The following is a 922,746-nucleotide window of genomic DNA, read 5'->3' as shown; positions in this document are numbered from 1 at the left end:
ATATGTACAAGTTCCTTCTCAATTTCTTGACCTGGTTTTCCGCAAGTTAAAGCACCTTTTTCAGCTACAAAATCATATGTATAATCGATATTAATAAGAGCTCGTTTCATAACTACTATCTCTCCTTCTCCTGTTTCACAATAAACAATAGAAAATTTGTTATTACGACATCGTATGTACTATTCGACATTTCAAATGAAATACCTACATTTTTCTTGCAAAACTTAACTTAATCTAAGTTTATCATAAAACAGATATACTATGACAAAACATACTGTTCCTATTAGCATGTCATGGATTTGATAATTGAGCGTAACTTCAACCACCTCGTGTAAAGTAAACCAGATTATCGAAATCATCATACTAAGCAAGATGATACGAACAAATCACTGCACACCTTCAACCTCTTTCTCTTTCTTAGTAGTAAAGAGTAATTTCTTACTATTCATACGTACTAGAAAGTGAAACAAATTATTCTCAACAACCCATTTATATCCAAATTAAAAAGTACACTACTACTTTAAGTAATGTACTTTTTATCCATAATTAAGATGCTGGCTTCGTTTCAAACGTCGCTTGATTAAAGCTAATGACTTTTCCTTTTGGGTCATTATTTTCAAACTGAGCTGCAGTAATCGTATGACTACCTGTCTCAAGTGTCTTTTCTTTTAATTGTACTGTTGTCTGTGTTGTACTAGTTACTTGATGTTTATCAGCAAATATTTGATCTACAAATACGAATGTTTCTTTATCGTTTTGAAAATTAGAAAGTTCTAATTCAACTTGCTGAATTAAAGTATCTTTTTTGATAAATACAGTCGGTGTATTGCCGTTTTCAGAAGTACCATCTGGTGTAATGACTTTTACTATCCCTTCTCCAATTGGTACTGCCCCTTCAGGAAATACAACCACACTCTCCTCACTCGCATTTACAACTTGTTCTTCCTGATTTGACTGTGCATCCTCTTTTTCCTTTGGAGCACCACAGCCTACTAATAACAATACAGACAATCCAGCGATTATGAATTTCTTCAAAATTCATCCCCCCTGTAATTTCATTATAATTTATTATACAAAAATAACTTTGTAATTTTAAAACTATTTTTAACACTTTCATGAACAAATACTAGTAGCTTGCTCACGATTACTGTACCATACTTTCCTTAATAGAACATTAATTTTTTTAATGAAATAAATAGTAATTTTATCTTATTTATCATTTTAGCCCAACAAATTAATAACATACCTATCCAAAATAAAAAGACATTGTTATTTCAATGTCTTTTCTATATGGTGATTAAAAAATAAACGTTGTAATCTCATCTACTTCTTTTCTTGGAAGTTTCTTCGGTTTATCTTTCGGATAACCGAGTGAAATAACCATATTTATTTGTTTTTCGGTCTCAATTTGAAAATATTGTCTTAGTTCTTTTTGAGCTAACAATACAGGCCCTGTCATTGGACACGTACCAAGACCCTTCGCATGTGCAGCCAGCATTAAGTTTTGTGCCGCTAAACAGCTACTCTTAATTCCTTCCTCTTCCCACACTGCATCCGGAACGAAGGCAATTGGATCAAATATCTTTTCACGAAACTTTGATTCATAAGGTGTTGCCAAACATACGATTAATACTGGTGCCTCAGAGAAAGCTGTTGCATATGGCCCGAAAGAACGTGTAAGTAATTTCCCTGCTTTCTCTTCTCCATTTTCTGCTGCTTTTGCCGCAAGTTTATGTAATGCATCCCAAGTCATTTGTTCAATTTCTTTAATTTTCTCTCGATTCATAATGACTAAGAACTCCCACGTTTGCGAGTTCGTATCACTCGGTGCATAACGAGCGCAATCAATAATTTCTTTTATATCACTAGTAGATACTTCTTGTTCTGTAAACTTTCTAACACTTCTTCTTCCGTGGATTACCTCTTTAAAAGCTTCATAATTCATACATTAAATCCCCTTTTACAGCGTTTTCAAAACCTGTCCTATGTTTGAATTATATCATGAAAAAAAGCTGGGGGAATACCAGCTTTTTTCTTCATTATTAATTTGTCACTTTAAACAAACTAATACTTTCTTCATATGCAGATTGTAGTTTTTTCGTAATTGGTCCTCTTTCGCCGCTAGCAAACTGTTCATCGCCAATTTGAACAACCGGGAATATTTCGAGTGGTGTCGCTGTAAAAAAGCATTCATCCGCCTCATATACCTCTTGTAATGAAAATTCTCGTTCTTCTACTTTGATATGTAACTCTTTCGCTAATGTTATAACATAATGGCGAGTAATACCATGCAAAATAAAGTGATCAGCTGGATGTGTAATCAGTTTATCATTTTTTACTATGAAAAAATTAGAATGACATCCCTCTGTTACAACTCCATCTCGCACTAAAATCGCTTCTTGATATCCTTGTTCATTTATTTTATTTTTAATCATGATATTAGGAAGTAGATTTAATGATTTTATATGACAAAATTTCCATCTTATATCCTCCTCTACCGTTACTTTTATACCGACTTCCATCGTAGCGACTGGTCTTGGGAACGAAACAATATTTGCAAAATACGTTGGTTGAAGGTCTTTTTCATATACATGGTTTCTTGCTTGAGCACCTCTTGATATTTGTAAATATACATTACCATCTTCTTGAAATTGATTTTTTTCAATCATTTGATGTAGCTCTTCTACTAACTCTTCCTTTGTAAATGGTGCAATGAGTTTAATTTCTTCCATTGATTTAAAAAAACGCTCCAAATGTAAATCTAATAAATGTGGCTTCCCATCGTATATTCTGAATACCTCATATATACCATCACCAAATTGGAAACCTCGCTCTTCTAATGCAACCATCGGCTGTTCTTCCTTCGTATTTACAATTCTCCCATTAAACAAAATCCAATCTTTATGAGTAGCTTTCATTCCTTCCCACTCCTTTATTACGTGATTGATTTTATTGTACAACTTAAAACGACTGAAAAAAAGGAATTTTCTGTATTTATATAAATAAAAAATGCATCACCTATTTAAAGTGATGCACTCAGCCATTCATTTATCCCGCTATTGACGGGCAGTAAAACTCTCACCTCAAGGTTAGGTGGGAGATAACGGCCCGTAATCGCCTGATTGGTTCAACTTTATTTCAGAAAATATTTTTCAATATCATCTAGCATTAGGTTTGCTGCTTTAATACCGCCTGCTGTATTCCAAATTACTTCATCTACTTGGAATACTTTATTATTTTTAGAGGCTTGTAGCTGCTTAAAGAGTGGGTCTTCTGTCCATTCTTTTGCTAACGTGTTTCCTTCATTCTTCTTATCGCCATCTTTATCAGATGTGAAATAGAATAAGTAGTCCCCGTCCATATTTGGAATTTGTTCTTTTGTAATTCCTTTTATCGCAAATTCATCTTTATCTTGTAATGGTGGTCGTTTAAATCCAATATCGTTTAAAACAACACCTGAGAATGAGTTCTTTTGATATATACGAACATCACCTGGAACGAAGCGAATAATAGAAACTTTAGAGCTTAATTTATCTCCTAGCTTCTCTTTCATTCCTTCAATACGCTTTTTATAATCTTCAATTGCCTTTTGACCTTCTTTTTCTTTATTTACAGCCTTTGTATAGAGCGTAAAGTTTTCCTTCCAATCTCCACGCAATGTTTCAGCGTATACAGTTGGCGCGATTTCTTTCAATTGTTCATATATTTTTTCATGACGCATTTTATTCCCGATAATTAAATCCGGCTTAAGCTTCATTACTGCCTCTAAATTAATATCACGCTCAGTTCCTACAACTTTCGTATCTTTTAACTCTTTCGCTAAATGAGGGTACCATTCATCACCCGCACGCGGTTTCGTAGTTCCAACTGGCGTTACTCCCACAGCTAGAAGAGCCTCTGCACCTTCATTTGTTAAAACAACAACTTTTTTAGGTGTACCATTTACTGTTGTTTCCCCCATTGCATGCTTTACAGTATAAGAATCTTTCGCTTTAGCTGATGGATCATTTTCTTTTTTTTCTTCTTTACTACACCCTGCGATTATAACCATAAGTATCATAATGCAGAACATAAACATTTTTTTAGTATGTAACATATGTCCTCCCTAGATGAAATCGATTATCATTAACAACTAAAGGTTAATGTATATTACATACATTGTCAATGTATATCAGAGAACTTTTTTAATATATACTATTTAGATTCTATCCGTTATTCAAATGTTTCTTTTTGAAACTATCTGTATAAGTATGTAAATAATGGCCGTTCTTAAAATGCGTATCTATGTTATATATAGATACGCATTCATATTACATTATAAATTTATTTCCTAATATTGATTATATTTAATATATGATGAATCATTATACACCCACTGATTTCCACCAAGGTTCAACCAACTGTTTTGATTAATAAATACTAAATAAGATTCTGGTTTATTTAATTTACGAATTACTGAAGAAGATGTTGATGGACCACTTCTTAAATTCACATTCGTTCCTTGTATATATGCGACACCGATTGCGCTACCATCACTATTGCTCGTCTTTACAAAATTAATGTAAGACGGGTCATAATACACCCACTGTCCGTTACCTAAGTCTAACCATCCGTTACTTTCTTGATATACGACATACGATTCTGGAGAGTTTAATTGGCGAATTACTGAAGATGATGTTGATGGGCCACTTCTTAAATTTACATTTTTCCCAAGTATATAAGCAATTCCCTTCGTTTGTGGTGTTGGCTGAGGGTTTGGAGGTTGTGGATTTGGAGGATTTGGATTCGGAGCTACTCCAAAAATAGCTGCTATTCCGTTTACATATGCTTGACATAGATCTTCAATAAATTGTGGGTTTTTCAATAAATTTGCATCAAACGTTGTATCAATAAAAGCAGTCTCAGTTAAAATTGCATCCATTGCAGTCTCTCTTAGTACTGCATAATTTGCTTTTTTTGCCCCTCGGTCACGAAGGCCGTATTTTGTTAATACAGGATTGACTGCTGCATGAATTTTTTGTTGCTTTGCATATGCGGAGCTACTGTTAGATAACCCATTATAAATATAACTTTCAAATCCAGTTCCACCGCCACTATTTATATGAAATGAGATAAAGTAATCTGCTCCAAAAGAATTAGCGATATTAGCACGTTCTGATAAAGAGATAAATACATCACTATCACGTGTCATTTTAATAGTAATTGGGTAGTTTGCAGATAGAATGTCTCGCACACGTCTCGCTATTTGAAGTGTTAAGTTTTTTTCTACTAAACCATTACCAACAGCACCAGAATCATATCCACCGTGACCTGCGTCTATTACAAGTTTCATATCACTGTCTCGTTCCTTTCTTTCGTGTAATAGGTTTACATTGCTACTCGTCCTATTTTATGTAAAATGTACAAGTTCCGTTACAATTACAAATAAAAAACCACCTTATGTAAGGCGGTTTCTATCATCTTGCTTTAACCAATTTAAAATAAATATATACGATTGATAGTGAATATAACGTATGCAAAATAAAATAAATAAAAGACCCATTCCAACACCGCTGTATAACAAACCGAACTTTAAAAAAATGTTCAAAAGTGGCGGGAAATTAGTAATATTTTGTACTGTAACAAGCATGCAAAACAAAATAAAAAACACAGGTACATATTGTAATTCGTACGGCTTTCTTTTCTTACTAGCTCTTTTCCGAATGAACTTATGGCTTAGTTCTGCCAAAATAAAACATCCTCCAATTAATACAAGACCAGAAGTCATTATCATGTATCCACCTGCCTTATATTTATTTTAGCACATTACTAATCATCGTTATATTTTCTTCACGTATGTTCCATCTTCTTCATTAAAGCCAAAGCTCTCTATGAAAGTTTTTGCTTGTTCTGTTAATTCCTTTTGTAACACTTTTATCTCTTTCACACCTCTTTGTTTCATCATCTCTTCAAATGTAAAATACGTATTTGTTCCATATCCGTAACTTTGATAATCAAAATGAATTATTAATTGAGATAAAACTACACTCTCTTCTTGAACACTGTAATCTATTACACCAATATATGTATCATCAACTTTTACGCAATACTGCACCTGTTTCTCACTTACATTATGCGAGCGGAACATTTCTTTAACAACGCTTTCATTTTCTACTGTTACTTTTTCAAACGCAATCATATGTTGTCCATCCTTTTACTATTATTGTATCAATAATACGTTCTATTTATGAAAAAAAACCTTAAGACCATATGCGGTCTTAAGGTTTTTCTTATTAAACTAAGCTATACGCACGTTTTGTTTCTTCGTGGAACTTATTCGTATCGTATTTATGCTCAACATAAATTTGGTGCCAAACCATAAACGCAAGTACAGTCCAAATTTTACGGCTATAATCGCCTTTATCTGCACAATGTGCTTCCAGTAAGTTTAATACATACTGTTTGTCGATTAAATGATCTGTTTTACTTTCGTTTATAATATTTATAGCCCAGTCATGCATTTCATCTTTTAACCAGTGACGAATTGGTACCGGGAATCCAAGTTTTTTACGATCTAACACGTGATCTGGAACGATTCCGCGTGCTGCTTCACGTAAAATAGCTTTCGTAGTTCCGTTAGCAATCTTTAATTCAGTTGGAATTTTAGATGCAACATCGAATACTTCTTTATCTAAGAACGGTACACGAAGTTCTAATGAGTTTGCCATTGTCATTTTATCAGCTTTTAATAAAATGTCACCACGTAACCACGTGAACATGTCAATGTACTGCATTTTACTTACATCATCATAATCTTTAATCTCGTTATACAATGGTTTCGTGATATCCATATAGTTAACACTTTCATTGTAGAACTTCATTAATTCCGCTTTCTCTTCTTCACGGAAGATTTTCGCGTTTCCATAGTAGCGCTCCTCAATTGGCGTACATCCACGCTCTAGGAAGCTCTTTCCTTTAAATCCTTCTTTAAGAGCACCGCTTAATGCTTTTAGAACGCTCTTACCTGGGCTAGGAATGTACGAGAACATTTTTAGTGAGTTTGGCTCACGGTAAATGTTATAACCACCAAATAGCTCGTCTGCGCCTTCCCCTGAAAGAACAACTGTTACATGTTTACGTGCTTCTTTTGCAACGAAGTACAATGGTACAGCTGCTGGATCTGCTAAAGGATCATCCATATGCCAAATAATTTTTGGGAACTCATCCATAAATTCTTTCGCTGAAATAAATACGTTATGGTTTTTAACGCCTAATTTCTCAGCAGTTTCTTTCGCAACATCAACTTCACTGAAACCACGTTGTTCAAAACCAACAGAGAACGTTAAAAGGTTCGGATTCATTTCTCTTGCGATAGAAGCGATAATAGATGAATCGATACCACCAGATAAGAATGAACCTACTGGTACATCACTTCGCATATGTACTTTTACTGAATCGTATAATACATCACGAATTGCTTGGATATGCTCTTCTTTCGTTGCGCTTGAAGCATTGAAATAAGGCTTCCAGTAGCGATGGATTTCCATCTCTTTACCGATTTCCTTTACGAAATAATGACCAGGCTCAATTTTATTAACATCAATTGTTAATGTTTCTGGTTCTGGACCATATTGGTACGTAAAGTAATGTTGTAGTGACGTTGGGTTTACCCCTTTGTCTTCCATTACATGCATAATACTTTTCTTCTCAGATGCGAAGAATGTAGTATCACCTTGTTGCGCGATATATAATGGTTTAATACCAAAGTGGTCACGTGCACCGAAAAGTTTCTTTTCTTCACGATCCCAAATCATAAATGCAAACATACCACGAAGATAGTCTACACATTTTTCTTTCATATGTGCATACAATGCAATGATAACTTCTGTATCAGATTGCGTTGCGAAAGTCGCACCTTTTTCAAGTAACATTTCGCGTAATTCTACATAATTGTAAATTTCACCATTAAAAATAATTACATATCGATCATTTTCATAAGTTAGCGGCTGATGTCCTGCCTCTAAGTCAATGATACTTAAACGGCGGAAGCCAAATTGTACATGTTCATCACGAAAATATCCTTCGTCATCTGGACCGCGGTGGAAAATCATCGTGTTCATATTTTCAAATTGATGTTTTTCTGTTTCTGAAAACTCTCTAGGGTTTTCACATAAACATCCTACAAAACCACACATACTTCTTACCCTCTTTCGGTTTTCATTCTGTTTCTATACTACTATATCAACCCTATTTATACTAGCATAATCAACTCAATATGGCGACCAAAAACTATAAAAAAATCACTCCATTTCACATTTTTAACATTTTTTTATGAAAACATGAAAATTAGGCAATCACCTTTCTCCGCTTTTGTCATATGATATTGCAAATTGATTTCTAGGAGGGAATACCATGAGTGAAGAAAAAAAAGATTCTTCTCGTCCACCGGTTCGCAATTATTTAAAGCAAATTGATGATTTTTTTGAGCAAACACCTCTTCGCAATGTAATCGCTGATTTGAATCATTTTTTCCAAAAAGGAAATCGTTTATTAACATTCCCTGTAGATTTATATGAAGTTGATGAAGAACTCGTTGTTACCGCTGAACTACCGGGTATACAAAAAGAGCAAATTCAAATTGAAATACAAACCGAATACTTAAAAGTCTCTGTAAAAGAAGAAATACTTGAAGAGGCAGAAGAACAAACATCTCATAACTATTATCGCCGAGAACGGTCTATTTCAGAAGCCGCAAGAATGATTAAATTGCCTTATTCCATTAATAAAAAAGCAGCGAAAGCTTCCTATCAAAATGGTGTGTTAGAAATTCGTGCACCGAAACTTCCACAACAGCATGACATTTTATCTATAGACTAATGTAAAAAAATAAGGGTGCTACGCACCCTTATTTTTAATCCACTAATCGCTTCATATCACGTATTATATCTTCGTACGGTGTATTACTAATACCGCTATACTTTTTCATTACTTTTCCATTTTGATCAATTAAATAAAATGATGTACCATGTATTACTTGACCGTTCTCTGGCTTATCTACAAGTGATTGGAAATTATCTTTTGAAAACTTTGTAATATCTTCTAACGAATAACCCGTCAATAAATTCCAATTACTAGTATCTTCTGTAAACTTTTGAATGAAAGCTTTCAGATTTTCTGGTTTATCAAGATCTGGATCTACACTAAACGAGACAAACTGAACGTCTAACTTCTCTTCCTTTGCCATCTTCTGTAATTTTGCCATATTAGCAGTCATTGGCGGACAAACTGTTTGACAGTTTGTGAACATAAAATCTGCAACCCATACTTTCCCTTTTAAATCTTTTGTACCAAATTGTTTTCCATCTTGATTTGTGAATTGGAAAGTTTCTAAATCCCAATTTAATGGTTTACGAAGCTTTGAGCCTGATCCACTACATCCAGCGAGTACAAATAGACAAAATACAACCATAAGACCAATTAGTTTTTGATAACGCTTCATTTATAAACCTCTTTTCTCTATCCTAAATTTAAATAGGTTATGCTCATCATAACAAAAGTTAACACTACGAGAAAATTGTTTACTGCATTTGTTCACGAAATCGTACGAATTTACGTATGATACTTCTTAATTTCAAGCGAATTACTAGACAAAATATGTTTTTTCACTATTATTTCTCTAAATCGTATTCGCAAAACAAAGCTCAATGTTAAAATTGTAAATACCTCTCCCTATTTTTTAACAATTAATTAAACATTAATCCATGTTATACACTGTATTCCTTAACAACATTTCGGTACAATACAACTACAACGATTTTAAATGAGGTGATGTTCATGGCAAAGCGCTATGAAAATATGGATAATGTCAGTACAAAAAAATCAATTCGTTCTTTTTTAAGATGGCGTAAAGAACGAAAGCTGAACAAAAAAGACTTTTCTTTTTTAGTAGAACAATCACCTGTTAAACAAAATGCATTTTTGCAAAGCAATGTTGAAAAAACGACAGTCACATGGGTGGGCCATTCTACTTTTCTTATCCAAACGAATGGACTTAATATATTAACAGATCCAGTATGGGCAAATAAATTAAAGTTAGTTCCGAGGCTTACTGAACCAGGTCTTACTATACAAGAACTACCTAAAATTGATATAGTCCTTATTTCACACGGTCATTATGATCATTTAGATTTTTCAACTCTTCGTCAGTTAAATGATGATGTTCTATATCTTGTACCTATCGGATTAAAAAAATTATTTACTCGTAAGAAATTTACGCATGTAGAAGAATATAAATTGTGGGAAAGTACGACGATTAATGAAGTTTCTTTTCACTTCGTACCTGCTCAGCACTGGACGAGAAGATCCTTATTTGACATGAATACATCTCACTGGGGTGGATGGATTATTGATAATGAAACGACTTTGGAAACCATTTATTTTTGTGGCGACAGCGGCTATTTCCAGGGTTTCAAAGAGATTGGAAAGCGCTTTTTAATTGATATTGCTCTTATGCCAATTGGCGCTTATGAACCAGAATGGTTTATGAAAGTATCTCATGTTTCCCCTGAAGAAGCAGTGCAAGCTTATTTAGATTTAAACGCGACACATTTTATTCCAATGCATTACGGAGCTTTTGCACTTGCTGATGAAACACCTCGCGAGGCAATAACAAAACTTCGAAGTAATTGGAATTTACGTATGTTACCGTGGGAACAACTGCATGTACTCTTTTTAGGCCAAACTTTTACTTATAATAGCGACACAAATAAAAAACAAGTACAAGAAAAAATCGAAACTTTACAAGTGTAATGTAACTACTTATTTTCTATATCCATCATATAATATAGAAAATCATAAAGGGTGTTTTCTATGAATGAATATTTACAGACTCGCTACATCATTAGCGGGAGCGCCTGTATAGCCCTTCTCATTTCTTACTTTCTATTCACATAAAGTGAAACTTTAATCAGTGGGGGTTGTTCATCATCCCCACTGATTATTAGCCTTCACCAATCGGGCATTTACGGACCGTTGATCTCACACCTAACTTCTTTGCTTTCGCTGAATTTTGAGGTGAGGGTCTTACTGTCCGTTAATGCGGGATAAAAAAGCTACTTGAAATATATTTTCAAGTAGCTTTTTTATTACTCTGCTAAATACATAAATCCAATTGCACCCGGACCTGTATGAGTACTAATAATAGGCGTTGTATAGAAAATTTCTGATTGAGTAAATCCACTCACTTTTTCCACAGCTGCTTTCATACTTTCAGCTAAAGGAATTGCTTTTGCATGCGGAATCGCAACAGCTTTTACAACTTTTCCTGCTGTATCTTGCTCAAATAACTTAGCTAACGTTTTTACAATTTGGCCTTGACTGCGCACTTTCGTTACAGGGTTATAAACACCGTCTTCAAGGCTAGCAATTGGCTTTATATTAAGTAGCGAACCGATAAACGCTTTTCCTTTACCGATACGTCCACCCTTCACTAAGTTTTCTAATGTATCTACCACTACATATAAACGAGTATTCTTTCTCACTTCATCTACACGTTTTAAAATTTCTTCTAGTGAGCGTCCTTCATTTGCCATTTTTGCAGCTTCTATTACTTGATATGCTAAAGCATGTGTAATAAATTGTGAATCAACAACTGTTACCTTTGTATCAGTCATCGATGCAGCACTATTTGCAGTCGCAACAGTACCACTCATTCCACTTGTCATATGGATAGAAAGTACTTCACTTCCATCTTCACCTAGCTTGTCATACATTTCTACAAATGTACCCATAGCTGGTTGTGATGTTTTTGGTAGTTCCTCTGATTTAATCATTTCTTCAATAAACTCATCAGGTTGTAAATCAACGCGATCTAAATATGTTTGTCCATTTACAGAGATTGATAATGGTAGAACATGAATGTCATACTTCTCGATTACATCTTGTGATAAATCTGCCGTTGAATCTGTTACAATTTTAATTTTTTGCATACTATCCTTCTTCCCTTTCCAATACGCTCTCCTTGTTATTATACTAGCATTCCTAATGCTTTCAACAATTTCGAACGAAATTTCATCAAATTAATTATATTTTTATACCTAAAATAAAAAGACAGAGTATTCCTGACTCTGTCCTGCTCTAATTTATGCGTTTTTTTCAAGGGTATTTGTTTTATATACATTTAAATAATCATTCCACTTCAAACATTTTTGTAAATATTCACGGAAAGAATACGAAAATCTTGGGTGCTTTTGTTTTTGAATTTTTGCAATAAATAATTGAAGACGAGACTGAATTAGAAACGATAATGGATGCTGCGCCTGTAGGACAGGGATTTCGAATATTTTAATACAATCCCCTGTTGAATGAGTGAAATAAAAACTTTTCGTAATCACAATATCAATCCTCTTTTTCATTGGATTTTGAACTTCCTCTACTTTACGCTGTAACACGTTGTTTAAAGTGGAGACTCCTTTGAATACAAAAGTATCCTTAGATGATCCCTTTAGTCCTTATGGTTAGTAGATTTATTCTCTATTCATCTCCACCTAATCCATCCCCCGTCCTAATTATCACGTGAGACGGGAATCTCGTTATCCGTAAATTGCTTAATACATTCAGTATAAACTTATAAAGGTGCAAAGTTTGTCTAAATTTTGGAGATTCTATTATTTTTTTCTTCTTTATATTGTATACGTTTATAGCCATAGTATAACAAATAATTAAAAAAGTGCCTTTATAACGAGGCACTTTTCGACTGTATTTCTTCTTCCCTTTTCTTTTTTCGCTTACTAACAATCTTTGATAAGGCAATACTAATTTCATAAATACAAATAAGCGGTACCGCAACTAAACTATGAGATAAAAAATCTGGCGGTGATATACACGAGGCAATGATAATCAATGCTACGTAAGCATACCTTCTTATTTTTATTAGAAACTCCGCCGTAAGTATGCCAATACTCGTTAAAAACATTACCACTACAGGTAATTCAAAAATCACAGCAAATGGAACTGTTAAATTAAGTACAAAATGAAAATACTTTTCTGTCGTAAACATCGTATTAAACATTTCATTACCTATCGTAGTTAAAAAATGAAATAAAAACGGCATTACAATAAAATATCCAAAACTTAAACCTGCAATAAATAATATAGACAATACCGGTATATACATTACAGTCATCTTTTGTTCATTTGGATGTAAACCTGGTTTTACAAATAACCAAATTTGTATAGCAGCAAAAGGAATTGTACAAACGATAGCAAATACTGTAGCAATCGAGAAAAAAATCCACAATACATCACTTGGACCGAGAACAGTTAATTTCATTGGTAAATCTTTTACAAGCCAAAAATAAATATCCTTCGTAAAAGTAAATCCAATAATTAAAAATAATACAAAGGATAACACTGTATAAATTACTCGTTTTCGAAGCTCAACGATATGTTCTACTACACTCATTTCCCGATCTTCCATCTCGTTCACCACACTTTACTTATCCATTACGAGGAAAATCCATTACATTTTTTCTTTCTTTTCCTTCTCTTGAAATGCGTCATCAGTCAATTCTTTCGTTGATTTTTTGAATTCTTTTAACGTTTCCCCTAAAGCCTTTCCGATTTCCGGCAATTTTTTAGGCCCAAATAATATTAGTACAGCTACTAAGATTAAAATTAACCCTGGAAAGCCAATATTTGAAAACATTTCCCCATCCCCTTTATTAGTAGATTTCTTGTCCTACTATTGCATAATTTTATTTTGTCAAAAAAGTTTGAAAACGTCAACAAATCCATCGTCTTTTGTCAAAAAAATTCAAAAATATAATCAATTATACAAATTTCATTTTCTATTGCTCTTGTGTATGATATGGTAAGGGAAATGACATATTATTTTATGATAGTAGAAAGGATTTGCATTATGACTGAAAAAATGACACGAATGACACATTTTGTGAAAGAAGAAATTGCAAATGCAATAACACATGGTATCGGTGCCATTTTAAGCATCCCTGCCTTAATTATATTAATTATTCATGCGTCTAAACATGGTACTGCATCTGCTGTTGTTGCATTTACCGTTTATGGTGTAAGCATGTTCTTACTGTACTTGTTTTCAACGTTGCTACATAGCATTCACCATCCAAAAGTAGAAAAATTATTTACTATTTTAGATCACTCAGCCATCTATTTATTAATCGCTGGCACATATACTCCTTTTCTACTCATTACACTTCGTGGACCTTTAGGTTGGACGTTACTCGCAATTATATGGACACTTGCAATTGGCGGTATTGTCTTCAAAATTTTCTTTGTACGCCGTTTTATAAAAGCATCAACTTTATGTTACATCATTATGGGCTGGCTCATAATCGTTGCTATTAAACCACTTTACGAAAATCTAACTGGACATGGTTTTTCACTACTTTTAGCAGGTGGCATTTTATATTCAGTCGGGGCAATCTTCTTCCTTTGGGAAAAGCTACCTTTCAACCATGCCATTTGGCACCTCTTCGTTTTAGGCGGTAGTGCAATGATGTTCTTCTGTGTACTCTTTTACGTCTTACCTGCAGCGTAATAAAAAAGGTTTCAGCTTGATGAAAGCTGAAACCTTTTTTATTACTTATGTAATTGTGATGCGATAACATCTTGTGTATGCTTCGTTAATTCTTTAATATCCATATTCGCATACTCTTCAGGTGTAATCGGCTTAGAAATCGTTACTGTTGCATGAGCTCGTTTCATACGATTTCCATTCGCTTCAAACATTTTATATGTACCATCTAACGTTACAGGTAAGATTGCTACACCAGATTTTACTGCTAGGTGAAAACTACCAGCTTTAAACTCTCCAATTTCGCCACCCTTACTTCTCGTTCCTTCAGGGAAAATTACGATAGAATGTCCATTCTTTAATAGTTCAATTCCATCTTTAATCGCTTGAAGAGATTGACGACGATCATTACGAACCATAAATACACAATTCATAAGTTCCATCCAAGTTGGTACAACTGGAAACTTCTTAATCTCTGCCTTTGAAACGAATCCAATTGGTTTATTTAAGTAACCTAGTAAAACAGGAATATCCATATTACTTTGATGATTACTTACAACTAGTACCGGCTTGTCTTTCGGAACATTTTCAAGCCCTTTTACTTCTACTGCCCCACCAGCAACACGTACCATTTTTTTACCAAACCAATTTGTCGTTTTATACACAGCATTATCTTTTTCTTGCGGTGACATCGTATTTACTTGTTTTTTAAGACGCCACATTCTCGGTGTAATCGCAATTACAATTAAAATTAAATAAAAGATTTTAAAAAACGTTTGAATCATACAGAACCCCCACCTATTATCATTCCGACCTTCATTATACTAGACAAACGAAGGAAAAAGAAGAAAAAATGTCCAAACAACAAGTGTTTGGACATTTTTAAGTATTCTATATTAGAAACGTTTTGCTAATTCACGTGCGTTAGCAATTGCTGCTTCTTTAATTTCTTGTGCTTTTTCAGGATTAGCATTCATACCTTCAACTGCAATATATTCAGTTTCATTTACACCGATGAATCCTAATACTGTTTTCAAGTGATTACGACCGAAGTCTACAGCTGCGTATGCTCCTTCAGAATAAACGCCACCTGTTGCTTGAATGTGAAGTGCTTTTTTGCCTTCTAATAAGCCAACTGGACCATTTTCAGTATATTTGAATGTTTTACCTGCGATTGCTAAGTTATCTAAGTATGCTTTTACTACTGGTGGATAGCTAAAGTTCCACATTGGAGTTACGAATACATAACGATCTGCATGCATAAATGTTTCTAAGTTTGTGTTCATTGCTGCAACTTTTTGTTGTTGAACTTCTGTTAAAGTTTCAAAGCCTTCACCTGCTGCAAATTTACCCCAAGCAGCAAATACATCTGCATCAATTGCTGGTACAGTCGTATTGAATAAATCAACTGTTACAACTTCGTCTTGTGGATGCTCGTTTTTATAAGCTTCGATGAAAGCTTCTCCTACTGCCATTCCGAAAGAACCTTCTGCTGAATTTGGATTTGCTGTGATAAATAGTACTTTTGTCATTGTATTCTCTCCCTTTAATTTTATCTTTAATTTGAGATTTATAATTCGAAAGTAAATAACTTACCTTATGTAAGTATAATACAAAATCTCTCGCTTCATGTCAATAAAAAATAGCTACTTTTTTTTCGTAAGTTAATAAGTTGTTTTGTAATCTATAAATTATATATTTCCATTTAAAATGTTAACTAAATAAAAAACTACCTCCATATTTCATGGAGATAGTCCTTCATCAACCTTTATTTTTGAAAAATATGTTTCACTTTTTCAGCTGGAATGTTACTTCCACCTCTACCTTTTACATCTTCAATCATCATTGTAATGACCATATCAGGTGCATTTAAATCAAATGCACCGAACCAGCCTAGTTCTTTTCCTTCGGCCTCTTTAGATACTTTTAATTCCGCTGTACCTGTTTTTCCAGCAAGGGTCATACCATCAATTTTAGCAATTTTCCCTGTACCATCCGGATCATTAATTACTTTAGTCATAGCAGTTTTTAATATATCCTGATTTCCTTTTGAAATGACATTTTCTTTCCAAGCTTTTGGTTGTTTATCTGTTTTAATGATATATGGTGACGGAATTGTTCCATCATTTACAATTGGCGTATATGTTAAAGCTAGATGAAGAGGAGTCATTAACACTTGTCCTTGACCATATCCTGTATCTGCCATTTGAATATCATTTTTAATACCATCATTTGCGATTTTAGAAGCTGGGAATCCATATTCAATTGGTAATTTCTCATCGAATCCGAATTTTTTCGCTTCACTCATAAATTTATCTTTTCCGATTTTCAAAGCTTCTTGTGCGAAGTAAATATTATCCGAATATTTCATTGCCTTATCCAAATCAATCGGATTTGCATCTTTCACACGTGTTACGTAATAATTGCCCCAAGAAGAATCTTTTGTCCATTTCAATCCTTCAATTTTCAATTCTTCTTTTGGATCAATCGTTTTCGTTTCAAGACCGATTGCAGCTGTAATTGGCTTAAATACAGAACCTGGTACCGATAATTGTGTAAATCGGTTCGTCATCGGTTTTTTCGGATCATTATTCCAAGCTTCACGTTGTGCTTTCGATGTTCCTCGTGCAATTAAATTAGGATCATATGCTGGACTACTTACGAGTGCAATTGTTTCTCCACTTTTCGGATTAATTGCCGCACTTGAACCAGCTTCGCCCTTCATTTCATTATACGTTTTTTCTTGAACAGCACTATCGATAGTTAAAGTTACATTTTCTCCATCAACAGCTTCTGTTTTTGCTAAATTTTTAATTTCTTTTCCTTGTGCATCTTCTACAAAGACACGGCCACCTTTTTTACCGCGTAGCTTTTCTTCCAATACTTGCTCTAATCCAGCTTTACCAACTGGCTCATCAGCTTGGTAGCCTTTCTTTTGTAGCGTTTTTAAATCTTCAGCATTTATCTTTCCGATATAACCAGTTAGATGAGCTGCCGCTTCCCCTAACGGATATGTACGAACATTTACAGGTTTTGTTGCAACACCAGGTAAATCAATATACGTATTTTGCGTTGCCCCTTCAGGTAAAATTCCAATTGGTACAAGATACCCTGGTTTTACCCATTTAGCAGTTAGTTTTTGATCAATTTCTTCTACAGACATATTTAACAACTTAGCTACTGCTTCTTTCGTTTGCGGAGCAGTTTCATCTAATTTTTCTGGAACGATTCCGATCTCAGAAGCTTTCCCATTCGTCGCAAGACCTTTTCCATTACGATCGTATATTTCACCACGTTTTGGCTCTGTCGTTTGCATACGCACTTTACTATCTTTTGTCATGCCAGGGAAAATGAAATCAGGTGTCCAATCTATTTTCCAAGATTCTTTATCTCCATCTTTTTCTTTCACCATTTTTGCTTCATGACCAAAAGTGATTTTACCACCAACTGTATCCATGCTTACTTTAAAAGGAACAGGGCCTTCATCTTTTTTATCTTCTTTTACTTCCCCTGTTTCTACCTTTAAGTCTTTCACTTCAATACCAGAATAAATTTTTTCATATTTCTCAGTAAACTCTTTCTTGGAAATATCTTTTTTTGCATTTTCTGATAATTGATCGTACATATCTGCAAATTTTTGTTTATTCCATGATTTCACATATGTATCAAACGCTTCTTGTGGTTTTTCTTCTTTACCACATCCAACTAACATGAATGTTAAGCAAAGAAAAAGAATCCCCCATATTTTTCTCAACTGATTCTCCTCCTCTTTCTATATTAATACTTTTGAAAATTTTAGCATTTTTCACATGCTACCTTTCATTATAGCACTATTGAATACCATCTATAAACTTACATTTATAAATACAAATAAAAAAAATTGATGCGAATACTCACATCAATTTTTATTATTATTGTTGTTTCTCGTATACATGGTAATAATACGTATACGGATTTTTTTCATCCGTTAAACCTTTTTCTACAAAAATCTCTTTCCAATTTGTCATATCCATTTCTGGGAAGAATGTGTCTCCTTCAAATGCGTGGTGGATTTTTGTTATATATAACTTGTCTACATACGGTAAAAAGAGATCATAAATTTGCGCTCCGCCAAAAATAAAAATCTCTTCTTCATTTTTACATAGTTCAAACACTTCTTCTACAGTATGAGCTACTTCGCAGCCTTCTACATGATACCCTTCATTACGAGTTACAATAATATTACGTCTTCCAGGCAATGGTCTACCAATTGCTTCATAGTTCTTTCTCCCCATAATAAGTGGGTGACCCATCGTTGTTTTCTTTACATACTGTAATTCACTCGGTAAACGCCAAGGTAAGTTATTATCTTTACCAATTACTCTATTCTCGTCCATTGCGACCATAAATGAAACAATCATCTTGTCATCTCCTCTACAATTACACTGCAACCGGTGCTTTAATCGCTGGGTGTGGATCATATCCTTCAATCGTTAAATCTTCCATCTCAAAATCAAACACAGATTTCACATCTGGATTTAATGTAAGTTTCGGGAACGGACGTGGTTCACGTGCCAATTGTTTTTCTACTTGTTCAAAATGATTCGTATAAATATGCGCATCTCCAATTGTATGAACAAATTCTCCTACTTCAAGACCACATTCATGTGCAATTAAATGTGTTAGTAGTGAATAACTTGCGATGTTAAATGGAATTCCAAGGAAGATGTCGCCACTTCTTTGATATAGTTGACAAGAAAGTTTTCCGTCCGCTACATAAAATTGGAATAGCGTATGACAAGGCGGTAATGCCATACTCGGTACGTCTTCAGGATTCCAAGCAGAAACGATTAGGCGACGTGAATCTGGCGTTTTTTTAATCATTTCAATTACATCTTTTAGTTGATCCAGTGTTTCACCAGCCGTCGTTTTCCAAGCACGCCATTGCTTGCCATATACGTCTCCTAAGTAGCCATATTTATTCGAAAAATCATCATCTTCTAAAACATTCTTTTTAAATAGGTCCATTTGCTCATCATATTGCACTTTAAATTCCTCATCTTGTTGTGAGCGAAGACCGAAATCTGTCATATCAGGCCCAGTATACTCGTCACTTTCTACCCAGCTCTTAAATGCCCATTCATTCCAAATGTTATTATTATGCTGCAATAAATAGCGAATGTTTGTATCACCTTTCATAAACCAAAGTAGTTCACTTGCTACAAGGCGAAATGGTACTCTCTTTGTCGTTAATAAAGGAAATCCTTTACTCAGATCAAAACGCATTTGATATCCAAATACAGATACAGTTCCTGTCCCTGTACGATCTTCTTTCTTCGTACCGTGCTCCATTACATGGCGGCATAAATTTAAGTATTCATATTCAGCATGTTTCATATGTAGAAAAACCTTCTTTCAATCTTATATGAAATTTATCATAACATGAAAAACAACAAATTTAATAATCTTGATAAATAAAAATTATTTTCAGTAATTCTTACAAAATTATTAACTTTCCATATTTAAAAAGGTTTTCATTTTCTATTACCGAAAGTATAGTGCGGTAGGACAAAATTTAAATTTGGAGGTTAGAAGTATGTCTAAAATTGAAACTCCTGTTATGACTTCGTTACAAACTACGGTTGAAAAAATGATGAAGGATTTAAAAGTTCCTGGTGCTGCTGTAGCTGTTATAAAAGACGGTGAAGTTATTCTTTCAGAAGGTTTCGGCTATCGAAATATAGAAACAAAAGAGGCTGTTACACCGAGCACCCGGTTCGCAATCGGTTCCTCAACGAAAGCTTTTGGCACACTTTCATTAAGCTTGTTAGCACAGCAAAAAAAGTTTAATTGGGATACTCCTGTCCAGTCTTATATACCTAACTTCTCTTTATGTGAACTACTTGCTACCTCACAAGTTACAGGACGGGATTTAGCCTCTCACCGCACTGGAGTGAGTCGTCATGATGCTCTTTGGTACAGCTCTTCCTTATCTCGAAAAGATCTCGTTGAAAAAATAAAACATTTACCACTTGATGCACCGTTCCGAACAGCATTTTTATATAACAACTTAATGTATGCGACAATTAGCTGCATTGTTGAAAACATTACAAATCAAACGTGGGAGCAATACGCTACAGAACATATTTTAGAACCTTTAAATATGAGGCATACAAACTTCTCTGTTACAGATTCACAAATTACAGAGGATTATGCTTTACCTTACATTGAAAAAGACGGTGAAATAAAAGAAGTTCCATTCCGTAACATCGATACAGTTGGCGCTGCTGGGTGTATTAATTCTACAATTGAAGATATGGTAAATTGGGTACTTCTTCACTTAAACAAAGGAAAGTTTGGAGATCATGAATTAATCTCCTCTGAATTATTACAACAAATGTATACACCACACAATTCAATTCCAGATCAACCAGTTCTATCACTCCCTGAATCTCCATTAAATAGTTACGGCCTCGGTTGGTTTATTAGCGCTTATCGTGGTAACAAAGTGATTCATCATGGCGGTAATATTGATGGATTTTCGGCACTTGTTTCATTCATGCCAAAAGAAAATGTAGGTCTTGTCATTTTAACGAATGCTGGAGGCACATTACTTCCTACTTATCTTGCTAACCAAATTTATGACGAGCTACTTGAATTAGAAGGCATCGATTGGCATAAACGTGCTGTAGAAGATACTGAAAAAATGAAGGAAATGATGAAAGAAGCAACTGAATCCCTTCCTGAGCAAATTAAAGGGACTACACCTTCTCACAAATTAGAGGATTATACTGGTACTTTCGAACATCCTGCATACGGAACATTACAAGTATACAAGCGAGATGATTCATTATTTGTGCAATTCATGGAAATGGACATTCAATTAACACATCATCATTACGACGTCTTCTCTGCAAAAGTTGACTTATTCCGAATGAAAATGAGTTTATTATTCGCTTATGAAATGAGTGTGAGTGGTGAATTTCCATCCCTTCAGTTACATGTGCCAGCTACGTTAAGTACTCAGTCGCTTATATTTAAGAAAATTAAATAAGTATTTTGATGGTAAAAAATAAAGATAGGTGCGAATTACACTTATCTTTTCTATTTCATAACAATCTTATCTGATTGAAACCAAATCGGCTTCGATAACTCAAAGTTATTATGATCCTCTAAAACTATAGTAAGACGCTCTAACATATCATCTAACATATGCGGTGCTGCTCGTAATGTCCAGACAACTGATGAGAAAACTGTCATGCCGACGTACACCGCATATAATTTCCAGAACTCCTCTGGTATTCTCCTATTAAAGTATCCTTCTATTTGTCCGATTGAATACGGAATACTAATGTCTCTTGCAAATAGTGCAATTTTTACAAAATCATGAAGTGGGTCGCCCCAGTCATAACCATTAAAATCAACAACACCTACATATTTCCCATCCCGCACAATTATATTTTCTAAATGAAAATCATCGTGTTGAAATCGATTTGGGCGGTTTTGTACATACATTTCATTTTCATCTATAAACTTAATGATTTTATCATCATTTTTTATTTTTATTCCGCATGTTTTGTATGCCTCTAAATATTTTCGATGTTTTTTCATGGCTCTTTCATACCATGGAAGTATACCCTTAGGAGCTTCATATGTATGCATTTTTGCTAAATCTTTTCCTGCTTCTATACCAATATCATATTGTTCTTTTAGTGTATATGTAGGCAACAATTTTTTCGCATCTTCTCCTTCTATATACGAAAAAACACCGTAGCATAAACCTTCTTCTTCCAACAAACCCATTTCAATTGGCCTTTGTGCTTGCACACTACGTTTTTGCATTTCATTTAAAATTTGAAACTCTATTTTCTTTCTTTCAAACTCTTTTATATCGCCTGTCCGTAACAAATACTTTTCATCTTTAATAGTCGTAATGATATATTTTTTATCAGGTGAGAAACCTTTAGAAATTTCTTCAATATTTGCTGCATCCTTTACTATTTGTATATTGTTTTGCCGTGCTGCAATTGTCTTCATGTTTATTCCCCTTACATTTCTACATTTGGTGTATACGCTACTTCTATAATAAATCCATTCGGATCGTAAAAATCAACCGTATAGTATCCGTCCGAATAATGATTCATTTCTATCGGACCACGTATTACCTTCACTTTTGTACTAGCAAGAAAATCTGCTACTTCATCAACTATTTCTCTACGAGTAGCTTGATAACAAATATGTCTAGGCCCTAAAGTCCTTACAATTTCCCCGCCCACCTCTTTAAAATATATTTCACTTTCTCCCGTACTATATGCTACTTCATTTAACTTTCTCCATCCAATTATCGAAAACAATTTATCATAAAAAGAAATAGACTCCTCTAAATTCGCGACCCAAAATTCAATATGATGAATACCTGCTCGAAGTGTATTCATATTAAGAATGTGCCCCTTGTACGACTTGTACAATTTCCATAGGCGTATGAACCATATAATCTGGTGCATCTTTTTTCACTGTTTCAATGATATCATATCCCCAAGATACCCAAATTACGTTCACACCAGCCTTTTTACACGCTGCTACATCTCGCTGTTCATCACCGACATATAACATTTCTTGCTCTGTTATTTTTTTTGATTTTAAAAACCTTTTTATCATTTTGTCTTTACCGAACAAATTTTTAGAACAATACACTTCTTGAATATTTTCGATACCATTATTATGTAAAAACGCCCGAATATGCTCTTCTGAGTTAGAGGATATGACGGCAATCCCGTAGCCTTTTTTATGTAATTCATCTAATACATCCTTCATCCCATGGAACAAAACGAGATCTTTTATAGCTGGTTGATATAATTTATAAAACTCTAACGCTAATATCGGTAGTTTATACAGTGGTACATCGAGTTGCTTACATCTCTCGGGCATCGTTAATTTACGTAAATGCTCAATTTCTTCTTCCCTTACTGTTTTATAACCATGCTTTTCAGCTATTTGATTATAGATCGGTACAAATATATTTTGTGAATCTACTAATGTGCCATCAAAGTCAAAAACAATATATTTTTGCATTTCCATACTCCCTTTTCTTCTTTTTTCCTAAACATATGTTATTCAACAACATAGTTGTCTTACCCTTTTATCAACAAAAAAAGAACAAGATTTTCTCTTGTTCTTTTTAAGAAAGCCATTTTGGCGGTACATTCGTATTCCAATAAATATTTCCTAGTTCATGATGTCCAGAGTATCCATCATCAAAACGATGATAATGGAAATTGAAATAATAACCATCTTGCGGTGGATGATCTCTTCTTACATGAAATCGTAGTAAGTCATTTCCAGATTTCGTATCGTAAACGTGAAAAATCTTTTCATTATTTCCACCAGCGGGTTTCTGAGAAATCGATAATGATTGCAACGACTCCTCTGGAACATCATTTGCAAGCTCAGCAATTGCCTCTTCAATTTTCGGTAATATTACATCTTTAAACTCATCTTCAATTACTGGACCAATTTTAGTTCCAAACTTTTGCATCGACTGCTTCTCTGCTTCTTGCATTGCATAAGTAATAAAAGTATCGGTGGTTAACCTGTCATTCGTTTCTTCATATGTATAGGACGTACTCTCCAAATTTTGTTGCCCAGCTGTACTCGTAGGCTTGTCCGCAGCTTTGGCATTATCAAGCAATATGGAAGGAGGCGTCACTAAACCAAATGTAAATACGGTAATTAATGCGACTAAGGTTTTTCTAAACCAATTTGGCATTTATGTTCCCTCCCCTTTCACTCATTATATTTTATCCCGCATTAACGGGTAAGCAAGACCCCCACCACCTCAAAATTCAGTGAAGGCAAAAAAGTTAGGCAGGGGATCAACTGCCCGTAAAAGCCCGATTGGTGAAGGCTAATAATCAGTGGGGGATGAAGAAAACCCCCCACTGATTAAAGTTTCACTTTATATAACGGTTGTTTCTTCTATTATACAAAATGATTGTAATTTTTGCACTTTACAATTTTGTTAACGTTCACATATTTTTCACTTGAATATGAAATTGTAAGATTTCATACAATAAAATACAACAACAATAAGGAGGCGACCAAATGACTTTAGATGTCATGTATTCCGCCGCAAGCATACTCGTTTTAGTATATTTTATTTATCAATGTGTGACAGATTAGAAAAAGAGCCATTTTCGGCTCTTTTTCTATGGTAAAAATACAATCCAACCAATCCATACTATAAAAATAATCCCGGCAATTACAGCTGGTAATAAATAAAAATGAAGAAGTATAACTATTTATATATCATTATAAAATATTTATTTTCATAGCAGGAAAAAACATTTTTTAACAGAATATTAAATGTTTGATTACATTTTATTGGAGTGAATAATATGTCTTTTCAAATTCGTGAAGCGACGATAGATGATATAGATGCACTTTGTTCTTTAACGAAAGAATTAAAAGGTTCCTCTATTTCCTATGAAGATATGAACAACCGCTTGCAATTCGTACAAATGAGTCCTTTTGATTTTTTATATGTTTATGTGGAAGAAGAAACTATATTTGGATTACTCGGGTTTCGTATACGCGAAAATTTAGAAGATGTAACTCGTTATGGAGAAATTTCAATTATTAGCGTCGATTCTACAATACGGCGGAAAGGCATTGGACAAGTGTTAATGGATTATGCAGAACAATTAGCAAAGAAGCATCATTGCATTGGAACATGGCTAGTTAGTGGAACAAAAAGAGTAGAAGCACATCCTTTTTACAAAAAATTAGGTTATGAAGTAAATGGATATCGATTTGTAAAACATTTTTAAACTACTTTTTACTTGAAGGGACTATAAATATGACAAACATTAAAGCAATTTTCATTGATCGTGACGGTACAATTGGCGGCGACACTACAATACATTACCCTGGTTCTTTTACATTATTCCCCTTTACAAAAGCAGCTCTGCAAAAAATAAAAGCTCAAAATATAAAAATTTTCTCTTTCACAAATCAACCAGGTATCGCGGATGGAATAGCGACTGTAGCTGATTTTGTACAAGAATTAAAAGATTTCGGTTTTGATGATATTTACGTTTGTCCTCACAAACATGGTGATGGTTGTGAATGCCGTAAACCAAGTACAGGCATGCTTCTAAAAGCAGCGGAAAAACATGGGCTTGATTTAACACAATGTGCTGTAGTTGGTGATCGTTGGACTGATATTGTGGCAGGTGAAAAAGTGAATGCGACAACAATATTAGTACGAACAGGCGCTGGATACGATGCTTTACATACGTACCGAGACAGGTGGGCACATATTGAGCCAAACTACATTGCAGAAAACTTTGAAGATGCAACAAACTGGATATTAAATCAACTATAATACAATTTAAAAGAGACGTTTTCATTTTGAAAACGTCTCTTTTAATCTTACATTTTTTAAAATGTTAATTCATAATGGAAATAACGATTATCTCTTAAATAACCATTTTCAGCGTATAATCGCTGTGCTGATAAATTATCAATCTCTGTTTGTAATTTTACACCTTTTGCGCCATTTTCTAATGCGAATTTTTTAGCAGCTTCTAATAATTTTTTACCTGTTCCAGTTCCGCGCTTCGCGGCTTGTACAAACAGATCATTTAAAATCCATAATTCTTTCATTGAAATGGAAGAAAATGATGGATATAGTTGCGTGAATCCAATATATTCACCGTCTTCAACTGCTACGAAAATAACGGATTCTTTTCTCTCGATACGATTTTGTAAAAATACTTTTGCACCATCTAAATCGGAATCTTGTCGGTAAAACATACGATAGTTATTAAAAACTGATGCTAGTCCATCTAAATCTGCAATTGTTGCCTCATATATTCTCATTTTACTCCATTCCCCTTCCAATACTGTCTCATTATATCCGTTACCCATTTAGGCTGTAGAATTTCTTCTTTCGGCATAAATTCTTTCATTACCGGCTTTATATCCAATATAGGGGTGCCATCAATAGCATCTAATCCCTCAACAATAATTGATTTACCGTCTCTTTTTATCACTTTTACAATTGTTACACCTAAGCGATTCGGGCGATTTTTCCCGCGCTGTGCAAAAATGCCTACTTTAGGATAATCATTATTATTTCTAGGATGTCTAGCAACATATTGAATTTGTTCATCCGTTACTTTATGAAAATAAAAAACAACTTCAATATGAGAAAATTCTTCAATCCCTTGTATACTTTCCTCTGTATACAATTCAGTTAAAGTAATACAGGATCTTACTTCTCCCCATTCGTCATCTTTTATTTCCTTTCTTTCATTATGTACAAATGCGATTGGTTGAACTGAAAACATACGCATCCCCCTTAAATGTAACCACTTACATTATAAAATATTTTCTGAATGTTTTCCACATACACGAAATAAGTTTACATAATATAATTATAATCTATTTTCTAAAGCCACATTTACTGCTTCCATTGCATGTATAAAAGTTGTATCAAATATCGGAACTAATACATCTTCCTGCTTTATTAATAATCCTATTTCTGTACAACCTAAAATTATTCCCTGTGCTCCTTTTTGCACTAGCTCTTCTATGACTCTTTTATAATATTCTCTAGATTGCGATGTTATTTTTCCTAAACATAATTCTGTATAAATTATTTCATTTAATTTTTCTCTATTTTTTTCTACTGGCACTATTACTTTTATATTATTCTCTTCTATACGTGACTTATAGAAATCTTGCTCCATTGTATATTTCGTTCCAAGTAGACCAATCGTTTGAATACCTTTTCTTTTAATTTCTTTTGCAGTAGTATCAGCAATATGTAATACGGGGATGTTAATATTCTCTTTTATTTTCTCCACTACTTTATGCATTGTATTTGTGCAAATGATTATAAAATCTGCTCCTCCCTTCTGCAATGAATACGCCGCATTCCCTAATACTTCTCCTGCTCCATCCCAATCCCCGTTAGACTGGAATCGTTCAATCTCTTCAAAATCCACACTATTAATCAAACATTTTGCTGAGTGTAATCCCCCTAATCTACTTTTTATCTCTTCATTTAAAATTCGATAATATTCCGAAGTCGATTCCCAACTCATACCACCTATAAGCCCTATCGTTTTCATATATAACACACCTACCTAAACTTTTTTCTAAACTAATAACAATGTTTTATTATGTATATTATACACAATAAAACAAGACTTTAAGTTTATAATATAAAGTCTTGTTTTAACTATTTCCAAGGAAATTTTATGTGAATATTCTGAAATTAATCCCCTAATGTTTTTATAGAATCTTCATATTGATAATTAAAACATTGTCGATACAACTGTTTAATTTCATTATAAGAAGGAACTCGCGGATTATTTCCTGGGCTACCACTTTCAATTGCATCCGAGGCCATTTTTGAAATAGCATTTTCAAATTCAACCTCACCGATTCCGTATTCTTTTAAATTTGGAATACGAAGATCAAAACAAAGTTTTTTTATTTCCCTCAGCGTATAATCGGCTACTTCTTCATCACAATAGGAATACATATCTTTATTTAAACAACATCCAATTTCCGCTAGTCTTTTTGTTGCACTCACTTTTGTATATTCTAAAACTGTAGGTAATAGTATTGCATTTGATATACCATGTGGTACATGAAATAACGCCCCTACTGGTCTTGACATTCCATGAACTAATGTAACTGATGCATTTGAGAATGCAATTCCAGCTTGTAATGAAGCGATCATCATTGCTTCCCTTGCTTCCATATTACCTCCATCTTCATATGCAATACGTAAATATTTCATAATACTTTCAATAGCCGAAAGAGCAAGTACATCTGTAAGTGGTTGAGAAAATTTAGAAATATATGCTTCAATTGCATGGCATAATGCATCTATACCTGTCGCTGCCGTAATATGAGGTGGTACCGAACTTGTTAATATCGGGTCAATAATCGCTACTTGCGGGGTAAAACTCGGATGCTTCATCATCATTTTTACATCTGTTTTTTTATTCGTAATTACTGCTACACTTGTTACTTCTGACCCAGTACCTGAAGTTGTTGGAATTGCAATGAGTGGTAGTGGATCATTTTCTATTTCAACATCTTTTTGGACGTAATATTCAATTGCTCCACCATTAGTATATAACACCGCTACTGCTTTCGCAGCATCAATACAACTTCCACCACCAATACCGATAATAAAATCACACTTTCCTTCTTTACAAATCGTTAACGCTTCTAATACGTGTAAATTTGTAGGCTCAGCATTCACTTTATTATATGTAATAACAGTAATCCCTTTCTTATTTAGCTGTTTTATGCACCTTTCAACATACCCTAATTTCTCCATAATTGTATCAGTAACTATAAAAGCTCTTTTCCCAAACTTCTTTGATTGTTCCCCCAGTTTTTCAATCGAATTTCTTCCATATAGTACAGACTTCGGCATACGAAACTCAGCAACTTCTTGCAAATACTCCACCCCTTCTTACCCTTATTAATGTTTAGTTTATAAAATATCAACTAAATAAACCTTTACAATTCATATAGTATCTATTTTTAATAAATTCCTGTAATAGTATAGAATGCGATAACTAAAAACACAGCAAGCGTTTTCAAAACTGTAATAGCAAATATATCTTTATATGACTGTTTATGTGTTAAACCTGTTACTGTAAGAATAGTAATAATAGCCCCGTTATGTGGTAATGTATCCATTCCTCCTGATGCCATTGATACGATACGGTGCATAACTTCTAATGGGATATCAAATTGATTGGCTGCTGCAATAAATTTATCCCCCATCGCACTTAAAACAATCCCCATTCCTCCTGATGCAGAACCTGTAATACCGGCTAAAATATTCGTCGTTACCGCTCCATTCACTAAAGGATTTGTGAACGTTGCAGAAATGCCATCTCTCATAATTGCAAAACCTGGAAGTGCTGCAATGACACCACCGAAACCAAATTCCGCTCCAGTGTTCATTGTTGCAAGTAGTGCTCCACCTATACTTGTATTCAATCCAGCTTGAAATCCTGTTACTACCCGTTTCCAGTATAATAAAAGAGTTGTTAAAATTCCTATTATAAGTGCCAATTCTACAGACCATATTCCAACTACCGCACTCAATTCTACTTTTCCAAATGCTTTCATACCAATTGCTGAAAAGTCAAAACCGTTCGGATACCACTTCGGTATCATAATAGTAAACACTTTATTCATTACACCTACTAAAATAAGTGGTATAAAAGCAATAAGTTGTTGTACCTTCGTAATTTCTAAACTATTTAACAGCGGTATTTCTTTCTGCTCTAATTCCAAAGATGCTGCCATTTCAGTATTCCCATCGTTAAAACCAAAATACCCCTCACCTGCCGCTTTTGCCTTCTTACGCCTACTCTCTAAATATAATAAACCTAACGTGAGAACAAAAATTGCCCCTACAATACCAAGTATCGGTGCAGCATAAATATCCGTTTTAAAAAATGTTGTAGGTATTACATTTTGAATTTGTGGTGATCCAGGGAGCGCATCCATTGTAAATGTTACTGCTCCAAGGACAATTGTTCCAGGTATTAAGCGCTTTGGAATATTAGCTTGTCGAAAAAGCTTAGCTGCAAACGGAAATATAGCAAATACCACTACATATACACTAACACCACTATATGTTAAAATAGCACCCATTAAAACAATCGCTAAAATTGTACGTTTTTCTCCAACCAACTCTACAATCGTCTTTGCAATAGAATCAGCAATTCCTGACATTTCTACTACTTTCCCAAAAATTGCTCCAAGTAAAAACACCGGGAAATATAGTTTAATAAACCCTACCATTTTCTCCATAAAAATATTAGAAAAGAAAGGTAATACAAAACTAGGTTCTGTCAAAAATACCGCAAATAATGCAAAAATTGGGGCAAATAAAATAACAGAAAACCCTCTATAGGCTACAAACATAAGTAAGCTAAGTGCTAATAATATAATAACTAGCTCCAATTATACCCCTCCTTTAAACTGAAAATTCAATCTTTTATTGATAAACTTCTACTAATCTTTCATTTCTGACATCCCTCCTCTAATTCATACAAATTTTTCATACTAAAATGTCTAATTATACATATTCGATTACATATGAAAAATCCCTTTAAACAGAAACGATTTCATCGTCATACGTTATAAAGGGATTGTTAGTCTCTATTTTTATTTTTTTATTAAACTATTTTCTATACAAAAATGGTGTAGTTCTTCTATATCCTTCGCTATATGGGTCGAACTAACTTCAATCAACTCATTTTCACTACCATAGCCATATAAAACGCCAATTGAAGCAATTCCATTATGATTTGCACCTATTATATCGTGCTTTCTATCTCCAATCATAACAACTTCCTCTTTATTAAGTCCTTCATTCTGAAGTAAAATATGTGCAATTATTTCTTCTTTTTTTATTCTTGTTCCATTTAAATTACTTCCAATGATATCTTCAAAATAATTCGTTAGTTGAAAATGCTCTATTACTTGTCTAGCAAAAATAGTAGGCTTTGAAGTAGCTATAAATAAACGATTTCCGTTATCTTTTAATTGTTTTAGGAGATTTGGAATACCCTCGTATACACTATTCTCCAACAACCCACGTTGCTTTAAATATTCCCTGAAATAAAAAACAGCTCGTTCAACTTCTCCTTCATTCATATTATATCTCTCTACGAATGATTGCTGAATAGGAGGACCAATAAATGAATCTAACTCACTTACATGTAATTCTTCAATTCCAACCTTTTCTAACGCGTACAAAACTGAATTTACAATCCCCTTTTTAGGATCCGTTACTGTTCCATCTAAATCAAATAAAAATGTTGTATACATATTTAATCCCCCACTCATCCTACTTTACATGTAATACTAAAGGTTTTTTTACTACTCTACCTCTACTATACTACCATTATTTGTTTTTTCAAAAAAATCACTTTTTCTATGTTACATAGTTTCGGTTACATTAGACGGATAGATATGATAAAGTAAGAAAGTTACAATTAATTCAATAGAAACTGGTGAAACAAATGTCAATTACGTTAATTTTTATAATGGCTTTCACAATTGTCATCCACGCAGTCGAAACTAGTTCTTATAGTATTCGATTAGCTGGTGTTCGTTTAAAAAAGATTGTCGTTGCCTTATCTGTCGTAGGAATGGTATTACTTATTTCAAGAACTTCAAATTTACTACAAGCCTTTTTAATTGGCGGGATTGTCGATGAAGCAAAACGAGATGCTTCTATTAATTTAGAGCATACTATACGACTTGTACTATTATCTGCTTCCATAGGTACATTACTTGCGATTATTCTTTATCCAACTTTGACAAAACTATTTGGATATGTCATTCAAAACTTTGAAACAGATGGTTCTTTCATTCGAATGATGAAAACAAATAACATTCAAAAATTAAAGTACACAAAAAAATATGTGCGCTTTCCAAGATTTGAAATGATTCATAGATTGCGTATCGGTGGTATTCCAAAGCGTATTATGCTTATTAACATGTTTGCTACTGCAATTTATACAGCAGGTGTTCTTTCTGCCCTTTATGCTTCTTTTCTAAATCCAGATTACGCAACAAATGCAAGTACAGCTTCTGGCCTTGTGAATGGTTTTGCTACTATTTTATTAACAGTATTGCTCGATCCACGCATTGCTCTATTAACCGAGCGTGCTTTACAATCAGAAAATGGTGCTGAATCTATGAGTAAAATGTATGGTTGGTTAATGATATCTAGACTTCTCGGTACTTTACTCGCACAACTGTTGTTCGTACCAGGTGCTTACTGGATTTTATGGATTATTGAACTGATGCATTAATTTACTAGGAAGGTGAATTTATCAATGAAGATACAAACAGAACAAGATGTAATTCGCTTAATAGAAAACGACAAATGGATGATGAACGTATTACACATAGCAAAATCACTAGAGCTACCTGATTGGTGGATTTGCGCCGGTTTTGTTCGTTCTAAACTTTGGGATACTTTGCATAACTACGAAGTAAGAACTGCTACACCGGACGTTGATGTCATCTATTTTGATCCATTACATAAAGACGAGACATATGAACAATCCGTAGAGAAAACACTAACAAATATGGATGCTTCTATACCTTGGTCGGTTAAAAATCAAGCTCGTATGCATGTGGTGAACAACATGCCACCATATTCTTCTTCTGTTGATGCTATTTCTAAATTCCCTGAAACAGCAACGGCTTTAGGGGTTACATTAGACGAAAAAAACAATGTTATATTAACAGCTCCGTGCGGTATTGAAGATGTTCTTTCATTACAAGTGAGACCAACAGCTCATTTTCTCGAATCAAAAGGACGTATACATATGTACAAAAACAGAGTTATTAAAAAGAATTGGCAAAGTAAATGGCCTAACATAACAATCACATATCCAGAAATTTAGAAAGGGTGCTTCTCATTAATAGAAGCACCCTTTTCTTCATTTCAAAAAATACATGACTGTTTCTGCGAATCTATCTGCTTCCTCATAATGAGGTGAATGACCGCTCTCTTCAAATGCAATATACTTGCCGTTTCGAGCATCTTTATTAAATATTTCAATTTGTTTTTCACACGTTACTACATCATGTTTTCCTACAAGTAATAACATTGGATTTTGTACATCTTTTATTTTGGATAATAATGATGTATGACATGCGCCTTCTAATTTTAATCTATCAAAATGAATCTTGGAGCGTTTTGAAAATATTTCCCACTCTTGATCACTGTATAAACTCTCATCTGTCCTATCTTCCTTATTATTGTAAATCTCCATTCTTTTTTCTTCTAATTCATCGCTTAATCTTATATAAGCTTCAAGCAACTCTTCGGAACTAGCATTGCTAGATGAATAAGCGATGGACTCTTCTGCTACTTCTTCTTTTCCATACTTTTTTAATAAATCCCCTGTCTTTTGTAACAAAGCTCTACTTGTTAATGCAAAATCGAAAGTTGGTCCTTCAAATATTATTTTCTCTATTGAACTTGGATATATCGATGCATATAACAATGCTACATATCCACCGAAAGAATGTCCAATTACAGACCACTTCTCAATTTGCAATACTTTTTTTAGTTCTTCACAATCTTCAATCAAATCATTTAATCCAAAAGCTTCGTCCTCAAGAATTTCTTCTGAGCGACAAACACCTCTTTGATCTATCATAATTACATATAAAGAATCTTTTAAACGTTCCGCTTGATGAAATGAAAAATCATAACTGCTCTCTCCTGGACCGCCGTGCAAGTATAATACAGGCTTACTTTTAGGGTTTCCATGTGCTTCAACATATAAATTCTTCCCTCTAATGTCCATGTATTTCCCTGCTTCTATCAAATTCGCCTTTATAATCATCACCTTCTTTTTTACTGTATATTATAACATTTAATGTTAAATAATTCCTATTACATTTAAAAAGACGATGATGATGGCAAGTGGCGCTACAAACCGAAGTAAAAATGCCCAACAAGTAAATACTTTCTTTCCGTAATTTCCACCTACAAAAAATTCTGCTTCTAGTACCTTCTTTTCCATTTTGAATGATACGAAAATACTAATAAATAGTGCTCCTAGTGGCATTAATATATTACTAGATAAAAAGTCTACCGCATCAAAAATATTCTTACCAAAAATCGTAATATCACTCCATACTCCAAATGATAACGCAGATGGTATACCTACTAAGAAAATACAGAAACCAATGATCCATGATAGTTTCGTTCTTCTTTCTTGTTCACCATTTGCTAATGCTGAAACAACCGTCTCTAGTAGAGAAAACGCCGATGTTAATGTGGCAAATGTAAATAGCGCAAGAAATACCGTTAAGAACAATCCGCCAAATGGAATTTGACTAAATACAGATGGTAATACGATAAATAGCAATCCAGGCCCTTCCGTCGGCTCCATTCCTAATGAAAATACTGCTGGAAAAATTGCAAGACCTGCAAATAAAGAAACAAATAAATTCAATCCAACAATTGTTATTGCTGATTTTGGTAAACTTTCTTTTTTATTTAAATAGGAACTATACGTAACCATGATTGATATTCCGATACTAATCGCAAAGAACGATTGGCCCATTGCGAACAAAATACTTTCTGAAGTAATCTTTGAGAAATCTGGTTGTAAGAAAAACTTCACACCTTGCATTGCATTATCCAATGTTAATGAACGAATAATAAGGGCGACAAATAAAACGAACAATGCTGGTAACATATATTTACTTGCTTTTTCAATTCCGTTTTGTACACCTTTTGATACAACCCATATCGTAATGAACATAAAAGCGAAATGTCCAGTAATAGCCCAAGCGGGATTTCCAATTGTTTCAGTAAATAATGCACCGTAATTTTGTCCCGGAGTAATAAGTTGTCCAGTTACTCCTCTAAATAAATAAATCAATACCCATCCACCTACAACACTATAAAACGAAAGTAATATAAAACACGTTCCAACGCCAAGGCGTCCAATCCAGTGCCACCCTGTATTTGGTGCAATACTTTTAAATGCGCCAACTGCTTGTTTCTGTGTACTGCGTCCAATCATAAATTCAGCTATTAATAGTGGTAGTCCAATTAACACAGTAAATAATATAAAGATTAAAAAGAATGCTCCTCCCCCGCTCTTCCCAGCGATATAAGGAAACTTCCATATTGCGCCTAATCCAATTGCTGATCCTGCTGCAGCCATTATAAATCCTAATTTCGAAGTCCATTGCTCCGTCTGTTTCATCTTATTTTCCTCCTAATTAAATCTTTTTATACAAATAATTAAATTTTATATACCTATCCGAATAAACCCTCCATTTCTTTTTCTATAAAATAAAAAATGGCTCAGCATCTCTTTATAAAAAGAGACGCTAAGCCATTTACTTAACGCGGTACCACCCTTATTGATTCCATTATGAATCCACCTTAGTAGTAATCGTTTGATTACAAACCTAATATCGAAGGTTAACCGTTAAGATTTACTAAGAATGTAATTCCGTTCCACCTTACTGCTCCTAGGCGAGTTCAGGATGTCATTTGACTATGTCGCACCAACCCATAGCTCTCTGCACAAATACATGACCTTACTACTCCTATTCAACACATTTTAATATTTAGAATATATTTTCTTTTGAAATTAATATGAAGTATATCGGTTATATTTATAACTGTCAAGGTATATATTAATTTTTTTGTCGAAAAGATTTTTTATAAACTTTCAATGTAAAAATAAAAGAACATTAAAAAAGAATCTTCGCGATAATCGCGAAGGTTCTTTTTTATGGTGTAAGACGTGTACAATCTCTCGGAAAAGCACTCGCCTCTCGTACGTTCGTTAATTCTAAAAGTTTATATACAATCCTTTCTAGCCCAATGCCGAAACCGCCATGCGGTGGACAACCGTATCGGAATGTATTTAAATAAGATTGAAATTTCTCTGGGTGTAATCCTTTTTCTTTAAAAGATGCGAGTAATAGATCATAATTATGAATTCGCTGTGCTCCTGATGTTATTTCTAATCCTTTATATAGTAAGTCGAACGAATCAGTAATAGATGGATTCTCGTTATTCGGCATCGTATACATCGGTCTCGCTTCTTTCGGATAATGTGTAATGAAAACAAATTCACTATTATATGTTTCTTTCACATATTTCCCTAGTAACTTTTCACCTTCTGTATCTAAATCTCCAATCGGTGATTCTTTCCGGTACTTACTTTTCAAAATCTCTTGTGCTTCTGACAATGTAATTTTCGGTATTTCAGTAATGACAGGTACTTCTATTTGTAATTGTTGTAGTTCTTTCTCACATGTTTCTCCTACTTGCTGAAACATATATCGTAAAACATCCGTTTCTAATTGCATCACTTCATGAAAATCATCGATAAATCCAAGCTCTACGTCTAACGATATATATTCATTCAAATGACGGGAAGAGTTGTGATGTTCCGCTCTGTAAACAGGTGCAATTTCAAAAACACGTTCCAATCCTCCCGCTACCATCATTTGTTTATAAAACTGTGGTGATTGAGCTAAATAAGCTTCTTTTTGGAAATATGGAAGCTTAAAAACATTCGCTCCTCCTTCTGCCCCTTGCGAAACAATTTTCGGCGTAAATATACGTATGAAATCGTTCTCTGTTAAATAGTCACTAAAACTTTGAGCGAGTGTAGCTTTCACTTTAAATATCGCCGCGGTTCGCTCATGTCTTAACGATAATACTCGTTCATTCAATAGTTGATCTAAACCAACTTGTAATTTCTTTTTATTTAATTCAAATGGAAGTTGTTCTGCACCATTTAATACTTTCACTTCATGAGCAAGTACTTCAACCCCTAATTCTGTTTTCGAAGTCTCTACAATTTCACCAACTATTTGAACGACACTTTCTACATCAACCTTGTATCCAGCTAACTCGTTTTCTAATACACATTGAATAACTCCCTTTCGGTCCCGTAATAATAAAAAACTAACATTACCTAGATGACGGATCTTTTTTACCCACCCTTGTAAGAGTACCACTTTTCCAACATGCTCTGTACTCGCTTGAGTGAGTGAACGCTTCATTATTTGCCCCATTATATTTCCCTCCAATAGTTTTCATTTTATTTACGTTATTGTTGTCATCGTCGTCATCCACGTTCACTCACCTCCTTTCAAAGAATACAAAAATCCGCCCCTAGAAATAGGGACGGATTTTTTCCGCGGTACCACCCAAATTGTCACAATGACCATCTTAGCCCTGATAACGGTAGGTACCGTTTGCTTTTACTAATAATCACGTTCAAAGCAACACTCACAGGTGTCTTTCCATCATGCGGTATCGCAATCTTCCCAGCAACCGATTGCTCTCTGTAGACCTTTGCATCATGTACTTTTCCTGATCATCACTTTTTATATTTACAGAGTATTCTATCTCTTTATTTTATAAAACGCAAGCCTTTTTATTTAAGATTCTTCATCTACCGTTATATATGCGTATTTTTCATGTTCTATTATTATTTTCCCATTTAGATTTACACTAGTCTTTTTCACGCTCTATATACATTTCCATTTTATTACATAATTTACATGTTTCCCACGCATATTAATAGCAAAATTGTAGCGGAGGTGTACATATGAAAAAAGCAATTAGTTTCTTTCTCCTTTTGTTATGCCTAATTGTAGTAAATGAAACGTACGCATATTCACCAAAATCTTTACCAATCTCTCAACATTCTAATCAATGGCAAGTGAATATTGATGAAGTGAAAAAAACGAGTAAAAAATTGTTGCAACCTAAAAAAGGTGTATTTCAAACATATTATTTCTCTGTAAAAAATCTCGGAAAAAGCGAAGTGTATAACGTACAAGTTGAAGTCTTCCGCAACGAGCCAAATACAAAAACGAAATATGAACTCTTTTCCCTAAAGGAAAGTCGTTTAGCAAGCAACAAAACTGGATTTGAACATGCTAACTTACCTATTTCTACAAAAACAGATGAGGTTGACGTGATTATTACGTGGCAAGAACACCCTTTCCGCTCGATGCGAAACGGTCAAAAAGTTGAGTCTAGAAAATTTAAAGAGCATTTTGTTTTTAAAGAATCTAAAAAGTAAATGAGGCTACGGATGTATTCACATTATCATTGATATTAATTTATTTACTAGTACCAGTTCTTATGTAAATTAAAAAGTCGTGGCTTATAAACGCCACGACTTTTTATATTAATTCGTACTAATTCCTCTTGCTGCCCAAATACGATCGATATCAGCAGCATGTTGTCCGCCATATAGAAGAGCATCCGCTTGCTTAATTGCTTTTGCTCCATCACGGAATTTAGCATTTGGCGTTAATGACCAATGTGATTGTAAAATAATTTTTGTTGCTACATCACGGCCAAAAGCTTGTGCCATTTCGTATTGTCCTTGAGCCCAAATTTCCCCATCATCATGTACTTCATTCGTAATATCTTTCGGATATACTTTATTCGTATCTAATCGGCGTAAGCATGTTGGATCCGAACTAGAATAAGCTGTCGCATCCCATTCTCCAACACATGCTTTTCCGTACCCTGTAGTCGACACTGCATCTTCATAAGTAGCACCTAAGAAATCACCAAATCCTTCTCCCATTGCTCCACCTTCTGGTGAGCTACCGAATCCAGGCACTTGATTGTCTTGAATTGAATGGCCGTATTCATGCGCGATAATACCAGCATCTTCTGCATCATCAACTCCGCCAGTACCGAAAGTTAAAGCTTTCGTTGATGGAGAATAGAATGAGTTATCATCCGTTGTACCATTAACATTTACTTTAATCGAACGATTATTAATATTTTTAAAGCCTAGTCCTTGAATATAGCGCTGCAATGTATCGATATGATAATACGACATAACATCTTCAAAGCTATCATTTGCACGTGTATAGTTAAATTGTAAGTTTGTAGATTTCGTCATCACTTTTGAAGAAATCGTTACATACTCTCCAATTAAAAATCCTGTTCCATCTAAACCTTTTAACGTAACAGTCTTCAATTGGTTCGTTAGAGCTGTTGAATCTGCATCATTATTATCTTTTAATCCTACTTTACTACCACTAGATACGACCGGGTTAGGTAAAAATACTTTTCCTGACCCTTCAGCTTTTCGGTTTATATCAACCTTTTTAATTAACTTTCCATTTTCTGCATCAATGAATGTTTCCCATGCACCGAATGGATTATTAGAATGGACTACCACTTTATATACTGGAAGAGCGACACCTTCTTCTACAATATATCCGAATTCTTTTTCTGTAGGAGCCCATAAGTTTTGCTCACTCGCTTCTCCAACATACGCCATTGATTTTTGTATTGCATCTTTTTCACTAATTTTTGTCGTTACTTCTTTCACACCTGTAACAGGTTGATAATCAGAAACAGCAAGTACTCCTTTTCCCTCTCCGTTAAGAGTAACCGTAATTTGTTTTGAAAATACAGGCGCGCCATTTACTACTTGTTGGAACCTAACATATGAAGCTACTGACGTTTCTGTTGTAGAAATATATTGCAAGTCTGAAAGATCGGGCTTTAATCCATACTGATTGGCATTCCCTTTTAAATATTCAACTGCTTTTTTCTGTGGTGAATAAGCTTCTACCTTTACTTGCTTCTTTTCCAATGCGGAAACTGTAGAAATCGTCCCCATTACTAATGGTACAGTCATTGCCATTGCCACCATTTTTTTGTTTAACATAAAACCACTCCCCCTAATAAATTGAAACCTTTACCCCATTCCTATAAGGCTATTACTGTCGACAAGTAACGAAATAAAGTGAATCTACGAGTAATTCTATACGAGCAATTCTATTACCTTTACATTTTGGGTAAGTGAAATTTTCTCAATATTTATGTGTAAAACGAAAACAATACTTTAGAAATATATTTCTTTATCAATTCTTTCAACCTTATACTTTTAAAATATGAAGAAAGAAATGTTCCAGTGTCCCTATCGAGTGGATTATGAGGAAATCATCCGGTTAATCTCCCTTCATACAAAAAAGGAAGTTGGAATGATTCCAACTTCCTTTTTTCATTAATTAGCCTCGCTTAACTTAATTCGGAGTTTTGTCTCCCCTAAAGAAAGCTCGTCGTCTTCATTCGTTAAGTGGCCAAATGTAAATTGCTTGACGAGTAAGTTTTCTTCCACTAGATGTTTATGATTCATTAACGTTTGCTGTAGTTCTTCCTCTGCATCAAGAATCACATCAACTCGTAAGTTAACTGGTAAATTCAACTGCTTACGATATTCTTGAACCGCACGAATGAATTCACGAGCTACTCCTTCTTGTAACAATTCTTCCGTTACATTCGTATCTAACATAACCGTATATTGTCCGTTAGTCGTATTAGAGAATCCTGATTTTGCAACTTTCTCAACTAACACATCTTCAGCGGTTACAACCACTTCTTCTCCTGATGTTGCTTCGTAAACTGCTCTTTCTGTTGATACAAATTTTTGTACTTCTTCTTGTGATAATTGTTTTAACCAGCCGTTTACTGCATTCACATTTTTACCGAACTTCGGCCCTGCTGTTTTAAAATTGAGCTTCAATTGATATGATGTATACTTCGTTTCATCCAGTTCAACATGGAATGCTTTCACATTTAGCTCATCCATTACAATATCGCGATAAGATTCCCAATCGATATCATTCTCTTTATGCTCAAGTAATACAAGCTCAGCTAACGGCTGTTTTACTTTTAAAGAATGCTGATTACGGTTACTTCTTCCAAGTTCGACAACTTGTAAAACAGCATCCATTTCCGCTTCTAATTTCGGCTGAAGTAGTGATTCATTTACAACTGGATAATCCGCTAAATGAACGCTACTTCCTTCTAAATTCAGATGAATGTCTTCCGCGACAAACGGTGTAAATGGTGCAATTAATTTACTAATTGTTACAAGCACTTCATGAAGTGTCTCATAGGCAGATGCTTTTTCAGCGTTCATACCAGATTCCCAGAAACGATTACGTGAGCGTCTTACATACCAGTTACTCACTTCATCTACAAGTGCTGCAATTTCACGAGCTGCATTCGTAAATTGATACTCATCAAGTGCTGTTCTCACTTTTTTCGTTGTACTATGCAATCTTGATAATACCCATTCGTCTAATTTCGTAAGCTTTACGTCATACGTTTCTTTCGGATTATACTCATCTAAATTTGCATATAAAACGTAGAAGCTATACACATTGACTAATGTATCTACAAATTTAGATTTCGCTTCCAGTACTGTTCTTTCAGAAAAACGCTTCGCATTCCACGGGGCACTATCAACGAGTAAAGCCCATCTTAGCGCATCTGCACCAAACTTCTCTACTAAATCAACTGGATCTAGTGCATTGCCTTTACTTTTAGACATTTTTTGTCCTTCTTCATCTAAAACATGCCCTAGTGATAACACTCGTTTATACGGCACTTTGCCTGTATATAGTGCTGATACTGCTAATAAACTATAAAACCAGCCGCGTGTTTGATCAATTCCTTCTGCAATAACATCCGCTGGAAACTGCTCTTCAAATAAATCTTTATTTTCAAATGGGTAATGATATTGTGCAAATGGCATAGAACCACTATCAAACCAAACATCGATTACTTCTGGTGTGCGATTCATTGTGCCTCCGCATTTCCCGCAGCAGACTTGCACTTCATCTACATACGGCTTATGCAATTCTAAATCTTCAGGTGTTTCTTTCTTACTATGCTTTCTTAATTCAGCAATGCTTTTCGGTGCGAACTGATGATCGCAACTTTCGCATTCCCATACGTTTAATGGTGTTCCCCAATATCTATTTCGGCTAATATTCCAGTCAACCATATTTTCTAAAAACTTACCAAAACGTCCATGTTTCATATGATCCGGATACCAAGTAACAGAATCATTATTTTTTAAAAATGTATCTTTAATTGCAGTTGTTCGGATTAACCAACTTTCTCCTGCATAATAAAGAAGTGGTGAATCACAACGCCAGCAATGCGGATAACTATGTTCATATTTTTCTTTATGATATAGCAAACCTTCCTTCGCCAAATAACGAACGATATCAACGTCACAATCTTTTACAAATTTACCTTTCAAAAATGGTACTGCATCTGTATACTCACCTTTTCCATCTACAACATGTAGGAACGACAATCCTTCACTTTGAACAACTCTATAATCATCTTCCCCATATGCTGGAGCAATATGAACGAGTCCAGTACCACTATCTGCCGTTACAAAATCCGCTGCAATAACACGGTAACCATTTGTCACTTCTTTCATTGGAAATGGTGCTGTGTAAAATGTATTTACTAATTCTTCACCTTTATGAACAGATAATACTTCATAGTTTTCTTTTAATACTTCTTGTACACGTTCTTTCGCAACAATGTATACATGACCTTCTTGTTTCGCTTTAACGTATTCCATATTTGAATGTACAGCAAGTGCAACATTTGCTGGAAGTGTCCATGGTGTTGTCGTCCAACCTAAGAAATACTCATTTTCACTATTTTCCACTTTAAACTTAACTGTTGCACTTAAATCTTTTACTGTTTTATACCCTTGTGCAACTTCATGTGAACTGAGAGAGGTTTGACAGCTTGGGCAGTACGGTGAAACTCTATGCCCTTTATATAACAAGCCTTTTTCATGAATCGTCCCTAAAATATGCCATACACTTTCGATATATGGATTTTCTAAAGTAACGTATGGATCATCCATATCTACCCAATAACCGATACTTTCAGTGAACTCACGCCACTGCTTTTCATATGTGAATACACTCTCTTTACACTTCTTAATAAATGGCTCAATTCCGTACTCTTCGATTTCATGTTTACCAGAAATACCAAGTTGCTTCTCAACACCTAATTCTACAGGTAAACCGTGTGTATCCCATCCTGCTTTTCTTACTACTTTAAAACCGGCCATCGTTTTATATCTTGCTACTACATCTTTAATTGCTCGACCAAGTGCATGGCCGACGTGTGGTAAACCGTTCGCCGTTGGTGGTCCTTCATAAAACACAAACGATTGCGCGCCTTCTCGATTCTGAATTGATTGTTCAAAAATGCTCTGTTCGTTCCACTGCTTACGAATACGTGTTTCTCTCCCTACAGCTGACTCTTTTACATCTACTTTCTTCATCTACAATCACTCCTTTGAATGTTTTAAAAGCACACAAAAAACCCGCCCCTATGAAGTAGGGACGGGTTTACCCGCGTTACCACCCTAATTCTATTAGCTTTTCACTAATAGCGCTTAGCAACGTACTAACATACGCGTTCTTTGTAACGGTAGACATCCGTCCGGGCCTACTTACTTTCAGCCTCGGCTCCTCGGAGATGATTTTCAAATAACGTCTGAACACCGGCTTTCAGCACTTTACCGGCTCTCTGGGGAACAGTTCATTATTTTACTCTTTCTCGTCTTCAGATTTGTATACTTTGTTAAAAGCTATTTTATGCCATTTAACAATAAATTGTCAACTAATTCAAAATATATTTTTATTTATATCCTTTTTTCACTACTTATATACATATACAATTACTTTTCAAACTCTCTCAGTCTTGCTAGATCTTCATCTTCTTCGATAAGTTCAGCAAAAAATCCAGATTCATCCTCACGAAGTACATGTTCAAGCTCTTCTTTCGCCTCTGCATTTCTATTTAATAACGCTAAATAACAAGCATGATCATATCTTGCTAACAGATCACTCGTATCCATTGTTACTACTTCACTTGTTATTTTTTCTGCCTTTATCGTTTGGCCGGCACTATGATATGAAGATGCTAATGAGAGAAGAATTGCCGTATCATTTGGATGATGTATAGAAGCATCTTCTAATAACTGAATTGCCTCTTCATATCTCTCTTGACTTTGGTATATTTCTCCTAAAGCAAGGAATCCTCTACTTACAAACGGTGTTTTCTCCGTTAATTGTAAGCATATTTTTTCTGCTTTTCCTTCTTCCCCAACTTTCAAGAATACTTGCGCTTGTATAAGAAGCGTATCATAATCATCCGGTAGCTCTCGAACTAATTGCTTCATTAACTCTACAGCATCTTGTAACAAATCTTCGTCCTCACACTCAATGAAAAGATTTACAAGTTGCTTCGCTACCTCATAATCCCATTTATTTTCTAACGATGTTTGCAGAACATCTATCGCTTCTTTATTCATCGATACATTTTCGTAAAATAATCCAAATCGTTGTGCTGCCATACTATTTTTTGGATTTAACTTTAATGAGATTTCATATAACTCAATAATTGTTGTAACCATTGAAATTTCTTTTGCCCGGTTTTTCATACGATAAAAAGCTCTCGTAAATATAGATTTTTTCGGTTGTTCATTTTGTTGACGTTCAATCCATCTTTCCGTAACCGCAGCTGCTGCACACATGAATGCTGTACTTCTTTCTGCTTTTTTCACTTTTAATGTATGAAGAAAATCCCGGATGTTAGACAATTTCTTATGTTGTTCTACCGCTTTTACATAAACATCAAATATACGTTCATTATTTACATCTTTTTGTATTACTTTCATTGCAACTTCAATCGCTTTTGCATCTCTTTTTTTCACTAATACTTTTGCATAATGATATAGAACTTCTGCATGCTCACTATCTAATTGTAGCGCTTCTTCAATCTGTGCTTGTTCTTTATCTATTTCATCCATCGCTCCATACACATACGCAATCGCATCTAAGCGCCATATTTCGGGTACTTCGCCTGCTAGATGTTCTAATTCCTTTAGCAACTCTTCTTGAAGATTTATTTCTACTGAAAGCTGTGCCAAATATTCCATATTTATATACAAAGGCTCTTCTTTCATCGCATGAACCATATGAATTTGTTCTTTGAAACGGTCTTCTTCTTTTTCGTATATTTCTGCTAGTTGTAAATGTACACCTAAAAAGTTTTCATCAAGCTCTAAACATGTTTCATACGCTTGTTTTGCTTCTGTCAATTGTCCTAATGCCATAAGTGTTTCACCAATTCGGTAATATGGCAATGCCGTTTTCTTTTGTTCTATTGCTTTATTATATCTTTTCATCGCTTGGCCATACTGTCCAATAGATTCATGTAAAATACCTGCATAACAACTGTATTCACTTACTTCATTTCTTTCTTTTTGTAACGTTCTTAAGAATGCTATACCTCGTTGTACAAATACAGTTCCTTTAATTCGATTCACATATTCATCTAACGCACTTGCTACATTATATTCACTCTGCTTTATACCACTCTCTAACTTAGACAATGCTACTTTAAACCCATCTTCATTTCCACCAAGTTCAACCTCTGCATCCCATAAAACCATTCCTGCATTCATAAGGAAATCTTGGCTCTTTTCAATTTGTGTTTCGAGACCAAGAATATATTCTTTCGCTTCATCATATCGCTCTTTTGCCATATAAACTTGCGTAAGTCCGAAATGAGAATAAACATCTTCATTATCTTCTTCTAAAGCACGCTTATATAATGTTTCTGCTTCTTCCAGACTATCATTTTGAAAATGATAATCACCTAATCTTACATATAGAGACGCCTTATCATCACAATTCTCAATACCTTTTAATAAAATTTCTTTTGTGCTTTTCTCATCCTTCAAATCAGATTCATAGATCTCTGAAAGTTTCGTATAAATGTAAGGCGCATTACTATCTAACTGAATCGCCACTTTAAGTCCTTTTATCGCTAAATGTAATTTCCCTAATTGATGCGCACATCTCGCTCGTTCATACCATACATGCGCCTCATTTTTATATTCTCTTAACAAATTATTAAAGATTTCATATGCTTCTTCATATCTTTCTAAATCTATTAATATTAAACCGTGATTCGTTAAAGTGAACCTTTCTGGACTACGTTCTACAGCTACTTGAGAAAACTGCAACGCATTTTCAGATTGATCGATATACATATAAGATAACGCAAGGAAACTCCAGGCGATCGGCTGATCTGCGTCCAATTGTAATGAGGAACGAAAACTTGTAATCGCTTCTATATAACTTTCCTGTTCAAATGCATATCTTCCATTTATCAAATGATATAAAGCACGATTATTTTTCTTCTCAACACTTGCCAGCATTTGCTCAGCTTTCTCCATTTCTTGAAGACGAATAAAGCACTGTGCACCATGCAATTTAACAAAATCCGAGTTCGGAAACTTTTCCATTAACTTTTCTATACAATATAAAATAAATTCTTTATCTACTTCAACATCTAAATGTTTCATCGTATATAACCACGTATTCGGATTATCACTCGTCTCTTTTAAAAATTGTACTAAGTTATTAATTCCCTCTTTATCTTGTTCATCTAAATGATCTGTAAGAGAGAAAATGGATTTAAAATAATGATTCTCTTCTTCACTTAAAAATGCTAGTTTTTCCTTCTTTTCTTTCGGAACAAACGTGATCGCCAAACAACCTGTATAACGATATTTCTCTTGCAATTTACTATATTCCACAAGAACTGGTTCTATAAAGTTTGGATCTTGAACATAAAAAGCTTGTAACGTATCATCATATCCTGATAGCACTTGCACATGTGAAGCATGTTCGATGTCTATACTTAATAAAACGGGGATCTTTCGGTCGAGTAATATCTTATAAATTTCCTCATTCCCTTTAAAATAACGATATTCATAGCCTAACTCTTCAATATAAGAGACCGTATCGGAAAACTTTGAGCCTGTCATATCAAAAATAAACTCTGCTATTTCATCTTGTGTACGTTTTTCTCCCCATAGCTGCAACATCATTTCTAAACTTGTCGGAACACAATAATTATCCTTTTGTACAATTGGAACTATCGGCAGGTGAACCTTTTTTCCATCTGGATTTTTTTCTAAATTATGATATAAAGAGCCTTTTAAACTTTTTTCTTCTTTTAATAACTGTTGTAAATCTACAAGTTTATTCATTTTGTACAACGCTTCTGCACGTAAATGTACAAAGTAAGTTTCATAAGCATGATAAGGAAGCGTACTATTAATATTATCTATTACCTCTAACATCTCTTCATATTTCGCTAAATCTAATAAATACTTTACCTTTTCAAAATGAAAATATGGTACTTGTGGAAACTTTACAATCGCATCATCAATTAACTGTAATGCATGTTTTTGTTCCCCTTTATTCGCATATAACTGTGATAATAAGTAGGTAGATAGTTCTTCACAATCTTTATGCTGCTTTCCAGCTAAAAATTGTTCTTCTGCTTTCTCCCATTCACCTGTATGCATATAGACGTAGCCCCATTTATCAAAGACCGCACGTGTACTGTACTCCTCTGCTTTTTGCATATAAATGAGCGCTTCTTCATTTCGTTTCATTTCTAATAAACATCGTACTAAAGTAAAATATGTTTTCGCTAAAAAATCGTCATCTATTTCTTCTTTATCTGCCTCTTCTAAAGAGTCTTTTAACAACTGTTCTGCTTCAAGGATTTTTCGCTCATCAATTAACTCATCACAATATAAAGAGAGCGTTCTCATATTTGGGAATTTTTTATAAGCGTAGCGAATGAGGAATGAACTGTATTGGTGCATAAGCCCTTCATCAGTAAGGAGAATTAATATATCAAACTCCTTATGTGAAGGAATATTAGCAAGCCAAGTCTTCACATAGGATAAAGTATTCGTTTCTTTTATATATGAAATTTCATTATTTATTTCCTGTAATCCATCTACAAATCTCTTGTCTTTCAAACAAGCTTCTAACTGCTTAAAATCTAGCATGCATTCACCTCGAATATTTATTTAAACTGCTACTTGCTTAGATTTTACACATCATATTGTAGGTATTCAACTAAAATCTCCTATAATGGATAGTATTATTTAATATTATTCGAATTTATAACAAAATATAGTAAAAATGATTGTTTTTCTTCGTATTTTGTTTAATTATATGGAATAACGTGAATTGAGGATCTTATCTTTTCAAGGCCAAAATCAGTACATGAAATTATATCGGCGATAATTCAAATATATCAGCGCTTCTTTCGTTTTATCGGTGATTTTCAAAATATATCGACCGATTCTTAAAATATATCAGCGATTATACGGTGAATATCGACTTATCGATAAAAAATGTCAATCCTCAATAAATCGCTACCTTTTAACATTCTATGTCACCAAATGTAATTTTCATATTCGGAGCATATACTAAAGATGAATGTATATGGAGCGCTTTAAAAAATCGTAGTTCTGCTTCATATTGAGCTAATGCTTCATCATATGTTAATCCTCTTATCATTAAACGTTCTATAAATTGCTGTTTATCACCCGGGTTGTCCGCAATCCCCTCTTCTCTTAATGAATGATACAAACTGTGTTTATCATTGTGATGCATACTAGAGTCTAAAAAGTTCACTTTATCGCTCACTCTACACTCAATATTTTTCACACCTAATTTACTTAAATACATCGGTATTTTCATGCCAATATTTCCATCTTTACCGTTTCTCTGCGCGTCTTTTTCAAATAACTTCTGCAAAGCACCTAGTTTAATAATTTCCGATTGATTCTCTCCATCTAAGACATATGAAGACATATTTGAAATCCAATGTGGTTCAAAACAGATTATTTTACCACCTTTTTTAATTGCATGTATCATTTTTTCTAACATCATTTTTGGAGTATTCATATGTAATAGGAAAGCATGACAGATTGCTATATCGTATTTATCGTTCAATTCAATTTCTGTAGCATCCCCCTCAATAAATTCTGATTCATATGGAAGTAGATGAAACAACTCTCTCGCTTCAGCAAGTAATGTTTCTCCACTATCAATGCCTGTATACTTTGAACCTTCTGGAAGTAACGGCATTAATACTAAGCCTAAATAACCATATCCACAACCGAAATCAATGATATGTACGGGCTTATTAATCTTCCAAACTGAATTTACTAAAAAACTTACATAATCGTCGTTGTAATATAAATCTCTTGTATTTTTTAAATATGTTAGTTTACTGTTCCAGTCGTATGTTTCCAAACCTAACGCCTCCTTATATAACATTACAATTCTCCATTTAATAAAGACATTCCTATACTTTAAAGAAAAGTTAAGTTTAGTTTTAAAAAAATGAAACTTTTGCTTATACCTTTCCTATAAATATAAAAAAGGTATACATATCTACTATGATACGTACACCTTTTTATGTTACATCTCCTCAGGTGCCTCCACCCCAAGCAAACGTAATCCCTCTTTTAATACAACCGTCACAGCATAAACTAATGCCAGTCTGCTGTCTTTCTCTTTACTCTCTTCCAATATACGCACATTTCCATAATATTTATTGAACGATTGTGCTACATCTAATACGTATTTCGAAATGATTGATGGCTCATTTTTGTTGAAGGCTGCTTCAATTACTTGTCGGAACTTATTCAGTAATTTTACGACGCTCCAGCTATGATCATCTTTTAATGCAAACGTACACGTTTCAAATTCTACACTTTCTTTTCTTAAAATAGAGCAAGCACGCGCATGTGTGTACTGTACATATGGTCCTGTTTCTCCTTCGAATTTCAGCATATTTTCTAATGAGAATTCGATATTATGCATACGCTCATTTTTCAAATCGTGGAAGATGACTGCTCCTACACCGACTTGCTTTGCTACTTCTTCTTTCTGTTTTAAGTTTGGGTTTTTCTCTTCAATATTTTGTTTTGCAAGGTCTATTGCTTCCTCAAGTACTTCTTCAAGTAAAATAACTCTTCCTTTACGTGTCGACATTTTCTTACCGTCTTTTAAAATGAACCCAAACGGTACATGTTCCATGCCGTCAACCCAATTGTAGCCAAGCTTTTTTAATACAGTGAAAAATTGATTGAAGTGTAAACTTTGTTCCAGGCCAACTACATATAGGGCTTTATCAAATGCATAAGTGTTTTGACGATATAACGCTGCCGTTAAGTCACGTGTTGCGTAAATAGTCGCACCATCTGATTTTCTAATTAAGCAAGGCGGCATTCCCTCTTCTTCTAAATTAACGACTAATGCGCCTTCTGACTCTTCAAGCAACTCATGCTCCTCTAAAATCCCAATGAAATCTTCCATTAAGTTATTATAAAAAGCTTCTCCTTGAAAATTAGTAAATTCTACACCGAGAAGTTCATAAATTCGAGAAAATTCTTTTAAGGATTCGTGACGGAACCAATTCCAAAGCTCAACAGCTTCTTCATCACCTTCTTCTAATTTCTTAAACCAAGCACGCCCTTCTTCTTCTAGTTCTTCGTCGTCTTTTACCTCTTCATGGAATTGAACGTATAACTTAAATAATTCACGGATTGGATCCTCTTTAACTACTGCTTCATTTCCCCATTTTTTATAAGCAGTAATTAACTTTCCAAACTGTGTTCCCCAATCCCCAATATAATTAATTCCTACAACTTTATAGCCACATTTTTCAGCGATATGTTTCAGTGAATTTCCAATCATTGTAGAACGTAAATGCCCCATCGAAAAAGGTTTTGCAATATTTGGAGATGAGTAATCAATAACTACTGTTTTTTCACATCCAAAGTAATTTTGACCGTATTCTTCTTTCTTAGCTAAAATCGTTTTTAATACAGCATCACTTACAGTTTCACGATTGAAAAATACATTTACATAAGGACCAACAGCCTCTACTCTCGTAAAGAACGGATCATTTACTTTCTCCGCAATTTCCTTTGCGATAATAGCTGGTGATTTTTTATATTGCTTCGCTAGTGAAAAACATGGGAACGCTGCATCTCCGAATTCATCTTGTTTCGGTGTTTCGATTAAATCTAAAATTTGATTTTGCGTTAATTCATTTACAAAAATATTTGATAAACTTTTCGCAAACTGTGTTTTATATTCCATACTACAACCTCCTTATTTTTTTAAACACAAAAAACTCGTCTCTATATAAGAGACGAGTTTTAACCCGTGGTACCACCCTTGTTGTTCATTACGAACCACTTTCCCGTTTATAACGAGGACAGGGGACCTCGGCTTACTCTACTATTCGTTCAAGAAGCGTCTCCGAAGTGCGCTTCATCTTTTTCTTCTGCACTAGGCTCACACCATCCCTAGCTCGCTTTCCTTCTGAAAAAGACTACTCTCTTCATCACAGACAGTATATTTAATTAATTATTGCTTATTATACATCTTTTCAAACAATTAGCAAGGGTCAATTACGCCAAAATGAAACTTTGCACTTTTTCTTTTGTATACGTGAAAATTGTGTTTTTCAAATCTAGTACTACGGAAATGGTCTTTCAGAACAATACGCTTTCTCGCCACACGCTTCGCTTCCGCAATTGTTTCATCAGTAATATCATGATACAAAGCGAAGTGTTTTAATCCTTTAATTCCATCTGATTCTATGACAGTTTCTTCAAACATCGGATCAAGGTAAACAATGTCATAACTATTATCCTCACATTGCGTTAAAAAAGCGAAATGCTCTGTTTGCTTTACATGGATTCTTTGCATTGCCTTATCGATTTCAGCAACTGATGAAGACCATGTTTGCAAACCTTTTTCCATTATGTAAGCCATATATTCGTTACCTTCAAGTCCTGTTACCTTTCCACTTTCACCAACAATATAGCTAGCTACAATACTATCTGATGCCATGCCGAGCGTACAATCTAGCACTGTCATCCCTCTCTCTAATTGGGCAGCTTGTACAAACGGATCGTGTTCTCCGCGCATTAACCTTTTCACACGAAACATTGCTGAGTTTGGATGAAAGAAAAACGACTCTTCCGTACCTTCAGGGTAAATAGCTAATCGGTTCTTCCCTACAACAAGCACATCTTGTTCATATTTCTCATGCAGTTTGTGCACAGGTATATCATTACGTATAACGAAAGAACTATTTAATTCTGTCGCTACTTTTTTTGCATAAGATGTCATTTCTTTATTTGTTCGTCCTGCTGTTGTTACTATCATTATTTCACCTCTATATAAAGAAAAGAGGGAGATTTACTCTCCCCCTTCTTTAGCAATTCTTTTCGAAAGCTTGTTCTAAGTTCGTAATAATTTCGTCCATTGTTGCACCTTCAATTTCATGACGGTGAATGAAGTGAACAACTTCTTTTCCTTTTAATAATGCCATAGATGGTGAAGATGGAGGGATTTCTCCGAAGTATTCACGCATTTTTGCAGTAGCATCTTTATCTTGACCTGCAAATACAGTTACAAGATGATCAGGTTGTTTTTCAGCACGAACAACTGCTTGACCTGCTGATGGACGCGCTAAACCAGCTGCACATCCACAAACTGAGTTTACAACTACTAATGTTGTACCTGATGCATTCTCCATAAATTCTGTAACAGCTTCTTCTGTAGTTAACTCTTCAAATCCAGAACGCACTAATTCTTGGCGCATTGGAATTACCATTTGACGCATGTATTCTTCATAAGCATTTGACATCTTGTATCTCTCCTTCAACTTTCATTCCAAATTCATCATATCACGCTCTATTAATAGGTGCAAAAGAAAGATAGTGACGTTTTCATTTTTTTGAAGGGATTTCACAAACCCCACCGCGGCAATGTCCAACTGGGACAAGTTTTCTATTGTTAGCGATATAATCGTATACTTTGCTTCCAAATCCAAGTACGATAGATAATTTTATAAAAGGCACTGCAAACCAATAAGATGGAACAGCCTTCGCTAATACGTTTATGCTGTGAATTCCGTCATACCATTTATTATTTTTAAAAATATACATCCTTTGTTCCATCTTACTTTGTAGTTCTTGAGAAAGATCATACTTCTTAACTACATCATCATCTCGAAATGAAACAAATGTCATTTTACCCTTTTTATCTAATTTCTTCGTACGCTCTGCCACTGCTGTACACATCGGACACCAACTATCATAGAAAACAATCATATATTATTCCCCTTTACGAGATTCCGTCATTTGTTTCCATACAGAACCTTTCGCTTCTTCGCCGCCTTCAATACGCTCTAATGCAAGACGAGCTTGCATCGCTACTTCAAACTCTGGATCATCTTGCGCTGCTTTTAATGCCGGAATCGCACTTTCATCTCCAAGTTCAAATAAGAACATAGCTGCACGCCAGCGTACTAATTTACTTGGGTCTTTCAGCGATTTAATCATAACGAACATCGCTGCTGGGTCACCTACGTCTGATAAGCAATCCCCTGCAGTACGACGAACACTTACTGAACGATCTAATAACGCTTTATATAATAACGGTAATACTTCATCACCTTTTACCATACCTAAATAAGCTGTTGCTATGCGGCGGATAGATACTTTTTCATCGTCTAACGCCATTTTCAACACTAGAATATCCTCTTCAGTAGGATCCATTTGCTCTAAAGCTGCAAAACGATTTTTCCAGTCAGAATCTTTCATCATCTCTTCTGTTACTTTATATGGCTCACGCTTTTGAATCGTTACTTCAACTGCCCCAGCCTGATCTAATAATTCTTTAACTGTTTCATTTACACGTTCTTCTGAATAAGCAGCAACAATTTCTTCTACTACTTCTTTCCCGATTTCTTCAAAATTACCGTAACGTGTACTTTGCTCTACCCATTTACGCTCTTTCACAACGTTAGGTGCAGACATTTGCACTTTCATGATTGATTCTTTAAAACGATCAGGTAAACCAACACGCTCTTCCGTCGTTCCATCTGTTAACTTCACTTGCATCGGAATTGTAAAGAACATTTGAATAAATACTTTCACTTCTCCAAAGTGAGAAAGTTGCTGTTCTTCGCTTTCTTCTACTACTTCTTCACCGAAAACGGCACGAACTTGTTGTAATAAAACTTTCCAATCATACTTCGCATTACGCTCGACTGCTAAAAAGTCTGCTACATGATACACACCTTTAATGCCTTCAATTTTCAAAATTTCTTGCACTTGTACTGGTGCTTGTTCTTTATTTTCATTTGTATAATTATTACGCGCTCCTGATGGTAATACTTCATTCAAAATAACTTTCATTGTATTTGGACTTGGCGTCGGTTCAATTGCTTTAATCTTCACGTAAAAAACTCTCCTTTATTGCGTGTTCTTAGCTGTATTGTAACATGTTATCACTCTATACTCCTACTCGGATGCTTAATTTTACTACTTTCTTCCCGCTACCATACTATTTCATTTTTTACATTTCAAATTAGGAACGAATTTTAAAACCGTTCGCTTCCGATAGGTTTTATTTTAAGGAGGGAATTTGTTCTCTTTGCCCTACATAAAAAGAGGTATCTATATCCTAGTTAGATCATTCATTTTAAAGTGAAGTGCAGTTAATAAATAAAGCTCTGGAGGATACTACTAAAAAAGAAGAACGATTTATATATAAAAACGTTCATACGAATGCGCTCTGAGGGACTTGTTGGTGGAGAATTGATTTCTGAAGACATTTTGATTGTGGATATTCCAAAAGATGAATTAATGGAATTGCTTAGAGTGATAAAAAGAAAAAAGGCGAACCCTTTATGAAATTAAGAGGTTCGCCTTTTTTGTTATGACAATTCCATATTATGTCAAATATATTTGTGTATGATATACATCATCATGGTGTTAGCAAGCAAAAGTATATTCTTCATTTCTGAAAACAGTAGATGGAAGATTGTGACCTTCTGAGTCCGCTAAGAAAGAATACACAAGAACATCCTCAACATCATCTTTATTTCCTCTAATGATAACGTCAAGAAAATCTTCTATATGGAATTCTGGAGTAAACAACACAATCTTAGATGTTCTGTTTGGTCCTAAAGAAACAATAGTACGAGAGATTTCAACTAATTCATTTTGCGTTGGGAAAAAAGTGTTTGGACTTCTCTTAACAATTACCGTTACATTACTAGTATGGCAGCGTGAATCATTGTTTAACATAATATTGAGAGCAGTTGGAATAATACCATTCTCAGAAACCGGAACTCGAAAAACCCCAGTAGATTTATGAGCCATATAATCACATCCTTTCAAAATAAAATATTCTTAACAATATAGTAGATGCAAGAAAAGTTCATTTTGATAGGGACAAATTATGTGATTAATATGCACATAATTATCTTCAATATTAATAAATCAATGATTCAAAAGATTAACAAGTACCGTGAAAAATGTGGAATAGAACCAATCTAATAATCCCACTTCAATGAGTAACCATTTCCAGAGGAATCTTTCAATATTCAGTATAAAAAATTTTAAATTTATAATTTTCGTTAGCGTGTTTTTCTTCAAAATTGCTGACAGTACCCCTTCTTTAAATTTATTAAAATACTTTCCACAATTTTTTCCGAAGCTATTACTTAAAATCCCCTTTTATTACGATGCCCCCTTCCTCCTTCTCTCCAAAAAGGTAATACTCTCAATCACAACTTCAGTTCTATATATTTTCTTTCCTTTTTCATCATCGTAATTATTCGTATGAATACGCCCTGTAATTCCAACAAGTGATCCCTTCGTACAATATTCTGTTACATTTTCAGCTGCTCTTCGCCAAACGACACAATTTATAAAATCTGCTTGTTGTTCACCTAAACTATTTCGAAATCCTCTATTCACTGCAACACATATTCGTGCATAAGCGACGCCTTGTTTTGTGTAGTATAATTCTGGATCCTTTGTCAATCTACCGATTAATACAACTCGATTCATCATAAGTTATACCACCTCGCATGTTTTTCTTCATTGTAAAGAAAAATGTGTGAAGGGTAAAAAGGATAAAATTGTATATTTCTAAAGTAAAAAGGATTACTTTGCATATAAAAAAGCAAAAAAGAAACCCTACATATTATGAACATGTAAGGTTTCAAGATATATTATATTTCACTGCAAGAGATGTAATACCCTCCGCGAGCCATCTTTATTTCAGCGCTAAACAATGCATCGTCTAAGTAGAATGTAATCGGTTTAACTTTACTCTCAAATTTTAGTAGTTCATTACATTCAGTTGCATACCCTTCAATGGCTGAAATAATGCATTCTGCTGACGGATATGTTAAAGCATCATCTAGTTCTATGAAAAAACTTTTAGAAAATAGTTTTTTCATAATCCCTTTCTTCTCTTTCATCATATTCCATCCCCTTCCATTCAAACTTCTAACATCCACATTATACCATTCATTCAATTTATCTTTGAAAATAAAAAAATCCTGCACATTTCATGCAGGATTTTTTCATTAGTCATTTTTCGTAAAGTAAGAAACGAAACGAAGAATTTCTAAGTATAACCATACTAGAGTCATCATTAGACCCATTGCACTGTACCATTCCATATATTTTGGAGCTTGGCTACGTGCACCGCTTTCGATTAAATCGAAATCTAGTAATAAATTTAATGCAGCAACTACAATAACAACCGCACTAATGATAATACCGATTGTACCGCCCTGGTGAATATATGGAACAGTTACACCAAACATATTTAATAAGAATACGATTAAATACATAACCATAATTCCCATTGTCGCTGCAATTACACCCGTACGGAATTTATCAGTTACCTTTACAACGCGTGTTGCATATAAAACTAACATTGCAAATAGAATTGAAATTGTAAGTAATACAGCGTTTAAAACGATAGAATCGCCAAACTTCATTGTATAAACTGCTGAAATACTTCCTAATACAACTCCTTCTACCGCCGCATAAATTGGCGCCCCAATTGGTGCCATTCGCGGGAAGAAGATAGATGCAAATGCGATGATTGCCGCAATTACTAATGCACCAATTAACACTGGCATTTTCATCGTACCCTGCATCATCTGTATGTATGAATAGACAGACGTTGCAAGTAGCAAGATAAGCATGATAAACGTTTTGCCTACTGTTCCGCCAATAGTCATCGCAGAAGCGCTTGCTCCCTCTTTACGAAATGCCTCTTTTTTCAACATTGGATTAGATGTTCTCATTTTTTCCCTCCTAAAATAGGTTCTACCAATAGTGTAAAGTTTTTCTCTTTACTTTTCAATATATGCAGCTTGTTTTTATTTTAATCCTTCAACGATATCTGATAGTTCACTCCATCTTTCCATCGTTTTTTCTAGCTCTTCTTCTGATTTCTGCTGTGCTTCAGATAATTCTTGTGCCTTTGTGAAGTCAGATCCAACTTTCGCAAGTTCTTCTCCAATTGACTCAATTTTCTCTTCTAGTTCGGCAATTGTATCTTCAATTGTTTCCCATTCACGCTGCTCATTGTATGAAAGTTTACGTTTACGTTGTTGTTTTGGAGCTGCTTCTACTACTTTTTTCTCTTTTTGAACTTCCGCTTTCTCAATAAGTTCTTTCGTTTTTTCCATTTCTAAATAATCTGTATAACTACCTAGGAACTCACGCACTTCTCCTCCGCCAGTAAAGATGAACAGTTCATCTACTACTTTATCTAAGAAGTAACGGTCATGCGATACAGTTAAAACGACACCTGGGAAATCTTCTAAATAATCTTCTAGTACTGTTAATGTTTGTGTATCTAGATCATTCGTAGGTTCATCAAGTAATAGTACGTTTGGTTCCCCCATTAAAATACGTAATAAATATAAACGTCTTCTTTCACCACCAGATAGTTTACCAAGCGGTGTACCATGTGAATGTGTCGGGAATAAGAAACGTTCTAACATTTGAGATGCACCAATTACTTTTCCATCTGTTGTATGAATAACTTCTGCAATCTCTTTAATGTATTCAATCATACGCTGATTTAAATTCATCTCTTCATTTTCTTGCGTATAATAAGCAACTTTTACAGTTTGTCCTACTTCAACTTCACCACTATCAGGAGATAACTTGCCTGCAAGCATATTTAATAGAGAAGATTTCCCGCTTCCATTCGCCCCAATAATTCCGATACGATCGCCTGGTTTCACAATATGATTAAAATTATGTAATACCGTCTTATCGCCAAATTTTTTCGTTACATCTTTTAACTCAAGTACTTTCTTTCCTAAACGACTTCCACTTAGTGCAATATCAACTGACTGTTTTGCAGCTGGCCCTTCTTGTTCCTTTAACTCATCAAAACGCTGAATACGCGCCTTTTGTTTCGTAGAACGGGCTTTTGCACCACGGCGAATCCAAGCAAGTTCACGACGATATAAATTTTGGCGTTTGGATTCTTGTGCCAATTCTTGCTCTTCACGAAGTGCTTTCGCTTCTAAAAATGTACTATAGTTTCCTTCGTAGCTATATAGTTTACCATTATCTAATTCAAAAATACGATTCGTCACACGATCTAAGAAATAACGATCATGGGTTACAAGTAATACCGCCCCTGTATATCTTGCTAAATATTCTTCTAACCATTCAACTGTCTCATGGTCAAGATGGTTCGTAGGCTCGTCTAAAATTAATAAATCAGGTGTTTCAATAAAACATTGTGCCATTGCGATACGTTTTTTCTGTCCACCAGATAAATTCCCAACAGTTGTAGTGAAATCTGTAATTCCTAATTTCGTTAGAAGAGATTTCGCATTTGCATTTGCTTCCCATGCACTCATTGCATCCATACGTTGCTGCACTGCAAATAATTGTTCCTGTACTTTTTCATTACTTGGATCTTTTTCAATATTTAATAGTGCTTTTTCATAATCACGAAGAAGACGAATTAAAGGTGTATCACCATGGAACACTTGCTCTAATACTGTTAGTTTTTCATCAAACTCTGGTTGCTGTGATAAATAACTAATGGTATATCCACGTGAATGCGTCATTTCACCTGTATCAGGAGTTTCTAACCCTGCAATAATTTTTAATAATGTTGATTTACCAGTACCGTTTACACCAATAATTCCAACACGTTGTCCTTCTGTAATACTACATGATAATCCATCAAATAACGGTTTTTCTCCGTATGATTTCGATAAGTTCTCCACAGTTAACATTTTCATATTTGTGCATTCCACTCTTTCATAAATTGTTCTATAAACTGTTCCATATAACGATGACGAACTTCAGCTTCTTGTTTTGCTGCGTTCGTATTCATTAAGTCTTTTAATTTTAAAAGTTTTTCATAAAAATGATTTAAAGATGGATCGTTATTTTTTCTATACTCTTCTTTCGTCATTACTTCACGCGGCGGAATTTTTGGATCATACATTAATCTCCCTTTCGCTCCGCCATATGCAAAAGTACGTGCAATCCCAATTGCTCCAAGGGCATCTAAACGGTCTGCATCTTGAACAATTTTCCCTTCAACTGACTCAACTGCGCCGCCATGTCCACCCTTATAAGACATATTGGCGATGATATGAAGAATATGTTTACTTTCTTCCTCATCTACATGTAACTCTTCTAACCAATCAGAAACTTTTTTCATTCCTGCTTCTTCACTTTCATTTAACTTTTCATCTGCCACATCGTGAAGTAATGCTGCCATTTCAATTATAAAACGATTTCCTCCTTCTTGCTCGGATAAAGAAATCGCCAGTTTATGTACGCGCTCAATATGATACCAATCATGCCCACTCGCATCTTTTTCTAAAATATTTTTTACAAAAGTAATTGTTTTTTTAATCTTTTCTTGTTTTGTCATTTTATCTTCACCCAGTTTCTTATTGTAACACGCCCGCCTTTTTTCATCACATATTTTCTTGTCCGCCCATACACTAGGTGGTAGGCATCATCATGAAGGAGGAATAAACATGTTCTATAATAATCAACCGCCTTATCCACAACAACCATTTTACCCTCAGCAACCGGAACAAAGATATACAGAACAATATGAGGAACAAGAATTACAACAGCCAGAACAACAATACGAACAAAATCCATACGCTACACCGCAAGCTCAAGAACAACAAAATCCATACGACACACGTCCAAATTATGAATATCCTCAAAATCCATATGCAGCACCGCAAACTCAAGAACAACAAAATCCATATGACACACGTCCAAATTATGAATATCCTCAAAATCCATATGCAGCACCGCAAACTCAAGAACAACAAAATCCATATGTAACTCAGCCACAACAACCACAATACCAACAACAAATGTATCAACCCAACTACGACGCACGTGTCTCACCACCTAAACCACCAACAATTGATCCAATGCAACCACAAATTTTACCACCAGGTCCGACTTTAGATATTACACAACCACAAATTTTACCACCTGGGCCTATTACAGAACCGACTCAACAACAAATTCAACAAGTTGTCGGTACACAATTTTTACCTTTAAAGAAACCTGTATTAGATTTCGTAAAACCTTGGGTAGATTATGGTTTAAATGAAGCGAAACATACTTCACATAAACACGCTTTAACAGAAGTCGCTGCGATTATGTTTTTAGTTGGAAAAGGATATAACCCAACAATTGCTCATTATATCGTAGAATCTTGGGAGAAGAATGAGCAGTTTTAGGGTTGTTTATTTGATAAAATATAAAAAACACAAAAGTGCCAAAACCCTTATACCACAAGGGTTTTGGTGCTTTTTAATATCTAGAACAAATTTTATTGAAATAATTATTTTTATAGATTTTCATATTTTTTTATATAGTACGTGAACAAAATGTGTGCAAAATGTGTGCAAATATATGAATCGCATTTCGCTGTTGTTGCACCGGTTATTTAAACCAATTCTCAATTATGAGATTTATATGAGAAACCAACACTTTTTCCTGTTGGCACCCGGACAGTTTCCTGATATCCAGCCACGACACTCATGCACCGTGGCTGGATATATAAATTCAATTAAGTTTTTCGTCTTTTTCTTCCTTTTTTCTCCGTCCATTCCGACCAAGTAACGTTTTGATAAAGGGGCTACGCTATCCCCACAGCATTCTTTTTTCAAAGAACAATTAACTGTAGAAATGTCGTACCGCCGATTCCAAAGTAAAAAGGCACCTGATTAAGTGCCCTAAATAGTGCCCCGAACAGTACTCCTAAAATTCCATTACTTTTTAAATCATGCCAAGCGCTGTAGCAAAGTTGATGATATCTGATTTACGTTTTCTATAAAACTTACCTCGTTTCATTCCAAGGATAGTATAAATGTAATCATCATTTAATTCTTTGATACTCATATACTTCATTTCAAGAATCCTTTGTTCATCCTCATCAAGAGCTTCTTCAAAAGCTCGTTTTAACTGTCTATATTTCAACTCATGTTTATCCACTTGCTTTAGCTCAGGAAACAATAATTCTACTCCAAGTTCTGTTTTTTCTTGCTGATTTTGAAACCGAATACGTCAAACTCTATATTTCCGTAACTCATTTATAACAAATGGAACAATTATCATTTTTTCATCTACATGTTTGAAAAATGATAATTGTTCCATATATAACCCTCCCACTTCTCAATCCTTACATATGTAAGACTAAAATTTAAAATATTTTAGATATATGCCTTTGTATGTGTATGAAATTAGTTCTGTATCCCAAATAGGTTGGAAACCTTCATTTTCTTATGCCTATTACTGTGTAATTTACTAGCAGTGATCATTTAATTTAACACAATTACACTACATTCTCATAGTATATTTAATCATTTTCACCAGACATAAAGTATAAAAACAATTAAAGAAAAGAGACTGTCTTCAAAAGTTTATCTGTGGATACTTTTTTGACAATCTCTTTTCTTATATCAAAATTTTCAACTACAAAACTTATAACTGATTATACGAATGTTATACCCGCACTTGCGAATCCTGTAATAGCAGTAGCTATATCAAAACCAGGTGTAGTCGATGAAACAACAAGTAATATCTTATCTTGTGGAGCGACCGCAATTGCTTGTGCGCTAATACCACTCGCGGTATTACCGATAGCAATAAGACCACTAAATGCTGGTGTTAATAGTAACGGTGTACCTACTGGAGTGAAAGTATTACTTGCTGCTGGTGCGCTGTACAACTGCATTTGAATTTGTATGCTTCCTAATGCTAAAGCAACCGCTACAGTTACACTAAAGAATCCTGCTAACGAAGTAATTGTACCTGCGCGAGGAGCTACAAATGCGAAATCAAATACTGGAGGTACAGGGCCTATAGTAATCGGGCCACCAGGTGGGACAATTACAGGGAAGAATGAACTTCCAAATCCAAGAAGTGCTCCTGTGTTTGCTAATCCACCTAAAACAGTTGCTAATGCTACTGGCCCACCTGATGCATACGGAATAACTGCTCCAGCTCCCGTTGCCCCTGTTAGGCCTGTTGCTCCTGTTAGGCCTGTTAGACCTGTTGGACCTGTTGGACCTGTTGGACCTGTTGGACCTGTTGGACCTGTTGGACCTGTTGGACCTGTTACTCCTGTTAGGCCTGTTGCTCCTGTTGGACCTGCTCCGGTTCCTGCTGGGCCTGTTGGACCTGTTGGGCCTGTTGGGCCTGTTGGACCTGCTCCAGTTCCTGCTGGACCTGTTGGACCTGTTGGACCTGTTGGGCCTGTTGCCCCTGGAGTAGCATTGATTAATTGAATTAATAAATTAAAAAGAATTTGTAAAGTTGCAGGATCGACATTTGAGTCGCAGGATACAGGGATAAGATCTAAAGCGAAGAAGAATTGTGCAAGTGCGCTATAAAATTGTTGCAATAATGTTGACAATTGACCTAAATTAGGAGCTGGAGATTGTAATAAAACTAAAATACTTTGAGTTAATTGTTTCAAAAAATTAACTTCTGGGGAAGGTAATAAGGAATTTAAGAAAATTAAAAATTGATTAAACAAATTGAATAACGCTAATCTGTTTGCATCACTTGGATTTGCAAAAAATGCTGAAATAGCTGATACTAATGAGTTTAGTAAAGTAATTAATTGACTTAATTGTTCCCTAGTAATAGGAACTGACTGTGGATTTTTACAACAATCTGCTGAAAAAACAATCGGATTGCAGTTATTATGATCAAAACAATCATTATGTTTCATTTATTTCCTCCTTATTTAATAATTTTGAGAGAATATTCTTATACTAAGAAACACTCAATTGTAATGGTGTTGAATATTTTTAAATATCCATTTTTCTTAGAATAAAAATAGTTACTAATAATTAAACTATAAAAATTCAGTTTAATTACATTCACAACTCACATAATATAAGTATACGCATCTATTTATCTAGTGCTTAGATTAATTCCCTAATGAAAAAGCGTATTTTTAAAGGAATACGTTATTACTTCTATCAACGCGTTTATTTTGTCAATAAACGAAAAGGCATATTAATTTATAAGTTCAATAATGCCATTCTAGAGTAATACCAAATGAAGTTTTTTGAAAAACTTTAATCTTCACAACCTAGTTGTTTATATCATGAGTTTCTAATAATGCATTTCATTTTCCATTAAGAGCTAATCATTTTGCTTTTACTGACTAATTTTTATTTCTTTGTAACAATTTATACTCATCTTACATACATTATCTTGAATCCTTACTTTTCGAACCATTTAATTGTTCATGACTCACAAACATTAACAATATATGAATGGTGTACTGATTCATAGAAGAGTACCATATAATGGTGCTCTTCTTTATTTTTGTAACGATTTATACTCATCTTACATACATTATCTTGAATCCTTACTTTTCGAACCATTTAATTGTTCATGACTCACAAACATTAACAATATATGAATGGTGTACTGATTCATAGAAGAGTACCATATAATGCAGTGACCCCTGTCAAGTAGACAGGATTTAAAAAGCGCAACTAAGCAACCTGAGTTCTATATTTATATGGACTCAGGTTGCTTAGTTGCGCACGGCAAATTTAACCTCATCTACTTTGCGGAAGGAATACAAATGAAAGCATTCTGCCTTAAAGTGACTGAAGAAGTTTTCCATACAAGCTTTATCCCAACAGTTACCTCGTCGAGACATACTTGCCTTCAGCTGATTTTTTTTAAGTAATTGATTATATTGACGAGATGTATATTGAGACCCTTGATCACTATGTAAGAGGATTCCCGTTACATTTCTTTTTTCTTTACCTTTTTAAGTGTATCTAACGCAAGCTTTAAGTCGTTTCTACGACTGGTTTCATAGGCAACAATTTCATTGTTGTACAAATCCTAAATAGCTGATAAGTACAGGCGTTGCCCATTGAAAATCAAGTAGGTTATATCCGTTACCCATTTCTCATTTGGTTTTGAAGCTTGAAAATCTCTATTTAGATGGTTATCTGAAATCACATATGCCTCTTTTTATACTAATTACGGCTTTGATGCCTAATTGATTCATCAATCTTTGTATGCGCTTATGATTCAAATGAAGGTTATAGGTAACTTTCAGCCACACTTGCACTCCTCTATTTAATGTTTAACTAAGAATTATAGAAAAAGTCCTTTTCTCTACTTTACATACACATAGGCTTCATTTGCAGTTACATAGTATGTTGTGCCTTTACTGTTGTGTACTTTGTATTGTAGTGAACCATTAACAGATACTTTAGCATCAATAGTAAATCCAAGCCCTTCATCTACCGTTCCTGCTACATCTTTATCAGACCAAGAAGCAGAATCATAGAAGCGAAGGTTGTCCACTTTAGAAACAACACGTTTTCCTACTACAGAACTTGTAGCAGAAGTTTGTTCCCCTTGATATTTAATGTAAGATGGGTTGTTATAAATCCATTGGTTACCACCAAGATTTAACCAATCACCTTGTTTTCCCCATACTTGATATGCTTCTCCTTTATTTAATTGACGAATAACACCATGATTTGTTGATGGTCCACTTCTTAGGTTGACGTTAAGTCCTTCAATATAAGCTACGCCTGTTGCACCTACAACGTTTTGAGATGGCTCTTGTGGTTTTGGTTTAACTGTAACTGTTGCGCCTTCATACGCCTTTTGTACGTCCGCTCTGAATTGTGATTCTGATACACCATGACTGCGAAGATAATCAATCGGATCTTCATGGTCAGTTCCACCTAATTTGTAAGTAATATCTTTATGTGTCCATAAACCTTTGCTTGGATGAATCCCTCTATCTTTTAAAATCTTAGCTAATAGTTTTACATAACGCTCGTAAGAAGATTTAAATTTATCTGGGTTGCTAGTTTCAGAAAGTTCTACGTGAACAAATCTTTTATTTGCAGCTGGTCCAGCGCCATAAGCAACATATTTTGTATCGGCAATTTGGACTGTTTCGTTCCAATCTACAGCATAATGTACAAATGCATTTCTCCATGTTCTAGCTTCATAATTTCGAATGTTAATTGCTGGTGCTTCTGGTGTTGCAGTACTATGTGCTACAACGCCCTCATAAGCGCCCACACCATAGCGATATGCTTGTTTCGGTAAATCTTGAATGATTAGTACTCTATCGGCAAATGAAGCCTTAGCAAACGAAAATAAGAGTAATAGCGTCATAAATAATGAGCTGAATAGTTTAATTGGTTTTTTCATTGTGTATTTTCCCCTTTTTGCCAAACAAAAAGAGCACCGTCTTTTGACAATGCTCTCCTTATGTAAGGCGTGTATTTTTTATTTGGTATTATGTTTTTCTTTTCGTGCATCACTTCTTTGGATTTTTGCTTGAATTTCGGATGCTACACTTTCTAATAACCATGCAGGAATCCATTTTTCCCAGCCAATTCGTGCACAGTTTGCTGCGAAACTATTAAAAATGTGATAACTCAATCCACCGACTACCATGAAGAAAAAGAAATCAGGTAGTTTAAGAGCAATATCAAATAAATGTGCAAGGGCTGGTAATGATAAAAGCACCACGGTTCTCGTGATGCCCTCAATTCCATATTGTGATGAGTATGTCCCATCTAGTTTTGAAGCCTTACTACCAGTAATCCAGTCGAGCATGATAATCCAGCAGTAAATTGAAATCCAAATTAAATTAGCTTTGCCGTAGAGTAAATTAATTATTGTTCCTAATCCACCACCGATAGCACCACCTACTTTAAATTGAGTACTTGTAATAACATCGCTTATATTCAATGCCTTGATGAGTTCGTGAATCCTTTCCAAGTTCTCACCTCCTTTCAAATTTTGACCAAAATAAATAAGCCTGCTGCAGCACGCTCAATTTCGATAAAGTTATATGTTCATTTTCTTCCACGCGTATTCTAGTGGTTCAGTTCGTGGCGGTTTCATTACTTCTTTTTCAGAAGCACCTCCCTTACCTTGAGATAAATTGTGCATAACACCTTGACGGGTAGAAATCTGTCTAATACCTGTTCGAATCCAATCATCGGGATTTAAAATAACCCCTTGATGTTTGAGAAGTTGCCTAACTCCTGTATGTGAAAAATCAATTGGATTCACCTCAATTATGTTTTAGATGAATATTAAAATAAATTGGTTCAAATGCTAGGAAATTTGTATCCTTCACAACCTTTACCCAAAAATCACGCGTGCTTTGTGCAGCTACGGAATCAACTTGTATTTCATTCAAATAGTTAATACCATCTAATGAAATAAGCGCCCCAGTGTAACCGAATTTCTCCATATACTGTTGAATGGATAGTTTTATATTTGTAGCAGCACCGATGTTGTCATTTACAATTGTCATTTTTACAATACGCTCATTATTCACCATGTAACCTAAATTCGTTGGATCCGTTGTATTTAATTCTTCGCTATTCATTTTGATTTGCAGGGATGAACCCATACAATACATATCCCCACCGTAAAAGGTAGCTTGTTTCTTTGCTAGTAGTTCGTTTTCTTCATCATATATTTCTATGATTCCCTCAAACTCTAAAGAAGGAAGTAGAATATCAATGCCTGTATGAGCTGCAGCTACAATGTTAGTAGACAGGATATTATCTGCAGTATCTTTTAATACAACTTTATAATTTTCATATAGTTGGCGCAGACGTAACATATTACTTGTTGTCATAATAATTTTATTGATGTCTAGCGGTATAAATCCCTCTGCAGTTCCTCTTTTTAAAACAACACCAATTCTTTTTGCTGCTACTGAGTCGTTATCCGCATAATCAAAAAATGTATCTGTCTTTGTGTAAAAGTCCCATTGATTTTCCTTACAAATTGCCATCCACTCTTTATTGCTTTGCGAACCATTAGCAGCATAAGATTCAAGGAATTCAACCTTATTCTTTTCATTTTGATAGATCAGTAAGCCGCCTTCATCTCCTTCTTTTGTAGGAGCATAATCCGCAATAACCTGGATTGCAAAGTTACTTTGTGGTTTATCGATTAAAAGCATAACGTCTTTATCTGCAGAATGATTCATACGTAAGAATCCTTTTTGAACAGCATTGTTAAATGCATTTGATGGTGACATAATCCATTTGGGATTTATAGAATCAAAATCATCTACAAATAGTTTTCCACTTTCTTTTTCATACAAGGATACTTTAGGCTTTTTGATTGAATCTGGTGATAGTAATTCTCCACCTAATACGTCAATAGCATCTATAATATTTTCTTGAGCTTCAATTACAACTGTATGAATACCTGCTGAAAGATTTAATTTCTCATATGCTAAACATTGTTGTAATGGAGATTTAGGAGAAATTGTGTAAGTTTCAGAAGAACCGTCTATTGTAATTTGTATTGGATATCGATAACTTGAGTAATTATTGTGTTCTGAAATAACTCGAATTCCAGTTCCCGAAAATGCAAACTCACAGGTGAAAGGTTCGTTACCGTGATCACTATTATGAAAAGATACTGTATTGTTAAAGTAACCCTTAGAGTTTGCTAGATGATTCCAAGTGCCTGTATATTTAATATTACTATCCGTATCATCAAACCGTTTCCACCATGGTTCCGGTTCTTTTAATACATCACCAACTTTAGCGCCTAAATCTGCGTAATCAATAGCAGCTAAAAATGTATAATAAATTCCAGGTGTTCCTGGTGGTAGAGCGGAACCTTTTGCTGTAACAGTAACGATATGCTCACTTTTCACTAAATCTAGTTTTTCAAAACAAACATGGAAAGAACTAGAAGTAGCGGGAACTGAACCAGTAAACTTAGTTCCATCAATACTGACTTCAATGTTAAATTTGTGTTCATGCCACTGTTTAAGCATTATGCGTAAAGATGTTCCGGTAAACTTAAACGAAAATGTGCGGCCCTCTTCTCTCCCTACAAACCAGGCACTTGCATCAATAAGATTTTTATCATCGCCCACTACATCCCATCTTCCAGTTTGTGCAGCAGGAGTTCCGTATAGTGGCATATCGTAAAAAAAATTACCTGGACCTACATTTGCTAAACTGCAATACTTTCGTGTCCAACCGGATTCTGGGTTTAGTAGACTTTTTCCTAATTGATTGGCCATTGTATCCTCTCCTACTTATCTTGTTTTTTTCCAGTTTGAATTTGTCCACCAAGATTGACGGCTATGACGTAGCCATAACTTCGGATCATCATTTTCTTTTTCAATCACTATTAACTCATCTGGTTTTTCTGTATCTAGTACTCTCTCCATTTTGAATCGTTCATTATCCTCTAGAACTGATTCTCGTTCTGGTGTACGTTCAAATCGTTCATATTCCTCTGTAACGATTTCTAATTCATGTTCCCTATCAAATGTATCTACTTCGTTAGCCACGGCTTCTACACTAGCCTGTCGCTCTAATAACTCTTGTTCACTAACGATTGCATATTGTTCAGATTCTCTTGCTGCATGTACAGTTTCAATTACATTTGTATCTGTTGTTATAACTTCTTTATCGGCTGGTGTTATATCAGAGATAATTCCGCCATCAAATTCACGTATACTGGTAAAGGCTTCTTGCTCTGTAATAAGAGCTTGTTGTGTATCCTGTTTATAAGAAATATCTAATGATATATGTTCAGCATCTAAGATAATTGGAACAATGTTAGAAGCGACTTCTTCAATTACTGCAGTTGTATGTTCTTTTATTGCTTTTTCAGATTCAATTGTTTGATCTAGTTTCATCTGCATCAGATTTAATGATTTAGATGAATCATTAAGTAAGGTAATTCGTGTTTCTAGTTCTTTTTGAACACGGCCGAACAAATCGAATTCTGGAAGATATACAGGAATACCAAGGCCCTCAAATAAATCAAACTCTTCTATGTTTGCTTGAAATTCTTTTTCTGTTTTATTGGCAACTTCATCAGTATCTACATGTGTAATAATTAAGCGTTCTTTGAATCCGAATGAAGAAATTTCATCTACATGTGTAAGTATTGCAGTATCTTCCTTATCTGCTTGATCCAGTCCAACTACAGTTGCTTGCAACTCATTTTTCACTTCTGCAAAAGTAACGTCTGGCGATGCACCTTGTAATTCTTTTAAGATACGATGAGAATAATCTGCATCAGTAATATCGGCATGTATTTCATGTAACCTCTCTGCTTCTTCTGCGACAATTGTCTGTATCACGAATATGTTTTGCGATTTATTCGCATCATCAGTTCCGGAAATATCTTTAACAGATAATACCCGTGAAGCATTTTTAACTTCTTGTCCTACCTCTATAGCTGCAGTAAATACATTTTCTTTATGTGCGAATTCTTGTTGATCGGCATAAACAGAATCAAGTGTTTCTACGATACGTTCAAATGCGTGTGTTGTATCTACATTCGCATACCGTGCTTTTGTTCTTGTAAATGATGCAGATTCATTTCTTTCAGTATCAAATACATTTATTTTCTTGCTTACTTCATTACTTGCAATAACATCTGCAGCAAGTTCCTTTGTTCGAATAGAGTGATCCAGGTGAATTCGCTCTACATCTATGTCACGAATTAAATACGCGCTTTCTATATTTTCATAAGGGAGCAGGTTCACGCTTTCTATTTCTTCTAAGCGGTTCGATTCATATTGTGTAGCAACAGAGGTTTCAATGTCTCTTTGCATACGAGCAAATAAATCATAATCCGGAAGATAAACCGGTATACCCATACCATTGAACAAATCAAATTCTTCTATAATCCCTTTAACTTCTCGCTCTTTTGCACCAAATTCGAATTGTGCCGGCGTATGAAGGAGTATTTCTTTTCGCTGTATGTCACCAATTTCTTTTTCTACGATAGATGCAGGGAGTACCTTTGAAACTACATCGGATAAAATAACTTTTTCGTGTGTAGCTTGTAATTCCCTGGTTACAATATCGCTTGCTTCATTATGCATTGATACAGCTTCATAATCCTTTGTAACTCTGTCGGCCATAAGATCATTATAAAAACCTTCACCGTATACAATACGAGCAACATTTACCCATTCCGGTAATACTTCTACACCTGCAGCGAATTCACGTAATTTTCCCTTTAGTAAGTCCTGCTGTATGATCGGTGCAGCTTCATACTCATTTGTTATATGATTCGTTGCATCAGAAGCGTGTACCATTGTTTCCATCTCATTTGGTCTTTCGCTCTCTACCCCTTCGATATGGTTTATATCGAAAATTCGTCCATGTTGTGATGATTCTGCAGCTGAAATAAGTTGAACAGAAACACTGTCAATCCGTTGTGAATGCTGCATTTCAATGTTGGCCACATTTATATTTCGATTTAATTCAAAATCAGTTGTATTTGAAATATAAGCTTCTACCTCTATTTGTCGCAAAGCATTCTCTACAACATCTGTTAAAATCCCTTTTGCTCTTACTTTTGTGGCGGTTACTCCTGTATTATCTTCTTCAACAGCCTTATATCTCGCATAAGGAGCAATGCAAATTGGATAATCAACATCATTTTTATTTTCTGTATTCGCTGGTGTAATAGAAAAAGAATAAACTTTTTCATTCCGATCTGGTCCAGAACCAGCGACAACAACATGACTTTTTTCTTTGGTACATATAGAAGGGGAAGCAATAGAATAAACTTTTTCACTCATTCTTCTGCTACCCCCTTATGCTTAAATATCTTCTTTGTAGATTGCTAAACCAATTGGATTAAATGGTGTTGCTTTTGCTTGTGTCATAGGACAAACCGGCGTTGTTGGTAATGTGTAACGATATAATTGGGCCATTTCATAAGCGCCTGTGATTTCAGAACCAATAACCGGTGCTTTGTTAAATGTAACGGTCTTATCTTCTGCATTGTATACATAATCCGTTTTTTCTACTTCTTTACACGAAATGAACAGTCTTAACGTTTCGCCCTTTGGCTTATGTTCTAAATGAAATACTTTACGGTGGCCATTGCCTTGCCCAAGTACTTCATCTACAACTGTTTTTTCAATTTCTAGCTCATCGGCTTGTTGGATGTTCTTCGGATGTACTGCATATACATCATCCAGCTTTCCAACATAGCCATCATTTGGATGCACAATATAAATTTGAGATAAATGGTATTTACCACTATAAACCGATGGGTTAAAGCGTCCTTGTCCACTATCTACTGACATATCATGTGTGATGAAAGCTAAATAATGGTGTTGGTACATTGCTCCTGTACTTGATTGCGATAATTGAACCGTTTCGTTTCCGTTTGATGTATCAGAACCGTAATCAAGTGGCGCATTACTGATTTTTTTATTTGGTGAATATACAAATTGATCGCCTGGTCTGCAGCCGCTTAAAATAATCATGTTTTTTCTTGGTGCAACATCGAATGTATATAATTTTCCGATATACAACGGAACGAATAAAGCACGAACTGGATTTGGTGTTGGATCTACACGCATAAACATAATCAATCGGTCTTTATTTGCGTTCCCATACAGATAAACAACAGAATCACGATTTAACTCTTTAGAGAAACGCTGCTCCGGTGTAAAACTAATTGATGTATAAGGGGATGGGTTCACAAAATTAATCGTAGAATATACTTCGCCCATAATACTTTCCATCTTTTGTACATCGAAACTTGTTTTTGCCGTTAATGTATCCAGTGTTCCGTCTTCTTTTGGTAATAAGAAATAAATACCGCTAATCTTAATTGTTGTATCTGCTGCAGGTGCAGTTTTAAATACAATTTCTTTTTCCGTGAAAGAATACTCACTTGGGTCAACAATAATATCATTCTTGTAAACTACGGTTCTACTTTCATCAAAGTTAGGGAATGGTAATGCAAAGTTCTTTTTCGTTCCATCGCCTTTTCCTAATTCACCTAATTTATCACCGGAAAGGATCTCTTTTTCAATGAAATATCGATTGAAAGTAAATAGCAGCATGTCATTGTTTGGCTCATATGTGTTGGTAGCTAATCTGTATTCGCATGTTACTTTATCGCCTTTTGCAATAGCAGTAGTGAATGTTACCTTTCCTGTAGTTGCATCCACTTTATATTTACTCTTTTCTTGCTCAAACCCATTTACATATACGATGACAGAAGGGCCAAGAACAGGAGAAACAGGAATAGAGAAGTCTTTCTTCACTCCATCCCCCATGCCTAATTTACCTAGTGGAGAATCTGCAGAAATAAACCGGCTATCAGTGAAATCAGAATCAGCAGTGTCATACGCATTTGCTATACCGAATCTTCTGCGTTCTCCATCACTTCCTAACGATTCAAACAACCTTACATCAATAAATTTTGAAATGCCGCTCTTGATTTGGAAAAATAGCGTTCGTTTCCAACCGTTATTTGCAAATAGTTTTTCTAATTCTTGCGGTAATGTTTGTAAATATACGACTTTATCAAACCACATATATGTACACTCCTTTATACTGTTTTCTCAAAAATACCTAATCCAGCAGGACGATACGCCGTAGCAGGTCTTTTTGTAATTGGTGAAATAGCATCTACATTAAAGAATTTGTAAATGTCGTGTGAATCCGGACAAGTATTCTTTCTAACTTTTAATCTATCGCCATTTAATAGACCTAACGGAGACAATAGGATCATATAAGGTAAATATCCACGTACACCTTCATCTGGATGAACAATATAAGCACGAGAAGTATGTACTTTATTGCTATAAACAGACGGGTTAAATTGATATTTGTATTCGTCATTATCTTGTGATTGCCATGCTAGTGAATATTGACCGCCATCTTTACCAACGCGATCTGGTGGCATTGCATTAGGCGCTACATTCCAAGCAATAAAATGAGCCTGGTACCTTGCCCCCAATCGTGAACGTTTAATAATTACGTTATCAATACCATTACCAGGAGAACGTGGATAAGATTTCATGACAGGCATATAGTTTTCTACGTTTCTATATGGTTTCGTGTCGTTAAAATCAAATTTATGTGATGCTTCTTCATTACCTGTATCAAAAGCTGTTCCCGCCCATAATGCATCACCTAATGTATCATCGTTAGCGTAACTTTCTAATTGGCCCATATAAAGCGGTGTAACTGGAACTACGTTGTTCTCAAAGGCTGGTGTATTATCAGCTTGTATTAATAAAACAACACGGCTTTCATCAACTTGGCCATTAATCCGGACCAATGAATCCGGCCACCAATTTGTTTGAGCGTTGATACCTTGTAAATTCGTATTTCGTAATGTCACTTTCACCCAAGGAGACATCATGACTTGTGTCTCTGCCTCATCATAAGAGTATAATTTGTAACTTCCACCGCCACCTGGACTTATTTTTGTGGTAACTGTTATCTTAGTTAATTCCACATCTAATAATATTTTTTCAAATTTATTAGATTCATAAGGAAGAACAAGTACACCTTCATCAGCAACGCTTGGTTCTTTTTCAATCATATAAACATAAAAACAAGAACGATCCCTACCGCTTTCTAGACGTTTTTTACCGTCTTCGGCAAAAGCTGTCTTTCCTTCTTCATTAGTGAAGTTGTATTTTACTTCTGACTTTTTAAGTGACCATTTTGAAATTTGAGCAATCCCATAAATAGAACCGCTATTGTTTTTTACTAACATGTGCTTACTTATACCAAATTCAAACTTAGTATCATCTTCTGATTTCTGTTCCATATCTGGATAAACAGCTCTGAAAAATGATTTTACTTTCTTCCATCCGTTAGCAATTACCAATTTAACAATTTCATCTTGGAATTCGCCTTCTGTATACATTTTTTCAACGTATGCCATCTATTTCACGCCCCTAATCTCTTAATAGTTGGTAATTAAGCCATATAGCTTTTTTCTCTGCAGATGCATTATGGTATTCAAACTTTAGTTCTGCATTAGCAGGTATAGGTTTTACAATGGAAAAATTAAATCCCTCCGGCACGTCTTTTACATAAACCTCTTTAAATACTTGTTGGCCATTAATAAATAAATTCCAGTAGTCCGAATCACTGTAATGTGAAGCAGCAACAGAAAAGGCAATCATTTCTGTTTCGAATGGTAATGAAAACTTATCTACATGAATTTCATCATGAATACCAACTCTTCGCCCTTGTATAAATGGCTCTGTTTTTGTTGGGAAGTAAGGTGCGTCGAATCTTCCACCAGCCATATAGGTAACAGCAAAACTCATCAATACGCCCCCTTATCTTAAAAAGTGCAATTCAAACCAAACTGTTTTATCAAGAATTCCTTGGTTATGGAATCGAAATACAATTGTGTCTCCTGCTTTAACCGCTTTATAAACCATAAAGTGCATCCCTTCCGGAAGCCGCTTTGTATAAATATCTTGGCAAACGATTTGTCCGTTTACGATTAAATCCCATTTATCATCTAATTCGTAAATGGAAGAACTAACACTAATTGCGTAAATCTCCATATCTGCAGGTAATGTATATTTCTTTTCATAGGTTTTAAACGATGTAGAATCCATAATGAAACCAGGTATGAATGGTTCTGTTTTAGTTGGATGAAAAGGTGGATCTAATCGGCCACCGGCTAAATATGTTGTTTCAAACAAGAGCAATCACCCTTTTTCTTGTATTAAAAAATTCCCGTGCATCATTACGACACATCGGGAATTGGTAAATCAGATAGTATACCGTTACCTTTATTAAGAAGTCGCGGCTGCACACGTTCCAATTGTTTTTGTGCATTATATATTAATTGTATCTCCATCTCTTTTCCGGTTACTTTATGAGAGATAAGAACTTTTTCTAGCATACCTTGTGAATTAAAGGCTAAATCATAGTGTAAATATTTATCTCCATCAACTGCAGACAAACGAGCACCATCACGAATGAGGGTGTAACCTTCTGTCATACCTTCTTTAAATACATCGTTTGGGTCATTACCAGGCATTGGTTTACCACCGGTATATATTTGCCTGTCAATTAATCCTTTCATCAAATACATGATTGGATCATATAAGTTTTTTTGCATTATCATAGAATCACCCCTAGTTCACGCGCGTCACAGACCATGTTTTGGCTGGACGCTGGATATAATAGTGATTTGCATCTTGATTTACCCGAGGAAATGATAAATCTGGTAAAGAACCATAATCAAACAAGATATTATTCTTCGTATCCAGTACTTGCAAACGTCCTGTAAGAATACCTTTTGGGTTTCGTACTGCTTCAAATACGATAATATTCACGCCATATTCAAGTGGAATATCTACATATGTCGGATTGTTTCGGATGAAATAATTCTCTTCGATTAATTTATCATTACAGTAAATATTTAATAAATCGCCATCCTCTAAATCCCAATCCCAAAGTTTTAAACGTAATGTATCTACATTTACTGTAATACCGGTTATATCTGTATAGGGAGCAGGTTCGTACCCATAGTTAACAGTTAAATCTAAAGTTTGATAGAATCCATCATCTGCAGAAATCATTGTATTAATTCCTTTAACAAAGTAATTCCACTGTTGACCAGAATCTCTATTGTAAACAGAAATAACATCAAATAATTGAATCCTTGGATCACCAACTACTGCTACTGTTAATGTTCTGAACTTCTGAATTGCTTTTAAATGATAAGCTGCAGCAACCGCTCTTCTTGCAAAGAATGTTGTTGCCCAGGGAACTTCTATCATTTCCTCTCGTAAATCACCCTGCGATACATTTTTTAATAGAAACGAATTAAGAAATCCGTTTGCGTAATCTCCACATTTAACAACAATACTGTTACTTATATCCTGGTCAGTTAGCTGCATATCTAAAGAGATAAGGTTTTCCCCTTCTCTAAAACTAAACTTTGCAGGTTCATTAATTGCATAGTCTGGCATTTTCATAAATGTGCAACTTCCATCTGGTTCGTGTTTAATATAGTGGAATGTTGTATCTATAATATCGCGTACAATTTCATCCCATTTCTGAAATCTCTTTCCTGTTGCCCCTTCTACAATCCAGCTCTGATTGGTTCCAGGAATATTTACTCTGCTACCGTGCAATTGAACTCCTGCTTTTTCAAAGAAGAACTTCACAACATCATAAACATTACCGGTAGGTGCAACAATTTCATCTGATCCAGGTGTTGGGATTACTGATTTATGTAAAACCTTCTTATAGGATGTAGTGCAGGTAACTGAAATCGTACCGCTTTCGGCATTTACCTTCACATCAGATACAAAACCATGTATATACGGCAAAGCTTCTTCACCATAGCCAATAGACACTTTAAATTCAGTCTGCGGATATAGCTGGTTTGTATTTGTTACCTCACTGTTATAAAACCATTCTGAAATAGAAGAGAACTTACCATACCAGTTATCAGGAGCCATTTGGCCGTATTCATTCGCAAAGGTAATAGTAAATGTACTAGCAAACTGATCTGCGTTCTCCTGCACTTCTAAGCCTATTACACGGTGTTGTATTTGTACGTAAGAAGAAGAGTCCCTTCTTTTCATATAAACAATTAAATTAGGGGAGTTATTCCCCACTTGGAAATAGCTCCCCAACATTCTAATTAAAGAAATAGATCCTTCTCTCACATTCCATCAACTCCTACTCCTGCTTGTGACATGGATATTAATTTGCATTTTGCTATGACTAGCGTTCCTTTTCGTATTGCATCTACTTCATCCGGCGGGATAATACCCCCGTAGGTGCCGTAATCACCTGTAATAATATGAGGGCGATATATTTCCCTCATGAACTCACGCCAATGATCGATATCGTTGAATAGAGCCGTAAATTCTACTTCACAACCTTTATTTCCCGCACTCTGGTAACGAGGATATCCGTGCATGACATTATAAGTTTTTAAGCCATCTAATGATTTCGGTAATTTTGTTTGTTCAATTTTTTCGATATTAGGTACATGTCCAAAAGCATAATAATGTACGTCGCGTATATATGCAATATCAGAGGAACCATAACCGATTGTTGTAAATTCAATCGTTTGTGGACCTGCACCTACAAAGATTTCTCTCGCTTCCCAATCATAAGGACCTCGTGCTCTGAATCTCTCAATCCCATTAACCCGAACAACAAAGTATTTATTCGGTAGCATTCCATCAGAACCAATAGGAACCTGGGACAAAAACGAAAAGTTATATGTCCCTGGCCATGAGAAATCAATAGTATATCTTATTGTGTCTTTTAACTCTGCAGCCTTTCCTAAAAGATGGTATGAACCAGCTCTTCTATGCAATGTTTTTAATATACTCATACATTTCGCACCGCCATTCCCATTAGATCATCAGCAACTACGTTTTGTAGCAGCTTTCTCATTTTTACAAAGTCGTCTGCAGATTGTAGTTTTTCAACAGAGACTTTAAATGTAGCATTTTGAATTGATACGCCATTATTTGTTTTCTTCTCAACGTGGGTTTGTCCCGCAAATGGATGTGCAGTTTTACCGATTAGATCAGCAGAACGTGCGCCCATTTGTCCAATTTGATTAGATACATCGGTTACCAGTTTCATTGGTTTAGGTGGAACGACAGCTTTATTTAATAGTTCAGAAGCTTTGTCTACTGCAGGAATCATTTTTTCCATCCCTACACCAAGACCTTCTGTAATATAGCCCCCGTATTCCATCATTAACCGGGATGGGCTTCGGATACCAAAGAACTTTAATACGGCTTTAGGTATTCCCGAAACTACGCCCTTAGCTTTTTTTATAAGCCAATCTGCCATACCGGACATACCTTCACCGATACCTGCGATAATATCTTTTCCCCAGCTAACTGCATCTTTTGCTACATTTTTTACTATAGAACCAACCTTACTAAATACATCTTTTACAGTATCTACAACCCCTGTAAAAGCACCAGTAATTGCTTTCTTTATAGTTTTAAAGCTACTAACAATAAATTCTTTTATACCGCCAACAACATCGGTTATTGTGTTATATAATTTGTTGAAATTTGTAATTACAAACCCAACAAATTCACGTACTGCACTAATGATTATTAACTTTATAAAATTCCATGCCGCTTGAATAAAGTTTTTAACTGCATTCATCACGGAAGTAATTATGTCTTTAATAAAGTTGAATGCTGTTTGAACAGTATTTTTAATGAAATTCAAAACAGTAACAAATACTGTTTTTATAAAATTCCATGCTGCAGAAATGATAGTTTTAATCACATTCATTACTGTTGAAATCACATTTTTTATGAATTCAAAAGCAGCACGAATAAATGTTTTCAAGAAATTAAGTACAGTGGTAAAAATCGTCTTAATGATATTCCACGCTGTACGGAATATAGTCTGCCATAATTTAACGGCTGTTAGGAATAGAGTCTTATAGAAGTTAAAAGCGCCTACTAAAATAGTTTTGATTAGGTTTAAAGCGAAAGAGAATACAGCTTTAATTGCATTCCAACCAAAGGTAATTATATTTTTCATTAAGCTAAAATAAAATTTAACTACTTTTACATAACCGTCCCAAGCCTTAGAAAATATTTTACCTATGAATGACATTGCAGAACTAAATATCTTTTTTGTACCTTCCCAGAATCCAGAGAAGAACTTAGACAATCCATTCCAAGCTGATTTCGCACCTTTTACAGTTGCATCCCAACCTTTAGAGCAGGCATCACCAAGCCATTTAACTGCTTGTTTGGTATATTTAACGATGTCATCCCAGTTTTTATAAATTAGATATACTAATCCTACAATTGCTAGTATGGCAATTGTCCAAGGATTCATCAGTAATGTCATCATGGATCTGCCCAACAGTGCTAGGGCTTTTCCTATTGCCCCAAACATACCAATAAGTTTAGGGCCAACCTTTAACAATCCTGCAAATGCAGTACTTCCTAGAAAAGCAACGGCTCTTCCTATCATTCCGAACATACCTATTAATCTAGGGCCAAGTTTTAGTATCCCTGTAAATAGCATTGGTACTTTTGTTAATACTGGTACAAGGAATCTAAACGAACCAACAAATGCACCTACTCCACTTGTCATAAAGCCCATCATGGCAATTAATGGCCCTAATACAGCAACCATACCTAAAATTGCTACGATACCAATTTGAATTGGCTTAGGAATAGAACTAAATGCTTTTGCAGCAACTTCTACTGCTTTAATGATTGGAGGGAGTGCCACTTCTGCAATATCTAGAATGGCTTGTCCTAATGGTTCTAATGATGCCATTGTGGTACGAGCAAGTTTCTGCCAACGAACACCAAAAGCTTCTTGCTGCGTTTTCTGCATTTTTTTCATGCTGCCATCAACGTTTTGTAATGCACCATCGGCGTTATTTAGCCCTAATACAGCTTCTGCACCCATGTCTTCCCATTTTGTACCGAATACAGCAACACCAAGCTGGTTTGCTTTTACTTTATCGTCCATCTTACCTAAATCACCTAAGACGGCATTAAATACATCTGCAGAAGTTCCTTTACCTTTATTGAAATTGTCCCAAACCTTTTGAGTTTCTGGGCTCATTTCTGCAAAGGCTTCTGTTACACCTTTTGATCCATCTTGTACACGAATACCGAACTCTTTCACAAGATCGTTTATGTAATCGAGATTATATGAACCATCTTGCGTTCCATTTGCCATAATGGTAAACATCTCTTCTGCAGAAAATCCTGCTTGTTTAAATAAAGGCGCGTATTCAGAAATGTTATCGAACATTTCATTTGAGAAATTTAAGCCTGCTTGTCCACCAGAAGCTAGAAGGTCAAATGTCTCTTTTGCACTTAAACCGAACTGATTCATAAGCTGTCCGGCCCCTCGTGTAACCTCATTAACATCTGTATCAAAAGTTTTCGCAAGAGTCATAGCGTTCTGCGTAGCTCCCTGCATTTCATCGAAAGAAAGATTCTTCATGTTTTGACTTACTTGTATTACAGCTTCATCAACTTCTTGAATACTTTCTCCAAATCCATCTTTCCAGGTATCTTTCGCAACATTACCAAGCTCTTTTGTAGCTTCTTTTGATAATCCGAGTGTAGATTCTAACTTTCTATTAGAAGCATCAAAATCAGACGCTACTTTTACAGCAGCAGCACCAATACCAGCTAAAGGCAATGAAACACCTGCAGTCATATTTGCGCCTGTTTCTTGCATCTTGCTACCTACATGGCTAATTGATTCCCCTGCTTTTTGAAACTTATCATGCATTCCATTTGCAGTTTTTTGTACACGATCTTCGAATTGTTGTAAATCTTTATAAGCGCCTTCTGCTTTAATACCAATCGTTCCGAACAGTTGGAACATTTCAGCTAACATTTACGCACCCCCTTTCACGGGGCCGATAACCATTTTATTCTTCATCGTCTTCTTGGAAGTGAGCCATGATTTGAGCAACATGCGCTTCACACTCTTCTTTCGTCCATACTTCACCCATTTCATAAGATGATTCTTTATCGTCCTGGGTGTCAGTTAGTCCAAAGGCTTGAAGATAATCATTAAAAGTAGTACCTTCTTCAAGTTGACGAGTTTGAAAGCCAATGAACGCCATCTTCTTCCACTCATTTAGTTCTTCTTGCTGCTCTTCTCGTGCAATTAAAGAAAACAGGTCCATTAAACGCGAATACGGTATTGATAAGACATAATCATCTGTCCATCCATACCGTTTTTGGATTTTATCGAAAGCACGTAACATATTTTGTTCGGCTTCCTCTAAATATTCATCTGAATTTTCATTTACGCTAGGTTCGGCGCCGCTGCTGATTGGCTCCATTTCTCGCTCTGAACTTTCACGAGTCCCTTGACCTGGTTGAAAAAAGTCATTAAGTCTTCACTTTCTAATAGGCCCTGTATAACAGCAACCATTGCTTCCGGAGGGAACTGTCTAAACTCTTCTGCTTTCACTTTTAATAAACTAGCAAAGAACTCTGTAAAATCATCCTCACAAGCAGGGATCATCGTTAGAACACGGAAAGCAAATTCTAATCCTTTTTGTTGCTGCTTTTCTTTAAGTGCAACTAATTGTGCTTGTTTTTCTTCTTCTGGAAGAGATTCTGCTGCTTTAGTTAGTTCATCCATTGCTTGCTTATCCTTACCGAAATCAGCAAAGTTAACTATTGCGTTGCGTCCAACCTTCGAAATAATCTTAGCGAATCGCCAAACGTCCGTTACATTTAATCGTCGCATTGTTACTTTTTCACCTAAGATTGTAATTTCTGTACCGATATTCATCATTTTTTCTAATATAGAAGTCATTTTGTCCGCTCCTTTTTTGTATTCAGCTCGTTTTATGCAATAGAAAACCGACTACCATTTATGCGGTAGCCGGTGCTTTTTGTACTGTTACTTTCTTTTTCTTTGGTAAATAGATTTCGTATGGTGGTGTAGTTGGTGCAGATTCACTGTAATGACCGATAAATTTACATTTCAAACCAACCGTTCCTTTACCGTCTTTTAGATCTACTTCAATAGATGAAACTACCATTGCATTACGAATTACAAAAATGACTGGTAGCTCACTACCCGAAATCATACCAATGAGTGCAATATCATGATAGTTTGAATCCGGAATATCATTTGAAGGTTTCATAATATCGTAATCTGTTTCAGTTGTACTATCTACCGTCATCCCTGGTAAAGCTAACTGCAGGTTTTCTTTTGTAAACTCTACTAATGTAAGTTCTACATGTGGTTCATCTTTTAATAACCACTTACCACGCACCATTTTACCTAGTACACCATCAATATCTGCATCATAATACTCACGATCAAAACCCACTTTAGTTCCGCCTGTAGTCGCTCCTACAAGTTCACCTAATTCTTTTACACTTTTAAACCCTTTGTACATGACACCAGGACCGATAACAAAATTATCTGTAGTCCCTTCACGGACACCATTAATTAATTTCCAGCTCATTTGCCCTACCCCCTAATACAAGTCCGTTCGCATGGTTCGGACAAGAAATTTCGCATTTATATGAATGATAGTTGGGTCTTCATCTGGTACCGGCAGTTTACCTGCACGATGTATAGAAAGTATCCCATCATCTTTTAAGCCAACTTCTCTATCTAGTAACTTTTCAATACGTGTAGCAATTAACTTTGCCTTATCATAATCCCCATTATCACAATACACATCGAAATTTAGAATCATACGATCTATAATTTCAACATCATCCGGATTATCTGCTTCAATTCTCATAACTACATAAGGCATTTCCATATCATCTTGTGCAGTCTGGAATGAAAGAGCAGGGCCTTTGTCCTCGCCTTCACCATATTCTGATAGATTAGCTTTTATTATTTCATCGTTCTCTACAAGCATTCTAATAGCTGCAATAGCGTTAGACATCTATTACCCTCCCATCATTCTTTTAAGTTCTCTGCGTTCTTTTTCAAACGCTTTTAATAGGAATGGACGGGCTTCCATATGACTTGTACCAGTTTCAAGCCATATTGCTTTCTGCAAGTCGCTCCCTACTGCACCCAAAACCTCTGATTGTGACCGTTTAACATTGTATTTAATCGAGTTTAACAAGTCACCGGTACGAACAGCAGGAGCTTCACCTGGTTTAGAGGCAGTATATTTACGACTCGTATGAGGTATTTTGTATTGTTTACCGCTACGGCTACCCGTGAGATTCTTCTTCACTTGATTTTGTAAATGAATAGATGCTGCTGTGACCTTTTCAACACACATAGCGTTAATATGCGTCTTGATTTGCTCCATATTGCTTGAATACTCAATTTCTACTGAATTAGCCATATAGAATCATACCTTTTCGCAATAAATTTCAATGTGGTGATTCATAAACGCAGGATTACGCGGTTCGCCTTTTACTTCAAACATATAATCAACGCCTAATTCTTCACTTTTGAAATGAATACGATCATTAGGCTTAATTTTGTAAGAAGCAGGTGCATATATCTTAAAGGTTGTATCAAAATTTTGTTTATCACGCTTAAACCTCTCATTATCAGCAGCAGAATTAGTAGTTACACGACAAGTCATATTCTCATAAATGTCTTCTTCTGTTTCTGCATAATTACCAGAGGATTGTTTCTTTTTCATTTTTCGTTTTACAACTACCTCATGAATATATAAATCATCCATTCCACCATCATCGAAATACATTTCGTTCATGTGGCCATCACCGGCTTAATTCTTGCTCTAAATCCTTTTAAACCATTGAGTATCTTATTGTTTGTAGCTGGTTCATCTAGCGTTTCTGGGCTAATCTGGTACGAATAATCACCAATACTCTCCGATGTCTTCATACCTTTTCGTTGTAAGTTAGCACGAACTACTGCAGAAACAACCAAATCAATAATGCATTTCTTCATAAGTACCTGCAGATCATCATAATCTTGTATCTTATATTCAAATTCATATAACTGATTTTCGGATAAACCATAAACAATACGCCCATTTACAGTAATAGAATCGGTCATATCTTGTTTAGAACTAACATGAGTTACTTTTGCTATAGATTCAGCCGGAAAGGAAAGCCAAGCTAGTTTGCTTGTTTGAATGATTTCTTTCATTGGATTCTCCGGCTTAACTCTTAAATATTTCTTAGCAATAACTGCATAGTAATCTATTAGTTCTTGAATAACCGTATCCGGCATTTTATGCACATTTACGCGGTCTTTAATGTCCTGCACGGTAATATCCATTATGTTTCTTTCTCCTTCTTATCGACTTCTTTTACAAGTTCAAAATGTCCAGTACTTACAAGATAATCAGCTTTATCATTTGCAACTGTTTCTTCTTGGCCATTCTTAAACTTTTGTCCATAAGCGGTGTAAGTGCCACCGAATCGCAGCGTAACTACTTTCATAATTAACACCCCTTTCACGAATGTAAACTTTTGCATGAAAGTTTACATTCGTATTGTTGGTTTTATTGGTTATATCTCGTTTCCTATTAAAAACAAGAAATTATAAAAAAAGTATACATTCAAAACCCTAATAATAAAGAGCTTGCGTCCATAAAAAATACGCCTGGTTATTAAGCACCAAACGTATCAGGAATATTTGTTAGAATTGCTACTGCATCCATTTCTTGAATTACAGCATCATCATCGAAGTGAATTACATAGAATCGTTTATCTTCCATTACTGCAGATTTACCTTCTGTTGTTTTACGAATGCGAGTTTCATATGTGTTAACAGCAATAAAGTTACGTGGATCTGCAAGAATAATAATGTCATCTGATAAAGAAGGAACTGTAACAATTCCGTATCCCATCGGTTTATTAACTTGGTCTCCCGCTCCTAGTAATGCAGCATCACCTGCACCTGTAGGACGGTTTGTTAAATATTCAATCCATTTTTCTCTACGATTTGGTGACATAATCCAACGTAGATTACTATTTTTATATTTATTTGGCATTACACCAGATAGGGCAAAGATTGATCCTTTACCAAATCCATTAGCTTTTGCTTCTTCCCCTGTACCAGTTACTAGTTTAGCGTGGTCAATAATATGAGATTCTTTTGATTTTAAAATCTTCTTCAACCAACCATCGTTAATTGATAAAAATGGATCAGATGATTCAACATCACCATTCCAGTGTAAATCCTCTAAATCAATACCTGTTTGACTTGACATAAGTGTCATTACAGTATCTTCAAAGCCTTCACCTTCAATATTTTCACGCAGAGTTTCTTCTGTAATTTCCCAAGGTAGACGAAGTGCTTTTGTATTGTATGGAATAGTTGATGTAGTAACACCTGCACGGTAATCCTCATCTTTATTCTCTGTTTTCTTACGTAGAATGCGGCCGCCAATACCAACTTTATCAAGTACACCTTGTTTTGCTTTACGCATTTCTTTTCGATGTAATTGAGAGAATGGTGTTGCGTCAAATGCCATTCTAAAGAATTCTTTACTTTGCTCCGGATTTAATAAACCAGAAGAAACTGATCCTGTAGTAATTGTCTTTTCAATTCTAGATACACGTTTTAATAAATCTTGATTGTTCATTGTGCCCATATTAATATTTCCCCCTTATATTACAGGTTAATTCCTGCCCATTTAGACTTTTTAATTTGTTGTTGTCCTGGTGTAAATTCTTCGTCTGGATCTAAACCTTTACGAATAGAGGCCGCGTTTTCGATATTCTCAAGACGTTCAGCAAATGGCTCCAATGCTTTTTGAATAACTGCTGCAACTTTCTCTTCATCCGTTTGTTCTTCTGGTGTCGGTTCTACTTCTTCACCATTCACTTGTTTTTCAATCTTATCTAACTTGGTAGCTAGTGGCTCTACTGCTTGTTTAACAATCTCTGCAATATCTTCTGCTTTCATTTCATCTTCCTCCTGTGGTGCAGCAGCTTCTTTTATTTCACTAATTAAAGCTAATGCTTCATCTAATTTTGCATGATTCTTTTGAGATAATACTTTCCCAGCTTTTTTAATACTTTCTAATACAATGCTTTCTGCTTGTACACTACCTTCTGATTTCGCGATGGTATAACCGCCTTTAATAGAAGAAAGTATGTCCTTCATATCATCAAGAGCAGCTGCCATACGGTCGATATCGGGATTACTTTCCCAAACCTCCCAATAGAACACATCTTCAAATAAATTAAAAACAGCCCGTAAATCACGCTTTTGTTTTTCATCAATAAAGCGGTCTTTTACTTCTCCTTTTGCGATTTTGTGAGTTTCACCTTTAACGAAATCTAGCATTTTTCCAATAAGGCCTTTATCTTCATGAGTAAAATCATCTGCCTTCGCGATTTCCACACGTTCACCAAAGCCACCCATAGAAAAACCGGTAACTTCACCTTTTTTAATTTCTTCCCAGGTGTCTGCATCATCGACACGAACAGTCATAAGCCATGTTCCTGCTTGTACTTCTTGTTCGCCTACTGTCATATCACTTTTAGCAATCCAGTTTTCAACCACAGTTCCTTTACCAGCGATTTCATCATGTTGCTTGTCGATGTGTTGGTAATTTTCCATAAAGGTATAAGCAGCCTTTTCTATTTCTTCTGCGGTCATTATGTCCCCATGTGAATCTTCTACATCCGGTTCATATACAACACCCGTAACAAGCTGCTTCTCTTCTTCTGTTTTAAGGATTGGAACTTGCTTTGATATATTTGGTTGTTTAGCAGATTCACTTTTCATAATGGCAAATTGACGACCGTTTGCGCCCTTTGTAACTAATGAAACATAACTGATATTGGCGTTTTTTAGTTCGTATCTCATTGTTTTACCTCCTTCCCTATAAATATTGGGGTTCCACTGTCAAAACGCATAGCAGCCAAATTAAAGCCGTATACGTTTTGACGATGAAACCCCAATCAAATAGGTGTATTTTATTACTCTTCTGAAATCATAGTACAGCGACAATGTGGATGAGCTGGCGGACACATCTTTCCGTTGCTAAATAGATCATCAATATCTACTGTTTCACCATGTAAACCACCGCATTCTTTACAAACACGTTCATCGTTTCCGGTAAGCCATGTTTTCTTATTTCTATTTGCGCCCTTATAAGCAATTAAATTGCCGTAATTCATTGCATATGTTGTTTCTGTACGTGCAATCATCATTGCTCTGTAGTTGCTTGCTTCTGACATTACATCTGCAATAGAAACACTTAATGCATCGACACCCATTCCCTCACTAAGATTCTTTAACATTGTTTCTCTTAATCTATCTTTAGTAGTTTCATGGATTCCCTTCGCTAATTCAAATGCATAAGCAGCAACCCATTTTGCAGTAACATCACCAATTGGATCTAATACCACCCAGGTTAAACCATTAGACGCTATAGCACTTTGTACAAATTCTGTTACATCATCCTGCAGAGTGTCTGTGACTTCATCGACAAACATTTGTCTTTCTTCATCCCAATCGACACTATCAAGAAATTCATCAACTTCTGATTCATCAATTACAGGAACAAATTCTTCATCTGCTTTATTAATACGAATTACGGGAAGCAGGTTTAAGAGCCGTTTTCCCTGTTCGGAAAAAAATCCGTTACTCTCTTTTGCATAGATTTCTCTACTTCTTCATGCTTTTCCCTAAATGTATTAATAGCAATTATGTTCTCTTGCTCATTATCTGCAGCTTTCGCAATTGGTTCAGGCGGAGAAGACTCAGTTTTACCATCAAAGAATTTATCTCCTTCTGGTACAGGTTCATAACCTACTACTTTACGAGACTCATTCAGTTTTAATATTCCACCCTCATAACTGTCTTTTGCATACTTTAAATCTGCTTCACGGTCACCCGTATCAATTTCATTTAATTTGAAATGCCAATCTAAACTACCTAGTATTTCAGCGAATACACGGAACAATTGATTGTTCAATCGATGCTCTAGGATTTCTTGACCAGGCTCTATAATAGAACGCTTGTACATCTCGTTCATTTCTTTAGCAGTTGTTTGCCCCAATGAACCTGTCATAGCCCAGCCGATACGATAAGGCGGTACACGATGGGCCACACATATCTCCATTGCGCTATCCTGTTTATATAAACGGAAACTACCTTCTTTTACATCTGGACTAATCTTTTCTAACCTTGCTTTCGCACCATCTGGCACAGGTACAACGGCTAATTTATGATGTTCTCCTTTTGTTTCTGCAGAGAAGAATGCTTTCAGTTCATTTTCTGTTCCAGAATCTACTTCATCGACTCCCTCAAGAAATAAAATGGAATCCGGGATGGTTTTACCTGTAAAAAAGTCGATATTGTAATCTCTTGCTGCTTGTGAACCAACTATTGAACCTATGGAACTAACGTAATTAGGTATTCCATAATAAGAAGAACGAGAACCAAATTTACGAATAACAATTACTTCTCCGGCTTTTTCTGTTCCATTTCCTGCAGGATCATCTGCACCTAAAGGCCTACCATCAGCAAGATGATAATCATCTGGATAATTAAACTTTTTAAACCATATTTCTTTATTGTTTACGATTTGAGCAAAGCGTATTTTGTCCTTATGAGCACGTACTGTATGTCCCGGTATATGATAAAGCTCTACCGGACTTTCACCTTTATTATCGCGAACAACTTCAACAATGCCCCAGCCAACTGTTTCATAATCCTCCCATACAGCTCTAAGAATTTCTGAACTTGTCATTTCTGGGTTGCACTTCCGCATGAAATTTTTTAGCATTTCATATTACTCTTGGCTCGCTGCTTCTTTTACTTCTTCAAAAGGCGCGAAGTCAAAACCGACACCCGCAATATCATCCACTTTCGCACTAATACAAGCAGAATGAATAGGATTACTTTCCTTTATATCCATCAGTACCTTCATATCATAAGGAGGTTTAACCAATCCCTTATCGCCATATATTTGCGCGAATGGGTCAACTGCCATTTGTTTGCTGTTATCTTCCTTATTCTTTGGATCATCTGCAGCTTTGCTAATTCCAAATACTTTTACATTCTTCATTGTTTTCTTATCGATCATACCGTTTATGTGTCCTCCTTTCTTCTATTAATAAAGAGCAAAAGAAATAGCCGAACAATAAATGCTCGACTACATTCTTTTAACCTTTCCACCCATAACTACTTTACGTTTACTCATATCGTCCTCACATGCATAACGAGTCATATCGATACTATGATTGTCCTTATCTTGTAATCTGTTTTTCGGATTACCATCTTTATCAACTTCATAATCAATATTTTCAAATTCACCTGCAGTTTTTGGACAACGCTCGGGATCAATTATGATTTCTACTAAATCATCTAACCATTTTTCTCCGTATTCAACAGAACCAGGCCCTTTAATTGCACCTTTTATTTTCTTGATATCATGATCGTTTTTCATTTCATCGATTGATTTTGGTTCAGAAGAATCCGCAATTATTTCAACATCATCCCAGCCGAGTTTTTTAATCTTTTCTGCTAATGAGCGGTTACTGATTTTAACGCCATGTATTTCACCGAATATATAAAGCTTTCTGCGCGTTTTATCATAATGCATACGACCAAAAGACAGCGCGTCATTCCCATAACCCCAGTCAATCCCTTGACGTATATTATCAAATGTTTTAATTTCTTCATCTGTAATACGTCTGAATGTGAGATTACTAAATGGAACAACGCCACTGCCTGTTGGTTTCCCTTCATATTCGTGTTCATATTGCTGTGGTTTAAGCCTTTTTGTTTCTTCTGCTTCTTCCACGAACTGCTTAGAGATATGCGGGTTATCATGATATGTACTATGATGTACAAATGTATTCTTTGGTCTGAATTGTGTTTCAAACTTCTTGTTAACCCAGGATTGTTTCCTTTTAGGTGGGTTATATGAATAGTACATCTTATAACGCAATCCATTCGGTAACTCTTTACGCAAAATAGATTTCTCTATTGTAGAAACATCTTCCTCTAATTTAAATTCAGCCAATTCTTCAAACCATGCAATAGCAACTGGATATTTCGCTATCTTAATAGATTTAATTTTCGCAGGGTCATCAGCACCACGGAATATCATTTTGTTCCCACGTGGCTTATAAATGATTTCCATTGGACTTTCTTTAAAACGAAATAAATGTTCTACACCTAATATTTCTATTGCTTCTTTTATTTGCTCATAGCAGGATTCCCTTATTGTATCCTTTACTTTACGTATGCAAAGAACCGTAATAGGAAACTGAATAAGATCCATAACAATACAAATGGATATATCAGTAGATTTACCTGAACCACGTCCGCCTTTACAAACAATTTTTAATATCGATTCACATTTACGAGCTAACCAAACTTGATGAAATGCCGGTGGAAGTATTTCACCGATTTGCTTTTTAGACATTTAAATCACCACTGATATTGTCTACAATGACAACTGGCTCAATATTGTTATCATCATTATTAGTATTAGATTTAATTTTGTCGATTTGAACCTGGATAAATTCAAGTTTGGCCCTTCGCTCATCATCTATATTTGCTAATCTATCAAAATCTCTAATAAGAGCAGACAAAGTAGAAAGGGCCTTAGATTGAGCATTTAAGAAACTCGCTTGTTTATCCCAAGCAAATTGAATTTCCCACTCTTCTTCAAATCCGCTTTCACTAAGTTTTTTCTTTCTTAGTTCCTTTGTCATGTCCTCTTTATTATTAACGAACATAATACGTTGAGCATGAATGATTTGAGCGTGCTGTAACATTATACTTTCCCATAGAATCGATAAAGGATCATTGTTAATCGCTTCCTCTAGCTCTTCTTTTAAATCATATAATTCTTTTGGTAAATACTTTCTATATAAACCATGAGTAGCAGCATTACCATTACGCAATGGAGCAGAACCTCCGGGATTACCAACAGCATTTTTATTGCCCTTTTTAGCTCCACCGCGATTGTTTACAGCATTCTTATTACCTTTGGGTGCTCCTGGTTTCTTTTTGGAGTACTCCGCATCTTTCTTTGGAGTACTCCGTTCATTTTTAGGAAGTACTCCGTTTAATTTGTCTATCCATTCATCTTTGGATTTCCACCCTCCAACCGTTTTTTCATTTACAGCTTTCTCGGATGTAGACAACAATTCAGCAATTTTACGATTAGTAATATCACCGTTATGTTCTTTAAATATTTCATACGCTTTGTTACGGTCTGGACTTCGTTGTCTGGCCATAATTACATAACACCTGCCCCCTTATCCAATTGTTTGCACTTCCTTCTCTAAACACTCAATGCATATATGAGCATTATCCGTATTTGCTTCACGGAGATATGTTTTATCAAAATGAGTAATAGTTAATGGCATTTTTAATGTCCACATGCAGGGTTCATTACAAACAGAGCATGTAGGAACGTTTATAGTTTCTTCTTCCATTTACACCACCTCACGGTAAACCCTAATTAACTATTGAAATTCCTAATATTAAGATGTAAAATAACGTTATCTTATATGCGCTTAAGATAGATCGGAATAAGAAAAGGAATCCTTAGGGGTTCCTTTTTCTATGCAAAATAAAAAAGTAGCAAATTCGCTACTTTTAATTAATTAACAATGATACAGTTGACCACGAATTTCGCCATTAGGATGTTGTACTGTATGAACATTAATATAAATGTTTCCAGCGATGATTTCATTTACAAGAGCATCTAATGTTTGGCCAGCCAACGGCCCAACCAAATCCTCTTGAGTGATCATTCCTGTAAAAGTTGCACACTCTATTGAAACTGGATTTGTTATAGGTCCGAATAAAAAAGCTACAACAGGACCGTTCGTTCCTTTTGCTCCTAGATGCAGATGGGCAACTACTACATTCTCTATATCGAATAACTCCAACTTAAATTTTAAACTAAGCTCGTCCCGGCTCAATTTAAAGAAAGCTTGTCCTCGAGCATCTGTTTCTACTGGTGGAACTTCATTTCTGCCACGTAACTTTGCGAAGAACATATTTATCACTCCTATGCTTTTTATTTACTCCTAATATATTCATGTCCTTCTGAAATGGTGACAAAATAAAAAAGCAGCTGTTAAGCTACTGTAATTGTTCAACTATCTCATTAAATAACTGTTGTCCTTTTTCTGGATATCTTTCTAATCCACCATCAGCAAAGTATTCACCTTCGTCACTTATCATCTCAATCAATACTTCTCCTTTTTCCCAAACCTGCAAAGAGAATGCAATGCATGATTCAAATTCTTTTAACGCTTCTTCTCTGTCTGCGGTAGCTAACATAATATCCGTATCAGCATGGTCCCACATCATAACTGTATAGACCCGCACGAAATCACCTCAAAAGAATCTTATTTTTAAAAATCCATAACAAAATTTGATGTATGCATGGGAAATGAATAGATATTCAAATTGACTACCGATAAGGTTACTTATGTAAACAAGGTTTTCGGGGAATATGCCGTCATACCAACGTTTTTGGCACTTTTGAGAACTACCACTTACAACATCTTTTATACATTGTTGATTTTACGCTGTTTTTACCCTAAAACATCTGCTTTTCCTTGCATAAACTTCACTTAGTTAACTATCTCTATTTTTATCGAAATTTACGTAACAAAATATATGATGTGTTACATTAGATGGTTTTTAAATCACCTTTACAATATTTGGTTTGTGTTGAGTTTGTTTTGTTAGAACAAGGTAAATCTATCAATTCTATTAAATCCATCAATTTAACTATTACATATTAATATTCAACTCATATACTGTAGTAGTTTACTAGAAGGGAGGCGTAACCATGGAAAGTTGCGTTGTGTTTGTAAATGGCCAACCTTTTTTAGTTCTTACAGTAGCTGGTATCGAGATTGCTAGATTAGAGATTTCTCTTCAAGTAGCATTAGCTCTAAGAGTGCTTGGAATACCGATTTGTGATTAATTGGCATATCAAAAGAAAAAGAGGGATTCAGCCCTCTTTTTTTATTTTTCTTATCTTTCATTTGCACCAATTTGATTCATCATTGACCCATTACGTTTATGGCATTTACAACCATCACGTATCGTATGAGAAGCCTCTTTAAATCCACAACTTTTATTCAAGCACCATTTTTTTAATGGTATTTTCAAAGTACAATCTCCTCCAAAATAAAAAGAACCCGAATGGATGCTCTGATATCAATTATTTATTTGTACTTTAATTACGGTAAATGAAGTTTTACCCTTCTTCCAATCACCTAATGTTGCTGCACCAATCTTTTTAAGCATTATTAAGTAACTGGAAGAAGAGCAAAAGCTCTCCTTAATAACGGTATCATTCAATCACTACCATCTGCTGGTTTCGGATTTTATGCGCCGTCATTACGAACCGTTTAGAATTTTAGAAAAAACATAGTGAATAGTGTTTTCCGCCACTTCTCACAATACAAATATAACACGTTTATACCAAAACAACCGGCACATTTCCTGCCAAAAAGCGGTCACGACTCTGCCACTTATTTTAATTCACTAAAAACCTTTATTTTTCTAGACAACCTCACTGCAACAGTCAAAGAATAGATTGAATTTTATTTAGGTATTATGCTTGATCTGATTGTAGGACATGTAATGGAGGCGGAATAATCCAACCTTTTTTCTTATTCAGACGAAGTAATATAACTCCAGCTTGTGCTTTTTTCATATGAAATTGACCAAACATCATTCCTACATCTTCTCGAAGGGATTGTCCCATAGCTTGGCTACATGCTACTAACCCAGCAGCAAGATCCATAGAAACTTTAGCTGCAATTTCTGCATCATTAATACGAGCGCCAGGAGGAATCGTTTCAATAGATGCAACTGGTCTTTCTGGAGGTGCTGGTGGTAATGCAACACCATTCAATTTTAATATATTTTTTAATTCTTCAACTTCTGATTGGATATCATTCTCTACAAGGTTTTCTAAAAATTTCTTTAAATCCTCGTCTCCTGTGTGGTTAATAAGAACTTGATATCCAGCAATTGCACCTTGTGCCGCTGCAAGGTAACTCCAAATTCCAAAGACTTCTCCGTAGTGCATTGGTTCATTTTGTGGATTTCCACTTAAAATACCCATAAAAATATTCCTCCTTAAAGAAATTAGACTTTTAGCAACAATACTTACTATAAAAAAAATTTTCCCAACCATGTTCTGGATTAAAGAAAATAAGTTCTTATAACTCATAAGGAACACCTTACCCAAATATAGTAATTACCCCTTATAGAATGTACCATTACCAAAAATTTATTCTTATAAATAATAAATACATTTCGATTAACTTAATCCATTATTATAAGTACTTTTAATAATAAAAATTAAAGATGTTTATCATAATTTCAATTCAAATGGTTTTATATATTTTCAAACGAATATTGTCTAAAGAAACTGGAGACATTACTGAATATGAAAGGAGGGGAAAACTATGAAGAAAAAATTCTCATCTATTTTAAGTGCTCTATTACTAACTATTATGGTTTTTGGTACCAATGTTCACGCTGAATACGATGGAAATAATATGGATAGAGTTAATAATAATGGCATTACAACTCGAGTTAATGACAATAACATGAATAGAGTGAATAATGATACTAGAACTCGAAATGTGAATACAACAAATGATTTGAACAATGATCGTGATGATAATAATAATTGGGCGTGGCTTGGTTTATTAGGACTAGTAGGTTTATTTGGTCTTAGAAGAAAAGAAAAAGAACCAGAAAGACGTTAATATAGAACATTGTATTTAAAAGATACTTACTTATCAAAAGAATGCAAAATGAATAAACTATGAATCGCCTTTAATGAGGCGATTTTTTATTTTTTCAAAATCAATAATAATTACATAAAAACGGAAACTATTAATAGGAAACAATGAATTTCTTAACTTGATGATAATGTAGCGTTACGTCCATTTGATAAACCACGCTTTTGTTTTATGCCGTTTCTTCACTTACCCATATCTTATATTGTGTGTAACTGCCCCCTTCGCTGAATCCCTTGGTATCATTGATTTCTTTTAACTTCCTCTTTTGAGTTACACAGTACGAAAATTATGAGTAACTGTATAGGGATACCACCAGCATTTTGCAAAATAACCTACGTTATGTGGAAAATAAAATAAGCTGCCCATGTGGACAGCTTATTTACATAATTATCGTTATTGGTAGTTAATTGAATAAATTATGATAGATCCCATCACAATATCACCACCTATAGTTAGGGGACCATATAAAACACGATCAGATATCATTTGTTTTATGGAGTTAGCAGCTTATCGTTATTCATATTTTTCTGATTGTATCCTTTATTTATCAAAGTCTTTTAATATCGCCCTTTCTTTAGGAGGTAAGAATCAAGCTAGCGACAACTCCGGCGTGATCGGACGGCCAAAGAGCGGTTGATGTTCTGTCATGTTGTTCTTCTCCTACCACATCCGCTACAATTGGGTTCCAGCCGTTTTTAAACAAAATAAAATCTATTCTTCTAATTAGAGAGGATACAGCATTCAACAAATCTGGCTCTTGGCAACATGTAAATCCCTGTCCTTTACCAACTTGAGTCCAAACATCTTGAAATCCAGCATTGATTAAATTCCCGTATGTTGGTGTGCCGGTTCCGTCAGCGTTTGAATTCAGATCTCCTAGAAGAATCAGAGGTAGATTTGTATTGGCTGGTCCAGCTAGTAATTCATTTCCTTGGGCGACTTGGACTGGGGGAGAAAGTGGTTCTAAATGGGTATTGATTACCCGGAAGATACGTCCGTTTGAGCTAACGTCGATAGATGACCATCCTCGAGGAATCGTGAATAGTTGTCCTCCAACTAATATTGTCAATTTTGCTGCAAAATTAGCTTCTTGCCGCTGAATAATCTCCAATCCGGATTCCTTTCTGATTAATATAACGTCTCTGTCTAAAAAACCTACTATATTTCCATTGCTACTTGGAAGTTGCACTGAATTATTTTCATTTTGAGCTGCTACTTCATAATGTAATCCCATTTTTCTTAACTCACTTAATAGCAATTCTACAAAATCGTATGTGATTGTTTGTACACCAGGTACAAATAATTGCCACAGTTCTGCTTCTTGCAATCCAATGATATCAGGTTTATTCAAAACGATTTGTCTGGCAATTGCTTTCACACGGACAGGGAAATTGGTCGCAAGAAATTGACGAAACACTTCCGTTACCACCTGTCGTAATTCTGCTGGCGTAGTGGCGATTGTAAATGGTGTAAAATCCGCACCTAAATAAAGATTCCACGTCATAACTGTTGGTGGTTTTTTGGGTTCTGGAATCGGAGGGACAGCAGGTGGAAAAGCAGGATAAAGTCTACGACAGCATTTCTTTTGTTTTGAAAAATATGAGTTCAAAATAGTTCACTTCCTTTTTTTGAAACTAAATATAATTATTTATATTCAAATCGAATAACTTAGCTTGTATGGATATCCTATAAATGATCAGTTAACATAACGCATTATTAGTGGTAGCAAGAAAAAAGCGAATCCCTATTTTCAAAAGGAATTCACCTTTTTCTTTTTCTTTACCCCTATTCATATTTTTATACATCCCTATCCTAGCGCGGTTTTAGGGTTCTTGTTTGTTACTGGAACTGTATAAAATCTTTCATACTCGTAGCGTATTTTTTTCCAAAATGCTGCGATACCCCTAGATAAAAAAAGAAATAAGCAATGATTAGATTTTAAACCTAGTCATTGCTTTATCCATTGCATCTTGGTTTATACCTATATAACGTAACGTGACCTTCTCTGACGAGTGATTGAATATCTCCATAAGTAATGCTATGTTTTTCGTTTGCATGTACATATGATACCCATACGTCTTTCTTAACGTATGGGTTCCTATTTCATCTAACCCAAACTCTGCCGCTGCTCCATTTAATATTTTATATGCCATGCTACGACCAATTGGACGATTCTTCCCTTGTCTACTTTGTAGTAAATACTCATTGTCTTCTCTTTCTTCAATAAACCTTTTAAGTTCTCTTTTCAGTGCTGCAGTAACTTGTATTCGTTTTTGTTTCCCTGTTTTCTTTTCTCTCATAGATATATGACTGCCTTTGACATCACCTACTTTTAGTTTCAAAATATCTGAGATTCTAAGGCCTGTATTAATACCCATAATGAAGAGAATGTAATTACGTAAGCTTTTTTCCTTAAAGTACTCTTTTAGCTGTTGTATTTGCTCTGATTCACGTATTGGCTGAACAAAATTCATTATTTATTACCTCCAGTCTCTTCTGCCTCGTAAACTTCTAATCCAAGTGCAAAAGCGAGCTTATAAAATGCTTTAGACTTCCAACGTCGATAAGTACGCTCTGACATCCCTATTTCGTTATAAACCATGTAATCACATACGTCCTCTTCTTCTAAATAACGTTTATAAATAATATCTCTTTGAATGCTTCCTGCACGTCCGTTCCCTAATCGATTTAGAAACTGATCAATACGTAATGACATTTTCTCAAGCCGCTCTTCTCGCTTGCTTTGTTGAATATTTGCTATAGCAACATCTTCTAATGGTTTTCCAACTGTATGTGTAGGACCGTGCTCACGTATTTCATAAGAAGGAGTGACTTTCATTTCTTTACGCATCACCCCAAATTGTCTATGTATACGTACGCTTTCCAACACACCTTCTAATTCCTCCTGTGTTGCTGTTCTATCAATTTTTGGTAAGAAAGATAATTGTTTAGTCATGTAAGACCACTCCTTTTTATTTTTAAATTACTTTTGTCTTAATGCTCCACGTCTACGCTCATAACAAGGTCTATGCATCCCCATTAAATGCTCAATTTCACGAGTACTTAATTTCTCTTTTTGTTTTTTCTTGTTTTTCTTCTTTCCTTTCTTGGATTGCTTTTTCCACTCGCGTAATGGGTCTTTTAGTGCCTTCATATTTCCCCATCTCCCTTTTCAAAATAAAAAGGACACCTATTCCTAAAACAGCTTTAATGGCTGCTTTAATGAATTGGTGTCCTCTAGTTTTCTAGCCGGACGATATTCATTTCAAAGGATTATTTTGTTCAAATCTAACTTTACTCTCAATTTGCAAATGTAATTATCTCGTAAAAAAATTAATAACATTAACATCTTGAACAGTTAGTTATTGCGTTATAATATAAGTAAATTCCTCTATGCACGAATACCCTGTGACTTACTAGGAGAAATCCTATTGTTTTTCTTTTGAAAAAGACCTTCTACGCCTGAATAAAACTCAACATTACGTCAATACTGTAGACAGCCCATTTCTTAAACACATTCCATGATTCGAGCAGTTAGCTTTTGCTAACTGCTTTTTATTGAGTTCCAACTCTTGCTTCTTGAAATACCCCTTGACTGCCTTTTTCCAATAAGTACCCATTCCTTATTTCCCTTGAATAAATTTTTAAACTTTGTCTATGCTATAGATACATTCAATTATTGAACTTCCTAATTTAAGTTTTAAATGAATAAAATTCTATTTTTTTCCGATACTATGGAAGAATTTAAAAGGTTATTTTAAATTCTTCCCACTCAAGTTCTCTTGGTCGAGAGGTGAGCAGTTAGCTTTTGCTAGCTGCTCTTTTTAATTTATTCGAATAAAATTCTAAATTCTGTCCAATACTATAAATGGGCTGATACAGCTTGAATTCACAGTGACCTCTGTAATGTTCTTTTCCCCTTTCTCTGAGGGCTTAGCAGTTAGCTTTTGCTAACTGCTATTTATATGGATTATATTTAGTAATTCCATGTTTCATTTTCTCGAATAAAATCAAATATTCTGGCAACACTAAATACAAGCTACTTTTTCCCAAAAGTAGTTTCTTTTTGCAGTGCTTGTGAGGGCAGTTAGCTTTTTGCTAACTGCTTTTTTATATTGAACTAATAATAAAATTTTGTTCTTATTTCTTTTTTTACACCATATACTTCTAACCTAGCCTCAGCTCAAAGTGTTACCTCCTATCTTAAAGAGCACTTATGCATGGTGCTCTTTTTTAATTTTCTTATTTCTACAAAATGAAATTTTTGTTGTATTAATCCCCGTATAACATTTCCAGTCCTGCTAACACTATAACTGTAACTCTAAGTTACACATCTTAACTTGTAGGGCCTAATTTTCTTTTGTACAACAAGCAGTTAGCTCATTAGGCTGATTGCTTTGTTGTGCTGAATGAAGTTTTAATTTAGTTTTCTTTCCTGCATATTTTTTCGAATTCTGTTTATACTATAGTTGTAACTTTTCGTTACAACTTATATCTGTATCCAGTGAAACTTCTAAAATTGTACAATAGAGCAGTTAGCTATTTCAGCTAGCTGCTTTGTTGTGCTGAATGAAGTAGCTAGCTGAAGTAGCTATAAAAAGATTTCTCAATATCCACACCATGGAAACTAATTACCTTTTATGGTAATGTATTGGTAATTCTATAAAGGTTATTGTTTCATTAAAAGGACCCGTCCCCCTAATCGGGTCCTTTTAAATGTTCCTTACTAAAATAGCGTTTGTATACTAGTTTACAAGCCGTTTCTTTTCATAGAAATACAACATAGTATAAAATACAGGACCAAGCTTTCTAAAAACTTGTCCGAGTTAATTCTTAAAAAGAGGTGAACATAAATGCCTATCGTTAAGCCATTTATAGCTGGAAGACGATTTGTAAGTACAGCAGCAACAGGAACTGCCGCTGGAGCGGATTTAACTTTTGCTAACACAGACTTCACTGATGACACTGGTGCTGTAACAACATTCCCTGCTTCTTATGCTTTTTTTACGCTTTATATTAATGGCGTTATTCAAACTGGTGATACTATTACTGGTGTGACTACTACAGCTGCTACTATTGTAGGAGGAGCCGTCCTAGATGGGGGTACTCCTATTGCAATTGAATTTACTATAACGTAACTTTAGTTGTCTTTTTAGAGGTTTCATTAAAAGAAACCTCTAATTTTAAAAACTGACATTAACTTTAGTAGCAACTACATAATACAGTGCATATACTAATATAGAATGATAGGAATTTATACTCACTCTCGACAAGAGCACTTATATAGTGCTCTTTTTTAGCTTCCTCTTTTCTACAAAATGAAATTTTTATTAACTTTTCAACACATACATAATATTACAAAAACATCCACATACTATAAATAAGTTGGTAATAGCTATTCCATAATGAATCTCAGATTTTCTTGAATTCTTCCTAAGACAAAACAGTTAGCTACGCTAGCTGTTTTGTTGTATTAAATTTCAACATAGGTACCTACTATTTATGAAACGCTTGATTGATTGTCATTTGAGATGCACTTCAAATTCAGTATTCCCGCTCCTTAGGAGAACAGTCTATGTATCTGTTCTCCTATTTTACATTTAATTTTTACCTTGAAATAAGAAAATCCTAAGTTCTGTTGAGCCAATCTCTTGTAATTATTGATGCTCGTCTTTCAAGAGCATTTACAAATAATGCTCTTTTTTGCTATAAAATAAATTCTTTATCTTCCTTTACATATTTTTCAACTAAACTACACACGATACTTCTAAGCCATTCGAACTAGTGGCTTCACTCTTCTTGTAAAAGGATGGGAAGGCGTTTCATCACAATTGGCTAACTCATTCAACCCACAAGCAGGCAAAGTTTCTTTGCCTGCTATTTTTGTATAACTTTCTTAATTTGAATCATACTATGCAGGAACCTGTTTACCAATACGAGTCAATTTGGTGTTTTGAAATTTCCTCCTTCTAGGACAAGCAAAATTGCTTGTCCTATTTTCGATTAAAGTACTATTTATATCCCTCTCCTCCCTAGTCTTTAAATTTTATTTTTTAGTATCAAAAATAAGAATTTGTACATTATAAAAATGTCCCACACAATGATGTGGTTACATAAGGAGGAGTTAAAAATGGACAAACGTACTGAGAAAAAAGTTGAAGCAGTAGCACGTAAAGCTGCTGATTTAGAAGTTTCACAAGAATTAACTAGCCTTAAAAACCAAATTCAACAGTTACAACAATCTTTATCTCAAACAACTCAAAGTCAACAACAAGGTCAACAACAAGGTCAACAACAAGGATTACAACAAGCTAATCAACTAATGCAACAACTTCAACAATTTAGTCATCAATCTCAACAACAAATGCAACAAGCGGATCAACAATTACAGCAAACTATCCAACAAGCTATTCAAACATTAAATCAAGGATTACAGTACCTACAATCTAATCAAACATTAAGTCAAATTAATCAAGCTATTGCACAGGCCCAAACACAGGTTGATCAAGTGAGCCAGCAAATGGGTGGTCAACAAGGTCAACAAATGGGTAACCAACAAGGTCAGCAAATGGGTGGCCAACAAGGTCAACAAATGGGTAACCAACAAGGTCAACAAATGGGTGGCCAACAAGGTCAACAAATGGGTAACCAACAAGGTCAGCAACAATTTCACTAAGAATATTTACAGTAACCCCAGCCGTAATAAATTTTTCGCAACTTATATAACAGTAAGCAAACTCCAATTTCTTTTTGTTAGTTATTATTAAAATTAAGTAAATAACAATATTTTTTGAAAGAGCACTTTTTATAGTGCTCTTTTTAAAGTGGATAATTTCAGTATCAAATAGTGTTTTTGTTCAAATACTTCACGTCCATAAAAAAATTACATTTGGTATCATGTACTCTTTTACATTAAGAGCTTTGATCCGAAGAGCACTTATATAGTGCTCTTTTTGGTATGGAATGTGAAATAAAGGCTTGCTCTTAAAACCTTTTATGTAATTATTGTAGGGTTTTTCCCTACACCCGTGTGTCTGTTTACTCATAAGTTGTTAAAGTATAAATATAAATTGTTAGTTAATTTATAAGGGAGGTGTAAAAATGAGTAAATTTAAAAAGAATTGTCACATACCCTTTCCATGTGCCTTTCCTTTACCTCAAATCGGGTCTACTGGACCTTCGGGACCTACTGGAGCTACTGGAGCTACCGGACCTTCAGGTGGACCTCGGGGACCTACCGGGCCTACTGGAATTCAAGGTAGCCTGGGACCTACTGGGCCTCAAGGTATTTCTGGACCTCAAGGGATTCCTGGGATTTCTGGATCTATTGGTCCAACTGGACCTTCTGGAATTCAAGGTATCCAAGGTATCCAAGGCATTCCTGGCATTCAAGGTCCTATTGGACCCACTGGAATAACTGGGGTCACTGGAATTCAAGGGATTCCTGGCATTCAAGGGATTCCTGGCATTCAAGGGATTCAAGGGATTCCTGGTCCGACCGGCCCTCAAGGGATTCCTGGCATTCCTGGTTCTGTAGGTCCAACTGGACCTTCTGGAGCTGTTGGACCTACCGGCCCTTCCGGGGGACCGCCAGGACCAACGGGCCCGACTGGACCTTCTGGGGGACCACCAGGACCAACCGGAGTGACTGGCCCCACTGGACCTTCTGGGTCACCAGGACCAACCGGACTTCAAGGTATCCAAGGTATCCAAGGGATTCCTGGCCCCACTGGACCTCAAGGAAGTCAAGGGATTCAGGGGATTCAAGGTAATCCGGGGCCTATTGGTCCTATTGGACCCACTGGAATAACTGGGGCGACTGGAATTCAGGGTATCCAAGGTATTCAAGGTGATCCGGGACTTATTGGACCTATCGGCCCGACTGGCCCAACTGGACTTCAAGGTATCCAAGGCATCCAAGGCATTCCTGGGCCTACTGGATTACCAGGAACCGCTGGAGCTACCGGACCTACTGGGCCTACTGGTCTTACAGTATCTGGGTTATCTCATTATGCTTATGTTTTCAATACAGCAGCTCAAGTTGTTGCCTTAGAAGCACCTATTCTTTTTAATTCACATGGTAGAATGACATCTGGTTTTACTCATACACTGGGAACTTCTCAATTAATGGTTCTTAATGCAGGAGATTATAAGATTTCTTTTTCTGTATCAGGAGTTGAACCTAATCAATTTACGCTCTTTTTAAATGGTGCTCCAGTTACCAACGCAGTTTATGGATCAGGTGCAGGAACTCAGCAAAACAATGGGCAAACAATTCTCTCTTTAGCCGCAGGTGATATTATTACCCTTAATAATCATACTTCCGCTGCTGCAGTTACTTTACAGACTTTGGCAGGTGGAACACAAACAAATATAAATGCTTCGATTGTAATTGAAAAATTAAATTAATTTAATCATTTATTTCTTGAAACTCTGGCAGTAAATAACCTGGTGTAGATTTCTTTTTTCAACAAGCAGTTAGCTTTTGCTAGCTGCTCTTTTGTATTGAGTTGAAAATAAGTTTTAGGTCTTATTTCTTTTCTGCGCCATATAATTTTAACCTAAACATTCAGCTCAAAGTGTTACCTCCTATCTTAAAGAGCACTTATGTATGGTGCTCTTTTTTATTTTGTTTTCTTTCATTTCTGAATAACATTTTTAACCCTGTTCATACTATTTTTGTAACTTAAAGTTACAAACTATTTCTGTAAGCGCAGCGTTTCTTTTGTACAACAAGCAGTTAGTTTTATTAACTAGCTGCTTTGTTGTGTAAAAGAAAGATTTTGTTTTAAAGTTACACATAGCTAAAAAACATACATATAATATCTTGGGTATCCTTTTTCAATATTAGTTTTGGTCAGAGAGCACTTTTAAGAGTACTCTTTTAATGTATTGCAATGTATCACGTTTTACATACAATAAACATAGAATGCAATGGGCACGCAAGACATAATTTTTATATAATCGTGTACATTTTTTGTACACGTTTTTTTATTAAATAAGAATTCTGTTTAAATTTCATCAACCTTATTGATTCCTTTGCATACATTATTATCACAAGGAATTCCATAGGTTTCTCTGGTCCAGTTTCCTTAAATTCCTTGTACACCTCATCGAAATAACCCGTTTTAAATAGCGGATTATTTTATTTTTGGTTATAAAAAGTTCTTGTTTAACTTTCATTCATTTTTTTGCTTATTTTGAATACATTACTATTAAGCCAAGAAATACACAGGTTTCTCTGGACCAGTTTCCTTGTATTTCTTGAACTCCTTGTACAAAGAACCTGTTAGTTATAACAGGTTCTTTAATTTTTTCGTCATACAATAACTATTTTGTTATATTCCTTGCACTTTTAAATGAGACAAGCATATGTTGTAGTATAGTGTTTCATCACTTATATACACTTCCTCTTTTCAAGAGTACATATTCGATATGTACCCTTTTTGCATTACTATAAAATAACGCTTTGATTTAGTTTTCAATGATTAGATTAATAGCTCCAGCTTGATCTAAATTTATTAATAAACTCTCTGCTACTTTCTTTGTAATCGTATTAGTAGCAAATGCAATTCCCTTACCATCTACAGTAATTCTAGCTTTATTTTCGATGTATTCGATTTTCACATCTTTCATATTTCACATCTCCTTTTTATACAAAATTCAAATTTGATTAAAGTAACTGTGTTTTTCGTTCTTCCATACGAATTACTTTTCCACTTTGATATATAAATGATTGTTCACCAAATCCACCTTGGGGTGGTTCTATTAGTTGGACCTGACCATTTTTAACAACATATATTCCGTTTATTTTCAAATCTATTTCAGCTGTCATTTCTACAAGATTTTCTTTAATAATTCCCACTAAGACCACTCCCATATGTTATGATTATTTTGTCGAAGTAAGTCGGGAGCAATCTCGGCTTTTTTGTTTGTCTACAAATATCGCACAACATTTTCTGGAACAAATAATTGCTCAAGTGATAAATAAAGCCGTATTGGAATCGGTTCCTTATTATCTCTCGCATTCTTGCAAAGCTCCTCCGCTTCTTCCCAATCGAACTGCTTATCTTCCACTCGCTTAAATCTCCAAATTCCAATTGTATATTCCTCAAATAATTCATACTGATCATTTGGCTCTGTTGTTGGTTTTAATTCATCAGTAGCTCTTACTTGATTTGGTACTTGAACAACTACATCCGTAAAACGAACTCTAGAATTTAATCGATGAATGTGTGCTTTCTCAGTATCAAATGCTACTACAGGCTCAACATCAAATATTGTTAACTGCTTTGGCATTACAATCCTCCTAAGCCTCTTTTTTATATTTAGATAACACTTGTTCTAAACGTTTACGTTCACCCTCTAAATGCATTTCATCGTGCTTTACAGGCTGGGATTGCACTTCTGTATCTTGTGTATGTAACCAATCAGGGACGATTTCTTTTCGAGCATTACTTCTGCCACCACGAGATTGGTATTTCTTACGGAATTGAGTTTGTGCAGCTTCAACATCATTAATGCTTTTATACCCTTTAGCATGCCAATCTCTTAAAATACCTTGTACATAAGACATATTAGGTGCATTCTTTTCTAAAGCTATTTTCATTGCTTTGATAACAAGCTGTGCATTCAAATCTTCAATCCACGCATTAATCCCTTCAGCCACAAATGGTTTAAGAACTCCAAAGTTTTGCTCATAAAATGCTATTGGATTTTCTTCTGCAACTTTTTTATCTCTTGAGCAGCTTGCTGCTTCTTCTTTTGTTTTTGTTTCTTCTTTTTCTTTTGTTTCTGTTTTTGTTTCTTCTTTTTCCTTCATAGGGTCTTCGAAGCCCCTTATAAGCCACTCAAAACGAGCTTGGAAGTATTCCTTAATACGAGGAATTTTAAAATCTTGCTGCTGTTCTAAATCTAAACATGTCTCATAAAAATCAATTAAAAAATCTTCACACTTAATATTCTGGATTTCTTTTAACACACACTTTTCAATATTCAAATTTGTAATAGCATTGAATTTAAGCCAATTAATCAACATAATTTCTTTCGTCTTTTTGTTGTAATGAATTTTCCCGTAATCAGCAAACCGCTCTAGCAACTTCTCAACCGTCTCACGGTTATACCCTGTATCCATTTCTATCACTCGTAATGGAAGCTCATAGATACCACTCTGAGAAGTTTTGCTATTAGTCATTAAGTATAAGTAGAAGTATTTTTCCTCCGGTGTAAGATCTAAAACGAAAGCATCTTGCCAATATGAAACCTGAACAGGTCTATAAACTGCCATATTATTCATCCTCCATTGTTTTACTTGATTTGCTTTGATATACTTAATCCAATTCTATTTTTAGAAAGACTCTCTATAAGATTCTAAAATCTATCACTCTGCCAAGTGATAGATTTTTTATTTTCTTCGACTAACTACTGATGCATTGATCCCCTGCTCTTGAAGACTTTTAACAACTACACAATAACTCTTTGATACATCGTGATCCTCTTTTTCATTACGAAGGCTCTTGAATTCTTTTGCGCATCTATTTAATTCCTTCTCCCAATGATCTGCTTCATCTAATGAACCAGCATTGAACATGTTATGAATACATGTAACCATGCAATTATGTAATTCATTCGCAAAGGTAAAATCCCCTGGTAGAACTAAGTCGAACAGACGATTACATTCTGATTTCATGACTTATTCCTCATTTCTAGTAATTTGATACTGTACGCATCGTTATGAACAGAAAAAAAGCAGAATCTATTAAAAGATGGGGGCTCAGCCTTTCTGGTCATAACGACAAGCACAATAGCTTGTCGCATTAAATTCTTATATGCTATAATTTATCTACTGTCATGATTGGCTATCGCAGACTACGCGGTGGCCTTTCCTTTTTTCTTTTTGTTCTTCAAAACAAATGCTGCTTCTATAATTCGAATTCTTATCTCCATTAATTTCTTCTCTTGTTTTAGGCCCCTAGCTTTCATATAGTCTCCACAAACTACTGCAATTCGAATATCACCATATAAATTTGCTTCCTTACGAATTAGAGCTTTATATTGATTTAAAGTTGGACTTACATAATCAATTGTCATAACTTAAACCTCCCCAATAAAATAATTAAATTAAACTTTTATATACTTCCTAGCTCGTAATGATACTTTCCAGTACTTAAAGACTTCTTTCATTGAAATACCATATTGATCACATAGGACCGCTACGAGGCTCATCATTGAACCTGTAGCATCCAATATTTCATGCATTACATTTTTCAAATCTTCTTTCTCACTTTCGGACCAAGTTTGTGAAGGTTTAAACCAACATACTGTATCAAGTCGTTCCAAAGCTTTGTTTGTCTCTTGATAAACCATGTATCTCATACTTGCAGGATGAAGATCTATATGCTCTCCGTTGAAGAACGGGATACTTACATGCCCTGTTGCTTCATCCCACATTTTAAAAAATAACTGCGGATCATCAATTCCTTCCGTAATACATTTTCGTAAATCTTCTGGTAAACGTCGTTGTTCAGTTTCATATTTTGCTAGTGACTCACGACTCACGGGGATTTCTAAGGAGAGTTGTTCTTGGGTGATTCCCTTTCGTTTGCGTGCCATAGCAACTTCTTTCCCTATGGACATCTTTTACTTCCCCCATTCGTACCTAAAGCAATATTTATTTGTGACAACTTACTATGGTAATGTACTATTAGACGGATTCTTTAAATGGATTGTAATACTCAGTATTGTTTTCTACCCAATCAGTATGATTTTCCATCCACTTAAAAAGAAGATGTGTAGGAATAAGAACTCCTGCTTCGCGACATACTGGAAAATCAGAACGGTTTAATAACTCAGATGCTTTAGTGCGTTTGATATGTAATAATGCCATTAATTCTGTAATAGTTAAAAATGGTGGTAGTTCTTTCATTGGTTGAAGATGTTCGGTTGCTTTTTGCACTTCTTCCCGGATAATTTGACGGAATGATTCGATGTCGAAGTTAATCATAAATATCACCTCTTAAATCATTTTGTTCCCTTAAGGAACATTGATTCCTAAAAAAACACGTCCAATCAAAATTCAAACATCCACCTATTTTTTTAGCTATTTCTACGGAAGGTGTTTTTGTTCCATTTTCAATTTGAGTGTAATAACTTCTAGATATTTTGCATTTGTTTGCAATATCCTCATGCGTGTAACCTTTTATATACCTAAATTTCTTTAGCCATTCTCTCAAAACTATGACCTCCTTGTCACTGAAAAGAACATCCTAATAGAATTATAAGTTACTAAAGGGAACAAATCAATAAAAAAGTTACTAAAAGGAACATTTTTTTAGTTACTGTTAGTAACACAAGAATTCGTTTATAATTAAAAGGAAGATTTAAATATTATGGTGGTGACTGCTTTGAATACATTTGGGAAAAAACTGAAGTGTTTGCGAGAAGAAAAAAAGAAAGAAAATGTTGAATGGACACAAACATATGTAGCTAATCAGCTAGGTATTGCACGTACTACGTATACCGCATATGAAAATGACACTAAACAACCACCTATGGAGACTATCTTGAAGATAGCTAATCTTTTTTCTGTTTCTACTGATTTTTTATTAGGCAGAGTATCTGATTGTAAGCAAACTAAGTCATTTGATATAGATAACATACTAAATGACCCCGAACTAAGTCTCTGGTTCAAAGATATTAAAGAAGCATCTCCTGAGAAACGTGAAGAGTTAAAACGTTTTTGGGAGTTTATAATGCAAAAAGAGACTAAACAAAAGTAAATAAACCCTAAAATTTATTAGACAACAATCGATACACGCTATAGCGTGTATCGATTGTTGTCTAATATCTCTATTAAATAAAGAAAGGATTAGAAAATGTATATCAGCAAAGTAAACCTTAAAAACTTCGGACCCTTTGATGAATATTCTATAACTTTTAAATCAACAGGAATAAACTTAATAACCGGTTATGCTGGTTCAGGAAAAACACAATTTTTTGGTGCATTTATATACATACTATATGGAAAAAAAGCATTAGGTACATCGGATATTAATGAAGAAAGTAGCGTTATTTTACTTACAGAGCACAAAAAAATAAAACAATCTCACGAATATATATACTCTTCAAATAATATTTCGTATAACTTTCATCAACAAATGCCAATGCTATCTAAATCAATAAACAACCTCAGCCTAACACAGTCCCATTTTCATAATATTAAGCCTAGTTTGATTAAAATTGGTTTGAGAAATGATATAGACCTATCCTTTCAAAAAATTGAATTGATGAATAAGATTATTTCTCAGGATACAGATTTACTCTTCTATTGGAATGAAGTTATAAAAAAATATATTCCCGACTCTAATAAACATTCAGGAAAAATTGTAGTAACATCCCACGGGCATCAAAATTTACTTATACTGCTTGGGTTATTATTATCAGAGATACAAAATAATAGAAATACACCATTAATAATAGACGAGAGCTTCCCTTTTGTTTATGATAATTATATTTTTCATGATGAAAAAGCATTTAAACTTATTTGGAGTTGTTTAAATTACATAGCTAAGACTAGACAAGTTATAATATTTTCTCTTCCCTTTCTTAATAATAATCAAGCAAAAGAAGATAGTTTAAATATTACATTCATGGCAGATTTATCACACGTTTCTAATAATAAATTATCACCTATATATTATAACAATTGGTTTCCATCACAATCTAAATTTAACAGTAAGAAAAAAACTGAGAGTAAACTGGAAGTAATAAAATATATCAAAAATAAATACTTAGAAGAAGATGAACATAGATTTACAGAATTGAAAGAAGTACAGGGAAAAAATCCAATAAATTCGATAATAAGTTTAGTCGATCAATATGTGGTAGCATACTTAAATGAGTTCTCTAAACATTCAGGGATGATTATTTGGGGTGTAACTGATAATGAAAGAAAAATTGTAGGTGTCACCCTAAATTACAAACAACGTGACGAATTACGGAAGCAAGTCTCAGAGAAAATAGCAAAAATCGAACCAAGTATCCCTCCAAGTTCGTTCAAAATTAATTTAGTGAAGGTTTATAACGATAAAGCAGAAGAAATACCTGATTTATATATTATTGAAGTGCTTGTAGAACCTTATATTAATGATACTTACCTTTTCTGTACATCTAAAAGTGAAGTTTATATTAAAACTGATGGAGGTAAAAGAAAATTAACGCCAGTAGAAATACAAAAAGAGGTTTTAAAAAGACAAAGCATGAAAAAAGCACAAACATAGAGATTCTCATGCTTGTGCTTTTTTCATTATATTTAGACCATAAAAAAACCATATCTTCCTTCTGTTTTTTTCTTAGTGAATCTTATATGATTCATATTTTCATCGTTTAGTGGCACCTTATTTTCTAATATGATTATTTGTGAGTTTTCATTAAGAGTCGAGAGACTATGATAAAATGATTCAATTATATTACTAGACATTTTTTCTTCTTGTTTTTTTTCTTTATCTTGAAAGGTTGTTAAAGGCGAATCTAGCACAATCATTCTTGTATGGGGCAATTCATTTTCACATAAATATTTCATTAAACCAATTACAAATGCACTATATAGTATTGCTCTATAGCCTTTTCCATAACTACCTCTAATCTTGTCATTTATTATAAAATCATCTTTAGTTTTATCAAAATAAATATTTACATTCTGTAAAGTTTCACTCTCTTCATTGAAAAAATTCCAGTCAATTAATTCTTCTTTAATAAACTTGCACACCTTTTCAATTTCCATAGCATACTGATCAAAGTCTTCACTTTTAATAGTTTTAATTTTAGTTTTAGTTTTAGTATTTATTTGTGTTTCGATAAGCCCCTTTTGTGTAAGCAGTTCTTCTCTTTTTTCCATGTTTGCTTGATATTCAACTAATTTTTTTTGTTCTTCTAATAAATTATCGAGTTTATTTATCAGTTTTATGGATTTAGGACGTAATTCTAATTCGATTTTATCCTCAACACTTTTAAATTCTATATCTAAATTAGTAATTTGATCATTAATTTCAGCTAACTCTAAATTTAAATCTGCCACAGTTTCTTTTAAGTCATTTAAACTTAATAATATTTTCTTTGCTTCTGCATGGCAGGACTCCTCGATTTGTTTAAAACTTCCTACTTCATGACTATGCCCTTTTTCAGTCAGATTAACATTCATTTCATTTCCGCATACTGAACAATTAACAAAATTCAATTGTGAAAAATAGCTATATCCCTCATTTATAAATTGCAATCGCCTTAAATCAGCTTCATAATACTCTTTTAATAAGTTAAACCTATGTAACAATTCATTTACCACTAATTTTCTAGATTTTTTCTGTTTAATTTCCTCCCAAAGATTTTGTCTATTCTCGGTCAGATTATTAATTTCTTGATTAACTATGGTTAAATCATTTTCAAGTTCTGTAACTATTACTTCAACAGTATTATCTACTAGATATTTTAATCCTACTTTTTCTATAGTTAGTTGTAAATTGGTAATTAAATGTTCTAGAATTTCTAATTTCCCATATAATTTTGCTTTGTGGATTTTTGGATCTACTTTTTTTTCAAGATTACTATCATCTTTACCTGTAATTAAAAACTTAAAAATTGAACGTTCTACAGTCTTGTAAATTGGTATACTGGATAAAAACGGTGATCCTTCTGTTATTATCCTTTCTTCACCTATGCAAATTAGGTTTTTTAAATCTCGAAAACTTATTGTTCTGGTTTCATTTTTATCATTCTTTTTAACTTCTTTCAAATTATTTATCCCACTTAATTTTAATAAAAAGGAAGAAATATTCTCTTCATTTTTAGCATCATGTTTTGGCTTTAACGTAACAGGATCGTATTCCCCTAACTTAACTACATCATAACCTTTTTTAAACAATTTAAAATCTCCACCCGAAAAGTCTCTTTCAAGGGTATACAATGTATTAGAATACGTAGATATTTCCAAATATATCTTTGTATACTGTTTACTTTCTTTGATTCGCTTTGGTGCATCACTACCACCTAACATATAGTTAACACACTGATAAATATAAGACTTACCAGTATCTGAAGGACCTGTAATTACATTCAGCCCTTTTTTAAATTTAACATAGCTCTCTTCTCCAGCATCTCCTGCTACTATTAATCTTTTTATATAAAAACCTGTTTTCATGTCTTTAGACCTCCCTTACAAGGGCTTCATATATAAATTCTCCACCCCATTTATCTATATTATTTTTTATATATTGGTTAAGTGCATCCTCAGAATAATCACGAAACTCCTCTACCACCCATTGTGCATTTTGTTTTAGCTTTTGTACATATGCAGAGGAAAAATGTATTAAGAATAAGTTTGATATTTCAGAAATACCGTATTTAACACCGTCTTCCATAAAGTGTATTTTCACCAAATCCTTGCTATACATTAAATTTAAGCCGTCTAACATCGCTTTTCTTTTCACAATTAATTCACCCGATCTGTGAGGGGTGGCAGGATGTACACTTGAGGGGCCTCCTTCAACATCACTAGTATGTAATACTAAATAATCATATATGATAAGTTTATCGATTCCCAAAAACTCATTTTCTAATGCGTTTAAAATAACCAATGCCCTTATTCCTATCTCTAGTGGCGTATTAAATAGAAATATATCTCTTTGTTTGTTTAACACTTCTTCTCGTTCATTCTTCATTCTTTATCACCCATCTTATCTCATCATTTTCATTAGCCAAATGATGACAAATCCCAGACTTATCATTGCCATCCACAACTGAAGATAGAGCATTTGTATTAATTACTAGCTTTCTTGCTTCTTGAGTAACGGCTACTACTCTAGCATAAGCATCTTTATGATTTTCAGATTCCACTATATCTATTATTCCATCTAGTATCTCATCTTTTAGTTCTTCAAAAGCACTTGTAGTAGGTAATGAATCTCGTTCAAATTTCATTAGAGAATCCGCCTTATAATAATATGTTCTTTGTCTATTAAAATGTCTTTTCATTCTATTATTTTTGTCTAAAACATTGACATTACCTATTTTTTCTCCTAAATGCTCACTATATGCCTCTAGCAATTTTGAAACATAGATCATCTCTTTTTTATCAATATTTTCAGGCGGGGCATCAGCAATAGGTCTTGGTTTATGTAATCCACCTCCAAATCTAAAAGAAAAATAAGGTGTTTGCATATACTGTTCAATAAGGTCATTAGGCTCTATTGAATCAAAAATACTAAAATCAAAACTCTCGATATATTCTTTGAATTCCCCTTCTAATAATACATCTTCTAATTTTGTAATCTTTTTCATACAGTACTTATCCCAATTGGCAACTAAACCTTTTTTCAATCCTTCTGGGCTATCTAATATGTCAGCTAATGCTTGACCCACACCTTTAGTTGTTACAAAATAATACTTTCGAGGTACCGTAAAAGCTTTTCTATAAGAATAATAACAAACTTTTCCAAACTCTACCCAAACATTTGATGGCGATAAAGGATTATCATAATGTTTACATTGATAATTATCCCACACTAATTCTTCTCTATTCTTACTATACTTTGCAAATGCTATAACATCTCTCCCCATGTCTCCTGCACCGCCACATTTTCTAATCCTCTCATATTTTTCAATTAAATATGAGTTTAACCATTCCACTACCATTTCTTCAAACTCATTCGGAGAAATTAGTTTTAATTTATCAATAGGTTTTAGAGGTCTTCCCATTAAAATCTCCAAATTACTTAATTTGCGGGGAGGGATAGGTTTTGGAATTTCCAATAAATCCTGTGTATCCATATTCATAACAAAACCTCCTTTGATGCAATTAATTATTTGATAAGATAAAGAATTCTTTACTTAAACACAAGATTATTATCCTTCTATATTTTTATAAAAATTAACAGAAATTCATCCTCCCTTCGGTACATAAACCGACCTTCATTTGAATTCTTTTAACTATTCTATTGTTCAATATTTAGTAATCAATTCGTGCGTCTTATTTATAACTCCCTTGACCTATTCCTCCAGAAATTTTATTTCTGCTCTTTATACTTTGCTTTGAAAACTGTAACATCATCAAAATAACGTTGAAATTTCTCTTTGAACTCAAGAAATATATCCTCGTAAGTTTTCAGTCCTTTATTCTTTAGCGAGTTATACACTAAATCATTTCCACTCTCAGGAACATCTGAAAATCTATTCATATAAATTTTCAAATCACCTATCTTCTTAAAAGAGTTAATTCTAACCTTAGTATTTGTAACTTTATACTTAATCTCCTTACTTATCCCAGGATGATTAAGTGCTGGTACGTCTACTTCAGATAAAATAAAATCAATTGCTTTTTTAATCACATTCTCACTCCTACGGTAAAAAACGAAAAGTAATGAATAATTTACCATATATATTTTAACTTATTTTCTAAAACATAAACAGATATTATTGTATATATTCGTCAACACTTCCCCATTAAACCTAGGATACTACTATCTCATCGTAGATCTAATAGAAATCAGATTTCTTAATTCATTTGTTTATTTCTCTTCTTGAATACTCTTCCAAGTTTTTAATTTTTGTTATATTATAAGAACGTACGTTCCTAATATACGAATGGAGTGAAAATATGTTTCAGTCGCAACCCTACTATACAACACAACTTGAAGACTATATCCAGCACTTGTACCAATCCTTATCTATTATTGTTCCTGAGCAAATTGATATGATGGAGATTGCGAAAAAGCTAAACATTTGGCTGTACTTTGCTCCGTTTGGAAGTCATGCAATGGAAAGAAATCAAATATCTAACTTAGTTATTGATAATCGTATCTCTCAGCAAGAACAATGGGAGGATTTTGGCCATGAGACTTGTCATATCCTATTTCATTCAGGTAATCAATTATTAATGCATCAAATGTTTCTAAATTATCAAGAAGCAAAGGCTAAAAACTTCGCGCAACAATTTTGCGTACCTACTTTTATGTTACGAAAGCTTCCTCCCCTACAGTTAAAGGCATATATAATCTCAGAAAAATTCAATGTAACAACAAAATTTGCTGAAAAAAGGCTTTTACATTATAAAAATCAATTATTAGCAAGTAAATTACAGAATCAAATATCACAATACTGTAATTTACAGAAATAATGATTCAGGAGGTATTGAATATGAAAGGAAGTTTCCGGAAACGTGGAAATGCGTGGTCTTTTACGATAGATATCGGTATAGATCCAACCACAGGAAAACGACAGCAAAAAAGTAAAAGTGGATTTAGAACAAAAAAAGAAGCCCAAAATGCTGCTGCAACAATGATTACAGAGATAGAGAAAGGAATATATTTTGATGACAAACAATTAACTGTTTTAGATGTATGGGAAAAGTTAAAGCCTCTTCGTAAAGCTGATTTAAAAATTACATCTTATGAAAAAGACATGAGCTTAGTTAGGCTCTATATCCTTCCCCCATTTAGTTATAAAAAGATTAAAAGTATTAAACCCGTAATGATTCAAAGCTACTATGCTGAACTTAAAGAAAAAGGACTATCAAATGGTACAATCAGCAATATCCACCGCTGCCTAAGATGTATTTTCAAACACGCTGTAGAATGGGAAATCATACATGATAATATAATGAATAAGGTTAAAAAACCACGTGAAGAGCAAGGTGAGATGAAGACATGGTCCAGCGAAGAATGTAATCGATTCCTCCAGTATCTAAAAGAAAAAAATATTAAGTACTATATGTTCTTCTTACTTGCAATTTATACAGGGATGAGACGCGGAGAATTACTCGCACTAACATGGAAAGATATTGACTTTGATAATAAACGTATCCTGGTTAATAAATCACTTGTAAAAACAGAAAAAGGACTATTTAAAGCTGCTACAAAAACTAAATCTTCAAATAGAAGCATTAGTATCTCTTCTTTTGTTATAGGGAAGTTACAATCCTACTACTCTTATAAAAAGAAAGAATTTTTCCGCTGGGGTATACACTTGAATGAAGAAGCCTTTATTTTCACCGGCAATACGATACATTCGCCCTTACATATAGATGCTCCTCATCGCTTTTTGAATGATCACTATAAAAAAGCTGGTGTTCCTCGAATTCGTATACACGACTTACGACATACTCACGCTACACTCATGCTTCAGGCTGGAGAACATCCTAAAATCGTACAAGATCGCTTAGGGCATTCATCTATTCAAATGACTTTGGACAAGTATAGTCACATCACCCAGAACATGCAGCAACAAGCAGCAGAAAACTTCGAGAGTATAATAAAATCTAATGAAAACACCTGATAAAAAATGAAAATATTTAATGTGAGCAAAATGTGAGCATCCAGGAAAATCACCACTTAGAAACCTTGATATAATAAGGTTTCTAAGCCTATATCGTTGAATCTTGGGAGAAGAATGAGCAGTTTTAGAATTGTTCATTTTATATTATATAAAACTACAAAAGTGTCACAAGTGCCTGTCATACAAGCATTTGCGACACTTTTTATTAACTACACTAATGCTTATTACTAAAAATTCAACTTTAAAATATAAATAAAAAAAGAAAAGGACGATTTCTATCGCACTTTTCAAATCACATCCTATAAAGGCACTCTATTAGGATCTTCTCTTTCTAGGACCTACAATTAATTTAATTGCTGTTCTTTCTTGATTATTGATAGAAATCTCTTGAAATGCTGGAACAAAAGCCAAATCAACACCACTTGGAGCAACAAATCCTCTTGCAATCGCAATTGCTTTAATTGCTTGATTTAAAGAACCTGCCCCAATTACTTGGATTTCCACATTGCCATTTGCTCTTAGTACACCTGCTATTGCACCTGCAACTGAATTTGGACTTGATTTTGAAGATACCTTTAATATATTTTCCATGTAAGTTGCTCCCTCTATTATTTAATAGCTCTTTCGTTACAGTTTTAAATATTTCAACGTATCTTTAACTATTATTCACACCAAAAGCAAACAATGCTTCCTATGTAAATGAATTCGATACCTTTCGTCTTCTTCCTGCCCAACTGCACAAATAAAAAGTAACGAATAAAGACTCTAATATACAAACGTTTAAATAGGAGCAATTCGTTAAACGACAACATTATCGCACCAAAAAATAACAATGCTACTTTTTCAGGTGCAATTCGTATAATAAGCGTTTCATCAATAATTCAATTTATTTAGAACTTCAGTTCATTTTTCTACCAAATTATTAATTTTTTCGTCTTCAAAAATCGTTATACATATTATTCTAATAAACTATATTTCACCATTTGAGTGCTTTATATTCCAAATCTACCACCTTATACAGGATAGGCATACATGCCAATAGTAGTTCATTTACATATACTACTATGTATCTTACATTTATTAATCATCAGGAGGTAATATATTGGGTTCATACTATCGTTCTTCAAACTCGTATAAAAGATGTTCCTGCCACGATTCACATAAACCATCAAAGCCAGCTTACGGTACTTTCTGGAAAACTGAGTTTATAACTGTTCCTTTTGGTGGTTCTTTCCCATTATAGAACGTAAACCCCTATTTCATTGTTCTGTTAACCTAATAAACATAAAAAATTGCCGTCCCCTTCTAACACAAGGTTTCGGCAATTTTCATATCAAAATCTATTCACTCTTACTTCTCCACATAAACCGACTTAACAATCGTACGATTATAAGGTTTTCCTTCTTTATTTATCCCTTTTATATCCATCGTAACGTTATATACCCCTGGTTGCTTTATGTCCTTCAAAGCACCTGTAAATGTATTTGTATTAACATTTTGTAATTCATTAAATTCAGAGACTAGCTTCCCTTCTTTATTAACAACTCTTACTGTTATGGAAAGATTTCCTTTCATTTCAGGTGCCGCAGGTGATTTTTTCAGTTTATACTCTGATTTGTTAATTTTGACTTTTGTTGGCATTTGAAGAACGAATGGCGCGCCACTTTTGTGATCGCTTACAATTAAGTATGCATCTTTCGACTGCTTCGCCATCATTTTAACTCTCCATTCTCCTACGTCCATTTTGTCAAATTTAAATGTACTAATTGTTGCCCCATTAAAGAAAGATTCACCTTCACCAGTAGTTATCGTACTATCTTTATTTGTATACACTTTTCCTTTTGGAGATATTAGTTGTATTTCTACATCAGAAGCAGCTGTTAATACAGAAACCATTCCTTCTGCCTTTTTATCAACCGCCACAGCTTGCTCTATCCACTGACTTTGTGGCAATTCTCCCCCTAAAATATTTTGATTAGAAGTTGTATTTAATTGCTCTATATTTTCTTCTGAACTATTACTTGGTGCTACTAAAGGTGGCACGCCTACATTTGCAGTACGTAAATATGGTTCAATTCGTGCGAAAACAGCTGATCCTTTTCGTATATTGTCATGATCAAATTTGGAATCTGTAAATAAATGTGTGCCATATGGTAGCTTAGCACTCCATTCATTTACTAATCCATCATTCGAGCCGTACGATGACAAATATAATCCGCCCATAGATAACGCAGAAAATACTGGTCCCCAGCTAGTCCCAGTAGCCGTATAGTAACGGTTTAATTTAACTGCTGGATTATTATCTATCGTTGAACGAAATTTTGCCATTTCCCCTATCTGTAACGCGTACGTACCATCATCTTTTTGACCTAATATAGAAGCAAGCCAACCTGCCCACCAACTATATGATAAATCCGCTAAATTTGAGCCGTGATGTGGTGTCGCAAGTGTAATAACATTCCCAACAAATCGATTCGCACCATATCCAACTAATGCCGCTTGTGTATCTATACCACCTTTACTATGCGCTACAATAGTAACCTTTTTACCGAAATGATTATATATTTCTTCCAGTTTTTGTGCTAACAATTTTCCGTTGTCCCACTGACTAGCCGATCCTTTCCCTGCCGCATCATATAATTGAATAAATACCGTTTGATATCCCGCTTTCAAAGCATAGTCATACATATCATTTATATCGTGATATACAGTCTTTCCATACCAACTATCCGCATTACCATTTCTGCCTTGTACAAAGAGAATTGGAGGCTTATTCTCATCATAATTAGTTGGTTTTTGTCCTAAAAACCAATCGCCAGGTGTAAATACTTCTGTATCAGGAAACCCCTTTCCAAGCTCTTTTACAACTTCTGCCCTTACATTTGTGCTAATCGATGGAGCCATGATAAAAAATATAATTAGTAAGGCAACACATCTTCTCATTAATCGCATGTTACTCCCCCCACTTTTTTTGAAAGAAGGTGCTCTTTGTAATAATTTATATTTTCTCCCTTAATAATAGCTAATCTTTTTATTTGAAAAAGATGTTAGCCCTATATTCAGGTGATTACTCGTACACCCTCTTCCTTAACTCACGTTATTCTCTTCGTTTCCATCTCTTCCTTTTGAGTAAACACGACAAAAAAATTTCTCAATAATTGTTAACTTCACTACATCAAGATGTTTTTCAAATCATGATTGTTTATATAAAGCATACAAATCTTGAAAAAAATTTTAGTAAAAAAACATTTTATTACTAATTAGTTATTTAAAAACATAATGAAGATATGTATTTTCTTTTCATTACATACAAACGAATTTAAAAGGAGCTTGTATTGTAAGACTTTCCTATGACTAAATATTTAACTGAAATTTCAAAATATAAAATCATATTTCCAGAAACATATATTATGATAATTTTCGCAGACTTGAATTAAGTTTTTAGAAGTACTAACCTATCGGTAAGCAGAAGAAAATTCTGTAAAAAGAAAGGAGAATGCTTTATGATGACCAATTTACAAAAGGAGTTTTTTAAACGATTAAAAATTCCCGCAAAAGAACTAACATTTGATGATTTAGATGAAGTCCTCTTAAAAATGGGAATGATTTTCCCCTATGAAAATCTTGATATTATGGCTGGTACTATTAAAAACATTTCAAAAAATAACTTAGTAGAAAAGTTACTTATTCAAAAAAGAGGCGGTCTTTGTTATGAATTAAATTCCTTATTGTATTACTTTTTAATTGATTGTGGGTTTCAAGTATACAAAGTAGCTGGTACTGTATACGATCTTTACGATAATAAATGGAAACCTGATGATGGTCATGTCATTATCATTTTAAGTCATGATCATACAGATTATATTGTGGATGCAGGTTTTGCATCTCATCTCCCTTTACAACCAGTCCCTTTTAATGGCGAAATCATATCTTCTCAAACGGGAGAATATCGAATTTACAAACGAAATACCCGAAAAGGTACACATATTTTAGAAATGCGAAAAGGCGCAAACGGCGAATCTACAAGTTTCTTACAATCTGAACCTTCAAACGAATGGAAAATAGGCTATGCTTTCACTATAGATCCAATAGATGAGAAAAAAGTGAATAACATTCAAAAAGTAATTGTAGAGCATAACGAATCGCCTTTTAATAAAGGGGCTATCACTTGTAAATTAACTGATTATGGTCACATATCATTAACGAAAAAAAATTATACAGAAACCTTTAAAGGCACAAAAAATAAACGACCAATAGGTTCTAAAGAATATGCTCGCATTCTTCGTGAATCTTTTGGAATCACTCAAGAGAAATATGTAGGAAAAATATTAGAAAGAGGCTAGTTGATTAAAAATATTTCATAATAAAGCAGATTCTATATATAGAATCTGCTTTATTTTATAATTTTTTATAGCGTAATTCCTTATCAGTGTTACTCTTTTAAAAGACTAGTATTATTAAGCATTTCTTTTTGTGCCATGTATTACTTACATTTCAATTATATACTCATCATCATATTTATCGTATTGTAGCCCTGCTCCTATTTTTGATTCCGTAACTTGATCCCTTAAAAACGGTGCGACTTCCATTTTGCTAGTTGCAATTTCAATTCCATATTTTTTCGTTAAATGAGCTAACTCTATTAAAAACCACTCTCTTCGCAATGAAACTGGAATATCTAATGTTCTTCTTTTCATATATAATAGCACCTCTTTTATTTTCATAACTTAAAAGAATATCACTTATCAAAACTATCGTTCATCACATACGCCAATGAAACATTATAGTATATGCATGTCCATTTTAAACGTGCTAATATAAAACACCATTATAGTTTACATAAAATAATTATGTAATAGTAGAAAGAGGAGGCTTGTCCTCCTCTTTCTACTATAGAGATTTAAATTAAGAACATCTTGGTACACCAAAAGCTAAAAATAATGCTGCTACTCCTGCTGTAATCGGTACTTTTAACGTAATCACATCGTCTACCTTCGTTACTAAAAAGTACGCATTACCTTCTTGTAATATACAATTCACTAACAATTGAAATTCCATTCAAATCTCCTCCTTTCAATCGATATACTATAATTTATGAAATCTCTTTAAAAAAGTAATAGGAAATACATCTATTTTTCTCTATATTCACATTAATTGTTTATATATATCTATTAAAAATATTAATTTTCGAAATGAATATAAAACGTGTATTATCCAATAAGTTCCTATATAATCAATAGAGAAAATCTTGCAAATGGAAGTATGAAAATGGCTATTTTGAGTAATATTGGTGGCGTATTATTTCTATTTGCTTTTAATCTTTTAATCTTATGTATCCTTTTCATTCTTTAAGAAAAATGGAAAAGCAAAACAATATGGTCGTCCTACCGTTATCTTTTTTATTATTTCTATTGTATTAATAATGACCGGTACAACAAAATCTGAACACCCAGTTATCGAATTTTTTACTTTGGCGTTTTATATCTTCCAACTCATTAAAGATTGGAATAACACTTTCTAATTTCTTTTTATCGATACGTTCATTTACAAAATCCCGTCCTAACATTGAAATGAATGTACCAATTATAACCGCTTGTGCTGGTTTAGTTAATTTGGCTTTATCCATCCTTCATCCCTCCAAAATAAAAAGCACCCGAATGGATGCTTTTTCATTAAGTATTACATTTGCATTTCAATTATGGTAAATGAAGTTTTATTCTTCTTCCAATCACCTAATCTTATTTACATTTATCTGTTTCAGCAATATTAAGTAACTAAAAGAAGAGCAAAACCCCTTCTCCGTTTATACAACGTAAATTGCAATTGAATGTGAAATGAAGAACAACCATTCATCCAGCCTGCAACCATCACCACCAGTTATGAAGATCCATTTTCAGAGGAATTTTATGAGCAATGTTTTCGTCCACTTCTCACAATACAAATATATCACGTTAACTCCAAAACGACCGGCACATTTACTGCAAAAAAGCGATCACGAATCTGCCACCTTTCTTTAATTGATTGTAGCTCTTATTCTATTAAGTAATGAATCTTTTAATTCCCTCTCATCTTTCCAAACAATATGGCTATATTGTCTAGTATCAAAATGCAGATTTGCTAAGTCATTTTCCCTGCAAGTCCATATTACAGGTTTACCAAGTCCCATTGCATAGCCGGCTTCAAAATAGACGTCACCTCTATGTTCAGTAAAATCTGCAATTATAAATTTACTTTGTCTTATTTTAACTATAATCTCATCATCAATTTTGTTATTGTGTTCCACTTTATCAATTCGAATAGGCTCATAACCTGCTTCTTTTACAGCCGTTGCAATTGCATTCTGATATAGACTATCCATTTTTGGACTAAATGACATAGCGACAAACACCTGCTTAGTATCCGCTTCTCTTCCCTTTTCTAATTCTGCAATACGATTCCACCCTTTTGCTGTAACTGTAATATGTGCAGGAAAATCTGCTGCACATAGCTTAGATATCTCAATTAATTCGTCCTGAAATAATTGGTTCGCTATATATTTCATTTCCAACAAATGAACACTCTGTACAAAAAATAGAGATTTATCTGATTCACGAATATATAATGGGTCACCTGGAAATTTTGACAATTTAGCTAAGTTTATTAATGACTCATCCAATCTATCAGAAGCACTATCTGGATATTCACTTAATAGATCCGCTAAAAGATAAATAGGATACGGAAATTCTGAAAGATTTTCATCTGGTCGATTAAGAAAAATCATTATTTTTCCCATCCCTCTAATGTTTCTCTTTCTTAAAATTGCAGAAAGTTTTCTCTTCTGCTCTACATTTAATTCGATTCTCGCTTCTTCAATCATGGAAAATGTGCCACAATTCTCACATTTATATTGCTCTGCACGTCCCCCTCCCACTCCTACTAATTGGGGTTCCTCAATAGAGTTTTGACAAACCGGACATCTTTCCCTCATCACAACCACCACTTTCTTGTTTATAGCATAATATTAACATATAAATAATTGACTTACCCTTATCTTATATTGTGTGTAACTGATCCTATCACTGAATCCCTTGCTATCATTAATTTTATTTAACTTTCTCTTTTGAGTTACACAGTACAAAAATTATGAGTAGCTGTATAGGGAGGGATACCACCAGCATTTTTCAAAATAACCTACGCTATGCGGGAACATAAAATAAAGCTGCCCATATGGACAGCTTATTTACATAATTCTCGAAAGTGGAAGTTAATCAACGAGGGTTTAATCTCAATATTTTCTTGATTTAATGATAATAGAAGATGGTCTCCGTTTTTCATTTATTAATTCTGGCATTTTTTCTAATCCTGTTGGAGTTGACTCTGGCTCAATAATTTTCTCAATTACAAAACCGTTGTCTATAAGAGTATTAATTAATGTTGAAATTGTTCTGTGATATTTAACAACACCATCTATCCACCAATGTTCCTCTCTTTTTCCTTCTTCTTGATAATTATCTAATGCCCAATGCAATCTGTTTCCATTATTATCCTTAAACCAATTATTCATTTCCTTTCGAGCTGTTACTATTGGATGTTCTGTTGAAAAGATAAATTCACCATCATTTTTTAACAGATCTCTTATTTTCTTAATTAGATGTGAGTAATCTTCTATGTAATGTATAACTAAAGAACTTGTTATTAAGTCGAATTTTTGATTTGGCAAATTAAGTTCTTCTATTGGTACACACATATAATCTATTTTTTCGTTTTTGTTATACATTTCAGCTTGTTCAATCATATTTCTTGAGATGTCCACTCCTATAACTTTCGAGGCACCATTTTCTACACAGTACATAGAAAAATGACCAGTTCCACATCCCAAATCTAATACAGACTTATCTGTAAGATTAGCAATTATAGATTTAATTGCTGGCTGTTCAACAAAATCATTAAAGGTAAATCCATTTTCACGTAATGACTTATAATTTTTAAAGAAAAACGGATTATCATAAATGTTTTGTTTCATTATATACCTCCTATAATACAATCTATATTTTTTATATTCTAGGGGGCATCCAAAAATTCCTATATTAACCAAAATACACTTCAACTAACCTGCCATTTAGTTGAATAAGGAACAGTGTATATCCTATACATGTTAGGTTGACATAACGTCTCATTATCGGAAGTGAAATGTGCTTATACATCCAGGCTGTTGATGATAGCTAATATTTGATGATCTGTCCATTTGCCATTAATCTTTACATTTTCTTTAGCTATACCTTCTTTTTTAAATCCTACTTTTTCTAATACACGAATAGATGCTATATTGCTAGGCATAGCTCCTGCTTCAATTCTATGTAGTTTTAATTCTCTAAATGCAAAGTCTACAACAAGTCGAAGAGCCTCTGTTGTATAGCCCCTTGAATTATGCTCCCTATCTAAGGTAAATCCCGTATAACAGCTTTGGGCGGGATCCCTAGCAATTTGAGTTAATGAAATGTCTCCGATAAGTTTATCAGTTGCTTTTAAAAAGATTCCAAAAGCGTAAACTTGATCTTCAGCTTTCTTTTTTAATGCTCGTTCAATGCGCATTTTTTGATGTTCTTCTGTATAAAAGACTTCTGGGAGTAATGGACAAACTCGTTGAAAAAATTCGCGATTTCTAGTGTGTAAGTTAGCTAACTCGCTCGCGTCAGAAATTTTGTAAAGTCGAAGATATATTTGCTGTCCTACGATTTTCATAAAAAACCTCCGATATCCTTTTAATACAATTTTATTCTCGTCAAATCTTATAAATTCCTTTTTTATATTATATTCATGTTAAGCTAACATGACGTCTCATTATCGATAACAAGGAAAGGTGGGCCCATCCTCTGACAAAGGAATTTCCTTTTTTTGTTCTACAGATTTATGCATTATTTTATACATTCCTATCCTGACGCAGGTTTTCGGGTTCTCTTTTGTTACTGAATTATCCAAAAACTGTATAAATTTTTGTATGCTCTTAGCATGGGGGTTTTCAAAAACGGTGACGGTACCCCTAGATTTAAAAAGAAAAAAGCAATGATTCGATTTCAAACCTAGTCATTGCTTTATCTATTGCATCTTGATTTACACCTATATAACGTAACATGACCTTCTCTGAAGAGTGACTGAATATCTCCATGATTAATGTGCTATGTTTTTCGTTTGCATGTACATATGGTACCCGTACGTCTTTCTTAGCGTACGCGTTCTATTTCATCTAAACTAAACTCTGCTGCGGCTATACTTAATATCTTATATTCCATACTACGACCGATAGGACGATTCTTTCATTGTCTACTTTGTAATAGGTATTCATGATCTTCTCTTTCTTCTATAAACCATTTCAGTTCTCTTTTTAATGCTGCAGTATTTTGAATACGTTTTTGTTTTCCTGTTTTCTTTTCCCTCATAGAGATATGACTCGTTTTTACATCTTCTACCTTCAATTTTAAAATGTCAGAGATTCTCAAGCCTGTATTGATTCCCATAATGAATAAAATTTAATTTCGTGCACACTTCTCCTTAAAATACTCTTTTAGCTGCTGTATTTCTTCTGGATCACGTATCTGCTGAACAAAATTCATTATTCATTACCTCCAGTTTCTTCAGTCTCATATACTTCTAATCTAAGAGCAAAAGCTAATTTATAAAAAGCACTAGATCTATTTCGTCTATACGTACGCTCACTCATACCAACATTTGCTAAAGCAATATCTTCTGCTGGCTTCCCTACCATATTTGTTGGACCATGATATCTTACCTCGCTAGATGCTGTAACCTTCATCTCATTTCTAATCATCCCAAATTGTCTATAAATACGAACATTTTCAAGAATCTCTTCTAAACGAGCCTGCGTTGCTTTGCGATCAATTTTAGGTGAAAAAGTTAATTGCGCCATATATAAAAACAACCCTTATATATTTTGTTAATAAAAACAAAAAAGCGGACACCGAACTACAGAGCAATATTACTAATGCTCTTATAGTTCGATGTCCGCTGATTCTGCCAGTAGGACTATATTTATAGATATTGTTATATCATTTTCTCATATTTTAGTGATTTTCTTATTAGAAAAAGATTATTTTGTAACAAATTTATAAAATCCATCTTCATTGAGCACTTTATATCTAAAAGGAGTAATTATGAAAATTTTGGAATACATATTACTTAGATTGGTTGGATTGCATTATTCAGAACATGGTGGGCTATATTCTTTCATTGAGTGTTTTTAAATCTCAACATCCATTATAATTTTTAAAGAAAACTTTTTAGATCAAGTAGCATATTATACTAGATAAGGATATATTCCACAAAATTTTGAAAGGAGGACTCTTTATGAATACAACTTTAATTTCCCATTTCTACAATGAAGAGTATCTACTCCCATGGTGGTTAATGCACCACACAAAATTATTTGATCATGGTATTCTTATTAATCGTGGGTCTACTGATCGCTCGGTTGAAATATGTAAATTATTTGCACCTCATTGGGAAATCCGTGATTCAAAAGTATTAGAGTTTGATGCCGTATTAGTTGATCAAGAAGTAATGAACATAGAAAAAGAAATTACGGGCTGGAAAATGGTGTTGAATACCACTGAATTTCTTTGCTGTTCTAATAAAGAAGAGTTTTTTTCATCACTTACTAAATTAAAAAGAAAGATGTATTCCATTAGAACTATTTTAATGGTAGATGACCCTATGCATGCCTACACTAAACCGAGATATGGAATTCCACTTGTCAAACAACGTTTTCATGGAATAGTAATTCAGCCTAGTCCTCTTACCATTTATAACGGCGGTAGATTAATTCATAATTATTCGCATGGTAACTATTCAGTAGGAAGACATAACTCGTTCTATTCGTTTACTATTTACAAGTATCCTGCTTTCATTTTAAAGTTCTTTTACAGTCCATGGAACAACGCTATGAAGGACCGGAAACTACAGATTGGTCCTACTCTTTCTAAACATAGCGCTCAGAATGGTTTGGGTACTCATCATCTTGTAACACTAGCTAAATTAGAAGAAAATTATCTACACTATGCAAACTTAACTAGCGATCTTCGATTAATGCCAGAATATCAATTGTTATTTCCAGATTTATGTTTTCCAAATTAATTATTGTATCTATAAATCAACACAATCCATAATTATTCAAATAACGCTTTTATGAAAAGTTATTTCTCTTAAATTATTCAGACATTTTCATGGCTTATTTTCATATATTCAGTATTCCCTCCATACACTAAGAAAAGTATACAAAGTGAATGGAGGTTAAATATGCTTATCACAAATATTTATGATTTTATAGCCAAGTATGGGCGTCCCCCTCACTTTCACAAAGATTTCCCTTTAATCTTATTTTGGAGCCAAAAAAGCGGCTGCACTTCACTCGCATATTGGTTCTTTTATCACATTAATTTGTTTAAAGAAGTTGTAAAATATAGCCCATTTGTTCATAACTATGAATTTGAAATTTATAAAAATTCCATACCATATTTCACTGATTTAGCCAACGCATTACAAGCAAAAGAAAAAGACACGTATAAATTGGTAAGAAACCCTTTCAAAAGAGCTGTAAGTTCCTTTATTTCTCTTATACCAGCGCCATATTACGAATCCACTGAATGGAAGCCAATCCGTCGTTATCTTTATGGTGATGAATCTTGCAATAAAAAGATTTCCTTTAAACTGTATTTATATTATTTAAAAGCGCATGCACCAAATTTTGAAGGTGTAAACCCACACTTCACACCTCAATATATACAAGGAGAAGAAGAGTTCGTTACAAATTACATTTACCTTGAAAAATTCTCTACCCATCTGTCTATCTTAGAAGACAAACATTGTTTAAAAAAGTCTCCATTAAACGGATTAATAAACTCGTGGCATCACCAAAGTAATCTAGCAAATTACAAAGGTAACTATGCAGATGGTGATATTACAGATCCCTTATTCCCAAGGCATCCGACCTATGATAGTTTTTATGATGAAGAAACGATTCAATTAGTTGAAGATATCTTCAAAGAAGATTTCACTACTTACAAATATCCCTCAACATTACTTTAAAATATAAACATTTTCCTTATCATAAATTCATAATTATTACAGAGAAACTTAGGCCACCTACTTAAGTTTCCTCATAATACTCCTGCAAATTGAAGTTGGGCACTATTCTAATAGTGCTCTTTTTAATGAATTTCAATTTTCAAAAGATTTCTATTGAGTCCCCCTCCAAAATAACTATTTTGTTCGACTTTCTATTAAGCCCTTTTTTAATAAACCTTACAAATTCGTAATACTATTGTCACCTAAATAGATAGATAGTTAATTGGTTAATTCTGGTTTAATATAACAGACTGTTAGATTGATTAAATAAAACATTATTGGTAGGTGTGACACTTGATGGCAAGAAAATTATTACGCTACGTAATTGTAAGTATGTTTTTTCTAACTATTCCGATTATATTCATACATTTTGTATCGGCTCAAACCATTCCAAAAGAATACAGTGAAGAATGGCCCACAGTAAAAAAAACTGCTGAACTAGTTACAATTGGTTACTTTAAAAAAGAGAAGACTCTTGATATTGTAATAAAAAAAGTTGAGCCTCCGGAAGAATATAGAACACATGAGATTTACCTATTCGGACATGTTGCTGACGATAAAAAACAAAAGATTTCTGCTATTGTAAATTTTAGTGAGAACTATTCAATTAGAGATACATCTGAAGATTTATTTTAAGTCAAAGAGTATTTAACTTATGTTAGATGCTCTTTTAGCTAAAATAACGCTTTTGTTAAGATCCACGCATCCATTTCTTAGGTGAAAAACTTTTATAAAGGCATTTTTTTAGACAAATTTACCAGATGAATTAACAGAAACTTCGTGTTATTCTTAATTTGTTGAATAACCCAATACATTCAACAATGCTCTTGACTGCATACTTAGTATGCAACCACCCATCCAGATACCTTAGCTAATACGTCCCCAAAATCGTTATTATTGCTAAGGTATCTTTTTAGATGCCCTGTGTGCAGGGCTTTTTTATTTCAGTGATAATGCTCTTTTTCCCATATAATTATCGATGCTTGTAGTCCCATTTCTTAACAAATTTCAAATTTGATTATATTAACTTTATTTTTCGCTCTTCCATACGAATTATTTTTCCATTTTGATATACAAATGATTGTTCACCAAATCCACCTTGAGGTGATTCTATTAGTTGGACCTGACCATTTTTAACAACATATATTCCGTTTATTCTCAAAACTGACACATAATAAGTGATTTATATCACCACATTGATTTTAATATATTGCTATTCTTGGTTTAGTTATCACATTAAACTTTATGGAGGCATTCATATGGAACATACATTTACTGAAACTTCTATTGTCGGTGAGATTGTTACACAATTTCCGAAAGCTAGTGATCTTTTTAAATCATATAGAATAGATTTTTGTTGTGGTGGTAATAAACCACTTATTGATGCAATTAATGAAAGAAATTTATCAGCAACAGAAGTACTTACAGAGTTAAATACGCTTTATGATAAAACAAAACTATTAAACGAGTCTGAAATTGATTGGAAAAATGCATCTTATCTCGAATTGATTGATTATGTTATAAATAAGCACCATCGCTATTTAAATGAAGAGTTGCCACAATTAAGTCCGTATGTAACGAAAGTATTACGCGTCCATGGAGCAAGTCAGCCTCATTTAGCTCAAATTCATAAGCTATTTCATGAACTTAAGATGGAATTAGAACAGCATTTAATTAAAGAAGAAACAGAAGATTTCCCATTAATTTTAGAATTCGAACAACATCCAACTGATGAAAACTATGCAAAATTACGTAAAGTAGTGGATGAGTTAGAGAATGAACATAACCACGCTGGCAATATTATTAAAGAACTTCGTAAAGTGACAAATGACTTTACTCCTCCAGAAGGAGCTTGTGGCACTTATCGACTTGTTTACCAACGTCTTGAAGCTCTAGAATCTGATTTATTTGAGCATATACATTTAGAGAATAACATTTTATTTCCACGTGCAATTACGAAAGCATAGATAAAGCACAGGACATGAGTATACATGCTCATGTCCTGCTTTTTCATTGTGTAAGAAATAGTCACACTTCTCCTATCATTTCATTGGGCAGCTTACTATTATTTAATTAGGTGCGGGTCTCTTCACTCCCCCACCTACCCATATAAAAAATTCCCTTTCACTTATCTCTCCACATAAATCCGAATTTTAACAATTTGTGAATCATTATTAAGATGTGATAAATATCACATCTCCCTCTTTTTTTATTTTCTATAATAGAAACATAATATACTTTGTTCAACATTTCACATAAAAAGGGGAAATGAATATGAAAAAACGTTTAGTTATGATCGGAAATGGTATGGCTGGCATACGCTGTATGGAAGAAATATTAAAACATGATAGTGATTCATATGAGATTACTATTTTTGGAGATGAACCACATCCAAACTATAATCGCATTATGCTCTCTCATGTTTTACAAGGCAAAACAAATATGCAAGATATCATTATGAATGACTACAGTTGGTACGAAGAAAATGAAATAACCTTGTATACAAACGAAAGAGTTCAAAGTATTAACCGAGAAGAAAAAATCATTATCACAGAAAAGAATCGTACTCTTACATATGACAAACTCATTATCGCAACAGGTTCTAGTGCTTTTATTTTACCTGTTGAAGGTTCTACCCTTCCTGGTGTGACAGGATTTCGAACAATTGAAGATACACAATTTATGATTGATACTGCTAAAGATAAGAAAAAAGCCGTTGTCATCGGCGGTGGGTTACTTGGCTTAGAAGCCGCAAGAGGTCTTATTGATTTAGGAATGAACGTACATGTTGTTCATTTAATGCCGAGCTTAATGGAGCAACAACTAGATACAAAAGCAGCTTCTCTCCTTCGTGAAGATTTAGAAGCACAAGGCATGAAATTTCTCATGGAAAAGAAAACGGTAAAAATTCTTGGTACAGACCATGTTGAGGGCATTCAATTTGAAGATGGTGAAGTTGTAGATTGTGATTTAATTGTAATGGCAGTCGGGATACGCCCGAATACGCAAATAGCAAAAGATGCTAGTTTAATTGTAAATCGCGGTATTGTAGTCAACGACTATATGCTAACAAATGATGAATCCATTTATGCCGTTGGCGAATGTGCAGAGCATGACGGTATCGCCTATGGCCTTGTTGCTCCTCTTTATGAACAAGGTGCAATATTAGCAAAACATATAACGAATTTACAAACTGATGGATATACGGGCAGTATCGTCGGTACGCAATTAAAAGTTGCAGGTTGTGATTTATTCTCTGCTGGCCAAATCTATGAAGATGATCAAACGAAAGCAATATCCATCTTTGATGAATGTAAACGTTCCTATAAAAAAGTATTAATTCGCGACAATAAAGTCGTCGGTATCGTTTTATATGGTGACACAGCTGATGGTACACGCCTCTTTAGTATGTTAAGGAAAGAAGAAGATATACAACAATATACACCAGCTTCCCTTCTTCACAAGGCTGGTGTAGAAAGTGAACTTAACGTTGCTACAATGAGTGCGGATGACACGATTTGTGGATGTAATGGTGTTACGAAAGGCACAATCGTACATGCCATTTTAGAACATGAATTAACTACTTTTGAAGAAGTAAAAGGCTGCACGAAAGCCGCAGGATCTTGTGGTAAATGTCGTCCGCTTGTAGAACAAGTTTTATCTCATACACTTGGAGATGCTTTTAATGCCTCAGCGCAATCTGCCGGTATGTGTGGATGTACACCTTTATCACGTGATGAAGTCGTAGAAGCGATTCATGAGAAAGGTTTAAAATCGCCAAAAGAAGTACGAAATGTACTCGGTTTTGCACATGAAGACGGATGTTCGAAATGTCGTCCTGCTTTAAATTACTATTTACGTATGGCGATTCCAGAAGAATATGAAGATGATAAATCATCCCGTTACGTTAATGAAAGAATGAATGGTAACATTCAGCATGATGGTACATTCTCTGTTATTCCACGTATGTACGGAGGCGTTACAACTGCAGATGATTTAATGAAAATTGCTGAAGTTGCGAAAAAGTATGATGTTCCTCTTGTGAAAATTACAGGCGCAAGTCGCATCGGTTTATATGGTGTTAAGAAACAAGATTTACCTAACGTATGGGCTGACTTACATATGACTTCTGGATATGCGTATTCAAAATCACTTCGTAATGTAAAATCGTGTGTTGGTTCTCGTTTCTGTCGTTTCGGTACGAAAGATTCATTAGGACTTGGTATGTTACTTGAGCAATCATTAGAAATGGTAGATACACCTCATAAAATGAAGATGGGTGTAACGGGGTGTCCGCGTAACTGTGCGGAAGTATTAACGAAAGATTTTGGCGTTGTTTGTGTCGAAAATGGATACCAACTTTATATTGGCGGAAATGGTGGTACGGAAGTACGCGAAGCTGATTTTGTAATGATTGTCCCTACTGAAGATGATGTCCTTCGCATCGCTACAGCTTACATGCAATATTATCGTGAAACTGGTATTTACGGAGAACGCACTGCCTACTGGACAGAACGATTAGGCTTCGATCATATAAAAGAAATACTGCAAGATACAAATATGGTCACTAAGTTAAATGAGCGTTTCCAAACAGCTCGTAGCACATATACGGAAGCGTGGGGACAAGCACTAGAAACGAAGTCATTAAAAGCGATGTATGAAGTAGAAACTGTAAAATAAGGAGCGTGCACTATATGTTACAAACGAAAGAAAAAATAAAAGTCATGCGTGCGGAAGACCTTCCTATTCAAATCGGTAAAGAGGTACAAATGAAAGATATGTCTATCGCTCTATTTCGCCTTGCAAGTGGTGATATACGAGCTGTAGAAAATCGTTGTCCCCATAAAAACGGACCGTTAGCAGAAGGAATTGTATCTGGAGAATTCGTCTTTTGTCCACTGCATGATTGGAAAATCTCACTAATAACAGGTGAAGTTCAAAAACCTGATGACGGCTGTATTCAAACGTACGAAGTAGAAGTTATTGATGGTGACATTTATATAAACATGTAATTTTCGAAAGGAAGCCTCCTCTGGCTTCCTTTTAAATAAAAATAGATGAGGTGCGATTATGAACGGATATGTATATTTAGTTGGTGCAGGACCAGGTGATGAAGGGCTTATTACAAAAAAAGCGATAGACTGCTTAAAACGTGCAGATATCGTCTTATATGACCGCTTATTAAATCCTAGCTTTCTTCATTATACGAAAGAAACATGCGAACTTATTTATTGCGGAAAAATGCCGAAAAATCATACTATGCGACAAGAAATGATTAACGCCCACCTCCTTCAATTTGCGAAAGAAGGAAAAATCGTTGTACGCTTAAAAGGTGGAGATCCCTCTATTTTTGGTCGTGTTGGTGAAGAAGCAGAAACTTTAGCATCTGCGAACATTCCGTATGAAATTGTACCAGGTATTACATCTAGCATCGCCGCTAGTAGCTATGCAGGTATCCCCCTCACCCACCGTAACTACAGTAATAGCGTCACTTTACTAACTGGACATGCAAAAGGTCCTTTGACCGATTATGGAAAATATAATTCATCCCACAATAGCGACACAATCGCCTACTACATGGGTATAAAAAACTTACCTACCATTTGTGAAAACTTACTACAAGCAGGAAAAAAAGAAGATACACCCGTAGCAGTCATTGAATGGGGTACAACTGGGAAACAGCGCGTTGTCACAGGGACTCTAGCAACCATTGTTCATAACGTCAAAACCGAAAATATTTCTAACCCTTCCATGACGATTGTTGGTGATGTCGTTTCCTTACGTAATCAAATCGCTTGGAAAGAACGTAAACCATTACATGGTAAAAAAGTTTTATTTGCATCTGCAACAAATAAAACAAGTGTAATGAAGCATAGGTTACAAGAAATCGGTGCAGAAATATATCAAATTCCAACTTTCAAAAAGGAAGAATATACATTAACACTTGAACAAATCAATGAAATTTTTAACGTTGATCGCCTTGTTTTTTGTTCAGCTGAAAGTGTAGAAATCTTGATGCAAGCATGTAGTAAATACCAGAAAGATATTCGTTCCTTACAGGCAGAGCTGCAGCACATGAATGTTGCCACTCAAGAAAAACTTATGCAATATGGGCTACTAAGTAAACAAGCAAAGTTCTCTTCCGATACAACTGTTTATTTAGGCAGAAATATTAACCGAATTGCTTTTATTCAAGAGAAAATTGGTGCTGGCTCCTATATGATGACTCATGAGTATACAATTGATCATCGTTTCGATGAAGTTCATTCTCGTATACTTTCTGAATTCTCATGGGATAGCATTGTGTTTGAAGGGCGTGCCTCAATTGATACTTTTTTATCAGACATAAAACGACTTGGTTTTATTGATATTCTTACTCTTCCCTTCTCGTATACCGACGTTCCAACTTTACACTATGCGAATAAAGTCGGATTACATAATGTAGATGAGCAATTACAAGACATTATTATGAAGAAAGATTTGGTGCTACGATGAAAGGAATTGTATATGTTGGACACGGTAGTCGCCTGCAAGAAGGCAATGAACAATTTATTCGCTTTATTCAATCTGTCATGAAAGAACGTAACGAAAGAATTCAAAAAATAGCTTTTCTAGAACTAACAACACCTACCATTTCGGATGCAGTTACAGAAACAATACTAGAGGGAGCAACTGAAATAATGATTGTACCTGTTTTATTATTTGCAGCAGCTCACTATAAACGTGATATTCCTCTTGAAATAGAACAAATACAAAAGAAATACCCACATATAACATTTTCAGTTGTACCACCTTTTAGTACGCATCCACATATGGTTGAACTTGTAGCGAAAAGAATACGTGAAACTATTCCAATGCAAGGTAGTAGTATTTTACTCGTAGGAAGAGGCAGTAGTGACCCCCAGCCGATACATGAGTTACAACAAATCGGAGCAGCTGTCGAACGAAAACTCAGTATGCCAGTATCGTGCTCCTTTTTAACGAAAGGAACTCCCTCTTTTACTGCTGAGCTCAAGACTATAACATCGGCCGCATCCCATGTATATGTCATGCCGTACCTTCTCTTTACCGGATTATTGCTTCAAAAAATCAAATTGCATACAAAAAAATACGATCACGTTACGACTTGTAACTGCCTGAAGTTTGATACATATATGAAGTTGGCATTATTAGAGCGAATGGAGGAATGTGTGTATGTATAGCATGTACCCTCTAATGTTTAATCTACATAATAAAGTGGTCGTTATCATTGGTGGAGGTAAAATCGCATATCGAAAAGCGTCTGGATTAAAAGATACAGGCGCTTTCGTCACCGTTATTAGCCCAGAGATTTGCGAGGAAATGAAAGAACTTCCTTATATTACTTGGAAGCAAAAAACTTTTAGTAATGATGACATTAAAGATGCTCATCTTATTTATGCAGCTACAAATCATCATGCTATAAATATGATGGTCAAACAGGCCGCCCATGATTTTCAGTGGGTTAACGTTGTAAGTGATGGTACAGAATCATCGTTTCACACACCTGGCGTCATTCGAAATGATGAATATGTTATAACGATTTCAACTTCAGGTAAGGATCCATCGTTTACGAAGCGTTTGAAACTAGAGTTAACCTCTGTCCTTCCTAATCTTATAAAAAAACTTTCTCGTACACACAAATTATAATCTATTTCTTAGCTAAAATAGTAATTACCTTTGGACAAACGTTTTTTAGAAGCGTTTGTTCTTTTTGTTTTGGTTTCTTTTTTGAAACTGCACAAGCAATCTGCGAAGAAAATGAATGGTGTCGGCAACTTGTAAACAAGTAAATGTTATGATAACTGCAACATTACGAGCAACTCTTTCAATTCATTTTTTACATTGGATATTCATTCAACCAAATTAGCGCTTGTTCATAATCATCAAAAAATTTCACAGATTCTTTCGTATTGGATTGTTGTAAATAATTCAGTATCTCCCCTTCTTCAAGAAGAAATGCAATTGCCTTACTATGATTCAAAATGGTTTCATTGAAGAACTTATCCTTCCATACTTTTTGAACAGAAAAATGATTTGGCGTGTATCCTTTTCTATCTACCAATAATTTGTATTTCCGCCCCTCAGAAATAAATTGCTGACAAACCTGCTCAAAATCATTAAACCATTCATACACATCCTCTGTTTTAATCTGACCAATTAGATGGGTAACAATCAAATCTCCTGAAACTGTTGTGCTGATATTCTGTTTACTCAACTTGGAATCATCTCCCTTTGTTACAATTATGCGGGAAATTCTTATAAAATCAATAAAGATAAAATTCTTAAGTAATAAAACAACATTATTTACGAAAAGGCCCTTGTTATACATAAGACAATTCATTCTTGTTTGTTTAAGTAGAAAAAAGGATGCCTCTACTAGGCACCCTTTTTCTCTATTAATTATTCTTTAACATTACTAACAGCTTCTCTTGGCTATACATCCACACTGTAATGATTAAACAAGCAAGCGCTACTTCTGATAACGCCATAAATCCGATTGCATAATGACCTGTCAGTTGGAATAGTAATGTTAAAATTAATGGCGGGAAGAACCCTCCTAGTCCGCCTAAAGCTGACACAACACCATTTACAATCCCTGCTTGCTCAGAGAAGTACATTGGCACAAGCTTGAAGATTGTACCATTGCCAATACCTGCACAAAATGCGACTAGTAAGCAACCAAATGTGTATACGTTCATGCTTGGCATAAATGATAGGATAATACCTGAAAGTGTTAAACCGATAAATACGAAGATTAATATTTTAAATGGATTAAATTTATCACCGAGCCAACCACCAATCGGGCGTATAATTGTTGCTAATACGATGAAGCCAGCTGTCCGCATACCTGCATCTACTTTCTCTAATCCGAAGTGAGATACTAAAAAGTTTGGTAAGTATACTGTAAATGCAACAAATGATCCGAATGTTAAAAAGTAAAAGATACATAAAAACCAAAGTTTTTCATTTTTATATACACCTTTTATTTGTTCCATTAATGGTGTATTCACCTTTTTTTCTTTATGATCGCCTAATAAAAAGTTCATAAGTGCAAATGCTGCAAGTAAAATTAAATAACACTGTACTGTCGTTCTCCAGCCAACTGAAGTTGCAATAACAGGTGCTAAAAATGAAGTAATTGCTGTTCCAGCGTTACCCACTCCGTAAATACCATTTACAAAACCGTGGCTCTCTTTTGGAAAGTACTTTGGTAAAGAAGTTACTCCTACAGAGAATACAGCACCACCAATCCCTACAAATAAGCCACCAATAATTAAATCCATCATAGAATTGGCAACACTAATGTAAAAGACAGGGAATAATAAAAGAATAAAACTAATAAAGAATAATTTTCTTGCTCCGTAACGATTCGTCCAATAACCAATTGGAATGCGAAGAATAGAACCTAAAATAACCGGTACTGCTGTTACCATAGAAATTTGTCCCGCAGTTAATGGAATATCTGCTTTAATATAGGGCATTAATGATGATAAAATGACCCATACCATAAAACCGATAACTAGATTAGAAGTTTGTAAACTTAATTGAAAATTAGGACTTTTCATCCTGTTCCCTCCTATGTATGCATAGTTATATTCATTCTCTCGAGCCTAATCACGTCCTAACATGATTAGGCTGAAAAGAATCAACCACCACTTACTGGCGGAATCATTGCTACGACATCGCCAGTTTGAATGATGTCATCCTCATTTGCGTATTCTTCATTTACGGCGACCATTATCTCGTTTGAAATTGCTACATTGTATTTCTTAATCAGAACTTCCTTTAGTTCAGAAACTGAAATATTTTCACAATCTATTTGCAAGACCGACTTACTTGCTTCTTCTTGCAAATGTGCAAATAATAGTACTTCAATCATGTTCTCATCTCCTTTTCAGGCTCGCCATTACCATATGCTATCTTCTCTAACTGATCCCCTATCCACGACTCACCATCTTCCCAAAACTCTTTCTTCCAAATCGGAACAATTTGTTTTATACGCTGCATAATATATTCATTCGCCTCATAGGCCGCTTTCCGGTGTGGTGTAGAAACAGCAACAACAACAGCAAGATCAGAAATTTGTAATGTACCAATGCGATGTGTAATTGCCATATATGTCCCAGGCCACTTCGCTTCTACTTCAGCACCAATTTTCTCAAGCTGTTTTTCCGCCATTGTCTTATAAGCTACATACTCTAAATAAAGCGTGCGACGTCCTTTCGTAAATTCTCTGACAGTACCAATAAAAGTAGTAACCGCACCGCACTCACGGCGAATTACTTTACTTGTAACATCTTCAATTGAAATAGGAGTATCAATTACTTCATAATACGTATGTGTCATCTTGCACCTCTTATCTTTGTATAAATTAGCAATCTATTTTTCTGTTACTTGTATGATCGAAGCGGCTCTTCCCACGGCCACTCACTTCCGGCGTTTGATTCTAATAACAGTACCGAAACGGTTATTCCTGCTTCAAATCCTCTCGTTCCTCCCGGCAGAACGATACATGCATTCGCTTCTGCAAGTGAAGAAATTGCGCTAGATTTATCTAAACCGACTGGTGTAACTTGTAATTGGCCATCTACAAATTCTACATTCCCTCTTACAAAACGAGTAAACGGATTTGCTTTCGGAAAGTCTTTCTGTAAAATTGCTTCTGCTCGATATAAGTGCGAATCTTTCCTGTGCAAGTATGTTCCAATGACTGGTCGAACATATAATTCACATCCGACATAACAAGCAGAAGGATTACCAGATAGACCAAATAATAATTTTCCTTCTAGCTCAGCGACAGTTGTCACACTTCCTGGTCGCATCGCTATTTTATTGAAAAGTACATTTGCTTGTAATCTCTCATAAATAGCAGGTAAATAGTCATAGTCTCCTACTGAAACGCCACCAGTTGTAATTAATATATCAACTTCTTTTATCGCTTTTTTTACAATGTTATAACACGTCTCAAAATCGTCAGCGAATTGTCCATAATACTGTACAACTCCGCCCGCTCGTTCAATTTGAGCAGCGATCATATAGGAGTTACTATTTCGAATCTTCCCTTCTTTCAGTTGTTCATGTACTTCAAGTAGTTCACTCCCTGTCGTTACAATTCCAATAACCGGTTGTCTTACAACATGCACGGAACTATAACCAAACGTAGCAAGCAATGCCGCTACTCCAGGGTTAATAGAAGTCCCTTTTTTCACAAGTATGGCATTTTGTTTTACATCTTCTCCTTGAAAAGAAATGTTATCACCAGAAGTGAAAGAGCGTTTTAATTTCATATAAGTCTTTTTGTTTTCTTCAAACCCTTCCGTTAGTTCTAACATAACAACAGCATTACATCCCGCTGGAATTGCGGCTCCTGTCATAATACGTACAGCTTGAAATGCTTTTACTTCCTCTTTAAAAACAAAACCTGCTCCAATTTCACCTATCACTTCAAACTGAATTGGGTTACTGCTACTTGCTTCTTTTGTATCTTCTGCTCGAATCGCAAATCCGTCGTACGGAGAGCGATCAAAATGCGGAACATCATGATCTGCAACAACATCTTCTCCGAGGATTCTTCCGTAACTTTCGGTAAGAGAAACCTTTTCCATTTCACCTTGATAGGCATATTCCATTACACGTGCAACTGCTTCTGCCACTGAGATTGGTGTACGTTTTTCTAACATTCTTTTTCACCTCGTTTTGATAAGAAGAAACTCTCTTTCTGTTCATCCTATATATTTTGCGTATAACCGTTTTGCCATTTTCATATCATTAGTCCCATGAATAAACGCTCTGCCGTCTGTAAATAACACAAAACGATATTCATCTACTAGAAAGGATAGTAAATATGGAGTTTTTTTGACATTCACACTTTTTTGTAAGCGCTTTTGAATTTCTTCTAAATTAAGAATTATTTTTATTCCTGGACGGATTTGAACTGTATTCCGCCCGCATAGCACTTCCGTTTTCATCTGTGCTTCAAATGTTAAACTTGGATACGTGCGTACATTCCCACAAGATGGACATGTACTTTTTTTCTGCCTATTTACTTTTAATGAGAGATATTGATTGTTCCAAATATCAAATGATAACATTGTTCCTCTTAACGCCTCAAAATCATCCACCAATATTTTCATCGCTTCTGTTACTTGGTGAGCAACAACCATTTGTACCGCTGGCTGAATGATTCCGGCTGTATCGCATGTTGCACCGCCCATAGGATGATCCATTAAGCAGCGAAAACATGGTGTTTCTCCAGGAAGAATCGTATACGTTACGCCGTAACTTCCAATGCATCCACCGTATATCCAAGGTATATTTTCTTTTTGTGAAATATCATTTATAAGTAGGCGCGTATCAAAATTATCAGTCGCATCTACTATAAGATCTGCTTCTTTTGTTAACTCTTCCATTTCTTGCATTGTAACATCCGTTACAACAGGTACAATTTCTACTTCAGAATTAATTTTTCTTAAATGCTCTGCCGCTGCAATTGCTTTCGGTTTACACTGCTGTGCATCTTCTTCTGTATATAACTGTTGTCTTTGTAAATTACTCCATTCAACGTAGTCACGGTCAGCAATTGTCAATTTCCCAATTCCCATCCTAACGAGCGCTTCTGCATTCGCAGCTCCTAGTGCACCCGCACCGATTAGGAGCACATGCTTTTCTTTTATTTTTCTTTGTCCCATTTCACCAATTCCAGAAAACAATACTTGCCTTGAATAACGCTCTTGCATAGGGAACCCTCCTTTCGTTATCCACCAATGTAAGACATTTCTACTTTTGGACGTTTATTTGCACTTTCTGCTGTTCTTTCATCTGAATACCGATCTTTTCTAAACTCCCATGTATGTTGTAGAATTTTTAATAGTGATGCATCAGAAATATTTTCTCGAAGAAGCGTTCGCAAATCCGTTCCTTTCATTCCAAATAGGCATGTAAAAAACTTTCCGTCTGCCGAAATACGAGCTCTCGTACAAGAAGAACAAAATGACTCAGAAACAGAAGTAATAAAGCCAACTTCTGCATCGCTCCCTACATATCGATACACTTTAGCTACTTCTCCAAAGTAACGAGGCTGGGCGGGCTCAATCGGATATACACGATTAATTTTTTCTATTAATTGTTCCTTCGTAATGACTTGTTCAAAGTTCCAGCCGTTCGTACTGCCCACATCCATAAACTCGATAAAACGTAGCTGAATTTCTTGTTCTTTAAAATACTGAGCCATAGGAAGAATTTGACTATCATTCATCCCTTTTTTTACGACCATATTTACTTTCACTTCTAATCCAGCTGCCTTCGCTGCTTCAATCCCTTTCAATACAGGTTTTGTGCTTACATTTCGGCCATTTATTTTTTTGAAAACGTGATCCTCTATCGCATCTAAACTAATATTTACACGTTTTAATCCCGCAACTTTTAGCGCCTTAGCTTGTTTTGCTAAATGAATACCGTTTGTTGTGAGTCCAATATCTGTTAAGCCTTCTAGCTTTGCAAGCCTTGCAATTAACTTTGGTAAATCTTTACGCAATAAAGGTTCACCGCCAGTAAGTCTAATTTTATTGACTCCCATACTTATAAATAATCTAGCTAATCTTTCTATTTCATCGAATGTTAATAAAAACTCTTCCTGTAAAAAAGCATAATCAGATCCGAACACTTCGGCTGGCATACAGTATGTACACCTAAAATTACAACGATCAATAACTGAAATACGTAAATCTTGAAGTGGCCGCTCTAACGAATCCCTCATCTTCTCGTGCATCTATATCCCTTCTTTTCTACTGCAATCCTTAGTAGGTTTCATATTTTTTATTTGCCTTTATTATAAAAAAGAAGCTACATATTCAATGTGACTTTTCTCACATTACTTTCCCCATTCAAAAATTCTTCACAAATCCGTTCGAATTTTGTTCACATCTTTAGTCTCATCTACTTTACATATTGAATTTTTTTTGGTTATCTTTTCAACTAAAAACTTATACTCATTTACCCCTTTACTTCCATTAACTCTTAAAACATATTAATTTATTTTCCCGTACGGTCATTGAAATTTCACTTTTTTTTTAAATAGCTCTTGCATTTTCATCATACTTACACTCAAAATAGGAAATGTATTGCTTATAAGAAGAAAGGTGATCGCTGTGGCAAACAGTATGACATTATCTCAAGATTTAAAGGAATTACTTGCATCTGTTGAATATAAAATGCAGATAAAAAAAGGAAGTTTTATTTTTCAAGAAGGTATGGAAGCAACAGAACTCTATATCATCCACTCAGGAAAAGTACAAATTAGTAAACTAAGTGCTGACGGACAAGAATTAACACTCCGTATTTGTTCGGCATACGACATTATTGGCGAATTAACATTATTCACGGACAATGCGAAGTATTTATTAAATTCAAAATGCCTTGAAGATGTTGAAGTAGGAGTAATAAAGCGTGAAACCTTAGAAAAAGCATTACTCCAAAAACCCGCACTTGTATTTGAATTTATGAAATGGATTAGTGAACATTTAAGAAGAATGCAAACGAAGTTCCGCGATTTAGTATTACACGGCAAAAAAGGTGCCCTGTATTCTACTCTCATACGAATGACAAATAGTTATGGTGTGTTAAAGGAAAATGGTATTCTCATCGATTTACCATTAACGAATCAAGAACTTGCGAACTTCTGTGCAACTTCCCGTGAAAGCGTAAATCGAATGTTAAATGATTTGAAAAAAAAGGGTACGATTTCTATTACTAAAGGAAAGATTACAATTCATGATTTACAATTTTTAAAATGTGAAATTGCTTGTGAAGATTGTTCTACCTCTGTTTGTAGCATTGATTAGCATCTTATTTAGATGCTAATCTTTTTTCATATTACGTTACTTTTTCATTATAACGTACACGGTTATTCCCCTATATTAATAAAAACGAGGCCTTCCATATTAGACCTCGTTTCGTTTTAGCTGCTATTTGTTCAAAGCGTTATTATTTTTTCAATTCATTAGGAATACGTCTTCTGTAAATTACATAACTACGGCTTAAGTATTTAATTGGAGCACTAAATACATGTACAAGTCTAGTGAACGGCCATACTGCGAATAGACCCATCGCTGCAATAATATGAATTTTAAACCATACAGGCACTTCCATCATATATTCAACTTTCGGTTGGAAAATAAAGAGACTTCGGAACCAAGGACCGATCGTTGTACGATAATCAAACCCTTTTGAGTCGATATTTAAAAATGTTGAGGAAAGTCCTGCCAGCATAACGATAAGTAATAAAATAAGCGCAATATAATCTCCCGTTGTACTCGTTGCAATGATGCGTTTTACGGTTACACGGCGATACGTTAATATAATTAAACCGATGATAGAAGCAACACCTGCCGGAAGTCCGAAACTAATTGCTACTACATGATACATATGTTCAGAAATACCTATTGAACGGTATACGGACTCTGGAATTAAAATCCCCATAACATGACCGCCAATTACGAACATGATCCCAAAGTGGAATAATAGACTTCCGGCCCGGAGCATTTTCTTCTCTAATAGTTCACTAGATTTTGATGTCCATCCAAATTGATCATAGTTGTATCTGAAAATATGTCCACCGATAAAGATTGCAAAAATGATATAGGGAAACAACACCCATAGAAATTGATCCATCATTTTGACAACTCTCCTTTCTAATTTGTCTGTACACCCCATGTATCGATAGCGAGGAGAATAGCTGCAAGAATTGGTTCATACATACTATCAGCTTCTTTTAATTGAACGTGCAATGCTTGTATATTTTCCTTGTATTTACTCATAATTGGCTCACTATCTTGCTCATTTGCATTTGCAAAAAACTCAAGCAAAAGCGGTAAATAATCCGGTAGTTCTTTATCTGTTACTTCAAAACCAGATTTTTTATAATGCTGTTTTAACTCTAATAATTCAATACCTCTTTCTCTTTGTTCACCTGTGTTCATATAAGTTAAATACATATTTGTCTTTTTACCAAAATCAAATGTATATACGTAACGATCAATTAATTGATCGTTCGTTTTATCTAGTGCTTGTTTTATAAACGCTGTAAGTGCTGCTTTAACGTCTTCTTGTTCAATTGCTTCAATCTCTTCTTGTACTTCAGTTAAAGCTTCTCCCCACCCAAGTTCCGGATAGGAGAGAAGAAAAGAAGAACAAGAAAAAGCAGTTTGTAAACTTTGTTTCATCATTTTCCGCCCCCTTTATTTAAGAAATTGTCATGCAAGACCCTGGCCCACCTGCGAAGGATAAACCACAGCTTCCTTGTTCACTATATAAATCAGCAACTTGTTCACGGTGAGTGCCCGGAATGACGAAGCGATCTTTATATTTCGCGATAGCAAGAAGACGATACATATCTTCTACATCCTGTTTCGTTAAACCAATTTCTTTTAATACTGCTTCATTTGGTTCTTTATTAATTTGCAATGCTCTCATATGCGTCCGCATGACAGCCATTTTTTTCAACGTAAGACGAATGTGGGATTCATCTCCTGCAGTGAGTAGGTTCGCTAAATATTGAATTGGAATACGCATATTATCGATAGCAGGGAAAATCTCTTCTGCTTGCCAGTTACTTCCTTTCCCTTCCACCATATTCATAATCGGGCTAAGCGGTGGGATATACCAAACCATTGGCATTGTACGGTACTCTGGATGAAGAGGCAGAGCAATTTTCCAATCGATAATCATTTTATAGATCGGTGACTCTTGTGCTGCTTTAATCCATTCTTCAGGAATGCCTTGTTTTTTCGCTTCAGCTGCTACTTCTGGATCATTTGGATCTAGGAAAACAGTAAGCTGAGATTCATATAAATCTTTTTCATCTTCAACAGAAGCTGCTTCTTTCACTTTGTCAGCGTCATATAGCATTACCCCAATATACCTGATACGCCCTACACATGTTTCCGAACAAATCGTTGGCATACCAGCTTCAATACGCGGGAAACACATTGTACATTTTTCTGCTTTATTCGTTTGCCAGTTAAAATACACTTTTTTATATGGACAAGAAGATACGCAGAACCTCCAAGCACGACATGCATTTTGATCCACAAGAACAATCCCATCTTCTTCACGTTTATACATCGCACCAGATGGACAAGAAGATACGCAAGATGGATTCATACAATGTTCGCATATGCGTGGTAAATACATCATAAAGACATTTTCAAAATCTGTTTTAATTTCTTCTTCCATTTTCTTTACGTTCGGATCTTGCAATCCTGTTATATGTCCACCAGCTAAATCATCTTCCCAGTTTGGACCCCATTCAATTTTGTCGATAAATTCGCCTGTAATTGCTGATTTCGGACGAGCAACTGGTTGATGCTTACGCTGCGGGCTATTTGTTAATGTTTCATAATCATAGTTCCAAGGTTCAAAGTAATCGTCGATGGTTGGTTGATCTGGATTGTGGAAAATATTCATAAGGCGTTTCATTTTCGAACCTGATTTCAGCTGAATTTCACCATTTCTCAATTCCCAGCCGCCTTTATATTTCTCTTGATCTTCCCATTGTTTCGGATAACCAATTCCAGGTTTCGTTTCTACGTTATTGAAGTACATATATTCAGCACCTGGACGATTTGTCCAGGTGTTTTTGCATGTTACGCTACAAGTATGGCAGCCGATGCATTTATCTAGGTTCATTACCATTCCGACTTGTGCTTTAATCTTCAAGCCAATCTACCTCCTTCAGTTTACGAATTACAACATTTAAGTCACGCTGATTCCCAGTCGGACCATAGTAGTTAAATCCATAGCTTAATTGGCCATATCCACCAATCATATGTGTTGGTTTAACATGAATACGGGTTGGACTATTATGTGTTCCCCCGCGGGTGCTTGTTAATTTCGTACCAGGCACGTTAATGTGGCGATCTTGTGCATGGTGCATAAATGCCATCCCTCTCGGTATACGGTGCGTTACGACAGCACGTGCTACAACAACACCGTTACGGTTAAAGCACTCGATCCAATCATTATCTGCGACGCCAGCTTCATTCGCATCATCTTTATTCATCCAAACAGTTGGACCACCTCTAAATAGCGTTAACATCGGTAATGAATCGAAGTACATACTATGAATCGACCACTTATTATGCGGTGTTAAATAGTTTAGTGTAATTTCTTTTCCTTCTACTTCGGGACGTGATTTTCGGAACGGTTTATGTTGCAGAATTGGTTTAAATGTTGCCATCGTTTCACCGAATTCTTTCATCATGTCATGATCTAAGTAGAAAGATTGTCGACCCGTTATCGTTCTCCAAGGAATAAGACGTTCCACATTTGTTGTAAATGGTGAATAACGGCGTCCACCTTTTTCAGAACCTGTAAAGGCTGGAGAAGTAATTACTGTTTTCGGCTGTGCTGTAATTTGTTCGAATGTGAAGCATTCTTCTTCACGTTCTTCTGCTAAATCACGCAGTTTTAAATCCGTTTGTTTTTCAAGTGCTTCCCATGCTTTTACAGCCATATGACCGTTTGTTGTCGAAGAAAGCGTTAATACCGCCTCAGCAGCATTGATTGCTTCTTTTATGTCTGGGCAACCTTTCGCAATAGAATCCGTTCGAACAACTCCTAATTTGCTCTTTAATTGCTCATACTCTTTTTCTGCTGACCAAGAAATACCTTTCGTACCAATTGGTTGTTTTCCAGCATTTGGTCCTAGTGCAGTCATCTTGTCATAAATCGTTTTATAATCCCTTTCGACAACATGAATTTGTGGCATCGTTTTACCCGGTATTGGTTCACACTCACCTTTACTCCAGTCTTTAATCTTGCCAAGTGGTTGCGCTAATTCTTGCGGTGTATCGTGAAGAAGTGGTGTTGCAACGACTTCTTTCATTGGTTCAAGGTCGATTTTCTTCGCTAAATCTGACACAGCTTTAGAAAGAGCGGTGAAAATATCCCAATCAGAGCGTGCTTCCCACGGTGAACCGATTGCTGGATTAAATGGATGTACAAATGGATGCATATCCGTACTGCTTAAATCATGCTTTTCATACCAAGTCGAAGCAGGTAAGACGATGTCAGAATAGAGCGCTGTTCCAGCCATACGGAAATCTAAATTAATGAGTAGATCAAGCTTCCCTTCTGGTGCTTCTTCATGCCACTTAATTTCTTCTGGTCGCAACGAATCACTATCGTCATTCATTAATCCATTTGTTGTGCCTAATAAATGTTTTAAGAAATATTCGTGGCCTTTACCAGAACTTGAAATTAAGTTGGCACGCCATACGAATAAGTTGCGCGGGAAGTTGTTTTTATTATCTGGATCTTCAATCGCAAATTTTAGTTCTTTTTCTTTTAGTTTTTGTGCAACGTATTTTCCGATTTCTTCTTGCGTTGTTGCACCAGCAGCAACAGCTTCTTTATATAATTCAATTCCATTTTTCTCGAATGTTGGATAAGAAGGTAACCAGCCAAGTCGTGCCGCTAATACGTTGTAATCACCGTGATGTTGATAACGAGAGTTGCCCTCAATTGGTGATGCTAAATGTCCAACCGGTGTATCTTCATAACGCCATTGATCTGTTACGAAATAGAAGAAAGATGTACCATTTTGTAATTTCGGTGGCCCTTGCCAATCTTTTGCCATCGCGATTGTTTGCCATCCTTCTGCTGGTCGTAATTTTTCTTGACCGACATAATGCGCCCAACCGCCACCGTTTACGCCTTGTGCTCCAACGAGAAGAACAAGGTTTAAAACTGCGCGATAAATCGTATCAGAATTAAACCAATGGTTAATACCGGCCCCTACAATAATCATCGAGCGCCCATCCGTATCAACTGCGTTTTGTGCAAACTCACGAGCAATTTGAATAATAAGCTCTCGTTTCACTCCTGTCATTTTCTCTTGCCATGCAGGTGTAAATGGTACATCATCATTGAAGTCTTTCGGCTCTTGTCCGCCGAGCCCTCGGTTCACACCGTAATTTGCCAACGTTAAGTCGTATACAGTTGTAACGAACACTTCGCCTTCTTCTGTCATAATTTTTTTCACTGGAATTGTACGTTCCAATACTTTATTTCCATCATCTGAGAAGTACGGAATTTGTACCGTTCCCACAGCGTCTTCCATTCCAAGTAAAGAAAGACGTGGATCAATCTTTTCACCTGTTTGTTCATCTTCTAAACGCAAGTTCCATTTCTTTTCATTATCCCAACGTGACCCCATTGTGCCGTGAGGTGTTGCAAAATCTTTCGTGTTCTCGTTCCAAAGAACAGGCTTCCATTCTCCTAACTTTGTTTCTCGTCCAATATCAGTAGCATTTAAGAAACGATCAGCGACGAATTGATCTCCTTTTTGTTTCAATGTGACAAAGAAAGGAAAATCAGTATATTGCTTCGCATACTTTGTGAAGTATTCCACTTGATTATCTACGTAAAATTCTTGTAAAATCACATGCCCCATTGCCATCGCAAGTGCACCGTCTGTACCTTGTTTCACACTAATCCAATCATCCGCAAATTTTGTAGACTCAGCGAAGTCAGGACTGACAGAAACAACTTTCGTTCCTTTATATCGAACTTCGGCTAAAAAGTGTGCATCTGGCGTTCTCGTCATCGGTACATTTGAACCCCATGTCATAATGTAACCAGAGTTATACCAATCGCTACTTTCTGGTACATCTGTTTGATCACCCCAAATTTGTGGAGAAGCTGGTGGTAAATCCGCGTACCAATCATAGAAGCTAAGCATCGGCCCGCCCATAAGTTGCATAAAGCGGCTACCCGCTGCATGACTTAACATCGACATAGCTGGAATTGGTGAAAAACCAACATTTCGGTCTGGGCCGTATTTAATGATTGTGTAAAGTAACGAAGCAGAAACGAGTTGTAATACTTCATCCCAATTCGCACGAATAAATCCACCTTTACCACGCGCCTGCTTATACTTACGTGCTTTTTCAGGGTTTTCCACAATACTTTTCCAAGCATCTAGTGGTGAATCATTATTTTGTAATTCTTCTTGCCACATACTCCAAAGAACACCACGTACATACGGATATTTCACACGAAGTGGACTATAAATGTACCAAGAAAAACTTGCTCCACGCGGACATCCTCGTGGTTCAAAATCCGGCATATCAGGACCTGTCGTTGGATAGTTAAGCTCCTGCCCTTCCCAAGTTACAATTCCATCTTTTACATAAATGTTCCAACTACATGAACCAGTGCAGTTCACGCCGTGTGTAGAACGAATTACTTTATCATGCTGCCAGCGTTTTCTGTACACATTTTCCCATTCACGATCTTCATATGTTTCTTGTGTATGATTATCGTTATAACGATCTATTGGTGAAAAATATTTTAAACGTCTCATTAGTGCTGAAGGTTTTTTCTTCATCATGTTCACTCCTTTAATACGTCTCTCTTACATACCCTTACTATAAAAGAGGTTGTAAAATACAGATGTGACATTTCGCACAGTTCAAGAGATTGTCATAAATTCATTTGGAAACCGGTTTACGGGGAAACATTTATAAATAAAGATTACTTTGTTTTGTTGTGAAGATTTCGGTCAGCCGTGAGCTTATTAGGAAAATAGCATTTTGAGGATTCACCTTTTTTTGCATAAGAAAAAACGCAGGAGAGATTCCTACGTTTTTATATAAAGTGAAACTTTAATCAGTGGAGGTTTTGTTCGTCCCCCACTGATTATCAGCCCACAAATAGCGAGATATAACTATAAATCATTATTTACGGTATTGTTCTTATTTACGGAAACAATTATACTAAATGTTATCCGTACATATAATCTGAATATTCATAAAATTACGAGTAGGATTTCCTTTTTGGACATAGAAATTATAAAGTATCTCACCATGATTTTTTAACATTTACGTTTTTTCCTATTTATATAAGTTCTCACTATGAACTTATATACACCATTCCTACTTGCCTCTTAGATTACTATTATACTGCATTAAAATGAAGGGACTCCTTTTCTTTAACATAAAAATGAATTAGAAAAGATAATAAAATTAGGAGGATTACGATGGCCCGTCTTGATTCATTACATCCCATTATAGAAAAAATAATCAACAATATTGAAAAATTAATGGTCGGAAAACGAAAAGAAACGATTTTAACCATGACAGCTCTTTTAGCTGAAGGTCATGTACTATTAGAAGATGTTCCTGGCGTTGGGAAAACAATGCTAGTACGCACTCTTTCTAAATCCATTGACGCCGATTACAAGCGGATTCAATTCACACCTGATTTACTGCCGTCAGATGTAACAGGTGTTTCTATTTATAATCCAAAAGAACTCCAATTTGAGTTCAAGCCTGGACCAATTATGGGGAATTTTGTACTTGCTGATGAAATTAATCGTACATCCCCAAAGACACAATCTGCCTTACTTGAAAGTATGGAAGAAGGCACTATCACAATAGATGGCATTACAAGATCGTTACCAAAACCTTTCTTTGTCATGGCTACACAAAACCCGGTCGAATATGAAGGAACATATCCTTTACCAGAAGCTCAACTCGATCGTTTCTTGTTGAAGCTAACAATGGGATATCCTACACCAGAAGAAGAATTTGAAATTTTAAACCGGATGGAAAAAACAAACCCACTCTCCCATTTACAAGCTATTACAACAATAAAAGAATTACTTTATTTACAACAAAGCGTAAGGGAAGTAAGTATGGACAAAGCAATCAAGCATTACATTGTAAAGCTTGTTAATCAGACTCGTTCTTATAGTTCTATACAGCTAGGTGCAAGTCCACGTGGCTCAATTGCTTTAATGAAAGCTTCACAAGCTTATGCATTCATCCATGGCAGAAATTATGTTATTCCAGACGATGTTAAATTTTTAGCTCCTTACGTTTTAGCTCACAGACTCATTCTAAAAATGGAAGCAAGATTTGAAGGAATAACAGGAGAACAAGTTATCTCCAAAATCGTTGCACGAACTACCGTGCCGACTCAAAGGACGAAGAACCTTTGATGAAGCGACTACTACGAGCACTATATCACGTTACAAAGTTATCACTAATCCCTTTATGCGTAGTCTTAACATTTGTGTATGCTATGCTTCAAGGAGGATTTGTAAGTTGGTTTTTGTTTTACAGTACGATTCCTATTGGCCTTTATTCACTACTACTCCCCTTCTACGCTTTACGGGACGCTGAAGTAAAACGAATAACAAACCAAAACAAATATGCAGCAGGAGAACAGTTTGTAAGCACGATTACAATAAAAAGAAAACTTCCTTTTCCCTTACTTTATTTAGTTATAGAAGATGAACTGCCACCACCATTTACAAGTTGTAAACAAGCAAAGATGAATAAGGTCATACTCTTTCCAGGATTGAAACGAAATATTTCGTTTCAATATGTTATTGATACAATCCCTAGAGGAGAGCACATTTTTTCAAGCGTACGTGTCAAAACTGGCGATCTATTCGGTATGATAGAGAAAGAAGTAACTTTTTCAGTTCCAGATACATTTTTAGTCTATCCCCAGTATGTAGATATAGCGTATCGACAATTGGAAAATTATTTCGAACAAGGGGCGCTTTCAGCAAATATACATTCAGCAAAAGACTCTACAGTATCTGTCGGCGTCAGAGACTATAAACCTGGTGACCGCTTTTCATGGATTGATTGGAAAGCAACTGCACGAACAAACAATATTATGACGAAAGAGTTTGAACAACAGCGTAGCCATAATATCATGATATTCATGGACAGAACTGAGTCCCCTCTATTCGAATCAGTCGTAACGTTTACTGCCTCTATTGTAAGGGCTGTCTTGAAGCAAAATTCACCAGCGTCATTCGTGTCTGTCGGAAAAGAACGAACTATTTTCCCTTTAGACAATGGAGATACCCAGTTGCAACAAATCTTTTGTCATTTAGCGAAAGTACATGCAGACAGTGTATCCCCCCTCTCTCAGAGTGTAGAAATGGAATTAAGAAAAATGTATCAGCCCGTAACGATTATACTCGTGACAAGCGATCTTTCTCCCGATATTCAAAAGGCGGCTGACTGTGCTGCTATAAAAAATAGAAAATTAATGGTGTTTGTCGTGAAAGAAAAAGCAAATCAACTCTCACATCGAGAGCTAAGTATTCTAGAAACTCTACAAAAACGAAAAACATTTGTAAATGTGGCTTATGGAAACCAGTATACAAACGTGTTTTTTGAGGTGAGCAAATGATAACATTACAGGCAAAAAAACAATTGGATATGACTAAATTTTTCATGCATGCATGCGCATTTCTACTTTTATTAGAATGGCTAAGACCCCTTATAGGTATTACAAACGTAGGTAGATTAGATATTTTTGTAATATTTATAGGGATTTGCTTCACTCTCTCTTTTTTTCAAACAAGGTGGCAAATTCCTATAAAGACCATCACGATTTTATTCATCATTCATTTCCTATATTATAAAAATGCTTTTATAAATCCATCTTGGCTAACGAAATTTTTTACTGATATTTCTCAAAATTCCTCCCTGTTGTTCCAGGGGAATTTGCTAGATATTTCTCCAGTTTTTCCAACAGTTTTATTTTTTCTATCATTTTGGTTTTTGAGTTCTTTCATCTCTTTTTGGATGATTCATAAAAAACGTGGATTGTTATTTCTTGTATTGACTATTATTTATATCACAACTTTTCATAACTTACATTTATACAATGCAAACTACGCTATTATTCGTACTGTTGTCATCGGCTTTTTTATGCTTAGTCTTCTTCGAATAGAACGAATAAAAGAGATGGAACACTTACAAAATTATGCTAGAGAAATCTCAAAATTACTTAGACCTCTTACAATATTTATTGTATTGTCAGCAACCATCGCATACTTTGCTCCAAAATTCGGCCCTCAATGGCCAAACCCAATGAATTTTTTAAAATTCAACACATCCGAAGCGAGTAAAAAACAAGAAGTTTCTACAATTGGGTATGGTTTAGATGACTCGAGATTAGGTGGTCCTTTTCAGGCTGATCCTACAATTGTTTTCACAGCACAAACGCAAAACAAACAATATTGGAGAGTAGAAACGAAAGATTTTTATACAGGAAAAGGCTGGGAAGTTTCTGAAAATCAAAAAAAGATTTCTTTTAAAAGTAAAAACGACGTCGTGAGCTGGTACGAACAAAATACAAAAACGGAGACAACAAAGGCAACAATAAACATGCAAAAAAGTTATCCGCACCTTACCTATCCAGCAGGGTTAATATCAGTTGAGGCTTCCTCAGATGTATCATACAGCGTTGACCCATTTTCCGAAAAAATCTATACGATGCACGGAGACTCCTCTACTACTTTACATTCATATAAAGTAACGTATGAGATCCCGGAAGTTCCCATAGAAAACTTGAAAGCTGTAAACACGAATGAAGGTCAAGAAACAAATCCTTATTTCATGACAAAGTACACACAACTTCCCGAATCATTACCACAGCGAGTAAAAGACTTGGCTGTCAATCTTACAAATGATAAAGACAACCGGTATGATAAAGTATTAGCTATTGAAAATTACTTCGCAGACAACTCTTTTACATACGAATCAACGAATGTCTTGTACCCTGCCAAAAGTCAAGATTATGTAGATCAATTCCTTTTCGATACAAAAAGCGGCTACTGTAATAATTTTTCGACGTCTATGATCGTGTTACTTCGTTCTGCTGGGATTCCTGCTCGCTGGGTAAAAGGTTATACAGAAGGAACTCTTGACAATACACTTGCCTCTGCAGAAGGTCAGGATATTTATAAAATCACGAACGATAACGCACACTCTTGGGTCGAAGTATATTTCCCAGGATACGGATGGATTCCATTCGAACCAACAAAAGGATTTACCAATCCCTATAATTTTATAAATACTACGCCTGCTCCTATTTCACAAAATAGCGAAGCAAATAATTCTAATAACCAGCAAATACATCAACGAAATAATGAAGCAAAACTTAAAAGTTTAATAGAAAATACAGAAGAAACTTCTACTAAAAAGGTCACAAATTCTAAAACTAGTTTTTCTTGGTGGTACGTATTCCTCTCTACGATACCAATTAGTATCATCGGATACATTCTCTTCACTACTAGAATGAAATGGATTACATTTTTTATTATTCTTTTCTATAAATACCGAAAAGATGATGTTGTTTATCAAAAAGCTTACGGCGCACTTTTAAAACAATTTGCGAGAATTGGCATACCACGGGGGGAAAGTCAAACATTCCGAGAATACGCTCTCCGCATCGATACACTTTACAACTCGGCCGATATGCAACAACTTACTTTCAGTTATGAGAACGCTATGTATCAAAACGGACAGACCGCAGCCGAATGGAAGAAATCCGTACACTTATGGGAAGTGCTTATGAAAAAAGCAGCTTCTCTACCTAAATCAAATGAATTCGATACAGTGATTTAATCTTGATCATGTGAGTTTAAAGAAAATACCTCAAAGAGCAACTTTGTTCTTTGAGGTATTTTTTAATAACTATAATAAAAGATAACAAACTCCTAATTATTCCCCAAGTACCTTCTCAATCTCAACCTCTAAATCAACTGGCTTCGTTTGCGGCGCAAAACGCCCTACTACTTTCCCATCTTTTCCAATTAAAAACTTCGTAAAATTCCATTTCACTGCTTTCATACCGAGTAAACCTGGCGCTTGTTCTGTCATGTATGTATACAGAGGATGAGCCTTATCACCTTTCACATCAACCTTTGCAAACATCGGGAAGTTTACACCGTAGTTTAATTCACAAAAACTAGTAATGTCCGCTTCTGTACCTGGTTCTTGTCCTCCAAATTGGTTACAAGGGAAACCGAGTATTTCTAGTCCTTGATCTTTATATTTATCATATACTTCTTGTAATCCTTTATACTGTGGTGTAAATCCACATTTACTAGCTACATTTACAATAAGAAGTGCTTTTCCTTCGTAATCTTTTAACGATTTATCTTCTCCTGTTATTGTTTTAGCTGAAAAATCATAAACTGTCATTGTTCCTACCCCTCTCTATACTATTATTCTATGTTTATACTATACTACATTCGTGAATATACAGCTTCTATTACATACTTACACACCGAAATGATAGCGCTTTATTTATGTTCGAAAATTCGACACAAACTACTAGACTTTTAGAATGGAAAGTTTTACAATTGAATTGTGAACAAAATGTGACAGTTTATATTCTATTATAATAGAAAAGGATGGTGTTCATTATGAAAACTGCACAACCTAAAACGATTTCAAATCGCGAGTTTTATTTCGTACTATATATGATGTTATTGTATGTTACTGGTTGGGTAATCGATGTAAATGGTTTATTCTTAAGCTCCTACTTTAATTTAGCAGGAGAGATTACGCTTCCGATCGTTGGTGGCATTGTTGGACTGTTCGTTATGTCTATCAATAAAGAACAAACGAAATAAAAACACTTTAAAAAGGCAGAAGACGAGCTTTCGTTTTCTGTCTTTTTTCTTTTTAGCGTATAATAGATACATACCGTATATAAGGAGTGATAAGTATGAAAAAAGTAGAACAATTATCTTCTCACCTATATCTTATTGATGATTACGACTTACAACATAATGAACGAACAGGTACGTATGTTTTATTAGGTGACGATATTACTTTAATTGAAACTTGCGCGGCCCCTTCTCTTCCCTATATTTTAGATGGCTTACAACAATTACATATTGATTTAAACGATGTAAAAAACATTATCGTTACACATGTCCATTTAGATCACGCTGGGGCAGCTGGTTTAATGATGGAAAAGTGCCCAAATGCTACTTTATATGTGCATTCTCGCGGTGCTCGTCATATGATTGATCCAACAAAACTCATTTTAGGCGCAAAAGCTGTATACAAGGATGATTTCGATAAACTTTTCGATCCAATTCTTCCTATAGAAGAAGAACGCGTTCATATTGTACAACATGATGATACGTTAAAAATTGCAGAAGACCGCATCCTTACATTTTATGATACACCTGGACATGCAAAGCACCATATTAGCATTCATGATTCATTAACAAACGGCATTTTTACTGGTGATACAATTGGCATTTATTATAGAGAGCTTGCAGACCTTGGTGTAGAGTTATATTTACCATCAACGTCCCCTTCGCAATTTCAGCCCGATGCGATGATTGCTTCTAAAAATCATATTCAAAGTATGAATGTAGATACTATTTATTTCGGTCATTACGGCGCTTCATCCAATGTTACAGAAGTATATAACCAACTAGAACATTGGTTACCTATTTTCGTTCATACTGGTAAAGAGGTCTTTGAAAAGTATAATGATTTCGATGAGGCTACTAAAGCATTACAAACTTTATTAATGGATAAAATCTCTTCTCACCTTACAAAATTAAACGTCCCATCCGATCATTCCGTTTATAACATTTTACATCTAGATATAGAAATTAGTGCGATGGGTATTATTGATTATTTCACGAAGCAAGAAAAAACAAATTCCACTATTTAATAACAGTAAAAGAAGAGATATACAACAGTAGTTATTGTATATCTCTTCTTTGAATATATTTTTAGTAAAGGATGGTGGAATGGAATGCAAAAAGTAATGCTATACCTCTGCTTTACATTATTTATCGTCTTATTATTATTTGTTGGAGTAAAAATTCAATTTTATTTAGATACAGACGCGCAGGTGAACTTTAACGTTTATCCAAGATTATTCTACTTTACACTCTTCCCTCTTATAGTTGGTATTTTATTACGGTTCCTTCAATCTATTAATTACGCAACGAGTAAACAAAACTGGAGCTTTCAGCCGGATAAATTTATTGCTATTACAGTGCCTACACTATTCATTTCCTTTTCCCCTGCATTACTCTTTTCACCACTTGGCGAATACTTACCTTATTTAGCTAATATTATTCTTATAAATACAACTTTTGTTACGATTATTAGTTTAATAGCTGGTTATTCACTATTAGATTGTTTTATACAAAAAGATACTGCAAATATGAAAAAATATAATTGATGACCAATTTTTAAGTGTTGCTGATTAGGACATTTTGTTTATAAGTGCGCTATTTTTTGTAAAAATCGCCATAAATGAAAAGGGGAATTCTGTTAAAATAAAGTTGTTCGTATATTATGTCAAAATGCATTTTAACCAAGGAGATTTATTATGTATAAATTAGGGGCTTTCTCTTTTCTAACGGTTATCGCAAGTATATTTTCTTTCTTTATCCTTAGAGGACCTAATGCGAATTTAACGTTAATTATTGTGACTCTAAGTATACTTTCATTACTCGGTATTATTTTTGCAATTGCATCAAAAAATTGGTTATTCGGAATAGTTGGTACTGCATTAAATGGCGTAATATTATTAGTTGTATATTTCCTATTGCTAGCAAAAGGAATAAGTGGTTAATAAATTTACGTTTCAATAAAAAAGCTCGGAGCTTAGGCTATGAGCTTTTTTACTTATCTCACCTTTTCATCTACATACTCCATAAACTGCTCGGCTTTAATAAATCTTTCTTTGTACGCCTCAGGAACTTCTTCTACTGTTATCCCGCCACTCGATTTCGTTTTTACTAACACAGTTTGATGTGACATTAATGCCTCCATATATTGTTCATATTCTTCAGGAGTTAGTACTTCTTTACTAGATTTTTGGCCATTTAATTTATCAAAATACGGATGAAGCTCCATTACTACCTTTTTCAATTCCTCTTTTTAGCTGGTGATAATTGATCATAATCAATATTACCGTTCGAATCTCCGTACGCAAGCTTTGCATTTGTTAATTTCTTTAGTTCTTTTGTAAACTCTTCATATTCTTTCGCACCCATTTCATCTTTCGCTTCTGATAATTTTGCATTAAAACGTATATACGCTTCTAAAGTCATTGCTCCGGCATGTTTTTTTAAATTCTCAAAAGATCCGTATATACCATCCGCCATAATAGATTGATACGCAAAACCAGTCGTCGGGATTAAAAGAGCTGCTGCAAGCACTCCTGCAATAAGGTGCTTCTTCCTTTTACTCCCCCCGCGATTCATTGTTATTTGCACGATTACTTTTTCTTTTAACTCCGGCGGGGCAACAATACCCTTTGCTTCTTCTTGTATAGTTTCCCTAACTCTACAGTCTAAACTCATTTCACATTCCCTACCTCTCCTAAAAATATTTCTTCTACTTGCTCTTTTTGACGTAGTTTTTTTAATGCCGCGTGAATTCTAGATTTCACAGTACCAATTGGAATATGTAATATTTGTGCTACTTCTTCTTGTGAATAATCGTGTAAATATCTTAAGATAATAACTTGTTTCAATTTATACGGTAATTTATGAATAAGTTCGATTAGTTCTTGGTTTGATATTTTACTTACCAGATCGTTAGAAAAATCAATTTGTACTGGTTTTCTTTGCTCTTCTGCTTTTTTTACAATTCGTAGTCGCATCCACCTCTTTCTTCTATAAGAGTGAATTTGTTTAATCGCGAGTCCAATTAGCCAAGGACGAAATGGCTTCTCGCTATCATACTTACGAAGCGATTCATATAGTTGTATGTATACTTCTTGAACGACATCATCTACATCTGTTTTATCGTCTAGTAAAAAATGTGCTGTCTTATATACTTCTTGAATCGTTACATCATACAACTCGCTATACGCTTCTTTATTTCCTGATAAAGTTAATTGAATTAAATCTGTACACACTGTTTCACCTTTCATATACCATCCCCCCTTTGTCTTACACTTTATATTGGCAAGTAATTCATATTTCGTTCGATTTTTTAAAGTTTTTTATATAAATTAATATAATGATTCACTGAGTTCATAAGCTTCACTTATAACCTTGCATAACTATTATATAATTTTCCAATTTCTAATGACGCTTTAAAATGATTTATATAGTCAAATTTAGGAGGATATATGATGAAAGCTATCGTTGTAACGTCGTTCGGTGGTCCGGAAGTGATGAAATATACTGATGTTGATATGCCGACTATTTCAGACAATCAGGTGTTAATTCGTGTTGTTGCTACTAGTGTTAATTTTGCCGATATTAAATCACGTTATGGCAAAAAAGGAAATAAGACATTCCCTTTTATTCCAGGGATAGATGCCACCGGTATTGTAGAACGAGTCGGTTCTCAAGTTAAAAATATTCATCCTGGACAGCGTGTCATTGCTTTTCCTCAAAATGGATCTTACGCAGAATATATTGTTGCAAATGAAAATCTTACTTTCGTTTTACCTGATGAAGTTAATTTCCAAACTGCAGCCGCTTGCCCTATCATATCTTTTACAAGCTATAATTTACTCGCAAATGTTGCAAGGCTTCAACAAGGTGAATCTGTACTCATTCATGCAGCTGCTGGCGGAATTGGCACTACTGCTATTCAACTTGCAAAACTATTAGGGGCTGAAAAAGTTATCGGTACTGTCGGAAGTGAAGCAAAAAAAGAAATTGCTTTAGACGCTGGAGCTGATTATGTTATATGTCATCAAGATGAAGATTTTGTAGAGAAGGTCAATGAGCTGACAAATGGCCAAGGGGTTGATGTAATTTTAGATTCTATTTCTGGAACGGTTTCGGAAAGTAGTTTAAAATGTCTTGCTTATTACGGACGCCTCGTTCATTTCGGCAATGCGAGCGGTGAAATTGGCAATTTCAAAACGAAAGACTTACACGCAAGTTGCCGTTCTATACTCGGATTCAGCTTCGGCACTACACGGAAAAAACGTCCTGAATTACTCCAAGAAACTGCAAATGAAGTTTTCCGTTATTTACGTGATGGAAGTTTGCAAATTAAGGCTACAAAATCTTTTCCCTTTATAGATGCAGGGAAAGCACATGAATGGGTCGAAAGTAGAAAAAGTACAGGGAAAGTAATACTAAACGTTCAGTCCCCTTCCTGAAATGAATACTTGAAACAGAGGTGGCATTCATGGGATCAAGAATTATGCATGTGATTATCGCTAACGGTATTGCTGAGAAATTATGTATTCAAGATAAAACTTCTTTCTTACTTGGAGCTGTAGCCCCTGATGCTGTTCATTCAAAAAAAGAAAAAGGCACCTCACATTTTTATGCCGGTACAACGAAGAACTATACGAGAAGAATAGATTATGATTCATTTATTCATAAATATGAAGCACATATAGATTCCCCATTTATTTTAGGCTATTACACCCACCTCATTGCCGACGATAATTGGCTACAAGGCTTTTTTCTACCTTGGCTAAAAAATAGAATAGAAAATGACGAAACTATCGCACCTATGTACTATAACGATTTTAAATTGTTAAATGCAAAGTTGCTTCATCATTACGAAAAAGAACAACAGCTATTCTCTCTTCTTAATCAAGAGGCTCACATTGTGGATATCGCAGAAGTTTCTAAAGGAAATGTTTTAGCTTTTCGAACATACCTTTTTGAAGATATGTTGTATCCAGAGCAACATTTGCATGAAGAATTACAGGTGTTCACGTTTAATCAAATTGTCGGTTATATTGAAACCGCTATTGAGAAAGGCGCTTTTTATATCGAACAACTGTCGAATAAAAAGTCCACTTCAAATATTTAATCCCCCTCATTTTATACGAGGGGGATTTTTCCATAACATCATTATTTGTTCTTTTCCATAACCGCAAAATAATTCCCTTCACTATCAGCAAAGTTAAACACTTTACCAGAAGGCATAGTTACCATTTCGCCAACTGTAACATTTTTATTTGTTAAATCTGTATATAATTGATCAAGATTTTCTGAGAAGAACATTAAGGATGGTGTACCAAGATTCAATTCTGGGCTCATTTTCGAAATAACTTCTTTATTATGTAGTATGATACTCGTTTCTGCATCTTGAGTTGGAGCGATTTCAATCCATCTCATCCCTTGCTTGTTATCTTCCTCTGCTACTACATGAAACCCTACCTTTTCCGTCCAAAAATTTACTGCCTCATCTTGATTATTTACATATAACATAATTTGTCCGACTTTATGAATCATTTGTATTCCTCCTAATGGTTTTTATATTCTATGTAGGTTTCTACAAGTGCTATTGTTATTCCTTTTGAGTTGATATGTACTTCTTTACGAAATTTATCGACTTACTCGTTCACTACTTTACCAATGAACAAAATAAGACGTAACTACAAATAGTTACGTCTTTCCCATTATTTATCTAGGCTTTTTCTTCCCAGTAAATGCTGGTTTCTTTTTCTTCGGTGCTTTCGGTTTCGTTTCTACAAATGATCCGTTGAACATTTCTTGCTTCGTAAACACAATACCTAATTTTTTCGCAAATTGAAGTAATTTACGCTCTTCTTGTTCTGTTACAAGAGACACGACCGTTCCTTCTTTGCCCATACGTCCAGTACGTCCTGAGCGGTGAATGTATTGGTCTACAGTGTCAGGTAACTCTAAATGAATTACATGTGTTAAATCATCAATATCTATTCCACGTGCTGCAATATCAGTAGCAAGTAGAATTTCTAATTTTCCGCCGCGGAAAGCACGCATCGTCGCTTCACGTTCTTGCTTACTTGCCTCTGCATGAAGAGCTGCTGCTTTCATTTTACGGAATTTCAATTTCTGAGTAATTTCATCTAAACGGAATGGGTCATTTAAGAAAGCAACCGCTTTTACATCGCCCATATGCATAATTCTTCTTACGTAATCATTTTTTTCGCGTCGCTCACAAATGATATACGTATGCTCAACTAAGCTTTTTGACTCTGCACGTGTTACACGTACTAATTGTGGTTCAACTGCTAAATCACGTGCTGCATCTTCTGCTGCTTTTGTCATTGTCGCTGAGAAGAATACTAATTGACGATCGCGCATCGTTGATTTAATTACATCCTGTGCAGCACCCATCATCTTTTGTTTCACTATTTGATCGAACTCATCAAATACAATCGTTTTCACTTCATGCATCTTTAGCTTTTTCATACGAATTAATTCTAAAATACGTCCTGGTGAACCAACAATTACTTTCGGGTGTTTCTTCAATTTTTCCACTTGGCGCTTAATATCTGCACCACCAATTAAAGATGCACCTGAAATATCAGTTCCTGCTGTAAATTTTTGAACCTCTTCATGAATTTGCATGACAAGTTCACGCGTTGGAGCTAAAATAACAACTTGTGGCTGTTTTACTTCAGGATTAATTTTATGTAAAAGTGGTAATAAGTACGCTAATGTTTTTCCTGTTCCAGTTGGAGATTCAGCTATAACGTCTTGTCCTTCTAAAATAGTTGGAATCGCTTGTTTTTGAATTTCAGTTAATTCTTTAAAACCAGCCTTCTCCCAAGCTTGTTGTAAAAATGGTTGCATATCTTTTATCATTTGTTTTTCTCCTTTATCTCTATTTTTGAAGAAAATGCTGTATTGTTCGCACCGTTTCTATCATGTGTGAAATAACAGCTATTAAATCATCAACATGGTCTTCTGTAATCGCTTTTTGAAATAGAACCTCTACCTTATTATGATATGAAATCGCTTGCTTATTATATTCGTATGAAACTTTTTGCATAATCATTCTTTCTTTTCCCCATATAGAACGCATGAAAGTTTCAATTTCTTCGCATACTCCTTCTGGCTGTTCTATCGGGAATGAAAATGCTAACTTCATTTCACATCCTGGTGTAAACTGAGGCACTTCTAGTATTTCACCAGACAAGTTCTTTGCATCCACAGATAATGAAAATGTCGCTTCTACTAATGGTTCGAACGGTTCTGTTAACTGAAACGAGATATGATATATACGACTTAATGAAGCAAGGTCCATCATATCTTTTCGATCTGTTACAAGAATATCACCATGTAAGTCAAAATCATAAACAGCACCTTCTACGATTACTTTTAAATTGTCAAAAGCAGTTGGATCAAACATAATTTCCTCCAAAAAACAGGCGCCTTTCGATGGAAAGGCGCCACTTGATGTATATATAGTTTACAGATAAACGAGATGAATTACAACCTTTTAGAATAAACCTACTGCTTTTCCATCTTCATTTACATCCATTTGCAGTGCCGCTGGTTGTTTTGGAAGACCTGGCATAGTTAACATTGTTCCTGTTAATGCAACGATAAACCCTGCACCGATAGATGGTTTTAATTCACGAATTGTTACGATAAAGTCAGATGGACGACCTAACTTTGTTGCATCGTCAGAAAGAGAGTATTGTGTTTTCGCCATACAAATTGGTAGGTTACTCCAACCTTCTCCTTCGTATTGAGCTAATTGCTTACGTGCTTTCGGAGCAAAATCAATATCTTTTGCGCCATATACTTTTTGAGCAATTGTACGAATTTTTTCTTCTAATGGTAATTCTAATTCATAAAGTGGCGCGTAGTTATTTTCACCTTTTTCGATCTCTTTTAGTACTTTTTCAGCAAGGTCAACTCCACCTTGGCCACCCTTCTCCCAAACTTCTGTTAAGGATACTGCATAGCCACGCTCATTGCACCATTCTTGTAAGTATGTAACTTCTGCATCTGTATCTGTAATGAATTTATTAATTGCAATTACGAAAGGTACACCGAAGCTTTGAATTGTTTCAACATGCTTCTGTAAGTTCTCCATACCTTTTGCTAATGCATCTACATTTTCTTCTTTTAATCGATCTTTTGCTATGCCGCCATGCATTTTAAGCGCACGAATAGTCGCAACAATAACAACTGCTTCTGGTTTAATGCCAGCTGCACGAGCTTTAATATCTAAAAACTTCTCTGCGCCTAAATCTGCGCCGAATCCAGCTTCTGTAATAACATAATCACCTAATTTTGCTGCCATTGTTGTAGCGATAACACTGTTACAACCGTGAGCGATATTCGCAAATGGTCCGCCATGAATGATAGCTGGTGTATTTTCTAACGTTTGTACTAAGTTTGGTTTTAATGCGTCTTTTAGTAGTAATGTTAACGCACCTTCTACACCTAAATCTTTAACCGTTACAGGTTGATTTGCAAAGTTATAAGCAACTACGATGCGAGATAAACGTGCTTTTAAATCTTGAATATCCGTTGCAAGACAGAATACGGCCATAATTTCAGATGCTACTGTAATATCAAAACCGTCTTCACGTGGTACACCTTGAACTGGTCCACCAAGACCAATTACGACGTTACGAAGGGCACGATCATTTAAGTCAACACAGCGTTTCCAAACGATTTTACGCGTATCAATTCCAAGTGTGTTTCCTTGTTGGATATGATTATCAATAAACGCCGCTAACGCGTTATTCGCAGTTGTAATTGCGTGAATATCTCCAGTAAAGTGAAGGTTAATGTCTTCCATTGGTACAACCTGTGAAAAACCACCACCTGCTGCTCCGCCTTTTAGTCCCATCGTTGGTCCAAGAGATGGTTCGCGAAGTGCAATTACTGTTTTCTTACCAATTTTATTAAAAGCTTGACCTAAACCAACTGTTACTGTTGATTTACCTTCTCCAGCTGGAGTTGGGTTAATCGCTGTTACTAAAACAACTTTACCGTCTTTCTCATCCTGTAAGCGCTTAAAAATATCAAGAGATAACTTACCTTTATAATGCCCGTATGGCTCTAATTCATCTTCTAAAATATTTAAATCAGCTGCAATTTCTTGAATCTTCTTCATACTCGCTTCTTGTGCGATTTCAATATCGGATTTAACTGTTGTAGTAGTTGTCATATACCCTAGTCCCCCTTTAATTGGTTCTGATGATATTGTATCAGTTTTTTGTATTTTCTGCACTTATTTACCTCCTAAAAATTCTTTCATTTCTTTATACGTTTTTTAACATAAATACCCATAAGAATGTTAAGGATTGTTGTAACTCTGTAGGTAGTTGACCTAGCATCTTCTCATTTACTCCGCGCTTATATACACCAATGCCATCTACAACTTCAAAACCTTGTTCTTTCGCTAACTGTTCAAATTCCCAAGGCATCATCGTATTACAAACAACGTCTGTGCCGTATAAACGAGGATAACTGTTCTCTCGAGGCTTTGCTGTCGGTCCTAAAATTGCAATACATGCGTATCCATCTTTCTTTAAAACACGTTTTATTTCATTTAATGCTTGTAATGGATTCTCCGTCCATTCTAAAGAGTTAATGGCCATAATCGCTTTAAATTGTTCATTTTCAAATGGTAAAGCGGAAAGATCTCCTTTCACAAAAGATAAATTTGAATCTTCCCCACGTTCTTTACCTTTTTGAATCATAATTTCCGATAAATCTACTCCAACTGCTTTATAGCCAACGCGACTTAATTTATATGTACCGTATCCATCACCACAGCCAACATCTAACACTTGAGCTTCTTTCTCCACGTACTGTTCAAAAAATGGAATAATTGTACTCCTGCTCCCGCTATCCCACATTTCCTGACTATTTTGATTCCAATATTCCGCACTACTATCCCACTTCTTCTCTGCTGATTCATGCCAATTGAATTTCGTCATACATTCCCCTACCTTCACGTATTATCATTCAATTCATTCTACATCATTTTCCAAAATCCCTGTTTATCTTCATAAGGAGATAGAGTGAAACTTTAATTAGTGGCGGTTTTATTCGTTCCCACTGATTATTAGCCCACACCAATCGAGCTTTTACAGGCAACCCGGCTCCTACATAACTTCTTTACTCTAGTCGAATTTTGAAATAGAAGTTTTACTGCCCGCAAATAGCGGGATAAGTAAGATAACAACGAAATCTATTTTCTCCATTTTTTGCTTTACTTGGGTTTAACTCATACTCATGCTCTTCTCATTTTGAAAGATACTATAGATACACCCAATTGAAAGAGAGGGATGTACATGCGAAGAAAGAGAAATCATCATTTTAAAAGTGGTGAAAAAAATGAAGAGTATGCAGCTGAAATATCTCCAACCGGCATTCCAATTAGACATGAGCGCAAAGAAATTGCAAATGAAATAGAAGGTACAAATACCGGAGCAATGATAGGCTATGTCGCATTATTTCTTTCGTTATTCTCAATTGCTTTTTATCCAGTTACACTTGGTTCTCTTGCGATTTTAGTTGGTTTATTAGCTGTTAATTTCGGAGCAAGAACACTTGGATATACAGCAATTGGTTTTGGTAGTTTTTCTGTTTTATTTACTTTACTCTATCCGCTTGCTTTGTCAGCGTTTTAAAAAAACACACCAAGTTATACTTGGTGTGTTCATTCATGATACAACATAATATGACCGCATCCACAACAGTGCTTTGCTGTAATTTCTTGAAAGACCGGATAATTCTCTTCATCCCTATGTTCAATAAATACTTTTTCAAATCGATACATGTTTGGCGCATATGCCCAATCTTGTTTCGTACGAGCGTACAACGTTGAGGAAAAAAACTCCTCACCACCGCAAACGATGCATGTATTCTTCATCACTACCCCTCCTATGCTTGTCTTACTTCATCTATATGAACATAAGCATAAAAAAAAGACCTTCTATTACTAGAAAGTCTTTTCTGAAACAAAAAGAAATGTACCAAACATCCCTACTCCGCTATATTCTTTCGTAACACCAGCTTCTGTTTTAAACGTTTGCTTTACAGTCATAAAGAATACACCATTTCGTGCATCTGTACTTTCAAATTGTAGCGTTTCTTTTTTACCATCTACATTTTGTGTGCATTCAAAACTACTCTCATCACATTTCAACGCATACTTATCCTCTACATACGAATTAAAATCTGATTCTTTCGGACACGTAATAAGCAATATCGCCACGAGAATAATACTTACAATACCCACAATTGTATAATATTTCTTCATTTGTTCTCCTTTCAAATGACAAGAAAACTTGACTTCATGCGCCAAGTTTTCTTAGTCAACAACCCATTGCCACTCTTGTTCTTTCTTATCAAAAATGAGCCAACCTGTTTCTGTTGCTTCCTCTTTCAATTCATCGATATTATCTAGCACCTCATCCGTACTTTCATACGAACCAACTACATATACCGGAATTTCAAGACCTCTTCTTGACTCAATTTTCCCTGCTAAATCAATATAAAGACCATCTTCCATTAATGGAATAAGCCCCATAATCACTTCTTTTGAAATTGCTGGGAAAATTTTTGATTTTTGGAAGAAAGAAAAACGTTTCTTACCGAAAGCACCGAGTTTATAAGGAATGACTTTACTTAACATTCCTACAAAGTCAGCAATTCTACGGTAATACACTTTGTTGTACCAACCGTCATCATGTGAAAAATAAACAAATCTATTTTTCAATAGCGGAAAGAATGTTCTTGCAAGTGGTTCTTTTTTGTGAGCCAAATATAACAGTTCTGCAATTTCTTTTGGCTCTAATTCATCTAAATCGCTTGCATCATCAAAATCTACCCAACAAAATTCATCAAATTCATCAATCTCTGTTTGAATTAGCTTATGTATATTTTCTTCCTCAACATATTCAAATAAAGTATGATAATGAAAATCCGTCCATTCAAAGTTATGCTTCAAAAGCAACACTTGATGAAGCGGTGAAGGGATGTTACTTGCAAACTCTTTAAACGTAATTCCTGATGTAATAAAACAATGACCTCGACGATTACCATTAATATATATCATATTCTTTACTTGGTCAGATCCTCCAGACAAAGCACCTAGCCACCTTCGTTTTATATGTTTCAATTCTATAGCATATTTTAACATGAAAAATTTTAGAAACATAGAAAAAACTTCAAAAACTATTTACAATTTCATGTGTTTTATTACATAGTGATTACAAGAAAAAACGCCTGCTCATAAGCAGGCGTTTTTAAAGGATTTCATCCGGGTTTTGAGGATGATGATTTCCCTCTTTCTTTTCATCTTTTTGGAACATCGATTGAATTTTATCAATTGTTTGTGGAGCTAATTCAATCATTTTTTCTGCTAAATGTGTCGCATTTTGTAAATGAAGAATATTTACTCCATCTTTATTCACCACAAGAAATGCTACTGGTGTAATAGAAACACCACCCGCGCTACCGCCACCAAATGCAGGGTTACCGTTCGCTCTTTGTCCATCATTCGTTTGGAAATCAGAACCTCCTGCTCCAAAACCGAACGCTACTTTAGAAACCGTTAACACCACACCACCGTCAGCCGTTTGAACAGGCTCTCCAACAATCGTATTCACATCGACCATTTCTTTTAAATTTTCCATTGCCGCTTTCATTAACCCTTGAATTGGATGATCCACCGTTCATAACCTCCTTTGTCATATCTTTCCTAGTTTTTCCGAAAGTTTGTGAACTAAACATAAAATTTTATATTGATTTCAAAAAACTTAAGTTGTAATATTTAGAAAAATAAAAAAAGAGGTAGATTCGTTATGATGCGAAAATTAACAAAGAAAGATCATGAACAAGTATTCGCTTACCTAAAAGAAGAAGCAGCCATTAACTTATTTATTATTGGAGATATTGAAGCTTTCGGTTATGATACAGATTTTCAAGAATTATGGGGAGTATTTGAAGAGAACGGAACATTAAAATCGATTTTACTTCGCTTTCACGATACATTTATACCGTATAGTAAAGAAGAGTTTGTGGTTACTGACTATGAGGCACTTCTTTCCGCATATAAGCCGCTTAAACTCTCTGGCAAGTCAACTATTGTAGAAAGATTTGAAACTGCTCCAAGTGTACAACTAGGCGCCAAAAATGAAATGTATTTTTGCGAATGCCAAGATGACAACAACTTACCTAGCACACCAATTCATAAAACAATTAAACTTGCCTCACTCGATGATATAGAACGAATTATGAAATTACGAAGTGACATCGCTGAATTCCCGACTGCAAATGAATCTGAAAAAATGTTAAGGCAAGCTATCGAAACAAATACAGGACGTACATATTATATTGAAAAAGACGGTGCAATCATCGCATCCGCCTCAACTTCCGCTGAAAATTCATTATCCGCTATGGTAGTTGGCGTATGTACACACCCGAATTATCGCGGAAATGGCTACGCTTCACTCATATTACAAAAAATGATTCAGGACTTTACGAAAGAAGACCGAACACTTTGTTTATTTTATAACAATCCAGCTGCTGGACGAATTTATAAACGACTAGGATTTAAAGACATTGGAATGTGGACGATGTATCGATAATAAGAAGTACTCTATAAGAGGAAATAGTTGTAACTTAGCAATAAAAGCCGCTTACACAAAAACTTCACACCGTTATTATGAAGAAACTACTTGAGGAGCGAGGACTCTAACTAAAAAATGTTATACATTCAAACTAAATTTAAACAGATAAACGCCCCAGTTGCATCTACTCCAGCAATTGGGGCGTTTATCCTCAAATTCTTTCCACTATATTTATGAAACATTTATCACACCTATGTCGCTATTATCTTTACGTGCAAATGCCCTTCTTAATATTACTGCTTCTTATTATACTGTGCTTTAAAATCAATATATTCCTGTTTCGCATCTTGGTTATTACCTTGGTGACTATCAAAATATGTATGTATTTGTGATATGTGTTCTACTAACTTTCCTTCTTCATTTCTCTTTTTATAATTCATTACAATACTTACTTCCAATATCTGCTTTGAATCATTTTTAGAATCAATATGCAATGCGATTGATCCACCACCATATTCATCAAATTGTATTTTCAACTTATCATTAATGATACACTGAAACTCTAATTCAGTTAGTTTGTATCCAACAGTACTAGGCTGATCAAACTTTTTTATATCATCTCCGGGCTTCATCTTTAGTTTCCCTATCCCTTTTAAACGATCTACAATTAAGTTCACATATGAAACATCCAGATTCGATTCCGGACTTTGTACCTGTCCATTTTTATACATAATATTGGTACGATAAACAACTTCTTCTTTATTATCTTTGCTGTCTACTGCTGAAGTAACCTCTTGTGTTGTATTTCCATATAAACTTTTATCTTTCGTATTATATATCCCTTCCGAAGTTTGGTAGATTGTTTTTCTATGCTCTCCATCTTCCTTTTGTTCAAATGTACTATATATACCTCTTTGTTCCACAAAAGCATACCCATCATCACTCGCAGACATAACCTTTTTCATATCACCTTCATCCAAAGCTTTGACAAATGGCTCATACTCTATCTTCGTCTCCCCAAAACCACATCCACTTAATAAACTTGATACTATTAACAGAACTATCATCATCCTAGCTTTCTTCTTTAACTTCATACTGACACCCCGTTGATTTCTCTAGGCATTTTTAGGTTCATTACATTCCCATTTTGATAGTAATATAGTTCACCTTTACTTACCGGTATTTATTAACTCATACAGATTATATTGAAGATACTTTAATTTTTAATAGCATCGATTTTTATACAATCCTTAATTGTTTATATATTCCGTTCGAATTTTCAGAAAGCAAAACTTATTTTATTTCTTTGGCTTGCTTTTTTTCCTTTTCTTCATAAAGCTTTAGTCTTTTCTGACGTTCCTTTTCGTGCTCCTCCCACGAAATATAAAATGACGGAAACTTAAATCTACAATAGGCTAATAATTGGAATTCAGCTGCGCCTATGGCTATCGCGTACATTACAAGAGTTCCTGCTATATACCCTACTAATATCTCTATTTCATAATCATTATGAAAATAAATTAAAATAAGGAGGATTAGTACATATACCGTAACACCAATCATTACGTTGTTTTTTGTTTTACTAAAAAATGAAGCTGCCCTTTCATCCATACTAAATACTCCACTCTCTGCTTGTTTAAAGGTATCAATTGTTGTCACCAGATGAACAAAAACTGCTCCTAGAAACAATAAACCCACATACAATAATATAATTTGATCAATCGAATAATTTAAAATTGCTGGAAGTACAAACAATGTGAATCCTATAGTTCCCAGCTGAAATGTACATAATAATATCACAAGCGCTTGCAACTTTTGACATTTAAAACGAACTTTTGGAAATAGATATAGAATGAAAAAGATTACTTGCAAGGTATATAAAACTAATTCAATACAAACAATTATTTTGTCAAAGAGATTTGGATAATAACCCCATCCAAATTTAACTAATGCTCCCAAAATAAAAAACATGAATAATGAACTATAAACAGTTGCGCCAAGTATAAACACCATGGAACGTTCTGGACTTAAACGATTTCTACATGTTATTTTAAATTCATCTAAATCTTCTTCTTTTATGTTCCACATTTGTTAACGCCATCTTTCCCCGAACTATAGTATATTACCAAAATAAAGATGCAATTTTCTTAGTCACTGATTTTATACCTTTTTATTTTCATCGCAACTCTTAACAATCTCTTTTGTTGTACTGCGCCTTGTATTTTAAATATTCCTGTCTCGCATCTTGGTTATTATCCTGTTTTCTATTAAAATACGTTATTATTTGGAACATATTTTCTACTAATTTTCCATCCTCATTCTTTTCTTTAAAATCTATATCTATCCTCATTTGCAAAATTTGTTTTGGATTATTTGGGGCATCCAGGTGCAATACGATTGTTGCTCCATCAAATTCATCGTATTGTATCTTTAATTTATTATTAATAATATCTTTAAATTCAGATTCAGTTAGTCGATATCCCACTGAATTAGGCTGATCAAACTTTTTTATATCATCCTCGGGCTTCATCTTTAGTTTCCCTATCCCATTTAAACGATCTGCAATTAAGTTTACGTATGAAACATCTAGATTTGAATCCGAACTTTTCACCTGTCCATTTTCATACTTAACATGAGTACTATAAATAGTTTCTTTTTTATAATTTTCATTTGTCCTTTTTCCCTTGTCCTTTTCTATATCAGTCGCAACTGTTTGTATCGCCTCTCCATATAAACTTTTATCTTTTGTATTATATACACCTTCCGTAGTTTGACGAATTGTCTTACTGTGCTCTCCATCTTCTTTTTGCTCAAACGTACTATAAATACCTCTTTGTTCCACAAAAGCATACCCATCATCACTTGCATACATAACCTTTTTCATGTCACCTTCATCCAATGCCTTAATAAATGGCTCATACTCTACCTTTTCTTCAAAAAAACTACATGCTTGTAGTAGGCTGATTGTTATTATGATAGTAATCATTTTAGAAACCTTTTTTGTGTTCATTTCATCATCACACTACACTCTCTACATTTTTGATTAGATTATCTTCTAATCACTTTAATCACCTTACATAAGTAAATTTTCTTTTAGTAGTTCAAATACTCTCCTATAAATTATTACTTTTTCACCACCAAAACTTACAATACACACTTTCTTTATGCCTTACGTTTCGATTTACCTTTTTTATTTTTCTTTCGATATCTTGGAGTCTCTCTTTTATGTTGCTCCCATGAAATATTAAATGACGGAAATTTAAACCTGCAATATACTAATAGCTGAAATTCAGCTGCACCGATGGCTATCGTATACATTAAAACAGTTCCTATTACATATCCAATAAAAGTATCAAATGCATAATCATTATGAAAATAAATCAAAATAAGAAGGATTAATGCGTATATTGAAGCAACTTTCATCATTGTTCCTTTTGTTTTACTAAAAAAGGACACGGATCTTTCATCCATACTAAACGCACCTTCACTTGCCAATTTAAATGTATCTATTGTTGTTACATTATGGAAAATTACCGCTCCTAAATATAGCAAACATACATAATTCAACGTAATACGATCCATTGAATTATTAGCTATTTCAGAAACAACTAAAACTGTAAGTAATATAGTAGCCATTTGAAATGCATATAATAATACGACAAGTGTTTGTAACTTTTGAAATTTAAATTGTGCTTTTGGAAATAAATATAGCACGAAAAAAATTACTTGCAGAGCATATGCCAACACCTCTAGCTTAACAATTCCTATGTTAAGGAGAACCATACAGTACTCCCAACCACCTGATACAATAATAGAAAAAACGGCTATTGAACTATAAAGTATTCCTCCAAACATAAATCCTGTAGCACCTTCTGGACTTAAACGATCTTTACATGTCATCCTAAATTCATCTAAATCTTCTTCTTTTATATTCCACATCCTGACTTTTCACCTCTATACAGTTTAAATAATTTTCATTCAATAAAATCCCATTACATTCCTAACTTTTTAAGTACATTCATCTTTGTGTAACTATATTCGGATAATATTATCTCTACATTAATTACCGTACATAATCAGAATGCTTTTGATAGTTCAAATAGCCTTCTTTCTCCTCAAAAGCTCTAAATATTCTTCTCTCTTTTACTTAAGCATATCCCTCATACTCCCTGAAACTCCACTCACTTAGTAAAAACGTTACTGTCAGCACAATTGTATCGAGATAATAAAGCTCTTTAATTTTATCTTCAGAAAGGTGATAACCTCCAATCAACAATATGCTAGCAGGTTATTACAGTTATTTTAAATTTGTTTTTTATTTTAATGGATTCGACTTTTGCAAATAATAATGTTGTTTAATTTGAGAAGCGAATATTAAAAACATACTACTTAATAACTCGTGATTAAGTCTTCGCCCTCATATCTAGGATCTTTCTCAACTTTACCATCTTTTGTTTTGATGACTTTTAGTCTACCTAACCACTCTGCTCCGTTATATGTCTCTTCACTTACCCATACATTATGCTTTTTACCATCTACCTCAACTACTAATGTGGGGTGTGTAAACATGAATTCCTTCTCTACATGCCTACCTACAATTTCTGCATGTAATGATGTACCTTCTTTAACTAGTTTACTATTCTGATACCCTTCGATAATAGGTAATCCAATAAATACAAAGAATATCAGTCCAAATACGATTACTTTCTTCTTTGTACTCCATTTATTCTTTTCTTTCAATTCCTTCTGTCTCGCTTCTCTTTCTTCGCGTTCCTCCAAACTCTCATTTAAAGCGTCTTCCCATGCCTTAATTTCCTCTTCGATTTCTGCTTCAGCTCTTGCTAGTTTTTCTAGTTGTTCATCGGTTGCTACCATCTCATATGAGTTGTCTCCAACCAAACGAATTTCAGCACCATTTTCTTTTACTTTTCGCAAGTCTTTTTCTGTACAATTAAACTCTCGAATGATTTCCCCTTGTGTGTTTACCAGTCTAACGTAAATGTTTTTTTTCTCCTTCTTCTTAAACATCTGAACTCCCCCTTATTTGTTTCCTATCATAGATAACCTTATTGCAATTAAGATAAAGAAAACGATAATAAGGAAAGTCTTCCCTTTGCTTACTTGTGTTGTAGAACCTTCCAAGACAGCCCATATAAAAATTGGGAAAAGAAGAATACCTAGGAGAATATCAACTAACTTGTTGCTACTCTTCTTTAGTGGTTTTTCTTCTACTATCGGTTTTATCTGAACAGATTCTTTTCTTATTTGTTTCGGTTTATTTTTCTTACGTCTATGATTCACCCAACATACTCCTTTTAGAATAACTTTTTCCTAACTATAAAAATACCGAAATATCCCATTTTCATCGTATAGGATAAAATGATTTATTTCTTCACAAATAGATTTCCACCATAAAAAACAGTCTATGACTATTATTTACAAATGTTATTTCAACTTTTATTTTATTCTTTTTCTATTCGCTATAAATTCTTGACGTTCTTTTTCATGTTGTTCCCACGTAATACTAGATATTTAGATTCTTATTCAATCAAAAATAGACTTTCCTCTTTCCATATTGGAAGAGGAAAGTCTATTTATTTCTAAATATATTATAGCCCTTGTTTTATTAATAATTGTTACTTATTATTTTCAGCCTTGTTCTTTATCGTTTTTACAAATTCATTTCGCCATATTTTAAAATTATGAGCAAATTTTCCTTCAATAGAATTTTTATACCCTTCAAATTTCACTTCTAAAATATCAAAGTCATTGAATAATTTATATGTCTCTGCCGTCAAACCTACTGGGTGTAATACCCCACCATAATCATAGAAAGTGTCTTCATCGAGAAGTATTCCTCTTGTAGTAATTACATACTCTACATCTTTTTCTTCCTCAGTACTCAACCTCACTACACTTCCTAAAGGCAAAACTTTCTCCATATAATCTTTCATATTAATTCACCGATCCTTTTAACACGATAATTTTCTCTTCTATTTTTTGTCGCCTTTTTTCTAATTGGCGGATACGATCAATAAAAGCATCACGTGTTTTACCTTGCAAACTATTATCAATACTACTTTCTAATCTTCTAATATCTCCTGTCAAAGATACAGCTGCTTTTTCAAGTTGCATAACAACGTTAATAATTTGATCTCGCCCACCACTGTCCGGAAATGTACTATGAACCCTCGACATTATCATATGTAAATCCATCCTCATACCCCCTTCCTTAACATTTATCAATAATAAGAAACTGAAGCTAACTCTTCATCTTTTGCTATCATAGAAATTACCGCATCTGTTACATCTTGACTTAACTCTTTTAAATCATTTGAAAGTTCGTTCACATCTCTGGAAATCTCTACTAATAATGAACGATTTAACCCTCTACTACCATCATTCATAAAATAGTTTAATAATGATTGGCGATGGCTTCTTACATAATCTCCAGCAATTGAAGCAATATTTGTATCAATTTCAAAGTCACCTTTAAATACATCTAAAATATCTTGAACAAGAGAAGATGCTACTTCTTTTGCAATTGCTATAATTTCATCACGGGATAAATAAAGAATGATGCATCCTACTAAAAAATCTACAGCTGCGTTAAATACTGATTCTAACACTTCAAGTACCTTTTCCTTACATTTTGCTAATTTATTCTCTATCCAATCCACAGCCGCATTCACCTGATTTCTAACTTCTTGTATAACTTCCTTACTAAATTTCAAAGCTTTTTTTCCTGTTTCTACACCTATACTTGCTATTTTTGTTGCTAGAGCACTAGTATCTCCCACTACTGTTATTGCAACTAGAATTGCACTGACTGGAGTTCCATTTACCACTAAATCCACTACAACTTCTTCTGTTGTACTTAATGTTTTTTTTCCAGTGATTCCTTTATATAAGTCCCCAGCAGATTCTGATATTTCTAAAAAACCAAATTTCCAATCAAATCCTGTTTCGCTAACCTTTTTCAATTTATCTATTGCTACATTCCCATTCCTAGAATAAAATTTTGGATCATATAAAAAAGAATGCCCTTCCCCATTTTCCATTTTATAAACCTGTCCAGGTATTACAAAATCTGCGGCCTTAATGGCGCCATACAAAGGATCATATTCATTTATAAGACTGCGGCAATTTTTCATATTGGTCCCGTATCCGTACTTAACCACATCTTTATTTAGAACAGGCGCAGGATTTAAAGCTAATACGTTTATATTATCTTCTTGATGTCTTAATGCAACTGTATTCGCTGCTCCGCCACCTAAGGAGTGCCCTAGTAAAGTTATCTTCTTTCCTTTATTCTCCGCCTTGACTTTTTCATAAAATTTTTCTGCTTGACTATACTGAAATTCCGCTAATGACCCCAATATAGGTGAATTAGTTAAATTATGTAGCCCAATTGCTCCATCGGTTGCTAAATCGCCTACCTGATTCGGTTGAGTTCCAACGTATACTATGAAAATCTCATCCGTATCTTTACTTCGTAAGGCATATGCTCCAAACCCTGATGTTGGATGGTTATCATCATCAGCTATAAGCTCAGCATTAAAATTTTTCTCTAATTCCCTCTGATTTGTCTTTTCATTTGAATTACTATATATTTTCTCTTTCCCATTATATTGATAAATATCTCTACCAGCTAACCTCAGCTTACCTACATCGCTATCTATTTTAAAGTCCTCTTCATTTTTCATTTCTCTCCCCACATTAAACTCCTCCTAATATAAATTATTGCTGATTTATATACTCTTTTTCATAATCTATATATTCTTTTTTGGAATTTTGATTATTTTCTTCCCTAGCATGATAATATGTCGAAATTTCTTGATTTCGCTTTATAATTTTATTCTCTTGTTTTTCTTCATAATTTACCGAAATAGTAATTTCCATTATTCTCATATTATTTTCTTTTGCATCATTAGGTGTATTAAATTCAATCATTAATACTGCAGAATCAAATTTATCATATTTTAAATTTAACTTATCATTAATTATGCTTTTAAACTGTAATTCCGTTAAATTATAGCTTATTATGCTCGGTTCACTAAATCTTTTTTTATCCTCACTTGGCTTCAATTTACTCAGTCCGTTTAACCCTCCAAATATTAATTTTACATATGAAATATCTATGCCTTGATTCTGGGGTATTAAACGGGATTTTTCATTTTTTAAACTTGTACTATAAACAGTTTCTTTTTTGTAATTTTGATTGTCACCAACGTTTTTGTCATTTTTTATATCAGTAGCAACCTTTTGAGTTGTTTCCCCATATAAATCTTTATCTTTCACATTATATACTCCATGAGTTGTTTGATATATTATCCTACTATGTTCACCGTCTTCTTTTTCTTCATAAGTACTATCGCTAACCTCTTCTTTCACATACGCATACCCATCATCACTAGCAGACATAACAGTCTTCATATCCCCTTCATCCAACGCCTTTACTAATCTCTCATACTCTATCTTTGTCTCTCCAAAACCACACCCACTTAATAAACTTGCCACTATTGACACGACTATCATCACCTTAGCTTTCTTCTTTAATTTCATACTGTCACCTCGTTAGTTACTCTAGGCATTTTTAGTTTCATTATGTTCCCTTTTTGATAGTAATACACTTCATCTTTACCTAATGGCGCTTCGTTGCTTATATATTTTATATTGAAGATACTTTGATCATTTAATGGCATTGCGATAATTGCTGCTGTTAGTTTACTTCTCATTTTCATAGGTAGAGCTTCACGATTTCGGTCCATGTAGTCGTGGTGACCTGCTAATACAAAGTAAATACCTACTGTACGAGATAAATCAATTAAAGTCGCTGCATCCTCCATTTCTAAATAAACAAATTTACTAAACTCTTCAACATTTGTCATGATAATGAGTTGTTTTGTGAATGCAGGAATTTCTCTACCTTCTTGTCTTGCTTGTGCTAATTCAAAAGCTCGTTCGCGAATTACTTCCATCCAATACTTCGCATGCATATTTATTTCATTTTCGTCTACAATGTAGTGCGTCACATTGTCTTTATATTGAACGAAACTATACTCTGCTGTATCCACTAATGTCACACTTTCAAAATAATCTTTATTCAATTGAGATAGGATACTAGATACAATTTGTTTTCCCATACTATCATCTACACTATAAATCATTAAATGATCATTCACCGCAATATCATGAGCTACAACTTCTACATTTGCAAAATCAAGCCCCATTGGAATTCTTCCTGCTTGTAGAGCTTTTGTAACGTCTTTATTTTTACGATACGTAGCAATATCAATCACTTCTGGCATCATTGGAATTGCCTTCGGACGTTCTCCATCCCATTCTCGATCCATATCATTTGCTTCTTGTTGTAATAATTGAATTTGTTGTAGTTCATCTTCTGCTTTCGTAGGTAATGCAGCCTGGAATAATGTAGGAGATTCTAATTTTATTAACGCTCTTCCTGCTGTTTCTTCCACTTTTATATCAGATCTCCCTACAATACTAGCTACTTCACTCTGATCAATCATATATAGACAAGTTTGGATTTTAATATTATTGTACAATTGAATTCTAAGTGCGTTTTGTCGTCCTGCACTTATTAAAGTATGAATTCCTAAACTAGCACCATCTCGGACAATTTGCATAATTAGCATTTCAAAGCTCTCATAGAATTTTGCTTCTTTTACTGCATCATAATTATCGATTGCAATAATAATATGTGGTATTTCTTTCCCACTTGCCTTTTCATACATTTCAATACTCGCAACGTCATATTCACTTAATAATCGTTTACGATTTTTCATTTCTTGAGTTAATCTTTCAACAAACTTTAAACATTTTTCTGATTCGTCAATTGTAATCGTATCCGCTACATGAGGTAATCCTTTTAAAGGTAGAAGACCATTTGTTCCAAGGTCCACTAAATACACATGCAAATGCTCCGGACTATGCTGACGAGCTACATCCATAATGACTGATTGTAAGAATGTTGATTTTCCGTAGCCTGGGCTTGAGAAGACCGCTACGTGTCCGTCTTTACTAATATCTAATGTTAATGGTGTTTGTGATTGTAATTCAGGCTGATCTAGTAGACCAACTGTTGCTTTTAATGGTTTCTTTTCTTTCGTCCATGCTTCTTTGAACTGAATAGCGTGTAAGTCTTGTAAATATACGCTTTCTGGAAGTGGTGGTAACCACGGTCTAGCTAACGCTTCAATTTCATTTACCTCTGCGTAATCGTGAATGTAGTCAATAACAGCATCAAGTTCAGATGGTACGCTTATTACTTCTTTACTACTACCAAGTCCACTTAAATCTTCACTTAATATTTCATATTGTCCTAGATCATTTATTGCATAGATTGTTGCGTCTAAATGTTCTTTATCCTCTTTGTTTTCTACATAGTCTGCTCCGCTCCAAGCCGATTGGAATAGTTCATAAATTTCATTATTCCCAACTTGTAAGTAAGCACGCCCTGGTAATGTAATTTCAGCAGCATCTGGTGTTTTTAAAATTTCATTACTATCCGACGTATTTTGAACTTTCAGTGCTAGTTTGAATTTCGAGTTACTCCAAATTTGATCATCTACAACACCACTCGGTTTTTGCGTAGCTAATATTAAATGGATTCCGAGCGAACGACCGATACGCGCTGTTGAAACTAACTCTTTCATAAACTCTGGTTGTTCTGACTTCAGTTCCGCGAATTCATCACTAATTAAAAATAGATGTGGCATTGGCTCACTTACTAAGCCTTCTTTATACAGTTTTTGATACTGATTAATATGGTTTACATCATTTTCCCCAAATAATCGTTGTCTTTTTTGTAATTCAGCTTTAATTGATGCGAGCGCTCTCATACTTTGTGCTCCATCTAAGTTCGTAATTGTTCCTAATAAATGCGGTAAGTTTTTGAATAAATTCGCCATACCGCCGCCTTTATAGTCAATTAGTAGAAAGGCCACTTCGTAAGGGTGGAAATTAACTGCTAGAGATAAAATATACGATTGTATAATTTCTGACTTACCTGAACCGGTTGTACCTGCTATTAAGCCGTGTGGCCCGTGAGCTTTTTCATGTAAGTTTAAGTTTACGATATCTTCTTTACCACGTAATCCAAGTGGTACAGCTAAAGATTTATGCGCTGCATTTTTCTCCCAGCGCTTTGTGATATTCAGTTCTTTTATTTTTTCAACACCGTACATTTCTAAAAATGTTACGCTTTCTGGAATACTATTTTTTAAGTTTTGCAAATGATTTAACGGCGCTAGCGCTCGTGAAACATCTTCTAAATTGAAACCTTTCGGTACGTGATTTAATTTAAATTGACGGTTAACAAGCTCCCCTTGTTCTAATATGATGTTTCCTTGCTTTGCATCTCTTATATCTATTACCGTTTTCACGTGTTCCGGTAAACTTTGCATAACATCTTGTACGAAAACAAGTGATACACCTAATTGACTCGGATCATCATTAAAGAATTCCATAACAACATGGTCTAGTATTAGCTTTTCATCTGTAATGAGAACGACATAGTGCGGTGCAAAATACATTTTTTCATTAGTTGAACTCTTTTCGTCTAGTTTTAATTTTCGTTCTTTCAGTATTTGATATAAACTATTTAACACTTGATCACGACTACGATCATGGTATACAAATCCACGTACATTTATATCGCGAACACTTCCATGAGGTAACCAGCGCATCCAGTCCCATTTCTCCTTTTCTTCTTCAGGAAAAATAGTAATAAACTGCAAATCATAATAACTATGGAATAACGCCGTTTGTGCAACTAATAATTGTAATTGCTCTAACACTAAAGAGCGTTGACCAATATAACCGACTGGTCCATTCATTAAATCTGTTACAACTGGCACATCTTCCAATGAAAGATAACGTTGTCTTAGTTGACGTGCTATATCAATTAATTCATCTTTCGTCTGACTAAATTCTTCTTCATTAAACTGAATTTCAAAACTCGTATTAGCTTGCCCTGTACCAACGCTAAATGTTAAGAAATCATGATGTTGCATTGTTTTTTCATAAATACGTGGATTTACTTGAACAGCCATATTACGTATAATCTCAACATTTGGATTATGATAATGTAATGCATGACGCTGTTTTTCACTTTCTGCATGTAAATCTTTCGTTTTTTGTTTTATATACTCTCTATAGCTTTTATCACGTTCAACGATGTCGATTTTATATTGCTTTAAATTTTTTATATAAGATGTGACAGAAACAATGATCGTTACTAATGTCATTGCAATGGATGCGATAATAAACATTCCATATTTCATAAAGATAGCAAGTAATACTGTTACGACAATCATGACAAGGGCAGGTGCAATAATTCTCGCCAAATGCTCAGTCGGTTTTGACGGCATGCTTGAAGGTTTTGCAATTGTCATTTTCTCTTCTGGTTCACGGTAAATAATACGTGGTGAACGATGATAGTCTGGATAACCACTTTGATAATTCGTTTCTGATTCTACTAAAATAGGTAACGTAGATTTCACTTTATCTTCTGAAGACAATACTTGAATATCTTCACTGCCTATCTCCACTAAAACGCCATCAAAATATAATTGGTCTCCTGCTTCTAACATAGCGCTATCTTTTAGCCTTGTATAATTATGAAATACTTCCCCGTCGTATACGTTCACTTTAAATGAATCGTACAGCGTTTCACGAGATAGTATTATATCTACACTACTACCGGTAATAGAAATATCATCATAACTGTTTTGACTGAATGTAAGAGAATTTTTTGTTCCTATATCAAACACTTTAGTTGTGCCAATAATAGAGATAAAGATTTTCAAGCTCACATCTTTAGTTTTTACAATCTCAAATTCCTTATTGAACTCTATTAATTGATTTTGTATCATCCAAGCATTTACTTCATTATTCCACTTTAACTCTACTTCTTGTTCTAAACTTGGATTCGTAATATCATTTGTCCACTCTTTTCCAATCGACACTATTGATTGCTCATTTGGATGTAATGTGCACTTATATACTTTGTCTCCATAAGTCAATACTAATAGTTGCTCCATCCGTGTTCACTGCTCCTTTTCAACGGTCTCATCAAGTGCTTACTCTTTTTTCTCTGTGTTCGACGAGTCTTTATCGTTTGATGATTTTCCATATTTCTTTTCATATTCATTTAATTGTTGCTCATATGTTTTTAATTTTTGATCACGCTCTTCGCCTGATAAATCCGGATTATTTTTCAGCGATTCAATTTGTTTAACAAGGCCGTACATAATAAGCTGAGGATCATCAAGTGTCTTAGCTAAATCTAATGATTGATCAAAATTACCTTTTCCGTTATACATCCAATACAGCAAATACTTTTCATCACTTTTCAAACTAATATTTTTCATAATCGATTTCTTTTGATCTTCACCTAGTTTTTCAACTGTAATGTATGCAAATGCTAACTCATATTTAGATGCAATCGGTAATGATTCAAATTCCTCTTCATTTAATTGCGTAATTACTTTGTCATAATCAGTTGCTATGAAACTCGCATTTGCTTCTAACAATTTATTTTGATAAGGAAATTTTATAAAAGTGAAATATATTAAAGGAGCAGCTAAAACAACTGTCGCCGCTATGAAGGAAAAAGCTAAATATTTAAATGATTTGTAGCTCTTTTTATGTACTAACTGCATATTGTTTTCTGTTTTTGTTTGTTCCTTCTCAAAGCTGTCATCAAGAAATTGCAGTAATGCATCTATACTTTCCATTTGAGAAATTGTCTGTTCAAATGTTGTTTCTTTTGCATCTTTTAGTAACCCAGCATACAAATCATCAAAATTGTGCTTTTGGGAGAATAAAGCGATAATTAGACACTTATATTGTGTTAAAAATTGCTCTTCTAACAACGGGGTTGGTGGAACAATATCTCGAATTCCTCTATGTATAATACTTGGCATTAAATTAGCATTAAAAACTATATTGTCTGGATGTAAAAAGAACGTGATTCTTTTATTTAAATATTTACGAAACTGCGCAACATTTCGAAGCAGTCTTAATTTCTCATTTCTTCCCAAACGGCTAAGATCGTCCCACTTATATAACTTTTTATCCACTTGAAATATAAAAGTAAGCATATCATCCGTTTCTTCTATCGTTAATGGTACAAACTCAGATGATGCGCCCGTAATTATATCGAATTGACGGAAGTCTTTTATACGTGTTTGAGATTTTGTCATCTCCAATTTCCAATTTTCCTTTTCTATTTGAAATTGATAGTTTATTGCATCAATTTGAATTGTTTTTTCCGTCATTTTTATCCTCTTCTCCTTTTCTTTATAACCCGTAATAACTTATTTTCAAATAACTATAAGCAAAAAGTATTCTTTATAAAACTTGTAAAATATCTCCATTTGTTATTTGGTGATCGATTAAACGATCATTATCTGTTAAAACAATTGACTTATTCTTTACTTTAATTACAAAATGTGAACCTTCATGATTATCCACATTTAGCGTATCTAATAAATTTTTCAATAAATATTTAATAGATTGATGATTCGGAATACGTAAATCATATGTATTTCCATTCCATTTACTAAAATCTACCGTTACATTAATATGCGTTTGTATCGCCATTACTTTACCTCCAACTTTTGCGAAGAACCGTATAAATACCGATGCAAATAAGTACAATGCCACCACCAAATAATAATATGATTGTTGTACCAATTGGCTTTTCGTTCATTGTTTCATTACTCGCTACTTCATCTGCACTTTTTCTCACAACGTATTCACTGCTAAACAAACTATTTTTCATATCTTTCACACTATTATTTTCTTTTTGTTTTATAAAAAGAGAATCTCGTAAAGCTTCCATATCTTTTTGTTCTTTCTTTTTCTTTTTCTGAATTTCTTCTTCTATGTCTTTGCTAAATAACTCAATTGATGCTTTATCTAATTCTGTTTCCTTATGTTCTTCTTTATTTTTTTCTTGGTCGCTTTCTTCAATTCGATCCACTTTAAACTTAATCTTCCCATCATCACCAAGATAACTGTCCGCCGCGCTCCTTATCGGTAGCGCGACAAACAGTAAAAGGATAGAGAGAAATGATAACTTAGCCACTATGCTCCATTGTTTGATCATTTACTTCTTTTTCCTCCCATTTCTTATGCCATACAAATAGATTACTAACTAACCCTATAATGGCAATTACAAACAATACGATAAAAATAACTTTCCCCGTATCTTTACCGCTAATAAAATCATTTAGAAAACTTTCTATATACTGAAGTGGTGAAAATTGACGTACCTTTCCAACTGATGACATTTGATCTACTTTACTTCCAACTGCTTCAGTTAAAAATAGGTACATACTTAAAAATACTAATAGGATAAACATCCCTACCATTTTTATTTGTCGCAATAAATATGTTGAAACCAATACAAACGCCATCATAATGATTGTGATAAACGCAATCCATAGTAAACTTTGATCCTGACCAAACTGTAAAAGACGTCCAGAAATGATACCTATACTAATTCCTTCCACAATTGATATACCGAATGCTACTACTGTAGTTGGTACATTCATATCAATTAATGAGAATTTCTCTTCAAAATGATCTAATTGCGTTCGTTTCTTTTCTTGATTCGCAATTGCGTATGCTGTAAATAACGCAACAATAAAACAAGTTAATACGATTAAATATGGTGTAAAAGCATTACCAGCTACAATGACTCCATCATTTTGTTTCTGAACTGGACTAGATAAAAATTGATATAACATTTCATTTTGGCGATCACCAATTCGGCTATTAGCCAAAATTTTAGTAAAGTTTTTGGAGAATGTTTTATCATCGTCCATTTTCTTCGTAAAGTCATTTAATAATGAATCAGCTTTTGAAACAATTGTCGTTCCGCTGTCTTGAATTTCTTTTGCTTGTCCATTAATTTGATCAAATGTTTTATAAACATCGTCTGAAGTTGCTAAACTATGCTTCGAACTCTCGACCAATGACTGACTTTGTGACATTAATGATTTAATACCAGAATCTAACGATAAAACAGCTGTTTGCTCACCAGTATTATTTGTTGTTAGCACTTGCTGTTCTTCAACTAGCTTTAAGCTACTCTCACGCCATTTCGCTAAACCTTTTAAATATTCCCCTAAATTTTCATTCATACTAGTTGCTTGTTGCGTCGTTACATTTAATTTCTCTGCTAGTAACATTGAATTTTGATCCGCACTAGTAATGAATTGTTGATAAGAGTCTATTTTTTGCTTTAAACCTGTCATATCTTGCTTAACTTCTGCCGTAATACCTGATGAAACTAGGTTTGAAATTAAATCAATTAAGCTTTGTTTATTTAATACGTAGTACAAAGATTGTTCAGTTGCAATTGCATCTAAACTTCCCTCTTCTAGCTTAGGACCTACATCTTGCGTTCTTAAATCAATCCCATAATACATTTCGTATAAACTAATTAAACTTTGATAACTTTCAACTGTATCTACTGCTTCTTTTATTAATACACTAGATATATTTTTTGTTAATTCTTCTGATTTTTGATGTACAACTTGATTCGTTGTACTTTCAATAACTTTACCGTTATCTGTTCCCGGTTCGCCTCCTGGATTTCCTCCGGTTCCGTTATCTGTCCCCGTTCCGCCTCCTGGGTTTCCTCCGGTTCCGTTGTCTGTCCCCGTTCCGCCTCCTGGATTTCCTCCGGTTCCGTTATCTGTCCCCGTTCCGCCTCCTGGGTTTCCTCCGGTTCCGTTGTCTGTCCCCGTTCCGCCTCCTGGGTTTCCTCCAGTTCCGTTATCTGTTCCCGTTCCGCCTCCTGGGTTTCCTCCAGTTCCGTTATCTGTTCCCGTTCCGCCTCCTGGGTTTCCTCCGGTTCCGTTGTCTGTTCCCGTTCCGCCTCCTGGGTTTCCTCCAGTTCCGTTATCTGTTCCCGTTCCGCCTCCTGGGTTTCCTCCAGTTCCGTTACCTGTTCCCGTTCCGTCTCCTGGGCTTCCTCCGGTTCCGTTATCTTTCCCGGTTCCGTTATCTTTCCCTGTTCCGCCTCCTGGGTTTCCTCCATTATTCCCTGTTGTGTTTTCCATTTTTTTGATAATAGGCTTTTTAGCATTGTGTACTAACGGCATTATGCCATACTGTGATTTATGAACCACATTTTCCACCTTGCTGTTTTCAGTTTGTGTTCCTTTATCTTCTTTTTCAGGACTAGTTTCTTTTTTATGAGTCCCACTCAATTCCCACTGCCACATTACAGGAGAGAAAACATCTATATTGATGTTTGGATCTTTTAACTTTACATGTAAGCTAATCTTTATATCCCCTTCATTACGAGGAGCTATTGTAATTTCTCCTGCTTCGCTTTGAAGAAAGTCACTTGTACGATCCACATCATCAATATGTAAAGCTTCTGTACTTCCATCTAGTTTAAATTCTTCTGGAATATTTATCTTCAAAGTTTGTGAAGATTCCATTTTAATTACTTTCGCCGTATCACTAAATGTAATTCCCTCTGTATAAAGTTTATCCTTTACTTCTTTAATAGCGTTTCCTAAAGAGATTTTATTTACAGGATCATAATTAAAGTTATTTTCTTTATTATATTTATTTGTAAATTGGATTACATTTTGCAATTGTAATTTCGTTGTATCTGGCAAATCACTTTGAACGATTTCTTCCATGTTTAAACTAGGTAATTTCGCAATTAAATTTTCGATTTGGTTCTTTATTCGAACGTCTGGTTGTTTCATTAATGTATTTATAAAAATCTCTTGCTTTCCATCGTTCGACATAGATTGCTTTAACTTTTTAATTACCGTCTCTTGAATATCACTTTCTAACTTTCCTGCAAGTTCTGTATCATATTCTGACACTTGTTTTTTTACATCTGTTAAATGTTTTTGAATTGCTGAAGCATCAGCTAAAATATTTGGTTCTTTCTCTGAAAGCGTAAATTGATTTGTAATCACTTTATTAGCAGATTCCAATGCACCTAACTGCTTTAAAACATCGCCTGTATTCATTTCACTCATGTATTGATTAAATTGACTCGTAAAATTATTCGCTAACAGATTATTATCAGATTGCATTTTTTGGAAGTTATTAAACCCTTCTAAGTAAGTATTGTTAGATTTATTCCCTTCATCTAACACTTGACCGAAACCTTTTAATACATCCTGAAATCCTTTAAAACTATTAACAGAAACCCCAGTATAATCTTGCACTGTTTTAAATTGATTTGTGTAATTTGCTAAAGGACTATGTACATCTTTTTTGTACATAGTTGTTTGAACGTTTCCTTTTTCAATTATTTTCCCTATATTATCTTGTGCACCTTGCAACTTACCGATAATACTTGCAAAATAAACGTCGATGATTTGCTTATTGAAATCTTCTAAAATTGTAGACGCCGTATTCTCAGCCTCAGCTTTCAAATCGTTATTCCCAGTTGCATTTACTTTGTAGTTTAACGTTAATTTCTCTGGTAGTTCTGAATCAATCGCAACTGCTTTCCTAGAAAAATCGTTTGGTATAACAATCATCATGTTGTAATTATTATTTTTCAAACCATTTTCTGCTACTCCGCGACTAACTACGTACCATTCTTGTTTCGTATTTTTATTTACATTTTTAACAAATTGATCTCCAAACGCTATTTTATTGCCCTCAAATACAGTGCCCTGATCTTCATTTACCAACGCAACTGTCATTTTTGGTGTAGTATTCTCATTAGCTTTCTTAACATTTTGATTTAATGCTAAATAGGAGACCCCTGTTGATAGTACAAGAGCTAAAATAATAAACAACAAGATGCTCCATCTGAACTTTTTCACTACTTATCACTCCTGCGACCGCGAGTCTATTAATTGAAAGACTTCGTATCTTACTCTAGTTTTAAAGTAATTTAGCCATACAACGTATGGTTGCATGGCTAAATTATATATTTCTTTTTATCTGTCTTATTGTAGACCGAAATTACGAGAAAGATCTTCGTCATGTCTAGCAACAGCCTCTGCAGTTTTATTAAGCTGCATATTAATTTCTTGTAATAGCTGTGCGAAGTTTTGTACTTTTGGTTTTAATTGATTGAACTGTTGATCAAAGCCTTCAAAAGCACGACCTTCCCATTCTCCTCTTAATTCATTTTGTAAGTTTTGTAGCTGACGTAAAATGTCCTCAATTTGATTTGCACCTTGTCCATATCGAGTCGCTTTTGATTTAAGCTCCTCTGGTGACATACGAATTTGTCCTGCCATTATTAAATCCTCCTTAAAATTTAAAAATAGTAAAATTAACCAATAATCAATTCTACAAATTGATTATATCAATAATTTAAAAATTTCTAAACAAAAAAATGATATTTTTCCAAAATTTCTCTTTTACTATAATAACGATATATTGTATAATATAAATTTTCTATTTTTTTAAGAAACTACTATTACTTGAAAATAAAAATCAATTAAACAAATTCTACAAATGTTATTCTTAACAATAGAAAAAAAGATTACCTAACATGAATGCGTATATTTCCCATTAAAAAGTTTGATTAAAACTCTATTGGAATTCTTTAATTAAAAGAAATACAGCCTCGCAATTTTTCTCACTTCAAAGTCATAATTACCTGTCTTTCAACAAACCCAAGTTCTTCGTACATCTCTTTCGCAAAATTCCCAGCAAATACATTTAATCGAATTTCTGAATATTTCTCCTTCAATTCCTTAATACCGGCCTCCATCAGTTCTCGTGATATCCCTCTCCCTCGATACTCTGGAAAAACGTATAGCTCATATATAAATCCAAGTTTTTCACGAGAAAAATAGTCAGTATTTTCCCCTATTAATATCCACCCTAATATTTTATTTTCTTCTTTAATGACTAAATAACATGCTCCCTTTTCTACTATTGGTTTTGTAATTTCAATGGCTTTCTCTGTACTTAATTGGCAATTCCCTCTCGTCCCTTCAAAAAGCGATTGGGCTGCATATTTTAATATTTTACTTGTATCTTCTTGATTCGCCTTTATTATCATTTTTCACAACCCCCATCCTTAATAGGCATTACTATCGATTGTTCAAGATTCTCCGCTTCCATAATAATTGCCAGTAATCCATGTTCTGTACTCGTCTCATGAAACTCTCCTTTCTCCCAAAACACAGCTTGTCCAGCTCTTATCTTTACTTTTTCTTTATCTGCCCCACACACATATCCTTCTCCGTCCATAATAAGAAGCAGCTGTGATACAACTGCTTCTTGATATCCAATTATTCCATTCTCTTGTAAATGCATAGCACCGATATGTACATTCCCTTGGTGGTTTACTATTTTCGACATTATGAAATTAGATTGAAATACTGATATGCGCTTTCCCGCTTTTTCACTAAAATCAAAAATCTTCACTTCTAGTCCTCCTTATATGTATAAAACCATCCTTACTGTCTGCATCAAATGTCCTTCAAAGTCTTCTTCAAATTGCTCTAATTCAGCAAAACCTTTCGCTTCATAAAAATGTTTACCTTTTTCATTTGCTGCTTCTACATGAATGTATAGTTTCCGAATTCCTTTTAATACCGTTATTCCTTTTTGTAATAAAGCACTTCCTATCCCTTTCCCTTGCTGATCTGGTAACAAATAAATCGCACCTAATTCTGCTTCGTTTTGCAATCTAACTGGTGAAAAATTAGCAAATCCTATTACTTCTCCCTCTTCCTCCGCAACGAATAAATGTGTATTTTTAAGACGATATTTCATTTTTTCATCAGAATATGCCTCGTCTAAAAAACTGTCTTGAATCTTTCTCGGAATAATGCCTTCATATGTATCATGCCAAGCTACTTTCGCTACTGTTTGTACAGCATGAATATCTTCTTGCTTCATTTCTCTAATTACATATGTCATCTCGATGTCTCCATTCTCTTTAAATTATATTCTGCTACTATACTAGAAGAAACGGCAGAACCATTTTCATAATTTACCTTAATTAATTTTAACTTTTCAATCGAAGCTGTTTTAACATCAAAATTCCCATATATATACTCCATTGCGCTTAAAAACTGAGTCGAGTTCAAATGATTCGCTATCGTACAATGCGGAACCCATTTGCCCGGTACATAATATGAATTTGGATTATTATGAAAAGCTTGGAAATGATCATGATAAGAATGATGAAGTGTTAACAATTCATCGGTAATAGTCGGCGCTAGAAAAATCGTTCCGTTTGTAGGAAAAGTTCCAACAGAAGAAAAAGTCACTGCAGCCATTTTCTCTTGAATAGCTACAAACTCCTCTAATTTCTTAGTATATAAATTAACATCTAACTCCTTATAGTCCGCAAGTGTGATATGCGGTTCTACTCCCGCTAATTGATTTGACTCTATTATATTCGTTAGTTCATTTTGCAATTCTATAATCTTATTAATAAACACACTATCAAATGTTGCAATAATAGCGTACATGCTTCCTCACCCCTTCGTTACATATATCGCTTCCCATTCTTCACGAATCATTCCCATTCGAATAGAATCATAGTATGTTCCGTTATAATATCGGCATTTGCGCATTCTACCTTCTAAAGTCATTCCTATTTTCTCAGCTACTTTCATCATTCGTTCATTACCAGACCACGTCGTGAGCCCTACTCTACCAATCTCCATCTTTTCAAATAATAAATCTCGATATAATGTTAATGCTTCTGTACCGTAGCCACCATTCCAGTATGTTGGATCATAAATAACAATTCCCATCTCCAACCAACGCGTCGGTTTATGTTCCCAATAAAATCCGACTGTACCTATAATTTGATCGTTATTTTCTATAATTAAATTTGATAGAGGTTCTTCTTGTAAACGAGTTAACATCTTTTCTTTATAAGGTGCGTATTCTTGCATTGAGAAAGGGAAATATGGCGCGTCCCACTTCTTCCATTCTGGATTTTCTTCTTTAAATACGAGGCTCCATAATGTTTTTATATCTGATTCTTCAATTGTACGAATTGTAACTTTGTTCCCCTTTTTTATAACGTTTTGCATAATTTCCTCCTACATTCCTCTTTATTTCATATATAATTATAATGTTTTTTCAGAAAAATCAAAACAAAACTCTATAATATATTGTTTCATTTTGTTATTTGGCACTTAATATTTATGAAGAAAGTAGTCTTCTAACCTTTAATCTCACCATATTTCAGGAGGAATTTATTTTGGGAAAAGTTCAAGAGATATATCAACGATTCCAAGAAGATATGAAACGGAATCATACCGCTAAACGAAATGACTTTCAGCATTGTAAAGAATTCCTTCTGTTCACTCATATGTTATTAACTACGGAAGTATCCGAAATAAATGAAAAGTTTCGTACAAACATTTACAAAACGGAATGCCAGAAGATAAATCCTCCATAATAGCTAAAGATGATATATGTGACCGTAACGCAGTTAATAAAAAACAGGAGGTTACATCCCTCCTATTTCAGCTCAATATTTTACTTTCCTTCTTATTTATCTCAAGTAGAATCCCTTTCTCTATCCAGCCTTCTACTCCATTTTTTTTAATTAAATCATACCCTGCGCAGCTACCATCAATGAGAGAAACAATATCCCCTTTTCTAACACCTATTTGCGCACAAGAAATATCGGTTTTCACTGTGTATTCACCTGACTCACGTTGCCTAATATATTCATTTTTCACATTGAGTAATTTATTCGTTTCCTTTTGCTTGCATATTGTGTAATCTCGCCTCTTCTCCACCGGCTCTATGTAATAATACGGATATGTAACCCCTCCCTGCATTGTTGCATCAGCATTAAATTCTGCTGTTGCTTCATAAATTGGAAAATAGTCTACATATGTATAAGAAAACGTATCACCTGTTAGTTTCCTCTGAATGATAAATGCGTTTAATTGTCCTGCTTCTTTAATCGCATTCCCGCCGTCAATTGCAATAATTTTTTTCTCCTTATCAATAACTGGATTGTTAGACGGGGCTTCTTCAGAATAGTTCACAACAGGCCAATGCCCAACAACTACATACTTATTAGCTCTATGCGATTTATTAAAAAACTCTGGCATTGCTATCGCATTTTTGCGCGCTGTTTCTTTCCAATCTACTCTATCTTCCAGTCCAGCATGTACAAAAATATAATCTTCTGTTTCAATCGCTGTTGGCAGCTTATTTAGCCAATTTATTTCTTTTGAAAAGTGACTTAACAGTACTTCCTTCACTTCCTGAATTGAAGTATCTTCCTGAATAGAAAAATGTAATTGTTCTAACCATTCATTAAAAATCGAATGCTTTCTCGTACATAAATAATTAATGAGACCTGGATTTTCATTTAGAAGAGCATCAACTAAAACTTCACAATTCCCTTCAACAACGTGAACATTTAAATTACTCTCTACAAGATCCATTACATAGTCTACTACGCCGATGCTATCGCTTCCTTTCTCACAAAGGTCTCCATTAATAATTAAATAATCTTCATTCTTAAAGTTAACTTTATGTAGTAATTCTTTTAAAAGGTTCAATTCTCCATGAATATCAGATATTATGATAACTCTAGCATTATTAGGGATAGATAGTTTCTTTATTTTCTCCAAGTATAAACGCTCCAATCATTTTCTTTATTTATACAAAATAAATTATAAACCTTTCTAAATGAAATAGGTTCTATAATATGTCATATAGAACCTATCTTTCTTTATAATTTTTTATAAAAAGAATAACTTACCTTATCATACCCTTCCCTTTCATAAAAACGATGAGCATCAATTCTAGGAAACGCTGATGTTAAGTCGATAGACTCACATCCATTTTCCTTTCCCCAGTTCTCTATATAAGAAAGTAATACATTCCCATATCCTTTTGAACGATGTGCTTCTGCTGTTACAAGGTCATATACGAAAACGTGCTTCTTATTATAAAAGTTCGTACAAATTGCTACACCGGCAAGGCCAACAACTTCATCATCTTCATTACGTAACGAAAATAGTTTATAATTTTCTTCTTTCATTTTTCTAAATAAAAAGCCTGCTTCCTCTTCGGAAAGCTGTGTTCGTAATTGCTGTAAAACAGGTAATACTTCATGTAATTGTGCTTCTGTTACTACTTCTTTAACATTCATTTGAACTCTCCCCTAACAATTTGTATAATTTTCTAAATGTTATATCATTATTATAGGGAGTATCTGCCCTTCACTTAAGTGACAGTTTAATTATTTTTTATAAGGCCAGTTTTAAAGGAGAGTTCTTACTATGGATTTTACTATCCCATTGCAATTAGAAAGCAATACACCTATTTACTTACAAATTTACGAATTTATAAAATATGAAATTATACAGGGAACTATTTCTGTTGGTACACGTCTTCCCTCACATAGAAACTTAGCGTCACAACTTAATATTAGCCGCATTACTGTTGAATCAGCTTATCAACAATTATTAGCTGAAGGTTATGTAGAAAGTAAACCGAAGCGTGGTATTTTTGTTGCAAATGTCGATATTGACGTTATCCCGAATAAAAAATTAAATATGGCAAAGGAAAAGAGCAATTTAATAGAAGATCCGTTTGAATATGATTGTAGCCAAGGTCTTATTGATCAAACTGCTTTTCCGATTACAAACTGGAAAAGAGCGTTACAAGAAGCAATACTAAAGTACGAAAATGCGTTATTTGCTAAAGAAGACCCACAAGGTGAGTTCGTTCTTCGAGAACATATTTCAACATATTTATATCATGCGCGCGGTGTATATTCTTCACCTGATCAAATTGTGATTGGTGCCGGAACACAGCCACTTCTTTGGCTACTAATTCAACTGCTTGGTCCTACAAAAGAGTACGGCATTGAAAACCCTGGATTTCACCGTATACATGCAATTGTTAAAAGCTGCAATCAACAAATTCATCCCATTCCATTAGACGAAAAAGGGATTCGTATTTCTAACTTATACAATACAAATTCCAATGTCGCATACGTTACGCCATCACATCAATTTCCGCTTGGAATGATTATGCCTTTATCTAGAAGATTGGAATTGTTAAAATGGGCCAATGATCGCGATGGATATATTATTGAAGATGACTATGATGGGGAGTTCCGTTACGCAGGTAAACCAATTCCGTCTTTACAAAGTCTTGACTCAAATGAACGTGTTATTTATATGGGGACTTTCTCAAAATCTTTTTTACCTTCTTTACGAATGGGATATGTTGTTTTACCACCGCATCTTTTAAAAACGTATGAAGCGTTGCAAGGTATTTTTAAACAAACAGTCTCTACTACACAACAACTTGCTTTCGCTAATTTTATACAAAGTGGAAATTGGGAACGTCATATTAACCGCAGTCGTACGTTGTATAAAAGAAAACATCATACATTAGTAAAATTCATTGTGAAAGAAATGGGTACTAATGTTCAAATTCTTGGTGAACAATCAGGTCTTCATATTGTTCTACGTATCCATAACAATATGAATGAACAAGAACTTATTGAATCAGCTAAGAAACAAAGTATTAAGTTATATCCACTTTCTCCCTATGATTTTGTAAATGATTTACGCAAAGAATCTTACGTATTACTCGGTTTCGGTAGTATTCCCGAAAATAAAATTGAAACGGTAGTAAACTTATTGAATGAAGCTTGGTTTCCTAGTTAAAAGAGAATTTGCTAACGCTGAGTTTAACTCGTAATACAATAACAATTCAACAAAACAAAAAAGAAGATTGTCCAAAATAGCTTTTTGGACAATCTTCTTTTAGTTAATCACCTGATCGAGCGGTCCTTCCCGGACGCTTAACACCAGTTGTTTCTGTTGAATAAGAAGCTTCAATTATAGCAGTTGGATCTACAGAGAGAACGAGATCTTTCATTTTCGGATAAATGAAACGGTTTGTAATACAATAAATGATTCTCTTATGCTCTCCTAAAAAACCGCCTTCTCCATGTAGATACGTAACGGATAATTGCAATTCTTTCATAAGTAGATCGCCTATTTCTTTATTCTTACCAGAAATAATCATGACGCTCTTTCCTTGATTAATGCCATCTAATATGAAATCAATCATCTTCGTAACAATATAGAAAATTGCTAATGAGAACATCGCTTGTTCGATTGAAAATAAAATGGCCACAAAAATGAAAATAACTGCATTTACAGCAAGTAAAAATGTGCTAATTGGTACCTTAAAGTGTTTGTTCATCCAAACTGCTAACATTTCTGAGCCATCTATTGCTCCGCCCATTTTCACTACAATCCCTACACCAATTCCAAACAGTACGCCACCATAAAGTACAATTAATAGTTCAGAAGTTGTAATCGCTGGAAATGGTTTTAAATAAATCAATCCGAGTGTTGTAACGACATTCGCATACGATGTACGTATAAAAAATTTCTTCCCCATTACTTTTGCAGTAAATAGTAAAATAGGAATATTAAGTCCTAAAAACACACCATACAGCGGTAATCCTGCAACTTTATTTGCCATAATAGCAATAGCCGTTACCCCGCCATCTACTAGTCCATTAGGCGCTAAAATAAGCTCTAGTGAACCCGCTACAATAATGGAGCCAATTGTTAATAATACGTATTCAAATACTCTCTTCATTAATTACCCCCAAAACTTATATATTTTCTTAGTATTATTTTAACGTAATCTTACTACTAATACAAAGATATCAGTTTATATACACAGAAGTTTCACCTTTACAGTGATTTTTATGTAATTGATTTAAAGCCTAATAGAAGAAACACACTTACATATTACAATAAGTGTGTTTTAAGCGTTTATTCTGCTATTCGCGAGCAGTAGACTCCCGTTTCAAATTTCAAGCTGAAACAAAGAGTCGGCTACCCAAAAACGCCCGATTCGTGTGAGCTAACAATCAGTTGTAGATGAACAAAGTCCACACTGATTAAAGTTTCACTTTATTTAAGCTTTAAATATGAATTCATTTTCATTTTAAATATTTCATCAACTGCTCTCTCATACCCACCACTATTTCGAAGTGACTTTCCAACTTTACGACTATTTTCCTTAAACGTTACATCATCCATTACTTCCTTTACAGTCTCACGTAACAATTCAGAAGTTAATTCTTTACGATTAAGCCTTATTCCAGCCCCTACTTCAGTCACTCGTTTCGCAACTAAAGGCTGATCTCCTGTTACCGGAATTACAACTAACGGGACACCGTAATATAACGCTTCACTCGAGCTGTTCATACCACCATGTGTCACGAATACATCAGCATGTTGTAATACTTCTAATTGCGGCACATAATTATACAACTTAAAGTTATTCGGAATATTTTCAAATTGACTTATATTCATTTTCTTACCAACAACTAATATGACTTTCGCTTCTACATCTTTAAACGCTTCAAAACATTTTTCATACAGGGCAGGTTGTTCATTAAAAACTGTTCCCATAGAAATAAAAATCACTTTTTCATCTTTTAAATCTTTAATAGGAAAACTGTTCTCTTCTTTTCGAGTAGCAATTGATGGACCGACAAATTTATACGATTCATCAAATACATCCGAATGTGGCTGATATTCTTTTGAAGTGTATACAATCGTAATATCGCCAGGATGATTCATAATATCATACAAACTATTACATTTCATTCCATACTGCTCTTTCCATCTTTCCATTCCCACTACACAAGATTGGTATAATGGATTGGTCTCATCTATTGGGCTCGATTCTTGCTCATCATTAAAAGTAATGTACTGATTAAAAGCAAAGGTTGTACAAGAAGAAACGCTTTGCAACTGTAGAATATTCGCTATAATACGTCCAACCGGAAAATGATTATCGTATATTAAGTAATCGTACTTTTCTCCTTTTGTTTCTTCTACAATTTTAGTAACAATACGTTCTGATGCTTCAATCATATGGGACAGCATCGTCAAAGGACTACCACCCTCATTAACTCGTTCCATAATATTAATTTGCGAAAGAAAATTCTCAAATGATCGAAATTCAGCGCCTGTTGCTTCAACCTTGTTTTTGTAATCTTCAATACAATATGATACAACTGTTTCCCCACGTCGAATTAACTCATTAACAACTGCTATCGTCGGATTAATATGACCTTCTCCAGGGAAATTTATTACGAGTACGTTCGCCATACCATTCTCTCCTTTCGATTCAACACACATTAATTAATACTTAATCATGTTAATTAATTTAAATCTATTATATAGGAATCTATTCTCCTTCTTCCTATCTTTCTCTTCATTTTATTATTGAGAAATATTGTCTAAAGCCCGCACTATTACGAGTACAGAACCTTATAAATATGCACTTCATTCCCCTTTTACTTTTCATATCTCGTATCATACGAACTTTACATTCGAGCATTTTTCACGTTTATCATTCGAAAACATTATTTTGATAATTCATACAAAACTAGAAAAATATAATTTCCATGCTGATTTCTCACTATAAATTTATGTATGCTCTATATTGTCCCCTATCATGATCCACGGGGTACATATTCTGTTATATAATGAATTTATAGAATTTACAGAAAAACGAGGGAATTTCATGTTACAACAACTATTCACTTCACCTATTCTATCCATCCGAGCTTTACATCCAGGCTATGAAGATCATGCAAGTGACGTTTTTCTCATTCAAACAGCAGATGCAGAAGTTATCGTTCGTTCTTCTAAAATGAATGAAGAGCCAAATAATGATTTTTGGTGGGGATGCAAAAATCTCTTTGGAATTGATCCAAGGAACGTACATCATTTAGAAACGGTACATGCATTGCTGCAAAAACATACAAATCTTCCTATCCCAACAATTTTAGAAAAACATATTTTAGATGGCCGAGAATTCATTGTGGCTGAAAAATTAGTAGGTAATACAGTTCAATCTTTTATTGGGCAACCAGATTCTATTTTATTCAGCCTAGGAAAAGGACTAGCACAAATACATAAGTATTCAGCCCATTTCGTAGGAAATCCGTCACGTACACTCCAAGTTCCACTAGTGGAATTCCAGCCACACATTTTAAAAGCGAGTAAAGAACTTGTGAATAGGTTTTATTCCGATAACGAGAGCATATATAACGCATTTCATACTTTTGAGTCACAACTTTCTACCTTACCAACACCAAAGGAATCTACACTCGTCTTAATTGATATGGATCCTACTCAGTTTTTATCAGATGGTATAACTATTACTGGTTTAGTAGATACAGAAGCTTATGCAGTTGCCCCGCGAGAGTTTGATTTTATCGGATTAGAATATGTACTTTCAGAAAAAGAGGCTCATGCCTTTAAAAGTGGTTACGAAACAATTATGTCTATTCCTCATCTTGAGGAATGTAGACAGCCTTATCGTTATTTGTACCGACTGTTATCTGTTCAAGGTAGTGTGGAATTAAAGAAATGGTTAAGTTACCCATCCTATTTTTAAAAACGATTGCGAGGGATTATGAAATGAACATTGAAAAAAAGAAATCTTTAACAGCAAACGAAATTCAGCAAATGAAAGATTTAGCTCATATTTGCGGACAATACGATCAAATTGATTACTCATCAGATTTACATGTTAACTTTTTAACTGCTCGTAATAAAAAAGAAATCAATGATTTTCTATTTTTTGATGATACCCAATTAATTGGTGCATTAAGTATGTACGACTTTGAAAGACCGACTAAACTGGAGTTAATAGAATTCGTGCACCCAAACTATAGAAAACAACATATAGGCACTGCCCTTTTACAAACTGCCATGAACGAAATACAAAAAAGAGACACAGACGAAGCTCTTCTCATCATTAACGGAGATTCCTCATCTGGGAAAGCATTCGCAAATCAAATGAAATTACCTTATCTATACAGCGAGTATAATATGACGTGTAAATCAAATAAAAAACGAGAAACAATGAAGAATACTATTAAACTTTCCATCGCATCTTCAGAATTACTTCCTAATCTCATAGAAATCTCTAGTAAAGCTTTCGGGGATTCTGTAGCAAATACATCCACATGGTTGCAAAAAATGATGAAGTCACCTTCTCATCAAGTTTACGTTGCTCTTATGAATGAAAAATCAATTGGAACGATTACAGTTACTCACCAAGAGCGATCTACTACACTTTCAGGCTTCGCAGTCCATCCTTCTTATCAAGGTAAAGGATATGGTAAAGATATTCTAAGTTATATGGTACATACCCTCATTACAGAAGGAGTTTCAACGATTGAATTAGACGTCGAAACGAAAAATAACAATGCTTTACAGTTATATACACATTGTGGCTTTGAAATTATAATGAAGCATAATTATTATGACTTGTTCAAAAAACATCAATAGCCCAATTTTCATTTACGAAAAGTAAAGAAAAAACTGAATCATATCGATTCAGTTTTTTCTTAATATATTTACAACCGCAGTCGTTTCATTATTTTCTTTATAAACACGAGGAATTCTTCTGTCTAACATACATGTAACTTCATAATTAATTGTGCTCAACATATCCGCTACTTCTTCTACAGCAATTTCTTCTTCACCTTGTTTGCCGTAAAATACCACATCGTCCCCTACTTGTACTGGCATCGCTTTTGTAACGTCCAGCATAAGCTGATCCATACAAACACGACCAATAACCGGCACTCGAACTCCATTAATTAATGCATACCCTTTATTAGATAACTGGCGATTATAGCCATCAGCATAACCAATCGGCACAGTCGCAATCCATTCTTCACCCGTTGTTACATACGTATTTCCATAACTAACACCACGATTTTTCGTCGCATGTTTAACATGAGCTACTTTTGATTTTAATGACAATGCAGGCTGTAAGGAAACGACTGTATGATCCACTTCTTTCGAAGGATACATGCCGTAAACTCCAATACCAACGCGAACCATATTTTGAAATGTATTGCTTAGTTCCATTGACCCTGCACTATTTGAACTATGAATGTATGGTATTTGCATCCCTAATTCATTTGCTGTATTTACAGCTTTCTCAAATAAACTTGTTTGCATATTCGTATACGATTTATCAATTTCATCTGCCGTAGAGTAATGTGTAAACATCCCTACTACCTCTACATACTCCATACGGTTTAATTCTTCTAAAAACGGTTTAACTTCTTCTTCTTGCAAACCGATACGGCTCATTCCTGTATCGATTTTCACTTGAATACGTGCTTTATTTTGAAGACGTTGTGCAATTTCATTTATGCCTTGTAAATCTTCTATTCTATAGACTGTCATCATAACGTCATATTGAATTGCGGATTCCGCAGCTGCAACTGATGTATAACCCAATATTAAGATTGGTACAGTGATTCCAGCTTCTCTTAATTCGATCGCTTCATCGACAAATGCAACTGCAAGCTGGTTCACCCCTGCTTCAATCGCAGCTTTCGCAACTTCAACTGCCCCATGGCCATACCCATTCGCTTTTACAGCAGCCATCATTGCAATATTTTCATCGTTTACATGTTTTTTAAATTCTTTTACATTATGTTTTACAGCATTTAAGTCAACTTCAACAATTGTATCTCTTCCATATTTCAAACTCATTGGTCTAACTCCTAACTCAATAATTGCATTCCATTCTATTTCACGTTTCATATGACCTTTTACAATATAATACGTTTCACTATGCTAGTCAAACTACTAGAATTTTCGGAATTTTAAGTATGATATAATACCCTTAAGAATTAATTATATATGGAGATGAGGAGAATTACAATGTTTGTACAATCTGCGTTGCATCAACTAAAAGTTGCTGTTGATACTTCTATCCAAATACTGAATCAATATAATGAAAGTGATTTGAAAATAACACCGATTGAATCAAAGCGGTCATTATTTGAAATGTGTACACATCTTTCCCTTATTTGCCATGCTGATTTACTCATCTTAAATGGTATTTCGGAAAAAGAGTTACATACCTTTTATATAGAACAAACACCCGAAACAATTGCTCAAATGCAACAAATAATGATACAAGGGTACGATTTACTTTCTAAAACTTTTTTATCCTATTCCAATGAAGAATTAGCAGAAATTATGACTGCTTATTGGGATATTGCTTATTCTCGATTCGAATGGTTACTTGAAATCGTCGCTCACTTTTATCATCATCGCAGTCAAATTCACATTTTACTAGTTGAGCATGTTAAAGATCCTTGCATTCCTTTATTTGAATGAAAAGAGTGGAAACAAAGCCAATAAAGAGTATGACTCCTAATAAAATAAACGTCTGAGCATAGTTCCCTATTTTCATAAGATAAATAGAAATAATAGGTCCTATACTAGTTCCTAAAAATAAAACGAAAGTATAAATAGAAACCGCTATTCCCCTTGCTCTCCCTCCTAATTGGCCGACAAGAGAAACTAAAGATGGAACCGATATAGCAATACCTATTACGAAGCAGACGCTCATCATTACAAGTAACGGCAGTGTCGAAATAAATCCCATTGAACTTAGACTAAAAATAGCAACTAACAATCCTCCTTGAAGAACTTTCTTTACTTCGAACCTCTTTGTTAAACGACCTGCAAGTGGTGATAGTAACATACCAAATAACCCCGCTAGGCGAAAATATAGAATTTGTTCTGCTGTTAAATTGTAAGTAGAAGAGCTCAAATAATTCCCTAAAACAGTATACATATTAACAAAAGCCATTAATAAAACAAACGCAACCATATAGCTCCATACTAAGCTTTTATGTGTAAAAACTTTCCCCATCTGTTTCATTGGTCCCAAAATATCCGTATAAGCTTGAGACGTTTCCCCTTTCGGAAGAGAATAATGAACCCATACAGCAGTAATGATATAGACAAAGCTAAGAAGAAAGAACACCATATGCCATCCAAAATGCTGACTAACAGCAGTACTTATTACTTGCCCTGCAATTCCAGCTACTAAAAAACCGGTACTAACAAACCCTATGGTTGTAACTTTTTTCTCTACTGGAAACATTTCTACAACGTAAGCTAACGCCACTGGAGAAAATGTAGCTGCTGCTATTCCCTGTAACCCTCGAAGAATAATAAGCCAAAATAAGCTATCCACAAACCCTAAGAAAAAAGAAACAATCGACAGTGCAAGCAATCCAATAAAAATCACTTTTTTTCGCCCATATTTATCAGAGATTGCCCCAAATAACAAACAACCTATAGCAAAACCTACCGAAAATATACTGCCTGTAGCCGCAGATTGCGCTAATGAAACCTTAAAAATGTCTGAAAATAGAGCGATTAAAGGAATCGTCACATATAGGCTGGACATAACTACCATACCTGCCCAACATAACACCGCTGTCATTACTGTATAATTCCTCCCACTATTTACTTCTTTTGATATTTCCATCATAAAATCTCCCCCTTACATTGATTTTCCTCATCGATTGAAAACTTATAAAGTAAATGACTCAAAATAAAATCCCTTCAACACTCACTTAATTCGTTTACGTTAAAAAATACATTATCGCCCTTTTAAATTAGCTAAACATATAATAAGGCAAACTAATTATATGTTTAAATAAAAAAGTTGACTCTCACAATCAACTTATTTACCTACCTTCCCCTAATTTCATCTGCATAATTACTTGCATTTTATTTAATAGCTTCTCTAACACTTGACGCTCTTCTTGATTAAAGTCATTAACTAACGAAGCGCAAGATGACCAAAAAGTCGGTAAAGAATGTGTAACTAGTTCTTTTCCTTTCGGAGTAATTTTCACCTTTAATCTTCTTCGATCTTCAGAATGATGGAACCTTACGATTAACTCTCGTTTCTCCATCCAATCTAATAAGCCAGTGACAGAAGCACGTGTAATCCCTAATCGACTCGCTATATCCGACGGACTCATGTTCACTTCTTCTCCATTCGATTCCATTTCACGCAAAATAAATAACAATAAAAAATCTAATTTGCTTTCCGTTATACCAAGCGGGGCTAAATCTACGTCAACAGCATCAAGAACATTATCAGACGTCCATAACATTAACAAACCAAGTTTTGCTACGATTGGATCTGTATCCGTTGATGCTGTCTTTTTTATTAACTCTGCATATGGATCAATCCCTAAAGGAAGATCACATTTTTTTGAATCCATTCATTTTCACTCTCCTTCCTCCTATTTAATTAGTTTACCTAACTACTTTTATATTATACTCATTTCTTTCCTTTTATTGCAAGAGTATTGTTAGCAAAAAATCCTATTATGAAAACAGGATTTTTTTCACTGACTAATTATTTTTTCAAATGATCCTAAACTCTTTTAAAGCAAACGAAATGCCACCTTCACTTGATTTCTTTGTAACGAAATCAGCTTTTGTTTTTAACTCTTCTCCACCATTCCCCATTGCAATTCCTAAACCTACATACTGTAACATTTCAATATCATTTCTACCATCTCCGAATGCCATTGCTTCTGACTTACAAATATTTAAATGTTCCAATACCTTTTGGATTGCAGTTAGCTTCGATACTTTATTATCTTCCAACACATTCATAACATAACCATGAAAACGTTCAAACGTAAGCATTGGATATCTTTCAAAAAATTTTTGAGCTTCCATTTCATCAGCATACAGACATATACAATACATCTCTTCTGATAAGTTTCTAACTTTATCAGGATACCGCTCTAAATTTAAAGTTTCGTTTAATGCTCGTATTACACGTTCATCTTTTGGGGCTATACCATTCATAGAAAATTCTTCTGTAAAGTAAGAAACACTATGACCATGTAATTCAGCGAAATTTGAAATATCATGAACAATTTCACTTGAAAGTATCGATTTATGAATAACTTCTTCCTTACACTTTATATGTCCACCATTTGCAGAAATAAATGTGTCTATGCCTAGTTCTTTAAATTGTGAGCATAAACTATATGGTCTCCCTGTTGTAACAACTAAGTGAATTCCTTTATCTATTAACCTTTGTATTGCTTCTTTTGTACTTTCGTGCATACTTCTATCAATTTCACTTAAAAGCGTACCGTCAACATCAAAAAATACGACTTTGTACATAAATTTTTACATCCCGTCCAAATGATTCGTATCATTAATGAAATGTATCGTTTTTTGTTCACCCTCAATTTCAATTAAACTTATTCCCGTATCTCCCATTTTAAAATAATAGTCCATTGAAATTGGCATTTTGAAAAACGCTCGTAACATACTATTTATTACACCGCCGTGTGCAACAATTGCAATTCGATCATATGTATTCTCTGTCACGATTTTAGAAAAGATTCCTTCTATTCTCATTCTAAATTCAATAAATGATTCTCCATTTTCAAAACGGTCATGAAGAAACTTTGGTTCAGGATATTTTTTCGCTTCTTCAAAAGATAAGCCGGCTTGCACCCCATTATTAAACTCCATTAATTCCTCTTCTAGTTGAATTGGACAACCAATTGCTTCCGCTAATGTTTCACCAGTTTCACGGGCACGTTTTAATGTACTTGCCCAAATGAAATCTGGTGGAAAATCAGCCTTCACTTTCTGTACAAGTTTTTGTACTTGCTGTCTTCCCTTTTCTGTTAATTCAAAATCAGCTCGGCCTTCATGTACATGTAATATGTCTGCTTCAGATTCTCCGTGGCGTACTAGTAGTATTTGCATATTTCTCCCGCTCCTTTATTCAACATTCACAAAATTTAATTATATCATATTTTAAGGTTTCCAAAATGAAAAAGGAACGGTCTCCCGTCCCTCATCCATTCACTTTCTCTGCATCATTCCAGTAATACTTACTAAATGCTTCCGTTAATACGTCAATTGTGTTATATAATTCATCTAACGTATTATCAACACCACCAACTTCAATTAACATCGCATTTTTAGATAAATCTTGGTTATAAACGCCATTTCCATCTTTTTTATACTTCGGAAAAATCCCTCTACTTAATCCGTAATAGTTTTCATCTAAATAACTATTGATTGCTCTTGCAATTTTTTCGTTTTCAGTACGTCCTTCATTTTCCATCCCAATTATAAAATATAATCTTGCATACGATTTCCCGTTAATTACTTTTGTAGTTACTTTCTTGCGCTGATCATCACGGTGTATATCTATCGGAAACGCAATTTTATTATTTTGCGCTAATGCTTCTTTTACATATTCATGAGATGCTTTATACGATTGCGGCCATTTCCATTTTTTACTCGCTAATAAATCCCCCATATTCGTTTTATCATGAACAACTGGAATTCCTTGTCCTTCCAGTTGCTCCTTCATACGTTTTCCTAATAAGGACACATTTACATCTGGACTCGATGGATCGGTAGCTCCTGGTAATAAAGGAAAGAAGGATTCCCAACTATGTGTATGGTAAATGTATACTGCATTTTCACCTTTTTTCGTTCCGTTCTTTTTCTGCACCGGATTATTCTTTTCTGCTTCTGTAACTTTATCTTTTGCTACCTCTCGCTCTTTCGTTACTTCTTCAATCGGTACACTAGATTCATTCGGGATATTCGTAAAGTTTGTCCCTTCCCCAGCTACGATAATGTTAGAGTAATACTTTGACATACCAGGTACTTCTTTACCGACAAATGTTCTTAAATCTTTAATTTTCAAATCTGTCGCAATAGAGAACATTAAATTCCCAACAGACTCCCGTTTATTCTGCTTAAAATAATCAAATCCATAATAGTGATTCTCACTTTCTATCATTTGAACAAAACCTTGCATAGACACTTTTCCAAACCATTGATTCGCATAACTTGATTTCATTGTATGTAAAAGCGACGTCAAAATTGACGCGATAATTATTACTATTAGCGCATATAAAAAAAGTAACGAGATTAGTTTTTTCCCATGTATACGAGTTGCATACTTTTTCACTGTATCACCTTCTTTATACATGGATATGTACAAGCCTTTCGTAATATACGCACAAAAAAGAGAAATGGCATCCCATTCCTCTTCCTCACTCTTATTGTTCTTTACCTGTATCATTTGAAGGCAATTTCTTTGCTTGTTTTTCTTTAAAGATTTCTCCGATTGCCCCAAGAGTACCAAGTGTTTCAATTGCATTAGATGGAATAAAGACTTTATTTGCTGGTCCTTTTGCAACCTCAATCAATGATTCAAATGATTTATAAGCAAGTACGCGTTCATCTAAATCTGCTGCACGAAGTAATTCAATTCGGTTTTGTTCTGCTTTTGCGATTTCTTCAATTGCTCTTGCTTCCCCTTGCGCTTCTAATTCTTTCGCTTCTTTTAAACCTTCAGCTTCTCGAATACGTGCTTCTTTATCCCCTTCAGCCATCAAGATTTTACTTTGTTTTTCCCCTTCCGCACGAAGAACTTTATCTTGTTTTGCTGCTTCAGCTTCTAAAATAATCGCACGTTTATTACGTTCTGCTTTCATTTGTTTTTCCATCGATGCTTGCACATCTTTTGGCGGGTTAATGTCTACTACTTCAACACGCTCAATACGAACGCCCCATTTTTCTGTTGCTTCATCAAGCGCTAAGCGAATTTCTGTTGAAATTTTTTCACGACCAGATAACGTTTCATCAAGTTCCATTTTACCGATAATTTGACGCATCGTTGCAGAAGTAATGTTACGAACACCATATTCATAGTTTGAGATACCATATGTCGCAAGTTCAGGTTCGACAATTTGATAGAAAATAATTGTATCAATTTCTACTTGTACGTTATCTTTCGTAATTACCTTTTGTGGTGGTACATTCGTTTGTTGAATACGTAAGTCGTGATATACACGAACGCGATCTACAATTGGGATTAATATATTTAATCCTGGGTGCATAATACGCTGAAACTTACCAAATCTTTCAACAACCCCAACTTTTTGCTGAGGAATAATTTTAATTGTTAATGCGATAAATGTAACTACAATTAGCGCGAATATAATCGTTAACGTTAATGCTATCATATTTATTCACTCTCCTTTTTTACTTGTAATATAGTACTATGCCTCTTTATAACAACGACTTTTTCTCCAGTGTCAATCGAAACATCTGCAATAGCTGTCCAAGTATCTCCATCCACCTTCACAATACCGTTCGTTTCATTTGTAATCGCTTGCACAACAATTCCTTTTTTACCGACAAGCATATCTACTGTATCCGTAAAACCTTTTGCTTCTCGAAAGTTTTTTGAAATTCTTTTCGTAAAGAATGTCAATGTTAAACTTACAATCGCACCAACAGTAACTTGTAACAATAGTGCATCCGGAGCAAATAAAGCAATAAGACCTCCGACAACAGCTCCAATTCCGAGCCAAAGCATATAAAACGTTATCGACAACATTTCCGCGATAAATAAAATACCCGCTATAATAAACCAAATCACCCAACCAGCCATATACAACCCTCACTTTCTTTCTCATTTTCTATATGTATATGAAGAAAAGAATGGTTTATCCGCCCTTTCTCATACTTGGGCGTTTACTGCAAGCTATCGTACATATTCGCTGTTACAATAAGTATTAATAAAATACTATATCAATATATTCTTCATTATACATGAAAATTCCTTTCAAAAAATGACAAAAAATTTAATTCTTTTAAATTTTTTTCAGTTTATAATAATTCTAACTCGAATTTGTATTTTTTTGGAAGGTGATATCCTTAATGTGGAATCATTCAATATCATACTATTTAGGATCAAAAATCTGTATTACTCTTGCTGACATCGTTTACATAATGATTATTACAACTCATATCTATATATCAACTAAATCAGCTACTATTACTGCCCTTTTTCCATTATTACAAGTTATCACAAATTTGATCGCAAACATATCTGCACCACTTATAATGAATCGTTTTTCATCTTATTCAGTACTTTTTATATTACAATGGACAAAAACTGCCCTATTCATTTTATTAACGCTATTATTTCCGGTCCTTTCCACAAACATTGTAACTCTATTAACTTTCATTTTTTTCATTTCTTTATGTAGTGGGTGGAGTGCTCCATTACTGTACAGTATTGTTCCACGCCTAACACCAAAAGAAAGATTAGTAAAAGTAAATAGTATCTTTTCCTTTTCATCACAAATTGTACAAGCGGCAGCTTATTCATTTACAAGTATTATCGTTCTGCTCATTGGCGCTACTTCTACATTCATGATTAATATTATTTTAATGATTTTCGGATGTATTGCATTGCATATTTCATTACATTCCATCCATACCGAACGAGTAACAGAGCCTTCTTCTTCAAAAAACACAGCTTTATTTGAAGGCTGGAAACTATTATTTCATCATCCTTCTTTGCGCACAGTTACATTAATGGACTTAATTGAAACTTTCGCAGGGACGATATGGATTGGCGCTATTACGATGGCATATGTAACGACTGTTCTGCATAAAGGAGAAGAATGGTGGGGATATATTAACACAAGTTATTATGTGGGCACGTTAATTGGTGGTCTATTAGCGTGGAAAATAAGTACATATATTCAAAAAAATTTAATACGCTCCATGGCGATAGGATCACTTATATTTAGTATTCTTACATTTTTATATGGTATAACAAGCAGTGGATTTATTGCGCTTTTCCTATGTGTTCTAATGGGACCATGTTATCAAATTAGAGATATTTCTCAAACGACGGTTTTACAATCTAGTGTCGCCCCTTCTCTATTATCGAAAATGTATACAGCACACGGCGCCCTTCTTTCAACAGCTTCTGGTCTTTCTATGCTTAGCGTTGGCATTATTACTGATATGTTTGGTGTTCGTACGATTTATATGATTACTTCTTTTCTTATTTTATGTTCTGCCTGTTTATCTTTTAGCCTATTAAAATATCATAAGACAGAGCAGAAAGATATTTCACTTTAATCAATAAATCAAAAAGGACAGGAAATTCCTGTCCTTTTGTACATTCTATTCATGACAAGTTGGGAATTTCTCTATGCTTTGTCGCTTGTTCAAAAGCGTACGCTAGTTTAATTAATATTCCTTCACGAAAAGCAGTACTTGCAATCGTAATTCCAAAAGGTCTCCCGTTTTCCATATACCCTGCTGGTATTGCTATAGACGGATAACCTGCTTTCGCACATATAGTAGAGCCTATATAAGACGGAAATAGTATCGCATCAAGATTATATTTTTCCAATGCAAAATCAATACCTTGTTTTTGCGAAAAATATATATCTTCTAATCTTGCATGTAAATATTCTGGATTTCTTAACGTATTAGGATAATCTTTTCTTCCCTCCAACTTAGTTTGTCCATATTTTAAAGCTCTTTCTGCTATGTTTTTATTAAACGCCATTAATTCTGAAATAGAATGTATGGGAATAGTAGAAGGTAATTTTGAAAGATAGTTATCTAAACTATGCTTCAGCTCATAAAGCGGAACTCCCCAGCCCCATTCTCTATGAAAGGAAGGAATATCAATATTTTCTACTACTGTCGCTCCCTTACTACGTAATACTTGGATCGTGTCCTCAAACAAATTTTCATTATACTCACCATTTTCGTAATAATCTTTTGGAGCATTACTATAAACACCAATCTTCGCTCCCTTTAAACCATTAACATCAAGATAAGATGTATAATCTTCATATGCCATACCTTCACTTTTATGAGTAGCTACATCTTTCTCATCCACTCCAGTTAAACTCCCTAGTAAAATAGCGGCATCTGTTACTGTTCTAGCAAATGGTCCCGCTGTATCTTGTGAATAAGTGAACGGAATAATTCCTCTACGACTAATTAGACCGACAGTCGGTTTAATGCCTACTACAGAGCTTTGAACAGCTGGACTCAAAATAGAGGCATCCGTTTCTGTCCCAACAGATAATACTGTAAAATTAGCGGCAACTGCTATTGCGGCCCCTGTACTAGAGCCACCAACAAACATATCATCCGTGCCCGTTCCATATGGATTGATTGTTTGACCACCTCTCGCACTATATCCAGCCCACATTTCAAAAGACATTGCATTTGCTAACTCTGTCATATTCGTTTTACCTATTATCACCGCTCCTGCCTCTCGCAGTTTTGTAACGAGAAATGCATCTTCGCTACTTATATTTTGTTCTAGGGCAATCGTACCTGCACTTGTATGCATGGAATCATTCGTTTCAATATTGTCCTTTAGCAAAACAGGTATACCATGCAATGGTCCCCTTACACCTTTTATCTTCCTTTCATAATCTAACGCTTCTGCAATAAAAATAGCATCCGGGTTTATTTCTAAAATAGAATTAATTTTCGGTCCATCTTGATCATATTGTGCAATTCTATGAAGATAATATATAACTAATTCTTTGGAAGATAACGTCCCTTCTTCCATTGCGGTCTGTATATCATGAATTGTTAATTCTTTTTTTAATACTGGATTAAACTGAATTTCCATTTATATTCTCCTTTATATCCCTTTTAGTTTTTACGAATACTTCTTACTTTTTCATTTTTTCACCTCATCCTATTCCAAATTAATATCCCTTTAAAAAGTTTCAACTTACTTTTTAATACACCTTTAATTTCCCGAAAAATAAAAAGAGTCTGAAACGAATCATCCTTCGCTTCAAACTCTTTTTATTACTGTGCATATACCTCATCTAACAAATGTAAAAACTCTCCCTGTTTTCCTGCTAATTCAGGGCATTTTGCAATATCAATCCATTCGTAGCAAAATACTAAACCTTCATCTTCCTCACCGGCACTTACTATATGTTCCCAAGTATCTTTTACATTCGTTAGTAACGTTACGTGGAAAAAGTGGCGTTTTTGATATTCCTGTTTTTCCTTCACGTGTATGATGTAATCTGCTAGGAAACGCTCTATACATAAAAGACGTAATCCAGATTCTTCTTGTACTTCACGTAAAACTGCTGCTTCTAACGTTTCTCCTTCATCAACTGTTCCCCCTGGCACTTGGATACCAGCTTCAGGTATATCACGATGTTTAAAAACAAGTAATTGCTTCATCCCTTCTTTTTCTCTTGTAATATATGCATGTACTTTTTTCTTATATAACATCGTCATTGTATTTCTCTCCCCTCAATTGTTCACTCTGTTACTTCTTCAAGCGTCAGTTGATTTTCATATAAATATGTAGCTTGTGGATTTCCCACATACCTTACGTGCCATGGTTCAAACCGATAGCCCGTAATTGATTCTTTTTCTTTTGTATATCGAATCACAAAACCAAATTTATGGGCATTTTCAGAAAGCCACTGCCCTTCTTTCGTCTCTCCAAAAACTGTCTCTAACTGAAATTTAGCAGATTGCGATGTAATATCCATAGCTAGTCCAGTTTGATGTTCACTCGTACCAGGAATCGCGCTAGACATCGCAGTTTTCACTTCTCCATCTTGTTTTTTATACATCGTATTTAATGCCTTTTGTCGATCAAAAGATCTAAATCCAGAGACTGCAAAAAGGAAAATACGCTCTTTATCAGCTTGTTGAAACATGTCCTCAAGCGCACTAGCTGCCTCTTTCCTCATTTTTTTCTTTTCTTGATCCCCCTCACTAGAGTAACGTACTTTCGGAATAACTAAATCTGGCGGTCTATACCCATCTGGTAAACGCCTACTTTTATTCACAAGTACAAGCATCGAATTTGGATTACTAATTACCGCAATATCCCCATCCATATTCGCAATCGTTTCTTTCGCTTTCGGAAATATGTTATTTACATTCACTTCCTGTGCCTGCTTATCCTTATACATTTTATAATTGATTCCTGCTACTCCAACAATGAGTATCGCCGCTACGATACCAAGTAGTGTCCATCTTTTTTTCATATAACGACCTCTTATTTTAATAATTTGGCCATTTCATACTCATCAATGTTTTGTCCATCGATAATAAGAGCAGCTTTTTTGACACCCTCTTTCTCAAAGCCTACTTTTCTATATAGTGCCTGAGCTCTTGTATTGTGGGCCATTACCGTTAATTCTAAACGCCATACATCATGTAATCTTGCCCACTTCTCAACCTCTTTAAACAAGCTCGTTCCAATACCACGCCCACTACACTCTTGCAATATACCAATTACAGTGGCTGCAACATGTCTCTTTCTTTGTATGTTATTTCCATTCACTAAAATAAATCCTACTATTTTCTCTTCTTCAATCGCTACAAATATTGTTGCTTTTTCATTCTGTCTAAATCGATGAATCATTTGCTCTTGTTGCTCAACTGTAGTTTTTCTTTCTCCTGGCTCGTATAACATAAATTTCGTTTCTTCATCTAATTGCTTACTTAATTGCAAAAATGAGGCTGCATCTTCTACTTTGATCTCCCTAATCACTTAAATCACCCTACCTATTTCATTGTGAAAAATTTTCCTTGTAAAAAGATTTTCTCCATTATTGCGAAAATCCCTTTCTAATTCCCCTATTATAAATAGACAAATTTCGATATTACTATAGCAATTATAAATTATGTCTATAATGTGACATCTTATCATCCTCGTTTCATGACAAACAAAAAACGTAAGCTTTACACTTACGTTTTCCCCTAATTGATGTAGGCTGATAACCATTGGAAATGCCTACCACTCATTCAAATTTCACTTTATCCATTCACTTTTTCCGCTTGCCAAAAATATTCACCAAATGCCTTAGCAAGTGCATCAATTGATCGATTTAGTTCTTCCTCTGTATTATCTACCCCGCCAACTTCAATTAATATCGCTTGTCCTGATAGGTCTTGATTGTAAACTCCATTCCCTGTTTGGAATCCTTTTTGAATTACACCACGGCTCATTCCCGGATATTTCTTACTAATCGTCTCGTGTAACGCAGTTGCTAATTGTAAGTTTTTTTCATAGTTTTTGTTACCTTTCCCAATTACAAAAGCAAGCTTAGCATACGATTTATCTCCAATTGTTTTTGTTGTTACATTTTTCCGTGCACTATCACGGTGTAAATCGAAGAAGTATTGTAATTCTTTATTACCAGCCATCGCTTCTTGTACAATTTCCCGTGACATTTTGTAAGAACTATTACTATTTAACCCTTTACTAATTAACCTTTGACCAACGTCAGTCTTATCGTTAGTAGATCCGATTCCTTCGCCTTCTAATTGTTCACGAAATCGGTCGCCGACTATGGAAATATTCGTTACAGAACTTGTCGCTTTATTCGGGTTTGGATCATTCGTTAAGTTCAGTAACGGCAAATAAGATTCCCAGCTATGCGAATGATATATAAATGCAACTTGTCTTTTTCCAGTTGTTTGAGCTGGTTGTTTTTTCTCTTTATTCGTATCAGGCTTTGGCGCTTGTCCACCTTCTCCAGTCCGTTCTTTCACTACTTCTTCAAGAGGAACACTCGACTCTATCGGTAAGTTAGAATAATTTGTTCCCTCACCTGCGATAACGATTTCTGTATCGTACTTACCAAAGCCAGGAAGCTCTTTTCCGACAAAACTACGTACATCGTTAAAACGAATATTCGTAGCCATAGAAAAGAGAAACGAAGAGATTGAAAAATCTTGATTCAAATTTCGATACTCTTGTGTAAAATAATGATTTTCTTTTCCAAGAACATACATGTAGCCATTCATCGATAACTCATTTAACCAATTATATAAATACGTTGACTTTGTCTCTTTCATAGAGGTTACCATCATACTAATAAGAAAAAAAGTCGCTAGTACCGTAGTAATAATAAATAAAACTAACTTACGTACACTTGTAAACTTCACATAAAAAAAGCCTCGATTCATACTATCACCCTCTCTATTTCAAGTTATGTACAAGCTCTAGAGAATAGACCGTTTAAATTCCGGCTATATTGTTAATGAGGTGAAATGAATTGAAGCCATTAATAGGAATATTACCAATCGCTCTATCATTCATTTTTTATTTGTCCGCTAAACATCCAAAAGTCTCTATTGTGTTACATATTTCTGCGTACTTAGCACTGTATGTACTCGGTACAATCATTTCCATTAATATATACGATGTTTTAATACAAGATTTAGTTTTCATGACGAGCATTCATGGAATTTTACTGAATCCATTTTTCCTTATTGCAGGAGCGTATATAGGAACATACACTTTGTACCTACTTTTGTCTCACATTATTATGAAAATAAAAAATGGAGCGTAACGAAATGCAGCCACCGTTCATTTGTCATACATGTAGAAAAAGAATTACACGAAAGAAAGACCTTATTACCACTACACGGTACTTCCATTTTTATTTATTTCACAACAGTTGTTTTAAGCAGCAACAACTTTTCATCCCACGTTTTATCCCTATGAATACACTTTTTTGTTTCTTTCTAATTATATACGGCCTTATTGTTGGTAGCATTCTTATGCTTACGGAGCCGTCTATCATTTGGCTTATTTTTTTGCTTCCTCTTTTATATCGATTTCTTTCATATTATTATGTTGAACGTTTTTTCTCTACATAACGAGTGGACTGCCCTCTCGGAATACTTAAACATTCCCACTCATTTTCTTTTAACATTTTACCGATGTAAATAATCTGTCCAATATGCAAAGCATAATGAGAAATTTGCCTTTCAATTGCTTGCAGGACCGTATGTGCTTCACCACGAATGTATACCGTCTTCAATAGATCTTCCGGCATTATAGTATTCATCGTATTAAAAACGTATTCCCATCCTTCTTGCCACGCTGCAAGGGCTTCTTCCTTTGAAGAATAGCCTCCTTCAAATTCACCATCTCGGTCACGATCAACTTTTTCACCATCAGATGTTAAAAAATCCGTCCATCTGGAACGCATATTACCGTGCAAATGTTTCATTATAATCGCTATGCTATTTGTTTCTTCATGAGAAGACCATTGTATTTGTTCGTATGATAATTGAGAAAGTGCCCGTTCTCCTTGCTGCTTTGTTGTTTTGAAATTAGAAATGACACATTGTAAATATTCTCGTCCGATATCCATATTGTCCCCTACCTTCACACTAACTAATTTTCGTTCCATTTGGCAGTTCCATATTAGGCTGAAGCAACACAACATCACCAGCTTCAGGAACTCCCCCTAACACAAGCACTTCCGATTTAAATCCAGCTACACGCTTTGGCGGAAAATTTACAACAGCAACAATTTGCTGACCAATTAAGTCTTCTGGATTATATCTCTTCGTAATTTGAGCACTTGACTGCTTGACCCCAAGCTCCCCAAAATCAATTTCTAGTTTAATCGCTGGTACTCTCGCTTCTTTAAATTCCTCTGCCTGTGTTACTGTTCCAATTCTTACATCAAAAGTTAAAAAATCTTCAAAATTAGCCATTTTATCATTCCTCCCATTTATTACTTAGACAAAATACAAAAATCCCCTTTAAAAAAAGAAAGGCGCCTAAGCACCTTTCTTTTGTAATTCACTTGATTCATTTGATTTATAGAAGAAACCAAGAATTCCGCCAATACATGATGGGATTAACCATCCTATTCCTTCTTTATATAATGGTAACATTTGAAGTACATTAGAAATCGCATCAATTTTAATATTCGCACTTTCTAAACCGTTAAAGAAACTAATTAACAACGCACCTAAAATCGCCCCAATGTAAATTGTATTACGCTTCCCTATCCATTTATGGAAATATGAAAGAACGATTAATACAATTGCAACTGGATAAATGATCATTAACACTGGTAATGTTACTGTGATTAATTGTGTTAACCCTAGGTTAGATACAATTAAACTAAATACACATACCATAGTTACAATCGTTTTATGCGAAAGTCTTGGGAATAAGTTTGTGAAGAAGCCAGCACACGCAGATGTTAATCCAACAGAAGTTGTTAAACAAGCGAGTATAATTACAAGTCCTAATAAAATTTTGCCACTTGTTCCATATAACTCATTTACAACATTCGTCAAAATAAGACCACCGTTCTCCGACACACCAAGTGATGTACTTGTAGATCCGAGATATGCAAGTGATAAATATATTAACGTTAAGCCTAATACAGCAATAATCCCTGATACAACTGTTATTTTTGCGATTTGTCCGCTCTCTTTTATCCCTTTTGAGCGAATAACTTGTACTACAACAATCCCAAACACAAGTGCACTAATCGCATCCATCGTTAAATATCCTTGAATAAATCCACCAAAGAAAGCATTCTCTTTATAAGCAGCTAAAGGTGCAGCCGGTTCTCCAATTGGATCAATAATTGCTTTCCCGACAATAACAGCAACAATTAATACTAATAATGGTGTAAGAAATTTTCCAAACCAATCGACTAATTTAGATGGATTTAATGATAAATACCACGTTATTCCAAAGAAAAATATAGTGAAAAGAAATAGCATGTACCACTCTGAAACCATTGCATCTGATAAAAACGGCTTCATACCCATTTCAAACGAAACGGCTCCCGTACGCGGGATTGCGAAAAATGGTCCAATTGCTAAATAACTAACCAATGGGAAAATAAACGCAAATATAGGGTGAACTCTAGAAGATAGCGCTTTCAAGTCCCCCTCTACAAACGCGACAGCTGTTACAGCTAATAGGGGTAATCCGACTCCCGTTACAAGGAATCCTATCGTAGCAATCCAAACATTCTCTCCTGCTTGTTGACCTAAAACTGGCGGGAAAATTAAATTTCCTGCTCCTAAAAATAATGCAAATAGCATTAAACCAATTGCTACCGTATCACCTGGCCTCAATCGTCCCTTCATACTCTTCATTTGCATAGCACTTTTTCATTGTTTATCTTTATTTTCACAATATGCTATGCATCCTCCTCTCTGCTCAAGATGATAAAATATGCCCCTTACAAAGCAGTGTCTTTCTCCATAATTTCTCCATTCCCCTTATTATTACTCTAATTATTAATCTCGTCATTATTTTTTGTTTTTGATTTTTGATTTTTGATTTTTTTGAATTTTTAAATCATTAGAGTGTTATTACGTGGAGTATAGTTGTCAGACCTCTTTGTTTTTATCACACATATAGTAACATATTTAGTTGAAAAATAAAAACATATTTTCAAATTGATTTTTTTGAAAATCAAAATTATCTACATTTTATATTCTTTCACACAAATGTTATTCGAGCACTAGACTCATTCTATATTATTATTTTAAAATAATTTCAAAAGCCATCTAACATATGTTAGATGGCTTTTGCATGTTACTCTATCGTTTCTACTTCACGTGGATTATTCATCTCTTCTACATACACAACTCTAAATCCATGATCTTCTAAATCTTTTTGAAGTGTTTCTAATTCACCATCTTCAAACTCTTCTCCTAATGTAAACATAATTCTACGAACTAATAGAGCATCATTATCAAAAGTCATTAAACTTTGAATACCAGTGTATTTCTTCAAAACTGTCGATAACTTTTGGATCGCTCCATTATAGTCTTGCGTTCCAATCATGACAGAATATTTACTAGAATGAACGCCCCATGCATCTTCTAATAACTCAAAAACTTTTTTATGCGTTAAAATTCCAAGGAAAATTCCTTTTTCGTCAACTACTGATAAATAAGGTAATTTTTTTATTGTAAAAAATACTTTAAAGAAAGATGAATCTTCTCTCACAAATCCTTCTTTATCGTTCAATAATTGTATTACACTTTCGTCAAGTGATCCTTTATATTCTAAAATATCTACTTTATATATATTCCCTAAAAATTTCTCTTTTTTTTCATCTAAAACTGGTACACAACGATACCCTGTTTTATTTAAATGCTCCAATGCTTCCCCTATCGTAATCGAACTTGAGCACAGTAAAACTTCCCTTTTCGGCACGTAATTCCCTTTAATCCTCATAAAAAGCCTCCTTATGTTAAAATACTTTCTGTGCCATAACTATATTATAATTTCAGAAAAAAATAAATAATTTATTTTATTTTTCTGAAAATTATTCATTTTCTTGTCATAATTTATTCATGAATCCTTCACTTGCATATCTTCACTAGGAAAGCCTCTCTCTGAATGACTTAATGAAAAAGATATTGTAACTTTATTAGAAAAACGCTAAAATAAGAATAAGAATTTTCTGAATATTCAAAGAGTAGGTGGTTATATGTCTTTGTTACGCTCGCATATATGCAAATTTATAATTGGTGTCATTGTTATTTTTGTCATAAGTCCTATTCCAGCTCTTTTTATTACACATAATTATTCTTATCAAAATGGCTTAATAAGTATTTTCCAAAACTTCGATCAACTTTCTTCTATATCAATTCCAAAAATTGATTGGATGCATGAATCTATTTTTTTCTCGGCAAATCAGATGATACATACTTCTACTCATTCAACACCACTATTCCCTTACATATGGGAAATATATTTTTTATCAATTGTTCGTTTCACTTTCACTCTTGCAATTGGCTTCTTTATAAGTTTAGGAATCGGTCATCTATTTTTAAAAGCACCAAATTCAATTAAAAAGATCACTACTTTCCTACACTGGATACCGTACTCTTTTTGCACTGTATTTTTACAATGTTCTATCTTACTACTTCTTCTCTATATTGCAAACTTTATAAAGTTTTCTTATTTCTCATCTTTGATCATCGTATGTAGTACCTCTATGATTATCGTTATGCAAGCAATAAAAAAATGGCTCCCTTTCCTGTATAACACAAGTGAATATGAAATGAAAAATTCTGCTTTCCTTGTTGATACATTATTTTTAGCACTTACTTCGAATCATAAATCTATTTTAAGTTCTATTATTTTTTCCTTTTTAATTATGGAATGTACTTTTCACGCGAGCGGATTATTACAATTTATCGTTCAATTTGGTGGTACTGCACCTGTAATTGTCACAATCGGTTTACTACTATTGTATATCCCATACAGCGTCTTATCTTTTCTCCAAGCACTTTGGACAACAAACTACTCTAAACAACAAACATACACTATAACACGAAGTATCCCAAAACCGTAAAGTTACATAGCCCTCTATATTCTGAAAGTAGAGGGTTATTCCTTTTGTATCGAGGACAAAATAACAACAAACTCTAAAACTACACTATAAACATGCCAATATTTACCCTTTTCCTTTGACTATTCTTTTCATTTGGATTTATTATAAAAGTATAACATAATTGCAGGAGGTGACATCTTTATTTCAAACTTTGGAATAGAGAACACACTTGGACATATTAAATATTTTTCTCATCTTTGTACTTATTCTTATTTCGGGCTTTTTCGTTGCATCAGAATTCGCTGTTGTAAAAGTACGAAAAAGCCGAATTGACCAACTTGCAAATGAAGGTAATAAACAAGCTTTAGCTGCAAGAAGTGTCCTATCTAATTTAGATGTTTATTTATCTGCTTGTCAGCTCGGGATTACGATTACTTCTTTAGGGCTTGGTTGGCTTGGTGAACCGACTGTGGAACATATACTACGACCGCTTTTTGAAAAAATCAACATGACTGGAACAATGGCTAACACGTTATCTTTTATTATTGCTTTTAGCGTTATTACATTTTTCCACGTTGTATTAGGTGAATTAGTTCCAAAGTCTTTCGCAATTCAAAAAGCAGAATCAATCACACTCAAATTTGCCAAACCACTTATTTTATTTGATAAAATTATGTATCCGTTCATTTGGCTACTCAATAGTGCAGCTATATTTTTCACAAAACTACTCGGTTTAGAGCCAGCGAAAGAAAATGAACTTGCTCATTCAGAAGAGGAATTACGACTCATTTTAGGTGAGAGTTTTAAAAGCGGAGAAATAAACCAAACCGAATATAAATATGTAAATAATATTTTTGAATTTGATGACCGGGTTGCAAAAGAAATCATGGTCCCTCGTACTGAAATGGTTTGCTTATCTACCGAAAATACTTTAGAAGAAAATATGGATATCGTCGCAACTGAAAAATATACACGCTATCCTATAATTGAAAAAGATAAAGATGACATCATCGGGATGATAAATACGAAAGAAATATTTCATGATCAAACGAAAGGTATTTATAAACCACTTGAATCTTATATACATCCCGTACTAACTGTATTTGAAACTGTTCCAATCCGTAAAACATTAGTACATCTTCAAAAGAATCGCGTTCAGATGGCAATCATTATGGATGAATATGGTGGTACTGCTGGGCTTTTAACAATGGAAGATATTCTTGAAGAAATTATTGGAGAAATTCAAGATGAATTTGACGCGGATGAATCACCTATGATTGAAAAGCGTACCCCGAAGCTTACTGTTTTAGATGGAAAAGTACTCATTTCTGAAGTAAATGATATGTTTGGCCTACATATTGATGATAGCGATTTAGATACAATTGGAGGCTGGCTCCTCTCTCAAGCGGTTGACTTAAATATTGAAGCTGGTTATTCTATTGAATATGCTGGGTTTCAATTTAAAGCATTAGAACTTGATGGACATCAAATCAAAAAAATTGCTGTACATAAATTAGATATTAAAAAGGAGTTATAAAGTGACTGTTTTCTTAACAATCTGTATCATTGCCTGTTTCATCATTTCATTTCTCGCCTTTATTTACCCTATTATCCCAGGTATCTTAGCTGTATGGGCTGGATATTTGCTTTACCATTTTGGTATAAATGGCGGGGAACTAACAATTACTTTTTGGGTCATTCAAGCCATTTTCACACTATTCATTTTCGTCGCTGATTTTATTGCTAATGGATATTTCCTAAAAAAATATGGAAGTTCAAAATGGGGCGAACGTGTCGGTATGATTTCTATCATTGTTGGATCGTTCTTCTTCCCACCTTTTGGTTTAATAATTATACCGTTCTTATCGGTATTTTTCACAGAGCTCATGCATAAAAAGACGCCAAAAGACGCCTTTCTAGTAGGAGTTGCTACTGTAGTTGGTTTTTTAAGCAGTACTGTAGCGAAAGCTATTCTCCAAATCATTATGATTATCATTTTCGTATGTTATATCATCTTTTAACCATCCCGCTTTTGGGATGGTTTTTTAATATGAAATACCAACTCGACTATTTTCATATATATTTTCATTGCATAAATCCCATGTAAAATGTGCTGTATCACCAACTGTAATTTTCGCTCCATCTTCTGGCAATATATGTTGTTCAGTGCGATATACCCCTGTTATCTCACCGTCTATTAAATGCGTCGGACAAACAATGGTCCAACATAAATCACTATTATGAAGCGCCTTATATGCAGCTAAATGATCCTCTGCTGCTGTTGTCGTTTTCCTTTTTGATTCCGATGATTGGAAACGATATACATTTGGATTTGTTCTCGCTTGTAAAATACCAGCTGTTCCTATCGTAATAATTTTCTTAACGCCTTCTTTTTCCATATACTTTATAATATTTGGCATACTCTTTGCTAATGTCCCATTTCCATCCGTTCCAAGAGCGCTAATTACGATATCACATCCTTCTATCGCTTTCTTTATATCGTTTTCGTTTAATATATTTCCTTCTATAACATGTAACCTGTCATGTTCTATTTCCATTCTATTTAAATCACGAACGAATGCCGTCACTTCGGATGAATCCTTTAATGCTAATTTTATTATTTCCGAACCTACTCTACCTGTCGCTCCCAATACACATACTTTCATTTGTTTACTCCTCTCTCATTCTTTCTCTATTTTTTCAATACTCTCAATCAATATACAACAAAAAAGCTTCCTCATATATAAGAGGAAGCTTTTTTATTACTTTATTTCTTTTCTTTAGAATCAGTAGACTTCTCTGTTCCACTTGTTTCTTTATCCTTTTTCTCATCCTGTTGTGTTGTTGTGTCTTCTTCTTTCTTCTTGTCCTCACCTTTACTACAACCTACCATTAATAAAGAACTTGCAAGTGCCATAGCAGTTAATGATTTAACCCATTTGTTCATTTGCGTTTCCTCCCTTTGATAGAATATGTACAATCCCATATTACTCTCTATTTTTAAAGGAAAGATTGAAAAATAGTAAATATACGGTAAATATTTGTAAATTTTCTAATAATAATTACATTTAGCCCTTTTCTCTGCATGAAAGTAAAAAACTAGGACGACAACTATTCCGCCTTAGTTTTTTATGCAAATTTCTCGTTTTCATATACATGTGAAATTTTATATTCCTTCTTCACAACATATTGCCACACACTATAAGCGTAACGATTCATTTTCAGGAAACAGTTTTCTAAAAACGAACGAAATTCTGGATTTGCAACTTCCACTGCAACTTGAGCAAACTTTAATGCTAATCGTTTCAAATGTGAAATATAACAGATTGCAATTTGGATATCTCCTGTATATGTATTATCTATTTCCTTTTCCATTTCCATTTCAGACAAATGAAACGAAATTGGTTCATATGTTATATGCTGTACATTTTCTCCTTCTTGAAAATTCACTTGTTCATTATATGCTTGTAACATATACGGTAAATGGTGCTGTATTATATCCTTTAATTCTTCATCCCGGATTTTTTCAGTATACTCTCCTACTTTATAAATTAACATGTAACTATACTTCATTAATTCTTTCATACAGTCCATTAAAGTTCCTCCTTTCCTTTTGTCTATATGCTATAAATATGACGCTAAAACATTCGCTATTCTTGCTAAAAACCAATCCCATTTACTAATTTCCTCAAAATCCTGTTCAGAAAATTGTTTTGATTTATGAAAATCCTCCTTTAATCGACTCCATACGTCAGCAACAACTGTTTTGTCATATATGAGACAGTTAGATTCGCAATTTAAATAAAAACTTCTATTATCAAAATTTGCTGTACCGATATCAACAATTTCTCCATCAATGATCGTTACTTTCCCATGAAAAAATCCATTGCGATATTGATAAATTTCCGCTCCAGCATGTAACATGTCTTTCAAATACGGATAAGCAGCTTGTTTTAACAATACGGCATCACTTTTAAATGGCACGAGAATTTTTACATTAACACCGCGATGTAATGCATCTTTTAACTCTTTCATCATTTCTTTACTTGGTACAAAATAAGGTGTAGCGATTATTAAAGACTTTTTAGACTGCTTTATAAGCACCCCATATTTCTGCCATAAACCTTTTCCATTTGAAAACAAATATTGATATTTTACATTTCCTTTTGCAGGTAAACTTTCATGTGCAGGCATTTTTTCCCCGGTATCCTCTTTCCAATCTTTAGCAAATTTTCTTTCCATATCAGTTGCACCATTCCCATTGATACGTACATGATAATCACGCCATGGACCAAATTTCGGATTTTGTCCATGGTATTCCTTTCCGATATTAAAACCACCGACGTATGATACCTTTCCATCTATCGTAACAATGCGTCTATGATTTCGTTGATGCAAAGAATAGAATATACTTTTCAGTTTAGGTTTTTTACTAAATGTAAACTGGACACCTTTTCTTTTTAATTGATTCAGTATCTTTTTCTTCAGCTTATATCCACCTATACGGTCGACTGACAACTTCACTTCTACCCCGCTAGATGCTTTTTTCTCTAATAACTGTAAAAACTCTCGGCTTATCTCATCTTTACCTACAATATAAAAATGAATATATATATACTTTTCCGCATTGTTTATATCCTCAAATAATCTCCTATATAACTCTTCTCCGTTCGTATATAGTTGAAATTCGCCTAATCGAACTTGCCCTAATTCATATTCACTAGCCATTTTTTTCCCCATTTCCACATCGATGTTCATCCATATGAATACACCTATAAAAAAAAGGATTAGAGCGAAAAAGTGCTTCATGGATAATTTTCTTTCTCCACTTACTGTTATTCCTATATCTTCCCTTTTTTTATACATAATCATTCAAGAAAAAATGTCCTTACATGATATATGTCCATATCAAACAACAGCTCATTTGCATATTGTATGTTGTATCTTAAAATAAAAGGAGGAAATAACAATGGGCTTCGCACATGGTAATGGATTTGCGCTTTTAGTCGTATTATTTATCCTCTTAATCATCGTCGGTGCTGCTTGCTTCTGCTAAGTAGTTATTGTCATATGATATGTGGATGAAAAAACTATAAAAGCGGACACCTATTTTTAGGTGTCCGCTTTTTATTTTAAAACCATTATCGTTTGTTATGGTAACCTTAACGGCTATATATTCAATTCAAAAAGTTAACAATGTGGCTACTTTCTTACTCTCTGCCTTACGAATATTACGTTGTTCCGCACGTAATACAGCAATACGATGTAATTCTTTCTCTTCTTCTGTTTCAGGAATAACTCGTGGTACAGGAACTGGATTATTTTCCTTACTAAGTGCAACAAATGTAACAAATGACGTTGCAGCTATACGCTTCTCACCTGAAATTAAGTCTTCAGCCACTACCTTCACAAAAACTTCCATTGAAGTTCTTCCCGTCCAAATTACAAAGGATTCATAACTAACGCAATCAGATGAACGAACAGGATGTAAGAAATCAACCCAATCCATAGACGCTGTGACACATTCTTTTCTTGCATGTCTCGTTGCTGAAATAGAAGCAACCATATCCATCTCCGCTAATATTTTCCCACCAAATAGTGTATTATGATCATTTAAATCCGTTGGAAATACTCGGCTCGTTTTAAACACTCTAGACTCATTAGCTGTTTTTCCCTTTACTTCAGTCATTGTTATCGCCCCCTTGATTAATTATCCTGCTATTTGCGGGTAGTAAGACTCCCAGAAGAAATTAGGTGGAAGTCCGGCTGTCCGTATACTTTCAATGAGTTCAACTAATCATGTACTGTTCACTACACTAAATGAACTACACGTTTAATATTAACAACATTCAGAACTTTCAGTCCATAAAAAAGAACCGATGTTATCAATCGGCTCCTCTAAATACATATTGTTCTTTCGGCTGCTCAACTTTATTCCATTTCGTTACTTCTAAAACGGGAATATTGGCATGGAACGGCTGATAAAACTCCGTTGTTATTTCTCCTTCTACTTGGATCCAGTCATCATTATTCCACTCTACCCCTTCTGGTTTTTTCACTAACATACCATATACACCAGAATCCGCTACACAGTGTATAATACCGAAACGGAATAAGAAGTATTGTTCTTTTTTAGAAGAATCATCTCTGAACACAAACCCTTTAAAAGATAATTTTTTCCCAGTAAACTCGCCAGGATAGTTATAAATCGTCTCCATACCCTTTAAGAAATCTTCATCTTTTAAAGTAATACTGTCTTTCGTAACAAACTCTTTCTTCCCTTTTTCCATTACACCACGGTATCCTTCTTTCCCGTAATAAATGCTCGTATCAGGTCTTAGAAATTGCCTTGTCATAAATGGATCTTTACTTTCTGCTTGCGCTACTGGAAAATGGAATCCCTTCGCCTTAACAATATCGGAATCTAATGTTGCAATTGGGAAAAACAATCCTGTAATGATTGGAAAACAGAATAATGTGTAAGAAAACACTTTTTTCCACCATGTATTCTCATCTTTCGAATGATCATGCCCGCAGTGACTATGATCGCAACCACAATTGTGCTGATCTTTTTCTTTTTGATGTTCTTTTTGGAAAACGATAATAATTTGAACAATCGTTAAAAACCCTAAAATAATGGCTGCTGTTGTTGATAAATAAGCATACTTCATATTGATATATTTCGTAATATTACCTGAAATATGAAGCTGTGCAATTAATATTGTGAAACCTAATAATATATATGCTCGAAACATAACCTACCACCCCATCGCATAAATGAGTAGTGAGCTTGCATAAACAACAAGAGTAACTGTAACTGTAACGACAATTACAAATTTTGTTTTAAATGTCGCAAGCATCATAAACATATTTTTAATATCCACCATCGGTCCATATACGAGAAACGCGACGAGTGATGCTGTTGAAAATGTACTTTGGAATGACGAAGCAATAAATGCATCTGCTTCTGAACAAAGTGATAATATAAAGGCAAGTCCCATCATTACAGCTGATGAAGAAAACGGCCCTTGTCCGATAGCAAGAAGTGTTGAAGTTTGTACAAACGTTTGAACCGCTGCTGCAATTAACGCACCTAGTACTAAGTATTTTCCCATTGAGAAGAATTCCTCAACTGCGTGCGTACATACCTCCCACATTTTTTTACGTAACGGACGCTTATGATTCACTTCTGGGAAGTGATCATCTCTTAATTGATGTTCTTTAAACATAAATGATAATATAATTCCAACGATAATTGCTACGATAATCGCTACAATAGAACGATACCATACCATGTGCATACTACTTCCAAAAGCGACATATGTAGCAAATAGTACAACCGGATTAATAATCGGTCCAGTTAACATAAATGCAATCCCTGCGTATGGCGGAACGCCTTTTCCGATTAATCGTCTTACAATCGGAACAATTCCACATTCACATCCTGGAAACATCATGCCTAAAAAAGTAGCTAATAAAACTGACAGAAATCGGTTCTTCGGCATCCATTTTGCCACCATATCTTCTGTCACAAACATTTGAATGAATCCTGAAATAAATACACCAATTAGCACAAACGGAAGTGCCTCGATTAATATTGAGATAAAAATTGTATTCATTTGCAGGAATGCTTTCGGTAATTGAAACAATTCCATGATGTATTTCCTCCAACTTTTCTTTAACAATATGTAATTTTAACCCCATTTTATTAATTGGACAAGGCTTATACGGAATTCATAACCTTCATACACATTACATTTCACATGTTATATTCTATTCCAAAATTGAGATTTCATAGCAAAAAAGCTGCTCTAGCGTAGTTTTACAACTATGCTAGAGCAGCTTTTTTATTGTTAAAAGTAACGTTTCTTCCAAAAAACAAATGCCAATGTGAACGATAAAGTTACACATATGATGAGTACAATTACAAAACCATACGCTTCACCTTCAAATGGAACCTTTACGTTCATTCCAAAGAAACTAGAAACCATTGTTGGTAAAGATAAAATAATTGTAATAGACGTTAACAGTTTCATAACACTATTTAAATTATTTGATATAACGGAACTAAATGTATTCATCATTCCACTTAAAATGTGACTATATATTTCCGCCATTTCAATAGCCTGTTTATTTTCAATTAATACATCTTCTAATAGATCTTGATCGTCTTCATACATTTTTAAAAATGTACTGTTTCGCATTAATTTTTGAATTACAATTTTATTAGCCTTTAGTGATGTTGTAAAGTAAACTAAACTTTTTTCAAGGCCTAACAATGTAAAAATTTCTTTGTTTTTCATTGATTTATTTAATTGGTGCTCTAAATCGATTGTTTTTCGATTTATTTGCTTTAAGTATCTTAAATAATAAGTAGAAATCGTATATAAGAGCTGCAGTGCAAAGCGTGTCTTTTTAAACGTATAAAATTCTTTAATACGTTGATTAATAAAACGTTCAAAAATTGGATTCTCTTCTAAGCAAATTGTAACGAAACAATCTGGCATTACAATCATACCTATTGGAATCGTGTCATAAATCGAATTCCCCTCTTCATCATGCCTAACTGTCGGAATATCGACGATGATTAAGGTATTATTGTCTTCCTTTTCAATACGAGAGCGTTCTTCATCATCCAAAGGGTCTTTAATGAAATCTAAGTCTACATTTAAAGTTTGTACTAAATACTGAATTTCTTCTTCAGTTGGATGAAGTACATTAATCCAGCAACCCTTTTGCATTTCCTCAATCTCTTGTAGTTTTCCGTTTCGGTCTGTTAAATACATATTTAACATACTATCACCCCGATTCTTTTTACATGTAGGAATCTACCTCTCTTACATAACAGTTTTTGAACCGCCATTCTCAGCATATGAAACATACGTTTAAATTTCAATAGAAAAATTATTTTGAAAACGCTTTTACGTGAAAAATATTATAAACGTAGAAAAAGACAGAGGATTCTCTGCCTTAAAAAGCTTATGTTGCCTTTATAACATATTTAGAAAGCATCCACAAGTTAAAACCAACTGAAATCGTATAGCCAGCGTAAGTTGAAATGATAAAACTTACATAATCGAAATACGGAAGCAATACAATATTTAATATTATCTTTACAATAATTCCGATTACTAAACCTAATACTGTTTTCTGTTGTTGATTAATTCCTTGCAGCATGGCAGCCGTTACAGTAAAGAGTGAAAATAGTATACACGCAGGAGCATAATATTGTAGAATAACACTCCCTATCTCCGGATCATTCCCAGTACTAAACAAAAGCGTATATATTGGTTTTGCTAACACCATCATTCCAATCGCCGCTGGTACCGTAATCCCTACTACTAATAGATTCGTCTTTGTAAAATGTTTATATAGTAACTTCGTATTCCCTGCTGTATAAGCTTTCGTCATCTCTGGAACGAGAGACATACTAAAAGCAGTCGCAACTGAAACTGGGATAAGTACAACCATTTGAACAAGACCAATAATCGCATTGATTTTTTCCGCTTCTCCTTGCATATATCCAATTTGTATAAGTAGTTTATTAATTGTAAATGTATCTATAGTCTGATACAAAGGAATAGCTAAACCAACCACGACGAAAGGAATAGAATATGTAAAGAGCTCCTTATACAACGAGAAGAAAGATTTCGTCGTTTGCGGTATACTTGCCATCTCTTTTTTCTTTAAATGCCTTCTCCTTCTTACATAATACGCAGTTAAAACAGCTAATCCACCTATTGCTCCCATGAAAGCACCAAACGTTGAAATACCAACTGCTAGCGATACAGAAGCTTTTAAAACATATAATACGACAAAACTTCCTATCAATATAGTTAAGACCCGAAAGAATTGCTCTACAACTACACTTAATGCAGAAGGGCCCATCGACTGAAATCCTTGAAAGAAGCCTCTTAATAAACTCATTACTGGTACAAGTATTAACGCAAAACTTACAATTTGAATGTTAGTAGCGACAGCAGTTACACTATTCCCCGTTTGATCACTTCCATCAACTACAAGTTCAGCTAAATGAGGGGCTAATACATACAGTGTGACACACGATACAACTCCCATTATTAACATAAAAACGATACCACTCTTTAGTACTCTTTTAACTGTATGATAATCATTTAGTTGATCATATTTTGATACCATCTTTGAAACAGCGAGCGGTAACCCCATCGTCGCTATACTCAGCATAATCGTATAAGGACGATATGCATACGTGTATAGAACGTACCCACTCGTACCAACCATTGCTGTAAATGGTATAATATATATAAACCCTAACATTTTAGATATCATTGTTGCCATCGTTAAAAATATCGTTCCACGTATAAACGGTGACCCTTTCATCACATTCCTCCGCTACGCTTTATTATTACACATTATGGACAACTCCTTTTGTTTAGAACCGAAACAAATAAAAAAGCCAATGAATCATCATTGACTTTAACGTGTTGTTTTTTTCTTTTTCAAATACTTTAAACCGAAGTATAGTGCAATAAAGAGCACAGCTCCTATAATTATGTAATGTGTATAATCAGATGCATACTCTTTAATATGACGCCAATTCCCACCAAGTTTTTCACCTAAGTATATAAATAGAATTGACCACGGAATAATCGCTACAACCGTATAAAGTGTAAATAGTTTTAATGGCATCTTAGCTAGTCCTGCTGGAATAGAGATCGCATGACGTACTACTGGAATAAAGCGTGCAGAAAATATTACGCCTGCTCCGTAACGTTTAAACCAACCTTCCGCTATGTCTAAATGGTGTTTATTAATAAGTAGATATTTCCCATATTTCTCTACAACCGGACGCCCTCCGTAGTATCCAAGCCAGTATAAAAAGATTTGCGCTAAAGTACCACCAATCGTTCCGGCGATAACTGCCCCCACAAAACTAATTTTACCATCCGCTACTAAAAAGCCAGCATACGAAAGTACAATTTCACTTGGGATTACTTCAATCATTAAAGCAAGAGCTACTCCAAAGTACCCTAAGCTTGCAAAAAATTGCAATAACTGATCTATTATATTTGCTAACATGTTCTTTTCTATCTCCTTTTTTCTTCACATACCATCCCATTATCACATAAAGATTGCAATCTGCCAATATCTTCATTTTAACAATATGTACAATTCAAGCAGCATTAATCTATTATTTTTTCTTTCTGTGGGTCTTTCATATAAGCAAACATTTCTTTAATTTGCTCTTCTGTATTTCTAGCAATTGATAAATCCGGCAATTCATCTTCACCAAAAAACTCTATTTCTTCTGTTTCAATACTAACCTTCTTTTCCCCACCAACAATATTACAACCAATAAAAATCTTATATACATGCGTTACTGAAGGTGATGGTTGATGCTTTTCTTTATCAAATATAGCTAGTAGCTTAAAACGATCTACTTCATATCCTGTCTCTTCGAAAACCTCTTTTGCTGCTACTTCTGTTGGCGTATAACCAACATCAGCCCATCCACCTGGCAATGCCCATTTCCCATCACTTTTTTCCTTCACAAATAATAGCTTTTCATTTTGACAAACAACTGCTCGTATATCAACTTTTGGTGTTTGATAGCCCGTCTCACTTGCAAATAGTTTCGCTACTACTTCCCAATCTGTTTTTGTGTAATGTGACATCATCGAAATCGAAATGTCTCGTAATTGTTGGAAACGTTCTATATCGTACACATCTTTAGAATACGTTAAACCCGCTTGGGCTATAGATTGTATTTGTTTTACCCAATCAATCCATTTAATCGTCATCTCTACACAACCCCATTCTCTATCAAATACATATCATTTCACTTTTTTGGTACACCTTTATTATACAAAAAAAGAGATTGATAATGTTCCAATCTCTTTCAAAATTAATCCAATTCATGTAAGTGGTCTTGTATATACTTCCTTCTTTTATTTATATATTCATAAATCATATCAGCCTCTTGATCAAACGTTTCTAATTTTTCTTTCATATATGGATCTTGTAGTAAATATGGACGAATCAATTCACACAACGCTTCTACTTTCGGCCTCATAAACGAAACTGTAAATTGGTCTTCTAATATTTCTTCTAAAATACTTCGATACTGCTTTCTAAATACAGGTATGTCTAACAATCTTGCACTTAACGTGTTATACCCTTGAATGCGAATATATTCATGATTAAGCGGTCTCCCTTGTACATCTCGCCCCCAAGTTGCATCATAATCCCACGGTATAACTTCAAATAAATTTGTCTCATCGTTATGGTATAGTGCATAGTTATGAACGAAACCGTCAAAGTTTTGCGTGAAAATTACTCCAGCTAACCATCGTAAATATTTATCTACATGTAGAAACTTCCCAATTTCTTTTTCATAATCTTCCCTCGACAAAGTATTCGCTTGAAATACAAATTCACTTAGTTGTTCTTCACTATTTTTATTCGAATATTTAAATTCATAACCCGCAAAGAGCTCTGTCTTAACATCTTTATCTCGCTCACTCATTAATGAAAAATTCGCATCATCATCTATCGCATAATAAATAGAACCACTCGGTAATCCTCTATTTTTCAAAAAGTTTTCATCAACTGATTCTAACTGTAAATATACACCTTGAATTTGACCATTGATTTTTATAAATACATGTTGTGATTTTGGCGAAAGTACACCAATATCATGAAAAAAATCTAAAGATAATTTATTTCGTATGAGTGACGGATCCATAAACTCAGAATTCAAATGAAACTCTTTCGCGCCTTGAAATTTTTTCGGTTTATAAAATACAACATGATAAGACTTTTTCTCAAATTCGCGAATATGAGCACCCCGGTATACGATATCAATGTCATACTTCTTTTTTCCATAAGTTAATTTTGCTGGCACTGGACTATCTGACCAAATATCTTTTTTCAATTCCACTAAGTACATTGGATGAACAAAAAAATCATATGAAGGCAGCATGTTTTCTCATCCCTTCTCAGTTCTCTTCATTCAATGTATGCGCCTTGTCTTGTCCATACATCCGCTATCATCTATTTATATAAAATTACACTCTTGTCCTGTTCAGAACGTCGTCATATCTCATATCATGTTAAGGAAAAAGAATACCTTTTCACTTTAATACATGATAAGGAGGATTTCTATGAAACGTGATATTAGAAAAGCTGTTGAAGAAATCAAAAGTGCTGGGATGGAGGATTTCTTACATCAAGATCCAAGTACTTTTGAGTGCGATGATGATAAATTCTCTCATCATAAATGTACTACAGGATGTAAATGCACTACAGGAGGTAGATGTCCAAGAACAAGATGTACTCGCGTGAAACATTGTACGTTCGTTACAAAATGTACGCACGTAAAAAAATGGACATTTGTTACGAAATGTACTCGTGTTCGTGTTCAAAAATGGACATTCGTTACGAAAGTGACGCGTAGAAAAGAATGCGTTTTAGTTACAAAACGTACTCGTAGAAAACATTGTACTTTCGTTACAAAATGCATACGCTTTGAAAAGAAATTTTACTGGACAAAACGAAGTTTCTGTAAAAAATGCGAATTCTTCCCTCACGGACACGGTCACTCTTGCGATGATTCATGTGATCACGGTAGAGACTGTCACGATGACGGACACAAATGGAATGATTGCAAAGGCGGACATAAATTCCCATCTTGCAAAAATAAGAAATTCGACCACTTCTGGTATAAAAAACGTAATTGTTAGTTTTTATGCCTACAAAAAAAGGCCGTTTTGCGGCCTTTTTTACGTTTATTGAAAATGACTTATATCTGCAAATTGTTTTACTTTTCCATTACCTTCTTCAAATTCTATTACGCTAAGACTAGCGCTATGCATAAATGGATCATCCCACACATTTTCTATTTCACTACCCGCGAAATGCCCAACAAGTAATTTTGCCGCTGCCGCATGGGAAACAATTAATATATTTTCGCCTTTATGCTTTTCTAAAAGAAGCTGCATCCCCTCAATTACTCTTTTATGAACGGCCTCAAAATTTTCTCCTGATGTTGACTGAAAAAGATGTGGCTCATACCAAAACAATTGTATTTCTTCTGGGTATTGCCTTTCTATCTCATCGATTGTTTGTCCTTCCCATATACCCATGTTAATTTCGTAAAAATGCTCATCCGCTATTATCGGTATATCACGTTCGCCCTTTATTAACTTTGCAGTATGAAGTGTTCTTTCACTCGGACTACTATAGATCGCATGGATAGTTAAATCTTTCATTCGGTCACCTAATTGTTTCGCTTGTAACATACCATTTTCAGTTAAAGCTGAATTTTTCCGTCCTTGCATTCGCTTCGCTACATTCCATTCTGTTTCACCGTGCCTTGTTACATATACAGTTGTTTTCATTTCCCATTCCCCCTTATCAATTTGGTCGTAATTCCCATGGTTCTATTTGCCCCACAATCCATTCATTGCAATTACTTTCAATCCCATTAATTACTCCATCTGATATTTCTTGATGAGTAAGCCACCTTCCGAATGTATCTTCTAAAATAAAACCTAATATAATTCTATGATACAGGCAAAGCGTACCACCTATTTTCCCTGCATTCATACGCGATGCTTTACTGCCTAAAATATGAAATAAACTGTATGTCTCAGACGAAAATTCTATCTCCTTACAAATGAGTGATAACGCATACTTTGCACTTGAATGTATCCATGCCACAACTAATGTTATGGGAGCATTTCTCTCAATTGTACCTTTAATAGCTATCTTTACTTCGTCATTATTATGATAATCTAACGGAAGGCATGTGATATTTTCTGGTGCAGAACTTGCTCGCTTCACATATTCTAGTTTCACTTCATCTCGTCCAATAATAGAAACATGGAATCCTTGCTCACAAAGCCACATAGAAACTTTCTTTAACATCCCTGTTCCCCCGATTACAAGTGCATGCAAATGCTCTTCCTCCCTAGTAAAATGTCATATGTGGTTTTTCTTCCCTATAATAATTTAGACGGTCTTGCAGTGTCCCTGAATGAAACTCGAACTTGTGACCGTCAGGATCAACAAAATATATAGACTCACAATCTCTCACATTACGTTCTCTTCCTTGTAAAATATGAACATTATTTTCTTCTAACCGATGTAACAGGCGTTCAAAATCTTTTTGTTCAACAGAAAATGCGAGGTGCGTATAAGATTGATGAATCTCCTTTCTTGGAATATGTGCCTCTTCGTTCAGTGCTATCCATACTCCACATATATTGAAATATGCAAGTTTTCTCCCTTTAACTAATAGTTCTCCTTCTAGCACTCTTTCATAAAACAGAATAGAGTTTTCTAAATTTGATACTGAAAAACAAAGATGATTGATTCCTTTCAACACTCCACGTTCCTCCTTAAACAAACAAAAGATGAGCGAAAATTCACTCATCTTTTATTATACTATTTCTTTGTAATATATGCCCATTTATAACTGAAGTCGCCACCGAACGTATGGTTAGCAATACCATTTACATACGTCTTCTCTAAGTAAGCTGTACTTTGTTGGTACGTAGGAGAGATTGCAACATCTTGACCAATTAAGATTTTTTCAGCTTCTGCAAGTGCTTTCCAGCGTGCTGCGTCATCTTTTAGTAGTTCTCCTTTTGATTTCGCTACTAAATCATCATACTTCGGATTTGAATAATCCATTTCATTAAATGAACTTCCAGTAACGAACATATCAATATATGTCATTGGGTCTGGATAATCTGGACTCCATGCAGATAATGAGAATTCATATTGAAATTTCTTTTCTAAATCTAACTTCTGCTTATATGGTTGTTGCTTCAAATTCACTTTAATACCTGGTAAGTTTTTCTCTAATTCTTCTTTAATAAAGTCGCCCACTTTTTTACGACTACCGTTATCATCATTTAGTAATTCTACTGTAATTGTATCTTGACCAAGTTCTTTCTTCGCTTCTTCCCACAGTTTTTTTGCTTTCGCAGCATTATCTTTACTGTCACGGAAATTTTTATTTACAGTACGGAAGTCTTTTCCATCTGGTCCTGTCGTAAACTTTTCAGGTACTAAGAAATACGCTGGCAATGATCCATCATTCAAAATTACATCCGCAATTCCTTTTTTATCGTACGCTAAATCAATCGCCTCACGAACCTTTTGATTTTTAAACGTTGCATTTTTTTGATTAAAACGTAGGAAATACATACGTGGGTCTAGCTTCGTTTTAAATTCATCTGGTTTATTCTTTTTATATTTGTCTACAAACTCAGAACTTAAAATGACACGGTCTGCTTGATCACTATCATATAAATTTACCCCAGTACTTGTCTCTTTTACTATACCCACATTAATTTCTTGTAATTTTACAGCATCTTTATCCCAATAATTTGGGTTTTTCTTTAACTGGTAACTTTGTTCATGTTTCCATTCACTCATTGTAAATGGTCCATTGTACAATAATTTATCTGCTTCTAATCCGTATTTATCCCCTTGTTCTTTTACATACTTTTCATTTAATGGGAAGAATGTAGGGAACGAAGTAAGCTCAAGGAAATAAGGTGCTGGTTGCTCTAATTCTACTACCAACGTTTTATCATCCTTCGCTTTAACACCTAATTGATCCGACGGTACTTCTCCTTTATTTACTTTCTGTGCATTTTTCACATCAAATAAAATAAATGCATATTCTGCTGCTATTGCTTTATCTAATGTACGTTGCCATGCATATACAAAATCTTGCGCTCGAACTGGATCACCATTTGACCATTTTGCATCACGTAATTCAAATGTATATGTCTTTTTATCTTCACTAATCTTCACATCTTTGGCCATACCTGGAGTTGGTTTATTATCTTTATCTAGACGATATAATCCTTCCATTGCATTTACAAATACACGGAAAGATACAGAATCTGTTGATTTAGATGTATCCATTGAAGGAATTTCAGCTGTTTCTAGCAAATTTAAAACTTGTTTATCTGCCATTCCCTTACTTGATTCTTTCTTCGTTGTCGAAGCCTTCTCCCCATTCCCACATCCCGCAACCAGTACACTAGTCGATAACGCAAGTGCAGCAATTGTTGTTGTCTTTCTCTTCATTCTTCCTTCCCCCAATCTATATGTATAAGTTAAAACTTGTATAATATATTTTATTATACAAAAGATTCTGATTATTTTAAATATTTATTTTCATAAAAAGAAAAAAAGCGGTCAGAAATTGCTTTCCCTCCGCTTTGTTGAATAGCATTTACTTGTAAGCCATCCTCTATATCAAATGGATTTTGAACTTTAAATATTTCCTCCATTATTTTCAAAAACTCTTCTTCATTTTTAGATTCACCGTTAATCGTAAGTGAATATGGTTCCACTTCTCCCAATTTATAATCAACAATAAATTGAATTGTCACCTTTTTCCTTGGCATCTCAGGACTCTCCCCCTGAAATTCTACTAATTCTAATCCTTCCGTTCCACGATAGTATATCCATCCTGAATTTTGAAAATAATTTTCGAACGATTCACCAATTGAAAAGACTGGATATTCATAAAGCGAGCTTGTACGAACTTTTTGAATAATATCCTGATCAGTTGGGAAAAAGAAATGACTGAACAAAATACTAGCAACTGCTAACATTGTAACGATCGTTGCTCCCATTTTACTCGTTCCTCCACTATCACGAATGAGATAATTTTCAACCGATTCATCTTTAATTTCACGTGCCTTTATGCGGTATATACGTCTTTCTGCAAATTGATAATATAATCCATTCGCAAAAATCCCTAGCCCGAATAAGATAAAAACGAGTAATAAAAACGTGAGAGGCACCATATTAATGATTGGCAATGCTACGTTGAAGCCCATATAATATGAAAACGCATCACACACTACTAATAACAGTATAAATAGTGCAGCAGGTAAATAATACTTACGATAGCCAAGCCAACCTACATTAAAAATAGCAGCCCAACCATTCCAGCTCCATTTTGCAATTCGCTTATTTTCAAGCTCCCATTTTTTTTTGTAGTACGGATATTGTCTCCCTACATATTCTTCTAATTCTTTGTCTATTAGCGAGCTTCCTTCACCTTGTTTATTATGCAGTTTTTGCTGACAGTTTGCACAATTTAACTGTTCATTCGCACAAGGTTGCCCACAATTTATACATTCCAAAACAATCCCTCTTTCCATTCATACTTCATTTCAAAATACCTTCGTGTTTTAACAGCCACTCTTTCCTCCATAAACCACCCGCATACCCTACAAGCTTTCCACTCTTTCCTATTACACGGTGACACGGAACGATAATTGAAATGGGATTACGACTGTTTGCTCCTCCTATTGCTCGTACAGCTTTCGTATTACCAACCTTCTCCGCAATATCTAAATATGAAGCACTTACGCCATAAGGAATAGTGTAGAGCGCATCCCATACATTTTTTTGAAATGACGTTCCCTCTGCAGACAGTGGTACAGTAAACTCTTTTCTTGTTCCTTTAAAATATTCATCTAGCTCATTTATACATTGATCTATCATTTCATTTGTATTTTCTTCTTGTCGTTCATCAACAAATATAACAGACGTAATTCCTTCTTCGTTCGCTGTAATTTCTAGCAAACCTAATTCACTTTCATAATAAGCCTGGTACATATGTCATCCTCCAATTCAGTTCATATTAGTCATTGTAACACGAATAGACAAAATTTTTCGTATAAGCGTTTTATTAGAGAAACAAAAAAGAGAATGGTAAAATATAAGAAAATTCGATCAAGGAGGCTATTTGATGCATTCCAAACTTTTTTCACCCCACACAATTAAGGATGTTATACTAAAAAACCGTATCGTCATGTCGCCTATGTGTATGTATTCTTCGGAAAATGAGGATGGAAAAGTAACGAATTTCCACCTCGTTCATTATGGAACTAGGGCTGCCGGTCAAGTCGGTTTAGTTATGATTGAAGCAACAGCTGTGTTACCTGAAGGTCGCATTTCTAACAAAGATTTAGGTATTTGGGACGACAGTCTAATTGAAGGATTACATACAGCGACAACTTTTATACATGATAATGGTGCAAAAGCTGCCATTCAACTCGCTCACGCCGGAAGAAAAGCTGAGTTAGAAACAGATGCGTTAGCACCTTCAGCAATTCCATTTAATGAAACAATGAAAATACCACTGGAAATGAGTAAAGAGCAAATTAAAGACACCGCACTAGCTTTTCAAAAGGCTGCACTGCGTTCAAAACAAGCTGGATTTGACGTTATTGAAATACATGGCGCTCACGGTTATCTAATTAACGAATTTCTTTCTCCACTTTCCAATAAACGAACGGATGAATATGGCGATTCATCTGAAAACCGCTATCGTTTCTTACGTGAAATCATCGAATCTATAAATGAAGTTTGGGACGGACCGTTATTTGTTCGTATTTCAGCAAATGATTATCATCCTGACGGACTAACCGTTCAAGATTACGTTCAGTATTCAAAATGGATGAAAGAACAAGGAGTAGATTTAATCGATTGTAGTTCTGGTGCAGTTGTACCGGCACATATTGATGTTTATCCTGGTTACCAAGTACAATATGCTAAACATATTAAAGAACATGCTAACATTGCAACTGGGGCAGTTGGATTGATTACGACTGGGGCACAGGCAGAGCAAATATTAAATAATAACGAAGCAGATTTAATTTTTATCGGACGTGAGTTACTTCGCAATCCGTACTTCCCAAGAATAGCCGCAAATGAACTTGGTTTTGAATTGCAAGAACCGTATCAATATAAGCGGGCTCCTGGGAAAATCAATATGAATAAATAAAACCGAGAAGCCATTCTTCTCGGTTTTATTTATTCTATCGTTGTAATTTCATTTGAATTATAAATGTGGAGACCAGATTCTTCTCGCAGCGCAGTTATATACATCCCTTTCGCCACATCTTTAGCTGAAATTGGTTTATACTTTTTGAAAGCCCCTTTAAATATAAAAGGAATAATTCGAGTTAACTTTTCAGCCATTCGTTCACCAAAACGAAACTCTTGTCGATTTCCAACTAATAAAGACGGCCTAAAAATATGAATACCACCAATCACTAACTTTTGCAATTCCTCTTCCATTTTCCCTTTTACTTGTGAATAAAAGAAAAATGATTTAGGATTTGCTCCCATCGAAGACACAACAAGGAAGTTTTGCACCCCTTGCTTTTCAGCTAAACAAGCAGCTCGTAACGTATATTCATAATCTACTTTTTTGAAATTCGCCTTTGTTTTTGCTTTTTTTATTGTTGTTCCTAGACAACTAAAAACATCATCTACTGCAAAAAATTCTTTATATTCTTCTAATGCCGAATAATCTACTTTCTTCTGCTGTAACTTCTCATGTTGCCATTGCATTGGTTCTCTTACAAAAATAGTAACCGAATCGTAGTAATCTGATTCAAGTAATAGACGCGTTATCTCTTGTCCAACTAAACCACTTGCACCAAGTACTAACGCTGTTCGCTTATTCATATATGCATATACCTCTTATTTTACTTTTCTCTCCTTCAGTGACATGCAACTTTTAGGAGTTTCCTTCTTTTTATTTTACCATAAGTAAAGCACTATGCGTATGCATAGTGCTTTACTTACTCTTTTTTCTTTTCTTTCTCTGGTAATTTCGTTATCGTTGATGCATTCCCTAAATTACTTATTAAGCGTCTTAAAAAGATTAAAACGAAAGATAATGGCAATACTACCGCTAATATCAATAAGATAGCTTCCATTAAATATCCCAAGCGCTCATCCTCCTCTTCACCTTCCTTTCAAATATATGAAAGCAGCGTTGTCACATATGCATGCATTCACAAAAATAATACATCTATATTTGACAACTTTATAACAAAATCAAATCGTAATGATTATTATTTATTGCAACTTTATGAAAGATGTATTATACTAAGTTCGCAAACTAAAACGTAATTATTCCGTTTTGTATTAAAATGATATTTTTCTTCTATAATTGAAGATATATCCGTAAAAAAAGAAAAGAGGAGAACTTCATGCCTAAAAGATTGACTATATTTTCATTCTTACTTATTTTCACTTTAATTTTTACTGGCTGCTCAAATAAAAAAGAAGGTACTGCCAAGAAAGATGGAAAGCTAACTGTTTATACAACTATCTTCCCTCTTGCAGATTTCGCAAAAAAAATTGGTGGCGACTATGTAACAGTAGAAGCAATTTACCCTCCTGGTGCCGATTCACATACATTTGAACCGAGTCAAAAACAAACAGTACAAGTTGCAAAAGCCGATTTATTCGTTTATAACGGTGCTGAATTAGAACCATTTGCTGAGAAGATGGAAAAAACATTACAAAAAGAAAATGTTAAAATTGTAAATGCATCAAAAGGAATTAAACTTCGTGCTTCTTCTGAAGAAGAACATCACGATCACGGAGATGGTCATAAAGAAGATGATCACCATCATGATAAAGACCCGCATGTTTGGATAGACCCTACTCTTGCGATGAAACAAGCTGAAAAAATCAAAAATGCTCTTGTGGAATTACAACCTGACCATAAACAAGAATTCGAGAAAAACTTTGCAGCACTTCAAACTAAATTTACCGATTTAGACGATCAATTTAAAGCTGCTGTAGCAAATGCGAAAACGAAAGAAATTTTAGTTTCTCATGCTGCTTATGGTTATTGGGAACAACGCTATGGTTTAAAACAGATTCCTATCGCCGGAATTTCAGCTTCTGATGAGCCATCTCAAAAAGAGCTTGCTGACATTACAAAAACAGTAAAAGAACACGGTCTAAAATATATTTTATTTGAAACTTTCTCTACGCCAAAAGTCGCATCAGTTATTCAAAAAGAAACTGGTACAACAGTTTTACGCTTAAATCACCTTGCTACTATTTCTGAAGATGATGCGAAAAACAATAAAGATTACTTTACTTTAATGGAAGAAAACGTAAACACATTGAAAGAAGCAACAAACTAATTTACTATATTTTCTAAGCAGCTGAATCTATTGTTCAGCTGCCTTTTTATGTATGTATCCTTGACTTGACCAAAATAACAAGTAAAATTATCCATATTAGCTTTAAGCTATACTCTTTTAGAAGGTGAGTTGGAATTATGAATCTTCACATTTGTGAAGTAACAGCAAAAAATTGGCGTTCAGTAGCTGCTTTAAACGTCGCAAAAAACCAGCAGCAATTTATTGAAAGTAATGCGTTTTCTTTAGCAGAATCATTATATGAAGGAAACGGGACGTCAGTAGGTTTATATGATGGAGAAACACTTGTTGGATACGCAATGTACGGTTGGTATTCAAAAAAACACGAAAGCATCTGGTTAGATCGTTTTATGATTGACCAACAACATCAAGGAAAAGGATACGCAAAGCGTTTCCTTCGCTTACTCATTCAATTTTTACAACAACAATTTACATGTAAAATAATTTACTTAAGTTTACATCCGGGCAACAAACTTGCCATGGGCCTATATGAATCATTTGGTTTCCATTTAAACGGGGATATTGATGATGAGGGTCCAGTTGTAGGTGTTGTAATGGAGTTACTAATAAACGAAAACACAAGCCTGTGAAAACAGGCTTGTTATTATATATTTATCAATGTTATTTTCTATTTTCCGTTTCTTTCCCTTATGTGTTTCGTTATTGAAATCTAGTACAATCTCAATAGAATGCTCATAAAAAAATAAGCCTGCAGTTGACGCAGACTTATTTCACACACTCCCCAAAATGTTCTTGGAACCATTCTTTATTAATATCTTTACCGATAAATACGACTTCACTTACTCGCTTTTCACCCTCTTGCCACTCTCTATCATACGAAGCAGCAAATAATGTATGTACACCTTGGAACACGATACGTTTATCTACTCCATCGATAGATAAAATCCCTTTATAACGATATAAATACTCCCCTAGCTCTTGCACGACAGCTGACATCCACTCATTTAGTTTTTGTAAATCTAACGGACGCTCTTCACGTAGTACAAATGATTTTACACCTTCTAAATGATTATGCTCTTTATGAGGATAAATTTGTAACGTATCTTTCGTTTTAAACGTTTGAATTTGTAATAATGATGGTATATCTACCTCACAGTTAGTTGCCTCGATTAACTTTGCAGTGGGGTTAATACCTTGCAGTTCATGCAAAAGATTTTCCTTTTCACTTTCTTCAATTAAATCTAATTTATTCACCAACACTACATCAGCAAATGCAATTTGTTCCTTTGCTTCTAGTCCCTTTTCAAAATGTTTATGTATATGGTAACTATCTACTACCGTTACAACGCCATTAATTTGGTATGCAGATTGAATAACAGGATCTAAAAAAAATGTTTGAATAATCGGACCTGGATTTGCAAGACCTGTTGTTTCAATTACTAAGCCTTCAAAGTCCATTTTCCCTTCTGCTTTTACGTCCAGTAATTGTTTTAACGCAACGAGTAAATCTTCACGTACAGTACAGCATAGACAACCGTTAGTCATTTCCATAATTTCTTCTTCAACATTCATAATCAACTGATTATCGATACCAATTTGTCCTATTTCATTTACAATCACCGCTAATTTCTTACCGTGATTTTCTGATAAAATACGATTTAATAAAGTCGTTTTCCCTGATCCAAGAAAACCAGTTAATATTGTTACTGGAATCATCCCTTACATCTCCTTATAGCTATATGTGTCTACATTATAGCATATAGAGAAAATCGTTTTTGTAGCAAAACATATTTATTGTTTGTACGCTCCTCAAACTATATAATAATATGTAGTAAGAAAGCCTTTTCAAAATAATAATCATACATCAAGGGGGTACTTATAATGGAACGAGTTCAAATGGCCGAAACACTAGAATTTTCTCGTATTATTCAAGGATTTTGGCGTTTAGCAGAATGGAATATGACGAAACAAGAGTTACTTTCTTTCATTGAAGAATGCATGGATATGGGGATTACTACTTTCGATCACGCTGATATTTATGGCGGATATACGTGTGAAGGGCTGTTTGGAGAAGCTTTACAACTAAAGCCTTCCTTACGAGAAAACATGCAAATTGTTACCAAGTGTGGAATCGCTCCCCCATCACCGAAATTTCCAGAGCGATATGTTGCTCACTACAATACAAGTACTGAACATATCATAAAGAGCGCGGAGGATTCATTACAAAACTTACATACAGATTATATTGATGTATTACTCATCCATCGTCCTGATCCATTTATGGATCCAAATGAAGTGGCAGAAGCGTTCTCACGCTTAAAACAAGAAGGAACGGTTCGTCACTTCGGTGTATCTAACTTTTTACCTTCACAGTTTCATATGTTAAGTTCATATTTAGATTTCCCGCTCATTACAAATCAAATCGAGGTATCTGCGCTGCAGCTTGAGCACTTTGAAAAAGGTACGATTAATTTATGCCAAGAAAAACGAATCAATCCAATGATTTGGTCACCTCTTGCTGGTGGCGAAATCTTTACCGGTCAAACTGAACGTGCAGTACGTGTACGTGAAACTGTACAAAAAGTTGCTAATGAGCTAGGTGTTACTAGCATCGATACGGTTATGTATGCATGGCTACTTGCTCATCCAGCTAACATGATGCCAATCGTTGGCTCTGGGAAATTAGATCGTGTAAAAACGGCCGCTCTTGCTACAAAAGTTAACTTAGATCGTCAACAATGGTTTACAATTTTTGAAAGCTCTAACGGTCATCCTGTACCATAATATGAAAAAGAAGAGCTGTTTCTTTACAGCTCTTCTTTTTCCAGGCTGTGGAGAAAGTCTTCTCCACAGCCTGTTTATGTGTCTGAACCTCTTTTTATGTGTCAACACTGATAAAAAAGAGGTAAAGGAGAGATTTTTTATGATGGGTGCTTTAAAAAATCATCGTGATGAGCGTGTATCCGTTTCTGTAGAAGAATTAGTTCCGCAAGACCATTTCCTTCGTGCGATTGAAGCGACAATCAGTTTTGATTTTATTGAGGAAAAGTTACGCCCTTATTACTGTGAAAACAATGGTCGTCCGTCAATTCACCCTATCGTTTTATTTAAGATGATGTTTATCGGATATTTTTATGGTATTCGTTCAGAGCGACAATTGGAAAAGGAGATCAAAACGAATATTGCCTACCGTTGGTTTCTAGGTTTTTCTCTATCAGATACAATTCCAGATCATTCTACAATCAGTTGGAATCGCCGTACTCGTTTCATTCATACAAATATTTTCGAAGAAATTTTTGATGAGATTGTGTGTCAAGCGACCGAGCACCGTATGGTGGGAGGACGTGCGTTGATGACAGATTCTACACACATTAAGGCGAATGCCAATAAAAATAAATTTGTACATAAATATAAAAAAGAAAAGGCAAAGTTCTATATAGATGAACTAGAAGCTGCGGTAATCGAAGATCGTGAGGTACATGGAAAAAAGAATTAAGACCTAGAAAGGAAAGTGATACCCCCACTAAAAAAACTCGTATCAGTACAACGGATCCAGATAGTGGATTTTTAATGAGGGATGGAAAACCGAACGGTTTTCATTTCTTAGATCATCGTACGACTGATGCGAAATATAATATTATTACAGATACCTATATAACGGCTGGAAATATGGCGGATTCCGAGCCGTATTTAGCACGTCTACAAGCTCAAACTAATAAATTCGGATTCAAAGTTGAAGCTGTAGCTCTTGATGCAGGCTATTTTACAGGTTATATCTGTAAGAAACTATCAGAACAGAATATATTTATGGTGATGGGGTATCGCCGATTTGGAAAGCGAAATAAAGACGTTCCGAAAAGCCAATTTAAATATGTAAAAGAAATGAATGTATTTGCTTGTCCGATGGGATGTATTTTAGAATATACGACAACGGATCGCGAAGGATATCGTCAATATAAATCAAATCCAGAAGACTGCGCTGTTTGTCCGCTACGTGAGGTATGCTTTTCAAAAAAACAAAAACAAAAAGTTATCACTCATCATATATGGGAAAAATATAAAGATATCGCTAGAAAAAACAAACTAACAGCTACAGGGAAAAGACTGTATAAAGTACGCTGTTCAACTATAGAGCGAAGCTTTGCGGATGCCAAAGAACTACATGGCTATCGATATGCTCGGTTTCGAGGGCTGAAGTCTGTCCAAATGCAAGCTTACCTCACCGCAGCTTGTCAAAACATGAAAAAAATAGCCCTTCACCTAACCAAAAAAGGTCTGGTGGAGGGCTGTTTTTCTAAAATTTATTATTTTATATTGTTTTCATTTACTAAAATTAAAAAGGATTGCAGAATGTTGGGAACCCTAAAGGGTTTCCCAACACTCTGGAAAAAGAAGAGCTGTTTCTTTACAGCTCTTCTTTTTCATATGTATTTCTAGTCATTGCAAATACACACATGTCCCTTAATCCATTTTCATCTACCGCAACACTGGCACTTTCTAAAATACCCTCTAATTTAAAACCTAATTTCTCAGGTATCGCTCTACTCTTTTTATTTAGAGCATCACAACGAATTTCTACGCGGTTTGCTTTCAGTTCAGAAAAAGCATAATCCGTTATACCTTTCGCAGCCTCTACCATATAGCCTTTTCCACTAAATCTCGAATCAATCCAATATCCGATTTCAAATTGAGGTATATCCCAATTAATACGATGTAATCCGGCAGATGCAATAAATTCACCTGTTTCTTTCGAAAATACTAGTAACCTTAAATCCTCACGTTGCAAAAATTGAATATGTGATTTTCTAATACTTTCTTCTACTTCTTGCTCTGTTTGCTCTTTTTGTGCAAACACCATCCAAGGTTTTAGTTCTTGTATTGAAGCTTGAATTGCATCGTATACAACTTTACCATCTCCTGGTTTCGGCATTCGAATAAAAAGCCTGTCAGTATAAAATTCAGAAGGAAAATCGAATAATAACGGTTTCACTGTAAACACTCCCTATTTTTCTTTTATATATAATAATATCCATCTCAAGTTATATAGTAAAGAATTTTCTGAATTAAAAACTTTTTACTCATTCACTTCCACCGCTACACGAACTCCAGACTCAATCGCACCTTGAATCCATCCGTGATATAACGTTGTATGATCTCCAGCAAAGAATATTTTCCCCTCTGGCTTTACAATCGCTGGTTGTAGCTCAGATTCTTGACCGGCTTGAAAAAGAGCAAATCCTCCAAGTGCATATGGATCCAATGTCCAACTTTTTGATATTCCAGACATAAATTCATCATATACTTGACCACCTAATATCGTTGCTAAGTTGTGTAATGTGTAATAAATACGATCACCCTTCGATAACCCATCCCATAGCAACGCATCATAAGACCATGTATAGCTTCCTAACATCATAGCTGGTCCTTTCTGTCCAATTCCATGGCTTGGATAATAGGCGTAACGAATTGGCAAATCTGTTATAATTCTGCCACCTAATTGCCCTTGTTCTTCCCAAAATCGACTTTTAAATTGAATGCCTATTTTCGTCGCAGGCATATAATGCAATTCACGAATTGCTTTCCACTTTTCATGAGATATAGAGTCAAATGGATCTACTTCCACAAAACGCATTGTCGAAAACGGAATTGTAACAATAACTAAATCCCCTGTAATACTACTATATTCAAAAGTTTCCTCGTTTCGATAGAAAGCCGTCACACCGTTATCGTGTTGATGTAGCTTCATTAATTTTTGATTATAAATAATATTTTCTTCTAATTGCGGTAAAAAAGATTTTGGTAATCTATCGTTTCCACCTATTATTTCACAAAATCCGCTCTCCTCTTGCATAATGTATAAAAAACGTAACGTCTCAACGAATGACCTTTCTAAAAAACCTTCTAAATCTAATAAAACACCAATCATCTCAATCGTTATTGGTGAAAAATACGTATTATATTGATAAGGATGGTACTTTAAAAATTGTCCTGTAGAGTATCTTCCAAAATCCTTTACTACAACATCCCAATTTTTCTCTGGGTTCTTTTTTATAAAATTTATAATGGGCTGTACCGCTAACAATAATAGTTCCTCAGACGTTTTCCCAACTTCATTCATTTCCACAGGATATCTTAAAATACTTGGATCTTTTTCATATTGTTTTAATGTCGTTTTCCGACCATTTACGTAGATGATATCTGTCTCATTCCTATTAATAAAAGGACTCACCTGTAACCCAAACTTTCTTATATATGCCATCGTTAACGTGTGCGAATATGGAATTCTCATCGCCCCAACATCTAAATATAATCCGGTATCTTCCATTCTAACTGTCTCTATGCGGCCGCCTACACGATTGTTTGCTTCAAAAATCTTCACTTCATGTCCTGCAGCCTTTAATAAAGATGCCGAAACTAATCCAGCCATGCCTGCCCCTACTACAATAATTTGTTTCGGACGTGTCGTCTTATTCAATCCCTTATTTATAACTTGTAACGTTTCATCCATCTTAGTGTTATACATTAAGTCTTTCTGCATAATTCCACCCCTTACTTCATAAAGTGAAACTATAATCAGTGGGGTGTTCTTCCCCCACTGATTATTAGTTGAACCAATCGGGCTTTTATGGGCAGTTAATCTCCCACCTAACTTCATTGCTCCAGCCCAATTTTGAGGTGGGAGTTTTACTGCCCGTTAATGCGGGATAAAATGCGCATTAGTGGTTTAGTGCATTTTATTCATAAATCCCCATAAACATAACACCATTGCAATTTGAATATTCACTAAAAGTACATAAGAGACAGATCTCACATTTCTTTATGCTTCGTATAATATAGCAACTCAACGAAGGAGTGGTTGAAAATGAAACAGATTTATGATTACGACGCTACAAAAAAACATCTAGAATTAAAGAAACAAAACTTATGTAAAAAACTTAGCAATACGAGACTATCTGAAAAAGAACGTGAACAGCTAAAACATGAAATTGACAACTATGAATATATTTTAAACTTAGTCGAAATGAATCATTATGAACGGGGATTTTCTCGTTGAAAGCGGATATAATATTATCCGCTTTTCATTTTGAGCATTTCATTACGCATTTTTCGTAAGTAAATATATAATAGGATGTACATTAAGATTGAGAGGTATATTCTATGATCAAATTAAGTGTATTAGACCAATCACCTATTTCAGATGGTAGCACAGCAACCCAAGCTATTTCACATACAGTTACGCTTGCACAAGAAGTAGAAAAACTCGGATTCACACGTTTTTGGGTATCCGAGCATCATAATTCCGTAAGCTTAGCTGGTTCAAGTCCAGAAATACTTATTTCTCATATTGCAGCGAAAACGGGACATATTAGAGTTGGTTCGGGTGGTGTTATGTTACCGCATTATAGCCCATATAAAGTTGCCGAGAATTTCCGCGTTTTAGAAGCACTTTATCCAAACCGCATCGACCTTGGTGTTGGTAGAGCACCTGGTGGTATGCCAATAGCAACTCGTGCACTACAAGAAGGAAAAATGGTCTCACTTGATCAATACCCAGAACAAGTTGCAGATGTTGCAATGTATTTACATGATCAAGTACCAGAAGATCATCATTATGCAAATTTAAAGGCTACTCCAGTTATTCCAACATCACCTGAAATGTGGATGCTCGGTTCTAGCGGAGAGAGCGCTAAAATTGCGGCGCACAACGGAGCTTCTTTTGCATTTGCACAATTTATTAATGGCTTCGGAGGCCCAGAAGTTATGAGGGCTTACCAGGAACAATTTCAACCTTCCTATTTAGGAGATAAACCAAAATCAATTGTCGCGATTTTTGTTATTTGCGGAGAAACAAATGAAGAGGCAGAAAAAATTGCTTCTAGTTTAGATTTATCAATCTTATTACTAGAGCAAGGAAAACGAACAACTGGTACACCTTCTATCGAAACTGCTCAAAATTATTCATACAGTGCGTATGATTTATTCCGTATAAAAGAAAATCGTCAACGTATGATCGTAGGTGATCCGACTTCTGTGAAAGAAAAAATAGTAAATTTAAGTAAAGCGTACAATACTGACGAATTTATGGTTGTCACGATTACTCATCAATTTGAACATAAATTAAATTCTTATCGCTTACTAGCAAATGCTTTTAATTTATAATTGTAAAAGGGAGATACATCAACGACGATGTATCTCCCTTTCTTACTACTTATTGTTTTTACTTCCTATATATTCAATAGCTTCTTTTAATAACTCATCAAAATGATTAGGATAATCATGATTTAAGTTAGGCACAATTTTATACTTATGTTCTATATTCTTATCTCTTAATAATCGTACAAATTGCTGCGTGCATTCGAAACAATCTTCATCTTGATCCCCACATACTATATATCCCTTTATATGTTTATCCTGTAGCACTTCCAGCAACTCATTCCATTCTTCAATCTCTGGAAGCCACGGTGCCATAAAAATAAAACCATCTACATCTATATCTTTTTGTAAAATCGTAAGTAAAGCTACTCTTGCTCCAGCAGAAAAACCACCTATTATTACATTTTCTACTGTATGATTCTCTATAAATTTATCGTAATGCTCTTTTAATTCTTCTTTCCCTCTATGTATATCATCCCAAACAAACCCATCTGAAAATTGAATTTGCGAAGACTGTGGTAACGCTAACGTATAATCTTGTGTAATAACTGATTTCCAATATGGTTCTATTATTCCTATATTTTCTTGATCACCATGCATTGTAACTAGTAGATTTCCCTTTTCCTCGCTGTAAATATATTTCACATCTGCTCGTTCTGTTTTCTTTGCTACTTCTTCTCTTTCTTTACATAATTGAACCATTTTATGAAACTCTTCAAACTTATGTAGTGGTTTTAAATCGTCGTCGGAAATTAAATATTCATTTCCATACCAAAATCCATTCTCTATAATAGCTTCCTTCATTACATGCAAAGCTTCTTCTTCAAGTCCTGCTGCACTTGCTAGTGCATATTTAAAATTATATATTTGTGCCTCATTACCTATTACACCTTTAGCATGTTCCATTATATACGTATACGCTTCAAAACTTCCTTTATTTGCATAACAACGTAACGTTTCATTTAATAACTGGATGTAAGTCATACTATTTTTCATATACCAATCCCCCGAAACCGGTTATAATATTTATTTCTCGAACTTGTATACCATCCTTTGATCATGGTATGTACATTGTTATATTCAATAACTCAACCTAACCATACTTGATCCTCAGAATGATATTTAATAATTACCGTATGTATACACATAATACATCACCTCTTCCTATCCAATACGTGTAGTATAAAACTAAATAGACAGAATAGTCAATATATTTTTAAACAAAAAAAGACAACAATATATTATTGTTGTTTTTTACATCTACCCGCTCTTTTGTTTTTTTCTATCTGGTTTACTTGAAACTAAATAATGTTTTTCTGAAATATATAAGTCTCTTTTTAATAGACGATTTAAGTACGGCCCTAGCTTCATTCCGCATATAAGGCGATCTTCACTACCCTCAACAATTGGAAACATTTCTTTTTCTGTTACATATTGATCTACTGCCTTTTGTACGATATCAATTTCTTTAACTAGGTTTAAATTTTCTTCTGTATGTTCAAATACCTCAAGCGTTTCCTTCGTAATAAGAAAAACATTTGTCGGAAATACAGGCAAATACGGCTTTAACAAATCATAATTTACTGTATAATCATCATTTACTAATACTGTATATACGATATTAGCATTTGTTTCTAGAAACTTAGCCATCGCTTGTTCTAATTCATCTTTCGTAATTTCCCGTTCTTCTTTTCCAGTTCTGAAAAAGCGAAACATTGCATCGCCTCCCTTTTACTATATTATAGCATAAAAGAAAACTGAAAAATCACAAAAAAATCCATTGAAAAAATTTTTCAATGGATTTTTCAAAATATATTTATTTTTATTTTAAGAATGCACTTAGCATCCATACATGCTGTTCTAATGTCGTGTGAATCGCTAGTAACATATCAGCTGATGTTTCATCGCCAGCTTCACCAGCAACTTCCATACCTTCTTTTAATTCTTGAATAAGTGCAGAGTAATCATTCACTAAAGTTTGCACCATTTTCTCAGCTGATTCCTTGCTTGTCCCCTCACTGACACTAGATGTTGCAAGATATTCTTTCATTGTCGCTAACGGTTTACCTTCTAACGCCAAAATACGTTCTGCTAACTCATCAATATACGTCCCTGCTTCATTATAAAACTCTTCAAATTTCTCATGTAATGTAAAGAAGTGTGGTCCTGTCACATACCAGTGATAATTATGTAGTTTCACATATAACACATTCCAGTTTGCTACCTGCTTGTTTAATACTTCAACAACATTTGTATTCGTACTCATACAATCCACTCCTCTTATCGTTTTGTAATGCTTATCTTTTAATAACCTAATTACATTTTACCATACATTTCCTACCCTTTCGAATGATTGGCTCATATGTAACAAAGTTTTAACACCTTTAATATTTCCCTAATATCATACAATTCATGTATTTTTTCAACTACTTCATATGTCTAATCGTCCAAGCTGCTACATATGCATTATAGTAAGTCAAGCTCATCATAGAAGAAAGAGGGATAACATGGACAATCAACAATGGCAAATAGCAAAGAAAGTTGCTGCTACTTATATCGGAACTGTCGTTGGAGCTGGATTTGCTACTGGACGAGAAATTGTTGAATTCTTTACAGTGAACGGATTATACGGAACAATTGGTATATGTGTAAGTGGATTTTTTTTTATTTGGCTCGGCACAAAGATGATGTTACTTTCATCACAAATCGGGGCATTTTCAGCGCAAGATTTTAACAAATATTTATTTGGAGATGTATTCGGAAATGTTGTAAATACATTATTACTACTCGTATTATTTGGTGTAACGAGCGTTATGCTATCAGGGGCTGGGGCGGTATTTGAAGAGCAACTTCGTTTACCAAGACAACTCGGTATTCTCATTACAGTTATCGCCTGTCTCATTATAGGTAGCCGCGGATTACAAGGTGTTTTTGAAGTAAATACACTTGTCGTACCTATTATGATGATATTTATTATAGGACTTGCTATTACAACCTTTTTCCACAGTACAACACCTATTAGTAATACTATTCCTGCAGAGAGCTGGAATATGAAGTGGATTACTAGCCCTATTACATATGTCGCTTTAAATCTTTCTCTCGCCCAAAGCGTTCTCGTCCCGTTAGCGGGTGAAGTAAAGGATCGAAAAGCCATTTTGTGGGGTGGAATTTTAGGTGGTGCAGGACTTTCTTTAATTTTATTATGCAGCCATTTAGCTATCTTATCAGTCGACCAATTTTATCAATACAATATCCCAATGGCTGAAGTCATAAGAAGATTTAATGCAACTTTTCACTTTTTCTTTGTTCTTATTATTTTCGGTGAAGTGTTTACAACTTTAGTTGGTAATGTGTTCGGGATGACAAAACAAATGCAATCTATCACTGGGTGGAAAAGTAACAATATTATTTTCTTCATTTTACTAATTAGTTATTGCTTTAGTTACATCGGTTACAGTGAACTACTCCACATTCTATATCCAATCATCGGATGGGTAAGTATCGTTCTACTTCCAATCATTGCTTTTAAACAACTTCAAAAAACATAAAGAAAGCATCCATTTTATTGGATGCTTTCTTTATGTTCATTCACAATCATCACATATTTCCCAGTACGGTCCCATTTCCAATGCCAAATATGGCTTTAATTGCAATCGAATCATTCGACTAGGCATGCGCTCTAAAACGAATTGAATCCCTTCTTCATCCTCGTCTAATTCAACTTTTGAAATAGCAATTCTTTGCATAGTAGAAATAGGAATTCCATCTTTATATAAAGTGATTTTCACCTCATCATATTCATTAAAATACAATTCAATACTCATTTGATTTTTCAACATTTCATCAACAATTTCATATTTATCATTTTGTTCTTGGATTATATATTTCCAGCCACCTCTATCTTTTTTTGGAGCTGCTTGAAATAATGTCATCAAATCCTCGTATAGCATAAGATAACCCCTCTCTTACTAAAAAACGATGAGTATTTTATATACCCTTTATCTCTATCACTATCCATAGTCATTGTACCATATATCACCGTTCTTACCGTATTCATTTGCTTCATTAATACTTACAAAACACTTTATTCTATCTTCATTATTATGTATCTTAGTCCGTTACTTACTATTCTACTGTAAGTTTTATTCAACACCTATTTTTTATTTGCTCATAACAAAAAAGAAGAGTGATATATATCACTCTCCAGGCTGTGGAGAAAGTCTTCTCCACAGCCTGTTTATGTGTCTGAACCTCTTTTTATGTGTCAACACTGATAAAAAAGAGGTAAAGGAGAGATTTTTTATGATGGGTGCTTTAAAAAATCATCGTGATGAGCGTGTATCCGTTTCTGTAGAAGAATTAGTTCCGCAAGACCATTTCCTTCGTGCGATTGAAGCGACAATCAGTTTTGATTTTATTGAGGAAAAGTTACGCCCTTATTACTGTGAAAACAATGGTCGTCCGTCAATTCACCCTATCGTTTTATTTAAGATGATGTTTATCGGATATTTTTATGGTATTCGTTCAGAGCGACAATTGGAAAAGGAGATCAAAACGAATATTGCCTACCGTTGGTTTCTAGGTTTTTCTCTATCAGATACAATTCCAGATCATTCTACAATCAGTTGGAATCGCCGTACTCGTTTCATTCATACAAATATTTTCGAAGAAATTTTTGATGAGATTGTGAGTCAAGCGACCGAGCACCGTATGGTGGGAGGACGTGCGTTGATGACAGATTCTACACACATTAAGGCGAATGCCAATAAAAATAAATTTGTACATAAATATAAAAAAGAAAAGGCAAAGTTCTATATAGATGAACTAGAAGCTGCGGTAATCGAAGATCGTGAGGTACATGGAAAAAAGAATTAAGACCTAGAAAGGAAAGTGATACCCCCACTAAAAAAACTCGTATCAGTACAACGGATCCAGATAGTGGATTTTTAATGAGGGATGGAAAACCGAACGGTTTTCATTTCTTAGATCATCGTACGACTGATGCGAAATATAATATTATTACAGATACCTATATAACGGCTGGAAATATGGCGGATTCCGAGCCGTATTTAGCACGTCTACAAGCTCAAACTAATAAATTCGGATTCAAAGTTGAAGCTGTAGCTCTTGATGCAGGCTATTTTACAGGTTATATCTGTAAGAAACTATCAGAACAGAATATATTTATGGTGATGGGGTATCGCCGATTTGGAAAGCGAAATAAAGACGTTCCGAAAAGCCAATTTAAATATGTAAAAGAAATGAATGTATTTGCTTGTCCGATGGGATGTATTTTAGAATATACGACAACGGATCGCGAAGGATATCGTCAATATAAATCAAATCCAGAAGACTGCGCTGTTTGTCCGCTACGTGAGGTATGCTTTTCAAAAAAACAAAAACAAAAAGTTATCACTCATCATATATGGGAAAAATATAAAGATATCGCTAGAAAAAACAAACTAACAGCTACAGGGAAAAGACTGTATAAAGTACGCTGTTCAACTATAGAGCGAAGCTTTGCGGATGCCAAAGAACTACATGGCTATCGATATGCTCGGTTTCGAGGGCTGAAGTCTGTCCAAATGCAAGCTTACCTCACCGCAGCTTGTCAAAACATGAAAAAAATAGCCCTTCACCTAACCAAAAAGGGTCTGGTGGAGGGTTGTTTTTCTAAAATTTATTATTTTATATTGTTTTCATTTACTAAAATTAAAAAGGATTGCAGAATGTTGGGAACCCTAAAGGGTTTCCCAACACTCTGAAGAGTGATATATATCACTCTCCCTAAATAAATTTCCCTGTAGCTGCTATTGCTAATACTATAATTAAAATTGTAAATAATAATGAGACAATTAAACTAAAAATGGGTAATGCTTTCTTTTCATTCTTCTTAAAAAGTAACTTTAAACTAAGAAGGATGTTTACTGGTACGAGTATGAAATAGAAATATTTAACAATTTTCACCGAGCTATCCGAAAGTGTTTTTAAAATAAACACTTCAATTAGAAACACCACAAAAAATGAAATACTTAGCCAAAATGAGACATAACTAAGCCAAGAATGTCTTTTTGTACCCCAATACACTCCCATAATAATCTCCTTTATTTGTATTCTATATGATTGTAATTATACACAAAGTTAACAAATACCTCTATTTTTCGACAAATAATATGAGAAATTCAGTTTTAAACATCATTAAGCTATTCTCCATCCTCATTCATTATAAGCATTAATTCATCGCAGTTATTGCGTAAAAAAAGACTGCCTCAATAGCATTCTGCTATTGGGGCAGTCTTTCTCTTTTAAACTTTAAATCTTTCAATTAATCCTTGCAACTCTTCAGCCATTTGAGATAATGTACCAGCTGCGGAACCAATTTCCTCCATCGAAGCTAATTGTTCTTCAGCAGACGCTGCGACACTTTGTGTACTCGTCGCATTATTCTGTGCTGTCATTGCAATTTGCCCGACTGAAATAGATACTTCATTGGCACCTTTTGACATCCCATTAGCCGTTTCAACCATCGTTTTAATTTGATTAGCAATTTCATTTGTAGATTGTAAAATCTCAGCAAAATTTTGCTTCGTTTCATTTGCAATAACTAGTCCAGATTGAACTTCTTTATTTACATGACCCATAGATTTTACTGTCTTACTCATATCATCTTGTATTTCACATATTAATTTACTAATTTCACTGGAAGATACGCTAGATTGCTCTGCCAATTTACGTACTTCATCTGCAACGATCGCAAATCCTCTTCCGTGCTCACCAGCTCTTGCAGCTTCAATTGCAGCATTTAAAGCAAGAAGATTTGTTTGATCTGCAATATTTTGGATTACTTCTAATATGTCACCAATTTGCTTTGATTTATTATTTAATAACTGTATAACTGCATCGGATTGTGAAACAGATTCTGCAATAGACTGCATTTGATTAACTGTTTTCCCTACTAACTTTCCACCATCTTCTGCTTTTTCACGAGTATGAGTAGAAGCCGTATTAATAGATGATGAACTATTTGCTACATGCTGAATTCCTTCTGTTACATCAAACAGTAACATTGCACCATTTTCTACACTTGTTGTTTGCGTCGTTGCCCCACTTGATATTTCATCCATTGCCATTGTAATTTGTTCCGTTGCTTCACTCGCTTGTCTTACACTAGCAGTTAGCTCTTCTGATGCCGCTGCAACATGCCCGGCCGAATCATTAATTCTTCCAATTAACGTTCGTAGTGAATCTGTCATCTCATTAAATCCTTTTGCAAGTTGACCAATTTCATCGTTTGAATGAATTTCAATTGTTTGCGTTAAATCTCCTTCACTTATTTCTTTAGAAGTGGCAACTAATCTCTTTAAAGGTTTTGTAATAGAAAGCGTTACGAAATAAATAAGTGCCCCTCCTACAACTAGTGAAATAATCATAACAATTAACATATTATAAAATACAGGCTGAGCAGCTTCGATTATTTCATTTGAGTACATCGTTCCACCGATTTTCCAACCTGTTTTTAAATTTGTAGCAAATACCATTTTCTTTTCACTACCGTCATACGTGTATGAAAAAGCGCCCTGATTATCTTCGTAAATTCTCTTTGCCCAAGAATCAGCTGCTTTATCACCTGATTTTTCTTGCGGGTGAGCAATTATTTTTTGTTTTCCATCTAAAATGAAAGTATATCCTTTTTTACCAATATTGATTAACTTTGTTGTTTTCAATAAACTCTCTAAACTTAAATCTACCGCAACAACACCATTTTTATCTTCTGTTTGTTTCGCAATCGTTACGACAATATGTCCATTTCCTTTTGCCTTATACGGTTCAGTGACCACGATTCCACCTTGTTTACTCACTGCATCTTTATACCAAGAACGAGTTGTTGGATCATAATCTGCTGCCATTTGTATATTTGGTTCTTGCACAAACTTCTTATCATTGCCGGCAACATACACTTGTTCAATATCTTTATTTAAATTAATATACTGAGATAATACCTTTCTTAATTCATCTTGATTATCTCCTTGATACATATCACTATGAACCACTCGTGCAAAGTTATTTATTTCGTTAAACTTCGCCTCAATCATTTGATTGATTAAATTATCTAATATTTTTATATTATCGTGAGCACTACTCGTAATTTGTGATTCAAAATTCTTTTTAGCCGTTTGATAAGACATTCCTCCAATAATAGAGACAGCTGCAATTAAAATTACCAAAAATGAAATTAATAGCTTTTTTGCTACTTTTATATCTCGAAACCACCTTAACAGTTTACTCATTATAAACCTCCTACATTTAAATATTAAGTTTTAAGGATGAATAACTAATTATGAATATATCCCATTCCCTATCCTCTATTTTTACAATTCGTTTTTCATAAACACCTTGTAAAGTTTAAACAAATATTCCCCCTTTGTCTATATATATGAATAATATTATTATAAAATTTACAAATGTAAAAAACCAAAGGAATAGCCCTTTGGTTTTTTACATTTTTTTATGTTGTTTAGAAATCTTCTTCCACTTATCGCGCTCAGCTCTTGCAAGAATAGCATCTTGTTTTCTCATAAAATACGCCAATTCTCTTTGCAACTTTTTATAGCTTTGCAAACGATTTATCGTCATTAGCCCGTTATCAATTGCTTTATGCACTGCGCATCCTGGCTCATTCTCATGTTTACAATCTCGGAAGCGGCATGTTTTTGCAAATTCTTCAATATCAGAAAACGTTGTTTGGATTGCATCGCTTCCATCCCAAAGCTGTAACTCTCTCATGCCAGGAGTATCAATGACTAAGCCCCCACTCGGTAGTTGGAACAGCTCACGATGAGTTGTCGTATGCCGCCCTTTACTATCTTCCTCACGTATATCTCCCGTTTTCGCTATCTCAATTCCTACGAGTGCATTTAACAAAGTAGATTTTCCAACCCCTGATGAGCCGACTAAAGCAATTGTTTTTCCTGAAGCAACAAATTGTTGTAACGAGTCAATACCTCTATGCTCTAAACTATCGACGACGAAGATCGGAACACCAATTGCAACAGCTTCCGTTTCTACAATTTTTTGTTCCACATCTTCACATAAACTACTTTTTGTTAAAACAATAACAGGCATTGCACCACTTTCATACGCTAATAGTAAATAACGCTCCAACCTTCTTACGTTAAAATCATGGTTAAGTGCATTCACTAAAAATAAATAATCAACATTTGCTGCAATAATTTGTTCTTCAGTTCTATTACCAGCTTCTTGTCTTGAAAAAGAACTTCTTCTCGAAAAAATACGATGAATGATTGCCTTTTTCTCATTTTCTATTTTCTTTACATACACCCAATCACCAACTGCTGGGTAATCTCCTTTCGTTACCGCTTCATGTCGAAACTTCCCAGACAGTTCTGCCATATATTCACCGTCATTACAAATAATACGATATATATGCTTATGCTCAAGTAAAATACGCCCTACTTCATAATTCTGCTCTACAGCTTGCTCTTCAAAAAATGAATCCCAGCCGAACGACTCTAAAATATTTTGATTCAAATCAAGATCCTCCCTAGTTTGTACTAAGTGGAAGGATTGCGAACTATCTTATATAATATCGCCCTTTCCATCCACGTTTGTATTTAATTTATTATTCATTACAGTCATATTCGCCATAATACATCACTCCGATCTTATTTTAATTACTCTCATTATATGGAATATCAATTTAAAAAGCTACTTTATTTGACGTAATTTTCAAATAAATATCTCTTTAACATTCTAATTTGTCCACGGTGATTAATTTCATCTTCTATCACATGAAACCAAAGATAGTGCTGGTTATACGCTACACCGTTAGGCCACTTTCTTTCTGACATTAGCCATGTATCATCTACTTTACTCAAATACTTTAGCGACTCTTCTCGAACACTTTGCAAAAGTTGTACATAATACTGTATTTCATGACCATGAATCGTTCTCCCAACTTCCCCTAAATACAGTGCATCTTCCCATATTTCTAATTCTTCTTTTGTAAAGTCACGATTTTGAAATGAAATAAGCTGATGGGCTTTTTCTATAGATGCCATATGTTTTAATAAGGCGCCAATTGAATTCCCACCACTTGGCATAATTAAATCTAATTGCTCAACTGATAGATTTTCTATTTCCTGTAATGTTACCGCCCTCGTATGCTCCAGCATACTTACTAATTCCCCTATATTTTTCGTATAACCATCCACACTTCTTATTCGATACTCTATATTCATATCACACACCTCTTTCTGTATTCATATTATTGTAAATATGATTCATATAATAGACTGAAATATATCGAAATTTTCTGTTATAATTAAATTGAATAAGATTTACCCAAACAAACTTTCTCAATATGCTTATATGAAATATGAAAAGGAATCAATATGAAAAAATCGAATCTTATTCACTAAAAGGAGTGGATTCGATGGAAATGTATCAATGGCTAACCGCAGTTCTCGTTGGTGGCATTACTGGCTTCGTTTCCCATCTAATCAATAACCAAGGTAAGTTATTGCTTCCACGCCGTTTGAAAACTTTTTTTCATTTTGGATTTTTAACTGATATTTTTACTGGTAGCCTAGCCGCACTTCTTGGACTCGTTTTATTCGATGTCACCGCAATAAAGGAAATTATAAAAGTCTCCATTGTGACTGCTATTTCCGGTCAAACCTTTTTACTTCACCAAGCTCTAGGTGGTGAGCAGGCTAAAAATACGCAAATTGGAAAAGCTGATGAGAAGATTCAAGAAATTGACAAATTATTACGACGTTAGTCTATACTTTCTTTAAAAATTATTGTTATAATGAAAAATATATATTTTCTATTGCGTCGTTTGTCAGAAGAAAGGGTGTTTCGTATGACAAAAAAGAAAATAGAAGATTTCTTAACAAACACCGAAAAAGAGGAACTGCTAGAAAACTATAAATGTTTACGAGAAGCCCGCACAAAAAGCGAAGCTAACTATTTTGGCGAAGAAGTAAACCATCTACTAAATAAAGCAAAACAACGAATTATTAAAGATGCAGGCATACATGATGAAAATGCAGCAACTGTTCAATCAAAGAGAAAAGCACTGTTTTAGTTATATTAGCTAAAACAGTGCTTTTTATTTACAAAGATTTTCACCATAAGCATTTTTCACATTACTTTCACATCTATTTCACAAATATAAGTAATCCTATATGTTAAACTAAGTATATCCTTTTCCAAGGAACTATATGCCGATATATAAATCCCTATCTTTATAGGGATTTTTTATTTTTATACTATATGCTGTTTATATAGTATAAAAGAAAAGGAGCTTAGCATGCGATCTTCCCCTTCCTCACTACTCTTCTAATATTAACTCGATTTCTTTCATTGCCCCTTCATTCAATGATACATCCACCGCTTTCACACTTTCTCTTATTTGCTCAGCCCGCTTTCCACCAGGTATAACAGTATCAATTCCTTCTTTATTTAATAACCATGCTAACGCTAAATGAGGCAATTCAATATTATTTTCTTTAGCTACGTCTTTTAACTTTTCAACTTTTTTAAAGTTACCTTTATATATATTTTCTTCAAATAGATTTACACTTTGACGCCAATCCCCTTTATCCAAGTCAAAATCTTCTGTATATTTACCACCTAATATCCCAAAGGCTAGAGGCCCATACGGTATAAATGAAATACCTTCTTTTATACAATACGGCAATAGTTCTTCCTCGGCAGTACGATTTAACATATTGTAAGGCGATTGTACAACATCAATATGACCATGTTGATTCGCTTCTTTTAATTGTTCTATGTTTACATTCGATATTCCAATTGAACGAATTTTCCCTTCTTCTTTTAAACGAGTAAGCTCTCCGATTGAATCTATGTAACATGTTTCAGGATTTGTAAAATGTAAATAATATAAATCAATATAATCAGTCTGTAATCTTCTTAAGCTATTCTCCACAGCATTTCTTAAATAACTTGGTTCATTGTTAATATAAGTTTCTCCATTTAATAACGGCTGAATTCCACCTTTTGTAGCAAGTACAAACTCGTGGCGTTTCTCTTTTAATACCTCTCCTATCAATTCCTCCGATCTACCAAAACCGTATGAATCCGCTGTATCAAAAAATGTAATTCCTTGCAGGATTGCTTCTTCTATTAATCGTTTTCCTTCTCCCTCATCCACATCAACATATAAATTATGCCCCCCTACTGCATTTGTACCTAAACCCAACTTTGAAATATTTAGTCCAGCCTTTTGCAATTTTATATACTTCATTTTTTCTCCCCCTTATATTTCTATTGTTCGAATATAATTGAACAATAGAAATATATCACTTTATATGCTATAGTGCAAATATGTTAACTTATACAAGTAGGTGAAAAAATGCGTACACTCTATCATCCAAATCGAGCAGAAATTCAATTTTCTTCTGTCCTATATGCACTTAGCGACCAAATTCGTTTACAAATTGTAAATATGTTACTAGAGAAAAATGAGCAATCTTGTGGTGCGTTAAACATTCCAATCGCAAAATCAACTTTATCTCACCATTTCAAAGTTTTACGTGAATCAGGTGTCATGTATACACGTCTTGAAGGAACACAACGTTTCATTTCAATTCGTGAAGATGACTTAAATGCTAGATTCCCGGGTTTATTAAACGTTGTATTACATGCGACAGGGCCATACTAAAAAACATCTCACTTACAAATGAGATGTTTTTTAGTATTTGTTATTCTTTTAATAGATCTATTAATCCATTCCCTTCAGATGTACGCTCATATCCTAAAGGTACAGTTCTTTTAATAAGTTGCGCGTAAATTTCTGGCTCTGATAACTTTCTGCCATATTCTCTTTCGCACTGCTTAATGAGAAGTGCTAATGCACCAGCGACATGCGGCGTCGCCATTGAAGTTCCACTTAATACAGCATATTTCCCCTCTGGATACGTAGATAATATTTCATCACCTGGCGCTACTAAATCAATTTCTTGATTTGAATTACTAAAACATGCGATTGTCCGCTCTAAATTGACAGCACCAACTTCAATTACTTCAGCATAAGCACCTGGGAAATCTAGTTCCTCCGTATTATCATCACAATCTCCATCATTTCCTGCAGCACATACAACGAGAACATCTTGATTTACTGCATTTTGAATAGCTTCATGTAATTCCGGAACGTCTTGCGGACCACCAAGTGACATTGAAATAACTCTGACTTCTTCTTTATTAGGTCCTCTCCAATTTACAGCGTAATGAATCGCCTCAATAATTTGCTCATAGCTTCCAGAACCATCTCCCGCTAAAACCTTTAACACTAGCATTTTAGCAAGAGGTGCGACTCCTAAAACACCGACATCATTTTCAGTCGCTGCAATCGTCCCCGCTACATGAGTCCCATGGCCGTTATTATCAAGGTAAATGTTCGGATCTCCTTCATAATCTTTCGTGAAATTTCTCCCACCAATAATACGATCTTTTAAATCTATATGATTAATATCACAACCTGTATCTAATACGGCAACGACAACATCTTTTCCTTTCGCACTCTTCTCCCATACTTGTGGAGCGTTAATCAGTTGTACACCTGGTGGAATTTCATTTACTTGTTCAACCACCTTATTTACGGTAAACGGAATCAATTGTATACCTTTTTGTTTATTCGCTGTACTACTGTTCATCGTAATCCCTCCTGAAAATATATTATTTTCATTTCAGACCACTATTGAATAGGTTTACATTTAACATTCGTTTTAACTGTTCTATTTTCCTTCATTTCAAATGTTTCTCAATATAACTTACCAACATTTATCCCGTGCTTTGCAGGCAATAACAGTTCAAATCATTCAACGAATGTATAAAAATAAAAGGACCATTAAATGGCCCTTTTATAGTTTTTTTAAAGAATCATATATAATCTTTAAAATATTATAAATGAAAACTAAATCTCACTTTTTTTTAAAAACTTCTCTATTTCTTTTATTAAATGTTTCGCTCCATCTATACTAACAGTAATGTTTCCATTTGCTAATGATATGTTCTGATCTGAAACATCACCTGTTATTTGACAAGCATTGTAAGGTTCATATTTTTGTAAAATGACTTTATCTTCATCTACGAAAATTTCAAGTGGTGATTTAATTTGTATACCTAATACATCTCTTAATTCTTTAGGAATAACAATTCGTCCTAATTCGTCTACTTTTCGAATAACTCCTGTTGCTTTCATATTACTCCCCCCTTACTCTCTATTAATTTTCCACCTCGCTTTTTCCATTTTATCACTTTTTGGCAATACTTGTATCTTTTTAGAAAATTTTGTACTCAAGTTAAAAAAACACAGTTAACGAATACGTAATCTCTCTTTCAATTGTTTTAAATAACGAGATCGTATTATTAAGAAGTATACAACTTGAATTCCTACGAAAATACTTAATACAATTGTATTTTCTTTAAACAGTGAGTACTCAAACATCTGTCCTAACGCAGTTAACGCTACTGCCCCATGTAATGTTGCAACACCTATCGGAACGAAGAATAAAAGTGCCAATCGAATTGTAACTACTTTCGATAATTCCCCACTCGTTAAGCCAACTTTTCGAATCATTTCAAATAACCGAGTATCATCCTCCAAATCAGAAAATAAACGGAAGTAAAGGAAGCTTCCTGCACATACGAAAAATACAATACCAATAAAGAAACCTACAAATAAAATTGGTCCTGCGATTTGTAAACTTTGGTTTTGTTCGTACTCTTCTGCACTAAACGTTGCATGTTCTTCATAAGGCTTCATCTGACTCGTAAGTTCTTTACCAACCTCAATTTCATCTTTCATTCCTTCAGTTTTATACATATAATCTTTTGTTTCTATAAATCCACCTTGTAATGAATCATATTGATTATTAGGGATTACATAAACATTTCCTCTTAATATTTTCCCCAATGAAGACGAAGTAACTTTTTTCACTTTTAAATGTTCATTCATATTAGGTAAAGTAATTTCTTTTCTTTCTTTCATCGGTGGTCCTGGTATTTCGGCCGACAAAAATAAAACCTCTTTATTTGCTACAGTATTAAATGGTTCTCCTGTTAACTTTGCATATTCCTTATACTCTGATTCTTTTATAAAAATGGCGCTTCTTAATGACTGCTCCTCCGTTTTCTTCGATGAGATATTAGTTTTTGAAGCTGCTATATTATGTTTTTTTAGTCCCTCATCGATGATCTTCAGATGCTGTGATTCATTACTATTCCCTTGCTTAGAGTGGTAATGAAACGCAATTGGTCTCTCCATAATCCCTTTCGTCATTGATGCAAAGCCAACTAATGTACCTATTGCCGAAAATGCTACAGTTGAAATTATCGTTACAATAAAGAACATTCTTGCGTTATCTCTCATACGGTACGCTAAATCTGACAACGTAATAATATTTGTCTGTGTCCAATAGAAACGTTTACTTTTTTTACATAGCCGAATAATAAAGACACTCAACTGCTTGTACAGCAAATACGTACCAATAATGACTACCGTTGTAACCGGAATCATCATCACAAATACCATAGCACCATGTGACATAAGAGCGCCTGTATAACCAGCACTAAGCAATACTACCGCTAATATAGAAGAAATACTCGATGCTTTCGGTTCTGGCTTCGCCTCTGCTGATCCTCTAAACAATTTCATAATATTATTTTTACGAACCATTCCGGCACTAAATAATGAAATAATCATAAATAATATGAAAAACATAATACTCGTTACAACAACTGCTTTCATTGAAATGTAATAGGATAAGGAAATATCTAGTTTTAATATCATTGGGGCTACAAAAATTAATACTCCTGAAAACAACATACCTGAAAGAATCCCGAAAATAATTGCCCCTATTCCAATCATAATATTTTCAAAGAAGATAAGACGCTTTAATTGATATTTCGTCATACCAAGCATCATTAAAATTCCTAGTTCACGCTTTCTCGTTTTTAAAAACATTCCCATTGAATATAAAATAAAGAAGAATGTAAATACGTAAATAATAGACTGTGCAAACGACATACTTACAAATACATACTGACCTAATTCTCCTGCACTTAATGCCGGATGAAACGCAAAAAACGAATATACAAAAAAGGCCATAATTGCAAATGCACTACTCAAAAAATATGCTGAATATGTCCGTCTATTTCGCGTTACATTCCGATATGCGAGTTCTCTAATGTTCATATTACTTCTCCGCCCTTCTACTAACTATGCTTTTATAGTAGTAAAGTAGGGAAATACCTTCCATCGATTCAAATGACAAAAACCTTACATTTTTGAAAGGTAAAAAAATTGCTTAAACGAAACAGTTTCATTATAATGACTACATTCATATTCATACACACATCCTATTGTATATTCGTTAGTTTTGCGAAATAATAAAGGATAGAAGTATGTACCAATATATACATAAAAATTTTTTATTTACCGCTTTAATATGAATAGGAGGAAAACATAATGACATTACAAGAACAGATTATGAAAGCATTACATGTTCAGCCTGTAATTGATCCGAAAGTAGAAATTCGTAAACGAGTTGATTTCTTAAAAGATTATGTAAAAAAAACAGGTGCGAAAGGATTTGTACTTGGAATTAGCGGCGGCCAAGACTCTACATTAGCAGGACGTTTAGCACAGCTTGCAGTTGAAGAAATTCGTAACGAAGGTGGTAATGCAACGTTTATCGCTGTACGTCTTCCTTACAAAGTGCAAAAGGATGAAGATGACGCACAATTAGCATTACAATTTATTCAAGCTGATCAATCAACTGCATTTGATATCGCTTCAACCGTTGATGCTTTTTCAAATCAATACGAGAACTTATTAGGTGAATCATTAACTGATTTCAATAAAGGTAACGTGAAAGCTCGTATCCGTATGGTTACACAATATGCAATTGGTGGACAAAAAGGTCTACTTGTTATCGGAACAGATCATGCTGCAGAAGCTGTAACAGGATTCTTTACAAAATTCGGAGATGGTGGTGCAGATTTATTACCATTAACGGGGTTAACGAAGCGCCAAGGACGTGCTTTATTACAAGAGTTAGGTGCAGATGAGCGACTTTACTTAAAAATGCCCACAGCTGATTTATTAGATGAAAAGCCAGGTCAAGCTGATGAAACAGAATTAGGCATTACTTACGATCAATTAGATGATTATTTAGAAGGTAAATCAGTTCCAGCTGACGTTGCAGAAAAAATCGAAAAGCGTTACACAGTGAGTGAACATAAAAGACAAGTACCAGCGTCAATGTTTGATGATTGGTGGAAATAGAACATAAAAAAGAAGCTAATCTTTTAGCTTCTTTTTTATATGTTAGCGATATACCCCTACTCTTTTCTCCAATAAATCTTGCAAGCAATCTTCATGTTGTTTACAAAATAACGGAGGCATTTTGTCTAATGGGAAAAATTTTAAATCTAACGTTTCATCACCGTCTATTTTTTTATTCCCTCCAACTATTGAGCATGAAAAGCACATCACAATTGTCTGTGCTTTATCTCCATTTGGATATGTTTGAAAATATTTTGTATACACTCCAATAAGCTCATGTATTTCTACATCATACCCAGTTTCTTCTTTTATTTCTCGAATCGCAGTTTCCGCAGCCGACTCTCCTATCTCCATTGCGCCACCTGGAAAGCCCCAAGCATTAAAGTCTCCTCTTTTTTGCAGTAATACTTCTCCCTCTTTATTAAACACAAAACCACCCGCAAAGTTTAAGAAAACATAATCATGTCCTACTTTTTCACGTAATTCTTTTATATAATCGGCCATTTCCTTTCCCCTTTTCATACGTCTTCCATCGTTATCTCGCTATTTGCCAGGCAGTAAGATCCCCACCTCAAAATGTAGCGGAAGCAAAGAAATTAGGTGGGATATCAACTACTCGTAAAAGCCTTCACTTTATTTCTTATTTATTTCTAGCAATTCAATAATTCGATCTAGCTTCTGATTCATATTGATAACATGTTGTTTTTTTGCAGCGCTACTTTGCAATAATCTTCTAATAAACAAAGTAAATGATAGGAAAAACAAAACGATAAGTCCGATTACTAAACAAGTATATATCAATATAAATATATTACTTTCGAACAAATCCATTTAAATTCCACATCCTTCCTTTTTATTTTATCACACAATTCTGTTTTTTAAAACGATACATAATAAAAAGAGCACCTTTTACAGATGCTCTTCTTCATTACTTAATACGTAAATGTAATTGTCGCTAATGAATAACCTGCCATTGCACTATATGGTGCTACTTGATAAGATACACGCTTTGCACCTTTTGGCCAATTTATTTCATTTAATACTTTCTTTATATCTTGCATTGTTCCATCCATGGACTGCTTATATCGTACTTCTACCTTTTCTGGTTTACTAGCAAATTGTTGCTGCAACTTTTGCTTAAATTCATTATAATTTTCCGCTCCGTATTGTGCAGATAAGTATTGTAAATTTGTTTCTTTTAACATTTGCTCATATACGACGGTTTTTGAACTACCAGCTTTTATTTTGTTTGTTAACTCACCAAAGTAACTTGTAGTTGCCGCTGGATATTTACTACGATCCCAGTCGTGGTCTTTACTTAATTGTTCGTCAGACATATTAAAATATGAATATGTTACACGTCCAGCTTTATCTGGTACTGGATCATCGAATGTAGTATCAAGGTGGTACCATTTGTTTTCAATGTTCACTAAATTCCATGCATGAGCTTGTCCATTTCCTGTACCAGTTACAATATGATTTTGAATACCTGCTTCTTTTAGTAATTCATATGTTAATAATGTATACCCTTGGCAAACAGCAGAACGGTTCGCTAACGCTTCATATGCTGTATACGCTTGATAAGAAGTGTCGTATGATACATGTTTCACAACATAATCATGAATAGCTTTTACTTTTTCATGCGCATCCATTCCTGGCTTTACAATTGAACTTATAATTGCTTTCGCCTGAGATTTTACATATTGTGTTTGCTCTTTTGATTCACGGTATTTCACTTGTAGTGTAAACGAATAGTTCCCTGGCATCCCTTTAATAGAATATCTAGTAGAGGCTACATTATATTTTACATACTCATCAGCATCTACGATTTTATTAAACTCGCCGTACAATTGGTCCATAATCTTTCTAGCATCTCTATCTTTTGTTTTATATGTGATTGTAATATTTTCTTCACGATTATCAATCTGTTTTTTTAGTTCTTTTCTGAAATCATCTAATAACTTTGCATCTGATTGTGTCGTCACTACAGTTGGATTCGTAGCTGCATAAGATACAGTTGACGATTGTAAGCCTCCCATTACAATCGTTGAACAAAGTGCGGCAGCTGTCATATACTTACTTGTCTTTCCCATCTTGTCACTCCTTATATTCTATAACTATACGAAAAAGTATCGTATAGTTTCAGAGTATACAATACTTTTCAAAATAGGTCATATGAGATTATGCATATTAATTAATTCACATAAAAAAGGTTACTCTTTTAAAAAGAGCAACCTTTTTTATTAACAAGTTTGTAACACACAGCATGTATTTTCAAAACGTCGATTTTTCAAATCTTCATTACCAATACAGAAATATAGCATTCCTAACTCTCCCCAAACCATATTACAATTTTTATGATCTGAATCGATTTGGAATAAAAGCGTCATTTGCTGTGGATCTATCCCCATATATTCTCCTGTCTCATGTAGTACTTCCTCTTGTACAGAGAATGGCTCACCAAACATTTGATGGTTATCGTAGTTATCTGGGATTAGTTCTTCAAGTAATTGCAAGAAACGATCTGAATCGGCCTCATCTTCAATGAAAAGTTCTGGTAATTTATACGTCAGTTCAAAAGTAATTGCGCATTGATTATATTTCGCTTGCGTTTCATCCGCTCTTCGTAATTGCTCTACTGGAACATCATAATAAAGTACGCGCCCAGCTTCCATTGGATTCACATCTTCTTCAAAGTAATTTTCAATGCTAAAGAAATATAACATTCCTGCCTTAGGTAGATTGTGATTCATACGAACGTTTTGTAAATCATTTAGATTAAATTGCGCGATAAAATGTAACGGATTTCCTTTATACATTGGATATTCAAATGTATCCGGTAAATCAGGAGCTCCCCCCATTTTTGAACTACCAATCGCAACCGTTTCTTGCTGCTCAGGCACAACTTTTACACAAGGAAATACAGTATTAATAAGTTCCTCTTTTAAATGTGTCAGTCCATATTTATCAATTAACACTTCAATTTTGTTATCCATATATTCTCCTTACATCTCTATACTTATTTGTATCATAGCACAAAGATTATACTCCATTTATCACAAAATCAACAAGCCTTCCAAAAAACGGGCTTATCCCTCATACGCGAACAAGTTTAAAAAAGCATAGTATACATTGTTCCTACAAACACGATAGTTCTTTATTCCTTCCAGTACATTTTCCCTTCGTTCATTTTCATTTTTAATTTAAGGAGGAATTCCACATGGGTTACGGATATAGTTGCGGCGGTTACGGTTACGGCGGTAGTTGTGGTGGATGTGGTTATGGCGGTTTCGCTTTATTAATCGTTTTATTTATCCTTCTAATCATCATCGGAGCTAGCTGTTGGGGCGGCTTTGCAGGCTGCTAGTAAACTTAAAAACTATTGTAAAAAAGCACGTATATTACGTGCTTTTTTTACATTTTCATTTTTAGAAAGGAAGTATGTGCAATGAAAATTGATGGTGTTTTTGAAGGAGGCGGTGTGCGTGGAATTGCACATGTAGGGGCAATTTGCGCGTTAGCTGAAAAAGGGTATGAATGGGAGCGTGTAGCTGGAACATCGGCTGGTGCTATTATTGCAGCTCTTTTAGCTGCTGGCTATTCTTGTTCAGAATTAAAAACAATTATAACTGATATTGATTATAACAAATTTATGAAAAAAACTTTCCTTGATAGAATCCCGTTTATCGGTAAAGGAATAAGTGCATGGTCTACTCTAGGTATTTATTCCAATGTATTTATAGAAGAATGGCTTGAAGAATTACTACGAAAAAAAGGAGTTCACTTATTTACAGATTTACCTGATTTAAACAAACTTAAAATAATTGCTTCTGATATAAGCAACGGTAAAATGGTTGTCTTTCCCGATGACTTGCCAAACTACGGATTTTTAAATTATCGCTTCTCGATTGCTAAGGCAGTAAGAATGAGTAGTACCATTCCTTTCTTCTTTGAACCAGTAAAATGGAGAACACCAAAATGGAAACAACCTTGTTATATGGTTGATGGTGGGATTTTAAGCAATTATCCCATTTGGATTTTTGACTCCCCTACCTCACCTCGCTGGCCAACTTTTGGATTTCATTTTGTAAAAGATGAAATTCAAGCTGATCCCGCCCATTATAAAGAGCCCATTTCCATGTTCAAAGGACTATTTAAAACAATGATGCAAGCTCATGATTTACGGCATTTAGATAAAGAATCAAAAGCAAGAACAATTACAATTCCTACAGGGACGATTACAAGTACAAATTTTGAATTAACGAAAGAGGAAAAAGAATGGCTTTACAATTCTGGTTATAACTCCGCAAATAAGTTTTTACAATCTTGGAACTTCAGACAATATGTTGATGAATATAGAAATGGAAATCAAGATCGCAAAACCAATAGATTTTTCCGTCAGCTTGACTCATAATATTATTATTTTCATACGGGATTTCTTGACGCTTTAATATTAAATAAGCCTAGTAATTTCATATATTACTAGGCTTATTTACCAACTACGTACCCCACACATTGCTTACGGATAAGTTAACCCTTTCGCTTCTTCCGCGGTAATTACTATGTAACGATTTCCCGTTCTTAATCCTAGCAGTTCTGCTTTTTCGACTGCGTCCTGCTTCGTCTCTGCATAAGCAGCTAAATATTTATCTCCATCGATAATTTGGCAAATTACATATTGTTTCATTACTTTCTCCTTTTACATTTTAATTAGTTGTGCAAGTTTTTTTATACCTATTTCAATTTCTTCTAACGTTGCATATGAATACGATAGTCGCAAAAATTGGTTTGCACTTCTATCATACAAAGTACCTGGATTTAATAAAATCTTTTCTTGTAAAGCTTTGTCAAATAAGCTACGATTCGAAACGGGTACATTCATATGTAACCAAATATAAAAACCACCTGTCGGTTCATACCATGTTGCTATTTCACGACAATATTTCTCTAACATATGTAACATAAAATCTCTACGTTTCTTCAATTCATTTCTTACAAACTGTAAATGTTCATCATATAATCCATTTGTAAACCATTCTGCTGCAATTTGCTGGGATATAGAACTCGAACCATAATCTGTTTGCATTTTTATATCTGCCAACCTTTGAATTACTGATTCAGGTCCAACAATCCATCCAATTCTTAAACCTGGACTAATCACTTTAGACATACTCCCGATATGTAGTACAATTCCGTTTTTATCATATGCTTTTAAAGGCTTTGAAACAGGCTCATCAAACCATAAGTCTTGATACACTGCGTCCTCTATAATAGGCAATCCAATTTCATTACATATCTCCATTACTTCTTTCCGCTTCTCTGCATTCATACTAAAGTTCGTCGGATTATGAAAAGACGGAATTGTATATAAAATAGATGCGTTAAATTGCTTCTTATATTTCGCAATATATGATGCATTTAATCCATTCTCATCCATTGGTATTCCAATTAAACGCATTCCTGCTGATTGAAAAACATTAAGCGAATATAAATAGGATGGTTTTTCTAGTAAAATCGATGCCCCTTTCGGAAGAAGCCCCATAGAAATAAGTTGCAACGCTTGAATTGCTCCTGAAACAATTAAAATAGAATCAGGAGATACATATACACCATGCCCTTTTAAGTAGCCCGCAATTTTCTCCCTTAAATAGAGATTTCCTTTCGGCTCTTCATACCCAAGTGGCACGTTTGATTGCAACAGCTTATTCATTATTAGTTTCATCTTTTTTTCAGGTAAGAGACTCGGCGCGAGTTCACCTGTTCCTAAACGAATTACATGCGGATAAAATTCAGCTTGATTAATATCTTGAATAGCAGGAAGGTTCGGATAATGAAGCCCTGTTTCTACATAAGACTGCCAATTAGGAGGCGGAGCATATGTTGAAGTGTTCTCATTATTATTTACAACAATCGTTCCCTTTCGGCCATTTCCCTCAATGTACCCTTTTACTGCTAGTTCATCGAAAGCCATTACAATTGTACTTCGATTCACACCAAATGTATGTGCCAAATCTCTTTGTGAAGGTAACTTTGTTCCAACAGTCCATTCTCCATTAACGATTCTTTCTTTTATATACGTTTCTATTTGTTTATACAAAGGAGACGCTAAAGACATATCAGGCTTCCAAACTAATCTTTCCATCATACATATCACCTTACATTCTTTTTGGTTGGTGACCTCCCCAACCATATGGATGGATACAAATTTTCATTTCTTCTATACAATATACACTATCATAATGAATTAAAGTAGGAGGTAATATAATGAGTGAAGCGATTATTCACGGTATCATCCTTGCATTTGGCCTTATCATTCCATTAGGTGTCCAAAATGTTTTCGTATTTAACCAAGGTGCGAGCCAACCTAATATTTGGAGGGCAGCCCCTGTAGTATTAACTGCTTCTCTATGTGATACGTTACTAATATTAATTGCAGTACAGGGTGTATCCCTTGTACTCCTTACTTTTTCTTGGCTAACGACGACATTATATACGATTGGATTTATCTTTCTCATATATATGGGCTTCGTTATTTGGAGAAGTAAGCCTTCCAAAGATGTAAAACAAGAAAAAAGCATGCCTTTAAAAAAACAAATTATTTTCGCTGTATCGGTTTCGTTATTAAATCCACATGCGATTTTAGATACAATCGGTGTAATTGGGACAAATTCTATTCAATATATAGGAAGTGAAAAATGGGCTTTTACATCTGCAACGATTATCATTTCTTGGATTTGGTTTATTAGCTTAGCTTTAGCTGGAAAGTTTTTAAAGAGGCTAGACTCAACTGGAAAGGCAATCGTATTATTAAACAAAATTTCAGGCCTCGTCATATGGGGAGTCGCACTTTATATGTTAAAACAAGTTATTTTCCCTAACTAAATTAATAGGATTGCACGCTAATTATAGGTCATGCAATCCTATTTCAAATTATGCAGTCGGTTCTGGCTTCTGTTTTATTGCCTTTTCATCTTTTGCTGGTTTAATCCAAATCATTGCTATAACGGCACCAATAACAGCGAAAATACTTGTCAAATAAAACACTTCATGGTCCGACCCTTTCATAAAAAATGAATATAGGGGTGGTCCAGCTGCTACACCGATAAATCGCATCGAACTATAAAATGACGTAACCGTGCCTCTCTGCTCCTTTTCAATCCCTTGTGTAATTAGGGCATCTAAACATGGGAGTGCCATACCAATTCCTACTCCCATAATAACGAGACATAGAAGTAGTAAATAGATCCCTTTTATAAATAAAGGGATTATGACTGATGCCGCAGCCAGTAAAAAGCCAATATAAATACACTTCTTCATAACATTTTGATTATCTCCAATTTTTTTACCAGCCATATATGAACTAATCGATAATACAAGCAAAGGAATAGCAAGTACACACCCTTTCCATATACCATGAATGTCATACTTTGACTCCAGTATAGTAGACAAATAAAAGAGAATTCCGAATAAAATAAGCATTATAATTGCACCTAGTGCAAAAATGGCAATTAACCATCTTCCCTTTTCTCGAAACGTAGAGATAATAGCTTGAATAAACTCTTTTAATGGTGGTACTTCTCCTTCTTGTTTTTTTGCTTTTACTAGTACCAGTAATAAAACAATCGATACTACACATAAAACTGGAATCGCCCAAAATGGTAAGAACCATACAATGGCAGCTAGAGCAGATCCTAAAATAGGGCTGAGCACTTTTCCAAATGTATTTGATGTCTCAATGATTCCTAAACCTGCGCTAACCTGTTTTTCATCTTTGTATAAATCACCAACACACGGTATAACAACTGGCATTGCACCAGCAGCACCAATACCTTGAATCGCTCTACCGATAAGTATCCAAACGTAGGGATTATCAACTTTCCATGATACCCAACCAGTTACCGCTCCTCCGATAGCCGCAATCAGTAAACTCGGAACCATTACCATCTTCCGTCCCCATCTATCTGATAAATAACCAGCAATCGGTATAAGTAAAATTGCAACTATGGAGTAAATTGTAATAATCATGGATACTTGAAACGATGAAATATGTAATTTCTTTTCGATAGTCGGCAGTATTGGAATGAGCATTGAATTCCCTAATGTCATAACAAGTGGAACTGATGCAAGCGCAATTAAACAACAGTTTTCTTTTTTTAACATGTTGACTTCGGAACCTTTCATCATATATTTCTTACCATATAATAGCCCTGGTGGAACATAATTTTTCATTCCACCAGGGCTATTACATCTTTACTACTTCCCATTCATAACGAAAGAAATTGGGTAAAATATAGTATTATTCCTATTGTTTGAATCCAGTTCGCTATATATCCATACCAATTAATTGAAAAAAAAAGAAAGGAAGAATCCTTCCTTTCTCCTATAACCTTCTACATTTAGCGAGTATATCCGCCACCAAGTTGTTGTTCTGCCATCGCTACAAGGCGTTTCGTGATTTCACCACCTACAGAACCGTTTGCACGTGAAGAAGTTTCAGCTCCAAGTTGTACACCAAACTCTTGTGCAATTTCATATTTCATTTGATCTAGAGCCGCTTGTGCTCCATGTGATGCTAATTGATTAGAATTACGATTTCTAGCCATTACCAATCACCTCCTTGATATATATATAAATTGTGCCAAATTCGAATTTAAATACATGGTAATTTTTGGTTATTTTTAACTATAAAAAAAGAGACTCTAAATAGAGACTCTTTTATCATTTTATATTACGAAGTTACTACCTCTAATCTTCTATCTGTTAATACTTTCATTTCTTCTTTTAATATATCTTTCGCGTTGTGTCCAAACCATTCTAGCGAAGCAAAATAGTCCGTATCTCGCACTTCCCGAATGATATCATCATAATTTACAATACCTTCAAATAATGGAACCATACCAATACGACTTCCCGCTGCGGCATATACATTATTAGGTTCAAATACATGTAAATAATCCGCTGACGATATATTCTTAAAATGGTAATGTTGTATCCACGGTCTTAGTCGATGAAAACTGTCTATTGGATCTGCACCAGACTCCCATATATGAAGAAAATCAAGGTTTATTTTCAGATTCGGATGGTCTACTTCTTCTAATAATTCCAAAGTAGACGGCAACGTGTCCGTTAACGTATTTGGATGTGTTTCTAAAAGTACATACATATCATGCTGAGCAAATAAATCACAAATCTTGTGAATTCGCTTTACATACTCTTGTCTCTCTTGTTTCGAGAAGTCTACACTCCCTTTTTGTCCGGCAAACGTACGAATTTTATTCGTATTAAACCAATTTGCTAACATTACGAGTTGTTCACATTTCCCCATCGTTTTTTCAAAATCTGCCGATAATGATATGTCTAAATAATCACTTATCATCGTAATTTCTAAGTTTTTATCCTTTAAAAAATTCAACTCTCGTTCTGTCGTTTCACGCTCTTGCACATACAAATTTTGTGCATGAGTTCCCCACAATTCAATTCCTTCAAAACCGTTTTCATATGCAAATTGAACAATATCAGTAAATGAAATTAATTGATGACGAAATGAAATGGTACATAGCGAATATTTCATAACTTTAAACTCCCCTATCTTAAATTCAGTTAGCTTTTTAAAGAGTTACGACAGACTGATTTGTTTTCATACCTTTCCATGATAGAAACTGTCTCTCTAATTCCTTCTTAATTTGCAGTTCAATTGCATTCATTTCATCCAGTTTTTCAATAATCGATACGAGCATACCCTTATTATTCGTCATTGCCATTTTAATTGCACGATACTGTACATTTGTAAATCCTTGTACAATATCCTCTACCCGATCACACCAATAATCAAACTCCTCTTCCGAGTATTGTAATGTTTCACGGAAGTATGCAAAGGCATGTTCATAACTATATTTACGAATTGCAAGTACTGGTATTTGTTTTACTGCTGCTACAAGCTTAGAGAGCGAATACCCCTCTTCCTCATTTGCCATTTTTATAATTAAATTTTTTAATTCCATAGTCAGTTCATTATCATACTTTTTGAATGTCTCAGTGAAATAATTAGCTACCATTTCTTGCGTCGGCTCCTGAATCGCCTCTACATCAATGAAATAACCACCACCAAATGGATTATCTTGAACAGAGTGAATCACTTTTTCTCTTTCCATATTCCCTTCCCAACGAAAATCAGGATCTAACATGAACCATTCTTCTTCTTTCTCTGTCTTCGATATCATTAAATAATGCGGAAATGGTTTTTGGTGAAACTTATTTTCCCTCTCTGGTAATAAAGACATATCCACCATTACAATTACATAACGATTTTCCGGCTTATTTTCTACTAATTCTAAAAATGTTTCTACATTTCCATCTTTATCTTTTGCATGATCATACCATTCGTTCACTTTAATACCATACAGTTTTTCATACCAAAGTAAATAATTATCATGGTTAATGTTTTCGGAGTGATACGAAATAATTCCGCCTTCTGTTATATCAAAGTCTCCATCCCATAGTCCAAAATAAAATGGACGAAAATCTATATCACCGCGTCTTTTTATAATTTCACAAAAACAGCTCACTAAACAGTGCACTTTAATTGAAGTCATACTCTCATCCACTTTCTCCAAGGTTAGTTATTCACATTTGATTCTTGTAACGGCTGTAACTCTTCCATAAAATCAAGTAAAGATCCTACAGTAAGAAACGCCCTTGGATCTACCTCATCCTCTGGGACACATAACTTCAAATCCATTTCTATGTATACGATAAGCTGCAATATCATTACCGAATCTATATATAAATCTTGATTTAAACGCATTGTTTCTTCTAAATGCGTTACATTTTTCAGTTCCATTTTTTCTGTCATAATTTTCAGCACTGCACTCTTTAACGTTTCACGTCTCATGTTGTAACCTCTCCCATCTCTAGTAACTTTCTACTTACTTTTCCAGTTTTATTTTTCGGAATTTCAGTTACACTTTCAATTTCATGCGGAACTTTATAAGACGGTAAATGCTGAATACACCATTCTCTTATTTGTACTGGGTCAATATGAGAGATTACTTTCGCTTTTACGATTTCTCCCATCACTGGATGTTTCCCTCGGTATACAATGGCTTCTTGAATACCTTCTAATCGAAGCATCGTTTCTTCCACCTCTATAGGAAACACTTTTAACCCTGAAACATTGATTACATCATCCATACGCCCCATAAAGTGAAGGCCGCGCTCAGATTCATACCCTAAATCTTTCGTATAAATTTCCTTTCCAGCAATTTTCACTACGATTTCTTCAGGCTCGTTTTCATCTGATTCTATGTTTATACTTACATGTGGAAGGGGTTTTCCTAAATCTAAATGACTCTCCATATCATGACATATACTAATACAACCAGCTTCAGAACATCCATATTGCTGCATCATGTACGTTGTCATTTCATTTAGTTTATAAAATAATGTTTCGGGCAAAGGTGATCCGGATGTCATAATTTTATGAAACTGGAACGTTCCTAGTGGAAAACTCCCCATAATATGTAGCATCAATGGTACTGCATATATGATATGTTTTTCTGTATTGCGAATAATATTTAATGCAAATTTAGGGTTTTTATTCGTAATAATTATAGGCTTACTTCCTCTTGTAATAGAAGATAACGTACCACATATTAATCCGTATGAATGTGAAACAGGAGCCATAACAATCGGTACTTCATCTTCTTCACAATTTAAAGCTTCATTATAAGCAACGATTTCAGTATCAACTTCCGTCCATGATCTGCAAATCAATTTCGGTTCTCCCGTGGTTCCTGAGCTATATTGCAATAAAGAAGGCTCTTGTAGCAATGAATTCACTACTTCTAATTTTGTAAATTCGCTACATTCTCCATATAAAAGTCCCGTACAATTTGCACGCCTTGCCATTTTAATAGCCGTATCTTTTGGTGTATCTTCATGTATAAGAAGTACAGATGATTTCTTTTCTTTTAAGAAAAACACAAGTGTAATAATATCAAATGGATCTTTCAGACAAAGTGCAAATCTATTTCCTTGTGCTGCTTGAAATTGTTCCATTTCCTCGTAAACTTGTAATCTCGATTCAAAATCATTTTTACTATACTCTTGTTTATTAACGATTAGCATAATTTCCCCCTGTAACAAATGATTTTTGTATGTTAAGTTGCTTTGCACTATACAATGGATTTGGAACTTCATGAACAAGCGATTCTACATCCAAATATAAACGACGCTTCGTTAATTGCTCCGCATAGAAAGTAGCTGTGTATAATTGAATGGATTCAAATCTCTCTTTCAAATGTGGATATTTTCTAAAATGATTTTCAATTTCTTCAACAATCATCATCCAAAAACGTTCTTCTTTCCATTCATATTCATCCGCAAGTATGAAAGCTAACTCTCCTAGATTAAATAAAAAAAGTGCATCTAAAACCATCTCTTGCAAACATTCGATGCGATCCATTTCAAAGAAATCATTCATTTTTCCGTTCACATACGTTTTATGCATTTTTGTAAACTCAGGGCATTTGTCAATTTCTTTCAAGTATGGACGATAAAACTCAAGTCCTTCATGAAAGTCCTTTAATGCAACCCGGACAGGTAGCCCTTCTTTATGGACTAAAATCATATTTTGACCGTGTGATTCTAATGCGATCCCGTGCTCTACAACAAGATGTAAAACCGGTATTATCGCTTTTTGAATAAGTACTTGCAGCCAATTTTCTATTCCATATTTGTTTAACCATGCGTCAATAATTGGTGTACTATCTTTCTTTTTTGCATATAAGCCATTAAAGGGAACTGCATCCTCTTGTTCATCTACATATTTGTGAACGCTTTCACGCCAAATACATCCTAATGAACCATATGTAGCTTTCTTATTCGTATCATACGTTACGCTCGAGAATTCCTTTAATAAAATCAAGCGCGATTCATCCCTTAAATAAGGATCCTGACTTACGACATCACTTAACCAATTTGATATAGCTGGTGCACTCACAACCGAATGTGGTTTCAACGTACGGATAGTTGAAGTATTAAGTAAATTCATCGATAACTTAACATACGGCTTATTTGGATTCGTCATATTTCTTAACGTTCTCATTGACTGTTGGGCGCAGTATTCATCCGATGATTCCCCTAAATAAATCACATATTTCCCCTGTATATGATCAGCATAATTAGGAATAATAAAGTTCTCCCACTGCCAAGGGTGGACTGGGATAAACAAATACTGTTTTGGATTACATCCCATATTTTGAATACGATTTATATATTCTTCTATTCTCTGCACACCAATTTCTTCTGTTAAAGTATTGCTATAAATCATTTCATTTTCATAACCTACAGTCGCATATTTCTTATGTGCTGCAATCCATATGAGTTTTATTGGCTTCATGAATTCATATCCATATTGAAAATTGTCACGATATTGAAATCCAATGCGCGCTTTATAGCTAGGATGATACGGGTGACCGTCTATTAAATGGCTTTCAAACTCATCGTAAGATTTTCGAGTATATTCCTCCCTTTTATTTCTTTCATATTGTGCAATCGTGTCTTTAAATATTGTTTGTTCTAATTCGTGAATAAAAGAATCTAATCTAGTTCGTTCTACGTTAACAACCCGAAAAACTTCTTCTAAAAATTGCGACACAGATTGTATTTCTTTTTGTTCATCTTGCACTCGTATTAGTAACGAGTCTACAGCAATACGTCCAAATGTCATCCTTTCTCTTCCGTGGCATTGATACGAAACATTTTTGTTTTCTTCATCAAGTCCTTGTATAATAAAAAGAATTTGTTCTTCCTTCTCTACACGAACTGGCGTTATAATCCCCTCATAAATTAACGATTCTACTAACTGACGTAACACCCTTCTTCGCACTGAAATGTATTCTTCTGATTCAAGTGCCTTCAATATTTTCGTGTGATACATATCCACTTTCATAAACTCCTCCACTTATGACGAAATACCAAATTCCATTATTTGTATTACGTGAAATTTTAACGCTATTTATGAACGAACAGCCACTTCTCTAACGAGTGGATTATGCACTTGCACATAAATTGCTTGCTCTAATGGATTTGTTAATTCATCGACATCGAAAAATCTCGTTAATAAATTTGCTTTACATGCCAACTTATCCTCTTCCAACAATTCTCTTAAAAATGTAGAAGGTTCACGGTTATATGGAAGGAATGATTCCAATACAGACCTTAATTCAGAAAGTAGAATTTCCTCCTTAATTAATCCTGCCGTACCAAAACCGTTAATAAGTCCAAACATATGATTAAAAATTAAATAGTAACGAAACCTTTCATCTACAATATAATCGTCATATAAATTCCCAGTACGTTCTCCAATACCAGATAACTCATTATTAAGCATCTCTTTCATTGAATTACAGAAATAAAATCCTTGATTATCACGGAAATAATATTTTACTGGATAACCATCCTTCAACTGTACAACACTATTTTGTTGATGAGCTTCTAATGCAACTCCATACTGTAAATACATCCATACCATCGGCTTTAAAGAAATATTTACATACCGTCTAAACCACTCTAAACTTACTTCTTCACAGCTTCTATTTTCTAACTCTGCTATATGATGAATTATATTCGATAAACGAGTGCGCTCTTCAGGAATAGCATCTTGAACTAGTCCAGCAATTAATGTAGCATCATTTGCATGTTCACTATAGAAAGGGTTCTCGCGAATAATTACTTCAAATCCAGATTCTTGTGTTCCATAATTTAATGTAATAAAGGCTGGATCACAAATAAAATCAAAGCCTGGAAATCTTTCTCGTACTTCACCAATAGCCGTATTTAACATTTCCTTCCCTTCAAGGCCACTCTCAAGTTCTTTCAACTTATTAATGCGCATTGAATTTGTTACTTTCACTGGAAAGGAAAACTTAAGCATATATTTCGAATGAGGATGATATAGCGTCCTAAGTGATGATGTTGCCATATAACACTTACCTACTGGACCAATATATTCAAGCACTCCTTGATTTATCCACTCTTGTACATAAGGTTGATGTAATAACCATTCAGCCTGAAGCGGATGAATTGGAATTAATGAATATTCATCTTCCTTACAGTACTTCTCTATAAATTCCTCATTTACCATCTCATCTTTACTTAATTCTTCTTTTATAATCGTTGTTGTAGAATCTAATAATAATGATTTTTCATTTACTATACTTTTATGTGCGCGAAAATAATGAAGCTGGCATTCTCCTTTTAATTCTGGAGAATACATTGCACTTTTCCAATCCAATATACCTTGTCTACTCTTTGGGGTAGGATGAGTTAAATGCCCAAATAATAAAGATTGCTCCGCCTCTATAAAAGTTGTATGGAAACCATATAATGCAGATGTATCTTCTGCTCTCTCTTTTGTAAATTCTTCAATATTTTGACAACTGCGAATAACTCGAAGCATAAGCTCAGCAGGATTAGTTCCTTCTCCATAGTTGATAGACATCTCTTTTATTAAAAATGTAATAACTGTAACATAATCTGCTTTTATAACAGTTTTAGTTTCTCCAATTTGATAATAAAACTGTTCTCCAAACAAATGGCGATCTGTTGCTGATTTATATATAACTTCTCCATACAAAGTAACATTCTGTGCCGATAGCCGACAACATAAATATGTGGGGACTACATTTCTATTCAACGTATTACTGAAGATACTTTCCATTCTTTCATCCTCTGTAATCCATTCTCCACTCCCTGTTTCTCTTAAATAACAGTTTAAAAAACTTTGTATTGTTGCATGTTCTGCGATTTGTTTCGCATGCTGCATACTGGTCCTCCTCTTTATATTAACGCTATCGAAATTTTATAAAACAACCAATGATTGAATATCATTATCAATTATGATTCTAATTGATTGTTATTATCAATTCAAGAGTATATTTCAGAATTTTTTTATCTAACTAAATTTTTTTCCTTTTCTATCATTTATTTCATCTAATTAAAGATACAATAGAAAAATTTTTACTCTCAAGTTAACTATTCATTATTTTTCACATTACTCGTTATTAATCGATTGAACAGAGTTAAACAAAAAGGTATACCAATTAAAGGTATACCTTTTAAAAACATAAAGTTTACATAATAATATTATTTATATTCCTCCAGCAATACGCTGTTTCTTCTACCTGTACTCTCTCTAAAAATTTCGTATCAATTTTTTCAGGGTTATATTTTTCATAAAACTTTTTAGCGGGATTATTAGTAACGACCCAAACTAAAAGAGATTGCATACCATTTTTTATACATTCCGACAGTAACGCTTGAAATAATTTTTGTCCTATTTTCAGTCCTTGATACTGTTGTAACAGATAAATCGCATATAATTCCCCATCACAATTATATGTACCGCTTCTTTCAACTCCCCCATCAATGAATCCGATTATTTTTCCATTTAACGTTTCTGCTACAAATCTGAATTGGTAATTATCTTCTTTTTGAAAAATATCCTCCCACTGCTTTTTTCTTTGTTCAAATGTTACATTTTCTAAAATTTCGTTTTCGAATATCCCGGTATACGTTGTTTTCCAGCTTTCCACATGTACTTTTGCTATTGCTGCAATATCCGATTTTGTCGCCCTTCTAATGTGTATCTCCACCATTCTCATCCCCTTTAGAGAATAATTATAGCAAACTGTTTTTTTATGCGTAAAAAAAAGAGTGAATTTTCATCACCCTTTTTTATCTACTTTCAACTTCAACTGAAACAACTCGATCAATCTCTTTTAGTGAACTATATAACTCAGTTGTATATAAATCTTCTGGAGCTAAAATAACCATCTCCAATTGCTGAAATGCACCACTATCAATATCTTTAATTTTCACTCGTTTTACATGCATGCCTAATTTTTTAATTTGCTTAAATATACCATCTAATTCTTGGTGCTCTTTTACAGTAATTTTTATAGATAAGTCCTTTTGTCTTAATGAATACGGGCCTGCAATTTTCACAATTTGCGGAAGTACGTTAATCGCTAAAATAATTAAAATCATGGCAACGGTCGCTTGCAAATAAAACCCTGCTCCAATTGCTATACCTAAAGCTGAAGCAGCCCACACCATAGAAGCTGTCGTTAATCCAGAAATAACGTCATTACTTCTTCGTAAAATAACACCTGCTCCAAGGAAACCGATTCCGCTCACAATTTGAGCAGCAAGACGCATTGGATCCATATTTGTATGACCTGGAACAGAATATACATGAACTGATTCAATTGAAACCATCGTAATTAAACAACTTGCTACAGAAATAACCATACTTGTTTTCACACCAAGCGGTTTATTCTTTAGCTGCCTATCTATCCCGATGAATAATCCTAAAAAGAGCGCTAAACCTAATTTGAGTAAAAATTCATATGACATGTTTCATTCTCCTTACTTTACAATGTTTCCCTTCGAATAATTCACTATAACTCTTTTATGATATCTATTCCAGTCTTTTCTATTCATTTAACGATAAAAGCCGAAAAAACATTTTTATATGTTTTTTCGGCTTTATATTCCGATTAAGAACTTTCTTTATTTCTGTTCTTTAATCTTAATCTGCGCATCTTTATAAAATGCTAATTTACTGTCATTATACTCTTTTGTATAATTGTTAAACTGCTCTTTCGACTTTTGTGCTTCTCCATTTAACTCATTAAAAGTTTTAACTTTCTCACCAATCTCTTTTAATTTCGTTTCTTTTACCTTTAATTGTTCGTACAATTCTTTTTCAGTCGCTAACGCCTTCGTGTAGTTTTCATTCATCTTTTGGAATGCATCGTAACGTTTTTTATACGACTCTTCAACTGCCTTTGCTTGCTTTTGCACTTTCTTATCTTCAAGTTTTTCTATATTACTTTGAACGGATTTCGTTTCCTTCTGCGCTTTTTCTAGCATTTCTTTTTCGTTTTTCAATACTTTTTCACGGTCAGCTACATTTGCAGTCGCTTGTTCTATCTTTTTCATAACTGCGTCATTATGATCTTTACCTTCTTGTAAAATTTGAGAATATAGTTCTTGACCTTGCTTCTCTAAACCCTCTAATTTTTTCGCTTCATCAACTAAAGACTTTTCTTGTGTCGCTGCTGTTTCAAAAGCTGTATATAAATTTTCTTCTGGCTTTTCACCGAAACAACCTGTTAATACCCCTACTGATAACGCTCCAACTAATGCTACTTTTCCATACTTCAACATTCATTCCTCCATTACATACGGTTATCATGCCAGAAGTTCACTGGGAAGTGACTTTCTTCATGATAAGCTTCAAACTCATAACCCTTTTCTTTTAACCCCTTTAAAATTGCTGGCACAGCAGCGACTGATTGCGGGTGAATATCATGCATTAAAATTACTTCTTGTGGTTTTGTTGCATTTGTTAATACGTTTTGAGCAATTTGCGCTGCAGCTGCATCAACTTGCATTTTATTATATTTCCAATCTAATGAATCAATTGTCCAATCCCAAACTTTAAAACCGCCTTCTACCACTTTATTTCGAAGGCCTTCATTTAATCCAGGCATCGAACCATATGGTGGACGTGTTAATTTAGGTGATTTTCCAATAATATTAGCAATTAAGCTTTGGTCTTCTTTCATCTCATTTACATATTCACCATTTTTATATAACTTTGCAAAATTATGTGTCATACTATGCATACCTACATAATGTCCCTCTGCATTTTCACGTTTCACTAAATCCGGAAACTCTTTTACATTCGCTCCAATTAAAAAGAATGTCGCCTTCGCATCATGCTGTTTTAACGTATTTAATAATTCAGCCGTATATTTGCCTGGTCCATCATCAAATGTAAGATAAGCAACTTTTCTTTCTTTTCCATTAAAACGACTTGGTGCCGTTTTATTCAATTCAACTTTTGATTGTTCACTTGCAAGCTGTACTACATTTTCTTGTTTTGCAACAGCCTTTGCTGGTGAAGTAATTGATTGAAACATAAAATACCCAATAGCTACTGCTGCAACCGCTATTAAAACGACTACTACTCGTTTCATATTAAAAGCTTTTTCCATTCTATCGAATTCCTCTCCCTATTAATCTTATATATAAATCACCCAATGTAATTATACATCTATTTATTTTATTGCACGATATAAAGTGAAACTTTAATCAGTGGGGGGATTCATCCCCCACTGATTATTAACCTTCACCAATCGAGTGTTTACGGGCAGTTAATTTCCCACCTACCTTCTTTGCTCTAGCCGAATTTTGAGGCGGGAATCTCACTACCCACAAATAGCGTGATAAATAGACTGCATATGTATTATAATGGGAGTTTTATCAAAATTGTTGTTCCTATTCCTTCTTTACTCACAATACTAAGTGTACCTCTATGAAGCTCCACCATTTTTTTTACGATAGCTAAGCCAAGGCCTGCACCTGCAGCATGATTATTAATCTGGTAAAAAGACTGCTCTATATATGGTAAATGCTCTTTAGCAATTCCAATCCCTTCATCTTTCACCTTTATCACTGCTTGTCCTTCATTTTTAGTCGCTTCAATGTATACAGTACCATTTTCATGTGAATATTTAATTGCATTTTGAATAATATTCAAGAAAATTTGCTTTAGCCTATTTCGGTCTCCCAACAATTCAATTCGTTCTATAGTATTAATGAATTGAATTTGTTTCTTTTCAGCGTTAGGAGTTAATTGCCAAATCGTCTCCTCTAGTATATCGTACAATTGCACCTTTTGTTTATATAAATTAAAATGATTTGATTGTAATCTTGAAAAATCTAACAATTCTTCTACTAAATGAATCAATCGGTCTGTCTCACCGGAAATAATCCCCATACCTTGCTTGATTTCTTCTTCTGTTAAATGTTCTACTGTTTTAAGCGTCTCACTCCAACCTTTAATTCCTGTTAAAGGTGTTCGTATTTCATGAGAAATAGAAGCGATAAATTCATTTTTCATCTGTTCCGCTTTTTCTATTTTATCAGACATATAGTTTAAACTATGTGCTAATTCACCTAATTCACCAGGATAATCTTCTTTAATTTTATTTTTCAACGTTCCTTCTGCGATTTGTGAAGAAGCTTGAATGATAGATTCAATTGGCTCAACAAAAGAATTTGCCAAGCGTCTACTAATTGAGAAGACAATACATGAAATAACAATACCAACGGCAATAGTAAACATAATAATTTCAATAATCTTTGCATTCACATGTGTTAATACTGTCGTATATTTTAAAACACCGATTGTTTGTCCTTGATGTATAAGTGGGCTTAGCACTTCTAGTTGTTTTTCATTATCTTTCGTAGTAGTAACTTGATTATACATTTCACCTTCCAATAAAGATTGTGGGATATTCACTTTACCTTCTACTTTTTCACCACTTGAAGATTGTATAACCGAACCATGACGATCAATTAACTGTAATTCCGTTCCATCTAATTGAAAACTACTAATTATGTCACCACTATATTCTTGCAAACGAATAAAATATAATGAATTGTATTCTGAGAAAAATCGAGTACTCGTCTTCGCATGAGATTCTATATATTGCACAATACCATTATAATAATATCGATAAATTGAGACCGAAAATACTACCTCAAACAATACAAGCATAAGTGTAATGACCGTCATAAAATATAAAGTCACTTTCCGTTTCATCTTATACTTTCCTTCCACACATATCCTTTTCCCCACACTGTAAGGATAAATTCGGGTTCTGATGGATTACATTCTATCTTTTGGCGTAACCGTCTCATATTTACATCTACGACTTTCGTCTCGCCTACGTAATTCGTTCCCCAAATCATATTTAAAATTTCATCACGTGAAACCGGCTTTGAGGATTCATTCATTAAGTATTGTAAAATCATATACTCTGTAGGTGTTAAATCAACCAATTGTCCATCTCTATATAATCTTTCTTCTATAATATTTAACGAAAACGGACCAGACGTAATTGTATTCGTTTTTTCTTTATGCACTTCTATTCTTCTTAATAGAGATTGTATACGTGCAGTTAACTCTACTGGACTAAACGGTTTTGTAATATAATCATCTGCACCAATTCCTAGTCCTTGCACCACATCTCCATCTTGTACACGTGCGGTTAACATAATAATGCCCATTTTTTTATTTTCTTCCCGAATAGTTTTACAAACTTGAAAACCATCAATTCCTGGTAACATGACATCAAGTAACGCTACATCAACAGTGTGATCACATAAAATCTGTAACGCTTCTTCTCCAGTACTAGCTTCTAATACATAAAATCCAGCACGCTTTAAATTTAAGACAATAAAACTACGGATTGGCATTTCATCTTCTAAAACTAAAATTGTTGACATAATTTCCACCTCCCTACTCTTGTTGATAATCCGCTAGCGGTTTTATATATGCTTTCACTTTTTTAAACTTTGATCGCTTCGGCACTGCATATACGTGAGAAGCCGTTTTCACCGCTGCCTCGAATCCTTTTATTTTGAACCATTCTTTCCGCTTAAAAATTTGGACTTCAAGCCATATTTCATTTGTATTTACGTCCAAAAACTTTTGAGAATTTGATTCCTTCTGCTGATCTGGGATAGTAATTTTCCCAATCAACTCTTCAGGAATTTTCACAAAATACCCTTTTTCTATATCGATGTATCTTTCTTCTATAGGTTTCGTTCCATCTTCACTCCACTGTATGTAACGTTCAAAGAGCGGACTATCTCCATGTGACTTATCTTCCCAACCTTTTGGACGTACAGTACGAACAAATTCAATAATACCGTCTTCATTTACATCTTTACTTTCCACCACATATTCATTGAATAAATCTTCTTTCCCATCTATAGGTAGTACCTCATAATGATCCTTATCAAATTTTGCTACATAAGTTATACCTGAATGAGCCCCAATTCCTGCATCAATTACAATCGCCTTTAATGTTTTAGAAATATGGCCCATTTGTATTCTTTGAATACTATTTATAAATGGATCAAATGTAACTTCTGATATTGTCTTAAACTGCTCAATAAGCTCAACTGTCAACTTCTCATCTTTTTCATAAGTAACAAGGCTTATATCATTAAGACCATTTCTATTTAGATCCTCTATAAATAACTTCGTGTAACGCCGATTATAAATCTCCTTCATATCATCATTTTCTTCTGAAAAAGCATACATAACATGTTCTAACGATTCACGATTTACAGAGATTCCAATTAATAATTCTCGCTTCCCATTCCCTGTAAAATCACCGACTTCAACGATATCTATATCCTCACCATCAAATTTATGCGTGGACTTTATTTTCCACTTATAGCCGATTTCCTCATATACAGCTAAATATACGCTACGATCTTCATTCGGCAATTTATAAAATACGATGGCTTCTTTTTTATTATCTTGTTTAAAATCCATTGACCAAATCATTTGTTTATCTTTATTAGACTTTGGAGTAAGCAACCGATAATTAACAGGCAAATCTTTATCTATTTGCTCTTTTAGTTCATTAATCCACTTTTCATTTGCAGGAGCTCCCATTAAATTGGTTGGAGCTTCAGACATTTTACATCCAGTCAATATAAAGACGATTCCCATAATGCTTATCCATTTTTGCATATGTTATCTTTCCTTATAACAGTATTTATCTTTACTTTTTGCTTATCCAATAATCTCATACATATGAGTATAATTTTTCTAGAATAAAAAATCGTTACAGAAAAGTTACAAATCCATTTCCATAAAAAAAGATTGGCAAAGGCCAATCTTTTTTACTTTTCATTTAGAACTGATTTTGGCGTTACACCTAGATGTTGATTCAGTTTATTTGAAATATCTTTCACATTTTTTTCATTTGGAATGTAATAATAAATACCACCAATACGTTTATCAGTACCTTCAATTTGCATCTTTTCCATTTGTAGATCCGATCCTGCCATGTTTTTCGTAATAGCAAGCATATCATCAAATGTTAAGTTTGTTTTCATGTTTTTATCAACTGCATCAAGTAGAGAGCCCATTTTGCTAATTGATTGAACAGACATTGCTTTTTTCGCAATTGCTTCTATTACAAGTTGTTGTCTCTGTCCGCGCATTGCATCACTATCAATTTTACGTGTTCTTGCAAGTGCAAGTGCCTGTTCTCCATTTAAATGTTGGAAACCTTTTTCTAAATGAATCATACCTGCTTGGTCTTTACTATCTTGCTCTGTGAACGTAACAGGTACATCAATATCAATACCACCTAGTGAATCTACAATTTGAACAAATGACTCAAAGTTAAACTTCACATAATAATCAACTGGAACATTTAAAAATCTTTCCACAGTATCTCGTGTACTTTCAACACCACCAAATACATGTGCATGCGTAATTTTATCTAATTTTTTTCTAGATGGAATATAAACACGTGAATCACGCGGAATACTAACTAATTTAACAGATTTATCATCTTTATTAATTGTTGCTAATAAAAGTGCATCCGTTCGAACCGCTTCACCATATTGACTTTTCCGCATTTCACTACCGTCTACACCCATAATTAAAATTGAGATATTATCCTTTAAAGGTTCCACTTCTTTATCACGTTTTGATGATTTATCAATTTGTGCATATGCATCACTTACAACCGCTTTTGCTTTATTATATATTAACGACCCATATCCTACTCCACCAAAAACAAGCAAGAACAATGGAATTATTATAAACCACTTTATTGACTTTCTTTTAGAACGCTTCTTATTACTTCTCGTATTTTGTTCTAATTCAGAGCTCATACCCATTCGCCTCTCTTTCTCTTTCCCTAGTATAATGTATGTCTAGTAATCTTCATATTGAATTTCCTTTCAATTACCTTACAAATTTGTAAGGTTACATTGTGGATTCAATATATATTCCATTTCACATTATACTCTCGTACTTATTTTTGGCAAGTCACTATTTACTAACTTCAAAAATTTAGCACTTCGTAACATTCGAAATTACAGATTTATCAACCTTTTCATTTCAAATAATCTGACTTTCAACTGAAAGAACGAACAAAATAGTGAGTCAAGTTAGTTATTAACTCTCTATTCATACAGTTATATTTCACATTATTGTTTCGCCAACGGCGTATACATGATTTTCTTCCCATTATTATAAATTAAAGCAGTCTTTGCTTTTAATTTCGTTTTTTCTATTTCCACATCTTCATTTGAGAAATTCACAATAATTTTAATATCTTTTCCATATGAAGTAGATTGTACTAGCTTATCTTCTGACAAGTATGCAAAGTTTGTCATTTCTTCTTTTACTGCCTTTTTATGAACTTCATTCCAAACTTTCAGATGCTCTGTAATTTCTTTTTTATGCTGATTCCACTCTACTTCATCTAAATGGTACAAAGGAGGAACATTATACAATAACTCATATAGCATACGGCTTCCTACCTCATCTTTCACTTTCAAACTTCCCCATTCCCAGTGATGCGTTGTAATGACGGAATCGTTGTATACTAATTTATATAAAGGAAGCGAATATACTGGATTTAAATATACTTGTTTATATTCTTCTTTCAACGGTACTTGTTTTGCATATTTTTCTGGAACATTTTGATTTGGTGAATAATATCCACCGACATAATACGGGCTTGTTTTGTTTTTCCGCATATCTTCATCGTCCCATTTAATAACTGGCGTTTCAATTCCATGAGCAAATGCAATCGTACTACTAGCAAAATCATTTCCGCCCTCAGAGCCAACTACCATACCTTTTTCTTGGGCAATATAATCCATTCGTTGTAATCTTGCTTTTAAATCTTGTTCCTGTGTCGTTACATGTTCTGATGAATAGTCATCGTAAATTTCACCCGTTGCATCACAATCGATAAACCATGAATTATATTTAGGACCATTTTGCAATATATCGTTCATTCGTTCTTTTACACTAGGAAGTGATAATGTTGGATTTAGTTTTCGCCCTCTACCTAAAAACCCTTGCACCTTTTCTCCATTTTTCTTCGTTACAGTTGCCTCTTCATATAACGATGGATCATTAAAGGACGCTGTGTTCCAATTTTTATCACCTTTCTCATGAATGGAATGATAAGAATCATACGGACCAACTAAATATCCCATTTTCTTAGCTTCTGTAACAAAATTAGGTTGCATAAATCCTTGTTCCCAGTTTGGTAGACCAATCCAAGCTTTGTCTATCCCTTCTTCTTTCATTTTCTTTATTATATCCGTTCCATCTGCGTTTCCCCACTTACTTATATCTTCAACTGAACCACCAAGTACTGACTTTAATAAATGCTTATTTAAGCTATACAGTTCTGCTTTCGATAAGTGATCTATACCTTTTTTTAATAACTCACTAGCCTCCTGATCAATTTTCGGGAAAATATCCTCTTTATACAATTCCTTCATTGATAACACTTCGTTTACATAACGCAAAATAACATTTTTTTGATACTTATCAATGAAATCTTGTTTACTTACTTGCTCAAATACATTTAATTCCCCAGGCTCTGAACTATTTTTTTGAATAAGCTCTTTTATATGGCTAAACACTGGGCTATTTATTTGCTCTCTTAACTTCGGCCAATTTACATTACTTGCTGATAAACCATTTTGATTCCAAAAATAAAAATGAGCCGCTCCATAAAGTTTTTCAATTTCTTTATTTCTTCTTGCTTTTTCTTGTAATGTTTTAAATTCACCTTTTTCGATAATGTTATCCTTATACAGCTTAGCAATACTTACTGCATCAGTATTTGTGACATATAATTGAAAACCATATGTTTTATTTTTATTTATACTCGGGAATTCATGTATAAAATCAAACCCTATTTTCGGATCCGAATGAAATTTTACTTCATTATTAAATATATTATTCGCAATATATACAATGGAATATTTCGAACCATTTAATGCAAAAAACTTCATAGAAAATGATTCAGCAAATGAATATTCATCATCCTTTAAAAACTTCTTCCAATTCTCATCATTACTTGGAATTTGTTTACCTTCCCATAACGGAAGTGTATAATTTTCAGCCTGTACTTTCGGCCATGTAAAGCTTTCTGCACCAATCGATTCTACTTCAATATTTAAGTGGTCTTTTTTCTTTTCTAAGTTTACTTTTACTTTTTGATCTGGATATTCCCACGACGTACGATCCTTATCTTTTTTTACATTCGACACCTTCATTTTCGGCAGAGCTTGCGATGCCTGTTCCTTTACACCATCATGTTCTACAGTTAACGTGAAAGTCTCTGGATTTACATCGTAAGTAAAATCTTTATACGTCGCTTTCTTTATTTTAGACTCTTGTACAGCATTATTACCTTTTACATCACACCCGACTAAAGTCGAAAATGACATAGTTGTAAGAAGACATATCGCTATCATTTTTTTCATCTCCTGCACCTCCATCCCTGAATATACAGGGGCTTTGTTACAGGAATATGGCAAAAAATAATAGAGCTAGCATAACGCTAACTCTATTATGAATATAAAAAATTCTCAAATAACTATAATTTATTTTTTAATATGTAATACAGAGGGACTTTAATCCTTGTTTTTTATTCTCACAAATAATGTGATTAAACAAATTAAAGTTTCACTAGGCTTTCCTTACCTGAAAAAGTAAGTGTATATAATATATCCTAAAACTAGCACTAAAATTAATATCCCTGTACCTTTCCAATTCATGCCCCCTGTCATATCAACAGGGCTACCTGATTCCGCTCTATTGAGCCCATCATTCAAAGATCCGGTAGGGTTATTTTTTAACTCGCTTTGTCTTATGCGTTCTCTTTTTTCTTCTGATGACTCTTTTGAACTCATATAATCACCTCCAAAATTAATACGCTCTTTACTAAATCATACAATACTCATTTTCATTTTATATGCTGATTTAAAGTATATGTACAACAAAAAAAGCTAGCGATGCTAGCTCTTTTTATAATCCAATATGTTCTTCCTTATTTACAGTAATCCCTTTATGATCGATTTCAAGCTCACATACTTTCATAGCTGTAAATACTTTCGCTAATTGCTCAGCTATTTCTTGACGCTTCTCATACGGCGTTAATATGAAAATGGATGGCCCCGCACCGCTAAGCGCCGTTCCATATGCTCCGAATTCTTTTGCACATTTACGAATTGATGGCAATAACGGTACGAGTTCTAAACGATATGGCTCGTGAAAATGATCTCTTTCCATCATTTCACCTACAACTTCCCACCGCTTTTGGCATAATGCTGCTACTAATACGTTGCTTATCGCACTAGCTTTAACTGCTTCATGAAACGGAAACATTTCTGGTAATACAGATCGACTTTCATCTGTATTTAGCTCTTCATTTGGAATAAGAGAAATTACGCCTAATTCCTTACTTTCAATCCTTACAACTGAAACATTCTTTCCATCAAGTGCTCCGATTACAGTTCCACCTAATATAGAAGCTGCAACATTATCTGGATGCCCTTCAAAATTTGTAGCAATTTGAACCTTTTGATCAGTCGTTAAGTTCAAATTAGCAAGTTGATTCGCAAGCTCTATTCCTGCTACAATCGCTGAGGCACTACTTCCTAGTCCTCTTGTTAGCGGAATATTACTAGTAACTTCTATTATATGGGGTGATAAAGAAGGACATACTTTACATGCCGTGCTAACGATTAAATTTTTATCATCTGTCGGAATTGAATCTTCAAAGGAATGTATTACTTGCCATTTATCAGCTGTGCCCTTTACAACAACCTCTAAATACAATGACAAAGCTATTCCTACTGAATCAAATCCAGGTCCAACATTTGCTGTACTAGCAGGCACACGTACTCTCAATGGTATCACGACATAATCACCCCTTTTATATGTTCTTTAATTTGTTCTATATCATTTGAAACACTTGCAATATCTAATTTATTAGAAGAAATTGCGATATTAGGATCTTTCAAACCATTTCCAGTTAATACCGCAACTACTGTTTCTCCTTTTTTGATTTTTCCAGATTGAACATGTTTCATTACGCCAGCTAATGAAGCATTTGATCCTGGCTCAGCGAAAACCCCTTCCGTTTTTGCTAACAATCTATACGCATGTAATATTTCCTCATCTGATACCATATCTATCTCGCCTCGAGACTGCTCAGCAGCCTCTACTGCATATGACCAACTCGCTGGGTTACCGATACGTATAGCTGTTGCAATTGTTTCAGGTTCTTCAATTACATGTCCTTTTACAATTGCAGCTGCTCCTTCCGCTTCAAAGCCGTGAATTCTTGGCTTTTTGTAGCCTTTTTCTTTCTCATATTCACAGAACCCTTTCCAGTATGCTGTAATATTCCCTGCATTCCCAACAGGAATAGCGAGAACATCTGGCGCTTTTTGCAACTGGTCACAAATTTCAAACGCTGCTGTTTTTTGCCCTTCAATTCGATAAGGGTTCACTGAGTTTACTAATGTAATTGGCTCTTCTACAGCAATGTTTCTTACAGCCTTAAGTGCATCATCAAAATTTCCTTCTATTGAAATGATTTCAGCTCCATAAGCGACTGCTTGCGCTAACTTTCCATGCGCAATCTTTCCTTCCGGGATTACGATAATACATTTCATTCCGAGGCGTGCCGCATATGCTGCAGCCGCTGCCGATGTATTACCTGTTGATGCACAAATGATTGCCTCAGAACCTTCTTCTTTCGCTTTAGCAACCGCCATTACCATACCACGATCTTTAAAAGAACCTGTTGGATTCGCTCCTTCATACTTACCATATAAGTGAATCCCTAATTGTTTTGATATATTTAATAATGGAATTAGAGGTGTATTCCCTTCCATTAAACTGACATCAGGTGTGTTTTCATTCACTGGTAAATAAGCAGCATACTGTTTTAATAGTCCTTTATACATATTGTTTTTCCTCCTCAATAATGTAATAACTCTTTATTTCACTTGCGACAGCTTCTATTGCTCCTAAAACTTTTTCGAATTGATATTTTGAAGTTTGATGTGTCACAACAACGACTTCTGCAAGCTCACGATTCAAAGGTAATTGAATCACTTCTTTTAAACTTACAGAATAATTAACGAAACATTCTGTTACTTTCTGCAACATCCCTGGCTCATCTTGTAATGAAATACGTAAGAAGTATTTCGAAACAACTTCTTCATCTCCTTGTAATTCATACGGCACTGGTTCTTTTAACGCACTTTTATTTTTCGGAACTTGATTCATATTTTTAACGATCGAAATAATATCACTTACTACAGCAGAGCCAGTCGGTAACTTCCCAGCTCCAGGTCCGTAAAACATCACTTCCCCTACTGCTTGACCGTGAACATACACTGCATTAAATTCATTATTTACATTTGATAACGGATGACGGCTTGGTAAAAGAGTCGGTTCTACACTTAAATGAATAGCTGATCCTTGTTTCTCCGCTTTACCAATTAGTTTCATAGTAAATCCTAACTTTTCAGCCATTTGTAAATCTTCTTTTTCAACCTTTCGAATCCCTCTCACTTGCACATCATCTAATGAAACATTCATCGAAAACCCTAAATTCGCAAGGATCGCTACCTTTCTCGCCGCATCTAGTCCATCTACATCTGCTGTCGGATCTGATTCTGCGAATCCTAATTTTTGTGCTTCCTGTAAAGCCTCTTCATACGACCATCCATTTTGACTCATCTTTGTTAACATGTAATTTGTTGTTCCATTTACAATTCCCATTATTTTTTCAATTTGATCTGAAGCTAATCCGTCTGTTAATCCTCTTAACACTGGAATACCACCCGCTACACTTGCCTCATAACATAGATCACAATCATTTACGTTCGCTAATTGAAGAAGTTCCGCACCGTATACAGCCATTAAATCTTTATTTGCTGTTACGACATGCTTCTTATTTCGTAAAGCCTTCACAATATGCTGTTTTGCTTCTTCAATTCCGCCCATTACCTCTACTACAATATCAATATTTGAATCATTTAGAACTTCATCTGCATGACTTGTTACTGCAATTCCATCAATACAAACATCGCGTTCTTTTTCCAAATCACGTACAACGACTGTTTTTACTTTCACTTCGTATCCTGTATCAAGTGCGATTTTTTTATAATGTTCTTTCAAAATGTGGACAACACCACTTCCGACTGTACCTAATCCTAACACCCCAACATTAATAACGTTATGCATCTTCTAATCTCCTCCTACAATTTTATTTTTTATCTCTATCAATCACCTTGTTCTGCTTTTTAATCATGCAGGTGGTGGTTATTTCCGTACGTACGAATCGTTTCATGTTACAGCACCTCCTTTCAAAGTAATAAAGTGAAACTTTAATCAGTGGAGATTTTGTCCATTCCTCACTGATTATTAGTTGAACCAATCGGGCTTTTACGGACAGTTGATCTCCCATCTAACTCCCTCGCATCTGCCAAATTTTGAGATGGGAGTCTTACTGACCGTTAATGCGGGATAAAAAAACACACTCATCCCTAGGAAAGGGACGAATGTGTTTTCGTGGTTCCACCCTTGTTCCAATCTAGACGTATCTCCTCCTAGATTGCTCAAGTTCAGATAACGGCTGATACCGTCAATAATTACTAGATTACTCGTTCACTATTGAAGTTCAAAGGTGGTAAAATCATTTCTCGTGTTAGGAAGCTCACACCCTTGGCTTCCCTCTCTGTAAACCGTAAAAATGATTTCGTGTCCTTATCGTTACTTTTTCGTTCATGTTTATTTGTTAACTCATTATACTCGCATAAAAAACAAAATCAATACCATTTTTTAATTATTTAAAATTTTCAATCTCTAAGGCCGTAAAAAAACACACTCATCCCTAGGAAAGGGACGAATGTGTTTTCGTGGTTCCACCCTTGTTCCAATCTAGACGTATTTCCTTCTAGATTGCTCAAGTTCAGATAACGGCTGATACCGTCAATAATTACTAGATTACTCGTTCACTATTGAAGTTCAAAGGTGGTAAAATCATTTCTCGTGTTAGGAAGCTCACACCCTTGACTTCCCTCTCTGTAAACCGTAAAAATGATTTCGTGTCCTTGTCATTACTTTTTCGTTCATGTCTATTTGTTAACTTATTATAGTTATCAAATTTTTAAAAAGCAAGCCTATTTTTATTAACTATTTTCAAGATCATTTTTTATTATATTTCACAATAATATTTTATACCGGCCAATCTATTTACCTATTTCGTAATTTCCCAACTTGTAAATTAATGTTTCACATAAAAGTATTCCATTCTAAAACGAGTAGATCTCTTCCTTTTAAAACTATACTAATAAAGGATTTTTAATACAATCTTTTCGTATAACTTTCTTCTAAAGAACGTGCAACATCTTCTTCTGAAGTATTCACTTTCGCATGCTCCAACAACATTTTTGCTGCTGAAGGTAACCCTTTTTTATTTAACCAAGATTCTGGATCCCACATCTTAGAACGAATAAAAGCTTTTGCACAATGAATGTAGCATTCTTCTATTTCAACAACAATTCCAAGTAACGGATTACGTCCATTCGCCTGCATCTCTTTCAAAATTTCTTCATCGTTTGTAATATATGCTTTACCGTTTATTCGGAGTGTTTCCCCAAGACCAGGAATAAGAAAGATTAACCCTACGTGCGAATTTGAAATAATATTTAAAATGGAGTCTATACGACGATTGCCCGGCCTTTCCGGAATGATAATTTTATTTTTATTCAATACATATACAAATCCAGGTGCATCCCCTCTTGGCGAAGCATCACACTCTCCTAATTTATTTGCAGTAGATAATACTAGAAAAGGAGATTTAGACAGAAAATCTACACAATGATGATCAAGTGATGAAATAACTTTTTTCAAAGCTCGCTCACTTGGTTGCCCCAATATTTGTCGTAATTCTTCCTCTGTTGAAATAATCGATTTTATTTCCTTACTTTCTATCCCCATTTACAACCACCCTTTTTTTCTTTATTTTCCCAAAATTCAATACAAATATTGTATAATAAAATTTGCAGAAAGGGGAATTAAAATGACAGAGTGGTTAACGATATTTGATTCTGAAAAAAATACACTTGGAAAGAAATTACGTGATGAAGTGCATCGTGACGGTGATTGGCACGAAACATTCCATTGCTGGTTTATAGAAAAAGATGATGAAGATATGTTCTTATATTTCCAATTACGCTCTAAAAATAAAAAAGAAGCTCCGGGTATATGGGATATTACTTCAGCTGGACATATTATGCATGATGAAGATGTACAAATTGGCGGCCTTCGTGAAATCGAAGAAGAATTGGGGCTTTCCTTTCAAACGACTGATTTAACATACAAAGGAATCTATAAAATAGATTATGAAATTTCAAATCTTACTGATCGTGAGTTTTGTCATATGTATTTTCACAACGTAATAAAGCCTCTTCCATTTGCACCAGGTGATGAAGTAGACGATGTGATGAAAGTACGTGCAACTGCTTTTCTACAACTATTAAAAAGAGAGATTTCATCTTTTTCGGCTATTTCTGTTTTAAACAATAAACCAATTACAATAACATTTGAAGATATTTATCCGTATGATCTTACATACTATGAATTTGTTATAGAGCAAGGAAAAGAATTCTTAAAAAATAATAGTTTATAAATAAAATAGGACTCCTAGCATAATATTGCGCAGAGTCCTATTTTTTTACTATTGTTCAAGTATCTTTAATCTATTCTCTACTTGTATAAATAAACGAATGATTAATAACAGCATAACCACCATAATCGCTATTATTGTATGTGGATATCTAAACAGTATACTAATAACACTTCCAATTAATATCATGATGAATCCGTTTTTCTTCATCACTTCTGCACTATACTTGTTACCTGCATCCCATAACTTCTTATTTTTCATAGACCGTTTCGTACGATAACCATATGCTGCGTTAATATCTGTCGGTGGATTTTTTTGAAGAATACGTGCGGCAAGTATAAATATAATACCGATCAACATGCTTATTCCTATGTTTACTAGTGCATACAACAATTATATCCACCCCCTAATTTATACCTTCATTATACTATATAATCATCCATGTTCCAATTATTAACATTTTCATTTTCTCTCTTTAGATGTCTGGAACATACTTGGAAGTGTTACAAAGCGTGCTCCTTTCGTTTTCAACTGTGGAATGATTTTGTCTAGCGCATCTACAGATCCTTGCAAATGTCCACCTGGAGTTGAATGCTGAAGTATGACACTACCTGGAAATGAATTCCCTAACACATTATTTGTAATTGTATCAGCACTTACCCCTTTCCAATCAACTGTATCGACACTCCACTGTACAATCATAAATTTTTGCTCTGTTGCCCACTTCAATTGATTTTCAAGTATTTCACCGTACGGCGGACGTATAAACTTCGGTGCATAACCAGCTAACCGATTTAATATTTCTTCCGTTTTTATAATTTGATTATGGTACTCAACCTCATTTACTTTCGCTAAATTTGGATGACTATACGTATGATTACCAATTACATGCCCTTCATTTGCAATACGCTTTACTACGTTCGGAAACTTTTCTGCATTTTCACCGAGCAAGAAAAAAGTAGCTTTCACATTATGTTGTTTTAACTTATCTAAAATTTTTGGCGTAAATACTAAATCTGGTCCATCATCAAATGTAAGAGCTACTTCCGCTTTATTGTATGGTCCTGAAAATGCATACGCATATTTTTCGACCCATGAAAATGGTGTCCATGATCCACGATCCGCTTCTTTCATTTGTGTTTCATAATTTTGAGGAACATGTAATGCGTATGGTAGCGCATTTACATAGTCTCCATAATAAAATGAATGATATGGCATATAAGCGTACGAAATATTACGTTCTAGCCCTAAAGGAAATGGAACGAACATTTCTGGTGAATAAAAATAATACATGATAAAAACCTCCCTAAAATTTCATATGTGTTTCATCTGTACTTTGTTAGAGAAATTCTGATTCCTGAACAAAAATAAGACTGTCCGTAATTAGGACAGTCTTACTGATTTATATACTTAATAAATTACTTTACTATCTTTCGGTAATTTTCTTACATGCTTTAAATAACTCGTCACTTTGTCATCATCATCTTGCGGATATTGATATTCATAAGTGTTAGCAATTTCGTTCGCAACTTTCCTAAATAAATCACCCATTATGAAAAATGAATCCCAAATATTTTCATACTCTGCATTTGAAAATGTCCTTTTAAACTGCTCCCAGACATTTTTTTCAACATATTGTTCGAAATACTTCCCAAACTTCCCAGCATTAGCTGTAAACTTTGTTTTCATACCAATATGCCACTCTAGCATTACAACCAACATATCTCGCATTGGGCCTTCAAGCATTCCTTTCGCATAAGAAAGCTCCTCGCGCCATAACCCTTTTCCTACATTTGTACTACACCACCAAAATTCATTACAGCAATCTAAAAACTCTTTTTCCGTAGGCTTTTTTACTAAGTAATCTTTATCGCTTGCTGGTGGGAATTCTCCCAGACAATTATCTTTATCAAGAAGCAGTTTACTTAAACTATCTTTTCCAACGAACTTTTTTATTAACTCAACTGGAACTAGTGTTAAATCAATCCGATTCCCATCCATGAACTTCATTAAATACGGAAACTTCCCGTCTTCATCTGCTGGAATTAATGACATTTCTTCCGGCATTTGTACAATCATTATTTCTCCAAATCTATGAATCCAATTATGATTAGATATAAAAGATTGTATATCATTCACAACATACATAATATCATAATCTTGAAAACAATCTTTTTTCACATTTGGATTTACACGCGATCCATTCATGATGACAGCTCGAATTCTTTCATCCTCTTTTGCTGTATTTATAATTAAGTCTAGCATTTCTTTTTCAGTTCTCATCTACTTATAGCCTCCAATTTTTTAATATATAATATAGCGTTATGTATACTGGAGGTCCACGAGCTAATCTCGTTATACACGATACATGTTATAATTTTTGAAACTTCTTTTTCATCCCTTTTTCCTCCTTACATCACTCTTTTACAACTGCCATCACAAACCCATCGTATCCCTTACTTCCTACAGTTTGAAGCGCTATAGCACTTACATGCGGCTCTGCAGCTATCAATTCATAGAAACGACGTATCCCTTCTGCTAGTATTGTCAATAACTTCTCCTTCACGTACTACGTTATCCCCAATAATTACGGTACCAGGGCGTGATAGTTTCAGTGCCCATTCAAAAATAAGTCGGATTATTTTGTTTATCAGCATCTATGAAAATAAAGTGAAACTTTAATCAGTGGGGGGTGTTCATCCCCACTGATTATTAGTTGAACCAATCGGGCGTTTACGGGCAGTTGATCTCCCACCTAACTTCTTTGCTCTAGCCTACCTTTGAGGTGGGAGTCTTACTACCCGTTAATGCGGGATAAAATCAAAAGGTTCATACTGCTCATTTTTTATTTGTTGTAAAGAATCTAACGCTAATCCTGTTCGTATTTCAATTTTATCATTCAAATTAGCACGTTCAATATTGCTACGTGCAATTTCTGCATGTTTTTCATTTGCTTCCAATGTAACAACTTGTCCTCCAGATGGTAAGCCCCTTGCAATCCATATCGTGCTATATCCGCCTAGAGTACCAATTTCCAAAATGTTTCGAGCTCCTTGAATTTGTACTAATAGTTGCAAAAACTTCCCTTGCGTTGGCGATACATCATGTGCCGGTAAATTAGCTGCAGCGTTTGCTTGAAGGACCCTTTCTAATGTAGAATCTTTCGGTATTAATACATCACTCATATATTGATCAACAGCCGACCATTTCTCAATTGTACTCATGTAAATACCATCCCTTTCAATTTTCCAATGCTTTCTACCATTCACTTTTAATTATACCGAAAATTCTGTCTCGAATACAAAAAATAAAGAAGGGACATCTATCCCATTACAGAATAGATATCCCTTCTTTGTTAATACATGTAGCCCTTACGGATTAGTAGACCAAAGTCCAGCAGATTTAATAAATGTACGTTTATTTAATTTCAGCTGAGCTACGATAAATTCTGCAATATCTTCTGCTTGCATTACTTTATCAGGATTTCCATCAGTTAACCCTAAATCTACAGCCATATCAGTTGCTACTGTACTTGGAGTTAAAGCCGTTACACGAATGTTATGTTTACGAACTTCCATCGCTAACGATTCTGTTAAGCCAAGAACACCAAATTTAGAAGCACTATATGCACTTGTTACAGGCGCGCCTTTTTGTCCTGCTGTAGATGAAATATTAATAATATCACCAGATTGTTGTTCAATCATGCTTGGTAAAGCGGCACGAGTTGCATAGTATACACCCATTAAGTTTACTTGAATGATTTTTTCCCAATCAGCAACGTCTAATTCTAAAAACTTACCAAATTTAGAAATACCAGCGTTATTAATTAAAATATCGATAGACCCTAAACCGTTTTTTAACGTTTCAATTGCAGTCGTTACCTCTTCATACGAAGATACATCAGCAGTCGCAATAACAGCTTTTACGCCTTCTGCTTCCACTTCTTTCGCTACAGCTTTTAAGTTTTCTTCTGAACGAGCTAAAAGACCTACATTTACGCCTTCTTTCGCTAATGCGATCGCTACAGCACGACCAATACCTCTACCTGCTCCTGTAATTAAAGCATTTTTACCTTGTAATAATTCTGCCAAGTATAACACTCCTTAATCTTCTCTGTTGTTTATCATATTAAAAGTGTATCTATGTTTATGTAAAAAGGCAATGATGCACTTTCATGTGCGTAGGTTACTTGTAGGTAACCATAGTAGCTATATATGCCTTTTTAAAGAAAAATAGTGTTAGAAATCTTTCCACCTAACACTACTTTTCTTCATATTTAGGAATACACACAATAAATTCTGTACCATTTCCTTCCTCACTCTCGACTTTTATTTCTCCTTCATGAAGATCAAGTACTTTTTTTACAATAGCTAAACCTAAGCCACTTCCTCCATAGGCACGATTTCGTGAAGAATCCGCTTTATAAAAACGCTCAAAAATATGTTGTTTCTGTTCTTCTGATATACCAATTCCTGAATCACAGATACGCACTTCCACTACTGTCTCATGTTCCTTTAACTGAATAGTGATCGTACCACCGCTTGGAGTAAATTTAATGCTATTATGAATTAAATTAATCCACACTTGACTCATACTTTCTTGGTCTGCAGTTACATGGACTTTCTCTAAATCAAGATCTAATTCAATTTCTTTTTCAGCCCAGAGTGGTTCACTATTTAATACAATTTGCTTTAACTGTTGATCTAATCGATAGCTCACTCTTTCTGGTGTATACTCTTCGGATTCTAAAAGAGTTAGCTTCAATAAGTTTTGACTTAGTTTAGATAATCTCGTTGTTTCAGTTTCAATAATGGTAAGATAATGCTTTCTTTTTTCCTCAGAAAGATTATCATCTTGTAGTGCTCTAGCAAATCCTTTTATAGAAGTTAATGGTGACTGTATTTCATGAGAAACATTTGATACAAACTCTTGTCTCATTTTCTCCATCGTATTCAGTTCATCTGTCATATCATTTATACTTTTTACGAGCACGCCAATTTCTCCATCATACTTTTCTTCATTTCGTATTTTTACGGAGAAGTCTCCTTTTGCAATTTTTTGTATCGGTTCAATAATAGTCCAAATCATTGCCTCTCGTTTTGGCCTCATTAATATTCCAATTAATGTCCAAATAAGAATAATAAATACAAAACCGACCATATCACTAATTAGAAAGGCAACAAACGGCGATACATTTACGTCAAAAGCATTCAATAAACTAGTTGCTACATAAAATGCGATAGACCAAATGATAGTAAGAAAAGTAAAGAGAGCTAATACCGCTCCAAATACTTTCAGCATCTTCAACTTACTCATTCGTTTTCTTTTTCTCATTTACTTACCTCTAAGCGATACCCTAAACCTCTTATTGTTTTAATACTAAATTTCGACTTCTCTTCTTGAAACTTCTCACGTAACCGATTAATATGAACGTCTAGTGTACGTTCATTCCCTTCAAAATCATATCCCCATATTTCTTCAATTAATTGCTCTCTCGAACAAGTTCTTCCCGCCTTAGATCCTAATGTAAAAAGTAACTCGAATTCTTTTAGCGGTAACGTAACCGTTTGTTCCCCCAGTGTCACTTCAAACGTTTTACGGTTTAACAGTACATTTCCAACTTGAATCGATTGCGATACTGTAATTTGGTAACGTTTCAGTAACGCCTTTACTCTCACTACTAATTCTATAGGATCAAATGGTTTTACGAGATAATCATCTGTCCCAAGGTGAAATCCTTTTACTTTTTGTGATGTTTCTCCTTTGGCAGTTAGCATCAGAACCGGGATATCATAGTATTTTCTTAATTCAAAACATACATCAAATCCATCCATATTTGGCATCATGATATCAAGAATAACCATATCGACTTTTACTTCGTCCATTTTCCTAAGTGCATCTATGCCATCAATTGCCTCATATGTTTGAAAGCCTTCCCGCTCTAAAAAAACAGAAACGAGTTCTCTAATATGTGGATCGTCGTCTACTATTAAAATTTTAGGTATCAAAGGAACCATTTCCTTTCTACTAAGCATCTTTTATATTTTTTTAAAATGAATAATCAGCGGAGTACAACCTCCACTGATTATTCATTTTATAATGCACCCTCTTTAATTTTCAATTGTTGCGTTGCAAACTCACGATACATGTCATGTGTACGTAATAATTCATCGTGCGTACCGCTTCCTGTAAGGTTCCCTTTTTCAATAAAGATAATTTTATCCGCATCTACAACCGTAGAAAGCCTATGTGCAATAACTAAAGTTGTTCTGCCTTTCATTAAGTTATTTAATGCCTTTTGAACGACAGACTCGGATTTACTATCTAGACTTGAAGTTGCTTCATCTAACATAAGAATTTGCGGATTTCGAAGTAATGCTCGGGCAATCGCAATTCGCTGTCTTTGTCCTCCAGAAAGCTTCACACCGCGCTCTCCAACTTCTGTTGCATATCCATTTGGTAAATCATGAATAAATGCATCAACATATGCCATAGCTGCTACTTTTTCAATTTCTGCATCCGTCACTTCGCCCTCAACACCGTAACAAATATTATCACGAATCGTTCCATCGATTAACGGACTATCTTGTGATACATAACCAATTTGACGTCGCCATGACTGCAATGAATAGCTCGTAATTGATTCTTTTCCTAATTTAATAGCACCACCAGTTGGCTCATAAAAACGTTCTAATAATGAAAATAAAGTTGTTTTTCCGCTACCACTTGGACCTACAATCGCTGTTACTTTTCCAGATTCAATTGTGAAATCAATATTGTTCAATACTTTCTCATCTTCGTTATACTCAAAATGTACATTTTCAAGAACTATCGACTGCTTAGCATTCGAAACCTTCACACCAGTTTCATGATCTTCTACTTCATATTCTAAAATCGCATTAATTCTTTCCGTTGCACCAATTGCCTTTTGGAATTGTGTAAAGAACATAGATAACTGGCTCATTGGCATAATAATTTGAACTAAATATAAAATAAATGCTACAAGTTCACCTGTTGTTAATGCACCACTAGAAACTCGCATTCCACCATAGCCTACGATAATAACAAGCAGTGCCATTAAAACAAACGACATAACTGGTGAAATTAATGCTTGCACTTTTCCTTCTTTTAAACCAAATTGCAATAACTTTTGTATCCCTGTATTACCTGTCTCATATTCTCTTTTTTCTGTATTTGAAGATTTCACTAAACGAATTTCTGATAACACCTGTGTTAACACACTTGTAAAAGATGCTGTTTCATCTTGAAGCGCTTTTGAAATCTTATACATTTTTCGTCCAAGAGGAACTAAAATTAATACAGACAACGGAATAACCGTTAAGAGTAAAGCTGTCATTTTCCAATCTAAAACAAATAATACAATTAATGATCCAACAATTGAAATACCGCCTGTTAATAAATTTGACAAGTGCTCAGAAATTAATGTTTTCACAACACCTGTATCATTTGTCATACGGCTAATCGTATCGCCTGTTCTATTTTGATCATAATAAGATACTGGTAAAACAAGCACCTTTTTCCACAAACGTTCTCTCAGTCCAGCTACAATCTTCTGCCCAATATAATTTAGTAAATAAATAGACAATCCTGCAGCAATGGTTTGCATGACAAAGAAGGCAACTAGCCCAACAATTTGTCCTGTACTAATTGACGAAAGCGAAAAATTATCTACTAATCCTTTTGTTAACATCGGAATAAATAAACTCGCTCCTGTAGAAAGCAAACTCATTAACAATGCAAAAACAAGAATCCCTTTCGGAGGATTTGTATCTCGAATAAGGCGTAAAAACTGCCTCCAACTTCCTTTTTTCTTCATTTCATTTCTAACTTCCATTCCTGTTCATCTCCTCGTGTTAAGCCAAACTGCTCTTTCTAAAACTAGAATACAGTACAAATGTAAACTGAATGTAAACACACTTTTTCTATTTTTACAAAATATACATAAAAACTCATCTTTACAACAGATATAAACATCTGATATTATTACCTGGTACTTAATATTATTGTATGTGAATTATAGATAACTAATTTAAAATACTATATAAATCTCCAGTTATTGAAAGGAGTATCCTTTTTGCAAACAAATATACATTCTGAAAAGGAAACAATCATTTTTATTCACGGCTTAGTTGGCAATCGTCGTGCCTTCAAAAAAGAGCATAAACGATTTTCTGCCTCCTACAACATTATAACTTATGACTTATTAGGTCACGGCGACGATAAAGGAGAAGCTATTGAATTTTCATTACAGCGCCTCGTAGATCAATTATTGAAATTATATGAAAAAGAAGGTATTACAGAGGCTCATATTTGCGCTTTAAGCTATGGCTGTTATATCTCCACTATTTTTGCACAAATGCACCCGGAAAAGGTATTAAGCATTTGTCATATTGGTGGACATTATAATAATCCATCCCTTTTATATAACGTATTTCAAAAATTTTGGGAGAAGCGAGGAGACGAATACTCTAAATGGCTCTCTCAATACGCAAATACTATTTTTCCAAGCGGCATATTAAAGGCGAATCCGTTCGCAGTCATTTCAAGAAATATTTACTACCGTTTCGGATTACAATTACATTCATCCATAATTGCCCAATCATTACGACACCGGTTAGAATTCGATTTAAAATCTAAATTAAAATCACTTCCCCACCCTATATTATGGGTAATGGGTGAACAAGATCATCTCTATAAATCTTGCCTATTTGATTTAAAATCTATTCTGCCAAACGTTCTATATAAGGAAATACCTTTAGCAGGACATGCTGCAAACTTATTTCGTCCTAACTATTTTCATGACTTATATGATCGATTTTTAAATGGAAAGTTAAAATAAAAACTACTAAACTTCCAATTTATTCAACTATAAAAAGGCTTCCCAAGTTTCCTTGGAAAGCCTTTTCTCTATACGAAAAGTATAAAATACTTTTTCTTAGTATGCTTTTGTGTAACCTAAAATGTGCTTGCTCCAGTAAGAGTTGCTTACAGAACTAATACGTACACCAGTTGCATCAGTTTCTGCACTAATGAACTGACCGTTTCCTAAGTAAACACCCATGTGAGAAGGACCTGATTTATAAGTATTTTGGAAGTATACTAAATCACCTGGTTGTGGATTACTAGTTTTTGTTTTAGAGCTCCAGTATCCAGCAACTGTTTGACGAGCGCCTTTATGACCAGTTTGATTTAATACGTAGTGAATGAATCCACTGCAGTCAAAACCAGCAGGTGTTGTACCAGCAGTTCTGTATGGTGAACCATTTAAAGATCTAGCGAATCCAGCGATTGAAGACGTATCTCCACCTGTAGGTGCTGTTGGTTTTTGTACTTGGTTAGAACCTTGGTTAGAACCTTGGTTAGAACCTTGGTTACCACCAGTCACTCCACCTTTTACAAACTTAACATAGTCTGCACTTACGTAACCTGTGCGGCCATTATGGTTAATCTTGTACCAACCATTTTCTGCGCCAGTAACGTTTAATACTTTACCGTTTGTTACCCCACCAATTACAGCATTGTATGTAGCTGGGCCTGTACGTACTTTTAAAGCACCAGTGTTAACAACATAAGAACCACCAGTTTGAACTGTAGTAGTATTGTTGTTGTTTGTAGTTGGTTTTTGTGTTTCGTTAGATACAGCAGAACCACCTTTTGTTACGAAGTCTTTGCTTACGTATCCAGTTCCACCGTTGAAGTTGATTTTAAACCAATCTTGTACTTCACCTACAACTTGTACTGTTTTCCCTTTATTTACAGAACCTAATACTGTATGAGAAGTACTTGGGCCTGTACGTACGTTAAGTGAAGAAACGTTTACTGTGTAAGTACCTGTTCCTTGTTGAACAGTTGTTCCTTTGTTACCACCAGTTGTTACGAAGTCACCACTTACATAACCTGTTTGGCCGTTTACACTTACTTTGAACCAACCGTTTTCTTGTCCAATTACTTGTAGTACTTGACCTTGTTTTACTTTAGAAATAACGTTATGTCCTGTACCAGCACCTGAACGAACATTTAATACATCAGCAGTTACTGTGTATTTTAATTCAGAAGTTGTTTCTACTTTTTTTGTTTCAGTTACAGTCGTTTGAGTTTGTGTTTGAGTTTGTCCATTAATTTCTTTTAGCGCTTCGTTCGAAACTTGTGCATGAGCAGAATCCATACCTGGAACTGCAACACCTGCTACTGAAGCTGCTGCTAAACCTGCAATTACTTTTTTCATAAGTTGTCTTTACTTCCTTTCCCTACTATCCTCTTAAAAAAACATATAAACTTAATACTTTACAATATTATCAAAGTAAAATATTCATCAAGTTCCATTTTTTAACAAGAGTTTTATTTTTCACACGTATTTCATTTTAAATGCATGAAGTGAATTCCGTGTGAACTTCATGTGAACTTTATCATTAAACATAGTAATTTTGCAACGATTTTCTTCAAATTTCTTATGTATCGCATGAAAATCCGACATTCCATTCATTATCTCAATATAGAATACTTATTTTCTATCCAATAAAAAAATTTATTAACGAATACAAAACAAACTATGTGTTTTCTTGATAAAATGAATTACATGAAGCGTACTCTTATCATGGCAAAAATTACTTAATTAATCAATAGTATAATATTTTCAGAAAACTAATTTCCTATACGATCTATGTTTTTTAAATAATTTGACGAATTGTAAGATTTAGTTCTCAAAACCTCATTCTATGTTAAAGAAAATACACACTCCATTGACTATTTATTTTTTACTAACTATGGAATTTTTGAAATATTTCCGTTATTATTTATATAATCATATAATATGAAACTCTTATCAACAAAGAGATGTGCAATAGGAATTTAAGGACTGCCGACTTCCACCATTCCAAATTGTAGTCTTACTAGTAATGAACAAGGAGGTGCATTTGTGAAAAACATAATAGACGATCACATAAACAAAAATATAGAATTATACTACGCCTCTATTCAGTTCGTTTCATTTATAACATTACAAAAAATATCAACTATTGAAACACGTAAAAAAGAATTGAAAAATCAGATGAAAAATTGCCAACAAAAAAATCCTTACTACTTATAAAGTGAAACTTTATAAGTAGTAAGAATTTTTTGCATCTCCCACTAATTATTATCCTTCACCAATCGGGCGTTTGCGGGCCGTTAATGCGGGATAATAAAAGGTGAACAGGTCGTATCCCTGTTCACCTTTTATTATTTCTACCTTATTTATAAATTTTCACACGATTTTCTAATGGTTGGAACTTTTTTTCGCCAGCAAGTACTACTGGTTTACCAAATGGCATTTGCGCAGTGAGTTTCCAGTTTTCTGGAACATCCCATTCTTTTCTTACTTTTTCATCAATTAATGGATTATAATGTTGCAATGTAGCACCAAATCCTTCAATTTCTAAAGCTGTCCAAATTGCAAATTGTAACATCCCTGAGGATTGCTGTGACCAAGTTGGAAAGTTCTCTTTATATAGTGCAAATTTTTCTTGAAGCCCTTCCACTACTTCACTGTCTTCAAAGTATAAAACCGTTCCATAACCACTTTTAAATGCATTCATTTTTTCTTCTGTAGGTGCAAAGTTATTTTCAGGTACAATTTTCCGTAATGTTTCTTTCGTAAGATCCCATAATTTATCATGTTGTTCTCCTAACAAAACAACAACACGAGCACTTTGAGAATTAAAAGCTGAAGGTGTATGTTTTACAGCATGATAAATCACTTCTTGAATTTTCTCATCAGAAACTACTTGCTCTTTACTAATTGCATAAATAGATCTTCTGTCTTCAATTGCTGAGTAAAAATCTTTTGCCATCATAATTCCCTCCAATTTTCAATTGAGGCTATTTCATATGTATACATCATACAACGCCCCTTCAAACTTATTATTAATAAGTTTATAACTTTATACTATCAACAAACATTGATAAACTCAAATAATAACTCTCACATTTTTTACCTTTTTACTTCCCGTGTTTTAAATAAAAAAGCAGTTTATCGTTACTAAAAATAAGTAACAATAAACTGCCTTCCTCATGTAATGTTCTAACTTAGCATTTTACTTAATTAACTAATCCAAATGTATATGACATTAACTTATTCGTCTCTGTAAAACGTTTTGTTTTACTGGAAGTCCCCATGACTACTGTAATAATTCGAGTATCTCCTTGTTTTGCAGTACCTGTAAAACAGTACCCTGCACTATCTGTAAATCCTGTTTTTAATCCGTCTATTCCTTCTATATATAAACTTTTATTATTTTTGTTTAGCATGTCATTTGTACTGATAACATTAATATTATTAAATGCTAACTGACTTTGACGTAAGTGAGTCACTTCTAATATCTCCGGATAATCTTTTATAAGATGATACGCCAGTTTTGCTACATCGGCAGCTGTCATCTTAGTCTCACTTCCATCAGGCTCTTGTAGCCCTGATGCATTTGCGAATTTAGCATGTTCCGACATTTCTAACTGTTTCGCTTTTGCATTCATAAGTTGAACGAAATCTTTCTCCGTCTTTGCCATATGTTCTGCTAACGCCACCGCCGAATTATTTGCCGATTCAATCATTAATGCATGGTACAAGTCTTTCACAGTCAATGTGTCATTCACTTGGACTGGGATTCTCGCACCCTCTGTTTGCGCTGCTTTCTCACTCATTTTCACCGGATCTTCCCAGCGAACTTTCCCATTATGTACACTCTCTAATAAAAGGTACGCTGTCATCATCTTAGACATACTAGCTGGCGCAAAAGCTTCATTTTCGTTATGTTGATAAATAACATCTCCATTACTCGCATCGATAATCATAGCTGCTTTTGCATCAACTTTTGGTGGGATGTACTTTGACGGAACTACTTTTTCAGTTAACCCAGTTTTAGGTAGCTCTGCCACTTGTAAAGGTGGTCCCTCTACATTTGTTGTACTCTTTTGAGTTCCTTGGAATAAGAACCAACATATCCCTAAAATAATGACTAATAGGATTGTTACTCTTCCCCATTTCAACCGATTCATTTCAAAACTCCTTTAGCAAACCTTTTATACACTCACAGTCAACCATAACAACAATTCCTGCATATCGTCAAGGTAAAAAGTATATTTATTCATATACAACAATTATTATTTCAATCTATTTATGTTACACTATGAATACTGAAATATAAGAATATTCAATGATAAATTCATAAACAAACTATTTAATAGAAAGGATTCATACAAATGATACTTCCAAAACCATTAAAATACGGCGATACTATTGGGATTTATTCGCCCTCTTCACCAGCAACCTACACTTCCCCAAAAAGGTTTGAACGAGCAAAATCTTACTTAAAACAGAAAGGGTTTCATATATTGGAAGGTTCACTTACAAATCAATATGATTATTATCGTTCTGGCAGCATACAAGAGCGTGCTGATGAACTAAATGATTTGATAAGAAATCCAAATATTTCTTGTATCATGTCAACAATTGGTGGGATGAATTCCAATTCATTATTACCTTATATCGATTATGATATTTTTCGAAATAACCCTAAAATAATGATTGGATATTCAGACGTATCAGCTTTATTACTAGGAATTTATGCAAAAACAGGAACTCCTACATTTTACGGTCCTGCACTCGTTCCTTCTTTTGGAGAATTTGAGCCTTTTGTAGATGACACATACAAATATTTTTCAGAAACATTACTAAACGATCAACCTCTTCCTTACAATATAAAGCAACCGTTATTTTGGTCAGATGAATTTATTAATTGGGAAGAAAAAATGAAAGAAAAAGAACTTAGACCAAATAATTGGATTTCTGTAACGAATGGACAAGCTACTGGGCGTATGATTGGCGGGAACTTAAATACAATACAAGGAATTTGGGGTAGTCCTTATATGCCACCTATTCAAGAAGGTGATATTCTATTTATTGAAGATAGCTCAAAAGATGCAGCTACTATTGAAAGAAGCTTTTCCTTACTTAAACTTAACGGAGTATTTGATAAAGTCTCTGGTATCATTCTTGGAAAACATGAGCAATTTGATGATTGCGGTACGAATCGAAAACCTTACGAAATACTATTAGAAGTACTACAAAATCAAAGAATCCCTTTTCTAGCTGACTTTGATTGTTGTCATACGCATCCAATGATCACTATGCCCATAGGTATTCCAATTAAGTTGGATGCGACCAATAAAACGATACATATTTTAGAAAAATGGACGGTCTAAGCACACTTATATTATAGGAAGAAAATATAATGAACTTACCGTTAGAAAACAATGAAAAGCTCCGTTTATGAAAAACGGAGCTTTTCATTATTGACCTAAATTTTGTATCTTATCTTTCAAATCTCGCACTTGATCCATCGTCTGCATAAGCTCAGAGTTTTTAAATTGCTCTACATCAATTTTCCCTTCCTCTACCTTCTTCATAGACGTATCAATTAATGTATTTAACTTTTCATTATATCCGACGATTTGTTGGTGAAGATCCTTCGCAACATCTGGTGGTGTTAATTCATTAAAAGCTGGTATATCTTGTTTAATTTCATTTAGCTTCGCTTCCAATTCTTTTCGGGCTTCTTTATCATTAACAGCCTTTTCCGCTAACGCTGGAGCTTCATTTGCAAATGCGCTTATTTCATTCACATAGTCTGTTGCCTTTTGAGCATAATCTAATGAGTTCTTTCCTTCCTCTACTATCGAACAACCTATTAAACCAATTGAAACTATCAATACTAATAAAATTGATTTTATTTTCATTTTAGACTCCCTTCGTCTTTATAATTGTCTGTAAGCTTCCCTTCATAACTTCTAGCTTAATTGCTTATAACCTTTTTTCAAATAGCAATTTACCCACTTACATGCCCTATTATTGTTACAACATCAATTTCTATATGTACGCTAATAATATCTTCAATTATATCCATATATCCTTGTCCTATAGCTGTTCCATAGTGTAATGACAGCCCCTTCTTTTCATAAACTGACTTTGGCACTGTAAAAATAAATCTCCTCAAGTTTCTTTCATCAGCTGGTTCCATAATTAAAACAATCCCATCCTCATCAAACATATACACTCGCCCTCCAACTTTACATTCACTATGGCTCAGTATTGCCTTGGTCAACTAAATTTAAAACCTAAAAATACGATACACGCTGCTCTATAATTAAAATAAGAAGCATTCATTCTTTTTTTAAAGAATGAACGCTTCTTCAAAACGTTGTTTTAAAGGTCCTTCCCCCCTGTAGATGGGGGATATCACTTCCCCTCAATACACATCTCTTGCCTATCATTTTCGGACAATATAGAGCATATCTGTTTCAGATAACCCAAATTTCTTAGCGCTTTTCATTCCTTGTTTTTCAGCTATGTTATACAGTTCCACCTTAAATCCTGCATTCATTAATCGTTGAATAAATCCTGATTGATTATAAATTCTTACATGATCTTCATGACCAAAAGCTAATTTTCTTAATTTCGGTGTTACAATTAATTCATTCTCTATAATAGAATCTACATTCATTACGATTGGCACTTGAATAATTCCCCATCCATTTGGCTTTAATATTCTATATAACTCTCGCATCGCTTTTTCATCATCGAAAACGCGTTCTAATACATGGTTACATAAAATCACATCAAATGTGTTATTTTCATATACAATTCTTGTAACATCTATTTCTTTCATTAACTGATCCTTCGGTTCAATATCTCCACATACATATGTAATGTTTTTATACTGACTAAACCATCCTCTTACCTTTGCTTCCGGTGCAATATGAAGTACAGTATCATTTCCACTTAATAAATCAGTTTCCATTTCAATATAAACACGATATAACCTTTCACGATCCATCGAATCACATACCGGACAAATCCCCGTATCTTTATTCCACATCTCGAATTTATATTTTGGAAAATCGTAATGTGCTGGCCAAGGGGAAAATTTTGCAAATTGTTGATTGCAATATTGACAATAACATACTTCTTTCTCAAATATACGAGTAACTACCTTATTTAGTGCCTTCTCTATCTTTCCATTATCAATTTCATTTAATTGCCCACCTCTTACTGCATCTTTCATTATGAACACCGCATTTTCCAAACAATAAGTCAAGCACTCTTTATAATCTTGCTCATCATTTAAAAATCCACTATTATATGCATCTATTATTAATTCAATCCATTCCTCAATTGTCATGAATATAAACTGCTTTTCCTTTTGATTTCGTCCACTATACTGTCTAAAATAACTAAGAGGTTCCTGTATATAAACGACTCTACCTTTCTTCATCATATCGAGCCATGTTGCAATGTCATGAATAGCAGAATAAGCTTTCCCCTTAAAACAACCAAACTCCCCTCCAAAAAACTTCCGATTAAACAGAACTGTTGTAGGTTCACCAACTACATTTTTCAAGTTTTTTAACATATAATTCCCTAATTCTTTCCCTTCAAAAAGTGTAGTTTCTTTGGCAATTTTCATATTCAATGTTGATGGTGGTAAAACCTTTCCATTCTCATCAATTAGTTCCCGATATGATGTCACAAACGAAATGTTTTCTATTCTAAAAAAACAATTCATCATTCTTTTAATCTTTTCAGGATGAAATAAGTCATCATCTAATAAAAAGTTTATATACTCTCCAGTTGCAAGTTCTATACATTTATTAAAGTTCTCAGCTTCTAATGGGGTTTCACTTTTAACATATGTAATGCATTCATATTCACGTAAATATGGTTGGATCATCGCGTGAACTTCAACGTTCGTACTGTCGTCAGAAATTATTATTTCAATATTTTCATATGTTTGATTCAAAGCACTTTTGAGAGCTAATTCCAAATAATGAGGTTTATTGTAGGCAGGAATAAGTATGCTAACTTTCGGTAGATGAGAGTTATAATTCATATATTGTTTTTTCTTTTCTATATTAATTTTCTTTAGCTTAATTTGTTGATAAAAATCTAATGTATATAATAGTGATGATGGAACTATTCTTCTTGCATAGTCTAGAAAATTAGTTATTGCTTTGTCTAGCTCTGTTTCATTAGCTAAAAAACCATATTTTTCTCCAACTATAATACTATGTGAAAAATCTTCTAATCCATCCATAAGTTTATTAGATTCATTTAACTGTTGACCTGGATGTAATCGGAAGTAACTAAGTGTCTCCGCTATATATACTGCTTTTCCTTTACTTAATAAGGATAACCATGAGGCGATATCTACGTTGCATAGATACCTCTTTTTATCAAACATACCATACGGTTCTTTCAAATCATTTTTACGAAATAATACCGTTGTAGGTTCTCCTATATAATTCTTTTGATTTACAATTACCCTATTTGCTAATTCCACCCCATCTACTATTGTGTCATTTTCAAATAGACGTACTGTTGAATAAATATGTCTTAATTCGTTCTCTTCATCATCAATTACTTGGCGATGGGATGTTACGAGCTTAATTTCATGATTTAAATCATTGACATAATATTTCATCATTTTTTCAATTTTATTAACATGAAATATATCATCATCCATTAAAAAGTTAATATACTCGCCGTTCGCCTCATTACATAACATAAGTGCATTTTCAAATTGCCCTAGAGTTGAGCTATTTTTTATATAATTAATATTTGAATACTTACACAAATATTTTTGTAATACCTTTTCTGTTTCGTCATTCGTACTATCATCTCCAATAATAATTTCTATGTTAGGATATGTTTGTTCTAACACACTACATAATGCTTTTTCAAAGTAGTGAGGACGATTATAAGTAGGAATTAATACACTCACCAATGGCATTCGATCTATCGCCTCTTTACTTTTTTCAAAATGACCTCTCATCTTATTCCTCCACCTTTTCGCATATTATTTATATACGCGACACAAAATCACCTGACTAAAACCGTATGGAACCTTTATACTTTTATGCAAGCTCGTAACAAAATATCCTACTTTTCACTCCTATATATACACATTCAATAATACAGACATTTGATTTACAGCTTTCCATTCATAATGATTACCATCCTAAAACAGTATTGAGCCAAACAAATCTATACGTTGAAATGAATATATATTTCTTAACAAAAAATAGCTACACCATAAGGTGCAGCTATTTTTACGATAAGTACTTAATCAAATTATATTCCTTTATCTAGCTCATAAAGCATACGATATCTCTCATTTTCTTTAAGTAATTGCTCATGACTTCCTTGCATTACAATTTGACCACGATCAAGGAATATAACTTCATCTACATGTTCAATTCCTACAAGATGATGCGTAATCCAAATGACTGTATTTTCTTCCGTTGCAGAAAACATTGTTTCTATTAAAGATAACTCTGTCTTTGGATCTAACCCGATAGTAGGTTCATCAAGTACAATAATCGGCGCTTCTTGCATAAGCGTTCTAGCAAAAGCAACCCTTTGTCTTTCTCCACCAGAAAATCTCTTCCCCATTTCATGCATTTTTGTTTGTAATCCATCTGGAAGAGAAGCGATATGCAAAGCTAATTGTGCTTTCTCTAAAGCGTTCCATATCTCTTCATCATTAGCCTCTGGTTTACCGATTCGCACATTGTTTCCAATTGTCGTATCGAACAAATGCGGTTTTTGATTTAATACGGAAATATATTTGGATAAAAGATTCGTATGCGCTTGTTCACCATTCAATAAAACTTGTCCATGTACCGGACTTAACGCCCCTGTTAACAATTTTAGTAAAGTAGATTTCCCTGTCCCACTTCTACCTAAAATGGCAATTTTTTTTCCTGCTTTTATTTGTAACGATATATCTTTTAATACAGTCTCGTTACTGTCTGGATAACTATACGATACATGATTCAGTTCAATATCTACATGTTTTGGTGCACCGTAATCCTTATCTTCATGCAAATCCATTTCATCATGTAAAACACTATCACTTTCTACACGATTCAGACGATGAGCAGATTCTACATAAGATGGGATTCGATCGATGGCATCTGAAATCGGAATAAGCGCATTCGTTACAGATAAAGTCATTAATACGAAGGCCGCGATAACTGTAGGTGCAATCTGTTCACTTGCTGCTTCATTCCCAGTCCATATAATCATTGAAATAACTACAATACCTACTACTAAATGAATGAGACTGTCTCGAATATGATACCAGCGTTTCAATCTCTTCTCTGTTTTTAACAATCGATCATTTTGCTCTACATACTCATTAATAAATTCATCTTTTCGACCACTTGCCTGCCAATCCGATAATCCAAAGACTGCGTCTGTTAGTTGTTGATACAAACGGCTTCTTCCCTGCTTTAAAGTAACATGATGTCGCCTCATCAATAGTAATGATACGAATGGAAGAAGAAAAACGATAATAGCTAACATACAACCAGCAATCAGTGCAAATACGAAGTCAAATGTACCGATAACAAGTACGAAAATGCTATATACAACTAGTGCTAATATACTAGGGAATATTGTACGTAAATATAGGTTTTGTAAATGCTCTATATCTTCGGATAGTACACCTAACACATCACCCGTTTGAAATCGGGAACGAAAAAATAACGCCTGTGGTTCTACTATTCTGTATAGTTTCGTTCTCATTCGTTCTAATATGCGTAGTACGACATCATGTCCCACTAAACGCTCTATATAATGGAAAACAGCTTGCCCTATACTAAACGCACGTGTTGCAACAATCGGAACATATACAGCCATTACATTTTCTGGTCTAAGAGCAGATTTAGAGATTAAATAACCTGAAATAAAAAGTAACATCGCACCTGAACTAACTCCAAGAAGCCCAAGGAAAATAGTTAAGGTCATTCTACCTTTATTTTGCTGTATATAAGGTTTAATCCAGTTACTCATTTCTCTCCCCTCTCTTCCCTATGAAAATGTAATGTCTCTTTCTTTAACAGTTCTTCATACGTTCCACTTTCTTTAATTTCCCCTTTATTTAAAATAAAAATATGATCCATTTGTTTCATCCAATGCAGACGATGTGTTGCAAGAAATACTAACTTACCTTCAAACAGACGTAACATCGATTGCTTTATTTCAAATTCAGTTTCAATATCAAGATGCGCCGTAGGTTCATCTAATAAAATGATTGGTTTTTTACTTAAAAGTGCACGCGCCATAGCGACACGTTGTTCTTGTCCGCCACTAAGCATACGTCCACCTTCTCCAATTCTTTCATCCATTCCATTTGGAAGAGATGCAATGAGTGAGCTAAGCCCTACATCATGAATAACTTTCTTCATTTCTTCATCCGTTGTATTTGTCTCGTAGAAACAAATATTATCTTTTAATGAAAGTGGGAAAATATATGGTTGCTGTGGAATATAAGCAATATTTTTTTGCCAATCTTCACGAGTAGATCCGTCAATTCCCACACCATTTACTAACACTTTCCCACCGGACGGAGAGAGAAATCCTGCTAACACATCGATTAACGTTGATTTCCCTGCCCCACTTTCACCAATAATGCCTATAGCACCGTTACCTTGCCAAGCAAAGTCAATTCCCTCTAATATAGCCTTTTTAGATTCATCGTTATTTACTTTTACATCTTGTAATTTCAAGCTACTTGAAGAATTCCATACTATATCTACATTTGAATCTTTCTTTTCTATTTCTTTTTGTTGCTGTAGAATTCCCTCTATTTGTTCCATCGCAAGTTGGCCATCTAATGTAGCATGATAATTCGCTCCAACTTGCTTAATCGGTAGAAAATATTCCGGAGCTAAAATTAATATTGTAAGAGCAGGCAATAAAAGAATCGTTCCGTCTATTAAACGAATTCCTAAACCTACTGCCACAAACGCAATTGATAAACTTGTAAAGAAATCTAATGCAAAAGAAGAAAGAAAAGCAACTCGCAAAGTACGCATCGTTGCTTTTCTATATCTTTTACTAACCTTTTCAATCTTTCCTTCGTGCTGTTTACTTTTCCCTAAATACTTTAATGTTTCTAACCCTTTTAACGTATCTACAAAATGATTAGAAAGTACACGATATGTTTCATATTGACTATCAGCCATTTTCTGCGCTGCTAATCCTAAAAGAATCATAAATATGATTACAATAGGAATCGTTACAACTAAAATGATTCCAGACTTAATATCCAGCGTAAAAACATATAGTACAATTAATCCCGGAACGATACTACTTCTAATCATTTTAGGGATTGTCAATTCAATATATGTTTTAAATTTTTCAATCCCTTCAATCGATAAGGTAACCAGATGACCTGTTCCGACAGTTTGAACATATCTTGGTCCTAACGTGAAATATGCCTCTATTAATTGCTTTCTTAGCAACGATCCTGTTTTTTCAGCGAAACGTTCCACTAAAATTTGTGATATTCGAACCAACATGTGGCGCGCTGCAAACATGACCCCAAAATAAACAGTTTCATTCAACACAGATTGCACTGTTTCTCCATTAAATAAAAACGTAATAGCTCTCGCTAAAAACACTGTTTGCGCAATAATACTAAAAGCTTCTAAAATACTAATAATCGTTAACGCTACATATAACATACGGCTACCGGGATAAGACGGAAGTCCTCTTTTTCTTTTCATTAGTACTCCAAATCGTTGTCTGACTTAACAGGTTGTCTAAATACATAATAACTCCATATTTGACTTCCGATAACGAAAGGCAAAATAGCAATCGCAAAGTAAGTCATAAGTTTTAATGCATAAGCTCCTGATGCTGCGTTGTAAATTGTCAAATCATTCATTGCTCCTAAAGAGCTAATCATAACACGTGGGAACATACCGATAAATACACTCGCACTTAGTAAAATGATTGTTAAACTCGTCATAAAGAAAGCCCAACCATCTCTTCTTCTTTTATTTAATAAAGTGGACGCTAATAGTGCTACAAAAGCTCCAATTGGTACCATAATCCATTCTGTACCATGGGCAGTGAAAATATCGGTTTTCCATAACCCTATACCAGCAAAAATAAGAAGTGTTATTAATGAAAATGGTGCAATTTTTATTGCAGCAATTCGTGCACGTTCTCTCAATTTACCCGTTGTACGTATTGTAAGGAATTGTAGTCCATGAACAATACATAGCAGAAGGAACATTACTCCTCCAAGTAACGCAAATGGATGAAGTAATTGCAAGAATCCACCTACAACATTTTTACTCTCATCGATAGGTACACCTACCATAAAGTTTGCAATCGCAACTCCCCAAAGGATCGGAGGTAGCATACTTCCAATAAACATACCCCAATCCCATGCACTCTTCCATTTATGATTATCTATTTTCGCCCGGAATTTAAAGGAAACACCTCTTAAAATTAAAGCAAGTAGCATAAATACAAAGGGAACATAAAAACCACTAAATAAAGTTGCATACCAGTGCGGAAATGCCGCAAACATAGCGCCACCAGCACAAACAAGCCATACTTCATTCGCGTGCCAGAACGGTCCTATTGTATTCAAGTAAACTCGTTTTTCAAAATCATTCTTTCCTAAAAACCTTGAAACCATTCCTACACCAAAATCGAAACCTTCCAGTACGAAGAATCCAACAAATAAGATTGCAATAACTAAAAACCACAACTCATTAAGAGATAACATACTCTTCCTCCTTATCAAATGGATCATGGCTTTGATAATCCTTTTTCGTTTTCTTATTCGTATGTCCCTTAATAGTACGAACAAATAAGTACACACAAATTCCACCCATAATTAAATACATTGATGTGAATGAAATAAGTGAGAATAATACTTCACCGAATGTTACATTGGGTGATACAGCATCTTCTGTTTTCATTACACCAAATACTACCCAAGGCTGACGACCCATTTCAGTCATAATCCATCCTACTGTATTACCGATGAACGGAAGAGAAATTGCATACACCATTACTTTTAAATACCACGTTTTTTCAGCTAAACGATCTTTTCTTGATAAGAACCATCCGTAAGCTCCTAGAAGTAACATGAATGTTCCACTCATTACCATTGCTCTAAAACTCCAAAACATCGTATGCACTGGAGGAATATAATCTCCAGGTCCGTATTTTTCTTCATATTGTTTTTGAATTTGATTCATCCCTTCAACTTGACCGCTAAACTTATCATACGACAATAGACTTAGCATATAAGGGATTTGAATTTCAAATGAATTTTCTTTCTTCTCTGTATCAATTTTCGCAAATACTGTAAATGGCGCTGGATCCTCACTCGTATTCCATAGCGCTTCAGCTGCAGCCATTTTCATTGGATGTGTCTTAATTAATTGTTGTGCTTGTGCATGACCGAAGAACAATACAAGCGCTGTTGTAATCGTTCCAACAATGATAGAAATTCGGAACGATTTTTTAAATACTACAGTTTCTTGTCCTTTTGTAATTTTCCATGCACTTACACCCGCAATAAAGAATGCACCTGTTGCAATTGCCGCTGTAATTGTATGCGGGAACTGTACCCATAATTGTGGATTTTGAATAATCGCTAAAAAGTCATTCATTTGCGCTCGACCATCTGCTGCCATTTCATACCCTACAGGTGACTGCATAAATGCACTTGCAGTTAAAATCCAAAACGCTGATAACATTGTTCCAATTGAAAGGAGCCAAATACATAGTAAGTGAATTCGCTTCGGTAGTTTATCTTCACCGAATACCCATAAACCTAAAAATGTAGACTCAATGAAAAATGCTAGTAATCCTTCAATTGCAAGTGATGGACCAAATACATCACCTACGAAACGTGAATATGTGGACCAGTTCATACCAAACTGAAATTCTTGTAAAATACCTGTTACTACACCTACTGCAAAGTTAATAAGGAATAATTGCGTCCAAAACTTCGCCATCTTCTTATATACTTCTTGTCCTTTTACCACATACAACGTTTGCATTATTGCAATAATAAAAGCTAAACCAATTGACAGCGGAACAAAAAAGTAATGGAAAATCGTTGTTGATGCGAACTGTATTCGTGCCAATTCGAGCGTTTCCATACTAAAATCACTTCCTTCATAGTTTTTATAATTAAAATTAATTGAGCAATCTTAAAAAACTCAATTATTAAGAAATGCGAAAAGACAAAAACATCTTGTATGTATTGTCGAAAAATGCAAAATTTCAGTTTTTCAAACTATTGCAATGCTATTTTTATCTTTTCACTATTTCTGTAGTGTTTTGATTCGTTAATCGAATTGTATAATATACCTGCATAGTAAATTTAGGTTATTTTTGACGTATTATTGACATCATTTTGTCTGAAATATGTCTTTTGTCATTTTTTTGAATCAGATTTTTCTCATTAGCAGAATGTGTTTTTTCAATATACGGCTTACTTTTATATCTATAAAACAATCGTTTTTTCTTCATACACTTGACTTTTACCCGGAAAAACGTCCTCGAAACCACCCTGGATAAATGCTTATTTTTTGTCAAGAGAAAAATGTATTTTCAAAATTCAAACTCGAAATAATGTTATTCAAAAATAGAAAAATAGCTTCCCTCTCCCTCGACTAAAAGTTCATTTTTTTGTCATTTTTCCAGAACAAATAAAAAACTGAGAGTCAATTAGACTCTCAGTTTTTTTATTTATTTTGCTGTATGTTTTCTAACGGCTGGTAAAATTTCAGTAGCAATTAATTCAATATTTTTCTCAATTTTATCAAATGGTACACCGCCAAAATCAATTTGTGCCATAAAGCGTTGTTGGCCAAACAATTCATATTGGTAAAGCATTTTCTCAATGATTTGTTGTGGGCTACCAACCATTAAAGCATCACGGTAATCTATTGCATTTGTAAATTGCTGTTTCGGATACCCACCACCGCGCAGTGTAAGCATACCAGCATTAATATGAGGGTAATATTCACTAAGTGCATCTTGTGAATTTTTTGCCGTATAAAATAAACTCGTTGTCGCAACTGGTAAACTAGCTGGATCAAATCCACTTTGCTGAGCAGCCTCGCGGTAAGCATCTACTGACACTTTAAAGTTAATTGCTGGACCACCAAGTGTTGTTATCATCATTGGCACACCTGCACGTCCTGCTTTAATTGCACTAGCTGGCGGTCCACCAACCGCACGCCAAATTGGCAGGTTATTGTTTTTAGCTCTAGGAATAACTGAAGCATGCTCAAGTGGTGCTCTGAACTGCCCATTCCATGTGACATGTTCCTCTTTATTAATTTTTAATAAAAGATCCATCTTCTCTTCAAATAACTCTTCATAATCATTTACATCGTAACCAAGTAAACTATATCCTCCAATACGAGATCCACGACCAGCTACGATTTCAGCACGACCATTAGAAATCAAGTCAATGGTAGCGAAATCCTCATATACTCGAACTGGGTCAGATGTACTTAATATCGTTGCGGAACTTGCAATTTTTATATTTTTCGTAGCTTGCGCGGCCGCACCTAAAATAACTGTATGAGCTTGCGTTGTAAAATGTGTTTGATGACTTTCGCCGACAGCAAACACATCAAGCCCTGCCTCATCTGCTAACTTAGCTGTTTCAATTAGTTCGTGAATTCTTTTCTCTGGCGTAATTTTCTCCCCATTATGTGGATTTAAAACATGATCACCGATTGAATATAATCCAAACTCAATTCCTTTTCTTGTATCTATACGGTATTTTTCCATAGTTACTCTCCCCTTTAATAAAGTAGTATTAGTTTTTTTCTAAAAACGTTGGTAAGTCAAGTGTATCTCCGTATTACCTACGCCATCACTTGATTAGTCAATTGATAGTATAAAAAAATTACTCTTGCGGTAATTCTTTTTTTTCACTATGCTTATGAACTTTCGTCATCAGCTCGTATAATATTTTCTGCTCTTCTTCATTTAATACATCATCAAAAAACGAAGATTGAAATGCAAGTTGCTCTGGCAATGCTCTCTCTAAAGCTGCTTCTCCTTGCTCTGTAAGACTAATTGTTTTTGTTTTCCAATCTTGTTTTCGCACAATATATCCTTCTTTTTCAAGACGAGTTAACATTCGAGAAATACCGCCTTGCGTAACAGTAACCTTTTCAGCTAACTCCATTTGTGTCAACGGCTGATATGTCCGTATTTGCAAAAGGACATCAAATTGGGCTGTCGTTAAATCAAACCGTTTTAAAAATTCATTTGACATTTGATTACTTTGATTCGTAAATCGTATTAAACGTAACCATATTAACGATCCTATCGTATTATCACGCATGTTTTATCACTTCCTAGCGTTTATCTTATTATCACTTTACTACGCAAGTGATGTTAATGCAAGTGATAATTACATTTTTTTATATAACTCAACTTACTTGAACTTAACCAAAGGTATTACTCGTGTAGTATTAGGTCTACTTACCATTCTCTACATCTCCATAAAAAAAGGATTAAGCTCCAACGCCTAATCCTTATCATGCATTTATTTTTGTTTTCCAAAACGGTATGTTTGAAATTCACACCATCTAACCTATTATTTTCTTTTATCGTACCGTAAATTCATTCAAGATTACCGTCTTCATGTAAAACTTGTATAGGTTTGCATAAGAGACCCTTGTTTACACCCATCGGGCTTTTACGGGATAAATTACTTAAGTTCCACTTTTACTTCCTCCTTAGACATAACATCAGGTCTATAAATTAATTGAAGATTTGAATCTTTTGACTATACTAATCTTCTATATGTGCCAAAAGATGAATATGGTCATCCATTTACGTATGTTGGATTTGTTACAGGATATTATTTTCAAGCTTATGGTGCAGATCGTATATACTTATTCTTCAATAAAGAATTAAGAAAAGCAGTAATTTGTTTTGAGTATACATAAGATAACCAAGAAAAATCCATTTTGAACCTTTTTACTTGAATCAAAATGGATTTTTTATAAATAATTAATCTATATTTCAATTCCACATCTACTGTGAAATGTGTAGAACTTCATATATTGTAATATCCTTCATTGCTTCAATTTCAGGCTTTTCTTCATAAAAATCAAAATGACTATATCCCCACTTATCTGGGTTATAGACTATTACATTCCCTATACAATTTTCTGTATTCTGGACATTCTGATTCGAAATATTAAATTGAGCCCCAATCAATGAATCCATTTGAGAAATACTCCCTACATATTCAACAACATATCTACTTTTTCTAAAGTCATTACTTACATTAACAACGAATGGAACACCTATATTTATTTGTTGCCACCCGAACGATTGTAAAATATTATCGTAATACCCTTCAAAGATAAATTTGTTCATCCCTTCATAACCATTCCAAATATATAAAGGTGCATAGCAATTATAGAAATTCCCGTCCTTACCTGCCTCAGTAATTAAATAGGCCTTAAAATTCAACTCTTGAAAACCATCTGTTTTATGACCATTCTTTTTTACCCTTTCTCTAATAATCCTTATATCATAATCCTTTGGAAAAATAACCTTATATTGCATTCCAATCATGTTTATCACTCACTTTCAATCTTATATACATAATGATAAACCGATGGCTAACTAACGTAAAATAGGTATAAATTATGTTTGGTATCATTTATAATGATACCGTATAAGGGGCTGAAATGAATGGAAATAAATGATCTTATCATATTTAAAACTGTAGCGAATGAAGGCTCTATTAGTAAAGCTGCTAAAGAGCTAGGTTATGTGCAACCGAATATAACGGAGCGAATAAAAAAATTAGAACAAGAGTTAGAAACACCATTACTACATAGAGATAACAAAGGTGTTTCATTGTTACCTTCTGGTGACATTTTATTAGACTACACGAATAGAATATTAACTCTGTTAGAAGAAGCAAAAAATGAAATTAAAACGAGTGGTTCTTCTTATGTAATTGCGACATCACAATCTATTTTGACAAATTATTTAAGTATGCGCATTAAAGAAAATTTTAGGAGTTACCAACTATACATTGAAAGTAGTAGCCACTTACAAACACTGTTACAGCAACAAAAAGTTGATATGGTCATAACTTATGAGGATTATCCTGACGCAGCGTTTAAAAAAGTATTCACCACTTCAATTTCTGTAGGTTTATTAAAAGCGAAAGAAAAGTGTACCATTGACTATTCAAAAGAACTTTTCTTCGTTAGTAATGACAAGAAGTGCCCTTTTAGAAATAAGACAATACAATTTTTAAAAGAAAACAATCTATCTCAGCGCCAACTTCAACAGTTAGATTCTTATTCGCTTATGGAAGAATTTATCGTTGAGGGAAATGGGATAGCTTTTTTACCGATTAAAAATGATAAGTTAGTAACAATTGAAAATGTTCCAATAGAGAAATTAGCTGTTCATTTTTTTACGAATCGAAACTTTATTAAGCATACCCCTGATGAACTATTTGAGTAATAGAATGACTTTGTTTACAAACTTTTTTCAAAATAAAAACCCCTCTTGAACGTATATAAAAGAGGGGTTTTTTTTATATACAATTGATTTTTCACACGTTCTGCTCCACACCTGCGCTTTTCTCCTTCTTACTCCTTTTAACACTCTTCAACTGCTTAACCGTTCCAACTAATCCTTTCGGAAAAACTAGTAACACGATTATATACAATAACCCTAGAATAATCGTCCATCTTTCAAAAATCGGATACTCCGTCGCTAATTCTGATAAATAATATTTTAGTGATTCAATGATACCAGCTCCTGCAATGGCTCCGATTAACGTTCCAACCCCTCCAATCATTGTCATTAATAATGCATTTAACGTCATTTCAATTGAAAATACAGTGGTATTTACAAAGCGTAATGTGATGACGAATAGACCACCGCTAATCGCTGCAACTATTCCTGCCACTACACTTGCGATAATTTTATAATGAAGAACTTTATAACCAAGTGCTTCAACTCTTTGTTCATTTTGTGAAATTGCCTTTAATACTTTCCCAATTGAAGATTTTGTGAAAAGACGTAGCAAAATGAAAATATTGATTAAACATATAAACGTTACATAATAAAATGTAAAACGATCACGGAACATTTCTGGTACTCCAAATGTAAATCCATCTCCTCCGTGAGTTAGCCCACGCCATTTTTCAGCAAGTACGAAAAACAACTGTGAAATAGCGAGCGTTAACATTGCATAAAAATGACTTTTCAACCGTAAAGAAAGCAAGCCGATTATATAACTAACGATTGCTGAAACGATAATTGCCGCTATTATACCTATGAAAAAGTTTGTTATTGATACACCTTGCCGATCGAATAAAAGTGCTACCCCATATGCTCCTATTCCAAAGAACATACAGTGGCCGAACGATACAATTCCTGTATAACCAAGCAATATATCAAAACTCATTGCAAAAATAGCAAAGATGAAGATTTGAGTGAACAAAATTAACAAGCTCCGTGAATCATTTACGAACGGAAATACACTTAAACAAATGAGCATAAATACTCCGAAGTATACTTTAATTCGATTCGATGTGTTGTTCACCATTTCACCCCTTTTCACCAACAAGTCCAGTTGGCTTCACTATTAAGAAAAACAGTAACATTAACATATTGATTGCAAGTGATAAATCTGGCATGAAATATGCTGTAAAAGCTCCGGCTAATCCGACAATTAAAGAAGCGATAGCTGAACCTTGGACGCTACCTAACCCTCCAATTATTACTACAATGAAAGCTAAAATTGCATATTGCATACCCATTTCGGCGAAAACAACGCCTGAATATGGTGCAAATAAGAATCCACCTAACGCTGCCATTCCTGCTCCTAATAGAAAGACGAACGAAAATATAGCTTTCACGTTAATGCCGAGTGCTTGAACCATCTCCTTATCCATTACACCAGCGCGGATCATAAGACCTATCTTTGTTTTTTTGAGTAGTAATAGTAGAGCAATGTAAATTAGTATCCCAACTAAAATAACGAACAACCGGTATTTTATTAATATAACCCCTCCAAATGTATAGCTACCTTGTAACCATATCGGTAACTTTGCACTAATTGGATTCGGTCCCCAAAATATTTTTATACACTCACTAAGAACGAGCATTCCTCCGAGTGTAACGAGTAGCTGGCGAACATGGTTTCCATACACTGGCCTAATAAGAAATCGTTCTAAAATAAAACCAAGCAACATTCCCATAGCAACCGCTCCAACTAACGCTAACACATAACTACCTGTCATATTAAATAACCAAACGCCTGTAAAAGCTCCCCATGCAAATAAACCACCATGTGCAAAGTTTAAAACGCTCATTAGGCCGAAAATAAGTGAAAGACCTGATGCTAATAAAAAAATAAGCATCCCTGTTGAAACGCCGTTTACAAATAAGTTTATTAACACATCCACGTTCTATCCCCCCGTATCAATGTTAAGAAATACCTAAATATTTATGACATGTTTCTTTATCCTCTCGCAGTTCATTCATAAAACCTTTATGCACAATACGCCCATTATCCATAATGTAAAAATAATCACCGATTTGACTAGCCATCATAAAATTTTGTTCAACAAGTAAAACAGTCGTTTTCTCCTTCATTTTCAAAATTGCTACCATTAATTTTTCTATCATAATTGGTGATAGCCCCTTACTTGGCTCGTCAATAAGCAATAGTCCATCACTATTAATAAACGCTCTTGAAATAGCCAACATTTGTTTTTGTCCCCCGCTTAAAAGCCCACTTTTCTTATTCCAAAACTGCTTTAAATCAGGAAATAGCTCGAGCATCCAATCTATTTTCTCGTCAACTTCTTCTCCTTTTCCACTCGCAAGTGCGAACGTCTCTTCTACTGTTAAATCATGAAAAATCCCTTGATTTTCTGGTACATAGCCTATTCCTTTTCTTGAAATTAAATGTGTAGATAATCCATTGACTTGCGTACTATCATAATAAATCTCACCATTTGCTATCCGATGAAATCCCATAACCGATCGCAACGTTGTTGTTTTTCCCGCCCCGTTTCTTCCAAACAGTACAGTAATCGTCCCTTTCTCAACAGTGAGTGATACCCCTTGTAAAATATGAAACTGATCTAAATACGTCTCTATATTATTCACTTGTAATAGAGCCACTATATAATCCCCCTAAATAAGCACTTTGTACACGCTCATCTTTCATCATTTCTTCTGGTAACCCTTCCGCTAATAACTCGCCATGAAATAAAACGATAAGATGGTCCGACAAACCTAGTACCATATCCATTTTGTGTTCGATGAGTACGATTGTGCTCTCTGGATGTTTTTTAATATTTTCAATCACTTGTAAAATAGCCGGAACTTCCTCAACTGAAATACCCGCAGTTGGCTCATCAAGCAGTAATACATCTGTCTTTAATGCTAATAACATAGCAAGCTCTAACTTTCTTTTTTCCCCGTGAGCTAAATCTTTTGCTAATACCCCCTCTTTCTCATGAAGTAGCACTGTTTTTAAAAGACGTCTCGCCTCTCCAGTTTGCTGCTTTAACTTAGCTACATTCGGGAAAAAACTGTAATAATCTTGAACGAATGATTGAACACTTAAACGTACATTTTCAAGTACCGTTAACTCTGGGAATATATTTGTAAGCTGAAAAGAGCGCCCGATTCCTAATCTTGTTCGGTCTGAAATCGATAATTTTGTAATCTCTTTTCCTTTAAAATACACTTCACCTTTCGTCGGAGAAATTTGTCCACTTAGTAAGTTAAATAACGTTGTCTTGCCGGCACCATTCGGTCCAATAATTGAAATGAGCTTTCCCTTTTGTACCGTTAAATTAACATCTTTAATAACATGATGGTCACCAAAAGATACACAAAGATTTTTCGTCTCTAACAAATGTGTCACGAAATCCCTCCCTTTAAAGCTTTCAGTATGAAAGAAATACGTATAAAGAGGGTATCCCCTCTTTATACAAAAACAACAGAAAATTCAGTCTATTTATTTTGAACTGGTGGTTCTGTCTCTTTCATCGTTAATTCTCGCTCTAACACTGGTACCGGATAATCAACACCATCTTGCTTTTTCAACGTGATAGAATATAGCGTCTGCATCGCTTGGTGGTCTTTCTCTCTAAATTTCATCTTTCCTTTCGGTGTATCAAATTCCATTCCTTCCATTTTCTTAATCAATGTATTTACATCTGTATCACCATTTGTTTTCTTTAATGCTTCCACAATGGAAATTGCCGCTGACATTCCTCCTGCTGTAAATAAATCTGGTACTGCACCATTAAATCTTTTTTTATGTTCTTCAACTAACCAGTCATTCACCTTATTTTTTGGAAGTGCATGATAATAAACAGAAAAACCTTGCATTCCTACTAATGCATCCATCGTTTTTAATGCTGGTATATCCGGTGCACCAGTAGAGACTTTAATACCTTGCGCTTCCACATTCATATCTTTCAACTGTTTCCAAGGTGAATTTGCCCCTGCCCAAACGATAAATAAGTAATCTGGTTTTGAGCTAATGATATTTTGAATATTTGCCGTAAAATCTGTTGAATTCGTGTCAGCGTATTGCTCGTTTACAATGTTTGCTCCTAATTTTTTCGCACCCGCTTTAAATGCCGCAATCCCTTCACGACCAAAAGCGTTATCTGGAGCAAACGTCGCAATCTTTACATCTTTTTTCGCAATTGCTGCTGCTCCTGCAATCGCATCTTGTGAGGAACTTCTTCCAGTTCTAAAAATATATTTATTCCAGTTCTTCCCGGTAATACTATCAGCAACTGCCGGTTCTACAACCATAATTTTTTCATATTCTTCAGCAAGTGGTAAAACCGCTAACGTATCACTTGAACTAGACGATCCGACTAAGAAATCAACTTTCTCTTCTTCTAATAATTTCGTAGCTTTCTTTACCGCTACATCGGCTTTCGTTTCCGTATCTTCTACTACAAACTTAATTTTTTTCCCTTCCACTTTTCCTGTTCCACCAGTTGCATAGTCTAACCCTAATTCAAATCCGTTCACTGTTTGCTTTCCATACGATTCTAATGGACCTGTTAATGATGCAAGAACCCCTACCTTAATCGTTTTTTCATCCTCTGTACTTGTTTTCTTTCCTGAACAAGCTGCCGTTATTAATAACGAACCTAAAACACAACCAGTAAACATCGTTTTTAGCCACTTACGTTTTTTCATCGACATTGTGATCCTCCCCATACTTTACTTTCTGATAGAATCAAACACGCCAAATTCCCCTGCCCGTAATCATGACTTTTAAACTATAAGATAGATAATGGAAAACTCTTGTAGTATCCTCTACATTCGGCACAAATCTATAATCACCTTCCTATTAAATGGAAATGGACATACAATCAATATATATTCCGTTATCCAATTGAAAATACTGTTTCATTACAGTATTCATCACGAAAAAAGCTGCAATAATTAACTTAAGTTAATTATTGCAGCCTACATAAAAAGCACTTAATTATTTTCTACCTTTTCTAACCCTTCAACCAATTGTTTCTTATCTAGCCCTTCCCCGATTACTACCAAGTTTGTCGGGAAACCAAAATCTTGCTCTAGTAAAGTTGGTACGCCAAACGAATATTGGAATAGATGAGGGTATTTATCTCCATGGAATTTCACAAAACCTTTCACTCGATAAATACTATCTGGTAAATTCGAAAGCCATTCATATAATTTGTCTTGATCAATCGATTTCGTAAATTGATACGTCATCGTTTGTATATGTAAATGCTGTTTAACATGAAGTGTCTCGTGTTCCCCAGCACTCACAAATTCAGCTTCTTCTATATCATCTAAAGATATATTACAATATTTTGTTTCAAACAATTTCGCATGATTATTTATTGCTTTCACTTCTTCAAGTACTTTGTTCTTATCTTCTTCTGTTAGTAAATCTGATTTATTAATAAGAAGGTGACTACTAAATTTCATTTGCTCATGCAGTAACTGTTGCACATTTGCACTTAATATACTTCGATTTAACCATCTTACTGCATCTAAAACGACTACAATTGATTTCACTTCTAAGAAAGGTGCTAAAATTGGTGATACACATGCATCTAACACTTCAATTGGATGTGCGACGCCTGTTGTTTCTATGTAAATTACATCTGGTCTTTCTTGCTGATATAATGAATGCAATTGTATTTCAAGTTCTTCCTTTAACGTACAACAAATACATCCTTTTAGTAATTCTCTTAACACATTCTCTTTACCAATAATATCTGTATCTACTGAGTATTCACCAATTTCATTCATTAAAACAGCAACTTTTCTATTCTTCTTCTTCTCCGCTACTAATAAATTTTGTAATAATGTTGATTTTCCACTACCTAAAAAACCACCTAATATATGAATTTCCACTTTATTCATTTGATCAACCATCCATTTCTTTATTTCAAACGTATTCAAAGCGTAATAATTACGATTTATATTTATCATTTTATTAAAAGAATAACAATTTGTAAATATATCTTCTATCTTCACTTTTCATTTACTTCATGAGCAACTCTAATTCCAGACTCAATCGCTCCCTGCATCCACCCATGTGTCAACGTTGTATGTTCTCCTGCAAAGTGTACGTTTCCAGCCGGCGACGCAATATAAGGAAATAATTCTAGCTCTTGGCCTGGTTCAAAAGCTGTAAATGCTCCGCAAGAATACGTATTCTTACTCCAGCTAAAAGATTCCCCTGTTATAAACTCACTATAGACTACATTCCCATATATTTGCGCTAAATTTTTCAATGCGTAACGAATACGCTCTCTATGCGGGAGACTATCCCATGTTAAAGCCTCATCCGCCCACGTATAACTTGCTATAACGATAGCTGCCCCTGGTGACTGAATGCCATAGCTCGGATAATATGTAAAACGTATCGGTAAATCCGTAATAGATTTCCCACCATACTGCCCGACTCTTTCCCAAAATCTACTTTTGAACTCTATCGCAATTTTAGTTGCAGCAATATAATTTAATTCACGAATTGCTCGTCTTTTAAAATAAGTGAATAAATGAAATGGCTGAACTTCTACAAATCGTAACGCCGAAAACGGAATTGTGATAATAGCAATATCACTTGTTATTGTAAATGGATCTAACGTTTGTTCATGTTTTACTTGCAGCATCACTTTATTATCTTCTTGTATTATTTTTTCTACTTTATAGGACATAAAAATATTATCCTTTAGCTGTGGTAAAAATGCATTTGGTAATGCATCCATCCCGCCCGTTATCTCGTAATATTTCGCCGTTGAAGTAAAAAAAATCATTTCCCGTAATACTTCAATTAAAGACATTCCCATATATGCTTCCATATCAAGAAGTACACCAATCATATCTATTGCTCCATCCGAATAATACTCCATTAAAAATAAACCAAGCGAATACGTTTTATACTTTTTTTCAACGATAAACCAGTTTTTATTAGGATCCTTCTTAATATAATTTAGTATTGGTTCTAATACTTCAAGCATTAGCTCTTCTGCCGTTTTTCCTCTTTCTTTATCCAAAACCGGATATTCAAGTATACTTGGATCATTTTCAAACACATTCAATCTCGTTTGAATATGATTCGTATAAATGATATCTGCAAAAGTTTTATTTATAAAAAGGTTTAACGGTAGTTTAAATTTACGAATATACGCTAAAGTTAACTCATGCGTATCAGGAATTCTCATCGGTCCTGCATTAAAGTATAAACCCGCACTAAACGGTTCACGAATCGTATACACCCTGCCACCTATTCTGTTATTTGCTTCTATAATCGTTACTTCATGTCCAGCCTCTTTCAATAAAGAACCTGCAACTAATCCAGAAATCCCTGCACCGGCAACTGTAATTTGTTTGGGGTTATTCGTTTTGGCAAGCCCTTCATGAACAATTTGAAGCATTTGTTCCATCGATAATGGATTCCCCATACCATTTCCCCTTTTAAAAAGGATTTTACTGAATTATATTCAGTTAACTGAATTCCTATGTTTTGTTCGCAAATTTGAACGGATACATTTTCAAATACTTGAATATCTTTTATAAAATGTAATAAACTAGATATGAATTTATAGAAGTAGGACGTATTATCTTACATAATAAAATCAATGAAATTGCGAGGAATTGTGAAATGAAAAAAGGTATTAACCGTGTTGTATTAGTAGGAACAGGTGCAGTTGGATGTAGCTATGCTTACTGCATGATTAACCAAGCTGTAGCTGAAGAATTTGTTTTAGTTGATGTAAATGAAGCAAAAGCCGAAGGAGAAGCAATGGATTTAAGTCACGCTGTTCCATTTGCACCAGCTCCAACTAGAGTATGGAAAGGTAGCTACGAAGATTGTAAAGATGCTGATCTTGTAGTCATTACAGCTGGATTACCACAAAAGCCAGGTGAAACACGTTTAGATTTAGTTGAGAAAAACGCTAAAATCTTTAAACAAATCGTTCGCAGTATTATGGATAGCGGATTTGATGGCATCTTCTTAATCGCAACAAACCCTGTAGATATTTTAACGTACGTTACTTGGAAAGAATCTGGTTTACCAAAAGAACGAGTAATCGGTTCTGGTACAACGCTTGACTCTGCTCGTTTCCGCTATATGTTAGGTGAGTACTTCGACATTGGTCCACACAACATTCATGCTTATATTATCGGAGAACATGGCGATACAGAACTTCCAGTATGGAGTCACGTATCAGTTGGTATTCAAAAACTACAAACGCTTCTTGATAAAGACAACACATACACACAAGAAGATTTAGACAAAATTTTCATAAATGTTCGTGATGCAGCCTACCATATTATTGAGCGCAAAGGTGCAACTTATTATGGTATTGGTATGTCACTTCTACGTGTTACAAAAGCTATTTTAAACGACGAAAATAGCGTATTAACAGTTTCAGCATACTTAGAAGGTCAATACGGTCAAAAAGATGTTTATATCGGCGTACCTGCTGTTTTAAATCGCGGCGGTGTTCGTGAAATTTTAGAAGTAGAATTAAGTGAAGACGAAGAATTAAAATTCGATCACTCTGTTCAAGTGTTGAAAGAAACAATGGCTCCCGTTCTTTAATCATATATTTCATTCAAAAAAGCAATCCAATTCATATTGGATTGCTTTTTTATATTTTTATTGTTCACCCTCAATCTAAACCGTAATATTATCCATAATAGAAAGGAGTGATTTTATGGATGATTCTTGGACAATTGTCATCCTCTTACTAGCTGTAGCGTCATTAATACTTTTTCTCTTTTTAATCATCAGAACGCTATTTCCAACTAAAAAATATGATAAGAATCTCGGGTTGATCCTTATTATTTTAAGCTTATTAGCAATACCGATAAGTATGTTCCTTATAGGAGGATGGGCAGGTATGGGGATTGGCATAATCGCGGTCCTTATTTTTGCTGCTGTTATTATAGCTTTAATTGCAAATAAATTTATAAAACTACCTCCTCCAAAAAAAATAAGAAATAACCGATGTTTTCAAAAAAGACAACATCGGTTATTTCTATCACTTATTGCTTTTAATCAATTTATCATTATTTACGTCAAGTACATCTAATAAAAAGATAAAGATCGGTATCCCGATAATAAGCCCCCATATTCCGAGGAAATGCTCTGAAAAGATGAGAATCATAAATGTATAAAAGACAGGCAAATTCGTTTTTGCAGACATAAATTTTGGATTTAAAAAATAACTTTCAAGAGCGTGAATCACTGTAATGAACACTAGTATGTACAAAACGTACATAACCCCACCTACGTTATAGGCAATGATACAAAGTGGAAACAGTGAAATGATTACGCCGGCAACAGGAATCAACCCTAATAAGAAAATCATAACAGCTAATACGAGAAGCTGTGGAAATCCTAAAACGATTAATGCAATGACAGTCAGGATACAATTTACAACTGCAATTAAAAATTGTGCTTCAATTACTTTACCGAACGACCTTGCAAACCTTTCACCAAAATATGCAATCTCCTCATAAAAAATCTTTAGTTTACTCTCTTTAAACTTAGAAGTAAATGTAATAATACGCTCTTTTTCTAATAAGAAAAATAAGCTTAATATTAGAGACAATAATATTTGTAAACTCACCTTTCCTATATTCGCTATCGATTGATAGATGACATCTACACCTTGTTCTATATATTTTGATACTTCCATTCCATTAATTGTCGAAAGTGCATATTTAATGATCTCATTATCCGGTGGATTTTGAAAAAACAGTTTAAATTGATAAATCAATTGTGAAATTTGTATCGTTAGCACAGGCAAATATTTATACAATGTCGTGCCGATAAAGGAAACTAATATTATATACAAACATGCGATAACAATTTTTCGATTCACTTTCAATTTCTTTGAAATAAAACGTTGAAACCGATCCATTAAAAATGTCAGTATAAACGTAATTAATATTAAATTGATCATACTTTTTAATCCATATAATACAAACGCTAATATTATTAAAACGATAAACCGTTGAAACCCTCTACTTCGAAAAAAATTTTTCACTTCATTCATTAAGATTTAACCTCCCCCTTCTATGGATGTAAATTTGATATATTACAAAACGAACGTATTCATTGTAATACTATTACATTTTATGAACTTCTATAGACAATCTTTCTTACTAATTTGGAAGAATCCTTTTTTTCTTTTTTAATGTCTGATTTTTTATCTAATCCTTTCCTAAAAACTATTTTTAAATTCTATATTTTAGGAGAACGTCTATTTTTAGACTGTTGTTCATACGCATATCCAATATTGAAAAGTTCTTTTTCACCAAACTGCCTCCCGACAAATACAACACCTACTGGCTCTCCATTTTTATCATAGCCTGCTGGTACCGCTAATTCAGGATAACCAGCTACAGCTGATAAAAGAACTTCATCGTTATTAATCATGACTAAAGCGTCCAATCCTTTTTCTACTAAATATCTATCTAGCTCTTTCCTTGCATTTTCTTGACTCGTTTGAACTACTTTTTCAAATTCATCTTTCGTTATAGCAGATTTTTCAGAGCCCTCAATTAATGTTTGTCCATATTTCATTCTTCTTTTACTATCTTTTTTATTAAACGCTATAATCTCTTCTAACGATTTTACAGGCACATTTTTTTGCTTCGAAAGATAGTCGTTAACATTATGTTTGAACTCATATTCTAATGTTTGCAGATTATCTACACCCTCGCTACTTAACTGAATATCATCAGTCAATATCGCACCGGCATCTTGAATGTCTTTTCTAATCTTTTCTGCTACTGCTTTTCTATTTTCATCTTGTTGATCTACAGAAAAAAGAATCCCTATCTTTTTTCCTTTTAATCCATCTATTGATAAATCATTCGTATAATCTATTCTATCTCTATCTTTCATTTTTTCTGTCATAGCATCTTTTTCATCATAACCTACCATTGTATTAAATAACGTTGCCGCGTCTTTTACCGTTCTTGCCATTGGCCCTGCAGTATCAAGTGCTTCAGCTAATGGGATAATGCCAGCTCTGCTAACCATACCTAACGATGGACGTAACCCAACTACAGATTGCTGCGTCGCTGGTGCGACAATAGATCCCGTCGTTTCTGTCCCAATTGCAAGCGGTGCAAAATCTGCCGCAACCACTGTAGCAGACCCCGAACTGGATCCTGATGTATCAAATGTAATTGGACCGTACGGATTTAAATTTTGCCCTTTCTTCCCGCTATATCCACTTGGCATTGTAAAAGATAAATAATTCGCCCATTCAGACATATTTGCTTTACCTAAAACAAATGCCCCCTCTTCTTTCAACTTCTTCACAATCGTGGCATCTTCATCTGCAACCCAATCTTTTAATACAAAAGTGCCTGCGCTTGTCGGCATCACTTTTGCAGTTTGTACATTATCTTTTACGATGACAGGAATGCCGTATAAGTTCGATTTTTTATTTAACGACCTCTCTTTATCTAACTTTCGTGCTTGCTCTATTGCATTTGGATTAATCTCTGTAACAGCATTTAATGATATTCCATTTTGGTCATGTTCTTGTATTCTAAAGAGATAAATACTCGTTAATTCTTCATATGATAATTTTCCATCATCGACCATATTTTGAAGTTCATCCACAGTTGCATTTACAACTGCTTTTTCTTTTATCTTTACATTATCTATGTTGATCCCTTTAAGCTGGTTATGTATCGGCTTTAACACTCTGTCTTTATCATATACAATACGCTCTGGTTCCTTTGGAAAATAATTTTTATACACGTAATATCCACCGGCACATACCAATAGGACAATACCTCCGGCGATAGACAACGTTATCTTTACCCACTTTTTCATGTTGCTTCCTCCACTCTTACAGTTGCTCAGTTATATAAAAAAGAGAGTTACCTTTTACTTAACTCTCTCCAATCAAAATGTTAAATGAAAAAATGAATGATTTCAATCTAATCACTTCTTTTTTTGCATTTGCTTCGCTAACATTTCTTTCACTTGATTATACGTTAATCCTGAATTTTTATTTAAACGTTTTACTTCCTCGACATCAGTACCTACCATTGTATATTTTTTCTCGTCATTCATTTTCCTACTTCCTTTCTCACCTGACTATTTGTTATATTCCTTCCCTAAATGCTTATAAATTAACACTAATACAAAAAAGGAAGCTGTTTCTAAGCACAGCTTCCTTATCGTTACATATTGTATTTCTTAATAAAATTTCACTACATCTTCAGTAGGTAAGAATGTTCTTTCTGCTGGCTGTTCATTTGGTTCACCAAATGGCATTTGACCTACTAAGCTCCACTCTGCTGGAATGTTCCAAGTTTCTTTTACTTCAGCATCTACGATTGGGTTGTAATGTTGCAGTGATGCGCCAATTCCTTCAGCAGATAATAGCATCCACACAGTATGTTGTAACATTGCATTACCTTGATGAGACCAGAATGGGAATTGATCTTTATATAACGGTGCATTTTCTTGCATTTTTTCTACAGTTGCTTGGTCTTCAAAGAATAAAACTGTACCTACACCTGTATGGAAACCTTTTAGTCTTTCTACAGTCGCTTCAAAGTTTTCTGCTGGCACGCGTGACCTAAGCGTTTCTTTTACGATATCCCAAAACTTTTCATGCTCTCCATCCATTAATACAACCATACGGCTACTTTGCATATTAAAAGATGTTGGTGCGTGTAAAGCTGTTTTTAACACTTCTTCAATTCTTTCTTTCGTAATCGCATCGTTTTTTGTTACTTTACGAATTGAACGACGGTTCACGATTGCTTCTTTTAAATTTGTTGTAGTTGCTGACATTTTAATTCCTCCAAATATTTGTTTTATTATTTATTTTGTTATTTCATAACAATCGAATTAGCAATATCCATCGGTATTACATTGCACACCTTCAAATGAATTTGTTTTATCCTTTTCAATTTCTTTATCAATGACCCTTTCTAGTGTTTCTTTACTAGCAAGCCCTTGAATGACTTCATCTCCAATCATGACAGTTGGAACAGCCATAATATTCGCTTCATCATATGCGTGCCGAATTGCTTCTTGATGCTTTTCTTTATATTTACGAGTTACTAAAGCATCTTTAAATTCCGCCTCAGGAAGTCCTACTTCTACCGCTAATTTTTTTAACACATCAATATCTTCAATGTTTTGCTCTTCTTGGAAAAATGCTGTGAATACGCGGTGATGATACTCATTACCTAGTCCACGTTCTTTCGCAAATTGACATCCTTCGAAAGCTAAATGCGTATATGGATGTGGGGAAACACGTGGCAAACGCATATCAATTCCTAACTTCTTCGCTGTCGGAAGAATGAAAGCATCCCATGAACCTAATTTTTCTGGCTCATTCCATGGGTCTATTTTTGAATATGGACTTGGACGTAATTCAAATGGCATCCATTCAATCTCTACATCTTTCTCTTTCACTACCTCATCTAATGGACCTTTTGCTAAAAAACAAAACGGACATATAAAGTCTGAGTATACTTTCATTTTTACAGTCATAATTTTTACACCTTACCTTTATAGTTGTAATCAATATAGTTACATCGATAATAAAAAAATATAGATAATATTTTAATCATTCATTTTCTCTTGTAAAGATTCAAACAACTGCTCCATCGAAATATTTTTCAAAACTTCTTCCATCGCGGATTGTGCTTGAATTAATATAACTTCTAACACCACTTGAATATTCGCTCCAATTGGACAATCTGGATTTGGTTGCTCGTGAATATGAAATAGCTTGTCTTCTTCGACTACGTTCACTGCATGATACACATCTAACAATGTGATTTCATGTAAATCCTTTAATAATCCCGCACCACCTGGCCCGCGATTTACGTAAACAAATCCAGCTTGTTTCAAGTACGACATAATTTTACGGATTACTACCGGATTTGTATTTACACTTTCAGCCATATAGTCTGAAGTACAAAGTGAAGATGGATTGTTTTTCAAAATAGATAAAATATGAACAGCTATAGAAAAGCGGCTACTAATTTTCATCGTCATCACCACCTCGATGTAATCATTATAGTTACAACTAAAAAATAAGTCAATCCTTTTCACAGATTTTTTATAAGTAAATTAAAAAGTGTCCCATTATGATATATGAGACACCTCTTTTTATTCTGCAAATAGCGCTTGAAATTCTTCAATAAATAGCTGCACAGCGATTGAAGAATCCTTTAATGAAGGAGCAGCTAAAGCAATTTCTCTCCATACTTGTGGTTCCAATTCTCTCGTTTGCACATTTTTTGGTAAATTCGTTAAAGATAATTCAGCCAATATTGCAATGCCTAATCCTTCTTGAATCATATTTAAAGCTGTAGTAACTGTCGAAATTACATACTCAGCCCGAAGTGGTACGTTTGCTTGTTTAAACATATCAATAATGGGTGGTTCGTATCCACCCTTACATAATATGATCGATTCATTCTCTAAATCACTAATTGTAATAGCGTCCTTCTTACAGAGAGGATGATCCTCTCTTAAGATAACAACCATTTTCCCCTTCGCTAATGGAACAATCTCCATATCTTTATTAGGCAAAATAACAATTCCTATATCAATAACCCTCGATACTAACCAATCTTCAACTTCTTTAATCGTTCCTTCACAAAGAACTACTTCTAAGTTCGGATACTTCTCCTTAAAAAGATTTATCATTTGGGGTAAGAAATGTGCAGAAGCGCTCGGAAAACTCCCAATTCGAATCGTCCCAACTTCGTGTCCTTTCTCCATCGCAACTTCTTGCTCAATTTTCTCAATTCCATTCAATATTTCTCTAATATGAACAAGAATTCTCTCTCCTACGTCAGTAACAATTAAGCCTTCTCTCTTATCACGTATAAGAATCGTAATATCTAATTCTGACTCAATACTTGAAATGGCATGACTGACAGCAGGCTGTGTCATATTAAGTGCTTTTGCTGCTTTCGTAAAACTACCTAATTCAACCGTTTTAATCAAAACTTGTAGTTGTGTAATGGTCATAACTAATCACTTATACCCCTTATAAAAAAGATTCATTTTATTTATCACAGTCGATATCATATCATAGTGAAATGAAATACAACAAGGAGGTCTTACCGTGACACAGCTTTCTCGAACAAAAACGGCCATCATCCTTACTTTTCTCGTTATTATGTGGGGAATTAATTGGCCTTTATCTAAATTTGCCTTGCATTATACACCACCTGTTTTATTTGCAGGCGTTAGAACTTTAATTGGGGGATTCATTTTACTTATTTTCGCATTACCGAAATACAAAGCGCTACATTTAAAAGAAACTTGGCATTTATACGTTATTTCTTCTTTACTTAACATCATTATCTTTTACGGACTACAAACTGTCGGTCTTCAATACATGCCCGCTGGATTATTTTCCGCAATTGTATTTCTACAGCCTGTTTTACTCGGCATTTTCTCGTGGATATGGCTTGAAGAATCAATGTATGGCTTAAAAATTTTCGGTTTAATTCTAGGATTTATTGGCGTGGGGGTTATTAGCTCTAGTAGCTTAACCGGCCATATTTCTATCATTGGAATCCTTCTCGCATTAGGTTGTGCGATTGGATGGGCACTGGGTACAGTATTTATTAAAAAAACCGGGCACCGCGTTAATGCTATTTGGATGGTAACACTTCAGCTTATTATTGGAGGTCTTTGCTTAGTCGGATTTGGATTAGAGTTTGAAAGCTGGTCTAGTATCGCTTGGAGTATGCCATTTGTTAGTGTGCTACTCTTTATTTCGTTCTTTGTTATTGCAATGGGATGGCTCGCTTACTTCACACTTGTTGGAGCTGGTGAAGCAAGTAAAGTTGGAGCTTATACGTTCCTTATCCCTCTTATCGCTATTATTGTAAGTTCAATTTTCTTACATGAGGCCATTACCATTAGCTTATTCATCGGACTATTATTTATTGTCGTGAGTATTTGCTTTGTAAATATAAAACCGAAAACACTTACTGTAAGGCAGCAGGTTGAAGTGAAATAAATAAACGTGAAAAAGAGCCTACTATTTGTAGGCTCTTTCTTATACCTTACTTTTTACGACGTACTACAAAAACAAACGTACCTACCGAAGATACAATCGCTAAAACTGATAACACAATTGCTATTGCTTGCATATTACTTGTACCTTCATTTTTTACCACACTAGATACTTCTCCATGTTCTCCAGTTAAGGACGTACCTTTTGCAATTGTAGTAACTGAATGCGGTTTTTCAGCTTTCTCATCGCCTGTCCATTCAACAATTTCTCCGTCTTTATATTGTTGATACGCATCCCAGGCTATCTTTTGTTCTTTATCTGGGTTTTTAGCGACGAAAGTAAATCGTTGGAACTGACCAGATAAAATCCCTTCTCCTGTTGCTTCCCATACTACAGTTTTCACTTTTCCAGCATTATCTTTTTGCTCTTCCACTTTCCACCCTGGCACTGGTTCATACTGTTGAAACTCAACGCCGGACGGTATTTTCAATGTAACTTTTGTCGTTGCTACATTCTTTTCAACTGGTACTTTTATCGTGTAAGTCTCCCAAGAGTTAACATCCGAAGTTGCTGGCTTCACAGTGACGTGCGCACTTACAGGTAACGAAAAAATTCCCATTGCAATTATTGTTGCGATCATTGTTGTTCCTAATTTTTTTATACGTTTCATTTTCTATTAGCTCCTTTTTATCTATACCTTCTCTTTATCTGCCACCTACAATAAATTTATAATCCGTATCGAAGCTATCAAGAGATTTTGTTAACCCATGAACTTGTATATTCCAATTTCCTGTCATATTAATATACATACCTTCCGCTTCATATTCTCCCGGTGAAATTGCTGAAACTTTAAATGACCCTTTGCCCATATTCATATCTAACGATTGAGTCGTCAATACAATTTGTTCCATATTAGTAACAGGCTGTCCATTCTCATCCTTCAAAGTAATATGAATTGTATTCTGTCCTACCTTATTAGGGCTTACATGTAAAGTAAGTTCATATCCATTATCTAATTGTTTACTCTCTGTAAAAGGTCCAGTAGGAGGCATCGGCGGTGTTTGTACGTTTGTCATAAAAGCTACGATTATGAAAACGATAATTCCAATGATCAACTCTACTTTCAGCGTAGCGCCTAATCCTTGTCGGGCTCGCATTTTCCCTTTCACATAATGAATAATTCCCAATATCCCCATGAAAACGAATAAAAGTATCTTTGCTAATAATGCTAATCCATACTTCGTATCAAATAGGGAATGAATCGTGGGAATAAAAAATGTACTGTTAAAAAGACCCGTTAATACAATGACTATGACAGCACCTGTTGCCCATGGTGAAAAACGCTTAATTGCATCCCAATACTTCGTCCACTTGTCATCCTCTTTACGTAAAAGAAGAATAATCGATGATAGACCGCCAACCCATAACGAAGCTGCGAATAAATGTAGAAAGTCCATAACGACAGCAATGTCTTTAAACTTCAAACCAAATGCGTGACTATTAAAGGCTTTCATAACGAGTAACCCAATAAAAAGTAATATTGGAATGCTCCATACTTTAAACGATGAAAGTTTCTCACGCTTCACCGCAAAATAAGTAACAATGATAAGCACACTAATAAGAGCCATTTGAGTGATCCATACATAACCAAAAACAGATAGTTGCAATGTTTCTTTTAATAATAGTGGATCAAATGCTTCTAACCACGAAACATCAGCATTTATTTTCGCTTGCAATGGTAGATTGCATAGTAAGCTAATGAATATACCTATTAATGATATCCATATTATTCTCTTACTCCTTGAGTGAACTTCTATTGCATCCCCTTTATATATAATAAGATTAAAGAATAGAACTCCTAAAAATAGTGAGAAACTTGTATATAGAACCCCGCGTTCCATAATCATATCGATTTGCGGGACATACCCCATCTCTTCTACTTGTACATTATCTGCTCCCGCTTCGGCTAACCCAATCTGGAACGGAATAACTCCTTGAATTGGATGTCCATCAGCTGAAATAGCTTTCCATTGAATAGAATAGAGACCGTCTTTAAGATTCTCTTTTACCCCTGCCTCTAATAGTTTTTTGTTTCTTTTATCAATATGAGCATCCTTTAAATCTACTCTTTTACCTGAGGTATCTCTTACAAACAATGTATTAAAATGTGAAACTTGTATATCCTCATCAAATTCGATTTTCACGACAGTTGGTGCTTTCTTCAACGTTTCATTTTCAACAGGATTTGATTTCACAACATATGCATGAGCAGACGCGCTTTTTGGTATCAATATAATAAGCACACATGCTATTACTAGCCATGCCCCTAACCTTCTCATTACTTTCACACTCATTTCACTTCTTTCTTCTTCATCGCTACACTTTCATTACTTTATACTTCCTAGTTTGATTTTCAGGCGAAATATTAACCTTATTAAGTATAAATTTCCATGCTATATAATACTTACTTTCTCCCCGCTTTTAAACTACTAATATAATAGTAACTACCCTAATTAAAACAACTTATATTTTTAAAGTCGATTGTAATTATATCATAAAATATATTTATGTAAGTTCCTTAAGAAGAAAAGTTCTCGTGAATCATTTGTGAAGAAAATGTGAAATACATAAAGTGAAACTTTAATTAGCCCTCACCAATAGAGCTTTTACGGGCAGTAAGACTCCTACAAATAGCGAGATAAATTAAAAGGTGTTACGTAATAACGTAACACCTTTTAAAAAATATCCTTCTTCTATTTCTCTTCCGGATAATCACAATACTCAATAATCGTTCCTTCTGTATCCGCTGGGTTCAGGTAAATTAATCGTCTACCATGTTTATTCACTCGAAGTGTATGCTCTAATGTTCGAATACCTTGTTCTTTTAATTCTTCTAAAGCCACATCTAAATCATCGACACGATACGCAACGTGGTGAACACCTTTCCCTTTTTGTTTTATAAAGCGCGCTATTGGCGACGTCGTATTATTCGTCGGTGCAAGTAGTTCAATTCTATCTCCATCCACTTCTATAATAGCAACTTCACTTTCCACACCTGGTGCTTCACTTACGTAACGATCTATTAATTTCCCTGATAGAACCTGTTCATAAAAACGTATCGTACTATCTATATCACGAACTGCGATTCCGATATGATCAATTGTTTTTTTCATTTTATTTCCCCTACTACTTTATTTTTTACTCCTTATTAATAGTAACAAAAAAAGTTATAGAAACAAGTTCTATAACTTTTTCAATTAACTTATTTTCTTGTCCACTCTAGTTGCAGGTTGAACTTGTTTTTTCACTTTTAAAACGCTAATGCCATATCCGATAAATCCACCGATAATCGCTGGGAAGATCCAGCCTAATCCTACTTCCTGCATCGGAAGGAATTTAGTGAACACTTGGCTTACTACTTCAATGTTAACTCCAGCTGCACTTAATCCATCGAATAAGCTGATGATAAATGTTACGATTAAGCTCACTTGATAAACTTCAGCTCTTCCTTTGAATAATGAATGGAAGAATGTTAAGAAAATCAATACGATTGCTAGTGGATAAATTGCTGTTAATACTGGAACAGAAACTGCGATTAATTGTGTTAATCCTACGTTTGCAACAATTGCACTAAATACACATAGCGTAATTGCAATTGCTTTGTAAGGAACATTTGGGAATAACTTATGGAAGAATGAAGAACATGCTGATACAAGTCCCACACTAGTTGTTAAACAAGCTACTGTAATCATTAATCCTAATAATACTCCGCCATATGATCCGAAATAGTAGTTAGAAACTTTCGCTAATACTTCTCCGCCGTTCTCTAAATGTCCAAGCTTTGCAACACTTGAAGCACCCATATAAGAAAGTGCTGTATAAATAATTGCTAAAATAGATGCTGCAATGATTGTCGCTTTTGCACAAACGACCATAATCTGTGTTTTCGTTTTCGCACCTTTTTCTTTAATTGCATTAATGATGATGATTCCGAATACGAATGATGCAAGCGTGTCCATTGTTAAGTATCCTTCTTGGAATCCTTTAAAGAATGCATGTGATGTATACCCTTCCACTGGTGCTTGCATATCTCCAATTGGATGAATAAAAGCAACGATTACTAAAATACCGATGAATGTCAATTTAATTGGCGTTAATATTTTTCCAACAATATCGACAATTTTCGCAGGATTTAGCGAAAAAAAACAAGTGATGCTAAAGAATATAATTGTGAAAAGAATTAAAGGTGTAGAACCTAATCCTTCTGGCATAAAAGGCTTAAGACCAATTTCATAAGAAACATTACCCGTTCTTGGTATTGCAAATAACGGACCGATTGCTAAGTATAAAACTGTTGTAAACACAATCCCGAATACTGGGTGAGCACGACTTGCTAATGACTGTAAATCATCTTTACCCGAAAAACCAAATGCTAGTACACCTAGTAATGGTAATCCAACACCTGTTACTAAAAATCCAGCGTTAGCAATCCATACATTCTCTCCTGCCGATTGACCTAGCATAGCTGGGAAAATTAAATTTCCGGCTCCAAAAAATAGTGCAAATAACATTAATCCAATAACTACTATGAACGAAAACGGTACTTTATTCGCCATAATATAACCCCCATTCAAATTTCCTTATCTCATTTTCCAATTTTAACTAATTGAATTTTCTGAATATTTAATTTAAGTATCAACTATTCTTGAACTTATTATAATTCTCTATATAATATTTTGCAATACTATTTTCAAACTTTTCTTTTATTTTATGAATATACATTTTTTAACATAGAATATAGACTAAAAAACCAACATGGTCATCCATGTTGGTTTTTCCATTTACTATCAGTAATTAAAATTTCGCAGCTACTTTTTTAACGTTTTCTAAACCTTCTTCAACAATTTGTTGTGAGCGATCTGGATATTGATTGTGTCCTTCAATTACCACTGTTTCTGGATTTGTAATTCCCCAGAATCCAAGTACAGTTGTTACATAATTAACCGCCATTTCCATAGGAGCCATTTGCTCTGAAGAATAATCTGAACCACGAGCACCTAGTACAACTACTTTCTTATCACCAGCTAAACCTTCCGGACCATTTGCTGTATATTTAAACGTTTTTCCAGCTTGAGAAAGGTATGAAATATATGTGATTAATGGTGCGGGTACTGTGAAGTTCCATAATGGGAACGCAAATACAACTTTATCAGCTTCTAAAAACTGATTTAAATATTGCTCTACTGTTGCTACAGCCTTTTCTTCTTCAGCTGTTAACTCCATTCCTTGACTGCGTTTATATCCACCTGAAATTGCGATATTTCCGTAATAAGGAAGATCTAATGCAAATAAATCTAACTCTGTAATTTCTGTATTTGGGTTCGCTTCCTTATAAGTACTTACAAATGTTTCATACATTTTTGAACTAATTGCTTGCTCCGCTGGACGATCGTTCGCTTTTACAAATAATACTTTTGACATAGTTTTATTCTCCTCTACTTTCGTAATTTCTTCTTTTTTACCAAATAATGAGCTAAATAGTCCCATTTGCTTCACCTAATCTTTCTTTTCATATTCATTATTCATCATCATAAAAATTCTTATTCTAAGAAAAAGTTCCAATAGAGACCTTCATTTCAGGAATCTATAACTTTTTGTTATTCAATTACCTTATGTAAGTGATTGTAATATAGTAACTTACTTTAGTCAAGTAACTTTTAATAAAAAATAAAATCTCGAATTAAAAATAATAATTAAACACCAAATACGACTTTATTACTTGTATAATTAACTTAGAGAGGGAAATTCATATTTAGAAAGGATTTATTCATGAGCACTATAGAAAAGATTCAAACTTTTATTATTCTATTTGCTGTTACATGTGGCATTGTACTCGGACAATTTAATATCATACATATGTATTCAGACAAATTTATTGTCCCCTTCTTATTTTTCATGCTATATGGATTATTCCTCAGCATCCCATTGAAAGAGATTAAAAACGGATTTCGCAATTTAAAATTTGCCGGAACAAGCCTTACCATTAATTTTTTATGGACGCCTTTCCTCGCCTGGGGATTAGGTGCATTATTTCTTTCAGATCACCCAGCACTTTGGGTTGGGTTTATAATGTTAATGGTTACTCCATGTACAGATTGGTACTTAATATTCACTGAAATAGCGAAAGGAAACGTAGCACTTTCCACAGCGATTTTGCCTGTAAATTTAATTTTACAAGTATTATTGCTACCCGTTTATTTATTTTTATTTGCCGGTGTAATGAAGACTGTAGCGGTTTCTATTTTAATAGAAAGTATCGTAATCGTTATCGTCTTACCATTCTTATTTGCACATGCTACAAAATTCATTATGAATAAAATGAAAAAAGCTGAAACACTCGAGAATAAAATCATTCCGTTTTTCAGCTCTGCTCAAATTGTATTTTTAAGTTTAGCAATTGTAGCGATGTTTGCATCACAAGGTAAATATTTACTCCAAAATATGAATGTTGTTTTATTATTACTCATTCCTGTTCTATTGTTCTTCATCATTAATTTTTTACTAGGACAATTTATCGGGCGCATCCTGCATTTATCTTATAAAGATACAGTAAGTTTAAGCTTAACAACATTAGCAAGAAACTCGCCTGTTGCGCTCGCTATTGCTGTGACTGCTTTTCCAGACGAGCCTCTTATCGCACTTGCACTCGTTATTGGACCGTTAATTGAGTTACCAGTACTTGCTTGTGTTTCACAAGTGTTGTTACTTATTAAGAAAAAACGGCAATACGCATAATAAAAAGCGTCCCACTTTGGGACGCTTTTTATTGTCGAGAAATTATATAAATGCAAAATTGAATTATCGGCTCTAAAAATTTTATACGTTATAGAAGATTGACTTTTCGTTACATTAACAGATCCTTTTTAATTAAAAAGGATAGGAAAAGTAAATATAACAAACGCTGCCCAAAGTCCGTAGATTGGCAAATACTTCGTAACGGCATCTTGGATAGGTAAAGGTCCGGATTTATTTTGTAGAAAACGCATATAAGAGAGCATAATCCAAATTAGATTTGCCCAAATCAGTATATTTACTCCTAAAACAGCAAGTCTATTAGGCGTAATACCATAGGAAGAAAGTCTGAACACGATAGCTGACAAAGCCACACTGTCAATAATAAGCGCAAGAACAATTAAGACAAAATTTATATAATCTGAAATGTTCTTTTTCTCATCTGAGTCGCTCTCAACAATGGAAAATATAGTAACAGCCAATACAACAAGAAGTATTCCGTTGAAGACCATCAAGAAATTGCGGTCCAAAAATGGATTTTTCCCAACCCATATAACCGTTATAAGATAGATCAACAAGGTGATCAGGACAAGCGGACTAAAAATTTTAGCTATATAGGGGGTAATATTTTTAGCAAACTTAAGATTCATTGATACTAAGTATGCAGCCACAATAGCGAGAGCGGCAGCACCAAATAAAACAACATTACTAAAATAGAACTCTCCTATATCCAAGTCAACAAAACTAAATAACCGCATGGTGAATACTGCTAGTATCATTCCGCTAACTGCCATGCTGGCGTAAAGAATACAATATTCCAAATTAAATTTAATATAAGCTAACCTTGTACTGCCTTTTGAATATTCATTTCCTGTAAACGCAAGCCCTACCAATACCCATAAGAATATAGGAAGGTGTAAATAAGCAAGGATAATACTGTCTTTATCATTTAATGGCAGCATATTAAGATAAAGCCCAGAAATTAGGAACAACGCTGCAAGGGAATAAATAATACTTTTTTTCGGAGTATTATTGTAAACAAAATAGGCAGCAATAAAAGGGATTATACCAAAAGCCAGATTAATCGGAGCAATTGCTTCCTGTTCGACAAAGTGGAAAATGATTCTGGTGCTTAATCCGGCTAGAATAGCTAACATGCCCATGAATAAGAAACCCTTTTGAATCAAGGAGGGCTTTCTTGTATTTCCCTTCTCCTTGAAATGTAATCTTTCATACCAAATACCCAGAACCTGAGAATCCGGATTTTGTTCCCATGCTTGTGAGAATGACTTTTTAAAAGCTTTCGGGTCTTTTCTATACATTCTCTCCAACTCATGAGGGTTATCCATATTTTCAATAATCAAATTGTGACTGTTCATAGTTTTACCTCCTCTATAAAAAACAACGTTGTTACCTTTTCCATAAAAAGCAACTCGCTTTTTTATTCTGATTTTGATTTTAATATAAATTTTATTGTTTTACAATAAATTTTTATTATTTTAGGTGATATTTTTGTTGTATATTTTTATTCCAAGCAAAAACAAAAAGCATTCCTCATTCAAAGAAATGCTCTATAACTTTTTATAAACATCGGTGTAAGCTACAGTCAGTTTTGAAACTTCCTCAAGTAAAGAACTTTTTATCCCGGCTCAATTTTTCGTAAGATGTCTTTATTACTTGATTGAAGACTATTTTTGCTTTGTTCATATCTCCTAATCAACCATTTCCCAAAATTGAGATGCTACTTTGGAAATTCTTTGGTCTTTTAATTTTACTATTACAGGTTCTAAATGAAAATCAAATTGTTTCAATTCAAAAAGCGTTGTATGTTCTAAAAATGATGATGTGTAATCCATTCTTGGAATAACGGATAATCCTAGTCCTCTACTAACAAGTGCTACAACCATCCGTATATCTTTACACTCGATAATGATATTTGGCTTGACTTGATGTTCATCAAACACCTTGAAAAGGTCTTCATTGAAGGAGAGCCCTTCCATTGCTCCTAGCATAACGAATGGGAACTGGGCAATCTGTTCGATCGTCACATGCTGTGATGAAAACGATGTTGCCCAACTTGATGGAATAATCACAGCGGTTGGTTGTTTTTTTAATATTTTCATCTCATATTGTTCACTATTGCCCAATCGTAAAAGTAAGGCAACATCAATTTCTCTTTGTTCTAGTTTTTTTAATAATTCTTCTGAATTTCCAGTTACTATTTTTATTTTGACATTAGGGTATTGTGTTCTAAACGTACTAACATAGTCAATGAGCATATTCGAACATGTAGACGATACACCGATACTTACTGTTCCGCCTATACCTTGTTCAATTTCTTGAATTTGCTGCTTTACATCTTGAATTTGCATTAACATTTGATTGGCATATTGGTATAGTATTTCACCTGTTGCTGTAAGCTCCCATTTTTGACGATATCGATGAATTAAAGTTGTGCCAAGATCAGTTTCAAGCTTTTTTAATAATTGGCTAAGCGGGGGCTGCGCGATATGGAGCACTTCTGCTGCTTTAGAAATGCTTCCTTGTTTCACAATTTCTTTAAAGTAATATAATTGCCTGAAATCCATTGTATCTCTCCGTCATATGTTTTTTGATATGATTAGTTTATCATATATATATTTTTCATATGTCGAATTTGGCGTTATATTTAATTCTATAGCTATAGTCTTTATATTGATAATATTAACTAGAAAGTGAGAGATACTATGAATCATTGGAACAGAACCTTGAAGCGCATCTTCTTATACGTGCTCGGGTTATTTTTTATGTCGATTGGCATTAGCATGTCGATTCAAGCAGGATTTGGTGTATCGCCTGTGTCATCATTAGCATATGCAAGTACGCTAACGATTGGTTTATCGATTGGTGTGACAATGGCGCTTGCAAATGTTTTATACATTATCATTCAAGTGATATTAAGTAAACGAATGGAGTTAAATGAATTTGTGAGTCAATTCATTATTTCGTTTTTATTTGGTTTTTTCATGGATGCAACGCTCTTCCTTGTCCAACTTTTCCCTGCACCTGAAACTCTCCTTGCTCGAAGTGTATATTTGATTGTTAGTTTATTTGTTATAGCAGTCGGTTTAATGGGCTATACAACAGCGAAACTGCCATTAATGCCGTATGATGCATTAACTTATGCAATTAGTGAAAAATTTAATTTAAAATTCGGTAAAGCAAAAATTTTGAGCGATTTAATAAACATTTGTGTAGCTGGTGCACTTTGTATAATTTTTATTCAATCATTAGGCTCAATAGGAATTGGCACACTAATTGCCACCTATTTTATCGGCAAAATTTTAGGGTGGATGATACCGTATTATCAACCACCTCTCCAACAATGGGTATTTAAAACAGAAAAGGCTGCCCAAGGAATCATAATAAAGTATAGGAAAAATAGATGAATCAAATTCCTCAGCCGAAATCAAATAATGAATTTTGCACCTTATCAAGTGCCAGTCCACATTAGGAATGGCACTTCTTTATTACTGCCTTTTCTTTGACCTTCTATCACTTTGGTTAAATGATAAAACAAACATTGTATTAAAACTAAACTGCCGTTTAGTTAAAGAAGAATCTTTAAACTTTTTTATATTTTAAAAGACTTTATTGCTACTTAACACTATTTCATACCACCTTTTCAAACAATTATTTCAAATAAATTTTAGTGCTAGTATACAAAACCCTGTAAATATAAAATAAAAAAGCATGACATAAAATTGTCATGCTTTTTCTTTTCTATCTATATTTTCAAATCGAATACAGAACATTTTACTCGGGAAAGAGCTTTGTCACTTGTTGAAACTACTTAATTCTCAAACACAAAATTAATCTTATTATCTTTCCACTCTAACTTCGCATCAAACGTTTTCTCGCCCTTTTTAAAGCCTTTAATTAAATCGGTCTTCTCACCTTTTAAGAGCTTTGTCATATTCTTTTGCGAAATTGTTTTACTTAATATTTTCTTCGAGATGGTAAAGTCACATTGTGTTGTATTGTAATTGGAACAACCGTAAAACGTAGATTTATCAATTACATCACCATCGCATTTTTTACAACTTCCAACCTTTTTACCTGTCGTAAATTTCGATCCTTTTCGATCAATCGATTCAACATGTAATCCAGTGAAATCCCATTTCTCCGACATTTCTACCGCATCTTCAATAATTTTAGCTGATAGCTTTTTCGTTTGTTCCATAAATGTAGCTGGTGAAGCGGTACCTTCTCCGATCTCTGCAAGACGTTGTTCCCATTTTGCAGTCATTTCCGGTGAAGCTAGTATTTTGTCGCCGATTGCTGTAATTAATACTTTTCCCTTATCAGTCGCATACACTTGGTTTTTCTGCACATCTATATATTTACGGTCTTTCAGCATCGTAATGATGCCGGCACGAGTCGCTTCCGTACCTAAACCTTCTGTTTTCTTTAATACTTTCTCCAGCTCTTCATTCTCTAAATACTTACCTGCCGTTTTCATTAACGTAATAAGTTGTCCTTCTGTATAACGCTTCGGTGGCTGTGTTTTTCCTTCTTTCACTTTCACCTTTACAACTTTTCCTTGGTCACCTTCAGCTACAATTGGAAGAATCGTTTCGTCATCTTTATCGTCTTGGAAAATAACTTTACGCCAACCTTCTTGTATTTGCTGTTTTCCTTTCGAAATGAACGCAGCACGTTCGTCTACAAGAGTTGTAATTGTTGTGTAGTCAAAGATTGCTACTTCATAATGCGCCGCAATAAGTCGTCTTACGATCATATCGTAAATTTTCTTTTCATCGCCTGATAATTTGCTTGGATTGGTAACTTGTTCTGTCGGTATAATTGCGTAGTGATCTGTAACTTTCTTTTCATTCACATAACGCTTATTGTTCATAATCGATTCAACCGGAGCCGGTAATAAACCTTTATATTCATCAAACTGACTTAATTTCTGTAAAATATCAGGGAACGTCGCTGCTTCTCCTTGTGTAACATAGTTAGAATCCGAACGTGGATAAGAAACTATCCCTTTTTGATATAGTGCTTGCGTTATATCAAGCGTCTTTTTCGGCGAAAATTTAAAAGCTTTATTTGCTGTCGCTTGCAGTGCTGATAAATTAAATAAAAGCGGCGGCTGAAACTCTTTACGCTCCGTTTTCATTTCTTTCACTTCTGCCGGTTTCCCTTGACAAAAAGCCGCAATTTTATTCGCCATATCAGGGTCTTTTAAGCGGGATTCATTATCCTTCTCCCATTTCCCATCATATTTCTTCCCTTCAATATTAAAGGTTGCGAACACTTCCCAAAACGGCTCTGACTTAAAGTCTTCAATTTCTTTCTCACGCTTTACGATTAATGCGAGTGTCGGTGTTTGTACACGTCCGGCGGAAAACACATCATTCATTCCCTTTTTCTTTAGCAAAATGCTAAAAACACGCGATGCATTCATACCAACAACCCAGTCGGCGCAAGATCTTGTATATGCTTCGTAATACGTATTAATCGTATCTGCTTCATCTAGTAAGTTTTTAAATCCTTGATAAATGGCTTGCTTCGTTAAAGATGAAATCCAAAGACGTTTCATCGGCTTTTGCACGTTACAAAGATTAATAATGTTTCGTACAATTAATTCCCCTTCGCGCCCAGCATCGCCTGCGTGAATAATTTCTGTTACCCCCGGATTATGTAACAGCTGTTTCACTACATTAAATTGCTTATACTTTGACTTTGTTACTTCAAATTGAAAACGTTCTGGAATCATCGGTAACGTATTAAGTGACCATTTTTTCCACTCTGCATGATAATGTTCTGGATTACATAACTGCGTCAAATGACCAATTGCCCATGTACAGTACGCTCCATTTGGAAATAACTCATTTGCTTCTACTTCTAAATATCCATCTTTTCGGCGATATTTAAACTGTGAAACAAGAGCCAAACCTTGATCTGGTTTCTCGGCTAAGATTAATACGTATCCCATTTATAGGTCAATCTCCTTTATTCTTTATTTTACAAGGTATAAGTCTTGTTCGACCTTTTTAATAAGTCAAACAAGTCAACATTACGAATCCTTTAATCTGTTTTTATGTGGAATTCATTCCATTCTATGCAAAATAATAAAAATTCATTTGCTACCTTTAGAACAATAACAAAGTAAGCTATGCATTGCTCAACTCGATTCTAACTTCTTTTTAAATACCTTGAAATCTATCCATTAATTTCAAGCCAACGTAAGTATTATTCGACATTTATAATAAATCAAACAAGTAAGCGCCAAATAATATCGCACCTAGAAATGCAAACATTATTTGACGCTTTTTAATTTTACTTCGCTTTAAAAGTATAAATCTTTTAGCTTTCAAACTCTACTATTTCTTCTAAATCCGTATAATAATTTTTAATTGTCATTTCCATACAGGCTTTTCTATTTTCAGGTGTACGTTGTGCTAGGTATTTTTCATTGTAATAAAATGTAAAATCATAAATTATTACAAAAACATTTAAATACTTTTACATCCAAATTTGTAAATCAATAGATGCGATGTCTAATTCTGTACTTGCCATGAAAAACTCTTCGATTTTAGAAAGGACTGGCTCTATTTGTTCAACCAAATTCACTTCTGGAATTAATCTGTTAATATATTCGTTATACAGACTAATTACTTCTTCAGCTAGCTTTAACATTATTCTAGATATTTCTTTTACAACTAACATTAATTTTTCTTTGTCACCTTTGTTATCTCCATTAATCATTTTGAAGCTTTCATAATAAGCATACAAATTAAAATGTGTGTCTTTTATCATAAATTCATTTGAACTATCTACATTATACCACCAATCTTTGTTCTGATTATTGTCACAAAAAGTTGTATGGCATATGAAGTTACCTCTTTTCAAATCATTTTCATCAAAGTAAAAATATCTCCAAACTATATTAGATGCTCTTTTTGAAAGCAAGACACAAGATATTAGTAATCATAGTCATCCTCTTCCAATGAGTCAGCTTGTGTCTTAAACTTTACAATATTATCTTTTTTATCATCTATCGTAAGATTAACTATTTCTATACGTTTACTGAACTCTTTAATGTACACCTCAGGATTCCCGAAGGTTTCAGACAGAGCATAATTCACTGTATCTGATTTTGTACTGCCTCTTTTCATCACTTTATCTAACTCTTTTTCAGACCCTATAATAGTATAGAATAGTCCGTCTAGCAAAGCCTATTGATTACTATTTGTTTGTTCTAATACTTGAATTCGTTCATCCTTTTTTCCAATCTGTTCTGATAAGTTTTTGGAATTATTTTGAAGTTTATTAATTTTATTTACAAATCTATCCAGTAAGTCATTATAGGGTAGGAGATATTTAATTAAAGATTCTTTATCTCCGTAATGTTTTTCTATTACATCAAGAATATCAAAAACGTCTAAATCTTCCGTTTCAGACAAGGGGATAATTCTTTTCTTTACTAAATTGTATTCGTCTACTAAATGTTTTCCTTTTGTCTTCCACCATGTATATCCAGGATAAAAATCAACTTTATTATTATTGTATTGCGATTTCACGAATTCGTAGATATCCTTATATGTGATTTTAGATTTGATATTGTGGTTTTCATCATATTCAACAATCAGGTGCCTCAATGCCGTCTCTTTTTCTATATCATCTAAAATCCCTTTAGTACCGATTTTATTCATCATCTAAAACTCCTAACATAGACTTTAATTTTGCGATTCGTTTAATGTCTAATTGAATTTCCTTTGATGCTGAAGATAAATCTTGTTTAGTATAATTGTTTATGTTTTCGAGATTATCTAGTTTCAGTTTAAACAGAGACTGTATGAACTTAATTTTCCCTCTTGTTTCTTCATAAAGTAAATTTAGGTCAGAAGCTATAAGATTTCTTTTCTCTTCAATTTCCTGATTAGCAATGGACCAATTTTCACAAAAATAACAGCCTCGGTGTTTCCAATTAAAGCTAGGACAGGGCATAGTCTTGTCCATACAGGAGCCCAAATCTAATTTTAAATAGCCCTCTTGTTCCTGTTCACTTATATTCTTGTTGATATAATTTTTTTTACTTTGATTCTCAAAAAAGTCTTGGGTATTTGGATGTAAAAATGAAATTTCGTTTTCGTTAAATGTAGAGTTTATTGGTTTATAGTGATTAAATTCTTTCTCCATTTTCTGTATTTCAATATCCATCCAGTTTTCCATATGATTGAAATAGCTATATTGAATATCTTCTGTGATATGCCCTGCTAATCGTTGAATCTCAACCTTGTCATATCCCTGCATCATCATATTAATAATTGCGATGTGCCTTAAATCGCCAAGGTTAATCATTGTATCTATACTTCCGACTGCTGAATTAGAAATAAATGCTTCTTTTGATCCCTTAGAATAAATTGTTCGGTAATGCTTATTTATAGAAACAATATTGATGTTATACTTTTCGTGTATTATTTCTTTGAAAAAACTTGCTATTGTAGTATTGAAATCGTTATAGTTAAACAAAGAATCTTTATCGTATGTTTTTTTATCGTAGCCAAAATAATGGCGATACACATTGTTTGAAATTAAATAATTCGATAGTCCATACTGTTCTGAGAGAATTAGATAGCTTTGAAAAAGGTCATACAACTCTTTTGGAATAGGTAACGTGTCGTATTCAATGTCAGTTCGATGTATACCAATTCGATCATACTTCATTCTTGGAAATGTAATGAAATGATTCCCGTCTTTTAACGAAAAGCAATTTCTTTTAATGTGACAGAACTCATTTATCCTCATAGGAATAATAGTTGTTAGATTCCACCATAAAACTAGAGGGAAATATTTAAGTAATTCTTCACTTTTGTTTTGTTCTGCTTCTTTGTACCAACTGTCTAAGCATTGTTTTATAGTTATAATATCTTTAAAAGAAGGCAACTCTCTGTAGCTTTTTTCCAACTTAATTTTGGCTTTATACTCGCTCAAATCATTTATGAAATATACAAATTTATCACGATTATAGAATTCTAAAAAATCGACAAGATCTATAATAAATTTATACATAACATTATTAGACACTTTTTGGACTTTATATTGATTTTTTGGACTTCTACGGATGAGATTGGATTCCTGTATCATTTCCAATAATTCACTAGTATCTCTAAGACCTTTTGTAGATAGAAAAGCAGCAATAAGATTTGAAAGCTTTGCCCGTGTTACCGTTATAGAATTTTCATTTAGTTTTTTTACTATCCAACATTTTGCTGCAATTATTAATTCCTCTTTATTTTCACTTCCACTAAAACTTAAGGACTCTTCTATTTTCTTATAATTAAAAACTGCATTACTTCGTGTAAATTCTTCATTAAAAATCCATTCATTATCTTTAAAATTGACACGAACTTTTTTTACCCTATTATCATCATAGGCTTCCAATAACCTTTTTGCCTCTTCTACATTCTTGATGACATCAAATCTCGCACTTCTTATATCCTCTGGATTAATACTGCTGAAATCTAGCGTTAACGAACCTAAATTTCTGTTTCGCACCACACATGTCACCCCCTTAGAATTCCCAATGTTCTAAATCTTTTCAAACCTTTTGTTGATAAATCAAGACCTAAGTTCTTTATGCGCTCTGTCTTTCCTTTTACAAATCCATCTACAACTTCTCTACCAAATCTACTTCTTGCTTGGTCTACAACGTTATGCAGAAGGAAGAACTGGTTTGCAAGTTTCTGTTTTTCACCAATAAGTGCACTATCAAACTCTTTTGATATCTTTTCCATCATAAATATATAATTGTCCATTATATTTTCTAGGGCATACACATTAATCATTGATGCCGCACAAGTATCACACAATGGTCTTTCACCGTATTCATTCTCATATTTACATTCAGAATAGATACATTGGTGGTATCTCTGTTTTGAAGGAAGTGAGCCCGTTAGAGATTGGTAAAAAAGATCACGAAGTCCTTCTAAGTCAAACTCTTCAAGATATTTTAATACATGGTTTCTTTCTGTTGCGATTCTGTTGATTAATCCTGCGGTCGCCTCAATTTTAAAAACATCGCCGAAATGCTTATTCACCTCTAACATTCTTTCCGTTTCGATATTTTTATTTGTTTCAGGACCAAAAAGTATATTCGTTAGGGTTTGTGTCACAAATCCAAATTGATTTCTTTCAAATAATTCATCTACAAGATTTTTCACCTGTCCGTCAGAAAGTTTAATATAATGACTGATAGTGGTTTGAGCTTGCAAGTGGCTTCGGGATATTTGGGTTTCTTTTAGGCCTTTTCCCATATGCCTAAGAACTGACCAGATTAAAGTACTTAGCGTTCTATTCATCTTCCTATTTTCAAATTTAAAGTCAGCAATGAAATCTATAAAAAACTCCTTATGTGGATTATACGTTTTCACTAAATGACCTGAAAGTTCTATTAAAGTGGAACTGTTTTCTAATATTGCACTTCTACGAAATTCACAGATGCTTATTGCAGTTGCAAATGCAATTTTAAGTGGCTCCCCAATTGTGAAAATTCCTTCTGCACTAATATCAGTTTTATTTATTTTTGTAACATATCTACCAATCTGATAGATAATATTGTTTACATCCTCTATTGAGGGATCATTTTTCTTTAACCACTCCAAACTTTCAATTGAAGTAGTCGATAGATTGATTCTTGGGATTTGAGTTATTATCGTGCTATGTCTCCAATTATTTGTTAATTGAACTAAGATATATAACCAACAACTGTCATAACGTTTATATTTTATATAATCCCAAGTTCGAAGTAAGTCACTAACGTCTTGAATTGCCTTTTCTTTATGAAATGCTACACGATTGGTATATTTGTATAATTCATGGTATTCCTCTAAAGAATATATATCTGTGGCTACTTCCTTAATCCTTTTAAAGTCTCTTGGATCATTTAATTCATCCACGTTATATGGTAAAGGAAGTCCTTCCATAGCAAAGGCTTCAAGCATTTGTTTTAAGAAATTGTAAAAATCCCTTTGATAACTTCTCCTAATATTAAGAGTGTCGTTAAGAAATTTATTGTTAATTTCTTTTCCAGAATATGAGTATATTTCTTGATTAAAAATAGCGAATATTATTTCCGTACATCGGGCAAATTGATTAGTCTGAAATATAATCCGAGTCTTATCAGACATCCTAGTTCTAAGAAGGAATTTTTCGACATACTGGTACCATAATAATTTCGTATTTCCCTGGCTTTTCGTAAATTTAATATTTAGCACTTGTTCAACTTTATATACAAAATCTTCAAAAGGATCTTCTATGGACACAGTATTCATGTCCAAGTAAAGCTTATAATCCTCCCATAAATCGTCAATTTCATCTTTTTCATATAGTTTCATTTGGACTCCATAATATGAAATCAGTAGTGGAGGGGGAGCAACCTTTGTTACTTTTATTCGAACCTTATCTTCTGATCCCTTAATATAATGTGCAAAAGCGTCACTGTATTTTGTTTGAATTTGCTTTGCTGTATAATAATGGTTGTTATATTTATCAATAAGTCTTTCTTGTTCAAAATGTAATTCGTGTACTTGTTCTTTATTGAAGAGCATTCTATCTCCGTAATGCTCAGAGATTACCAACATCTTTTCTTTTATTAATCTTTTGATAGTCGCATTACTACAATTTAATATCTTCATAGCCTCATCAGAGGAATAATAGCCGTGTTGATTTTTGTATAGCTCAAAGGTATGGGATCTCCACCCCCATACCTTGTTACCTGCTACCATTTTTATTATTTCAGTTAGTTCTATTAAAATATCTTTTAATACAAATATTTCCAAATTACCACCGAGTATTATTTCATCTGGATTTATTTTTTTGTAATATTTGTAAATCGTATGTCGGCTAACAGACTTTTCGAGTTGTCTAAAAAGAAGTTTCTTGGGTATATAGTTTCTGAAAAAACGATCTATATCTTCTTTTGAATACAACTCATTAACAGTTTGACCGTATTTTTCATCAAAGTAATTATTCTCTAAATCAACCTTTGTTATTTTACATTCGATTGGTAACACTTGTATGGACTCTTTTAATTTATTAATAAAATATTCGTTATTTGGATTTTTATTAAACTTCTCCACAGCTATTTCGTATATCGACATATAGTCTTTAAAATTCATTTCTAATTCCTTTCCCAAAATTCTGGACCTCCTTCCACATTTTGTGATTAGTTGGCATGTTTAAATTGGCTATACTTTCTGATTGGTCGGGAGAAAGTAAAGTTAAAGCCTTTCGTATATTAAAGGTAGCAGTTATGATGTCGAAATAGGATTCCATAGATTGGGTAGATCTATCCCCTCGCAATACTGCGGTTTGTTTTTCATTAAATCCAGCGTCCAAACACATATTAGTAAACACCCCTCTACCAATGTGTGATCGCCATTTAGTTTGAGAGAAGTCTAGATAATCCTGATATCTCCCAGGAGTTCCAAGTAACATCCCTAAATAGGAATTCTTCAATTTCAAAAATCTCTTATCATACGTATCTGCCGACATTGGATTCCCTTCGGAATCATAAAACAGTGCAGTGGGGTGCAATGGTTTCTTTACCTTCTTAAGTACGACTTCTATATGATGCTTATATAAGTAATTTAAAATCGGATCAATCAAGCAGGATTGGTCTCTGGGATTCTTTACCTGCATTGTTGAAACGTCATTAAATCGAGTAAACAAATCATTTTGACGGTCTCTTATAAGCAGCACTAAACCTTCCACGCCATACCCTTGCCCGTTCTGCGATTTTAAAGCCGTTCTAGTGAGGTTCACTACCTCTCCTTTACGCAACCCTCCAAACATTTGCAATGCCATTCCAAATGCAATGTCAGGTGTTTCATGCTTTGCTACGTAAAGTATCTCGTGAATATACTGCAAGCGAATAAAGATCCTATTCTTGTTAGATTCATGATTTTGAGGGACTATATCTTTTCTTTTTACTTTTTCGCGTAAAAGCGTTTCATCGGTCTTTTTATAGGTAAAATCAATTTTATATACTTTTCTTATTTCTTTTCGGGTTCTTACAGATACTAGCTTGAATTTTGGCTTATGCTTTAGCACTTTTTCATCCCATAAATACTTATAAAACTTAGATAGGAAATTCTCTTTCATTTCCAACGTCTTATTTTTATTTGATTTCTCATCCACGCAGTACTGTAGATAAGCATTTGCGTGACTCTCTTGTAGATCTTCCAACCCATTAATATCAGTATATTCCATCAACTCTTGATTCACTTTGTCTAATATAAAGTTTAAAAAAGGAACGATAATTTGTGCTACGGTGATTTCAGTATTTACAGAGCCTGAATTTCTATGATAGTGCTTATATAAAAAATGAGTAATTGGATGTGGGTATGTCTCTCCAGTTGTTAAATCTTTTAATACTATGATAAAAGATTTAGTCTTTATAATATTCCCCCCTTGTCTTCGAGGATATTGAACTGCTTTCCAATCAAACTTATAATTATTCTCTATCTCCATTTTCTCCAAATAAACCACCTTTAAATAAAGAATATTCAATCTATTAACCTTAGATTTACCCTTGATAATTATCAAATAAATACAAATACCCCATGTAATTACAATTAAACTTATTACAACATTTTTTTATTTGCACCTTCCAAAATTATAAGACATAGCTAAATTGATAATCTTATTACTGTACTTATTTTATTATTTTTAGAAGTTATAATTATAGATTTTCATAAACTCCTCATCTTGTAAATACCCTTCATTCAATAAACAAAAAATTTCATTATCTTGGAGGGTAAACCATTCTGTAGACTGAAATAGTGAATGCCTTTTATTAATAATTTTTTTCTTTACATACAGTTCCAAGTTAAATGCATTATTATTTGAAATAACTTTCAATTTCTTAAAAGTACCATTAGGAAATTGAAATCTATAAGCTTCTTCTGCTTCTATAAAACGTCTAGATAATTAACTAAATGTAACGCATACTTTATATGTTTGGGTACTCTGATTCCCAAAAACATATAAAATTCTAGCCTTTTTATATGTTTTCATTAAAGTGAAATTATAATCTAAATTTCTGAAATCATTCTCGTAACAAAAAATATCGCCTGGATAAATTCTACTTATAATAAACATATCATTTTCAAATTTTTCGTTTTCGACTAAAAAGTTCGATTTCTTTTCTAAACCTTGATAATCTATAATCAGTAAAAAAACAAACTTGTTAATAAGAAGCTCGTACACATTGTCAATATGCATTATTAAATTTTGACTACTATCAAATACTTTATAACGAGTTAGGTATTTTAAACTACTACTTAATTCGGCTATTTGATAAAGCTCCTGATCCTCAACCGCTTTTGCTGTTTCTTTTCAGCTATATTCTCTATAATAATAAACCCACTCATTAAGAATATTATTAATTTTAATACAAAAACCTTTTACCTCCCTATCTAACAACATATTGTTGATATAAAATAATATTTCATACGCATTCGAAAAATTTTCCATTAAATTTCTTAATGTAGTATCAAGCGTAGAAATTGCTTGATCAATCGATTATTTAGACCATACAGCTCACTTTGCAATTGGATATAGTATACTTCATCTAAGCTCCTCCCTTAAACTATCATAAAATATAATATAGTCATTATTAAATTATTTTTTAATACCTATTATGAAAAAAAATATAAATTTTTCGTAATAGGTATTTTCTATGTATTAAGAAAAAAAACGTTTCTCTAAAATAGAGAAACGTTTTTTATAGTTATTTTAGGGCCTTTCAAATACATCTTTCAAAAATTCTTCATCCATACGCCATTCTGGTGAAGCTGATTTTGGTTGGGGAATTTTTTTCATGACTTTTTCGTGTTCTAGATTAACAAATGCTTTTATATCACTAGCAATTTCGTTGTTTTCAAGTATTACATTTTTATATCTATTCAGAAAGTCCCATGTTCCCATCATCAATATATCAAACCCATTTCCATAGTGTTTAAAAAACAATAAATCACCATCACCTTTTGGATATTCTATTTCAGGAAGCCTATCTATAGACCTTTCAATTGTCTGTATAAACCAAATAGCATCCCAAATATTGTGAGTTAGTCCACCAGAAAATATACGCCATAAACTCTCATAACTTATGGATATTATCGGAATCATATTTGCAGATACGCTTGTATCACGGGTTAGCTTCTCCTCTATCGATAAAGTTTTTCGGTCCTCCTCAACCCTTAAAATTAATTGGTCCATAGAGAACTTTAATGCAGCTTTATATCCTACCCTAATACACACATTATCTAAATGACATAACGCATTAACCAATTCATTTTCTGCACCATAGTTTATATTTGATAACGCTAACTCATTAATGCTTGCAATAAGCCCGTGTTGATAGAATGAAGGTTTAATTTCAACATTTTTCTTTAATAATTCAAGAAGGACCCTTAAAGAGTGTATCTTAAATACATTATGAGACCTTCCTCTCCATCTCATTGCTAATTTATCGATTAAGATTACTCTTTCAACTTCGTCAGCTGCTAAAACCCTTCTTACATATTCATTAGAGGTCTGTATGGTTGAATCTGTTGGGATATCCATTCTCACCAACAATGAATCTATTGGTAATTTTTGAAGTTCGCTTTGATATTTATCTTCTTCTTTCCTCCATGCCTTTCTTTGAAAATCCCGAGCATTATCTTCGATTTGTTTTTTTAAATCGTATTCTTTTCTGTTTAAACTTGTGAAAAAGTGATTTAATTCTGACTGATCAAGTTCTACCGCAAAACTATTTTCAATTTGATGCATAATTTGAGTTCTTAAAAATCGAAGCATATCTTTGCTATTTAATATCTGAAACAGTTTTTTTAAATCTATCAATTCACTATCCTTATTACAAAGAACTATATAATCTTCCCAACTGGTCACATTGAGTGCATCATATACTCTGATTTCCCAGCCGTTCGTTAAAACTATAAATCTAGCTTGAACTTCAGGATGAACTGCATATAAATGGGCTTGTAATAAATCCCCCATATCCATATTCTTCTTATTACCAGGTTTTGCCTCTATAATCCAAAAGCTTTTTAGTCTAATGGTAGGTATATAATCGATTTGTACACGACTTCTACCTACCCTATGATAAGGAGTACTTAATTTAAGGCTTTTCTCTCTAACAACGTTGTTAACAGTTCCCTTACCATAACCTAACTCTTTTAACAATGGTGCAATAAATTCTTCTCTTATATCAGATTCATTCCAATCTAAAAAATCTTGTGATTTCCAATTTTCAAGAAATTTCTGATACATATTTTTCCCCTCACTGTTTCAATTTAATTTCGTAAACTTAGTTCTTGAGTAATAATTCACTCATATTTTATCTAACTGTACTACAGTACACCATAATATTTTAATTACTTTGGCATCCCTATATATACTTTATTATTTACAAATACATAATTTGAAGGGATTAAATTGTACAAAAAAAGCCTACTGTAGGTTTGAAATATAACTTGATTAAAAACTCCTCAAAAATCAGCATTTTACAATAGATAAAAAAGTACATTTTGAAAAACGGTTAATAAAAATTCTAACTGACTTTTGGTATAATGATATTTGATTGATTTTAACACTCTTAAAACAGTTAAACTTTCTTCAAAACGGTTATTCTTTATTTCAAATCCATATTTTGATTTTATTTTATTACTTTAATTCTCTTCAGTAATTCAATTCTTCCAATGTTTTCATACTGTTCATTAACATATTTAATTACATTATTTAAGTATTGAGATAAAACATGAAGATAGTCCTTGAAATTATCAAACATAATATCGGGTACTTGTTTCTTTTCATCAAGTAGCATAAATAGTTTCCACCAGTCAAAATGCATAGGTACTGGAAAACCCAATTCTTTTAAATTTTTTTCCAGGTCATCTAAATATCGTAATTGTGCTATGTTTTCTATATTGTTATCAATACATAAGGCTTCTTTTTTTCTACTTTGCTCAATTCTTCAACAACATTTAATATTCTAGGTAAAAAATCAAATGGATCAAAACATTTAGGGACATTTGTAAACTCGCTCTGCTCAAGCATTTCCCCCATGAATAGTTTCCGTATTTTTGAAACGATTTCTTTGCTTTTAAAAATAACACCGCACTCGTAATTCTTATTACTATTAAAACTAAAGTTAGCCGATCCAATATAAGCGAAATTATCCGCAATAAAAATTTTCGAGTGATTAGTTGTAAGCTTGGCACATAACACAAAATTTTTAAATATTTCTTCGATCTCTAATTTATCTTCATTAGAAAATGACATTTTTGAATATAGCAAGCTAACATCAATCCCTAAATTAGCGAGGTTGGATAGCTCTTTGTAAAAAGTTCTTTCGTATTTATCCCTAAAATTAAAATTGTATGTTGCTATATTAATAGTTCTTGTTTCTTTCTTACACCTCTCTAACAAATCATTCCACAGGTTCGCCTCTTTAAAAAAAATCACTTCGCCTTCTTGAAATGGTATTTCTTTTATCATATATTTGCTCCCGTCCTTTATTTGAACATTTACTTACAAAGTACTCTGTATATTTAATTATACATGATTAGGAAATGACAAGATTGTAAAATGACAATAAAGTTTTTTAAGTTTAAAAGCTCAAACAAGCATAATCCCGTTCTAAATTTAAGACGGGGTTAAAAATATAGTTGTTTAATTTTTGATGTAAGATACTTCACTACACTAAAACATATAACAATAAAGTCGTTTAAAAATCTAATTTATATTCAACAATAGCGCCCGATTTTTGAATATAATGACCCACATTTTTTAACAACTTTATTGTAAACTAAACAACTTTTTTGTCACTTAACAAAGATGAAAGATTTTATATCATCTGGGGTTGGAAGGGGTGTTTTACACCGAAAATATATATAATATTTATATAAAATATAGTTCGGGATGTAACTTTAAAATAAAGCCTGCTCAAAAGCGTTCGTCAAGCTTATATTTTCCGGTAAAAGAAAGATTTCATTTTGAAAAAAGATTAATCAAAATCGAGCCTTATCTTTTTAAATGAACATTCCGTTTAATAAAAAAAGTTTGATTAAAACTCACATAGAATCCTTTAATCGAAAAGGAATAAAGCTGTTTTGCTTTTTTCTAAACAGTTAGTCTTTTTTCAAAACTGTTAATCTTTATTTCAAAGGAGCATAAGCCTTACTACATTTAAAATGTAATAAGGCTTTTAAAAGTTGTTCAATACCTTATTGTTCTTTAGAAATTTCATTCATAAAAAAATAACTTAGAAATTATAAGTCTATTATAGTTAAGTATGCGTAATAATGTTGCAGTAATAAATTGAACAACTATTGTGGATTAATATACTCTATGCGAATCATTCACAATTGACGCAAACTTTGCAACTTTTACGTGAAGATAACCCAGTTATTTAATTATTCTTTTAGCAATAAAGTAGGGATCTATCTAAATCAAAGATAAATATTTACTAAATTGAAACCGCTAAAAATTAGAAATCAAAGTATTGAAATTGAGATCTATTATAATTGTCATCAATTATTTTATCGATTAACACTTTGGATGTTTTTTCTAATAGAGGAATCATTTTTGATGTTTCCTTAATAGCCTCAAGAGTGATATCTTCCCCACCATGGACAATTCCATTCCTTTTATCATACATGGAATCTATCCACCTTTCTGGTAAATCCCAATTTTCTATTTCTCCAAAATAATCTATAAAGCACTGATAAATTTGATTTTTGACTCCACTACTTGTTCGATCTGTAACAGTATGAAATTTCTTCGCCAGTATTTCTATCACATTCCAGAAAGCTAAAAATTGATCAAATGTATTATGCGATAGCTTGCCCTTAGAATACCACCCAATAGCTCTTAATAGTTTAGGTTGTTCTGACTCAAATTTTCTAGCCATATTAAAGGCGGTGATTATATTAGATTTTGTTAATATCCTTCTACTTGTAAAATTTCTTGTCATATTAAACCTACCCTCATTTTTATTTAATTGGATAGGTATATCATTAGTTAAAGATAAAATATCTCTCATTCTTCCAAAATAAACATAAGCAACCGTTTCTGCGATATCTATAGTATCTGCATAAGCCGTAATAGTTGCTTTAAAACCATAAGAGCTTTTTGATAGTTCTATATCACTATAAAATTGAAGTTGATCAAATCCTTTTTCTTGTTTGAAACGTATATTGCTTTTAATTGATATAGGACCAATCACATCAAAATCAATTTCCCATATTTTTCTCTCCAAAATACTTCCCCCTTCATTACGAGCGATCTTTATCGTACCTACGCTTTTCTTCCAGCCTTTCCACCAAAATGAATCTTTCCTTTATCTTCATTAACTGAAGCAAGTTGCCTGCCATACTCTATTTGCAAAATATCAGTTGCAGATCCTTCATCAAAATAAATTACCTTTTGCACATCAACAAAACTCTATTAAAAAATGCGCCGTTTTCAGATTTACCCCTATTACCATGCATTTTATTTTTAAATTTTTTGTTAGTTTAGAATAATTTCTAACCAAGATTTAAGAGATAAACTCCGAATTATTGTTGATCCGATCAATAATTCCAATAATTGCCTTAACATCCCCCATATTATGTTTGAACAAAGAAGTGATACTTCCTAGTGTTCTAAACGGGTCTTGCTGTAATACTTGTTTATCAAGCGTTCCATTCTTCACAACATAATCCACAATTAATTCAACGAATTTTGCTTGTTGAATATTTAGACGTTCTTCAGATAAAAATTCCGAAAATTCCCCCATTGCAGCTTGGCGATCTAGCCCAACAATATTTCGAACAAGTCTTGTGATTGGTGTATCACCAAAGTCTTTTTCATATTGTTCTTTTGAACCTAACTCATGCCACAGTATGGCTTCCAATGTTTCAACATCTTGCTTCGTTAACTCTTTATTATGGCGCAATTTATAAATAGCAAGCTGATCCAGATGCTCATTTAAATAATGCTCTACTTTCTGACGATAGCTTTGTAAATCGTTCACATCTAATATGGATCCATTTTCTGTCTGTTCAATTACTTCATCTTTGAAATCAGTATAATAAATTTTTTGTTGCCCACGTTCAATAAATTTAATCAAATCACGTAATGCTTCACGGACTTCTTCTAGATCTTGCAGGGAAGCTTCTTTCCAAAATGCTCCGTCTTTTACTTTTTGAATAACCTCTTTCTGTCTGACTACTTGTGGAATAGAGCCCAATTTTGACAATGCTTCAGCTGTACTCATTACTCGAACAATTGATTTCGTTGCATTGTTTGAATTTAATTTAGCTAATTCAATTGTATACATTAATAAATCGAAGCGTTTAGCTAACTCATCATCATCATAAGGACTAACTAAAGGAGATACATGCTCTTTTATTTCGTTCGTTTGAATAACAGATAATGAATTCCAATTATTTTTTTCCTTATACTTATGAACATACTGAATGTGTTGACGTACCCGGAAATTTTCATCATTTAGTGATTTCACATCTGTTACTAATTCTTCTACAGTTTCTTGTCTAAATTCCTTATAAGGACTAACCTGATATTCAATATCTTGCAATTCGCGTACTATATCAACTTTTGAGTTGAATAACTTTTCTGTTAATGTTTTTGTTATTTTAGCTTCTGTGCCATGTTGATTTGCACGAAAATACTCAAAATTACCACACCAATCAAATATTAAGAAGTGCTCTTTATCTTGACCTAGACCAAATAAATTCGAACATAGTCGCGTACCTCGTCCAACCATTTGCCAGAACTTTGTTTTCGAACGAACCTTTTTAAAGAATACTAAATTTACCACTTCAGGTACATCAATTCCTGTATCTAACATATCCACAGAAATTGCAATTTGTGGCATTTTTGAAGTTGTTGAGAAATCATCAATTAACGATTGATAGTAATTTACACTATAATCAATGACCTCTGCGAAATTACCACCGTGTTCAGGAAACTTCAAATCAAACCGTTCTTTAATCGCTAGCGCATGACGATGGTTTTTAGCAAAGATAAGGGTCTTTCCAATTTTATCCCCACCTTCTATATGAATCCCATTCGTCATTAAGCTCTCTAAAACCATATCAATTGTATTTGCATTAAATAACCAATTATTTAATGCTCCACTATCGATATCTCGCACATAGGGCTCATCTTCAAAAACATCTTCAAATTCTGCTTTTTCTTCTTCCGATAGGTCATCATAAACGATGCCATCTTCTAGAAATTTTGTTTTCGTTTCCAGTGTTTTATAATCTACCAGATAACCATCTTCAACAGCCTGCGATAACTCATAAGCATACGTTGGAACTCCATTTTCTAAATTAAATATCGAATATGTATTTTTATCGACTTCATCTTTTGGTGTCGCTGTTAAGCCAACTAACATCCCATCAAAATAATCAAAAATACTTCGATACTTTTGATAAATACTTCGATGAGATTCATCAATAATAATCAAATCAAAATGACCAACTGTAAATAAACGATTGCCATCTTTTGTTTTTGTTTCATCAATCGCATTCATCATCGTAGCATATGTTGAAAAAATCATTCGACTCTCTTCTGGATTCCCCTTATTTTCAAGTAAATTACATAAAGATAAATTTGGCATTAAGGCGTTAAAGTTTCGCATTGCTTGTTTTACTAAAGCCGTTCGATCTGCTAAAAACAAAATATTTTTCACCCAATTATGCTTTGTTAAAATGTCAACAAGTGAAATAACCGTACGTGTTTTCCCACTACCTGTTGCCATTACAAGTAGAGCTTTTCTTTGATTACGTTCAAACATATCACAAACAGAAAGAATGGCCTCTTTTTGATAATAACGGTTTGTAATATCATCATTGATTTCTACATCTTTCAATGGCCTACGAAGAATACGACGATCAATGAGTAACTGTACTTCTTCTTTATTATAAAAACCAGATGTTTTACGAGCACCATAATCATCATGCCAAATATATGTTTCATATCCATTTGTATAGAAAATAATTGGACGCAATCCCTGTTCTTTTTCAATACAATCTGCATAAAGCTTTGATTGTTGGCGCCCTTCTTTTGGATCTTTCGAAGTTCGTTTCGCCTCTACAAGCGCAATGACTTTACCGTTGTCACCACGTAATACATAGTCAACAAAACCTTCACCTGTATTATTTGGCATTCCCTTTACTGGATACTCTTCCTCGATATCTTGACTAAACTGCCAACCTGCTAATTTTAGATCTAAATCGATATACATTTTACGTGTGTCAAACTCACTGATTTCATCCACAACAAAGTTTGTTTCTTTTGTATGCTCAACACGTTTAGCTGTAAACTGACTGCGTAGTGCTGCATTCTCTTTACGTAATTCTTCTAAATCTTTATCTTTCGCACTTAAAAACTCATATAAATCTTGTAGCTCTTCGGGGCGCTCACGCTTTTCTACGCTTGTATGTAGAAGTACTTCATTGAAAGTAGATGCTGTATATTCATCAGCATAGCAATAGTCAATCCATGACACAAATTGATGAAGATGATGAAGTACTAGCACCGCTTCATCATGTGTAATATTGGCATTCGTATGAACAGCAGTATTCCCTAGCTTCACCACATATTTCATCATTGGTAATAACTCTTCATCAATGATACCTAAGAAGTTACGATCATGAATCAAACTAGATAAATTATCACGATATGGTACCGCGACATCATCATCAACTTGATATACCCATTTCACAGCAAGTTCAAGCGCGCGACGTGTCAAAATAGCACACGTCGCAGGGCTTACAAGCATTGCATTCTCAGCTTCCATACAAGCTGTCGCAAAACTCTTAAACTGTTCTTTTTCTTTTAGAAACAAAAAGTTCGTCATTAACCCAACCACCTTTATGACTTAATTATTATATTTGTTCTTGGAAAAGTTCACCTTTAAAAGCTTTTTGTAATAACGATTGATGGAGTTCTTGTATACTTTGCAAAGAATTTTGCAATAAATTTTTGTGAGAATTAATTTGTTCTAGGTTATTATCAAATTCATTTTGTAAATCGATTGGGGGTAAAATAATTGGAATGCTTCGGACAGCATCCTTTGTTATAGATTTGGTTACAGCACCTTGTACCCTTTTTTGAATTAAATTTTGTCCTGCCTTTGTATTTAATAAGTAGTATATAAATCTATTATTTGCTTTACTATTAACTCGGATCATAAATTGATTCATACCTAGTGAAACAGGTCTATTTAAATTAGGCATAATATATACTTTCCCAGCACTACCTATCTTATTAATAATAATTTCTCCACCAAATACCTGAGTTTTAGTTAAAAAATTATATGCTTCTTCTGTAATATACTTAACATCTTCTGTATAATTTTGGTGTTCTAAATCAGTAGTTCGTATCATTAATGCATAGTTTTCTTCATCTAATAATTCCACATGATTTTTTAGTACTTGGTAACTCCCATTAGCATGATAATCTGTTAATACGTTTATCACATCACCAAAGCAAACTTTGATCCAATTTCTAGTGTTATAAATTGGATCACCAAACATCTCTAAAAACAAACTTTGTGTTAATTCGTCTAATGCTGCGATTTGGGATTGACGTTTTTTTATTAATACTTCACAATCTTCTAAAATAGCAATGATCTTTTCTTGAGCACCTATAGATGGAATACTCACATTAAGCTTTTTAAAGTCGGCTACAGCAAAACTTGCTTGGTTCACAGACTTTTTAATAATTTTATTTAAACTTTTTTTAAACTCAAGCGTTTGGAATAAGTAAATAATATATTTCGGTAATACTATATTTTGGTCTGCTCTCAAACATAATAAATTCATACCATGAATGATTAACTCATCATTAATTTTTTTATATAAAGCCGACTTTCCAAGGTGAATTTCACTATTAATATGAGAAGTTAAAATATCACCATCCTGAAGAATATATTTCTCATAACCTGTTATATCTTCAATTCCAGCATACCCCATTTTATTACGATTAATCTCACCTTTAGAAATAGTTTCTATACGTGTAATTGGATAACCACCAGGGATACCTTGCTTTATATTCGCACCATTGCGAATAAATTTAAATAAATCCCCTAATTTATAATTCACATAACTCACCCTTTCAACTTCTCTTTTAATTCCTGTAATTCATGAACTATTTCATTTTCTAGGTCAAGAATATGCTGAATTACAATTTCAGGAGCTTCATACTCTATTTCCTCATACTCAATTTCTTTATATTTATTAATCGAAAGGTCCCAATCATTTTCTTTAATTTCTTCAAATGGCACAAAGAATGATTGCTCTGTACGTTTACGTTCTTTTTCGTTTTCTAAATTACTGTAGCGTGCAACAATATCTGGAATATTATTTGCTTCAATCTCATTGCGTTTATCATCTAATGAGAATCCATCCGCTTTCATATCATAGAACCATACGTTTTCCGTACCACCAGCATTTGTTTTTGTAAAAATTATAATTGCTGTCGATACTCCTGCATATGGCTTGAACACACCACTTGGCATCGAAATAATGGCTTCCAATTTGTTATTCCCAATAATCTCCTTTCGGATTTCTTTATGGACTTTTGAACTACCAAATAACACGCCATCTGGTACAATTACTGCTGCTCGACCACCTGGTTTTAAAATACGTAAAAATAGCGTTAAGAATAATAGTTCCGTTTTCTTCGTTTTTGTCACGGCTAGTAAATCATTCGAAACAGCTTCATAATCTAATGAACCTTTGAATGGTGGATTGGCTAATACTAATGTATATTTTTCTTTTTCCTTATTGTCTTCTGAAAGAGCATCACGATACGCGATATTTGGTGCATCTACACCATGTAGCATCATATTCATTGCACCGATACGTAACATTGTTGTATCCATATCATTTCCATGGAACATATCGTGATGGAAGTGTTTTTTTAAGCCCTGTACAAGGAATAAATCACTGTGATTTTTACGTAGGTATTCACTTGCTGCAACTAAGAATCCTGCCGAACCCATTGCCGGGTCAATAATTATATCTTCTGGAGTAGGCTTCATTAACTCTACCATCATTTTAATGATATGACGCGGTGTACGAAATTGACCGTTTGTACCTGAAGTTGCTAGTTTTGATAATAGGTACTCATATACATCACCTTGTGTATCTCGGTCTTCCATTGGGATACCATCAATGGCTGATACAACACGTTGCAAAGTAGATGGTTTGTTAATTTGGAAAATAGCATCTTTCATATAAGTAGAGAATGCAGATTCATCTTGTCCACCAAGCTCTTTGATAAATGGAAAGATTTCTTGTACCATCTTATTGTACATATCTTCTGCATCACCTAAGTTTTTAAATATGTTCCACCGAAGGTATGGCTTATCTTTTGGAAAAATCCCATCATGTTCTAATCCTAAAAGTTCAGCATCTTGTTCTTTTGCTAATTCTACCTCATCTAAACCTTTCATAAATAACAAGTATGTTACTTGCTCAATATTTGTTAAAGGATTGGTACTACCTTCTGTCCAAAGGGTTGTCCAAATCCCATCAATTTTATTTTTTAATTCACCTGTAATCATGTCATTACCGCCTTTTATTTTATAATAATATAGTGCTCTGTACATTTGAAATCCAATTTCTCAAATACTTCAAGCTTTAACTGTTTTTGACGTCTTTTTAGTTTTTCTATCTTCTTATCGATATTGATAGCTTCCTCTTCTTATTTCCTAACAATCTCTTCTTGTTCCTCAATAGATAATATTGGTACAGGAAGGTTATTTACATCTTTTATTGGTAGGTTTGGAACCGTAGACCCTGCCATTTGATTAGCAAAATAAAATTGTGCAATTGGTGATTCCAAATATAACTTTAAAAATGCTGGAAGCAACAAATACCAACAAAGTTTTGAGACATTAATACATTTTCTCTATCTGATTTAAATATTGATATTTTACGATTAATACCACGAATTGATAATAAGACATCATTATTTAAAATAAGGTTATTATCAATTTTAGCATTATTTTGGATATTATATTTACTTAATTTATCAAATTGAATATCGTCGTTTACAATATCAGAAATCTTTAATGCTGCATATTCTCTTTCATCAACTGATGTGATAAGAGAATATTTTTCAATCCATTTATAAACCTTTACTTCTGATACGCCATAATCGCTGCTTAATTCTTTTACTAGTTGTCCCGAACGATTTAATTCGACCACTATTTTTTTAAACTTTTCATTAAATTTCTTGTTTGTCATACGGACTCTAAAATAGTTACTTGCCCTTCCTTTTATACATATGTTCCACCTATACACGACACTTTTGTTTGAACTCATTCATAATAATAGTCAAACAAACATAGCTCCCATAACTCTTTATGTACCAAGCGTTAAGAGAGCTATTAAAAGCATATTTACTATTGTTTGTCCATCCTTATCCATATAAAATAATTAATTTCATTGTATAACTCCCTATCTGTATTCCAGTGTTACTTTCATTGTATATATGTTTAGAAGCGATGATAAAACAACAATCTTATTTATCATTCGCGGGTCGCTCCCAAAAATGGGATAACTATAATATTATACGCTTTTTCTTTATTGCTTCACAATAGGAGAGTTGCATTATCCAAGTATCCTCTCTTAATTCGTCTTTCGTAACATGGTAATTGGTATTTCTAGATTTCATGATTTTATAAATAATTCTAAATCTATTCACATCTAAATTAGCTACTACATTTCAAAAGATGAGACTTCTCTTTTCTATATGTCCTTGAAGTAAAAAAATGTGATTTGATATTACGATTAGTTCTCATATAAGAATCCGTCTTGCTCCAAACATAATTATGTTTGGAGCGAGACGGATTCATTTACTCAAGATTTTAAAATATGGGTTGAGGACTCTCCTAATCTATCCCATGCTGTGAATGCTCAATTAAAAGTAACAAAATTACATTTTTTAAATATCATACTTTTATTTCAAAGTTATACACGTTTAGTAAACCTTATGATCCGATACACAATTATTGCAGTAATCGAAATAATAAGAGCGGTTATCAAGCCAGCTTCTCCAATCCAAATCTCTAATTGATATCCTGTAGTTGCACGTGCAAAAGGCCCTTGAATAATAGCATTCCAAGTGGTGTGGATGATAACCGACGGCCAAACACTACCTGTGATAAGTCGTAAATAAGCTGTAATATAACTGAATGGTACAATACAAAAATAGATGCCAAGTACAGAGAGAAAGACAGATGTTCCCTCTACATATAGACCAGCAATAACAATTGGGACATGCCATGTTGCCCATATTAATCCACTAATAAGGATTGGACGTGAAAATTCCGCATCGACTAGCCTTGTGAGCATATAACCCCGCCAACCCATCTCTTCTCCCATAACTGGGATTAAGTTAAGCAAGCTTCCTAAAATTCCGCTCAATACTACTATAAAAATGAAACGTAATGGTATCGGTAGATATTGAAGTCCAAGTATATTGTAGATAGGTTCTAGCATACCACCTTGTGGGAGCTGAAACCTCGCAAATCCGCTAAACCAGGCAATCGAATATGTAATTCCACATATTATCATAGGTATTATCAGGGCCAAAGTAATCCCCTTCCATATCTTTAAGTTATCTAGACTAAAAGATACATCTTTAAAGCCTTCTCGCAGTATGATACGAGTTAGAATAGAAGAAATTGCAGGAGTAAACATATATACCACAATTAGCGGCATGCTTTTCGTAATCATTATTACTACATTTAAAAGAATAGAAGTAATGAACAAAATACTTAAAAACAGTTGCAGTCCTTTTTTAGCACGTTGGACTTTATCCATATTGTGGAATGATTTTGCATGTAATATCATTGTAATCCGTCCTTCCCCTTTTATTAATTTGTTTATCTAATCAACTTCCTGTCATTTCGAGAAATACAACACAGAATGAAGATGTTTTTTCATATTGATTAATCAATCCCCCCTCTTAAATTCATAATCTAGCCTTACTTACGATTCAATCATGTAATTATTCTTCATAAGTTGTCATAACCGATAGTACGAAACTGTAATGTTTAACCTATGACCTGTGTCAAATAATCTTGTGACAATATGTAACTAGAAAATATGATATGGAATAAATAAAAATTGAATTACGGCAATTGATTCGTGCAAGTACATGAATCAATCTTGCTTTTGAAAATAATTCAATTGAGGTGAAAAAAATGAATAAAAAAAAGAGGTATTGTGGAATGGTTGCAATGGTTAGTACAGCTATATTAGTCGCAGGAGGTGGAGAAGTAGGAAAAGCACAAACAGTTGCAGTTGAAGATTCAGCTCAATCAATCCAAAAAAATATCGTTAAATCAATACAATCACAGGCGCATCCATTAAAAACGACAGAACCGTCAAAACCATTTGAGGATTTAAAACCACTTAAGAAAATGATTGGGAGCGCACAATATGTAGGATTAGGAGAGAATACTCATGGAAGCTCTGAAATTTTCACTATGAAGTTTCGACTTGTGAAATATTTGGTTACTGAGATGGGTTTTACAAATTTCACAATGGAAGAAGATTGGGGAAACGGATTAAAGTTAAATGAATATATACAAACAGGAAAAGGAAACCCTAGGGAGTTTTTGAAATTGTTATATCCTACTGATGAAATTATTGCCATGATTGAGTGGATGAAAGATTATAATGCTGATCCATCCAATAAAAAGAAAATCCAATTTATCGGACTTGACTTAAAAACAATGGACCAAAGTGTCTTTAATAAAGTAATTGATTATGTAAAGCAGCATCGACCAGATTTGCGGGCAGAAGTAGAAGAAAACTATAAAGATCTTTCTTCTTTCACTGGAAGTATACAGGAATATATGAATCTTGCTCCTGAAATGAAAGCAAAGTTCAAGGCAAACGCTGAGAAAGTAGCCCAATTACTAAAAGATGAGAAGGAACAGACAAACAAAGATGTAGGTTCATCCGAGTACATCTGGGTAAAAGCAACAGCGAATGCAATAGAGAAATTTACCACAATGCTGCTTTCTAATGACTACCCAAATGTAATAAAGCTACACGAGCAATACTTGGCCGATCATGCAATGTGGGCACAAGAGACATTTGGTGGTAAAACTATAGTATGGGCACACAATATTCATATGGCTAAAGGAATTATCGATGAGAAATTATACCCTTATGCTGCGGGGCAGTTTTTGAAGGAACGTTTAGACAATAATTATGTCACAATTGGTAGTACAACTACGGAGGGAAATTTCACTTTATACAGCGAATATAATCCTTCTACCGGAGGTAAGATTGCAACAGATACTATTCCACAAAATGTAAAAAGTTTCAATTACACCCTCGGAAAAGTACCATATAAAATGTTTTTATTAGATAACCGTCACCTTAAAGGACACGCAGAGAAATGGGTTAGAGCAAAAAGGCCATTACTAAGTATAGGGGGACAACTCCTCCCAGACGGTTCGTTATACTTTGATACTTCATTGCTTGAGCAATTCGATATTATTTTTCATATCCGAAAAACAAGTCCATCTCATATTAAATAAGAGTACAAAACAATCCCTTCTTGCAGATCTAAGAACGGGATTGTTTTGTAGAGGATTAATAAAATCGTCTTGTTTTTAACTAGGAATAGGCTAATCCCCCCTTTTATCATCATGTAAAAATGTCATATGACATTTTTACACTAGTGAGTTTGACAAAAAAAGCAGTATGATGCGGTTATTACATAGATAGGAGCGATGCACTTTATGAGATTAAGATTTATCCAGAATGGTTATTTTTTATTACTAACTTTCATTACAGGTTTGTTTTATTTTTGTTTTTACTTAATAGCTCTGCTATTCAGTTTCACCCTTTCATTTACGGTAGTTGGGATTCCACTAGTTATACGTGTACTACAAACTACCACACCCTTTATCCAATTCGAGCGCATACAAACGAAAATTTATACTGATATTTCGACAGACTCTTACGATAGAAGTGTAACAACGGATACATCGGACTGGGCTCAAGTGAAATTAGGACTTACGGATCGCCGCACTTGGTCTGCTGTCTTTTGGTTAATGCAGAAATTTGTGATTGGTATTTTCAGTCTCATTAGTGCAATCATTTTTTATGTAATGCCACTTATGTTCCTGTTAGCACCACTATTGTATCGATACATCGATATGAATATTATTTTCATACAGATAGATACTTTTCCAAAGTCACTCCTTGTAATGTTTATGGGTATAATGTTTACCGCCATAAGTCTTAAAATAGTAGATGGTTTAACGAAAAAGTTTGGAGGTTATACACGCAGTATGATTCAACAACTAAATCGATAGAAATTTGTAGTCTACGAATAGTAGGCAGTTTAAACTTAAAAATATAACAATGCAAGAAGGATTATTCTATAATATAGGAAATGAGAAAGAAGGCTACTTAGGGGGTAAATGAATTGTTTGATATGGTTAAATATTGGTTTTGGTATGATTGGATTATGTTAGGAATCCGTCTACTTGTTAGTGTGTCTACCATCCTAGCAACATTAAATTTTCAGGATGGTTTAACATTACCACTTTGGATTATTATTCTTTGGGAAATTATTGCCTTCTCTATTCCATGGGTGGCCTTACTGTTCAATTACAAATATTACTTATTCACAGAAATATTGCTATATGGTGGACTATGTATATATTTAACCTCTTTATTTCCAGAAGCTTACAATATTTTTCTTATATCGGTGTTTCTTATCGCAGCAAATAGTAAGCATTTGTCCTATTATTGGACAGCTCCAACAACAGTTTTTGTAATAACCGGGATTTTCTATGCAGTTGCGCCAAGTAATAGCTATTGGATTATGGTCACCTACTACGGATTCGCTTATGTAATGGGATTCGCTTTCCATTTATTAATCATCAATCATAAACAAAATGAAGTAATTCGTAAACAAAACGCGGTACTTGAGCAATATATGTCTCAGATCGAACGCATCACACTGGCCGAGGAACGAAACAGGCTCTCTAGTGAGCTGCATGATACAGTAGGTCACGCCTATACTTCCATTATTATGGGGATGGAAACGTTGCGAACCGATCTTGCTACCGAAATGGGTGTACAGAGGCTAGATTCCCTGCTTGAAATGGGACGTAAAAGCATCGAGGACGTGAGAGGTTACCTACATCAAATGGATCCTCAGTGTCAATCGCCTTCCTTGATTCAATCTCTACAAAATCTTGGAGCTGAATTTCAGGAGCACGCTCAGGTGGATGTAAGCTTCCGAACATTCGGAGATGAATATCAACTGTCTCGACAAGCGAAGATAGCATTCATTCGTTGTTTACAAGAGTCCCTTACGAATGCGGTACGTCATGGTCAAGGGACTGAAATAATAGTTTCATTGCAGTTTGAACAACAATATACGAGATTAGAAGTGCAAGATAATGGAAAGGGAAATGTAGAATGGCAGGAAGGCTTCGGTATGAATACGATGAAAGAGCGGGCAATGAATTTGCAAGGTCAATTGTCTGTATATACAAAGCCAGAGGAAGGAATGCTTGTTACATGTACCATACCGCGACAAACTGAAATAAAAGATGGACTTATTCGTTTGTTAATTGTCGACGATCAGCCATTTGTTCGGGAAAGTTTGAGTACACTACTCGACAGGTATGAAGATATAAATATAGTCGGTTTGGCTGAAGATGGCGATCAAGCCATCGACTTGTGTGGGCGCCTTCAACCTCACGTTGTACTCATGGATTTAGATATGCAGCAAATGGATGGAGTCGAAGCGACAAAAAAAATTAAGCAACAATGGCCACATATCCGCGTATTGATTTTTACAACGTTTCAGGATACGAAACAGGCGTTAGACTCGCTTCGTAACGGTGCGGATGGTTTTTTACTTAAATCCATTGAAACGTTAGAGCTAGCTAATACGATCCGACTTATTCATGGCGGTGGGACGCTGATTGATCAGGGTATGTCTCACAAAATATTTGAGCAGTTTGATGAGCAAAACGAGACACCACAATCAAAAGCAACTGCTTATGAACTAACAGCCAGAGAGATAGAAATATTGCAACTAGTAGCAAAAGGACTTCGATACAATACGATAGCTTCAAGGCTATATTTATCGAATGGTACGGTCAGAAACTATGCTTCCTCGGCTTACACAAAGTTAGGAGTACGTAACAAGGAAGAAGCTGTCCAGAAGGCTCTAGAAATTGGAATTATCGAATGAGAAAACGGTTTGTTATTTCTTTAGAGCTAGCTAAGCTGTAGTTACAAGATGCAGTAAGAAATAAGACTATAAATCTAATTTTCCATCATTTTTGGTAGGCAATTTTGAATAAGTTTATCCTGTTTTCAAATCTTTAAATAGCCTTACTACATTCAATATGTAGTAAGGCTATTATATTCTATATCAAAATTAAGCATCTTTATTATTACTATATCGAAACTAGTTTCACGTCTTTTCACCAGAAGCCAAACAATACTTCTCATACCTATTAAAGATCTTTATCTGTTTTTATGTTAGAGATTGAAGAGATGAAATAATATCTTTGTTCATTCTTTGGCTTCTTTTTGTAAAGAATAATAAATAAGTAGCAAGTACTCTTTTATGACATAAATCGCTTTATATTCGCTCCATTCTCGTTTCTTCTTTTGGAGGAGTAATTGGCGTATTTGAAACATGGCGGAGGCACAAAGAAGGGTGCTAATTTTATTTCGATCTTCCTTGCACCCAAGTAGCAATATCATTTATTACATACTCAGGGATATTAGCAGGACTATAATATTCATCCGGTTTACTTAATTCTCCATCTCCTTCTGTAAAGAAGTGATTTAACTTTGGATATAGTCGATAATCAACGTTATCTCGTTCTTTTAATTGCTCTTTCCATAGAGGAATTTCGATTTTTGATTGAACTTGATAGTCTCTTTCTCCTTGAATAATTAGAAGCGGTGTCTTTTGTTCTTTTGACATTTCTGCTGCTTTAACTTTACGAATAGAATCCCAAAATACTGCTGATCCTAAATAAAAACCTTTTGGAGGATTCTGACTAGAGAAGTTGGGATCATTTAATAATTCAAATTGCGATTTGTAAAATTTATATTCATCCGGTTTCATTGCTCCAATAGAAAAAAGATACTCAAATTGATCTAAAACAACATCTTGAATCGTACGGGCTGGTCCTCCCATCACAATCGCCCCAGCAATATTTTGATTTTGGTCTTTTTCAATCATTTTCGGAAGCATCATTCCACCTTGACTATGACCAAGAATATAAATTTGATTCTTATCTATCAGAGATTCATTTTTAAGAAAATGAGTCACAAGAAGAGCATCATCTGTTGTCTCTTTATCCACTGTATAAAAAGGACTGGATTGTGTTTTCAATCCATGTTCATAAGTTCGTTTATTATAGCGAAGGACAGCAATTCCTTTCGAGGCAAGACCTTCAGCTAAATCACGAAATGGTTTTAAAGCAAACGCTGTTTCATCCTGATCGGTTGCTCCAGATCCTTGAACAAGAATAACCGAAGGGAAAGGACCCTTCCCCTTCGGAACAGACAATGTTCCTGGTAATGGAAACGCACCACTTCCAACCACTACTTCTTTATCAACAAAGGATTCAGGCTTACTATATGACGGACGCTCTGCAACTGGACTAAACGACATACTAAGTTGAAAATCATCTATTTTTCCAGATGGATCTAGCTTAATTAATAAAGGTACTGTAAATTGTTCAAAAACTAATTTAATCTCTACATTTGTATGAACAGAATTTGTCTCTTTTTGTGTTACCTCTCCAATCTCCTTAAAAGAACCTGCTTGTAATTGCGCAGGGAGTTCCTTCCAATAACTCTTCAGCCATTCTTCGGATATTACTTTCTGTAATGATCGAGAAGTTAAATCAATTGCAGATTTATAGTCTTCTGTATCCATATAACGGATAAATGAAAGGGTAGTAGCTATAACAGGATTTTCACTTTCAGGATTGTCTATTTTTTTTATATTGTTGTTTGTTTCCTTTAATGTCGAAATAAATTGGTGATTGAACGGATTTTTATATGTACCAGGATATAAGCTTGATTTTAATACATCCGTATTCCGTCCCTCATACAAACTTGAATCATTCACAAAATTTTCAGGTGAAATTACTTCCTCCGCATATGAAACTGAAGGAATAGCTATTGTACAAATTGCACTAACAAGTAATAACCTATTCCCTATCCTTCTTTTCGTGCTCATATTTATTGATTCTCCTTTCGAAATTAAATTTTTTTATACAGCTTGCCCTGTACTATAAGAAAAATTAAAATTATCAAAGAGATTAATAGTCTACTTTACAATCCCCCCTAACAAATTAAAAAGCTACTATTAACAAACTTCAATAAAAAATGCCTTCTCCCTCTTTTTTTGACTGGATTTTTGAGTGGCATGGAAGGACCAAGCTGAATCACATGTAGCCGACCAAAGGTATACAGGTAAACCGGCATCCAAATTAAAATTTTTATGATTTATAAAAATAAAAATTCCTACTTTTGAATAATAAACGTAATCATTTGTATTAGAGAAAAGGATAGATAAGGCTAAAATGCCTTTATCTATCCTTTTCTATCACATATAATGTGAAGGTTTTTTGTTTTGGGGTTAATTTGTTTTCTTAGCTTGATAGCGATGGGGTACCACCAAATGTCCATCAAATTAAGAACTTGCTTTACCCCAAAATATTTTTCATAAAAATTGTTTTTTGAACCAGAAAAGTATATTTTCAACTATAAAAACTATGACAAAATTTATCCGTTTTCCTTTTTATCTACTTGCTAAATTCAGCAAACAAAATATTTTTAAAAGGGTCAGGACTATCAGCTTTAAGGCTGTTCAAATTGATGGCCAATGTATGCTTGCCTCCAAGTGTGCCCCCAGCAAAAGTTAAAAATCCAGGAATGCTTCCTCCATGCCCCCATATCGATACACCGTTTGAAAGCTTCATTTTGAAAATTCCAAGCCCGGAATCGCCAAGTTCATCTGTTCCTGTAGGGACTGTTGTAAGCATTTGCTTTAGTTGCTGTTCTTTCAGTAATTTGCCCCCAAGTAAATAAGTGAAGAATTTGTTTAAATCATCAGCTGTAGAAATCATATCTCCGGCCGAGCTCCCCATACTTGGGTTATAATAAGTAACATCTTTTGGCTCACTTGCTCCGTCTAATTGGATATATCCACGGGCATGCTTGGTTCCTGGAATAACGCTTGAATTTCCGGGTAAGAATGTATTCGATAATTCAAGTGGTTCAATAATTCGATTTTCAATTTCTTCCGCATAGCTGTTCCCAGTTACTTTTTCAATAATAATCCCTAGTAATACGTATCCTGTATTTGAATACGACCAGCTCTTTCCTGGAGCAAAATCTGGAGGCATGGATATTCCCATCTTTACTAATTCTTCAGCAGTATAAGATTTTTTTGTATCCATGATATTAAAATCCTTTGACGTTGTGTAATTAGCAATACCACTTGTGTGGTTCAATAATTGCCGGATAGTAATCTGTTTATCATCATATCCATTTCCTTGAATGACACCAGGCAACCATTTTTCAATGGAATCGTCTAGATTCAAGCGGTTTTCTCCCGCTAATTGAAGTATAACTGTTGCAGTGAACGTCTTTGTCACGCTGCCAATTCGAAATCGAAAATCTGTTTTCATTGGTTTCTTGGTACTTAGATCCGCTACCCCAGCTGCATAACTCCATGTTTTTCCGCCCTCAGAAGTTTTAGCAAGTATCCCTGGATATCCAAGTTTCAATGTATCCCGCATTGCCTCTTTGACGGAATTTCGATCTCTTTGGTTGCTTGTTGGTAACGAACTAGATAGATTTTGAGTGAGCTCCGCTTTTACACTTGAGGTTGGAATTGTATAAAACAGGGAACCTCCAGTTATTAAAAGGGCTAAACCTGTAAATGTAATTTGACGATGCTTTTTCATCAAAATATTCCTCTCCCCTATTCATATTGTATAAATGTTTATTTTCTGTTTGGAACTAATCACACAGCTTTCTTCTTAACCAACTGCAAAAGGACGACATTGTATTTGTAATCACTCTTATATCCGTTATTCTACAAACGGCTTTCTGACCTAAAAAATAGTCTATCCTTTGTTTGAGATGTATGTTAACTTTTGTAATGTCTCGTTTCCTCCATACAAGTCTTATTAATTGATTTGTTTCCCTATATAAATATATGGTCTTTCTCCTCTCACTCTTCTTTATATTTTAATCATACACAATGAAAATCTCTTTTTTCTTACCTCTTCCTTACAAATTCCTTACGTTCAAAATCACTTTTATAATTGATTATTTTTTATTTTAATAACATTTAGTTGTATTAATTTGATAGGAATTTGACAGCGCACAAAAGTTTCTTTATTCCAAAAAATAAATTTAAATACATATTACTATTTAATATTCAATATCTTACCTATACATGTTCTAACATTATTCCTTATCATCTATATGTATTATTTTTCATAACAGCTTTCACGCTAAAAATAAGACATTTCATCATGATGACGATTAAGTATTTTTGAATTATGTTAAGTATGAGCATGAAAAATCTTTAACAAAACATCAGTTATTCTATTTCCTAAGAGATGAACATCGTGATGTAGCAATCCTTTCCTTTTTTCTTGGTAGTGGTATTCGTGTAAGTGAATTGGCCGATCTTCGTATGGAAGATATAAACTTAAAAGAAAGGCTAATTGATGTAATACGAAAAGGAAACAAAGAAGACTCTGTATGGATTACCCCAATTGCATTAAATGCCCTTGAAAAGTATATGGAAATTAGAGATAACAAATATGTTCCAGGAAAAGAATTAAAAAATGTGTTTTTATCAAAGTATAAACATACTGCACAGCCTCTTTCCGTTAGGGCTATCCAAGATATAGTAGAAAAATATACTAAGGAATATAGAAAAAAATGTATCCTCATAAATTAAGACACACATTGGCAAATAAATTATATATGGAAGAAAAAAATTCGTTACAAGTGATGCAACAACTTGGGCATACTAGCCAAGATACGGCCTTATTATACACACAGCTTGGAGAAACAACTATTAAAGATAGCTTAGGCAGAATAGGAAAAAATAAATAATAAAAGTTCAGCAATGCAAACTTGCTGAACTTTCATTATTTTCTCTGTTAGAGTAGTGGTTTAAAATGTCATGCATTATTCATTACATATTTAATTTTATTATATAAAAAATACATAGTTAAAATTCTACTTTAATTAGTATATAAAAACGGTCTCTTGTTAGATTAGATAAATGAAAATTTTAGATTCCTACAATTGTTGTTTACGTTAAATGTGAATTTAACGTAAACTCGGGAAAATGGGGATTAACCCCACATCCATCAACTTAAGGATTTAGACTATTCTTGAAGTTAAAAGCACGTTACTATTCTCTTATGTTAATGAGAAAGGGTGACGTGCTTTTTATGAATATTCATCAAAAACAAGAGTTGTCTTTATTTGCTGAAGAGTTATATCGATATATGTCTCCCGCTACACTTAATCAATTAGCTATAGAAGCAGGCGGAATGAAACGAAAACGCAAGTGCCATGGGCACCATTTTTTATCTTTGTGTGTCTGGTTAAATCAACAAATCGCTACTACCTCTCTTACTCAACTTTGTAGTCAATTAGAAACTTCAACAGGAGTTTTATTAAGTCCTGAGGGACTTAATCGGCGATTTAACTCGGCTTCTGTATCCTTCTTTCGAACTGTATTTACTACACTTCTACAAGCGAAAATTGGAGGATTATCTAAGATTTCTCATGCTCTTTCTGCTCACTTTGAGCGTATTCTTATCCTTGACTCTACAACATTTCAAGTGCCGGATCGATTTGCATCTACTTATCCTGGTGCCGGAGGATGTAGTCATAGAGCTGGTGTAAAAATTCAACTAGAGTATGACCTGTTGAGTGGAGAATTTTCTGATGTGAAAATTGAACCAGGGAAACGAAGTGATCAAGCGTATGGTGCGACTCGAACAGATATGGCACAAAAGAATGAACTATATATTCGTGATCTAGGATATTTTCGTTTACAAGACTTTAAGTCTATTCAAGATAGGCAAGGATACTATTTATCACGTCTTAAGTTACCAACTAAGATATATAGAAAAGAGTTCGAAACAGTCGTATTTAAAACAAAACCCGCTCAACTGAGGCCGGTATATATACAAATTCATTTGGAAGAAATCATGAACCAGTTACAACCTGGCCAAGTGTATGAATTACATGATGTATATGTAGGGAGCAAAGACAAATTACCTACTCGCATTGTGGTTTATAAATGTACGGAGGAGCAAAAACAAAAACGCCTACGTGATCGAGCTATTCGTGAAAAGAAAAAAGGAATTACATATACAGAGCGTACGAAACTTCTACAAGGAATTACGGTATATATGACAAACATTCCTACGGAATGGGTACCAAAAGAGAAAATCTATGATTTATACTCACTACGTTGGCAAATAGAACTGTTATTTAAGATATGGAAATCCTGGTTTCAAATTCATCGTTGTAAATCTATTAAACAAGAGCGATTAGAATGTCATCTTTATGGACAACTCATTAGCATCCTATTATGTTCTTCTACAATGTTTAAAATGAGAGAACTCCTGTTGCGTAAGAAACAGAAAGAGCTAAGTGAATATAAAGCGATGTACATAATTAAAGATTATTTTTCACTTTTTCACCAAGCATTACACAAAAACACCCAAGAGCTATCAAAGGTTCTCCTTCGTCTGTTTAACCTCCTACAGCACAACGGACGAAAATCTCATCGATACGAGAAAAAGACAGTCTTTGATATTTTGGGTGTTGTGTATGAGTATACCACTTCTACTCATCAGATAGCATAGTAAAAAAATTGAAGCCCATCAGGGTTTATTTGATATGCCTACTTTTATAAAATCTATAAAAGATAATAAAAAACTATATGGAAAGACCGTATTGTGTATAAAAATATACCTTAAGTTGATGGATGTGGGGATTAACCCCTTCCCCCATCTGTTGTAGAAAGACATGAAACTCCAAACTATTTAAACAAGAAAGTTTAAACTAAAATTTTTTAGATTTACAGAAATAAACTCATCAAAAGTCAGCTCTTTTTTCATTTTTTTGGTGTTCACTCTTTTAAGTTGATAGCGATGTGGTGATACCCGTTTAGAACGATATCTTTGCCCTAAAAAAAATCGAACCATAAATTTGCCGGCAAGCTTATGGTTCGATTTAAATTATTTACTTTTAGTAACTACTCAGCCCCTCTATGAAAAAAGCCAGAAAAGCATCTTTTTAAATGGGCGAGAGGGACTGGCCATGCATAGAGGCAGTCAGTGCCTATTCCTGCCACGCGCAAGCTTTAAAACAAAGAAAGGCAGCGAGGTGTAGGTCCATTTTTATCTTCATCGCTGGAATTATACTCCTTACCAAACTTCTAAATAAAATGTATAGCTGAGTAGTTACCTTATTTTTCAAAAGAACATTCTGACTATTTCTTTTTCACTTCTTCTACAAATTCCCATGTCTCTCCGTTATCTTTTGATTGATAAAGTGCACTACTATCGCCATTGTAGTCTCCATCTGCCCCTTGTCCAACTAACATATTAAAAACCCCATCTTTCTCATATGGCATACTAGGAGAATCAAAAGGACTTATTGCGGACTGTGTATAATCTAATTTCACTTCATGCGGCGGATATTCTACCTTTTTAAAAGATACCCCCCCATCATCTGTGCGATATAACTCTCCCTCATTACCAGAAGGTCTAACTGCTCCTAAAAAACCAAGTTTATCATTTATAAAAGTGATTCCTGATACACTACCAATCCCCCTATTAAATGGGTCTGGATTAATAACCTCCCATGTTTCCCCTTCATCACTAGTCCTGCTTAATGAATAAAAGGCGCTCCCTAATGCTTTATCTGTCATATTTAGTTTATAACCAACTTCTTTCGATAGGAAAAACTGTTCTTTTTCATTCTTTAAATCTTGTTGTTCCTTCTCTTTAAGCCTATCTTCTTTTGGAGGCGTCTTTGATTTACTCCAACTTGCGTCACTTATTAAATTATATCTAGCAGGGACTAGCTCTTTCTCTTTTCCAGGGACAAATATAGATACAGTATATCCAATGATATCAGAAGCTGCTTCTTTAAGACTCTGCCCCTTACCATCCTTAGTAATATTAATAATTCCCTCTGTATTGGATCCCCAATTTCTTTTTCCATAATAAATCAACCCATACTTACTTTCATTCCATTTTTTGACCGTTTGCTTAACTGGAATCGCCTTAACCGTTTTAATTAAAGGTTCTACTAATTTATCATCATTATAATCAGGCTTTGCGTATCCGTCTCGTATTATAGTAATATCTTCTGATTTCTTCTCATTATAAGAGATTAAATAAGTTTCTTCTTTCCCATCAACATTTTTCCCATAAACAAATGTATCAAACGCTGTAATTGTTCCATCTGAATGAAATGTAAGATCAAAATCAGTTGCCATATACAATTTCTTTGGCAAAGGATATTTTTTATTTATATCTTCAAAAATACCTTCTACTCCAGATTTATATATATTATTATGTTTAAGTTTAACTGACCTTTCATGTTTTAACTTTTCTACAAACCATGCCAATTTGCCATTGTAATTTATTGCACTTTTATAAATCTGCATCCCATAAAATGATGTAATTGCAACAATAATGATAATAGAAATGGATCTCCATGCTATTGAATTAGTTAATTTTTTAGTTTCATATTCTCTATTTTTTATTACCCGGATTGTAGTAAATGTAGTCATGGATATAAAAAGTACTATACATAATAACAAAATATAAATATTATAATTCATCCTTCCGTACTTACAGTATAAGGCTAACTCATAACAAAAAATCCCGTATACAATTATTAGTATTGGATTTGTTACTAATGACAGAAGTATCCTTTTTGCATTTTCCTTAAATATAGAAATCACTCCTAATTACATGAATTACTGATATTAAGTATACTTTATTGTAAAGTAACAAAAAAGCTATTTAATCTTGCCGCCAAAAATACAATAGACATCCGTCTATGTAAATGGCAGATGTCTATTAAAGCCGTTTAAAAATTTAGTTGTTTCATAGACAATGGACTTTTGAGTGAATACTAAAGTTGCTTCATTTGAGAGCTAAATATTGAAAATGAACCCTCATATATTAATTCATTCCCCTCAATGATATTTATCTTTCAGATTTTGTTGATGCTTTGTATAAAAAAGATTCTAAAAAGGTAATTATAATTGAATTAGAGAAAACACGCGAAGGTTGGGAAATTAGTAAATCATAGATAAAAACGTCCTATATTTTAATAGGACGTTTTTTCTTCTATAAATAATATAGTTGAGATGTATTGTACTCATAACTATAAATGTTTTTTAATTATGGACATTATACAAGTCGACCAATTCTCCAATATCTAAAAAGGACGGTTTAACTACTTACTTACTTACTTACTTATATCTATCTATAATTCATTAAACCTACTTCTCCTCATACCATGGGTTTAAATGAATTAGTACTTCATATATTTCTGGGTTCTGATTTATAATAGTAGTTTTTATATCCCTACAAATATCATGTCCTTGCTGGATGCTTAAATGTGCCGGAACACTAATTCTAATATCAATTAATACATAGTGACCATGATCACGTGCGCGCATTCTATCAATTCTTTTTACAAAAGGACGGGCCTGAATTACTCTCTTATATTCACTACATTTCTCGGTAGGAATACCACCTTCCATTAATATATATATTGCTTCTTTCCCCATACTAATCGCTAACTTTAATACGAAAAAAGAAACAATAATACCGGCTAAAGGATCCCCATAAGCTGCATATGGAATGGAATAGATATTGTTTATCAAAGCAATACCAATTCCAATTACAGCTGCAATTGAGGCATAAACATCAGCAAGATGATCATAAGCAGTTGCTATAAGCCCGTTGCTTCTTGTTTTTCGACCAATTCGTATTGTGTATACATATAAAATTTGCTTCCATATTAATGAAATAATCGCTGCTATAAAAGCAATTATATGGGGTTCTGTCGCTGGTTCAAATAATGACTTTATCGATTCATAAGCCATAAATAAAGCCGCTAAAATTAAAATCACAGCTACAATTCCTGATGATATAACTTCTGCTTTACCATGTCCATAAGGATGATCTTCATCAGCTGGCTGGTTTGAAATTTTCATTGATCCCAATGAGGCTACGGATGCTACAACATCGGCAGCATTATGAATCCCATCGGCTAATAATACCTGACTTTTGAAAAGTAAACCGACTATAATTTTGATGAGAGTCAGAAATATATTGCTAATTACACTAATCCATGCTGCCAATAAGGACGTTTTTTGGTTAGCATTCATAGTTATCCCCACCTTAACTTTACTCTTGTTTCAAAATATTATTGTTTAATTCAATTGTTTAGTTATAAGTCTATATCTCATCATTTTAATTTCTTTCATACATTACCAAATAATAAGTATGTGGGTCTATACAAACATTTTCTCCTATCAGTAAAGGTTAAAAGCATAACTTACTTTGTTCTTTTATCCTTATTTGTTATGAAGTGTAAAAAAGAGTGACACAAAATGCCATATGCCTTTTATTATTCCTTTTACGTTTAGTATTGGAGTTACTTTAACATCCTTAAAATAGTAATTATGATTGAATAAAAAGACGAGAGTTGGAAATTAGGAAATCATAGAAAAAACGATTTATAAGATGTACTATTGAACCTAAAATAATTAAAGATAAATAAGATATACTACACGATGACGCATGTTGTTTAACAATGTAGTTTTAAGGTGTATTATCCCTTTGCTTGATACACCTATTGTTTATGTTTTTTATCACCCTTTTATCATTACAAACATCAAAGCGACTAATGTGTTGCTTTGATGTTTGATGAAATGTCTTCAGGTATGATTTCTAATTCACTCTGCACATTAATCTTTACTCATCTGATCACAACAATTATTTTTACAGGTTGTCCATTTCACATAGCTGTAGCAAATACTATAAGATTAAAAGCATATAATTGAATATGAGTGTAAGCTGTATACATTATTTATCCTTCTTTTAACTTCTTGGAGATTTTCCATATGATTGAGTATCTCTATACGCTTTTCTTTAATGAATGTTAAATGATAAAACTTTCAATTTTATTACACTCTTTGTATGTTAGTTTTTAAACTTTAATTAAACCTTCATTTATTTAAGAATTTATAAATCAGTTGAAATATTTGCATCAAATTCATCTGATTTTTTAGTATCTATTTTTTCCCCATCTATTGTCACCCTTATTTCTTGTTTTTGGTTTGCTGTTACTATCCAAGCATTCGGTAAATAACGATCTTCATGGGATAATGTAGAAGGTGAATTTATAACCTTTCCTCCTAAATATAGCGTAGCAGAAGAACCTCCATCCATAGCCATTGCATTTATTGCTCCTTTTTCATATAGAATATCTTGACACTCTTTTAACGTAGCTCCTATGCTATGTGTCTGCCTACCGTCAATCACTAGAAACATTATTGTGCCATCTTCTTTTTGCGCCATAATACTTCGGGGAGCAGAGCCCCAACCACCGTCTCCTTCTGTAATCATTTTTTCTCCATTAACAATTAACTGTGGCATAAATCCTGCTGCTGAAACGACTTGTTTATCCAAAAGTTGTTGGGTAGAATAATTCCCTGTTATCATTTGTCCAAACTTTGTTAAGCCCGTAATAATTGTAGGGGTATTTTTATCTATATTTGTATCAATTGCTTTCCCGTTTTCTATTACTATTCCAGTTGCAATATTTCCTCCACCCCTTCCTGTTTCATCGGCAAATCCACTTGCATTCACAGCAACAAGTGCATGATTACGTTTTGCCATTACGCTAATTTTTTCTCCTCTTTTATCGCCCTGTGTTCCTTGATGGCTAACAAGTTTAACATTGAAAGGGTTACTAATAGTGACTAATTTTCCTTCGAAAAGAAAGCGACTATCTTTGTTACTTTTAATCGTTTCTACGTCAATTTTTAATGGCTGATTTTTTAATTCTTCTAATCTTTTTCCTGCTATTTTTTTATAAATATTCTCATCACTATTTAACCATTTTGGATGATTAATTCTATCTTGTAATTTATCTAGTTCCTTTTGGGATAGGAATGTATATTTCGCATATTGTGGATGCTGAGAAGTTAGTATACTCCCAGCAATTGTTACACGAAAATCTCGGCCATAGTTAGTACCAAATAATATTCCTATGCCAATAAGCATGAAAATAGAAAGAAGGAGCAAAATTCGTTTGAAGATTTTTCTTAGATGTTTCATAGTTTTATCCTCCGGCATTAATTACATTCAATGAATCCTTTAAAATATTATTTACCTAAAGACAAAAGTGTTTGTTCTCCTTATTCCCGAGTTCCCCACTATGTCTTAGCAAGCAAGGCAAAATACTTATTCTACATTTCGTATTTATTTCAGTGTATATTTACAAATTTAATAACGTTTTTGCAACCAAGAAATATATTACTAATCCTGTTCCGTCAACAAATGTTGTAATAAATGGACCAGAAACGACTGCAGGATCTAATTTAAATTTTCTCAAAATTAAAGGTAAAACAGCTGCGACAAGCGAAGCCCAAATAACAATAAATAATAAAGTGATTGCTACAACTTGTGCAACTTCTGTTCCAACCCCTAACATATAAGCACGAATGAGCCCAGCTACCCCAAGTGCAAGTCCGAGAAGCATACCAATTGCAAATTCCTTTTTCATTACACGGAAAATGTCTTTAAATTTCACCTCTCCAATACCGATTGCACGAGTAATTGTTGCTACAACCTGTGTTCCTGTATTCCCTCCAGTACCTACTAATAATGGAACAAAGAAAGCAAGGGCAACTACTGTTTCAATTTCGTCTTCAAAATACTTTAGTACTGTACCTGTATATGCCTCAGCAACAAAAAGAAGCAATAACCATGGTAGGCGTTTAAAGAAAATGCTCCAAATACTAGATTCAAAGTAAGATTGATTTAATGGTTCACTTCCACCTAACTTTTGGATATCTTCTGTAGCCTCTGCTTCCATAACATTCATTACGTCATCAAATGTTATAATACCAATCATTTCATTATTTGCTGTTGTTACGGGTATTGCTGCTAAATTATAATTCAGTAGCTTTTTTACAACTTCTTGCTGATCAACCTCAGCGGGTACTGAAATCACCTCTCGAATCATGATATTAGATAATATCTCTTCATCTGCTGCTAGTAATAATTCATGTATGGAAACGATTCCCTTAAGATAACCATGACTATCAAGAACATAAATATAAGAAATTGATTCTACATTTTCAGAATGTTCCCTAATGTACTTCAATGTCATTTTTACTGACCAATTCCCTCTAACTGCAACATAATCACTTGTGACAAGACTTCCTGCCGTTTCAGGTTTGAAAGCCATTAACTTTTTTACATTATGTTTTGTAATTTTATTTAGATACGCCATTAATTGAGCTTGTTTTTCCGGATGAACCGCTAGAAGTAGATCTACTGTTTCATCAATCGGTTGTAAATTTAGTAATTTTTTAGCTTTGTTTTCAGATAAGTGAATTAAGATATTATATTTTTCTTCTATACTCAAATGTTGAAGAATTTTTGAGCTTTTTAATACAGGAATCTTATCTAGTAATATGACTTGATCTTCAATTGAAAACCGTTTTATTTCTTGCGCAACATCATACGACGGATGACGTAAAACTTTATCTGCATCCAAATCATTTTGGGTTACAAGTAATTCATTTAATAATTTCTTCATGTTAACTCCTCCTCATATTGCTAAGGGAGACTCTAGAGTTTCATGAGTGGTTTTGTATTATTTTACCTGTCTAAATTTTGATTAGAGCATTAATAGTTACATTGCAATCAATTTATTATTTAGAACTACCTCCTTTTTGAATATAGACAAGATAAAAATAAATAACATTAAACAAAAAAAACCTTACTCAAAAAGGAGTAAAGGTTTTTTTACAATACAAATAAATGATTATTAAGACAGCTCTGCAAAAATCCCAGAGGTGTCTTTCTATCAAATCGTATACCACTCCCTCGTTGAGTTTTAGCACTGTATAGCATAGGTTTTTATAACCAGCTACATTAAAAAGGGCCTTAATCCGACCGTTCCTGTTGACCCATTGGCGTCTCTCGACATTTTTGGGCAGCAGCGTTTCTCTATACAGGAGCCTCACCTAACAAAGATTATTGAATTACTTCAAAATTTAAACCAGAATTTAATATTTGTCAACTAACTTTCGATTTGATTCATAAAAAATTCTTTTTTAGAGAAATGTAATTAGATTCTATTACAAATTTGAAATTCTGCTTAAAAGATATAAAATTTAAATACAATTAGTTCGAAAAAAAGTTATAAAACATATGAAATTTCGTATAAGAAACTTATTGTTTATAATTAATTTGTAACTTTATAGCAGAAGTTGCATCATTAATCATACCGTACTTCAAAAGAACATTCTTCAAAAAATCTTATTTTATGATTAAAATCTTCTTTACTGTTTATCAAATTTATATGGTTAAACTGCTTAATCAAATTATACATTCCAAATCGCAAATATGTATCTATATGAGACAATTAAATACAATTTCTCATATCATTTCTCAAAGATTTATAAAGCAATAAAGAATATAAAGTTAGCAATACGTTACTTGACAGGCAAAAAAAAAGTATTTATGCTGGCTACACGAAACTAACACATAAAATTTATATTGCTAAACCTGTTAGGTGAGGCTCCTATACAAACACAGGCTATTGCCCAAAAATGTCGAAAGACGCCAATGGGTAGAACAGGAATTGTCGGATTAAGGCTCTTCTTAAGATAGCTAAGTAATGAATTTCCATTACTTTACGTTGTATAGTGCCAAAGCTCTACTAGGGGGAGAAAAGCTTTATTTAGTCATGCCATTTTGAAATCCCCCTAGTATGTAACTAGGGGGATTTTTACGTAAGAAAACAGGGTGTAAGCGATAGGATCTCTCAAAACAAAAATACTATTTATTAATTGGTGAGAACAAGATTCTATTCATTAGCAAATGTAATATTAAGTGTTAATGTAAATCAGGAGGATATAAAAATGAAAAAAATATTAAAACTCGATTATCTATTGCTCCTCCCTCTATTCATAACATGTACTTTAGGTATTATCATGATGTATAGCGCGAGCTCCATTGTAGCTGTTCAACATTACGGTTATAACAGTAGGCACTTTGTCGATTCTCAATTAACAAAGCTATTTTTAGGAACAATTGGGCTAATAGTTTGTGCTATTCTCCCATATGAAATATGGAAAAAACGAATAGTCTCAACCTGTATTATGATTGGGGGAATTTTTTTGTTAATTATGGTTTTATGGAAAGGAAAGGTCGTAAATAATGCTCAATCTTGGATCTTTGGAATACAGCCAGCTGAATTTCTTAAATTAGGAACAATACTTGTAACAGCCCGTTTTTTTGCATTGCGACAAGGACCAGTTAAACAAACTTGGTTTGGGGGCGGAAAACTTTTATTTTTTTTAGCTACAATTTTTTTCCTAATCTATAAACAGCCAAACTTAGGATCTGCTCTTTTAATATTAGGTATAGGTTGTAGCATATTTCTTTGCTCGGGAATAAATATAAATCTATTAATTAAAAGAACTATACTCGGTTCTATTTTTTGGTTACCTATTTTATATTTTTTGATTCAATTTAGTTTGTCAGAAGTTCAAAAGACACGTATTACTACGATTCTCAATCCCTTTGTTGATGCACAAGGGAATGGATATCAGCTTGTAAATTCTTTTATTGCCATTGGCTCAGGAGGAATTATTGGACGTGGATTCGGAAATAGCATTCAAAAAACTGGTTATCTCCCAGAACCACATACTGATTTTATAATGGCAATCGTTTCTGAAGAATTAGGATTTATTGGTGTATTCATTATAATGACCGGAGTATTAGCTATAGTTCTTCGCTCACTAAAAATTGCACAGCTATGTGAAGATCCCTTTGGAAGTTTTATAGCAATTGGTATAGGCTGTATGATTGGTATGCAATCTGTTGTTAATTTAGGCGGTATTACGGGAATACTTCCTCTTACGGGTACCCCATTTCCATTTGTAAGTTTTGGTGGAAGTTCTTTAATGGTTAATTTAATAGCAATAGGAATACTACTTAATATTTCAATTTTCAATAAAATTAAGTTTGATAATCATAATATATAATTATCAATATAAGATTCTATTTTTAATGGATGAATTCTTTCTCGTTTTGGACAGACTGATTCCGTAAATCAATCTGTTGTTTTTTCATTAGAATTATTGCTAAACAATAAAATAAACACAGTAAAAAAAATATAACATTGTAAAAATCCGTGGCAAGGGATGAAGCATTCATAATGGCTGAGAAAATATATATATAATTGGCTGGTCTCAATTCTTAAAATTCTTTTTATTATATAGATAAGCATAAAAATATTAGGAAGTTAATAGTAATATATATCAGATAGAAATTATTAAATCAAAAGAAAAAGCAATCATTGAAAATATAAAGCATTAAAGACAAGGCAAAAGATACACGAAACAAAGAATACGGATGCAAAAAATGAATCAATTTACGTATAGAGTACATTTAAAATACAGTTTTCAAGAGAAAACATTTAAGTAAAGCTTTACTACAGATTGGCGGGCAACCTTTAACAGACGAAACACCTCCTATTGTTAGAATGCCTACAAAAGCAAATAAAACCTGTTGTTTGGATTTATTTTCCTTTCATTTAGTTATTGTACTAGTAATTTATTCCATTTCAAAGATAGTGATGGCTACTATCATTCTTCTAGGAATACAGAATTATTAATGCATTCATTTTTGGATATTTATCAGTTCCAAGTTAACAATTCTAAATAAAATTACCCTTTAGGAAATTAAAGTGGAATGATATTTGCCAACAGGAAATTTTGCTAAGAAAGGACAGGGAATAAGACTATTGGTAGAGCTTTTACTGGAATTAATTGTGAGATTAACGTAAATTGCAAGAGTACGCTCGTAAAATTATGATATATATAAATCAAATCGGAGTGAATACGATATGAGAGCGGTCGCGAAAAAAGTAAAAATAATACGTTTGCAGGATGAATATTGTAAAAATTGTAAATATCAAACGGATGTAGAACAGTATTGTATTGAACAATGCGACATAGGAAAAAAACTTATTACGCTGGGTAAAAAAGAATTTAGAAAGAGATCGACAAAAGTAAAAACGATAGAAGAAAAATGGGATGAAAAGTGCAAACAAGCAATAATTTTATATAATCAAGGAGTAAATTATCCAGATATTGCAAAGGAAATGGGGTGCCACGTGAGTAATTTGTATAAAGAGCTCAAAAAACGTGGATGGTTACAAATGTAAAATCATGAAATAAATCCCCAAACAAGTTATACGATTGGAACATCCTTTGTATTTGATATGAACTGTATACTTGCTTATTTTCAGCAATTACAAAACAAACTATTTCATTTATATGTTCTAATTTTTGATTATCTAAAATTGGTATTTCACACCTTCTCATTTTTGAGGAAGAAGTCTTCTTTCGGAAAACGATAAAATTTTAACATTAAATTTCTGGGTTATAATTTCTAAAAAGAAAAACACCCGTTCTGATTAAGGACGAGTGTTTTTCTTTTTAGGTTATCTGACAGGGATAAACTTCCATGAGCTAGGTTTTTGTTTTTTTTCACCTAGTACAATCCAATTTTTCTTTGCATTTATATTCTCATAATTTAATGGATAGTCATCTGTAAAAATATTATATTCTGTAGGATTATCCAGGTTAATTTTAATTTTAAAATCAGCTAAACTATCAGATTTTTGAGCAAGGTGAATCCAACTAGAATAATTGGACCAATTTAAATATTGGAATTGGTCGTAATTTGAGTGCTTCATGCGAAGATATATACTCTCTCCGTGGTGTAGCTTTGCATCATTTTCTTTGTAGAATTCAAACTCTATAGGTGTACCAAATAAAGCATTGTTTTCTTTATTTGCAAGTGTGACATAATCGTAACGATTTGCTAAATACCATTCAAAAGTTAGACCTTGATAAGGAGATTCACTTGGTACGATATAATAGTTTTTCCCTGCTTCTATGACATTTCCTTCAATATCATAGATTAATGCAGTCTCTATACTTGGAGCTTTCACATTTTTAGTAAAAGTTTTAAACCAAAGATTTAAGAAACCTGCTGTATTACGCTGAGCTTCTCCTAAGCTCCGCTGCACAGCTGGGGTAACCATTTCTTGCCACAATTGTGCCTTACCACTATTATAATACTTAAATGTTTTATCATTAGTAATATTTTGGATTTCAGGTTTAGCTACTCGAGCTGCATAATCAATCCATTCTTCAGGTGTAGATAGAGAATTGTTATAATTCCCTCCAGTATTGACTGCAAATTGATTTTGAATGGTTGTAACATAATTTTCAAAGTAGCTATGATATTTTATAGCTCTCGTATCAATTGCGGTAAAATTTGCTGCATGCATAGGTTGAGTAGCATCTGTAAAGTAGTGCGTGGCTACTCCTAAGTAATAGAAAGCTTTTTCATAGTCCTTATTTCGTAAATGTTCTCCAGATTCATAAAAGTATTTCTTACCTTGTGTAAGAGCCGTTGGATTTGTTTCTCCTCTATAATTTTCTTTAGTATCAGGATCATAAAAATGAGATTTCCATCCGCCTTTAAAAACGCCACCTATTCCTGTACCACCATCGTTAAACTCTGCATTATAATCTGCATCATATAATCCTTTAGAAAATAAATCTTTATATTGTGGATAATTTAAAAAGTCCACAGCCTGCTTATTTGCTTCAATATTAGATTCTGTTTTCATAATTTCAATAGCTTGTTTTGCAATCCATAAATGTGTACTTTTATCAGAATGATACGGAGCTTCTGCAGACCATCTTGCAGTAATAGGATCATTCTCATTTAAATCAATTTGATCGAGATGAGCATAGCTACTTTGAGGACATACTCCTAAAATAGTTAAAGTCACTCCAGCTATACATAGTGTTGATACGATTTTTTTCATTTTATATTCCTTTCTAAATATAAAGATTCTTATGCGGATATTCATCTTAATAACCACAGTTAAATAGCTCTAATAAAAGAACAATGAGCAAAGGCTAACTGCTTAATTTTTGTCTTAAAGGAATACCACCACACATCGATCAAATTAAAAGTTTTAAATTGATCCTAAACAATAATTTTCCTTCTCTACCTCTAGTTATATATAAAAGCACGTCTTATTTAAACATATTTTTTTATGTAATTTTGCATATCCAAATATAGGGGATGAAATAACCTTCCATATATAAATGGATAGCATGTTCCATCCCTTCATGTTTCTTCCCACACTTACGAGGACAACCCCGCTGTCCCCCTTTTTTAACAATGTCTAATCCGACTCTTTGCTTTTCTTTCAATAACTCTCGTTCCCATTCAGCAACACCTTCAATAATATGAAGGAGCATTTTTCCAGTTGCTATTCTTGTATCAAAATTATAATCCAGACTAACTATATGAACATTTCGCTTTTCCAAGTTTTGAGCGAGTTCTAACATGTGTTTTAAATTTTTAGCTAATCAATTCATCCGAGCTTCAACAACTATATCTCCTTCTTGAGTTCCACCACACACCTATCAAGCTAAGAAAATATAACTACTCCCAGAACTAGATTTTGTCCTAATATGTAATAAAAAGCTCTTTTTTCATTTTGGGGTTGATTTGTTTTCTTAAGTTAATGGGCATGGAGTATCGCTACATGCCCATCGACCTAAGATTTTAAAGTACCTCTAGAACGAAAATTTTATGCACCGTTGACTACTAATCTAAAATGTACATCCCTTTTGTTTACTAGTGGTTCACTTATCTAACCTAAAGATAAGTATGTGGTCCTTTTACAATTTGAATTTCTTTTTAAGCTTCTTATATTTTCTATATGAACGTCTAACAATGTTTAACATGAAATACGGTATTTTAACAGGGAGAGGCAATTTATAAATGAAAGGCAAGTAAAATGTAAAATATGCCTTTTCTAGATCTCTCCACTTACTATCTTCTTTTGTTTTTAAGAAATCAGATACATCGACTACATATCCCCTTCCGTTTTCCATCATCACATTTTTCCCGTGAACATCACAAGGAGTTAATCCTTGTTCTCTTGCATACTCTAAAGCTTCATTGATATCGAGGATTACCTGCTTAGGAATTTTAATCCCCTTATGAATAGCATCGTATAAGGTAATTTCTTTTAAACGTTTCAATACTATGAAATTTTCTCCTTTATATATAAGCCTCGAATAAGAAGGATGATTTCCGATTCTTCGGTATACTTCTGACTCTTTTTCAATTCCTTCTCCTTTTCGCGCATAAACTTTCACTACCCAACCTTTGTGTTCTTTGTGCATAAATACTGCAGCATAATTACCTGTCCCTAAACACTTCCAAAGTCTAGGAATATCTTTAACTACTACAGGCTCGAATTCATCCTCACTTCTTATGCTTACCTCTTTTAATAATTCGTCCTTTATCAATCCCACAAAACTATTTATACTCATCATTTCCACTCCGTTTTTGCTAAAAGGGGTCCCACCCCATCGCTATTAAGCTAAGAAAATACAACTACTCCAGAACGAGATTTTGTCCTAACTTGTAATAAAAATAAATCCTATTGCTATAAAAGACAACAATTTTTCGTTCTTGGAACATCATAAATATTAACTTTATAACAGTGGGCTAGTTTAAAATTGCATCAAAAACCTAATTGAAATTAAATCAGGAATGTTATTTTAACCTGCTAATTTGCAGATGAACTATTTTTTATTTCATAACAATCCACCAATATTCCTTATATTTGGAGCGTAGCATTTCCGGAGGAATTATTTTAATTTCTTTATCGAAAGACAAAAAATACTGAACCAGAAAATCCATCTCCTTTTCTCCAAAAGTCACAATAATGTATTTGTTTTGTTATTCTTCTTGAAGAGACATGTTATCGTAAATGCGTTTATAGAATTGTTCAACCCCTTTCTCACTAACTTTAAAAGAAAAAGGTCGTTGTGTATTGAATTGTTTTCTATATAACGAACTAATTGTCTCTTCAGTAAAAGGAATGTTTTCCTCATCTTCATACTTTGTATATTGAATATAGTCACAACGGAAATTTCGAAATTCTTTTTTGTCTAAATCCCAACTAAAGCAATACCAATTTCTATTTGTAATTAATAATCTTAAGTGTTAAATGATTCAATGATTGTTACCATAGCTACAATCATTGATTTCTATTACCTTTTTATTCAGTATTGCAGAGAAGAGTTCTCCTAAAAAGTGCGATTCCTTTTTTTGATTTATTCCTACAAATTGGATAACTTGATCTGCCTCATGAACTATCTCTTTTTGCCTCTTTGGGGTCCCATATCAAAAAAAGAAAATTGTACGTTTGGACACAATTTAGACACAAAACATCCGATTCCTTGTACGGTAGGGGATCGGATGTTTATTTTACTATTTTATATCGTGTACAATTTCTCGCTTACGAGGTCTGTGTAGCAACCGAACCAAATCTTACTTTAAGTATTAGTGGATATCAAAAATAGTAATGACTAATCCAGATTAACATCCATCCGATTCACAATTACATATACCAATATGTTAAATGGCTAAATAATACAAACGGTATGAAGTGAATTTCTACTCTTTTCATACCGTTTTACATTTGTTTATAAGTTTCATACGAAATTCGTGGAAAGATGGCAGCATCCCTTTTATAACCAGGGCTCAAAAGTTACCATACCTGACAAGGGAAATATTAATGTAACGCTAGTTCCTCTATTCACTTCAGATTCAATGCCAATTTTCAATCCTAATTTTGAACACAGTTTTTCGCATAGATACAAGCCCATTCCTGTACTTTTGCTGAATCTTCTTCCATTCTCTCCAGTAAATCCTTTCTCAAAAACTCTATTTATATCTTTAGTTACTATCCCTACTCCATTATCCTCTATAGTTAGTATTACTGAGTTAGTTTTCTTAATTGAGTATATACGTATCATTTGTTCTTTGTTATTTGAGTACTTTATAGAATTTCCTATTATTTGATTAATAATAAATTCAACCCATTTTCCATCACTATATACAATCTCATCAATATCCTGTATATCTAATTTTATTCTCTTATGAATAAAATCTCTATAATTTCTTCTAATTACAGTTTTTACTACATCATCAAGGTTGATACGCACAGATTTTAAATTCGGATGGTTTGCTAGCGTTTCGTTAAAGTGTTGGTCGTACGCTTTATAGGAAAAGCCCTAATTTACTTCTTCATATTCCTTCATAATTTTATAAAAGGTGTTTTTCTTTAGTTCTAACATTTCCATAAATATAACAACAGTTATTTCTCTATTCTTCCATTTTGAATGAGTTTCCTCTATGTATGTATAATTATATGTTTTATATCACTTTAAAGGATATTTCTACATTTCTATTAAAAATCTTTAATGGGCGCCAAACTTTAAAATAAAAGTCATAATTAATTCAAAAATAAAGGAAGACATACAAGAGGTACCGCCCATGCATATCAACTTAAGAAATTGATTGTTCCCCAAAACAAAAAAACACTACATTCTCATAATTCACTGTTGTAGTGATATGAATTTTTCGTTTTGGGATACTTTAAAATATTAGCTTGATAGGTATGGGACAGCAGTCTAATATGCTTGAATTATAATCAGTGTAAGCAGCTAAAAAAGTAATTGCTGGAATAGAAGTTAAGCATATGATCAAAAAAGGACAAACTCTCCAAGGTGAGAAATTTGTCCAAAACCATAATCTATTTGATTTCACAATATAAAATTCAATTCCGCTAGCAATCTTTCTTTTTTCATATCTCACGATTTTCACATGAGAACCCAAAATAGTGGATTAGAATAATGATTTAATACTTGCTAGTACAGTAAGGATACCTATAATAATGACAAATACATTGCTCGCTTTCCCTTTGTATTTAGCTAGTACCGGTACTTTATAGATTGCATACATCGGTAATAGACATAAGATAGCAGCTACTAACGGACCGCTAAGAGCATCAATAAGTCCAAGAATACTTGGATTTGCATAAGCAACATACCAGCATGTTAATACGACAAAAGTAAGGATGATTGTCTTAACTGTTTTTTCTTCTATATCTTTCCCGCGTGTTTGACTGGACTTGATAATCATGTCACGCATTACTTCATATGCTCCTATATAGTGTCCAAGGAAAGACTTTGTTATGGCCGTAAAAGCAATGATAGGAGCTGCAATAGTAATTACAGGCGAATTAAGCTCATTAGCAAGATATGATAGGATTGATAAGTTCTGTTCTTTTGCCATCATGAGATCATTTGGAGTCAAACTTAAGGTACTGCTCCAAACAAAGAACATAACAACAGAGAATGTCATAATATAACAAACCTTTTGTATTTGAGCACACTTGGCATCAGTAGCTTCTATTCCATAGGTAGCTCTTTGTTTCATAACAAATGATGAAATCATTGGAGAATGATTAAACGAGAATACAATGATTGGTAGAATCATCAATATCGTTCCAAAATATCCTGTTCCTGTTGAAGCAGTAGAAACATTTGAAAAACTAAGCATTGACGTATTCCACTGTGGAATCAAAGATATTGCGATAAAAAGTAAAGAAGCTATGAAAGGATATACGAGCATGCTCATTATTTTCACAGTGATATCTTGACCAAAATTTAGTATAGCGATAAGACCAAGTACTAATACGAGCGATAAAATGGCTCTTGGAGGCTCTGGCATATGCAATTGATGCACGATAAAACTACTTGCAGTATTTGTAAGTGCAACCGAATACATCAGCACGATCGTATAAATTGAAACAAAATATACTATGTTAAAAATAATACTTGCCTTATTTCCGAAATACTCTCTTATTGTCCCTGTAATCCCCTCATCAGCAGAATTAGAAGCGTAAATCATTTTAGCAAGCGCCCTGTGTGAGTAATACATTACGGGATATGCCAGTATGGTAATTAGTAGTAATGATAATAAACCACCTGAACCTGCATTAATAGGTAAAAAGAGTACTCCTGCTCCAATTGCTGTTCCAAAAAGGCTCAATGCCCAGGTAGTATCCTGCTTATTCCACTTTTTAGGATCTGGATATTTATCATTTTTTACTGCTACAGTATTATCAGCTTGAAATTCTATGTTTTTTGCAGTATTCCCATTCATATAATACTTCCTCCTTGTGTCCTATTCTTACGTCTCTTTTTAGACTTAGGAATATAGATCGTTCTTGAAAAATGAATTACTTAAAAAGTGCGCCACATCGTTTATCCTTCTTCTCAGTTAATCGAAATCAAAAATTCCACTAGTCATCAACCTGATGGGTTTGTTACCACTTACAAAATGTTTCAATTATATAGTAGTATATTTTAGTGGTAATTCCCCCAATATACAGATATCCTTAGGCAAACAATAGAGAATAAATTTGTTACACTTTTCACAATATATCCGATAACTATTTATTGATTTGATTGTTTCTCTCCAAAGATTTTATTTTTAATGGAAATCCCTGTAGGTGTAGCGGCAATTCCGCCTAAACCTGTCTCTCTTAACTCGCGAGGCATCTGTCTTCCAACTCTATACATCGCTTCAATAACTTCGTCAGCATTGATGATATTGTTTACGCCGGCTAATGCGATATCCGCTGCTGCTAAAGCATTTGCCGTTCCAATGGCGTTTCTCTTTACACAAGGAATTTCTACCAAACCAGCGACCGGATCACACACTAAACCGAGTAAATTTTGTAATGCGGTTGAGAAAGCTTCAGAAGATTGTTGTGGTGTTCCTCCGGCAGCTTCTACCGCTGCTGCAGCCGCCATTGCTGAGGCACTGCCCACTTCAGCTTGACATCCTCCGTACGCTCCTGAAATACAAGCGTTGTTTGCGACTATCGTTCCAAATAACGCTGAAGTGAATAGAAAATGAATCATATCTTCATGACTTAACTGCAACGTATCTTTAATACTAAATAAGACTCCCGGGATTGTCCCACTCGCACCTGCTGTTGGAGTTGCACAAATAGCCCCTAATGCAGCATTTACTTCATTAACACCGATAGCACTTTGAATCCCTAACACCATCAAATCGCCAGAAAGTGTTTTCCTATTTTCTCGATAATTTTTAATCTTAACAGCATCACCTCCGGTTAAACCGGTTGGAGAAAATACCCCGTCGCCCTCGATACTTTTATTTATGGCATTTTCCATAGTCGCTAAATTTCGTTCCATTTTACTCCAAACTTCTTCATAAGAAGTTTTAGTTTGTTTGATTTCCTGTTCCATTGCTAATTCATAAATTGGCTTTTGGCTTTTATTAGCTGTATCCACAATTTCTTTTATGGTCATATACATTTTTTTCACTCCTTAATGGAACTAAAGAATAATAAGGTTAGCTATATTACTTAAATTTCCCAATTCCTTCTGCGCATTACCAGGCAATAGAGAATCCAAAGCGAATGCATATAAATATTTCTTGTTATCTTCTAAACTATGAAAGTTGTTAATTTCCACATCATATTGTTTAAAGATCCTTCGTAAGACAAATTCAAAGTCAGCTCTTTCAGAAATCGCAATAATAACTGGCAATGGCCCCTGCAGATCTAAGCTAAATCCGTCAATTTCAACATGTTTGACTTCAATCAATCCACCACCGACCGAAATACCCATCGTTCTAATACTTCGACTTTCATCCTCTAAATGTACATCTGCCGTATTTGGATGACCAGCAGGACTATCACCCGCTTTTTCAATAAAGGTAATGTCAATTCCTTTAGATTCTGCTATTTTAATAGCATCTGGCACTTTGCTGTCATCGGCAGCAAATCCCAATATCCCAGCAATAATTGCAAAATCAGTTCCGTGACCTTTATGGGTTTCAGCAAATGATTCATAATACTTTACCACAACTTTTTTTGGAAGACCTTGAAATAATTTATTGGCAACTGTTCCAATAGCCAAGGCACCTGCAGTATGTGAACTTGAAGGACCTATCATTATTGGCCCAATCACATCAAAACAACTTTTGTATTTAACAATCTTTTTTTCTTTAATAGATGCTACATTCATATAAACACCCCCATAATTTGTTATTTTTAATTGCAGTTGAATCTAAGTTATTAAAATGACTGATTCAAAACAAGACCTCATTGAATACGTTTTCATTCTCGTGTCAAATACACTTCCTTTTAATCACATACCTTTCTTAGAGTAATCATGTCAGTATGTCCAATTTTAAAAGATTACTTGCAATGTCATTAGAATTTTTGCAAAAAACTAGGTTTGATACTTTCTCTAAAGGTAATAAATTCTCTCTCGACGCCCTCATTATAGCTTGTATATTTATGAGCTCAATATTTTTTTATTTTTAGAAAGATTGAATAAACAGAATCTTGAATGAGTAATAGACTACACTTAGCATGTAGCAATTGTGTCCTTTGTTTGAAGCTGTATTAGTTACTAGAAAAGCAAAAATAACACAGAGTTCCTTTCATTAACACATTGATTATATTGGAAAGTCATTATAATGATACTTATATTGTCCTTTGTTAAAACATCTAATTTTGGAAATGAAAGCTGTTGCAATAAATAATAAATGTAGATGACAATGAATCCATTAATGAAACATAAAACCATTTATTGATATTAATAATTAATTTTGTATTAATATACATTTTCAGAAAAAAGAAACTTCTTTTTATACTCTTAACTTGAAGTACTACTTTGACAATATTCACTAATTTACACCATCGATATCTACAGTTATGGAAACCCTAATTAGATTTAAAAAGAGAGAAGAACATTTGTGAGCTCTTCTCTCTTTTTTATTTACTTAAGATTACTATTCAAATTGCTTATTGCAATTACTTTAGCCTGACTTTTATATTATAAATCTAATTTCCATACTACTTCACAAGCTGATAAAAGGAAAAAAGTATCGATTCCGTCAAAATTAAATTATAAAAGAGCTTTGTTTTCCTGTAACAAATTATTTATCCTGCTATTCATTGGCAATACACTTCCACACTTAATAAATGTTCACTTTATATCCGTTTGCAATATTTGCACATACCACGCCTCCGATAATAATAAGTATTTGTAGCGCCAAACAGAGCTAATCCCCAAATTGGCCATAATAGCTCTGGACCTTCCAATGCCCATCCCCTATGATCTAGCCCCCCTTTATTAATAAACCCCTCGGATGTACATCAAACCAGCTGAAGTAACCATTATGGAAACAAGTGAAGCACACAAAAAACAACTCCAAAATCCACTTTTATTGTATATTTTGGAGTTACTTGACGTTTACCTTACAAACACAAGTAGAACAGTTCAAATCAATTGAACTGTTCTACTAAGGTTATTTCATTTTTTTAACCTAATTCCATTTTGACAAATTAAATTGCAGCTTCAACAGCCACTGCTATCACAAAAACTAAATCACTATATATTTTATGTTTAACTAGTTTTATTGATTATAAGAATATTCATTTTGGTTTTGCAACACCCTCAACGTGAATACATGTACTTTTTCATACGGATATTACTTACCTCTGTAGGTTCATAATCTCTGTATGCCTAAGTAAGTGTTTTAAAGCAGTTACATCAAAACATTAATTTTAATGTTTAATGATTTTTGATATTTCCTGATATTCCCATGTTTTTGAGCTACCCGACTGGATTTTTTTTGCTAATTCATTAGCATAGTTTGTTGTTGCCGGCGCAAATTTATTACGATCCCACTGATGATTTCTAGCGATTTGTTCATCAGACAGATTATAATATGAATAAGTTACTCGTCCTTGCACATCTGGAATTGGATCATCAAAAGTTGTATCAAGATGGTACCATTTCCCTTCAATTTTCACTTGATTCCAAGCATGTGGTTGTCCATTTCCAGTTCCGGTTACAATATGAGTTTCTATTCCAGCCTCTTTTAACAATTGATACGTTAATAATGCATACCCTTGACAAACAGCAGAGCGGTTTGCTAAAGCTTCATATGCTGTATAAGCTTGGAAAGAAGTATCATAAGAAACATGCTTTACGACATAATCATGGATTACTTTTACTTTTTCGTGTTCATCCATACCAGCTTTGATAATGGAATTAATAATTGATTTCGCTTGCGCCTTTACATAGTCCGTTTGTCCTTTGGATTCACGATATGTAATCTTTACTGTAAACGTGTAATTTCCTGGAATACCACGAACGGAATATTGCGTATGCGAAATATTATGATTCAAATATTCGTTAGATTCGACTGCCTTGTCATATTCTTTAACAAGTGTATTTAGAACCTCATTAATATTAGAGTTTTGGGATTTATATGTCATCGTTATATTTTCTTTTTGATTATTAATATGAGTTTTTATTTCATTTTGAAATGCGTCTAATAGTTTCCCGTCAGGTCGTGAATTATTATTTGCAGATGTAGTATTTGGATTCCAAACACCATTACTTTCAAGGTAGTACTGTTTACCATTATCTTGGATCCAGCCTGTTTGCATCGCCCCACTTCCATTGAAGTAGTACCATGCTCCATTTACCTGCTGCCAATTTGTTTGCATCGCTCCGCTTCCATTGAAGTAATACCATACTCCGTTTACCTGCTGCCAATTTGTTTGCATCGCTCCGCTTCCGTTGAAGTAATACCATACTCCGTTTACCTGCTGCCAACCTGTTTGCATCGCTCCGCTTCCGTTGAAGTAATACCATACTCCGTTTACCTGCTGCCAACCTGTTTGCATCGCTCCACTTCCGTTGAAGTAATACCATACTCCGTTTACCTGCTGCCAACCTGTTTGCATCGCTCCGCTTCCGTTGAAGTAATACCATGCTCCGTTTACCTGTTGCCAACCTGTTTGCATCGCTCCGCTTCCGTTAAAGTAATACCATGCTCCGTTTACCTGCTGCCAACCTGTTTGCTTCACACCGTTTACATTATAGTAATTCCATACTGATCCAGTTTGTTTCCAACCTGTATCAGCACTTGTATAAGTAGCTACTGTTGATCCCATCACTGTGAGACCGACTGCCATAGCTAAAACTTTTATATTCTGTTTCATAAATCTAATATTCCCCTTCTCTCGAGCTATTTATCTATCAAACATTAACAATGAGGGCGTTGCAAAACTAAAATAAATACTCAATATTATAAAGTGACACTTTCATTAGTAGATATTACTCTCCTCACTGATTGTTAGTTGATTCAATCGGGATTTTACGAGCAGTTAATGTGGGATAAATTAGACCAACTAGCCAAAAGATGACGATGCAACTCTTTGTCTTTCCGCTTATGAAACACATAATACATAGCCTCTTTGTTATAAGAGTTATCTTAGTCAATATTAGCGATTAAAGCAAGATTTGGCATTTATTTATCTATATAAACATATTAAACATATGGCACGTGAAATTTTTTTAACGGCGCATTATGGGGAAATTCAGGTCAAATGTTATGTTAATTATACGGAATTCAGATTTATTAACCATTTTGTTGTCACTTCTGTATACTGAGTACCTGTTATAATAAGAGGTTCTTTACATTCGGGACGTTTGCTTTTTGCAATATTGACTTGATGATCTATGTCTTTCAAACAGCTTTTAATATTTAGGATTTTTTGAGAATCATATTGTTAGCGATAATAGAATGTATGTAATTACGAACATTTATGTGTTGAAACGAAAATGAACGAATATTCAAAAATTAGCTTTCATATTTATAATAAATAAAGAGCACTTTTTAATGTTTTAAAAGTACTTTTAATTTGATGTTGATGTGACGTAACCTTAAGTATTTAGAAATTAAAAAAAGTCCCTTAATAATGTTAAAGGGACCTTACTCACACAAATAATCTGTAAATCAATTCATTTTTGATATACAGATCATTTGTATGATAATTTTTATAAATAATTGCTAAATAGTGAATTTACATAAATGCTTTTAGAAGTTCTTGAACTAATGGGATTGCTCCACCTATAAATTTTAAAACTGCCATTGCGATTTCCATATTATTCTCTCCTCTTTTTTCGTATTAAGATGTGGTTAATCTTTATACTCTCATTATAGTAAGCGCTTACAATTATAACAATACATTTCTGTATGCAATATTGCATATTTATACGTTTAGACAAAATTAGACCTCTATTAGTCATTCTTTAATGGTACCATAACGAGGTGAGAGTCTTTAAGGGTTCTCCTTAATAGGAGGAAATATGGAAAGAGTGCAAGAGATTGACAGTAATCTAAAATTTAAGGGTTGGGTTAAACAGGTATTAGCTGTAGGAGGAATGTTAGGGTTCTGCTACTTAGTCCTATATGTTTTCTGTTTCTTAGTTACTATGTAAATATTATACAACTAAACTAGTAGAGTCTTACCTAGAGAGGTAAGGCTCTTTTGTTTTGTATGAGATGAGCAAACTACATACAATACCTCTCAGGTTTGTCAGATTACTCTGTATGGCGCCTTTTTTCTCTATGTTCTAGGAACATTAACTCCTATCATTGAAAGGTAAATAAACTTCTATTTAAAATTTTTTTATCTTTGAAAAGGACTTACATCTTATTAATAGATTTGAATCATTTTTGCATATTATATTTATATTACCATATAAATATAATATATTAAAAATAATTTAAATGCAAGAATACTAGTAAGGGTACCGCAAGTATTTTTCAAAATAACGTAAGCTATGCGGAAAAATAAAATAAGCTGCCCATATGGACAGCTCATTTACATAATTATCGTTATCGGAATTTAACCCTCTAATATTCATTCTAGAAAGTATCCTAGCCAAAAACGGATGTTTAGTCGCTTTGTTTGAATTATGATTTTAGTAAGGAGTTTTGCTTTATCGCATACAGACAAAGCATTATCTTTATTTTCAATCGGATTTTCCCTGTCTTTTGATAAATCATATAGGTAGTTTAATGTCTTAATAAATCCTTTTAATGAAGATGCTATTATCCTTGGATTCCATTCACCTTCGCCATGTTCCGCAGTATATATTGGTAAATATCTTCTACTCATATCTACAAAGATAGGGTTTCCATATTCCTCCTCGTGCCCTATGACAAACCAAGACTGTCTCCAATCTCCTTTATTATCTATGCTATACCCCAATTGTTCCTTTTCTAATGCACTATTACTATAAATTATTAATCCACTATATCCAATAGATAGTTCTTTTTCTTTAAATGTGTCTAATAAATTATATAATTCGTTAATTTGTAATTTCATCAGTAGCGAGTACAAGGAAGAATCCTAACCTCGCAAGGGAACCTCCTGTTTTGTTCCGAAATGCTGACGGTATAACATATATATATAAAGACACCCTAAGGTACCTTCCTTCGACTTAAACCATCTTAATTTTAATAATATGTATTGAACTCACACCAAATATTATTGTATCAAGCTGGTGTATAGCGATTATTGGTAAACCGTTTTGAAAATTTGCGTTTTGTTGTTACTATCCCATGCCCATCAAGCTAATATTTTGAAGTATCCCCAAAACGAAAATTTTCTTCGTTTTGGGGAACTACCAATTTCTTAAGTTGATGGGCATGTATGGTGACCCCTATTAGAGAAATTTACTAGGTTATGGCTTTGACTCGGTTTTTCTAAAGAATACATCAGGATTATTCTGTCCGTTCAAAATATTTCGATTGTCACCCCAAGCATGGAGCAATGAATGGCCTGGACCTGTAATAACTTGATTGTATTCACCCATATAACAAGAAAATACTCTTGGATCAAAATTCACGAAAACCCCGCCGCTTGGTATATGATTATTAGGCACTTGAGAAAATGCAGTGCTAACCATACTTTCTTTACCTACTTTACCAACACCCTTATGAAAAGAGAAAGTTTTCATAAACACACCAAACGTTCCATTACCTATGCCGCCAACATTATTAGGATCATTAAAGCGGTTATATTGAACATGAGCTCCCTCTTTATTGACAGCTACTGATGGAAAGAATGAATGGGGCAAATTATTGGAGATATTCACTTGAGTCCAGTTATTTCCTCCGTTTTGACTATAGGCTAAAAAGACATCGATAAAGATTGTACCTCCAATATTTCTACGTTGATTCCATACTACATAAATCGTACCATCTGGTCCTATACCCGCTTGAGGGATCTCAAACATCCTAATCACCCGTTGCTGCTCTGTTAATATAACAGGACGGAGTTCATTGGCTGGTCCGCATGGTACAACATCCGTAGCCGCTGCTGCAAATAGGCCAGCAGAGACTTGTACATTTATTGGGAAGGTATTTCCTCCATCGATTGACTTAGCCATACGAATGGAACGGTTCGCAGTATTTAGCTGAGCAAATGTGCCTGGCAAACGACTTTCATAAAAAACATATATATTCCCCGCTTTATCCACTACCGGAAAGGCTCCAAACACTGCATTAGCCCCAGCGACAATCGTTTGACTTGGAATAATAGGAGTTAATGTTACACCTGTTCCAAATTTTGAAAAACGAATTTTTGTACCTACATTAGGAGGGCCAAAGTCAGTCCATACAACATATAAAGCCTCATTTCCTGGATTATCAGCATCAGGACCTACTGTAATCCACGCTTTATCTTGATTTCCTGGATCACTAGCAGCTGGAGTCTGCCCTCGTCCAACAACTTGAGGAAGGTTCATAGTTATTGTTTTGTTTGGACTGATCGTTCCGGTTGAAACAGTGATTACACCTTCTTGCCTGCCTCCAATCAATTCATCCCCAATTTGTGAATAATAAAATACTCCATTTCTATCAACTGCTAAAGATGGATCACCAAAATTTTGACCTCCAGGATTGGCTGGTATTGACCCACCATCGGTCCAATTTTTACCTAAATCTTTTGAAAAGGAAAACCCTGAATAACTTGATGCCCCAGCTACCCCTGTGGCATTATTGGTATCATTAAATCCACACAAAATAAAATCTTTAAAACGCGCAAGGCTTGTCTCGCTTTGAGTTATATTTGGAAAACTAGCGATATCAACAGCAGGGTTATTCACTTGAACTTCTTTATCATTTGGTTTTGGTTTTGGCGGCATTTGATCACCCTTTCTATTATTTTTTTCAATATATAATATGAAAAAAACGAAAGAGTGCTTAGACTATTTAATAGATTTAAGTTTTTTTTGGAAGAGTCATTTAATCAATTAATTAGTCTTTAAACAAACCGAAAAAACCTTGCTGCTTTTGTTTCTGTACATCTCTAATGTTTTCAAGCAGGAGTGTTGGTCATATAAACATTGGTACCACTAAGTCGTTTACTACGAGGAGAATATTTCATTCCTTTCTTTTTTTCTCGTACAACGTAATTAATGCTGTCAACATACCAAAAAGAGTCCTGATTGATAAGGACTCTTTTTTGAACTTTTACAAAAGTAAACTTTTAAACACCTAATTAAAATTCTATTATCTATTTTACCACTTGGACAGATACTGGCTTCCAACCCTGATTCTCTACCCAATCAATATCAACCTTATATTTTTTATTACTTTGTTTATCTCGTATATTACCGTAAGCTTTATTATTACCATTATTCCCAATAAAATCGAAAATCAATTGGCTCTCTGGAACATCAACAGCATAAGAAATTGCTTCTTTCATCTCACTCCAATCTACTGTTCCTTCTTTAAATTTCATTTCAGGTTTTGTTCCTTGCTTTGTACCAATTGGCTTCCAAGAAGGATTAGTTTGAGAACCCTTTTCTTGAGATACCGATTTTTCTGCTTTTTGTTTCTCTTCTAACAGTGCTGCTTCTTTCTCTTCATTTTTCTTCTCTTCTAACAGTGCTGCTTCTCTCTCTTCACGTTTCTTCTCTTCTAACAGTGCCGCTTCTCTCTCCTCACGTTCCTTCTCTTCTAACTGCGCTGCTTCTTTCTCTTCACGTTTCTTCTCTTCTAACTGCGTTGCTTCTTTCTCTTTACGTTTCTTCTCTTCTATCTTTGTTGCTTTCTTTTCTTGAGCAATTGCTTTCTTTGATGTATCAGAAGGGGAAAACAACTGGTATGTCACTACACCAACTGTCACTAATACCAAAGTAAATGCAATATTAAAAATCACCTTTTTACGACGATTTTGTTGTTTTTCTTGAAACCTGCTTACTTGTCCCATTTTTTAAACCTCCGAGTTTATTTTCTCTTCTAATCTTTATGCATTTCTTATAATTCTTAATATTTTTATTAAACGATGGAAATGAATTACAATTCCCATACAAGATTTCATATCATAATAAAATTTGTGTTTTTTCAAGCATCTGACATATGTTATTCAAAAATATTTTAATACATTAAAAATTGATAAGCATCTGTTCGTAAGAAACCTTCAATTTTATTCAAAGGTGATTCCAATTACGTCCACATTAGATCTCCTGTAGAAATCTTTTTAACAATTAAGCCTCTTCTTCCCTTATTTATAATTTTCAAATTAAACTGCCCTCTATGGTACAATAAAGATGTGTTGTTTTCTACTGGGGTATGTCGTAAAATCAAAAGGGATTTTATCTCTTTTACCTTTCTCTCAGAGTAACTTTCACCACTAGGAAACTCTATTATTCCTAATGTAATCTTTAATTCGCTTTCATCAAAAATCCAATCCTTATTAAGTTCCCTTATCTTTTGTATAAAGCTTCTTTTGGTTTTTCCTATATAGATTAATGTTTCATTCTTAGCATATACTCTAGAGATTGCAAATATTCCCTTCTTAAAAGCTTCTTCTCTATTATAAAAATCATTTAAACTATACAATCCATACCACTTAATATGTACTGTTTCTATTAACCTCACCTCATTTTTAGATAATATTATAATTTCTGAATGTTCAAATTATTATGGATACATAGCCTTGATTACTTGAATTATAAATAGTGCTTTTCAATAATACATTTTATTATTACTAATTTCAATAATGAATATGTATATATCATCATGAATTTCCTATCATTTGTTTCGTCAAGTAGGGGTAGCGTCAGGAAAATGCGCATTTACAACGTTAAGGAAATCCCCATATTAAAAAGCCCCATTTATCAACATTTATATTGAGGAATTAGGTTCTTTTCATTATTCCGTTAAAGCGCTCCTTTAATTGAATAACCAAAATCTCACCTCACTCATAATATCACTTAATTCTTATTAAACTAACGCACCTCGTTAGTTTAAATGTAATTCTTCACAAATTCTTAGCAGGTTTAGTTAAAAATCTTTTTTATATAAACAAAAGAACTGAGCGAAAAATAACGCTCAGTTCTTTTACAAACATCCCATTTCATAAATGTGCGATCATATTATTTTCGTACAGCTTCAAATGTAATGAGTTGGCTATCTGTTGATGGTTGCTTTTTGAAAGTATAATCGGCAGAACAAGTAATATCAGTTTTACATGAATCATTGAATCAGTAGCTTTACATAGAGATTTTTTAGATTCCACTGATGATCCTTGCAGTTATCACACTAAAACAGTTTCTTCAGTATATTCTATAAAATTTTAAATACAACAATTCCTTATGAAGCATCATCTACTAAGATAACCATCATTTTTTGAGAATTATATTGAACTTACCTTTTTAAATTGTGCAGATAATTTGCAGATATATATTAGCATAAGTACTCTCCATTCGAACATATGATGAAGTGAATGATAGGACAGGGAGGTATCATGATGTTTGCTTATACGTTAACTGCCTTAACACTTTGTTGTATCTCAATTATTATTACATCATATATTTCTAAACGTAAGGGTACCCTAATGGAGTATATGGTATTTATTATGTCTTTTAGTATGAGTATCGGTTTAAGTATAGGTTTTTATTTAGGTATTCTCTTTAAAGGGGAATTACTATATTCTACTTTGCTTGCTATTTTGATTAGTGGTTGTATCGGTCTTTTAGTCGGTCTACGTTTTCACCTATATACTGCCTTAGAAGGAATGTTCTCTGGATTAATGGCAAGTATGATGGGAGCAATGATTACAGAAATGCTAAATGCGCAACAAGCTCATAGTATACTATTCATTAGCCTTTTACTTTCTATAACGATAACTATGTCATGTATAATTCAGCTTTTATCAGAAACCTTTACTACTTATATCCATCGTCGGTTTCTATTATTACTCTCCATTGGCGTAGTAATTATCCTGACTGTATTCATAACGTTCCCAGAGCATGTCCCGCCAACCTCTTCCACAGAAGAACAACATAAACATTAGCAGCTATAATCGATTCCCTCTAATATTTCATTATATTAGAGGGGATCGATTTCATTAATTTTATTTCTTAACAGATGAAGATTAAAAACACTTTGAATCGCTAGTCCAAAATTTCTACATCTATATAATTGATAACACATTAATTTCATAGATATTCAATTCTCTTTGCTTGAGAAGGTATACCATTCCATCTTGAAATAATAAATTTTAACTTAACCAATATATGTTTTTGGATCCATAGCATTGCTCTTCTGTGCATTCCATTCACCTTTATGGATTTCAAAATGTAAGTGCTGTCCTTCAGATTGTCCTGTATTCCCCATTATGCCAAGTTGTTGTCCTCGCTTCACTTTTTGACCAGCAGAAACAGAACGACTCTTTAAATGAGCATATACAGTCGTATATGTTTGTCCGTTAATATTGTGAGAAATAAACACAACATTACCATAGCTTGTAGAATAATAAGAGCGAGTGACTACACCTTCTGCGGCGGCAACAACCGGCACTATTCCTGAAGCAGCAATATCTAATCCGTGATGCATTTGCCCACCACGTTTCTCAAATCCAGAAGTATATCTTCCTACAGCTGGTTGAATAAATTCATTTGTTGTATTTATCTCTTGGGATTGTCGCTGCTCCTCTGCATCAGTCTCACTTGTTTTTGATAGGAATTTACTTGATACATAACCGTTTTTACCGTTGTAATTAATTTTTTTCCATCCATTTTGTTCAAATAGAACTTGTACTTTTATTCCTTTTGATAAAGCACCGATTACACCATGATTTGTACCAGCACCGCTTCTTACATTTAACACGCTTACGTTAACATAGTAGTCATCAACTGTTGCTCCAGTAGATGGATTACTTGTTTCAGGTTTTGGTGGTGTACCTCTTTTAACAAATTTTACATATTCACTGCTTACATAACCAGTTCTTCCATTATGATTAATTTTCAACCAGCCATTTTCAACGCCAGTTACTTGCAATGTTCGTCCGTTTAATACACCACCAATTACACTATGGTATGTAGCAGGACCTGTACGCACACGTAAAGATGTAGCGTCTACAATGTATATACCGTCAGCCTGAACCGTAACATTATTTTGTTGTTCATTTGCATTAGAGCCACTCTTTGAAATGTAATCTTTACTAATATAGGCGTCTTGTCCTTTATAGTTAATTTTGAACCAATTTTGTACTTCACCAGTCACTCGAACTACTTGTCCTTTATACATAGAGCCTAAAATCGTATGGGAAGTACTTGGACCTGTACGAACGCGGAGGGAGGATACGTTAACTTTGTAATCCCCACTCGCTACTTGAAATTTCCCATTGTTATTGTCGCTTCCATTTGAGCCACTGTCTTTCACAAATTGACTGCTTACATAACCCACTTTTCCATTATGGTTAATTTTCAACCAGCCGTTATCTTCTCCAATAACTTGTAAAACTTTCCCTTCATACACGCGCCCCATTATTGCACTAGATGTATTTGGCTGTGTGCGAACACGTAATACATTAGCAGTTACAATTTTACTACGACTCTTACCTATATTCGTCTTTGCTAGTACGCCATTTTTCGAAATAAATTCACTACTGACGTAGCCAATTTTTCCGTTATGATTGACTTTCAACCAACTGTTTTCTTCTCCAATAACTTGTAAAACTTCCCCTTCATACACGCGTCCCATAATTGCACTAGACGTATTTGGCTGTGTGCGGACACGTAGAACATTCGTATTTACTGTTACTTGATTTTCATATTTTACTACATCAATAGTTTGCTCATGCTTCGTGTCTTTTTGTATAACAGTATTTTTCGCTTGAGCAGTACTAATAAATACACTTCCTGTAACAGAAGCTACTGCTACACTAGCTAAAATTTTTTTCATAAGTATAAAACACCTTCCTACAAACATATTCAAGTATCATTATGTTTTTATGTTAACTTCCATTTCTTTTCATTCTAACTATTCAGGAAAAGTATCCTTTTATTATCCACCATCTATACCTAGTAATAAAAGAAACTTAAATCCATTACACTTTGAAAATTCTCTCATTGCTTCAATATAACACTACACAATGTAGTTTTAATTTCCAAAAAAAATAGCTACTAATAATCACCTATAATTAATACTACAAAAATAAAAAAATCATAATTTAGGCCTTCTTCATTTAACTTATACTTTTGCTTAAATATACCTGCTCTCCTTTCACACTACGAATTGTAGTATAAAATAAAAGAAAGGTCAAATATAAGTATTTAGCCTTTTGTAACTACAATACATTACATTTATCCATTTCTAATCTAATCATAAATAATTATGTTTTTTAATCTCTAAATAACCAAAAAACATTTTCACCTTGTAAACTCTTCCTACAGGATAGCTCTCTTATTGTCTAAACTTTTATAAAAATAATATTCCCAATTCACAACATGACATATAAAAGCAGCAATCTACTAAGATAACTGCTTTACATTATGATAAACTACATGAATTTCACATTATTCCGGCTTATTAGGAATATTAGGGTTTGGAACATAATCAGATGTGTAATCTGTATATTTTACTTCCGTTACCATCCCTGCTGAAGCATGGTGTAGATCGTGACAGTGGAACATCCACTCACCCGGATTGTCTGCTACAAAGGCTACTTCATATTCTTCTCCTAGTTTCAGATTTAATGTGTCTTTAACAATTGGAGAACCTTCAATCGGTTTTCCATCTTTACTTAATACTTGGAAGAAATGACCGTGCAAATGCATCGGGTGATCGTCTCTTTTAGAGCGATTTACTAATTTCACTTTTACTAAGTCACCCTTTTTCACTAGAATTGGATCAATATCTGGAAATACTTTTCCGTTAATTGTATAAACCATTTCATTTCCATTCATTTTCGTATTCAAGTCCATATTATATGTGGCAGTATACTGCTGCTCTAGTGTGAAATTACCTAATTTTTTCTCACCATATTTCGTCATATCTAATTTCGGTAGTTTTTCTTTTTCATTTGCTCTGTCTTTCATCTCTTTACTACCTTCATATTCAATAATGGTTTTCATTCCTTTTGCACCTTTATTTGCTGAATGGTCTTCAACATACCATTTCCCAGGATTGTTAGCAGTAAATTCAACATCATAACGTTCACCCGGTGCGATTGAAATTACCTTATCCTTTATAGCTTTTGGATCGTTTATTGGTTGACCATCTGTCGCAACTACTTTTATATCATGACCGTGAACGTGTATATCATGTGATAGATAACCAGCATCAACGAGTCGAAGACGAACTTTATCACCCTTTTTCACTTTTAACGGCTCTACTAAATCACCGCTTTTACCATTGATTGTGAATAAGTTATACATACCCATATCATGACCTTCCATCTTCATATTTCCATGGTCCATTCCTGCCATATTACCAGAGTCTTTTTTATCACTACCCATGTTCATACCTGAATGATCCATGCCTTTCATATCATCATTCTTTTTTGCATTTTCATTATCCTTAGATTTATTACCTTTTTGCGCTTTTGTCATTTCTTTTAACTGCTTATTAATTTCTTCTTTATCTGTTATCCATTCATCTAACATTAACGTGTAATCTTTATCATACTTTTCATTTGTATCCTCTACAATAAGAGCACCATATAAGCCTCTATCTAGTTGATTTACAGAATCTTGATGTGAATGATACCAATACGTTCCTGGTACGTTCGCTTCAAATTCATAGGTGAAACTTTTTCCTGATTCAACCGCATCTTGTGTCACGCCTGGAATTCCATCCATGTTATTTGGGACAGGATACCCATGCCAATGAATAGATACTGGTGCAGGTAATTCATTTTTTAATGTCACTTTAACCTTTTCACCTTTTTTCACCCTAATTTCCGGACCCGGGGATGAACCATTAAATGTCCAGACTGGAACAATAACACCGCTACTTAGCTTTTGTTTTTCTTCTTTCGCTACTAAAGTAACTTCTGGCCCTTTTACAACTTTCAATGGCTTTGTAGCCGTTTCAGTCTGTGTTGTTTTTTTATCATTCATATTTTTATGATCATTTGTTTTATTTGTGGTCGCAGAACATGCAGCAATTAAAGATATTACGGAGACTGTAACTGCTGTTAATACAAATCCCTTCATAGAAAATCCCTCCTTTTTCTTTTTCAAGATTATTATAGAAGATAATTTTCAAGAAAATATGGAGATATAAAATGAGCAAAATAAAAAGGCACCCAAAATTGAGCGCCTCTTCTAACTATTATTTTGCAACAACTTCATCTTCTTTTACATTTACATTATTGTTACTCATAAACCCTTCAATCTCTTCAACTGTTCTAATGATATCTTTTGACAAATTTTCATAGCCATCTTTTGTTACAAGGATATCATCTTCAATACGAATACCAATTGATTCTTCTTCAATATATAGACCTGGTTCAATCGTAATAACCATACCTTCTTCTAATACTCTTTCTTTGTATGTTCCAACATCGTGAGTATCTAAACCAAGAAAGTGACTGACACCATGATAATAATATTTAGATAGTTCCTCATCTTCTTGAATTAAACCAATAGCTTTACACTCTTCTGCTAGTACCTTTTTTGTATGCTCATTTAATGCAGCAAAATTTAAGCCTGGCTTAATAATCTCTGTTGTTTCTTTCAATGCTTTTAATACAATATTATAGATTTGTTTTTGGCGACTAGAGAATGTTCCATTTGCCGGGAAAGTATAACTAATATCAGCGTTATAATAGTCTTTTTGAGCGCCTAAATCTAGCAGTACTAAATCACCATTTTGAATTTGTGCATCATTATCTTCATAATGAAGAACTGTTGCATTTTTCCCACTTGCCAAAATTGTATTGAACGCATGATGCTTAATCCCAGATGACTTCAGTGTGAAATCAAACTGAGCTTCTAATTCATATTCCATCATGTCTGCTTTTGCATGCTTTAACACATTGTAAATACCGTCTTTCGTTACAGCAATTGCTTCTTTAATGATTTCAATTTCTTCCTCTGTTTTAAACACTCGTAATTCACAAATTTCCGGGTATACATTACCAATTGTTATGTGTGGGTACTGTTCTCTTACATGTTTAGCAAACGCTAACGTTTTCGTCTCAGTACCCTTCCACTCACGACGCTCTAAATCTAAATACACATGTTGCGCATTTTCTGCGAAAAGTGTATGTGCCATTGTCTTCTCAAAGCTTTCTATATATACAACTTTTTGTATGCCTGAAATTCGTTCTGCATCTTCTTTAGAAACTGTTTTACCGACCCATTTTTCCATTACTGGATCTGATTTTTCAATGAAAAGAGTTTCTTCCACACTATTTCCAAACTTTTTCAACATGAAAATAACATTGGGCTCATCGATTCCCGTTAAATAGTAAAAATTTCGATTCGGCACAAATTTATAATGGGCATCTGCTGACATATGAGGTGCTTGTCCAGCAAATAAAATCGTAATCGATTCATCATGTAATGTTTTCGCTAATCGTTCTCTATTTTGAGCAAAAAATGTTGATTTCATAATAATCCCCCTAGCGTTCTATGTATAATTTTGAAACTGATTATCCAATATAATTCATTCTATTATTGTTATAATTTTTCGTCAATTGATAATGTTTATATAGAAGATAAACTTTCATTACTAGGCATCTAATCACTCCACAATTTCTTGACATTTATTCCATATACTTAATATCTCATATATATAAGAAAGGAGCCTACAAACGTGAAACATTACGTAGGACTAGCCATTACTTCATTATTTATCATTACAGGATGCTCTAATAACGTAGAAACACCACCAGTAAAAAAAGAAACAGTTCAATCTCAGCCCCAAAATAAAGATAACGCAAATACGATTCCGCAAAACTTCTATAAAGAAATTACATCTGGAAAAATAGCGCACATTCACGGAATTGGCTATGCAGGAAATATGCCTGGTATTTCTATCGCAACTCATAGTGGTATAAAAGTTTATCAAAATGGAAAATGGTTTGAAACTGCTACACAGTTACACGATTATATGGGCTTTCAGGCAACTAAAAATGGATTTTTTGCTAGTGGGCACCCAGAACCAGGTGCAAATTTAAAAAATCCTTTAGGATTAATGAAAAGTTCTGATGGCGGCAATAACCTTGAAAAGCTAGCATTCTATGGAGAATCTGATTTTCATAACCTTGCTGTCGGATATAATACAGAAACGATTTATTTATATAACGAGCGTCCAAATTCTAAATTACAACAAGGTTTTTATTTCAGTACAAACAACGGACAAGAATGGAAAAATAGTAAGTTAAAAGGCCTTTCAAGTACAATCCATACATTTTCAGTACATCCGGATCAAGCGAGTGTAGTCGCAGTAAGTGCTAAAGATGGTGTTTATTTATCTACAGATTACGGGAATACATTTGAACTATTCTCTACATCACTTGAATCGACAGCAGTTACATTAAGTAATGAAGATGTTTTTTACGCTCCTATCAATAAGCAAATGATAACGAAGAAATCAATTGCTACAAATGAAGAAACAAACTTACAGATTCCATCTTTAGATTCTAAAGATACAATTATGTATATATCACAAAACCCTCAAAATTCATCTGAAATAGTATTTGCTACAATGCAAGCAAATGTATTCCTTTCCACAGATGACGGTAAAACGTGGAAACAGATTACTAAAAATGGCTTATTACAATTTAATTAGAAAGGTGAATATAACGTGTTTTCAACAATTAGCGAGTGGAGTTATCAACTCATGTCTCCTTTAATGGATGTCACGAATGCTACGAAATCAATTCCTCTTTTATTTGCGTTTTTATTAGGCATAGTAGGTACCTTTGCTCCATGCCAATTAACAGGAAACATTAGCGCCATTACAATCTATGGCAATCAATCTTTACAAAAGGGACATATCTGGAAACATATATTGTTATTCATTTTAGGAAAAATAATAGCTTTTACGACGCTTGGACTATTAGTATGGGTGTTAGGAAAAGAAATTCAGCAAATATTAACTTTGTATTTCCCATGGTTACGTAAACTGATCGGACCTTTATTAATAATAATGGGGTTAATATTATCAGGTATTATAAAAGGTAGAAACTTCTTCTCTACCATCTTCCCTATCACATCTATACGAAAACAAAATGAAGTCAGCTCATTTTTGCTTGGGTTTTTCTTTTCGTTAGCTTTCTGCCCTACTATGTTTGTGCTATTTTTCGGAACATTAATACCACTCTCTTTAACATCTAATTACGGGTATTTATTTCCTACCTTTTTCTCTATAGGAACTGCTCTACCTGTCGTTGTATTACTGTCCATTATCTCCTACCTAGGCTTAAATGGAACACTACTTAAAAAGAGCCGAAAAATAGGGGGAAATATTCAGCGTATAGCTGGTGTACTTCTCGTTTTAATCGGACTTTATGATACCGCCCTATATTGGTAATACATACAAAAGGTAAGCTTCAGTGAAATGAGCTTACCTTTTGTATCATTTTATTCATTTTTCTTTTGTTGTAATTGTGTTAGCAAATTCGTAACAAACGCGAGAAACAATGGATCTTTCTCTTTTTTAGGCGACCACTGCATAATGAGTTGCCGCGGGATTTCAATGTCTATCGGTTGCACGATAAAGTCATGAATAATTTGTTTATGAAGTCCTGATAACGGAACGATCGTTATACCGTTAACTTGTAAAGTAAGTGCTAATGCCGAGCTAATTGACTCTGACTCCATCACTTTATTCACTGTTATTTCGTTTTTCATTAAGTATGGTTCAAGTACTTCTTTACAACCAGAAAGTGGCATAATAAAAGGATAATTTTTCAATTCTTTACTAGTAAGATTAGGTGGAATATTCTTTGAAGAAACGATAACATAAGGATCTTCACCAATAACTTCATAGTGAAATCCTGGTATTAGATTTTCTTTTATAGAAATAGAAAAATCAGCACTTCCAGCAGACAGCCAATTTAAAACTTCTTGATAGCTTCCCTCTCTAACTGCAAGCACGTACTGACTTTGATCAATATTACCTAATTGGATACACTCTGCCAAACAATATACAGTAACGGAAGGATACGTAGCTAATACAATCTTATACAAACTTTTATTCTTCAAGTGTAAAGCTGTTTCTTCAAGATTTTCATACTCCATTAGAAGTCGTTCTACACAAACTAAAAATTCTTTTCCATTTTCAGTTAACATCGTTCCTTGTCTAGAGCGCTCAAATAAAGTTAAAGCATATCGTTTCTCTAGTTTGTTTATAATATGCGTTATTGCTGGCTGTGTCATATGTAATTCCTTAGCTGCTAAACTAATGCTATTCAACCGAGCCACATATTTAAAAACTTTAAAATCAAAGACGTTCATTCTGTTCTCCTTATATAAAAGATATTTATATCATCTATAAATAACCTTCATTATATTTATCAAACTACTTCCTATACACTAAGTATACACCATCAATTTTACAAAAAAATAAAGCATATAAACATTAGAGGAGTGTTGATTAAATGAGTACTTACGTTTTAGTACATGGAGCATGGCAAGGTGAATGGGCATGGGAATTAGTAAAACCTCAACTAGAGGCTTTAGGTCACACTGTTATTACACTAGACTTACTTGGAAGTGGGAAAGATACAACTCCTTCACAAAATATAACGTTAGATTCCTATGTTGATGCAGTAACAGCTACTATAAATCAACAAACTGAAAAAGTTATTGTTGTTGGACATAGTATGGGTGGAATTGTGATCACTCAAACCGCTGAACTTATACCGAATAAAATCGATAAATTAGTATATCTTTGTGCATTCTTACCACAAAACGGAGAAAGCCTTGGCAGTAAATTAGATGGTGAAGCTGGTCCACAATTTTCAATAAATGAGAACGACATGACAGCTGAACTTATACCTAATCTAATTGAAAAAACATTTTTAAATGCTACCGAAAATGAAGAGATTAAAGAAGCATCTTCCAAAAAAATGGTCCTAGTGGCTGAGGACGCATCTTCCAAAAAAATGCGTCCTCAGCCACTAGGACCATTTCAACAACAGCTAAAAATTTCTGAAGAAAACTTCGGAACTGTAGATCGCATTTATATTGAAACAACTCTAGATAGAGCGATTCCAATTGATTTTCAGCGCCGAATGAATACAGAAACTCCATGCTCGAAGATTATTACTTTAGAAGCTGATCATTCTCCCTTCTTTTCAAAAGCAACAGAACTTGTGAATTGTTTACATGCGTTAAGCTAAATTTCATTTAATGAAAATAGACACCCGCGGGTGTCTATTTATTATGCTAACTAAGAATTGTATGTTCTTCTCTACATTTGCATTCCCTTTTGCTTCATCTCCCACTTTTTATACAGTAATACTGCACCAAATAAGAATACCCCCGCAACAAATGAACCTACTGGTAACATCTTTATCATTTCATCTGGAAATACGAGCGGCAGTAATGGAAATGCATATGCTGCTGGAATACGTACACCAACTATTTTTAATAAAATAAGCATTAAAATCATATTTAATAAAGTGACTATAATCCATGAGTCGATTGCAAAGTACAATAAAGTTCCAACAGTTGGAGATGTAGTTAATACTACTATTTGTTTACATGCCATTTTTTCATTGTACATCGGTTTTTGAAGTGATTCATACACAACAACTAATATTGGCGGAATAACCGCTAATTGTTCATGACCAGTGATCCAGCATATACTTATCCAAATGAAATTTAGTATTAGAAATACAGCCATATATTTATATTGGATGTTAACTTTTCTCTCAATACCGCTATTCAATTTAAAAACAAGGACACCAACCATTAAAATAAATGTTAAAACGAAGACTGAGATAACAAATGACCATTCAGTCGCATTTGTCACTAAAGGTAATAAACCTGTCGCAATAGATGGTGCTAAATTTGATTGTATAATACGTAAAAACAGCATCATAAATATAAGTGTTACGCTTACTTTTGCTATATAAGCTAAATCCATTTGATTCACCATAAAACCAATACCAGCTGTTACTGACGGTGCAATAAAGATTTTTTCTGGCTGCCTTAACCAACCTGGCTCACGATACGCCCATAAAGCAATTGCCATCGCTGCTATTTCCGGCAAAATGACTTCCGGATCATTTAATAACACACCCGCTGTTACCATAGCTAAAATAAAGAAAATAGCAATCGTATATGAGATGATTGTTTCTTTTTTTGAAATTACTGCATTCATTATTACATACTCCCTTTACTTACTACTCTCACAATGTAAAACAAAAATTCAATATACCCTACTAAGGTATTGTATATTAATATCTTTTCCATTTCAAGTATTTGTAATTTTTTCATTTTTCATCACCCATTACACTTACAAAAAAAGGATTTTTATAGGCGTTGACACTCATTGAAAGATAGGTTACAATAACTATACATTAGTAAGTAACTAATGTAATTAAATCTAACTTGAGGTGAAAACAAATGAAAAACATTTTATTCCGTATTAACGAATTATCAAAAAAAGAAAAAACATCTGGATTAACAGTTGATGAAAAACAAGAACAACAAATGTTACGTCAAAACTATACAAAAACATTTCGTGGAAGTTTAGATTCCATTTTATTAAACACAAAAATTGTCGATTCAAATGGTTTTAATGTTACACCAGTTGCATTACAAGATGCTCAAATTCGTTTGAAATTAAGCAAATGAAATTAAAGCTAAAGAAACAATTGTATAAAACATAAAAGAGCTGGACTTTTCATAATGAAATTCCAGCTCTTTTTCTACTTAATATTGTTGTTTTTGCAATGTAACATACGAGCGATACATCGCAATTCTCCACGACACAATCATCGCAAATGCGAGTAAGAAAAACATCCCGCTTAATTGCGCCAAATCAAGTGTTTGGCTTAAATATGATTTTAATGCGACTCGTACAGCTAATAAACCAATTAAAATAAATATAAATGCTTTTGACGGTTTCATATATATATGTTCGCCTCTTACTTCGAACTTAGTTGTTTTAATAAGAAATATAGAGAAAATAAGTCCTGCGATAATTGCCTCTACTATTTCTAACGATGTTAATCGGAATTCCGGTAAGAAGAACATCATGGCGCCAGTACTCATAAAAATTGGCGGCAAAATAATTTTCTTTTTCGTAACCGGCTTTTTCGCTGACTTAAAGCGAAGAAACATAACACCAACGGCCATACAAACTGCTACGATACTTGATAAAAGTGCTACACTCATACTCTCCACTCCTATCTATTTAATAGACTTTTTGAGTAAAATCATAAACCAAACGAAACCGATACTTATAATAACATGACCTAATCCAGCCATATGGCTTAAACCGTTAAAGTCAGTTCCATTTACTTGTAGAAGACCTCTACATACCATTGTTACGATAGTAATAATTAATCCTGTATTATATACAACAAACCAGGCATGAAAACTTTTTGTTTCTTGTATTTGAAATACTTTAACTAAAGCAACAGCGACTAAAAAGAATATGAATCCAAGCACTAGTACGTGTGTATGTACTAATTGCAACATAGTGGAACCTTTAATTCCTTGTGCTTTCGTATACTCTCGCGCAAATACTCCTGATAATAAACCAATAATTAAGTAAATGAATGCTGCATTATATAATTTCTTCATTCTATTCCTCCTGCTGTAAACTTTCCATATTCGCTGCAATCATTTTACGCAAAGTTTATGAACGGAATATGAACAAAATATTACATTCTATTTTTAAAGAACAAAAAAGCCATTCCACAATTATTAATTGCGGAATGGCTTTTCAACTTATTTTAAATCATCAATTGTGAAAGCACCAGGCAGTAACTGCTCAACAGTCACTTCTTTTTCGTCACCTTTTACATTCGTTAGTAAAACTCGCATTTTCGGATCACAAAATTCAGCAATCACTTGTCTACAAGCACCACATGGTGAAATAGGTCCGTCAGTTTCTCCTGTAATGACTAAGTAACTAAAGTCGCGCTCCCCTTCTGATACTGCTTTGAATATTGCTGTTCTTTCTGCACAGTTACATAAACCGTAAGAAGCATTTTCTATATTACAACCAGTATAGATTTTACCTTCTTTTGTAACTAATGCAGCACCAACCGGAAATTTTGAATACGGAATATACGCTTTCGATAACATCTTATTTGCTTCTTCAATATATTTTTTCTTATCCATATTATTTCCTCCTCAAAGTAAATGTAATGTTGATTAGTCAGTAATAACAGTATGAACTAATTTAGGAGCCACTGCTGTTTCAGCGATAGAAATATTTTCATAAATTTTTGCTTTTACATCTTCTACATTTTCACGATTTGCGTAGATCGTTACGAATGGCTCGCCTTCTTTTACTGCATCGCCAACTTTTTTACGTAACATTAAACCTACAGCTAAATCGATTTCATCTTCTTTCGTTGCACGGCCTGCACCAAGTAACATTGCAGCGATACCGATTTCATCTGCAACAATGTTTGAAATCACGCCTGAAGTTTTAGCAGGTACATCAATTATATACTTCGCTTGTGGCATTTTTTCTGGATTGTCTACAATTGAGCTATCTCCACCTTGATTGCTTAAGAACTCTTTAAATTTCTCAGTTGCTTTTCCGTTTTTCATAACTTCAATTAACATTTCACGAGCTTCTTCTAACGTATTTGCTTTTTTCGCAAGTACGACCATTTGACTTCCTAATACAAGTACTAATTCTGTTAAATCTTCTGGCCCTTCACCTTTTAACGTATCAATTGCTTCTTTCACTTCTAGGGCATTACCAATCGCAAAGCCAAGAGGTTGTGACATATCTGAAATAACAGCCATCGTTTGACGTCCTACATTATTTCCGATGCGTACCATTGCATGTGCTAATTCTTTTGCATCTTCTTCCGTTTTCATAAATGCACCTGCACCTGTTTTTACATCAAGTACGATTGCGTCAGCACCAGCTGCAATTTTTTTACTCATAATTGAACTTGCGATTAGAGGAATTGAATTTACTGTTCCTGTTACATCACGTAATGCATAAATCTTTTTATCAGCAGGTGTTAAGTTTCCTGTTTGTCCGATAACAGCTACTTTGTCACGGTTTACAATATCAATGAACTGCTCTTTCGTAATTTCAACGTGGAATCCTTCCACTGCTTCTAATTTGTCAATTGTTCCGCCCGTATGTCCTAAACCACGACCTGACATTTTTGCTACTGGTACATCTAAAGCAGCAACTAATGGTCCTAATACTAATGTAGTTGTATCACCAACACCGCCAGTTGAATGCTTATCTACTTTAATGCCTTCAATTGCTGATAAGTCGATCGTTTCTCCAGACTCCACCATTGCCATCGTTAAATCTGCACGTTCACGATCTGTCATATCTTTAAAGAAGATTGCCATTGCAAGTGCACTCACTTGATAATCAGGAATACTTCCGTCTGTATATCCATTAATAAAGAATTTGATTTCTTCAGTCGTTAATTCTTTGCCGTCACGTTTTTTTGCAATAATATCTACCATTCTCATTACAATCACCATTCCTTTTTATATGATATGAATCTATTAAAATAATAAGCCAACGATTGTTGCTGATAAGAAACTTACTAGCGTTGCACCGAAAAGTAATTTCAAACCAAATCTTGCGACTACATTCCCCTGCTTTTCATTTAAGCTCTTAACTGCCCCTGCAATAATTCCAATTGAAGAGAAGTTTGCAAATGAAACTAAGAATACAGATATAATCGCTGTCGTTCTGTCTGAGAAATTAAAGTTCCCTTGCGCTAAATCTGTCATAGCGACAAATTCATTCGATACAAGTTTTGTTGCCATAATATTACCGGCATTAACTGCTTCATGCCATGGAACACCCATAATAAATGCAAATGGTGCAAATACATAACCAAGAATTTCTTGGAATGAAATACCGATTACACCTTTAAATACTGCATTAATGAATGCGATAAGAGCAACGAAACCAACTAACATAGCTGCTACTGTAATCGCAACTTTAAATCCATCGATAATGTATTCCCCTAATACTTCAAAGAAAGTCTTCTTCTCTTCTTCTTGCACTTCTAACATATCTTCTTCTTCAGTAACTTCATACGGGTTAATGATAGAAGCAATGATAAAGCCACCGAATAAGTTAAGCACTAAAGCGGTTACAACATATTGCGGTTTTAATAACACCATGTATGATCCAACGATAGACATAGAAACTGTAGACATTGCAGATGCACATAATGTGTACATTCTTTTCTCTGGCAATAATCCTAGTTGTTTCTTAACTGAAATAAACACTTCAGACTGTCCTAAAATCGCAGAAGCTACCGCGTTATATGATTCTAGTTTACCCATTCCATTTACTTTACTTAATGCTAGACCGATAGATTTCACAATAATAGGTAATACTTTAATATGTTGCAAAATACCTATTAAAGCTGATATAAATACGATTGGCATTAATACACTTAAAAAGAATGAAAACTCTTTTTGATTTACTAATCCACCAAATACGAAATTCACACCATCAGCGGCATATTTTAATAATTCCCCAAAACCATCTGCTATTCCGCTAATTAATATATTCCCTACACTTGTATTTAATAGTAAAAACCCCAAAATGAATTGTAATATAACCATCGTTATGATTGGACGATATTTGACTTTCTTTCTATCATTACTAGCAAGCCAAGCGATACCTAAAATCAATACGAGGCCAAAAACACCGATTAAGTATTTCATAAGCCGTCTCCTCCCATTCGTATCCGCTTACATTCTTTTCAATTGTTAAAGCAATAGATACACTATACTTTGTGTATCTATCGCTTTTCACACTTTATTAATTAGTAGTTATCTGTAGCACCTTTTGCATCGTTTAATACGATTGCAACACTAGCGCTTGCTCCAACACGAGAAGCTCCAGCAGCTACCATTTTATCTGCATCTTCACGTGTACGAACTCCGCCAGATGCTTTTACACCAACGTTTGGTCCTACCGTTTTACGCATTAATGCGATATCTTCAGCAGTTGCTCCGCCAGTTGAGAATCCAGTTGAAGTTTTTACGAAATCAGCGCCAGCTTTTACTGATAATTCACAAGCACGAACTTTTTCTTCGTCTGTTAGAAGGCAAGTTTCAATGATTACTTTTACAAGAGCTTTTCCTTTTGCTGCTTGTACTACTTCATAAATATCTTTTTCAACGAACTCATTGTCGCCATCTTTTAAAGCACCTACGTTGATTACCATATCAACTTCAGTTGCACCTTTTGCGATAGCATCTTTTGTTTCGAATGCTTTTGTTTCAGTAGTGCTTGCTCCTAATGGGAAACCGATTACAGTACAAACGTCTACATCATGTCCAGCTAATTCTTCAGCAGCTAGCTTTACCCATGTAGGATTAATACAAACAGAAGCGAATTTATATTCCTTTGCTTCCTCGATTACTTTCATAACATCTTCTTTTGTAGAATTAGCTTTTAAAATTGTATGGTCAATTAACTTTGCAATATTCATTATTATCACTCCTCATATCTTTTAACAACTTCATTCTAACTCTTAGTTGAACAAATGTAAAGACACTTTTGAAATTTTGTTCATTCTTTTTTAAAAGGAATTTTCTTGTAGTAAATAAAGCGCATTCTAACTAAGAAACAATTCACATTTAAAATCAAAACTTTTATATTAACAATGGTAGTATGTATCTCAATATCCATAATTATTTTTAAAAAGGCAATTTGTATTCAAAAAACACTCCCATAATTCATACATAACAAAATAAAAGGCTTTCTCAAAATTAACATCTTGAGAAAGCCTTTTATTTCTAACCTTTTTGATAATGTAACAGTTCTTTTGCTGTATGCTGATCAATAATTAATACATTTGCATACCCGCCACGTAACGCACCATCAATTGCTTGTATTTTTCTATTACCACCTGCAACTAAAATAGAACGTTTCTTTAATTTAAGTTCCTCTAACTCAATTCCAATGGTACGCTTATTAATTTCTTCACTACTAATATTTCCGTCTCCGTCAAAGAAACGTGAACAAATGTCACCGACAGCTTGTTTTTTCAGAATGTTCGTTTCATCCTTATCTAAATATCCTAATCGGAATAATAACGCTTCATCACGCACTGTTCCGACAGTGAAAACTGCAATATTTGCTTGTTTCCCCATTTCAATAATGTGATGAATATGTCGATCCTGCTCTACTAATTCTTTTGTCACCGCATTATCAAATATAACTGGGAGCGGTAAATTTCTTGGTGTCGTTTGAAAAGCCTCTGCAAATAAAGCAATGGTCTCATTCGCATATGTATTTACACTCGAATGACTAATACCACCTTTTAGCTGGACAACTTCTACACCTTTCACATGTTGTGGTACGATTTTCCTAGCGATTTCATACATCGTCATTCCCCAGCTTACACCGACGATATCACCGTTTTTCACTGTCTTTTCCATGTACTCAGCCGCATATTTACTAATATACTCAGTAATCGTTGCATATTCTGGCACTGGAGAAAATACTACATGCGCCTCTAACAAGTTGTACTTTTCTTTCAATAAATTCCCAACGTTATCTAAATCAGCAAATGGATCGGCTATACTAATTTGAACAAATCCTTTTTCTTTCGCGTACTTTAATAATCTAGAAATCGTCGGTCTTGAAATATTTAATTTGTTAGCAATTTCTTGCTGACTATAATCGGATTGATAATATAATCTTGCAACTTCAACGCTTAATTGTTGTTTATCTTTTTCCATAATAACTTATTACAAACCCTTTCCTGTATTTCCCTTTCGTTACAAGCATTATACAGCTTTATGCAAAAAAATTCGACTACCGAATTTTTACTAACTGAACTTCTACTTCACTTAGTATATACAATGAAACCTTTTTGTGTAGATTTACAAACTCAATATAGATACACTTGAAACATATAAATCGATTTATATGTAATTCATTCTTTTTTCTTTTTCTGTAGTAACGATAACAAAGCCGTTCAATAAGAAACATGAAACATCGTCTAAAAACTATTCAAATACCCTTCATAAACTGAAGATACTGTTTATGAGGGGTATTCATTCAATTTAAGTCTATAAAAATTGGATGGAAACAATGCAAGTTCTCACTTATTTAGAATAAGAGAAAAGATGATGTTTTATTTGTTCAATAAAATAATGATGGTGTATATTATCGTTAGATACTCGACTTGCCATAATAGCTCCCTCCATTGAAGATGCAAGAAAAGAAGCGAGCGATATAATATCTAAACCTTCTTTAAGTTCTTGTTTCTCTATTCCTTCCTTTATGAGAGAGGCCATTAACATTACTGTATCATCATAACCTTTTGCTGCTGCTTTTTGTAATTCTGGAAATACTCCAGTACTTTCAATTGCGCTATTAAGTAATGGACAGCCTCCAGCAATAGGGGGGTTATTAGCTGCATCTTGATATACAAGGAATATTGCAAGGATTTTATCGATTGCTGTCTTTTTATTTTCCATCGCTTTATGAAAATGGTTCCACATAATCTCACCACTTTTGTCGTAGGCAGCAAGGACAATTTCTTCTTTATTTTTGAATCTACGATAAATAGCTCCTTTAGATAGTTCAGTAGCTGTCATTATATCCTGAATGGATGTATAAGTTATTCCATTAGTATTAAATAAATATAAAGATGTTTCAATAATCTTTTCTTTTACCTTATCAACTTTAGTCATGCTTTGTGGTCCTCCTAATAAAACGAACTTAATATTCAAGGTGATTTTTACTATGATTTTTTTGAATTTTTATTGTAAGTATAAATAAGTTTGAAGCAAAAATATCTTATCAATCCCTATCTTATAGGAACCTAAAACAATACAGTTTGAGGTTCATTAAATTATGTTATCTATAACATTCGAATGAATTTTCTGTTAATAACAATGTGAACAATCGGTTAATTCAGTCATATTATACAACTAATTCTATTTAAAACCATAGAAGAAGTAAAAATATATAGTTAATTTTAATGTATAGACATATAACTATTATATATAATTTTTATTAATATGTTTAGCTAAAGGGATGAGCTACTCCCACTTTCATTTCATTCTATAAAAGGGTAATCATTAATGATTGCTGTAATTTGATTGTAAATAAACAACCGATATATAAATATACTCGGTTTTTACTATTTTGATTTTGTTAATAATTTGTAAAAAGGGTTTAAAAAACTAGAAACTTATAGTATCATTAGATTCCGAACCGAACCGTTCGGTTCGGAATCTTGTATAAATTAGAAGGAGAACCTTATGCAGAAAGAAAAATCAAAGATTCTAAGTAATTTAATTATGGAGGTAATAAGGTGAACTTTATTAAAATGAATCAAAAAGAACTTATTATGCTACTAGTTTATCCAATGTTTACACTATTTCAAATTGGCTTGTTCATATTATTTGGCATATCACTTTTAACTAATGTCAATTTAGTTGAATCAGAATTTGCTCTTGGTGCCATGAGCTTGACTATACCTACTATTCTAGGAGTAATGTTCTTTAGGAAAGAAATTATTCAAAGTTTTACTTATTTTAAAGAGAAGACAATTTTGAAAATAGTAAGTATTCCTATAGTGGTTTTATTTATGGTAATTGTGGAAAATTCTATTATGCATTTTCTAAATACAGGTCAGCCAGAGAACCAAGAACAGGTCCTTACACAAGGGGCAGAGATTCCTATTATATTCACATTGCTCCTATTTGGAATTATGGGTCCAGTAATTGAAGAAATTATGTTTCGCCATATATTATTAAATCGTTTTTCGCATTATGTTGGTACTGCTATTGCATCTATCATTTCAATTATAATTTTTACAGTACTTCATACGAACCAGCTTTCGGATATTGCTATTTATTTACCTGGATCGGTAATTCTTACTGCGGCTTATCTTATTTCTAACAGATCCATTGCATATGTTATGGCGATACATGTGTTAAATAATTCTATTGCTTTCATTCAAATGTACATGTCATAGTGAGACATATGTTAAACAATGGCATTACTTTCATTCTAAACTAGACTTGTTTCTGTTGCAGAGTTAAAAAATAGAAATAGATATTAATAAATGGGGAGTGCAATTTAGATAGTGACTAATGATTTGTGTAATTCCTTGCACGTCAAAAAACCACAGTTTGGATGTAAACTGTGGTTTTTTTTATATAGGGGACCCACATCACAATTAAACTAAGAAAAGCAAATATCCTGAGATAAGAAAATTGGTATGAAGGTGTGAAATCAATTATAAAATGGTAGCTTTAGAATAAATGAAACGAGAAATTACCGTCATTGTTTATTTCTCATTTCATTTACATATTTATTTTTGGAAAAATAACCTAACTCCAAATACTAATAATACTGTACCAGTAATACCCTCTATTGTACGGTTCACTTTTTCTTTTCTTAAAAAAGTTCTTAATTGACGTATTAGCGTGATATAAAGCAAATACCATATTACTGTCAAAGTCGTAAATGTGAGTCCTAACAAAAGAAATTGGAAGAAATGACTTTGATTGCTCACAATAAATTGGGGTAAAAAACTTAGGAAAAATACAGCAGTTTTTGGGTTTAAAATTGCCGTAGTAAATCCTTGTCTAAAACTTTTAATTGCTCCAATATCTTTATAGTCCATTTCTACTGAACCTGACATATCTTCTTTTCTAGAAAAAGCACTTTTAATTGACTTCACAGCTAAGTACATTAAATAAAAAGCCCCAGCATATTTTATAAATGTAAATAACATAGCAAATTTCATTAGGATGGCAGAGAGTCCTAGCGTAGCCATTATTGTATGAATCATCATTCCAGATATCGTTCCTAAGACGGTCTTTATCCCACCATTTTTACCATGCGAGATAGTATTTTTTGTAACTAAGGCAAAACCAGGACCAGGCATAATTATGATTAGCATTGCTGTAAGGATAAATAATAAATAATTTTCCATGTTCTAATATTTCCTTTCTAATTTTTAATTTTGCTTACAGTATAGCTTTTTTCATTAAAACATTACATATAAAAGGCTTGATCAGAAGTTTATCTGGGTTATTAGTATCAATTTGGCTAAACATTATCCTAAAGCCATATTGATAAAACACATGGCAAACTTATATATCAAACGACAAGTTCAACTCTCACAAAAAACAGGATAAAAAAATAAACAGCAGAACTAGTCCACTGTTTATTTCGCCACACCTTCATGTAATTTTTCTGTATAATCTTTTACATCTTTCCAGCTATCTTTCGCTGTATGTAAATCTTCTTTTATAAACGTAAACTCTTCCGGACTAATTCCTTTTACGTTTTGTAGTAAATTATTATATTTTGCACCTACTGTATACCATTGATTTGATATGTTTTGTAGTGCTGTAATTGCTGCATCAATTGTTTCTGTCATATTTGTTGTTTTATTTTTCACATCTGTCAAAATTGCGACTTCTGCTTGTGCGCCAGAAATTCTATCTTTTAAATTGGCTATTTCTCTTTCTGCATTTGCGATATCTTTTTTCGCAATCGCAATCATCGGTCCGCCAGCAAGACATGTTATTAACGCTACGCAAAGTACACCACCAGCAATAACCATATCATTACTCTTTTTAATCGAATCATTATATGTATTTATTTGTTGCTCTAATGCTGGAATACCAGCATTCGTACTCGCCAAAATCGAAGTTAATTGATTTGTATCTTCTTTAAAACTGTTTGTATCTTTCGCCATTCTATCGCGAAATGCTTTTAAATTCCCTAATAAAATATCTACTTCATTTTGATTTTTTAAAATGTCCGCATACAACTTTTCTAAATCCGCTTTTAATTTACCGCTATCCTTTTGATCAATCGCTACTAGCATGCTATTATAGTACGCTTGAAAAGTATTATTGTAATTAATAATATTTTGATCCGTTTTCATAATTTGAGGCTTCATATTATTTAACCAATACGCTGCATTAATTTTTGCATCTCTTTGGTGCTGAACCATATTTCCTTTAAACTCACTATTAATTGAACTTATTTTACTCAAATCAGTCTCTTGCTGATTTTGAATTAATTTTGCATATGAATCCATTGCAAATATACTCGATGTCGTTTGCGCCATTACATCTTGGAAACCTGCTGGTCCAAGAGAATAATTTTTCGCATTTTCTTGCAATGTTTTTACGTTTTGTTCCGCTGCAAAAGGATGTAAAGGAAACGCGTTACTTGTTGCGAATCCAGCAATCATTATCGTTAAAAGACATTTTTTATAGAATTTATTACGCATAATTATCACCTATTCTTTTTATGAAGATATGAAACGTTAGAGGTAAAAAAAGCTCCTGCTCACTACTGAACAGGAGCTCTCTATTATTTAAAAATCATTTATCTGTACGTAATGCTGTAACAGTTCAATTACTATTATGCTTTTTTCGTATCTACTACTTTAATATCCTCAGCATAAATCTTTTCTGCATAGTCCTTAATGTTTTTCCAGCTATCTTTCGCAATGTTTAAATCTTCTTTAATGAAAACAAGATCGTTTGGACTAATTGAATCTACATTTTGAAGTAAAGAATTGTATTTTGATCCCATTGTGTACCATTGGTTTGAAATATTTTGTAACGCTGTAATTGCAGTATCAATTGTATTTGTTAAATACTCTGTTTGTGTTTTAATGTTCGTTAATCCTGCTACTTCTAATTGCGCAGTTGTAACTTGTCCTGTTATCTTTTGAATTTCTGCTTGTGCATTATCAAGCTCTTTCTTCGCTAATACGATTCCAGCTGTACCACCGCCTACAGCTGCTGCACCACCTGCAATTAATGCGACTCCTAGCGGTGTTCCTGCGCCCGTAGCAATAACTACTGCACCACCGATAATTGCAATTGGTCCTAGAGCTGTCGCAACAGATGAACCGATAATAATTGCATTATATTTACTAATTGCTTCATTGTACGTTGTAATTTGATTTTGTAATAGCGGAATTCCTGCATCTTGACTAGCTAATATAGATGTAATTTGATTTGCATCACCCTTGAAGTTTTGCGTATCCGAAGTCATTTTATTGCGGAATTTCTTCAAGTCTTCTACTAACTGATCCACTTGCGCTTTATTTTCATTAATACTACTTGATAATCTAGTTAGGCCTTTCGTAAGAGTCGCTTTATCTTTTGCATCTACTGCAGCAACTAAAGTATCATAATAGTTTTGGAATTTCGTATTGTAGTTAATGATATTTTGATTCGTTGAAATAAGCTGTGGTTTTAATACATCTAACCATTGCTTCGCATTTCCTCTAGCTGTATCTTGGTGCTGAATTACTTTTCCTTTTAAAGCCGCATCAACAGACGATACATTTCCAAAGTTAACATTACCTTGTTTAATAATTGTTAAAGCGTACAGATCCATTACTAAAGCGTTTGAACCTGTTCTTTCCATTGCATCTTTTAGGCCTTCTGGTCCTAATGAGTATTCTTCATAGTCATTATAAGCTTTTGCTACAGCATGAACTGGAGCTTGTTTCACTGTACTTTCAGCTGCATACGTATGGGCCGGCATAATATTCCCTGCTGCAAATACTGCCATAAGTGCTGATAGAGCCATTACTTTATAAGGTTTTTTTGTCATTTTTCTTCTCTCCCTATATCGCTAATTATTTTTCTGTTTAATGTACTTCAACGTTTGTAACATAATCTTCAAATTGATTTGTTTGCTTATTCATTTCATCACTTACTTTTTTAAGTTGATTGAAATGTTTTTGAAGTAAACTACTGTCTGTATACGTGCCTTCTTCAATATTTGTTTGAATTTGGATCATATTATTATTGAAAACTTTCCAATCCGCTAATAACGTTTCTAAAGTTGCGATTTGGCGATCAATTAGTTCTGTAAAGCTACTTACTTGATCTTCAACGAATGTAATTTGAGTCGCCTCTGATTCAGTCTGTGATAACTTTTGAATAAGTGGTAATAGCTCTTTTTGCTTTTGTTGAATACGAAGAGCTGCTTCCCTCGTTTGACTATCTGCAGCATTTACAATTTCATTACTTAAAGTACCGATAGAAACAAAGTCGATTGTTTTCGTTTGTGCAGTTTGATTTGTAATTGTAAATACTTGTTTACCGATATTAATAGAACCTTTAATGATTTCTTGCGGTCTATTCAAAATAGTAGTTAGTTCAGCTTGAATTTCCCCTTGAATTCTTTTAATATCTTCTCTTAATTTCACAATATCCCCATTTGATCCTTGCAGTGTTTTTATTGCTTCATCAGCTTTAATCGATAAGTTATTGCTATCTTTGTCTAATACTGTTTTAAATCGATTTAACTCTAATAAATCTTGCTCCATACTCTCTTGGATGCTTTGTACTTGCAGTTGTAATTTTCCATATGCATTTGTAAAATCTGCTTTTGCTTGTTCATCTTCATTTACGTTTCCTGCTAGTTCATAGAGCTTACTATAATAACTATTAAATCTAGTACTATATCTCATCATCTCTTGATTTAAATCGATTAACTTCGGATTATATTCATCAATCCACTCTCTTACATTTGCCTTTGCAAACTTTTGATGATTCGTCAAACTACTCATCGCATTCACCTTAATGTCTGGCTGTTGTAAAATAACTAATCCGTATGCTTGTATAAGCGGTGACTGTGATCCTAACATTCTAATTGAATTGGATAATGTATTTGGAGCAATTACATTTTGTGCATATACTGCTTTCACTTCTGTTTGCCCCTCCTTAGCGTAAGCGCTTACAGGAATGAAGCAACTCGTAGATACTGCTGTAACCAATAACCCTGTAATTAAAGTCTTTTTCACTTTAACTCCTCCTATGTATTAGCAACTATTACTATCGCATTTTATTATTCTATTTTCTTGCAATTAATTTGAGATGGTTAAAATAGAGAACATTCTCACCGTGATTCGTGTACGAACCATCTCTCCTAACTTTTTTCTACAGTACTTACTTATTGTTATAAAACATTTCATACCTTTTCATATGTGCTTAGTATGAATAGATTTGTATAAAATTTCTATTCTATTGCAATTTTCACATTCATACAGTGAATATATTACATAAAAATATTATTCATTTTAAACTAATTCACGTATAAAAGTATGAAATTTCGTTTTGTTTTCAAGTAAGTTTTGTACTGTAAGGTCATTTAAACACAGCTATTTATATAACGTAAAGAAGTATTTTCATTCCCTTTATTTTCAAGCTCTCATGTCCTTATCCCAAAATAAAATTCGTTTCACTTTCCCGATTAAAATATCCATATATCACAACAGAAAACACTACTTACTCACAACGGATAAAATTATATTAATATAATTTTTAGTTAAATATGCAATAATGCATAGCGTATACACAAAAAGGATAGCTTCACTTTCGTGAAACTATCCTTAAAAAATCTTCTTACTTTTTCAAATGATATGGAACTGTCGTAATAACAACATTTCTCTTATAGAGTAAATACGCACGTATGAGTAAACTTGATTGATTATGAAGAATGTTATGCCAGCCTTTTTTCGGAATAAACTGTGGTATAACGACCGTAACTCGATAATTTGATTCACTCGCTTTATATTGCACTGTATCAATGAACTTAGTTAGCGGCTGAATAATACTTCTATAATGAGAATGCAATGTAACAAGCCTTACTTCAGGTTGCCACTTCTTCCATTTCTCTTCAAATTTCTTTTCCTCTTCTCTGTCAAAAGCAACATATACAGCGATAACTTGATCTGCAGAAAGAGCCTTCGCATAGTTCAATGAATTTTCTACTACATGAGTCATACCAGCTACAGGCACGAGAATTACATTCCCCTCAATCGGAATAAGAGGCTCACAAGTTTTTAAACTTAATTGATCACCGACTGCATCATAATGCTTCTTAATTCGATGGAACAAGAAGATAATAGCAGGTAAGAAAATAAGGATCGACCAAACTTGAGCGAATTTAGTTAAAAAGAACATGCTCATAACGATAAAACTAATGACTGCACCAATTAAATTAACCGTTAATCTTAAAGCCCATCCTTCAGGTTTTTCACGAAGCCATTTTAATACCATACCTGTTTGAGAAAGTGTAAATGGAATAAACACACCTACTGCATATAGCGGAATTAAATGTTCTGTTTGACCTTGGAAAGCTACAATTAAAATAATCGAAGCAATTCCAAGTATAATAATACCGTTTGAGTAACCAAGACGGTCTCCTCTAATCGTAAACATTCTCGGTATGAATTTATCTTTTGCAAGGTTAACTGCTAATAATGGAAATGCAGAATACCCTGTGTTAGCAGCAAGAATTAATATTAAAGCTGTTGTGCCTTGTATGAAATAGTACATGAAATTACGTCCAAATGTTTGTTCAGCAATTTGAGAAACAACAGTTACTTCTTTACTCGGTGTAATTCCGTAATAATAAGCTAAAAATACAATTCCTGAAAATAACACAGCAAGTAATGCGCCCATCGCAAGCAAAGTTTTTGCTGCATTGTTTGGTGCAGGATCTTTAAAATTTGGAATTGCGTTTGAAATCGCTTCAACACCTGTTAAAGCCGAACTACCTGATGCAAATGCTCTTAACAGTAAGAACAAACTAATTCCCGCAACCGGCGTTCCAATCGGCGTGTGTAAGGTCGGTGAAACGTGACCAGTTAAAATATTGTATATCCCTACACCAATTAATATAAATAGTGCTAAAACGAATAAATAAACAGGATATGCTAAAACGGAAGCTGACTCTGTTACACCTCTTAAATTTAATATGGTTATAAATATAACAAATATAATCGCAATGATTACATTATGTGCATGTAAGCTAGGAAAAGCAGATGTTAACGCATCTGTACCTGCTGATACACTTACTGCAACAGTTAAAATATAATCCACTAATAAAGACCCTCCAGCTATTAAGCCTGGATTCATCCCTAAGTTTTCTTTTGATACAACATATGCGCCCCCGCCATGTGGGTAGGCAAAAATAATTTGACGATAAGATAAAATAAGAGCTGTCAATAATACTAATACCCCAATAGCGATCGGAATGGAATACCAATACGCAATCGCTCCAAGACCTGCTAAAGCGATTAAAATTTGCTCTGGTCCGTATGCAACTGATGACAATGCGTCAGAAGATAGAATGGCTAGCGCCTTCGTTTTATTAAGCTTTTGCTCTCCTAACTCAGTTGATTTTAACGGCCTTCCAATTAAAAATCTTTTAATAGATGAAACCACAGCTGTCCACTCTCCAATAATTTTGTACGAACGATTCTGCTTGTTACAGCCAGCAAACTATTTCTTCAGAAAACAAAAAATGTCTACAAGCCATAGCGAAATAGACTTGTAGACATTATTTTTTTTGTCGCACAAGCTCCACCTTCCTTCTCAATATAACGCTTACGAGGTTAGCTGTCGGATTCGGGCCTATGAGTAGCCCTACCTTTTTTTAAGGATTCACCCCATCGGATTATGTACTAATCCGTAAGAACGGGTCCCCCGTACCATGCGGTTTCAGCGATTTAGAAAATTGAAACTGTGGATTATAATACTCCTTTATTTTCAAAATGTAAACAAAAATTTTTAAAAAGAAAAAATTTAAAATGATTGCGCATAATCCGCTGATAAATATACATAATGAATACTAAAAAACCCTTAAAGGAGACCCGTATGTCTAAAAAGAAGAAACCGCTTTTTTCCGATTCATATTTAGATGCAGTAGCAAATGAAATTAATCAGTTATATGGTAAACGTGAACAGGAAATAAACTTGACAGAAAGAATTAAAAGAAACAAATAATTTGTCATACGCAAATAAAAAAGATAGCAATACACTTATATATTGCTATCTTTTTTATTATTTCATACATCTAATTCTATTACGGGTTTGTTAAATGTCATTTCTTCATACACCTTCAAATTTTGATATACCACTCCTAGTAATGGTGCTTCTAAAGAAAATTGTTCTGCTACATCTAGTAAGTATCCTTGCAAATGCTTCCCTTCAATAAACGAACCTTTTTCCATATCACGCTGCATAGAGGACTTCATATCATAAGAAATTTTATCAATCGTTTTCATATGTTCCTGGGCAATATTATCTTTAACTGGAGCTCCTAATACCCTCATAATTTGCACAGATTCCTCAAATAAATTTCGGATAAATTCACGTCCACCTTCACTTTCACGAATTGGTCCTATCGGTGCACGCATTAATGTTGTAACGCCTGACATGACTGTAATAAATAAATATTTATGCCACATATCTTGCGTAATATTTTCACTTAAAACAAAGCTAGCTTTCGTACCTATAAATGCTTTCGTAATACGCTTTATTCTCTCTGAATCTTGAGGCTTAATTTCTCCAAATACAAGTCTGTTGGCAGCACTAGTTTGTACAATTTCTCCTTGATCGTTTAACGTCGTCTCAATAAAGCATAAACCGCCCATTACTTTTTCCCCGCCGAATTCTTTTTGTAATAGCGATAAATGAGCGATACCATTTAACAATGGAATGATTACAGTATTTTCGCCAACAAACGGCTTCAAATCTTGAATTGCCTCGTTTAAGTGATACGCCTTTGTTGAAAATAAAATCACATCAAATGGAGAAGTTCTATCTTCTTTCGTTATCAATTTCGGTTGAAAGGAAAAATCTCCATTCACACTACGAATAACAAGTCCTTTTTCCTCTAATTGTTGTTTTCTTTTGCTGCGAACGAGAAATGTAACATCTTCTCCCTTTTCTACTAATCGGCCACCAAAAAATCCACCGACGCCACCAGCTCCTAATACTAAAATGCGCATACAACATCCCCTTTTCCTCACACAATTATACTAGTTTTAGTATACATAACATTATACATGTCCCTTGTTAAATTAGCTGAATTTTCATTCTTAATCTATTGAAAAAACAAGGTTATTTTCAAGAAAAATTGGGCATGTTGTTTCTATAGCTTATACGGAAAGGAAACAATGTAAATGGAGGCAATACAAACAATCGAAGAAAAAGATGTAACAACAGCTATATTTCAATTTATATTCCCGTTTTCGTTTAAAACTGGATATGAACAAAATATGTTCCCTTTCTTACAAAAAAATAATTTCCGTCCTTTTCGACTTGATCATCTTGAAGATGAAAATACATATTACGGGCAGTTTCAAGTTTCACATCAAAATATGGAAGCATACTATCTTTCATTTACGAATAAAATTCTTTTTCCTCATTCAGAACATCAAAAGGGACTACAGCGCTATTCTAAAGACCTTAATTTACATGGACATTTAACAACAAATCTTATTTCCGTTCCATTCAAGATACATTCTATTGATGTAACCCTTTGTCCTTATGAGCTTGGCTTCTTAACAATTCGAACAGAAGTCAAAACCGCTCCAAACATGACATTATCAGAAGCCATCGAATTTGCTTCTCGCTTCCGTGTGCTTGAAACTAGAAATGATACAACCGAGACAATTTGTATTGAATGTGATGGAAAAAAATATTCACAAGTAGAAAAACTTATATTCGGCGATTTATATCATGGCTTAACAGACTTCTTTGAGAATAAGAGGTTGCGGAGTTCATACTTTCAAACATTCCCCTTCTTTGAAGACCAACGAATGTATGTACAAACCTTATTATCTATTAACAAAAAGTCAGACCTTCATGTAGTTGATGTATATCGAGCCTCCAGTCTTTCCGGATTAACAGACGATGGTAAGCCGTATATTAGTGCAAATAATGTTCCTTATATTCACGATTATTTAACAAAGCATTCTTATCAAAGATGGGCTCCTAACCGTTATTTTATTATGGAAGAACATATTTTCACATGTATAACAAATGAAGGTGAACAAGAAGTCACTAAACTTGCTAGTCAAATGTACGGAGAATTTTATTACGCTTTATTATTAAACCTATTTCATAAAGTTGTTTTATTAAAGATGGCGAATGCTTATGCTGAGCTAAATATTGAACAAGATACAAATGAAATAGAGAAATTAATTTATTCAATCAATTCGTTTACAGCGAATTATTTTTCTTTAGAATTAGTATCTCAATCACAAAGTGAAGATATTTTCTTCCGCTTAAGAAAACTTTTTAACATTGAAATTTTATACTCGAACGCGAAACCAAATCTTGATAGTTTGTTTAAATATCAAGAAAATGTCGCCGCTAAAAAAGATAGCCTTTTATTATTAATTTTAACGCTCTACTCTGTAGTAGGCCAAATGTTAGGTTTTACTATGATTGACCTTTTAAGAAATACAGATTCAAACAAAATATCATCTCCTCTTGAATTTTTTGCACTGTTAATAGCAATTAGCGGTATAGTCATTTCCTTTATTTTAGGTGCACAAAGTTTATACCAATGGGGTATACAGCATCGAAGAAGACAAGCGTGGGTAAAACAAACTGTACTTTCTGCTGTGAAAGAAAAAGAGGATAAAAATTAAAGACGATTCTTTTTAAATTACAAATACATGATGCGTTTCAGTAAATGAAATTTTTATCAGCGATTTTTCGAATATATCGGCGCAACTCAAAATATATCGGCGATTTTTCAGATATATCGACTTACCGACAAAAATCGACAAAAGACAGAACCTGACAATATAAAAAGGGTGCACCAAAATAAAGTTTGGAGTACCCTTTTTTATTACACGAATTCAGCTTACTTACCTGCTTCGATTTTCTCTAATGTAGCAGCTACTTGTTCTTCCGTTAATTCATGTTGTATTACGTAGCGGTTACGTGGGCTTACACGACATTCATGAGAACATGCACGTAAATGTTTTGCTTCGTTTTCTTCAGAACATAAAATTTTCTTGTTACATTCTGGATTTGAACAGTTTACATAGCGCTCACAAGGTTCACCTGTAAAGTGGTCTTTACCAACAATAACATGTTCTTTTTGGTTTACTGGTACAGCAATACGCTCATCAAATACGTAACATTGTCCATCCCATAGCTCGCCTTGTACTTCTGGATCTTTTCCGTACGTTACAATTCCGCCGTGAAGCTGACTTACATCTTCATAGCCTTCACGAACTAACCAACCAGAAAACTTCTCACATCGAATTCCGCCTGTACAGTAAGTTAAAATCTTTTTACCCTCAAGTGTTTCTTTGTTTTCTCTAATCCAATCTGGTAATTCACGGAATGATTCAATATCTGGTTTAATTGCACCTTTAAAATGCCCTAAATCGAACTCATAATCATTTCGTGCATCAATAATAACTGTATCTTCTTGTTTCATCGCCTCATAAAAATCTTTTGGCTCTAAATATTTTCCAGTTATTTCTTTTGGATTAATATCGTCTTCTAGACGAAGTGTAACTAATTCTGGACGCGGACGTACGTGCATTTTCTTGAATGCATGGCCTTCTTCTTCATCTATTTTAAACACGATTCCATCAAAACGTGGATCATTGTTCATTGCTTCCATGTATTTCTCTGTTTGTTCTACAGTTCCAGAACAAGTTCCGTTAATACCTTCTTTTGCTACAAGGATTCTACCTTTTAATTCAAGTGAATTACAAAATTCTAAATGCTCTGCAGCGAATTCTTCAGGGTTTTCAATTGTTGTGTACATGTAATAAAGTAATACTCTATATGGTTTTGTAGTTGCCAATGTATTTCTACCACCTATCTAATTTTTAAAATCATGTATAAGTTAACGTTCATATCAAAACATATATAATAAGAAAATGTATCCAAAGTTTTATGCATCCCATTTTCTTCTCTTTATACTATTTTCTATAAGTTAACAAAAATAAAAAACAAGATTACACACCAAAACACTATGGTTATGTTGCAATCCCAATATATTATATATCATACAAATCCATTTCCATCAATTAATATGCTGTATAATAGGCTTTTTGTTCACATAAATTTCAAAAACAGTCCTTTAATTTATTATCTTCTCCTTTATTCAGCGCCCATAAACTTCCAAAATATTTTTGTATTTCCACACCATTAATTGTACAAAGTCATATAATTTGCATTAAGGAAACTTTTATGTTCAAATGAAATCAACACATAACATATATAAATGTATTGAAATAATGAGTAAGAATAAATACAATAATTTCATCAAGTTAAGATTTCAAAGGGGAACACTACTATGAATAAAGATATATCAAAAGACGAACAAATCCCTTCTCAAAGTACAACTGTTCAATCAGCACATTTAGCGCTAAGCGGACAAACGAAAGGCTTAAAAAGACTATTACCATTCTTAGGGCCTGCTTTCATCGCTTCAGTCGCTTATATTGATCCTGGAAATTTCGCAACGAATATTGCTGCTGGTTCACAATATGGTTATTTATTACTTTGGGTAATTCTCGCTTCTAATTTAATGGCTGTATTAATTCAAACTTTATCAGCTAAATTAGGAATTGCTACTGGGAGAAACCTTCCAGAGATAGCTCGTGAAAATTTCCCGAGACCTGTTTCCATCGGTTTATGGATTCAAGGTGAACTTGTTATTATGGCAACTGATTTAGCTGAATTTATTGGAGCAGCACTCGGATTGTACTTGTTATTCGGAATTCCAATGTTACCAGCAGCTTTAATTACAGCAGCTGGATCGTTTATTATTCTTGAATTTCAACGCAGAGGCTTTCGTCCATTAGAAGCAATCATAACAGGGATGATTTTTATCGTTGTTATCGCTTTTGGTGTCCAGGTCTTTTATGCAAAACCGGAATTAAGCCCTCTTCTTTCAGGACTATTTATCCCAAAATTCCAAGGCGTGGATAGTATTCTTTTAGCAGCTGGTATTTTAGGTGCGACAGTTATGCCACACGCAATATATTTACATTCCGCCTTAACACAGCGCCGTGTAGTCGGAACAAATGATGAACAAAAGAAAAAGATTTTCCGTTTCGAATTCATTGATATCATTATTGCAATGGTTATCGCTGGAGCCATTAATGCGAGTATGTTAATTGTAGCAGCTGCTTTATTCTTTAAAAACGGCTTGCACGTTGAAGACCTTGACGTCGCTTTCAACCAATTCAGTAATTTAGTCGGTCCTGCATCCGCTGCTTTATTTGGAATCGGACTTTTATCAGCAGGATTATCTAGCTCGTCTGTCGGTACAATGTCTGGTGACATTATTATGCAAGGATTCATTCGCATGCATATTCCGTTATATTTACGCCGATTTATAACAATGATTCCACCTCTAGTTATAATTGCTCTAGGTGTAAACCCAACTTATGCTCTCGTTATGAGCCAAGTTGTCTTATCGTTTGGTATTGCCTTTGCATTAGTACCGCTTATTATGTTTACAAGTAGTAAAAAGATTATGGGGGCACTCGTTAACCACCGTATAACAACTTTCATCGCTTGGATAATTGCTGCACTCGTTATCGTTTTAAATATTTTCTTACTGTATCAAACATTTATAGGGTAATGAAAAAGGGTATTCCAATCAAAAATGGAATACCCTTTTTAGTAAAATAATTCTCTTCTAATTACCTTTTACGTATGTACCTCTTTCCGGCATCAGCGCACCTTTTTTAGTTCGAAAATAAAGTGGCAAGCCTTCCGTACAAAACATACTCACCTCGGATGGATTCTCTCTTTGATGATGGATGTGTAAATGCGGCTCACTTGAACTTCCAGAGTTACCAACTTGGGCAAGAACGAAACCTTCGTTTACATGTTGTCCTTCTTTAACTTTAATTGACCCTTTCTTTAAGTGAGCGAGAATCAAAAATGTCCCTGTTTCATCTAACCGTAAATAAATATGATTCCCGGCCATTGACTGAAAATCATCTGATCCCAGAACTAAATCTTTTTCATCATTATTAACTGATACAACTGTTCCAGAAGCTGGCGCCATTACTGTCGCTCCATATATTCCATAATCCTCTAACTTACTACTTTTCACTTCAGCAGGTGGAATGAGAATATCATATGCCCATCTTTCATTTGGTTTTATCACATGATAATTCTTCTCTAGGCGATCACCACCCCATCCTACTAACGCCCGCTCATTCAAAGGAAAACGAACGACTATTTTAGGACTCGTAGACTGTACATCTGCTGGGTATGCAATTCTCCCAATGTTAGCGAACCACCCGACAGGCCAAGCTCCAATGATAGAGAACAGAACTATTAAAAGTAGCATTCTATCTATTCGCTTTCTAAAGATGCCTTTCCAAGCAAACATTACTACTGAGCCTATCAAAACAAAAATCGAAACTACGCTAAATGCTTGTATCCACCACCAAACAACGACTGATATAATACCATGAGCTAAATAAACTACACTCCAACTTATAATTAAAAAAGAAACTATAATTGCTAACAAACTTTTCTTCCACATGCTGTATCCCTACTCTCATATCTTTGTTCTCAATGATACGAAGTAAAAATTACGGCATATGAAAGAAATACTTACGACTTTCTTACTTTTTTATACTGTGGTAATTTCACAGTGAAAATTGTTTCTTTATCGTTACTACATACAGTTATATCTCCTTTATGGAGCTGAGCTATACTTCTCGAAATTGCAAGTCCCATTCCTTTCCCACCCGTATGAGAGCTACGTGATTTTTCACCACGATAAAACTTCTCAAAAACGTAAGGAAGACTCTTTGTCGGAATACATTGTCCAAAATTTTTAATTTCTACTTCAACATTCCTTTCTCTTTGGGAAATTTGAATTGAAATTTCTTTTCCATCTTTCCCGTACATAATGCTATTACTAATTATATTTTCAAATAGTCTCACTATAAGCGCTACATCAACTTTTACATATAGCTCTTCATTACTTTTAATATAAAAACTCATATTGGCATCATCTAACTGAGGTAAAAAATCAATCATGACCTGTTCAATTAATGCTTTCATATCTACTACATTTTTATGTAATTCAATCTCTCTATAGTTTATTTGACAGTATTCTAATAAATCTTCAACTTGATTTTTTAATTCATAACTTTTTCGCTTTAATATGCTTACATATTGTCCACATTCTTCTCCATGTGAATGAAGCTTATTTCCTAGTAAGTCCGCATAACCAATTAGAGATGTTACAGGCGTTCGTAAGTCATGTGAAATATTACTAATCATTTCATTTTTCATTTCCTGTGATTTTTTTTCATTTTCAATAGACTCTTTTAAACTTTTGGCCATTCTATTGACATTCGTCGCTAACTCACCAATCTCATCGCTTTTCGAAATAGGTATATGTATTTCCAAATTACCATTGCTTATTTCCTTCACATTCTTATTGATCTCATTCAATCTTTTTATAGTTGTCTTTGTCAGTAATGCAAAATATATAGTGGTTAACAGCAGAAAAAACATAAAATAAAAAAACGAATATTTCTCTTCTAGCGCGACAACGTCACTATATATACTTCCAAATAAAATTTGAACTAATATGATACTTACCGTAGCTAACAGAATGCTACATATAAATGCAAAAAAGAATTTAGCTCTAATTCCTTGTAATGATTTAATCTCCAATTTTATACCCGACTCCCCAAACATTTTGTATAAACCTCGGTTCTTTTGGATTCTCTTCAATTTTATTTCTTAATCTCGCAATATGAACCATTACCGTATTATTACTTTCATAGGCCCTTTCATTCCAAACACTTTCATATATTTCTTCAATCGTAAACACACGGTTCTTTGCAGCTGCCATTAAGTGCAAAATATCATATTCAGTTTTTGTAACATTAATTGTTTGTCCATATATCTTTACTACTCTAGAAATTTCATCTATTTCTAAACCTTTAATGTTTATTTTCTTTTCCATTACTTGGACAGCAATTTGATTAAAATATGTATACCTTCTTAATTGAGCTTTCACTCTTGCTATAAATTCAATTGTACTAAACGGCTTCACAATATAATCATCTGCCCCAGTACTAAATCCAATTACTTTATCTACATCCGATGATTTTGCGCTTAAAAACATAATTGGTAAACTATATTTCTCTCTAATCCTTCTACACAGTTCTATACCATCCATTTGAGGCATCATAATATCAAGAATAGCAAGTTGAATACTGTTATTATTTATTATCTCTAATGCCTCTTCTCCGTTATGAGCACTAAAAACAGTAAAACCTTCTTGCGTTAAATTCACATTAATAAATTGAACAATATCTAGATCATCATCTACAATTAATATTGAGTTTTTCTCCATTTCTAAACCTCTTTTTTGAAATATATTCCACATCCCATTTTAACATAAATCAAACCTACCCTTTCATCTTGAATAATCTTTATTTTCAGTTTAAATTATATAATAACAAATGCATTCTAGTTTCATAAGAAATGGAGTGAAAATATGTTTCCTATATTAAAAACTGACCGACTCATTTTGCGAGAACTTACGGAAAAAGATGCACCGGGTATACTACAATGCTTTTCTAATACTGATGTACTGCGCTATTATGGCCAAAAACCATTACAGAATGTAGATCAAGTAAAGCAAATTATTAATAATTTCAAGTTGAGTTACAATGCAAGAAACGGTATAAAATGGGGCATCGAATTAAAAGATAAAAAAGAACTCATTGGAACAATTGGTTTTCACGATTGGTCTTCTGAGCATAAACGAGCAAATATAAGTTATGCCTTTCTCCCTGAACACTGGGGAAATGGCTATGCTACGGAAGCAGTTTCTGAGGTTATATCATACGGTTTCCACACGCTTCATTTAAAACGTATTGGTGCAATTGTCTTTCTTGAAAATGAAGCTTCAAATAAGGTGCTATTAAAATTAGGTTTTGAAAAAGAAGGCGTTCTAAAAAATTATATGTATCAAGATGATATTCCATATGATACGAATTTTTATGCTTTATTAAAATCGGTTTAATAGAATTTATGTGTGAAGAATTCGTATCCGTACAACGGATCCAAATAGTAGATTTTTAATGAGGGATGGAAAAAAACGATCGGTTTTCATTTCTTAGATTATCGTACGATTGATGCGAAGTACAATACATTATAAAATCTAAAAAAACGGGAAATGAGCAAACTTTTACTCATTTCCCGTTTTTACGTTCTTTTTCTGTTTTCGCAATGCTTTTGGAATGTATACACAGAAAGGTTCGCTTTCCATGTAATCCCCCGTCATCGCATATGCTCTAGAACGAGATCCCCCACAAACATATCGAAACTCACAAACACCGCACTTTCCTTTATACTTGTCCGGATTACGAAGGTTTTGAAAAACAGGAGAGTTTCGATAGATTTCAGCTAGTGCTGTCATTCTAATATTCCCGGTTTTAATAGGCAATAATCCACTTGGATATACATCTCCAATATGAGAAATAAATACAAAACCGTTTCCGTCATTCACCCCTTTTGGAGCACGACCAAGCCCATCAATTCGCCCTGTCGTCCCATTCATCAATACATCCTGATATTGAATGATCTGATTTGTCTTGTTATTTTCTTTCATTTTTTCTTGAAGCACAACCCGTCTATAGTGCTGACCAGCTGTTGTTTTAATATCAAAAGAAACCTTTTTACTAAGCTTATATAGCCAATGGAATACCCTTTCATGTTGGGCTGGTGAAATCATATCTTTTTCCTTACCTCGTCCTGTTGGAACTAAGAAAAATATACTCCAAAGTACACATTTTAATTCTTCTATTAACATTGCCATTTCTTTAAGTACATCCACATTATATTTAGAAACAACAGTATTAATTTGAATAGGAATTTTTAATTCATGCAAATAACGAATGGAATTCATTGTTAATTGAAATGATCCTTCTGTCCCTCTAAAATGATCGTGTATTTCAGCTGTTGGTCCATCTAAACTAAATGCCCATCTAGCAAGTCCCACTTCTTTTGCTTTTTGAATCGTTTCTTTCGTCACGTTTGGAGTGGCACTTGGCGTCATAGAAACTCGAACACCTTTTTTCACTGCATATTCCGCGATATCATATACATCTGGACGCATTAATGGATCTCCACCAGTAAATACAAGCATTGGATTTTCCATTTCATATATATCATCAATTAGCTTTCTTCCTTCTTCGAATGTTAGCTCTAGAGGATGACGATGATACTGTGCTTCTGCACGACAATGCAGACATTTTAATTGACATGCCCTTGTTAACTCCCATATCACAATAAACGGATTTTCATTAAAATCACGATTAATCAAGATTAACCCTCCCATCAATTGATATTCTAATTGTAAAGTTATATATGTATTTATGGTGTGAGATGTATCACAAATAAAAATCTTCAGTCATAATAATGCCCCTATACTGCTATTAATCTAATGTTTCTACCTTCCTCTTCAACAATCACAAAAGCTCTTTGTTAAAAATATAAACACCCCTTTAGACTAAATGATCTAAAAGGGCAAAGCTTCACAACTTTTTATAAACATCGCGGCTTTCTTCAACAGATTTTTTTTAGTTAGAAGACTTAAATTGTAAAAGGTCATAAAAAATAAAGGACGATACATATTATGCATGAATAATATGTATCGCCCTTTTAATTGTTGTTCAACAATCGCTCCCGTTTGTTGAAGATCTTAATTAGTACATGATAATCTACAATTCAAATAGGCACTTCGATTAAAGTCCCTTTATGTCCGGTTGTTTAGACATTTCCTAGATAGCTTCGCGTCATGTTTTGAAGAACAATTTTTCCATTCTTACTATGTTTTTCGAATAACTCTGACAGGAGAAAAACAAACTTTTTATATTCTTCTTCATCCTTTTTCGGAGCATAGGACGCTGATAAATTCCTTCCCAAAAAACCTTCATAATCAAAAAGTAAATCATTTTGATACTCTTTAAACTCATACTTTCCATCCTTAAAAAAGGTGTTAAATACTTCGGGAGTTTCCTCTATTCCACCGCTAAACCCTTTGAAAGTCGGGCAGGTTTTCTGGCAAATTTCTGCATTCTCTTTCATAATCGAACTAGTTAAATCTCTACTATTCCAAACGAGAGCAACATTTGCCTTTTGTTTCAAGATTCGTTGGCATTCCATTTTGAAAGCTGTTTTATCAAACCAATGAAATGCTTGAACAACAGTTACTAAATCCACACTATGCTCTTTTAAAGTGGTATTTTCAGCTGTTGCTTTTATTGATTGAAAACGAGCATATAGTTTTAACGATTGCTCAGCCATCTTTCTCATGTCATCATTTGGCTCAACTCCAATAACCTTTAAACCTCTTTCAAGCAACTGGTGGCTAAATATCCCCGTACCTGAACCAAGATCAGCCACAATTCGGTCCTCTTTCAGTTGGTTAGCCGAAAACAAATAATCAATATATGCATTAGGGTAATCGGGGCGATATTTCGCATATATATCGGCCTTGTCGTTAAAATTTTCTGTTGTTCTCAAAGTACTACCTTCTTCCCCACGATATTATGTACAGAAATAGGAATTAAATAATTAATTCCAGCTTCAATCTCTAAGTCTACAACTTAAGAATACAGCCAAATGGATCTACCTTAGTTCCAATATGAATCCCCGTTAATATACCCTAATTTTTTAATAACTGACCAGTTTCTCAGTATTAAAAGTAAGAAATTGAGCTTTTTTCTTAGCTATTTAATTTCGTTTACTACTAACTTCTTTTTACTTAAATAAACTGCTCAATCTGATTTTTTTGCAACTTTTTGTGAATACGTAACAACAATTACGCATTCATCTTTTTCATGTGCTGGCAACAACCCTAAAGGGTTTCCCAACACTCTGTAAAAAAACCTTACTTTTAAAAGTAAGGTTTTTTTATTTACTTCTTATCAACATAAGTATTCTTATAAGTATAAACGCCACCAAATTGATGTTTTGCAATTCCTTTTACATAATCCTTTTGTACATAAGCTGAACCAAGATGATAAAGCGGTGCCACGGCAGCGTCTTCTAATAAGACTTGCTCAGCCTCTCGCAACGCTTCCCATCGTTTCTCCGGATCAAGTACAAAATCATTTTTCGCTTTCTTTATTAAATCATCGTAATGAGAATTCGAGTAACTCATTTTATTATTCGGATTCCCCGTCGTAAATAACTCTAAATAATTAATTGGGTCTTTATAGTCAGGTCCCCAATTTGCCATCGTTATATCGTAATCACCTGTTTGTTCTAACTGTAACTTTTGCTTAAATGGCTGCTGTTTAATTTGTAACGTTAATCCATTCAAATTCTTTTCTAAATCACCTTTTATATATTCTGCCATACGTTTTGCATTATCTTGTTCAAACGTTAAAAACCCGAGGTTTACTTGCTCTACTCCAAGCTCTTTTTTCGCTTCTTCCCAAATCTTTTGCGCATTTTGCAAATCATATGAAGAAATATTTCCGTTTTCTTTTCTAAAATCTTTGCCAGTCTCTTCATTCATATGACCAACTGGTACAAGTCCATTTGCAGGTTTTGCCCCGTTATTAATAAAGTGAGCAACAAAATCATCTTTATTTAATGCTAATGAGATAGATTGACGTACTTTTTTATTGGCTAACGCATTATTTTTCTCATTAAAACGTAGCATAGCGATTCCAGGATCACTTGACATATGTAATTCCTTATTCCCTTTATACTTGTCTACAACTTGAGAATTAATAGGTACTCGATCCAAATCGCCGGCCTCATATAAATTTACAGCCGTCATTGTATCCTTTACAATATGAAAATTTATTTCGTCTAATTTCACTTTCTTTTGATCCCAATATGTAGCATTCTTCTTTAATTGGAACTCTTGTTCATGTTTCCATTTTTCTAATACAAATGGGCCGTTATATATGAGATTACTAGGTTCCAATCCGTATTTATTTCCTTGTTCTTTCAAAAATGATTCATGCTGTGGTAAGTATATAGGCAGTGCTAACAACTGTAAAAAATACGGAATTGGCTGTTCAAGTTCAACCTCTAACTTATAATCATTTATAACTTTAACCCCAAGTTCATCAAGTGACATTGTTCCCTTATTTATTTCTTTCGCATTTTTCACATGAAAGAACATGTCCGCATATTGAGATGCCGTTTGCGGGTTAACTGCACGTTTCCATGCAAATATAAAGTCATTTGCTGTTACATTGTCTCCATTTGACCATTTTGCATCTTTACGCAAATCAAATGTATATTTTTTACCATCTTCACTTCTTTTAAACGATTTTGCTACTGCTGGAATAGGATGATCTTGATCATCTAGCACATACAACCCTTCAAATATGTTTTGCATAACGTGTGATGATGTCCCATCCATCGTTTTTGCAGTATCAAGTGAAGGAATTTCTTCTGATACTGTTACATTTAACACTTGTTTTTTAGCCTCTGCATCACTTTTATTCGCTTTATTATTACAAGCTGTTAAAAATAAAGATGTAATAATTGCCATTACCATTAAATGGCTCTTTTTTCGCTTCATGAATTGTTCTCCTTAAAAATAAAATATTATAAACGTTATATATTATAACAGAAATATTAACAGAAAGATGCGACATTATATTGAATATTTATTCGCTCAAGAAAAAAGCTGTCCTTTTTAAAAAAGGACAGCTTTTTCAAACAACTTGCACATACCTATCTTTGTAAACCTCGTTTATAACGACTTGCTTCAAATATAATACGCTCTTCATCTAACGTTTTACATTCACCATTCCAAACGACACGTTTTCCGTTAATAATTACATCACTTATATCTTTTCCACTAGCTGCATATACAAGGTGTGATAACACTTCATCAGTTGGTTGTAAATGCGGTTTATTAGACGGATCAATCGTAATAAAATCAGCACACTTTCCAACCTCAAGTGATCCAGTTTGTTTCATACCAATTACTTCTGCAGCTCCTTTTGTCGCTAGAGAAAGAGCAGTTTCTACTGGCAATGCTGTTGCGTCTTGATGAATACCTTTTTGTAATAAAGTTGCAATGCGCATTTCTTCAAACATATCTAAATTATTATTAGACGCAACACTATCTGTTGCAATCCCTACTTTAATTCCTGCTTCTAGCATCGCTTTCACATTCGCTATACCAGAACCTAGTTTTAAATTACTATTCGGATTATGAGCTACTCGAACATCATGTTCTGCTAAAAATGCACGCTCATTTTCATTTAATACTACACCATGCGCAATAACTGTTGGGCGTTTAAACAGTCCGCAACTGGCTGCATATTCTACCGGACGTTTTCCGTACTGCGCTTCAATATCACGTACTTCACGCTCTGTTTCCGAAAGGTGAATATGAACCATAGTTTGATTTTCTACTGCAATACGTGCGCACTCTTCTAACAGTTCTGTGGAACATGTATATGGACTATGCGGTGCAACCATCGTAGTTAACATTCCACTTTCGTTATAATAACGCTTCACATATTTCTCGGCTTCTTCAATTGCTTTCTTTTCATCTTCTTTCGTTCCAAAGCTAAATAAAGTTCTTGAAACAGCAGCGCGCATCCCACTCCTTGATACCGTTTCCATAATTGCATCTTGATCTACTCCAATTGGATTAAACATATCAGAGAATGATGTCGTACCACTTTTCACCATTTCAAGTAATCCTAATTCCGTACTAGCGACCGCAAGCTCTGGAGTAAACTGACTTTCAAGTGGCCAAATTCTCGTCTCAAGCCATGGCTGTAATAACATATCATCGCCAATACCTCTCAAAAGACTCATAACAACATGTGTATGTGTATTTACAAGCCCTGGTAAAACCCACTTCCCTTTCATGTCAATTACTTCATCTACTTCAAAATCGTTAGCGAATTCTCCGCTATTTACTTCTATAATTTGATCATTTTCTACAATGATATATCCATTTTCTAACACTTCATTTTTTTCATTCATCGTTGCAATTGTAGCGTTTACATAAGTTGTTTTCAAAAGTATTTCCCCTTTCAACTCTATGAAGTTCCCTTTAATAAGTTACCACCATTATAGTAACTTATTAAAGATTAAGAGTCAAAAGATAATTTTAATTCTTTCGTTATCTTTTCCTTCAAAATGCCATATTGCTTTTCATCTGTATCTGCAAATGCTTCTTCACGATTTGATTCCACCCCCATATACTTCAATTTTTCATTAAATTGCGTCTCTGTAAAATCAAACACCTTCCCATCTATACAGTTATAAAAGTGCCACACCTCTCCTACTTTCGTCTTTTTAATTTTCCCTCCGTATATTTCTTGAACGACTAGAGCTGTTACACCACATTGTCCCTTTGCCGGATTTTCGCTCGTCCACTTTGAACTTGTTTCAATCGACCACGATTTTTTTAACATTTCATATATTTGTTTTGTCTTCACATTATCCACTCTCATCTTCCCCTGACATTAATAGTTTTACACATCATATTGCAAAAGAGGTAAAAATCGATTCTTACATACTGTTGATGGTGTCTCTCCAATTATCTTTGCTCCCATTTTCAAGTAATAGCCTTTTGCATTCGGATCACTATCAATCGTAAACCTTTTTATTCCTAATTCATTTGCTTTTTCTATTACAAACTTCCAAAGTATTTTCCCGTAACCTTTTCCTTTGTAGCGAGGATGAATGTATAAAAAATCGAGAGCATTTTCATTACGTAAAAATGAGAAAAATCCAATCTTCATATTATTTTTTTCTAAAACATATACAAAATTATATTTTATGTACTCTTCTGTAATTGTTAAATCTGCCTTACAAGAAAGTATGAATTCTTCACTATAATTCCACGTTGCTTTTGAATGTAGTGCGAGTTCACTTAATTCATCTGCTTCTGCTAATGCAGCTTCTCGTATTTGCATAGTTTATTTATCCTCTCTTTTATTACTTGTAGTTCTATTTTCACATTCCATAGTAAAATATGATATTTTACAATTATTCTATAAATATCTTTACTATCCCTCGCTGCAATACTTACATCTCCACGCATTTAGTTCATAAAATAAAAGCGAACACTCAACACAGAGCAGTATTACACGTGCTCCTTATAGTTCAGTGCTCGCTTTTTCTCAAAGTAGAGCTACGTCTTTTACAACGATTCTAGTAACTTTTTAACAAAATGAATGGAATGATGTGAAGCCGAAACACAATTATCTTCAAATGCTTCAATACTAGACGCTTCTTCTGTATCTGTTATAGATCTAACTGCTATAAATGGAATCGTATTGGCATAACAAACGTGAGCTATACTTGCTGTTTCCATATCTACACAAAGTGGGTTGTATGTAGAAATTATTTCTGTACGGCCACTCTCACTTATAAAAGCCTCTCCAGTAACTATCTTTCCGAAATAAACATTTTGAGTAAATTGATTGTTCTCGATTACTGCTCGGCTTAATTCAAGAAGTTTACTATCCGTTTTAAAATATACACTTTCCATCCATGGATGATATTCAGTTAATATTCCTTCATCCACGTCGTGATACGCTATTTCTGTTGAAATGACTGTATCTCCAATTTTCAACACTTTATCGATTGCTCCTGCAACACCTGTTACAATAATATGCGTCACATTAAACTTATCTATTAATATTTGAGCTGCAATAGCTGCATTAACTTTACATACACCACAATATAATGCAACAACTTCTACATTTTCATATGTCCCACTATGAAACGTTAACATCGCAAGATTCGTTATTTTTTTATTAGACATATCTTCAATAAAAGGCATAATTTCATCTTCTGATGGCCCAATAATTCCAAATTTCATATACTCATCTCCTCACTAAATTTATATATAAAACTTATATAGGCATTCAATCGATCTTCAAATATATAAAGCCGCTACGCAAACTCCATTAGCGACTATCCGTACTATCTATAAATATAAGCCCGAACTACAAACAGTTTGGGCTTAGCTTTCATTCTCATTTATTATGCGCATCTAACCAAGAAATTAAATCTTTAAACACTTCATCTCTATTCACTTCATGGAACATTTCATGTCTTCCATTTTCATATAAACGTAGTGTAACATCTTTCACACCACATTTTTTATAGTTTTCATAAACTTCTTTTACACCTTTTCCCATATCTCCAACAGGATCACGATCACCAGAGAATATATGTATTGGAAGATGTTTTGGCGTCTTCTTGTATTCTTCTAGTTTATTTACTTCTAATACACCAGAAAATAGTTCCCTATAAAAACTCGTCGTACAAATGAATCCACATAACGGATCCGCGATATATTTATCAACTTGATTTATATCTGAAGATAACCAATCAAATTTCGTACGATTTGGCTTAAAGTTCGAATTGAAGTTTCCGAAAGATAAAAAGTTTAGCACTGGACTTTTCGTTTTTGCCCCACGCAATTTCATTTCGATTGTTGCTACTTTATGACCAATAGCCCCTAAAAGCCCTGGATTTCCACCTGTTCCTGAAATCAGAAATCCATCATATAGTTCACCCCTAAGTTGTACAGCACGTCTTGATAAAAAAGAACCCATACTATGTCCTAGTAAAAACAAAGGACTTGACTGCTCTTCTTTTATCCTTTCTGAAACAAAGATAACATCCGATACAACTTGATTCCACCCTATATTTGGTTCAAAATGACCATAATCTTCTTCTTTTTTTACTGTTTTCCCATGTCCTTTATGATCATGCGCATAAACACCATACCCTGCTTCCAATAAAGCATCTACAAATTCTATATACACCCCTGCATGCTCTGTCATGCCATGTGCAATTTGAATAATTCCTCTCGGATCTCCTTCTGGTAACCACTTACGCAAATAAATTTCCGATCCATCCAATGCCGTAACGAAACTTTCCTGTACGTTCATTTCGTCAGCCCCCAACTCTATTATGTATCTCAAAATAATGAATATCCGTTCATTATTCTTATTATGTATTATATGCAATTGCTTTCATTATGACAAATACTGTACTTTTCCGATTAGCTATCAAACTATTATGTTGACGAATAACCAATAAAATTATATAGTTACTTACATAAAGTAATTATTATATTTTTAGGAGGTTTCTATTATGCCATCACTATTTTTAGCACATGGTTCACCAATGCTTGCTATTCAAGATACAGACTATACACGATTTTTAAAAACACTTGGAGAAACATATAAACCGAAAGCAATTGTTATTTTCACTGCTCACTGGGAAAGTGAAGTATTAACGATTTCCTCATCAGATAACGAGTACGAAACAATTTATGATTTTGGAGGTTTTCCCCCTGAGTTATACGAAATCAAATATCGTGCGAAAGGCTCTTCTAGCATTGCATCTATGTTAGAAACAAAATTTAAGAACAAAGGTATTTCAGTCCATCATAATATGACGAGAGGTTTAGATCATGGTTCATGGACACTCCTGCACCGCATGTATCCAAAAGCAAATATTCCTGTCGTGCAAATATCAGTAAATCCATTCCTTTCTGCAAAAGAACAATTTGAAATTGGAGAAGCACTTAAAGGACTTGGACAAGAAGATATTTTAGTAATCGGGAGTGGCGTTACCGTTCATAATTTACGAGCACTGAAATGGAATCAAACTACACCTGAAAAATGGGCAATTGAATTTGATGATTGGATTATGAAACATATGCAGAATAACGATAAAGATGCATTGTTTAATTGGGAGAAAAATGCGCCTCATGCACAATTAGCAGTACCAAGAGCAGAACATTTTGTTCCTTTATTTATCGCTATGGGCAGTGGTGAAAGTGACGGAAAAGTCATTCACCGTAGTTACGAGCTTGGTACATTAAGTTATCTTTGCCTTCAATTTTAAAGAAAAAGGATGAAGCATTCATTGCTTCATCCTTTTTTCTATTTCATTCACTTAGTTAACTAACTTCCAAATGTTGTTTCTCTGATACCTCTTCGTTCTTATTATGAAAATAAACCCAAATGCATGCAATAAATAATAGTGATGATGTAGAGAAGAAAACATATTGGAAGCCTGCATGAGCTGCAATTTGCCCCCCAAGCACTGGACCAATCATATTTCCTAAAAACTGAAACGACTGATTATATCCAAATATTCGTCCCGTTACATGGGTTGGCGTATGTTGTTTTAGTAGAGTTTGTACGGAAGGTAATAATCCTGCTTGTGCGATACCTAATAAAAATCGAAGAATTAATAGTTGCCAAGCTGAGGTTACAAATGCTTGCGGGATAAAGATAATCCCTGCAGCAAACAATGCTACTACTAATGTTTTTTGAGGACCGATATGATCTGATAATCTTCCTAATTTAGGCGCTGCCAAAATAACTGCTAATCCTGTCGCAGACATAACTGCCCCTGCAATCATTTCGATATGATCTGTTCCTGGTCCTTCCAAATTCTTTACGTACAATGTAATAATAGGTTGAATTGACATATTGGCAAGTTGAATAATAAATGTTGTTACAAATAAACTAATAATTACATGCTTTGCTGGGACCATCGTCCATACTTTTTTTTGCTGTACCTTTTTTGCTTGAGCAGAGTGATTTTCTTCATGTAGGAAGAAAAAGACGATGAGGAAGGAAAGGAATAAGAAAGCTCCTGTAACAAGAAAGACATGACGCATTCCAATTAACTCAGACAAATAACCGCCTAGTAATGGTCCGAGTAATGAGCCGCTCACGCCCCCGGTTGAAATTGTGGAAATTGCCCAACCTGAATGCTCTTTCGGAGTTTCTGCTGCAATAAATGTCATTGCGGTTGAAAGGAAACCAGATACTGCTCCCATCAAAAATCTAAGTGCGACTAGTTGATACACATCCGTTACAAACCCCATAAGCGTCATAATAACCGCCATACCAAGGCTAGCACGTATAAGCATCAATTTCCGTCCATGTATATCACCAAGCTTTCCCCATATTGGTGATACAATCGCACCCATTAAAAATGTTACACCAAATGCAAGTCCCGACCACTGTGCAATACTCGAAGTGCCAGTCACTCCTAACTCCTCAATATAAAAAGATAAAAAAGGAATTACTAAACTCATACCGGCTGCAGTGGTAAAACAACCTAGCCAACAAATCATTAAATTTCGTTTCCAGCTGGCCATTTTCACACCTTCTTTCATTCGATACCCATTCTACACCTTTTCTTGTAAAAAGTTTAGTAATTTGATTTAGACGTAATATTCATTACAAAAGCCGCCATTTCCTAGCAAAAACCATGTAAATTCCACATTTTTTTCATAATAAAACCAACTCCCCTATATGGAGTTGGTCAATTATCTTCTAGCGGTATTAAACGAGCATTGCAACTTCTCTCATAAAACTCAATCGGACCTGCTTGTCCAATAATTGCATATTCATATCCGTCTTGCTTCATATTATATAAACAATGATGCAACAATTCTTTCCCTACACCTTTCACACGATTTCGTTTCGCTGTCCCCATCGGACCAAATAGTCCTTTCTTTCCCCTGACTACATCATAACAAGCGAAACCTACTATCGCTTCGCCCTACTTTGCAATATAAATAGGTACCTTTTCTTTATATGTCCGAAATCCATAATCTATCGACTGTAACCAGCGTTCACCAAATTCCCCCGTAACAAAACGTACTAATGTTTCAAAATCAGAAGAGCTAGCTCTTCTAACATTACAAAATAATTTATTATAAATGAGATCAAAGTATTTTAAATCAACCGCTAAATCTCTTGGTTCAGCTATAATACGTAACACATCTTTTTGTAATTCTTTGTTTATAACTTTTTCACTCACTGTACCTAAACGAAATAATGCATATATTACATGTCCTTCATTTATTAATACTTGCTGAAAACGTTCCATACGTTTCTTCGCTATTTGCAAAATTTCTAGCGTTTTATTAGCTAATTTATATTGTTCTATTTTTATGTACTCTATTTCATATTGTTCTTGTAAAGAAAGTTCTTCTAAAAAATCCGTGCCAACTTTACGAAACAAATACATATATAACTCTGCGCACACTCCTGTACCTTCTTTACACATGCCGATAAAAAGATGAACTGGTTGAATTATATTATATTTAGTCTCTTTTGCCGCAATCTCCAGTATTTTATGAACACGTTTTGTAAATTGGAATTCCCCCATATGTATCTCCATCCTCAACTACTTTACTAACAAACCGTAACCATAAATAATTGAAACAATTATTCCAACTACCAATATACCTGGAAGTAAATTCGCTACTTTAATTTTAATAAATCCAAGTAAGTTTAATCCAATGGCGAATATCATAATGCCGCCCGTAGCTGTCATTTCCACTATAAATTGATTCATTAATTCTTTCGGGACAAAACTATTAATCTGTGTTGCAAAAATGGCAATAGCACCTTCATATAAAATAACTGGAATCGCTGAAAATACTACGCCGATTCCTAGAGTTGTCGTTAATATAATCGAAATGAATCCATCGATAATCGCCTTTGTGAATAAAATATTATGATTTTCGCGAATTCCACTGTCCAATGCACCAAGTATCCCCATCGCGCCAATTGCAAAAATAAGCGTCGCTGTTACAAACCCTTCTGATATACTCCCTTTCCCCTTCGATCCAACTTTATTTTCTAACCAATCTCCTAACAGTTTTAACTTTTCTTCTAATTGTAACCATTCCCCAATTACAGTACCAATAACTAAACTTAGAATCACAACAAGAAAGTTTTCACTTTTTAATGCCATTTGAAGGCCAAGTACAGTTACCGCTAAACCGATTGCATGCATAATTGTTCCCTTCATACTTTCTGGAATCTTACTAAATAATTTACCAAGTAAAGTACCGAATATAATACAAATGCCATTTACAACTGCCCCTAATATAACCATTTCTCATTCTTCACCTTTCGAATTCTTTATTTCTATATTTTGGTTTACACATTGATTTACAAGTTATCTATATGTTAACTTAATATTGAGAATATTAACAAATGAATTTCACTACTATAACCCGTTTTTTTGTAACTATACATATTTCAATAACTACCTTTAGTGGATTCATTTTAATCTAAATGCGGAAGTTTTCAATAACGGGATAAACTCAAAAGGAAGGTATATATGAAAACTTTACTAAAACGATTTCTGTTAATAGCCTTTTGTATTACACCAATTGTTGTATTAATCAACTACTCTTTTATTTCAAAAGCGAAAGACAAACCCGATTTGCAAAGCAAATCTAGTAAAACAGTTACAAAAAGCAAAAAGAAAATAGAAGACCCGGAAATTACACTCACTTTCTCTGGTGATACAATGTTCGATTGGCAATTACGTCCTATTATCGAAAAAAACGGGGCTGATTATCCATTCCAACATGTAAAAGAAGAAATAACAAAAGCAGATATTTCCTTTGTTAATTTAGAGTCGGCCTTTACAACGAGAGAAAAGAAAGCACCTGGGCAATTGTTTTGGATTAAAAGTGATCCATCTACACTACAAGCCATTAAAAACACTGGATATGACATCGTAAATATTGGGAATAACCATACACTTGATTATGGGCAAGATGGATTATTAGACACTATCTCTCACGTAGAAAAATTAAAGTTCCCTTACATCGGGGCCGGAAAAAATGCAAAAGATGCATATACTGCACGAGAAATGACCGTAAAAGGGAAAAAGTTCAAATTTCTTTCCTTCGTTCGATTTATGCCTGATTCTAATTGGGTAGCTGGTGACAATAAACCTGGCGTTGCGAACGGATATGATTTAAATCTTGTAACTAAAACAATTAAGGAGCAAAAACAAGATGCAGACTATTTAATCGTCTATATGCATTGGGGCGTTGAAAAATCAAATCGTCCAGTAGAATACCAAAAACAATATGTACCTAAAATGGTTGAAGCAGGTGCTGACGCTATTGTCGGAAGTCACCCGCATTGGTTACAAGGGTTTGAGTATTATAATAAAGTTCCTATTGCATACTCATTAGGTAACTTTTTGTTCCCGAGTTATGTGAATGGAAAAAGTGCAGAAACTGGCGTCTTAACTTTAACTTTTAAAGGAAAGGATGTCCAAATGTCATTTAACCCTTACATCATTCGTAATAACCAAGTTTCCCCAGTAAATGAAGAAGAAAAGAAAAAAGCTCTACAATATTTACAAACGGTTTCAACTGATGTAGAAATTGATAGTACTGGAAAAATAATAAACACACGTAACTAAACAGCACGAAATCTATTTCTCTGTAACAAATACTACAGAATAGTTGATAGACATACTGAAAGACTTGTTAGAAAACGTTTTTAGAATATTTATAGCAATCCTGCTTTTATGCTCCTTTTTTCTGTTAGACTACTAAAAAAATAAAGGGAGAAAGAAAACTTTCTCCCTTTGAATTTTCATTGTACATAATCATTCGTATCGCGATATATTTTTGGTTAACTAGCTTTCTCCTTCATGAATTTGGAGAGTATTTCGTTTAACTATAAAAAGATAGAACAAGTAGCATTTTCCTTGCTTGTATCTATCTTTTTTTATTTTTTTTACTAAATAAGCAAATCAAACAAAACAGGATTTTTATTAAGCTCCACAAATTGAATATTATTTTCTTTAAAACGAGTAATTAATTGCTCATAATCTTCTTTATGTTTTAATTCTACCCCGACCAGCGCTGGACCATTTTCTTTATTATGTTTCTTAATATACTCAAAGCGCGTAATGTCATCTTCTGGTCCTAATCCTTTATCAAGAAATTCTCTTAGCGCACCTGAACGCTGCGGAAATTCAATGATGAAATAATGCTTTAACCCTTCGTAAATGAGAGAACGTTCTTTCATTTCTTGCATTCTATCAATATCATTATTTCCACCACTTAGCGTACATACAACTGTTTTACCTTTTATTTCATCCCTGTATAAATCAAGTGCTGCAATAGAGAGTGCACCAGCCGGTTCAGCTACAATTGCATTTTTCTTATACAGTTCTAAAATCGTCGTACAAACCTTTCCCTCTGGTACTAAAACAATGTCATCAATGACATCTTTACAAGTTTCAAATGTTAACTTCCCTACTTTTTTGACAGCTGCTCCATCAACAAAACTATCTATTTTCTCTAATGCTACATTTTCGTTTTGAAGGAAAGCCTCTTTCATAGATGCAGCCCCCATCGGCTCTACACCAATTACCTTTGTAGCTGGACTAACACCTTTCACATATGTACCTACACCCGATGCTAACCCACCGCCGCCAATTGCTGTAAAGAGATAATCAACTGCCTTATCCATATCGTGCATAATTTCAACAGCTACTGTTCCTTGCCCTGCAATTACATACGGATCATCAAACGGATGCACAAATGTCATCCTATTTTCCTCACAATAGCGCTGCGCTTCTTGAAAAGCACCATCAAATGTATCACCAACTAACATGATTTCTGCAAAGCTACCACCAAAAAATTGAACTTGTGATACTTTCTGTTTTGGTGTCGTTGTTGGCATAAAGATTTTCGATGGAATATTTAATAAATTACACGTATACGCAACTCCTTGTGCGTGATTGCCAGCACTTGCACAAACAACACCATTTTGTAATTGTTCTTTCGACAAACTTTGAATTAAATTGTATGCACCGCGAATTTTGAAAGACCGAATTACTTGCAAATCTTCTCGTTTAATATACACCTCACATTCGTATTTTTCAGATAAAACCTTATCACGTTGCAAGGGCGTTTTCATGACGATATCCTTCATACAGTTATGAGCCATAAGGATATCTTCAATCTTCACTCTCTCCTTCACATTTTGCACCATTTTCTATCATCCTTATCTCTTTTATTTTGACTCAATCAAAATTCGGCACCTTTAAAACTGCACCTGTATTCGCCGATGTTACCATCTGAGAATATCGTCCAAGCCAGCCCGTTTTCACTTTCGGTTCTGGTCGTTTCCATTCTTTTTTACGTTTTTCTAATTCCTCATCACTCACTCTTACTTCTAGCAAGCGTTCCTCAACATCAATACATACAATATCCCCTTGTTCAAGTAGTGCGATTGTTCCACCCGCAGCTGCTTCTGGTGAAATATGCCCTACCGAAATGCCACGTGAAGCTCCAGAGAAACGTCCGTCCGTTAATAATGCAACCTCAGCACCTAATCCCATTCCAGCGATTGCTGATGTTGGTGCTAACATTTCAGGCATACCCGGTCCGCCTCTTGGCCCTTCATAACGAATGACAACTACATCTCCTTTTTTCACTTTCCCAAGCATAATGCCAGCCAATGCCTCATCTTGTGAATTAAAAATAACGCAAGGTCCTTCAAATCGTTTTACTTCGGTTGCCCCGCTTTTAATAACCGCTCCATCTTTCGCTAGATTTCCTTTTAAAATACGTAAGCCCCCCTCTTCACTATGAGGGTTTTCAAGAGAATGAATCACTTCCTTATCTTTAATCTCTGCATGAGCAATGTTTTCTCTTAATGTTTGCCCAGTAGCCGTAATACGGTCTAAATGAAGTACCCCTTCTTTTCTGCTCATCTCTTTCAAGATTGCACTAATTCCGCCCGCTCGATCAATATCTTCCATATGCCAGTTAGAAGCTGGACTTACTTTACATAAATGCGGTACACGTCTTGAAACAGCATCAATACGGCTCATATCATAATCTAGCCCTGCCTCTTGTGCGAGTGCTAGCGTGTGTAATACTGTATTCGTTGATCCACCCATCGCCATATCAAGTGCAAAAGCATCGTCAATTGCTTCTTCTGTTACAATATCACGCGGCTTAATATCTCTTTCAATTAAAATTTTCAGTTTCTCTGCTGCTTGTTTAATTAACTCTTCACGTCTTGGATCAATTGCTAAAATACTACCGTTTCCAGGAAGGGCTAAACCTAATACTTCACATAAACAGTTCATAGAGTTCGCTGTAAACATGCCGGAACAAGAGCCACAAGATGGACAGCCATGATCTTCAATATCTTTTAATTCTTCTTCTGAAATTTTCCCAGATTGATAAGCTCCTACCCCTTCAAAAACAGAACTAAGGTCAACAACTTCCCCCTTAGATGTTTTCCCAGCTGCCATCGGTCCACCTGAAACAAACACAGTCGGAATGTTAATACGAAGAGATGCCATCATCATACCTGGTGTAATTTTGTCACAGTTTGGGATACAAATCATGCCGTCAAACCAATGTGCATTTACAACCGTTTCTACTGAATCTGCAATAATTTCACGACTCGGAAGCGAATAACGCATACCGATATGTCCCATCGCAATACCATCGTCTACTCCAATTGTATTGAATTCGAATGGTACCATACCTGCTGCACGAACGGCTTCTTTTACAAGTTTCCCAAACTCGTTCAAGTGCTTATGCCCTGGAATAATTTCAATAAAAGAATTACAAATCGCAATAAACGGCTTATCAAAATCCTCATCTTTCAAACCAGTTGCTTTTAATAAACTACGATGTGGCGCTTTATCAAAACCTTTTTTAATCATGTCGCTTCTCATCTTGTCAAATCCCCTCTTACGTATTTTTCACTTATATTCTCTTAATCTATTTCTTTACTAACGTTTTCTTTTCTGGTTCCTTAATCCAGCTCATCATTTCACGAAGCTCTGTTCCTACTTTTTCTAACTGATGATTTTGTTCTGCTTTTTTCATCGCGTTGTATGTTGGACGACCTGCTTGGTTTTCTAAAATCCATTTTTTCGCGAATTCACCTTGCTGAATTTCTGTAAGTACTCGTTTCATCTCTTTCTTCGTTTCATCTGTAACAATTCTTGATCCTGTTACATAATCTCCAAACTCTGCCGTATCTGAAATAGAATGGCGCATGTTCGTTAATCCACCTTCGTACATTAAATCAACAATTAACTTTAATTCATGCAAACATTCAAAGTATGCAATTTCAGGACGATATCCGCCTTCCGTTAACGTTTCAAAACCAGCTTTTACAAGTGCAGTTACTCCGCCGCAAAGCACAGCTTGCTCACCGAATAAGTCTGTCTCTGTTTCTTCCTGGAATGTCGTTTCAATTACACCTGCACGTGTACAACCTACACCTTTTGCATATGCAAGAGCTACATGTAATGCCGTGCCGGTTGCATCTTGATGCACTGCAACTAATGCCGGAACACCATTTCCTTCTTGGAATACACGGCGAACGAGATGACCTGGGCTTTTTGGTGCGACCATCGCTACGTCTACGTAACTTGGCGGATTAATTTGTCCGAAGTGAATATTAAATCCATGTGAGAAAAGTAACATTTGTCCTTCACGAAGATTCTCTTCTACTTCTGTTTTATAAACATGTGCTTGTTGTTCATCCGGCAATAACATTTGTACAACTTGTGCGGTTCGAACCGCTTCTGAAACGGACATTACTTCAAACCCATCAGCTTTCGCTACTTCATATGACTTACCAGGACGAACACCAACTACAACTTCCACACCAGAATCACGTAAATTTTGTGCTTGGGCATGACCTTGAGATCCATATCCGACTACCGCAACTGTCTTCCCTTGTAATAACTCTACTTTTGCATCTTGCTCATAATACGTTTTCATATTCCATACACTCCTTATAATTTGTTTACTTGTAGTACATTGATTAATTTTTTCAGCTGACTGATGAGTAATGTTGCTTCTTGTTCTGTACAAACTGTTGTTAACTCCATTTCATTTTCATTTAAATTTAATGAAGAAATATAATAACCACGCCGAGCAAAAATTCCACTTATGCGTAATAAGACGTTTGGGTCGTTATGGATAACTAGTGAAAAAGTATGACTCATTCTTCCCACCTCTTCATCATCATTTCATTATTCCCTTTGTTTGGCGGAACCATCGGAAATACGTTTTCACCTTCTTCTACACAAAAATCAACTACGACAGGACCTTCATGAGCAAATGCTTCTAACATCACTTGTTTCGCCTCGGTTGAATTTTTCGCTCTTAATCCTTTCACTCCATAAGCTTCTGCGACTTTCACAAAGTCTGGCGATCCAATTTTTGATTCTGACAAACGATTTTCATAAAACATTTCTTGCCATTGCCTTACCATCCCTAAAAATTTGTTATTTATAATAAATACTTTTACAGGGATGTTATTTTCAGCAATTGTTTGTAATTCTTGAATGTTCATTTGAAAAGAAGCATCGCCTGCAATACAAATGACGAGTTCTTCTTCTTTCGCAAGCTGAGCACCAACTGCCGCCGGGAAACCAAACCCCATCGTTCCTAGTCCGCCAGATGTTAGAAAAGTCCGTGGGTTTTTCGCTTTATAAAAATGTGCAGCCCACATTTGATGCTGTCCTACTTCTGTCGTAACAATCGCTTCACCGTTCGTTAATTCACTTACTAGACTAATAACATGCTGTGGTTTTAACTCACCTTCTTTTTGATTGTAGGAAAGAGGATATTCCTCCTTCCATTCCTCTATTTTCGTAAGCCATTCATTTGTTTGTGTACGAATTGGCATATGCAACAACATGTGTAACGCTTTTTTCACATCTCCAACAATCGGATATTCCACAGTTACATTTTTATGGAACTCCGAAGGATCTATATCAATATGTACCTTTTTCGAATGCGGAGAAAAGAGTTCTAATTTTCCTGTTACACGATCATCAAAGCGAACACCTAAAGCAAGTAGTAGATCACATTCAGTGACTGCCATGTTTGCAGCATACGTTCCATGCATGCCGAGCATTCTTAAAAATAATGAATCTCCCGGCGGATATGCACCAAGTCCCATTAAAGTGGAAACGACAGGAATACGGTTCTCCCTCGCAAACTTGATGAGTTCTTCAGATCCACCTGAATGAATGACGCCTCCTCCAATATATAGAAGTGGGCGTTTAGCTTTTGAAATTTCTTTAGCCACTTCTCTAAGCTTCCTACTGTCTGGCATAGGCTCTATTTTGTATCCTGGAATCTCAATTACTTCATTATAAAAACTTGTTACCTTTTCATTTTGAACATCTTTTGGAATATCAATTAATACTGGTCCTGGTCGCCCGCTTTCGGCGATGTAAAAAGCTTCTTGTACAGTACGTGATAAATGATTCACATCACGAACTTGGTAATTATGCTTCGTAACAGGTACTGTAATCCCGACAACATCTGCTTCTTGAAATCCGTCTTTTCCGATGAGAGATTTTGCAACTTGCCCTGTAATAACAACTAAAGGAATCGAATCCATATAAGCATCTGCTAAGCCCGTAACTAAATTCGTCGCTCCTGGCCCAGAGGTAGCAAAGACTACCCCGACCTTTCCAGAAGCTCTCGCATACCCTTCAGCCGCATGAATGGCAGCTTGCTCATGACGAGTTAAAACGTGCTTCAATCCACTTCCATATAACGCATCGTATACTGGCAAAATCGCTCCGCCCGGATAACCGAAAACAGTCGTTACACCTAATTTTTTCAAGCATTGAATAACGTGTCCGGCACCTGTCACTTCTTCGCACTGTAATTTCTCACATGTTGTATACTGTTCCTCCATTTCGATTAACTCCTCTCCCTTTCTACGCTAAACTTTCCGCCAGTCCTGGAACACGTACTCCTCTTTCTCTCGTCAATTTTTTAAACTCTTCAGTTAATCGTTTCGTTACACTTCCTGGTTTCCCATCTCCAATTTCTCTAGAATCAACTTTTACAACTGGAATTAACTCTGCTGCCGTTCCTGTTAAAAACACTTCATCTGCTACATATACGTCATGGCGAGTAAATGGCCTTTCCTCACACGAGATATTAAGACGCTCACATAACTCGATAACACTATTTCTCGTAATACCTTCTAGCGCCCCTAAATACGAAGGAGGTGTTAGCACTTTTCCATCTTTCACAATGAAAACATTATCTCCAGACCCTTCACAAACATATCCTTGTTGGTTAAGCATAAGCGCCTCGAGTACGCCTGCTTGCGCTGCTTCAATTTTTACAAGTACATTATTTAAATAGTTCATTGACTTAATACGTGGATCTAATGCATCTGGCGTATTACGTCTTGATGCTACAGATACAACGCTTAGTCCATTATCATAAAATTCCTGAGGGAATAACTTTAATTGTTCTGCAATAATAATTACGCTCGGTTTCACGCAACTCCTCGGGTCAAGCCCTAAATCCCCTTTTCCTCTTGAAACAATTAATCTAATGTAGGCATCAGCGTATTCATTTTTTTGAAGTGTCTGTAAAACGGCTTCTTCCATTTCTTCTACCGGCATTGGAATCGTCAGTAAAATAGATTTCGCCGATTCATATAATCGTTTCACATGTTCTTTTAGACAAAATACATTTCCTCCGTAACTACGAATCCCTTCAAATACACCGTCTCCATATAAAAAACCGTGATCATATACTGAAACAACTGCCTTTTCTTTTTCTACAAATTCCCCATTCATATAAATGTACTGGTTACCCATCTCACATCGCTCCTCTTTTTTTCTCTCTATTTTTGCAATCTATTTCTACATCGATTGCTGAGATAAGTATTTTAACAGAATATTCAGTATATAAATCTTAAAAATATACTCATCTCAACAATCGATTACGTACATACTTGTAGCAATCCATTGCTGAGACGAGGGAATCGTGGTACCACTCAGCTTCCTTACACTTCTCACGAAATATAAGCTTTGCAAGTCCAATTAGACTTTTGTTTTTCTATCGGAAACAATTCCGCTACTTTTTACTAGTTTTCAAAAGTAGTGCTCCGAGGTGATCTTCAATGATTCGATTGTTACTACCCTCACAGCCTTGGGGCAGCTCTCTGAAACAATCTATATCATTTACTCTCCTCTTCCACGCATTCTTTTATTCTATTTTTATAAAAGAAAAACTCTCGCCTCAGCAATCAACTACTACAACTTAGTAGCTTTGATTGCTGAGGCGAGAGTTTCGCGTTACCACTCAGCTTCCTTATACTTCTCGCGAAATATAAGCTCTGTAGGTCCAATCAGACCCCCGTCCTTTTACCGGAGACGATGCCGCCGCCCTCTACTCAGTTTCCCTTTCGCAAGCGATGCTCCGAGGTGATCTTCAATGATTCGATTGCTACTACTCTCACAGCCTAGGAGTAGCTCTCTGAAACGATCATAATCATCTACTTTCCTCTTCTTTGCATATACAACATATAAAGTTAGAAAATTCTTAATTAACTTTTATTTGTTACACGTATTATAGGACGCGGTTCTTTTCATTGTCAACATGTTTTTTAGAAAAAAATAAAATTCATTCTATTTACTAGAAATCTATTTATTTTTTCTCAAAACAAAATCGGAATGAACTTCTTACACATACTCATATATTACTTAAGTATGTTCGCATTACTACATAAAGAAAAACTACTGACAAACATATAAAATTTATGGGGAGATGAGAATAATATGTTAAAAGGAAAAGTAGCGTTAGTTACAGGAGCAAGCCGAGGAATTGGACGTGCTATTGCTAAACGTTTAGCAAATGACGGTGCATTGGTTGCTGTTCATTACGGTAATCGAAAAGATGACGCTGAAGAAACTGTTCATGAAATTCGATCAAATGGTGGCCAAGCTTTTTCTATCGGCGCAAATTTAGAATCCTTACACGGTGTAGAAAACCTTTATAACGCTTTAGATACTGAATTACAAAAGTGCACTGGTGAAACACAATTTGATATTTTAATAAACAATGCCGGCATTGGTCCTGGTGCTTTTATTGAAGAAACGACTGAACAATTTTTTGATAGAATTGTTTCAGTAAATGCAAAAGCACCATTCTTTATCATTCAACAAGCACTGCCACGTTTACGTGACAATAGCCGAATTATTAATATTTCATCCGCTGCGACCCGCATTTCTTTACCTGATTTCGTTGCATATAGTATGACGAAAGGCGCTATTAATACAATGACTTTTACACTAGCAAAACAGCTTGGAGCACGAGGAATAACGGTGAATGCAATACTTCCAGGATTTATTAAAACAGATATGAATGCAGAACTCTTGAGCGACCCGATGATGAAGCAGTACGCTACTACTATTTCCGCTTTCAATCGCTTAGGTGAAGTAGAAGACATTGCCGATACTGCTGCATTTCTCGCTTCTCCAGACAGCCGCTGGGTTACTGGACAATTAATTGATGTGAGCGGAGGATCTTGTTTATAAAAAACATATATTTTCAAATCTTTTTTATTGCGCAATAAAACAATTTATATAATACTATATAAAATATATACATTTAGGAGGATTACAGTAATGTCCGAAAAAACATACGAACTCGCAACCTTCGCAGGCGGTTGCTTTTGGTGCATGGTAAAACCATTTGATGAACTTCCAGGTATTCATAAAGTGCTTTCTGGCTATGCAGGAGGTCATATAGAAAATCCAGCATATGAACAAGTAAAAGCTGGAACATCTGGACATTTAGAAGTTGTTCAAATTACATTCGATCCTTCTATTTTTCCTTATCAGAAATTACTAGACTTATATTGGCCACAAATCGATCCAACTGATGATGGCGGACAATTTTTTGACCGTGGTCCATCTTATCGTACCGCTATTTTTTATCATAACGAAACACAAAAAGCGCTTGCTGAAAAATCAAAACAAGCTCTTGCAGAAAACGGTATGTTTAAAGATCCAATCGTGACTGAAATTCGTCCTGCTGCACCTTTTTACGAAGCAGAGGAATACCACCAACATTTCTATAAAAAGAACCCAGAGAAATATGCTACTGAGCAAAAGGAATCTGGTCGTGAAGATTTTATTAAAGAAAATTGGCAAAAAAAATAATAAAAATGCATCGTGCTTTCTTTACAAGTACGATGCATTTTTATCTTTGAAACAGGTACCATACAATTACAAAACCAATCGCTGTTAATGTCCAAATTATTATTTCGTTTTTCACTCTATTCTTTTTATTTGTCATTTCATCTTCTCCTAATAGTTATTAAACATATTCAAGATTTCCTTTGTTTAATTGCCCACTTGATGAACATAAATACATCCGTACAAATTCTTATAACAAGAGTACCAATGATTCCAATTGCAATTGAAATTACTAACATCTGTCCAAAACTAAAGAAGTTGTATATGTTATATAGAGTACGATACATACAAGTAGAAAATTTGGTAAAAAAAGCAAAAATCTTTTAAGCATTTCTTCACCTCTTCTTATGCTTTTAAACTACGTCTCCTACTGTAACTGTGAAATAAAACTTGTTCAAAAATGTCATATAAACCCTCATTTAACAAAAAAAAATAAGAATCCATTTTGAAAAGGATTCTTATCTTATTCAGCAAAATTAAGGTTTATTATATTCCACATATCTTATTCCATACTTACTCCCGAAATAGAATAATATTACTGGATATTTATTAGCATTTTAATATTTTGATTGCCCTACAAATATTAAGACGAATAAAACGGTTGAATCATCCAGTCGTAAAAAACTAATTACCCGGCAGGAGAATACCGCTCCAGCTACCTACATCGCATTGGCCAAATTCATTATTACCTACCGCTACCACCGTTCCGTCTGATTTAAGTCCGACCGTATGTGCACAACCAGCCGCTATTGCTACAATATCTCGCCAATCACTTACATTACATTGGCCATACTCATTCCAACCTACTGCCGCCACCGTTCCGTCTGATTTAAGACCGATTGTATGATTCGTACCAGCTGCTATTGCTACAATACCCCTCCAACCACTCACGTCACACTGGTTATGTTTACCATTCCCCACTGCCGTCACCGTTCCGTCTCGTTTAAGACCAACAGTATGAAGATAACCCGCTGTGACCGATACAATACCTCGCCAGCTGCTTATATTGCATTGGCCATATCGATTATTCCCCACTGCCGTCACTGTACCGTCCAATTTAAGACCGACTGTATGCCAGTCACCCGCCGCAACCGCCACAATATCTCGCCAGCCACTTACATTGCATTCTCCTTCTTTATTTCGGCCCACCGCCACTACCGTACCATCCAATTTAAGGCCAATAGTACGACGCCATCCCGCCGCAACCGAGACAATATTATGCCAATCGTGTACATTACATTGGTCATGCTTATTCCAACCCACAGCTACCACAGTACTGTCACATGCAAGACCGATTGTATGTGCATTACCCGTGTTCGTCGCCATATGAACATTACCCGCTGCGACTGCTTCAATATCACACCAGCTGCTTACATTGCATTCTCCTTCTTTATTTCGCCCCACTGCTACTACCGTGCCATCCAATTTAAGAGCAACGGTATGACCACGACCTGCCGCTATCGTATCTTTAGGCCACCGTTTCGCTTTTAACATTTCTTCTTTCGGTGAAATGTAATTCATGTTTTTCCTCCTTGCATATAAGCAACTGTATCCAAATAGATATTTTTATCTAATTTCATTATAAATGACCCAACTTTTTTTATAAATTTACAGCTACAAAAGAAGTCTATTATTACTTCTTCAAAAAATAAAAACCTCCAGTTTAAATACTAGAGGTTCCTTCTTTATTTCTTCAATCGTTCAATAAAATCGTTCAATTTATCAAGTGATTTCATATTCTGATTACAAGCTACACCATCTTTGCAAATATAGTTTCCCTTTTTAACGAAAGTTCCTGGTACATCACCTTTAATTTCCACTAAAAACATTCCTACTTCTTCATGCCCATGACATAATGAACAAATGCTTTTTTTATTTAAACTTTGAAAAGTTCCTTGCAGACCAACAAACTTATTTTTATCATTTTTCGCTATAATAAATTTCCTACTGGATCCTTTATCAATCCAGCTTAAATAGGATAATTCTTTCATATCCAGTTCTTCCATATCAGGAAGTTTTAACTTTTTCGCCTTAGGAAATAATTTTTTTAATGTTTGCGCTGTAACTTCCTGAAACGGAATGACATACGGATTTATTTTCATTAAAAACGATTCTGCATCTTCTCTATTTTGAACTGTTAATACCGTATCGATTAACTCTTTCTGTTCATCCGTTAAATTCTCAAATACATGTATTATTTTTTCAATCGCAAGTGATTTTAATGCTTGAATTACACCTCTATCATTTGCCGTTGCGTGCCCATTTGCTAAAATATAAGCTTGTGATTTTATAAAATTATATTGATCACTTCTAATAAAAGCTTCCATCTTTATCACTCCATACAAATTGTTGATCTAGTCTTATTGTATACAATGATTCAGTTTTTTGATATGTAAAAGATAACTTAGAAACAAACATTACATACATCGCCTATTCTCTATCGCTGCATTTCCTGACAAAAGAAACCATCGTCTGTTTTCCATTCTGCATATAATACGTCTTCAAATTTAGTAATTCCTTTTTGCTTTATTTGTTTATAAAGCCATCCTTCATCAAAACCTGCTTCCCTCAAATTATCCTTAACTACTTTCCCATCACTAATTAATGAAATCGGTAAGTATACAGGCTTATGTTTTAAACTTAAATCATTTATAGTAGGAGATTCATATTTACTTTTTTTCAATACACTTATGTTTCCGTTAGGTTCCAATATCATATACTCAACTTCTCGAATTGAAAATATATCTTTTTGTTGCCTAAGCATTTGTTGTAATTGGTTTATATCCAAATGATTTACGCTTAATTGTTCACGATCAATCTTTCCATTACGAATAATAATTGAAGGATATCCTTCAAAAAACCTTCTTGTTCCCCTTATTTTTTGTGTTATCACTTCTATAGTATAAATTAAAATTACCCAAACAAATACTGAATACAAAATAGACCATACTTTAATTTTAGGATCATATATTGAATTTCCAACGAGCTCACCTAGGACGATTGCAGAAATAAAATCAAAGGGCGTTAGCTGAGATATTTGTGTTTTCCCTAATATTTTTGTAGCAATTAATAGAACAAAAAAACCAACTAAAAGCTCTATCGTTATTTGTCCAATATGATTCATATATGTTCACCTTTCTACTTTTCAAGTGCTCTGTATACCATTTAATAAAAAAAACGGCACATTTTTTCTATTATCATGCCCGTTCACACCTCATATATCCAATACATATAAAACAAAAAGAGTCTGATTCAAAGTAATATATGAATCAGACTCTTTTCCTCTTATTTAGAATACACAATCTTTTTAATCGTTTCCCCAGAAAGAAAATATTCTTCTGCAAGTTGATGAATAGCAATTCCGCTTTTAAATGCTGCTTTAATCGCGTTATTTCTTTCATCTAATTGTTTTCTTCCTCCAGATCGTGTACCCCATTTATAATGTTTCGTTTCTTGTTTTGGAATGTAAATTGTTTCACCTTGTATATACTTTTGAATTTCAGCAATTAAACTTTCTGGTAAAACTGCCGCAGCCTTTACGTATTTCATTTCTGCTCGCCCCTTATTTTTTATGGTTCATTTCAATAAGGTGCAAAGCCAAATATAAAAAATGATACGAGCTCATTTAGGCGATTGTATATTACTTGTCTACCTCACGCAAAGTATCGCCATTTCCATACTTGGCTTTGCATGAGACGTTGCAGTGTCTGGCAATTGAATTATAATCGCCATATAAACACCTCCTAATATACCTTTTGCATTTTATTATATGATAAATTTCCTCTCCTTGCATCCACACCCTTCTTAAAGCACGAAATTACTTAGTTTGATATAATACTTTTTAATCAAATCAAAAATCATTGTGAGGTTACATTATGAAGAAAAAAATTATCATTACAATCGTTACACTATTCTTTATTATCACAGTATTATTCGGAACATACAAATTGATGAACGCAAGAAACTTTCAATTATTTGGAGATTTAACACAACGCGTAGAAACAAATGAAAAAGTAATCGCTTTAACTTTTGATGATGGCCCTACTAACAATGTAAAACAAATATTACCTTTACTGGATAAATACAACGCTAAAGCTACTTTCTTTTTAATTGGAAATGAACTAGAGAAAAATCTATCATTAGGAGAAGCTATCACGCAATCTGGGCACCAACTTGGAAACCATACATATTCTCATAATAGAATGGTTTTCAAAACACCTTCTTTTATTAAAGATGAAATAGAAAAAACGAATTCATTAATCCGGCAAACAGGATTTACAGATGAAATTGATTTTAGACCCCCTAACGGAAAAAAATTAATTGGGCTACCCTATTATTTAAATAAAAATAATATCGAAACGATTACGTGGGATCTTGAGCCTGATACTTTTTATAAATCTACAGCTGATAAAATTGACTACGTTAATAAAAATGTAAAACCAGGTTCTATCATTTTATTACACCCTATGTATGATAAATCTAATGAAAATTTACAGACCATTGAAGGTATTTTAGACTCTTTATCTAAAGAGGGATATCAATTCGTCACAGTAAATGAACTGCAAAAAAGAGCAAAATAAGGTGAAACTTTAATCAGTGGGGGGTGCCCATCCCCCACTTAACTTCTTCGCTTTCGCTGAGTTTTGAGGTGGGGGTCTTACTGCCCGGCAAATAAAAGGATAAAAAAGGTAGCGTATCATATAACGATACGCTACCTTTTTTGTTAAATAATTCCAAGCGCATTTAGGAATACGATAATAATCGCAATTGGTGCGATATAGCGAAGTAAGAATAACCATAATACGAATAGTTTATAGCCTTTATTTTTACTTACACCAAGCTCTTTCATTAATACATCTTTCTTCATTTTTAAAGGAACAAAGATAGAAACTAATAGAACACCAAGCGGCATTAATACGTTACTAACTGCATAGTCCGATAAATCAAAAATAGTCTTTCCAAAAATCTTCAGATCACTTAATATACCAAATGATAATGCTGATGGTACTCCAACAACGAAGATTAATAATCCAACGATTAAAGCCATTTTTTCACGTTTCCCTTTACCTTTTGCAGTTAAAGATGCAACGCTAATTTCTAACATCGAAATTGCTGATGTAATAGTAGCAAAGAAGAATAGTAATAAGAAAACGATGAAGAATAATTTTCCGAACGCCATTTTACTGAAAATAGCTGGCAATACGATAAACAATAATCCTGGTCCTTGAGATGGTTCCATTCCAAATGCGAATACAACCGGGAATATCGCAAGTCCTGCAAGTAATGTAATAACGAGCGTTAAAGCTACAATAGAAAATGCTGAACGCGGTAAACTTTCTTCTTTCGGTAAGTATGAGCTATACGTTACCATAACGGCTACACCGACAGATAATGAGAAGAACGATTGCCCCATCGCATATAAAATAATTTCTGACGTTACGTTTGAGAAATCAGGTTGTAAGAAGAAGCGAACTCCTTCACCAGCACCGTCTAATGTAAGTGCACGAACAATTAAGACAAAGAATAAAACGAATAGTGCTGGCATGAAATATTTATTTACTTTTTCAACACCATTTTGTACACCTTTACTTACGATGAAAATAGTAATAAGGATGAATAATAGTTGTGATCCGACTGCTAAATACGGATTGGAAATGATTTCACCGAACGTAGCTTCGTACGCCCCATTTCCTTCCCATAGTCTACCTGTAATTGCATTCCATAAATATAATAAAATCCATCCTCCTACAACACTGTAGAAAGAAAGTAATATGAAACATGTTACAATTCCTAATTTACCTAACCACGGCCATAACGTTTTCGGTGCGATTTCTCTATACGCATCAACGGCCTCTTTTTGTGTACTTCTCCCAATAACGAATTCGGCTAATAATAGCGGTAAACCAATTAATAATGTGAAACCGATGAAAATAAGGAAGAATGCGCCGCCTCCTCCGATGCCGGCCATATATGGGAATTTCCAAATCGCCCCAAGACCAATTGCTGAACCTGCTGCAGCTAATACGAAACCTAATTTCGATGTCCATTGCTGTGAATTCATCTGTTAATCTCCTCTCTTTATCTTTTTCTGTTTTATAATTTGGTGTTTATATTGTTCTATCAATACTTTTTTCTAATACGTTCACTTCCTCCCTAATAAAAAAACGTCCCTACGTAAATACGTAGGGACGACAAAAATATCGCGGTACCACCCTAGTTATGAAGATACAACAAAAGTAAGACCTAAATAAAAACGTCCCTACGTAAATACGTAGGGACGATAAAATATCGCGGTACCACCCTAGTTATGAAGCCACAGCAAAGTTAGGACCTAAATAAAAAACGTCCCTACGTAAATACGTAGGGACGATAAATATCGCGGTACCACCCTAGTTGTGAAAAAATCTTCACCACTTTATTTGATAACGGTATAAACTACCGTCTTCCATTTCCTCATAATGTGAGATTTATGAAAGATGCTCCAGGACGAACTTCATGAATAATCTATATACTGATTCACACCAACCATCAGCTCTCTGAAATAGGGAGATTTTCATTACTATACCCTTTCATTGCCCAAATATTATTTTCCGAATTGATTACTATCATTTTTATCACACATTAAAAATAGTGTCAACTTATATTTTAAGTTTTTATGTCTTATATTCTATTTAAAAATTTGAAATATGACTTTTGTATGAATAGTATTTGAACTTATATGGTTTATACTGTATTAACTTCTCTAACAGGTTTATAGTAGTATACGGTAAAGTGAAACTTTAATCAGCGGAGGATGCCCCACTGATTAAAGTTTCACCAATTTTGCGTTTACTCGTAGTAGCAGGGCTTCCACTTAACTTCTTTCTCCAGCCTCATTTTGAGGTAGGAGTCTTACTGCCCTCAAAGAGCGAGATACATGCAAGGCAACATGAGTAGGAGGAACAAATTTTGTCTACTTCAAAAGTTTTAAAAGGTACTGCTTTACTAAGCGGTGCAACAATGATTTCACGTATTTTAGGTTTTATATACTTCTTCCCTTTTCAATTATTAGTTGGAACACAAGGGGTCGCTTTATACGGATATGCATATACTTGGTATGGTATTTTATTAAGCTTTTCAACTGCCGGTATTCCTATTGCCGTCTCCAAATTTGTTGCAAAACATAATGCACTCGGTGATTATAGTACAAGTAAAAAATTGTATAGCTCGAGCATAAAATTAATGCTATTTATGGGCTTTTTAGGATTTTTAATTTTATTTATTGGAGCGCCTTACATATCACAATTTATTATTCGCTCTAAAACGCCAAATCCACAATTTATCGCTGACGTAACACTTACAATGCGGGCATTAAGTTTCGCACTTATTATCGTACCGGCTATGAGTGTTACACGCGGCTATTTCCAAGGTTTTCAACATATGAAACCAAGTGCTGTTTCTCAAGTCGTAGAACAAATCGCACGCGTTGTTTTCATTTTAGTTGGTAGCTTCATCGTTTCCAAAATATTAGGAGGTTCCGTAGCCTCTTCTGTTGCTGTTGCTACATTCGGTGCTGTTATCGGGGCACTTGCCAGCGTCTCTATTTTAATGCTGTACTGGAAAAAGTATAACGGATTAAAGCCTCCTGAAGGTGAATTAAAGTCAAGGGCATCCGATATTCCATTACGAAATATTTATATGGAATTACTTCGATATGCAATCCCAATTGTATTTGTGGGTATTGCAATTCCACTCTATACGTTAGTAGATCAATATACCGTAGCTGATGTCCTTAGAGCGATGGGAGAGCCTTTAGAAACCGCGAATGCAGTTTTCGCTTATATAACGAACTATGCACAAAAGTTAATTATGATTCCGGCTTCACTTGCAACTGGATTCTCATTAACAATTATTCCGGCTATAACGAAATCATTTACAAGCGGAAAACTAGAAGAATTACAAGAACAAATTTCAAAGATATTCCAAGTATTGTTATTCTTCACTATCCCAGCTGCATTTGGTCTTGCTAGCATCGCTTACGATGCATTCCGAATGATTTATGTAGATCCTAAAATTGCACTTGATGGATCACAATATTTAATTTCATTTGCACCTTCTGCTATATTAGGTGCGATTTTCACAGTTTCTGCAGCTATATTACAAGGCATTGATTATCAAAGAAAAACAATGATTGCATTCTCAATCGGTATTCTTGTGAAGATTGTAGTAAACATACCACTTTTACACTTATTCGGTGGACACGGTGCTGTACTTGGAACAATTCTCGGATACCTCGTTTCGAATATTATTATGTTGTATTGCATCATTAAGTTTGCGAAATTTAAAATTGGTGAAACGGTGAAAACAGTATTTCTTATTACGATATACTCCGCAGCAATGTCTGCTGTTGTAATTGCATTAAAAGCAATTATAAGCTGGATTATTCCTGGCCAATCTTATATCGAATCACTGCTCATTGTATTTATATGTGGTGCGGCAGGAGGGCTTGTTTACCTTTTATTCGTATTAACGAGTGGACTCGCTTCACATATTCTTGGTAATCGTATTCAACGTTTACCTGTACTAGGAAAATTAGTAAAATAAAAAAACAAAAGATGTAACTCGTTGTTACATCTTTTGTTTTTACTTTGCATATTGAATGCGTTTTTGTTGCTCCGCAATATTTAATTCTGGAGTATATTGTTTTACTAAATGTAATACCTCTCCCATTAACAATTCTAACTCTTTCACACTATTCTCTGGATGTCCTATTAAAATATTCGCCATACGCTCATATAAATTTTCAGGCTTAATCCCCATTCGTTCCACATTATATGGCATCCATTTAAATGCAGGATGATGCACGTACATGCGGTTCAGACCAAATAAGACTCCAAATATATTACTTTGAACTTCACAAATAACATCATATAGCATAAGCCAATCTTTTCGTTTTAAAAGAGCCTCTCGATTATGCCAACGATTGCTTAACCAAAGGTTTTCTGCAATCATTTTTTGCGCCAATTCTTCTGGATACGCTTCAACTCTATCTTTTAGAGTATGTACTTTCACTTCTCCATACAAACTCACACCATCATGAATGGATGATACAATACATTGTTTCTCATAATTGATATCATACCGCTCTACAACTTCTGAAATAATTTTTTCTACGGTCACTGTTAAAAAATTACTAATCTCTAGTTTAATTCCTTCTTTCGTCAAATACGTCTCCGACCATTCTTCTTCCTCGTAAGGATAATATGATAAAATTTTTCCACCAATATGATTAATAGGCTCTTTACGATCCTCATCCTCTGGTGGTTCCGACCATAAAATATGTAATTCAATATCTGAATGTTCATCCTCTAATTTTCTAGCTACTGAACCTGCTAAAATAATAGCTTCGATTTTCGGGTTTTTTCTATAAATCTCTGACATTTCTATCGCTTTCTCTCTTAATCCCATTTCATTCCCCCCTAAAACTGCAGTACTCCCCTTACTCTTCATTTATCTATTTCGATATTGCATATTATATTACCTTTTCAAATTCACACTTAATCAAATTTCTACCCAATAACGCTGAACAACTTCACCAGTACGAGAAGAAACTACCTCATTTTCTAACACACCGCCAACCTTTTGAATCGTTTTAGCAGAACCGATATTGGATTTATCGCAAGTTATTAATACTTTCTGCAATCCTAATTTTTGCGCTTCAGTTAATGCAAGCTTTAGTTGTTTCGTAGCGTAACCGTGGCGACGTTTATTCGGATGGACACTATATCCAATATGACCGCTTTCCCTTAATAATTCTGGATTTAATCTATGTCTAATATTCACAAAACCTATAAGTTCCCCTTTTTCAAAACTTAAAAACTGACTAGATGGCACTCGATTCGCTTGTAAGTTTTCTCCTACTTCTTGTATACTCACTTTTTCAAACCATTCAGCTAGGGAATCAAAATTTTGTAAAGAGCTACTACCGTGTGGTTGTTCTCCTGCATGTAAAAAAGCCTCCCGATACTCTATAATTTGTTCACTATATTTATGCGTTGGTTTTAATAGTTTCATCGTGCTTTCCCCCTCTTAATCCCCTAAAACAAACCCCTTAATAGCTCTATTTCACCATTAAGGGGTTTCTATCATTTTTATTCAAATAACCCCATACTCAAATAACGTTCACCAGTATCAGGTGCAATACATAAAACTTTTTTACCAGCGCCTAGGCGCTTCGCTATCATAATTGCTGCGTACACAGAAGCTCCTGAAGACGGCCCTACTAATAAGCCTTCTTGTCTAGCTAAGTTTCTCATTGTCGTTAAAGCCTCTTCGTCTGCAATTTGAATAATTTCATTATACACTTCTGTATTTAAGTTTTTCGGAATAAATCCTGGGCTTGTTCCTACTAGTTTATGAGGACCTGGTACACCACCTGATAAAACGGGAGATCCTTTCGGTTCCACTACTGCAATATATAAGTTTGGTAATTTCTCTTTTAACGTTTCACCAGTCCCTGTAATCGTTCCGCCTGTTCCTGCCGTTGCAACAAAAGCATCAAGCTCTCCATCCATTTGTTCGTAAATTTCAAGTGCAGTCGTATAACGGTGAATATTCGGATTAGCTGGATTTTCAAATTGTTGCGGGATAAAACTATTCGGTATTTGTTTTTGCAGTTCTAACGCCTTCGCAATTGCTCCTGGCATTCTTTGTTCTGCTGGTGTTAAAACTACTTCTGCCCCGTATGCTTTCAATAAATTAATACGCTCTTTTGACATATTGTCTGGCATAATTAAAATCGCTTTATACCCTTTAGCAGCTGCGTTCATCGCTAAACCAATTCCTGTATTCCCACTTGTCGGTTCAATAATTGTATCCCCTGGTTTAATGAGACCATTTTCTTCTGCAACATGAAGTAAATTATAAGCAGCACGGTCTTTCACACTACGTGATGGGTTAAACATTTCTAGTTTCACATACACATCCGCTGCGTCTTCCGGAATAAATTTAGATAATCGGACGACAGGTGTATCTCCTATTAATTCTGTTACGTTTTCACATAATTTCATAGTACATCCCCTATTCTATCGTTTTCTTATCACTTGGTAATAACCATGAAGTAAGTCCAATTAACGGTAAACAACTACATAATATCATAATGAACTGAAGGCTATATATATCAGCTAACTTTCCTAGTACTACAGCACCTAGAGCACCAAGGCCGAACGCAAGACCTACAATTAGACCTGATACCATCCCTACTTTTCCCGGAACAAGCTCTTGCGCGTATACAACAATTACACTAAAACTACTTGAACTAATAAAACCGATACATAAAAATAAAGGTACGACCCACACAAGTGAGACATGTGGTAATAACAGTGCAAGTGGCGCTGAACCTAACATTGAAAATACGATGATGTTTTTCTTACCAAATCGATCTGCTAACGGTCCTCCGAAGAAAGTTCCTAACACACCAGCAATCATAAATGCGAATACGAAATACTGGGCATTTTTTATAGATAAATCATAATGCTCAATTAAGTAAAATTGATAGAAATTCCCGATACCGGCACCGTACCAAGAGCGCACAAAAGTAAGAAAAACAAGAAGTATAATAACGAATTTAATGTGTGTACTTACAATTGCATTTTCCGCCTCAAGTGCAGCTCTCTTCTTCCTTCTTACAGCGCCGGTTGCTAATTCATTTTTGTACCAATTCGATACGAAAATTAATAATATAATTCCTACTGCTGCAAATGCTGTAAAACCTAAAGAACCAATTTGACCAAGCGGAACGAAAATTAGCGCTGTAAAAATGGGAGCTAAGGAATTCCCCGTGTTTCCCCCAACTTGATAAATCGCTTGCGCTAACCCTCGTTTTGCACCTGCCGCCATATACGCAACACGAGCGCCTTCTGGATGAAAGACTGCAGAACCTAAGCCAATAAATAAAACAGAAATAATAACAATAATAAAGTTTGGTGCAAACGCGAGTCCAATCATTCCAAGCATACTCGAAAACATGCCGAGTGGTAATAAAAATGGTGACGGCTTCTTATCTGAATACATACCAAACACCGGTTGCATAATCGATGACGTCATATTTAACGCAAACGCAATCCACCCTACTTGCATATAGGATAAATTCATCGTTTTTTCCAAAATAGGAAACAACGCCGGCACAACTGCTTGCATCGAATCATTTAAAAAATGTCCGAAGCTAATCGCAAATAATATTCGGTATATTGTCGGTGTTTCTACAGTTTTTTTTTGTGAAACTGCCTGCATATGTGAATCTCCCCTTTCTGTACAAAATATTTATTAAAGTAGGTGTAATAAATTCTGACTTTTGAAACATTTCCATTCTATACTGCTTTCATTTCTTTTTCCAGAAATATAACTTAACTTCCGTCATTGGCTTGCATCCTTGTAACTTTCAGCGGTAAAACATTACAGAAAAAGGCAACCCAATCACATACTGGGTTGCCTCTCAAATTAAATCGCAAAACGCTTATACTTTTCGTAATCACTCGTCTTACATTCTAGTTCAATTTTTGTACCTTCGTTCTCATAACTCGTAGATAAAACGTGCGCATGATTGTTGAAATACGAAACTACCTGTCCTTGGTCATATGGAATTAACATTTCACACTTCGTATACTCTTTATAAATATACGAGCGAATCATTTCTACAAGCTCTTCAATTCCAACATGCTTCTTCGCAGATAAATACACGCGGTCTTCTTGTACTTTTGGAATTTCAACATCTATCATATCTGATTTGTTATATGCATATATCGTTGGAATATTTTCTACTCCAATTTTCTTTAACGTTTCATTTGTAATATCAATTAATTGTTCATAATTTGGATTTGCGTAATCTACAACGTGAATAAGTAAGTCTGCTTCTGCTACTTCTTCTAACGTTGAACGGAACGCTTTCACAAGATGATGTGGTAATTTACTTACAAATCCAACCGTATCCGTTAATAAAAATGATTTATTATCTGGTAAATCAATATTTCGTACAGATGTTTCTAATGTCGCGAATAACATATCTTTTTCAAATACTTGTTTTTCTTCCGTACCATTATAAATTTCCAGCATTGCATTCATCGTCGTTGATTTTCCTGCGTTCGTATAGCCTACTAATGCTACAACTGGTACTTCATTTTTCTTACGTTGCTTTCGCTGCGTTTGACGCTGAGCAACAAGCGCTTCTAAATCTTTATTTAAAACTGAAATTTGCTCTTCAATTTTACGACGATCTAACTCTAATTTCTTCTCACCGACACCTTTATTTTTCGTACCAACGCCGCCGCTCTGTCTTCCTAATGATTCACGAAGACCGATTAAACGAGGCATCATATACTGAAGATGCGCTACTTCTACTTGCAGCTGCGCTTCTTTCGTTTTCGCACGTTGCGCAAAAATATCTAAAATTAAAATGGTACGATCAATAACTTTACAGTCTAAATCTTCCTCTAAATTTCGAATTTGTGAAGGAGATAATTCGTCATTAAAGATTACCATATTCGCATCTACTTCATTTACATAGGCTGCTACTTCTTCAATCTTTCCTTTTCCAATATAATGTGATGGATTTACTCGTTGTAAATTTTGCGTCACTTGCCCGATTACCTCTACATCACAAGCTTCTGCAAGATTCGTTAACTCTTCCATAGAATATATAAAATCATCTTCATTTCCTAAATTCACTCCAACTAAAACTGCTCTTTGTAATAATTCTTCCATATATTTATTCCTCCATTTCGATTACGTAAAATAAAAAACACAGGTCGCTGCCTGTGTTTTCGTAAACGGATAAGGGTTCACCAAAGAAATAGAAGAAAGTTATACTTTCATCCTATCTCATAGTCAATAAGTCTCAAGATCATATACGAATCCACAACAAGTGTTCACCTATACGATCCCAATCTAATTTTAAAGGCAAAACAAAAAGAGGGCGTATTCGTCCCTCCCTCTTTTTCACATATAAGCTTAATAAAGGGTTCCTTTAAAATAGGCAGACCAATCCCGTTCACTCTGTACACAGACAGAGCCTTTGAGCGCTATTCAATTATCGGCACAAAGTATTGAGACGTAATCTGATTAAGATCAAAGGAAGCCCCTCCGTTCATTTTAAGTTATATAAAGTGTAGCATAAGTAATTCGCTTTCACAAGGTTAACCCCCCTATAGAAACAGAAAGAAAATCTTTATATTTTTACTTTAATCGTCATTTTTTGCGTGTTCTTCTCACAAAAAAACTAACAACAGCAATGATCAATAGCAGACCTATGGATATGATAGCAACTTGCCACCAACTGAAACCACTCACCATTCCACCTTTTAAATTCACTTTCTTCGTCGGAACAGACTCTTTTGCAATATGACTTAAAGCCGCTTTGTCCACCCCTGCCTCATCCAATCTCTTCGTTCCACTACAACTATGTGTGTGTAATTGTTTTTCTGATCCCCTTTGAGAAGAAAACACTAAGTACTCTCCTCCCTCTACAAAGTGAAACACACAATCACCACCATTTGTATATACGATAATTTGCGAAGAAGTTGTCCCTTTCCATATTTTCTTCACTTCAAATAATACTTCAATCCCAATCCCTTCTTTCCTTCCAATCTCAATTACTTTCCCCTCAAACACTACATCATTTTTTTGAAATGCATCTTCTGCTGTTACATTAATACAATCACAGGCATGAGATTTCTCTGGAAAAATAATAAGAATAAAGCTACAAATAATGACAACAGGTAACATGCGCAAAATTCTTTTCAAGGAGCCCCACTCCCTTCATTATCAATTTCAAAAGCTTCTCGTATATTATTTTTACGCTACTCGTCAAATTCCTCTAGAGTAAATTAAACGGTATCGTTTCCATACAATAAAAGTCTTTATTGACATTTTTATAATCTGATATTAGTATCAGGTTATAAAAATAAGTTAGGAGATGTCCCTATGAATTCTAAATCTCGTATTACCGCAATTGGTACTTATGTTCCAAATCAAATATTGTCTAATAACGATTTAGAAAAAATGGTCCATACGAATGATGAATGGATTGTGCAAAGAACAGGCATGAAAGAAAGAAGAATTGCTAACGAAGACGAATACTCCTCACACTTAGCCATTAAAGCAGTCGAAAATTTGTGTACAACATATAAGAAAAACTTAGAAGATATTGACTGTATCATCGTTGCTACAACTACTGCTGACTATGTTTTTCCTAGTGTCGCTTGCCAAATACAACAATACTTCAACATACCTCATACACTAGCTTTTGATTTAAATGCGACTTGCGCTGGTTTCACATACGGACTGCATGTCGGTAATAGCTTAATCACTTCTGGATCACATCAAAAAGTACTCGTCATAGCGACAGAGACATTATCTAAAGTTACTGATTACACCGATAGAACGACCTGTATTTTGTTCGGTGATGGCGCTGGAGCTATTTTATTAGAAAGAGATGAAAACAAACCAAGCTTTATTGCTGCTCACATGGGAACAAACGGTGACGGTGGTATTCATCTATACAGAACAAACTTATCTACTACTATGAATGGCACACCACTACAAACAAATGAAAAAATCGTTCAAAACGGAAGAGAAGTATATAAATGGGCTGTACGAACAGTACCATACGGCATAAAAGAACTATTACATACTGCAAATTTGCAAATAGATGATATAGACTGGTTCATACCACATAGTGCTAACTTAAGAATGATTGAATCTATTTGCGAAAAATCAAAAATATCTATTCAAAAAACATTAACGAGTGTGGAAGATATGGGGAATACATCTTCCGTCTCTATTCCACTCGCTTTAGATTTAGCTAGAAAAAAAGGAAGATTAAATAACGGAGATACACTTTTGCTATACGGATTTGGCGGTGGACTTACGCATTTAGGGCTTATTGTGGAGTGGGATTTAAGTTAAGTATTGAAAAAGAGGTTCTAATTAGTAACTAGAACCTCTTTCTCATTTAATTTCTCGCCCCTTTTCGAGACCATATCACAATAGGAATAAGCAATAATGCTAGCACTCCTCCCGCTAATGATAATGCGGCATAACTGGAATTCGCTACTATCATACCTGACATCGCTCCACCAGAAGCCCCAGCTAACGCAACAAATACATCTATTTTGCCTTGTGTTTTTGCACGTGTAGAAGGTATAGTTGCATCAACAATTTGAGCTGTGCCACTTATTAAACCGAGGTTCCAACCTAACCCAAGTAAAGACAGAGCAACAATTAATAATAGTAAAGAATCACTCGGCGCCATCGCAGCTATGACACCCGCCGCTAATAAAATTATTCCACCAGCTATACTCATCGTAGTTCGTCCGATTTTATCAATTAACATTCCTGTAACGAGAGACGGAAGATACATTGCACCTACATGAAAACCAATTACAAGCCCTACTGCACTTAAACCATGACCATGATGCCCCATATGAACTGGCGTCATCGTCATAATCGCAACCATCACTATTTGAGTAAGTATCATAACGATTGCTCCAACTGTAATACCTCGTTTGTTTTCTTTCACTTCTTCTGTTACTGGTTGCCCTTTATATGTATGTTCTCGTTTATATGTTTCTATTATGTTAGCAATAATTAATGGATCTGGACGAAGCATAATAAAAAGGACAAGACCCGCCAGTATAAATGCCGCTGCTGATAATATAAACGGACCTGCAAGGTTAGGAATTCCGATTGAATGGGCAAAATCTCCCATTACGCCTACTAAGTTCGGTCCTGCAACTGCACCGAAAGTCGTCATAACCATCGTAATACTAATAGCAGTTGCTCGTTGTCTCTTATCTGCTAAATCGGTACCAGCATAACGAGCTTGTAGATTCGTCGCTGTACCTGCACCATATATGAGTAAAGAGACTAGTAATAAAATAATACTATTTGTTAAAGCAGCCAATACAACTCCAATAGCCCCTAGCCCCCCTACTATAAACCCTGTTGCAAGTCCTATTCGGCGACCATATTTTTGCGATAACTTCCCAACAAAGAAAGCCGCTACCGCAGACCCCATTGTAAACATAGCAGCCGGTAATCCTGCATATGCATCTGTCCCAAGCATTTGCTGCGCAAGAAGTGCACCTACTGTAATTCCAGCAGCTAATCCCGCTCCACCGAACATTTGTGAAATACTTACGATTATTAATGTTCGTTTATATAATTTTTGTTGCTCTTCTTCTGTGTACATACGATTACGTATTGAAGCATCTGCTATCTCTATCATTTCCTCACCCTCTCTATAAAACTAATACCTCTTGTTAATGTACTATAGAACAACAAAATCCCAAAATTTAAAATGCTACAGTTTATTTATTAATGTAAAGAACCCCACGGTTTATGTTTCGCTCATTACCGAGGGGCTCCCAAAATCACAGGGTAGATCTTCCTATATTTTACATTAAAACTTTCGACTATTTTACAACTACATCTTGATTATTTTCAAAGCCCTCTGCCTTACCTTCTTTCATTTCATAATAATAAGAAGGTAATTCTATACCATGCTCTAAGAAATAATCCTCAATTAATGAAATAATCACTTTCAATGTTTTCAAACGTGCATATAATTTATCATTACTCGCGATAATTTGCCACTTCGCATTTGGCTTACTTGTTTTTTCAAACATGTCTTCCATTGCTTCAACATACTCATCCCATTTTTCACGATTACGCCAATCTTCGTCTGTAATTTTCCATCTTTTCAAAGGATTTTTCTCTCTATCTTTAAACCTCTTTAACTGCTCCTCTTTACTTATATGGTAGAAGAACTTCCCTATTATGTAATGGTCATCTGTTAGTAGTTTTTCAAAATCATTAATCTCATCATATGCTCTCATCCACTCTTCCTTTGTAGCAAATCCTTCCACACGCTCAACTAACACACGACCATACCATGAGCGATCAAAAATAGTAATTTGCCCGTACTGTGGAATTTTGCGCCAGAAACGTTGCAAATAATGGTAACGTTTTTCATGAGGTGCAGGCGCTCCAATTGGATTTACTTGGAACCCACGCGGGTCAAGATGTTCCGTCACCCGCTTAATTGCCCCACCTTTACCAGCCGCATCCCAACCTTCCATAACGAGCATAACCGCAATTTTTTCTTCTTTTAAAATTTGCTGTAATGCTAATAAGCGCCTTTGATATTTTTCGAGTTTCTTATTGTACTTAGATTTTGATTCAATTTTTTTCGTTAAATCTACTTTAGCAAGATGCCCATTTTCCATAAAACAAATCCCCCTTGTTGTATGATAATATTATTTTAACATATTTTTGGTAAATTTTTCATATTACAAAAAACTGTGCAGGAAAATCTCTACACAGTTTTTCACTCTAACTTTACATCTACCTCGATATTCCCTTTTCTATTGCTCACAGCTTTCATAAAGAATATAGCAATTAAAACAACTGTAATAACCGTGCCTGCAATAGGAGATATGTTTAGTGGAATGTTATAAGCAATTTTCACATTTTACAATCGAATGATTGGGGGCATCCCCCTTCTAGTGAAAAATAAGCAAATACTGTAAAGCCAATGATTACTACTGAAAATTATGTAGTTACAACTCCTATTGGTATTATAAGCAGCGTAACATTTGAACTTTCTCTTACAGAACTGACAATTGAATATATACCTAAAATAAGACTAAGTATCGCAACACTTATATACACAATTACTGCATACCAAGGATTAAAGTCTAATAAGAGTCCAGAAATAACTATATACAAAAATAATAGTTGCAGAAAAACACTGCTCCCCATACTTATTAATATTCTCAACATACACTTCCCCTTATGTTCGCTATTTCATTTTTTCCGATTACATTTGATGTGTATTAGCATATGAATCAAATGTAATAATTCTTAACAATCACCCTTACATTAAATGGTATATCCTCTTATAAAGAGAAGATAATAACAAATAAATCCGTTACAGAATGGGAGTTCTCAAAAAATGAAACGAAAAATATTCTTTCTCTTTGTGCTTATTTGTGTAGTACTACCAATGCAAGCTAGCGCTTACACATTTCAATCGCTACCAATTGTGTTAAAGTCTAAACAATGGTATATCGAAATTGATAAATCTCATAACTCAAATGAACAAGTAATCCGGTCAAAACAAGGTGTATATGATACGTATAGTTTACTCGTAAAAAATATCGGTACTGATGTTTCAAATGTATCTGTAGAAATACTTGATAACACGCCTACATCTAAAGCTACCTTTACACCTACTACATCTGATGAAAACATCTCAAAAAGTCATACAAGCTTTGACCACATGGTATTTCCATTAGACTTTAATAGCCATAATTTTAAAGTCGTTATTACTTGGGAAGAAAAGAATTTCTCTTACAATGGTCATCCGGTAAATGAGGGTAAAAAAATGAAACAAACATTTGTATTTAATGAAGACTAAGCCTTATTTTAAGTATGGCTTAGTCTTTTTTTTATGAAATCCGATTGGATTGCTTATGTCACTTCTTTTGCAATTGCCATTTTCGTTGCTTTCTTGCAAATACATGTTTCCCATATATGTACAGAAGACTCTTCATTAGAAAGATGCTTCAATAATATGAACCGTTCATACTCTATTTTATTATCAACAGGAGTCACAATATATACAGTAAAATTCTTCGTATTAAATACCTGTTATTTTACAACATATTCGCCTTGTAGTTCCGATTCTAAAAATTCGTTGAAGCAATCTACAACCATATAAGATAACTCCTTTCATTATTCATCCAAATTTTTAATCAAACTTACGAATACTTGGGACAGATAGCGCTATTACAATTGTAAAGATTACGAATAATGCTAGCATTAATATAGTTACCTCTCCGCCTATTACATTCGCTAACCAACCAACAACTACATATCCTAATGGCAATAAAGCAAAAGAACCTAACATATCAAGGCTTGCTACTCTTCCGAAAGCTTCTTCCGGTACGAGCTCTTGTAAACTCGTTTCCCAAATGAGTCCAAATATCATCATACCGAATCCTTCAATTGCCATTAAGAATATTAAAGCAGGCGCCCAAGAAATAAAAGGCATAACTAATAGAGCGAAGCCGCTAATTAAAACACCTCCATAGGCCAGTAACCCTCTCTTGCGCCACCGCTCTTTCCCACCAAATATTAATGCGGCAATTACAGCACCGCCACCAGAAGATGCCATTCCCAGTCCGTAAACGTAAGCTTCAAAATGATGATGAATATTAAATAACCATGGAATTAATACGACGATAATTCCGGCATAACAAATATTTACGAAAGAAAAAACGAAGATTGTAATCCAAAGCCACGGATGACTTTTTAAAACTAAAACACCCTCCATAAACTCCTTTTTATAATCGACCTTACTCTTTTCAATCGATTTTATTTTTTTAAACTTAATTTCTTTTAAAAATAATAAACATAAAAATGATAATAAGTACGTTGCTGCATCTAATCCAAATCCTATCCCAGCAGATGCAACTGAAACGATTAATCCACCAAGTGCTGGTCCAATTAACCGTATGCCTTGATTACTCATTTGCGTTAATGCATTAGCTGCATTGCGAATTTCAGGTACGAATACTTTCGCCCTCACGGCAGAATATGCTGGCTGAAATATCCCTTCCATAAGTCCATATACGGCAACGAGGACATATAACAGCCTAATCGTTAACAAATCCGTAAATATAAGTGATGCAAGTAATAGCATTACTATACAGCGGATTATATCCGTAAATAACATTAATTTTACTCGATCAATTCGATCTACAACTAACCCTGCAAACGGTAAAGCAAGAATATTAGGTAGCATATACATTGCCATAGTCATCCCCATTACAACTGTTGAACCAGTTAGTGAGTAAACAACGACTGGCAAAATAACCATTGTTATAGAACTCCCTAAAGTTGAAAGCAATTGTCCAATCCACAAAAACTTAAAATGCCGTGATACTTTGACTGGCAACAGTAATTTTCCGACATATCCTAAACCTTTTTTGGTTTGTATTTCTCCCTGCATTTTCCTCACCTCTTTTCACTTAACTATAAATTCTATAATAAACATCTGAAAAATATTAATATTCTATTTTAAATTATAATATGAAACTACTATATTTATGGTAAAATTATCAAAAAAATACAAAGGAGAAAACATGGTCATGCCTTCCAATTCACATAACATCGAGCACCAGATCTATACAATGTGTATGATCCAGCGTAACAATGAAATTTTACTTTTAAAACGTCCCAATCATCGAGGCTTTCCTGGCTATATAGCTCCTGGCGGAAAAGTAGATTTCCCAGAAAGTATCGTCCAAGCTGCTATACGAGAAGTGAAAGAAGAAACTGGACTATACGTTTCTAATTTAACTTTTAAAGGGGTAGACGAATATGTAAATCCTAAGGAGCATGTTCGATATATGGTATTCAACTATTGGACCGACTCATTTGAAGGCGAGCTTCTTATTAATCCTCCTGAGGGTGAATTAGTATGGGTGCCAATTGATACAGCACTCAATCTTCCTATGCAAGATTGGTTTAAAGAAAGATTCCCATTATTTTTTAAAAAAGGTACGTTTGAAATTCAACGTGTTTGGGACCGAGACTTAGATAAACAAGTCGCTATGACAATTACCCATACGTAAAAAAGCTTGGAATCCCTCCAAGCTTTTCTTACTTCACCTCTATTTTCTTAATCTCATAATCAATTTCTAAAAACTTAACTCCGAATATCCACATTTTATGGTGAGCAGTTAGCATGTGACCCTTTCCCTCTTTAATGATAAAAGTCTCTGTTAACGGTAAACGGATTGTAAAGAAACCAGTATGTAAATAAATCCCCTCGTCTCCCTTACTATTTTCTCTCAACTTACTAGTAATGATTAAATCATTGCTATCATTACATACTTTTAAAATACCTGTTATATTCGAATAAGGTAAAGGCAATGCGATATTCATATATGTCTCGTTCTTATGCGTATGTTTTGAATACAGAGCCAAAAAAATAGACTCTCCTGCTTCATTTTCCCTTAGCCAAGCCCTTACATTCTCTCTTCCATCTTTCTCATCATTTACACCTATGATAGAACCATACATTGTTTCCCACTTATCGCCCATCCCTAAATGTATTTGTCCTACTCGTTTACTCATTTTCGTATAACAAAATGCAAATGGACGGAACCAACGAGCCCATTTAATATTCGATTGTAACTCATACGCTGCTGTATTTTCATAAAAACGAATCATACTTAAAGGAACCTTTGTCACGTCAAATGACTCACTATGGAAATCATTTATTTTATCAACTAAACCGTTGTATTCCTTACTATCTACTAAATTTCCATTCTGTAAAAATGTCCCACCAATTCTCACGCTTCCTCTTAATCTACTCATTGGTTTCCCATAGTACTTATAATTTGGAGCACTCTTTTCAATCATCCAACCTACAAATGCTGGTAATGCTACTCCAATACCATTTACCACACCGTGAATCCAAACCATTTGAGCAATTGTAATCGTCAGTACTTGTTTTAAATTTCCGTATGAATATATGAGTGAGAACATAATTGTAACCATGAGCGTACTAGACGAAATGATTAAGAGAACCTTTGCACGAATAGCATTAAATTTCGCTTTCCAAACGTAAATACAATATCCATAAATAGCACATAAATATATCACAACTGCAAAAAATTCAAATATCCTCGAATATGTAATTCCTATTGCAACTGTCATAGGTGAAATCATGATGATAAACATAATAACATCATACACTTTACTTCTCTTTTCTCTTTTTCTCCCTATTAAACCAGCTGATAATGGCAATAGAAACGCCGAATAATGAAAATGGGCAGCTGTGAGTAAAACAATGTCAGAGCTAAACTGCATAATCGAAAGTTTTGCTACTGAGGCAAAAAACCAAAAACCACCTAAAAACAAATATATAAACGCACTATCTATCGCAGTTTCTTCTAACGGTTTCCAACCTCTTTCTAGTAATCTACTGACACCAAATAATGCAATAATTCCTGTATATACAAACCAAATTAGCGCAAAGAAATAGTGATTTGTTACGAAAGCTAGCATGGCGCTACTTGCTGCGATTGGATATAAAAACAATACGAATTTATAAAATAATAAATACGATCCATTTCTTGTTCTTTTATCAATAATATAAAAAGACATCGGTATAAATAATAAAACAGATAATAATATAATTGCTTCAACAGGATTTAAATTTGACCACCCACATATTAGAAAAATAATATAACAAGCAAGTCCAAATATTATATTTTTCATCTCGTTTATTTCCTTTCCACAAATGTTCCTTTATATGAAAATAGAGGCCCAATTAACGGATTTCGTACTTGTACATGAATTCGAAAACATTTCAGTGCTTCATCATAACTTTCAAAAATTTTTGCTTCTCCGTATAAAAATTTCGGTAACGGAATTTTTCTCCCTAACATATAAAACCATTGTTTTTTTGAAGAAATATGCATTCCACCTGCCTCGTCAATATGAAAATTCAATGTAGAAACAAGTATATGCGGCTCACCAAAATAATCTACGATTTCATGTTTCTCCTCATCCAGCTGCATAACGGCGTTAAAATATCTTTTCTTATTATGAAAATAAAAAGTACGATTCCACCGTACAGATTCATTTCCATGTTCATCCCGCTCAGCGTAATTATGTATCGTAAACGGAACTTCTTGCCCTCGCTCAGAAAAAAACATTCGAAACTTGGCTGCAATTTTTAATATCATTTTAACGAAAAAAGAACCTCCGTAAATTTCATCCATCTTCCCTTCTCCGACGAAGCTATTTTCTTCTGTAACCTCATAGCGTTTCTGTAATTTCGGATGAAGTTTTTTATAAGAATCCCCTAATAGTCTTTCATAAATATTAGTCATACACTTATCCCTTTCTCGTCCTCTTACAATTGTTTGCGCTTGGCAAATCAAAGCTATTCAAATAACCGACAATCGATAATCCGATTAGAAGAAGATTTAATGCGATTGGATTAAACGGCCCTGTAAAGCTTGCGATATTCGTCCATCCTGCTGCTATCGTTAAAGCTATTAACATAACAATATGCATTATAAATATTTTTCGTTTTGGAAGTGGAAGTACCCATATGGCACCAAAAATAATTTCTAATATCCCAATCATTTTAAGTATAAATACACTGCTTTCATTCGACCCAATGAGTGAAAGCATCTTCACTTCTTCTGGATGGCTAAAAATTATTTTCGGGACAATTCCTTGATATATCCATACAAAAGCAAATAAAAAACATACGAGCCAATACGTCATTGTTCTTCTAATTAGTAACCTAGGATGAAGCCCCTTTTCTAACCATAATTTTAAGGCATCAAAACTCCAAGCAGTCGCCCAACCTAATAACGGACGAAAAATATAGGAATCTACCACATTTCCTATACGACCAAATCTTGTATCATAATCATATTGCGTTTCAAAATGAATACATTCTTTATGCGGTGTATACTTCCAATAACCACGCCCTATTCGTATAAGTGATAATGTATTGTCTGTCCAAAATTTCAAAGAAGAAATCCGTTCACCAGTTTCTTTTCTTATTTCACCTATCGATTCCCCTTCTCCGCCTATTTCAAGCCCAAATCCTATCTTTGTTTTATATAAAAACTTCTGTGGTTCTCCCTCTTTTTTCTCTAAATACGAAATTTCAGTAAAACGAGCATCCCACTCTGTATGTAGGTCTGGTTCTTGCGTATATTCCCATAATTTCTCTATTGTCGTTTTCATTTCTGTTGCAACATAAATAGGCCTTTTTCTTTTCATACTCCGACCTCCTACACTCTATATTTTTAATGTACATGTAATATATGTATTTTGCTACATTTTTCACAAACTTTATCTCTAAAAAGAAAGAATTTTGAAAATACATATAAAACACTTGATTCCCTGAATAATTTAAATTATTATAAAACAAATGTTACCAACAACTTCATAAATCAAACACTCTCGCCTAAAACGTGAGATAGAGGTTGCAATACTTATGAGTATTCTAATGGAGACACAGAGATGTCTATGAAATTGGATGAAAGGAAGTGTTGCCGAAATTGATAAATTTCTCTGCATTTATCAATTGGGGCTGTTTTCGAATAGAAACAGAACTGTCATATGTACAGACATGTACGTATGAAGAGCTATCTACAAAAAAGAGATATCATTTTCATGGTATTCCTTTTTTGGCGGTTTTTTTATTAGCTCCGTTTTCTGTTTCCCTTTTCCTGTAACAGCACCATCCTCACTTATTTGAGATGGTGTTTTTTGTTTTTCTCTCTGGTAACTACAGGAATATTGGGATTTATATATGTCCTAATCTATTCTTAAAAATGGACGAAAGAAGGAATTCGTAATGGAAACGATTGTACAAAAATTTGGTGGTACTTCTGTCGGAAGTGTTGAGCGCATTCAACATGTGGCAAATTTAATTATTGAAGAATATGAACGAGGACATAGTATCGTCTCTGTCGTTTCAGCAATGGGGAAAAGCACAGATGAACTTGTAGCACTTGCTAACGCTATTGCGGAAAATCCGAGTAAACGTGAAATGGATATGCTTCTATCTACAGGAGAACAAGTAACTATTTCATTATTAACAATGGTACTACAAGCAAAAGGTTATAACGCAATTTCATTAACAGGATGGCAAGCTGGTATTACGACAGAATCTGTACACAGTAGTGCACGGATTACTGACATTAACGTTGAGCGTATTCAGTCTTATCTTACTGAAGGCACGATTGTTATCGTAGCTGGTTTCCAAGGAATCAGTGAAAAAAATGAAATTACAACGCTTGGACGTGGTGGCTCTGATACGACAGCTGTTGCATTAGCAGCGGCACTAAAAGCGAAAAAATGTGATATTTATACGGATGTAACAGGCGTATACACGACGGATCCACGAGTTGTAAAGACAGCTTACAAATTAGATGAAATTTCTTATGATGAAATGTTAGAACTGGCAAACCTCGGCGCCGGCGTATTACATCCACGTGCTGTTGAATTTGCCAAAAATCATCATGTCGTTTTAGAAGTTCGCTCAAGTATGGAACAAGAAAACGGAACAATTGTAAAAGGAGAATGTAACATGGAACAACAATCAATCGTTAAAGGTATTGCTTTTGAAGATAATATTACACGTGTCACAGTGAAAGGATTGGAACAAGGTTCACTTTCAATAATTTTCTCTACGTTAGCTAACGCACATATTAATGTAGATATTATTATTCAAAGTATTACAAATGAAGGAACTGTTCATCTTTCCTTCTCTATCCATTCTAATGACTTACAAGAAACACTAGAAGTATTGGAACAGAACCAAGAAGATCTTCACTATGAGTCTGTAGAACATGAAAATCATTTAGCAAAAGTATCAATTGTAGGATCTGGTATGGTATCTAATCCAGGTGTTGCTGCGAATATGTTCACTACTTTAAAAGAAGAAGATATTCATATTAAAATGGTAAGTACATCTGAAATTAAAGTGTCTGTCGTTATTGACCGCCTTCATTTAGTAACAGGTGTGGAAGCACTTCATCAATCATTTATGGCGAAAATTGAGCCTTTAGTGCAAATGAGCTAATTTAATATTTTTATTGCAACTTACAAAAACATATTAATCTATTTCTTTCCTATATAAATAAAAAGCTGTTTGCATAGATTTCAAGACTCTACGCAAACAGCTTTTTAATATATTATCGATATCCAAAAATCATTATAAAACAATGAAATTATTCTTTAAACTCTTTCCTAGGAAATATAGTTGACTCTTCTTACTTCTTATCACACATATCGTTTCTCTCTTTCCCTTGAAAAAATGATCTATATTCATTGAAAATAATTTTCTTCACATCCGAGTAAAAGACCATCATGAATAGTGCAATTCCTAATACAACCACCTGTATTTTTTCATACTCAATGAACGCACTCATAATGAGCAAACCACATCCAATATAAAAACCAAACTCATTCTCTTTCTCAAAATCCGCCTCTTCTTCATCAATATGTATTTTCTCTTTAAAGCTTTGATTCCCTTTTATTAACTCATCTAGCGTAACGTTGTACATTTCGCTCAGTAAAATTAAATTATCAATGTCAGGGTAACTTTTATCATTTTCCCACTTATAAACCGCTTGCCTCGTCACACCAATTTTTTTAGCAACATCCTCTTGCGAAAACTCCTTTGATTCTCTTAGTTTTTTTAGCTGTTCTCCTATACTCATAACGTCCCCTCCTTTAGCAAATTATTACATAAAGGGAGATAAAAAAGAAAGAAACTATTAGTAACACGCACTGTAAACCACTAGTTTACACAATAAAAAAAGGGAGAGTAACTCTATTTTCAAGCTACTCTCCCTCTCACTTATATTAATTAAAACAGGTGAATGTTTTCTTTCTTACAAGCTTCACGTAAATCGTCAGGCCATACAGAAGATTGAACTTCACCGATATGTGCTTTGCGTAAAAAGTACATGCACATTCTTGATTGTCCAATACCACCACCAATTGTTAATGGTAGTACATCTTCTAAAATACCTTTATGGAAATCATACTCACGTTTGAAATCATCACCCGTTTTTGTTAACTGTTCATCAAGTGATTTACTATCAACACGAATTCCCATTGATGATAATTCGAATGAAGCTTGTAATACTGGGTGCCAGAATAAAATGTCACCGTTTAATTTCCAATCATCATAATCGGCTGCGCGTCCGTCATGCTTTTCACCTGAACGAAGTGCATCACCAATTCCGATAATGAAGACTGCACCGTGTTCTTTTGCAATTGCATGTTCACGGTCTTTCGGCGTTAATTCTGGATATTTATCTTCTAGCTCTTGGGAAGTAATGAAAACAACTTCTTCTGGTAAATACTTTCCAAGGAACGGATATTTTTCAAATAAGTGATCTTCCAAATCTTTGAATATTCCATAAATTGTCCGTACTGTTTCTTGTAAGTAATCTACAGTGCGCCATTCTTTTTGAACGATTTTTTCCCAATCCCATTGGTCGACGTAAATGGAATGTGTTGCATCAAGTTCTTCATCACGACGAATCGCGTTCATGTTTGTATATAAACCTTCACCAGCTTCATATCCATATTCATGTAGTGCAAATCGTTTCCACTTTGCTAGTGAATGAACAATTTCTAATTCTTCTCCTGAATGTAACATATCAAATTCAATTGGACGTTCTACACCGTTTAGATGATCGTTTAATCCTGATTTTTTTGTTACGAATAATGGTGCAGATACGCGGAATAGTTCAAGACGTTTTGCTAATTGGTCTTCGAAAAATGTTTTAACTTCCTTAATTGCGATTTGAGTCTCTCTTACTGTCATTAATGATTGATACATGGTGGTTTCCCCCTAAAATGTTTGGATGTTGTGAAAAGAAGCCAACAAAAAAAGCCCTTCTTCCCCAAAAAACTGGGACGAAAGGCTTTGGTTCCGCGGTACCACCCAAATTAGCAACAGAGGTTGCTCACTTATACAGTACGGAGATGAAGATCTCGATACTGTTCTTCTTGTAACGGCGAAGTGCCCGGCTAAGTCTACTTTCCTATAAAGGGTTTCGGTTAGCAACTCCAGGAGGTTCTTCATAATAGGCTTCGTATCAGGCTCACACCACCCCTGACTCGCTTAGACTACGTCCTACTACTACTCGTCCTTTCATAGTCGTTTTGTTGTCACATCTCTGAAACATTTTATTAATGATTATTCTATACAAAAAATAAAGAAAGTCAACAAAAAGTTTTAAAATATTTTTCAATTCTATATTTTACGGCTTTATTGATTGTTGTTAATTTAACATCTTTACTTCTTCTGCCTCGTCAATCCAAAAAATGTTTCACTAACCGAAACTAACGTATACACAACAATTAGTGTAATCGTTCGAAATATAGAATCCGCAGTATTTCTTATTATTTTCATTTTCTTTGTAATTCCTTTCAGTTTACTTGCAATTTCATGATATACTATAGCATTCAAGCAGTTTGTTTTTACTTAAAGCAAACATAGTCATTTATCAAGAGTATTTTCTAATTCATTGACTATTATCAAACAAGATTTTTATATAACGGAGTGATCATATGAGCAAAACGAAAGCGAAACCGAAAAAAGGTGTAGGACAAGGTACAGGAAGTAAAGGATGGAACCGTTGGCAATCAAGTGCAAAGAAAAAGAAAGCAGCAAAGCCATATAAAAGTAAAGGCACAAAGAAGTAATTTAAATACCATTTGATTTCTTTACTTTGTTCAAAACAAAATATAATTATTAAAACAAAAAAACTATGCTCTCATAAATTTGAAAGCATAGCTTTTTTTATTTTAAATCATAAGAATTTCTCGAATTTCTTCCTCAGTTATGGAGGATAATTTCCCTTCTCCTGGCTCAATTACTTCAGCAATTAAATTTTTCTTCGTTTCTTGTAGTTCATGCATTTTCTCTTCAATTGTTCCGTGGGCTACTAACTTAATAACTTGCACCGTATTTTTTTGTCCCATTCTATATGCTCTATCTGCTGCTTGTTGTTCAACAGCTGGATTCCACCATAAATCATATAATATCACTGTATCTGCACCAGTTAAGTTAAGACCCGTACCACCAGCTTTTAAAGAAATAAGAAACAAATCGCCTTCACCTTCGTTAAACCGATTGCATAGCTCTACACGTTCCTGCGCTGGTGTACTCCCGTCTAAATAAAAGTATGGAATCGCTTGACTATTTAACTCACGACCAATAATGGAAAGCATCTTCGTAAATTGAGAAAAGATCAAAATTCTCTTCCCAGTACTTCTACATTCTTCTAAAATCTCTAACAGTTGTTCAAATTTAGCTGAACTGCCTTTGTAATCATCAACGAATAAAGCAGGATGATTACAAATTTGTCGTAATCTCGTTAAACCAGCTAATATTCTAATTTTATTTTTACGTAACGTATCTTTGTCTAAATGTTTTAACGTTTCTTCCCTTAATTTCGCTAAATAAGCTGCATACAATCTCTTTTGGTCTGGTAATAACTCCGATGACTGTAAATGCTCTATTTTATCTGGCAACTCATTTAATACGTCCTCTTTTAATCGTCTTAATACGAATGGTTTCACTCGCTTCGCTATATCCTCACGCCTTAAATCACCGAACTCTTTTCTTCCTGGTAATAATTCTGGGAAGACGACATGGAAGATAGACCATAGCTCTTCTAACGAATTTTCTACAGGTGTTCCTGTTAATCCGAAACGATACTCCGCTTGAATCGTTTTCACCGCTTTTGCAGTTTGCGTTGTAGGGTTTTTAAACGCTTGTGCTTCATCAAGAAATAGTGTATGAAACGGCCTTTCATACAACCTTATATCTCTTCTCAGCAATGGATATGACGTAATTATGACATCAAATTCTGCTATATCTTTTAAAATTTTCCGGCGCTCTATTTGATTTCCATCTGCAATAACTGCTCTAATATGCGGGGCGAATTTTTTCAATTCACTCAGCCAATTATAGACGAGGGACGACGGAGAGACTACTAATATAGGCATGTTTTTCTCTCGAATTTCAGGCAAAACAGAGTCTATAAAAGCAATGCTTTGCAGTGTTTTCCCGAGTCCCATATCGTCTGCTAAAATGCCTCCAAAACGGTAATAGGCGAGTGTTTTCATCCACTCGAATCCATACACTTGATACTCTCGCATTTCTGCATGTAAAGTATTTGGCACAGCAAATTTCAATTTTTTCGGGTTTTGAATATTTTCTACTAGCTCTTGAACAGAATCATCCAAACTTAAAACATTACCTTCGTGAAGTCCGTTCATCCATTTTACACTCCGGATAAGCGGAACATTCACTTCTTCCCCATGTAAAAATTCTTTCCGAATACCCGTTTCTTTTACAAATTGATTAATTTCATTAAACTCTTTACTCTCCAGTGATAATAAAGAACCGTTCGCTAATCGGTAATATTTCCGTTTCTCTTCAAGAGCTACTAATACTCCTTTAATTTCCGCCTCCGGTATTCCTTTTATATCAAAACGAAATGACAACCAGTCTATCCTCTCTTTTCGTCTAACTCTAATAAGAGGAGCTGTATCTCCTTTATGAATTCGTAATTTGATTGCTGTCGTCGCATAAATATCAAGTAAACCTTTTAATGTTGGAACGACGTGATATAAAAAATTGTACTCAGCTTCTTCATTATGCATAAAGTAACCGCCTTCCGTTTTCGCAAAGGCACTTTCACTCATAATATCTAAAATCTCTTTTTCCTTTTTCTCATCACGATTAAAAACAGACGGCTGTCCATCCTCTTCTAACGGATTAATTATGACGTTTCCATAGTGAAATTCAAGACCTGCTAACAAGCGATTTTTCACTCTATCTAAATATAATTTCGCTTTTAATACGGGTGTTTCAACACGATCTGATACTACCTCATCTATTCGTACAGTTCCTAGCTTCATTAAACCTGGTACAACTTTTGCTACAAAATATTCCATCTTATCTGCCGGAATGTATAATTGGTTACTACTAGAGCGATTCATCATTTTTTGTAATTCGATAAGCCGCTTGCAATCCTCAGCGTTCAACTGATACAGTTTCCCTCCAAATAGAGCATAACTATACGTATCCATTACCTCAACTCGTTGTAAGCCATCAATATAAAGCGTAAACCCACTGTTACTCCCTTTATTAAACTCAAAATGTAATGGAAGGAGTCCTTTTGAAATTTGTAAACCATGAAAAGATTGTCCATTTTGATTCAGTCTCACACACTCAACTTTAGAAAGTAAAGAAAGCATATCCCCCCAAGACGCTGGCGGTATTAAAATCATGCTATCATCTTGTTTTGCATGTACTTCTAGCGTATCCTCATACATTTTTTCATTATGATGAATTTTAATAAGTTGCTGAATAATCGCATCTGTATCTTGTTTAAAGCTATGTACATCTGGTGTATATGTAAACTCATTGGAACAATTAAAAAGTTCTCTTCTCTCCACCTTAAAAAGAAATTCTCTAATCTGATTTACGAAATACGTTTTGGCAAGTTTCAGCTGCATTCCTAGAAGCGCTCCACCTTGTTTCGTAACTACTGGTGTACAAATAAATTCAACATGAAGTATTTCACGTGTATCAAAACGATGTTGTTTACTTTTCGGTCTCAGTGGCTTGTCTGCAAACAACTGAAACATCCCACTTGTTAATTGATCATTCCCGCTCATGTGTTCACTACTAGCTGGGCGCATTCCACCCGTTTGCTGATTATAATTTATTTGTATCAATACTGCTGCAACATGTTGACAGTACGTTTGAAAAGACGCTAATGACGGACAACTACATTTCGCAACAACATCACCCTTTTTAATTTTTTCGACTGTAACATGAAAATCTTCGTTTCCTTTTACTGTCGCCTCGCAAATTTCTTTATTTTCATCATAATGATTTATTATTACTTTATTTGATTTATAATAAGCTTCGCCTCTTTTATATGAGGTCTCTCCGCACACTTCTTTAATAATCGATTTATTTAACGTAAAACTCATTGCTTTGACACTTCCTTACTGTAAAACCATTTTCTCTTACTTAACATTTTACATGCTTCACGAGAAAATATAAAATGTTGGTTTAACAAAAAAGATACTTATTTATAAACGCCTCAGACTGTAAGCAAATAGAGTTTCAGTACTTGTCCCTAAACTCTTAAAACCGCCTATTATACAGGCGATTCTGAAAGGTTCCAGCATAGTATTTAAATATCTTCTACATTTTTCATGTAAAAGTTTTACTGGCCATCGCATCAATAATTTAAAAGATATGATTTTATGAAAAAGAGTAATAAAAGTTTTTCACACACACCATTGAGATGGATGTGCATATTTTGATGCATGGGGGCTTACTCTCTATAATAAGAGGATAAAGTAGGTAATTTACATATTTTCATGCGTGCCCTTATATAAGACTGTTATTGCGGCTAGTATAAGGATGATCCCCATACAAGCAGGTGCGGCATGCCCAAGTGAAACATAAATTTGACCTCCAATGATCGGCCCAATCATTCTTGCTAAAGCCTGAATAGATTGACTACCTCCTTGAATCCTTCCTTGTTCACTAGAATCGACAGACTTCGAGAGCATCCCATTGAATGAAGGTCCAAAGATGGAATCACCAAAACCAAATATAAACATTCCAGCGATAAGAAACGGATAAAATGAGAACAAAGCTGATGCTGCAATAAGACTATAACCTATAATCTCCGAAACCATTCCGAGAATTGCTATCTGTTTATCAGTAAGTTTTGTCAAAAGTTTTGGCATTATAAAACTTTGTGAAATGATATCTTGGAATCCCATAATTGAAAACATAAGTCCGATTAACGCAGGCTTCCAACTAAAAGTATCCATTGTAAATTGTGAAAAAATTGCCTGTAAAGATCCATTTGGTATCCAAAGTAAGAATGCTGAGACAAGTAGCCATTTTAAATTTTTCATGGAAAGTATATTTGCAAGTTGTGTAAATGGATTCAATCTTACAAAGGTAATCTCTTTCAATCTATTATTTTTGTCAAGGCTCTCAGGCATATATAAGATTCCATAAACAACATTTAATAAAGTTATGATTGCTCCAAAATACATAGGTACAGAATAACCAAACTTGGCAAGATATCCACCTATAGTTGGTCCAATAACAGTGCCTACTCCTACAACCGCACTTACCCATCCGAAGTATTTCGTTCTTTGTTCTGGAGGAATAATATCTGCAAAATATGCGAAGATAGTGCTTATGCTCCCTCCTGTTATACCTTCTATTATGCGCCCAGCAAATAGTATCCATAGAGCTCCTCCTATGCCAAAAACTAAGTACCCGATTGCGGAACCGAAAAGGCATACTAAAAGTAATGGACGACGACCATATTTATCACTCAAAGCTCCAAGTGCGGGAGCCGCAAAAAATACGCAGACTGCATAAACAGAAGTTAATAGCGTAACGAAGACCGCTTGTTCTGCCGAATTACTTGTATACGGCTGCACTAAAAATGGAACGACAGGTATTATAATGCTGAATCCTATTCCACAAAGAAACACAGAGATAAGACCGAATAGTAAGGCGTGTTTATCTATGACTCTTTCCGTATTATGTTCATTATGTGATCTGAATTTGGACATTTACATTCTCACCCCAACAGTTATTTTTGTTTCCTTATCAACAAAACAATAACTCCATTTTGTTTCCCTGTCAACAAAATTACAACAATAAAAAAGGCAATCCATCCTTGGACTGCCTTTCGTTTCATTTTTATTTTTTAAATAGATTACGACTTAATATGTACACCTTGTTTCTTTATTTCTGTATCTAAATGTCTACTATACTTTTCCACAAAGCTAAGTATACTATCAAATTCTTCCTCGGTTACTTGATCAAACACAACTTTATCCCGTTCTTCAAACTCTTTGTGCAGATCCTCATGTATTTTATAAATTACTTTCCCTTGTTCAGTAAGCCTAAAATAGATTTCTTTCTTATTATCCGACTTCTGATAACTTTCGATAAGGCCTTTTTTTATAAGTTTTTTTGTTATTCTACTTATGGCACCGCGAGTCATATAAAAGGACTCCGCAAGTTTTGTCACGTTAGAATCTACATTTTTTTCAATGTATTCGATACAATGTACTTCAGAAGAATTATACCCCTTAAGACTGTCTTCCATCTTATCCTTATTAAGCCAAACAATCTTATTATATAAGTCCCTGAAACCCACTATGATCTTTTCTTCTTTATTCATGCCCTGTCCTCCTCCCCGTTGGTGCATTAACCATATTATATTTATTTTTTGCTTCTATTCCAACTCTAATGAAAAAAGAGAGTCAAAAGCGTGTTGAGCACCAAGAAACTCAATGTCATTTGAACAAGACTTTGTCTACAATCTGAAACACTTATCTCTTTTCATTCTATCTCCATCAACCGTTTTGCCTCAAAATACAACACTTGAATAAACTTCTTCGTGTTAATACGTATATGACCAGAAGCCGCTACTTCATCTTTCGTCATTTCTGTCATCCGTTTTCTAACTATAGTAAAATCAAAAAATTTCGGAGCATAGCTTTCAAATTTCGGATTCGAAAAGTCTGTTAACCCGAGGGAAGCTAAGTGATTTAACGATTGATAAATCGCCCTTCTTACCCTTTGCTCAGATGCTTTCTTCTCTTTATCAATATCCGTATCTAAAGCTACATCCCCTAATTTCCTTATTGTAATATGATGGAAAATATCTTTTAATGCAGGAAATCCAAATTCAAATGTTTGTGCCTTTTCCTGCCCATATAAATATTCCAACATACTAAGCAAGTCTTTGCTTCCGTTCTCTCCCGCAATACCGAGTTCTGATAATAAATAGCGCCCTGAATCCGCTATTTTCTTCCCTTCTTGTATTGGCTCATTTCGAACTTGCGGCTGTTCCCACTTAAAAACGTTATTCAATGATTTTTGAATATCATGTATAGAACGCTCCAAACGAATACGCTCCATTACTTTTCGTACAACAGATACAACTTCAATTTTATTCAGTGGCTTTGTAATATAATATTCTACTCCAAGTGTATACGCCTCACCTATAAGTTGCTTCGATTCAACTTGAGAAATCATAATGATCTTCCCAGTAAAAGCGGACGCAATATGACGAACTGTTTCAATTCCGTCTCGCATTGGCATTAATAAATCAATAAACAAAATATCTACTTTTTTAAAATTCAGTTGGTCCGCTTCAATAAAAGCTCCGTCTTCCGACTCTCCAATTACTTCCCCAAGATCTCCATCTTCAATAATTTGCGAAAGCATAGAACGGAAAACTTCATCATCATCTACGATATAATAAAACAACATTATTCCCCTTCCCGCTTTAAACTGCACTCCGGTAAACAAACGATAAACTTACACCCGCCACCAGTTTCTCGTTCTTCTAATCTCACTTCTCCACCTAGCTCTGTTACCATTTCGTTTATGTAAGAAAGTCCAATACCTGTTGACGGTGTTCCCGTTTGATCATACTTTGAAGTAAACCCTGGCTTAAATACTAATTTCTTATACTTCTGTGCAATACCAGGACCATCGTCAATTACTTCAAAGAATATATGTTTATCTCGTTTATATAGCTTTATACTAATGAGACCTCTATCCTCAATTGCTTCCACTGCATTTGCAACTAAATTATTAAAAATTGATAGAACTGTATACACGTGATATGCAGCGTGCTCACCTTCTATATGTTTAGAAAAACGTATATCTTTTCCTAGCATTTCAGCATACTTCTCATTTATTCTTACAATTATTTCCGCTAATTCATGTCCTTCTACATACTCAGCCACATTTTTATCTAATAACAGTTTAGATAACCCTGCAAAAATCCTTTGATTATCCTTTTTTATTTCATGCACTTCTCCTGCTATTTTTAAAGCTGTTTTGCTATTTAAGTCATCGTTCGCTTGTAAGTTTCGATATAGTTGATATGCTTCCTGTGTAATTAACTCAGCATTTTGTAACGTTTTTTTCAAATGGACAGATTCCACATATAAATTAGAGAGATACATTAACATATTTTCATTTTCTTTTCGAACTTGGGATTCTTTTAATTTCGTTTCATATAAATTCATCATATTTAAAAAACCGAGCGCAAAGAAACTACGGAAAATAGCTATAATGATTAGTTTATTCACTTCAGAAACTGTTATCGTTGTGCCTAGTACGAGCATATGATAAAACGCAAGTTCTGACATACTTGCAATAATTTCAATTGAAATTCCAAGGCACCCAATAATAATTGGCTTCTGATGAAACTTATTTACCCTAGAAAACGAAAAGAGGCTTCCATAAATAAAATAATAAAAGAACACAGGATAGCGCAAATAAAATGATTCTGTCATATGGAATGAACCTTGCAATACCCAGTCAAGACTTACACGGAATAAAACTACAGATATACCGACGAGAACACCTGCAGCTGCTGCTGGTATTCTTCTTAAAAATAATAATAAAAAGAAGAAAAGCGGTGTCCCGAAGCTAACACGAAACATATCATTAAAAGGATGAAAATTAAGCTCTCCAGCAATTGGGACAACTACCATTAATATAATTAAAAGATACATATCTTTCTTCCATAATTGATTCCAATTCAAAGCTGCCACTTCCTATATATTTTTCAAAATGTATAAGTAAAGCCCGTTTATTATTATAAACGGGCTTTTTCTCTATATACTAACCTTTTCTACCGCTTTTATTTGACGATACTCAGGCTTCCACATTGCTTCTTTCACTGCAATCTTAATATCGTTATCACTTAAGTTTTCTCTAGCAACACCTTCTGCAACTGCAACTTTCGCTACTTCAATTGCAACTAGTTCAGAGATATTACGTAACTCTTCAACTTCTGGCAAAATAGGTGCTCCTGGCTGACTTGTATCTACCATACTTGCAACTGCTTCAGCTGCTGCTGCGAACATTCCATCCGTCATGACGCTTGCACGAACAACAATTGTACCAAGACCTAGTCCCGGGAAAATAAGTGCGTTATTTGACTGTCCAATCACATACGTTACACCGTTATATGTAACTGGTTCAAACGGACTTCCTGTTGCAACTAACGCTCTTCCTTCTGTCCACTCGATTAAATCTGCTGGTTTCGCTTCCGCAAGTGGTGTTGGATTCGACATTGGTAAAATAATTGGTCTTTCTACGTGAGAAGCCATTTCTTTAATAATCTCTTCTTTAAATGCGCCCGCAACTGTTGATGTTCCAATTAAAATTGTCGGTTTTACATGTTTCACAACTTCAGCAAGCCCGATCACATCATTTTGTTTCCAATCACTTACTTCCGCTTCTTTTCTTGCATATGGAATTTGGAAATCAAGAAGACCTTCCATATTATCTGTAACTAATCCGTTACGGTCAATACACCAGAAACGATTATGAGATTCTTCATCTGATAAGCCGACGCGAACCATTGCATCTCTTACTTGATCTGCGATACCGATTCCAGCCGTACCAGCACCAAACACAACAACACGGTGCTCACTTAGCGGTACACCAGAAGCTTTTACTGCCGATAATACAGCAGCAAGTGAAACTGCCCCTGTACCTTGAATATCATCATTAAATGTACAAACGTCATGACGATATTTATCTAAAATTTTTCGTGCATTTCGAGAACTGAAGTCTTCCCAATGTAGAAGCGCCTTCGGGAATTGTTTATTTACCGCTTGAACAAACGTATCAATAAATTCATCGTACGCTTCACCTGTTATACGAGGATGACGATTTCCAATATAAAATGGATTGTTTAATAATTCCTCACGATTTGTACCTACATCTAAAATTACCGGTAATACACGGCTAGGATCGATTCCAACTGCGGCCGTATATACAGCTAATTTCCCGATTGCGATGTTAATTCCACCAACACCCCAATCACCAATTCCTAATATACCTTCTCCATCCGTTACAACGACTAAATCAATGTTTTCAGCTGTTGCACCGATATTGGCAAATGCATCTTCAATACCTGATGGATCGTTAATTGATAAATAAATACCACGTGGTTTACGGTATTCATGACTATACCTTTGAATTGCTACACCTACAGTTGGTGTATATACAATCGGTAACATTTCACGTAAATGATCTGTTAATATACGATAAAATAATACTTCATTTCGATCATGTAACGCCGTTAAGTATACATTTTTTAATAAATCATCCGGCTGAGAACTAAATTGTTCATATGCTCGGCGTGCTTGTTCTTCTAATGTTAAAACAGCTGGCGGTAATAACCCTTTTAAACCTAACTCTTCTCTTTCCTCTTGTGTGAAAGCTACCCCTTTATTTAAAAGTGGTGTTGATAATACTTCTGCTCCTCTTAATGTTGTTTCTAATGCACCATTAGAAGCCACTGTAAACTTACTCATAACATCCCTACCTCTATTCATATATAGCATTTCTATATTGTAAACAAAAAAGAGGGGATTGTCCCCCTCTTCTTTTAATTTTTCTTTAAAAGAGTTGCTCCTGCAATCCCTGGATGTGTCATTTCGAATGGATCTAGAATTAACTCTAAATCTTCTTGTGACAATACACCATTTTTTACACAAAGTTCACGAACGGATTGACCTGTTGCAATTGCTTCTTTCGCAACACGAGCTGCTGCTTCATAACCGATATGAGGGTTCACGGCTGTAATAATTCCTACACTTTTCTCAACGTACTCTTTTAAACGATCTTCATTCGCTTCAATTCCTTTTAAGCAATTATCTGTAAAGGCACGGAAACCATTATTCATAATGCTAATAGATTGAAGTAAGTTGAAAACAAGTACTGGTTCCATAACATTTAATTCTAATTGTCCTGCTTCTGAAGCAAGACAAATTGTATGATCGTTACCAATAACTTGGAACGCAATTTGGTTAATAACTTCTGGCATAACAGGGTTTACTTTCCCTGGCATAATAGAAGAACCTGGTTGACGAGCTGGTAACATAATTTCTGCTAAACCAACACGTGGACCTGATGCCATTAAGCGAAGGTCATTCGCAATTTTAGACATATTCATCATACATACTTTTAGTGCTGCAGATACTTCTGTGTACGCATCAGTATTTTGCGTCGCGTCCACTAAATCTTCTGCACCAACAAGCGGTAATTCACTAATTGTAGCAAGATGTTTTACAACTGCTTCAATATACTCTGGATCTGCATTTAAGCCTGTACCAACTGCAGTTGCTCCCATATTTACTTCATATAAATGTTGACGTGATTGCTTAATACGTTTCATATCACGTTCTAGTACGCGAGAATACGCTTTAAACTCTTGTCCAAGACGAATTGGTACAGCATCTTGTAAATGCGTACGACCCATTTTAATAACATGGTCGAATTGTTCTGCTTTTAATTCAAATACATCATGCATATAACCCATCGTTTGTAATAAGCCTTCTAATGCATTTAATGTCGCGATATGAATCGCCGTTGGGAATGCATCGTTTGTTGATTGTGCCATATTTACATGGCTATTTGGACTAATATAATGATAGTCTCCCTTTTCCATTCCTAATAATTCAAGAGCACGATTGGCAATGACTTCATTTGCATTCATGTTCATTGAAGTACCCGCACCGCCCTGAATTGGGTCGACGATGAAATGATCGTGCCATTTTCCATCTAGAATTTCTTGAGCAGCTTCTGCGATCGCGCCGCCTTTATTCAATTCCAATCTACCTACATCTGTATTTGCAAGTGCTGCTGCTTTTTTTACAACTGCGAATGCTTGAATTAAACCTTCATGAATTTTGTAACCTGTAATTGGGAAGTTTTCTACTGCACGCATTGTTTGTACGCCGTAGTATGCATAATTTGGTACTTCTTTTTCACCTAAAAAATCTTTTTCAATTCGCACACCATTTTTAACTTCAGTTAATGTTGCCATGATTATTCACTCCTTAACGATTTCTTATGCTGCTTTTGTTTCTTTGACTGTTTCTACATATTGTTTTGCTTTCTCATTATCGAATTCGCCTTCCCACTTCGACATAACAATGGCCGCTAATGCATTTCCTAATACATTGACAGATGAGCGAATCATATCTAAAATGCGGTCAATTCCCGCAATTAACGCGATACCTTCTAGTGGTAACCCCATTGAACCTAACGTTGCTAATACAACAACGAACGATGCACCTGGAACTCCCGCCATACCTTTGGATGTTAACATGAGAACGAATAATAACGTTATTTGCTCCGTCAGTGACATGTGTACACCATACATTTGTGCAACAAACAATGCCGCTAACGCTTGATAAATAGCCGATCCAGTCAAGTTAAATGTATAACCTGTCGGAATTACGAAAGAGGCAACTGCCTTTGGACAACCGAACTCTTCCATTTTTCTCATTATATTAGGTAAAACAGCTTCTGAACTTGCTGTCGTAAATGAAAGAATAAGTTCTTCTTTTAAAATTTTTATTAATGTAAAAATGTTTACGCCAACCATTCGTGCATTAATACCTAATACAATCACAACGAATAGTATAACAGTTACGTATACAGCTAGCACTAGTTTTCCTAACGGAAGTAGTGTTGCTACACCAAATTTTGCAACCGTAACAGCAATTAATGCGAATACACCGAATGGTGCAAACTTCATAACTTGATTTGTAACCCAAAACATTGCTTCGAGTACACCTTCAAAAAAGTTAAAGACAGGCTTTCCTTTTTCTCCAATTGCTGCAACTCCTAAACCAAATAACACGGAGAAGAATATAATCGGTAATAAGTCACCTTGTGAGATAGATTCAAATACGTTTTTCGGTACAATATGAACAATCGTTTCAGCAAATCCTTTCTTCTCTGTTGCATCTGCAGTTTGTTTATAAGAAGAAATATCACTTTGCTGTAAATTGCTCATATCAACGCCAGTACCTGGTTGGAATATATTCGCTGCAAGTAATCCCATTAAAATAGCAATCGTCGTAATAATTTCGAAATAAAGAATTGTCTTACCGCCCAGTTTCCCAAGCTTTTTCATATCTCCCACGCCAGCTACCGCAACAATTAATGCTGAAATAACAATTGGTACTACAATCATCTTAATTAAATGAATAAATATATCCCCAATTGGTGTGATATAAGAAATCGCCGTTTTATTGCCATAAAAGACTGCCCCTACTACAATCCCTAAAACAAGCGCGACAAAAATTTGTGTTGCCAATCCGAATTTTTTCATTTATGTTCATCCCCTTCATGCGAACGCTTTCAATTTGAATTTATAAAAGCTACTCACACATCATATAAGCGAACCTACAAAATCATACAAAAACCTACAAGTTTGTCACAAAAAATTCAAATATTTTTCTTCTATTTTTCATTGACACCATTTTGTTAAAAAACGATAAAATATACTTGATAAGTAATCAGATTATTTCGTATAATCAAAAAGATATATACTTAAAACAAATCGAAATGAAAAGGAGTGGATAGTATGAAAAACTACACAAAGCAATTCGTCCTATCTTCTTCTTTTCTTTTTCATTTTCTTAAAAAGGAACAAAGGCATTCGCCTTTGTTCCTTTTTTATTGCGATCTATATAGGGGGAATTGTTATGAGGCCATATAAAAGAGTTTTAATAAAACTAAGCGGCGGCGCTCTTGCCGATCAAACTGGAAATAGCTTTAACTCCAAACGATTAGAACATATCGCAAACGAAATTTTATCCATTGTTGATTTAGGTATCGAAGTATCCATCGTTATCGGTGGCGGTAACATTTTCAGAGGTCATCTAGCTGAAGAATGGGGAATTGATCGTGTAGAAGCTGATAATATCGGTACGTTAGGTACGATCATTAATAGCTTAATGCTCCGCGGTGTTTTAACTAGTAAAACAAATAAAGAAGTACGCGTTATGACTTCCATCCCTTTTAACGCAGTAGCTGAACCATATATTCGCTTGCGTGCAGTCCATCATTTAGATAACGGTTATGTCGTTATTTTTGGAGGCGGTAACGGGCAACCTTTCGTTACGACAGATTACCCAAGTGTACAGAGAGCAATCGAAATGAATAGTGACGCCATATTAGTCGCAAAACAAGGAGTAGACGGTGTCTTTACAAGTGACCCAAAACATAACAAATCAGCGAAAATGTATCGAAAGCTGAACTATAACGATGTTGTTAGACAAAACATACAAGTCATGGACCAAGCCGCTTTATTGCTTGCTCGGGACTACAATTTACCAGCACATGTCTTTAACTTCGATGAGCCTGGGGTGATGAAGAAAATATGTTTAGGGGAACATGTGGGGACGTTGATTAATGATGATGTTTCGATGCTTGTGCATGAATAATAGTTATTTCTCATGAAAAGGGTGTCTATTAAAGACACCCTTTTCATTAACCTTTATAAATAAAAATCAGCCAATCCCCCCAACTTCTCCTTACAACGCTCCCAAAATGATAACTTCTCAAAAAATTCTTTCGTCATTTCTTTCGAATCATGAAAATCTTGCGTTAACGCCTCATTCACTTCTGAGACGATAGATCCACCATGAATATACAAATTCATCTCATCATTAATATAGAAGCTACGTGCAGTAAAGTTCGTTGTACCGATAACAGTTAATTCATTATCAATTAACATTAACTTCCCATGAAACATTCCTTTTTTATACCCATATACAGTAATCCCATTATTAACAGCTTGACGTATGTATGGATACGCCACTTCTTTTATAAGAGGTAGATCTGGTTTATATGACCAAAGTATTTTTACTGTAACACCACGCTTTTGTGCTGCGATTAAAGCATTCATGGATTCTTTATTTTTTGCTATAAAATACGGCGTTGCAATTACAATGGAGTGTTGAGCTTGTTTTATGAGCTCTATATATTTTTCAGCAACGTAATGCCCATTGTAACTAGTCATAGTATGTAATGTATTCCCTTTACTAGCTTTATTCGTACTCCTCTTTATATCTTCTTTCGTATCTCGTTTCCAATCTAAAGCGAATTGCTGTTCTAAATCTTTTGCTCCTTCTCCTTTAAGCCGTACATGATAATCACGCCAATATCCAAATCGCTTATCTTTCCCTAAGTACTCATCTCCTATATTAAATCCGCCTGTATAGCCAATCTCCCCATCAATCGTCGTAATACGGCGATGATTACGATGATGAAGAGAATAAAACCCGAATGGTAATTCAGGTTTTCTACTATATGTAAAATGCACACCACTTTCCTGCAATTCATTTTTCATCTTTCTTTCAAATGATAAATCATTAATGCGATCAACCGATAAATAGACGTTTACTCCTTCTTTCGCCTTCTCTTTTAATAAGTTTAAAAAAATATGACTACTTTTATCATCCGACAAAATGAAAAAATAAGTGTAGATGGAGCTTTTCGCTTTTTTAATATCTTCAAATAGCTGCTCATATAATGACTTCCCTTCTACATATAATTGAAAGTCACTATAATGAGGTGTATACTCTGTCGGCATGTTTTTCCCAGCTTCCATTTTCCTACCTAGGGTAACATCGATATGCATCCAAATTAAAATAAAAACGAAAATAGCAATAATAATAGAAGTAACTCGTAATATTTTTTTAATCATTTTGATTTCCTTCCGATCATTTTCTTTCCACCCTTCTATTTTGTCATTCAAGTTTAGATTTCATGCTTCATACAAAAAAGGATGCGACTTAACGTCACACCCATTTCACATTAAACAAAATTCCTCGCATCATTATTTCTTCCAAACTTATAAATTGCAATTAAGAAAAATGCTATTGCAAAGGCGAATAAGATTAAAATATTCAAATACAACTCAGAGAATGGAATACCTTGCTGTAGTTTTGCTATCGTATCTAGTAACCAGCGCTGCGGTAGGAAATCAGCTACTTTTTGTACCGCTTTTGGCATAATGTCATATGGAAAATAACATCCAGCAAGCAAACATGTTGGTACTATCACTAGATTTTGCATTGCATTTGAAGCAGCCGAACTTTTTGAAAAAGACACAATAACTAATGATAAACCAATTGCAATTAAAGCGAATATCATAAGCACACCAATCATTACTATGAAAGGCATATTAATATTTGTATGAAAAACATTCGTCATAAATAATACTGCAATGACAATTTGCAATGTTAGTATCATCATATTTACCGCGACGTTGGACAATATAAATTTCTTTCCATCAATTGGTGTTGATAATAATCTAAAGTACGTTCTATTCTCTTTTTCTTTTAAAATAAATCCTGATAAGTTCACTGCTGAAAACAGCATAAACATAATAAGGTAACCCATCGTTTGGTTTGTCATATCTTTATTTTTCGAAGTATCTTCTAGCGTCTCAGTTTTCATTTTAAATGAACTTTTTTGATACCCTGCGTACATACTATCAAATGTACTTTGATCTGTTCCTGCTACTTTACTAATAGCTGCTACATTATCAATATAGTTATATAAATATGATTTTATAAATGCTGTTACTTGATCACCTTTAATCGATGCAATCTCGATATGATTAGGTTTCCCTTCTCGAACACTTTTTGAAAAACCAGAATGTAATGTAATAACTCCATCAAGTTTTTTGGAAGTGAGTTTATCTTCTACTTCCGACTCCTTAACCTTACTCACTTTCACATGATTTAATCCTTCTAAAAACTTTATCGTATCATTTGCTATCGGCTCATTTTCTTTATTTACAATCCCGATATTTAACGTACCTTGCCCCGCATTTCCGTATATCGAAAAAGAGATGAGCGTTCCGATTATCGGCAAACTAATAATAATGAATAATCCTTTTTTATTTTTCAAAAGGACAGATAGTGTTTTTTGTATGAGCCATAAAATATCTTTCATACTATAGCCCCTCCCGTCTACGTAATGCAATAATTGCAATTAATAAAAAGAGTGCTGAAATCCCAAGATTTAAACATATTACCGGCAGTGCCGCTCCTACATCGTTTGCATAAATAATTTTCATGACAGCTGTGTTTGCCCACGTTAATGGTGATAAGTTCGTAACGAAATTTTCTTCTACTACGAAGTATGCACCACCAAAAATAGAAGCTAACTGTATAACAACAAGAATAATTGCTCTCGATGATTCAGCTGTTTTCGTAATATACCCGATCCCTAAACCGAAGCTAATTGCTAGAAAGACTTGTGTTAACAAAATAATAAATATAATTCCAAGATGGTCGCCCCAATTCGCTTGAAATACAAATTTGCTAAATAACATGACAAGTAATACGCAAAGGGCGTTTGCTACTAGGCTACCAAGTACTTTTCCAATGAATATTTCAGCCTTACTTATAGGCGCAGCAATGAGACGATCTCCTGTTTTACGTATTCGTTCTCCTCGAATTAAAGAACTCGCTCCCATCCCAGCATATAGTGCGATCATCGTCGTCATTACAACCGCATAGTAATCCATAGAACCTGGCTTTTTCGCAGCTTGTAAAGATGTTTCTTTTATATAATCATTATGATTCCCATTTGAAATAACTGCGCTCACCTTACTAGGATCTACTTTTGCCACTTCGGTTGCTACATTGTACTTATCAACAAATGTTGTAAGCATACCTTCCACAATACTTCCCTCAATACTACTTTTGTCACTTCCGTAAAACTTTGCACCATCTTTATTTAATTCTACATAAGCAGCATATTTATTTTGCTTCACTGCCTCTTTCCCATCTATACCTTCAGAAGCTTTTTTAAAATGAATACCCGATTTATCGACTTCTTTCGTAAATGCTTCAAACGATTGAGAAAATGTGCTACTCGCTTCATCTTTATATAGCACTTGTATATCCTTAATCGATTGACTATCACTATTAAATGCATTCGTTAACGCTGTCCCTAGCACAAGCATAAGCACAATAGGAAATGCTAACATAAAAACTAAAGTTCTTACGTCCCTGAAATCTCTTTTAATATGCATAACTGCAATATTGAAGATGTTCAATTGATGAACCTCCCTTTACCTTTTCTTCATTTACCTTTTATTTATCTCGTAAGTTTCTTCCAGTCAACGTAAGGAATACTGTTTCTAAGTTTGGAGCCTGTTCCTCTAACGAACGGATTTCAATGTCATGATTAATGAAATGCTGAATAATTTTATTTAAATTGTTTAATCCTGCATCCGAGTTTACTTTAATTACGTTCTCTTCAATTTGAACAGCTTTCACACCGTTTATCTCTTTTAACTGCTCTACATCTAATTTTTCTACCGACTTTACTTCAATCCAAATATCTTTCGTGTCGGTAATAATTGCTTTTAACTGTTCTTTCGTTCCTTCTGCAATCACTTTACCGTGATCTACAATTGCTATTTTCGTACAAATCTCTTCTACTTCTTCCATGTAGTGGCTCGTGTAAATAATGGTACTTCCCATTTCATTTAATTTTCGAACAGACTGGAGAATATAGTTTCTTGACTGTGGATCAATTCCAACTGTCGGCTCATCCATAATAATTAACTTCGGTCTATGAGCGATCGCACAAGCGATATTCAGTCTTCGTTTCATCCCGCCAGAAAAGTTTTTCGGGTAATTTTTATGTTTATCACTAAGCCCCACAAATTGAAGTGCTTCCTCTACTCTCGCTTTTAATTCAGCTCCTCTTAACCCGTAAAGTCCAGCAAAGAATTTCACATTTTCATAGGCATTTAACTCTTCATAAATTGCAATATCTTGCGGAACGATACCAATATTCATCTTCGCAAACCGATTATGCTTCTTTATATTTTTTCCTAATATGCTAATTTCACCTTCATTACTTCTTAACAACCCAGCAATCATATTTATCGTTGTACTTTTACCAGCACCATTTGATCCTAAAAATCCAAATATCTCTCCTTCTTTAATAGATAAAGACATATTATCAACTGCGATGAAATCACCAAATTTTTTCGTTAAATTTTTAATTTCTAATGTATTCATCATTTCACCCCTATTTCGGTTTCTCTGCTATTTATTATAAACAAAAAAAATGAACCTGCTCAGTGCAGAAGTTCATTCTTTTCACATGAGATTATTCACTTTTTTCATATGAGATGATTCATCTTCGTCCCATTCTTTTATATCGGCAGCAACATTGTTACTGAAAAACCACTTGTCCCATCTACAATAATTTTTCCGTTTACTGATGCCGTTCGCTCCTCCATCCCCATAATTCCGAGACCTTTCTTAACGAGAGCTGCACCTTTTCCGTTATCCTTCACTTGTACTTTCACCATCTTGTTAAGTACATGAATATCTATGGAAATGACTGTCGCATCAGCATATTTCATTGCGTTTGTAAGTGCCTCTGTAACATTTTCACCGATAATTTTCCACTGAATAGGAGAAATCATATCTAAGTTACCTTTATATACGAAAGGAATATTTACATCATGCTTACCGGCAAATTCCTCTATGAATAATTTCATACGATGGATACCAATTTGCTCAGTTGGTGGCTTCATATTTTTTAATGTAATGCGAATACTTTCAATTCCATCTTTTGAAATGTGAATTGCATTTTGTAATAACTCGGCAGATTTTTCTTTATCTATTTCCATTAACCTCTTTGCTGCTTCCATTTGAATTAGTGCACCCGTCATCGAGTGGCCAATTTTATCATGAATTTCTTGTGATAGCCGGTTTCTCTCTTCTAACTTAAATGTGTATTCTGATTGCTTTATGTACTCTTTATTTTCATGTAAGCTTTTCGTCAGCCGCTGCATATCTTTTCGCATCTTATCATTTTGTGATTCAAGCTTTAATACACGCGATATATACCGTTCTGCCATAGTTAATACAATGAAAGAAAATGCAACAATTAATCCATATGTCATTCGAATACTTTCATCTGTAAAGATAATAGGAATCATCATAACGATAAAGAGCTGCCATTTCTTCTCTATATATCGAAATACAAGTTCATATAAATTCAATGGTAAAAACAAAATAAAAAGCGGATGAATCTTCCATGTAAATAACATAACTACGCCAATTGACACAGAAGTTAATATGTTTTTGTACGTATCTTTTTTAAATATAGAAATCAGTACGTTTACAGAAAGATATAAAAGCAAAGTAAATATAATCCATGGTAAGTTCGCGACATTTAAATAAATGTAACTAAACACAATATATATAAAAACAATTAATTTACTTACAATTAACCAAAATTCCATATCATTAATCTACTTTCCCTGTTAAGTAATAAATCGCAATTTGTGTGCGATGTTCTAGTCCAGTTTTCCCTAAAACCGATGTAATATAATTTGCGATTGTTCCCTCTGATATGAAAAGCTGCTTTGAAATTTCTTTATTCGAGAAACCTTTCGCAATTAATGCGATAATACTAAGCTCCCTTTCTGTAAAAAGACTCTTATCTATTTTACATTCTTCCTCTTTACTTTCCATTAAATTAGATTTAATTTTATCAAGTACTACATCTTGCATAACAGTTTGACCGTTATACACTCCTTTTATCGCATCACGAATACGTTCCGGATCATTATTTTTTAATAAATAACCTTTTGCTCCGTTTTTTACTGCGTCCAATATATATTCATCATCATCAAACGTCGTTAAAATAAGCGGCTTCGTTTTCGTCTCTTCACAAATTAACTTTGTCGCCTCTACCCCGTTCATGTTTGGCATGCGGACATCTAAAAGCACAATATCGACTTCATGTTTCTTACAATATGCTACAGCTTCTTTTCCATCATTTACAGTATCTAACACTTCAAACTCTTCGTATGTATTTAAAATAATTTTCATGCCTTCTCTAATAAAAGAATTATCATCTGCTATTAATATTTTAATTTTCATGTTTGTTAGTATGGACGTCCTCCTACTAACATTCACATCCTTTCTCCGCGTAACATTTCCTCTTTGCTCATTATATACTCCTTTTTACCATTTTTTCACACCTTTTTTCATATAGCCTCCTTTCTAAAAATATATTATTCTTTTTTTACAACATGTGTAGGGTGACTTATCATTTCTTACGTCTATATAATAGAATGCGTCAAAAAGGAGGGAGAGACCCATTGAGGAAAAACAATTAATTGAAAAAGCACAGCAAGGAAGCGAACATGCTTTTCGTATCCTTGTACAAACGTATCGTCATTATATTTTTCAAGTTATCTTTTCTATTTTAAGACATGAAGAAGATGCGAAAGATGTTACACAAGAAGTATTCGTAAAAATTCACGCCTCTCTCCCAAATTATCAATTTCGCGGATTAAAAACGTGGATGGCGCGTATTGCCACCAATCACGCTATTGATTATAAAAGGAAGAAAGCTAGAGAACACGAAGAACTCTCCTTATGTAAAGAAACTGAGGAAAATATAAAATCCTCTCATAACATTGAAGCTTTACTATTGACGAAAGAGCAAAAATTACTCATTGCTCAAAAACTAAGAGAACTTCCTGAAAATTACCGTGATGTCGTTCTCTCGCATTATTTAGAAGAAAAAAGTTATCAAGAAATTGCTTTGCAGGAAAACATCGAAGTGAAAACAGTCGAAATGAAACTGTATCGGGCAAGAAAATGGATTAAAAAACATTGGAAGGAGGAAGAGTTTCTATGATGCATTATTCAAAAGAAGATTGGCGCAATTATACATTAGATTTTATAGAAAGCAATGAACGTGAATCTATGGAAGAACATCTTTTTGAATGTGATTATTGTTTAGCACTTTATATGGAAAGTATTGATGAACAACATGAAAACCTTCCAATGATAAATGATGATTCATTTACGAACGAAGTTATGACGCAAATTAATTTTGAAACACTACAGTCTAATGAATATATAAAAACAAACTCACTAAAACGCACAATTATTCACTACATAATTGCGACTGCGGCTACAATTATTTTTATGGTAAGTGGTTTATTCCAATATATTTTTACAGCGACATCAAATTTCGAGAAATCTTCAAAACATAACGAGTCTTCTATCTCACAACAAATTGTAAACAAATCGGTGGACACATCAACAAAGGACGGAGGTTCAAAGCATGAATAAAAACCCCTTTTTAGCACTTGTATTAGGGCTAATTCCTGGGCTTGGACATTTATATTTAAAGAAGTTTGGACGATTTATTTTATATAGCGGAGGGGCTGTATTTCTATTTATCTTTGCAGCATTTTGCACAATAGCATTAGGAGAGCGTGATATTGCTTTTCTTTCTCTATTTTTACTAGTCGTGTTATGGGCGATCAATTTATTAGATTTAGTTATCACTATTATTAATCAATCGAAAAAACAAGCGGCCGGAGAATTTACAGAGTCCTCTAAAGAGAGCGAACGATTTTATATCATTCTTCTATCAATTATCCCTGGACTTGGTCATTTTCAATTAGGACTTATGCAACGTGGACTTACATTTTTAGTAGCTTGTACAGGAATTGGAAGTATGATCATTTTCGTTGCCCTTTTAACATCTCAAGAAAGTTTCCTTATCTTTCTCGTAACGTTACCTGTTTTATGGATTTATAATTTCTTCGATGTTGTTCAGCAACTCCAGAAAAAAGAACGCGGAGAGCAACTAGATGACCGTACTATTTTCGAAGAGTTTGAAGAGCATCGAGAACAAGGAAAGAAAAATAAAACATTCGCTTCCATTTTAGCAATGTTTCCTGGAGCAGGACATATGTATTTAGGCTTACAGCGCCGTGGTCTTCAGCTTATGGCAGCCTTTTTACTTTCCATATATTTACTCGACTTATTAAGACTTTCAGCGTTTTTATTTTTAGTACCCATCATTTGGTTCTATAGCTTTTTTGACGCTTTACAGCAAACTGCAAAATACGGAAAAGAACGTGTAAATGACGAACCTATCATTGATTATTTTATCAATCATCAAAGATGGATCGGTATTGGGTTAATTACACTAGGTGGTTATTATTTATTAGATCAAACAGTCCTTCCTATTTTGAATGATTACTTCGCAACTATATTTAACATTCATCTTAGCGAACTATATTATCGCTATTTCCAAACATCTATCGTTGCACTCCTCTTAATTGGTGGCGGCTTTAAATTGTTACTTGGAAATAAAGAAAACAAAGGTGGTACGAAAGAATGAGAACATGGCGCGTTGGAACATTTTCAATGGGGCTTTCTATTATTGCATTAGGTTGCTTCTTACTATTTTCAGTTATAAAAGGTACTGAGGTATTAGATTCCTTAACAGCATGGTGGCCAGTTTTACTTATCATACTTGGAGCTGAAGTTTTACTATACCTTCTATTCTCTAAAAAAGAGCAATCTTTTATTAAATATGATATTTTTAGTATTTTCTTTATCGGCGTTTTAGGAAGTGTCGGAATTGCTTTTTACTGTTTATTATCAACTGGATTACTAGAAGAAGTTCGTCATTCTATTAACACAACGAGGCAAACGAGTAATATTCCAGACGGACAATTTGATATACCTGAATCTATCAAAAAAATCGTAGTAGATGCAGGACATCAGCCTCTAACGATAGAGGGAAATAATACAAATCAAATTCATCTTTTGGGAACTTATGAAATGACGACGAAAGCAAATGAAAAACTCAATTTAAAACGAGATGATTTCCTTTCCGTTCAAACGGCTGGAGAAACGATGCATATCACATTAAAATCATTACCTGTTCAGCATACGTTATTTAACTCGGCACCACAGGTGAAACCAACGCTTGTTCTTCCGCAAAATAAAAATGTGGAAATCCGTGCTTCAAATAACGAACTATCTCTTTATCCAGGTCAATTACAAAATAATTGGTTTGTACAAGAAAGCTCAAGAGTGTCTGTCCATCTTGCAAAAGAGAGTGATGTATCTTTAACAGCAGTAACAAATCAAAAAGAAACACATGGAAACACACCTTGGGAACAAGTTGAAGATTTAACGAAAAAAGAAAATAATACTTCAGAAGAAAATCCAGAATTAATCGACCGAGAACATTGGTATAAAAATTCGATTAAAACTGGAAATGGAACGTACAAATTAAATATTGAGAAAGCTTATAATTTGAATATGAACGTTATCGAAAAATAAGAAAAACCTTCCACAAATGTGGAAGGTTTTTCTCATATAATCGCTTTAATTCCTTCTAAAATTAAGCCAATCATAAATCCGCAAACAGCCCCGTTCACTCGGATCCACTGCAAATCTTTACCGACGTTATTTTCGATCATTTCAATTAATGTTTTATCGTCTAGTTTATCAAGGTTTTCTTGTACAAGTTTTCCAATTTTCGAATGATTCTTTTCAACAAGTGTGACAACTTGCTTTTGTAACCAATCTTCTATTTTTTGAACCGTCACTTCGTCTTCTTTTATTTTATTCATTTGCGTTTGTAAAAATGGAATAACATATGTATCAGCAAATTCTTCTTTGTTTACAAAGGTAACTGCTCTTTGTTGTACTTGCTCCAGCATCTCTTTTATTTTGTCAGTAGCATCCCAATTCGCAATCCACTTTTCTTTCCAATTTTCTAATTCCTGTAGTAAAGCTTCATTTTCTTTTACATTTATAATTTCTTGGCGAATTTTTGATAAGATAAGTTGTCTTGTGCCATTATCTGCATCTTGTAAGCTGTTAATATTGCTAATAATAAATTTCTGCAAAATGCCGCCAATTTTATCTTCATCTACAATATTCATAAACGATTTCAAAGTAAACTGTAAGAATCCATCTACTTTTATGTTTTCCATCGCCTTCATACCTAAGCTTCCAAGCTGGTAACGAGCTTCATCTTGCGCTGTCCAATCTTTCACTTTTACTAATATGTAATCAAGTGTCTTTTCATCATATTCTTGCACAACTAATTGATCAACAAGCACTTGTAAGATGTTACTCGTATTAATTGTATGCAAATATGTTTTAAGTTCTTTTTCAATAATAACAGCTAACTTTTCTGTATCTATTGAAACAATCGCTTTCTCAGCAATCGTTACAATTCCCTTTTTCACAGCATCAGACTGCATTTCTCTCTCAGCAATTTGTAGCACCATTTGCGCTAACTGCATTTCTTTTACTTTATTCGTAATACTTTCTTTCGTCAGCCACTCATTTTCTAACGTATGAATGAGCCCTTTCGTTACTCGTTTACGGTTTTTAGGTAACAAAGCTGTATGCGGAATTGGGATTCCCATCGGATGACGAAATAATGCTGTAACCGCGAACCAATCCGCAAGTCCGCCAACTAATCCAGCTTCAAATCCCCCTTGTATAATCTCTCCAGCTATCGTTCCTTGAAAAGGGATAGAAGCAGCAAAGCCTACTCCCATAACCCCAAGCGAAATACCCGCTATATATTTAGTCTGTAATGACATCGTATACACACATCCTCTTATTATGTAAAATAAAGCTGTTTTGTTATATTTATTCGATATTAGTAATCCTTCATATCTATACTATAAAGAACTATTGTGAAAATAACAAAGATTTTTATGTACATGAAAAAATGAGGCTACAACTAGCCTCATTTTTCTTATATTGTTAATTCCAAACCTTTCTTATAATACCCATTCATCACATCTTCTGGAACCATGCTCCCACCAGTTCCCCACACAATATGAGTACCTTTTTTCACCGTCTCTGTTAACTGTTGCTTTTGTAAATACTCGTTTTCATTTTTACATACATTCACTGGCCCAACCATACCAGCTAATGCAGAAGGCTCTAAATTAATATTTTCCTTATCAGCCAGTTCTTTTAATAATCTATATAACTCTTCATCACTTACTGTGTAATTTCCGTTCAAAAATGGTTCTATCGTTTTACCGACAAATCCAGACGGTCTTCCTACTGCCAGTCCGTCCGCGTCTGTTATATTATCAATCCCGATATCTTGAACGGCGATTTTATCATGAAGTCCTGTCATTAACCCGAGTAACATACATGGAGAATGTGTTGGCTCTGCAAAGAAACAATGGACGTTGTTTTTATACAATAACTTTAAACCAAATGCTACCCCGCCAGGTCCCCCACCTACTCCACACGGAAGATAAACGAATAAAGGATGTTCTTCATCTACTATAATCTCTAACTCTTCTAATTGCTTTTGTAAACGAGATGCTGCTACTGCGTATCCTAAAAATAAATCATGTGAGTTTTCATCATCTACAAAATAACAGCTAGGATCTGCATCTGCTTGCTGACGCCCCTCTTCTACTGCTTTACTATAATCAGCTTCATATTCAATAACATTTACACCTTTATTTCTTAATAAATCTTTTTTCCATTCTTTTGCGTCTGCTGACATATGGACAGTTACGTTAAAACCTAGTTTCGCACTCATAATCCCAATACTTAGCCCTAAATTACCTGTAGAACCTACCGCAATTGAGTATTTTGCAAAAAACTCTCTACATGTGTCACTATCTAAAATAGAATAATTATCTTCCTCTGTTAACATTCCATGCTGCAGAGCTAATTGTTCAGCATGTTTCAACACTTCATAAATCCCGCCCCTAGCTTTAATTGATCCTGATATCGGAAGATGACTATCACATTTTAATAGTAATTTTCCTAGTATAAGTTGCCCGTAATTTTTCTCTAAAGACTGTTTCATTGAAGGTATTTTTACTAAAGGTGATTCTATAATACCATTCGTTTCTTTCGTTTCAGGAAAAACTTTCGCAATATATGGTGCAAAACGCTTTAATCTCTCTTCCGCGTCTTTGACATCTTCTTCATTAAGTGGTGAAGCTGTTATTGCTGTTTCATATTTTTCTATATTCGGGTTTATCCAAAATATTTCTTCTGTTGCAATAAGCTTGTTAACTAATGGATACTCTGCTTTTAATACCTCTATTTCCTTCATTCCGTTTCCTCCTCATATCCTTGTAGCTTGCTATACAATAAATTATAATTAATTTTAATATAGTTTAACATAAATTATTCATTTTAGTTAATTTTAATTTAATTTATTTAAATATAATTTAATAATCATTAAGGAGAATGTTTTATGGAAAATATAGATATTGGTAAAAAGATTGAAAAGCAAAGAAAAGAAAAAGGTTTAACTAGTAAACAACTAGCAAATATGGCTGAAATTACACCATCTATGTTAAGTCAAATTGAGCGTGGTTCTGCTAACCCTTCCATTCAAACGTTAAAGGTACTCGCAAAGGCACTGGATGTTCCAACATTTAGTTTTCTACTTGAAGAAACAAATACAGACGATTTAATCGTGCGCTCTCATAAACGAAAAAAAATGATTATCGATAATTTATCATATGAAATGCTATCGCCTGATTTCACAGGTAATTTAGCAACAGCAATTATGACTGTTCCCCCAAATACTTCTTCATCAGATAATATTCTAGAACATAAAGGTGAAGAATTAGCATTTGTATTAGACGGAACAATTACATTGTATTTAAATGAAGAAGAGTACACATTAGAAACTGGTGATAGTGTAAAAATACCTGCTTATTTAAAGCATAAATGGGTAAATCAATTCGAGAAAAATGCAATTGTCTTATTTTCTGTTACCCCGCCGATTTTTTAATATATAAAATAAAAATAGCCACGCACGGATACTCTCCGTACATGGCTATTTTTATTTTTTCGGCATGAACAAAATGCCTAAACTAATAACACAAAAACTAAGTATTTGCTGTATTGACAGGCCAAATAGAACCGAGTTTTGTTCACTAATAAGCGAAATAACAATATGAGCAGTCCCCTCACAAATTAGAAAAACACTTATATTTTTTCCAGTTCCTAATCTTTCATTTTTCATCCATAACAAACCAATTACACAAAGGGCGAGGATGATCTCGTATGCGAAAATAGGATGATATAAAAATTTAGATTCATATATTTTCATTCCCCATGGTAGTGTCGTTTGTACACCTACTTCTCGATGGAATAGAAAATAAAAGATACTGCTCACGCACAATGCAAAAGGCAATGCATCAAGTAAAATATGAAGCAAAAATTGCTCCTTTTTACTTTTCCAAACAATGTATGCACTCGCAATTATGCCCCCTATTAAAATGTGCTGCATGCTTCCTACAGCTAGTAATGCTTGCAATGGCGACCTAAAAGCCCATACTGGATTTAAAATTGCCGGTGCAAATTTCCATACAAATACGATAATAAGAAACGCATTTGTTACAGCATCCATCATTTTTTCATACGGTACATTTTGATGCTTCATCTTTCGTTTCATCAGCATAAATCCAAATAGACTTCCAATTATAAGAGATACGGGTTGTAACCTCATGATCCACTCCATCGCTGCAAAATCCCCTCTTAACCCTCAATTAATTTTTGAAATTTCTTTTCTAATTGATCTGGAGGTAATACCCCTCGTACATGATCTACTATAATTCCATCTTTATTAACAAAAAATGTCGTTGGTAAAGAAAATACTTTATAATCTAATCCAGCTACTCCATCCATATCTAGAAGAACTGGAAACTCAAATCCATAGCGATCCGCAAATGCAGTTGCTTCTTGTACTGGGTCACTAACAGTTGCATTTACTGCAAAGATTTCAATATCCTTTTTATATTTGTCATAAAAACGAACTAAGTCAGGTGCCTCCATTTCACATGGTCCACACCACGATGCCCAAAAATTAATAATATATGGTTTTCCCTTCGCATCATTTAGCGAATACAACTTTCCATCTAATCCTTTTAATGTTATATTTGGTGCTTTAAACCCTATTTGTGGTAATACTTCTTTCTCTTTTAACTCCGCTTGTTTCGCTTTTCTTTCCTTTTCTTCTTTCTTTGAATTATAAAAGTTAACACCCGCCCAAACGAGTGCTCCTACTAATATAATAGCAATTAGTTTCTTCACTTTTCTTCCTCCTCATTTTTTAAAATCCTGTAAATCCACCAAATAGGCGAATAAAGAACGCTGTAATTTTCGTCATTTGATTTGTATACAATAAAACACCTGTTACAATCATCATTACGCCGCCAATTTTCATCATGACATTGGCATATGTAACAATCCATTTTACCTTCCCAATAAAGAATGCCATCACGAAAAATGGAACCGCAAACCCAAGAGTATACGCTGTAATATAAAGAAGTGCCCCTTCAGGATTCGTCGCGCCAAGCATGAGTACAGCTGAAAATATCGGCCCAACACATGGCGTCCATCCCGCTGCATATGTCATACCGACTAATATCGAACGAATATATCCAGTCGATTTACTTCTATACTGCACCTTTTTCTCTGCCATAAGCCACTTAGGCTGAAACAATCCAGTCATAAATAACCCCATCAAAACAATAAAAACCCCACCAATTTGTTGAATCAATTTTTGGTTAGATGAGAATGTTATTCCAATCCAGCTTACCGACAAACCTAACGCATAAAATATAACCGAAAATCCAATCATAAAAAATACGGTATGTATAATCGCTGATTTTTGCATAATCCCACGATTCTCTTTTAAATCTTGAATTGAAACACCTGTAATATAAGATAAATAAGATGGATATAGAGGTAAAGAGCATGGCGATATAAATGACAATACTCCCGCCCCAGCTACAAGCCAAATTGTTAAATCTGCTGCGTTCATTTTATTCCCCCTAAAAACACTACACCTAGTAGTGTTAATTGTTAAAAAAAGAGGCTATATGCACTCTCCGACAATAAGTACAATCGACATACAGAATAAACCTAGCGTTACATATACCGAATTTGTATGTAACGGGATAGTAAGCTTCACAACTTTTTCATTTAACACTTGCTCAATTCGTAAATTTATTGCTGTTTTTGCAAATGAAGCTGTCACACATCGATTTTCCATTGTCTTTATTTTAATTAATTTTAATAACGCGCTACCTAACTCGAATGAGGATTTCATTTTTTGCATCGCATATTTATCTGCTGCTAACTCTTGATACGTATGGTATCGCTGTAGCAGCCCTTTTAATATCGGGATGTACAACATTCCTTCTGCTAATAACGTAAAACAAAATAATTTTAGTGGATCCCGATTGTTTTGATGATATTCTTCATGAAAAACAATCGCATCAATTTCTTCCTCTGAAAACGTGTGAATTATCCCTTCTGACATGACAACTTTCGGACGAAATAATCCAATTGTAAATGCTGCAATTTCCTCGGTCGGTAATATATATATTTGTTTTCCTTTTCTAATAAAAGGTACAAGTATTTTTTGTAATTTTTTACTATAGAAAAATTGCCGCCAAACTCTTTTGCACACTATCAGTACAGTAAGTAATAATAATCCAGCTATTATGATACGAATCAACGATAGTTCTTTCATATGTTTTTCTAACTGAAACAAGCAAAACTTTGAAAGAAAGAACGCCTTATTTTGAAAAAGAAATGGATATGTAACGTAATACGTTAACATACAAAAAAAGAGAGTACTAACAATTACTGCTAACAATACGATTTTACGCATTTGCCATTTCATTTTATCGATCCTCTTTTTTTAACTGACTCAATTTATCTTCTAATTTTTTTAGTAAAGTCGGATCAGCCTGCTCTAACTCATCTAACATATGATTTACAACTAAATCTCCAAATTCCCCCATTAATTCCTGCGTCATTTTCTTCGTTTGATTGGATAAGAATTCTTCTTTTGTTTGTACAGCATGATATATGCCACTTCTTCTCACAGTCTGTTTTTCTAAGTGTAGTTTCTCTACTAACCTGTTCATAACTGTCATAACAGTATTAAAGTTCACCGGTGATTCTTCACTTAATTTCTGCTGTACTTCTTTAATGGTAATACCTTCAGTGGACCAAACAATCTCCATTATTTTCGCTTCAAGTGGTCCAAAGAAGTGATTTAACCCTTGCTCATTTAACTTATAATTTTGAGTAAACATAGTATGGCTCCTTTCACACTACAGATTGTAGTACAAATTAAATGAAAGGTCAAACACGAATGATATAAACTGCTATCCACTAATTATGAATATCCATTCATTGTAAACCTAACTTCTCTCCAAATGTATCAAATAGATACTGCTCTAATATTTGTACACTAAACTTCTCATTACGCCCAAGTGCAAATAATTCCCGATTTTTCGCTACGATAGTGTCTAACGGAATAGCTACATTATCCACTATTTTTGTAATTTCAATTATATTACTTTTCACATTGACTTCCGTTTTAAATTCAACATTCTCCAATACTATATGTGAACGTCTTCCTGATGCAAAAAAAGTAAAGTTAGGATTTTTAACGACGCCAATTTCACTCTCTAATGCATATAAATAATGAAAAATTATATCTCTATGTCCATCTTTTATTACTTTTTCATCCTTCTCATCATCTAAGTATTCTTTCAACTTCGTTGTAAATTCAAATCGAAAATCCACTTTTTTCACGCTCCTTTTTTCATTCTATACCGAATAAATATATTAATATAACTTTACCATATTGTAATACAAGTTCCTATAAAAAGTAAAAAATACGTTTGTAAAATCCCTAGTATTTCCGACGCCTTTATAAAATATATACACTCATTCAATATTAATTAATGAGTCGTTATATCCATTTAACCATATTGTTTCCATATTTTGAAACAATAGTATGCAATATTATATATCAATAAACTGTTTCTAATTCATCACTCTATATAATCATCGTTCCCTTTACTATTCCAATATATTTAAACTGTATTTTCTCTTTATTCATTACATTAGAGAAGGAATGTAACTCTCTTCTATCGAATTTTTACATAACAAAAATGATTAGGTGGTGCTTTACTATGAAATTAGCTGTCATTGGTGGTGGTGATTTACAAGATTTAAATCACTTTCATATTAATGAACGACTTATAGAATTAACAAATAAACAGTACCCAAAAATATTATTCATTCCAACAGCTAGTCATGATGATGAAAGCTATATAAAATTATTTTTAGACACGTTTGAAAACCAATTCCATTGTGATGTACAAATTTTACGTACAATAACCGATATGCCTTCTAAATATGAAATAGATGAGATGATTCATTCAGCCGATTTCATTTACCTTGGTGGTGGAAACTATGTTGAAATGCTTACACAATGGAAAGAACATAAACTAGATGAGAAATTACTATTGGCTCTCGAGCAAGGAACACTCATTGCAGGGTATAGTGCTGGTGCTATGTGTTGGTTCACATCTAGTATCCGATCAGATTATGAAGGTTCTGGTTATGTAGAAAGTAACGGCTGGGGGATTGTTAACAAAAGGTTTTGCCCACATTATAATCAATTAAATAGAATGAATGCTTTTCATTCCTTTTTACAAAATCACCAAGGTAATATAGAGGGGATTGCACTAGAAGATGATTGCGCTTTATATATTACAGAAGAATCCTTTGAAATTATCGGTGCACCAGAAAAAGCGTGGGAGTTTTATATGAGTGATAAAAAACTTATTAGACAACATTTTGATATCACTTTAAAAAGCTATTTATAAAGTGAAACTTTAATCAGTGGGGGTTTTCTTCATCCCCACTAATTATTAGCCCTCATCAATCAGGCTTTTGCGAGATAAACATACGCTTCAAAAAAATGTCCCTAAGTATAATAACTTAGGGACATTTTCACTATTTAACTAACTAATCGTGTAATTCGTTTCTTCTGCCATGAAAGCTTATAATATGCATACTGTAATATGAGACTAACAATAAATGCTGCTGGGTATCCAATCCATATCCCTTCAATTCCAAGGCTTGTATGGTAAGAAAGATAATATGCTACTGGTACTTCAACTAGCCAAATTGATACAACACCAATAACAGTTGGCCATAATACTGTACCACTCGCTCGCATTGTCGCACTAATAATTTGTGCATGACCGAAAATTAAATAACTCCATAATGTAATCATAACTAAACTATGAGCAATATCAATTGTAGTTTGACTCGTTAAAAATAGTGATAAAATGTCTCTTGAGAACAAGTAAATAAAAGATATTAACATACCACCGATAACATAGTTCATAATAATTCCAGCCTTTACAACTTTCTGCAATCGATCAAATTGATTTGCACCAATTGATTGTGCCGCAAAAATAGAGACTGTAATGCCAAGGCTAACGGCTGGCATTTGTACATAACTGGCAACTTGATTCACGACGCCATAAGCAGCTGTTGCATCCGAACCATAACGATTTACAAACGCGATTACCGCAATTTCAGATAATGAAACTAATATCATATTAATACTCGCTGGAATACCGAGTCGTAGCAATAGCTTTAACAACTCACCATCCATTCGAAGGTATTTCCTTACCGTTCCATCTAGTTGTAGTGGATGATTTTTCTTCTTTAAATACACTAGCATGACAATAAACGTAATAACTGTCGATATAACAGAAGCATATGCTGCTCCATACACATCTAATTTCGGAGCTCCTAACCAGCCAAAAATAAGAATTGGTAATAAGATCATATTTAGCGCTGTACTTACAATTAAAAAGTAAAATGGCGTTTTAGAATCTCCTGTCCCTCTCATAAATGTTGTGTATGCAAAATATAAAAATAATACTGGCATCGATATAAATAAAATTCTTGCATAATGTACACTTATTTCAATTATATTTTCTGGCGTTCCCATTAGACGCATAATATCCATTGCAAAAATACTGCCTATTATCGCCAATGCAATTCCGATAATAAACGTAAATGTAAGTGTCGTACCAACGATAGCTTTTAAACGATCTTCATTTTTAGCGCCAAACGCCTGACCAATTAAAATAGAACTACCCGACCCAATTCCAATTACGAATGAAACGAGTAGGAAAAATAACGGAAAGAATGCTGATATAGCTGCTAAATCATTGACACCAAGCCATCTCCCTACTACGACCATACCAAATAATTGTCCAACTGATTGAAGTACATTACTTAATAATAGCGGTACTAAAAACATAGACATCGATTTCCAAATCGGTTTACTCTCACTTTCTAACTTATGTGACTCCACACCTTCTTTATTGTTATCTGTAGGTGGTTTCAAATTACATTTCTCCTTTTATTAAAAATCTTTTTTCCATCTCTATCTCTTTGTATAGTTGTTATAATGATTTGCTTCTATTCATTTTCTTTCCGCATTATTATAACTTCACCCAATATTGACTTCCATCTGCTGTTCTATCTAAAAATCCATATTCAATTAAATATCTTCTTAAAGTCACGAAATCTGGATATACATTTTCTAAAATTGTATTCACTTCTTTTTCGGAATACTTTTGATTACTATCAAACTTTTTCACTAAGTGACGTAATATAATTAATTTACGCTTTTGCTTCTTCGGAAATTTAGAAAGCGGCCCATCTAATCCATCTATAAAATGAGTTTTTAATACTTCATCATTTTCTTCTTCCGTAATATTGTATCGATCATCCACCATCGTTGCTGTTCTATGAATTGGTACAAATTTCGTTTGTACCTTCGATTTTTCTTCTGATAATTCCATTAACGCTAAAAATACTTTTGCTTGCTTCATCTTCTCTCGCAATGTAAAACGATGATTACGAATCGTCGATGTGCTACCGCCGTCCATCTCTTTTACAATTTCTTTATCATTCAGTCCCATATGGAAAAACTGAACCATCTTCTTTTGTAAATCGGTTAAACCAGTAAACTTCTTATCAAGATTTAATAAATAATCAAACATAGACGTATGCTCACTATGCATATGCAATTGGACAAACTTCTCTGCTTCATACAAAACTTGATTATGTTGATAAATAACTCCTTTAATAAACGCTTCTCCACATGCTAAACAAATATACTCCTCTGCTTCCTCATCAAACACATACCCTTTTTTCAGTTCCTCTACCGACGCATCCCAAAACTTCTCTGAAATATCGTTCACACTAAACACTCCTTCAAAATGTTTATTTAAAAACAAACAAATTACAATTACGTTTATTATCACTTCATCATCTTAACATACATAAATCAGACATTTCAATGTTTCGTTTACCTATTTTGCAAACTTTTATAAAATCATCTATAAATTTCTCAAATAACCGCTAACTATAATGAAATTATTATTCCATGGAGAAACTGTAATAACTTAATTAAAGTGATATCCGAAATGAAACAAATCCTCTATTTACCCCCTATCAAATATTCCATTTTAACTACAAAAAAGGCGCTTCCTTTTATAGAAGCACCCTTTCATCTTTTATATTTTTTGTAAACAACCTCTACTAAAACTTTACTTGTCTCTATAAATACATGTTTTCGGTTTCCATCCTCAACCATTTTATTTGAACAGCCACTCATAATCATTATACAACTAAATATGACTAGCGCTACATTTCTATTCTTATAAGCCACTTCATGCCACTCCACTATAAAAAAACTTTATTTACATTTATCCTATCAAAAAATTTTACACGAATAACAAACCCCAAAAATATGCAATCTTGCATATTTTTGCGATTCATTAAGATATTGTGATTTAATTTATTTAAAGAACACTTTTATCGAGGTGACTTACTTGAAATTTAAAGCAAAAAAAAATCCATTTCACGTCATTTTCATTATATTATTTATAATTATTTTTTTCATTTCACTATTCTTCCAAAATGAAAATTCTATTTTTTTTACTCTTATGATGCTGTTAAATATCGTGAATCTTTCTTCATTCTATTTTTCACACTATAATATAACGAAATCATCAATTGTTGTAAAACACGGGTTCATACTGCGCACTGAAATTCCATTTGAAGACATTCGTCACATTAAATACTCTGGAAAAAAACTCCGTTCAGAAAAATGGACTCGACAGCAATTAGAAATTGATTACAATTTATTTGATTCCGTGAAAACTTTCGTACCACAAGACGAAGAAAAATTCATTTCACTCTTAAAAGAGAACTGCCCACATATAAAAGTAATCCATTCGACCACTACCAAATAATATTTCAGAACTTACAGTTGTGCAGTTGAAGAAAACATAAAAAGGGATTAAAATTTATATGTGAGAAAGAAGCCCAGATTCGAAATTTCGAATCTGGGCTTCTTCTATTATTCTTTTGGAGCAATCATTTTTTTCGGATCTACAATTTCGTCAAATTGCTCTTCTGTTAATAATCCCGATTGCAATGCTGCCTCTTTTAAAGTTAAACCATCTTTATGAGCATGTTTTGCAATTTTCGCTGCATTTTCATACCCAATATGAGGGTTTAATGCTGTAACAAGCATTAATGAACGATTCACGTTTTCGTTAATTACTTCTTCATCCGCTTCAATACCAACTGCACAATTATCATTAAACGAAACAATTGCATCCGCTAATAAGTGCGCTGATTGTAAGAAGTTATAAGCAATAACTGGTTTAAATACGTTTAACTCAAAATTCCCTTGGCTCGCAGCAAATCCGATTGTTGTATCATTTCCCATCACTTGCGCCACAACCATTGTTAACGCCTCACTTTGTGTTGGGTTTACTTTACCTGGCATAATCGAGCTTCCTGGCTCATTTGCTGGAATAATAATTTCTCCAAGACCACTACGTGGACCACTTGCAAGCCAACGTACATCGTTAGCAATCTTCATTAAATCAGCCGCTAATGCCTTTAATGCACCATGAGTATATACAACTTCATCATGGCTCGTTAATGCATGGAACTTATTTGGTGCAGAAATAAAGTTCTTACCTGTAAATTGGCTAATTTCCTCAGATACCATATCACCAAATTTAGGATGAGCATTAATACCCGTTCCAACTGCAGTACCACCAATTGCTAACTCTTTCATATATGTATTGCTCTCAGCAATCATACGCTCAGTTTTTTCAAGCATACGGTGCCATCCACTAATTTCTTGTCCCAAAGTTAACGGTGTTGCATCTTGTAAATGTGTACGACCGATTTTTATAATATGTTCAAATGCAGTTGCTTTTTCTGCTAAAGTTTCTTTTAACTTCGTAATTGCTGGTAATACGTGATTTTCTACCGCAATTACACATGCTACATGAAGCGCTGTTGGAAATGTATCGTTTGAACTTTGAGACATGTTCACATCATCATTCGGATGAATATGTACGTCAGATCCCTTTTCTTTCAAAATTTGATTCCCGCGGTTTGCAATTACTTCATTCACATTCATGTTAGATTGTGTACCACTACCCGTTTGCCATACGACAAGTGGAAAATGCTCATTCCATTTCCCTTCAATCACTTCATCAGCAGCTTCCACAATTGCTTTTGCTTTCTCTTCTGATAACTTCCCTAGTTTTTGATTGCTAAGGGCCGCACTTTTCTTTAAAATCGCAAATGCTTTTACAATTTCAAGCGGCATTTGCTCTGTTCCAATTGGGAAGTTCTCTTTACTTCTTTGTGTTTGCGCTGCCCATAATTTATCAGCCGGAACTTTTATTTCTCCTAATGTGTCTCTTTCAATTCTGTACTCCATTTTTTCATCCCCTTGAAAATTTAATACCTACATTTCTTATATTAACAGACTTCCCTTCAAATGATAAGGATTCTCACTCATATATATAAATATTTGATATTTATTTTTTAAAATTCCTCTTGACCTAAACTTAAGTTTAGGCTGTATCCTTTCCATTGTGACCTACTAAAAAGATACTGGAGGAATTCAATATGAAAAAATACGCTTTTGTAACAGGTGCAAATAAAGGAATTGGATATGAACTCGTTCGCCAATTAGCAGAGAAAGGCTATCACGTATTTTTAGGTGCTCGCAATGAACAACTTGGTCAAGAAGCTGTGAAATCTTTAAATATTTCCAACGTTTCTTATGTTCAAGTAGATATTTCAAATTCACAATCCATTCAAAAAGCAATGAAAAAAATGTATGAAACGACTGATCACTTAGATTTACTAATCAATAACGCAGGTATAGCACTAGACTTCAATACGCTACCTAGCAAATTAAATATTGAAACTTTACGTCAAGGATTTGAAATTAACTTTTTTGGAACTTTCCAAATGATGCAAGCCTTTTTACCATCATTAAAGAAGTCAAACAACAGCAAAATAATAAATGTAACAACTGACATGGCTTCACAAACAATGTTCGCTAATGGTGAAACACCTCCAATTAATGCTTTAGGATATAATTCTTCAAAAACAGCTATTAACGCTTTAACATTAGCTTTTAGCAAAGAATTTGGTACTAACGGTCCAGCAGTTTTCGGGGTAACACCTGGTTTTACAACTACTGACCTTAATGGAAATGCACCTGGTGGCCATACAACCAATGAAAGTGCTAAGATTATTATTAAATATGCATTAAGTGCAACAAACTATAATGGTAAAATATTAAATAAAAACGGAATTATACCCTGGTAACAAGAGGATGAATCGCATGTATTATACAATTGGTCAAGTCGCCAAAATGCACCACTTAACTATTTCTCAAATACATTATTACGATCGACAAGGACTGTTCCCTTTTCTTCAAAGAAATGAAAAAGGAGATCGAGTTTTTAACGAAGAAGCACTCAAATATTTAGAGATGATTTTATGTTTAAAAGAAACTGGTATGCCTATTCAAAAAATAAAACAATTTATTGACTGGTCCATGGATGGAGAATCTACTATCCTTCAACGATTAGAATTAATGAAACAACAAAAGATAAATGTTTTACAGCACATTCAAGATACTGAAAAGAACTTAAAAAAGATACAACAAAAAATCACTAAATATGAGCATGAAATAACCTCAATAGCTCAAAATACAAAATAAAAAAATCACCTTCTACAATGTGTAGAAGGTGATTTTTCATTTATGATGCTTGCTTTCCTTTATCCGCATCATCTACATACCAAATGAACTTGCCTGTATATCCGTAAATAACTGCTAAAATTAACGATACAAAACTTAACCACATAAATGGAATATATGATAACGTTGCTACCCCTAAAATACCAGCCATAAAAATACCATTATCCGACCATGGAACCATACCTGAAGTTAACGTTCCACCTACTTCTGAGTTACGCGCTAATACACGACGGTCTATTTTTAGTTTATCATAGCTATCTTCCATAATTTTCGGCGTTAAAATAAGTGATACGTACATCGCACAACCAAATACGTTCGCTAAAAATGCAACGATTAATGTAGACAACGTTACATTACCTGCAGAATTTAATTTCTTCTCAAATTTCGATACGATTACTTTAAGAACACCTAGCTTTTCAAGTAATCCACCAAAACCTAAGCCAAATATAATAACGGCTACTGAGCCAAGCATACCGTTAATTCCACCACGGTTTAATAACTTATCGACAAACTCAACACCAGATTGAATTGAGAATCCATTATAAGCTGTTCCAATTGCCTCTCCAAAGTTCATCCCTTGGAAAAGAGTTGCCCAAATTGCACCGATTAAAGCTCCCATTGCAATTGTTGGCATCGACGGTTTCTTCATTGCTAATAGAACGATAACAATGACCGCTGGAACAAGCATCCATATTTTAATATCAAATTGCTTTAATAAAGCTTCTTTTAAAAACTCTACTCGGTTCAAATCTACATTATCCCCGCCGTACATCCAGCCAGCTACAGTAAACATAATACTAGTAATAATATACGCTGGAACGTCTAATACAAGCATAGCTCGAACGTGAGCAATAACATCTACTTTTGCCATAGAAGCTGCAAGAACTGTACTATCAGAAAGTGGTGATAATTTATCTCCGAAATAAGCTCCCGAAAGAACTGCACCAGCAACAAGTGGAAGTGGTAATCCAAGACCTTCACCAATCGCCATCATAGCTATACCAGCTGTTCCAACTGTTCCCCATGATGTTCCGGTCGCAATAGAAGTTATGGAACAAATAATTAAAGTTGCCAGTAAGAATATGCTTGGGTGGATAAATTCTAATCCATAATAAATTAATGTTGGTACAACCCCACCAGCAATCCACGTCCCAATTAAAGCCCCTACTGCAACTAAAATAAGAATTGCTTCTAATCCATTAGAAATTCCTTTTGTAATTGCATCTTGCAATTCTTGATAACGAAATCCTAACCTTAATCCAAGCGCAATAACTAAAAACCATGAAATAAACAGCGCTAATTGAATTGGGAGATCAAAAATCGTTTGGAAGGAAAAGACGACAGCAAGAAATAGCATTAAAAGAACGATAATTTCTGGTATCGATGGTAATCTTACACTTTTCATTTTTTTCTCTCCTTACAAGTCGATAACATGATGTATGTCGTCTTACATGTATGTAGTATACAATTAGCGAAGACAAAACAAAATTTTCATATTATTTCGATTTATTTTTCCAGTATAATATATTGGACACCTTTTCTATTGTAAAAGTAGATGTTACTTTTCGCAATGGAAAATATAAAAAATGTTACATTTTTATTTAGATAGAATAACTTTTTTAATATTTGCCACAATAAGATTTTTTACTATTATCTTCACCTTTTAAGGACTACCATTTTTCTCCAAAAAAAAGCACACATCATTAAAATGATGCATGCTCCACTTTTATTTATACAAATTTTGTATTTCTTCTTTATTTTTAAGTATCTCCGAAAACTTATCACTACACCCTTTTGGCAATAATACTCCGAGTCCGTATGAATGTCCAAACTGAAAATGAGGGTGCTTCGCCTTGATCTCATCCCAAAACTTATACACGCCAAAATCACCACTTCTCACTTCAATATCATGAAATAATACAATACCGTTTTTGGAAACTTTAGGTAACCACGTTTTATAATCATGAGAAACAGCTTCATACGTATGGTAGCCATCAATATGCAAAAGATTTATCGTTTCATCTTGAAACTGATCTATAGCATCATCAAAAGTAGACCGAATTAATTTTCCTATATTAAGGTAGTTAGCGCTCACAACTTTTTCTACTATTTGAAAAACCCCTTCTCCATATGGACCTGTATGCCCATCTCCAGCCCAAGTATCTACAGCAAAACATTTTGTAGTTAACCCACCATCCTTTACTCCCTGACAAAAACTGAAGAAGGAAGCACCTAGATGTGTGCCTAACTCAACTAAAGTTGCTGGTTTTTCAAATCGTACTAAGTCATATGCGAAATTTAAATGCCCACTCCACGCAGATTGTGACCGAATAATAGGACTAAATTTTTCAAAGTCAAACGATGGTTTATGAGTAACCCAGTTCATTGCATATCTCCTTATACACATATTTTTAACAAACCAAATTACTCTTATCTTTATTTTTTTTTCATTGCGATTATGATTATATTTCATAAAAATATGCAGAATTTATTCTTTTGAAATTCAATTAAAGATTCATTGTCTCGCCTTCACTTTAAGCCGGATGATTGTCAAAATGATTCCTAATACAGCACAATTTTCATGGTATATTCCAACCTTAAATCGTAATCATTATGATTTATCATTGATTTTTTCTTTTCTATCCATTATCATAAAACGTAATTATTACGATTTAAAGGAGAGAAATTATTTTATGAAAAAAGTACCTATTACCGTTTTAATTGGTTTTTTAGGAGCCGGAAAAACCACTTTACTGCATCATATTTTGACTAATAAAAACAACTTAAAAGTAGCTGTTATCGTTAATGATATGAGCGAAGTAAACATTGATGCGTCCCTTATAAAAAAAGGTGGTTTTTCACGCACAGAGGAAAAATTAGTAGAAATTCAAAATGGTTGTATTTGTTGTACACTACGAGAAGATTTAATGATAGAAGTGAATCGTCTTGTTGAAAATGGTGATATTGACTATATAGTTATTGAATCTTCTGGTATAAGTGAGCCTATTCCAGTTGCCCAAACCTTTACTTATACAGATGAAGTTCTTAACATTGATTTAACGAAAAATTGTCACCTCGATACGATGGTTACAGTTGTAGATGCACATAGATTTTGGGATGATTTTGCAGATGGAGAAAGTTTGCTAGACCGAAAACAGGCAATCGATGAAACTGATACTCGGGAAGTTATTGATTTATTAATAGATCAAATTGAGTTTGCAAATGTAATTATTCTTAATAAGATAGACCTACTAGAAAAAGAAGATGTGATAGAACTCCATCATTTACTAAAGAAATTAAATCCTAGCGCCAAGGTTATTGAATCTTCATTTAGCAAAGTACCATTGCAAGAAGTTTTAAACACAAATTCATTTAATTATGAAGAGGCCAGTCAATCGGCTGGCTGGATGCAAGAATTAAATAGTGACCATCATACACCTGAAACGGAAGAATACGGTATTCATTCCTTTGTGTACCGTCGTAAATATCCTTTTCATCCTGAACGCCTTATGAATTGGCTAGAAAAATGGCCATTAGATGTTGTAAGAGCGAAAGGATTTTTCTGGCTCGCCTCTCGTAATACTATGATAGGGCTTCTATCACAAGCTGGTTCCTCTATTACAATTCAAGGTGCTGGTGAATGGATAGCGGCATTACCTGAGGCTGAAAAAAATCAAATCATTACAGAAGAACCAGAAGTATTGAAAAACTGGGATGAACAATATGGAGATCGAATAACTGAACTCGTATTTATCGGAATTGACATGGATCGTTCTTTAATTGAACAATCATTAGATAGTTGTCTATTAACAGAAAAAGAAATGAAACAAGATTGGAATAGCTTTGTTGATCCTATTCCAGCTTTTACTTATACTTCATAACAAAGTGAAAAAAGGCTTCCGTAGCATGGAGCCTTTTTTCACTTTGTAGCACTCTTATTTAACATATTTGCTTTCATAAGAAACACCATTGTACCCAAAACAATTAAGGTAGCATATACGACACCAACTACATCACCTATTTTTTCTAAGCCAAACGGTAATAGTATAGTAGCAACTCCGACTATATAGGAAAATACTCCTGAAAGCTTCGCTAATTTATTTTTATCTCCAACAAACGTTTCTTCTTGATATCCTGCCAACAAAAACAATCTCTTTTTCACATGTATTTGATACCCTAAAAAAATGATAAGTAATCCAACAAATAAACAAACCAAAAATCCTGCTAGCATTTCAATACCACCCTCTCTACAATATTTTACCACGTACAAAAAAAAATTCGTCTCCATTATTAATAACTTTTCATTTAATTAGAAGTTTCAGTTTATTGACGCTCTTTTTTGTGATATATTGCATATTGTATCCAATATATATTTTTGGAAGGAGGATTATATGTCTTATGGATCCAAATCGATTAAAAGGAATTATAATGGTCATAATCGGTGCTTGTTTATGGGGCTTGTCCGGAACAGCTGCGCAACAACTTTTTCAATATGAAAATGTTTCAACCGAATGGTTAGTTACGATCCGTTTGCTTATATCTGGGGTTATTCTACTCATTATTTCATCATTCGGAACGAGAAAAAAAGAGATTTTTGCCATCTGGAAGCAAAAATCCGACGCTAGTAAAATGATTTTGTTCGGTCTTTTCGGCATGCTTGCTGTACAGTATACGTACTTCGCCTCTATTAAAGAAGGAAACGCTGCTGTTGCAACTTTGTTACAATATTTAGCCCCTATATTTATCACTGTATACTTACTTTTCAAATGGAACGTTCGTCCATCAAAAATTGATTATATTTCAATTACACTCTCATTAGTAGGGACTTTTCTCTTATTAACAAACGGGTCTATGCATAACTTAGCTGTATCTACACCAGCTATCATTTGGGGCATTTTATCTGGACTATCTCTTGCATTTTATAGTTTGTATTCAAAAAAATTGTTAGAAAAGTGGTCTTCATCTGTTATCGTTGGCTGGGGTATGATTATTGGGGGTATTGGTGTAACGATTTTACACTTTGTTTCCACAAACGAATTCATTTTATTATCCACTATAAAGTATGTAAAACTAAGTACCCTCCCGCTCATTACATTTGTAGTCATTTTCGGGACACTCATAGCATTTTATTTGTACTTAGATAGTATAAGATACCTTACGCCGAAAGAAACAACGTTATTTGGTTGTACAGAGCCGCTCGCAGCTATTATTTCTTCCGTACTTATTTTGCACGTACCGTTTCAATCTTTTCAGTTATTAGGTGCTTTTTGTGTCATTGTAATGGTGCTTATATTAAGCCAAAAGCCGGATGAAGGAAAACCGAAGCTAAAACTTATGAGTAGAAAAAAACAAAACATACAATGAAAGGATTGAATTATTTATGCCTGTCCCTCAAAATTATAAAAAACCTGGAAGAGTTTCCGCAAAGTCACTCGTTTTAACCCAACTACAAGATTGGATTATAGAAGGTGTATTACAACCAGATGAAAAAATTAATGATGGGGAATTGGCGGAAGCACTAGGTGTAAGCAGAACACCAGTTAGAGAAGCTTTACAAATTTTAGAGCTTTCTGGGCTAGTAGAAATGATTCCCGGTCAAAAAACGAAAATTGCTCCTATTAAATTAGAAGACGTATCTATCATTTATGAGACGCTGGCCGGTCTTCACTCAATTATAGGAAAACAAGCACTTCAAAAAGTTACAGATGCTGATATTAAACTACTTTCCGAGATAAATGATACTTTTCAACAATCTATACATGAAAAAGATTCAAAAAAAGCCTTAAAACTAGATATACAATTTCACAATACAATTACTTCTATTGCTAAAAACCGATATATTGAACCTTTTCTAGAAAATATGCAGCTTCACGTTTTACGACTTGAATATTTGTTTTTCCAAAACTTTGTGCCTGCAAGTCAATCTATTAAAGAACATCACTCTATCATTCAAGCACTTCAAAAGCAGGACGAAAAACAAATGGAACAAATGATGGCTCAAAACTGGCTCCGTCCCATGAAAGAAATACAAAAAATGATTTCTATGAAAGAATAAAAAAGCTGGTTACACAAAAGTGTAACCAGCTCCCTCTTTACTAATCTATATGCTATGCCTGAATATTCGCGTAATCTTCAATATCTTCGTACTCTTTTTCCAATTCCTCTAAAGATAGCTCGTATAATTGTCTGTCGCGAATCTTAAACACCCCTGCTCCAATTAACTCATCAATTAAATGCCTCTTACGATTTTCAACAGCAAAACGGAGTTGACTACTCATCTTTTAAAAAACTCCTTTCTACGATCGTTGAAAATGATAATCTTTATCAATTACCACTTTTGATTATAAAAGATGATTCTTAATAAGTAAAGTAATCTTATGAAATATTTACCTTACAAAGTATTTGTGGCCACATTATATATATGTATGCCCTGCGAAAAATGTTATGACACTTTTTCTGATCCTTTTTCTTTCATACTTTGCAAGTTGTCTCGCTATGATAAAACTCACCTTCCATTTCTACTTGGATGGTGACATGTTCTACATGAAACTTCTCCTTTAATACATCCGTAGCCTCTTTTAATACACTTTGCGTTTCATTACCTTTTATAATTAGGTGGCAAGTTAATACTTGAAAATCCGATGTGACAGACCATATGTGCAAATCATGAACTTCTTTTACAATCGCAATCGTTAATAATGTATTTTTCACCTCATCCATATCTATGTGCTGCGGTGCACCTTCCATTAATATATGGACTGTATCACGTGTTACACGCCACCCACTAATAACGACTAAAATAGACACAAGAATACTAGCAATTGCGTCTGCAACATTCCATCCGAAAAATTTAATAAGTAACGCAGCAATAATCGCTCCAACTGACCCTAATAGATCACCTAGTACGTGTAAGAAAGCACTTCTTAAGTTCAAATTACCTTTCACATCTCCGCCTCTCATTAATATCCAAGCTGATAAAATATTAATAAGCAAACCAAGTACAGCAATAATGAGCATCCCATTACTAGCAATCTCAACTGGTTCTTTAAAACGACGAATTGCTTCAATAAAAATGTATATAGAAATGACGATAAGAACGACACCGTTACATAATGCCGCTAACATTTCGACGCGCTTATACCCGTATGTTTTTGCAGTCGTCGCTGCTTTTTCTCCAAGCTTAAACGCAAGTAAACTTAAAGCCAAGGATACTGCATCACTTAACATATGCCCCGCGTCAGATAATAGTGCTAAACTATTTGTTACAAATCCGCCAATAACTTCAGCAACCATAAAGCTTGTTGTTAGTAAGAATGCAAGTAGTAACGCCTTTTTATTTTTAGAATGCCCGTGATCATGTGAATGTCCCATACTTATACTCCTTTAAGTGCCATATCTGTATGTTAGTATGAAACAAACTCCCCATCTTTATCCCGAATTGACCGCCCGTAAACCCCGCTTCCTCTGTATACACACTTCGCTACTTTTTAAACAATCCCTTTTTCTCAAATAAAAACAAGACTACTTCTTTTTTATTTTCATATTGTTTACTATTGAAAGAAATTTTAAGGAGGTTACGAAAATGAAACGTTTATTTCTCTGTATGGAGCGTGAACTTGTTGTAGTGAAAGAACAAGATGGTAACTACGAAACGACTTGTCACTTGCAAAATATGCAACCTACCTGTATTGCCGTTGATCCGTTCCAACAAAATCGTATATATTGCGGAACATTTGGACGAGGTTTATGGTTAAGCGACGATGGCGGAGATTCGTGGAGACCAATTGGGGATTCCTATCGCTACTTTGATTTCCCTAAAGAAGATGGTATTTTACACTCCTCTATCACTTCTATAACGATAAGCCCTAATGAACAAGTTAACAGATATGGAGTCGTTTATGTAGGGACTGAACCGAGCGCTTTATTCCGTTCAGAAAACGGTGGTGAAACGTGGACGGAACTTAAAAATATGAAATCATTATTATCTTCTTATACGTGGGCTTTCCCGCCTAGACCTTTTACCCATCACGTACGCTGGATCACAGTTGATCCAAACAATCCAAATACAATTCACGTTTCAATCGAAGCTGGTGCTGTTATTCAAAGTAACGATAAAGGGCATACATGGATTGATAAAAAATTCGGTGCTCCTATCGACGCCCATCAATTACTCATGCACCCCGAAGCCCCCAATCGCCTTTATGCATCATGTGGTGACGGATTTATGAGCGGACCTGATCGTGCCTATCTTGAAAGTTATAACAGTGGAAACAGCTGGATCTCATGTAGTGAAGGACTTGAGCATCATTATTTATACAGCATGGCTATCGATCCAGCTGATTGCGATACTGTTCTCGTTTCTGCTGCGCCAAGTGCCGATCTCGCTCATCACCGTATTCCTTATGAATCTTATATATATCGAAAAACGAAAGATACTCCTTTTGAGCAAGTACAGCAAGGACTGCCGTCTGCAATCGGTACAGTCATTTCGATGTTTGCGACAAATCCAGCAGAACCACATACGTTTTACACTTTAAATAACAATGGCGTCTTTCAATCCAATGATAGCGGCGAATCGTGGGAACAACTAAACATTCCGTGGAAAGATGAGTATAAAACGCAGCATCCGCATGCTTTACTCGTAACTAGTTTTTAACGAAAAAGAGACTGCCTAATGTTTTTAGGCAGTCTCTCTTTTATTTCTTTAAATCAATTACAATATCATCTAACACAATACCCTTATTGCCTCCCAGTTTTCGAGACACGAAACTCTCCTTTACTTGTCCTCCAACTATTGTTACCGAACCATAATTTTCAGGAGTGTGAATTCTTAAATTAACGTGAGGCGTTATTATTAGCTTGGTTGCATTCTCATTGAGTTGTTGGAATGTTTTACTCCAATTAAAATTATAAGAATCCTCACCTGAGCCTCCATTTCCTTCCCCAGAATACTGATTACCTAAATCATCCCTCACTTCTAAATCGATATCCACTCCATCCCATACACCCCTTATTTCTTGAGATACTTCTTGGTTGTAGTATAAAATAAACGACATTGGTGTTATTTCCATTCTCTCCATATTTACTTTTACACCATCTTTTTCTGTACTACCTCTAATCAATTGCTCCTTATTTTCTATTCCTCTTAGATTAATATTAAAATTCCAATCCCCTTTTATCGTTTCTTCTGTTTCTAAAATGTCTATACTTTTTATACTCCATTCAATGTTCACTGTAGTTTCTTTACTACTAACTAGATCGCTGCTTGTTTTTATTAAACCTGTATATTTTCTATCAGCGACTTTAGTAATTTCATTGCTTCCTGATTGGGCACCTGCTCCTTTAATAGTTAAAAAATCCAATGTACTTGGATTTTCGCCTAAATCTCTGTTACTTTCTATAGAATAGTTTATTGATACTGTCTTCCCATCGAAAATCGCATCATTTACCGTTATCTTAATTCCATTGCTTTCTTTTATCATATTTAGTACTATAGCGTATTGTTTATAATTATTATGAAGCTCCGCCGTCTTCTCTACGTCAGCTTTATAATTTTCATATAACCCTGTTCTACCATTATCTAAAAATCGGAATATGTCCCCTACTATTGGTAGTCCTCCAGCGTATGTAGGAAATCCGATGCCAAGCATGGCAACCGATACGCCGACTAAAATAGATGCTGCAGCAACACCTTTTTTCCAACTTTTCATCTTTTTCTTCGTACGTATCGACTGTTTTAAGTTACGCTTCACTTTTTCTTTTTCAATTTCAGAAGTCCCAATTTCCTCAAGTTCTTTTTCATCTATATCAATATCATTTAATAGTTCATAAATATCTTTCATATTGCACTACCTCCAAAACTAATATTCGTAGCATTTTGTTGTAGTTTCTTTTTCCCACGGTACACGCGATTATCGATCGCTGCCCGAGTTAACCCTAACTTGTCTCCTATTTCTTCTGTCTTCATACCGAGAAGATATTTCATAATGAATACTTTTTGATCTAACGGTTCCAATTGATTAATAAGATTCAATAATTCTTCCCTATCTTCCATAACGATTAATTCGTCTTCTGCCGATTTTTTGGTACTAATATGAAACTCATCTGAAATGATTTCTACTTTTTTATTCGCTTTTCGGTAATAATCAATTGCTTTAAACTTTGCAATCGCCGCAATCCATTTTTTAAAGTCACTCGGCTCTCCATGAAATTTATTTGCGTTATTCCAAATGGAAAGAAATATATCATTTATGCATTCCTCCATCAATCCATCATTTTGAACTGGAAGAAGAACTTTATGCGTGATCCCCTTTATAAGTGGTAAGTATGTATCAACAACAAATTCTAAGGCATCTTCTTTTTGCCGCTGTAATCTTTTTATAAAATTTTTCTCATTTGATTTCATGTAGCGATTCCCCTTATTTTTTTGTAAAAGCTTTTACACCCTATATAACGTCCTGAAAAATGTTTTCTCTCATCTTTTTTATTATTTTTTTATGTAATGGAATACTTTTCCTCAGCCATTGTCTCATATAACTTTGCATTTGAAGAAAATTTTCTCAAGTCTACAGTTTAATTCATGTAGTACACTATTTATGTAGTCATTCTTTAACTTAGTGTACATTTTATTTTGTTAATCTACTTTTAATTATTTTAAATTAGGAGATGAGATGTGTATGTGTGGAATTACAGGCTGGGTAGATTGGAAGAAGGACCTTTCCAATGAACATGTTGTTTTAGAAAAGATGGCGAATAGTATTGAGCATCGTGGTCCGGATGCTGAAGGATTTTGGTTTTCACCTAGAGCGGCTTTTGCACACCGGCGATTAATTGTAATTGATCCAGAAGGCGGGACACAACCAAAAACATTCCGTGCTGGTGATTATACGTATGCTCTTACTTATAATGGAGAAATTTATAATTTCCGTGAGCTGAGAGAGCAACTTCAAAAATGTGGACATGCATTTGAAACTCATTCAGATACAGAAGTGTTACTACATGCTTATTTAGAATGGAAAGAAGACTGCGTACAACATTTAAATGGAATTTTCGCTTTCGCCTTATGGGATGATCAGAAACAACAATTATTTTTAGCACGCGATCATTTAGGTGTAAAACCACTTTTTTATACAGAAAGAAATGACAGTATTATTTTCGGTTCTGAAATTAAAGCATTATTAGCGCATCCATCTGTCCCTGCTGAAATTGATGCGGATGGAATAAATGAAATATTTGGATTAGGGTTATTTCGAACTCCAGGATGTGGTGTGTTTAAGCATATTCAAGAAGTACGTGCTGGACATTCTATAACATTTACACGTGATAAAAAAGTAGTTACGAAGTATTGGAACTTAGAAAGTAAGATCCATACAGACTCTATAGAAGATACATCTTCTCATATTTTATCTATTTTACAAGATACAGTAAAAAGACAATTAATTGCCGATGTTCCACTCGTTTGTATGTTATCAGGCGGATTAGATTCTAGTGGTATTACTGCACTTGCGGGGAAAGAATTTGCAGAGGAACACAAAACACTTCACACATATTCAATCGACTTTTTAAATAGCGCGAAAGATTTCGAACTGACATTTGCTCGAACTGGTCTAGATGCTCCTTGGGTAAAACGTGTTTCTGAACATGTAGGGACGTCGCATCATGACATTATTGTGAATGCTGAAGAATTAGCAAATCACTTATTCGTTCCCCTTCATGCGAAAGACTTACCAAGTGCAGGCGAAATGGAAACTTCACTATATTTACTATTTTGCGAAATGAAAAAAGATGCAACTGTAGCTTTATCCGGGGAATCTGCCGATGAAGTATTCGGTGGGTATCCTTGGTTTCATCAAGAAGAACTATTATATGTAGATAAGTTTCCGTGGTTAACAAACTGGAAAAACACATCTTCTCTATTATTAAACGACGTATCAAAGCAATGTAATCCTGAGCATTATATTCATACACGATTCCATGAAGCTGTTCTTGAAGTACCTACTCTTGAAGGGGAAAGTAAAAAACCCGCGAAACAACGCCAAATGTTTTATTTATTTTTAACGAGATTTCTCCCGTTCTTACTTGATCGTAAAGACCGTATGAGTATGGCTGTAGGATTTGAAGTTCGTGTACCGTTTTGCGATTATAGATTAGTTGAATATTTATGGAACGTTCCTTTCAACATAAAAAGTATTGATAATATTGAAAAAGGCATTTTACGTAGAGCACTAAAACCAGCTTTACCTGACGATATACGAAATAGAAGAAAAAGCGCTTATCCAACTTCACAAGACCCACACTACTTACAAACGATTCGTAATTTAACACTTGATATGTGTAGTAATAAAAACAATCCTATTTTCTCACTCATTAACCATTCCATTCTACTTTCAATTGCTGATCAAAGTAATAAAGAGATTAACACTTTTGAAGCGAGGAGTGCTATGGAGTATATGCTACAAGTAAATGAATGGTTGAAAACGTATCATATTCATATTGCTTAACAAAAAGGAGTTCAAGGACAACAAACCTTGAACTCCTTTTTATTATTAATTAGCGCATTGTTTATTTTCAGTATCGATAGACCATCCGATAATCGTGGCACAATCTCTACCTTTCCACTGCAGTACATTTGTTAATACCGGCTCAATTTGTAAGCTATTTCCGTCGTGTAATATTTCTACTAAAGATTGATCATCATCAAACCTTCGTTTATCACACTCTAAAATACCGTCCGTTGCCATTACAATGTGATTCGTACCTTTTTCTAATCCCCTCACACCTGAAGTAAAACAAGGTGTATTTGCTGCGAAAATATTTTTCCTGCCAATATATTCGTAATTCTTCCGTTTATTTAATCGTCCTTTTCCATTCTTCGTTTGCTCAGAATGGAATAAGTATGCGAAACAATCACCAACTGATAGCCAATATAAGAACTCGCCTTTTCGCAAACAAATTAAACATGCAAGTTCTTCATCATTTTGATCACATTTTTCAATAAATAACTCATCTGTGAATAAGGCTAATAAGTACATATGTGTATGATGAAAAGCTAAATGTATTGGGTATGAAAATAATTCTTTTAGTTTCTCTTTTCTTTCTGAAATTGCTTCTATTATATAATGGATATTTTTCGTTTTATGATGTGTATCAAAAATCATAACAAATTCAAATTCTAATTCAGGATCCCACCAAGCAAGCACCGCATCTCCTCTTTCATATGCATCACTTTCTTGATTTCCACCGTATACGCCAACTGAAAGAGGACCACATTTTTCAACATGTATTTCATCTACATACATCTGTTCATGACTAATCCATTTAAATGTATTCACAGCTATCATCCTCTCTCTTGCTAAATGTATACCTTTACACATAGATTACCTTATATTTCAATAAAAATAAACTTTTTCAATATTTTTTATCCAAATAAAAGGATTTTATTTCTACATTAACGAATATATCTTATTATGCGATATAAAAATAGGGGGATTTATTATTATGAAAGACATCAATCAACATTGGGAGAGCATTTATTATCACTTACGATGTGAATATGAGGACAACCTTTCCCACCAAGCAATTCGTATTTTACAAATCGTTTCCCGTGAGAAAAATATAACAATTGGAAAAGTTGCTTCTGAGCTTAGTCTCTCTCATAACACAGCATCTGAACACGTAAAGCGCCTTATTCAAAAGGATTTCCTCCTTAAAGAGAGAAATAAACAAGATGAAAGGGTCGTAAATCTTACATTAACAACCGAAGGAATGGAAGTATTAGAAAAGCATACTTTACTAGATAAAGAAAAGATAAAAATATTAGAATCACAGTTATCAAAAGAAGAACAACAATTAATTGAAAAAGCCTTTTCTTTATTAGCGAAGGAGGCAAAATATGCATTTCCTCGTTAAAGTTATCGTTTCGGCACTTATTATTGGTATCATTACTGAAGTCGCTAAGCATTATAGTACGATAGGCGGCTTTATCGCTGCCCTTCCTCTTGTAAGTTTACTTAGTCTATTTTGGATTTCTTTCGAAGGTGGTAACAAACAAGAATTGAGTCAATTTGCTTTAGGTGTATTATATGGATTTCCTGCATCAGCACTACTACTATTTATCGTCTATATTAGTTTAAAAAATTCATTTGCACTTAGTACATCTGTCCTACTCGGTATAGGTGCTTGGTGTATCGTTTTTGCTTGCCAAAAATTATTTCAAACTTAGGAGGAATTATTATTCATAAATTTGTAGAGATATTGGGACAAAATATAGAAGTATATATAAAAGGAAGTAGTAAACAAACTATAGTCATTCAAACTGGAATGACTTGCTCCTTTTATGATTGGCTTCCCATTATGAAAAAGCTTTCCGAGCACTTTACAGTCGTTTCATACCATCGCCCAGGTTACGGAAAAAGTGAGTTGGGAATGTATCCGCGTACCACGATACAAGTAACAAAAGAACTACATATGTTACTAGACAAACTATATATTCATGAGCCAATCATTCTAATCGGTCATTCCTATGGAGGATTATGTGCACAACATTTTGCGATGTTACATGAAGATAGGCTACAAGCACTTCTTTTAGTTGATTCTACTTCCATGAACTTACACCGATTAGACGAACTTCATTTACCGATTTCTGATCAAACTGATTCTGATGATATGTGGCTTCAAAAATATAATACGTACTCCAAAATGGATGTCGACACACTTTATAATGAACAAAAACCTATGCTCGTCAACAAACCAAAACATTATATAGAATTCTCTACATCACCCTCATTATATAAAGCGACGGTTTCTGAACTATCCGAGTGGAAAAACTGTGCTCGTTCAATAAAAGAACTAGATATAATATTAGAAATACCATTAATCGTTATCGGTAGAGATCCTCATTATTCTACTACTCAAATGATTGAGGGCGGCATGCCAAAAGAGGAAGCAACACAACTTGAATCGACGTGGCAAAAACTAATTCGTGAACAATTTCACCTCTCTATAAACAGTCAATATATTCTAGCTGAACATGCTAGTCACGGAATAGAAAATGATCGACCAGATATTATCATTGAAGCTATTCACTCATTACACACAAAAAAAGGAAGCAACTAAAGCTGCTTCCTTACTTATCTATTCATAATCTTCTTCATCATCAATTTCTTCGTAATACGAATACCCATTGCTTACATATATAGGACCATTCGCAACATCAATACGTAGTACCCATGCCCATGGCACAGCTAAACGTTTATGTAATGTTCGCCAAAAGTTCATCGATTTTCTTTCATACTCCTGGAACTCCTGAAGTAACTCTTTATAGGAGGAACCGTCTAACTGAATATTTGCTTCTAACAAACGAGAATGGGCACAGTACTGTAACTCTAGCTCAGCAGCAATTTCCATTTCTTCTTCCGTTGCCATACCAATAATTGTTCCATCTGCTGGTGCAATTTCATATACGTTGTGAACTTCAATAAGCCCTTCTTTCTCTTTCTCAAACATGTAAACAGCCTCCTTTAACATATATTTTTTATGTTACAAAGTCATACTTCTACAATAACTTCTCTCTTTCCTCTTTTTTTGATAAACTTTTACAAAATATTTATCCGATGACCTGCTTCCTCTATTCTTTCAGCAGAAATGAAACGATTATTATCAAAAGTTAATTTGTACACGTCAGGCATTTGAATTGTTTTCCAAAACTGAAAATCATATTTCGAATCAAAATAATTCATAAGTAACACCATAATATTCCCATGAGTACCTATTACAATATTCTTCCCTTTATATTTTTCCAATATATTTTGCATGCATAATATAGCGCGTTTTTGTGCTACAACATTTGATTCTCCGCCTTCATATGCAAAAGTCCAATCTTCCCACACATTCTCAATGGCATCATTAAAATCTTCTACTGGCTCTGAACTTAATAACCTTTCCCGTAAATCTTCTTCTATTTGTATCGATACATTATATGTATTCGCAATTCCTTGTACAGTTTGAATTGCTCTTTTGTACGGGCTAGAGATCACAACATCAATATGCCCATCTTTTAATAAGCGTGTTACATTTTCTGCATCACAGTGTCCCTTTTCAGATAAAGGCCGTTCACGTTCTTCTTTTGTATATGTTGAGTGGGCATGGCGAACGAAATATATTGTCGTCATTCTTCAACTTCCTTTCTTATTTTCAATCTATATTCAATGGCATAATTAGAAAATCCTGTATCATTTATAGAAAAGAGCGCTTTTTAAAAAGCACTCTTTTGTTTACATAATAAAATTATTTCATTATAATTTATTTCTAAATTCCTTACTTGTTATACAATCTTGAATAAAATAATCTATGTTATTTCTAAGTTTTTGATATGCAACTTGATCATCTATATCGTTAAACATAATTACAACTTCCACCTTATTGCCGTTTTTATCCGTAGTATACAAACTTTTTGTCAATACGAATGCGGTAGAACCACCCTTTTGTCCAGCATATTCAAACTTACTATTTTTAACTGTTCCGTTAAAAACATTCTCAATTTCATCTTGCATTGATTTTGGAAAATAATTTCTACTATTTATTTTCTCCATTATACTCATATAATCTTTAGCGTTTGCACCCACTAATCGATCTGACCAAATTCGCTGAAATTCCATATCTACCTTTAATGGGATATCCCGTTTTTTCCATTCTTCTTCATCTTTCATCCATTCATGTATTTGTAACACATGTTTATTATACTCATCCTTTGACATGTTACGTATCGTTTCTAAAGATTGATTTTCTGGCTCATGAAGCTCTTTTTCTACATACCCTCTCATATATAGTGAAGCAGTATACGAAGAGAACTTGTCATGACTAGTAAGCTCTAACTCTTTTATACTTTCATTTACTCTTTCTATTCCAAGCTTTTCTAACAAATATGTTGTATTTGCATTCGAACTATAATGAATCATCCCTTTAGCGACTTCTTCCAAAGCGATTTGTCCATTTTTCACTAACTCTCTCGCTTTAGCATCTCCTAACCAGTTAGGATGCGCTCCACCATCAGTGTTTTTAACATAATATTTTTCTAGCTCCTGCAATGAAATTTGTTCATCTCGACTTATTTTCCCTTCTGATACTTGCTTAGCAAATTCAACTGCTATTACGATTTTCGCCGTACTCGCCAATGGTAATTTTTTATTGGCATTTATAGAAGTTAATACTTCTCCATTTCTTTTAATAAATAATGAACATGTTTCATCGTCTTTATGTTCTTTTATGTACTTTAATACGTAATCAGGATCTTCTTTTGACAAATAGTACTTCATAATGACAAAGAAAGCTATAACAGCTACTAGAATCACTCCTGCAACAATTCCTATAATCTTAAATATGTTCACAATATACCCCCTCTAATAAAGTGAAACTATAATCAGTGGGGTTCTTCATCCCCCACTGATTATTAGTTAAACCAATCGGCGTTTACGGGCAGCCCGACTCTCACCTAACATCTTCGCTCCAGCCGAATTTTAAGGTGGGAGTTTTACTGCCCGTTAATGCCAGATACATTCCCTTCTATATAATTATTATAACGAATTTAATTACAAAATTATACAAAACAGAATAACCCTTCCTAAAAAAGAAAGAGTTACTCTATTTCACATGAAGTTATTTGTCCATTTAACGTAACGACTATATTTGAGTCGTCACTTTCTTTAACTTCTTTTAGCCGTTTGGAGTTAGGTGGACCAATTACAACCGACTCCTTAATTGGCGAAAGGTCCTTCTCTAATTTCTCTGCACTTACACCGTATGCAGCTTGAAATACTTCTGGTGGTGTTAATCTAAGTATGTCTGATCCTTCTGCTGTTTCAAACTGATCGTTATTGAAGAACAAATGTAATTGTACTTCTTCTGTTATGGCTGTGATCCAATGCCACCATCCCATTGGAATAAAGACTGTTTGCCCCGCTTTTACATGATAATTTTGCAATTGATTCGTTTCAGGATTTAAAATGGATGTAACTGCTTCTCCTGATACAACAACATCTAATTCCCATGCATTCGGATGCCAATGCGGTTCTCGCATATGTCCCTTCGTCATAAATAAATCAACAAATGCTCCTCCAATCATTGCTGGTAACTGCGTTGAAGTAACTTCATATGCAACGTTTTTCTCATCCCTTTTAAAAAAGACATTTTTTCTTGAATCAAAGAAAAGGTTTGGAGTTCCTGAGCTTTTCTTTAAATTTTTATTATCTGGAACATAACCTGACGTACTCATATCATCCCTCTTTTCCGCTCCTAACATTTTGTACTTAACGATGTATCATATGGAAAAAATAGATGATATGTGCCTATTCAGCACATAATAAAAAAACATGCTTTCATTAGGAAAACATGTTTTGCGATATCCTTCACATTGTTTAGTTAAATAATAACTCTTTTACTTACCATGATGTAACATTAAATCACTAAGTTCTTCTTCAATGTGATTTAATTTCGCAACGCCTTCTTTCCATTTATGAATATACCGTGAAACTCCAACGAAAAATAAAACAATAATTGTAGAAAGAATAATACCATACACGATTGCTACAGTACTCATAGTTACACTTCCTTATAATTAGTAATGTGGTTATTAGTTATATTTTTATTATAAACCTTTTTCTTTTAAAATACTTCGATTTCAACTTTTTGTAACAAAATTGATTTTTCTAATATTTCGTTCGTAAAAATGGCATATTTTTCACAAATTATACAAAACTTCACCATATGTACTATTACCATATGAGTTATATTATTAAATAGAATAAAGGGGATGATATACTATGACGACTTGGTTTATTGTACTGTTAGTTGTATTTGGGGCATTTAAAATTATCGTTTCTAGCCTTCCTAACTCTGTTATTGAATCCATTATTAGCAAGTACGAAACACATCCACAACTTGAAGAAGAGAATGTGACTGTTACTATTAATGGGAAGAGCGTAGAAGACGAAAAAAAGTCTCAAATCATTCATGATTTTAATGAAGGTTTATTTTTAGATCGCTATTATGCACCACCACAAAATGAGAGCACTCCTTTAATTATTAATGCAAAACGTGGCAAAAAAGATTTTACATTTTATATTTATAGTCATGAAGAGCATGTTGATGTTGTAAAACAACATAAAAAGAAGGTAGTTGCTTATAGTTTACGCTCTAAAAATCTTCAAAATAGTGATATGTTCGTGTCAGCTGACTTAGCTTAATACTCATATATTAGAAAAAGGAATCCACGAAATATGGATTCCTTTTTTCTCATTTACTGAAAAATAAGCTCTGTCTTCAAACTATCTTTCGGTAACAACCATCCTTTTTTCTCTATACTCGCCATTAATAATTCTCTTTGTTTTGTCGCAATACTTTCCTCATTTGTTTTAAACGACACTTCTATTACGAAGTCATCTTCTATCTTCCCAGTATTACTTAATGGCCAAATTTCAATATTCGTTTTTATATTTTCAAATTCACCTGTATATCGTTTCATTAATACAGGACCGTAAATGTGAGAATCCCTTAACATTTCTTCTCCCCAATTCGTATACAACCATTTGTTCATTTTCCCTGGTAACTTTTCTATTAACATATTTTGAGAAGCTTGTTCATTTGGTAAATCAAGTACCCCATATCCTTTCGCACTGTAACTTTTCTTATTTGAAATACTTAACGTTTTCTTCCCAAATCCCCAATCTATTTCCGCCTCATAACTATCAGTTTTACTATCAAATCCTTCTTTTTTAGCTACTTCTAGTGCATCTTGAATTACACCATTTTGAATAGGATATCTTTTTTTATATGTTAGCTCAAAATCTTTACTAAATTCTTTCTTTCGAATTCTCGCAAACCAACCTTCGTTACTTAAACTTTTATTCGCCGTATCTAAAAATTGCACTTGTATTCTTTCATCATTTGTACCAGCTTGGAAATGTTCTAGTACCTCTTGCTTCATCTCTTTGTTATAACCTAATACTTGTTCTGGCTTTAATAATAACTTCACTTCAAAACTAGGTTTCATTGGACTAGCAGCAAACCCTTCCATCACGTTATAAAGGAAACAACAAAAGAAAATGCTTACGAATACAAATACTTTTTTCATATACCTATCCCCTTTACATTTTAAATGACTTCTATACGTTCCATTGCAAGTGAATATATATTTTCATATCCTGCTGTACTTAGCTTTTGTTGTAATCGATCCGTATCCTCTTTATGAGCGTGCACTAACAAAGTATGTTCCGGTAATAATATATTTAACATTGCCTTAACATCACCCATACTTTGATGAACTTTATACGGAACTCGATTCACCCTACATGTATTCCTTACATGCTCTTTCATAACTTTTTCTGCAAAACTCTCTTTCGCAATATGTCCTGTGAAAATAATGGAATTCCGTTCTTCATGCCGAAGTTGTTCATAGTATAACTGTGCGCGTTTCGTTTGCATATTCGCATCACTCATTACAACTATTCCGTAACTATTTTGTATACTAATGTCATGATCCATAACGATTATGTTTCTTTTTAAACTCTCCATAACCCATCGAAGTTCTTCATTATTTTTTATCCAATCTTTATATAGGAACATCTCTTCAAATCCAGCCAAAATTTCTTTATCTACTATAAGCGGAAATTCTTTATATCGTTCATATAAATACAATACTATATCTTGCGCCCTACCAAGTTGCGGCAGCGGTAGTAATGCTACTCCTTTATTTTTCATAACTCGTTCAATTTCTGCACATAGATCGTCTAATCTTTCATTTTGCGAAACATCATCAGTGTGGTAAGCGGCATCTACAATTGCAATTTTTATATTGCTTCGCAACTTCTCAGGTAAATTAGCTCGTAGTATATTAGATTCTGCGGAATAATCACCAGAATAAAATACGTATGTATTACACATATCCACTAAAAACCAAACCGCTCCTAATACATGCCCACTATACCCCCATTGAAACCGCAATGTAGGAGTAATCTGTATCCATTCATTTGGATTACTAATCTCATCAATACATACATAGTTTAAATCTTTTACATTTTGATCGTTATAAGGTACATTCCACCCTTGCGAAAGATTGTAGTTTCTCCATTTTTCAAAATAAGCTGGAAGTTGTTCCTTTGTATAACGAGTTGTCCAAATTTTTTTCTTATATCCATACTTCGCTAATAAAGGTAAACCCATCGTATGATCTTCATGAATATGCGATAAAAATACCGCCTCTAAAAATGGAACGACTTCTCTTTCTATTTTTGGATAACTATCTTCATACGATCGATTAATACCACAATCAAATACGATTTTTGTCTCTTTATTTTTTACAAAATAGCAGGAACGACCGTACTCTCCTGCTCCTCCCCATACTTCTACCCTCATCATGCGACCCCTTTTCTTTTTTGCTCCATATGTTGCAGAAGTAATAAGCATAGTGTTGTAAGTCCAACAGAAACAACTGCCATCGCCATTCCTATAGATACTTCCCCCTGTTCAAATTGAGCAAAAATAAACGTTGCTGACGTTTCTACTGATGGAGGTAATACGAGAAGCGATGCTACTAACTCTCGTATTGAAATCGTAAATGTCATCGCCCATCCAGCGAGAATGCCAGGAATAATAAGAGGCAATATTATTTTCCTAAAAATATAAATATAATTCCCGGAAAAAATACTTCCTGCCTGCACAAGAGAGTCATCAATTTGTCCGAGCGATGATTTTACATACTGCACTGTATAAGGTAAAAAAAGAACAACATACGTTACGATAACCATAACAGGTGTATTGTAAATGGACATAGGCATATATGGTGAATTCCAAAATAAAATAAGACCTACAACCATCACTATTCCTGGTACCATATTCGGTAACATACCGCACATATCAAGCCATTTTTCAGAAGACTTCTTCCCCTTTCGAATCATAAGTGCTAAAAAGACTCCAATCATTACAGCAACAACCGCTGTTACGAGCGAAAAAAGAAAACTGTTCCATAAAGCTTCTAATCCTGGAGAACCCATTGTAAACAATGCTTCATAATGACTTATTGTAAAATTATTTACATGTAATCCACCGCCTCTTAATTTCGACAATGAAGCAATCAGTATAGAAAAGTATGGGATACCAATTGATACGATTAGCAAACTAATCACATAAACCCATGCTACAACGCGCGCAAATATAGACAAAGTATACCTTTTAGATTTCACACCTTTTCCACTAACCATTGCATATGAATACTTTCGATTCAATACATTTTGCATATACCAAATGAGCATACATGCACTAAGTAATAAAGAAGATAATGCTGTTGCACTACTAAAATCAATCGGCCAACTCGAAATAAATTTATGGATTTCTGATGTTAACACGTGGAATCCTATTCTACACCCAAATGTAGCTGGTGTTCCAAATTCAGCAATCGTCTTTACGAAAATGAGTAAAGCACCCATGACATAGCTTGATACTAATAACGGCAATATTATTTTTCGTAAACGATAGAAAAAGCTCCCACCATGAACTGCTGCCGCTTCTTCTTTACTACTCCCAATCTGAAGTAACGTGTTTTTCAACATGAAATAAAGGAATGGGAATAAATGCAGACTCATAATTAAGACCATACCTCCTAAACTAAAAAACGATGATGAAATCGTCTTTAGCATCGGAAAAAATTGTTCAAAATAGCCCTTAGGTTGCATGAACAAAATCCATCCCATCGATCCGATATAAGGCGGGGTCATAAATGGAATCATAAAAACAATATCTAACTTACTATACTTTCCTACATCTGTTTTACTCATAATGAACGCCAATGGAAATGCAAATATTGTAGCTCCTATTACAACGAGTACACCTAGCAGCATCGAATTCAGAAAAATCCCAGCTAATCCGCCACTCTGCATGACTTCAAAAGGCTTTAAAAAATTCCAACTGCTATTTTCATATACACTAGAAAATAAAATGAGAAAAAGCGGAATGACGATTAACATCGCCACAAGTAACAACGCTACTGTCATTCCAACTTGTCTTACTGACACGAATCGATTTACCATGTAATCACCATCTTATTGAAATACTTTCTTAAATTGTTTTCCTATTGCATCTTGTTCTTTCTCAACTGTTTTCCAGTCAATATGTAATACTGGAATCTCTTCTACATTCGGTCTATTTTCAGCTTTTATATCTTTTCTACCTGGCAATAAATACGCTTTAGAAACTTGTTTTTGTACATCATCTGATAATAAATAATCAATAAACTCTTTTGCACCTTCTACATTTTTACTACCCTTCATAATGCCTGCTGCACGTGGACTAATAACTGTTCCGCTTTTTGGATATACGATATCAACCGGTTCACCCTTAGCTTTTGCACTGTACGTCATATAATCAACACCCGCAATTACCATATCTTTCGCACCTGTTACAACTGGGTCTAACGCTTCTTGGTTTGCCCCCGCTACTGTACCTTCATTTTTCTTAAGTTGTTCAAATAATTTCCATCCATCTTGTCCATTCTTTTTCACATATCCTGTTACAAAGTCTAAAGCTGAACCTGAAAGTGCTGGATCTGGAAGATTCACTTTTCCTTTCCATTCTCCTTTCGTTATATCGCTCCAATCTTCAGGTGCTGTTTTCACATTTTTTGTGTTGTACACAATTCCTAATGCGGAAGCACTATATCCGAAATAATGTCCTTTATCATCTGACCATTCAGAACGTAGCTTATCAGCTTGTTTCGCTTCTTTATAAGGTAACGTTTGACCATCTTTCTTTAGTCCTTCCATCGCTGGTAAAGAAGCGAGTACGACAACGTCAACGACTGGATTTTTCTTTTCAGCTTCCATTCTCGCTAAAATCTTACCTGTTGTTCCTTGAAACATTTCCACTTTTATACCGGTTTTCTTTTCAAAGTCTTTTTGAATTTTTTCTGCTAATCCTTTCGGTCCTGCACTATATACAACAATTTTCTTTTCATTAGAATTTTTATTTTTTGCATCTGCACTACCTGTCTTTGAACTACAACCTGTTACTACAGCTGAAAATAGTAAAGTACATACAAATAAAGACTTAAGCGAACTGAATTTCTTCATACGACTCTCCCCCTATATGATGAATACATTTTTTGGGTACATATAACGATACCGGTTTACCGACGCTTAGCTTACTATTGTGATAAGCTGTCCATACACCGAGTGTCCCCATGTTTACTTTCACTTCATAACGTTCTCCTACATATGTAACGTGCTGAATTTCACCTGTATACGTATCGCACACTTCATTTTTTGCCCAGTTCACGTGCTCTGGACGAACCATTTGTTTATTCTCTACAAGCCAATTTGCCTTACCAACAAACTTTGCAACAAATTCATGAGACGGCTTCACATAAATATCTTCTGGCGTTCCTTTTTGTAATACTTCTCCTTGTTTCATGACAATAATTTGATCTGACATTGACATAGCTTCCGTTTGATCATGCGTTACATACAATGCCGTTAAGCCAATAGAATGAACGATATCCATAAGCTCTAAGCGCATTTCTTCACGCAAAATTGCATCGAGTGCACTAAGCGGTTCATCAAACAAAATAAAATGAGGTTTTGTTACAATTGCTCTAGCAAATGCAACACGTTGCTGCTGTCCACCAGAAAGTTCGTGTGGATATCTTTTCTCCATACCTTGTAAACGAACTCGTTTTATCGCATCTTCTACCTTTTCTCGTAAATGATTCGTTTGCTTTGTAGCCCTTAATCCAAATGCAACATTTTCAAACACAGTCATATGCGGCCATAAAGCAAAATCTTGAAATACCATACCGATATTCCGTTCATGAGGAGATGTTTTTATTTTTTTCGCACCAGAATACATACACTTATCTCCAAAATATATTTCACCTTTATCCGGCTCTTCAAGCCCTGCAATCATTCTAAGTAAAGTCGTTTTTCCGCATCCAGAAGGTCCTAAAAGTGTGGTAAATTCCCCTTGTTTCATGACAATTTGCAGTGGTTTTAACGCCTGTGTTTGTCCAAATGTCTTTTCTAATCCGTGAATTTTAATATCCATTGTTTCACCTCTCTCCCCTCATTCTTAACCTGCTTTCATTCTATATGGAGGATTTATACTGAATGTTAATGTACTGTAAAGATTAAATTAAAAAACTTCTAATAAACTATTTATTTCTATAGATTTTTTCTATAGTTAAAATAAAAAAGGCGGGCAATTCATAATGAATCTCTTAAAATTAGAAATTGTAGTGCTTATTAAGAAATACAAAAAGCTTACGATTGTTGCAGAAAAACTTGGCGTGAAACAACCTACTATTACATTTCATATAAAAAGCTTAGAAGAGGAACTCGGTGTGTCTTTATTTGAATTACGTTCCGGAAGGTATTTCTTAACAGAGGCTGGCGAGGCATTGCATCATTATGCTTGTAAAATAGATGCACTTATGAAAGAAGCTAGGCGGGTCACACAAGAGTTTAAAGATTTTCATAAAGGTGCTATAACAATCGGTGCTAGTTATGTACCAGCGACTTATCTTTTACCAGAAGTTGTTCACCAATTTCAATGCGAATTTCCTAATATAAAAATAACACTCATGGTAAAACCAGCTCCTGAAATTCGAATCATGCTACAAAATCATGAAATTGATCTCGGAGTAATTTCTGCTGCACCATTTGATGAACCACTTTTAAAACAAACGAATGTAATGCCTGATACACTTGTTCTCGCTTTTTCCAAAGAACATCATTTTGCTAAAAAGACAAATGTATCATTACAAGATATCGAAAAAGAACGTATATTATTGCATCGTAATCCATCTACAACGAGAGATTTACTTACACAATGGACACTAGCACATAACATCACATTCCAATCTGAAATTGAACTAGATTCATTAGAAACGATGAAACAAATTTTAAAATACGGGAATGGCGTCGCTTTTATTTCTAAACTTGCTATTGAACAAGAAATACAGCGAAATGAGCTATGCTATATACCAATTCCAAGATTTGAATTTCAGCGTAACATTTATACGATTCATCATGAGGACAGATGGAATTCTAAAATCATTTCTTTTTTACTACATAGCATCATTTCTTTCGCAGCCAAAAATTAAAAGGCTGTCGTTATACACGACAGCCTCTTAAACTAAAACTCTATTTATTTTTCTTCGCCTCAATTTTTGCTTGTGCCTCTTCAGCCTTATCTAATGCTTCTGAAACTTTTTTCTCTTTTTCTTTCACTTCATCTATACTATCGACAGCTTTAATAAGTTTATCGATTCCTTCTTCTTCTACTTTTCTCCGCTTTGCCACTCTTTCATTTACTTTCTCTTCCACATCTTTTGCTTTTTGAAGCATATTCTCTGCATTTGATTTTACAGCTTTTTCAAGTTCATCATCTTTTTTCTTTTGTAACACTTCATTTGCAATATCTTTCGCTTCTAAATACTTACCGTCTTTTAATGCTGTTGCTCCGTGATCCATTATCTCGGCAATTTCTTTATATGATTTCGCTTCATTTCCTGATTTCTCTTTTTCTGCTTTTTCGAACCACATTGTTGCATCACTATATTTTTCATCTTTCAATGATTGCATACCTGTTTCAATATACGTGTCATAATTGCTACATCCAGCCATTACAACTAACAGAAAAAGCATAACAAAACTTATTTTTTTCATGATGTTTTCTCCTTTTCTTTGCCTGCTCACTTTACTGTAACATACATGAAAAAGAGTTTCAAAAACTAAAATACTAATTTGGTCATTTTTTATCATTAAGTCAAATTTTCTTTTAGGCTGACACATCCACTTGCTTTTTCGCTACATGCTTCTTCACTCCAACTAAAACAACTAACAATAATCCTCCGCCTATTGTCATCATAACAATGCTAGTCGGTAACATATCTAATAATAATCCATATACAATCATACCAAGCGGTGCGATAGCAGTAGCAATTGTTTCAAGCAAACCGAAAACGCGGCCTAAATAACTTGGATCTGTCGTCTTTTGCAAATGTACTTGCATCGGGATATTTACAGCCATCATTGATATACCCGTTAAAATCATAAAAGCAATATAGTACATAAAACTTACTACTTTCGGAATGGTAACTAACAATGGGAAGACTGTACATAAACTTAAACCCGCAAATAAAAACAGCCCAATATAAACAGAGCGAAACGGATTATTCACTTCTTTACGTACTGATAATGCAATCGCACCAATTAGCATCCCGACTGCTAACATGCCCTCTACAACACCGAGTTGCTTCGAGGATAAATGCAGGTTTTGAATAATAATAAATGGTAGTGAAACGAACAGTGCACTTGCAAAAAAGTTTACCCATAGCCCTATTTTCATTAAACCATATATTTCATGCTGTCTTTTTATATATGAAAAACCTTCTTTTATACTCATCAAAAAATGCTCTTTACTTTCAACCATTTCTTTTTTATATAAATCAAATACGATAAATAATTGTACAATTACCGCTAAAAAGAATGTAATACTATTTAACAGAAAGAACGACTTAATTGAAAAGAAACCAAATACAACTCCGCCAATAATTGGGGCTAAAATATTCGATAATGATGCTGCAGTCTGGTTCAAAGCACTCGCTTTTTGAATACGCTCCTCATCTACTAAATTAGGAATAGACGAAGTTAATGCTACAGAATAAAAACTTGCACAAATTGATAATAATGCCGCTGATACATAAATAAACAGTAGTGATGGCCCAAAAGTAGTTGTAAGAATAAACATAATAAGCATCGTTAAACTACTTAATAAATCTGTGCCAATGACAAGCCATTTTCGATTGACGCGGTCAGCTACAGCACCTGCAATTGGGCCACAGATCATTCTTGGTATTGATCCGCAAATAAGGGTAGTTGCAAACCCCATTCCTGAACCAGTTGTCTTTAATACGTATAACCCCATTGCAAACGTATAAATACCCGCCCCTAACAAGGACGTCATTTTTCCAATCATCATTAAAATAATATTTCTCGTTGCAATCTTCATTTTCCAATCATGTTGACCTATACTTACATCCCCCATTATGCCACTCTCCCCGTAAAAGTTAAATTGTGTTAAACTTATTATATAATCAACTTTCCAATTTTTACAATGAAAAGTTTAATTGTATTTAACTTTTAAATTATAAAGGAGCATATGATGGCTACTCTCGGTGCAAAAATTAAAACGTTACGAAAAGAAAAAAAGCTTACTCAAACTGATTTAGCAGGTTCAGAACTGACAAAAAGTATGCTAAGCCAAATTGAAAACGGAAAAGCTACACCTTCCATGAAAACATTACAATATATTGCTGAAAAACTTGGATGCGAAACGAGTTTTTTACTAGAAGATGATGATGTGGAAATGATAGAACTCATTCAACAAATGGAACAACTAATAAAAGCAAATAAGTACGATGAAGTATATGAGGTTTTACTACCTATCGTTCAAAAAGAGCTACCTCCTACTTTGAATACCGCTCGTTTATATAAACAATTTGTAACAGCTGCGGCTAAAATGAAAGATTACAATATTGAACATTACGTGGAAAAGGCTACTTCTATTTTTGAAAAATATACGTTATACCGGGAAAGTACGGAAACAAAATTAAAATTATCCTTTACGATATTCACACGTAAAAAGTATGCTGAATGTTTACAACTCATTGCTAGCATCCGAAATGACTATGAAGAGAAACATTTAGAAATGGATCTCATTATACATATCGAGTTATATTTATATGAGGCGATTATTTTTCTTGCATATGGTAATTACGAACAATGTGAAAGTGTCATTTTAGATGCACTTGCATTTTCAAAAAAACATCAAGTGTATTATAAAACAGATGAATTTTACCGTATTTTATCTTACCAAAAAGTCCTAACGGCTGATAAAGAACAATATTTACATTACATAAAAAAATCAGAGCAATTTGCCATTTTTACAGAAGATACTTTATCTGCAGCGGTTATTAATCTTTTAAAAGCTTACTACTACAACACAATTACTCATGAATATACTATTGCATTAGAACATGTAGAACAATTTCGAGAAAAACTAAAAGATGAGCGAATTTTTCAAGATGATGGATCGTATTATCTTGAAAAAGGAAAAGCTTTGTATGGTTTAAAACAATACGAAGAAGCTTTAAAAACATTACAACGTGCTATCATACCAGATTATATAAACCATCCACTTGATCACGCACGGCTTACAACAGCTGGGGCATATCGTGCTCTTTGTTATGTCAAACTTAATGATAAAAAAAGAGCTCTTGAAGAAGTAACAGAAGCATATGAAATCGTACAGTCCTATCCTGATTCCATCTTCACTTCATTTATTAAAGAAACATTACAAATAATACAAAAACTTTAAGAATGTCTCAAAATGGTATATTATTCCTCTTTTTTAGCAAAGATAATAATGATGGGAGGAATATAAATGAATATTCAACGTGCAAAAGAGCTTTCTGTGTCAGCGGAACATGCTAATGTCAGTTTTCAAGGCATGCCTGTTATGATTCAACACGTCGACGAAAGCAACGAAACCGCCCGCATATATGAAGTAAAAAATCCAGGTCGCGAATTAACTGTTCCAGTTAATAGCTTAGAGGAAATATAAGAAACGCCACTTCAATTTTTTGAAGTGGCGTTTTTCTTTCTTTAGATTATTTATTATAAATTTCTTCAATCTTCTATTTTACATGGGATGAAAAAATTTGAATTTTCCACTTCTTTTCTTTTTGTGACCTGCTAAAATACAAACTATGGATGAATTATTCGTACTATACATTAAGGGGGAAAGACAATGAAATCTGATTTAGAAAAAAACAAGCCTTATTATGCAGTTATATTCACTTCTAATTTATCAAATGATACAACAGATTATAGTACCGTTGCCGAAACAATGGAGGAACTTGCGAAACAGCAACCTGGATTTTTAGGTGTAGAAAGTGCACGCGGTAATTCGGGCCTCGGCATTACAATTTCTTATTGGGAATCACTTGAAGCAATTGAAAATTGGAAAAAGAACACCTTACATAAAGAAGCGAAAAAAAGAGGCCGTGAGCAATGGTATGAAAACTTCCACTTGCGTATTTGCCTTGTAGAGAAAGAATACAAGTTTCAAAGAGAAATTTTGTAATGATGAAGAAAAAATTAGCTCTCGTTGTTTCACATGAAATATATGGTGTAAATGATCATATGCATCATGTAATTGACCACTTCACTTCATCTCAAATAGATGTATTCTGCCCGAATCTTCTACAATTACAACAGGCATTTCATTATAATAATGAAGAAAAAGCATACCAATATTTTATGAACCACATTGGATTTGATGGTGGAAAAAAGCAAATTGAGGAACTCATTCATAGCCTTTCCAATCGTTACGCACATATTGGACTTATCGGCTTTAGCGTTGGAGCTACCATCTCATGGCTATGTAGTAACAATCCAAAACTAGATTTTATTATTGGATGTTACGGCTCTCGTATACGCGATTATGTTCACATGAAGCCTGCATGTGCTACATTACTGATTTTTCCTGAAAAAGAAATTAGTTTTTCAGTACCCTCCTTAACGAAAACATTACAGCAACAAGATAATCCTTTATTAGAAATAAAACAACTACAAGGTGAGCATGGATTTTTAAATCCATACACTGAAAAATATAACGAACACTCTACAAAACAAGTATACAATTTAATAGATTCATTTCTTATGAAAGCACTCTTATAAAGGAGGTTCTAATGCCCCTTACATTACTCTTACTTATTTTCATAATCATTGTCTTTATATCAGCGCTAACTCTCATTTTTATAACAGTTAAAAATGAGAAATTTTTAAAACGTCCCTATTCACAATCCATTATCGTTTGTATTTTATTTTTGACAAATTGGGTACTATATGTAACAACTTTTTATTCGTTACTCCCCAAGAAAATGAGTGAGTTCATATTTTTACCCATTTGGTTTTTCCTTTGCATTTTAGGATTTATCGTCTTCTGGCGCGAATGGAGAAATAATCGTGTGTTCTCGATATGTATCGGTTTTCTTTCTTTTATTAGTTTTCTATTCGGAGTGTTGTTGTTAGTTCTTTCAGGAATGTAAAAGAAAAGGAAGAAAAGCACGACATCAACTTTTCTTCCTTCTATCTTTACCTTTAGACTTCACTGTCACTGATTCACAAGGTGTATAATAAATTTGAGGTGTCGCCTTATCAACAAACATCATAAACGTAATAAAGCCGATAATAAAGAAAATAAACAACGTTAACAATATTGCTCCTATCGTTAAAAGTATCATAACACCACCCCTATATATTTCTTATTATTACACCTTTCGCTATTATATGAGCCGAATCCTTTCTAGAAAAAGAAACGTAACAAAATAATCACAATCACTCCAGTTAATACGGTTCCTAATAGACTACGAGTATAGATTGCGACAAGAAATGTTGGAATTGCGGCGATAAGATAATCCCACTGCATCGTCTCATGCATAAATAATACTTGTGCTAAAAGTGCTGCTAATATCGCAATTGGTATGTAATTTAACCATTTTAAACCCCAGTCTGGAATTTGTATTTTACTAAATACGAGAAGAGGCAAAATACGCGGAACGAGTGTGACAGCTCCTGCCGCTAGTAATAGTAATAATACATCTAATCTCATTTCCATTTTTCAATCAGCACTCCAATCGTCGCAGCTAGTAATGTTGCAATAATAACTGCTATACTATCTGGCATAAATAAGTGTGAAACGTATGCGATAATAATCGCTACAATTGCTACACTGAGATGAATTGCTAGTTTCGGTTTACTACTTATTAGCTGAAGTACAAATAATCCGATAAACATCGCTGGTAATGCATAATCCATCCCGTACGTATGAGGGTCTGGTATCCACTCACCAAAAAGCCCCCCGATAACTGTAGCAAGAATCCAATTTAAATACGCTGTTACATTAAGGCCCATCATCCATTTCTCGCCTAAATATCCTTTTTGCGCTGCTTGTTGCACTGCAACGCCGAAAGTTTCATCTGTAATTTGCGAACCAATTATTACATTTTTAAAAAGAGGTATCTTCGTGAAGTAAGGCGCAAGTGCCGCACTCATTAATAAGTGACGTAAATTAACAAAGAACACGGTAAAAATAATTGCTGAGGCTGGGGCACCTGCTGCATACATCCCCGCTAATATAAACTGAGCAGAACCTGCGTAAATTAACGTGGACATAAAGGCGATTTCTATGACCGAAAAACCTGCTGTTTTCGCAATAACACCAGCTGCTATACCAATGCTCAAATATCCAAATACAGTTGGTAAACAATCCTTTACACCTTGCTGAAATGAATCATCGCTCTGCAGTGTCATATGTGCTTGAGCTTTATTCACCATTATCTCCCTCCATTTCTTCCATCGTGCGTTTGCCTGTTACGACATGAACTAAATCTATGTTTTCACGCCATAATGTATCTAATTTATCAGCTCCAAACTCCTTCGTAATCTCTTCCACCATAATATCGTGCCGAACATACTCTGTAGCGACGAGTACTAAAGCTGGATCATACGTTGTCACCGCCCATGAAGTGCTATCATTTGAAAAGTTAGCAATTAATACTTCTTCCCCATCACGCGCGATAACAGTTAAATGACCTCCCATTCTCTTTTCAACGACGTGAGGTGTCATATAATTATGATGAAATGTCGCTCCTATTTTTGTTTCTGGAGCACCAAATAAAATGGAAAAAATATGTACGCCTTCCTCTTCCTTTTGATGAATGAACGGCTCAATCTCGTGCACTTGATCTTCCCATACTGAAATCCATAGCTCTTCTTTTGCTCTATTAATTATATTGCATATTTCTTTCAAAACACGATCATTTGAGCGAATATGCGAAATTACATCAATTTGCCGCTCTTGTTCTAAACAATTTAATTTCTGGTCTAAAAATGCAAAGGACTTTTCAAAGTCTTTTCGCATTCGATCCATTAATTCCGTAGCTGGCACTGGTACATATTTCACTGGTTCAGAAGGAACGATATGCACCGCTCCTTTATCCATCAACTTGCCAAGTACTTCATAAATCATCGAACGAGGTACCCCTGTTTGTTTACTCACTTCGTATCCTGTTACTGGGGAATGTTTTAATAATCCAATGTACGCTTTGCATTCATATTGGGAAAAACCTAGCTTTTGTAACTCTTTTATTATTTCATCCATCGGTAACCCCTCACAATCTACATAGCTCTCATTTGAAAACGATGCATTCATTTTATATTAGTAGTTATTACTATACCTACTAATATAAAAAAAGAAGACCTATAAAGTCAATTGATAATTCTGAAATTTTAACAAAAAAGAAAAAGCCTTCTTATGAAAGGCATTTTCTACATAGTATTCTACTTATTTTAACAGCAAAGTATTTAATGAAGTCCCCTCTAAATGTTCACGCAAAGTTGAACCTGTATATTCTTCCCTAAATACACCCGCCTTCACAAATAACGGAATAACTTCACTAAAGAATAGATCCAATGATTTCTGAGGCCCACCTGGAATTGCAATAAATCCATCTAGTGCTCCTGCTTCAAACCTTTCCATAATTTGCTGGAATACATCTTGTGGTGTACCAATCGCAACCCAATGAGCAGAACCAACAACTTCTGGTCGTTCTAGTATTTGTTCAACAGTTGGTTCATTTTTAATGATGAAATTCCGTAATAATTCGGCATGTGTTTTACTGCGTACAGTTTGCTCTCTACTTGGCAACATATCTTCCTTTATCTTACTTTCTAGTGGAATTCCTCTAGCATCTAATCCGAGTAGCATTTCAAGTAAAGCCAATCTCTTCTCCATTGTGAGATGTTGATGAGCTTGCCTATGCATCTCTAGCGCTTCTTCATATGTATCACCGATAAAGAAATACAATCCAGGTAATACCCGTACATCACCTTGCTTTCGGCCATGCTTTTCTGCTCTTCTTCTTAAATTTTGACGAAGTTCGATTCCTGATTCTATATCTGGCATCGCGGCGAAAATCGCATCCGCAACAGAAGCAGCGAAATTCCGGCCAGCCTCTGAAGCACCCGCTTGAAATAATGGCATTTCTCCTGAAATATGCTGCGGAATATTAAGTGGTCCTTTCACCTCAAAGTATTCACCACTGTGCTCAATAGGCTTTACCATCTCTCTAATGACTTCAGTGTTATCTACTTTCAAAACTTCATAAGGATGGCTTCTCCAAAGTTTCCTTACTAACTCTGTACATTCTGCAGCTTTCGCATATCGTTCCTCAGATGGCGGCATCCCTGTCTCACCAAAGTTTTCTGCACCATCAATGGATGTGACAATATTCCAACCTACTCGGCCATTACTAATCCAATTTAAAGATTGTAATTGCCTCGCAAGTATGTATGGTGGATAAAACGATGTGGAGGCAGTCGTAACCACTCCAATTTTTTCTGTTGCATACGCAATAGCAGTAAATAATAATGTCGGATCTAACATTACATTCTCCTTATTACGAGCGATTAAATCAGGGTGTGCCACTAAATAATCTGCCTTAAAAACAAAATCTAACTTAGCCTTTTCTGCCTGTAGTGCCAACTCTACTTGTTCATCTATCCCTGAATTAAACATACTCTCTCGTTCTTTCTAGAAATTAAACATAATCCAATACAAAGTTGCTTTTTAGTAGACATAAATACACCTTCCCTTTCGTTTTTAATTCACCTAGTTAAACAAGTGATACGACCATTACAGCTTCCATTCTTATTAAACATCATAAAATGATAATGATTATCAATACCATTTTATGGTGTTACTGAAATAAATGCAATAAAAAAAGACTCCCCTTAACGGGAAGTCTCCTTTATCTCAATATTTCATTCGCTTCTTTTTCATAAATTTTATCAAATGAAGTCATAATACGCTGAGATGCTTGAATCATTTTTTGACTCGACATAAGATCTGCCATCTCTTTCGTCATATCTACATTTGAATTTTCTAGCATATGATTTTTTACTATTCCTGTTCCGTTCGGTAAATTAGCAATATTTCCTTCTGCTAGTGTAAAGCTTTTGTTTTCATGCTGCACGAGACGAGCATTCGTTTCTGCATCTACTGTTTTTGTTTGCAAACGGGCAATATTATTCTGTGTTACTTCATCATATAATGTACCATCTGCTTGTACAGCAACCTTTGCTCCTTCTGGAATACGAATACGCTCATTATTCTCTCCCATTACGAAAGCACCTGAAGATGTTTGCAAATAACGATCACTATTTAATGTGAAGCTTCCGTCTCTCGTTAAAAACGTTTCATCATTTTTAGATGTAACGAAAAATGATGATGTGCCTGCCGCACCGTCATCTAAAAAGAAATCTGTAGCACTATTTGTAATTTGTACATTTCCTTGTACTAAGTTCACATGCGTCGCAGCTGGTACTACAGCGTAATCGACCGAACCGATATTTGTCATAGCCCCATCTCCGCGGCGATATGTGTCTTGTACATCAAATACTTTAGAAGTCATATTTTCTGCTTTAAATCCTGTCGTTTGGGCATTTGCAACGTTATTCGAATGAACATTAATACGCTGCATGTAATTCATCATTCCCATGGAACCTATATAAAGACCGTTCATATTCCTTTGAATAAGGCAACCGCCTTATTCTTCACCTCTTTTCTTACGATGTTTGTAACATTTGTTTCGCTAAATGTTCAGCTGTAGCGATATGTATATGTTGCTTTACGTCTTGTCCGTCTGTCATTAATACAATTGGAGCTGATGAAACTGCTGGAATTTTCAACAATTCGCCACTACTTGCTGTTTCATCAAATTTCGTAAACACGATACCATCTATATGAATATCTTTAAAGTTCGTAATAATTTCAATCATATCTTTACTTTTCATAGAAGCTGATAACGTTAAACAAATATAATCTGGTTCTACTTGTCCCATCGTTTCAATCATTTCTTCTACTGTATCTGACGTACGATAATTTTTTCCGGCTGTATCTATTAAAATATAATCGACGCGTGCTTCTTCTTTAAAATACGTAAGTGCTCTTGTCATTGCCGCTTCATCACGCACAGCGATTACTTCTGATCCAATTGTCTTTACGTAATCTTGCAGTTGCTGTACTGTCCCAATGCGAGAGTGATCCGTCGTAATAAAGCCAACCGTTTTTTTCTTACCATGAAATTGCCATGCCATTTTCGCAAGCGTCGTCGTTTTCCCAACCCCAGTTGGACCGATTAATGCAATTGTTTGTACTTCTTTTTCAAATACATTTTCAGTGTTGAAGTGAGATCTCATATCTTCCAATATATAGCCGATTACTTCTTCTTCTGTAATCATCGTTGCATTTTCAAACTTCACTTTTAACTTTTCAGCATATGCATGAATGAAATATTGTTCTACATCGTTTTGTTCTAGCATCCGAATTACTTTTTGAATAATAAACGGTACAGATTCTTGATTTTCTTTCTTTGCAACTACTTCTTTTTTCTTGGCCGGAACGACTTGTTTCACAACTTTTTGCTTTTTCACTACTTTCGTTTCTTCCGTCTGTTTCACCACGACGATTCCTTTTTCAAACAGCTTTAATAGTTTCTCTTTTTTTCTCGCCCATTCTTCACTATTTCCTGTTTGCATTGCCGCGTATGACATAGAAGTCGTTACATTTTCTAAATTGTGTAGTACTGATTGAATTCCATTTGCCTTCACAATTTGTTCTGAAGAATCATTCACAACATCCATTAATTGTTCATGAAATTGTGCTGTTCCTTCATTCACTTCTTCCTGTTTATCCTCTGGAAAAGCAACTAACATTTCATAATCCTTTTTCCAAAAAAACGGGATATTTCGTTTTACACTTTCATCGACAACGTAATAATAATCTGTACCATATTGGTCAAATAACTTTCGATACAATTCATTTTTCGAAGCTGCTTTTATTCGCATTAACGCTTCTTTCTTTTCTGTACTTTCCATTACTTCACCCCCTACTATTCAATATAGGCAATTTGATCTACAACAATTTCTGGTGCTAATTCGCTAATACAAAGTACTTGTGCTTCCACTTGATAACGTTCTAGCAGTCTTACAATCGCAAATCTAAAATCTTTTCTACGTGTTAATAACACTGGTTCTCTTCCCATTAAACGTGCTTGTTTAAAGACGCGCTGCACTTGCTCAACTACTCGCGATTCTAAATCTAAATCCCAGTTTAATAAGTAACCTTGATAGGAATTGTTCACAACATCCGCATCTAGCTCTATTGAATCAGAGAAAAGCGCCGCATAAATTTTCCCGTCCGGATTTTTTGCATTTTCACAAATAACTTTTGAAATACATTCACGGACGAATGCCGTTACACCATCAACATGATTTTGATACACTTCTTTTCCGTCAATAATACCTTCAATAATCGTTGGTAAATCACGTATTGAAATACCTTCTTTTAGAAGTTGTTTAATAACATTTTGAACGAGTGATAAATCGATTTCTTTCTTCTTAATCTCTTCCAATAAAACGCCATTATCATTTTCAAGCGAGTTAATTAAGTCTTTCACATGTTGACGCTGAATTAACTCGTGAAGATTACGTCTAACGACAACATCTAAATGTGTAATTAATATACTAAGTGGCTCTAACACTTGATAGCCCTTCATTTGTGCATCTTGCACCATATGCTCTAAAATCCAATATCCATCTTCACCGAAGATTGGATCTTTCGCTGGTTCTGCATCTAGATCAGCCATTACGTTCGGTGTTTTTAGTGCTAATAAGTAACCTGATTTTAAAACACCTTCAGCCGCCTTCGCACCTTTAATACGAATAATGTAACGACCACGTGGTCTAAAACTCGTATTATCTTTAAAGTTAATGCCAGGAACGTTAATACCAAGGTCGGTAATAATCGATTTCCTCATAAGAACAACTTTATCACGAGCTGTCTCCCCATTAATTTTTTGCTTTACAAGTGCCGCTAAATCTAAACCAAGTTCTACAATAATCGGATATTTATCTGTAAAGACTCCAAATGAATCTTCCACTTGTTGTAATTGCTCATCCTCGCCTTGAATCATTTCTAATTCTTTTTGGAGCTCGTCTTCTTTCTCTTTCTTTATTCGCTTTTTATTGCGAATTCCTAAGAAGATAATTGTTCCACCAACGAGAGCAAACGGTAGGAATGGTAGCGGAGTAAAAATACCCATTGCGATAAACAAACCACCGAGCGCATATACAACAACTTCATGCGCTAATAACTCTTTAAAGATACCTTCCGTTACCGTATCCGGTGAACCATCAAATACACGCGTTACGATAATACCTGTTGAAATCGCAAGCATTAACGAACCGATTTGGTTTACGATTCCGTCACCGACAGTTAACTGTGTATAATGAAGAGCCGCATCTGCAAAGCTCATTCCTTGCTGCATCATTCCGACAATTAAACCGAAAATGATATTTACGAATAAAATGACAATCCCGAAAATAACGTCCCCTTTAATGAACTTCCCGGCACCATCCATCGCCCCGTAAAACTCTGTTTCCATATTTAATTTTTTTCGTTTTGCTTGTGCATCTTTTTCTGAAATAATACGCTGGTTTAAATCCGCATCGATAGACATTTGTTTCCCTGGTAAAGAATCAAGTGTAAAACGAGCTGCTACTTCAGCTGTACGAGATGCACCGTTTGCAACGATAAACTGGAAAATGATTAAAACGATAAAAATAACGATACCAATTAATAAGTTTCCGCCAATTACGAACTGACCGAACTCTTCAATAACATGACCCGCATTTCCGTCTGTTAAAATCGCTCGCGTCGTCGAAACGTTAATCGATACGCGGAAAATCCCGATTAATAACAACATCGTCGGAAATGACTTTAATTCATCCCACTCGTTAATACTTGTCGCTCGCATATAAATAAGTACTGACATACTTAGTAGAAAAACGATAACGATATCAAGTACAAATGGTGGAAGTGGAATTAGGAGCGCCACAACGAATGACGCTGCTAAAAAGATAGAAAAATAGGTTCTTGCAGAATCCATCTTAAACAAAGAGATCCCCTCCAAACGCGCTATTATACTTCAAGTTCATTCGTTTGAATTAAATAGCGCATAACTTCAATTACAGCTACGTATAAATCTTCTGGAATCGTCTCATCTTCCTCGACTTGATAATATAAAGACCGAGCGAGCGGACGGTTTTCCACCATCGGTATTTCTTGTTCACGGGCAAGCGTCCGTATATATAATGCGAGCTCATCTTCCCCTTTTGCAACGACAATTGGCGCCGCATCAACTTGTTTATTGTAACGAAGTACGACTGAAATATGCGTCGGGTTATTTACAATAAACGTTGCACCATCCATCTTTTTCGCAATAGTCCCTTGCAAGATGGCATGCATAAAGTTTTTTCGTTTCCCCTTTACTTGTGGGTCCCCTTCATTATCTTTATGCTCTTGTTTTACTTCTTCTTTTTTCATCTTAATATCTTGCTCGTACTCCCACTTTTGATAAATGAAATCAATAATAGAAAGAACGATTAAAATAATTAAAATAGCTAAAAAGATAAATTTAATTTGCCTAATAATTTCAGTAAGTGACGCAGTCCAGTTAAATCCAATCATACTCACGATCTTCTCTAAATTCTTTTTAAAAAGAACGTACGCAACGTAACCGATTAATCCCATATAAAACAGTGATTTCAAAATATCTACTAAACTTTTACGACTAAACAGTCTCGTAAAATAGTTTTTCGGATTAATACGTGATGCTTTCGGCTTTATGACTTTAGAAGAAAATAAGAAACCGACTTGAATCATATAATTGAATAAATGAAAAGCATATACGAGTATTAATATAGGAGCTGATACTTTTAGTAGCAAAATCCCCATTAAATAAAAATACTCGGTCGAATCTGTATTTTTTCCGATTTGATCAAACAGCACCGCTACAGAATTGGCAATCTCAAACCCTAGCCAATCTCCGAAAAAATAAACGACAACTGCTAATACGAGAATAGAAAATAAATTATTTAAATCTTTACTCCGGGCGATATTCCCTTCTTCACGCGATTTTTTACGCTTCTGCGGGGTGGCCTTTTCTGTTTTATTATCCTTTGCCATACGCGTCCCCCTACTTCGTTAAGAAAAAGTTAAATAGTGTCGTATACTCTTCCAGTAATACATCTGTCATATTTTTAAACACATAACCGAGCATTGGTACGCTCATTGCAATAAATAAAATACCACATGTAATTTTAATGACGAATGCATTCATAAAAATATTTAATTGCGGTGCATTTTTTGCGATTAAAATTAGGACGAAATTAATAATGAATAAGCTTCCCATAAGCGGTAAAGCAATTTCGACCGCTGATGTAATCGCAAATAATAACGTTGCGAGTAGACTATCTAAAAAACTAGTCGTCAACAATTTTGAAATCGCCTCTGTATATTGAAACGACTTTAAAATCGTGGCAACGAAATAGTTAATGCCGCCAAGTGAAATAAAAATAATGAGAAAAAATATATCGAAAATTGTTGATAGTAAAGTAGACTGCGACCCTGCGTTTACATCAAACAAACTTGCCTGTGATAAACCGATATCAAAGTCTAAAATATGTCCGGCCATTTTCGGAATGTTCCACAGCATTTCTACAATTTTTGCAAGGGATAATCCAATTACAATTTGCGTTGCTGCATAAGCTGCGACGTCCCAAACTGTCTTTATGTGAGAGACATCAACTTGATCGGCCACTGTAATCGAAAGACCAAGTCCAAATGTAACCTTTGCCATTGCAGGAATCGACCGTCCTGAAAAGAAAGGTAAAAAATATAAAAATGAAGTAATACGGCAAAACGCAAAAAACGTCGCCGCCCATAATTCCATATTCATTTCAGTTCACCTATCTTAGTACGAACGCAATAGCGATGGAATTTTATCAAATAAATCTAAAATAAGCGTCGTTAACTCTTGAAACATCCACGGACCTAAAATGATAATAACGAGTACAATACTCGCCATTTTCGGTAAAAACGTCAACGTTTGCTCTTGAATTTGCATCATCGCCATAATGACAGCGATGATAATAACGACAATCATACTTACACCGGCAACCGGCATTAAAATCATAACCCCTTTATAAAAAAAGGTTTGAAAAATATCTATAATTGGTGACGTATTCATTTATATGACTCCTATCACATAGCATCAAACGCTTCAGGCGACCGTTTTAAACATTATATCGACGATTTTTGTATATCCACCTAAATATACGAAAACGAGTATTTTAAACGGTAAACTTAAAATCATCGGCGGTACCATCATCATCCCGAGGTACATTAAAAGTGTACTAATAATCAAATCTATAAATACAAACGCTAAATAAATGAACATCCCCGTTAATAATCCTTTTTGAATTTGCGTTAACGTAAAGGATGGTACGAGCGTAAATAATGAAAGATCTTTCAAATCTTTCGGCAACTCTTCACCGCGTACTTTCAGCATCATTTTTAAATCATGCTTATATGTATGTTTCGCCATATAATCTTTCATAATCGGAGCTGTCGTCTCCGCAGCTTGACTTACTGTTATTTGTTCTTTCGTCATCGGATCCCACACATCACTCTTTAACTGACCTAGCACCGGTTGCATCGTAAATAGTGATAAAAACAAAGCAAGTCCAACAAGCACTTGGTTTGGTGGTAAGTTCATTACCCCAAGTCCTTGACGAGTTATTCCAAGAACGATCATAAAATAAGTAAAATGCGTAAATAAAAGAACGATAGAAGAAGATAATGATAGAAGGGTAACGAGTGCAAATAACTGTACACTTGAATTACTCGTAAACTCTTTTCCATTTTCGAAATTAATAAAACCGTTCGGGGCTGCATACGCTGGATTTACAAAAATAATTGAAAAAACGATAGAAAATACGAAAATAACGGCTAATACTGATAACTGTTTCTTTATTCTCATGATGGATCCTCTACTTTTTTCGTTTCACTCTTCACCGCGTCTTCTAGCGCTTGTTGAAACTGATTTCCTGTTCCTGTTAATTGCACAGACTGCACACCGTTATTACTAATAACAGTGAATACTTGCTTGCCATCCACTTCAAATAAAAAAGCACTCGTTTGATGATTTAAATATACACCGTCTTTTACTTGAATATGGCCATTTTCACCTTGCTTAAAAAACTGCTGTTTGCGCGTCTTTTTCGTCATATAATATGCACCGTAACCGAGTGCACCAAACAGTAAAACGACTTGAAATAAGGTCGTCATATACGACATATGACTCCTCCTCTACTCTTTATCTTGCATTTGACTTTGCGCCTTCATAAGCGCAGCTTGCTTCTTATCAGCTTCAATTTCAGAAATAATAATGCCGAACTTCTCGTCCATTACGATTGCTTCACCGATGCCGACCTTCATATTACTTAAATACACATCTACTTTATGTCCTAAGTTTTTCTCTACTTCAAGAACATCGCCAACTTTTAACTGCTTCACATCACCGAGCGTAATAGATGACTTCCCAAGCTTTACACCAAGTTCAATCGAAATATCTGAAACAGTATCTATATGTGCTTTACTCATTTCATTTCGTTTTCCCGCAAAATCTTCTAATCCCATTAAGGACACAGGAGATACTTCATGCTTCATATGGATCCTCCTACTCTACAAAACTTTTAAATAGGAGCGCCTTACGCGTTCCATCTTTCCCAATAAAACAATTAAATTTATGCTTTCCATCTACATAACCAAGTAATTCATCCGAAACTTTCGTATGAAGCGGAATAATATCGCCTTCTTCAATTTGTTCAATGTCACTCATTGTCATTTTCTGCTCACCAATCGCAACATGAACAGGTTTGTACACTTGATTTACTTTCACTTCCACTTCAGACGTATACTTTTTACGTTTATCTGAAGAATGTTCGACAATATTTTCAGACGTTAATTTATCCATAATTTCTTCAACAGATAAGAACGGAATCCCGATACGCACCGTCGTATTCCAAAAATCTGTTTTCATATTTACGTTCAGTAATGAAATTATATCGCTCGCTGTCGTAATCTTTAATGCATTCGGATCTGTCTCCGTCGTTACAAACTTCGGTTCAATCGCAACAACACTTTCAAATGATTGCTCTAAATTTTTACAAAGAAGCAAGAATATATTATCAAGCGTTAAAAACTCAAACGCCGTTAGCGGTCTGCGCATCGTAAAGTTACGCTTACTATCCCCACCAAGCCAACATTCATGAATATAAATAACAAATGCTAAATCAATCTCAATAACAATTTCTCCAAGCTCTGGTAAACCGAGATCAATTACGCAATATAAATAATAATCTTTCGGCATTTTCTCCACATACTCACTCGTAAATGGAACTTGCTCAACTGTTGAAGGCTCTAGCTCAATCGGAATACGCATACGCGCTGACAACGTCTGTGACGTCTGTTTTCCAAACGTAGAAGCAATCGCTTGCAAACTACGTAAATGCTCCACACCGAACTTCTCTGGTCTATTAAAATCATACTCTTGAAATTTCTCTTGCTTCCCTGCTTCTTGTGCAAAAGCTGGCATTTCCTCGCCTTCATTTACCGCCTTCAGCAGGGCATCAATTTGCTCTTGGCTTAATTTTTCGCCACTCATGACAATCCCCTTCCCTACCTTTTCAATTCAACGATTTCAACGTACATCTTCCCATTCTTCGTCAAAATCTTTCCGGTTCCAATCTCTTCATTCTCAAGCATAAGACGCACCGTATTTTTCGTTGAATTTTCAAGACGATACAATGTACCTTTCGTAATATGAAGCAGATCTTCAATTTTCTTTTTCGTATTTCCGATTTCAAAATAGATTGTTAACGGAATATCATCTTGTAATTTCAAATCTAGCCAACTCCCATATCATGTTCACGAAAATTTCATGTTCTCTCTATATATGAAATTTCTTATTTTGAAACGTCGATATTTAATATTTTTTTAATATATCCTTGCGTTTCTTTAAACGGTGGTACGCCTCCGTACTTTCTCACATTACCAGGACCAGCATTATAAGAAGCAAGCGCCAATACTAAGTCACCGTTATTTTTCTTTAAATAACCGCTTAACTCTTTCACGCCGCCCTCAATACTTTCAGCTGGTGAAAATGGATTTTTTATACCCATCTCTTTCACATTCGCTGGCATAAGCTGCATAAGCCCCATCGCACCTGCATGTGACACCGTTTTCGGATTAAAATCAGATTCTACTTCAATCATTTTTTGAATTAACGTTTTCGGAATTCCGTATGTACGACTTACGCGATCAATAATATCCTCATACTTCCCTTCATTGGAAGAACGTATTTTTTGAATATTATACTTCTTCGTTAATCCCCACGTATCAACAGCCTCATTTTTCGTTTCTGGGAAACGTCGTTCAAACTCTTTTTGCGCGACTTGCACTTCATCTGCTTTCTTCGTTTCAGCCTTTTCCTCAGGCTTACTCGCTTCCTCTACTTTATGAATAGATTGTTCCGGTTTAGTAACAACCGTTTCTATTTTCGTAGATTGTACCGGCTGACTCATCTCTTCTATATTTGCCGGTTGCGTAGTACCCTTCGTCTCCTTCGCAGGTTCACTCTGCAACTTCTCTTGAAAACGACTACTAACGAATGCTTGTGGACTACTTAGCTTTTGCTGAATTTGTCCTTTTTTATATGCAAGCACTTCTTTTACTATATTTCCAATTACCATAATATCACCTTTTCGGTAAACAAAGATAATCTAATATTAGAGTTTTTTTTTAAAGTTTGCAATAATCCTTTTAATAATTATGTAATAAAAAAATGAATATATTGTTAAACTGTTATTTTTTTATATTTATTAATTCGAATTTTTAGTTGACACCCGTTGTAGCAAGGATTACAATAAATCTCGAAATTGATTTTTTCGCATATTACCGTTTTTCAATTTGCAGAAAAGTCAATATAAAAAAATGGGGGTTTCTTAACATGAGAATTAATACAAACATTAACAGCATGCGTACTCAAGAGTACATGCGCCAAAACCAAACAAAAATGAGCAACGCTATGGACCGTTTATCAAGTGGTAAACGTATCAACAACGCTTCTGACGATGCAGCAGGTCTTGCAATCGCAACTCGTATGCGTGCACGTGAAAACGGTTTAGGAGTAGCAGCTAACAACACACAAGACGGCATGTCTTTAATCCGTACAGCTGACTCTGCTTTAAACTCTGTATCTAACATCTTACTTCGTATGCGTGACATCGCTAACCAATCTGCAAACGGTACGAACACTAGTGATAACCAAAAAGCATTAGATAAAGAATTTTCTGCATTAAAAGAACAAATTGATTACATTTCTAAAAACACAGAGTTTAACGATAAGAAATTATTAAATGGCGATAACAAATCTATTGCTATCCAAACTCTAGATAACGCTGATACAACGAAACAAATCAATATTAATCTAGCTGATTCATCTACTTCAGCTTTAAATATTGATAAGTTATCTATTGAAGGAACTGGTAATAAAACAATCACACTTACAGCAGCAGATATTGCTAAAGATAAAACAAATATTGATGCTGTAGGTACTGCTAAAACAGCATTAGCTGGGTTAACTGGTACTCCAGCTGCAGCAGCAATTAATTCAGCAGTTGCTGACTTTAAAACAGCATTTGCTAAAGCTGACAAAAACTTAATGAGTGATGCACAAATTAAATCTGTTACGGATGCAATTACAGCTTTCGAAGCTGATGCTACTCCAGATCTTACAAAAGCTAAGGCAATCGGAACTGCTTATACTGCACCTGCAGCTGGTGATATTACAAAAGCTTCACCAAACGCTTCTGAAGCAATTAAATCAATTGATGCTGCATTAGATACAATCGCTTCAAACCGTGCAACTCTAGGTGCTACATTAAACCGTCTTGACTTTAACGTAAACAACCTGAAGAGCCAATCTTCTTCTATGGCTTCAGCTGCTTCTCAAATCGAAGACGCTGACATGGCGAAAGAAATGTCTGAAATGACTAAGTTCAAAATCTTGAACGAAGCTGGTATCAGCATGCTTTCTCAAGCAAACCAAACGCCACAAATGGTTTCTAAATTATTACAATAAGCCATTTGAGTTAGTTTCCTGAATAAACCTCTCTGCTTGCGGAGAGGTTTATTTTTTCTATATAGATAGATTTTTTATAAAACTTTCTTTTTTATGTGGAAGAGAGTATCCCCGATGCTTAGAAGCGGTCAGTGCTTATCTTGATCCCCTCTTATGTTAAAACACAAACAGTAAGTAAGCATAAGCCCCTCTATCCTTCCATAACTGTTTATTAGATTAAAAGATACCAACTATATCAATCTATAAGGAGTGTCTATTATGCGTATTGGTACGAATGTTTTGAGTATGAATGCTAGGCAGTCGTTGTATGAGAATGAGAAACGTATGAATGTTGCGATGGAGCATTTGACGACTGGTAAGAAGTTGAATAACGCTTCCGATAATCCCGCTAATGTTGCGATTGTGACTCGTATGCATGCGAGAGCAAGTGGTATGCGCGTGGCAATTCGTAATAATGAAAATACGCTATCGATGCTTCGCACAGCAGAAGCTGCCCTTCAAACTGTTACGAATATTTTGCAGCGTATGCGTGATTTAGCTGTTCAATCTGCGAACGGTACAAATTCAAATAAAAACCGTGATTCACTAAATAAAGAGTTTCAATCTTTAACAGAGCAAATTAGCTATATTGGTGAGACAACTGAGTTTAATAATTTGCCCGTATTTGGCGACCAAAACCGTCCTGTTACATTAGACGATATCGGTCATACAGTAAATCTAACGAAACATATTCCCCCTTCCCCTACACAACATGACATCAAGATTTCAACAGAACAAGAAGCAAGAACGGCAATTCGTAAAATTGAAGAAGCCTTGCAAAATGTATCACTTCATCGTGCTGATCTTGGGGCTATGATAAATCGTTTACACTTTAATATTGAAAATTTAAATAGTCAAAGTATGGCCCTAACAGATGCTTCTTCTCGAATTGAAGACGCGGATATGGCGCAGGAAATGAGCGATTTTTTAAAGTTTAAATTATTAACTAAAGTTGCGCTCAGTATGGTTTCACAGGCTAATCAAATTCCGCAAATGGTTTCTAAATTACTACAATCTTAAAAATTTGTCTTCCCTCTTTGAAACGATTCCACACAAAACAAAAGGGAAATACATATAAACTATGTATCTCCCTTTTATTTTGTACCCAAATTTTATTACTGTGTTACAGTCATAACTTGTCCACTACGATCAACCATAATTTTCATTTTCCCGTCTTGTGCGTTATATAACCCTAATTTATGCAAATCTTGTTTACATTCTTTTACGAAGTAAGGCAATGTGCGAATTTGATCGATATCAGAGCTCGTAATGAAATGAATTAAATGATGCGTCATTTCTTTTATATCATGAACAAGCTCTTCCTTTTCTCGCTTTAGTCTTTCATTTTCAGCTCGTAATACATGCAATTCGCTTTCAAGACCACGTACATCCTTTTCATTTTCCGAACGCCCAGCAGCCATGCTTGAAAGCTTATAAATGCCTTCCATAAACTGATGGAGTTCATCTTCTTTTCTTTCACTACATTGACTAATTGTTTCAAAATTATCAACGATACCAGATATAACTGTTACAAGACTTTTTTCATTCTCTGTATTTTGAACTTCTTTTCTTACTTCTTGCTTGTTTTCTTTTTTCATTTCAACGATTTGTTCTTTTACGGGTGTATATTTTCGCTTTCGTCCTGGTTTTTGTTTTTCAATATTTTCAAACGGTATTTCACGTTTTTTCAATTTATAATACGTATTTTGCAATTGACTTTCTGTTTTCGGAAAAAGATTTAGTTCATTTTTACTAACGTATTTTGAAATATTTAAAATGTTTAAACCGTGACGTTGACAAAATTGATACACTTCATACAGTAACTCTAGCTCAGACTTCAGCCATGTAATTGTTGATTTTTCATAAGCTCGCATACCGCCATGTTTTTCTATATCTATTTGGAATAAAACCATTCTATTATATAAATCGACTAACTCTTCATACTCCACTCGGAATTGTTTCTCTATTTTTTTAAATTCCGTTTCTAATTTCATATCATTCATTTTATTATTTGACATGTTTTGTAAAAGTTTTAATACATTGATTGCTGTGTGGTGATACATAATCTGTGCCACTCCCCCTCATCCTTTCACAATTCTCATCTGACTCCCATGTCTTTTAAGAAATAGCAATTTTTACATATCCATATTATAACATTTCGAAATTGTCTGTCAAATAATTAACATACAAAAACGTATGGAAAGTGTAAAAAAGAAAGAGTATTTTTTAATTAATATGCAATTATACATATTAATTACATATAATTATATTATATGGTATTTTTAATATATTTTCACCGAAAAAGTTTGCGCTACCACGAAATATTACTAACATAAACCAAAATATGTTCTCTTATATTTTTAAACAAAAAAACGTTACTTATTAATTAAACCAATTGAAAATCTCGAAATAGAGACGATTCTTACAACCACAAATACTCCTTCTACCTGTACAGCGTATAGAATACTAAAAAGGAACTAGCCAGTACTACTATACATGGCTAGTTCCTTTTTCCCCACTAATAGAAGAAAGTTTCCAACCCTTAGTCGAAAGCTCTCTTCTCCTGCTTACTTGAAACCACTCCATATCTTTGGTCTTACATCGTACAGAGCTCTATTAGGCACTGACCGCTTCCAAACTTCGCTAGAGGTTCTATTCCAGCAAAAAAAACGCTTTTTAAAACTCTTTTACAACACTAACTTATCAACTAAACCAATTAACTCTTGAATATCTGGCTTACTTACTTGAGCATTTGCTCCTACAGCTTCACCTTTATGGAATAATTCATTTGTAATTAATGAAGAGAAAATAATGACCGGTAAACGATTCATTATTTCACCATCCTTAACCACTTTCGTTAAATGATGTCCATCCATTTTTGGCATTTCAATATCAGTAATTAGCAAGTGAATGTGTTCAAACATTTTTTCCCCTTGCTCTTTCGCTAATTTTTCAATTTGTGCTAATGCTTCCGCACCATTGCTGAAGAAGTTCATTTTCGTATATCCAGCTGATGATAAAGTTTCTTCTAGTATTTGGCGAAGCATTGCTGAATCTTCTGCAATATAAATAACTTTTTCAGCACGATCTGTTTTTTGTTCTAAGCCTGAAAGTGATTTATTGTCATAACCAGTACCGCTAATTTCACATACAATTTTTTCATAGTCTAATAGTAAAATAATTTTCCCATCTAGTTTTACAATGCCAGATGTCGTTTCTTCTAGTCCCATTGATAAGGAAGCTGGTTCATCAATTTGTTCCCATGAAATACGTTGAATACGATGTACTTCGTCAACGCGGAAAATAACTTTCATTTGGTTTAATTCTGAGATGATGAATTTCGTTTGATCAAGTGGCTTTGTTGATTTTAAATTAAGAGCCGTTGCTAAGTTAATAACAGGTAAAATTTCACCACGTACTTGAACAACACCTTCAACTGCATGATGAGATTCTGGCACAGTTGTAACAGGGAATGGATTAATGATTTCACGTACTTTCATTACATTGATACTAAATAGATTTTCACCAACAGTATATGTGACAATCTCTAATTCATTTGTTCCACTTTCTAATAAAATACTTTGTGCTTGTGACATAAAGGTGTCGCTCCCCTTCCATTAATTCCGTATATTTAATTATTAATCTTTATAAAAGAGAAAAAGTCAACTACCTATATGAAAAATATAGATAGTCGAACAATTTATTTACGCTTAATCTTGTATAAATGAAGCAAGTGCCTCTAATAACACTTCTTGTGCCCCTACAATTTCTGTCGGCATTGCTTCCCATTTTTTTGAAAGTTCCGTTTCTACTCTCATTCTTAACTCTTGATTCATTTCTTCGAGTACATATTGTTTCGTCGCTATATCAACATCAAGTAACGCGAGTGCATATAGTTCTGGATCGTTTATTTTTTTAAATAATTGTTTTAATATAGCCGGCGCTATATGTTTTAATTTTTCAATATGAATTTCCTTATCCGAAAATAGTAGCTCGTATTGAATAAACGCAACATTTTCTTTAATTACTTTAAAATAGCAATTATTTTTTTTATCATTCACAAAATAACCGTTCGGATCTGCGATAATACTCTCTACTTTACGAATTAAATCTGGCAAACTACTCGCCGCCATTACAGTCCGCTGCTCAACCTCACTTGGCGAAATGAATGTAACGCGATACTTATTCTGCGCCATCCTCCTCACCTCTCCTTTTATAAAAATGTATCCCCACAAACTATCCAAAAGGCACTGGTTTGCTATGAGACAATTATCTTATCTCCAACCAACCATCACAGTACCTCTCCATAGCACTACTCTTACAACTACAAGCCCCTCAGAACCATAGTTGTTATCCATACTATACTACAATTCGCTTATCTCTTATTAAACTACCTTGGTAACACTTCATACCGCTGTTTCCACAACGTTCGAGCACCCTTATAAGCACCTAAACCCTACCACATCTCTCAAACCATTAAAAGGGCTTTTAAGAGCTTTTAAGTAACTCGATATTATTGAACCAAAACGCAATTTGCTGATCCGTTATCCCTGATAACGTAACAAAAAACTCACGGCACTTCATCTCGTCCTTAAACAGTTGATACTTCCAAACTCCATCACTACCAACACTTACGAAATAAAACTCATGAATACGGCCAATGATGGCTTCCTTTTCACCAAATGAATACGGAGGCACTTGCTTAATTTCAAATTGATCCGGTAAATATACATGCTCTTCTCGTTCCATTTTTAGCACTTGCTCGGCAAGTTCACGTTTATTTTCGAAAAAAGGCAATTGTAAAACTCGCTCTTGTCTTGTCATACGAATAAAAAACCCTTTCTACTACATTACAAGTTTTCTTTATAATATATTATCGAATTAAGTTTACAACTTCATTTAATACTTCATCTGACACTTTAATTACTTTCGCATTTCCTTGGAATCCACGTTGATACAGCATTAAGTCAACGAACTCAACAGATAAATCTACGTTGGCCCCTTCTTGCGCGCCACCACGTACTTTACCTGCACCGTTTTGACCAGATGCACCAAGTGCTAAAATACCTGTTGTATTCGTCGCTGTATAGTTACCATTACCTGTTTTCATTAGACCGCCTTCGTTCGGGAACATCGCAACAGCTAATTGGCCAGCAGATTTCATACTTCCATCAGAATATTTTACCATTACATATCCACCGTCAGCAATGAAGCAATCTTTAACCGTCGCTGCTGCTCTACCATCTACGTCTGTTACTGATAATGTTTTATCTGTTGGATGGTTTGTTAAATGACTTAAGTCTAAATTTATAGAGCCGCCATCAAATGGAATATTGGCTCTTTGCTCTTTCGGATTAGGATTTCCAACAGCATCAAATGTCATATTACCACCTGCACCTTGAACATCCTTAAACTCTGTTTCTTTTTTCGAGTCATTACGCATCTGTACTTTATATGTATAATTATGTTCGCTCGTTTGTTTAAACTCTACACGCATTGTCCATGTATTCCCCGCATTATCATATACAGGTAAATCTTGTGTAATTTGTTTTTCACCAGTTGGAATATTCCCTTTAATTGTCCCTTTCGATGTTCGAATACCACCAATTGCTGTTCCCATTGGAATTTGCAACGGTCCTGGGATTCCAGATAAATCAACTTCACCAGTTGCTTCATTTGCAGGATATGCAAATACATATTGACCTTCAGTATTCGTAATATAGTAATCTGAGGATATCCCAAACGTACCTTTACGAGTAAATTCCATATTTCCGCCTTTTGAATCACCTACAACGAAAAAACCATTACCTTCCATTGCTGCTTGTGTTTTACCACCAGTTAACGTAATTGTACCATCACTATAATCTGTAACCGTACCACTCATTTTCACACCGTTACCAATACTTTTCGGATTCGTTCCTGCGTATTTACCGTCACCTTTTGCACCAATCGAATTGTTATATAGTAAATCATCAAACATTGCTTTTTGTTTTTTATAACCAACTGTTTGTGCATTAGCAATATTATTTGAAGTTACACTTAATGCATTTTGTGTTGCATTCATTCCTGTAATACTTGTATATAACGCTTTAATCATAACGTATGGACACTCCTCATGAATTTGTAGTTTTTACTTCTTCAGTTGTTTTTTGCTCTTCTTTCTTGACATCCTCTGGATTCGTTTCTCCAATCGGTTTATCAGACACTCTCTCAACGAAACGAAGAGATACGACTTTATTATTAATAATGAGCTGTACATCATTATTCTCTGCAAGGCGAACCGTCTCTACTTGACCAGTTACTTTGTTTCCGTCGCCGTCAACACCTCTTACGTACTTCCCTAAAAACTTCATACCGCCATCAAGCGCTGTCGAATACATCGTCGTTCTTAAAGAGTCAACTGCTTTTGTCATATTTTGCACTTGCTCCATAAGAGATAACTGCGCTGTCTGGTTCATCATTTGATTCATATCCATTGCATTAAATGGATCTTGATGTTGGAAACTTGATAAAAACAATTTTAGGAAGTCATCTTTCCCCATTACCCCAGGAGTCTTTTGTGCTCCTGCTGAAACTCCGTTTGTTTGTTGAACTGGCGATTGTACACCATTCACAGATGCGTTTTTTGCTTGCGCTCCTGCTTGTAACGGAATATGATTTGTACTCGTTGTATTTAACCCAACTGTTGGCACGCTTTATTCCTCCAATAATCCCGCAAATTCTTTTGATTGTTGTTTCTCATGTTGCGTACTTGCTAATTTCTGCTTTTGTCTTTGTTCTTGTTCTCGCTGTTCTTTACGGTTTTCATCTTTATCCGAATAGCTAATTTGAATATTAATTTCTTTTTCTTTTAGCTTTAGCCTCAATTCATCAAAAATGATTTCAACACGTTTTTTTGCATCGTGTTTTTCCATTTCTACATGCACATCAATTTGGTCGCCATGCTTTTTCATAAATACAGTTAACGTTCCAAATTTTTCTGGATTTAGCTGGAATAAAACACGTTCTTGTTTCACTACAAATTTTTGCAATGCTTCTACTTGCGCTTCCATTTTCTTTCCTAAGTCAGGTAATGTAACCTTCTCAGCGCCACTATTTGATTTTCCGATTTGATCAGTACTCGTCGCTTTATTTAATAACTCCGCACCCGTGGAACTCGAATCACTTAACGAATCGACTTCTGGCAACTCTACCTTCACATCATCGCTCTCTGATTTCAGAAGATCTACATCTTTAGACTCTTCTTGTTTTTTTGCAATATTACAAGTTTCTGTCTCTACAACTTTCAAAGCCTGCATCATTTGCTCTGGCATCTTCACTTTGTCTAACACCATTTGCATTGTATCTTCTAAACATATAGCATTTTTAATATTCATATTTGAAAGGAGCTCTTGTAATTGTTGTAATTCACCTGCGGGTAATTCGTTAAGTTTTATATTTCCATATTCTTTATACAGCTCTTGTATTTTTTGTATGTATTGATATAACAATTCTGGTTGCACACGTAATTGCTCAATTGCAACCATTTGCTCAGATACAGCTAATAACAACTGTTCTGTCTCTTTTTTTTCTTCTTTCTTTACACTTGGTTCTTCTTTCGTTACCGATGGTTTAGAAAGATTATATTCTTTTTTCTCTTCTTTTGGTGCTTCTTCTCGTTTCGTTTTCTCCGTTTTCGGCTGCTGTTTATTTTCCATTCTCAACGTACGATCAAATGAAGAATTTTCATTTTTCGATTGTATTTCTAGCCCTTTTTCTTTTTGCGGAGGTAAACTTTGTTGCACCGGTAATACAGACTGTATCACTACATTCACCTCATCCATTCATACACATTTTTAAATCAAGAAGCATTTTTTCTTCTAGCTTTTCTTGCACTTTTGCAAGCTTCTTACAATCTTCTTGATACATTTCATCAATGACACGTTCTTTTTCTTTTACTTGCTCTAAAAGGCTTTCATTTTTTTGAATAAAACCTTCTGTTTTTTTAATTTTTCGATTCCATTCTTCTATTCTTTCAGGTGAAAACGTATGTGAAGAAAGCATGCCAGCCATAATACGTTGACCAGTTTGTACGACTTTGCTACGTGATTTCACAACGTATAAATCATATTCTTTTTTTTGTTCTATTTTTCTTTTTTCAGCTGTTAGTTCGTACACTTCTTTTAAAATATGTTCTTTTTCTTGATTTATTTGCAATTTTATCGTGTCGTACTGCTGTTTATCCACCTGTTTTCATAGCCCCTTCCTATTATAACGCTCTCTTTTTCTATTATATAGTTTTTTTCCAAAAAAATCTGTGAAATATTAAAAAACAAAAAAATAAGACCCCTTTAGTAGAGGCCTTATACTATATGGTGTATCGCTTGAACGATATCATCAAATTGGAAACTATCCGATCGACCTTGCTTTAAAAACGTATTTATATCTTCTACTTTATTTTTACATTCAAAAATATAAGCATTTTCTTCATTTTCTTGAATCGTCCCTAATTTAAAGTACAATTCATTTTCTTTATAAATAGATAAGATTTTTCTCATTTCATTTGCAAGTTGCCAATGGTTAGGCGACACAATTTCTTCCATAATCCTACTTACTGAATCTAACACTGAAATGGCAGGATAATGACTAAGCGTAGCAAGCTCACGCTTTAATACAATATGTCCATCTAAAATACCACGTGCTAAATCTGGTACAGGACCGTTTAAATCGTCTCCATCAACGAGTACGGTATAAATACCTGTTATAGATCCTTTTTGTGTTTTACCAGATCGCTCTAACAACTTCTTCATATAACTTTCCATTAACAGTGTTTTACCACCAATCGGTAACTCTTTCACTGCAATATCAACACTTCGGCGCGCATCAGCAAAACGAGTAACTGAATCCATCATGAGTAGTACGTTATTGCCTTGATCACGGAAATATTCAGCAATGGATGTGGCAAGCTTTGCCGCGCGAAGTTGCATCAGATGGCTTTCATCTGACGTCGCTACAACAACAACGCTTTTCCTCATACCTTCCTCGCCTAATTCTTTTCGAATAAAGTCTTTTACTTCTCGGCCACGTTCTCCTACTAAACTAATAACGTTAATATCAGCTTTTGCATTTTTTGCAATCATTCCAAGTAAAGTAGATTTACCAACACCTGATCCAGCGAAAATACCAATCTTTTGACCGATACCAATTGTTAGCATAGAATCAATTGATTTTATTCCCGTTTCAAATACATCAGTAATCTCTTCACGCTCAAATGCATGAATAGGGGGGGCATCTAATTTTATTTTCTGTAGTGGAATGTTTTCAGCGTTCTCATTTAACACTTCACCATTCGCACTTAACACCTTTCCAAGTAAATGATCACCACGAGGTACAACAACATCTTCTGCAATTAATGTAACTGAATCCCCGTAACATACTTTTTCTGTCTGTCCAAATGGGAGTAACATATTATTCTCTTTTTCAATCGCAATTACTTCACATAAAACATTATGTTCTCCAACGAAACAAACATCGCCAATTTTTGCTTTCGGTCCTTTCGCTACGAAAAACTGTTCTTGTACACTATGAACTTTACCAATTTTCGTATAAAACGGTGTGTCGATAAACGTATTCCACTTATTCTGTTCATTTATGAGCTTGTTGTTCATACATTTTGCTCCTCAAACAACTTCTCTTCTTCCCATTTCTGACGAAGCTTCGCAAATATAGGTGCAAATTTAAATTCAAAAAACTCTTTCTCTTCCTCCAAAACAAATTCACCGAACTGCAGGGAGAAATCATATTTCCATTCTACTAATTGTAGTAACCAATACTCTTTCGTATTTTCCTTCTCTTCTTGAATACGTTCAAACGTTTCTGGATGTACTGTTATTATTAATTTTTCAAATGAAGTAGGCAACGTTTGAACGATGCCAGTTAAAATTGGTAACACATCAAGTAATCGCGAATCTACCGCTTGGTTTACGATTTTTTCTGCTAGATGAAAAGATTGATCCCACAATAACTCTGTCCATTCGTATGCTGTTTCCTGTTGTTCTTTTTGAAACTGCATACGTGCTACTTCCATCTGTTCCATTTGTTCATGAATATGCATTTGAAATTGTTCTTTATCTTGTACTAGCTGCTGACGCTCTCGTTCTAGCATTTGCTGCCCTTGTCTTAACTGATTCATTTCCATATGTAATGATTCTTGCTGGGCGCGAAGCTCTGCATGATCAGCTTGTAATTCTTCCTCTTCTATTTGGACTGAAGCTGGTTTTGGAAATTGTAATTCATACGTTTCTTCAGAAAAAGAAACAGAATTCTTCGGAATTCTGTTTTTAAATAAGGACATCCCCTTCACCTCTTTGAACGATAATTCTTCCTTCTTTTTCTAGCTTTTTAACTGTACCTGTAATCGTTTGCTGCGCTTTTTCAGCATCCGTCATCTTAAGCGGTCCTAAGCCATCTAATTCTTCTAGAATCATCTCTTTACGGTTTGAAGACATACATGTAAATAATTTCTCTTTAATTTCTTCTTTTGCAATTTTAAGTGCTTTCGCAAGAACACCGTTATCTGAAATTTCTTCCAATACACGGCGAAGCGCAAGATCTTCAAGACCAAGTAAATCTTCAAAGACAAACATATTTTCTTTAATTTTCTCAGATAACTCATAATCGACTTCATCCAGCTTTTGAAAGACTGTTTTTTCAACACCTCGTGAAACATTATTTAAAATGTTCACGATCGTTTTCAAGCCATCTGTTTTATTAATTGCACTAAATGCCATATTATTTAATTTCGCTTTTAACAACTCACCAATTTGATTAATTAATTCACCATCAACTTGTTCTAGTTTTGCAATACCCATTACCGTCTCTACTCGTTTATGATCTGGCAATCTCTCAATTAATTGAGAAGCAAGTTGCGGTTTAATGTAAGAAGCAATTATCGCAATCGTCTGTGGTGATTCATCATTGAGCACTGTAAGAAGTGGTTCTAAATCTGTAAGTGAATTTAAGAACTCAAACGGATTATCTTTGTTATACCAAAGATCTTCCAATAATTTTTCCAGCTCGTCTTCGGGCATGTTTTTAAATATGCGACGAATGTACTCTTTATCTGGAGTGACTAAGTTTAATTCTTTTACATTTAATTCATATAAGAACTCCCCTAGCACATTTTCTAACGTTTCTGGTTTATATACACGAAACTTCGCAATTTCACGAAGTAATACTTCTTTTTCCTCAGCTGTCATATATTCAATGACTTTTGCTGCCACCCCTTCGTCTAATGTACGAATGAGGATGGCAGCTTTTTCTTTGGAGGAGATTTCATCTAACATCGTTGTTCCTCCCTTACTGTCCGTTTAACCATTTTTTAATTACTTTTGCAGTACCTTCTACATGTTCTTTCGTAGCTTCCTGCACTTGATCATCTAACGTTGGTTCTTTCGGTCCTTCTGGTTCCGGTGTTGGCTCTGGCACTATTTTTTCTTCAGGAATTTCCAGAATACTTTCATTACTTGCGGCAATTTCCTCTTCGGCTAAGTATTCTTCATATTCCTCTTCTTCTCTCTTTTTCTTACGTCTTGCTAAGAAGAACCATACTAGACCAATTAGTGCTAACAAGCCAGCTGTAATTCCACCGAATAACCACCAGTTCATACCACTTTTTTCCGGCTCTTTCTCTTTTTCAACTTTCGGCTGGTCGAACTGAACAGTTACAACGTTAACTTGACCGTTTGTAAAGTTTCCATTCGGATCAACTTGAAGCCCAGCTGCTGTGCCAATCGCTTCTTTGAAAGTCGTCATATCAATTTTTCGTTTTACTAACGTATCATTATCTACCCATACAACAACATTTGTTTTCGTTAATTCTGGATGTTTCTTAATTGTTTCAACTGTTTTATCTATTTCATAGTTTTCAATTTTGTTACCATTTTTATTATCATAGACAACTTTACCGTTTTGATTATTGTTCGTACCGTAGTTTGGCACGTCACCGTTCGCTGTAATACCAGCACCTTGCTTCGTATCTGCTCCTTCTTGTGCAGTAGAGCTTTCCTCTTGCTCTTGTTTACTACGAAGCACACCTTTATCACCATATTTTTCTGATTGACGTGTAACCTCATCGTAGTTTACAGAAACTTTCGTATTCACTTTATATTCATTTGACTTAAACATCGTCATTAACGTTGCGTCAATATCTTGCTTTAATTTACCTTCAATTTGATGCTGCATCTCTACTTCTTTTTCATAAGAAGAGGAACTGTTAGAGTGCGCTTCATCTGCTCCTTTTGAGATGATACCTTTTTTACTATCAATAACACTTACTTCTTCTGCTTTCACGCCAGGAACTGCCGCACTAATCATTTGCTGTATACCAGCAACTTGATCAGCTGTTAATAATTGTCCACGCTTCACACCAACAGTAATCGCCGCTGTTCCCTTTGCTTTTTCTTCATCAAAAATTGTTTCTTTTTCAGGTAATGTAATTTGAACATTTGCCGTTTCAACCGTCGCAAAATTTCGTACAATATCTTGCTCCAATTGTTTTTTCGTACCGACAATTTGCTTCATTTTTTTATCTTGCTCACTTGACCCGAGCGAGCTTTCTAATAATATTTCCTCGCCGCTCTTAGAATTAAACGGTAAGCCCATTCCATTCATTTCTTTTCGAACCCATGGAGCATCATTCTTTTGCACACGAATTGAACCATCGGCCGCTAATTGGTAATCGACACCTAACTTCGATAATTCTGCTGTAATCTCTTGCTTATCTGCATCATTTAAATTTTGATATACAACAACATATTTATCTGGCAAGGTGAAGTATAAAAGTGCTCCTGTTACAACCGCTAAAAGCGCAGCACCGATTACTAACTTATGCCACGTTTTTAACGATTGGATAACATTTTTTATCTTTTCCATTTAAACACACCCGTCCACTTTCCTAAATTTGCATATTAATTAGTGACTTATAATTTTCAATAAGATTATCACGTACGAGAGCAGCCGTTTTCATTTGAGATTCAGCTTTTTTTTGCTGAATTAAAACGTCATGTGTTTCTCCTACCCCTTTTGTTAATAAATCATATACTGCTGTTTGCGCATTATTTTGCGTTTGATTCATATCTTCCAATAAATCAATAAACTTTTTTCCCGGAGCTACAGAAGTTTCCGAAGTTTTCGGTGCACCAATTGACTGAATTGCTCCAAATGGCTGTGTATGTAACATTGGTTGAATTTTCATATCCCTATCTTCCCCCTTATCCTCGTCCAATTTCTAAATCTTTATCGAGCATTTTTTTGTTCGCATTTAATACACTTGTATTTGCTTCATACATTTTTTGAGCAACCATAACATTCGTCATTTCAGCAGTTACATCAATATTTGGATAACGTACATATCCTTCTTCATTTGCATGCGGATGCGTCGGATCATACACTAAGTTTTCCGTTTTGTCTGCTTCAATACTTTTTATTTTCACTCCGTTAGTAGGAGCCCCGTCTAACATACTTGCAAAACTATTATTTGATTCTAGCACCACACTACGACGCTCATATAAATCTGCCCCCGGAGCGGCTGTCGTATTCGCATTTACAATATTGTTTGAAGTAACTTCCATCCACTTTCTCGCTGTCGTTAGTCCTGAGCCACTTGCATTCATTGCCTGAAACATCGTTGTCTCTCCTTCTACCTTTAACGTCCACGTGCCGCTTGGTTAATTGCGTATTGTGTATTAATTGCATTAATTGAAATACCGTATAACTGATTTGCTTTCATTAAATCTAGCATTTCTGTCGTTACATCCACACTATTTCCATCTTGATTCTTTTGCATTGATTTCGTTTGAATCTTTGCATACGTATTTTTCATATTTACTGTCGGTAAGTGCATTTCATTCGTTTGATATAAATCTGGATTGCTCTTTAAATCAGCCGCATTGTTCTTATATAACGCACTGCTCTTACTCATCTGCTCAGCAAATGTTACATCTTGTGCTTTATAGCCAGGTGTATTCGCATTTGCAATATTACTAGAAACAGTATTTCGTTTCGTTACTAAATAGTTCATATAATGGCTTACATCACTCACTAAATCTGGCATATTCCACACCCTTCCTTTTCTACCTTAATGATCCACTGATGGAAGTTTCACTTCATTATTTATTTTATTATATGTATTTATTAAAATATTAACTATTATGTACCCTTACATATTTTATTCCATTTTTCCATTGTTGTCTTTAGAAAAATACAAAAATATAAAAAAGAATACAAAAAACTGTATACAGACAGTGATCCGTGAACTATTTTCATATATGAACTACACATTAAAGTTCATTTTTATATTATTTAGATTACTACTATTTTTTCATTACAGTCATAAAATGAAACCTCAATCAGCGGAACTATTTACTTAAACAAAGGAATGGATCCCCTTTAAAAAGGGGAAATCCATTTGTAAACTGTATTATTAATATTTACCGTAAAATGAATTAGCTTTCATTCGTCCATCATTTGTCATAATCATTTCTTCCAAAATCTTTTGCTTATCTCGAATATGCTGCGCTGCCTTAATAATGAATGGACTTACTTCTGCTGCAACTTGCGCACGCGTTTCTTCATCCAATGTCATCATCCAGCGATTTAACATCTCACTCTTCTCAGCAAACTCTCCATCTGACACTTGCAATTCACCGATTTCATTAAAACAGCCGACAAACGTCCGATAAATATCATTGTTCATTTTCAAGTGCTCCGCGGTAACCGTCTATTAAATCTTGTAACACTTTCACAATCGCATCCATGTCTTTTGCTTCACGCGTTACTTTCATCGTCTGAATTTGAATACTAATCCAATCGTATAAACCATAAAGACTATCATATAAGTCTTTCGTAATTTCAGGGTTCAATTGAAGCTTTAATTCTTCAAAAATACGTTCTAACTTTTCAAGAAGCGCGTCTCCTTCTTGTAGTTTAAAAGTATGTAAAAGCTCTTCTAAATTACGAAACTCTACAATACATCTTTCATAGATAAAAATTGTATTTTTAATCGGATTACTCGTCATAATATCATTTTGCATATAACGTTGCCATGCTTGCATACCATCACTTCCTTAACTTTCATTAATCATCACTTTTTTGTTTTGTCATTGCTTTAATTGTTTTTAGCTGGCTATCAAGCGCCGCTAATGTACTTTCTAATTTTTGATACTTCTTCACAATTTCATCTTGCTTTTGCAAGTTTTGCGTCTCGATATCTTTAATCTTTTTATCTAAATCACTTACACGTGAGTCAATATTTTTTACTCTCTCACCGACTACACCTTTATCACCAAATAGTTTATCAAGTGGCTCTTCCATCATTTTTCCTAAACCGTTAGAACTAAAGAAAAATTGCTTCGCTGCATCAGGTTTTTCTTTTAATGCTTGTGTTAATTTTTCATCATTAACTTCCATCGTTCCATCTTGCTTTAATTGAATACCAAATGTGAATAAATAATTACCATCTTGAGAAAATGTTACGACATTGTTCATCGCTTGACGTACACTTTGCATAATGGCTTGACCTTGGAAAGCCCCACCTTTTCCGGCAAAGATATCTACCGTACTAACAGCTTTATTATAATCCGCAACCATCTTCTTAATAACATTCGATGCATCTGTTACGTTTGAGTCATTTACTGTAAATTTTAGGTCTATACCTTTTGTTTTTGGATCTGGTGTTGTGCCAGCATCTGGTGTCCCTTCCACTTTTGGCTCAGTTACCTTTAATAATTCAATTTTCACGCCTGGAAGAGCCTCAATTGTATTGGTAAAGCTTTCAGCTGTGATACCATTAATACTATATTTAGCATTTTGCGCTTCATTGATTACATTAAGCGCTACTCCATCCGCATTAGCTAAACCAATATCTTGAAATAGTGTAGATGTGTTCCCCTCAAACTTAATTACTCCATCTGTTCCTTCTTTTTTCGAGGTCATGAAAATTTTATTTCCAAGTGTATAAGCTGATACGCCATAATCTCCATCATTAATCTTATTAATTAAATCTTTATATGTCATATCAGTTGTTACTTTTAATTCTTTACCGCCTAGTTTTAATGTTTCATCTTTAGGAAGCTTTGCATTTATATCTGTAATGTCATTTGAAGCTATTTGATGACGCTGCGCTAGCTGTGTAATTGTCATATTAAAAGTTCCTGCAATCGCACCACCATCAGCTTTTACATTTATATAACCGTCTTGTGTTGTCGTTACTTTTTTTTCATTCCCTTTAAAAGCCGCTAAGTTTTTAAATGTTTGTGTGAAAGAACTAAATTCTGATTTTAAACTTGTATATAATAATTTATCATTTGTAAGGTCGTTCTTTTCTTTCGTATACGGTGTTTTCCTCATATCTAACGCATTCATTTCTAATTCGACGAAGTTTGAAGTATCGATCATATTATTTCCGAGATTCCAAATTTGTTGTCTACCACCAATACCTGTCATCGTTGTTCCTGCCATTTTTCTCACTCCTTATTAATTACATGTAGTCTAAAATACTCGTTTTACTCATCGTGCTAACTGCTTTAAGCGTCGCTTCATACGTCGCATTTATATACGCTAAGTCAGAAATTGCTACCGCTAAATCGACATCCTCAATTTCTTTACGATTTTCTTGAAGCGCTAAATTTTGCTCGCTTAAAATTGTTTTAAATGTTTCCATTGTGTTCATTGTTGAACCAACTTCAGTTGTACGGTTAATGATGCCATCTAAGTTTTTCTTATTTTCTCCTAATAACGGTTGTAACGCTTTTTGGTCACCTTTTTGCATCGCTTCGCTCATCTGTTTTAACGTTTTTATAACCGGAGATAATAATGCTTCTCCGTTACGAAACGCTTTTAATTCATAACCGTCATTTAGTTGCCAATTTACATCATTTTTTCCACCTTGGTATGTACCATCTTCTGTAAATGGTTGCTTCTCCGCACTATCACCACCGAAAATATAACGACCTTGCTCTTTCGTATTCGCTAAATATACAACTTGTTTTAAAATTTGATCAATCTCTGCACCGATGGCTTTCAATTCTTTTTCACCATTTGGCTCATTTAATGCCTGCACCGTTAATTGATCTGCTCTCGTTAAAGATTTAAAAATACCTTGTAAAGTATTCTCAGTTTGTGTTAATACATTTTTCGAATCGGCTAAATCTTTTTGCATTTGTTCCATATTTGCCAATGAATGTTGAATTGCAAATGATTTACTTGCTGCAAGTGGGTCTTCACTCATAAGAAGGTTTTTCTTCCCCGAAGTTACTTGATTTCGATGATATTGCTGTTGCACGTTCAAATCCATTAACTGATTCTTTGCCCAGCTTGCATTTTGAAATGTAGATACTCTCATCTCTCTCTTCTCCTTTATCTATATTTGAATTGGTGTTAAGAAGAATCCACAGCTTCCTATCGCTATCCTCTTAACTCACTTAACCTACAACCATTTTATATTTCTAGTCTTACATCGATTGGGCCAATGATAGGCATTGAACGCCTCTACCATCCGTAGGTCCTCTTTCTAACCATAAAAAAGAGGGGATTTCTTTTCTAATTCACATTATCTAATAATCGAAAATAGACTATCAAACACTTCATTCATCGTAGTAATCGCTTTAGAGTTCGCCACGAAATATTTTTGGAAGGCCATTAAATTTACCATTTCCTCTTCCATATTTACCCCTTCGACGCTCATCTTCTCTTGCTGAATACCTTCTAATAAGTCTCCATGAATTTTTTGATAAGCATTCACTGCACTTTTATCAGAAGCTACACCTACTATGAATTGGTCTAATGCTTGTTTATTAGAAAGGCCTTCTTTATAATCGCCATCTGTAATTGCTGCTAGTTTATTTGCTGTTTCAGCAGATATTTTCATTTTCGAAATGTCTTTTGCAAATTCTGGATTTAATTTCATATCTTTCGCATAATCGCCAACGAAGAAATCTTTTCCCATCACTGTATTCACTTGATTTTTCACTGAACTCATTAAACCTTCAAGGTTTTTTTTATATTCAACAATCTTCGCTTTCGTATCAATCGCTGATTTTATCGCTCCGCTAGTTACAGAGATTTCTGAACCGTAAATCTCAACTGACATTGGGTCTTTTTCTTTATTTAATTGAAGTGGATATGTATCTTGTCCACTTACTGTTAAAACACCATTCATTCTAACGCTTGCAATATTAGGATTCATAGATTCATAAGATACTTCTATATTGGCATACTTAGACATCTCTGTAACGATGCGATCTCGTTCGTCTAACAGTTGATTCGGTACTTGTGTGCCTGCTTGTCCAATTTTTTTATTCGCTTCTGCTAAACTAGCAGCAAGACGATTAAATTCATTAACATGTGCTTCAATATCTTCTGTAGTCTGTGCTTCCACTGTATCTAAGTTTTTCGCCAGACGATTTACTTGGCTTGTGAACTTCCCAGTTTCAGAAATTAATGTATCGTAGTAATTTGGTTGTTCTGGATTTTTTGCCACTTCACGAAAAGCATTAAAGAAGCCGTCCATTAAACTAGATAATGAATTTTTTCCTGTCGTCCCTACCATAGACTCTACTCGTGATAACGTTGAATTCATGTAATTATAGTAAGAGAGTTGTGATAATTGATCATTAAACTGTTTCGTCTTCACTTCATCAGTAATACGATCGACACCTAACGTTTGTACACCGTAACCAATTCTCTGTTCTGGCGTATGACCATTGCTTGCTCCAACAGATCCGTAATTCACCATTTGACGCACATAACCCGGTGTATGAATGTTAGACAAGTTTTGTTTCGTTGTTTGTAACCCCATTTGAGCCGCTAACATACCCGATAGCGGTGTATTATAATCAGATAATCTCATAAAGCTTCACTTCTCCTTTACAATAGTTCATTCATAAAGATTTGCGAATTATTGTTTCGCTCCAAATTATATTCAGAAACGGAATCCACAATACTTTCTGTAGTTTTTAATAGTACGTTTAAGTAATATTGATTTTTTAAAAGAATCATTTTTACATTCTCTTCTAATTCAACTAAGTTTTTTTGTATTTTTTCCATTTTTTCAATTTCTTCATGGGAAAAATACGAAAATAATGCACTCACGCGAGATGGTTCAACGCCCTTTTCTTTACAAAACTGAACAACCATTTCTTCAAATGCGCTCGATAATCCTTTTAAACCATCAATGTACTGCAATTGCTCTACTTGCAACTTTTGAACTGCATTTACATTTTTATGTTTTAAATTCTCATATATTTGTTCTCCAAGCGTTTGAATGTTTTCATATGCTTTTTGAATAATAACGAGCTTCTCATATAATTGTATGTACATATAGCTCCCTTCCTTTTACAAGACTAAATTTACAATTAAACCGTGGATTTCTCCAATTTGATTTAACATTTCTAAATGTCCAGTTTTTGTATTAATTAAGTTCATCACATCTTCTAATTCATTTAATCCCATTTCTGCTTGTTTCACAATCGTCATTTTCTGTGAATATCCGTAACGCGGATGACGAGACATAACGTCTTTATATTGCAATACATTATCTACGTAAAAATTCAAAAATGATTTCACTGTATTTTTGTATTCCATGACATTATCAAGCGTTAATTCCATTTCAATTTTCTCTTTTATTTCTCCAATATTATCGACAAACGCTTCCATTTGTTCTAGCAATTTATCTTTTTTCGGATCTGCATGCAAATTATCCGAAAATGCAAGTCCTGTCCTGACATTTGCTTCTTTCGGCATTTGAGTAGCAGGCGGTATATGCGATAAAATTGGATTATGCGAGATAGAACGTAGCATATATATCACCTATTTATTTTTTTATTTCTTCCTAAACTTAATCGTAAAATCCAGTTATTTATAATTATACTCTGAACAGTAATATTTTGCAGTTATTTTTTATAAAAGATATGTTACAATTTAGCATGAGGTGGCACAATTCTATGAATATTTTTCTTTGTGGTTCAAATCAATTAACAGCATTAGATCAAGATGAAATTAAAAAATTTCTAACTGACTATGCTCACAAACATAAAATTTACATATTATGTTATAAAACTATCGAAAATGAAGTTCTTCGTTTTTTCATTGAAAACGAAAGACTCGCTCAAAATTTATGCCTTTACACGCTACAACCGTTACAAGCATTAACAGATGAATTTCAAGAAGTCGTTTATTACTTAAAAAAACACGGAGCCGAGTATGTTGCTTTTGATCATCCTTCCGACTCCATTTATCGATCAGATTTTATGTTTTTTGTAAAACAAATTATTGAAGATACCGATTTAGTTCTCTGTTTTTATAACGGGGACAAACATACATCTGTCATTCCCATTGACGTTGCAAAAGAAGCGGGTATTGATGCTGTTATTTATGATTTACCAGGTTTACATGAAAAACAGATGAAAAAAAGCTTTGAACAAAAAATTCGTATGATGTAAAGGGGGAGGCACAATATCGTTATTGTGCCCATTGTAAATATGATACTTGAACAAGATTATGATCATTTTATCGCGAGTTTTAAACAACAATACAATATGGATATCGCTTCGTATAAACAAGATAGAATGCGCCGTAGAATCGATGCTTTCATTTCAAGAAAAGGATTTGACAACTACGTAAATTTCTTAAATCATTTACGTACCGATCAAAATTTATTTTTAAGTTTTATAGACTATATTACAATTAACGTTTCAGAATTTTTCAGAAATAAAGAACGCTGGCAAACGTTAGAGACGAAAGCACTGCCAAAATTACTTGAACAAAATAATGGGAAATTAAAAATATGGAGTGCTGCTTGCGCTGCTGGTGAAGAACCATATACACTCTCTTTAATTTTATCGAAACATCTTTCTCCATTTCGCTATGAAATTCAAGCAACAGATCTTGATTTTCATATTTTAGAAACTGCGAAACGCGGTCAATATACAGAACGTTCTTTAAAAGAATTACCTATCGATTTGAAAGAGCGTCATTTCACAAAAGAGAATGATACATATTCATTGCATCAAAACATTAAGCAAAACGTTTCGTTCAAACAACACGACCTCTTAATGCAGTCATTCGATACAAATTACGATTTAATTATATGTCGTAATGTAATGATATACTTTACAGAAGAAGCAAGAGTAAAGCTTTATGAAAAGTTTAGTCGTTCTTTACGAAAAGGCGGTGTACTATTTGTTGGTAGTACAGAACAAATTTTAACACCCGAACGTTACAACCTTCAGCGGTTCGATACATTCTTCTATGAAAAAATATAAAGTGAAACTTTAATCAGCACATACCAATCGGGCTTTTACGGGATTAAAAAGGTCGTCACAATGAAGTGACGACCTTTTTATATAACTCGAATTAAAATGATACCAACAATCCATATAAAAAGAAAAAGAAACGTCATAGACCATTTATGTTCTTGCATTGTATGTTTCAACGCCTGTGACAATTGTGTCATATTCATTTCTGCGAGCGCTCTCCATACACTGACATCCCGATCTTTTGCCGTGCGGTCTGTAACGCTAATTAAAATGGTTTCGTTAGACAACTTCGTTATATAAGCAGTAATAACCGTTACCATTAAATTTATATTTCCTTCTGAAGAATCACTCTCCACTCTAGAGATAAGTGCACTTACATCTAATAACGGAATATGTACCTTTCTACCAAATGATAGTTGTACTTCAGCGAAATCATATGTTCCATCTAATAAAGGAAGATCTTTTATATGCACCTGCTTAACAAGTCCTTGTAAACTTCTAATTACTTGTTCAAATATTTTTTCTGTTTGCTTACCTTCTCCAGATAACGTATGTAACTTTTTAAAGAGTTGTAACACTGTATCCATCTCTTTAGAAAGTATTTCCTTCATAATCTTTCCATCGCCTAAACTTGCAAGTAAAATGCCTATTTCATTATTTTTCGAAATGATTTTAGACTGCCCACTAAACACTAAATTACTATGCTTTCGTTCTTTCTGAATTTCATGTTCCGAAATAGCTGCAGGCTGTTTTAATGGTTGTAGCGTCTTATTTTCAACTGTCGTACGGTTAATTTCCATTTAAATGCCTCCACTACTACGAAATGATTAGCCCCATTCTTTATTACTCTTTAAAACTAAAAATAGTACAAATAAACCTGACATAATAGTAAACACATTAGAAGCTTGTACTCCTTGTTCACTTCTTTCTTCTTTCTTATCTTCTGGCTCTGTTTTCTTTTTCGAAACGTCTTGCTTGTCATTTTTACCTGTTTTCTCTTTTTGAGCCTTTACATTACTTACTTCCTTATTATCTGCCAATGGGTCTTTTATAACGTGAGGGAATTCCTCTTTCTCTTTCAATGTTTCTTGTATAAACTCATTTACTTTCTCGTCTTGCTTCGGAATTTGAACAACTGGAAGTTTTTCTTCTGGAAGCACGATCTCTACTTTCGAATCTTCTTGCTTACTAATTTCTTTCTTATCTTCTACTTTATTTTCATTCTCTTGCTCTTCTGTTTTTTTATCATCTTCCATTTTTTGTCCCAAAACAGAAACGATATATTCACTTTCCGCAACAAGTTTATTGCCTGCAGCATCCACTATTTCTACAAATAGTTTATACTGTCCATTTGGCAAGGCATCAGTTAGTTCAAATACTTTTTGCCAATCCATGTCACGCTTGTTGTAGTCTAATAAAAAGGGAATTTCTTTATCATCTTTCCCTTTTAATGTAACGCGCACTTCTTTCACAGCAGATTCTACATCGGCAGCTTTCACTCGTATATGTATAGAATCTCCCTGTTTCCGTTCAATTAAGTTCTCTTTTGCTTCATCAATAGTAACTTTATGTAACTTCGGCAATTCTTTATCTATCGTTGGTGTTTCATTTCCAATACGAACGAGCGGGACTTTCACTTCATTTTCTATGAGCTCTTCCTTCTCATTTTCTTTGTAACTTTGAACGAGATGAAGATTCCAATCACCTTGTAAATCAAAACTCTCGACTTTATAGTTAGCAATCCATCGCTTCGTTTCTTCATCATACTCAAAAGATAACATTCTTTCTTGTGCATACTGCTCACCATTTCTTTGTAACTGCAATATACCTTTCATACTTTGAATGTCTTTCTCGTTTGGTTCTACAGTAATCCGCATTTCTTCGCCAACTTTTAGCTCTGGCTTATTTACTGTAATAACACCTTGATCCGTTTCTATCTTTCTTTCGCTCTTTTGTTCATTCGTCACTTCTTTTTGTTCATCTTCACCTTGATTTATTTCTACTTGCTCTGGCTGTTCTTGAAGTTTCTTATTTTCTTCTATTACTTCCAATTTATTTATTTTTTGCTCTGGCTCAATTTGTTCTTCCGCCTGACTTTGCAGGGGGAAGAACAAGCACACATGTATACATAGCCAACTCATTAGAAAAAACTTTACGTTTTTCATCTACTCGTTCAAACTCCTATTTCAACGCCTTATAGCGATTTCGTCACTTTTACTCCGAAAAACCCATCTACATTTACAAGTTCACCATATGCCACTAATACTTCATTCACATAAATTCGAATCGGTTCATCAATATCTTCATCTAGTACAACCGCTTCATTTTCTTGTAAACTTAATATATCTTGAATGGTTTTCACAGTACTTCCAAATACAAATTTTACGTTCATTTCTACATTTTGTAGAATGGATGTATCCATATATACTGGTTCAATCTGTTTTACTTCTTTAAATTCAATAGGTTGTACAACTGGTGCCGCAATTTCTTCCTCTTCAATTTCTTCCGGGGTAATCTCTTCTTGCTCTTCCACCATTGGATACAGAAGTCTTCTTACCATTTCTTTCGCTTCGGAAATGGGTAAAATTTGATACATTTTCGATTGAAGAAGATCGCCAATTTCAAGATTGAACGTAATTTGAACGAGTTCGTCCACTTCCATTGACTCTCCCAAGTATTCCATTTCTTCTTTTAACGTTACAAATTTGACATTTGGCGGCGTCATGTCCATTTTTTCTTGAAACATTTCCGACATCGCTGTTGCAGCATGCCCCATCATTTGGTTCATAATCTCTTTAATACCGCTTAGTTCTAATTCACTAAGCTCTTTTTCCGGATCAACTTCCCCTGTTCCCATCATCATTAAATCTACCATTGTTAAGGCAACATCTTTCGTAAATACGAATACGTTCTCATTCTTTAGCCCTTCAACAAAGTCGACATTTAAAATGACAAATGGCACTGGTACTCCATCATAATGACGAACATCAATCGCCTCTACATTTGGTGTACTAATCGTGACTGGCTGATTTAAAAGCGTTGATAATACCGTTGAAGCTGAACCGATTGAAATGTTCGCAATTTCACCGAGTACATCTTTCTCTTCTTGTGTTAAATGCTCTTTTTCAACATGTTCCTCTACAATCTCAGTTTCAACCAGTTCCGCCGGTTCATCTCTTTCTTCTACTTCACCAGATAATTGTAGTAATTTATTTATCATTCGTTTCGCATGTTCCACCGAAACAATTTGTACAAGTTTAGAGTTTACAAGATTATCTATTTTTAGATCGAACGATACTTTAACTATTGTGTTATTTCCAGTTATTTCAGAGATTTTCTCCATCTCTTCTGATAGCTTTACGACTTTAATTGTCGGCGGAGACATATCTACTGTATCTTGGAAGAATTCCGACATAGATGTAGCTGCGAATCCCATCATTTGATTCATCGCTTCTTGTACAGCACTTAGCTCTAATTCACCAAGTTCTTTTCCTTCTTCCACTTCACCTGTCCCCATCATCATTAAATCAGCAATTGATAATGCAACATCTTGCTTAAGAACAAGAAGGTTTTCCATATCTAATCCTTTTGTAAAATGAATATTTAACACAACATGTGGAACTTCAACATCACTTGTATCATATAAATCTACCAATTCTACACGAGGAGCAGTAATGTTTACTTGCCTATTTAAAATTGTTGATAATACAGTCGAAGCTGAACCAAATGATATATTTGCGATTTCGCCAAGAATATCGCATTCTTGAGGTGTTAAATGCTCATTTTCTTTTTCTAGCACAATTGTGCTCGTTTCCCCATTTGTGTGTTGCTCAGGCATTTTCCCTGCCTCCTCATTTCTGTTTTTCTATCAAATGATATAAAGTGACACTTTAATCAGTGGGACTTCTATCCATTCCTCACTGATTATTAACCCGCAACTAGCAGGATAAACTCTCAATTTATTACACTCATTATATTTTAACAAACTGATTATACAAATCGTTACGCTGTATTTATTTCCAGTTATATAATTATTTTTATACATTCATAATAATTAACCAAAAAGCTCCCCAATTGTATACAAGTGGGGAGCTTTCCTTCATTCCTATTATAAACCTTCTGGGTTTAAAATGAGGACCACTCGTCCATCACCGAGAATCGTCGCACCAGAGAAATAGTTAGAACTCTCTGCAAAGAAGTCACCTAATGACTTTAAGACGATTTCTCTTTGACCGATAATTGTGTTTACAATAAGCCCATAGCTACGATGTGTATTACGAACAATTAACACAGGAACCATTTGACCATCATATGACGCAAACGCCTCATCTACTGTTTTTTCACCAAATACTGTACTTAAATGCTTCACTTCAATAATTTGGTTACGATAATTTAACACATCTTTTCCTTGTAAGGATTGGATGTCTTCTCTCTTAATTCGAATTGCTTCAACAATATTTCCAAGAGGTAAAGCATAACGCTTATCGTTCGTTTGAACAAGCATAGATTGAATAATAGACAAAGTTAACGGAAGTTCAATTCTGAATGTACTTCCCTTTCCTTCCTCAGAATCAATAATTAAATGTCCACCTAAACTATGAATCGTATGTTTTACAACATCTAATCCAACACCACGCCCAGAAAGATCCGATACAACTTCGGCTGTACTAAATCCTGGTTGGAATATAAGATCAAACACTTCACGATCTGTTAATCTATTCGCATCTGCTTCTGTTACAACACCATTTTTAATCGCTTTTTCTAATACTTTCCCTTTATTAATACCGTTTCCATCATCCGTAATTTGAATAACGACATGATTTCCACTATGAAACGCCTCTAATTTAATCGTACCTGTCTCATTTTTACCTGCATCACGTCGTTTTTCAACAGTCTCAACACCGTGATCAATTGCATTTCGAATTAAATGAACAAGCGGATCACCGATTTCATCAATTACAATTTTATCAACTTCAGTAGTTTCTCCTGTAATTTGTAAATCGATTTTTTTACCTAAATCTTTCGCTAACATTCGTACCATACGTGGGAAACGATTGAAGACCGTTTCAATTGGAACCATGCGCATGTTTAAAAGTACATTTTGAATATCTTTTGAAATATCTCCTAATCGATTTAAATGCTCAATTAATTCCTTGTTTTGAATCGTTTGTGCCAATTCATCAATGCGCCCACGCTCAATTACACTTTCTTCAAACATATTCATTAATGTTTCGATTTTCTCTAATTGAACACGAATGGAGCGATTCTCCACTTTAGCATTTTTCGTTTTTACTGTGCTTTTAGCTGGTGTAGTATTAGCTGGTTGTTTCGGTGCTTCTACAGGTGATACAACCTGCGCAACTGCAGAAGATTGTATCATTTTCTCTATTTGCACAGCTTCTTGTGATGTATGTCCTTGCTTCACTTCTACTTTCTCAATTTCAGAAATATGAAGCACTACTTGTTTCAATTCTTCTACATTATAATCAGTATCCATAAATACTGTGAACTCAAACCCAAAAGCATCCGCTTCAATTTCTTCAATACTCGGAACAGTTTTTTGTATATTACCTACATTTTGCAATGCTTCTATACACATAATGGCACGTACTGCTTTTAAAATAGCTTGCTGTTCTACCGTTATATGTACTTCATGCGAAACTCCACCATCGTTACCTATATGATCTTGCTCTATATGTTCTGTAGGAGTTACTACATTACCGTGCAATAATGCTTCTAATTTCTGTTTAGTAGAAACTACATCAATATTACCCATTCCGCCTTGTTGTACATCTGCAACCATCTTCTCTAAATTATCAATGCACTCAAAAATCACATCAATAATATCCGCATTGACCACGATATTCCCATGACGGATTTCATCTAACACGTTTTCCATCTTATGCGTTAAATCCGCCATTTCCGCAAATTCCATACTTGCAGACATACCTTTAAATGTATGGGCTGAGCGGAATATTTCTCCTACAACATCCATATCAGCTGGATTTTGTTCTAAAGTTAGCACATTTTCATTTAGCGATTGTAAATGTTCTTCTGATTCCTCAAAAAATATATTCAATAGATCTGTTTGCATTTTAATCCCCTACCTGTCTAACAAACATTTCATTTATGTATAACAATTTAGTGTTTTAAAACAAGAAAAAAGGGGGCCACACGTGTATCCTCTATCACTGTTTTGATTCCTTGTGGCACCCCTTTTATATTAGCTATTTGCTACTTTTGTTAAAGCTTCGATTACACGATCCGCTTGGAATGGCTTTACAATAAAGTCTTTCGCCCCACCCTTAATTGCATCTAATACCATACCTTGTTGTCCCATTGCCGAACAAATAACAACCTTTGCACTTGAATCAATTTTAATGATTTCTTTTAATGCTTCAAGTCCGTCCATTTCTGGCATAGTAATATCTAATGTTACAATATCAGGTTGAAGTTCTTTATACTTTTGAATTGCTTCTACTCCATTCTCCGCCTCACCGATAATTTCAAATTCAGAATTACTTTTTAATAAGTTTTTAATCATCGTTCGCATGAACATCGCATCGTCTACAACTAAAATTTTATGTGCCATTCTTTTTGATTCTCTCCTTCTATGTATAAATATATCTTAATATTTCACCTTATCATTCTCACTCATTATACAAAATAAAATGATAAAATTTAATATTTTTTTAAAAGAATTTTCGTATTTTTATTATTTTATTATTAAAATAACAATATACTATTCTTTTATATAAATAACAACGCGACGATTTTTCTCCCAGTTTTGCGGTGAATCATTTGGTACAACTGGCTTTGTGTCTGCATATCCTACCGCAGCTAACCTCTTATCGTCCACATTATACACTTCGATTAAGTGGTGAATCATATTAGCTGCTCGTGCTGAAGATAATTCCCAGTTAGAAGGGAATTTCTCATTATGAATAGGTCTACTATCTGTATGTCCTTCCACAACGATTGGATTTGGTACTGATTGGAAAAATCCGACTAATTGACTCATTATCTCTTTTGCTTCTGGTTTAACGTTCGCATCACCCGTATCAAATATTAAATTATCTACGATAACGACACTTACCCCTGTATCTTCTCGATATACATTCACTTGACTAATACCGTTATTATCTACATATGCTTTTAACTTTTTATATAATTCATCCATTCTCTTTTTTGAGATCATTTTTTCATCATTTTTTTCATGTGTTATATCTGGTATTGTATTTTCCATTACTTTTGCATCTACTTGCTCCGCATCGCTAAACTTTTCAAGCATCTTTGACAATTTTACTGCATCCTGCTTTGATGTAGCAACTAGTAATACAAAGAAAGTTAATAATAACATCGTTAAATCTGTAAAAGTCGTCATCCAACGAGGCGATCCCTTTTGCGGTCGTTTTATCATCATACCACTCCTTGCAATATTAGGCTGCTCGTTTTTCTTTTTTTATCTTCGTTTCGTACACATACGTATCAAGTTTCAACTTTAATTTAGAAGGAATTTGCCCACGATACAATTCTGAAATTGCTTCAATTACAAACTTCTTCTCTGTATATAAATCCTCAATACCACGATACACCTTTTCCGCAAGAGGTATTGCAATCATATTCGCAAGTACTGATCCATATAATGTCGTTAGCATCGCCACTGCCATTCCTGTACCAATTTGTGATGTATCTTGCAAATTTTGAAGCATAATGATAAGACCAATTAAAGTCCCTATCATACCCCAAGCTGGAGCGAAATCACCAATTTTATCTAATAATGTTGCCCCTTTTCTTAGCTCATACACTTCTGTTTCTATATCTTTCATTAACACTTCTTTTAATTCATCTTCATCGTAGCCACTTAACATTAAACGAATCCCCTTTTGAATAAAAGGGTTGTCTACTTGTTCTCCATCAACTTCTAAAGAAAGTAAACCGTTCTTTTTAGACTTTTTCGAAAAATTAACGAACAAATCCGTTAACTGTTCTAAATCTTCTTCTCTTCTATGTAAAACAGTAAAAATACTTTTCGTATATTTTTTTATTTCTCCAAATCGATACGCCACAACAATTGTCGCTGCCGTTCCCCCTATGACAATTAAAATAGATGGAATATCTAAGAAGTTTTTAAAAGCTTTTATTCCACCGCCACTAAGTACGATCGCCGCTATTACAATAGCGAAGCCTACTATAATGCCCATTGGACTAGAAATATCAAACTTCCTTTTTTTTCTTTCTGGTCTAGCAAATACTTGTTTTTCGTCTCCCATATTCCTGCCCTTTCCTTTTCATTTTTATAAAACATTTTTTTATTTTAATAATGCGTTTTCACATATAACGTTCATTATACGCTCATCATCTATTTATCGCAATATACTCATAAAATTGACACATTTCATTTCCATATTAGAATTATGGTATGGAAATAAGAGGAGGATCACGATGGAACATAACATTTTACAAGTCATTGCATTAGCAGAAAAACTAAAATACGAAATGCGACATAGCTGGCTTTCTAACGGACGCCAAGAAAGTGTTGCCGAACATACATGGCGCATGTCTCTAATGGCCATTTTAGTTGAGCCTTATTTAGATCAAAAAGTAAATATTGAAAAGTTACTTAAAATGGTTATTATTCACGACCTAGTCGAAGCTGAAGCTGGCGATATCCCTGCTTTTGATACAATGAATAGTCACGAATTACAATTACAAAAACAAAAAAATGAACTTGAAGCAATTTTAAATATTAAACAAACATTAAAAGGTTCTCTCGGTGAGGAATTATATAATTTATGGATGGAGTTTGAAGCGAAAGAAACGTACGAAGCAAAAGTTGCTAATGCGCTTGATAAATTGGAAGTAAAAATTCAGCATAACGAGGCTGACATTAATACGTGGCTACCAATTGAACATAAAATGACATTCCAAGTCGCAAAACATACAAACTTTGACTCTTTCCTATCTAAATTACAAAAAATTATTGAACAAGATGGAGAAAAGAAATTATTAGCTGCTGGCATTGACGTTGAAGCTTGTAAGAAATAATGAAATAAGACACTCTACTAGAGTGTCTTATTTCATTATTGTTGATACTGCCTGCTTGTAAATCAGCTGTTGCTTTCCATCTACTAACATTAAAACTGTAAATTTGTCTACGCCAGCAACTTCTCCGACTATTCTCACACCACTCTTTAAGAAAACTGTAACAGTACCTTTTTCTTCTTTTATTTGCTTATAAAGCTCATCTTGTAAATGTTCCAATAACGTTTCTCCCCTTTCTTCCGTTGAATATCTTAATATAAAAAATTATAAATTATTCATTTATGGACCTTATCTTTTACATTCATAAACTTATTAATTAGTATATCTAAATCTCGGCTAAATAACAAAACTTTATCATGATCCAATCCGTGTCTCGCAACAAGTTGAATTAACTCTTTCTTTTTGTTTTCTATTTTATTTTGTAATCGTCCCATCTCCATCTCTAAACTAAAACTCCCTTTTCCCATAATATTACTTGTAAAATTATAGTACATATTTCCTCATAAAAAAATATAAAAATGGTTTTTTTTACAATTTTTACGTTTTTAACATACTCTTAATCCGTAAACGCTTTATTTAGTAAGATTTCCCGCACATGTAATATAGAAAAACCTGAATCACACAGACATTTGTCTAATTCAAATACAGACTGGCTCCTTTTCCACATGAAAAACATATTGTATATAGTAGTCCATGAATTATATAGATTAATTTACAAAAAGGAGGAAAACACATGAGCTATGGTGGTAGTTGTGCTGGTTTCGGCGGTGGATTTGCTTTGCTTATCGTACTATTCATCCTTCTAATCATTATCGGATGTAGCTGCTGGGGTGGCGGCGGATACGGATATTAATCATCCTATCCTTACTAAATGAACTAAAAACTATACGAAAACAGCTCATATTTGAGCTGTTTTTTCATACTTTCGTATGAATTTATATCCCTCTTATTTCTGATTTGATCTAACAAAATATCGTTTACTATGAAATAAGAAACACTTTTACTAAGGGGGATTACAATGATTAAAGGTCTTTATGAGGCACATTTACCCGTCCGTAACTTAGAAGTATCAATACTTTTTTATGAATCACTAGGGCTAAAATTATATAAAAGAGGTGACGCTATTGCTTTCTTTTGGATTAAAGAAAATGAGAGTTGGCTCGGACTTTGGGAAGGAACAGAATACAAAGTTACTTATCACCCATCTTTGCGACATATTGCCTTCCAAGTAAGCTTGCTTGATTTAGAAAATGCAATACATTGGCTAAGTCAAAAAGGAATTTCAGCAAGAAAAGACTTTGGAATGGAGCCAATTGAACCGATCGTTTTTCCAGAATTGGCACACGCCTCCGTATACTTTAACGATCCTGATGGAAATAGTTTAGAATTGATTGCACAATTACCTGTTGAACTTTCTGCAGCAGAGAACATGTATTTAAGTGAATGGAAAAGACAAGTTCAAGCATCATTAATACATAAGGATTAATCTTTTATGTCAGTTTCTTATTCCACACTGCTTAAAACAAATACAAACTTTAGAAAGCTGTTTTATGGCCAAACATTAAGTGTACTGGGAGATTGGTTTCATACTGTAGCTTTATTAACATTCGTTTATAGCGTAACAGAATCTCCGTTTATTATCGCACTAACTTTTATGAGTAAAGGGTTACCTCAACTTCTTCTTAGTCCTTTTATTGGAGGGTTTGTGGATCGATTTCCAACAAAGAAGATTTTGATTTCCACCGATGTTTTAAGGGGAGTTATTGTACTCACTTACTTATTAGCAACCTATAAGATTGAAATTATTTTCGTAGCTAATATATGTTTGTCGGTCCTCTCTTGCTTATTTGAGCCTGCTAAACAATCAACTTTAAAAATGATTATTAGGCAAAAACATTTAGTAACTGCAAATACACTTTCTAGTACAGTTAATGGCTTTATGTCAATTATGGGCGCCTCATTAGGTGGGATTATCGCCCAGGCTTTAAGTATAGAAATCGCTTTTATCATTAATAGCCTATCATACTTTGTTTCCGCTTTAATCATTTATAAGTTGAATATCCCTTCTCACAAAAAATTTAACATAAAAAAGTCATTTTTTGTGGATATAAAAGATGGATACACGTACATATTACAGAAAAAAATTATATTAGCATTAATTCTTGTCGGAATTTCATGGGGGATTATTGGTGGTGCTTATCAACTTCTTTTAACAATTTATGCCGAAAGGATCTTCCATGCTAATATTGGAATTTTATATAGTGTTCAAGGATTAGGTCTTATTATTGGTAGTCTATTCGTTAATCTATATGTATGTAAAAATAAGGAGACAATGAAAAAGCATTTGGCTTGGCGTACTTACTACAAGGATTTTTCTTTCTCGGATTCGTTCTATCCAATCAGCTTATTATCGGTATTATTACTTTACTCTGCATGCGTATCGCAGGGGGCATTATCGTCCCTTTAGACACAACCTTATTACAAATGTATACCGAAGAAAACATGATTGGTAAAGTTTTTTCATTTCATTATTCCATATATGGTTCTCTCATTCAGCTATCTATGTTTATTATAGGCTGGCTTTTAGAAACCCTTTCTCCGCAAGTAATTGGTTGCCTGTTAGCTATATGTTGTATTTTTGTTAGTTTTATATGGCTTTTCTTATTTTATCGCGGGAAGCTTAGTGAAGATCCTACCGATACTATATAGCTCACTGCTAATTTTTATTTACTCTCATTTGTTATCGTTATATAACAATCAAATTAAATAAAATACAAGTCATTTCATTTCATTAAAAGGCCCTTTACTTGAACACCATTTGAGAGGAAATCAAATATTTATGTTAAAATAAAAGTAAGATTGTGAAAGATTGCACTTATTCTATAGGCTCAAAACAGCTACATTCGATTTTCGTAGTAATAAAATATGTATTGAATTTGATTAAATAGGAGGGCTATTTTGGAGATTACATTAATTTTCATATGTATAATATTGGTGGCTTCTGTTTTGCAAGCCAGTACAGGTTTTGGCTTTTCTATAATGGCAACACCTTTCTTACTCATGTTATTTCTACCGCAAGAAGCTATACAAATAAACATTATTTTATCATTAATTATTTCCATATCACTCATTTGGAAAATAAGAATGGACATTGACTTTATTTTGCTGAAAAGATTTATTTTTGGAAGTATAGTTGGTGTACCTTTTGGTATTTTACTCTTCATTTCCATTAACATAAACACTTTTAAATTAGCAATTAGCATCCTACTCTTACTATTAACATTGTTGCTACTATGTAACTTTAAGGTTAGATCAACACCATTTAGAGATTTCGTAGTTGGTGGATTATCAGGTCTTTTAACGACAAGTATCGGTATGCCAGGACCTCCCTTGTTACTTTACTTTACAGGAACTGATACTGAAAAAGAGAAGTTAAGAGCAACTACTTTGGCTTTTTATCTGTTTATATATTTCATTAGTCTACTAACTCAAATACTCTTTACTGGAACGGACATAACAATTTGGAAATCAAGTTTTTATGCAATTCCAATTGTATTTTTAGGTTTGTTTATAGGTCAAATTATTTTCAAATGGCTTAATCAACAAGTTTTTAAAATATTTACATATATCCTTTTGAGCTGTACAGGTATTTATCTTCTTATTGATAGTTTGCATTTGTTATAGAAAATGCTTTAGATTGCGCAATAACAGCTTGGTTCAAATGAAATTATTGTTGTATTTTTAAGCTACAAAATCATCCGATAAAAAGCGGCTATTATGCCGCCTTTTACATTAAATATTTTATAAAGCAAAGACCTGAACTTACTATCACGAGTATATTAAAGAATAAGAAAAAACCTTTTTCGAAATCTGTATACTTTTCTACTTTTACTCCGCGTTTTTTCAACTCCATAATAATCATCGCAACTTCATGTGCATACGCAATACTTCCAAACTGTATATAATTGTTATTATATTTAATCTCAAAAACGTTTTTCATTTTTTTATGTTGCGAAATAGATTGTATATCTCCTATTGGCATGCTATGTTCATTTGTTTTTTTGAAATAACAATCTAACCCTTTCATTATCACTCTTTTATTCGTTAAAACGATATAATAATAAAAAGTAGCTCCTACGTAATATATATTCGGTATAACTTTGTTATTTGCCATATATCCTTCATCTACTAATAGTTCCTTCTGAATTTCTTCACCAGCTTGTAATTCGTTGCGAATTGATTCTTCTAACATTTGTAAAGTTAATTTTTTTAATAACTCTCCATTTCTCACATAATACTTATCTATATTTATAGACTCATTCGCTTCTTTCTCTAAACGTGTAATTTCTTCTTCTGAATATTGGAGCTCATTTAACATCGATAATAATCTTTTATCCATATTACACACTCCCTTTCCACAGTTTTTGAAGTTTTTTCTTTCCACGAGAGATTCGATTGTATATATAGTCAGCCGTTACTTTTAATTCTTTTGCAATATCGTCAATGGAATATCCATCAATATACCTCTTTAAAAAGATATACCGATCCTTTGTATTTAAATCTTGGACTATTTCCATAATCTCTTCTTCTTGTTCTATTTCATACTTATCATGGGTACCTGCATCTATTTCTACGTCTTTATCAATTTTATTCTCTTTATATACTTTCTTTTTATATTCCAATGCCTTTAATTTAGTAATACCAATCATCCAAGATTTTAAGTTGCCCTTTTCTATATCAAATTGTTCGATTTGAAACCAAATGATAGTAAACACATCATTATAACAATCATCCACATATTGTTTTTCAATAGGGGTACTTAATGATTTATGAATAATGTACAAAATTAATTTTCCATATTGATCAATCACTTCTTTCAAAGCATCTTGATCACGTTTTTTCATTGCTATAATTAAATCCTCTTCAGAATCGAAAATCATAAACATCATCCTTCCTCAGTTCCCCTTTAGCAGCTGCTTTTACTTACTATCGGCATTTCATTCTCATTTTCTATCACTTTTGTAAAAATTTATTAATTTTTATTTTCACTTTATATAATAACAAATAAAAAACCGAAGTTAAAAAGTGAATCCCACTTTCTCAGCTTCGGTTTTACAAGTAATGTTATAACTTAAACTAACGTCTCAGGTTTGTCTTTTCACTCATTTTTTATTTAACCCTTTCTCACTTAAAAACTCTTTCATATGCATTCTTTTCTCTTTGGACATAAATGAGCTCATTGATTCCGTCCATGTTATGTTTTTTTGATTTGATGATCTTTCTTTGTAATATGCGCTCATCGTTTCATCATATTCGTTTAATAATTCATCATATTTCTTTTCATCATATCCATTTTCATGAAGAATTGCTGCTACCGGTAAACGTGGTTTAACTCCATGTTCTTCATCTGGCACACCGACTGTCATTCCAAACACAGGATATACTTTATCCGGTAAATGAAGCAATTCACTCACTTCTTTCGGGTTATTACGAATACCACCAATATAACAAATACCGTATCCTAATGATTCCGCTGCTAGTGCTAAGTTTTGCGCAAAAAGTGAAGCATCTACCGTCGCAACGATAAAATCTTCCACCCCTTCATGCTTTATCTCTGTACCATGCTTTTCACACGCCATTTCAAGTCGCTTTAAGTCTGCACAACAAACAAAGAATGCTGCACACTCTTTCACGTGACGATTTCCGGATAGTTCTGCTAGTTTAGCCTTTAGGTCTTGATCGGTTACATATACAACAGAATAGGCCTGTACAAAATGCGAGGAAGCGGCATGCTGCGCAGCTTGAACCATTCTTTCTACTACATCTTTCGGAATGGATTCTTCTTTATATTTACGAACTGAAACGTGTTGCTCCATTTTATGTATGATCTCATTCATGAAAAACACTCCTTTTTTCTCTTCATAATGAAAAATTAACATATCTTTTTCAATATTCACAACTTATAAGCACAAAAAGAGCAATTCTTTTTGAATTGCTCTTTTTAAAATGTCTATCAATACGGTAAATGAAATTATATCAACGATAATTTAAATATATCAACGATTCCTTGCACTATATCAACGATTTTTCGAATATATCGACGATTCGACAAGAAATATTGATTTACCGACAAATAACGACAGAATTACACCAATTTATTTCTTGTCTTATTACGCTGCTTTCAAAACTTTAATACCTTTTACGATATTCCAAATGAAGTAGTAAATTCCTACAAGAATGAATACTGCATATGTGATAGCCATCCCAATTCCCGCGCCATCAGATTGATCGAAGCCTAAACCGTATACGCCTGATACTGCTAATCCAGCAAATAAGATTGCGTACGGAAAAACATGTGACCAAAATGCTTTTTTCGCGTGATATTTCACTTCATCTTCCGCAACGAAGTACACGATAATTGGCAGTAAAAATGGTGCAAAAAAGATACTAAAGTAACATAGTGAAGATAGAATATTATTTCCTTTCATCCGATTCACCTCTAAATAGTTTTTGTTATCTTTATTATGTCAGGAATCCATTCTAGAAACTATCGCTTTACCTTTCATTAAGATGACAGTTTTGTAAGATTTTCCTCAAAATAAATCCCGCCTCGAATTTCGGGCGGGATTACTTTCACTATATTCGATTCATAAACCAATATTGCGTAATGGCTAAATATTCTCGGACATTCGATGGGATGATAATTGGCTTCGGTGTTTTGGCAGGAAGCCCTTCTAATTGCAAACCTTGTTTTGCTGCTATTTTTTTCGCTCTAAACATATGGAAATCGTTTGTTACGATCATACCTTTTTTCATATTGGCTGGAATTAACGGTTTTGAGAATGTAATATTCTCATCTGTACTCGTTGATTTATCCTCCATTATAATACGGTCTTCTGCAATATTTTGTTTCATTAATCCTTGTTTCATCGCTAATGCTTCTGAAATATCTTCACCTTTTCCTTGTCCGCCAGATACGATAGCGATTGTTTTCTCATGTGATTTTAAATATTCAGCTGCTTTATCAATACGATATTGTAATGAGTACGATGGTTTCGTACCATTTACTTTCGAGCCTAATACAATGATATAATCAACATCGTCGGTAGCTTTCATATGCCCATGCTTATAAATGTTATATTGTAAAAAAACCGCGTACACGGCGCAAACCGTTATAATTGCTATAATATACTTAACTATTTTCTTCTTTCTCATATCCATATACTCCTATGTTCTTTGCTTCTTTCATCATAATATCCATTTATTCGTTTGTATACAGACAAATTCCAAATAACCCTTATTTATCCTCTAAAAGGTAATATTTCTATTGTTTTTGGGAATAGTAAGTACAACTTCGCACGAAGGAGTGTCCCTATTGCTTCTCTTTTTATGTAACGTATCATTCTTTTTTATTTTATTTTTACTATCGCTTAAGTTACTCGGTAAATCCGCATTAGCACAACTAACTCCTCATGATTTTGGGGCTATTATTTTTTTATCTTATTTAGCTTTTCAAGCCATACCAGTCGCTGGTGCTTTACAAGCATTTCTCGGTATGGTCGTTATTACATGTTTGCACTTACTTCTTACAAAATTAAGCTTACTCAACAAACTAAATCGTTTCATTCTCGGACACCCCATTATTTTAATTAAACATGGTAATATTATTTTTGAGAACTTACAAAAAAGTAGATATCCCATACCCGAATTGCTTTCTAACCTTCGCGTCGCCGGATATCCAAGTGTTCATGAAATTGAATACGCTATTTTAGAAGCGAATGGAGCCATTAGCATTTTACCAAAGCGAGAACTTGTACCATTGACTCCAAAGGATATGAATATACATGTTAAGTATGCTGGATTACCAATCGCCCTTATTGTCGATTCTCAAATTCAATACGATAACTTAAAGTTGATCCATAAAGACGAAAAGTGGTTATATAAAGAGTTAAAAGAAAAAGGCATCACCCATATTAAAAATGTGGCTTTTGCGTCTGTTCAAGAAACGGATGGGTCTTTTGCGATTAGTTTAAAAGAATGAAAAATCCCCTTACTTGCTCAAGGGGATTTTCTTCATTATATTGCTTCTTTCTTTCCTGCCATATGTAACGGAACAGGATGTTTCATACGATTCATCGTAAATACGATAATTGCTGTCAATACTTCCGCAACCGGCATAACGAGCCAAATTCCGTTTATTCCAAATAACTTTGGCATAATCCATAACAACGGAATAATAAATAGTAACCCTCGGCTCATTATAATAAGTACTGATTTCTTCGTTTGTCGCACTGATTGGAAGTACTCTCCATACACAATGTTGTAGCCTAAAAATACGTATTGGATAAAGAACAAGCTAATACCTGTTAACGTTAACTCCAATAGTTCTGGCGATTGGACATCAAATAGACCAATGATATATTTCCCGAAGAATAATCCGACAATTATCGCAATGCCTCCGAGTACAACCGCAATCTTCACAGCAAACTGTAATCCTTCACGCAATCTTTCTGATAAATTTGCACCGTAATGAAAACTTGCGATTGGTTGTAATGCTGCTCCAACACCAAAGAATAATAGTAATGCCATCGCATGAATGCTATTCACCATTGCATAGGAAGCGACTCCTACTTCTCCTGCATATTGAACGAATGCGATGTTAAAACCAATCGTTACGATTGCTACTGTACTTTCTGCTGTAAAACTTGGGAAACCAATCACCATTATTTGTTTAACCGTATCCCATTCAAAATGGAATTTCGTCCACTTTAAAATACTACTCTTTCTAAAGAAGTGAGTTAATAATACAAGGAAACCAATTGCTGCCGAAAGAATAGTCGCTGAAGCAGCACCTGTTACACCCCATCCAAAGATGAAAATAAAGATATAGTCAAACACTATGTTTAATACAGCCGTTACAACAAGACCTGCCATTGCTAAATTAGGATTTCCATCATTTCGTATAAATGTACTTAAAATATTTTCTAACACGTATATCATTCCAAATGTTAATAACACGTGTAAATAGTCTAACGCATACGGTAAAATCACTTCATTTGCACCGAATAAGTATGCTAAATCTTCTATTCTCCATACGCAAATAGCCGCTAAAACGCCTACGATAATAACTGCTACAGTCATAGATTGCGTAAAAATAGACCTTGCTCTTTCAAGTTTATTTTCGCCTAGTGCAATCGAATATAATGTTGCTCCGCCCATTCCAATCCATAATGAAATGGAGAAGAAAATCGAAAATGCTGGAATAGCGACGTTTACTCCCGCTAAACCGTTCGCTCCAACTCCCCTACTAATCATGACCGCGTCAATCACAATATTAACTGACATTAATACCATTCCGAGAACTGCTGGTATTAAATATGAAATAAATAAACTTTTTATCGGTTTTTCTCTTAATTTTTCTGTTGCTTCCATACTAATATGCTCCTTTTTTCAACGCTCTGTTCACAGTTTAAACCTTCAAGTAACTTGAAGGTCAAGAGAGAATTTAAAAATAGGTAACTTAATTATCGTCATTGATGCCGATTTGTAATTAGTACGAGTCTTACACCTTATTTCATTGTTTTTTCATTATAGGGATTTGAATTTCCGTTACTTGCTCCTCTGGATTTTCTGTTACAGACCAATCAATTAATGCAATCTCAATCGAATCTCCGCTCACTTCATATCCCTCTTGAGAGATGTATTTCATTAACTCCTTGTATGTTTCATCTGTTTCTTCATATGGTCCATGATGATAAGCACACGCAAATATACCTGCTTTAATTTCATCTGAACTATGTACTTGAAAAGGCATATAATCCAAAAGAATAAAAACACTATTGTATGATTGAAATTCATTTTGAATTAATGCTTTTTTGGCAACCGTTACACCGATATCTCCAGAGAATAAGCTATTATCTATTTGTTTCATATTTTTCTGCAACGAATGGATATAATACTCAAACATATCATCTGTTGTATTTGGTGCAACCGCAATCGCTGTAATCTTTCGCTGCGGGATTTCTTTAACTATGATTTTTTCAGCTTTTACTTTCGTCGCTTCCTTAATTACATAAATTCTATGTTCCATTTTTGCTAAAGCATACTCAATTTCTCTTTGCTTCTTTAACATCATTTCTTGTTGCTTTTCAAGTAAATTAAGCGCATAAGATGGGTTCCGCTCATCAATATATTTCTTAATTTCCTTTAACGGAATATTTAACTGTCGTAAAAATTTAATCGTATCTAACAGTGAAAACTGATCAATTGTGTAATAACGATAATTCGTTTGCGGATCGACAATAGACGGGTGAAAAATTCCTTTTTCATCATAATACCTTAATGTAGATTCTGCGATATTATGCATTTTTGCCATTTCTCCAATTGTAAAGCGTTTGTTTATTAACATATTCCATTCTCCAATTCATTAAAAATGTTTCCTTATTTCTTCTTATTATATATTGATTCCCTCCATACCTAAATCGAATCTCATCATGAAAATCTGCTATTTTTTCATTGATTTTTTATAAATTTTATTATATATTGATTACAGGTTCAAATTACAAGTTCAAAAGAACTTGTAATCAGACCCTTTGTTTAATGGTTTTTACATATTTTCATTAGGCAAATTCCGAGAAATCGTTTAATAAAAATACAAAGTGATAAGGAGAGGATCAAATGGAATTCGAATTTTTCTTTCAAATTGCACTTATTTTATTAAGTACAAAGCTTGCTGGTGACCTTAGTGTTAGATTAGGTCAACCTTCTGTACTCGGTAAATTAATTGTCGGTATCGTTATCGGCCCAGCCGTATTTGGTTGGATTGAAAACTCAGAACTTCTAACACAATTAAGTAATGTTGGTGTTATTCTTTTAATGTTTATGGCTGGACTTGAAACAGACTTAGAAGAATTAAATGCAAATCGTAACTCTTCTTTAGCAGTTGCACTCGGAGGTATCATTCTTCCATTCGTAGGTGGTTATGTTTCCGGTCTTGTTATGGGAATGGAACAAGGGAACGCTGTATTTTTAGGATTACTTCTATGTGCGACAAGTGTTAGTATTTCCGTTCAAACACTTCGCGATTTAGGTAAGATGAAAACACGTGAAAGTACAACGATGCTTGGAGCAGCTGTATTTGATGACATTCTTGTTGTTATTTTATTAGCATTCGCAATGAGCTTCTTAGGTACAGACGATGTTAACTTAACAATGGTTATCTTGAAGAAGGTCGTATTCTTCGCTTCTATTATTTTAATCGGATGGAAAGGTGTTCCAGCGATTATGCGTTGGTTATCACCACTACGCGTATCTGAGTCTATCGTGAGCGCGGCTCTTATTATCTGTTTCTCATTCGCATATTTCGGCGAATTATTAGGAATTGCTGGTATTATCGGTGCTTTCGCAGCTGGTATCGCAATTTCTCAAACGAACTACAAACATGAAGTAGAAAAGAAAGTAGAACCGATTGCTTACGCAATGTTCGTTCCAGTATTCTTTGTTAGTATCGGTATGAATATTACATTTGATGGTATTGGTAATCAAATTTGGTTCATCTTAGCATTAACAGTTATCGCTGTCTTCACAAAACTAATCGGTTGTGGATTTGGTGCACGCATGACTGGATTTGATGCAAAGTCTTCTGCAATTATCGGTGCTGGAATGGTTTCACGTGGTGAAGTTGCACTTATCATCGCAGGAACAGGTCTTTCTTCTGGACTATTAGCACAAGATTACTTTACAGCTATCGTTATTGTCGTTATTTTAACTACAATGATTACACCACCAATGTTAAAATACACTTTTGGTGCCAAAGATAAAGCAATGAAAGCAAGTAAATAAGTTTACTATAATAAAAGGAGATTACTATTTTATAAAATAGTAATCTCCTTTTTCATTTTCTCTTTAAACAATCTCATTCGTCTTTAACCATTTTTCAAAAATAGTCCTTGCTTCTTCATCATCAATATTATCACGAAATGAATATACTTTAATGCCATAGTCATCGATATATTCACCTAGCTTCATTTCCTCCACTTTCTTATAAAAATCGTCTACCTCATAGTGCGGAATATAAGCATCCCAAACTGGTTCCTTTATTCTTTTGTACGCTGTCACTTCTAAATCATATCCATCTTCATAATATCCGATGTGATAATGTTGACTAGGATCATATTTCTCCATTCATATCCCCTCCCTTTAAAAAACTACCATATTTCACGTAATAAACAAAAGCGAGCCTTATATTACAGCTCACTTTTGTTCTTTTATTTGATTAAATACGCTCCATCGCTGTCTTCAACGTACCAACAACGAAAGCAATTTCTTCACTTGAAATAACAAGAGGCGGCGCTAATGTTAAAACATTATTATACCCTGCTGTTGTCATACCGTTTCGTCCTATAATTAAACCTTTTTCTTTACAAGCATTTACAACAGTCGCGATTTTGTCGTTATCAATCGGTTCTTTCGTCTCTTTATCATTTACTAGTTCAATTCCTACTAATAGACCTTTCCCTCTAATATTTCCAACTAGCGGATGTTCCCCGATTTCTTCTTTTAATTGCTCTAATAAAAGTGAGCCCATTTGTGCAGAGCGTCCAATTAAATCTTCTTTTTCCATAATCTCTAAGTTTTTAAGTGCTAATGCACAAGCCGCCGGGTTTCCACCAAATGTATTAATATGGCGGAAAAATTCATATTCCCCAGTTCCTTTAAATGCTTCATAAATTTCTTTTTTCACAGCTGTTGCTGATAATGGTAAGTATGCACTCGTAATACCTTTCGCCATCGTAATGATATCAGGCTTAACATCATAGTTCATAAATCCAAATGCTTTTCCTGTACGCCCGAAACCACAAATCACTTCATCACTAATGAGTAGCGCACCGTGTTTTTGACATGTTTCATGAACAGCTTTCATATAGTCTTGTGGTGGCATTAAAATACCTCCGCCTGTAATGATCGGCTCCATAATAAATGCGGCTATCGTTTCACTTAATTCCCATGTCATAACACGATCTACTTCTTTCACACACTCTACATCATAAATATTTTGTGATTCCATTTCTGGCATACGATAACAATCTGGCGGTGTTACGTGTAAAAATCCTGAGGCAAAAGGCTCATATTGATATCTACGCTGCGCTTGTCCCGTCGCTGCCATTGTCGCCATTGTATTTCCATGATATCCTCGGTAACGTGACATAAATTTATAACGATGTGGTTCACCTTTATGTGCATAGTATTGCCTTGCTATTTTAAAAGCTGTTTCATTCGCTTCTGACCCACTATTTGAGAAGAAAATAACATATTCTCCTCCAAGCCACTCATTTAACTTTTCAGCAAGCTTTATTGCTGGCTCATGTGATTGCGACATCGGAAAGTACGATAATGTTTGTAATTGTTCATAAGCCGCTTCTGCGAGTTCTTTTCTTCCGTACCCACTATTCACACACCAAAGACCACTCATACCATCTAAATATCTTTTTCCATGTATATCTTCAACCCAGCACCCTTCTGCTTTTGCCCCTACCATTGTACTACTTGGACTAAAGGGACGCATGCCGTGCCAAACATATTGCTCATCTTTTGCTAATAATTCGTCAGTTTGTTTCGTTTTCATCATTTCTTCCACCTTCCATAACAACTTATTTTTCACAAAAGCTGCGCTGGTGCCATGATGATTTAAATTTCTCCTTGCTTATTTTCATTCCACAAAATTATGACAAATCCTACTTACAACACAGTAATATTTATCCCGCATTAATGGGTAGTAAAACTCCCACCCCAAAATTCAGCTGGAGCAAAGAAGTTAGGTGGGAGATTAACTGCCCGTAAAAGCCCGATTGGTGCGGGCTAATAATCAGTGAGCATGCCCCCCCCACTGATTAAAGTTTCACTTTATAAGAAAATGACAAAAGAAAAAGAGCTTTTCTTTTAATACGAAAAGCTCCTCTTTTTTAATGTGAAGATGCGTCGCTAATACCATGACCAGTATTCGATTTCACAAGAATTTCATCAAACTTCGCTACATCTTCTTTCTTACTAGAGAAAATAGTTCCTAAATATGCTGCTAGGAAACCAAGCGGAATCGAAATAATGCCAGGTGTCGTATATGGGAATAAGGCTTCTCCAACAAAAATAGCTTTTCCAGCTACAGGGTTCCAGACGTTTGGACTTAACGCTACAAGAACAATTGCTGATACGAGTCCAACGACCATACCAGAAATGGCACCCGTTGTATTAAAACGCTTCCAATAGATTGTAAATAATATAACTGGTAAGTTTGCACTAGCCGCGACTGCAAATGCTAATGAAACTAAAAATGCTACGTTTAAGGTTTGCGCAAATAACGCAAGTATAATAGATACTACAGCTACTCCAATCGAAGCATAACGAGCCATTGACACTTGCTCTTTTTCCGTAGACTTGCCTTTACGGATAATCTCGTTATAAAAATCATGCGCAAATGCTGATGCTGCTGTTAATACAAGTCCTGCTACTACAGCTAAAATGGTTGCAAAGGCAATGGCTGATACGAATGCAAATAAGAAGTCCCCGCCTAATGCTTTAGCTAATAAAGGTGCTGCCATATTACCAGCTGGATTTGCTTTAATAATTGCCTCATTTCCTACAAACGCTGCTGCTCCAAACCCTAAGAAAATTGTCATAATATAAAATGCGCCAATTAACCATGTCGCATACACAACAGATTGACGTGCCGTTTTTGCATCTCGCACTGTAAAAAAGCGCACAAGAATATGTGGTAATCCAGCTGTACCAAGGACTAGTCCTAAATTTAAAGACAGTGTATCAAGACCATCTTTATACTTTACTCCTGGATTTAAAAACGAATCTTTTAATGGTGTAGCTGTTTTCATTTGAGCAAACATTTCAGTCACACTAAAATTAAATTTTGCAAAAACGATAACAGAAATAATAAATGTACCAGCCATTAGTAATACAGCCTTAACAATTTGTACCCAACTCGTAGCAGTCATACCACCAAAAATAACGTACACTGTCATTAATGTGCCAACGATTAAAACTGCTGTCGTATATTCTATTCCTAATAATAATTTAATAAGTGCACCCGCACCGACTAATTGGGCAATCATATAAAAAATTGAAATTGTCATCGTATTCAGGGCAGCAATACCGCGAACTTTTTTCGCATCAAAACGCGCTGCAATCATATCCGCCAATGTGTACTTCCCTAAATTTCTAAGCGGTTCTGCAACTAGGTATAATACAACTAAATACGCAACTAAAAATCCAATACTATAAAAAAATCCATCAAATCCAGTTAACGCTATCGCTCCAGCAATACCGAGGAATGACGCAGCAGACATATAATCCCCAGCAATGGCCAGACCATTTTGCCAACCCGTTAATCCCCCTCCAGCCGTATAAAACTCACTCGCATTTTTCGTTTTTTTCGATGCAAAATAGGTTATGACGAGCGTACCAAGAACAATAATTAAAAATAGTGCAAACGCAGTAGTATTCAAATTCAACTCCTCCCTTTTTGCATATCTTGTAGAATTTTCCGCGAAATTTCATCAAAGGATTGAGCTTTCTTACTATAAATCATACATAATGACCATGTCATAATAAATTGCGCAAAAGCAAATACCCATGCCCATGTCACATCACCGAATGCTGGTGTATTAAGCACTTTCGAATACGATGTTAAAATAGGTAGCGCAATAAAAAAACTGAAAAAGAAAATACTCATTGGAACGATAAACTTCTTCTTCGTATTTAATAACAATTGAAATTCTTCTGACTGAACAACCTCTGTATAATTCACTTCATTTTGCAACTTACGTGCTGACGTATCATCTCGTTTCATCCCCTACTCCCCTCTCCAACTCGAAATACACTTCCCCTTCGTATACACAAAGACTAAATTTTATAAATATTCAGAAACTTATTTTCATTTTAGACAATCCATACATTCCTGCAAAGATTTTTCGGTAGACATTTTTCGTCAATTTTCTCTAAGTTTTTAATATACTTTTTCACAATAAAGTGCAACTTAAATCCGTATGGGTTTCGTACACCCCACACCGATTATTAGCCCGATTCTAACAAATACCCGTACACATTTTTTCCTCGTTAAGAAAGAAGTGGTGCTTAATTCAACGTCTTTTCCATCTTTAAGCGTTCCAAATATAAAATCGAATACTGGATTTGAAACACCAAACCAAAACTTTTCGTTTTTATAATGGTGTAATATATGCTGTTTTTTTAGCCACCTTCCAAACTTAGTGACGGGACGAATCGGCTTATGTGCAATATAACGTTTCCATTCATAAACAAGGAGCATGATAATCATTCCGATTCCAAATGAAAGTGTAACGGTAACACTTTTTGTAATACCATATGATATAAGTAAATATATAGTAAAGCTAGGTACACTAAACCATACAGGCAAAAATAAAAGTTTCAAATCATCTGGGTATACGTGATGATCATAATGTAATCTTCTTAACATTTTTAATAAAAATACGTTTTTAGGCGGCTTTAAATGGAATAAAAAACGATGGGTCATATATTCGTTACGCGTATAAAAAACAATTTCAAACAGACACGCTAACATACCGATCCATGTAAAAAATTGCATTTTTAAAATAATGATGAAAATAAATAAAATACTATACATAATAACAATATCATGCTATAAAAAGAACTCTATCCCTACTCTCTTCATCTTACTTCCCCTTTTTCCAAAAAAACAGCCGCAACGTATCGTTACGACTATTACTTTTCTATTCACTTTACAAATTTGCCCGCTGTTCTATTGTCGAGAAAAAATTGTTTGTTCCAAATATATTTTGCTTCGGAATAATGTGTTCTACTGCAAACACTGTTACTTCTCCCCTTTGTACCTCTCCAATAATGAGTCCAAATACTTCATGATTTACTGCAAACGTTGGTTGTTTCGTTTGTAGCAATCTGGCTACAGTATTAAATACCGCTTCATATAATGGATCCCTATCAGTAATCTCTTTTCGGATTTTTGGTGCTAACGTAATAATAATTTCTTTTCCGTCAATAGTGGTTCGATACATAAAAATCTCCCCTTCAATCTTATGTGAACAACTGTAAAGCTTTGTATGCAAAATGGATAGAATATCCTACTAAAATAATACCTGCTCCGGCTGTTATGTAGCCAAGTGCTTTCTGTTTTAATAAAGTCCTTCCAAAATGTACAGAAAAAGCAATATTTAAATTCCATAAAATAATACCAACAATAATGCATAGACTGTACAAGAAAGCTTCTTGTTTCGTTACCTTCGTAAGCAATGAGCTAAGTGTGCTTCCATATATACCAAACCAAAAAACAAGATTTAATGGATTGGATATAGCAATTAAAAATCCTGCCATAAACGATTGTTTAAGGCCACCTACCTCTTCTTTTTTATATTCCATATTCGAGTGGGAAATTCCTTGTTTTACACTTTGAAATCCTAAATAAAATAATAAGAAAAACCCCGTGCAATACATAAGAGCTTGTACGTATGTATACATAAACACAGAAGATAAACCGAAATAAATGAGAAGCATAAACAAAACATCTGCAGTCATTCCACCAATTCCAACAACCCACGCATGCCAAAACCCGCGTTCAATTCCTCGTTTTAACATTTCAATATTAATTGGACCTACTGGTGCCGCTAATGAAATACCTAATACAATTTGCTGTATAATTGCTCCAGACATCGCTCTATCCTTTCTACTTCCTTTACTATTAAGTAATGATGTAACCTTTAAAAATAGACTAGCTTTCATAATAAAATACCCTTTTTTATCCAAAATATACAAAAGAGCCATCTAGATGATGGCTCTTATTTCTCTACCTTATGATGAAAAGGACATTTCCCTTTTATTGGCTCAATATCGTCTCCAATAAAATATTGTTTCCATTCTCGATGGTCAAGATCACCGTAATGACTAATGTTAGGATGTTTCGGCAGCTGATCCCACTTTTCAACTCGTTCACGAACCATTTGCCTTGAATAGGCCCCTTTAGGACGATCACCTTCTAATCCATCGAAAATGGTACGTGGCTGAAACCCAATAACGAGTGAATTCCCTAAATGCCTAGTCTTTCTCTGTTTATAAGCGGGTGCATTCCCAAATGCAAATATCGGTTCACCACCGAATGAAAATTCCCATAAATAATGATCTGGATCTTCAGGAATTTGCTGCGGCCATGTTTGATTATCATGTTCATGTAAATACTGTAGTACTTTCCAAAAGTAATCACGATAATATTCAAGTGATTGTTCTTCCCATTCTGGTTCCACAAAAAGAAAAAATCCTCTTCTTACAATTGGCCGCTCTTTCATTAATTCTAAAAAAGATAACATTGTATGTGGCAAATGACTCCAATCATTATGAGAAAGAAATGAATAACGAAGTTCATTCTTTTTCAATGCTGTTAAACCGAAATAACATGGGAAAGTTGCTTCTAACACGATGCTTGAAAAATTTTGAAATTCTTTTGCAACCCAATTCGGTATATCCGTTCTCGTTCTCATTCCTTCATTATCTAATAAGTAAGACTTATTCATTCTTTCACCTCATTATGTATAGCATTCAATAGAGAATATTACATAACCGGCCTGTCCTATACCTTTTTAAACATTTGACCAAAAAATTATTTAAAAATACAAAAAAATAAAATCGCTTACTTGACTAATTTCTACCAATTCGTGTATATTTAAATTAATCATTTAGCAGAATATTCAAGATTATAGCATTTTTAGTTTATATTATCTTTTCAAATGAATTTCACTAAATGAAAAAAGCAAATGTTTTTAGGAGGAATTGTAACATGCAAGGAAAAGTAAAATGGTTTAACAACGAAAAAGGTTTTGGATTTATCGAAATGGACGGCGCTGACGATGTATTCGTACATTTCTCTGCTATTCAAGGTGACGGCTACAAAGCTTTAGAAGAAGGTCAAGAAGTATCTTTCGATATCACTGAAGGAAACCGTGGACCTCAGGCTGCTAACGTAGTAAAACTTTAATCCAACATATGACAGGAGGTTACCTTACTTGGTAACCTCCTTTGTTATTCCTTTGTATATTTCCGTTTTACAGAGCGAAAACTATGTGAAATGCGCAATTCACAAAGGAGGCAATTACAATGGGTTCAGAAGTAAATGATTTTGAAGAAGTGAAATTCCGTGTAGAAACAGCACAAAAAATGGTAGGTTCTGCAACAATTTCAATGGATCCAGACACACTGGAGCATGCCACTACTGCAGTAGAAGCAGCTCGCTCTCAACTTGAGATTATGAAATCTGTTGCAACAGATTTAGATGAGCCATTTTTAATGAATGAGGAAAAGAAATTAAGTAAGTGCGAGCATCAATTACATGAAGCGAAGCACTAAAAAAACATCCAGAGAGTTTTCTCTGGATGTTTTTTATGACAACTGTTCTCCATATTTTTTCAACGTTTCTCCAACTGTACATTGCCTAATACAAAATGAATGGGCATAATATTTACTATTCGTTTTCCGATTATGTTCTCGTAAAAAACATCCTTCACAATACGTTTCTAATAAGTCATTTACCTCTGTAATGAGTTGCTTTTTATCCACCTTTGCACCTCTCTATTCGGTTATTTCTTTATGACTATCAATGACTGTCCCTTCTAATGCTTGCGTTGCTAATTGATGTGCTTCTTTATTTTGTTTTCTAGATATTGGCTCACATACAAGCTTTAATTTCATTTGCTTCGCCTTTCGTTCAATTTGATCTAAGTAATGATTTAAATGCTCATCATAGCAAGGCCATTCTCCAGCCAATTGCTGCAGTACAACTTGAGAGTCTCCACGAAGCGTAACTGCTTCATACTTAATCCCTAATTCTTCGAGTATATTTATACCGTATAATAATGATGCATATTCGGCTTCATTATTATCATATATACCTTCTATATATGCGTTGCGGCGAATTCGGTAGTTTGTATTTCCTTTTTTATAATACACACATATACCTACTCCAGCTTCTTTCGTCTGAAGATCATACCCACCATCAAAATAAACATATATTTCTTGAATCTCTTCCTCCACTTGTTTACTCAGCTTCTTCATTTCTTTTAATGACCATTCTGCATCCATTTCATCGTAAAATAAAAGTTCTTTCGCTCTTCCTGTTTTCTCAAAATCCTCCGCAAATTGAAGTACTTCTTCTATGTTCATATAATCTGTCGTTAATTCCGTCTGCAATCCGCGTTTTGTTTTATATAACCAATGAATTTTATATTTCATGCTAAATTCCCCTTATATAAGAATTCTTATTTATATTTTATTATATTTTATCAAGAGTCACAGTATTATATTCAATATAATCACATACAAAAAGAGCTATCCCTATAGGAATAGCTTTTTCATCTATTACATAAATCTTTCAAATTGTACTCGCTTATTAATCCAGTACATTACAGGCATCCCAATCGCCATTACTACGAATTCACCTGCTGCACATGTTAACCAAGTCCACATAAATGGTAAATCAAATGCAAGATGAAGTTCAATTGCAATCATAAACATTGTAATCGTAAAGATAACTGTATTAAAAATCATACGAGCCCAAACACCTTTAATGAATCGCATAGAAATAATCGTTGCAACTAATGCAAGAATAGATTGCCCTACTCCAAATACTAAATCATAAGCGACCATAGGTGAGAAAAAGAGATTCGTTAAAAATACACCTAATACAATTCCGTAACTTGCTTTCTTATTAAATACAACGAGATGATTAAACATCTCTGAAATACGAAACTGTACACCTGTAAAGCCAAATGGCTGAATAAGCATAGAAACAGCAATATATAATGCCGCTATAATACCATTACCGACTATTGTTCTTATATTCATGACAAAATCTCCTTAGTTTTTTTACGTGGGATGGTTTCGAACCACGTTATTCGTTTTTTAAGCAACAAGATTATATTTTACGCATTAGACACTCTTTCGTCAATAGATTCCTATCATCAACTACCTTTTTTCTTTTAGACAACGTATAATGAAACATATGAAAGATTTAGGAGGTTTCACTTCATGACAGCAACAATACAAAATGAAAAAGTAATCGTTTCCATTTCTGACAAAGGTGCAGAATTGCAAAGCGTTCGCTTAAAAGAAGATAACACAGAATATTTATGGCAAGGTGATTCTACTTATTGGGGACGTCGCGCACCAATTTTATTCCCAATTGTCGGCCGATTAGTAGATAATACATACTACGTAGATGGTAAACCATATTCTTTAACTCAACACGGTTTCGCTCGTGATCTTACGTTCTCTGTAAAAGAACAAAGTGAAACAAAAATTACTTATATCGTTACTAGTAATGAAGAAACATTAAAAAAATATCCTTACGAATTTGAACTACTCATTTCTTATGAGGTAGAAGAACAAAATATACATGTTACATATGAAGTAAACAATCCTGCTTCAAAAGAGATGTTCTTCTCAATCGGAGCGCACCCTGGATTCAACTTCCCTCTATTAGACGGCGAATCATTTACAGATTATCATCTATCATTTAACGGTTCTGAACGCTTAGAAACAAGTGTATTAGAAGGACCTTATCTTTCAAGTAAAAAACAATTAATCGCTGAAAATACGAATGAATTGCCACTTACATACGATTTATTCAAAAATGATGCACTTATTTTTGAAAATATGAATACGAATGAAATTTCTATTCGTTCTCATAAACATAATAAATTTGTAAAAGTAGAATTTGCAGGATTTCCATTTGTTGGCGTATGGACACCAGGGGATAACGCACCTTTCTTATGTATTGAACCTTGGTATGGAATCGCTGATGAAATAAATCCAGCAAAAGATTTCAAGGAAAAAAAAGGAATTCAATCTTTACAAGCGAATGAAACATTTACATGTCGTTATAGCATCACAATCGGATAAGTACTCTATCCCCTACTTCAAAAAACATTTAAGTAGGGGATAATCTTATAATTTGGAGGTTTCTCATTTTGATTGAAGTGTATATTGATGGTGCATCAAAAGGAAATCCTGGTCCTTCTGGTGCGGGAGTATTTATTAAAGGCATACAGCCACCTGTACAATTATCATTACCACTTGGAACAATGTCCAATCATGAAGCGGAATATCATGCTTTACTTGCAGCATTAAAGTATTGCACGGAGCATAATTATAACATTGTCTCTTTTCGTACAGATTCGCAACTTGTCGAGCGAGCTGTTGAAAAAGAATACGCAAAAAATAAAATGTTTGCACCACTATTAGAGGAAGCACTACAGTACATAAAAAGTTTCGATCTCTTTTTTATTAAGTGGATTCCAAGTAGTCAAAATAAAGTCGCTGATGAATTAGCTAGAAAAGCTATCTTACAAAATTAACGGGGGTATGAGTGTGAAAAAAGAGTGGCTTGCTCCTCTCGCTTTATTATTTGTCTCTTTTATTTGGGGAGCTACGTTTGTTGTCGTTCAAAATGCTATGTCTTTCGTTGGTCCATTTACTTTTAATGGCCTTCGCTTTTTATTCGCCGGAATTATTTTATTATTTGTTCAAATGATTTTCTCACAAAAAACTTCGAAACAAGATATAAAGCAGAGTAGTTTTGCCGGATTAATTGTTGGATTCTTTTTATGCGTTGGCTATTTATTACAAACATTCGGCTTACTCTATACAACTTCTTCAAAAGCAGGTTTCTTAACAGGACTAAGCATTGTTATGGTTCCAATCTTATCTTTTATCTTTTTAAAACAAAAGGCTACCATTTTCGTCGTACTCGGTATCACTGTGGCAACAGCCGGTTTATATTTATTAACAGCTGCTGATTCTTTTCAATTAAATATAGGAGATATACTTGTTCTCGGTTGCGCAATCGCATTCGCTGCCCATATTCTCATTAACGGTTTCTATTCTAAGAAAATATCACCTTTATTACTAAGCACATCCCAAGTATTAACTGTTGGTATATTTTCTTCTATTTGCGCTTTTTTATTTGAAGATTGGGAAAATTTATTTTCAATATCGCTATGGACGAATCATTCCTTTTTATTCGCCCTATTTCTAACTTCCTTATTTGCGACATCCATTGCTTTTTTCATTCAAACATCGGCTCAGAAACATACTTCTCCAACGAGAGTAGCAATTATTTTCGCAATGGAGCCCGTTTTTGCTGCATTAACAGGTGTTCTCGTTGCTAACGAACAACTTTCTATGTCTGCTATTTTCGGATGTCTATGTATTTTTCTAGGCATGGTTTTTGTTGAACTACCTTCCAAAACAAAAAAAGAAGCGCAGGCCGCGTGAAGTTACGCTTGTAACTTCCGCATAAAAGCCTTAGCGCTTTTTTTATCTGTAATTTCTTCTTCTTTCAATCGTTCTAATAACGCAACAAAATAACTGCCATCAAACTGTAATTGATGTTTAATTGTTGCTTCTATTGCTGCGTTCACAATTCCATCAGATGCACCAGTATATCCTTGCCCGAACATAATAAACCCTTGTGCTTCCTCTGATAATTTAAATCCTTTCGTATGTAAGAATGAAAGATAATCTTCTACTGTTTGCATGATATTCCCACCTACTCAAAAATTCTTCACTTCCTATCATACATGTTTTTACACACTATGAGAATGAAATTTCTTTGACAACTTTGTAAATCAATCGTTTACTTCGCTTGCAATGGAGGATTTCCTAACAATCTGAAGGAATATGTACAGTGGAACTTATTTCATATTAAAGGGGAGACACGATGAAACAAGCACTATTAATTATCGATGCTCAACAAGAATTAATTGATGGAAATGAGCAAGAAAATGAAGTTTTTCGTAAAACTGAGTTATTAGCTACCCTAAATACAGCTGTACAGAAAGCAATTGATTCAAATGCCCTTATTGTTTTCGTAAGAGATATCGATGTTGCTTCTGGTAGCGGCGTGGGATTTGAAGTACATAATCAAATTCAAGTACCTCAGTCTGCAATCCTCATTAATAAAGCAGCAACGAATTCATTCTATGGCACTTCTTTACTTGAACTTTTAAAAGAAGAAAAAATTAATCATATTGTGATAGGTGGATGTAAAACTGAACATTGTATTGACACAGCTGTTAGGACAGCAACTGTACAAGGATTTGACATTACATTAATTAAAAACGGTCATTCCACAACTGATTCTAACGTATTGTCTGCAGAGCAAATTATTGGTCATCACAATAAAATTTTACACGGTCATTATAACGTTGATCATTTTTCTATGGTGAGAGATATCGAGGAAGACCTCTTCCAACCAACTCACGACCAATATCGTGATTAATAAACAAAGAATCCTTCATTCAGAAGGATTCTTTGTTACCCAAAAATTTGTGCTGCAATACTATATAGTTCTCCATTTCTTTTCAAAAATTGAGCACTATTTTTCATCATAATTGGTGGTGTATTCACCTTTTTAAAACCAGTAACCTCTAATTCTTTCACAAAATCTTTCTTTCCTTCTGGTACATCTATTCTTAATTTCCCATTATGCCCTTTTGCTAAATAATGAACAATATTTATTGCCATCTCATCATTTTTAGCAACTACCGGTCCTAATATTTTATTTTCCGGCGTTTGTATACTCAAACCATATCCTATTATATTTTGTTCCTTATCCTTCACAACAGTGCACTGTTCACTTTGCATCATTCTTTTCTTTAAAAACTCTTTTCTATTTGTTCCAAACGCATATTCATCTATTTTTATTATTTCTTCTAAATCACCTTCTTCATAATCCATCATATATTCTTCATTTCTTGCACATTTATGATTCGGATTGTACGAGTTACATATGTATTTAGAAACATAGCTTGCCACCCTAAATCCTAGCTTTTCGTATAAATACTTCCCCTCATCCGTTGCAATAAGCATAATTGGTGTTCGAGCTGATACGCTATTCATGCATGAATGCGTTATCGCCTTTCCAATTCCTCTTCCTTTATAATCTGGATGTACAATTACCATTCCGATAGACGCTACTTTCTCCCCATATAATATTATTGCCGCGCTAGCAATAAGTTTCTTTCTCTCATTCCACACACCATATACAATGCCTGCGTTAAAAATCGTCTCAATTTCTTCTCTGCTATAATCCCAACCAATATAAGAAGATAACGCAACAATATCGTCTATTTTTTCTTTTCTAATACGCTCCACTCTCATTTCCAATTCAATCATACTCCATCCCCTTATCTAGACATTTAAATCATTATTACTAAATCAACTCGTACATGTTTCCCTTTATTTATCACACACATATCCTATTTTGACCAAGACTATATTGTAAATGAGGTGACAACATGCCCATTACGAATCGATTTTCTACCACCACAAACGGCGCACTCGCTATTACAGGAAATACTTTAGGCTTAAGTAAAATTAGTAATCAAAATCGTGCTGGTACAATCGGGGCAATTGGTGCATTCGCAACTACGAATACCGCTTTACAAGTACCTATTTTTCCTGCTGGTACAACGTTAAACTATACACAAAATAGTTCTACCGCTATTTTAAATATCCCTGCTGGTAGTACTATTCTTTACGCAGAACTCGTTTGGGGTGGAAACTATTTATCTCGTGATCAAAACATTACGAGTGTATTAGGAAACCCAGTTTCCTTTACAACACCTGTTTCAACATACTCGATTACTCCTTCAGCTGTTACGGCTTCAAACCAAACATTCGTTTCAAACTCTATTACATTTGGCTTTTACACTCGTTCAGCAGACGTAACAACCCTTATTCAAGTGGGAGGTTCTGGTTCCTATACTACAGGCGCGGTTCCTGGACTTGTAGATCCTATAGATGCTTCTAATGGAACAATTAATTCGGCTGGATGGACGCTTATCGTCGCTTATCAAAACGGGACATTGCCAGCAAGAAACTTAACCATTTATGTAGCGGGTAACCGTGTTTCTGCTGATACTGGTAGTGCAGATGTAGCTGTTTCTGGATTTTTAACACCTTCAGGAGGACCTGTAAGCGGGAGATTATTTTTAAGTTCTATTGAAGGAGATGCAGATTTAATAGGGGATCAAGCATTATTTGGACCAAATTTCAGTTCATTAAATGCATTATCTGGGCCAAATAATGCTGTAAATAATTTCTTCGGTTCTCAAGTTAATAATGCTGCAGGAAACTTAGATACAACTGGGACATTTGGAACGCGAAATCAAAGTGCTTCTACAGGTACAAACATCTCCGCTGGAAGACAGGGCTGGGACATTACTTCCATTGACATTTCCTCTTATTTAACAAACTCACAAGTATCCGCCGCAATCCGTTTAACTACTAACGGAGATGCATATATGTTAAATACAGTCGGCTTACAAATTAATATAAACTCCCCAAATATACAAGCAACGAAAAGCGTAAATAAAAGTGTTGCTGCAATTGGAGATATTCTCACTTATACAGTTACTATCCCTAACACCGGACTTCTTCCCGCCAATAACGTTATTTTTATAGATAGTCTCCCTAATGGTACTTCCTTTATACCTGGCACTGTAACGGTAGATAACGTACCACAAACAAATGCAAATCCTGCCGCTGGTATATCTCTTGGAACAATTAACAATAGTGCCTCTCGTACAATAACTTTCCAAGCGACTGTCGTTTCTCTTCCAAATCAAAACCCGATTTCTAACACTGCGAATATTACATTTCAATATACACCAATTGCCGGGGGAACGACTTTTAACGGTCTTGCAACAAGTAACTCTGCAGGAACACAAATTAACCTCGCAGATATTAATGGCACAAAATCAGTTAACAAACTTTTTACCGATATTGGTGAAACATTAACTTACAGTATTGCCTTAGCTAATGTAGGAAATATCGCTGCAACGAACGTTATATATACGGATCCGATTCCTAACGGGACTACTTTCATTCCAGGGAGCGTAACTGTTAACGGGGTTACTCAAGTGGGAGCAAATCCGGCTAATGGTATATCAATTGGATCGATTGCTGCAAATTCCACTACTACTATTTCATTTCAAGTATTCGTTCCTTCTATCCCTCAAACAACTCCAATATTAAATAGTGGTACAACAACATATCAATACATTCCTGTACCAAATCAACCGGCAGTAAGTGGGACTGATACGACCAATATCGTATCTACTCAAGTGAATAATGCTACTGTAACTATGGCAAAAGCAGTGGATAAAAATTTTGCAGATATTGGTGATACACTGACTTACACTGTTTCCTTTACAGGTACAGGTAATACGAATGCGAACAATGTTATTTTTACAGATGTCATTCCTACAGGAACAACTTTTGTCCTAAACAGTTTAACAATAGATGGCACGACACAAGCGGGAACAAATCCGGCTAACGGTGTGAACATAGGATCCATCCCAACTGGCACAACAAAAAATGTTTCATTTCAAGTAGTAGTAAATGCAATACCCGCATCAAATGTCGTATCTAACGGATCAAGCGCTTCTTATCAGTACACCGTCAATCCTAGCCAATCACCCGTTACGAAAAACATTTCTTCTAACGTCGTTACTACACAAATTAACAACGCGAACTTAACATTAACAAAATCAACTAACAGATCCACTTCCAAATGGAACGATATTAACTCCTGGTACTGTAACACTAAACGGGGTTTTGCAAAATGTAGATTCTCTCGTTGCATTACCTATCGGTACAATTCCTGGCGGAGCTACTTTTACCCTTTCTTTCCAAGTAACAGTCATCAATATTACGACCCAAAATCCTATCATTAATAACGCCTTCGCTTCTTATCTATATACTGTAAATCCAAGTTTGCCACCGACTTCAAAAACAGCAAATTCTAATTCTGTTACATCAACAATTAGATTAGCAAATCTCCATGCTAATAAATCTGTAGATAAAACGTTTGCGGAAGTTGGCGATGTATTAACTTACACCTTTACTCTTACTAACGATGGAAATGTTGCGGCGAACAATGTATTACTATCCGATTCAATTGCGAATGGTACTGCCTTTGTACCGAACAGTGTTATAGTTAACGGTATTTCTCAACCGGGCGCAACACCAGCTAGCATCACTATTGGTAGCATCAATGCTAATGCTACAATTACAGCTTCATTCCAAGTATTAATAACTAGCATTCCAAACCCAAATCCTATTTCGAATAGTGCCTCCATTTCCTATAACTTTATCGTTGATCCAAATGCTTCACCTGTAAGTAAAAATACAACTTCAACCACTACATTTACTCAAGTAAACGATGCAAATGTCATTTCAGCCAAAACAGTGGATAAAGTGTTCGCTACTGTAGGGGATGTATTAACTTATACCGTCGTTTTAACGAATGCAGGAAGTGTTTCTGCTGATAATCCAACTTTCGTAGATACAAATCCAGATGGCACTACCTTTATTCCAAACACTTTCCTTATTAACGGTGTACTTCAAAATAATGCAGATCCAAATATAGGTGTTCCATTACCTGCCATTCCTGCTAACAGCTCACTTACCGTCTCTTATCAAGTAACTGTCATCTCTTTACCAGCACAAAACCCAACAATAAATTCATCTAGTACACAATATAGTTTCATTTTAAATCCGGGTGATCCACCAACTATAGAAACATCTTTAAGTAATACTGTAAGTACACAAATTAATGTAGCAAATGTAGTTATTGTCAAACAGGTAGATTTAACTATTGCTGATGTTGGGCAACCAATCACATATACAATTGCCCTAGCTAATCCTGGGAATACTCCAGCGAATAATGTAGTTGTTACCGATATACTTCCTCCTGGTACGACTCTCGTACCAAATAGTATTTTTATAGGTGGTGCTTTACAGTTAGGTGCGGATCCAAGCGTTGGTCTTCAAGTTGGTACTATTCCAGCAGGTGGTATTACAACAATTGTCTTCCAAATTAGTGCAAATAGTTTACCTTTACCAAATCCAATTCAAAACAGCGCTGCACTTCAATATAGCTTTATCGCCGATCCAAATTTACCTGCTGTTGTGAGAAACGCTACTAGTAATATAGTAACTACACAAATTAATACTGCTAATATTGTTGCTACGAAGCTAACAAGCACAAATTTCGCTGATGTTGGTGATGTCATATTATATGCAACTATTTTAACGAATAACGGGAATATCCCTGCTTCTAATGTAACATTTACAGATATCATTCCAGCGGGTACCCTCTTTATTCCTAATACTGTAACGATTAACAATATTCCTATAGCCAATGCAAATCCTGCTAACGGCATTTTTATCGGTACGATAGGAGCGAATGCATCACGTATCGTTTCATTTCAGATTTTCGTACCAAGTATCCCTGCTGTAAATCCGATTACAAATCAATCAGGCACTACATTCCAATACACGTACGATCCATCCAAACCAGTTGTAATGCAGATGATTGCTTCTAACACTGTACAGACAACTATTAATAATGCAACGATTACCGCTGCAAAATCTGCAGATAAACAGTTTGCGAACGTAAATGATATTATTACGTACACGACTACTTTAACGAATAACGGGAACACACTTGCATCAAATGTAATATTTACAGATGTAATTCCAAACGGAACATCGTTTATTCCTAATAGTGTTACTGTAAACGGGAATACACTGCCTAATGTCAATCCAGCAAGCGGAATTGCAATCGATCCAATAAATCCGAATGCGCATACGATCATCTCGTTCCAAGTACAAGTAAATTCTATCCCGAATCCAAATCCAATCCCGAACCAAAGCAATACAACGTACCAGTATGTCGTAGATCCTAACTTACCTCCAGCATCCGCTAATGCGCTGAGTAATGTAATAACAACCCAAATTAATAACGCTACTATTGTCGCTACGAAGTCTGTGAATACACCGACAGCTGCAATTGGTGATATCGTTACCTATACGATTGCAGTAACAAATACAGGTAATATCCCTGCTAGTGCAACTGTTTTAACGGATGGGCTTGGCGCAGGAGCTTCATTTATCCAAAACTCCGTAACGATCAATAATGTTCCACAACCAGGATTAGATCCATCACTTGGTGTTCACTTGGCAGATATTTCGCCAGGAGATACTGTATTCATTACTTTTCAAGCACAAATTTTAGCGATACCGCCTAGTGGCACATTAACAAATAATGCTCTTGTAAATTATGAATATACCGTGAATCCAAACCAATCTCCTGCTGTTGGTAGCACCGTAACAAATACAACAGTTACACCAATTATTGACGCTACTTTAGTAATAAATAAAAGCGCTAGTACAACTTTCGCTACAATTGGTGATACAATTACATTCACTTCATCTGTTACAAACACCGGAAATACTACTGCGAACAACATTATTTTTACTGATACAATTCCAAACGGTACTACCTTTATCCCAAATAGCTTTAAGATAAATGGTGTAACCGTTCCGAATGCAAATCCACAAAATGGTATCAATATTGGTAACTTGAATTCAAATGTATCTGTTACACTCAGTTTTCAAGTGAACATTACAACACTTCCAAACCCGAATCCAATCCCGAACAAATCATCGCTTCAATATAGCTTTATTGTAGATATAAATGAACCGCCAGTTTCACGAACAGTTCAATCTAATAAAACTTTTACACAAGTAAATACTGCTTCTGTTATCGCAACAAAAACTGCAAGCAGTGCTTTTGCTGCTGTTGGAGATACAATTACGTATACAACTACCCTCACCAATAGCGGAAATACTACCGCAAACACACCTGTTTTTATCGATATATTACCACCTGAACTTTCATTCGTTCCTGATAGCGTACAAATTAATACCATCCCACAACTTGGATTTAGACCAGATAGCGGGATTTCTTTAGACTCAATTCCAGTTGGAGGAACGATAATAATTAGCTTTCAAGCTATCGTTGACTCAATACCAGCTACAAATCCAACTTTGAACCAATCTAGCACGACATACTTGATCATTGTTGATCCTACCCAACCACCGGTGACAGAAACCGCTACAAGTAATCCAACTTTAGTTCAAATTAACGAAGCAATTATTCAAGCAACGAAAAGTGTGGATCGACTATTTTCTGACGTAGCACCTGGAAATTCATTTTTAACGTATACTGTTTTATTGGAGAATATAGGAAACACAACTGCTACGAATATCATTTTTACAGATCCTATTCCAAACAATACAGTATTTATAGAAGATAGCGTTCGAGTAGGCGGGGTTTTATTACCTGGGGTAAATCCAGCGAATGGGATACCAATTGGGGATATTATTGCAGGAGATTTTACAAATGTCACCTTCCGCGTGCAAGTAGTTAGCATTCCAAATCCAATTTTCACAATTGGACCTGGTGGACCAAACTCACCGGTTGTAAATGGTGCCTCCATTGACTATCAGTTTATGACAGGACCTAATTTACCACTCGTTTCAAGAAGTACGACATCCAATCCGGTTTCGACACAAATAAATTCCGGAGAAATTGTGGCAATCAAATCTGTAGATAAAACTTTCGCAACGATTGGCGATACAATTTCTTATACAATTACATTAAGTAACCCTGGAAATGTCACTTCACAAAATATAATTTTCACAGATATTTTACCTGACGGAACGACATTCATATCTGGCACTCTTACAAACGATTCTGGTACACAGCAAATCGGAAATCCAGCTAACGGGATTCAGATTGGAAATATAAACCCAAATGGAACGGCCGTTATTACTCTCAACGTACTTGTTACAAACATTCCAAGTATAAATCCAATTTCTAATTTTAGTTCGGTACAATTTGCACATGTGATTGATCCTAGCCAACCTGCCGTATCACAAACGAATGTATCTAATACGGTTTCGACAACTATTAACAGTGCGATATTAACAACCCAAAAAAGTGTGGATAAATCTATTATTTCCGTCGGGGATACACTTACGTATACAACAACTATTACAAATACAGGAAATACACCAGCTACAAATATAACTTTTACAAGTGCAATTCCTCCTAGTACTACTTTTATACCAGATTCCGTCACAATAAATGGCATCCAACAGCTTGGTGCACAGCCAGCACTCGGAGTAAATATACCAAATATCGCGCCTGGTGAAACAGTAACTGTTACCTTCCAAGTAAATGTTATTTCTGTTCCCCCTTCAAGTTCAATTATGGGTAATGACACAATTTTATATTCTTATACTGTTGATCCAAACAGCACTCCTGCTACTACTTCTACTTCAACGAATATCGTTACAACCCCAGTACTAGATGCTATGATAACGATGATTAAATCAGTCGATCAAACACTTGTAACGCTAGGTGATACCATTACCTATACGACCATTTTAACGAATAACGGAAATACAAATGCAACGAATATTACTTTCACTGACCTTATACCAGATGGTACAACGTTTATTACTGATAGCGTTACAATAGATGGCATCACGCAAATTGGTCTTAATCCTAATACAGGTATTACGATTGGAGCAATTGCTCCTAGCAGCTCAATATCTATAGCATTTCAAGTGACCGTTACTTCTACACCAGTTCAAAATCCTATTGCAAATTCCGCTACTGCTTCGTACACATTCATCGCTGATCCAAATGCACCGATTGTTTCAAGAAATGTTACTTCAAATACAACGTTGACTACAATTAATACAGCTACCATTCTTTCACTAAAACAAGTCGATAAGTCCTTTAGTCGTATTGGAGACACACTCACCTATACTGTCACTTTAACAAACAACGGAAACTCATCCGCACAAAATGTTATTTTCACAGATACAATACCGAGCGGAACTACATTTATTGCAAACACATTTTCTATTAATGGAATTCCTCAAAGTGGTGCGGATCCATCGAACGGTGTAAATATTGGTCCTATAACAGCCGGGACTACAGTAAATGTTTCCTTCCAAGTAAACGTAATCTCATTACCAACCGAAAACCCAATTGTAAATTTCTCATCGACATCGTATCAATTAGTCTCACCACCTGATGCGGAAACTTCAATTAGTAATCCTGTTTCAACGCAAATTAAAGAAGCCATATTATCCATGACGAAAAATGAAAGTGTATCCTTTGCAGATATCGGGCAAACTGCTTTTTATACTACTTCTATTTCGAATGTAGGCAATACGGATGCAACGAATATTGTATTCACAGATGTATTACCAAGTGGACTCACGTTTGTTCCTAACACATTAACTGTCGATGGTATTTTACAACCTGATGCAAACCCAAATACAGGTGTATTACTTGCAACACTTCCACCAAATGAAATATATAGTATTGTTTTTCAAGTTACAGTGAACAGTATTCCACCTAGTAATCCGACACCCAATACAGCATCTACTAATTATGAGTTTACTGTTGATCCAAATAATCCTCCTGTTTCAAGTACAGCTAATTCTAACACTACGCTTCTTCAAATAAACAACGCGACTATTATTAGTACAAAAACAGCGAATCTTACTTTTGCGGATATTGGTAACATAATAACGTTTACACTTAACCTTCCTAATACAGGGAATGTGGCTGCAACTGATGTAACGATTATCGATATTCTTGATAGCAATTTAAGTTTCGTTCCAAACAGTTTCACAGTTAATGGGCAAACCATTCCAAACGCTGATTTATCCACTGGTGTAAATATAGGCTCCATTAATGGTAGTAATGCGGCAATCGTCACATTCCAAGCAACTGTTACTACACTTCCAACACTTAATCCCATTTCTAATTCTGCTTCTACCACATATCATTACGTCGTTGACCCTAGCCAGCCATCTATTACAACTTCCAATCAATCTAATACAACGACAACACAAATTAATAGTGCTATCCTTACTGCACAAAAAAATTCAAATGTATCTACGGTAGATATCGGGCAGGATATTACCTACACCGTTACAATTACAAATAGCGGAAATGTTAGTGCAACGAATGTTATTTTTACCGACCTTATTCCAGACGGAACTTCCTTTGAACCGAATAGTTTTACACTTAACGGAACTAGCATCCCAAATGCGGATATCGTTACAGGCGTTCCAATTGGTGATATCGCGCCAAACGAATCTGCCATTGTAGCATTTCATATTAATGCCAATGAAATTCCGCCTATAAATCCTATTACCAATCAAGCTAGCGTTAGCTTTCAACATATCGTTAATCCAGCCAATCCTCCAGTTTCAAAAAACATTACTTCCAATAGTGTTACAACAAAAATTGAAAGTGCTATTTTAAACACTATGAAAATAGGAGATAAAGCATTTGCAACGATTGGTGATACGATTACGTATACAACGACTATTACGAACACAGGAAATATTCCAGCTAACAACGTTGTTTTCTCAGACCCTTTACCGACATGGACACAATTTGTTGCAGGATCCGTTGTTGTTGATGGCACTCCATTACCATCTGCTTCCATTATTGACGGTGTTGGTATAAATACAATCAATCCAAATCAAACTGTAACAATCATATTCCAAGTGCAAATCGTAAGCAATCCAACAACGTTCACACCTGAACTCCAAAACTTAGGGTTTGTTAACTTCCAATATAACGTAGGCAATGCATTACAGGCTCAGCCTGGCAACGTGGAAACGAACGTCTTCGTTACTTCTATTAACTCAGCAATAATTTCAGCTGTAAAAACTGCTAGTACAGCCTTTGCGAATATCGGAGAAACGATCACTTATACGGTTTTGATTCAAAATAGCGGCAATACAAACGCTACGAATCTAAACTTCTCAGACCTGATTCCAGCAGGAACGATCTTTGTTGAAAATAGTTTTGCTGTAAATGGCAGTATCATTCCAGGGGCAAATCCAAATAATGGAGTTAATATCGGAACCGTTAGCGCGAGTAGTTCCTTAACTGTTACTTTCCAAGTCATAGTTACATCTACTCCACCTTCAAACCCAATTACAAACGTAGCATCTATTCAATACGCATTTATTGTTGACCCGGCAGCCCCTCCTGTTACAGGCACAATAAATTCTAATAGCGCTTCAACACAAATTAATAACGCTACTGTTACAACGGTTTTAGAAGCAAATCGAACAATCGTATCTATCGGAGATGTAATTACGTATACAGCAACATTAACAAACACTGGAAACTTTCCTGCAAATTCTGTATTACTCATTAATGGGATTCCTGAAGGGGCATTATTTGTTCCAAATAGTGTTACGCTTAACGGGATTTCACTCCCAGATGCAAGTCCAACACTCGGTATTCCAGTTGGTATTATCGCACCAGGTGATTCTGCTACTATTACGTTCCAATTTCTTGCAACTTCTATTCCATCTCAAGGGGCAATCATAAATCAAGCCATTACAAGTTACACGTATATCGTCGATCCGAGTCAACCTCCAGTTACAGCAACATCCTCATCTAATACGGTGACTACAGCTGTCGTTGATGCATCGTTATCTGCAACTAAAAATACAGATTCTCTCGTACAATCTACTGACGGTACAATCACTTACACAGTAGTCGTTCAAAATAACGGAAATACAACTGCAAATACAGTTACTTTAACAGATTTAGTCCCAGAAGGAACTGCATTTATCCAGAATAGCGTGACCATTAATAACATCTCAGTTCCAGGTGCCGATCCAAACGTAGGAATACCATTAAACTCCATCGCGCCGTCAGAAATCGTCACCGTCACATTCCAAGTTATCGTCCAATCCATTCCAAGCGTGAATCCAATTTCTAATACAGCCCGTATTGACTATACTTTTATCTCTGATCCGACCGCTCCTATCATCTCTCGAACAATTACGTCTAATCCAGCTTTCACACAAATTTCGGACGCGACTGTTCTTTCTTTAAAAGCAGTCAATGCACAACAAGCAACAACAGGTGATATTTTGACTTATACGATAACACTAGAAAATACCGGAAATATTCCAACTACTAATCTCATATTTTCGGATACTATCCTCCAAGGGACTACATTCGTAGAAAATAGTTTTACACTTAACGGAACAGCTATACTTGGTGCAAATCCAAATGTAGGTGTTACTTTGCCTAACCTAGCAGCAAACGCTACTCACCTTATTTCGTTCCAAATTCTTATTAACGATTCATTCTCGCAAGAATCAATTACAAATCAATCCAATACAACGTATACAATTCAACCAGATCCAGGGCAACCGCCTATTACTGAAACATCTACAAGTAATATCGTCATTACAAATTTCGTGCAAGCACAATTGACAATTACAAAAACATCCAATCCAACAACTGTAGATATTGGTGGAACTATACTTTATATTTCTGAAGTGAAAAACATCGGTAATGTTGATGCAATAAATATTATTTTCACAGATTCTATTCCAGCTGGGACTACATTCGTTCCCGATAGTGTCACAATTAACGGTGTCCTGCAGCCAGGTGTAAATCCAGAAAACGGAATACCGATTGGAACAATTCCAGCAAGCAGTTCCAAAACGATACTATTTCAAGTGCAAACAAATAATCCACCTACTGAAACTGAAATTGTAAATCAATCTTCAGCAACTTACCAATATGTAAGTATTCCTACAGCTCCACCGGTGAATCGCTCTGCAAATTCTAACGTTGTTACAACATCACTTCAAAATGCAAATATTATTTCTGTCAAAAGCGCGGATGTAACTTTCGTAGCAATTGGGCAAACTATTACCTACACAAATACACTACAAAACATAGGAACCGTTCCAGCTAACAATACCGTGTTCATTGATAACATTCCAGAAGGTACTATATTCGTCGAAGATAGCTTATCAATAAATAATGTGATTCAGCCTGGAGCAAATCCTGAAAACGGAGTAATTCTTGGCACGATACAACCAAATGAAACAGTCACTATTTCATTCCAAGTACAACTTACAAATATACCAGAGAACAATACAGTCATTAACATTTCAGACACTTCATATGAATACCAAATTGACCCTAGTTCTCCAATTATTCAGCGTAGATCGTTATCAAATGCAGTAAACACGGAAGTGCGGACGGCTAATGTTCGTGCAATTAAATCCGCCAATAGATCCATTACACGCATCGGTCAAATCATCGCATATACAGTCGCAGTTACAAACGCTGGTACAGTACCTATTACAAATACTCTCCTAATTGACGCGATTGCAGCTGGCACCACATTCGTTCCAAATAGCATCCTTGTAGATGGCATATCAAGGCCTAATGAAAATCCAATTACTGGAATCACCCTTAATATTATCCTTCCAAATAATACGATTATCGTTACATTCCAGGTAAATGTAGTCTCTACACCTTCTCAAAATAACATTAATAATATCGCCGTCATCCACTATGAGTATCAACCAGACCCAAGCTTACCACCAATTTCAGAAACGACCTCCTCCAATACTACAAATATACAATTTATTGATGCTATTCTTATCGCTACAAAATCCGCTAATACAGTATTAGCTAATATTGATGAAACCATTGAATATACAGTACTCATTCAAAATAACGGATCCACTACAACTAACTCCATCTTTTTTACAGATACTATAGAGGATGGAACAGTATTTATTCCAGAAAGTGTCATAGTTAACAATACTGTACTTCCTGCAGCAGACCCGAATATCGGCTTTTCCATTCCTAATATCGCATCAGGTCAAATGGCTACAATAACATTCCAAGTTTCCGTTACGAATTTACCAGCTGTAAATCCAACACCTAATACTGCAAACATCGTCTACGACTTTATTTTCAACCCTGACTTTGCACCAATTCAAAAATCTACTATTTCCAACACTACTTTCGTTCAAATTAATGATGCTGATATCGTTTCACTTAAAACTGTTGATTTGACTTCTGTAACGATTGGTGGCATTTTAACTTATACAACAACTTTAACGAATACAGGAAATACGGATGCTACTGCTGTTGTATTTACAGACAACATTCCTGATGGAACAACCTTTATAGACGGTAGCGTTTTAGTAAATAACATTCCACAGCTTAACGCCAATCCAAGTACCGGTATACTCGTAGGAACGATTGCTCCTAACATTTCTATCCCAGTCACATTTTCTGTTACAGTCGTAGCTCTTCCAGCTAGCGGCCATGTTCAAAATCAATCAACTTCTCGTTATACGATAAACGGGGAAGAACAAATATCGAATAGTAACATTACCTTCACTGAAGTTATTTCTGCTAATGTAATTGCGACAAAAACAACACCTATCCAATATGCTGACCTACAAACTATCATTCCTTATACAATTTCCATCATAAATAACGGAAATATACAAGTGGAAAACATTATCGTTACAGATATCATTCCAGCAAATACGAGCTTTATAGAGAATAGTGTTATTGTGAATGGCAACGCTCGTCCAAATGACAACCCACTTAACGGTATACAAATTGATAGCATTCCGCCTAATACGACAGCAACTATTCTATTCCAAGTACGGGTTACTTCCATTCCGCAAACAAACCCAATCTCTAACACGAGTACAATTCAATATGAATACACAGTACCAGATCAACCACCTATTACCGAAACTATTATTTCATCAGCTGCCGTAACAGAAATTCATCACGCGAATTTAAATAGTAATAAAGCTGTTGACCTTGCATTTGCAACGGTCGGTGATACGTTAACGTATACGATTACCCTAAATCAAACTGGTAATGTTGCAGCAAATGATGTAGTTATTCAAGATATTATTCCTCAAGGTACTACGTTTATTGAAAATAGCGTCATTGTAAACGGAGAAACTCTTCCAGGAGTGAATCCAGTAAGCGGCATACCAATTGGCACTATAATGGTAGGTGGAAATGCTATCGCTTCCTTCCAAGTAACTGTAACTTCTATTCCAACACCAAATGAACTCAACAACGAAGCAATTACTACTTTTAACTATATAGTCAACCCAAATAACGTACCTGTTACAAATACGACTACAACAAATACTGTCACAACAACTGTCCAAAATGATAATGTTATTGCTATAAAATCTGCTGATGTCACGAATGCCTTACCTGATCAAACTTTAACGTATACTATTACGATTACGAATAGCGGTAATGTAACGATTGAAGACCTTCTTGCCAGAGACACCTTACCAATAGATACGACTTTTGTTGCTGGTAGTGTTACGATTAACGGAATCAATCAGCCTAATGAGAATCCTGAAAATGGTATTACATTAGGTAATCTTGCTCCTAATGAATCTGTTATTATTACGTTCCAAGTGACAATATCTTCTTCTACTCTTCAATCTACAATTAATAATAATGCTTCTGTTTCCTATACCGTTATCATCGATCCAACAAAACCACCTATTACAATTACAAAACAAACAAATACCGTTACAACGACAGTCATTGATCCGATGGTTCGCATTGAAAAAACAGCAGACAAATCTATCGCCGTTATAGGAGATATCATTACATTCACATTAGCGGTATTTAATCACTCCCCAATCCCGACAATCAGTACTTCTGTTATAGACAGTATTCCAGCTGGTACAACATTTATAGAAAACAGCGTAACAATTAACGGTGCTCCGGTTCAAAATGTTCGTCCAGACACTGGTATTAATATTGGTTCTTTATCTGCAGATACAGTAGCAACTATAACATTTCAAGTTCTCGTAACTTCTATTCCTTCAAACAGTACAATTATAAATTCTGCAATAGTTACCGCTGCTTTTCAATTAACACCACAGGATCCGATTATTACTTTCATTGTTAATTCGAATATTGTTCGTATACCTGTTCAATTTATTACTGCGACAGTCACGAAAAACGCTTCCGTCAGCTCAGCTTATTTAAATCAATATTTTGATTACACGGTGCGTATTACGAATACTTCCGAGATTTCACTTTCAAATATCTCGTTACAAGACACCATTCCAGCAGGTTTACAATTTATAAACGGCACTGTCTTCATTAATGGGGAACGCTCGCCATTAGCGAACCCGAATATCGGTTTCCTAGTCGCTACTAATTTGGAACCGAACGAAACAATTATCGTGTTATTCACAGTACAAGTGATAAGTCCACCTATTCATAATGAATTTAAAAACACAGCAAACGTTTCTTTACAACTTCAAATCTCGCCTACCGATCCACCAATTACAGTAACCGTTACAAGTAACGAAAACATCGTCACCTTTATTCCAGAAAATCCAGATGAAACACTACCAAATTTTAATTGTTTCTTTGACGGTGAACGTTTCATACGCATTACTCCTCGAAATATACGAAATTACTTTTGGACTTGGATTTGGTGGCGTTAATCAAAAAGAAAAAGCTTGTAGTTCGGATAATATCCAACCTACAAGCTTTTTTCATAAACAAAATTATCAATTGCTAGCAGCACTATATGCTACATGTCGTTTCTCAATCCGTTCTTCAATTTCTTTCATATTCTCTTTATTAGTTAGTAGGGATTGTTTATTTTCTATTAATAATTGTTTAAAGGATTTTCTCACTTTTTTTCGCATGTTTATTTTCCTCCTTGGGGGATGGTTTATATAAAAGATAACTTGAAACTTTAATCAATGAAAGGATGTACCCTCACTAATTATTAGCCTACATCAATCGGGCCTTTACAGGGAGTTACTCTTCCATCATCACTCTTTATTCAGCGATAATATTGATATAGAAGTCCCACCGCCCGTTAATGCGGGATAAGGATTTATCTGTGTAGACTTATAATAATTGATTGTTGTGAAATCCATTTGAACTTCACATGAAAATTCCGTTTATTTTCTGACAACTTTGTGAACAAAAAAAGAAAGACCGATTCATTCTAAATCGGTCTTTCTAGTATTTATAACATGTTTATTAATATTTCAGGTCTTCCCCAATTCATTTCGTTACATACAAAGCGTAGTTTTTCTTCGTCCATTGTGTGTAACCCTTCTTCTAACGAACATGAAATTGGAACTTCACAATGAATTTGCGCTAATTGTAAAGAGATATTTAAATTCTCTAAATCACTTTCAATTTTTGTACGCTGCGCTTTCGTTAATGATGCTATATTTTCTAGTACTGCCGATACTGTGCCGTATTCTTGAATAAGCTTATACGCTGTTTTTTCACCAATACCTTTTACGCCTGGATAGTTATCACTCGTATCTCCCATGAAAGCTTTCGCATGGACAATTTGCCAAGGTTCTACACCTTTCTCTTCCATGATTTTTTCCGGTGTGTAATACTCGTAATTTCCAATTCCTTTACGAAGAAGCATAACTGTAACATTCGTATCAACAAGTTGAAGTAAATCTGTATCACCTGTCAAAACATAAACTTCTGCTTCATTGCAATATTGTTTTGCAAGCGTACCAATACAATCATCCGCTTCATAACCTTTCATGCCTATTACAGGCATAGATAATTTCGCAGTCATTTCTTGCACTAAATCAAATTGCGGAATTAATTCTTCTGGCGGTGCTGCACGATTTGCTTTATAATTCGAGAAAGATTCCGTTCTAAATGTCGTACTTCCCATATCCCAGCACGTTACAATGTGCGTTGGTTCGATTGCTTGTGTTGCTGTTAATAAATGCTTCATATAACCATGAATCCCGTTCGTCGGGGTACCATCTTGTCGTTTCATAAATTGTCCGTAGACACTTGTTGCGTAAAAAGCACGAAATAATAGTGCCATACCATCAACTAATAATACTTTTTTCATAATTCCTCTCCTACTAACAAAAAATAATAACCTCACGTTATCACGTAAGGTTATATAAATAGATTACCATTCTACGTTTTTTCAACTTTGTCTATTATACATTGTTTTTATATATTTAGCATCATTAACACATTAAGACGTTCTACTGCAACAAGTATGAAGTATTCCTGAATACGTATTTTTACCTGTTGAAACAACTACAGCCTTTGCATTTCCACCAATAATATTAGTACCTTTAAAACATACATTTTCAAGTTCAAGTGGATTATAGTCTTTCATCCGTTTTAATGGAATAAATCTTTTACGTTCAAGGTGGTAGCAACTTTCAAATTTCTCAACATTTGCATCGTTCCCTGTCAACACAGATTCATTTACCAATAAATCATTTGCATAAATGATACGTACATCTGCCGGTACTATATCACCTTCTGAAAGAAAAATCATATCTCCTGGTACAAGTTCTTGTACTGGTAACTTCATCATTTTCAGTTCGTTATTTAGCCCTGTACTACTAGCACATTCTACTCTAGACACAGTAATTGTTTCACATTGCAATTGATCACGCACATGTTGTTTTGAAAAACCTGGAATCATTCCACTTAACTTCATTATTACTTCTGCAATACGCGCTCTTTTTGAAGTCAATTCATTTCGACCGTATACTTGAATACGTTTTTGCGCCTCTTTCATAGATAATCCGTCTCTTGTTGTTTTAAAATACGCAAATACAGATTTTACATCTCTTGTTGCAATTTCAATTAATAAATCTTTATTTTTTTGAAGCATTGTTTGTTCTTTCATTGATTTTTTACTTTGTTTATATGACGTGTTACCCACAGTTTTGTTTACATATAACATATTATCGTCTCCTCCTTTACAACATAGGAAGAAACGCTTTGTTTCTCAATTTATCCACTTTACCGTGAAAGTGTCTAGCGCTTAATTATGTATATAAACGCTACATTATGATAAATATAGAGGGAGGAACAAGTCGTTTCCTGCCTACATCATATATTTTTGATTTGAAGTATATGGGTAACGGAACCGAGTCAGAATTTGACATGCTCCTCACCTCCTCGTTTATTTTTATAGTTTATATTATGAAATGACTCATAGATTGGTAACAAAAAAGACCCTTACTCATAAGAGAGCAAAGGTCATTGCATACACAAATAAACGATTCCTAATATAATTAGAAATCTACGGACCTCTCCCTCGCCGAGTTTTAGCACTGTATAGCATAGGTTCATTACCAGCTACGTTAAGAAAAACCTTAATTCGATCATTCCTGTTGACCCATTGGCGTCTCTCGACATTTTTGGGCAGTAGCATTTCTCTATACAGGAGCCTCACCTAACAGAGACTTATTTTAATTACATAGAAAATGTTACTCTTATTTAAAATAGATGTCAACACTTTGTATGGAAACTTTTCCTTATTACAGAAAAGCCCTCTCTGTTGTTAGCCTATTTTCTCATATATAGTACAAGTTAGCGAACGAAAAAAACTTACGTATAAAACGTAAGTTTTTAGTAAGTTACACAACCAGCAATTACAATACCAATTGAAAGTGATAAAAACATAAGAAACAGGCCGACTGCTTGATTATCTTCTTCAAGGCTTTTATTTATATTAAAGCGTGGTGTAAGCCACTCAGCTAAATAATAAACAATAATTTGGGCTAAAATACCAACCGCTCCCCACGAAACCATATCCAAAAGTGAAATGGAATTAGCGGCCGTTGAATATAAAACGATAGCTAGCCCGAGTACCCTTCCTCCAAGTACATAACTGACCGCTTTGTCACCCTGAGCCATTAACTTAAATTCTTTCACTTTCGTTGTCACTTCCATAAGGAACAAACCTATACATAAAAGTGCGAGTGATACTGCTAAATATAGTAAAAAATTAATCATTTATTTTCCCCCTTCTTAATACCTACTGGTAAATAATAAGATTCATTTCCTGTAATCTTTTCCCCAGCACGTATACCGATACTGCTCGCTTTTCCAGCGATTAAAAACGCCCCAAACACATACGATAGTTTCTCCACTCCTTTTTCAGTTTCCAAACATACAACTGGAAGCTCTATATACTTTTGAAATATCGGCAATGACGTTTTATATGTTTCATGTGCATTTCGAATCATAATATTCGTGTCTTTATCGCGAATTGTAATTGTGTCACCTTCCCTACCAAACGAAGGTTTTTGAACGAAAGAACCTTTTCCTAAAAATAAATCTGGTTCTAAATATGTAGGTAGCATATATTCTTTAACCCACTGTTGTTCCTCATTTGTATAAAAAGCCCCTTCTTCTGCTAATCCCCAAATAAGACACTGAATTGATTTTGGCTGAAGTAAAAAGGCAGACAAAGGATTTATAATAAAGAGATTTCCGTCTTTTACAAGTTGCAGCAGTTCCACACCTACCAAATCTCCTGTTTCAGGATCTTGATCCTCAATTAAATCTTCTATCGGATACGTTTGGCGATATAAAACATCAATCTTCGCCCCATCTTTATCAACTAGAGCATCTTTCGTAATTCTAAGTTCTGACATTGGCACTACTTTATTTTCAACATGGCATAACTGACTTAAATACATAGTCGTATTCCAATCCTCAATATGTTCATGATGTGCTGTAAAAACAACATTTGGATTGTCTAATCCCTTTGTCGCTTCCATTACAGCTTTCGTAACACCAGAAGATAGTAATCGTTCTTGATCCGAGTTTGGATCATCATAACCTAGGTTTTCACAAACTTTTCCATTCATTTGAAAGCATTCCATAATAAAAGTTGGTGTATCACTATTAAACTCAAGCATTTTAATTTGGTTATCAACCGTTATAACGAAATCAAATCGTGAAATAACAGATTCAGGATATAATCCTATCATTCTAATGAATGATAAGCTCGCAGGAGGAAAACCAAGCTCAAGAAGCTGTTCGTCACTTAAATTTCGCAAAAGTCTAGCAGTCTTAAAAAATATTTTACCCATTCGTTCAGTCGCTAAGTGTAATTGTTCCAAAGTCTGATTTGTTATAGAAAAAACATGAAACAAACTATATTCACATTCATATAAATCCGACCAAAAATTCGGATATTTTAAATAAAATTCTTTTCGATCCCTTATGTATTGCGACATATTTTAGCCTCCAAATCCTCCCTTTGAACCGCTTCCAATTCCACCTTTAAATTCAGCAGACGATTGATACGATTTAAACGCCGATGAATTTTTAAAAGTGGATTTATTTTGATAGTATCGCCCACCATAGAAATAATGCCCACGATAACCTGAACTACTATCATCACACTGCCATACCCCAAGTTCATCATCCCAATCCCAATCAGAACAACTATTATCATTCGGTTTTGGGGGAAGATCTTGCGCGCAACCAAATAAAGTGCCAGTCATTAAAGACGTTACGACACCACCTACTAGCCATTTCGTTTTTGTCACCTTCGCACTCCCCTTTTTAAATTCTATTCCTATTATATAGGATGGCATGATAAAGTAGAAGAAAAAGGAAGAAGAGGGTAACTAACTGTTACGATTTATTTAACCGATTATAACCAATGTTAATTAAATATATCAGTAAGCCCTGCTAGTCAAGTGATTGGCTAGTAGTGAGGGTTAACTGCGGGCAATCCCTAAAGCTGATTGAACTACAACGTGGCTAGAAATAGCGAGCGTGAATGTCGCGAAAGCAGAAAAAATCAATCAGATGATGCAAGGTTAAATCCTAAACATTAGAACAATGGGTCTTCCGCCTCGAATCATCTAAGTCAAAAGTGATAAGATGAACGTTCAACGACTATCTCGTATAACTGACGAGAGTACATCACAAGCCTATGGTGCTGGAAAAATCCTCTATCCCTAAAGAGATAAACATATAGTCTGCGCTCATGTGAAAACATGAGAAGTTCATAAGAGAACTGGCTAAGGAATTGCGCCCTTAGTTGAACGAGATAAATTTAATTAAATCTATCAAACCTCATTGAATACATCGAACATACGTACTATTGTAGGTTCAATGAGGTAAGAATAATAATGAAATTTTTACGAGTTAGTCAAGTATCAGAATTAACAGGTTTGCATCCGAGTAGTCTTACGAGAATGCTGGTGGAACACGCTACTATTCAGAGGAATCCATCTTTCATTATCTAAAAGGTGAGTGTCCGAATAATCGCACAGTAAAGGAGTAGGCTTCTGATGATATTGGCGAAGAAAGTCAGACTAATTCCAACGCCTGAACAAGAAAAAGTGCTTAGAAACCATGCTGGTGCTGCAAGATTTGCTTATAACTATTGTAAAAGAATGAGTGATAGATACTATAAGCTATTTGGAAAATCTGTTTCACAGTTAGCTTTACAGAAACGATTTACAAAGATCAAGAAGCGAAAGAGATATGAGTGGTTAGAAGACATCAATGCACAAGTTCCCAAACAGGCTTCAAAAGATTTTGATAAGGCGAGAAAAAATTCGTTCAAAAAGTACAAAAATGGTTATCACACTTCTTATAAATCCAAAAAAGATTTAATCCAAGGATTTTATGCCAATTATGAAAGACTGGTTATAGGAAAGAAAGTAGTTCATATTCAGTCTATTGGAGAAGTGAAAACAAGCCAACAACTACCAAGAAATAAAAAACCATCAAATCCAAGAGTTACCTTTGATGGTCGTCACTGGTGGATGAGTGTAGGGTTCCAAGAAGACTTTGAATCACAAGAACTAACCGATGAGTCGATTGGTGTGGATGTTGGTTTAAAAGAGCTTTTTGTAGCTTCTAATGGTATGAAAGAACGAAATATAAACAAAGATGCTAAGGTTAAAAAACTTTTGAAAAGGAAAAAGTCAGCACAAAGAGATATGTCTAGGAGATTTAAAAATGGTGTAAAAATTCAGTCTGCCGGATATGAAAAAGCGAAAGCTGAGCACCTGCGGTTATCTAGGAAAATTACGAATATCCGAAATAACCATATCCATCAAGCAACAGCTACATTGGTGAAAGCCAAACCAATGAGGATTGTTGTGGAAGACTTATCTATCTCAAACCTGTTAAAAAACAAAAAACTATCGAAGGCACTTTCCTTTCAAAAATTAAACTTCTTCTTTCAATGTTTGTCATACAAGTGCGAGAAGTATGGCATTGAGTATGTAAAAGCTGATAAATGGTTCGCTTCAAGCAAGATTTGCTCATGTTGCGGAGTTAAATACGACCATTCAGTTCAACCAGAAGGACAGTGGAGTTTAAAGATTCGTGAGTGGCGTTGTGTTCCATGCAATAGCCATCACGATAGGGATGTAAATGCTTCGATAAATTTATCAAGATGGGTAAAATAAATGCTTGATAATAGGAGGTAACGATACTGCCTCGTGTGGAGTGTTATACCCCTCGTCCCTTCGGGGTTGCGAGAACACGATGAAGCACTAACTTGTGTAAATTTGATTGAATTATATAGATTTAGTTAAGTTTATCGTATCGGATAAAATGCGCTTAGAATATCGACTTAATGATGAAACGAAAGGGTATCCTGCTTTATGGAACTACGCCAATATTTCTAATTCTGAAATTATCGCACGCATGACTTGTGAATATTTTATTAAAGAGAAAAATACTTATGTTGTTACTGCAACTTCGGTTGATCCAGACGGAACAGCAGTTATTTATATTCAAAAAGAAGTTTTCGCCAATGACCCTTCAGACCCTACATACTCCCACATCGGTTTTGAAATTAGAGAACTAAGTGAAACGAGTTCAAGCTTAGTAGATAGTCAAGATGTATGGAACTACGAAGAAATTTTACCATCTCTTCATTCAGATATTATATATATTCAGCGAGACGGCATGTCTATGGAATTCTCCTTGGATTCAAGAGAGATTGATGAAGACAGAAAGTGCTATATTTATTACGGAAACTTCACAGGTGAATCAAGATAATATTGATATATCTATGCAACAAAAAAACCTTACGTATAAAACGTAAGGTTTTTATATAGCCCCACATATGCCGTTCTCTCTAGATGTCCATAAACCTGCTCTCACAGGTGGATGCTCTCACAAATGTTTGTAACTTCCTTCTTAAAAAGATGGCATGTTAGCTACATTTAAATATTGAACTTCCATATTAAACTTATTGGTTTAAGACATGCATAAGCTACGTACACCGTAGGAATTTTATATAAGGTTAGTTGAAATAAGACCCCCGCACGTGCCGCTCCTCGTAAATGTCCAAAAACCCGCTACTCGCAGGTGGATGCCCTCACAGTTACCGTACATCTTCCTCCACAAGGAAGGCTTGATGATGGTCGCTAAATATTGAGCTTCCGTATAACTAACATCGGTTTTAGACATAAATAAGTTACGTACACCGCAGGATGTATTATTTACTTGTCGTTATATTATCACATTGTTTCCAATGTGTAAAATACAAAGTTTTTCGAGCAATCTCTTGCTTGTGACCTTATTTTAATACAAATTATTTTTGCATGCAAGTGATTAATCTTCTTCTTTTGCAATTTGATTTTCTGGATAAGAAATCCAATCACTCCAGCTACCTGCATACAATTTAACATTTTGGAATCCAGCCAATTTTAACGCAATGATATTTGGACATGCCGTAACACCAGAACCACAATATACAATGGTTTCCTTATCTTTCGACAGATTTTGGAATCGTTCTTGTTGCTCAGCTTCATTCTTAAATTGTCCTGATTGCAACATTCCATCCTTCCAAAAATAGTTTGCTGCTGTCGGAATATGTCCTGCTTTATGATCGACAAGTTCCTCTACACCAGCATAACGTTTCGGCTCTCTTGAATCAATTAACGTAACATCTGCACCTGCCTGGATATTCTCTCTTACTGTTTCCATCGATACAAGCATATGATCTTGTATGTTTGTTTTGAATGTTTTTCGTATAACAACAGGAATTTCCGTTGTTGTCAGTAGTCCATTCTCTTTCCAAACCGGGAAACCACCATCTAATATATATACTTTCTCATGTCCTACATAGTTACATAACCACCATAAACGAGCAGCATTTGCACCAGCTTGACTGTCATACGCAATTACTGTCGTATGTTCATCAATACCAACCTCCGAAAGCTTGTCCGCAAACTCTTCAATGCTTGGCAACGGATGGCGGCCACCATGTTCTGCTATAGGACTTGATAAATCTAAATTCAAATCAAAATATAACGCATGAGGAATATGTTCTTCTTCATACTTTTCTCTACCCCAATTAGGATTCGCTAAATCAAAACGACAATCGATTACACGGACGTTCTCATCTTCTATATGCTCACGTAACCATTCGACTGTAACTATCATCTTTAACGACCTTCTTTCTCTTGTAAACGACTTACATACTCCATAACCATTTCTTCTGTAACATATTTACGCTGTAAGGTAACACCATTTTTTGCAAGATCATTAATTTGCTTTGTTACAACATTAATGACATCAACCGAAAATTCTTTCCCATTTGACGCAAGAGATACGGCTGCTTCAATAGCTGCTTCACGCTGCGCATCTAATTGTAAACATGCTTTTACACTTTCATTTTGTTTACGAGAATGTGCTGTAATTGCTTTATGTACTTCCATCTTCTCTTCCCCCTAAATAAGTTATACGTTCTAATTCAATTCCATTGCAAGCCGAATCATATCACGGCATACAATGCCATTTTCAATAATCTCTTCTTCATAATGCTTCGAAAAGTAATCAAAATCAATAGAAAAAATACGAAATCCACATTTTTGATATAAAGCAAGTTGTGAAACACTAGAATTGCCTGTACCAATTTCAAGTTTTGACATACCATATCCTTTAGCAGTTTCTACGGCATGCCTTAATAGCTTCTTCCCAATCCCTTTTCCTTGCAAATGCTCTGCAACCGCAATATTCATGATTTCCATCGTCTTCGGCCTTGTTTCCAAAAGAACATACACACCGATGACGCTGCCCCCTTGCTTTGCTACGTATGTTAACCCTCTTTGTACATATATAGCTATTTGCCGTTCACTTGGATCAGCAAGTAGCAATAAAGACTTCGGTATAGCCTCTTTTAAAATACGTTCTATTACAAAAGACATAAAAAATCCCCCCATCTCTATTGTTCTAAACCCTCCTTGTCTACCATAAATAATAGAAAGGAGGGATTCACCATGGACAACAATGAGAAAAAATGCAACGTCATCTCTATTGATGGAAAGAAGAAGAAAAGCGACACGTATTCCTATCCAAAATTAGTAGTTGAAAATAAAACATACGAATTTTCTTCATTCGTCTTATGCGGTGAAACACCAGATGGCAGACGACTCGTTCTTACTCATATGATTTCTACCGATGAATTTGCTGGATTTGTCAAATCTTTAGATACTGTACTGCAAAAGAAAATTGAACGAATCTTTTTCTCATAACGACTATATAACATAAATTTCTTTTTCAATCTCTACTAACTGCTTGTGCAATTGTTCTTTACTTTGTTCATATAGAAATACATCGATCGTTTCAGCCAATGCAAACAATATACTTTCATAATAGTTCATCACATCTTGTTGCATCACTTTTTGGAATAAGTTCCACTTCATATCCCATTCTTGCTTATAATGATGAACAAATAAATCTTTTTCATCGGCTACATAGTTTGATACAAGCGGTTCTAATACAGATTTAGCGTCTTCTTGCATAAAAGCTTTGTCATTCTTTTCAAAAAAGCTTTTCTCATTTTTAAAATGTGCCAGTGCTTTTTTGAAATCTTTTATTTCAACTGAAGGGAACGGTTCTTTATGTGTAATATCTTTATATTCATACTCCACTGTTCCATTCATAGAAATTGATTGATTTTCTACTTTACAGTTCACTACAATTTCGTCCTTTGCACGCTTCATCGCTTCGTCTATCCATTTTTCAAGACGTAATGATGTCGCACGCATTTCTTGTAATAAATCATGCTGAATAAATGCTACTAATTCCATAACACACTGTTGCAATTGTGTTTTCACATTTCCATCCGTTCGAAGTGACGCCGGATTAATAAATTCAGTAAACACATCGTTATAACGTAGGAATAGACGCTGTTGCACGTAATAAAGCAACTCTTTCACTTCATTTTGCATCGCCTGTTCTTCAGCAAGTACACTATATGATGAAATGATATGAAGTAGTTGATCACGCTCTGCTTCATATTTTTTCGTTTGCTTCTCTTTCTCTTCATTCCCCTGCTTTGCACCATTTATCATGTTTACTAAAAGCTGATCTGCCCCTTTCAACGCACCATATAGAGCATGCACAGAAACAAGCATTAAATCTCTCATCATAAAGGACGTAAATGATTCCTCAAACTTAGTAATTCCAGAGTTTTGTAAAATACCGTACTTCTCTTTTTTAACATTCTTTCCTTGTTTCTCTTCAAGCGCACATAAACTTGAAATTGCAAATAAACGCGGATTTCTAATACCGTATTGCAGTAGCTGGTCTGCGATATAACCTTTTACCATTTCAAGTTCTTCTTCAGACTCTGCTAAATCCGCCGCATTAATTAAGAAGAACATTTTATCAAGAGCAAAAGTATCCTTTACACGACCAAGCTGAATTAAAAATTCACGATCAGCACGAGAGAATACATGGTTATAATATGTTACAAATAAAATAGCATCTGCGTTTTTAATATACTGGAATGCAACATCAGTATGGCGAGCATTAATAGAATCCGCTCCAGGTGTGTCTACAAGCGCTACTCCCTGCCTTGTTAAAGCACAATCATAATAAAGCTCCATATACTCAACGAAGCATGATTTTTCTTCATTCGCTACATAATCAGCGAACTCTTCTAATGTGACTTGTACTTGTTCTCCTAAATAAGTAGAAACTGCATCATACCCTTTTTGTACCGCTCGTAAAAAGCTAAATGTTGTTTTTTGCTTCCCAGTCGGTGAAGGATATTTCATAACTTTATCAATTTGTGCTAACGCCTCATCTAACGTAGTAATCTCATAATGAAACAGCTTATAAACAGCTTTCATATCTTCTAATAGAGCTTGCTTTGATTTGAATTGAACCATTACTGTTCCGTGTGGTTTTTCCTCTGTAACCGGCAAAATTTGATTAATCGTTGCCGTCGTCGGATTTGGTGATACAGGAAGTACCTTCTCACCAAGTAAGGCATTGGCAAATGATGATTTCCCAGCACTAAAAGCTCCGAATAACGCTACTGTAAATTGTTTCGTTTCCACACGACGCCTTTTTTCTATCACCTCTTGCTGTACATGTTTCAGCGCTGGCAATGGCTCTAATATCATTTCAGCTTTCTTCACTTTCTCTAATATACGCTGAATATTTAAAGCTGCCGTTCCTTTTATCTCTTCTTCATGAGCCGCTACATTATCATTTACAATTTCCTGCTCTTGTAGTGTGAATTTCTCACTAACAATTTGTTTTTCACGTTGCAATATCTCCTCTATTTGCAATCCTTCTGGTGTAGCAACACGCTCGTGCCAAACATTTTGTAAATAACTTTCATATGTCTCTAAACTGTTACTGTATTGTAATTCCGTCTCTTTTGCCGTTTGCAACATCGTATATTTTTCAATCTCTTCTTCCATACGAGCAACTGCTTCCTTCACTTTTTGCTTTAAAACGACTGCACTTTTATCAAAAATTTGCTGTGCTTTTGTAAAATAACGTTTCTTCAGTTCATTCGCTACATCCGCTGTATAAAGAAGTAAGTAATCACCTGTGAAACCTGCACCTTGTTTAATGACTTCAGCTAACATTTCTGGTCCAAAAGCAATTTCTAAAGCATATATGTCTTTCCCAATTTCCTCCGTGAACAATCCTTCTTCTTTTAAGAAGGCTACAATAAATTCTTTCACATGAAAATCAAGTTGCGTTTCAACAGTCTTTTGAAGGGCAGAATAAAACGCCTCTACACGTCTTTGTTTTTCTTGCTCCGTCTTTCCTTTCGCAAATAGCAAACCAACTTTAAACTTTGTTAATTTCGTTTCTAAATATGCATTTGCCAATTCTCTCATTTCAAATGGCATTAAATACGCGTTATCTAATATAGCTTGTAAACCTTTTATAAATTCGTTTCTCACATGAGATTCTTTACTAGCCTCGCGATGTTTAGTTTCCGTTAGCTCTTCTTTCTTTTCAACTATTTCTGAAATCGAAAGCGGTGATGCTAACTCTTCCTCATATGTCAAAAGAGCTTTTTCATTTTCAGAAACAATAAACGAGAAATGTTCTCCCATTAAATATTCTGTTTCTCGCTCCATTCCCTCTCTTACATACTGCTCTTTTTCTTTCATAATAGAAGTAATTAATGTTTCTAAACTTCCAATTTCATTATGTTGATGGTTCATCATTCGTAATGACGTATAATAAACTCCATCTACTTCAATATCCCAGTTAGCGAACGATTGTTTCACACTATCTTTATAATCCTCAAATGATAATTCATTTTCTTTATGTTTATCTATTTGATTTACAACGAGATAAACCGTTTTATTACGTTGTTTCAATTCTTTAACAAATTGCAAATTCACTTCCGATTGGACGTGATTATAATCCATCATATAAAAAATTACGTCTGCTAGATGAAGTGTCGATTCTGTCGCTAGTTGATGGGCATCATCTGTCGAATCAATTCCTGGTGTATCAACTAACATAACTCCCTCAGGAATTGGCGCATCATTTCGATAAATATGAACACCAATTACCTCATCGCCATCTTTACAAATCTGTTTTAATTCTTCTGCTGAATATGCACCGTCATATTCGTACTGTTCTCCAGATTTGACCGTTACAACAACACGATCTAATCCCTTTTCAATTTTGACGACGTTAGCGCTTGTCGGAATCGGACTTGTTGGTAACAACTGCGCTTTATATAGATGATTCATCATCGTTGATTTCCCTGCCGAAAAGTGTCCGCAGAATGCTATCATAAGCTGCTCTTGTTTATATTTTTGAATCACTTCAAACAACTTTAAGCTATTCTCTGCATCGCCGTGTTTTTGCCACTCTTCATAAAAACAAACAAGTTTTTTCATACCGTTTGTCTGTACTATGTTTGTCATCCCCTTGTTCCCCTTTATCCAAGATGTATATACTTTTTCCCGCTATTTGCGAGCTCTTAATCAGTGAGAGATGCATCTCCCCATTGATTACAGTTTCACTTTACTATCATACTAAATTTTCAGCATATTCTCATTAAAAATAAAAAATCCCTTTCATTCTTTTTACAAATGAAAGGGATTTTATGTCATTTTATTCATTTTGCTGTTCCTACTCCATTTAAAACATATTTCGCAATAACTGCATATACAGCGACTGTACCTGCTACTAATGCATATACCATACTCGCGCACCAACCTTTTTTTGATAATGATTATCACTTTTGAATACATTTTATCATTAAAGAGAATCATTATCAACAAATTTCTAAAAAAGAAAGCTCCTTCGGGAAAAGGAGCTTTACTGCCTGTTTTAAAGAAGTTTAAAACTTGCTGTGCACTCTTATTATATCTCATAATACACATCTTAACAGTTTTAAAAATTGGAAATCCCCTCTATCCCCTCCCCCTTACATTTTGTATAATAAAAGGGAATTACTTATTAAGGAGGAAAATAATGACACAAAATCTCACGCAAGGCGAGAGGATACACTCAATTGATATCATTAGGGGAATAGCTGTACTAGGTATTTTTCTTGTTAACTGGCCTATTATTGCTGGAATTGACTCACGTGATCTTTCAGGAGTTTATGAGGGACTAGATAGTTATATCCGTCTAATTTACGATATGTTTATTCAAACAAAGTTTTATACTATCTTTTCGTTTTTATTCGGACTAGGCTTTTATATTTTTATGACTCGTGCTGAAGCGAAAACAGATCGACCAAAAACTTTATTTGTTCGTCGCTTACTTATTTTATTATTATTTGGTTTCTTACATTATGTGCTTTTATGGGACGGAGACATTTTACATACTTATGCAATCGCTGGATTTTTCTTATTTTTATTTTATAAGAGAGAACCTCGTACCATTTTAATATGGGCAATTGCTTTATTAAGTATTTTTCAATTTCTTATACTAATTGCTAGTATTAGTGTTGCCTTAATGTCAAAGGCTGAACTTGGATTCTCCTTACCAGTCATGCCACTTGAAGACTGGGTGTCACAAATACAAAATCGTTTCCATGCATTTTATGCTGATGGAATAGTATTAAATATTACAATGCTCCCAGAAACAGTTGGGCTATTTTTACTTGGTTTATACGCCGGTAAAAAGGATATTTTCCGCCGCACGAAAGAGGTAGATACAAAACTTAAAAAATGGCAAATTATTACGTTCATTTTAACATTACCAATGTGGTTCTTCATGGTTCGTTACTTCTTATCAAAACCATTTTATGAACCAATTTATATGCAGGCCTTTACAATGTTCAGTGGAAAAACATTATTCATCTTCTACATTTTCACGCTAATGCGTTTATTACAAAAAGAAAAATGGCAAACATTATTACGCCCATTCCAATACGTTGGACGAATGGCGTTAACAAATTACATCTCACATACAATTGGTACATTACTTGTATTCGGACTATTGTTCAAAAACGATTATCTTGCTCCATTATGGGTAGGACCTCTATTTTGCATCAGTTTTTATACGTTACAAATCTTTATTAGCCGCTGGTGGCTTTCACATTATCAATACGGGCCACTTGAGTACATTTGGCGGCTTGGTACGTATGGGAAAATGATGCCACTTAAAAAGAAAAGCAAGGTCTCATAATGAGACCTTGCTTTTCTATGCTTCTCTTACTGCATTTTGCATCGAAACTGGCTCTTCTTTTACTTTCCCTTTTCGCTGCGGCACCATATTAAATACAATATTTAAAAGTACTGCTGATGCACTTCCTAGCACAATTCCGTTATCTGTTAAAATACGAATATTTTCTGGAAGTTGTGAGAATAATGTAGGAACGACTGTAACCCCAAGCCCAATTCCCACAGAGCATGCAACAATTAATAAGTTTTCTTGCTTTCCAAAATCAACGCTACTTAACATTTTAATACCATATGCCATAACCATACCGAACATCGCTAACATCGCACCACCAAGTACTGATTTCGGAATGATTGTTGTAATAGCTGCGATTTTTGGAATGAACCCAAGAACGATTAACATACCACCACAAGTATAAATAATAACGCGATTTCTTACTCCTGTTAATTGAACAAGTCCTACGTTTTGAGAGTAAGTTGTATATGGAAATGCGTTAAAAATACCACCTAACACCATCGCTAACCCTTCTGCGCGATAGCCTTTTGTTAATTCTTTTTCACCGATCTTTTTATTACAAATATCAGATAACGCAAAGTATACACCTGTTGCTTCTACAATCCCTACACAAGCAACGAGAATCATCGTAATAATTGGCGTTAATTCAAATGTCGGTGTACCGAAGTAAAACGGCTGAATACCGTGGAACCAATCTGCTTCTCCAACAGCTTGCAAGCTTACTTTCCCCATAAACGCTGCAACGATTGTACCGAACAAAAGACCTAATAAAATAGAAATAGAACGGATAAATCCATCAAAGAAACGATACATAATGATGATAAATAATAATACGCCAAATGCTAACGCTAAGTTTTCAAGACTTCCGAAATCTTTGCTTCCTACTCCGCCAGCCATATCATTAATCGCTGCTGGAACAAGTGTAACTCCAATTACAGTAACAACAGACCCTGTTACGACAGGGGGAAATAATTTTACAAGCTTTCCAAATAATTTCGCAAAAATAACAACAAACAAACCGGCAGCAATAATTGCTCCATAAATAGAAGACACGCCGTATTGTTTTCCAATTGCAATCATCGGCCCAACCGCTGTAAATGTACAACCTAGTACAACTGGAAGTCCAATACCGAAAAAGCGATTTGATAATGCTTGTAAAATTGTTGCAACGCCGCACATTAATAAATCAATTGAGACTAAATATGTTAACTCTTTTTGATTTAAGCCAAGTCCCCCTCCCACAATAAGTGGAACGATAATTGCACCGGCATACATAGCAAGCATATGCTGCATACCTAGCGATGCGATTTTAAATGGATGTTGCTTCATCGCTTATTTCACCTCCGCAGTTTCTTGCTGTACAAATGTAACTGTGCCGTTATCAAGTGATGCAATTTCTGCTAGTGACTCAACACGAACGCCTTGTTCACGAAGCTTCTTTCCTCCATCTTGAAATGCTTTTTCAATAACAATTCCAATTCCCGCAATGCTTGCTCCAGCTTGCTCTACTAAACTCATTAAACCCAAAGCAGCCTGACCGTTTGCTAAAAAGTCATCAATGATTAATACACGATCATTTTCATCAATATGAGTGCGAGATAGTGAAATTTCATTTGTTTCTTGTTTTGTAAATGAATATACGTTTGCAACATACATATTATCTTGTAACGTTAACGATTTACGTTTTCTTGCAAAAATTACTTTTACACCCAGCTCTAATGCAGCCATAACTGCTGGTGCAATGCCAGAAGATTCAATCGTCACGATTTTTGTAATGTTCTCTTCTTTAAAACGTTTAGCAAATTCTTTTCCAATCTCTTGCATAAGTACCGGATCAATTTGGTGATTTAAAAATGCATCTACCTTTAATACGTCACCAGATAAAACCTTTCCTTCGTTCAAAATCTTTTCTTGTAATACTTTCATGTTTGTTCCTCCTCTTATGCAATAAAAAAACTCCAAAAGCCGCCACCACTCGTTACAAGTGAGAGACGTGCTTTTGGAGTTTCGCAAAAAAGAATGCTTAACAAGCAAATATATTCGTCCTCACTCATAGTCAAAGTATTTACGGTACTTCGGTAGAAACTTGCAGGCCATATCCCCGCGATTATATGAGTGTAGCTAACTATTTATTTTATAGAAGGATTATAACGCAATTTTTATACTTTGAAAAGTATTTATTAATAAAACACGTACAAATTTTATAAAAACACTATTTTCGTTCGATTTTTGCAAACTCTTACATTCTCTATTACAACTTCGTTAAAATGACTGGCCCATCTTTTGTAATCGCAATTGTATGCTCGTATTGAGCAGATAATTTCCCATCCATCGTTCTTGCAGTCCATCCATTTAAATCAACTTTAGAATAGCGCATACCTACATTTACAATCGGCTCAATTGTAATTACCATGCCTTCTTGCAGCTTAGGTCCTTGTCCCGGTTTACCAAAATGAAAAATTGCTGGTTCTTCATGAATCTCTTTACCAATCCCATGCCCCGTAAAATCTCTTGCAACAGAAAAACCTTCAGCATTTGCATAACTTTCAATTGCAAAACCAATATCCCCTACATGATTACCGATTATCGCCTGATCAATTCCTTTATATAAAGCACTCTCAGCCACTAGCAATAACCTTTTTGTTTCGTCAGAAACATCCCCTACTATATATGTCCATGCAGAATCTGATAGCGCACCATTTAAGTTTACTACCATATCAATTGTGACAACATCTCCCTCATTTAAAGGAACATCGGCCGGAAACCCATGACACATTTCATCGTTTACAGACGCACATATCGCATATGGATACCCGTTATAACCTTTCTGCTCAGATGTTGCGCCATGCTTTTCTAAATACACTTCAACAAATGTCTCAATTTCTTGTGTTGTTATTCCCGGTTTTATCATTTTTCCAATTTCTCTATGACATGAAGCAAGTAATTTCCCAGATTCATGCATCAAATCTATTTCACTTTTCGTTTTAATTGTAATCATTCTACCTCTCCTTGCTAAGCTTGCTATTTGCTACTAAAGTTCAATCATACACACCCTCTAGCAAAAATTCCAATTACAAAAGCAAACATCATTTATTTTTTAATATGCATTTTTTTGGATGTTCATTTAGTGTTTTTTATTGATATTCACTTATAAACAACGTATAGTGTTACTATACTATTAAAAGGAGGGTTTTTAAAAATGATGCATGCAGGAAGACTACGTCAGCAAACTTTGAACACTAAGTAACTTAATATGTTCAAAGGCTCTGTTTTCATAAAGCAGAGTAAACGGGATTAGTCTGCACATTTTTAATAATCTTCAACGGAAAAGTACACTTTCTACATGGAGAAAGGCAGATATACATCTGTCTTTTTGTCGTATGTTTTTTCATACAAAGAGAGACCTCTATTTCTTATATCCTCGTTTACTCTTAACCACAGACAGAAGCCCGTCTGTGGTTTTTTTATGATTACATCTTCTTATATCTCACTAATTTGATCCTATTGGTGTAGTTAGGGGAAAATGGTAACAGAAAACGTACTCAAGCATTAAGATTAAAATAAGCATTTGGAGGAAATAAAAATGAACACACTTAAAATTAAACAATTAGCAACTAAGGAAGGCCTAAATATCTTAGAAGATTCAATAAAAATCAATGAATCTGGTGTTGACTTTCAAGTAGCACACGCTAAAGAACAAAACGGAGATAAATGGATACTAAGAATTCCTCGTAGACCAGAATCTATGAGACATGTCCTACAAGAAAAAAAGGCATTGGAAATCATAAAAAACCATGCAAGATTCCAAGTTCCTGATTGGTCTATATTCACTGAAGACTTAATTGCCTATAAGCAACTAAGTGGCGTTCCTGCCGCCACTATTGATATAGAACAACAAGGATATATATGGAGCTTTAATGAAAAAAACGCACCATCTGAATACCATATTTCATTAGGAAAAGTTCTAGCGAATTTACACTCATTACCTCAACAAGAATTTAATAATATCGGTATTGAAATTCTTACTGCTAATGAATTAAGAGCTTCTATGGAACAAAGGATGAATCGAGTGAAGGAACAATACTATGTCAATCAAAAATTATGGGATCGTTGGCAAGCATGGCTAACTGAAGATTCTTTTTGGCCATCTCATGTAGGAGTAACGCATGGGGATATACATCCAGGTCATATCCTGATTGATAAGAAAAATAATGTAACTGGCTTAATCGATTGGACAGAAGTAGGGATAGCTGATGTTTCTATAGATTTCACATCACATTATCTGCTCTTTGGGAAAGATGGACTAACAAAGTTAATTAGCTCTTATGACAATGCTGGTGGTAAAACTTGGCCAAGAATGGATGAACATATTATCGAACTTCTAACAACAAGTAGTATCACTGTTGCTGAATATGCTCAAGTGTCAGGTTTGAAAGAGATGCATGAAGCAGCTGTACACATGCTAGCAACTGAAAGTTAATGTAGTTACAAAAAAAACTTTAAACTAAAAAACAGAAGAACTCTCTTCTGTTTTTTAGTCATTTTTACATATATAATTCATTTTCAAAAACTCAAAACAACTACCGTTCGTCTCCTGGATAAACGTTCCAACTGCTTCAAATCCTGCCCTTTTATATACTTTAATCGCTCTCTCATTAAATGTCGCTACTGATAGTGTTATATAGTTGCAGCCGTATTTTTCTTCACTAAAATCTAGTCCAGCCTTCACGAACTTTAACCCTAATCCATTGCCAGCTATATCAGGTCTCATTCCAAGTCCTATATCAACCGTTTGATTATTCATTTTAGAAAAACTCAAGTAACCAATGAGAGTACCATTTTCCTTCACAGCAAACGTATCGTCTCCTCTCATTTCAGTACTTAAAAACTCTGCTAAATCTTCTTGATCTGCCTCTATATCATAAAAGGAATATTTCCCTTCATAATGCCAGTTGTATGCAATTTCCTCTGCTTCCTTTTGGTTCATTACTGTAAATGTATAATCCATTCTCCCATCCCCTTTAAAAAAAGAGCTGCAATTAAGCAGCTCTTTTTTATAACTCGTAAATCTCTCTATACTTCGCTTCTAAATAATCAGCTAAGTAGTTTGCATTTAGCCCTTCACCTGTTACATCTTCTAAAATTTCAAGTGGCTTTTTCGTTTTGCCATATTGATGAATGTTTTCTGTTAACCACTCACGAATTGGCGTCACGTTACCTTCTTCTAATAATGCATCAAAGTTTGGAATATCTTTTAGCATTCTTTGCTGAAATTGCGCTGCATACATGTAACCAAGCGCATAAGATGGGAAGTATCCAAATGAGCCACCAGCCCAGTGAACATCTTGTAATACACCTTGTGCATCATTTTCTGGACGAATTCCTAAATATGCTTCCATCTTATCATTCCAAGCCGCTGGTAAGTCCTTCACTTGTAGTGTACCATCAAATAATTCTTTCTCAAGCTCATAACGAACCATAACATGAAGCGGATATGTAAGCTCATCTGCTTCTATACGAATGAATGAAGGCTTCGATTCGTTAATCGCATCATAAAACTCATCGACTGATATATCGTTAAATTGACCGTCACTATACTCTTTTAATAAATCATAATTTTTCTTCCAGAATGATTTATTACGACTGATAAAGTTTTCAAAGAATAATGATTGCGATTCATGAATACCCATAGATGTTCCACTACATAGCGGTGTACCCTCAAACTTTTCTGCAATATTTTGTTCATATACAGCATGACCACATTCATGAATTGTTCCAAACACAGCCATACGGAAATCTTTCTCATCATAGCGTGTTGTAATACGAACATCCCCTCTATTTAATGTAATTTCGAAAGGATGTACCGTTTCATCAAGACGCCCTGCTTCAAAGTCATAATTCAATTGCTTTAATAACTCTAATGTAAAGTTCTTTTGTTTTTCTTTCGAAAAGTGTTCCGATAAAGCACTTGTTTTTAATCCCTTTTTAGACTCTGAGATTTCTTTTACAAGCGGCACGATACGCTCACGAAGTTGACCAAATACGTGATCTAACACTTCTACTGTAATACCAGGCTCATACATGTCTAATAATGTATTATATTTATATGTTTCGTAACCCCAATATGTAATAAATTTCTTTTTGAATTCAACAATTTTTTCTAAGTACGGACGGAACATTTCGAAATCAGATTTTTCGCGTGCTTCTTCCCACACACTTTCCGCTTTCGCTTCTAATTTCACATACGCTTCGTATTCAGCTTGTGGAATTTTCTTATTTCTATCATATTCTTTACGACACTCTTCAACCATTTTCTTCGTCGTTTCAGAAAGTTTATCTTCAGATATTAAAGCTTCAAGCTCAGTTAAGTAGTTCCCCATCTCATCTGAAGTCGACATAGCAAACACTTCTGACGAAAGCATCCCTATGACTTCTGAACGCTGATCCACACCTTTTTTTGGTGCACCCGTTCTTAAATCCCAAAACATTAAGCTTAATGCTTCTCCGTAATTTTCTATCTTCTTCACATATGTTAAAAATTGTTTTTCTACTTCATATGTAGCAACTGTCATCGTATAAAAGACCTCCTTTTTCTACCTCAAACTTATTTCGACACGGAAACATAAATTCCTTTTATAATAGAAAAAAAGCTTGGCAAGCGCCAAGCTTTTCCTTACAATACTTTACCTTCTACCGGAAGTACCTTTTTCACTGCTTCTATCACTTTTTCATCTTCCGTATCTGATAAGAAGATTGATATAGCACCTTTATCGTCGCTCGTACGAATTAAACGTCCAATCCCTTGACGAAGACGTAAAATCATATATGGCACATCTACATCCCAGAATGGATTATTTACGTGCTTACGTTTCGCTTCAAACACAGGATCGTTTGGAGGGAATGGTAATGACCAAATTATTACATGTGATAATGATGAACCCGGAATATCTAAACCTTCCCATAAATGAACGGCACAAAGTACAGTCTCTTCTTCATTTTGGAAACGAGAAACGAGCTGACTAATTTCTTGATCCCCTTCATATAAGAACGGAACTGACATTTGCTCTTTACTTACATATTCTTTGAACGCTGCAAGTTCTTGCGTTGTACGGAATAATACAAGCGTACGTCCATTCGTTTTCTGTATATTTTCAAGTGTATATTGACACTTTCTTTCCCATTCATTTTCTTTCGTATGCGATAGTAAGTTTACTGCCATTTGCTCTTCATAATTAAACGGTGAGGCAACTGAGAATGATAAGTAATCTTTTACCCCTAAGCTATTTGCAGTAAATGCGAACGAATCGTTGTCCGATAATGTCGCAGAAGAGAAAATGTATGGAATTTTCTTCGAGAATACTTTTTCTTGTAACACTTCTTCAACTGCACGCGGCATAATAACTAACGTGAAGGCACCATCACCTTCTTCACCCCACGTAATTACATTTTTCTCATGCATGAAAAGACGAAGTGAATGTTCTAACACATCTAAATGTTCATCAACGATATTTAAATCGTATGTGTTTACTGTATGCATTTCACTTTCAAATACTAGTGCATCACCGACTTCACCGATTTTTGCATAAAGTCTTTTCGCTTCTGCGGTTACTTTTTCTGTCACAGTAATTTCTAAACGATCAGAACCTTCAATTTCCTTTTTATTCTCTTGTAACACATCAAAGAATCGCTCTGTTTGCCAAATTGTTTCTTCTACTAAATGTGCAAACTCTTCACGAATATCGTTCTGTAACAATCTCGTTAAAAGCTGCTCCATCATCGTTTGCTTTAAACGGTACGTTAAAGCTTTTTGAGCTGCATATTCTACAAGATGTCCTTCATCGAATACAACGCAGCTACTTTCAGGTAATAACGGAATTTGTCCTTCACGTTTACGAGCATCGTACGTCCAAATATGATCCATATAAAAATCTTGAGAACAAATGATTAAATCTGCCGCTTTACGATAATGTTCACGAGAAAGAGTTTGTCCACAACGATGACGTGAATCACAAGTGAAGCAATCTTGGAAGTAATCCCAGTTTACTTTTGACCATTCCTCATCATTTAAAAGTGGAAATTCTTTTCTGTCACCATAGTGAGTAAAGTTTTGCATCGTACCATGATCAAATACAAACTGTGGTAATTCATAATATACGTCTTCAATTACTTCTGGAGCTCGTCCACTCATAACATCTTCAAGTTTACGTAAACATAAATAGTTATCCATCGATTTCGCAAGTCTTACGTCAACAGATAGTCCTAATGCTTCTGATAACTTAGCAATGTCCCCTTCTTCTTTCACAAGCTGCTCAATTAATGTTTCATCTGCACAGGCGATAATAGCAGGTTTTCCTGTATAACGCGCATAACAAATTGCATATAAAAGGTATACAATCGTTTTCCCTGTTCCTACACCCGCTTCTGCAAACATAACTTTTTTCTCTTGGAAAGCACGCTCTAATTGAAACGCCATAAAGATTTGTTCATCACGCTCTTCAAAGCCTTTTTCCGGAAGGATGTCGTAAAATACATCTCCAATCCACTCATTCAACTTATCATAAAAATTATCTTGTTTTCCTACTTCAAATGGTAATCTCTTCTCAGTAAACATCCTTAGCCTCCAACCAAAAAGTTTTTCTATAAAACGATATAGTAACTGCTACTCATATGTGTGCAGCCACTTTCCCCTGTTGCAATACTTAGAAATACACGAAAAAAAATTTTCCTTTCGAAAAAGGAAAATTTTCTTCTATATTAATGACTTTAAATACCGTTTATCAATCGCTGTTTCATGTGAAAGAGCTGATAAATATTCTTCTTGCGCTTTTTGTATTTCATCTACAATTACGCCTTGACTATCCACTTCTTTTCCGAGCTCATCATACGTACGGTGAATAGCTTTTTGAATCATCGATAATTGAAAACTATCCATATCACTGCCTCCTTTACGCATTACATAATAGCCAGTATATGCGTGCTGGAGGAGTTTTATACTATGAATTACGCGGTGGACGTTTTCCGAAGTATTGGTAGTAATCTGTCACCACAATAAACTCAAAAACATAGTTATTTAAAGGTTTCCTCTATTTTCTTTTCTCCGAATCATTTATTACTACTTCAATAATAATATGTCTAGGAAAAAAATACAATGGATTTATGTATTAGACACATCATTGAATCTTAACATAATTCATCGGTATCTACAATAATTAAATTTTCGTCATAACACTAATAATCTACAAATAAAATAAGGACATTTAGTTCCCTTTCTTTTTTTCACTTCTTTTTAAACCTTCATAAGTTTTCTTCATAAAAAAGTTCATAAATGCCATAGAATCAGGATTTTTCACACCAAATTCTTTAAGTTTAGAGAATTCACTGATAAACTCTTCATTTACTGTCTTATATGTATTTCCCCTTAACCTCTTTTCTGAAACCTTCATAAACAGAAAATAATCGCTAGCAATTCCAAACATGGCTTCCGCAATTTCCTTAGTAATAACTTCGGATGGTTTCTTAAACTCGTTACCTTGAAATCCACTATATAAACTATTATTTTTTAAATTATTTAATTTTTTTTCAAACGCATCCATTCCTTCGTCCATAGGCATACTAACGACCTTCTCTAAATCCTTTATATTTACAGTAGGCATTATCATAAATAATCTAATTTTAGGGTTGTGATTCACTAACCTTTTATGTAACTCTTTCCAATTGTAATTTTTGTCCATTACACTTTCGGTTAATGCCCTACCAATCATTGGAATCTTAGATAACTCTTCACACAATAAATGAGAAAGGGTGTACGCACGTGTATACCTTTTGTTTTCTAATAGCAACTTCGCATCTTCTAATAATTCACTAGCATTTTCAATAACTTTAATACGCATTTTTTCTACTTCATCCACACTCAATTTTTTAGCCATTTTTATCCCCCATATTTACTTTCTATTTAACAAAAATTATTAAATTTCTTCCTAGTATCAAACACCCTACTAATTATTTTATTAATCTGCCAAAATACCAATAAAAACAAAAACTATAACAATAATTATAATTAAGATCACGCCACAGCCAACCATATCCATGGTTTGTCCTTTATCAAATTGCTCTTTCTTCCTTTTATACTCTTCTACCTCATATTCCATATTAATGAATTCACTGTTTCCAGAACGTTTATTTTCTTCTACTTGTTGCAAAAGTTTGGTGTACAATTTAATATCACATTCTATCAAATCTACATATCCATTATGATATCTAATTATTACATGAAATGTAGAATCATTCTTTGCAGACAGAGCCCCTGCTAACGCTCCTGCACCACCTAATGCAATATTCCCAATAACGCCACGAACTACAGCACTTTGCACATTTTTCACACTATCTTCACTAACAATTTCAACCATTGAAATATTCTGTTTCCATTTTTTTGTATCAATATTTATCAATTCACTTTTTACTTTTTGTCCAATAATTAATTCTTGATTACGCCAATTTAATGTATATCCTTCTTTTAGTATCTGCCCTGTTACCGTCACCCCTGTAAATGGTTCTAATTTCCCCATCCCTACGCCCTCTTTCCTTTAATAAAATTTGCACTTTACTAATAAAAATATCATATTTTTCCATACACATAAACTTCCTATTATGTACTATTTAAAATGATTTTATATTACCTTAATAAAAAACAGAAAATTCAGTTTTTTATTGAAAAACAATTAAGTATAATATCTATTATATTCTATTCTTGCTATCATTATTTATAAGAATCTATAAAAAACAAAGGAGGATATCATGAACGTTCAAACGAAGGGGAATGAACAGATTACAAAGTTATTAGATAATTGGTATATAGAAATTCGAAAAAGAAATTTAGATAATGCAAAGCAACTAAAAAAGGAAATCGATAAAAACATTGCCAGTGTAAAAGACGATGAAAATGTACTTTTATACCACTCTTTATTGAACTTCCGTTATCAATACTTGATGGACAGTTTAAGTATTGGCAAAGATAGTTTTAAAGAAATAGAATCTTTTGATATACCAACGGATGAATCTTTATTATATTATTACCATTTTTTCAAGGCAATGCACTCAAACATAACTGGTGATTATAATTTGGCAAAAGAACATTATGAAAAAGCCGAAATTAAATTAAAACAAATCCCAGATCAACTTGAACAAGCAGAGTTTTATTTTAAACTTTCTACCTTTAGTTGTCATAACCAACAATATGTTTTAGCACTTAAACAGGTTTCTAAGGCAAAAGAACTTTTTTCTAAATACAATGGTTATGAATTAAACATTGGTTACTGTAATAACCTTTATGGATTAGCATGTATACATTTGAAAGAATATGAATTAGCAGAAGAATCTCTTATCTCTGCATTGGATATATTCCAAAAACAAAACGAAGAACAAGCAACCTTATACGTTCGACATAACTTAGGTTTTATGTATGCAAATCAAAACCTTTCAGAATTAGCAATTCGCTATTTATCCGAAGTAACTGAAAAAATGCCGGCAAACTATAGAGCAATTTTAATTGAAGCATGTGAACAAGCAAAAATTAATAATAAAGAAAAAGCATTAGAACTTTTAAAAACAGGTTTAGAAATCAGTTTAAAATTAAAAAATGAGGAATACCAACATCGCTTTAATATCTTACTGGCAATAAACAATGAAGTTACTGGAGAACAATTAGAATCAATAATATTAGCAGGAATGCTTTATTTCGAAAAAGAAAACCTATACGAATACATTAATGAATATAATGAAAAATTAGCAGTGAAATTTTATCATGAAGGCAATCACTTAAAGGCAAGTAAATACTTCTATCTAAGTTCAAATGCAAGAGAAAAAATTCATGATAAGGGGGCATTAAAATGAAAAAAGTAATAATTAGTTTAATGGGAATTATGACTGCACTAACATTAACATTTGGTGTACTGGATTCTAAAGATACACATCAAACTATTTATACTGTAAAACAAATGTCGGATGGTCATACTGGTGGTTAATAGGTTGAATTAAAAGGGTGGTTATAAAATAGATAACCACCCTTTTTTTATTTTCATACTTCTTTAAAATCTTTAATTAAATAATTTATTTCGCTTAAAATACCTTTTAAAGTTCATTTAAAACAATTTTTTTATTATGTAAAAGAAGGGGCAAAGCCCCACCGAACGAAGTGAGGTAATGAGCCGAAGGCGAATCAAAGAGCGTTAGCGAAAGAAGATAGGGGAGCGTTAGCGACCTTCCTTTTATACTATCTATTCTTTTTACTATCTATTCTCTATACCTATCACTTTTTGTCCATTTTTGAGACACTTTTTGATATAAGTTTATCGCTTTTTGTCCTCAAAATGGACATTTTCTGATAAACCAATGTCACCTTATTTCTCATTTTTGGACAAAAAGTGATATCCCATTGCATTTCAAACAGATAATTTAATATTCCAAAATGTCCAAGAGGGTATCCTAAATAATAATTTGGTACTTTTGGGACAATGAATACACCATATGGTTGCTACATTTTAGTTTGTTCGATTATTTGCTAACTTTATATATATTAAAACGAATTACGAAAACGCAAATCAAAAAGATTCATTACTCAAAAAAACGACCTCTCAAATTCGCTTGTACTAGGTTTTAAGAATCAACTTCATACGAAACATCACGAATTAATCAAAACTTCATAGAAAGTAAAAAAAGAGCATATCATCAGATATGCTCCTATTTCTATTACCAAGGTGAAGGTTCATCTGGTAATGCTGTTAATTGCTCACCAGTATATCGTCTTGGTTGTAAATAAACTGTTGTTGTACCGTCTGTATAGATAGATTCAATTATTACAAACCATTCACCTGTATGATCTTTACCAATAATACAAGATTCATCTGCTTCAATATATGTATTTTTAATTACATCAGCACCCCAATCAAGTTTCCCAACTTTTACACGATAGCCACTAAAACCATCCCAATTAGTATTCTTCGATTCCTCCGACCATGTTAAAAGACCATTACCAGAAGATGAATCATTATATGATTTCACTGTTACTTCTGTTGGTTCTGCACCTGTTGGAAGATTGCTTGTTGGTGGCTCTGGTTCTGGTGTAACATTTCCATGCTGATAGAAAGTATCGTCAATTTGATTTTCCCAATCAGGAGGTTTTGTTGTGCTAGATGACCAATAAATATTATTAACATAATCAGATGAAGAATTTCGATTACCTAGACGGCAAGTAATGTTAAGGTATCCTTTCTTTTCAATAGATACACCGATAATGTCATAGTTTCTTTGACCTATAATAATTTCACCGTCACTTTTACCTGCCAGTTCAATAATTCTTCTTGTGCTAGGTGTGTCCTGTACAAATACATGAATCTCTGAATCAATCGTCACTGTAGCAACTGTACTACTGTAGTGCTGTGTATAGTCACTTGTACGCTGAATGATTGCAGGACATTTTAAAAGATATTTAGATGTTACATCTGCATAATACAAGTTAAAGATAACATCATGCTCTGCTTGTCTTATAATACCTTTATAATTTTCTGCACGTGGTACAGTTACTTGATTCCAAATCATCCAATACATGTTGTTATAATAGATGTAATCGCCACGCATCAAAGGAAAGTCAGTAGAGATATATTTGTCATTAAATTCTCTAGTGTCTGTATTTGTAATGATTCCATACTTCTTAGCACCATTTACAAATACTTCTTGACCACTCAAAGACAACATATCGTTGAATGCGTTATATTGTGTCTTAAAAATATTAAACTTATCCATTGTTTACTCTCCTTTCTTATTGGAATAAATTGAAGAAGTTGCTAGGTGCAGAATCTTCATTTGGCATTTGACGAATCTTCTTTTCTAGTTGGTCAATTCTTGCTTGCAGATACTTAGCAAAACTGTCAATTGTCATGTCGTCCTGTCGGTAGTTTTTAATTAAGTGTGGTTGATTTGCAATTGAATTTAAAATTGATAGTGCAGTTGCATAGATCGCTTTCTTGTTTGCTTTTGACGAAGCATTATAAGTTACATCACCGTTAATTCCTTCTTCTTCTAAATACACAAGTAATTCTTCATACGGCAATTCAATACCACCGATTTCCATTTGTAATCTTTCGATATTATCCATATCTATACTCTCCTTTGTAATTGATTTGTTATATATTAAACATTCATGAGAGTTGCAAACTAATCTATTTATGTACCCTTGAATGTGAGTGGGTGTTTCTAATGGCTCATTGTTATAAAGCCAGATTCCTTCATATGTAAATATGAATATATGAGTTTTAGCGTTGTGGTATTCTGCAATGTAGAATCCATTCAATTTGATTCCATTAACCTCATATTCCATGTTCTTATCATTTTCAAAATGAACAAGAGTTGTATCATATGGAGTAAAGGACAATTCTTGATAAAACATGTCTGCAACATATGGATAAATTGCTTCATATTGTTCCGTTGTCATTAGTGGATATTGTTTGATTGGATTTAATGTTAGGTACGTTGATTTGATTTTGTTTTCAAGATATAATAGAGATTGACTAGGTAAATTTAGGATAGAATCAAACATCATGGATTCTCCTTTCTGAAATTTTTTAGGGTGTGTGTTGAGGGATTGGCTATAGGAGTATTGGGCTAACATGGGGTAAACGGTTTGTTCGTTTTACTCACTCAACAGGACGAAAAATGAACAATACACGAATAAATAAGTAGCCCCATAAGATTAATTATAGGGTAGTTTACATAATTAAGGTTATAGGAAGTTGTACTACACGAACATTTATTGACAATCCAGCAATAATGTTCGTTTTTTGTTTTGCTCATATTTCCCTCCAAACGCACTCATTCACCAAACCAAAACCGAACAAAAAGGAGTTAAGCGAACGTTCATTCCTAAAATACCCCTCTCATTTTTTGCTCGTTTATTTTCTGGCTCTGCTCATCCTTGCACATATGCATTACTTAAAAGTGTGTCGCATGAAAGTAATACCTTTACATCACTAAACACTTATATATCAATGTTCTTCCTAACTCCACACACACAATCACAACACTCACATGTGTCACTCTTACTCCTTGATTACATCCTCTTTCTTAGTTGCAACGTCTGCTTTTTCATCCTTTGCCTTTACTTGCACTTGCTCATCTACCTTCTCATTGACTTGCTTCTGCTCACTCACTCGTTGCTCACGTTCAAGTATACGCTTCAACTCTAGGTGTTCATTGCTAACATATGGATTGATTGCAACCAATGACTCAATACTGATTGCACCAACATCATACATCTTAACTAAGTTATCAATGACCTCTGTCTCATTGACTGGTCTTGCATAGTGGAACACCATATCTAATGAGTCAATAGCATCTTCACTGTATGCCTTGCCTTGCTTACTTAATAGACCCACTACCTTGCTGTTGCGTTGTTCGAGTCCCTCTCTTAAGTAACGCTCGTTGAGTCCACCCTTCATGTCAGCAAGTTGATACAGCATTCTCATACTCATCTCTGATAAATTACTTACATCAGAAGCATTCAATGCTACAGCAGGAACACTTGCAATGTTAATCAGTTGTTGCATAAGTGTATTGAAGATTACCTCAAATGCCTTATGATTGATACCGTTACTTACCATCTTAAAATCAGCACCATCATCTAAAGTAATTCCTCCACCAACAATATGAGGATTCAGTCCCTCTCCTTTTAGTTGTTGCCCAATAACAACAGGAATTGGGTTATGATGCTTATAGAAGGAATCGCTAAACTTAGATAGTAAATCCTCCATAGCATCAATGATGTTAATAAAGTCATCTAAGTCGCTCTTTCCAAATGTAGTGCTTAATTCATTATCTGTTTTATAGTGAATTGGTAGACCGCTAACATTTTTATAAGAACCAACAACAAGCAAGGCAGTACCTCCAATTGTTGAATACTTAACTACTTCCTCTGGTGTATAGACAATATAGAAGTCACTCTCTAACGATGTATAATACTCAACGAATGCTATCATGTCGTTCTCATCGTTATAGATAGGATATCCACATTCAGTGGGTATTACTTTGCTACTCACGTTCCCACCATCTTTGATATACACATACTCATATGCGTTACCATACTTCACTAAATTATTTAGCAGGTCGAAATCAACCTTGTCATAATTACCCTTCTTGTAAACCCTTTGCATATCGCCAACAATTTTTTCTTCCCCAGTAAAAGTTACTGGTTTTTTTAATAAGTAAGTAGTTTCTAGATTCACAATTAATTTTGCATATTGTAATAAAATTGATCGTGGTTCATATGGCTTACTATTATAATTTTCTACAACACGATTTGAGATTGCATGTCTACCATCTAAATATTTTTTCTTCTCAATTGTGTCTAAAATTCTTTTCTGGTTTTCAAAATGCTTAACCTCATCTACAAACCAGAATGAGTTACCGTTATGTACGGTTTTAATATAATCTTTTAAATTCATTTCTTTTTCCTTTCCAAAATAAAAAGCACCCTTTAAAAGGATGCTTTTTTATTTATTTAACTTTTTATGAAGTTCACCAAACGATAAATTTAAATCTTCTTGAGGAATTTTTGCAAAATCTTTCTTTACTCTTTCTGATGCTTTCATAAAGTCCTCTATTTCAAACTGTTTTTTTATTGTTGAAGAAAATTTCTTATTAACAACAAACTCCCAAGTGTCTATTTGATGCCTTGCATTATGAGCGTATGAGGGGCTCTTTAACTCTACAAGTTTTCTATCATAGATATCTTTTAATGAACCTTGTCCTTCAAGATTTTCTTTCATTTTTTCTGCTTGAATTATATTTTCACCTAATTCACTAAGCATATTTTTTAAGATCACTGTAACTTGATTTATTAAAGATTCAATTAGAAATCTCTCATCCATTCTTTCTTCAGTAACAAGAAAATTAATTCTATCTTCCAAACCTTCTATCGTACTATTATCTATCAAACCTTGCTGTCCAATCCTATAGCCGATTTGCCCCAATACATCTTCTAATTTAATATTTTTTCCTGTGCATAACTCATTCCAATCTTTTAAAGAATCAATAAATGCATCTGTCCAATTCAACTAAATCATCTCCTTTTAATCAATATAATTCGACAAAAGGATACAAAAACCTTCCTAAACATACCATTTATTTTGTTTAATACCTTGAATCGCTAACGCAATAGCAATTACACAATCATCATGTTTGTCATTGCCTTTTTTATTTCCTGTTTTTCCATCTGTTTCAATAAAGATTTGCATTTGCTCTAATGTTTCTTGACAGTTTATAAGAATCACTTCTAATTCAAATTGTTCTTTTAAATCTGTAATCATGATATTTTTTGTTACTTGTGTAGTTTGGTATCCTAACTGTAATTGTTTTTTACCTAATTGTTGATTGAAAATTTTATGCTTGTACAAATTCATGTACTCATATTCTTTTCTTAAACGTTCTAAGATTGGAGTACCAAAAGAATTTCTTTCCACTGTTAAGAAAGCATAGTTGTAAAACTTGCCAATAGTATCAAGTAACTTGGCAAATTCATAAACAGGAATTTTATTATCATAAAAACTTAGCACCTGTTCACCATCTACATTTAAAATTGAGATAGTAGAATAGTCACCACCGCTACCACTTGCAGTATCTACACCACCATAATAACGGACGCCCTCGACAGGTAATTGATAAATCATTAACGATTTTCCGATGTATTTTGCAATACTATCTGGAATGTTCATTTTTACTTCACGATATTGTAATGGTTTTTGAACATATTTTAAGCGTTCAACAATCTTTCCTTGGTCGAAAACATTTAATCCACTACTAATAAATGATTCCATTGGAGTTGCAGGAAATTCTTGATAGAATTGTTGTAGGGTCATATCAAGTAATTTCCATCTACGCCACATTAATTGTTTCAGCGTTGCCCCTTGCTCATATAAATATAATTCGTCTTGCTCTAAATCATCTTTAGTAAGACGCTTTCCTTTATTATTTTCTTTATACCATGCTTCTGCTTCGTCATAATCATCTTTAAATTGTTTTGCATATGAAGAAGAATAGAAAGGGAAGAAAAATGCTTTGTACTTTGAGTTTTCCTTATATGCGTTATCGAAGAGTTTTTGATAGGTGTTAAAACCGTTTGAGGTTGTTTCAATTACTAATTTTGATGTTTTACTCTTTGCCAATGCTTGTTCTGCTGATAATAAAATTGATTCTTGATTCTCGTAGAATGCAAACTCTGATAGTAAAATATATTCATATGTAGTTCCACGCCCCACGTCTTTACCTCCAGCGATAGAGAGCGTAATAGATGAGCCATTATCCAATCTTAATTGACCTCTGTTGTTCTGGTCGTCTTTAGGAAATTTAAATTTATCATGTGGTAAATCTCTGTACATCATTTTTAGTTTGTCAAATAATGATGTTGCTGAATCCTGCTTATACGATACAATCAAATAATTTGTACGTGGTCTTGTACAAGCCATCCATAAACATAAAGCGACTGATAAAGTAGAAAATCCAATTTGTCGTGCCTTTGCAATAATGTTGAAACGCACCATTTCATCTATGAATAATTTTTGTTGTTCATTGACTATGAAAGGTACATATTCGCCTGTATTGGTAGTGATTTTGATGAAATTCTTTAACCATAATTCTGGATTTTCATTAATTAATTTTAGTTTTTCTTCTCTTGATAATTTCTTTACCATTACACAATCAATCCATCGTCTTCTGGTTCTGCATCTACTTTAGATAATTCTGCCCCTGCTTTAATAATACTGTTGATCTCTTTGTTAAGAGTTAAAAGCAATTTAACTTGTTTTTCATCGCCTGTTAGTGCTTTTTCTCTCACAACTTCGTAAATAGTATGTATATCATCAATCATTTTAGATTGTAAATACAGTGCCACCAAATTTGCATACTCTGGTGTCTTCTCCCAATTTGTAAAACCATTCATAGTTTTTCTGCCAACTGAAATAAGAAATTCTTCTTCATTTTTTGGCTGAATAGTTTGATTGAATCGTGTATCTGGGAATTTATAATTGAAATACATTCGATTCTCTTTTGTAATCTTCTTTAACGCTTCTTTCAATGTCATTTCATTTAACCTCTTTCTTACATATCATCGAAGAAATTATTTTCTTCTATTCTCTTTGGTTTATATGAAGGTTGAAATTCTTCATATCCTTCAAAATCATTTATATGAATTTTCATCATTCTATGTGTTCTTTGTTGATTTTCTAAGTGTTCTTGATACTGGTTTTCAAGTTTTTCTCTAATCCATGCCTGACCTGCTTTTTCAAGAATTTCAAATTTCTTTTCGCCTGCTTTTTTAACATAATCGCAAGTTGTTTCTTTCCACGCTTTGTAACCTTCAAATTCAAAACGCTTTGTTTTGTCAAAGATTTGTCCAAAAACAACATCATTAAGTTTAACCAATAAGTCGGTTACCTTTTCTTTCTCTCTTTCAAGGAAAGATACGTTTTTATTTGTCGCTTCCATTTCTTTCAAATCCGTCTTAACAAACGCTCTTTTTACATATTGATTTGTTTCTTGTTTCCATTGTCCATTCTCATCTTGATACTTCTTACCAGAAATCTTTGTTAGAAATGTACAATCATTAATGATTTCCCTTGTACGCGTCATTCCCAACCCCAACACTTCACGCCATTCTTTATCACAAATAGCATATTCGAATTGTGCGTTACTTCTCCAATTATGGTAAGCCATAACCGTTAAGTGATAATCATTTTTCTCTGCTAGATTGTATTCTTTTGATGTGATTTCTGTATAACCTTTAAAATTAAATGGTTTCTCTTTCCAATCAACTGTACCTTCTGCAACAACCTTCTTCATTTCCTCGTTGATTTCGATCGTCAACGTATCTTTCTTAATGTCCTTTTTAAAATTACATTTGATATATCCTTTATCAATTAAAGTTGTAAGAGCATTTGCCACTTTTGTCTTATCACGACTTTCTTTTGTTGTTTCCCACTCTAAATCTTCTACAATAATTGAAACTGTTGTTCTCACAATCATTGTTCCAACTTGCTTTGCAAATTGAAGATAAGCAAATACCTTCAATTCATCCTTATTTAACTTGTACTCTGTACCAAACCCAAACGCAACGTTTGGAATTTGGATATAACTATCTGTTGTCATTTTCATTTAAATTACCCCTTGGTTTAAATTATCTTTTAGAAATTATTTATTTTTTAACCCTATTCTTTCACCATGATCGCTATATTCATCTAAAGCATTTAATAAAATTTCATCACGTTCAAATAACCAAAATCGTTTATTTGTCTTATCATGAAATGCTGTGCAAATATACTTAATCCCTTTCTCATATCTTAAAAACTCATGTAAATTTGTTGAATAACAAAAAAAGTATTCTTTTTCTTGAAACATTCTAATTTCTCCTTTTTGATTTTCCTTCAAATTACTTGAAGGTTAAACTAATAGTATTCTTTTGTGTAAGAGCCATCGAGAAGATTTCTTTTTTATGCTTCTCTTCAATCATATCTTTTGTACAAGATGAATAGTTTCTTAATTCAATCCGCTCCCTTTGAAAACGCTTTCTAATATTAAAACAACAAATAGGCAACTCAATAGGCAAACCTAATGCCTTTGAGATACCTTCCAAATCCATTCCTGTTTGTAGTTGTTCATCCACAAGTTCTATTTTCATAGAAGAATTGTATTTCTTTTTTATATTAGCGAAATCTTTTAAAGTGTATTTATTTTGAATATCAATTAACTCTTCAAAACCTAACTTTCTTAACCACTCATTTTGAACCGCCTTAAAATCCGTATAATGACCCTTATAAGAAGAATCAATACTAAGTAGTAACATCTTTCCTTCATCACTTTCTGGAAGTGGTAATTCATAAAAAGACCACATTAAAAGTGCTGTACTCATTGCGTACTTCTTTGTGTAGTTACCTCGGTCAATGTTTTCTATCACATTAGGATTAGCAGACAAAGTATTTACTTTCCCATATTTAGATAATCGTACAACATGGTTGTCCCAAGTCATCCCTTTTTCTAATGCAATATCAACACCAATTGCTTTTCTTTTGTCACCATCAACTGAATAGAAGTTGTTAAAATCATAGAAATGTTTGATTTCATATCCTTTAACATGCTTTAAAATAGAAGCACCAACTAAACTATCTAGATCATCTGACAAACAAACCGTATAATCTCCGTTTTCATTAACCCATTGCGGAAATTTTTCTTTAAATTCTTTCAACATAATAAAGCGAAAGTATGTAACTTTCACTCTTGAAACTGCATAATTTTAAAACTAAATAAAACCACAATTTTATATTGTGGCTACCTTTTATCCCTTGTATCCCTTGTATTCCTTGTATCTCTCATGCTTATTGGAATACAAGAGTTTAAGTAACTAACACCTTCACATTGTTCACTCCTTTAATTTATCTCTCATTTACCTAAAACTTAATAAAAATCTATATATTCTTTATACTTTTTCACTTTCTCTTTATCCATCTCACAATCTCCTGTTTCATATCTGGAAAGGAGAGATGGACTACAGCCAATATACTCTGCTAACTGGCGTAAACGTATTTTTTTCTTTCTACGTTCGATAATGTACATATCCTTAATGCTCATTGTATTTAACCTCCTATTCCATTCACTTTTTTTAATATTTGTTAAAATAAATAAGGTGAGAGGAAAACTCCTCTCACCCTATTAGGATTATGTATTTAATTACGCTTGTTTAAGGTTGTAAACTGCAACTGCTTTTTTACTTCCAACTTCAAGTGTCGCTTCTGCAACAACTTGACCTTTATCATTGTCACCAGTTTTACCTAATGCCTGAAATTGTGGTTGACGTAAGAAAGCAACTTTCAGAGCATTTACATCAAATGCAACAATTTTATCTGCTGGCATATGACGGTCTAAGATAAAGTTAATTTTTCCGTATGAAGTATTTACAGAATCAACAGTGATACCGAAATCAGTAGTAACATGTTGGTAAGAATAACGATCTTTGTACAACTCATCAATTTGGTCTTTTAAGTCAGCACCAACTAATGCATAAAACTCACCATTTTCATTTCCTGCTGTCCATAATTTCTTAACAAGTTCCTTAACTTCTTTTTCAGTTAATACATCTTTAGTAACACCGTTTACAACGTTACCTGCATCAACGAATTTTAAAAGTCCATCCATTTGACGTTTACCACTTGTACCATCGTTTTTAACACCATTGATAAGTTTTTTCTCTATACCAATAGCAAGTTCAACTAAGCGGTCATTAATTTCTTGTGCGAATAAATCACCAACTGCCCCTGTTGATTGTGCTGTTCCAGATACGCTAGTTGCTTTATAGAAAATTTCCATAACGTTGTTTAATTCTGCACGTCCAGATTGTACGAATTGTGTAGCATCTACACCTTCATCAACTGTAATGTCAGCAGTACCATCAAGAGTTTTTTCTCTCCATGTGTGAAATTTGCCTTTTGAGTCAACATATAATCCTTTGCTCATAAGTAATGTAAAAAATGGAGTAGCGATAGGTGCTACTAATGCAATTTCATCAGTAAGATGAATATTTTCTTGTGTAGTTAATTTTTTAGAATCTAACATTCTTTCTTCCTCTTTCTTTTATTAAAAATTTAATTTTTGACTAATCATAGATTTAGTATCTTTGTTTTTCTTAGCGATGCTATAACCATCCACCTGTTTATGATTTGTCGGTTGATAACTGTTGGATAATTCCAATGTTCCAACGATTTCTTTTAATTTTGTAATTTGATTATTTAATGCTTCTGTATCATCTACATCTGCTCTAATAAAATCCTTAAATACTTCTAAACCTTGTTCCTTTAGTTCAAGATCAACTTGTTTATGCCATAAAGTTTCTGCTTTTTCTTGTAGTTTAATTTCTACTTCATTTAATCCTTGTGGCTTATATTTACTTAACTCATCAATTTGCGACTGTAAATTATCAATATCTGTTTGTGTGTAAACTCTATCTTGCGATTCAATTTGCATTTCATCTTTGTTTTCAATTGATGTATCAGTATCAACTGCACCTTCAACTTTATCTTGATTTGTTATATTTTCATTCATTTCATTTACCCCCATAAAAAATAAAAAAGAAGGGTGTGGCTATCACCCTTCAAAAAAGAATAAACTAATTGCTATCGTAAGAAAAAAATATAATTAGTTTTCCAAGGAGTTATACTCCCCACTCAATAATCTGAATGGAATAGTAAAAAACATCCCTCATTAATAATGCCTTCAACTAGGGTGTTTTGTTAACCTTTTAGTATTTCATATAAAATACCCCTCACTAATATAGTGTTTGTGAAGACACTTTTGTTGCTGTTTTGATATTTCATATAAAATCCCCTCACTAATATAGTGTTTATGAAGATACTTTTGTTAACCTTTTGACACTTCGAATAAAATCCCCCTCATATATTAGTGCTTTTCAGAGCACTTTTGTATGTATTTTAATAAAAAGTATTGACTTCGGTCGTCTGTCTCTCATCATGGGATGAAGGTACAGGACAACGGCTAGGGCATAGAATGACTACCTTACATTGCAAAAACAAGAAAGTTAATGCAACATAAAGCAGACGTTCATTGTCATTTCTCATGGTCTATCAGGTTAAGGAATCCGTATAGTAACACCTTGTTTGAACGTTAGATTTCCACCTACAACGAACTTTTAACATGCTATGCTTGTCCAACATGCTGAAAGATTTAGGGAAGGAATTGTACTACTGACATCATCCTTAATTATTCGTAACCTAATATTATCTTTCTTATTCGTTGCTACCTGTACCGTAGTACACCAAGCAACCTTTACCAAACCGTTTATGGACGTTCTCTCCTAGACTATACCCAACGTAAACAAGGAAACGCTTTTAAGAGTATACGCTTAATTTTATGACATTGGCTTAGCGAACCTGTTCAAGTGTTTAACGTGGTGTTAGGTCATTCCCACGTTCAGAAATCACCGTACACTTCATCTAAAAAGCATCACTAAAGAAACCTTGCATTCCTCGAATTTTTTCGATAAAATGAAGGGGCTAAATGTACGGTTTGTCCGTTATTTAGTTGGGAACAGTGGAGTTTTTCTCCTCTGTGGCTAGTTTTGAGAGTCGGTTTCTTGGCGGGAGCGACTCTTTTTCTTTTGGTTTAAACTTCAATAAAATTTAAAGGGTTATATTTATCATTTACATCATGCAGTGCATGACCATAAAGTTTTACATATCTTTCAGTCATTTGAAGCGTTTCATGTCGCATAAGTTTTTGTAAATTTAAAGAATCCATTCCCATCTTCAAACACTTAGAAGCAAAATATCTTCTAAAAGCGTGACAAGTTAATCCTTCCATATTTAAATTTCTTTTTAATCGTTTAAATAAAGTTGAAATTGCTTCTGTAGTTAATTGTCTATTCCACTTATCTGGGAACACATATACAACTTCTTTCTCTTCTTCGAAATAAAATTCTAAAAATGTTTTATATTCCGCTAATTCCTTTTGCAATTTCCTTGTGTATGGAATAGTAGCAACGGTTCTTTTCTTCCCATAGGTCATAATTGTCCTATTCCTCATGTCAATATCAGACCACTTTAAATTAACTAATTCTTCCCTTCTAAGCCCTGTAGAAATTAATAAGACAATTACCATTCGGTTTCTCATTAAAGCAAAATTCGTGCCTTTATAATGACCTCTATCAAAGTGTTCAAGAACACTCTTCACTTGCTCATCTGTTAAAACATCTGTTATGGTATCTTCTTTACTGAATTTAATTTTTTTGAATGGATTCTCTTCAACTATCCCTTCTTCTTCTAGGTACTTAAAATACACCTTTAATGTTCGATTCTTTTCATTTATTGTAGATATATTATTTTTCAACTCATGCTTACAATAAATTAAAAACTCTTTTGCAACTTTTGGCGTAACTTTATCAGTGTCAAATATCCCTTTATTTACACAAAAGGACTCAAATCTTTTCAAAATTCCTTTATAAGATTTCAAAGTATGTTTACTTAAATTACGTAATTCCCTGTCATCTAAAAATTCTTGCATTGCAATTTTATACAACAAAAAACCTCACCCTTTCTTCCTTTCGGAAAAAAGAATGAGGTTTATTTATTGGGCTAATATTTAATAATTTGTTCTAAGCGAACCAATTATGTTTTAGCCCTTCAAATGCCTTTATACTATGAATTACGCGGTGGACGTTTTCCGAAGTATTGGTAGTAATCTGTACGGATAAATCCGTTAAATAGTTTACGTTTCTTCGATGCATCTTTTCCATAACACTTCTCAAATGCTTCGTAACTTGTTAATACATACGCTGACCACGTATCTAATGGGCGAAATACTTGTCCCATTTCTTTATACAGTTGTTCAACGAGTGCTTTTTCACTTAAACGTTCTCCGTATGGAGGATTCGTTACGACGTAGCCATAATCCTCTTTTGTTGTGAAATCTTTTACTTGCATTTGCTTAAATGTGATTAAATCACCTAAACCTACTTCTTCTGCGTTTTCTTGTGCAACTCGAATCATACGATGGTCAATATCAGATCCAATGATTTGTAATGGTTGATTATAATTTGCTAAATCTTCAGCTTCTTGACGAGCTTCGCGCCAATTTTGTTTACCAACCCAGCCCCATTCATCCGATGCAAAGCCTCGGTTAAATCCTGGTGCGATATTTTGTCCAATTAATGCAGCTTCAATCGGAATTGTTCCAGATCCACAGAAAGGATCCACGAAAGGACGATCTGGCTTCCAGTTCGTTAACTTAATTAGAGACGCAGCTAATGTTTCTTTTAAAGGAGCTTCCCCTTGATCCATGCGGTACCCACGTTTATGAAGTCCAACACCACTCGCATCGATTGTTAATGTTGCAATGTCTTTCAACATTGCAATCTCAATACGGAATAACGGACCATCTTCTTCAAACCAAGTTGTACGTTTATATGTTGTTTTTAATTTTTCAACGACAGCTTTTTTAACGATACGTTGGCAATCCGAAACACTGAATAACTCAGATTTTAGAGATTTACCGATAACAGGGAATTCTCCGTTCTCTGGAATATAATCTCCCCAGTTTAATGCTTTCGTTTTTTCAAATAGCTCATCAAATGTTGTTGCTTTAAATTCACCAACTTTAATTTTCACACGGTCCGCAGTACGTAACCATAAATTCGTGCGACAAATCGCCTTTTCATCTGCTTCAAATGTTACTTTGCTGTTTTCTACTTGACATTCATAACCAAGATCGCGAACTTCTCGGGCAACTAACGCTTCAATACCCATTGCCGCTGTTGCAATTAAAGTAACTTTTCCCATTTGCATTCACCTCTTATGTATATTCAAACAATAATTAATAGCAATTTGTCCTATTAATCATTACATTTTACGAAAATTTTTCTCATTAACCATTGTAACTCATAATTTATAACTTCATACAAATAAAAAGCCCTCCTCTAACAAAGGAGAGCTGAGTTATTTCATAGTTGGTTCATAACGTTCTGTAAGCCATGTTCTGTTCCTTTGTACTGCAAACGGCCCACGCCTCGTACTCCGGTAGCAATCATCTATCTACAGGTTATGAAAACCTGTCCTTTTCCGTCGTTCATTTCCTTGGAAAAGATTCCCCTACCATTATTTGGGTTTCTCGCTCGTGGGGTTTACCTCGTTCCACTCCTATCATTTCTTCAAGGACTTCGTCACTGTGGCACTTTAAAGGTAGTCAAACCATATCCGAAAGGACTTAGGTTTTTTCCCTGCCGTTAAACCAGCCTTACAGCCAGAATACCCTAGCTTATGAATTGGCTAGGCACGAACACTACAGCCATCTCAGGCCGTGCGAGCATGGACTTTCCTCTACAACGTTGGCGTTGCAGCGATTGCCCAAACGTTATGACATCCATTAGTATAGTGGAAACAAAAAGATTTTGCAATGTTTTTTTCTATGTACAATGCCTCAACCTTGTTTCCACCTTATTTTATTCGTATAACTTACTTCCAAATACAGCTTTTTCTAAGTTGGATAAACGTTTTAAAATATCCGTATTCGTGTTGTTATATACCGGTTGTGCAACTGGTGTTTGTACAGGTTGTTGTGGAGCTTGTGTTGCAGCTAGTTTTTGTTCTTCTAATTCTCGTTTTAAACGAACATTTTGTTGCTTCAATTGATCAAATTCTTTGTGGAAAGCTTCATAGTCTTTAATAATCATATCAAGAAACTTGTCTACTTCTTCTTGTTGATAACCTCTCATACCTGTTTTAAATTCTTTTTCCAAAATATCTTTCGCCGTTAATTTAATTTTATCCGAAATCATTTTCTTCACCTCAAATTTTTGCCAAAACTTTCATTAACTAAATTTTTTCAGAAACAATGCCTTTTGTCAATCATATATACGAGTACAATATTACATATTACTCTGCATTATTCCACTGTTCCTCTTCTATTATATCTTGTAAATCAGAAAAAAGAATGAAATAACTGTGATAATTTTCTATTTCTCCTTTTTTCTTAGCTACTTCTACAATATATTTAGGACTCCCAGGCTTTTCTTCATCATATACAGCTAAAAGAGCATCACTTTTTTCAATAAAAAATTGATTCTTTAATTTAAATTGCTCTGGGCTTTCGTACTTCCGTTTCGTAATACTATCAATGTGATCTGCTTGTGAAAGAATAAATTCGTAATATTCACGGTTATCTTCTTTCCAATTTTCTTCTTGTTCTAAAAAAGGAGTAAATACCGCTAATTTTAAATCTGGATATTCTACTTGAATTTCAAAAACAACTTCAGCAGCCCACAATTCTACACCTAGCTGGCCGCTTATAATAACCCACTCCAAACCATCTTCTACAAAAGCAGTTAATTTACGATGCAGCGCTTTTTTTATGCAGTCTACTCCTGGATGATCCTTTTTAAATATTCCAAGTTCAAATGGCTTATATCCTGTTACAGCAACAACTTTCATATCAACACTCCAATTACAAAAAAAGAACTAGCATTTTGCTAGTTCTAACATATCATTTACTTTTTAAATATTCCACCAACGTTTGGTCCAACATTTGGTCCTACATTCGGTCCTGGTCCAAATGGGGATACATTCGGTCCTGGTCCAAATGGAGATACATTCGGTCCTGGTCCAAATGGAGATACATTCGGCCCTGGTCCAAATGGAGATATTTGATGACCGTGGTGATGGTGACCATGACCACATGGTCCACATCCACCGCCAAATCCTGGATCGATTGGATCTACAACATTTACATTTGAGTTTGTTTGCGGGAAGAAGTTTTGGTTTTTAATTTGTTGATGGTGTACATGTGTCGTATGCGTTGGGAAAATGTGTGGCACCACCGTTGTTGAAAAAGAATGTGTTACACACTGTTTCGTCGGATGAATGACAGGAGCAGTCGTACAAATAGGTCCTACAGGCTTATGCCCTCCAAAACAAGGATGACAATGATGCATAGTTTTTTCTCTCCTCTCTCGTTAAGAAAATCTGATTACACTTTACAATATGAGAAAAGAGGTGAAGCCGTTTGTTATATATACCCATTTGTTTCATGGAAATTTGTCTAGTGCTACACTTCATTCATACTATTTCATTATGGACAACAATCCATCATCACTTACCAAAGAACCCTCCAACCTGCTTAACAATCCCCGTCACTTGATTCATCGCATTCATCATTTGTCCAGCTGTATTCATCATTTTATTCACATCATAGTTACCATCTGAATTTTTAAATTGGGAAACAAAGCTCGAAAACTGACTTGGTTGCTGTTGTTGCTTTTGTTTATTCATCGTCGGATACGGTTGTTTTGGCGGATAAAACATCGCTTGTTGATTTCCATAGGGAGATGATGGTGGTGGCATATAATATTGTGAGTTCATATAAGGTTGCTGCTGATTCATATAGGATTGTTGCTCTTGTTGCGATTGATTCATATAGGGTTGCTGTTGTTGCTGTTGATTCATAAAAGATACTTCAAATGGCTGGTAATAATTTTGATTTCCATAATGAGGCTCGAAAGGATACATATTATACCGTAAATATGTATCCGTATTATATTGGTACATATTTTGCTGTGCATATGGATTTGGTTGCTGATATACGTTAGATTGTTGAAACATGCATTCTCTCCTCCTTCACATAAGTTTCTACATATATAATATGTACTTGTAAAATAATTTGTGTGACGGAGTATCTGTCTATTTTTGTCGGAAGTTTAAATTTTTAAAAAATTAAAAAAGAAAACCCTTCCATGCTATGATAATTAAGAAGAAGATTCTCATGGGGGAGGAATCAACATGGTATTAGGGGATTTAAAACAAGCGTTTTCTCAAAAGAAGGGGTATTACACAGAGAATGTAAATGAATTATTAGACTTTGCGAGACATTGTTATCTCGAAGGAAAAATATGTATATCGGATTACCGAACATTAATAAAAGAATTAGAAATAAACGGTGCAACAAAACCTACAACAATGACAGAAGCTTAAAAAAAACAAGAGGGTTTCCCCTCTTGTTATTTACATTGCTCAACTATATTTTGCAAAGTATACGAAATGGCTTGATGTGTTTCAAAAAAACGTTTACCTTTTCCTTTATTTACAAAACATTGTAACACATTCGTTTGTAAATTATCGTACACTTGATCAATTTGCTGTACATGTATATACTTCGGTTTTTCTTCCTTAATCCACGTATAAGCTAATTCTTTCCACACCTTTAATTCCTCATCTACTATGTCTACAAACGGCTTCATATCCTTATAAAAGTCATATTCAATTATTTCTCTTTTTTTTACATTCGCTTCATTATTATACTGCATGAGTTTTTCTGAAGACTGTATTAATGCTTCATACTCCATTTCATTCCCACCTTATTATGCACTCACTACGATGTTTTGAAACGTCTTCACCCAATTCCCTTTTTCTTCGTGATGCACTAATTTATTTTCCATATGCTCAATATGCATTTCTGTTATTTCTATCTTATTACATATTTTTTCGCTCTTATCCTTCAATGCATGATTTATTCTAATTCCTATATTCATTTCCAGCAAATCGAGAGAACTTAACATTTGATCCATTTTTTTCATTACATCTACTTTCTGAACCATCGCCATATACAAAACGCCCCCTTCTTTGCTTTTCCTTTGTCATGTAATTTCGCCGGATAATTCTTCACTCCTGCACACATGACAAAACTAGTTGTTATTCGTCAAAGAAATCATTTTGAATGTCATTTATAGAAATGGTAACAATACAAAAAGGAGGTGTATGAAGATGGCAAAGAACAAAAACGAAAAAAAGAAAAAACAAAACAAACAACAAAATAAACCCGAGACTGGTAATCCAAAGCTTGATGGCCCAAACTTCCCTGCTACATAAAGTGAAAGTTTAATTAATGGGGCTTTTCCAAACTACTAATTTCTAAATCCCCCTTAATCTTCTACTTTCATTCAGTTTTGAGATTAAAATCTTAACACACTTAGCAGGATTTCTTCACATTAAGAAGTCCCATCTTCATTTATAAAGATGGGACTTCTTTTTTATTATATCATGAACTCGTCTATTCTTTTAACAAAACGATTCACGATAGAAACAGCATAGATCTGCTCCCTCTTTCTTCTATACCATTCCTTTATATTAACTTCATCCTTCGGTTCTTCAAATAAAAACAATGCATTCATTTTCGAATCTTCACAAAACCAATCCCTCATTGTTATTTCCTCATGTGCAACAAGAGAATACACATCTCTTAGTGCAGGTGTATAGGATTTTCTAGTTCCCCTTAAGTAATATTCATAATCTTCTCTAGAGCCAGTATGTGTAGTTTGTAGTGCAAAATTATAAAATAAACGTTTATAAGTCGGATGAAACAATAACCACGCTAATTTTTTCCCAAGCTCTATACGCTTTTGCAACGTTTCAAATTGATAAACTGAAAACCCATACATCCCCCCTTCAATGGTTGGAAAAATAACTGCACTAATATGCAACATGTCTTGAACTTTAAAAAGCGCCGTATGAAATACATGTTTTTTAAAGTAGCTATTCTCAATAACTGGTTTTTGAATTTTATTTTGCTCATTTATAATAAACGCTGTCATAAGCCTATTCATATCTTTTTTCTCCCAGAAAAATGTCCATTCTTTTTCCATGAAAAGTGATACGTTGAAAAATTGCAACAAATGAAAGAGAGGTATACGTCTCCTCTTGCTTTCTTCATATAGTAGTAACTGAGGAAATGCATCTAAGAAAATAATCCAATTAGCCTGTTCATATATGAGAAACAAATGTTTTTTTACTAATCGAGGCAAAACAGTAGCATAATATCTTCCTTCTAAATCAGTCATATTCCAGCCTGCATTTCTCGAAACCATACTCGCTAAAAAAGACCACCTGATTTCACTATTTCTTACATAAAATTTTTGATACGATTGTGTCCGAGAAATGTTGTCCATATTAGCTATTTCTGTTTTCTTTTTAATAGTGTGAATGATTGCTTTTTCTTCCTTTGTACAAACCATATTTTTACGATATTGTTTTATTTTTTCGTAATCATTCCATGTAAACATAAATAAGTCATCATGCCTTTCTTCAAAAAGGTCACATCTTTTTTCATTTTTTGATATAATCACCTTTGTAAGTAATTCTTAACAAGTTGGGAGTGGACACACTATGACCATTCGTTACCCAAATGGAAAAAGGTACAATCAAGCTTCACTACCTCCTAAAACACCAATAAAAAAACATACTTATAGTAATAGAGGTATGTCCCTTGAAGAGGAATTAAATGAAACAAATCAATATTACTTAACCCATAATATTGCATGTGTACATAAAAAACCTACCCCTCTTCAAATTGTAAAAGTAGATTACCCCGCTCGAAGTGCTGCAGTGGTAAAAGAAGCGTATTTTAAACAACCTTCTACAACGGATTACAACGGTGTATACAAAGGGAAATACATCGATTTTGAAGCGAAGGAAACAAAAAACAAAACTAGTTTCCCACTTCAAAACTTCCACCTTCATCAAATTGAACATATGAAGCAAGTAATTGCTCATAATGGAGTTGCATTTGTTATTATTAAATTTACACTTTTTGATGAATTTTATTTACTCGATGCGAAACATATTATTGCATTTTGGAACCGTCAAAATAATGGTGGGCGTAAGTCAATTACTAAAGAAGAAATAGAAGCGCATGGATCATTGTTATCATGCGGTTATCACCCTCGGATTGATTATATCCGTGTACTAGACACGGTTTATTTTTCGTGATAGAGTCATCACTAAGGCTCTTTTTTCGACTTTTGAGGGAGAGAATGAAAGGTAGGAGAAAGTATAATGTCAGATAATTATCGTTCTCGTACAGAACGAAATCATGCGAAAAATCAAACGGAAGAAACAAATAAAGAAAAAAAACCAAAGAAAAAAGGCTCCTTTTTCAAGAAGTTCCTTATAGGTTGTCTACTTCTTGGTATCGTTGGTCTCGTAGCTGGCGTTTCCGCTTTCTTTGTTATGGTAAAGGATGCTCCAAAATTAGACAAATCAAAACTTGTCAATCCTTTATCAACAAAGTTTCTTGATAAGGATGGGAAGTTTTTCTATGAATACGGTGCGGAAAAACGAACCCATGTTACTTACGATCAAATTCCAAAAGTAGTTGAAAATGCATTCCTTGCAACTGAGGATTCACGTTTCTATGACCATAATGGAATTGATTTTAAACGAACCACAAAAGCAGTTATGGAAAATGTCACTGGTGGTTTCGGTTCCCAAGGTGGTAGTACGATTACACAACAAGTAGTAAAAAACTATTTTCTAACGATGGAAAAAACCGCAAAACGAAAAGTGCAAGAATGGTACTTATCTTACAAATTAGAGCAACAATACTCTAAACATGAGATTTTAGAAATGTACTTAAATAAGATTAATCTAGGTAATCGCTCTTACGGTATTGCAACAGCGGCTCAAAAATATTATCAAAAAGATTTAAAGGACTTACAATTACATGAAGCTGCGATGCTCGCTGGCTTACCTCAAGGTCCTAACATTTATGATCCAACAAAACCAGAAAATGTTGAACGAGCAACAAATCGTCGTAATATTGTATTAACATTAATGAATCGACACGGCTATATAACAAAAGAAGAAATGAATAACGCAATAAAGATTCCTGTAACTGAGGGTCTAAAAAAATCAGAACTAACTGAAATGAAGTTTCAAGCATTTTTAGATGCTGTCGTAAAAGAAGTTGAAAAAGAATACCCTGATGTAAATATCGGTTCAGATGGTTTAACGATTCATACAACCCTTGATCGAGATGCTCAAGAGTACGCTGAACAAATTATGGATGGCAACCTCATTAAGTATCCAAACGATCAGTTCCAAGGATCATTTGTATTTATGGATACACAGTCTGGAGAAGTTCGAGCAATTGGTGCTGGGCGTAAAGAAAGTAAGTCTACTTTCAAAGGTCATAATATGGCTGTTGATTTAAAACGCCAAGTTGGTTCAACAATGAAACCAATTTTCGATTATGGTCCTGCAATTGAAAACCTTCAATGGTCTACTTATCATCAATTAAATGACTCTGAATATACTTACTCTGATGGCACAAAGATTAAAAATGCTACCGGTAATTTTAAAGGTGACGTTTCACTTCGTGAAGCATTGAAGAAGTCATTAAACATCCCGGCTTTAAAAACAGCTCAAGCGGTCGGTATTCCTAAGGCAAAAGAGTTTGCTGAAGGTTTAGGCATGACGTTTAAAGATGGGATAGCACATGAATCTACTGCAATCGGTAGTAATGAAAGCTCTCCGTTAGATGTCGCTGGGGCTTATGCAGCATTTGGAAATGACGGTGTATACAATAAACCTCATTTCGTTAAAGAAGTTATTTTCCCAGACGGAAAAAAGAAAAGCTTTAAACCGAAAGAACAACGTGCAATGCACGACCATACAGCTTACATGGTTACTGACGTTCTTCGTGACGTAGTAAAACCTGGTTCCGGCGGTACAGGGCCAACAGCATATGTTTCTGGCTTTGACGTTGCTGGTAAAACAGGAACACAAAACTTTGATGCAAGAGATGTAAAAAAATATGGCATCCCAGCTGATGCTAACAGAGATAGCTGGTTCGCTGGATATACACCACAATATACGATGGCTGTGTGGACTGGTTACGAAAAGAATGGTCCAGAAAATTACATTAGCGATCGTTATACTAAAATTGCGCAACAAATGTTCCAAGTAATGATGAGCAAATTCGCTACAGATAAATCTCGTTTCGAACGCCCTTCTTCTGTACAAGAAATAAACGGCGAGTTATACGTAAAAGGTGCGAAAAAAGATGCAATTAAAGAAATTAAAGTAGATCCACCTAGTGGCCTTAATGTCGCTTTCGATGGCGCTAGTACAGTTACACTAAACTGGTCTGGCCCAACAGCAGTTGATGCTTATGCGGCAACTTATAAAGCTACAGACGGTTCTAGCGGTAGCTTATCAGTTAGCGGTACAACAGCTACTCTTGGTGGTATTAAGCCTGGTGTTACTTACAGCTTCTCTGTAGTAGCGAAAAAAGGTACTGGAACAAGTCCTGCAGTTGGTGCATCCTTCACTGCCCCTGGTGGAACTCCAGACGCTAAGAATGCTGAGGAAGAGGCAGCCAAAAAGAAAGCCGAAGAAGAAGCTAAGAAAAAAGCTGATGAGGAAGCTAAGAAAAAAGCTAATGAAGATAAACTAAAACAAGAAGAAGCTCAGAAAAAGGCTGCTGAAGAACAGCGTAAACAACAAGAGCAACAAGAACAACAACGTAAACAACAAGAAGAGGCTCAAAAGAAAGCTGAAGAAGAAGCTAAGAAAAAAGCTGAAGAAGAAGCTAAGAAAAAAGCCGAAGAAGAAGCTCAGAAAAAAGCTGAAGAAGAGGCTCAAAAGAAAGCTGAAGAAGAGGCTAAGAAACAACAAAATACAGGTGAAGATACACCTCACGCAGACGGAAATGTTGTTACAACAGAGTCTTAATACAAAAAAAGAAGTCCTTTCTCTTAACGAGGAAAGGACTTCTTTTTTGTTATCATTTTCTTTACATATAACTTTTCTATTTCAATATACAACTGTGCTAACTGAATATAAGAATGATAATTATTTGGTTTCTTTATAATGAACGAATATCGCTCCATAAAATTAACTGGTTGTACTTCCAATTCACTCGTGTAATCTTCCATTTCATTCAAACTATGAACAGGTTGCTCATTTAGCCAATATACAATTGATAACAAATGTGCTGCAAAAAGAATCATCGGGCCTTCAGCTTCTTGTTTCTTTCTGTTTCGAAATAATGTGGCAATGTCTTCATGCTTAGTTTTCCATACATTCAACATTACCGGAATACTGTTTTCAATTTCATTCCACGGCTCATATTGTCTTTCTATATCAAATATAAAGTAAGTATTTTGTATGATTTCTTCAAAAGATTGGTCTGTATGATACTTAATCGAATTTGCGTTTTTTTGAAAAAATGGTAAGTACCGAAATTCTTTCGGTACTCCTATAACTCGCTCCATCCTTTATTTCCCCTTCATTCGCTTCTTTCCTTCTCGACACACTTCTAGCAATCGGCACTCTTCACATTGTGGTCGCTGCGCTTTACAGTGATAACGTCCAAAGAAAATCAAACGGTGATGTGTAACGCCCCATTCATCCATCGGAATTTTCTTCATTAATGTTTTTTCGACTTCTAATACAGAGTCTTTCCATCTACAAATCGCTAATCGTTTGCTCACCCGCTCTACATGCGTATCGACAGCAATTGCCGGTATCCCAAATGCTACCGATACTACAACATTTGCTGTCTTCCGTCCTACACCAGGTAACTTCGTAAGCTCATCTCGATCTTTCGGCACTTCTCCATTGTAATCATCTAATAACATTCGGCACAATTTTTGAATATTTTTTGCTTTATTTCTATACAATCCAATAGAACGTATATCTTGTTGTAACTCTTCTAGAGAAACACTTAAATAATCTTCTGGTGTTTTATATTTTTGAAATAAATTTTTCGTCACTTTATTTACAAGTGCATCTGTACATTGTGCAGATAATGCCACTGCAATTACAAGTTCGAATGGATTATCATGAATCAATTCACAATGTGCTTCTGGATACATATCCGCCATTGTGTCTAAACAATAACGAATTTGCGTTTTATTTAACATATACTTCCTCCTACATTACTGCTCCAACCAATTATAAAAAGGCACTTTCCCAGTAAATTTCGTCTCTTGTGTTGTTACTTGTTGCGCTCGTTGCTGATTTGCTCTAAATTTCCGTCCTTGATTTTGAGCTTGATCTACTGTTTTAATTCCATTCTTTTTCCACTCAAATAAAATACGATCAATATATCGGAAGTTCAGCTTACCGCTCATCACAGCTTCTCGTAGAGCCGCTTGAATTAAATTCGGATGATGTTGATCTTGATCCTCCCACATTCCTAATGTTTCACATTCAAATGGAGAAAGTGGTCTTCCGAATTCTTTTTCAAATACTGTATATAAATTTACTTGCAGTTGTTTTTTTTCTTTTTGTTCTTCCTCTATTGATTCATTCATTAAGAAATGCAATATTTTTTCCCATAGCGGTTGTAAAGAATAACTTTCACACATCATCGCTTCTGATCTTTGTCCACCTTCTAGTGATAAAAAACCTTTTTGAATCAATGTTTGAATTACTTCCATACATTTCATTTCCGCTATTGTCATTCGTTCGGAAATCTCCGACGGAGTCGGAAACGAATTTCCCGATTCTAAAAATGTATGCACATGAAGTAAAACCATAAATTCCGTTTCATTTAACCCTAATTTTTTATAATGCATCATAAGTAATTTTGGAATCGCAATGCTTCCCTGTTCAAACCACTGTAACATCATTTTCTTTTTCATCACCAAACACCTCGTTCTCTAGTATAACACACCTTTCGCTATTTCTTTTTGCCACAATTCGTCAAAAAAACCTCCCTATTATATAGAGAGGTTTTTTATTGTATTAACGAAATATACAATTAAGCTTTCACTTTACTTTTCATAAACGTATGAATGCGTTCTAATGCTTTCTCTACTTGTTCAAGAGATGTCGCATATGATAAACGAACGTTATTTGGAGCCCCAAATCCTGTACCTGGCACAAGAGCAACTTTTTCCTCTTCTAATAAAGCTTTCGCCCACTCATCAACAGTATCATATCCTGATAAAGCTACAGCCTCTTTTACATTAGGAAATAAGTAAAAGGCGCCTTGCGGTTTAATACAAGTAAACCCAGGGATTTGAATTAATTTATCATAAATAATGTTTAATCTCTCTTCAAATGCTTGGCGCATTGTTTCTACAGGTTGTTGTGAGCCTGCATATGCCGCGATTGCGCCATATTGAGCGATTGAAGTAGGGTTTGACGTACTATGACTCGCTAAGTTCGTCATCGCTTTAATCAGCTGCTTATTTCCAGCTGCATATCCAATACGCCATCCTGTCATAGAATGAGATTTAGATACACCATTAATAATTAGGGTTTGTTCTTTTAATGCATTAGAAAGCTGGGCAATTGAAGTATATTCCGCATCACCATAAATTAACTTCTCATAAATTTCATCTGAAACGATTAAAATGTTATGTTCTAAACATACTTCTCCAAGCTGTTGTAATTCTTCTTTGCTATAAATCATTCCTGTTGGATTGCTCGGTGAATTAATAATAACTGCTTTCGTTTTCTCTGTAATTGCCTCACGCAACTGCTTTGCTGTAATTTTGTACTCATTGTCTTCTAAACCTTCTACATAAACCGGATTACCGCCAGCAAGCTTTACTTGTTCTGGATAGCTTACCCAATAAGGAGTTGGGATAATAACTTCATCTCCTTCATCAAGCAACACTTGGAATAATGTATATAATGCATGTTTTGCACCATTACATACAATAATTTCAGATGGATCATACTGAATGCCTTGATCGCGCGTAAATTTCTTCACAATTTCTTGTTTTAACGATTGTAATCCACCTGTTGGCGTATATTTCGTATGCCCTTCTAACATCGCTTTATGCGCAGCTTCCATAATATGCTCTGGTGTATTAAAGTCAGGTTCTCCTGCCCCTAATGCAATTACATCATGACCTTCTGCCTTTAACGCTTGTGCCTTTGCTGTAATTTCTAAAGTTGAAGACGGTGTTAAAGCAGCTACTCGCTTTGCTAATTTCATTTGTAGTTCCCCCTACATCTATTTTTCCATGCTGTAAAGTCCGGCATATTCCCCATTTTGAAACTCTAGATAATAATACGTATAACGATCTTCCTGATCAATATATGTAATTTCCCACAACGGAATATCGTTTTCAGCACCTAATTTTACTTTTACAATCTGTTTTGGCTTCGGCTTCGGCTCATCGCCTTTTCCTGTTGCTTGTTCCGCCAACTTTTGTAAAGCTTCTTTCTCAGAAATGCCTTCACTCTTTTTCTTCACAAGGACATTTCCTTTTTTATCAGGTACCCAAACGATAGTTTGTTCTCCTTTTTCATCTACACCTTGTACGACTGTATATGCAGCTTTTCCGTTGTAATAATCAACAGATGTCACTTTTGTAAGCTTTGCTTTTTCTTTAGCAATTTCTACAGATTTCGACTCTTTGGGAATTTTCTTATCCATCGCTTTATTATAAACATACGCCCCATATATTCCGCTAGCAACGATAACGATAATGATTGCAAAGATCCACTTTTTCATTGTATCACTACGTTCTGTAAATCGTAAATACAGCTGTTTCTTTGTCTTTTTCGTCTAATGCTAATCCGAACATGAGGTCCTGCTCTTTTAACGTACGATTCAAACTATCAACAATTTTATACAAATCTGACGAATATTTAATACGCGTCGTTGATAGTACTTCGATTTTCTTCTCCATGAAAAAACTCCTCCGTTACACAAAAATTTCTAATTATAGAAGAACGCAATGCGGTTACAATAAGAGTACATTCTTTACAACCCCTGCTTCATCACCCATCTATTATAGCAGGACATGTACAGCAAAAAAAGGTTTCAAGTCGAAAACCAATACATTTTGTATACAAGAAGTAAGAAAAATAAAATTCCTCCTACCCACATTTTTTACGCCTGAAGTTCATAAGTACTCCAGGCGTATTTTTCTTCCAATTTTTATTCATTTGACGGTTCTTCTAATTGCACCAACAACTCTTCTAACGGTCCTTCATAAAGAGGTACATTAGGAATTGATTGTAAAAATCTTTTTCCATAGGAAGAACTCGTCAATCGACGGTCTAACACTACTACCGTCCCCGTATCAGTATTCGTTCGAATTAAACGCCCAAATCCTTGTTTGAAACGTAATATTGCTTGCGGGAGCGCTAATTTTGCGAATACGTCCTCACCTTGATTTTTTAGCCATTCACCTTTCGCTTCCATCATCGGCTGATGAGGAGGTGTAAAAGGAAGACGGACAATGACAAGGCAACTCAAGGCATCTCCTGGAATATCGATTCCTTCCCAAAAACTGCTCGTGCCTAACAATATTGACTTGTCGAACTCTTGAAACTTTCGAATTAAGCGACTTCGACTCCTATTGTTTACACTTTGTGTTAATAATAGATAGCCTTCTAATTCATCATTGCTTTTCAAATTCGCATACGCTTCTTTCAGCATTTCATACGAAGTGAATAAAACGAGCATTCTCCCTTTTGTAACTTTTGCTATCTTGGCAATATGTTCCGATACAGATTCAATATATTCCTCATTACTTACTCGCTTAATAAACGGTACATCCGTTGAAACCATTAATTTCATTTGTTTCTCATAATGGAATGGCGATTGAACCTGTAAAGTATTTGGAGCAAAATCATGTAAGCCAAGCTCTTCTTTTATATAGTCAAATGTATCGTTAACTGTTAATGTTGCAGATGTAAAGATAACACTCTTTTTTTCTGTTAAAAATTCATCAGCAAACCTTTCTCCAATATGAACTGGTTGCGCGTATAAAATGGTTGAATGAATCGTTCCTTTCGTCTCCGTCTCCATCCAAGTTACATATGCATTTTTTTCCAATATGAGCAACTGTAATGATTCTGCCATCTTTCTCAGTAACCCACTTAAATGCATAAATTCACCCGTAACAACATGCATTTCCCACTCTAACTTACTTTGCAATATATCTACTTGTTTCTCAAATATGGTCACTATTCTTCTTAATTCATATACAAAACGATTTGTTAACTCAACAATACTATCCCACAACTTACCTTGCTCTACTTCCGTGTTATATCGATAAATGAGCGGCATATTGTTTGTTCCTTGTTCTTGCTTTGTTTGTTTAAATATAAAAGTACGTAACATTTGGAATAGTTCATCCGCATCAAATTTAAGTTCCTTCAAACTATGGCTTATCATACGGAAAGTAGAACGAGATGCTTGCTCTGATTTTTTCATCATTTTATATACTTTAGAAAGCACATCATCCGTTTCTAGTGTACCAAGTCGAGATAAAATCAATTGAAAATACATACAAGAGAACTGCTCACCTAGTGTTCTACTCGCAGCTTCTTCAATATGATGAGCTTCATCAAAAATTATATGTTCACATGAAGAAAACAGTGGTTCTTCACTTGAAAAATCTTGAAATAATAATGCATGATTTGTAATAACGATATCTGCAAATAAAGCTTTATTTTTCGCTCGCTGATAAAAGCATCGACTAAACCAATTACTTTGCATACCGCCCGGACTATACGCATCACTACAAATACGATTCCAAAGTAACTTTCCGCCCTCTGGAATATTTAATTCATCTCGGTCACCTGTTTCAGTTTTTAATAACCAAACTAAAATTTTCGCCTTCGTAAGTGCCATATCGTAATTTTTTTCTTCCTCTTGCAAAGCATATTCAAATTTATGTAAGCAAAGATAATGCTTTCTCCCTTTTAGAAGAGCTGTCTCAAATGAAAATGGCATTATTTTTTGCAATAACGGAATTTCTTTTTCAAGTATTTGTTGTTGAAGTTGTACCGTTTGTGTACTGATAACGACAGGTTCTTCTTTTTTATTCGCAAAATAAAGACTAGGAAGTAAATAAGCAAGAGTCTTTCCCGTCCCTGTACCTGCTTCAATAAGAGAAAAACGAGAATCTCTTAACGCCGTATATATCTCTTTCATCATCATTTGCTGACTTTCTCTTCTTTCAAACTTCGGCATATGTAATTCCAGTTTATCCATCGTTTTATTCAAGAAAGCATCAAATTTTAATGAATATGTTTCTCCAAGACTTAAGGAATAGTTCCGTTTTCTCAGTGCAATATTGCGATACACTTCATATTCCGCTTTTATTTCTTTACCATGCATTACTTTCTTTAAAATATTTTCAGAAAGCACATCAGCTATATCACTTTGGAAAACATCACTCAATTCATAAAGTGATTGTAATGTAACAAGTGGTAATTTTTCAATTTCATTTAAAAATTGTAAAAACAACTCTGCTGTCGCAAGAGCATCACTATCCGCACGATGTGGTTGATCGTGTTCGAGTTCATGTTTCTTAGCTAAATCACGTAATTTATAACTATCGGCTGTTGGCAAAAGAATTTGTGCCAATTCAACCGTATCGATTTTAGGACAATGTATTTCTGTATATCCAGCCTGCCTTAATTCTTCGTTTAAAAAATTCCAATCAAAGTGAACATTATGCGCAACGAAAGCGGCACCTTGTAATAGCTCAACAATCATCGGGGCTACATCTTGAAATAACGGGGCTTGTTTTACAAGACTTTCATCAATCCCTGTTAATTCTGTAATAAATACGGGAATCTCTCTCTTTGGGTTAACAAAAGATGAAAAAATTTCCAATATCTCTCCATCTTCTACTACAACAGCTGCAATTTGGGTAATTTTATCTTTCCCGTCTTTCCAGGAGTTTCCTGTCGTCTCTAAATCAACAACGACATAACGTTTACTCATATATGTAACACCTCAATTTCTTACCTTTCAAACAACAATAATTCATATAATGTTACTATACCACGTTTTATCTCATCTTAATGAAAAGATGCACAAAAAAGCTATCTCCTGATATAGAGATAGCTTTCCTCTTTTATAATATTGTACCAGCCTTTTCAGCACCTAACATTTCAACAATTTGATTTTGATCGTCTAACACTGCAATTTTTGGTTCTTGTTTATGAACCTCTTCTTCCGTAACTAAGCCATAACAAATTATAATTACTTTATCTCCCGGTTGTACAAGCCTTGCTGCAGCACCGTTTAAACAAATAACACCGCTACCGCGTTTGCCTTTAATAACATATGTCTCTAAGCGCGCACCGTTATTATTATTTACAATTTGAACTTTTTCGTTCTCTACAATATTTACTGCATCCATTAAATCTTCATCTATTGTAATACTACCTACATAGTTTAAATTTGCCTCCGTTACAGTTGCACGATGTAACTTTGCTCTCATCATTGTGCGAAACATAGATGCTCCCCCTTATTTAACCGTTAATGTTATATTGTCAATTAATCTTACATTTTCAAACTTAACTGCAATAGCTAAAATGATTCTTCCTTCCATTTCCCCTACTATTGCCAATGACGGATATGCATATAAATCCGCATAATCTACAGTACCTTTCGTATACGTCTCAATATGTTCTTTCACAAGATTTGTAATGATTTCTGAATTACGTTCGCCTGCCTCAATTCTTTCTTTCGCTATACATAGACTGCGGTATAAATGAGAAGCCTCTTCACGTTCTTCTTGTGATAAATACACATTACGAGAACTTTTTGCTAATCCATCTTCTTCTCTTACAATATCAACTGGTACGATCGTTACTGGAATATTGAAATCAGTTACAAATCCTTCAATTACAGCAACTTGTTGTGCATCTTTCATACCGAAATAAGCACGATTTGGCATTACAATATTAAATAATTTCATTAGTACAGTCGCAACTCCAGAAAAGTGACCAGGTCTTTGTTTTCCACATAATACGTCAGTACGCTTTACAACTTCTACTGTTGTTGTTTGTTCTGCCGGATACATTTCTTCTACACTCGGATAAAATAAATAATCCACACCGTTTTCTTTTGCTACACTTTCATCTCTCTCAATATCACGAGGGTATCGCTCTAAATCTTCGTTCGGCCCAAACTGTAGTGGGTTTACAAACACACTTAAAACTACAATTTCATTTTCTTCTCTTGCCTTGCGTAATAAAGTAGCATGCCCTTCATGTAAATACCCCATCGTTGGAACAAAACCAATATTCTTTCCACTTGTACGAAGTTCGCTCGTAATTTGCTGCATCTCTTGCACTGTAGTTATGATTTTCATTACTGTTTTCCCCCGTATAACGCTAAGCATTCTTCTTCTTTCATTGTGAACGAATGTTTCTCTTCAGGAAATTGCCCTGTCTTCACTTCAGCAACATATTGAGAAATCCCACGTACAATTTCCTCTTGAACAGACGTATACTGTTTTACGAATTTCGGAACACGATTTACCCCATATGAGATGAGATCATGATATACAAGAACTTGCCCATCTACTTTTTGTCCCGCTCCAATCCCTATTATTGGAATTGTTAATTGCTTCGAAATTAATTCTGCTAACTGCATTGGCACACATTCTAACACAAGTGCTATCGCACCAGCTTCCTCACATTTCTTTGCATCGTCTATTAATTTCTTTGCACTTTCAGCATCTTTTCCTTGCACTTTATATCCACCCAATACTCCCACAGATTGAGGAGTTAAACCTAAATGCGCTACGACAGGAATTCCTGCATTCGTTAAATAATGAATCGTTGATATAACTTCTCCAGCACCTTCTACTTTTAGTGCATGTGCTCCGCTCTCTTGAACGATGCGGCGTGCATTCACCATCGTTTCTTGTAACGATATGTGATAAGACATAAACGGCATATCAGTTACAATAAATGTTTCTTTCGCTCCGCGGCGTACAGCTTTCGTATGATGAATCATATCCTCTACTGTTACAGGTACTGTTGAATCATATCCGAGTACAACCATCCCAAGAGAATCTCCAACTAAAATCATATCGACTTCAGCTTCTTCTGCTAATTTAGCAGAAGGATAATCATACGCCGTTAGCATCGTAATCGGCTCACCTTGCTCTTTCATCTTCAAAAAATCTGTTTTTGTTTTCAAAAACTACTCCTCCTTTATACAGGAGAGAGGCGATGGCCGAAATCATATAAAAAACCCCTCTGGCCATAAAAGGGCAGAAGGGTTGTGTGTTAGTCGGCATTATTCATCCCTCTGTCCCAGTCCGTTATTGGATCAAGGCAGAATCCAAGTTATTATTTTTTGTACTGCTTCGAATCATGGTGCAGTTCGCTCTGATACTGCCCACATTCGAACTAATTATAGCAAAGTACAAAAAGAAATTACTACATTTTTTTGAAAAAATAATTTTTTATTTCCATTACGGTATGTGAAATTTAACTAGATAGTGTATATGCTATATAGTTTTTACAGAGAATTCAGTCCTAAAAAATAAGTGGGTGTGTTTCCCCTACATACCTTACAACTCCAAGTTAATTTCTTTTGTAATCCATTTAAATGCAAAAAATTGATTTAAAGATACTGGTATTTTATTTGACTGTATAGTATAAGCCTAAAACTAATGATGCAGGTTAATTGAAGAAAAGCACTTAGAAAAGGAGAATTGCGAATGTCTATGAACAAGTGGTTATTTCCATTACTCGGTTTGTTTGTAATGATTGTGAGTGTGATAACTTTAGATTCCATCAACGTAGTTGCCTCAGCTAACGTCGTAACACAACCTATTGAGTCAACGAAAGTGATTGAAGTCGAACTGAACGATGATTACTTTAATCCGAATGTCATCACTATTCCGATTGAAGAAACAACAACATTGTTATTAAAAAATAAAGGTAAGAACGAGCACACCTTTACAGTGAAAAAACTCGGAATTGACGTCGTAGTTGAGTCAGGAAAAGAAAAAAACATTACCGTAAAACCTAAAAATACTGGTACATATGAATTAATATGTAGATACCATCTCCTTAAAGGAATGGAAGGAAAAGTAATAATCAAATAATAAGCAGCGCTAATCGAACGTTACTCTACATACAACTTAAGTTGTAAAAAGTGTATTGTTACATTACAAAGCCTACTCAAAAATGTTGAAATAAAAAAGAAGTTCCAAAAAAGGAACTTCTTTTACTTCATTTCGATATCCGCAGAATGAATATGATGTATTTTCCCTTCATGGTCCTCCAGAAGCAATACACCCTCTTCTGTAATCCCTTTTGCTAGCCCCGTAATCGTCTGTCTCATCGTTCGGGCAGTAATTTCTTTCCCGATGCTCACAGCGTAACTTTCCCAAAGAATTTTAATTACAGAGAAACCATTTTGTAAATACTCTTCATATAATTTTTCTAGTTGTAAAAAGATTTGTTGCATAAGTTCCGCACGAACAATTGGCTTACCTGATTCAATCGCTAAAGAAGTGGCAATTTGCTGAATTTCCTCATCAAAATGTTCTTGTTTTTGATTCGCATTAATACCAATTCCCATAATGACAGCATTGATTTTATCAGGATCCGCTTGCATTTCTGTTAATATACCTACAGCCTTTTTACCTTGAATTAAAATATCATTCGGCCATTTAATTCCTACATTTACACCTGTGCATTTTTCAATTGCTTGTGCAACGCTAACAGCCGCTAGCAGAGTGAGCTGCGGGGCATGATGAACCGGGATCGATGGACGCAAAATAATACTCATCCAAATTCCTGTTCCTTTTGGCGAATGCCACTTTCTACTTAAACGGCCTCTACCTGCAGTTTGCTCTTCCGCAACGACAATTGTTCCCTCTTCTACTCCTTCATAAGCAAGTTTTGCTGCAATATGCTGAGTAGATTCAACTGATTCTTCAAAATAAACCGTTCTACCGATACGCTCTGTTTGTAATCCTAACTGAATTTCATTAGCAGTTACTTTGTCTGGCTTCCCCGCAATGCGGTAACCTAATCGACGCACAGCTTCAAGTTCATATCCCTCATTCCGAAGGTCCTCCATATGTTTCCACACAGCGGTTCTTGAACAGCCAAGTTTATCACTAATCGTTTGGCCAGATACAAATTCTCCATCCGCTTCAGAAAAAACTTGCAACAACTGCTTTCTTATAGTAGATTGCATCTTTGCAGCCACTCCCTTATACTCTCTTTCTCATTAACTACATTTCCTTGTACGATCGCTTCTTCGATTTTTCGAAGCATTTCAGCAACCCACGGACCAGGCTTTTTATTCGCCCAGTTTAATAGATCATTCCCACTCACATTCATTTCTTGACGACCCTTGATTGGCAATGCATGAAACATTGATTGTACTCGTTTAACAGATGTAGGGTTATAGTTTTCAATCATCGCTTCATATACTCTCTCTGCCATTTCAGCGATATGAATTCCCGTTTTATAAAGAAGGACTGTATCCCAATCCTTCTCCTTTCTCGTACAAATTGTTAATAAAACTGCGACAATATCTTTTATTTTTTTATTCGAAAACTTCCATTGACGTAAAAATACAGATGGATGCTCTTCTCCGATACAATATAAGAAAAATGCCCATGCCTCAATGTCTGTTTCAAAAGAATCCCATTTATACTGCGTAGCTTTTAACAGTCTCTCTTCTGACATTTGTAAATAGGGCAAATGAGAAAATAACTTCGTCTCTACTAATTCTTTGAGGCCCTTCACACAATAGGTACCAGTTAACAGTTTCTCAAACTCTACTGTGATGCGCTCAATTGCTATATGTTCTAGCAAGTGTCCATACGTTTCAATCGCTTGCTTCGTTTTCGTTTCTAAAGAAAACCCTAACGTACTTACAAACCGAATGCCACGCATCATTCTTAGTGCGTCTTCTTGAAAACGATTCGCTGCATTTCCAACTGTCACAATTTCTCTCTTTTGAATCGCTTCCTGCCCAGCAAATAAATCCACCATTTCGCCTTCTTCTGTCATGGCAATCGCATTCATTGTGAAATCACGACGTTTTAAATCCTCTTCTAATGAACGAACAAATTGAACACTACTAGGTCTTCGAAAATCTTCATATTCGCTTTCTGTTCGAAAAGTGGTTACCTCATAAGGTTCACCATTTTCTACAACAATTACAGTTCCATGCTCAAGACCAACAGGAACATGTCTTGGGAATATATCCATTACTTCTTCTGGTAAAGCAGATGTCGCAATATCAATATCTCCAATCGGCCTATCGATAATAAGATCTCGTACGCTCCCACCAACAAAATAAGCCTCATGTCCTTGTTGTTTTAATATCTCAATAATAGAACTAGCTTTTTTAAATATTTCCATTTTTGTCATCCCTTAGTATGTCATAGTAAATTGCTTCATATTGTGAGACGATTTTTTCTGAGCGGAACTGCTCATAAACACTTTCTCTTGCTCGCTCTCCCATATTACGGTGAAGCTCTTCATTCTTTAATAGCTGAATGGCTTGATTGGCCACACCTGTTGTATCGCCAACTTCACATAAATATCCTGTTTCACCATGTTGAATGACTTCTGGAATACCTCCAACCCTTGTTCCGATACAAGGTACACCACACGCCATCGCTTCTAATAAAACAAGACCAAAACTTTCCTTCTCTGATAGAAGCAACATTAAATCACTCATCGCAAGCAGTTCTGCAACATTATCTTGCTTCCCTAGGAATAAAACGCGATCTTCAATATGTAAATTCTTCACTATCTGTAAAATTGTACAAAATTCTGGTCCGTCTCCAACAAGAAGCAATTTCGCATCAACTTCTTTAGCAACTTTAGCAAATGCCTGAACAACATCCTGCACACGTTTCACTTTACGGAAATTTGAAATGTGAATAAGTACCTTTTCACTCTCACTTATACCGTATTCTTTCTTTAATTGAGACATATTACGCTTGAAATATACACGTTCGTCTATAAAGTTATACACCGTTTGAATGTCTTTATTTGGTTTTACAAGCTCATGCGTTTCGTCAATTAATGAATGCGAGACAGCAGTAACAACATCAGACTGCTCAATACCAAAACGAATTAAATTATTTAACGAAGGGTCGGAACCTAACACAGTAATATCTGTTCCATGCAAGGTTGTAACAATTTTAATACGCTCACCAATCATTTGTTTCGCTAAATAAGCACAAATTGCATGCGGTATTGCGTAATGCACATGTAAAATATCAAGACTTTCTCTTTGTGCAACCTCTGCCATTTTACTCGCTAACGCTAAGTCATATGGTGGATATTGAAATACAGAGTATTGATTCACCGTCACTTCATGAAAATAAATGTTTGGATACACTTTATTTAATCGAAATGGTAAACCCGATGTAATAAAATGAATTTCATGCCCGCGTTCCGCCAATTGCTTTCCTAATTCTGTTCCAACAACTCCAGAACCACCTACAGAAGGATAACATGTAATACCTATTTTTAATTTCATTTACATCCCCCTATTAAATCAGCATGTAATAAAACCGGTTTCTTACTCATAAATCCTTCGGCATACAAGACTCCAACTTCTTTCCCAAACATCTTCTCACGAGCGACCACAGTTTCAACGTAACCTTCTGTTAACGGCGTCTTAACACCATCACTCCCTGTTGAAAACTGACTTTCATACGCTTCTAATGCTTCCACTTTTTGCGATAGGTACTCACTAATATCTATACAAAAATTCGGTTTATGAAAACCATTAATCATATAATTATAAAAAGACTCCACACGATGTGGTGGAAGTTCTGGCATATATTTACGGATTCCTGCTGAAAAAATAGCCTCTTCCACAAGCTTTGCACAATTTGCATGATCTGGATGACGATCTTCATCGTATGGTGCAAAAACGAGTTTTGGTTTATATGTACGGATCACCTTTACAATTTCACGTATAAACTCTTCTTTCATATACAAACCACGATCTGGCATCGCTAAATTCAGTCTCGTTTTTACTCCCATTATACGAGCTGCGATCTTTGCTTCTTCTTTTCTCAACTCTATCGTTCCATTTGAAGAAAGGTCAGCTTCTGTTAAATCACAAATACCTACTTCAAACCCTTGCTTCGTATATTTTGCAATGGTACCCGCCATGCCGATTTCAACATCATCAGCATGAGCACCAAACGCTAATATATGTAATCCACTCATAATTGTTCCCCTCATTTTCTTAACTTGCGATAATCTAAATCCCCTCGTTCTAATGCGTGCATTAACATTTCAGCACTTGCCATGTTCGTTGCAAGTGGAATCGCATATACATCACATAAACGAAGTAATGCATTTACATCTGGCTCATGCGGCTGAGCAGTTAGTGGATCTCGGAAAAAAATCACCATATCCATATCGTTTTTTGCAATCATGGCACCGATTTCTTGATCGCCACCAAGAGGACCCGACTGATATCTTGTTACAACTAAGCCAGTTGCCTCCATAATGCGAAGTCCTGTCGTTCCTGTTGCAAACAATTCATGTTTTTCAAAAATTGGTTTATATGCGTACGCAAACGAAACCATGTCATTTTTCTTTTTGTCATGTGCGATTAAGGCAATTTTCATCCGTTGTCTCCCCTTTAGTCGATAATGTTTTCTAAACCGTACACAAGATGATCAATGTTCATTACTGTTTCAATTGATAGTTTTACACCTGACATAAATGATGCACGATTGAATGAATCATGGCGAACCGTTAACATTTGTCCATCCCCGCCGAACATTACTTCTTGGTGTGCAATAAGTCCCGGTAAACGTACACTATGAATGTGAATACCGTCTACATTTGCACCACGAGCACCTTCTAGTTGCTCTACTTCGTTTGGATGACCTTGCTGCTTTGATTCACGATTTTGACGAATTAATTCTACTGTTTTGACAGCTGTACCAGATGGTGCATCTAATTTTTGATCATGGTGTAATTCAATTACTTCAACATCTTGGAAGTACTTCGCTGCCATTTGTGAAAATTTCATCATAAGAACTGCACCAATTGCAAAGTTTGGAGCGATAATTGTTCCTACTTTATTATCTTTTGCATTTTCTGTTAATTGCTTTAGTTCTTCTTCCGTAAATCCAGTTGTACCAATAACAGATCGAAGTCCACGTTCAACTGCAAGTGTCACATGTTTCTTTCCAACTTCTGGTGTTGTTAAATCTAATAATACATCTGCTTCCACTTCATCTAAACAAGTATGTAAATCTGCGTAAATCGGTGTATCTAACATCGGCATACCAGGTAAGTCTGAAATCTTTTCTCCACCGTGCTTATAGTCTACTGCTGCTACTAAATTGAAATGTTCTGTTCTTTCCATAAGAAGGACTGCTTCATGTCCCATACGTCCTCTTGGTCCAGCGATAATTACTTTAATTTCTTTCATTATTCTTTCTCTCCCTCATCAATGCGTGTCCAGCGATCTTTATCACGTGTATTAAATTTTTCCATTACAATGTTATGCGCTGTTTCTAAATCAATATTTAAACTATTTGCCATACAAATCATAACAAACAATACATCTCCAAGCTCTTCTTCAATACTACGTTCTGTTTCAGTTGTTTTCTTCGGTTTCTCACCGTAGTAATGGTTTACTTCCCTCGCAAGCTCTCCCATTTCTTCCGTTAAACGAGCCATCATTGCAAGCGGACTGAAATAACCTTCTTTAAACTGACCAATATATGCATCTACTTCTTTCTGCATATCTTTCATCGTTTTTGCTTCCATACTAATCACCTCTAATCCTTCCTCTTTCATGTTAGCCAATTCATCGCGATTTGACAAATATTATTCCCCGCCAAACACCTATTTGCGACCCTTTTTTGGATAGACTATAATGAAGTGAAACTTTCTTTTGCGGTTTTGGCAAAAGATCAGCTAAAATCAATTGTTTTTTTATAGCCTTCACTATTTTTATTAACAACTAGAAATTACTTATCATTATGTTTTACCGTTTCAGCGGAGCAATGCAATCTACATAATTAGGGGGATTTCTATATGACATCAAGTTTGAAGATTCGAAATATCATTTTCATTTTAATCGGTTCCGCTATTTTTTCTTTCGGTATTGTGAATATCAATATTGAAAATCACCTTGCAGAAGGTGGATTTACCGGTATTACACTATTATTGTATTTTCTATTTAAGTTTGACCCTTCTTATTCAAACTTAATTTTAAATATCCCTATATTTTTTATTGGTTGGAAGTTACTTGGAAGAACGACATTTATCTATACACTAATCGGCACATTCAGCGTATCTTTATTTCTATGGATTTTTCAGCGTTACGACGTTCTTAACTTACATTTAAACTTACAAAATGATATGACACTCGCGGCTTTATTCGCCGGGGCATTTATCGGTATCGGTCTTGGCATAATATTTAAATATGGGGGGACTACTGGCGGTGTAGATATTATCGCAAGACTCGCTCATAAATATGTTGGCTGGAGTATGGGGAAAACAATGTTTATGTTTGATGCTATCGTCATTATCGTCTCTATTCTTACCTATTTATCATACCGCGAAGGCATGTATACGTTAGTTGCTGTTTTTATCGGAGCGAAAGTCATTGACTTTATGCAAGAAGGAGCCTATGCGGCAAAAGGAGCAACTATTATCTCAGATAAAAACGATGAAATTGCTGCCCAAATTTTATCTGACATGGAGCGCGGAGCAACCTTTTTAAAAGCTGTTGGATCGTATACGAAAGTGGAACGGAACGTATTGTATTGCGTTGTCGCTAAAAATGAAATCGTGAAATTAAAAAATATTATTACTTCTGTAGATCCTCATGCCTTTGTTGCTGTAAGTGACGTACATGATGTAGTTGGTGAAGGTTTTACATTAGATGAAAATAAAAATCCGTTACATAATTAAATTCAACTAGAAAAGCTCTTTAGCTTTTCTAGTTTTTTATTACATATTTTTTCAGCTTCTCCCAATCCTCATAAATAAGCTCCAACAAACTCCGATTATAAAAAATAGAAGCTGGATGAAAGGTCGGAAAAATAGAATATTCTTTTTCTGTCCATACAAATTCTGTACAGCAACTATCTTTCAATTGTTGCACGGGTTGTTTTAACAATTCTCCATGAACATCTGTAATTTTATGATTTTTACTGACTAAACGCTGTAATGCAATATTACCAAGCGTAACGATAACAGGAGGGTCTATATGTTCCAACTCATAATCTAATAAAGGTGCATGAGCAAGTATTTCTCCTTGATTTGGTGTTCTATTATACTTTTTCTGTATTTTTTCGCCATTTCGTTCTTTTTTCTCTCGCCATTTATATGGCCTACTCCGGACCGCACTCGTAATATATACTTCTTCCCTTGTAACATGAATACGTTCTAAAAACTCCATTAAATGTTTTCCAGCTCTACCGCTAAACGGAATCCCATTATGAATTTCTGTTTCACCAGGTGCTTCACCAACGAGCATAATTTTTGGGTTTCCAGGGCCTTGTCCACTTAGAAAACCTTCTAGCTGATACGAAGTACTACGCTCTTTCACTTGCTTTACTATATGGTCTGGATATTCCATTATCTCCCCCCTCATCGTATGCTACTTAATTATGATTTCCCTACAATATTTCTTTCATTTTATCCTGTCCATTTATTACAGATAATAAAAAAAGACTATCAAAATTGATAGTCTTTAGTCGTCGCTACGCTGCATACCAGTATATATTAATACAAGACGTAATAATTCAAATACAGCTACAGCTGCAGCTGCTACATATGTTAATGCTGCCGCATTTAATACTTTACGAGCTTGGCCGTACTCATCTGTCGATACGATACCAAGTGCTTCAATTTGTTGCATTGCGCGTTTTGATGCATCAAACTCAACTGGTAATGTAACAAGTTGAAAAACAACACCTGCTGCCATCAAAATAATTCCTAGCAACAATAAACCAGACATTTGTGCAAACACACCAATTAAGACGAAAACCCAAGACATATTCGAGCCAAAATTAGCAACTGGCACTAATGAATGACGAACACGCATGAAATTATAATCTTTTGCATCTTGAATCGCATGCCCTACTTCGTGTGCTGCTACTGCTGTACCAGCAACTGAATGGCCATAGTAGTTATCTGTTGATAATCGAACTGTTTTGGCAGTTGGATCATAATGGTCTGATAAATGACCTGGCGTTTCTTCTACAGCTACGTTGTATAATCCGTTTTCATCTAAAATTTTCCGAGCCACTTCTGCTCCTGTCATACCTGATGTTGAATAAACTTGTGAATACTTGCTATAGGCACTACGTACTTTTGACTGTGCATACAACGGTATGATCAAAATGATCGCGAAGTAAATTAAATAAAACATCATGAACCTCCATTGAAGTTTTAATTATAGTACTTCTCATTCTATTTTTTTCTGCCACCATTGTCAATGAATAAACCTTACAATCCGTATCTTTATTTATCCCGCTATTTGTAGACAGTTAGACTCCCACCTCAAAATTCTGCTGGAGCAAAGAACTTAAGCGGTATATCCACTGCCCGTAAACGCCCGATTGATGAGGGCTAATAATCAATGAGGTATGAACCTCCCCACTGATTAAAGTTTCACTTTATCGCATTATCTATTTTTAGAATGTACATTACTTTTTCTTTTCTCTCGCTCACCTTTATACTTTCTCCATCCAACATAAGTTAATGTGAATAAAATAAGTCCTCCAGTAATTGTCATAAACCAAATGAGAGAGGGGGCAATTTCATCTTTTTTTACTGTGTGAAATATCTTTTGCAAATCTCCTTTAATGATTCCTAATTGCATTTGCCCACCTTTCGTTTTTAACATAACGTTACGAAATTCATCCAAATAAGATAAATGAGCATTTACACGTTGCACCTCGTTTTCTGGCAAAGCAATCATTAGGCTTGGGTAAATAATATTAAATTCATTTAAGAATGTATTTAACGTTTGCTGAAACTGTCCAGTATCTTCTTTTTTCATCGCTTTTTCCATTTGAGAAAAAGCATCCATTACTTTCCCTTCTCTTTCCATCCAAAGCGGTTGATATTTCGATACTTGCGCATCAACAGCAAGTTGTAATGCTATCACATTATCAATTTTAACTTGCTTACCTAAATCTTCTTCCGAGAGAGATTGTTTCGCTTTGTCGTAAGCTAAAGAAATGACTCTAATTTGATCTGGTGTTACTTCTTGCTTCTTTTCATTCCCCTTCACTAAAAACTGCTCCGAGAAATATTGTAATACTTGTACTGCTTTTTCATCTTCATTACGCTTCACTAACTGTAACGAGTCGTCTAGCAACCCCGTTAGTTCACTCCACTCTTCAGCATATATACGTAACGGAAACATTATAATTAGAAATGCTATCAATCCAATTAATGTTCTCTTCATCCCGGTCCCCCCTATAACTACTAGTACAAAATATGTGGAATTGGACAAGAATAGAACAGAACTGCCCCGAAAAATATATTATCGTTTTACAAACAAAAAAATTCTCTTTAAGCAGAGAATTTTTCCTTTGAAATCCTTTTCTTTTTTACGAAATATCTATACAAGCTGTAACAAAGTATACTACCACCTAAAATGAATAATAAAATAGCACACGCCGCATGCATAAAAAATTCTTCTGGTAGCATTAAAATAATCGGATCCGATTCAATATCAAACATCCAATAATCGTTACTGAATAACAGCTTATGGAATAATACAAAACTCTTTTCAAAATTAATAGCGATTGGCAACACCAGTGCTATCGGAAATATAATTGTTACAATCGATCCATGCAGTAAAAATTTTTCGTTTTTTCTTTTTAATAAATAAACGCCGCCTATCACTACAATCATAATTGTTGCATACATCACATATTGAATCTTTACTATAATATTTTTAACATCTACAAAATGAATACGACCATTTGTAGACATATCTAATGTCGGTAAATGTAATGCTCCGTCATAAAACGGAGATAAATATGTAATTAGCACATCATAATTTCTCTTAATTTCATCTTTTGTCATATCCGCTAAATCTGGAATGTTTAAAAAATCAATTTCAAAATAATACAGCCATTTTCCATATACAACTGCCATTGTTGCAAGTGCAAAAATAGAAAATGCTATGCTATATGAAACAACTAACGTAATCAATCGATCCAATATTTTTCCACTCTTACTTCTCTTCATTTTCTCCCCCTAAATGTTCACACCATCATAAAGAAAACTGTTTTCGGCGCTCACGTAAGCAATAATAGTATGTGATGCACAGTACGACAATACTTAACCAAAATGTAAAATAACCAATTTTCTCTACAAACAAATGCATAATTCCGTATCTCGGCATTTGCCAAAATAAATAATCAATTGCGTCATTATGTAATGTCCATATACCTGCTACTACAAAATGCCATTTTTTTATACGGTAAAACGGAGCATATAACACTCCCTGCACTGCCATTGCAAAATGCGATAGCATTAACATATACCCCATCAAGCCAATAGGACCTTTTACATAAATCATAACCACATTTACAACAACAGCCCATATACCATATTTTATTAAAGTTACAATTGCCAGCGCCTCTATTAATCCCCAGTTTCGCTTTACCAAGAAAGCAATTAAAACAAAGACAAAAAAGAGAGTCGCCATAGGACTATCTGGTACAAACGGCCAAAATATAGGTGACGTTTCTTTTAATTGATTTCCATACCATATAAATCCGTAAATTGTACCTAGTATGTTAACAATCAATAAAAATAATAATACTGAGCGTTGTCTTAACATTGCATACAAGTAAACCAAGCTGTATGTCCAACACCTTTCATTCTTTCCTCAAACTCTACTCTATTATATAGTAAACTTTCTGTCATCAAAATAAAAAGCTGACCACAAAATTTGTAGTCAGCTTTTCTATTACTTTTTATTATACTTTGCAACGAATTCCGAAAGCTTTTTCAGTTCTTCATCCGTACCTTTAAATACACCTTTAGGCATGGAACCTTTTCCATCTTTCGCAATTTTAGCGATTTCTTCAGGTTTTAAAGTTAAGTTCTGCAAAGCTGGTGCTGCCGCCCCGCCTTGTAAATTATCACCATGACACGTTAAACAAGTATTTTTTTGCATTAACTTGTAGCCGTCATCATTTTTATCAACTGGTGCTGTTTTTACAATTGCGCCTTGTTTCTTTGCAGCTTCCCAGTCGTGGTGTGCTACAGATTCCCAAGTTAAAAAGATAATCGATGCAATTGCTAAAAGCATAAATCCAGTGGCTACAGGACGCTTCAACGGGCGTCTTTCTGGACCTCGATCGAGAAATGGAGCTAACAGCAATGCTCCGAACGCAATCCCTGGCATAATAAACGCTCCAATTACAGTAAATGAACCAGAAGCATAAGAATACTTTAGTAACTGATACAAAAATAAGAAATACCAATCTGGAAGTGGTATATATCCGGCATCTGTCGGATCCGCCATTCTCTCAAGCGGTGACGGATGTGCCACTGTTAAACATAAATAACCGATTAAAAAAACTGCACCAACCATCCATTCTTTTAACAAGAAGTTCGGCCAAAATGCTTCTGTTTTTCCTGGGTATTCAGAATAATCTTTTGGAATATTTGGTTTCCGAGCTACTGGTACTCGAGAATCTCCTACAAATTTCATTCCTTTGCCGCGATGCATAATCTCCCTCCTTTAGTTCTTTCCCCTTTAATTTAGCAATCTCTTATAGTGGACCGGAAATACCTTGTTTGCGAATCATGATGAAGTGGAAGGCCATTAAACCTAGAAGTGCTGCTGGTAAGAAGAAGACATGAATAGCAAAGAAGCGAGTTAATGTTTGAGCGCCAACAATTTCGGAATGACCAGCGAGTAATGTTTTAATATAAGGACCAATGAGCGGCGTTTGCTCTGCGATTTGAATCCCTACTTTCGTAGCAAATAACGCTTTCATATCCCACGGTAATAAATATCCGGTAAAACCAAGACCTAACATAACAAAGAAAATAAGAACACCAACAATCCAGTTTAACTCACGAGGTTTTTTATACGCACCTTGGAAGAAAACTCTGAGTGTATGTAAAAACATCATTACAATTACGAGACTAGCACCCCAGTGGTGCATACCACGAACAATTTGCCCGTACGCAACTTCATTTTGTAAATAGTAAACAGATTCCCACGCATTTTTAATATCAGGCACATAATACATCGTCAAAAACATTCCAGATAAAATTTGAATTACAGTAACGAAAAAGGTAAGTCCTCCAAAGCAATAAACGAATGCAGAAAAGTGATGTGCCGGGTTTACATGTTCAGGTACTTCATGATCAGCGATATCGCGCCATATCGGTGTAATATCTAAACGTTCATCTACCCAATCATAAATTTTATTTAGCATCTACTTTGCACCCCCTTTTGGCTTCGCTTTTCCTAAATACAGCGTTCCATCTTTCACTTTAGACTCGTACACATCAAGCGGAGCAAGTGGCGGTGTGCCTTTAATGTTCATACCATCTTTTGTATAACGTCCTCCGTGACACGGGCAAAAGAATTGATTCGGATGTGCTTTGTCCGAATTCCAGTTCACTGTACACCCTAAATGTTTACACACTGGAGAAAATGCAACGATGTCTCCGCTTTCATCTTTATGCACCCAAGCAGATTTTGGCTCTTCAGACTTGTACCATCCGTCAACCTGTTTCACCTTAAAGTCGAAACGCTTCGGCTCTGTTGTAATATCCTTTACTTGCGCAACAGCAACCATATCTGTTCCCGCTTCTTTTCTTAACACCGGATCAAGCGCAAATCGCGTCATCGGCATTAAAATACCCGCTGCCATAAAGCCTCCTACTCCTGTAAGTGTGTAATTTAAAAACTGTCTTCTTGACACACGATGTTCTTTCTCGCTCACGAAAATTTCCCCCCTCTATCAGAAATTGTCCCCTCGTGAAAAATAATATAAAAAATAAATACTAGGACACTATCATGATATAATACCCTCATGCACAGGTCAATATCATACTACTCATAATAATAAGAACTTTCTGTTTATTGCTATTTTCCCCATTTTTCTTCTAACATTACCATTATATTTTTTATATGAGCGTGAATGACTTCTCTCTTCGCTTGATCACTAAATTGTTCTAACGCTAATGAGGGTAACCAAAATAAATCCCCCTGTAACTCTTGCATATCTTCTTTCCATGAAAAATCACTTGTAACATAAGCAATATGTTTAAAGCCTTGACTTTGTAAATGATCTGTCCATTCTTGCAAACGAGCTTTTTCATTCTTTTGACTTTCTACTAAATACGTAAATGCAGGTAGTAAAAGCACTCTTCCTTTATATTCTCTTTCCAACTCCATACTCAACAATTCAATAAATTCACCTTGTTCTACTACCGTTTTCATTTCTTTTGCTGCTGAAATTGACAAAAGAGGTATTACCCCTGTATCTACATACTCCCTTGCTTGCTCAAACTGTTCCACGTCTTTTACAATCCATTTCACATTTCTTCCCTCCCTCCAGCTAAAATGACAGAACTTTCACTTTATATATATTAAACCATACTAAAAGGGGTAAAAAAAGAAAAACTACCCAAGATAGGTAGTTTTTCTTAAAAAAGTCCGAAATTTGTAAAAATTCAATAATTCAAATAAATCCTATAAAGTCTTTAACTCCGCCGTTAACCTATGAAACGCTTCCTTATCTTGCTTATCCAACGCTTCATCAATTTGTTTCAAAAGACGTTCTCTTCTAAATGAAAATACACTCTCTTCTAAAAATCTCTCTGCAAGTAAACGATCTTTTTCATTTACTTCAATATGCTTTGGTAAATATGGATTGTCTTCTAATACAGCTACATAGTTTGCGTTTTGGAACGATGATTTAAAGTTGAGTTGAATATAAATATCCTCATCTCGATTTAAACGAATATCATGAAACGATTTTTCAGCATCTGTTGTCATAACATTTTGTTTAAAAAAGTGAAACGGTGTGTCTTTCACGCAATTTGCTGACATCACTAAGCCACGCGGACAATATTTTGCATGCTCTACGAAGTGGACTTTATGCATTAATTGGTCGTGACTCATTAAATAATTCAAAATCCATACACATTCACGCTGTTTCAGTTGGTAATTATTCAAAAACCATTTCACAAAATCCTTCTTCTCGTTTACAGAAACAGGGGTATTCATAGCAATTAAGTCCCTCCTCTGTCTTTCTCTTTTCTTTTTAGATTCAAGAAGCGGCATTCAGTTTCCTTCCAACTTATGAAAAATCCTCTAAATTATATAACAACTCTTCAATATGAATTTGTGTCGGGTCTAGTTGTAATAACTGAGTAAACACTTCTTTGGCCTCTTTTCGCATTCCTTCTTCCAATAAGAAATAACCGTACTCTTCCAAGAAGTCTGGATGATTCTTAAAAGAAGTATATGCACTTTCATAGTGCTTTAATGCATCCGAATACATTTCTAATTGTTTTTTTGCAAACGCAAGATCCCAAAGTAGTTGTGTATCTGGCTCTCCGCTATCAATAGCACGCTCTACAACTGTGATTAACTCTTCATACTTTTCTTGTCCTTTTAAAATATATGCATATTTTAATATTGCACCTAAATGTCCTGGATCTAACTCAAGCGCTTTTTGAAGCACTTCCTCTGCCTCTGCTACTTTTCCTAATTTAGCTGCAATGCTCGCTAATTCTACATAAAACGGAACAGCAAGCTCATCTACTTTAATTCCTTCTTGAAGTGTTTCATAGCTTTCTTGCAGCATTCCTTCTTTTTCATAGCTTTTCGCTAAATACATGTATAGTGATGCGTACTCAGGATCTAATTCTTTTAGTTCTTGCCAAGCACCAATTGCTCTTTGATATTCTTCTCCTTGATATAATGTGAAAGCATATCCAAATAAGGAGTGAATATCTTTTTGCTCCTCTAAGCCTGCTTCATAGTAAGAGATCGCTTCTTCCCAGTTTCCAATTGCACTTAACGTTTCTGCGAGACGAAGTGCAATGACAACACCCCCCATTACTTTATGTTCCGCTAATAGCGACTCGTAATAAGTAATTGCCTTTTGTTCTTCACCTTTACTACTATATAATTCTGCTAATCCAAACGTAATAACAGGTTCGTCAGGCATCAATTCTTTCGCCTTTAATAGTTTTTGCTCTGCTACATCATCAAAACCTTGCATTTGGAATAAATCTGCAACAAGCAATAACGATTGAACATATAAATCATCATTTTCTGGAATATCATGAAGTACTTCAATCGCTTCATCTTCTTTATCTAAATCAATATATAATTCTGCTAAAAATACCGTAAATTCACTCTCTTCCGGATATAGCAAGCGTAAATCTTCTGTTATTACTAGCGCCTCATCCGTAAACCCAAGTGTATGATAGTAGCGAGCGATATCATACTTCTCTTCATCATTCGCAACTTGTAATTGTTCTTTTAATAATTGTAATCCTTTTTCCGCTTCACCATTTTCAATATATGACACAGCTTGTTCAAACTTTTGCATAAACGTCTCCTTTAATTCTAAAAAATATTCTCTTCTGTTCATTTATCCCGCTATTAACGGGCAGTCAGACCCCCACCTCAAAATTCAGCTAAGGCAAAGAAGTTAGTTTGGGGATCAACTGCCCATAAAAGCCCGATTGGTTCAACTAATAATTAGCGGGGGATAAACATCCCCCACTGATTAAAGTTTCACTTTATCATAAGCAACGCACTGTTATAACGCAACCTTTAGAATGGGCATGCTCCTTCTTGTACTTTTTCTTATAGCGTAGCTACTTGTTCAAAAAGTTCGGATGTGACACCGATCCCTCACTACTTTCTATTGTACCGTTTTCTTTCATGACCGTGCAAATAACTTCCCTTATTAATTATGAAGCAACACCAACCAAGCTTTTAGGAGCTGTTCATGCGGGATAAAAAAGACTCCTATAAAAGGAGCCTTCACAATTTCTTAAGAATAGGTTTCTTCTTTCTTAACTTGCTCATTTACAAGCTCTTTCAGTAATTCTATAATTTCATCATTTTCTTCTTTCAATCCGACGGTAATACGAATGCCATCATGTATTCCAAATGCAGCACCAGAACGAACAATATATCCTTTCTTCATTAATCGTTCGAAAGCTTCATTACCAGAAATACCAAGTTTTAAGAAAATGAAATTTGTTTGAGACGGATAATAGAATACGTTATATTCCTTACAAAATGCATAGTATTGATTTAACCCTTCAGCATTTTTTTGCACACAGTCTTGTAAAAATGTTTGATCTTCTAATGCAGCTATTGCTACAGCTTGGGCTACAGTCGATGTATTGAACGGTAACCTTGCTACTTCCAACTGCCCGATTAACTTCGCATCACCAATCGCATATCCAATTCGAAAAGCAGCTAAGCCATATGCTTTTGAAAATGTACGTAATACCATAAGATTTTCATATTTTTCAAGAAGTGGCAATGTTTGCGGATAGTCTTTTGCTTCCGCATATTCATAATATGCTTCATCCATAATAACGAGCGCTGACTTAGGTACTGATTCTAAAAATGAAAGTAATTTTTGTTTCTCTACATATGTACCTGTCGGGTTATTCGGATTACAAATCCACACAATCTTCGTTTTATCATCTACTTGTTGTAACATTGCATCTAAATCGTGAATGCCATCTTTAAGTGATACTTCACGAACTTCTGCCCCTTCAATAACAGCATGGTGATGGTATTGCGAGAATGTAGGATTCGCCATTACAACATTTGTTCCTTCATGTAGTAAGGCACGGCTAATCATTTGAATAACTTCATCTAACCCACTACCAAATAACAGTTGTTCCGCTTTTACACCTAAATGATCAGCTACTTTTGTCCGAAGTTCAAAAGCATATCCATCTGGATAAAGAGCGTATTGACTCACTAATGATGTTAACGCTTCTGTCACATTTGTAGAACAACCGAATGGATTTTCGTTCGATGCTAATTTCACAATTTTTGATAATCCATATTCTCTTTTTACTTCTTCAATATTTTTCCCAGGTACATATGCTCTCAAAGTTAACAATTGCTCTTTCACTCTCATTTTTCTTCCCCCAGTCATTTTATTGAATTCGATTACAGTAAGGGATTATAATCCCTTACTGTAATCTTTTATCATAACCGTCACTATTACGAAAACACCTCTAAATAAGCACTTCATAACTGTCCCTATATTTTTAAGCCATATCCTTTTGAAATGCTTCTAACGCAATATGAACAGTCTCATCAGGAATAGATACGACGTTCACCACCCCATATTCCTGCATAAGTACCATATGAATTGTTCCAGCATTCGCTTTCTTATCTTGTTTCATCAGTTGAACGAGGCGCTCTACATTCAAATCGCTTGGCATTTTTGGATAGCCGTATTGCAAGAACCACTGCTTTATCTCTTCATAAGCAAGATCAACTTTATACACTTGCTCACTTAAAAATAAAGCAAATAACATCCCAACTGCTACTCCGTCACCGTGAGTAATATTTCCATATCCAATCTCTTTTTCAAGAGCATGCCCTAGCGTATGTCCAAAGTTCAAATGAGCACGTACACCTTTTTCTGTTTCATCTTGCGATACAATATTTGCTTTTACAGGAATCGCCTTCATTAATATGTGAATTAACTTCTCATCACGAAGATCCGCCAATGTTTGCACTTCTTCTTTTAACCAATGATACAGTTCAACATCACCAATCAAAGCATGTTTTATCACTTCTGCAAAACCTGAACGCCATTCTTTTTCAGGAAGAGAGTATAAAAATGGTGTATGATATACAACCGCTTCTGGCTGATGGAATGCACCAATCATATTCTTCCCTAACGGATGGTTAATTGCTACTTTCCCGCCTACTGCACTATCGTGAGCTAATAAAGTCGTTGGAACTTGGACAAAGCGAATGCCACGCATAAACGACGCAGCAACAAAACCAGCCAAATCTCCAATCATTCCGCCTCCAAGTGCGATAATTAAAGAATTTCTATCTAATTTATTTTCAAGAGCTGACGTATGAGCCGCATAGAAATTTTCAAAAGACTTCTCTTTTTCACCACTCGGTACAACGAATGAAAATACTTCTTGCTCTACTTGCAATGCATTCACAACTGTCTGTAAATGTAAAGATGCAACAACTTCATCTGAAATGATCATTACGTTAGATACAACTGGCTGCATATTTTGAACAAATGTTGTCAAATGTAATAATGCCTCTTTCCCAACATGTACATCATATTCTTTTGATTTCGTTTGAATATGTATGTTTTCCATTAAAATCCCCTCGCATATTCATTATGTTTCTCCATATTTTCACGAATAAGATCCATACGATCTAATCCAAATTGTTCCATTAAAGCAGTCGCTAATTCCCAAGCCACAACAGCTTCTGCAACGACACTAGCTGCTGGTACAGCACAACTATCTGAACGTTCAATGCTTGCTGTAAAAGGTTCTTTCGTATCAATATCCACACTTTGAAGAGGTTTATATAGTGTAGGTATCGGTTTCATCACACCGCGCACAACAATTGGCATTCCAGTCGTCATACCGCCTTCTAATCCACCTGCATGATTCGTTCTTCGTGTATATCCACGTGCTTCATTCCACAGAATTTCATCATGAACTTCACTTCCGGGTCTATGCGCTGCTTCAAAACCAATTCCAATCTCAACACCTTTAAAGGCATTAATGCTCATAATCGCGGCTGCTAATTTCGCATCCAGTTTTCGATCATAATGCACGTAACTTCCTACTCCAATTGGCATTCCTTCCACAATTACTTCAACGATGCCACCGATTGAATCACCATTTGCTTTCGCATCATCAATTGCTTTTATCATTTGGTTGCCAGCTTCTTCATCTAAACAACGTACAGGTGATGCTTCTGTAATACTTTTTAATTCTTCAATTGAACGATACGTAATCTCCTTAGCTTGTACACCGCCAATTTCAATTACATGGCCTGCCACTGTAATACCAAGTTCCGCTAACACTTTTTTAGCAACCGCACCAGCAGCAACACGCACTGTCGTTTCGCGTGCTGAAGAACGTTCAAGTACATTTCTCATATCTCTATGACCATATTTAATCGCACCATTTAAATCAGCATGTCCAGGTCTTGGTTTTGTTACTTTCCTCTTCATTTCTTTTTCTTCTTGTTCCGTTAACGACTCTGCACCCATAATTTTTGTCCAGTGTGCAAAATCACGATTTTCAACAACAAGTGCAATTGGAGAACCTAATGTCTCTCCATGTCTAACACCACTTGCAATTTGCACTTGATCTGTTTCAATTTGCATGCGTCTACCACGCCCATATCCCTTTTGCCTTCTAGCTAACTCTTCATTTATATCATCCGCTACTAAAGGCAGTCCTGCTGGAATACCTTCTATAATCGTTGTAAGTTGTGGACCATGAGATTCACCAGCTGTAATATATCGCATACGTTATTCCTCTTTTCGTATATGTATTTATCTCGCTATATTAAGCAATGATATTATCTTTCATTACTCTAAAAATATGAAAGAAATTATATGATTGATCAGCCATTCGCTTATTCTCCGATAGGCCTTTTACTTTACATATCAATATATCATAACCGCTCTAACTTCGTAACTAATCCAAATAAAAAAAGTGCAAGAAGAATACCCCTATTCTCCTTGCACTTTTTACTATTATCACAGTGATTAAAGCGTTTACAAATTATTTCAAAATAATTAGTAAATCCATTCATTCATTAATTTTGAGTAGTCTACCAATTCTTCTTCTTTAAAGAAAATAGCAATCTCGCGCTCTGCGCTTTCTAAAGAATCAGAACCGTGGATAATGTTTTTCGCAACAGTTACACCGAAATCTCCACGAATTGTTCCAGGAGCCGCTTCATGTGGTCTTGTTTTACCCATCATATTACGAGCTGTATCTACTACACCTTCACCTTGCCATACCATTGCAAATACAGGTCCAGATGTAATAAAGTCTACTAATTCACCAAAGAAAGGTTTTTCCTTATGCTCACCGTAGTGTTGTCCAGCAATTTCCGGAGTGACTTGCATTAATTTTGCACCAACTAATTGAAAGCCCTTTTTCTCAAAACGAGCTACAATTTCCCCAATGAAGGCACGTTGTACACCGTCTGGTTTTACCATTAGAAATGTTTTTTCCATAAAAAATCTCTCCACTTCTGAATTATGTATGTAATTGTATATCCCCACACACATATTAACACCCTTATCACAATTGTGCAATAGTTTTGAAATAGAGAGATTATTTTATTTTTTAGAATAAACACTAAAATTTTCGTTTTCCAATATACTTTGCAACATTTTGTAATGCATACTTTGCTTGCCCACGTGGGAGTGGTTTTATTATTTCCAATGCTTTATGTAAATAACGTTCGCTAAACGCAAATGCTTGATCAATAGCTGTACTATTTTTTACAGCATCAATAATTTCTTTCATTTCACTTGCTGTTGTATTTTCATGTACAGAAGTGATTTTCTTGCGGAGTATTGGATCTTCCATCGCATATAAAGCAGGCAGCGTAATATTTCCTTGTAGTAAGTCACCACCAGCAGGTTTTCCAAGTTTCTCTTCTGTTGAAACGAAATCTAAAATGTCATCAATAATTTGATAAGACATTCCTACGAAATACCCATACCAAAACAAACGATTTACCATATCACGATTAGCACCAGCAGCAATCGCCCCTAGCTGACAACTCGCAGCAATTAATAATGCTGTTTTTCGCTTTATCCTTCTTAAATACGTTCGTAAATTTTGGTCATAGTTATATTTATCTTTAATTTGTTCAATTTCACCTTTACATACTTCTAAAATTGTATGCGACAGTGCCTGATGCGCCTCTGGAATTTCGATATTTGTTACACATTCAAGAGACTTAGCAAACAGATAGTCTCCTGTATACATTGCAATACGATCTCCCCATTTCGCATTCACAGTCGCACTACCGCGTCGTAAAAACGCTGCATCAATAACGTCATCGTGAACGAGAGAAGCCATATGAATAAGTTCCAACGCAACAGCGACGTGCTTAATTGCGTCTAACTTATAATCCCCGAATTTCCCTGCAAGCAACACGAATACAGGACGAATTCGCTTCCCACCAGCTTCAATGAGTTGTAATGCCGCCTCTTCTACTAATGGCTGTTCAGAAGCAACTGTCTTTTTTAATTCTTTTTCTATTACATTAATATCCGATCGTAAAAAAGAGTACATAAGTTGTAACTTCATATTGTTCACCTTAACCTAAAACTTCTTTTTTCTATTTTGATTCTGGTTTCATACCTAAATGCATCGCTGCTACTCCAAAAGTAAATGGTTTCACTTGTACACGTTCAAGTCCAGCTTCCTCAAACATTTGAGCCAATTCTTTCATCCCTGGGAATGTACTAGCGGATTCTTGAAGCCATGAATATTCTTTATAGCTTTTCGCAAACATCTTTCCAAATAACGGCATGATATATTTAAAGTATAAAATATACCCTTGTCGAAAACCAATCATTGTTGGTTGCGATGTTTCTAGGCAGATTACTTTACCACCTGGTTTTACTACACGTGTCATTTCTTTTAATACGTGTAAATAATCTGGTACGTTACGCAAACCAAATCCAATCGTTACATAATCAAATGTATGATCTTCAAATGGAAGTTCCATTGCATTTCCATGTAGAAGTTCTACTTGTTTTAATTGTAACGCCTCTACCTTTTGTTTACCGACAGATAACATGTTTTCACTGAAGTCTAGGCCAACAACCTTCCCCTGCTCACCTACAGCTCCTGCTAGCGCAATTGTCCAATCCGCTGTCCCGCAGCACACATCAAGCGCTTTACTGCCAGGTTTTACATCCATAATACGCATCGTCTCTTTACGCCATGCTTTATGTCTTTGAAAACTAATTACAGAATTCATCACATCGTATTTATCTGAAATTTTCTCAAATACATCATGTACTCTTTCTTCTTTTGATTGTTGCATGCTCGTACCTTCTTCCAATGTAAAATTGCTTATGTCTTCGATTTATCTCTTAACACAGAATTTATTTCACTTATGTCTGTGTGATCTTCTAAAAATTGATCTTCTTTCTTTCGTAATTCCATCATCCATTCATTAATAACTGTTTCTGCATCAGCTTTATCCCCTAAAGCCTCTTGCACTGCTTGAAAAACAGGTGAATGTTGTTTATCAGCATACAGTTGACATTCTTTTTGGAGACGATTTTTCCCTAATACATACGTTATAAATGGTTTCCAATGTGATAAATGGAAATGATCACATGTTTTTTGAAGGAGCGCAGATTCAATCGTTACTACACTCTCCATTATGTTATCCATCTTGTCATGCGCTTTTTGGTATAGCATAATTTTATGTTCATTAATCTCTTTAATTCCTTCAGCAAGCGCGCGAATTAAAACAATATCACGATTCATAGACAATAAGTAATAATATAGCCCACTATAGTAATCACCTGCAAGTACTGTTAACTGGCGGCGTTTATGCGATTCAATCGCTTCTTCTCCCGCTTTGTTTGATACTCTTTCATGTGTATCAAGCGCAATTTGCACAAGCATAATCGTTACTACATAATGCTCAATTTGTTCTATATGTAAATTTTCACTTTTTAAAGCTCCATATAACAATGCTATTTTCTCTTCATCAATACATGGTTCTTCAATATAGTTTATAAAATAAGGATGGCGTAATTTCTCCATCAATTTCTCTTTTATACCCGCATACCCTCCGTAGATGTCACACACAAAAAATCACCCTTGTTTTCTAATTCATAAAACTTATTATAACACATACATTCTATTTTCTATAACCAAAACTTGGCTACACCTTCCATTGATGTAAGCAATCTTTCTATTCTCACTCTGCCCAACTAACACTATATCATTTATTTACTTGTAAAAAAAAGAAAAGCAGTTTCCCGCTTTTCTTTACTTCGTTTTAATAAAAGATAAAATTTCACTACGCGCTGCAGCATCATTTTCAAGCACACCACGTACTGCCGTCGTTATCGTTTTCGCACCTGGTTTTTTCACACCACGCATCGTCATACACATATGTTCTGCTTCTACTACTACCATTACACCATGCGGCTCTAGTACTTCCATGATAGAATTAGCCACTGTTGATGTAATACGTTCTTGTAGTTGTGGACGACGTGCAATTGTATCTACAGTACGAGCTAATTTACTTAACCCCGTCACCTTTCCGCCTTGCGGAATATATGCAACGTGAGCAACTCCATAGAATGGAACTAGATGATGCTCACACATCGAATAAAATGGTATATCTTTTACTAGTACAAGCTCTTCGTGATCTTCTCCGAATACTTTATGCAAATGCTCTTTTGGATCTTCATGCATCCCCGAGAACACTTCTGCGTACATTTTTGCAACGCGCTTCGGTGTATCAAGTACTCCCTCACGATTTGGGTCATCTCCGATTGCCTCTAAAATAAGGCGTACTGCGTGTTCAATTTGTTCTAAATTAACTTTTGCCATCCGCTAGCCCTCCCGAAAACCTAAAAGTGATACGAACACATTCTAGCATATTTATGTTTTTAAAAGCAAAAAGAAGAGTTCCCAAAAAGGAAACTCTTCTTCCCTGTTAATATGTAAGGATTATTTAACCGCATCTTTTAACGCTTTACCAGGTTTGAATGCAGGTACTTTACTTGCAGCGATTTCAATCTCCTCACCTGTTTGTGGGTTACGACCTTTACGAGCCGCACGCTCACGAACTTCGAAGTTACCGAATCCGATCAATTGTACTTTATCACCTTGTTTTAAAGCTTCTAAGATAGAATCAAAAACAGCGTCTACTGCTTTTGTTGCGTCCTTTTTAGAAAGGGAACTTGCTTCTGCAACAGCATTGATTAAATCTGTCTTGTTCATGCCATTCACCTCCTCCCAAAGATAAGACTGTATAATGATCATAAAATGAGTCTTACTTTCATTTGTAGGCAATTTTTACAAATTCTATACTACAAAGATGTAGATAAATCATTATCAACGCCTATATTATACGATTCTCCTTTATAATTCAATATTTTTAAGGAAATTGTTACTCTTAAAATGTGAAAATCTGATGAAACTTGACAATTTACAACAATGTATTAGATAATGACTGTTTATTTTTCTATTCCATACGTAAAAAATAAAAAAATCCCTCTACAATGAGAGGGTTTTTTTCTTATAATATAATCGCAATTAATCCGCCAGATCCTTCATTAATAATTCTTTCTAGTGTTTCTTTTAATTTATATCTAGCATTTTCTGGCATTAAAGATAGTTTTGCTTGAATTCCTTCTCGAACAATAGAGCTAAGCGAACGTCCGAATATATCGGAATTCCAAATTGATAATGGATCATCTTCAAAATCTTGCATTAAATAACGAACTAATTCTTCACTTTGCTTTTCAGTACCAATAATCGGCTCAAACGTCGATTCAACATCTACTTTAATCATATGAATAGATGGAGCTACCGCTTTTAATTTCACACCAAACCTTGAACCGTGACGTATGATTTCCGGCTCATCTAAGCTCATATCAGCTAGTGCAGGTGCTGCTACACCATATCCTGTTTGCTTTACCATACGCAGGGCATCCGCCACTTGATCATATTCTATTTTCGCATGAGATAAGTCGAGCATAAGCTTCAGTAAATGATCTTTCCCTCGAATTTCTACCCCTACTACTTCTTTTAAAATTTGATCGTACAATTCATCTGGCGCATATAAATCAATCTCTGCCACACCTTGCCCCATATCAATGCCAGCTAGACTTGCCCGATCAATAAATTCATATTGACTAAACTGCCAAACGACACGGTCCACATCACGAAGACGTTTTATATCCTTCACAGTCTCTTGAACTGCTTCTTGATAACTTTTGCGTAACCAATGCCCTTCATTTAGCACCATTACCCAACTAGGAAGATTTACATTCACCTCTAATACTGGGAACTCAAATAACGCTTCTCGAAGTACATTATATACATCTGTTTCTCTTAAACTCTCTACACTCATCGCAATTACTGGTATATCATATTCTTCAGATAAACTTTGGCGTAATTGCTCTGTATCCGGATGATACGGCTGTACAGTATTGATAATCATAATGAAAGGCTTTCCAACTTCTTTTAACTCATTTACAACGCGTTCTTCTGCCTCTATATAATCTCTTCTTGGTATTTCGCCAATCGTTCCATCCGTTGTAATTACAACACCAATTGTTGAATGTTCTTGAATTACTTTGCGCGTGCCAATTTCTGCAGCTTCATGGAATGGAATAGGCTCTTCATACCAAGGAGTATTAATCATACGCGGGCCATTCTCATCTTCATAGCCTTTTGCTCCTGGAACCGTATATCCAACACAATCTACTAATCGAATATTTACTTCAAGTCCTTCATCTACTTCGATAGAAACCGCTTGGTTTGGAACAAACTTCGGTTCCGTCGTCATGATTGTACGACCAGCAGCACTTTGAGGCAGTTCATCCTGCGCTCTTTGGCGGTCAGATTCATTCTCAATGTTCGGAATAACAACAAGTTCCATAAATTTTTTAATGAATGTTGATTTCCCTGTTCGAACAGCTCCTACAACTCCAAAATAAATATCACCGCCTGTGCGTTCCGCAATATCTTTAAAAATATCTACCTTTTCCAAGTGATTCCCTCCCTCAAAATTTTTGGGAATAATTCCGTGTATATAGTCAACTAATACCTTCTCTAACGTTGCCTATAATATCTGATATAATATAATGGTATTCTAGAAGTTCGGACAATATATCAAATAATTTTGTCCAATTTCATATGACTATTTAAAAAATACTTTTTGTTTGCATCACAAGTTGTATAACATAAAAAACCTTTCTTCTAGAACTTATTCGCTAAAAGAAAGGTTCATGACTTATGATTTAAAAAAAATTGGTTCTCCGTCCTTCACCGTATACGGTAAAGAATATGCGGGAACAAATGGGGAGTCTTTCGATAGTATATTTCGAATATCTTCTCCTTCCTTAAATTGCCCTTCATTTTTTTTCAACACTTCATATAAGTCGATTCTGTAGTCAACAAATACTTCTCCTTTTTCATTGATTACAAAAGGAAGTCCTTTACCAGAATACGGACTTGTCACTTGCGGTACATCTTTATATCCTAGTTTTTTGTAATCCAATTCATATACCCCGTCTGAAATTACTTTTTTAAACGGTGGATATCTATGTTCATCACGGTACATCCTTAGTTTTAATGATAATTCCTGAATTTGTTCAACCATCCTTATATCAATTAACTTTACGGTCGGATTTGTTTCAACATCTATTAATACGTATTGGTATACCCCTCCACTTTCATACGCATTCCCTGGTGCTTCTTGTATGTAGCGCGGAGCAATTTTTTGAAAATCGATTGGATACTTTTGATAAATAGGTGTACTCATATCACGCGTTTTAATTGGCAATATCCCACCATTTTGTTCCTTATATGTCGTAATAGCTTTTTGAACAACTTGTAACTGATCTTCATAAGGAACAGCATTTTGTTTCATATTTTCTTTCGGATACATACACCCTGTTAAAACGCTGATGCAACAAAATATTAAAATAATATGGATTTTTTTCACTAACAATCACCTTTTCACGCTAGTATAACTTACTCCTTATGTAACATTTTGAGATACACTCCTCTTACTGCTCCACAGGTCCACTAAATACAACAAGAAAAATAACAATACCCGACACAATCATGAGGGTGTACGCTACTAACGCTGTAATCCCTTTCAGAAATTTATTTTTCATTTTATGCCTACTTAATAAAATAAAAACTACTGCAACAAACATAAATCCCATTGCCCCTAAGGAAAACCACATTTTTATAAGCCCTTCTGACATATATACACCCCTTTACTTTCAATCTATTTTTATACTATTTTAACAAATTAAAATCTTTAAACAAATACAATTCATCATTTTAATGTAAATTAACAAAATTTATGTACAAAAATAAAACCGAAGCGCATTATTTTGCGCTTCGGTTGACCAAATATGCCCTTACCAGCTCTATTCCCATTCTTTCATGGCTATCATATGCAATCTACAATCTCTTTGTTTCTCATAATTTATTTTTTAAACATTTTGCTTAACGAGCCAAAATCTGCTGGCATATTATTGTTAATAATCGCTTTTACAATTTGATCCTCTTGCTCTTTCGGCACCTCACGTCCTGCCATAAGAGCTACTTGATGAATCAATTGACGAAGCACAGTTTCATCACGTAAATTCGCATTTTGTACAGATGACGCTAATTTAAAAATATCCTCTTTGTTCACTTTCGCTTCCTTCTCAATATTATTAAAAATGTTATTATCCATTCTTTTCACCCTCTCCTCAAGTTACACTTCATCCTATGCAAAAATAAAAAAATGGTGAAAAGACCCAATCAAAAAATAAAAAAGCGACAGGAGTACAAATTGTACTTCTGTCGCTTTTATTTAAAGTAAATCAGGTATAGCTTCCACTTCATGTTTTCGAACGCGTCCCATCAATGAGCCTACTGCATCCTTTACATCATTCCCATTGAACAACACGTCATATAAAGCAGCTGTAATCGGCATTTCAACTTCCATCTTCTCTGCCAATTCATGAGCAGCTTTCGTTGTTCTTACGCCTTCTACAACCATCCCCATACTTTCTAACACTTCTTCTAAAGAGTGCCCTTTTCCGAGCATATTTCCAGCGCGCCAATTTCGGCTATGAACACTTGTACAAGTTACTATCAAGTCTCCCATACCAGTTAGACCAGCGAACGTTAAAGGATTTCCGCCCATTTTTCTTCCTAAACGAGCAATTTCCGTTAAACCACGTGTCATTAATGCCGCTTTCGCATTATCACCTAATCCAAGACCATCCGTTATCCCTGCAGCTAATGCGATAATATTTTTTAAAGCACCACCAAGCTCAACTCCAACAATATCAGGATTTGTGTATACACGGAAGTAGCTATTCATAAACAAATCTTGTACTTCCTCAGCCGCTTCCATACGCTTCGCTGCCGATGTAACAGTTGTCGCTTGACGTAAGCCGACTTCTTCAGCATGACTCGGTCCAGACAGTACAACAACATCTTTAATCAAGTTCTCTGGAATTTCTTCCTCAATCACTTCCGAAATACGTTTTGACGTACCTGGTTCGATCCCTTTACTTGCATGAATCCACGTAACTGGTTCTGTAACAATTTCTTTCATCTCTTGTAATACATCTCTGTACGCTTTCGTCGGTACTACTAACAGTACTGTATTTACATCTACTAATGCTTCTTCTAAAGAAGAGTAGGCTACGATTGTGCTTGGCAATGTAATTCCTGGAAGATATCGACTATTCTCATGTTTCGCATTAATCTCATCCATAAGTTCAGAACGATTTCCCCAAATACATACATCATGTCCATTGTCAGCTAATACCATCGCTAACGCTGTTCCCCAGCTACCTGCTCCTATTACTGTGATTTTTGTCATAAAATCACATCCTCTCCATTAGTCTCTTGCTCTAGCGATAATGTGAATCGGTGTTCCTACAAAACCGAACGCTTCACGTAAACGATTCTTTAAGAAGCGCTCATATGAAAAGTGCATTAATTCTGTATCGTTTACAAACACAACAAATGTCGGTGGTTTTACCGCAACCTGTGTCGCATAGAAGATCTTCAGACGGCTACCATTATGAGTCGGCGTTGGATTCATCGCTACAGCATCCATAATTACATCATTTAATACATTCGTTTGTACACGGATACTATGACTTTCATTTACTTCATTAATAACTGGTAACAATGTTTGTGTACGTTTTTTCGTTTTCGCAGATAAGAATACAATCGGTGCATAGTCCAAGAATTGGAAATGAGCACGAATATTTTCTTCAAATGCTTTCATTGTTTTCTCATCTTTTTTCACTGCATCCCATTTGTTTACAACGATAATAACAGCTCGTCCTGAATCATGAGCATATCCAGCAATTTTTTTATCCTGTTCAATAATTCCTTCTTCTCCGTCTAAAACGACTAAAACAACGTCAGAACGTTCAATCGCTCTAAGCGCACGAAGTACACTATATTTTTCTGTGCTTTCGTATACTTTCCCTTTTTTACGCATACCAGCTGTATCGATAATTACATAATCTTGACCATCTTTGCTATATGGTGTATCAACAGCATCACGTGTCGTTCCTGCTATATTACTTACAATTACACGTTCTTGACCAAGAAGTGCATTTACAAGTGATGATTTCCCTACGTTTGGACGTCCAATTAAAGAGAAACGGATTGTTTCATCGTCATACGCTTCTTCTTCAATCTTCGGAAAATGATTTGCAGCTTCATCTAACAAATCACCAAGTCCTAAACCATGTGTACCTGAAATCGGGAATGGCTCACCGAATCCTAATGCATAGAAATCATAAATGTCACTACGCATTTCTGGATTATCAACCTTATTTACCGCAAGTACAATAGGTTTTTTAGAACGATATAAAATTTTAGCAACTTCTTCATCTGCTGCAGTTACACCATCGCGACCATTCGTCATAAAAATGATAACATCTGCTTCATCAATCGCTACTTCCGCCTGTTGACGAATTTGTGTCAAGAACGGCTCGTCTCCAATATCAATTCCACCTGTATCAATAATGTTAAACTCATGATTTAACCATTCTCCCGCACTATAAATACGGTCTCGCGTTATACCTGGTATATCTTCTACGATTGAAACTCTTTCTCCAACAATTCTATTGAAAATAGTAGATTTTCCTACGTTCGGGCGGCCTACTATTGCTATTACTGGTTTCGGCATATACTTTCATCCTTTCAACTTGCTTCTGTTTATTATGTAAAAAACCCTTCTTTGTGCAAGAAGGGATTTGCATTCCAGAATATTTCTCAACGTATCAAAACACCTCATATTATAACACACGTTGCTAATGTTTCACAATAATATATACATTCTCTTGTAAGCGATGCGCAATACCATCTAATATCGCCTCTAAATTATTTGCAACAAATTCTAGTTCCTCTTTCGTCTCACAAGTAAATAAGGGAGCTCCGCCTGCAAACTTTTCCGGTGTCGTTGTAATTACCGCGAGAATAACACTTTCTAACATCATCTTTTATCTCCCCTTCCTTTCGGGGCTTCCGATGACATATGAACGGCACTTTCTAGCGTTGGCACATTCCCTATGACACCTATCGCTTTCTCGGCATCTTGGTCTTGCGGCAAGACAAAGATGCCAACTCTTCCATCTTCTAAATCACGCTTTGCTAACGGTACAAGTGCTGGTGTACCTGAATCCCTATATATCCCTAGAGCAACAGAGACATCATGTAAAATAGCTTGCCGTTGTCCTAAATTTGCAATTGTAACCATCGCATCAATTGATTTCGGTTTTAAAATAAAACCCATTCCATATTTCATAATTTCTTCTTGCCTTGCCGGCAATCCAATATTCATAATATAAATATTATCAATATAAAGCCCCGCTCCTTCAAAGCGAAGCGGTACATGCTCGATATCAACAAGATCATGTAACCTTTTGCCTGACATTAATTTTTTCGCAATAAAAAATGCTATGATAGCCATAATTACTCCAGCAATCCATGAATGGAACCCTATATACGCAAACGTCGTTGCAAACGACGTTAACATCGCCAAATAGTTGCGACTTTCAAAAACTAATGCAATTCCTTCAATGTATGTATTTCCACGCGGTACGAGCTCATATCCATCTAATTGTTGAAGCGTATTTCTTTCCATATTACGCACATCACGAAATTGCGTCGCTGCTAACGTAAGAAATGTAATGGCAGAAAAATCTTTTTTCAAAATAGACGGGATTGCAATCGCTCCTAAGGCTGCGGCAATTAACCCCATCGCAATATGAATAATTTTCCCATGAAGCCTCGTTGGATATTGCCGCGTATCCGTGCGAAGCATTAACACTCTCGTTACCGTCCCTGCTATTACGCCACATAAAATGGCTGGTGTATATTCAGTCATGTATTACCCTCGCCTTTCTTTTACGTGTTTTCCGCTTAAACTGTTCCATGTATACTGATACTTTTGCAATCCAAAATAAAATTGTCATAAACAATGTAGAAACGGCGATGATATCAAAAAACGCTAAACTACCGTAATCATAAGGGAAGTTTAGTTTTCGAAAAATAAGTGTCACTAACAACTCTCCTTGCAACATCCCTATATATAAAGAACATAATCGCAGGAAACGATCTCCATGCAATAAAACTGATGCATACACAAGGGCACCACTTAACAGAAACAACCTATCCACCACAATCCAAATCGGGTCATATACTTCTAACAAATGAAAACTTGTATATAACATTGCAATAATAAGCGCCGAAAGTAAGGTATATATTTTTTTCCAAATAGAATATAGCGTAATCCCTATAAAAGAAATAATACAAAGTAAAAGAGCATTTATTGATACCGTGAATGAAGCAATCGTTACATGTAACGGAGAGCAAATTATAAAAATCAATATACAAGCACTTAACTTCCATCGAATAGATTCCTTTTTCATAAAGAAAGTTACGATAACCCACCCTATCCAAGCTACAAAATAAAAAGTACTCCCATCCATCATTTCACCTCCTATGTTTTCCATTATGGGAACTTTTTATGAAAGTTAATCCCCCTTTCTTTACGCATAGTTTTTTCATATAACAGCAACACTTTTAATAAGGAGGTGCTATTCACAATGGGTAAAGATCGCCAAGAACGAAAACTAAGAGAATCACGCCGCGTTGAATCGGATCGCGACCAATCACTTCAATATCCTGGTGCAACAAGTCTTGATACACCGGAGCAAGCTCGCAAGCAAAATCAGCACTAAACATACAAAAAGACGGTTTCGATATTGTCCGAAACCGTCTTTTTTCATAATTATTTTAATGATTTTTATTTATATTGAAATAATATTTTATATACTAATCTTCCCATGACTTAATTTCACCTTCACCTATTTCCCATAGGAAATTTAAGCTCTCTCTAATAATTCAGCATCACCTCTTCTATATTTTCTCATTTTTGCAACCTCTTTTTCAATTGCAAATTCCGCCGAATAATATTTTTATATACAATTAATCTTATTAAACGTCTGTTTTTTATAGAATACTAATTCCGTTCCCTACTTTATATTACAAAAAAGAATAGAAAACAAAAAACCAACCGTTCGGTTGGTTTTTTATCTCCTACTATAATGCGTTGTATCAATACCACGCTGCATTAACCAATGATACGTTTCGCCCTTTACAACAAGAGGTACAGATTGCAACTCTTCTATCGTCTTCGCACCAAGAGCTGTCATAATAAATTTTAAATCTGTATGTAAAAGATCAATTTCATCCACTAACTTCTCGATACCATCTTGCATTAAAATACGTAAAAAGTATCCAGCAAATGCGGTTGTATTCGCCCCTAATGCGATTGCCTTCGCCACGTCAAGCGCTGTTTGTATGCCCCCAGATGCAATAAAAGAGAGGTTGTTATTTGTAGAGGTTGCTTCAATAATCGAGGTAGTTGTTTGTATGCCCCAGTTATTAAAATAAGAAAGCATTCGCTGTCTTCTTTCATTTTCAACAGCAGCAAAATTTGTACCACCTTGTCCACCAATATCAATTGCCGTTACACCTATACTCACTAACTGTTGCACTGTTTCCTTACTCATCCCAAATCCAACTTCTTTTACAATGACAGGAATTTTACTCTTTAAAACAATTTGTTCAATCCGCTGAAGTACCCCCGTAAAATCACGATCTCCTTCAGGCATCGTTAACTCTTGTATAACATTTAAATGAATTTGTAGTGCGTTTGCTTCAATCATATCAACGGCACGCTCTGCCTGTTCGACAGTTGCCTCACTACCTAAATTCGCAAAGAAAATCCCATTTGGATTTATCTTTCTAACGACCTTATAAGAAGCCGCCTCACGCTCATCTTTTAACGCTGCCATTTGCGAACCTACAGCCATAGCGAGATTATGATGTTTCGCTACATATGCTAGTTGCTCATTAATATGTAACGTTTGCTCTCCTCCACCACCAGTCATCGCATTGATAAAAATCGGCGAACTTAGTGAAAGTTCGCCGATTTTTGTTTCACATGTTATAGTATCATAACTTGAATTTGGCAAGCTTTGATGCACAAAATCAATATCATGAAAGCCATGCGTACGAGACTGACCAGTAGAAAGAGCATATTCAATATGATCTAATTTACGTTTTGCCCTTACCACTCGTACCCCTCTTTATTTCTTTAATTTTTTCAGTTGTTCACCAATAATATCACTTAATTGGAAAGTAGCAGAATCAGCATTTGGCTCATATTTGCTATAATCTTCTGTTACATTATTTTCTTCAAGTGCTTCTTTTATACTTAAAGAAATACGTTTTTCCGCTACATGTACTTCAAGTACTTTCACTTTTACTTCTTGTCCCATTTCCAATACTTCATTTGGATTTTTCACGTGACGATTTGCAATTTGAGATACGTGCACAAGCCCTTCAACGCCAGGTAAAATTTCAACGAAAGCACCGAATGTAACTAGACGTTTTACTACTCCCTCACGAATATCACCAGCTTTTATTTCACCAGCAACATTTTCCCAAGGTCCCGGCTGAGCTGCTTTAATTGATAAAGAGATACGTTGCGTATCAGCATCAACAGATAGCACCTTTACCTTTACTTTTTGACCTTGCTCTAGCACTTCAGATGGTTGCTCCACACGTTCGTGTGAAATTTGCGAAATGTGAACTAAACCGTCCACACCACCAACGTTAACGAAAGCACCAAAATCCGTTAATCGTTGTACTGTTCCTTCAACAATATCCCCTTCTTTTAACGAAGAGATTGCTTCTTTTTTCTTAGAATCTAGTTCTAATTCTACTACCGCTTTATGCGAAAGGATTACACGATTTTTTTCGCGGTCTAATTCAACAATTTTTACCGCTAATGTTTTTCCTTTATAGTCAGAAAAGTCTTCTACATAATGTACTTCTACAAGTGAAGCTGGGATAAAACCACGAACGCCTAGGTCCACAACTAATCCACCATTCACGATATCTTTTACAGTAACATCAAATACATGACCAGAAGTAAATTTCTCTTGTAATTCTACCCATGCTTTTTCTGCATCAACAGCACGTTTAGATAAAACAAGATCATCTTCTTCTAATTTAATAATTTTCAATTCTAGTGTTTGATCTAATTCTACAACATCGCTTGCTTTTTCAATATGAACGTTAGCTAATTCACTAATTGGAATTACGCCATCTGTTTTGTATCCAACATTTACAAGCACTTGTTTTTCTTCAACCTTCGTTACAGAACCTGTAACAACGTCACCAACTTGTAATTCTTTTGAATCCATAACTTCTTCATTCATTTTCTCTACCATGGAAATACCTCCCTACAGAATTGACAAAGCATTTTTATGTATATACGAAATGAAAACAAATGTTTTCATTTGCATGTTTAAGAATTTATCATCACATACTCTTTTTCAATAGCATTCATAAGAAAATATATTAATCCTATATAAATAGTATACAGCAAAATCATCTTGAAGAAAGTATGTTTTGAAATATAATAGCGAATATATTCTGACAGTTTTATTCCTCTTTAACTAACTTCTTATAAATCGGCTCATTTGTCAAGGAAAGAGACTCACAATTCACGTATCCTTTACATTTCTATACAAACAAAAAAAGAAAGAGGATAATCCCCTTTCTTTATTTCGCAAATACTCCTGAAACAATACCCATAATTTTTTGGACGACTTCTTCAATTGATAAAGAAGTTGTATCTAATTCCAATGCATCATCAGCCTTTTTTAGAGGAGAAACTTCGCGTTCTGAATCCAATTTATCACGCTGAGCAATTTCTTCTTGTAACTGCTCTAAATTAGAATCGAAACCTTTATTTATATTTTCTAAATGTCTTCTTTCCGCTCTTTCTTCTACAGAAGCAAGCATAAAGATTTTCACTTCAGCATCTGGTAACACATGTGTACCAATATCACGGCCATCCATTACAACGCCGCCTTTTTCCGCTAATTCTTGTTGACGACGAACCATTTCTTCACGAACAAGACGATGCTTTGCCACAATAGATACTCGATTCGTCACATCAGGCGTACGAATAACTTCCGAAACATCTTGTCCATTTAAAAATACAAGTTGTGTATTTTCTCCTTGTTGAAATTCAATATTCACATTTTTTACAACTTCCATTAGCTTTTCTTCATTTTCAATATCCACTTTTTGTTCAAGGGCTGCATATGTAATAGCACGGTACATTGCGCCTGTATCAATATAAACGTAAGAAAGCTTCTTTGCCACAACTTTTGCAACTGTACTTTTCCCAGCAGCTGCTGGACCATCTATAGCAATTGAAATTCGTTTATCCATTGTAACACCTCATTTTTTCACTTATAAAACAAAACGAAAAGCAGGTATTCATCCCTGCTTCTTCTCATTTGCTTCACGTCATTAAATCCTCAATTATTGTAGCATAATCCTTCCTAGAAGAAAACGAAAACTACCTACTCACCTGTAAGATTTCTTCTTTATTTTTCGCGACGACACCTTCATAATAAACAATTTTAGATAGATATTTTATTGATGACTTATGTATAAATAACAATTGCACAACACAAAGACAAATAAATTGAATTATTAATATACGAATGATAATTTTCTCCACCTTCTTCAAGATATCCACTCCTTCCCACCATATACTTACACATTACATTTCATGATTTTATACAACGTACATAGCGCAATTAAATTTATTGTCATATTCCAAGCATGCTTTTATACATTTTCATTGTCGAATTTACTCAAAACATGTTATGTTCTAAATGTATTTTTCAACTTGAAAGGGGTATAAGCATTGAAAAGAATCCTAGTTTTACACACAGGTGGAACAATTGCAATGGAGGAAGATAAAGAAACTGGGGTCGTACAACCAGGAGAAAAAAATCCTCTTTTAAAATTCATTCCTGATTTAGAAGGCGATGTTGATTTAATCGTTGAAGATGTGTTCCATCTACCATCTCCTCATATGACACCAAGCGAGATGTTACAATTACAAGTCATCATTGATGAAAGAGTAAAACAAGACAACATTCATGGCGTAGTCATTACGCATGGTACGGATACATTAGAAGAAACCGCATATTTCCTAGATTTAACAGTCAAAGCAACTATTCCAATCGTAGTAACAGGCGCAATGCGTTCTAGTAATGAATTAGGTGCTGATGGTCTATATAACTTCTTATCAGCTGTAAAAGTAGCTAGCAGTAATGAAGCTGCAGAAAAAGGTGTTCTAGTCGTATTAAACGACGAAATTCATTGCGCTACAAATGTAACGAAAACACATACAAGTAATGTTGCAACATTCCAAAGTCCACAATATGGACCAATTGGAATGGTAACAAAACGTGGTGTTGTCTTCCATCACGCTTTAGTACATCATGAAACGTATACAGTAAATAACATCTCTAAAAACGTAGTTGTTCTAAAAGCATATGCTGGTATGGATGATACATTGTTAGCAGCAATTGAAAACCTTCCAGTTGACGGAATTGTCATTGAAGCGCTTGGACAAGGTAATTTGCCTCCACGTACACTCCCTAGTTTAGAACGATTAATAAGCAAAGGAATTCCAGTCGTATTAGTTTCACGTTGCTTCAATGGTATCGTTCAAGACGTATATTCATATGAAGGTGGCGGCAAACAATTAAAAGATATGGGCGTTATATTCACATACGGCTTAAACGCTCAAAAAGCACGTATTAAATTACTAGTCGCATTAGAGAATACAAAATCACATGAAACAATCCAAAATATGTTTATGCACGAATAAAAAAAGCTGTCGAATTTTTCGACAGCTTCTTTTTATTTTTCTCTCGACGCAATGGTTTGCGCAATCGCATCTCCATGAAATCTACCGTTCTCGATAAATATTTCATTTGCATTATTCCCAGCGGCAATTACACCTGCAATGAAAATATTTTCAGTGTTTGTTTCCATTCTATCCTCTGTATAAATCGGACGCCCAGTTTCTTCATCAATTCGAACGCCCATCTCCGTTAAGAAACTATGATCAGGATGGTAACCCGTCATCGCAAATACAAAATCATTTTGGATTGTAAATGCTCCGTCATCAACGGTATACGTTAATGTATGTTCAGTAATTTCTTTCACATGAGCCCCAAAATGCATTTGAATTGTACCGTTTCGTACTAACGCCTCAAATTCCGGTAAAATCCACGGCTTAATGCTCGGCGAGTACTCACTTCCACGATACAGTACCGTTACACGCGCTCCTGCTTTAACAAGTTCCAACGCAGCGTCTATACTTGAGTTTTTTCCACCTATAACTACTACATCTCGATCAAAATAAGGATGTCCTTCTTTAAAATAGTGAGCTACTTTCTTCAGTTCCTCACCTGGAACATTCATATAATTTGGATTGTCATAATATCCAGTGGCTACAACAATATATTTCGCTATATATATTTCTTTATGTCCGTCACGTTTCGTCGTCTCAACCTTAAAAACTTCTCCATCTTTTTGAACTTTCTCTACTCGTTCGAAAGCATTTATGCGTACAGATTTACGCTTTACTACTTCGCGATAATACGCAAGTGCTTGATTTCGAACTGGCTTACGGTTTTCGGTAATAAAAGCTACTTCACCAATTTCTAATTTTTCACTAGAGGAGAAAAATGTTTGATGAGTTGGATAATTATAAATCGCATTTACAATGTTTCCTTTTTCAATTACTAACGGATTAATCCCTACCTTTTGCAACGAAATTGCTGCTGCTAATCCGCACGGACCGCCTCCAATTATGATAGCTGTTTCTTTCTGCATACTCGGTTCACTCCTAGTCTTCTACCTCTGCACTATTTATAAAAACAAGAAAAAACCTACTTACAACAGTAGGCACCTATCTTTATTGTATTCATTTTTCATACGTTTGTCATCTAAACGAAACGTACATCCGATAGACATCTGCTAAAAACTGTTGAAATTTAATACCTTGTTTCCCTAATACATTTTCAGGATCAATCTTTCTAGCTGGATCAAGTGTTTTATGTGATACGATATCTTTTTTCGGATTCAAGCCAAAGTTTTGACATAAATAAGCATGATACCATGTAAAACGCGTATACGCTTCCCAAAAGTTAACATCACCGCCATAACAAAGTTCCACACCAATGGCAGCCTTATTCGCATCATAACCATATAAGTCATTATCCGTCGACACACCATATCGAACATGATACGCAACTTCATTTATAGGAACAATTTCCAATATTGTTTTGTCATCTATAAATGTATGCGCCGAAGCTTTCGGTTGTATTTCATTAAAGTAATCCCGATTTCCTATTGCATTGCTACCAGGATTCCCTGTATCATGACTTACAATAAACCTTACTTTAGAAAGAGGAATTCCCGGTCGTGAACTTCCATATCCAATATAGTTACGCTCTATAGGAAACATCGCCATTACTACCAACTCCCGCTTTAGAAAATTACCTTACTTCCTTATATATGTATTCGGTAGCAATGTCCTTATCGCATATTTCTTACACGAAGAGAAAATCGAAAATATTTGATGTGAACACCATAAATAACAAAATACTTACAGCGACTCCATAAAAACCGTAAAACCAAACACAATCTTCTTTCGTATCTAAGCCGAAAAATTCATTTACTGATTGTAATAATGTGCCACGCTTACTTTGTTTGTTTCGTAATACTTCCACTCGTTCTACAACATCTGCTGGCATCATAAATCTTTGGTCTACTGTCATTTTCATCATTTATCTCTCCTTAAAATCATTTCCGTTTTGTTTATCTAAAGAGAGTATAGCACGTTTGTTCGTATGGAACAAGCGTTCTTTTATTTTTTATTTTATTTTTCAACAAGCCAAGTAATAATCGTGAATATAACAGCGATAATCGGCCCTACTACAACCAAACCAAATATTAAAAACAATAAGCCTTCTCCGAACATCCGAACGACACTTGTTTTTCGGGCTTTCATCGTTCTTAAGAGTTCTCCCTCTAACCTCTTAACCTTTTCTTCTAATTGTTCTACTCGTTCCATCATTTCATTTTCCATATACAACACCTCACACTAATACTCCAACAAAAAAACGTGATTCCCTCGAAAGGAATCACGTTTTTTCACGATATAATATTATACCCAACCTCTGAAGCGACTTGCTTCAGCCATTTTACGAACACCAACCATATAAGCTGCTAAGCGCATGTTCACTTTACGAACTTGTGCTGTTTCATAAATAGAATCAAATGATCTTACCATTACTTTTTCTAAGCGTTGTTCTACTTCTTCTTCTGTCCAGTAGTAACCTTGGTTATTTTGTACCCACTCAAAGTAAGATACTGTAACTCCACCAGCACTTGCTAATACGTCTGGAACAAGTAAAATTCCGCGATCTGTTAAAATTTTAGTTGCTTCTAAAGTTGTTGGACCATTTGCAGCTTCAACAACAATTTTTGCTTTAATATTATTAGCATTTTCTTCTGTAATTTGGTTCTCAATTGCAGCTGGAACTAAAATATCGCAATCAAGTTCTAACAATTCTTTGTTTGAAATTGTATTATTAAATAGTTTTGTTACTGTACCGAAGCTATCACGACGGTCTAATAAATAATCAATATCTAATCCATTTGGATCATGTAATGCACCGTAAGCATCTGAAATTGCAATTACTTTCGCACCTGCATCATGCATAAATTTAGCTAAGAAGCTACCCGCATTACCGAACCCTTGAACAACAACACGCGCACCTTTAATATCAATGTCGCGTTTTTTTGCAGCTTCGCGAATACAAATTGTTACACCTTTCGCTGTTGCTGTTTCACGTCCGTGTGATCCACCTAATACAAGTGGCTTACCTGTAATAAATCCTGGTGAATTAAATTCATCAATACGGCTATACTCATCCATCATCCATGCCATAATTTGAGAGTTTGTAAATACGTCTGGAGCCGGAATATCTTTTGTAGGACCAACGATTTGGCTAATTGCTCGTACATAACCGCGGCTTAGTCTTTCTAATTCACGGAATGACATTTCACGTGGGTCACAGATAATTCCACCTTTACCTCCACCATACGGTAAATCAACAATACCACATTTTAAACTCATCCAGATCGAAAGTGCTTTCACTTCATTTTCTGTTACATTCGGATGGAAGCGAATTCCACCTTTCGTTGGACCAACAGCATCATTATGTTGCGCACGATATCCTGTAAATATTTTAACAGTCCCGTCATCCATACGAACTGGTATTTTCACTGTCATCATACGAATTGGTTCTTTTAATAATTCATATACTTCGTTTGGATAACCCAATTTTTCTAATGCTTCACTAATAACAATTTGTGTCGAATTCAATAGTTCAAAATGTTGTTCCCTTTGTTGTTGTGTTTTTGTTTGAGTTCCCTTTTCGGCTACCATAGTAAGTAAACCCCCTGTAATTTCACTTGTTTAGTAAACCTTCATTGCCTAGTATACACCGTTAAATTTGGAATGCAATAGAAAACGCTAACAAATATATACAACTTATTTCGTATTGCAAGCGTTTTCACTATTATTATAGTCCTTTTATTGCTTTTAGAAAAGTAAAATACTTAAATATTTAAATATTTTTTATCTTACTCGAATACAGCGTCGCGAAACGGTATATTTAATTAAGAAAACGTTTGTTTAAATATTTATAATTGTCCCTAGCCTTACTCCTCTTATCCAAATAAAATACAAAACCCCAGCTATGTTATATTAGCTGAGGTTTTGCTTTTTCACAAAGTAATTGTATACTTGTTCAATTGCTTGAGAAGCCATTAATTCTTTACCATACTCCATTACACGGTAAATGGTTGCCGTAGACGGATTACCGTATTCTGCTAAAATAGCTATAAAATCCGCCTTCAATAATTGTATTTGCTCTTCTTCTTCCATCCAAAGATAGAAACGCCCATCCCACGTATATAACTTTCCGCCAGTTACACCAAGGTTATATAAGCGATTCGACAGGTTAATTACGTCGTCTAGTGTAGCAAACTCATAAAGTATGTGCTCGCTCTCATCTAGAGTCACTTGCATTTCAATAAACTCGTCACGGAACTCATCATCTGTATCCACTTCTTGATTTTCCTTCGTTACTATTACAACCATGCCTTGTGCTTGTAGAGAAAATACTTCAACTGCAATCGGACCATCTGCTTCAAATCCTAATTCTTTATTTGCTTCTTGCATCATATCACGAAATAGTTGCTGTACTTTCGGTGCATTTCTCCATAAATCCTCTTTCGTTAATCCTCGTTCAGATAAATCATCAAATGTTAGGAAAATTTTTATCTTATTATAATTTAATCGTTCCAGCCTCATCTCATACCCTCCCTACGTAACCATTGAATCTAATTTTTATTATATGAAATAGAAAATAGATGGTTCTTTCCGAACAACTATTCTAACATTTTTAACCATTCATCCCATTCTTCTTTCGTATCGCCGATTAGGATTGTTTGAATGTTCAACTGATCTCGAGCGCTTATTTCCCCTATAACCCCAACAGAAAGGTTCTCATTTTTTTCTTGCAATAAATCCCCAACATTCATCGCCCTTTTCAGTTCTAGGCCATTTTCAAAAGAGACAAATAAATGTTTTGGCTGTATTTGCTCAACCGCTAATAACATGCCATCTCCCTCTAAACTTGTCCTAATATGTATCGCCTCATATCCTTTTAAACGTAAATACATTGAGAAAATAAATCCTTTCAATGTATTATTTTCTAACACAATTACTTTGTGTATGGAAGAAAACGTTGAAGCATTATGATACACCATTCCTAGACGAGTTTGTAAAAATGATACGGCATATTGGAATTGCGTCATTGCAATCTCATTGTTATTTTTTAGTGTCAACAATTTGTTTGTCACTTGAAGAATAATACCGGTGATAACTTTTTCTGTTGAATAAATACTAAAAGCCTCATTTATTAATGCAGAAGTTGTAATTTCATCAAATTCTAACAAAGCTTGTAGTAAATCGTCCACTAAAACAACTTCTTTATCGTAATGTATTTCTTTTTGGGCATTACTCTGCAAACGATTCCCTTCTAATAACTGCACTGCTTGTCCAATCATCATACCGGAAGAAACCTTCTCCATTAACCATTTCAAAATTCGAATATGCTCTTCTGTATATAATCGATGCCCAGCTTGATTCCGCTTTGGGGCAATAATCTGATATCGCCTTTCCCATGCACGAAGCGTACTCGGTTGAACTCCAATAATATTCGAAACAGCTTTTATATTATATTTTCCATTTAGAGTTGGCATCATTTTCCTCCACATAACGTAATAATATGTGTTTGAGCAGGTGCTCGAAAACGAAGTGGAATCAATGTTGTTCCGTATCCATTACTAACAAAGAGAGTCGTATTTGAATGATTATATACGCCACCTTTTAAATATTTTTCAGATGGGAATAATCGAATCTGTCCTCCATGTGTATGTCCACTTAACACAAGTGAAATTTGTTCTTTTCCGGACATTTTTTTTATTATATCAGGGTTGTGACTAATTAAAATACGAAATCCCTCTTCTTTACAATCAGCCAATGCTAAGTCTAAACGATCACGTTCCAATCCAACATCATCTACACCGAGTAAGCAAATTTTCTCTCCTAACTCAGATTCAAATACAACTCTTGTATTATCTAAAACTTTTACATTATTTTCTAATAGCAACGCATCTAATTCATGGTATTCAATCTCATAGTCATTATTTCCCCATACAAAATATACAGGAGCTATCGCTCTTAACTTTTGAATGTTTGCAGAGATTTTTGATAAAGGTACGCCCTTTTCCGCTAAATCACCACCAATAATAACGAGATCTACTTTTCCCTTTATTCGCTCAATTAACGAATCTGAAATGACTCTTCTATGAATATCAGAAATAAAAAACATATTCATCTGTTGAAAACTTTGCGGGAATTCTTTAAATTCTAAAGTATGTTCCAATACCGTATTACGCATCGCTTCTTTATACATTACAAGAAGAAATATTATACCTATACATATGAGAGTACTTAATATTGTAATCCATATCATATTTTTACTCCCCTACTCATAAAGATAATCCTCAGTTTTTATAACAAGCTACGAATTGCTTAGTTTACTAGCTCTCTTGTTTTACGGACTTATCTTTTATCGGAATTTTTAATTCTTGACCTGCACTCACTTCATCTTCTTCTAAGTTATTATACTTTTTAATAACTTCAATCCCACTTTCATCTGAAAAATATTGCTTCGCTATACTTTCTAAAGTTTCTCCCTTTTTCACAGTATGCGTTACCACCTTCTCAGATTGTTTCTGAGTTTCAGATTTGGCTGAATCAAAAAAAATTACTTCAAACGCACTTTTACCAGCATTACTACTATCACTTTTCACCTGAATATATTTATCCGTATACCATAAAATACTAATTGGTAGTAATATGAATAGACACGTTAATACTCGGACAAAAATGTGATTCATTTTAAACTTTTGCTTTTTCTCTTTATTTCTATGAAGTTCACTTCGCGGCGGTAAACTTTCATCTTCTTCCACTTGCTCAACTTCTAATTCCTCTTCAAAATCAGGAATTCGTTTCCTCATGTTGTTCACCACCACCTTCCATTTATTTTCTTAGTTGGAGTCCCATTATAAAATCAACAAGAAAGTGTGCAAAGATTGTTATAAATAAATTCCCTGTCCATTCAAATACATAACCAAAGACAAAACTAATAAAACAGACGAAACAAAACAAAAATGGCTTTGTTATATACCGAATATGTAAGACTGCAAATACTAAACTTGCTATTATAATTCCGAAATGAGTCTGCATTACACCTCTAAATAAAAATTCTTCTGCAAAGCCAATAACGAACGTAATAACGAGTAAATGCATAACTGACATTCCTTGAAACATCTTATCGTTAATACCACCATCATCAAACCAAGACTCTGGAAATACTCGCATTGCAACATAATCTAATAACACAATACCAATCGCTAATAAACTACCTACTATAAGTATTCGTACAGGTTCCCACTTCCAAAGACTAAAAACTTCTTTTGTATCTCGAAATAATATATATGCTAGCAAACAACCAATACCAATAATAATTAGCTGTGTTATATACAGATTCAGCCTTATTTCTTTCGGACTCATATCTTCAACATTATGCCTTTGAATGTTCATCATTCCTCCATCTTCTCTAGGCCGAAAAGCTTTTGTAACTCTGTTTCCCAATTATAGTCGAAATCGGATTGTTGCGCTCGTCTTTTTTTATACTCCGTTTTTGTAATACCACAATAATCGCAGCAATTTTTCAACTCTGTCTCTTTTCTATAACCGAACTGTTGAAGTACATATTCACGCCTACATCCTTTAACTTGTATCCATGACTTCATGTTTTCTAGCTCACTATATTTATTACGCAATCTTATTTCTACTTCAGCTATTAATCTGTTCATGATTTCATCTGACAAGCTCTCTAATATTAGTTTTCGCCGTTGTATGATCCCAAGCCGTTCGAGATGATAGCGGATGAAACGCCAATATTGTTCATTAAATCTTGCTGCATTATAACAAATTTCTTCTACATCTTCTATTGGTAATTCTTTCGTTTGAAACATTCTTTCTTGTAGTAAAGAAAATAAAAATTGTATTTGCGACTTACTTGGCAATTCATCTTCAATAATTGAAATTGGCAAATCGTGATCCAACGGACTACATAATAAAAAGGCTATACTCGGTTCGCCATCTCTTCCAGCTCTTCCGATTTCTTGTAAGTAGGAAGCTATATTAGTCGGATAATGGAAATGAATAATATATCTCGTATTCGACTTATTTACTCCCATACCAAAAGCACTTGTGCATATTACAATTTGCAATTGGTCATTCATAAATTGCTGCTGAATTAACATACGCTCTTCATGTTCCATACCACCATGATAAAAAGCCACACCAGTACAGCCTTTTCCTCTTAAATATTCCGTTAAACGTTCTGTCCATGCTCTACTTGAACAATATACAATCCCTGGCCCCTGTAAATACATCACATGTTCCAAAAGTGCTTCTTTCTTCTCTTCTATCGTCTCTACAAATTGCACTTCCATTGCAATATTTGGACGATCAATAGAGTATGCATGCTGCGAGACATTCTTTAAACTTAAACTCTCTGCTATATCTTGCAGTACATCCTTTGTCGCTGTCGCTGTTAATGCTAGTACCGTAGGAGATCCAATGTTCTCAATTACTACGTTTAATTTTTTATAATCCGGTCTAAAATCATACCCCCACTGCGAAATACAATGGGCCTCATCCACAACAAACATTGAAATATGAATTTTCTTCAATTCTCTTATTAATAAATCCGATTGCAACATTTCTGGAGACACAAAAATAAATTTATAAAAAGCCAATTTTTTCATCGCTTCTCTTTTTTCACTTAATGTCCGAAAACTATTAAATGCAATCACTCGATTTTTCACAACATACTTTAATTGTGTAACTTGATCTTCCATTAAAGATAATAGTGGTGATACAACAAGCACTGTTCCTTCTTGCATTAGCCCTGGGAGTTGATAGCACATAGATTTCCCTCTTCCAGTCGGAAGCATCGCTATAACATCTTTTCCTTCTAATAAGTCTGTAATAACTTCTTTTTGTCCTTGACGAAATTCAGAATATCCAAACCACTTATATAAATATTCCTCAAGTTTCATTTATACCCTCCATCCGTGCCAATACAAGACGGACTTCAAAATAAGATATCTCTTCCCCAACCGCTTGTTTCAAGACACGTAACTTACGTGTTTGTAATGTCTCAATTACTTCTTTTACTTTATCTATTTTGTCTTTCTCCATAAACATCTCAATTGAAAATTCTTTTTCTCGTAAAGCGATTTCTACAAAATGATCTTCTATCGTTGCAACCTTCAAATTCCGAATTGTTGCTATTTCTTCCAGAAAGCGTCCTTGTCTCCAAAGATTATATGTTTTTTTCGTAGATATGCTAAATAAATCAGCCTTCTCATTTGGATAAGATATAATTTCAGCTAATAACGGAAACTCACTTTCTTTATTACGAACTTCTTGAATAATGAAATGAATTGTACCCCAAAATAAAAAATACACTCGAAATACATCTTGTTTCGTAATTTCTGCTAATTGTTGCAACGTACAACCGATGCGTTTATAGCCCGTTAAGCGATACGTTACGATTGTCGCCTCTAATGGTTTATTTTTTTGTAAAAGAGTATACATCTCCTTCCACAACCTTTTAGCCAATTCACTTCTCATATATGGTATTCCAGTGAGAAAACGTTTCACCCACATCATTATTTCTGTATCTTGCTGAATTGGAATAAATTTCGTATTCACCTGTTGTAAATTCGAAATGGTTTGAACGATTAATGATAATCTCTTCCAAAACGTTTCACCTATCTCACCATAGTGTAAACCATGTAAACACGTCGGAAAAGCAAAGTCATCTTTCCATTTGTTTAATTGCATGTTACCAGCAGTCGTTACTACGTATGTATTTTCATGTATAGATTGAACTAAATCCGTTTGTACCAACTTTGCAACTTCTTGATCATAATCAGCTCTATTCAAAGATTTATAAATCCCAAACAAAAAAGAAATTTGAAACATATTCCCATCTTGTAATGTTTGCGATGACCTCTTTCCTTTTAATAAATAATAAATAGAAGAAACGGTCCTTTCGCCATTCAATTGTTTTAAACAATACAATAAAGTATATTGTAGTTGCATTACCGCTTCCCCTTTCCAATTTAACTTAATTCTTTTTCAATATGATTACAACGTCTACTGTTACTCATTAACCTTATCATATCGGTACCATATGCTTGTACATACTCTATTGTACCAAACGAAATAACATTTACGTATTTTGAAAATCTTATGACATAATTCAAAAATAAGTTGACACTCTAATTGATAAGCATTATCATTATAATTTTATGTTGAAAAGTTTTACAAACCGTTTTACAATAAGGTTATAATTTTTATGGCGAGCTTTTCACATACATATTATCAGGAGGGAAAAAAGATGGCAAAATATACAATCGTTGATAAAGATACTTGTATCGCATGTGGTGCTTGCGGCGCTGCTGCACCAGACATTTATGACTATGATGATGAAGGTATTGCATTTGTAACATTAGATGATAACCAAGGTATCGTTGAAATTCCAGATGTATTAATTGAAGATATGATGGATGCATTCGAAGGTTGTCCAACTGACTCAATTAAAGTTGCTGACGAATCATTTGACGGCGACGCTTTAAAATTCGAATAGTCTTTTATTAACTTCAAAAAATGCCCCTCATATTGATGAGGGGCATTTTTTGTTCCCTATTTTCATTCTACTTAACAAAAAACCATTAGTAGTTTCACACTACTAATGGTTTTATTTTATATGTTATGCATTTTTCATTTTTGCAAACACCCATACTTTCAGGCGTGAGAATAATGCTACAAATACAATTGTTACTACAATTCCTTTAATTAAATTAAACGGTAAGATCGCTGTTACAACAGTCGTTCTTATAGCCTCACTAGACATAGCAGGTGCATTTAAAAACCAAGTGTAAGCTGGGAATATGATGATATAGTTTAATACACTCATAATTAGCGCCATTGTAATTGTCCCTAACATTAGTCCTGTCGTTAAACTCTTTACAGTACGATACTTTCTAAATAAGAAAGCTGCTGGTCCAATAAATAAACATCCTGCAATAAAGTTTGCAATTTCTCCAACTGGCACTCCTACTAAACTACCTTGAATCCCGTAATGTAAAATATTCTTTATTCCCTCTACAATTATCCCCGCAATTGGTCCAAAAATAATTGCAGCAATTAGAGCTGGCACATCACTAAAATCAATTTTTAAAAATGGCGGAAGCCCTGGGAACGGGAAATCCAACATCATTAGTAAATATGCAATACTACTTAGCATTGCTACACTCACCATCTTTACTACACTGTTTTTTTGTTTCATCGTTCTCTCTCCTTTTCCATCGATCATCTCATGGAAAGTGGAAAGGTTCTGCTATGCCTATTTTTTCATAGAATGAAAAAACCCTTTGTGTTTTACACAAAGGGAGAATTTAAGGCACATCAAACGGACGTTCAAATTCCTATCTTTTTTGAACGCTTGAACCTCCATCTTCTCCCATCCAGACTATACTGTCGGCTTTGGAATCACACCAAATCCTGCCTTAACGGCTCGCGGGCTTAGAACGAAATCATAAATAGTTCATCACCGCCGGTCGGGATTTTCACCCTGCCCCGAAGATAGACCGATATTCTATTTTCCCCTTCATTATACAACAACCTAATAACATTGTGAACTAAAAAATTGTAACTTATTTAAAATTAGTTATTTATTTTTTATAACCCATTAATAATTGCAAAATATTTTACAATACACCCCATATTTTTTATTATTAGGCATTTCTCTTTTGAATTCCCTAGTCATATATAATGAAAAGTGATAAGATGTTGAATTGTTAAGATAAGAACATTTTCTGAGTTATGGAGGAAATGTCATGAAGAAAGATAAAAGACACTCTATTCGAGAAGCAATGAAAAAAAACTTAAGAAAAGAATACTTTTACTTAAAAAAAGAATTACTTTTCTACTGTCCAATTGATTTAGGCACATTCTCAAGCGAGACATACTATGCTGCTTTCGATGAAGATGGCATCAGTATTTATCAGTATGATAAAAAAACAGAAAGTAAATTAAAATTGTGCGAGCGTCATCCATGGAAGAGTTGGAATAAAGTGAAGGTTGATCACTATTTGACAACTTCTCAATTTATTTTTCAAGGTGAGCGTAACTGGATATTATCCCTTTTCCAAAAAGGAAAAGAAGCTCAAAAAATTATCGAAGAGCATACATCTTTACAAACAGAAGTTGTTTCTCGCTCTTTCTTAAAAAAACTTCCTGGTTTTCGTTCTAATACACCGTTGAATAAATACATCGGCAGCATTTGTTACACTGCACTTATTGCATTTTTATTAAAATGGATGATTCCATTTCAAGCACCACAAATCGCCCTGTACTCTCTTTCGATTGGTTGTATGCTTCTTGGCTTACTTTGTTTGACAATCGGTTTAATTGAACCGACTATTGTACTGTTTCGAACAAAAGAAAAAACAAGAACAAAAGTTTTTTACTTATATAGCTACTTAGCTATTTCTGGATTTATATGTGTCTTTATTTTTTGGTAAAAGAAGAGCTAGTTAAACTAGCTCTTCTTTACTTTACGTATAATTGTTGATTTGGATAAATTCGCTCTTGCTGCAATCCATTTTTTGCTTTTATTTCCTTAAGTGTCATACTAAATTTCCGTGCAATATTAACTAAAGTATCCCCTTTTTGTACGACATATAATGAGGAAGAAACAACTTCATTTCTTTGTTCATTTAAAACAAGTAATGGATTCATCGCATTCTTTTTCGCCATCGTCCATCTTCCTTGATGAAGTTCTAAATGTAAATGTGCACCTCGTGATTCTCCTGTGTTTCCTACTTCTCCAATTATTTCTCCTTTTGAAATATAATCCCCTTGAACTACGTGTCTCTTATTTAAATGTGCATACACAGCCTCATATTCTCCATGTTTAATAAATACAACGTTCCCATAACTATTTGAATAATAAGACTTTGTCACCTTACCATCTTGAATAGCTGCCACAGGTGCTCCGATCGGTGCAGCTATATCAATACCGTAGTGTTTTCCATGCCTTGTCCCAAAATAATCACTTATCTGTCCTTCCACAGGCCATGTCCATCGATTTTCTTCTGCGTAAACATGTAATTGAGATAAAAACAGTACAGTCAATAACATGACGCTACATTTTAACACTTTCATATACATCCTCCGTTTTCTAATTACCACCATACCTTCTCTATTTTGGTATATTACAGAAAAAAGTATACAAAAAAAGAAAGTGAATTACTCCACTTCCTTCTCTTTCTTATCACGAAAAACTAATGCGCTACGGTTATACTCCACATCTTTTACTTGTAATCGAGTATTTATTACTCTAGCTACTGCAAACAAATAATCAGATAATCTATTTACATACTTTAGAACAACTTCATTTGTTTCCACTTCTTTTTTCAACGATACGATAGAGCGCTCTGCTCTTCTCACAACAGTACGTGCAATATGAATGGTAGCTGATGCCTCGCTACCACCTGGTAAAATAAAGCGTTCTAATGGTGGCGCTTCTTCTATATACAAATCAATCCTTCTTTCTAAGCTTTCGACCATTTCGATCGTTACTTTATAAGGGATTTTCTCCTCCACTATCGCCAAATCTCCCCCGCAATCAAATAGTTCATGTTGAATATTTTCAAGTTCATTGTAAATATCTCCAAATGCCCCGCCTTGTAGCTTAGTCATCGCATATCCAATATGAGAATTCGCCTCATCTATCGTGCCATATGCTTCTACACGAATATTATCTTTATCCACCCTGCCACCTATTATACTTGTTTTCCCTTTATCTCCTGTTTTCGTATATAATTTCATTTCTTCACAGCACCTCTCTCGTTATTCTTAATTCGACTAAGATAGAAAAAAGTTCTACTATAATTTATTTAATTGATTTTACAAAAAAATAAAAAACAGTAGAACTTTATTTATTATTAACTTTAAAAACATATATCTAAATTATACGATTCGGCAAATATACAGAGAATATAGTTCCTTCTCCAACAACACTTGAGACAGAAATTTTCCCATCATGGCCTTGAACAATATTTTTAGCAATCGCAAGCCCGAGTCCTGTTCCACCCTTTTTCCCGCGTGTTCTTGCTTTATCAGCTTTGTAAAAACGATCAAACAAGAACGGGATATCTTCTTCTGGAATACCAACACCTGAATCTTGTACTTCGAAAGTAAGACCATTATTTTCCGTATGAATTACAAGTGCAACATGTCCACCTGCATTCGTATGACGAATTGCATTATCAATTAAATTCGTCAACACCTGTTCCATACGGTCTGCATCAAACGGATATTGTTCAATTGGACTTTGGAAATCTACTGTTAGTTCAACTTCTTTATCCTTTGCAATCCCTTGGAATTTACGGCCAATCTTTTCGACAAATGGATGAATATCTACTTCACCAATATGTAACTCTACGTGGCCACTTTCCATACGAGCTAAATCTAATAATTCATTTACAAGTTTACCTAAACGAACGGATTCATCATAAATGATTTGAACAAACTCATTAATTTCCTCTTTCGTTTGCACAATATCATCTAAAATCGCTTCACTATACCCTTGAAGCATGACCATTGGTGTACGAAGTTCATGTGATACATTGGCAATAAAGTCTTGACGCATCTTCTCAAGACGGCGTTCTTCCGTCATATCACGCAACACTGCTACAGCCCCACGAATTTTCGTTTGATTGTAAAGCGGCGTCATAAGAACTACGTAGTTACCTTTTTGCAAATTAATTTCAACAACTTGTTGTTGCTCACTTTCTACAACGCGATGGAATAGTTCCACAAGTTCAGAAGGTAGTTTTTTACTTAGCTCTATCTCTTTTTCTTCTTGCCAAACTTGTAAGAAATTTTCAGCCGGTGGATTAATAACTACGACTTCACCTTCTTGATTTAACGTAATAACTCCATCTGCCATACTACTCAAAATACTAGCTAACTGTTCTTTTTCTTGCTGCAAAGCATTCATATTAAACTTCAACTGTTTACCCATTTGATTTAAGGCCGTTGCAAGCTCACCAATTTCATCCTGAGATACCATAGGGGCCTTTGCATCAAACTTCCCACGTGCCACCTCAAAAGCAACCTCACGCATTTTACGAAGCGGTGCGGTAATTCGAGTAGATAAGAAGAACGCAAAGAAGGTTGTTAATATAATCGCAATCCCAGCCGATAAGAAAATAAAATCAGTCGTTCTCTCCATACCTTGTATTGGTACTTGTAAAGATTCATATACGAACACTGCACTTTGATTTTTTGATTGCACCGGTTTTCCGACAATCATAATATCATTTTCAGTATTTTTATTCTTCCTACTATTAGAAGCTTTTCTTATGTTGTTTTTAATTTCTTTTTTATCTTTAAAAACAGCAGCTAATTCTTTATCTTCTTTTAAATCATCTATTGTTAACGTAACTAATCCTTCTTGTTTCGGAGAAGATGAAATCTCCTTACCATCTTCTACAATAATGATTCTTGAAAGTGGGTCAGAGAATTTATACGCGATATTCTCAATCGTTTTTACATCGGCACCTTCTTCAATTAACTCTGAAACACTTGTCGCAACTTTCTGAAGCCTAGCTTCACTCATATCAACATAATACGTTCTAAAAAACTGTGAAAGTAAAATCGCAACAAATCCAAGAACAAACGAAACGAGAAGTAATATGGTCATCCATAACTTCCCTACTACACTTCTCCAAAGCATCAGTCGTTCACAACCTCAAACTTGTAACCTACGCCCCAAACGGTAACAATCATCTTCGCAGCATCTGGTGATTTTTTACTTAATTTCTCACGTAAACGCTTTACATGCGTATCCACTGTACGTAAATCTCCGAAGAATTCATATTGCCATACTTCTTTCAACAATTGCTCTCGATCGAATACCTTATCAGGAGCTTTCGCTAAGAATAATAGTAATTCATATTCTTTCGGCGTTAAGTTCACTTCATTACCATCTGCAGTAACACGATGTGCATCGTTATCAATTGTTAAGTGCGGGAACACAGTAACATCTTTCGTCGTTGTATCTTGTGTAAAGAATGTTGTTGGTACAGCACGACGTAACACCGCTTTCACACGAAGCACTACTTCACGTGGGCTAAATGGTTTTACAATATAATCATCCGTTCCAACTTCAAATCCTTGTACCCGATTTACTTCTTCACCTTTTGCCGTCAACATAATAATTGGTGTCGCTTTTTTCTCACGAACCCCTTTGCACACTTCGATACCATCTTTACCAGGCATCATAAGATCTAATAAGATTAAATCATAATCATTTTGCAACGCCATTTCTAAAGCTGTATCACCATTATCTGCTTCCTCAATTGTGTATTGCTCTCTTTCTAAGTACATTTTCAATAAACGACGAATGCGATCCTCATCGTCTACAATTAAAATTCTAAATTCATTTTCCATTTCTACCCGCTGCATATTTTCACATCAGCGGTTCACACCTACCCTTCTACACTATTATATTGCGCTATTCTCGGTTATTTAAGCACTCCTCTAAATGTTTCACTTCCCACTATTATGCTTCACAAGAATAATAAAGTTTGTTCAATTTTTTTCCAAAACTATGTATTTTATTTGAACAGTATATTATGTCCTCGACATCATTTTACAAAATCAACCGCTACTTTGTCATGTTTTTCTCAAAAAAGAAGAAAATTTGACAAAAATAAAATAGGAAAGTGACATACACTCTCCTATTTTATTTCTCTATGCATATGAATGTAAACCCGCAATGATTAAGTTCACTACAATAAAGTTAAACATAATGATCGCAAAACCAATTACTGCAAGCCACGCTGATTTTTCCCCATGCCATCCTTTAGATAATCGTAAATGTAATACTGCCGCATAAAAGAGCCACGTTATAAGTGCCCAAACCTCTTTCGGATCCCACCCCCAAAAACGCGTCCATGCTATTTGAGCCCAAATCATCGCAAAAATTAGCGCACCTAATGTGAAAACTGGGAATCCAATTGCAATAGATCGATATCCAATTTCATCTAATAAATCACTATTCGTATTCTTTACTAGTGGCTGAAGTGCCGCTGATACTCGTTTACGTAAAACAAGTCTTAATACAACATAAAGTAGTGTTCCAACTATTAGTGACCAAATAACAGTATTTAATTTTTTCGCATTTACAATCGCAGGAACTTCGACTGTCGGTTCTAATTTATTTTCTGTCAGTAACTTCCCTTCATGTGGTCCAACTAAAGCTGGGAGATTATACTTCATCTCGACTTGTTGTTCATTTTTATCAATCCATTGAAACTTAGCTTCATATTTCATACTGGAGAATACTGTCGTTACCGCAATAAATCCAACTGTACAAACAAGTGTGAACACTACCGTTTCTAACCAAAATGTACGTTTACTTCTCGTTGATTGATCTACATTTTTCAATAAATACATAACGCCCGTAATAAAACTAATTGCTAAAATTGCTTGTCCTGCTGCTGCAGTCGTCACGTGAATGTGTAACCAGTTACTTTTTAAAGATGGGATAAGCGGGGATATTTCCCTCGGGAACATACTTGCATAGGCAATTAATAAAAGAGCAACTGGTAATGCAAATAGTCCAATTATACTTACGCGGTACATAAAATACATTACAATAAATGCTCCGACAAGCATCATACCGAAAAACGTACCGAATTCGAAAAAGTTACTAACTGGCGCATGACCTGATGCAATCCACCTTGTAACAAAATATACTGTTTGTGCTATAAATCCTAAAATTGTAATCGTTATTCCTACATTTGCCCATTTATGGCCCTTTTCTTTAATTGCTCCCCCAAAAAATAGAGTTGCTATTAAATATAAAATAAATGCGGTAAAGAGAAAGTTACTACTTATTTGCACCATATCGTTTCCCCACCTTAACTAATTTTTTTATCAATTACTTTATCATTTGGCTGTGGAATTGCTGTACCTTCTAGTATTCTTTCAATATCTTTCTTTAAACCGAACCAATTTTTATTCGTATGTCCTGCAATCCACCATTCATCATTAACACGTTGTATCCAAATACGGCGATGATTCCAATACATACCTTGAATGACACCAACCATAAATATAAATCCTCCAATACCAAGAATCCAAAGCGTTAAATCTTTCCTAACCGTTAGAGCTGTCGCATTTTGCATTTCAACACCTGCAAATGACATTTTATATTTGTTGTTTCCATCTGCTTCTATATTTTGCTGAATACCAACGAAACTCACTTCACCATCTGGCGTCTCAGGCGTAAACATTTTAAATACGAATGCAGGGTTGTTTGGTAATTTTGTTTTTGTATTCGGTTTTCCATTCTCATCAAAATAAAAATCTGGAAAATAGCTTAATAGTTCTAAAGAATAACCATTTCCTAAATCGTATTTTTCTGTAGGATTCGCTAAATCTACTTTAATTGGTCCCCACTTTTGATTATTTTCTTTGTTTTGCAAGTGGAAGGACATACTTTTAAATTCACTTTCTTTATAATCCACTTGATACACTGCAAATTGATCAAATTTCAATGGCTCATTCACGCGAATTTCCGCTTCTTTTACTTTTTCTAATTTCGGTTTTTGCCCTGCTATATTTTCGCCTACCGCTTTATATAATACTGCATTCGTTTGGAAGTTTTTCGCAATCATTTTATCCCCAACACGGTCTATCGCTTCATCAAAAACTTCCTTATCCTTACTTTTATCATAAACTTCTTTTATAAACTTCTCATTTTTTAAATAGTATTGACCATCCGTCCCTGGTACTTCTTTCGTTTCACCATCACGTAACCAAAGAGCTTCGTCTACGTACATACTCGGTAAAAAACGAAGCATCGCACCGAATAAAAAGATAATAAGGCCGATATGATTTACATATGGACCCCAACGTGAGAAACGTCCCTTTTCCGCTAAAACGTTTCCGTCTTCCACTTTCACGTTATAGTTTCTTTTCTTTAAATTCTTTTGCACTCTTTCCAAGTCACCATCTTGCGGAGTACCAGTCCCGTATAATCTTTGTCTCTTTAAAAAGCTAGGATGTCTTTTTACCCCTTGTTTTTTTAAAGCTTTATAAAGGGGAATAACACGGTCTAAACTACATATCACAAGTGAAGTACCGATAGAAGCAATTAAAATCATGTACCACCATGAACCGTATAAATTATTAAATCCTAATTGATAGTATAATTGCCCTAAAAATCCGTATTCCTGTTTATAATATTCAGCTGGTGCAATTCCTGGCGTTATGTACATTTCTTGCGGAAAAATTGTTCCTATCGCTGATGCAGCTAAAGTTATTACGATTAGCCATACACCTACTTTTACAGAAGAGAAAAAGCTCCAAATTTTATCGACTATCGTTTTTGTTTGCGTGAGAGATCTCCGCGCACTCCCCTCATAGCGCATATCCAATAGTTTTACATTTTCATTGCTTTCAAATGGTTTCCCACAAGCTTCACAAAAAATGGTTCCTATCGGATTAACATGTCCACACTCACATTTAATTTCTTTCAACACTCTCACCGCCCCTGTATCTATATGTACTATTGTATATTCTAACCTCAAGTTACCGCAATACTCAGAATTTTTAAATCAGAGGCGCTATAGACATGCACCTCTTATGTAAAGGCTTTCTTTATTATGGAGTAATTTTCTTTAAATAGCCTTCTAACTGTTCTTTCGTTTGTTCACCTATAATTTGCTCCACTACTTTTCCATCTTTATCAATCAAAAAGCTTGTCGGTAATGGACCTACTCCATATGTGCCTATGATTTTTGTTCCTTTATCAATGGCAACTGGGAATTTCAAATCATATTGTTTCACAAAGTTCTTTACAGCAATATCTGTTTCATCTGCATCTAACGCAATAATTTCAACGCCTTTTTCTTTATACTTTGGATATAATTCATTCATATAAGGCATTTCTTTTTCACAAGGTTTACACCAAGTTCCCCAAAAGTTTAAAAATACACCTTTACCCTTTAAGTCCTTTAATTCAATTTTCTTTCCTTCCAAATCCGTCACAACAAAATTAGGTGCTTCTTTCCCAATTTGCATTTTCTCTTTATCAGTGAAAAACCCTTGATAAAGGGTAAATCCTACAGCACCGCTTAAAATGAGCAGGATGATAACACGAAATAATAAGCGATTTTTCTTCATCTTGTCTCCCCTCTCCTCGGTAAATGGTATGTATTCTTTTCTGTAAATGTTATATTGAATAAATCACCAGCAGAGCACTCCACTGGTGAAATTTTAACTCTATAGCTTATCTTGGCTTTGTAGAAGCAAGCGCGCGTAATTGTTTTACCTCATGTGGTGTCAATTCTCTTGCATCACCAGGTCGCAAACTACCCACTTCTAAAAAGGCATAACGTTCACGTTTTAATTTCACTACTTTACAGTCTAACGCTTCAAACATACGACGTACTTGACGGTTACGGCCTTCGTGAATTGTTAATTGTACAATCGCCATCTCTTTACGCTTGTCCCAAGAAATAATTTTCACATTTGCTGGTGCTGTCTTCCCGTCTTCTAATGTAACACCTCGTTCTAACATGCGAATTTTCTCACCTGTTAATGGCCCTTTTATTTTTGCAACATATGTTTTTTCAACTTTATATCTCGGGTGCATTAATACATTAGCGAAGTCCCCATCGTTTGTCATTAATAATACGCCAGACGTATCATAATCTAAGCGTCCGATTGGGAATAAACGTTGTGTAATTTCAGGGAAAAAGTCTGTTACAACATTTCTTCCTTTATCATCTGATACACTTGAAATTACGCCAGTTGGTTTATATAGTAAAAAATAAACAGGTTCTTCTTTTTCAAGAGGGATGTTATTTACTTCTACTTTATCTTGAGGAGTTACTTTTGTTCCTAACTCCTTCACTATTTTTCCATTAACTTTCACTTTTCCTTGCTGAATTAATTCCTCAGCCTTTCTTCTCGATGCAATACCTGCTTGTGCAATCACTTTTTGTAATCGTTCCATTTCTTTTTTTCACCTCGAATTTATCTTACCTTACATTAGAAAGACTTGGCAACCGCATACGTTTTACGACTGTTCGCCTCGTCTCACTTAAACAACATAGCGATGATATTAAACATATAAAGGGCAAATCATGTTTTTATCCTTTATTATTGTCCATATTTTTCATATTTCTCACAATAAAAGTTCATCATTTTGTCAAAAATACTGCATAAAAAAACCACTATTAAGCTACACCTTAATAGTGGTCGTATACGTATTATAAGCGAAATAGCCTAAAAAATGAATAGTATTACTGAAACAATAAAGAAACAAACACAATTGAGCAAATAATCCCGATTAAATCTGCAAAAAGTCCTACTTTTAATGCATCCCCCATTTTTCTAATCCCAACAGCTCCGAAGTATACTGTTAAAATATAAAAAGTCGTATCTGTACTCCCTTGCATCGTAGAAGCTAATCTCCCAATAAACGAATCTGGTCCATATGTTGCAATTAAATCAGTCGTAATACTTAAACCAGCAGAACCCGAAATTGGACGTATAAGCGCAAGTGGAACGATTTCTGCTGGGACATGAATTAAATCTAACATCGGCTTCATTACAGATATCATCGCATCTAAAGCACCTGATGCCCGAAAAATAGAAATGGATACAAGCATTCCAACCATAAACGGTAAAATGGAAACTGCAATTTGAATCCCTTCTTTTCCTCCCTCAACGAACGATTCATACGTTGGGACTTTCTTTATCGTGCCATATAAAAGGATAAAACCAATTACACAAGGGATTACCCATAATGAAATTGTATTTACAATACTCATTTTTTCCGCCCCTTTCTACTCCTTCTTCGGTAAAAATAGCGGTCAATCCAAATTGCCCCAATCATAGAGAGCACTTGTGCAATGAATGTTACCCCAACAATTTCAGTAGGATTTGCTGATTCATAAGTCATTCGAATCGAAATGACGGTAGTAGGAATTAAAGTAATAGCTGATGTATTTAATGCTAGAAACGTCACCATAGAGCGACTGGCCGAATCCTTTCCTCCATTTAATTCTTTCAGTTGTTCCATCGCTTTAATACCAAGAGGGGTTGCTGCATTACCTAGTCCAAAAAAGTTCGCCATCATATTCGATAGAATAAATCCCATTGACGGATGATCCTTCGGTATTTCTGGAAACAACCTTTTTACTATCGGCATAAAAAGTGTAACTAACTTTTTTAACAACCCTGCTTCCTCTGCAATTTTCATTAAGCCAAGCCAAAATACTAAAACGCTAATAAGTCCTATGCAAATCGTTACCGCATCTTTTGACCCGTCAAATACAGCTTTCGTTACTTCTTCCATCGTTCCGTTTATCATGGCATACACAATCCCTATGACCGCCATCGCTGCCCAGACGAGATTAACCATCGTTCCCAACACCTATCATGTAAGAAAAAATTTCTTTCACATTGTTCCAGTACATACCCGTTGCAGCTACTAACTTCCGTTTACTATAAAATAAATTCCGTTCTCCGACTTTTTCATTACCAACATAAATGTCCGTCTTCCCAACCTTTACTCCATCCGTAAGTTTTGCACTTTTATCGAGTTCAACTTTTAATACTACGTTCTTTTTTTCTTCTTCAGTTAACGGTACCGAAAAACTATTTTTCGTATAAACATGATTGGCATATTTCTTTTCATTTATTTCAGCAAGCGCTCCTTGTCCTAAAACTTTTGTTTGCTTAAAACGTTCAAACCCTTTGTCAAATAGATTCATATGATCATCCCAATCACTAGAAGCACTCAAAGTTACGACAATTAAATCTAGTCCATCTTTTGATGCCGTTGTAACAAGCGTTCGTCCTGCTTTTTTCGTAAAACCTGTTTTCCCACCTGTTGCAAATTCATAATAGGATGTCACAAGCTTATGTTTATTTTTCCACGGATAATCCCATGAATTTGATTTATACGTTTTTGTGCCAAAAATTTTCTTAAAGGTCTCGTTCCCCATTGCATATTTCGTTAACAGTGCCATATCATAAGCCGAAGAATAATGAGAGCCATCTCCATCCAAACCATGAGGATTTGAGAAGTGAGTATCTTTCATTCCAATTTGTTTCGCCTTTTCATTCATTAAATATACGAACCCCTCTATACTCCCTCCTACATTTTCAGCAATTACTTGCGCTGCGTCATTACCTGATCTAAGCATAAGTCCGTATACTAAATCCTCTAGCTTCACTTTCTGTCCAGGTTTTAAATAAATCGCCGATCCTTCCACCCTGACTGCTTCATTACTAACTGATACCATTTCTTTCATTTTTCCTGATTCAGCAGCTAACAAGGCTGTCATAATTTTTGTTATACTAGCAATTTTTTGTGGCTCATGTTCTGCTTTTCCGTATAATACACGACCAGAACTTTGCTCCATTAATACAGCATTTCGAGCGCTAACATTACTGTTCATCTTTGCATATGTAGGAATCGGCATAACGCTTGCGTACATAATAAGAAGCGTAATGATTACACAAATTCGTCTCATATTTCCCCCCACGTCCTTTTGGTACTTTTTGTACAAGTGTATGCTTGGCCTTTTAAAATATGAACGAAATCTTCCTTCTGCTCCCATTAAAAAAGACGCAAGGAATTTGCGTCTAATATGGTGTCCATTCAATTTGTTTCGCAGTTTCAAATCTTTTTTCTACATCAGGCCAATTCACAACATTCCACCAATTTTTAATATATTCATCTTTTCGATTTTGGTATTGTAAATAATACGCATGTTCCCATACATCTAGTACAAGGAGCGGTATCGTATCCCATTGTGTAAACAATTGATGAAGTGTACTCTGCAAAATTTCTAACCTTCCAGATCGGGGGACCCAAACGAGAATCGCCCAGCCTGAACCTTCTACTTTAGAGGCTGCTTCCGTAAAATGTTTTTGAAAACGTAAAAAGCTCCCAAAATCTTGTTCAATTTGTTGTGAAAAAGCCCCTCTTGGACTTCCACCACCATCTTTTTTCATGTTATTCCAAAATATCGTGTGTAAATAATGTCCTGATCCATGAAAAGCCGCTTCTCGTTCCCAATGCTTAATTAAATCAAATTGATTGGTTTTTCTCGCTTCCTCCATCATCTTCTCTGCTTTATTTAACCCTTCTACATAACTACGATGATGTTTATCATGGTGTAACATCATAATTTCTCTAGAAATATACGGCTCTAACGCGTTATATGGATAAGGTAATGGCGGGAGTGTATGCCCTCCAATTGGAACAGCTCGTTCACTATCCCCTCTTTCATATAGTTCATATTCCTCTTCTTGCATAAATACTTCCTGCAGATGATGTTGAATATGTTCTACATCATCGCTTATTTCATACATAAACTCCGCATCCGTTTCGTACTCATGCTCTTTCATACGCTCTAATAATGTCTGAATTTTATAAGCAAGCATATGGACATCATACACTTCCATTGCGCGGCTATCTAATACGTGAAGAACACTTTCACACCAACTTTCTACTTCATGAAAGTAATCTGTAAATACACCTTGCTGACTCATGTTACACCTCCTTATTGCTATCCACTTAAATATATTCAATGAAAATCCCTTATATAACTGTACAAAAGGAAAAGAAGCTAAGTCTCCTTAGCTTCTTTTCCTTAATTAGTATTTGTGTAACATCTTCGTTTGGTAATCTGTCTCATAATATTCTAGTTCTTCACGCATCAATTGAAATTTACCTTCTAAATTCTTCATCACTTGCTCTATAGATGAAGGTGGTGTTTGTTGAAAAACGATAGAATTTTTTCCTGTATATGCAGATCGACTATTTTCATACCAATGATCACTCTTCGGGGAAAAAAACTCTGCAATTACTTGATGATATATCTTATATAAAATTTTTTCAGCTGCTGTTTTTCGAAATGGCTGGCTATTCAGCAAAACAAAACATGCATCATGTCCTTCTTCGCAAAAAACGAGAAGACGTCTCATTGATGCTAATAACCCTTTATAATATTGCTCGTTCCCAGCTGGTGTCTCTTCTAATAAAAAAGGCAACGTATGATAATTTACATAATTGGTTATCAAAGTAATCGCATCTTCTAAAAATATAGAAACTTGTTCTGTTTGATTTTCAACCATCAAATTAGACATTTCTTCCCTCTCCCTTTCCATTTCACGCTATTTCTATTCTTTTATTTTTATGTAATTCAGCCAATATTTCTTGTACTTTCAACACTGTTCTCTCATCAAAATATTGTTGAAATTCTTCTATATTATTTAAATATAAACGTTTTTGCGCACGGAGCTCCTTATCTTTCACTAAACAACATATCGCTACAATATCCCGTAAATATATGTCTTGTTCTTCTACTTTACACACTGGATTTCCTTCAAAAGGAGTAATTTCTTGTATAACTTCTTCAAAATAGCGAACGTATAAAACTGAAAAAGTTTTCTCTTTATCATTTAATATATATGTCACTTCAGATCTGTTAAAAAAATCTTCTGATGTATTAGGTTTTGCTTTCTCTAACTCATGCCCCGCATAACCTATTATAATCATATACTTCCCCTCTCTTCCTTCTTTCACTCCATTTTAACTTAACTTTCTGATAAACGAAATATTCTTTTAAATATACCTATATAAAAAATAGCTTACCTATACAGGAATTTACCTTTTTATTTTTCTTGAAGTTTGTCATAATAATATTATTGTCTCAGTTTTCTTATACAAGGAGAGTTGTATTTATGTCGTTTTCATGGAAACGTTTCTTACAAATCGGGAAAATTATCTTCCCATTTGTTGTATTAACAGTTGTATTCTTTCAAGCAAAAAAAGAATTAGCGGGCATTTCTTTTTTAGAAGCGATTGATACAATTAAAAACATTCCAACTGGAGGAGTCTTTTTAGCAATTACACTTGGTGCATTCGCTGTATCAACGATGTTCTTTTATGATTATGTTATGCTTCGTTACTTAAAAGCTGATATACCTGTCCAAAAGATTTTCCGTATCTCATGGATTGCGAATACTTTAAATGGTTTTATTGGATTTGGTGGCCTCGTTGGAGCTGGTGTACGAACAATGCTTTATCGTCCATACATAAAAGAAAATGGCAAGCTTATTAAAAGTATTGCCTGGATGACGACTGCCTTTATTAACGGATTAGCCATACTTTCATTCCTCGGTCTTATCGGAATATTAGACACAAGATTTATTTTGCATGAAAAACCGTGGTTATGGCCTGTCCTTATCTTCTTTGCCCTTTTCGTCCCTATATACATCGGCTTTTCTAAACTTAAAAATAGAAAAACAACGCAAACCGAAGGACAAGAAGAGGAAGAGAAAAATCCAACTGTTTTATACTCATTAGTTTCATTAGTCGAATGGGTATCTGCTGGTATCGTTATGTACGTCATTTTAATACTGTTTGGAATTGAAGTTGACTTTCAAAAGTTTTTAGGTGTATATGTAATTGCTGCCTTAGCTGGCGTCGTTAGTCTTGTCCCTGGTGGGCTTGGTTCATTTGACCTTGTCTTCTTAACTGGACTAGGACAATACGGCATTGATACAGGTGTTTTACTGCCTGCTATGTTACTATATCGCCTCGTCTATTACATTTTACCATTCTGCCTTGGTCTCATTTTTGCGGCTTTCGAAATGACAGGAGTGGCCATTAAAAAGTTTGAAGATAAACCTTTTATTGCGCCTGCATTAGAAACCACTGGCGTTATATGGACTTTGCAGCGTGACTTTCTAGGGAAATTAGGTTCATGGGCATCTGCTGCTTTAACAGTATTTGCTGGCTTAATGGTTATTTTATCGACTATTTTACCAACAAGTATAAACCGGGCACACGCCTTACATATTTTAGCTCCAAAGCATCTGATTCAGTTTTCTTTTAGCTTATCACTAACATTCGGTATTCTCCTTCTAATCCTTTCAAGGGGAATATATTACGGAACAAAACGTTCTTATTATATGACAATTATTTCTTTAATTGGAGCCGCTATCTTTAATACGCTAAAAGGAATTGATATTGAAGAAACATTTATTTTGTTAATCGTACTCGCTGTATTATATATGCTTCGTAAAAGATTCGTACGCGAGAAAATGGAAGTCTCACTTTCTGATATCGTAAAAGTTTTTATATTCTTACTTGTAACGTTATATTTATATAAAAACTTAGGTATTTTATTTGCAGGTGCAAAAGAAGCTTTTAAACCTGATTTCGTCGTTCGTAATATTACCCAAGTGAAACGAAGTGCATTAGCAGCTGCCTTTTTCGTTCCTACTTTTTTACTAATTGGCTCACTCATTGCCAATCGTTATCGAAATGAATTTCCCGGGCAACCAGCAAATGATAAAAGGTTACAAAACTTCTTAGATGAACACGGTGGAAATGTACTTAGTCATTTAGGTTATTTAGGAGATAAACAATTCTTCTTTAGCAGTGATGGGAAAGCGCTCCTTCTCTTCTCCATAACTGGAAAACGTCTTGTTGTATTAGGTGATCCAATTGGTGACCCTTCCTCCTATCGTAATGTGTTGCAAGAGTTTTTAGCTGAAGCTGATCGATTCGGATACATTTGTGTATTTTATCAAATCGAAAGTAAATGGATGAGTTTATATCATGATTTTGGTTATAACTTCTTTAAACTTGGTGAAGAAGCTGTCGTTGATTTAAATACATTTACAATAACAGGAAAGAAACGCGCTGGTATGCGAGCGACTTTCAATCGTTTTGAAAGAGAAGGCTATACATTCTCTATTCATCAGCCGCCATTCTCAGACGAATTATTCGAAGAGTTACGGAAAGTTTCTGATGCATGGCTCGGTGGAAAAAAAGAGAAAGGTTTTTCACTCGGATACTTCGATCGTGAATATATTAGCCGTGCTCCTATCGCTACATTATCTGATGCGGATGGAAAGATTATCGCATTCACAACCTTTATGCCCGTATATCAAAACGGATCATTGTCTGTTGATTTAATGCGCTATTATCCAGATGCACCTAGTGGAATTATGGACGCAATTTTCATCCACTTATTCCAATGGGCAAAAGAAAATGAATATCACTCCTTTAATATTGGTATGGCGCCACTTTCCAATGTTGGGTTATCAACACAATCATTTTGGTCTGAAAGAGTTGCTGCTGCAATCTTTAATAACGTTCGTTATACGTATAGTTTCAGCGGATTACGACATTTTAAAGAGAAATACAAACCAGCATGGAGCGGTAAATATTTAGCATTTAGGAAGAATCATTCTTTACCAATTACGATGCTCTCTGTAACAAAACTAATAGGAAAAAGAAAAAACAGCTAAAAATTTAGCTGTTTTTTCTTTTTTGAACTTGTACGATAAAATCCTTCTCATATTTCTTACCATTTATATAAAAAGTTCCCCACATTTTATACGTGCCTTGGGCAGGAAATGTAATACGATACTGTAATTGCTCATCCGTATCAACAGGCATAGCGTATAAAAAGTTTTCCCTCGTTTCATCTACGATATAAAGAGTTTCCTCTTCTCCTCTCTCTGAATGTAATTTCAATTTTTCACCCTTTTTTGCTTGAAACTGAAATGTTAACGTCACCGGCTCATTCGGATGTAATGCACCGAATAAAAGAGAAACTTCATGCTCTCCAATTTTTTTTGTAAGTACACTATCGACTGGCAGGTTCACCTTCTTCTTATTTTTTTCTTCTTTTTCTCTCCCAAAATCTGTCTTCGCGAATGATTCTACTGACTTATTTTTGTCTTCATATAAAAATATTGTATACGCTTCATCTTTCGCTATTTTGGAAGATAACTTATATGATCCATTCCCTGCAAATGTAGGTTTAATCTGTTGTATATGTTTTAACTGTTCATCTACAATAACTGCCCGAATTTGATCATTTACACCACGAACCTCATTATTCTTTTTATTTAGTAATTGAAACAAAATATCTACTTTATCATTTCCTTTTCCATTTGATACATCCCATTTTACTTCTTGAACATCTCCTACCGTCTCTACGGTTTCCTGATATTTTTTTATGTAAAATCCTCCCGCCACAATAAGTACCAAAGCTACAAGTCCAATGACAAGATTTTTCAAAAAATCACCTACCATTTTTATTGTCTCTGTTTATACAAAACTTCTTTCATATATATTCTAGATTATGATTTATGAAATCCTCCTCTTTTGCACATATTACAAATAATTAAAAAGATTTTAATTGAACGGATTCGTAGTGTATAATGCAAATGATATTGATTTCTATCAATACATTATAAGGAGGACTTTTCATGAGTGTACATATTGAAGCAAAACAAGGCGAAATCGCTGAATCTATTCTATTACCTGGTGATCCATTACGCGCAAAATATATCGCTGAAACATTTCTAGAGGACGTTACTTGCTATAATAACGTGCGTGGTATGTTAGGTTTCACTGGAACTTATAAAGGAAAACGTGTATCTGTTCAAGGTACAGGTATGGGTGTTCCTTCTATTTCTATTTATGTAAACGAACTAATCCAAAGCTACGGAGTTAAAAATTTAATTCGTGTTGGGACTTGCGGTGCAATTCAAAAGGACGTAAAAGTACGTGACGTTATTATTGCAATGACAGCTTGTACTGATTCGAATATGAACCGTTTAACATTCCCAGGTTTTGATTTTGCACCAGCTGCAAACTTTGACCTTTTAAAGAAAGCTTACGATGCAGGAACTGAAAAAGGATTACACGTTCGTGTTGGTAACGTTTTAACAGCAGATGTTTTTTATCGTGAAAGCATGGACATGGTTAAAAAACTTGCAGATTACGGTGTATTAGCAGTAGAGATGGAAACAACTGCTCTTTACACATTAGCAGCGAAATATGGTGTAAATGCATTATCTGTATTAACAGTAAGCGATCACATCTTCACTGGTGAAGAAACAACATCTGAAGAACGTCAAACTACATTTAACGAGATGATTGAAATCGCTTTAGATGCAGCAATTCAACAATAATACATTAAAGAACTCGTCATACGTCTGTCGAGTTCTTTTTATGTGACTTTTTATAAAAAACTACTTTAGAAAGAGACAGATTTCTCCCTCTACTTTCTTGTCACGTTTGTTATAATAAAGTGAAATCATTTACAGTATTTCTCATAAGAGGTGAAGCAGTGAAAAACAGAAGTATCGTCTTTAAACTATTTTTATTAACATCAACATTATTTACAATCATATTCCTCCTCTTTTTCCTAGGACAGTCTCTATTTTTAGAGAAATTTTATATTAATAAAAAAGTAAAAACCGTTCAAACTGCCTTTGAAAAATTCGTAGATAATTACGAAAAAAGCGGCAAAAGTTATGAGGAAATTAGAAAACTAAAACAAGAATTTCATGATAAAACAAATGCTGAAATGCAATTTTTAGATTCTAATGGCATTATTAAAAGTGAAAACAATTTCTACATTGATGTTATTGATTCTAAAACTCAAAGTACGTATTCCATTCCACTTAATAATCTTTTAACACCCGAAGAATATATTAAATTCGAAAATTTAGGTTTAAAAAAAGATGGACCAATCAGCGTCTTGGGGTTCTTACAGGGGAATATTATAACACCAATAGAATTGTCAACACATTATAATCGATGGCGAAACGAACATTTCAGTTCGGATTTCCAATCAATTAATAGTAATCCTCCTAAAAATGGACTTACAAATCGATACAAAACTACAACTAATATCCGTCTTACTGGTGTTATATCTAAGTTACAGCTCCCATCCAAAGCTGAGGTTCGGCTTGCAAATGACATTGAAACATTACGAGCCGTTCAATATTTTACATACACAATTAGGCAGGGTACTTCTGATTCAAATAAATTAACTATATACCCATTAGGCGTTGAAGAAAATTTACAAAGCCGCATCTTTGTAAAACCTATTATGGAAAACAATATGGTTACAGAGTACGCCTTTGCGATAGTATCTTTGCAACCTGTTAATGAAGCGATGCTCGTTTTAAAAGATTATTATGTCTATGCCTTAATCATTGTGTTTCTCGTGATTATTTTATTATCCTTCTACTATTCAAAAATTATTGTGAAACCATTAATTAAGATTAATCGCGTTACAAAGAAAATGGCTAATTTTGATTTTAGCGAGAAACTACCTGTTACAGCAGACGATGAAATTGGCGGACTTTCCGGCAGTATCAATACATTATCTGTAAACTTAAAAGACAGAATTGATCGATTAAATGTTGCCAATACAAAATTACAACAAGATATTGAACGTGAACGTCAATTAGAGAAGACGAGGAAAGAATTCATTTCTGGTGTATCCCACGAATTAAAAACACCACTTAGTGTAATTAGAAGTTTCGCAGAAGGGATTCAAGATGGTGTTAGTAAAGATACAACGTATTATACAGATGTTATTTTAGAAGAAACAGAAAATATGAACAGACTTATTGTTGAAATGTTAGAATTAGCAAAACTAGAATCGGGTACGTACAAACTAGAAATGACAACATTCTCAATCGGTGAATTAATTCAGCAAATCCATACAAAGTTATTATTTAGTATGGAGGAAAAGCAGTTACAAGTGGACGTCGATGCAGACACTTCTATATTTGTTAAAGCGAATCGTAGTCGTATTGAGCAAGTAGTTGTGAACTTACTTAGCAATGCAATTCGCTATACGCCCGATGGAGAAAGAATAAAAGTCTCTGTTATAGAAACCGAAGATACAGTAAAAGTCGAAATCGAGAATACAGGAAATCCTATCCCAGAAGAAAGTCTTGAAAAAATTTGGAATCGCTTCTATCGTTTAGATGCATCACGTAGTCGTCATACTGGTGGTACCGGTCTCGGGTTATCTATTGTAAAAAACATTTTAGATCTCCATCATGCCAAGTACGGTGTATATAATACGAATAATAGCGTTGTATTCTATTTTAATTTACCAAATGTAAAAGAAGTCAAATAATTTGTCTTAATTTCACTAGGAGTTCACATGAAATTCACACTCTCCCTTTATAGTAAGAAACAAGTTAATCCTTTCCTTTACACATATAAAAGAGGAGAGTGCGTGAAATGAAACAAGCAGGACAACCTATTCAAAGTGAAAAACAATTAGAAACTATCAAAAATATACTTTTACAATCTTCGAAACGTGATGGCTTATTATTCGTATTAGCCGTAAATTCTGGCTTAAAAGTAAGCGAAATCTTACAATTAAAAGTTAGCGATGTCATCGATGAAAACGAAAATGTTCGCCATTCCATTTTATTTTACAATGAAAAAGTAAAGAAACATAAATGGTTTGCTGTAAATGAAGACTTACAGCACGCAATCGAAGACTACATGAAAGAACGTAAAACTTGGAAACGCAATGAGCCATTATTAAAGTCTCAAAAAGGAACAAAATCTATTACGAGACAACATGCATGGTACATTTTAAACAAAGCTGCAAAAGAAGTTGGATTAGAAGGGATTAGCTCACATACACTTCGAAAAACTTGGGGCTATTGTGCATACAAATCAGGTGTTGACATTGCATTTTTACAACACTTCTTTGATCATAGTACTCCATCAAAAACTTTAAAGTATATCGGTATCGCTTAATACCTCTTATACATAAAAAAGGTTACCATTTAAAAAATGGTAACCTTTTTTGTGTTTCATATTCTCTTTTCTTTTCTTGTCTCTCTTATATTGTAGTGGTACTCTAATAATAAGGGGGAGAAATTATGAACACACTTACAATTGAATTACCGCAAGAAACGGCTGAAAAACTCGATTTATTAAAACAAGCTTATGAAAAGAAAACAGGTGCTAGCATTTCTGAGAGCACTCTCGTTCAAACACTTATCTCAAAAGAATTTATCCAAGCGATAACTCCTTTTGATTTACAACAATTTATTAACGGAAAAGAACAGCATTAATGCTGTTCTTTTTTTATTGCTATTTAAAATACAAAAAAATTTTACTTATTTTCCGAAAAACCATTGACAATGATAATGATAACCATTATCATTTATTATGAAGCCAACAATTGATGAATCAACCAAACGCTCAGTAACATTGTTACCCCTCTTTTTCATATAGAAAGGCACTGTACATTCCCCCTGTTTGTACAGTGCCTTTCTTGTTTTATCATCGTTCAAATAAATTTAATTGCTCAGGCTTTGGCTCACCATATGTAATGTTCATCATTTTCATAAGTTGTTTCGCATTATCCGCTGCATCCCCGCCCGAATTATTATTAAATAATACGTATATGTCCTTTGTCTTCTTTTTTAGTTGCTCTAGTCGTTCTACCCATTCTTCCAATTCTTTATTGTTGTAGCGATATAAACAGCGAACCGCCCTCCAATTTTCCCCTTTATCCAGCCAGCCATGAACGTTTCGACCATGAAAGCGGATTAATGTTATATCCGAATCCGTCGCCTCTAATACGAGTGGAACCGAACCAATTCCCGCTTGCGGTTCATCACAAATTGTATGAATCCATTTTTCTTTCTCTAAAAATTGTAGCGTTTTATCTCTCATTTCTGGATAAAACCATGTTTGATTTCGAAACTCTATCGCACACGGTAAACCTTCCATTTTCTCTTTCGTATATCGAAGGAAATCTACATTTTTCTTTTTGCAATCAAACCATGGTGGATATTGAAATAAAATTATTTTTAATTTATTCGCTTCTATTAAAGGAAGAATCGATTGTTTATACACATCAAACATCTCATCAAACGTAGAAAAAGGAGTTTCTCCTTTCGTATGCCCTGTCATTCCTTGATACGCTTTTACGACAAAAGAAAAGTCTGTCGGTGTTTCCATCGCCCATTTCGTATAATTTCGTGCCGGTTGCATCGCATAAAATGAACTATCCACTTCGACAATAGGAAAATGTTCACTGTATGTTCGTAATTTATTTTTATTTTCATAGGGATCTATATATAAAGAATCATGATCTCCCCACCCTGTCACTCCAATGAAAATCAATCATATTCCTCCCTTTCAGTTTTCATCTTATATTCATTCTACTGATTTCCCAATCATCTTGGACAATCAAATTCATTAAGTAACTCTTTCTTTAAGAGTATCCGTATAAAAATATGATATACTAAATGGAAGAATTTTTAAATTGAGGGGTTATTTATTTATGCTTCCAACCGATGATATTTTATCTCATGAAAAACGAATAGAAGAACTAGAAAATAAAGTACGTTTTTATGAAGAACTTGTGAATCAATTGCCGCATCATTTCACATATAAAAATCCACATATTGGTTTGCAAATAAAGAAAACAAGAACAAATCATTCCATTCAAAACATACGAAAAGAGAATAAAGAAGCTGATTTTCAACTTACTTGCGATTCATTATTTTTATTTGAACAACTTGAAAAACACTTTGTTCATATTTTTGATGCTTTTTCACATCATGTAACCTTTATTGATAATAAAGGGAATATTACATTATGTAATCAAGCTGCTGCAGATGATTTTGGTGTAATACGAAACGAAATAATTGGAAAGCCAATTCAACAATTACTTAACTTACCTGAAGAAAAAATTAAAGCTATTGAAACCTTAAAAACAGGAACCGAAATATATAATGAAGAGGTTTTAGACAAAAACTATGGCATTATTAATAATCGAATTATTCGCGATTATAATGGAGAGATTTTTAGAGTTATTAGCGTTTTTCATTATTTAAACACAGAACGTGATGCAGAGAAATTTTCATTAGCAGGACGAATTGCCGCCGGGATTGCACATGAAGTACGCAACCCACTTACAACAGTACGGGGATACTTACAGTTTTTACAAGAGAGTGTATCTCCATCCAATAAAGAATTATTTAAACACTTACTTATTCCTGAATTAGATCGTGCAAATAGTATTATTACACAATTTTTATCTATATCGAAAACACGCGAATTTAAAAGAGAACCGTTTCCCATTAATACATTTTTACGTGAATATATTCAACAGCTACTAGCAAGTGAGGTCTTTTTGCATAACATTTCAATTGATTATAATTTTTCTAATGAATTAGATGATATTTTAGTCCATATTGATCGCCATGAACTTGTTCAAGTGTTTTTAAACCTATTTCAAAACGCCGTTGATGCTCAAGGTGAAAAACCTCTTTCTATTCAAATCACTAGTTATCGCCTAGATAACTTCGTTCGGATTACTTTCACAGATAATGGAACTGGTATTTCTCCAGCTATTCAAGAATATATCTTTGATCCATTCTTCTCAACAAAAGATTCAGGAACAGGACTGGGCCTATCAGTAACAAAGAAAATTATTCAAAATCATAACGGTACATTAAAAATGACTAGTAATCAAGCCGGTACAACTTTCACTATTTCTATTCCAACTTTATCTAAAACAAACCATGAAAGAATGAAACAATACAAATGATGGACTGTTCTACAAACTGCAAACCAATTGTTACGTAATATATAACAATTGGTTTGTAGTTTTTTATTTTCACTTAATCTTCTTGAAATGATATGAATTTTTCTCTATTTCTTAATTGTTCTTGCTCGGTAGGCAAACTTCTTATTTTTTTAGAAATAGTAGTTTGTCCATCACGAATTTAGTATAAATCTCATCTTAATATATAGTAACGACTATTGATTCTATGAAAGAAAGGAATGAAAAGATAAACAATATAAATAAAGGAAAAGTATTTTATGGTAATGATTGTTGCGAAGTCAGAGCCTGTAGTCATATTAACATCTCTAAGTCCGAACTTACAGAATTCGTTAGACTTCTTCAAGCTCTTAGTCAAGCTATTCAAGCTGTCTTTCAAAAACCTTCTCAAAATAATATCGATAACTTGATTGCTGCCCTAAATAACCTACAAAAATTCCTCAATTGCTTAGATTTGTCTCCAGCACAAAAACAAATTGGAAATTCTATTATCGCTAATCTATTAACTATTTTAAGAACAACACCTTTCTCATGCGGAGCATTGTACGTTGAGCTACAAAGCTTGCTAAGTTATTTAAAGTAGATTGTTGTACTATCGACAAATTAGTTAAACTCATAACAGAGATCCAAACTATTCCTAGTTCAATATGGATCAGATTGCCTTGGAGGAGGTGCTAGTAGGACTCAAGGGGCTTACTGGTGCCCAAGGACCGGCGGGCTCTCAAGGGCCAGCAGGCTCTCAAGGTGCTACTGGTGCGACAGGTCCAGCGGGTACTCCAATTCCTGTACCTATCGCGTCCATCGGAAACTCCAACGCACAAACTATATTTCCTGGAACAAACATCCAATTCAATCAAGTTTTTGAATTAAATAATATCACTTTCAACGATACTGCAGATACTTTAACAGTTTTAGAAACAGGCGTATATGATATTAATTTCTCAGCGTCTACAACTTTCCCAGGCTCTTCACCGTTTGGATTCGGTATTTCCTTCAATGGTCAACCACCTACTCGTAATTTTTCAACTAACGTTATCGGTAGTGCTGTTTCTTTCTCTACAATCGTTACTTTACAAGCTGGTACAACAATCGCTGTACAACCTACAGCAAATACTATTTCTATTCCTAACACAGGTGATACAACAGCAACACTATCTGTTTTCCGAATTTACTAATTTTCACTAAATAAGCGTATTTATAATAATATGCATCATTTGACTGTAAATTAAATTTCTCTTTTTATATAGAAAGGAGCACTTATTTGGGAGGATAAGTGCTCCTTCTTTACGTTTCTTTACCTCAAATTTACTCTATCTTAATCCTCATTTTGTATGATAAATAGTGAAGTCAAAGATATGAAAGAGGGATGAAAATGAGAGTTATGTCACTGATACGCATCTGGGTTGCTCTTATGGTATGCATTATTTTATGTGTAGGATTTTTTTTAACTCTAAAATATTCCACTATATCAAAAGCAGAGAGAAAAACAGTTCCATACAAGCTTTTGTATACAAAACAAAGTAACATCCCTTATTCCAATGCAGCAAATAATGAAAAAAAGGTTATAAAAGGAATGCTTATTACGAAAGCTTCTAGTTACGAAACGCTACTTCAAATTGCTGAAACGATTAAAGATCAGTATATAAATAAAGAAATTGATGAAATCACGCTTTCTATCCATAATGAAAATAATGGTAGTTATGAAGAAGAATTACCTTACGAACCTATTAGTAAAGGCAAAATCATTATCACATATGATTCTCAATCCTCTGGCAGTACGAACATTATACTAAACGAGTAATATCATTTCCCAATTGGTATGGGCTAATCATTAGCGGTGAATAAACATCCCTTAATGATTGAAGTTTCACTTTATTTTTCATACGAAAAAGAGGCGGATTTCGTTATTCGCCTCTTTCTTCTTTTACCAAAGTGATGGAATCCACTCTTTCACTTTATCAAACCACTCTTGCTGCTCTTGTTTTCTTTGTTGTTCCTGTTCTTTCCTTCTCTTCTCTTCTTCTTTTCTTCGTTTTTCCTCTTCGATTGTTTGCAATTGTTTTTTGTAGTCAGCCTCTGGTATTAGCGATAACTGGAATGCTTTTTGAGCTGGATTTGCATTTGCTTTTTTCATGATATCCCGGAACATCGTCGTCGTAATTTGACTCCCTCCTGGAACATAATGCTCGCTATCTGTTTTATCATATCCTACCCAAATTGCACCTACTAAATCTGGCGTATATCCAACAAACCATGAATCCTTTGCACCATTGCTTGGACCATTTACAATTTGAGTAGTACCTGTCTTACCCGCTGTATCAACATTATTAACTTTCGCTTTTTCACCTGTTCCCTTTTCGACAACACCTTTTAATAAATATGTCATCTTTTGAGCAATTTTTTCACTCGTCACCCGCGTCTCTTTCTTATACCATTTCCCAATCGTTTCACCTTCAGCGTTTTGAATTTCTCTAATTGCATGAGCCTCCACTTGAACACCATCATTTGCAAATGTACTATATGCTTGGGCCATTACAAATGGAGATGTACCTACATGCATTCCGCCTAAAGCAATCGGATACGTACGATCTTCTGGCACTATTGGAATACCAAATCTCTCTAAAGATTTCAATCCTTTATCTAATCCTATTTGTTCTAACAGCCAAACTGCTGAAACATTATACGACTTTGCCACCGCTTCATACATTGTCACATTACCATGGAAGGTAAGATCACTATTTTTCGGTTCGTATTCTTTAATACTAAATGGTTCATCTTTTAATATATCGTATACTTCATACCCTTGTTCTAACGCTGGTACATATACAGCAAGAGGCTTTAACGTTGAACCTGGTTGCCTTTTTAATTGAGTAGCATGGTTAAATTGTAAAAACTGATACGGCCCTCTACCTCCAACTAAAGCTGGAACACCACCAGTTTTTGGATTCACAAGGACCACTCCTGTTTGCATGAGCTGATCTGTACCACTATCTTTAAAATAGTTATCATTATTCACAACATCTTCTACAGCCTGTTGTTTTTTCGAATCAAGCTCTGTATAAATACGATAACCACCTGCTAAAATCTCATTTTGTGTTAATTCGTACTTGTCCATTGCTTCTCTAACAATATAGTCTACATATTGAGAATATTTACCTTTGTATTTATCATCAACACCACGTTTTAATACAAGACCGGACTCTTTTTCTTTATTGTACTGTTCTTCAGAAATATACCCTTGCTCTTTCATTAAACTTAATACGACATTACGTCGTTCAATTGATTTATTAAAGTTTTTATAAGGCGAATACGCAGACGGCGCTTTAATCAAGCCCGCAATCGTTGCAGCTTCTGAAATTGATAAATCTTTTACATCTTTATCAAAATAAGATTTAGCTGCTCTTTTTATACCCCAAGCCCCTTCACCAAAATAAATTTGATTCATATACATTTCAATAATTTCATCTTTTGTATAAGTACGTTCTATTTTTTTAGTTAGAAAATATTCTTTTATTTTACGTGAGAACGTGCGGTCTTGTGTCAAAAATACATTTTTCGCAAGTTGTTGTGTAATTGTACTTCCCCCTGCTACAACTTCTCCTGCTGTAATATTTTTAAAAACCGCACTTATAATTCCACTATAGTAAATACCGTGATGGTTAAAAAACTCCTTATCTTCTACTGCAACAATTGCCTGAACCATAATGTTAGGAATATCTTTCCTTTTTACGCCTTCTGTTTTGGAAGAAGCCAATTTAGTCGCAACTTCATTGTTTGCATCGTAAATTAAAGTCGGTTGCGGAACAGCTTGTTTTAATTCAGATATGTCTTGAATGGAAATTATTATATTTATAGCAATAAATAGAGTGACGAGTAAACTGCCCAATACAATTAATGAATTGCGTAGTTTCTTCCTCTTATTGAACCACTCAAGCGTTTTTTTAAAGTGAGTGTTCTTCAATTTCATTCGTTCACTTCCTTCGTTTGTTTACACTCTTCTTTTCAAAAGGAAGAATATACCTCCTTTTAAATTTATTATAATAACGTAGTCCTTCCTATAGTGTAAAGCTTTTCTTTCACATTCATACTTTTTGCAAGAAAAGGACATTCTACAAGTAAGATATTCAATATCGATTATTAATATTATTAATACAACAATGAGAGTTATGTTAAGTTTTTGTAAACTTTTCGATAAAATGTTTTAAAAAACGACAGTTTTTTGTTAGAATTGACTAGCCAATATATTTTACATATATTACTTTTGTGGGGGTAACTAATAATGGTCTTTAAATCAAAAAAAGATAAATTTTCTGAAATGTTAATGAATGTTTCTGAAAATTTAAAAGAAGGCGCGCAATTTTTCGTGGAGTATAAAATTAAAAATGCTAGCGATTTAAAAGAGTTTTCTATGCGCATGAAAGAATATGAGTCAAAAGGTGACTCATTTATTCACGAAATCATTATGGAGCTAAACAAAGCGTTTATTACTCCTATTGAACGTGAGGACATCCTACAACTTGCAATGAGTATGGATGATGTATTAGACGGATTAGATCACAGTGCTGGTCTGTTCGAAATGTATTCTATTACAGAAGCTGATGAATACATGATTAAATTCGTAGAAGCAATTAATCAATGTGCAATTGAAATTGCAAACTCTGTTGAACTACTGTCTAAAAAGAAGTTGGTCGACATTCGTACGAACGCGATTAAGATTAAGGATTACGAATCACAATGCGATGATATTCGTCGTCATGCGATTAAACACTTATTCTCTCGTGAAAAAGATCCGATTAAGATTATTCAATACAAAGAGATTTACGAAGAGCTTGAAGAAGTAGCTGATAGCTGCCAAAGCGTTGCAAACGTATTAGAAACAATTATTATGAAGAACGCGTAAGGAGTTTGATCATGGATACACTCTTGATACTGACCGTTTTAGTAGTCATTTGCGCTTTAGCTTTTGACTTTATCAATGGATTTCACGATACAGCAAACGCTATTGCAACGGCTGTTTCAACGAAAGCTCTAAAGCCTAGACATGCAATTATTATGGCAGCTATTATGAACTTTTTAGGTGCAATGACATTTACAGGTGTAGCAAAAACGATTACAAAAGATATCGTTGACCCATTTGCTTTACAAAATGGTTCTCTTGTAATTTTAGCTGCTTTACTTGCGGCGATAGCTTGGAACTTAATTACTTGGTACTACGGTATCCCAAGTAGTTCTTCGCATGCAATTATTGGCTCAATCGCAGGTGCAGCTATTGCTGCTGCTGGTATTAGTTCATTAAACCTTAAAGGATTCATTAAAATTCTTGAAGCTTTAATCATTTCACCGATTATCGCTTTTGTTATTGGTTATATCGTATACAGTATTTTTAAAGTGGTCTTTAAAAACTTTAACTTAACGAAAACGAATAAAAACTTCCGTATATTCCAGATTTTCACTGCAGCATTGCAAGCTTATACACATGGTACAAATGATGCACAAAAAGCAATGGGAATTATTACGATGGCTCTTATGGCCAATAACTATCATACTTCTAGCGACATCCCGTTCTGGGTACAATTATCTTGTGCAATTGCAATGGGTCTTGGTACTTCTGTCGGTGGATGGAAAATCATTAAAACTGTCGGTGGACAAATTATGAAAATTCGTCCTGTAAATGGTGTAGCTGCTGATTTATCATCATCACTTGTTATTTTCGGTGCAACATTCATTCACTTGCCAGTTAGTACAACGCACGTTATCTCTTCTTCTATTTTAGGGGTTGGTGCTTCTCATCGTGTGAAAGGTGTAAAATGGGGAACTGCAAAACGCATGTTAATTACTTGGGTTATTACACTTCCTATTTCAGCTTCATTAGCTGCGTTATTTTACTACTTATTACACTTAATCTTTTAATCAAAAGTCGTCTTCCTTATTTTTCTAGGAAGACGACTTTTTTGTGAACAAGCCTATTTCTTATTAAAAAGCGTGTATAATAATTGATGGACAAGTTATATAGAGGAGTTGGCAATTTTGGAATACATCATGTTACTTTTCATCGGATTAATCGCCGGGACCGTCGGGAGCCTAGTTGGGCTTGGGGGCGGAATTATTATCGTTCCGTTATTAATTGGATTACACAGTTTATCACCACAACTCGCAGTAGGAACTTCTATGGTAACAGTCGTTTTTACAGGACTGGCTTCCACCCTTACGTATATGAAGCATAAACGGGTGGATTATAAAAGTGGACTTATTTTATTTATCGGGAGTGGCCCTGGTGGTATTATCGGATCATGGGCAAATAAATTTTTAAACCAAGATACATTTTCTTTATATTTTGGGATTTTCCTTATTTTCGTCTCCATTCTTCTTATGCTACGAGACAAATTAAAACCTCTTTCCTTATCAAATATGTCTGTCATTAAGCGGTCTTTTACAGATAACAAAGGAACTACTGTACACTATCAATTCCCACCGTTTCTTGCTATCTTTATCGCCTTTATAGTTGGGTTTATATCTGGATTATTTGGAATTGGTGGCGGTGCCTTACTTGTTCCAGCGATGATGCTTCTTTTTGCATTCCCAGCACACATTGCTGTGGCAACTTCGATGTTTATCGTATTTTTATCAGCAATTGTAAGTTCTGCAACTCACATCTCTCTTGGAAATGTTAGCTGGACTTATGCATTAATTCTTATTCCTGGTGCATGGATTGGCGGAAAAATCGGGGCTTATATTAATACAAAATTAAGCGGTAATGCCGTAATTAATTTATTACGTATCACATTAATAATTCTTGGAACTAGATTAATCATTACTTCACTTTTATAACGCGTTCTTTCTAGAATGCGTTTTTTTATACACATGAATATAAAAAAGCTCCTAGGAGAACAAATAAAACTAAACAAACACTTAATAGCATAAAATTTGAAATATGTACCTTCTTCAAGTTGATCACTCCTATAGCTGCGACTGTTATCTTTATGATAGCGAAAAAACAGTTCGCATGCAGTTACAAAGTGCTAACAATGCAAAATCATTTATTACAAATTTTATCCTTTTATTTCATTTCCTTGTATAATCTATCGATTCAATAAAAAAAGATGTCATATTGACATCTTTTTAGTGAAGAAGTGACCATCCCATAAAGTCTTCATGTACTTGGCACGCCCTCTTATCGTTTCGATCATATAATTCAGCATAACTATCTGTTTCTTCATCATAGGCCATCGTATAAATAATTTGGCCGTCTATTTCAACGGATAGAACGACTCCACCTTTCATCTCTTCTACATGAATGATAGCATTCGCCGGTATTCTCACATCCGTCATCTTCATCGCATCTAACAATATACTAAACCCCCTACAGCGTATTCATTGCTAGTACTATTACACACTAAATAGTATACTACTGTAATAGCATACATTTCGTCAATGAAATTGCTGTTTAAATAGCATATTGTCTTTATACATATACGCTAAAATAGAAGAACTAGAAATGTTTAAATGGGGGGCTAATATTGATTCTACACAAAGGAGATGTACTATTCCGTCAAGGCGAGGACGGTCCTTTATATTTTATAAAAACAGGTTTATTAAAAGTGGTTCGACTAGAAGAAGACGGAACACCATTTCTATTCAACATTATCGTTCCAGGTGAAACGATACCTCACCATTCTTTAATTTCGCCGAAGGAATATCACGGTACTGCTATTGCTTTAATAAAAACAGAAGTTGAACCGATTACTAGTAGCGAATGGTACGATAGACTTCAAGCAAACCCTAAATCATATGCCGACATCGCTATGCAATTACAATCGAAACTAAGAATGATGCAACAGCGGATTGACCAATTGTCAACTGTCTCTCCGAAAGAACGTCTTCATCGTTTACAAGAGTGGTTCACACTATATTTAGGTGACATTCCTATATATGAAATATTAACGCAAACTGAAATTGGTCAACTGATAGGTATACGCCGTGAAACAGTAAATCGGCTGTTAAGAGAACAAATAAAAAACGAGGTAAAATAATACCTCGTTTTTTGCTTATTCAAGCTCACCCTATTGTAAGCTTGCTGCTGGACCAAAAAATTCATAATGAATATGCTCTTGTTTCACACCTAAATCAATTAGTGCAGTATTTATATGCTTCATAAATGGCACTGGACCACAGAAATAAAATTCTGCTTCAGTTGTCGGAATAATAGTTTGTAACCATTCACCTTCAATGAATCCTTCTTTATCAAAGTTTTTTATTTCCAAATCTTTTTCAGTCGGCGCAGAATAGCAAGTGTATGCTTTAACTTGTTCGTATTCATTGTCTACTGCCTTAACGTGTTCTTTCATCGCATGTGTAGTACTATTTATCGCTGCATGAACAAAATATACATTACGTTTTGAGTCTTGTTCAATTAACGTATTTAACATACTCATCATCGGTGTAATACCTACTCCACCACTAATTAGTACAACTGGTAATGTTGAATCCATATTTAATACGAAATCTCCCGCTGGTGCACTTACTGGCAGAATATCTCCTTCCCCTACATGATCATGTAAGTAATTAGATACTTTACCACCTGGTGTATCTACACCTTCTTCTTTTTTTACACTAATACGATAATATTCTTTTCCAGGAGCATCAGATAAGCTATATTGACGATTATGTGTATATGTTTCACCTTCAATATTTATTTGAATTGTTACATATTGTCCTGGAATGAATGAAGAAACTTTCCCGCCATCTTCAGGTTTTAAATAAAATGATGTAATAACGTCACTTTCTTTCACTTTTTTAACAACTACAAAGTTTCGGAAATCTTTCCATCCACCTTCTTTATGTGCAGCCTCTTCATACATCTCTGCTTCAATGCTAATGAATGCATCAGCAATGACTCCATACGCTTCTCCCCATGCATTTAAAACTTCATCAGGTGCACCTGCGACCTCTTTAATCGCTCGTAGTAAACATGTACCCACAATCGGATAATGTTCCGCTTTAATACCTAAACTTCTATGCTTATGACCAATTTGTTTTACAACTGGAATAATTGCTTCTAAATTATCAATGTACATCGCAGCTGCATAAACAGCATTTGCTAACGCTTGTTGTTGTCTTCCCTTTTTCTGATTCGTGTGGTTGAAAATATTCAATAACTCCGGATGTTCCTCAAATAAAATTTGATAAAATCTCGTTGTAATTTCAACGCCTTTTTCTTGTAATAATGGTACTGTTGATTTTACGATTTCAATTGTTTTTGCACTTAACATTGTATCCCACTCCTCTATTTCCTTAACTGTTTTTAGTTTAACTGAATTGTATTATACACATTGTGATTTTAATCACTATTAACACGGTGTTTTTGTGAAAAATATATGAACATTGCACTTACAAAAAGAAAATAAGCCAACTAGAATGCTAGCTAGCTTATTATTTGGACTGTATTGCTTGTTCAATTACCCTTATATCTTTCCCATCTCCAAATTCTGTATACCCCCAGATGTTCGTTTCGCCTCTATATTTATTTACGATAATATCTAAGTCATGGTATACACGATGGGCATAAACTACATACTCAATATTTTGAAGCTCCACACCTTTTTTTACAATTTCATAACTTCTATTTACATCACGTTTGATCTTTTCATTTTTTATTTCTGTATGTATGTTTTTTAAAGATGATTCTTGTTCTTGAAACCATTTCTTTAAATGGTTCCAGTCCCCGTCTGTATAATTCTCTGCCTTACCATAATTTAAGAAATTATTATAACTTTCATGTGTCGTACGAATAAAATCAAGCACTTTTGTCTCTTCTTGTACCGCTTCTATTTGAGCTATTGTATTTACCCCAGCGGGCTTATTCGCATAATGTAATAGCACTTTCATAAGACTATAACTCGCAATGATCATCACGATTATAATGCTGAACACACTTAGCAATTTCCTCATATACAGAACTCCTTTTCTACTATGAATATTACAATAGAGTGTTTCACTTCTATCATTCGCTCGTAGAAATACAATTCCTGTTTAAATTCTTCCTATCATTTCGACACTATTTTTCTACACATTTCGCCTTGGCAAATGCTCCTGTAAAACAATATAACCTTCATAAGCTGTATAACCAAGTATAGCTATTAATCCGATATAACAAGCGAATACTGTCCATTTCGTTTTCGCATCAACTTTATAATAGTTTTCTTTTTGTACTTTTTCTTTTTCCCATTCATTTAATTGTCTTTCCGCTACTTCAAATGCCTCCCTGATGTGAATTGTATACTCGTCTTTTTCATCCTCATATGGAACATAGTCTAGCGGCTCAAACTTCGGCAAAAGATGCTCTAACACTTCCATTCTTTGAAGTTCCCCTGTTTTTAATTCTTTTGCATGCTCTCTTTGTCTTAATACATTCATCTCATGATGCATCATGTATATAGTCCGATGCACAGCACCAGTTTCTTTTAGTTCCTCTTCAAGCTTAGCAACATATTCTTTCATTCCATCAATTCTATAACCTAATTCTTTAATCGGCTCATCTCTCTTTATTACTCTATATAGTTCCATACAGCCGATAATGAAAATAAATCCTCCCAAAATACTTTTAAAGTAAATTGAATAGCCTAGCAATAAAACAAGCCCTGCTCCCCAAATTTTCGTACTTACAACTGAAATAATCCGGCCACCATCTAGCGGTGAAACGGGAATTAAATTAAAGAAATTAATCATACTTCCAAGCAAAATAACAAGTGCCCAGAACGGCTCTTTCGTGATCATATAAAGTGGAATAGCCGGTAAAAATGAAAGTAATCCGAAAAGAGGCCCCATATAAGCAATATACGCTTCATCTTTTGCGTTTTTCGGCATCTCTTTCATTCCAATAAGAGCCCCCATAAATGGAATGAAGATTGCCGGTGATGTAGGTATCCCTTTTCTTCTTGCCGCCCATAAATGACCCATTTCATGAACAAATAACAAATAAACAAGTGCTACTCCAAATTTCCAACCATATATAACTGCGTATGCACCAAGTGATAGAAACATACTAAATACAGTTGAAAACTTTGCTAATTTAAAGATTGCGAATACCCACTTTAGCTTAGATAGTAAAAATAACCCTATTGCAACAATAATTCCCCATAATCCTTTTTTATTATTTCTCATGTCCCTCTCCTTTATCTTATTGAAATGAGCTATATGCACCCATTTCAGTTTATTCTATTCTCTATTATGACACATTTTTTTCTTTTCTTAGAAATAATGTTTATATCATCCATTTTTAGACAAAAATACAAATGAAAGGAGGTAGATACAAATGAAATTACAATCTCTCATTATAGGTGCTCTCTCTTTCTTAGCCTCAACTCTTATTTTTTATACCGTTAGCTACCTATTATTATTAGATTGGTTGCCAAATCACTTATTCATCGCTCTTATGATTCTATCCGCTCTTATGATTTCATTTCTTATTACACGAAAATCCATAAATGAGCCATCTGCAAAAGCAAAGTAATAGAGAGGGGATTCTCTCCCCTCTCTATTATCATTTCCTAGGAAAGTCCATATAGACTTTCCTATTCACTTTATCTTTGTAAATCCATTTTTTCACCATACTCTTTAACAATTTGAATGATATTTTGAAAAACGCCTATTTTTTCTTTTTTATTATTTAATATTTTCAAATCATAATTTTCATAATATGTTTCTAATGCTTTTAATTGTGATAATGAAGCATCTTTTATCGGAACAGTAACATTCAATTCATACTGTTTATACCCCTCCTTTACTTTTTCACCTGAAATCATTTCACTCTCTTTTGCTCCAATTAATTTTTGAACCTTTTCCGGGAAAATCAATTGCAAATAATATTCTTGTTCCTGTGCTAACTTGTTGTAAAGTGATTGCGAAATCGTATAACGTACCTTATAATTCATTTTTTGATCCCCTGCTTTAATATGAAACGCTGTAATCTGCAAATCTTTTTTCGTTACTTCTGTTAAAGGATCAACCTGTATCTCGTCTTCTTTTTGTTCTGGAATCTTTGGAAATATAGACAAAAGTTTTTCCGTATCTTTTTCGTTCAACATGTACATAGCCTTCTTATATTGCAGCCACCCTCGTCGATCTTCTCCTCTTAACCATGCATAATACTTTTCTTTTTTCCCATCTCTACTAATTTGTATTTCATATTCAGGTTCACCAAAGCTACCTGTTATTTCTTGTTTTTCCGCATTATTTATAATATCTATTACGGCCTTAACTTCTGACTCCTGTAACTTTTTCTCTTTATGTTTTTTTTGTATAACAGTTATCCCTATTGTTTCTTCCACTTCATTCACCGTCTCCTCTACTTGTTTCGTTTCTTTCTTTTGTTCTGCTTGACCACACGATGCTAGTAAAATCACACATAAAACCATTACATACTTCACTTTCAACTCAATCCCTCTTTTCTAATAAGAAATCCTTATAACCTTCATATAAGAAACAAAAACATGAGATCATATTAAATAAGCTATACTATACACTGAAGGGAGGATTTTACAATGTCCATTAATTTTCATGATGCAAATAATAAGTACACATATGCAACTAGAAATGCCCATGTTTCTTGGGAGGAAATGATAAAAAACATTACAGATATACAAAACAAACAAATAATTGACATAGGCTGCGGCGGTGGTATTTACACGAAAGAACTTGCTCTTATGGGAGCCAAAAATGTTGTTGGACTTGATTTTTCAAAAGAGATATTACAAGCTGCAAAAGAAAATTGTAGCGGCTTTCCAAACATTTCATTCATTCACGGTGATGCACATAGCATCCCATATCCTGATGAAACATTCGACATAGTTATTTCGCGCGCAGTTATTCATCATTTACAAGACATTCCTACATTTTTACGTGAAGCTTCTCGTATATTAAAGAAAAACGGTGTACTTATTTTACAAGATCGAACCATTGAAGATTGTACAATTCCAGGAAGCCCTGAACACATTCGCGGATATTTTTTCTCGGTATTTCCAAAACTCATTGAAATCGAATCAAAAAGAAGACCAAAAACTGCTACTATACAGCAAGAATTACAAAAGCATTCTCTTCACGTGTTCCCTTCGCAAACACAATGGGAAGTACGAAAAATACACGATTCTGTAGCAGCATTACTACAAGACTTATCTCCTCGAACCGGACGATCCATTCTATACGAATTAACAGATCATGAGCTTGCTCAACTTCTACATCATATCCAAATCGCATTACAAAACATCTCTCCTATTATTGAAAGAGATCGGTGGACAATTTGGAGCGGCAGGAAATTGTAAGGAAGGAAGCCTCACAAATGAATGTGAGGCTTCCTTCTTTCATAATCTAATTTTGCAACACTCTTGATATCCTCCACTTCTGGCCTGTGCACTCCCACACTTCGGACATACTAAATATCTAGACTGATTTGTCAACAAACTACCTTTTTGAAAGAGTAAAACTTCTGCTTGTTTAAACGAACGCGAATAATATAACCACATAAAACCAATTATAGCAATAATGCCAAATAATACTCCCATCGCAAGCATTTCAGTCACCTCTTTTGGTTTGTTCTTTCCAGCAAGTGGATTGTTTTATTATTCTCTGTAAATTCTATTAATACCTTCTTTACTCCTATAAATATCAACTTTCTCTACAAATTTTACAATTCTCTACAACTATTCACTCCCGTTTTACACTTCATCATTTCCTTCACAATAACAAATATCATCTTCGATATTTCCGCATATAAATATATCTTCCAAAAAACATATTGACTTTCAAAAAAAAACATGCAACAATACTGTCAGAATACTTGAACTAAAATTCATTGACGAGAACGAGTACGTTATAGGACTGTTCCCCAGAGAGTTGGCGATTTGCTGAAAGCCAACGTTCAGTGCGTAGCCGAAAATCATCTCCGAGAAGTAGAACCGAATGTTACAGTAAGTTCTTACCGGCTGTCCCCCGTTACAAGGAACACGTATCATGTTGTACGTTGCAAAGCCGTATACATATAGATTTATTTCTACATGTATAAATTAGGGTGGTATCGCGGGTAAATATAACTCGTCCCTTTCTTTAGGGGCGAGTTTTTTGTGTTCTTACAAATGAATTTTAAAAAAGGAGGAAAAAAAACAATGAACACTGTATCAAAAAAACATATTTTTTTCACAGGTCTTATGCTATTTTCTTTATTTTTTGGGGCAGGTAATTTAATTTTCCCTCCCATGCTTGGACAAAATGCAGGTGAAAACTTTTGGCCTGCAATGATTGGATTTTTACTAACAGGAGTCGGCTTACCTTTATTAACTGTTATTGCAATTTCTTTATCAGGAAACGGTATGCAACAACTGGCAAGTCATGTTCACCCATTATTCGGAATTTTCTTTACCGTAGTTGTATATATTGCAATCGGTCCATCTATGGGGATTCCGCGCGTCGCTAACGTCGCCTACGAAATGGGTGTTAGTTCTTTCTTACCAGAAACAATTCGCTCTAGTAGCCTAACGTTATTTTTATACACAGTCATCTTCTTTGCTATCGTATTTTGGCTTAGTTTAAATCCATCTAAACTTGTTGACCGTATCGGAAATATATTAACACCTATTTTATTACTCTCTATTTTCTTATTGTTTGTTAAAAGTGTATTTACACCACTTGGGCAATCCGGACAAGCAATGCAAGAATATCAAACTTCCCCAATCTTCAAAGGTTTTATGGAAGGATATTTAACGATGGATACTATTTCAGCACTTGCATTTGGGATTATCGTTGTAAATGCCATTCGCTCTAAAGGTGTGAATGATCGTAAAACCATTGCCATTGCAACAGCAAAAGCAGGATTTATTGCTGCTACCGGACTCGTACTTGTATATGGCGCACTTGGCTGGCTCGGTGCGACTAGCGTCTCTCTCGGATACGCAAAAAATGGTGGACAGCTACTTACTGTTATCGTACAACAACTATTCGGTCCATATGGTCTTCTTCTATTGTCTCTTATCGTTACACTCGCTTGCTTAACGACATGCGTTGGACTCGTATCTGCATGCAGTCAATATTTCGCAACATTATTGACTACATTCTCATATAAAGCATTCGCGAGTATCATTTGCGCATTAGGGTTACTAGTTGCTAACTTAGGTTTAACAAAAATTATCGCCATCTCTGTTCCAATTCTACTTGTTGTATATCCAATTGCGATTGTACTCGTTCTCCTATCTTTACTACATAAATATTTCGGCGGTTATCGATCTGTTTATGTAGGTGCTTTATTCGGGGCAGCAGTTGTGAGCGTATTTGACGGATTAAAACAAGGCGGTATTCCAGTTTCATTTATCACACCCTATTTTGAATTTATCCCTTTATATAATGAAGGAATAGGCTGGCTAGTACCAGCATTAGCCGGAGCTCTTATCGGCCTTACTATCGCTAAGCTAAGCGGTGCGAAAAAAGTTGCCCTACTAACCGAATCCAGCGAAGCAAAAGCATCCTAAAAAAACTCCCGAAAGGGAGTTTTTTTACATTTGATAAGCAGTATGATTAAAACTGCTTATTTTATACGCTTTCGTATAATATTCAATATTTGTATCAACTGTCTCTACTTTGACAACATCATAGCAATCTTCTTGCTTTACTAAAAATAAATAATACTCTTCTGTCGCCTCAATAATTGCAATTTTATCTGTTTCAACATTATATTGTTCACAAAGCGCTTGTAATGCGTTCACATAGTCCCCTAATTTTTTAGACTTATCCATTCCGAATATAGTTTGAACTAACATATACATTCTCCCCTCTGTATGTACTGTTAACAGCTTAATGATAACGCTTACATTATTTATCGTCAATAAAAAGATGCAACGATTTTACTGCCAAATCCAAATTGATGCAAGCTAATAATCAGCGAGGAATCTCCCCCGCTGATTAAAATTTCACTTTCCCCCGCATTAACGGGCAGTAAGACTCCCCCCCTCAAAATTCAGCGAATACGAGGAAGGTAAGCGGGAGATAACTGCCCGTAAAAGCCCGATTGGTGAAGGCCAATAATCAGTAGGAATAACCCCCCACTGATTAAAGTTTCACTTTATCATTTCGTTAATTGATGTCTAAATGCATAAATAACCGCCTGTGTACGATCACTTACATTTAGCTTATTTAATATGTTACTCACATGTGTCTTTACTGTTTTGAGGGCAATAAATAACTCATCTGCAATCTCTTGATTACTTTTCCCCTCTGCAATTAATAACAAAATTTCAGACTCTCTTTCTGTTAACTCCTCATGTAAAGGTTGTTCTTTTTTCTGGCGCATACGAGACATCATTTTGCCAGTAACTTTCGGCTCTAATACCGTTTCTCCATCATAAGTAGCTCTTACAGCGTCTGCAATATCACTTGCTCGGGATGTTTTTAATAAATAACTTGTCGCTCCTGCCTCGATAACAGGATATAGCTTTTCATCATCTAAAAAGCTCGTTACAACTACAATTTTCGCTTCTGGCCATTCTTGAATAATAGCACGTGTCGCTTCAACCCCGTCCATTTCATCCATAACAAGATCCATTAAAATAATATCTGGTCTTAATTGCAACGCTAGCTCTGAACCTTTTCTTCCATTTTCAGCTTCACCAACTACTTCAATATCTGGCTGCGTTGATAAATATGCTGATACTCCCATTCGAACCATTTCATGATCATCAACTAGTAATACTTTTATCATGATTCTCCCCCTTTCTCAATCATAATTGGCACTTTCACTTCAATTTGCGTACCTTTTGCCGGAAAGCTAAGTACTTTTAATGTTCCACCAATTTCATGAACACGCTCTTGCATTGATCGTAAACCGTATGAACCCGCTTTATTCACTCCCACTTCAAAGCCAACACCGTCATCAATAATTTTTAAAATCGCATATTGATCTATTTTACGAAGACGTACTTCCGTTTTCTTTGCCTTCGCATGTCGTAACGTGTTTGATAGAGCTTCTTGTACAATACGGAATAAATGATCTTCTACACCTTTTTTTAATTCAATTGGCTCAATTAACCATTCAATTTTCATATGTTGCTTTCTAGACAGTTCTGTTAATAATTCTTCTATACCCTCTGTTAACTTCTTACCTTCTAACTGTACTGGGCGTAGATGTAAGAGCAATGCTCTCATTTCTGATTGTGCATTTACGACCATATTTTCAACAAGTTGTAATTGTTTTTTTGTCGTGTCTGGAATTTCAGCTACTTGTTCATTAATGGCTGACATCATCATCGACATTGCAAAAAGCTGCTGACTTACTGAATCATGCAGTTCCCTTGCTAATCTATGCCTTTCTTGAGAAATCGCCTCTTGCCTCATCTCTTCATTCCAATGGGCTCGTTCATTCGTTACTTTTTGAAATAATCCCGCTTGCTCCTCTAATCGACGAGCAAGGCCGATTACTTTTCGTTCCACTTCATGGAATTCATCATCCGCAGTAAATGAAACATCGTTCGGAAAATTCCCTCGTTCTACTTCAAATAGAAACGTATTTAATCCTTGTATACGCTGCTCAATATAATAGCCGATTGCATATCCTATAATCCCCCCGATAAGGAGACTTGTGCTCATAATAAACAAGCCAATTGGAACAGAAGCGATGGATTCTTCCCATAATAAATCATAAACTTGTTGCTCGCTTTTCCATACATACACAATTGTACAAATAAGTGCGATACTCACTGAGGATAACATCGAATAACGAATATACATCCACGAAATATTTTTTTGTTTTTTCATTATACTTTCCTCACTTCCGTATCACCTACTACAAGTGAAGAAATAATTTTTATACGACGAGGAGCTTCTTTATACTGTTCTGTTCTAAATGTAACATTACGATTAAAACCTGTTTCTTCATGCCCTGGCAGGAGTACTCGCCCAACAATTACAGAATGATTTAAAGACAATTCAATATCATACGGTACATATAAACGAATGTTACCAACGACACCTCGAATAACAATTACCGTTTCCCCCTCCGGAATCATAGCAGTTGTTAAATCAATCTCGACATCACAAGCACCATATTGGACGTTAATATCTTCAAGTTCATAAATATGATCCATCATTCGTACATTACCTACGAACATATTTTTTATATACGGTTCTGTACGATATATTTGTTTTTCTTCATCTATATATCCCTTTTCTTTAATTTCAACTTTCATTACTTTTTGCTGATGTCCTTGTTGAATCAGTTGATAACCAATTAAAGCTAAACAAGCAAATACGACAAGTACAAACGCTGCTGATGAAAATAAGAAGAATAAGAATACTATACCACCGACAAATAAAAATACATTCCCTCTTACGTAACGATTCTTCTTTCGATAATGTCTTCCAAACATAAGCATAATAAATGCAAAAATTAGACCACCTGGTTCAAAATGTCCAAGTATCATATCAAGAAATAGACCGAATCCAAATATGATGAGGAGCATCCCCATTAATTGTGTTTTTGAAAAGCGCTTCTTCATTTCAGCTCCCCCCTCCTTGTCACATATACATAGAAGAAAAGGCATTGCTTTCCAACACCTTTTCTCCTATCACTATATCATAAGCCTGTTTTATAATATACTACAATTATTTTGTTACTTCTTTCGTTAACGATACTTCATTTTTCTCTTTCATTTCACGCTCAAGCTTTGCAATTTTCATATCAAATGTATCACGCTCATGCTCTTCATTTATACGAAGCTCTATGTCACGAATGTGATCTTCAATTTCTTCGAATCGTAAGAACGGATTATTTTCATCCATTTTATGAATAGCAGTATTCATACGGCGGTTTGCATGCGCCATATTTTCACGAGCCATTAATTCCATACGCTTTGCGTTCATTTCTTTTAATTTATTTTTCATTTCTGAAAGACGACGCTCTAACTCATCAATTTGCTCTACAACACCAGCATACATTTCTTCTAAGCGAGTTACTTGCCCTTCATAATACGCCACTTCTTCTAATGCACGTTCATGCAGTTGTAATTCGCCTGCCTCTTGAGCAATGATAGCTTGCTTTGATCTTTTGTTAACAAAATAGCGTGCTTGCTCAAGCTCACGAGCGAAGTTAGATTTTAATGTTTTATGACGCTGAATTAACTTCTCAATTTTTGTTATTTCACGCTCACTATCGCGTAAATATTGGTTTAACATTGCAATTGGATTTTTTCTTTCTTTCTCATCTAACACATTATGAAAATCAGCTAAAATTGCATCGCGTACACGTCCGAATAAAGATTGTTTCATTATAAATCTTCCTCTCTTCTACTTTATTTATAATTTATTGTTTTATTGGTTTATTATTTTAGTTTTTCATTAATTTGTTCCACTCATCTTCAAAGTTGCTATATGGTTTAGAACTTTCTGAAGCTGAATCAACAACTACATCTTTTTCCTTTTTCCATTCACGGTATCCGTAGTACAAAACTACCAATGCAGCGATACCAATTAATGCTGGTGAATGAGAAAGTGCAATGGATAAACCGATTAAACCAACAATGCCCCAAGCTAGCTTTCCAAAAAATGATTTAGCTCGCACAAATGATTTATAGCTCCAGTACACAACTCCTGCTCCGATTGCGAATCCTACAATACCAGCAAGACTACCAAGAGCAATTAAAGCCAAAATACCGGCCGCGATAAACGCTAGAAATTGTTTCATCTTGTGCTTGCCTCCCTTCGATTTGATACTCTTATCTTAACTATTTTTTCATTTTTCCATAACGAGCTTAAGAACCGTTTTCAACTCAGACTTAAGACCGAGATACATTCAGCCTTCTGTAAAAAACATAAGGTAGAATAGGATGATTCACTCTTTTACCACACATAAAAAAAACGTGCAGAGAATATTCTCTGCACGGTTTCAATTACTAAAGTTATCATTCATATTAAATTATGCTGTTTTATGATACTCTTTTTTCTCCGCCACTTTCGAAAACTTCGGAAATCCAATCAAAATCGAAACAATTCCACATACCCCAACTAAAATTGGATAAAATGCATACGGTAACAGTTCAATCGGAGATAAAGCAGCAAACCCTGCCGCAGTTAACATTTGAGCACCATACGGAATTAATCCTTGCACACAACATGAGAAAAGGTCTAATACACTTGCTGATTTACGGGGATCAATTTCATATTGATCTGCAATGTTTTTCGCAAGCGGGCCTGTAAAGATAATTGAAATCGTATTATTCGCTGTACACATATTCGTCATACTCACTAAACCAGCAATACCGAACTCTGCGCCTTTTTTCGAACGAATATTACGCGTTAAAAGATTCATTAAATATTGAATCCCACCATTATATTGAATTAGTTCAACCATACCTCCGATTAAAATAGCAAGTAATACTAACTCCATCATACCGCCCATTCCAGTCGTTACACTTTTAAAGAAACTCTCCAACGTGTAACTTCCATCTATAAGACCGATAGCGCCAGATAATACAGTTCCACCAGTTAACACAATAAGTACATTCCAGCCAAGTAGCGCGGTAATAAGTACTCCTGCATACGGTAAAATCTTTATCCAATCAAAACTATGAGCTTTAACCTGCGTATCACTTCCTGAAGTAATTATTACTAATAGTACAATTGTAATAATAGCAGCTGGCAATACAATTAAAAAGTTCGTTTTAAACTTATCTTTCATTTCTGTTCCTTGCGAACGAACAGCTGCGATTGTTGTATCTGAAATAAATGATAAATTATCACCAAACATCGCTCCACCAACAACAGTAGCCATTGTAAGTGCAATTGAGATATCAGTTTGTCCACTAATACCTACAGCAATCGGTGCTAACGCTGCAATTGTTCCCATTGAAGTTCCCATCGCTAATGAAATAAACGCACCTATAACAAAAATTCCAGCTACGATAAATCCTGGTGGCAAAATAGTTAACGCTAAATTAACAGTTGAGTCTACTCCGCCCATTCCTTTTGCTGTTTCAGAAAATGCACCTGCAAGTACAAAAATTAATACCATAATCATAATATCCGGATTTCCTGCACCTTTAGCGAATCTTTCTACTTTCACATTAAAACTTTCTTTACGATTCATCACCAAAGCAATTCCTACAGCAATTGAAATCGCTACAAGTATCGGCAATTTATAGAAATCACCCGTAATAATTCCAGAACCAATAAATAGCGCTAAAAATATCCCAAGTGGTAATAAAGCTAAACCATTTCCTCTCGTTTCTTTCAAAGTACCATCTCTCCCTAGTTTCAACCTTTTTTCTAATGAATAACAAAAGACCTCTTCCAACGAGAAGAGGTCTTATACATCTATAAGGAACGCTCTTCTCATCTTTCAAGCACATGCTTGCTGGATTTGGCACAGCACTCTAAAATCGAGTCCGCTGCCGAGGCATCGTAGGGCCAGTCCCTCCGCCTCTCTTTATAAGAAGGTTTCATATTTATTTTTTAATAATAATTTCTTCCCTAACTTTACTCGCTTACAAAACAAAAGTCAATTATTTTTTGTATAGATTTTTTTGGTAATTATACAAAAATATGAATACACCCATCATTTTAACTTTTCGATTTCTTTATCTAATATTGAAATCCAATAAAATTCACTATTGTTTATCGCTTCCATGATCCATTTCGTTGTTTGCCAGGCTAATTCATATTCTTCCTTTGTAACATCACTATTTTTATAAGCGTCCTCTAACTCATCTTCATCCAATACATACATCTTACCACTCGGCAATAGCACTACATCTAAATATAAATCATCAAAATACGGTAAACCCCGGTCGTCTATTTCGTATTCTTTCGTCACATCAATATAATATTGTACTAAATTCCCCTTATTATCTAACATAGCTGTAATCGCAAAGTTTTTCCCTTTTATGAAATACTGAATCCACGTATACTCATTACCTGCGATACAAATTTCTTTACCATCATATTCTTTATAACTAGGTTCTCTCACCTTTTTTATGTCCAGTATTCCTAGCATGCCCTCTTCTACTTGCTTAACCATATAATCCTTCTCTATTAGTCGCTTCCACGAAGAACCGTCACCATATTTACGTTTCATTACGCCCGCTCCTCTTCTATATATAGAAAAGCTCCCACATATATTATGTGAGAGCTTGTTCATATTATAATTAAGCTGCTTGACCCTTCTCAGATATCTCTTTTAAATAGGCTTGTCCTTTTTCAGCGTCATATTGACCTTCCCACTTAGACATAACTACAGCTGCTAAAGAGTTACCTACAACGTTAACTGCTGTACGAGCCATATCTAGAATACGGTCAATACCTGCAATAAAGGCTAAACCTTCTGCTGGAATACCTACTGTACCAAGCGTTGCTAATAATACAACGAATGATACGCCCGGTACACCTGCGATACCTTTTGATGTAACCATTAATACAAGTAATAATGTAATTTGTTGAGAAATAGATAAATCAATACCGTACATTTGTGCTAAGAAAATAGCCGCAATTGCTTGATATAAAGTTGATCCATCTAAGTTAAATGAATAACCTGTCGGAATAACGAAAGATGTAATTGCTTTCGGACAACCGAACTTTTCCATTTTCTCCATGATTTTCGGTAAAACTGTTTCTGAACTTGCTGTAGAATACGCTAAGATCAGCTCGTCTTTTAAAATCTTAAAGAATTGGAAAATGTTAATTCCAAATATTTTCGCTGTAAGTCCTAAGACAACTACAACGAAGAAGATCATCGCTCCGTATACTACAATTAGTAATTTCCCTAACGGAATTAATGAAGCTAAACCGAATGTAGAAACTGTAACACCAATTAATGCGAATACACCAAATGGTGCAAACTTCATAACTTGGTTCGTTACGTAAAACATTGCGTCTGCTACACCTTGGAAAAATTGTAGAACTGGTTTACCACGTTCACCAATTGCTGCTACACCTAAACCAAATAATACAGAGAAGAAAATAATAGCAAGCATATCACCATCAGCTAATGATTTCATAATGTTCGTCGGAACAATATTTACAAACGTATCCGCAAACGAATGACTTTGTACTTGCTCTGTCGTATGTGTATATTTAGAAATATCTGTTTTTGTTAACTTATCCATATCAACGCCTTTTCCAGGTTGGAAAATGTTCGCTATTAATAGACCCACTACAATTGCAAGTGTTGTAATAATTTCAAAGTAAATAATTGTTTTTCCGCCTAGTCGACCTAACTTCTTAACATCGCCAACACCAGCAACCCCAACAACAATACTTGCTACAACAATCGGTACAACGATCATTTTAATTAATCGGATGAAAACATCACCAATTGGTTGTAAGTACTTCGCAACTGCTGGATTATCAAAGAAAATCGCACCAACTGCAATACCTAACGCAAGACCTATTAATATTTGCCATGCAAGTCCTATTCTTTTCATATTTGTTGTAACCCCCTCTTCGATGTATCACTCTATCCCTCATTCTATCTCTATAAAACTAAGAAATTAAGAGTATTATATATTATTCGACAATTCACTACATTTTGTCCCTGTTAAAAATCATAAATCAAAAAATTAAATCTGACAACAAAATAACTTTTCCCGAACGCAAATAATTTTCTTGACAAAAATAAAACCCATGTCAGAAAACCTAACATGAGAACGATTCCTTACTAGTGTTTAATTGACTCTCTACATAATTTTTCGCTATATACAACAATTCTGTTTATTCCTTTATTTTATAAAAATACCAAAATATACCTTTATTTCATATATAAAAAAATATAACTATCATGACAATTACTGTTGAAAAATGATAAATTCCGACAAAACTTAGCAATTTTATAAAATTTTCTTTACATTATGATTACAACGATAGACACACTTCTTCTTATGATATATAACATTCATAGGGAAAGGAGCCAGACAACCATGAAAAAGAAATTTGCAGCGTTTAGTGTTTTAGCAGCAGGAACGATTTTTGCTTCCCCATTACTTTCACCCGTATACGCTGAAACAAATCAAGATAAATTATCGAATATACAATCAGAATTAGACGGCAAACAAAATGACTTACAAAATAAATCAGCTGAGAAAGAACAAATAGAAAAAGAAATCCAAGAATTACAGAAAAAAATCGACGAATTAACTACTTCTATTAATAAAAACGAGGCTGAATTAAACGATACAAAAAAAGAAATTAGCAAAACACAACAAGTAATTGCTGACAAAAAGAAACATATAGAACAATTACAAACAAACATAGATACACGTCAGGAAGTTATTAAACAACGATTACAATCTATGCAAGAAAAACCACGTACAAACATCATTACAGAGGTATTAACAAACTCTGCAAACATTGCTGACCTTATTGATAATATGTACTCCGTCAGTTTAATTTTAAACAATGATACAGATATTGTGAAAAAACAAACAACTGATCAAAATGCTGTGACGACAGAAAAAGAGGCTGTTGAGAAAAAAGAACAACAACTAAAAGAGGCCGAACAAAAATTAATCCAAAAACAACAAGAGCTACAAACAAACCAGCAACAGCAACAATCATTTATTAATGATCTACATACAAAAGTAGCAAAAGTAGATTCAGAGATTGAAGGACTAGAAGAATCAAAAGGCATTTTAGAAAATCAGCGTCAAGCTGTTCAAAAAGCAATTGAAGAAGAAAAACGTGCAGAAGAGGCTCGTAAAGCCGAGGAAGCCCGCAAGGCAGAAGAAGCTAAACAAGCTACTACATCTGCTCAAAAAGCTCAAGCAGCTTCACCGCCACACGATACAAATACTGGCGGCTTTATTAAACCAGCAGCTGGATCAAAAACTTCTGGGTTTGGTACACGTTCTTTAGATAACCATAAAGGTATCGATATTGCCGCTTCGGGAACGGTTCCAATTATTGCTGCTGCAGATGGTGTAGTTATCCGCTCGGAATTCTCATCTAGTTACGGAAATGTTGTGTACTTATCTCACCGTATAAACGGAAAGACATACACGACAGTATATGCACATATGAGTAGCCGTTCTGTATCAAATGGACAAACTGTAAAACAAGGCACTCAACTTGGATTCATGGGGAATACTGGCCAATCATATGGGCAACATTTACACTTCGAACTTCACCTTGGAGAATGGAATGTCGGCAAGACAAACGCAGTTGATCCATCTTCATATATCGGATTATAAAAAACTCGGTGCATACCGAGTTTTTTCTTTACACTTCACACACTATAGGCATTCTACATAGACTATAACTAAATGCCTATTGGTTACGGGGTGATCAAAGATGGATACACAATTACAACAAAAAATAGAAGAAGCTAGAGAAACGTATATTGGCCGGTTATTTACATTTGGCGGCTCAGCATTGTTTTTAATCGGTTCTTTCATCGCAGTTGTCACAGCTTATAAAGCATATAATCGCTTATTAAATACTCCTGCAACATAATAAAAAGACGGAGGAATCTCCGTCTTTTTATTATGCAAACATTTTAAATACACCTATCGCATTTAAAAATACGATAATTACAGTTACTGGAATAACATAACGAAGCAAGAAGAACCAAATGTTAAATAACGTCTTCCCTTTCGTTTCCGTAACTTCTAATTCTTTCATTAATAACTCTTTACTCATTTTATTTGGTACAAATAGCGAAATAGCTAGTACCCCTAGCGGCAGCAAAACATTACTTACCGAGAAGTCGACGAAATCAAAGAATGTTTTCCCAAATATTTTCACATCACTCATAATTCCAAACGATAATGCTGACGGAATTCCAACTGCAAAAATAAGAATACCAATTAATAATGATGCTGAAGGACGCTTCTTTTCATTACCTTTCGCAACAGATGCTACTACAATTTCAAGCATTGAAATTGCTGATGTTAAAGTCGCAAAGAAGAATAAAATTAAAAACATAATAAAGAAAAATTGTCCAAATGGTATTTTTGCAAATACGGCTGGAAGGACGATAAACAGTAATCCCGGTCCTTCCGTCGGTTTAACTCCTAATGCGAAAATCGCTGGGAAAATCGCTAATCCCGCAAGTACTGTAACGAAAACAGTTAAACTTACAATAGATGTTGCTGATTTCGCTAAATGTTCTTCTTTCTTTAAATACGAACTATACGTTACCATTACCGAGGCACCTACTGTTAGTGAGAAGAAAGATTGTCCCATCGCATATAAAATCGTATCTGCTGTAAGCTTTGAAAAGTCAGGTTTTAAGAAGAACTCTACTCCAGCAAAAGCACCATCAAGTGTCAACGCACGAATAATAATCGCGATAAATAAAATAAATAATAATGGCATCATATACTTACTTGCCTTTTCTATACCTTTCTCTACACCTTTACTTACGACAAAAATAGTACAAAGCATAAAGATAAATTGCGCTCCAATCGCACTTACTGGATTTGAAATCGCCTCACCAAACACACTCGCATAATCGACAACACCATTCCAGAAACTACCTGTAACACTGTAGTATAAATACAGTAAAATCCATCCACCTACAACACTATAGAAAGAGAGTACACTAAAACATGTTACAACTCCCATACGACCAATCCAAGGATATACTTTACTATTTGGCACTAATACTTTATACGCTGTAACTGCCTCTTTTTGTGTACTACGACCAATAACAAATTCTGCTAGTAATAGCGGCATCCCAATAAATAAAGTTAATAGTAAGAAGACTAGGAAGAATGCGCCTCCCCCGCCATTACCTGCAACATATGGAAATTTCCATATCGCACCAAGACCTACTGCTGCTCCGGCTGCTGCGAGTACAAAGCCTATTTTCGACGTCCATTGCTGTGTTTCTTTCATCATAAATTCCCCTTTTCTGAATATTTAAACTTTTAATAATTATACACTTTCATTTCATACTCGCACACCTCCTTTAGAAAATAAAAAAGTCCCCTACACGCAAATATGCATGTAGAGGACGATATATGTAATGTAAATACCGTGGTACCACCTCAATTGGACTGATAAATCCCACTTGTTCAAGTACAGGAATAATTCCGATACTCTATCCTTTTAACGGCGGAACCCGGGTTGCCTACTACAATGTTCAACATACCTCTCGCAAGCCCATTCTGTATATTTTATCGTACCGGGCTCACACCTTACCCCAGCTCTCTGAACGCATCAAATATACGTACTCTTCTTGCTCATCGATTTCATCTATTGAAGTTACTTGTGATTATAAATTATATTTTTATACTTGTAAAGCGCTATTTACTTTTTATCTCTTTAGAACTCTCTCCTCTAATTCTTGTAAAAACTGTTCTCTTTTTCCCTCATTTTGCACATATGCTGATTTCAATACTTCTTGTAGTAATATATGCCGTTCTTTCTTTTCTAACTGTAAGTCTTTTAACTTCACCCTTACTTCATATAAAAAATCTAAATATATTTCGTATGTTTCATCGTATTTATTCGCGATATCATCTCGAATTTTTTTTGCGAGTTTTGGACTTGCTCCTCCGGTAGAAACCGCTATATTAAGTAACCCACGATGAATCGCTGCCGGAAAGTGAACATTGCCACTTTCCGGGTTCGTAATAACATTTACCAATTGATTCTTTGCAGCATCTTCAGCAACTTGTTCATTTAATATAGAATCACTACTCGCCGCAACAACTAAAAAAGCATCTTTAATATCACTTTTTTCATACTCTCTTTGATACCAACGAATTTTCTTCTCCTCCACAAGTTTCACTAAATTTACATCTAATTCTGGACTTACTACTACTATATCCGCACCTTGTTTGAGTAAAGGAATTATTTTAAATCCGGCAACTTTTCCTCCACCAATGACAACAACCCGTTTCTTATTAACTTGCACTGTAAGTGGATACATATGAATCTCCCTTCAATAACTCCTTCGTTTTCTGAATTAACATATCTTGAACCACTTCATTTTTTCCTAAATACGGACTTATTTTTATCTCATCCAACTCATATTGACGCACTTCTTTCTCAATATGTTTCATAAGTAAGCCTGTAAATAACAAATAAGGTAATACAATAATACACCCTTCTTTTCGCTCTACAACTTCCTTTAATTTCTCCTCAAATTTCGGCTCCGCAGCTGCTAAAAAACAAACTTCTACTTTAGCAATTTTTTCTTCTGCTTGAAATAAAGTAGCGATCCGATTTATATCTTGTAAAGTTTCAGGATCGCTACTACCCCTTGCAACGAGTAAAAGTGTTACTTCATCTTTATATTCTTCAATACCACTTCCGTTATATACCGACTTTATAAGCGTCTCTGATACACCAAACGGATTACCATACGTCACTTTAATATTAGGGTATTGATTATTTAACTTTTGTAATTCAAAAGGAATATCATTCTTCACATGGCCTGCTGCTAATAAGAAAACAGGAATAGCAATAATCTCTGTCGCACCACGCTTCGCACATGTACGAAATCCTTCTTCAATAGAAGGATTCGCCAGCTCTAAAAAACAAACTTCTTGAATAGCCGCTTCTATACGGCTCATACATGTCGTAATAAATTGAATTGCCTCTTCTTTCGCTGCCCTCAAACGACTTCCATGACATATATATAAGATGGCTTTCATTTTATAACACTCCGCTTACTTGATAAGTCTGTTCCGTTTGTTTTTCAAACCAATGAATTTTCTCTCTAAAACGGACAACTTCTCCAATTACAATCATACTCGGATTTTGAATTTGTTCTTTTCTCGCAACATCTACAATTGTCCCTAACGTCCCGACAACTGTACGCTGCATAGACGTCGTTCCCCGTTCAATAATAGCAGCAGGTGTACCTTTATCTTTTCCATGCTTCATAAGTTGTTCGCATATGTAGGGCAAATTACTAACTCCCATATATACTGCCAAGGTCTCTACACCTTTCGCTAAATTTTCCCACTTCACTTCCTCTTCAGCACCTTCTTTTCTATGCCCTGTCACAACCGCAAAACTCGCACTTGCATCACGATGCGTCACCGGAATACCAGCATAAGCAGGTGCAGCTATTCCAGCTGAAATTCCAGGAACGATTTCAAATGGTACACCCTGCTTTGCTAACGCTTCAGCTTCTTCCCCCCCTCTACCAAATACAAATGGATCACCGCCCTTTAACCTCGTTACAACTTTTCCTTTTTTCGCATATTTAATAAGAAATGTGTTAATTGTCTCTTGCTTCATCGTGTGATAATTCGGGAGTTTCCCGCAATAAATTAAATCCGCTTCAGGCTTTGCATATGAAAGCAATTCTTTATTCACGAGACGGTCATATAAAATAACATCTGCCTTCTCAATACATTTCAATCCTTTAACAGTAATTAAATCCGGATCGCCAGGACCCGCTCCAACTATATACACCTTCCCCATCATCTCTCCTCATTTCTACTATTAAAATGAAACTTCCATCCTTATGCATGAATGGAAGTTAGTATACGTTCGTATTTCAATGTTATTTACTCATGAACAACAAATGCCGCACCTTTTCGAATCTTCTTTTTTTCAAATAAGGAGATTTCCTTTACTTCTGGCAACGGTAAAAAATGCTTTTCAAGCTCAATCTCCGCAAGCTTAAATGCCTGCTCTTCACTTTGAGCAACAACAACAATCGGAACGATATTATTCGCTAACACAGCTTCAAATCGATATAATTCCATATTGCCCCTCCTAAGACGCTATTACTTCTTCTAACACGTTATTTAAAGCTATTTGCAATGTATCTACACCGATACGTCCGACAAAATCATAAAATGTTTCGGCAGGTAACTTATTCTCTTTAAAATAACTTATAAATGATGCGAGTACATCCGGTAAATCCTCGCCATCTATTTTCCCTTTTAACTTTTGATTATAGGCACCGCCATCTAACAACGTTCCACCTACATATATTTCAAATGCTTCAACAATCCCTTTTTCCTTCGTTTTCATTTTTACCCCTTGTAATCCGATGTCAGCAATTTGACGTTGACCACATGAATTTGGGCATCCTACCATATGAATTCGAACTGGAACATCAAGTGCAATTTCTGTATCTAAGTATTCTGCAATTTTCCGTAATCTTTCTTTCGTTTCTACTAGAGCAAGATTGCAATATTCAATACCAGTACATGAAACCGCATGACCAATAAATGATTTCGGACTTGCAGATATCGCTTCAAACAACGGTTCACTTAATAAACCCGTTACATTTTCTGGTGGAACATTCGGAATGATGAAGTTTTGTGAGTTACACGTACGAATTTGTCCATTTCCATACTGCTTTGCAATTCTTGCAATCTCAAACATTTCTTTTGCATGTAAACGACCTACCGGCACATTAAAACCGACATATTTTAATCCATCTTGTTTTTGATCTTGAACACCATAAAAATAGCCTGCATTCCATCCTTTAAGTGCACTTTCTCCTTTACTTTGCAATGGTCCTGTATACTCTATTAGTTTCTCTTTAAATTTCTCTGCTCCCCAGTCTGCAACAAGAAATTTCAAACGAGCTAAATGACGTTTCTCGCGATATCCAAAATCACGGAATATAGTAGCAATCCCAATTGCTACCGCCTTCACTTCTTCTGGTAAAACGAACACATCTAATTCATCAGCTAAATATGGACGGGCTGATAATCCACCGCCTACTTTTATATGAAAACCAACTTTTTTCTCACCATCTATTTCTTTCGTAGCAGGTGTAAATGCAACACAGTTAATCTCTGCGTTTGCCGAGTTATAAACGTTAGAACTAATAGACATTTTAAATTTACGTGGTAAGTTAGAAAACTCTTCATTATGTTGGAAATAGTCATATACCTCCTTCACAATATGCGTTGTATCAAACAGTTCATTCGCATCAATTCCTGCAAGTGGATTACCTGTAATATTACGTGTTATATCACCACACGCCCCTGCTGAAGATAACCCAACTCTTGCTAATCTTTTAAAAATATCTGGCATTTGCTGAATTTCTAACCAGTGAAACTGAATCGCCTGTCTTGTCGTAATATCTATTACATCACGTCCATAATCCTCAGCGATAGAAGCAAGCACTTCCGCCTGCGCATTTGTAATAATCCCTGAAGGAATATTTACACGCATCATAAAATAGCCAGCTTCTTTCGGTCTTTGCAAATACAATCCTGCCCATTTAAATGCGTCCCACTCTTCTTTCGGAATAGATTCGAATCCATTTTCCGCATAGTAAGGAATATCATTAAAAATTTCCAAACCATCTTTTGCTAATTTATTTTTCTCAGTCTGATTTAATTTTTCATTATTAGCCCATACTTTTTCATAACTCATTTTTAAATCCCCCTATATAAAGTGAAACTTTAATCAACCCTCACCAATCGGGCATTTACAGCCTGCTCCAGCCGAATTTTGAGGTGGGCGTTTTACTTCCCAGCAAACAACGGGACAAAACTACGCTCTTGTAAGTACTTCACGATTTGTTCTGCACATTCTTCAATAGAATACTTGTGCGTTTCTACAATTAATTCCGCTCGATCTGGTTCCTCATACGGTGAATCAATACCTGTAAAATCTTTAATATCACCTTGTCTCGCTTTTTTGTATAACCCTTTTGGATCACGTTTTTCACACTCTTCAATTGGACATTTTACAAACACTTCTATAAACTCATCTGCCGCTAATAGATCCCTAACTTGTTTTCGATCTACTCGAAATGGTGAAATGAACGCTGTAAGAACAACAGTACCTTGATCTACAAATAGCTTCGCCACTTCGCCAATACGCCTTATATTCTCCATACGATCACTTTCAGAAAAACCTAAGTCTTTATTTAAACCATGGCGAATATTATCCCCATCTAACACATAATTTCCAATATTCTTTTCAAATAGTTTACGAGCAACCGCATTCGCTACTGTAGATTTACCCGAAGCTGATAAACCAGTAAACCAAATTACAAAACTATGATGCCCATTCTTCACTCTTCTCTCATTTTTCGAAACAGAAGCTGTGTGCCAAGTAATATTCGTATCCATCTCGTTCTCTCCCTATTCTGTTACTACTTCTTTTTTCAAACCTTTAATTAACACTTCCACTACTTCTTTACGACTAAATGTACTTGGCGGAATCTCACCATTTCTTAACATTTCTCTTACTTTTGTACCTGATAAAATGACACGGTCCTCTTTTCCATGCGGACACGTTTTCGTTGAAGCCATCGCTTCACATCTCGTACAGTAAAAGCTATGTTCAAAAAATAGCGGCGTAATCCCTAACTCTTCCACTGTAAAGTTCGTAAAGATTTCCTGCGCTTCGTATGTTCCGTAATAGTCTCCTACCCCAGCATGATCACGTCCTACAATAAAGTGGGTACACCCAAAATTCTTTCTTACCAATGCATGAAATATCGCTTCCCTTGGTCCTGCGTAGCGCATCGCTGCAGGAAATACACCTAAAAAGACACGATTTTTCGGATAATAGTTTTGAAGCAACACTTCGTAGCTTTCCATCCTTACATCAGCAGGAATATCATCTGACTTTGTTTCCCCAACGAGCGGATTTAAAAAGAGACCATCTACAATTTCAAGAGCAGATTTTTGAATATACTCATGGGCACGATGTACCGGATTTCTCGTTTGAAATCCAACTACTGTTTTCCAGCCACGTTTTTTAAATTCTTCTCTCGTTTCAATTGGGTCTAAATGATAAGAAGGAAATTGCTTATTTTCCAAGCGTTTTATAAGCGTAATAGCTCCTCCAACATAAACATCTGGTCGTTCATATAATTTTTTCACGCCTGGATGAGCCTCATCCGTCGTTTTATATACAAGTAAAGCTTCTTTTTCTTTATCAGGTGCAAAAATATCTTCTATTTGAATGACACCATATATATTTCTGTCATTAACAAGTTTTACTTCCTCTCCAGCTTTCAGTCCCTCTGCTACTTCTTCTGTTACTGGCAATGTAATCGGTATACTCCATACGTTTCCATCTGCTAAACGAAGCGTTTCTACGACCGAATCATAGTCTTTTTTCCCTAAAAAACCAGTAAGCGGACTATATCCCCCTGTCGCTAGCAGTTCTAAATCACTTAATGCAATGTTGTCTAATTCAATTTCTTTTTCAATTTGTGATACGTCGTATGTCTCATCTACACGGTTTATTAATTCGTTTCTTGTAGTCATTTTCTATATCCCCTCTTAGCTTTATTTCAAGATACATCTTATTGGTAATGAAGACCGCATTCGGTTTTCATTTTCCCGGTCCACCTACCATCTCTTGAATCACCACCGGCACCTACAGGTAACGTACACTTCTCACACCCGATACTTGGATATCCAATATCATGTAATGGGTTGTATGGCAAGTTATGTTTGTATACATATCGCCATACTTCTTTCCACGTCCAATGAATAAGCGGACAAACTTTAATAGATTGAAAACGATGATCTTGATTTATAAACTTTGTATGCTTACGCGTTTCTGATTGTTCCCTTCTTAAGCCCGATATCCACGCTTTTTCCTCTGTAAGTGATTTTTCTAACGGCAAAATCTTCCTAATCTTACAACAGAGATTCGGATTGCTTTCCCATAGTTTCTCACCGTGCAACTTCGCTTGTTCATCGAGTGTAAGTTCCGGCTGTTTTTCTATAATATTTAATGAAGGAAATCGTTCTCTTACTTTTTGAATTAATTCATACGTTTCTTGAAAATGAACATTTGTATCCAAAAATACAACTTTAGCAGATGGATTTACTTGGTTTATAAGATGCAGTAAAACCATGCCTTCCACTCCGAAGCTACACGCGTATACAATTTCATCTTTATATTCTTTATAAGCCCAACTTAATACGGATAGCGCGCCTTTCGTTTCATCTTCCTCTGAAAATGAAACACGATTTTCTTCCCACGTTTCATACGTCAACATGTTTTTTCCCCCTGTAAAAGCAAAAAGACGGTTTTAATCTATTAAAATAGATTAAAACCGCCTCTAGTTTTTCTAGTCAGCGCTTTTCACTTTAAACGTACTTTTTCACTTTTCTCTAATTGAATTACTTTTCCATCTTGCACCACAATTGTAATTGAACCATATTTCATATCAGCAAGCATCGCTTGAATTTTCTCAGATACTTCATCAAAATGTTCCCGTACGCTCACGCGAACAGCCCCCCTTTTTATTCATAAAAAAAATCTTTCCCATTTCGAAAAGACTGTTCGGTAATATATTTTACCTTATCTTTCAAAATGGATTCCATTTTGCTGGATTTAGCACCTTGCTTTCTATAAGCAGGTTGCCGAGCTTCTTCGGGCCAGTTCCCTCCGCTTCTCTTGATAAGCTTTGTATTTGTATTTTATCACAATTCTGATTTTTTTCAATCCTAGTTTTCCGATATATTTTAATTATTTTATTTTATCCCGCTATTTGCGGGCAATACCCCCCACTGATTATAGTTTCACTTTATAAAAAAGGAATTGCCCATTCGAACAACTCCTTTTCCTTATTTAAACAAGCTCTTTAATACGTATGCGATCGTTCCCAATAATATTTTCGTACGTTTCACGTTCCACAACAATTTGCGATGTGCCACCTTTCGCAAAGACGACGGCTGGTCTCCGAATTCGATTATAATTATTCGCCATCGAGTACCCATATGCTCCCGTACAAGAAATTGCTAGTAAATCAGAAGAAGCAACTTTCGGTAGATTAATATCCCAAATTAGCATATCTCCACTCTCACAGCATTTCCCAGCAATTGAAACGAGTTCCTCATTCTCATCATTTCCTCGATTCGCTAACATCGCTTCGTAACGAGCGCTATATAAAGCCGGTCTTAAGTTATCTGTCATTCCACCATCGACGGATACATATTTCCGAATGCCAGGAATTTCTTTCACAGATCCAACTGTATAAATTGTCGTTCCCGCATCACCTACAATACTACGACCTGGTTCAACCCATATTTCTGGCAATGGATATTCACATACTGTAAATTGTTCTCTCACTGCACTTGTTACAGCTCGCACATATGTCTCAAGAGTTAATGGTGTATCTGACTCTGTATAGCGTATTCCAAATCCTCCGCCTACATTTAATACTTTTACTACATAGTTCGTTTGCTCTCTCACCTCTTCTAAAAATTTACGAAGAACTTCAATCGCTCGAACAAAACCAGCCGTTTCAAATATTTGTGATCCGATATGTGAATGAATCCCTAACACATTATAATTTGATTTTTGTAAAGCAAGCCCAATTGCCTGCATCGCTTGACCATTTGAAACGCCAAATCCAAATTTTGAATCCTCTTGGCCTGTCGTAATATATTCATGTGTGTGCGCCTCTACTCCAGGCGTTACACGAATTAATATGTTTACAAATTTCCCATGTTGCATTGCTAAATCGTGTAAAACTTCTAATTCCAAGAAATTATCTACTACAAAACAACCGATATTCGCCTGAAGAGCCATCACTATCTCTTCTTCTGTTTTATTGTTTCCATGAAAATGAATACGTGATGCTGGAAATCCTGCTTGGAGCGCAGTATATAATTCCCCACCCGAAACAACATCTAATGACATGTTCTCTTCACGAGCTACTCGGCACATCTCCATGCACAAGAACGCCTTGCTTGCATATGCTACTTGATAAGAGAAACCACTTTCTTTAAAAGCACGATGAAACGCACGACATTTCCCTCGAATAGACTCTTCATCGTATACATAAAGTGGTGTTCCGTATTGTTTTGCTAGCTGCGTCGTATCGCACCCTCCAATTTCTAAGTGTCCTTGCCCATTGATTCGGCTTGTGCCGTGTAAATACATTTGAATTCCTCCCTTATTTCCTCTAAAACTCATAACCCCAATCTTCTATTCATTGCAGCACGCTTTTAGATAGACAAAAAACGCGCGGAACAATGTTCACACGCGTTTCTTATTAGGAAAAATATATATTGAAAAAATAAACAAGTTGTTATCTTCTCAAAATAAGAAACCGCATCAACATCTCCAAATAGCTCTCCATAAAATAAATCTTATGACAGTACTACATTTATTCAATGCAGTCCCAATATATGAATAAGGTGGTTATTCTTATATTTCGGCAATAGTCCCTTTCAACCCATGGTCACAGATTCCACTAAATCTCCCATAGCTTACTCTTTCCTATCGCGGCCTCTACCTTTGAGAGTAGATGAGGTAAGTCTATTTAATTTTCAAACATCTAATTGTTGCTATTAACAATACCAAAGGACCATTTTATTTGTCAAACAATTTTTTATATTGTTTTTTTACAGTTTAATTTCGTATCATTTGGTAAGCGCTTTACTATTATCTTCGTTACTTCCCATTCGCCTTCTTCATTATTAAACGTAATAGTTACTTTTTCAAATGGTGGAACAATTTTCCCACCAATCTGTTCGTACTTCGTCACTTCAATAACCGTTTGAAATAAATATGTACCACTATACACTTTTTTTAAACTAATAATTTTAGGACATTGATAAGGTTTCAAACTCCCATATTGTTTTTCAATTGCTTTATTTATTTTCGGAAATAAAACAGAATAAAGTGCATCTTCCATAAGAGGTGCATCATACTGAGCTACTGATACACTCGGTGAAGCAATGAGTATAAAAATACTGCACATTATAAGATAAAATAATTTTCGCATTATAACCTCCGCACCATTACGCGATACTTTCTATGTTTAATGAATTACAATAATCGCGCATAGAAATTCTATTTTATTGTCTCCTACTTCTCTTTTTCTACTCAATTGTTACAAAAAAAGCCCACAACCCTCTTTAATTTTCGTATAATGATACTCATAGTATAATAATCATAATAACAAAAGACTGTTCGTATATATAAAGTGAGGCGCTAATCAAACCGGCTCGCAAGAACTGTCATGCTTTCTAGGAGAGGAGTATATTATGCTACAACATCTGTTTCCAAAATTACGATTTGCACTCGTTGCAGTCGTTTTATTATGGATTAAAACATATATTGTGTACAAGCTAGCGTTTGATATTAAAATTGATAACTTCTTTGAAGAATTTATGCTGTTTATTAATCCACTAGCTGCGTTACTTTTATTTTTCGGTTTAGCTTTATTTGCATCTAAGCATCGAAATCGAATTATAATTGGAATTAGTTTTATACTGTCATTTATTTTATTTGGAAATGCAATGTTTTATGGGTTTTATAACGATTTCGTTACCTTCCCGGTTTTATTCCAAACAAATAATATGGCTGATTTAGGGACGAGCATAAAAGAGCTCTTTACGTACAAAACATTACTTTTATTTGCAGATGCAATTATTTTAATGTTTATTTCACGTAAATTCCCATCATTTGGTGATAAAACACCACTTTCACGATCTGAGAAGAGAACTTTCTTTAGCGGTGTAACTGCGTTATTAGCACTACAAATTGTTGTTTCAGTTATTTATAAGCCACAAATGTTCTCACGCTCATTTGACCGTCAAACTGTCGTGAAAAATTTAGGGTTATACACATATCATCTATTTGATATTACGCTTCAATCTAAGTCTTCGGCTGAACGTGTATTCGCAAGTGGCGACGGATTCTCTGAAATTAAAAACTATACAGATGCAAAAGATAAGCAAGTTGATAAAAACTTATTTGGAGCTGCAAAAGGTAAAAATGTAATTTTAATTTCAATGGAATCTACACAAAGTTTTGTTATTAATAAAAAAATAAATGGAAAAGAAATTACTCCATTTTTAAATGAATTTATTAAAGATAGTTTTTATTTCGATAACTTCTATCATCAAACGGGACAAGGTAAAACTTCTGATGCTGAATTTATCGTTGAAAATTCACTTTATCCGTTAGACCGTGGTTCTGTATTCTTTACTCATGCAACAAATGAGTATACTGCCACACCAGAACAATTAAAGAAATACGGATATTCTTCTGCTGTCTTCCATTCAAACGATAAAACGTTTTGGAATCGTGACGTAATGTATCCTGCGCTTGGTTATGACCGTTACTTTAATTTAAATGATTACGTAGGTACGGAACAAATGTCTGTTGGTTGGGGATTAAAAGATAAAGAGTTCTTTGAACAATCTATTCCAAAGTTAAAATCTTTACCGCAACCGTTCTATACAAAATTTATCACTTTAACAAACCATTTTCCATTTCTTCTAAATCCAGAAGATCAATATGTTGATGAGTTTAATTCGGACAGTGGTGTTTTAAACCGTTACTTTCCAACTGTTCGTTACACGGATGAAGCTCTTAAATTATTTATTAAACAGTTAAAAGATGAAGGACTGTATGATAATTCAGTTATTGTCATTTATGGTGATCATTACGGTATTTCTGAAAACCATAACGCAGCTATGGCCCAGTTCCTTGGGAAAGACGCTATTACACCGTTTGATTCTATGCAATTACAACGCGTCCCTCTCATTATTCATGTGCCAGGTCAAGAAGGAAAAACGATTTCTAAAGTATCCGGTCAACTTGATATTAAACCAACGCTCCTTCATTTACTTGGGATTAAAACAAATCAATCCGTTGAATTTGGAACGGACTTATTTATTAAAGAAAAAGATCCACTTATGGTAATGCGTGATGGTAGTTTTGTTTCGGAAGATTATGTTTATACAAAAAACATGTGCTATAAACGAAATACAGGTGAAGAAGCTGCTATATCACTATGTCAGCCGTATATTGAAAAAGCAAAAACAGAATTAAAATTATCCGATAAACTCATTTATGGAGATTTATTACGTTTCGATCCTAACAATCGATATAAAACCGGAACAATGACAACAAAATTTGAATAGTGCAAGAAGCAACTTTATAAAAGTTGCTTCTTTTTCTACTTATTTTCCAAATCATTCTCCCATGAAATCTTTCACAAATTGGTAATTTCTTTCGTATGAGGAAGAAATTTATGGTATGATAAAATAAGTAAACTTTCATACACTAATTAAGAATTTATTACAGAAAGCAAGGGATCAGATTTTGTATAGAGCAGCTATTCCAAACTTATTTACGCTCGGAAATTTATATAGCGGATTTTTATCAATCGGCTATGCATCTTTAGGATATTATAAATCAGCTGCTATTTTAGTACTTATCGGGATGATGTTAGATAGTCTTGATGGTCGTGTTGCTCGTTTATTACGCGTTGATTCACAAATGGGAAAAGAGCTTGATTCACTCGCAGATGTCGTAACATTTGGTGCAGCACCAGCTGTTTTAATGTATTACACATCTTTCTCAAACTACGGAATCATCGGATTATACATAGCGGGATTATTCCCTCTTTTCGGAGCATATCGTTTAGCACGATTTAATGTAACACCATCTTCTACTTCAATGAAATATTTCACTGGAGTACCGATTACAGCAGCGGGAGGGCTTGTTGCTTTCTTAACATTATTTTCACATACCATTCCCAAAATCGTTCTTATTACAGTCTTTGTAACGTTCGCATTTTTAATGGTGAGTCGTATTCGTATCCCAAGTTTAAAAGATGTACCAATTCCAAGATATAGCATCATTATTACATTATTTTTAGTTGGAATCATTATCACAATGTATCAAACAGGGATCGGTAATTTTTCTGTTTTCTTATTCATTGCTATTCCACTATATATTTTGTATATGCTATCTCAATTTATTAGACAAAGACCGTCTAAAAAAGCGAATAAAGAAAAATAAGAAAAACAAAAACCTTCCGTATTCGGAAGGTTTCTTTTTATCCCGCTATTTGCGGACAACCTGATTAATCGGGAGGCCTTACAAATGAAAGTCTCACTTTATTTTGTAACTAATACTTTTGGATTTACAGGTGTTACAGGGTCTTCACCGTTTAATACAGCTAAAATATTTCTTACTGCCATTTCAGCCATCGCATCACGAGTTTCGAATGTTGCATTCCCTACGTGAGGAGCAAGCACCACATTCTTTAATCCTTTTAGTTCTTCCGTAATTTTCGGTTCAAATTCAAATACGTCAAGAGCTGCTCCTTCAATTTCTTTCGTTTTTAATGCATAAGCAAGTGCTAATTCATTCATAATTGGTCCACGCGAAGCATTTATAATATATGCTGTCTTCTTCATCATTTTAAACTGTTCTTCATCGATCATATGATGTAATTTTGGATTATAGGCACAGTTAATTGTAATAAAATCTGCCGTTTGTAACAGCTCTTCTAATGTTACATATGTCGCTTCTAGTTCAACTTCAGCTTCAAGCTTACGATTTGGTCCTGTATATAAAACGTTCATTCCAAATGCTTTCGCACGCTTTGCAACTGCCTTCCCGATTTCGCCAAGACCGATAACTCCAATTGTCTTACCGTGTACTTCGCGGCCCAAGAAAAATAATGGCGCCCATCCGTTAAATCCAGTTGTACGACATAACGTATCTCCTTCAGGGATTCTACGTGCTGCTGCTAAAAGAAGTGCAAATGTTAATTCTGCTGTCGCTTCAGTTGATACTTTCGGTGTATTCGTTACCGTAATCCCTTTTTCTCCTGCATGCAAGTAATCAATATTATCGTAGCCAGCACCATAGTTTGCAACAATCTTTAAATTAGGTGCCGCATCTATAACTTCTTTCGTCACCTTTGTAGAAAGTAAGCTTAACAATGCATCTTTATCTTTTACACGCTCTGTTAATTCATCTAAAGAAATTAACTCTTCTTTATCATACATTTCTACATCATGATCTTTTAATAGTTCTAATCCGATTTCTGGAATTTTCCCTGCTACTAATATTTTTGCCACTACTAACACCTCTTCTATAGAAAATAAGATATCTCTTATATTTCATTGTAAGAAATCCACTTATAAAAACCAAGGAATTTGATTATAGTTTTGAAAATCGACACTTTTCCATGAAAAAAGAGGAGATGCAACTCCCCCCTCTTCTTACGCTTTTTCCTGCGATTCTTTTCCGAGCTTTACATCAATTGTTCCTTCTGCAACTGTATCGCTAATTTGCTCCTCAATAACTGATTGAGATGCAGCATTCGTTTCAGAAGTATAAGCTTGTTGCTGTGCACCTTGTACATTTTGTTTATTTTGTTGTTTCGCCATTTCTTACCCTCCTTTTTTTCTTTCTTATTTTGAACAAAAAGGAAGGTTTTCATCAAAAAATCGTGGGTCATTTTATAATTGTTACTTCTTCTTCAAGTAGTTTCATTACTCTTGCTCGTTTCGTAAATGTTGCGATATGAGTAATACCATGATTTCGTAATGTTTGCACATTTTCTTTTACGTATTTCCCTAAATCTTTCGGATAATGAGCATCTGAAGAAATAGTAATGGGAACATCATGTTTAGCTAACACTTGTAAATACAGTGGACTCGGGCACATTTCCCGTACAGGATAACGATAGTACAATCCCGCATTTATTTCTGTTGCGGTATTGGTTTCTACTAATGCACGGGCTATTTTCTTATAATAAGAAAGCTGTTCATTCTCATCCAACCTGTAATTAAATACTTTTATGTTATCAAGGTGGGCTATAATATCAAATAATTCGGAACGAACTGCACTCTCAACTGTTTTAAAAAACGTATCATATAGTATATGTAAATCATGCTCCTCAAAATATTCTTTCGTATCTGGATTATCAAACCCCCAGCCGTTTAAAAAATGAACAGACCCAATTACATAATCAAAGTCTCCTAGTGCTAACAATTCTTTTAGCTCTTCTTCACAGCCAATAAAATAATCCGCTTCAATTCCAAGTTTAAGTGTAACGCCTCTTTTACTCCATCGTTCTTTCGCCTCTTCAATCGACTTTGTAAAATCGTATAGTGAAACTACTCTTACTTGGTCTAACCATTCCTTCTGTAAACGCCCAAGCTTCGAATCACTAATATTCACATATTTTTCATAATATACTTTCGACTCATGAAAGCGGTATAAATGATCCACAATCCCAACTTCTTTTATACCTTTTCGCAATGCCTCTTCTAAATATAAATCAATCCATTTCGCTGTAAATGGTCCTTCCTTCACACGTCTTTGCAGGCGTTCTTGCGTCTTCATAAGCCATTCGATAGAATGGCTTTCTTCTTGAAGCGGCTCATAATATTGTAGCGTTTCATTTATTTTGGCAAGCCAACCTATTGAATAAGGCCCTTCTTCTAAATGAAGATGATAATCCACTTTCATACATATTCCCCCTTATAACGTATCTATTTCTTTTCGTTCCCCTACTCTCGAAAGCTTTCCATTTCTTTCTTTCACTTCTTCCATAACATCTTCTAGTGAAATGTTTTTTTCGGCTAATAGAACAAAACAGTGATAAAACACATCAACCATTTCTTTTACTAGTTCTTTTTTATCATTATTTTTAGAAGCAATGATCACTTCAGAGCACTCTTCCCCAATTTTCTTTAAAATTTTATCTTCTCCTTTTGAAAATAAATAATTTGTATATGATTCTGGCACTGGATTTTCCTTTCGGTCTTCAATTGTTTCAAATAATAATTTAAGGACATCTTCCATCTTCATCCCCCTATATAACTTTATAATGAAAACATGTTTTCTCTCCCGTATGACAAGCAGGTCCTACTTGCTTTACAACAACTACAATTGAATCTTGATCACAATCTAAATAAAGGGATTGAACATACTGCATATTGCCCGATGTTTCTCCTTTATTCCATAACGATTGTCTTGAGCGAGAATAAAACCACGTCCTTTTTGTTTCTAACGTCTTTTCATACGCTTCTTCATTCATGTAAGCGAGCATTAAAACTTCTTTCGTATCTTCCTCTATCACCACTGCTGGTAATAACCCTTTTGAGAAGTTAGGCTTCATAGTCGCACCTCAACGTTTGCTTCTCTTAATTTTCTCTTTACATCCTGCACAGTCTCTTCACCATAATGAAAGATTGATGCTGCTAGCGCTGCGTCGACTGTTGTCTTTTTAAATACCTCTATAATGTGATCCGCATGACCACATCCTCCTGATGCAATTACCGGGACGGAAACGCTACTTGAAATTGCTTCTGTTAACTGAAGATCGTATCCATCCTTCGTTCCATCTGCATCCATACTCGTTAGCAAAATTTCTCCTGCCCCTAATTGTACGGCGTGCTTCGCCCATTCGATTGCATCCATTCCTGTATCAACCCTCCCGCCATTTACGTATACATTCCATTTACCTTCTGCTACTTTTCTAGCATCGATTGCTACGACAATACATTGCGAGCCAAAATGTTCTGCACCTTCCTGAATTAGTTTTGGATTCCGTACTGCTGCTGAATTAATTGAAATTTTATCCGCACCGGCTCGTAGCAGATTGTATATATCTTGAACATTAGAAATCCCCCCGCCTACTGTAAGAGGAATAAATATTTTTGAGGCAGTTTTTTCTACAACATCTATCATCGTTTTTCGCCCTTCATGTGTCGCAGTAATATCTAAAAATACAATTTCATCTGCTCCCGCATCATTATATAAAGCCGCTATTTCAACAGGATCACCGACATCTTGTAATCCTATAAAATTTACACCCTTTACGACTCGCCCTTCTTTCACATCTAGACATGGAATAATTCGTTTCGCTAACATAGCTTTGTTACCTCTAGCACTTCTTCTAAATCAATTGTATTCTCGTAAAGAGCCTTACCAATGATAACACCATGTATATTCATATCATTTAACCTTTTCACATCTTGAATAGACGCCACTCCTCCAGAGGCAATGAGACGAATACCCACACTTTTTTGCAGTAACCCTAATTGCTCAAAATTTGGTCCTGCAAGTGTCCCATCTCTCGAGATGTCTGTAAATACAATCGTTTGAACACCTACACTCTCCATTTGCTTCGCTAAATGAATATAAGAAATTTCAGACACATCAAGCCAACCTCCCGTTGCTACGAAACCATTTTTCGCATCAATTCCAACAATTATTTTCTCTTTATATAGCCGAACTGCTTCCTCTAAAAATGACTTATCATAAAGAGCAGCTGTTCCTAAAATGACTTTTTCTACACCTGCTAACAATAACTTCTCCACTGCTACAAGCGATCGAATCCCTCCTCCAACTTGCACAGGAATACGTACCGCCCTGCATATTCTTTCAATGATAAACAAATTTAAAGACTCTCCAGCAATTGCACCGTCTAAATCAACAATGTGTAATATTTTCGCTCCAAGCTTTTCAAATATGATCGCTTGCGCAACCGGATCTTCATTCATAACCGTTTCTTTACTAAACTCTCCTTGATAAAGTCTGACACATCGCCCTTCTTTTAAATCGATAGCTGGGAAAATTTCCATGCTTCTACCACCCCTTTAAAATTCTTTAAAATTTGTATTCCGACTTCCCCACTTTTTTCAGGGTGAAACTGCGCTCCAAATACATTTCCTTTCGCTACAAAACCAGGTACTTGCACCCCATACTCGCTTGCCCCATACACAATCCCCTTTGGACAATCTGCATAATAAGAGTGGACATAATATACGAAAGAACCGTCTTCTATTCCATTCCAAAGTGGTATTTCTCCTTCTTTCTTCAATTCATTCCATCCCATATGTGGAATTTTATAAGGCACTTTTAATTTCCGAATAACACCTGGCAATAAACTTAATCCGCTACAGTCTTTTAATTCCTCACTTTTTTCAAATAAAAGTTGCATACCTAAACATATACCAAGGAACGGTTTCCCTAAATTCCCAATCTCTTTTAGCACAAATACTAATTTTTTTTCTTCTAGAACGTCCATCGCTTTCGGAAATGCCCCTACTCCTGGTAAAATAACGCCATCACTTCTCAATATTTCCTCTCTATCATCCGTTACGATATACTCTGCTCCAATATATTTTAATGCCTGTTCCACACTACGAATATTTCCCATCCCATAATCTACAATAGCAATCAATTACAACATCCCCTTCGTTGAATTTACACCAGTAATGTTGTCATTTTTTTCGACTGCCTCTCTAAGCGCTCGACCAAATGCCTTAAATAAAGCTTCAATTTTGTGATGTGTATTACTTCCGTATAAAATACGAGCGTGTAACGTAATATTTGCTGCATGAGCAACTGCTCTAAAAAACTCTTCCGTTAATTCTGTGTCAAAATCGCCTAATTTCGGATTTGTTAACTCGCCTTGAAACACAATATAGGAACGTCCACTTATATCAATTGCGGCAAAACCTAAAGATTCATCCATCGGTACATATGCGGAACCGTACCTATTAATACTCTCTTTATTTTGCAGTGCTTCTTTCAAGCAATTTCCGAGTACAATTCCAACATCTTCAACCGTGTGATGTGCATCGACAAACACGTCACCTTCAGCTTCAATTTGTAAACCAAATCGTCCATGCCTTGCAAATAAAGTTAGCATATGATCAAAAAAACCTACTCCTGTTTGAATAGAAACATTCGTACTTTCATCAAGCTGCAAACTTAATTTAATTTTTGTTTCTGTCGTTTCACGTACTTGACTCGACTGTCGCATTATTCTTCCTCCTCAAATCTCATTTGGACTGCTCTTGCGTGTGCATATAAACCTTCTTTATTTGCAAGTTCTACAATATGATGTTGTACATTTTTTAACGCTTCCTCTGTATAAGAAAGAAAGCTTGATTTTTTTACGAAATCATCGACTGATAACGGGGAGAAAAATCTTGCTGTTCCACTTGTCGGTAAAACGTGATTCGGTCCTGCCAAATAATCGCCGAGCGGCTCTGGTGCATATGGCCCAAGGAAAATAGAGCCTGCATGTTTCACATAAGCTAGAGCATTCATTGGCTCTTTTATATGTAACTCTAAATGTTCTGGAGCTATTTCATTTGATAACTTTAGTGCCTCATCTAAAGAAGAAACGATAAAAATGGCTCCATTTCTTTTTATTGATTCACGAGCGATTTCACTTCTTGGTAATGTTTCTAACTGTCTTTCTATCTCTCTTCCTACTTCTTTAGCTAGTTCTATATTCGTTGTAATACAAATCGCTGTTGCCCTCTCGTCATGTTCTGCTTGCGATAATAAATCAGCAGCGATATATTTGGCATTGCCTGTTTCATCAGCGATAACTACAATTTCTGATGGCCCAGCAATCATATCGATATTTACTATTCCGTATACTTCTCGCTTCGCTAAAGCAACGTACAAATTTCCCGGTCCAACTATTTTATCCACTTTCGGAATCGATTCCGTCCCATACGCTAAAGCAGCGATTGCCTGGGCACCACCAGCCATATAAACTTCATCTACACCTGCAAGACCTGCGGCAGTTAATATATGCGGGTCAATTCCTCCTTGCCTTGGCGGTGTTACCATTACAATTTTTTTCACACCTGCCAGTTTGGCTGGCAATACATTCATTAATACTGAAGAGGGATACGATGCCTTCCCGCCTGGCACATATACACCTACATTTTCTAACGGTCTAATGAGCTGCCCTCTAATTATCCCATCACTTTCGCAATCAAACATAGATTGCCTCTTTTGCTTTTCATGATATGAGATAATGTTTTTCTTCGCCTCTTGTAGCGCCTCTAAAAAAGAAAGTTCTACAAACGCACTTGCTTGTTTTATTTCTTCTTCACTTACACGAAAAGTTTTAACATCCGCACCATCAAGCTTTTTTGTATAGAAAGATAAAGCCTCATCTTTACTTTCTCTTACGTTTTGAACGATTTCCCTTACACTTCTTTGAACAGTTTCTTCTATTATATTAGCGTTTTCTCGCAACACTTTTATTTTGGATAATGCCTCCTTGAAGTCTTCATAAATGATCTCCATTGTAAGCCCTCCTATTTCCCTGATAAAATTTCTTGCTCCATCATATTTATAATACTGAATATTTCGTCTTTTTTAGTTTTTAAAGCTGCCTTATTTACAATCATTCGAGCGGATATAGAATACATTTCCTCAAATACAATGAGCCCATTCTCTTGTAGTGTTTTTCCTGTTTCAACAATATCAACAATCGCATCTACTAATCCAAGAAGCGGAGCAATTTCTACAGAACCTTCTATTTTTATGATTTCTACATCTTCTCCCTTTTCGTGAAAATAATTGGAAGTGATGTGTGGATATTTCGTAGCAATTCGTTTCTTTCGGTAACTCTTCGGATTATACGTAGGAATAGAAGCGACACAAAATTTACACATACCCACTCCTAAATCCAACATTTCATATATATCTTTTTCATTTTCCATTAAAATATCTTTTCCAACGATCCCAATATCAGCTACTCCATGTTCTACATAAGTAGCAACATCAACCGCTTTTACTAAAATAAATGAAATGTTTGTATTTTTACTTTGAAAGACAAGCTTTCTCCCTTTATCTTTAAGCTCTGAACAATCAATTCCAATTTTCTCAAACAGCGGAATAACATGTTTCTCTAATCTTCCTTTCGTTAACGCAATTTGAATGTTACGCATGAAGTCTCCCCTTCTTTCTGAACGACCCATTTCTCTTTCCATACATATTCCACCAATGATTCATTCCTTGCCTCAACGACCGTTACTATTTTATTGTTTCTTGCAAATTGAAATGTGTCGTTTAAATTAGAGAATAAAGATAACTGGGCATTCTTCCCGTCCTTTCGAAGTAAGTTTCTTAACCTTTCAGCTTCCGCTAATCTATTTAATTCATAATGTATCATCATATCTATTGGCTCTCGTTCATAAGATTCTTGTTGCTCTTGAAGTGCCTTGACTATTTGATTTACTTGCACCGCGAGGCCAACCGCTGACACCATCTCTCCAAAATTCCCAATTAACTCATCGTATCTTCCACCACTAACAATCTCTTCTCCAATTTCATATATATACCCTTTGAAAATAATACCCGTATAATAGTCCAAATGTTGAATCATGCCTAAATCAATGGATATATAAGGTCCATAGCCTAGCCTTTCAACCGCTTCATATATTTCTTTCACTCTTGCAATGGCCATTTTCATTTCATTACTTGAGGCGAGTTTTTCTGCTTCCTCAATAACCTCTAAATTCCCAAATAACCTTGGTAATTTCTCAAGTAATTTTACTGTTTCATCGCACCGATCTAATTTCTTTTCTCCGATAAAATTTGAGAGAGCAGCATAATTTTTGCTTTCTATATACGTTCTAAGTACTCTCTCTTCTTCATCATGAATAGAGAGCTTTTTTACAATACATTTATATAACTCTACCTGCCCAATTTCGATTGTAAAAGATTGTACCTTCAACCTTTGTAGTGCTTGCATTACACTTATCACACATTCAATTTCAGCTCTTACATTATCAATCCCGATAATTTCAATACCACTTTGTACAATTTCATTATATTTTCCAGACAGAGACTCATTCGCCCGAAATACATTTCCACTATATGTCACCTTAAGAGGCGTATCCCACCTTTGCGTTCCAATTACTCTCGCTAAAGGAATCGTCATATCTGGACGTAACACGATAATCCGTCCCTTTTCATCAAAAAATTTATACATCTTCTCTTCATCTATCGGCCGATTTTGAAAAGCAAACACATCATAAAATTCAATTGTAGGTGTCCTTATTTCCTCATAGCCTCTCTCTAAAAATGTACGTCTTAATTTTTGTTCCACTTCTTCAATTAACGTACATTCTTCAAATAAGTAATCTCTCGTTCCATTCGGATTTGCCCGCTTCCACTTTGTCATCTGAATTCACACGCCCTTCCCTTTCTAATGTATGCCCATTCCATTCACCCAAACCGAAAATAAAAAGAGCCTTGTAGACAAAATACCTACAAGGCTCTTTAGTAGAGTGTAGGTACAACGGGAATAACCCTTGTGCCTACACGTTTTCACGTTAGGTTCAAGGGTTTCATGTATGATGATGTAGTTGTGTAAGCATTTTAATAGATTGTACGATATTCATAATACTTACTCCCTTTCTCCTCTGATTTTTCCATATTATATAACAGTTAATTCTGAATGTAAATACATTTTTAATATTCCGTTATTTCTTAATATAAAGCTACTTTTCTTTCATACTCTTCAATTTCTTGTTCATATTGCATCGTAATGGCAATTTCATCTAGACCATTTAATAATTTTTCTTTCCACATTTTCTCGATTGTAAAATGAAACCTGTGCGTATTTGTAGTAATGACTTCATTCTCTAAATCGACTTCTATTTGATCTCTCGCATTTATTTTAGCAAGTTGTTCACGCATCTCTTTATCCATTACAATCGGTAACATACCATTCTTCATACAATTCATATAAAAAATATCTGCAAATCCCCCTGCGATAATAACGCGGAAACCATAATCAGCAAGGGCCCACGGAGCATGCTCTCTTGAAGAACCGCATCCAAAATTATCACCTGTAATTAATATACTTGCTCCCTTTCGTTCTTGTGCATTAAGGGGAAAATTAGGATTTTCATGGCGCTCATTATCGTAACGCCACTCATCAAATAAATACTTTCCAAATCCTGTCCTTTCAATTCTCTTTAAGTATTGTTTCGGAATAATTTGATCTGTATCAATGTTATCATTCATAAGTACTGCCGCAGTACCTTTATGAATACGAAATGGCTCCATCGTAACTCTCCTTTCTAATATCAACAAAATGCCCATATAATGCAGCAGTTGCTGCCATAGCTGGACTTACTAAATGTGTTCTTGCCCCTTTCCCTTGCCTTCCTTCAAAATTACGATTTGAAGTAGACGCACAATGTTCTCCTTCAGGTACTTGATCTGGATTCATCCCAAGGCACATTGAGCATCCAGGCTCTCTCCATTCAAACCCCGCTTCTTCAAATATGTGATGTAAGCCTTTTTGCATTGCCCGCTCTCTCACACTTTTTGATCCTGGTACAACGAGTGCCCGCACACCTTCTTTTACCTTTTTCCCTTTTACAACGGATGCAGCAATTTCTAAGTCAGATAAACGTGAATTTGTACAAGAACCAATAAAGACATGCTTAACAGGAATTTCAAACGTACTTTGTCCAGGACTCAATCCCATATATGAAAATGCTCTTTCATCATTTTCGTTATGCTTTTCTGGTAACTTTTCATCAATAGGAACACCCATACTAGGATTTGTTCCCCAAGTTACGTATGGAGCTAGACTCGTAACATCTATTGAAATATGTAAATCATAAATCGCATCTGAATCCGTATAAAGCTCCGAACATTTTTCCGTGAAAGATTCATAGTCTTTTGGTGCATATTTACGCCCTTTTACATAAGAAAATGTTTTTTCATCCGGTGCAATAATGCCTGCTTTCGCTCCTCCTTCAATTGCCATATTACAAAGTGTCATTCTCTCCTCCATTCCCATATCACGAATCGTCTCTCCGTAGAATTCCATTACATACCCAGTCCCAACCGCTACACCGTACTTTGAGAGAAGATGTAAAATAATATCCTTTGCATAAACGCCTTTCGGTAACTTTCCTGTTAATTCAATCCCCATCGCTTTCGGTTTTCGTTGCCACAACGTTTGAGTTGCTAATACATGTTCTACTTCACTCGTACCAATACCAAACGCTAGCGCACCGAAAGCACCGTGAGTTGCTGTATGGCTATCACCACAAACAATCGTTTTCCCTGGTTGTGTGAGTCCAAGTTCCGGCCCGATAACATGAACGATTCCTTGCTCTTCATCACCAATATCAGCTAATCGCACCTCAAATTGTTTACAATTTTCACGAAGTGTATCCAATTGCTGCTTCGCAATGCGATCGGTAATATTCCAAATATCTTTCGTTGGAATATTATGATCCATCGTTGCAAACGTTAATTCCGGTCTCCGAACAATTCGATTTGCAAGCCGCAAGCCTTCAAAGGCTTGCGGTGAAGTTACTTCATGAATAAGATGAAGATCGATATATAATAAATCCAATCCATTTTCATTTGTTGTAACTACATGTCTTTCCCAAAGTTTATCTAGCAACCTTTTCCCCATTATCTTCCTCTCCCTACTAGTGCCTGCTCTTCCATTTCTTGAACAACCGCCTTCGTAAATGAAGTTGTCGTCTCATCTCCCCCAATATCAACTGTACATTTTCCAGATTGAAGAACTGCAGAAATTGCCTCTTCAATCGCATATCCTTCTCTCGTTAATCCAAATGATTGCCCAAGCATCATCGCAACCGAACGCATCATCGCAATTGGATTCACTTTATTTTTCCCTGCAATATCCGGTGCTGAACCGTGAATAGGCTCATATAAAGAAGGCCCGTTTTCCGCATGACTCGCTGATGGAAGCATTCCTAATGACCCTGCTAATACAGAAGCCTCATCACTTAAAATATCACCAAACAAATTCTCTGTTACGATAACATCAAATCTCTTTGGGTTCCGAATTAACTCCATAGCAGCTGCATCTACTAAAATATGCTCTAACTCAACATGAGGATAACGAAGAGCGACTTCTTCCGTAACAGTTCTCCATAATTTACTAGATTCTAAAACATTCGCCTTATCAATAGACGTTACTTTTTTCGATCTCTTACTCGCTAATTGAAAAGCATAAGAAACGATACGTTCAATTTCATGACGATGATACGTAAGTGTATCCGTTGCGACTTCTTCCGTTCGCTCTTTCGGATAAGAAAAATAAATACCACCTGTTAATTCACGAACGACAACGAAGTCAATTTCATCAGCATTTTTTAATGGGGATAAATGCGAAGTTGAGCTTTCTACCGTTACAGGGCGAACATTCGCAAATACACCAAGTCCTTTTCTTAAAGCTAATAATCCTTTCTCCGGTCTTTCTTTCGCACCATCCCAACGAGGTCCACCAACTGCCCCAAGTAAAACCGCATCACTCGCTAAACAAGCGGCAAGTGTTCGCTGTGGTAATGGTTGCCCCGTTAAATCAATAGCAACACCACCAAAGTGCTCATCTTGCAAATGAAAATGATGCCCATATAGTCTCTCTACCATATGCAATACTTCCTTTGCACTTTCCATAATTTCCGGGCCGACACCATCACCAGCTAAACAAACGATACGTTTTTCCAATTTTAACACTCCTTTTAACTGAATTTTCAGAACTTTATTTTGATAGGTGAGGAAAGCTTCACTCACCTATCAAACCCTTATTTTACAAGCGCTATAAACGATTTCAATTTTCCAGCTGCATGAACATATGCTCTCGCCGATGCTTCCAATACGTCTTGCGCAACACCAAAACCTGATACTTGATGCGTTCCTTCTTTTAATTCAACATGAACATGAGCAAGTGCGTCTTGACCTTGTGTAATAGATTGTATGCGATAATCTGCCAATTCACATTCTAATCCTAAAATTCTTTGAATCGCATTGTATATCGCTTCAATACTACCAGAACCAGTGGCTGCATCTTCATATACATTTCCTTCCTCATCCTTCAGCACAACTGTTGCGCATTGTGTACTATTTGATACGAAATGCACTTGTAATTGCGTAATGTTATATTGCTGGGCTGCAAATGCTGCTTCACCAAGCATAATTGCGCGTAAATCTTCCTCAGTAATTTCCTTTTTACGATCCGCCAATTTTTTAAATGCTTCGAATGCCGCATCTCGCTCTTCATTTGTAAATTCATAACCAAGCTCTTTCATTTTTTCCGTAAACGCATGACGGCCAGAATGTTTCCCAAGTACAAAGAGATTTTGAGATTCTCCTATAAGCGCTGGTTCGATAATTTCATAAGTTGTTACTTCTTTTAGAACCCCATCTTGGTGGATGCCTGATTCATGAGCAAATGCATTCGCTCCAACGATTGCTTTATTTTTCGGTACAACCATACCCGTTAACCTGCTTACTAATGTACTCGTTGCCTTAATCTCTTTTAAAGTCATCGAAGGTTCTGCTTTATAAAAATCTTTTCTAATATGAAGAGCAACCGCAACTTCTTCTAACGCTGCATTCCCTGCTCTTTCTCCAATGCCATTAATCGTTCCTTCTACTTGCAATGCTCCGCCTTCAACCGCAGCTAACGAATTTGCTACTGCCATACCAAGATCGTCGTGACAATGACAAGAAAAAATCGCTTTTTCATATGATGGAACGGATTCTTGTAAGTATCTAAAAAGAGAATAATATTCTTCCGGATTCGTATATCCAACTGTATCCGGAATATTAATTACATTCGCTCCTGCGCGAATCGCAGTTTCTACTGCTTCAGCTAAAAATGCTCTCGATGTTCTTGTCGCATCTTCTGCAGAAAATTGTACTGTCGGAAATAATGATTTCCCAAGCGTAACCGAACGATGAATACTATTTAACACATCTTCTTTTGACATACAAAGTTTATATTTCATATGAATATCACTCGTAGCTAAAAATACATGTAAACGAGGAGATACGGCACCTTTCACAGCTTCATATGCTCTTCGAATATCACTTTCTTTCGCTCTAGCTAAACTCATAACTGTAGCATTTTGAATGGTATTTGCGATGCGCTTTACCGATTGAAAATCGCCTTCGGAAGCTGCTGCAAAACCAGCTTCCATTACATGAATACCAAGTCTCTCTAATTGCCTTGCAATTTGCAATTTCTCTTGTTCATTTAAATTTACTCCTGGTGATTGTTCGCCATCACGTAGCGTCGTATCCATGAACAAAATCTGCTTCATATTATTTCATCCCTACCTTTACTCGTGGCTGTACGAAAGGCATCATTTCACGTAATTTACGTCCAACTACTTCGATTTCATGTTCATTTTCTTTCTCATTTGTCGCATGGAAATTCGGTCTTCCTGCTTTATGCTCTGCAATCCAACCTCTTGCAAATGTACCATCTTGAATTTCTGCTAGCACTGTACCCATCGCTTTCTTCGTATCTTCCGTTACAACACGTGGTCCTGATACGAAGTCGCCCCACTGCGCTGTATCTGAAACTGAATATCTCATATTTTCAAGCCCACCTTCATACATAAGGTCAACAATAAGTTTCAGTTCATGTAAACATTCAAAATATGCAAGTTCCGGCTGATATCCAGCATCAACTAACGTTTCAAATCCAGCTTTTACTAACGCAGTTACTCCGCCGCAAAGTACAGCTTGCTCTCCAAATAAATCTGTTTCCGTTTCTTCTTTAAATGTTGTTTCTAATACACCAGCTCTCGTCGCTCCAATTCCATCGGCATAAGAAAGTGCCTTTTCAGTCGCAACTCCTGTTGCATCTTGGTATACTGCAAATAATGCTGGAACAGCACCGCCCTCACTAAATGTACGGCGCACTAAATGTCCTGGACCTTTTGGTGCTACTAGAAATACATCTACATTCGCTGGTGGTTTCATTTGATCAAAGTGAACATTAAATCCGTGTGCAAAAACGAGAGAATTTCCTGCCTTTAAATTTGGAGCAATTTCCGCCTCATATACTTCCGGTTGCAGTTCATCCGGTAGTAAAATCATTACTACATCAGCCTGCTTTGCTGCTTCTGCTACTGTATATACAGAAAATGCATCTTCTTTCGCTTTATCCCAAGACTTACCTTTTCTTAAACCTACTACTACATCAAATCCGTTATCACGTAAGTTTTGTGCATGCGCATGACCTTGTGAGCCGTATCCGATGATCGCAACTTTCTTTTCTTTTAATACATTTACCGTTACATCTTTTTCATAATATACTTTTGCCATTTTCATTTCCCCCTATATTTAAATGATTATTGAATTAACATAACTTGCTTATCTTGCTTTTTCATACTACGTGTAAATGCTGTTACACCTGTTCTAGCAATTTCTTTCAAACCGTATGGACGAAGTAATTCAATTAACGCTTCTACCTTCTCCTGCGTACCTGTTACTTGCACAACTATGGAATCCTTCCCAACATCTATTACAGCGGCTCGAAATGGCTCAATTAAACTATATAATTCTGCTCTTGCTACAGACGTTGCGACTTTAATAAGTGCCAATTCTCTAGCAATCATTGCTTCTTCTGTAATATCTGATACTTTCAAAACATCAATTTGTTTATGAAGTTGTTTAATTAACTGCTCCACTTGCTGTTCATTTTCAACGTGTACAACAATCGTCATCCGCGATATGTCCGATGATTCCGTATGACCTACTGAAATACTTTCAATATTAAAATGTCTTCGTGTCATAACACCTGTAATTCGGTTTAACACACCACTTTGATTTCGAACTGTTGCTGTAACAATTCTCTTCACCTTTTTTCCACTCCCTCCATTTGGTGAACACCTTTCCCTGGCGCAACCATCGGCATTACCTTTTCTGATTGAAGTACACGGCAATCAATTACGACTGGCTCTTGTAATTCAATCGCATGCTGTATTTGCTTCTTTGCAAGAAGTGGATCATCTATGCGAACTCCTTTTATGCCATACGCATTCGCAAGAGCGACGAAATCTGGTTGACACGACAGTAAAGAGTGCGAATATCTTTGATTATAAAATTCATCTTGCCATTGTCTTACCATTCCTAAAGCTTCATTATTTAAAATAAACACTTTAACAGGTAAGGAATGTTCTTTTAAGACACTTAATTCTTGCAGGGTCATTTGAAATCCAGCGTCACCGACAATTGCAATAACTAGTTCCTCAGGCTTTGCAATTTGCGCCCCAATTGCTGCTGGAAATCCGAAGCCCATCGTTCCTAATCCGCCTGAAGTTACCCATTTATCTGGATTTTTCAGCGGATAATATTGTGCGGCCCACATTTGATGTTGCCCAACATCTGTTGTTACAATCGCTTCTCCTTTCGTAAGTTCATATAACATATCAATTGCGTATTGAGGTTTAATACTTTCAGAATTTCGTTTGTAAGAGAGTGGATATTTTTCTTTTCTACCCTTTAATAAAATGAGCCATTCATGATGATTTTCTTTCTTCCCTTCTGATTGAAGTAATACTTTCAAAGCTCGCTTAGCACTTGCAACAATAGGAATTTCAGTCGGCACATTTTTTCCGATTTCTGCTGGATCAATATCGATATGTGCAACAGTCGCCTCTTTAGCAAAATAAGCTAAATTCCCAGTAAGACGATCATCAAATCTCGCACCAATATTGATCAGTAAGTCGCATTCATATAGCGCCATATTGGCTGTGTAAGAACCATGCATTCCTCCCATCCCTAGAAATAGTCCATCATCTGGCGGAAAACCACCAAGACCAAGTAACGTATGCACTACAGGAATTTCATATTTACGAGCAAAACTTGTTAATTCTTTCGAAGCTTTTGCATGCAATACACCTGCTCCAGCTAAAATTAACGGTTTTTTTGAAATCTCAATTGCTTGTAATAATTTGTTTATTTGGAGTAGATTCGGTTCATAATTAGGGTTGTACCCTGGTAAATCCATTTGCACGTCACTACATCGTTCCCCTTGTTCTACTACCATATCTTTCGGAAGATCAATTACGACTGGACCTGGTCTTCCTGTTCTAGCGATATGAAATGCTTCTTTAATAATTCGAGGTAAATCCGAGGCCTTTCGCACTTGATAATTATGTTTTGTCACTGGCATCGTAAGCCCCATAATATCCGCTTCTTGGAAAGCATCACTTCCAATTAACGTTGTTGCTACTTGCCCTGTAAATACAACAAGTGGCAATGAATCAATCATCGCATCAGCTAGACCAGTAATAACATTTGTAGCACCAGGCCCGCTTGTTGCAATTACAACCCCTGGATTTCCAGTAATTCTTGCATACCCTTCAGCTGCATGAATGGCCCCCTGCTCATGCCTTGTTAAAATATGCGGAATTTCACAGTCATAAAGCGCATCATAAAGAGGTAAAACGGCACCACCCGGATAACCGAAAATCACTTCTACGCCTTCCTTTTCTAGCGCTTCTAACAATAGCTGTGCACCAGTTGCCAGTTTCTCTTCCGTTTTTGAAGACATTGTTCTTATAAGCCCCCTTTTAAAAAAAATTTATAAATAAAAAAAATCCTACGTCCACACTCCAGCTATGTGCTGAAGGGACGAAAGATTTCGCGGTACCACCCTTCTTCGCAAGAATACTCTTGCCTCAGTGACCCATAAATGAGTCTAGCTAATAACGGAGCTACCGTCTAAGCCTAACCAAATGCTTCAGCTTAGCACTCAAGGGCGATGTTCGTCGACGTGAACCATCGGTTTCCAGCAACCACCGACTCTCTGTGAGGCTTCACAATCAACTACTCCTCCCTATCAACGCTTTCTCATTTCATAAAGAGTTATTATCCAACTTTATTTTCTTCGTAAATTTTCTCTCCATCTTCTACAACTAATTTACGGAATTCTTCTAGTAAACGATTCGTATGTAGTCCCGTTTTTCCTAAACCAATCGTCCTACCATCTACTGTCGTAACAGCAATAACTTCAGCAGCTGTTCCTGTTAAAAATACTTCATCAGCTACATATACATCGTGTCTTGTAAATAACTCTTCTCTTACGTCATACCCAAGTTTTTCGCCGATTTCTAAAATTGCGTTTCGTGTAATACCTTCTAACGCTCCAGCAGAACTTGGTGGTGTAATTAATTTATTTCCTTTTACAATAAATACGTTATCTCCTGAACCTTCAGCTACGTATCCTTGATCATTTAACATAAGTGCTTCTTGTACTCCAGCTAATTTCGCTTCAATACGAACTAAAATATTGTTTAAATAATTTAAAGATTTTACTTGAGGTGATAAAACATCTGGTCGATTTCGGCGCGTTGCAACTGTTACAACTGGAATCCCCTTTTCATAATATTCTTGTGGGAATAAAGATAGTTGTTCTGCAATTACTACTACATTCGGTGTCTTACAAGAATCAGGATCTAATCCAAGATTTCCTGCTCCTCTCGATACAACAAGGCGAATGTATCCATTAGATAATTTATTTTGTCGAATCGTCTCAACAACAATATTCGTTACTTCATCTAACGAATATGGAATTTCTAACATGATGGATTTCGCTGATTCATATAACCGGACAAGATGCTCTCTCAAACGGAAAACATTACCGCTATAAACTCTAATGCCTTCAAACACTCCATCGCCATATAAATAGCCATGATCATATACTGAAACTTTTGCTTCGTCTTTTGGAACAAATTCTCCATTTAAGAAAATCCATTGTTCGTTCACTGGAAAGCGCCTCCTATGTTCTATGAATTTTTTATTGTTTCCTAGTTTACTCTCCTTTCTAAATAAATCAAGTAAATTTTTAGAAAATTTTTAATTTTTAATCGTACGTACATCTTTAATCATATTGATTTAACAACATTGTTAACGTTTACAAAAAGTCAAAAAATTTTTTTCGCCAATTTCCACTAAAAAAAATATTTGTTTAAAAGAAGGATTTTCTCTAAGAGGTACGAATCTATTGTATTCAATAAACGGACGTCCGATTTTATAAATTCGGGAATATATAACGACTTTTGCTGAAAAAGGGGGAAAATAAAAAAATTAGTGCTGTGTAAAAATAACATTCATATTTTTCATTTCGAAATCATAATCCTATTTTTAAAAAACAATTTGTCAAAATGAAGGAGGAAATAAATATGGCGTGTGTACAAATTAAAGGAACGAGACAAGAGGTAGTTGAAATGCTACAACTATTTGATCTAATGGATACGAAAGGTTTTTGTAAATTCGATAATTATGTAGAGGTAGAACCGAATAACAAAGAACATAATAATTTTATCGCTTCAATCGATATTCAATCTAATCCTTCTTCCGCACAGGATACATTAAACGATCAATTCGTTAGTCAAATGCTTACTGGTGTTTATAACGACTAAACAAATATATGCTTCCTACCATCTTTTCATAAATATATGCTATAGACTTGAGCATACTAGCAACTAGATGGTAGGAGGTGAGAATTATGGCTAGAATTGGCGTTGAAAACTCATTAACAGATGTTCAACAAGCTCTTCAGCAACAAGGACATGAAGTCGTTACACTTAACTCAGAAAATGATGCACAAGGCTGCGATTGTTGTGTTGTAACTGGGCAAGATTCTAATGTGATGGGGATTGCAGATACATCAATAAAAGGATCGGTAATTACAGCTCATGGTTTAACAACAGATGAAATTTGTCAGCAAGTTGAGAACCGTATTTAAAAGTCATTTCTCATTATGGTATAACACACAAAAGAAAGAGGACTCCTTTTAAAAAAGGAGTCCTCTTTTTTATATTCACCTAACGGGAAAGTAACATATACTGGATGAAAGCCCTACCTCTCTCTCATCATTACGGTTCCAATGACCGCTCCTTGATTCACTAGTATACATATATGGCTTACAAATACAATTTATAGGGTTTGTTCACAAAAGTTGTTGATAAAATTACCCGATCTTTCGCAAACTTTTCGTATTGTATTCATAAGAGATATTTACTTTACACTAGCTGTAACCGAGACACGAATTAAAATTTTAACACCAATACAGTAACTTGTCAATATTTTTTACAAATTAAAAACAGACAGTAACGGTTTGTCTGTTTTAGAATGGAGCTTTTTCTTTTATTACATATACAACAAAGCCGCTTACTAACATAAATAAGCCAACTACTAAGTTTTTAATATTAATCATACATTCCTCTCCCTTATTCCACACATCTTATTATATATTTACATTTCAATTATTCCGCTCATCCTAAAGCGCACTTTTTCTAATATATCACAATTCCTAAAAATTGCAAGTTCACTTTTGACGACCATTCACAAATTTATCTACAGTACTTGGTACAGTGTTTAAAGCTTTTTCAATTAAATGTGTACTACTGTTAAGATGCAATACTTGTACTCCGTTAGAACCAACTACTAAAAAAGCAACGGGACTAATGGAAACCCCAGCCCCACTTCCGCCTCCAAATGGATGCCCTGGCTTATTCTCTTTATGCTGACCTTGTCCACCATTATGTTTTTCAGTAATGAAATCCCCTTTAAAGTCACTTCCACCAGCTCCAAAACCAAACGCCACTTGAGATACTGTTAATACTACATTTCCGTCAGCTGTCGAAACCGGACTTCCAACAATCGTATTTACATCTACCATCTCTTTTAAATTTGTCATTGCTGTTTTCATTAAATTTTCAATTGGATGTTCCATTATGTACTGCACCCTTTCCTCATTATTCCTTTTTATACTTTCCAAAATAGAGGAAGTCATACTAACTTTTCCTATTTCAAAAAAACAATTTTCTTCTACATGGATATTACTCCCTGCCTATCCTCGGATAAAAAAGAAAAAGAGATACATACTACTATTGAACCTTGTTATGAAAGGAGTCATGACTTTGACTGAGAAATTTGATGATTACAAAAAAAGAGATAGAATAGATAGTGATTATAGTGACTATAAAGAAGAATATGCAGCTGAAGTTGCACCACAGCGCATTGATTATGATTATGATTACGATAAGAAAGAAGATAAAGATGATGTAAGATCGTCTGCCGCTGGATCAACTGCCGGTTTTATCGCTCTTGCCTTATCTATATTATCACTCTTCACCTTCCCAACACTATTTGGCCTTGTTTCTGTGTTACTAGGAATTTACGCTTATAATCGCGGAGCTACTGTAACTGGTGGTATCGCTGCCATTGTTGGTGGAATTGCTGCACTCATCGCGATTTTATTCCGTGTAGCACTTATCGGTTTATTGTTCTCCCTTTTTTAAAAAGAAAAAGGTATCTCGCTTTATGCGAGATACCTTATCCTGTAAATACATCTTCTGATGGATATTTTATTTTTTGTTTTGCTGGGCGTGCTAAAGAAAACACAAGTGTTAGCGGTCCAATTAATCCACAAAACATAACAAACATAATAATACATTTTCCAAATGCTGATAGCTTCGCAGTAATCCCCATCGTTAATCCAACTGTGCCAAATGCTGAAATTGTCTCAAATAGTAGCTGAATAAAGCTAAAGTCTTCTGTAAGCATTAATACAAATACTGCTGTAAAAATAAGTATTTGACTGGCAACGACAATTGCTAACGCTCTCGTTACTGTCGACATTTTAATTGTACGCTGAAATAAAACAATTTCCTCCTTCTTTCTAAAGAAAGAAAGGACAGATGTAATTAAAATAACAAACGTCGTTAATTTAATACCTCCACCCGTTGATACACTTCCTGCACCGATAAACATTAAAACCATCGTAAATAATATAGATGATTCTTCCATCCCTCCATAGTCAACTGTATTAAAACCAGCTGTACGAGGTGTAATACCTTGAAAGAAAGACGCCCATAACTTTTCATTTAAAGATAAATCCCCTAACGTCTTCACATTATTATATTCCAATACAAAAATCACAATCATTGCTATAACATTTAGCGCTACTGTTCCAATAATCATTATTTTTGAGTGAAGTGATAATTTTCGAAAACTACGACTATACCATATATCAATTAATACGGTAAAACCGAGTCCTCCTATTACAATTAAGGAACAAATTCCAATATTAATAATAGGGTCTCCTACATACCTTGTTAAATTATCTGGCCAAAGAGCAAACCCCGCATTATTATAGGAAGCAATTACATGGAAAATACTATAGTATAAACCTTTCCCAAAACCAAACTCTGGAATAAAGCGAAATGATAAAAAGATGACTCCAATGAATTCAATACAAATAGAAAAAATAAAGACACGTTTTACTAATTTTACAAGACCACCTATATTTGTTTGATTAAATGCTTCTCCAATTAATAATCGATGGCGTAAGCCAATTTTTTTACCTAGTACCCAAACAATTAAAATGGCAATTGTCATAAGACCTAAACCACCTGTTTGAATTAGAAACATAATAACAATTTCACCAAACATCGTAAACGTACTTGCAGTATCTACTACTCCTAAACCCGTTACAGTCGCTGCCGACGTTGCTGTAAAAAAAGCATCTACCCAACTAATATGTACTTTCGTTGCGAATGGTAACTTTAATAACAAACCTCCGGCCACAATTAAGCAGAAAAAACCTAATGCTAATATTTGTGGTGGGTTTAATTGTATAAAACGATTATACAAACTTTGTCTTTTTGTTACTTTCATATCACTAACTCCCTTTATTAAGTGAAGCTTCTATCCTCTCATAAATACAGGTTTTTAAGAACCTACAAGTAGCGGGATAAACCTTATATTCTCATAACATAGTTGAGCATAATCCTTTTTTTCATAGATTTCAACTTTTATTTATATTCGAACTTTATTTCATTTTATGACAGAAAAACTTTCTATTAGCTTTCTCTTAACTCTACAACTCTTGCAACAATAATTTTATATGTACTATTTTTCAAATCCCCATACCTTTCACTCTATGTTCACATGGGGGTCACATCTATCTTTTATAGTATATGTATCGAAGCTGTTCCTCCCTAATTTAAGACATTCCCCAGTGTCTTTGAATAGCTTCCATCCCTAATTAAATTGACATAAATTGTCCCCTTCCTTTGACCATCTTTTATACGATGGTCTTATTTTTTTGTCTTTCTATCCTTTTTTAAACTCCCTCTCTCTTTCACTCTATGTTCACACGAAGGTCACATCTATCTTTTATAGTATATGTATCGAAGCTGTTCCTCCCTAATTTAAGACATTCCCCAGTGTCTTTGAATAGCTTCCATCCCTAATTAAATTGACATAAATTGTCCCCTTCCTTTGACCATCTTTTATACGATGGTCTTATTTTTTTGTCTTTCTATCCTTTTTTAAACTCCCTCTCTCTTTCACTCTATGTTCACACGAGGGTCACATCTATCTTTTATAGTATATGTATCGAAGCTGTTCCTCCCTAATTTAAGACATTCCCCAGTGTCTCTGAATAGCTTCCATCCCTAATTAAATTGACATAAATTGTCCCCTTTCTTTGACCATCCTATGTGATGGTCTATTTTATTTTCTGAAATTTATTCTTTCTATATACTACAGGAAAATCAGACTATTCATATAAAAACAAATAAAACCCTGCAAAATATTCAGAAAATATTGTCAAAACAGGGATTTTTTCGGTACAATTCATTTAGAAAGTAATTGTACAAAAACAAGGGGGATTTTATTGAAGCAAACAAAAGCGATCTTACTTGCATTGTTTCTTGGTCTAATTGTTGGACTCACTTTAAATTTAGCTGCACCATCTATTTTTGAACCTTTAAATCAATATGTGTTTAACCCAATTGGCCAACTGTTTATTCGACTCATTAAAATGCTAGTTGTTCCTGTTGTATTCATTTCCATCGTACTAGGGGCTGCTGGTCTTGGAGATCCGAAACAACTTGGAAGAATCGGTTTAAAATCAATTTCATTCTTTCTCGTAACAACAGCAGTTGCTATCTCTATTGCAGTGACATTTGCACTTATCATCAAACTAGGAACTGGCGGTAACTTTAAAACAGACGGGCTTACGTATGAAGGTGCAAAAACTGAAACATCTTTCGTCGATACATTGCTGAATATTGTGCCAGATAATCCAGCTAAAGCGATGGCTGATGGTAACATGTTACAAATTATTGCCTTTGCTGCATTAATCGGACTCGGTTTAGCTGTTTTAGGAAAACGAGTTCAAGGTATCCATTCATTACTTGAACAGGGCAACGAATTAATGATGTATCTTGTTAATCTCGTTATGAAATTAGCCCCAATTGGAACATTTGGTTTGCTTGCTTCATCCGTTGGTAAAATGGGGCTTGCAGGCGTCGCTACGATGTTCAAGTATATGATAGTACTCATTATTCACGGTGTCTTCATATATGGCGGCTTATTAAAGATATTAGCAAAAGAAAGTATTATTCGTTTCTTTAAACATTTCGGACCAGTAATGGCAATTGGATTTAGTACATCTAGCTCTAATGCATCTCTTCCATTCGCAATGAAAACGGCACAAGAAAAACTTGGAGTTCCAAAAGCGATAAGCTCCTTTGTACAACCACTAGGTGCAACGATTAATATGGATGGCACTGCCATTATGCAAGGTGTGGCAACTGTATTTATCGCTCAAGTGTACGGAGTTGAACTTACATTAGCACAATTAGCCATGGTCGTATTAACTGCTGTACTAGCTAGTATCGGCACTGCTGGTGTACCAGGTGTTGGACTTGTAATGCTTACAATGGTTTTAAATCAAGTAAACCTACCAGTAGAAGGTATTGCTTTAATTATCGGTATTGATCGCATCCTAGATATGTCTAGAACAGCTGTAAATATTTCCGGTGATGCAATTTGCGCAATGATTGTCGCAAAATCAGAAGAAAAATATAATACAGATCAATCGGCAGCATCTTAAATCAAAAAAGGAGTGAAATGATTCACTCCTTTTTTGATTTACTTCCTTTTTTTGAACGATATTCTTTCCCTTTATTATCGTTACCAGTTTCGAATTCAGTACTAAATTCCTGATTAAACTTTCCTGATTTTGGTGAACCTTGATTCGCGCTTCCTTTACTACCATTACGATTGGTCATATTTCTCCCTCCTTCCATTATTAGTAGTATGGCGCTCTATCTTTTTTCATACACATTTTATTTTTATAAGCTATTACACAAGAAAGAAGACCTTCCACATATAAGGAAGGTCTTCTTTTCCACTAGGTAAACGTTTTCTCGTTTGTAATTAATTAAATAAGTTTTTGGGAAATAGAAATCATTACATTCATTTCATCTTCTGAAAGTGCGGAAAATCTTTCTTGTAAGTATCGTTTTTTCGCCTCTTCCATTTTCGCAACTAAATCTTTCCCTTGTTCTGTAATCTCTAAATATACAACTCGGCGATCTGATGTAGAACGTGAACGGGTTACGAAACCTTTATTAATTAATTTTTCTGTAACAGCTGTAATATGACTATTCGACACATTTAACTCATTAGCGACACGTGATACCATTTCTTTATTTGTACGATTCAATATTCTAAGGACGATGAACTCATTCCACGGTATGTAACCACCAAATATTTTTCCAATGTCATTACGCAACGTGCGAAACATCGCAAAAACATTTGTCGATAGTTCTTCCATTAATTGTTCTCTATTTTGAGACAACTTTGACAGCCCCTTTTATTTCATTTAGTTAAATAAAAACCTTATTAATAATTTTACATGAAATCTTACTTTTTGTCACCTTATTTTCCCATAATTCGTAGTTTTTTAATATGCATTTCGTGATACAATGAACTTGATTTTCCAGAAAAAGGAGTTTAAGTAGTGAGTGAGGAAGACAAATTTTCTAATCTCAGTCTAAAAGATAGGACTATCGTTATTAGTTTTGTTGTTTTTATTCTCATTACATTTTTTACATTTATATTTTTTGTATATGTAGGAATCTTTCAAATTACGGGTATAGAATACTCTTCACGAACAGCTATACTACTCTTTTTTTACTTATTCTTTTATTAGATGGTATTACATATTTTATATTCATTTTCTTTAAATCGCTCCTACAGCCAATGATGACAAGTATGCCAAATTGGCTCTCAATTGCTCTTCTCTCCATTATTGAAATTACACTAGATTGGTTCGTCATTCATACTGCCGACGACTGGATAGAGAGCGTACAAATGTCCAACATAGCTGAACTATGTGTCGCACTATTCCTTTACACACTAAATATATTATTTAGTGATAAGAAAGAGTAAGAATACAAGCTTTTCTATATAAAAATTGGTACAATAAAAGCAAATCATACTAAAGAGGTGTTAATTATGAACTTACAACAATGGGCTGATAAAGGTATGTCCTTTGATACATATGTAAATGAAATGAAAGTAAACCAATATGAGCTATTACATATTTACAATAACTTTTTAATTCCAAATGAATTACTCCCAGTTTTAGAAGAACGCCAAAATGATGGCTGGCGTGTTATCGTATTAACAGCCGACTGGTGCGGAGATGCTCTTTTATGCGTACCTGTTATGAAACGAATTTCTGAAGTTGCAAATATTGATATGAGCTTATTAATTCGTGATGAAAACTTAGAATTAATGGATCAATACTTAACAAATGGAACAGCACGTGCAATTCCAATCTTTATTTTCATTGATAAAGACGGAAATGAACAAGCTGTCTTTGGACCACGCGCTCCAAAAGTACAAGAATTAGTAACTTCAATGCGCGCTACATTGCCTGAAAAAGAAGATCCAACATTCGAAGAAAAACAGAAAGAAATGTATGCTAATTTCCGTGCTACATTAGCTGATGATACTTCTCTTTGGGAACATGTAATGGAAAGTATGATTGAAAAAATAGTAAAATAAAAAAACTGCCGAAATCGGCAGTTTTTTTTGCAAAATCATAATCTTTTTTTCTGAGAATATGCAACATCTACGCACTCTGCTAAACGCTCCATCTCACCCATATATACCGCACGCGTCATCCAGCCAGTCAACTTGTACATAATCTTATATATAAAGTTCTTCGGTTCAAATTCTACGATTAAAGTAAGCGATGTACCTTCTTCATCCTCTTCTAACATATAAGTTGCAGCAGTATAACCTTGTTTCATTTCACATCCAACTGATACGATATACGGTTCATCATACTCTAAAATTTCCGCCTCAAATTCATATATTTTCTTCCCCATTTTTTGCACAGATATATATTTATCACCTTCACGAGGTTTTTCAACATCTATATTTGAAGGATACCTATTTTCTACCATAAAGGTACTCCATTCTAGTATTTTCTCGTCATTATGTACATAATCAAACACAACATCAATTGGTGCCGGAATTACTATCTCTATTGCAAAACTCACTAAACTGCTCCTCTCAAATACCCTATAAATTTTCTCTATATTAATGTAACAAAATCATTATGTCATATTTTACATAGTGAAATACAAGTAAATGAGAGCAAAAACTTTATTTTCTCCTGCTATAAAAGAAATACCCTATAGAGTAGACTTTTTCAAGCGTCTAATCTATAGAGTATTTCTGGTGATTTCTTCTTACATAATGAAGAAGAAATAGAATACCGCAGCTAAAATGAAACGATAGTAAGCAAACGGTGTTAGTTTTACACGTGCTAATAATTTTAAGAATGAAACAATTGCAAACATCGCAACAACAAATGCTGTAATAAATCCTGTTGCAAATAACGGTATATCAGCCGTACTTAATATATCCCAACTTTTAATTAAATCTAAACCACTTGCAGCCACCATCATTGGAACTGCTAAAATGAACGTATATTCAGCTGCTGCTGTATGAGACACGCGAGCTAATAAACCACCACTTATTGTTGATCCAGAACGAGAGAACCCTGGCCAAAGCGCTAAACATTGGAACATTCCAATTGTAAATGCTTGTTTATATGTGATTTCATCTAACGTTCTTGCTGTACTTGGTTTTGAAAACTTCTCAGCAACAATCATTAAAATACCACCAGCTATTAAACTAATGACAACTGGTCCTGGACCAAATAAAACTTTTTTAATTGTACTATGGAATAATACGCCAAGTATGCCAGCAGGAATCATCCCAATAATAATATGTAATAAATTCAACGACGGTCCGTCTGTTACTTTACCTATGCCAACTAAAGACCATAAACGCTTCCAAAATATAACAACAACTGCTAAAATCGATCCCAATTGAATAACAACTTCGAAAACTTTCGCTCTCTCGTCGTCAAATCCAAGTAAATGACCTGTTAAAATCATATGTCCTGTTGATGAAACTGGTAAAAATTCTGTTAAACCTTCAACAGCACCCATGATTATTCCAATTAACCAATCAGCCACGAGTAGTGCCTCCTTAATAACGAATATGTAATTTTTTCACACCTTATCATAATACCTTATCCCTTTTCAATGTGCATCCTTTTTTTATTGCTTATATATATACTGGTGCGTATTTCTTTTTTATTTTTTGATTAAATTGTATGATAGGAAGGATTGTTTTTTTATCGGAAAGGGGATTTTATGAAAGAAACTACTTCATTCTCACAAAAGCTAAAACACTTTGTATTACTATTCTTCCCGATTTTCGTAACCCAAATGTCATTATTTGCAATGAGCTTTTTTGATACGACAATGTCCGGACATGCCAGTCCAATTGATTTAGCAGGTGTGGCTATCGGAACGAGTATATGGCTCCCAGTTAGTACAGGATTAATAGGGGTTTTAATGGCTACTACTCCTATTGTTGCCCAACTCATTGGATCCAAGAAAAAAGAGGATGTTCCTCACGTTGTCATACAAGCAGTTTATTTAGCAGTTTGCGCTAGCTTCGTTGTTATCCTTATTGGCTTCTTCGTTGTTCCACCTATTTTAAATGGCATGCGATTAGAAGAACCTGTTGAACGTATTGCAGCACAATTTTTAAGTATTATCGCGATTGGAGTTATCCCATTATTTACTTATACTGTTTTGCGTGGATTTATTGATGCATTAGGAAAAACTCGAACAACGATGATCATTACATTACTATCATTACCGATTAACGTAGTATTAAATTATGTATTAATTTTTGGGAACTTTGGTTTCCCTAAACTCGGTGGTGTCGGTGCAGCAATTGCTTCTGCAGCAACCTATTGGTGCATTTTAATTATTACCGTCATTATTATTCGTACGAAAGAGCCATTCGCATCTTTTAATATTTTTAAACAGTTATATCGTCCTTCTCTTTCGAGTTGGAAATCATTTTTAAAACTTGGCGTCCCTATCGGATTTGCTATCTTTTTTGAAACGAGTATTTTCGCTGCAGTTACACTAATGATGAGTAACTTTAGTACGACAACAATTGCAGCGCATCAAGCAGCTATGAACTTCGCTTCCTTGTTATATATGACTCCTTTAAGTTTAGCAATGGCAATGACGATAGCAGTTGGATTTGAAGTTGGAGCAAAACGATATGATAACGCAAAACAATATGGATTTATCGGCATTGGATTAGCCCTTGCTTTCGCTCTTTTCTATTCGATTCTTCTTTATTTCTTTGATGATGAAATTGCATCTATTTATACGACAGATGCAAATGTTCACCATTTAGCAAAAGAGTTCCTTATATTTGCGATTTTATTTCAAATTTCAGATGCAATTGCAACTCCTGTACAAGGAGCACTACGTGGTTACAAAGACGTAAATGTTGCGTTAATTATGACATTAGTCGCTTATTGGGTAATCGGTCTCCCTCTCGGTTACATATTAGCAACGTACACTGACTGGGCAGCAAAAGGATATTGGATTGGTCTTATTATCGGTCTAGCATTTGGTGCTAGCTTCCTTCTAATCCGTCTCTTCCAAGTTCAAAGAAAATATACAACACAAAACAGCCGCTAACGCTAGAGCGGCTGTTTTCTTTATGCATATTTTTTCTTGTAACGTATAACATAATGAAAAAGAAAGGTGGATACATATCATATGGACGAAAAAGAAACAGATCAATCATTCGATGAAGAATTCGCCCCTGAAATCTCACCTGGATACCAGCAAGATATACATAAACCACCTAAATATAAAAACGCTTCGTTTTTAATGGGTATTACTATTTTCGCTGCTGTATTACTCGTACTCATTATTTTCGTCTATTTTTAAGGAAAGGTGACATATTATATGAAGAAACAAGGTTCAAATCACTCAAAAAGAACTGTGAAAACGGAAAAAGGATATGTAGGCGATTCTGTTTATACACAGAAACAAGTGGAGCAAGGAAATGTATACATTGCTCAAAAAGAACTTGGTCAACAAAATGAAAATCTTTAACCCCCTCTACTCCTCAAGGGGGCTTTTTATCCCGCTATTTGTGGACAGTAAGAGTGAACACCTTACTGATTAAAGTTTCACTTTATTGTACGTACTGCTTTTGTTCGAGCACCCTAAATATATTATTAACCTTTACAACTTTCACGTCATAATTTACTTTCATTTCACTTCTCTTACCATTTTCAGTACCCGCAACATACGCTACAGCATGATAGAGAAAACTCTCATCCGTCACTTCACGTATCTCCTCGTTTGTAAATTTATACTCTAAATCTCGAAAACAATTTGGATAATAATTTTGTATTAATTGTTCATATCCCCTACTTACAAATATCTCTTCGCCTTTTCGCTTCACATCTTCTTTATTATGAAACTCAAACACTGATAATTGTGCTGTCACAAAGTGCTCTCCTACCTGTTTCATTTCTTTATGAGTTAAAGTTTCTATACTTTTATTCTTTAATTCCTTATTTAACTCGTACTGATCTATCGATTTAAAGGTAGCGAAAACCGCCTCTTTATATGACCAAAACAAACCAAAAGCGATACATATAGAAATGATTACTATTCTTTTCTTCACCATACACCCCATCCCTATTCATAATGTTAGTTACATATTAACATATAGAATGAAAATTCTGATATTATAAAATGTAATATCAGAATTTTCACTTAGAAACGAGGAACGATTATGGACTCTTACAAACAGTATATAAAACAGGCTCTGCCTAATCTTTCTATACATTCATATAAACAAAATGAAGAAGGATGGGATAATATAGCGGTTATAATTAATGACGACCTACTGTTTCGTTTTCCACGAAAACAGGAATATGCTAAACGAATTCCGTTAGAAAAAAAACTATGCACACTTCTCTCTCATTCGCTACAAGAAATTGAGGTTCCAAAGTATCACCTATTATATAAAAAGGATACTGATACTATTCCGCTTTGTAGTTACTATACTCTCATTCATGGTGAACCGTTACAAAAAGAAATAGTTACCACACTAGAGAAAAAAGAATTGAAAGCAATCATTACACAATTAGCTACTTTCCTTGTGGCACTACATAATATTCCTGTAAAACAAGTTACAACGTTAGGATTTCCAATTGAAAAAACAATTACCTACTGGAAAGAGCTACAAACAAAATTAAATCAGTATCTTACTAACATGTTTACTTCATTACAGAAATCAGCCTTACATCATTTATTCGAAAATTTCTTTGCCTGTATAGCTACATCCACTTTTCAAAATACAATTATTCACGCCGATTTTACACATCATCACATTTTATTTAATAAGCAGAACAAGAGTATTTCAGGGATTATCGATTTTGGTGATGCTCAAATTGGAGATCCTGCCTTTGATTTTGCCGGGCTCTATTATGATTTCGGACGTGAATTTACTACATCTGTATACGAGCAATACAGTACAATTATTTCTCACCACGATCCATTACTCATTCACCGTATCACTAGTTTTTATCAATACAGCCCTTTACTACATAATATTATTTATAACTTTGAAACAAAGAATGTGCTTAAATTCATAGCAGATACAGAACAGCTAAAAGCGATATTACAGGGACGAGATTAAATTCTCTCCCTATATTCTTTCTCCTCATACATCATTAACTTTTTATCCATTTCAACAATAACTTTGTACAATTGAAATGCCTGTAAAATTTGCAGTTGAATTCCAAAAGGAGCATTTTGTTCTTTTAACCATTGAAATACTTTCGTTTCATCTTTCATTGATTATTCCTCCTCTTATAAAGTGAAACTTTAATCAGCGGGGGCATCCCCCACTGATTATTAGCCCGCATTAAAATCTGCTACAAATATACCGTAAATGATGAAAAGCTTTTCATGTCAATAACAAAAAGGATGCAAATTTGCATCCTTTAATGTACGATATTTTCCTTCTGCTTCGCTTCTTCCTTTACTTCTTCCCCCTGGCATTCACTACGAAAAGCACAACTCGTACACTCTGAACGAAAATGACGCTCTGTATAGTGCTCAGGTTGCTGTAACATTTCTTTCATTCTAAATAAATCATCCATTCCAGTTATAATATCTTCCTGTTTCGGAATGTATTCATACTTAGTTCCTTCTATTAAATTAATAATTTCAATTCTCCCTGGAAGAATGCCGAAAGCTTTATAACTGAATACTGTCATTAACTTCTGACAAAGAGCTAGCATTTCCTCATCCGCATCAATAACATATTTTTTAATTACAAATGACTCTGTACTCCACTCACCAACTTCAAATGTCAATGACATGTGGACACCTAACTCTTCCATATATGTTTGAAACTTCTCATACAAAAACAATGGTGGCGTCTGACTATCATCTCTTTCAACTAACTGTAATAAGTGATCAGTTAGCTTTGCTAATACAATATAGTACTCCGTCTTCGAAGCAAACATACTAATCCTTACCTTTTTCCAATACTTTTCTATTAATATTAAAAGTACAATTTTCGTTTGTTGGCTCGCAGGTAGCGTGTAATACTCATTAATAATTTGATTCACAATCATTTGTGCTATTTGTTGCCATTCAAATGAAGAAGGTTCTCTTCTTTTTATATGACGGAAATAAAATTTATGTGGACAACGCATAAAATCATACAAATGATAATCTGTCATCGTTTTTATTGCGATTTTCTCATGCAATTGCTCTTCATCTCCCTTCTGCCATTAAGAAAGGTGTCTTACGAATTCAGCTCCAAACTGTAAACATTTTTCTACATCTTCATCTTCTGGCGTTAATTCTACTTTTAGTCCTTCTAACACAACTGCTGCTCCGCGTTCCTGCAGCTTTTCTATTAAAATATCAACCGCTACTCCGTATTTTGGATAAGCCGAATCACAAGAACCGAATGCCGCTGCTTTTTTACCAGTTAAATCAATAGAATCCATTGCATCATAAAAATCTAAGAAGTCGTCTGGAAGATCCCCGTCTCCCCAAGTATAAGCGCCTAAAATAATACCATCATACTGTTCTAATATAGAAGCTTCTGGTGAATCCATAATATCAATAACTTCAATCTCATTCTCTGTTTCACGAATGGCGCCTGCAATATGATCTGCCATTTCCTCTGTATTTCCACTCATACTTGCATAAATCATTACTAGCTTACTCAACTGAATCTCTCCCTTTACTATGTATCGCTTTTTCTGTTTGCATTTTATTCTTCTCACCTACATATTCAGAACGAATTACATTTCGTTGCCATTCCATATGCTGATCAACATCTTTATTTTTATTTTTTAATCCCCTTCGCAGAAGGTGATATTTTTTTCTCATTAACATGTCGCATCCATTCTATTGATAATAATTATCAATTTCAACTGTAACATTAGATTAATTGAAATTGATTATCAAAGTCAATGACTATTTTTAAAAAAATGATTAAAATGTACAAGCTTGTCCGTTAGCTATTCATATACTATAAATGAGCATAGTTCTTTCTCAGCCCTCTCTGACGGAAAGAAATAAAAGCAACTGCGATAGAGCGCAGTTGCCTTTTTTTATATGCACCTATGATTTTAGTAGTCTTATGGCCGCCTCTAAAAATAATTCCACTCCATAAATTAAAGCTGATTCATCTACATCAAATTTTGGATGATGGTGCGGATAACAAGTATTATCCTCTTGATTCCTCGTCCCCAATTTAATGAAGCAACCCGGTGCTTTTCTTAAATATGCTGAAAAATCTTCTCCCCCCATAGAAGGTTCAAGCTTCACAACACGCTCATTCCCGAACAAATGTAGTGCGCTTTCTTCTACCACTTTTGTAATATATTCATTATTAATAACAGGATCATATCCGTAACGATACGTATATGTGTAATCCCCTCCATGTGCTTTTGTAATTCCTTTCACGATTTGTTCAATTTTCTCTTCTGCTTCCAATCTTAACGTTTGATTAAAAGAACGCACAGTTCCCATTAAAGTTGCCGTATTGGGAATAATATTGTCAGCCTTTCCCCCATGAAATTGCGTAACTGAAACTACCCTCTGCATAAAAGCACTTGTATTTCTTGATACGATATGTTGTAAATTTGTAATAATCTGCGCTCCAATAGCAATAGGGTCTATCGTTTCTTCTGGCCGCGCTGCATGCCCTCCTTTACCGTGAATTTCAACTGTAAATACGTCTGGCGCTGCCATCATCGGCCCATATACAATTCCTATCTTCCCGCTTTCCAATCCAGACATAACATGTAAACCTATTACATAATCAACACCGTCCATCACACCCGCCTCAACCATTTCCCTAGCACCACCAGGATATACCTCTTCTGCATGCTGAAAGAATAGACGAATTTCCCCTACAAATTCTTCCTTCATATTTGACAGCGCCTCTGCTGTACTTAACAAAATAGCCGCATGTGCATCATGCCCACACGCATGCATCCTTCCTTTATGAACAGATGTATAAGATTTACTTGTCTCCTCTTGAATTGGTAAAGCATCAATATCAGCTCGAATCGCAACTACTTTACCTTGTTCCACACCCCTTTTAATTGCTAATACACTGTATTTCGTTGGCCTTGTTACTTCAAAAGAAGAAAATGAACATAACGTATCATATATAAATTGCGAAGTTTTTTTTTCATGAAACGATAATTCCGGATACTTATGAAAATGCCGTCTCCATTTCATAATATTTTCTTCTGAAATAAGACTCTTCCACACTCTATTCATGATAATTTCCTCCTTTTAAAAAAGAGCTAGAAATTTAAAGTTTACTCAGCCTTTGTTGATTGCATGAAAAAACAAATATTATATTTTTCACGCCTTCTCACAATCCACTTTTATGTATTCATACAATCCACCTTCTATTTACATGTCAAACCCATTACAAATTCATGCCGAATGTAATATAATTGCTAAGTTAGGGATTTTCTTTTTTAGTATTTAGTGCTAATATCAGAAAAGAGCCTTTTGTCTTATTTTTACCTAAAATGTGGAATTTTGTTTTTTTCACAATAATGTAGGACATGATACCTACAAAGAGCTATTATTTCATTAAGAGAGGGAAAGACATGGAAAGATTAAAAGAGATATGGTCTCGACCACTCACACAATGGGTTGCAAAGACGGTTTATTATCTTGCAATTTTATTTGCATTACTTTGGTTGTATGGATTCCATGATACAAACACAAGTACATTTATTTACAATGAATTCTAGGGTGGGAACGTTATGAAGTTATTAGAACAAATTGAAAAGTGGGCTGCAGAAACGCCTGATCAAACCGCTTTTGTTTGGCGAGATGCGAAAATTACGTACAAACAATTAAAGGAAGATTCTGATGCGTTAGCACATTGGATTTCTTCTGAATATCCAGATGATCGTTCACCAATTATGGTGTATGGCCATATGCAACCTGAAATGATTATAAACTTTTTAGGGTGTGTAAAAGCTGGACATGCTTACATTCCTGTAGATTTATCTATCCCAGCTGATCGCGTACAACGTATCGCTGAAAATTCTGGTGCGAAATTACTTTTATCAGCTGCAGAAGTAACTGTAACTGATTTACCAGTTCGCATCGTAAGTGAAGACAACTTAAAAGATATTTTCTTTACTCATAAAGGGAACATTCCAAATCCTGAACATGCGGTAAAAGGTGATGAGAACTTCTACATTATTTACACATCAGGAAGTACAGGTAATCCGAAAGGGGTTCAGATTACTTATAACTGCCTTGTTAGCTTTACAAAATGGGCTGTAGAAGATTTCAACTTACAAACAGGGCAAGTATTCTTAAACCAAGCACCTTTCTCATTCGATTTATCTGTAATGGATATTTACCCATCATTAGTAACAGGCGGTACACTTTGGGCAATCGATAAAGATATGATTGCACGTCCAAAAGACTTGTTTGCTTCTTTAGAGCAATCGGATACTCAAGTATGGACTTCAACACCATCTTTCGCTGAAATGTGTTTAATGGAAGCATCTTTCTCTGAGAGTATGCTACCAAACATGAAAACATTCTTATTCTGCGGTGAAGTGTTACCAAATGAAGTGGCTAGAAAACTAATTGAGCGTTTCCCGAAAGCAACGATTATGAATACGTACGGTCCAACAGAAGCTACTGTTGCTGTAACAGGTATTCACGTTACAGAAGAAGTGCTTGATCAATACAAATCACTTCCAGTTGGCTACTGTAAATCAGACTGTCGCCTTCTTATTATGAAAGAAGATGGTACAATTGCACCTGATGGTGAAAAAGGTGAAATCGTAATTGTCGGTCCAAGTGTAAGCGTTGGATATTTAGGAAGCCCTGAATTAACAGAAAAAGCATTTACTATGATTGACGGTGAGCGCGCCTATAAAACAGGCGATGCTGGCTATGTAGAAAATGGTCTTCTATTCTATAATGGTCGTCTTGATTTCCAAATTAAGCTTCATGGTTATCGAATGGAATTAGAAGAAATTGAGCATCATCTTCGTGCGTGTTCTTACGTAGAAGGAGCAGTTATTGTTCCGATTAAAAAAGGTGAGAAATACGATTATTTATTAGCGGTTGTTGTTCCTGGAGAACATTCGTTTGAAAAAGAATTCAAATTAACATCTGCAATTAAAAAAGAACTCAATGAGCGATTACCAAACTACATGATTCCACGTAAATTCATGTATCAATCTTCTATTCCAATGACACCAAATGGAAAGGTAGATCGCAAAAAATTATTGAGTGAGGTTACAGCATGACCGCATATGGATCATTTTATTTTTTCGCTATAGTGGGCATTTTATTAATACCTACTATCATAGCTGGATTAAAAGGTAAAATGTTGCGTAAATATAATGCCGTTTTAACATTAGTCATGATTGCTATTATCTTCTCGGATAAACCGAAGCAAGCAATGATGTTAGCCGCATTTATTATTTGGCAATATGTCCTTATTAAAGGCTATTTAATTTTAAGAAAACAAAATAATAGTACATTCACGTTTTGTATAGCTGTTATTTTATCGATTTTGCCTCTTATTTTGGCAAAAATCGCACCGTTTGCATCGTTTTTACCTGAGTTAAAACTTGTTGTTTTTCTAGGTATATCTTACGTAACATTTAGAGCAGTTCAAATGGTATTTGAAGTTCGTGATGGTTTAATTAAAGAACTTTCTTTCTTTAACTTCTGGGAATTCGTTCTATTCTTCCCTGCGATTTCAACAGGACCTATCGATCGTTACCGAAGATTCCAAAAAGATATTCAAAAACCACCTAGTGCAGAAGAATATCAAAATTTACTATATACAGGGTTAAACCGTATTTTCCAAGGTTTCTTGTATAAATTTATTATTGCTTACTTAGTAAAGCAATACTTTATGGATCCAGCATTTGCTCAACAAGATACAATCCTTTCAAATATGATTTACATGTATAGCTATAGCTTATATTTATTCTTCGACTTTGCTGGTTATAGCTCATTTGTAATTGGTGTAAGTTATATGATGGGAATTAAAACGCCAGAAAACTTTAATAAGCCGTTTATTAGTCGTAACATTAAAGACTTCTGGAACCGCTGGCACATGAGTTTATCATTCTGGTTCCGTGACTTTATTTACATGCGTTTCGTCTTTTTTGCAACGAAGAAAAAGTTAATTAAGAACCGTTACACTATTTCGTATATCGGTGCATTTTTAAACTTCTTCATTATGGGAATTTGGCACATCCAAGGAAGCGCTGTTGCGCAGTATGTTATTTATGGTCTATATCATGCCGCACTGTTTATTCTATTCGATATTTTCGAACGAAAAAACAAGAAGCATAAGTTTTGGCCAAACAATAAATTTACACACGTCCTTGCGATTGTAATTACGTTCCACGTTGTATGTTTCGGTTTCCTTATTTTCTCTGGACACCTTAACAGATACTTTTAATGCACCCTTCTTATTCTATTAAGAAGTTGCACATATAATATATTCGGATATAAAGGAGATTTTAAAAATGGCAGAATTCAAAGAGCAAGTATTAGATATTTTAGAAGAAGTATGTGAGAACGATATTGTGAAAGAAAACTTAGATGTTCAATTATTTGAAGAAGGTATTCTTGATTCTTTCGCTGTAGTATCTTTATTAGTTGAATTCCAAGAGCGTTTAGATATTGAAGTTTCTATTTCTGATTTTGACCGTGACGAGTGGGCTACACCAAACATGGTTATTAAGAAGTTGGAAGAAATCCGATGAACAAAGCAAAATTTGGTCCGATGCTTTTAGCATTGGCCCTTTTTGCTGTATTCTTACTTATTCCGACGCGCTTCCTACTTCCACTTTTAAGTGATGAAAAAGTAGAACAAGCTGCAACTTCTTTGAAAGAAGAAAAGATTCAAAGTATGATTTTACAGCAAAAGATGTTAGCAGATCCGAAATATCTTCCGATGTACGGTTCATCGGAATTCGCACGTATGGATGCTTTCCATCCATCAAATTATTTCAAAGTAAAGCCTGAAGGGTTCACACCATTCCTTCTTGGACGCGGCGGAACACAAGACCTTGTACACGTATTAAACTTTGCATCTACAATGGATCAATTGAAAGACAAGAAAATGGTATTCGTTCTTTCTCCGCAATGGTTTGTGCCACAAGGTATTGATGAAACACACTTTGCACCTAACTTTTCAAAACAACAAGGCTATCATTTCCTTTTCAATGATGACTTAAAGCCTGAAATGAAAAAACAAATTGCAAAGCGTTTATTAAACTTTGAGATCGTTAAGAAAGAAACTTTACTTAAAGTTTTGCTTGAAGGTATCGCTTATGATGATACAAAGCATAAAGTAAAAGCACTTGCTGCTAAACCTTTCGCTTATGTGTATCGTAACATTTTAGATCGTAAAGATTTATTTACAGCAATGTTTGATATTAAACCGCATAAAGAAAAACTTGACCCTTCATTAAAACAAATGAACTGGGATGAAGCTCGTAAACATGCGGATCAAACAGGTGCAGCAGAATCAGGGTCTAATGAATACGGTATTGAAGACGATTACTTCAATAGCAAAATTAAGAAGAAATTAAAGCAGCGTGAAGGCTACTTAAAAAATGATGCTTATGACCAATCACCAGAGTATGAAGACTTACAACTTGTACTTGATTTATTAAAACAATCTGGTGCAAAACCACTCTTTATTTCTGTTCCTGTAAAAGGTCCTTGGTACGATTACGCTGGATTCCCGAAAGAACGCCGCGAAGCGTACTATAAGAAAGTTCATGAGCAAATTGAGAAAGCTGGTTATCCAATTGCCGACTTCTCAAACCATGAATATGATAAATACTTCTTAAAAGATCATATGCACTTAGGTTGGAAAGGCTGGGTTTACATCGACGAGGCCATCCAACAATTTTATAAAGCAAACTAATGAAAAGACCGCTTGAATTATTCAAGGGGTCTTTTTCTATATACATTTTGTAATTGTTCTATTACATCCTCTGCTTCTTTCACGACCCGCTCCACTACGTGCTGAGCTGGCTCAATTCTTGCTAATGCCGATGCTTGTCCCGCCCAAAGTGACATATATTCTCCCTTGTTTTGCGTCGCTGCTTCTTGGCGTATTTTAGAAGTTAATACGTTTTGCACTGGATACATCGGAAGCCCTTCTTCTTTTCCTTCGTGTCTCTCTATAAATTCATTACGAATACCCCGTGCATATTTCCCGGAAAACGCACGAGTTACAATTGTGCTCGTATCTGTACTTTTTAATACAGCCTCTTTATATACGTCATGTGTAATACTTTCTTCACTCGTTAAAAAAGCTGATCCCATTTGAACAGCTTCTGCCCCTAACGCAAATGCCGCAACAAGCCCTTGTCCGTTCATTACACCACCTGCTGCAACAATTGGGATATGCGGAACTGCCGCTACTAACTGCGGAATTAACGCAAACGTACCAATCATTGCATCTTGTTCTTTCCCGATAAACGTTCCTCTATGACCTCCTGCTTCGCTACCTTGCCCGGCGATAATATCTACTCCTAGCTCGGCAAGTGCTCTCGCTTCTGCTACATGAGTCGCTGTTCCGATGACTTTTATTCCTCTTCTTTTTAATTCATCTATTTCTTCTTGTTCTAACGTTTGGAATGCAAAGCTAACGACCGGTACCTTTTCTTCTACTAACACTTGTAATTGTTCTTTATAACTTTTTGGAAGATTTACTACATCCTCTTCCTCAATACCTAACTCTCTATTCACTCCATTAAGTAAGACTTTCGCCTCATTTATCTTCTCTTTTTCTATCTGCACCTCTTTCGTTAACAGTAAATTAACACCGAAAGGCTTATTTGTTAGTTCCCTTATTTTATAAATCGCTTTACGAATTTGTTCTGGGCTCATATAGCCTGCTCCAAGCGTTCCTAATCCTCCGCTATTACTTACAGCTGCAACAAGTTCTGGCGTTGTAATGGCACCCGCCATACCTGCTTGAATGATGGGATACTTAATTTGCAATATGTCTATTACTCGACTTGTGAACATCATTTCCCCTCCTATCCCCCTTATATCTTCTTTATTTGACAAGCTTTCCCCTTCTTTTACAAGGGTTGAACTTCATATGAAGCGAATATATTGAAAGAGAAGGAGGCTGAAAACAATGATTTATCCAAATGCGTTAAAACATGGTGATACAGTAATGATTATTGCACCGTCTGGTCCACCTACAATTGAAAGTGTATTAAAAGGTGTAAATGTATTACAAGAGATGGGATTATCCGTAATAATTGGGAAGAGTATTTATGAAAAGTATGGGTATTTAGCTGGAAGTGACCAAGTTCGTCTTGATGATATACATGAAGCCTTTACAAATAATGAAGTAAAAGCAATTTTCTGTGCACGAGGTGGTTACGGAAGCGCTCGTCTTCTCCCTCACATTCAATATGAAATCATTCAACAAAATCCAAAAATTTTTTGGGGATACAGCGATATTACAGCTTTACATACTGCTTTTTCACGTTATGCAAAGCTTGTTACGTTTCATGGTCCGATGATTGAAGAAGTAGGCAAAGGTATAGATTCTCTCTCTTTATCTTCTTTCAATCAGCTCTTCCACCCGTATTCTTCTATCTTATCTGCATCAGAATGTATCGTACCTAGCTCAGCCTGTACAGCTACCGGTACATTAGTTGGAGGGAATTTAGCTGTTTTAACGAGTGTAATTGGTTCACCCTATGAAATAAGTACAGCCAATACACTTTTATTGCTTGAAGATATCGGGGAAGAACCGTACCGCATCGATCGTATGTTAAATCAACTACTTTTATCTGGAAAGTTTAATGAATGCAATGGCGTTATTTTTTCAAGTTGTCATGATTGCACCCCTTCTAAACCATCTCAATCATTGCAAACAATATTATATGAATATTTCATGCCATATGATATACCTGTCCTATTCGGTTTACCGATTGGACATATAAATCCAAATATCGGTATTCCCCTTGGAGCTACAGCAACAATAAATACAAATAATAAAACACTCTCTATTTCTTCAGGCGTAGCACTCCATGTTTAAATTAAAAAGGAAAAGCGATTAAGCTTTTCCTTTTACTTATAATAATTAAAAATTCGTCCAGATGCGATATCTGCAATTTCTTCCGGAATAAATGTTTTACTTATATCAGTACCAACATTTAATACAGCTGTTGCATCCTTCTCAATGCCACCAAATAATTCTTTTCCACGTATCGTAATAAGGGGTGTACCTTCTGGCAACACATCTTTTACAAATTTCAATTGTGTAAAGAACGGAACGATCCATCTACCCTCTCCTTGGAAATGACGCAAACGAAGTGTTCCTTCCGTTGCCCCGTCTTCTGCTTCAAGTGAACCAGCAACATAAAACTCCGTTGATAAGAGCAATTCATAAAATTCCTTTTGCTTTTGTTTATCCTCACCTGCTACAACGAGTACTTTTTCTATTTTCTTTACTGAAATTTGCTCCATATGATGCCACCCCTATTTTCAAAATGATTACACTTAGATTATACGAAATATTCTTATTTTTTTCTACATAATTCCGTAATTATTTTCTTAAAATAATTTTAAGATATCTTCAGTCGTAACGATTTTAGCAAATTCATCATGTAAGTTTACAAGTGTCATATTGTGAATGTCCTCTGCACTATACTCTGCCCCGTCCAGACCTTTCCGATTGAATGTAGCCGTCGCATCGCTCACTAAATACGTTGTAAATCCTAAATTACCTGCCATCCGTGTTGTAGTCTCCACACAATGATTTGTTGTTAATCCTACAATCACTACCGTATTACATTTTTTCTCTCTTAATTGTTCTTCTAAATTTGTCCCAATGAACGCGCTATTAACGGATTTCTGGATAATTATTTCATCTCGCAGTGGTTTCACTTCTTCTTTAAAGTTTACTGTTTCTGCTTGTTGATAAAACATCGACTGAACATTTTCTTTATTTACATGTTGAATATGAAAAACTGGTCGCTTCCTTCTTCTCCATTCTTCTAATAAACTTTTCATATTTTCTTCAGCAAAAAGATTATTTCGCTCCCCCCAGTATGGTAATTGAAACGCCTTTTGTACATCAATTATGATAAGTGCTATTTGATTAATCATCATTTTCTCCTTAATTTGGTTGTAGTTGAAATACAAAACCAAATTGCTGCGACGCAGTAATAAAACAAATATAAGCACAAAGTTCTACAATTTCTTTTTCCGTCCAATATTGTTTTAATACATGAAACATATTATCATCTATCGCCTTTCGATCATGAACAAATGTATGCGCAAAAGTAACGGCTACACTAATCTCCTCTGCCTTTTGCACATCATCAGGTCTTCCCTTTGCCATGCAATACGGACATTCATTCCCATACGCTAATGTTCTTCTCACTTGCTCCTTCAACTCTGCTGAAAGTGTTCCTTTATTGTACAGTGTATCCTCTAACGTACTCCACGAATGTAATATATCTGGATTATGGCCTAATAACTTTTGAAACTTTGTATCTCCTACATTTGATAATGAAATTCTCTCCATCATTTCCCCTCCTATTTCCTTCTATTTTATTGTAAAATAAATGAAGTTCACTTTACATTTCATATGAATCTTAATTCATATTTTTTCTTTACAAAAATTATCATTTTGCTGGAGGTATATTTACAAATGCAACTAGACCGTGTTGATCGAAAGATTTTAAATGAATTATATAATGATAGTCGCCTTTCCATGCGCGAATTAGCAAAGCGAGTAAACTTATCCGCTCCGTCTACTACAGAACGTGTTCGTAAACTTGAAAGTGAAGGAATTATTCAAAAATACACAATCGATATTGATTATAAAAAAGCAGGACTTGTTTTAGATTGTATTTTAGAAATCACTTTAAAAAATGGTGATACAACACGTATGCAACAGTTTATCCAATCTTATCCATCTGCAAGTTTTTGTTACCGAGTAACAGGAAGCTTATGCTACATTGTAAAAATTTCTGTTCCTTCACTCGTTGAACTTGAAGAATTTATCAATGATGTTTCTTCATATGCAACGACAGTTTCTCATATCGTATTATCAGAAGTATCTCTTACTCCAGACATTGAGCATATCTTCCCAGAAAATTAATTTATTTTTATCACGCTATTTGTTGGCAGTAAAACTCCCACCTCAAAATTCAGTTGCAGCCAAAAAGTTAATAGGGAGTCTGGCTACCCGTAAACGCCCAATTGGTGAAGGTTAATAATCGGTGAGGATGAATAAAACTCCAACTCATTAAAGTTTCACTTTATTCACAAAAAATCTAAAAACCCCTTACAAAAAGAATAAAAATAATATATTATGTATTAAAATACATAAAGTTCGAGAAAGGGGCTTTACATTGAAAATCTGGTTTTATGAAAAAACAGCACAATTAGATGACTTGCTTGGTATTTGGGACAATGTTCCGACGATCCCTCGAATTGGTGAAAAAGTGGAGCTTTTAAAAACTGTCCGCACTGTTACAGATATTAAATATGTAAAGAACGGTAATAATTTTCGTGTAGAAATTATTACGAATTAAAAAACATCTCTCCTTTTATACAGGAGAGATGTTTTTTAATTATCTATCATGTGCTTTTTTTATAACGATTTTATCTTCTTCTACAGAAACTGTTACATAATCATTTTCTTCTAACCGAAGCTTATTTACCGCTTCATCTGGTAGTTCTACAGCCATCAATCTATCTGTTACGATCACTTGACTATACAATTCATTTTCTTGTGATGCATTCACTACCTTTTCTTCATTTATGAAGCGCACTGGTGGCACACCCACTTCTTTTACTGTACGCCATTGTTTCCAAACATAAGGAATTAACCAAAGTAACCCAACAACTGTAAGACCGATACCAATCCATAAATTACTTTGTGCTTGTAATTCAGGAATTGAGATTGCAGTATCTTCTTCTCCACCGACAAATTGCATACTTGTCGCAATTAAATTATTAAGAGCATGCACAGCAATATTCGTCCATATATTTTTCGTTTTTATGTATAAAAGGCACATAACAACACCAAACATGAAAGCACCAATAACATCAAAGTGACCTAAACCAAAAATAAGTGAAGATATAATTACAGCTTTTTTAATTCCCCATTTATAAGCCATTCGCTGTAAAAAGAATCCCCTAAAAATAATCTCTTCCATAATAGGTGCTAATACACATGCTGAAATGAAAGTAAATATCGTCATATATATGTTACTCGTATTAATAACAGTTCCATCTTCTAACATGGTAACTAAGAAATTCGGTAACGTATGTGCTAATATGTAAAATTGAATATGAGATATACCGACTGAAAAAATCATTCCCATTATCGTTGCTAATAAAATGAGTCCCCACGGTAAACGTCCTGGCTTATCAAAGAAACTTTTAAAAACAACATTATTTTTATTCGCTTTTACGTACAACCAAAATAACGGAAATACAAAAAATACAGTTATTTGTGAAATAACCTCTAACGTGCTATCAGAAACATTTGATAAACCTAATGGAATCATCGTAAGAAACAACCCTATCATCATCCATCCAAAAAAGCTACGTAGTCTTATACGTGAAAATGCATATTGCAATATTGCACACCTCCAAAGATTGTTAAAGTAAAACTTTAATCAGTTATAGGGAACCCTTCTCCTACAAATAGCAGGATAACTATATTATAATATGAATATAGTTGAAAATCTTCCTATTTTTCTCAAATTCTTTCGAGCAACGTATCTCTTAACATATATAATAACGAATTTATTGGATATACCATATCACAGTTCTTCAACTTCGTTACAACTTACATTTGCTGTACTTAAATAGCTGGAGAAGATCCGGTATTCTATCGCTAACAGCATCTCAAATTAACAATACAGAATACTAGAAATGTAAAAAACTATGTAATAAAAATCCCCGTTTTTACAAACGGGGATTTCTTTTATTATAATACGTCACGTTTTTGGAATAATGCACTTGATGCTACAAGTAATACAGCAAAATATGCAGCTAAAAGTAATAATGAAGTTGTAAACGTAAATTCTGCAAATGGTGGCTCCATTCCACCGCTTACCAATTTATTACTGTCGTAAGCTCTTAAATCTAAATGGAAGAATACTACAAACTTCGCTACACCTTTTGCAAACATCATTAGTGCAATAGTAATTGCTCCTTGCAAGAAATATAAGAACAACGTAATAATTAATGGCAATACGGATTTTCTAAATACATTTGCTAAGAAAAAGGCAAGTGTTGCAAAGAAAAATGGTGATACAAGCTGATATAACATCGTTTTTAAAACAATTCCTAACGTTAAATCTGTTTTACTACCATCCATTACAATACCACCAATAATCGTTGCAATGAACATACCAGCAAATATGATAAATAGCATCGCTAATAACACAGTAATATATTTAGAAAATAAAACTGTAAGTCGTTTTCTTGGACGAATTAACAATTGTTTAATTGTACCTTTTTGGAACTCATCAGTAAGAGTACGGGCTGCAAGTGTGATCCCAAAAATTGTAGCGAATAAAACGATTAAACCAATCTCTGAGTTTGCATAATCTAAATACGACCCCTTAAACTCATCACCTTTTCCCCACTTCATCATTGCTAAATTCCCTAAAATTTCGAGTGCCGCAATGACACCGATTAAAATATACATACCTTTTTTCGCATGTAACTTTAAAAATTCATTTTGAATTAATTTAAACATTACGCTTTCACTCCCCCAGTAATCGCTAAGAATTCATCCTCTAACGTTTTATTTTGAACGGTAACACCATATACAAGCACATCAGCATGCACAAGTTTTTTTACAAACTGTGGAATTCTCTCTTTTGTTACAGATGCCACAATTACATTCTCCTGTGCTTTACCTTTAATAATTTCATTCGCTTTCTGAACTTCATCTACTTCAAACGCTACTACTACTGTCTCATCATGTTTCGCTTGTTCATGTAAGTTGTACTCTTGTACAAACTCACCTTGTTTAATAATTACGACGCGATCACACATTAATTCAATTTCACTTAATAAGTGACTCGATACGATTACCGCGATATTCTCTTCTTTCGCTAGTAGTTGTAAATAATCACGAATTTGGCGAATACCAGCTGGATCTAATCCATTTGTCGGTTCATCTAAAATTAATATTTTCGGCTGATGAAGTAACGCCTGCGCAATTCCTAAACGTTGTTTCATACCAAGTGAGTATGTTTTTACCTTTTTATGAATTGCATGCTCTAATTCAACAAGCTTTACAATTTCAGCGATGCGCTCTTTATTAATAGGTGTAATTGCCATGTTCGCAAAATGCTTTAAGTTTTGCATACCAGTCATATAATCATATAGTTCCGGATTTTCTACAATCGCTCCAATTTGCTCTAACGCCTTTTCACGTTCCGTGCGAATGCTATGGCCACAAATTGTAATATCGCCTTCCGTCATAGAAATAAGACCTGTCATCATACGAATTGTCGTCGTCTTACCACTACCGTTCGGTCCAAGGAATCCGTACACTTCCCCTTCTCGCACCTCAAATGATAAACCTCGAATAATTTCTGTTCTACCAATCTTTTTTCGAACATTTTCTAATTTTACTACTACATTTCCCAATGCCGATTCCTCCTTTAGACTTCTAGTTTTTTGTCGATTATGCGACCTGTAACGACTATTAATATAAATATTAATAAGCTATTAAAACATAGGTTAAAAACTGTTAATCCTTCTCCAGGATAAAATGATGTATCAAAAAAACCATTCTTATCTATGAATCCAACATTTTTTATGATGAGACCATATTTTCCTATTTGTTCTAAAACATCCGATACAAACCAATTAAATGCACCAAACATAAGAAATAAGATAAAGAAGACTATCTTATTCAGAGATGACTTCACATTGAAGAGTTTCGTAAGTACTATAATGAAATAAATAGAAACTAATAGATTAACAAAATCTACTCCCCATAAAAAAGCGGATAACACATGATATAACATTCCATAATTATACAAATTACAAAATACTTCCCTAACCCCTAAATCCGTTTTTCTTTCATAAATATTCAAAGAAAAATAGTGCAGAAAAATAATCCCTATTACAAACAAAATAGTGAATAGTAATGTAAAAAATAAAACATTTGCACATATATACTTTTGAGATGAAACAGCCGTGTAGCGAAGCATAGAGCTCTTCAGCATTTTTCGAAAAGATGATATGCCTGTTAACAGAAGCGAAAATCCAGATATACTAAGTACAATTAAGAATATTATTATGATAATATCCTGCCTACCTGAGATTCTTACTCCGGAAATCCCCTTCATATTAAAGAAAAGAATTAATGAAATAGTTATAAAACCAAAATAAATAATTGCTATTTTCTTCTTATTACAATTAAACAAATATCGAAAAAGCTGACTCATTTCTCATAGGCCTCCTTAAACAGCTCATGTACCGCTTTACCTCTTTGAAATCGTAGTTCTTCTACATTTTCATACAAAATCATTTCTCCATCTTTCAAAAAAATCACTTCATCAAATATATTCTCGATTTCTTCTATTAAATGAGTTGAGATAAGCATCGTACAATCTTCTCTATAAAATTTAAGGATAAGTTCCAATACATGTTTCCTAGAAACAAGATCTATACCACCAAGTGGTTCGTCTAAAACATACAACTTAGCTTTTCGTGAAAATGTTAATATAATTTGCAGCTTCTCAATCATTCCTTTTGATAATGCTGTAATTCTTTCTTCTAGCGGTATTTTAAATTCAACTATCGTATCTACCGCTTTTTGAATATCAAATTCTTTATAAAAATCCCGATAGAAAAATAAAGCATCTTTTACAGTCATCCAATCTTCAAATATCGGCTTATCTGGCATAAATGAAACAATTTCTTTCGTCTCTAACCCAACTTTTTTACCGTTAATTGTAATGCTACCTTCAGAAGGGTGCTGCAAACCTGCAATCATTTTTAATAACGTCGTTTTCCCGCTCCCATTATCTCCAACAAGCCCTATAATTTTCCCTTCCGTAATCTCTATGTTCAATTCACGAATCACTGCTTTTAACCCGTATCTCTTCCATAAGTTTTCTATTTTTAATAGTTCTGTCATTCGCTCTCCTCCCTCTTCTCATGTAAGGAAGAACGAAGAATTGAAAGGATTTCGTCTTCTGAAAAACCTAAGTTATCCATTCCATCTATAAAAGAATGAAGTAATTCTTTCGCCATATCTTTGCGCAGCTCCATAATTTTCTCCCCTTCATTCGTTACATATCGTCCCATTCCTCTACGCGTTACAACAACACCATCACGTTCCAATTCTTGAAATGTTCGTTGAATTGTATTTGGATTTACTTGTAATTCACTCGCTAATTCACGTACAGAGGGAATTTTATCACCAGGCGATAAATGCCCAACTACAATTTCTTTTTTTATGTATTCCATTACCTGAATGTAAATGGGTGTATTTGGAGAAAATTCTATTTTCATTTCTTCCCTCCTTCTGTCTTAGTGTACTAGTTAAATAGTACACTAAGACAGAGTATATGTAAATACTTACAAATAAAATGTAATAAAAAGGCAGTGCAACTTTCGTTACACTGCCTCCTTGCAATCAAAACTAGTACAGTAAACAATATGATAGTTTTACTAGTTTGAATCCGTATATAATTTTACACAAAAATTACTTTCCTTTTACTTGCGCTAGTACAGATTTAAACGTATTAATAACTGTATCTACCTCTTCATAACTAATTGTAAGAGATGGTTCGATACGAATTGTTTTTGAGTTAATTAACGTTCCAGCAACGAGAATACCTTGATCAAACATTGCCTTTGACACTTCGTAACCAATCTCGTCTTTATGGAATTCAATACCAATCATTAAACCTTGACCACGAATTTCAAAGATTTTATCCTCGTGCCCTTCTGCTGCTTGTTTCAATCCATTTAAGAAATACGCCCCAACTTCAGCAGCACGTTCTGGTAATTTCTCTTCCAATAATACATGGATTGTTGCAATTGCAGCCGCACATGCCAGCGGATTCCCTCCAAATGTTGTTGTATGCATAAATGGATTTTCAAACCAACTTTGGAATACTTTCTCTTTCGCAACGATAGCTCCTGCTGGCATGACGCCTCCACCAAATGCCTTCGCCAGACAAATAATATCCGGCACAACATCATATAATTCCGCTGCAAACATTTTCCCTGTACGTCCCATTCCAGTTTGTACTTCATCGAAAATAAGGAGTGATCCAAACTCATCACAAAGCTCTCGTACTTGTTTCAAATAATTTTCTGGAGGTAAAATAATACCGCCCTCTCCTTGAATTGGTTCTAAAATAACTGCTGCAACATCTTCTCCCACTAATGCGCATGTCTCAAATGTTTTTCTCATCATATCAATATCGCCAAATGGGACATGACGGAAACCCGGAATTAATGGTAAAAATGGCTTGCGGAACATTCCTTTTGCCGTCCCAGATAAAGCACCAAGGCTCTTACCATGGAAAGCACGAGTTGTAGAAATGAAAGTTGTTCGTTCACTATACATTTTTGCTAGTTTTAATGCTGCCTCTACACTTTCAGTTCCACTATTTGTGAAGAAGGCATATTTCAAATCACCAGGTGTAATATCCGCTAAAATCTTTGCAAGAATCGCTCGAAGTGGATCTAGTAAATCTTGACTGTGTAATGCTTGACGCTTTAGTTGATCTGTCACAGCTTTTACTACTTTCGGATTACGGTGACCAACATTGTAAATTCCGAATCCACCTAAACAGTCAATATATTTTTTACCATTAATATCCATAAAACAAGATCCTTCATCAGACCATTCTACTGCCGCAAATTGTCCATCCTTTGTTACTGTTTTTCTATATGCTAGAAAACCAGGATTCACATGCTCTCTAAATCCATCTACTGTTTCTTTTTGAATCCAGTTTGCTTCTTCTTCAGAAACTTTTTCTTTTTCAATTAACTGTAGTACTTTCGTAATATACTCATTTACATTTGAACCTTTTACATCTTGTTCATTCAATTTATTTTCCACGTTCGTTCCCATTTATTTCACTCCTATATTCTTTTTATTTGCAAACCAACCAATAGGTTCTACTTCTAGATTTATATTAATCTGCTTAATTTCTTGAAATTCCTCTAAACCAAACGTTCCTAGACTACGACCTATACCACTTTGCTTATATCCACCCCAAGGTGCCTCATTGTATGTTGGATGATAGCTGTTAATCCACGTAATTCCTGCGCGAAGCTTGCGAATTACACGCATTGCTTTCGCACCATCAACTGTAAATACCCCTCCAGCTAAGCCATAATCTGTACCATTTGCTAACTCAATTGCTTCTTGTTCATTTTTAAACTTTTGAATTACTACAACAGGACCGAAAATTTCTTCCTGTACAATGCGCATATCGGGTTTTACATTGACAAAGACCGTTGGTTCAATAAAGAAACCCTCACCTTTTCCATCTGTCAGTATTCGCTTACCTCCACAAGCAATGTCTGCGCCTTCGTCTTTCCCAATTTCAATGTAGCGTAATACTTTTTCCATATGTTCTTGACTTACAAGTGGTCCCATTTCTGATTCAGGATTATCACCAGGCCCAACGTTAATTTGCTGCGCTCGCTCCACAAAACTATTAATAAATTTATCGTAAACGCTTTCTTCAACAAGGATTCTCGATCCTGCTGAACATACTTGTCCGCTACCTGCATAAATACCAAATAGTGCATAATCAATAGCTGTTTCAAAATCTGCATCTGCAAAAATAATATTCGGTGATTTGCCTCCAAGTTCTAGCGAAATCTTTTTCATATTATCTGCTGCCGTTCTCATAATGTGCTTACCTGTTTTTGTTCCACCTGTAAAGGAAATCATATCCACCTTACTACTCGCTGCAATTTCATTTCCTACTATTGGGCCGGCCCCCATTACCATATTAGCAACACCTTTTGGTAGCCCTACTTTTTCAAGGATTTCAAATAGCTTTGTCGCAGTAATTGGTGTCACTTCAGAAGGTTTAAACACAATTGTATTTCCAGCTGCTAAAGCAGGTGCAATTTTCCATACACTCATCAATAGCGGATAATTCCATGGAACAATTAATCCACAAACACCAACTGGCTCTCTTACAACCATTGCTTGCATTGGATCGGCTACATGATATGTTTGCCCATCTGGCTTTGTAATCAATCCAGCATAATAGCGAAAACAAGCCGCTGCATCTCCAATATCTCCTTCTGCCTCACGGTATGTTTTTCCATTATCCATTGTTTCAAGATACACTAACTCTTCCATATTTTTATCAATTTCATCTGCTATTTTAAATAAATATGACGCCCTTTCAGCAGTGGATGTTTCTGACCAAATTCCACTATCGAAAGTCGCTCTTGCCACTTCGATCGCGTATTTTGTATCCTCAATTGTTCCCTCAGGTGCATATGCTATACCCTTGCCATTCGCAGGGTTAATTATTGTTCTTTTTTCTTGATTACTAGACTCTCTCCATTCACCGTTTACATACATTTTTAAATCTAGCACTATATTGAATCCTCCTTTATTGATCGTTTATATATTTATAAGCAAGTTTCATGCCAACATTTAAAACACAAAGGAATCCTATAAAAACTAACTATATTCTTACGTGTAATAAAAAAGAAATATGCGTTGTTGCATACACTATTCCATTTTGCATAAAACAAAACGTATATCAGTACCATTACCATCTTTCATTTTGCTGAAATGTGAGATGATAGTACTTGCCACCCACGAATAGTGGAAAACTCGCTAAACTAACAAAAAAGGAGAGGTCTATGTGACCTTCTCCTTTTTTAGGAATACGAGATTATATCAGTTGGCATTCCTTTTTCACTGACAATCCTTTGATATTTTCGACTCACTGAAGATTGGCTAATGCCAAGAGCTTTTGCTGCCTTAGTCGTTGTTTTATACTGCTTCATTGCAAGTAAAATCAATTGTTCTTCTACAGAATGTAGTGCTTCTTGTAACGGTAATACTCTCGTAATAACTGGTTTTGATTTTTTAAAGTCATAACCGGGGGTTAAAAACTTACTAACAAACTCAGCTTCAATTACTGGATCGTCTGCTGATACTACTAAACGTTCAATCATATTTTGTAATTCACGTACATTTCCTGGCCATGAATAAAACTCTAGTAAGTTAAGTGCATCCGGAGTTAAATGATAGTTTTTATTATATTTTTCATTTAACTGTTGTAAAAAATGAAAAGCGAGTACTGGGACATCTTCCATTCGTTCTCGTAGAGGAGGCACTTGCAATGGAATTACATTTAAGCGATAAAATAAATCTTCACGGAACGTTCCTGCCTCTACCATCTTTTCCAGACTTTTATTTGTAGCGGCAATAATTTGTACATTTATTTTCGTAGGTATTGTACTTCCAATAGGAATTATTTCTTGTTCCTGCAGGACCCTAAGCAATTTCACCTGCAAATGTAGAGGCATTTCTCCAATTTCATCTAAAAATAAAATACCTTGATCAGCTCGCTTGAAATATCCTTCTTTTCCATTTTTATCTGCTCCTGTAAAAGCACCTTTCGTATAACCAAATAGTTCACTTTCTAACAAAGTTTCTGGAATTGCACCACAATTTAATTTTAAAAATGGCTTTGCAGATCGCTTTCCAAGTTGATGAATTGCTTGAGCAATTACTTCCTTCCCGACGCCCGATTCTCCGGAAATAAGAACATTGGAAGAGAAATCTGCTATTTTTTTAGCTTGGTTTATAATTTGCTCCATTTTCGGACTACAGTAAATAAGTTTCTTAAGAAAACGATCTTTATTTTTAAAATCATCTAATTCCTTCTTATATTGCTCTGATATTCTCTTTATTTCATGTAATTCCGTCTTTAATCTCGTAGCTTCTGTAATATCTCTTGAAGCAATAATAATACGATGAAGCTCTCCGTTTTCATCAAATACAGGATTTCCAACTGCCAATATTTTTCTTCCACTTTTTGTTTCTTGTACAACTGATACCTTTTTTTGTTGCTCCAATACTAATCGCGTAACAGATGGACTAAATAACCCTTTCTGTTCTAAGTCTAAAAGGTTTTTACCTAAAAGATCCCTCAAATTACTCCCCCAAAAATCATTAATAACGGTTTCACTGTAACGAATTAATTCCCCTTTATGATTAACAACTAATATTTCATCATAAATACTAGACAAAATTGCATGCAAATCTTTGTTTAAATCCTTTATATATTCAATTTCCATTGCCATGTCCTCAACCATCGGCAAATCTTGTACGATAATAACCATTCCTTCAATATTTCCATCAAAGTTTGGAATGGGACTGTAGTCAACTAATACACCCATCTCATTTGTGATTTGTAATTGATTCAAAATTGTCTTTCCCGTTGCAAATACGTTATTAATATGTCCTTCGTTAAAAATTTGTTCTGCTGGTACATTCATTACTCTTTCAGGTGTAGATTTAATCATCTTCAAACCAGATTCATTGCAATTTACAATTTTCTTTTCACGATCCACTACAAAAATCCCCATTGGAATAGACGTTAAAATAATTTTTAATATATCAACACTCTGATTTTCTTGTTTAAATAGTTCTGCAAAAACATCTTCTCTTCTTATATATCCTATTAACTCATCCATTTCATTTTTCACTATCGCAATCGGCGCTCCAATAATTTGAAACAGAGCTGTTAAAGAAATATTTTTACTAAGATAACATATTGTATCTAGCGAAACTGCATTTGCAAGCAATGCCTTGGAATGTAAGTCCTTACTGTTTGATAGCAGATCCTTGACATGAACGTATGCAAATAATTTCTCTCCCCTTTTTAAAAATAGAAAAGGTTCTTTTATATTTTCAACGTCTATATTCCATTCCTTTTCGGATTGATCGATAGGTAGAGAAACAATAGGTCTAATTTTATTACGAGCAATGGAAAACATTCTGCTATTCCTCCTTTGGGCTACTTAATTTGTATTGTATCATTAAATGCAGATTTTTTTAATTAATCTGAAAACAAAACATTCTTTCCTTTACTTAATAAAAAAAGGAAGATGAGCACCTCCATCTTCCTCATTGTTCTATCATTAATCACTACCACTAACGAAAAGGTCTTCTTGAATATAAGCTAATACCATACCTGGAATTACTTTATCTCCTGCCTCTACTTCTAAAGAGTGAACTTCTCCGCTACATCCCATCTTAATTACTTCCAGTTTACCATTCATATCTTTAATCGAAAATAATGGCTCCCATTCATAAACTCGAGAATCCTTAACAATAGAAACTTTTTCAATTGTTCCATAGCATGGACTCGTAATAATATCATAGTACATAATCAATCATCCCCTTCTTTTATTCTATTAATATTGCTCTTCTAACCTTTGTGACTGAAGAATCATATAAAAAAAGCTTTGAAACTCTTCTATGTCTTCAATCTCAATTCCTAACCTCGGTGCCCAATATTGTTCCTCTACAATATCTTCTTGACTTAATAAAATCATTCTCCCATTTTGAATAGAGGTAACCATTGCTTTTCCAAGAAACTGTTGTGAATACGTAACAGCTATATCGTAACGATGACTTTTCGACAAAACACAATAATAACCGATTGGTTGTCTCTCCACTTCTTCTAATAAAATATCCAGTTTCATTTGAGCCCTCCTTTAGGTTAAAAATGCAACCAACCTCTTAGGCGCGATGCTTCTACAATCTTACGAACTCCTTCAATATAAGCAGCAATTTTCATATTTACTCCAAAGTGTTTTGAAGTGTCAAGTACGTTAGAAAAACTAGATGTAATTTTCTCCTTTAAACATTGATCAACATATTGCTCTGTCCAATAATATCCTTGATTATTTTGACACCATTCAAAATAAGAAACAATAACACCACCCGAGTTTGCTAAAATATCTGGAATAACCAAAATTCCCTTTTCTTCTAACATCGTTATCGCCTCTTTTGTTGTTGGACCATTTGCAGCCTCAATGATAATCTTACATCCAAGCTTTCCTGCATTATGTTTCGTAATGACTCCCCCAATTGCCGCTGGAATGAGTACATCACATTCTTTTTCTAACAACTCCTGATTAGAAATTGTTTTACTAAAAAGATTCGATACTACACCGAAAGAATCTCTGTTTTCTAATAAATAAGGAACATCTAAGCCGTCTGGATTATAAATTCCTCCTATAGCATCTGATACCCCAACTACTTTCACACCAATATCATATAAATATTTCGCCAAATACCCTCCAACATTCCCAAATCCTTGAATAATAACTCTCATATTTTGTAGTGGAATTTGTTTTAACTCACTTACTAACTGAAGCGTATACAATACACCTTTAGAAGTTGCTGTCTCCCGTCCTTGTGATCCTCCTAGCATTAATGGCTTCCCGGTTATAAAGCCTGGAGAGTCAAACTCCCTAATATGGTCATATTCATCTAGCATCCAAGCCATAATTTGCGCATTTGTGTACATATCAGGAGCCGGAATATCTTTCGTCGGTCCCACAATTTGACTTACTGCCCTTACATACCCACGACTCAATAACTCTAATTCTCTAAAACTCATCTCCTGTGGATTACAAATAATCCCGCCCTTTGCGCCTCCATATGGCAGTCCTGTCACTCCACATTTCAAGCTCATCCAGCCAGCAAGTGCTTTTACTTCTTCTGCCGTAACATCTGGATGGAATCTAATACCACCTTTCGTTGGCCCAGCTGCGTCATTATGCTGAGCACGATACCCTTGAAATACCTTTGTTGTTCCATCATCCATACGAACAGGAATACTTACTTCTAAAAAACGCATTGGTTTTTTCAGAAATTCAAATACTTCGTCTGGATAATGTAAAAAATGAAGCGCCTCTTTTAATATAGCTTGAAATTCCTCTAAAGGATTTTCAACCTCACCTATATGTTTTTCTGACTGAATCGGCACGATAACACCCCGCTTTTTATTTTTACTAATTATACAAAGCAATAATCGTGCCAAGTGGTAATGCTACGGTAATCATATTGTGTCACCCTCCTACTTATGACGCTTTGAATGACTTATGCAATACTGCATGATTATTAAATATAAAAAGCAAAAGACATCGGGATTTATCCGATGTCTTTTGCTTTTTACATTTCCTGCACTTCTTCAAAATGCATTTGCGGAGGAGCTAAGCGGAACATATTTGTAATATATAAAAGGTACCCCATTCCAATAGCAGCCCAGCAAATACCGAGAATAAGTGAATGAACATTGAGATTAAACCATAGTACTGCTACAGTACCAGCACCTAAAATAGGCATAACTAAAAAATTTAAACAGTCTTTTATCGTTTTATATCTTTTCTTCTTAATTACATAGTAGGAAATTACAGATAAATTAACAAATGTAAATGCAATAAGCGCTCCAAAATTAATAAGTGATGCTGCCGTTTCTAAATCAATGAATATCGCAGAGAGTGAAATAACTCCTACAATAATAATGTTATATACTGGCGTTCGCCAGTGAGGATGAATGTATCCGAATATTTTCTTCGGAATGACATTATCTCGCCCCATTACGTACAATAATCTAGACACACTTGTATGAGAAGCTAAACCAGACGCAAGTGTCCCCATAAGTGTTCCTACTAAAAAGAAAGCTTGAAATAGTTTTCCACCAACATATAGCGCAATTTCTGGAGACGCTGATTCTTTATCTTTAAATACAGATGTATCTGGAAAGAAAGATTGTGTAAAATACGTAGTTGTAATGAATAAAACTCCACCGATTAAAGCAGTAAGAAAAATAGCTCGAGGTATTGTCTTCTTCGCGTTTGGTGTCTCTTCCGAAAATGTAGTTACTGCATCAAAACCTAAAAATGAAAAACAAAGAATTGTTGCACCTGCAACTAACGGTGATATTTGTATATCTGATTGAAAAAACGGCTGAATGGAAAAAACTTCTCCTGTTCCCTCTCCCGCTAATAAACCTTTTATAACTAGAAAGACAAACACGGCCATTACTAGCACTTGAAATATTACTAAAAACGTATTGAAGTTAGCAGTAACATTTACGCTAATAACATTTATAAGTGTAATCAGTAGAATAAAACCAATGACCCATATCCAATTAGGAACACTTGGAAAAAATGCTGACAAATAAATTCTCGTTAATAGTGCGTTCACCATCGGCAGAAATAAATAATCCAATAATGCGGACCATCCAACAAGAAACCCAAGTCTTGCACTAATTGTTTTCTGTGTATACGTATAAGCTGATCCTGCGGTAGGAAAAACCTTTACCATTTTGCCGTAGCTTGCAGCGGTAAACAACATCCCTGCTAATGCAATCAAATAAGCTCCTGGAACATGCCCACCCGTTTTTTCCGAAACGATTCCAAACGTATCAAATCCAACCATCGGTGTCATATACCCGACCCCTAGCATAACAATTGACCAAAGCCCTAACGAACGTTTTAAACCAACTACTTTTCCCACCTATCATTCCCCCTACTTTCTCTATCTCATTTTCATTTGAAAATTGACAGCAAAAAGGAAACGCTTTCAAATAGATGTATACATCACACCAACTATTACAATTCCCTTTTGTTTTTAAATATCATGCAATTTTCGAGCCAAAATGTATGTAATTAAAAAATTCAATTCGAAAGAAAACATATAAGTGGAATGAGGCCTCACTTCTTCTCATTTTTTATTCATTTTGACATAAGTTATTCAATCTCTCATACTGCTAAATATAAAAAATAAAACTTTAATTCGTGTTTTTTATTTTCACTCCCTTACAAATTGGGCTTTTATGAGATAGGAATATTTCCATGAAATAATAACATTATGTAAACTATCCATAGAAAAAAGCTGTCTTTTCTATAAAGACAGCTTTTTTCTATGACACGATATTAAAAATTGAATGCGAAGTCATCGTCAGATAACTTTTCAACGTTCGTTGCTTTTACGTAACCATTTCCTTTTACAGAGAAGAAATCATGGTTTTTCGTATCTGTACGTAGACCATTTAAAACGATTGGGTTAATTTCTTCTTCTTCAAACTTCGGCTCAAGTCCTAAATTCATAAGTCCTTTATTCGCATTGTAGCGAACGAAACGATTTACATCGTCTACAAGACCGATAGAAGTGTAAATTTCTTCTGTGTATGCCATTTCAATTTCATATAGTTCCATTAATAACTCTTGCGTTTCTTTTTGCACTTCTTGTTGATCTTCTGCAGAAAGCTCTGCGAAAAGTTGTTGTGCTAAAATACCGACGAATACGCCGTGAATGGACTCATCACGAATGATTAGGTTAATAATTTCACCACTTGCCGTCAATTTACCTTGACCTGCTAAGTAAAGTGGATAGAAGAATCCACTATAGAATAAGTAACTTTCTAAGAACACACTTGCTACCATTGCCATGTATAACTCTTTTTTCGTTACTTGAGGCTTTAATAAACGACGATAGTAACGAGTAATAATACCAGCCTTTTTCTCAAGTAATGGATGATTGTCTACCCATTCAAAAATATCATCAATTTCTTCTTCAGTAGCTAACGTTGTGAAAATATGACTGTAACTCTTCGCATGTACTTCTTCCATAGCTCCCATGAAAGCTAATACACTTTTTGCTTGTAAATTTTCAAGATGAACAAGTACAAGTGGCATCCCTTCGCCACCTTGTTTCGTATCTAAAAGTGTTAAACCACCTAATACACGCTTATAAGCAACTTGCTCTTCTTTTGATAATTGTGCCCAAGTATTTTTGTCAGAAGACACCGCGATTTCTTCTTCTGTCCAAAACTGAGCGATGTTTTGCTTCCAAAACATTAAACTAAAATCGTCTTCCTTTTTGTTCCAGTTTACCGCACGCATTCAATCGCCCCTTCTCTAAATAAACATGAAAAATTGATAACTAAGCATGAGCAGGGTTCAGAAAACCCTGCTCATAATGTCTCACTTTTTTATATTAAACGGTACAAGCTACGCACTCTTCCACGCTTAATTTACGTGTTCTCGTATAATACAGACTCTTTAAGCCTTTTTTATGTGCATAGATGTAGTAACGTGCTAACTCACGTGTTGAAATATCACTATTAACGTAAAGAATTGTACTAATTCCTTGGTCAATATGCTCTTGAATTTCTGCAATTAAATCAATTAATTTAAACTGATTCATATCGTAAGAAGATTTATAGTACCAGAACGTATCTTTTGATAAATACGGCATTGGATAATATGTTGTCGCATTCGCATACGTTCTTGATTCGATTTGACTTACGATCGGCATTACGCTTGAAGTTGCATTTTGAACGTAACTGATAGATTGTGTTGGAGCGATAGCAAGACGGTATGAATTATATAATCCCTTCTTCTGCACTTGCTCTTTTAAACTTGTCCAATCTTCTTTTGTTGGAATATGAATTCCTTCAAATAGTTGCTGAACTTTTTCAGTTACTGGGCTGTAATCTGTCGTTTCATACTTCTCAAAGTATGTGCCGTTCGCATAATCAGACTTATCGAAGTCTTTAAATGTTTCGCCTTTTTCTTTAGCGATTTCCATACTTTTCTCAATAGAGTAGTAATTTAACATCATAAAGAATGTACGAGCGAACTCTTTCGCTTCTGCACTTTCATAACCAATTTTATTTTTTGCTAAATATCCATGTAAGTTCATTGCTCCAAGTCCAACTGAATGAAGCTCATCATTTGCTTTTTTCACAGTTGGTGCATTCGGAATGATTGTCATATCAGAAACAGCTGTTAAAGCTTCCATTCCTGCATGAACTGCTTCACGAATTTCTTTATTTTCCATTACATTTACGATATTTAGTGATCCTAAGTTACAGTTAATATCGCGGCGGATAATGTCATCTGTACCGTAATCATTTATTTCAGAAGTTTCTTGTAGCTGGAAGATTTCTGTCTCGAATGTTCAACCGAGTTCGCTACTCCTCAGTCCGTTGCTCATGCAACTGCTGTATGTCACCATACAGGACAGACTATATCATCACCTACAGCATTACCTGATTAGGTGCTCCGCTTTTCGAACGCCAATCGCTTGCGTTCTACTCCCATAAGGGATAGTCGTTAGGCTTTTACTTATCTTAATCTTTCAGAAAGTCTCTTATTACTTTATGTTGTCTGATCACTCTGCTATACAAAATAATAAGATACATTCTGAACTTTTCTATGCTCATTCTAAGATAAGATTTAGCACGGTAGGTTACCTCAAACTTGAGGCTTTCCCCGTTTAACGGAGTTTTCGACTAGCATTTCTACTAGAAGGTGCTACATATTTAACACAAGTTCGACATCTTCACAGTTCCAATATCCTTCAGTGGATGCTGGTTATTTGCATTTGATTTAAACATTAAGTATGGGTAACCAGACTCAAGCTGAATCATTGCGATTTTAATAAGCATATCACGTGCACTAATATCTAGCGGCTTCTTCTTCACTTTCGGATTGCTCATTAATTCATCGTACATTTCATCAATATCAATATCATCTAAATGCTTGCCATATTCTTTAAACACCGTATAAGGCGCGAAAACATGGAAAGGTTCGTTTTTCTCAGCAAGCTCAAAGAACTTACTTGGAACGATAATTCCGATTGATAGAGACTGAATACGGCTCTTCTCGTCGGCATTTATTTTCTTTGTATCAAGGAATTCGATAATATCCCAATGGAAGATGTTTAAGTATACTGCACCAGCACCTTTTCGTTGGCCAAGTTGATTCGCATATGAAAACGAATCTTCAAGCAATTTCATAACAGGTACTACACCACTTGCAGCGTTATCAATCCCTTTAATTTGCTCACCACGCGCACGTAGCTTAGATAAGTTTAAAGCTACTCCCCCGCCAATTTTTGATAATTGCATTGCAGTATTAATGTTAAAGCCGATTGAATTTAAGCTATCGTCCATCTCTAACAAGAAACAAGACACCATTTCTCCTCTTCTGCTTCTTCCCGCATTTAAAAAGGTTGGTGTCGCTGGTTGGTAGTTTTGTTTTACAATCATGCTTGCGAATTGTTTTGCCTTCGCAACATCACCGCGTCCTAAGTATAATGACACAATTGCTACACGATCTTCATAGCTTTCTAAGTATTGTTTTTGATCATTCGTTTTTAACGCATAATCTTTGTAGAACTTAGATGCTGCCATATAAGATTGGAATTCGAAGTTTTCACCATAAGCGATGTTATATACTCCTTCTACTTCCTCCAAGCTATACTCGTCCAGAACATTGTAATAGTAATCATGTTCTTTCATATACTCCATTCGCTCTGCCACGCTATTAAAAGGAACGGTATTCTCTCTAGCTTCTTCCATAAAGACTTCTAATGCCTCTTTATCTTTATGAAGCTGATAAAAACCGTCCTGCATTTGCGTGATTTCATTATTCAGTTCAATGTGTCGCAATCTCCCGCACCCTTTCCTTAAAATATTCTACATCGTTATTTGTTCCTGATAACTCAAATTTTGATACAATAGGCACTTCATATTTAGCAGAAATTTTGTCAGCACTTGCACCGAACATGTCTCCCCAGTTACGATTGCCGCTTGCAGATACGCCTTTTAATTTGTCATTATTGCGCTCTAAAAATTCTAAAACACGTTCTGGTACATTGCCAAAACCTGTTGTATACGTAATAAGAATAAAGTCTTCATCTATTACTAGATCTTCACCAATTTGAACGGCCGGCATATTTAATTTGTGAATGAAACGCTTCACGTTTCCTGTCATAGAATCATATGCAACTAACATTTCCGACCCTCCCTCTCCAATCTATACTCTTTGTATGTCATTTCTTAATTTCTCTATATATTGTATTACGTTTCAAAATAAGACACAAGATATATGTATAAATTCTTTCTTTTTTTAACTTTTACTTTTCGACAAGACCGCCGATTTTTTTCAATACAATGACTATGAAACAACATTCTAAAACTCATGTCAATAAAGTGCTTTTCAAAAAAGTTGTCAACGAATTTAACCTCATTTTAAAAAAAGTTAACAATATATTTTGTCATAAAACGGCAAATGCTGGAGGAATATATTTCTCCAGCATCACGCAAAAAAGAACAGACATGAAACGATAATCTGTTCTAACAAACGATTACATTTATCAATTTTACTTTATTAAATATTATACATATACTTTCGTTGCTCGTTACATACTAAAAGATAACTATTATAGAAAAAGATTATTATTATGGCGTTTCAATTTATGTATGAAAAGTTTATTCAGAGTGCTCAATACGCAAAATATCTTTTACAAATATGTGATGCGGATTCTCATCTTTATCAAGCATTGTACATACAGGAGCTTCTTCATCAAAGTATACGATCATTCCTTCTACGTACTCATATGTCTGTTGAACTTGTACAGTTACTTTAATTTCTGCCGCTTGCTCATACGCCCTTTTTATTTTCTGAAGCATTTTTGTTGAACATTTTCGTTTCTCTGGATACATAACCATTCCCATACATCTATTTCCGGCTCTATCTTTCCACATATAATCCCAATGCGGTAAAATGCCTTGTTTAAAATCGCCCATAATTCTCCTCCCCTTTATCTTCTATTTATGAACGTGGCGTTTTTGAATATGTATAAATTACCTGTCCGCCGCGTTGTGCATTCCCAATAATATGTTTAAAATCTTCTCGACTTACTACAACTTTCCTAAACGTATAAAATACATCTTTCGTTGCAACATACTCCTTTATCTCACCATTTTTCAGCTGATCCAAAATTGTATTTGCTAATTGTTCATCCATGTATTTCACCTCTATGCAATATTTTATTTTATCGTATCTTTTATAGGTCAACAACTGTAAATTTTTCCTGTTGCTATGCCTTCATTTCATTTTCATTATTTTACAAGCAGTATTGCTTTATTATATGTCCACTAAATATCATATACTAACATAGCTACTTCTCTATATCAAACATTTTGGCATTCAATCATACAAAGTTCCATACCACTATGTTACAATATACAAATAGAACTAGGAGGGATACTATGATTCGGAAAGCAACAAAGACAGATGCAAAGGCAATATCTCCTTTATTGTATAATGCTCTGCATGAAATTGCTGAAAAAATCACTGGTAGCACAGTTGAAGCAAATGTATTACTAGGACTTGAAAAATGGTTCGTAAAAGAAAATAATCGATTGAGCTATGAAAACTGTTTAGTGGCGGAACAAGATGGAAAGGTAGTTGGGGTTATTGTCGCTTATCACGGTAGTGACGCTCAACAACTTGATGCACCAATCATACGCCACTTAAGAGAACTACATGAAGATGAATCCATTACGTTAGAAAAAGAAGCTGAACTTGATGAGTATTATATTGACACGTTGTCAGTTTCAAATATGTACGGCGGACGTGGCATTGGCTCTAAGTTAATCGATGCAGCTGAACTTCATGCAGCTGAAACAGGTTATGAAAAAATCGCCTTACTTGTTAATTTAGAAAACAAGCGTGCTTTTTCACTGTATGAAAAACTAGGTTACAACAAAGATAAAACCGTAATGCTCGTTGGCGAACCTTATGCTCATCTAATAAAACCATTACGTACATTGGTTTCTATATCTTAAAAAAAAGCACACGATTTTATATAAAATCGTGTGCTTTTAAGTTAATTTTGTATTTAATACACTTCCATTCATCGCCTCATGGAACGTATACTTTGTATATCCCCACGGCTTCCGATGAAAAATAGGAGGTCCAGACCATCCCATCGCCCTCAGTTCCGCACCAATCATCGTATTAAAATAGCTATGTCCTACTATCGCGATTTTCCCGTGCACCATTGCATAGTGATGTAACATGTTAGCAGCTTCTTTTGCCCTTCCCCTTGCTTCCTTATACGACTCAACATCTTTATGATACCCAACCATCCATAAAGCACGTCCAATAAAAAACCAAGTCCCCGGCTTACATTTAAACCATTCTGGTGCAAAAAAACTCGACGGTACTTCTACTTCTCTAAAAAGAGAATTTTGCACAAAGGACAAAGAATTCATTAATTCCGCTGCTGACTGTACAGCACGTCTTTGATCACTCGATACAATTAAATTTGCCGATTCTACTGCCTCAATTGTTTCAATCGGTATGTTACATTCCCTACTCATACTATCTACATCATATCTCTTCAGCCATTCATGAAATGAAGTAATTGTCATCGGTTCTATAGTACTATTCAAGCGACCATGACGAATAAAAGATATCCACATTCTTTTCACTCTCCATTCATCACTTACGAACTATATTATGTACTATTTCTTACATTCATCATAACATGCTGAAAATAAAAGTTACATATTGTTACATATCTCCGCCACTACTATGAGTAACTGAAGCATCTATTCCATCAAAATATGTATTCGTTTCATGTTGACGAATTTTCTTCAACTGTGTATAAGAAAATAAATATAAGAACAAAGCTATAAAGCTCCCCATAATTTCAAACATTATTTTACCGTTCCTATTTCCCCCTTATTAAACAGACCAACATCCATTTTCATTATAAAGATATAAACACTTTTTCTCCAGCATCATATGAAATATGGATATTATCTTACAAAATATGAATATTTTTCGACTTTTTCCTTTGAAAACATTTACAAAACAGGAAACATAGTTCAAAATAAAGGAAAATAAAAAATCCCAAATTATTCTTTTTTGGAAAAACTGTAACAAGGAGAGTTGCTTATGCAGATCGCAGAAACTGGAGATATCATCGAATTTAAAGGTGGAATGCAAGGCCGTGTTCAAAAGGTAAATCAAAACTCTGTTATTGTTGATATAACAATTATGGAGAATTTTAGAGAACTAGATATGGAACCTCTTACAGTTGTAAGTCATAAAAACTATACTGTCATTAATCAAAATGCATAATATAATAGAAAGAAAAGTCCTGTATAGTATACAGGACTTTTCTTTCTATTAACGATTATCAATCGTTTCCGGATATAGATCGTGGTTCATCATACGGTAATCTGCCATTTGTTCATACTTCGTTCCTGGTCGACCGTAGTTGCAATATGGATCAATTGAAATACCACCACGTGGTGTGAATTTGCCCCATACTTCAATGTAACGCGGATCCATTAATTTAATTAAATCATTCATAATTACATTCATACAATCTTCGTGGAAGTCACCGTGATTGCGGAAGCTAAATAAATATAACTTTAAAGATTTACTCTCTACCATTCTTTGTTCAGGAATGTAGCTAATATAAATTGTTGCAAAGTCTGGTTGTCCTGTTTTCGGACATAAGCTTGTAAATTCAGGACAATTGAATTTTACAAAGTAATCACGGTTTGGATGGTTATTATCAAATACCTCTAAAATTTCTGGGCTATATTCAAATAAATATTTTGTATTTTGATTTCCTAATAATGTTACATCTTTTAAATCTTCATCTAATCTTCCTGCCATTTTAAACATCCCTTCTCTTTATACGCCTCGTTTATTTCCCCATACTAACGCATGAAGCTGCGGCAATACTTTCGCATCATTCATTTTTTTACAATTAACAGCTTTTTCAATAAGCCACTCATACTTATCTAATAATTTTTTAATAAGCATTGCATCATCCACTGTTTTCGTATCATCGTTCCCTACTTGTAAGAAAAATGGTACAGATGGATAACGTTCGTGCATCTTAACTGCATATTCAAAGTCGCGATCATCGAATACTACTACTTTTAAACTAATATCTTTTCCTGCTAGTTTCTGAATTACAGCATCTAACTTTTGATAATCTGTTTTCATTCCCGAACTTGGTGGTTTTGGCGAAATGGTTATCTCATCAATTTGAAGTAACCAATCTTGCCATTTACTCCCTTGTGTTTCTATCGCCGTTCGCATCCCATTCTCTTTTAATATAGAAAGAAGCGACTCAATATTTTTCAATAAAACAGGATTCCCACCCGAAATCGTAACATGAGAGAAATTTTCTCCTCCAATTTCAACAAGCTCATTCCAAATGTCTTCCGCTGGCATTTGTCTAATTTGATCTTTTGCCGATCCATCCCATGTAAAAGCAGAATCACACCAAGAACAGCTATAGTCACAGCCAGCAGTTCGAATAAACATAGTCTTTTGCCCGACAACCATGCCTTCTCCTTGAATAGTCGGACCGAATATTTCTAAGACAGGGATTTTACTCATCGAGCATCCACTCCCGTCTTACTTCCGCATAACTAGTTGGCGTCTCAAATAGACGAACAAATTCAACACGAGCTCCTTTATATTCGTTCACACGATTATCTTTCGTTAATGCTTCTGCCATCTTTTCATAAATCCAAACGACCATATTCTCAGCAGTCGTATTCATCGCTGGTAATGTTTCGTTTAAATAACGATGATCTAAATATATTTCAATTTCGTTTTTCCAAATTTCTTTTATATCTCCAAAGTCAATTGCAAGGCCTATTTCATTTACATATCCACTAATCCCAAATACAACTTTATATGTGTGACCATGTAAGTTTTTACATTTTCCTTCATAACAGTGTAAATGGTGTGCTGCATCAAATGTAAATTCCTTGCTGACCATTACTCTTTTATTATGATATTTGAGTTGTTTACGTTGAATATCCTTGTCCATTTTTTGCAAATTTTCTACGATGCGAAATCCAAAGAAATTATCCATTAGTTGTTCGCTCCTTCGCGTTCTTGTAAGTACGTATCTAATCCTGCTTTACGAAGTTGACATGCTGGACATTCACCGCAACCATCACCAATGATTCCGTTATAACATGTTAATGTTTTTTCTCTAACAAACTCGAATGCGCCAAGTTCATCAGATAATTTCCACGTGTCTGCTTTATCAATCCACATAAGTGGTGTATGAATGACAAATGGATAATCCATAGATAAATTTAATGTAACGTTTAACGATTTCACAAACACGTCACGGCAATCTGGATAACCACTAAAATCAGTTTCACATACACCCGTTACAATATGACGTGCCTCAACTTGTTTTGCTAATACAGCAGCAAATGATAAGAATAGTAAATTTCGTCCATCTACAAATGTCGATGGCAATTCACCTTCTTCATGTGTAATCTCCATATCCGTTCTCGTTAACGCATTTGGAGCAAGTTGATTTAATAGACTCATATCTAGTACCGTATGTTTAATTCCTAGCTCTTTCGCAATTTCCACTGCACAATCAATTTCTAATTTATGACGTTGATTGTAATTAAATGTTACAGCTTCTACTTCTGCAAACTGCTCTATTGCCCAAAATAAACATGTTGTACTATCTTGTCCACCACTAAAAACAACAACTGCTTTTTCTTTTTTCATTTCACTCATTCTCCTTCTCTACTACGAATAAGAAGAAAGAACGTTCTTGAACTGTCACAATAAAAAAACAAAACAATACCTAAGGATATTGTTGTTTCCATAGTTTTTTATAGAGGGAGTTCGCGAACCTCTCCCATGCGGTGCATGGAATTTCTTCTTTCATTGACAAAACATATTGTAACATATTGTATACTACCAGAAAAAATTTCTGATTTTTCCGCTATTTTATATTCCATTTCTTTCATTTTATAGTATGATTAATTTACTATTCGGAGAGAGGAGGCATCCCACTGAAACACTTTATTATTTACCTCTTTTTAAATATTTTATCCATTCTCGTTACAATGCTTATTTATCACTTATTTTGGAATCAAAAAGGGAAACGGTCTCCTAAATTAAATTCAGCTATATTTATTGTACTGTGTTGCCTCGCTACAATACTATGTATCACTTTTGCAGCAAAAACAAATAATGGTTTTCAATTTGATATGCGTCATATCGTATTAATTGTCGGTACATTGACAGGAGGACCTATTGCTGGTGGTTCTATTTTAGCTGTATTAAACATATATCGCTTCTTATTAGGAGGAATAGGTGTTTTCCCATCCCTTATCGCTTCTATTGTTCTATTTATTGTTCTACTATTAACGTACAAATTTTTCAATCGAACTTCTAATCGTATAAAAATAGCACTTGCTATTATTTACAGTCTCACATATGGATTTAGCTGGATACCCTTCTTCCTTTCAGAAGTTACAAATAAGGTAGATTATATACCCCATATTATTGTGTATGAGTTATGTACGATGCTTGGTACGATCCTTATTTTATATTTACTACACATATTACAAACTCAGGTTCGTCTCCAAAATGAGCTTATGAACGCTGAGAAATTTCATTTAATTGGTGAAATGGCAGCTTCCATCTCGCACGAAATTCGCAATCCTTTAACTTCAACGAAAGGATTTTTACAACTATTGCAGTCTGATACATGTACCGAGCAAGAACGGAAATTATATATCGATATTGCCATTAATGGTATCGAGCAAGCAAATCATGTTCTCACAGACTATTTAACCTTTGCAAAACCGAGTATTGAAAAAGAACAAACACTACAACTCGAGGAAGAATTACTGCATGCACTATCTTTAATTACACCACTTGCCAATTTAACAAATGTCCGTACTCATTACATAAAGCAAAGTACTTCTTTCTTTATCGCTGGAGAGAAGCAAAAACTAAACCAATGCTTATTAAATATTTTAAAAAACTGCATTGAAGCTATGCCAAAAGGCGGCGATCTTTATTTCACATTAGTTCCTGATCATAAGCATATCCAGCTATATATAAAAGATACAGGAGTTGGTATGGATCAAGAACAAGTGAAGCGCCTCGGTTCTCCTTTCTATTCAACGAAAGAAAAAGGGACTGGTCTTGGAATGATGGTTGTATTCAGTGTTGTTCAAGCTATGAATGGAAAAATTGATATTATAAGTGAAAAAGGAATCGGTACAACCTTCTTATTAACCTTTCCACTCATACAAAAAACGTGATGAAATAATCATCACGTTTTTTCTGTTCCTTCAACTAATTCAGCAAAAGCTTTCACTTTTCCATGTGGTTTTTGATTCTCTTTACGTGCTTTCCAAGCACGCTCTTCTTCTCTCTTTTTCTTGGACATACTTTTCAACTCCTTCTTTTCTTTCTCCATGTAGTATTCCAAAGTAAGAAAGAAAACTATGCATGTATCAAAAAAAGAAGTGGTTTCCCACTTCTTCCACTTTATCGCTGCAAAATTGCGTATTTCGCCTCTTTTAACTGTGTAAGATGTCTTTGCTCATGCAAATCAAGAAATTGAGCCCACTGATACAAATTCAAATCATTAAAAACAGGATGCTTTAATCCATTTGCAACTAATTCTTTTTCATCTATGATACTATGAAGCGCATGTAATAGTTCTTGTCGTGAATGTTCTAGCAATTGAATTCCTTGCTGTTTTTTCATTAAAGTTTCTGTTGGTTGCATTTGCTGAGGAGCTTCTCTTTTATGTGTGCGATCAAGCGTAAGTTGGAGGTCTTTAAATGGAGTCGCGTTTCTTTCATTTTTGTGTAGAGCATATACAAGGGCAGATGTGACAGATTGTTCAACTAAATGTAAGTGATGTAAAATTTGAATAATACTCCATTTATCACGGCGTGGCTTTACATTCACTTCTGTATCATTTAACATTTCAATTTCTGATAATAGCGTGCTTCGGGTAGACTGCAATGAGTTCACCAAACTTTCTAAACTCACATCCATATTAGATTGAAGCATACTTCTTTCCCCCTTTTTTGTTGGTGAAAAGAGGTGTTCCTTCTTAGAAACACCTCTTTAGTATTCTGAATTTTCTTTTATTATCTCATCATTTCCCCATTATGTCGATGTTAAACATGTGAAAAAAAGCGCATGTTTTTTACAATTTTGTGTCGTCAATCGCATGTAGCCATGCTTCAATTTCTGTAATGACACTTTTCACACAACCTTCAGCAAATGGTGATGTTAAATTTGCCACTTCTACTAATTCCAAGAATGATTTACTTCCACCTTGTTGGCAAAGGTTCACATAATCTTCCCATGCCTCTTGTCTATTATCTCTTGCGCGCTTCCAAAATTGCAGTGCACAAATTTGAGCTAACGTGTAGTCAATATAGTAGAACGGCGAGCTATAAATATGTCCCTGACGTTGCCAGAAGCCACCGCGCTCTAAATAATCATTATCTTCATAATCACGATGCGGTAAATATTTCTTCTCTATGTTACGCCATGCTGTCTTACGCTCTGCTGGTGATGCTTCTGGATTTTCATATACATAATGTTGGTATTCGTCGACAGATACACCATATGGTAAAAACAGAAGTGCTGAACTTAAGTGTGAGAAATAATATTTATCTGCATCTTCTTCAAAGAATAGTTTCATCCATGGCCATGTAAAGAATTCCATACTCATAGAATGAATCTCACACGCTTCATATGTTGGCCAATTATATTCTGGAATTTCAAATTTACGACTTTCATATACTTGGAAAGCATGACCAGCTTCATGTGTTAATACATCAATGTCACCAGATGTTCCATTGAAGTTTGAGAAAATAAATGGCGCTTTATAATTTTCGATATATGTACAATATCCGCCACCAGCTTTTCCTTTTTTCGCAACTAAGTCTAATAAATCATTATCTAACATGAAATTGAAAAATTCATCTGTTTCAGCTGATAACTCTTTATACATCGTTTTCCCATGATTAATAATCCAATCTGCATCTCCTTTTGGAGTTGGATTACCTGTAGCAAATTCAAAGTTTTCATCGTAATATGCTAGCTTTTCTACACCGATACGTGCTTTTTGTCTCTTTCTTAATTCCGTTGTAACTGGAACGATATAATCAAGTACTTGCTGACGATAATTCGCAACCATCTCCGCATTGTAATCTGTACGATACATTCTTGCATATCCTAGTTCAACAAAGTTTTTGAAACCTAAAGATTTCGCAATTTTCGTTCTTACTTTAACAAGCTCATCATAAATACGATCTAGTTCTTCCTCATTTCCAGCTAAAAATCCGTAGTATGCTTCACTTGCTGATTTACGTTCACTTCTTTCTTTTCCTTGCATAAATGGAATCAGTTGCGATAATGTTCTTTCTTCTCCTGCAAAGTCAATTTTTGCAGATGCTAACAACTGTGTATATTGTGAAGACAATTTATTCTCTAATTGTAAATCTTTCACGATTTCATCTGAATATGTTTTTAAATCACATTCTGCTAGAGCGAATAATTGCTTTCCGTAATAGGCTTCTAATTCTTCACGAAATGGAGAACTAATTAACGCCTTATAATATTTTGTTCCATATCCTTGTACAACTGGAGAGTATTCATCAAAGAAATCTTGCTCCTCCTTATAAAAAGCATCTGTCGTATCAACAGAATGACGAATGTAACAAAGATTCCCCATTGTACCAAAATCATTGCGAATTTCATTAATTGAATTGATAACTTGTTTTTGTTCTTCTACAGTTTTTGTGTTATCAAATTTCTCTAAAGCAACAGTAAATTTCTCTTTTAATTCTTCAATATTTGGCCGTTTATATTCATAGTCTTTAAATGACATGAACGAGCCTCCTCTCCATTATGTATACCTTTACTATAATTCAATACTTCTTCCCAAATCCCCTCTTAGTTTTCAACAAAATTCGGCAGCTGCCATCTTACTTACTTATATGCAAAAAAGCCTTGGATTTTTTATCCAAAGCTCCTTTGGAACATAGTATCACTTTTCATACTTTCCAATTTTTTTCAACAAATCAAGTAATTCATCCTTTTCATCCTTCGTTAACATTTCAAAAGACTGATGTATAACTTGCTCATGCCCCGGAAAAATAGAAGCAATAAAACTCTCCCCAGACTCCGTTAATTGCGCATAAATAACACGTCTGTCATTCGGACATGGGATTCTCTTTACTAATCCCTTTTTTTCCAGCTTATCTACAACATATGTAATGCTGCCACTAGCTATTAAAATGCGCTCACCAATTTGCTGAAGTGGTTGACCACCTTTATGATATAGCAGTTCTAATACAGCAAATTCAGTTGGATTTAACCCGTTACTTTGTATAGATTTATTTGTAGTATCCATAACAGAACGGTGTACACGAGATAATGCAATAAATACTTTTAAAGATTGAGAAATATCTTCTCGTTCATTATTTGATGTCATACAACTTTCAACCCTTCACTTAAATTCTCAGCAATAAAAAGAAAATACAGCTTAATACTTCATGTGAGTTCCGAATGAGCATTCACTCATCCATTTCCTCTCCCCTAATATATTACGAATGATTCTTGAATAAAAACATGACAATTTTAACATAGTTTATATATAATGATAATAAAAAAAGAAGGAGTACCACATTTGAAAGTCAAATTCCAAAGCATAGTTTTATATATATTGCTTGTTATCCTACCAACGATAGTGATTGGTGCTACATTTTATTCCTATCATACGTATAAAATGAAGCAGGAAAACAAAACATCTGCTCATACGGTTCTCTTTTTATATAGAGACTATTTAGATCATCACCTTGGTGAAGCAATTTCTGCCTTAGAAATGCTTGCAAAAGTCGTAGGTACCGAGACTGGTAACATAAATGGGATTAAACAAATTGTACATGATACAGATGGAAACGATGCGCGCTTTTCTGGTCTATATTACGTTACACCAGAAGGAACCATTACCATCGCATCAGAAAGCGAATCAAGACCTGTAGACGTCTCAGACCGCAAGTATATTCAAGACGCATTACAAACTAAGAAAACAACTGTATCATCCGTCATTACAGATCGCGTCCTTGGACATCAAGCTATTATAATCGCTTCCCCAATATTTAACAAACAGAAGGAACTCTCAGGCTTATTGTTAGCAAGTTTACGCTTTGACTACATTTCATCTTCTTTAAATGCTATTAAACCACAATACCATTTCGAAGTAACTGATAAACATGATGTAGTTTTTCTAACTGATGACAATAATGAAACAAGCGATGCGCATTCTAATATGCTCACTACCCCACTCCAAAGGTTAAATTGGAAGGTCTCTGTTTCTCCATTACCTATCCACAAGCAAACTTTATACCAATGGGTTGCAATAGAATGTATAGCTACTTTATTTTTAATGTCTATCTTATTTTTACTCGCTCAATATATGTTATTAAAACGGCAAACAAAGCTGGAAAGACAACAAAATGAACTGCAAAAAATTGAATTGGTTGGAACTTTTGCAGCGAGTACAGCCCACGAAATCCGCAATCCTCTTACGGGAATTAAAGGACTCGTTGCGCTATTAAAAGAAAAATATAAAGATGAACAGGATCAGTTTTACTTTTCCATCATCGAACAAGAAATAGAGAGAATTAATGAAATTGTAAGTGAATTTCTTATTCTTGGAAAGCCAACTGCTATCATTGAACAAACATATGATGTGAGAACTATTCTAAATGAAGTAGCATTGATTATTCAATCTGAGGCGAATCTACATAACATTGTATTCCATCTACATTTGCCAGACCATCCTGTTCATATCCGTTGCTCAAAAGACCATATGAAACAAGTGGTTTTAAACATTACAAAAAATGCAATTGAAGCCATGACTTCTAGTGACACACTAACCATTGTCATAACAGACAATGAAACACACGCACAATTGCAAATTATTGATACTGGAAAAGGTATTCCAAAACATATTCAAAAACACCTCTTTCATCCGTTCTTTACTAATAAAGATACTGGAACAGGTCTTGGACTTGTCATATGTAAACGAATTGTAGAGATGTACGATGGGCATATTTTTATTGACAGTAAAGAAAACGAAGGAACGACAGTTCATATCGAAATACCGTTACATAAAGTATAATTATCCTTATCACAAAAGGGTAATTATACTTATTTCATAAAACCCGCCACAAGCATTCGCCAAAAATTATTCGATTTTCCTTCATATCCGATTTGGAAAATAGGTACCTTTATAATGGAAAACCATTTTGGTGTTTGTTTTTCTTTATAGCGCTGGTATTGTAAAATAAGCTTGTCCAATTCTTGACTAACTTGAATTGTTTCCCTACTAGTTAACCCGCTTGTTAATCCTAGTTGAATCATTTCTTCACGCTTCATATGAATATCACGTGAAAGCTTTTCTAATGTGTACTTCCTTTTTACAGTAAACATCCATATCCCCCTTATTATTCTTCCATGCTCTCAACTTCACTATTGACCTTTTACCTGCTTAATCATATTCAAATTTGAAGAATCAGAAAATTAAACATTTTCTCCCTGTAATTTACAAATCTTTACCCTCACTTTGAGAATTATTACAAATTATTCTATCTTTGTAAATACATTCGCAATAATAGACATTTTTTTCATCTTCTTTTTTTACAAATACCAATTAAATAGCGGTTTCTCTATTTAACATATACTTTTCTTCGACATTTTTTGTTTAATTTATATAAAAACGCAAAACATAATGATGATTGATAAAGTGAAACTTTAATCAGTGGGGGGTGTTCATCCCCCACTGATTATTAGCACTCACCAATCGGGCGTTTACGAGCAGTGGATCTCCCCCCTAACTTCTTTGCTCCAGCCGAATTTTGAGGTGAGAATCTTACTGCCCGCAAATAGCGGGATAAAATAGAAAGGAAATATTTATATGCGCAAATATACGATTGCATTGCTCATTTTTACTATGTTCTTACCATCCTTCTTGTTTCCGATTCAAGCCAATGCCCATACAAATAAAGTAGCTATTGTCATTGACGACTTCGGAAATAATATGAAGGGAACTGATAAAATGTTATCACTTCCCATTCCACTGACTGTTGCTGTTATGCCTTTCCTTCCTTCTACAAAAGAAGATGCAATAGCAGCCCATAAAAAAGGCCATGAAGTTATTATACATATGCCAATGGAACCTATTAAAGGTAAAAAAGAATGGCTTGGACCAAAAGCACTTACAACTGATTTAAGCGATGAAGAAATAAACAACCGACTCGAACAAGCGATTAAAGAAGTACCGCATGCAATTGGAATGAACAATCATATGGGATCAAAAGTAACAGCTGACGAAAGAATTGTACGTCTTATACTTACAGCTTGTAAAAAACACGGTTTATTTTATTTAGATAGCAAAACAAACCCTAATAGTGTCGTCCCACAAATCGGAAAAGAATTAGGGGTGCCTATTATTGAAAACCAACTATTTTTTGATGATGTTTATACAGCAGGACATATTTCAAAACAAGCTCAATTACTTATCAAAAAAATTCAAGAAAAACCAATTATGGTAGCTATCGGACACGTTGGGCCTCCAGGTAAAATTACATCACGTGTTATAGAAACCTCTATTCCCAAAATTCGCGAGCATGCAGACTTTATTTTTTTGTCTGATTTAGCATTATCTCCACCTGCTGTTTCAAAATAAAGTGAAACTTTAATTAGTGGGGCATTCACCACTAATTATTAGCCCTCACCAATCGGGCGTTTACGGGCGGCGGTGCTCCCAAAAATAGTGGGAGACAATTCATCACTTACACGAAAAAAAGGTACCACTCTACATATAGCAGATTGGTACCTTTCCTTTTCACTTAAATATAATCTACATGACTCACTCTGAATCCTTTTTTTTCTATTTTTTCGATTAATTTCTTTAATCTTTTTTCATCTAACTCATCTGATATATTTACGATAATACGGCGAATATATTGATCACCGTTATCTAGCGTAAACAACCCACCGATATTATATGCTTTTAACAATGTCCCAAGCTCTTTAATCGTTCCCTTACAATCTTGTGTTGCAATTGTTAATATATAACCACCCGTCCGCATACCGAATGAGTCTTCAATAACATCAAATACATTGGAATGTGTTAAGATACCAACAAATTCATTATAATCATTTAGCACCGCTAAAAATGGGAGACGACGAATCACATAAAAAGCTCTGAAGAAAGAATCCTTTTCAAAAATAAATGCAGAGGAATTTTCTAACATATCTCCTGTACTTACATGCTCTAATCCGCTATTACACTTCTTTTCTAATAAATCTACTTTATAAATAATCCCCATGAATAGCTTCTCATCTTCTGCTAATACAGGGATTGCTCGAAATCCCGTTTCATTCATAATTTGTAATGCTTTTTCACCAGTATCATTTATCTTGCAATAAGTCACCTGCTGTTTTGGCAGAAAATGATATTTAACTCGCAAAATATGTTCCTCCTTACATGTCAACATGTAATCTATATATAATAAGGAGACCTATATTTTATGAGTAAAATTATTTTTAAAACGCTTTCATTTATTTATGGAATTGTAACAACATCGCAAACATTTTTATATAACAGAGCTCTTCGCACCTTTTATCATTAACAACTTTACATGATAGTTCATTAAATATTCTATACCCTCTAGCCATTTTTTCGCTTCTTCTGGCGTTTTCCCCCACACAATCATGCCGTAATTATGAACGAGAACTACTCCTCCACCTTCAATAAAATTCGGAACATTACTTTCTAACAAATCAGCAAATTTCTTTTCATCTTCTACAATTGGAATTGTCATTTCTGTTATACCTTCTTTTCCAAAAACACGTTCCACGCTACGTTTATCGAATGTTACTTCTCTTTCTTCTCCGTATAACTCTGATATTAAATGGCTATCTACAGTCTGTACTTGTAAAATACATTCCGCACTGCTTTTTTTATAAATATCCGCATGCATAAATGACTCTGCCGCTGGTTTTTCCTCGTTTTCAAACACTGGCTCACACATGCAATTGACAACAATAAAATCCTCTTCTGAAAACAATCCTTTATCTCTTCCCTCGACATTCACTAAAAATGTTAATGGCTCTTTTGACGTACATAACGATAAACTAATTTTTGTACCATAAAACCAATCACGAAGTGCCAATTCAGATTTCACATCTTTTAATTCATTCCATTTCTTCAGAAAAAATAACATTTCGTCACCCCCGTCGTAATATTTATATAATGTTCGAATCCTTTCTATGTAAAAGGAATATTTTTTGATTATTCTAAAAATTTAATTGAATTATCACATGAGAATGCTTTTTTGTCAATATGATTTCAACGCTCCTCGTAAAAATAGGCTACTCACATACCAATCCCGCCGTCCATGTCCTACTTCATTTTACAATAAAAAATACGTTATTCTTCTAATGAAAGAATAACGTATTTTTCTCATTTGCTTTAAGTTCGTAAAGAATGACGGATCTTTTATCTTCGCATTCGCAACTGTTAAAAATTTAAAATGCGGCATATATTTCAATGCACGATAATCAATAATCTCATTCGTATTTAAAAACAAGTCCTTTACTTGCAATAACTCTTCTTTCGTAATTGGTGTATTTAAATCTTTTCTATTACATACTTTTTTATTAACAAATTCTCTTAATTATTTATCTGTTATCATATTTTGGCTATCCACTTGATTCTTTGTTTCCGTATGGCATGAATTAGAGTTATCATCTGCTTTCTCTGTTTCTTTGTCGCCTAATGTTGCTACTACTAGCGCCTTAATATAATTTTTTCAAAATAAAATTCCCTTATATTGATAACTGCAATATTACATGTAAAATATGTTTCTAGCGATACACAATAAAAATCCCTTTATTCAAAGGGATTTTTTACCTATCGTATGAAGAATTTCACTTTTTTCTTTCTCATTAATAAAACCAATTTTTTGTAAAATATTTGCATACAATACAAGTTTATTATATATGCGTTCTGACATATTCCCCCTTCTTTCCTTCAGCCAACTTTTTTTATATTGGTAAATTATATGAAGGAAATGAGAAAATGTGTCCACTTTTTGCATGAATGCAAACCTTTTATTTCATTACTGCTTTCACTTTATTTAACACACTGTCCATTGAATATTATGCTTCTTAACTTCTTCTTCAAAACTATATGGCATTTTCTTATCACAAATAACATGTTGAATACGAGAAAATCCTGCTATTCTATAATTCCCTTTTACGCCTACTTTTGTATGGTCGCATAAAATATATGTTTTCTCAGCTAATTTCATCATCGCTTCCGACAGTTTTGCTTTTTCTAATTCAAAACTGGAAACGCCAAAACTAGGTAATAACCCATCAATCGAAACAAACGCTTTATGAAAATGAAATTGATGAATCACTTGCTGAGAAATAGATCCTGATACACGCGAATGCTTTGGTGATACTTTTCCACCAATAAATAAAACTTCACCGTGAAACATCTTTTTATTAATAGAAGAGATTAATTGTGTCGCTACTGGAAAAGAACTCGTAACAATCGTTAAATTTTTTCGATGAACAAGATATGGAACCATCTGAAGTGGTGTACTTCCGTCATCAATTGCAATGACATCACCATCTTCTACAAATGTTGCTGCTTTATAACCAATTCTTTTCTTCTCTTCTATATGTAGCATTTCTCTTTCTAACATCGGCGCCTCTATCCCGGCACCTGGAAGTTGAACAGCTCCACCATACACTTTCTTCAACTTTTTTTCACGATCTAACTCTTCTAAATATCGACGAATTGTTTCTGTTGATACAGCGAATTCTCTCGCTAATTCTGAAACCTTTACTTTTCCTTTAAACTCTACTTTTTCAAGAATAGTCCGCTTTCTTTCTTCTCCTACTACAGACATAGCTTCACCCCATTTGTATCTACCTCATAAAGTTCCTTGCTTATACAAAATTATAATTTTCTTTTTCAGTGAAAACCTCTTCATGAATATAAATGCCGCGCTTTTCTAGTTCATCAAAAACAAGTTGTGGGTTTTCGAAAGCTTCTTCAGGCGTAACAACACCCATTTTATTTACATTCCCATTTGCAATTAACTCGGTAGCAATTCCAAATGGAATACCGACGTTTCTCGTATAAGCTCTTAAATTTTCCCATCCTACAATAGATCCATCAGATAACGGATGTGTATGATATAATACATGTCTCTGTTTCTCATTATTTTTCATACCTACTACTTCTACATGAAGTGCATAACCGTATACTTCCGTCTCTTGACCTTCTTTCGATTGTAATAAATACTGCGAAATACAATCCATAATGCCAATTTCTTTCCCGTTTATTTCAATTTGATCATTACGCAATATGCCGTAATCATATAAAGCACGTACGAGCTGCATATTTTTCTTTGGCCAAGTTCCTCTCGTCTCTATCAGTTTGACACCTTTATTTTCTAGTGCCTTTGCTAACGTAATCGTTTCAGAATGCGGAATGATATACTACATTGTTTTACCATAAGGCGCTGGCAATTCAATTTCTCTTGGTCGCGCAAAAGGAGGTACTTGCTTAAACTTACCATCTTCATATACTGTACGCGATGGTAAATTTGGATCATATTCATATGTCGTTGTTTCTGTAATTGATGCAGAAAAAGCAATTGGACGATACGAACCGTGACTTACACGAACATACTCTACAGTATCTAGCTGATTTGCTGCATGCATGGCCATCATTTGCGTTACACCTGGTGTCATACCAAATCCGGGTAAACATGTTTTTTCATTTTGAACAAATATAGCATGTGATTCATTTTCTTCACCAAATCCATTCAAATTCACACCGTGACACCCAGCTTCCGCAATACAACGAGTAGACAATCCATTTAACTTTATCGTCGTACCATCCATTACAATGTCATAGCCTTTCATTTTTGCAACTGTATCCTCATGATTTGTCACATCGACTTTCACAAAATCAACACGAGGATCGTTGAGCCATTCTACTACTTTACGGCCTTCTTCTTCGTTAAAATCGGCTACTGTAATCGTCTCAAAAGATGAAAATTGAACTAAATCCAAAATCGCTTCACGACAAATTTTACCTGCTCCACCTAAGCAAAATACTTTCAACCTATAACAACTCCTTTGGCGATACTATCAACTAAACGATTTATATCTTCCTCATGTACATCACCGATATTTCCAATACGGAACGTATCTACTTTCGAAATTTTCCCTGGATAAATTACAAATCCATACCTCTTTAACTCGTTATATAACTCCTGAAATTCAAATCCCTCTGGGTAAATAAACGATGTAATAATAGGAGATTGATATTTTTCATCTACTAATGACTTGAATCCAATTTCTTCCATTCTGTTCACCAATAATTTTTGATTGTTATAATATCGATTGCAACGTGCTCTTACTCCGCCCTCTTTTTCTAGTTCAAGCAAGGCTTGATAAAAAGCGTGTACAACATGCGTAGGTGAAGTAAAACGCCATTTCCCATTTTGCTCTTCCATCGTTTCCCATTGATCATATAAATCAAGAGATAAAGAGCGTGCTTGCCCTTTACACTTTAATAATTCATCACGATTTGCGATAACAAAACCAAATCCAGGAACACCTTGAATACATTTATTCGCACTACTAATTAAAAAATCAATTTGCAAATCAGCAATGTCTATTTCAATCCCGCCGAAACTACTCATTGCATCAACAATTGTAACCTTCTCGTATCGCTTTCCTAATTTACATACATCTACAATTGGATTAATAATACCTGTAGTTGTTTCACAATGAACTACTGCAATATGAGTAATCTCTCTATCTTCTTGCAATAACTTTTCTACTTCTGCAATATTAGTAGGTTCCCACTCCTCTGTTTGACTCACGACCACATTTATATGTAACATCTCTGCCATTTGCACAATCCTCTTACCGTATGCACCATTTGTACAAACAAGAAGCTTTCCGTTTTTAGGAACGACAGAACCAATCACTGCTTCAACTGAAAACGTACCGCTTCCTTGCATTAAAACCGTTGTATATTTCTCTTCTTCTTTCGTTGCTAACGATACAAGTTTAGCTCTTACATCTTGCACCATTGTGTTATATTCAACATCCCATGTACACCAATCGTATAGCATAACTTCTTTTACCGTTTTTGTTGTCGTCAATGGTCCTGGCGTTAATAATAAGTAGTGATTTCCATTCATGATCCTTTGCCCCTTTTATGAAATAATAAGTTCTTGTTTCTCGATATGTTCAATTACGTTCTCGAGTTCTTGCATCGTTTCAATCGTAAAATGAGCTCCGTTTTCAACGAAACGATTACGAACTACTTCCATCTTTTCATGAAGTTCTACCGGATCCATAGTTTCAACTTCCCACTCGCTTAAGCCGAGCTCGCTACTACCGAGAATTACGCCAACAGTCCACATCCCAGCATTTCTGCCCTCGTTCATATCTGACACCGTGTCTCCCACTTTTATCATATGATTCATCGGATACACACCAAGTTCCATCGCATTTTTATAGCACATCCACGGGTACGGACGACCTGCTGGAACATCATCTGGCGTCACAAGAAAATCAGGTTTATACCCTTGTAATTTTGCTTCTTTTGCAACAATATCCATCATTTCTCTCGTATAGCCAGTTGTTGAGCCAATTTTAATGCCTCTTTTACGTAATGAAGCCATCACTTCTCTTATCCCATCAATTGGCGTGGCATAGTTTGGCAGAATAGCAAAGAGAATTTCTTCAAATTCTTTATACATCTCATGAATGTCTGCTTCTGTTGGTAATTGTCCGAAAACACGCTTCCACTCATTCGCAATACGAGGCATTTCTGTTAGTGCTCTTACATGGTCTATTTTTAATAACCCCATTGGCTTACGTGCTTCTTCTGCTGTAACTTCAACACCACGTTTATGAAAAATTTTCATGAATACTTCCAGTGGTGCAAAACATCCGTAATCAACTGTCGTACCTGCCCAATCAAAAATAACTGCTTCTATTTTCATTCTATCCATCACCCTTCTTATTTATCTCGCTGTTCGCCAGGCAGTAAGACTCCCCCTCGCAAAGAAGTTAGGCGGGAATCATGCTGCCTTAAAAGTCCGATTGGTTCAACTATTAATCAGCGGGGGATGCCCCCACTGATTAAAGTTTCACTTTATCTTTGTTGCCATTTTGACGTTCGGTTACGAAGTGCTTTCGTTCCCCATTCATATACAACTCTTACTACAATATTAGTAACAACAACAAGTACACTCATCGCAGCTGCTGGTGCCACATTTCCTGCATCATCCATATTTACAATTGACACAGCAGCTAGTTTAAAATCAGCTGCGTATAGGAATACAACTGCCGAGACAGTCACCATGGAATTTACGAAATAGTACATTACCATTTCTAAAATGGCTGGTAGACACATCGGTACCGTAACTCGAAAGAATGTTTTATAAAACGGGATCCCCATCGACTGTGAAACTAGTTCAAACTCTCGATCTAATTTCTTTAAAGCTGTCGTTGCCGTAACAAATGTTACAGAATAAAAATGAATGATATTAACTAGTACTAACACAGCAATTGTTCCGTATAGAGAATGAAACGGGTTCGTTACGGAAAGTCCAAATATTTGTATTGTTGGTTGACTAAAGAAGAAAACGTAGCCTAACCCAAGTACTAAACCTGGTATTGCTAAAGGTACGATAGAGAAAAAGTAACCTGTTTTTCGGAAAAATTGTAGCTGGTCTATTTTCTCAATTGCATACGCGAACACAAATGTTAAAATTGCCCCAATAACCGCTGTAACCGCTGAAACAATTACACTATTTTTAAACGCTTCAAGTCCATCTCCCGTTAAACTTGAAAAATTAAAATGCTCAAATGTAAAACTCATATTATACGGCCATACTTTTACACTTGCAGCAATACCAACTGCAACGAATAAAAGAATAATCATAAGCGTTATTACGCTACAATATACGAACGAAATAACATCTCTTTTCTTATTATTTATTATTCTGTAAGGTACTGCTTTTGAAGATAAAAAATTCGCCTGTTTTCTTTGCGTAATACGATCAACTGCAAAAGCAAAGATAGCTGGGATTAATAAAATCATTCCGACAGTTGCCCCCATTGGCATATTTTGCTGTCCAATTACTTGTTTATATACGTCAGTAGCAAGCACATTATATTGTCCTCCTACAATTTTTGGCGCCCCAAAATCAGTGAAACTAAGTGTAAATACAACGAACATTACACTAATTAATCCGTACTTTACACTAGGTAAAGTAACAGTAAGAAACTGCTTTGTTTTACTCGCTCCTAACATATTAGAAGCTTCATATAAACGATAGTCAGATCCTTGAAAAGCAATTAATAAAATAAGGAATGCTTGCGGAAATGTATACATAACTTCAGCCATTACAATTCCTACCGGTCCATATAAAGGGATTTGTATACCTTCAAATAAACCAAACATTCCTTTCGTTACTAGCCCTTGATTACCAAATAAATATGTAAGTGCTATACCGTGCATCATCGTTGGCGCGAATAATGGTAATAACGCTACGTACTGAAATATGCGCTTTCCAAAAACATTCGTACGAGCGATCGCATATGCGTAAATGAAAGCGAGTGTAACGGAAATAATTGTTGTCGCGCCCGAAATCCATATCGTATTTTGTAATGATTGAACTAAAGTTGATGTTGTGAAATATTTACTGAAATTCGCAACACCAACGAAAGCTCCATCTTTATCGTAAAAGGCTTGTGTAAACAATTGTAATAAAGGCAATACAAGTATGATAAGAAATGAAAGAAGCATACCGATAATTACTAGTCTCTGTATCCACTCTTCTTTACCGATACGTCTCTTAATCTTTTTTTTCGTATTTTCTACCTGATAATTTTCTAACATCTCCATCTATACAATGACCTTCTTTCCATATGACAACATATGATTTTCTGAGAAAGAGATTTGAATTTGCTTTCCTTTCCTAATAGAAGTTGCTTCTACTTCTGATGCCAATATATCCACTACGATTTTCTCGTTATAAAGGTGTGTTTTCTCTTCTATGACCCGCACTTCCGTCCGGTATACAGCCCCCCGGAATTCCATGCTTTCTACAACAGTTTTCATACCATTATTGTGCACAACTGTTACATGTTCAGGACGAATTGCGTGTTCTTCATTATTTTTCGAAAAGAAATTAATAGAACCAATAAAATCTGCCACAAACGGATTGGCTGGTCTTTGGTAAATCTCCTCTGGTGTTCCAATCTGCATAATTTCCGCATGATTCATTACAACAATTTTATCAGCCATCGTTAATGCCTCTTCTTGATCATGCGTTACCATAATAGTTGTTACTCCGACTTTTTCTTGCAAATCACGCATTTCTCTACGCAACTTTTCACGCACTTTTGCATCTAAAGCAGATAACGGCTCATCTAGTAACAAAATATCGGGAGACAGAGCGAGCGCACGTGCAAGTGCTACTCGCTGCTGTTGTCCACCAGATATTTGAGCAGGATATTTATCTTTTACATTCAGTAAGTCAACAAGTTCTAACGCCAATAGCGCTTTCTCTTTTACTTCTGCTTTTTCATATTTTTTTGTCTTTAAGCCGTATTCAATGTTTTCAAGCGCCGTTAAATTCGGAAATAATGCATACGATTGAAAAACCATTCCGAAGTTCCGCTTACCAGGCGGCAATGCTGTAATATCTTTTCCATTCACAGCTATACTACCTGTTGTCGCTTCTTCTAACCCTGCTAAAATGCGAAGCAACGTCGTTTTCCCACAACCACTCGGGCCTAATAAACAAACAAACTCATTTTTTTTCACTGTAAAAGAAATATCTTTTAACGCTGTAAATGTATCAAACTGTTTTTGAATGTGTTGAATTGATAAATATTCGCTCATTTTTCTCTCTCCCACTCACTTACTTTTTCGGTTCTGCTTTTTGACCAAACTCTTTTTCCCAACGCTCTAAAATTTTGTCGCGATTTTCTGCTGCCCATTTAAAGTCATTCTTTTTGTATAACTTTTCTGTCACATCTTTCGGGAATCCATCTGGAAGTTTATAGTTATTTTTAATTGTCGCAAATCCATTTTTCTCGAAGTATAACTTCATTACATCATCTGTAATTGCCCAGTCTAAAAACGCTTGTGCTAATTTATCATTTTTCGCATTATCTTTCTTAATAAGTGCATTCGCTTCTACTTCCCAGCCTAGTCCTTCTTTCGGCAGTACAACTTCAACTGGTGCACCTTTTTGTTTCTCTTTTAAAGCGCTATAAACCATTGACACACCAACTGGATATTCACCTGCACCTGCTAATTTCGCTGGTTTTGAACCGGAATGCGTATAAGATGCCATATTATCATGAAGTTTTTTCATGTAATCCCAGCCCTTATCTTCACCCATAATTTGCAACCATGCAGAAACTGTTAAAAATCCTGTTCCAGAAGAAGCTGGATGTGGCATAACAAGTGTTCCTTTATATTCTGTTTTCGTTAAATCTTCATATGATTCTGGCATCGGTAAATTTTTCTTCTTTAATTCTTCTTTATTTACAGCAATCCCCGTCATAAACGCAGTATTACCTACCCATGTTTCAGGTTTCTTATCATCTTTAAATTGCGGAAGGACACGATCCGCTCCTTTTGGAGAGTATTCTTTTAACATATCTTTTTTCTCTAAAGCTAATAGACTAGACGCCGCAGTTCCCCACACAACATCTGCTTGTGTATTTTTTCCTTCAGCTAGCAATTTCGCTGTAATAACTCCTGTTGAATCACGAACAATGTTCAACTTCACATCCGGGTATTTCTTTTTGAAAGAATCAAGATAAATCGGTACAAGCTCTTCTTCAATCGCTGTATAAACAGTTAACGATCCAGATAATTTATCATCTTTCACTTTTGCTCCAGCACTTTCTTCTTTCTTTGCACCACACCCCATTAATAACGAAAATACCATTCCAGTTGCTACAGCTTTAAAGATTGTTTTTTTCACTGTCTCTCTCTCCTTTTACAAATCTTATGTACAACTCAAATATAAACAATTAGTGTAAAAGCAGTATTAAACCAACATTAATCTTTTGTTTGTTGTTTGTTTTTGTGTAATACGTTGCTACTTCTATGTTTTTTCACATTTTTCTGCTAATAGAAAATATTAAATTTACAAATAATTAAAAAAACCTTTATAATCCCACAAAAAAACGAGGCGTTTGTAAAAAACGCCTCATTTTTGTTTACCTTTTTTTGAATTTCGATTTGCATACTTTGCACTGTTTTCTCCTTCATACTCTAATGCAAATTCTGCATCTGGTAAGCTTTCTTTCGGAGTTTTATTATTGTTAATTGCTGCATTTTGTTTCACTTTTCTTTTTACCAATACGTTCACCTGCTCTCAAGAAATTACTTTCTACTCTAGTTTGGAGCAATCTGAAATAACTATTACTGGCAAGTGTTAACAAGTACATAAGAGCTTATAGATGGAAATACTACATACGAACAAACCTTTACAAAAAGGAGCGATTACTTTGAAAGAGAAAGAAACAATCCAATCGCCAATTTTAGACGAGACGCTCCCTCATCAAATGAACTTCCCTTCTTTTAAAGGAACAGGAAAAAAGATGCAACAACCTTTTGTAAATCAATATGATGTTGTAATTGGAGACAGTAAATACAATTCCGAGAACAGCCCCTTAAACAATTGGAGTGATGAGGTAGACCCTGCCATTATGGCTGGGGATGAATGGATCCATCCTACAAATGATATCGGGTGGATTGCAGAAGAAAATCAAGAATTACTTAAAAAAGAAGTTGATAATAAAAACGACGCTTTTATGCATCCCCAATTCGGAATTAACGATTAAAAAAACCATTCTACCTAACGCAGGTAGAATGGTTTCATACTATCCAATAATAATTCTTTCTTTCGGATATTTATAGCGAGGTGGTTGTTCTCTTCCACCACTAGCTAATATAAATGTTAAAATACCGACGCGTCCGATAAACATAAGTACAATAAGTACAAGTTTACCCACAGTTGTTAAATCTGGCGTAATACCTGTCGATAAACCTGTCGTCCCGAAAGCAGAACAAACTTCAACGATCAAGCTCATAAGCGGTACATTTTCCGTAATGGATAAAATAAATAGTGCCGTGGCACATAATAATATCCCCATCGTCATAACGACAGATGCTTTTAATACATCCTCTTCATGTAGCTGTCGTTTAAAGACTCGAACCGTTCTACCGCCCCTTGCAAATGTATATAACGATAATATACTAACCGCAAATGTTGTCGTACGTATCCCGCCCCCAACCGAACTTGGAGATGCTCCAATAAACATTAATATACTCATAAATAAAAGCGTTGGTTGTGACAATTCACGTATATCCATTGTAGCGAGTCCACCGCTTCGCGTCGTCACAGATTGGAATAACGTATAGAAAACCGTTTCATGCCATGACTTTCCTACTAAAAAATGATTTCGTTCTAGTAAAAAAATCATGATGGTTCCAACAACAACAAGTG

Annotated in this window: 903 protein-coding genes, 3 other RNA genes, 37 pseudogenes, 12 riboswitches and 13 other annotated features (2 of these 968 cut by a window edge); of the genes and pseudogenes, 217 read left to right on the top strand and 726 right to left on the bottom strand. The window is 34.6% G+C overall.

Annotated features, from left to right (window positions below; genetic code table 11):
- The 10 genes and pseudogenes from MHH42_RS11230 to asnB (MHH42_RS11185) form a co-directional block, all read right to left on the bottom strand.
- Positions 1-110, bottom strand: partial view of a cysteine hydrolase family protein gene (locus tag MHH42_RS11230; RefSeq protein WP_000816780.1) — the 5' portion only. The gene continues 439 nt to the left of window position 1, outside the view; the window shows 110 of its 549 coding nt (coding positions 1-110); the start codon lies at positions 108-110; its stop codon lies off the left edge, out of view.
- A gap of 114 nt (positions 111-224) precedes the next feature.
- Positions 225-470, bottom strand: a pseudogene (locus MHH42_RS11225) (hypothetical protein).
- A gap of 76 nt (positions 471-546) precedes the next feature.
- Positions 547-1,035, bottom strand: coding sequence for a hypothetical protein (locus MHH42_RS11220; RefSeq protein WP_000713451.1), 489 nt, complete (start codon positions 1,033-1,035; stop codon positions 547-549).
- A gap of 262 nt (positions 1,036-1,297) precedes the next feature.
- A complete protein-coding gene (locus MHH42_RS11215) occupies positions 1,298-1,945 on the bottom strand; it encodes a nitroreductase family protein (RefSeq protein WP_001105130.1) in 648 nt (215 codons plus the stop codon).
- Between the two features lie 97 nt (positions 1,946-2,042).
- Positions 2,043-2,918, bottom strand: a complete 876-nt coding sequence (dat, locus tag MHH42_RS11210) for a D-amino-acid transaminase (protein WP_340893389.1) — start codon at positions 2,916-2,918, stop codon at positions 2,043-2,045.
- 215 nt (positions 2,919-3,133) lie between these two features.
- A complete protein-coding gene (locus MHH42_RS11205) occupies positions 3,134-4,096 on the bottom strand; it encodes an ABC transporter substrate-binding protein (RefSeq protein ID WP_000903334.1) in 963 nt (320 codons plus the stop codon).
- 234 nt (positions 4,097-4,330) lie between these two features.
- The gene (locus MHH42_RS11200; RefSeq protein WP_070173151.1) at positions 4,331-5,332 is read right to left on the bottom strand and encodes an N-acetylmuramoyl-L-alanine amidase; all 1,002 of its coding nucleotides are present in this window, start codon (positions 5,330-5,332) and stop codon (positions 4,331-4,333) included.
- Positions 5,333-5,437: 105 nt separating this feature from the next.
- Positions 5,438-5,767 (bottom strand): hypothetical protein, encoded by a 330-nt coding sequence (locus MHH42_RS11195; RefSeq protein WP_000200454.1) that lies wholly within the window; start codon positions 5,765-5,767, stop codon positions 5,438-5,440.
- A 51-nt stretch (positions 5,768-5,818) separates the two neighbouring features.
- Positions 5,819-6,178, bottom strand: a complete 360-nt coding sequence (locus MHH42_RS11190) for a GNAT family N-acetyltransferase (protein ID WP_000559960.1) — start codon at positions 6,176-6,178, stop codon at positions 5,819-5,821.
- 94 nt (positions 6,179-6,272) lie between these two features.
- Complete coding sequence (gene asnB, locus MHH42_RS11185; protein WP_000333815.1) at positions 6,273-8,174, bottom strand: asparagine synthase (glutamine-hydrolyzing); 1,902 nt, start codon at positions 8,172-8,174, stop codon at positions 6,273-6,275.
- A gap of 217 nt (positions 8,175-8,391) precedes the next feature.
- Here asnB (MHH42_RS11185) and MHH42_RS11180 point away from each other — a divergent pair, with 217 nt between their 5' ends.
- The gene (locus MHH42_RS11180) at positions 8,392-8,856 is read left to right on the top strand and encodes an Hsp20/alpha crystallin family protein (RefSeq protein WP_001288081.1); all 465 of its coding nucleotides are present in this window, start codon (positions 8,392-8,394) and stop codon (positions 8,854-8,856) included.
- 34 nt (positions 8,857-8,890) lie between these two features.
- Here MHH42_RS11180 and MHH42_RS11175 read toward each other — a convergent pair whose 3' ends face one another.
- On the bottom strand, positions 8,891-9,478 hold the full coding sequence (locus MHH42_RS11175; RefSeq protein ID WP_000833349.1) for an SCO family protein: 588 nt from the start codon (positions 9,476-9,478) through the stop codon (positions 8,891-8,893).
- Positions 9,479-9,813: 335 nt separating this feature from the next.
- Between MHH42_RS11175 and MHH42_RS11170 the strand changes: the two genes are divergently transcribed.
- Positions 9,814-10,788, top strand: coding sequence for an MBL fold metallo-hydrolase (locus tag MHH42_RS11170; RefSeq protein WP_340893388.1), 975 nt, complete (start codon positions 9,814-9,816; stop codon positions 10,786-10,788).
- 335 nt (positions 10,789-11,123) lie between these two features.
- On the opposite strand, the gene MHH42_RS11165 is transcribed toward MHH42_RS11170, so the two are convergent.
- The 4 genes from MHH42_RS11165 to MHH42_RS11150 form a co-directional block, all read right to left on the bottom strand.
- The gene (locus MHH42_RS11165) at positions 11,124-11,966 is read right to left on the bottom strand and encodes a DegV family protein (protein ID WP_001169475.1); all 843 of its coding nucleotides are present in this window, start codon (positions 11,964-11,966) and stop codon (positions 11,124-11,126) included.
- A 153-nt stretch (positions 11,967-12,119) separates the two neighbouring features.
- Positions 12,120-12,371: a DUF2535 family protein gene (locus MHH42_RS11160; protein WP_000629011.1), complete on the bottom strand. Its 252-nt coding sequence runs from the start codon at positions 12,369-12,371 to the stop codon at positions 12,120-12,122.
- A gap of 341 nt (positions 12,372-12,712) precedes the next feature.
- A complete protein-coding gene (gene tatC / locus MHH42_RS11155; RefSeq protein ID WP_000390131.1) occupies positions 12,713-13,456 on the bottom strand; it encodes a twin-arginine translocase subunit TatC in 744 nt (247 codons plus the stop codon).
- Positions 13,457-13,498: 42 nt separating this feature from the next.
- On the bottom strand, positions 13,499-13,684 hold the full coding sequence (locus MHH42_RS11150) for a twin-arginine translocase TatA/TatE family subunit (RefSeq protein WP_000492443.1): 186 nt from the start codon (positions 13,682-13,684) through the stop codon (positions 13,499-13,501).
- Between the two features lie 213 nt (positions 13,685-13,897).
- Here MHH42_RS11150 and trhA point away from each other — a divergent pair, with 213 nt between their 5' ends.
- Positions 13,898-14,554 (top strand): PAQR family membrane homeostasis protein TrhA, encoded by a 657-nt coding sequence (gene trhA / locus MHH42_RS11145; protein WP_000136879.1) that lies wholly within the window; start codon positions 13,898-13,900, stop codon positions 14,552-14,554.
- A 41-nt stretch (positions 14,555-14,595) separates the two neighbouring features.
- Here trhA and MHH42_RS11140 read toward each other — a convergent pair whose 3' ends face one another.
- The 5 genes from MHH42_RS11140 to MHH42_RS11120 form a co-directional block, all read right to left on the bottom strand.
- The gene (locus MHH42_RS11140; protein ID WP_000616566.1) at positions 14,596-15,315 is read right to left on the bottom strand and encodes a lysophospholipid acyltransferase family protein; all 720 of its coding nucleotides are present in this window, start codon (positions 15,313-15,315) and stop codon (positions 14,596-14,598) included.
- Between the two features lie 111 nt (positions 15,316-15,426).
- Positions 15,427-16,062, bottom strand: coding sequence for an FMN-dependent NADH-azoreductase (locus MHH42_RS11135; protein ID WP_000170037.1), 636 nt, complete (start codon positions 16,060-16,062; stop codon positions 15,427-15,429).
- A 236-nt stretch (positions 16,063-16,298) separates the two neighbouring features.
- Entirely contained in the window at positions 16,299-18,284 is a 1,986-nt protein-coding gene (gene pbpC / locus MHH42_RS11130; RefSeq protein ID WP_340893387.1) for a penicillin-binding protein 3, read from the bottom strand.
- Positions 18,285-18,441: 157 nt separating this feature from the next.
- Positions 18,442-18,930 carry a dihydrofolate reductase gene (locus MHH42_RS11125; RefSeq protein ID WP_000637202.1) on the bottom strand — a complete coding sequence of 163 codons (489 nt, stop codon included), beginning with the start codon at positions 18,928-18,930 and terminating at the stop codon, positions 18,442-18,444.
- Between the two features lie 19 nt (positions 18,931-18,949).
- Positions 18,950-19,906, bottom strand: coding sequence for a thymidylate synthase (locus tag MHH42_RS11120; RefSeq protein ID WP_000679621.1), 957 nt, complete (start codon positions 19,904-19,906; stop codon positions 18,950-18,952).
- 199 nt (positions 19,907-20,105) lie between these two features.
- On the opposite strand from MHH42_RS11120, the gene MHH42_RS11115 reads away from it, so the two are divergent.
- Positions 20,106-21,563 (top strand): serine hydrolase, encoded by a 1,458-nt coding sequence (locus MHH42_RS11115; RefSeq protein ID WP_000034328.1) that lies wholly within the window; start codon positions 20,106-20,108, stop codon positions 21,561-21,563.
- Positions 21,564-21,613: 50 nt separating this feature from the next.
- Here MHH42_RS11115 and MHH42_RS11110 read toward each other — a convergent pair whose 3' ends face one another.
- The 4 genes from MHH42_RS11110 to MHH42_RS11095 all read right to left on the bottom strand — a co-directional run bounded on the left by MHH42_RS11110 (position 21,614) and on the right by MHH42_RS11095 (position 24,275).
- Complete coding sequence (locus MHH42_RS11110; RefSeq protein WP_070173150.1) at positions 21,614-22,546, bottom strand: aminoglycoside phosphotransferase family protein; 933 nt, start codon at positions 22,544-22,546, stop codon at positions 21,614-21,616.
- A gap of 11 nt (positions 22,547-22,557) precedes the next feature.
- Positions 22,558-22,944: a VOC family protein gene (locus MHH42_RS11105; RefSeq protein WP_001094654.1), complete on the bottom strand. Its 387-nt coding sequence runs from the start codon at positions 22,942-22,944 to the stop codon at positions 22,558-22,560.
- Between the two features lies 1 nt (position 22,945).
- Positions 22,946-23,581, bottom strand: a complete 636-nt coding sequence (locus tag MHH42_RS11100; RefSeq protein ID WP_070173149.1) for an HAD family hydrolase — start codon at positions 23,579-23,581, stop codon at positions 22,946-22,948.
- A gap of 106 nt (positions 23,582-23,687) precedes the next feature.
- Complete coding sequence (locus MHH42_RS11095) at positions 23,688-24,275, bottom strand: YpjP family protein (RefSeq protein WP_001134417.1); 588 nt, start codon at positions 24,273-24,275, stop codon at positions 23,688-23,690.
- A gap of 628 nt (positions 24,276-24,903) precedes the next feature.
- On the opposite strand from MHH42_RS11095, the gene MHH42_RS11090 reads away from it, so the two are divergent.
- Positions 24,904-25,335: a GNAT family N-acetyltransferase gene (locus MHH42_RS11090; protein WP_000009785.1), complete on the top strand. Its 432-nt coding sequence runs from the start codon at positions 24,904-24,906 to the stop codon at positions 25,333-25,335.
- A gap of 29 nt (positions 25,336-25,364) precedes the next feature.
- Complete coding sequence (locus tag MHH42_RS11085; protein ID WP_000181774.1) at positions 25,365-25,892, top strand: HAD-IIIA family hydrolase; 528 nt, start codon at positions 25,365-25,367, stop codon at positions 25,890-25,892.
- 56 nt (positions 25,893-25,948) lie between these two features.
- On the opposite strand, the gene MHH42_RS11080 is transcribed toward MHH42_RS11085, so the two are convergent.
- From MHH42_RS11080 to MHH42_RS11055, 6 genes are all read right to left on the bottom strand, one after another.
- Entirely contained in the window at positions 25,949-26,389 is a 441-nt protein-coding gene (locus MHH42_RS11080) for a GNAT family N-acetyltransferase (protein WP_001223858.1), read from the bottom strand.
- Positions 26,386-26,859 (bottom strand): SAM-dependent methyltransferase, encoded by a 474-nt coding sequence (locus tag MHH42_RS11075; protein ID WP_000493241.1) that lies wholly within the window; start codon positions 26,857-26,859, stop codon positions 26,386-26,388. The genes MHH42_RS11080 and MHH42_RS11075 overlap by 4 nt, the downstream gene beginning before the upstream one ends.
- An 87-nt stretch (positions 26,860-26,946) precedes the next feature.
- Positions 26,947-27,645: an aspartate/glutamate racemase family protein gene (locus MHH42_RS11070; RefSeq protein ID WP_000848586.1), complete on the bottom strand. Its 699-nt coding sequence runs from the start codon at positions 27,643-27,645 to the stop codon at positions 26,947-26,949.
- A 146-nt stretch (positions 27,646-27,791) separates the two neighbouring features.
- Positions 27,792-28,994 (bottom strand): iron-containing alcohol dehydrogenase, encoded by a 1,203-nt coding sequence (locus MHH42_RS11065; protein ID WP_185777118.1) that lies wholly within the window; start codon positions 28,992-28,994, stop codon positions 27,792-27,794.
- Between the two features lie 86 nt (positions 28,995-29,080).
- Positions 29,081-30,520 (bottom strand): GntP family permease, encoded by a 1,440-nt coding sequence (locus MHH42_RS11060; protein ID WP_000424321.1) that lies wholly within the window; start codon positions 30,518-30,520, stop codon positions 29,081-29,083.
- Positions 30,521-30,724: 204 nt separating this feature from the next.
- Positions 30,725-31,390: an HAD family hydrolase gene (locus MHH42_RS11055; protein ID WP_000288768.1), complete on the bottom strand. Its 666-nt coding sequence runs from the start codon at positions 31,388-31,390 to the stop codon at positions 30,725-30,727.
- Positions 31,391-31,584: 194 nt separating this feature from the next.
- Here MHH42_RS11055 and MHH42_RS11050 point away from each other — a divergent pair, with 194 nt between their 5' ends.
- Together MHH42_RS11050 and MHH42_RS11045 are read left to right on the top strand one after the other, a co-directional pair.
- Positions 31,585-32,382 carry a lipid II flippase family protein gene (locus MHH42_RS11050; RefSeq protein ID WP_000028917.1) on the top strand — a complete coding sequence of 266 codons (798 nt, stop codon included), beginning with the start codon at positions 31,585-31,587 and terminating at the stop codon, positions 32,380-32,382.
- Between the two features lie 24 nt (positions 32,383-32,406).
- A complete protein-coding gene (locus tag MHH42_RS11045; RefSeq protein ID WP_000701725.1) occupies positions 32,407-32,982 on the top strand; it encodes a nucleotidyltransferase family protein in 576 nt (191 codons plus the stop codon).
- A 36-nt stretch (positions 32,983-33,018) separates the two neighbouring features.
- Here MHH42_RS11045 and MHH42_RS11040 read toward each other — a convergent pair whose 3' ends face one another.
- The 3 genes from MHH42_RS11040 to aspS all read right to left on the bottom strand — a co-directional run bounded on the left by MHH42_RS11040 (position 33,019) and on the right by aspS (position 37,144).
- A complete protein-coding gene (locus MHH42_RS11040; RefSeq protein WP_340893385.1) occupies positions 33,019-33,933 on the bottom strand; it encodes an alpha/beta fold hydrolase in 915 nt (304 codons plus the stop codon).
- 36 nt (positions 33,934-33,969) lie between these two features.
- Entirely contained in the window at positions 33,970-35,310 is a 1,341-nt protein-coding gene (locus MHH42_RS11035; RefSeq protein WP_000814552.1) for a sodium-dependent transporter, read from the bottom strand.
- 117 nt (positions 35,311-35,427) lie between these two features.
- Positions 35,428-35,676 (bottom strand) — a binding site (T-box leader).
- Between the two features lie 169 nt (positions 35,677-35,845).
- Entirely contained in the window at positions 35,846-37,144 is a 1,299-nt protein-coding gene (aspS, locus tag MHH42_RS11030; RefSeq protein WP_070173145.1) for an aspartate--tRNA(Asn) ligase, read from the bottom strand.
- Positions 37,145-37,249: 105 nt separating this feature from the next.
- Positions 37,250-37,462, bottom strand: a binding site (T-box leader).
- 221 nt (positions 37,463-37,683) lie between these two features.
- On the opposite strand from aspS, the gene MHH42_RS11025 reads away from it, so the two are divergent.
- Complete coding sequence (locus MHH42_RS11025; RefSeq protein ID WP_000709315.1) at positions 37,684-38,163, top strand: hypothetical protein; 480 nt, start codon at positions 37,684-37,686, stop codon at positions 38,161-38,163.
- 108 nt (positions 38,164-38,271) lie between these two features.
- Here MHH42_RS11025 and MHH42_RS11020 read toward each other — a convergent pair whose 3' ends face one another.
- From MHH42_RS11020 to MHH42_RS10950, 15 genes are all read right to left on the bottom strand, one after another.
- Entirely contained in the window at positions 38,272-39,780 is a 1,509-nt protein-coding gene (locus tag MHH42_RS11020) for a M36 family metallopeptidase (protein ID WP_070173144.1), read from the bottom strand.
- 339 nt (positions 39,781-40,119) lie between these two features.
- Positions 40,120-43,221, bottom strand: a complete 3,102-nt coding sequence (gene ileS, locus MHH42_RS11015; RefSeq protein WP_340893383.1) for an isoleucine--tRNA ligase — start codon at positions 43,219-43,221, stop codon at positions 40,120-40,122.
- Positions 43,222-43,275: 54 nt separating this feature from the next.
- Positions 43,276-43,515, bottom strand: a binding site (T-box leader).
- 105 nt (positions 43,516-43,620) lie between these two features.
- Positions 43,621-47,823, bottom strand: a complete 4,203-nt coding sequence (locus tag MHH42_RS11010; protein ID WP_340893382.1) for a tetratricopeptide repeat protein — start codon at positions 47,821-47,823, stop codon at positions 43,621-43,623.
- Between the two features lie 379 nt (positions 47,824-48,202).
- Positions 48,203-49,105 (bottom strand): class I SAM-dependent methyltransferase, encoded by a 903-nt coding sequence (locus MHH42_RS11005; protein ID WP_340893381.1) that lies wholly within the window; start codon positions 49,103-49,105, stop codon positions 48,203-48,205.
- 144 nt (positions 49,106-49,249) lie between these two features.
- Positions 49,250-50,938: an arginine--tRNA ligase gene (argS, locus tag MHH42_RS11000; protein ID WP_016108300.1), complete on the bottom strand. Its 1,689-nt coding sequence runs from the start codon at positions 50,936-50,938 to the stop codon at positions 49,250-49,252.
- Between the two features lie 45 nt (positions 50,939-50,983).
- Positions 50,984-51,198 (bottom strand) — a binding site (T-box leader).
- Between the two features lie 40 nt (positions 51,199-51,238).
- Positions 51,239-52,015 (bottom strand): class I SAM-dependent methyltransferase, encoded by a 777-nt coding sequence (locus MHH42_RS10995; protein ID WP_070173140.1) that lies wholly within the window; start codon positions 52,013-52,015, stop codon positions 51,239-51,241.
- A gap of 49 nt (positions 52,016-52,064) precedes the next feature.
- On the bottom strand, positions 52,065-52,499 hold the full coding sequence (locus MHH42_RS10990) for a BrxA/BrxB family bacilliredoxin (RefSeq protein ID WP_000063703.1): 435 nt from the start codon (positions 52,497-52,499) through the stop codon (positions 52,065-52,067).
- 82 nt (positions 52,500-52,581) lie between these two features.
- Positions 52,582-52,965 (bottom strand): thiol-disulfide oxidoreductase DCC family protein, encoded by a 384-nt coding sequence (locus tag MHH42_RS10985; protein WP_000634894.1) that lies wholly within the window; start codon positions 52,963-52,965, stop codon positions 52,582-52,584.
- Positions 52,966-52,968: 3 nt separating this feature from the next.
- The gene (locus tag MHH42_RS10980; protein ID WP_000692595.1) at positions 52,969-54,096 is read right to left on the bottom strand and encodes a conserved virulence factor C family protein; all 1,128 of its coding nucleotides are present in this window, start codon (positions 54,094-54,096) and stop codon (positions 52,969-52,971) included.
- A gap of 537 nt (positions 54,097-54,633) precedes the next feature.
- Positions 54,634-55,023, bottom strand: a complete 390-nt coding sequence (locus tag MHH42_RS10975) for a hypothetical protein (RefSeq protein ID WP_000940649.1) — start codon at positions 55,021-55,023, stop codon at positions 54,634-54,636.
- Between the two features lie 360 nt (positions 55,024-55,383).
- The gene (locus MHH42_RS10970; RefSeq protein ID WP_000982002.1) at positions 55,384-55,719 is read right to left on the bottom strand and encodes a single-stranded DNA-binding protein; all 336 of its coding nucleotides are present in this window, start codon (positions 55,717-55,719) and stop codon (positions 55,384-55,386) included.
- Between the two features lie 161 nt (positions 55,720-55,880).
- Entirely contained in the window at positions 55,881-56,135 is a 255-nt protein-coding gene (locus MHH42_RS10965; RefSeq protein WP_016108299.1) for a DUF4318 domain-containing protein, read from the bottom strand.
- Between the two features lie 105 nt (positions 56,136-56,240).
- Positions 56,241-56,972 (bottom strand): Bax inhibitor-1/YccA family protein, encoded by a 732-nt coding sequence (locus tag MHH42_RS10960; protein WP_001260657.1) that lies wholly within the window; start codon positions 56,970-56,972, stop codon positions 56,241-56,243.
- A gap of 75 nt (positions 56,973-57,047) precedes the next feature.
- Complete coding sequence (locus MHH42_RS10955) at positions 57,048-58,943, bottom strand: ABC-F family ATP-binding cassette domain-containing protein (RefSeq protein WP_016108297.1); 1,896 nt, start codon at positions 58,941-58,943, stop codon at positions 57,048-57,050.
- Entirely contained in the window at positions 58,940-59,587 is a 648-nt protein-coding gene (locus tag MHH42_RS10950) for an HD domain-containing protein (protein ID WP_016108296.1), read from the bottom strand. The genes MHH42_RS10955 and MHH42_RS10950 overlap by 4 nt, the downstream gene beginning before the upstream one ends.
- A gap of 109 nt (positions 59,588-59,696) precedes the next feature.
- Here MHH42_RS10950 and MHH42_RS10945 point away from each other — a divergent pair, with 109 nt between their 5' ends.
- A complete protein-coding gene (locus MHH42_RS10945) occupies positions 59,697-60,425 on the top strand; it encodes a hypothetical protein (RefSeq protein WP_070173136.1) in 729 nt (242 codons plus the stop codon).
- Between the two features lie 541 nt (positions 60,426-60,966).
- On the opposite strand, the pseudogene MHH42_RS10940 reads toward MHH42_RS10945, so the two are convergent.
- From MHH42_RS10940 to MHH42_RS10790, 33 genes and pseudogenes are all read right to left on the bottom strand, one after another.
- Positions 60,967-61,344: pseudogene (locus tag MHH42_RS10940) on the bottom strand (ArpU family transcriptional regulator).
- A 337-nt stretch (positions 61,345-61,681) separates the two neighbouring features.
- Positions 61,682-62,926, bottom strand: coding sequence for an exosporium glycoprotein BclB-related protein (locus MHH42_RS10935; protein WP_340893378.1), 1,245 nt, complete (start codon positions 62,924-62,926; stop codon positions 61,682-61,684).
- An 819-nt stretch (positions 62,927-63,745) separates the two neighbouring features.
- The gene (locus MHH42_RS32425; RefSeq protein WP_097837845.1) at positions 63,746-63,958 is read right to left on the bottom strand and encodes a DDE-type integrase/transposase/recombinase; all 213 of its coding nucleotides are present in this window, start codon (positions 63,956-63,958) and stop codon (positions 63,746-63,748) included.
- Positions 63,959-64,171: 213 nt separating this feature from the next.
- Complete coding sequence (locus MHH42_RS32420; protein ID WP_179861625.1) at positions 64,172-64,291, bottom strand: IS3 family transposase; 120 nt, start codon at positions 64,289-64,291, stop codon at positions 64,172-64,174.
- Positions 64,292-64,344: 53 nt separating this feature from the next.
- Entirely contained in the window at positions 64,345-65,403 is a 1,059-nt protein-coding gene (locus MHH42_RS10930; protein WP_340893377.1) for an N-acetylmuramoyl-L-alanine amidase, read from the bottom strand.
- A gap of 78 nt (positions 65,404-65,481) precedes the next feature.
- Positions 65,482-65,979 (bottom strand): phage holin family protein, encoded by a 498-nt coding sequence (locus MHH42_RS10925; protein ID WP_000439586.1) that lies wholly within the window; start codon positions 65,977-65,979, stop codon positions 65,482-65,484.
- Positions 65,980-66,277: 298 nt separating this feature from the next.
- Complete coding sequence (locus MHH42_RS10920) at positions 66,278-68,266, bottom strand: hypothetical protein (RefSeq protein ID WP_340893375.1); 1,989 nt, start codon at positions 68,264-68,266, stop codon at positions 66,278-66,280.
- Between the two features lie 15 nt (positions 68,267-68,281).
- Entirely contained in the window at positions 68,282-70,795 is a 2,514-nt protein-coding gene (locus tag MHH42_RS10915; protein WP_340893373.1) for a hypothetical protein, read from the bottom strand.
- A 21-nt stretch (positions 70,796-70,816) separates the two neighbouring features.
- The gene (locus MHH42_RS10910; protein WP_340893371.1) at positions 70,817-72,553 is read right to left on the bottom strand and encodes a hypothetical protein; all 1,737 of its coding nucleotides are present in this window, start codon (positions 72,551-72,553) and stop codon (positions 70,817-70,819) included.
- A 14-nt stretch (positions 72,554-72,567) separates the two neighbouring features.
- Complete coding sequence (locus MHH42_RS10905; RefSeq protein WP_097837852.1) at positions 72,568-73,917, bottom strand: hypothetical protein; 1,350 nt, start codon at positions 73,915-73,917, stop codon at positions 72,568-72,570.
- A gap of 13 nt (positions 73,918-73,930) precedes the next feature.
- A complete protein-coding gene (locus tag MHH42_RS10900) occupies positions 73,931-74,308 on the bottom strand; it encodes a hypothetical protein (RefSeq protein WP_000006649.1) in 378 nt (125 codons plus the stop codon).
- Positions 74,309-74,320: 12 nt separating this feature from the next.
- Positions 74,321-74,695 carry a Low copy number virion structural protein gene (locus MHH42_RS10895; protein WP_097837853.1) on the bottom strand — a complete coding sequence of 125 codons (375 nt, stop codon included), beginning with the start codon at positions 74,693-74,695 and terminating at the stop codon, positions 74,321-74,323.
- 44 nt (positions 74,696-74,739) lie between these two features.
- Entirely contained in the window at positions 74,740-75,123 is a 384-nt protein-coding gene (locus MHH42_RS10890; RefSeq protein WP_000605848.1) for a hypothetical protein, read from the bottom strand.
- A 10-nt stretch (positions 75,124-75,133) separates the two neighbouring features.
- Positions 75,134-76,678: a hypothetical protein gene (locus MHH42_RS10885; RefSeq protein ID WP_097837854.1), complete on the bottom strand. Its 1,545-nt coding sequence runs from the start codon at positions 76,676-76,678 to the stop codon at positions 75,134-75,136.
- Positions 76,675-77,358, bottom strand: a complete 684-nt coding sequence (locus tag MHH42_RS10880; RefSeq protein ID WP_340893370.1) for a hypothetical protein — start codon at positions 77,356-77,358, stop codon at positions 76,675-76,677. Before MHH42_RS10880 ends, MHH42_RS10885 begins: the two co-directional genes overlap by 4 nt.
- Positions 77,355-80,378 carry a phage tail tape measure protein gene (locus tag MHH42_RS10875; protein ID WP_340893369.1) on the bottom strand — a complete coding sequence of 1,008 codons (3,024 nt, stop codon included), beginning with the start codon at positions 80,376-80,378 and terminating at the stop codon, positions 77,355-77,357. The genes MHH42_RS10880 and MHH42_RS10875 overlap by 4 nt, the downstream gene beginning before the upstream one ends.
- Positions 80,379-80,412: 34 nt before the next feature.
- Entirely contained in the window at positions 80,413-80,832 is a 420-nt protein-coding gene (locus MHH42_RS10870; protein WP_002106210.1) for a hypothetical protein, read from the bottom strand.
- Complete coding sequence (locus MHH42_RS10865; RefSeq protein ID WP_097837857.1) at positions 80,796-81,314, bottom strand: hypothetical protein; 519 nt, start codon at positions 81,312-81,314, stop codon at positions 80,796-80,798. Before MHH42_RS10865 ends, MHH42_RS10870 begins: the two co-directional genes overlap by 37 nt.
- A 58-nt stretch (positions 81,315-81,372) precedes the next feature.
- On the bottom strand, positions 81,373-81,975 hold the full coding sequence (locus MHH42_RS10860) for a hypothetical protein (RefSeq protein ID WP_000118572.1): 603 nt from the start codon (positions 81,973-81,975) through the stop codon (positions 81,373-81,375).
- 12 nt (positions 81,976-81,987) lie between these two features.
- The gene (locus MHH42_RS10855; protein WP_340893368.1) at positions 81,988-82,410 is read right to left on the bottom strand and encodes a hypothetical protein; all 423 of its coding nucleotides are present in this window, start codon (positions 82,408-82,410) and stop codon (positions 81,988-81,990) included.
- 3 nt (positions 82,411-82,413) lie between these two features.
- The gene (locus tag MHH42_RS10850; protein ID WP_000024032.1) at positions 82,414-82,824 is read right to left on the bottom strand and encodes an HK97-gp10 family putative phage morphogenesis protein; all 411 of its coding nucleotides are present in this window, start codon (positions 82,822-82,824) and stop codon (positions 82,414-82,416) included.
- A gap of 6 nt (positions 82,825-82,830) precedes the next feature.
- Positions 82,831-83,202, bottom strand: a complete 372-nt coding sequence (locus MHH42_RS10845; protein WP_044810142.1) for a hypothetical protein — start codon at positions 83,200-83,202, stop codon at positions 82,831-82,833.
- On the bottom strand, positions 83,199-83,735 hold the full coding sequence (locus MHH42_RS10840) for a hypothetical protein (RefSeq protein ID WP_097837859.1): 537 nt from the start codon (positions 83,733-83,735) through the stop codon (positions 83,199-83,201). The genes MHH42_RS10845 and MHH42_RS10840 overlap by 4 nt, the downstream gene beginning before the upstream one ends.
- The gene (locus tag MHH42_RS10835; protein ID WP_000869882.1) at positions 83,735-83,899 is read right to left on the bottom strand and encodes a YqbF domain-containing protein; all 165 of its coding nucleotides are present in this window, start codon (positions 83,897-83,899) and stop codon (positions 83,735-83,737) included. Before MHH42_RS10835 ends, MHH42_RS10840 begins: the two co-directional genes overlap by 1 nt.
- Before the next feature lie 170 nt (positions 83,900-84,069).
- The gene (locus MHH42_RS10830; RefSeq protein WP_371399152.1) at positions 84,070-85,047 is read right to left on the bottom strand and encodes a major capsid protein; all 978 of its coding nucleotides are present in this window, start codon (positions 85,045-85,047) and stop codon (positions 84,070-84,072) included.
- 29 nt (positions 85,048-85,076) lie between these two features.
- Positions 85,077-86,279, bottom strand: a complete 1,203-nt coding sequence (locus tag MHH42_RS10825; protein ID WP_097837861.1) for an XkdF-like putative serine protease domain-containing protein — start codon at positions 86,277-86,279, stop codon at positions 85,077-85,079.
- A 113-nt stretch (positions 86,280-86,392) separates the two neighbouring features.
- On the bottom strand, positions 86,393-86,911 hold the full coding sequence (locus MHH42_RS10820) for a phage head morphogenesis protein (protein ID WP_097821193.1): 519 nt from the start codon (positions 86,909-86,911) through the stop codon (positions 86,393-86,395).
- A 113-nt stretch (positions 86,912-87,024) separates the two neighbouring features.
- Positions 87,025-88,506, bottom strand: a pseudogene (locus MHH42_RS10815) (phage portal protein).
- A 69-nt stretch (positions 88,507-88,575) separates the two neighbouring features.
- Complete coding sequence (locus MHH42_RS10810) at positions 88,576-89,853, bottom strand: PBSX family phage terminase large subunit (RefSeq protein ID WP_097927040.1); 1,278 nt, start codon at positions 89,851-89,853, stop codon at positions 88,576-88,578.
- Positions 89,846-90,673 carry a phage terminase small subunit gene (gene terS / locus MHH42_RS10805; protein ID WP_097837864.1) on the bottom strand — a complete coding sequence of 276 codons (828 nt, stop codon included), beginning with the start codon at positions 90,671-90,673 and terminating at the stop codon, positions 89,846-89,848. The genes MHH42_RS10810 and terS overlap by 8 nt, the downstream gene beginning before the upstream one ends.
- 21 nt (positions 90,674-90,694) lie before the next feature.
- On the bottom strand, positions 90,695-90,874 hold the full coding sequence (locus MHH42_RS10800) for a hypothetical protein (RefSeq protein ID WP_000390790.1): 180 nt from the start codon (positions 90,872-90,874) through the stop codon (positions 90,695-90,697).
- 171 nt (positions 90,875-91,045) lie between these two features.
- Positions 91,046-91,444, bottom strand: a complete 399-nt coding sequence (locus MHH42_RS10795; protein ID WP_071710024.1) for a CHRD domain-containing protein — start codon at positions 91,442-91,444, stop codon at positions 91,046-91,048.
- Positions 91,445-91,529: 85 nt separating this feature from the next.
- Positions 91,530-91,778 (bottom strand): hypothetical protein, encoded by a 249-nt coding sequence (locus MHH42_RS10790; RefSeq protein ID WP_097837865.1) that lies wholly within the window; start codon positions 91,776-91,778, stop codon positions 91,530-91,532.
- 469 nt (positions 91,779-92,247) lie between these two features.
- Here MHH42_RS10790 and MHH42_RS10785 point away from each other — a divergent pair, with 469 nt between their 5' ends.
- Positions 92,248-92,385, top strand: coding sequence for a DUF3956 domain-containing protein (locus MHH42_RS10785; protein ID WP_000443221.1), 138 nt, complete (start codon positions 92,248-92,250; stop codon positions 92,383-92,385).
- Between the two features lie 50 nt (positions 92,386-92,435).
- Here MHH42_RS10785 and MHH42_RS10780 read toward each other — a convergent pair whose 3' ends face one another.
- A complete protein-coding gene (locus tag MHH42_RS10780; RefSeq protein ID WP_179879229.1) occupies positions 92,436-92,573 on the bottom strand; it encodes a hypothetical protein in 138 nt (45 codons plus the stop codon).
- Between the two features lie 448 nt (positions 92,574-93,021).
- Complete coding sequence (locus MHH42_RS10775; protein ID WP_185777150.1) at positions 93,022-93,537, bottom strand: DUF3231 family protein; 516 nt, start codon at positions 93,535-93,537, stop codon at positions 93,022-93,024.
- A 346-nt stretch (positions 93,538-93,883) separates the two neighbouring features.
- On the opposite strand from MHH42_RS10775, the gene MHH42_RS10770 reads away from it, so the two are divergent.
- Positions 93,884-94,189, top strand: a complete 306-nt coding sequence (locus tag MHH42_RS10770) for a WGxxGxxG family protein (RefSeq protein WP_340893364.1) — start codon at positions 93,884-93,886, stop codon at positions 94,187-94,189.
- A 610-nt stretch (positions 94,190-94,799) separates the two neighbouring features.
- Here MHH42_RS10770 and MHH42_RS10765 read toward each other — a convergent pair.
- The 4 genes from MHH42_RS10765 to MHH42_RS10750 form a co-directional block, all read right to left on the bottom strand.
- Complete coding sequence (locus MHH42_RS10765) at positions 94,800-95,834, bottom strand: endonuclease/exonuclease/phosphatase family protein (RefSeq protein WP_340893363.1); 1,035 nt, start codon at positions 95,832-95,834, stop codon at positions 94,800-94,802.
- Positions 95,835-96,156: 322 nt separating this feature from the next.
- The gene (locus tag MHH42_RS10760) at positions 96,157-96,699 is read right to left on the bottom strand and encodes a site-specific integrase (RefSeq protein WP_340893362.1); all 543 of its coding nucleotides are present in this window, start codon (positions 96,697-96,699) and stop codon (positions 96,157-96,159) included.
- Positions 96,699-97,181 carry an ArpU family phage packaging/lysis transcriptional regulator gene (locus MHH42_RS10755; RefSeq protein ID WP_340893361.1) on the bottom strand — a complete coding sequence of 161 codons (483 nt, stop codon included), beginning with the start codon at positions 97,179-97,181 and terminating at the stop codon, positions 96,699-96,701. The genes MHH42_RS10760 and MHH42_RS10755 overlap by 1 nt, the downstream gene beginning before the upstream one ends.
- A gap of 27 nt (positions 97,182-97,208) precedes the next feature.
- Complete coding sequence (locus MHH42_RS10750) at positions 97,209-97,379, bottom strand: hypothetical protein (RefSeq protein WP_340893360.1); 171 nt, start codon at positions 97,377-97,379, stop codon at positions 97,209-97,211.
- 1,699 nt (positions 97,380-99,078) lie between these two features.
- On the opposite strand from MHH42_RS10750, the gene MHH42_RS10745 reads away from it, so the two are divergent.
- From MHH42_RS10745 to MHH42_RS10735, 3 genes are all read left to right on the top strand, one after another.
- On the top strand, positions 99,079-99,363 hold the full coding sequence (locus MHH42_RS10745) for a DUF4183 domain-containing protein (protein WP_033730179.1): 285 nt from the start codon (positions 99,079-99,081) through the stop codon (positions 99,361-99,363).
- A gap of 992 nt (positions 99,364-100,355) precedes the next feature.
- Positions 100,356-100,901, top strand: coding sequence for a hypothetical protein (locus tag MHH42_RS10740; protein ID WP_335444817.1), 546 nt, complete (start codon positions 100,356-100,358; stop codon positions 100,899-100,901).
- A 425-nt stretch (positions 100,902-101,326) separates the two neighbouring features.
- Positions 101,327-102,634 carry a BclA C-terminal domain-containing protein gene (locus MHH42_RS10735; protein ID WP_340893358.1) on the top strand — a complete coding sequence of 436 codons (1,308 nt, stop codon included), beginning with the start codon at positions 101,327-101,329 and terminating at the stop codon, positions 102,632-102,634.
- A gap of 1,065 nt (positions 102,635-103,699) precedes the next feature.
- Here the strand turns inward: MHH42_RS10735 and MHH42_RS10730 are convergent.
- From MHH42_RS10730 to MHH42_RS10690, 9 genes are all read right to left on the bottom strand, one after another.
- A complete protein-coding gene (locus tag MHH42_RS10730) occupies positions 103,700-103,861 on the bottom strand; it encodes a hypothetical protein (protein ID WP_016108284.1) in 162 nt (53 codons plus the stop codon).
- Between the two features lie 37 nt (positions 103,862-103,898).
- Entirely contained in the window at positions 103,899-104,090 is a 192-nt protein-coding gene (locus MHH42_RS10725; protein ID WP_016108283.1) for a DUF3954 domain-containing protein, read from the bottom strand.
- A gap of 71 nt (positions 104,091-104,161) precedes the next feature.
- The gene (locus tag MHH42_RS10720; RefSeq protein WP_340893357.1) at positions 104,162-104,524 is read right to left on the bottom strand and encodes a cell division protein SepF; all 363 of its coding nucleotides are present in this window, start codon (positions 104,522-104,524) and stop codon (positions 104,162-104,164) included.
- 10 nt (positions 104,525-104,534) lie between these two features.
- Positions 104,535-105,512 (bottom strand): DnaD domain-containing protein, encoded by a 978-nt coding sequence (locus MHH42_RS10715; protein ID WP_340893356.1) that lies wholly within the window; start codon positions 105,510-105,512, stop codon positions 104,535-104,537.
- A 117-nt stretch (positions 105,513-105,629) separates the two neighbouring features.
- Positions 105,630-105,914, bottom strand: coding sequence for a hypothetical protein (locus MHH42_RS10710; protein ID WP_340893355.1), 285 nt, complete (start codon positions 105,912-105,914; stop codon positions 105,630-105,632).
- A gap of 179 nt (positions 105,915-106,093) precedes the next feature.
- Complete coding sequence (locus MHH42_RS10705) at positions 106,094-106,315, bottom strand: RNA polymerase subunit sigma (RefSeq protein WP_097854325.1); 222 nt, start codon at positions 106,313-106,315, stop codon at positions 106,094-106,096.
- A 30-nt stretch (positions 106,316-106,345) separates the two neighbouring features.
- Positions 106,346-106,861, bottom strand: coding sequence for a helix-turn-helix domain-containing protein (locus MHH42_RS10700; RefSeq protein ID WP_098718869.1), 516 nt, complete (start codon positions 106,859-106,861; stop codon positions 106,346-106,348).
- A gap of 67 nt (positions 106,862-106,928) precedes the next feature.
- Positions 106,929-107,228, bottom strand: a complete 300-nt coding sequence (locus tag MHH42_RS10695) for a DNA-binding protein (protein ID WP_078183122.1) — start codon at positions 107,226-107,228, stop codon at positions 106,929-106,931.
- A complete protein-coding gene (locus tag MHH42_RS10690) occupies positions 107,221-107,457 on the bottom strand; it encodes a helix-turn-helix transcriptional regulator (RefSeq protein ID WP_098285041.1) in 237 nt (78 codons plus the stop codon). The genes MHH42_RS10695 and MHH42_RS10690 overlap by 8 nt, the downstream gene beginning before the upstream one ends.
- A gap of 171 nt (positions 107,458-107,628) precedes the next feature.
- On the opposite strand from MHH42_RS10690, the gene MHH42_RS10685 reads away from it, so the two are divergent.
- Both MHH42_RS10685 and MHH42_RS10680 read left to right on the top strand, forming a co-directional pair.
- The gene (locus tag MHH42_RS10685; protein ID WP_033685840.1) at positions 107,629-108,003 is read left to right on the top strand and encodes a helix-turn-helix domain-containing protein; all 375 of its coding nucleotides are present in this window, start codon (positions 107,629-107,631) and stop codon (positions 108,001-108,003) included.
- Between the two features lie 96 nt (positions 108,004-108,099).
- Entirely contained in the window at positions 108,100-109,503 is a 1,404-nt protein-coding gene (locus tag MHH42_RS10680) for an RNA-binding domain-containing protein (protein WP_340893354.1), read from the top strand.
- 32 nt (positions 109,504-109,535) lie between these two features.
- Here MHH42_RS10680 and MHH42_RS10675 read toward each other — a convergent pair whose 3' ends face one another.
- The 4 genes from MHH42_RS10675 to MHH42_RS10660 all read right to left on the bottom strand — a co-directional run bounded on the left by MHH42_RS10675 (position 109,536) and on the right by MHH42_RS10660 (position 113,601).
- Positions 109,536-111,416, bottom strand: a complete 1,881-nt coding sequence (locus MHH42_RS10675; RefSeq protein ID WP_098285043.1) for an AAA family ATPase — start codon at positions 111,414-111,416, stop codon at positions 109,536-109,538.
- A 4-nt stretch (positions 111,417-111,420) separates the two neighbouring features.
- Entirely contained in the window at positions 111,421-111,936 is a 516-nt protein-coding gene (locus tag MHH42_RS10670; RefSeq protein WP_000787325.1) for an ABC-three component system middle component 2, read from the bottom strand.
- Positions 111,926-113,050 (bottom strand): ABC-three component system protein, encoded by a 1,125-nt coding sequence (locus MHH42_RS10665; protein WP_098285044.1) that lies wholly within the window; start codon positions 113,048-113,050, stop codon positions 111,926-111,928. The genes MHH42_RS10670 and MHH42_RS10665 overlap by 11 nt, the downstream gene beginning before the upstream one ends.
- A gap of 230 nt (positions 113,051-113,280) precedes the next feature.
- Positions 113,281-113,601, bottom strand: a complete 321-nt coding sequence (locus MHH42_RS10660) for a hypothetical protein (RefSeq protein WP_257153995.1) — start codon at positions 113,599-113,601, stop codon at positions 113,281-113,283.
- Positions 113,602-113,870: 269 nt separating this feature from the next.
- Here MHH42_RS10660 and MHH42_RS10655 point away from each other — a divergent pair, with 269 nt between their 5' ends.
- Together MHH42_RS10655 and MHH42_RS10650 are read left to right on the top strand one after the other, a co-directional pair.
- A complete protein-coding gene (locus MHH42_RS10655; protein ID WP_098718837.1) occupies positions 113,871-114,389 on the top strand; it encodes an ImmA/IrrE family metallo-endopeptidase in 519 nt (172 codons plus the stop codon).
- Positions 114,390-114,409: 20 nt separating this feature from the next.
- Positions 114,410-115,546, top strand: a complete 1,137-nt coding sequence (locus tag MHH42_RS10650; protein ID WP_340893353.1) for a site-specific integrase — start codon at positions 114,410-114,412, stop codon at positions 115,544-115,546.
- Positions 115,547-115,861: 315 nt separating this feature from the next.
- Here MHH42_RS10650 and MHH42_RS10645 read toward each other — a convergent pair whose 3' ends face one another.
- Positions 115,862-116,137, bottom strand: coding sequence for a stage V sporulation protein S (locus tag MHH42_RS10645; RefSeq protein ID WP_000427795.1), 276 nt, complete (start codon positions 116,135-116,137; stop codon positions 115,862-115,864).
- Positions 116,138-116,648: 511 nt separating this feature from the next.
- Between MHH42_RS10645 and MHH42_RS32415 the strand changes: the two are divergent.
- Positions 116,649-116,783 (top strand): annotated as a pseudogene (locus tag MHH42_RS32415) (preprotein translocase); the annotation flags it as partial.
- Positions 116,784-116,896: 113 nt separating this feature from the next.
- Here MHH42_RS32415 and MHH42_RS10640 read toward each other — a convergent pair.
- Positions 116,897-118,498: an esterase/lipase family protein gene (locus tag MHH42_RS10640; protein ID WP_001238674.1), complete on the bottom strand. Its 1,602-nt coding sequence runs from the start codon at positions 118,496-118,498 to the stop codon at positions 116,897-116,899.
- A 551-nt stretch (positions 118,499-119,049) separates the two neighbouring features.
- On the opposite strand from MHH42_RS10640, the gene MHH42_RS10635 reads away from it, so the two are divergent.
- Positions 119,050-119,889, top strand: coding sequence for an arylamine N-acetyltransferase family protein (locus tag MHH42_RS10635; protein ID WP_000988917.1), 840 nt, complete (start codon positions 119,050-119,052; stop codon positions 119,887-119,889).
- Positions 119,890-120,033: 144 nt separating this feature from the next.
- Here MHH42_RS10635 and MHH42_RS10630 read toward each other — a convergent pair whose 3' ends face one another.
- Both MHH42_RS10630 and exsG read right to left on the bottom strand, forming a co-directional pair.
- The gene (locus MHH42_RS10630) at positions 120,034-120,243 is read right to left on the bottom strand and encodes a hypothetical protein (protein ID WP_340893352.1); all 210 of its coding nucleotides are present in this window, start codon (positions 120,241-120,243) and stop codon (positions 120,034-120,036) included.
- A gap of 208 nt (positions 120,244-120,451) precedes the next feature.
- Entirely contained in the window at positions 120,452-120,604 is a 153-nt protein-coding gene (gene exsG, locus MHH42_RS10625) for an exosporium protein ExsG (RefSeq protein ID WP_000395673.1), read from the bottom strand.
- Positions 120,605-120,814: 210 nt separating this feature from the next.
- Here exsG and MHH42_RS10620 point away from each other — a divergent pair.
- Positions 120,815-121,034 (top strand): annotated as a pseudogene (locus MHH42_RS10620) (excalibur calcium-binding domain-containing protein); the annotation flags it as partial.
- Here the strand turns inward: MHH42_RS10620 and MHH42_RS10615 are convergent.
- From MHH42_RS10615 to MHH42_RS10590, 6 genes and pseudogenes are all read right to left on the bottom strand, one after another.
- Positions 120,963-121,172, bottom strand: coding sequence for a hypothetical protein (locus tag MHH42_RS10615; protein ID WP_340893350.1), 210 nt, complete (start codon positions 121,170-121,172; stop codon positions 120,963-120,965). The pseudogene MHH42_RS10620 and the gene MHH42_RS10615 sit on opposite strands and share 72 nt — an antisense overlap.
- 387 nt (positions 121,173-121,559) lie before the next feature.
- Complete coding sequence (locus MHH42_RS10610; protein WP_216104227.1) at positions 121,560-122,513, bottom strand: nucleoside 2-deoxyribosyltransferase; 954 nt, start codon at positions 122,511-122,513, stop codon at positions 121,560-121,562.
- Between the two features lie 297 nt (positions 122,514-122,810).
- Entirely contained in the window at positions 122,811-123,548 is a 738-nt protein-coding gene (locus tag MHH42_RS10605; RefSeq protein WP_000812398.1) for a class I SAM-dependent methyltransferase, read from the bottom strand.
- A 173-nt stretch (positions 123,549-123,721) separates the two neighbouring features.
- Entirely contained in the window at positions 123,722-124,267 is a 546-nt protein-coding gene (locus tag MHH42_RS10600) for a GNAT family N-acetyltransferase (RefSeq protein WP_000706290.1), read from the bottom strand.
- 304 nt (positions 124,268-124,571) lie between these two features.
- Positions 124,572-125,136 (bottom strand): annotated as a pseudogene (locus MHH42_RS10595) (tyrosine-type recombinase/integrase).
- Entirely contained in the window at positions 125,136-125,450 is a 315-nt protein-coding gene (locus MHH42_RS10590; RefSeq protein ID WP_097956844.1) for a penicillin-binding protein, read from the bottom strand. Before MHH42_RS10590 ends, MHH42_RS10595 begins: the two are co-directional and overlap by 1 nt.
- A 437-nt stretch (positions 125,451-125,887) precedes the next feature.
- On the opposite strand from MHH42_RS10590, the gene MHH42_RS10585 reads away from it, so the two are divergent.
- From MHH42_RS10585 to MHH42_RS10575, 3 genes are all read left to right on the top strand, one after another.
- Positions 125,888-126,673: a glycosyltransferase family 2 protein gene (locus tag MHH42_RS10585; protein WP_001098389.1), complete on the top strand. Its 786-nt coding sequence runs from the start codon at positions 125,888-125,890 to the stop codon at positions 126,671-126,673.
- Positions 126,674-126,835: 162 nt separating this feature from the next.
- Positions 126,836-127,624 carry a sulfotransferase family 2 domain-containing protein gene (locus MHH42_RS10580; protein WP_000909242.1) on the top strand — a complete coding sequence of 263 codons (789 nt, stop codon included), beginning with the start codon at positions 126,836-126,838 and terminating at the stop codon, positions 127,622-127,624.
- Between the two features lie 336 nt (positions 127,625-127,960).
- Positions 127,961-128,299 carry a phosphoglycolate phosphatase gene (locus tag MHH42_RS10575; RefSeq protein WP_340893347.1) on the top strand — a complete coding sequence of 113 codons (339 nt, stop codon included), beginning with the start codon at positions 127,961-127,963 and terminating at the stop codon, positions 128,297-128,299.
- Between the two features lie 382 nt (positions 128,300-128,681).
- Here the strand turns inward: MHH42_RS10575 and MHH42_RS10570 are convergent, their stop codons facing one another.
- Entirely contained in the window at positions 128,682-128,846 is a 165-nt protein-coding gene (locus MHH42_RS10570; protein ID WP_103592026.1) for a DUF3954 domain-containing protein, read from the bottom strand.
- 76 nt (positions 128,847-128,922) lie between these two features.
- Between MHH42_RS10570 and ric the strand changes: the two genes are divergently transcribed.
- The 6 genes from ric (at position 128,923) to MHH42_RS10540 (ending at position 135,331) form a co-directional block, all read left to right on the top strand.
- Entirely contained in the window at positions 128,923-129,630 is a 708-nt protein-coding gene (gene ric / locus MHH42_RS10565) for an iron-sulfur cluster repair di-iron protein (RefSeq protein ID WP_340893346.1), read from the top strand.
- Between the two features lie 307 nt (positions 129,631-129,937).
- On the top strand, positions 129,938-132,343 hold the full coding sequence (gene nirB, locus MHH42_RS10560; protein ID WP_340893345.1) for an NADPH-nitrite reductase large subunit: 2,406 nt from the start codon (positions 129,938-129,940) through the stop codon (positions 132,341-132,343).
- Between the two features lie 14 nt (positions 132,344-132,357).
- Positions 132,358-132,675 (top strand): nitrite reductase small subunit NirD, encoded by a 318-nt coding sequence (nirD, locus tag MHH42_RS10555; RefSeq protein WP_340893344.1) that lies wholly within the window; start codon positions 132,358-132,360, stop codon positions 132,673-132,675.
- A gap of 58 nt (positions 132,676-132,733) precedes the next feature.
- Entirely contained in the window at positions 132,734-134,158 is a 1,425-nt protein-coding gene (locus MHH42_RS10550) for a uroporphyrin-III C-methyltransferase (protein ID WP_340893341.1), read from the top strand.
- Positions 134,155-134,865, top strand: a complete 711-nt coding sequence (locus tag MHH42_RS10545) for a sirohydrochlorin chelatase (RefSeq protein WP_000676483.1) — start codon at positions 134,155-134,157, stop codon at positions 134,863-134,865. The genes MHH42_RS10550 and MHH42_RS10545 overlap by 4 nt, the downstream gene beginning before the upstream one ends.
- Positions 134,858-135,331, top strand: coding sequence for a precorrin-2 dehydrogenase (locus MHH42_RS10540; protein ID WP_087969093.1), 474 nt, complete (start codon positions 134,858-134,860; stop codon positions 135,329-135,331). Before MHH42_RS10545 ends, MHH42_RS10540 begins: the two co-directional genes overlap by 8 nt.
- Before the next feature lie 190 nt (positions 135,332-135,521).
- Here MHH42_RS10540 and MHH42_RS10535 read toward each other — a convergent pair whose 3' ends face one another.
- The 7 genes from MHH42_RS10535 to moaA all read right to left on the bottom strand — a co-directional run bounded on the left by MHH42_RS10535 (position 135,522) and on the right by moaA (position 141,452).
- Positions 135,522-136,025: an STAS/SEC14 domain-containing protein gene (locus tag MHH42_RS10535; RefSeq protein ID WP_371399468.1), complete on the bottom strand. Its 504-nt coding sequence runs from the start codon at positions 136,023-136,025 to the stop codon at positions 135,522-135,524.
- Positions 136,026-136,080: 55 nt separating this feature from the next.
- Positions 136,081-137,250: a nitrate transporter NarK gene (gene narK / locus MHH42_RS10530; RefSeq protein WP_340893336.1), complete on the bottom strand. Its 1,170-nt coding sequence runs from the start codon at positions 137,248-137,250 to the stop codon at positions 136,081-136,083.
- Between the two features lie 80 nt (positions 137,251-137,330).
- Positions 137,331-137,564: a molybdopterin converting factor subunit 1 gene (gene moaD / locus MHH42_RS10525; RefSeq protein WP_000573668.1), complete on the bottom strand. Its 234-nt coding sequence runs from the start codon at positions 137,562-137,564 to the stop codon at positions 137,331-137,333.
- Positions 137,561-138,031, bottom strand: a complete 471-nt coding sequence (locus MHH42_RS10520) for a molybdenum cofactor biosynthesis protein MoaE (protein WP_097954732.1) — start codon at positions 138,029-138,031, stop codon at positions 137,561-137,563. Before MHH42_RS10520 ends, moaD begins: the two co-directional genes overlap by 4 nt.
- Before the next feature lie 44 nt (positions 138,032-138,075).
- A complete protein-coding gene (locus tag MHH42_RS10515) occupies positions 138,076-139,365 on the bottom strand; it encodes a molybdopterin molybdotransferase MoeA (RefSeq protein ID WP_340893333.1) in 1,290 nt (429 codons plus the stop codon).
- A gap of 42 nt (positions 139,366-139,407) precedes the next feature.
- Complete coding sequence (locus MHH42_RS10510; protein WP_340893330.1) at positions 139,408-140,421, bottom strand: molybdopterin-synthase adenylyltransferase MoeB; 1,014 nt, start codon at positions 140,419-140,421, stop codon at positions 139,408-139,410.
- A 17-nt stretch (positions 140,422-140,438) separates the two neighbouring features.
- Positions 140,439-141,452 (bottom strand): GTP 3',8-cyclase MoaA, encoded by a 1,014-nt coding sequence (gene moaA / locus MHH42_RS10505; protein WP_340893329.1) that lies wholly within the window; start codon positions 141,450-141,452, stop codon positions 140,439-140,441.
- Between the two features lie 379 nt (positions 141,453-141,831).
- On the opposite strand from moaA, the gene MHH42_RS10500 reads away from it, so the two are divergent.
- Positions 141,832-142,524: a Crp/Fnr family transcriptional regulator gene (locus MHH42_RS10500; protein ID WP_000013862.1), complete on the top strand. Its 693-nt coding sequence runs from the start codon at positions 141,832-141,834 to the stop codon at positions 142,522-142,524.
- A 142-nt stretch (positions 142,525-142,666) separates the two neighbouring features.
- Here MHH42_RS10500 and narI read toward each other — a convergent pair whose 3' ends face one another.
- From narI to MHH42_RS10480, 4 genes are read right to left on the bottom strand one after another with little or no spacing between them, the layout of a single operon-like run.
- Positions 142,667-143,356 carry a respiratory nitrate reductase subunit gamma gene (gene narI / locus MHH42_RS10495; RefSeq protein ID WP_000969188.1) on the bottom strand — a complete coding sequence of 230 codons (690 nt, stop codon included), beginning with the start codon at positions 143,354-143,356 and terminating at the stop codon, positions 142,667-142,669.
- A 17-nt stretch (positions 143,357-143,373) separates the two neighbouring features.
- On the bottom strand, positions 143,374-143,904 hold the full coding sequence (gene narJ / locus MHH42_RS10490) for a nitrate reductase molybdenum cofactor assembly chaperone (protein WP_033661276.1): 531 nt from the start codon (positions 143,902-143,904) through the stop codon (positions 143,374-143,376).
- A gap of 19 nt (positions 143,905-143,923) precedes the next feature.
- Entirely contained in the window at positions 143,924-145,399 is a 1,476-nt protein-coding gene (narH, locus tag MHH42_RS10485) for a nitrate reductase subunit beta (RefSeq protein ID WP_000692707.1), read from the bottom strand.
- Complete coding sequence (locus MHH42_RS10480; protein WP_170958105.1) at positions 145,389-149,075, bottom strand: nitrate reductase subunit alpha; 3,687 nt, start codon at positions 149,073-149,075, stop codon at positions 145,389-145,391. Before MHH42_RS10480 ends, narH begins: the two co-directional genes overlap by 11 nt.
- 648 nt (positions 149,076-149,723) lie before the next feature.
- On the opposite strand from MHH42_RS10480, the gene MHH42_RS10475 reads away from it, so the two are divergent.
- The 3 genes from MHH42_RS10475 to MHH42_RS10465 are packed head-to-tail and all read left to right on the top strand — an operon-like array spanning position 149,724 to position 154,125.
- Positions 149,724-150,686 carry an AAA family ATPase gene (locus MHH42_RS10475; RefSeq protein ID WP_340893326.1) on the top strand — a complete coding sequence of 321 codons (963 nt, stop codon included), beginning with the start codon at positions 149,724-149,726 and terminating at the stop codon, positions 150,684-150,686.
- Positions 150,686-151,900 (top strand): DUF58 domain-containing protein, encoded by a 1,215-nt coding sequence (locus MHH42_RS10470; RefSeq protein ID WP_340894728.1) that lies wholly within the window; start codon positions 150,686-150,688, stop codon positions 151,898-151,900. The genes MHH42_RS10475 and MHH42_RS10470 overlap by 1 nt, the downstream gene beginning before the upstream one ends.
- On the top strand, positions 151,897-154,125 hold the full coding sequence (locus MHH42_RS10465) for a transglutaminase TgpA family protein (RefSeq protein WP_340893324.1): 2,229 nt from the start codon (positions 151,897-151,899) through the stop codon (positions 154,123-154,125). The genes MHH42_RS10470 and MHH42_RS10465 overlap by 4 nt, the downstream gene beginning before the upstream one ends.
- 96 nt (positions 154,126-154,221) lie before the next feature.
- On the opposite strand, the gene bsaA is transcribed toward MHH42_RS10465, so the two are convergent.
- Positions 154,222-154,704: a glutathione peroxidase gene (gene bsaA, locus MHH42_RS10460; protein ID WP_000219426.1), complete on the bottom strand. Its 483-nt coding sequence runs from the start codon at positions 154,702-154,704 to the stop codon at positions 154,222-154,224.
- Between the two features lie 224 nt (positions 154,705-154,928).
- On the opposite strand from bsaA, the gene MHH42_RS10455 reads away from it, so the two are divergent.
- The 4 genes from MHH42_RS10455 (at position 154,929) to MHH42_RS10440 (ending at position 157,117) form a co-directional block, all read left to right on the top strand.
- Positions 154,929-155,138 (top strand): DUF3925 family protein, encoded by a 210-nt coding sequence (locus MHH42_RS10455; RefSeq protein ID WP_000844991.1) that lies wholly within the window; start codon positions 154,929-154,931, stop codon positions 155,136-155,138.
- A 95-nt stretch (positions 155,139-155,233) separates the two neighbouring features.
- Complete coding sequence (locus MHH42_RS10450) at positions 155,234-156,202, top strand: MBL fold metallo-hydrolase (protein ID WP_000755011.1); 969 nt, start codon at positions 155,234-155,236, stop codon at positions 156,200-156,202.
- An 84-nt stretch (positions 156,203-156,286) separates the two neighbouring features.
- Entirely contained in the window at positions 156,287-156,721 is a 435-nt protein-coding gene (locus MHH42_RS10445) for a hypothetical protein (protein ID WP_001174537.1), read from the top strand.
- 150 nt (positions 156,722-156,871) lie between these two features.
- Complete coding sequence (locus MHH42_RS10440) at positions 156,872-157,117, top strand: hypothetical protein (protein ID WP_000277251.1); 246 nt, start codon at positions 156,872-156,874, stop codon at positions 157,115-157,117.
- A gap of 53 nt (positions 157,118-157,170) precedes the next feature.
- Here the strand turns inward: MHH42_RS10440 and MHH42_RS10435 are convergent.
- Both MHH42_RS10435 and MHH42_RS10430 read right to left on the bottom strand, forming a co-directional pair.
- Positions 157,171-157,850 (bottom strand): annotated as a pseudogene (locus MHH42_RS10435) (DUF3600 domain-containing protein).
- Positions 157,847-158,425: a sigma-70 family RNA polymerase sigma factor gene (locus tag MHH42_RS10430; protein WP_000675626.1), complete on the bottom strand. Its 579-nt coding sequence runs from the start codon at positions 158,423-158,425 to the stop codon at positions 157,847-157,849. Before MHH42_RS10430 ends, MHH42_RS10435 begins: the two are co-directional and overlap by 4 nt.
- A 204-nt stretch (positions 158,426-158,629) precedes the next feature.
- Between MHH42_RS10430 and MHH42_RS10425 the strand changes: the two genes are divergently transcribed.
- Both MHH42_RS10425 and MHH42_RS10420 read left to right on the top strand, forming a co-directional pair.
- On the top strand, positions 158,630-159,616 hold the full coding sequence (locus tag MHH42_RS10425) for a quinone oxidoreductase family protein (protein WP_000644648.1): 987 nt from the start codon (positions 158,630-158,632) through the stop codon (positions 159,614-159,616).
- 29 nt (positions 159,617-159,645) lie between these two features.
- Positions 159,646-160,284 (top strand): zinc dependent phospholipase C family protein, encoded by a 639-nt coding sequence (locus MHH42_RS10420; RefSeq protein WP_000535613.1) that lies wholly within the window; start codon positions 159,646-159,648, stop codon positions 160,282-160,284.
- Between the two features lie 41 nt (positions 160,285-160,325).
- On the opposite strand, the gene MHH42_RS10415 is transcribed toward MHH42_RS10420, so the two are convergent.
- The 5 genes from MHH42_RS10415 to MHH42_RS10395 all read right to left on the bottom strand — a co-directional run bounded on the left by MHH42_RS10415 (position 160,326) and on the right by MHH42_RS10395 (position 165,151).
- Positions 160,326-160,709 carry a VOC family protein gene (locus MHH42_RS10415; protein ID WP_000581484.1) on the bottom strand — a complete coding sequence of 128 codons (384 nt, stop codon included), beginning with the start codon at positions 160,707-160,709 and terminating at the stop codon, positions 160,326-160,328.
- 171 nt (positions 160,710-160,880) lie between these two features.
- The gene (locus tag MHH42_RS10410; protein WP_000588603.1) at positions 160,881-162,050 is read right to left on the bottom strand and encodes a DEAD/DEAH box helicase; all 1,170 of its coding nucleotides are present in this window, start codon (positions 162,048-162,050) and stop codon (positions 160,881-160,883) included.
- A gap of 19 nt (positions 162,051-162,069) precedes the next feature.
- Complete coding sequence (locus tag MHH42_RS10405; RefSeq protein WP_000460213.1) at positions 162,070-162,597, bottom strand: hypothetical protein; 528 nt, start codon at positions 162,595-162,597, stop codon at positions 162,070-162,072.
- 90 nt (positions 162,598-162,687) lie between these two features.
- Positions 162,688-164,376 carry a formate--tetrahydrofolate ligase gene (locus MHH42_RS10400; protein WP_033661278.1) on the bottom strand — a complete coding sequence of 563 codons (1,689 nt, stop codon included), beginning with the start codon at positions 164,374-164,376 and terminating at the stop codon, positions 162,688-162,690.
- Between the two features lie 94 nt (positions 164,377-164,470).
- Positions 164,471-165,151, bottom strand: coding sequence for a class I SAM-dependent methyltransferase (locus MHH42_RS10395; protein ID WP_098689113.1), 681 nt, complete (start codon positions 165,149-165,151; stop codon positions 164,471-164,473).
- Positions 165,152-165,508: 357 nt separating this feature from the next.
- On the opposite strand from MHH42_RS10395, the gene MHH42_RS10390 reads away from it, so the two are divergent.
- Positions 165,509-165,847 carry a permease gene (locus MHH42_RS10390; protein ID WP_340893320.1) on the top strand — a complete coding sequence of 113 codons (339 nt, stop codon included), beginning with the start codon at positions 165,509-165,511 and terminating at the stop codon, positions 165,845-165,847.
- A gap of 29 nt (positions 165,848-165,876) precedes the next feature.
- Here MHH42_RS10390 and MHH42_RS10385 read toward each other — a convergent pair whose 3' ends face one another.
- The 4 genes from MHH42_RS10385 to ytfJ (MHH42_RS10370) all read right to left on the bottom strand — a co-directional run bounded on the left by MHH42_RS10385 (position 165,877) and on the right by ytfJ (MHH42_RS10370) (position 167,893).
- Positions 165,877-166,089 (bottom strand): hypothetical protein, encoded by a 213-nt coding sequence (locus tag MHH42_RS10385; RefSeq protein WP_000798747.1) that lies wholly within the window; start codon positions 166,087-166,089, stop codon positions 165,877-165,879.
- A 69-nt stretch (positions 166,090-166,158) separates the two neighbouring features.
- Positions 166,159-166,479: a hypothetical protein gene (locus MHH42_RS10380; protein ID WP_087950101.1), complete on the bottom strand. Its 321-nt coding sequence runs from the start codon at positions 166,477-166,479 to the stop codon at positions 166,159-166,161.
- A gap of 51 nt (positions 166,480-166,530) precedes the next feature.
- On the bottom strand, positions 166,531-167,307 hold the full coding sequence (locus MHH42_RS10375) for an oxalate:formate antiporter (RefSeq protein ID WP_195754619.1): 777 nt from the start codon (positions 167,305-167,307) through the stop codon (positions 166,531-166,533).
- A 160-nt stretch (positions 167,308-167,467) separates the two neighbouring features.
- Complete coding sequence (gene ytfJ, locus MHH42_RS10370; protein ID WP_000349987.1) at positions 167,468-167,893, bottom strand: GerW family sporulation protein; 426 nt, start codon at positions 167,891-167,893, stop codon at positions 167,468-167,470.
- A gap of 132 nt (positions 167,894-168,025) precedes the next feature.
- Between ytfJ (MHH42_RS10370) and MHH42_RS10365 the strand changes: the two genes are divergently transcribed.
- A complete protein-coding gene (locus MHH42_RS10365) occupies positions 168,026-168,811 on the top strand; it encodes a GNAT family N-acetyltransferase (RefSeq protein ID WP_097854342.1) in 786 nt (261 codons plus the stop codon).
- Between the two features lie 275 nt (positions 168,812-169,086).
- On the opposite strand, the gene MHH42_RS10360 is transcribed toward MHH42_RS10365, so the two are convergent.
- From MHH42_RS10360 to MHH42_RS10260, 22 genes and pseudogenes are all read right to left on the bottom strand, one after another.
- Positions 169,087-169,887, bottom strand: coding sequence for a DUF3952 domain-containing protein (locus MHH42_RS10360; protein ID WP_340893317.1), 801 nt, complete (start codon positions 169,885-169,887; stop codon positions 169,087-169,089).
- 199 nt (positions 169,888-170,086) lie between these two features.
- Positions 170,087-170,881 carry a hypothetical protein gene (locus MHH42_RS10355; RefSeq protein WP_070173072.1) on the bottom strand — a complete coding sequence of 265 codons (795 nt, stop codon included), beginning with the start codon at positions 170,879-170,881 and terminating at the stop codon, positions 170,087-170,089.
- A gap of 100 nt (positions 170,882-170,981) precedes the next feature.
- Positions 170,982-171,803: a DUF3952 domain-containing protein gene (locus tag MHH42_RS10350; RefSeq protein ID WP_340893315.1), complete on the bottom strand. Its 822-nt coding sequence runs from the start codon at positions 171,801-171,803 to the stop codon at positions 170,982-170,984.
- Positions 171,804-171,955: 152 nt separating this feature from the next.
- A complete protein-coding gene (locus MHH42_RS10345) occupies positions 171,956-172,732 on the bottom strand; it encodes a hypothetical protein (protein WP_340893313.1) in 777 nt (258 codons plus the stop codon).
- Positions 172,733-173,182: 450 nt separating this feature from the next.
- A complete protein-coding gene (locus MHH42_RS10340; RefSeq protein WP_016513922.1) occupies positions 173,183-173,821 on the bottom strand; it encodes a hypothetical protein in 639 nt (212 codons plus the stop codon).
- Positions 173,822-173,833: 12 nt separating this feature from the next.
- On the bottom strand, positions 173,834-174,094 hold the full coding sequence (locus tag MHH42_RS10335) for a hypothetical protein (protein WP_001016555.1): 261 nt from the start codon (positions 174,092-174,094) through the stop codon (positions 173,834-173,836).
- Positions 174,095-174,429: 335 nt separating this feature from the next.
- Positions 174,430-174,747 carry a DUF4176 domain-containing protein gene (locus MHH42_RS10330; protein ID WP_000656387.1) on the bottom strand — a complete coding sequence of 106 codons (318 nt, stop codon included), beginning with the start codon at positions 174,745-174,747 and terminating at the stop codon, positions 174,430-174,432.
- A 1-nt stretch (position 174,748) separates the two neighbouring features.
- Positions 174,749-175,009, bottom strand: a complete 261-nt coding sequence (locus MHH42_RS10325; protein ID WP_000363091.1) for a hypothetical protein — start codon at positions 175,007-175,009, stop codon at positions 174,749-174,751.
- 26 nt (positions 175,010-175,035) lie between these two features.
- Complete coding sequence (locus MHH42_RS10320; protein ID WP_033657371.1) at positions 175,036-176,499, bottom strand: lipase; 1,464 nt, start codon at positions 176,497-176,499, stop codon at positions 175,036-175,038.
- A 34-nt stretch (positions 176,500-176,533) separates the two neighbouring features.
- Positions 176,534-177,358 (bottom strand): DUF3952 domain-containing protein, encoded by an 825-nt coding sequence (locus tag MHH42_RS10315; RefSeq protein WP_000768476.1) that lies wholly within the window; start codon positions 177,356-177,358, stop codon positions 176,534-176,536.
- Positions 177,355-181,584, bottom strand: a pseudogene (essC, locus tag MHH42_RS10310) (type VII secretion protein EssC); the annotation flags it as partial. The gene MHH42_RS10315 and the pseudogene essC, both read right to left, overlap by 4 nt.
- Positions 181,582-181,860: pseudogene (locus MHH42_RS32410) on the bottom strand (FtsK/SpoIIIE N-terminal domain-containing protein); the annotation flags it as partial. The pseudogenes essC and MHH42_RS32410, both read right to left, overlap by 3 nt.
- A gap of 39 nt (positions 181,861-181,899) precedes the next feature.
- Positions 181,900-183,099, bottom strand: coding sequence for a type VII secretion protein EssB (gene essB, locus MHH42_RS10305; RefSeq protein ID WP_097895546.1), 1,200 nt, complete (start codon positions 183,097-183,099; stop codon positions 181,900-181,902).
- 73 nt (positions 183,100-183,172) lie between these two features.
- The gene (locus MHH42_RS10300; RefSeq protein ID WP_001007574.1) at positions 183,173-183,424 is read right to left on the bottom strand and encodes an EsaB/YukD family protein; all 252 of its coding nucleotides are present in this window, start codon (positions 183,422-183,424) and stop codon (positions 183,173-183,175) included.
- Positions 183,425-183,428: 4 nt separating this feature from the next.
- Entirely contained in the window at positions 183,429-183,932 is a 504-nt protein-coding gene (essA, locus tag MHH42_RS10295) for a type VII secretion protein EssA (RefSeq protein ID WP_000595649.1), read from the bottom strand.
- On the bottom strand, positions 183,904-187,641 hold the full coding sequence (gene esaA, locus MHH42_RS10290) for a type VII secretion protein EsaA (protein WP_340893304.1): 3,738 nt from the start codon (positions 187,639-187,641) through the stop codon (positions 183,904-183,906). Before esaA ends, essA begins: the two co-directional genes overlap by 29 nt.
- A gap of 126 nt (positions 187,642-187,767) precedes the next feature.
- Positions 187,768-188,064, bottom strand: coding sequence for a WXG100 family type VII secretion target (locus MHH42_RS10285; RefSeq protein ID WP_000918601.1), 297 nt, complete (start codon positions 188,062-188,064; stop codon positions 187,768-187,770).
- A gap of 344 nt (positions 188,065-188,408) precedes the next feature.
- Positions 188,409-188,837 carry a GNAT family N-acetyltransferase gene (locus tag MHH42_RS10280; protein ID WP_016108250.1) on the bottom strand — a complete coding sequence of 143 codons (429 nt, stop codon included), beginning with the start codon at positions 188,835-188,837 and terminating at the stop codon, positions 188,409-188,411.
- Entirely contained in the window at positions 188,834-189,205 is a 372-nt protein-coding gene (locus tag MHH42_RS10275; RefSeq protein WP_070173067.1) for a cupin, read from the bottom strand. Before MHH42_RS10275 ends, MHH42_RS10280 begins: the two co-directional genes overlap by 4 nt.
- 12 nt (positions 189,206-189,217) lie before the next feature.
- The gene (locus MHH42_RS10270; protein WP_000222833.1) at positions 189,218-189,703 is read right to left on the bottom strand and encodes a GNAT family N-acetyltransferase; all 486 of its coding nucleotides are present in this window, start codon (positions 189,701-189,703) and stop codon (positions 189,218-189,220) included.
- The gene (locus tag MHH42_RS10265) at positions 189,700-190,260 is read right to left on the bottom strand and encodes a 2'-5' RNA ligase family protein (protein ID WP_000270900.1); all 561 of its coding nucleotides are present in this window, start codon (positions 190,258-190,260) and stop codon (positions 189,700-189,702) included. The genes MHH42_RS10270 and MHH42_RS10265 overlap by 4 nt, the downstream gene beginning before the upstream one ends.
- Before the next feature lie 6 nt (positions 190,261-190,266).
- The gene (locus MHH42_RS10260) at positions 190,267-190,833 is read right to left on the bottom strand and encodes a GNAT family N-acetyltransferase (RefSeq protein WP_070173066.1); all 567 of its coding nucleotides are present in this window, start codon (positions 190,831-190,833) and stop codon (positions 190,267-190,269) included.
- A 170-nt stretch (positions 190,834-191,003) separates the two neighbouring features.
- Between MHH42_RS10260 and MHH42_RS10255 the strand changes: the two genes are divergently transcribed.
- On the top strand, positions 191,004-191,204 hold the full coding sequence (locus MHH42_RS10255) for a hypothetical protein (RefSeq protein ID WP_070173065.1): 201 nt from the start codon (positions 191,004-191,006) through the stop codon (positions 191,202-191,204).
- Between the two features lie 67 nt (positions 191,205-191,271).
- On the opposite strand, the gene MHH42_RS10250 is transcribed toward MHH42_RS10255, so the two are convergent.
- Positions 191,272-192,399, bottom strand: a complete 1,128-nt coding sequence (locus tag MHH42_RS10250) for a metallophosphoesterase (protein ID WP_000411335.1) — start codon at positions 192,397-192,399, stop codon at positions 191,272-191,274.
- A 101-nt stretch (positions 192,400-192,500) separates the two neighbouring features.
- Positions 192,501-192,923: a GNAT family N-acetyltransferase gene (locus tag MHH42_RS10245; RefSeq protein WP_001101106.1), complete on the bottom strand. Its 423-nt coding sequence runs from the start codon at positions 192,921-192,923 to the stop codon at positions 192,501-192,503.
- 130 nt (positions 192,924-193,053) lie between these two features.
- Between MHH42_RS10245 and pdxR the strand changes: the two genes are divergently transcribed.
- Complete coding sequence (gene pdxR, locus MHH42_RS10240) at positions 193,054-194,454, top strand: MocR-like pyridoxine biosynthesis transcription factor PdxR (RefSeq protein WP_000348003.1); 1,401 nt, start codon at positions 193,054-193,056, stop codon at positions 194,452-194,454.
- A gap of 103 nt (positions 194,455-194,557) precedes the next feature.
- Here pdxR and MHH42_RS10235 read toward each other — a convergent pair whose 3' ends face one another.
- Positions 194,558-195,403 carry a YitT family protein gene (locus MHH42_RS10235; RefSeq protein ID WP_000831972.1) on the bottom strand — a complete coding sequence of 282 codons (846 nt, stop codon included), beginning with the start codon at positions 195,401-195,403 and terminating at the stop codon, positions 194,558-194,560.
- 320 nt (positions 195,404-195,723) lie between these two features.
- The gene (locus tag MHH42_RS10230; RefSeq protein ID WP_000024447.1) at positions 195,724-196,932 is read right to left on the bottom strand and encodes a macrolide family glycosyltransferase; all 1,209 of its coding nucleotides are present in this window, start codon (positions 196,930-196,932) and stop codon (positions 195,724-195,726) included.
- A gap of 418 nt (positions 196,933-197,350) precedes the next feature.
- On the opposite strand from MHH42_RS10230, the gene MHH42_RS10225 reads away from it, so the two are divergent.
- Positions 197,351-198,229 carry a hypothetical protein gene (locus tag MHH42_RS10225; protein WP_000941385.1) on the top strand — a complete coding sequence of 293 codons (879 nt, stop codon included), beginning with the start codon at positions 197,351-197,353 and terminating at the stop codon, positions 198,227-198,229.
- 23 nt (positions 198,230-198,252) lie between these two features.
- Positions 198,253-199,128: a GNAT family N-acetyltransferase gene (locus tag MHH42_RS10220; protein ID WP_340893298.1), complete on the top strand. Its 876-nt coding sequence runs from the start codon at positions 198,253-198,255 to the stop codon at positions 199,126-199,128.
- A 48-nt stretch (positions 199,129-199,176) separates the two neighbouring features.
- Here the strand turns inward: MHH42_RS10220 and alr are convergent, their stop codons facing one another.
- Positions 199,177-200,352: an alanine racemase gene (gene alr, locus MHH42_RS10215; RefSeq protein ID WP_002093776.1), complete on the bottom strand. Its 1,176-nt coding sequence runs from the start codon at positions 200,350-200,352 to the stop codon at positions 199,177-199,179.
- Positions 200,353-200,523: 171 nt separating this feature from the next.
- On the opposite strand from alr, the gene MHH42_RS10210 reads away from it, so the two are divergent.
- Positions 200,524-200,985 carry a DinB family protein gene (locus MHH42_RS10210; RefSeq protein ID WP_340893297.1) on the top strand — a complete coding sequence of 154 codons (462 nt, stop codon included), beginning with the start codon at positions 200,524-200,526 and terminating at the stop codon, positions 200,983-200,985.
- Here the strand turns inward: MHH42_RS10210 and MHH42_RS10205 are convergent.
- From MHH42_RS10205 to MHH42_RS10175, 7 genes are all read right to left on the bottom strand, one after another.
- Positions 200,954-202,150 (bottom strand): MFS transporter, encoded by a 1,197-nt coding sequence (locus MHH42_RS10205; protein WP_139823477.1) that lies wholly within the window; start codon positions 202,148-202,150, stop codon positions 200,954-200,956. The two genes, MHH42_RS10210 and MHH42_RS10205, sit on opposite strands and share 32 nt — an antisense overlap.
- 202 nt (positions 202,151-202,352) lie before the next feature.
- Positions 202,353-202,898, bottom strand: a complete 546-nt coding sequence (locus MHH42_RS10200; protein WP_340893296.1) for a MarR family winged helix-turn-helix transcriptional regulator — start codon at positions 202,896-202,898, stop codon at positions 202,353-202,355.
- A gap of 145 nt (positions 202,899-203,043) precedes the next feature.
- Complete coding sequence (locus tag MHH42_RS10195) at positions 203,044-203,820, bottom strand: Cof-type HAD-IIB family hydrolase (protein WP_016108244.1); 777 nt, start codon at positions 203,818-203,820, stop codon at positions 203,044-203,046.
- A gap of 6 nt (positions 203,821-203,826) precedes the next feature.
- Positions 203,827-204,417, bottom strand: a complete 591-nt coding sequence (locus tag MHH42_RS10190) for a histidine phosphatase family protein (protein ID WP_001166510.1) — start codon at positions 204,415-204,417, stop codon at positions 203,827-203,829.
- Positions 204,418-204,508: 91 nt separating this feature from the next.
- Positions 204,509-205,756, bottom strand: a complete 1,248-nt coding sequence (spoIIP, locus tag MHH42_RS10185; protein WP_016108243.1) for a stage II sporulation protein P — start codon at positions 205,754-205,756, stop codon at positions 204,509-204,511.
- Positions 205,734-206,702, bottom strand: a complete 969-nt coding sequence (locus MHH42_RS10180) for an SPFH domain-containing protein (RefSeq protein WP_000561128.1) — start codon at positions 206,700-206,702, stop codon at positions 205,734-205,736. Before MHH42_RS10180 ends, spoIIP (MHH42_RS10185) begins: the two co-directional genes overlap by 23 nt.
- A gap of 2 nt (positions 206,703-206,704) precedes the next feature.
- A complete protein-coding gene (locus MHH42_RS10175; RefSeq protein ID WP_016108242.1) occupies positions 206,705-207,133 on the bottom strand; it encodes an NfeD family protein in 429 nt (142 codons plus the stop codon).
- Between the two features lie 269 nt (positions 207,134-207,402).
- Between MHH42_RS10175 and MHH42_RS10170 the strand changes: the two genes are divergently transcribed.
- Complete coding sequence (locus MHH42_RS10170; protein ID WP_016108241.1) at positions 207,403-208,620, top strand: MFS transporter; 1,218 nt, start codon at positions 207,403-207,405, stop codon at positions 208,618-208,620.
- A gap of 49 nt (positions 208,621-208,669) precedes the next feature.
- Here MHH42_RS10170 and MHH42_RS10165 read toward each other — a convergent pair whose 3' ends face one another.
- From MHH42_RS10165 to spoIIP (MHH42_RS10145), 5 genes are all read right to left on the bottom strand, one after another.
- The gene (locus tag MHH42_RS10165) at positions 208,670-210,145 is read right to left on the bottom strand and encodes an amidase family protein (protein WP_340893295.1); all 1,476 of its coding nucleotides are present in this window, start codon (positions 210,143-210,145) and stop codon (positions 208,670-208,672) included.
- A gap of 185 nt (positions 210,146-210,330) precedes the next feature.
- Positions 210,331-210,777 carry an NUDIX hydrolase gene (locus MHH42_RS10160; protein WP_000178280.1) on the bottom strand — a complete coding sequence of 149 codons (447 nt, stop codon included), beginning with the start codon at positions 210,775-210,777 and terminating at the stop codon, positions 210,331-210,333.
- 23 nt (positions 210,778-210,800) lie between these two features.
- A complete protein-coding gene (locus tag MHH42_RS10155) occupies positions 210,801-211,541 on the bottom strand; it encodes a M15 family metallopeptidase (RefSeq protein WP_000747716.1) in 741 nt (246 codons plus the stop codon).
- 11 nt (positions 211,542-211,552) lie between these two features.
- Positions 211,553-212,050 (bottom strand): GNAT family N-acetyltransferase, encoded by a 498-nt coding sequence (locus MHH42_RS10150; RefSeq protein ID WP_340893293.1) that lies wholly within the window; start codon positions 212,048-212,050, stop codon positions 211,553-211,555.
- A 266-nt stretch (positions 212,051-212,316) separates the two neighbouring features.
- Positions 212,317-213,471 (bottom strand): stage II sporulation protein SpoIIP, encoded by a 1,155-nt coding sequence (spoIIP, locus tag MHH42_RS10145; RefSeq protein ID WP_016108239.1) that lies wholly within the window; start codon positions 213,469-213,471, stop codon positions 212,317-212,319.
- Positions 213,472-213,560: 89 nt separating this feature from the next.
- Here spoIIP (MHH42_RS10145) and MHH42_RS10140 point away from each other — a divergent pair, with 89 nt between their 5' ends.
- Together MHH42_RS10140 and MHH42_RS10135 are read left to right on the top strand one after the other, a co-directional pair.
- Positions 213,561-213,857 carry a hypothetical protein gene (locus MHH42_RS10140; protein ID WP_016108238.1) on the top strand — a complete coding sequence of 99 codons (297 nt, stop codon included), beginning with the start codon at positions 213,561-213,563 and terminating at the stop codon, positions 213,855-213,857.
- 4 nt (positions 213,858-213,861) lie between these two features.
- Positions 213,862-214,167, top strand: coding sequence for a permease (locus MHH42_RS10135; protein ID WP_131202353.1), 306 nt, complete (start codon positions 213,862-213,864; stop codon positions 214,165-214,167).
- Here MHH42_RS10135 and MHH42_RS10130 read toward each other — a convergent pair.
- The 4 genes from MHH42_RS10130 to cbpA (MHH42_RS10115) form a co-directional block, all read right to left on the bottom strand.
- Positions 214,140-214,706 carry a DUF1572 domain-containing protein gene (locus MHH42_RS10130; protein ID WP_016108237.1) on the bottom strand — a complete coding sequence of 189 codons (567 nt, stop codon included), beginning with the start codon at positions 214,704-214,706 and terminating at the stop codon, positions 214,140-214,142. The two genes, MHH42_RS10135 and MHH42_RS10130, sit on opposite strands and share 28 nt — an antisense overlap.
- On the bottom strand, positions 214,687-215,016 hold the full coding sequence (csaA, locus tag MHH42_RS10125) for a chaperone CsaA (protein WP_001263027.1): 330 nt from the start codon (positions 215,014-215,016) through the stop codon (positions 214,687-214,689). The genes MHH42_RS10130 and csaA overlap by 20 nt, the downstream gene beginning before the upstream one ends.
- A 66-nt stretch (positions 215,017-215,082) precedes the next feature.
- Positions 215,083-216,417, bottom strand: a complete 1,335-nt coding sequence (gene brnQ4, locus MHH42_RS10120) for a branched-chain amino acid transport system II carrier protein BrnQ4 (protein ID WP_445286057.1) — start codon at positions 216,415-216,417, stop codon at positions 215,083-215,085.
- Between the two features lie 454 nt (positions 216,418-216,871).
- Entirely contained in the window at positions 216,872-217,519 is a 648-nt protein-coding gene (gene cbpA, locus MHH42_RS10115) for a cyclic di-AMP binding protein CbpA (RefSeq protein ID WP_001220521.1), read from the bottom strand.
- 256 nt (positions 217,520-217,775) lie between these two features.
- On the opposite strand from cbpA (MHH42_RS10115), the gene MHH42_RS10110 reads away from it, so the two are divergent.
- From MHH42_RS10110 to MHH42_RS10100, 3 genes are all read left to right on the top strand, one after another.
- Positions 217,776-218,645: a hypothetical protein gene (locus tag MHH42_RS10110; RefSeq protein WP_000055278.1), complete on the top strand. Its 870-nt coding sequence runs from the start codon at positions 217,776-217,778 to the stop codon at positions 218,643-218,645.
- Positions 218,646-218,853: 208 nt separating this feature from the next.
- The gene (locus MHH42_RS10105; protein ID WP_340893290.1) at positions 218,854-220,161 is read left to right on the top strand and encodes a hemolysin family protein; all 1,308 of its coding nucleotides are present in this window, start codon (positions 218,854-218,856) and stop codon (positions 220,159-220,161) included.
- A gap of 1 nt (position 220,162) precedes the next feature.
- Positions 220,163-220,645, top strand: coding sequence for a DUF456 domain-containing protein (locus tag MHH42_RS10100; RefSeq protein ID WP_000215664.1), 483 nt, complete (start codon positions 220,163-220,165; stop codon positions 220,643-220,645).
- 24 nt (positions 220,646-220,669) lie between these two features.
- On the opposite strand, the gene MHH42_RS10095 is transcribed toward MHH42_RS10100, so the two are convergent.
- The 4 genes from MHH42_RS10095 to cls form a co-directional block, all read right to left on the bottom strand.
- On the bottom strand, positions 220,670-221,290 hold the full coding sequence (locus tag MHH42_RS10095) for an NAD(P)-dependent oxidoreductase (RefSeq protein ID WP_000861677.1): 621 nt from the start codon (positions 221,288-221,290) through the stop codon (positions 220,670-220,672).
- Positions 221,291-221,391: 101 nt separating this feature from the next.
- On the bottom strand, positions 221,392-221,571 hold the full coding sequence (locus tag MHH42_RS10090) for a hypothetical protein (protein ID WP_001045965.1): 180 nt from the start codon (positions 221,569-221,571) through the stop codon (positions 221,392-221,394).
- Positions 221,572-221,753: 182 nt separating this feature from the next.
- Complete coding sequence (locus tag MHH42_RS10085; protein ID WP_340893288.1) at positions 221,754-222,218, bottom strand: spore coat protein; 465 nt, start codon at positions 222,216-222,218, stop codon at positions 221,754-221,756.
- A gap of 30 nt (positions 222,219-222,248) precedes the next feature.
- The gene (cls, locus tag MHH42_RS10080; RefSeq protein WP_340894722.1) at positions 222,249-223,433 is read right to left on the bottom strand and encodes a cardiolipin synthase; all 1,185 of its coding nucleotides are present in this window, start codon (positions 223,431-223,433) and stop codon (positions 222,249-222,251) included.
- Between the two features lie 160 nt (positions 223,434-223,593).
- Here cls and MHH42_RS10075 point away from each other — a divergent pair, with 160 nt between their 5' ends.
- On the top strand, positions 223,594-223,680 hold the full coding sequence (locus MHH42_RS10075) for a YjcZ family sporulation protein (protein WP_000505094.1): 87 nt from the start codon (positions 223,594-223,596) through the stop codon (positions 223,678-223,680).
- Between the two features lie 126 nt (positions 223,681-223,806).
- On the opposite strand, the gene MHH42_RS10070 is transcribed toward MHH42_RS10075, so the two are convergent.
- The 8 genes from MHH42_RS10070 to cotH all read right to left on the bottom strand — a co-directional run bounded on the left by MHH42_RS10070 (position 223,807) and on the right by cotH (position 231,585).
- Positions 223,807-224,313 (bottom strand): acyl-CoA thioesterase, encoded by a 507-nt coding sequence (locus MHH42_RS10070; RefSeq protein ID WP_000141169.1) that lies wholly within the window; start codon positions 224,311-224,313, stop codon positions 223,807-223,809.
- A gap of 196 nt (positions 224,314-224,509) precedes the next feature.
- Complete coding sequence (locus tag MHH42_RS10065; protein ID WP_000488051.1) at positions 224,510-225,379, bottom strand: TIGR03943 family putative permease subunit; 870 nt, start codon at positions 225,377-225,379, stop codon at positions 224,510-224,512.
- A 3-nt stretch (positions 225,380-225,382) separates the two neighbouring features.
- The gene (locus MHH42_RS10060) at positions 225,383-226,279 is read right to left on the bottom strand and encodes a permease (RefSeq protein ID WP_000418718.1); all 897 of its coding nucleotides are present in this window, start codon (positions 226,277-226,279) and stop codon (positions 225,383-225,385) included.
- Positions 226,280-226,477: 198 nt separating this feature from the next.
- On the bottom strand, positions 226,478-227,419 hold the full coding sequence (locus MHH42_RS10055) for a magnesium transporter CorA family protein (protein WP_000933700.1): 942 nt from the start codon (positions 227,417-227,419) through the stop codon (positions 226,478-226,480).
- A gap of 184 nt (positions 227,420-227,603) precedes the next feature.
- The gene (locus MHH42_RS10050; RefSeq protein ID WP_097837304.1) at positions 227,604-228,983 is read right to left on the bottom strand and encodes a putative polysaccharide biosynthesis protein; all 1,380 of its coding nucleotides are present in this window, start codon (positions 228,981-228,983) and stop codon (positions 227,604-227,606) included.
- Between the two features lie 96 nt (positions 228,984-229,079).
- On the bottom strand, positions 229,080-229,682 hold the full coding sequence (locus MHH42_RS10045; protein WP_000880689.1) for a DedA family protein: 603 nt from the start codon (positions 229,680-229,682) through the stop codon (positions 229,080-229,082).
- A 104-nt stretch (positions 229,683-229,786) separates the two neighbouring features.
- A complete protein-coding gene (locus MHH42_RS10040; protein ID WP_016108231.1) occupies positions 229,787-230,404 on the bottom strand; it encodes an NUDIX hydrolase N-terminal domain-containing protein in 618 nt (205 codons plus the stop codon).
- A gap of 104 nt (positions 230,405-230,508) precedes the next feature.
- Positions 230,509-231,585 carry a spore coat protein CotH gene (gene cotH, locus MHH42_RS10035; RefSeq protein WP_000938007.1) on the bottom strand — a complete coding sequence of 359 codons (1,077 nt, stop codon included), beginning with the start codon at positions 231,583-231,585 and terminating at the stop codon, positions 230,509-230,511.
- Between the two features lie 181 nt (positions 231,586-231,766).
- Between cotH and exsB the strand changes: the two genes are divergently transcribed.
- Positions 231,767-232,345 carry an exosporium protein ExsB gene (gene exsB / locus MHH42_RS10030; protein ID WP_070173056.1) on the top strand — a complete coding sequence of 193 codons (579 nt, stop codon included), beginning with the start codon at positions 231,767-231,769 and terminating at the stop codon, positions 232,343-232,345.
- 45 nt (positions 232,346-232,390) lie between these two features.
- Here exsB and MHH42_RS10025 read toward each other — a convergent pair whose 3' ends face one another.
- The 6 genes from MHH42_RS10025 to MHH42_RS10000 form a co-directional block, all read right to left on the bottom strand.
- On the bottom strand, positions 232,391-233,002 hold the full coding sequence (locus tag MHH42_RS10025) for a phosphoserine phosphatase 1 (protein WP_070173055.1): 612 nt from the start codon (positions 233,000-233,002) through the stop codon (positions 232,391-232,393).
- A gap of 16 nt (positions 233,003-233,018) precedes the next feature.
- A complete protein-coding gene (locus MHH42_RS10020; protein ID WP_340893286.1) occupies positions 233,019-233,561 on the bottom strand; it encodes a short-chain dehydrogenase in 543 nt (180 codons plus the stop codon).
- Between the two features lie 13 nt (positions 233,562-233,574).
- Complete coding sequence (gene fosB / locus MHH42_RS10015; RefSeq protein WP_000911701.1) at positions 233,575-233,991, bottom strand: FosBx1 family fosfomycin resistance bacillithiol transferase; 417 nt, start codon at positions 233,989-233,991, stop codon at positions 233,575-233,577.
- 59 nt (positions 233,992-234,050) lie between these two features.
- The gene (locus tag MHH42_RS10010) at positions 234,051-235,712 is read right to left on the bottom strand and encodes a peptide ABC transporter substrate-binding protein (RefSeq protein WP_000824261.1); all 1,662 of its coding nucleotides are present in this window, start codon (positions 235,710-235,712) and stop codon (positions 234,051-234,053) included.
- A 71-nt stretch (positions 235,713-235,783) separates the two neighbouring features.
- Positions 235,784-236,782, bottom strand: coding sequence for a DUF2628 domain-containing protein (locus MHH42_RS10005; RefSeq protein ID WP_000388938.1), 999 nt, complete (start codon positions 236,780-236,782; stop codon positions 235,784-235,786).
- A gap of 25 nt (positions 236,783-236,807) precedes the next feature.
- A complete protein-coding gene (locus tag MHH42_RS10000) occupies positions 236,808-237,260 on the bottom strand; it encodes a methylated-DNA--[protein]-cysteine S-methyltransferase (protein ID WP_087950148.1) in 453 nt (150 codons plus the stop codon).
- Between the two features lie 133 nt (positions 237,261-237,393).
- On the opposite strand from MHH42_RS10000, the gene namA reads away from it, so the two are divergent.
- On the top strand, positions 237,394-238,431 hold the full coding sequence (gene namA / locus MHH42_RS09995; RefSeq protein ID WP_340893281.1) for an NADPH dehydrogenase NamA: 1,038 nt from the start codon (positions 237,394-237,396) through the stop codon (positions 238,429-238,431).
- Between the two features lie 29 nt (positions 238,432-238,460).
- Here namA and MHH42_RS09990 read toward each other — a convergent pair whose 3' ends face one another.
- Complete coding sequence (locus MHH42_RS09990; protein ID WP_001042745.1) at positions 238,461-239,120, bottom strand: oxidoreductase; 660 nt, start codon at positions 239,118-239,120, stop codon at positions 238,461-238,463.
- A 116-nt stretch (positions 239,121-239,236) separates the two neighbouring features.
- Positions 239,237-239,386 carry a hypothetical protein gene (locus MHH42_RS09985; protein WP_000540935.1) on the bottom strand — a complete coding sequence of 50 codons (150 nt, stop codon included), beginning with the start codon at positions 239,384-239,386 and terminating at the stop codon, positions 239,237-239,239.
- Positions 239,387-239,650: 264 nt separating this feature from the next.
- Between MHH42_RS09985 and MHH42_RS09980 the strand changes: the two genes are divergently transcribed.
- Together MHH42_RS09980 and MHH42_RS09975 are read left to right on the top strand one after the other, a co-directional pair.
- Positions 239,651-240,601, top strand: a complete 951-nt coding sequence (locus MHH42_RS09980; RefSeq protein ID WP_001126163.1) for a metal ABC transporter substrate-binding protein — start codon at positions 239,651-239,653, stop codon at positions 240,599-240,601.
- A 137-nt stretch (positions 240,602-240,738) separates the two neighbouring features.
- Positions 240,739-241,209, top strand: a complete 471-nt coding sequence (locus MHH42_RS09975; protein WP_001048673.1) for a GNAT family N-acetyltransferase — start codon at positions 240,739-240,741, stop codon at positions 241,207-241,209.
- 136 nt (positions 241,210-241,345) lie between these two features.
- On the opposite strand, the gene MHH42_RS09970 is transcribed toward MHH42_RS09975, so the two are convergent.
- The gene (locus MHH42_RS09970) at positions 241,346-242,296 is read right to left on the bottom strand and encodes a CobW family GTP-binding protein (RefSeq protein ID WP_000613433.1); all 951 of its coding nucleotides are present in this window, start codon (positions 242,294-242,296) and stop codon (positions 241,346-241,348) included.
- A 165-nt stretch (positions 242,297-242,461) separates the two neighbouring features.
- Here MHH42_RS09970 and MHH42_RS09965 point away from each other — a divergent pair, with 165 nt between their 5' ends.
- Positions 242,462-243,364, top strand: a complete 903-nt coding sequence (locus MHH42_RS09965; RefSeq protein WP_340893280.1) for an aldo/keto reductase — start codon at positions 242,462-242,464, stop codon at positions 243,362-243,364.
- A gap of 139 nt (positions 243,365-243,503) precedes the next feature.
- Positions 243,504-244,873, top strand: a pseudogene (locus MHH42_RS09960) (IS1182 family transposase); the annotation flags it as partial.
- A 112-nt stretch (positions 244,874-244,985) separates the two neighbouring features.
- Here MHH42_RS09960 and MHH42_RS09955 read toward each other — a convergent pair.
- Complete coding sequence (locus MHH42_RS09955) at positions 244,986-245,570, bottom strand: GNAT family N-acetyltransferase (protein WP_000803474.1); 585 nt, start codon at positions 245,568-245,570, stop codon at positions 244,986-244,988.
- Positions 245,571-245,654: 84 nt separating this feature from the next.
- Positions 245,655-247,118, bottom strand: a complete 1,464-nt coding sequence (locus MHH42_RS09950) for a flavin monoamine oxidase family protein (RefSeq protein ID WP_001168166.1) — start codon at positions 247,116-247,118, stop codon at positions 245,655-245,657.
- Positions 247,119-247,442: 324 nt separating this feature from the next.
- On the opposite strand from MHH42_RS09950, the gene MHH42_RS09945 reads away from it, so the two are divergent.
- Together MHH42_RS09945 and MHH42_RS09940 are read left to right on the top strand one after the other, a co-directional pair.
- The gene (locus MHH42_RS09945; protein WP_340893279.1) at positions 247,443-247,634 is read left to right on the top strand and encodes a DUF3896 family protein; all 192 of its coding nucleotides are present in this window, start codon (positions 247,443-247,445) and stop codon (positions 247,632-247,634) included.
- Between the two features lie 104 nt (positions 247,635-247,738).
- Positions 247,739-248,740, top strand: a complete 1,002-nt coding sequence (locus MHH42_RS09940; RefSeq protein WP_340893278.1) for an LLM class flavin-dependent oxidoreductase — start codon at positions 247,739-247,741, stop codon at positions 248,738-248,740.
- 45 nt (positions 248,741-248,785) lie between these two features.
- Here MHH42_RS09940 and MHH42_RS09935 read toward each other — a convergent pair whose 3' ends face one another.
- The 3 genes from MHH42_RS09935 to MHH42_RS09925 form a co-directional block, all read right to left on the bottom strand.
- Positions 248,786-249,730, bottom strand: a complete 945-nt coding sequence (locus tag MHH42_RS09935; RefSeq protein ID WP_000798330.1) for an alpha/beta hydrolase — start codon at positions 249,728-249,730, stop codon at positions 248,786-248,788.
- A gap of 264 nt (positions 249,731-249,994) precedes the next feature.
- Positions 249,995-250,450: a DUF3939 domain-containing protein gene (locus MHH42_RS09930; RefSeq protein ID WP_000488204.1), complete on the bottom strand. Its 456-nt coding sequence runs from the start codon at positions 250,448-250,450 to the stop codon at positions 249,995-249,997.
- Between the two features lie 106 nt (positions 250,451-250,556).
- On the bottom strand, positions 250,557-251,000 hold the full coding sequence (locus MHH42_RS09925) for a Dps family protein (protein WP_016108224.1): 444 nt from the start codon (positions 250,998-251,000) through the stop codon (positions 250,557-250,559).
- 241 nt (positions 251,001-251,241) lie between these two features.
- Between MHH42_RS09925 and MHH42_RS09920 the strand changes: the two genes are divergently transcribed.
- A complete protein-coding gene (locus tag MHH42_RS09920) occupies positions 251,242-252,282 on the top strand; it encodes a YkvI family membrane protein (protein WP_340893276.1) in 1,041 nt (346 codons plus the stop codon).
- Positions 252,283-252,318: 36 nt separating this feature from the next.
- On the opposite strand, the gene MHH42_RS09915 is transcribed toward MHH42_RS09920, so the two are convergent.
- A complete protein-coding gene (locus MHH42_RS09915; RefSeq protein WP_000965090.1) occupies positions 252,319-252,684 on the bottom strand; it encodes a DUF3979 family protein in 366 nt (121 codons plus the stop codon).
- Between the two features lie 352 nt (positions 252,685-253,036).
- On the opposite strand from MHH42_RS09915, the gene MHH42_RS09910 reads away from it, so the two are divergent.
- Positions 253,037-254,499, top strand: a protein-coding gene (locus MHH42_RS09910) for an IS1182 family transposase (protein WP_375166148.1) whose coding sequence is annotated in 2 segments (ribosomal slippage) — positions 253,037-253,598 and positions 253,598-254,499 — 1,464 coding nt in all. Because the reading frame shifts where the segments join, the coding sequence is not laid out codon by codon here.
- A 22-nt stretch (positions 254,500-254,521) separates the two neighbouring features.
- Here the strand turns inward: MHH42_RS09910 and MHH42_RS09905 are convergent.
- The 4 genes from MHH42_RS09905 to MHH42_RS09890 all read right to left on the bottom strand — a co-directional run bounded on the left by MHH42_RS09905 (position 254,522) and on the right by MHH42_RS09890 (position 258,993).
- On the bottom strand, positions 254,522-254,827 hold the full coding sequence (locus MHH42_RS09905; protein ID WP_016108223.1) for a hypothetical protein: 306 nt from the start codon (positions 254,825-254,827) through the stop codon (positions 254,522-254,524).
- A gap of 212 nt (positions 254,828-255,039) precedes the next feature.
- Positions 255,040-257,022 (bottom strand): methyl-accepting chemotaxis protein, encoded by a 1,983-nt coding sequence (locus MHH42_RS09900; RefSeq protein ID WP_000040624.1) that lies wholly within the window; start codon positions 257,020-257,022, stop codon positions 255,040-255,042.
- 208 nt (positions 257,023-257,230) lie between these two features.
- Positions 257,231-258,283 (bottom strand): ribosome small subunit-dependent GTPase A, encoded by a 1,053-nt coding sequence (rsgA, locus tag MHH42_RS09895; RefSeq protein ID WP_016108222.1) that lies wholly within the window; start codon positions 258,281-258,283, stop codon positions 257,231-257,233.
- A 182-nt stretch (positions 258,284-258,465) separates the two neighbouring features.
- Positions 258,466-258,993 carry a DinB family protein gene (locus MHH42_RS09890; protein WP_001019820.1) on the bottom strand — a complete coding sequence of 176 codons (528 nt, stop codon included), beginning with the start codon at positions 258,991-258,993 and terminating at the stop codon, positions 258,466-258,468.
- A 194-nt stretch (positions 258,994-259,187) separates the two neighbouring features.
- Between MHH42_RS09890 and MHH42_RS09885 the strand changes: the two genes are divergently transcribed.
- Both MHH42_RS09885 and MHH42_RS09880 read left to right on the top strand, forming a co-directional pair.
- Positions 259,188-259,535, top strand: coding sequence for a DUF4257 domain-containing protein (locus MHH42_RS09885; protein ID WP_000426317.1), 348 nt, complete (start codon positions 259,188-259,190; stop codon positions 259,533-259,535).
- Between the two features lie 84 nt (positions 259,536-259,619).
- Positions 259,620-259,844 (top strand): hypothetical protein, encoded by a 225-nt coding sequence (locus MHH42_RS09880; RefSeq protein WP_000162608.1) that lies wholly within the window; start codon positions 259,620-259,622, stop codon positions 259,842-259,844.
- 246 nt (positions 259,845-260,090) lie between these two features.
- Here the strand turns inward: MHH42_RS09880 and MHH42_RS09875 are convergent, their stop codons facing one another.
- Positions 260,091-261,026 carry an aldo/keto reductase gene (locus MHH42_RS09875; protein WP_016108221.1) on the bottom strand — a complete coding sequence of 312 codons (936 nt, stop codon included), beginning with the start codon at positions 261,024-261,026 and terminating at the stop codon, positions 260,091-260,093.
- A gap of 108 nt (positions 261,027-261,134) precedes the next feature.
- Here MHH42_RS09875 and MHH42_RS09870 point away from each other — a divergent pair, with 108 nt between their 5' ends.
- The gene (locus tag MHH42_RS09870; RefSeq protein ID WP_016108220.1) at positions 261,135-261,443 is read left to right on the top strand and encodes an ArsR/SmtB family transcription factor; all 309 of its coding nucleotides are present in this window, start codon (positions 261,135-261,137) and stop codon (positions 261,441-261,443) included.
- 40 nt (positions 261,444-261,483) lie between these two features.
- On the opposite strand, the gene MHH42_RS09865 is transcribed toward MHH42_RS09870, so the two are convergent.
- From MHH42_RS09865 to MHH42_RS09855, 3 genes are all read right to left on the bottom strand, one after another.
- On the bottom strand, positions 261,484-262,434 hold the full coding sequence (locus tag MHH42_RS09865) for a serine protease (RefSeq protein ID WP_070173047.1): 951 nt from the start codon (positions 262,432-262,434) through the stop codon (positions 261,484-261,486).
- Positions 262,435-262,694: 260 nt separating this feature from the next.
- On the bottom strand, positions 262,695-262,982 hold the full coding sequence (locus tag MHH42_RS09860) for an AbrB/MazE/SpoVT family DNA-binding domain-containing protein (protein ID WP_000648323.1): 288 nt from the start codon (positions 262,980-262,982) through the stop codon (positions 262,695-262,697).
- A gap of 114 nt (positions 262,983-263,096) precedes the next feature.
- On the bottom strand, positions 263,097-264,977 hold the full coding sequence (locus tag MHH42_RS09855; RefSeq protein ID WP_070173046.1) for an FtsX-like permease family protein: 1,881 nt from the start codon (positions 264,975-264,977) through the stop codon (positions 263,097-263,099).
- A 273-nt stretch (positions 264,978-265,250) separates the two neighbouring features.
- Here MHH42_RS09855 and nadE point away from each other — a divergent pair, with 273 nt between their 5' ends.
- Entirely contained in the window at positions 265,251-266,069 is an 819-nt protein-coding gene (gene nadE / locus MHH42_RS09850) for an ammonia-dependent NAD(+) synthetase (RefSeq protein WP_000174898.1), read from the top strand.
- 42 nt (positions 266,070-266,111) lie between these two features.
- Here nadE and MHH42_RS09845 read toward each other — a convergent pair whose 3' ends face one another.
- The 4 genes from MHH42_RS09845 to MHH42_RS09830 form a co-directional block, all read right to left on the bottom strand.
- On the bottom strand, positions 266,112-266,573 hold the full coding sequence (locus MHH42_RS09845; RefSeq protein ID WP_000796418.1) for an NUDIX hydrolase: 462 nt from the start codon (positions 266,571-266,573) through the stop codon (positions 266,112-266,114).
- A gap of 129 nt (positions 266,574-266,702) precedes the next feature.
- Positions 266,703-266,900 (bottom strand): DUF4083 domain-containing protein, encoded by a 198-nt coding sequence (locus MHH42_RS09840; RefSeq protein WP_000362875.1) that lies wholly within the window; start codon positions 266,898-266,900, stop codon positions 266,703-266,705.
- 101 nt (positions 266,901-267,001) lie between these two features.
- Positions 267,002-268,162: a transglutaminase domain-containing protein gene (locus MHH42_RS09835; protein ID WP_000520819.1), complete on the bottom strand. Its 1,161-nt coding sequence runs from the start codon at positions 268,160-268,162 to the stop codon at positions 267,002-267,004.
- Between the two features lie 150 nt (positions 268,163-268,312).
- Positions 268,313-269,065 carry a YwqG family protein gene (locus MHH42_RS09830; RefSeq protein ID WP_000368922.1) on the bottom strand — a complete coding sequence of 251 codons (753 nt, stop codon included), beginning with the start codon at positions 269,063-269,065 and terminating at the stop codon, positions 268,313-268,315.
- Between the two features lie 224 nt (positions 269,066-269,289).
- Between MHH42_RS09830 and MHH42_RS09825 the strand changes: the two genes are divergently transcribed.
- On the top strand, positions 269,290-269,436 hold the full coding sequence (locus tag MHH42_RS09825) for a YjcZ family sporulation protein (RefSeq protein ID WP_070173045.1): 147 nt from the start codon (positions 269,290-269,292) through the stop codon (positions 269,434-269,436).
- Positions 269,437-269,517: 81 nt separating this feature from the next.
- Entirely contained in the window at positions 269,518-270,483 is a 966-nt protein-coding gene (locus tag MHH42_RS09820; protein WP_070173044.1) for a patatin-like phospholipase family protein, read from the top strand.
- A 105-nt stretch (positions 270,484-270,588) separates the two neighbouring features.
- Here the strand turns inward: MHH42_RS09820 and MHH42_RS09815 are convergent, their stop codons facing one another.
- Together MHH42_RS09815 and MHH42_RS09810 are read right to left on the bottom strand one after the other, a co-directional pair.
- Positions 270,589-270,756, bottom strand: a complete 168-nt coding sequence (locus MHH42_RS09815) for a DUF3933 family protein (RefSeq protein WP_000816372.1) — start codon at positions 270,754-270,756, stop codon at positions 270,589-270,591.
- Positions 270,757-270,768: 12 nt separating this feature from the next.
- Positions 270,769-272,214, bottom strand: a complete 1,446-nt coding sequence (locus MHH42_RS09810) for an aminotransferase-like domain-containing protein (RefSeq protein WP_106080521.1) — start codon at positions 272,212-272,214, stop codon at positions 270,769-270,771.
- 119 nt (positions 272,215-272,333) lie between these two features.
- Between MHH42_RS09810 and MHH42_RS09805 the strand changes: the two genes are divergently transcribed.
- The gene (locus tag MHH42_RS09805) at positions 272,334-272,951 is read left to right on the top strand and encodes a LysE/ArgO family amino acid transporter (protein ID WP_001287314.1); all 618 of its coding nucleotides are present in this window, start codon (positions 272,334-272,336) and stop codon (positions 272,949-272,951) included.
- Between the two features lie 48 nt (positions 272,952-272,999).
- On the opposite strand, the gene MHH42_RS09800 is transcribed toward MHH42_RS09805, so the two are convergent.
- From MHH42_RS09800 to MHH42_RS09695, 22 genes are all read right to left on the bottom strand, one after another.
- Positions 273,000-274,229 (bottom strand): MFS transporter, encoded by a 1,230-nt coding sequence (locus tag MHH42_RS09800; RefSeq protein ID WP_043322897.1) that lies wholly within the window; start codon positions 274,227-274,229, stop codon positions 273,000-273,002.
- Between the two features lie 236 nt (positions 274,230-274,465).
- Positions 274,466-274,672 carry an alpha/beta-type small acid-soluble spore protein gene (locus tag MHH42_RS09795; protein WP_000113546.1) on the bottom strand — a complete coding sequence of 69 codons (207 nt, stop codon included), beginning with the start codon at positions 274,670-274,672 and terminating at the stop codon, positions 274,466-274,468.
- A 125-nt stretch (positions 274,673-274,797) separates the two neighbouring features.
- A complete protein-coding gene (locus MHH42_RS09790; protein ID WP_000877704.1) occupies positions 274,798-275,640 on the bottom strand; it encodes a sugar phosphate isomerase/epimerase family protein in 843 nt (280 codons plus the stop codon).
- Positions 275,641-275,677: 37 nt separating this feature from the next.
- The gene (locus MHH42_RS09785) at positions 275,678-276,661 is read right to left on the bottom strand and encodes a DUF6005 family protein (RefSeq protein ID WP_340893261.1); all 984 of its coding nucleotides are present in this window, start codon (positions 276,659-276,661) and stop codon (positions 275,678-275,680) included.
- Between the two features lie 23 nt (positions 276,662-276,684).
- Positions 276,685-276,960 (bottom strand): petrobactin biosynthesis protein AsbD, encoded by a 276-nt coding sequence (gene asbD / locus MHH42_RS09780; protein ID WP_340893259.1) that lies wholly within the window; start codon positions 276,958-276,960, stop codon positions 276,685-276,687.
- Positions 276,957-278,195 (bottom strand): AMP-binding protein, encoded by a 1,239-nt coding sequence (locus MHH42_RS09775; RefSeq protein ID WP_340893256.1) that lies wholly within the window; start codon positions 278,193-278,195, stop codon positions 276,957-276,959. Before MHH42_RS09775 ends, asbD begins: the two co-directional genes overlap by 4 nt.
- Complete coding sequence (locus tag MHH42_RS09770; RefSeq protein ID WP_340893255.1) at positions 278,182-280,020, bottom strand: IucA/IucC family protein; 1,839 nt, start codon at positions 280,018-280,020, stop codon at positions 278,182-278,184. The genes MHH42_RS09775 and MHH42_RS09770 overlap by 14 nt, the downstream gene beginning before the upstream one ends.
- A 66-nt stretch (positions 280,021-280,086) precedes the next feature.
- Entirely contained in the window at positions 280,087-281,895 is a 1,809-nt protein-coding gene (locus MHH42_RS09765) for an IucA/IucC family protein (protein ID WP_001163331.1), read from the bottom strand.
- A 307-nt stretch (positions 281,896-282,202) separates the two neighbouring features.
- Positions 282,203-282,727, bottom strand: a complete 525-nt coding sequence (locus tag MHH42_RS09760) for a GNAT family N-acetyltransferase (RefSeq protein WP_000229284.1) — start codon at positions 282,725-282,727, stop codon at positions 282,203-282,205.
- A gap of 79 nt (positions 282,728-282,806) precedes the next feature.
- Entirely contained in the window at positions 282,807-283,487 is a 681-nt protein-coding gene (locus MHH42_RS09755; RefSeq protein ID WP_000119505.1) for an MgtC/SapB family protein, read from the bottom strand.
- A 156-nt stretch (positions 283,488-283,643) separates the two neighbouring features.
- Entirely contained in the window at positions 283,644-284,300 is a 657-nt protein-coding gene (locus MHH42_RS09750) for a YkyA family protein (protein WP_033658408.1), read from the bottom strand.
- Positions 284,301-284,314: 14 nt separating this feature from the next.
- Positions 284,315-285,136, bottom strand: coding sequence for a peptidoglycan-N-acetylglucosamine deacetylase (locus MHH42_RS09745; protein ID WP_000409398.1), 822 nt, complete (start codon positions 285,134-285,136; stop codon positions 284,315-284,317).
- Between the two features lie 251 nt (positions 285,137-285,387).
- Positions 285,388-286,749, bottom strand: coding sequence for a HAMP domain-containing sensor histidine kinase (locus MHH42_RS09740; RefSeq protein WP_000824522.1), 1,362 nt, complete (start codon positions 286,747-286,749; stop codon positions 285,388-285,390).
- Positions 286,746-287,435, bottom strand: coding sequence for a response regulator transcription factor (locus tag MHH42_RS09735; RefSeq protein WP_097837291.1), 690 nt, complete (start codon positions 287,433-287,435; stop codon positions 286,746-286,748). Before MHH42_RS09735 ends, MHH42_RS09740 begins: the two co-directional genes overlap by 4 nt.
- 13 nt (positions 287,436-287,448) lie before the next feature.
- Positions 287,449-288,696: a hypothetical protein gene (locus MHH42_RS09730; RefSeq protein ID WP_001174826.1), complete on the bottom strand. Its 1,248-nt coding sequence runs from the start codon at positions 288,694-288,696 to the stop codon at positions 287,449-287,451.
- 152 nt (positions 288,697-288,848) lie between these two features.
- Positions 288,849-289,853, bottom strand: a complete 1,005-nt coding sequence (locus MHH42_RS09725) for an LCP family protein (RefSeq protein WP_002093782.1) — start codon at positions 289,851-289,853, stop codon at positions 288,849-288,851.
- Between the two features lie 318 nt (positions 289,854-290,171).
- Complete coding sequence (locus tag MHH42_RS09720) at positions 290,172-292,478, bottom strand: glycoside hydrolase (RefSeq protein WP_340893253.1); 2,307 nt, start codon at positions 292,476-292,478, stop codon at positions 290,172-290,174.
- Positions 292,479-292,694: 216 nt separating this feature from the next.
- Positions 292,695-292,907: a DUF6366 family protein gene (locus tag MHH42_RS09715; RefSeq protein WP_000095428.1), complete on the bottom strand. Its 213-nt coding sequence runs from the start codon at positions 292,905-292,907 to the stop codon at positions 292,695-292,697.
- A 115-nt stretch (positions 292,908-293,022) separates the two neighbouring features.
- The gene (gene thrB / locus MHH42_RS09710; protein ID WP_000612654.1) at positions 293,023-293,916 is read right to left on the bottom strand and encodes a homoserine kinase; all 894 of its coding nucleotides are present in this window, start codon (positions 293,914-293,916) and stop codon (positions 293,023-293,025) included.
- Positions 293,913-294,971: a threonine synthase gene (gene thrC / locus MHH42_RS09705; protein ID WP_340893252.1), complete on the bottom strand. Its 1,059-nt coding sequence runs from the start codon at positions 294,969-294,971 to the stop codon at positions 293,913-293,915. The genes thrB and thrC overlap by 4 nt, the downstream gene beginning before the upstream one ends.
- Positions 294,964-296,259, bottom strand: a complete 1,296-nt coding sequence (locus MHH42_RS09700; protein ID WP_098637392.1) for a homoserine dehydrogenase — start codon at positions 296,257-296,259, stop codon at positions 294,964-294,966. Before MHH42_RS09700 ends, thrC begins: the two co-directional genes overlap by 8 nt.
- 306 nt (positions 296,260-296,565) lie before the next feature.
- Positions 296,566-296,797: a binding site (T-box leader), on the bottom strand.
- A 115-nt stretch (positions 296,798-296,912) separates the two neighbouring features.
- Positions 296,913-297,144, bottom strand: a binding site (T-box leader).
- A gap of 234 nt (positions 297,145-297,378) precedes the next feature.
- A complete protein-coding gene (locus tag MHH42_RS09695) occupies positions 297,379-298,017 on the bottom strand; it encodes a pyridoxamine 5'-phosphate oxidase family protein (RefSeq protein ID WP_000510747.1) in 639 nt (212 codons plus the stop codon).
- 82 nt (positions 298,018-298,099) lie between these two features.
- On the opposite strand from MHH42_RS09695, the gene MHH42_RS09690 reads away from it, so the two are divergent.
- Positions 298,100-298,708, top strand: a complete 609-nt coding sequence (locus MHH42_RS09690; RefSeq protein ID WP_000141367.1) for an NUDIX hydrolase — start codon at positions 298,100-298,102, stop codon at positions 298,706-298,708.
- A gap of 48 nt (positions 298,709-298,756) precedes the next feature.
- Here MHH42_RS09690 and MHH42_RS09685 read toward each other — a convergent pair whose 3' ends face one another.
- From MHH42_RS09685 to MHH42_RS09645, 9 genes and pseudogenes are all read right to left on the bottom strand, one after another.
- Positions 298,757-299,098 carry an SdpI family protein gene (locus MHH42_RS09685; RefSeq protein WP_000964938.1) on the bottom strand — a complete coding sequence of 114 codons (342 nt, stop codon included), beginning with the start codon at positions 299,096-299,098 and terminating at the stop codon, positions 298,757-298,759.
- A gap of 69 nt (positions 299,099-299,167) precedes the next feature.
- Positions 299,168-299,998 carry a peptidoglycan-N-acetylglucosamine deacetylase gene (locus MHH42_RS09680; protein WP_340893249.1) on the bottom strand — a complete coding sequence of 277 codons (831 nt, stop codon included), beginning with the start codon at positions 299,996-299,998 and terminating at the stop codon, positions 299,168-299,170.
- 117 nt (positions 299,999-300,115) lie between these two features.
- The gene (locus MHH42_RS09675) at positions 300,116-300,988 is read right to left on the bottom strand and encodes an aminoglycoside 6-adenylyltransferase (protein WP_340893246.1); all 873 of its coding nucleotides are present in this window, start codon (positions 300,986-300,988) and stop codon (positions 300,116-300,118) included.
- Positions 300,989-301,121: 133 nt separating this feature from the next.
- Positions 301,122-301,375 (bottom strand): annotated as a pseudogene (locus MHH42_RS09670) (O-methyltransferase); the annotation flags it as partial.
- A gap of 152 nt (positions 301,376-301,527) precedes the next feature.
- Positions 301,528-301,929, bottom strand: a pseudogene (locus MHH42_RS09665) (O-methyltransferase); the annotation flags it as partial.
- 147 nt (positions 301,930-302,076) lie between these two features.
- Positions 302,077-302,796 (bottom strand): 3-ketoacyl-ACP reductase, encoded by a 720-nt coding sequence (locus MHH42_RS09660; RefSeq protein WP_000818985.1) that lies wholly within the window; start codon positions 302,794-302,796, stop codon positions 302,077-302,079.
- Between the two features lie 169 nt (positions 302,797-302,965).
- Positions 302,966-304,039, bottom strand: a complete 1,074-nt coding sequence (gene hitS, locus MHH42_RS09655) for an envelope stress sensor histidine kinase HitS (RefSeq protein ID WP_001231633.1) — start codon at positions 304,037-304,039, stop codon at positions 302,966-302,968.
- Positions 304,036-304,713, bottom strand: coding sequence for an envelope stress response regulator transcription factor HitR (hitR, locus tag MHH42_RS09650; RefSeq protein WP_000612405.1), 678 nt, complete (start codon positions 304,711-304,713; stop codon positions 304,036-304,038). Before hitR ends, hitS begins: the two co-directional genes overlap by 4 nt.
- Before the next feature lie 86 nt (positions 304,714-304,799).
- Positions 304,800-306,560, bottom strand: a complete 1,761-nt coding sequence (locus MHH42_RS09645; protein ID WP_000453895.1) for an ABC transporter ATP-binding protein — start codon at positions 306,558-306,560, stop codon at positions 304,800-304,802.
- A 240-nt stretch (positions 306,561-306,800) separates the two neighbouring features.
- On the opposite strand from MHH42_RS09645, the gene MHH42_RS09640 reads away from it, so the two are divergent.
- Entirely contained in the window at positions 306,801-307,565 is a 765-nt protein-coding gene (locus tag MHH42_RS09640; protein WP_001194291.1) for an alpha/beta fold hydrolase, read from the top strand.
- Positions 307,566-307,661: 96 nt separating this feature from the next.
- Here MHH42_RS09640 and entFM read toward each other — a convergent pair whose 3' ends face one another.
- The gene (entFM, locus tag MHH42_RS09635) at positions 307,662-308,951 is read right to left on the bottom strand and encodes an enterotoxin EntFM (protein WP_097926633.1); all 1,290 of its coding nucleotides are present in this window, start codon (positions 308,949-308,951) and stop codon (positions 307,662-307,664) included.
- A 690-nt stretch (positions 308,952-309,641) separates the two neighbouring features.
- Here entFM and MHH42_RS09630 point away from each other — a divergent pair.
- A complete protein-coding gene (locus tag MHH42_RS09630) occupies positions 309,642-309,812 on the top strand; it encodes a hypothetical protein (protein WP_000789336.1) in 171 nt (56 codons plus the stop codon).
- A gap of 142 nt (positions 309,813-309,954) precedes the next feature.
- Here the strand turns inward: MHH42_RS09630 and MHH42_RS09625 are convergent, their stop codons facing one another.
- Complete coding sequence (locus MHH42_RS09625) at positions 309,955-310,557, bottom strand: nitroreductase family protein (RefSeq protein WP_016108209.1); 603 nt, start codon at positions 310,555-310,557, stop codon at positions 309,955-309,957.
- Between the two features lie 244 nt (positions 310,558-310,801).
- The gene (locus MHH42_RS09620) at positions 310,802-311,755 is read right to left on the bottom strand and encodes a D-alanyl-D-alanine carboxypeptidase family protein (RefSeq protein ID WP_001080885.1); all 954 of its coding nucleotides are present in this window, start codon (positions 311,753-311,755) and stop codon (positions 310,802-310,804) included.
- Positions 311,756-311,959: 204 nt separating this feature from the next.
- On the opposite strand from MHH42_RS09620, the gene MHH42_RS09615 reads away from it, so the two are divergent.
- On the top strand, positions 311,960-312,961 hold the full coding sequence (locus tag MHH42_RS09615; protein ID WP_070173036.1) for a S66 family peptidase: 1,002 nt from the start codon (positions 311,960-311,962) through the stop codon (positions 312,959-312,961).
- Positions 312,962-313,048: 87 nt separating this feature from the next.
- On the opposite strand, the gene MHH42_RS09610 is transcribed toward MHH42_RS09615, so the two are convergent.
- The 10 genes and pseudogenes from MHH42_RS09610 to MHH42_RS09565 all read right to left on the bottom strand — a co-directional run.
- Positions 313,049-313,495 (bottom strand): DUF6376 family protein, encoded by a 447-nt coding sequence (locus MHH42_RS09610; protein WP_000695210.1) that lies wholly within the window; start codon positions 313,493-313,495, stop codon positions 313,049-313,051.
- Positions 313,496-313,584: 89 nt separating this feature from the next.
- Complete coding sequence (locus MHH42_RS09605; RefSeq protein WP_000459109.1) at positions 313,585-313,806, bottom strand: hypothetical protein; 222 nt, start codon at positions 313,804-313,806, stop codon at positions 313,585-313,587.
- Between the two features lie 219 nt (positions 313,807-314,025).
- On the bottom strand, positions 314,026-316,587 hold the full coding sequence (locus tag MHH42_RS09600; RefSeq protein ID WP_340893237.1) for a glycosyltransferase: 2,562 nt from the start codon (positions 316,585-316,587) through the stop codon (positions 314,026-314,028).
- Positions 316,588-316,886: 299 nt separating this feature from the next.
- Positions 316,887-318,611, bottom strand: coding sequence for a thiol reductant ABC exporter subunit CydC (gene cydC, locus MHH42_RS09595; protein WP_070173034.1), 1,725 nt, complete (start codon positions 318,609-318,611; stop codon positions 316,887-316,889).
- Entirely contained in the window at positions 318,608-320,329 is a 1,722-nt protein-coding gene (gene cydD / locus MHH42_RS09590) for a thiol reductant ABC exporter subunit CydD (RefSeq protein WP_070173033.1), read from the bottom strand. Before cydD ends, cydC begins: the two co-directional genes overlap by 4 nt.
- Positions 320,329-321,345 (bottom strand): cytochrome d ubiquinol oxidase subunit II, encoded by a 1,017-nt coding sequence (gene cydB / locus MHH42_RS09585; RefSeq protein ID WP_000950090.1) that lies wholly within the window; start codon positions 321,343-321,345, stop codon positions 320,329-320,331. The genes cydD and cydB overlap by 1 nt, the downstream gene beginning before the upstream one ends.
- Positions 321,332-322,735, bottom strand: coding sequence for a cytochrome ubiquinol oxidase subunit I (gene cydA, locus MHH42_RS09580; RefSeq protein WP_000448866.1), 1,404 nt, complete (start codon positions 322,733-322,735; stop codon positions 321,332-321,334). The genes cydB and cydA overlap by 14 nt, the downstream gene beginning before the upstream one ends.
- 592 nt (positions 322,736-323,327) lie before the next feature.
- Positions 323,328-324,383: an LLM class flavin-dependent oxidoreductase gene (locus MHH42_RS09575; protein WP_000417545.1), complete on the bottom strand. Its 1,056-nt coding sequence runs from the start codon at positions 324,381-324,383 to the stop codon at positions 323,328-323,330.
- Between the two features lie 118 nt (positions 324,384-324,501).
- The gene (locus MHH42_RS09570; protein ID WP_001205523.1) at positions 324,502-324,945 is read right to left on the bottom strand and encodes a MarR family winged helix-turn-helix transcriptional regulator; all 444 of its coding nucleotides are present in this window, start codon (positions 324,943-324,945) and stop codon (positions 324,502-324,504) included.
- Between the two features lie 369 nt (positions 324,946-325,314).
- Positions 325,315-325,386 (bottom strand): annotated as a pseudogene (locus MHH42_RS09565) (DUF4352 domain-containing protein); the annotation flags it as partial.
- Here MHH42_RS09565 and MHH42_RS09560 point away from each other — a divergent pair.
- Positions 325,382-325,555 (top strand): annotated as a pseudogene (locus MHH42_RS09560) (siderophore biosynthesis protein); the annotation flags it as partial. The pseudogenes MHH42_RS09565 and MHH42_RS09560 overlap by 5 nt on opposite strands.
- Positions 325,556-325,643: 88 nt before the next feature.
- Here MHH42_RS09560 and MHH42_RS09555 read toward each other — a convergent pair.
- Positions 325,644-326,192 (bottom strand): DUF4865 family protein, encoded by a 549-nt coding sequence (locus MHH42_RS09555; protein WP_340893235.1) that lies wholly within the window; start codon positions 326,190-326,192, stop codon positions 325,644-325,646.
- 120 nt (positions 326,193-326,312) lie between these two features.
- Here MHH42_RS09555 and MHH42_RS09550 point away from each other — a divergent pair, with 120 nt between their 5' ends.
- Positions 326,313-327,101: a LysR family transcriptional regulator gene (locus MHH42_RS09550; RefSeq protein WP_000404971.1), complete on the top strand. Its 789-nt coding sequence runs from the start codon at positions 326,313-326,315 to the stop codon at positions 327,099-327,101.
- 91 nt (positions 327,102-327,192) lie between these two features.
- Here MHH42_RS09550 and MHH42_RS09545 read toward each other — a convergent pair whose 3' ends face one another.
- From MHH42_RS09545 to MHH42_RS09515, 7 genes are all read right to left on the bottom strand, one after another.
- A complete protein-coding gene (locus MHH42_RS09545; protein ID WP_016108202.1) occupies positions 327,193-328,146 on the bottom strand; it encodes a branched-chain amino acid ABC transporter permease in 954 nt (317 codons plus the stop codon).
- A gap of 49 nt (positions 328,147-328,195) precedes the next feature.
- A complete protein-coding gene (locus MHH42_RS09540; protein WP_000382809.1) occupies positions 328,196-329,056 on the bottom strand; it encodes a branched-chain amino acid ABC transporter permease in 861 nt (286 codons plus the stop codon).
- A gap of 22 nt (positions 329,057-329,078) precedes the next feature.
- Positions 329,079-329,780: a branched-chain amino acid ABC transporter ATP-binding protein gene (locus MHH42_RS09535; RefSeq protein WP_001196710.1), complete on the bottom strand. Its 702-nt coding sequence runs from the start codon at positions 329,778-329,780 to the stop codon at positions 329,079-329,081.
- Positions 329,758-330,531: an ABC transporter ATP-binding protein gene (locus tag MHH42_RS09530; protein ID WP_000149304.1), complete on the bottom strand. Its 774-nt coding sequence runs from the start codon at positions 330,529-330,531 to the stop codon at positions 329,758-329,760. The genes MHH42_RS09535 and MHH42_RS09530 overlap by 23 nt, the downstream gene beginning before the upstream one ends.
- 89 nt (positions 330,532-330,620) lie before the next feature.
- Positions 330,621-331,838 carry a substrate-binding domain-containing protein gene (locus MHH42_RS09525; protein ID WP_000062008.1) on the bottom strand — a complete coding sequence of 406 codons (1,218 nt, stop codon included), beginning with the start codon at positions 331,836-331,838 and terminating at the stop codon, positions 330,621-330,623.
- 282 nt (positions 331,839-332,120) lie between these two features.
- Complete coding sequence (locus MHH42_RS09520) at positions 332,121-333,038, bottom strand: CobW family GTP-binding protein (protein ID WP_001044962.1); 918 nt, start codon at positions 333,036-333,038, stop codon at positions 332,121-332,123.
- Positions 333,039-333,148: 110 nt separating this feature from the next.
- Positions 333,149-334,585 (bottom strand): flavin monoamine oxidase family protein, encoded by a 1,437-nt coding sequence (locus MHH42_RS09515; RefSeq protein ID WP_000528019.1) that lies wholly within the window; start codon positions 334,583-334,585, stop codon positions 333,149-333,151.
- Positions 334,586-334,785: 200 nt separating this feature from the next.
- Here MHH42_RS09515 and MHH42_RS09510 point away from each other — a divergent pair, with 200 nt between their 5' ends.
- Both MHH42_RS09510 and MHH42_RS09505 read left to right on the top strand, forming a co-directional pair.
- The gene (locus MHH42_RS09510) at positions 334,786-335,730 is read left to right on the top strand and encodes an L-lactate dehydrogenase (protein ID WP_000715319.1); all 945 of its coding nucleotides are present in this window, start codon (positions 334,786-334,788) and stop codon (positions 335,728-335,730) included.
- Positions 335,731-335,845: 115 nt separating this feature from the next.
- Positions 335,846-336,124, top strand: a pseudogene (locus MHH42_RS09505) (YesK family protein); the annotation flags it as partial.
- Positions 336,125-336,172: 48 nt separating this feature from the next.
- Here MHH42_RS09505 and MHH42_RS09500 read toward each other — a convergent pair.
- From MHH42_RS09500 to MHH42_RS09470, 7 genes are all read right to left on the bottom strand, one after another.
- Positions 336,173-337,192 carry an AI-2E family transporter gene (locus MHH42_RS09500; protein WP_001006567.1) on the bottom strand — a complete coding sequence of 340 codons (1,020 nt, stop codon included), beginning with the start codon at positions 337,190-337,192 and terminating at the stop codon, positions 336,173-336,175.
- Between the two features lie 188 nt (positions 337,193-337,380).
- Positions 337,381-338,991 carry an amidase family protein gene (locus MHH42_RS09495; protein WP_000759437.1) on the bottom strand — a complete coding sequence of 537 codons (1,611 nt, stop codon included), beginning with the start codon at positions 338,989-338,991 and terminating at the stop codon, positions 337,381-337,383.
- Between the two features lie 111 nt (positions 338,992-339,102).
- On the bottom strand, positions 339,103-339,234 hold the full coding sequence (locus MHH42_RS09490; protein ID WP_070173031.1) for a hypothetical protein: 132 nt from the start codon (positions 339,232-339,234) through the stop codon (positions 339,103-339,105).
- Positions 339,235-339,360: 126 nt separating this feature from the next.
- Positions 339,361-339,963: a nitroreductase family protein gene (locus tag MHH42_RS09485; protein ID WP_001277039.1), complete on the bottom strand. Its 603-nt coding sequence runs from the start codon at positions 339,961-339,963 to the stop codon at positions 339,361-339,363.
- A gap of 57 nt (positions 339,964-340,020) precedes the next feature.
- Entirely contained in the window at positions 340,021-340,671 is a 651-nt protein-coding gene (locus tag MHH42_RS09480) for a DsbA family oxidoreductase (protein ID WP_340893231.1), read from the bottom strand.
- A 72-nt stretch (positions 340,672-340,743) separates the two neighbouring features.
- The gene (locus MHH42_RS09475) at positions 340,744-341,175 is read right to left on the bottom strand and encodes an Rrf2 family transcriptional regulator (protein WP_070173029.1); all 432 of its coding nucleotides are present in this window, start codon (positions 341,173-341,175) and stop codon (positions 340,744-340,746) included.
- 120 nt (positions 341,176-341,295) lie between these two features.
- Positions 341,296-342,165, bottom strand: a complete 870-nt coding sequence (locus MHH42_RS09470) for a LysR family transcriptional regulator (RefSeq protein WP_340893230.1) — start codon at positions 342,163-342,165, stop codon at positions 341,296-341,298.
- A 97-nt stretch (positions 342,166-342,262) separates the two neighbouring features.
- On the opposite strand from MHH42_RS09470, the gene MHH42_RS09465 reads away from it, so the two are divergent.
- The gene (locus MHH42_RS09465; RefSeq protein WP_070173027.1) at positions 342,263-343,168 is read left to right on the top strand and encodes a DMT family transporter; all 906 of its coding nucleotides are present in this window, start codon (positions 342,263-342,265) and stop codon (positions 343,166-343,168) included.
- 46 nt (positions 343,169-343,214) lie between these two features.
- On the opposite strand, the gene MHH42_RS09460 is transcribed toward MHH42_RS09465, so the two are convergent.
- The 5 genes from MHH42_RS09460 to MHH42_RS09440 all read right to left on the bottom strand — a co-directional run bounded on the left by MHH42_RS09460 (position 343,215) and on the right by MHH42_RS09440 (position 348,712).
- Positions 343,215-343,835 (bottom strand): YcnI family copper-binding membrane protein, encoded by a 621-nt coding sequence (locus MHH42_RS09460; protein ID WP_070173026.1) that lies wholly within the window; start codon positions 343,833-343,835, stop codon positions 343,215-343,217.
- A gap of 34 nt (positions 343,836-343,869) precedes the next feature.
- Positions 343,870-345,519, bottom strand: a complete 1,650-nt coding sequence (locus MHH42_RS09455; protein WP_070173025.1) for a copper resistance CopC/CopD family protein — start codon at positions 345,517-345,519, stop codon at positions 343,870-343,872.
- Positions 345,520-345,918: 399 nt separating this feature from the next.
- Entirely contained in the window at positions 345,919-346,338 is a 420-nt protein-coding gene (locus MHH42_RS09450) for a VOC family protein (RefSeq protein WP_070173024.1), read from the bottom strand.
- A gap of 84 nt (positions 346,339-346,422) precedes the next feature.
- Complete coding sequence (gene brnQ, locus MHH42_RS09445) at positions 346,423-347,781, bottom strand: branched-chain amino acid transport system II carrier protein (protein ID WP_070173023.1); 1,359 nt, start codon at positions 347,779-347,781, stop codon at positions 346,423-346,425.
- A 238-nt stretch (positions 347,782-348,019) separates the two neighbouring features.
- Entirely contained in the window at positions 348,020-348,712 is a 693-nt protein-coding gene (locus MHH42_RS09440; RefSeq protein ID WP_016108195.1) for an FMN-dependent NADH-azoreductase, read from the bottom strand.
- Positions 348,713-348,994: 282 nt separating this feature from the next.
- Here MHH42_RS09440 and MHH42_RS09435 point away from each other — a divergent pair, with 282 nt between their 5' ends.
- Positions 348,995-349,960 carry an arsenic resistance protein gene (locus tag MHH42_RS09435; RefSeq protein WP_000103791.1) on the top strand — a complete coding sequence of 322 codons (966 nt, stop codon included), beginning with the start codon at positions 348,995-348,997 and terminating at the stop codon, positions 349,958-349,960.
- 128 nt (positions 349,961-350,088) lie between these two features.
- Here MHH42_RS09435 and MHH42_RS09430 read toward each other — a convergent pair whose 3' ends face one another.
- Together MHH42_RS09430 and MHH42_RS09425 are read right to left on the bottom strand one after the other, a co-directional pair.
- Positions 350,089-351,336, bottom strand: a complete 1,248-nt coding sequence (locus tag MHH42_RS09430; protein WP_001084256.1) for a DUF4153 domain-containing protein — start codon at positions 351,334-351,336, stop codon at positions 350,089-350,091.
- Positions 351,337-351,669: 333 nt separating this feature from the next.
- Positions 351,670-352,545 (bottom strand): LysR family transcriptional regulator, encoded by an 876-nt coding sequence (locus tag MHH42_RS09425; RefSeq protein ID WP_000347550.1) that lies wholly within the window; start codon positions 352,543-352,545, stop codon positions 351,670-351,672.
- Between the two features lie 138 nt (positions 352,546-352,683).
- Between MHH42_RS09425 and MHH42_RS09420 the strand changes: the two genes are divergently transcribed.
- Entirely contained in the window at positions 352,684-353,385 is a 702-nt protein-coding gene (locus MHH42_RS09420; RefSeq protein WP_340893226.1) for a YczE/YyaS/YitT family protein, read from the top strand.
- Positions 353,386-353,789: 404 nt separating this feature from the next.
- Here MHH42_RS09420 and topB read toward each other — a convergent pair whose 3' ends face one another.
- The 15 genes and pseudogenes from topB to MHH42_RS09345 form a co-directional block, all read right to left on the bottom strand.
- Positions 353,790-355,940, bottom strand: coding sequence for a DNA topoisomerase III (topB, locus tag MHH42_RS09415; protein WP_340893224.1), 2,151 nt, complete (start codon positions 355,938-355,940; stop codon positions 353,790-353,792).
- A 530-nt stretch (positions 355,941-356,470) separates the two neighbouring features.
- On the bottom strand, positions 356,471-356,764 hold the full coding sequence (locus MHH42_RS09410; RefSeq protein ID WP_340893222.1) for a hypothetical protein: 294 nt from the start codon (positions 356,762-356,764) through the stop codon (positions 356,471-356,473).
- Positions 356,765-357,183: 419 nt separating this feature from the next.
- Entirely contained in the window at positions 357,184-357,660 is a 477-nt protein-coding gene (locus tag MHH42_RS09405; RefSeq protein ID WP_340893220.1) for a hypothetical protein, read from the bottom strand.
- Positions 357,653-359,509 carry a hypothetical protein gene (locus MHH42_RS09400; RefSeq protein ID WP_340893219.1) on the bottom strand — a complete coding sequence of 619 codons (1,857 nt, stop codon included), beginning with the start codon at positions 359,507-359,509 and terminating at the stop codon, positions 357,653-357,655. The genes MHH42_RS09405 and MHH42_RS09400 overlap by 8 nt, the downstream gene beginning before the upstream one ends.
- 5 nt (positions 359,510-359,514) lie before the next feature.
- Positions 359,515-362,145 carry a DNA-binding protein gene (locus MHH42_RS09395; protein ID WP_340893217.1) on the bottom strand — a complete coding sequence of 877 codons (2,631 nt, stop codon included), beginning with the start codon at positions 362,143-362,145 and terminating at the stop codon, positions 359,515-359,517.
- Complete coding sequence (locus MHH42_RS09390; RefSeq protein ID WP_340894718.1) at positions 362,117-363,481, bottom strand: hypothetical protein; 1,365 nt, start codon at positions 363,479-363,481, stop codon at positions 362,117-362,119. The genes MHH42_RS09395 and MHH42_RS09390 overlap by 29 nt, the downstream gene beginning before the upstream one ends.
- A 1,266-nt stretch (positions 363,482-364,747) precedes the next feature.
- Positions 364,748-366,286 (bottom strand): hypothetical protein, encoded by a 1,539-nt coding sequence (locus MHH42_RS09385; RefSeq protein WP_340893215.1) that lies wholly within the window; start codon positions 366,284-366,286, stop codon positions 364,748-364,750.
- A gap of 651 nt (positions 366,287-366,937) precedes the next feature.
- Positions 366,938-367,513: a phospholipase D-like domain-containing protein gene (locus MHH42_RS09380; protein ID WP_340893213.1), complete on the bottom strand. Its 576-nt coding sequence runs from the start codon at positions 367,511-367,513 to the stop codon at positions 366,938-366,940.
- Between the two features lie 991 nt (positions 367,514-368,504).
- Positions 368,505-369,275 carry a methylamine utilization protein MauJ gene (locus MHH42_RS09375; protein WP_340893212.1) on the bottom strand — a complete coding sequence of 257 codons (771 nt, stop codon included), beginning with the start codon at positions 369,273-369,275 and terminating at the stop codon, positions 368,505-368,507.
- Positions 369,276-369,313: 38 nt separating this feature from the next.
- Positions 369,314-369,448 (bottom strand): hypothetical protein, encoded by a 135-nt coding sequence (locus MHH42_RS09370; protein WP_340893210.1) that lies wholly within the window; start codon positions 369,446-369,448, stop codon positions 369,314-369,316.
- A gap of 106 nt (positions 369,449-369,554) precedes the next feature.
- Entirely contained in the window at positions 369,555-372,887 is a 3,333-nt protein-coding gene (locus MHH42_RS09365) for a DEAD/DEAH box helicase family protein (RefSeq protein ID WP_340893209.1), read from the bottom strand.
- A 28-nt stretch (positions 372,888-372,915) separates the two neighbouring features.
- Entirely contained in the window at positions 372,916-374,133 is a 1,218-nt protein-coding gene (locus MHH42_RS09360) for a restriction endonuclease subunit S (RefSeq protein ID WP_340893207.1), read from the bottom strand.
- Between the two features lie 5 nt (positions 374,134-374,138).
- Positions 374,139-375,599 carry a type I restriction-modification system subunit M gene (locus MHH42_RS09355; RefSeq protein WP_340893205.1) on the bottom strand — a complete coding sequence of 487 codons (1,461 nt, stop codon included), beginning with the start codon at positions 375,597-375,599 and terminating at the stop codon, positions 374,139-374,141.
- Between the two features lie 520 nt (positions 375,600-376,119).
- Positions 376,120-376,284: pseudogene (locus tag MHH42_RS09350) on the bottom strand (transposase); the annotation flags it as partial.
- Positions 376,285-377,010: 726 nt separating this feature from the next.
- Complete coding sequence (locus tag MHH42_RS09345; RefSeq protein ID WP_000600478.1) at positions 377,011-377,895, bottom strand: CPBP family intramembrane glutamic endopeptidase; 885 nt, start codon at positions 377,893-377,895, stop codon at positions 377,011-377,013.
- 380 nt (positions 377,896-378,275) lie between these two features.
- Here MHH42_RS09345 and MHH42_RS09340 point away from each other — a divergent pair, with 380 nt between their 5' ends.
- From MHH42_RS09340 to MHH42_RS09330, 3 genes are all read left to right on the top strand, one after another.
- Positions 378,276-379,598 carry an erythromycin esterase family protein gene (locus MHH42_RS09340; RefSeq protein ID WP_371399357.1) on the top strand — a complete coding sequence of 441 codons (1,323 nt, stop codon included), beginning with the start codon at positions 378,276-378,278 and terminating at the stop codon, positions 379,596-379,598.
- Positions 379,599-379,802: 204 nt separating this feature from the next.
- Positions 379,803-380,381 carry a sensor domain-containing protein gene (locus MHH42_RS09335; protein WP_098129644.1) on the top strand — a complete coding sequence of 193 codons (579 nt, stop codon included), beginning with the start codon at positions 379,803-379,805 and terminating at the stop codon, positions 380,379-380,381.
- A 113-nt stretch (positions 380,382-380,494) separates the two neighbouring features.
- Entirely contained in the window at positions 380,495-382,282 is a 1,788-nt protein-coding gene (locus tag MHH42_RS09330) for a helix-turn-helix transcriptional regulator (RefSeq protein ID WP_052943492.1), read from the top strand.
- Positions 382,283-382,611: 329 nt separating this feature from the next.
- Here the strand turns inward: MHH42_RS09330 and MHH42_RS09325 are convergent.
- From MHH42_RS09325 to MHH42_RS09315, 3 genes and pseudogenes are all read right to left on the bottom strand, one after another.
- Positions 382,612-382,764, bottom strand: a pseudogene (locus MHH42_RS09325) (IS4 family transposase); the annotation flags it as partial.
- A gap of 1 nt (position 382,765) precedes the next feature.
- The gene (locus tag MHH42_RS09320; protein ID WP_141554670.1) at positions 382,766-384,298 is read right to left on the bottom strand and encodes an alpha/beta hydrolase; all 1,533 of its coding nucleotides are present in this window, start codon (positions 384,296-384,298) and stop codon (positions 382,766-382,768) included.
- 568 nt (positions 384,299-384,866) lie between these two features.
- On the bottom strand, positions 384,867-386,033 hold the full coding sequence (locus tag MHH42_RS09315) for a serine hydrolase domain-containing protein (protein WP_000716622.1): 1,167 nt from the start codon (positions 386,031-386,033) through the stop codon (positions 384,867-384,869).
- A gap of 557 nt (positions 386,034-386,590) precedes the next feature.
- On the opposite strand from MHH42_RS09315, the pseudogene MHH42_RS09310 reads away from it, so the two are divergent.
- Positions 386,591-387,201: pseudogene (locus MHH42_RS09310) on the top strand (tyrosine-type recombinase/integrase); the annotation flags it as partial.
- Positions 387,202-387,545: 344 nt separating this feature from the next.
- A complete protein-coding gene (locus MHH42_RS09305; RefSeq protein ID WP_139138377.1) occupies positions 387,546-388,976 on the top strand; it encodes an IS4 family transposase in 1,431 nt (476 codons plus the stop codon).
- Between the two features lie 629 nt (positions 388,977-389,605).
- Here the strand turns inward: MHH42_RS09305 and MHH42_RS09300 are convergent.
- Positions 389,606-391,090 carry a WD40/YVTN/BNR-like repeat-containing protein gene (locus MHH42_RS09300; RefSeq protein WP_098129643.1) on the bottom strand — a complete coding sequence of 495 codons (1,485 nt, stop codon included), beginning with the start codon at positions 391,088-391,090 and terminating at the stop codon, positions 389,606-389,608.
- A gap of 263 nt (positions 391,091-391,353) precedes the next feature.
- On the opposite strand from MHH42_RS09300, the pseudogene MHH42_RS32405 reads away from it, so the two are divergent.
- A pseudogene (locus MHH42_RS32405) lies at positions 391,354-391,443 on the top strand (DUF4878 domain-containing protein); the annotation flags it as partial.
- A 193-nt stretch (positions 391,444-391,636) separates the two neighbouring features.
- Here MHH42_RS32405 and MHH42_RS09295 read toward each other — a convergent pair.
- The 3 genes from MHH42_RS09295 to mgtE all read right to left on the bottom strand — a co-directional run bounded on the left by MHH42_RS09295 (position 391,637) and on the right by mgtE (position 395,976).
- Entirely contained in the window at positions 391,637-392,530 is an 894-nt protein-coding gene (locus tag MHH42_RS09295; RefSeq protein WP_098059240.1) for a cation diffusion facilitator family transporter, read from the bottom strand.
- A gap of 859 nt (positions 392,531-393,389) precedes the next feature.
- Positions 393,390-394,487 carry a phosphodiester glycosidase family protein gene (locus tag MHH42_RS09290; RefSeq protein ID WP_000681828.1) on the bottom strand — a complete coding sequence of 366 codons (1,098 nt, stop codon included), beginning with the start codon at positions 394,485-394,487 and terminating at the stop codon, positions 393,390-393,392.
- Between the two features lie 160 nt (positions 394,488-394,647).
- Complete coding sequence (gene mgtE, locus MHH42_RS09285) at positions 394,648-395,976, bottom strand: magnesium transporter (protein WP_000735192.1); 1,329 nt, start codon at positions 395,974-395,976, stop codon at positions 394,648-394,650.
- A gap of 277 nt (positions 395,977-396,253) precedes the next feature.
- A riboswitch (M-box (ykoK) riboswitch) is annotated at positions 396,254-396,421 on the bottom strand.
- 521 nt (positions 396,422-396,942) lie between these two features.
- A riboswitch (M-box (ykoK) riboswitch) is annotated at positions 396,943-397,119 on the top strand.
- Between the two features lie 187 nt (positions 397,120-397,306).
- Between mgtE and MHH42_RS09280 the strand changes: the two genes are divergently transcribed.
- Positions 397,307-398,434: an FtsW/RodA/SpoVE family cell cycle protein gene (locus MHH42_RS09280; RefSeq protein ID WP_000722112.1), complete on the top strand. Its 1,128-nt coding sequence runs from the start codon at positions 397,307-397,309 to the stop codon at positions 398,432-398,434.
- A gap of 863 nt (positions 398,435-399,297) precedes the next feature.
- Complete coding sequence (locus MHH42_RS09275; protein ID WP_001202918.1) at positions 399,298-399,618, top strand: helix-turn-helix domain-containing protein; 321 nt, start codon at positions 399,298-399,300, stop codon at positions 399,616-399,618.
- A gap of 279 nt (positions 399,619-399,897) precedes the next feature.
- Here the strand turns inward: MHH42_RS09275 and MHH42_RS09270 are convergent, their stop codons facing one another.
- From MHH42_RS09270 to MHH42_RS09250, 5 genes and pseudogenes are all read right to left on the bottom strand, one after another.
- Entirely contained in the window at positions 399,898-401,298 is a 1,401-nt protein-coding gene (locus tag MHH42_RS09270; RefSeq protein WP_000725203.1) for a zinc dependent phospholipase C family protein, read from the bottom strand.
- 232 nt (positions 401,299-401,530) lie between these two features.
- Positions 401,531-401,905, bottom strand: a pseudogene (locus MHH42_RS09265) (recombinase family protein).
- A 261-nt stretch (positions 401,906-402,166) separates the two neighbouring features.
- Positions 402,167-402,826 (bottom strand): serine/threonine protein kinase, encoded by a 660-nt coding sequence (locus MHH42_RS09260; RefSeq protein ID WP_000026521.1) that lies wholly within the window; start codon positions 402,824-402,826, stop codon positions 402,167-402,169.
- Between the two features lie 412 nt (positions 402,827-403,238).
- Positions 403,239-403,490, bottom strand: a complete 252-nt coding sequence (locus MHH42_RS09255) for a WYL domain-containing protein (protein ID WP_232300952.1) — start codon at positions 403,488-403,490, stop codon at positions 403,239-403,241.
- A gap of 542 nt (positions 403,491-404,032) precedes the next feature.
- Positions 404,033-404,503, bottom strand: a pseudogene (locus MHH42_RS09250) (ATP-binding protein); the annotation flags it as partial.
- Between the two features lie 506 nt (positions 404,504-405,009).
- On the opposite strand from MHH42_RS09250, the pseudogene MHH42_RS32400 reads away from it, so the two are divergent.
- Positions 405,010-405,120 (top strand): annotated as a pseudogene (locus MHH42_RS32400) (IS6 family transposase); the annotation flags it as partial.
- Between the two features lie 71 nt (positions 405,121-405,191).
- Here the strand turns inward: MHH42_RS32400 and MHH42_RS09245 are convergent.
- The 10 genes and pseudogenes from MHH42_RS09245 to MHH42_RS09200 all read right to left on the bottom strand — a co-directional run bounded on the left by MHH42_RS09245 (position 405,192) and on the right by MHH42_RS09200 (position 417,149).
- A complete protein-coding gene (locus tag MHH42_RS09245) occupies positions 405,192-406,514 on the bottom strand; it encodes an aromatic amino acid transport family protein (RefSeq protein WP_001014213.1) in 1,323 nt (440 codons plus the stop codon).
- A 293-nt stretch (positions 406,515-406,807) separates the two neighbouring features.
- Entirely contained in the window at positions 406,808-407,698 is an 891-nt protein-coding gene (gene sdaAA / locus MHH42_RS09240; protein WP_000282015.1) for an L-serine ammonia-lyase, iron-sulfur-dependent, subunit alpha, read from the bottom strand.
- A gap of 21 nt (positions 407,699-407,719) precedes the next feature.
- Positions 407,720-408,412, bottom strand: coding sequence for an L-serine ammonia-lyase, iron-sulfur-dependent subunit beta (gene sdaAB / locus MHH42_RS09235; protein ID WP_016108179.1), 693 nt, complete (start codon positions 408,410-408,412; stop codon positions 407,720-407,722).
- Between the two features lie 974 nt (positions 408,413-409,386).
- Positions 409,387-409,591, bottom strand: a pseudogene (locus MHH42_RS09230) (hypothetical protein); the annotation flags it as partial.
- A gap of 371 nt (positions 409,592-409,962) precedes the next feature.
- Positions 409,963-411,411 carry a transglutaminase domain-containing protein gene (locus MHH42_RS09225; protein ID WP_000812373.1) on the bottom strand — a complete coding sequence of 483 codons (1,449 nt, stop codon included), beginning with the start codon at positions 411,409-411,411 and terminating at the stop codon, positions 409,963-409,965.
- Between the two features lie 864 nt (positions 411,412-412,275).
- Positions 412,276-412,462 (bottom strand): annotated as a pseudogene (locus MHH42_RS09220) (hypothetical protein).
- Positions 412,463-413,118: 656 nt separating this feature from the next.
- The gene (locus MHH42_RS09215; RefSeq protein WP_000287105.1) at positions 413,119-413,601 is read right to left on the bottom strand and encodes a hypothetical protein; all 483 of its coding nucleotides are present in this window, start codon (positions 413,599-413,601) and stop codon (positions 413,119-413,121) included.
- Between the two features lie 343 nt (positions 413,602-413,944).
- On the bottom strand, positions 413,945-415,408 hold the full coding sequence (locus MHH42_RS09210; RefSeq protein ID WP_097854287.1) for a hypothetical protein: 1,464 nt from the start codon (positions 415,406-415,408) through the stop codon (positions 413,945-413,947).
- 371 nt (positions 415,409-415,779) lie between these two features.
- On the bottom strand, positions 415,780-416,478 hold the full coding sequence (locus tag MHH42_RS09205) for a YrrS family protein (protein ID WP_000532009.1): 699 nt from the start codon (positions 416,476-416,478) through the stop codon (positions 415,780-415,782).
- Positions 416,479-416,714: 236 nt separating this feature from the next.
- Positions 416,715-417,149, bottom strand: a complete 435-nt coding sequence (locus MHH42_RS09200) for a hypothetical protein (protein WP_002038451.1) — start codon at positions 417,147-417,149, stop codon at positions 416,715-416,717.
- An 871-nt stretch (positions 417,150-418,020) separates the two neighbouring features.
- On the opposite strand from MHH42_RS09200, the gene MHH42_RS09190 reads away from it, so the two are divergent.
- The gene (locus MHH42_RS09190; protein ID WP_000458513.1) at positions 418,021-418,566 is read left to right on the top strand and encodes a hypothetical protein; all 546 of its coding nucleotides are present in this window, start codon (positions 418,021-418,023) and stop codon (positions 418,564-418,566) included.
- Between the two features lie 212 nt (positions 418,567-418,778).
- Here MHH42_RS09190 and MHH42_RS09185 read toward each other — a convergent pair whose 3' ends face one another.
- From MHH42_RS09185 to MHH42_RS09175, 3 genes are all read right to left on the bottom strand, one after another.
- A complete protein-coding gene (locus tag MHH42_RS09185) occupies positions 418,779-420,458 on the bottom strand; it encodes an SH3 domain-containing protein (protein WP_098638090.1) in 1,680 nt (559 codons plus the stop codon).
- Positions 420,459-421,072: 614 nt separating this feature from the next.
- Positions 421,073-422,713, bottom strand: coding sequence for a multicopper oxidase family protein (locus tag MHH42_RS09180; protein WP_097854286.1), 1,641 nt, complete (start codon positions 422,711-422,713; stop codon positions 421,073-421,075).
- Positions 422,714-422,831: 118 nt separating this feature from the next.
- Positions 422,832-424,115, bottom strand: coding sequence for an aminopeptidase P family protein (locus MHH42_RS09175; RefSeq protein WP_340893196.1), 1,284 nt, complete (start codon positions 424,113-424,115; stop codon positions 422,832-422,834).
- 204 nt (positions 424,116-424,319) lie between these two features.
- Between MHH42_RS09175 and MHH42_RS09170 the strand changes: the two genes are divergently transcribed.
- Together MHH42_RS09170 and MHH42_RS09165 are read left to right on the top strand one after the other, a co-directional pair.
- The gene (locus tag MHH42_RS09170; RefSeq protein WP_000683855.1) at positions 424,320-425,297 is read left to right on the top strand and encodes a F510_1955 family glycosylhydrolase; all 978 of its coding nucleotides are present in this window, start codon (positions 424,320-424,322) and stop codon (positions 425,295-425,297) included.
- A 15-nt stretch (positions 425,298-425,312) separates the two neighbouring features.
- Entirely contained in the window at positions 425,313-426,041 is a 729-nt protein-coding gene (locus MHH42_RS09165; RefSeq protein ID WP_000493104.1) for an urease accessory protein UreH domain-containing protein, read from the top strand.
- Between the two features lie 50 nt (positions 426,042-426,091).
- Here MHH42_RS09165 and MHH42_RS09160 read toward each other — a convergent pair whose 3' ends face one another.
- The gene (locus tag MHH42_RS09160) at positions 426,092-426,967 is read right to left on the bottom strand and encodes a LysR family transcriptional regulator (RefSeq protein ID WP_001100321.1); all 876 of its coding nucleotides are present in this window, start codon (positions 426,965-426,967) and stop codon (positions 426,092-426,094) included.
- A 143-nt stretch (positions 426,968-427,110) separates the two neighbouring features.
- Here MHH42_RS09160 and MHH42_RS09155 point away from each other — a divergent pair, with 143 nt between their 5' ends.
- Positions 427,111-427,854, top strand: a complete 744-nt coding sequence (locus MHH42_RS09155; protein ID WP_340893195.1) for an alpha/beta fold hydrolase — start codon at positions 427,111-427,113, stop codon at positions 427,852-427,854.
- A 71-nt stretch (positions 427,855-427,925) separates the two neighbouring features.
- Here the strand turns inward: MHH42_RS09155 and MHH42_RS09150 are convergent, their stop codons facing one another.
- Positions 427,926-428,840, bottom strand: a complete 915-nt coding sequence (locus tag MHH42_RS09150) for a membrane protein (protein ID WP_000994712.1) — start codon at positions 428,838-428,840, stop codon at positions 427,926-427,928.
- A 245-nt stretch (positions 428,841-429,085) separates the two neighbouring features.
- On the opposite strand from MHH42_RS09150, the gene MHH42_RS09145 reads away from it, so the two are divergent.
- On the top strand, positions 429,086-429,316 hold the full coding sequence (locus tag MHH42_RS09145) for a DUF896 domain-containing protein (RefSeq protein ID WP_000789785.1): 231 nt from the start codon (positions 429,086-429,088) through the stop codon (positions 429,314-429,316).
- 49 nt (positions 429,317-429,365) lie between these two features.
- Here MHH42_RS09145 and MHH42_RS09140 read toward each other — a convergent pair.
- The 8 genes and pseudogenes from MHH42_RS09140 to MHH42_RS09105 form a co-directional block, all read right to left on the bottom strand.
- Positions 429,366-429,859 (bottom strand): annotated as a pseudogene (locus MHH42_RS09140) (CcdC family protein).
- Positions 429,860-429,874: 15 nt separating this feature from the next.
- Entirely contained in the window at positions 429,875-430,270 is a 396-nt protein-coding gene (locus MHH42_RS09135; protein ID WP_000737869.1) for a DUF2871 domain-containing protein, read from the bottom strand.
- Positions 430,271-430,417: 147 nt separating this feature from the next.
- Positions 430,418-430,813 (bottom strand): cytidine deaminase, encoded by a 396-nt coding sequence (locus MHH42_RS09130; RefSeq protein ID WP_000358537.1) that lies wholly within the window; start codon positions 430,811-430,813, stop codon positions 430,418-430,420.
- Between the two features lie 33 nt (positions 430,814-430,846).
- Complete coding sequence (locus MHH42_RS09125; protein ID WP_002093789.1) at positions 430,847-432,148, bottom strand: pyrimidine-nucleoside phosphorylase; 1,302 nt, start codon at positions 432,146-432,148, stop codon at positions 430,847-430,849.
- A gap of 36 nt (positions 432,149-432,184) precedes the next feature.
- Positions 432,185-433,366, bottom strand: a complete 1,182-nt coding sequence (locus MHH42_RS09120) for a NupC/NupG family nucleoside CNT transporter (protein ID WP_000876190.1) — start codon at positions 433,364-433,366, stop codon at positions 432,185-432,187.
- A gap of 101 nt (positions 433,367-433,467) precedes the next feature.
- On the bottom strand, positions 433,468-434,139 hold the full coding sequence (deoC, locus tag MHH42_RS09115; protein ID WP_001017434.1) for a deoxyribose-phosphate aldolase: 672 nt from the start codon (positions 434,137-434,139) through the stop codon (positions 433,468-433,470).
- Positions 434,140-434,446: 307 nt separating this feature from the next.
- On the bottom strand, positions 434,447-435,394 hold the full coding sequence (locus MHH42_RS09110; protein WP_000409788.1) for a sugar-binding transcriptional regulator: 948 nt from the start codon (positions 435,392-435,394) through the stop codon (positions 434,447-434,449).
- A 369-nt stretch (positions 435,395-435,763) separates the two neighbouring features.
- Positions 435,764-436,354: a TetR/AcrR family transcriptional regulator gene (locus tag MHH42_RS09105; protein ID WP_340893191.1), complete on the bottom strand. Its 591-nt coding sequence runs from the start codon at positions 436,352-436,354 to the stop codon at positions 435,764-435,766.
- A gap of 626 nt (positions 436,355-436,980) precedes the next feature.
- Between MHH42_RS09105 and MHH42_RS09100 the strand changes: the two genes are divergently transcribed.
- Entirely contained in the window at positions 436,981-437,646 is a 666-nt protein-coding gene (locus MHH42_RS09100; RefSeq protein WP_001009316.1) for a CPBP family intramembrane glutamic endopeptidase, read from the top strand.
- A 339-nt stretch (positions 437,647-437,985) separates the two neighbouring features.
- Here MHH42_RS09100 and MHH42_RS09095 read toward each other — a convergent pair whose 3' ends face one another.
- The 5 genes from MHH42_RS09095 to MHH42_RS09075 all read right to left on the bottom strand — a co-directional run bounded on the left by MHH42_RS09095 (position 437,986) and on the right by MHH42_RS09075 (position 444,895).
- Positions 437,986-438,612: a LysE family translocator gene (locus MHH42_RS09095; protein WP_340893188.1), complete on the bottom strand. Its 627-nt coding sequence runs from the start codon at positions 438,610-438,612 to the stop codon at positions 437,986-437,988.
- 234 nt (positions 438,613-438,846) lie between these two features.
- Positions 438,847-439,926, bottom strand: a complete 1,080-nt coding sequence (gene nheC, locus MHH42_RS09090; protein ID WP_052943618.1) for a non-hemolytic enterotoxin NHE subunit C — start codon at positions 439,924-439,926, stop codon at positions 438,847-438,849.
- Between the two features lie 134 nt (positions 439,927-440,060).
- Positions 440,061-441,269, bottom strand: a complete 1,209-nt coding sequence (nheB, locus tag MHH42_RS09085) for a non-hemolytic enterotoxin NHE subunit B (protein WP_000162968.1) — start codon at positions 441,267-441,269, stop codon at positions 440,061-440,063.
- A gap of 37 nt (positions 441,270-441,306) precedes the next feature.
- Entirely contained in the window at positions 441,307-442,467 is a 1,161-nt protein-coding gene (gene nheA / locus MHH42_RS09080) for a non-hemolytic enterotoxin NHE subunit A (RefSeq protein ID WP_000751820.1), read from the bottom strand.
- Positions 442,468-443,068: 601 nt separating this feature from the next.
- Positions 443,069-444,895: an APC family permease gene (locus MHH42_RS09075; protein ID WP_000254863.1), complete on the bottom strand. Its 1,827-nt coding sequence runs from the start codon at positions 444,893-444,895 to the stop codon at positions 443,069-443,071.
- A 144-nt stretch (positions 444,896-445,039) separates the two neighbouring features.
- Positions 445,040-445,187: riboswitch (cyclic di-AMP (ydaO/yuaA leader) on the bottom strand.
- A gap of 140 nt (positions 445,188-445,327) precedes the next feature.
- Here MHH42_RS09075 and MHH42_RS09070 point away from each other — a divergent pair.
- Entirely contained in the window at positions 445,328-445,456 is a 129-nt protein-coding gene (locus tag MHH42_RS09070) for a hypothetical protein (RefSeq protein ID WP_000038255.1), read from the top strand.
- 62 nt (positions 445,457-445,518) lie between these two features.
- Here the strand turns inward: MHH42_RS09070 and panE are convergent, their stop codons facing one another.
- Positions 445,519-446,463, bottom strand: a complete 945-nt coding sequence (gene panE / locus MHH42_RS09065) for a 2-dehydropantoate 2-reductase (protein ID WP_001221919.1) — start codon at positions 446,461-446,463, stop codon at positions 445,519-445,521.
- 174 nt (positions 446,464-446,637) lie between these two features.
- On the opposite strand from panE, the gene MHH42_RS09060 reads away from it, so the two are divergent.
- A complete protein-coding gene (locus MHH42_RS09060; RefSeq protein WP_340893185.1) occupies positions 446,638-448,113 on the top strand; it encodes a hypothetical protein in 1,476 nt (491 codons plus the stop codon).
- Between the two features lie 218 nt (positions 448,114-448,331).
- Here MHH42_RS09060 and trhO read toward each other — a convergent pair whose 3' ends face one another.
- Positions 448,332-449,291: an oxygen-dependent tRNA uridine(34) hydroxylase TrhO gene (gene trhO / locus MHH42_RS09055; RefSeq protein ID WP_000246237.1), complete on the bottom strand. Its 960-nt coding sequence runs from the start codon at positions 449,289-449,291 to the stop codon at positions 448,332-448,334.
- A gap of 495 nt (positions 449,292-449,786) precedes the next feature.
- Here trhO and MHH42_RS09050 point away from each other — a divergent pair, with 495 nt between their 5' ends.
- Positions 449,787-451,082: an Nramp family divalent metal transporter gene (locus MHH42_RS09050; RefSeq protein ID WP_001030659.1), complete on the top strand. Its 1,296-nt coding sequence runs from the start codon at positions 449,787-449,789 to the stop codon at positions 451,080-451,082.
- A gap of 57 nt (positions 451,083-451,139) precedes the next feature.
- On the opposite strand, the gene MHH42_RS09045 is transcribed toward MHH42_RS09050, so the two are convergent.
- The 3 genes from MHH42_RS09045 to MHH42_RS09035 all read right to left on the bottom strand — a co-directional run bounded on the left by MHH42_RS09045 (position 451,140) and on the right by MHH42_RS09035 (position 453,836).
- Entirely contained in the window at positions 451,140-452,000 is an 861-nt protein-coding gene (locus tag MHH42_RS09045; RefSeq protein ID WP_098637676.1) for a M23 family metallopeptidase, read from the bottom strand.
- Positions 452,001-452,071: 71 nt separating this feature from the next.
- The gene (locus tag MHH42_RS09040) at positions 452,072-453,172 is read right to left on the bottom strand and encodes a sensor histidine kinase (RefSeq protein WP_002093790.1); all 1,101 of its coding nucleotides are present in this window, start codon (positions 453,170-453,172) and stop codon (positions 452,072-452,074) included.
- Positions 453,138-453,836, bottom strand: coding sequence for a response regulator transcription factor (locus MHH42_RS09035; protein ID WP_000414522.1), 699 nt, complete (start codon positions 453,834-453,836; stop codon positions 453,138-453,140). The genes MHH42_RS09040 and MHH42_RS09035 overlap by 35 nt, the downstream gene beginning before the upstream one ends.
- A gap of 144 nt (positions 453,837-453,980) precedes the next feature.
- On the opposite strand from MHH42_RS09035, the gene MHH42_RS09030 reads away from it, so the two are divergent.
- Entirely contained in the window at positions 453,981-454,511 is a 531-nt protein-coding gene (locus MHH42_RS09030; protein WP_000483987.1) for a GNAT family N-acetyltransferase, read from the top strand.
- Positions 454,512-454,676: 165 nt separating this feature from the next.
- Here the strand turns inward: MHH42_RS09030 and MHH42_RS09025 are convergent, their stop codons facing one another.
- From MHH42_RS09025 to MHH42_RS08990, 8 genes are all read right to left on the bottom strand, one after another.
- Positions 454,677-455,828 (bottom strand): TIGR04053 family radical SAM/SPASM domain-containing protein, encoded by a 1,152-nt coding sequence (locus tag MHH42_RS09025; protein WP_142331885.1) that lies wholly within the window; start codon positions 455,826-455,828, stop codon positions 454,677-454,679.
- A 431-nt stretch (positions 455,829-456,259) separates the two neighbouring features.
- Positions 456,260-457,015 carry a class I SAM-dependent methyltransferase gene (locus MHH42_RS09020; RefSeq protein WP_098637677.1) on the bottom strand — a complete coding sequence of 252 codons (756 nt, stop codon included), beginning with the start codon at positions 457,013-457,015 and terminating at the stop codon, positions 456,260-456,262.
- Between the two features lie 394 nt (positions 457,016-457,409).
- A complete protein-coding gene (locus tag MHH42_RS09015) occupies positions 457,410-459,038 on the bottom strand; it encodes a peptide ABC transporter substrate-binding protein (RefSeq protein WP_340893184.1) in 1,629 nt (542 codons plus the stop codon).
- A gap of 155 nt (positions 459,039-459,193) precedes the next feature.
- Positions 459,194-460,519 carry a bifunctional S-methyl-5'-thioadenosine deaminase/S-adenosylhomocysteine deaminase gene (locus MHH42_RS09010; RefSeq protein WP_142331886.1) on the bottom strand — a complete coding sequence of 442 codons (1,326 nt, stop codon included), beginning with the start codon at positions 460,517-460,519 and terminating at the stop codon, positions 459,194-459,196.
- Positions 460,520-460,572: 53 nt separating this feature from the next.
- The gene (locus MHH42_RS09005; protein WP_000370955.1) at positions 460,573-460,932 is read right to left on the bottom strand and encodes a YunG family protein; all 360 of its coding nucleotides are present in this window, start codon (positions 460,930-460,932) and stop codon (positions 460,573-460,575) included.
- A 27-nt stretch (positions 460,933-460,959) separates the two neighbouring features.
- Positions 460,960-461,403 (bottom strand): GNAT family N-acetyltransferase, encoded by a 444-nt coding sequence (locus MHH42_RS09000; protein WP_340893181.1) that lies wholly within the window; start codon positions 461,401-461,403, stop codon positions 460,960-460,962.
- 227 nt (positions 461,404-461,630) lie between these two features.
- Positions 461,631-462,314 (bottom strand): 5'-methylthioadenosine/adenosylhomocysteine nucleosidase, encoded by a 684-nt coding sequence (locus MHH42_RS08995; protein ID WP_061530104.1) that lies wholly within the window; start codon positions 462,312-462,314, stop codon positions 461,631-461,633.
- A 157-nt stretch (positions 462,315-462,471) separates the two neighbouring features.
- The gene (locus MHH42_RS08990; RefSeq protein WP_001102577.1) at positions 462,472-463,395 is read right to left on the bottom strand and encodes an alpha/beta fold hydrolase; all 924 of its coding nucleotides are present in this window, start codon (positions 463,393-463,395) and stop codon (positions 462,472-462,474) included.
- A 202-nt stretch (positions 463,396-463,597) separates the two neighbouring features.
- On the opposite strand from MHH42_RS08990, the gene MHH42_RS08985 reads away from it, so the two are divergent.
- Positions 463,598-464,359, top strand: a complete 762-nt coding sequence (locus tag MHH42_RS08985) for a DODA-type extradiol aromatic ring-opening family dioxygenase (protein ID WP_033668486.1) — start codon at positions 463,598-463,600, stop codon at positions 464,357-464,359.
- Between the two features lie 55 nt (positions 464,360-464,414).
- Here the strand turns inward: MHH42_RS08985 and MHH42_RS08980 are convergent, their stop codons facing one another.
- From MHH42_RS08980 to MHH42_RS08970, 3 genes and pseudogenes are all read right to left on the bottom strand, one after another.
- The gene (locus MHH42_RS08980) at positions 464,415-465,629 is read right to left on the bottom strand and encodes a multidrug efflux MFS transporter (protein WP_016108160.1); all 1,215 of its coding nucleotides are present in this window, start codon (positions 465,627-465,629) and stop codon (positions 464,415-464,417) included.
- A 167-nt stretch (positions 465,630-465,796) separates the two neighbouring features.
- Positions 465,797-466,648: pseudogene (locus tag MHH42_RS08975) on the bottom strand (GNAT family N-acetyltransferase).
- An 18-nt stretch (positions 466,649-466,666) separates the two neighbouring features.
- On the bottom strand, positions 466,667-467,383 hold the full coding sequence (locus MHH42_RS08970) for a DUF554 domain-containing protein (protein WP_000236014.1): 717 nt from the start codon (positions 467,381-467,383) through the stop codon (positions 466,667-466,669).
- A 228-nt stretch (positions 467,384-467,611) separates the two neighbouring features.
- Between MHH42_RS08970 and MHH42_RS08965 the strand changes: the two genes are divergently transcribed.
- Positions 467,612-468,715, top strand: coding sequence for a CapA family protein (locus MHH42_RS08965; protein WP_000854523.1), 1,104 nt, complete (start codon positions 467,612-467,614; stop codon positions 468,713-468,715).
- Between the two features lie 52 nt (positions 468,716-468,767).
- A pseudogene (locus MHH42_RS08960) lies at positions 468,768-468,975 on the top strand (hypothetical protein).
- Between the two features lie 63 nt (positions 468,976-469,038).
- Here MHH42_RS08960 and ilvA read toward each other — a convergent pair.
- The 6 genes from ilvA to ilvE (MHH42_RS08930) are packed head-to-tail and all read right to left on the bottom strand — an operon-like array spanning position 469,039 to position 475,927.
- A complete protein-coding gene (gene ilvA, locus MHH42_RS08955; RefSeq protein ID WP_000250553.1) occupies positions 469,039-470,301 on the bottom strand; it encodes a threonine ammonia-lyase IlvA in 1,263 nt (420 codons plus the stop codon).
- A gap of 31 nt (positions 470,302-470,332) precedes the next feature.
- Positions 470,333-472,006 (bottom strand): dihydroxy-acid dehydratase, encoded by a 1,674-nt coding sequence (gene ilvD, locus MHH42_RS08950; RefSeq protein WP_001255831.1) that lies wholly within the window; start codon positions 472,004-472,006, stop codon positions 470,333-470,335.
- 46 nt (positions 472,007-472,052) lie between these two features.
- The gene (gene ilvC, locus MHH42_RS08945; RefSeq protein WP_000861155.1) at positions 472,053-473,066 is read right to left on the bottom strand and encodes a ketol-acid reductoisomerase; all 1,014 of its coding nucleotides are present in this window, start codon (positions 473,064-473,066) and stop codon (positions 472,053-472,055) included.
- 14 nt (positions 473,067-473,080) lie between these two features.
- Positions 473,081-473,293 carry an ACT domain-containing protein gene (locus MHH42_RS08940; protein WP_000019908.1) on the bottom strand — a complete coding sequence of 71 codons (213 nt, stop codon included), beginning with the start codon at positions 473,291-473,293 and terminating at the stop codon, positions 473,081-473,083.
- The gene (gene ilvB / locus MHH42_RS08935; RefSeq protein WP_340893177.1) at positions 473,290-475,005 is read right to left on the bottom strand and encodes an acetolactate synthase large subunit; all 1,716 of its coding nucleotides are present in this window, start codon (positions 475,003-475,005) and stop codon (positions 473,290-473,292) included. Before ilvB (MHH42_RS08935) ends, MHH42_RS08940 begins: the two co-directional genes overlap by 4 nt.
- A gap of 22 nt (positions 475,006-475,027) precedes the next feature.
- Positions 475,028-475,927, bottom strand: a complete 900-nt coding sequence (ilvE, locus tag MHH42_RS08930) for a branched-chain-amino-acid transaminase (RefSeq protein WP_000528146.1) — start codon at positions 475,925-475,927, stop codon at positions 475,028-475,030.
- A gap of 151 nt (positions 475,928-476,078) precedes the next feature.
- Positions 476,079-476,318: a binding site (T-box leader), on the bottom strand.
- 68 nt (positions 476,319-476,386) lie between these two features.
- Positions 476,387-476,632: a binding site (T-box leader), on the bottom strand.
- Positions 476,633-476,890: 258 nt separating this feature from the next.
- Here ilvE (MHH42_RS08930) and MHH42_RS08925 point away from each other — a divergent pair.
- Together MHH42_RS08925 and msrA are read left to right on the top strand one after the other, a co-directional pair.
- On the top strand, positions 476,891-477,649 hold the full coding sequence (locus tag MHH42_RS08925) for an SDR family oxidoreductase (protein ID WP_000911812.1): 759 nt from the start codon (positions 476,891-476,893) through the stop codon (positions 477,647-477,649).
- A 90-nt stretch (positions 477,650-477,739) separates the two neighbouring features.
- Positions 477,740-478,276, top strand: coding sequence for a peptide-methionine (S)-S-oxide reductase MsrA (msrA, locus tag MHH42_RS08920; RefSeq protein WP_001291855.1), 537 nt, complete (start codon positions 477,740-477,742; stop codon positions 478,274-478,276).
- A gap of 167 nt (positions 478,277-478,443) precedes the next feature.
- Here msrA and MHH42_RS08915 read toward each other — a convergent pair.
- The 5 genes and pseudogenes from MHH42_RS08915 to MHH42_RS08895 form a co-directional block, all read right to left on the bottom strand.
- Positions 478,444-478,643, bottom strand: a pseudogene (locus MHH42_RS08915) (hypothetical protein).
- A 293-nt stretch (positions 478,644-478,936) separates the two neighbouring features.
- Complete coding sequence (locus MHH42_RS08910; RefSeq protein ID WP_001106793.1) at positions 478,937-479,833, bottom strand: RCC1 domain-containing protein; 897 nt, start codon at positions 479,831-479,833, stop codon at positions 478,937-478,939.
- 164 nt (positions 479,834-479,997) lie between these two features.
- Entirely contained in the window at positions 479,998-480,639 is a 642-nt protein-coding gene (locus MHH42_RS08905) for a FusB/FusC family EF-G-binding protein (protein ID WP_000387067.1), read from the bottom strand.
- Positions 480,640-480,749: 110 nt separating this feature from the next.
- Positions 480,750-481,436, bottom strand: a complete 687-nt coding sequence (locus tag MHH42_RS08900; RefSeq protein ID WP_001015539.1) for a DUF421 domain-containing protein — start codon at positions 481,434-481,436, stop codon at positions 480,750-480,752.
- A gap of 161 nt (positions 481,437-481,597) precedes the next feature.
- Positions 481,598-481,861, bottom strand: a complete 264-nt coding sequence (locus MHH42_RS08895) for a CD3324 family protein (protein WP_000878303.1) — start codon at positions 481,859-481,861, stop codon at positions 481,598-481,600.
- 326 nt (positions 481,862-482,187) lie between these two features.
- Here MHH42_RS08895 and MHH42_RS08890 point away from each other — a divergent pair, with 326 nt between their 5' ends.
- Positions 482,188-482,892, top strand: coding sequence for a polysaccharide deacetylase family protein (locus tag MHH42_RS08890; RefSeq protein WP_000726868.1), 705 nt, complete (start codon positions 482,188-482,190; stop codon positions 482,890-482,892).
- Positions 482,893-483,035: 143 nt separating this feature from the next.
- On the opposite strand, the gene MHH42_RS08885 is transcribed toward MHH42_RS08890, so the two are convergent.
- The gene (locus tag MHH42_RS08885; protein WP_001088191.1) at positions 483,036-484,373 is read right to left on the bottom strand and encodes a sodium-dependent transporter; all 1,338 of its coding nucleotides are present in this window, start codon (positions 484,371-484,373) and stop codon (positions 483,036-483,038) included.
- 298 nt (positions 484,374-484,671) lie between these two features.
- Positions 484,672-484,894, bottom strand: a binding site (T-box leader).
- A 366-nt stretch (positions 484,895-485,260) separates the two neighbouring features.
- Between MHH42_RS08885 and MHH42_RS08880 the strand changes: the two genes are divergently transcribed.
- Positions 485,261-486,895 carry a putative polysaccharide biosynthesis protein gene (locus MHH42_RS08880; RefSeq protein ID WP_000107898.1) on the top strand — a complete coding sequence of 545 codons (1,635 nt, stop codon included), beginning with the start codon at positions 485,261-485,263 and terminating at the stop codon, positions 486,893-486,895.
- 39 nt (positions 486,896-486,934) lie between these two features.
- On the opposite strand, the gene MHH42_RS08875 is transcribed toward MHH42_RS08880, so the two are convergent.
- The 6 genes from MHH42_RS08875 to MHH42_RS08850 all read right to left on the bottom strand — a co-directional run bounded on the left by MHH42_RS08875 (position 486,935) and on the right by MHH42_RS08850 (position 493,087).
- A complete protein-coding gene (locus MHH42_RS08875; protein ID WP_098063998.1) occupies positions 486,935-487,759 on the bottom strand; it encodes a DUF4037 domain-containing protein in 825 nt (274 codons plus the stop codon).
- A 93-nt stretch (positions 487,760-487,852) separates the two neighbouring features.
- Positions 487,853-488,365, bottom strand: a complete 513-nt coding sequence (locus tag MHH42_RS08870) for a GNAT family N-acetyltransferase (protein WP_000771309.1) — start codon at positions 488,363-488,365, stop codon at positions 487,853-487,855.
- 77 nt (positions 488,366-488,442) lie between these two features.
- A complete protein-coding gene (cysK, locus tag MHH42_RS08865) occupies positions 488,443-489,360 on the bottom strand; it encodes a cysteine synthase A (protein WP_000762271.1) in 918 nt (305 codons plus the stop codon).
- 10 nt (positions 489,361-489,370) lie between these two features.
- Positions 489,371-490,582, bottom strand: coding sequence for an MFS transporter (locus MHH42_RS08860; RefSeq protein ID WP_001149404.1), 1,212 nt, complete (start codon positions 490,580-490,582; stop codon positions 489,371-489,373).
- A gap of 207 nt (positions 490,583-490,789) precedes the next feature.
- On the bottom strand, positions 490,790-492,049 hold the full coding sequence (hflX, locus tag MHH42_RS08855; protein WP_000391889.1) for a GTPase HflX: 1,260 nt from the start codon (positions 492,047-492,049) through the stop codon (positions 490,790-490,792).
- A gap of 483 nt (positions 492,050-492,532) precedes the next feature.
- Positions 492,533-493,087 carry a hypothetical protein gene (locus MHH42_RS08850; RefSeq protein WP_000821918.1) on the bottom strand — a complete coding sequence of 185 codons (555 nt, stop codon included), beginning with the start codon at positions 493,085-493,087 and terminating at the stop codon, positions 492,533-492,535.
- Between the two features lie 180 nt (positions 493,088-493,267).
- Here MHH42_RS08850 and MHH42_RS08845 point away from each other — a divergent pair, with 180 nt between their 5' ends.
- Positions 493,268-494,251, top strand: a complete 984-nt coding sequence (locus MHH42_RS08845; protein WP_001086330.1) for a ketoacyl-ACP synthase III — start codon at positions 493,268-493,270, stop codon at positions 494,249-494,251.
- Between the two features lie 46 nt (positions 494,252-494,297).
- Here MHH42_RS08845 and MHH42_RS08840 read toward each other — a convergent pair whose 3' ends face one another.
- A complete protein-coding gene (locus MHH42_RS08840) occupies positions 494,298-495,572 on the bottom strand; it encodes an MFS transporter (protein WP_000569593.1) in 1,275 nt (424 codons plus the stop codon).
- A gap of 187 nt (positions 495,573-495,759) precedes the next feature.
- Complete coding sequence (locus tag MHH42_RS08835; RefSeq protein ID WP_000427321.1) at positions 495,760-496,572, bottom strand: polyphosphate kinase 2 family protein; 813 nt, start codon at positions 496,570-496,572, stop codon at positions 495,760-495,762.
- Positions 496,573-497,300: 728 nt separating this feature from the next.
- Between MHH42_RS08835 and MHH42_RS08825 the strand changes: the two genes are divergently transcribed.
- Entirely contained in the window at positions 497,301-497,765 is a 465-nt protein-coding gene (locus tag MHH42_RS08825) for a hypothetical protein (protein WP_000823157.1), read from the top strand.
- Positions 497,766-497,818: 53 nt separating this feature from the next.
- Here MHH42_RS08825 and MHH42_RS08820 read toward each other — a convergent pair.
- A pseudogene (locus tag MHH42_RS08820) lies at positions 497,819-498,064 on the bottom strand (hypothetical protein).
- Between the two features lie 34 nt (positions 498,065-498,098).
- The gene (locus MHH42_RS08815) at positions 498,099-499,361 is read right to left on the bottom strand and encodes an MFS transporter (protein ID WP_340893173.1); all 1,263 of its coding nucleotides are present in this window, start codon (positions 499,359-499,361) and stop codon (positions 498,099-498,101) included.
- Between the two features lie 139 nt (positions 499,362-499,500).
- On the opposite strand from MHH42_RS08815, the gene MHH42_RS08810 reads away from it, so the two are divergent.
- Entirely contained in the window at positions 499,501-499,986 is a 486-nt protein-coding gene (locus MHH42_RS08810) for an 8-oxo-dGTP diphosphatase (RefSeq protein ID WP_001139825.1), read from the top strand.
- 28 nt (positions 499,987-500,014) lie between these two features.
- On the opposite strand, the gene MHH42_RS08805 is transcribed toward MHH42_RS08810, so the two are convergent.
- The 3 genes from MHH42_RS08805 to MHH42_RS08795 are packed head-to-tail and all read right to left on the bottom strand — an operon-like array spanning position 500,015 to position 503,167.
- A complete protein-coding gene (locus tag MHH42_RS08805; RefSeq protein WP_000789364.1) occupies positions 500,015-501,640 on the bottom strand; it encodes a YndJ family protein in 1,626 nt (541 codons plus the stop codon).
- Positions 501,641-501,645: 5 nt separating this feature from the next.
- On the bottom strand, positions 501,646-502,257 hold the full coding sequence (locus tag MHH42_RS08800; RefSeq protein WP_000182194.1) for a DUF4166 domain-containing protein: 612 nt from the start codon (positions 502,255-502,257) through the stop codon (positions 501,646-501,648).
- A 4-nt stretch (positions 502,258-502,261) separates the two neighbouring features.
- Positions 502,262-503,167 (bottom strand): DoxX-like family protein, encoded by a 906-nt coding sequence (locus MHH42_RS08795; RefSeq protein WP_340893172.1) that lies wholly within the window; start codon positions 503,165-503,167, stop codon positions 502,262-502,264.
- 192 nt (positions 503,168-503,359) lie between these two features.
- Positions 503,360-503,546: riboswitch (Lysine riboswitch) on the top strand.
- Positions 503,547-503,747: 201 nt separating this feature from the next.
- Between MHH42_RS08795 and MHH42_RS08790 the strand changes: the two genes are divergently transcribed.
- Complete coding sequence (locus MHH42_RS08790) at positions 503,748-504,977, top strand: aspartate kinase (protein ID WP_000448019.1); 1,230 nt, start codon at positions 503,748-503,750, stop codon at positions 504,975-504,977.
- Positions 504,978-505,167: 190 nt separating this feature from the next.
- Here MHH42_RS08790 and MHH42_RS08785 read toward each other — a convergent pair whose 3' ends face one another.
- Entirely contained in the window at positions 505,168-505,617 is a 450-nt protein-coding gene (locus tag MHH42_RS08785; RefSeq protein WP_000021945.1) for a helix-turn-helix domain-containing protein, read from the bottom strand.
- 149 nt (positions 505,618-505,766) lie between these two features.
- Positions 505,767-506,750 (bottom strand): aspartate--ammonia ligase, encoded by a 984-nt coding sequence (gene asnA, locus MHH42_RS08780; RefSeq protein WP_000284901.1) that lies wholly within the window; start codon positions 506,748-506,750, stop codon positions 505,767-505,769.
- 70 nt (positions 506,751-506,820) lie between these two features.
- Positions 506,821-507,078 (bottom strand) — a binding site (T-box leader).
- Between the two features lie 406 nt (positions 507,079-507,484).
- Between asnA and MHH42_RS08775 the strand changes: the two genes are divergently transcribed.
- A complete protein-coding gene (locus tag MHH42_RS08775; protein WP_000047591.1) occupies positions 507,485-507,619 on the top strand; it encodes a DUF3934 domain-containing protein in 135 nt (44 codons plus the stop codon).
- Positions 507,620-507,721: 102 nt separating this feature from the next.
- Here MHH42_RS08775 and MHH42_RS08770 read toward each other — a convergent pair whose 3' ends face one another.
- The 8 genes from MHH42_RS08770 to MHH42_RS08735 form a co-directional block, all read right to left on the bottom strand.
- A complete protein-coding gene (locus tag MHH42_RS08770) occupies positions 507,722-510,928 on the bottom strand; it encodes a DEAD/DEAH box helicase (RefSeq protein ID WP_016108145.1) in 3,207 nt (1,068 codons plus the stop codon).
- Positions 510,929-511,312: 384 nt separating this feature from the next.
- On the bottom strand, positions 511,313-512,548 hold the full coding sequence (locus MHH42_RS08765; protein WP_097861211.1) for an MFS transporter: 1,236 nt from the start codon (positions 512,546-512,548) through the stop codon (positions 511,313-511,315).
- A 146-nt stretch (positions 512,549-512,694) separates the two neighbouring features.
- Complete coding sequence (locus tag MHH42_RS08760; RefSeq protein WP_001030884.1) at positions 512,695-513,165, bottom strand: MarR family transcriptional regulator; 471 nt, start codon at positions 513,163-513,165, stop codon at positions 512,695-512,697.
- A 161-nt stretch (positions 513,166-513,326) separates the two neighbouring features.
- A complete protein-coding gene (locus tag MHH42_RS08755) occupies positions 513,327-514,259 on the bottom strand; it encodes a response regulator (RefSeq protein ID WP_033657313.1) in 933 nt (310 codons plus the stop codon).
- Positions 514,260-514,261: 2 nt separating this feature from the next.
- Positions 514,262-515,560: a sensor histidine kinase gene (locus MHH42_RS08750; protein WP_340893169.1), complete on the bottom strand. Its 1,299-nt coding sequence runs from the start codon at positions 515,558-515,560 to the stop codon at positions 514,262-514,264.
- A gap of 63 nt (positions 515,561-515,623) precedes the next feature.
- Entirely contained in the window at positions 515,624-517,336 is a 1,713-nt protein-coding gene (gene malS, locus MHH42_RS08745) for an oxaloacetate-decarboxylating malate dehydrogenase (protein WP_002093791.1), read from the bottom strand.
- A gap of 74 nt (positions 517,337-517,410) precedes the next feature.
- On the bottom strand, positions 517,411-518,850 hold the full coding sequence (gene aspA / locus MHH42_RS08740; protein WP_000224192.1) for an aspartate ammonia-lyase: 1,440 nt from the start codon (positions 518,848-518,850) through the stop codon (positions 517,411-517,413).
- Between the two features lie 24 nt (positions 518,851-518,874).
- Entirely contained in the window at positions 518,875-520,146 is a 1,272-nt protein-coding gene (locus MHH42_RS08735) for a cation:dicarboxylate symporter family transporter (RefSeq protein ID WP_000713298.1), read from the bottom strand.
- A gap of 376 nt (positions 520,147-520,522) precedes the next feature.
- On the opposite strand from MHH42_RS08735, the gene pyrH reads away from it, so the two are divergent.
- Positions 520,523-521,263 (top strand): UMP kinase, encoded by a 741-nt coding sequence (gene pyrH / locus MHH42_RS08730; protein ID WP_001248057.1) that lies wholly within the window; start codon positions 520,523-520,525, stop codon positions 521,261-521,263.
- Positions 521,264-521,316: 53 nt separating this feature from the next.
- On the opposite strand, the gene MHH42_RS08725 is transcribed toward pyrH, so the two are convergent.
- The 6 genes from MHH42_RS08725 to MHH42_RS08700 form a co-directional block, all read right to left on the bottom strand.
- Positions 521,317-522,528: a phospholipase D-like domain-containing protein gene (locus tag MHH42_RS08725; protein WP_142331888.1), complete on the bottom strand. Its 1,212-nt coding sequence runs from the start codon at positions 522,526-522,528 to the stop codon at positions 521,317-521,319.
- A gap of 110 nt (positions 522,529-522,638) precedes the next feature.
- Positions 522,639-523,784: an ABC transporter permease gene (locus tag MHH42_RS08720; protein ID WP_000651853.1), complete on the bottom strand. Its 1,146-nt coding sequence runs from the start codon at positions 523,782-523,784 to the stop codon at positions 522,639-522,641.
- Between the two features lies 1 nt (position 523,785).
- Positions 523,786-524,895 carry an ABC transporter permease gene (locus tag MHH42_RS08715; RefSeq protein WP_001020185.1) on the bottom strand — a complete coding sequence of 370 codons (1,110 nt, stop codon included), beginning with the start codon at positions 524,893-524,895 and terminating at the stop codon, positions 523,786-523,788.
- A gap of 37 nt (positions 524,896-524,932) precedes the next feature.
- The gene (locus MHH42_RS08710) at positions 524,933-525,871 is read right to left on the bottom strand and encodes an ABC transporter ATP-binding protein (RefSeq protein ID WP_001093803.1); all 939 of its coding nucleotides are present in this window, start codon (positions 525,869-525,871) and stop codon (positions 524,933-524,935) included.
- A gap of 137 nt (positions 525,872-526,008) precedes the next feature.
- Complete coding sequence (locus MHH42_RS08705; RefSeq protein ID WP_000397635.1) at positions 526,009-527,109, bottom strand: sensor histidine kinase; 1,101 nt, start codon at positions 527,107-527,109, stop codon at positions 526,009-526,011.
- A gap of 4 nt (positions 527,110-527,113) precedes the next feature.
- Positions 527,114-527,752: a response regulator transcription factor gene (locus tag MHH42_RS08700; protein WP_000694089.1), complete on the bottom strand. Its 639-nt coding sequence runs from the start codon at positions 527,750-527,752 to the stop codon at positions 527,114-527,116.
- Positions 527,753-527,972: 220 nt separating this feature from the next.
- On the opposite strand from MHH42_RS08700, the gene MHH42_RS08695 reads away from it, so the two are divergent.
- From MHH42_RS08695 to exsE, 4 genes are read left to right on the top strand one after another with little or no spacing between them, the layout of a single operon-like run.
- On the top strand, positions 527,973-528,518 hold the full coding sequence (locus tag MHH42_RS08695) for an RNA polymerase sigma factor (protein ID WP_255258374.1): 546 nt from the start codon (positions 527,973-527,975) through the stop codon (positions 528,516-528,518).
- Positions 528,515-528,958: a hypothetical protein gene (locus tag MHH42_RS08690; protein ID WP_000972343.1), complete on the top strand. Its 444-nt coding sequence runs from the start codon at positions 528,515-528,517 to the stop codon at positions 528,956-528,958. The genes MHH42_RS08695 and MHH42_RS08690 overlap by 4 nt, the downstream gene beginning before the upstream one ends.
- Positions 528,951-530,021 carry a hypothetical protein gene (locus tag MHH42_RS08685; RefSeq protein ID WP_001039102.1) on the top strand — a complete coding sequence of 357 codons (1,071 nt, stop codon included), beginning with the start codon at positions 528,951-528,953 and terminating at the stop codon, positions 530,019-530,021. The genes MHH42_RS08690 and MHH42_RS08685 overlap by 8 nt, the downstream gene beginning before the upstream one ends.
- Positions 530,018-530,974 carry an exosporium protein ExsE gene (gene exsE / locus MHH42_RS08680; RefSeq protein ID WP_079519225.1) on the top strand — a complete coding sequence of 319 codons (957 nt, stop codon included), beginning with the start codon at positions 530,018-530,020 and terminating at the stop codon, positions 530,972-530,974. Before MHH42_RS08685 ends, exsE begins: the two co-directional genes overlap by 4 nt.
- 32 nt (positions 530,975-531,006) lie before the next feature.
- Here exsE and MHH42_RS08675 read toward each other — a convergent pair whose 3' ends face one another.
- Complete coding sequence (locus MHH42_RS08675; protein ID WP_000058290.1) at positions 531,007-532,254, bottom strand: DUF445 domain-containing protein; 1,248 nt, start codon at positions 532,252-532,254, stop codon at positions 531,007-531,009.
- A 158-nt stretch (positions 532,255-532,412) separates the two neighbouring features.
- On the bottom strand, positions 532,413-533,747 hold the full coding sequence (locus MHH42_RS08670; RefSeq protein WP_000658443.1) for a D-serine ammonia-lyase: 1,335 nt from the start codon (positions 533,745-533,747) through the stop codon (positions 532,413-532,415).
- 144 nt (positions 533,748-533,891) lie between these two features.
- Here MHH42_RS08670 and MHH42_RS08665 point away from each other — a divergent pair, with 144 nt between their 5' ends.
- Entirely contained in the window at positions 533,892-534,437 is a 546-nt protein-coding gene (locus tag MHH42_RS08665; RefSeq protein WP_000427659.1) for a helix-turn-helix domain-containing protein, read from the top strand.
- A 51-nt stretch (positions 534,438-534,488) separates the two neighbouring features.
- Here MHH42_RS08665 and MHH42_RS08660 read toward each other — a convergent pair whose 3' ends face one another.
- The 6 genes from MHH42_RS08660 to MHH42_RS08635 form a co-directional block, all read right to left on the bottom strand.
- Complete coding sequence (locus MHH42_RS08660; RefSeq protein WP_000454793.1) at positions 534,489-535,169, bottom strand: prolipoprotein diacylglyceryl transferase family protein; 681 nt, start codon at positions 535,167-535,169, stop codon at positions 534,489-534,491.
- A gap of 17 nt (positions 535,170-535,186) precedes the next feature.
- Entirely contained in the window at positions 535,187-535,741 is a 555-nt protein-coding gene (locus tag MHH42_RS08655) for a TlpA family protein disulfide reductase (RefSeq protein ID WP_000733179.1), read from the bottom strand.
- Positions 535,742-535,760: 19 nt separating this feature from the next.
- Positions 535,761-536,474 (bottom strand): cytochrome c-type biogenesis protein CcdA, encoded by a 714-nt coding sequence (ccdA, locus tag MHH42_RS08650; RefSeq protein WP_000990446.1) that lies wholly within the window; start codon positions 536,472-536,474, stop codon positions 535,761-535,763.
- Between the two features lie 54 nt (positions 536,475-536,528).
- A complete protein-coding gene (locus MHH42_RS08645) occupies positions 536,529-537,341 on the bottom strand; it encodes a M56 family metallopeptidase (RefSeq protein ID WP_000871944.1) in 813 nt (270 codons plus the stop codon).
- Between the two features lies 1 nt (position 537,342).
- Positions 537,343-537,759, bottom strand: a complete 417-nt coding sequence (locus MHH42_RS08640; protein ID WP_000495072.1) for a BlaI/MecI/CopY family transcriptional regulator — start codon at positions 537,757-537,759, stop codon at positions 537,343-537,345.
- Positions 537,760-537,856: 97 nt separating this feature from the next.
- Complete coding sequence (locus MHH42_RS08635) at positions 537,857-538,255, bottom strand: DUF3942 family protein (RefSeq protein ID WP_000347531.1); 399 nt, start codon at positions 538,253-538,255, stop codon at positions 537,857-537,859.
- Between the two features lie 392 nt (positions 538,256-538,647).
- Here MHH42_RS08635 and MHH42_RS08630 point away from each other — a divergent pair, with 392 nt between their 5' ends.
- Entirely contained in the window at positions 538,648-539,346 is a 699-nt protein-coding gene (locus MHH42_RS08630; RefSeq protein WP_000762103.1) for a peptidase E, read from the top strand.
- A gap of 134 nt (positions 539,347-539,480) precedes the next feature.
- Here MHH42_RS08630 and MHH42_RS08625 read toward each other — a convergent pair whose 3' ends face one another.
- Both MHH42_RS08625 and MHH42_RS08620 read right to left on the bottom strand, forming a co-directional pair.
- Positions 539,481-540,890, bottom strand: a complete 1,410-nt coding sequence (locus MHH42_RS08625; protein WP_340893165.1) for an MATE family efflux transporter — start codon at positions 540,888-540,890, stop codon at positions 539,481-539,483.
- Between the two features lie 97 nt (positions 540,891-540,987).
- A complete protein-coding gene (locus MHH42_RS08620; RefSeq protein ID WP_000997950.1) occupies positions 540,988-541,752 on the bottom strand; it encodes a DUF2087 domain-containing protein in 765 nt (254 codons plus the stop codon).
- Positions 541,753-542,385: 633 nt separating this feature from the next.
- On the opposite strand from MHH42_RS08620, the gene MHH42_RS08615 reads away from it, so the two are divergent.
- Complete coding sequence (locus tag MHH42_RS08615) at positions 542,386-542,808, top strand: PH domain-containing protein (RefSeq protein ID WP_000669053.1); 423 nt, start codon at positions 542,386-542,388, stop codon at positions 542,806-542,808.
- 107 nt (positions 542,809-542,915) lie between these two features.
- Here MHH42_RS08615 and fumC read toward each other — a convergent pair whose 3' ends face one another.
- The gene (gene fumC, locus MHH42_RS08610) at positions 542,916-544,304 is read right to left on the bottom strand and encodes a class II fumarate hydratase (RefSeq protein ID WP_000456622.1); all 1,389 of its coding nucleotides are present in this window, start codon (positions 544,302-544,304) and stop codon (positions 542,916-542,918) included.
- A gap of 191 nt (positions 544,305-544,495) precedes the next feature.
- Between fumC and MHH42_RS08605 the strand changes: the two genes are divergently transcribed.
- Complete coding sequence (locus MHH42_RS08605) at positions 544,496-545,206, top strand: SDR family NAD(P)-dependent oxidoreductase (protein ID WP_097854520.1); 711 nt, start codon at positions 544,496-544,498, stop codon at positions 545,204-545,206.
- A 16-nt stretch (positions 545,207-545,222) separates the two neighbouring features.
- Positions 545,223-545,603: a MerR family transcriptional regulator gene (locus MHH42_RS08600; protein ID WP_000291852.1), complete on the top strand. Its 381-nt coding sequence runs from the start codon at positions 545,223-545,225 to the stop codon at positions 545,601-545,603.
- Positions 545,604-545,643: 40 nt separating this feature from the next.
- Here MHH42_RS08600 and nhaC read toward each other — a convergent pair whose 3' ends face one another.
- Positions 545,644-547,047, bottom strand: a complete 1,404-nt coding sequence (nhaC, locus tag MHH42_RS08595; RefSeq protein WP_000843971.1) for a Na+/H+ antiporter NhaC — start codon at positions 547,045-547,047, stop codon at positions 545,644-545,646.
- A 321-nt stretch (positions 547,048-547,368) separates the two neighbouring features.
- Positions 547,369-548,028: a class I SAM-dependent methyltransferase gene (locus MHH42_RS08590; RefSeq protein WP_097854519.1), complete on the bottom strand. Its 660-nt coding sequence runs from the start codon at positions 548,026-548,028 to the stop codon at positions 547,369-547,371.
- Positions 548,029-548,335: 307 nt separating this feature from the next.
- Between MHH42_RS08590 and MHH42_RS08585 the strand changes: the two genes are divergently transcribed.
- Positions 548,336-549,523: a GTP-binding protein gene (locus MHH42_RS08585; protein WP_340893163.1), complete on the top strand. Its 1,188-nt coding sequence runs from the start codon at positions 548,336-548,338 to the stop codon at positions 549,521-549,523.
- Positions 549,524-549,561: 38 nt separating this feature from the next.
- On the opposite strand, the gene MHH42_RS08580 is transcribed toward MHH42_RS08585, so the two are convergent.
- A complete protein-coding gene (locus MHH42_RS08580) occupies positions 549,562-549,873 on the bottom strand; it encodes a DUF3784 domain-containing protein (RefSeq protein ID WP_097854518.1) in 312 nt (103 codons plus the stop codon).
- Between the two features lie 167 nt (positions 549,874-550,040).
- Between MHH42_RS08580 and MHH42_RS08575 the strand changes: the two genes are divergently transcribed.
- On the top strand, positions 550,041-551,006 hold the full coding sequence (locus MHH42_RS08575) for a DMT family transporter (protein WP_000371442.1): 966 nt from the start codon (positions 550,041-550,043) through the stop codon (positions 551,004-551,006).
- 16 nt (positions 551,007-551,022) lie between these two features.
- The gene (locus tag MHH42_RS08570; RefSeq protein WP_001145066.1) at positions 551,023-551,697 is read left to right on the top strand and encodes a GntR family transcriptional regulator; all 675 of its coding nucleotides are present in this window, start codon (positions 551,023-551,025) and stop codon (positions 551,695-551,697) included.
- Positions 551,698-551,749: 52 nt separating this feature from the next.
- Here the strand turns inward: MHH42_RS08570 and fbpA are convergent, their stop codons facing one another.
- Positions 551,750-551,920 carry a Fur-regulated basic protein FbpA gene (fbpA, locus tag MHH42_RS08565; RefSeq protein ID WP_000098300.1) on the bottom strand — a complete coding sequence of 57 codons (171 nt, stop codon included), beginning with the start codon at positions 551,918-551,920 and terminating at the stop codon, positions 551,750-551,752.
- Between the two features lie 193 nt (positions 551,921-552,113).
- Complete coding sequence (locus MHH42_RS08560; RefSeq protein WP_016108133.1) at positions 552,114-553,013, bottom strand: cation diffusion facilitator family transporter; 900 nt, start codon at positions 553,011-553,013, stop codon at positions 552,114-552,116.
- A gap of 211 nt (positions 553,014-553,224) precedes the next feature.
- Between MHH42_RS08560 and MHH42_RS08555 the strand changes: the two genes are divergently transcribed.
- On the top strand, positions 553,225-554,298 hold the full coding sequence (locus tag MHH42_RS08555; protein ID WP_097854517.1) for a WD40/YVTN/BNR-like repeat-containing protein: 1,074 nt from the start codon (positions 553,225-553,227) through the stop codon (positions 554,296-554,298).
- A 40-nt stretch (positions 554,299-554,338) separates the two neighbouring features.
- On the opposite strand, the gene MHH42_RS08550 is transcribed toward MHH42_RS08555, so the two are convergent.
- Positions 554,339-555,484: a DUF4179 domain-containing protein gene (locus MHH42_RS08550; RefSeq protein WP_085449956.1), complete on the bottom strand. Its 1,146-nt coding sequence runs from the start codon at positions 555,482-555,484 to the stop codon at positions 554,339-554,341.
- On the bottom strand, positions 555,481-556,047 hold the full coding sequence (locus tag MHH42_RS08545) for a sigma-70 family RNA polymerase sigma factor (protein WP_000840025.1): 567 nt from the start codon (positions 556,045-556,047) through the stop codon (positions 555,481-555,483). Before MHH42_RS08545 ends, MHH42_RS08550 begins: the two co-directional genes overlap by 4 nt.
- A 271-nt stretch (positions 556,048-556,318) precedes the next feature.
- Here MHH42_RS08545 and asnB (MHH42_RS08540) point away from each other — a divergent pair, with 271 nt between their 5' ends.
- Complete coding sequence (asnB, locus tag MHH42_RS08540) at positions 556,319-558,142, top strand: asparagine synthase (glutamine-hydrolyzing) (protein WP_340893159.1); 1,824 nt, start codon at positions 556,319-556,321, stop codon at positions 558,140-558,142.
- Between the two features lie 45 nt (positions 558,143-558,187).
- Here the strand turns inward: asnB (MHH42_RS08540) and MHH42_RS08535 are convergent, their stop codons facing one another.
- Positions 558,188-559,015, bottom strand: a complete 828-nt coding sequence (locus MHH42_RS08535; RefSeq protein WP_015000325.1) for a protein phosphatase 2C domain-containing protein — start codon at positions 559,013-559,015, stop codon at positions 558,188-558,190.
- Between the two features lie 124 nt (positions 559,016-559,139).
- On the opposite strand from MHH42_RS08535, the gene MHH42_RS08530 reads away from it, so the two are divergent.
- The 3 genes from MHH42_RS08530 to MHH42_RS08520 are packed head-to-tail and all read left to right on the top strand — an operon-like array spanning position 559,140 to position 560,756.
- Complete coding sequence (locus MHH42_RS08530) at positions 559,140-559,550, top strand: MarR family winged helix-turn-helix transcriptional regulator (RefSeq protein WP_000651923.1); 411 nt, start codon at positions 559,140-559,142, stop codon at positions 559,548-559,550.
- Positions 559,534-559,863: a DUF3147 family protein gene (locus MHH42_RS08525; RefSeq protein ID WP_000545617.1), complete on the top strand. Its 330-nt coding sequence runs from the start codon at positions 559,534-559,536 to the stop codon at positions 559,861-559,863. The genes MHH42_RS08530 and MHH42_RS08525 overlap by 17 nt, the downstream gene beginning before the upstream one ends.
- The gene (locus MHH42_RS08520; protein WP_070172965.1) at positions 559,824-560,756 is read left to right on the top strand and encodes an alpha/beta fold hydrolase; all 933 of its coding nucleotides are present in this window, start codon (positions 559,824-559,826) and stop codon (positions 560,754-560,756) included. Before MHH42_RS08525 ends, MHH42_RS08520 begins: the two co-directional genes overlap by 40 nt.
- Positions 560,757-560,774: 18 nt before the next feature.
- Here MHH42_RS08520 and MHH42_RS08515 read toward each other — a convergent pair whose 3' ends face one another.
- From MHH42_RS08515 to MHH42_RS08490, 6 genes are all read right to left on the bottom strand, one after another.
- Positions 560,775-561,146 (bottom strand): hypothetical protein, encoded by a 372-nt coding sequence (locus MHH42_RS08515; RefSeq protein ID WP_097854515.1) that lies wholly within the window; start codon positions 561,144-561,146, stop codon positions 560,775-560,777.
- Between the two features lie 89 nt (positions 561,147-561,235).
- Positions 561,236-561,811 (bottom strand): histidine phosphatase family protein, encoded by a 576-nt coding sequence (locus tag MHH42_RS08510; protein WP_340893158.1) that lies wholly within the window; start codon positions 561,809-561,811, stop codon positions 561,236-561,238.
- 123 nt (positions 561,812-561,934) lie between these two features.
- Complete coding sequence (locus tag MHH42_RS08505; RefSeq protein ID WP_340893157.1) at positions 561,935-563,026, bottom strand: serine hydrolase; 1,092 nt, start codon at positions 563,024-563,026, stop codon at positions 561,935-561,937.
- A 248-nt stretch (positions 563,027-563,274) separates the two neighbouring features.
- Entirely contained in the window at positions 563,275-563,910 is a 636-nt protein-coding gene (locus MHH42_RS08500) for a cupin domain-containing protein (RefSeq protein ID WP_000107763.1), read from the bottom strand.
- Positions 563,911-564,072: 162 nt separating this feature from the next.
- A complete protein-coding gene (locus tag MHH42_RS08495) occupies positions 564,073-564,234 on the bottom strand; it encodes a hypothetical protein (protein WP_000108701.1) in 162 nt (53 codons plus the stop codon).
- A 65-nt stretch (positions 564,235-564,299) separates the two neighbouring features.
- Positions 564,300-564,416, bottom strand: coding sequence for a hypothetical protein (locus MHH42_RS08490; RefSeq protein WP_002011946.1), 117 nt, complete (start codon positions 564,414-564,416; stop codon positions 564,300-564,302).
- Between the two features lie 41 nt (positions 564,417-564,457).
- On the opposite strand from MHH42_RS08490, the gene MHH42_RS08485 reads away from it, so the two are divergent.
- Positions 564,458-564,880: a YfmQ family protein gene (locus MHH42_RS08485; protein WP_016108128.1), complete on the top strand. Its 423-nt coding sequence runs from the start codon at positions 564,458-564,460 to the stop codon at positions 564,878-564,880.
- Between the two features lie 53 nt (positions 564,881-564,933).
- Here MHH42_RS08485 and MHH42_RS08480 read toward each other — a convergent pair whose 3' ends face one another.
- From MHH42_RS08480 to MHH42_RS08460, 5 genes are read right to left on the bottom strand one after another with little or no spacing between them, the layout of a single operon-like run.
- Complete coding sequence (locus tag MHH42_RS08480; RefSeq protein WP_000755332.1) at positions 564,934-565,767, bottom strand: hypothetical protein; 834 nt, start codon at positions 565,765-565,767, stop codon at positions 564,934-564,936.
- A 20-nt stretch (positions 565,768-565,787) separates the two neighbouring features.
- Positions 565,788-567,050 carry an MBL fold metallo-hydrolase gene (locus tag MHH42_RS08475; protein ID WP_033657314.1) on the bottom strand — a complete coding sequence of 421 codons (1,263 nt, stop codon included), beginning with the start codon at positions 567,048-567,050 and terminating at the stop codon, positions 565,788-565,790.
- The gene (locus MHH42_RS08470; protein WP_340893154.1) at positions 567,047-568,717 is read right to left on the bottom strand and encodes an ABC transporter permease; all 1,671 of its coding nucleotides are present in this window, start codon (positions 568,715-568,717) and stop codon (positions 567,047-567,049) included. Before MHH42_RS08470 ends, MHH42_RS08475 begins: the two co-directional genes overlap by 4 nt.
- A gap of 12 nt (positions 568,718-568,729) precedes the next feature.
- On the bottom strand, positions 568,730-569,755 hold the full coding sequence (locus tag MHH42_RS08465; RefSeq protein WP_000714709.1) for an ABC transporter substrate-binding protein: 1,026 nt from the start codon (positions 569,753-569,755) through the stop codon (positions 568,730-568,732).
- The gene (locus MHH42_RS08460) at positions 569,733-570,725 is read right to left on the bottom strand and encodes an ABC transporter ATP-binding protein (RefSeq protein ID WP_000351785.1); all 993 of its coding nucleotides are present in this window, start codon (positions 570,723-570,725) and stop codon (positions 569,733-569,735) included. The genes MHH42_RS08465 and MHH42_RS08460 overlap by 23 nt, the downstream gene beginning before the upstream one ends.
- A 163-nt stretch (positions 570,726-570,888) precedes the next feature.
- Here MHH42_RS08460 and MHH42_RS08455 point away from each other — a divergent pair, with 163 nt between their 5' ends.
- Complete coding sequence (locus MHH42_RS08455) at positions 570,889-571,782, top strand: LysR family transcriptional regulator (protein WP_001050617.1); 894 nt, start codon at positions 570,889-570,891, stop codon at positions 571,780-571,782.
- Between the two features lie 40 nt (positions 571,783-571,822).
- Here the strand turns inward: MHH42_RS08455 and MHH42_RS08450 are convergent, their stop codons facing one another.
- Together MHH42_RS08450 and MHH42_RS08445 are read right to left on the bottom strand one after the other, a co-directional pair.
- Positions 571,823-572,347, bottom strand: coding sequence for a DUF4398 domain-containing protein (locus MHH42_RS08450; RefSeq protein ID WP_000723949.1), 525 nt, complete (start codon positions 572,345-572,347; stop codon positions 571,823-571,825).
- A 112-nt stretch (positions 572,348-572,459) separates the two neighbouring features.
- The gene (locus MHH42_RS08445; RefSeq protein WP_340893151.1) at positions 572,460-573,728 is read right to left on the bottom strand and encodes an MFS transporter; all 1,269 of its coding nucleotides are present in this window, start codon (positions 573,726-573,728) and stop codon (positions 572,460-572,462) included.
- Between the two features lie 117 nt (positions 573,729-573,845).
- Between MHH42_RS08445 and MHH42_RS08440 the strand changes: the two genes are divergently transcribed.
- From MHH42_RS08440 to MHH42_RS08420, 5 genes are all read left to right on the top strand, one after another.
- The gene (locus MHH42_RS08440) at positions 573,846-575,060 is read left to right on the top strand and encodes a helix-turn-helix domain-containing protein (protein ID WP_000212332.1); all 1,215 of its coding nucleotides are present in this window, start codon (positions 573,846-573,848) and stop codon (positions 575,058-575,060) included.
- Positions 575,061-575,126: 66 nt separating this feature from the next.
- Positions 575,127-575,306: an H-type small acid-soluble spore protein gene (locus MHH42_RS08435; RefSeq protein ID WP_001025738.1), complete on the top strand. Its 180-nt coding sequence runs from the start codon at positions 575,127-575,129 to the stop codon at positions 575,304-575,306.
- A 186-nt stretch (positions 575,307-575,492) separates the two neighbouring features.
- Entirely contained in the window at positions 575,493-575,828 is a 336-nt protein-coding gene (locus MHH42_RS08430; protein WP_000834002.1) for an antibiotic biosynthesis monooxygenase family protein, read from the top strand.
- Between the two features lie 2 nt (positions 575,829-575,830).
- Positions 575,831-576,424: a dienelactone hydrolase family protein gene (locus MHH42_RS08425; RefSeq protein ID WP_070173011.1), complete on the top strand. Its 594-nt coding sequence runs from the start codon at positions 575,831-575,833 to the stop codon at positions 576,422-576,424.
- An 11-nt stretch (positions 576,425-576,435) separates the two neighbouring features.
- A complete protein-coding gene (locus MHH42_RS08420) occupies positions 576,436-576,795 on the top strand; it encodes a hypothetical protein (protein ID WP_070172961.1) in 360 nt (119 codons plus the stop codon).
- A 24-nt stretch (positions 576,796-576,819) separates the two neighbouring features.
- Here the strand turns inward: MHH42_RS08420 and MHH42_RS08415 are convergent, their stop codons facing one another.
- From MHH42_RS08415 to MHH42_RS08335, 17 genes and pseudogenes are all read right to left on the bottom strand, one after another.
- Entirely contained in the window at positions 576,820-576,990 is a 171-nt protein-coding gene (locus MHH42_RS08415) for a DUF3951 domain-containing protein (RefSeq protein WP_000602233.1), read from the bottom strand.
- 62 nt (positions 576,991-577,052) lie between these two features.
- Entirely contained in the window at positions 577,053-577,364 is a 312-nt protein-coding gene (locus MHH42_RS08410) for an AzlD domain-containing protein (protein ID WP_000425939.1), read from the bottom strand.
- Positions 577,355-578,083 (bottom strand): AzlC family ABC transporter permease, encoded by a 729-nt coding sequence (locus MHH42_RS08405; RefSeq protein ID WP_000247290.1) that lies wholly within the window; start codon positions 578,081-578,083, stop codon positions 577,355-577,357. The genes MHH42_RS08410 and MHH42_RS08405 overlap by 10 nt, the downstream gene beginning before the upstream one ends.
- Complete coding sequence (locus MHH42_RS08400) at positions 578,073-578,909, bottom strand: TrmB family transcriptional regulator (protein ID WP_000343347.1); 837 nt, start codon at positions 578,907-578,909, stop codon at positions 578,073-578,075. The genes MHH42_RS08405 and MHH42_RS08400 overlap by 11 nt, the downstream gene beginning before the upstream one ends.
- 183 nt (positions 578,910-579,092) lie before the next feature.
- Positions 579,093-580,387 (bottom strand): annotated as a pseudogene (locus MHH42_RS08395) (NtaA/DmoA family FMN-dependent monooxygenase).
- Positions 580,388-580,557: 170 nt separating this feature from the next.
- Positions 580,558-581,331 (bottom strand): flagellar basal-body rod protein FlgG, encoded by a 774-nt coding sequence (locus MHH42_RS08390; protein ID WP_081339521.1) that lies wholly within the window; start codon positions 581,329-581,331, stop codon positions 580,558-580,560.
- 43 nt (positions 581,332-581,374) lie between these two features.
- Positions 581,375-582,685, bottom strand: a complete 1,311-nt coding sequence (gene flhF, locus MHH42_RS08385; protein WP_098652152.1) for a flagellar biosynthesis protein FlhF — start codon at positions 582,683-582,685, stop codon at positions 581,375-581,377.
- A 14-nt stretch (positions 582,686-582,699) separates the two neighbouring features.
- A complete protein-coding gene (gene flhA, locus MHH42_RS08380) occupies positions 582,700-584,766 on the bottom strand; it encodes a flagellar biosynthesis protein FlhA (protein WP_070172957.1) in 2,067 nt (688 codons plus the stop codon).
- A 23-nt stretch (positions 584,767-584,789) separates the two neighbouring features.
- Positions 584,790-585,836 carry a flagellar type III secretion system protein FlhB gene (gene flhB, locus MHH42_RS08375; RefSeq protein ID WP_001030092.1) on the bottom strand — a complete coding sequence of 349 codons (1,047 nt, stop codon included), beginning with the start codon at positions 585,834-585,836 and terminating at the stop codon, positions 584,790-584,792.
- Between the two features lie 10 nt (positions 585,837-585,846).
- A complete protein-coding gene (locus MHH42_RS08370) occupies positions 585,847-586,608 on the bottom strand; it encodes a flagellar biosynthetic protein FliR (protein WP_001055699.1) in 762 nt (253 codons plus the stop codon).
- 15 nt (positions 586,609-586,623) lie between these two features.
- The gene (locus tag MHH42_RS08365) at positions 586,624-586,899 is read right to left on the bottom strand and encodes a flagellar biosynthetic protein FliQ (RefSeq protein WP_001098085.1); all 276 of its coding nucleotides are present in this window, start codon (positions 586,897-586,899) and stop codon (positions 586,624-586,626) included.
- A gap of 33 nt (positions 586,900-586,932) precedes the next feature.
- On the bottom strand, positions 586,933-587,691 hold the full coding sequence (locus MHH42_RS08360) for a flagellar type III secretion system pore protein FliP (RefSeq protein WP_001220591.1): 759 nt from the start codon (positions 587,689-587,691) through the stop codon (positions 586,933-586,935).
- On the bottom strand, positions 587,688-588,008 hold the full coding sequence (locus MHH42_RS08355; protein ID WP_000121176.1) for a hypothetical protein: 321 nt from the start codon (positions 588,006-588,008) through the stop codon (positions 587,688-587,690). Before MHH42_RS08355 ends, MHH42_RS08360 begins: the two co-directional genes overlap by 4 nt.
- 12 nt (positions 588,009-588,020) lie before the next feature.
- Complete coding sequence (gene fliN / locus MHH42_RS08350; protein ID WP_000680015.1) at positions 588,021-588,380, bottom strand: flagellar motor switch protein FliN; 360 nt, start codon at positions 588,378-588,380, stop codon at positions 588,021-588,023.
- Positions 588,381-588,390: 10 nt separating this feature from the next.
- Complete coding sequence (fliM, locus tag MHH42_RS08345) at positions 588,391-589,377, bottom strand: flagellar motor switch protein FliM (protein ID WP_000012359.1); 987 nt, start codon at positions 589,375-589,377, stop codon at positions 588,391-588,393.
- A gap of 14 nt (positions 589,378-589,391) precedes the next feature.
- Positions 589,392-589,616, bottom strand: a complete 225-nt coding sequence (locus MHH42_RS08340) for a flagellar motor switch protein FliN (protein WP_000775712.1) — start codon at positions 589,614-589,616, stop codon at positions 589,392-589,394.
- Between the two features lie 62 nt (positions 589,617-589,678).
- A complete protein-coding gene (locus MHH42_RS08335; protein ID WP_000234457.1) occupies positions 589,679-590,464 on the bottom strand; it encodes a lytic transglycosylase domain-containing protein in 786 nt (261 codons plus the stop codon).
- Positions 590,465-590,721: 257 nt separating this feature from the next.
- Here MHH42_RS08335 and MHH42_RS08330 point away from each other — a divergent pair, with 257 nt between their 5' ends.
- The gene (locus tag MHH42_RS08330; RefSeq protein WP_070172956.1) at positions 590,722-591,855 is read left to right on the top strand and encodes a flagellin N-terminal helical domain-containing protein; all 1,134 of its coding nucleotides are present in this window, start codon (positions 590,722-590,724) and stop codon (positions 591,853-591,855) included.
- A gap of 258 nt (positions 591,856-592,113) precedes the next feature.
- A complete protein-coding gene (locus MHH42_RS08325; RefSeq protein ID WP_070172955.1) occupies positions 592,114-592,914 on the top strand; it encodes a flagellin N-terminal helical domain-containing protein in 801 nt (266 codons plus the stop codon).
- 95 nt (positions 592,915-593,009) lie between these two features.
- On the opposite strand, the gene MHH42_RS08320 is transcribed toward MHH42_RS08325, so the two are convergent.
- From MHH42_RS08320 to MHH42_RS08215, 22 genes are all read right to left on the bottom strand, one after another.
- Entirely contained in the window at positions 593,010-593,957 is a 948-nt protein-coding gene (locus MHH42_RS08320; RefSeq protein WP_000274704.1) for a DNA-binding domain-containing protein, read from the bottom strand.
- 624 nt (positions 593,958-594,581) lie between these two features.
- Entirely contained in the window at positions 594,582-595,490 is a 909-nt protein-coding gene (locus tag MHH42_RS08315; protein ID WP_000075949.1) for a chemotaxis protein, read from the bottom strand.
- A 114-nt stretch (positions 595,491-595,604) separates the two neighbouring features.
- The gene (locus tag MHH42_RS08310; protein WP_000068315.1) at positions 595,605-596,090 is read right to left on the bottom strand and encodes a hypothetical protein; all 486 of its coding nucleotides are present in this window, start codon (positions 596,088-596,090) and stop codon (positions 595,605-595,607) included.
- A gap of 292 nt (positions 596,091-596,382) precedes the next feature.
- Entirely contained in the window at positions 596,383-596,718 is a 336-nt protein-coding gene (locus MHH42_RS08305) for a DUF3964 family protein (protein ID WP_000198189.1), read from the bottom strand.
- Positions 596,719-596,767: 49 nt separating this feature from the next.
- Complete coding sequence (locus MHH42_RS08300; RefSeq protein WP_000588325.1) at positions 596,768-597,991, bottom strand: flagellar hook protein FlgE; 1,224 nt, start codon at positions 597,989-597,991, stop codon at positions 596,768-596,770.
- 16 nt (positions 597,992-598,007) lie between these two features.
- A complete protein-coding gene (locus MHH42_RS08295; protein WP_001143458.1) occupies positions 598,008-598,586 on the bottom strand; it encodes a flagellar hook assembly protein FlgD in 579 nt (192 codons plus the stop codon).
- A 3-nt stretch (positions 598,587-598,589) separates the two neighbouring features.
- The gene (locus MHH42_RS08290) at positions 598,590-599,699 is read right to left on the bottom strand and encodes a flagellar hook-length control protein FliK (protein ID WP_000616448.1); all 1,110 of its coding nucleotides are present in this window, start codon (positions 599,697-599,699) and stop codon (positions 598,590-598,592) included.
- A gap of 10 nt (positions 599,700-599,709) precedes the next feature.
- On the bottom strand, positions 599,710-600,120 hold the full coding sequence (locus MHH42_RS08285) for a hypothetical protein (RefSeq protein ID WP_000360857.1): 411 nt from the start codon (positions 600,118-600,120) through the stop codon (positions 599,710-599,712).
- A 116-nt stretch (positions 600,121-600,236) separates the two neighbouring features.
- The gene (fliI, locus tag MHH42_RS08280) at positions 600,237-601,541 is read right to left on the bottom strand and encodes a flagellar protein export ATPase FliI (protein ID WP_001060540.1); all 1,305 of its coding nucleotides are present in this window, start codon (positions 601,539-601,541) and stop codon (positions 600,237-600,239) included.
- A complete protein-coding gene (locus MHH42_RS08275; protein ID WP_000051701.1) occupies positions 601,538-602,227 on the bottom strand; it encodes a FliH/SctL family protein in 690 nt (229 codons plus the stop codon). The genes fliI and MHH42_RS08275 overlap by 4 nt, the downstream gene beginning before the upstream one ends.
- Positions 602,214-603,218, bottom strand: a complete 1,005-nt coding sequence (fliG, locus tag MHH42_RS08270; protein WP_000883355.1) for a flagellar motor switch protein FliG — start codon at positions 603,216-603,218, stop codon at positions 602,214-602,216. Before fliG ends, MHH42_RS08275 begins: the two co-directional genes overlap by 14 nt.
- 13 nt (positions 603,219-603,231) lie before the next feature.
- Positions 603,232-604,806, bottom strand: coding sequence for a flagellar M-ring protein FliF C-terminal domain-containing protein (locus MHH42_RS08265; RefSeq protein ID WP_000411360.1), 1,575 nt, complete (start codon positions 604,804-604,806; stop codon positions 603,232-603,234).
- A gap of 22 nt (positions 604,807-604,828) precedes the next feature.
- Positions 604,829-605,128: a flagellar hook-basal body complex protein FliE gene (fliE, locus tag MHH42_RS08260; protein WP_000701668.1), complete on the bottom strand. Its 300-nt coding sequence runs from the start codon at positions 605,126-605,128 to the stop codon at positions 604,829-604,831.
- Positions 605,129-605,144: 16 nt separating this feature from the next.
- Positions 605,145-605,558 (bottom strand): flagellar basal body rod protein FlgC, encoded by a 414-nt coding sequence (gene flgC / locus MHH42_RS08255; protein ID WP_000484909.1) that lies wholly within the window; start codon positions 605,556-605,558, stop codon positions 605,145-605,147.
- A 20-nt stretch (positions 605,559-605,578) separates the two neighbouring features.
- Positions 605,579-605,986, bottom strand: a complete 408-nt coding sequence (gene flgB / locus MHH42_RS08250) for a flagellar basal body rod protein FlgB (protein WP_001113112.1) — start codon at positions 605,984-605,986, stop codon at positions 605,579-605,581.
- 369 nt (positions 605,987-606,355) lie between these two features.
- Positions 606,356-606,628 (bottom strand): hypothetical protein, encoded by a 273-nt coding sequence (locus tag MHH42_RS08245; RefSeq protein WP_001058081.1) that lies wholly within the window; start codon positions 606,626-606,628, stop codon positions 606,356-606,358.
- Entirely contained in the window at positions 606,618-606,986 is a 369-nt protein-coding gene (locus MHH42_RS08240; protein WP_001149518.1) for a flagellar export chaperone FliS, read from the bottom strand. Before MHH42_RS08240 ends, MHH42_RS08245 begins: the two co-directional genes overlap by 11 nt.
- Before the next feature lie 22 nt (positions 606,987-607,008).
- On the bottom strand, positions 607,009-608,391 hold the full coding sequence (locus MHH42_RS08235) for a flagellar hook-associated protein 2 (protein ID WP_000929294.1): 1,383 nt from the start codon (positions 608,389-608,391) through the stop codon (positions 607,009-607,011).
- A gap of 19 nt (positions 608,392-608,410) precedes the next feature.
- Positions 608,411-609,274: a flagellar hook-associated protein 3 gene (locus MHH42_RS08230; protein ID WP_001266434.1), complete on the bottom strand. Its 864-nt coding sequence runs from the start codon at positions 609,272-609,274 to the stop codon at positions 608,411-608,413.
- Positions 609,275-609,481: 207 nt separating this feature from the next.
- Positions 609,482-610,780, bottom strand: a complete 1,299-nt coding sequence (flgK, locus tag MHH42_RS08225) for a flagellar hook-associated protein FlgK (protein ID WP_001239720.1) — start codon at positions 610,778-610,780, stop codon at positions 609,482-609,484.
- A gap of 17 nt (positions 610,781-610,797) precedes the next feature.
- Entirely contained in the window at positions 610,798-611,250 is a 453-nt protein-coding gene (gene flgN, locus MHH42_RS08220; protein ID WP_000275891.1) for a flagellar export chaperone FlgN, read from the bottom strand.
- 15 nt (positions 611,251-611,265) lie between these two features.
- The gene (locus MHH42_RS08215) at positions 611,266-611,730 is read right to left on the bottom strand and encodes a YaaR family protein (RefSeq protein WP_000946323.1); all 465 of its coding nucleotides are present in this window, start codon (positions 611,728-611,730) and stop codon (positions 611,266-611,268) included.
- Positions 611,731-611,873: 143 nt separating this feature from the next.
- Between MHH42_RS08215 and MHH42_RS08210 the strand changes: the two genes are divergently transcribed.
- Together MHH42_RS08210 and MHH42_RS08205 are read left to right on the top strand one after the other, a co-directional pair.
- Positions 611,874-612,371, top strand: a complete 498-nt coding sequence (locus MHH42_RS08210; protein WP_097896564.1) for a flagellar motor switch protein FliG — start codon at positions 611,874-611,876, stop codon at positions 612,369-612,371.
- A gap of 39 nt (positions 612,372-612,410) precedes the next feature.
- The gene (locus tag MHH42_RS08205; RefSeq protein ID WP_141490642.1) at positions 612,411-613,193 is read left to right on the top strand and encodes a CheR family methyltransferase; all 783 of its coding nucleotides are present in this window, start codon (positions 612,411-612,413) and stop codon (positions 613,191-613,193) included.
- Between the two features lie 77 nt (positions 613,194-613,270).
- Here the strand turns inward: MHH42_RS08205 and MHH42_RS08200 are convergent, their stop codons facing one another.
- The 7 genes from MHH42_RS08200 to MHH42_RS08170 all read right to left on the bottom strand — a co-directional run bounded on the left by MHH42_RS08200 (position 613,271) and on the right by MHH42_RS08170 (position 621,460).
- Positions 613,271-613,987 carry a hypothetical protein gene (locus MHH42_RS08200; protein WP_340893126.1) on the bottom strand — a complete coding sequence of 239 codons (717 nt, stop codon included), beginning with the start codon at positions 613,985-613,987 and terminating at the stop codon, positions 613,271-613,273.
- A gap of 27 nt (positions 613,988-614,014) precedes the next feature.
- Positions 614,015-615,352, bottom strand: coding sequence for a hypothetical protein (locus MHH42_RS08195; RefSeq protein WP_000800073.1), 1,338 nt, complete (start codon positions 615,350-615,352; stop codon positions 614,015-614,017).
- A 29-nt stretch (positions 615,353-615,381) separates the two neighbouring features.
- Positions 615,382-617,025, bottom strand: a complete 1,644-nt coding sequence (locus MHH42_RS08190; protein ID WP_340893124.1) for a flagellar motor switch protein — start codon at positions 617,023-617,025, stop codon at positions 615,382-615,384.
- Positions 617,026-617,295: 270 nt separating this feature from the next.
- Positions 617,296-619,281 (bottom strand): chemotaxis protein CheA, encoded by a 1,986-nt coding sequence (locus tag MHH42_RS08185; RefSeq protein WP_001192585.1) that lies wholly within the window; start codon positions 619,279-619,281, stop codon positions 617,296-617,298.
- Positions 619,282-619,410: 129 nt separating this feature from the next.
- Positions 619,411-619,779, bottom strand: coding sequence for a response regulator (locus tag MHH42_RS08180; protein WP_000940571.1), 369 nt, complete (start codon positions 619,777-619,779; stop codon positions 619,411-619,413).
- Positions 619,780-619,929: 150 nt separating this feature from the next.
- Positions 619,930-620,607 (bottom strand): OmpA family protein, encoded by a 678-nt coding sequence (locus tag MHH42_RS08175; protein ID WP_000596044.1) that lies wholly within the window; start codon positions 620,605-620,607, stop codon positions 619,930-619,932.
- 19 nt (positions 620,608-620,626) lie between these two features.
- Entirely contained in the window at positions 620,627-621,460 is an 834-nt protein-coding gene (locus MHH42_RS08170; protein ID WP_000502108.1) for a flagellar motor protein MotP, read from the bottom strand.
- Between the two features lie 172 nt (positions 621,461-621,632).
- On the opposite strand from MHH42_RS08170, the gene MHH42_RS08165 reads away from it, so the two are divergent.
- Positions 621,633-622,235: an HD domain-containing protein gene (locus tag MHH42_RS08165; protein WP_000400764.1), complete on the top strand. Its 603-nt coding sequence runs from the start codon at positions 621,633-621,635 to the stop codon at positions 622,233-622,235.
- Positions 622,236-622,262: 27 nt separating this feature from the next.
- On the opposite strand, the gene hfq is transcribed toward MHH42_RS08165, so the two are convergent.
- Positions 622,263-622,451, bottom strand: coding sequence for an RNA chaperone Hfq (gene hfq / locus MHH42_RS08160; protein ID WP_000400654.1), 189 nt, complete (start codon positions 622,449-622,451; stop codon positions 622,263-622,265).
- Between the two features lie 56 nt (positions 622,452-622,507).
- Entirely contained in the window at positions 622,508-622,726 is a 219-nt protein-coding gene (locus tag MHH42_RS08155) for an aspartyl-phosphate phosphatase Spo0E family protein (RefSeq protein ID WP_000291696.1), read from the bottom strand.
- A gap of 239 nt (positions 622,727-622,965) precedes the next feature.
- On the opposite strand from MHH42_RS08155, the gene MHH42_RS08150 reads away from it, so the two are divergent.
- From MHH42_RS08150 to MHH42_RS08135, 4 genes and pseudogenes are all read left to right on the top strand, one after another.
- Positions 622,966-623,085, top strand: a complete 120-nt coding sequence (locus MHH42_RS08150; RefSeq protein ID WP_000120179.1) for a YjcZ family sporulation protein — start codon at positions 622,966-622,968, stop codon at positions 623,083-623,085.
- Between the two features lie 165 nt (positions 623,086-623,250).
- On the top strand, positions 623,251-623,718 hold the full coding sequence (locus tag MHH42_RS08145) for a VOC family protein (protein WP_097896728.1): 468 nt from the start codon (positions 623,251-623,253) through the stop codon (positions 623,716-623,718).
- A 6-nt stretch (positions 623,719-623,724) separates the two neighbouring features.
- Positions 623,725-624,941: pseudogene (locus MHH42_RS08140) on the top strand (MFS transporter).
- A gap of 249 nt (positions 624,942-625,190) precedes the next feature.
- A complete protein-coding gene (locus MHH42_RS08135) occupies positions 625,191-625,916 on the top strand; it encodes a sulfite exporter TauE/SafE family protein (RefSeq protein ID WP_016108113.1) in 726 nt (241 codons plus the stop codon).
- Between the two features lie 103 nt (positions 625,917-626,019).
- On the opposite strand, the gene MHH42_RS08130 is transcribed toward MHH42_RS08135, so the two are convergent.
- From MHH42_RS08130 to MHH42_RS08110, 5 genes are all read right to left on the bottom strand, one after another.
- Positions 626,020-626,631 (bottom strand): PH domain-containing protein, encoded by a 612-nt coding sequence (locus MHH42_RS08130; RefSeq protein WP_016108112.1) that lies wholly within the window; start codon positions 626,629-626,631, stop codon positions 626,020-626,022.
- A 1-nt stretch (position 626,632) separates the two neighbouring features.
- The gene (locus MHH42_RS08125) at positions 626,633-627,178 is read right to left on the bottom strand and encodes a sigma-70 family RNA polymerase sigma factor (RefSeq protein ID WP_016108111.1); all 546 of its coding nucleotides are present in this window, start codon (positions 627,176-627,178) and stop codon (positions 626,633-626,635) included.
- 216 nt (positions 627,179-627,394) lie between these two features.
- The gene (gene nfsA / locus MHH42_RS08120) at positions 627,395-628,129 is read right to left on the bottom strand and encodes an oxygen-insensitive NADPH nitroreductase (RefSeq protein WP_001002406.1); all 735 of its coding nucleotides are present in this window, start codon (positions 628,127-628,129) and stop codon (positions 627,395-627,397) included.
- 273 nt (positions 628,130-628,402) lie between these two features.
- Positions 628,403-628,720 carry a DUF4870 domain-containing protein gene (locus MHH42_RS08115; RefSeq protein WP_000678050.1) on the bottom strand — a complete coding sequence of 106 codons (318 nt, stop codon included), beginning with the start codon at positions 628,718-628,720 and terminating at the stop codon, positions 628,403-628,405.
- Positions 628,721-628,868: 148 nt separating this feature from the next.
- The gene (locus MHH42_RS08110) at positions 628,869-629,447 is read right to left on the bottom strand and encodes a YdcF family protein (protein WP_016108109.1); all 579 of its coding nucleotides are present in this window, start codon (positions 629,445-629,447) and stop codon (positions 628,869-628,871) included.
- A gap of 160 nt (positions 629,448-629,607) precedes the next feature.
- Here MHH42_RS08110 and MHH42_RS08105 point away from each other — a divergent pair, with 160 nt between their 5' ends.
- Positions 629,608-630,273 (top strand): DUF421 domain-containing protein, encoded by a 666-nt coding sequence (locus MHH42_RS08105; protein ID WP_016108108.1) that lies wholly within the window; start codon positions 629,608-629,610, stop codon positions 630,271-630,273.
- A gap of 35 nt (positions 630,274-630,308) precedes the next feature.
- Here MHH42_RS08105 and MHH42_RS08100 read toward each other — a convergent pair whose 3' ends face one another.
- Together MHH42_RS08100 and MHH42_RS08095 are read right to left on the bottom strand one after the other, a co-directional pair.
- Positions 630,309-631,664, bottom strand: a complete 1,356-nt coding sequence (locus tag MHH42_RS08100) for an MATE family efflux transporter (protein ID WP_000388383.1) — start codon at positions 631,662-631,664, stop codon at positions 630,309-630,311.
- A 142-nt stretch (positions 631,665-631,806) separates the two neighbouring features.
- Positions 631,807-632,640 (bottom strand): MerR family transcriptional regulator, encoded by an 834-nt coding sequence (locus tag MHH42_RS08095; protein ID WP_000906738.1) that lies wholly within the window; start codon positions 632,638-632,640, stop codon positions 631,807-631,809.
- Between the two features lie 269 nt (positions 632,641-632,909).
- On the opposite strand from MHH42_RS08095, the gene MHH42_RS08090 reads away from it, so the two are divergent.
- The gene (locus MHH42_RS08090) at positions 632,910-634,073 is read left to right on the top strand and encodes a cation:proton antiporter (protein ID WP_000393883.1); all 1,164 of its coding nucleotides are present in this window, start codon (positions 632,910-632,912) and stop codon (positions 634,071-634,073) included.
- Between the two features lie 63 nt (positions 634,074-634,136).
- Here the strand turns inward: MHH42_RS08090 and MHH42_RS08085 are convergent, their stop codons facing one another.
- The 8 genes from MHH42_RS08085 to MHH42_RS08050 all read right to left on the bottom strand — a co-directional run bounded on the left by MHH42_RS08085 (position 634,137) and on the right by MHH42_RS08050 (position 640,816).
- Complete coding sequence (locus tag MHH42_RS08085) at positions 634,137-634,415, bottom strand: DUF3986 family protein (protein WP_000417075.1); 279 nt, start codon at positions 634,413-634,415, stop codon at positions 634,137-634,139.
- Between the two features lie 91 nt (positions 634,416-634,506).
- Positions 634,507-635,856, bottom strand: coding sequence for an aspartate aminotransferase family protein (locus MHH42_RS08080; protein WP_070172949.1), 1,350 nt, complete (start codon positions 635,854-635,856; stop codon positions 634,507-634,509).
- Between the two features lie 337 nt (positions 635,857-636,193).
- Positions 636,194-637,744, bottom strand: a complete 1,551-nt coding sequence (locus tag MHH42_RS08075) for a solute symporter family protein (RefSeq protein ID WP_001098226.1) — start codon at positions 637,742-637,744, stop codon at positions 636,194-636,196.
- A 2-nt stretch (positions 637,745-637,746) separates the two neighbouring features.
- Positions 637,747-638,088 (bottom strand): DUF485 domain-containing protein, encoded by a 342-nt coding sequence (locus MHH42_RS08070; RefSeq protein ID WP_000817371.1) that lies wholly within the window; start codon positions 638,086-638,088, stop codon positions 637,747-637,749.
- A gap of 186 nt (positions 638,089-638,274) precedes the next feature.
- A complete protein-coding gene (locus MHH42_RS08065) occupies positions 638,275-638,901 on the bottom strand; it encodes a sterol desaturase family protein (protein WP_340893120.1) in 627 nt (208 codons plus the stop codon).
- A 115-nt stretch (positions 638,902-639,016) separates the two neighbouring features.
- Positions 639,017-639,310, bottom strand: coding sequence for a cytoplasmic protein (locus MHH42_RS08060; protein ID WP_340893119.1), 294 nt, complete (start codon positions 639,308-639,310; stop codon positions 639,017-639,019).
- A gap of 19 nt (positions 639,311-639,329) precedes the next feature.
- Entirely contained in the window at positions 639,330-640,073 is a 744-nt protein-coding gene (locus MHH42_RS08055; protein WP_340893118.1) for a LysE family transporter, read from the bottom strand.
- Positions 640,074-640,087: 14 nt separating this feature from the next.
- The gene (locus MHH42_RS08050) at positions 640,088-640,816 is read right to left on the bottom strand and encodes a YqcI/YcgG family protein (protein WP_001043781.1); all 729 of its coding nucleotides are present in this window, start codon (positions 640,814-640,816) and stop codon (positions 640,088-640,090) included.
- A gap of 263 nt (positions 640,817-641,079) precedes the next feature.
- Between MHH42_RS08050 and cspB the strand changes: the two genes are divergently transcribed.
- Both cspB and MHH42_RS08040 read left to right on the top strand, forming a co-directional pair.
- Positions 641,080-641,277 carry a cold shock-like protein CspB gene (gene cspB, locus MHH42_RS08045; protein ID WP_001161728.1) on the top strand — a complete coding sequence of 66 codons (198 nt, stop codon included), beginning with the start codon at positions 641,080-641,082 and terminating at the stop codon, positions 641,275-641,277.
- 119 nt (positions 641,278-641,396) lie between these two features.
- Positions 641,397-641,645 (top strand): DUF2564 family protein, encoded by a 249-nt coding sequence (locus MHH42_RS08040; RefSeq protein ID WP_000534393.1) that lies wholly within the window; start codon positions 641,397-641,399, stop codon positions 641,643-641,645.
- A gap of 33 nt (positions 641,646-641,678) precedes the next feature.
- On the opposite strand, the gene MHH42_RS08035 is transcribed toward MHH42_RS08040, so the two are convergent.
- The 3 genes from MHH42_RS08035 to MHH42_RS08025 form a co-directional block, all read right to left on the bottom strand.
- On the bottom strand, positions 641,679-641,855 hold the full coding sequence (locus tag MHH42_RS08035) for a zinc-finger domain-containing protein (RefSeq protein WP_000358801.1): 177 nt from the start codon (positions 641,853-641,855) through the stop codon (positions 641,679-641,681).
- A 12-nt stretch (positions 641,856-641,867) separates the two neighbouring features.
- Positions 641,868-642,527 carry a ribonuclease H family protein gene (locus MHH42_RS08030; protein ID WP_000875538.1) on the bottom strand — a complete coding sequence of 220 codons (660 nt, stop codon included), beginning with the start codon at positions 642,525-642,527 and terminating at the stop codon, positions 641,868-641,870.
- Positions 642,528-642,653: 126 nt separating this feature from the next.
- Positions 642,654-643,139 (bottom strand): QueT transporter family protein, encoded by a 486-nt coding sequence (locus MHH42_RS08025; RefSeq protein WP_001026463.1) that lies wholly within the window; start codon positions 643,137-643,139, stop codon positions 642,654-642,656.
- 6 nt (positions 643,140-643,145) lie between these two features.
- Positions 643,146-643,190, bottom strand: a riboswitch (PreQ1 riboswitch).
- A 132-nt stretch (positions 643,191-643,322) separates the two neighbouring features.
- On the opposite strand from MHH42_RS08025, the gene MHH42_RS08020 reads away from it, so the two are divergent.
- The 3 genes from MHH42_RS08020 (at position 643,323) to MHH42_RS08010 (ending at position 645,569) form a co-directional block, all read left to right on the top strand.
- Entirely contained in the window at positions 643,323-644,195 is an 873-nt protein-coding gene (locus MHH42_RS08020; protein ID WP_000127408.1) for an aldose 1-epimerase family protein, read from the top strand.
- A gap of 68 nt (positions 644,196-644,263) precedes the next feature.
- Positions 644,264-644,650 carry a reverse transcriptase-like protein gene (locus tag MHH42_RS08015; protein WP_000573867.1) on the top strand — a complete coding sequence of 129 codons (387 nt, stop codon included), beginning with the start codon at positions 644,264-644,266 and terminating at the stop codon, positions 644,648-644,650.
- Between the two features lie 13 nt (positions 644,651-644,663).
- Complete coding sequence (locus MHH42_RS08010; protein WP_340893117.1) at positions 644,664-645,569, top strand: DMT family transporter; 906 nt, start codon at positions 644,664-644,666, stop codon at positions 645,567-645,569.
- A 2-nt stretch (positions 645,570-645,571) separates the two neighbouring features.
- On the opposite strand, the gene MHH42_RS08005 is transcribed toward MHH42_RS08010, so the two are convergent.
- Positions 645,572-645,832, bottom strand: a complete 261-nt coding sequence (locus tag MHH42_RS08005) for a DUF6123 family protein (protein ID WP_001195212.1) — start codon at positions 645,830-645,832, stop codon at positions 645,572-645,574.
- Positions 645,833-646,014: 182 nt separating this feature from the next.
- Here MHH42_RS08005 and MHH42_RS08000 point away from each other — a divergent pair, with 182 nt between their 5' ends.
- The gene (locus MHH42_RS08000) at positions 646,015-646,575 is read left to right on the top strand and encodes a cysteine hydrolase family protein (RefSeq protein ID WP_085449976.1); all 561 of its coding nucleotides are present in this window, start codon (positions 646,015-646,017) and stop codon (positions 646,573-646,575) included.
- Positions 646,576-646,610: 35 nt separating this feature from the next.
- Here the strand turns inward: MHH42_RS08000 and MHH42_RS07995 are convergent, their stop codons facing one another.
- Positions 646,611-647,471 carry a GNAT family N-acetyltransferase gene (locus MHH42_RS07995; RefSeq protein ID WP_000571029.1) on the bottom strand — a complete coding sequence of 287 codons (861 nt, stop codon included), beginning with the start codon at positions 647,469-647,471 and terminating at the stop codon, positions 646,611-646,613.
- Between the two features lie 122 nt (positions 647,472-647,593).
- Here MHH42_RS07995 and MHH42_RS07990 point away from each other — a divergent pair.
- Positions 647,594-662,537 (top strand): annotated as a pseudogene (locus MHH42_RS07990) (DUF7507 domain-containing protein).
- A 66-nt stretch (positions 662,538-662,603) separates the two neighbouring features.
- Here MHH42_RS07990 and MHH42_RS07985 read toward each other — a convergent pair.
- From MHH42_RS07985 to MHH42_RS07960, 6 genes are all read right to left on the bottom strand, one after another.
- Positions 662,604-662,744 (bottom strand): FbpB family small basic protein, encoded by a 141-nt coding sequence (locus MHH42_RS07985; protein ID WP_001228051.1) that lies wholly within the window; start codon positions 662,742-662,744, stop codon positions 662,604-662,606.
- A 329-nt stretch (positions 662,745-663,073) separates the two neighbouring features.
- Positions 663,074-663,940 carry a 5'-3' exonuclease gene (locus MHH42_RS07980; RefSeq protein ID WP_000757079.1) on the bottom strand — a complete coding sequence of 289 codons (867 nt, stop codon included), beginning with the start codon at positions 663,938-663,940 and terminating at the stop codon, positions 663,074-663,076.
- 132 nt (positions 663,941-664,072) lie between these two features.
- The gene (locus MHH42_RS07975) at positions 664,073-664,798 is read right to left on the bottom strand and encodes a P-type ATPase (RefSeq protein ID WP_000967618.1); all 726 of its coding nucleotides are present in this window, start codon (positions 664,796-664,798) and stop codon (positions 664,073-664,075) included.
- A gap of 344 nt (positions 664,799-665,142) precedes the next feature.
- Positions 665,143-665,308, bottom strand: a riboswitch (M-box (ykoK) riboswitch).
- A 161-nt stretch (positions 665,309-665,469) separates the two neighbouring features.
- A complete protein-coding gene (locus tag MHH42_RS07970; protein WP_340893116.1) occupies positions 665,470-665,856 on the bottom strand; it encodes a DUF350 domain-containing protein in 387 nt (128 codons plus the stop codon).
- Complete coding sequence (locus MHH42_RS07965; RefSeq protein ID WP_000084943.1) at positions 665,853-667,088, bottom strand: glutathionylspermidine synthase family protein; 1,236 nt, start codon at positions 667,086-667,088, stop codon at positions 665,853-665,855. The genes MHH42_RS07970 and MHH42_RS07965 overlap by 4 nt, the downstream gene beginning before the upstream one ends.
- 3 nt (positions 667,089-667,091) lie before the next feature.
- Positions 667,092-667,403 (bottom strand): hypothetical protein, encoded by a 312-nt coding sequence (locus MHH42_RS07960; protein ID WP_000169030.1) that lies wholly within the window; start codon positions 667,401-667,403, stop codon positions 667,092-667,094.
- Between the two features lie 753 nt (positions 667,404-668,156).
- Between MHH42_RS07960 and MHH42_RS07955 the strand changes: the two genes are divergently transcribed.
- Entirely contained in the window at positions 668,157-669,287 is a 1,131-nt protein-coding gene (locus tag MHH42_RS07955; protein ID WP_340893115.1) for an RNA-guided endonuclease InsQ/TnpB family protein, read from the top strand.
- A gap of 148 nt (positions 669,288-669,435) precedes the next feature.
- Positions 669,436-669,885: a hypothetical protein gene (locus tag MHH42_RS07950; RefSeq protein WP_001235522.1), complete on the top strand. Its 450-nt coding sequence runs from the start codon at positions 669,436-669,438 to the stop codon at positions 669,883-669,885.
- A 54-nt stretch (positions 669,886-669,939) separates the two neighbouring features.
- On the opposite strand, the gene ssrS (MHH42_RS07945) is transcribed toward MHH42_RS07950, so the two are convergent.
- The 5 genes from ssrS (MHH42_RS07945) to MHH42_RS07925 form a co-directional block, all read right to left on the bottom strand.
- Positions 669,940-670,123: non-coding RNA, 6S RNA (gene ssrS, locus MHH42_RS07945), on the bottom strand.
- Between the two features lie 21 nt (positions 670,124-670,144).
- A non-coding RNA gene (gene ssrS / locus MHH42_RS07940) (6S RNA) lies at positions 670,145-670,327 on the bottom strand.
- 116 nt (positions 670,328-670,443) lie between these two features.
- Positions 670,444-671,277, bottom strand: coding sequence for a sulfurtransferase (locus MHH42_RS07935; protein ID WP_016108097.1), 834 nt, complete (start codon positions 671,275-671,277; stop codon positions 670,444-670,446).
- Between the two features lie 2 nt (positions 671,278-671,279).
- Positions 671,280-671,552, bottom strand: a complete 273-nt coding sequence (locus tag MHH42_RS07930) for a YpbS family protein (protein ID WP_000451820.1) — start codon at positions 671,550-671,552, stop codon at positions 671,280-671,282.
- A gap of 30 nt (positions 671,553-671,582) precedes the next feature.
- Positions 671,583-672,041 carry a GNAT family N-acetyltransferase gene (locus tag MHH42_RS07925; protein ID WP_000011414.1) on the bottom strand — a complete coding sequence of 153 codons (459 nt, stop codon included), beginning with the start codon at positions 672,039-672,041 and terminating at the stop codon, positions 671,583-671,585.
- A gap of 72 nt (positions 672,042-672,113) precedes the next feature.
- On the opposite strand from MHH42_RS07925, the gene MHH42_RS07920 reads away from it, so the two are divergent.
- Positions 672,114-672,368 carry a DUF3931 domain-containing protein gene (locus MHH42_RS07920; protein ID WP_000369740.1) on the top strand — a complete coding sequence of 85 codons (255 nt, stop codon included), beginning with the start codon at positions 672,114-672,116 and terminating at the stop codon, positions 672,366-672,368.
- A 3-nt stretch (positions 672,369-672,371) separates the two neighbouring features.
- Here the strand turns inward: MHH42_RS07920 and MHH42_RS07915 are convergent, their stop codons facing one another.
- The gene (locus tag MHH42_RS07915; RefSeq protein WP_340893114.1) at positions 672,372-676,031 is read right to left on the bottom strand and encodes a dynamin family protein; all 3,660 of its coding nucleotides are present in this window, start codon (positions 676,029-676,031) and stop codon (positions 672,372-672,374) included.
- 553 nt (positions 676,032-676,584) lie between these two features.
- Between MHH42_RS07915 and MHH42_RS07910 the strand changes: the two genes are divergently transcribed.
- Positions 676,585-677,748 carry a DUF418 domain-containing protein gene (locus tag MHH42_RS07910; RefSeq protein ID WP_097872674.1) on the top strand — a complete coding sequence of 388 codons (1,164 nt, stop codon included), beginning with the start codon at positions 676,585-676,587 and terminating at the stop codon, positions 677,746-677,748.
- A gap of 15 nt (positions 677,749-677,763) precedes the next feature.
- On the opposite strand, the gene pbuX is transcribed toward MHH42_RS07910, so the two are convergent.
- The 3 genes from pbuX to MHH42_RS07895 form a co-directional block, all read right to left on the bottom strand.
- The gene (gene pbuX, locus MHH42_RS07905; RefSeq protein ID WP_000809217.1) at positions 677,764-679,086 is read right to left on the bottom strand and encodes a xanthine permease PbuX; all 1,323 of its coding nucleotides are present in this window, start codon (positions 679,084-679,086) and stop codon (positions 677,764-677,766) included.
- A 3-nt stretch (positions 679,087-679,089) separates the two neighbouring features.
- Positions 679,090-679,683: a xanthine phosphoribosyltransferase gene (locus MHH42_RS07900; RefSeq protein ID WP_000866492.1), complete on the bottom strand. Its 594-nt coding sequence runs from the start codon at positions 679,681-679,683 to the stop codon at positions 679,090-679,092.
- 107 nt (positions 679,684-679,790) lie between these two features.
- Positions 679,791-679,892: riboswitch (purine riboswitch) on the bottom strand.
- 116 nt (positions 679,893-680,008) lie between these two features.
- Positions 680,009-680,755: a type I methionyl aminopeptidase gene (locus MHH42_RS07895; RefSeq protein ID WP_016108094.1), complete on the bottom strand. Its 747-nt coding sequence runs from the start codon at positions 680,753-680,755 to the stop codon at positions 680,009-680,011.
- 585 nt (positions 680,756-681,340) lie between these two features.
- On the opposite strand from MHH42_RS07895, the gene mphL reads away from it, so the two are divergent.
- Positions 681,341-682,237: a macrolide 2'-phosphotransferase MphL gene (mphL, locus tag MHH42_RS07890; RefSeq protein ID WP_340893113.1), complete on the top strand. Its 897-nt coding sequence runs from the start codon at positions 681,341-681,343 to the stop codon at positions 682,235-682,237.
- A 54-nt stretch (positions 682,238-682,291) separates the two neighbouring features.
- Here mphL and MHH42_RS07885 read toward each other — a convergent pair whose 3' ends face one another.
- From MHH42_RS07885 to MHH42_RS07860, 6 genes are all read right to left on the bottom strand, one after another.
- Positions 682,292-682,765, bottom strand: coding sequence for a GNAT family N-acetyltransferase (locus MHH42_RS07885; protein ID WP_000386699.1), 474 nt, complete (start codon positions 682,763-682,765; stop codon positions 682,292-682,294).
- Positions 682,766-682,811: 46 nt separating this feature from the next.
- Entirely contained in the window at positions 682,812-684,329 is a 1,518-nt protein-coding gene (ypwA, locus tag MHH42_RS07880; protein ID WP_340893111.1) for a carboxypeptidase, read from the bottom strand.
- Between the two features lie 101 nt (positions 684,330-684,430).
- Positions 684,431-686,368, bottom strand: a complete 1,938-nt coding sequence (locus MHH42_RS07875) for an ATP-dependent DNA helicase (protein WP_016108092.1) — start codon at positions 686,366-686,368, stop codon at positions 684,431-684,433.
- Between the two features lie 138 nt (positions 686,369-686,506).
- Positions 686,507-686,689 (bottom strand): DUF3921 domain-containing protein, encoded by a 183-nt coding sequence (locus tag MHH42_RS07870; protein ID WP_000376898.1) that lies wholly within the window; start codon positions 686,687-686,689, stop codon positions 686,507-686,509.
- 325 nt (positions 686,690-687,014) lie between these two features.
- The gene (locus MHH42_RS07865; RefSeq protein WP_088667048.1) at positions 687,015-687,683 is read right to left on the bottom strand and encodes an AbiV family abortive infection protein; all 669 of its coding nucleotides are present in this window, start codon (positions 687,681-687,683) and stop codon (positions 687,015-687,017) included.
- 81 nt (positions 687,684-687,764) lie between these two features.
- Positions 687,765-688,322: a hypothetical protein gene (locus MHH42_RS07860; protein WP_098962912.1), complete on the bottom strand. Its 558-nt coding sequence runs from the start codon at positions 688,320-688,322 to the stop codon at positions 687,765-687,767.
- A 229-nt stretch (positions 688,323-688,551) separates the two neighbouring features.
- On the opposite strand from MHH42_RS07860, the gene MHH42_RS07855 reads away from it, so the two are divergent.
- Together MHH42_RS07855 and MHH42_RS07850 are read left to right on the top strand one after the other, a co-directional pair.
- Positions 688,552-689,646 carry a Rap family tetratricopeptide repeat protein gene (locus MHH42_RS07855; protein ID WP_340893104.1) on the top strand — a complete coding sequence of 365 codons (1,095 nt, stop codon included), beginning with the start codon at positions 688,552-688,554 and terminating at the stop codon, positions 689,644-689,646.
- Positions 689,643-689,777 (top strand): hypothetical protein, encoded by a 135-nt coding sequence (locus MHH42_RS07850; protein WP_254918733.1) that lies wholly within the window; start codon positions 689,643-689,645, stop codon positions 689,775-689,777. The genes MHH42_RS07855 and MHH42_RS07850 overlap by 4 nt, the downstream gene beginning before the upstream one ends.
- 724 nt (positions 689,778-690,501) lie before the next feature.
- Here the strand turns inward: MHH42_RS07850 and MHH42_RS07845 are convergent.
- The 19 genes from MHH42_RS07845 to MHH42_RS07755 form a co-directional block, all read right to left on the bottom strand.
- The gene (locus tag MHH42_RS07845) at positions 690,502-691,554 is read right to left on the bottom strand and encodes a cell surface protein (protein WP_262753707.1); all 1,053 of its coding nucleotides are present in this window, start codon (positions 691,552-691,554) and stop codon (positions 690,502-690,504) included.
- A gap of 16 nt (positions 691,555-691,570) precedes the next feature.
- The gene (locus MHH42_RS07840) at positions 691,571-692,347 is read right to left on the bottom strand and encodes a glutathionylspermidine synthase (RefSeq protein WP_262753705.1); all 777 of its coding nucleotides are present in this window, start codon (positions 692,345-692,347) and stop codon (positions 691,571-691,573) included.
- A gap of 499 nt (positions 692,348-692,846) precedes the next feature.
- Positions 692,847-694,247, bottom strand: a complete 1,401-nt coding sequence (locus MHH42_RS07835; RefSeq protein WP_262753703.1) for a phage portal protein — start codon at positions 694,245-694,247, stop codon at positions 692,847-692,849.
- Between the two features lie 48 nt (positions 694,248-694,295).
- Positions 694,296-694,859 (bottom strand): hypothetical protein, encoded by a 564-nt coding sequence (locus MHH42_RS07830; RefSeq protein ID WP_340893101.1) that lies wholly within the window; start codon positions 694,857-694,859, stop codon positions 694,296-694,298.
- A gap of 54 nt (positions 694,860-694,913) precedes the next feature.
- On the bottom strand, positions 694,914-696,491 hold the full coding sequence (locus tag MHH42_RS07825) for a terminase large subunit domain-containing protein (protein ID WP_262753700.1): 1,578 nt from the start codon (positions 696,489-696,491) through the stop codon (positions 694,914-694,916).
- Positions 696,491-696,880, bottom strand: a complete 390-nt coding sequence (locus tag MHH42_RS07820; protein WP_262753698.1) for a hypothetical protein — start codon at positions 696,878-696,880, stop codon at positions 696,491-696,493. The genes MHH42_RS07825 and MHH42_RS07820 overlap by 1 nt, the downstream gene beginning before the upstream one ends.
- 17 nt (positions 696,881-696,897) lie before the next feature.
- The gene (locus MHH42_RS07815) at positions 696,898-697,950 is read right to left on the bottom strand and encodes a hypothetical protein (RefSeq protein ID WP_262753696.1); all 1,053 of its coding nucleotides are present in this window, start codon (positions 697,948-697,950) and stop codon (positions 696,898-696,900) included.
- 36 nt (positions 697,951-697,986) lie between these two features.
- The gene (locus tag MHH42_RS07810; protein WP_262753694.1) at positions 697,987-698,193 is read right to left on the bottom strand and encodes a hypothetical protein; all 207 of its coding nucleotides are present in this window, start codon (positions 698,191-698,193) and stop codon (positions 697,987-697,989) included.
- A gap of 31 nt (positions 698,194-698,224) precedes the next feature.
- Positions 698,225-699,040, bottom strand: a complete 816-nt coding sequence (locus MHH42_RS07805) for a hypothetical protein (protein ID WP_316250167.1) — start codon at positions 699,038-699,040, stop codon at positions 698,225-698,227.
- 206 nt (positions 699,041-699,246) lie between these two features.
- Positions 699,247-699,420, bottom strand: a complete 174-nt coding sequence (locus tag MHH42_RS07800) for a helix-turn-helix domain-containing protein (RefSeq protein ID WP_098632157.1) — start codon at positions 699,418-699,420, stop codon at positions 699,247-699,249.
- A 99-nt stretch (positions 699,421-699,519) separates the two neighbouring features.
- The gene (locus tag MHH42_RS07795) at positions 699,520-700,401 is read right to left on the bottom strand and encodes an SU10 major capsid protein (protein ID WP_098962902.1); all 882 of its coding nucleotides are present in this window, start codon (positions 700,399-700,401) and stop codon (positions 699,520-699,522) included.
- Positions 700,402-700,422: 21 nt separating this feature from the next.
- The gene (locus tag MHH42_RS07790) at positions 700,423-700,887 is read right to left on the bottom strand and encodes a xanthine phosphoribosyltransferase (protein WP_262753690.1); all 465 of its coding nucleotides are present in this window, start codon (positions 700,885-700,887) and stop codon (positions 700,423-700,425) included.
- A gap of 1,077 nt (positions 700,888-701,964) precedes the next feature.
- Entirely contained in the window at positions 701,965-702,876 is a 912-nt protein-coding gene (locus MHH42_RS07785) for a tyrosine-type recombinase/integrase (protein ID WP_253252043.1), read from the bottom strand.
- A gap of 119 nt (positions 702,877-702,995) precedes the next feature.
- Positions 702,996-704,135, bottom strand: a complete 1,140-nt coding sequence (locus MHH42_RS07780; protein ID WP_000521231.1) for a THUMP domain-containing class I SAM-dependent RNA methyltransferase — start codon at positions 704,133-704,135, stop codon at positions 702,996-702,998.
- A 180-nt stretch (positions 704,136-704,315) separates the two neighbouring features.
- Positions 704,316-704,707, bottom strand: an RNA gene (rnpB, locus tag MHH42_RS07775) — RNase P RNA component class B.
- A gap of 87 nt (positions 704,708-704,794) precedes the next feature.
- Positions 704,795-705,130, bottom strand: coding sequence for a cell division regulator GpsB (gene gpsB, locus MHH42_RS07770; RefSeq protein ID WP_000622427.1), 336 nt, complete (start codon positions 705,128-705,130; stop codon positions 704,795-704,797).
- A 97-nt stretch (positions 705,131-705,227) separates the two neighbouring features.
- Entirely contained in the window at positions 705,228-705,782 is a 555-nt protein-coding gene (locus MHH42_RS07765; protein ID WP_000869384.1) for a DUF1273 domain-containing protein, read from the bottom strand.
- Between the two features lie 56 nt (positions 705,783-705,838).
- Complete coding sequence (locus tag MHH42_RS07760) at positions 705,839-706,282, bottom strand: spore coat protein (RefSeq protein WP_000546286.1); 444 nt, start codon at positions 706,280-706,282, stop codon at positions 705,839-705,841.
- A gap of 157 nt (positions 706,283-706,439) precedes the next feature.
- The gene (locus MHH42_RS07755; RefSeq protein ID WP_000487695.1) at positions 706,440-706,949 is read right to left on the bottom strand and encodes a YppG family protein; all 510 of its coding nucleotides are present in this window, start codon (positions 706,947-706,949) and stop codon (positions 706,440-706,442) included.
- Between the two features lie 177 nt (positions 706,950-707,126).
- On the opposite strand from MHH42_RS07755, the gene MHH42_RS07750 reads away from it, so the two are divergent.
- Complete coding sequence (locus tag MHH42_RS07750) at positions 707,127-707,318, top strand: YppF family protein (protein ID WP_000242658.1); 192 nt, start codon at positions 707,127-707,129, stop codon at positions 707,316-707,318.
- Between the two features lie 26 nt (positions 707,319-707,344).
- On the opposite strand, the gene MHH42_RS07745 is transcribed toward MHH42_RS07750, so the two are convergent.
- The 3 genes from MHH42_RS07745 to MHH42_RS07730 all read right to left on the bottom strand — a co-directional run bounded on the left by MHH42_RS07745 (position 707,345) and on the right by MHH42_RS07730 (position 709,402).
- Positions 707,345-707,689, bottom strand: a complete 345-nt coding sequence (locus MHH42_RS07745) for a YppE family protein (RefSeq protein WP_000455491.1) — start codon at positions 707,687-707,689, stop codon at positions 707,345-707,347.
- A gap of 15 nt (positions 707,690-707,704) precedes the next feature.
- Positions 707,705-707,947, bottom strand: a complete 243-nt coding sequence (locus tag MHH42_RS07740; RefSeq protein WP_001252045.1) for a hypothetical protein — start codon at positions 707,945-707,947, stop codon at positions 707,705-707,707.
- A 429-nt stretch (positions 707,948-708,376) separates the two neighbouring features.
- The gene (locus MHH42_RS07730; protein ID WP_340893094.1) at positions 708,377-709,402 is read right to left on the bottom strand and encodes a DUF2515 domain-containing protein; all 1,026 of its coding nucleotides are present in this window, start codon (positions 709,400-709,402) and stop codon (positions 708,377-708,379) included.
- 103 nt (positions 709,403-709,505) lie between these two features.
- On the opposite strand from MHH42_RS07730, the gene recU reads away from it, so the two are divergent.
- Together recU and MHH42_RS07720 are read left to right on the top strand one after the other, a co-directional pair.
- Positions 709,506-710,108 carry a Holliday junction resolvase RecU gene (gene recU, locus MHH42_RS07725; protein WP_000155587.1) on the top strand — a complete coding sequence of 201 codons (603 nt, stop codon included), beginning with the start codon at positions 709,506-709,508 and terminating at the stop codon, positions 710,106-710,108.
- Positions 710,109-710,174: 66 nt separating this feature from the next.
- Positions 710,175-712,853 (top strand): PBP1A family penicillin-binding protein, encoded by a 2,679-nt coding sequence (locus tag MHH42_RS07720; RefSeq protein WP_340893093.1) that lies wholly within the window; start codon positions 710,175-710,177, stop codon positions 712,851-712,853.
- 23 nt (positions 712,854-712,876) lie between these two features.
- On the opposite strand, the gene MHH42_RS07715 is transcribed toward MHH42_RS07720, so the two are convergent.
- The 10 genes from MHH42_RS07715 to panB form a co-directional block, all read right to left on the bottom strand.
- Positions 712,877-713,395, bottom strand: a complete 519-nt coding sequence (locus tag MHH42_RS07715) for a YpoC family protein (protein WP_070172937.1) — start codon at positions 713,393-713,395, stop codon at positions 712,877-712,879.
- 3 nt (positions 713,396-713,398) lie between these two features.
- Positions 713,399-714,046, bottom strand: a complete 648-nt coding sequence (nth, locus tag MHH42_RS07710; RefSeq protein WP_000933024.1) for an endonuclease III — start codon at positions 714,044-714,046, stop codon at positions 713,399-713,401.
- Between the two features lie 15 nt (positions 714,047-714,061).
- The gene (dnaD, locus tag MHH42_RS07705) at positions 714,062-714,769 is read right to left on the bottom strand and encodes a DNA replication protein DnaD (RefSeq protein ID WP_000728536.1); all 708 of its coding nucleotides are present in this window, start codon (positions 714,767-714,769) and stop codon (positions 714,062-714,064) included.
- 119 nt (positions 714,770-714,888) lie between these two features.
- The gene (gene aspB, locus MHH42_RS07700) at positions 714,889-716,076 is read right to left on the bottom strand and encodes an aspartate transaminase AspB (protein WP_000761565.1); all 1,188 of its coding nucleotides are present in this window, start codon (positions 716,074-716,076) and stop codon (positions 714,889-714,891) included.
- Positions 716,077-716,094: 18 nt separating this feature from the next.
- On the bottom strand, positions 716,095-716,598 hold the full coding sequence (locus tag MHH42_RS07695; protein ID WP_087970164.1) for a cell wall elongation regulator TseB-like domain-containing protein: 504 nt from the start codon (positions 716,596-716,598) through the stop codon (positions 716,095-716,097).
- 7 nt (positions 716,599-716,605) lie between these two features.
- The gene (locus MHH42_RS07690; protein WP_000412179.1) at positions 716,606-716,776 is read right to left on the bottom strand and encodes a YpmA family protein; all 171 of its coding nucleotides are present in this window, start codon (positions 716,774-716,776) and stop codon (positions 716,606-716,608) included.
- A gap of 251 nt (positions 716,777-717,027) precedes the next feature.
- Positions 717,028-719,832, bottom strand: coding sequence for an ATP-dependent DNA helicase DinG (gene dinG, locus MHH42_RS07685; RefSeq protein WP_000044972.1), 2,805 nt, complete (start codon positions 719,830-719,832; stop codon positions 717,028-717,030).
- A gap of 133 nt (positions 719,833-719,965) precedes the next feature.
- A complete protein-coding gene (panD, locus tag MHH42_RS07680; protein ID WP_340893088.1) occupies positions 719,966-720,349 on the bottom strand; it encodes an aspartate 1-decarboxylase in 384 nt (127 codons plus the stop codon).
- Positions 720,350-720,361: 12 nt separating this feature from the next.
- Positions 720,362-721,210 (bottom strand): pantoate--beta-alanine ligase, encoded by an 849-nt coding sequence (gene panC / locus MHH42_RS07675; protein ID WP_000692376.1) that lies wholly within the window; start codon positions 721,208-721,210, stop codon positions 720,362-720,364.
- Positions 721,210-722,046 (bottom strand): 3-methyl-2-oxobutanoate hydroxymethyltransferase, encoded by an 837-nt coding sequence (gene panB, locus MHH42_RS07670; RefSeq protein ID WP_000851101.1) that lies wholly within the window; start codon positions 722,044-722,046, stop codon positions 721,210-721,212. Before panB ends, panC begins: the two co-directional genes overlap by 1 nt.
- Positions 722,047-722,572: 526 nt before the next feature.
- Between panB and MHH42_RS07665 the strand changes: the two genes are divergently transcribed.
- Positions 722,573-722,962, top strand: a complete 390-nt coding sequence (locus MHH42_RS07665; protein WP_000062349.1) for a cupredoxin domain-containing protein — start codon at positions 722,573-722,575, stop codon at positions 722,960-722,962.
- Positions 722,963-723,084: 122 nt separating this feature from the next.
- Here MHH42_RS07665 and MHH42_RS07660 read toward each other — a convergent pair whose 3' ends face one another.
- From MHH42_RS07660 to MHH42_RS07630, 7 genes are read right to left on the bottom strand one after another with little or no spacing between them, the layout of a single operon-like run.
- Entirely contained in the window at positions 723,085-724,065 is a 981-nt protein-coding gene (locus tag MHH42_RS07660; RefSeq protein ID WP_001192037.1) for a biotin--[acetyl-CoA-carboxylase] ligase, read from the bottom strand.
- Positions 724,050-725,243, bottom strand: coding sequence for a CCA tRNA nucleotidyltransferase (locus tag MHH42_RS07655; protein WP_340893087.1), 1,194 nt, complete (start codon positions 725,241-725,243; stop codon positions 724,050-724,052). Before MHH42_RS07655 ends, MHH42_RS07660 begins: the two co-directional genes overlap by 16 nt.
- Positions 725,230-726,375, bottom strand: coding sequence for an N-acetyl-alpha-D-glucosaminyl L-malate synthase BshA (gene bshA, locus MHH42_RS07650; RefSeq protein WP_098227065.1), 1,146 nt, complete (start codon positions 726,373-726,375; stop codon positions 725,230-725,232). Before bshA ends, MHH42_RS07655 begins: the two co-directional genes overlap by 14 nt.
- A complete protein-coding gene (gene bshB1, locus MHH42_RS07645) occupies positions 726,372-727,076 on the bottom strand; it encodes a bacillithiol biosynthesis deacetylase BshB1 (RefSeq protein ID WP_000015657.1) in 705 nt (234 codons plus the stop codon). The genes bshA and bshB1 overlap by 4 nt, the downstream gene beginning before the upstream one ends.
- 11 nt (positions 727,077-727,087) lie before the next feature.
- The gene (mgsA, locus tag MHH42_RS07640; protein ID WP_000684760.1) at positions 727,088-727,483 is read right to left on the bottom strand and encodes a methylglyoxal synthase; all 396 of its coding nucleotides are present in this window, start codon (positions 727,481-727,483) and stop codon (positions 727,088-727,090) included.
- Between the two features lie 14 nt (positions 727,484-727,497).
- Positions 727,498-728,298: a dihydrodipicolinate reductase gene (dapB, locus tag MHH42_RS07635; protein ID WP_000658815.1), complete on the bottom strand. Its 801-nt coding sequence runs from the start codon at positions 728,296-728,298 to the stop codon at positions 727,498-727,500.
- Entirely contained in the window at positions 728,298-728,639 is a 342-nt protein-coding gene (locus tag MHH42_RS07630) for a nucleotide pyrophosphohydrolase (protein WP_044810165.1), read from the bottom strand. The genes dapB and MHH42_RS07630 overlap by 1 nt, the downstream gene beginning before the upstream one ends.
- 270 nt (positions 728,640-728,909) lie before the next feature.
- Here MHH42_RS07630 and MHH42_RS07625 point away from each other — a divergent pair, with 270 nt between their 5' ends.
- Positions 728,910-729,791 carry a YitT family protein gene (locus MHH42_RS07625; RefSeq protein WP_000204285.1) on the top strand — a complete coding sequence of 294 codons (882 nt, stop codon included), beginning with the start codon at positions 728,910-728,912 and terminating at the stop codon, positions 729,789-729,791.
- A gap of 28 nt (positions 729,792-729,819) precedes the next feature.
- Here the strand turns inward: MHH42_RS07625 and MHH42_RS07620 are convergent, their stop codons facing one another.
- The 29 genes from MHH42_RS07620 to MHH42_RS07480 all read right to left on the bottom strand — a co-directional run bounded on the left by MHH42_RS07620 (position 729,820) and on the right by MHH42_RS07480 (position 754,630).
- The gene (locus tag MHH42_RS07620) at positions 729,820-730,461 is read right to left on the bottom strand and encodes a uracil-DNA glycosylase (RefSeq protein ID WP_340893083.1); all 642 of its coding nucleotides are present in this window, start codon (positions 730,459-730,461) and stop codon (positions 729,820-729,822) included.
- A gap of 114 nt (positions 730,462-730,575) precedes the next feature.
- Positions 730,576-731,256: a zinc metallopeptidase gene (locus MHH42_RS07615; protein ID WP_000499539.1), complete on the bottom strand. Its 681-nt coding sequence runs from the start codon at positions 731,254-731,256 to the stop codon at positions 730,576-730,578.
- A 255-nt stretch (positions 731,257-731,511) separates the two neighbouring features.
- Positions 731,512-732,300, bottom strand: coding sequence for a sporulation protein YpjB (gene ypjB / locus MHH42_RS07610; RefSeq protein ID WP_000831603.1), 789 nt, complete (start codon positions 732,298-732,300; stop codon positions 731,512-731,514).
- A 107-nt stretch (positions 732,301-732,407) separates the two neighbouring features.
- A complete protein-coding gene (gene lit, locus MHH42_RS07605; protein WP_000830608.1) occupies positions 732,408-733,091 on the bottom strand; it encodes a lipoprotein intramolecular transacylase Lit in 684 nt (227 codons plus the stop codon).
- Between the two features lie 25 nt (positions 733,092-733,116).
- A complete protein-coding gene (locus MHH42_RS07600; protein ID WP_000262817.1) occupies positions 733,117-733,707 on the bottom strand; it encodes a DUF1405 domain-containing protein in 591 nt (196 codons plus the stop codon).
- Positions 733,708-733,818: 111 nt separating this feature from the next.
- On the bottom strand, positions 733,819-734,586 hold the full coding sequence (qcrC, locus tag MHH42_RS07595) for a menaquinol-cytochrome c reductase cytochrome b/c subunit (protein WP_000554601.1): 768 nt from the start codon (positions 734,584-734,586) through the stop codon (positions 733,819-733,821).
- A gap of 43 nt (positions 734,587-734,629) precedes the next feature.
- Positions 734,630-735,304: a menaquinol-cytochrome c reductase cytochrome b subunit gene (gene qcrB / locus MHH42_RS07590; RefSeq protein ID WP_000932700.1), complete on the bottom strand. Its 675-nt coding sequence runs from the start codon at positions 735,302-735,304 to the stop codon at positions 734,630-734,632.
- Entirely contained in the window at positions 735,305-735,817 is a 513-nt protein-coding gene (gene qcrA, locus MHH42_RS07585; protein WP_001290419.1) for a menaquinol-cytochrome c reductase iron-sulfur subunit, read from the bottom strand.
- Between the two features lie 143 nt (positions 735,818-735,960).
- Positions 735,961-736,416, bottom strand: coding sequence for a YpiF family protein (locus tag MHH42_RS07580; protein WP_000871316.1), 456 nt, complete (start codon positions 736,414-736,416; stop codon positions 735,961-735,963).
- A 153-nt stretch (positions 736,417-736,569) separates the two neighbouring features.
- Positions 736,570-737,106, bottom strand: coding sequence for a ReoY family proteolytic degradation factor (locus tag MHH42_RS07575; RefSeq protein ID WP_001095919.1), 537 nt, complete (start codon positions 737,104-737,106; stop codon positions 736,570-736,572).
- A gap of 73 nt (positions 737,107-737,179) precedes the next feature.
- Positions 737,180-738,442 carry a tetratricopeptide repeat protein gene (locus MHH42_RS07570; protein WP_001168690.1) on the bottom strand — a complete coding sequence of 421 codons (1,263 nt, stop codon included), beginning with the start codon at positions 738,440-738,442 and terminating at the stop codon, positions 737,180-737,182.
- Positions 738,443-738,892: 450 nt separating this feature from the next.
- Entirely contained in the window at positions 738,893-740,005 is a 1,113-nt protein-coding gene (hisC, locus tag MHH42_RS07565; RefSeq protein ID WP_001264040.1) for a histidinol-phosphate transaminase, read from the bottom strand.
- A 133-nt stretch (positions 740,006-740,138) separates the two neighbouring features.
- Positions 740,139-741,224 carry a 3-dehydroquinate synthase gene (aroB, locus tag MHH42_RS07560; protein ID WP_000427689.1) on the bottom strand — a complete coding sequence of 362 codons (1,086 nt, stop codon included), beginning with the start codon at positions 741,222-741,224 and terminating at the stop codon, positions 740,139-740,141.
- Positions 741,224-742,396: a chorismate synthase gene (gene aroC, locus MHH42_RS07555; protein WP_340893080.1), complete on the bottom strand. Its 1,173-nt coding sequence runs from the start codon at positions 742,394-742,396 to the stop codon at positions 741,224-741,226. Before aroC ends, aroB begins: the two co-directional genes overlap by 1 nt.
- 273 nt (positions 742,397-742,669) lie before the next feature.
- The gene (ndk, locus tag MHH42_RS07550; protein WP_000415890.1) at positions 742,670-743,116 is read right to left on the bottom strand and encodes a nucleoside-diphosphate kinase; all 447 of its coding nucleotides are present in this window, start codon (positions 743,114-743,116) and stop codon (positions 742,670-742,672) included.
- Between the two features lie 124 nt (positions 743,117-743,240).
- Positions 743,241-744,203, bottom strand: coding sequence for a heptaprenyl diphosphate synthase component II (gene hepT / locus MHH42_RS07545; RefSeq protein WP_000776088.1), 963 nt, complete (start codon positions 744,201-744,203; stop codon positions 743,241-743,243).
- A gap of 31 nt (positions 744,204-744,234) precedes the next feature.
- Positions 744,235-744,948: a 2-heptaprenyl-1,4-naphthoquinone methyltransferase gene (gene menG / locus MHH42_RS07540; protein WP_001187664.1), complete on the bottom strand. Its 714-nt coding sequence runs from the start codon at positions 744,946-744,948 to the stop codon at positions 744,235-744,237.
- A gap of 29 nt (positions 744,949-744,977) precedes the next feature.
- The gene (locus MHH42_RS07535) at positions 744,978-745,727 is read right to left on the bottom strand and encodes a heptaprenyl diphosphate synthase component 1 (protein ID WP_000332836.1); all 750 of its coding nucleotides are present in this window, start codon (positions 745,725-745,727) and stop codon (positions 744,978-744,980) included.
- Between the two features lie 183 nt (positions 745,728-745,910).
- Complete coding sequence (gene folE, locus MHH42_RS07530) at positions 745,911-746,480, bottom strand: GTP cyclohydrolase I FolE (protein ID WP_001151479.1); 570 nt, start codon at positions 746,478-746,480, stop codon at positions 745,911-745,913.
- A gap of 120 nt (positions 746,481-746,600) precedes the next feature.
- The gene (locus tag MHH42_RS07525) at positions 746,601-746,873 is read right to left on the bottom strand and encodes an HU family DNA-binding protein (protein WP_001043860.1); all 273 of its coding nucleotides are present in this window, start codon (positions 746,871-746,873) and stop codon (positions 746,601-746,603) included.
- 298 nt (positions 746,874-747,171) lie between these two features.
- Positions 747,172-748,650, bottom strand: a complete 1,479-nt coding sequence (spoIVA, locus tag MHH42_RS07520) for a stage IV sporulation protein A (RefSeq protein ID WP_000416518.1) — start codon at positions 748,648-748,650, stop codon at positions 747,172-747,174.
- 243 nt (positions 748,651-748,893) lie between these two features.
- Positions 748,894-749,607 (bottom strand): hypothetical protein, encoded by a 714-nt coding sequence (locus MHH42_RS07515; RefSeq protein WP_000719829.1) that lies wholly within the window; start codon positions 749,605-749,607, stop codon positions 748,894-748,896.
- A 64-nt stretch (positions 749,608-749,671) separates the two neighbouring features.
- Positions 749,672-749,875: a DUF2768 domain-containing protein gene (locus tag MHH42_RS07510; protein WP_001289001.1), complete on the bottom strand. Its 204-nt coding sequence runs from the start codon at positions 749,873-749,875 to the stop codon at positions 749,672-749,674.
- A gap of 227 nt (positions 749,876-750,102) precedes the next feature.
- The gene (locus MHH42_RS07505; RefSeq protein ID WP_000369753.1) at positions 750,103-750,354 is read right to left on the bottom strand and encodes a stage VI sporulation protein F; all 252 of its coding nucleotides are present in this window, start codon (positions 750,352-750,354) and stop codon (positions 750,103-750,105) included.
- A gap of 120 nt (positions 750,355-750,474) precedes the next feature.
- Positions 750,475-751,497, bottom strand: coding sequence for an NAD(P)H-dependent glycerol-3-phosphate dehydrogenase (locus MHH42_RS07500; RefSeq protein ID WP_340893077.1), 1,023 nt, complete (start codon positions 751,495-751,497; stop codon positions 750,475-750,477).
- 18 nt (positions 751,498-751,515) lie between these two features.
- Complete coding sequence (gene der / locus MHH42_RS07495; protein WP_001125887.1) at positions 751,516-752,826, bottom strand: ribosome biogenesis GTPase Der; 1,311 nt, start codon at positions 752,824-752,826, stop codon at positions 751,516-751,518.
- Positions 752,827-752,950: 124 nt separating this feature from the next.
- Positions 752,951-753,136, bottom strand: coding sequence for a capping complex subunit for YIEGIA (locus MHH42_RS07490; RefSeq protein WP_000979055.1), 186 nt, complete (start codon positions 753,134-753,136; stop codon positions 752,951-752,953).
- Entirely contained in the window at positions 753,133-754,026 is an 894-nt protein-coding gene (locus tag MHH42_RS07485; RefSeq protein ID WP_000141591.1) for a YIEGIA family protein, read from the bottom strand. Before MHH42_RS07485 ends, MHH42_RS07490 begins: the two co-directional genes overlap by 4 nt.
- Complete coding sequence (locus MHH42_RS07480) at positions 754,019-754,630, bottom strand: YphA family membrane protein (RefSeq protein WP_000349114.1); 612 nt, start codon at positions 754,628-754,630, stop codon at positions 754,019-754,021. Before MHH42_RS07480 ends, MHH42_RS07485 begins: the two co-directional genes overlap by 8 nt.
- A 117-nt stretch (positions 754,631-754,747) precedes the next feature.
- Between MHH42_RS07480 and MHH42_RS07475 the strand changes: the two genes are divergently transcribed.
- Entirely contained in the window at positions 754,748-754,882 is a 135-nt protein-coding gene (locus MHH42_RS07475; protein ID WP_000513901.1) for a YpzI family protein, read from the top strand.
- Between the two features lie 351 nt (positions 754,883-755,233).
- Here MHH42_RS07475 and MHH42_RS07470 read toward each other — a convergent pair whose 3' ends face one another.
- The 4 genes from MHH42_RS07470 to MHH42_RS07455 form a co-directional block, all read right to left on the bottom strand.
- On the bottom strand, positions 755,234-756,283 hold the full coding sequence (locus tag MHH42_RS07470) for a type 2 isopentenyl-diphosphate Delta-isomerase (protein WP_000251049.1): 1,050 nt from the start codon (positions 756,281-756,283) through the stop codon (positions 755,234-755,236).
- A gap of 12 nt (positions 756,284-756,295) precedes the next feature.
- On the bottom strand, positions 756,296-757,444 hold the full coding sequence (gene rpsA / locus MHH42_RS07465) for a 30S ribosomal protein S1 (protein WP_000229553.1): 1,149 nt from the start codon (positions 757,442-757,444) through the stop codon (positions 756,296-756,298).
- Between the two features lie 334 nt (positions 757,445-757,778).
- Positions 757,779-758,456 (bottom strand): (d)CMP kinase, encoded by a 678-nt coding sequence (gene cmk / locus MHH42_RS07460; protein WP_000361259.1) that lies wholly within the window; start codon positions 758,454-758,456, stop codon positions 757,779-757,781.
- Positions 758,457-758,586: 130 nt separating this feature from the next.
- Positions 758,587-758,760 carry a DUF5359 family protein gene (locus MHH42_RS07455; RefSeq protein WP_000754950.1) on the bottom strand — a complete coding sequence of 58 codons (174 nt, stop codon included), beginning with the start codon at positions 758,758-758,760 and terminating at the stop codon, positions 758,587-758,589.
- Between the two features lie 180 nt (positions 758,761-758,940).
- Here MHH42_RS07455 and ansA point away from each other — a divergent pair, with 180 nt between their 5' ends.
- Positions 758,941-759,915, top strand: coding sequence for an asparaginase (ansA, locus tag MHH42_RS07450; RefSeq protein WP_000822002.1), 975 nt, complete (start codon positions 758,941-758,943; stop codon positions 759,913-759,915).
- Positions 759,916-759,947: 32 nt separating this feature from the next.
- Here the strand turns inward: ansA and MHH42_RS07445 are convergent, their stop codons facing one another.
- From MHH42_RS07445 to MHH42_RS07390, 12 genes are all read right to left on the bottom strand, one after another.
- Complete coding sequence (locus tag MHH42_RS07445) at positions 759,948-760,928, bottom strand: YpdA family putative bacillithiol disulfide reductase (RefSeq protein ID WP_001168501.1); 981 nt, start codon at positions 760,926-760,928, stop codon at positions 759,948-759,950.
- A 109-nt stretch (positions 760,929-761,037) separates the two neighbouring features.
- On the bottom strand, positions 761,038-761,568 hold the full coding sequence (locus MHH42_RS07440) for a peptidoglycan recognition protein family protein (RefSeq protein ID WP_001240651.1): 531 nt from the start codon (positions 761,566-761,568) through the stop codon (positions 761,038-761,040).
- A gap of 79 nt (positions 761,569-761,647) precedes the next feature.
- Positions 761,648-761,884, bottom strand: a complete 237-nt coding sequence (locus tag MHH42_RS07435) for a DUF3961 domain-containing protein (RefSeq protein ID WP_015000291.1) — start codon at positions 761,882-761,884, stop codon at positions 761,648-761,650.
- 92 nt (positions 761,885-761,976) lie between these two features.
- Positions 761,977-762,186 (bottom strand): hypothetical protein, encoded by a 210-nt coding sequence (locus MHH42_RS07430; RefSeq protein WP_195754918.1) that lies wholly within the window; start codon positions 762,184-762,186, stop codon positions 761,977-761,979.
- 78 nt (positions 762,187-762,264) lie between these two features.
- Positions 762,265-763,551, bottom strand: coding sequence for an NAD-specific glutamate dehydrogenase (gene gudB, locus MHH42_RS07425; protein ID WP_000225171.1), 1,287 nt, complete (start codon positions 763,549-763,551; stop codon positions 762,265-762,267).
- 321 nt (positions 763,552-763,872) lie between these two features.
- Positions 763,873-764,481 (bottom strand): genetic competence negative regulator, encoded by a 609-nt coding sequence (locus MHH42_RS07420; RefSeq protein WP_001235404.1) that lies wholly within the window; start codon positions 764,479-764,481, stop codon positions 763,873-763,875.
- Between the two features lie 77 nt (positions 764,482-764,558).
- Positions 764,559-765,434 carry a MerR family transcriptional regulator gene (locus tag MHH42_RS07415; RefSeq protein ID WP_001142655.1) on the bottom strand — a complete coding sequence of 292 codons (876 nt, stop codon included), beginning with the start codon at positions 765,432-765,434 and terminating at the stop codon, positions 764,559-764,561.
- Positions 765,434-766,210 carry a metallophosphoesterase gene (locus tag MHH42_RS07410; RefSeq protein WP_000637910.1) on the bottom strand — a complete coding sequence of 259 codons (777 nt, stop codon included), beginning with the start codon at positions 766,208-766,210 and terminating at the stop codon, positions 765,434-765,436. The genes MHH42_RS07415 and MHH42_RS07410 overlap by 1 nt, the downstream gene beginning before the upstream one ends.
- Positions 766,211-766,277: 67 nt before the next feature.
- A complete protein-coding gene (locus MHH42_RS07405) occupies positions 766,278-766,757 on the bottom strand; it encodes a LysM peptidoglycan-binding domain-containing protein (protein WP_001231536.1) in 480 nt (159 codons plus the stop codon).
- Between the two features lie 22 nt (positions 766,758-766,779).
- Complete coding sequence (locus MHH42_RS07400; protein WP_001025774.1) at positions 766,780-767,343, bottom strand: CPBP family intramembrane glutamic endopeptidase; 564 nt, start codon at positions 767,341-767,343, stop codon at positions 766,780-766,782.
- Complete coding sequence (locus MHH42_RS07395) at positions 767,343-768,872, bottom strand: RecQ family ATP-dependent DNA helicase (protein ID WP_000762984.1); 1,530 nt, start codon at positions 768,870-768,872, stop codon at positions 767,343-767,345. The genes MHH42_RS07400 and MHH42_RS07395 overlap by 1 nt, the downstream gene beginning before the upstream one ends.
- A complete protein-coding gene (locus MHH42_RS07390) occupies positions 768,862-769,923 on the bottom strand; it encodes a helix-turn-helix domain-containing protein (RefSeq protein ID WP_001176982.1) in 1,062 nt (353 codons plus the stop codon). The genes MHH42_RS07395 and MHH42_RS07390 overlap by 11 nt, the downstream gene beginning before the upstream one ends.
- Before the next feature lie 298 nt (positions 769,924-770,221).
- Here MHH42_RS07390 and MHH42_RS07385 point away from each other — a divergent pair, with 298 nt between their 5' ends.
- Positions 770,222-770,470: a ferredoxin gene (locus MHH42_RS07385; RefSeq protein WP_001151993.1), complete on the top strand. Its 249-nt coding sequence runs from the start codon at positions 770,222-770,224 to the stop codon at positions 770,468-770,470.
- Between the two features lie 123 nt (positions 770,471-770,593).
- Here the strand turns inward: MHH42_RS07385 and MHH42_RS07380 are convergent, their stop codons facing one another.
- Positions 770,594-771,172 (bottom strand): ECF transporter S component, encoded by a 579-nt coding sequence (locus MHH42_RS07380; protein ID WP_000810844.1) that lies wholly within the window; start codon positions 771,170-771,172, stop codon positions 770,594-770,596.
- Between the two features lie 162 nt (positions 771,173-771,334).
- Positions 771,335-771,474: riboswitch (FMN riboswitch) on the bottom strand.
- Between the two features lie 248 nt (positions 771,475-771,722).
- Here MHH42_RS07380 and MHH42_RS07375 point away from each other — a divergent pair.
- Positions 771,723-772,409 carry a hypothetical protein gene (locus MHH42_RS07375; RefSeq protein WP_000710843.1) on the top strand — a complete coding sequence of 229 codons (687 nt, stop codon included), beginning with the start codon at positions 771,723-771,725 and terminating at the stop codon, positions 772,407-772,409.
- 28 nt (positions 772,410-772,437) lie between these two features.
- Here the strand turns inward: MHH42_RS07375 and MHH42_RS07370 are convergent, their stop codons facing one another.
- The 14 genes from MHH42_RS07370 to MHH42_RS07305 form a co-directional block, all read right to left on the bottom strand.
- Positions 772,438-773,052: a peptidoglycan DD-metalloendopeptidase family protein gene (locus MHH42_RS07370; RefSeq protein ID WP_000866132.1), complete on the bottom strand. Its 615-nt coding sequence runs from the start codon at positions 773,050-773,052 to the stop codon at positions 772,438-772,440.
- A gap of 84 nt (positions 773,053-773,136) precedes the next feature.
- Entirely contained in the window at positions 773,137-773,718 is a 582-nt protein-coding gene (locus MHH42_RS07365; RefSeq protein WP_000781253.1) for a cob(I)yrinic acid a,c-diamide adenosyltransferase, read from the bottom strand.
- Positions 773,719-773,854: 136 nt separating this feature from the next.
- Positions 773,855-775,630, bottom strand: a complete 1,776-nt coding sequence (gene resE, locus MHH42_RS07360; RefSeq protein ID WP_000964660.1) for a sensor histidine kinase ResE — start codon at positions 775,628-775,630, stop codon at positions 773,855-773,857.
- Positions 775,630-776,346 (bottom strand): DNA-binding response regulator ResD, encoded by a 717-nt coding sequence (gene resD / locus MHH42_RS07355; RefSeq protein WP_000426665.1) that lies wholly within the window; start codon positions 776,344-776,346, stop codon positions 775,630-775,632. The genes resE and resD overlap by 1 nt, the downstream gene beginning before the upstream one ends.
- Positions 776,347-776,649: 303 nt before the next feature.
- On the bottom strand, positions 776,650-777,807 hold the full coding sequence (gene resC / locus MHH42_RS07350) for a cytochrome c biogenesis protein ResC (RefSeq protein ID WP_340893073.1): 1,158 nt from the start codon (positions 777,805-777,807) through the stop codon (positions 776,650-776,652).
- A gap of 14 nt (positions 777,808-777,821) precedes the next feature.
- Positions 777,822-779,447, bottom strand: coding sequence for a cytochrome c biogenesis protein ResB (resB, locus tag MHH42_RS07345; RefSeq protein WP_000910514.1), 1,626 nt, complete (start codon positions 779,445-779,447; stop codon positions 777,822-777,824).
- Between the two features lie 121 nt (positions 779,448-779,568).
- On the bottom strand, positions 779,569-780,090 hold the full coding sequence (gene resA, locus MHH42_RS07340; protein ID WP_000742208.1) for a thiol-disulfide oxidoreductase ResA: 522 nt from the start codon (positions 780,088-780,090) through the stop codon (positions 779,569-779,571).
- A gap of 106 nt (positions 780,091-780,196) precedes the next feature.
- Positions 780,197-780,925, bottom strand: coding sequence for a 23S rRNA pseudouridine(2605) synthase RluB (rluB, locus tag MHH42_RS07335; RefSeq protein WP_000440550.1), 729 nt, complete (start codon positions 780,923-780,925; stop codon positions 780,197-780,199).
- A 289-nt stretch (positions 780,926-781,214) separates the two neighbouring features.
- Positions 781,215-781,745, bottom strand: coding sequence for a spore maturation protein SpmB (gene spmB / locus MHH42_RS07330; RefSeq protein WP_000029515.1), 531 nt, complete (start codon positions 781,743-781,745; stop codon positions 781,215-781,217).
- The gene (gene spmA / locus MHH42_RS07325) at positions 781,742-782,338 is read right to left on the bottom strand and encodes a spore maturation protein SpmA (RefSeq protein WP_000247802.1); all 597 of its coding nucleotides are present in this window, start codon (positions 782,336-782,338) and stop codon (positions 781,742-781,744) included. The genes spmB and spmA overlap by 4 nt, the downstream gene beginning before the upstream one ends.
- Positions 782,331-783,455 (bottom strand): D-alanyl-D-alanine carboxypeptidase DacB, encoded by a 1,125-nt coding sequence (gene dacB / locus MHH42_RS07320; protein ID WP_001252633.1) that lies wholly within the window; start codon positions 783,453-783,455, stop codon positions 782,331-782,333. The genes spmA and dacB overlap by 8 nt, the downstream gene beginning before the upstream one ends.
- 112 nt (positions 783,456-783,567) lie before the next feature.
- Positions 783,568-784,479 carry a superoxide dismutase gene (locus MHH42_RS07315; RefSeq protein WP_000082676.1) on the bottom strand — a complete coding sequence of 304 codons (912 nt, stop codon included), beginning with the start codon at positions 784,477-784,479 and terminating at the stop codon, positions 783,568-783,570.
- A gap of 105 nt (positions 784,480-784,584) precedes the next feature.
- Positions 784,585-785,076, bottom strand: a complete 492-nt coding sequence (locus MHH42_RS07310; protein WP_000067560.1) for a YpuI family protein — start codon at positions 785,074-785,076, stop codon at positions 784,585-784,587.
- A 22-nt stretch (positions 785,077-785,098) separates the two neighbouring features.
- The gene (locus MHH42_RS07305; protein WP_000583780.1) at positions 785,099-785,488 is read right to left on the bottom strand and encodes a hypothetical protein; all 390 of its coding nucleotides are present in this window, start codon (positions 785,486-785,488) and stop codon (positions 785,099-785,101) included.
- Positions 785,489-785,673: 185 nt separating this feature from the next.
- Here MHH42_RS07305 and mprF point away from each other — a divergent pair, with 185 nt between their 5' ends.
- Positions 785,674-788,253: a bifunctional lysylphosphatidylglycerol flippase/synthetase MprF gene (mprF, locus tag MHH42_RS07300; RefSeq protein WP_000010881.1), complete on the top strand. Its 2,580-nt coding sequence runs from the start codon at positions 785,674-785,676 to the stop codon at positions 788,251-788,253.
- A 4-nt stretch (positions 788,254-788,257) separates the two neighbouring features.
- Here mprF and MHH42_RS07295 read toward each other — a convergent pair whose 3' ends face one another.
- Positions 788,258-789,046 (bottom strand): hypothetical protein, encoded by a 789-nt coding sequence (locus MHH42_RS07295; protein WP_340893072.1) that lies wholly within the window; start codon positions 789,044-789,046, stop codon positions 788,258-788,260.
- 176 nt (positions 789,047-789,222) lie between these two features.
- On the opposite strand from MHH42_RS07295, the gene deoD reads away from it, so the two are divergent.
- The 4 genes from deoD (at position 789,223) to MHH42_RS07275 (ending at position 792,858) form a co-directional block, all read left to right on the top strand.
- Entirely contained in the window at positions 789,223-789,930 is a 708-nt protein-coding gene (gene deoD, locus MHH42_RS07290; RefSeq protein WP_000110704.1) for a purine-nucleoside phosphorylase, read from the top strand.
- 158 nt (positions 789,931-790,088) lie between these two features.
- Complete coding sequence (locus tag MHH42_RS07285; RefSeq protein WP_340893071.1) at positions 790,089-791,900, top strand: sensor histidine kinase; 1,812 nt, start codon at positions 790,089-790,091, stop codon at positions 791,898-791,900.
- 107 nt (positions 791,901-792,007) lie between these two features.
- The gene (locus MHH42_RS07280; protein ID WP_000806240.1) at positions 792,008-792,538 is read left to right on the top strand and encodes a tyrosine-type recombinase/integrase; all 531 of its coding nucleotides are present in this window, start codon (positions 792,008-792,010) and stop codon (positions 792,536-792,538) included.
- Positions 792,539-792,663: 125 nt separating this feature from the next.
- Positions 792,664-792,858: a DUF3924 domain-containing protein gene (locus MHH42_RS07275; RefSeq protein ID WP_001094863.1), complete on the top strand. Its 195-nt coding sequence runs from the start codon at positions 792,664-792,666 to the stop codon at positions 792,856-792,858.
- Positions 792,859-793,069: 211 nt separating this feature from the next.
- Here the strand turns inward: MHH42_RS07275 and MHH42_RS07270 are convergent, their stop codons facing one another.
- Entirely contained in the window at positions 793,070-793,918 is an 849-nt protein-coding gene (locus MHH42_RS07270) for a DUF72 domain-containing protein (protein WP_340893070.1), read from the bottom strand.
- A 160-nt stretch (positions 793,919-794,078) separates the two neighbouring features.
- Here MHH42_RS07270 and MHH42_RS07265 point away from each other — a divergent pair, with 160 nt between their 5' ends.
- The 4 genes from MHH42_RS07265 (at position 794,079) to MHH42_RS07255 (ending at position 797,166) form a co-directional block, all read left to right on the top strand.
- Positions 794,079-795,350: an ATP-binding protein gene (locus MHH42_RS07265; protein WP_340893069.1), complete on the top strand. Its 1,272-nt coding sequence runs from the start codon at positions 794,079-794,081 to the stop codon at positions 795,348-795,350.
- Between the two features lie 223 nt (positions 795,351-795,573).
- The gene (locus MHH42_RS32395) at positions 795,574-795,948 is read left to right on the top strand and encodes a collagen-like repeat preface domain-containing protein (RefSeq protein ID WP_033662975.1); all 375 of its coding nucleotides are present in this window, start codon (positions 795,574-795,576) and stop codon (positions 795,946-795,948) included.
- Between the two features lie 88 nt (positions 795,949-796,036).
- Positions 796,037-796,540, top strand: a complete 504-nt coding sequence (locus tag MHH42_RS32390) for a Gly-Xaa-Xaa repeat protein (protein WP_371399103.1) — start codon at positions 796,037-796,039, stop codon at positions 796,538-796,540.
- 197 nt (positions 796,541-796,737) lie between these two features.
- Positions 796,738-797,166 (top strand): hypothetical protein, encoded by a 429-nt coding sequence (locus MHH42_RS07255; protein ID WP_001265581.1) that lies wholly within the window; start codon positions 796,738-796,740, stop codon positions 797,164-797,166.
- Between the two features lie 123 nt (positions 797,167-797,289).
- Here MHH42_RS07255 and MHH42_RS07250 read toward each other — a convergent pair whose 3' ends face one another.
- Positions 797,290-799,332 (bottom strand): transglycosylase domain-containing protein, encoded by a 2,043-nt coding sequence (locus MHH42_RS07250; RefSeq protein ID WP_098977091.1) that lies wholly within the window; start codon positions 799,330-799,332, stop codon positions 797,290-797,292.
- Positions 799,333-799,644: 312 nt separating this feature from the next.
- Here MHH42_RS07250 and MHH42_RS07245 point away from each other — a divergent pair, with 312 nt between their 5' ends.
- From MHH42_RS07245 to MHH42_RS07235, 3 genes are all read left to right on the top strand, one after another.
- The gene (locus MHH42_RS07245) at positions 799,645-800,265 is read left to right on the top strand and encodes a DUF47 domain-containing protein (RefSeq protein ID WP_000231446.1); all 621 of its coding nucleotides are present in this window, start codon (positions 799,645-799,647) and stop codon (positions 800,263-800,265) included.
- Between the two features lie 11 nt (positions 800,266-800,276).
- On the top strand, positions 800,277-801,275 hold the full coding sequence (locus tag MHH42_RS07240) for an inorganic phosphate transporter (RefSeq protein WP_000380277.1): 999 nt from the start codon (positions 800,277-800,279) through the stop codon (positions 801,273-801,275).
- 117 nt (positions 801,276-801,392) lie between these two features.
- A complete protein-coding gene (locus MHH42_RS07235; RefSeq protein WP_098826545.1) occupies positions 801,393-802,193 on the top strand; it encodes a sulfite exporter TauE/SafE family protein in 801 nt (266 codons plus the stop codon).
- Positions 802,194-802,484: 291 nt separating this feature from the next.
- Here MHH42_RS07235 and MHH42_RS07230 read toward each other — a convergent pair whose 3' ends face one another.
- Complete coding sequence (locus MHH42_RS07230; RefSeq protein ID WP_000883006.1) at positions 802,485-802,712, bottom strand: hypothetical protein; 228 nt, start codon at positions 802,710-802,712, stop codon at positions 802,485-802,487.
- A gap of 170 nt (positions 802,713-802,882) precedes the next feature.
- On the opposite strand from MHH42_RS07230, the gene MHH42_RS07225 reads away from it, so the two are divergent.
- On the top strand, positions 802,883-803,395 hold the full coding sequence (locus MHH42_RS07225; RefSeq protein ID WP_000600584.1) for a Crp/Fnr family transcriptional regulator: 513 nt from the start codon (positions 802,883-802,885) through the stop codon (positions 803,393-803,395).
- Positions 803,396-803,425: 30 nt separating this feature from the next.
- Here MHH42_RS07225 and hmpA read toward each other — a convergent pair whose 3' ends face one another.
- The 3 genes from hmpA to MHH42_RS07210 form a co-directional block, all read right to left on the bottom strand.
- Positions 803,426-804,634: an NO-inducible flavohemoprotein gene (gene hmpA, locus MHH42_RS07220; RefSeq protein ID WP_000947324.1), complete on the bottom strand. Its 1,209-nt coding sequence runs from the start codon at positions 804,632-804,634 to the stop codon at positions 803,426-803,428.
- 160 nt (positions 804,635-804,794) lie between these two features.
- Positions 804,795-805,313 (bottom strand): hypothetical protein, encoded by a 519-nt coding sequence (locus MHH42_RS07215; RefSeq protein ID WP_001228785.1) that lies wholly within the window; start codon positions 805,311-805,313, stop codon positions 804,795-804,797.
- A 114-nt stretch (positions 805,314-805,427) separates the two neighbouring features.
- The gene (locus MHH42_RS07210; protein ID WP_098638096.1) at positions 805,428-806,525 is read right to left on the bottom strand and encodes a site-2 protease family protein; all 1,098 of its coding nucleotides are present in this window, start codon (positions 806,523-806,525) and stop codon (positions 805,428-805,430) included.
- Between the two features lie 151 nt (positions 806,526-806,676).
- Here MHH42_RS07210 and MHH42_RS07205 point away from each other — a divergent pair, with 151 nt between their 5' ends.
- On the top strand, positions 806,677-806,874 hold the full coding sequence (locus tag MHH42_RS07205) for a hypothetical protein (RefSeq protein WP_000776284.1): 198 nt from the start codon (positions 806,677-806,679) through the stop codon (positions 806,872-806,874).
- Between the two features lie 70 nt (positions 806,875-806,944).
- On the opposite strand, the gene MHH42_RS07200 is transcribed toward MHH42_RS07205, so the two are convergent.
- Positions 806,945-807,796 carry a hypothetical protein gene (locus MHH42_RS07200; RefSeq protein WP_000865656.1) on the bottom strand — a complete coding sequence of 284 codons (852 nt, stop codon included), beginning with the start codon at positions 807,794-807,796 and terminating at the stop codon, positions 806,945-806,947.
- Between the two features lie 108 nt (positions 807,797-807,904).
- Between MHH42_RS07200 and MHH42_RS07195 the strand changes: the two genes are divergently transcribed.
- Positions 807,905-808,681: a class I SAM-dependent methyltransferase gene (locus tag MHH42_RS07195; RefSeq protein ID WP_000026266.1), complete on the top strand. Its 777-nt coding sequence runs from the start codon at positions 807,905-807,907 to the stop codon at positions 808,679-808,681.
- Positions 808,682-808,720: 39 nt separating this feature from the next.
- On the opposite strand, the gene MHH42_RS07190 is transcribed toward MHH42_RS07195, so the two are convergent.
- Positions 808,721-808,930, bottom strand: coding sequence for a hypothetical protein (locus MHH42_RS07190; RefSeq protein ID WP_000880630.1), 210 nt, complete (start codon positions 808,928-808,930; stop codon positions 808,721-808,723).
- A 272-nt stretch (positions 808,931-809,202) separates the two neighbouring features.
- Positions 809,203-809,461, top strand: a binding site (T-box leader).
- 60 nt (positions 809,462-809,521) lie between these two features.
- Between MHH42_RS07190 and brnQ3 the strand changes: the two genes are divergently transcribed.
- A complete protein-coding gene (gene brnQ3, locus MHH42_RS07185; RefSeq protein WP_097854686.1) occupies positions 809,522-810,877 on the top strand; it encodes a branched-chain amino acid transport system II carrier protein BrnQ3 in 1,356 nt (451 codons plus the stop codon).
- Positions 810,878-810,901: 24 nt separating this feature from the next.
- On the opposite strand, the gene MHH42_RS07180 is transcribed toward brnQ3, so the two are convergent.
- The 9 genes from MHH42_RS07180 to gltP all read right to left on the bottom strand — a co-directional run bounded on the left by MHH42_RS07180 (position 810,902) and on the right by gltP (position 818,812).
- Positions 810,902-811,240 (bottom strand): DUF3922 domain-containing protein, encoded by a 339-nt coding sequence (locus tag MHH42_RS07180; RefSeq protein ID WP_131202359.1) that lies wholly within the window; start codon positions 811,238-811,240, stop codon positions 810,902-810,904.
- Between the two features lie 230 nt (positions 811,241-811,470).
- Positions 811,471-812,103, bottom strand: coding sequence for a response regulator (locus MHH42_RS07175; RefSeq protein WP_000598709.1), 633 nt, complete (start codon positions 812,101-812,103; stop codon positions 811,471-811,473).
- Positions 812,100-813,155, bottom strand: a complete 1,056-nt coding sequence (locus MHH42_RS07170; protein WP_000744314.1) for a sensor histidine kinase — start codon at positions 813,153-813,155, stop codon at positions 812,100-812,102. Before MHH42_RS07170 ends, MHH42_RS07175 begins: the two co-directional genes overlap by 4 nt.
- Positions 813,155-813,895 (bottom strand): cell wall-active antibiotics response protein LiaF, encoded by a 741-nt coding sequence (gene liaF / locus MHH42_RS07165; protein WP_000745642.1) that lies wholly within the window; start codon positions 813,893-813,895, stop codon positions 813,155-813,157. Before liaF ends, MHH42_RS07170 begins: the two co-directional genes overlap by 1 nt.
- Before the next feature lie 106 nt (positions 813,896-814,001).
- Entirely contained in the window at positions 814,002-814,664 is a 663-nt protein-coding gene (locus MHH42_RS07160) for a PspA/IM30 family protein (protein ID WP_000814140.1), read from the bottom strand.
- Between the two features lie 58 nt (positions 814,665-814,722).
- Positions 814,723-815,079 carry a lmo0954 family membrane protein gene (locus tag MHH42_RS07155; RefSeq protein WP_000808637.1) on the bottom strand — a complete coding sequence of 119 codons (357 nt, stop codon included), beginning with the start codon at positions 815,077-815,079 and terminating at the stop codon, positions 814,723-814,725.
- A 231-nt stretch (positions 815,080-815,310) separates the two neighbouring features.
- Positions 815,311-816,627, bottom strand: a complete 1,317-nt coding sequence (locus MHH42_RS07150; RefSeq protein WP_000665472.1) for a Na+/H+ antiporter NhaC family protein — start codon at positions 816,625-816,627, stop codon at positions 815,311-815,313.
- A 95-nt stretch (positions 816,628-816,722) separates the two neighbouring features.
- A riboswitch (SAM riboswitch) is annotated at positions 816,723-816,828 on the bottom strand.
- A 120-nt stretch (positions 816,829-816,948) separates the two neighbouring features.
- Complete coding sequence (locus MHH42_RS07145; RefSeq protein WP_070172924.1) at positions 816,949-817,467, bottom strand: DUF402 domain-containing protein; 519 nt, start codon at positions 817,465-817,467, stop codon at positions 816,949-816,951.
- A 70-nt stretch (positions 817,468-817,537) separates the two neighbouring features.
- On the bottom strand, positions 817,538-818,812 hold the full coding sequence (gltP, locus tag MHH42_RS07140) for a glutamate/aspartate:proton symporter GltP (protein ID WP_000821124.1): 1,275 nt from the start codon (positions 818,810-818,812) through the stop codon (positions 817,538-817,540).
- A 492-nt stretch (positions 818,813-819,304) separates the two neighbouring features.
- Here gltP and MHH42_RS07135 point away from each other — a divergent pair, with 492 nt between their 5' ends.
- Positions 819,305-820,573: a murein hydrolase activator EnvC family protein gene (locus MHH42_RS07135; protein WP_070172923.1), complete on the top strand. Its 1,269-nt coding sequence runs from the start codon at positions 819,305-819,307 to the stop codon at positions 820,571-820,573.
- A gap of 100 nt (positions 820,574-820,673) precedes the next feature.
- Positions 820,674-820,835, top strand: coding sequence for a hypothetical protein (locus MHH42_RS07130; RefSeq protein ID WP_000380941.1), 162 nt, complete (start codon positions 820,674-820,676; stop codon positions 820,833-820,835).
- 30 nt (positions 820,836-820,865) lie between these two features.
- On the opposite strand, the gene MHH42_RS07125 is transcribed toward MHH42_RS07130, so the two are convergent.
- From MHH42_RS07125 to MHH42_RS07070, 12 genes are all read right to left on the bottom strand, one after another.
- A complete protein-coding gene (locus MHH42_RS07125; protein WP_000665454.1) occupies positions 820,866-822,221 on the bottom strand; it encodes a sodium-dependent transporter in 1,356 nt (451 codons plus the stop codon).
- 111 nt (positions 822,222-822,332) lie between these two features.
- Positions 822,333-822,581 (bottom strand) — a binding site (T-box leader).
- A 61-nt stretch (positions 822,582-822,642) separates the two neighbouring features.
- Complete coding sequence (locus MHH42_RS07120) at positions 822,643-823,260, bottom strand: NAD(P)-binding protein (RefSeq protein WP_000283323.1); 618 nt, start codon at positions 823,258-823,260, stop codon at positions 822,643-822,645.
- On the bottom strand, positions 823,235-823,987 hold the full coding sequence (locus tag MHH42_RS07115; RefSeq protein WP_000644376.1) for a sirohydrochlorin chelatase: 753 nt from the start codon (positions 823,985-823,987) through the stop codon (positions 823,235-823,237). Before MHH42_RS07115 ends, MHH42_RS07120 begins: the two co-directional genes overlap by 26 nt.
- 1 nt (position 823,988) lies before the next feature.
- Positions 823,989-824,765 carry a uroporphyrinogen-III C-methyltransferase gene (cobA, locus tag MHH42_RS07110; protein ID WP_000521277.1) on the bottom strand — a complete coding sequence of 259 codons (777 nt, stop codon included), beginning with the start codon at positions 824,763-824,765 and terminating at the stop codon, positions 823,989-823,991.
- Positions 824,766-824,851: 86 nt separating this feature from the next.
- On the bottom strand, positions 824,852-825,052 hold the full coding sequence (locus MHH42_RS07105) for a DUF3906 family protein (RefSeq protein WP_000424930.1): 201 nt from the start codon (positions 825,050-825,052) through the stop codon (positions 824,852-824,854).
- A 10-nt stretch (positions 825,053-825,062) separates the two neighbouring features.
- Entirely contained in the window at positions 825,063-826,685 is a 1,623-nt protein-coding gene (locus MHH42_RS07100) for a nitrite/sulfite reductase (protein WP_000119600.1), read from the bottom strand.
- Positions 826,686-826,777: 92 nt separating this feature from the next.
- A complete protein-coding gene (cysC, locus tag MHH42_RS07095) occupies positions 826,778-827,389 on the bottom strand; it encodes an adenylyl-sulfate kinase (protein ID WP_000380522.1) in 612 nt (203 codons plus the stop codon).
- A gap of 12 nt (positions 827,390-827,401) precedes the next feature.
- Positions 827,402-828,538, bottom strand: coding sequence for a sulfate adenylyltransferase (sat, locus tag MHH42_RS07090; RefSeq protein ID WP_340893059.1), 1,137 nt, complete (start codon positions 828,536-828,538; stop codon positions 827,402-827,404).
- Between the two features lie 38 nt (positions 828,539-828,576).
- Positions 828,577-829,281 carry a phosphoadenylyl-sulfate reductase gene (locus MHH42_RS07085; protein ID WP_000959007.1) on the bottom strand — a complete coding sequence of 235 codons (705 nt, stop codon included), beginning with the start codon at positions 829,279-829,281 and terminating at the stop codon, positions 828,577-828,579.
- An 86-nt stretch (positions 829,282-829,367) separates the two neighbouring features.
- Positions 829,368-829,511 carry a YezD family protein gene (locus tag MHH42_RS07080; RefSeq protein WP_000116159.1) on the bottom strand — a complete coding sequence of 48 codons (144 nt, stop codon included), beginning with the start codon at positions 829,509-829,511 and terminating at the stop codon, positions 829,368-829,370.
- Between the two features lie 72 nt (positions 829,512-829,583).
- Positions 829,584-829,692, bottom strand: a riboswitch (SAM riboswitch).
- Positions 829,693-829,856: 164 nt separating this feature from the next.
- Positions 829,857-831,173 (bottom strand): diaminopimelate decarboxylase, encoded by a 1,317-nt coding sequence (gene lysA / locus MHH42_RS07075; protein WP_000280670.1) that lies wholly within the window; start codon positions 831,171-831,173, stop codon positions 829,857-829,859.
- A 180-nt stretch (positions 831,174-831,353) separates the two neighbouring features.
- Positions 831,354-831,535: riboswitch (Lysine riboswitch) on the bottom strand.
- An 89-nt stretch (positions 831,536-831,624) separates the two neighbouring features.
- Positions 831,625-832,020 (bottom strand): DUF3888 domain-containing protein, encoded by a 396-nt coding sequence (locus MHH42_RS07070; RefSeq protein WP_340893058.1) that lies wholly within the window; start codon positions 832,018-832,020, stop codon positions 831,625-831,627.
- 262 nt (positions 832,021-832,282) lie between these two features.
- On the opposite strand from MHH42_RS07070, the gene MHH42_RS07065 reads away from it, so the two are divergent.
- On the top strand, positions 832,283-834,169 hold the full coding sequence (locus MHH42_RS07065; RefSeq protein WP_000939071.1) for an LTA synthase family protein: 1,887 nt from the start codon (positions 832,283-832,285) through the stop codon (positions 834,167-834,169).
- Positions 834,170-834,350: 181 nt separating this feature from the next.
- Complete coding sequence (pssA, locus tag MHH42_RS07060; RefSeq protein ID WP_000285424.1) at positions 834,351-835,052, top strand: CDP-diacylglycerol--serine O-phosphatidyltransferase; 702 nt, start codon at positions 834,351-834,353, stop codon at positions 835,050-835,052.
- A 98-nt stretch (positions 835,053-835,150) separates the two neighbouring features.
- On the opposite strand, the gene MHH42_RS07055 is transcribed toward pssA, so the two are convergent.
- From MHH42_RS07055 to MHH42_RS06955, 21 genes and pseudogenes are all read right to left on the bottom strand, one after another.
- On the bottom strand, positions 835,151-836,122 hold the full coding sequence (locus MHH42_RS07055; protein WP_016108075.1) for a 2-hydroxyacid dehydrogenase family protein: 972 nt from the start codon (positions 836,120-836,122) through the stop codon (positions 835,151-835,153).
- A 144-nt stretch (positions 836,123-836,266) separates the two neighbouring features.
- Entirely contained in the window at positions 836,267-836,434 is a 168-nt protein-coding gene (locus MHH42_RS07050) for a YozQ family protein (RefSeq protein ID WP_001118878.1), read from the bottom strand.
- 67 nt (positions 836,435-836,501) lie between these two features.
- Entirely contained in the window at positions 836,502-837,521 is a 1,020-nt protein-coding gene (locus MHH42_RS07045; protein WP_000861855.1) for a histidinol phosphate phosphatase domain-containing protein, read from the bottom strand.
- Positions 837,522-837,533: 12 nt separating this feature from the next.
- Positions 837,534-837,857, bottom strand: a complete 324-nt coding sequence (gene hisE / locus MHH42_RS07040; protein WP_000390407.1) for a phosphoribosyl-ATP diphosphatase — start codon at positions 837,855-837,857, stop codon at positions 837,534-837,536.
- A gap of 10 nt (positions 837,858-837,867) precedes the next feature.
- Positions 837,868-838,173 (bottom strand): phosphoribosyl-AMP cyclohydrolase, encoded by a 306-nt coding sequence (gene hisI, locus MHH42_RS07035; RefSeq protein ID WP_000803970.1) that lies wholly within the window; start codon positions 838,171-838,173, stop codon positions 837,868-837,870.
- Complete coding sequence (gene hisF, locus MHH42_RS07030; RefSeq protein ID WP_000880098.1) at positions 838,170-838,928, bottom strand: imidazole glycerol phosphate synthase subunit HisF; 759 nt, start codon at positions 838,926-838,928, stop codon at positions 838,170-838,172. The genes hisI and hisF overlap by 4 nt, the downstream gene beginning before the upstream one ends.
- Positions 838,922-839,641 carry a 1-(5-phosphoribosyl)-5-[(5-phosphoribosylamino)methylideneamino]imidazole-4-carboxamide isomerase gene (gene hisA, locus MHH42_RS07025; RefSeq protein WP_098652329.1) on the bottom strand — a complete coding sequence of 240 codons (720 nt, stop codon included), beginning with the start codon at positions 839,639-839,641 and terminating at the stop codon, positions 838,922-838,924. The genes hisF and hisA overlap by 7 nt, the downstream gene beginning before the upstream one ends.
- A complete protein-coding gene (gene hisH, locus MHH42_RS07020; RefSeq protein ID WP_000560640.1) occupies positions 839,614-840,243 on the bottom strand; it encodes an imidazole glycerol phosphate synthase subunit HisH in 630 nt (209 codons plus the stop codon). Before hisH ends, hisA begins: the two co-directional genes overlap by 28 nt.
- Complete coding sequence (gene hisB / locus MHH42_RS07015; protein WP_340893054.1) at positions 840,244-840,828, bottom strand: imidazoleglycerol-phosphate dehydratase HisB; 585 nt, start codon at positions 840,826-840,828, stop codon at positions 840,244-840,246.
- Positions 840,828-842,117, bottom strand: a complete 1,290-nt coding sequence (gene hisD, locus MHH42_RS07010) for a histidinol dehydrogenase (protein ID WP_000402925.1) — start codon at positions 842,115-842,117, stop codon at positions 840,828-840,830. The genes hisB and hisD overlap by 1 nt, the downstream gene beginning before the upstream one ends.
- 11 nt (positions 842,118-842,128) lie before the next feature.
- Positions 842,129-842,764 carry an ATP phosphoribosyltransferase gene (gene hisG, locus MHH42_RS07005; protein ID WP_001244463.1) on the bottom strand — a complete coding sequence of 212 codons (636 nt, stop codon included), beginning with the start codon at positions 842,762-842,764 and terminating at the stop codon, positions 842,129-842,131.
- Positions 842,740-844,002: an ATP phosphoribosyltransferase regulatory subunit gene (locus MHH42_RS07000; RefSeq protein ID WP_000170307.1), complete on the bottom strand. Its 1,263-nt coding sequence runs from the start codon at positions 844,000-844,002 to the stop codon at positions 842,740-842,742. The genes hisG and MHH42_RS07000 overlap by 25 nt, the downstream gene beginning before the upstream one ends.
- A gap of 308 nt (positions 844,003-844,310) precedes the next feature.
- Positions 844,311-844,892 (bottom strand): 3-isopropylmalate dehydratase small subunit, encoded by a 582-nt coding sequence (leuD, locus tag MHH42_RS06995; RefSeq protein ID WP_000433196.1) that lies wholly within the window; start codon positions 844,890-844,892, stop codon positions 844,311-844,313.
- Entirely contained in the window at positions 844,870-846,264 is a 1,395-nt protein-coding gene (gene leuC, locus MHH42_RS06990) for a 3-isopropylmalate dehydratase large subunit (RefSeq protein ID WP_340893051.1), read from the bottom strand. Before leuC ends, leuD begins: the two co-directional genes overlap by 23 nt.
- Complete coding sequence (leuB, locus tag MHH42_RS06985; RefSeq protein ID WP_000415349.1) at positions 846,264-847,328, bottom strand: 3-isopropylmalate dehydrogenase; 1,065 nt, start codon at positions 847,326-847,328, stop codon at positions 846,264-846,266. The genes leuC and leuB overlap by 1 nt, the downstream gene beginning before the upstream one ends.
- A 77-nt stretch (positions 847,329-847,405) precedes the next feature.
- Positions 847,406-848,926 (bottom strand): 2-isopropylmalate synthase, encoded by a 1,521-nt coding sequence (gene leuA, locus MHH42_RS06980; protein WP_097837983.1) that lies wholly within the window; start codon positions 848,924-848,926, stop codon positions 847,406-847,408.
- A 1-nt stretch (position 848,927) separates the two neighbouring features.
- Entirely contained in the window at positions 848,928-849,938 is a 1,011-nt protein-coding gene (gene ilvC, locus MHH42_RS06975) for a ketol-acid reductoisomerase (RefSeq protein ID WP_340893046.1), read from the bottom strand.
- Positions 849,939-849,964: 26 nt separating this feature from the next.
- Complete coding sequence (ilvN, locus tag MHH42_RS06970; RefSeq protein ID WP_000822948.1) at positions 849,965-850,474, bottom strand: acetolactate synthase small subunit; 510 nt, start codon at positions 850,472-850,474, stop codon at positions 849,965-849,967.
- Positions 850,471-852,171 carry an acetolactate synthase large subunit gene (ilvB, locus tag MHH42_RS06965; protein ID WP_000095848.1) on the bottom strand — a complete coding sequence of 567 codons (1,701 nt, stop codon included), beginning with the start codon at positions 852,169-852,171 and terminating at the stop codon, positions 850,471-850,473. The genes ilvN and ilvB (MHH42_RS06965) overlap by 4 nt, the downstream gene beginning before the upstream one ends.
- Before the next feature lie 73 nt (positions 852,172-852,244).
- Positions 852,245-852,472, bottom strand: a binding site (T-box leader).
- 16 nt (positions 852,473-852,488) lie between these two features.
- Positions 852,489-853,385, bottom strand: coding sequence for a branched-chain-amino-acid transaminase (ilvE, locus tag MHH42_RS06960; protein WP_001005499.1), 897 nt, complete (start codon positions 853,383-853,385; stop codon positions 852,489-852,491).
- Between the two features lie 141 nt (positions 853,386-853,526).
- A pseudogene (locus MHH42_RS06955) lies at positions 853,527-853,742 on the bottom strand (hypothetical protein).
- Between the two features lie 59 nt (positions 853,743-853,801).
- Between MHH42_RS06955 and MHH42_RS06950 the strand changes: the two are divergent.
- Together MHH42_RS06950 and MHH42_RS06945 are read left to right on the top strand one after the other, a co-directional pair.
- Positions 853,802-854,041 carry a DUF3911 family protein gene (locus MHH42_RS06950; RefSeq protein ID WP_000752506.1) on the top strand — a complete coding sequence of 80 codons (240 nt, stop codon included), beginning with the start codon at positions 853,802-853,804 and terminating at the stop codon, positions 854,039-854,041.
- 86 nt (positions 854,042-854,127) lie between these two features.
- Positions 854,128-854,367, top strand: coding sequence for a YkuS family protein (locus MHH42_RS06945; RefSeq protein WP_000101014.1), 240 nt, complete (start codon positions 854,128-854,130; stop codon positions 854,365-854,367).
- A gap of 381 nt (positions 854,368-854,748) precedes the next feature.
- On the opposite strand, the gene MHH42_RS06940 is transcribed toward MHH42_RS06945, so the two are convergent.
- Together MHH42_RS06940 and ytfJ (MHH42_RS06935) are read right to left on the bottom strand one after the other, a co-directional pair.
- On the bottom strand, positions 854,749-854,838 hold the full coding sequence (locus MHH42_RS06940) for a hypothetical protein (RefSeq protein WP_000608227.1): 90 nt from the start codon (positions 854,836-854,838) through the stop codon (positions 854,749-854,751).
- A gap of 111 nt (positions 854,839-854,949) precedes the next feature.
- The gene (ytfJ, locus tag MHH42_RS06935) at positions 854,950-855,417 is read right to left on the bottom strand and encodes a GerW family sporulation protein (protein ID WP_002038268.1); all 468 of its coding nucleotides are present in this window, start codon (positions 855,415-855,417) and stop codon (positions 854,950-854,952) included.
- Between the two features lie 127 nt (positions 855,418-855,544).
- Between ytfJ (MHH42_RS06935) and MHH42_RS06930 the strand changes: the two genes are divergently transcribed.
- Complete coding sequence (locus tag MHH42_RS06930; protein WP_445286050.1) at positions 855,545-855,925, top strand: imidazole glycerol phosphate synthase; 381 nt, start codon at positions 855,545-855,547, stop codon at positions 855,923-855,925.
- Between the two features lie 34 nt (positions 855,926-855,959).
- Here the strand turns inward: MHH42_RS06930 and MHH42_RS06925 are convergent, their stop codons facing one another.
- Positions 855,960-857,303: a TrkH family potassium uptake protein gene (locus tag MHH42_RS06925; RefSeq protein WP_340893043.1), complete on the bottom strand. Its 1,344-nt coding sequence runs from the start codon at positions 857,301-857,303 to the stop codon at positions 855,960-855,962.
- A gap of 1,003 nt (positions 857,304-858,306) precedes the next feature.
- On the opposite strand from MHH42_RS06925, the gene MHH42_RS06920 reads away from it, so the two are divergent.
- The gene (locus MHH42_RS06920) at positions 858,307-859,530 is read left to right on the top strand and encodes a dicarboxylate/amino acid:cation symporter (protein ID WP_070172910.1); all 1,224 of its coding nucleotides are present in this window, start codon (positions 858,307-858,309) and stop codon (positions 859,528-859,530) included.
- Between the two features lie 22 nt (positions 859,531-859,552).
- Here MHH42_RS06920 and MHH42_RS06915 read toward each other — a convergent pair whose 3' ends face one another.
- Positions 859,553-859,708: a hypothetical protein gene (locus MHH42_RS06915; protein ID WP_000184925.1), complete on the bottom strand. Its 156-nt coding sequence runs from the start codon at positions 859,706-859,708 to the stop codon at positions 859,553-859,555.
- A gap of 152 nt (positions 859,709-859,860) precedes the next feature.
- Positions 859,861-860,280 (bottom strand): MarR family winged helix-turn-helix transcriptional regulator, encoded by a 420-nt coding sequence (locus tag MHH42_RS06910; protein ID WP_000081437.1) that lies wholly within the window; start codon positions 860,278-860,280, stop codon positions 859,861-859,863.
- A 162-nt stretch (positions 860,281-860,442) separates the two neighbouring features.
- On the opposite strand from MHH42_RS06910, the pseudogene MHH42_RS06900 reads away from it, so the two are divergent.
- A pseudogene (locus MHH42_RS06900) lies at positions 860,443-860,873 on the top strand (regulatory YrvL family protein).
- Between the two features lie 33 nt (positions 860,874-860,906).
- Positions 860,907-861,494 carry a thioredoxin family protein gene (locus MHH42_RS06895; protein ID WP_073990710.1) on the top strand — a complete coding sequence of 196 codons (588 nt, stop codon included), beginning with the start codon at positions 860,907-860,909 and terminating at the stop codon, positions 861,492-861,494.
- A gap of 35 nt (positions 861,495-861,529) precedes the next feature.
- Here MHH42_RS06895 and MHH42_RS06890 read toward each other — a convergent pair whose 3' ends face one another.
- Positions 861,530-861,994 (bottom strand): SRPBCC family protein, encoded by a 465-nt coding sequence (locus MHH42_RS06890; protein WP_000006430.1) that lies wholly within the window; start codon positions 861,992-861,994, stop codon positions 861,530-861,532.
- 192 nt (positions 861,995-862,186) lie between these two features.
- Positions 862,187-862,981: a bacitracin resistance undecaprenyl-diphosphatase gene (gene uppP / locus MHH42_RS06885; RefSeq protein WP_070172908.1), complete on the bottom strand. Its 795-nt coding sequence runs from the start codon at positions 862,979-862,981 to the stop codon at positions 862,187-862,189.
- Positions 862,982-863,161: 180 nt separating this feature from the next.
- On the opposite strand from uppP, the gene MHH42_RS06880 reads away from it, so the two are divergent.
- The 3 genes from MHH42_RS06880 to MHH42_RS06870 all read left to right on the top strand — a co-directional run bounded on the left by MHH42_RS06880 (position 863,162) and on the right by MHH42_RS06870 (position 864,943).
- The gene (locus MHH42_RS06880) at positions 863,162-864,520 is read left to right on the top strand and encodes an MATE family efflux transporter (RefSeq protein WP_340893039.1); all 1,359 of its coding nucleotides are present in this window, start codon (positions 863,162-863,164) and stop codon (positions 864,518-864,520) included.
- An 81-nt stretch (positions 864,521-864,601) separates the two neighbouring features.
- On the top strand, positions 864,602-864,775 hold the full coding sequence (locus MHH42_RS06875; protein WP_000343564.1) for a hypothetical protein: 174 nt from the start codon (positions 864,602-864,604) through the stop codon (positions 864,773-864,775).
- A gap of 18 nt (positions 864,776-864,793) precedes the next feature.
- A complete protein-coding gene (locus MHH42_RS06870) occupies positions 864,794-864,943 on the top strand; it encodes a hypothetical protein (protein WP_070172907.1) in 150 nt (49 codons plus the stop codon).
- A gap of 82 nt (positions 864,944-865,025) precedes the next feature.
- On the opposite strand, the gene MHH42_RS06865 is transcribed toward MHH42_RS06870, so the two are convergent.
- Entirely contained in the window at positions 865,026-865,535 is a 510-nt protein-coding gene (locus MHH42_RS06865; RefSeq protein WP_070172906.1) for a biotin transporter BioY, read from the bottom strand.
- Between the two features lie 99 nt (positions 865,536-865,634).
- Here MHH42_RS06865 and MHH42_RS06860 point away from each other — a divergent pair, with 99 nt between their 5' ends.
- A complete protein-coding gene (locus MHH42_RS06860; RefSeq protein ID WP_070172905.1) occupies positions 865,635-866,543 on the top strand; it encodes an aminoglycoside phosphotransferase family protein in 909 nt (302 codons plus the stop codon).
- Here the strand turns inward: MHH42_RS06860 and MHH42_RS06855 are convergent.
- The 5 genes from MHH42_RS06855 to MHH42_RS06835 form a co-directional block, all read right to left on the bottom strand.
- Positions 866,540-866,701, bottom strand: coding sequence for a hypothetical protein (locus MHH42_RS06855; protein WP_000651091.1), 162 nt, complete (start codon positions 866,699-866,701; stop codon positions 866,540-866,542). The genes MHH42_RS06860 and MHH42_RS06855 overlap by 4 nt on opposite strands.
- Positions 866,702-866,850: 149 nt before the next feature.
- Positions 866,851-867,624, bottom strand: coding sequence for a hypothetical protein (locus MHH42_RS06850; protein WP_070172903.1), 774 nt, complete (start codon positions 867,622-867,624; stop codon positions 866,851-866,853).
- A gap of 24 nt (positions 867,625-867,648) precedes the next feature.
- Positions 867,649-868,095: a flavodoxin gene (locus MHH42_RS06845; protein WP_070172902.1), complete on the bottom strand. Its 447-nt coding sequence runs from the start codon at positions 868,093-868,095 to the stop codon at positions 867,649-867,651.
- A complete protein-coding gene (locus MHH42_RS06840) occupies positions 868,088-868,258 on the bottom strand; it encodes a hypothetical protein (protein WP_171903020.1) in 171 nt (56 codons plus the stop codon). Before MHH42_RS06840 ends, MHH42_RS06845 begins: the two co-directional genes overlap by 8 nt.
- Positions 868,259-868,492: 234 nt before the next feature.
- The gene (locus tag MHH42_RS06835) at positions 868,493-869,662 is read right to left on the bottom strand and encodes a M20 metallopeptidase family protein (RefSeq protein WP_070172900.1); all 1,170 of its coding nucleotides are present in this window, start codon (positions 869,660-869,662) and stop codon (positions 868,493-868,495) included.
- Positions 869,663-870,003: 341 nt separating this feature from the next.
- Between MHH42_RS06835 and MHH42_RS06830 the strand changes: the two genes are divergently transcribed.
- The 5 genes from MHH42_RS06830 (at position 870,004) to dltD (ending at position 874,328) form a co-directional block, all read left to right on the top strand.
- Positions 870,004-870,150, top strand: coding sequence for a teichoic acid D-Ala incorporation-associated protein DltX (locus MHH42_RS06830; protein WP_000440293.1), 147 nt, complete (start codon positions 870,004-870,006; stop codon positions 870,148-870,150).
- 12 nt (positions 870,151-870,162) lie between these two features.
- Positions 870,163-871,677, top strand: a complete 1,515-nt coding sequence (gene dltA, locus MHH42_RS06825) for a D-alanine--poly(phosphoribitol) ligase subunit DltA (RefSeq protein WP_000770500.1) — start codon at positions 870,163-870,165, stop codon at positions 871,675-871,677.
- Positions 871,674-872,849 (top strand): D-alanyl-lipoteichoic acid biosynthesis protein DltB, encoded by a 1,176-nt coding sequence (gene dltB / locus MHH42_RS06820; RefSeq protein WP_000127935.1) that lies wholly within the window; start codon positions 871,674-871,676, stop codon positions 872,847-872,849. The genes dltA and dltB overlap by 4 nt, the downstream gene beginning before the upstream one ends.
- 67 nt (positions 872,850-872,916) lie before the next feature.
- Positions 872,917-873,156: a D-alanine--poly(phosphoribitol) ligase subunit DltC gene (gene dltC, locus MHH42_RS06815; RefSeq protein WP_000807310.1), complete on the top strand. Its 240-nt coding sequence runs from the start codon at positions 872,917-872,919 to the stop codon at positions 873,154-873,156.
- Positions 873,153-874,328, top strand: a complete 1,176-nt coding sequence (gene dltD / locus MHH42_RS06810) for a D-alanyl-lipoteichoic acid biosynthesis protein DltD (RefSeq protein ID WP_340893037.1) — start codon at positions 873,153-873,155, stop codon at positions 874,326-874,328. The genes dltC and dltD overlap by 4 nt, the downstream gene beginning before the upstream one ends.
- Before the next feature lie 17 nt (positions 874,329-874,345).
- Here the strand turns inward: dltD and MHH42_RS06805 are convergent, their stop codons facing one another.
- Positions 874,346-875,440: an NAD(P)H-dependent flavin oxidoreductase gene (locus tag MHH42_RS06805; protein ID WP_340893035.1), complete on the bottom strand. Its 1,095-nt coding sequence runs from the start codon at positions 875,438-875,440 to the stop codon at positions 874,346-874,348.
- A gap of 115 nt (positions 875,441-875,555) precedes the next feature.
- Between MHH42_RS06805 and MHH42_RS06800 the strand changes: the two genes are divergently transcribed.
- Positions 875,556-876,470, top strand: coding sequence for a S66 peptidase family protein (locus MHH42_RS06800; protein WP_002038221.1), 915 nt, complete (start codon positions 875,556-875,558; stop codon positions 876,468-876,470).
- A 32-nt stretch (positions 876,471-876,502) separates the two neighbouring features.
- On the opposite strand, the gene MHH42_RS06795 is transcribed toward MHH42_RS06800, so the two are convergent.
- From MHH42_RS06795 to MHH42_RS06785, 3 genes are all read right to left on the bottom strand, one after another.
- Positions 876,503-876,901: an SseB family protein gene (locus MHH42_RS06795; RefSeq protein WP_070172899.1), complete on the bottom strand. Its 399-nt coding sequence runs from the start codon at positions 876,899-876,901 to the stop codon at positions 876,503-876,505.
- 87 nt (positions 876,902-876,988) lie between these two features.
- Positions 876,989-877,543 carry a cysteine hydrolase family protein gene (locus tag MHH42_RS06790; protein ID WP_000609833.1) on the bottom strand — a complete coding sequence of 185 codons (555 nt, stop codon included), beginning with the start codon at positions 877,541-877,543 and terminating at the stop codon, positions 876,989-876,991.
- A 10-nt stretch (positions 877,544-877,553) separates the two neighbouring features.
- Complete coding sequence (locus tag MHH42_RS06785; protein WP_000439731.1) at positions 877,554-877,964, bottom strand: carboxymuconolactone decarboxylase family protein; 411 nt, start codon at positions 877,962-877,964, stop codon at positions 877,554-877,556.
- A 126-nt stretch (positions 877,965-878,090) separates the two neighbouring features.
- Here MHH42_RS06785 and MHH42_RS06780 point away from each other — a divergent pair, with 126 nt between their 5' ends.
- Together MHH42_RS06780 and MHH42_RS06775 are read left to right on the top strand one after the other, a co-directional pair.
- Complete coding sequence (locus MHH42_RS06780; RefSeq protein ID WP_001175506.1) at positions 878,091-878,543, top strand: Lrp/AsnC family transcriptional regulator; 453 nt, start codon at positions 878,091-878,093, stop codon at positions 878,541-878,543.
- Between the two features lie 253 nt (positions 878,544-878,796).
- Positions 878,797-878,979, top strand: coding sequence for a DUF3913 family protein (locus MHH42_RS06775; protein WP_000707110.1), 183 nt, complete (start codon positions 878,797-878,799; stop codon positions 878,977-878,979).
- Between the two features lie 39 nt (positions 878,980-879,018).
- Here MHH42_RS06775 and MHH42_RS06770 read toward each other — a convergent pair whose 3' ends face one another.
- The 19 genes and pseudogenes from MHH42_RS06770 to MHH42_RS06680 all read right to left on the bottom strand — a co-directional run bounded on the left by MHH42_RS06770 (position 879,019) and on the right by MHH42_RS06680 (position 898,273).
- Entirely contained in the window at positions 879,019-880,032 is a 1,014-nt protein-coding gene (locus MHH42_RS06770) for a CPBP family intramembrane glutamic endopeptidase (RefSeq protein ID WP_001198833.1), read from the bottom strand.
- A gap of 353 nt (positions 880,033-880,385) precedes the next feature.
- Positions 880,386-881,162, bottom strand: coding sequence for an ABC transporter permease (locus MHH42_RS06765; protein WP_000475420.1), 777 nt, complete (start codon positions 881,160-881,162; stop codon positions 880,386-880,388).
- On the bottom strand, positions 881,162-882,064 hold the full coding sequence (locus MHH42_RS06760) for an ABC transporter ATP-binding protein (protein WP_070172898.1): 903 nt from the start codon (positions 882,062-882,064) through the stop codon (positions 881,162-881,164). Before MHH42_RS06760 ends, MHH42_RS06765 begins: the two co-directional genes overlap by 1 nt.
- A 14-nt stretch (positions 882,065-882,078) precedes the next feature.
- Entirely contained in the window at positions 882,079-882,870 is a 792-nt protein-coding gene (locus MHH42_RS06755; RefSeq protein WP_070172897.1) for an ABC transporter permease, read from the bottom strand.
- On the bottom strand, positions 882,867-883,565 hold the full coding sequence (locus MHH42_RS06750) for an ABC transporter ATP-binding protein (RefSeq protein WP_070172896.1): 699 nt from the start codon (positions 883,563-883,565) through the stop codon (positions 882,867-882,869). The genes MHH42_RS06755 and MHH42_RS06750 overlap by 4 nt, the downstream gene beginning before the upstream one ends.
- Positions 883,562-883,942: a GntR family transcriptional regulator gene (locus tag MHH42_RS06745; RefSeq protein ID WP_000687520.1), complete on the bottom strand. Its 381-nt coding sequence runs from the start codon at positions 883,940-883,942 to the stop codon at positions 883,562-883,564. Before MHH42_RS06745 ends, MHH42_RS06750 begins: the two co-directional genes overlap by 4 nt.
- A gap of 193 nt (positions 883,943-884,135) precedes the next feature.
- The gene (locus MHH42_RS06740) at positions 884,136-885,518 is read right to left on the bottom strand and encodes a putrescine aminotransferase (RefSeq protein WP_000537092.1); all 1,383 of its coding nucleotides are present in this window, start codon (positions 885,516-885,518) and stop codon (positions 884,136-884,138) included.
- Positions 885,519-887,012, bottom strand: coding sequence for an aldehyde dehydrogenase family protein (locus tag MHH42_RS06735; RefSeq protein ID WP_000886180.1), 1,494 nt, complete (start codon positions 887,010-887,012; stop codon positions 885,519-885,521). It abuts the gene before it with no gap.
- Positions 887,013-887,302: 290 nt separating this feature from the next.
- Positions 887,303-889,432 (bottom strand): sigma 54-interacting transcriptional regulator, encoded by a 2,130-nt coding sequence (locus MHH42_RS06730; RefSeq protein ID WP_070172895.1) that lies wholly within the window; start codon positions 889,430-889,432, stop codon positions 887,303-887,305.
- A 144-nt stretch (positions 889,433-889,576) separates the two neighbouring features.
- Positions 889,577-889,825: a hypothetical protein gene (locus MHH42_RS06725; protein ID WP_000291046.1), complete on the bottom strand. Its 249-nt coding sequence runs from the start codon at positions 889,823-889,825 to the stop codon at positions 889,577-889,579.
- A gap of 27 nt (positions 889,826-889,852) precedes the next feature.
- On the bottom strand, positions 889,853-890,143 hold the full coding sequence (locus MHH42_RS06720; protein ID WP_000762558.1) for an SAV0927 family protein: 291 nt from the start codon (positions 890,141-890,143) through the stop codon (positions 889,853-889,855).
- A 17-nt stretch (positions 890,144-890,160) separates the two neighbouring features.
- Positions 890,161-891,435, bottom strand: a complete 1,275-nt coding sequence (locus MHH42_RS06715; RefSeq protein ID WP_001122429.1) for a Glu/Leu/Phe/Val family dehydrogenase — start codon at positions 891,433-891,435, stop codon at positions 890,161-890,163.
- A gap of 185 nt (positions 891,436-891,620) precedes the next feature.
- A complete protein-coding gene (locus MHH42_RS06710) occupies positions 891,621-892,970 on the bottom strand; it encodes an APC family permease (protein ID WP_070172894.1) in 1,350 nt (449 codons plus the stop codon).
- Positions 892,971-893,389: 419 nt separating this feature from the next.
- On the bottom strand, positions 893,390-894,358 hold the full coding sequence (nrdF, locus tag MHH42_RS06705; RefSeq protein ID WP_001203017.1) for a class 1b ribonucleoside-diphosphate reductase subunit beta: 969 nt from the start codon (positions 894,356-894,358) through the stop codon (positions 893,390-893,392).
- A 94-nt stretch (positions 894,359-894,452) separates the two neighbouring features.
- Entirely contained in the window at positions 894,453-895,403 is a 951-nt protein-coding gene (locus MHH42_RS06700) for a ribonucleotide reductase (protein WP_340894706.1), read from the bottom strand.
- Between the two features lie 382 nt (positions 895,404-895,785).
- Positions 895,786-896,913: pseudogene (locus MHH42_RS06695) on the bottom strand (ribonucleotide reductase N-terminal alpha domain-containing protein); the annotation flags it as partial.
- Positions 896,900-897,259, bottom strand: a complete 360-nt coding sequence (gene nrdI, locus MHH42_RS06690; RefSeq protein ID WP_000959449.1) for a class Ib ribonucleoside-diphosphate reductase assembly flavoprotein NrdI — start codon at positions 897,257-897,259, stop codon at positions 896,900-896,902. The pseudogene MHH42_RS06695 and the gene nrdI, both read right to left, overlap by 14 nt.
- Positions 897,260-897,735: 476 nt before the next feature.
- Complete coding sequence (locus MHH42_RS06685) at positions 897,736-898,053, bottom strand: hypothetical protein (RefSeq protein ID WP_000502193.1); 318 nt, start codon at positions 898,051-898,053, stop codon at positions 897,736-897,738.
- Between the two features lie 25 nt (positions 898,054-898,078).
- A complete protein-coding gene (locus tag MHH42_RS06680; RefSeq protein WP_000344285.1) occupies positions 898,079-898,273 on the bottom strand; it encodes a hypothetical protein in 195 nt (64 codons plus the stop codon).
- A 245-nt stretch (positions 898,274-898,518) separates the two neighbouring features.
- Between MHH42_RS06680 and MHH42_RS06675 the strand changes: the two genes are divergently transcribed.
- The gene (locus MHH42_RS06675) at positions 898,519-899,097 is read left to right on the top strand and encodes a GNAT family N-acetyltransferase (RefSeq protein WP_000619577.1); all 579 of its coding nucleotides are present in this window, start codon (positions 898,519-898,521) and stop codon (positions 899,095-899,097) included.
- Positions 899,098-899,133: 36 nt separating this feature from the next.
- Here MHH42_RS06675 and MHH42_RS06670 read toward each other — a convergent pair whose 3' ends face one another.
- Positions 899,134-899,736, bottom strand: a complete 603-nt coding sequence (locus MHH42_RS06670; protein WP_000264991.1) for a histidine phosphatase family protein — start codon at positions 899,734-899,736, stop codon at positions 899,134-899,136.
- 91 nt (positions 899,737-899,827) lie between these two features.
- Entirely contained in the window at positions 899,828-899,974 is a 147-nt protein-coding gene (locus MHH42_RS06665) for a hypothetical protein (RefSeq protein ID WP_000461689.1), read from the bottom strand.
- A 240-nt stretch (positions 899,975-900,214) separates the two neighbouring features.
- On the opposite strand from MHH42_RS06665, the gene MHH42_RS06660 reads away from it, so the two are divergent.
- On the top strand, positions 900,215-900,400 hold the full coding sequence (locus MHH42_RS06660) for a YkvS family protein (protein WP_001165081.1): 186 nt from the start codon (positions 900,215-900,217) through the stop codon (positions 900,398-900,400).
- Between the two features lie 48 nt (positions 900,401-900,448).
- On the opposite strand, the gene queF is transcribed toward MHH42_RS06660, so the two are convergent.
- The 4 genes from queF to queC are packed head-to-tail and all read right to left on the bottom strand — an operon-like array spanning position 900,449 to position 902,827.
- Positions 900,449-900,946, bottom strand: coding sequence for a preQ(1) synthase (queF, locus tag MHH42_RS06655; RefSeq protein WP_000918895.1), 498 nt, complete (start codon positions 900,944-900,946; stop codon positions 900,449-900,451).
- An 18-nt stretch (positions 900,947-900,964) separates the two neighbouring features.
- The gene (gene queE / locus MHH42_RS06650; RefSeq protein WP_000036310.1) at positions 900,965-901,681 is read right to left on the bottom strand and encodes a 7-carboxy-7-deazaguanine synthase QueE; all 717 of its coding nucleotides are present in this window, start codon (positions 901,679-901,681) and stop codon (positions 900,965-900,967) included.
- Complete coding sequence (gene queD / locus MHH42_RS06645; protein WP_000368413.1) at positions 901,674-902,165, bottom strand: 6-carboxytetrahydropterin synthase QueD; 492 nt, start codon at positions 902,163-902,165, stop codon at positions 901,674-901,676. Before queD ends, queE begins: the two co-directional genes overlap by 8 nt.
- On the bottom strand, positions 902,165-902,827 hold the full coding sequence (queC, locus tag MHH42_RS06640) for a 7-cyano-7-deazaguanine synthase QueC (RefSeq protein ID WP_000711602.1): 663 nt from the start codon (positions 902,825-902,827) through the stop codon (positions 902,165-902,167). Before queC ends, queD begins: the two co-directional genes overlap by 1 nt.
- A 93-nt stretch (positions 902,828-902,920) precedes the next feature.
- A riboswitch (PreQ1 riboswitch) is annotated at positions 902,921-902,964 on the bottom strand.
- 207 nt (positions 902,965-903,171) lie between these two features.
- On the opposite strand from queC, the gene kinB reads away from it, so the two are divergent.
- Entirely contained in the window at positions 903,172-904,380 is a 1,209-nt protein-coding gene (kinB, locus tag MHH42_RS06635) for a sporulation sensor histidine kinase KinB (protein ID WP_002038243.1), read from the top strand.
- A gap of 11 nt (positions 904,381-904,391) precedes the next feature.
- Here kinB and MHH42_RS06630 read toward each other — a convergent pair whose 3' ends face one another.
- The 4 genes from MHH42_RS06630 to MHH42_RS06615 form a co-directional block, all read right to left on the bottom strand.
- Positions 904,392-904,508, bottom strand: coding sequence for a DUF6254 family protein (locus tag MHH42_RS06630; protein ID WP_000038354.1), 117 nt, complete (start codon positions 904,506-904,508; stop codon positions 904,392-904,394).
- 101 nt (positions 904,509-904,609) lie between these two features.
- On the bottom strand, positions 904,610-905,143 hold the full coding sequence (locus MHH42_RS06625) for a DinB family protein (protein WP_000941966.1): 534 nt from the start codon (positions 905,141-905,143) through the stop codon (positions 904,610-904,612).
- Between the two features lie 139 nt (positions 905,144-905,282).
- Complete coding sequence (locus tag MHH42_RS06620) at positions 905,283-906,977, bottom strand: M3 family oligoendopeptidase (protein ID WP_000008590.1); 1,695 nt, start codon at positions 906,975-906,977, stop codon at positions 905,283-905,285.
- 159 nt (positions 906,978-907,136) lie between these two features.
- The gene (locus MHH42_RS06615) at positions 907,137-907,583 is read right to left on the bottom strand and encodes a MarR family winged helix-turn-helix transcriptional regulator (protein WP_000203343.1); all 447 of its coding nucleotides are present in this window, start codon (positions 907,581-907,583) and stop codon (positions 907,137-907,139) included.
- Positions 907,584-907,778: 195 nt separating this feature from the next.
- Between MHH42_RS06615 and MHH42_RS06610 the strand changes: the two genes are divergently transcribed.
- Complete coding sequence (locus tag MHH42_RS06610) at positions 907,779-909,275, top strand: DUF3149 domain-containing protein (protein ID WP_097895113.1); 1,497 nt, start codon at positions 907,779-907,781, stop codon at positions 909,273-909,275.
- Positions 909,276-909,304: 29 nt separating this feature from the next.
- Here the strand turns inward: MHH42_RS06610 and MHH42_RS06605 are convergent, their stop codons facing one another.
- On the bottom strand, positions 909,305-909,586 hold the full coding sequence (locus tag MHH42_RS06605; RefSeq protein ID WP_000495542.1) for an aspartyl-phosphate phosphatase Spo0E family protein: 282 nt from the start codon (positions 909,584-909,586) through the stop codon (positions 909,305-909,307).
- A gap of 484 nt (positions 909,587-910,070) precedes the next feature.
- On the opposite strand from MHH42_RS06605, the gene MHH42_RS06600 reads away from it, so the two are divergent.
- Positions 910,071-910,841, top strand: coding sequence for a divergent polysaccharide deacetylase family protein (locus tag MHH42_RS06600; protein WP_340893031.1), 771 nt, complete (start codon positions 910,071-910,073; stop codon positions 910,839-910,841).
- 163 nt (positions 910,842-911,004) lie between these two features.
- Here the strand turns inward: MHH42_RS06600 and cbpA (MHH42_RS06595) are convergent, their stop codons facing one another.
- From cbpA (MHH42_RS06595) to MHH42_RS06545, 11 genes and pseudogenes are all read right to left on the bottom strand, one after another.
- Positions 911,005-911,628, bottom strand: coding sequence for a cyclic di-AMP binding protein CbpA (gene cbpA, locus MHH42_RS06595; RefSeq protein WP_001264227.1), 624 nt, complete (start codon positions 911,626-911,628; stop codon positions 911,005-911,007).
- Positions 911,629-911,754: 126 nt separating this feature from the next.
- Positions 911,755-912,384, bottom strand: coding sequence for a class II aldolase/adducin family protein (locus MHH42_RS06590; protein ID WP_000895994.1), 630 nt, complete (start codon positions 912,382-912,384; stop codon positions 911,755-911,757).
- A 231-nt stretch (positions 912,385-912,615) separates the two neighbouring features.
- Positions 912,616-912,942 (bottom strand): annotated as a pseudogene (locus MHH42_RS06585) (NEAT domain-containing leucine-rich repeat protein); the annotation flags it as partial.
- A gap of 357 nt (positions 912,943-913,299) precedes the next feature.
- Complete coding sequence (locus MHH42_RS06580; RefSeq protein ID WP_000117656.1) at positions 913,300-914,082, bottom strand: DeoR/GlpR family DNA-binding transcription regulator; 783 nt, start codon at positions 914,080-914,082, stop codon at positions 913,300-913,302.
- Between the two features lie 40 nt (positions 914,083-914,122).
- Positions 914,123-915,307, bottom strand: a pseudogene (locus tag MHH42_RS06575) (saccharopine dehydrogenase family protein).
- Entirely contained in the window at positions 915,304-916,398 is a 1,095-nt protein-coding gene (gene phnW / locus MHH42_RS06570) for a 2-aminoethylphosphonate--pyruvate transaminase (RefSeq protein ID WP_340893030.1), read from the bottom strand. Before phnW ends, MHH42_RS06575 begins: the two are co-directional and overlap by 4 nt.
- Positions 916,399-916,413: 15 nt before the next feature.
- On the bottom strand, positions 916,414-917,208 hold the full coding sequence (gene phnX / locus MHH42_RS06565; protein ID WP_000687390.1) for a phosphonoacetaldehyde hydrolase: 795 nt from the start codon (positions 917,206-917,208) through the stop codon (positions 916,414-916,416).
- Between the two features lie 152 nt (positions 917,209-917,360).
- Entirely contained in the window at positions 917,361-919,118 is a 1,758-nt protein-coding gene (locus tag MHH42_RS06560) for a putative 2-aminoethylphosphonate ABC transporter permease subunit (RefSeq protein ID WP_141543574.1), read from the bottom strand.
- Positions 919,119-920,120: a putative 2-aminoethylphosphonate ABC transporter ATP-binding protein gene (locus MHH42_RS06555; protein WP_000006203.1), complete on the bottom strand. Its 1,002-nt coding sequence runs from the start codon at positions 920,118-920,120 to the stop codon at positions 919,119-919,121.
- Between the two features lie 19 nt (positions 920,121-920,139).
- Positions 920,140-921,216 (bottom strand): putative 2-aminoethylphosphonate ABC transporter substrate-binding protein, encoded by a 1,077-nt coding sequence (locus MHH42_RS06550; RefSeq protein ID WP_098652222.1) that lies wholly within the window; start codon positions 921,214-921,216, stop codon positions 920,140-920,142.
- Between the two features lie 228 nt (positions 921,217-921,444).
- Positions 921,445-921,597: a hypothetical protein gene (locus MHH42_RS06545; RefSeq protein WP_000240799.1), complete on the bottom strand. Its 153-nt coding sequence runs from the start codon at positions 921,595-921,597 to the stop codon at positions 921,445-921,447.
- A 100-nt stretch (positions 921,598-921,697) separates the two neighbouring features.
- On the opposite strand from MHH42_RS06545, the gene MHH42_RS06540 reads away from it, so the two are divergent.
- A complete protein-coding gene (locus MHH42_RS06540; protein ID WP_000404293.1) occupies positions 921,698-922,081 on the top strand; it encodes a DUF3905 domain-containing protein in 384 nt (127 codons plus the stop codon).
- A gap of 39 nt (positions 922,082-922,120) precedes the next feature.
- Here the strand turns inward: MHH42_RS06540 and MHH42_RS06535 are convergent, their stop codons facing one another.
- A protein-coding gene (locus MHH42_RS06535) for a TrkH family potassium uptake protein (RefSeq protein WP_001204701.1) crosses the window boundary here: on the bottom strand, positions 922,121-922,746 show its end. It continues 724 nt past the right edge of the window; the window shows 626 of its 1,350 coding nt (coding positions 725-1,350); its start codon lies off the right edge, out of view; the stop codon is at positions 922,121-922,123.

The sequence above is a fragment of the Bacillus sp. FSL L8-0099 genome, assembly GCF_038006385.1.
GTDB lineage: Bacteria > Bacillota > Bacilli > Bacillales > Bacillaceae_G > Bacillus_A > Bacillus_A toyonensis.
Note: the sequence above shows the minus strand (reverse complement) of the source record. Positions and strands in the feature narration are given on the sequence as shown.

Coding starts and splice junctions, on each gene's coding strand:
- MHH42_RS11215 (WP_001105130.1), bottom strand. CDS start 1,945: ATGAATTATGAAGCTTTTAAAGAGGTAATCCACGGAAGAAGAAGTGTT.
- dat (WP_340893389.1), bottom strand. CDS start 2,918: ATGAAAGCTACTCATAAAGATTGGATTTTGTTTAATGGGAGAATTGTA.
- MHH42_RS11205 (WP_000903334.1), bottom strand. CDS start 4,096: ATGTTACATACTAAAAAAATGTTTATGTTCTGCATTATGATACTTATG.
- MHH42_RS11200 (WP_070173151.1), bottom strand. CDS start 5,332: ATGAAACTTGTAATAGACGCAGGTCACGGTGGATATGATTCTGGTGCT.
- MHH42_RS11195 (WP_000200454.1), bottom strand. CDS start 5,767: ATGACTTCTGGTCTTGTATTAATTGGAGGATGTTTTATTTTGGCAGAA.
- MHH42_RS11190 (WP_000559960.1), bottom strand. CDS start 6,178: ATGATTGCGTTTGAAAAAGTAACAGTAGAAAATGAAAGCGTTGTTAAA.
- asnB (WP_000333815.1), bottom strand. CDS start 8,174: ATGTGTGGTTTTGTAGGATGTTTATGTGAAAACCCTAGAGAGTTTTCA.
- MHH42_RS11180 (WP_001288081.1), top strand. CDS start 8,392: ATGAGTGAAGAAAAAAAAGATTCTTCTCGTCCACCGGTTCGCAATTAT.
- MHH42_RS11175 (WP_000833349.1), bottom strand. CDS start 9,478: ATGAAGCGTTATCAAAAACTAATTGGTCTTATGGTTGTATTTTGTCTA.
- MHH42_RS11170 (WP_340893388.1), top strand. CDS start 9,814: ATGGCAAAGCGCTATGAAAATATGGATAATGTCAGTACAAAAAAATCA.
- MHH42_RS11165 (WP_001169475.1), bottom strand. CDS start 11,966: ATGCAAAAAATTAAAATTGTAACAGATTCAACGGCAGATTTATCACAA.
- tatC (WP_000390131.1), bottom strand. CDS start 13,456: ATGGAAGATCGGGAAATGAGTGTAGTAGAACATATCGTTGAGCTTCGA.
- MHH42_RS11150 (WP_000492443.1), bottom strand. CDS start 13,684: ATGTTTTCAAATATTGGCTTTCCAGGGTTAATTTTAATCTTAGTAGCT.
- trhA (WP_000136879.1), top strand. CDS start 13,898: ATGACTGAAAAAATGACACGAATGACACATTTTGTGAAAGAAGAAATT.
- MHH42_RS11140 (WP_000616566.1), bottom strand. CDS start 15,315: ATGATTCAAACGTTTTTTAAAATCTTTTATTTAATTTTAATTGTAATT.
- MHH42_RS11135 (WP_000170037.1), bottom strand. CDS start 16,062: ATGACAAAAGTACTATTTATCACAGCAAATCCAAATTCAGCAGAAGGT.
- MHH42_RS11125 (WP_000637202.1), bottom strand. CDS start 18,930: ATGATTGTTTCATTTATGGTCGCAATGGACGAGAATAGAGTAATTGGT.
- MHH42_RS11120 (WP_000679621.1), bottom strand. CDS start 19,906: ATGAAACATGCTGAATATGAATACTTAAATTTATGCCGCCATGTAATG.
- MHH42_RS11115 (WP_000034328.1), top strand. CDS start 20,106: ATGTCTAAAATTGAAACTCCTGTTATGACTTCGTTACAAACTACGGTT.
- MHH42_RS11110 (WP_070173150.1), bottom strand. CDS start 22,546: ATGAAGACAATTGCAGCACGGCAAAACAATATACAAATAGTAAAGGAT.
- MHH42_RS11105 (WP_001094654.1), bottom strand. CDS start 22,944: ATGAATACACTTCGAGCAGGTATTCATCATATTGAATTTTGGGTCGCG.
- MHH42_RS11100 (WP_070173149.1), bottom strand. CDS start 23,581: ATGCAAAAATATATTGTTTTTGACTTTGATGGCACATTAGTAGATTCA.
- MHH42_RS11095 (WP_001134417.1), bottom strand. CDS start 24,275: ATGCCAAATTGGTTTAGAAAAACCTTAGTCGCATTAATTACCGTATTT.
- MHH42_RS11090 (WP_000009785.1), top strand. CDS start 24,904: ATGTCTTTTCAAATTCGTGAAGCGACGATAGATGATATAGATGCACTT.
- MHH42_RS11085 (WP_000181774.1), top strand. CDS start 25,365: ATGACAAACATTAAAGCAATTTTCATTGATCGTGACGGTACAATTGGC.
- MHH42_RS11080 (WP_001223858.1), bottom strand. CDS start 26,389: ATGAGAATATATGAGGCAACAATTGCAGATTTAGATGGACTAGCATCA.
- MHH42_RS11075 (WP_000493241.1), bottom strand. CDS start 26,859: ATGTTTTCAGTTCAACCAATCGCATTTGTACATAATGAAAGAAAGGAA.
- MHH42_RS11070 (WP_000848586.1), bottom strand. CDS start 27,645: ATGAAAACGATAGGGCTTATAGGTGGTATGAGTTGGGAATCGACTTCG.
- MHH42_RS11055 (WP_000288768.1), bottom strand. CDS start 31,390: ATGTATACAACATTTTTATTTGATTTAGATGGAACAGTAACGGATCCT.
- MHH42_RS11050 (WP_000028917.1), top strand. CDS start 31,585: ATGTCAATTACGTTAATTTTTATAATGGCTTTCACAATTGTCATCCAC.
- MHH42_RS11045 (WP_000701725.1), top strand. CDS start 32,407: ATGAAGATACAAACAGAACAAGATGTAATTCGCTTAATAGAAAACGAC.
- MHH42_RS11040 (WP_340893385.1), bottom strand. CDS start 33,933: ATGATTATAAAGGCGAATTTGATAGAAGCAGGGAAATACATGGACATT.
- MHH42_RS11035 (WP_000814552.1), bottom strand. CDS start 35,310: ATGAAACAGACGGAGCAATGGACTTCGAAATTAGGATTTATAATGGCT.
- aspS (WP_070173145.1), bottom strand. CDS start 37,144: ATGGGGCAAATAATGAAGCGTTCACTCACTCAAGCGAGTACAGAGCAT.
- MHH42_RS11025 (WP_000709315.1), top strand. CDS start 37,684: ATGAAAAAAGCAATTAGTTTCTTTCTCCTTTTGTTATGCCTAATTGTA.
- MHH42_RS11020 (WP_070173144.1), bottom strand. CDS start 39,780: ATGTTAAACAAAAAAATGGTGGCAATGGCAATGACTGTACCATTAGTA.
- ileS (WP_340893383.1), bottom strand. CDS start 43,221: ATGAAGAAAGTAGATGTAAAAGAGTCAGCTGTAGGGAGAGAAACACGT.
- MHH42_RS11010 (WP_340893382.1), bottom strand. CDS start 47,823: ATGCTAGATTTTAAGCAGTTAGAAGCTTGTTTGAAAGACAAGAGATTT.
- MHH42_RS11005 (WP_340893381.1), bottom strand. CDS start 49,105: ATGTTATATAAGGAGGCGTTAGGTTTGGAAACATACGACTGGAACAGT.
- argS (WP_016108300.1), bottom strand. CDS start 50,938: ATGGAATATAAAACACAGTTTGCGAAAAGTTTATCAAATATTTTTGTA.
- MHH42_RS10995 (WP_070173140.1), bottom strand. CDS start 52,015: ATGATAGTAACAACAGCAGGACGAACAAATAAAGAAATGACATCTTAT.
- MHH42_RS10990 (WP_000063703.1), bottom strand. CDS start 52,499: ATGTCAAATGCTTATGAAGAATACATGCGTCAAATGGTAATTCCAATG.
- MHH42_RS10985 (WP_000634894.1), bottom strand. CDS start 52,965: ATGATTGTTTTCTATGATAGTTGGTGTCCGATGTGTACAGCAGTGGCA.
- MHH42_RS10975 (WP_000940649.1), bottom strand. CDS start 55,023: ATGGCTCATAAATCTACTGGGGTTTTTCGAGTTCCGGTTTCTGAGAAT.
- MHH42_RS10970 (WP_000982002.1), bottom strand. CDS start 55,719: ATGATGAATCGAGTTGTATTAATCGGTAGATTGACAAAGGATCCAGAA.
- MHH42_RS10965 (WP_016108299.1), bottom strand. CDS start 56,135: ATGATGAAAGAGAAGAAAGGGATTATGAAAAAACTATTTTCTAAAAGT.
- MHH42_RS10960 (WP_001260657.1), bottom strand. CDS start 56,972: ATGAGAACATCTAATCCAATGTTGAAAAAAGAGGCATTTCGTAAAGAG.
- MHH42_RS10955 (WP_016108297.1), bottom strand. CDS start 58,943: ATGAAAATGTTAACTGTGGAGAACTTATCGAAATCATACGGAGAAAAA.
- MHH42_RS10950 (WP_016108296.1), bottom strand. CDS start 59,587: ATGACAAAACAAGAAAAGATTAAAAAAACAATTACTTTTGTAAAAAAT.
- MHH42_RS10945 (WP_070173136.1), top strand. CDS start 59,697: ATGTTCTATAATAATCAACCGCCTTATCCACAACAACCATTTTACCCT.
- MHH42_RS10935 (WP_340893378.1), bottom strand. CDS start 62,926: ATGAAACATAATGATTGTTTTGATCATAATAACTGCAATCCGATTGTT.
- MHH42_RS10930 (WP_340893377.1), bottom strand. CDS start 65,403: ATGAAAAAACCAATTAAACTATTCAGCTCATTATTTATGACGCTATTA.
- MHH42_RS10920 (WP_340893375.1), bottom strand. CDS start 68,266: ATGGCCAATCAATTAGGAAAAAGTCTACTAAACCCAGAATCCGGTTGG.
- MHH42_RS10915 (WP_340893373.1), bottom strand. CDS start 70,795: ATGAGTGAAAAAGTTTATTCTATTGCTTCCCCTTCTATATGTACCAAA.
- MHH42_RS10910 (WP_340893371.1), bottom strand. CDS start 72,553: ATGTGGTTTGATAAAGTCGTATATTTACAAACATTACCGCAAGAATTA.
- MHH42_RS10905 (WP_097837852.1), bottom strand. CDS start 73,917: ATGGCATACGTTGAAAAAATGTATACAGAAGGCGAATTCCAAGATGAA.
- MHH42_RS10900 (WP_000006649.1), bottom strand. CDS start 74,308: ATGAGTTTTGCTGTTACCTATATGGCTGGTGGAAGATTCGACGCACCT.
- MHH42_RS10890 (WP_000605848.1), bottom strand. CDS start 75,123: ATGATAATGCAAAAAAACTTATATGATCCAATCATGTATTTGATGAAA.
- MHH42_RS10880 (WP_340893370.1), bottom strand. CDS start 77,358: ATGAGTATATTAAAAACATTGCATAGAAGAGCTGGTTCATACCATCTT.
- MHH42_RS10875 (WP_340893369.1), bottom strand. CDS start 80,378: ATGTTAGCTGAAATGTTCCAACTGTTCGGAACGATTGGTATTAAAGCA.
- MHH42_RS10870 (WP_002106210.1), bottom strand. CDS start 80,832: ATGGAGCCAATCAGCAGCGGCGCCGAACCTAGCGTAAATGAAAATTCA.
- MHH42_RS10865 (WP_097837857.1), bottom strand. CDS start 81,314: ATGACTTCTATATTAGAAAAAATGATGAATATCGGTACAGAAATTACA.
- MHH42_RS10860 (WP_000118572.1), bottom strand. CDS start 81,975: ATGAGCTGGAAATTAATTAATGGTGTCCGTGAAGGGACTACAGATAAT.
- MHH42_RS10855 (WP_340893368.1), bottom strand. CDS start 82,410: ATGTCTAACGCTATTGCAGCTATTAGAATGCTTGTAGAGAACGATGAA.
- MHH42_RS10850 (WP_000024032.1), bottom strand. CDS start 82,824: ATGGCTAATTCAGTAGAAATTGAGTATTCAAGCAATATGGAGCAAATC.
- MHH42_RS10845 (WP_044810142.1), bottom strand. CDS start 83,202: ATGAACGAAATGTATTTCGATGATGGTGGAATGGATGATTTATATATT.
- MHH42_RS10840 (WP_097837859.1), bottom strand. CDS start 83,735: ATGGATATTACCGTGCAGGACATTAAAGACCGCGTAAATGTGCATAAA.
- MHH42_RS10835 (WP_000869882.1), bottom strand. CDS start 83,899: ATGAAAGTAGTTACGCTGCGATTCGGTGGCACTTACACCGCTTATGGA.
- MHH42_RS10830 (WP_371399152.1), bottom strand. CDS start 85,047: ATGAACAATCAAGATTTATTAAAACGTGTATCTAGAATTGAAAAGACA.
- MHH42_RS10825 (WP_097837861.1), bottom strand. CDS start 86,279: ATGAGATACGAACTAAAAAACGCCAATATCAGTTATGTTTCATTAGTT.
- MHH42_RS10820 (WP_097821193.1), bottom strand. CDS start 86,911: ATGTTTGTCGATGAAGTCACAGACACTCTGCAGGATGATGTAACAGAA.
- MHH42_RS10810 (WP_097927040.1), bottom strand. CDS start 89,853: ATGTCTAAAAAGCAAATCGGTGAAATACTTCCACCGGCATTTCATCAA.
- terS (WP_097837864.1), bottom strand. CDS start 90,673: ATGGCCAGACAACGAAGTCCAGACCGTAACAAAGCGTATGAAATATTT.
- MHH42_RS10800 (WP_000390790.1), bottom strand. CDS start 90,874: ATGGAAGAAGAAACTATAAACGTTCCTACATGCTCTGTTTGTAATGAA.
- MHH42_RS10795 (WP_071710024.1), bottom strand. CDS start 91,444: ATGTTCTTCGCAAAGTTACGTGGCAGAAATGAAGTTCCACCAGTAGAA.
- MHH42_RS10785 (WP_000443221.1), top strand. CDS start 92,248: ATGGAAAGTTGCGTTGTGTTTGTAAATGGCCAACCTTTTTTAGTTCTT.
- MHH42_RS10775 (WP_185777150.1), bottom strand. CDS start 93,537: ATGGGTATTTTAAGTGGAAATCCACAAAATGAACCAATGCACTACGGA.
- MHH42_RS10770 (WP_340893364.1), top strand. CDS start 93,884: ATGAAGAAAAAATTCTCATCTATTTTAAGTGCTCTATTACTAACTATT.
- MHH42_RS10760 (WP_340893362.1), bottom strand. CDS start 96,699: ATGAATTTTGTTCAGCCAATACGTGAATCAGAGCAAATACAACAGCTA.
- MHH42_RS10755 (WP_340893361.1), bottom strand. CDS start 97,181: ATGACTAAACAATTATCTTTCTTACCAAAAATTGATAGAACAGCAACA.
- MHH42_RS10750 (WP_340893360.1), bottom strand. CDS start 97,379: ATGAAGGCACTAAAAGACCCATTACGCGAGTGGAAAAAGCAATCCAAG.
- MHH42_RS10745 (WP_033730179.1), top strand. CDS start 99,079: ATGCCTATCGTTAAGCCATTTATAGCTGGAAGACGATTTGTAAGTACA.
- MHH42_RS10740 (WP_335444817.1), top strand. CDS start 100,356: ATGGACAAACGTACTGAGAAAAAAGTTGAAGCAGTAGCACGTAAAGCT.
- MHH42_RS10735 (WP_340893358.1), top strand. CDS start 101,327: ATGAGTAAATTTAAAAAGAATTGTCACATACCCTTTCCATGTGCCTTT.
- MHH42_RS10730 (WP_016108284.1), bottom strand. CDS start 103,861: ATGAAAGATGTGAAAATCGAATACATCGAAAATAAAGCTAGAATTACT.
- MHH42_RS10720 (WP_340893357.1), bottom strand. CDS start 104,524: ATGCCAAAGCAGTTAACAATATTTGATGTTGAGCCTGTAGTAGCATTT.
- MHH42_RS10715 (WP_340893356.1), bottom strand. CDS start 105,512: ATGGCAGTTTATAGACCTGTTCAGGTTTCATATTGGCAAGATGCTTTC.
- MHH42_RS10710 (WP_340893355.1), bottom strand. CDS start 105,914: ATGAAATCAGAATGTAATCGTCTGTTCGACTTAGTTCTACCAGGGGAT.
- MHH42_RS10705 (WP_097854325.1), bottom strand. CDS start 106,315: ATGACAATTGATTATGTAAGTCCAACTTTAAATCAATATAAAGCTCTA.
- MHH42_RS10700 (WP_098718869.1), bottom strand. CDS start 106,861: ATGTCCATAGGGAAAGAAGTTGCTATGGCACGCAAACGAAAGGGAATC.
- MHH42_RS10695 (WP_078183122.1), bottom strand. CDS start 107,228: ATGATTAACTTCGACATCGAATCATTCCGTCAAATTATCCGGGAAGAA.
- MHH42_RS10680 (WP_340893354.1), top strand. CDS start 108,100: ATGTATATCAGCAAAGTAAACCTTAAAAACTTCGGACCCTTTGATGAA.
- MHH42_RS10675 (WP_098285043.1), bottom strand. CDS start 111,416: ATGAAAACAGGTTTTTATATAAAAAGATTAATAGTAGCAGGAGATGCT.
- MHH42_RS10670 (WP_000787325.1), bottom strand. CDS start 111,936: ATGAAGAATGAACGAGAAGAAGTGTTAAACAAACAAAGAGATATATTT.
- MHH42_RS10665 (WP_098285044.1), bottom strand. CDS start 113,050: ATGAATATGGATACACAGGATTTATTGGAAATTCCAAAACCTATCCCT.
- MHH42_RS10655 (WP_098718837.1), top strand. CDS start 113,871: ATGTTTCAGTCGCAACCCTACTATACAACACAACTTGAAGACTATATC.
- MHH42_RS10650 (WP_340893353.1), top strand. CDS start 114,410: ATGAAAGGAAGTTTCCGGAAACGTGGAAATGCGTGGTCTTTTACGATA.
- MHH42_RS10645 (WP_000427795.1), bottom strand. CDS start 116,137: ATGGAAAATATATTAAAGGTATCTTCAAAATCAAGTCCAAATTCAGTT.
- MHH42_RS10640 (WP_001238674.1), bottom strand. CDS start 118,498: ATGCGATTAATGAGAAGATGTGTTGCCTTACTAATTATATTTTTTATC.
- MHH42_RS10635 (WP_000988917.1), top strand. CDS start 119,050: ATGATGACCAATTTACAAAAGGAGTTTTTTAAACGATTAAAAATTCCC.
- MHH42_RS10630 (WP_340893352.1), bottom strand. CDS start 120,243: ATGAAAAGAAGAACATTAGATATTCCAGTTTCATTGCGAAGAGAGTGG.
- exsG (WP_000395673.1), bottom strand. CDS start 120,604: ATGGAATTTCAATTGTTAGTGAATTGTATATTACAAGAAGGTAATGCG.
- MHH42_RS10615 (WP_340893350.1), bottom strand. CDS start 121,172: ATGGATAAAGCCAAATTAACTAAACCAGCACAAGCGGTTATAATTGGT.
- MHH42_RS10610 (WP_216104227.1), bottom strand. CDS start 122,513: ATGAGGGAAAGATGTCCGGTTTGTCAAAACTCTATTGAGGAACCCCAA.
- MHH42_RS10605 (WP_000812398.1), bottom strand. CDS start 123,548: ATGAAACAAAACATTTATGATAATCCGTTTTTCTTTAAAAATTATAAG.
- MHH42_RS10600 (WP_000706290.1), bottom strand. CDS start 124,267: ATGAAAATCGTAGGACAGCAAATATATCTTCGACTTTACAAAATTTCT.
- MHH42_RS10590 (WP_097956844.1), bottom strand. CDS start 125,450: ATGGCGCAATTAACTTTTTCACCTAAAATTGATCGCAAAGCAACGCAG.
- MHH42_RS10585 (WP_001098389.1), top strand. CDS start 125,888: ATGAATACAACTTTAATTTCCCATTTCTACAATGAAGAGTATCTACTC.
- MHH42_RS10580 (WP_000909242.1), top strand. CDS start 126,836: ATGCTTATCACAAATATTTATGATTTTATAGCCAAGTATGGGCGTCCC.
- MHH42_RS10575 (WP_340893347.1), top strand. CDS start 127,961: ATGGCAAGAAAATTATTACGCTACGTAATTGTAAGTATGTTTTTTCTA.
- ric (WP_340893346.1), top strand. CDS start 128,923: ATGGAACATACATTTACTGAAACTTCTATTGTCGGTGAGATTGTTACA.
- nirB (WP_340893345.1), top strand. CDS start 129,938: ATGAAAAAACGTTTAGTTATGATCGGAAATGGTATGGCTGGCATACGC.
- nirD (WP_340893344.1), top strand. CDS start 132,358: ATGTTACAAACGAAAGAAAAAATAAAAGTCATGCGTGCGGAAGACCTT.
- MHH42_RS10550 (WP_340893341.1), top strand. CDS start 132,734: ATGAACGGATATGTATATTTAGTTGGTGCAGGACCAGGTGATGAAGGG.
- MHH42_RS10545 (WP_000676483.1), top strand. CDS start 134,155: ATGAAAGGAATTGTATATGTTGGACACGGTAGTCGCCTGCAAGAAGGC.
- MHH42_RS10540 (WP_087969093.1), top strand. CDS start 134,858: ATGTATAGCATGTACCCTCTAATGTTTAATCTACATAATAAAGTGGTC.
- MHH42_RS10535 (WP_371399468.1), bottom strand. CDS start 136,025: ATGAATTGTCTTATGTATAACAAGGGCCTTTTCGTAAATAATGTTGTT.
- narK (WP_340893336.1), bottom strand. CDS start 137,250: ATGAAAAGTCCTAATTTTCAATTAAGTTTACAAACTTCTAATCTAGTT.
- moaD (WP_000573668.1), bottom strand. CDS start 137,564: ATGATTGAAGTACTATTATTTGCACATTTGCAAGAAGAAGCAAGTAAG.
- MHH42_RS10520 (WP_097954732.1), bottom strand. CDS start 138,031: ATGACACATACGTATTATGAAGTAATTGATACTCCTATTTCAATTGAA.
- MHH42_RS10515 (WP_340893333.1), bottom strand. CDS start 139,365: ATGTTAGAAAAACGTACACCAATCTCAGTGGCAGAAGCAGTTGCACGT.
- MHH42_RS10510 (WP_340893330.1), bottom strand. CDS start 140,421: ATGCAAGAGCGTTATTCAAGGCAAGTATTGTTTTCTGGAATTGGTGAA.
- moaA (WP_340893329.1), bottom strand. CDS start 141,452: ATGCACGAGAAGATGAGGGATTCGTTAGAGCGGCCACTTCAAGATTTA.
- narI (WP_000969188.1), bottom strand. CDS start 143,356: ATGATGGATCAATTTCTATGGGTGTTGTTTCCCTATATCATTTTTGCA.
- narJ (WP_033661276.1), bottom strand. CDS start 143,904: ATGAAACAAAGTTTACAAACTGCTTTTTCTTGTTCTTCTTTTCTTCTC.
- MHH42_RS10480 (WP_170958105.1), bottom strand. CDS start 149,075: ATGATGAAGAAAAAACCTTCAGCACTAATGAGACGTTTAAAATATTTT.
- MHH42_RS10475 (WP_340893326.1), top strand. CDS start 149,724: ATGGCCCGTCTTGATTCATTACATCCCATTATAGAAAAAATAATCAAC.
- MHH42_RS10470 (WP_340894728.1), top strand. CDS start 150,686: ATGAAGCGACTACTACGAGCACTATATCACGTTACAAAGTTATCACTA.
- MHH42_RS10465 (WP_340893324.1), top strand. CDS start 151,897: ATGATAACATTACAGGCAAAAAAACAATTGGATATGACTAAATTTTTC.
- bsaA (WP_000219426.1), bottom strand. CDS start 154,704: ATGACAGTTTATGATTTTTCAGCTAAAACAATAACAGGAGAAGATAAA.
- MHH42_RS10455 (WP_000844991.1), top strand. CDS start 154,929: ATGAAAACTGCACAACCTAAAACGATTTCAAATCGCGAGTTTTATTTC.
- MHH42_RS10450 (WP_000755011.1), top strand. CDS start 155,234: ATGAAAAAAGTAGAACAATTATCTTCTCACCTATATCTTATTGATGAT.
- MHH42_RS10445 (WP_001174537.1), top strand. CDS start 156,287: ATGCAAAAAGTAATGCTATACCTCTGCTTTACATTATTTATCGTCTTA.
- MHH42_RS10440 (WP_000277251.1), top strand. CDS start 156,872: ATGTATAAATTAGGGGCTTTCTCTTTTCTAACGGTTATCGCAAGTATA.
- MHH42_RS10430 (WP_000675626.1), bottom strand. CDS start 158,425: ATGAAAGGTGAAACAGTGTGTACAGATTTAATTCAATTAACTTTATCA.
- MHH42_RS10425 (WP_000644648.1), top strand. CDS start 158,630: ATGAAAGCTATCGTTGTAACGTCGTTCGGTGGTCCGGAAGTGATGAAA.
- MHH42_RS10420 (WP_000535613.1), top strand. CDS start 159,646: ATGGGATCAAGAATTATGCATGTGATTATCGCTAACGGTATTGCTGAG.
- MHH42_RS10415 (WP_000581484.1), bottom strand. CDS start 160,709: ATGATTCATAAAGTCGGACAAATTATGTTATATGTAAATAATCAAGAT.
- MHH42_RS10410 (WP_000588603.1), bottom strand. CDS start 162,050: ATGATAAAAGATATGCAACCATTTTTACAACAAGCTTGGGAGAAGGCT.
- MHH42_RS10405 (WP_000460213.1), bottom strand. CDS start 162,597: ATGTTTGATCCAACTGCTTTTGACAATTTAAAAGTAATCGTAGAAGGT.
- MHH42_RS10400 (WP_033661278.1), bottom strand. CDS start 164,376: ATGACAACTACTACAACAGTTAAATCCGATATTGAAATCGCACAAGAA.
- MHH42_RS10395 (WP_098689113.1), bottom strand. CDS start 165,151: ATGACGAAATTCAATTGGCATGAATCAGCAGAGAAGAAGTGGGATAGT.
- MHH42_RS10390 (WP_340893320.1), top strand. CDS start 165,509: ATGCGAAGAAAGAGAAATCATCATTTTAAAAGTGGTGAAAAAAATGAA.
- MHH42_RS10385 (WP_000798747.1), bottom strand. CDS start 166,089: ATGAAGAATACATGCATCGTTTGCGGTGGTGAGGAGTTTTTTTCCTCA.
- MHH42_RS10380 (WP_087950101.1), bottom strand. CDS start 166,479: ATGAAGAAATATTATACAATTGTGGGTATTGTAAGTATTATTCTCGTG.
- MHH42_RS10365 (WP_097854342.1), top strand. CDS start 168,026: ATGATGCGAAAATTAACAAAGAAAGATCATGAACAAGTATTCGCTTAC.
- MHH42_RS10360 (WP_340893317.1), bottom strand. CDS start 169,887: ATGAAGTTAAAGAAGAAAGCTAGGATGATGATAGTTCTGTTAATAGTA.
- MHH42_RS10355 (WP_070173072.1), bottom strand. CDS start 170,881: ATGTGGAACATAAAAGAAGAAGATTTAGATGAATTTAAAATAACATGT.
- MHH42_RS10350 (WP_340893315.1), bottom strand. CDS start 171,803: ATGAACACAAAAAAGGTTTCTAAAATGATTACTATCATAATAACAATC.
- MHH42_RS10345 (WP_340893313.1), bottom strand. CDS start 172,732: ATGTGGAATATAAAAGAAGAAGATTTAGATGAATTTAGGATGACATGT.
- MHH42_RS10340 (WP_016513922.1), bottom strand. CDS start 173,821: ATGTTTAAGAAGAAGGAGAAAAAAAACATTTACGTTAGACTGGTAAAC.
- MHH42_RS10330 (WP_000656387.1), bottom strand. CDS start 174,747: ATGAAAGATTATATGGAGAAAGTTTTGCCTTTAGGAAGTGTAGTGAGG.
- MHH42_RS10325 (WP_000363091.1), bottom strand. CDS start 175,009: ATGGATTTACATATGATAATGTCGAGGGTTCATAGTACATTTCCGGAC.
- MHH42_RS10320 (WP_033657371.1), bottom strand. CDS start 176,499: ATGAAAAATGAAGAGGACTTTAAAATAGATAGCGATGTAGGTAAGCTG.
- MHH42_RS10315 (WP_000768476.1), bottom strand. CDS start 177,358: ATGAAATTAAAGAAGAAAGCTAAGGTGATGATAGTCGTGTCAATAGTG.
- essB (WP_097895546.1), bottom strand. CDS start 183,099: ATGACGGAAAAAACAATTCAAATTGATGCAATAAACTATCAATTTCAA.
- MHH42_RS10300 (WP_001007574.1), bottom strand. CDS start 183,424: ATGGCGATACAAACGCATATTAATGTAACGGTAGATTTTAGTAAATGG.
- essA (WP_000595649.1), bottom strand. CDS start 183,932: ATGATCAAACAATGGAGCATAGTGGCTAAGTTATCATTTCTCTCTATC.
- MHH42_RS10285 (WP_000918601.1), bottom strand. CDS start 188,064: ATGGCAGGACAAATTCGTATGTCACCAGAGGAGCTTAAATCAAAAGCG.
- MHH42_RS10280 (WP_016108250.1), bottom strand. CDS start 188,837: ATGATAATAAAGGCGAATCAAGAAGATACAAGTAAAATATTAAAATAT.
- MHH42_RS10270 (WP_000222833.1), bottom strand. CDS start 189,703: ATGACATATGTAATTAGAGAAATGAAGCAAGAAGATATTCATGCTGTA.
- MHH42_RS10265 (WP_000270900.1), bottom strand. CDS start 190,260: ATGTACGCTATTATTGCAACATTTGATAGTGTGTTTATTAATAAGATT.
- MHH42_RS10260 (WP_070173066.1), bottom strand. CDS start 190,833: ATGCAAAACGTTATAAAAAAGGGGAACAAAGTTACAATTCGTACAATT.
- MHH42_RS10245 (WP_001101106.1), bottom strand. CDS start 192,923: ATGAATGTTAAAGAAGTAGTAACAGAAGCACAATTACATGAAGTATTA.
- pdxR (WP_000348003.1), top strand. CDS start 193,054: ATGGATTTTACTATCCCATTGCAATTAGAAAGCAATACACCTATTTAC.
- MHH42_RS10235 (WP_000831972.1), bottom strand. CDS start 195,403: ATGAAGAGAGTATTTGAATACGTATTATTAACAATTGGCTCCATTATT.
- MHH42_RS10230 (WP_000024447.1), bottom strand. CDS start 196,932: ATGGCGAACGTACTCGTAATAAATTTCCCTGGAGAAGGTCATATTAAT.
- MHH42_RS10225 (WP_000941385.1), top strand. CDS start 197,351: ATGTTACAACAACTATTCACTTCACCTATTCTATCCATCCGAGCTTTA.
- MHH42_RS10220 (WP_340893298.1), top strand. CDS start 198,253: ATGAACATTGAAAAAAAGAAATCTTTAACAGCAAACGAAATTCAGCAA.
- alr (WP_002093776.1), bottom strand. CDS start 200,352: ATGAGTTTGAAATATGGAAGAGATACAATTGTTGAAGTTGACTTAAAT.
- MHH42_RS10210 (WP_340893297.1), top strand. CDS start 200,524: ATGTTTGTACAATCTGCGTTGCATCAACTAAAAGTTGCTGTTGATACT.
- MHH42_RS10205 (WP_139823477.1), bottom strand. CDS start 202,150: ATGGAAATATCAAAAGAAGTAAATAGTGGGAGGAATTATACAGTAATG.
- MHH42_RS10200 (WP_340893296.1), bottom strand. CDS start 202,898: ATGGATTCAAAAAAATGTGATCTTCCTTTAGGGATTGATCCATATGCA.
- MHH42_RS10195 (WP_016108244.1), bottom strand. CDS start 203,820: ATGTACAAAGTCGTATTTTTTGATGTTGACGGTACGCTTTTAAGTGAA.
- MHH42_RS10190 (WP_001166510.1), bottom strand. CDS start 204,417: ATGCAAATACTACTAGTACGCCACGGAGAATCTGAAGCAGACATATTA.
- spoIIP (WP_016108243.1), bottom strand. CDS start 205,756: ATGATACAGGTAAAGAACAATAAGAGTGAGGAAGAGGAATGGGATGCC.
- MHH42_RS10180 (WP_000561128.1), bottom strand. CDS start 206,702: ATGATAGCATTAACGTTAACGATTATATTCGCGCTAATTGTAGTTACA.
- MHH42_RS10175 (WP_016108242.1), bottom strand. CDS start 207,133: ATGGCTGGTTGGGTGATTTGGTTTATTATAGCGGGTATTTTATTTATC.
- MHH42_RS10170 (WP_016108241.1), top strand. CDS start 207,403: ATGTGGAATCATTCAATATCATACTATTTAGGATCAAAAATCTGTATT.
- MHH42_RS10165 (WP_340893295.1), bottom strand. CDS start 210,145: ATGGAAATTCAGTTTAATCCAGTATTAAAAAAAGAATTAACAATTCAT.
- MHH42_RS10160 (WP_000178280.1), bottom strand. CDS start 210,777: ATGACGATGTTATATAAGAAAAAAGTACATGCATATATTACAAGAGAA.
- MHH42_RS10155 (WP_000747716.1), bottom strand. CDS start 211,541: ATGAAAAAAAGATGGACACTACTTGGTATCGTAGCGGCGATACTCATT.
- spoIIP (WP_016108239.1), bottom strand. CDS start 213,471: ATGAATCGAGGCTTTTTTTATGTGAAGTTTACAAGTGTACGTAAGTTA.
- MHH42_RS10135 (WP_131202353.1), top strand. CDS start 213,862: ATGCAGCCACCGTTCATTTGTCATACATGTAGAAAAAGAATTACACGA.
- MHH42_RS10130 (WP_016108237.1), bottom strand. CDS start 214,706: ATGGAACGAAAATTAGTTAGTGTGAAGGTAGGGGACAATATGGATATC.
- csaA (WP_001263027.1), bottom strand. CDS start 215,016: ATGGCTAATTTTGAAGATTTTTTAACTTTTGATGTAAGAATTGGAACA.
- brnQ4 (WP_445286057.1), bottom strand. CDS start 216,417: ATGAAGGGACGATTGAGGCCAGGTGATACGGTAGCAATTGGTTTAATG.
- cbpA (WP_001220521.1), bottom strand. CDS start 217,519: ATGAGGATTAAAGGGAATTACGTGCCGAAAAGGGAAGTTTTACTGTGC.
- MHH42_RS10110 (WP_000055278.1), top strand. CDS start 217,776: ATGTCTTTGTTACGCTCGCATATATGCAAATTTATAATTGGTGTCATT.
- MHH42_RS10095 (WP_000861677.1), bottom strand. CDS start 221,290: ATGAAAGTATGTGTATTGGGAGCGACAGGTAGAGTAGGTTCGGAAATA.
- MHH42_RS10090 (WP_001045965.1), bottom strand. CDS start 221,571: ATGAACAAATGGGTTAAATCATTAACTGCTATGGCACTTGCAAGTTCT.
- MHH42_RS10085 (WP_340893288.1), bottom strand. CDS start 222,218: ATGGACTGTATGAAAGAATTAATGAAGTATAGTTACATGTTAATTTAT.
- cls (WP_340894722.1), bottom strand. CDS start 223,433: ATGAAGCACTTTTTCGCTCTAATCCTTTTTTTTATAGGTGTATTCATA.
- MHH42_RS10075 (WP_000505094.1), top strand. CDS start 223,594: ATGGGCTTCGCACATGGTAATGGATTTGCGCTTTTAGTCGTATTATTT.
- MHH42_RS10070 (WP_000141169.1), bottom strand. CDS start 224,313: ATGACTGAAGTAAAGGGAAAAACAGCTAATGAGTCTAGAGTGTTTAAA.
- MHH42_RS10065 (WP_000488051.1), bottom strand. CDS start 225,379: ATGTTTCGAGCATATATATTATTAGGTTTCACAATATTAATTGCACAG.
- MHH42_RS10060 (WP_000418718.1), bottom strand. CDS start 226,279: ATGGAATTGTTTCAATTACCGAAAGCATTCCTGCAAATGAATACAATT.
- MHH42_RS10055 (WP_000933700.1), bottom strand. CDS start 227,419: ATGTTAAATATGTATTTAACAGACCGAAACGGAAAACTACAAGAGATT.
- MHH42_RS10050 (WP_097837304.1), bottom strand. CDS start 228,983: ATGAAAGGGTCACCGTTTATACGTGGAACGATATTTTTAACGATGGCA.
- MHH42_RS10045 (WP_000880689.1), bottom strand. CDS start 229,682: ATGTTAGCAAATATAATAGATCAGTTATTGCAATTTTTTGCAAGCTTA.
- MHH42_RS10040 (WP_016108231.1), bottom strand. CDS start 230,404: ATGACGATTAAATGGATTGATTGGGTAAAACAAATACAATCTATAGCC.
- cotH (WP_000938007.1), bottom strand. CDS start 231,585: ATGCTGCCTTCATATGATTTTTTTGTTCATCCAATGTACTTAGTGGAA.
- exsB (WP_070173056.1), top strand. CDS start 231,767: ATGAAACGTGATATTAGAAAAGCTGTTGAAGAAATCAAAAGTGCTGGG.
- MHH42_RS10025 (WP_070173055.1), bottom strand. CDS start 233,002: ATGAAAACAACTGTATATGTAACAAGGCACGGTGAAACAGAATGGAAT.
- MHH42_RS10010 (WP_000824261.1), bottom strand. CDS start 235,712: ATGAAGAGAAAGACAACAACAATTGCTGCACTTGCGTTATCGACTAGT.
- MHH42_RS10000 (WP_087950148.1), bottom strand. CDS start 237,260: ATGTACCAGGCTTATTATGAAAGTGAATTAGGTTTGCTAGAAATTACA.
- namA (WP_340893281.1), top strand. CDS start 237,394: ATGCATTCCAAACTTTTTTCACCCCACACAATTAAGGATGTTATACTA.
- MHH42_RS09990 (WP_001042745.1), bottom strand. CDS start 239,120: ATGAATAAGCGAACAGCGTTAGTACTTGGTGCAAGTGGTTTAGTTGGA.
- MHH42_RS09980 (WP_001126163.1), top strand. CDS start 239,651: ATGCCTAAAAGATTGACTATATTTTCATTCTTACTTATTTTCACTTTA.
- MHH42_RS09975 (WP_001048673.1), top strand. CDS start 240,739: ATGAATCTTCACATTTGTGAAGTAACAGCAAAAAATTGGCGTTCAGTA.
- MHH42_RS09970 (WP_000613433.1), bottom strand. CDS start 242,296: ATGATTCCAGTAACAATATTAACTGGTTTTCTTGGATCAGGGAAAACG.
- MHH42_RS09965 (WP_340893280.1), top strand. CDS start 242,462: ATGGAACGAGTTCAAATGGCCGAAACACTAGAATTTTCTCGTATTATT.
- MHH42_RS09950 (WP_001168166.1), bottom strand. CDS start 247,118: ATGCAGAAAGACTTAATGTATAACACTAAGATGGATGAAACGTTACAA.
- MHH42_RS09945 (WP_340893279.1), top strand. CDS start 247,443: ATGAAACAGATTTATGATTACGACGCTACAAAAAAACATCTAGAATTA.
- MHH42_RS09940 (WP_340893278.1), top strand. CDS start 247,739: ATGATCAAATTAAGTGTATTAGACCAATCACCTATTTCAGATGGTAGC.
- MHH42_RS09935 (WP_000798330.1), bottom strand. CDS start 249,730: ATGAAAAATAGTATGACTTACATCCAGTTATTAAATGAAACGTTACGT.
- MHH42_RS09930 (WP_000488204.1), bottom strand. CDS start 250,450: ATGTTTCGCTTTTTCAGAACTGGAAAAGAAGAACGGGAAATTACGAAA.
- MHH42_RS09925 (WP_016108224.1), bottom strand. CDS start 251,000: ATGAGTACGAATACAAATGTTGTTGAAGTATTAAACAAGCAGGTAGCA.
- MHH42_RS09920 (WP_340893276.1), top strand. CDS start 251,242: ATGGACAATCAACAATGGCAAATAGCAAAGAAAGTTGCTGCTACTTAT.
- MHH42_RS09915 (WP_000965090.1), bottom strand. CDS start 252,684: ATGCTATACGAGGATTTGATGACATTATTTCAAGCAGCTCCAAAAAAA.
- MHH42_RS09905 (WP_016108223.1), bottom strand. CDS start 254,827: ATGGGAGTGTATTGGGGTACAAAAAGACATTCTTGGCTTAGTTATGTC.
- MHH42_RS09900 (WP_000040624.1), bottom strand. CDS start 257,022: ATGAGTAAACTGTTAAGGTGGTTTCGAGATATAAAAGTAGCAAAAAAG.
- MHH42_RS09890 (WP_001019820.1), bottom strand. CDS start 258,993: ATGAATATAGAGTATCGAATAAGAAGTGTGGATGGTTATACGAAAAAT.
- MHH42_RS09885 (WP_000426317.1), top strand. CDS start 259,188: ATGGAAATGTATCAATGGCTAACCGCAGTTCTCGTTGGTGGCATTACT.
- MHH42_RS09880 (WP_000162608.1), top strand. CDS start 259,620: ATGACAAAAAAGAAAATAGAAGATTTCTTAACAAACACCGAAAAAGAG.
- MHH42_RS09875 (WP_016108221.1), bottom strand. CDS start 261,026: ATGAAGTATATAAAATTGCAAAAGGCTGGACTAAATATTTCAAAGTTG.
- MHH42_RS09870 (WP_016108220.1), top strand. CDS start 261,135: ATGCGTACACTCTATCATCCAAATCGAGCAGAAATTCAATTTTCTTCT.
- MHH42_RS09865 (WP_070173047.1), bottom strand. CDS start 262,434: ATGAACAGTAGTACAGCGAATAAACAAAAAGGTATACAATTGATTCCG.
- MHH42_RS09860 (WP_000648323.1), bottom strand. CDS start 262,982: ATGAAAGCAACAGGAGTTATTCGAAAAGTAGACGAATTAGGACGAATT.
- MHH42_RS09855 (WP_070173046.1), bottom strand. CDS start 264,977: ATGAACATTAGAGAACTCGCATATCGGAATGTAACGCGAAATAGACGG.
- nadE (WP_000174898.1), top strand. CDS start 265,251: ATGACATTACAAGAACAGATTATGAAAGCATTACATGTTCAGCCTGTA.
- MHH42_RS09845 (WP_000796418.1), bottom strand. CDS start 266,573: ATGGCCGATTATATAAAAGAATTACGTGAAAAAGTAGGACATGATTAT.
- MHH42_RS09840 (WP_000362875.1), bottom strand. CDS start 266,900: ATGGATTTGTTCGAAAGTAATATATTTATATTGATATATACTTGTTTA.
- MHH42_RS09835 (WP_000520819.1), bottom strand. CDS start 268,162: ATGGGAAAGACAAGTAAGTATATGACAGCTGCCGCACTTTGTTCAACG.
- MHH42_RS09830 (WP_000368922.1), bottom strand. CDS start 269,065: ATGGATAACAAAATTGAAGTGTTAATTGATAAATATGGACTGACACAT.
- MHH42_RS09825 (WP_070173045.1), top strand. CDS start 269,290: ATGGGTTACGGATATAGTTGCGGCGGTTACGGTTACGGCGGTAGTTGT.
- MHH42_RS09820 (WP_070173044.1), top strand. CDS start 269,518: ATGAAAATTGATGGTGTTTTTGAAGGAGGCGGTGTGCGTGGAATTGCA.
- MHH42_RS09815 (WP_000816372.1), bottom strand. CDS start 270,756: ATGAAACAATATGTAATTTGCCAAATTATCGATGGAGATAAATATTTA.
- MHH42_RS09810 (WP_106080521.1), bottom strand. CDS start 272,214: ATGATGGAAAGATTAGTTTGGAAGCCTGATATGTCTTTAGCGTCTCCT.
- MHH42_RS09805 (WP_001287314.1), top strand. CDS start 272,334: ATGAGTGAAGCGATTATTCACGGTATCATCCTTGCATTTGGCCTTATC.
- MHH42_RS09800 (WP_043322897.1), bottom strand. CDS start 274,229: ATGTTAAAAAAAGAAAACTGTTGTTTAATTGCGCTTGCATCAGTTCCA.
- MHH42_RS09795 (WP_000113546.1), bottom strand. CDS start 274,672: ATGGCTAGAAATCGTAATTCTAATCAATTAGCATCACATGGAGCACAA.
- MHH42_RS09790 (WP_000877704.1), bottom strand. CDS start 275,640: ATGAAATATTCGCTATGTACCATTTCATTTCGTCATCAATTAATTTCA.
- MHH42_RS09785 (WP_340893261.1), bottom strand. CDS start 276,661: ATGACTTCAATTAAAGTGCACTGTTTAGTGAGCTGTTTTTGTGAAATT.
- asbD (WP_340893259.1), bottom strand. CDS start 276,960: ATGAGACGTGAAACGTTAAAGAGTGCAGTGCTGAAAATTATGACAGAA.
- MHH42_RS09775 (WP_340893256.1), bottom strand. CDS start 278,195: ATGCTAATCGTTAATAAACAAGAGTATAGTAAAAATGATTTTGAATCG.
- MHH42_RS09770 (WP_340893255.1), bottom strand. CDS start 280,020: ATGAAAGTGGATATGTATCACACGAAAATATTGAAGGCACTTGAATCA.
- MHH42_RS09765 (WP_001163331.1), bottom strand. CDS start 281,895: ATGCAGCATGCGAAACAAATCGCAGAACATGCAACAATACAAAGTTTT.
- MHH42_RS09760 (WP_000229284.1), bottom strand. CDS start 282,727: ATGGTGGAGATACACATTAGAAGGGCGACAAAATCGGATATTGCAGCA.
- MHH42_RS09755 (WP_000119505.1), bottom strand. CDS start 283,487: ATGTCATATGAATTTTTACTCAAATTAGGTTTAGCGCTCTTTTTAGGA.
- MHH42_RS09745 (WP_000409398.1), bottom strand. CDS start 285,136: ATGGAAAAAGCTTTTAATATGAAACGAGTAGTAGTCGTTTTAATAGCG.
- MHH42_RS09740 (WP_000824522.1), bottom strand. CDS start 286,749: ATGAAACGGAAAGTGACTTTATATTTTATGACGGTCATTACACTTATG.
- MHH42_RS09735 (WP_097837291.1), bottom strand. CDS start 287,435: ATGTCAACAATTTTAGTTTTAGAAGATGAAATGCCAATCCGTAGTTTT.
- MHH42_RS09730 (WP_001174826.1), bottom strand. CDS start 288,696: ATGCAAAAATGGATAAGCATTATGGGAATCGTCTTTATATTGACTGGA.
- MHH42_RS09725 (WP_002093782.1), bottom strand. CDS start 289,853: ATGAGCTCTGAATTAGAACAAAATACGAGAAGTAATAAGAAGCGTTCT.
- MHH42_RS09720 (WP_340893253.1), bottom strand. CDS start 292,478: ATGAAAAAAATGATAGCGATATGTCTTCTTACAACTATGTCATTTTCG.
- MHH42_RS09715 (WP_000095428.1), bottom strand. CDS start 292,907: ATGAGTTCAAAAGAGTCATCAGAAGAAAAAAGAGAACGCATAAGACAA.
- thrC (WP_340893252.1), bottom strand. CDS start 294,971: ATGTATAAAGGACTATTAAAACAGTATGCTGCTTATTTACCAGTGAAT.
- MHH42_RS09700 (WP_098637392.1), bottom strand. CDS start 296,259: ATGCATAACGTTATTAATGTTGGGGTGTTAGGATTAGGTACAGTCGGA.
- MHH42_RS09695 (WP_000510747.1), bottom strand. CDS start 298,017: ATGGGGATAGAAAGTAAGGAAATAAAATCGATTATTTCAACAGAGGAA.
- MHH42_RS09690 (WP_000141367.1), top strand. CDS start 298,100: ATGACAGAGTGGTTAACGATATTTGATTCTGAAAAAAATACACTTGGA.
- MHH42_RS09680 (WP_340893249.1), bottom strand. CDS start 299,998: ATGTATTATTTTTATTCACCAGAAATGTTCGTTCCATTTCCTTTAGGG.
- MHH42_RS09675 (WP_340893246.1), bottom strand. CDS start 300,988: ATGAGAACTGAAAAAGAAATGCTAGACTTAATTATAAATACAGCAAAA.
- hitS (WP_001231633.1), bottom strand. CDS start 304,039: ATGAGAAAAAGAAAACGAATGAGTAAGTTGAAGATGCTGAAAGTATTT.
- MHH42_RS09645 (WP_000453895.1), bottom strand. CDS start 306,560: ATGGAAGTTAGAAATGAAATGAAGAAAAAAGGAAGTTGGAGGCAGTTT.
- entFM (WP_097926633.1), bottom strand. CDS start 308,951: ATGAAAAAAGTAATTGCAGGTTTAGCAGCAGCTTCAGTAGCAGGTGTT.
- MHH42_RS09625 (WP_016108209.1), bottom strand. CDS start 310,557: ATGATGGCAAAAGATTTTTACTCAGCAATTGAAGACAGAAGATCTATT.
- MHH42_RS09620 (WP_001080885.1), bottom strand. CDS start 311,755: ATGAATCGGTTGAAATGGGGAAGAGTAACAATCCTATTAGTCATTATT.
- MHH42_RS09615 (WP_070173036.1), top strand. CDS start 311,960: ATGATACTTCCAAAACCATTAAAATACGGCGATACTATTGGGATTTAT.
- MHH42_RS09610 (WP_000695210.1), bottom strand. CDS start 313,495: ATGAAAATAAAATCAATTTTATTAGTATTGATAGTTTCAATTGGTTTA.
- MHH42_RS09605 (WP_000459109.1), bottom strand. CDS start 313,806: ATGTTTGATGAGGATGGGATTGTTTTAATTATGGAACCAGCTGATGAA.
- MHH42_RS09600 (WP_340893237.1), bottom strand. CDS start 316,587: ATGAGAGGTCATTTTGAAAAAAGTAAAGAGGCGATAGATCGAATGCCA.
- cydC (WP_070173034.1), bottom strand. CDS start 318,611: ATGAGTAACTGGATTAAACCTTATATACAGCAAAATAAAGGTAGAATG.
- cydD (WP_070173033.1), bottom strand. CDS start 320,329: ATGAAAAGAAAAAGAGGACTTCCGTCTTATCCCGGTAGCCGTATGTTA.
- cydB (WP_000950090.1), bottom strand. CDS start 321,345: ATGTTATCTCTTAATGAGTTGTGGTTTTTAGTTATTGCAATCTTATTT.
- cydA (WP_000448866.1), bottom strand. CDS start 322,735: ATGGAAACGCTCGAATTGGCACGAATACAGTTCGCATCAACAACGATT.
- MHH42_RS09575 (WP_000417545.1), bottom strand. CDS start 324,383: ATGGAAAAATACCGTATAGATACAAGAAAAGGAATTGAGTTTGGATTA.
- MHH42_RS09570 (WP_001205523.1), bottom strand. CDS start 324,945: ATGCGTGATAATACGATAGGATCGTTAATATGGTTACGTTTAATACGA.
- MHH42_RS09555 (WP_340893235.1), bottom strand. CDS start 326,192: ATGATTGGAATGCAATATAAGGTTATTTTTCCAAAGGATTATGATATA.
- MHH42_RS09550 (WP_000404971.1), top strand. CDS start 326,313: ATGGAAATAAATGATCTTATCATATTTAAAACTGTAGCGAATGAAGGC.
- MHH42_RS09545 (WP_016108202.1), bottom strand. CDS start 328,146: ATGCTCATTTGTTTAAGTGTATTTCCGTTCGTAAATGATTCACGGAGC.
- MHH42_RS09525 (WP_000062008.1), bottom strand. CDS start 331,838: ATGTCGATGAAAAAACGTAAGTGGCTAAAAACGATGTTTACTGGTTGT.
- MHH42_RS09520 (WP_001044962.1), bottom strand. CDS start 333,038: ATGAATAAAGTGGAAATTCATATATTAGGTGGTTTTTTAGGTAGTGGA.
- MHH42_RS09515 (WP_000528019.1), bottom strand. CDS start 334,585: ATGGGGAATCCATTATCGATGGAACAAATGCTTCAAATTGTTCATGAA.
- MHH42_RS09510 (WP_000715319.1), top strand. CDS start 334,786: ATGAAAAAAGGTATTAACCGTGTTGTATTAGTAGGAACAGGTGCAGTT.
- MHH42_RS09500 (WP_001006567.1), bottom strand. CDS start 337,192: ATGAATGAAGTGAAAAATTTTTTTCGAAGTAGAGGGTTTCAACGGTTT.
- MHH42_RS09495 (WP_000759437.1), bottom strand. CDS start 338,991: ATGAAAAAGTGGGTAAAGATAACGTTGTCTATCGCCGGAGGTATTGTC.
- MHH42_RS09490 (WP_070173031.1), bottom strand. CDS start 339,234: ATGAATGACGAGAAAAAATATACAATGGTAGGTACTGATGTCGAGGAA.
- MHH42_RS09485 (WP_001277039.1), bottom strand. CDS start 339,963: ATGTCAGCAACTACAACAAATTTAAAAGAAGCAATCGTGAACCGTCGT.
- MHH42_RS09480 (WP_340893231.1), bottom strand. CDS start 340,671: ATGACTGTAAAAATGAAAGTATACTCAGACTTTATATGTCCGTTTTGT.
- MHH42_RS09475 (WP_070173029.1), bottom strand. CDS start 341,175: ATGAAAATTAGTAGCCGCTTTTCTATAGCTGTTCATATTTTATCTATT.
- MHH42_RS09470 (WP_340893230.1), bottom strand. CDS start 342,165: ATGACCATTACACAACTACAAGTTTTGATTAAAACGGTTGAATTAGGT.
- MHH42_RS09460 (WP_070173026.1), bottom strand. CDS start 343,835: ATGAAACGTATAAAAAAATTAGGAACAACAATGATCGCAACAATAATT.
- MHH42_RS09455 (WP_070173025.1), bottom strand. CDS start 345,519: ATGAGTGTGAAAGTAATGAGAAGGTTAGGGGCATGGCTAGTAATAGCA.
- MHH42_RS09450 (WP_070173024.1), bottom strand. CDS start 346,338: ATGAAAAAAACAATTGATCATATCGGAATCGCAGTTCGTGATATAGAT.
- brnQ (WP_070173023.1), bottom strand. CDS start 347,781: ATGGCGAATAAAGTACCGTTTTCGTTCATAGTAGTTATTGGATTAATG.
- MHH42_RS09440 (WP_016108195.1), bottom strand. CDS start 348,712: ATGGGACTATTTAGCTCATTATTTGGTAAAAAAGAAGAAATTACGAAA.
- MHH42_RS09435 (WP_000103791.1), top strand. CDS start 348,995: ATGAGCACTATAGAAAAGATTCAAACTTTTATTATTCTATTTGCTGTT.
- MHH42_RS09430 (WP_001084256.1), bottom strand. CDS start 351,336: ATGAACAGTCACAATTTGATTATTGAAAATATGGATAACCCTCATGAG.
- MHH42_RS09425 (WP_000347550.1), bottom strand. CDS start 352,545: ATGGATTTCAGGCAATTATATTACTTTAAAGAAATTGTGAAACAAGGA.
- MHH42_RS09420 (WP_340893226.1), top strand. CDS start 352,684: ATGAATCATTGGAACAGAACCTTGAAGCGCATCTTCTTATACGTGCTC.
- topB (WP_340893224.1), bottom strand. CDS start 355,940: ATGGGATACGTATTAATCTTAGCCGAGAAACCAGATCAAGGTTTGGCT.
- MHH42_RS09410 (WP_340893222.1), bottom strand. CDS start 356,764: ATGATAAAAGACACACATTTTAATTTGTATGCTTATTATGAAAGCTTC.
- MHH42_RS09405 (WP_340893220.1), bottom strand. CDS start 357,660: ATGAATAAAATCGGTACTAAAGGGATTTTAGATGATATAGAAAAAGAG.
- MHH42_RS09390 (WP_340894718.1), bottom strand. CDS start 363,481: ATGGAGATAGAGAATAATTATAAGTTTGATTGGAAAGCAGTTCAATAT.
- MHH42_RS09385 (WP_340893215.1), bottom strand. CDS start 366,286: ATGTATCAGAAATTTCTTGAAAATTGGAAATCACAAGATTTTTTAGAT.
- MHH42_RS09380 (WP_340893213.1), bottom strand. CDS start 367,513: ATGATAAAAGAAATACCATTTCAAGAAGGCGAAGTGATTTTTTTTAAA.
- MHH42_RS09365 (WP_340893209.1), bottom strand. CDS start 372,887: ATGACGAACTTTTTGTTTCTAAAAGAAAAAGAACAGTTTAAGAGTTTT.
- MHH42_RS09355 (WP_340893205.1), bottom strand. CDS start 375,599: ATGATTACAGGTGAATTAAAAAATAAAATTGATGGGATTTGGACAACC.
- MHH42_RS09345 (WP_000600478.1), bottom strand. CDS start 377,895: ATGATATTACATGCAAAATCATTCCACAATATGGATAAAGTCCAACGT.
- MHH42_RS09340 (WP_371399357.1), top strand. CDS start 378,276: ATGGTTGCAATGGTTAGTACAGCTATATTAGTCGCAGGAGGTGGAGAA.
- MHH42_RS09335 (WP_098129644.1), top strand. CDS start 379,803: ATGAGATTAAGATTTATCCAGAATGGTTATTTTTTATTACTAACTTTC.
- MHH42_RS09320 (WP_141554670.1), bottom strand. CDS start 384,298: ATGAGCACGAAAAGAAGGATAGGGAATAGGTTATTACTTGTTAGTGCA.
- MHH42_RS09315 (WP_000716622.1), bottom strand. CDS start 386,033: ATGAAAAAGCATCGTCAAATTACATTTACAGGTTTAGCCCTTTTAATA.
- MHH42_RS09305 (WP_139138377.1), top strand. CDS start 387,546: ATGAATATTCATCAAAAACAAGAGTTGTCTTTATTTGCTGAAGAGTTA.
- MHH42_RS09295 (WP_098059240.1), bottom strand. CDS start 392,530: ATGAATGCTAACCAAAAAACGTCCTTATTGGCAGCATGGATTAGTGTA.
- MHH42_RS09290 (WP_000681828.1), bottom strand. CDS start 394,487: ATGAAACATCTAAGAAAAATCTTCAAACGAATTTTGCTCCTTCTTTCT.
- mgtE (WP_000735192.1), bottom strand. CDS start 395,976: ATGAAGAAATTATTAAATGAATTACTTGTAACCCAAAATGATTTGGAT.
- MHH42_RS09280 (WP_000722112.1), top strand. CDS start 397,307: ATGAAAAAAATATTAAAACTCGATTATCTATTGCTCCTCCCTCTATTC.
- MHH42_RS09275 (WP_001202918.1), top strand. CDS start 399,298: ATGAGAGCGGTCGCGAAAAAAGTAAAAATAATACGTTTGCAGGATGAA.
- MHH42_RS09270 (WP_000725203.1), bottom strand. CDS start 401,298: ATGAAAAAAATCGTATCAACACTATGTATAGCTGGAGTGACTTTAACT.
- MHH42_RS09260 (WP_000026521.1), bottom strand. CDS start 402,826: ATGAGTATAAATAGTTTTGTGGGATTGATAAAGGACGAATTATTAAAA.
- MHH42_RS09245 (WP_001014213.1), bottom strand. CDS start 406,514: ATGAATGGGAATACTGCAAAAAACATAGAATTTCAAGCTGATAATACT.
- sdaAA (WP_000282015.1), bottom strand. CDS start 407,698: ATGTATATGACCATAAAAGAAATTGTGGATACAGCTAATAAAAGCCAA.
- sdaAB (WP_016108179.1), bottom strand. CDS start 408,412: ATGAATGTAGCATCTATTAAAGAAAAAAAGATTGTTAAATACAAAAGT.
- MHH42_RS09225 (WP_000812373.1), bottom strand. CDS start 411,411: ATGAAACAGAATATAAAAGTTTTAGCTATGGCAGTCGGTCTCACAGTG.
- MHH42_RS09210 (WP_097854287.1), bottom strand. CDS start 415,408: ATGCCGCCAAAACCAAAACCAAATGATAAAGAAGTTCAAGTGAATAAC.
- MHH42_RS09205 (WP_000532009.1), bottom strand. CDS start 416,478: ATGGGACAAGTAAGCAGGTTTCAAGAAAAACAACAAAATCGTCGTAAA.
- MHH42_RS09190 (WP_000458513.1), top strand. CDS start 418,021: ATGTTTGCTTATACGTTAACTGCCTTAACACTTTGTTGTATCTCAATT.
- MHH42_RS09185 (WP_098638090.1), bottom strand. CDS start 420,458: ATGAAAAAAATTTTAGCTAGTGTAGCAGTAGCTTCTGTTACAGGAAGT.
- MHH42_RS09180 (WP_097854286.1), bottom strand. CDS start 422,713: ATGAAGGGATTTGTATTAACAGCAGTTACAGTCTCCGTAATATCTTTA.
- MHH42_RS09175 (WP_340893196.1), bottom strand. CDS start 424,115: ATGAAATCAACATTTTTTGCTCAAAATAGAGAACGATTAGCGAAAACA.
- MHH42_RS09160 (WP_001100321.1), bottom strand. CDS start 426,967: ATGAACGTCTTTGATTTTAAAGTTTTTAAATATGTGGCTCGGTTGAAT.
- MHH42_RS09155 (WP_340893195.1), top strand. CDS start 427,111: ATGAGTACTTACGTTTTAGTACATGGAGCATGGCAAGGTGAATGGGCA.
- MHH42_RS09150 (WP_000994712.1), bottom strand. CDS start 428,840: ATGAATGCAGTAATTTCAAAAAAAGAAACAATCATCTCATATACGATT.
- MHH42_RS09145 (WP_000789785.1), top strand. CDS start 429,086: ATGAAAAACATTTTATTCCGTATTAACGAATTATCAAAAAAAGAAAAA.
- MHH42_RS09135 (WP_000737869.1), bottom strand. CDS start 430,270: ATGAAGAAATTATATAATGCAGCATTCATTTACTTAATTATTGGTTTA.
- MHH42_RS09130 (WP_000358537.1), bottom strand. CDS start 430,813: ATGGATAAGAAAAAATATATTGAAGAAGCAAATAAGATGTTATCGAAA.
- MHH42_RS09125 (WP_002093789.1), bottom strand. CDS start 432,148: ATGAGAATGGTAGATATTATTGCAAAAAAACGTGACGGCAAAGAATTA.
- MHH42_RS09120 (WP_000876190.1), bottom strand. CDS start 433,366: ATGAAATACTTAATCGGTGTTTTTGGCCTCGTATTGATTTTAGGTATC.
- deoC (WP_001017434.1), bottom strand. CDS start 434,139: ATGAATATTGCAAAGTTAATTGACCATACAATTTTAAAAGCTAATTCT.
- MHH42_RS09110 (WP_000409788.1), bottom strand. CDS start 435,394: ATGGAAAAAGATAAACAACAATTAAGCGTTGAAGTTGCAAGATTATAT.
- MHH42_RS09105 (WP_340893191.1), bottom strand. CDS start 436,354: ATGACTAAAGTTGATAAGGTAAAAGAAAAGATTATTGAAACATCTTTA.
- MHH42_RS09095 (WP_340893188.1), bottom strand. CDS start 438,612: ATGGAAAATTATTTATTATTTATCCTTACAGCAATGCTAATCATAATT.
- nheC (WP_052943618.1), bottom strand. CDS start 439,926: ATGCGTAATAAATTCTATAAAAAATGTCTTTTAACGATAATGATTGCT.
- nheB (WP_000162968.1), bottom strand. CDS start 441,269: ATGACAAAAAAACCTTATAAAGTAATGGCTCTATCAGCACTTATGGCA.
- MHH42_RS09070 (WP_000038255.1), top strand. CDS start 445,328: ATGTCTAAAAAGAAGAAACCGCTTTTTTCCGATTCATATTTAGATGCA.
- panE (WP_001221919.1), bottom strand. CDS start 446,463: ATGCGCATTTTAGTATTAGGAGCTGGTGGCGTCGGTGGATTTTTTGGT.
- MHH42_RS09060 (WP_340893185.1), top strand. CDS start 446,638: ATGGAGGCAATACAAACAATCGAAGAAAAAGATGTAACAACAGCTATA.
- MHH42_RS09050 (WP_001030659.1), top strand. CDS start 449,787: ATGAATAAAGATATATCAAAAGACGAACAAATCCCTTCTCAAAGTACA.
- MHH42_RS09045 (WP_098637676.1), bottom strand. CDS start 452,000: ATGTGGAAGAAAAGTTTGTTAGCAATTATAGTTTCTTTTTTAATTATA.
- MHH42_RS09040 (WP_002093790.1), bottom strand. CDS start 453,172: ATGTTTGGGGAGTCGGGTATAAAATTGGAGATTAAATCATTACAAGGA.
- MHH42_RS09035 (WP_000414522.1), bottom strand. CDS start 453,836: ATGGAGAAAAACTCAATATTAATTGTAGATGATGATCTAGATATTGTT.
- MHH42_RS09030 (WP_000483987.1), top strand. CDS start 453,981: ATGTTTCCTATATTAAAAACTGACCGACTCATTTTGCGAGAACTTACG.
- MHH42_RS09025 (WP_142331885.1), bottom strand. CDS start 455,828: ATGGGAGGGTTAATCTTGATTAATCGTGATTTTAATGAAAATCCGTTT.
- MHH42_RS09015 (WP_340893184.1), bottom strand. CDS start 459,038: ATGAAGCGAAAAAAGAGCCATTTAATGGTAATGGCAATTATTACATCT.
- MHH42_RS09000 (WP_340893181.1), bottom strand. CDS start 461,403: ATGCAAATACGAGAAGCTGCATTAGCAGAAGCAGATGAATTAAGTGAA.
- MHH42_RS08995 (WP_061530104.1), bottom strand. CDS start 462,314: ATGAAATTTGGAATTATTGGGCCATCAGAAGATGAAATTATGCCTTTT.
- MHH42_RS08990 (WP_001102577.1), bottom strand. CDS start 463,395: ATGAACGTACAGGAAAGTTTCGTTACGGCATTGGATGGATCGGAAATT.
- MHH42_RS08980 (WP_016108160.1), bottom strand. CDS start 465,629: ATGGCCAGCTGGAAACGAAATTTAATGATTTGTTGGCTAGGTTGTTTT.
- MHH42_RS08970 (WP_000236014.1), bottom strand. CDS start 467,383: ATGGTTATATTAGGGGCAGTTGTAAATGGCATTTGTATTATATTCGGT.
- MHH42_RS08965 (WP_000854523.1), top strand. CDS start 467,612: ATGAAAACTTTACTAAAACGATTTCTGTTAATAGCCTTTTGTATTACA.
- ilvA (WP_000250553.1), bottom strand. CDS start 470,301: ATGGTGCAAAATGTGAAGGAGAGAGTGAAGATTGAAGATATCCTTATG.
- ilvD (WP_001255831.1), bottom strand. CDS start 472,006: ATGAGAAGCGACATGATTAAAAAAGGTTTTGATAAAGCGCCACATCGT.
- ilvC (WP_000861155.1), bottom strand. CDS start 473,066: ATGAAAACGTATTATGAGCAAGATGCAAAAGTAGAGTTATTACAAGGG.
- MHH42_RS08940 (WP_000019908.1), bottom strand. CDS start 473,293: ATGAGTCATACTTTTTCACTAGTTATCCATAACGACCCAAACGTCTTA.
- ilvB (WP_340893177.1), bottom strand. CDS start 475,005: ATGGAGGAACAGTATACAACATGTGAGAAATTACAGTGCGAAGAAGTG.
- ilvE (WP_000528146.1), bottom strand. CDS start 475,927: ATGGGTAACCAGTACATTTATATGAATGGGGAATTTGTAGAAAAAGAA.
- MHH42_RS08925 (WP_000911812.1), top strand. CDS start 476,891: ATGTTAAAAGGAAAAGTAGCGTTAGTTACAGGAGCAAGCCGAGGAATT.
- msrA (WP_001291855.1), top strand. CDS start 477,740: ATGTCCGAAAAAACATACGAACTCGCAACCTTCGCAGGCGGTTGCTTT.
- MHH42_RS08910 (WP_001106793.1), bottom strand. CDS start 479,833: ATGAATTACATTTCACCGAAAGAAGAAATGTTAAAAGCGAAACGGTGG.
- MHH42_RS08905 (WP_000387067.1), bottom strand. CDS start 480,639: ATGGAAGCTTTTATTAGAAGTGATCAATATAATTTTATAAAATCACAA.
- MHH42_RS08900 (WP_001015539.1), bottom strand. CDS start 481,436: ATGAATCATATTGGACAAATAACGATAGAGCTTTTAGTTGGTTTTTTT.
- MHH42_RS08895 (WP_000878303.1), bottom strand. CDS start 481,861: ATGAAATACGTAAAGGCTGCGGCAGTTTTACCAGAAAGTTTAATTGCT.
- MHH42_RS08890 (WP_000726868.1), top strand. CDS start 482,188: ATGAAGAAAAAAATTATCATTACAATCGTTACACTATTCTTTATTATC.
- MHH42_RS08885 (WP_001088191.1), bottom strand. CDS start 484,373: ATGAATTCACAGCAATGGACATCGAAATTAGGTTTCGTATTAGCTGCA.
- MHH42_RS08875 (WP_098063998.1), bottom strand. CDS start 487,759: ATGGGATTAAGAGAGAAAGCGATAGAAATGTCAGAGATTTATAGAAAA.
- MHH42_RS08870 (WP_000771309.1), bottom strand. CDS start 488,365: ATGAAACTATTAAAACCAACGCATAAATATAGTGAACAAATTATAGAG.
- cysK (WP_000762271.1), bottom strand. CDS start 489,360: ATGAAATTATGTGAAAACGTAACAGAATTAATAGGAGATACACCTGTC.
- MHH42_RS08860 (WP_001149404.1), bottom strand. CDS start 490,582: ATGCAGGCAGTTTCACAAAAAAAAACTGTAGAAACACCGACAATATAC.
- hflX (WP_000391889.1), bottom strand. CDS start 492,049: ATGGAAGAATTATTACAAAGAGCAGTTTTAGTTGGAGTGAATTTAGGA.
- MHH42_RS08845 (WP_001086330.1), top strand. CDS start 493,268: ATGAATTCTAAATCTCGTATTACCGCAATTGGTACTTATGTTCCAAAT.
- MHH42_RS08840 (WP_000569593.1), bottom strand. CDS start 495,572: ATGATAGAGATAGCAGATGCTTCAATACGTAATCGTATGTACACAGAA.
- MHH42_RS08835 (WP_000427321.1), bottom strand. CDS start 496,572: ATGGAAAATGGGCATCTTGCTAAAGTAGATTTAACGAAAAAAATTGAA.
- MHH42_RS08825 (WP_000823157.1), top strand. CDS start 497,301: ATGAAACGAAAAATATTCTTTCTCTTTGTGCTTATTTGTGTAGTACTA.
- MHH42_RS08815 (WP_340893173.1), bottom strand. CDS start 499,361: ATGCAGGGAGAAATACAAACCAAAAAAGGTTTAGGATATGTCGGAAAA.
- MHH42_RS08810 (WP_001139825.1), top strand. CDS start 499,501: ATGCCTTCCAATTCACATAACATCGAGCACCAGATCTATACAATGTGT.
- MHH42_RS08805 (WP_000789364.1), bottom strand. CDS start 501,640: ATGAAAAATATAATATTTGGACTTGCTTGTTATATTATTTTTCTAATA.
- MHH42_RS08800 (WP_000182194.1), bottom strand. CDS start 502,257: ATGACTAATATTTATGAAAGACTATTAGGGGATTCTTATAAAAAACTT.
- MHH42_RS08795 (WP_340893172.1), bottom strand. CDS start 503,167: ATGAAAAGAAAAAGGCCTATTTATGTTGCAACAGAAATGAAAACGACA.
- MHH42_RS08790 (WP_000448019.1), top strand. CDS start 503,748: ATGGAAACGATTGTACAAAAATTTGGTGGTACTTCTGTCGGAAGTGTT.
- MHH42_RS08785 (WP_000021945.1), bottom strand. CDS start 505,617: ATGAGTATAGGAGAACAGCTAAAAAAACTAAGAGAATCAAAGGAGTTT.
- asnA (WP_000284901.1), bottom strand. CDS start 506,750: ATGTATCAATCATTAATGACAGTAAGAGAGACTCAAATCGCAATTAAG.
- MHH42_RS08775 (WP_000047591.1), top strand. CDS start 507,485: ATGAGCAAAACGAAAGCGAAACCGAAAAAAGGTGTAGGACAAGGTACA.
- MHH42_RS08770 (WP_016108145.1), bottom strand. CDS start 510,928: ATGAGTTTTACGTTAAATAAATCGATTATTAAAGAAGTGTGCGGAGAG.
- MHH42_RS08765 (WP_097861211.1), bottom strand. CDS start 512,548: ATGTCCAAATTCAGATCACATAATGAACATAATACGGAAAGAGTCATA.
- MHH42_RS08760 (WP_001030884.1), bottom strand. CDS start 513,165: ATGAATAAAGAAGAAAAGATCATAGTGGGTTTCAGGGACTTATATAAT.
- malS (WP_002093791.1), bottom strand. CDS start 517,336: ATGAGTAAGTTTACAGTGGCTTCTAATGGTGCATTAGAAACAACATTA.
- aspA (WP_000224192.1), bottom strand. CDS start 518,850: ATGGCAACATTAACTGAAGTTAAAAATGGTGTGCGAATTGAAAAAGAT.
- MHH42_RS08735 (WP_000713298.1), bottom strand. CDS start 520,146: ATGAAAAAATTCGGATTGGCAACACAAATTTTTGTCGCGCTTGTTTTA.
- pyrH (WP_001248057.1), top strand. CDS start 520,523: ATGAGGCCATATAAAAGAGTTTTAATAAAACTAAGCGGCGGCGCTCTT.
- MHH42_RS08725 (WP_142331888.1), bottom strand. CDS start 522,528: ATGATTAAAAAAATATTACGAGTTACTTCTATTATTATTGCTATTTTC.
- MHH42_RS08720 (WP_000651853.1), bottom strand. CDS start 523,784: ATGAAAGATATTTTATGGCTCATACAAAAAACACTATCTGTCCTTTTG.
- MHH42_RS08710 (WP_001093803.1), bottom strand. CDS start 525,871: ATGAATACATTAGAAATTAAAAATTTAACGAAAAAATTTGGTGATTTC.
- MHH42_RS08705 (WP_000397635.1), bottom strand. CDS start 527,109: ATGGAATTTTGGTTAATTGTAAGTAAATTAATTGTTTTTATATATATT.
- MHH42_RS08700 (WP_000694089.1), bottom strand. CDS start 527,752: ATGAAAATTAAAATATTAATAGCAGATGATAATTCTTTTATTAGAGAA.
- MHH42_RS08690 (WP_000972343.1), top strand. CDS start 528,515: ATGATGCATTATTCAAAAGAAGATTGGCGCAATTATACATTAGATTTT.
- MHH42_RS08685 (WP_001039102.1), top strand. CDS start 528,951: ATGAATAAAAACCCCTTTTTAGCACTTGTATTAGGGCTAATTCCTGGG.
- exsE (WP_079519225.1), top strand. CDS start 530,018: ATGAGAACATGGCGCGTTGGAACATTTTCAATGGGGCTTTCTATTATT.
- MHH42_RS08675 (WP_000058290.1), bottom strand. CDS start 532,254: ATGTCATTACAGACTAAATATATAGCGGGTATTTCGCTTGGGGTTATG.
- MHH42_RS08670 (WP_000658443.1), bottom strand. CDS start 533,747: ATGAAGGAAATAGAGGTATTAAAAGCAGAGTATCCATTAGTTAACAAG.
- MHH42_RS08665 (WP_000427659.1), top strand. CDS start 533,892: ATGGAAAATATAGATATTGGTAAAAAGATTGAAAAGCAAAGAAAAGAA.
- MHH42_RS08660 (WP_000454793.1), bottom strand. CDS start 535,169: ATGGAGTGGATCATGAGGTTACAACCCGTATCTCTTATAATTGGAAGT.
- ccdA (WP_000990446.1), bottom strand. CDS start 536,474: ATGAACGCAGCAGATTTAACAATTTGGCTTGTAGCTGGGGCGGGAGTA.
- MHH42_RS08645 (WP_000871944.1), bottom strand. CDS start 537,341: ATGAAATGGCAAATGCGTAAAATCGTATTGTTAGCAGTAATTGTTAGT.
- MHH42_RS08640 (WP_000495072.1), bottom strand. CDS start 537,759: ATGTTTACTCAAAATTATAAGTTAAATGAGCAAGGGTTAAATCACTTC.
- MHH42_RS08630 (WP_000762103.1), top strand. CDS start 538,648: ATGAAATTAGCTGTCATTGGTGGTGGTGATTTACAAGATTTAAATCAC.
- fumC (WP_000456622.1), bottom strand. CDS start 544,304: ATGGAGTACAGAATTGAAAGAGACACATTAGGAGAAATAAAAGTTCCG.
- MHH42_RS08605 (WP_097854520.1), top strand. CDS start 544,496: ATGAAAAAATACGCTTTTGTAACAGGTGCAAATAAAGGAATTGGATAT.
- MHH42_RS08600 (WP_000291852.1), top strand. CDS start 545,223: ATGTATTATACAATTGGTCAAGTCGCCAAAATGCACCACTTAACTATT.
- nhaC (WP_000843971.1), bottom strand. CDS start 547,047: ATGAAAAGTGTAAGATTACCATCGATACCAGAAATTATCGTTCTTTTA.
- MHH42_RS08590 (WP_097854519.1), bottom strand. CDS start 548,028: ATGAACTGGGTTACTCATAAACCATCGTTTGACTTTGAAAAATTTAGT.
- MHH42_RS08585 (WP_340893163.1), top strand. CDS start 548,336: ATGAAAAAAGTACCTATTACCGTTTTAATTGGTTTTTTAGGAGCCGGA.
- MHH42_RS08580 (WP_097854518.1), bottom strand. CDS start 549,873: ATGCTAGCAGGATTTTTGGTTTGTTTATTTGTTGGATTACTTATCATT.
- MHH42_RS08575 (WP_000371442.1), top strand. CDS start 550,041: ATGGATCCAAATCGATTAAAAGGAATTATAATGGTCATAATCGGTGCT.
- MHH42_RS08570 (WP_001145066.1), top strand. CDS start 551,023: ATGCCTGTCCCTCAAAATTATAAAAAACCTGGAAGAGTTTCCGCAAAG.
- fbpA (WP_000098300.1), bottom strand. CDS start 551,920: ATGAGTAGTCAACTCCGTTTTGCTGTTGAAAATCGTAAGAGGCATTTA.
- MHH42_RS08560 (WP_016108133.1), bottom strand. CDS start 553,013: ATGGGACATTCACATGATCACGGGCATTCTAAAAATAAAAAGGCGTTA.
- MHH42_RS08555 (WP_097854517.1), top strand. CDS start 553,225: ATGAAACGTTTATTTCTCTGTATGGAGCGTGAACTTGTTGTAGTGAAA.
- MHH42_RS08550 (WP_085449956.1), bottom strand. CDS start 555,484: ATGAAAGATATTTATGAACTATTAAATGATATTGATATAGATGAAAAA.
- MHH42_RS08545 (WP_000840025.1), bottom strand. CDS start 556,047: ATGAAATCAAATGAGAAAAATTTTATAAAAAGATTACAGCGGCAAAAA.
- asnB (WP_340893159.1), top strand. CDS start 556,319: ATGTGTGGAATTACAGGCTGGGTAGATTGGAAGAAGGACCTTTCCAAT.
- MHH42_RS08535 (WP_015000325.1), bottom strand. CDS start 559,015: ATGTGTAAAGGTATACATTTAGCAAGAGAGAGGATGATAGCTGTGAAT.
- MHH42_RS08530 (WP_000651923.1), top strand. CDS start 559,140: ATGAAAGACATCAATCAACATTGGGAGAGCATTTATTATCACTTACGA.
- MHH42_RS08525 (WP_000545617.1), top strand. CDS start 559,534: ATGCATTTCCTCGTTAAAGTTATCGTTTCGGCACTTATTATTGGTATC.
- MHH42_RS08515 (WP_097854515.1), bottom strand. CDS start 561,146: ATGTTTGAGAAAGAGAAAGAAGGGCTTATTGAAGTTCACAACGTATAT.
- MHH42_RS08510 (WP_340893158.1), bottom strand. CDS start 561,811: ATGACGACAATATATTTCGTTCGCCATGCCCACTCAACATATACAAAA.
- MHH42_RS08500 (WP_000107763.1), bottom strand. CDS start 563,910: ATGAGTACGTCAGGTTATGTTCCAGATAATAAAAATTTAAAGAAAAGC.
- MHH42_RS08495 (WP_000108701.1), bottom strand. CDS start 564,234: ATGAGTACTGTAGCAATCGTGTATGGTATTATTCTTTCTACAATTATT.
- MHH42_RS08490 (WP_002011946.1), bottom strand. CDS start 564,416: ATGGTAATAGTACATATGGTGAAGTTTTGTATAATTTGTGAAAAATAT.
- MHH42_RS08485 (WP_016108128.1), top strand. CDS start 564,458: ATGACGACTTGGTTTATTGTACTGTTAGTTGTATTTGGGGCATTTAAA.
- MHH42_RS08480 (WP_000755332.1), bottom strand. CDS start 565,767: ATGAAAAAAGTATTTGTATTCGTAAGCATTTTCTTTTGTTGTTTCCTT.
- MHH42_RS08475 (WP_033657314.1), bottom strand. CDS start 567,050: ATGATGAGGGTAGAAGTATGGGGAGGAGCAGGAGAGTACGGTCGTTCC.
- MHH42_RS08470 (WP_340893154.1), bottom strand. CDS start 568,717: ATGGTAAATCGATTCGTGTCAGTAAGACAAGTTGGAATGACAGTAGCG.
- MHH42_RS08465 (WP_000714709.1), bottom strand. CDS start 569,755: ATGAAGAAATTCAGTTCGCTTAAGTCTTTATTTGTATGTACTTTACTA.
- MHH42_RS08460 (WP_000351785.1), bottom strand. CDS start 570,725: ATGGATATTAAAATTCACGGATTAGAAAAGACATTTGGACAAACACAG.
- MHH42_RS08455 (WP_001050617.1), top strand. CDS start 570,889: ATGAATCTCTTAAAATTAGAAATTGTAGTGCTTATTAAGAAATACAAA.
- MHH42_RS08450 (WP_000723949.1), bottom strand. CDS start 572,347: ATGAAAAAAATAAGTTTTGTTATGCTTTTTCTGTTAGTTGTAATGGCT.
- MHH42_RS08445 (WP_340893151.1), bottom strand. CDS start 573,728: ATGGGGGATGTAAGTATAGGTCAACATGATTGGAAAATGAAGATTGCA.
- MHH42_RS08440 (WP_000212332.1), top strand. CDS start 573,846: ATGGCTACTCTCGGTGCAAAAATTAAAACGTTACGAAAAGAAAAAAAG.
- MHH42_RS08435 (WP_001025738.1), top strand. CDS start 575,127: ATGAATATTCAACGTGCAAAAGAGCTTTCTGTGTCAGCGGAACATGCT.
- MHH42_RS08430 (WP_000834002.1), top strand. CDS start 575,493: ATGAAATCTGATTTAGAAAAAAACAAGCCTTATTATGCAGTTATATTC.
- MHH42_RS08425 (WP_070173011.1), top strand. CDS start 575,831: ATGAAGAAAAAATTAGCTCTCGTTGTTTCACATGAAATATATGGTGTA.
- MHH42_RS08420 (WP_070172961.1), top strand. CDS start 576,436: ATGCCCCTTACATTACTCTTACTTATTTTCATAATCATTGTCTTTATA.
- MHH42_RS08415 (WP_000602233.1), bottom strand. CDS start 576,990: ATGATACTTTTAACGATAGGAGCAATATTGTTAACGTTGTTTATTTTC.
- MHH42_RS08410 (WP_000425939.1), bottom strand. CDS start 577,364: ATGGAAATGAGATTAGATGTATTATTACTATTACTAGCGGCAGGAGCT.
- MHH42_RS08405 (WP_000247290.1), bottom strand. CDS start 578,083: ATGGTGAATAAAGCTCAAGCACATATGACACTGCAGAGCGATGATTCA.
- MHH42_RS08400 (WP_000343347.1), bottom strand. CDS start 578,909: ATGGATGAAATAATAAAAGAGTTACAAAAGCTAGGTTTTTCCCAATAT.
- MHH42_RS08390 (WP_081339521.1), bottom strand. CDS start 581,331: ATGAACGGTCTTTATATAGGTTCCATGGGAATGATGAATTACATGCAG.
- flhF (WP_098652152.1), bottom strand. CDS start 582,685: ATGGAAAGTACAGAAAAGAAAGAAGCGTTAATGCGAATAAAAGCAGCT.
- flhB (WP_001030092.1), bottom strand. CDS start 585,836: ATGGCAAAGGATAATAAAACAGAAAAGGCCACCCCGCAGAAGCGTAAA.
- MHH42_RS08370 (WP_001055699.1), bottom strand. CDS start 586,608: ATGAATATGGAATTATGGGCGGCGACGTTTTTTGCGTTTTGCCGTATT.
- MHH42_RS08365 (WP_001098085.1), bottom strand. CDS start 586,899: ATGAATACGTCACCAATTATAGATATTTTTCAAACCTTTTTTTATAAA.
- MHH42_RS08360 (WP_001220591.1), bottom strand. CDS start 587,691: ATGAGAATAAAGAAACAGTTATCAGTATTAGCCGTTATTTTCGTATTT.
- MHH42_RS08355 (WP_000121176.1), bottom strand. CDS start 588,008: ATGTCGTATATGACGACCTTATTTCAAGTCGTTTTACTGTTTGGTGCA.
- fliN (WP_000680015.1), bottom strand. CDS start 588,380: ATGAAGCATGAAGTATCTCCTGTGTCCTTAATGGGATTAGAAGATTTT.
- fliM (WP_000012359.1), bottom strand. CDS start 589,377: ATGAGTGGCGAAAAATTAAGCCAAGAGCAAATTGATGCCCTGCTGAAG.
- MHH42_RS08335 (WP_000234457.1), bottom strand. CDS start 590,464: ATGGTAATTGGAAATATAGTAAAAGAAGTGCTTGCATATAAAAAAGGA.
- MHH42_RS08330 (WP_070172956.1), top strand. CDS start 590,722: ATGAGAATTAATACAAACATTAACAGCATGCGTACTCAAGAGTACATG.
- MHH42_RS08325 (WP_070172955.1), top strand. CDS start 592,114: ATGCGTATTGGTACGAATGTTTTGAGTATGAATGCTAGGCAGTCGTTG.
- MHH42_RS08320 (WP_000274704.1), bottom strand. CDS start 593,957: ATGTATCACCACACAGCAATCAATGTATTAAAACTTTTACAAAACATG.
- MHH42_RS08315 (WP_000075949.1), bottom strand. CDS start 595,490: ATGTCACAAGCACAAAGTATTTTATTAGAAAGTGGAACAAATGAATTA.
- MHH42_RS08310 (WP_000068315.1), bottom strand. CDS start 596,090: ATGGCGCAGAATAAGTATCGCGTTACATTCATTTCGCCAAGTGAGGTT.
- MHH42_RS08305 (WP_000198189.1), bottom strand. CDS start 596,718: ATGACAAGACAAGAGCGAGTTTTACAATTGCCTTTTTTCGAAAATAAA.
- MHH42_RS08300 (WP_000588325.1), bottom strand. CDS start 597,991: ATGATTAAAGCGTTATATACAAGTATTACAGGAATGAATGCAACACAA.
- fliI (WP_001060540.1), bottom strand. CDS start 601,541: ATGAACAACAAGCTCATAAATGAACAGAATAAGTGGAATACGTTTATC.
- MHH42_RS08275 (WP_000051701.1), bottom strand. CDS start 602,227: ATGTCCTTATTTAAAAACAGAATTCCGAAGAATTCTGTTTCTTTTTCT.
- fliG (WP_000883355.1), bottom strand. CDS start 603,218: ATGTTAGATGAAATCTCCTCCAAAGAAAAAGCTGCCATCCTCATTCGT.
- MHH42_RS08265 (WP_000411360.1), bottom strand. CDS start 604,806: ATGGAAAAGATAAAAAATGTTATCCAATCGTTAAAAACGTGGCATAAG.
- fliE (WP_000701668.1), bottom strand. CDS start 605,128: ATGAAAATTCAACCAATGTTACATACACAGCCATTTGGAGCAATTCAG.
- flgC (WP_000484909.1), bottom strand. CDS start 605,558: ATGTTTCAGGCAATGAATGCAAGTGGCTCAGGACTAACGACAGCGAGA.
- flgB (WP_001113112.1), bottom strand. CDS start 605,986: ATGCCAGATTTAGTGAGTGATGTAAGCCATTATATGAACTATTTAGTA.
- MHH42_RS08245 (WP_001058081.1), bottom strand. CDS start 606,628: ATGAACAATGATATTTATCGGACGTTTGTCGGCTGTTTTAATGAAATC.
- MHH42_RS08240 (WP_001149518.1), bottom strand. CDS start 606,986: ATGCAAGCATGGCAACGTTATATGCAAAATGATATTATGACGAGTAAT.
- MHH42_RS08235 (WP_000929294.1), bottom strand. CDS start 608,391: ATGGCAGGAACAACGATGACAGGTATTGGTGGTAGACAACAAATTTGG.
- MHH42_RS08230 (WP_001266434.1), bottom strand. CDS start 609,274: ATGAGAGTATCTACATTTCAAAATGCAAGCTGGGCAAAGAATCAGTTA.
- flgK (WP_001239720.1), bottom strand. CDS start 610,780: ATGAGATTATCTGATTATAATACACCGCTATCGGGTATGTTAGCGGCT.
- flgN (WP_000275891.1), bottom strand. CDS start 611,250: ATGTACATACAATTATATGAGAAGCTCGTTATTATTCAAAAAGCATAT.
- MHH42_RS08215 (WP_000946323.1), bottom strand. CDS start 611,730: ATGCTACGTTCTATCTCGCATAATCCAATTTTATCGCATATACCGCCT.
- MHH42_RS08210 (WP_097896564.1), top strand. CDS start 611,874: ATGAATATTTTTCTTTGTGGTTCAAATCAATTAACAGCATTAGATCAA.
- MHH42_RS08205 (WP_141490642.1), top strand. CDS start 612,411: ATGATACTTGAACAAGATTATGATCATTTTATCGCGAGTTTTAAACAA.
- MHH42_RS08200 (WP_340893126.1), bottom strand. CDS start 613,987: ATGGAAATTAACCGTACGACAGTTGAAAATAAGACGCTACAACCATTA.
- MHH42_RS08195 (WP_000800073.1), bottom strand. CDS start 615,352: ATGAAAAACGTAAAGTTTTTTCTAATGAGTTGGCTATGTATACATGTG.
- MHH42_RS08190 (WP_340893124.1), bottom strand. CDS start 617,025: ATGCCTGAGCAACACACAAATGGGGAAACGAGCACAATTGTGCTAGAA.
- MHH42_RS08185 (WP_001192585.1), bottom strand. CDS start 619,281: ATGCAAACAGATCTATTGAATATATTTTTTGAGGAATCAGAAGAACAT.
- MHH42_RS08180 (WP_000940571.1), bottom strand. CDS start 619,779: ATGGCACATAAAATTTTAGTTGTAGACGATGCGATGTTCATGCGAACG.
- MHH42_RS08175 (WP_000596044.1), bottom strand. CDS start 620,607: ATGATAAAACGACCGCAAAAGGGATCGCCTCGTTGGATGACGACTTTT.
- MHH42_RS08170 (WP_000502108.1), bottom strand. CDS start 621,460: ATGGGAGACGAAAAACAAGTATTTGCTAGACCAGAAAGAAAAAAAAGG.
- MHH42_RS08165 (WP_000400764.1), top strand. CDS start 621,633: ATGGAACATAACATTTTACAAGTCATTGCATTAGCAGAAAAACTAAAA.
- MHH42_RS08155 (WP_000291696.1), bottom strand. CDS start 622,726: ATGTACTATAATTTTACAAGTAATATTATGGGAAAAGGGAGTTTTAGT.
- MHH42_RS08150 (WP_000120179.1), top strand. CDS start 622,966: ATGAGCTATGGTGGTAGTTGTGCTGGTTTCGGCGGTGGATTTGCTTTG.
- MHH42_RS08145 (WP_097896728.1), top strand. CDS start 623,251: ATGATTAAAGGTCTTTATGAGGCACATTTACCCGTCCGTAACTTAGAA.
- MHH42_RS08130 (WP_016108112.1), bottom strand. CDS start 626,631: ATGGATAAAAGATTATTATCGATGTTAAATGAGCTCCAATATTCAGAA.
- MHH42_RS08125 (WP_016108111.1), bottom strand. CDS start 627,178: ATGTTTATGATTTTCGATTCTGAAGAGGATTTAATTATAGCAATGAAA.
- nfsA (WP_001002406.1), bottom strand. CDS start 628,129: ATGAATGAGATCATACATAAAATGGAGCAACACGTTTCAGTTCGTAAA.
- MHH42_RS08115 (WP_000678050.1), bottom strand. CDS start 628,720: ATGAAAGGAAATAATATTCTATCTTCACTATGTTACTTTAGTATCTTT.
- MHH42_RS08110 (WP_016108109.1), bottom strand. CDS start 629,447: ATGAGAAAGAAGAAAATAGTTAAGTATATTATAGCAATTATAACGGTT.
- MHH42_RS08100 (WP_000388383.1), bottom strand. CDS start 631,664: ATGGAAGCAACAGAAAAATTAAGAGAAAAACCGATAAAAAGTTTATTT.
- MHH42_RS08095 (WP_000906738.1), bottom strand. CDS start 632,640: ATGTTAATAAACAAACGCTTTACAATTGGAGAAATGGCAAAAATGCAT.
- MHH42_RS08090 (WP_000393883.1), top strand. CDS start 632,910: ATGGAATTCGAATTTTTCTTTCAAATTGCACTTATTTTATTAAGTACA.
- MHH42_RS08085 (WP_000417075.1), bottom strand. CDS start 634,415: ATGGAGAAATATGATCCTAGTCAACATTATCACATCGGATATTATGAA.
- MHH42_RS08080 (WP_070172949.1), bottom strand. CDS start 635,856: ATGAAAACGAAACAAACTGACGAATTATTAGCAAAAGATGAGCAATAT.
- MHH42_RS08070 (WP_000817371.1), bottom strand. CDS start 638,088: ATGAAACGAGATGATACGTCAGCACGTAAGTTGCAAAATGAAGTGAAT.
- MHH42_RS08065 (WP_340893120.1), bottom strand. CDS start 638,901: ATGTATAGTATTTTATTTATTTTCATCATTATTTTAAAAATGCAATTT.
- MHH42_RS08060 (WP_340893119.1), bottom strand. CDS start 639,310: ATGTATCGAACCACTATTGACGGAAAAGAAATTATTATTACGTTAGCA.
- MHH42_RS08055 (WP_340893118.1), bottom strand. CDS start 640,073: ATGGCTCTTTTGTATATTTTGGATAAAAAAGGGTATTTTATTATGAAA.
- MHH42_RS08050 (WP_001043781.1), bottom strand. CDS start 640,816: ATGAATAAGTCTTACTTATTAGATAATGAAGGAATGAGAACGAGAACG.
- cspB (WP_001161728.1), top strand. CDS start 641,080: ATGCAAGGAAAAGTAAAATGGTTTAACAACGAAAAAGGTTTTGGATTT.
- MHH42_RS08040 (WP_000534393.1), top strand. CDS start 641,397: ATGGGTTCAGAAGTAAATGATTTTGAAGAAGTGAAATTCCGTGTAGAA.
- MHH42_RS08030 (WP_000875538.1), bottom strand. CDS start 642,527: ATGAAATATAAAATTCATTGGTTATATAAAACAAAACGCGGATTGCAG.
- MHH42_RS08025 (WP_001026463.1), bottom strand. CDS start 643,139: ATGAATATAAGAACAATAGTCGGTAATGGTATTATAGCGGCATTATAT.
- MHH42_RS08020 (WP_000127408.1), top strand. CDS start 643,323: ATGACAGCAACAATACAAAATGAAAAAGTAATCGTTTCCATTTCTGAC.
- MHH42_RS08005 (WP_001195212.1), bottom strand. CDS start 645,832: ATGCAAACAGTAGAAGATTATCTTTCATTCTTACATACGAAAGGATTT.
- MHH42_RS08000 (WP_085449976.1), top strand. CDS start 646,015: ATGAAACAAGCACTATTAATTATCGATGCTCAACAAGAATTAATTGAT.
- MHH42_RS07995 (WP_000571029.1), bottom strand. CDS start 647,471: ATGATTGAATTGGAAATGAGAGTGGAGCGTATTAGAAAAGAAAAAATA.
- MHH42_RS07985 (WP_001228051.1), bottom strand. CDS start 662,744: ATGCGAAAAAAAGTGAGAAAATCCTTTAAACAATTATTAATAGAAAAT.
- MHH42_RS07980 (WP_000757079.1), bottom strand. CDS start 663,940: ATGAAAAAAGTATTATTAGTTGATGGTATGGCACTATTATTTCGTGCT.
- MHH42_RS07975 (WP_000967618.1), bottom strand. CDS start 664,798: ATGTTATATGTAAACAAAACTGTGGGTAACACGTCATATAAACAAAGT.
- MHH42_RS07970 (WP_340893116.1), bottom strand. CDS start 665,856: ATGATTAATTTTTTACTATATTTAGCAGTATCACTCGCACTTTTATGT.
- MHH42_RS07965 (WP_000084943.1), bottom strand. CDS start 667,088: ATGTCGCAATACATAAGGGATCGAAAAGAATTTTATTTAAAATATCCG.
- MHH42_RS07955 (WP_340893115.1), top strand. CDS start 668,157: ATGATATTGGCGAAGAAAGTCAGACTAATTCCAACGCCTGAACAAGAA.
- MHH42_RS07950 (WP_001235522.1), top strand. CDS start 669,436: ATGCGCTTAGAATATCGACTTAATGATGAAACGAAAGGGTATCCTGCT.
- MHH42_RS07935 (WP_016108097.1), bottom strand. CDS start 671,277: ATGATAGTTACAGTCGAATGGTTACGTGAGCATATAGAAGATGAGAAC.
- MHH42_RS07930 (WP_000451820.1), bottom strand. CDS start 671,552: ATGGAAGTACATAAAGCAATTACAGCACATTCTCGTAAACAAAATGAA.
- MHH42_RS07925 (WP_000011414.1), bottom strand. CDS start 672,041: ATGTCTTTTGTAATAGAACGTATTTTAAAAGAGGCTATACCGAAGTCT.
- MHH42_RS07920 (WP_000369740.1), top strand. CDS start 672,114: ATGGACAACAATGAGAAAAAATGCAACGTCATCTCTATTGATGGAAAG.
- MHH42_RS07915 (WP_340893114.1), bottom strand. CDS start 676,031: ATGACAAACATAGTACAGACAAACGGTATGAAAAAACTTGTTTGTTTT.
- MHH42_RS07910 (WP_097872674.1), top strand. CDS start 676,585: ATGACACAAAATCTCACGCAAGGCGAGAGGATACACTCAATTGATATC.
- pbuX (WP_000809217.1), bottom strand. CDS start 679,086: ATGAAGCAACATCCATTTAAAATCGCATCGCTAGGTATGCAGCATATG.
- MHH42_RS07900 (WP_000866492.1), bottom strand. CDS start 679,683: ATGAAAGTATTACAAGAAAAGATTTTGAACGAAGGAAAGGTTTTATCT.
- MHH42_RS07895 (WP_016108094.1), bottom strand. CDS start 680,755: ATGATTACAATTAAAACGAAAAGTGAAATAGATTTGATGCATGAATCT.
- mphL (WP_340893113.1), top strand. CDS start 681,341: ATGAACACACTTAAAATTAAACAATTAGCAACTAAGGAAGGCCTAAAT.
- MHH42_RS07885 (WP_000386699.1), bottom strand. CDS start 682,765: ATGGATTATACATTTACAGTAATGAACCAAAAGGAAGCAGAGGAAATT.
- ypwA (WP_340893111.1), bottom strand. CDS start 684,329: ATGACAGTTGCTACATATGAAGTAGAAAAACAATTTTTAACATATGTG.
- MHH42_RS07875 (WP_016108092.1), bottom strand. CDS start 686,368: ATGTTTACTGAGAAGAGATTACCATTTGAAGTAGGAAAACAAGATAAT.
- MHH42_RS07870 (WP_000376898.1), bottom strand. CDS start 686,689: ATGGATAGTTTTCAATTATCGATGATTCAAAAAGCTATTCACCGTACG.
- MHH42_RS07865 (WP_088667048.1), bottom strand. CDS start 687,683: ATGGCTAAAAAATTGAGTGTGGATGAAGTAGAAAAAATGCGTATTAAA.
- MHH42_RS07860 (WP_098962912.1), bottom strand. CDS start 688,322: ATGGGGAAATTAGAACCATTTACAGGGGTGACGGTAACAGGGCAGATA.
- MHH42_RS07855 (WP_340893104.1), top strand. CDS start 688,552: ATGAACGTTCAAACGAAGGGGAATGAACAGATTACAAAGTTATTAGAT.
- MHH42_RS07850 (WP_254918733.1), top strand. CDS start 689,643: ATGAAAAAAGTAATAATTAGTTTAATGGGAATTATGACTGCACTAACA.
- MHH42_RS07845 (WP_262753707.1), bottom strand. CDS start 691,554: ATGGATAAGTTTAATATTTTTAAGACACAATATAACGCATTCAACGAT.
- MHH42_RS07840 (WP_262753705.1), bottom strand. CDS start 692,347: ATGTTTGATTCTATCCTAAATTTACCTAGTCAATCTCTATTATATCTT.
- MHH42_RS07835 (WP_262753703.1), bottom strand. CDS start 694,247: ATGAATTTAAAAGATTATATTAAAACCGTACATAACGGTAACTCATTC.
- MHH42_RS07825 (WP_262753700.1), bottom strand. CDS start 696,491: ATGGTAAAGAAATTATCAAGAGAAGAAAAACTAAAATTAATTAATGAA.
- MHH42_RS07820 (WP_262753698.1), bottom strand. CDS start 696,880: ATGACATTGAAAGAAGCGTTAAAGAAGATTACAAAAGAGAATCGAATG.
- MHH42_RS07815 (WP_262753696.1), bottom strand. CDS start 697,950: ATGAAAATGACAACAGATAGTTATATCCAAATTCCAAACGTTGCGTTT.
- MHH42_RS07810 (WP_262753694.1), bottom strand. CDS start 698,193: ATGTTTCAAGAAAAAGAATACTTTTTTTGTTATTCAACAAATTTACAT.
- MHH42_RS07805 (WP_316250167.1), bottom strand. CDS start 699,040: ATGTTGAAAGAATTTAAAGAAAAATTTCCGCAATGGGTTAATGAAAAC.
- MHH42_RS07800 (WP_098632157.1), bottom strand. CDS start 699,420: ATGAGCATTAAGGATATGTACATTATCGAACGTAGAAAGAAAAAAATA.
- MHH42_RS07795 (WP_098962902.1), bottom strand. CDS start 700,401: ATGTTAGATTCTAAAAAATTAACTACACAAGAAAATATTCATCTTACT.
- MHH42_RS07790 (WP_262753690.1), bottom strand. CDS start 700,887: ATGAATGAAAATATAACAAATCAAGATAAAGTTGAAGGTGCAGTTGAT.
- MHH42_RS07780 (WP_000521231.1), bottom strand. CDS start 704,135: ATGGGAAAAGTTACTTTAATTGCAACAGCGGCAATGGGTATTGAAGCG.
- gpsB (WP_000622427.1), bottom strand. CDS start 705,130: ATGATTTCGGATAAAATTAAATTAACGGCGAAAGATATTTTGGAAAAA.
- MHH42_RS07765 (WP_000869384.1), bottom strand. CDS start 705,782: ATGAAAGTTGTTGCTGTAACAGGATATAAGCCATTTGAACTTGGAATA.
- MHH42_RS07760 (WP_000546286.1), bottom strand. CDS start 706,282: ATGCATCATTGTCATCCTTGTTTTGGAGGGCATAAGCCTGTAGGACCT.
- MHH42_RS07755 (WP_000487695.1), bottom strand. CDS start 706,949: ATGTTTCAACAATCTAACGTATATCAGCAACCAAATCCATATGCACAG.
- MHH42_RS07750 (WP_000242658.1), top strand. CDS start 707,127: ATGGTATTAGGGGATTTAAAACAAGCGTTTTCTCAAAAGAAGGGGTAT.
- MHH42_RS07745 (WP_000455491.1), bottom strand. CDS start 707,689: ATGGAGTATGAAGCATTAATACAGTCTTCAGAAAAACTCATGCAGTAT.
- MHH42_RS07740 (WP_001252045.1), bottom strand. CDS start 707,947: ATGGCGATGGTTCAGAAAGTAGATGTAATGAAAAAAATGGATCAAATG.
- MHH42_RS07730 (WP_340893094.1), bottom strand. CDS start 709,402: ATGTTTACATGGAATGATTACGAAAAAATAAAACAATATCGTAAAAAT.
- recU (WP_000155587.1), top strand. CDS start 709,506: ATGACCATTCGTTACCCAAATGGAAAAAGGTACAATCAAGCTTCACTA.
- MHH42_RS07720 (WP_340893093.1), top strand. CDS start 710,175: ATGTCAGATAATTATCGTTCTCGTACAGAACGAAATCATGCGAAAAAT.
- MHH42_RS07715 (WP_070172937.1), bottom strand. CDS start 713,395: ATGGAGCGAGTTATAGGAGTACCGAAAGAATTTCGGTACTTACCATTT.
- nth (WP_000933024.1), bottom strand. CDS start 714,046: ATGTTAAATAAAACGCAAATTCGTTATTGTTTAGACACAATGGCGGAT.
- dnaD (WP_000728536.1), bottom strand. CDS start 714,769: ATGAAAAAGAAAATGATGTTACAGTGGTTTGAACAGGGAAGCATTGCG.
- aspB (WP_000761565.1), bottom strand. CDS start 716,076: ATGAAATTAGCAAAGCGAGTAGCTGCTTTAACACCGTCTTCAACTTTA.
- MHH42_RS07695 (WP_087970164.1), bottom strand. CDS start 716,598: ATGAAAAAGTGGATCTTTGCAATCATTATCGTTATCGTTGCTAGCGGA.
- MHH42_RS07690 (WP_000412179.1), bottom strand. CDS start 716,776: ATGGAGAAGAAAATCGAAGTACTATCAACGACGCGTATTAAATATTCG.
- dinG (WP_000044972.1), bottom strand. CDS start 719,832: ATGAGTAAACGTTATGTCGTTGTTGATTTAGAGACGACAGGAAACTCC.
- panD (WP_340893088.1), bottom strand. CDS start 720,349: ATGTTTCGCACAATGATGAGAGCAAAGTTACATCGTGCAACTGTAACG.
- panC (WP_000692376.1), bottom strand. CDS start 721,210: ATGAAAATCATAACTACAGTGCAAGAGATGCAGCAAATTACGAGCGAA.
- MHH42_RS07665 (WP_000062349.1), top strand. CDS start 722,573: ATGTCTATGAACAAGTGGTTATTTCCATTACTCGGTTTGTTTGTAATG.
- MHH42_RS07660 (WP_001192037.1), bottom strand. CDS start 724,065: ATGCAATCTACTATAAGAAAGCAGTTGTTGCAAGTTTTTTCTGAAGCG.
- MHH42_RS07655 (WP_340893087.1), bottom strand. CDS start 725,243: ATGGAAATATTTAAAAAAGCTAGTTCTATTATTGAGATATTAAAACAA.
- bshA (WP_098227065.1), bottom strand. CDS start 726,375: ATGAAATTAAAAATAGGTATTACATGTTATCCTTCTGTAGGTGGTTCT.
- bshB1 (WP_000015657.1), bottom strand. CDS start 727,076: ATGAGTGGATTACATATATTAGCGTTTGGTGCTCATGCTGATGATGTT.
- mgsA (WP_000684760.1), bottom strand. CDS start 727,483: ATGAAAATTGCCTTAATCGCACATGACAAAAAGAAAAATGACATGGTT.
- dapB (WP_000658815.1), bottom strand. CDS start 728,298: ATGAAAGAAATTAAAGTAATTATCGCTGGACCAAGAGGACGTATGGGA.
- MHH42_RS07630 (WP_044810165.1), bottom strand. CDS start 728,639: ATGGAAGCAAAAACGATGAAAGATATGCAGAAAGAAGTAGATGCATAT.
- MHH42_RS07625 (WP_000204285.1), top strand. CDS start 728,910: ATGACATCAAGTTTGAAGATTCGAAATATCATTTTCATTTTAATCGGT.
- MHH42_RS07620 (WP_340893083.1), bottom strand. CDS start 730,461: ATGGAATATCCAGACCATATAGTAAAGCAAGTGAAAGAGCGTAGTACT.
- MHH42_RS07615 (WP_000499539.1), bottom strand. CDS start 731,256: ATGTTTTATTTAATTTACTTCGCGATCATTTTGATCATACCGTTGTAT.
- ypjB (WP_000831603.1), bottom strand. CDS start 732,300: ATGAAGAGAACATTAATTGGATTGATAGCATTTCTAATTATAATGTTT.
- lit (WP_000830608.1), bottom strand. CDS start 733,091: ATGAAGAGAAGTAAGAGTGGAAAAATATTGGATCGATTGATTACGTTA.
- qcrC (WP_000554601.1), bottom strand. CDS start 734,586: ATGCATCGCGGCAAAGGAATGAAATTTGTAGGAGATTCTCGAGTACCA.
- qcrB (WP_000932700.1), bottom strand. CDS start 735,304: ATGCTAAATAAAATTTATGATTGGGTAGATGAACGTTTAGATATTACA.
- MHH42_RS07575 (WP_001095919.1), bottom strand. CDS start 737,106: ATGAATACCCCTGTTTCTGTAAACGAGAAGAAGGATTTTGTGAAATGG.
- MHH42_RS07570 (WP_001168690.1), bottom strand. CDS start 738,442: ATGCAAAAGTTTGAACAAGCTGTGTCATATATTGAAAATGGTGAAGCG.
- hisC (WP_001264040.1), bottom strand. CDS start 740,005: ATGAGAGTGAAAGAGCAATTGTTAACTTTGAGAGCATATGTACCTGGG.
- aroB (WP_000427689.1), bottom strand. CDS start 741,224: ATGGAAAACATACATATTCAAACGAAATCAAAAGAATATGATGTACAT.
- aroC (WP_340893080.1), bottom strand. CDS start 742,396: ATGCGATATATTACAGCTGGTGAATCTCATGGTCCACAACTTACAACG.
- ndk (WP_000415890.1), bottom strand. CDS start 743,116: ATGGAAAAAACATTTCTAATGGTAAAACCAGACGGTGTACAACGTGCC.
- hepT (WP_000776088.1), bottom strand. CDS start 744,203: ATGAAGTTACAACTTATGTACTCTTTTTTACGATCGGATATTAATGTA.
- menG (WP_001187664.1), bottom strand. CDS start 744,948: ATGCAACAATCAAAAGAAGAAAGAGTACATGATGTATTTGAGAAAATT.
- folE (WP_001151479.1), bottom strand. CDS start 746,480: ATGGCAAAAGTTAATTTAGAACAAATTGAACACGCAGTACGCCTTATT.
- MHH42_RS07525 (WP_001043860.1), bottom strand. CDS start 746,873: ATGAACAAGACAGATTTAATCAATGCTGTTGCAGAAGCAAGTTCCCTT.
- MHH42_RS07510 (WP_001289001.1), bottom strand. CDS start 749,875: ATGTCAGAAGGGCTTATAAAAATGTGGTTTTCCTTAGGGGCAATGGGA.
- MHH42_RS07505 (WP_000369753.1), bottom strand. CDS start 750,354: ATGGATAATAACATTTTTAATAATATTGAGAAGGAAGCGAAAGTGAAC.
- MHH42_RS07500 (WP_340893077.1), bottom strand. CDS start 751,497: ATGACAAAAATCACAGTAATAGGAGCAGGTAGCTGGGGAACAGCGTTA.
- der (WP_001125887.1), bottom strand. CDS start 752,826: ATGCCGAAACCAGTAATAGCAATAGTAGGCCGCCCGAACGTAGGAAAA.
- MHH42_RS07490 (WP_000979055.1), bottom strand. CDS start 753,136: ATGATGTTAGAAAGTGTTATTCTCGCGGTAATTACAACGACACCGGAA.
- MHH42_RS07485 (WP_000141591.1), bottom strand. CDS start 754,026: ATGACTGAATATACACCAGCCATTTTATGTGGCGTAATAGCAGGGACG.
- MHH42_RS07480 (WP_000349114.1), bottom strand. CDS start 754,630: ATGGATGGGAGTACTTTTTATTTTGTAGCTTGGATAGGGTGGGTTATC.
- MHH42_RS07475 (WP_000513901.1), top strand. CDS start 754,748: ATGGGTAAAGATCGCCAAGAACGAAAACTAAGAGAATCACGCCGCGTT.
- rpsA (WP_000229553.1), bottom strand. CDS start 757,444: ATGGTAGAGAAAATGAATGAAGAAGTTATGGATTCAAAAGAATTACAA.
- cmk (WP_000361259.1), bottom strand. CDS start 758,456: ATGGATAAACGAATTTCAATTGCTATAGATGGTCCAGCAGCTGCTGGG.
- MHH42_RS07445 (WP_001168501.1), bottom strand. CDS start 760,928: ATGCAGAAAGAAACAGCTATCATAATTGGAGGCGGTCCGTGCGGATTA.
- MHH42_RS07440 (WP_001240651.1), bottom strand. CDS start 761,568: ATGGCGATGTTTCCTATAGAGCGTAACTATATTGGATATGGAAGTTCA.
- MHH42_RS07435 (WP_015000291.1), bottom strand. CDS start 761,884: ATGATGAAAATGACAGTAGACCAAAGATTTATGATGCCAGCAGATGTT.
- MHH42_RS07430 (WP_195754918.1), bottom strand. CDS start 762,186: ATGGAAAATGAAATGATGGAACGAGTAGAACAATTAGAAGAAAAGGTT.
- gudB (WP_000225171.1), bottom strand. CDS start 763,551: ATGGTAGCCGAAAAGGGAACTCAAACAAAAACACAACAACAAAGGGAA.
- MHH42_RS07420 (WP_001235404.1), bottom strand. CDS start 764,481: ATGAGGCTGGAACGATTAAATTATAATAAGATAAAAATTTTCCTAACA.
- MHH42_RS07415 (WP_001142655.1), bottom strand. CDS start 765,434: ATGCCAACTCTAAATGGAAAATATAATATAAAAGCTGTTTCGAATATT.
- MHH42_RS07410 (WP_000637910.1), bottom strand. CDS start 766,210: ATGATATGGATTACAATATTAAGTACTCTCATATGTATAGGTATAATA.
- MHH42_RS07405 (WP_001231536.1), bottom strand. CDS start 766,757: ATGAGGAAACGAATTCCTGATTTTGAAGAGGAATTAGAAGTTGAGCAA.
- MHH42_RS07400 (WP_001025774.1), bottom strand. CDS start 767,343: ATGAACATTCAAAGGCATAATGTTGAAGATATGAGTCCGAAAGAAATA.
- MHH42_RS07395 (WP_000762984.1), bottom strand. CDS start 768,872: ATGAAACTTGAGGAATATTTATATAAGTGGTTTGGATATTCTGAATTT.
- MHH42_RS07390 (WP_001176982.1), bottom strand. CDS start 769,923: ATGCAACTACAATATACTTTATTGTATTGTTTAAAACAATTGAATGGC.
- MHH42_RS07385 (WP_001151993.1), top strand. CDS start 770,222: ATGGCAAAATATACAATCGTTGATAAAGATACTTGTATCGCATGTGGT.
- MHH42_RS07380 (WP_000810844.1), bottom strand. CDS start 771,172: ATGAAACAAAAAAACAGTGTAGTAAAGATGGTGAGTGTAGCAATGCTA.
- MHH42_RS07375 (WP_000710843.1), top strand. CDS start 771,723: ATGAAGAAAGATAAAAGACACTCTATTCGAGAAGCAATGAAAAAAAAC.
- MHH42_RS07370 (WP_000866132.1), bottom strand. CDS start 773,052: ATGAAAGTGTTAAAATGTAGCGTCATGTTATTGACTGTACTGTTTTTA.
- MHH42_RS07365 (WP_000781253.1), bottom strand. CDS start 773,718: ATGAAATTATATACGAAAACAGGAGATAAAGGGAAAACAAGTATAATA.
- resE (WP_000964660.1), bottom strand. CDS start 775,630: ATGCTTTGGAGAAGTGTAGTAGGGAAGTTATGGATGACCATATTACTT.
- resD (WP_000426665.1), bottom strand. CDS start 776,346: ATGGAAAATGAATTTAGAATTTTAATTGTAGACGATGAGGATCGCATT.
- resC (WP_340893073.1), bottom strand. CDS start 777,807: ATGGTGCAAATAAGTAGTAACTTTCTCTTTACCGCATTTATTTTATAT.
- resA (WP_000742208.1), bottom strand. CDS start 780,090: ATGAAGAAAAATCGCTTATTATTTCGTGTTATCATCCTGCTCATTTTA.
- rluB (WP_000440550.1), bottom strand. CDS start 780,925: ATGGAACGATTACAAAAAGTGATTGCACAAGCAGGTATTGCATCGAGA.
- spmB (WP_000029515.1), bottom strand. CDS start 781,745: ATGAGTATTGTAAATACAATTTCATTATGGGTAATCCCTTGTGTAATT.
- spmA (WP_000247802.1), bottom strand. CDS start 782,338: ATGGTTAATCTCGTCTGGGCAGCGATGGCGGTCATAGGGATTGTGTAT.
- dacB (WP_001252633.1), bottom strand. CDS start 783,455: ATGAGACGAATTTGTGTAATCATTACGCTTCTTATTATGTACGCAAGC.
- MHH42_RS07315 (WP_000082676.1), bottom strand. CDS start 784,479: ATGAGTCAGCAAGGTGTATTTACAGATTACTTTCATGAAGTAGAAAGT.
- MHH42_RS07310 (WP_000067560.1), bottom strand. CDS start 785,076: ATGTCTAATTTGATGGTTGAAAATCAAACAGAACAAGTTTCTATATTT.
- MHH42_RS07305 (WP_000583780.1), bottom strand. CDS start 785,488: ATGATTATAATAGGTTATGCGGGGCATGAGTTAGAGAAAGCAAAACCT.
- mprF (WP_000010881.1), top strand. CDS start 785,674: ATGTCGTTTTCATGGAAACGTTTCTTACAAATCGGGAAAATTATCTTC.
- MHH42_RS07295 (WP_340893072.1), bottom strand. CDS start 789,046: ATGGTAGGTGATTTTTTGAAAAATCTTGTCATTGGACTTGTAGCTTTG.
- deoD (WP_000110704.1), top strand. CDS start 789,223: ATGAGTGTACATATTGAAGCAAAACAAGGCGAAATCGCTGAATCTATT.
- MHH42_RS07280 (WP_000806240.1), top strand. CDS start 792,008: ATGAAACAAGCAGGACAACCTATTCAAAGTGAAAAACAATTAGAAACT.
- MHH42_RS07275 (WP_001094863.1), top strand. CDS start 792,664: ATGAACACACTTACAATTGAATTACCGCAAGAAACGGCTGAAAAACTC.
- MHH42_RS07265 (WP_340893069.1), top strand. CDS start 794,079: ATGCTTCCAACCGATGATATTTTATCTCATGAAAAACGAATAGAAGAA.
- MHH42_RS32395 (WP_033662975.1), top strand. CDS start 795,574: ATGAAAGAAAGGAATGAAAAGATAAACAATATAAATAAAGGAAAAGTA.
- MHH42_RS07255 (WP_001265581.1), top strand. CDS start 796,738: ATGAGAGTTATGTCACTGATACGCATCTGGGTTGCTCTTATGGTATGC.
- MHH42_RS07250 (WP_098977091.1), bottom strand. CDS start 799,332: ATGAAATTGAAGAACACTCACTTTAAAAAAACGCTTGAGTGGTTCAAT.
- MHH42_RS07245 (WP_000231446.1), top strand. CDS start 799,645: ATGGTCTTTAAATCAAAAAAAGATAAATTTTCTGAAATGTTAATGAAT.
- MHH42_RS07240 (WP_000380277.1), top strand. CDS start 800,277: ATGGATACACTCTTGATACTGACCGTTTTAGTAGTCATTTGCGCTTTA.
- hmpA (WP_000947324.1), bottom strand. CDS start 804,634: ATGTTAAGTGCAAAAACAATTGAAATCGTAAAATCAACAGTACCATTA.
- MHH42_RS07215 (WP_001228785.1), bottom strand. CDS start 805,313: ATGAGGAAATTGCTAAGTGTGTTCAGCATTATAATCGTGATGATCATT.
- MHH42_RS07210 (WP_098638096.1), bottom strand. CDS start 806,525: ATGAGAAATAATAAAAAAGGATTATGGGGAATTATTGTTGCAATAGGG.
- MHH42_RS07205 (WP_000776284.1), top strand. CDS start 806,677: ATGAAATTACAATCTCTCATTATAGGTGCTCTCTCTTTCTTAGCCTCA.
- MHH42_RS07195 (WP_000026266.1), top strand. CDS start 807,905: ATGTCCATTAATTTTCATGATGCAAATAATAAGTACACATATGCAACT.
- MHH42_RS07190 (WP_000880630.1), bottom strand. CDS start 808,930: ATGCTTGCGATGGGAGTATTATTTGGCATTATTGCTATAATTGGTTTT.
- brnQ3 (WP_097854686.1), top strand. CDS start 809,522: ATGAACACTGTATCAAAAAAACATATTTTTTTCACAGGTCTTATGCTA.
- MHH42_RS07175 (WP_000598709.1), bottom strand. CDS start 812,103: ATGATAAAAGTATTACTAGTTGATGATCATGAAATGGTTCGAATGGGA.
- MHH42_RS07170 (WP_000744314.1), bottom strand. CDS start 813,155: ATGAAAAAACAAAAAAATATTTCGTGGATGTATATTCGTTATTCGATG.
- liaF (WP_000745642.1), bottom strand. CDS start 813,895: ATGAAGAAGCGCTTTTCAAAAACACAATTAATGGGGATGCTCCTCATC.
- MHH42_RS07160 (WP_000814140.1), bottom strand. CDS start 814,664: ATGAAACAATCTTTATTCGGACGTGTACGCGATGCAATTTTAGCTGAT.
- MHH42_RS07155 (WP_000808637.1), bottom strand. CDS start 815,079: ATGAAACAATTTCTAGCGTTTATCGCGGCCGGTATTTTGGCTTTAATT.
- MHH42_RS07145 (WP_070172924.1), bottom strand. CDS start 817,467: ATGAAACGTAAATATGGTGACGGTTCTTCGTGGAAGCGACTAATAGAG.
- gltP (WP_000821124.1), bottom strand. CDS start 818,812: ATGAAAAGAATAGGACTTGCATGGCAAATATTAATAGGTCTTGCGTTA.
- MHH42_RS07135 (WP_070172923.1), top strand. CDS start 819,305: ATGAAAAAGAAATTTGCAGCGTTTAGTGTTTTAGCAGCAGGAACGATT.
- MHH42_RS07130 (WP_000380941.1), top strand. CDS start 820,674: ATGGATACACAATTACAACAAAAAATAGAAGAAGCTAGAGAAACGTAT.
- MHH42_RS07125 (WP_000665454.1), bottom strand. CDS start 822,221: ATGAAAGAAACACAGCAATGGACGTCGAAAATAGGCTTTGTACTCGCA.
- MHH42_RS07120 (WP_000283323.1), bottom strand. CDS start 823,260: ATGTATCCACTTACAGTGCAAGTTAATAAGAAACGGGTTGTTGTCATT.
- MHH42_RS07115 (WP_000644376.1), bottom strand. CDS start 823,987: ATGAAAGCCATCTTATATATATGTCATGGAAGTCGTTTGAGGGCAGCG.
- cobA (WP_000521277.1), bottom strand. CDS start 824,765: ATGGGGAAGGTGTATATAGTTGGAGCGGGTCCTGGCGATCCGGATTTA.
- MHH42_RS07105 (WP_000424930.1), bottom strand. CDS start 825,052: ATGGAATTATATCGATTTGAAGCTGTGTTAGCGAATAATATCGTTCCG.
- MHH42_RS07100 (WP_000119600.1), bottom strand. CDS start 826,685: ATGAGTTATGAAAAAGTATGGGCTAATAATGAAAAATTAAATCAGACT.
- cysC (WP_000380522.1), bottom strand. CDS start 827,389: ATGGATACGAATATTACTTGGCACACAGCTTCTGTTTCGAAAAATGAG.
- sat (WP_340893059.1), bottom strand. CDS start 828,538: ATGACTACAAGAAACGAATTAATAAACCGTGTAGATGAGACATACGAC.
- MHH42_RS07085 (WP_000959007.1), bottom strand. CDS start 829,281: ATGTTGACGTATGAAACGTGGGAAGAAAATCGTGTTTCATTTTCAGAG.
- lysA (WP_000280670.1), bottom strand. CDS start 831,173: ATGTATTTACACGGCACAAGCCGAATCAATGGGCAAGGACACTTAGAA.
- MHH42_RS07070 (WP_340893058.1), bottom strand. CDS start 832,020: ATGCGAAAATTATTTTATCTTATAATGTGCAGTATTTTTATACTCATT.
- MHH42_RS07065 (WP_000939071.1), top strand. CDS start 832,283: ATGCTACAACATCTGTTTCCAAAATTACGATTTGCACTCGTTGCAGTC.
- MHH42_RS07050 (WP_001118878.1), bottom strand. CDS start 836,434: ATGGCGAAACAACAAAATAAACAAAATGTACAAGGTGCACAGCAACAA.
- MHH42_RS07045 (WP_000861855.1), bottom strand. CDS start 837,521: ATGAAAGTGGATTATCATCTTCATTTAGAAGAAGGGCCTTATTCAATA.
- hisE (WP_000390407.1), bottom strand. CDS start 837,857: ATGGAAGATGTCCTTAAATTATTATTTGAAACAATTGAAGACCGAAAG.
- hisI (WP_000803970.1), bottom strand. CDS start 838,173: ATGAAGCCTAACTTCTCAAAAGGGTTATTACCAGCAGTGGTGATAGAG.
- hisF (WP_000880098.1), bottom strand. CDS start 838,928: ATGTTAGCGAAACGAATTATTCCATGTCTAGATGTGAAAGAAGGGCGA.
- hisA (WP_098652329.1), bottom strand. CDS start 839,641: ATGGAAATTTTCCCAGCTATCGATTTAAAAGAAGGGCGATGTGTCAGA.
- hisB (WP_340893054.1), bottom strand. CDS start 840,828: ATGCGACAGTCGAGTCAAGTACGTGAAACGACAGAAACAAAAATTAAA.
- hisD (WP_000402925.1), bottom strand. CDS start 842,117: ATGGAGATCATTTATGAAGACTTCAAGGAGGCATTATCCAAAATAAAA.
- hisG (WP_001244463.1), bottom strand. CDS start 842,764: ATGCGTAACATTCAAATTGCGTTAACGAAAGGAAGATTAGAGAAACAT.
- MHH42_RS07000 (WP_000170307.1), bottom strand. CDS start 844,002: ATGACAAAGTGGAAGCGGGCAAATCCGAATGGAACGAGAGATTACTTA.
- leuD (WP_000433196.1), bottom strand. CDS start 844,892: ATGGAGCCATTTCGTATTCATAAAGGTACTGCGGCAGTACTTATGAAT.
- leuC (WP_340893051.1), bottom strand. CDS start 846,264: ATGGGGAAAAGGTTGCTAGATAAACTTTGGGAAAGACATGTAGTTACA.
- leuA (WP_097837983.1), bottom strand. CDS start 848,926: ATGAAGCAGATTTTGTTCATGGATACGACGCTACGTGATGGCGAACAA.
- ilvC (WP_340893046.1), bottom strand. CDS start 849,938: ATGGCAAAAGTATATTATGAAAAAGATGTAACGGTAAATGTATTAAAA.
- ilvB (WP_000095848.1), bottom strand. CDS start 852,171: ATGTCTTCAAAAACGGAAGAGAAACTGGCAACTGGTGCACAGCTATTG.
- MHH42_RS06950 (WP_000752506.1), top strand. CDS start 853,802: ATGGCGTGTGTACAAATTAAAGGAACGAGACAAGAGGTAGTTGAAATG.
- MHH42_RS06945 (WP_000101014.1), top strand. CDS start 854,128: ATGGCTAGAATTGGCGTTGAAAACTCATTAACAGATGTTCAACAAGCT.
- MHH42_RS06940 (WP_000608227.1), bottom strand. CDS start 854,838: ATGATTAATATTAAAAACTTAGTAGTTGGCTTATTTATGTTAGTAAGC.
- ytfJ (WP_002038268.1), bottom strand. CDS start 855,417: ATGACTTCCTCTATTTTGGAAAGTATAAAAAGGAATAATGAGGAAAGG.
- MHH42_RS06925 (WP_340893043.1), bottom strand. CDS start 857,303: ATGAAAGTAACAAAAAGACAAAGTTTGTATAATCGTTTTATACAATTA.
- MHH42_RS06915 (WP_000184925.1), bottom strand. CDS start 859,708: ATGACCAATCGTAATGGTAGTAAAGGAAGCGCGAATCAAGGTTCACCA.
- MHH42_RS06880 (WP_340893039.1), top strand. CDS start 863,162: ATGAAAGAAACTACTTCATTCTCACAAAAGCTAAAACACTTTGTATTA.
- MHH42_RS06875 (WP_000343564.1), top strand. CDS start 864,602: ATGGACGAAAAAGAAACAGATCAATCATTCGATGAAGAATTCGCCCCT.
- MHH42_RS06870 (WP_070172907.1), top strand. CDS start 864,794: ATGAAGAAACAAGGTTCAAATCACTCAAAAAGAACTGTGAAAACGGAA.
- MHH42_RS06865 (WP_070172906.1), bottom strand. CDS start 865,535: ATGGGGTGTATGGTGAAGAAAAGAATAGTAATCATTTCTATATGTATC.
- MHH42_RS06860 (WP_070172905.1), top strand. CDS start 865,635: ATGGACTCTTACAAACAGTATATAAAACAGGCTCTGCCTAATCTTTCT.
- MHH42_RS06855 (WP_000651091.1), bottom strand. CDS start 866,701: ATGAAAGATGAAACGAAAGTATTTCAATGGTTAAAAGAACAAAATGCT.
- MHH42_RS06840 (WP_171903020.1), bottom strand. CDS start 868,258: ATGAGAAAAAAATATCACCTTCTGCGAAGGGGATTAAAAAATAAAAAT.
- MHH42_RS06835 (WP_070172900.1), bottom strand. CDS start 869,662: ATGAATAGAGTGTGGAAGAGTCTTATTTCAGAAGAAAATATTATGAAA.
- MHH42_RS06830 (WP_000440293.1), top strand. CDS start 870,004: ATGGAAAGATTAAAAGAGATATGGTCTCGACCACTCACACAATGGGTT.
- dltA (WP_000770500.1), top strand. CDS start 870,163: ATGAAGTTATTAGAACAAATTGAAAAGTGGGCTGCAGAAACGCCTGAT.
- dltB (WP_000127935.1), top strand. CDS start 871,674: ATGACCGCATATGGATCATTTTATTTTTTCGCTATAGTGGGCATTTTA.
- dltC (WP_000807310.1), top strand. CDS start 872,917: ATGGCAGAATTCAAAGAGCAAGTATTAGATATTTTAGAAGAAGTATGT.
- dltD (WP_340893037.1), top strand. CDS start 873,153: ATGAACAAAGCAAAATTTGGTCCGATGCTTTTAGCATTGGCCCTTTTT.
- MHH42_RS06805 (WP_340893035.1), bottom strand. CDS start 875,440: ATGTTCACAAGTCGAGTAATAGACATATTGCAAATTAAGTATCCCATC.
- MHH42_RS06800 (WP_002038221.1), top strand. CDS start 875,556: ATGATTTATCCAAATGCGTTAAAACATGGTGATACAGTAATGATTATT.
- MHH42_RS06795 (WP_070172899.1), bottom strand. CDS start 876,901: ATGGAGCAAATTTCAGTAAAGAAAATAGAAAAAGTACTCGTTGTAGCA.
- MHH42_RS06790 (WP_000609833.1), bottom strand. CDS start 877,543: ATGATTAATCAAATAGCACTTATCATAATTGATGTACAAAAGGCGTTT.
- MHH42_RS06785 (WP_000439731.1), bottom strand. CDS start 877,964: ATGGAGAGAATTTCATTATCAAATGTAGGAGATACAAAGTTTCAAAAG.
- MHH42_RS06780 (WP_001175506.1), top strand. CDS start 878,091: ATGCAACTAGACCGTGTTGATCGAAAGATTTTAAATGAATTATATAAT.
- MHH42_RS06765 (WP_000475420.1), bottom strand. CDS start 881,162: ATGTTTAAATTAATTCAAAATGAATTTTTAAAGTTACATGCGAAAAAA.
- MHH42_RS06755 (WP_070172897.1), bottom strand. CDS start 882,870: ATGAGTCAGCTTTTTCGATATTTGTTTAATTGTAATAAGAAGAAAATA.
- MHH42_RS06750 (WP_070172896.1), bottom strand. CDS start 883,565: ATGACAGAACTATTAAAAATAGAAAACTTATGGAAGAGATACGGGTTA.
- MHH42_RS06745 (WP_000687520.1), bottom strand. CDS start 883,942: ATGAAAATAGAATTTTCTCCAAATACACCCATTTACATTCAGGTAATG.
- MHH42_RS06740 (WP_000537092.1), bottom strand. CDS start 885,518: ATGGGAACGAACGTGGAAAATAAATTGAATGAACAAGATGTAAAAGGT.
- MHH42_RS06730 (WP_070172895.1), bottom strand. CDS start 889,432: ATGTTTTCCATTGCTCGTAATAAAATTAGACCTATTGTTTCTCTACCT.
- MHH42_RS06725 (WP_000291046.1), bottom strand. CDS start 889,825: ATGTACTATGATATTATTACGAGTCCATGCTATGGAACAATTGAAAAA.
- MHH42_RS06720 (WP_000762558.1), bottom strand. CDS start 890,143: ATGAAACTGGATATTTTATTAGAAGAAGTGGAGAGACAACCAATCGGT.
- nrdF (WP_001203017.1), bottom strand. CDS start 894,358: ATGCGTGCGGTAAACTGGAACAAAAAGGAAGACGATTTTAGTTTAATG.
- nrdI (WP_000959449.1), bottom strand. CDS start 897,259: ATGTTAGTTGCATATGATTCTATGACAGGAAACGTGAAGCGTTTCATT.
- MHH42_RS06685 (WP_000502193.1), bottom strand. CDS start 898,053: ATGGGCGATTTTAAACAAGGCATTTTACCGCATTGGGATTATATGTGG.
- MHH42_RS06680 (WP_000344285.1), bottom strand. CDS start 898,273: ATGGATGAACAATTAGCAAATACAATTTTGGATCAGCTGAAAAATGGT.
- MHH42_RS06675 (WP_000619577.1), top strand. CDS start 898,519: ATGATTCGGAAAGCAACAAAGACAGATGCAAAGGCAATATCTCCTTTA.
- MHH42_RS06670 (WP_000264991.1), bottom strand. CDS start 899,736: ATGTGGATATCTTTTATTCGTCATGGTCGCTTGAATAGTACTATAGAA.
- MHH42_RS06665 (WP_000461689.1), bottom strand. CDS start 899,974: ATGTTTGAAATTATGGGGAGCTTTATAGCTTTGTTCTTATATTTATTT.
- MHH42_RS06660 (WP_001165081.1), top strand. CDS start 900,215: ATGCAGATCGCAGAAACTGGAGATATCATCGAATTTAAAGGTGGAATG.
- queF (WP_000918895.1), bottom strand. CDS start 900,946: ATGGCAGGAAGATTAGATGAAGATTTAAAAGATGTAACATTATTAGGA.
- queE (WP_000036310.1), bottom strand. CDS start 901,681: ATGAGTAAAATCCCTGTCTTAGAAATATTCGGTCCGACTATTCAAGGA.
- queD (WP_000368413.1), bottom strand. CDS start 902,165: ATGGATAATTTCTTTGGATTTCGCATCGTAGAAAATTTGCAAAAAATG.
- queC (WP_000711602.1), bottom strand. CDS start 902,827: ATGAAAAAAGAAAAAGCAGTTGTTGTTTTTAGTGGTGGACAAGATAGT.
- kinB (WP_002038243.1), top strand. CDS start 903,172: ATGCTTATTTATCACTTATTTTGGAATCAAAAAGGGAAACGGTCTCCT.
- MHH42_RS06630 (WP_000038354.1), bottom strand. CDS start 904,508: ATGTCCAAGAAAAAGAGAGAAGAAGAGCGTGCTTGGAAAGCACGTAAA.
- MHH42_RS06625 (WP_000941966.1), bottom strand. CDS start 905,143: ATGCTTCAATCTAATATGGATGTGAGTTTAGAAAGTTTGGTGAACTCA.
- MHH42_RS06620 (WP_000008590.1), bottom strand. CDS start 906,977: ATGTCATTTAAAGACTATGAATATAAACGGCCAAATATTGAAGAATTA.
- MHH42_RS06615 (WP_000203343.1), bottom strand. CDS start 907,583: ATGACATCAAATAATGAACGAGAAGATATTTCTCAATCTTTAAAAGTA.
- MHH42_RS06605 (WP_000495542.1), bottom strand. CDS start 909,586: ATGTTTACTGTAAAAAGGAAGTACACATTAGAAAAGCTTTCACGTGAT.
- MHH42_RS06600 (WP_340893031.1), top strand. CDS start 910,071: ATGCGCAAATATACGATTGCATTGCTCATTTTTACTATGTTCTTACCA.
- MHH42_RS06590 (WP_000895994.1), bottom strand. CDS start 912,384: ATGTTATTTTTTCTGAAGAAATGGAATGAATTAAAAGATGTGAAATCT.
- MHH42_RS06580 (WP_000117656.1), bottom strand. CDS start 914,082: ATGTCTGTAGTAGGAGAAGAAAGAAAGCGGACTATTCTTGAAAAAGTA.
- phnW (WP_340893030.1), bottom strand. CDS start 916,398: ATGAATGGAAATCACTACTTATTATTAACGCCAGGACCATTGACGACA.
- phnX (WP_000687390.1), bottom strand. CDS start 917,208: ATGAAAATAGAAGCAGTTATTTTTGATTGGGCAGGTACGACAGTTGAT.
- MHH42_RS06560 (WP_141543574.1), bottom strand. CDS start 919,118: ATGGAGATGTTAGAAAATTATCAGGTAGAAAATACGAAAAAAAAGATT.
- MHH42_RS06555 (WP_000006203.1), bottom strand. CDS start 920,120: ATGAGCGAATATTTATCAATTCAACACATTCAAAAACAGTTTGATACA.
- MHH42_RS06540 (WP_000404293.1), top strand. CDS start 921,698: ATGGAAATACTACATACGAACAAACCTTTACAAAAAGGAGCGATTACT.